The sequence below is a fragment of the Sorangiineae bacterium MSr11367 genome, from assembly GCA_037157805.1.
In the GTDB taxonomy this organism is placed as follows: domain Bacteria; phylum Myxococcota_A; class Polyangia; order Polyangiales; family Polyangiaceae; genus Pendulispora; species Pendulispora rubella.
Genome location: CP089983.1, coordinates 10,778,428 through 11,701,173, shown reverse-complemented (window position 1 = coordinate 11,701,173; position 922,746 = coordinate 10,778,428). Strand labels below are relative to the sequence as shown.

Annotated in this window: 759 protein-coding genes, 1 tRNA gene, 1 other RNA gene and 3 pseudogenes (1 of these 764 only partly in view); 406 read left to right on the top strand and 358 right to left on the bottom strand. The window is 65.6% G+C overall.

Going from position 1 to position 922,746, the window contains the following annotated elements; genetic code table 11:
* Positions 1–490 precede the first annotated feature (490 nt).
* The 10 genes from LVJ94_45470 to LVJ94_45425 form a co-directional block, all read right to left on the bottom strand.
* Positions 491–1,939: an Ig-like domain-containing protein gene (locus LVJ94_45470; GenBank protein WXB04145.1), complete on the bottom strand. Its 1,449-nt coding sequence runs from the start codon at positions 1,937–1,939 to the stop codon at positions 491–493.
* A gap of 136 nt (positions 1,940–2,075) precedes the next feature.
* Entirely contained in the window at positions 2,076–3,443 is a 1,368-nt protein-coding gene (locus tag LVJ94_45465) for an Ig-like domain-containing protein (GenBank protein ID WXB04144.1), read from the bottom strand.
* A gap of 310 nt (positions 3,444–3,753) precedes the next feature.
* Positions 3,754–5,496, bottom strand: coding sequence for a M4 family metallopeptidase (locus tag LVJ94_45460; protein ID WXB04143.1), 1,743 nt, complete (start codon positions 5,494–5,496; stop codon positions 3,754–3,756).
* A 677-nt stretch (positions 5,497–6,173) separates the two neighbouring features.
* Positions 6,174–8,450 carry a M4 family metallopeptidase gene (locus LVJ94_45455; protein WXB04142.1) on the bottom strand — a complete coding sequence of 759 codons (2,277 nt, stop codon included), beginning with the start codon at positions 8,448–8,450 and terminating at the stop codon, positions 6,174–6,176.
* 624 nt (positions 8,451–9,074) lie between these two features.
* Complete coding sequence (locus tag LVJ94_45450) at positions 9,075–9,884, bottom strand: ABC transporter ATP-binding protein (GenBank protein ID WXB04141.1); 810 nt, start codon at positions 9,882–9,884, stop codon at positions 9,075–9,077.
* Positions 9,881–10,657 carry an ABC transporter permease gene (locus LVJ94_45445; GenBank protein ID WXB04140.1) on the bottom strand — a complete coding sequence of 259 codons (777 nt, stop codon included), beginning with the start codon at positions 10,655–10,657 and terminating at the stop codon, positions 9,881–9,883. Before LVJ94_45445 ends, LVJ94_45450 begins: the two co-directional genes overlap by 4 nt.
* Before the next feature lie 5 nt (positions 10,658–10,662).
* A complete protein-coding gene (locus LVJ94_45440) occupies positions 10,663–13,002 on the bottom strand; it encodes a HEAT repeat domain-containing protein (protein WXB04139.1) in 2,340 nt (779 codons plus the stop codon).
* Positions 13,003–13,013: 11 nt separating this feature from the next.
* The gene (locus tag LVJ94_45435; GenBank protein ID WXB04138.1) at positions 13,014–13,298 is read right to left on the bottom strand and encodes a ferredoxin family protein; all 285 of its coding nucleotides are present in this window, start codon (positions 13,296–13,298) and stop codon (positions 13,014–13,016) included.
* Positions 13,295–15,043: a fumarate reductase/succinate dehydrogenase flavoprotein subunit gene (locus tag LVJ94_45430; protein WXB04137.1), complete on the bottom strand. Its 1,749-nt coding sequence runs from the start codon at positions 15,041–15,043 to the stop codon at positions 13,295–13,297. Before LVJ94_45430 ends, LVJ94_45435 begins: the two co-directional genes overlap by 4 nt.
* Positions 15,044–15,089: 46 nt before the next feature.
* Positions 15,090–15,986: a LysR substrate-binding domain-containing protein gene (locus LVJ94_45425; GenBank protein WXB04136.1), complete on the bottom strand. Its 897-nt coding sequence runs from the start codon at positions 15,984–15,986 to the stop codon at positions 15,090–15,092.
* Positions 15,987–16,067: 81 nt separating this feature from the next.
* Between LVJ94_45425 and budA the strand changes: the two genes are divergently transcribed.
* The 8 genes from budA to LVJ94_45385 all read left to right on the top strand — a co-directional run bounded on the left by budA (position 16,068) and on the right by LVJ94_45385 (position 28,128).
* Positions 16,068–16,826 carry an acetolactate decarboxylase gene (gene budA / locus LVJ94_45420; GenBank protein ID WXB04135.1) on the top strand — a complete coding sequence of 253 codons (759 nt, stop codon included), beginning with the start codon at positions 16,068–16,070 and terminating at the stop codon, positions 16,824–16,826.
* 160 nt (positions 16,827–16,986) lie between these two features.
* Entirely contained in the window at positions 16,987–19,464 is a 2,478-nt protein-coding gene (locus LVJ94_45415; GenBank protein ID WXB04134.1) for an ABC transporter permease, read from the top strand.
* 11 nt (positions 19,465–19,475) lie between these two features.
* Positions 19,476–21,983: an ABC transporter permease gene (locus LVJ94_45410; protein ID WXB04133.1), complete on the top strand. Its 2,508-nt coding sequence runs from the start codon at positions 19,476–19,478 to the stop codon at positions 21,981–21,983.
* Complete coding sequence (locus LVJ94_45405) at positions 21,976–23,451, top strand: TolC family protein (GenBank protein WXB04132.1); 1,476 nt, start codon at positions 21,976–21,978, stop codon at positions 23,449–23,451. Before LVJ94_45410 ends, LVJ94_45405 begins: the two co-directional genes overlap by 8 nt.
* The gene (locus LVJ94_45400) at positions 23,448–24,692 is read left to right on the top strand and encodes an HlyD family efflux transporter periplasmic adaptor subunit (protein ID WXB04131.1); all 1,245 of its coding nucleotides are present in this window, start codon (positions 23,448–23,450) and stop codon (positions 24,690–24,692) included. Before LVJ94_45405 ends, LVJ94_45400 begins: the two co-directional genes overlap by 4 nt.
* Positions 24,693–24,713: 21 nt before the next feature.
* The gene (locus LVJ94_45395; GenBank protein WXB04130.1) at positions 24,714–25,412 is read left to right on the top strand and encodes an ABC transporter ATP-binding protein; all 699 of its coding nucleotides are present in this window, start codon (positions 24,714–24,716) and stop codon (positions 25,410–25,412) included.
* A 12-nt stretch (positions 25,413–25,424) separates the two neighbouring features.
* Positions 25,425–26,816, top strand: coding sequence for a sigma-54 dependent transcriptional regulator (locus LVJ94_45390; protein ID WXB04129.1), 1,392 nt, complete (start codon positions 25,425–25,427; stop codon positions 26,814–26,816).
* Positions 26,797–28,128 (top strand): ATP-binding protein, encoded by a 1,332-nt coding sequence (locus LVJ94_45385; protein WXB04128.1) that lies wholly within the window; start codon positions 26,797–26,799, stop codon positions 28,126–28,128. The genes LVJ94_45390 and LVJ94_45385 overlap by 20 nt, the downstream gene beginning before the upstream one ends.
* An 8-nt stretch (positions 28,129–28,136) precedes the next feature.
* Here LVJ94_45385 and LVJ94_45380 read toward each other — a convergent pair whose 3' ends face one another.
* Both LVJ94_45380 and LVJ94_45375 read right to left on the bottom strand, forming a co-directional pair.
* The gene (locus tag LVJ94_45380; protein WXB04127.1) at positions 28,137–28,511 is read right to left on the bottom strand and encodes a hypothetical protein; all 375 of its coding nucleotides are present in this window, start codon (positions 28,509–28,511) and stop codon (positions 28,137–28,139) included.
* Positions 28,508–29,326: an AraC family transcriptional regulator gene (locus tag LVJ94_45375; GenBank protein WXB04126.1), complete on the bottom strand. Its 819-nt coding sequence runs from the start codon at positions 29,324–29,326 to the stop codon at positions 28,508–28,510. Before LVJ94_45375 ends, LVJ94_45380 begins: the two co-directional genes overlap by 4 nt.
* 123 nt (positions 29,327–29,449) lie before the next feature.
* Here LVJ94_45375 and LVJ94_45370 point away from each other — a divergent pair, with 123 nt between their 5' ends.
* Together LVJ94_45370 and LVJ94_45365 are read left to right on the top strand one after the other, a co-directional pair.
* Complete coding sequence (locus tag LVJ94_45370) at positions 29,450–32,278, top strand: protein kinase (protein ID WXB04125.1); 2,829 nt, start codon at positions 29,450–29,452, stop codon at positions 32,276–32,278.
* 16 nt (positions 32,279–32,294) lie between these two features.
* Positions 32,295–32,669 carry a VOC family protein gene (locus LVJ94_45365; GenBank protein ID WXB04124.1) on the top strand — a complete coding sequence of 125 codons (375 nt, stop codon included), beginning with the start codon at positions 32,295–32,297 and terminating at the stop codon, positions 32,667–32,669.
* Positions 32,670–32,671: 2 nt separating this feature from the next.
* On the opposite strand, the gene LVJ94_45360 is transcribed toward LVJ94_45365, so the two are convergent.
* The 3 genes from LVJ94_45360 to LVJ94_45350 all read right to left on the bottom strand — a co-directional run bounded on the left by LVJ94_45360 (position 32,672) and on the right by LVJ94_45350 (position 35,810).
* On the bottom strand, positions 32,672–34,024 hold the full coding sequence (locus LVJ94_45360) for an MHS family MFS transporter (protein WXB04123.1): 1,353 nt from the start codon (positions 34,022–34,024) through the stop codon (positions 32,672–32,674).
* A gap of 19 nt (positions 34,025–34,043) precedes the next feature.
* The gene (locus LVJ94_45355) at positions 34,044–35,294 is read right to left on the bottom strand and encodes a hypothetical protein (GenBank protein WXB04122.1); all 1,251 of its coding nucleotides are present in this window, start codon (positions 35,292–35,294) and stop codon (positions 34,044–34,046) included.
* Between the two features lie 84 nt (positions 35,295–35,378).
* Positions 35,379–35,810, bottom strand: coding sequence for a hypothetical protein (locus LVJ94_45350; GenBank protein WXB04121.1), 432 nt, complete (start codon positions 35,808–35,810; stop codon positions 35,379–35,381).
* 200 nt (positions 35,811–36,010) lie between these two features.
* Here LVJ94_45350 and LVJ94_45345 point away from each other — a divergent pair, with 200 nt between their 5' ends.
* The gene (locus LVJ94_45345; GenBank protein ID WXB04120.1) at positions 36,011–37,702 is read left to right on the top strand and encodes an ATP-binding protein; all 1,692 of its coding nucleotides are present in this window, start codon (positions 36,011–36,013) and stop codon (positions 37,700–37,702) included.
* A 4-nt stretch (positions 37,703–37,706) separates the two neighbouring features.
* On the opposite strand, the gene LVJ94_45340 is transcribed toward LVJ94_45345, so the two are convergent.
* Genes LVJ94_45340 through LVJ94_45315 form a run of 6 tightly spaced genes read right to left on the bottom strand, consistent with a single transcriptional unit; the run spans position 37,707 to position 45,064 of the window.
* Positions 37,707–38,669, bottom strand: coding sequence for a hypothetical protein (locus LVJ94_45340; protein WXB04119.1), 963 nt, complete (start codon positions 38,667–38,669; stop codon positions 37,707–37,709).
* Entirely contained in the window at positions 38,666–39,328 is a 663-nt protein-coding gene (locus LVJ94_45335) for an RNA polymerase sigma factor (protein ID WXB04118.1), read from the bottom strand. Before LVJ94_45335 ends, LVJ94_45340 begins: the two co-directional genes overlap by 4 nt.
* A gap of 49 nt (positions 39,329–39,377) precedes the next feature.
* Positions 39,378–40,724, bottom strand: a complete 1,347-nt coding sequence (locus LVJ94_45330) for a hypothetical protein (GenBank protein WXB04117.1) — start codon at positions 40,722–40,724, stop codon at positions 39,378–39,380.
* Between the two features lie 31 nt (positions 40,725–40,755).
* Entirely contained in the window at positions 40,756–42,807 is a 2,052-nt protein-coding gene (locus LVJ94_45325; GenBank protein ID WXB04116.1) for a biotin/lipoyl-binding protein, read from the bottom strand.
* Between the two features lie 11 nt (positions 42,808–42,818).
* Positions 42,819–44,438, bottom strand: coding sequence for an acyl-CoA carboxylase subunit beta (locus LVJ94_45320; protein ID WXB04115.1), 1,620 nt, complete (start codon positions 44,436–44,438; stop codon positions 42,819–42,821).
* Positions 44,435–45,064, bottom strand: a complete 630-nt coding sequence (locus tag LVJ94_45315; protein WXB04114.1) for a TetR/AcrR family transcriptional regulator — start codon at positions 45,062–45,064, stop codon at positions 44,435–44,437. The genes LVJ94_45320 and LVJ94_45315 overlap by 4 nt, the downstream gene beginning before the upstream one ends.
* Before the next feature lie 132 nt (positions 45,065–45,196).
* Here LVJ94_45315 and LVJ94_45310 point away from each other — a divergent pair.
* Positions 45,197–46,132, top strand: a pseudogene (locus LVJ94_45310) (DUF1446 domain-containing protein).
* Between the two features lie 977 nt (positions 46,133–47,109).
* Positions 47,110–48,240: an AraC family transcriptional regulator gene (locus tag LVJ94_45305; protein WXB10806.1), complete on the top strand. Its 1,131-nt coding sequence runs from the start codon at positions 47,110–47,112 to the stop codon at positions 48,238–48,240.
* A 250-nt stretch (positions 48,241–48,490) separates the two neighbouring features.
* Here the strand turns inward: LVJ94_45305 and LVJ94_45300 are convergent, their stop codons facing one another.
* The 3 genes from LVJ94_45300 to LVJ94_45290 form a co-directional block, all read right to left on the bottom strand.
* Positions 48,491–51,292 (bottom strand): DUF262 domain-containing protein, encoded by a 2,802-nt coding sequence (locus tag LVJ94_45300; protein WXB04113.1) that lies wholly within the window; start codon positions 51,290–51,292, stop codon positions 48,491–48,493.
* Positions 51,293–51,746: 454 nt separating this feature from the next.
* A complete protein-coding gene (locus LVJ94_45295) occupies positions 51,747–53,366 on the bottom strand; it encodes a hypothetical protein (protein ID WXB04112.1) in 1,620 nt (539 codons plus the stop codon).
* Between the two features lie 54 nt (positions 53,367–53,420).
* Positions 53,421–54,335: a class A beta-lactamase-related serine hydrolase gene (locus LVJ94_45290; GenBank protein WXB04111.1), complete on the bottom strand. Its 915-nt coding sequence runs from the start codon at positions 54,333–54,335 to the stop codon at positions 53,421–53,423.
* A 176-nt stretch (positions 54,336–54,511) separates the two neighbouring features.
* On the opposite strand from LVJ94_45290, the gene LVJ94_45285 reads away from it, so the two are divergent.
* The 5 genes from LVJ94_45285 to LVJ94_45265 all read left to right on the top strand — a co-directional run bounded on the left by LVJ94_45285 (position 54,512) and on the right by LVJ94_45265 (position 59,709).
* The gene (locus LVJ94_45285) at positions 54,512–54,715 is read left to right on the top strand and encodes a hypothetical protein (GenBank protein WXB04110.1); all 204 of its coding nucleotides are present in this window, start codon (positions 54,512–54,514) and stop codon (positions 54,713–54,715) included.
* A 137-nt stretch (positions 54,716–54,852) separates the two neighbouring features.
* Positions 54,853–55,923: a BMP family ABC transporter substrate-binding protein gene (locus tag LVJ94_45280; protein WXB04109.1), complete on the top strand. Its 1,071-nt coding sequence runs from the start codon at positions 54,853–54,855 to the stop codon at positions 55,921–55,923.
* Positions 55,920–57,071, top strand: a complete 1,152-nt coding sequence (locus LVJ94_45275; GenBank protein ID WXB04108.1) for an ABC transporter permease — start codon at positions 55,920–55,922, stop codon at positions 57,069–57,071. The genes LVJ94_45280 and LVJ94_45275 overlap by 4 nt, the downstream gene beginning before the upstream one ends.
* A gap of 14 nt (positions 57,072–57,085) precedes the next feature.
* Positions 57,086–58,168 (top strand): ABC transporter permease, encoded by a 1,083-nt coding sequence (locus LVJ94_45270; GenBank protein ID WXB04107.1) that lies wholly within the window; start codon positions 57,086–57,088, stop codon positions 58,166–58,168.
* Entirely contained in the window at positions 58,165–59,709 is a 1,545-nt protein-coding gene (locus LVJ94_45265) for an ABC transporter ATP-binding protein (protein WXB04106.1), read from the top strand. The genes LVJ94_45270 and LVJ94_45265 overlap by 4 nt, the downstream gene beginning before the upstream one ends.
* A gap of 151 nt (positions 59,710–59,860) precedes the next feature.
* Here LVJ94_45265 and LVJ94_45260 read toward each other — a convergent pair whose 3' ends face one another.
* Genes LVJ94_45260 through LVJ94_45250 form a run of 3 tightly spaced genes read right to left on the bottom strand, consistent with a single transcriptional unit; the run spans position 59,861 to position 63,374 of the window.
* Positions 59,861–60,202, bottom strand: a complete 342-nt coding sequence (locus LVJ94_45260) for a cupin domain-containing protein (protein ID WXB04105.1) — start codon at positions 60,200–60,202, stop codon at positions 59,861–59,863.
* A 38-nt stretch (positions 60,203–60,240) separates the two neighbouring features.
* Entirely contained in the window at positions 60,241–61,362 is a 1,122-nt protein-coding gene (tal, locus tag LVJ94_45255; protein ID WXB04104.1) for a transaldolase, read from the bottom strand.
* Complete coding sequence (locus LVJ94_45250) at positions 61,359–63,374, bottom strand: transketolase (protein ID WXB04103.1); 2,016 nt, start codon at positions 63,372–63,374, stop codon at positions 61,359–61,361. Before LVJ94_45250 ends, tal begins: the two co-directional genes overlap by 4 nt.
* Positions 63,375–63,491: 117 nt before the next feature.
* Here LVJ94_45250 and LVJ94_45245 point away from each other — a divergent pair, with 117 nt between their 5' ends.
* Positions 63,492–63,932: a DUF6184 family natural product biosynthesis lipoprotein gene (locus LVJ94_45245; protein WXB04102.1), complete on the top strand. Its 441-nt coding sequence runs from the start codon at positions 63,492–63,494 to the stop codon at positions 63,930–63,932.
* A 57-nt stretch (positions 63,933–63,989) separates the two neighbouring features.
* Entirely contained in the window at positions 63,990–64,481 is a 492-nt protein-coding gene (locus tag LVJ94_45240) for a DUF1440 domain-containing protein (protein WXB04101.1), read from the top strand.
* A gap of 6 nt (positions 64,482–64,487) precedes the next feature.
* Here the strand turns inward: LVJ94_45240 and LVJ94_45235 are convergent, their stop codons facing one another.
* The 3 genes from LVJ94_45235 to LVJ94_45225 are packed head-to-tail and all read right to left on the bottom strand — an operon-like array spanning position 64,488 to position 65,898.
* Positions 64,488–64,937 carry a universal stress protein gene (locus tag LVJ94_45235; GenBank protein ID WXB04100.1) on the bottom strand — a complete coding sequence of 150 codons (450 nt, stop codon included), beginning with the start codon at positions 64,935–64,937 and terminating at the stop codon, positions 64,488–64,490.
* Between the two features lie 47 nt (positions 64,938–64,984).
* Positions 64,985–65,392, bottom strand: a complete 408-nt coding sequence (locus LVJ94_45230; GenBank protein ID WXB04099.1) for an HIT family protein — start codon at positions 65,390–65,392, stop codon at positions 64,985–64,987.
* Positions 65,393–65,409: 17 nt separating this feature from the next.
* Positions 65,410–65,898, bottom strand: coding sequence for a hypothetical protein (locus LVJ94_45225; protein WXB04098.1), 489 nt, complete (start codon positions 65,896–65,898; stop codon positions 65,410–65,412).
* A 125-nt stretch (positions 65,899–66,023) separates the two neighbouring features.
* Between LVJ94_45225 and LVJ94_45220 the strand changes: the two genes are divergently transcribed.
* Positions 66,024–66,242 carry a hypothetical protein gene (locus LVJ94_45220; protein ID WXB04097.1) on the top strand — a complete coding sequence of 73 codons (219 nt, stop codon included), beginning with the start codon at positions 66,024–66,026 and terminating at the stop codon, positions 66,240–66,242.
* Positions 66,243–66,285: 43 nt separating this feature from the next.
* Here LVJ94_45220 and LVJ94_45215 read toward each other — a convergent pair whose 3' ends face one another.
* Positions 66,286–66,642, bottom strand: coding sequence for a four helix bundle protein (locus LVJ94_45215; protein WXB04096.1), 357 nt, complete (start codon positions 66,640–66,642; stop codon positions 66,286–66,288).
* Positions 66,643–67,120: 478 nt separating this feature from the next.
* Between LVJ94_45215 and LVJ94_45210 the strand changes: the two genes are divergently transcribed.
* Positions 67,121–67,477 (top strand): four helix bundle protein, encoded by a 357-nt coding sequence (locus LVJ94_45210; GenBank protein WXB04095.1) that lies wholly within the window; start codon positions 67,121–67,123, stop codon positions 67,475–67,477.
* Positions 67,478–67,640: 163 nt separating this feature from the next.
* On the opposite strand, the gene LVJ94_45205 is transcribed toward LVJ94_45210, so the two are convergent.
* Positions 67,641–69,215, bottom strand: coding sequence for an L-lactate permease (locus tag LVJ94_45205; GenBank protein WXB04094.1), 1,575 nt, complete (start codon positions 69,213–69,215; stop codon positions 67,641–67,643).
* Positions 69,216–69,276: 61 nt separating this feature from the next.
* Here LVJ94_45205 and kduI point away from each other — a divergent pair, with 61 nt between their 5' ends.
* Both kduI and kduD read left to right on the top strand, forming a co-directional pair.
* On the top strand, positions 69,277–70,113 hold the full coding sequence (kduI, locus tag LVJ94_45200) for a 5-dehydro-4-deoxy-D-glucuronate isomerase (protein ID WXB04093.1): 837 nt from the start codon (positions 69,277–69,279) through the stop codon (positions 70,111–70,113).
* A 16-nt stretch (positions 70,114–70,129) separates the two neighbouring features.
* Positions 70,130–70,882, top strand: coding sequence for a 2-dehydro-3-deoxy-D-gluconate 5-dehydrogenase KduD (gene kduD / locus LVJ94_45195; GenBank protein ID WXB04092.1), 753 nt, complete (start codon positions 70,130–70,132; stop codon positions 70,880–70,882).
* Here the strand turns inward: kduD and LVJ94_45190 are convergent.
* Positions 70,831–71,901 (bottom strand): Gfo/Idh/MocA family oxidoreductase, encoded by a 1,071-nt coding sequence (locus tag LVJ94_45190; protein ID WXB04091.1) that lies wholly within the window; start codon positions 71,899–71,901, stop codon positions 70,831–70,833. The two genes, kduD and LVJ94_45190, sit on opposite strands and share 52 nt — an antisense overlap.
* Positions 71,902–71,994: 93 nt before the next feature.
* Between LVJ94_45190 and lepB the strand changes: the two genes are divergently transcribed.
* Together lepB and LVJ94_45180 are read left to right on the top strand one after the other, a co-directional pair.
* Entirely contained in the window at positions 71,995–73,041 is a 1,047-nt protein-coding gene (lepB, locus tag LVJ94_45185; protein WXB04090.1) for a signal peptidase I, read from the top strand.
* Between the two features lie 112 nt (positions 73,042–73,153).
* Complete coding sequence (locus LVJ94_45180; protein WXB04089.1) at positions 73,154–74,167, top strand: hypothetical protein; 1,014 nt, start codon at positions 73,154–73,156, stop codon at positions 74,165–74,167.
* A 2-nt stretch (positions 74,168–74,169) separates the two neighbouring features.
* Here LVJ94_45180 and LVJ94_45175 read toward each other — a convergent pair whose 3' ends face one another.
* From LVJ94_45175 to LVJ94_45150, 6 genes are all read right to left on the bottom strand, one after another.
* A complete protein-coding gene (locus tag LVJ94_45175) occupies positions 74,170–75,117 on the bottom strand; it encodes an alpha/beta hydrolase (protein WXB04088.1) in 948 nt (315 codons plus the stop codon).
* 79 nt (positions 75,118–75,196) lie between these two features.
* On the bottom strand, positions 75,197–76,000 hold the full coding sequence (locus tag LVJ94_45170; GenBank protein WXB04087.1) for a transporter substrate-binding domain-containing protein: 804 nt from the start codon (positions 75,998–76,000) through the stop codon (positions 75,197–75,199).
* A 15-nt stretch (positions 76,001–76,015) separates the two neighbouring features.
* Positions 76,016–78,304, bottom strand: a complete 2,289-nt coding sequence (locus LVJ94_45165) for an NB-ARC domain-containing protein (protein ID WXB04086.1) — start codon at positions 78,302–78,304, stop codon at positions 76,016–76,018.
* A complete protein-coding gene (locus LVJ94_45160; protein WXB04085.1) occupies positions 78,301–79,947 on the bottom strand; it encodes a DUF255 domain-containing protein in 1,647 nt (548 codons plus the stop codon). Before LVJ94_45160 ends, LVJ94_45165 begins: the two co-directional genes overlap by 4 nt.
* 79 nt (positions 79,948–80,026) lie before the next feature.
* Positions 80,027–80,854 carry a hypothetical protein gene (locus LVJ94_45155; GenBank protein WXB04084.1) on the bottom strand — a complete coding sequence of 276 codons (828 nt, stop codon included), beginning with the start codon at positions 80,852–80,854 and terminating at the stop codon, positions 80,027–80,029.
* Positions 80,855–80,930: 76 nt separating this feature from the next.
* Positions 80,931–81,764 (bottom strand): NPP1 family protein, encoded by an 834-nt coding sequence (locus tag LVJ94_45150; protein WXB04083.1) that lies wholly within the window; start codon positions 81,762–81,764, stop codon positions 80,931–80,933.
* A gap of 689 nt (positions 81,765–82,453) precedes the next feature.
* Here LVJ94_45150 and LVJ94_45145 point away from each other — a divergent pair.
* A complete protein-coding gene (locus tag LVJ94_45145; protein WXB04082.1) occupies positions 82,454–83,140 on the top strand; it encodes a glutathione S-transferase family protein in 687 nt (228 codons plus the stop codon).
* Positions 83,141–83,143: 3 nt separating this feature from the next.
* Here LVJ94_45145 and LVJ94_45140 read toward each other — a convergent pair whose 3' ends face one another.
* Positions 83,144–84,109 carry a DUF72 domain-containing protein gene (locus LVJ94_45140; GenBank protein WXB04081.1) on the bottom strand — a complete coding sequence of 322 codons (966 nt, stop codon included), beginning with the start codon at positions 84,107–84,109 and terminating at the stop codon, positions 83,144–83,146.
* Between the two features lie 22 nt (positions 84,110–84,131).
* Here LVJ94_45140 and LVJ94_45135 point away from each other — a divergent pair, with 22 nt between their 5' ends.
* From LVJ94_45135 to LVJ94_45125, 3 genes are read left to right on the top strand one after another with little or no spacing between them, the layout of a single operon-like run.
* A complete protein-coding gene (locus tag LVJ94_45135; protein ID WXB04080.1) occupies positions 84,132–84,530 on the top strand; it encodes a hypothetical protein in 399 nt (132 codons plus the stop codon).
* A gap of 31 nt (positions 84,531–84,561) precedes the next feature.
* Positions 84,562–85,440: a flap endonuclease gene (locus tag LVJ94_45130; GenBank protein ID WXB04079.1), complete on the top strand. Its 879-nt coding sequence runs from the start codon at positions 84,562–84,564 to the stop codon at positions 85,438–85,440.
* 28 nt (positions 85,441–85,468) lie between these two features.
* Positions 85,469–86,314, top strand: a complete 846-nt coding sequence (locus tag LVJ94_45125; GenBank protein WXB04078.1) for an exodeoxyribonuclease III — start codon at positions 85,469–85,471, stop codon at positions 86,312–86,314.
* Between the two features lie 108 nt (positions 86,315–86,422).
* Here LVJ94_45125 and LVJ94_45120 read toward each other — a convergent pair whose 3' ends face one another.
* Both LVJ94_45120 and LVJ94_45115 read right to left on the bottom strand, forming a co-directional pair.
* Positions 86,423–87,181 carry an SDR family oxidoreductase gene (locus LVJ94_45120; protein ID WXB04077.1) on the bottom strand — a complete coding sequence of 253 codons (759 nt, stop codon included), beginning with the start codon at positions 87,179–87,181 and terminating at the stop codon, positions 86,423–86,425.
* Between the two features lie 253 nt (positions 87,182–87,434).
* Entirely contained in the window at positions 87,435–88,781 is a 1,347-nt protein-coding gene (locus LVJ94_45115; GenBank protein ID WXB04076.1) for a sigma 54-interacting transcriptional regulator, read from the bottom strand.
* Positions 88,782–88,960: 179 nt separating this feature from the next.
* On the opposite strand from LVJ94_45115, the gene LVJ94_45110 reads away from it, so the two are divergent.
* The gene (locus tag LVJ94_45110; protein ID WXB04075.1) at positions 88,961–90,190 is read left to right on the top strand and encodes a trypsin-like serine protease; all 1,230 of its coding nucleotides are present in this window, start codon (positions 88,961–88,963) and stop codon (positions 90,188–90,190) included.
* Positions 90,191–90,312: 122 nt separating this feature from the next.
* Positions 90,313–94,125, top strand: a complete 3,813-nt coding sequence (locus LVJ94_45105) for a protein kinase (GenBank protein ID WXB04074.1) — start codon at positions 90,313–90,315, stop codon at positions 94,123–94,125.
* A gap of 5 nt (positions 94,126–94,130) precedes the next feature.
* Here the strand turns inward: LVJ94_45105 and LVJ94_45100 are convergent, their stop codons facing one another.
* The gene (locus LVJ94_45100) at positions 94,131–95,957 is read right to left on the bottom strand and encodes a glycoside hydrolase family 5 protein (GenBank protein ID WXB04073.1); all 1,827 of its coding nucleotides are present in this window, start codon (positions 95,955–95,957) and stop codon (positions 94,131–94,133) included.
* 22 nt (positions 95,958–95,979) lie between these two features.
* A complete protein-coding gene (locus LVJ94_45095) occupies positions 95,980–96,465 on the bottom strand; it encodes an Lrp/AsnC family transcriptional regulator (protein ID WXB04072.1) in 486 nt (161 codons plus the stop codon).
* Positions 96,466–96,595: 130 nt separating this feature from the next.
* On the opposite strand from LVJ94_45095, the gene LVJ94_45090 reads away from it, so the two are divergent.
* The gene (locus tag LVJ94_45090; GenBank protein WXB04071.1) at positions 96,596–97,660 is read left to right on the top strand and encodes a pyridoxal-phosphate dependent enzyme; all 1,065 of its coding nucleotides are present in this window, start codon (positions 96,596–96,598) and stop codon (positions 97,658–97,660) included.
* Complete coding sequence (locus tag LVJ94_45085) at positions 97,657–99,501, top strand: MOSC domain-containing protein (protein WXB04070.1); 1,845 nt, start codon at positions 97,657–97,659, stop codon at positions 99,499–99,501. Before LVJ94_45090 ends, LVJ94_45085 begins: the two co-directional genes overlap by 4 nt.
* Before the next feature lie 9 nt (positions 99,502–99,510).
* Here LVJ94_45085 and LVJ94_45080 read toward each other — a convergent pair whose 3' ends face one another.
* Positions 99,511–100,737, bottom strand: a complete 1,227-nt coding sequence (locus tag LVJ94_45080) for a DUF418 domain-containing protein (protein WXB04069.1) — start codon at positions 100,735–100,737, stop codon at positions 99,511–99,513.
* A gap of 1,033 nt (positions 100,738–101,770) precedes the next feature.
* On the opposite strand from LVJ94_45080, the gene LVJ94_45075 reads away from it, so the two are divergent.
* The 7 genes from LVJ94_45075 (at position 101,771) to LVJ94_45045 (ending at position 122,915) form a co-directional block, all read left to right on the top strand.
* A complete protein-coding gene (locus LVJ94_45075; GenBank protein ID WXB04068.1) occupies positions 101,771–102,598 on the top strand; it encodes a 1-acyl-sn-glycerol-3-phosphate acyltransferase in 828 nt (275 codons plus the stop codon).
* Between the two features lie 83 nt (positions 102,599–102,681).
* Positions 102,682–104,310: a PfaD family polyunsaturated fatty acid/polyketide biosynthesis protein gene (locus LVJ94_45070; GenBank protein WXB04067.1), complete on the top strand. Its 1,629-nt coding sequence runs from the start codon at positions 102,682–102,684 to the stop codon at positions 104,308–104,310.
* A gap of 62 nt (positions 104,311–104,372) precedes the next feature.
* Entirely contained in the window at positions 104,373–110,429 is a 6,057-nt protein-coding gene (locus tag LVJ94_45065; protein ID WXB04066.1) for an SDR family oxidoreductase, read from the top strand.
* On the top strand, positions 110,419–117,729 hold the full coding sequence (locus tag LVJ94_45060) for a polyketide synthase dehydratase domain-containing protein (GenBank protein ID WXB04065.1): 7,311 nt from the start codon (positions 110,419–110,421) through the stop codon (positions 117,727–117,729). Before LVJ94_45065 ends, LVJ94_45060 begins: the two co-directional genes overlap by 11 nt.
* A gap of 33 nt (positions 117,730–117,762) precedes the next feature.
* On the top strand, positions 117,763–119,214 hold the full coding sequence (locus tag LVJ94_45055; GenBank protein WXB04064.1) for a lipase family protein: 1,452 nt from the start codon (positions 117,763–117,765) through the stop codon (positions 119,212–119,214).
* A gap of 5 nt (positions 119,215–119,219) precedes the next feature.
* Positions 119,220–122,027 (top strand): SRPBCC family protein, encoded by a 2,808-nt coding sequence (locus LVJ94_45050; protein WXB04063.1) that lies wholly within the window; start codon positions 119,220–119,222, stop codon positions 122,025–122,027.
* A 6-nt stretch (positions 122,028–122,033) separates the two neighbouring features.
* Positions 122,034–122,915, top strand: a complete 882-nt coding sequence (locus LVJ94_45045; protein ID WXB04062.1) for an SDR family NAD(P)-dependent oxidoreductase — start codon at positions 122,034–122,036, stop codon at positions 122,913–122,915.
* Here the strand turns inward: LVJ94_45045 and LVJ94_45040 are convergent.
* Positions 122,908–124,401 (bottom strand): glycosyltransferase family 39 protein, encoded by a 1,494-nt coding sequence (locus LVJ94_45040; protein ID WXB04061.1) that lies wholly within the window; start codon positions 124,399–124,401, stop codon positions 122,908–122,910. The genes LVJ94_45045 and LVJ94_45040 overlap by 8 nt on opposite strands.
* Before the next feature lie 93 nt (positions 124,402–124,494).
* On the opposite strand from LVJ94_45040, the gene LVJ94_45035 reads away from it, so the two are divergent.
* On the top strand, positions 124,495–125,403 hold the full coding sequence (locus LVJ94_45035; protein WXB04060.1) for a hypothetical protein: 909 nt from the start codon (positions 124,495–124,497) through the stop codon (positions 125,401–125,403).
* On the opposite strand, the gene LVJ94_45030 is transcribed toward LVJ94_45035, so the two are convergent.
* The 3 genes from LVJ94_45030 to LVJ94_45020 all read right to left on the bottom strand — a co-directional run bounded on the left by LVJ94_45030 (position 125,351) and on the right by LVJ94_45020 (position 130,699).
* The gene (locus tag LVJ94_45030; protein ID WXB04059.1) at positions 125,351–128,767 is read right to left on the bottom strand and encodes a serine/threonine-protein kinase; all 3,417 of its coding nucleotides are present in this window, start codon (positions 128,765–128,767) and stop codon (positions 125,351–125,353) included. The two genes, LVJ94_45035 and LVJ94_45030, sit on opposite strands and share 53 nt — an antisense overlap.
* A 63-nt stretch (positions 128,768–128,830) precedes the next feature.
* Complete coding sequence (locus LVJ94_45025) at positions 128,831–129,976, bottom strand: beta-eliminating lyase-related protein (GenBank protein ID WXB04058.1); 1,146 nt, start codon at positions 129,974–129,976, stop codon at positions 128,831–128,833.
* 33 nt (positions 129,977–130,009) lie between these two features.
* Positions 130,010–130,699 (bottom strand): CPBP family intramembrane metalloprotease, encoded by a 690-nt coding sequence (locus LVJ94_45020; protein ID WXB04057.1) that lies wholly within the window; start codon positions 130,697–130,699, stop codon positions 130,010–130,012.
* A 48-nt stretch (positions 130,700–130,747) separates the two neighbouring features.
* Here LVJ94_45020 and LVJ94_45015 point away from each other — a divergent pair, with 48 nt between their 5' ends.
* Entirely contained in the window at positions 130,748–131,419 is a 672-nt protein-coding gene (locus LVJ94_45015) for an HAD-IA family hydrolase (protein ID WXB04056.1), read from the top strand.
* A gap of 29 nt (positions 131,420–131,448) precedes the next feature.
* Here LVJ94_45015 and LVJ94_45010 read toward each other — a convergent pair whose 3' ends face one another.
* The 4 genes from LVJ94_45010 to LVJ94_44995 form a co-directional block, all read right to left on the bottom strand.
* Positions 131,449–133,035 carry an IPT/TIG domain-containing protein gene (locus LVJ94_45010; GenBank protein WXB04055.1) on the bottom strand — a complete coding sequence of 529 codons (1,587 nt, stop codon included), beginning with the start codon at positions 133,033–133,035 and terminating at the stop codon, positions 131,449–131,451.
* 262 nt (positions 133,036–133,297) lie between these two features.
* Positions 133,298–133,368: transfer RNA gene (locus LVJ94_45005), tRNA-Gln, on the bottom strand.
* A gap of 46 nt (positions 133,369–133,414) precedes the next feature.
* A complete protein-coding gene (locus tag LVJ94_45000; GenBank protein WXB04054.1) occupies positions 133,415–134,986 on the bottom strand; it encodes a serine/threonine protein kinase in 1,572 nt (523 codons plus the stop codon).
* A 46-nt stretch (positions 134,987–135,032) separates the two neighbouring features.
* On the bottom strand, positions 135,033–136,292 hold the full coding sequence (locus tag LVJ94_44995; protein WXB04053.1) for a sigma 54-interacting transcriptional regulator: 1,260 nt from the start codon (positions 136,290–136,292) through the stop codon (positions 135,033–135,035).
* Between the two features lie 266 nt (positions 136,293–136,558).
* Between LVJ94_44995 and LVJ94_44990 the strand changes: the two genes are divergently transcribed.
* Genes LVJ94_44990 through LVJ94_44980 form a run of 3 tightly spaced genes read left to right on the top strand, consistent with a single transcriptional unit; the run spans position 136,559 to position 138,432 of the window.
* Entirely contained in the window at positions 136,559–137,632 is a 1,074-nt protein-coding gene (locus LVJ94_44990; protein WXB04052.1) for a hypothetical protein, read from the top strand.
* Between the two features lie 22 nt (positions 137,633–137,654).
* Positions 137,655–138,020 (top strand): hypothetical protein, encoded by a 366-nt coding sequence (locus tag LVJ94_44985; protein ID WXB04051.1) that lies wholly within the window; start codon positions 137,655–137,657, stop codon positions 138,018–138,020.
* A gap of 13 nt (positions 138,021–138,033) precedes the next feature.
* Positions 138,034–138,432 carry a hypothetical protein gene (locus LVJ94_44980; protein WXB04050.1) on the top strand — a complete coding sequence of 133 codons (399 nt, stop codon included), beginning with the start codon at positions 138,034–138,036 and terminating at the stop codon, positions 138,430–138,432.
* 69 nt (positions 138,433–138,501) lie between these two features.
* Here LVJ94_44980 and LVJ94_44975 read toward each other — a convergent pair whose 3' ends face one another.
* Entirely contained in the window at positions 138,502–140,694 is a 2,193-nt protein-coding gene (locus LVJ94_44975) for a TIGR02266 family protein (protein WXB04049.1), read from the bottom strand.
* Positions 140,695–140,914: 220 nt separating this feature from the next.
* Between LVJ94_44975 and LVJ94_44970 the strand changes: the two genes are divergently transcribed.
* A complete protein-coding gene (locus LVJ94_44970) occupies positions 140,915–141,193 on the top strand; it encodes a PilZ domain-containing protein (protein WXB04048.1) in 279 nt (92 codons plus the stop codon).
* Positions 141,194–141,228: 35 nt separating this feature from the next.
* Here LVJ94_44970 and LVJ94_44965 read toward each other — a convergent pair whose 3' ends face one another.
* Together LVJ94_44965 and LVJ94_44960 are read right to left on the bottom strand one after the other, a co-directional pair.
* Positions 141,229–142,491 carry a deoxyhypusine synthase family protein gene (locus LVJ94_44965; GenBank protein ID WXB04047.1) on the bottom strand — a complete coding sequence of 421 codons (1,263 nt, stop codon included), beginning with the start codon at positions 142,489–142,491 and terminating at the stop codon, positions 141,229–141,231.
* 128 nt (positions 142,492–142,619) lie between these two features.
* The gene (locus tag LVJ94_44960) at positions 142,620–143,435 is read right to left on the bottom strand and encodes a tetratricopeptide repeat protein (protein ID WXB04046.1); all 816 of its coding nucleotides are present in this window, start codon (positions 143,433–143,435) and stop codon (positions 142,620–142,622) included.
* 387 nt (positions 143,436–143,822) lie between these two features.
* Between LVJ94_44960 and LVJ94_44955 the strand changes: the two genes are divergently transcribed.
* From LVJ94_44955 to LVJ94_44930, 6 genes are all read left to right on the top strand, one after another.
* Positions 143,823–144,026, top strand: coding sequence for a hypothetical protein (locus LVJ94_44955; GenBank protein ID WXB04045.1), 204 nt, complete (start codon positions 143,823–143,825; stop codon positions 144,024–144,026).
* A 1-nt stretch (position 144,027) separates the two neighbouring features.
* Entirely contained in the window at positions 144,028–144,234 is a 207-nt protein-coding gene (locus LVJ94_44950) for a hypothetical protein (GenBank protein WXB04044.1), read from the top strand.
* Between the two features lie 287 nt (positions 144,235–144,521).
* The gene (locus LVJ94_44945; GenBank protein ID WXB04043.1) at positions 144,522–144,821 is read left to right on the top strand and encodes a hypothetical protein; all 300 of its coding nucleotides are present in this window, start codon (positions 144,522–144,524) and stop codon (positions 144,819–144,821) included.
* Complete coding sequence (locus LVJ94_44940; GenBank protein ID WXB04042.1) at positions 144,818–145,417, top strand: hypothetical protein; 600 nt, start codon at positions 144,818–144,820, stop codon at positions 145,415–145,417. The genes LVJ94_44945 and LVJ94_44940 overlap by 4 nt, the downstream gene beginning before the upstream one ends.
* An 11-nt stretch (positions 145,418–145,428) precedes the next feature.
* Entirely contained in the window at positions 145,429–146,118 is a 690-nt protein-coding gene (locus LVJ94_44935) for a hypothetical protein (protein WXB04041.1), read from the top strand.
* A 28-nt stretch (positions 146,119–146,146) separates the two neighbouring features.
* Positions 146,147–148,201 (top strand): serine/threonine protein kinase, encoded by a 2,055-nt coding sequence (locus LVJ94_44930; GenBank protein WXB04040.1) that lies wholly within the window; start codon positions 146,147–146,149, stop codon positions 148,199–148,201.
* Positions 148,202–148,206: 5 nt separating this feature from the next.
* Here the strand turns inward: LVJ94_44930 and LVJ94_44925 are convergent, their stop codons facing one another.
* Positions 148,207–149,154, bottom strand: coding sequence for an HDIG domain-containing protein (locus LVJ94_44925; GenBank protein ID WXB04039.1), 948 nt, complete (start codon positions 149,152–149,154; stop codon positions 148,207–148,209).
* Positions 149,155–149,362: 208 nt separating this feature from the next.
* On the opposite strand from LVJ94_44925, the gene LVJ94_44920 reads away from it, so the two are divergent.
* The 3 genes from LVJ94_44920 to LVJ94_44910 all read left to right on the top strand — a co-directional run bounded on the left by LVJ94_44920 (position 149,363) and on the right by LVJ94_44910 (position 151,301).
* Positions 149,363–149,974 carry a hypothetical protein gene (locus LVJ94_44920; GenBank protein WXB04038.1) on the top strand — a complete coding sequence of 204 codons (612 nt, stop codon included), beginning with the start codon at positions 149,363–149,365 and terminating at the stop codon, positions 149,972–149,974.
* An 83-nt stretch (positions 149,975–150,057) separates the two neighbouring features.
* Positions 150,058–150,660 carry a hypothetical protein gene (locus LVJ94_44915; GenBank protein ID WXB04037.1) on the top strand — a complete coding sequence of 201 codons (603 nt, stop codon included), beginning with the start codon at positions 150,058–150,060 and terminating at the stop codon, positions 150,658–150,660.
* Between the two features lie 194 nt (positions 150,661–150,854).
* Positions 150,855–151,301 (top strand): hypothetical protein, encoded by a 447-nt coding sequence (locus LVJ94_44910; GenBank protein ID WXB04036.1) that lies wholly within the window; start codon positions 150,855–150,857, stop codon positions 151,299–151,301.
* A gap of 12 nt (positions 151,302–151,313) precedes the next feature.
* On the opposite strand, the gene LVJ94_44905 is transcribed toward LVJ94_44910, so the two are convergent.
* The 9 genes from LVJ94_44905 to LVJ94_44865 form a co-directional block, all read right to left on the bottom strand.
* Positions 151,314–152,930, bottom strand: a complete 1,617-nt coding sequence (locus LVJ94_44905; GenBank protein ID WXB04035.1) for a long-chain fatty acid--CoA ligase — start codon at positions 152,928–152,930, stop codon at positions 151,314–151,316.
* Between the two features lie 72 nt (positions 152,931–153,002).
* Positions 153,003–155,849: a tetratricopeptide repeat protein gene (locus tag LVJ94_44900; GenBank protein ID WXB04034.1), complete on the bottom strand. Its 2,847-nt coding sequence runs from the start codon at positions 155,847–155,849 to the stop codon at positions 153,003–153,005.
* A gap of 10 nt (positions 155,850–155,859) precedes the next feature.
* Complete coding sequence (gene rimI, locus LVJ94_44895) at positions 155,860–156,384, bottom strand: ribosomal protein S18-alanine N-acetyltransferase (GenBank protein WXB04033.1); 525 nt, start codon at positions 156,382–156,384, stop codon at positions 155,860–155,862.
* A gap of 9 nt (positions 156,385–156,393) precedes the next feature.
* A complete protein-coding gene (locus LVJ94_44890) occupies positions 156,394–158,442 on the bottom strand; it encodes an Hpt domain-containing protein (GenBank protein ID WXB04032.1) in 2,049 nt (682 codons plus the stop codon).
* Positions 158,439–159,248, bottom strand: coding sequence for a methyl-accepting chemotaxis protein (locus LVJ94_44885; protein ID WXB04031.1), 810 nt, complete (start codon positions 159,246–159,248; stop codon positions 158,439–158,441). Before LVJ94_44885 ends, LVJ94_44890 begins: the two co-directional genes overlap by 4 nt.
* Positions 159,249–159,260: 12 nt before the next feature.
* Positions 159,261–159,662 carry a chemotaxis protein CheW gene (locus tag LVJ94_44880; GenBank protein WXB04030.1) on the bottom strand — a complete coding sequence of 134 codons (402 nt, stop codon included), beginning with the start codon at positions 159,660–159,662 and terminating at the stop codon, positions 159,261–159,263.
* On the bottom strand, positions 159,659–160,963 hold the full coding sequence (locus LVJ94_44875; GenBank protein WXB04029.1) for a response regulator: 1,305 nt from the start codon (positions 160,961–160,963) through the stop codon (positions 159,659–159,661). The genes LVJ94_44880 and LVJ94_44875 overlap by 4 nt, the downstream gene beginning before the upstream one ends.
* Before the next feature lie 137 nt (positions 160,964–161,100).
* The gene (locus LVJ94_44870; protein WXB04028.1) at positions 161,101–162,063 is read right to left on the bottom strand and encodes a hypothetical protein; all 963 of its coding nucleotides are present in this window, start codon (positions 162,061–162,063) and stop codon (positions 161,101–161,103) included.
* 115 nt (positions 162,064–162,178) lie between these two features.
* On the bottom strand, positions 162,179–165,010 hold the full coding sequence (locus tag LVJ94_44865) for a response regulator (protein WXB04027.1): 2,832 nt from the start codon (positions 165,008–165,010) through the stop codon (positions 162,179–162,181).
* 163 nt (positions 165,011–165,173) lie between these two features.
* On the opposite strand from LVJ94_44865, the gene LVJ94_44860 reads away from it, so the two are divergent.
* Positions 165,174–166,106 carry a hypothetical protein gene (locus LVJ94_44860; GenBank protein ID WXB04026.1) on the top strand — a complete coding sequence of 311 codons (933 nt, stop codon included), beginning with the start codon at positions 165,174–165,176 and terminating at the stop codon, positions 166,104–166,106.
* A gap of 1 nt (position 166,107) precedes the next feature.
* On the opposite strand, the gene LVJ94_44855 is transcribed toward LVJ94_44860, so the two are convergent.
* Together LVJ94_44855 and LVJ94_44850 are read right to left on the bottom strand one after the other, a co-directional pair.
* Positions 166,108–166,860, bottom strand: coding sequence for a hypothetical protein (locus tag LVJ94_44855; GenBank protein WXB04025.1), 753 nt, complete (start codon positions 166,858–166,860; stop codon positions 166,108–166,110).
* Positions 166,861–167,025: 165 nt separating this feature from the next.
* Positions 167,026–170,973, bottom strand: a complete 3,948-nt coding sequence (locus LVJ94_44850) for a hypothetical protein (protein WXB04024.1) — start codon at positions 170,971–170,973, stop codon at positions 167,026–167,028.
* Positions 170,974–171,560: 587 nt separating this feature from the next.
* Here LVJ94_44850 and LVJ94_44845 point away from each other — a divergent pair.
* Genes LVJ94_44845 through sppA form a run of 3 tightly spaced genes read left to right on the top strand, consistent with a single transcriptional unit; the run spans position 171,561 to position 175,719 of the window.
* On the top strand, positions 171,561–172,601 hold the full coding sequence (locus tag LVJ94_44845) for a hypothetical protein (GenBank protein ID WXB04023.1): 1,041 nt from the start codon (positions 171,561–171,563) through the stop codon (positions 172,599–172,601).
* 49 nt (positions 172,602–172,650) lie between these two features.
* Entirely contained in the window at positions 172,651–173,160 is a 510-nt protein-coding gene (locus tag LVJ94_44840) for a DUF2505 domain-containing protein (protein ID WXB04022.1), read from the top strand.
* Between the two features lie 15 nt (positions 173,161–173,175).
* Positions 173,176–175,719 carry a signal peptide peptidase SppA gene (gene sppA, locus LVJ94_44835; GenBank protein WXB04021.1) on the top strand — a complete coding sequence of 848 codons (2,544 nt, stop codon included), beginning with the start codon at positions 173,176–173,178 and terminating at the stop codon, positions 175,717–175,719.
* Positions 175,720–175,922: 203 nt separating this feature from the next.
* Here the strand turns inward: sppA and LVJ94_44830 are convergent, their stop codons facing one another.
* Positions 175,923–176,825, bottom strand: a complete 903-nt coding sequence (locus LVJ94_44830) for a LysR family transcriptional regulator (GenBank protein ID WXB04020.1) — start codon at positions 176,823–176,825, stop codon at positions 175,923–175,925.
* Between the two features lie 81 nt (positions 176,826–176,906).
* Between LVJ94_44830 and LVJ94_44825 the strand changes: the two genes are divergently transcribed.
* Positions 176,907–177,812, top strand: a complete 906-nt coding sequence (locus tag LVJ94_44825; protein ID WXB04019.1) for an EamA family transporter — start codon at positions 176,907–176,909, stop codon at positions 177,810–177,812.
* On the opposite strand, the gene LVJ94_44820 is transcribed toward LVJ94_44825, so the two are convergent.
* From LVJ94_44820 to LVJ94_44810, 3 genes are all read right to left on the bottom strand, one after another.
* Positions 177,791–178,906 (bottom strand): metallophosphoesterase, encoded by a 1,116-nt coding sequence (locus tag LVJ94_44820; protein ID WXB04018.1) that lies wholly within the window; start codon positions 178,904–178,906, stop codon positions 177,791–177,793. The genes LVJ94_44825 and LVJ94_44820 overlap by 22 nt on opposite strands.
* A 162-nt stretch (positions 178,907–179,068) precedes the next feature.
* Positions 179,069–179,392: a thioredoxin family protein gene (locus LVJ94_44815; GenBank protein ID WXB04017.1), complete on the bottom strand. Its 324-nt coding sequence runs from the start codon at positions 179,390–179,392 to the stop codon at positions 179,069–179,071.
* A 35-nt stretch (positions 179,393–179,427) separates the two neighbouring features.
* Positions 179,428–180,522 (bottom strand): hypothetical protein, encoded by a 1,095-nt coding sequence (locus LVJ94_44810; protein WXB04016.1) that lies wholly within the window; start codon positions 180,520–180,522, stop codon positions 179,428–179,430.
* Positions 180,523–180,555: 33 nt separating this feature from the next.
* Between LVJ94_44810 and LVJ94_44805 the strand changes: the two genes are divergently transcribed.
* Positions 180,556–180,786 carry a hypothetical protein gene (locus LVJ94_44805; GenBank protein ID WXB04015.1) on the top strand — a complete coding sequence of 77 codons (231 nt, stop codon included), beginning with the start codon at positions 180,556–180,558 and terminating at the stop codon, positions 180,784–180,786.
* Between the two features lie 226 nt (positions 180,787–181,012).
* Here LVJ94_44805 and LVJ94_44800 read toward each other — a convergent pair whose 3' ends face one another.
* The 3 genes from LVJ94_44800 to dnaJ are packed head-to-tail and all read right to left on the bottom strand — an operon-like array spanning position 181,013 to position 184,910.
* Positions 181,013–183,049, bottom strand: a complete 2,037-nt coding sequence (locus LVJ94_44800; protein WXB04014.1) for a DUF2791 family P-loop domain-containing protein — start codon at positions 183,047–183,049, stop codon at positions 181,013–181,015.
* 57 nt (positions 183,050–183,106) lie between these two features.
* Positions 183,107–183,781, bottom strand: a complete 675-nt coding sequence (locus LVJ94_44795) for a hypothetical protein (GenBank protein WXB04013.1) — start codon at positions 183,779–183,781, stop codon at positions 183,107–183,109.
* Positions 183,782–183,785: 4 nt separating this feature from the next.
* Complete coding sequence (gene dnaJ, locus LVJ94_44790; protein WXB04012.1) at positions 183,786–184,910, bottom strand: molecular chaperone DnaJ; 1,125 nt, start codon at positions 184,908–184,910, stop codon at positions 183,786–183,788.
* A gap of 166 nt (positions 184,911–185,076) precedes the next feature.
* Between dnaJ and LVJ94_44785 the strand changes: the two genes are divergently transcribed.
* The 5 genes from LVJ94_44785 (at position 185,077) to LVJ94_44765 (ending at position 188,535) form a co-directional block, all read left to right on the top strand.
* Positions 185,077–185,856: an HAD family hydrolase gene (locus tag LVJ94_44785; protein ID WXB04011.1), complete on the top strand. Its 780-nt coding sequence runs from the start codon at positions 185,077–185,079 to the stop codon at positions 185,854–185,856.
* The gene (locus LVJ94_44780) at positions 185,853–187,088 is read left to right on the top strand and encodes a hypothetical protein (GenBank protein WXB04010.1); all 1,236 of its coding nucleotides are present in this window, start codon (positions 185,853–185,855) and stop codon (positions 187,086–187,088) included. The genes LVJ94_44785 and LVJ94_44780 overlap by 4 nt, the downstream gene beginning before the upstream one ends.
* Positions 187,089–187,280: 192 nt before the next feature.
* The gene (locus LVJ94_44775) at positions 187,281–187,667 is read left to right on the top strand and encodes a VOC family protein (GenBank protein ID WXB04009.1); all 387 of its coding nucleotides are present in this window, start codon (positions 187,281–187,283) and stop codon (positions 187,665–187,667) included.
* Positions 187,664–188,089, top strand: coding sequence for a hypothetical protein (locus tag LVJ94_44770; GenBank protein ID WXB04008.1), 426 nt, complete (start codon positions 187,664–187,666; stop codon positions 188,087–188,089). Before LVJ94_44775 ends, LVJ94_44770 begins: the two co-directional genes overlap by 4 nt.
* A gap of 53 nt (positions 188,090–188,142) precedes the next feature.
* Complete coding sequence (locus LVJ94_44765) at positions 188,143–188,535, top strand: RidA family protein (protein ID WXB04007.1); 393 nt, start codon at positions 188,143–188,145, stop codon at positions 188,533–188,535.
* A gap of 177 nt (positions 188,536–188,712) precedes the next feature.
* Here the strand turns inward: LVJ94_44765 and LVJ94_44760 are convergent, their stop codons facing one another.
* The gene (locus LVJ94_44760) at positions 188,713–189,423 is read right to left on the bottom strand and encodes a DUF6278 family protein (GenBank protein ID WXB04006.1); all 711 of its coding nucleotides are present in this window, start codon (positions 189,421–189,423) and stop codon (positions 188,713–188,715) included.
* 98 nt (positions 189,424–189,521) lie between these two features.
* Between LVJ94_44760 and LVJ94_44755 the strand changes: the two genes are divergently transcribed.
* On the top strand, positions 189,522–190,259 hold the full coding sequence (locus LVJ94_44755) for a metallophosphatase family protein (GenBank protein ID WXB04005.1): 738 nt from the start codon (positions 189,522–189,524) through the stop codon (positions 190,257–190,259).
* A gap of 16 nt (positions 190,260–190,275) precedes the next feature.
* On the opposite strand, the gene LVJ94_44750 is transcribed toward LVJ94_44755, so the two are convergent.
* Complete coding sequence (locus LVJ94_44750; GenBank protein ID WXB04004.1) at positions 190,276–191,388, bottom strand: hypothetical protein; 1,113 nt, start codon at positions 191,386–191,388, stop codon at positions 190,276–190,278.
* A gap of 381 nt (positions 191,389–191,769) precedes the next feature.
* On the opposite strand from LVJ94_44750, the gene LVJ94_44745 reads away from it, so the two are divergent.
* Positions 191,770–192,087: an FKBP-type peptidyl-prolyl cis-trans isomerase gene (locus LVJ94_44745; GenBank protein WXB10805.1), complete on the top strand. Its 318-nt coding sequence runs from the start codon at positions 191,770–191,772 to the stop codon at positions 192,085–192,087.
* A gap of 3 nt (positions 192,088–192,090) precedes the next feature.
* Here the strand turns inward: LVJ94_44745 and LVJ94_44740 are convergent, their stop codons facing one another.
* On the bottom strand, positions 192,091–192,447 hold the full coding sequence (locus tag LVJ94_44740; protein WXB04003.1) for a biopolymer transporter ExbD: 357 nt from the start codon (positions 192,445–192,447) through the stop codon (positions 192,091–192,093).
* Between the two features lie 171 nt (positions 192,448–192,618).
* Between LVJ94_44740 and LVJ94_44735 the strand changes: the two genes are divergently transcribed.
* A complete protein-coding gene (locus LVJ94_44735) occupies positions 192,619–193,017 on the top strand; it encodes a response regulator (protein ID WXB04002.1) in 399 nt (132 codons plus the stop codon).
* A 163-nt stretch (positions 193,018–193,180) separates the two neighbouring features.
* Here LVJ94_44735 and LVJ94_44730 read toward each other — a convergent pair whose 3' ends face one another.
* On the bottom strand, positions 193,181–193,726 hold the full coding sequence (locus LVJ94_44730; protein ID WXB04001.1) for a hypothetical protein: 546 nt from the start codon (positions 193,724–193,726) through the stop codon (positions 193,181–193,183).
* 121 nt (positions 193,727–193,847) lie between these two features.
* Here LVJ94_44730 and LVJ94_44725 point away from each other — a divergent pair, with 121 nt between their 5' ends.
* Complete coding sequence (locus tag LVJ94_44725) at positions 193,848–194,678, top strand: endonuclease/exonuclease/phosphatase family protein (protein ID WXB04000.1); 831 nt, start codon at positions 193,848–193,850, stop codon at positions 194,676–194,678.
* Positions 194,679–194,790: 112 nt separating this feature from the next.
* Positions 194,791–195,546: a lamin tail domain-containing protein gene (locus tag LVJ94_44720; protein ID WXB03999.1), complete on the top strand. Its 756-nt coding sequence runs from the start codon at positions 194,791–194,793 to the stop codon at positions 195,544–195,546.
* A 237-nt stretch (positions 195,547–195,783) separates the two neighbouring features.
* On the opposite strand, the gene LVJ94_44715 is transcribed toward LVJ94_44720, so the two are convergent.
* Complete coding sequence (locus LVJ94_44715; GenBank protein WXB03998.1) at positions 195,784–196,458, bottom strand: alpha/beta fold hydrolase; 675 nt, start codon at positions 196,456–196,458, stop codon at positions 195,784–195,786.
* A gap of 77 nt (positions 196,459–196,535) precedes the next feature.
* Between LVJ94_44715 and LVJ94_44710 the strand changes: the two genes are divergently transcribed.
* The 8 genes from LVJ94_44710 (at position 196,536) to LVJ94_44675 (ending at position 207,484) form a co-directional block, all read left to right on the top strand.
* On the top strand, positions 196,536–197,243 hold the full coding sequence (locus tag LVJ94_44710; protein ID WXB03997.1) for an HAD-IB family hydrolase: 708 nt from the start codon (positions 196,536–196,538) through the stop codon (positions 197,241–197,243).
* On the top strand, positions 197,228–198,817 hold the full coding sequence (locus LVJ94_44705; protein WXB03996.1) for a nickel-dependent lactate racemase: 1,590 nt from the start codon (positions 197,228–197,230) through the stop codon (positions 198,815–198,817). Before LVJ94_44710 ends, LVJ94_44705 begins: the two co-directional genes overlap by 16 nt.
* Before the next feature lie 482 nt (positions 198,818–199,299).
* A complete protein-coding gene (locus LVJ94_44700; protein WXB03995.1) occupies positions 199,300–203,970 on the top strand; it encodes an AMP-binding protein in 4,671 nt (1,556 codons plus the stop codon).
* Between the two features lie 8 nt (positions 203,971–203,978).
* A complete protein-coding gene (locus LVJ94_44695; GenBank protein ID WXB03994.1) occupies positions 203,979–205,001 on the top strand; it encodes an NAD-dependent epimerase/dehydratase family protein in 1,023 nt (340 codons plus the stop codon).
* Positions 204,998–205,948, top strand: coding sequence for a diacylglycerol kinase family lipid kinase (locus LVJ94_44690; protein WXB03993.1), 951 nt, complete (start codon positions 204,998–205,000; stop codon positions 205,946–205,948). The genes LVJ94_44695 and LVJ94_44690 overlap by 4 nt, the downstream gene beginning before the upstream one ends.
* A gap of 148 nt (positions 205,949–206,096) precedes the next feature.
* Positions 206,097–206,846 (top strand): DUF4142 domain-containing protein, encoded by a 750-nt coding sequence (locus tag LVJ94_44685; protein ID WXB03992.1) that lies wholly within the window; start codon positions 206,097–206,099, stop codon positions 206,844–206,846.
* 73 nt (positions 206,847–206,919) lie between these two features.
* Positions 206,920–207,156: a hypothetical protein gene (locus LVJ94_44680; GenBank protein WXB03991.1), complete on the top strand. Its 237-nt coding sequence runs from the start codon at positions 206,920–206,922 to the stop codon at positions 207,154–207,156.
* On the top strand, positions 207,140–207,484 hold the full coding sequence (locus LVJ94_44675; GenBank protein ID WXB03990.1) for a type II toxin-antitoxin system PemK/MazF family toxin: 345 nt from the start codon (positions 207,140–207,142) through the stop codon (positions 207,482–207,484). The genes LVJ94_44680 and LVJ94_44675 overlap by 17 nt, the downstream gene beginning before the upstream one ends.
* 3 nt (positions 207,485–207,487) lie before the next feature.
* On the opposite strand, the gene aat is transcribed toward LVJ94_44675, so the two are convergent.
* The gene (aat, locus tag LVJ94_44670; protein WXB03989.1) at positions 207,488–208,156 is read right to left on the bottom strand and encodes a leucyl/phenylalanyl-tRNA--protein transferase; all 669 of its coding nucleotides are present in this window, start codon (positions 208,154–208,156) and stop codon (positions 207,488–207,490) included.
* Between the two features lie 42 nt (positions 208,157–208,198).
* On the opposite strand from aat, the gene LVJ94_44665 reads away from it, so the two are divergent.
* Positions 208,199–209,380: a hypothetical protein gene (locus LVJ94_44665; GenBank protein WXB03988.1), complete on the top strand. Its 1,182-nt coding sequence runs from the start codon at positions 208,199–208,201 to the stop codon at positions 209,378–209,380.
* A gap of 45 nt (positions 209,381–209,425) precedes the next feature.
* Here LVJ94_44665 and LVJ94_44660 read toward each other — a convergent pair whose 3' ends face one another.
* The 4 genes from LVJ94_44660 to LVJ94_44645 form a co-directional block, all read right to left on the bottom strand.
* Positions 209,426–210,013, bottom strand: coding sequence for an AgmX/PglI C-terminal domain-containing protein (locus LVJ94_44660; protein ID WXB03987.1), 588 nt, complete (start codon positions 210,011–210,013; stop codon positions 209,426–209,428).
* Complete coding sequence (locus LVJ94_44655) at positions 210,010–210,618, bottom strand: phospholipase D family protein (protein WXB03986.1); 609 nt, start codon at positions 210,616–210,618, stop codon at positions 210,010–210,012. Before LVJ94_44655 ends, LVJ94_44660 begins: the two co-directional genes overlap by 4 nt.
* 89 nt (positions 210,619–210,707) lie before the next feature.
* Positions 210,708–211,760 carry an ABC transporter permease gene (locus tag LVJ94_44650; protein WXB03985.1) on the bottom strand — a complete coding sequence of 351 codons (1,053 nt, stop codon included), beginning with the start codon at positions 211,758–211,760 and terminating at the stop codon, positions 210,708–210,710.
* Positions 211,753–212,709 (bottom strand): ABC transporter ATP-binding protein, encoded by a 957-nt coding sequence (locus tag LVJ94_44645; GenBank protein ID WXB03984.1) that lies wholly within the window; start codon positions 212,707–212,709, stop codon positions 211,753–211,755. Before LVJ94_44645 ends, LVJ94_44650 begins: the two co-directional genes overlap by 8 nt.
* A gap of 57 nt (positions 212,710–212,766) precedes the next feature.
* On the opposite strand from LVJ94_44645, the pseudogene grxD reads away from it, so the two are divergent.
* The 3 genes and pseudogenes from grxD to LVJ94_44630 all read left to right on the top strand — a co-directional run bounded on the left by grxD (position 212,767) and on the right by LVJ94_44630 (position 213,996).
* A pseudogene (gene grxD / locus LVJ94_44640) lies at positions 212,767–213,096 on the top strand (Grx4 family monothiol glutaredoxin).
* Positions 213,097–213,447: 351 nt separating this feature from the next.
* Positions 213,448–213,729 carry a rhodanese-like domain-containing protein gene (locus tag LVJ94_44635; protein WXB10804.1) on the top strand — a complete coding sequence of 94 codons (282 nt, stop codon included), beginning with the start codon at positions 213,448–213,450 and terminating at the stop codon, positions 213,727–213,729.
* A 9-nt stretch (positions 213,730–213,738) separates the two neighbouring features.
* A complete protein-coding gene (locus LVJ94_44630) occupies positions 213,739–213,996 on the top strand; it encodes a BolA family transcriptional regulator (protein WXB03983.1) in 258 nt (85 codons plus the stop codon).
* A gap of 60 nt (positions 213,997–214,056) precedes the next feature.
* Here LVJ94_44630 and LVJ94_44625 read toward each other — a convergent pair whose 3' ends face one another.
* The gene (locus LVJ94_44625) at positions 214,057–214,791 is read right to left on the bottom strand and encodes a thioredoxin family protein (protein WXB03982.1); all 735 of its coding nucleotides are present in this window, start codon (positions 214,789–214,791) and stop codon (positions 214,057–214,059) included.
* Positions 214,792–214,862: 71 nt separating this feature from the next.
* Between LVJ94_44625 and LVJ94_44620 the strand changes: the two genes are divergently transcribed.
* The 15 genes from LVJ94_44620 to LVJ94_44550 all read left to right on the top strand — a co-directional run bounded on the left by LVJ94_44620 (position 214,863) and on the right by LVJ94_44550 (position 231,767).
* A complete protein-coding gene (locus tag LVJ94_44620) occupies positions 214,863–215,156 on the top strand; it encodes a hypothetical protein (protein ID WXB03981.1) in 294 nt (97 codons plus the stop codon).
* Positions 215,157–215,604: 448 nt separating this feature from the next.
* Positions 215,605–216,774 (top strand): recombinase RecA, encoded by a 1,170-nt coding sequence (gene recA, locus LVJ94_44615; protein WXB03980.1) that lies wholly within the window; start codon positions 215,605–215,607, stop codon positions 216,772–216,774.
* A 69-nt stretch (positions 216,775–216,843) separates the two neighbouring features.
* On the top strand, positions 216,844–217,329 hold the full coding sequence (sixA, locus tag LVJ94_44610; GenBank protein WXB03979.1) for a phosphohistidine phosphatase SixA: 486 nt from the start codon (positions 216,844–216,846) through the stop codon (positions 217,327–217,329).
* 55 nt (positions 217,330–217,384) lie between these two features.
* Positions 217,385–217,876 (top strand): (2Fe-2S)-binding protein, encoded by a 492-nt coding sequence (locus LVJ94_44605; protein ID WXB03978.1) that lies wholly within the window; start codon positions 217,385–217,387, stop codon positions 217,874–217,876.
* A 467-nt stretch (positions 217,877–218,343) separates the two neighbouring features.
* On the top strand, positions 218,344–219,228 hold the full coding sequence (locus tag LVJ94_44600; GenBank protein WXB03977.1) for a hypothetical protein: 885 nt from the start codon (positions 218,344–218,346) through the stop codon (positions 219,226–219,228).
* A 45-nt stretch (positions 219,229–219,273) separates the two neighbouring features.
* Positions 219,274–219,867: a hypothetical protein gene (locus LVJ94_44595; GenBank protein WXB03976.1), complete on the top strand. Its 594-nt coding sequence runs from the start codon at positions 219,274–219,276 to the stop codon at positions 219,865–219,867.
* Positions 219,864–222,569 carry a hypothetical protein gene (locus LVJ94_44590; GenBank protein WXB03975.1) on the top strand — a complete coding sequence of 902 codons (2,706 nt, stop codon included), beginning with the start codon at positions 219,864–219,866 and terminating at the stop codon, positions 222,567–222,569. Before LVJ94_44595 ends, LVJ94_44590 begins: the two co-directional genes overlap by 4 nt.
* A gap of 74 nt (positions 222,570–222,643) precedes the next feature.
* Positions 222,644–223,039 carry a hypothetical protein gene (locus LVJ94_44585; GenBank protein ID WXB03974.1) on the top strand — a complete coding sequence of 132 codons (396 nt, stop codon included), beginning with the start codon at positions 222,644–222,646 and terminating at the stop codon, positions 223,037–223,039.
* Entirely contained in the window at positions 223,039–224,037 is a 999-nt protein-coding gene (locus LVJ94_44580) for an esterase (GenBank protein ID WXB03973.1), read from the top strand. The genes LVJ94_44585 and LVJ94_44580 overlap by 1 nt, the downstream gene beginning before the upstream one ends.
* A gap of 36 nt (positions 224,038–224,073) precedes the next feature.
* Positions 224,074–226,773 carry a phosphoenolpyruvate synthase gene (locus LVJ94_44575; GenBank protein WXB03972.1) on the top strand — a complete coding sequence of 900 codons (2,700 nt, stop codon included), beginning with the start codon at positions 224,074–224,076 and terminating at the stop codon, positions 226,771–226,773.
* A complete protein-coding gene (locus LVJ94_44570; GenBank protein ID WXB03971.1) occupies positions 226,770–227,957 on the top strand; it encodes a VCBS repeat-containing protein in 1,188 nt (395 codons plus the stop codon). The genes LVJ94_44575 and LVJ94_44570 overlap by 4 nt, the downstream gene beginning before the upstream one ends.
* Positions 227,958–227,959: 2 nt before the next feature.
* Positions 227,960–228,880 carry an RluA family pseudouridine synthase gene (locus LVJ94_44565; protein ID WXB03970.1) on the top strand — a complete coding sequence of 307 codons (921 nt, stop codon included), beginning with the start codon at positions 227,960–227,962 and terminating at the stop codon, positions 228,878–228,880.
* Positions 228,853–229,446 carry a hypothetical protein gene (locus tag LVJ94_44560; protein ID WXB03969.1) on the top strand — a complete coding sequence of 198 codons (594 nt, stop codon included), beginning with the start codon at positions 228,853–228,855 and terminating at the stop codon, positions 229,444–229,446. The genes LVJ94_44565 and LVJ94_44560 overlap by 28 nt, the downstream gene beginning before the upstream one ends.
* An 18-nt stretch (positions 229,447–229,464) precedes the next feature.
* Complete coding sequence (locus LVJ94_44555; protein WXB03968.1) at positions 229,465–231,243, top strand: protein kinase; 1,779 nt, start codon at positions 229,465–229,467, stop codon at positions 231,241–231,243.
* A complete protein-coding gene (locus tag LVJ94_44550; protein ID WXB03967.1) occupies positions 231,240–231,767 on the top strand; it encodes a hypothetical protein in 528 nt (175 codons plus the stop codon). Before LVJ94_44555 ends, LVJ94_44550 begins: the two co-directional genes overlap by 4 nt.
* A gap of 4 nt (positions 231,768–231,771) precedes the next feature.
* Here the strand turns inward: LVJ94_44550 and LVJ94_44545 are convergent, their stop codons facing one another.
* The 7 genes from LVJ94_44545 to LVJ94_44515 form a co-directional block, all read right to left on the bottom strand.
* A complete protein-coding gene (locus tag LVJ94_44545) occupies positions 231,772–232,821 on the bottom strand; it encodes a hypothetical protein (GenBank protein ID WXB03966.1) in 1,050 nt (349 codons plus the stop codon).
* Positions 232,822–233,467: 646 nt separating this feature from the next.
* Entirely contained in the window at positions 233,468–237,163 is a 3,696-nt protein-coding gene (gene mfd / locus LVJ94_44540; GenBank protein WXB03965.1) for a transcription-repair coupling factor, read from the bottom strand.
* A gap of 11 nt (positions 237,164–237,174) precedes the next feature.
* Positions 237,175–239,592, bottom strand: coding sequence for an MMPL family transporter (locus LVJ94_44535; protein ID WXB03964.1), 2,418 nt, complete (start codon positions 239,590–239,592; stop codon positions 237,175–237,177).
* On the bottom strand, positions 239,589–240,899 hold the full coding sequence (locus LVJ94_44530) for a hemolysin family protein (protein WXB03963.1): 1,311 nt from the start codon (positions 240,897–240,899) through the stop codon (positions 239,589–239,591). The genes LVJ94_44535 and LVJ94_44530 overlap by 4 nt, the downstream gene beginning before the upstream one ends.
* 35 nt (positions 240,900–240,934) lie before the next feature.
* On the bottom strand, positions 240,935–243,172 hold the full coding sequence (locus LVJ94_44525) for a transglycosylase SLT domain-containing protein (protein ID WXB03962.1): 2,238 nt from the start codon (positions 243,170–243,172) through the stop codon (positions 240,935–240,937).
* The gene (locus LVJ94_44520; GenBank protein ID WXB03961.1) at positions 243,159–244,382 is read right to left on the bottom strand and encodes a site-specific DNA-methyltransferase; all 1,224 of its coding nucleotides are present in this window, start codon (positions 244,380–244,382) and stop codon (positions 243,159–243,161) included. Before LVJ94_44520 ends, LVJ94_44525 begins: the two co-directional genes overlap by 14 nt.
* A gap of 5 nt (positions 244,383–244,387) precedes the next feature.
* The gene (locus LVJ94_44515; GenBank protein WXB03960.1) at positions 244,388–245,821 is read right to left on the bottom strand and encodes an AarF/ABC1/UbiB kinase family protein; all 1,434 of its coding nucleotides are present in this window, start codon (positions 245,819–245,821) and stop codon (positions 244,388–244,390) included.
* Positions 245,822–245,921: 100 nt separating this feature from the next.
* Here LVJ94_44515 and LVJ94_44510 point away from each other — a divergent pair, with 100 nt between their 5' ends.
* The 7 genes from LVJ94_44510 to LVJ94_44480 all read left to right on the top strand — a co-directional run bounded on the left by LVJ94_44510 (position 245,922) and on the right by LVJ94_44480 (position 255,175).
* A complete protein-coding gene (locus tag LVJ94_44510) occupies positions 245,922–246,386 on the top strand; it encodes a hypothetical protein (GenBank protein ID WXB03959.1) in 465 nt (154 codons plus the stop codon).
* The gene (locus LVJ94_44505) at positions 246,376–247,791 is read left to right on the top strand and encodes a serine/threonine protein kinase (GenBank protein WXB03958.1); all 1,416 of its coding nucleotides are present in this window, start codon (positions 246,376–246,378) and stop codon (positions 247,789–247,791) included. Before LVJ94_44510 ends, LVJ94_44505 begins: the two co-directional genes overlap by 11 nt.
* Positions 247,791–250,049 carry a primosomal protein N' gene (gene priA, locus LVJ94_44500; GenBank protein WXB03957.1) on the top strand — a complete coding sequence of 753 codons (2,259 nt, stop codon included), beginning with the start codon at positions 247,791–247,793 and terminating at the stop codon, positions 250,047–250,049. The genes LVJ94_44505 and priA overlap by 1 nt, the downstream gene beginning before the upstream one ends.
* A 17-nt stretch (positions 250,050–250,066) precedes the next feature.
* Positions 250,067–250,663 (top strand): GNAT family N-acetyltransferase, encoded by a 597-nt coding sequence (locus tag LVJ94_44495; protein ID WXB03956.1) that lies wholly within the window; start codon positions 250,067–250,069, stop codon positions 250,661–250,663.
* Positions 250,664–250,700: 37 nt separating this feature from the next.
* Positions 250,701–251,375, top strand: coding sequence for a ComF family protein (locus LVJ94_44490; GenBank protein ID WXB03955.1), 675 nt, complete (start codon positions 250,701–250,703; stop codon positions 251,373–251,375).
* A gap of 63 nt (positions 251,376–251,438) precedes the next feature.
* Positions 251,439–254,081: a GYF domain-containing protein gene (locus LVJ94_44485; protein ID WXB03954.1), complete on the top strand. Its 2,643-nt coding sequence runs from the start codon at positions 251,439–251,441 to the stop codon at positions 254,079–254,081.
* An 8-nt stretch (positions 254,082–254,089) separates the two neighbouring features.
* Positions 254,090–255,175: a hypothetical protein gene (locus LVJ94_44480; protein WXB03953.1), complete on the top strand. Its 1,086-nt coding sequence runs from the start codon at positions 254,090–254,092 to the stop codon at positions 255,173–255,175.
* A 16-nt stretch (positions 255,176–255,191) separates the two neighbouring features.
* Here LVJ94_44480 and LVJ94_44475 read toward each other — a convergent pair whose 3' ends face one another.
* Positions 255,192–256,145, bottom strand: coding sequence for a putative sulfate exporter family transporter (locus LVJ94_44475; GenBank protein ID WXB03952.1), 954 nt, complete (start codon positions 256,143–256,145; stop codon positions 255,192–255,194).
* A 155-nt stretch (positions 256,146–256,300) separates the two neighbouring features.
* Here LVJ94_44475 and LVJ94_44470 point away from each other — a divergent pair, with 155 nt between their 5' ends.
* Entirely contained in the window at positions 256,301–257,197 is an 897-nt protein-coding gene (locus LVJ94_44470) for a LysR substrate-binding domain-containing protein (GenBank protein WXB03951.1), read from the top strand.
* Positions 257,198–257,257: 60 nt separating this feature from the next.
* Here the strand turns inward: LVJ94_44470 and LVJ94_44465 are convergent, their stop codons facing one another.
* Positions 257,258–258,706, bottom strand: coding sequence for a thioredoxin family protein (locus tag LVJ94_44465; GenBank protein ID WXB03950.1), 1,449 nt, complete (start codon positions 258,704–258,706; stop codon positions 257,258–257,260).
* Positions 258,707–258,930: 224 nt separating this feature from the next.
* On the bottom strand, positions 258,931–259,710 hold the full coding sequence (locus LVJ94_44460; GenBank protein WXB03949.1) for a tetratricopeptide repeat protein: 780 nt from the start codon (positions 259,708–259,710) through the stop codon (positions 258,931–258,933).
* Positions 259,711–259,785: 75 nt separating this feature from the next.
* Here LVJ94_44460 and LVJ94_44455 point away from each other — a divergent pair, with 75 nt between their 5' ends.
* The 4 genes from LVJ94_44455 (at position 259,786) to LVJ94_44440 (ending at position 261,992) form a co-directional block, all read left to right on the top strand.
* Positions 259,786–260,091 carry a hypothetical protein gene (locus LVJ94_44455; GenBank protein WXB03948.1) on the top strand — a complete coding sequence of 102 codons (306 nt, stop codon included), beginning with the start codon at positions 259,786–259,788 and terminating at the stop codon, positions 260,089–260,091.
* Positions 260,079–260,390, top strand: coding sequence for a hypothetical protein (locus LVJ94_44450; GenBank protein ID WXB03947.1), 312 nt, complete (start codon positions 260,079–260,081; stop codon positions 260,388–260,390). Before LVJ94_44455 ends, LVJ94_44450 begins: the two co-directional genes overlap by 13 nt.
* Positions 260,391–260,545: 155 nt before the next feature.
* Positions 260,546–261,154 carry a hypothetical protein gene (locus tag LVJ94_44445; GenBank protein WXB03946.1) on the top strand — a complete coding sequence of 203 codons (609 nt, stop codon included), beginning with the start codon at positions 260,546–260,548 and terminating at the stop codon, positions 261,152–261,154.
* A 1-nt stretch (position 261,155) separates the two neighbouring features.
* A complete protein-coding gene (locus tag LVJ94_44440) occupies positions 261,156–261,992 on the top strand; it encodes a hypothetical protein (GenBank protein WXB03945.1) in 837 nt (278 codons plus the stop codon).
* 12 nt (positions 261,993–262,004) lie between these two features.
* On the opposite strand, the gene LVJ94_44435 is transcribed toward LVJ94_44440, so the two are convergent.
* Both LVJ94_44435 and LVJ94_44430 read right to left on the bottom strand, forming a co-directional pair.
* Positions 262,005–262,319: a hypothetical protein gene (locus tag LVJ94_44435; GenBank protein ID WXB03944.1), complete on the bottom strand. Its 315-nt coding sequence runs from the start codon at positions 262,317–262,319 to the stop codon at positions 262,005–262,007.
* On the bottom strand, positions 262,316–263,263 hold the full coding sequence (locus tag LVJ94_44430; GenBank protein ID WXB03943.1) for a glycine--tRNA ligase subunit alpha: 948 nt from the start codon (positions 263,261–263,263) through the stop codon (positions 262,316–262,318). The genes LVJ94_44435 and LVJ94_44430 overlap by 4 nt, the downstream gene beginning before the upstream one ends.
* Before the next feature lie 331 nt (positions 263,264–263,594).
* Here LVJ94_44430 and gltB point away from each other — a divergent pair, with 331 nt between their 5' ends.
* The 6 genes from gltB to LVJ94_44400 all read left to right on the top strand — a co-directional run bounded on the left by gltB (position 263,595) and on the right by LVJ94_44400 (position 271,094).
* Positions 263,595–268,109 (top strand): glutamate synthase large subunit, encoded by a 4,515-nt coding sequence (gltB, locus tag LVJ94_44425; protein ID WXB03942.1) that lies wholly within the window; start codon positions 263,595–263,597, stop codon positions 268,107–268,109.
* A complete protein-coding gene (locus tag LVJ94_44420; GenBank protein WXB03941.1) occupies positions 268,102–269,532 on the top strand; it encodes a glutamate synthase subunit beta in 1,431 nt (476 codons plus the stop codon). The genes gltB and LVJ94_44420 overlap by 8 nt, the downstream gene beginning before the upstream one ends.
* A gap of 127 nt (positions 269,533–269,659) precedes the next feature.
* Positions 269,660–270,022, top strand: coding sequence for a hypothetical protein (locus LVJ94_44415; protein WXB03940.1), 363 nt, complete (start codon positions 269,660–269,662; stop codon positions 270,020–270,022).
* Positions 270,019–270,438, top strand: a complete 420-nt coding sequence (locus LVJ94_44410) for a hypothetical protein (GenBank protein WXB03939.1) — start codon at positions 270,019–270,021, stop codon at positions 270,436–270,438. Before LVJ94_44415 ends, LVJ94_44410 begins: the two co-directional genes overlap by 4 nt.
* A complete protein-coding gene (locus LVJ94_44405) occupies positions 270,428–270,631 on the top strand; it encodes a hypothetical protein (GenBank protein ID WXB03938.1) in 204 nt (67 codons plus the stop codon). Before LVJ94_44410 ends, LVJ94_44405 begins: the two co-directional genes overlap by 11 nt.
* 28 nt (positions 270,632–270,659) lie before the next feature.
* The gene (locus tag LVJ94_44400) at positions 270,660–271,094 is read left to right on the top strand and encodes a DUF5990 family protein (GenBank protein WXB03937.1); all 435 of its coding nucleotides are present in this window, start codon (positions 270,660–270,662) and stop codon (positions 271,092–271,094) included.
* Here LVJ94_44400 and fusA read toward each other — a convergent pair.
* The 3 genes from fusA to LVJ94_44385 all read right to left on the bottom strand — a co-directional run bounded on the left by fusA (position 271,027) and on the right by LVJ94_44385 (position 276,523).
* Positions 271,027–273,036 (bottom strand): elongation factor G, encoded by a 2,010-nt coding sequence (gene fusA / locus LVJ94_44395; protein ID WXB03936.1) that lies wholly within the window; start codon positions 273,034–273,036, stop codon positions 271,027–271,029. The two genes, LVJ94_44400 and fusA, sit on opposite strands and share 68 nt — an antisense overlap.
* Before the next feature lie 583 nt (positions 273,037–273,619).
* Entirely contained in the window at positions 273,620–274,657 is a 1,038-nt protein-coding gene (locus tag LVJ94_44390) for a sigma 54-interacting transcriptional regulator (protein ID WXB03935.1), read from the bottom strand.
* Between the two features lie 150 nt (positions 274,658–274,807).
* The gene (locus LVJ94_44385; protein ID WXB03934.1) at positions 274,808–276,523 is read right to left on the bottom strand and encodes a sigma 54-interacting transcriptional regulator; all 1,716 of its coding nucleotides are present in this window, start codon (positions 276,521–276,523) and stop codon (positions 274,808–274,810) included.
* 263 nt (positions 276,524–276,786) lie between these two features.
* On the opposite strand from LVJ94_44385, the gene LVJ94_44380 reads away from it, so the two are divergent.
* Complete coding sequence (locus LVJ94_44380; GenBank protein WXB03933.1) at positions 276,787–279,624, top strand: protein kinase; 2,838 nt, start codon at positions 276,787–276,789, stop codon at positions 279,622–279,624.
* Between the two features lie 326 nt (positions 279,625–279,950).
* Here the strand turns inward: LVJ94_44380 and LVJ94_44375 are convergent, their stop codons facing one another.
* From LVJ94_44375 to LVJ94_44345, 7 genes are all read right to left on the bottom strand, one after another.
* A complete protein-coding gene (locus LVJ94_44375; protein ID WXB03932.1) occupies positions 279,951–292,061 on the bottom strand; it encodes a tetratricopeptide repeat protein in 12,111 nt (4,036 codons plus the stop codon).
* A gap of 88 nt (positions 292,062–292,149) precedes the next feature.
* Positions 292,150–293,622, bottom strand: coding sequence for a hybrid sensor histidine kinase/response regulator (locus tag LVJ94_44370; GenBank protein WXB03931.1), 1,473 nt, complete (start codon positions 293,620–293,622; stop codon positions 292,150–292,152).
* Between the two features lie 36 nt (positions 293,623–293,658).
* On the bottom strand, positions 293,659–295,512 hold the full coding sequence (locus LVJ94_44365) for a chloride channel protein (protein ID WXB03930.1): 1,854 nt from the start codon (positions 295,510–295,512) through the stop codon (positions 293,659–293,661).
* A gap of 106 nt (positions 295,513–295,618) precedes the next feature.
* Entirely contained in the window at positions 295,619–297,052 is a 1,434-nt protein-coding gene (locus LVJ94_44360) for a hypothetical protein (protein ID WXB03929.1), read from the bottom strand.
* 35 nt (positions 297,053–297,087) lie between these two features.
* Complete coding sequence (locus LVJ94_44355) at positions 297,088–297,675, bottom strand: hypothetical protein (GenBank protein WXB03928.1); 588 nt, start codon at positions 297,673–297,675, stop codon at positions 297,088–297,090.
* Positions 297,672–298,256, bottom strand: coding sequence for an RNA polymerase sigma factor (locus tag LVJ94_44350; GenBank protein ID WXB03927.1), 585 nt, complete (start codon positions 298,254–298,256; stop codon positions 297,672–297,674). The genes LVJ94_44355 and LVJ94_44350 overlap by 4 nt, the downstream gene beginning before the upstream one ends.
* A gap of 117 nt (positions 298,257–298,373) precedes the next feature.
* Positions 298,374–299,351 (bottom strand): hypothetical protein, encoded by a 978-nt coding sequence (locus LVJ94_44345; protein ID WXB03926.1) that lies wholly within the window; start codon positions 299,349–299,351, stop codon positions 298,374–298,376.
* A 333-nt stretch (positions 299,352–299,684) separates the two neighbouring features.
* Here LVJ94_44345 and LVJ94_44340 point away from each other — a divergent pair, with 333 nt between their 5' ends.
* The 3 genes from LVJ94_44340 to LVJ94_44330 are packed head-to-tail and all read left to right on the top strand — an operon-like array spanning position 299,685 to position 302,552.
* Positions 299,685–300,641, top strand: coding sequence for a hypothetical protein (locus LVJ94_44340; GenBank protein WXB03925.1), 957 nt, complete (start codon positions 299,685–299,687; stop codon positions 300,639–300,641).
* Between the two features lie 17 nt (positions 300,642–300,658).
* Complete coding sequence (locus tag LVJ94_44335; GenBank protein WXB03924.1) at positions 300,659–301,360, top strand: hypothetical protein; 702 nt, start codon at positions 300,659–300,661, stop codon at positions 301,358–301,360.
* Positions 301,361–301,373: 13 nt separating this feature from the next.
* A complete protein-coding gene (locus LVJ94_44330) occupies positions 301,374–302,552 on the top strand; it encodes a hypothetical protein (protein WXB03923.1) in 1,179 nt (392 codons plus the stop codon).
* Positions 302,553–302,712: 160 nt separating this feature from the next.
* Here LVJ94_44330 and LVJ94_44325 read toward each other — a convergent pair whose 3' ends face one another.
* Positions 302,713–304,014 (bottom strand): pyridoxal phosphate-dependent aminotransferase, encoded by a 1,302-nt coding sequence (locus LVJ94_44325; GenBank protein WXB03922.1) that lies wholly within the window; start codon positions 304,012–304,014, stop codon positions 302,713–302,715.
* Positions 304,015–304,063: 49 nt separating this feature from the next.
* On the opposite strand from LVJ94_44325, the gene dinB reads away from it, so the two are divergent.
* The 3 genes from dinB to LVJ94_44310 all read left to right on the top strand — a co-directional run bounded on the left by dinB (position 304,064) and on the right by LVJ94_44310 (position 306,466).
* Positions 304,064–305,242 carry a DNA polymerase IV gene (dinB, locus tag LVJ94_44320; protein ID WXB03921.1) on the top strand — a complete coding sequence of 393 codons (1,179 nt, stop codon included), beginning with the start codon at positions 304,064–304,066 and terminating at the stop codon, positions 305,240–305,242.
* A gap of 90 nt (positions 305,243–305,332) precedes the next feature.
* Positions 305,333–305,782: a hypothetical protein gene (locus tag LVJ94_44315; GenBank protein WXB03920.1), complete on the top strand. Its 450-nt coding sequence runs from the start codon at positions 305,333–305,335 to the stop codon at positions 305,780–305,782.
* A 72-nt stretch (positions 305,783–305,854) separates the two neighbouring features.
* On the top strand, positions 305,855–306,466 hold the full coding sequence (locus LVJ94_44310) for a deoxynucleoside kinase (protein ID WXB03919.1): 612 nt from the start codon (positions 305,855–305,857) through the stop codon (positions 306,464–306,466).
* On the opposite strand, the gene LVJ94_44305 is transcribed toward LVJ94_44310, so the two are convergent.
* Positions 306,463–307,368 (bottom strand): LysR family transcriptional regulator, encoded by a 906-nt coding sequence (locus LVJ94_44305; protein ID WXB03918.1) that lies wholly within the window; start codon positions 307,366–307,368, stop codon positions 306,463–306,465. The two genes, LVJ94_44310 and LVJ94_44305, sit on opposite strands and share 4 nt — an antisense overlap.
* 121 nt (positions 307,369–307,489) lie before the next feature.
* Between LVJ94_44305 and LVJ94_44300 the strand changes: the two genes are divergently transcribed.
* Complete coding sequence (locus tag LVJ94_44300; protein WXB03917.1) at positions 307,490–308,398, top strand: NmrA/HSCARG family protein; 909 nt, start codon at positions 307,490–307,492, stop codon at positions 308,396–308,398.
* A 9-nt stretch (positions 308,399–308,407) separates the two neighbouring features.
* Here LVJ94_44300 and LVJ94_44295 read toward each other — a convergent pair whose 3' ends face one another.
* The 3 genes from LVJ94_44295 to LVJ94_44285 are packed head-to-tail and all read right to left on the bottom strand — an operon-like array spanning position 308,408 to position 311,661.
* On the bottom strand, positions 308,408–310,294 hold the full coding sequence (locus tag LVJ94_44295) for a response regulator (GenBank protein WXB03916.1): 1,887 nt from the start codon (positions 310,292–310,294) through the stop codon (positions 308,408–308,410).
* 55 nt (positions 310,295–310,349) lie between these two features.
* A complete protein-coding gene (locus tag LVJ94_44290) occupies positions 310,350–310,952 on the bottom strand; it encodes a PepSY-associated TM helix domain-containing protein (GenBank protein ID WXB03915.1) in 603 nt (200 codons plus the stop codon).
* Positions 310,945–311,661 carry a molybdopterin-dependent oxidoreductase gene (locus LVJ94_44285; GenBank protein WXB03914.1) on the bottom strand — a complete coding sequence of 239 codons (717 nt, stop codon included), beginning with the start codon at positions 311,659–311,661 and terminating at the stop codon, positions 310,945–310,947. Before LVJ94_44285 ends, LVJ94_44290 begins: the two co-directional genes overlap by 8 nt.
* A 56-nt stretch (positions 311,662–311,717) precedes the next feature.
* Here LVJ94_44285 and LVJ94_44280 point away from each other — a divergent pair, with 56 nt between their 5' ends.
* Genes LVJ94_44280 through LVJ94_44265 form a run of 4 tightly spaced genes read left to right on the top strand, consistent with a single transcriptional unit; the run spans position 311,718 to position 315,538 of the window.
* Positions 311,718–313,325, top strand: coding sequence for a methyltransferase (locus tag LVJ94_44280; protein WXB03913.1), 1,608 nt, complete (start codon positions 311,718–311,720; stop codon positions 313,323–313,325).
* Positions 313,326–313,368: 43 nt separating this feature from the next.
* Positions 313,369–313,692, top strand: a complete 324-nt coding sequence (locus LVJ94_44275; protein ID WXB03912.1) for a hypothetical protein — start codon at positions 313,369–313,371, stop codon at positions 313,690–313,692.
* A gap of 17 nt (positions 313,693–313,709) precedes the next feature.
* On the top strand, positions 313,710–314,672 hold the full coding sequence (locus LVJ94_44270; GenBank protein ID WXB03911.1) for a quinone oxidoreductase: 963 nt from the start codon (positions 313,710–313,712) through the stop codon (positions 314,670–314,672).
* The gene (locus tag LVJ94_44265; protein ID WXB03910.1) at positions 314,669–315,538 is read left to right on the top strand and encodes a DMT family transporter; all 870 of its coding nucleotides are present in this window, start codon (positions 314,669–314,671) and stop codon (positions 315,536–315,538) included. Before LVJ94_44270 ends, LVJ94_44265 begins: the two co-directional genes overlap by 4 nt.
* Positions 315,539–315,881: 343 nt before the next feature.
* Here LVJ94_44265 and LVJ94_44260 read toward each other — a convergent pair whose 3' ends face one another.
* Both LVJ94_44260 and LVJ94_44255 read right to left on the bottom strand, forming a co-directional pair.
* On the bottom strand, positions 315,882–317,273 hold the full coding sequence (locus tag LVJ94_44260; protein WXB03909.1) for a pyridoxal-phosphate dependent enzyme: 1,392 nt from the start codon (positions 317,271–317,273) through the stop codon (positions 315,882–315,884).
* A gap of 20 nt (positions 317,274–317,293) precedes the next feature.
* Complete coding sequence (locus LVJ94_44255; GenBank protein ID WXB03908.1) at positions 317,294–318,031, bottom strand: polyphenol oxidase family protein; 738 nt, start codon at positions 318,029–318,031, stop codon at positions 317,294–317,296.
* A gap of 113 nt (positions 318,032–318,144) precedes the next feature.
* Between LVJ94_44255 and LVJ94_44250 the strand changes: the two genes are divergently transcribed.
* The gene (locus LVJ94_44250; protein ID WXB03907.1) at positions 318,145–319,311 is read left to right on the top strand and encodes a serine/threonine protein kinase; all 1,167 of its coding nucleotides are present in this window, start codon (positions 318,145–318,147) and stop codon (positions 319,309–319,311) included.
* Positions 319,312–319,753: 442 nt separating this feature from the next.
* Here LVJ94_44250 and LVJ94_44245 read toward each other — a convergent pair whose 3' ends face one another.
* Entirely contained in the window at positions 319,754–320,836 is a 1,083-nt protein-coding gene (locus LVJ94_44245) for a transporter substrate-binding domain-containing protein (GenBank protein WXB03906.1), read from the bottom strand.
* Positions 320,837–320,841: 5 nt separating this feature from the next.
* A complete protein-coding gene (locus LVJ94_44240; GenBank protein ID WXB03905.1) occupies positions 320,842–322,836 on the bottom strand; it encodes a serine/threonine protein kinase in 1,995 nt (664 codons plus the stop codon).
* 356 nt (positions 322,837–323,192) lie between these two features.
* On the opposite strand from LVJ94_44240, the gene LVJ94_44235 reads away from it, so the two are divergent.
* From LVJ94_44235 to LVJ94_44220, 4 genes are read left to right on the top strand one after another with little or no spacing between them, the layout of a single operon-like run.
* On the top strand, positions 323,193–325,538 hold the full coding sequence (locus LVJ94_44235) for a PBP1A family penicillin-binding protein (protein ID WXB03904.1): 2,346 nt from the start codon (positions 323,193–323,195) through the stop codon (positions 325,536–325,538).
* A complete protein-coding gene (locus LVJ94_44230; GenBank protein ID WXB03903.1) occupies positions 325,535–326,869 on the top strand; it encodes a hypothetical protein in 1,335 nt (444 codons plus the stop codon). Before LVJ94_44235 ends, LVJ94_44230 begins: the two co-directional genes overlap by 4 nt.
* Positions 326,866–328,188 (top strand): ABC transporter substrate-binding protein, encoded by a 1,323-nt coding sequence (locus LVJ94_44225; GenBank protein WXB03902.1) that lies wholly within the window; start codon positions 326,866–326,868, stop codon positions 328,186–328,188. The genes LVJ94_44230 and LVJ94_44225 overlap by 4 nt, the downstream gene beginning before the upstream one ends.
* Positions 328,185–329,867, top strand: a complete 1,683-nt coding sequence (locus LVJ94_44220; GenBank protein ID WXB03901.1) for an ATP-binding protein — start codon at positions 328,185–328,187, stop codon at positions 329,865–329,867. Before LVJ94_44225 ends, LVJ94_44220 begins: the two co-directional genes overlap by 4 nt.
* Here LVJ94_44220 and LVJ94_44215 read toward each other — a convergent pair.
* Positions 329,839–330,723: a sigma-70 family RNA polymerase sigma factor gene (locus LVJ94_44215; GenBank protein ID WXB03900.1), complete on the bottom strand. Its 885-nt coding sequence runs from the start codon at positions 330,721–330,723 to the stop codon at positions 329,839–329,841. The two genes, LVJ94_44220 and LVJ94_44215, sit on opposite strands and share 29 nt — an antisense overlap.
* 83 nt (positions 330,724–330,806) lie before the next feature.
* Here LVJ94_44215 and LVJ94_44210 point away from each other — a divergent pair, with 83 nt between their 5' ends.
* Positions 330,807–331,262 carry a carboxymuconolactone decarboxylase family protein gene (locus LVJ94_44210; protein ID WXB03899.1) on the top strand — a complete coding sequence of 152 codons (456 nt, stop codon included), beginning with the start codon at positions 330,807–330,809 and terminating at the stop codon, positions 331,260–331,262.
* A 182-nt stretch (positions 331,263–331,444) separates the two neighbouring features.
* Entirely contained in the window at positions 331,445–333,334 is a 1,890-nt protein-coding gene (locus LVJ94_44205) for a hypothetical protein (GenBank protein ID WXB03898.1), read from the top strand.
* Here LVJ94_44205 and LVJ94_44200 read toward each other — a convergent pair.
* The 5 genes from LVJ94_44200 to LVJ94_44180 all read right to left on the bottom strand — a co-directional run bounded on the left by LVJ94_44200 (position 333,296) and on the right by LVJ94_44180 (position 339,795).
* Entirely contained in the window at positions 333,296–334,243 is a 948-nt protein-coding gene (locus tag LVJ94_44200; protein ID WXB03897.1) for a serine/threonine protein kinase, read from the bottom strand. The two genes, LVJ94_44205 and LVJ94_44200, sit on opposite strands and share 39 nt — an antisense overlap.
* 167 nt (positions 334,244–334,410) lie before the next feature.
* Entirely contained in the window at positions 334,411–335,793 is a 1,383-nt protein-coding gene (locus tag LVJ94_44195) for a sigma-54 dependent transcriptional regulator (GenBank protein ID WXB03896.1), read from the bottom strand.
* The gene (locus LVJ94_44190; GenBank protein ID WXB03895.1) at positions 335,790–338,720 is read right to left on the bottom strand and encodes an ATP-binding protein; all 2,931 of its coding nucleotides are present in this window, start codon (positions 338,718–338,720) and stop codon (positions 335,790–335,792) included. Before LVJ94_44190 ends, LVJ94_44195 begins: the two co-directional genes overlap by 4 nt.
* Complete coding sequence (locus tag LVJ94_44185) at positions 338,720–338,899, bottom strand: hypothetical protein (protein WXB03894.1); 180 nt, start codon at positions 338,897–338,899, stop codon at positions 338,720–338,722. The genes LVJ94_44190 and LVJ94_44185 overlap by 1 nt, the downstream gene beginning before the upstream one ends.
* Positions 338,900–338,994: 95 nt before the next feature.
* Entirely contained in the window at positions 338,995–339,795 is an 801-nt protein-coding gene (locus LVJ94_44180; GenBank protein ID WXB03893.1) for a helix-turn-helix domain-containing protein, read from the bottom strand.
* Between the two features lie 92 nt (positions 339,796–339,887).
* Here LVJ94_44180 and LVJ94_44175 point away from each other — a divergent pair, with 92 nt between their 5' ends.
* Both LVJ94_44175 and LVJ94_44170 read left to right on the top strand, forming a co-directional pair.
* Complete coding sequence (locus tag LVJ94_44175; GenBank protein WXB03892.1) at positions 339,888–341,276, top strand: hypothetical protein; 1,389 nt, start codon at positions 339,888–339,890, stop codon at positions 341,274–341,276.
* Positions 341,273–342,574 (top strand): hypothetical protein, encoded by a 1,302-nt coding sequence (locus LVJ94_44170; protein ID WXB03891.1) that lies wholly within the window; start codon positions 341,273–341,275, stop codon positions 342,572–342,574. Before LVJ94_44175 ends, LVJ94_44170 begins: the two co-directional genes overlap by 4 nt.
* On the opposite strand, the gene LVJ94_44165 is transcribed toward LVJ94_44170, so the two are convergent.
* The gene (locus LVJ94_44165) at positions 342,575–344,125 is read right to left on the bottom strand and encodes a serine/threonine protein kinase (protein WXB10803.1); all 1,551 of its coding nucleotides are present in this window, start codon (positions 344,123–344,125) and stop codon (positions 342,575–342,577) included.
* Between the two features lie 198 nt (positions 344,126–344,323).
* On the opposite strand from LVJ94_44165, the gene LVJ94_44160 reads away from it, so the two are divergent.
* From LVJ94_44160 to LVJ94_44150, 3 genes are read left to right on the top strand one after another with little or no spacing between them, the layout of a single operon-like run.
* Entirely contained in the window at positions 344,324–345,568 is a 1,245-nt protein-coding gene (locus tag LVJ94_44160) for a hypothetical protein (GenBank protein WXB03890.1), read from the top strand.
* Between the two features lie 56 nt (positions 345,569–345,624).
* Positions 345,625–346,122 carry a hypothetical protein gene (locus tag LVJ94_44155; GenBank protein WXB03889.1) on the top strand — a complete coding sequence of 166 codons (498 nt, stop codon included), beginning with the start codon at positions 345,625–345,627 and terminating at the stop codon, positions 346,120–346,122.
* A 24-nt stretch (positions 346,123–346,146) separates the two neighbouring features.
* On the top strand, positions 346,147–347,076 hold the full coding sequence (locus tag LVJ94_44150) for a peptidyl-prolyl cis-trans isomerase (protein WXB03888.1): 930 nt from the start codon (positions 346,147–346,149) through the stop codon (positions 347,074–347,076).
* On the opposite strand, the gene rnc is transcribed toward LVJ94_44150, so the two are convergent.
* Together rnc and LVJ94_44140 are read right to left on the bottom strand one after the other, a co-directional pair.
* Positions 347,073–347,861: a ribonuclease III gene (rnc, locus tag LVJ94_44145; protein WXB03887.1), complete on the bottom strand. Its 789-nt coding sequence runs from the start codon at positions 347,859–347,861 to the stop codon at positions 347,073–347,075. The genes LVJ94_44150 and rnc overlap by 4 nt on opposite strands.
* On the bottom strand, positions 347,858–348,163 hold the full coding sequence (locus LVJ94_44140; protein ID WXB03886.1) for a 4a-hydroxytetrahydrobiopterin dehydratase: 306 nt from the start codon (positions 348,161–348,163) through the stop codon (positions 347,858–347,860). Before LVJ94_44140 ends, rnc begins: the two co-directional genes overlap by 4 nt.
* 53 nt (positions 348,164–348,216) lie before the next feature.
* Between LVJ94_44140 and LVJ94_44135 the strand changes: the two genes are divergently transcribed.
* Together LVJ94_44135 and LVJ94_44130 are read left to right on the top strand one after the other, a co-directional pair.
* Positions 348,217–348,831 (top strand): hypothetical protein, encoded by a 615-nt coding sequence (locus LVJ94_44135; protein ID WXB03885.1) that lies wholly within the window; start codon positions 348,217–348,219, stop codon positions 348,829–348,831.
* Between the two features lie 77 nt (positions 348,832–348,908).
* Positions 348,909–349,724 carry a hypothetical protein gene (locus tag LVJ94_44130; protein ID WXB03884.1) on the top strand — a complete coding sequence of 272 codons (816 nt, stop codon included), beginning with the start codon at positions 348,909–348,911 and terminating at the stop codon, positions 349,722–349,724.
* A 2-nt stretch (positions 349,725–349,726) separates the two neighbouring features.
* On the opposite strand, the gene LVJ94_44125 is transcribed toward LVJ94_44130, so the two are convergent.
* The 8 genes from LVJ94_44125 to LVJ94_44090 form a co-directional block, all read right to left on the bottom strand.
* A complete protein-coding gene (locus LVJ94_44125; GenBank protein WXB03883.1) occupies positions 349,727–351,058 on the bottom strand; it encodes a sigma 54-interacting transcriptional regulator in 1,332 nt (443 codons plus the stop codon).
* An 18-nt stretch (positions 351,059–351,076) separates the two neighbouring features.
* Entirely contained in the window at positions 351,077–351,850 is a 774-nt protein-coding gene (locus tag LVJ94_44120; protein ID WXB03882.1) for a hypothetical protein, read from the bottom strand.
* Complete coding sequence (locus LVJ94_44115; GenBank protein ID WXB03881.1) at positions 351,847–352,341, bottom strand: RNA polymerase sigma factor; 495 nt, start codon at positions 352,339–352,341, stop codon at positions 351,847–351,849. The genes LVJ94_44120 and LVJ94_44115 overlap by 4 nt, the downstream gene beginning before the upstream one ends.
* 171 nt (positions 352,342–352,512) lie before the next feature.
* The gene (locus LVJ94_44110; GenBank protein WXB03880.1) at positions 352,513–354,060 is read right to left on the bottom strand and encodes a hypothetical protein; all 1,548 of its coding nucleotides are present in this window, start codon (positions 354,058–354,060) and stop codon (positions 352,513–352,515) included.
* Between the two features lie 98 nt (positions 354,061–354,158).
* Positions 354,159–354,401 carry a biopolymer transporter ExbD gene (locus LVJ94_44105; protein ID WXB03879.1) on the bottom strand — a complete coding sequence of 81 codons (243 nt, stop codon included), beginning with the start codon at positions 354,399–354,401 and terminating at the stop codon, positions 354,159–354,161.
* Positions 354,402–354,403: 2 nt separating this feature from the next.
* Positions 354,404–355,030 carry a MotA/TolQ/ExbB proton channel family protein gene (locus LVJ94_44100; GenBank protein ID WXB03878.1) on the bottom strand — a complete coding sequence of 209 codons (627 nt, stop codon included), beginning with the start codon at positions 355,028–355,030 and terminating at the stop codon, positions 354,404–354,406.
* Between the two features lie 18 nt (positions 355,031–355,048).
* A complete protein-coding gene (locus LVJ94_44095; protein ID WXB03877.1) occupies positions 355,049–355,882 on the bottom strand; it encodes a hypothetical protein in 834 nt (277 codons plus the stop codon).
* Positions 355,883–355,992: 110 nt separating this feature from the next.
* The gene (locus LVJ94_44090; protein WXB03876.1) at positions 355,993–356,565 is read right to left on the bottom strand and encodes a cytochrome P460 family protein; all 573 of its coding nucleotides are present in this window, start codon (positions 356,563–356,565) and stop codon (positions 355,993–355,995) included.
* Positions 356,566–356,625: 60 nt separating this feature from the next.
* Here LVJ94_44090 and pgi point away from each other — a divergent pair, with 60 nt between their 5' ends.
* Both pgi and LVJ94_44080 read left to right on the top strand, forming a co-directional pair.
* The gene (gene pgi / locus LVJ94_44085; GenBank protein ID WXB03875.1) at positions 356,626–358,305 is read left to right on the top strand and encodes a glucose-6-phosphate isomerase; all 1,680 of its coding nucleotides are present in this window, start codon (positions 356,626–356,628) and stop codon (positions 358,303–358,305) included.
* Between the two features lie 8 nt (positions 358,306–358,313).
* Positions 358,314–360,731 (top strand): penicillin acylase family protein, encoded by a 2,418-nt coding sequence (locus tag LVJ94_44080; protein WXB03874.1) that lies wholly within the window; start codon positions 358,314–358,316, stop codon positions 360,729–360,731.
* Here LVJ94_44080 and LVJ94_44075 read toward each other — a convergent pair whose 3' ends face one another.
* The 4 genes from LVJ94_44075 to LVJ94_44060 form a co-directional block, all read right to left on the bottom strand.
* Positions 360,732–362,462: a hypothetical protein gene (locus tag LVJ94_44075; GenBank protein ID WXB03873.1), complete on the bottom strand. Its 1,731-nt coding sequence runs from the start codon at positions 362,460–362,462 to the stop codon at positions 360,732–360,734.
* Positions 362,463–362,478: 16 nt separating this feature from the next.
* Entirely contained in the window at positions 362,479–363,915 is a 1,437-nt protein-coding gene (locus LVJ94_44070) for a hypothetical protein (GenBank protein ID WXB03872.1), read from the bottom strand.
* 155 nt (positions 363,916–364,070) lie between these two features.
* Positions 364,071–365,096 carry an aldo/keto reductase gene (locus LVJ94_44065; protein ID WXB03871.1) on the bottom strand — a complete coding sequence of 342 codons (1,026 nt, stop codon included), beginning with the start codon at positions 365,094–365,096 and terminating at the stop codon, positions 364,071–364,073.
* A 4-nt stretch (positions 365,097–365,100) separates the two neighbouring features.
* A complete protein-coding gene (locus LVJ94_44060; GenBank protein WXB03870.1) occupies positions 365,101–366,180 on the bottom strand; it encodes a YihY/virulence factor BrkB family protein in 1,080 nt (359 codons plus the stop codon).
* A gap of 312 nt (positions 366,181–366,492) precedes the next feature.
* On the opposite strand from LVJ94_44060, the gene LVJ94_44055 reads away from it, so the two are divergent.
* Complete coding sequence (locus LVJ94_44055) at positions 366,493–367,038, top strand: HPF/RaiA family ribosome-associated protein (protein WXB03869.1); 546 nt, start codon at positions 366,493–366,495, stop codon at positions 367,036–367,038.
* Between the two features lie 132 nt (positions 367,039–367,170).
* Here the strand turns inward: LVJ94_44055 and LVJ94_44050 are convergent, their stop codons facing one another.
* Both LVJ94_44050 and LVJ94_44045 read right to left on the bottom strand, forming a co-directional pair.
* Positions 367,171–368,151 carry an ATP-grasp domain-containing protein gene (locus LVJ94_44050; GenBank protein WXB03868.1) on the bottom strand — a complete coding sequence of 327 codons (981 nt, stop codon included), beginning with the start codon at positions 368,149–368,151 and terminating at the stop codon, positions 367,171–367,173.
* A gap of 21 nt (positions 368,152–368,172) precedes the next feature.
* Positions 368,173–369,033 carry an alpha/beta hydrolase gene (locus tag LVJ94_44045; protein WXB03867.1) on the bottom strand — a complete coding sequence of 287 codons (861 nt, stop codon included), beginning with the start codon at positions 369,031–369,033 and terminating at the stop codon, positions 368,173–368,175.
* 38 nt (positions 369,034–369,071) lie between these two features.
* Here LVJ94_44045 and LVJ94_44040 point away from each other — a divergent pair, with 38 nt between their 5' ends.
* Positions 369,072–369,428 carry a YkgJ family cysteine cluster protein gene (locus LVJ94_44040; GenBank protein ID WXB03866.1) on the top strand — a complete coding sequence of 119 codons (357 nt, stop codon included), beginning with the start codon at positions 369,072–369,074 and terminating at the stop codon, positions 369,426–369,428.
* Positions 369,429–369,483: 55 nt separating this feature from the next.
* Here the strand turns inward: LVJ94_44040 and LVJ94_44035 are convergent, their stop codons facing one another.
* Positions 369,484–370,125: a TetR/AcrR family transcriptional regulator gene (locus tag LVJ94_44035; GenBank protein ID WXB03865.1), complete on the bottom strand. Its 642-nt coding sequence runs from the start codon at positions 370,123–370,125 to the stop codon at positions 369,484–369,486.
* Between the two features lie 99 nt (positions 370,126–370,224).
* On the opposite strand from LVJ94_44035, the gene LVJ94_44030 reads away from it, so the two are divergent.
* Complete coding sequence (locus LVJ94_44030; protein WXB03864.1) at positions 370,225–370,890, top strand: NIPSNAP family protein; 666 nt, start codon at positions 370,225–370,227, stop codon at positions 370,888–370,890.
* A 77-nt stretch (positions 370,891–370,967) separates the two neighbouring features.
* On the opposite strand, the gene LVJ94_44025 is transcribed toward LVJ94_44030, so the two are convergent.
* Both LVJ94_44025 and LVJ94_44020 read right to left on the bottom strand, forming a co-directional pair.
* A complete protein-coding gene (locus LVJ94_44025; protein ID WXB03863.1) occupies positions 370,968–372,602 on the bottom strand; it encodes an alpha-L-fucosidase in 1,635 nt (544 codons plus the stop codon).
* Between the two features lie 170 nt (positions 372,603–372,772).
* Positions 372,773–373,789, bottom strand: a complete 1,017-nt coding sequence (locus LVJ94_44020; GenBank protein ID WXB03862.1) for a putative zinc-binding metallopeptidase — start codon at positions 373,787–373,789, stop codon at positions 372,773–372,775.
* 78 nt (positions 373,790–373,867) lie between these two features.
* Here LVJ94_44020 and LVJ94_44015 point away from each other — a divergent pair, with 78 nt between their 5' ends.
* Positions 373,868–375,460 carry a L,D-transpeptidase gene (locus LVJ94_44015; GenBank protein WXB03861.1) on the top strand — a complete coding sequence of 531 codons (1,593 nt, stop codon included), beginning with the start codon at positions 373,868–373,870 and terminating at the stop codon, positions 375,458–375,460.
* A 13-nt stretch (positions 375,461–375,473) separates the two neighbouring features.
* Here the strand turns inward: LVJ94_44015 and LVJ94_44010 are convergent, their stop codons facing one another.
* A complete protein-coding gene (locus LVJ94_44010) occupies positions 375,474–376,358 on the bottom strand; it encodes a GNAT family N-acetyltransferase (GenBank protein ID WXB03860.1) in 885 nt (294 codons plus the stop codon).
* Between the two features lie 173 nt (positions 376,359–376,531).
* On the opposite strand from LVJ94_44010, the gene LVJ94_44005 reads away from it, so the two are divergent.
* Positions 376,532–376,954: a hypothetical protein gene (locus tag LVJ94_44005; GenBank protein ID WXB03859.1), complete on the top strand. Its 423-nt coding sequence runs from the start codon at positions 376,532–376,534 to the stop codon at positions 376,952–376,954.
* Positions 376,951–378,246 carry a hypothetical protein gene (locus LVJ94_44000; protein WXB03858.1) on the top strand — a complete coding sequence of 432 codons (1,296 nt, stop codon included), beginning with the start codon at positions 376,951–376,953 and terminating at the stop codon, positions 378,244–378,246. Before LVJ94_44005 ends, LVJ94_44000 begins: the two co-directional genes overlap by 4 nt.
* Here the strand turns inward: LVJ94_44000 and LVJ94_43995 are convergent.
* Positions 378,212–379,144, bottom strand: a complete 933-nt coding sequence (locus LVJ94_43995; GenBank protein ID WXB03857.1) for an SDR family oxidoreductase — start codon at positions 379,142–379,144, stop codon at positions 378,212–378,214. The genes LVJ94_44000 and LVJ94_43995 overlap by 35 nt on opposite strands.
* Before the next feature lie 58 nt (positions 379,145–379,202).
* On the opposite strand from LVJ94_43995, the gene LVJ94_43990 reads away from it, so the two are divergent.
* A complete protein-coding gene (locus LVJ94_43990; GenBank protein WXB03856.1) occupies positions 379,203–382,436 on the top strand; it encodes an acetoacetate--CoA ligase in 3,234 nt (1,077 codons plus the stop codon).
* Positions 382,437–382,439: 3 nt separating this feature from the next.
* On the opposite strand, the gene LVJ94_43985 is transcribed toward LVJ94_43990, so the two are convergent.
* The 5 genes from LVJ94_43985 to LVJ94_43965 form a co-directional block, all read right to left on the bottom strand.
* Positions 382,440–383,318 carry a hypothetical protein gene (locus tag LVJ94_43985; protein ID WXB03855.1) on the bottom strand — a complete coding sequence of 293 codons (879 nt, stop codon included), beginning with the start codon at positions 383,316–383,318 and terminating at the stop codon, positions 382,440–382,442.
* Between the two features lie 417 nt (positions 383,319–383,735).
* Entirely contained in the window at positions 383,736–384,599 is an 864-nt protein-coding gene (locus LVJ94_43980; GenBank protein ID WXB03854.1) for a hypothetical protein, read from the bottom strand.
* Positions 384,600–384,823: 224 nt separating this feature from the next.
* Positions 384,824–385,423: a hypothetical protein gene (locus LVJ94_43975; GenBank protein WXB03853.1), complete on the bottom strand. Its 600-nt coding sequence runs from the start codon at positions 385,421–385,423 to the stop codon at positions 384,824–384,826.
* A gap of 6 nt (positions 385,424–385,429) precedes the next feature.
* Complete coding sequence (locus LVJ94_43970) at positions 385,430–386,293, bottom strand: SPFH domain-containing protein (GenBank protein WXB03852.1); 864 nt, start codon at positions 386,291–386,293, stop codon at positions 385,430–385,432.
* 58 nt (positions 386,294–386,351) lie between these two features.
* Complete coding sequence (locus LVJ94_43965) at positions 386,352–386,675, bottom strand: DUF962 domain-containing protein (protein ID WXB03851.1); 324 nt, start codon at positions 386,673–386,675, stop codon at positions 386,352–386,354.
* A 27-nt stretch (positions 386,676–386,702) separates the two neighbouring features.
* On the opposite strand from LVJ94_43965, the gene LVJ94_43960 reads away from it, so the two are divergent.
* From LVJ94_43960 to LVJ94_43940, 5 genes are all read left to right on the top strand, one after another.
* The gene (locus LVJ94_43960) at positions 386,703–387,491 is read left to right on the top strand and encodes a chlorite dismutase family protein (GenBank protein WXB03850.1); all 789 of its coding nucleotides are present in this window, start codon (positions 386,703–386,705) and stop codon (positions 387,489–387,491) included.
* Positions 387,492–387,695: 204 nt separating this feature from the next.
* A complete protein-coding gene (locus LVJ94_43955) occupies positions 387,696–388,058 on the top strand; it encodes a MarR family transcriptional regulator (GenBank protein WXB03849.1) in 363 nt (120 codons plus the stop codon).
* Entirely contained in the window at positions 388,058–389,182 is a 1,125-nt protein-coding gene (locus tag LVJ94_43950; protein WXB03848.1) for a hypothetical protein, read from the top strand. Before LVJ94_43955 ends, LVJ94_43950 begins: the two co-directional genes overlap by 1 nt.
* Before the next feature lie 197 nt (positions 389,183–389,379).
* The gene (locus tag LVJ94_43945) at positions 389,380–390,501 is read left to right on the top strand and encodes a hypothetical protein (protein WXB03847.1); all 1,122 of its coding nucleotides are present in this window, start codon (positions 389,380–389,382) and stop codon (positions 390,499–390,501) included.
* Positions 390,502–390,843: 342 nt separating this feature from the next.
* Positions 390,844–391,050, top strand: a complete 207-nt coding sequence (locus tag LVJ94_43940) for a hypothetical protein (protein ID WXB03846.1) — start codon at positions 390,844–390,846, stop codon at positions 391,048–391,050.
* A gap of 95 nt (positions 391,051–391,145) precedes the next feature.
* Here LVJ94_43940 and LVJ94_43935 read toward each other — a convergent pair whose 3' ends face one another.
* The gene (locus LVJ94_43935) at positions 391,146–391,988 is read right to left on the bottom strand and encodes a thrombospondin type 3 repeat-containing protein (GenBank protein ID WXB03845.1); all 843 of its coding nucleotides are present in this window, start codon (positions 391,986–391,988) and stop codon (positions 391,146–391,148) included.
* Between the two features lie 283 nt (positions 391,989–392,271).
* Between LVJ94_43935 and LVJ94_43930 the strand changes: the two genes are divergently transcribed.
* The 5 genes from LVJ94_43930 to LVJ94_43910 are packed head-to-tail and all read left to right on the top strand — an operon-like array spanning position 392,272 to position 395,355.
* On the top strand, positions 392,272–392,844 hold the full coding sequence (locus LVJ94_43930; GenBank protein WXB03844.1) for an ATP-binding protein: 573 nt from the start codon (positions 392,272–392,274) through the stop codon (positions 392,842–392,844).
* On the top strand, positions 392,841–393,419 hold the full coding sequence (locus LVJ94_43925) for a serine/threonine-protein phosphatase (protein WXB03843.1): 579 nt from the start codon (positions 392,841–392,843) through the stop codon (positions 393,417–393,419). The genes LVJ94_43930 and LVJ94_43925 overlap by 4 nt, the downstream gene beginning before the upstream one ends.
* Positions 393,420–393,444: 25 nt before the next feature.
* Positions 393,445–393,936: an STAS domain-containing protein gene (locus LVJ94_43920; GenBank protein WXB03842.1), complete on the top strand. Its 492-nt coding sequence runs from the start codon at positions 393,445–393,447 to the stop codon at positions 393,934–393,936.
* Positions 393,933–395,030: an STAS domain-containing protein gene (locus LVJ94_43915; GenBank protein ID WXB03841.1), complete on the top strand. Its 1,098-nt coding sequence runs from the start codon at positions 393,933–393,935 to the stop codon at positions 395,028–395,030. The genes LVJ94_43920 and LVJ94_43915 overlap by 4 nt, the downstream gene beginning before the upstream one ends.
* Before the next feature lie 25 nt (positions 395,031–395,055).
* Complete coding sequence (locus LVJ94_43910; GenBank protein ID WXB03840.1) at positions 395,056–395,355, top strand: antibiotic biosynthesis monooxygenase; 300 nt, start codon at positions 395,056–395,058, stop codon at positions 395,353–395,355.
* A gap of 150 nt (positions 395,356–395,505) precedes the next feature.
* On the opposite strand, the gene LVJ94_43905 is transcribed toward LVJ94_43910, so the two are convergent.
* Together LVJ94_43905 and LVJ94_43900 are read right to left on the bottom strand one after the other, a co-directional pair.
* On the bottom strand, positions 395,506–396,312 hold the full coding sequence (locus tag LVJ94_43905; GenBank protein WXB03839.1) for an AgmX/PglI C-terminal domain-containing protein: 807 nt from the start codon (positions 396,310–396,312) through the stop codon (positions 395,506–395,508).
* Positions 396,309–397,109, bottom strand: a complete 801-nt coding sequence (locus LVJ94_43900; GenBank protein WXB03838.1) for a phosphate/phosphite/phosphonate ABC transporter substrate-binding protein — start codon at positions 397,107–397,109, stop codon at positions 396,309–396,311. The genes LVJ94_43905 and LVJ94_43900 overlap by 4 nt, the downstream gene beginning before the upstream one ends.
* A gap of 282 nt (positions 397,110–397,391) precedes the next feature.
* On the opposite strand from LVJ94_43900, the gene LVJ94_43895 reads away from it, so the two are divergent.
* Positions 397,392–398,222 (top strand): hypothetical protein, encoded by an 831-nt coding sequence (locus tag LVJ94_43895; GenBank protein ID WXB03837.1) that lies wholly within the window; start codon positions 397,392–397,394, stop codon positions 398,220–398,222.
* Positions 398,223–398,514: 292 nt separating this feature from the next.
* Positions 398,515–398,967 (top strand): hypothetical protein, encoded by a 453-nt coding sequence (locus tag LVJ94_43890; GenBank protein WXB03836.1) that lies wholly within the window; start codon positions 398,515–398,517, stop codon positions 398,965–398,967.
* Between the two features lie 26 nt (positions 398,968–398,993).
* On the opposite strand, the gene LVJ94_43885 is transcribed toward LVJ94_43890, so the two are convergent.
* A complete protein-coding gene (locus LVJ94_43885) occupies positions 398,994–399,965 on the bottom strand; it encodes an alpha/beta fold hydrolase (protein ID WXB03835.1) in 972 nt (323 codons plus the stop codon).
* 25 nt (positions 399,966–399,990) lie between these two features.
* Between LVJ94_43885 and LVJ94_43880 the strand changes: the two genes are divergently transcribed.
* Together LVJ94_43880 and LVJ94_43875 are read left to right on the top strand one after the other, a co-directional pair.
* Positions 399,991–400,782, top strand: a complete 792-nt coding sequence (locus LVJ94_43880; protein WXB03834.1) for a GNAT family N-acetyltransferase — start codon at positions 399,991–399,993, stop codon at positions 400,780–400,782.
* On the top strand, positions 400,783–401,658 hold the full coding sequence (locus LVJ94_43875) for a PaaI family thioesterase (protein WXB03833.1): 876 nt from the start codon (positions 400,783–400,785) through the stop codon (positions 401,656–401,658).
* On the opposite strand, the gene LVJ94_43870 is transcribed toward LVJ94_43875, so the two are convergent.
* The 3 genes from LVJ94_43870 to LVJ94_43860 are packed head-to-tail and all read right to left on the bottom strand — an operon-like array spanning position 401,646 to position 404,251.
* Positions 401,646–402,068, bottom strand: coding sequence for an antibiotic biosynthesis monooxygenase (locus tag LVJ94_43870; GenBank protein ID WXB03832.1), 423 nt, complete (start codon positions 402,066–402,068; stop codon positions 401,646–401,648). The genes LVJ94_43875 and LVJ94_43870 overlap by 13 nt on opposite strands.
* 10 nt (positions 402,069–402,078) lie before the next feature.
* Complete coding sequence (locus LVJ94_43865) at positions 402,079–403,311, bottom strand: saccharopine dehydrogenase NADP-binding domain-containing protein (protein WXB03831.1); 1,233 nt, start codon at positions 403,309–403,311, stop codon at positions 402,079–402,081.
* A gap of 31 nt (positions 403,312–403,342) precedes the next feature.
* Positions 403,343–404,251, bottom strand: coding sequence for a LysR substrate-binding domain-containing protein (locus LVJ94_43860; protein ID WXB03830.1), 909 nt, complete (start codon positions 404,249–404,251; stop codon positions 403,343–403,345).
* Between the two features lie 100 nt (positions 404,252–404,351).
* Here LVJ94_43860 and LVJ94_43855 point away from each other — a divergent pair, with 100 nt between their 5' ends.
* The 8 genes from LVJ94_43855 to LVJ94_43820 all read left to right on the top strand — a co-directional run bounded on the left by LVJ94_43855 (position 404,352) and on the right by LVJ94_43820 (position 412,975).
* Positions 404,352–405,491, top strand: a complete 1,140-nt coding sequence (locus tag LVJ94_43855; GenBank protein ID WXB03829.1) for an NADH:flavin oxidoreductase — start codon at positions 404,352–404,354, stop codon at positions 405,489–405,491.
* 117 nt (positions 405,492–405,608) lie between these two features.
* Complete coding sequence (locus LVJ94_43850) at positions 405,609–407,564, top strand: glycoside hydrolase family 97 protein (GenBank protein WXB03828.1); 1,956 nt, start codon at positions 405,609–405,611, stop codon at positions 407,562–407,564.
* 69 nt (positions 407,565–407,633) lie between these two features.
* Positions 407,634–408,071 carry a GatB/YqeY domain-containing protein gene (locus tag LVJ94_43845; protein WXB03827.1) on the top strand — a complete coding sequence of 146 codons (438 nt, stop codon included), beginning with the start codon at positions 407,634–407,636 and terminating at the stop codon, positions 408,069–408,071.
* 33 nt (positions 408,072–408,104) lie between these two features.
* Positions 408,105–409,523, top strand: coding sequence for a Si-specific NAD(P)(+) transhydrogenase (gene sthA / locus LVJ94_43840; protein ID WXB03826.1), 1,419 nt, complete (start codon positions 408,105–408,107; stop codon positions 409,521–409,523).
* A complete protein-coding gene (locus LVJ94_43835) occupies positions 409,520–410,026 on the top strand; it encodes a gluconokinase (protein WXB03825.1) in 507 nt (168 codons plus the stop codon). The genes sthA and LVJ94_43835 overlap by 4 nt, the downstream gene beginning before the upstream one ends.
* 11 nt (positions 410,027–410,037) lie before the next feature.
* Positions 410,038–410,433 carry a nuclear transport factor 2 family protein gene (locus LVJ94_43830; protein WXB03824.1) on the top strand — a complete coding sequence of 132 codons (396 nt, stop codon included), beginning with the start codon at positions 410,038–410,040 and terminating at the stop codon, positions 410,431–410,433.
* 127 nt (positions 410,434–410,560) lie between these two features.
* Complete coding sequence (locus tag LVJ94_43825; GenBank protein ID WXB03823.1) at positions 410,561–411,181, top strand: LysE family translocator; 621 nt, start codon at positions 410,561–410,563, stop codon at positions 411,179–411,181.
* Between the two features lie 99 nt (positions 411,182–411,280).
* Positions 411,281–412,975 carry a hypothetical protein gene (locus LVJ94_43820; GenBank protein ID WXB03822.1) on the top strand — a complete coding sequence of 565 codons (1,695 nt, stop codon included), beginning with the start codon at positions 411,281–411,283 and terminating at the stop codon, positions 412,973–412,975.
* On the opposite strand, the gene LVJ94_43815 is transcribed toward LVJ94_43820, so the two are convergent.
* Both LVJ94_43815 and LVJ94_43810 read right to left on the bottom strand, forming a co-directional pair.
* Positions 412,972–413,436 carry a hypothetical protein gene (locus tag LVJ94_43815; GenBank protein ID WXB03821.1) on the bottom strand — a complete coding sequence of 155 codons (465 nt, stop codon included), beginning with the start codon at positions 413,434–413,436 and terminating at the stop codon, positions 412,972–412,974. The two genes, LVJ94_43820 and LVJ94_43815, sit on opposite strands and share 4 nt — an antisense overlap.
* Entirely contained in the window at positions 413,436–415,259 is a 1,824-nt protein-coding gene (locus LVJ94_43810; protein ID WXB03820.1) for a DUF885 domain-containing protein, read from the bottom strand. Before LVJ94_43810 ends, LVJ94_43815 begins: the two co-directional genes overlap by 1 nt.
* Positions 415,260–415,621: 362 nt before the next feature.
* On the opposite strand from LVJ94_43810, the gene LVJ94_43805 reads away from it, so the two are divergent.
* Both LVJ94_43805 and LVJ94_43800 read left to right on the top strand, forming a co-directional pair.
* Positions 415,622–417,145 carry an L-lactate permease gene (locus LVJ94_43805; protein ID WXB03819.1) on the top strand — a complete coding sequence of 508 codons (1,524 nt, stop codon included), beginning with the start codon at positions 415,622–415,624 and terminating at the stop codon, positions 417,143–417,145.
* A gap of 37 nt (positions 417,146–417,182) precedes the next feature.
* Positions 417,183–417,344 carry a hypothetical protein gene (locus tag LVJ94_43800; protein WXB03818.1) on the top strand — a complete coding sequence of 54 codons (162 nt, stop codon included), beginning with the start codon at positions 417,183–417,185 and terminating at the stop codon, positions 417,342–417,344.
* Between the two features lie 26 nt (positions 417,345–417,370).
* On the opposite strand, the gene LVJ94_43795 is transcribed toward LVJ94_43800, so the two are convergent.
* The 7 genes from LVJ94_43795 to LVJ94_43765 all read right to left on the bottom strand — a co-directional run bounded on the left by LVJ94_43795 (position 417,371) and on the right by LVJ94_43765 (position 423,420).
* Positions 417,371–418,207: a tryptophan 2,3-dioxygenase family protein gene (locus LVJ94_43795; GenBank protein ID WXB03817.1), complete on the bottom strand. Its 837-nt coding sequence runs from the start codon at positions 418,205–418,207 to the stop codon at positions 417,371–417,373.
* 65 nt (positions 418,208–418,272) lie between these two features.
* A complete protein-coding gene (locus LVJ94_43790) occupies positions 418,273–418,437 on the bottom strand; it encodes a hypothetical protein (GenBank protein WXB03816.1) in 165 nt (54 codons plus the stop codon).
* A gap of 30 nt (positions 418,438–418,467) precedes the next feature.
* A complete protein-coding gene (locus LVJ94_43785; protein ID WXB03815.1) occupies positions 418,468–418,665 on the bottom strand; it encodes a hypothetical protein in 198 nt (65 codons plus the stop codon).
* Between the two features lie 87 nt (positions 418,666–418,752).
* On the bottom strand, positions 418,753–419,811 hold the full coding sequence (locus LVJ94_43780) for a substrate-binding domain-containing protein (GenBank protein ID WXB03814.1): 1,059 nt from the start codon (positions 419,809–419,811) through the stop codon (positions 418,753–418,755).
* A gap of 27 nt (positions 419,812–419,838) precedes the next feature.
* Entirely contained in the window at positions 419,839–420,813 is a 975-nt protein-coding gene (locus LVJ94_43775) for an ABC transporter permease (GenBank protein ID WXB03813.1), read from the bottom strand.
* Positions 420,810–422,312: a sugar ABC transporter ATP-binding protein gene (locus tag LVJ94_43770; GenBank protein ID WXB03812.1), complete on the bottom strand. Its 1,503-nt coding sequence runs from the start codon at positions 422,310–422,312 to the stop codon at positions 420,810–420,812. The genes LVJ94_43775 and LVJ94_43770 overlap by 4 nt, the downstream gene beginning before the upstream one ends.
* A gap of 34 nt (positions 422,313–422,346) precedes the next feature.
* Positions 422,347–423,420, bottom strand: coding sequence for a Gfo/Idh/MocA family oxidoreductase (locus LVJ94_43765; GenBank protein ID WXB03811.1), 1,074 nt, complete (start codon positions 423,418–423,420; stop codon positions 422,347–422,349).
* A 137-nt stretch (positions 423,421–423,557) separates the two neighbouring features.
* Here LVJ94_43765 and LVJ94_43760 point away from each other — a divergent pair, with 137 nt between their 5' ends.
* Entirely contained in the window at positions 423,558–424,751 is a 1,194-nt protein-coding gene (locus LVJ94_43760; GenBank protein ID WXB03810.1) for an ROK family protein, read from the top strand.
* A 7-nt stretch (positions 424,752–424,758) separates the two neighbouring features.
* Here the strand turns inward: LVJ94_43760 and LVJ94_43755 are convergent, their stop codons facing one another.
* The 5 genes from LVJ94_43755 to argG all read right to left on the bottom strand — a co-directional run bounded on the left by LVJ94_43755 (position 424,759) and on the right by argG (position 431,042).
* Positions 424,759–425,208, bottom strand: a complete 450-nt coding sequence (locus tag LVJ94_43755; protein WXB03809.1) for a hypothetical protein — start codon at positions 425,206–425,208, stop codon at positions 424,759–424,761.
* Between the two features lie 126 nt (positions 425,209–425,334).
* Positions 425,335–426,777: a hypothetical protein gene (locus LVJ94_43750; protein ID WXB03808.1), complete on the bottom strand. Its 1,443-nt coding sequence runs from the start codon at positions 426,775–426,777 to the stop codon at positions 425,335–425,337.
* Positions 426,778–426,830: 53 nt separating this feature from the next.
* Entirely contained in the window at positions 426,831–427,391 is a 561-nt protein-coding gene (locus LVJ94_43745) for a hypothetical protein (GenBank protein ID WXB03807.1), read from the bottom strand.
* Between the two features lie 268 nt (positions 427,392–427,659).
* Positions 427,660–429,402 carry an alpha-L-fucosidase gene (locus LVJ94_43740; GenBank protein WXB03806.1) on the bottom strand — a complete coding sequence of 581 codons (1,743 nt, stop codon included), beginning with the start codon at positions 429,400–429,402 and terminating at the stop codon, positions 427,660–427,662.
* 278 nt (positions 429,403–429,680) lie between these two features.
* A complete protein-coding gene (gene argG, locus LVJ94_43735; protein ID WXB03805.1) occupies positions 429,681–431,042 on the bottom strand; it encodes an argininosuccinate synthase in 1,362 nt (453 codons plus the stop codon).
* 165 nt (positions 431,043–431,207) lie between these two features.
* On the opposite strand from argG, the gene LVJ94_43730 reads away from it, so the two are divergent.
* Together LVJ94_43730 and LVJ94_43725 are read left to right on the top strand one after the other, a co-directional pair.
* On the top strand, positions 431,208–431,918 hold the full coding sequence (locus tag LVJ94_43730) for a queuosine precursor transporter (GenBank protein ID WXB03804.1): 711 nt from the start codon (positions 431,208–431,210) through the stop codon (positions 431,916–431,918).
* 178 nt (positions 431,919–432,096) lie between these two features.
* Positions 432,097–433,149 (top strand): hypothetical protein, encoded by a 1,053-nt coding sequence (locus tag LVJ94_43725; protein WXB03803.1) that lies wholly within the window; start codon positions 432,097–432,099, stop codon positions 433,147–433,149.
* Positions 433,150–433,559: 410 nt separating this feature from the next.
* On the opposite strand, the gene LVJ94_43720 is transcribed toward LVJ94_43725, so the two are convergent.
* Complete coding sequence (locus LVJ94_43720) at positions 433,560–433,937, bottom strand: cupin domain-containing protein (protein WXB03802.1); 378 nt, start codon at positions 433,935–433,937, stop codon at positions 433,560–433,562.
* A gap of 123 nt (positions 433,938–434,060) precedes the next feature.
* Between LVJ94_43720 and LVJ94_43715 the strand changes: the two genes are divergently transcribed.
* Positions 434,061–434,597 carry a TetR/AcrR family transcriptional regulator gene (locus tag LVJ94_43715; protein WXB03801.1) on the top strand — a complete coding sequence of 179 codons (537 nt, stop codon included), beginning with the start codon at positions 434,061–434,063 and terminating at the stop codon, positions 434,595–434,597.
* Here LVJ94_43715 and LVJ94_43710 read toward each other — a convergent pair.
* Both LVJ94_43710 and LVJ94_43705 read right to left on the bottom strand, forming a co-directional pair.
* Entirely contained in the window at positions 434,594–438,001 is a 3,408-nt protein-coding gene (locus LVJ94_43710) for a protein kinase (GenBank protein WXB03800.1), read from the bottom strand. The genes LVJ94_43715 and LVJ94_43710 overlap by 4 nt on opposite strands.
* Complete coding sequence (locus tag LVJ94_43705) at positions 437,998–438,726, bottom strand: sigma-70 family RNA polymerase sigma factor (GenBank protein ID WXB03799.1); 729 nt, start codon at positions 438,724–438,726, stop codon at positions 437,998–438,000. Before LVJ94_43705 ends, LVJ94_43710 begins: the two co-directional genes overlap by 4 nt.
* Positions 438,727–438,990: 264 nt before the next feature.
* Between LVJ94_43705 and LVJ94_43700 the strand changes: the two genes are divergently transcribed.
* The gene (locus LVJ94_43700; GenBank protein WXB03798.1) at positions 438,991–440,493 is read left to right on the top strand and encodes a hypothetical protein; all 1,503 of its coding nucleotides are present in this window, start codon (positions 438,991–438,993) and stop codon (positions 440,491–440,493) included.
* Positions 440,494–440,507: 14 nt separating this feature from the next.
* On the opposite strand, the gene LVJ94_43695 is transcribed toward LVJ94_43700, so the two are convergent.
* Together LVJ94_43695 and LVJ94_43690 are read right to left on the bottom strand one after the other, a co-directional pair.
* Positions 440,508–441,839 carry an MFS transporter gene (locus tag LVJ94_43695; GenBank protein WXB03797.1) on the bottom strand — a complete coding sequence of 444 codons (1,332 nt, stop codon included), beginning with the start codon at positions 441,837–441,839 and terminating at the stop codon, positions 440,508–440,510.
* Between the two features lie 20 nt (positions 441,840–441,859).
* A complete protein-coding gene (locus LVJ94_43690; GenBank protein WXB03796.1) occupies positions 441,860–442,486 on the bottom strand; it encodes a DUF1826 domain-containing protein in 627 nt (208 codons plus the stop codon).
* A 188-nt stretch (positions 442,487–442,674) separates the two neighbouring features.
* Between LVJ94_43690 and LVJ94_43685 the strand changes: the two genes are divergently transcribed.
* The gene (locus LVJ94_43685) at positions 442,675–443,274 is read left to right on the top strand and encodes a hypothetical protein (protein ID WXB03795.1); all 600 of its coding nucleotides are present in this window, start codon (positions 442,675–442,677) and stop codon (positions 443,272–443,274) included.
* A 167-nt stretch (positions 443,275–443,441) separates the two neighbouring features.
* Here LVJ94_43685 and LVJ94_43680 read toward each other — a convergent pair whose 3' ends face one another.
* The 4 genes from LVJ94_43680 to LVJ94_43665 are packed head-to-tail and all read right to left on the bottom strand — an operon-like array spanning position 443,442 to position 446,874.
* Entirely contained in the window at positions 443,442–444,488 is a 1,047-nt protein-coding gene (locus tag LVJ94_43680) for an ABC transporter substrate-binding protein (GenBank protein WXB03794.1), read from the bottom strand.
* A 30-nt stretch (positions 444,489–444,518) separates the two neighbouring features.
* Positions 444,519–445,289, bottom strand: coding sequence for an ABC transporter permease (locus LVJ94_43675; GenBank protein ID WXB03793.1), 771 nt, complete (start codon positions 445,287–445,289; stop codon positions 444,519–444,521).
* Positions 445,286–446,086, bottom strand: coding sequence for an ABC transporter ATP-binding protein (locus LVJ94_43670; GenBank protein ID WXB03792.1), 801 nt, complete (start codon positions 446,084–446,086; stop codon positions 445,286–445,288). The genes LVJ94_43675 and LVJ94_43670 overlap by 4 nt, the downstream gene beginning before the upstream one ends.
* Positions 446,083–446,874: an ABC transporter permease gene (locus LVJ94_43665; protein WXB03791.1), complete on the bottom strand. Its 792-nt coding sequence runs from the start codon at positions 446,872–446,874 to the stop codon at positions 446,083–446,085. Before LVJ94_43665 ends, LVJ94_43670 begins: the two co-directional genes overlap by 4 nt.
* A 241-nt stretch (positions 446,875–447,115) precedes the next feature.
* On the opposite strand from LVJ94_43665, the gene LVJ94_43660 reads away from it, so the two are divergent.
* The 5 genes from LVJ94_43660 (at position 447,116) to LVJ94_43640 (ending at position 452,098) form a co-directional block, all read left to right on the top strand.
* Complete coding sequence (locus LVJ94_43660; protein WXB03790.1) at positions 447,116–448,549, top strand: BMP family ABC transporter substrate-binding protein; 1,434 nt, start codon at positions 447,116–447,118, stop codon at positions 448,547–448,549.
* Positions 448,550–448,614: 65 nt separating this feature from the next.
* Positions 448,615–450,045 carry an FAD-dependent oxidoreductase gene (locus LVJ94_43655; protein WXB03789.1) on the top strand — a complete coding sequence of 477 codons (1,431 nt, stop codon included), beginning with the start codon at positions 448,615–448,617 and terminating at the stop codon, positions 450,043–450,045.
* 6 nt (positions 450,046–450,051) lie between these two features.
* The gene (gene preA, locus LVJ94_43650; protein WXB03788.1) at positions 450,052–451,404 is read left to right on the top strand and encodes an NAD-dependent dihydropyrimidine dehydrogenase subunit PreA; all 1,353 of its coding nucleotides are present in this window, start codon (positions 450,052–450,054) and stop codon (positions 451,402–451,404) included.
* A gap of 69 nt (positions 451,405–451,473) precedes the next feature.
* A complete protein-coding gene (locus LVJ94_43645; protein ID WXB03787.1) occupies positions 451,474–451,680 on the top strand; it encodes a hypothetical protein in 207 nt (68 codons plus the stop codon).
* Positions 451,681–451,786: 106 nt separating this feature from the next.
* Positions 451,787–452,098 (top strand): hypothetical protein, encoded by a 312-nt coding sequence (locus LVJ94_43640; protein ID WXB03786.1) that lies wholly within the window; start codon positions 451,787–451,789, stop codon positions 452,096–452,098.
* A 203-nt stretch (positions 452,099–452,301) separates the two neighbouring features.
* Here LVJ94_43640 and LVJ94_43635 read toward each other — a convergent pair whose 3' ends face one another.
* The 5 genes from LVJ94_43635 to LVJ94_43615 form a co-directional block, all read right to left on the bottom strand.
* Complete coding sequence (locus LVJ94_43635; protein WXB03785.1) at positions 452,302–454,383, bottom strand: amidohydrolase family protein; 2,082 nt, start codon at positions 454,381–454,383, stop codon at positions 452,302–452,304.
* 57 nt (positions 454,384–454,440) lie between these two features.
* Positions 454,441–455,967: a carboxypeptidase-like regulatory domain-containing protein gene (locus LVJ94_43630; protein WXB03784.1), complete on the bottom strand. Its 1,527-nt coding sequence runs from the start codon at positions 455,965–455,967 to the stop codon at positions 454,441–454,443.
* Positions 455,968–456,057: 90 nt separating this feature from the next.
* Positions 456,058–457,512: a hypothetical protein gene (locus LVJ94_43625; GenBank protein WXB03783.1), complete on the bottom strand. Its 1,455-nt coding sequence runs from the start codon at positions 457,510–457,512 to the stop codon at positions 456,058–456,060.
* A gap of 2 nt (positions 457,513–457,514) precedes the next feature.
* Complete coding sequence (locus LVJ94_43620) at positions 457,515–458,759, bottom strand: prohibitin family protein (protein ID WXB03782.1); 1,245 nt, start codon at positions 458,757–458,759, stop codon at positions 457,515–457,517.
* Between the two features lie 152 nt (positions 458,760–458,911).
* The gene (locus LVJ94_43615) at positions 458,912–459,493 is read right to left on the bottom strand and encodes a hypothetical protein (protein WXB03781.1); all 582 of its coding nucleotides are present in this window, start codon (positions 459,491–459,493) and stop codon (positions 458,912–458,914) included.
* A 133-nt stretch (positions 459,494–459,626) separates the two neighbouring features.
* On the opposite strand from LVJ94_43615, the gene LVJ94_43610 reads away from it, so the two are divergent.
* Both LVJ94_43610 and ssrA read left to right on the top strand, forming a co-directional pair.
* Positions 459,627–460,031, top strand: a complete 405-nt coding sequence (locus LVJ94_43610) for a VOC family protein (GenBank protein ID WXB03780.1) — start codon at positions 459,627–459,629, stop codon at positions 460,029–460,031.
* 49 nt (positions 460,032–460,080) lie between these two features.
* Positions 460,081–460,437, top strand: a transfer-messenger RNA (tmRNA) gene (ssrA, locus tag LVJ94_43605).
* An 829-nt stretch (positions 460,438–461,266) separates the two neighbouring features.
* Here the strand turns inward: ssrA and LVJ94_43600 are convergent.
* A complete protein-coding gene (locus LVJ94_43600; protein WXB03779.1) occupies positions 461,267–463,075 on the bottom strand; it encodes an NPCBM/NEW2 domain-containing protein in 1,809 nt (602 codons plus the stop codon).
* A 302-nt stretch (positions 463,076–463,377) separates the two neighbouring features.
* Here LVJ94_43600 and LVJ94_43595 point away from each other — a divergent pair, with 302 nt between their 5' ends.
* On the top strand, positions 463,378–465,225 hold the full coding sequence (locus LVJ94_43595) for a DUF4157 domain-containing protein (protein ID WXB03778.1): 1,848 nt from the start codon (positions 463,378–463,380) through the stop codon (positions 465,223–465,225).
* Positions 465,222–465,944 (top strand): HEAT repeat domain-containing protein, encoded by a 723-nt coding sequence (locus LVJ94_43590; protein WXB03777.1) that lies wholly within the window; start codon positions 465,222–465,224, stop codon positions 465,942–465,944. The genes LVJ94_43595 and LVJ94_43590 overlap by 4 nt, the downstream gene beginning before the upstream one ends.
* A 16-nt stretch (positions 465,945–465,960) precedes the next feature.
* On the opposite strand, the gene LVJ94_43585 is transcribed toward LVJ94_43590, so the two are convergent.
* From LVJ94_43585 to LVJ94_43565, 5 genes are all read right to left on the bottom strand, one after another.
* Positions 465,961–466,734, bottom strand: coding sequence for an SDR family oxidoreductase (locus tag LVJ94_43585; GenBank protein ID WXB03776.1), 774 nt, complete (start codon positions 466,732–466,734; stop codon positions 465,961–465,963).
* Between the two features lie 17 nt (positions 466,735–466,751).
* Positions 466,752–468,059, bottom strand: coding sequence for a histidinol dehydrogenase (gene hisD, locus LVJ94_43580; GenBank protein WXB03775.1), 1,308 nt, complete (start codon positions 468,057–468,059; stop codon positions 466,752–466,754).
* A 33-nt stretch (positions 468,060–468,092) separates the two neighbouring features.
* Positions 468,093–468,818, bottom strand: a complete 726-nt coding sequence (locus LVJ94_43575) for an FCD domain-containing protein (GenBank protein ID WXB03774.1) — start codon at positions 468,816–468,818, stop codon at positions 468,093–468,095.
* Between the two features lie 73 nt (positions 468,819–468,891).
* Positions 468,892–469,827: a VOC family protein gene (locus tag LVJ94_43570; protein ID WXB03773.1), complete on the bottom strand. Its 936-nt coding sequence runs from the start codon at positions 469,825–469,827 to the stop codon at positions 468,892–468,894.
* Positions 469,824–470,714 (bottom strand): fumarylacetoacetate hydrolase family protein, encoded by an 891-nt coding sequence (locus tag LVJ94_43565; protein ID WXB03772.1) that lies wholly within the window; start codon positions 470,712–470,714, stop codon positions 469,824–469,826. Before LVJ94_43565 ends, LVJ94_43570 begins: the two co-directional genes overlap by 4 nt.
* A gap of 314 nt (positions 470,715–471,028) precedes the next feature.
* Between LVJ94_43565 and LVJ94_43560 the strand changes: the two genes are divergently transcribed.
* A complete protein-coding gene (locus tag LVJ94_43560) occupies positions 471,029–472,636 on the top strand; it encodes a bifunctional 3-(3-hydroxy-phenyl)propionate/3-hydroxycinnamic acid hydroxylase (protein WXB03771.1) in 1,608 nt (535 codons plus the stop codon).
* Positions 472,629–473,501, top strand: a complete 873-nt coding sequence (locus tag LVJ94_43555; protein WXB03770.1) for an SMP-30/gluconolactonase/LRE family protein — start codon at positions 472,629–472,631, stop codon at positions 473,499–473,501. The genes LVJ94_43560 and LVJ94_43555 overlap by 8 nt, the downstream gene beginning before the upstream one ends.
* A 122-nt stretch (positions 473,502–473,623) precedes the next feature.
* On the opposite strand, the gene LVJ94_43550 is transcribed toward LVJ94_43555, so the two are convergent.
* Positions 473,624–474,631: a hypothetical protein gene (locus LVJ94_43550; protein ID WXB03769.1), complete on the bottom strand. Its 1,008-nt coding sequence runs from the start codon at positions 474,629–474,631 to the stop codon at positions 473,624–473,626.
* 695 nt (positions 474,632–475,326) lie between these two features.
* On the opposite strand from LVJ94_43550, the gene LVJ94_43545 reads away from it, so the two are divergent.
* Positions 475,327–476,184 (top strand): class I SAM-dependent methyltransferase, encoded by an 858-nt coding sequence (locus tag LVJ94_43545; protein ID WXB03768.1) that lies wholly within the window; start codon positions 475,327–475,329, stop codon positions 476,182–476,184.
* Between the two features lie 111 nt (positions 476,185–476,295).
* On the opposite strand, the gene LVJ94_43540 is transcribed toward LVJ94_43545, so the two are convergent.
* Both LVJ94_43540 and LVJ94_43535 read right to left on the bottom strand, forming a co-directional pair.
* Positions 476,296–476,931 carry a hypothetical protein gene (locus LVJ94_43540; protein WXB03767.1) on the bottom strand — a complete coding sequence of 212 codons (636 nt, stop codon included), beginning with the start codon at positions 476,929–476,931 and terminating at the stop codon, positions 476,296–476,298.
* A 252-nt stretch (positions 476,932–477,183) separates the two neighbouring features.
* Positions 477,184–478,008: a sigma-70 family RNA polymerase sigma factor gene (locus tag LVJ94_43535; protein WXB03766.1), complete on the bottom strand. Its 825-nt coding sequence runs from the start codon at positions 478,006–478,008 to the stop codon at positions 477,184–477,186.
* Positions 478,009–478,070: 62 nt separating this feature from the next.
* Here LVJ94_43535 and LVJ94_43530 point away from each other — a divergent pair, with 62 nt between their 5' ends.
* From LVJ94_43530 to LVJ94_43515, 4 genes are all read left to right on the top strand, one after another.
* Positions 478,071–480,635, top strand: a complete 2,565-nt coding sequence (locus LVJ94_43530) for a protein kinase (GenBank protein WXB03765.1) — start codon at positions 478,071–478,073, stop codon at positions 480,633–480,635.
* Positions 480,636–481,238: 603 nt separating this feature from the next.
* Positions 481,239–481,778 (top strand): hypothetical protein, encoded by a 540-nt coding sequence (locus tag LVJ94_43525; GenBank protein WXB03764.1) that lies wholly within the window; start codon positions 481,239–481,241, stop codon positions 481,776–481,778.
* A gap of 270 nt (positions 481,779–482,048) precedes the next feature.
* Complete coding sequence (locus tag LVJ94_43520) at positions 482,049–482,939, top strand: hypothetical protein (protein ID WXB03763.1); 891 nt, start codon at positions 482,049–482,051, stop codon at positions 482,937–482,939.
* A 717-nt stretch (positions 482,940–483,656) separates the two neighbouring features.
* Positions 483,657–484,097, top strand: coding sequence for a hypothetical protein (locus tag LVJ94_43515; GenBank protein WXB03762.1), 441 nt, complete (start codon positions 483,657–483,659; stop codon positions 484,095–484,097).
* Positions 484,098–484,100: 3 nt separating this feature from the next.
* Here the strand turns inward: LVJ94_43515 and LVJ94_43510 are convergent, their stop codons facing one another.
* The gene (locus LVJ94_43510) at positions 484,101–484,709 is read right to left on the bottom strand and encodes a TRIC cation channel family protein (GenBank protein ID WXB03761.1); all 609 of its coding nucleotides are present in this window, start codon (positions 484,707–484,709) and stop codon (positions 484,101–484,103) included.
* Between the two features lie 138 nt (positions 484,710–484,847).
* Between LVJ94_43510 and LVJ94_43505 the strand changes: the two genes are divergently transcribed.
* Positions 484,848–486,230 (top strand): protein kinase, encoded by a 1,383-nt coding sequence (locus LVJ94_43505; protein WXB03760.1) that lies wholly within the window; start codon positions 484,848–484,850, stop codon positions 486,228–486,230.
* Between the two features lie 14 nt (positions 486,231–486,244).
* Here the strand turns inward: LVJ94_43505 and LVJ94_43500 are convergent, their stop codons facing one another.
* Positions 486,245–487,501 (bottom strand): MFS transporter, encoded by a 1,257-nt coding sequence (locus LVJ94_43500; GenBank protein ID WXB03759.1) that lies wholly within the window; start codon positions 487,499–487,501, stop codon positions 486,245–486,247.
* 450 nt (positions 487,502–487,951) lie between these two features.
* Between LVJ94_43500 and LVJ94_43495 the strand changes: the two genes are divergently transcribed.
* Positions 487,952–489,208, top strand: a complete 1,257-nt coding sequence (locus LVJ94_43495) for a glycosyl hydrolase (GenBank protein WXB03758.1) — start codon at positions 487,952–487,954, stop codon at positions 489,206–489,208.
* Between the two features lie 52 nt (positions 489,209–489,260).
* On the opposite strand, the gene LVJ94_43490 is transcribed toward LVJ94_43495, so the two are convergent.
* From LVJ94_43490 to LVJ94_43480, 3 genes are read right to left on the bottom strand one after another with little or no spacing between them, the layout of a single operon-like run.
* A complete protein-coding gene (locus tag LVJ94_43490) occupies positions 489,261–490,490 on the bottom strand; it encodes a DUF2252 domain-containing protein (protein WXB03757.1) in 1,230 nt (409 codons plus the stop codon).
* A gap of 48 nt (positions 490,491–490,538) precedes the next feature.
* On the bottom strand, positions 490,539–491,696 hold the full coding sequence (locus LVJ94_43485; protein WXB03756.1) for a glycosyltransferase: 1,158 nt from the start codon (positions 491,694–491,696) through the stop codon (positions 490,539–490,541).
* Between the two features lie 14 nt (positions 491,697–491,710).
* Entirely contained in the window at positions 491,711–491,872 is a 162-nt protein-coding gene (locus tag LVJ94_43480) for a hypothetical protein (protein ID WXB03755.1), read from the bottom strand.
* Positions 491,873–492,018: 146 nt separating this feature from the next.
* On the opposite strand from LVJ94_43480, the gene LVJ94_43475 reads away from it, so the two are divergent.
* From LVJ94_43475 to LVJ94_43455, 5 genes are all read left to right on the top strand, one after another.
* A complete protein-coding gene (locus LVJ94_43475; protein WXB03754.1) occupies positions 492,019–492,759 on the top strand; it encodes a metallophosphatase family protein in 741 nt (246 codons plus the stop codon).
* 64 nt (positions 492,760–492,823) lie between these two features.
* Entirely contained in the window at positions 492,824–493,162 is a 339-nt protein-coding gene (locus LVJ94_43470; protein WXB03753.1) for a hypothetical protein, read from the top strand.
* A gap of 688 nt (positions 493,163–493,850) precedes the next feature.
* Positions 493,851–495,515, top strand: a complete 1,665-nt coding sequence (locus LVJ94_43465) for a serine/threonine protein kinase (GenBank protein ID WXB03752.1) — start codon at positions 493,851–493,853, stop codon at positions 495,513–495,515.
* Between the two features lie 74 nt (positions 495,516–495,589).
* A complete protein-coding gene (locus LVJ94_43460) occupies positions 495,590–496,492 on the top strand; it encodes a tetratricopeptide repeat protein (GenBank protein WXB03751.1) in 903 nt (300 codons plus the stop codon).
* Between the two features lie 11 nt (positions 496,493–496,503).
* Positions 496,504–498,066: a hypothetical protein gene (locus tag LVJ94_43455; GenBank protein WXB03750.1), complete on the top strand. Its 1,563-nt coding sequence runs from the start codon at positions 496,504–496,506 to the stop codon at positions 498,064–498,066.
* A gap of 3 nt (positions 498,067–498,069) precedes the next feature.
* On the opposite strand, the gene LVJ94_43450 is transcribed toward LVJ94_43455, so the two are convergent.
* Positions 498,070–499,110 (bottom strand): AraC family transcriptional regulator, encoded by a 1,041-nt coding sequence (locus tag LVJ94_43450; protein WXB03749.1) that lies wholly within the window; start codon positions 499,108–499,110, stop codon positions 498,070–498,072.
* A gap of 196 nt (positions 499,111–499,306) precedes the next feature.
* Here LVJ94_43450 and LVJ94_43445 point away from each other — a divergent pair, with 196 nt between their 5' ends.
* Positions 499,307–501,907 carry a hypothetical protein gene (locus LVJ94_43445; GenBank protein WXB10840.1) on the top strand — a complete coding sequence of 867 codons (2,601 nt, stop codon included), beginning with the start codon at positions 499,307–499,309 and terminating at the stop codon, positions 501,905–501,907.
* Positions 501,908–501,925: 18 nt separating this feature from the next.
* Here LVJ94_43445 and LVJ94_43440 read toward each other — a convergent pair whose 3' ends face one another.
* Entirely contained in the window at positions 501,926–502,609 is a 684-nt protein-coding gene (locus LVJ94_43440; GenBank protein WXB03748.1) for a TetR family transcriptional regulator, read from the bottom strand.
* A gap of 94 nt (positions 502,610–502,703) precedes the next feature.
* Between LVJ94_43440 and LVJ94_43435 the strand changes: the two genes are divergently transcribed.
* The 5 genes from LVJ94_43435 (at position 502,704) to LVJ94_43415 (ending at position 519,221) form a co-directional block, all read left to right on the top strand.
* The gene (locus LVJ94_43435) at positions 502,704–503,885 is read left to right on the top strand and encodes an acyl-CoA/acyl-ACP dehydrogenase (GenBank protein ID WXB03747.1); all 1,182 of its coding nucleotides are present in this window, start codon (positions 502,704–502,706) and stop codon (positions 503,883–503,885) included.
* Between the two features lie 63 nt (positions 503,886–503,948).
* Entirely contained in the window at positions 503,949–509,534 is a 5,586-nt protein-coding gene (locus LVJ94_43430; GenBank protein ID WXB03746.1) for a type I polyketide synthase, read from the top strand.
* Positions 509,531–514,963, top strand: a complete 5,433-nt coding sequence (locus LVJ94_43425) for a type I polyketide synthase (protein WXB03745.1) — start codon at positions 509,531–509,533, stop codon at positions 514,961–514,963. The genes LVJ94_43430 and LVJ94_43425 overlap by 4 nt, the downstream gene beginning before the upstream one ends.
* A gap of 11 nt (positions 514,964–514,974) precedes the next feature.
* On the top strand, positions 514,975–517,710 hold the full coding sequence (locus LVJ94_43420; protein WXB03744.1) for a phosphopantetheine-binding protein: 2,736 nt from the start codon (positions 514,975–514,977) through the stop codon (positions 517,708–517,710).
* Positions 517,707–519,221, top strand: coding sequence for an aminotransferase class I/II-fold pyridoxal phosphate-dependent enzyme (locus tag LVJ94_43415; protein WXB03743.1), 1,515 nt, complete (start codon positions 517,707–517,709; stop codon positions 519,219–519,221). Before LVJ94_43420 ends, LVJ94_43415 begins: the two co-directional genes overlap by 4 nt.
* On the opposite strand, the gene LVJ94_43410 is transcribed toward LVJ94_43415, so the two are convergent.
* The 3 genes from LVJ94_43410 to LVJ94_43400 are packed head-to-tail and all read right to left on the bottom strand — an operon-like array spanning position 519,218 to position 523,325.
* Complete coding sequence (locus LVJ94_43410) at positions 519,218–520,072, bottom strand: SDR family NAD(P)-dependent oxidoreductase (protein WXB03742.1); 855 nt, start codon at positions 520,070–520,072, stop codon at positions 519,218–519,220. The genes LVJ94_43415 and LVJ94_43410 overlap by 4 nt on opposite strands.
* On the bottom strand, positions 520,069–522,303 hold the full coding sequence (locus tag LVJ94_43405; GenBank protein WXB03741.1) for a hypothetical protein: 2,235 nt from the start codon (positions 522,301–522,303) through the stop codon (positions 520,069–520,071). Before LVJ94_43405 ends, LVJ94_43410 begins: the two co-directional genes overlap by 4 nt.
* Positions 522,304–522,323: 20 nt before the next feature.
* The gene (locus LVJ94_43400; protein ID WXB03740.1) at positions 522,324–523,325 is read right to left on the bottom strand and encodes a sigma-54 dependent transcriptional regulator; all 1,002 of its coding nucleotides are present in this window, start codon (positions 523,323–523,325) and stop codon (positions 522,324–522,326) included.
* A gap of 1,268 nt (positions 523,326–524,593) precedes the next feature.
* On the opposite strand from LVJ94_43400, the gene LVJ94_43395 reads away from it, so the two are divergent.
* From LVJ94_43395 to LVJ94_43380, 4 genes are read left to right on the top strand one after another with little or no spacing between them, the layout of a single operon-like run.
* The gene (locus tag LVJ94_43395; GenBank protein ID WXB03739.1) at positions 524,594–525,424 is read left to right on the top strand and encodes an alpha/beta fold hydrolase; all 831 of its coding nucleotides are present in this window, start codon (positions 524,594–524,596) and stop codon (positions 525,422–525,424) included.
* A gap of 6 nt (positions 525,425–525,430) precedes the next feature.
* Complete coding sequence (locus tag LVJ94_43390) at positions 525,431–526,576, top strand: acyl-CoA dehydrogenase family protein (GenBank protein ID WXB03738.1); 1,146 nt, start codon at positions 525,431–525,433, stop codon at positions 526,574–526,576.
* A gap of 2 nt (positions 526,577–526,578) precedes the next feature.
* Positions 526,579–528,081, top strand: a complete 1,503-nt coding sequence (locus LVJ94_43385) for an amino acid adenylation domain-containing protein (GenBank protein WXB03737.1) — start codon at positions 526,579–526,581, stop codon at positions 528,079–528,081.
* Positions 528,078–528,332 (top strand): acyl carrier protein, encoded by a 255-nt coding sequence (locus LVJ94_43380; protein ID WXB03736.1) that lies wholly within the window; start codon positions 528,078–528,080, stop codon positions 528,330–528,332. The genes LVJ94_43385 and LVJ94_43380 overlap by 4 nt, the downstream gene beginning before the upstream one ends.
* On the opposite strand, the gene ccrA is transcribed toward LVJ94_43380, so the two are convergent.
* The gene (gene ccrA / locus LVJ94_43375; protein ID WXB03735.1) at positions 528,298–529,587 is read right to left on the bottom strand and encodes a crotonyl-CoA carboxylase/reductase; all 1,290 of its coding nucleotides are present in this window, start codon (positions 529,585–529,587) and stop codon (positions 528,298–528,300) included. The two genes, LVJ94_43380 and ccrA, sit on opposite strands and share 35 nt — an antisense overlap.
* A gap of 206 nt (positions 529,588–529,793) precedes the next feature.
* Between ccrA and LVJ94_43370 the strand changes: the two genes are divergently transcribed.
* From LVJ94_43370 to LVJ94_43355, 4 genes are read left to right on the top strand one after another with little or no spacing between them, the layout of a single operon-like run.
* Positions 529,794–531,977 carry a phosphopantetheine-binding protein gene (locus tag LVJ94_43370; GenBank protein ID WXB03734.1) on the top strand — a complete coding sequence of 728 codons (2,184 nt, stop codon included), beginning with the start codon at positions 529,794–529,796 and terminating at the stop codon, positions 531,975–531,977.
* A complete protein-coding gene (locus tag LVJ94_43365; GenBank protein WXB03733.1) occupies positions 531,974–535,630 on the top strand; it encodes an SDR family NAD(P)-dependent oxidoreductase in 3,657 nt (1,218 codons plus the stop codon). Before LVJ94_43370 ends, LVJ94_43365 begins: the two co-directional genes overlap by 4 nt.
* The gene (locus LVJ94_43360; GenBank protein WXB03732.1) at positions 535,627–544,395 is read left to right on the top strand and encodes an amino acid adenylation domain-containing protein; all 8,769 of its coding nucleotides are present in this window, start codon (positions 535,627–535,629) and stop codon (positions 544,393–544,395) included. The genes LVJ94_43365 and LVJ94_43360 overlap by 4 nt, the downstream gene beginning before the upstream one ends.
* Positions 544,392–545,147, top strand: coding sequence for an FAD-binding protein (locus LVJ94_43355; protein WXB03731.1), 756 nt, complete (start codon positions 544,392–544,394; stop codon positions 545,145–545,147). Before LVJ94_43360 ends, LVJ94_43355 begins: the two co-directional genes overlap by 4 nt.
* Here LVJ94_43355 and LVJ94_43350 read toward each other — a convergent pair.
* The gene (locus tag LVJ94_43350; protein ID WXB03730.1) at positions 545,113–545,445 is read right to left on the bottom strand and encodes an SMR family transporter; all 333 of its coding nucleotides are present in this window, start codon (positions 545,443–545,445) and stop codon (positions 545,113–545,115) included. The two genes, LVJ94_43355 and LVJ94_43350, sit on opposite strands and share 35 nt — an antisense overlap.
* A gap of 193 nt (positions 545,446–545,638) precedes the next feature.
* Between LVJ94_43350 and LVJ94_43345 the strand changes: the two genes are divergently transcribed.
* Complete coding sequence (locus LVJ94_43345; GenBank protein ID WXB03729.1) at positions 545,639–546,532, top strand: methyltransferase domain-containing protein; 894 nt, start codon at positions 545,639–545,641, stop codon at positions 546,530–546,532.
* Positions 546,533–546,543: 11 nt separating this feature from the next.
* On the opposite strand, the gene LVJ94_43340 is transcribed toward LVJ94_43345, so the two are convergent.
* The 3 genes from LVJ94_43340 to LVJ94_43330 form a co-directional block, all read right to left on the bottom strand.
* Entirely contained in the window at positions 546,544–547,029 is a 486-nt protein-coding gene (locus tag LVJ94_43340; protein ID WXB03728.1) for an SRPBCC family protein, read from the bottom strand.
* Positions 547,026–547,385: a metalloregulator ArsR/SmtB family transcription factor gene (locus LVJ94_43335; protein ID WXB03727.1), complete on the bottom strand. Its 360-nt coding sequence runs from the start codon at positions 547,383–547,385 to the stop codon at positions 547,026–547,028. Before LVJ94_43335 ends, LVJ94_43340 begins: the two co-directional genes overlap by 4 nt.
* A gap of 110 nt (positions 547,386–547,495) precedes the next feature.
* Positions 547,496–548,422, bottom strand: a complete 927-nt coding sequence (locus tag LVJ94_43330) for an AraC family transcriptional regulator (GenBank protein ID WXB03726.1) — start codon at positions 548,420–548,422, stop codon at positions 547,496–547,498.
* 460 nt (positions 548,423–548,882) lie between these two features.
* Here LVJ94_43330 and LVJ94_43325 point away from each other — a divergent pair, with 460 nt between their 5' ends.
* Together LVJ94_43325 and LVJ94_43320 are read left to right on the top strand one after the other, a co-directional pair.
* Entirely contained in the window at positions 548,883–551,093 is a 2,211-nt protein-coding gene (locus tag LVJ94_43325) for an RICIN domain-containing protein (protein ID WXB03725.1), read from the top strand.
* Positions 551,094–551,146: 53 nt separating this feature from the next.
* The gene (locus tag LVJ94_43320) at positions 551,147–552,163 is read left to right on the top strand and encodes a 2-dehydropantoate 2-reductase (protein WXB03724.1); all 1,017 of its coding nucleotides are present in this window, start codon (positions 551,147–551,149) and stop codon (positions 552,161–552,163) included.
* Here the strand turns inward: LVJ94_43320 and LVJ94_43315 are convergent.
* Positions 552,160–553,764: a hypothetical protein gene (locus tag LVJ94_43315; protein ID WXB03723.1), complete on the bottom strand. Its 1,605-nt coding sequence runs from the start codon at positions 553,762–553,764 to the stop codon at positions 552,160–552,162. The genes LVJ94_43320 and LVJ94_43315 overlap by 4 nt on opposite strands.
* Positions 553,765–553,974: 210 nt before the next feature.
* Between LVJ94_43315 and LVJ94_43310 the strand changes: the two genes are divergently transcribed.
* The gene (locus LVJ94_43310) at positions 553,975–555,063 is read left to right on the top strand and encodes a hypothetical protein (protein WXB03722.1); all 1,089 of its coding nucleotides are present in this window, start codon (positions 553,975–553,977) and stop codon (positions 555,061–555,063) included.
* Here the strand turns inward: LVJ94_43310 and LVJ94_43305 are convergent.
* Positions 555,060–555,821: an alpha/beta hydrolase gene (locus LVJ94_43305; GenBank protein WXB10802.1), complete on the bottom strand. Its 762-nt coding sequence runs from the start codon at positions 555,819–555,821 to the stop codon at positions 555,060–555,062. The two genes, LVJ94_43310 and LVJ94_43305, sit on opposite strands and share 4 nt — an antisense overlap.
* A gap of 163 nt (positions 555,822–555,984) precedes the next feature.
* Here LVJ94_43305 and LVJ94_43300 point away from each other — a divergent pair, with 163 nt between their 5' ends.
* Together LVJ94_43300 and LVJ94_43295 are read left to right on the top strand one after the other, a co-directional pair.
* Positions 555,985–556,764 (top strand): SDR family NAD(P)-dependent oxidoreductase, encoded by a 780-nt coding sequence (locus LVJ94_43300; protein ID WXB03721.1) that lies wholly within the window; start codon positions 555,985–555,987, stop codon positions 556,762–556,764.
* Positions 556,765–556,814: 50 nt separating this feature from the next.
* Positions 556,815–557,570 carry a ClpXP protease specificity-enhancing factor SspB gene (locus tag LVJ94_43295; GenBank protein ID WXB03720.1) on the top strand — a complete coding sequence of 252 codons (756 nt, stop codon included), beginning with the start codon at positions 556,815–556,817 and terminating at the stop codon, positions 557,568–557,570.
* 27 nt (positions 557,571–557,597) lie between these two features.
* Here the strand turns inward: LVJ94_43295 and LVJ94_43290 are convergent, their stop codons facing one another.
* The 7 genes from LVJ94_43290 to LVJ94_43260 all read right to left on the bottom strand — a co-directional run bounded on the left by LVJ94_43290 (position 557,598) and on the right by LVJ94_43260 (position 563,189).
* Positions 557,598–557,861 (bottom strand): PEGA domain-containing protein, encoded by a 264-nt coding sequence (locus LVJ94_43290; protein ID WXB03719.1) that lies wholly within the window; start codon positions 557,859–557,861, stop codon positions 557,598–557,600.
* A gap of 83 nt (positions 557,862–557,944) precedes the next feature.
* Positions 557,945–558,796: an SDR family oxidoreductase gene (locus tag LVJ94_43285; protein WXB03718.1), complete on the bottom strand. Its 852-nt coding sequence runs from the start codon at positions 558,794–558,796 to the stop codon at positions 557,945–557,947.
* Positions 558,796–559,221 carry a hypothetical protein gene (locus tag LVJ94_43280; GenBank protein WXB03717.1) on the bottom strand — a complete coding sequence of 142 codons (426 nt, stop codon included), beginning with the start codon at positions 559,219–559,221 and terminating at the stop codon, positions 558,796–558,798. The genes LVJ94_43285 and LVJ94_43280 overlap by 1 nt, the downstream gene beginning before the upstream one ends.
* A 24-nt stretch (positions 559,222–559,245) precedes the next feature.
* Complete coding sequence (locus LVJ94_43275; protein ID WXB03716.1) at positions 559,246–561,147, bottom strand: tetratricopeptide repeat protein; 1,902 nt, start codon at positions 561,145–561,147, stop codon at positions 559,246–559,248.
* Positions 561,148–561,163: 16 nt separating this feature from the next.
* Positions 561,164–561,625, bottom strand: a complete 462-nt coding sequence (locus LVJ94_43270) for a TerB family tellurite resistance protein (GenBank protein ID WXB03715.1) — start codon at positions 561,623–561,625, stop codon at positions 561,164–561,166.
* Positions 561,622–562,362, bottom strand: a complete 741-nt coding sequence (locus tag LVJ94_43265; protein ID WXB03714.1) for a HAMP domain-containing protein — start codon at positions 562,360–562,362, stop codon at positions 561,622–561,624. Before LVJ94_43265 ends, LVJ94_43270 begins: the two co-directional genes overlap by 4 nt.
* 119 nt (positions 562,363–562,481) lie before the next feature.
* Entirely contained in the window at positions 562,482–563,189 is a 708-nt protein-coding gene (locus LVJ94_43260) for a sterol desaturase family protein (protein ID WXB03713.1), read from the bottom strand.
* Between the two features lie 46 nt (positions 563,190–563,235).
* Between LVJ94_43260 and LVJ94_43255 the strand changes: the two genes are divergently transcribed.
* On the top strand, positions 563,236–563,775 hold the full coding sequence (locus LVJ94_43255; protein WXB03712.1) for a tRNA (cytidine(34)-2'-O)-methyltransferase: 540 nt from the start codon (positions 563,236–563,238) through the stop codon (positions 563,773–563,775).
* A 3-nt stretch (positions 563,776–563,778) separates the two neighbouring features.
* Here LVJ94_43255 and LVJ94_43250 read toward each other — a convergent pair whose 3' ends face one another.
* Positions 563,779–564,468 carry a Uma2 family endonuclease gene (locus tag LVJ94_43250; GenBank protein WXB03711.1) on the bottom strand — a complete coding sequence of 230 codons (690 nt, stop codon included), beginning with the start codon at positions 564,466–564,468 and terminating at the stop codon, positions 563,779–563,781.
* 93 nt (positions 564,469–564,561) lie between these two features.
* Entirely contained in the window at positions 564,562–565,725 is a 1,164-nt protein-coding gene (locus LVJ94_43245; protein WXB03710.1) for an acyl-CoA dehydrogenase family protein, read from the bottom strand.
* Between the two features lie 121 nt (positions 565,726–565,846).
* On the opposite strand from LVJ94_43245, the gene LVJ94_43240 reads away from it, so the two are divergent.
* Together LVJ94_43240 and LVJ94_43235 are read left to right on the top strand one after the other, a co-directional pair.
* Positions 565,847–566,896 carry a ferritin-like domain-containing protein gene (locus LVJ94_43240; GenBank protein WXB03709.1) on the top strand — a complete coding sequence of 350 codons (1,050 nt, stop codon included), beginning with the start codon at positions 565,847–565,849 and terminating at the stop codon, positions 566,894–566,896.
* Positions 566,889–567,626, top strand: coding sequence for a TetR/AcrR family transcriptional regulator (locus LVJ94_43235; GenBank protein WXB03708.1), 738 nt, complete (start codon positions 566,889–566,891; stop codon positions 567,624–567,626). Before LVJ94_43240 ends, LVJ94_43235 begins: the two co-directional genes overlap by 8 nt.
* Before the next feature lie 6 nt (positions 567,627–567,632).
* Here LVJ94_43235 and LVJ94_43230 read toward each other — a convergent pair whose 3' ends face one another.
* Positions 567,633–567,929: a DUF6506 family protein gene (locus LVJ94_43230; GenBank protein ID WXB03707.1), complete on the bottom strand. Its 297-nt coding sequence runs from the start codon at positions 567,927–567,929 to the stop codon at positions 567,633–567,635.
* A 90-nt stretch (positions 567,930–568,019) separates the two neighbouring features.
* Between LVJ94_43230 and LVJ94_43225 the strand changes: the two genes are divergently transcribed.
* Complete coding sequence (locus tag LVJ94_43225) at positions 568,020–568,913, top strand: LysR family transcriptional regulator (protein WXB03706.1); 894 nt, start codon at positions 568,020–568,022, stop codon at positions 568,911–568,913.
* On the opposite strand, the gene LVJ94_43220 is transcribed toward LVJ94_43225, so the two are convergent.
* Entirely contained in the window at positions 568,885–569,985 is a 1,101-nt protein-coding gene (locus LVJ94_43220; protein WXB03705.1) for a quinone-dependent dihydroorotate dehydrogenase, read from the bottom strand. The two genes, LVJ94_43225 and LVJ94_43220, sit on opposite strands and share 29 nt — an antisense overlap.
* Positions 569,986–570,160: 175 nt before the next feature.
* On the opposite strand from LVJ94_43220, the gene ald reads away from it, so the two are divergent.
* A complete protein-coding gene (gene ald, locus LVJ94_43215; GenBank protein WXB03704.1) occupies positions 570,161–571,279 on the top strand; it encodes an alanine dehydrogenase in 1,119 nt (372 codons plus the stop codon).
* Positions 571,276–572,019 (top strand): HAD-IA family hydrolase, encoded by a 744-nt coding sequence (locus LVJ94_43210; protein ID WXB03703.1) that lies wholly within the window; start codon positions 571,276–571,278, stop codon positions 572,017–572,019. Before ald ends, LVJ94_43210 begins: the two co-directional genes overlap by 4 nt.
* On the opposite strand, the gene LVJ94_43205 is transcribed toward LVJ94_43210, so the two are convergent.
* Both LVJ94_43205 and LVJ94_43200 read right to left on the bottom strand, forming a co-directional pair.
* Complete coding sequence (locus LVJ94_43205; GenBank protein WXB03702.1) at positions 572,016–573,527, bottom strand: amidohydrolase family protein; 1,512 nt, start codon at positions 573,525–573,527, stop codon at positions 572,016–572,018. The genes LVJ94_43210 and LVJ94_43205 overlap by 4 nt on opposite strands.
* 82 nt (positions 573,528–573,609) lie before the next feature.
* Positions 573,610–574,686, bottom strand: a complete 1,077-nt coding sequence (locus LVJ94_43200; GenBank protein ID WXB03701.1) for an AraC family transcriptional regulator — start codon at positions 574,684–574,686, stop codon at positions 573,610–573,612.
* A gap of 245 nt (positions 574,687–574,931) precedes the next feature.
* Between LVJ94_43200 and LVJ94_43195 the strand changes: the two genes are divergently transcribed.
* Together LVJ94_43195 and LVJ94_43190 are read left to right on the top strand one after the other, a co-directional pair.
* Entirely contained in the window at positions 574,932–575,792 is an 861-nt protein-coding gene (locus tag LVJ94_43195; GenBank protein WXB03700.1) for a hypothetical protein, read from the top strand.
* Between the two features lie 47 nt (positions 575,793–575,839).
* Positions 575,840–576,349, top strand: a complete 510-nt coding sequence (locus tag LVJ94_43190; GenBank protein ID WXB03699.1) for a hypothetical protein — start codon at positions 575,840–575,842, stop codon at positions 576,347–576,349.
* A 251-nt stretch (positions 576,350–576,600) separates the two neighbouring features.
* On the opposite strand, the gene LVJ94_43185 is transcribed toward LVJ94_43190, so the two are convergent.
* From LVJ94_43185 to ada, 8 genes are all read right to left on the bottom strand, one after another.
* A complete protein-coding gene (locus tag LVJ94_43185; protein WXB03698.1) occupies positions 576,601–577,665 on the bottom strand; it encodes a galactose mutarotase in 1,065 nt (354 codons plus the stop codon).
* Positions 577,665–578,534, bottom strand: coding sequence for an S-methyl-5'-thioadenosine phosphorylase (locus tag LVJ94_43180; protein ID WXB03697.1), 870 nt, complete (start codon positions 578,532–578,534; stop codon positions 577,665–577,667). Before LVJ94_43180 ends, LVJ94_43185 begins: the two co-directional genes overlap by 1 nt.
* Positions 578,531–579,328: an HAD-IA family hydrolase gene (locus LVJ94_43175; GenBank protein WXB03696.1), complete on the bottom strand. Its 798-nt coding sequence runs from the start codon at positions 579,326–579,328 to the stop codon at positions 578,531–578,533. Before LVJ94_43175 ends, LVJ94_43180 begins: the two co-directional genes overlap by 4 nt.
* Before the next feature lie 57 nt (positions 579,329–579,385).
* Positions 579,386–580,594: an acyl-CoA dehydrogenase family protein gene (locus LVJ94_43170; protein ID WXB03695.1), complete on the bottom strand. Its 1,209-nt coding sequence runs from the start codon at positions 580,592–580,594 to the stop codon at positions 579,386–579,388.
* Positions 580,595–580,606: 12 nt separating this feature from the next.
* Entirely contained in the window at positions 580,607–581,956 is a 1,350-nt protein-coding gene (locus LVJ94_43165) for an acyl-CoA dehydrogenase family protein (protein ID WXB03694.1), read from the bottom strand.
* A gap of 4 nt (positions 581,957–581,960) precedes the next feature.
* Complete coding sequence (locus LVJ94_43160; GenBank protein ID WXB03693.1) at positions 581,961–582,572, bottom strand: TetR/AcrR family transcriptional regulator; 612 nt, start codon at positions 582,570–582,572, stop codon at positions 581,961–581,963.
* A gap of 93 nt (positions 582,573–582,665) precedes the next feature.
* Complete coding sequence (locus LVJ94_43155; protein ID WXB03692.1) at positions 582,666–583,367, bottom strand: 2OG-Fe(II) oxygenase; 702 nt, start codon at positions 583,365–583,367, stop codon at positions 582,666–582,668.
* Positions 583,364–584,467, bottom strand: a complete 1,104-nt coding sequence (ada, locus tag LVJ94_43150) for a bifunctional DNA-binding transcriptional regulator/O6-methylguanine-DNA methyltransferase Ada (protein ID WXB03691.1) — start codon at positions 584,465–584,467, stop codon at positions 583,364–583,366. Before ada ends, LVJ94_43155 begins: the two co-directional genes overlap by 4 nt.
* 115 nt (positions 584,468–584,582) lie before the next feature.
* Here ada and LVJ94_43145 point away from each other — a divergent pair, with 115 nt between their 5' ends.
* The 3 genes from LVJ94_43145 to LVJ94_43135 are packed head-to-tail and all read left to right on the top strand — an operon-like array spanning position 584,583 to position 588,096.
* Positions 584,583–585,383, top strand: a complete 801-nt coding sequence (locus tag LVJ94_43145; GenBank protein ID WXB03690.1) for a hypothetical protein — start codon at positions 584,583–584,585, stop codon at positions 585,381–585,383.
* Positions 585,384–585,387: 4 nt separating this feature from the next.
* Positions 585,388–586,185: a phytanoyl-CoA dioxygenase family protein gene (locus tag LVJ94_43140; protein ID WXB03689.1), complete on the top strand. Its 798-nt coding sequence runs from the start codon at positions 585,388–585,390 to the stop codon at positions 586,183–586,185.
* 60 nt (positions 586,186–586,245) lie between these two features.
* Positions 586,246–588,096 carry a sigma 54-interacting transcriptional regulator gene (locus tag LVJ94_43135; GenBank protein ID WXB03688.1) on the top strand — a complete coding sequence of 617 codons (1,851 nt, stop codon included), beginning with the start codon at positions 586,246–586,248 and terminating at the stop codon, positions 588,094–588,096.
* Here the strand turns inward: LVJ94_43135 and ssuD are convergent.
* A complete protein-coding gene (gene ssuD / locus LVJ94_43130) occupies positions 588,023–589,204 on the bottom strand; it encodes an FMNH2-dependent alkanesulfonate monooxygenase (protein ID WXB03687.1) in 1,182 nt (393 codons plus the stop codon). The genes LVJ94_43135 and ssuD overlap by 74 nt on opposite strands.
* A gap of 179 nt (positions 589,205–589,383) precedes the next feature.
* On the opposite strand from ssuD, the gene LVJ94_43125 reads away from it, so the two are divergent.
* The 10 genes from LVJ94_43125 (at position 589,384) to LVJ94_43080 (ending at position 598,852) form a co-directional block, all read left to right on the top strand.
* Entirely contained in the window at positions 589,384–590,544 is a 1,161-nt protein-coding gene (locus LVJ94_43125) for an acyl-CoA dehydrogenase family protein (protein ID WXB03686.1), read from the top strand.
* Positions 590,545–590,616: 72 nt separating this feature from the next.
* The gene (locus tag LVJ94_43120) at positions 590,617–591,798 is read left to right on the top strand and encodes an acyl-CoA/acyl-ACP dehydrogenase (GenBank protein WXB03685.1); all 1,182 of its coding nucleotides are present in this window, start codon (positions 590,617–590,619) and stop codon (positions 591,796–591,798) included.
* A gap of 20 nt (positions 591,799–591,818) precedes the next feature.
* Positions 591,819–592,922 carry a dimethyl sulfone monooxygenase SfnG gene (gene sfnG, locus LVJ94_43115; protein ID WXB03684.1) on the top strand — a complete coding sequence of 368 codons (1,104 nt, stop codon included), beginning with the start codon at positions 591,819–591,821 and terminating at the stop codon, positions 592,920–592,922.
* Positions 592,919–593,686 (top strand): ABC transporter ATP-binding protein, encoded by a 768-nt coding sequence (locus tag LVJ94_43110; protein WXB03683.1) that lies wholly within the window; start codon positions 592,919–592,921, stop codon positions 593,684–593,686. Before sfnG ends, LVJ94_43110 begins: the two co-directional genes overlap by 4 nt.
* 7 nt (positions 593,687–593,693) lie before the next feature.
* Complete coding sequence (locus tag LVJ94_43105; protein ID WXB03682.1) at positions 593,694–594,575, top strand: branched-chain amino acid ABC transporter permease; 882 nt, start codon at positions 593,694–593,696, stop codon at positions 594,573–594,575.
* Positions 594,572–595,573, top strand: a complete 1,002-nt coding sequence (locus LVJ94_43100) for a branched-chain amino acid ABC transporter permease (GenBank protein ID WXB03681.1) — start codon at positions 594,572–594,574, stop codon at positions 595,571–595,573. The genes LVJ94_43105 and LVJ94_43100 overlap by 4 nt, the downstream gene beginning before the upstream one ends.
* Positions 595,570–596,970, top strand: a complete 1,401-nt coding sequence (locus LVJ94_43095) for an ABC transporter substrate-binding protein (GenBank protein ID WXB03680.1) — start codon at positions 595,570–595,572, stop codon at positions 596,968–596,970. The genes LVJ94_43100 and LVJ94_43095 overlap by 4 nt, the downstream gene beginning before the upstream one ends.
* The gene (locus LVJ94_43090) at positions 596,970–597,767 is read left to right on the top strand and encodes an ABC transporter ATP-binding protein (protein ID WXB03679.1); all 798 of its coding nucleotides are present in this window, start codon (positions 596,970–596,972) and stop codon (positions 597,765–597,767) included. Before LVJ94_43095 ends, LVJ94_43090 begins: the two co-directional genes overlap by 1 nt.
* A 41-nt stretch (positions 597,768–597,808) precedes the next feature.
* A complete protein-coding gene (locus tag LVJ94_43085) occupies positions 597,809–598,294 on the top strand; it encodes a flavin reductase family protein (protein ID WXB03678.1) in 486 nt (161 codons plus the stop codon).
* A gap of 27 nt (positions 598,295–598,321) precedes the next feature.
* Positions 598,322–598,852: an NAD(P)H-dependent oxidoreductase gene (locus LVJ94_43080; GenBank protein ID WXB03677.1), complete on the top strand. Its 531-nt coding sequence runs from the start codon at positions 598,322–598,324 to the stop codon at positions 598,850–598,852.
* Here LVJ94_43080 and LVJ94_43075 read toward each other — a convergent pair.
* Positions 598,849–599,283: a MerR family transcriptional regulator gene (locus tag LVJ94_43075; GenBank protein WXB03676.1), complete on the bottom strand. Its 435-nt coding sequence runs from the start codon at positions 599,281–599,283 to the stop codon at positions 598,849–598,851. The genes LVJ94_43080 and LVJ94_43075 overlap by 4 nt on opposite strands.
* A gap of 43 nt (positions 599,284–599,326) precedes the next feature.
* Complete coding sequence (locus LVJ94_43070) at positions 599,327–600,328, bottom strand: aldo/keto reductase (protein ID WXB03675.1); 1,002 nt, start codon at positions 600,326–600,328, stop codon at positions 599,327–599,329.
* A gap of 259 nt (positions 600,329–600,587) precedes the next feature.
* Between LVJ94_43070 and LVJ94_43065 the strand changes: the two genes are divergently transcribed.
* Positions 600,588–602,816 (top strand): Ig-like domain repeat protein, encoded by a 2,229-nt coding sequence (locus LVJ94_43065; GenBank protein ID WXB03674.1) that lies wholly within the window; start codon positions 600,588–600,590, stop codon positions 602,814–602,816.
* Between the two features lie 1,611 nt (positions 602,817–604,427).
* Positions 604,428–606,590, top strand: coding sequence for an Ig-like domain repeat protein (locus LVJ94_43060; GenBank protein WXB03673.1), 2,163 nt, complete (start codon positions 604,428–604,430; stop codon positions 606,588–606,590).
* 768 nt (positions 606,591–607,358) lie between these two features.
* Here LVJ94_43060 and LVJ94_43055 read toward each other — a convergent pair.
* Positions 607,359–607,703: a hypothetical protein gene (locus LVJ94_43055; protein ID WXB03672.1), complete on the bottom strand. Its 345-nt coding sequence runs from the start codon at positions 607,701–607,703 to the stop codon at positions 607,359–607,361.
* Positions 607,704–607,806: 103 nt separating this feature from the next.
* Between LVJ94_43055 and LVJ94_43050 the strand changes: the two genes are divergently transcribed.
* The 6 genes from LVJ94_43050 to LVJ94_43025 all read left to right on the top strand — a co-directional run bounded on the left by LVJ94_43050 (position 607,807) and on the right by LVJ94_43025 (position 616,260).
* Positions 607,807–609,963: a S8 family serine peptidase gene (locus LVJ94_43050; GenBank protein WXB03671.1), complete on the top strand. Its 2,157-nt coding sequence runs from the start codon at positions 607,807–607,809 to the stop codon at positions 609,961–609,963.
* Positions 609,964–609,980: 17 nt separating this feature from the next.
* On the top strand, positions 609,981–611,060 hold the full coding sequence (locus tag LVJ94_43045) for a 3-isopropylmalate dehydrogenase (GenBank protein WXB03670.1): 1,080 nt from the start codon (positions 609,981–609,983) through the stop codon (positions 611,058–611,060).
* 224 nt (positions 611,061–611,284) lie between these two features.
* The gene (locus LVJ94_43040; GenBank protein ID WXB03669.1) at positions 611,285–611,812 is read left to right on the top strand and encodes a hypothetical protein; all 528 of its coding nucleotides are present in this window, start codon (positions 611,285–611,287) and stop codon (positions 611,810–611,812) included.
* Positions 611,809–612,618, top strand: coding sequence for a S1 family peptidase (locus tag LVJ94_43035; GenBank protein ID WXB03668.1), 810 nt, complete (start codon positions 611,809–611,811; stop codon positions 612,616–612,618). Before LVJ94_43040 ends, LVJ94_43035 begins: the two co-directional genes overlap by 4 nt.
* A gap of 213 nt (positions 612,619–612,831) precedes the next feature.
* Positions 612,832–614,724, top strand: coding sequence for a glutamine--fructose-6-phosphate transaminase (isomerizing) (gene glmS / locus LVJ94_43030; GenBank protein ID WXB03667.1), 1,893 nt, complete (start codon positions 612,832–612,834; stop codon positions 614,722–614,724).
* A 147-nt stretch (positions 614,725–614,871) separates the two neighbouring features.
* On the top strand, positions 614,872–616,260 hold the full coding sequence (locus LVJ94_43025; protein WXB03666.1) for a M20/M25/M40 family metallo-hydrolase: 1,389 nt from the start codon (positions 614,872–614,874) through the stop codon (positions 616,258–616,260).
* Between the two features lie 3 nt (positions 616,261–616,263).
* Here LVJ94_43025 and LVJ94_43020 read toward each other — a convergent pair whose 3' ends face one another.
* Both LVJ94_43020 and LVJ94_43015 read right to left on the bottom strand, forming a co-directional pair.
* Positions 616,264–617,883, bottom strand: coding sequence for a methyl-accepting chemotaxis protein (locus LVJ94_43020; GenBank protein WXB03665.1), 1,620 nt, complete (start codon positions 617,881–617,883; stop codon positions 616,264–616,266).
* 15 nt (positions 617,884–617,898) lie between these two features.
* Positions 617,899–618,828 carry a site-specific DNA-methyltransferase gene (locus LVJ94_43015; GenBank protein ID WXB03664.1) on the bottom strand — a complete coding sequence of 310 codons (930 nt, stop codon included), beginning with the start codon at positions 618,826–618,828 and terminating at the stop codon, positions 617,899–617,901.
* Positions 618,829–619,020: 192 nt separating this feature from the next.
* On the opposite strand from LVJ94_43015, the gene LVJ94_43010 reads away from it, so the two are divergent.
* Both LVJ94_43010 and LVJ94_43005 read left to right on the top strand, forming a co-directional pair.
* Complete coding sequence (locus LVJ94_43010; protein ID WXB03663.1) at positions 619,021–619,254, top strand: hypothetical protein; 234 nt, start codon at positions 619,021–619,023, stop codon at positions 619,252–619,254.
* Entirely contained in the window at positions 619,251–619,667 is a 417-nt protein-coding gene (locus LVJ94_43005) for an HNH endonuclease (protein ID WXB03662.1), read from the top strand. The genes LVJ94_43010 and LVJ94_43005 overlap by 4 nt, the downstream gene beginning before the upstream one ends.
* A 17-nt stretch (positions 619,668–619,684) precedes the next feature.
* On the opposite strand, the gene LVJ94_43000 is transcribed toward LVJ94_43005, so the two are convergent.
* The 3 genes from LVJ94_43000 to LVJ94_42990 form a co-directional block, all read right to left on the bottom strand.
* Positions 619,685–620,110, bottom strand: coding sequence for a hypothetical protein (locus tag LVJ94_43000; protein ID WXB03661.1), 426 nt, complete (start codon positions 620,108–620,110; stop codon positions 619,685–619,687).
* Between the two features lie 69 nt (positions 620,111–620,179).
* Positions 620,180–620,587, bottom strand: a complete 408-nt coding sequence (locus tag LVJ94_42995; GenBank protein ID WXB03660.1) for a DoxX family protein — start codon at positions 620,585–620,587, stop codon at positions 620,180–620,182.
* On the bottom strand, positions 620,584–621,201 hold the full coding sequence (locus tag LVJ94_42990; protein ID WXB03659.1) for a LysE family translocator: 618 nt from the start codon (positions 621,199–621,201) through the stop codon (positions 620,584–620,586). The genes LVJ94_42995 and LVJ94_42990 overlap by 4 nt, the downstream gene beginning before the upstream one ends.
* A 56-nt stretch (positions 621,202–621,257) precedes the next feature.
* Here LVJ94_42990 and LVJ94_42985 point away from each other — a divergent pair, with 56 nt between their 5' ends.
* The 7 genes from LVJ94_42985 to LVJ94_42955 are packed head-to-tail and all read left to right on the top strand — an operon-like array spanning position 621,258 to position 628,142.
* Positions 621,258–622,181 (top strand): LysR substrate-binding domain-containing protein, encoded by a 924-nt coding sequence (locus LVJ94_42985; protein WXB03658.1) that lies wholly within the window; start codon positions 621,258–621,260, stop codon positions 622,179–622,181.
* A 7-nt stretch (positions 622,182–622,188) separates the two neighbouring features.
* On the top strand, positions 622,189–622,734 hold the full coding sequence (locus tag LVJ94_42980; protein ID WXB03657.1) for a MarR family transcriptional regulator: 546 nt from the start codon (positions 622,189–622,191) through the stop codon (positions 622,732–622,734).
* 35 nt (positions 622,735–622,769) lie between these two features.
* Positions 622,770–624,158 (top strand): serine/threonine protein kinase, encoded by a 1,389-nt coding sequence (locus LVJ94_42975; GenBank protein WXB03656.1) that lies wholly within the window; start codon positions 622,770–622,772, stop codon positions 624,156–624,158.
* A gap of 1 nt (position 624,159) precedes the next feature.
* The gene (locus LVJ94_42970) at positions 624,160–625,146 is read left to right on the top strand and encodes a hypothetical protein (GenBank protein ID WXB03655.1); all 987 of its coding nucleotides are present in this window, start codon (positions 624,160–624,162) and stop codon (positions 625,144–625,146) included.
* Positions 625,146–625,901, top strand: a complete 756-nt coding sequence (locus LVJ94_42965; protein ID WXB03654.1) for a hypothetical protein — start codon at positions 625,146–625,148, stop codon at positions 625,899–625,901. Before LVJ94_42970 ends, LVJ94_42965 begins: the two co-directional genes overlap by 1 nt.
* 32 nt (positions 625,902–625,933) lie before the next feature.
* The gene (locus LVJ94_42960; protein WXB03653.1) at positions 625,934–627,274 is read left to right on the top strand and encodes a protein kinase; all 1,341 of its coding nucleotides are present in this window, start codon (positions 625,934–625,936) and stop codon (positions 627,272–627,274) included.
* A 16-nt stretch (positions 627,275–627,290) separates the two neighbouring features.
* Positions 627,291–628,142: a hypothetical protein gene (locus LVJ94_42955; protein ID WXB03652.1), complete on the top strand. Its 852-nt coding sequence runs from the start codon at positions 627,291–627,293 to the stop codon at positions 628,140–628,142.
* Here the strand turns inward: LVJ94_42955 and LVJ94_42950 are convergent.
* Positions 628,139–629,479: a sigma 54-interacting transcriptional regulator gene (locus LVJ94_42950; GenBank protein ID WXB03651.1), complete on the bottom strand. Its 1,341-nt coding sequence runs from the start codon at positions 629,477–629,479 to the stop codon at positions 628,139–628,141. The genes LVJ94_42955 and LVJ94_42950 overlap by 4 nt on opposite strands.
* A gap of 67 nt (positions 629,480–629,546) precedes the next feature.
* On the opposite strand from LVJ94_42950, the gene LVJ94_42945 reads away from it, so the two are divergent.
* On the top strand, positions 629,547–630,524 hold the full coding sequence (locus LVJ94_42945) for a tetratricopeptide repeat protein (protein ID WXB03650.1): 978 nt from the start codon (positions 629,547–629,549) through the stop codon (positions 630,522–630,524).
* Here the strand turns inward: LVJ94_42945 and LVJ94_42940 are convergent.
* Genes LVJ94_42940 through rnr form a run of 4 tightly spaced genes read right to left on the bottom strand, consistent with a single transcriptional unit; the run spans position 630,521 to position 635,299 of the window.
* The gene (locus tag LVJ94_42940) at positions 630,521–631,495 is read right to left on the bottom strand and encodes a DnaJ domain-containing protein (protein WXB03649.1); all 975 of its coding nucleotides are present in this window, start codon (positions 631,493–631,495) and stop codon (positions 630,521–630,523) included. The two genes, LVJ94_42945 and LVJ94_42940, sit on opposite strands and share 4 nt — an antisense overlap.
* Before the next feature lie 23 nt (positions 631,496–631,518).
* Positions 631,519–631,995, bottom strand: coding sequence for a hypothetical protein (locus LVJ94_42935; protein WXB03648.1), 477 nt, complete (start codon positions 631,993–631,995; stop codon positions 631,519–631,521).
* A gap of 25 nt (positions 631,996–632,020) precedes the next feature.
* Entirely contained in the window at positions 632,021–632,884 is an 864-nt protein-coding gene (locus tag LVJ94_42930) for a hypothetical protein (GenBank protein ID WXB03647.1), read from the bottom strand.
* A gap of 36 nt (positions 632,885–632,920) precedes the next feature.
* On the bottom strand, positions 632,921–635,299 hold the full coding sequence (gene rnr, locus LVJ94_42925; protein ID WXB03646.1) for a ribonuclease R: 2,379 nt from the start codon (positions 635,297–635,299) through the stop codon (positions 632,921–632,923).
* A gap of 89 nt (positions 635,300–635,388) precedes the next feature.
* Between rnr and LVJ94_42920 the strand changes: the two genes are divergently transcribed.
* From LVJ94_42920 to LVJ94_42905, 4 genes are all read left to right on the top strand, one after another.
* On the top strand, positions 635,389–636,414 hold the full coding sequence (locus LVJ94_42920; protein ID WXB03645.1) for a thioredoxin domain-containing protein: 1,026 nt from the start codon (positions 635,389–635,391) through the stop codon (positions 636,412–636,414).
* Between the two features lie 346 nt (positions 636,415–636,760).
* The gene (locus LVJ94_42915; GenBank protein ID WXB03644.1) at positions 636,761–637,369 is read left to right on the top strand and encodes a penicillin-binding protein activator LpoB; all 609 of its coding nucleotides are present in this window, start codon (positions 636,761–636,763) and stop codon (positions 637,367–637,369) included.
* Positions 637,366–638,730, top strand: coding sequence for a hypothetical protein (locus LVJ94_42910; GenBank protein ID WXB03643.1), 1,365 nt, complete (start codon positions 637,366–637,368; stop codon positions 638,728–638,730). Before LVJ94_42915 ends, LVJ94_42910 begins: the two co-directional genes overlap by 4 nt.
* A gap of 50 nt (positions 638,731–638,780) precedes the next feature.
* Positions 638,781–639,122, top strand: a complete 342-nt coding sequence (locus tag LVJ94_42905; protein WXB03642.1) for a hypothetical protein — start codon at positions 638,781–638,783, stop codon at positions 639,120–639,122.
* Here the strand turns inward: LVJ94_42905 and LVJ94_42900 are convergent, their stop codons facing one another.
* From LVJ94_42900 to LVJ94_42870, 7 genes are read right to left on the bottom strand one after another with little or no spacing between them, the layout of a single operon-like run.
* On the bottom strand, positions 639,123–640,076 hold the full coding sequence (locus tag LVJ94_42900; GenBank protein ID WXB03641.1) for a cyclic nucleotide-binding domain-containing protein: 954 nt from the start codon (positions 640,074–640,076) through the stop codon (positions 639,123–639,125).
* Entirely contained in the window at positions 640,063–642,945 is a 2,883-nt protein-coding gene (locus tag LVJ94_42895) for an MFS transporter (protein WXB03640.1), read from the bottom strand. Before LVJ94_42895 ends, LVJ94_42900 begins: the two co-directional genes overlap by 14 nt.
* 1 nt (position 642,946) lies before the next feature.
* The gene (locus tag LVJ94_42890; GenBank protein ID WXB03639.1) at positions 642,947–643,846 is read right to left on the bottom strand and encodes a phosphatase PAP2 family protein; all 900 of its coding nucleotides are present in this window, start codon (positions 643,844–643,846) and stop codon (positions 642,947–642,949) included.
* A 42-nt stretch (positions 643,847–643,888) separates the two neighbouring features.
* The gene (locus LVJ94_42885) at positions 643,889–645,625 is read right to left on the bottom strand and encodes a hypothetical protein (GenBank protein WXB03638.1); all 1,737 of its coding nucleotides are present in this window, start codon (positions 645,623–645,625) and stop codon (positions 643,889–643,891) included.
* 1 nt (position 645,626) lies between these two features.
* On the bottom strand, positions 645,627–647,129 hold the full coding sequence (locus LVJ94_42880) for a BamA/TamA family outer membrane protein (protein WXB03637.1): 1,503 nt from the start codon (positions 647,127–647,129) through the stop codon (positions 645,627–645,629).
* Positions 647,126–648,466, bottom strand: coding sequence for a hypothetical protein (locus LVJ94_42875; GenBank protein ID WXB03636.1), 1,341 nt, complete (start codon positions 648,464–648,466; stop codon positions 647,126–647,128). Before LVJ94_42875 ends, LVJ94_42880 begins: the two co-directional genes overlap by 4 nt.
* Positions 648,467–648,469: 3 nt before the next feature.
* A complete protein-coding gene (locus tag LVJ94_42870) occupies positions 648,470–649,246 on the bottom strand; it encodes a phosphatase PAP2 family protein (protein ID WXB03635.1) in 777 nt (258 codons plus the stop codon).
* A 319-nt stretch (positions 649,247–649,565) separates the two neighbouring features.
* On the opposite strand from LVJ94_42870, the gene LVJ94_42865 reads away from it, so the two are divergent.
* Entirely contained in the window at positions 649,566–650,483 is a 918-nt protein-coding gene (locus tag LVJ94_42865; GenBank protein WXB03634.1) for a helical backbone metal receptor, read from the top strand.
* A gap of 188 nt (positions 650,484–650,671) precedes the next feature.
* Here the strand turns inward: LVJ94_42865 and LVJ94_42860 are convergent, their stop codons facing one another.
* Both LVJ94_42860 and LVJ94_42855 read right to left on the bottom strand, forming a co-directional pair.
* A complete protein-coding gene (locus LVJ94_42860) occupies positions 650,672–650,884 on the bottom strand; it encodes a hypothetical protein (GenBank protein ID WXB03633.1) in 213 nt (70 codons plus the stop codon).
* Between the two features lie 30 nt (positions 650,885–650,914).
* A complete protein-coding gene (locus LVJ94_42855) occupies positions 650,915–651,388 on the bottom strand; it encodes a hypothetical protein (GenBank protein WXB03632.1) in 474 nt (157 codons plus the stop codon).
* On the opposite strand from LVJ94_42855, the gene LVJ94_42850 reads away from it, so the two are divergent.
* The 3 genes from LVJ94_42850 to LVJ94_42840 are packed head-to-tail and all read left to right on the top strand — an operon-like array spanning position 651,387 to position 654,574.
* Positions 651,387–652,574, top strand: coding sequence for a helix-hairpin-helix domain-containing protein (locus tag LVJ94_42850; protein WXB03631.1), 1,188 nt, complete (start codon positions 651,387–651,389; stop codon positions 652,572–652,574). The two genes, LVJ94_42855 and LVJ94_42850, sit on opposite strands and share 2 nt — an antisense overlap.
* 48 nt (positions 652,575–652,622) lie before the next feature.
* On the top strand, positions 652,623–653,975 hold the full coding sequence (locus LVJ94_42845) for a pentapeptide repeat-containing protein (GenBank protein WXB03630.1): 1,353 nt from the start codon (positions 652,623–652,625) through the stop codon (positions 653,973–653,975).
* On the top strand, positions 653,975–654,574 hold the full coding sequence (locus LVJ94_42840) for a polymer-forming cytoskeletal protein (GenBank protein ID WXB03629.1): 600 nt from the start codon (positions 653,975–653,977) through the stop codon (positions 654,572–654,574). Before LVJ94_42845 ends, LVJ94_42840 begins: the two co-directional genes overlap by 1 nt.
* A 194-nt stretch (positions 654,575–654,768) precedes the next feature.
* Here LVJ94_42840 and LVJ94_42835 read toward each other — a convergent pair whose 3' ends face one another.
* From LVJ94_42835 to LVJ94_42815, 5 genes are all read right to left on the bottom strand, one after another.
* Positions 654,769–655,347, bottom strand: a complete 579-nt coding sequence (locus tag LVJ94_42835) for a GNAT family N-acetyltransferase (protein ID WXB03628.1) — start codon at positions 655,345–655,347, stop codon at positions 654,769–654,771.
* A gap of 142 nt (positions 655,348–655,489) precedes the next feature.
* Complete coding sequence (locus LVJ94_42830) at positions 655,490–655,816, bottom strand: hypothetical protein (protein ID WXB03627.1); 327 nt, start codon at positions 655,814–655,816, stop codon at positions 655,490–655,492.
* 86 nt (positions 655,817–655,902) lie between these two features.
* On the bottom strand, positions 655,903–656,568 hold the full coding sequence (locus LVJ94_42825; protein ID WXB03626.1) for an outer membrane lipoprotein carrier protein LolA: 666 nt from the start codon (positions 656,566–656,568) through the stop codon (positions 655,903–655,905).
* Positions 656,565–658,022 (bottom strand): C45 family peptidase, encoded by a 1,458-nt coding sequence (locus LVJ94_42820; protein WXB03625.1) that lies wholly within the window; start codon positions 658,020–658,022, stop codon positions 656,565–656,567. The genes LVJ94_42825 and LVJ94_42820 overlap by 4 nt, the downstream gene beginning before the upstream one ends.
* A gap of 6 nt (positions 658,023–658,028) precedes the next feature.
* On the bottom strand, positions 658,029–658,754 hold the full coding sequence (locus LVJ94_42815) for a glycosyltransferase family 2 protein (GenBank protein WXB03624.1): 726 nt from the start codon (positions 658,752–658,754) through the stop codon (positions 658,029–658,031).
* Between the two features lie 179 nt (positions 658,755–658,933).
* Between LVJ94_42815 and fsa the strand changes: the two genes are divergently transcribed.
* The 3 genes from fsa (at position 658,934) to LVJ94_42800 (ending at position 660,986) form a co-directional block, all read left to right on the top strand.
* Complete coding sequence (gene fsa, locus LVJ94_42810; GenBank protein ID WXB03623.1) at positions 658,934–659,587, top strand: fructose-6-phosphate aldolase; 654 nt, start codon at positions 658,934–658,936, stop codon at positions 659,585–659,587.
* A gap of 118 nt (positions 659,588–659,705) precedes the next feature.
* Positions 659,706–660,299 (top strand): rRNA maturation RNase YbeY, encoded by a 594-nt coding sequence (gene ybeY, locus LVJ94_42805; GenBank protein ID WXB03622.1) that lies wholly within the window; start codon positions 659,706–659,708, stop codon positions 660,297–660,299.
* Between the two features lie 375 nt (positions 660,300–660,674).
* Complete coding sequence (locus LVJ94_42800; GenBank protein ID WXB03621.1) at positions 660,675–660,986, top strand: HU family DNA-binding protein; 312 nt, start codon at positions 660,675–660,677, stop codon at positions 660,984–660,986.
* 32 nt (positions 660,987–661,018) lie between these two features.
* Here LVJ94_42800 and LVJ94_42795 read toward each other — a convergent pair whose 3' ends face one another.
* On the bottom strand, positions 661,019–661,990 hold the full coding sequence (locus tag LVJ94_42795) for a LysR family transcriptional regulator (GenBank protein ID WXB03620.1): 972 nt from the start codon (positions 661,988–661,990) through the stop codon (positions 661,019–661,021).
* Between the two features lie 95 nt (positions 661,991–662,085).
* On the opposite strand from LVJ94_42795, the gene LVJ94_42790 reads away from it, so the two are divergent.
* Positions 662,086–663,123: an NAD(P)-dependent alcohol dehydrogenase gene (locus tag LVJ94_42790; GenBank protein ID WXB03619.1), complete on the top strand. Its 1,038-nt coding sequence runs from the start codon at positions 662,086–662,088 to the stop codon at positions 663,121–663,123.
* On the opposite strand, the gene lnt is transcribed toward LVJ94_42790, so the two are convergent.
* Positions 663,107–664,681, bottom strand: a complete 1,575-nt coding sequence (gene lnt / locus LVJ94_42785; protein ID WXB03618.1) for an apolipoprotein N-acyltransferase — start codon at positions 664,679–664,681, stop codon at positions 663,107–663,109. The two genes, LVJ94_42790 and lnt, sit on opposite strands and share 17 nt — an antisense overlap.
* Positions 664,682–664,694: 13 nt before the next feature.
* Positions 664,695–665,657 (bottom strand): porin family protein, encoded by a 963-nt coding sequence (locus LVJ94_42780; protein ID WXB03617.1) that lies wholly within the window; start codon positions 665,655–665,657, stop codon positions 664,695–664,697.
* Between the two features lie 262 nt (positions 665,658–665,919).
* Between LVJ94_42780 and LVJ94_42775 the strand changes: the two genes are divergently transcribed.
* The 4 genes from LVJ94_42775 to LVJ94_42760 are packed head-to-tail and all read left to right on the top strand — an operon-like array spanning position 665,920 to position 671,648.
* The gene (locus LVJ94_42775; GenBank protein ID WXB03616.1) at positions 665,920–667,131 is read left to right on the top strand and encodes a class I SAM-dependent rRNA methyltransferase; all 1,212 of its coding nucleotides are present in this window, start codon (positions 665,920–665,922) and stop codon (positions 667,129–667,131) included.
* Positions 667,128–667,943, top strand: coding sequence for an HAD hydrolase family protein (locus LVJ94_42770; GenBank protein ID WXB03615.1), 816 nt, complete (start codon positions 667,128–667,130; stop codon positions 667,941–667,943). Before LVJ94_42775 ends, LVJ94_42770 begins: the two co-directional genes overlap by 4 nt.
* 10 nt (positions 667,944–667,953) lie before the next feature.
* A complete protein-coding gene (locus tag LVJ94_42765; GenBank protein ID WXB03614.1) occupies positions 667,954–669,171 on the top strand; it encodes an aspartate aminotransferase family protein in 1,218 nt (405 codons plus the stop codon).
* Positions 669,172–669,179: 8 nt separating this feature from the next.
* Positions 669,180–671,648 carry an HAD-IC family P-type ATPase gene (locus tag LVJ94_42760; protein WXB03613.1) on the top strand — a complete coding sequence of 823 codons (2,469 nt, stop codon included), beginning with the start codon at positions 669,180–669,182 and terminating at the stop codon, positions 671,646–671,648.
* A gap of 4 nt (positions 671,649–671,652) precedes the next feature.
* On the opposite strand, the gene LVJ94_42755 is transcribed toward LVJ94_42760, so the two are convergent.
* Positions 671,653–673,023 (bottom strand): serine/threonine protein kinase, encoded by a 1,371-nt coding sequence (locus LVJ94_42755; GenBank protein WXB03612.1) that lies wholly within the window; start codon positions 673,021–673,023, stop codon positions 671,653–671,655.
* A 101-nt stretch (positions 673,024–673,124) separates the two neighbouring features.
* Between LVJ94_42755 and LVJ94_42750 the strand changes: the two genes are divergently transcribed.
* Genes LVJ94_42750 through LVJ94_42740 form a run of 3 tightly spaced genes read left to right on the top strand, consistent with a single transcriptional unit; the run spans position 673,125 to position 677,777 of the window.
* On the top strand, positions 673,125–674,117 hold the full coding sequence (locus tag LVJ94_42750) for a hypothetical protein (protein ID WXB03611.1): 993 nt from the start codon (positions 673,125–673,127) through the stop codon (positions 674,115–674,117).
* 24 nt (positions 674,118–674,141) lie between these two features.
* Positions 674,142–675,110: an RluA family pseudouridine synthase gene (locus LVJ94_42745; GenBank protein WXB03610.1), complete on the top strand. Its 969-nt coding sequence runs from the start codon at positions 674,142–674,144 to the stop codon at positions 675,108–675,110.
* A gap of 51 nt (positions 675,111–675,161) precedes the next feature.
* Positions 675,162–677,777, top strand: a complete 2,616-nt coding sequence (locus tag LVJ94_42740; GenBank protein WXB03609.1) for a phosphodiester glycosidase family protein — start codon at positions 675,162–675,164, stop codon at positions 677,775–677,777.
* Between the two features lie 7 nt (positions 677,778–677,784).
* On the opposite strand, the gene LVJ94_42735 is transcribed toward LVJ94_42740, so the two are convergent.
* Complete coding sequence (locus LVJ94_42735; protein ID WXB03608.1) at positions 677,785–678,657, bottom strand: MBL fold metallo-hydrolase; 873 nt, start codon at positions 678,655–678,657, stop codon at positions 677,785–677,787.
* A 65-nt stretch (positions 678,658–678,722) separates the two neighbouring features.
* Here LVJ94_42735 and LVJ94_42730 point away from each other — a divergent pair, with 65 nt between their 5' ends.
* The gene (locus LVJ94_42730) at positions 678,723–679,670 is read left to right on the top strand and encodes a LysR family transcriptional regulator (GenBank protein WXB03607.1); all 948 of its coding nucleotides are present in this window, start codon (positions 678,723–678,725) and stop codon (positions 679,668–679,670) included.
* On the opposite strand, the gene LVJ94_42725 is transcribed toward LVJ94_42730, so the two are convergent.
* On the bottom strand, positions 679,667–680,464 hold the full coding sequence (locus tag LVJ94_42725) for a sigma-70 family RNA polymerase sigma factor (protein WXB03606.1): 798 nt from the start codon (positions 680,462–680,464) through the stop codon (positions 679,667–679,669). The two genes, LVJ94_42730 and LVJ94_42725, sit on opposite strands and share 4 nt — an antisense overlap.
* Before the next feature lie 230 nt (positions 680,465–680,694).
* Positions 680,695–681,615, bottom strand: coding sequence for a DUF882 domain-containing protein (locus LVJ94_42720; protein ID WXB03605.1), 921 nt, complete (start codon positions 681,613–681,615; stop codon positions 680,695–680,697).
* 68 nt (positions 681,616–681,683) lie between these two features.
* Between LVJ94_42720 and LVJ94_42715 the strand changes: the two genes are divergently transcribed.
* Both LVJ94_42715 and LVJ94_42710 read left to right on the top strand, forming a co-directional pair.
* Positions 681,684–684,398, top strand: a complete 2,715-nt coding sequence (locus LVJ94_42715) for a HEAT repeat domain-containing protein (protein ID WXB03604.1) — start codon at positions 681,684–681,686, stop codon at positions 684,396–684,398.
* Entirely contained in the window at positions 684,395–685,177 is a 783-nt protein-coding gene (locus LVJ94_42710; GenBank protein WXB03603.1) for an enoyl-CoA hydratase-related protein, read from the top strand. Before LVJ94_42715 ends, LVJ94_42710 begins: the two co-directional genes overlap by 4 nt.
* A 54-nt stretch (positions 685,178–685,231) precedes the next feature.
* On the opposite strand, the gene LVJ94_42705 is transcribed toward LVJ94_42710, so the two are convergent.
* From LVJ94_42705 to LVJ94_42695, 3 genes are all read right to left on the bottom strand, one after another.
* On the bottom strand, positions 685,232–686,023 hold the full coding sequence (locus tag LVJ94_42705; protein ID WXB03602.1) for a hypothetical protein: 792 nt from the start codon (positions 686,021–686,023) through the stop codon (positions 685,232–685,234).
* Complete coding sequence (locus tag LVJ94_42700) at positions 686,020–686,652, bottom strand: RNA polymerase sigma factor (protein WXB03601.1); 633 nt, start codon at positions 686,650–686,652, stop codon at positions 686,020–686,022. Before LVJ94_42700 ends, LVJ94_42705 begins: the two co-directional genes overlap by 4 nt.
* A 61-nt stretch (positions 686,653–686,713) precedes the next feature.
* On the bottom strand, positions 686,714–687,637 hold the full coding sequence (locus tag LVJ94_42695; GenBank protein ID WXB03600.1) for a hypothetical protein: 924 nt from the start codon (positions 687,635–687,637) through the stop codon (positions 686,714–686,716).
* A gap of 126 nt (positions 687,638–687,763) precedes the next feature.
* Here LVJ94_42695 and LVJ94_42690 point away from each other — a divergent pair, with 126 nt between their 5' ends.
* Both LVJ94_42690 and LVJ94_42685 read left to right on the top strand, forming a co-directional pair.
* Positions 687,764–689,296: an acyl-CoA carboxylase subunit beta gene (locus LVJ94_42690; protein WXB03599.1), complete on the top strand. Its 1,533-nt coding sequence runs from the start codon at positions 687,764–687,766 to the stop codon at positions 689,294–689,296.
* Positions 689,297–689,411: 115 nt separating this feature from the next.
* Positions 689,412–691,925 (top strand): S8 family serine peptidase, encoded by a 2,514-nt coding sequence (locus LVJ94_42685; GenBank protein ID WXB03598.1) that lies wholly within the window; start codon positions 689,412–689,414, stop codon positions 691,923–691,925.
* Here LVJ94_42685 and LVJ94_42680 read toward each other — a convergent pair.
* Positions 691,852–693,033 (bottom strand): hypothetical protein, encoded by a 1,182-nt coding sequence (locus LVJ94_42680; protein ID WXB03597.1) that lies wholly within the window; start codon positions 693,031–693,033, stop codon positions 691,852–691,854. The two genes, LVJ94_42685 and LVJ94_42680, sit on opposite strands and share 74 nt — an antisense overlap.
* A 98-nt stretch (positions 693,034–693,131) precedes the next feature.
* On the opposite strand from LVJ94_42680, the gene LVJ94_42675 reads away from it, so the two are divergent.
* On the top strand, positions 693,132–693,680 hold the full coding sequence (locus LVJ94_42675; GenBank protein ID WXB03596.1) for a hypothetical protein: 549 nt from the start codon (positions 693,132–693,134) through the stop codon (positions 693,678–693,680).
* On the top strand, positions 693,677–694,744 hold the full coding sequence (locus tag LVJ94_42670; GenBank protein WXB03595.1) for a hypothetical protein: 1,068 nt from the start codon (positions 693,677–693,679) through the stop codon (positions 694,742–694,744). The genes LVJ94_42675 and LVJ94_42670 overlap by 4 nt, the downstream gene beginning before the upstream one ends.
* Before the next feature lie 18 nt (positions 694,745–694,762).
* On the opposite strand, the gene LVJ94_42665 is transcribed toward LVJ94_42670, so the two are convergent.
* From LVJ94_42665 to LVJ94_42650, 4 genes are all read right to left on the bottom strand, one after another.
* Positions 694,763–695,245, bottom strand: coding sequence for a hypothetical protein (locus LVJ94_42665; protein ID WXB03594.1), 483 nt, complete (start codon positions 695,243–695,245; stop codon positions 694,763–694,765).
* A 68-nt stretch (positions 695,246–695,313) separates the two neighbouring features.
* On the bottom strand, positions 695,314–696,237 hold the full coding sequence (miaA, locus tag LVJ94_42660) for a tRNA (adenosine(37)-N6)-dimethylallyltransferase MiaA (GenBank protein ID WXB03593.1): 924 nt from the start codon (positions 696,235–696,237) through the stop codon (positions 695,314–695,316).
* Positions 696,227–698,098, bottom strand: a complete 1,872-nt coding sequence (gene mutL / locus LVJ94_42655; GenBank protein WXB03592.1) for a DNA mismatch repair endonuclease MutL — start codon at positions 698,096–698,098, stop codon at positions 696,227–696,229. Before mutL ends, miaA begins: the two co-directional genes overlap by 11 nt.
* Positions 698,095–698,697, bottom strand: coding sequence for a hypothetical protein (locus LVJ94_42650; GenBank protein WXB03591.1), 603 nt, complete (start codon positions 698,695–698,697; stop codon positions 698,095–698,097). Before LVJ94_42650 ends, mutL begins: the two co-directional genes overlap by 4 nt.
* Positions 698,698–698,892: 195 nt before the next feature.
* Between LVJ94_42650 and LVJ94_42645 the strand changes: the two genes are divergently transcribed.
* Positions 698,893–699,780 carry a HEAT repeat domain-containing protein gene (locus LVJ94_42645; GenBank protein WXB10801.1) on the top strand — a complete coding sequence of 296 codons (888 nt, stop codon included), beginning with the start codon at positions 698,893–698,895 and terminating at the stop codon, positions 699,778–699,780.
* Positions 699,777–701,594: a PQQ-binding-like beta-propeller repeat protein gene (locus tag LVJ94_42640; GenBank protein ID WXB03590.1), complete on the top strand. Its 1,818-nt coding sequence runs from the start codon at positions 699,777–699,779 to the stop codon at positions 701,592–701,594. Before LVJ94_42645 ends, LVJ94_42640 begins: the two co-directional genes overlap by 4 nt.
* Here LVJ94_42640 and LVJ94_42635 read toward each other — a convergent pair.
* Together LVJ94_42635 and LVJ94_42630 are read right to left on the bottom strand one after the other, a co-directional pair.
* Positions 701,591–702,223, bottom strand: coding sequence for a YkgJ family cysteine cluster protein (locus tag LVJ94_42635; protein WXB03589.1), 633 nt, complete (start codon positions 702,221–702,223; stop codon positions 701,591–701,593). The genes LVJ94_42640 and LVJ94_42635 overlap by 4 nt on opposite strands.
* A gap of 10 nt (positions 702,224–702,233) precedes the next feature.
* The gene (locus LVJ94_42630) at positions 702,234–703,904 is read right to left on the bottom strand and encodes a CTP synthase (protein WXB03588.1); all 1,671 of its coding nucleotides are present in this window, start codon (positions 703,902–703,904) and stop codon (positions 702,234–702,236) included.
* A 176-nt stretch (positions 703,905–704,080) separates the two neighbouring features.
* On the opposite strand from LVJ94_42630, the gene LVJ94_42625 reads away from it, so the two are divergent.
* Positions 704,081–705,301 (top strand): VOC family protein, encoded by a 1,221-nt coding sequence (locus LVJ94_42625; protein WXB03587.1) that lies wholly within the window; start codon positions 704,081–704,083, stop codon positions 705,299–705,301.
* On the top strand, positions 705,298–706,470 hold the full coding sequence (locus LVJ94_42620) for a homogentisate 1,2-dioxygenase (protein ID WXB03586.1): 1,173 nt from the start codon (positions 705,298–705,300) through the stop codon (positions 706,468–706,470). Before LVJ94_42625 ends, LVJ94_42620 begins: the two co-directional genes overlap by 4 nt.
* Here LVJ94_42620 and LVJ94_42615 read toward each other — a convergent pair.
* Complete coding sequence (locus LVJ94_42615; protein WXB03585.1) at positions 706,467–707,927, bottom strand: ABC transporter substrate-binding protein; 1,461 nt, start codon at positions 707,925–707,927, stop codon at positions 706,467–706,469. The two genes, LVJ94_42620 and LVJ94_42615, sit on opposite strands and share 4 nt — an antisense overlap.
* A 15-nt stretch (positions 707,928–707,942) precedes the next feature.
* On the opposite strand from LVJ94_42615, the gene dacB reads away from it, so the two are divergent.
* Entirely contained in the window at positions 707,943–709,430 is a 1,488-nt protein-coding gene (gene dacB / locus LVJ94_42610; GenBank protein ID WXB03584.1) for a D-alanyl-D-alanine carboxypeptidase/D-alanyl-D-alanine-endopeptidase, read from the top strand.
* Positions 709,431–709,439: 9 nt separating this feature from the next.
* Here the strand turns inward: dacB and LVJ94_42605 are convergent, their stop codons facing one another.
* A complete protein-coding gene (locus tag LVJ94_42605) occupies positions 709,440–711,005 on the bottom strand; it encodes a sigma-70 family RNA polymerase sigma factor (GenBank protein WXB03583.1) in 1,566 nt (521 codons plus the stop codon).
* 693 nt (positions 711,006–711,698) lie between these two features.
* On the opposite strand from LVJ94_42605, the gene LVJ94_42600 reads away from it, so the two are divergent.
* A complete protein-coding gene (locus LVJ94_42600; GenBank protein WXB03582.1) occupies positions 711,699–713,525 on the top strand; it encodes an ABC transporter ATP-binding protein/permease in 1,827 nt (608 codons plus the stop codon).
* Here LVJ94_42600 and LVJ94_42595 read toward each other — a convergent pair.
* Positions 713,435–714,388: a hypothetical protein gene (locus LVJ94_42595; protein WXB03581.1), complete on the bottom strand. Its 954-nt coding sequence runs from the start codon at positions 714,386–714,388 to the stop codon at positions 713,435–713,437. The two genes, LVJ94_42600 and LVJ94_42595, sit on opposite strands and share 91 nt — an antisense overlap.
* Before the next feature lie 35 nt (positions 714,389–714,423).
* Here LVJ94_42595 and LVJ94_42590 point away from each other — a divergent pair, with 35 nt between their 5' ends.
* The 5 genes from LVJ94_42590 (at position 714,424) to LVJ94_42570 (ending at position 721,051) form a co-directional block, all read left to right on the top strand.
* On the top strand, positions 714,424–715,767 hold the full coding sequence (locus LVJ94_42590) for a HEAT repeat domain-containing protein (GenBank protein WXB03580.1): 1,344 nt from the start codon (positions 714,424–714,426) through the stop codon (positions 715,765–715,767).
* A gap of 33 nt (positions 715,768–715,800) precedes the next feature.
* Positions 715,801–716,784 (top strand): TRAP transporter TatT component family protein, encoded by a 984-nt coding sequence (locus LVJ94_42585; protein ID WXB03579.1) that lies wholly within the window; start codon positions 715,801–715,803, stop codon positions 716,782–716,784.
* A gap of 85 nt (positions 716,785–716,869) precedes the next feature.
* Positions 716,870–717,889: a TRAP transporter substrate-binding protein DctP gene (gene dctP / locus LVJ94_42580; protein ID WXB03578.1), complete on the top strand. Its 1,020-nt coding sequence runs from the start codon at positions 716,870–716,872 to the stop codon at positions 717,887–717,889.
* Positions 717,890–717,989: 100 nt separating this feature from the next.
* Positions 717,990–719,327 carry a TRAP transporter small permease gene (locus LVJ94_42575; GenBank protein WXB03577.1) on the top strand — a complete coding sequence of 446 codons (1,338 nt, stop codon included), beginning with the start codon at positions 717,990–717,992 and terminating at the stop codon, positions 719,325–719,327.
* The gene (locus tag LVJ94_42570) at positions 719,324–721,051 is read left to right on the top strand and encodes a TRAP transporter large permease (protein ID WXB03576.1); all 1,728 of its coding nucleotides are present in this window, start codon (positions 719,324–719,326) and stop codon (positions 721,049–721,051) included. The genes LVJ94_42575 and LVJ94_42570 overlap by 4 nt, the downstream gene beginning before the upstream one ends.
* Positions 721,052–721,334: 283 nt before the next feature.
* Here the strand turns inward: LVJ94_42570 and LVJ94_42565 are convergent, their stop codons facing one another.
* Together LVJ94_42565 and LVJ94_42560 are read right to left on the bottom strand one after the other, a co-directional pair.
* Positions 721,335–721,595, bottom strand: coding sequence for a hypothetical protein (locus tag LVJ94_42565; GenBank protein WXB03575.1), 261 nt, complete (start codon positions 721,593–721,595; stop codon positions 721,335–721,337).
* Positions 721,596–721,674: 79 nt separating this feature from the next.
* Positions 721,675–723,114 (bottom strand): MATE family efflux transporter, encoded by a 1,440-nt coding sequence (locus LVJ94_42560; protein ID WXB03574.1) that lies wholly within the window; start codon positions 723,112–723,114, stop codon positions 721,675–721,677.
* A 75-nt stretch (positions 723,115–723,189) separates the two neighbouring features.
* Between LVJ94_42560 and LVJ94_42555 the strand changes: the two genes are divergently transcribed.
* The 7 genes from LVJ94_42555 (at position 723,190) to LVJ94_42525 (ending at position 733,990) form a co-directional block, all read left to right on the top strand.
* On the top strand, positions 723,190–723,960 hold the full coding sequence (locus tag LVJ94_42555; protein ID WXB03573.1) for an OmpA family protein: 771 nt from the start codon (positions 723,190–723,192) through the stop codon (positions 723,958–723,960).
* Between the two features lie 67 nt (positions 723,961–724,027).
* Positions 724,028–724,771: a tetratricopeptide repeat protein gene (locus LVJ94_42550; protein WXB03572.1), complete on the top strand. Its 744-nt coding sequence runs from the start codon at positions 724,028–724,030 to the stop codon at positions 724,769–724,771.
* Positions 724,772–724,837: 66 nt separating this feature from the next.
* A complete protein-coding gene (locus LVJ94_42545; GenBank protein ID WXB03571.1) occupies positions 724,838–727,444 on the top strand; it encodes a protein kinase in 2,607 nt (868 codons plus the stop codon).
* A gap of 21 nt (positions 727,445–727,465) precedes the next feature.
* A complete protein-coding gene (gene carB, locus LVJ94_42540) occupies positions 727,466–730,813 on the top strand; it encodes a carbamoyl-phosphate synthase large subunit (protein ID WXB03570.1) in 3,348 nt (1,115 codons plus the stop codon).
* A 128-nt stretch (positions 730,814–730,941) separates the two neighbouring features.
* Positions 730,942–732,156 carry an FAD-dependent oxidoreductase gene (locus LVJ94_42535; GenBank protein WXB10800.1) on the top strand — a complete coding sequence of 405 codons (1,215 nt, stop codon included), beginning with the start codon at positions 730,942–730,944 and terminating at the stop codon, positions 732,154–732,156.
* A 10-nt stretch (positions 732,157–732,166) separates the two neighbouring features.
* Positions 732,167–733,120, top strand: a complete 954-nt coding sequence (locus LVJ94_42530) for a sigma-70 family RNA polymerase sigma factor (protein WXB03569.1) — start codon at positions 732,167–732,169, stop codon at positions 733,118–733,120.
* A gap of 78 nt (positions 733,121–733,198) precedes the next feature.
* Positions 733,199–733,990, top strand: coding sequence for an FHA domain-containing protein (locus LVJ94_42525; GenBank protein WXB03568.1), 792 nt, complete (start codon positions 733,199–733,201; stop codon positions 733,988–733,990).
* A 12-nt stretch (positions 733,991–734,002) separates the two neighbouring features.
* Here the strand turns inward: LVJ94_42525 and LVJ94_42520 are convergent, their stop codons facing one another.
* The gene (locus LVJ94_42520) at positions 734,003–735,892 is read right to left on the bottom strand and encodes an aspartyl protease family protein (protein WXB03567.1); all 1,890 of its coding nucleotides are present in this window, start codon (positions 735,890–735,892) and stop codon (positions 734,003–734,005) included.
* 53 nt (positions 735,893–735,945) lie between these two features.
* On the opposite strand from LVJ94_42520, the gene LVJ94_42515 reads away from it, so the two are divergent.
* The 5 genes from LVJ94_42515 to LVJ94_42495 all read left to right on the top strand — a co-directional run bounded on the left by LVJ94_42515 (position 735,946) and on the right by LVJ94_42495 (position 746,318).
* A complete protein-coding gene (locus LVJ94_42515) occupies positions 735,946–736,419 on the top strand; it encodes a hypothetical protein (GenBank protein WXB03566.1) in 474 nt (157 codons plus the stop codon).
* A complete protein-coding gene (locus LVJ94_42510; protein ID WXB03565.1) occupies positions 736,416–738,782 on the top strand; it encodes a transglycosylase SLT domain-containing protein in 2,367 nt (788 codons plus the stop codon). The genes LVJ94_42515 and LVJ94_42510 overlap by 4 nt, the downstream gene beginning before the upstream one ends.
* A complete protein-coding gene (locus tag LVJ94_42505; protein WXB03564.1) occupies positions 738,779–741,844 on the top strand; it encodes a PD-(D/E)XK nuclease family protein in 3,066 nt (1,021 codons plus the stop codon). The genes LVJ94_42510 and LVJ94_42505 overlap by 4 nt, the downstream gene beginning before the upstream one ends.
* Positions 741,841–745,506: a UvrD-helicase domain-containing protein gene (locus LVJ94_42500; protein WXB03563.1), complete on the top strand. Its 3,666-nt coding sequence runs from the start codon at positions 741,841–741,843 to the stop codon at positions 745,504–745,506. Before LVJ94_42505 ends, LVJ94_42500 begins: the two co-directional genes overlap by 4 nt.
* Before the next feature lie 74 nt (positions 745,507–745,580).
* Entirely contained in the window at positions 745,581–746,318 is a 738-nt protein-coding gene (locus LVJ94_42495) for an SDR family oxidoreductase (protein ID WXB03562.1), read from the top strand.
* Between the two features lie 2 nt (positions 746,319–746,320).
* Here LVJ94_42495 and radC read toward each other — a convergent pair whose 3' ends face one another.
* The 3 genes from radC to LVJ94_42480 form a co-directional block, all read right to left on the bottom strand.
* Positions 746,321–746,995: a DNA repair protein RadC gene (gene radC / locus LVJ94_42490; GenBank protein ID WXB03561.1), complete on the bottom strand. Its 675-nt coding sequence runs from the start codon at positions 746,993–746,995 to the stop codon at positions 746,321–746,323.
* A gap of 123 nt (positions 746,996–747,118) precedes the next feature.
* Entirely contained in the window at positions 747,119–748,009 is an 891-nt protein-coding gene (locus LVJ94_42485) for a hypothetical protein (protein WXB03560.1), read from the bottom strand.
* Positions 748,010–748,173: 164 nt separating this feature from the next.
* The gene (locus LVJ94_42480; protein WXB03559.1) at positions 748,174–750,222 is read right to left on the bottom strand and encodes a hypothetical protein; all 2,049 of its coding nucleotides are present in this window, start codon (positions 750,220–750,222) and stop codon (positions 748,174–748,176) included.
* A gap of 179 nt (positions 750,223–750,401) precedes the next feature.
* Between LVJ94_42480 and LVJ94_42475 the strand changes: the two genes are divergently transcribed.
* Positions 750,402–750,845 (top strand): response regulator, encoded by a 444-nt coding sequence (locus LVJ94_42475; GenBank protein ID WXB03558.1) that lies wholly within the window; start codon positions 750,402–750,404, stop codon positions 750,843–750,845.
* Here LVJ94_42475 and LVJ94_42470 read toward each other — a convergent pair whose 3' ends face one another.
* The 3 genes from LVJ94_42470 to arfB all read right to left on the bottom strand — a co-directional run bounded on the left by LVJ94_42470 (position 750,846) and on the right by arfB (position 753,160).
* Positions 750,846–752,072 carry a glycerophosphodiester phosphodiesterase gene (locus tag LVJ94_42470; protein WXB03557.1) on the bottom strand — a complete coding sequence of 409 codons (1,227 nt, stop codon included), beginning with the start codon at positions 752,070–752,072 and terminating at the stop codon, positions 750,846–750,848.
* A 111-nt stretch (positions 752,073–752,183) separates the two neighbouring features.
* Positions 752,184–752,690, bottom strand: a complete 507-nt coding sequence (locus tag LVJ94_42465; GenBank protein ID WXB03556.1) for a DUF1993 domain-containing protein — start codon at positions 752,688–752,690, stop codon at positions 752,184–752,186.
* 41 nt (positions 752,691–752,731) lie between these two features.
* Positions 752,732–753,160 carry an aminoacyl-tRNA hydrolase gene (arfB, locus tag LVJ94_42460; GenBank protein ID WXB03555.1) on the bottom strand — a complete coding sequence of 143 codons (429 nt, stop codon included), beginning with the start codon at positions 753,158–753,160 and terminating at the stop codon, positions 752,732–752,734.
* Positions 753,161–753,216: 56 nt separating this feature from the next.
* Here arfB and LVJ94_42455 point away from each other — a divergent pair, with 56 nt between their 5' ends.
* The 5 genes from LVJ94_42455 (at position 753,217) to LVJ94_42435 (ending at position 758,405) form a co-directional block, all read left to right on the top strand.
* Positions 753,217–753,828: a class I SAM-dependent methyltransferase gene (locus tag LVJ94_42455; protein WXB03554.1), complete on the top strand. Its 612-nt coding sequence runs from the start codon at positions 753,217–753,219 to the stop codon at positions 753,826–753,828.
* An 80-nt stretch (positions 753,829–753,908) separates the two neighbouring features.
* Positions 753,909–755,426 (top strand): acyl--CoA ligase, encoded by a 1,518-nt coding sequence (locus LVJ94_42450; GenBank protein WXB03553.1) that lies wholly within the window; start codon positions 753,909–753,911, stop codon positions 755,424–755,426.
* A complete protein-coding gene (locus LVJ94_42445) occupies positions 755,426–756,400 on the top strand; it encodes a 2-dehydropantoate 2-reductase (protein WXB03552.1) in 975 nt (324 codons plus the stop codon). The genes LVJ94_42450 and LVJ94_42445 overlap by 1 nt, the downstream gene beginning before the upstream one ends.
* Positions 756,401–756,467: 67 nt before the next feature.
* Positions 756,468–757,838 (top strand): pyridoxal-dependent decarboxylase, encoded by a 1,371-nt coding sequence (locus tag LVJ94_42440; protein WXB03551.1) that lies wholly within the window; start codon positions 756,468–756,470, stop codon positions 757,836–757,838.
* A gap of 9 nt (positions 757,839–757,847) precedes the next feature.
* Positions 757,848–758,405 carry an NAD(P)H-dependent oxidoreductase gene (locus LVJ94_42435; protein WXB03550.1) on the top strand — a complete coding sequence of 186 codons (558 nt, stop codon included), beginning with the start codon at positions 757,848–757,850 and terminating at the stop codon, positions 758,403–758,405.
* Positions 758,406–758,418: 13 nt separating this feature from the next.
* Here the strand turns inward: LVJ94_42435 and LVJ94_42430 are convergent, their stop codons facing one another.
* Complete coding sequence (locus tag LVJ94_42430) at positions 758,419–759,420, bottom strand: NADP-dependent oxidoreductase (protein ID WXB03549.1); 1,002 nt, start codon at positions 759,418–759,420, stop codon at positions 758,419–758,421.
* Positions 759,421–759,612: 192 nt separating this feature from the next.
* Here LVJ94_42430 and LVJ94_42425 point away from each other — a divergent pair, with 192 nt between their 5' ends.
* Positions 759,613–760,191, top strand: coding sequence for a hypothetical protein (locus tag LVJ94_42425; GenBank protein WXB03548.1), 579 nt, complete (start codon positions 759,613–759,615; stop codon positions 760,189–760,191).
* On the opposite strand, the gene LVJ94_42420 is transcribed toward LVJ94_42425, so the two are convergent.
* The 5 genes from LVJ94_42420 to LVJ94_42400 all read right to left on the bottom strand — a co-directional run bounded on the left by LVJ94_42420 (position 760,115) and on the right by LVJ94_42400 (position 764,724).
* Positions 760,115–760,948 carry an amino acid ABC transporter permease gene (locus LVJ94_42420; protein ID WXB03547.1) on the bottom strand — a complete coding sequence of 278 codons (834 nt, stop codon included), beginning with the start codon at positions 760,946–760,948 and terminating at the stop codon, positions 760,115–760,117. The two genes, LVJ94_42425 and LVJ94_42420, sit on opposite strands and share 77 nt — an antisense overlap.
* On the bottom strand, positions 760,945–761,601 hold the full coding sequence (locus tag LVJ94_42415) for an amino acid ABC transporter permease (protein ID WXB03546.1): 657 nt from the start codon (positions 761,599–761,601) through the stop codon (positions 760,945–760,947). Before LVJ94_42415 ends, LVJ94_42420 begins: the two co-directional genes overlap by 4 nt.
* Positions 761,601–762,539, bottom strand: a complete 939-nt coding sequence (locus tag LVJ94_42410; protein WXB03545.1) for a glutamate ABC transporter substrate-binding protein — start codon at positions 762,537–762,539, stop codon at positions 761,601–761,603. The genes LVJ94_42415 and LVJ94_42410 overlap by 1 nt, the downstream gene beginning before the upstream one ends.
* Positions 762,540–762,551: 12 nt before the next feature.
* On the bottom strand, positions 762,552–763,280 hold the full coding sequence (locus LVJ94_42405) for an amino acid ABC transporter ATP-binding protein (protein WXB10799.1): 729 nt from the start codon (positions 763,278–763,280) through the stop codon (positions 762,552–762,554).
* Between the two features lie 61 nt (positions 763,281–763,341).
* Positions 763,342–764,724 (bottom strand): protein kinase, encoded by a 1,383-nt coding sequence (locus tag LVJ94_42400; protein WXB03544.1) that lies wholly within the window; start codon positions 764,722–764,724, stop codon positions 763,342–763,344.
* Between the two features lie 380 nt (positions 764,725–765,104).
* Here LVJ94_42400 and LVJ94_42395 point away from each other — a divergent pair, with 380 nt between their 5' ends.
* From LVJ94_42395 to LVJ94_42375, 5 genes are all read left to right on the top strand, one after another.
* A complete protein-coding gene (locus LVJ94_42395) occupies positions 765,105–765,653 on the top strand; it encodes a hypothetical protein (protein WXB03543.1) in 549 nt (182 codons plus the stop codon).
* A gap of 169 nt (positions 765,654–765,822) precedes the next feature.
* Positions 765,823–766,341, top strand: coding sequence for an O-acetyl-ADP-ribose deacetylase (locus LVJ94_42390; GenBank protein ID WXB03542.1), 519 nt, complete (start codon positions 765,823–765,825; stop codon positions 766,339–766,341).
* A 272-nt stretch (positions 766,342–766,613) separates the two neighbouring features.
* Entirely contained in the window at positions 766,614–767,783 is a 1,170-nt protein-coding gene (locus tag LVJ94_42385) for a HEAT repeat domain-containing protein (GenBank protein WXB03541.1), read from the top strand.
* On the top strand, positions 767,776–768,762 hold the full coding sequence (locus tag LVJ94_42380; protein ID WXB03540.1) for a HEAT repeat domain-containing protein: 987 nt from the start codon (positions 767,776–767,778) through the stop codon (positions 768,760–768,762). The genes LVJ94_42385 and LVJ94_42380 overlap by 8 nt, the downstream gene beginning before the upstream one ends.
* Positions 768,759–769,304: a peptidase M23 gene (locus tag LVJ94_42375; GenBank protein ID WXB03539.1), complete on the top strand. Its 546-nt coding sequence runs from the start codon at positions 768,759–768,761 to the stop codon at positions 769,302–769,304. Before LVJ94_42380 ends, LVJ94_42375 begins: the two co-directional genes overlap by 4 nt.
* Before the next feature lie 34 nt (positions 769,305–769,338).
* Here the strand turns inward: LVJ94_42375 and LVJ94_42370 are convergent, their stop codons facing one another.
* The gene (locus LVJ94_42370) at positions 769,339–769,959 is read right to left on the bottom strand and encodes a protein phosphatase 2C domain-containing protein (GenBank protein ID WXB03538.1); all 621 of its coding nucleotides are present in this window, start codon (positions 769,957–769,959) and stop codon (positions 769,339–769,341) included.
* Positions 769,960–770,036: 77 nt separating this feature from the next.
* On the opposite strand from LVJ94_42370, the gene LVJ94_42365 reads away from it, so the two are divergent.
* Positions 770,037–771,200, top strand: coding sequence for a hypothetical protein (locus LVJ94_42365; protein ID WXB03537.1), 1,164 nt, complete (start codon positions 770,037–770,039; stop codon positions 771,198–771,200).
* 7 nt (positions 771,201–771,207) lie between these two features.
* On the opposite strand, the gene LVJ94_42360 is transcribed toward LVJ94_42365, so the two are convergent.
* Complete coding sequence (locus LVJ94_42360; GenBank protein WXB03536.1) at positions 771,208–771,438, bottom strand: hypothetical protein; 231 nt, start codon at positions 771,436–771,438, stop codon at positions 771,208–771,210.
* A 137-nt stretch (positions 771,439–771,575) separates the two neighbouring features.
* On the opposite strand from LVJ94_42360, the gene LVJ94_42355 reads away from it, so the two are divergent.
* From LVJ94_42355 to LVJ94_42325, 7 genes are all read left to right on the top strand, one after another.
* Complete coding sequence (locus LVJ94_42355) at positions 771,576–773,303, top strand: sigma-54-dependent Fis family transcriptional regulator (protein WXB03535.1); 1,728 nt, start codon at positions 771,576–771,578, stop codon at positions 773,301–773,303.
* 247 nt (positions 773,304–773,550) lie between these two features.
* Positions 773,551–774,171: a hypothetical protein gene (locus LVJ94_42350; GenBank protein WXB03534.1), complete on the top strand. Its 621-nt coding sequence runs from the start codon at positions 773,551–773,553 to the stop codon at positions 774,169–774,171.
* 55 nt (positions 774,172–774,226) lie between these two features.
* Positions 774,227–775,024: a hypothetical protein gene (locus tag LVJ94_42345; GenBank protein WXB03533.1), complete on the top strand. Its 798-nt coding sequence runs from the start codon at positions 774,227–774,229 to the stop codon at positions 775,022–775,024.
* Between the two features lie 81 nt (positions 775,025–775,105).
* Positions 775,106–777,937, top strand: coding sequence for a protein kinase (locus tag LVJ94_42340; protein ID WXB03532.1), 2,832 nt, complete (start codon positions 775,106–775,108; stop codon positions 777,935–777,937).
* Between the two features lie 976 nt (positions 777,938–778,913).
* Entirely contained in the window at positions 778,914–779,213 is a 300-nt protein-coding gene (locus tag LVJ94_42335; protein ID WXB03531.1) for a transposase, read from the top strand.
* Complete coding sequence (locus LVJ94_42330) at positions 779,210–780,091, top strand: IS3 family transposase (GenBank protein WXB03530.1); 882 nt, start codon at positions 779,210–779,212, stop codon at positions 780,089–780,091. Before LVJ94_42335 ends, LVJ94_42330 begins: the two co-directional genes overlap by 4 nt.
* A protein-coding gene (locus tag LVJ94_42325; GenBank protein ID WXB03529.1) for an IS3 family transposase occupies positions 779,980–781,154 on the top strand; the annotation gives its coding sequence in 2 pieces (ribosomal slippage) (positions 779,980–780,235 and positions 780,235–781,154; 1,176 coding nt in all). Before LVJ94_42330 ends, LVJ94_42325 begins: the two co-directional genes overlap by 112 nt.
* Positions 781,155–781,866: 712 nt before the next feature.
* Here the strand turns inward: LVJ94_42325 and LVJ94_42320 are convergent.
* The 3 genes from LVJ94_42320 to LVJ94_42310 all read right to left on the bottom strand — a co-directional run bounded on the left by LVJ94_42320 (position 781,867) and on the right by LVJ94_42310 (position 787,583).
* Complete coding sequence (locus LVJ94_42320) at positions 781,867–783,942, bottom strand: ATP-binding protein (protein ID WXB03528.1); 2,076 nt, start codon at positions 783,940–783,942, stop codon at positions 781,867–781,869.
* Positions 783,943–784,011: 69 nt separating this feature from the next.
* A complete protein-coding gene (locus tag LVJ94_42315) occupies positions 784,012–784,398 on the bottom strand; it encodes a hypothetical protein (GenBank protein ID WXB03527.1) in 387 nt (128 codons plus the stop codon).
* A complete protein-coding gene (locus tag LVJ94_42310; protein ID WXB03526.1) occupies positions 784,395–787,583 on the bottom strand; it encodes a sigma 54-interacting transcriptional regulator in 3,189 nt (1,062 codons plus the stop codon). Before LVJ94_42310 ends, LVJ94_42315 begins: the two co-directional genes overlap by 4 nt.
* Positions 787,584–787,625: 42 nt before the next feature.
* Between LVJ94_42310 and LVJ94_42305 the strand changes: the two genes are divergently transcribed.
* Positions 787,626–787,958 carry a hypothetical protein gene (locus LVJ94_42305; GenBank protein ID WXB03525.1) on the top strand — a complete coding sequence of 111 codons (333 nt, stop codon included), beginning with the start codon at positions 787,626–787,628 and terminating at the stop codon, positions 787,956–787,958.
* A gap of 276 nt (positions 787,959–788,234) precedes the next feature.
* On the opposite strand, the gene LVJ94_42300 is transcribed toward LVJ94_42305, so the two are convergent.
* The 3 genes from LVJ94_42300 to LVJ94_42290 are packed head-to-tail and all read right to left on the bottom strand — an operon-like array spanning position 788,235 to position 790,388.
* Positions 788,235–789,131, bottom strand: a complete 897-nt coding sequence (locus LVJ94_42300) for a DUF2520 domain-containing protein (protein WXB03524.1) — start codon at positions 789,129–789,131, stop codon at positions 788,235–788,237.
* A complete protein-coding gene (nadD, locus tag LVJ94_42295; protein WXB03523.1) occupies positions 789,121–789,687 on the bottom strand; it encodes a nicotinate (nicotinamide) nucleotide adenylyltransferase in 567 nt (188 codons plus the stop codon). Before nadD ends, LVJ94_42300 begins: the two co-directional genes overlap by 11 nt.
* Positions 789,684–790,388 (bottom strand): hypothetical protein, encoded by a 705-nt coding sequence (locus LVJ94_42290; protein WXB03522.1) that lies wholly within the window; start codon positions 790,386–790,388, stop codon positions 789,684–789,686. Before LVJ94_42290 ends, nadD begins: the two co-directional genes overlap by 4 nt.
* Before the next feature lie 35 nt (positions 790,389–790,423).
* Here LVJ94_42290 and LVJ94_42285 point away from each other — a divergent pair, with 35 nt between their 5' ends.
* Positions 790,424–791,695 (top strand): 2Fe-2S iron-sulfur cluster-binding protein, encoded by a 1,272-nt coding sequence (locus LVJ94_42285; protein ID WXB03521.1) that lies wholly within the window; start codon positions 790,424–790,426, stop codon positions 791,693–791,695.
* Between the two features lie 4 nt (positions 791,696–791,699).
* Here the strand turns inward: LVJ94_42285 and LVJ94_42280 are convergent, their stop codons facing one another.
* A complete protein-coding gene (locus tag LVJ94_42280) occupies positions 791,700–792,419 on the bottom strand; it encodes a heme exporter protein CcmB (GenBank protein WXB03520.1) in 720 nt (239 codons plus the stop codon).
* Between the two features lie 36 nt (positions 792,420–792,455).
* Between LVJ94_42280 and LVJ94_42275 the strand changes: the two genes are divergently transcribed.
* Complete coding sequence (locus LVJ94_42275; protein WXB03519.1) at positions 792,456–793,517, top strand: D-alanine--D-alanine ligase; 1,062 nt, start codon at positions 792,456–792,458, stop codon at positions 793,515–793,517.
* Complete coding sequence (locus LVJ94_42270; GenBank protein WXB03518.1) at positions 793,514–793,972, top strand: GNAT family N-acetyltransferase; 459 nt, start codon at positions 793,514–793,516, stop codon at positions 793,970–793,972. The genes LVJ94_42275 and LVJ94_42270 overlap by 4 nt, the downstream gene beginning before the upstream one ends.
* Here the strand turns inward: LVJ94_42270 and LVJ94_42265 are convergent.
* Both LVJ94_42265 and LVJ94_42260 read right to left on the bottom strand, forming a co-directional pair.
* On the bottom strand, positions 793,969–794,538 hold the full coding sequence (locus LVJ94_42265) for a Uma2 family endonuclease (protein ID WXB03517.1): 570 nt from the start codon (positions 794,536–794,538) through the stop codon (positions 793,969–793,971). The genes LVJ94_42270 and LVJ94_42265 overlap by 4 nt on opposite strands.
* A 79-nt stretch (positions 794,539–794,617) precedes the next feature.
* A complete protein-coding gene (locus tag LVJ94_42260; GenBank protein WXB03516.1) occupies positions 794,618–795,193 on the bottom strand; it encodes a Uma2 family endonuclease in 576 nt (191 codons plus the stop codon).
* Positions 795,194–795,482: 289 nt separating this feature from the next.
* On the opposite strand from LVJ94_42260, the gene LVJ94_42255 reads away from it, so the two are divergent.
* A complete protein-coding gene (locus LVJ94_42255) occupies positions 795,483–795,683 on the top strand; it encodes a hypothetical protein (protein WXB03515.1) in 201 nt (66 codons plus the stop codon).
* 301 nt (positions 795,684–795,984) lie between these two features.
* Here LVJ94_42255 and LVJ94_42250 read toward each other — a convergent pair whose 3' ends face one another.
* The 3 genes from LVJ94_42250 to LVJ94_42240 all read right to left on the bottom strand — a co-directional run bounded on the left by LVJ94_42250 (position 795,985) and on the right by LVJ94_42240 (position 797,983).
* Positions 795,985–796,839, bottom strand: a complete 855-nt coding sequence (locus tag LVJ94_42250; GenBank protein WXB03514.1) for a hypothetical protein — start codon at positions 796,837–796,839, stop codon at positions 795,985–795,987.
* 87 nt (positions 796,840–796,926) lie between these two features.
* Positions 796,927–797,457 carry a DUF2505 domain-containing protein gene (locus tag LVJ94_42245; GenBank protein ID WXB03513.1) on the bottom strand — a complete coding sequence of 177 codons (531 nt, stop codon included), beginning with the start codon at positions 797,455–797,457 and terminating at the stop codon, positions 796,927–796,929.
* Between the two features lie 40 nt (positions 797,458–797,497).
* Positions 797,498–797,983 (bottom strand): hypothetical protein, encoded by a 486-nt coding sequence (locus LVJ94_42240; GenBank protein WXB03512.1) that lies wholly within the window; start codon positions 797,981–797,983, stop codon positions 797,498–797,500.
* A gap of 135 nt (positions 797,984–798,118) precedes the next feature.
* Here LVJ94_42240 and gltX point away from each other — a divergent pair, with 135 nt between their 5' ends.
* Positions 798,119–799,600 carry a glutamate--tRNA ligase gene (gltX, locus tag LVJ94_42235; GenBank protein WXB03511.1) on the top strand — a complete coding sequence of 494 codons (1,482 nt, stop codon included), beginning with the start codon at positions 798,119–798,121 and terminating at the stop codon, positions 799,598–799,600.
* Position 799,601: 1 nt separating this feature from the next.
* Complete coding sequence (locus LVJ94_42230; GenBank protein WXB03510.1) at positions 799,602–800,543, top strand: CPBP family intramembrane metalloprotease; 942 nt, start codon at positions 799,602–799,604, stop codon at positions 800,541–800,543.
* On the opposite strand, the gene LVJ94_42225 is transcribed toward LVJ94_42230, so the two are convergent.
* Positions 800,479–801,054: a hypothetical protein gene (locus LVJ94_42225; protein ID WXB03509.1), complete on the bottom strand. Its 576-nt coding sequence runs from the start codon at positions 801,052–801,054 to the stop codon at positions 800,479–800,481. The genes LVJ94_42230 and LVJ94_42225 overlap by 65 nt on opposite strands.
* Positions 801,055–801,137: 83 nt before the next feature.
* Here LVJ94_42225 and LVJ94_42220 point away from each other — a divergent pair, with 83 nt between their 5' ends.
* The 4 genes from LVJ94_42220 (at position 801,138) to LVJ94_42205 (ending at position 805,657) form a co-directional block, all read left to right on the top strand.
* Positions 801,138–801,791 carry a lytic transglycosylase domain-containing protein gene (locus tag LVJ94_42220; GenBank protein ID WXB03508.1) on the top strand — a complete coding sequence of 218 codons (654 nt, stop codon included), beginning with the start codon at positions 801,138–801,140 and terminating at the stop codon, positions 801,789–801,791.
* Between the two features lie 157 nt (positions 801,792–801,948).
* Positions 801,949–802,833 (top strand): formylglycine-generating enzyme family protein, encoded by an 885-nt coding sequence (locus LVJ94_42215; protein ID WXB03507.1) that lies wholly within the window; start codon positions 801,949–801,951, stop codon positions 802,831–802,833.
* 38 nt (positions 802,834–802,871) lie between these two features.
* Positions 802,872–803,888: a hypothetical protein gene (locus LVJ94_42210; protein WXB03506.1), complete on the top strand. Its 1,017-nt coding sequence runs from the start codon at positions 802,872–802,874 to the stop codon at positions 803,886–803,888.
* Positions 803,876–805,657 carry an ATP-dependent DNA ligase gene (locus LVJ94_42205; protein ID WXB03505.1) on the top strand — a complete coding sequence of 594 codons (1,782 nt, stop codon included), beginning with the start codon at positions 803,876–803,878 and terminating at the stop codon, positions 805,655–805,657. Before LVJ94_42210 ends, LVJ94_42205 begins: the two co-directional genes overlap by 13 nt.
* Before the next feature lie 213 nt (positions 805,658–805,870).
* Here the strand turns inward: LVJ94_42205 and LVJ94_42200 are convergent, their stop codons facing one another.
* The gene (locus LVJ94_42200; GenBank protein WXB03504.1) at positions 805,871–807,307 is read right to left on the bottom strand and encodes a carboxypeptidase regulatory-like domain-containing protein; all 1,437 of its coding nucleotides are present in this window, start codon (positions 807,305–807,307) and stop codon (positions 805,871–805,873) included.
* 78 nt (positions 807,308–807,385) lie between these two features.
* Between LVJ94_42200 and LVJ94_42195 the strand changes: the two genes are divergently transcribed.
* The 3 genes from LVJ94_42195 (at position 807,386) to ligD (ending at position 810,265) form a co-directional block, all read left to right on the top strand.
* Positions 807,386–808,525, top strand: coding sequence for a beta-ketoacyl-ACP synthase III (locus tag LVJ94_42195; protein WXB03503.1), 1,140 nt, complete (start codon positions 807,386–807,388; stop codon positions 808,523–808,525).
* 77 nt (positions 808,526–808,602) lie between these two features.
* Positions 808,603–808,767, top strand: a complete 165-nt coding sequence (locus LVJ94_42190) for a DUF1328 domain-containing protein (GenBank protein WXB03502.1) — start codon at positions 808,603–808,605, stop codon at positions 808,765–808,767.
* Positions 808,768–809,113: 346 nt separating this feature from the next.
* The gene (gene ligD, locus LVJ94_42185) at positions 809,114–810,265 is read left to right on the top strand and encodes a non-homologous end-joining DNA ligase (GenBank protein ID WXB03501.1); all 1,152 of its coding nucleotides are present in this window, start codon (positions 809,114–809,116) and stop codon (positions 810,263–810,265) included.
* Here the strand turns inward: ligD and LVJ94_42180 are convergent.
* A complete protein-coding gene (locus tag LVJ94_42180) occupies positions 810,222–810,617 on the bottom strand; it encodes a response regulator (GenBank protein WXB03500.1) in 396 nt (131 codons plus the stop codon). The two genes, ligD and LVJ94_42180, sit on opposite strands and share 44 nt — an antisense overlap.
* A gap of 128 nt (positions 810,618–810,745) precedes the next feature.
* On the opposite strand from LVJ94_42180, the gene LVJ94_42175 reads away from it, so the two are divergent.
* Genes LVJ94_42175 through LVJ94_42155 form a run of 5 tightly spaced genes read left to right on the top strand, consistent with a single transcriptional unit; the run spans position 810,746 to position 814,304 of the window.
* Entirely contained in the window at positions 810,746–812,071 is a 1,326-nt protein-coding gene (locus tag LVJ94_42175) for a cytochrome ubiquinol oxidase subunit I (protein WXB03499.1), read from the top strand.
* Complete coding sequence (locus tag LVJ94_42170) at positions 812,061–813,029, top strand: cytochrome d ubiquinol oxidase subunit II (protein WXB03498.1); 969 nt, start codon at positions 812,061–812,063, stop codon at positions 813,027–813,029. Before LVJ94_42175 ends, LVJ94_42170 begins: the two co-directional genes overlap by 11 nt.
* Before the next feature lie 20 nt (positions 813,030–813,049).
* Complete coding sequence (locus LVJ94_42165) at positions 813,050–813,241, top strand: hypothetical protein (protein ID WXB03497.1); 192 nt, start codon at positions 813,050–813,052, stop codon at positions 813,239–813,241.
* A complete protein-coding gene (locus tag LVJ94_42160) occupies positions 813,238–813,666 on the top strand; it encodes a PIN domain-containing protein (protein WXB03496.1) in 429 nt (142 codons plus the stop codon). Before LVJ94_42165 ends, LVJ94_42160 begins: the two co-directional genes overlap by 4 nt.
* Positions 813,666–814,304 carry a hypothetical protein gene (locus LVJ94_42155; protein WXB03495.1) on the top strand — a complete coding sequence of 213 codons (639 nt, stop codon included), beginning with the start codon at positions 813,666–813,668 and terminating at the stop codon, positions 814,302–814,304. The genes LVJ94_42160 and LVJ94_42155 overlap by 1 nt, the downstream gene beginning before the upstream one ends.
* Here LVJ94_42155 and LVJ94_42150 read toward each other — a convergent pair.
* Complete coding sequence (locus LVJ94_42150) at positions 814,257–815,360, bottom strand: HTTM domain-containing protein (GenBank protein WXB03494.1); 1,104 nt, start codon at positions 815,358–815,360, stop codon at positions 814,257–814,259. The two genes, LVJ94_42155 and LVJ94_42150, sit on opposite strands and share 48 nt — an antisense overlap.
* Positions 815,357–815,836, bottom strand: coding sequence for a hypothetical protein (locus LVJ94_42145; GenBank protein ID WXB03493.1), 480 nt, complete (start codon positions 815,834–815,836; stop codon positions 815,357–815,359). Before LVJ94_42145 ends, LVJ94_42150 begins: the two co-directional genes overlap by 4 nt.
* A 75-nt stretch (positions 815,837–815,911) precedes the next feature.
* Between LVJ94_42145 and LVJ94_42140 the strand changes: the two genes are divergently transcribed.
* The 3 genes from LVJ94_42140 (at position 815,912) to LVJ94_42130 (ending at position 818,456) form a co-directional block, all read left to right on the top strand.
* Positions 815,912–817,297, top strand: coding sequence for a GDSL-type esterase/lipase family protein (locus tag LVJ94_42140; GenBank protein WXB03492.1), 1,386 nt, complete (start codon positions 815,912–815,914; stop codon positions 817,295–817,297).
* Positions 817,298–817,347: 50 nt separating this feature from the next.
* Positions 817,348–817,686 carry a hypothetical protein gene (locus LVJ94_42135; protein ID WXB03491.1) on the top strand — a complete coding sequence of 113 codons (339 nt, stop codon included), beginning with the start codon at positions 817,348–817,350 and terminating at the stop codon, positions 817,684–817,686.
* A gap of 299 nt (positions 817,687–817,985) precedes the next feature.
* On the top strand, positions 817,986–818,456 hold the full coding sequence (locus LVJ94_42130; GenBank protein WXB03490.1) for a hypothetical protein: 471 nt from the start codon (positions 817,986–817,988) through the stop codon (positions 818,454–818,456).
* Here LVJ94_42130 and LVJ94_42125 read toward each other — a convergent pair.
* Together LVJ94_42125 and LVJ94_42120 are read right to left on the bottom strand one after the other, a co-directional pair.
* Positions 818,453–819,172: a transcriptional regulator gene (locus LVJ94_42125; GenBank protein WXB03489.1), complete on the bottom strand. Its 720-nt coding sequence runs from the start codon at positions 819,170–819,172 to the stop codon at positions 818,453–818,455. The two genes, LVJ94_42130 and LVJ94_42125, sit on opposite strands and share 4 nt — an antisense overlap.
* Before the next feature lie 49 nt (positions 819,173–819,221).
* The gene (locus LVJ94_42120; protein WXB03488.1) at positions 819,222–820,640 is read right to left on the bottom strand and encodes a GDSL-type esterase/lipase family protein; all 1,419 of its coding nucleotides are present in this window, start codon (positions 820,638–820,640) and stop codon (positions 819,222–819,224) included.
* Positions 820,641–820,767: 127 nt separating this feature from the next.
* On the opposite strand from LVJ94_42120, the gene LVJ94_42115 reads away from it, so the two are divergent.
* The 4 genes from LVJ94_42115 to LVJ94_42100 all read left to right on the top strand — a co-directional run bounded on the left by LVJ94_42115 (position 820,768) and on the right by LVJ94_42100 (position 824,991).
* Positions 820,768–822,231 carry an MBOAT family protein gene (locus LVJ94_42115; GenBank protein WXB03487.1) on the top strand — a complete coding sequence of 488 codons (1,464 nt, stop codon included), beginning with the start codon at positions 820,768–820,770 and terminating at the stop codon, positions 822,229–822,231.
* A gap of 13 nt (positions 822,232–822,244) precedes the next feature.
* Entirely contained in the window at positions 822,245–822,652 is a 408-nt protein-coding gene (locus LVJ94_42110; GenBank protein ID WXB03486.1) for a hypothetical protein, read from the top strand.
* Positions 822,649–824,325, top strand: coding sequence for a hypothetical protein (locus tag LVJ94_42105; protein WXB03485.1), 1,677 nt, complete (start codon positions 822,649–822,651; stop codon positions 824,323–824,325). Before LVJ94_42110 ends, LVJ94_42105 begins: the two co-directional genes overlap by 4 nt.
* A gap of 402 nt (positions 824,326–824,727) precedes the next feature.
* Entirely contained in the window at positions 824,728–824,991 is a 264-nt protein-coding gene (locus tag LVJ94_42100; protein WXB03484.1) for a hypothetical protein, read from the top strand.
* Positions 824,992–824,995: 4 nt separating this feature from the next.
* Here LVJ94_42100 and LVJ94_42095 read toward each other — a convergent pair whose 3' ends face one another.
* From LVJ94_42095 to LVJ94_42070, 6 genes are all read right to left on the bottom strand, one after another.
* A complete protein-coding gene (locus LVJ94_42095; protein ID WXB03483.1) occupies positions 824,996–826,453 on the bottom strand; it encodes a PLP-dependent aminotransferase family protein in 1,458 nt (485 codons plus the stop codon).
* Positions 826,450–827,328, bottom strand: a complete 879-nt coding sequence (locus LVJ94_42090) for a hypothetical protein (GenBank protein WXB03482.1) — start codon at positions 827,326–827,328, stop codon at positions 826,450–826,452. The genes LVJ94_42095 and LVJ94_42090 overlap by 4 nt, the downstream gene beginning before the upstream one ends.
* On the bottom strand, positions 827,325–827,774 hold the full coding sequence (locus LVJ94_42085) for a rhodanese-like domain-containing protein (GenBank protein WXB03481.1): 450 nt from the start codon (positions 827,772–827,774) through the stop codon (positions 827,325–827,327). Before LVJ94_42085 ends, LVJ94_42090 begins: the two co-directional genes overlap by 4 nt.
* A gap of 65 nt (positions 827,775–827,839) precedes the next feature.
* Positions 827,840–829,051, bottom strand: coding sequence for a serine/threonine protein kinase (locus LVJ94_42080; protein ID WXB03480.1), 1,212 nt, complete (start codon positions 829,049–829,051; stop codon positions 827,840–827,842).
* The gene (locus LVJ94_42075) at positions 829,048–830,856 is read right to left on the bottom strand and encodes an alkaline phosphatase family protein (GenBank protein WXB03479.1); all 1,809 of its coding nucleotides are present in this window, start codon (positions 830,854–830,856) and stop codon (positions 829,048–829,050) included. Before LVJ94_42075 ends, LVJ94_42080 begins: the two co-directional genes overlap by 4 nt.
* A 13-nt stretch (positions 830,857–830,869) precedes the next feature.
* A complete protein-coding gene (locus LVJ94_42070; protein ID WXB03478.1) occupies positions 830,870–832,309 on the bottom strand; it encodes an MYXO-CTERM sorting domain-containing protein in 1,440 nt (479 codons plus the stop codon).
* A gap of 429 nt (positions 832,310–832,738) precedes the next feature.
* On the opposite strand from LVJ94_42070, the pseudogene LVJ94_42065 reads away from it, so the two are divergent.
* Positions 832,739–833,614 (top strand): annotated as a pseudogene (locus LVJ94_42065) (hypothetical protein).
* Between the two features lie 217 nt (positions 833,615–833,831).
* Here LVJ94_42065 and LVJ94_42060 read toward each other — a convergent pair.
* On the bottom strand, positions 833,832–834,788 hold the full coding sequence (locus LVJ94_42060) for a hypothetical protein (GenBank protein WXB03477.1): 957 nt from the start codon (positions 834,786–834,788) through the stop codon (positions 833,832–833,834).
* 182 nt (positions 834,789–834,970) lie between these two features.
* Between LVJ94_42060 and LVJ94_42055 the strand changes: the two genes are divergently transcribed.
* Positions 834,971–836,356, top strand: coding sequence for a cation:dicarboxylase symporter family transporter (locus tag LVJ94_42055; GenBank protein WXB03476.1), 1,386 nt, complete (start codon positions 834,971–834,973; stop codon positions 836,354–836,356).
* A gap of 156 nt (positions 836,357–836,512) precedes the next feature.
* Here the strand turns inward: LVJ94_42055 and LVJ94_42050 are convergent, their stop codons facing one another.
* Both LVJ94_42050 and LVJ94_42045 read right to left on the bottom strand, forming a co-directional pair.
* Positions 836,513–838,978: a GH92 family glycosyl hydrolase gene (locus LVJ94_42050; GenBank protein ID WXB03475.1), complete on the bottom strand. Its 2,466-nt coding sequence runs from the start codon at positions 838,976–838,978 to the stop codon at positions 836,513–836,515.
* 38 nt (positions 838,979–839,016) lie between these two features.
* Entirely contained in the window at positions 839,017–839,826 is an 810-nt protein-coding gene (locus LVJ94_42045; protein WXB03474.1) for a helix-turn-helix transcriptional regulator, read from the bottom strand.
* 103 nt (positions 839,827–839,929) lie between these two features.
* Between LVJ94_42045 and LVJ94_42040 the strand changes: the two genes are divergently transcribed.
* On the top strand, positions 839,930–840,844 hold the full coding sequence (locus tag LVJ94_42040) for an alpha/beta hydrolase (protein ID WXB03473.1): 915 nt from the start codon (positions 839,930–839,932) through the stop codon (positions 840,842–840,844).
* Between the two features lie 67 nt (positions 840,845–840,911).
* Positions 840,912–841,349: a hypothetical protein gene (locus tag LVJ94_42035; protein ID WXB03472.1), complete on the top strand. Its 438-nt coding sequence runs from the start codon at positions 840,912–840,914 to the stop codon at positions 841,347–841,349.
* Positions 841,350–841,356: 7 nt separating this feature from the next.
* Here LVJ94_42035 and LVJ94_42030 read toward each other — a convergent pair whose 3' ends face one another.
* Genes LVJ94_42030 through LVJ94_42015 form a run of 4 tightly spaced genes read right to left on the bottom strand, consistent with a single transcriptional unit; the run spans position 841,357 to position 844,891 of the window.
* Positions 841,357–842,181 (bottom strand): PIG-L family deacetylase, encoded by an 825-nt coding sequence (locus LVJ94_42030; GenBank protein WXB03471.1) that lies wholly within the window; start codon positions 842,179–842,181, stop codon positions 841,357–841,359.
* Between the two features lie 40 nt (positions 842,182–842,221).
* Positions 842,222–842,572: a DUF962 domain-containing protein gene (locus tag LVJ94_42025; GenBank protein WXB03470.1), complete on the bottom strand. Its 351-nt coding sequence runs from the start codon at positions 842,570–842,572 to the stop codon at positions 842,222–842,224.
* Between the two features lie 35 nt (positions 842,573–842,607).
* Complete coding sequence (locus tag LVJ94_42020; protein WXB03469.1) at positions 842,608–843,438, bottom strand: phosphodiesterase; 831 nt, start codon at positions 843,436–843,438, stop codon at positions 842,608–842,610.
* A gap of 34 nt (positions 843,439–843,472) precedes the next feature.
* Positions 843,473–844,891 carry a carotenoid oxygenase family protein gene (locus tag LVJ94_42015; GenBank protein WXB03468.1) on the bottom strand — a complete coding sequence of 473 codons (1,419 nt, stop codon included), beginning with the start codon at positions 844,889–844,891 and terminating at the stop codon, positions 843,473–843,475.
* Between the two features lie 83 nt (positions 844,892–844,974).
* On the opposite strand from LVJ94_42015, the gene LVJ94_42010 reads away from it, so the two are divergent.
* The 3 genes from LVJ94_42010 to LVJ94_42000 all read left to right on the top strand — a co-directional run bounded on the left by LVJ94_42010 (position 844,975) and on the right by LVJ94_42000 (position 848,584).
* Entirely contained in the window at positions 844,975–845,616 is a 642-nt protein-coding gene (locus tag LVJ94_42010) for a WHG domain-containing protein (protein ID WXB03467.1), read from the top strand.
* 12 nt (positions 845,617–845,628) lie between these two features.
* Positions 845,629–847,473: a 5'-nucleotidase C-terminal domain-containing protein gene (locus tag LVJ94_42005; protein WXB03466.1), complete on the top strand. Its 1,845-nt coding sequence runs from the start codon at positions 845,629–845,631 to the stop codon at positions 847,471–847,473.
* A gap of 148 nt (positions 847,474–847,621) precedes the next feature.
* Entirely contained in the window at positions 847,622–848,584 is a 963-nt protein-coding gene (locus LVJ94_42000) for a hypothetical protein (GenBank protein ID WXB03465.1), read from the top strand.
* Between the two features lie 54 nt (positions 848,585–848,638).
* On the opposite strand, the gene LVJ94_41995 is transcribed toward LVJ94_42000, so the two are convergent.
* On the bottom strand, positions 848,639–851,344 hold the full coding sequence (locus LVJ94_41995) for a M1 family metallopeptidase (protein ID WXB03464.1): 2,706 nt from the start codon (positions 851,342–851,344) through the stop codon (positions 848,639–848,641).
* Between the two features lie 38 nt (positions 851,345–851,382).
* A complete protein-coding gene (locus LVJ94_41990) occupies positions 851,383–852,144 on the bottom strand; it encodes a class II aldolase/adducin family protein (GenBank protein WXB03463.1) in 762 nt (253 codons plus the stop codon).
* Positions 852,145–852,271: 127 nt separating this feature from the next.
* On the opposite strand from LVJ94_41990, the gene LVJ94_41985 reads away from it, so the two are divergent.
* Together LVJ94_41985 and LVJ94_41980 are read left to right on the top strand one after the other, a co-directional pair.
* Complete coding sequence (locus LVJ94_41985) at positions 852,272–853,459, top strand: DUF418 domain-containing protein (GenBank protein WXB03462.1); 1,188 nt, start codon at positions 852,272–852,274, stop codon at positions 853,457–853,459.
* Between the two features lie 83 nt (positions 853,460–853,542).
* Entirely contained in the window at positions 853,543–854,025 is a 483-nt protein-coding gene (locus LVJ94_41980) for a hypothetical protein (GenBank protein ID WXB03461.1), read from the top strand.
* On the opposite strand, the gene LVJ94_41975 is transcribed toward LVJ94_41980, so the two are convergent.
* Positions 854,019–854,642 (bottom strand): TetR/AcrR family transcriptional regulator, encoded by a 624-nt coding sequence (locus tag LVJ94_41975; GenBank protein ID WXB03460.1) that lies wholly within the window; start codon positions 854,640–854,642, stop codon positions 854,019–854,021. The two genes, LVJ94_41980 and LVJ94_41975, sit on opposite strands and share 7 nt — an antisense overlap.
* A 122-nt stretch (positions 854,643–854,764) precedes the next feature.
* Between LVJ94_41975 and LVJ94_41970 the strand changes: the two genes are divergently transcribed.
* The 5 genes from LVJ94_41970 to LVJ94_41950 all read left to right on the top strand — a co-directional run bounded on the left by LVJ94_41970 (position 854,765) and on the right by LVJ94_41950 (position 859,694).
* Positions 854,765–855,367 carry a YceI family protein gene (locus LVJ94_41970; protein ID WXB03459.1) on the top strand — a complete coding sequence of 201 codons (603 nt, stop codon included), beginning with the start codon at positions 854,765–854,767 and terminating at the stop codon, positions 855,365–855,367.
* A gap of 155 nt (positions 855,368–855,522) precedes the next feature.
* Positions 855,523–856,326, top strand: a complete 804-nt coding sequence (locus tag LVJ94_41965; protein WXB03458.1) for an NUDIX domain-containing protein — start codon at positions 855,523–855,525, stop codon at positions 856,324–856,326.
* A gap of 8 nt (positions 856,327–856,334) precedes the next feature.
* Positions 856,335–857,816 carry a nicotinate phosphoribosyltransferase gene (locus tag LVJ94_41960; protein WXB03457.1) on the top strand — a complete coding sequence of 494 codons (1,482 nt, stop codon included), beginning with the start codon at positions 856,335–856,337 and terminating at the stop codon, positions 857,814–857,816.
* The gene (locus LVJ94_41955; GenBank protein WXB03456.1) at positions 857,813–858,868 is read left to right on the top strand and encodes a nicotinamidase; all 1,056 of its coding nucleotides are present in this window, start codon (positions 857,813–857,815) and stop codon (positions 858,866–858,868) included. Before LVJ94_41960 ends, LVJ94_41955 begins: the two co-directional genes overlap by 4 nt.
* Positions 858,869–858,968: 100 nt before the next feature.
* Positions 858,969–859,694 (top strand): helix-turn-helix transcriptional regulator, encoded by a 726-nt coding sequence (locus tag LVJ94_41950; protein WXB03455.1) that lies wholly within the window; start codon positions 858,969–858,971, stop codon positions 859,692–859,694.
* A 10-nt stretch (positions 859,695–859,704) separates the two neighbouring features.
* Here LVJ94_41950 and LVJ94_41945 read toward each other — a convergent pair whose 3' ends face one another.
* The 7 genes from LVJ94_41945 to LVJ94_41915 all read right to left on the bottom strand — a co-directional run bounded on the left by LVJ94_41945 (position 859,705) and on the right by LVJ94_41915 (position 868,116).
* Positions 859,705–860,196, bottom strand: coding sequence for a YbaK/EbsC family protein (locus tag LVJ94_41945; protein ID WXB03454.1), 492 nt, complete (start codon positions 860,194–860,196; stop codon positions 859,705–859,707).
* The gene (locus LVJ94_41940; protein WXB03453.1) at positions 860,193–861,443 is read right to left on the bottom strand and encodes an MFS transporter; all 1,251 of its coding nucleotides are present in this window, start codon (positions 861,441–861,443) and stop codon (positions 860,193–860,195) included. Before LVJ94_41940 ends, LVJ94_41945 begins: the two co-directional genes overlap by 4 nt.
* A gap of 34 nt (positions 861,444–861,477) precedes the next feature.
* Entirely contained in the window at positions 861,478–863,307 is a 1,830-nt protein-coding gene (gene asnB / locus LVJ94_41935; protein ID WXB03452.1) for an asparagine synthase (glutamine-hydrolyzing), read from the bottom strand.
* 22 nt (positions 863,308–863,329) lie between these two features.
* Positions 863,330–865,141, bottom strand: coding sequence for an asparagine synthase (glutamine-hydrolyzing) (gene asnB / locus LVJ94_41930; protein WXB10798.1), 1,812 nt, complete (start codon positions 865,139–865,141; stop codon positions 863,330–863,332).
* 44 nt (positions 865,142–865,185) lie between these two features.
* Positions 865,186–865,833, bottom strand: a complete 648-nt coding sequence (locus tag LVJ94_41925; GenBank protein WXB03451.1) for a hypothetical protein — start codon at positions 865,831–865,833, stop codon at positions 865,186–865,188.
* 3 nt (positions 865,834–865,836) lie between these two features.
* Entirely contained in the window at positions 865,837–866,829 is a 993-nt protein-coding gene (gene aroF, locus LVJ94_41920) for a 3-deoxy-7-phosphoheptulonate synthase (GenBank protein WXB10797.1), read from the bottom strand.
* Between the two features lie 330 nt (positions 866,830–867,159).
* Positions 867,160–868,116, bottom strand: coding sequence for a pyridoxal-phosphate dependent enzyme (locus tag LVJ94_41915; protein WXB03450.1), 957 nt, complete (start codon positions 868,114–868,116; stop codon positions 867,160–867,162).
* A 96-nt stretch (positions 868,117–868,212) separates the two neighbouring features.
* On the opposite strand from LVJ94_41915, the gene proS reads away from it, so the two are divergent.
* The 4 genes from proS (at position 868,213) to LVJ94_41895 (ending at position 873,773) form a co-directional block, all read left to right on the top strand.
* A complete protein-coding gene (gene proS / locus LVJ94_41910) occupies positions 868,213–869,745 on the top strand; it encodes a proline--tRNA ligase (protein WXB03449.1) in 1,533 nt (510 codons plus the stop codon).
* A gap of 255 nt (positions 869,746–870,000) precedes the next feature.
* Positions 870,001–870,666 carry an HAD hydrolase-like protein gene (locus LVJ94_41905; GenBank protein WXB03448.1) on the top strand — a complete coding sequence of 222 codons (666 nt, stop codon included), beginning with the start codon at positions 870,001–870,003 and terminating at the stop codon, positions 870,664–870,666.
* Positions 870,667–870,680: 14 nt separating this feature from the next.
* A complete protein-coding gene (locus LVJ94_41900; GenBank protein WXB03447.1) occupies positions 870,681–872,120 on the top strand; it encodes a GuaB1 family IMP dehydrogenase-related protein in 1,440 nt (479 codons plus the stop codon).
* 819 nt (positions 872,121–872,939) lie between these two features.
* The gene (locus LVJ94_41895) at positions 872,940–873,773 is read left to right on the top strand and encodes a hypothetical protein (GenBank protein WXB03446.1); all 834 of its coding nucleotides are present in this window, start codon (positions 872,940–872,942) and stop codon (positions 873,771–873,773) included.
* Here LVJ94_41895 and LVJ94_41890 read toward each other — a convergent pair.
* Together LVJ94_41890 and LVJ94_41885 are read right to left on the bottom strand one after the other, a co-directional pair.
* Complete coding sequence (locus tag LVJ94_41890; protein WXB03445.1) at positions 873,767–874,231, bottom strand: hypothetical protein; 465 nt, start codon at positions 874,229–874,231, stop codon at positions 873,767–873,769. The genes LVJ94_41895 and LVJ94_41890 overlap by 7 nt on opposite strands.
* A gap of 896 nt (positions 874,232–875,127) precedes the next feature.
* Complete coding sequence (locus LVJ94_41885) at positions 875,128–875,295, bottom strand: hypothetical protein (protein ID WXB03444.1); 168 nt, start codon at positions 875,293–875,295, stop codon at positions 875,128–875,130.
* A gap of 503 nt (positions 875,296–875,798) precedes the next feature.
* Here LVJ94_41885 and fabD point away from each other — a divergent pair.
* The 19 genes from fabD (at position 875,799) to LVJ94_41790 (ending at position 894,270) form a co-directional block, all read left to right on the top strand.
* Positions 875,799–876,686: an ACP S-malonyltransferase gene (fabD, locus tag LVJ94_41880; GenBank protein WXB03443.1), complete on the top strand. Its 888-nt coding sequence runs from the start codon at positions 875,799–875,801 to the stop codon at positions 876,684–876,686.
* Between the two features lie 35 nt (positions 876,687–876,721).
* Positions 876,722–878,215: an FAD-dependent monooxygenase gene (locus LVJ94_41875; GenBank protein ID WXB03442.1), complete on the top strand. Its 1,494-nt coding sequence runs from the start codon at positions 876,722–876,724 to the stop codon at positions 878,213–878,215.
* Positions 878,216–878,299: 84 nt separating this feature from the next.
* Positions 878,300–878,629 carry a TcmI family type II polyketide cyclase gene (locus LVJ94_41870; protein ID WXB03441.1) on the top strand — a complete coding sequence of 110 codons (330 nt, stop codon included), beginning with the start codon at positions 878,300–878,302 and terminating at the stop codon, positions 878,627–878,629.
* A complete protein-coding gene (locus tag LVJ94_41865; protein ID WXB03440.1) occupies positions 878,629–879,909 on the top strand; it encodes a beta-ketoacyl-[acyl-carrier-protein] synthase family protein in 1,281 nt (426 codons plus the stop codon). The genes LVJ94_41870 and LVJ94_41865 overlap by 1 nt, the downstream gene beginning before the upstream one ends.
* Positions 879,906–881,135, top strand: coding sequence for a ketosynthase chain-length factor (locus tag LVJ94_41860; protein WXB03439.1), 1,230 nt, complete (start codon positions 879,906–879,908; stop codon positions 881,133–881,135). The genes LVJ94_41865 and LVJ94_41860 overlap by 4 nt, the downstream gene beginning before the upstream one ends.
* Before the next feature lie 23 nt (positions 881,136–881,158).
* Positions 881,159–881,440, top strand: a complete 282-nt coding sequence (locus LVJ94_41855) for an acyl carrier protein (GenBank protein ID WXB03438.1) — start codon at positions 881,159–881,161, stop codon at positions 881,438–881,440.
* Positions 881,437–882,222 carry a 3-oxoacyl-ACP reductase FabG gene (fabG, locus tag LVJ94_41850; protein ID WXB03437.1) on the top strand — a complete coding sequence of 262 codons (786 nt, stop codon included), beginning with the start codon at positions 881,437–881,439 and terminating at the stop codon, positions 882,220–882,222. Before LVJ94_41855 ends, fabG begins: the two co-directional genes overlap by 4 nt.
* Before the next feature lie 50 nt (positions 882,223–882,272).
* Positions 882,273–883,223: an aromatase/cyclase gene (locus tag LVJ94_41845; protein ID WXB03436.1), complete on the top strand. Its 951-nt coding sequence runs from the start codon at positions 882,273–882,275 to the stop codon at positions 883,221–883,223.
* Entirely contained in the window at positions 883,220–885,493 is a 2,274-nt protein-coding gene (locus tag LVJ94_41840; protein ID WXB03435.1) for an SDR family oxidoreductase, read from the top strand. The genes LVJ94_41845 and LVJ94_41840 overlap by 4 nt, the downstream gene beginning before the upstream one ends.
* 4 nt (positions 885,494–885,497) lie before the next feature.
* Positions 885,498–886,925, top strand: a complete 1,428-nt coding sequence (locus LVJ94_41835; protein ID WXB03434.1) for an MFS transporter — start codon at positions 885,498–885,500, stop codon at positions 886,923–886,925.
* A gap of 64 nt (positions 886,926–886,989) precedes the next feature.
* On the top strand, positions 886,990–888,099 hold the full coding sequence (locus LVJ94_41830; GenBank protein WXB03433.1) for a DUF6081 family protein: 1,110 nt from the start codon (positions 886,990–886,992) through the stop codon (positions 888,097–888,099).
* The gene (locus tag LVJ94_41825) at positions 888,096–888,959 is read left to right on the top strand and encodes an NAD(P)H-binding protein (GenBank protein WXB03432.1); all 864 of its coding nucleotides are present in this window, start codon (positions 888,096–888,098) and stop codon (positions 888,957–888,959) included. Before LVJ94_41830 ends, LVJ94_41825 begins: the two co-directional genes overlap by 4 nt.
* A complete protein-coding gene (locus LVJ94_41820) occupies positions 888,946–889,572 on the top strand; it encodes a hypothetical protein (protein ID WXB03431.1) in 627 nt (208 codons plus the stop codon). The genes LVJ94_41825 and LVJ94_41820 overlap by 14 nt, the downstream gene beginning before the upstream one ends.
* 10 nt (positions 889,573–889,582) lie before the next feature.
* Entirely contained in the window at positions 889,583–890,161 is a 579-nt protein-coding gene (locus tag LVJ94_41815) for an NAD(P)H-dependent oxidoreductase (protein WXB03430.1), read from the top strand.
* A 39-nt stretch (positions 890,162–890,200) separates the two neighbouring features.
* Positions 890,201–890,824: a DsbA family protein gene (locus LVJ94_41810; GenBank protein ID WXB03429.1), complete on the top strand. Its 624-nt coding sequence runs from the start codon at positions 890,201–890,203 to the stop codon at positions 890,822–890,824.
* Positions 890,821–891,597 carry a methyltransferase domain-containing protein gene (locus LVJ94_41805; GenBank protein WXB03428.1) on the top strand — a complete coding sequence of 259 codons (777 nt, stop codon included), beginning with the start codon at positions 890,821–890,823 and terminating at the stop codon, positions 891,595–891,597. The genes LVJ94_41810 and LVJ94_41805 overlap by 4 nt, the downstream gene beginning before the upstream one ends.
* A gap of 107 nt (positions 891,598–891,704) precedes the next feature.
* Positions 891,705–892,574, top strand: coding sequence for an NmrA/HSCARG family protein (locus LVJ94_41800; GenBank protein WXB03427.1), 870 nt, complete (start codon positions 891,705–891,707; stop codon positions 892,572–892,574).
* Between the two features lie 33 nt (positions 892,575–892,607).
* A complete protein-coding gene (locus LVJ94_41795) occupies positions 892,608–893,744 on the top strand; it encodes a hydrolase (protein ID WXB03426.1) in 1,137 nt (378 codons plus the stop codon).
* A gap of 112 nt (positions 893,745–893,856) precedes the next feature.
* Positions 893,857–894,270 (top strand): MarR family transcriptional regulator, encoded by a 414-nt coding sequence (locus LVJ94_41790; GenBank protein ID WXB03425.1) that lies wholly within the window; start codon positions 893,857–893,859, stop codon positions 894,268–894,270.
* 20 nt (positions 894,271–894,290) lie between these two features.
* On the opposite strand, the gene LVJ94_41785 is transcribed toward LVJ94_41790, so the two are convergent.
* The gene (locus LVJ94_41785) at positions 894,291–895,301 is read right to left on the bottom strand and encodes a hypothetical protein (GenBank protein WXB03424.1); all 1,011 of its coding nucleotides are present in this window, start codon (positions 895,299–895,301) and stop codon (positions 894,291–894,293) included.
* Between the two features lie 44 nt (positions 895,302–895,345).
* Between LVJ94_41785 and LVJ94_41780 the strand changes: the two genes are divergently transcribed.
* Both LVJ94_41780 and LVJ94_41775 read left to right on the top strand, forming a co-directional pair.
* Entirely contained in the window at positions 895,346–896,986 is a 1,641-nt protein-coding gene (locus tag LVJ94_41780; protein WXB03423.1) for an AMP-binding protein, read from the top strand.
* 5 nt (positions 896,987–896,991) lie between these two features.
* Positions 896,992–897,729, top strand: coding sequence for a type 1 glutamine amidotransferase domain-containing protein (locus tag LVJ94_41775; GenBank protein WXB10796.1), 738 nt, complete (start codon positions 896,992–896,994; stop codon positions 897,727–897,729).
* 40 nt (positions 897,730–897,769) lie between these two features.
* Here the strand turns inward: LVJ94_41775 and LVJ94_41770 are convergent, their stop codons facing one another.
* The 8 genes from LVJ94_41770 to LVJ94_41735 all read right to left on the bottom strand — a co-directional run bounded on the left by LVJ94_41770 (position 897,770) and on the right by LVJ94_41735 (position 907,217).
* Positions 897,770–899,791, bottom strand: coding sequence for a hypothetical protein (locus LVJ94_41770; protein WXB03422.1), 2,022 nt, complete (start codon positions 899,789–899,791; stop codon positions 897,770–897,772).
* A gap of 197 nt (positions 899,792–899,988) precedes the next feature.
* Positions 899,989–901,800, bottom strand: a complete 1,812-nt coding sequence (locus LVJ94_41765) for an acyltransferase (GenBank protein ID WXB03421.1) — start codon at positions 901,798–901,800, stop codon at positions 899,989–899,991.
* Between the two features lie 50 nt (positions 901,801–901,850).
* Entirely contained in the window at positions 901,851–902,489 is a 639-nt protein-coding gene (locus LVJ94_41760; GenBank protein ID WXB03420.1) for a 3-oxoacid CoA-transferase subunit B, read from the bottom strand.
* A gap of 169 nt (positions 902,490–902,658) precedes the next feature.
* Positions 902,659–903,330 carry a 3-oxoacid CoA-transferase subunit A gene (locus LVJ94_41755; GenBank protein WXB03419.1) on the bottom strand — a complete coding sequence of 224 codons (672 nt, stop codon included), beginning with the start codon at positions 903,328–903,330 and terminating at the stop codon, positions 902,659–902,661.
* A gap of 8 nt (positions 903,331–903,338) precedes the next feature.
* Positions 903,339–903,851 carry a protocatechuate 3,4-dioxygenase subunit alpha gene (gene pcaG, locus LVJ94_41750; GenBank protein ID WXB03418.1) on the bottom strand — a complete coding sequence of 171 codons (513 nt, stop codon included), beginning with the start codon at positions 903,849–903,851 and terminating at the stop codon, positions 903,339–903,341.
* Between the two features lie 2 nt (positions 903,852–903,853).
* The gene (gene pcaH, locus LVJ94_41745; protein ID WXB03417.1) at positions 903,854–904,549 is read right to left on the bottom strand and encodes a protocatechuate 3,4-dioxygenase subunit beta; all 696 of its coding nucleotides are present in this window, start codon (positions 904,547–904,549) and stop codon (positions 903,854–903,856) included.
* On the bottom strand, positions 904,546–905,727 hold the full coding sequence (locus LVJ94_41740; GenBank protein WXB03416.1) for a 4-hydroxybenzoate 3-monooxygenase: 1,182 nt from the start codon (positions 905,725–905,727) through the stop codon (positions 904,546–904,548). The genes pcaH and LVJ94_41740 overlap by 4 nt, the downstream gene beginning before the upstream one ends.
* A gap of 14 nt (positions 905,728–905,741) precedes the next feature.
* Complete coding sequence (locus tag LVJ94_41735; protein WXB03415.1) at positions 905,742–907,217, bottom strand: benzaldehyde dehydrogenase; 1,476 nt, start codon at positions 907,215–907,217, stop codon at positions 905,742–905,744.
* 128 nt (positions 907,218–907,345) lie between these two features.
* Here LVJ94_41735 and LVJ94_41730 point away from each other — a divergent pair, with 128 nt between their 5' ends.
* Positions 907,346–908,719 (top strand): MFS transporter, encoded by a 1,374-nt coding sequence (locus LVJ94_41730; protein WXB03414.1) that lies wholly within the window; start codon positions 907,346–907,348, stop codon positions 908,717–908,719.
* Here the strand turns inward: LVJ94_41730 and LVJ94_41725 are convergent.
* Both LVJ94_41725 and LVJ94_41720 read right to left on the bottom strand, forming a co-directional pair.
* A complete protein-coding gene (locus LVJ94_41725) occupies positions 908,669–909,433 on the bottom strand; it encodes a helix-turn-helix domain-containing protein (protein WXB03413.1) in 765 nt (254 codons plus the stop codon). The two genes, LVJ94_41730 and LVJ94_41725, sit on opposite strands and share 51 nt — an antisense overlap.
* 33 nt (positions 909,434–909,466) lie before the next feature.
* Positions 909,467–910,171, bottom strand: a complete 705-nt coding sequence (locus LVJ94_41720) for a hypothetical protein (protein ID WXB03412.1) — start codon at positions 910,169–910,171, stop codon at positions 909,467–909,469.
* A gap of 114 nt (positions 910,172–910,285) precedes the next feature.
* Here LVJ94_41720 and LVJ94_41715 point away from each other — a divergent pair, with 114 nt between their 5' ends.
* On the top strand, positions 910,286–911,284 hold the full coding sequence (locus LVJ94_41715; protein ID WXB03411.1) for a S41 family peptidase: 999 nt from the start codon (positions 910,286–910,288) through the stop codon (positions 911,282–911,284).
* Positions 911,285–911,296: 12 nt separating this feature from the next.
* Here the strand turns inward: LVJ94_41715 and LVJ94_41710 are convergent, their stop codons facing one another.
* The 4 genes from LVJ94_41710 to LVJ94_41695 all read right to left on the bottom strand — a co-directional run bounded on the left by LVJ94_41710 (position 911,297) and on the right by LVJ94_41695 (position 913,471).
* Positions 911,297–911,932, bottom strand: coding sequence for a glutathione S-transferase family protein (locus LVJ94_41710; GenBank protein ID WXB03410.1), 636 nt, complete (start codon positions 911,930–911,932; stop codon positions 911,297–911,299).
* A 61-nt stretch (positions 911,933–911,993) separates the two neighbouring features.
* Positions 911,994–912,605, bottom strand: a complete 612-nt coding sequence (locus LVJ94_41705; GenBank protein WXB03409.1) for a nuclear transport factor 2 family protein — start codon at positions 912,603–912,605, stop codon at positions 911,994–911,996.
* Entirely contained in the window at positions 912,592–912,945 is a 354-nt protein-coding gene (locus tag LVJ94_41700; protein ID WXB03408.1) for a YciI family protein, read from the bottom strand. The genes LVJ94_41705 and LVJ94_41700 overlap by 14 nt, the downstream gene beginning before the upstream one ends.
* Before the next feature lie 37 nt (positions 912,946–912,982).
* Positions 912,983–913,471: a cupin domain-containing protein gene (locus LVJ94_41695; GenBank protein ID WXB03407.1), complete on the bottom strand. Its 489-nt coding sequence runs from the start codon at positions 913,469–913,471 to the stop codon at positions 912,983–912,985.
* 344 nt (positions 913,472–913,815) lie between these two features.
* Here LVJ94_41695 and LVJ94_41690 point away from each other — a divergent pair, with 344 nt between their 5' ends.
* From LVJ94_41690 to LVJ94_41665, 6 genes are all read left to right on the top strand, one after another.
* Positions 913,816–915,459 carry a sugar ABC transporter ATP-binding protein gene (locus LVJ94_41690; protein ID WXB03406.1) on the top strand — a complete coding sequence of 548 codons (1,644 nt, stop codon included), beginning with the start codon at positions 913,816–913,818 and terminating at the stop codon, positions 915,457–915,459.
* Complete coding sequence (locus LVJ94_41685; GenBank protein ID WXB03405.1) at positions 915,456–916,424, top strand: ABC transporter permease; 969 nt, start codon at positions 915,456–915,458, stop codon at positions 916,422–916,424. The genes LVJ94_41690 and LVJ94_41685 overlap by 4 nt, the downstream gene beginning before the upstream one ends.
* 43 nt (positions 916,425–916,467) lie before the next feature.
* Positions 916,468–917,469 carry a substrate-binding domain-containing protein gene (locus LVJ94_41680; protein WXB03404.1) on the top strand — a complete coding sequence of 334 codons (1,002 nt, stop codon included), beginning with the start codon at positions 916,468–916,470 and terminating at the stop codon, positions 917,467–917,469.
* Positions 917,470–917,521: 52 nt separating this feature from the next.
* Entirely contained in the window at positions 917,522–919,015 is a 1,494-nt protein-coding gene (locus LVJ94_41675; protein ID WXB03403.1) for an aldehyde dehydrogenase family protein, read from the top strand.
* A 58-nt stretch (positions 919,016–919,073) separates the two neighbouring features.
* On the top strand, positions 919,074–919,862 hold the full coding sequence (locus tag LVJ94_41670; protein ID WXB03402.1) for an IclR family transcriptional regulator: 789 nt from the start codon (positions 919,074–919,076) through the stop codon (positions 919,860–919,862).
* A 531-nt stretch (positions 919,863–920,393) separates the two neighbouring features.
* Positions 920,394–921,374, top strand: coding sequence for a hypothetical protein (locus LVJ94_41665; GenBank protein WXB03401.1), 981 nt, complete (start codon positions 920,394–920,396; stop codon positions 921,372–921,374).
* Positions 921,375–921,545: 171 nt separating this feature from the next.
* On the opposite strand, the gene LVJ94_41660 is transcribed toward LVJ94_41665, so the two are convergent.
* Both LVJ94_41660 and LVJ94_41655 read right to left on the bottom strand, forming a co-directional pair.
* Positions 921,546–922,592 (bottom strand): hypothetical protein, encoded by a 1,047-nt coding sequence (locus LVJ94_41660; GenBank protein WXB03400.1) that lies wholly within the window; start codon positions 922,590–922,592, stop codon positions 921,546–921,548.
* Between the two features lie 2 nt (positions 922,593–922,594).
* Positions 922,595–922,746 carry the final stretch of a matrixin family metalloprotease gene (locus tag LVJ94_41655; GenBank protein ID WXB03399.1) on the bottom strand. The gene runs 688 nt beyond the window's last position, so 152 of the gene's 840 nt are visible here — the last part of the coding sequence; its start codon lies off the right edge, out of view; it ends in the stop codon at positions 922,595–922,597.

Here is a 922,746-nt window from a genome sequence, read left to right as displayed (position 1 = left end):
CAAGACGATCGGCGGGGCGCGTCGGTTGGCACGTGGGAAGGGTCGCGTTCTCGGTGACGTTGAAGCTGTCCCCGAGATCGGCTTTCGGTTGTCTGCCATGTTGATGCCGCCGGCGACGGAGGTGAGTGCATCCAAGCTCCCGATCTCGGTCAATGCATAGTTCGAGTGAATGGTGGGGCGTCCGAAGCGTTACGGTCCGCTCATGGAGGAAGAGTGTCTGCGGTATTGGGCGTTTCAAGTAGAGGACTACGACGCGCAGGAGCGAGGAGTATCACCCGGCGCCATTCGCGCCCAAGTGGATTACTGCGACGGTCATATTTGGACGATGGCCGAAGAATATGCAGTCGTCGAGTTCGAAAGGATTATGCGCGAAAAGCGGTAAACGATATTTCGCTGGGGAGCTGGCTCCTCTGTGGAACCAAAGTACCCTTCCGAAGCAGGCGCAAGAGTTTTAGCCGGCAATGTGATCGAGACATCGCCGGTGAGAGAGTCACCGATTCCAGCGCAGCACACTCAGGTTCCCCGGCTCGGTAATCCACGCGATGAGCGGAATGCCCGTGGGGTCGAGGGTGCCAGCAGCGCCGTTGAACGGCCCTACGGCATCGAGGGGGATTCGCGTCCATCCCTCGCGTGCTACGTCCAATGTGCGGAGGTCTCCATCGACGGAGACGTAGGCGAACAAATGGCCGTCTCGCATTCGTCCGAAGAACATGGAGTTGTTTCTCCCTTCGAGTTCGGGCCCGACGAGGGTCCACTTCGAGTTCTCGAGGCGCAAAATGCGCATCTGCGCTTTGGGCAAAAACCGATTCGACAATTGAGCTATCGCGAACGGTGAGGACGTGGCATCCACGGCGACCATCAACGACCTCACGTCTTCGTCGGGCGCGCTGACGGAGTCGCCGATGGGTTGCCATTGACCTTGCGTCCAAGCGCGAACGTGGCCTTCCAAGATGGTCCCTTCCTCACCTGCGACTGGCCGCTCGGTTCGATAGGAAACGTACGGAATGCCTTCGGAGTTCAATGTGAGCGACTGAAAATACGCGGCTTTCTCCGTGGAAGGATCGTTTACGCTGTTACGTAGTTGTGACCATTGCCAAGGCTCACCCAACGGTTCCAGGGCTTGCACGATGACGTTGGCGGCTCCGTCTCCGGCGGCAGCGTCATACGCTAGGATCAGTGTCCCTCGCTTGTCGAACGCGAGCGAAAAGCTTCCATTGATCGCCAGAGGAAAGGGCCCGCCGATGGTTTTCCAGATGCTCGTCGTGTACCGCGCGACAGAAACGGATTCACCGCTTTCGCTCGCGAAGGCAGCTACGATGCTGCCGTCGGCATCGACGGCGATGGTCGCGTTCGGCGTGGGATTCCTGCTGTCCGCCAGCGCGCGCCACGACGTGGTGGGCGTGCTGGTTTGATAGAGCCGAAACGTGCGCGCCGGTTCATCGAACAATGCGGCAACATGAACGTACTCGCCCGGCCCGGCCGCGAGCATGGGATACAGGCCACCCGACGGAAAGCTGTTTCCGATCTCGAGCCATCGCGGAACCGACCAGGTCCAAGGGGGCCTGACGAGTGGATTGCCTCGAAGATCCGTGACGTCGCCAAATTCGACGGACAACGTGGCCGGGACCGGCGGTTCCGCTGTCGGGGTGATTGTCATCACCGTGCCGTTGTCCGAGAGCGTGAACGTGCACGGGATCTCCACTCCATCGGCTCGGAGCGTGGCGGGGCGCGGGCCGAACTTCACCGTCTCCGAGAAGGTGGCTCGAATCGGTTTCCTGAGCGCCACTTTGGCCTCTCCGTCGGTCGGTGTTCGAAAGACAACCTGCGGAGGGACGGTGTCCGGATCCGGAATCACCTCGCCATCCGGCCCCGCGTCGACGGTTGCCGAAGTATTGTCGGAAGAACCGCAGGCGGTAGGCGCGGCGAATGCCAGGAACACTACTGCCGCCATCGAGGAGATTGCCGTGGTGGTTCTCATCTGCTGCGGAAGAATCTAAACGAAAAATTCCCGGCTGTACCGTATGGCGCTGCGGACGCGTCCCGAGGTGGCTTACCTCCTTGGCACCTGGGGCCGACTATCGATTGAGACGTCCTAACTGCAATCGCCCAGATTCGAAGTCAGTCCACGCGATGAAGGGAACGCCTTGGGGGTCTATCCCTCCCATGGCTCCCGAAACTCTCTTGCCCTCGGGGGCGAGGGTCGGCGGCGGGATTCGTGTCCATCCGTTTCGAGTCACATCGAGAAACTCGAAATTGGGATCTAGACCAAGGCTTGCAAAGACATGCCCGTTTTGCATGCGTGCGAAGAAGGCCGGATTGTCCAGATCCTCCTGCGCAATTTTGGGGCCGCATTCGATCCACTTTGCGCCTTCGAGGCGGAGGATCTGGACCCGATGCCTCGGCAGCACCCGTTCGGCAAAATTGACCAAAGCAAACACATTTGCGGCGTCGTCTGTCGCGATGCTCACATGCTTCACTTCCTCGCCTTCGCCGTTCAGAGGACTACCAAGCGGGACCCACGCTTCGCTCGTCGTCCAGACTCGGACGTGAGCAAGCTCCGACGGAGATGCATCGAGGTAGGCGACATACGGTGTGCCCCTCTTGTCCAGGGTGAGACTCAGGAGATGCGAACTCTTCTCTTCGGGTGGCGTCTTGACAAGCCGCATGGGAACCCAATTTTGTGCTCCGCGCGGAAGGGTCACGACATTGACATCCGTGCCGCCCTCATCCCCGCGCGGCATATCGTATGCGAGGAAGAGCATGCCGTCTGGATCCAAGCCGAGTGCGAAGCCCGCATTGCTGACGGACGCGAACCTGGAGCCCTCCGGCCATTCCTCACCGTTTCGTAGAACGCGCACCTTGTTATCGCTCGACAAGAATGCGGTTACGAGGACTCCGTCGTTATCGACGAGCGTGTCTACACGCATCGACTGCATGACCGCCAAGGTTCTAGTTGGGGACCACGTGCTTGTGGGGGCTCCGATTCGATGCAGGACGAGATCGTAGAGGCCATCGGCATCTCTGGCATTCGCGGACAGGACGTTAGCGCCTTCGCCGGGGCCAGCGGCTATGGACGGAAACTTGAAAGTGCCTGAATCGAGAGGAGCCCCAACGGGAAGCCACAGCGGCACCGTCCAGTTCCACGGGGGACGAATCAGCGCGTTGCCCCGAAGGTCTGTGACCCCAGCAAAATCTACGGACATCGCCGCCGGGAGCGGAACCTCCTCGGAGGGTACGATGGTCATGGCCGTAGCATCGCTCGAGAGCGAGGCATTGCTCGGGATGGGGGCACCATTGGCCGAGAGGACGGGGGGAGTCGCGCCAAACTTGACCGGTTCGGAAAAGACGGCCCGAATAGCGGTCCTCGTCGAAACATTCTTTTCGCCATCGGCGGGGACACGAAAGCTGAGTTCAGGCGCGACGATATCTGGATCGGGAATCACGCCGCGATCCGCGCCTGCGTCCGGCCCGGGTCCCGTTGGATTGTCCGCGGAACCGCAAGACAACGCGAGCGCGAAGAGCAACCAAAGAGCGCCTGCTACCAATTTCCTTGCTGATGCCGACATCCTGCGTGCCAGTGTAGCTCAGCTCTCGAGAGCTCGCTCTTCGGCGTGGCCTGGGTGATGGCACGACATCATTTGTGGTTCCCGCGTTGACTGGGGGACCGCGGGTCAAATGAAAACCCCCGACGGCACCCTTATGGTGCGGCCGGGGGTTCACAGCGGCTTCCTCGAGGGAGGCTGCTTCTCTAGATCAGTACGCGGCCTTGAGCGTGACGCCGGAGAAGTCGCTGTAGCCGTAGACGAGGATGTAGTACGTCCCCGCGGCCGGCGAGTTGATCGTCACCGTCTCTGTGTTCGTCGACGATTCCGACTTGTTGCCGGATTGGGTGGTGGTCGGCGCGGCGTCTTTGGCGACGTAGAGGTCTGCGTCGGGATCGTTGGTGCCGCTGGCGGGCACCGTCGTAACCTTGAGCGACGTTCTGCCGGCAGGCACCGTGATCTTGTAGTACTTCTTGGAAAGCCGCGCGCCGCTGATGCCCGTGACCGGCGTGTTGTTGGTGAGGGTCGTCGCATCGGGGAGGGGAGTCGTTGCTCCGACGCCAACCGCTTCCCACGCCTTGTTGACGGAGTCGATTTCCGCCGCCGTGTAGCCGAGTTGCTGCGCCGCTTGCGCGGTGCCCGTCTTCGCCTGGGCATAGGTGGTGCCCGAGGTCCAGATGGTGGTGTTGGCGCGGAAGAAGACCTGGGCGGCCTTCTCGATGCCGATGCCCGCGACGTTGATGTTGGACTTGCCGCGCGGGTGCGTGCCGCCCACCGAGAGGAGGTAGAACGCGAGGTTCGGAACGCCCGACGTGTAGTGCACGTCCTGGTTCGCGAAGTCCGGTGCCCAGTCGATGGAGCTGCCGTCCTTCTTCGGATCGTACATGTAGCGGAGGCCGTCGTCGGGGATGGAGGGGGTCCACACGTCATCGCCGACGGTCCACGTCGTCTTGTTTTGCGGGGTGCCGCGGCCGTCGCGGACCCATTCGATGTACGCGCCGAAGATGTCCGACGTGGCCTCGTTCAGACCACCGGACTGACCCGAGTAGGTGAGGTTCGAGGTCCGCTCGGTGACGGCGTGGGTCAGCTCGTGGCCCGTGACGTCGAGCGAGTGGGCGAGGTTCGAAGCGTCGGTGCCATTGCCGTCGCCGTAGACCATCTGGGTGCCGTCCCAGAACGCGTTGACGTAGTTGTTGCTGTAGTGGACGGAGCTAATCAGCTTGGCGCCGGCGCCGTCGAACGAGTCACGACCGAAATCGTTCTTGTAAACGTCGTAGACCGTTCCAAGGTGGTCGTAGTTGATATTGACCGTCTGGTCGGAGACCGTGGCTCCGCCTTCCGAACGCGCCAGCGGTCCGGGGAGGCTCGTGCCGTGATTCAGATTGTGGACTTCGCGGTTCCGGGCCGAGTGGATGCGCGGATGACGCGCGACCACCGAACCATCGACCGCGTTGACGAAGATGTCGTCGACAATCGGGGTGCCGTTGGCCTCCGTGCCTTTGACCGTGGTCTTGTAGACGAGGTCGAGGCGATCGTCCTGCCGGTAGTAGAAGAGTTCCGGCTGCGCGCTTGCAGACAGATTGTTGACGTAAGAAGCCGCGAGGCCGCCTGCCTTCGCGATCGCCGCCTGGGCGGAGATTTTCGCGTCAGACGGTGCCGCGAGATCGCCGCGCACATTGCCGTTGGCCGCGTACGCGACGCCATTGCGGGTGTGGACGATGAAATCGCTGCCAATGACTTCAAGACCATTCTTGAATTGCGTGAAGCGGTAGTGGACGTCCTTCAGGTCGTCGACTTGCGCCGTCTTGAAGCGCAACTCGCCAACCTTGGCGCGGAATGCCGGGGCAACTGCCGCGACCACGCCCTGCACGTCAGCTTCGGTCAGATTGCCCGTTGCTGCAGCGCCGAGATTTCCGGTGATGAAGCTCGGAATCCCCAACGCATCCTTGTCCACGACTTCGGCTTGAGGAAGAGCATTCAGTGCAGCGCGAATTTCTTCCTTTGCAGTGCTTTGATCCGGCCCACTGCCCTCCGACCCATCATCGCTGCGGTCCGACGCCGAGCAAGCTGCTGCCAAGGCAACGACACCAAAGAGACCAATGAGACGAAACGCACGATCAAGTTTGAGACTACGCATGGAGCACCCCTTCCGTTTCCGTTCCGGTTGTGCGTGCTGGTGGTTGCACGCTGTCCAATGTGTGTCTCGGGATGAAAGTCGAGCAGCAGGTCTGTTTTCGTCTGTGGGCTAGGGACGAAAATTTGACTGGGGGGTATCTACCCTCTCCCTGTCGGACATATACCGCTCTTCCCCTTCACCAGCGCCGATACGCAACGCGAATCACAAGAAGTTGCTTGAAGAAGCGTTAAGGAACAGCGGGCGTAACAGTGCATTTCATATCGGTCAAGTTCTGAAATGATGAAGCGTACAATTCATCTATTCGTCCGACGAATTGATCGCTTGCGGCTGCAACATTCCCTGAATCCGACATTGTCTTGCCCGCGAGAGTGGAATCCCTCAATTAAAGGAAAACTCCCTTTCAGCGCCGCAAAGCGTCATGAAAGGGAGTTTCTTTGTTTCCTAACGGTTTCGCGCCGACTCGGCTCGTGCGAGCCGGCGCGAGATGGTGCGAACTAGTTGTTCGCAGCGCCGGGCGTCACGTTCGGCGTCGCTTTCCAATCGGAGGCGGCGTTGTTCGTGTCGGTGCCGTTGGGGAGGCGGCTCAGGGAGCGAACCACCGTGTTGCTATCCTTGGCCGTGGTGCGCGCGCCTTCGACGAGACTCACGTTGCCCACGCCGGGGAGCGGTGCGGTGGTGATGAGGCCACCGTAGGAGAGCACGTCGACGAGCGTCGTGGACGTGGCAATGGCAACGCCATCGGGATTGCCGTTCTCGATCTGGTTGTACAGACCGTGGAACGTGATCTTCTTCGCGCCCGCGGGGACAGCGACGTCGGCGTCGCCGACGACGAGGTACTGGCCCGGGTTGAGCGTGCCGGCCGTCGAGAGGTCGACGATCGAGTAGAGCGTGTCGCCCGTGCTGCCCTCACCGTCGACGAGATAGAGCTTGTGATCCGCGAGGTTGACCGGGAGGCCACCCACGTTGAGGATCTCGATGAACTCCTGCTTGTCCGTCGAGCCGACTTCGTCGTACTCGACCTCGTTGATCACGAGGCGGCCTGGAGGCGGCGGGGCCTCGTACTTCGCGGTGAGCGTGACCTTCGTGAAGGCCGAGTAGCCGTGGAGCAGGATCCAGTACACGCCACCTTGCGTGCCTTCGACCTTGCATTCCTCGTTGTTGCCGGTCTTGTACGGGCGGCAATCGTAGCGGTTCGTCTTCGGCCAGATGCCGAACTTGGTGTAGAGGTCCGCGTCACCCGTCGTCTGGCCGCTCACGCCGCTGATCGAGATGGTCAGGTTCTGGCCTGCCGGCACTTCGAGGCGGTAGTAGGTCTTGGACTGCGCGGCGCCGCCGATGTTCTCCACCGGCACGCCGTTGGTGAGCAGCGTCGATGCCGGTTCCGGCTCCGGGATGCCCACGCCGACGGCCTTCCATGCGTTGTCGACGGCGGCCACTTCGTCCGTGGAGTAGCCGAGGTCCGTCGCAGCTTGGATGGTGAGGGCCTTGGCCTGCTCGAAGTTCGTCGACGGCTGGAAGAGCGTCGTGTTGGCGCGGTAGAAGACCTGCGCGGCCTTCGCGACGCCGATGCCCGTCACGACGTTCTGCGACTTGTTGCGCGGGTGCTTGCCGCCCTGCGAGAGCAGGTAGAACGCGAGGTTCGAGATGCCCGAGCTGTAGTGAACGTCGACGCCGCTCGAGTAATCCGGGTACCAGTCGAGCGAGTCGCCGTCCTTGGCCGGATCGTCCATGTAGCGGAGGGCGTCGCCCGGGATGTTCGGCGTCCAGATGTCTTCGCCGACGAGCCAGGTGTTCGCGCTGACGACCTTGCCGTCGCGGTACCACTCGACGACGTTGCCGAAGATGTCCGACATCGACTCGTTCAAGCCGCCCGACTCACCCGAGTAGGTCAAGTTCGAGGTCTTCTCGGTGACCGCGTGGGTGAGCTCGTGCGCCGTGACGTCGAGCGAGTTGGCGAGGTTGGAGGCGTTCACGCCGTCGCCGTCGCCGTAGACCATCTGGGTGCTGTTCCAGAAGGCATTGACGTACTGGACGCCGTAGTGGACGGTGCTGACGAGTTTCGCGCCGTTGTTGTCGAACGAGTCGCGGTTGAAGAGCTCTTTGTACGCGTCCCAGGTGGTGCCGAGGCGGTCGTAGTTGTTGTTCACCACGACGTCGGAGTGGGGATCGCCGCCCTCGACGCGAACCAGCGCGCCCGGGAGGGTCTGCGTGTTCTGCGCGTCGTGCAGCTCGCGGTTCTTCGCGGTGTAGACGTGCGGGACGCTGAGAAGAATGCGGCCGTCGGAGGCGTTGACGTAGACCGAGTCGTTGATCGGCGTCTGGTCCGCCTTCGTGCCGGTGACCGTGACGTTGTAGACGAGGTCGAGCCGGTCGATCCCGCGGAGGTAAACGAGGTCGCCCTCCTTCGCGGTTCCGGCGATGTCCGTAATCGTCGGGTACTGGGACTTGGCGATTTCGATGGCGCGATCGGCGGAGATTTTCGCCGCGGTCGGGGCATCGAGATCGTCGCGGACGGTGCCGTTCGCGCTGTAGGCCACGCCGTTGCGGACGTGAACCGTCAAGTCGCCGCCGAGGACGGGGCGACCATTCTTCTGCTGCGTGAAGCGGAAGTGTTCATCGCCCTGGCCGTCGACCTGGGCGTTCTTGAAAGCAAGTTGGTCGACGTTCGCGCGGAAGATCGGCGCAATGGCTGCGACGACATTGTGAATGTCGTCCGCCGTGAGGCCGGAGCCCTGCTTGGTCCCGAAGTTGCCAGTGATGATGCTGGGCACTCCGGTTGCATCGACATTCTGAACTTGTGTATTCGGAATGGAATCCAAGGCAGCTTGAATATCCTCGCCGGACCGCTCTCCTCCTGCGGGTCGCGGACTACCCCCCTCACCTTGCCCCTCAGATGTCTGGCAAGCAGTTGCGATAGCAACAATGGCAAAAAGACCTACGCCACGAAATACTCGACGAAAGTTGAGACTACTCAATGGAGCACCCCTTCCGCATCTGCGCGCGACGGCGCATGCGTCTCAGAAACTCTTTATTTGGCCGATTCAGGGCGCAGGGGTGCCGTCCGAATCGAGTCGGTAGGAGTCGGTCGTTTCCGGCTTCCTATGACCCGCTTCGGCTACATGACGCGGGCTCCTTCTCCCGTGTCATGACAACTCCGCCTTCCACCCTCATCAACGCTAAGAAACCGTCAAAAGGTTAACAATAAGGAAAGATTAGCGGGTAGCACTCGGTTCTACGGTGCGTCAAGATGTGATTTCATGGATCGGTGAACTGAGTTGTGGGTTCCACAACATTGGGTGCGGAAGCGTACTTCGAAGTCTTCGAAATCATATGCATTTAGGCGGGATATGGCGCTTGTGGTGTAATATTCCGTTTAGGAGGGTACCGTTATTCTTCTAACCTAAAGCGAATTTTCCTCCGCTAGAGCCTTCGCGGACGAGCTCCAAGCAACGCCGCTTGATCGCCACGAAGTCCGCCGAGGCGGCGATGTCGAGGGTCCGCGGCCTTTCGTAGGCGACGGGGAGATCGGCGCGGACCTCGCTGGGGCGGCGGCTCAGGACGAGGATGCGATCGGCGAGGAACATGGCCTCGTCGATGTCGTGCGTGACGAAGACGACGGTGAGCTTGCGCGTCTGCCAGATGGAGAGCACGAGCTCCTGCATCACCCGCCGCGTTTCGGCATCGAGGGCGCTGAACGGCTCGTCGAGGAGAAGGACCTTGGGCTCGTTGATCAGCGCGCGTGCGATCTCCACGCGCTGCTGCATGCCGCCGGAGAGCTGCGACGGGTAGCTCCGCTCGAAGCCGGAAAGGCCCATTTCTCCAAGGAGGCGCGCGGCGGCCTCTTGTCGCTCGGGGGCAGGGATGCCGCGCATCTTCGGGCCGAAGGCGACGTTGTCCAAGGCCGTGCGCCAGGGAAAGAGCGTGTGCTGCTGCGACACCATGCCGCGGTCGGGGCCGGGCTCCTTCGAGGGGCGGCCGTCGACGAGGACCTCCCCGCGCTCGGGGCGGTGGTAGCCGGCGATGGCCTTGAGCAACGTGGACTTGCCGCAACCCGAGGGGCCGACGATGCAAAAGAACTCGGCCGGGGCGATGTCCAAGGTGAGGTCGTGCACCGTCTCGATGCGGCGCGTGCCGTGGCCGAAGGCCAGGGTGGCATTTTGGAATTGGACGCGGGCCCCGGCCAGGTCGTGCTCACGTGCGCTCATGTCGTTCCCTCGCTGGGGCGGTACCAGGGCATGAGCCACATGCCGAGCCGGTTGATGAGCGCACTGCTCACCATGCCGAAGACGCCTATGAAGAGCATTCCCACCACGATATCGGGATAGCGCTGCAGGTTGTACGACTCCCACGTGTAGTAGCCAATGCCGTATTGGCCCGCGATCATCTCCGCGGTGACCAGGCAAAGCCACGAGGCGCCCATGCCGAGGCGCAGGCCCGTGACGATGCTGGGCAGCGCACCCGGAAGGACGATTTCGCGCAGGACGCTCCACGTTTTGGCGCCCAAGCTGCGCGAGGCGAGGACGAGACGCGGATCGAGGGCTTCGATGCCGTGGATCGTGTTCAAAACGATGGGGAAGAGCGCCCCGATGAAGGTAATGAAGAGGATGCTGCCCTCGGTGGTGGGAAACATGAGGATCGCCAGGGGGATCCAGGCGACCGCCGGAATGGGGCGCAGGGTCTCGATGGTGGGAAGGACGATGTCCGCGATCCGCTTGGACCGGCCCACGGCGACGCCCAGGGCAATGCCGATGACCGTGGCCAGGCCAAATCCGGTGAAGACGCGCAAAATGCTATTTTTGAAATGGTGAAATACCTTCGGCGATTGCAAAAAGGCCCAGGTGGCCTGCGCCACGTCGGTGGGGGCGGGCACATTGCCGAAGTTGATGAAGCGCGCATCGACGTGCCGGGAGGAGACGATTTGCCATAGGACGATGGCCGCGAGGACGGAGGCGACTCGGACGAGGGGGCGGCGGTTCATGATGTCTACTTGGCGACGGCCTGGAGCGGTTTGGTGCGGAGTTCGTCCAACCCGACGACGGGTGCGCCGCCATGGCTGCGGGACCAGGTTTCGGCATCGTTCTTGAGGAGGAAGGCGGAAACGTCGCTTCCGGCCCGCACGAAATAGGCGAAGTCCGCGAAAAGCTTCGAGCCGGTGTTGCGGTCGTGGACGTAGAAGGCGCGGGTCGCTTTGCCGGACGCGGCGAGCTCGGAGAGTGCGCCAAGCGCCGCACCGAGGGTGGCGTAGGCGCGGACCTTGGGTTCGTCCTTGACCCAGATCTGGGCGACGAGCTTGGGATCGGTGGCCTCGATGCCGGTGACGGGCAGGGGCGCGTAGTTGCCAATGCGCGCGTCGTAGTCGAGGCCCGATTCTTTGGCGGCCTGGCGGATGAAGCGGTCGACGACGAAGGCGTTCACGTCGACGTTCAAGTCTTTTTTCAGAAGCGCGAGCGTCGCAACGGCGGTTTCCAGGCCTTTGCGGTATTCCGGTTTGAGCGTGTAATCGCGGGTCTGAATGCCCAATGGGCCTTGGAACATGTAAACGACTTCGGCGTCCACCCCCGACACCTTTTGCACGAGCTCGCTGTACTTCTCGGGGTCTTCGGTGAAGAGGCGATCGGCCTCCAGGGTTGCGCGGAGGTAGCCGACGAGGACCTCCGGGTAGCGATCGGCGAATTCGTCGCGGACCACCACGCCGACGGACGTCGGGACATGGGCCGTGCCGCCGTCGTAGATCTTGCGCGCGTATTTTCGGAAGGGGAAAAGCTCGCTGTAGGGCACGAAATCCGCGTGCGCGTCGATCTTGTGGCCGCGCAGGGCGGAGCCGCCCACCTCGGGGGCTTGCGAGACCAGGGTCACGTCTTTGTCGGGATCCCACCCGAGATCGCGCAAGGCCCTCACCAGGGTGCCGTGGGCCGAGGAGCCGAAGGGGACGGAGATCTGTTTGCCTTTGAGCTCACTCAGGCTGGTCACCGGGGAATCGGCGGGGACCAATACGGCATTGCCGCTGCCCTCCACGCTGCCGGCGATGATGGCGGTGTAATAGCTGTGCTTTCCCAGCTTGCGAAAGGCATCGGCATTGGCCACGGATGGAAAGTCGCCCATCAGACCGATATCGATTTTGCCCGCGACCATGTCGGTGGTGATGGGCGGGCCCGACGTGAAGCTCTTCCACTCCACCTCGTATTTGGTATTCGCGTAGCGGCCCGTCTTGGGCAGGTATTTGTCCAGAAGACCGAGCTCGCGCACGAGAATGCCGCCGGTGGCGCAGCTGATGGTGCTGTCCTGGACCCCGATGGAAACGCGAATCACGTCCTGCGGCTTTTCGCCTTCGCTGCGTTTGCAGCCGCCGAGGACGAACACCACCAGCACCAGCAGCAACCCGAGCGCGTGCCGCGCGGCCTTGCGCACTTCGGCGTCCGCGTCGTTGGCGAGGCGGGTCAAGGTGGGGGCGGCGCCGCGGGCCCGGAGTTCGCCCAAGGATTGCGCGGCCGCCTTGCGAATGTCGGGCGTGTCGTCGTGGAGCAGCGCGATGAGCGCGCCCGAGGCCACCGTCGCACCGAGCTTGCCCAGGCTCAGGATGGCCTCTTTGCGCACCTGCCAATAGCGATCTTCCAGGGCCTCGAGCAAGGCGGGGATGGCAAGGATGGGGGGCGTGACCTTGGAGCGGCCCAGGACGATGGCCGCCTCACGCCGCACTTGCCAATCGTCGTCGCGCAGGGACTCGATGAAGTCCGGCACCAGCGCGGGCGCATTGAAAAAATCGAGCGCGCCGATGGCCACTTTGCGCACGGATGCCTCGGAATCGCGCAGCCTCGCGCGCAGGGCGGACACGGACTCGGGCCGGCGCAGGTACGCCAAGGTCACCACCGCCTCGCGGCGCACGCGCGGGGCCTCGTCGGCCGTCGCACGCAGCAGTGGCTCGACGGCGCGCGGATCCCGGTGCTCGCGCAGCGCGATGATCACGGCCTCGCGCACCTGCGCATTGGGGTGCTCGATGCCCGGAAGCAGCGCCGCGGCGCCCGCCTCGGTGCGAAACTCCCGCAGCGCGGTGAGGGCGGTCTCACGCACCTTTTCGTCCTCGTCCTCCAGCGCGCCGACCAGCGCCGGCACCGCGCGTGCATCGCCCAGATCTTCCAGGCGCGCCACGGCGAGCGAACGCACCGTGGGATCCGGATCGCGCACCTTGGCGACGATGGCTTCGAGGACCACGTCCCCTGCATCGTCCAACGAGATCCATTCGAGCTCGATGAGCGCGAGTTGGCGGATGCTCGCGTCGGGATCCGCCAATCGGGACAATAAAGACGGCGCGGATTCGAGAGCCATAGCGCGTGCTCCTAACGCAAGAGAAACGGAATTTTGACGGTGATGGCATCCTTCGGGCAGTCGATCTCGCAGGCGAGGCAGTACCAGCACTCGTCATTCTTCATGTGCGCCTTGCCCGTGCTCGGGTCGACCGCGAGGCAATCGACGGGGCACGAATCGATGCAAATGCGGCAACCTTTGATGCACTTGCCGAGGTCCACCACGACGGGGACGTCGAGTCGCACCGACGTTTGCGCGCGGCCGACGTGCCTGGCCTGTTCCGCCTTCACCTGCTCGCGGTTGTCGAGATTTCTCATGGCGACGCCTCACTCGGGGACACGGGGATGCGAAGGCCGTGGTAGCCCTTCAATTCGTCGTCGTTCATCGGCACCACGTACGGTGCGACGGGCCGCTCGAGCACTGCCATGCGCCCGTCCTCGCCCTTGCGGACGTTCACGTGGACGAACCAGCGCTCGTTGTCGAGCTTCGGGTAGTCGAGCCGGTGATGGTAAAGCCCCCAGCGGCTCTCTTGGCGGTGCAGCGACGCAACGGCGGCCATTTCCGCGCAATCGCGGATGAAGGCGCATTCCACGACGCGCATCAGTTCGTGCGGATTGGTCGCCCCCACCTCCTCGAGCTCGCCCTCGGCGCGGCGGAAATAGGTGAGGCCCAGCTCCATGCGCGTCCCCGTTTTCGGCGGCTGCAGGTAATCGTTCACCAGGCGGCGAACTTTGTATTCGTATTGATGGTGCGGGATGCCGTTGGGCCTTTCGAGCGGCTCGAAGATGCGTGCGCGCTCGGCGGCCACCGCGTCCTCGTCGATGCGCGGTTCGTCGGTGCCCGCGACGCGCCCCAGCGCGTGTTCGGCGCAGATGCGCCCGTAGGTCATCGCACCCAAGAGGTAATTGTGCGGCACGCAGGCCATGTCGCCGGCCGCGTAGAGGCCCTCGACCGTGGTTTCGCCCCGCTCGTCGACCCACACGCCGGAGGCGCTATGGCCGCTGCACAATCCAATCTCGGAAATGTGCATCTCGACCAAATCGTCCCCGTAAGTGTGCCCGCGGCCGGTGTGGAAGCGCCCTCGGCTCGGGCGCTCGGTGCGGTGGAGCACCTGCTCGATCTCGGTCAGCGTTTCTGGGGCGAGGTGATCCAATTTCAGGTAGACGGGGCCGTTTTCGGAGTGGAGCTCTTTGTAGAACTCCATCATCATTTGCCCGCTCCAATAGTCGCTCTGGATGAAACGATGCCCTTTGGCGTTGACCGTGTGGCCACCGAGCGGGCCCGTGACGTAGGCGCAGGCAGGGCCATTGTAGTCTTTGATGAGCGGGTTGATCTGGAAGCACTCGATGCCCGTCAGCTCCGCGCCTGCGTGGTAGGCCAGGGAATAGCCGTCGCCGGCGTTGGACGGGTTTTCGTACGTGCCGTAGAGATAGCCCGACGCGGGCAGGCCCAGACGGCCCGAGGCCCCGCAGCAGAGGATCACCGCCTTGGCCACGATGACCTCGAAGTGGCCGTCGCGCACGTCGAAGCCCATGACCCCGGCGATGCGTCCTCCGTCGGTCAAAAGGCGCGTGGCCATCACCCGATTGACGATTTTGACCCCGCTGCGCATGACCATGCGGGTGAGGATCTTTTTTAGATCGTAGCCCTCCGGCATGGGAAGCACGTAGGCGCCTTTGTGGTGCACCTTCTTGACGTCGAATGCACCCGATTCCGTCTTTTGGAATTTGACTCCCCATTTGTCCAGCTGCTCGATCATGGGGTAGCTGTTGACGGCGTATTCGAGGACGGCCCTCTGGTTCACGATGCCATCGTTGGCCATCGTGATCTCTTTGACGTACTGCTCGGGCGTCGCAAATCCAGGGATGATGGCGTTGTTCAGTCCATCCATGCCAATGGCGATGGCCCCGCTCCGCTTGATGTGCGCCTTCTCCAGGAGGACCACGCGTCCGCGCGGGAGCCGCTGCTGGGCGTGAATGGCTGCAGTGCAGCCGGCGCTGCCTCCACCGACCACCACGATGTCGGCGTGGGTGACGTTTGCCTCCATCGACTCCGTCTCCATTCGTTGTTCATTAAAATGAACAACATGTCTCTTATGACGGAGTTTTTCAGAAATCAAGCCATGTTCCCATTGGCCTTAACCGACCGCCCGAACTCGCGCAGGCGGCGCGCAGGGAAGCAGCGAGTTCTTCGGCGACCGCGGGGAGCGTTTCCGTGGCGGTGATGAGCTTGAGGCAAGTGCTGCCCAAGGTGGGAAGCCCCTCACGCTTGTCGAGGACGCGGAGCCCTTCGCTGTCGTCCTCGATGCGCACGCACACGCCGAGACCTGCGCGTGCGGCGGCGTGCAGGCCGGAGAGGCCGGGGCACGTGTAGACCACCCGCCACGGCATGTGCCGCTCGTCGAGCGCTTCGATCGCCCGGTCGCGGAAGGTGCACGCGCCCTCGAAGAGGATGAGCGGCCACGGTTCGCCGGCGGCGGGAGGGACGAAGTCGCGCGCGGCGAGCCACACCAGGTCGACCCGGCGGATGACCGCGCCGGGCCGGGTTTTTGGCTCGTCGAAGATGATGGCCAGGTCGAGGAGGCCCTCATCGAGCAGGCTCGAGAGGTCGCGGCTGCTGGCCACGCGTGCTTCGACCCGCACCGAAGGATGGCGCCGCGCAAAGGTGCGCAGGGCGTGCGGAAACCGAGTATCCGCGAAATCCTGGACGACGCCCACGCGCACGGCGCCGCCGAGCACGCCGTGTTGCATCGCGATGTGCGCGGATTCGTTGAGGGCGAGGATCTTGCGCGCGTAGCTCAGAAGCAGCTCGCCCGATTCGGTGAGCACGCGGCAGCGACCGGAGGCGGCGAAGAGCGGTTGATTCACCTGCTCCTCGAGCCGCTTCATCTGCTGGCTGATGGTCGACTGCGTGATGTTCAGGCGCGCGGCGGCCTTGGCGAAGCTGCCTGCGTCGGCGATGGCCACGAAGCTGCGCAGCAGCTCGCTGTCGTACGTCGGGAACATGGAGTACACATTATGGATCGTGAAGTGAATGTCGCAAATGTTTCAATTTTCGAATGTATGTACGGGACCTAGATCCTGATCATGACAAACGGGATGCTCCTTTCGGTCCTGCCACTGATGGCGCTGGGTGTATGCGCCATCGGCGCGACGGCATTGCCTGCGAAAAAGGCGGTGCTCTACCATGCCTCGGTTCGCACGGCGTACCAGGCCGGGGTCTACGAAGGCGTGATTCCTATGGCACGGCTTCGCGACAATGGCGACTTTGGCCTGGGCGCCACCCATGAAAACGATGGGGAGCTCGTCGCCATGGGAGGCACCTTTTGGCGCTCGCGGGCGGACGGAACGATGCAGGAGCTCGGCCCGAACGACACCACGCCCTACGCGGTGATGACGTTCTTCCGGCCCGAGCGGACGTTGCGCATCCAGGGCCCGCTCACGCACCAGGAGCTCGAGAAGCGGCTCGATGCGGAGCTCGACCCGCAGCGCCGCATCTATGCGGTGCGGATCCGCGGGCGCTTCGTCCACGTCGAGGCGGGCAATGGCGAGCCGCAGGAAAAGCCGTACCGCCCGCTCGACGAGGTGCTGCGCGAATACCGGTGGCACGATCACGTGGCCACGCAGGGAACCTTGGTGGGCTTTCGTTGCCCGGAGTACCTGCGGCGTTTCGATCGGGTCGGCTACCACTTCCACTACTTGAGCGACGACAAGAAGGCCGGTGGCCACGTGAACGCCTACGCCGTCGACGACGTCGAGGTGGCCATTCAGGAGCTGTCCGGCTTCACCGTCGACACCCCGGAGCACGGGGACTTCTACGGGGCGGATTTGGCGACCTTGCGGTAGGGCACCCCCTCCCCAGCCCTCCCCCGGAGGGGAGGGAGCCGAGACGGAGCTTTCCGATTTTGGGATGGCGTCCCAAAAGCGAACAAGGGTGAAATAACAATATTCTAGTTATTTCGCTGAGATAGCTCGCGGCTTGGCTCTTGCTATGGCTTGAGCCCGCATGCTTCAGGACATCCGGTTTGCGCTGCGGCTCCTTGGGAAGAACCTGGGCTTTACCGTCGTGGCCATCACGACGCTCGGGCTCGCGGTGGCGGCCAACGCCGTCGTCTTCAGCATCGTCCATGCGATCCTGATTCGGCCGCTGCCGTTTCCCGAGCCCGAGCGGCTCGTGCGGATCAACACGCAGTTCGTCGAACAGCCCTCCGATACGTACTGGCCATTCTCCGCCCATGAGTACACGGAGCTGGCCGCGGAGGTGCACGCGTTCCAATCGATGGGCGCCTACGACGACGAGGACGCGAATCTGACGGGGTCCGATCAGCCCGTGGCGGTGCACGTCGCGACGGTGACCGCGAGCTTCCTTCCGACCCTGGGCGTGCCGCCCATGTTGGGTCGCTTTTTCGACGAGAATGAGGACCGGCCCGGCGACGTGCGCGCGATCGTGCTGGGCTACGATCTCTTCAAGACCGTCTTCGGCGGCGATCCCAGCGTGGTGGGCCGCACGGTGCAGTACAACGCGACGCCGGTCACGGTGGTCGGCGTGATGCCCCGCGGCTTCGAGTTTCCCGAGCGCACCCAATTGTGGGCTCCTCTCCGCATCGATCTTTCGAAATCGACGCGCGGCTCGCATTGGCTGAACGTCATCGGGCGGCTCAAACCCGGTCTCGGTTTGGAGGCCGCGCGCGACGAGCTTCGCCCCTTGATGTCGATGTGGGCCACGCGGCATGACAAGGAAGACTCGATCGATCCGATCAAGCATGCGATTGCGTACCAGTTCCTCCAAGAGGAGCTCGTTCGTCCGGTGCGTGCGGCGCTGCTGACGTTGCAGGCGGCGGTCATCTTCGTGCTGCTCATCGCGTGCGCGAACATTTCCAACCTGCTTCTTGCGCGAGCCGAGGCGCGCAGTGGAGAAATTGCCGTGCGCGCCGCACTCGGCGCCACGCAAGGGCGCATGGCGCGGCAGTTTCTGACGGAGAGCCTCGTTCTGGGGACGTTGGGGGCCGGGTTGGGCATCGTCCTCGCCATGTGGGGGCTCGATGCGGTGATGATGCTCCTTCCCGAGGGCGTTCCGCGTGCCGGGGAGATCCAACTCGACACGGCGGTGCTCGCGTTCGCCGTGCTCGTAGCCTTGGGGGCGAGCTTCGTGTTCGGCCTCGCACCCATCGTGCACACCCATGGCGGTCTCGCAGGCACCTTGCGTGCGGCGGGCCAGCGGACGACATCGGCCGCGAACAAGCAGCTCTTTCGGCGCCTGCTCATTCTGGCCCAGGTCACCCTGGCCATCATGCTGGTCACCGGCGCGGGCCTCACGATTCGTAGCTTCGTTCGCTTGCAAAAGACGAAACTGGGATTCGACCCGCACGGCTTGGTCAGCGTGGAGGTGCAACTTCCACCGAAATCGTATCCGAACGATGCGGCCATGTTGGCCTTTTGGAAGCGCTTTCGCGACGGCGCGTCGATCCTGCCAGGCGTCAAGGCGGCCAGTTTGATGAGCGGCCTCCCACCCAAGCGCCGATTGAATTGGAACAGCGTCCACATCGTTGGATTGCCGGCCAGCGATCCGTACAGATGGCACGTCGACTATTGGCAGATTGCGAGCGAGGGGTACTTCGAAACGCTGGGCATCCCGCTCCTTCGTGGACGGCTTTTCGATTCCACGGACGACGAGAGCAAGCCGGGCGTGGTCGTGATCAACGAGACGATGGCGCGTTCGTTTTTCCCAACCGAAGATGCCATTGGAAAGCGCCTTCAACTCTACAATACCGCCCCCGTGGGCGAGTCGCCGGTGGAGCAAACCATCGTGGGCGTCGTAGCGGACTCGAAGCAGGGCGGGCTCGAAGCCCCGGTCGGGAGCGAGGTGTACATCCCGGTGCAGCAGATCACGCAAATCCACAATGCGGCGCCGAACGGAGAGTCATTCCTGCCTCGCGCGATGAACCTCATGGTGCGCGTGGATGGCGATCCGCGCTCCATGTTTGCCACCTTGCGCGCCCACGTGGCCTCACTCGATGAAAATCTGGCCGTCGTGCGTATGCAAACGATGGATAGCACCGTGTACGACGCCATTGCCAAACCGCGCTTCGTGACCACGCTCCTCGGTTGTTTCGCGGCCGTGGCGCTCTTGATGGCGGCCATTGGAATTTACGGAGTCATGTCGTACGCCGTCGAGCAGCGCACGAAGGAGCTATCCATACGGATGGCCCTCGGCGCGGACGCCGCGCGGCTCCAGAAAATGCTGGTGCTCGAGGGACTCCGCCTTGCGCTGGTCGGCATGGTGGTGGGCCTGGTGCTCGCCGGTGCGGGCATGTTCGTATTCAGCCGCTGGGCGGTGAAGGAGCTGTTCGACGTGCAGGGACTCGATCCCATGACGTATCTCCTCGTCATTCTCGTGACGGGCGGCGTATCGGCGCTGGCCTGCTACATCCCCGCGCGGCGGGCGACGCTCATTCATCCCATGACCGCGATGCGCGGCGAATAAGGACGCGTCCGATGCTTCAAGATATCCGATTTGCGTTGAGGCTCCTGGTCAAGAACATCGGCTTTACCGCGGTGGCCATTGCCACATTGGCCCTGGCCGTGGCGGCGAATACCGTGGTGTTCAGCATCGTGAATGCCATTCTGATTCGCCCGCTGCCCTTTCCGGAGCCGGAAAGACTGGTTCGGGTCAATGTGACGTACCCCGGGCAGTTCGAAGGGTATTGGAATTTCTCCGGCCCCGAGTACTTCGATGTCGCGCGCGATGTCCAGTCGCTGGAATCGATGGGGGCGTGGACCAAAGGGGATGCGAATTTGACGGGGGGCGACAAGCCGCTCGTGGTGACCACGGCCTACACCACGGCGAGCTTGCTGCCGACCTTGGGCGTGCAGCCGATGCTCGGTCGCTTCTACGACGCGAACGAGGACATTCCGGGCGATTCCAGCGTGGCGGAGTACGGGGTATTGGGAACGCGGGCGGTCGTTCTCGGATACGGTCTCTTCAAGCAAGCGTTCGGTGGCGACCGAAACATCATCGGGCGCACCGTGAAGGTCGACGCCGTCCCCGTCACGGTGGTGGGCGTCATGCCCCGCGGTTTCGAGTTTCCCGAGCACGTGCAGATGTGGATGCCGCTCGGCATGGACAAGGCGAAGCTGGCCCGGGGAAATCACTGGTTCAGCGTCATGGGCCGCTTGCGACGCGGCGTCGGGCTCGAGGCGGCGCAGGCCGAGCTTGCGACCTTGATGCCGGCGTGGGCCGCGGCGCTCCCCGAGGGCGTGCACCGACTGGGGTCGGCGGAGCACCCCGTCGTGTACCGCCCGCTCCAGGAGGACGTAGTCAGCTCGTCGCGTCTGCCGCTTCTCACATTGCAGGCGGCGGTCATCTTCGTGCTGCTCATCGCGTGCGCGAACATTTCGAACCTGCTCTTGGCGCGCGCCGAGGCACGCACCTCGGAGATTGCCGTGCGCGTGGCCTTGGGGGCGAGCCGCTCGCGCATGGCGCGTCAGTTTCTGACCGAGAGCATGGTGCTCGGTCTCGCCGGCGCCCTGCTGGGCATCCTTTGCGCCATGTGGGGGCTCGATGCGGCCGTGGCCCTGCTGCCCCAGGAGGTGCCGCGCGCCGAGGAAATTCGATTGGACACGACGGTGCTCGTCTATGCGGTCGCCGTTTCGCTGCTCACGAGCCTGGTCTTCGGGCTCACGCCCATCCTTCACGCGCGCAGCGATCTGGCCGGCACCTTGCGCGCGGCGGGCCAGCGAACCAGCACCAGCGGACATGGCAAACGCCTTTTCCGGCGTGCCCTCATCCTCGTCCAAGTGGCCCTGGCCATCGTGCTGGTGACCGGCGCGGGGCTCATGGTTCGGAGCTTCATCCGCCTGCAAAAGACGGATCTGGGCTTCGACCCGCGAAACATGGTGACCTTGCACGTGCAACTGCCGAAGAAGGCATACCCGACGGCCGACGAGGCGTACGCATTCTGGAAGCGCATGCACGAAGGTGCGCAGCGTCTGCCCGGTGTGAAGGCGGCCACGCTCATGATGGGGCTTCCGCCGCGGCGTACCCTCAACGCGAACAGCTTCGAAATCATCGGGCGGGTGGAGAGCCGGGAATGGGAATGGAACGTCGACTACTGGCAGATCGCCGAAAATGACTACTTCGCCACCATGGGCATCCCGCTCGTGCGCGGGCGGCTATTCGAGGCCACGGACGACGAGCATGCCCCCAAGGTGGTGGTCATCAACGAGGCCATGGCGAAGAAGTTTTGGCCCGGCGAGGATCCCATCGGAAAGCGTGTGAAGCTCACGCTGCAGGGACCTGGCGAACCGGAGTACCCCGAGCACACCATCGTGGGCATCGTGGCCGATTCGAAGCAGGCGGGCGTCGGCGTCAAGGCGGGGACCGAGGTGTACATCCCGCTGCAGCAAACGACCACGTGGAAGACGCGGCTCCCCGGCGTGATGCACACGCCGCGCATCATGAACCTGGTGCTGCGCGCCGAGGGCGATCCGCGGGCCCTGTTCAATAGCGTGCGCGCCTTCGTGGGATCGCTCGATAGCGGGCTGCCGATTGCGCGGCTCGAGACGATGGACTCGACGGTGTACGAGGCCATTGCCAAACCACGCTTCGTGGCGACTCTTCTCGCGTTCTTCGCGGGGGTGGCGCTCTTGATGGCTGCGATTGGCATCTACGGCGTGATGTCGTACGCCGTCGAACAGCGCACCAAGGAGCTCTCGATTCGGATGGCCATGGGGGCGGACGCGGGGCGGTTGCAGCGCATGCTCGTGCTCGAAGGCTTGCGGCTCGCGGCGGTGGGCATGGGGATTGGCCTGGTAGTGGCCAGCATCATGACCGTGGCGTTGGACCATTGGGTGGCCGACATGTTCTTCGACATTGGGGCGCTCGATCCCGCGACATACGTGCTCGTCGTCGTGCTCACGGGCTGCGTGGCGGCGCTCGCGAGCTACATTCCCGCGCGCCGCGCGACCTTGATCCATCCGATGGAGGCCATGCGCCATGAATAAGCTGGTCGCGTGGGTTTGCGGCGCGCTCTGCGCATTCATGGCTGCACCGGTGCAGGCGCAAGAAGTGACCTTGGCCGACGCGCTGCGCACGGCGGTGGCGCACAATCCGAGGCTCGCGGGGCGCTTTGCCGATGTGGCCATTGCGAATGCGCGCGTGCTCGAGGCCAAAGGGCTCGATGACTTTCTCGTCGATGGCACGGGCAACTGGACGCGCACTCGCACGGACAACGTGGATGCGCAGACGTTCCCGTTTGCGCCCTACGATCGCATCGGTTTGGCGGCATCGCTCACGCGGCCGTTCTCGACGGGTGGAAGCGTGGCGCTCCGGCTGGACGCACCGTACGTCCGGCGCGCCGTCTCGGGATTCTCCACGTCGGACGCGAACCTGGTGGCCTCCGAGGCGTACATGCCCAGCGTGCAACTGGCGCTGACGCAGCCACTGCTCCGTGGGCGTGGGTACGATGTGGCGCGCGCAAAGGCGCGCATCGCCAACGCGGACCAGGGCGTGGCCTCGCGCACCTTGGTCGCGGAGGCATCGGGCCTGGTGCGCGACGTGGCCCACGCCTATTGGGAGCTCGCCTATGCCACGGGCGCCGTGGCCCTGCGGCGCGAAGCCCTGGAGGCTACCCGCGAGCAGCTGCGCGCGGTGATGGCGCAGATCGACGTGGGTAAGCAATCTCCGTCCGGCTCTGCGGAAGTGGAGGTGAGCGTGGCCGTGCGCGAGGAGGAGCTCATCGACGCGGAGCGTGAGCTCGCGCAGCGTGGGGCGAACCTCGCGCGGCTGCTCGGGCAAGAGTCGCCTGCGTCGTTCGTCGCGGCGGAGAAACCGGCGGTGCTCACGGTGGCGCGGGGCGATGTGCTCGGGCGGGCCCTCGCACGCAACGCGGAGGTTCGCGCGCTGCACGCGCAAGCGGTGGCGGCGGGCATCGACATCGACGTGGCCGAGAGCGCGCTCTTGCCGCAGTTCGACGTGTACGCCTCCGGCGGCGCGTTGGGGGTGGCCACCGATCCGCAGCAGGCGCTGTCGAACCTGGGAAGCTTTGGCGGCTACACCGCGCAGGTGGGCTTCGTCTTTCAAGAGCCCGTCGAGCGGCGCGCCCAACGCGGCCAGCGCGATGCCGCGATCGAGCGGGCGCGGAAGGCGCGCCTCGCGGAGGAGGACGCCCGAACGCGCGTGGCCAACGATGTCGCGGGCGCACTCGCTGCATTGGACAGCACGCAGCGGCGCGTGGCGGTGCTGGTGCACGCTGTGGAGGTCGCGGAGCTCGATCTGGCGGCGGAGAGCGCGCGCTTTCAAGCGAATCGCTCGACGAACTTCGACGTGCTGCGCCGCCAGCAATCGGCGACCGACGTGCGGCTGCGGCTCCTCCGCGCCGAGGTGGAGAACGCCAAGTCGGCGGCCACGCTCGATGCGCTCACCACGGACATTCTTTCGCGCCACGGGATTGCGCTGAAGGGCACACCATGAGCAACGACGTTCCCAGGCAAAAGCCGAAAAAGAAGAAAGTGAAGCTCGCGGTGGGTATCGCCGTGGCCATCGTCGCGGTGGTGACGGTGGCCCTGGCGCGCACGCGCGGTGCCGCGCCCACCGTGGACCGGGCCACGGTGTGGATCGATACGGTGAAACATGGGGCGATGCTGCGCGAGGTGCAGGGCGTGGGAAGCCTGGTGCCCGAGCAAATTCGCTGGCTCACCGCGACGACGCCCGCGCGGGTCGCGGACGTGCGTGCGCGCTCCGGCGCCGCCGTCCAGCCGGACACGGTGGTGGTGGTCCTGGACAATCCGGACTTGGTGCTGCAGTCCTTGGAGGCGGACCGGCAAAAGACCGCCGCCGAGGCGGAGATCGTGAACTTGGAGGCGCGGCTGCGCAATCAGCACTTGGCGCAGGAGGCGCAGGTCGTCGGACTGAACGCCGATGCCGTGGAAAGTGCCCGCCGCGCCGAGGCCGACGGCGAGCTTTCCCGGCGCGGCTTTCTCTCGAAGCTGGAAATGGCGCAATCGCAGGGCCGCGCGGAGGCCCTCGATGGCCGCGTGCAGCTCGAGAAGAAGCGCCTCGGATCGCTGGAAAAAGAAGCGAGCGCGCAACTCGCGTCGCAGCGCGCGCAGGTGGAGCGGCTCGCGTCGATCGCCGAATTTCGTCGCCGCCAGCTCGACGAGCTGCACGTGCGCGCGGGGGTCGCGGGCGTGCTGGCCGATGTCCCCGTGCAGGTCGGCCAATGGGTGACGCAAGGGGTGGTGCTCGGGAAGGTCGCCCAGCCGGAAAAGCTGAAGGCCGAGTTGCGCGTGGCCGAGACGCAGGCGAAGGACGTGCAAATCGGCCAATCCGTCACCGTGGACACGCGCAATGGCCTGGTGCAAGGCCGCGTGATCCGCATGGATGGCGCCGTTCAAAATGGCACGGTGAAGATCGACGTCGGCTTCGACGTTCCCCTGCCGCAGGGCGCGCGCCCCGACTTGAGCGTGGACGGGCGCATCGAAATCGAGCGGCTCGACGGAGTCCTCTACGTGGGGCGCCCGCCGATGGCAACACCCGCCGGCAGCGTGACGGCCTTCAAGGTGGTCGGCGACGAGGCGGTGCGGGTGCCGGTGCAGCTCGGTCGCTCGTCGGTGAAGACCGTCGAGGTCGTGAGCGGCTTGCGCGAAGGCGATTCGGTAATTCTTTCGGACATGTCGGCATGGGCCTCGGTGGATCGGATTCGGCTCAAGTAGAATGGAGGTAACGTGGAAACGATGATTCGCATGGAAGGCATCACGAGGATCTTCACGACCGACGAGGTCGAGACACACGCGCTTTCCGAGGTGCACTTGGAAATCGAGCGCGGGGAGTTCGTCTCCATCGAGGGACCCTCGGGCTCCGGAAAAACGACGCTGCTCTCGGTGCTGGGGCTGCTCGACGCGCCCGATTCGGGCACGTACCTTTTGGGCGGCGAACGGGTCGACGGGCTTTCGCCGCTCGAGGCCGCGCGCGTGCGCAATCGCCAGATTGGGTTCGTCTTTCAGAGCTTCAATTTGATCGGCGATCTATCGGTCTACGAAAACGTGGAGCTGCCGCTCACCTACCGCGACATGCCGCCGGCCGAGCGAAAGAAGCGGGTCGAGGCCGCGCTCGAGCGTGTGGGCATGGGGCACCGCGCGAAGCACATGCCGGGGCAGCTTTCGGGCGGCCAGCAGCAGCGAGTGGCCGTGGCCCGCGCGGTGGCCGGCGAGCCGTTGATCCTGCTGGCCGACGAGCCGACGGGAAACTTGGACTCGCGCAACGGTGACCTGGTGATGGGGTTGCTGCGCGATTTGCACGCAGCGGGCACCACCATTTGCATGGTGACCCACAACCCCGAGTATGCGCAGCAGGCGACGCGAACGGTGCATCTGTTCGATGGACGCATCGTGCGCGAGAATCGGGCGCCGCTCGCCCAAGCCGCCAATCAATAACGAGGAAACCCCGTGGCATCATCCCCCCGCATTCTCATTGCCGATGATCAGTCGGACATCGTCGAAGCGCTGCGCCTCTTGTTGAAGCGCGAGTTCACCGTCCACACGGCGGCGTCGCCGGCGGCGGTGCTCGAGGTGGCCGGGCGCGAGGAGCTCGACCTCGTGTTGATGGACCTGAATTACGCGCGCGACACCACCTCGGGCAAGGAGGGCTTCGAGCTTCTGGACAAGCTGCGCGAGCTCGATGCCGCGCTGCCCGTGGTGGTGATGACCGCGTGGGGGAGCATCGAAGGGGCGGTGGAGGCCGTGCGGCGCGGGGCGCGGGACTACGTGCAGAAGCCGTGGGAGTCGGCGCGGCTTCTGGCGACGTTGCGCACGCAGGTCGAATTGGGGAGTGCGCTGCGCCGCTCGCGGAGGCTGGAGCAGGAGGCGTCGCGGCAGAGGGCGCAGCAGTTGCCCAAGATGATTGCCGATGCCCCGGCGATGAAACCGGTGCTGGCGCTCATCGAGCGCGTCGCGCCCTCGGATGCCAATGTGCTCATTTTGGGCGAGCACGGCACGGGCAAAGAGGTCATCGCCCGCCGCATGCACGAGGGCTCGCTGCGTGCCTCGAAGCCGTTCGTCGCCGTCGATGCCGGTGGTCTCTCGCCGAGCCTCTTCGAGAGCGAGCTTTTCGGTCACGTGCGCGGCGCCTTCACCGACGCCAAGGCGGACCGCGTCGGCTGCTTCGAGCTGGCCGACGGCGGCACGTTGTTCCTGGACGAGATTGGCAACTTGCCCATCGCGCAGCAGGTGAAGTTGCTGCGCGTCATTCAAACGGGCGAATTTCACCCCGTGGGTTCGTCCCGCACGCGCCGCGCCAACGTGCGCGTGCTCGCCGCCACCAACGTGGACATCGGGCGCGAGGTGGTCGAGGGACGCTTCCGCGAGGACTTGCTCTATCGCCTGAACACGGTGGAAGTGCACCTCCCGCCGCTGCGCGAACGCCGCGAGGACATCGGCGGGCTGGCCATGCATTTTCTCGAGCGAGTGGCCGCGCGCTACGGGAAACCGGTGCGTGCGCTCTCTCCGGGGGCGATGCGCGCGCTCACCGAGCATTCATGGCCGGGCAATGTGCGTGAGCTCGAGCACGTGATGGAGCGCTCGGTGCTCATGGCCACCGGTGATGCGATTGCCGCGGAAGATCTCGGCCTGCGCAAGCCGGCCCACGCGCCCGTTGCCGCGGCTCCCACTGCGGACGCTGCCGGCGACGAAGGCCTCACGCTCGAGCAAATCGAGTACCACGCGATTCAGCGCGCGCTCGCCCGGGCGGGGGGAAACGTAAACGACGCGGCGGTCGCGCTTGGACTTAGCCGCAGCGCTCTCTATCGTCGGCTCCAGGCCCATGGGATCAAAGCCGGCTAAAGTCGCCTACGAGACGCGCCTGCATCTGTACGCGCTGCTCGGCGGCGCGCCGGCCGTGGCCACCTCGTTGGCGCTGCTCGTCTTTGGCGACCATGCGCCGAAGACGGTGTGGACCTTCGGTGTGCTCTCCGTCGGTGCGTGGCTCGGCCTGGCCGCGTACGTGCGCGCCGACATCGTGCGCTCGCTCCGCAACGTGGCGAACCTCGTGGCCGCCGTGCGCGAGGGTGACTACTCACTGCGCGGGCGTGCGCAGCGCTCCGACGATGCGCTGGGAGAGGCTCTGGGCGAGGTGAACGCGCTGAGCGCGATCCTCCGCGAGCAACGGCTCGAATCGATGGAGGCCATGGCCTTGCTCGAAAAGGTCATCGAGTCGGTCGACGTCGCGCTCTTCGCCTTCGACCACGAGCACCACCTTCGTCTCCTGAACCGCGCCGGTGAACGACTCCTCGGCCCGCGCCCAGGCGGCTTCGTGGGCGCGAGCGCGCGCGATCTCGGCCTCGACGCGTTGCTCGAAGGGGCCGCGCCGCGCACCTTCGCGATGGTGTTCGCCGGTGGCAAGGGCCCGTGGGAACTGCGCCGCGCCACCTTTCGCCAGCACGGCCTGCAGCACGAGCTCGTGGTGCTCGCCGACCTGCACCGCGCCCTGCGCGAAGAGGAACGCGCAGCCTGGCAGCGCCTCGTGCGGGTCATCGGTCACGAGATCAACAATTCGCTCGCGCCGATCCAATCCATCGCCGGGCACATGCACGGTCTTCTCGACGAGCCGGATCGCCCCGACGACTGGGAAGAAGATTTGCGCAGCGGCCTCTCGGTGATCGCGCGCCGCGCGGAGGCCCTGGGGCGCTTTTTGCGCGCCTACGCCCAACTCGCGCGCCTCCCGCCGCCCAAGCTCACCGACGTCGACGTCGCCCCCTGGATCGCGCGCATCGCCGCACTCGAGACGCGCGTCCCGCTGCGGGTCACCCCCGGGCCGAAGGTCACCATGGCGGCGGATCCGGACCAACTCGATCAGCTGCTCATCAACCTCGTGCGCAACGCGGCCGAGGCCACCCTGGAAACGAAGGGCAGCGGCATCGAGCTCACCTGGCTCCACACCGCCGGCGCGGTGGAGGTCCTCGTGCTCGACGATGGCCCCGGGATCTCCAACACCGAGAACCTCTTCGTGCCCTTCTTCACCACGAAGCCGAGCGGCTCGGGCATCGGCCTCGTGCTCGCCCGCCAAATCGCCGAAGGCCACGGCGGCACCCTCGCACTCGAATCGCGCGAGGGGCACCGCGGCTGCGCGGCGCGCCTGCGCATCCCCGTGGCATAGCCGTCGTTTCAGCCGCCGGTGTGGTGTGCGAAGGAGACGACGTTGCCGGCGGGATCGCGGACGATGATCTCGTCGGCGCCGTAGAACGTGCGGCGTTCGGGGACGACCAGGGGGACACCCTTCAAGGCTTTGCGAATCGGTTTCAAGTCGTCGACCGTGATGTACAAGGCGGAGCGATAGACGTCGTTGGCGATGGGCGCGACGTCTTTGGAGACGCTTTGGAGGCTCTGGAGCATCAATTCGGCATTTCCCTTTTTGAGAATGACGAATCCAAGGCGCTTTCCATCAGGTACCTCGGTCACCTTTTCGAATCCCAATCGGGTGACCCAGAATTCCAAACAAGGCTCGATTTCTTTCACGAACAGGTTGGCGGTGATGTTCATGCCGGGGAGTGTGCGCCGGCCTCCGGGCCCTGTATTGGAAAAATGGAATCGCGCACGTCGGCGGCGTATTCGCGCGGGGTGAGGCCGGTGAGCGCTTTGAATTCGTGAATCATGTGCGCTTGGTCGTAGTAGCCGAGGTCGTAGGCGAGTTCCGCTGTGGTCGTTCGTTGGCCCGCGCGGGCGGGGGCGAGCAGGCGCTCGGTGAGCCGGGTCATGCGCACGACACGCTCGAACTCTTTGGGGCCGATGCCCACGTGGACCTTGAACTTCTGCGCGAGGTGCTGGCGGCTGACCCCCAGGGTGCGTGCCAGCTCGCCGATGCGCAGCGGTCCATCGTGCACCCGGCGCAATGCGCCAACGGCGGCGCCGATGAGCGGGTCCAGCGGGCGCGCGTTGACGAGGCGGAGAAGCAGCTCCCGCTCCAGTTCGGCGACACACGCGGCCGGCGAGGCTGCGGTGCGGAGTCGCTCGCCGAGCCCCTCGGTGTCTCGCCACACCTCGTCCAGCGCGATGTTCATGTCCGTGAGCTCGTGCGCCGGGGTGGCGAGAAACGCCACCGCCCCACCGGGCCGAAAACGAACCGCGGCGACGCGATCGCCGGCCGCCGATTCGTCCACGAGAAGCAAGGCGCGCGTCATGGTGCCGACGACCAGGCCCTCGGGACGCCGATCGGCATCGAGGTAAAAGAGGATGTCCATGCACCCGTCCGGCAGGACGCGTTGCCGCACGCGCGTGCGACTCACATCGACGCGCTTCGTCCAGAAGCACTCGACGTAAGGCGCGAGCGGTCGGGTCGGGGGGTATTCGCGGTACACGGCACCGTTACTGTACGAGAATGTGAGGCGCCGAAAGGCGGCAACCGGACGTTGCCTCCATCGAAACGGATGCCTCATGCACGCGGCAGCGGGGAAGGCTTGGGGTATCATGATGCGTCGCGGATGCCGAACGATGCGCCCAATTCCCGTCGCGAAACGCTTCCCTCCGGGGAGGTCGTCGGGACGTTACGACCGGGCGAGACGTTTGCGGAACGTTACCGGTTGGAAGACCGCGTGGGCTCCGGCGGCATGGGCGAGCTCTTTCGAGCTTTTGACACCCGGCTCCAACGTCGGGTCGCGTTGAAGGTGTTGCGGCGTGACCGCAACGACGCGAGCGGTTCCAGTCCAAGTGAACAGACGAAAGGAAAGACGCTTTCGGAAGCCTCGGCCCGCATCCTGCGCGAAGCGCGCGCGGCGGCGGCGCTCAATCACCCCAACGTGGTGGCCATCCACGACGTCGGCGATCGCGATGGCGTGCCGTTCATCGCGATGGAGTACGTCAAAGGTAAATCGCTGCGGGCCTTCGTTGGCTCGCCGGTGCCGTCGTTCGAGACGCGGCTCGAGTGGGTGATCGACGTGGCGCGCGCCCTCGGGGCTGCCCACGACCGCGGCCTCGTGCACCGCGACGTCAAGCCGGACAACGTGATGATCCGCGACGACGGTGTGGTGAAGGTGCTCGACTTCGGCATCGCGCGCTACCACAAGGCGATTCCCGACAGCGCCGCGGAGCTGCGCACGTACCCGAGCATCAACGAATCGGGCGAGCGCGGCACGATCGACGTGCCCGGGCCGCGTGTGCTGGGGACGCCCGGCTACATGGCCCCGGAGCAGATCCGCGGCGAGGCGTGCGACGGGCGCGCCGACCAATTCTCCTGGGGCGTGATGGCCTACGAGCTGTTCACGGGGAAGCTGCCCTGGTCGACGGATCGCGGGACATTCTACGTTCTGACCTCGGTGCTCACCGACGACGTGAAGCCGCTGGCCAACGTGCCGTTCCAAATCTCGCAGACGATTTTGCGTGCGCTGGAGAAGAAGCCGGAAGATCGCTTCGACTCGATGGCCCAGCTCATTGCGGCGTGCGGCGTTCGCACCCCGTCGCGGGTGGATGTGCCCGGCGCGACCGACGTGACGGCGCTGCTGCAGGCGAACACCGGCGAGGCGCAGATGGTGGACCCGCACCTGGTGCAGCGGGACGAGCCGTCGACGGCGCCGAAGGTCAAGACGATGCCCTCCGTGGTGCCGTTTTCGCGGGCGCTGGCGGCAGGGGCCGTGCTGGGCGTGGCGGCGGCGAGCGTCTTCATGGTGCGTGCGCTCTCGCACAGCGAGCCGGCTTCGGCGTCACCGGACGCCGCCAACGTGGCGGTGCGCCCGGCGAGTGCGCCCTTGGCGACGCTGGTGACGGAGCTCGAGGCATCGCCTTCGTGCACGCGCGCGGCCGTGGCGCGTTACCACGAGGGACTGACGGCCATGCGCGAGGCCACGTGGGAGCTGGGGATGCGCGCCTTCGAGAAGGCGGTCGAGGAGGATCCCAAGTGCCCAGAGGCGCAGTTGCAGCTGCTGCTCACGGGGTACTTCCGTTACAGCATCGCGCACGAGCGCGAGCAGTTTCGGCATGCGAATGCGCTTCGCGACGAGATGAACGAGCGCAACCGCGTGTTCCTCGACATGCTGGCCCCCCTTGTGTCGTGGGAGCCCGCGGACCGTGAAGAGGCCGCGCGCCGGGCCGATGCCGCGGTGGGTCACTTTCCCGACGATGCGCAGATGCTGACCGTGGCGGCGATGGTGAAGTCGTTCGCCGCGCACGAGGTGTCGACCATCGAGCAAGCGCGCGAGCTGGGGCGCCGGGCGACGGAGCTCGATCCAAAGGACGCCGACGCCTGGCAGACGCAAGCCGTCGCGCTGGTGCGGCTGGGGAAACTCGACGAGGGCATGGCCGCTCTGGACAGATGCCTGGAGGTGGCGCCAGGCTCGGGCGACTGCCTGGAGGATCGCATCCGCATCCTTCGCCTGCGCGGGCAGTGTACGGCCGCAAGTGCGGCGGCGCGGCGCTGGATCGCCAATGTGCCCAGCAGCTCGGGCGCGTACCGTCATCTCGCCAACGCGCTCGCCTCGGAAGGTGCCGCGGTGGAGTCCGTGGAGGCGGCGCTCGAGCAATACCGCAACAACGTGCCCGAGGACTCGCGTAAGAGCTCGTACCTCTATCACCGGCTTCGTTTGGCCGCGCTCGCGGGGGACTTCACGAATGCGGAAAAGCTAGAGGAGAGCCTCTCCGCGGAGTGGAAGGACTCGGCCAACGTGTACGATCACGTGCGCACCGCCACCCTCCGCATGGACGTGATGGCTGAGGAAGGAAAGCCGGCGCGTGCTGCGGCCATCGCCGAGCAATTCTTCCGCCGAAGGGACGCCTGGACGGAGGGCTTCTGGAGCAGCACCATGTACGAGCCGTACCTTCTGGCGACGTTGGTGCAACACGGAACCATCCCCGAAGAGCGCTGGCGCACGCTCACGGAAAAGTGGGAGAAGGACGCTGCCCCCACGGTGAGCAAGACGTGGGGGCTTCGCTGGGGGCCGGTGAGCATGACGCGCAAGCAGGCGGCCGAAGCCTGGAAGTCGCGCCCCACGTCCGGACTCGCCTCGGGCTCGTTGGAGCAGCCCATGTCCCTGCGCGTCATCTCGGACACGTTCGAGGGACGCGTGGCCATGATGGCGGGCGACCACGCGCAAGCCATCGCGCTGCTCGAACCTGCGACGAAGAGCTGCGACAGCCTCGAAGAGCCCTTCACCACCACGCGGGCCCACCTCTGGCTGGGGCAAGCCAAAGAAGAAGCGGGCGACATCCCCGGCGCCTGCACCGCCTACGCCGAAGTGGTTCGCCGCTGGGGCGATGCCAAACCGCGCTCCGTCACCGCGGAAGATGCCAAACGCCGCCGGCTTTCCCTCGGCTGCAAATGATCCAAAAAGGGGTACCATGTTCGACAACCAGGCTGTCCTCGTTGCATTCATCGCGGCAAAGGATCTCACGGTAGCCCGCTCGTTTTATGCGGGTACGCTCGGGCTCGAGGTGGAGTCCGAGGACTCGTTCGCCCTCGTGTGCAAGGCCAATGGCACGACCCTCCGTATTCAAAAGGTCGATGCGTTGACGCCGCAGGTCTTCACGGTGCTGGGTTGGACGGTGCCGAGCGTCGCGGCGGCCGTCGACGCGCTCGCCCAACGTGGGGTGGCGTTCGAGCGCTACGAGGGCATGCCCCAAGACGAGCGCGGGATCTGGACGGCGCCGGGTGGTACACGCGTCGCCTGGTTCAAGGATCCGCACGGCAATACGCTCTCGCTCTCGGGGGGCTGACCTTACACGGAACGCGATGCCGTGGGGGCGATGCCGACGGAAGGCTCGTCGTCCGGTGAGCCGCCTTTCGGGGGCCCCGGATCCACCGTGGCGGTTTCCGAGGCGAAGTAGACGGCGATGAGCGTGAGCAAGGCGAGGGCCATCATGTAGACGGCGACGCTCCACCAGGAGCCGCCGGCGCTGCGCAGGAGGCTCGCGGCGATCATCGGGGAGAGGCCGCCGGCGAGGACGGAGGCCAGTTGGTAGCCCAACGAGGCGCCGCTGTAGCGCACGCGGGCGCCGAAGAGCTCCGAGAAGAAGCTGGCCTGGGGGCCGTACATGGCCGCGTGGCCGACGGAGACGCCGACGATGATGGCGCACCAAAGAAGCTCGGCACGTGCGGTGTCGACGAGCCAGAAGAAGGGACAGACGAAGAGAAGCGAGAAGGCGGCGCCGAACATGTAGACGGGCCTTCGTCCAAAGCGATCCGACAGGTGCCCAAAGAAGGGAATGGCCGCGAGATCGATGGCGGCGGCGAGCAGCACACCGGTGAGCACCGTTTGGCGCGCGACCTTCAGGTGCTCGGTGGCATAGGCGAGCACGAACGTCGTGTAGATGTAGAAGAAGGCATTTTCCGCGAGGCGGGCGCCCATCGCCAGGGCCACGCTCTTCTTGTATTTGCGCAGCACCTCCAGGATGGGCAGCTTCGCTTCTTGCTTCTCTTCTTTCACCTGCGCGAAGGCGGGGCTCTCCACGACGTGAAATCGAATGAAGGCGCCAACCCCGACCAGGACCACGGTGGCAAGGAAGGGGATGCGCCATCCCCAGGCGAGGAAGTCGGCTTCCGGCATGCGCGAGACCAGGGCGAAGGTGCCCGTCGACAAGAGCAACCCGGCCGGAACACCGGTCTGCGGCCAGCTGCCGTAGAAGCCGCGCCGGTTCGGTGGCGCGTGTTCGACGGCCATGAGGACGGCGCCGCCCCATTCGCCCCCGAGGCCGAATCCCTGGAAGAGACGCAACGCCACCAAGCAGACGGGGGCGAGAACGCCGATGCTGTCGTAGGTGGGCAAAAGGCCGATGGCGAAGGTGGCCAGGCCCATGATGAGCAAGGTCAAACTGAGCATCGCTTTGCGGCCGATGCGATCGCCGTAGTGGCCAAAGACCACGCCGCCCACCGGGCGGGCCACGAATCCGACGGCGAACGTCGCAAACGAGAGCAACGTGCCCATGAGCGGATCGAACTTGGGGAAGAAGAGTTTGTTGAACACCAGCGCCGCCGCGGTGCCGTAGAGGAAGAAGTCGTACCACTCGATGGCCGTGCCCACGAAGCTGGCGACGGCGACTTTCACGATGGCGCGCGTATCGGAATTTCTCATGGCTCTCCCTGGAACGAGATTACGGGCACGTGCCGATGACGTAATGGTCGGTCCCGACCTGACGCAGCGAGGTGACGACTCCGACCGAGTATAGTCCCATATTTTGATTCGAGCCGTTCGCGAGTGCGTACCCCCACCACACGTGTGCGCGGCCTCGGGTCACGTGCTCGTAGTTGTTGGCGACGAAACACGTCGTTCCACTATCGCGCGCCGCGTCAGGTGCGCCGCCATCCTGGGCGCCGCCGGCGAGGGCGTCGATTATGCGACGAACCATGGTCATTTGCGGGGCCGCACGCGTTGCGTAGTTGGGACCATCGTAGCCCCACCAGTCCCAACAGCCATTGGGGTTCGTGCCGCTCGTGGGGATCGCTTGCGGATAGACGACCACGATGCGGTTCGTGTCGGCCCATTCGTTGTATCCCGCGTATCTGTAGAATCGGTCGCCGACCGAGCCAGATGCATACTGTTTGCACCCGTGGAAGACGACGTGCATGCGGCAGCGCGCGCCGGCCTCGCACGATGCGGGAATGTACGCGTACCCCGTGTCGGCGACGCTGTGCGACGCCGGGTTGGGCAAATACGCTTCCTGTGCGAGGCTGACGAACCGGCCTCCAAGGCTCGAACTGGGGGGCTCCATCGTTCCGTAGATCTGCGCCAGGGCGACGCCTGCTCCGTCGTAATTGCACCGGCCGATCCACGGCTCGGCGGCGACATTGCAATCACCGCCGTAGGCGACGGTGGGCATCAGGTGCGCGGTCCCCGGCCGGCGCTTTTCGAAGCGCAACGCCGCAGGGGTCCACGCGCGGTAGTAGCTCTCCAGCGCGTCCATCACCGGTGGAACCACCGTGGTGTCGTTGGCGCCGCCGAAGAGGAACACGCGCTGGCGGGCGAGGTTCGACGGATCGTCGATGGTTCCTGCCGCGGCGAAGCGCTTCGTCGCCTCGATGGCCCGTGCAGCATCCGGCGGCGCGGGCGAGCCGCTCATGCACGTGGTGAGCGCCGTGTTGAGCGAGCCCTCGGCGCAGTAGAAAGGCCCGCCCGCGAAAATGCCCGCGCCACGCAGAATGGACGAATACGCGACGTGGAACTGCACGGCCATGTACGCGCCCGCCGAGAGGCCCGACACGGACGTGTCCATCACGTCGAGGTTCAAGGCCGGAAGCGCAGCGGCCTGCGCTTCCGCTCGAAGCTCAGCCCCCTCTCGATCGTCGTTCGACGCGAAGCATGCCGCCAACGCGAAGCCCAGTGCTCCGAATGCCAGTCCGCGCATGGCTATTTCGATATGCGCGGACCGGTCCGGGGTCGAGGACCCTTCGCGTCAAACGGCAGGACTCAATGCGACAGCCGCCTCAGGTCATGCCTTGAGCACGGCGCGAACCAAGTTCGCGAGCGGCTTGTCGTCGCCGCCGTCCTGGCTCGGGATTTTCGTGACGATGTCGCGCTCGTCGATCACGATGTTTCCGCCGTCGGTCACGGCCTGCAATATCGTCGCGCGGACGTCGTCCGACTTGAGGAACGCTGCCGTCTCCGCCGGGGTGTCCGTGGAGATGTAGACGACATCGTCGAAGGTCGGGTCGCCAACCTGGACTTCCTTCTTGAACAGTTTGACGACGCGGCTGGTCAGGCCTTCGCGCGAGAAGCTCGCCTTGATGCGGGGCGGTGTGACCAGGGAGAAACTCGTGGTGACGAACTCCTTCGTGACCTCCTCACCGTCGCCGAACTCCACGGTCTCTTTTGCTTGCGACTGCTCGTACGGGGTCTCCAGGCTATCCAATTCGGCGCTCATAAGGTCCTCCAGGGGATGGTTGTGCCGGGCCGCATGATACGGGCGAATTCATCTCGTGGGTGAGCATTGACGAAAAGAGCAACGAAATCCCTCGTTTTCCCGAACGCGCCCGCGTCGTTGCGACGTCGATCTTCTCTGCTATTTCAGACCAATGGGTGTGGATGGTGGCCGTGAGTAAGAGGCGACCCCGGCAGCGTTTCATGCGCTCGAAACACGCCCAGGTGTTGCGGGAGCAATCCCGGCGCATTCGGCATTTGGAGTGGCAACTGCGAAATGCCGAAGCCCAGCACACCCTGGCCAAGTCCGAGGCGGAGGTGATGCAGCACGTCTCGCGGCGGTTTCAGGAAACGGGCATCATCGGTGTCGTTTACTGGCGAAGCGATGGCACGATTACGTATTGCAATGATGCGCTTCTCGGGATGCTCGGATATTCACGCGAGGAATTCGAGCGGGATGGTCTCGATTGGAAGACGCTGACACCGCCCGAATACGCGCCGACGGACGATCAGGCCTTCGTCGAAATGAACGAACTCGGCTATTGCCGCCCTTACGAGAAGGCGTATCGAGCCAAGGACGGGCACGTCGTGCCGATTCAGATCGGTTCGGCGTATTGGGAAGGGACGACCGACGGCGGCGTCTGTTGGATTCTCGATTGCAGCGAACGCAAGCAAGCCGAGGCCGAGCGCGATCGGTTGCTCTCCGCGGAACAAATCGCGCGGCGGGAGGCGGAAGAAGCCAACGCGGCGAAGGACGAATTCCTCGCCGTGGTGTCGCACGAATTGCGAACGCCGCTGACGGCCATTTTGGGTTGGGCGAAGTTGTTGAAGGCGGGGCCGGTCACGCCGGCCATTCAGGAGCGCGCACTCGAAACCATGGAGCGCAATGCGCAGCTTCAAGCGCGACTCATCGACGACATTCTCGATGTGTCGCGCATCATCGCGGGAAAGCTCGCGCTCGACCGGCGGGTGGTCATGTTGGGCGACGTCGTGGAGGCCGCGGCCGATTCGCTGCGTCCGTCGTTCCGCGACAAGAATGTGCACCTCGCGGTGGACATCGATGCGGGGTTGCCGCCCGTGCTGGCGGACGCCAATCGGTTGCAGCAGGTGGTGTGGAACGTGGTGCAGAATGCGCTGAAGTTCACGCCGACGGGCGGGCACGTCGGGGTGCACGCGTTTCGGCGCTCGGCGGGCGAGGTGGCCGTCGAGATCGTGGACACGGGGCAGGGCATCAAGGCGGAGTTTCTTCCGCGGATTTTCGAGCGATTCCGTCAGGCGGACAGCTCCGCGACGCGCGTGCATCGTGGGCTCGGGCTCGGTTTGGCCATCGTGCATCAGTTGGTGACGTTGCATGGCGGCAACGTGTGGGCGGCGAGCGATGGTCCGGGGCGGGGGGCCAAGTTGACGATCGAGCTGCCGGTGAGTGCGTTGCCGATGGCGCGGCCGGAGGTGAAGGCGAGGCGGATGCGCGCGCGCCGCTTGGACGGGGTGCACGTGCTGGTGGTGGACGACGAGCCCGACATCCGTGAGCTGGTGTCGGAGATTCTGACCGAGCACGGCGCACGCATCACGGTGGTGGGCTCCGTGGACGAAGCGATGGACGTGGCATGCCGCGACCGGCCCGATGTGGTGGTGAGCGACATCGCGATGCCGAAGGCGGATGGCTTCGATTTGATTCGGCGGCTGAAAACCCTGGAAGGGCAGCACGGCCACCCCATGACGGTGTGCGCGCTGTCGGCGCTGGCCACGCCGCAGGATCGCGGGCGCATTCGCGCGGCCGGGTTCGATGCCCATCTGTCCAAGCCGGTGTGGCCGGACAAGCTGGTCGAAACGGTGTTTCGCCTTTCCTGCGAGGGCGCCGACGCCGAGCCCATGCCGTTGTCGGAGCCGGCTTAGAGGTTCAGCGCGGGGTGCGGAGGACGTCGAGCAGGGCGCGGGCTTCGTTGCGGCGGTAGCCACCGTAGGTGCCGTCGGCGAAGGGGGCGAGGGCGGCGGCGGCTTCGTTGCGGCGGTTCAATTTGACGAGGACCAGTGCGCGGTTGAAACGGGCTTCCGGCGCGAACCGCCCATTGGGCGCGGCGTGGAGGTAGGCGTCCCACGAGGCCAACGTGGATGCGGGATCGGCTTTGCCGAAGTGCATTTGGTGGGCGCGGAGGTAGAGGTCGTCGGTGGGATCGAGGGGCGCGGCGGGCGGCGCGGCGACGACGGGGGCGGGGGATGCGTCGGGCTTCGTTGCCAAGGTTTCGCGCACGGAGGTTCCCGCGATCGGAACGGGGGCCGGGTCGAGTGCGGGGGCGGGGTTGACGGGGGCGGGGGGAGGCTTGTGGGCGGCGGGCGGGGGTTTGAGGGGCAGGGAGCTCCCCCACCCCGGCCCTCCCCCGGGGGGGGAGGGAGCCGAGACGGCATGGGCCGGGGTTTCCGGTGTGGCGGGACTCGATGCCAGCGGGAGTTCGGGAGACGGAGAAAGCACATCGTCCCGGCCCCCTCCCCCCCCGGGGGAGGGTTGGGGTGGGGGAGCTGCCGTCGGTGGGGGAGCCACCATCGGTGGGGGAGTAGCCCGCGGTGAAGGAGTGACCTTCGGTGGCGGCGTGACGGGCACCTCGCGGGTGGTCGAGGGAAAGATGGCCGTTTCCACCGCGCGAAAAACGGGGGTGAGCTTGCCCGTGGCGGCGGCGAATGCCGTGGACGTCGCGAGGGTGGCGGCGATGGGCAGCAAGAAGGTGCGCATGCGGCGCACGCGCCGGTTCTTCTGCGCGACGCTCGATTGAATGCGCCGCAGCGTCAGCGCCGGATCGACGGGCGGATCGACGGGCTCCTCGCGCAGAGCGCTCGTTGCGAGCTCCAGCAAATCGTCGTCGTTCATGTGTGCCCCCCTGCCGTCAGGAGCTCGCGCAGCTTTCGCTTGGCGTAGAAAACGCGCGTCCGGATCGTGGCCTCCGGCGCACCGAGAATGCTCGCCACCTCGGCAGCCGCCCGCCCTTCCACCTCGCACAAGACGAAGGTGGCGCGGTGCTCGTGGCTCAATTGATCGAGTGCCCGCTGCAGCGCACCCGCGAGCTGCCGCCGCGACGTATCCCGCTCGGGATCCCCCGAGTCCTTCGTCGGGATGACCGCCAGCTTGGCCATGGCCGCCCGCCGCCGGATCGCCGAGCGCACGTGGTGCCGCGAAATGTTGATCGCGATCGAAAAGAGAAACCCCTCCAGCGAACCCTCCCCGCGAAACCGCGCGACGGAGCCCGGCAGGGCGACGAACACATCGTGCACCAGATCTTCCGCCGCCGCGGAATCGCCCAGAAAGCGCTGGGCGAAGGCGCGCAGTTTGGTGTGGTAGCGACGGTACACATCGGCGAGGGCCGAAGCCTCGCCTCGCTTCAAGCGCGCGATGTCCAGCGCCTCGGGCTCCTGCTCCGCGGGCAACGACAATTCGACTTCCGTGGGGGTAAAGGAGCCAACACGCATCATGGCATCGTCGTCGTTCGAGGGCCTCGAGGATGCAGTGCCCGCAACCGCGACGATGTTCATGGGCCGGCGCCGAATTTCGGAAACGCCCGGAAACATGGCGGAAAGCGCTTCAGTAGGCAACTTGAATACCCCCGCTGAACACCGGGGCGAAGTACACCTCGTTCTTCTCCCCTTTCCGCTCCACCTGAACGCTGAGGCCGCCACCACCAAAGAGACTGAAGTGCCCGCCGAGGTCGGCCCCGATCAGAAGCCGCGCCTGATGGTCGTCGTAGCCTTCGGCCTTGCCCGATCCACTCTTGAACATCCACGCCGTGCCCAGATCGACGTCCACGTAGAACGGGTTGAACGCCGGCACGTGCACGCCGATGTTGAAACCCGGGCCCATGAAGTCGGTGCTGCGCTCGTTCGCGAAGACCCCGCGCACCACCGTGTACGTGTACTTGGTGATGTACTTGATGCCGACGTTGGCAAACCCGTGGTTGCTCGCCCAAGCCACGGCGCCAAACCGCGATGTTTTCGCATAGTTGAACACGCCCCACTGGATGCCATCGACGTCGTCGGCGATGTTCACCACGCCGATTTGCGTGCCCTTGACCTTGCCGCCGACGTTCACGACGCCGAGCTGCATGCCGTGCACGTCGCCGGCGATGGACACGGGCGCGATTTGCAGTCCGTCGACCCCTCCGTTGGCGATACCCACGATGCCGGCGATCTGCATGCCGTGCACGCCTTCCTTCGCCGATGCCGCGAGCCCCGCGATCTGCAATCCGTTCACGGCGCCCTTGCCGAGCGTGCCCAGACCGCCGATCTGCAGGCCGTCGACGTCGCCGCCGGCCATCGTCCCCAGGCCGCCGATCTGCAGGCCGTGCATGGGGCCTTCGACCATGCCGCCGAGGCCACTGACCTGCAGGCCATCGAGCTCGCCGATGTGCCCGTAGAGTGCGTCCAACGCAAAGTGCGTGAGCACGTTGGGCTTTCCCATGTTGGTCGCGACGGGATAGACGAGCGACACCACGGCGGGGTGCCATGGCCGCTTTTCCGGCGGCGGCGCAGGCGCGGGAGGTGGCTTTTTCCCCGCGGCTTCTTCTTGCGCCAGCAGCATCGCGGTTTGATCCGTCACCAGGTTCTCCGCGAGGATCGCGGCCGCATCGAGCACGGTGGCCTTGGTGGCCGCTTGCACGACCCGCGTCGTTTCGCGGCCTTGTTCATCGCGGTACGTGACGGTCACGACGGTGTCGTTCACGTGCACCAGGAGGCGCCGCGCGTTGGGCGGCGCATCGCTCGCTGGCTCGGTCACCTGCAAGGCGCCCAATCGCGCGCGCACGGCGTCGCGGACGCGATCCGCGGGTTCGCTGCCCTGCACCTGCAACACGATGGAGTCCTCGGCCGCGAGCAGCGGCCGCACGTAGCCGAGGAGCACCAAGACGAAAGCAAGCAGGACACGAACGACTTTCATGCCCCTGGAGTGCCCGGTCGCCGCCGTTCGTTCACGAAATGCGCACCAGCACCTGCCCGGTGGTCACCTGGTCGCCGGCGCGCGCGCTGATCTCCTGCACCGTTCCCGCGATGGGCGCGGGAAACTCGAGCTCGAGTTTCATCGCCTCGAGCACCACCAGCAGCTGCCCCTTCTCGACCTGGGCCCCCGCCTCCACGGCGACGCGCACGACCTTGCCGTCCATGTTGGCGCGCACCATCCCATCGGCCCCGGGAACCGCTTTTTCCGCCGGCTGGTACGTCCGGTCGACGTACGACTCGGTCATGCCCTCCGCATCGATCCAGAGCGTGTCGCCCCGCCGGACGTAACGCGCCACGTGGCGCACGCCGCCCAGTGTGTAACGAAGCGAGGTGCCATCGCAGGCGAGCTCGCGCAGCTCGCACATGCTCGATGCGCCGCCGTCCTGGATGCGGTAGCCGCCAGGCTCGAGGGGCGTCAACGTGAGCGCCGCCTCTTGCCCGCGGCGGCCTTCGGGACCGAGGGTCATGGCGGTGGGCATGACCAGGTTGCTATGCCAGCCGAGGAGCGAAGCTTCCAGCGCACCGCCTTCGGAGAGCCGCCGGGCGTCGTCGACCACGAAGGCCGCGGCGGCCAGCGCCATGTGGTGCGACGGCGGCGATGCGGTGACGAGCGCCTCGTTCTTCTGGAGAAAATCCGTGGCGACGTCGTCGCCGCCAAAGGCGTCGGATCCGACGATGCGGGACAGAAATTCGCGGTTGCTCTGCACGCCGAACAGCGTCGTGTCGGCGAGGGCCTGCACCAAGCGCGCGCGTGCACCCTCGCGATCCGGGCCGTACGCGATGACCTTGGCCTGCATCGAGTCGTAGAACGGCCCGATGACCGCGCCCGTTTCCAGGTACGTGTCGACACGAACCCCGGCGCCTCGAGGCGGCTGCCACAGAAGCACGGTGCCCGTTTGCGGCAGGTAGCCTTGGCCGGGATCCTCCGTGCAAAGTCGCACCTCGATGGCGTGGCCACGGCGTCGTTTCAGGATCGCGTCTTGGGAGAGAGGCAAGGCATCGCCCTGGGCCACGAGGAGCTGCCAGGCCACGAGGTCGACGTCGTAGACCAGCTCCGTGACCGGGTGCTCGACCTGAAGCCGCGTGTTCATTTCGAGGAAGTAGAAGTGGCCCTCGCGGTCGAGCAAGAACTCCACGGTGCCGGCGCCCACGTACTTCACGGCCTTCGCTGCGCGCACGGCGGCGTCGCCCATCGCGGTGCGAAGGGATTCGTTCACCGCGGGGCTCGGGGCCTCCTCGACGACCTTTTGATTGCGCCGCTGCACCGAGCAGTCGCGCTCGCCGAAGTGCACCACGTTGCCGTGCCGGTCGCCGAAGACCTGAATCTCCACGTGCCGCGCGCCCACGATGGCCTTCTCCAGGAGAAGCTCGCCGCTGCCGAAGGCGTTCTGCGCCTCCGAACGCGCCGATCGCAGGGCGTCGGCGAGCGCCCCGGCATCGTGCACCAAGCGCATGCCGCGGCCTCCGCCGCCGGCGGCCGCCTTCACCATGATGGGAAAGCCGATGGAGCGCGCCGCCTCGAGCAGGGCGCCGTCGTCGCCACCGAACCTCCCCCTCCCCAACCCTCCCCCGGGGGGGGAGGGCGCACTCGGTGCACTCGATGATGCTTCGGTATAGCCCGCGATACACGGGACACCCGCCTCGATCATGCGAATCTTCGCCGCGCTCTTGTTCCCCATCGCCTCGATGGAGCTCGCGTCGGGGCCGATGAACACGAGCCCCGCCTCGGCGACGGCCCGGGCGAACTCCGCGCGCTCCGAGAGAAAACCGTACCCGGGGTGCACGGCCTCGGCCCCCGAGTCCTTGGCGGCGGTGAGGAGCCGCTCGATCGACAAATACGACTCCGTGGCCGGCGCAGGCCCGATGCGAACGGCGCGATGCGCCTCGCGCACGTGCAGGGCCTTGGCATCGGCATCGCTGTACACGGCAACCGTCTCGTAGCCCTGCGCGCGTGCACCGCGCAGGACGCGCACGGCGATTTCACCGCGGTTGGCGACCAGAACCCGTCGAAAACGTTTCGTCATGGCAGAACCTCTCACAACCGCGCGACGCCGAAGCTCGTGGGGTGAACCTTGCGTGCCCTCGCCTCCTCGCAAATGGAGAGCGCGAAGGCGAGTACCTTGCGCGTGTCGCGCGGATCGATGATTCCATCGTCGAAGAGGCGCGCGCTGGTGGCGAATGCATGCGACTCGCGATCGAACTGATCGACGATGGTCTTCTCGATGGCGGAGAGCATGCCCTCGTCCGAATCGTCGAAGACCTTCCCGGCGGCCTTCCACTTTTCACGCGTGACGATGCTCATCACCTTGGCCGCCTGCTCGCCGCCCATCACCGCCGTGCGCGCGTTGGGCCAGGAAAAGATGAAGTCTGGCCCGAAGCCGCGCCCGCACATGCCGTAGTTGCCCGCGCCGAAGCTGCCGCCCACCACGATGGTGATCTGCGGCACGGTCGCATTGGCCACGGCCTGGATCATCTTCGAGCCGTGCTTGACCATGCCCCCGCGCTCCGCCGCCGTGCCGACCATGTACCCGGTGGTGTTCATCAAGTACACGAGCGGTATGTTGCTCTGGCAACATAGCTGGATGAACTGCCCTGCCTTGGTGGCGCCGTGCACCGTGATGGGGCCGTTGTTGCCCAAGATGCCCACGCGCACGCCGCAGATGGCGGCATGCCCGCAGATGGTCTGCGCGTCGTATTCCGATTTGAACTCGAGGAATTCGCTCCCATCGGCGATGCGCGCGATGATTTCGCGGCAGTCGATGGGCTTTTTGTAGTCGACCGGGACGACGCCGCACAATTCGTCGGGATCGTAGCGGGGCGGGACGTACTCCGCGATTTTCGGCGCGACCGATCCGTATCCGATGTTGGCCATCACCTCGCGGGCAATGCGGAGGGCGTCGGCGTCGTCCTCGGCGAGGAACTCGCTGGTGCCGGCCACGCGGCAGTGCATCTCGGCGCCGCCCAGGTCTTCGTCGGTGGCGACTTCGCCGGTGGCCGCGAGCAAGAGGGGCGGGCCCGCGAGAAAGACTTTGGCGCGGCCGCGCACCATGATGACGTAGTCCGAGAGCCCGGGCATGTACGCGCCGCCGGCCGTCGACGAGCCGTGCACCACGGTGATCTGCGGGATGCCCGCTGCCGACGCCCTGGCTTGGTTCGCGAAGGTGCGCCCGCCTGGGATGAAAATGTCGGCCTGGTAGAGCAGATTGGCCCCGCCCGACTCCACCAGCGAGATTGCCGGCAGCTTTTGCTCGAGCGCGATTTCCTGCGCCCGCAGGCCTTTCTGCACGCCCATCGGGGCGATGGTGCCGCCTTTGATGGCCGAGTTGCTTGCGGTGACCATGGTGCGCACGCCCGAGACGTAGCCGATGCCGACGATCATGTTGCCCCCGGCGAGGGCGCCATCCTTGTCGTCGTTCATCTTGTAGCCGCACAAGGTGGACAGCTCGAGCCAGGGGCTTCCGCGGTCGAGCACGCGCATGACGCGCTGGCGGGGCAGAAGTTGGCCGCGCTTTTCGTAGCGAGCGCGCTTGCTCTCTTCCTCGGTGCGGCCTTTGGTCTCGATGGCGCGAAGCTCCGCCACGAGGGCGAGCATGTCCTCGCGGTTCTTGGCGAAGGCCGCGCTGCGCGTGTCGATGGTCGATGAAATCGCCGTCATGGTTTGCTCTTCTTCTTTTCGGGTTTCAACGCGAGCGCTCGCGTCCACAGCGTGGTCAGCGCGGAGATGGCTTCCTCCGGGTCGAAGCGGAGGCTCTCGAAGCCGAAGGCGGTGTAACAAAACTCGTGCACCATGCCCGCGAGCATGTGCGCGGCGAGGCGCGCGGAGACGTCCTTCGGCGTAAGCCCCTCGCGCTGAAGCCGCCGAATGGAGCGCTCCACGCGCGCAATGAAGGCGGCCCGCGCCTCTTCGTAGAGACCGCGCAACGTGGCGTCGGACAGCGTTTGGTGCTGCACCAAGGTCAGGATGCGCGCGTTCTTCTGGTAGGCGCTCACGTAGGCGCGGTTGCCCGCCTCGATGCGGGCGCGCGGATCGAGGCCGACGTCGGGAGGCAGCGGCGGAATCAGCTCGCCGTAGAGCGAGGCGGCGACTTCGCGCAGCAGTTCGTCTTTCGATTCGAAGTACGTGTAAAACGAGCCCACGGCCACGCCCGCTTCTTTGGCGATGTCCACGATGCGCGTTTCGAGCACGCCATGCTTCTCGAAGACCTTTCGCGCCGCCGTGACGAGCTTGGCCCGAGTGCGCTCAGCACGTCGCGTGAGGGGTTTCGGGGCCGCTGTGGACATCGGTTCCGTGAAGGTAACTGAATTTGAATTCAAATTCAAATGCGGTACCTTCGGGGCATGAGCGGGCAATCACCGGTTCGGGTTGCGAATGCATCGGGCTTTCTGGGCGACCGCGCTCGGGCCTTTCGCGAGATGGTCGAGGGCGGACAGGTCGACGTCGTCACGGGCGACTACCTGGCCGAGGTGACCATGCTCATCCTGGGCAAGCAGCAGGCAAAGGATCCGGCGGCGGGGTACGCGGCGCCGTTTCTCGCGCACATGGAGCCAGCGCTGGCCACGGTGCTGAGCAAGGGCATCAAGGTGGTGGTGAACGCGGGCGGTTTGAACCCCGCGGGCCTGGCGAAGGCGGTGCGGGCGCTGGGGGAGCGGCTCGGGCTCGAACCGCGCGTGGCCACGGTGCAAGGCGATGACCTGCGCGCGCGGCTGCCGGCGTTGCTCGAGGCGGGGGAGTCGTTGGCGAACCTGGAGACCGGGCAGGCTTTGCCGCGCGAGGCGGGGTTCGTGCGCACGGCCAATGCGTACCTCGGGGCGTGGGGCATCGTGCGTGCGCTCGAGGCGGGGGCGGACATCGTCATTTGTCCGCGGGTGACCGATGCGTCGCTCGTGGTGGGGGCGGCTGCATTCTGGCATGGGTGGTCGCGCGATGCGTGGGACTGCCTCGCGGGGGCGGTGGCCGCGGGCCATGTCATCGAGTGCGGGACGCAGGCGACGGGGGGGAATTATTCGTCCTTTCAGGAGATTTCCGGGTTGGATCATCCGGGGTTTCCATTGGCCGAGATTCATGCGGATGGCCGCAGTGTGATCACGAAGCATCCGGGGACGGGCGGGCGTGTGACCGTGGGCACGGTGACGGCGCAGCTCGTGTACGAGGTGGACTCGACGCGGTACTTGAACCCCGATGTGGTGACGCACCTCGATACGATTGCGCTCTCCGAGGAGGGCCCCGATCGGGTGGCGCTGCGCGGCACGCGCGGATCGCCGCCGCCCGAGACCACCAAGGTGGCGATCACGACGCGCGGTCCTTTCCGCAACGAGATGACCTTGGTGGCCGTCGGCCTCGACGTCGATGCGAAGCTCGCGTTGTTCGAGCGCGCGGCCCGAGTGGCGTTGGCGAAGACGAAGGCGCAGGTCGCGTTCCAGCGGATCGGCAGCGCGAAGGCCGACGCCGTGTCGCAGGATGAAGCGTCGGCGTTTTTGCGCGTGGTGGCGACGTCGGAGAACGAGCTGGCGGTGGGGCGCGCGTTTTCGAGTGCGCTCGTGGAGCTCGGGCTCGGGAGCTACCCGGGGCTCTTCATGCTGGGTGCCCCCGGGCCTGCCGTGGAGGTGGGCGGCTATTGGCCGGCGAAGATTCCGCAGTCACTTTTGGAGCACAGCGTCACACTTCCCGATGGGAGCACGGAATCCATTTCCGTCCCCCCCACCCCAACCCTCCCCCTCCGGGGGAGGGAGCAAGAGCAGCAGCCGAAAAACGAGCCTCAGGGCCGGGAGAGGACGGGGCCCCAGGGGGAGAGGACGGAGCCCAAGGGCCAGGAGAGGACGGAGCCCCAGGGCCGGGAGAGGACGGAGCCCCAGGGCCGGGAGAGGACGGAGCCCCAGGGCCGGGAGAGGACGGAGCCTCAGGGCCAGGAGAGGACGGAGCCCCAGGGCCAGGAGAGGACGGAGCCCCAGGGCTCCCTCCCCCCCCGGGGGAGGGCCGGGGAGGGGGAGCCCGACACGCAGTCGTTACCCCTCGGCACCCTCGTCGACGCGCGATCGGGCGACAAAGGGAGCGATGCCAACGTTGGCCTCTGGGTCCGCACCGACGAAGCCTTTCGCTGGCTTCGCAGTTTCCTCACCGTGGAGCGCTTTCGCGATCTCCTGCCCGAGGCTCACGATCTCGCCATCGAGCGCTACGAATTTCCCAATTTGCGTGCCGTCAATTTCGTCGTCCGCGGACTTTTGCGCGGCGGGGCCGTTGCCACGATCCGCTTCGACCGTCAGGCGAAAGCCCTGGGCGAATACCTACGCTCCCGCATCGTCGATATCCCGCGTACACTTCTCCCTCGATGAGGGGCACCGCGACCGCCACCAACCTCGCCTCGATGGCGCGCGGCGTTCTGCAGTGGGCGCGTGAACGCGGCATCACCGAGAGCGATCTCCTCGGCCGCGCACCGCTCGATCGCGGTGCCTTCGCGCAGAGCCACTCGCGCATCCCGCGCGAGACCCACGTGCACCTCTGGCGCAGCCTGGAAGAGCAATTCGGCGATCCCGACTTTGGCCTGCGCCACGCGGAAACGCTGCTGCGCCCCTCCTCGCTCGGCGTCGTCGGCCTCCTCTCCATGACCAGCGCCACGGTTGCGGAGAGCATCCACCGTGCGACGGCCTACAGCCGCATTCTCAAGCCGGACATCCGCTCGCGCATGTACACGACGGATTGCCACATCGTCGTCGAGCTCGAAAGCCAGGCGGGCTCGCCCCGCTCCGTCGCCGACTGCTCCCTCCTCGCGTACCTGCTGTTCCTCCGCCGATGGACCGGTGAACACTTCGCCGCCCGCGAGGTCCACTTCCAGCACGCACGCCCCGCGCAAACGCGTGAATACGAGCGATGGTTTCGCTGCCCCGTTCACTTCGGGCACCGGTGCAATTCCATCGCGTTCGATCGCGAGGTCGCAAGCCTTCCCCTGACCACCGCCCAAACCGATGTCGCGCTCTACCTCGAGGAGCAAGCCTCGCAACTGCTTGCGCTCGCCCCACCCGAGCGGCGCGACTGGAGTGTCGACGGCATCCGCGCGGCCGTTCGCGCGGGCGTCCACGAAGGCCAATCGCACTTGAGCGTCGTCGCGCGCCGTCTCGGCCTTGGCCCGCGCCACCTGCAGCGCCTTCTGGCCCATGAGAACCTCGACTACCGCGCGCTCCTCGACGATGCTCGCCGCGACGCCGCGATTCCCTTGGTGGCGGACACCGACACCCCCTTCGAAGAAAATCGCGGCCCGCGTCGGCTTCACCGAAGCGCGCGCCTTTCGCCGTGCCTTCCGGCGTTGGGTCGGCATCAGCCCGTCCGAGATGCGTGCCGCCCGCTGACCGGTCTAGGTCAACGTGGAGTTGACGACTCGTACTCAGGTGCACGGATTTTGGCCCGCCGCTGCCACGCTAGCAGCGGCACGCATCGCCGCATGCGGCGGTTCGGACGTGGTTGAGGATGACGCGGAGACTCAAGAAGCGACCGAATCGGTTGGAACGCTGGAGCGCGCCTAACGTCGGGCACCGAACGACCCCCGGGTAAGCACGTCAGGTGGTCGTCGACTCCGTTCGCTCTTCAGGCGAGGTACGAGTTCATCCTCGACGGACAAAACTGCTCTAAGCTCCTGGCGCCGAACGTCTACTTGGAGTCTCTGTTCGACAGCGCTGCCAGTACTCTGTTCGGAAGAGCCAGAACACGAGCAGTGTTCATGTGCCGGCTCTCAGCATTGCCAAGACATCGCCGCACGCGACGTTCGCCTTCTGCAGGCGATCGGCGGGAATCTCGCGGACGTGTGCAATCTCGTTGCGTACCGGGACGATCTGATCGATAGCAAACTGTAGCCTTTGCTTGGCGTCTTGCGTCGCCCCCAGCCTTGCGCGAGCGTCTTGCCAAACCTCATTATTAAAAAGCAGTGGAGGAAGCTGGGCCAGGTAGAGGTAATCGACCACGCTGAGCGGATCGGCTCCCGAAGGCCTTGCGCGAAGCGCGCGATTGAGAGTCTCTCGTTGTGTATCCGGTGTGAATTGTTCGATCTTTGCCGCGGCATTTTGAGAATAACGCTTGGAATAAATCGTTCGGACAAGCGCCCGGAGACTGCGTTCTGTCTCTACAATACGTTGCCAAACGAGTTCGGCGCCTGGCAAGAACCATGGTGGCGGAATGGGCGGTGCGTGTCCTTCTCCACCAAGCTGGCGGAATGCTACTCGCGTGAGTTCAGCCATTCGTTGTCTTCTTTCGGCAAGGAAGGTGTCGTAGTCCATCGTTTCCCAGCCAAGTGGAAGTGCGTGCTCCGCGCACGCACGGCCCCAGCGATCGTCGTCTAGCCGGAGTTGATCACGAAGGCGTGGAACGTACTCGGCTGGATTCTTTGCTCCGATGGTTCCATTTTCGTACCATCCTACGTCCGCGAGGTTTGCAACCTGGTTAATCTGACGTCGCTCCTTGATTCCACGGGCAATGAGCCAGGCTTTCGGGAACAAATGATGGGCTTCGCTCGCCGCACGTTTGGCCTTCCCCGGTGGTGCAAAGAGATTCCGAAGTGTCTGGTCGGAGAAGAGCGCTCGGGCGCCCAGTATGATTTGGGCTGCTCTAAACGCCAGTGCGGAGGGGGCTTTACCGCGTTGCGTCTCCAGTGCGCCTACGAGCCCGTTCGCCCAATAGTCACCGGTGATCCTCTCGCCCAAGGCGTCGTCGAGTGCGGTGACGAAATCGTCCGCGCGATCCTCGTGCAATCCTTCAACGCGGGTCAGATCGCGTTCGAAGACACTTTCCGACGACCCCGTCGAATAACGCGCCGACAGCAGCGTGCCAAACACCCATCGAGAAATCAGCTCGTCGAGCCGGTGTTTGGGAACTCCAATACGCTTACCGAGAACGTAAAATGCGTAGGCGTTGACGATCGCATTGTTCGAAGCCACGAGGGCCGGGCTTACGGCTCCTGCATGCATAACCCGGAGCATATAGTCTCGCCATGTCGTGGAATCGATGCACTCCGCGGCTGCGCGTTCTAGCCTTTCGAGTCTCTCTTGGCGCGCAGTGACACTTGTGTCTCCCGTAGTCGGATCAATTCCACGAAGGAAACGGTAGATGGCTGACATTCGTGCGCGATGAAAACCAACTGCGCATGTTGCCCGGAGCAGTTGCTGCGCATCGATGGCGATCACAGCATCGAGCGACATCTCGGTAGAACGCTGTTCCACTTGGTCTCGTAGGGGGCCGTGGAAGACGGAGAGTAAAGTAAGCACGAAATCAGCGTGGCCAAGACGTTTGCCTTGATTATTGATTCGTACAAAGATCTCGGCGACGTCCTCCTCGTTGGCCTCCATCGCCCTGTTCGTTTTTTGTATGTTGACCACAGGGAAGTTGTATTCGCTGATGGCGTGAGCTCGGTCTAAATTTTCCTCGACAGCGTTCTCGTAAGCCTCATCGACCAACCTTCCTTTCTCGCGAAGGGACGCGAGAAGCTCCTTTCGAGTCTGACCCTTCGTCCTGTTCTGACTCCAAAGCTCGCTGACATTCGGAAGGAACTCCGGATCGTTTCGGATCGCGGCATCAGCAACCTCGAATCGCCCATCGCGCGGACGGAACGCAATTGTTATTCGTCGTTTGGTTCCGTCTTTTTCCGTAACCTCGGCTCCGCGCATTACAGCATAAAGAGACGTGAGGCGTTGCTGACCGTCGATGATGAGGGTCGTTGTTTTGAGTGCGTCGGGACCACCGATAGGCCGCGCTTCTTTAACATCGGACGTGTGCCAAAGCACGATCGTTCCGACTGGAAATCCAACGAAAATGGAGTCCAGTAGATCGCGAACTTTTGTATCCTCCCAGACGAAGGGACGCTGGAGGTCTGGGAGCGCTAGCTTCTTTCGGTCAATATCGGAGATGAGGGTTCCGATCGATAGTTGCGCGTGATCGAACATAGGTGCGCGTCCGCGGACCTTTGGCTCCCTGCTAGCAGCGGTTTCGTCCTCGGAATCGATGTCGTCTTCATCGGCCATGTCCTCCGACTCGGAGGGTTGAGGCAGGTCACGACCAACAACGCTCGACACGTAAGCAACAGCCTCCGGGACGTGATATTCTAAACTAACTTTGCGGCGTACGCGCGCCATTGCTTCATCGACGAATTTTTCGAAAGAATCCTGAAGCAGCTCGCGTGCTTGCAATGCCTTTTCGACGTGAAACGAGAGGGAGACACCACCCGGGATTGCTTTCCAAGCATCACTTTCTTCGTTTTCAATGCCAAGTATCGCCCGTGTTTCTTCCGTCACCGGACCCATCACGCTCATCTCGACCTTGCCACGCATGAGACGACATCCGAGTCTGCGGCCAACGAAGAGTGCGAGCCCCTGCGGTGTTTGGCGGAGTTCCCATGCGTCATTTCGTTCGTCGTCAGCGTTCTCTATGGCACAGGCAAGCAATGCGAGTGCGCCGCAACGCTCCTCCTCGTTTGGAATCGCCCGTTCGACCTTCTCTCTGATTCGTTGCTGCAGCTGGTCTGATGTGCTCATTGCTGGTTCTTCCCCATAGACGCGGAACCGTTAGAACAGCGATCTGGGTACTCTGCCGCGCGTCAGCACTCCACTCCTGGAGAAAAATTTTAGATCCTTTGCCTCTCGCGTTTCCAGTGGCACGAGCGTTGAACTTACGCAGTCAAGCTGGCCCTTGAGGTCCGAGCACGACTGCGTGCCGTGAGGCACCGGACATTGGTGTTCAGCCCTGGAATCGAGGATTGCGCAGTCTTGTGCTCCTTAGCGATCCCCGAAGTTGCAGTGACGTCACGACGACTCTTTCGCGGCGCGACGAGAATCTATTGCTGATGTGATCGCTACGGTTTTGGCCGATATGCGCAAAAGCTGAAGCGTTCTTGACGCATTTTTGTGTGGTGAAACGTATGCTGCGCGAAGTGCTTTGCGAGCAGCGCCGTCGAGTCCGTGACCCGGGCGCTGCTCCAAGCTGGGGAGGCTAAAACGAGCCTACCGCCACCCGCTTTGCGCCGATGAACTTCGACGTCTGGAACACCTGCAGGTTTTCCCAAACCACGGGCATCGCCTTTTGCAAAAGCCCTTGGAGCTCCGGCGTCAGATCGCCCGTGCGCATGGGCACGCGTTTCACCGTCTCGGTGTCGTACGTCCCGGCGACGCGGCCGTATTTGTAATTCGAATCCATGGTGCCGTCGGCGGTGAGCTTGACCTCCGGCATGGTCACGTTGGGCTTCGACAAGAAGAAGGCGTTCTGCTCCAGCGCCGGCGGCTTGCTCGTGTCGCGGAAGCGATTCTTCTCCTTGAGGAAACCATACAGCTGCTTTGCCGTGAGCTTCGCCGGGTCCACCAATTCGACGTTGGGGCTCACCAGCTTCGCGTAGGGCTGGGCGCCGCTCGCGTCCTTGTAGTTGCGCAGTCGCTCGAACGACGCGGCAATCTGCTCGCGCTGGAAGGGGAAGTGCGTGCAGCCCAGAACCACGGTGCTGATCGGCGCCGACGCGCCATTCTTGCGGTACGACTCCACCAAGGTGGCCACGTCGTACTTCACGTAGTTCTCCACGGAATTGAGCCGCAACGAATCGGGCGACTTCGGATCCCCGATGAGCCCTTGCGGGTCGAACGCGTATTGCTGCTGCAGCGACGGATCGAGGCTCGCATTCTGATTGCTCACGGCCGGACCTTGGTACGGCGTGGCCGACGAGGCATTCGACGTTGCCGCGCTGGAGCGCACGAACGCCGGATCGCCCTCGATGGCGCCGGCGAGGCCCACGCTGCCTTGCTGCACCACCTTGGGCGCCTCCAATCCTGCGGCGCGCGAATACTTCTCGATGGTCTTTGGATACGCCTCGCTCTTGCATGTACCCACGGTGGCCATGACCGCCACCGCCCCGGTCTTCCCCTGCTTCATCGCAGAAACGGCGCCTTCCGCGCCCGCCTCGACGACGCCCACTAGGATCATCGGGATCTTCCACGCGTCGAACGCGGCGCGGATGTCGTTGATTCCGTACGCCGTCGCCGTGTTGCAGGCGACTACCACCGCCTTGACCAGCGGCTTGTCGGCCATGGGCGCGGTGGCCTGCGGCGTGGCCCAATAGCGATTGCCTAGCAGGAACGCGGCATCTTCGATGACCAGCTCGCGCAGGAAATTCTCTTTCCCTACGGACGGGTATTTTCCATACGGCATATTGGCTTGGTCGCCGTAATAGATGAACCGCTCGTCCTGGAAATCCGGAATGCCGTCGGCCCCGGGCTGGTGCGTCTTGTTGTTGAACTCATCGAGCTTCAAAATCGCATTGAGCACCGTCATCCCGCCGATGCCCGAATCGAACACGCCGATGGGCAGGCGCGAATAATCGACAGCGTCGTACGCCTTGCGGTCGACCGGATAGAGCTTCGATTGTCCCGCGGCGATGTGCTGAATCAATGCCGTCGGCGCGTTCTTGTCGGCCTTCGCCGTTTCGGGCGCAGGGGCCGCCGGCGGGGTTTGCGCGGGCGTCACCGGCGGCGTGGCCGCCGTTTCGTTCGACGCGCAGTTCGTGAGCGCCGTGAGCGCCGTCAATGCGGCAAGTGAAACGAGGCAAAGCGACGTGTGGTTGCGCATGGCGGGATGCTACCTCCATTCAAATCGAAAGATTCGAATTCAAATTAAAAAGTACTACGGGTGACGGCAGGCGCCGAACGGATCGGGTTGGTCTTTTGCGACCGCGTGGTAAATGACGCATGACGCATATTCGAGCGTGGGAAGCTGCTTTTGATCGTAGCTCTCCTGCGACGGTGCTCCATTGAGCAGAAGCGCGACGGCGTAAACGCGTCCGCCGGGCACCTCCACGATTCCTATCTCGTTCGTATTGGAATTCTCCGGTGATTCCACCGGCGGCAGCCACCCCGCTTTATGATGCATCGTGGCACGGGCGGCCTCGGGAAGCTGCGTTCCCAACCAGCCGCCGTAACCTTGGCGCGGTGACAGCTTCATCCACTCGAGGAGCTGCTTCGTGTTCGCCTCGCCCAGCACGCGCTTTTCCCAGATGGCCGTGAGCGCTCCGACGCCCGCATCGGCGGTCATGAAATTATGGCCTTTTCGTGGCCCCGTCGGACAATTGCCGGCTTTGCGGTCGTGGTCGTAATTCCAATGGCAAAAGCCGATATCGTTCACCCCGAGGGTCTGCCATACGAAGGTGTTGATCCGATCGGGCGAGGCCAGCAGATCGATGACGCTCCCCGAGGCGGAATTGTCCGAGTCGACGAAAATCGGGCGCGCGTGAGGCTCCACCTTTTCCAGTCCCACGTCGACCAGTGCGGCCGCGACCCAGAGCACTTTGACGGCGCTCGCTGATGCGTAATACGCACCACCGCGGTAGCTGGCCGTCTCCCCGCCGGTCAAATCGCGAACGGCGAGGCCGCAATCCGTTCCCGGTGAATATTGCCCGCATTCGGGCCCCAAGCGATCCAGCACCGCCTGCAGCGATACGCCTTCGCGGTTCTTCGCGTTCTTCTGTTGCGAACAGGCGGGTGCACCCACGAGCCCGCCCAACAGGGCGAGCGTCAGGCCACGCTGCAGCGCCGTCCGCATGCGCGTCACGCTAGCTCATCGCCGCATTCCTCGCAGCAGGGAGATACTGGGATATTTCATTTCCCACGCGGCCTATCGCGCCATGGTCAGCCCCGCCAGCATTGCATCGTCAGCATGGCATCAAACGCGTTTCTCGATGAGCCCCGCGCGCTCCATCGCCTGCCAGCGTCCTCGTGATGGTCGATCGATCGCGGCCGAAGGGTGGCGCACGTCGTGTACTCGTCCGTCGGCGAAGCGGAGCGTGCGGGGGCATCCCGCTCTTCGAGACCAAGTGGCTTGCCTTGATGGGCCGCGCGGCGGACATCCCCCTGTTGCGCCGCGAACATCCGGGGCTGGTCTCGTTCGAGCGTTGGCTCCGGGGCGGCGGACGGGAGCCGTGAGCGCGTAGAATGCGCGCGACACTGTAAAATGGCTCGAAAACAGAGCGTGTTTCCTGGACCCCGTGGAGTTTGCTAGGCTCAGCCACATTTGCAAACTCTGGCGACCGTTGTCGCCGTAGGTCTTCGGAGGAAGTCTCATGTCCGACAATCGGGGTCTGTCAGGTTCGGCGTGGCGAAAAGCCAAATTCACCGCTCTGTGCTTGATGGCGTCGGCCGCCACACTCGGCATCAGTGCGTGCAGCAAGTCCAACAAGCCTGACTGTTCGAGTCCGGAAGTCTTCTGTGTGGGGGTGGTGACGGACGTCGGCAAGGTCGACGACAAGTCGTTCAACCAGTCCTCGTGGGAAGGCGTGCAGAAAGCCAAGAAGGAGCTGGGGGCCGTCACGCAGTACATCGAGACGACCGATCCGAAGGACTACTCGAAGAACATCGCCACGTTCGCCGAGGAGAAGTACGACGTGGTCGTCACCGTCGGCTTCGCGCTGGGCGAGACCACCCGCGCCGCCGCCGCGCAGTTCCCCGACACGAAGTTCATCGGCGTCGATCAGTTCCAGCCCCCGGGCGCGGAAAAGAAGAACCTCGCCGGCCTGGTTTTCCCCGAGGATCACGCGGGCTACCTGGTGGGGGCGCTCGCCGCACTCACCAGCAAGACCGGGAAGATCGGCGCGGTACTGGCGACGGATGCCGTGCCCCCGGTGTGGCGCTACGGCGAAGGCTTCAAGGTCGGCGCCAAGGCGGCCAAGCCCACCATCGATCTGACCGTCGTCTACCACAACGACGTGGGCATCGATAAGACGTTCTCCGATCCCGAGTGGGGCAAGACCACGGCCCTCTCGATGATCGACAAGGGCGTCGACGTCGTGTTCGGCGGCGGCGGCAAGACCGGCAACGGCGCGCTCATTGGCGCGGCCTCCAAGAACGTCTACGGCATCGGCGTCGACACCGATCAATATTTCACGGTTCCCGAGGCGCAGAAGTCGCTTCTCTCCAGCGCGATGAAGCTCCTCGACGAGGGCGTCTTCGATTTGCTCAAGCAAGCGAAAGAAGGCAAATTCCCCAGCGGAAACAGCGTGGGCAAGGCCGGCAACGCGCCGTACCACGACCTCGCCGCGCAAGTTCCCGATGATGTGAAGTCCAAGATCGAGGAGATGAAGAAAGGTCTCCAGTCCGGCTCCATCAAGACCAACGTGGCCCCCACGAAGCCGTGACGTCTCCCACCGCTGCACCGTCTTCAGGACCGGCGGCCCCGCAAACGGGGCCCCGGGAGAAAGTCCTCAAGTTCATCGCTCCATGGAAGGTGCCCGCCCTCGCGGTGCTCACCGCCATGGCGGTGGGCGCTATTTTGATTGCCGTCGCCGGCGGCGATCCTCTGTCCGCGTATTCCGGCATGTTCGAGGGGTCGCTGGGCTCACCGCGCGCCATCGCAGAGACGCTCGTGTGGAGCACGCCGTACATCCTCACCGGGTTGTCGGTAGCCCTCGCGTTTCAAGGTGGCCTCTTCAACATTGGCGCCGAGGGGCAGCTCGCGCTCGGCGCCGTGCTGGCGGCCCTCGTGGGCTATGGCCTGCCCGCTATCCTTGGCGGCAGCGTCCCGGGCATCATCCACGTTCCCTTGACCATCCTCGCCGGCGGCCTCGCCGGCGCGGCGTGGGCCGGCATCCCGGGCTGGCTCAAAGCGCGGACGGGGGCCCACGAGGTCATCAGCACCATCATGCTGAACTACGTGGCGCTCAACGCCGTGAGCTTCCTGCTCAACGGCCCGATGAAGGACACCGCGCCCGACAACGTCATCGCGCGCACGCCGCTCATCGCCGAAAGCGCCAGCCTTGCGCCCATCTTGTCGTCGTTCCGTCTGCACTGGGGCTTCCCGCTCGCGCTCGTCGCGGCGTGGGGCGTGGCGTGGATGCTCAAGAAGACTACCTTGGGCTTCGAGATCCGCACCGTGGGCGCCAACCCCGAGGCCGCGCGCTATGCCGGCATGCACGTGGGGCGCACCATCGTCGTCAGCATGGCCCTCTCCGGCGCGCTCGCGGGTGCCGCCGGCGCCATCGAGGTGAGCGCGCTCAACCATCGCCACCAGCTCGGCTTCTCGCAGGGCTACGGCTTCGACGCCATCGCCATCGCGCTTCTGGGCAAGACCAAGCCGGCCGGCGTCGTCCCCGCCGCGCTGCTCTTCGGCATGATGCGCAGCGGTGCGCCGCGCATGCAATTTCTCACGCAGATCCCCGTCGACGTGATTTCGGTCATCCAGGCGCTCATTCTGCTCTTCGTCGCGGCGGACGTGATGGTTCGGCGCCTGTATCGTCTCAAGGGCGATCGCGAGCGGGTCGTGATCACCCGTGGTTGGGGAAGTTAGTAAGAGGACCTTCGATGGACTACCGACGCTATGGCTTCATCGCAGCGATCGTGGTCGTGCTGATCGGCATCATCGTCAAGCTCGGCTCGGGGACGGTACCGGCCGGCTCGATCGTCTCCAGCATGATCGGCACCACCATCGCGGTGGCCACGCCGCTGACCTTGGGCGCACTCTGCGGCATTTGCTGCGAGCGCGCCGGGGTGGTCAACATCGGCATCGAGGGCATGATGCTCACCGCCGCGTTTTTCGGCTGGTTTGCATCGCTCTACGTGAGCTCGATCCTCGGCGTGGGCCCCATGGCCAGCCTGCTCTTGGGCGTGTTCATCGCCATCGTCTCGGGCGCGCTGATGGGGGCTCTGCATGCGCTGCTCACGGTGACGTTCGAGGTGGACCAGATCATCGCGGGCACCGTGGTGAACCTGCTGGCCATGGGCATGACCGGCTTTTGCAACCGGCAGCTCTTCTTCGGCGCCAGCAGCGCATTCGGCGGGACCATCCCGCGCGCGCCGGGTGTGCTGCCGCACATCCGCATCCCGCTCCTGGCCGACATTCCGCTCATCGGCGGCGTCTTCGATCAGCAGCCCATCGCCTTGGCGGCGCTGGTGCTGGTGTTCATCGCGCACTTCGTCCTCTTCTTCACGCAGTGGGGACTGCGCACGCGGTCGGTGGGCGAGCATCCCCGCGCGGCGAGCGCCGCGGGCATCGACGTGCTGAAGGTGCGCTGGGCGAACATCGTCATCGGCGGAGCCATCGCCGGGCTCGGCGGTGCGTACTTCACCTTGGAGTCGGTGCCGTCGTTCGAGCCGCTCATGACCAACGGGCGCGGCTTCATCGCCCTGGCGGCGATGATCTTCGGCAACTGGAAGCCGATTGGCGCGCTGTCGGCGGCGCTGGTCTTTGGCGCGGCGCAGGCGTTTCAGATCAACTTGCAGCTGTTTCGCGACGTCATCCCGCCAAAGTTCACCTTTCTGCAGCAGTCGTCCGTCGTGGGGCTCGTGCCCTACGTGCTCACGTTGATTATTTTGACCGGGGTGATCGGCAAGACGACGCCTCCTGCGGCCGACGGTGTGCCGTATGATCGGGAGAGGCGCTCATGACGGTCGTTCTCGAGGTCCGAGGGATCACCAAGAAATACCCGGGTGTCGTCGCCAACGACGGCATCGATCTGGATCTGCGCGAGGGCGAGATCCACTGTTTGCTCGGCGAGAACGGCGCGGGCAAGTCGACGTTGATGAACATCATCTACGGCTTGTCGTCGCCCGACTCGGGGGAGATCCGGCTCAAGGGCAAGGCGATCAACCTGCGCTCGCCGAAGGATGCCATCGGGCTGGGCATCGGCATGGTGCACCAGCACTTCATGCTGATCCCGGTGTTCACGGTCACCGAGAACATCATGCTGGGCGCCGAGGAAGTGCGCGGCGTGACGCTCGACCGGCGCAAGGTCGCGGCGCGCGTGCGGGAGCTGTCCAAGGAGTACGGCCTCGACGTGGACCCCGACGCCCGCGTGGAGGACCTTCCCGTGGGCGCGCAGCAGCGGGTGGAGATCATCAAGGCGCTCTACCGCAATTGCCAAGTGCTCATTCTGGACGAGCCCACCGCGGTTCTCACGCCGCAAGAGGTGGACGAGCTCCTGGTGGTGCTCAAAGGGCTCATCAAGAAGGGCGTGTCGGTTTTGTTCATCACGCACAAGCTGCGTGAGGTGCTCGAGGTGGCCGATCGCATCACCGTGATGCGCGGCGGGCGCGTGGTGGCGAGTGCCAAGCCGGAGGAGTCGGACGAGCATTCGCTGGCGGCCCTGATGGTGGGGCGCGACGTGACCTTGACGGTGGAGAAGACGGAGGCCAAGCCCAAGGACGACGTCCTGGTGGTGAAGGATCTCTCCGTCGAGGGCCGCCACGCCGGCATGGACGAGGTGCGGAGCGTTTCGTTTTCCGTGCGCGCGGGCGAGATCCTCGGGATTGCGGGCGTGCAGGGAAATGGCCAGACGGAGCTCATCGAGGCCATCACGGGCCTGCGCCGGCCGGGCCGCGGAAGCGTCTCACTGCTCGGCAAGGACATCACCGGCGCGACCTCGCGCGCGCTCATCGAGCAAGGGATTTCGCACGTGCCCGAGGATCGGCACCGGCACGGGCTCGTGCTGTCGTATTCGATCGCGGACAACATGGTGCTGTGCACCTACGACAAGGCGCCGTTTGCCACGCGGGGGGTCATGCAGGAGGATCCCATCGCCGAAAACGCGCGCAAGGCCGTGAAGGACTTCGACGTGCGCACGCCGGGCATCACGACGGCGGCGTCGGCGCTGTCGGGCGGCAACCAGCAAAAGGTCATCATTGCGCGCGAGCTTGGGCGGCCGCTGAAATTGCTCGTGGTGAACCAGCCCACGCGCGGTGTCGACGTCGGCTCGATCGAGCGGATCCACAAAGAACTCGTGGCGGTGCGCGACCGCGGCGCCGCGGTGCTCTTGGTTTCGGCGGAGCTGGACGAGATCCTCGCGCTGTCCGATCGCATCGCCGTGATGTACCGCGGCCAAATCGTCTCCACGATTGCCGCAGGCCAGGTCACACGCGCCCAGCTCGGCGCCTGGATGGCCGGCTCCCGCGCCCAATCCGAAGGCAGCACCGTCGAAGCCACGGCCTGAGAGAATTCACAGGAAGACGGGAAGACGGGAAGACGGGAAGGTTTTGAGGTTTCCAATTGGCCAAATGAGCCAATTGGAAACCCAAAAAAGCCTTCTGTGCTGTGCGTGCAGGTTCCCTTCCCGTCTTCCCGTCTTCCTGTTCAATCATCTTCTAGCGTGAATGGGGCTCATCGCGGCCGTGGACGTGCGATGGCGGTGACGTGGCTTCCACCGCGCTGAAGGCCTCCAGGATGCGGTAGTGGTGGCGTGCGCCGCGCGGGACGACGTAGGAATCGCCCGCGGCGAGCGTCACCATTTGGCCTTCGAGGTGGAGCTCCGCTCGGCCCTTCAAGACGTAGCCGACGACTTCGTAGTCGCGGACACTCTCGGCGGAGGTGTTGGGCTCCTCGTCCCAGAGTCGCATTCCGATGCGCACACCGGAGGCGAGGTACTTCTGCCCATCCTTGTTCTTTGGCGAACGCGACGAATCGATCTTGATGACGGTGGTGTTCATGGCGGGTGACCTCATGCAATCGGCAAACCTCGAATGCGTTAGGCGCTGCGGCGCCTTCTTCGTTTGCTCGCAATGCCGTGAACGGCTTGGTCATACGACTCGATGAACGAGGCCACGCCCTCGTCCTCCAGGGTTTGTACGATGGCATCGAAATCGATTCCCAGATTGACGAGCTCCGCGATCTGCTCGAAGGCAAGCTCCCGATCGCGGGTGATGCGTATTTCGGGCGCCCCATGATCGAGGTACGCGCGGAACGTTTCCATCGGCATGGTGTTCACCGTGCGGGGCCCGGCCAGCGCCTCGACGTAATACGTATCGGGGTAGGCCGGATCCTTCGACGACGTCGAGCCCCAGAGGAGACGCTGCGGCCGCGCACCTTTGGCGGCTAGCTCGTGCCATCGGTCGCTCGCCGCGATGCGCTCGAATTCGGCATAGGCGATCTTCGCATTCGCAATGGCGATCTTTCCGCGCAGGCTCCTCCCGCGCTCGGTGGCGGGCGACGGCGCGAGCATGTCGAGGATCTTGTCCACCTTGGTATCGACGCGCGAGACGAAGAAGCTGGCCACGGACGCGATGCGATCGATCGCGCGGTTCTGCGCGGCGCGGGTCTCCAGGGCGCGCAGGAACGCCTTGGCGACCTCGAGGTACCGCGGCACCCCGAAGAGCAAGGTCACGTTGATGTTGATCCCCTCCACCAGGCATTGCTCGATGGCCGGGATCCCCGCGCGGGTCGCTGGGATCTTTACCATGAGGTTCGGCCGCTCCACCGCCGTCCAGAGCCGCTGCGCCTGTTCGATGGAGCCCACCGTCTGGTGCGCCAACACGGGAGCGACCTCGATGGACGCGAAGCCATCGGTTCCGCCCGTGCGCTCGTAGATGGGGAAAAGCTCGTCGCAGGCGAGCTGGAGATCGCGCACCATGATTCGCTCGAAAATAGCGGGATCGGCCTCCGAGGCGTGGGCGCCGTCGATGAGCGCGTCGTAGTCGGCCCCGCCCGCGATGGCCTTTTGAAAAATGGTCGGGTTCGACGTCACCCCGCGCAGGCCATCGCGCTCGATGAGTTGGCGCAGCCCGCCCGACGTCAGCAGGTCGCGCGAAATGAAGTCGAGCCAGGCGCTCTGCCCGAGCTCGTACAAGCGTTGAATCGCATTCGCATTCATGGTGTGACGCCTCCGGTTCGTTGGTTCGAGGGAGAGGAGGCGAGCCGCCCGATGCGCAGGTGCCCGCTCGCGTGCGCCTCGCACGCGTTCTCGTGCGTGGCCGATTCGTCTTCGCCGCCCACGGCGATGCGCCATAGCGCGGGGTTGCCACAGATGTAGCAATTTCGGCTCTTCTTCCGTGGCAACAAGGCCCGCACGGCGGCGGCGATGGCGTCGGCGTCGATGCCGGCGGCATGCAGAAGCTCGGCGGGCTTGCCCGATCCAGGCATGGTCTTCACCGCGAGTCGCACCACGCGTGCGGTGAGCGGCCGCTCACCGTTCAAGCATTCGAGCACGGCATCGCCCAAGCCACCCTCCGACCAGTGGTCCTCGACGACCACCACGGTTCCACCGGTGGCTTCCACGGCCGTGCGGATGCCGGCACCGTCGATCGGCTTGATGCTGTACGCATCGACGACGCGCGTGCGGATGCCTTGGTCCAAGAGCCTACCGTGCGCCTTCAGCGCCTCGTGAACGGTGATGCCCGCGCCGATGATCACGGCGCGATCGGCGGTCGATAGCCGCAGCACCTTGCTTCCGCCGATGGGGAAGCTTTCCTTGTCGTCGTAGAGCACCGGCGTTTTCTCCCGCGTGGTGCGCAAGTAGACGACGCCGCGGCGGTTGGCCATCGACTCCACCAGGCGCGCCGTCTGGTTCGCACAGCAGGGGTAGAGCACCGTGCTTCCGCGGACGGCGCGCATCATCGCCAGATCTTCGAGGCCCATCTGCGACGGCCCATCCTCCCCGATGGACACGCCCGCGTGCGAGCCGCACAGCCGGATGTTCGCCCGCGAGGCCGCGGCCATGCGGATGAAGTCGTACGCGCGCGTGAGGAACGCCGCGAACGACGAGGCGAACGGTGCATGCTGCCGGGCACTCAACCCGACGGCTGCCGCGACCATCTGCTGCTCGGAAATGAACATCTCGAAATACCTGCCGGGGTACGCTTTGGCGAATTCCTCCGCGTAGGTCGAATTGCCCACCTCCCCGTCGAGCACCACGATGTCACTGCGCGCACCGCCGAGGGCTTGCAGCGCGTCGCCGTAGGCTTTGCGCGTGGCCACCTGCGTGCCGCGCTCGTACGCAGGCAAATCGGCAGGGTACACGGTGGGGTTGCTCGGCTGATCCGGATCGGGCGCGCGCACGCGCACGGCGAGATGGCGCTCGCCACCCAATTCGGCAATGGCCTCGGCGCATTGTTTCTCGTCGAGTGCCTTGCCATGCCAACCGTCTTGGTTCTCCACTAGCGACACGCCTTTTCCTTTTACGGTGCGCGCGACAATCAAGGTCGGCGTGTCGGGGTCGACGAGGGCCTCTCGGTAGGCGTAGGCGATGGCATTGCGATCGTGCCCATCGATCTCGAAGGCATTCCATCCGAAGGCCCGCGCCCGCTGGGCGTAGGCCGTGCCATTCCACCCGAGCGGTGTCTCGCCGCGCTGGCCGAGGCGGTTCATGTCGAGAATGCCAACGAGGTTGCCCAATTTGAAATGGCGCGCGTGATCCAGCGCTTCCCAAATGGATCCTTCGGACATCTCACTATCGCCGAGCAGAACCCAAACGCGATAGGGCCGCTTTTCCAAATATTTCCCCGACAGGGCCATACCCACACCAATGGGCAATCCCTGTCCGAGTGATCCGGTGGCGACCTCCACCCCGGGCAAGGTCGGCACCGGGTGGCCTTGCAGCGGGCTTCGAAAGCGCCGGTACGAGAGCAACTCCGCGTCGGTGATGACGCCCGCGGCCTTGAGCATCGCGTACAAGAGCGGCGAGGCGTGGCCTTTGGAGAAAATGAGATGATCGTTGTTGGGATTGTCCGGGTGCCGCAAATCCCAGCGTAAAGCCTGCTCGAGCAAGACGGCCATGAGATCGGCGGCCGACAGGCTCGACGTGGGGTGACCGGAGCCAGCCGCCGTCGAGCAGCGGAGGCTATCGATGCGAAGCTGCTGCGCAAGCTCGGATGTGTTTGCCATCATGGGGTTTCGCTCCATGCCCCCCGGATAGGCAAATTGCGTGCGGCGACGATTTGTCGCGAAAGTTGGCCATTTTGCCGGGCATCCCTGATGCAGCTTCGGGCGGGGATGGGAGGCACCATGAACGCACGAATCAGTTTGGTTGCGCTCGCACTCGCGTCATTCTTCATCGCGACGGGCTGCGAACGGCGCGACGTTCCCACGTCGGAAACGCATACGACGGGCGCTGCGATCGGGCCCGCACTCGACAATGCCGCGGCGGTCGCAAGCGTCGCATTGGCGCGCTGCGATCGCGAGGCATCGTGCAGCAAATTGGGCGAAGGCCGCGATCACCCCACGCGGGAAAGCTGCCTCACGGAGATGCGCGGCAAGGCCGAGGGCGACTTGAACGCCTCGAAGTGTCCCGGCGGTGTCAATCGCGCATCGCTCGATAGCTGCCTGGCCGAGATCCACGCCGAATCGTGCGGCAATCCGCTCGATACGCTGGAGCGCCTCGCCGCGTGCAACACATCGGCATTGTGCTCACGCGATCGGCGTCCGGGGGGGGCACCCCGGTACTAATGCAATTTCGCCACAGGGTCACATACCGCTACGCGGTGGGAGAAGAAGAGGTATCGAATGGTTCCGCGTGACAAGGAAGATTGGAATCGCATTCTCAGCGGGGGTGTTGCGGCCGGCGTGTTTGGCGGCATCGTCGTCGCTTTGTTCGGCCTCGCGGCCAACGTGCTCGAGGGCCGCGATTTTTGGCTCGCCTTCAAAGGCGCCGGCGTACCGTTTCTCGGCGAGCGCGCCATGCAACCCGGGTTCGATCTGGAGGCCGTGATCGTCGGGGCGCTTTCGCACATGGCGGTATCCATCGCGTGGGCTGTTCCGTTTGCGATGCTGGTCTACGGGCTCACCCGCGGAACGACGCTGGTATCGGGTGTGCTCTGGGGATTCATCGTCTGGGTCGGAATGTATTACGTGCTGTTGCCCATGCTGGGGTTGCAGCAAATCCCTGCGAGCGTGCCGGTGGGCATGGCCATCGTGGAGCACGTGGTTTTCGGCGTGGCGGTGGCCGTCGGGTTCCTACCGTACCAACGACTCAAAATGGTGCTGCCCGCGCATTAGCCGCGGCTATTGCGGTGTGGGCTGCTCGCGCACGGTGAGCACGGGGACGGGCGAGAGCCGCACCAGCTTTTCCGCCGTGCTCCCGAGAAGTGCGCGCGACACGCCGCGACGGCCATGCGTTCCCACGACGATGAGGTTCGCCGAGAAAGACTCGGCGACCTCGAGGATCGTCTGTGCGGGCTCTCCCGGATGAAGGAGCCGCTTGGCCTGCGACGGTGCCTCGATGCGCGTGAGCCACGCTTCCAGCGCGCGTGCGGCCGCCGTCTGCACCTCTTCGACGGGAAGGAGCGACGTGAAATCCGGATACGCGCTGTAGATCGTGGCAGGTGGGGCGAAGATATGGACAAAGGCGAGCTCCGCACGCAGGCTGCGCGCGAGGGAGGCTGCCGTGTGGGCCGCGGCCTCCGAGGGCTCGTCCAGGTCGGTGGCCATGAGGATGCGCTGGAAGGTGCTCATGCCTCCAAGGTGCTCATGTTTTCCGCGATTGGCAAATTGCCGGATGGCTAGAGCCGTTCGCGGATGCGTGCGGCGACGCCGTCCGTCTCTTGGTCGGACGCGTACTTGGTTCGCGGCCAGAAAAAGCCTTTGAGGCCGTCCCCTTTTTTGCGCGGCACGATGTGCATGTGGAGGTGGGGAACGCTTTGGCTGACGCGGTTGTTGATGGCGACGAAGGTCCCCTCGGCCTCCATGGCCGATTCGACGGCACGGGCGATGTCTTGCGCCACAGCGAAGATCTTGGCTGCGGGGTCGCGCGGCAGGTCCGTCATGGTGGCCACGTGCGTGCGTGGAACGAGGAGTACGTGGCCGTGGAAGAGCGGCTTCTTGTCCAGGAACGCGAGGAAATCCTCGTGGTCGTACACGAGGGACGCGGGGAGTTTGCCGCTGATGATGTCGCAGAAGATGCAGGCCATACGGCCTTCGAGGTTAACTAACCGCGCGCGGCGACGCGAGCACCGTTCGCCGCGGGAATGCGGATTCCGGCGGTGCGCTCGTCGAGCCACGCCCGCCGTTCGGCGGTGTCGGCGGCGATTTTCTCGAGGAGGGCCTGGACATCGCGCGGGAGCCCGCCTTCACCGAGAACGGCGTGAAGCTTCTGCTCGTGATCGGCTTCGGCGGCCGCCAGCATCTGGAACATGGCGTCGTCGGCGTCGACGAGGGCGCCGATGCGCAGGGCGGTCTTCGGCTTCGCCCCCCTCCACGGCCGTCCCCACGTTCCTTGCTTGGCGAGAACGCGCGCGTGCACGCGAACGAGCTCGCGTGCGGCGTGTTCGCATCCGCGCAGGCATTCGCCGCAACGCCGAATGTCCGGAATGGCACTTGCCCGAATCACGACGGCCTTGTAGGCCGCGATGGCATCATCTTGCGACGCGAGCAGAGTTTCGATGGCCGAAATCATGGGGGCTGGGGGTGGAGGCATTCGTTTCTCCTTCGAGGCTTCAAGGTGGGCGAATCCGAATAAAGATTCCATTGAAACAGCCCGCCCGGGCGCGCCCCGCGTTTTTGCGGCGCCTTTATGCGGGGGCCCGCAGATTGATGCTCGTCATGAGCCCATCGTCGCGTTTTTCGTGCCCCATGGTTCAAGTCGTTCGCATCTCGAGCCCGCCGCTGCATTTCCACGTGTGCCGCTTCGCCGACGCATGGAGGCTCTCCGAGGAAAGCGGTGCCTTCGGCGGCCTCTTCACGAGCATCGACGCCGCGCTCGCCTACGCCCACGACGAATCCCGCCACGCACCAGGCTCGTCCACGGTGATCGACGAGTAGAACCGGGAGCCGGACGTGCCGTCCAGCTCCCGTACCTTACGCGCTACCGCCGCGCACCAAGGCGGTGAAGCATCGCCGCAACGCGGTCGAGCAATTCGTCGCCGGCTTCGATTTCGCTGCCTTGGACGTAGCCCCAGGCAACCGCGATGCGCAAAGCGGCGCGTGATTCGCTATTCGAGCCCGCAGCCGTCGAGAACCGCGCGATGCGGTGGCCATCTTGGCTGCGGTTGCCTTCGGCAAGGTTTAGGGCCACGGAACTGAGCGCCCTCCGAAGTTGCTCGCCAAGATCGCGATCGTATCGCCGGATGCTTGCCACGGTGGGTCGAAGCAGCTCGATAGCCTGAATCGCGAGCTCAAGGACATGAAAGCCAGACGAGAGGTGGGGTGTTTTTGCTTGCATGCCCCCCCCCTCAGCGAAAGAAGCGTGACAGCGCCCCCGCCTTCAAACGCCGCCGAACGACGGGGCGCTGGCGCGCTTCTTTCGCGCCCGGGCAGGCAAGCAAAAACACCCCACCGATCCGTCAACCATGTCCTGCCCTGCTCCCATCGGCGTCGGCGTCGGCGTTCGGCATCGGCGTCGGCGTCGGCGTCGGCGTTCGGCATCGGCGTCGGCGTCGGCGTCGGCGTTCGGCATCGGCGTCGGCGTCGGCGTCGGCGTCGGCGTCGGCGTCGGCGTGCGTCGGCGTTCGGCATCGGCGTGCGTCGGCGTTCGGCATCGGCGTCGGCGTCGGCGTCGGCGTCGGCGTTCGGATTGAATACCGGTGCGGTGGTTCGGTTTTGCTTGCACGCCCGGGCGCGAAAGAAGCGTGCCAGCGCCCCGTCGTTCGTCGGCGTTCGAAAGCGAGGGCGCTGTCACGCTTCTTTCGCTGGGGGTGGGCATGCAAGCAAAACCGAACCACCGCCCCTATGATTTTCATCTCCTCGAATGTGCGCTGCGCGCCATCGAGTTTCTTCGGCCTACGATTGCCCATATTCGGCGATGCGACCGTGACCTGGGCGAGCAGCTTCGACGGGCGCTCAGCTCCGTCGCTTTGAATGTCGCCGAAGGCAATCGCAGCCAAGGTGGCAATCGCATCGCGCGGTTCTCCACCGCTGCGGGCTCGAACAGTGAATCACGCGCCGCTTTGCGCGTTGCGGTCGCCTGGGGCTACGTCCAAGCGAACGAAATCCAAGCCGGCGAGCAAATGCTCGACGAAGTTGCCGCCATGCTTCACCGGCTTGGCGCCGCACGGTAGCACACGCAGGACGACGGGAGCTGGACACGCTGTCCAGCTCTCGTCGTTCGATTCAGATTCAGATTCAGATTCAGATTCAGATTCAGATTCAGATTCAGATTCAGATTCAGATTCAGATTCAGATTCAGATTCAGATTCAGATTCAGATTCAGATTCAGATTCGCTAGGGGACCATCCAGCCCAGAATGGGGGTCGCTTGCAGGTAGACCAACACGCACATGAAGAAGAGCAGCAGGATGCTCCAGCCGAAGACGCGGCGGAATAGTTCACCCTCTTTGCCTACGAGGCCGACGGCGGCGGTGCCGACGGCGAGGTTTTGCGGCGAGATCATCTTCGCCATGACGCCGCCGGAGCCGTTGGCGGCGCCGAAGAGGATGGGGGAGGCGCCCAAGGCGTGGGCGGCGGCCATTTGGGAGCCGCCGAGTAGCGTGTTGGAGCCGACGTCGGTGCCGGTGATGGTGACGCCGAACCAGCCCACCACCGGTGAGAGGAATGCGAAGAAGGAACCGGCGCCGGCGAGCCATGAGCCCAGGGTGGCGATTTGGCCGGAGAGGTTCATCACGTAGGACAGGCCGAAGACGGCGACGATGGCCAGAATGGCCCAGCCGAATTGGCGGATGGTTTGCCCGTAAATGCGAACGGCGGTTGCGGGTTTGATGCGCAGGACGAAGAGGGACAGGATGCCCGCGAGCATGAGCAACGTGCCCGTGGCGGAGGCGATGCCGAAGACGTAGGTGGTGGGCACCGCCTTGCCGGCGGGGCTCACGATGGCCAGGCCTGGCCATGCGGCGGACCAAGAGCCCTTCTTGAGGAACGTCTTCACCGATTCGATTTGCGCAATCGAGAATACCAGGACGACGATGGCGTAGGGCGCGAAGGAGGCCAGGATGGCGCTGCGGTCGTCGTCGCGTTTGCGTGGGGTGGCGCCTGCGGGCTGCCACACTTGAAGAAGGGCGAGCATGGCGCCCGCGGATACGATGGCGGCGATGATGTCGCACAATTTGTACGAGAGGTAGTTCGACACCACGAATTGCGTGATGCCGAAGCTTGCGCCGGCGACCAATGCGGCGGGCCAGGCTTCGCGCAGGCCGCGCTTGCCGTCGGCGATGTAGATCAGGACGAAGGGGACGAGGGCGGCTAGGATCGAGACTTGGCGGCCGGCCATTTTTCCGAATTCGTCGACGGGGAGGCCGGTGATGACGCCCAGGGCGGTCACTGGATTGCCCAAGCCGCCGAAGGCCACCGGGGCGGTGTCGGCGACGAGCGACAACGCGGCGGCCTTCATCGGATCGACGCCGAGTGCGATGAGCATCACGGAACAGATGGCCACTGGTCCGCCGCCGCCCGCGAGCGCTTCGAGGAGCGCGCCAAAACAGAACGCAATGACGATGCCTTGCACGCGCGTGTCGTCGCTCACCGAGCTGAAGGCACGACGCAGCACGGCGAAGTGCCCGCTATGGACCGTCAGGTTGTAAATCCAGATCGCGTTGAACGTGATCCAGAGGACGAGGAGCACGCTTTGCGCAACGCCGAAGAGTCCCGCGTGGAGTGCGACGCCCACCGGCATGCGGTAACCGAACATGGCGACGAGCAGCGCCAAAGCGAGGGCCACCAGTCCTGCCCAGTGCGCTTTCCAGCGAAAGCCACCCAGCAGAATTAACACCGCAAGAAGCGGCACGAGCGCCAATGACGCGGACAATGTGAGCGATCCCGTAGGATCGAGGACCTGTTGGTACACCGGTTACCTCCCGCATTTTCTTAAGAAAAATTCCTTACGGTGTCGAGCAAAACATAGTTTCATGTCGACCATGGAGGTTCGACACAATACGCACCCCACCCAACTGACCAGCTTCGACACAGCGCAGCTACGCGCGCATTATCTCGTCGAAAATCTGTTTCAGGCAGGGGAAATCCATACCATCTACAGCCACGCCGACCGGGCGGTGCTCGGGGGCGCCGCGCCGCTGCCCGGAAAACCGCTGCGGCTGGCCGCGGAAGATCCCCTGCGTTCGAAGTACTTTTGCGAGCGTCGCGAGCTGGCTGTCGTCGTGGTGAGCGGCAAGGGACGCGTGCAGACCGATGGCTACGAGCACACGTTGGGGCATCGCGATTGCGTCTACATCGGCCGCGGGACGGAACGCATCGAGTTCCATGCGGACGCGGAGGGGACGCATTTTTACCTGTTCTCCACGTCGTCGCACGCGAATTTCCCCACCGTCGTGGCCCGCTACGCGGAAACGAACGCCGTGCGCATCGGCACCAAGGGGCGCTCGAGCGAGCGCACGATTCGAAAGTTCATCCATATGGATGGCATTCGTTCGAGCCAGCTCGTGCTCGGCATCACCACCTTGGCCGAGGGCAGCGTGTGGAACACGATGGCCCCGCACACGCACGATCGACGCACCGAGTGTTACCTCTATTTCGATTTGCCGCCCGAGGAGCGGGTCATGCACCTCCTCGGCCAGCCCAACGAGACGCGCAACCTGATCGTGGCCAACGAGCAGGCGGTCATCTCGCCGAGTTGGTCGATCCACTGCGGCGCTGGCACGCACCCGTACTCGTTCGTGTGGGCCATGGGTGGGGAAAATCAGGCCTTCGATGACATGGATCCCGTCGCGGTGACGGAGCTACGCTGATCTTCAGGAGACGACGATGAATCTATTTTCCCTGCGCGGACGTACGGCGCTGGTGACGGGTGCGCGAACGGGAATCGGTCGCGCCATTGCCGTGGGCCTCGCCCAAGCTGGGGCCGACGTGGTGCTGCTCGGCCGCGAATCGAACCTCGACGAGACGCAGGCCGCGGTGGAAGCCGCCGGCTCGAAGGCCGAGCAAGTCGTGGTGGATCTGACCAACCCCGACGCCATCGAGCCCGCGCTCCGTGCGCTTCTCGAGCGGCGCAAGGTCGATGTGCTGGTGAACAACGCCGGAATCATCCACCGCGCCGACGCTGCGTCGAGCGCCCTGGCCGATTGGCGGCGGGTGATGAGCGTCAACCTCGACTCCACCTTCGTGCTTTGCCAAGCCGTGGGCCGTCCGATGCTCGAACGGGGCGCCGGCAAGATCGTGAACATTGCCTCCCTTTTGAGCTTTCAGGGTGGCATTCGTGTTCCGGCGTATGCCGCGAGCAAACACGCGGTGGCCGGCCTGACCAAGGCCCTGGCCAACGAATGGGCGGCGCGGGGCATTCAGGTCAATGCGATTGCGCCGGGCTACATTCGCACGAACAACACGACGGCGCTGCAGGCCGATCCCGAGCGCGAGCCAGCTATTCGGGCGCGCATTCCGGCGGGGCGCTGGGGCAATCCGGAAGACTTGGTGGGGGCGGCCGTGTTCCTATCGTCGGCGGCGTCGGACTACGTCAATGGGCATGTGCTCACCGTCGACGGCGGGTGGATGGCGCGCTGAGTCCGACTTTCGCCCTCGTACACACGGAAGATGGCCGCGTGCGCGATAGCGACGTCGCGCACCGAGGGAAAGTGCGAGGACGCGCCCGGGATCATGCCCTCGCGGAACGACTCGAGGGCGCGGCCGATGAACGGGACGAGCAGCGGGCTATGGCCCACGCCCTCGACTTTGTCCGCGAGCGCTTGCAGCACGCGCTGCTTGGCCGGATCGGCGGCGACGAACTCGACGGCGTTGGCGGTGGGATCGGCCTCGCTTCCCGCGATGGCGGCGGTCACGCCGGCGCCGCAGAAGGTGAGGCGCGTCTGGTCCATGCCCGCGTCGAAGGTGATGCGCAGGCTGGCGAGTGCGCCACCGCGGAAGGCGATGTCCAGCGCGGCCCGTGTTTCCACCTCGATGCCCGCCGCGTACCCGAGTGTGCCATGCACTTCGGCAACGGGCCGATCCAGGGCGAAGCACACGGCGTCGAGCGCATGGATGCCCACGGAGAGCAGCGCACCGCAGCCCCATACGTCGTAACGGTCGCGCCCTTCGGCGAAGTAACGCGCGTCGCGGTGCCAGGCGAGATCGATGGCCACGCTGGGCGTGGGGCCCAGGAGGCCTTCGGCAATGGCGCGCCGCACGGTGCGGATGGCCCGGCCCGCCCGCCATTGGACGATGGGCACCGTGAAGGGCAGCTTCTCCAAGCGCATCATTTCATCGCGGGTCATGGCCACCGGCTTTTCGACGAAGAGAAGTCGATCGGAGGCGGCGCAGAGCTCCGCCTGCTCGACATGGATGCGCGGCGGGCTGCAAATGCTGACGCACCCGATGTCCGGATCCCGGGCGACGCCGTCCAAATCATCGAGCACGCGCGGTCCGCCCACGAGCTCCGCAAAACGGCGCGCCTTGTCGCGATCGGGGTCGTACACCGCCAACACGGGCACCCCATGCGCGCGAAACGATAGGCCATGGAGCAACCCCGCCGCCCCCGCACCCACGATCAGCGCCCCCCGATTCGAACCTTTGGACGAACTGTGCATACTCCGAGCCTGCCGCGGAGGCGGCGCCTGCGCTACGGACGTGGGCTGACATCAAATGACAGCGCCCCGAACGGGCCGTAGACTGCGCTTCCCATGGGGCGCAATCGAGAGCCGCGGAGCCGGGTACTGGCGTTCGTTCTGTCGTTCATCTTCTTGGGGGCGGGGCACGCCTACCTCGGGCAAACGCGTCGGGCACTTGGGCTTTTTGGCGTCGGGTTCGCGTGCTTGGTCATCGCGGGAGGGCTTTTGGCCCTTTCCGGCGCGGTGACCCTCGCGGGCGTGTTGCTCGCGATAATGACCCTCAGTCTGTATCGCCTCGTGCTCGCGGTCGACACCCTCCTGATCCCGGAGGAGCGATTCGTTTACCATTCGCGGGGGCGTGTATTCCTTTATGGCGTCGGTCTGGCCGCGACGGGGCTGACTCTGTCGCTGCTCACGCGCGCATTCGTCCTCGAAGCCTTCAAGATTCCCTCGGGGGCGATGACGCCGACGCTCCTCGTGGGCGATCATCTCTTCGTCAACAAATTGCAATATCACCTTCGGGAGCCGGTACGTGGGGAGCTCGCCGTATTTGCGTTTCCTGAGAAGCCCGAGCAGGATTTCGCCAAACGGGTCATCGGGCGTGGTGGTGACAAGATCGAGGCCAAGCTCGGGCACCCATGGATCAATGGCTGGGAGGTCCCGCATTGCCCGTTGGGCACGGCGAATGTTCTGGAATGGGCCGCAGGCGAGCCTCCGCGCACGTATGACTTCGAGGTCGAGTTTCTCGAAGGAACGTCGTATTTGACGGCCTACGACACGATGGGGGGAGGCCTTTTGGACCACCAAGGGCCGTTCGCGGTTTCCCCGGGTGAGTCTTTCGTGATGGGCGACAATCGACACAATAGCCACGACTCGCGCCTGTGGTTCGGCGGACAAGGGGGCGGTGTTCCGCGCGATCTCATGCGCGCGCCGGCCGTGTTGATTTGGTTTAGCACCAACGATTTGGGCATGGACTGGAGTCGGATCGGCCGCTTCCTCGATGGGCGGTCGCTTTCGCTGCCTCCGCAGCTGCACGCGCTCCAGCCGCAATTCGAGAAATGCATGAAGGAAGCGCCGCCCTTCGAGCGCACCGTGCCGCCGTCGCGCGTGGATCTCTGACGGCCCATGGGCCGATTCAACCTGCGCGTGACAACATCTGGCGCGCGCAGGCATGGAATGCGCATCCGTGACGCTTGTTCCCATTGGTACGCTCCTCGCTCATGGGTGACGCATGAAACTCACCATGATGGCGTTGATCGGGGCGTCGTTGCTGGCTTGTGCCGCGGATGAGCGTTTCGAGTCGGAATATGACCACGAAGAGGAAAATGCTCGGGTGACGCCGTCGGCGCTGGAGGCCGCGCCATTGCCCTTGGGGAAAACGAACTTCGCCATGGCCATTGGCGGATTGCGCACGAATTCGAAGACGAACTGGGTGCGCCTCGGGCTTTACACCTTTTCGGCGAACGGTACCGTGTCGGAGCGGCATTGGCATTGGTCGCAAAGTACGCGCGTGAACCGTTCGTACACCGGATTCGTCGCCAGCGGGTGCGTGGCGCGTGCTTGCAATGTGCAAACGGCGAATGGCTACGATTCCACCGGGGCGTCGGAGACCCTGAGTGGAACCTACAGCGTCAGTGGCACGAAGCTGCACATCGCCTGGAGCAGCGGCCAATGGGAAGATTGGACGCTCGGCTCCTTGGCGGGCGGCGCTCTGGCCAACGTGGAGCTCGCAGGCAACGATTTTGGCGCCACGCACGGCTACGGCAACGGCAGCAACGCTGCCTGGAACGCGCGGAAATCCGCAGCGACCATCGCCGCGGCGGACCATACGAGGCTGGTCCATCGGTTCGATTTGTGGAAGACGAACGACACGAACTCGACCCCGTTCATCGACCACGGCGACGGCGCGCCCTTCTGGGTCACCGGCTGGTCGAAATGCAGCGGCGGCTCCTGCCTCGGCGCCCGAACGGGAAGCGCGACCACCGGCACCGAGTATTACGTCGCACCGGCCAATTCCCCAACGGGCCATCGCCGCGACACCTTGTGGCATTGGCGAATCCCATTGGCCGACGCCCGCGGCGAGACTTGTTATACGGGCAATTCCCATGTGAAGCCTTTGGTTCAAATCGTGGACGACAACGGCATTTTCCATGGCTGGGTCGGTGTCGAGGCCTCCTTGAACCAGACTGCACCCAGCCAGGGCGTCCTCGCCGACGACATCGGCGTATTTCGTATACTGGGCTGATCTTACGTCTCGAGGCGATCGAGCCACTCGTTCATGAGGGCCTCGAAGAGCGTGGGTTGCTCGATGAGCAAGTTGTGGCCGGCGCGGTCGACGACGGTGTAGGTTCCGCGCGGGTAGTTTTCCATGATGCGGGCGGCGTCCCGGTAACCCACCACGTTGTCCTGACGGCCCACGACGACGAGCACGGGCTTCATGAAGCGTTGCGGGAGTGCGTCCACGGCGAACGAGAAGGCATAGCGCTTTTGCAGCCGCTCGAGGAATGGTCCGTCGGCCGCGCGGATGGCCGGTAAAATGGTGTCGCGGAATCGCTTCCACGTGCCCTCGCTTTGAATGACCGCGATGGCCTCGTATTCCTTCGCGTCGGCAGGCGCGAGGGATGCCACGAGGGAAGGGGATTTGACCAACACGTTTCTCGGAGGCAAATCCCTCGATTGAAAATCCGCCACGACCGCCGGGCACAGAAGGGCCATTCCGTCGAGTCGATCGGACCTTCGCGCGAGCACCCCACGGCCCAAATATCCGCCATAGGATTGCCCCACCAGGGCAAATCGCTGATCGGGAAGAAGCACGTCGACGAGGGCGAGCACGATGTCGAGCATGTCGTCCGCGGAGGCGACGAAGTCCGCGCGCGGCGTTTTGCCCATTCCCGGCAAATCGAAGTAGATGCGTTGCCATCCCCCGCGGCGCGCGAAAAGCGGCTCGACGCTGTCGATCATCATCCGATGGTCCACGCCAAAACCGTGCAGCATCAGCAGCGGCCGGCCTGTGCCGTGCACTTCACAATGAATGGGGATCCCGCGCACCGTGACCGTTCGCGCAACGGGCGCGGCCACGGGCGGTGCGGCGGCGGCGCGAACGGGCGGGCCGGTGGGATGGCCGTTCATACATCCGACCAGCGGTGCGGCGGTGGCGCCAAGAAGAAATTGCCTGCGGCCTTTGGACAGATGCATGCGAACCCGCCAACGGGCCGTGGAGGCCGGGTATTCCCGGTCCAAGGCGCCACCGTCGCAGCTACCTTTTTCCAGACGCTCAACCCAGCCAGGGCTTGGCGATGCGCGCGTAGGTGCCGTCGTGGCGGGTGAGGTTGAGCCATTGGTTCACGTAATGCTGAAAGGCGGTGTCCCCCAAGGGCAGGAGGTAGGCCTTTTGGCTGAAGGTGAATGGCTTTTGCGGCTGCACGGCGCAGAGTTCGGGGTTCTGTTTGGCCTGCCATTGGGCCTCGGCGCTGTCCGTGATCATCAAGTCGGCGCGACCCGCGGCGATTTCGTGGTGAATCGTGTTGTTGTCTGGGTGCAGGATGACGTTGGCATTCGTCAGGTGGGCACGGACGAATTGCTCGTTCGTGCCACCCGGATTGACGATGACCTTCACCTCGGGGCGGTTGATCTGCTCCACCGTCTGAAAACGCGATTCGTTCTCGCACCGCGTGATCGGCACTTTGCCGTCGTCCAGGTAGGCGTCGCTGAAGAATGCCAACTTGGAACGCTCCAGCGTGATCGAGATGCCGCCGACCGCGATATCGCACTTGGAGGTGAAGTCTTGCACGAGGTTCTTCCAGGTCGTCTGCACCATGGTCCGGCGCACGCCGAGGCGGTGCGCGAGATCGTCGGCCATGTCCACGTCGATGCCGCTCCACGTGGAGGTGCCCGCCTCGTAGAAGGTGAAGGGGCGGTAGTCTCCCGTGCTGCACACCCGAAGCTCGCCGCGGTTGGCGATCTCCTGCAGGCGGCTCGTGGGCGGAGCGGTTGCGGTGTCGTGGGTGCCTTCACATGCGGAGATCAAGGACGAGACACCCAGGAGTGCGGCGAAGAAAACGAAGCGAGCGGAAGCCATGAGGTTCGAGCGTCATCATAGCGCATCGCCTCGCACGACGTGGGCCGCGGGGTCGAGCAAATAGCCATCGTCGCGGGTCACGAGAATGGGTTCCAGCCCGAGTTTGCGCAGCCTTCGGATCCCCGTGTAGACGCGCAGCATGCCCGCCTCGTAGCGAACGCGCTCGCCGGGCCACCCCGCCTCGAGCAGATCCACCGCGGAAATGGCGTGCCCTTTGTCCGTCGCATGCAGCGTGGTCAATGCATCGAGGATGCGCCGGACTGGACCGTGTCGGGTCAAATCGGTGCGCGTCCCATCGGGCAGCACCACCCATCGCGCTTCCGGGCCCACCTGCCACTGCGGCGTGGGATCGGCTGCTTCACGCTTCGGCACGTCGGCCGCGTTCGTCGGGGAAGGCGCGGAGAAGCGCGCCGCATGCGCGACGGTGTCGCACAACGCCGCCGGCACGTGGGCCTCCTCGGCGTAGCGCCGCGCGGTCTCCAGCGCGGTGCGCGCATCGTCGTCGTGGCCCGCCGCCGACGCGAGCTCCGCCACGCGAAGCAGATCGAGCGCCGCCCGCCACGCGCGGCCCGCCGCGTGATGCGCCGCCGCGGAGGCCCGCAGGTCGTCCATCGAGGGCGGCGCGCTCTCCGTCTCCAGGTTGAGGCCCATCAAGCTGGCCATCTCCACGACCTTGAGGCGCCGGATCGTTTCGCCCGACGTCACGTGCAGCGCGTGCGCGGCCGCGAGGAACACGTGCGCGCGATCGATCTCGCCGCGCAGCGCACGCGCAATGCCCTGTGCCGCCAACGCGTCGGCCTCCCCGCGTGCATCGCCCGCGGCATGGTGCTGCTCGAACGCGCGCCCGAGCGCTTCCTCGGCCTCGTCGATGCGGCCCAGTGCAAGACGCGCCCAACCGAGACTGCGCAGCACCTCCGCCTCGAGGGGCGAACCCTGGGCGAGCCCGAGTGCCTCGCCCAGCGTCTTCTCGGCCTTGTCGGGCTGCCCGAGCTCCAGGGCGATGCGCGCACCGAGCACGCGCGCCCGCACACGCAATGCCGCATCGCCCGAGGCATCCGCCGCGCGGTGCGTGAGCGTGATGCACGGGTTGTGAAGGTCGATCGCGTTTCGGAAGAACGCGAGATCGGCCAGCGACACACCGATGCGCGCGGCTATCTCCGGCGTGCGCGTGACCTCGCGATCGAAGATGGCCAGCAGATGGGGCAAATCCGCCTCGAGCTCGTCGAGGGCCTGCGCACCGCCGGCGCCGTACGTGCGCGCGGCCATGTGCTCGGCGCGCCCGAGGTAAAACATCGCGTGACGCCGCTCGATTTCCTCGCGCGCGGGCAGTGATGCGAGCTTCGACCGCGCGAACGCGCGCAGCGTCTCCAACATGGATAGACGCGCCGGCCCGCGCACGCCGAGGCGCGTGGCCAGCGATTTGCGCAGCAGCGCCGAGGCCACGTCGATGGGATCGCCCTCGAGCTCCGGACCGACCACCGCCTCGAAGGCCTCCAAGGTGAGCGGCCCCGTGAAGGCACCGAGGCACGCGAACGCTTGCCGCTCGTCCGGTCCCGAGAGCTCCCACGACCATTCCAGCGTGCCGGCCAGGGTCAAATGCCGTTCGCGCAGATCGCGCCGGTCCGATTTCAAAATGCGGAAGCGCTCCTCCAGGCGGACGAGCAGCTCCTTCGGGCTCATCACGCGCACGCGGCTCGCCGCCAATTCGATGGCCAGCGGAATCCCATCGAGGCGCTCGACCAGCGGACGAATGTCCTCGCCCTCCGTCTGGGCCGCACGCGCTTCGAACATGGCCACGGCGGCCTCGAGCGGCAGCGGCTCCAGCGCGCGGACGTGCTCCTGCGCGATGCCCAGCGGCTCGCGCGTGGTGACCAAGAGCCGGATCTCCGGCAACGCCTCCCGGCACGCGCGCGCGAACGACGCCGCCTGCTCGAGCACCGCGTCGGCATCGTCGAGCACGATGAGGATCGGATCGTGGCTGCGCAGCGCATCGACCAGCCTGGTGAGCGAGTCGTCCTCCTCCGATTGAGCGGTGCGACCCAGCTTGATGCCGAGCGCGCGCGCGATGGAACGCGAGACGTCGCGGCTGGCCGAAAGGCCTACGGTGCGCGTCGGCCAGGTTTCGCGCAGGCGAAAGGCGGCTTCCTCCGCGAGGCGCGATTTTCCGATGCCTCCAGGTCCGACCAAGGTGACCAGGCGCAACCCGCGCTCGAAGCAAGCCACGACGTCGTCGCACACGGCGTCGCGTCCGAACATCGGCTCGCGGGGGACCTCTCTCGATGCATGCGGCGTCGTGCGTGTCATTTTCTCGGGGGCGAGCTTATCTCGTCCACGAGCGAGAGATAATCCCCGATGAATCGTCCGGCGTCCTTGATGCGCTCCGGATCGGTCCAGTAGCGCAGGCTCTTGTCGATGGCTTTGGCATACGCCGCCTCCGGCGCCGTCCCTTGCAGTTTGCCGCGCAATTCGACCAGGAATCGCAGCATGAGCATGTTCTCGCTGAACGGTTTGCGCCGGCGCTGAAAGACGCCCACCGCATCGGGGTCTTTCGTGTGCGTGTAAAACCCGCCTTGGTTCGGGTCGTACAACTCGGCCATGACGAAGTCGGCCACGCGCTTGGCCGCCGCCAAGGTCGTCGCATCCGGCTCCACGTCGTGCAGGCGCGCCAGCGCATGGCCAAAGGCGGCTTGGTCCGCGAGGTGGAGCAGGCGAGGGGGTTCCGCTTCGATGCCGTGCGTGATGCCTCCGCGCGGCCCCGCATGGGTGGTGGCCACGCGCGCGCTCGCCCGCTTGGCGATGGCCAGCGCGGACTTGTCCCCCGTGGCCTCGTACAAGGTGACGTAAGCCGCAATGGCCAAGCCGCCGTCCTCCGCGTACTCGTTGGGGTCCACGCGCGGGATGCCCAAAGCACGCCGTTCGCGGTCGCCCAATCGAAAATAGTCGTGGCCGTCCATGAAGCGTTTTCCGCGGTCGTGGGCGTTCAAGTCGGCATCTTGCGTTCCGTGGAATCCGCCCTCGGGGCTGATCATGAAGGCGCGCAAATACCGATCGATGTCGCGTGCAGACCGCAACCACCGTTCATCTTTGGTGAGCGTGTACGCGGTCGCATAGTCGGCGAGCGCGCCGGCGTTGAACTCCATCAATTTCTCGAAGTGGGGATGAACCCAATCGGGCGCGACGGAATATTGATAAATGCCACCCCAGACGGGGTCGATGATGTTCCGTTGTTTCTCCAGCACGGTGAGCGCATGCTCCCGCAATCGAGCATCGCCCCGGGCGGCGCGCTTCAATGCAAATTCGGTATTCTCGTGGATGGGGACCTTCGGCTCGACGCCCCAGCCGCCCTCCTTGGGGTCCCAATATTCTTCCAATTCGACCTCGGCCCAGCGTGCCGCCAAGGCCAACGTTTCCGCACCGAGCGGCGTATCCGAGGTAGGCCGCTCCGCGTCGGCCGACCCCGCGCGCGCGGCATTCGGGCCGGCGGCGACCACGGCTGCGAGCAAATCCGCGAATTCTCCTGGCGCCAGGTACCCGCGGTATTTGCCCAGCTCTTCGCCATCGGGCGAAAAGATGACCGTGGCGGGCCATCCCCACGCGCGGTATCGCTCCTCGATGTCGGGCCGCGCATCGACATCGACCTTGGCGGCGATGAAATGCCGCGCGAGCACGGAGGCCACGTTGGCATCGTGGTAGGTGGTCGACTCCATGACATGGCACCAGTGGCACCATTCCGCGGAGCCATCGAGCACGATGAATCTGCGCTCCCGTTTCGCCCGCTCGAAGGTGCGCGCGTCGAACGCTGCCCAATCCAGGGGCTCCTTGGGTGAAGCGTCCGGGCCGTGGCTCGGCTCTGCCCGATGGGCCACCCGCGGCGGCTGCGCACTGGGCGCGCAGCCTGCGAGCGCAGGGCAAAGGATAGGCGCACACCCCAGAAGCAAGACCCGCATGAGTTGAGATGCCATCTTCTTGGGCATGTACGAACGTGCGCCCCGATCGGTTCCGCCTCAATGCGAAGCCTGCGCCAGGTTAGTCGCGATTTTCGGGCCACTGCTCGCGCAGCGTGCAAAAAACATCGGACCCCGTGATCCGTCGCGCGCCATCTTTGCCCACGCGGCGTGCCAGGTCGGCTTCGAAGTCGTTCAGCTCACGGGTCTTGGCCAGAAAGTAGCCTTCGAGCGGCATTTGCTGCGCGGAGGCTTCCGCGCGCGTGCCGGCACGTATTTCGGCCACGTGGCGGAATACGTCACTGTGTTTGCGCGCTTCCGCGTCGAGCAGCGCCTGGCAGTACTCGGGACCAATGCGCTCGACCACGGCGGCATCTGCGCCGAGCACCTCGGCACAGGTCACACGCGTGGTCTCCCATGAGCGGGCGTTCGCCGCATGGTAGGCCTCGGCAACCGCCTGCCCGTCGCGCGCCTCGAGCCCGACCGCTTTCAGATCGCTCTCGGCGGGCGTCCAACCTTTGCTCATCAAGCACGGTCGATTCAGCTTCACCACGCCTTGCTGCGCGAGCTCGCGCCACTCGGTGCCCGTTGGTTCGAAACCGTGAATAGGCTCGGCCGGCGCGGGCACGTTGTCGACGTGCTCTACTTCCACGGCAGCGTTCGCGTCGTTGGGCTGCTCCCTCTCGCGTTGCGCCAATCGGTCTTCGCAGCGAATGAGCGAGTCCGCGAGCGATTGCCGCATGTCGTCTACGGCCGTTCGAGGGCGATCCTCATCGCCTTGGCTCGTGGTGTGTGCATGGGCGGCCGGGCGGTGTGCGCTCCGCGCGCGTCCAAAGACACTTTTCCCTTCGTAAACCGCAACGGTGGATAGCACCCCGAGCGCGCCCGCGATGGCAAAAATCTTGATCATGGATACCTCGAGCCAGAACCTCGACCACCCGCGAGGTGGTCGAGGTCCTTTGATGCGAAATCTCTAGTGCACGATCTCAGTTGGCATCTGGATTGAAAGGGATTCCGCCCGGTTTAGAGCTTCGGAGTGCGTTCTTGAAGCGATCGTCTTTGTCTGTAATTTTGATGGTCGCGGCCCCAAAATTCGAGTTCATGAGCGTGTCGCGGAGGCCCGTCGACGGCCAGCGGCTATAGTCAACGAGCCATGGGTAGAACCAGTGGCCCGTCACGTTCTCGATACGATCGTCGCTCTCGTTGGCGAAGCGAAAGGCGTGGCTCCTCGGGCCGTCCTTGTGGTAAACGATTTTCGGGTGGCTGCCGTCGAAACGGATGCGTGAACGGTCGCGCGTTTCATAACCACTGTGCTGCGAGACCGAGACGTATTGTACCTGGTTCGCGCCTTGATTAATCCATACCACGACGTGCTCCCAGTCATGGCGATGCGCCGCAGGACCGGCCGCTACCTGGTCCTTTTCGAAGTAGTTGGCGTAAACGATTCCGCACCAGCCGTTGTTGCACTTCCCACGCGAGTAGTGGTTCGCGTTGTCGAGCTGAGCGCGGTCGTGGCAATGACCGCTCTCGTTCACCCCTCCGGGCTTCAAGCCGGGGTTGAGCCGACCGTTTCTGTCGATTGCCGCGGTGACGTAGCAACTGTCTTTGTCGTAATCGTAGGTCGGGGCGAAGGTCTGCTCCAACTGGCCGGCGCTTTGATCCAGACGCTGGAGGACGTCGGCATGCGCGACGCCCTCGAAGGCAGGGACCACCGCCAGGGCGCCCAGGGCACCCGTCAGTGCCAATCGCCGGATGGTCGACTGTGCCTTCGAGGAAGTTACCGACGGATTGAGATTGATTGCCGACGCCATGTCTTTCATGCCAACTCCTCCGTGCATCGAACATCGATGTACGTTCGTTTGTGTGTTTACGGTTCGAGAAAAAACGTTGTTGTCTTCGCGCCTACGTCCGGTCGGATTACGGGATTCGTCACGACGTGCGCGCGGTTTCCAGGGGTAGCGAGCGACCGCAGAGTCGCGGCCGAAACCCCTATTTCTTTGCTGATGATACCGGTTTCCTACTTCTGGCCGCCGCGGCGAATGCAACGCCCTGCAGCGAGCAAAGACATGATAGGGCCAAATTCGAATTGTCTAGTGTCGGTATTTGAAAATTCATTTTCGAGGATGCGCGGGCGAATGGCTGCGGCGATATGGGGTTGCCCATATACCGGGGCGCACGAGATGTAGCCTCGCACGACGTGGCGCATGAAGCGCCGCGAGCAAACGTGGGACGATGGCTCCGTCAGTGAACTTCGACGCAGAACCGAATTCGTCAACGCATAGGCATCTCGGTCGCAACGTATTGGGGGATGCGCCGCGCGGCGGCCCGTTAATGCTTTGTAAATCGGCGAGCGAATCGCCCTTTGCGCAAACCTTGTGCGCCGCGTCACTCGCCCGTCGTCCGCCAAGTTCGCCGGCGTTGCAAGGCGGAAAACGTTTCAATTATCCCGGTCTCGAACGGTCGATCGGGTAATTTCCGCCCGGGGCGGCGCGTCGGTAGAATGAGCGCCATGTACGATCTTTACATCGCCAATAAGAACTATTCGTCGTGGTCGTTGCGCCCGTGGGTCCTTTTGACGGAGCTCGGGATCCCATTCCGGGAGCACGTGGAGGTCTTCGGCGAGGGCTCGAGTTGGGAGCGGTTTCGGCGGTTTTCTCCGTCGGGGAAGGTGCCCTGTTTGATCGACGAGGGCACGGCGGTGTGGGAATCGCTCAGCATCGCGGAGTACGTGGCCGAGCGGCACGAGGGGGTGTGGCCCAAGGACGCGCAGGCACGCGCATGGGCTCGCTCGGCCGCGGCGGAGATGCACGCGGGCTTCTCCGCCTTGCGTGGGGGCTGCCCCATGAACATCGGGATACGCGTGCGGCTGCGCGAAATCGGGGCGGAGCTTCAGCGCGATCTCGACCGGCTCCGGGAGCTTTGGAACGACGGGCTGTCGCGGTTTGGCGGGCCGTTCCTCGCTGGCAACACCTTCACCGCGGTGGACGCGTTCTTCACGCCGGTGGCCTTTCGCATCCAGACCTACGGCCTGGCGCTCGACGAGGTGTCGCTGGCGTATGCCGCACGGCTGCGCGAGCTGCCGTCGGTGCGCCGCTGGTACGAGAGTGGGCTCGCAGAGACGTGGCGCCCGTCGGCGCACGAGGATGGCGTGGGCGAAAACGGCATTTTGGTCGAAGATTTGCGCGCGAAAGTCTGACGGCTACAGCATGGATCGGATGGCGCGTGCGAGGCGCAGCAAGCTCTCGGGCGCGCATCCCTCGGCCTTGTTGTCCAAGAACACGAACGACGGCACGCCGTGCTGGTGCGCTTTGACCACCAGGCGGGCGATGGCATCGCGGTTGTCACGATCTTCCGCCACGAGGCGGTTGAACGGCGCATAACGCACCCGCGCGTCTTCGTATTTGTCGCCCTCGCGGAGAAGCCAGCGGATCACGAGCGGCCTGCGCGCGCCCGGTGGAGCGCGTTTGATCTGCGCGAGCACCGAGGGCATCGACGTCCATTGGTTGTGGCAATGCACGGCGCCCGTGTCCTCGAGGGCGGCGAAGTAGTCCTTCGTGAGCAATTCGCCATTTCGAAGTTCCACGGCATAGGGAACGTCTTTGGGCAGGCGCCGTAAGAAGTCGTGAAGGCGATGCGCAAACGCGTACGGATCGCCCACGTCTTGCGGCGGAAATTGAAACAGCAGCCCGCCCATCTTGGCGCCGAGCCCTTCGGCGAAGGGGGCCACCACCGCGTCGGAGGCATACGCCGCATCCAGGAAACGCAGATTGTGCGCGCCGCGCTTTTTGCCATACCGCGCGTGCTGCGGAAACTGCATCACCGTGCACTCCTCGTGGGCCTTGGCAAAAAGACGAAACCCGTCGGGGACTTGGTCGGCATACTCGCGGTACGCCGTTGCGGGGATCGGATCGTAGTAGCTTCGATCGAGCTCCACGATCCGAAACAACGGATTCTTCGTGTAGGCCGTCAGCCCGTGGGCACCGAGCACCTTCTCCGGCGTGCCCTTCGCGTACACCACGCCGATCCAGCCCGGGAAGGACCAGGTCATGCACCCAAGGGAAATGTTCGCGGGCAGCTCGGCGGCGAGGCGCACGTGCTCGTCGCTGGGGGGAACGGGATCCAGCGTGAGAGGCGGCAGCTCGAACAGCACGTTTTGCGAGTGCATTGGCGCCATGGTATGCGAAATCATGACCGCTTGGAGCGGATGGATCTCCGTCGTTCTCATCGTCCTTGCCGCCACGTTGCCGCTCGGACAGCGGCTGTTCGCGGGAAAGCGGGCGGCGCCGGATTCGCCGCTCACCCGGACGCATGTCGTGTTCGGGCTTCTCGTGGTGGGCATCGCCTTCGTGCACACGCTGGCCATCGTGCAAATGCTCGGCTCGCCCGCGGCGGTCGGTGGCGGCATGACCGCGCTGCTTCCCGGCGGCATCGCCTTCTTCCTGCTCATGGCGCACGCGGGGCTCGGCCTCCAATTGCGCAAGCCTCGCCTTCGCGACCGCGTCAAAAAGCGCCGGCAGCACCTCGCCACCGCCACGGCCATCGTCATTGCCATTGCCGTCCACGTCATCGCGCTCGCGCGCCACTGATTTGCATCGCAAATCGTGCCACCATGCGGGCATGCCGCGCCTGCACTTGGTTGATGCCACGTACGAGTTGTTCCGCGCCTGGTTCGCCGTTCCTTCCACGCGCGCGCCGAACGGGCGCGAGGTGGGGGCGACGCGGGGCGTGCTCGGCACCTTGCAGAAGCTCGTGCAGACCGAAGGCGCCACCCACGTGGCCTGCGCCACGGACCACGTCGTCCGCTCGTTTCGCAATGATCTGTACGATGGCTACAAAACGGACGCCGGCGTCCCCCAGGATCTGCTGAAACAATTCCACCTCGTGGAGGATGGCATCCGCGCGCTCGGCCTGGTGGTGTGGCCCATGGTCGAATTCGAAGCCGACGACGCCCTGGCCGCCGGCGCGCACCGCTTCGCCGGCGAGGTCGAGCAGGTGCTCATCGCCACGCCGGACAAAGACCTCGCACAGTGCGTGCGCGGCGATCACGTGATCATGCTCGACCGCCGGCGCAACACCACGATGAACGACGAGGGCGTCCGCGCGAAGTTCGGCGTGCCCCCGGCGTCCATCGCCGACTGGCTGGCCCTCGTGGGGGACTCGGCCGATGGCTACCCCGGGCTCCCCGGCTGGGGGGAAAAATCGGCGGCGCGCGTGCTCTGCGCCTTCGGATCCATCGAGGCCATCCCCGAGCGCACCAAGGACTGGCCGGCCGATCTCACACGCGCCGTTCGCGGCGCCGATCGATTGGCCGCCACCCTGGCCGAGCGCAAAACCGAGGCGCTGCTCTACAAGACGCTGGCGACCTTGCGCGTGGATGTCCCCCTCACCGAGACGCTCGACGACCTCGAGTACAAGGGAACGCCGCCGGCCTTCCGCGAATTTTGCGCGTCCATTGGGGCCAACGGCCTGGTCGATCGCGTGGCTCGCTGGGTGTGATCCGCGCCGGATTTACTATGATGGGGCGATGCTGACCATCACGACTTGGAACGTCAACGGCATTCGAGCCCGAGAGCCCGACGTTCTCACGTGGATCGACCGCCACCGGCCCGACGTGCTCTGCCTCCAAGAGGTGAAGGCGTCGCCCGACCAGGTGCCCGCGGCGCTTGCCAACCTCGAGTCCTATTGGTGCTACTGGCACGGTCACAAGGGCTATTCCGGCGTGGCGCTGCACCTCGCGCGCTCCACGTTTCCGACGCGCCCCGTCTTTGCGCACCCCGAGTTCGACCACGAGACGCGCATCGTGACGGCCACCGCCGGCAAGCTGGTGTTCGCCTCGGTGTACGTGCCCAACGGTGGCAAAGACTTCCCCGCGAAGACGCGCTTTCTGAATGCCATGGCCGACTTCGTGCGCCAGGTGCACGCCGAGGGCAAATCGCTGGTGCTCGTGGGCGATCTCAATGTCGCGCGCGAAGAGCGCGACGTGCACCCCACGTTGCGCCGGCCCGCGCAAATCGGGCAAACGCCGAACGAGCGATCGCAGCTCGAGCACATCATCGGCGAGGGTCTGGTGGATCTGTCGCGGCAGTTCCATCCGGACACCGACCAGCTTTTCACGTGGTGGGCGCCCTGGCGAAACATGCGGGCACGCAACATCGGGTGGCGCTTGGACTATGTCCTTTGCAGTGCGTCCCTCGCACAGCGCGCCTCGAGTTGCGAGGCGTTCCCCGATTTCGGTGCGAGCGACCACTGCCCCGTGCACGCGGCCTTCGACCTGCCGCCGCCCGACGTGTCGCCCGAGCCTCCGTCGGAGCAGCCGCCACCGTCGCCCGCCACGCAAGCCTCGAAAGAGGGCCAGTTGAAGCTTTTCTGAAGGATCGAACCGCCAAGACGCCAAGGACGCCAAGATGATAGGGAGTGAGTCCGTCCCACAAAACCCTTGGCGTTCTTGGCGTCTTGGCGGTTCAAAACCTCTTCGGTGCTAGGCGCTCATGCCGCCGTCCACGATGAGGGTTTGACCCGTCATGTAGGAGGAGGCGTCGGATGCAAGAAAGAGAGCGGGACCTGCCTGTTCTTCCGGGCTGGCCCAACGGCGCATCGGGATGGATGCCACGATGCGCTCGTCGACGCTGGGGTTTTCACGCAGAGGCCGGGTGAGATCGGTCGCCGTCCAACCGGGGCATAGTGCGTTGACGCGGACCCCGGCGGCGGCCCAATCCACGGCGGCGATGCGGGTCATCGAGATGACCGTGGCTTTCGCGGCCGCGTAGGAGGCGGACGACCGGGAGCCACGCAGACCGCCGACGCTGGACACGTTGATGATGCTTCCGCGTCGCTGCTCCACCATGTGCGCGCCCGCGGCCCGCATCAGGATGAACATGGCGGTCGCGTTCCACGCGAGGGTGTGGTTCCAATTCTCGAGCGACACCTCGAGCACGGGGACGGGGGTCGACGTGTACGAGCCTCCCGCGTTGTTCACCAGGATGTCCAGCCCGCCCAGTTGGCCAATGGCCTCGGCCACGAGCCGCTCGGCGGCCACGGGATCGGTGACATCCGCCGCGAGCACCGGGGCGTTGCGCTTCAGGCCGGCGATCTCCGCGGCGACGCCGTTCAACGCTTCCTCCGTTCGAGCGTTCACCGCGACGTCGGCGCCGTGCCTCGCCAAGGCAACGGCGATGGCTCGCCCGATTCCTCGTGATGCACCCGTGACGAGCGCGCGCTTTCCGATCAAGTCGAACATGGGCGCACTCTAAGGCAACGGTCGATTGAATGTGTCAGGTTCGAACCTGCCTGGTGCTGGGACCGCGGCAGCGAGAGGAAACCGGCGGAACCGGCGCGACGTGTCGGGGCTGAACGCCAGGATCGCCACTCGGCCTGGCGATCCTCTCCTTGGAGATGGACGAAGGCCCGGCCCCGCCGGGGTTGTCCTGCTGCCGCTGCTCGACGGCGAGGCAATCGTCGATCTGCCACGTTCAATCGACTTTTGCGTTAAGCTATTTCAAACTGCGGCTCTTCACGCGTTGAAAGTGCCTGCGCGCCACGCCGGACGCGGCCGCTGCGCGCAGGACGTTGCCGCCGTGCTCGGCCAGGGTCCGCTCCACGTAGCGCCGTTCGAAGGCCTCGAGCACCCGTTGCCGTGCGGCCCCGAAAGGCAGGTTCTGCGCGAGGATTTGCTCGAGCACCCCGCGGACGAGTTCCCCCTCGAGCGACTCGATCGGCTCGGGCGTGCTCGCCGGAGAGGGCGCGAGCTCGCCCAAGGCCAACCGGCGCACGACCGCGTTGCGCAGCTCGCGCACGTTGCCGGGCCAGGGATAGTCGCTCCATTGCCGAAGCAACATGTCCGAGAGCTCCTCGGGCGGGGCACCTGCGGAGGCCCAGATGGCGCGCGCGAGGCGCGGGATGTCGCCCCGCCGACGGCGGAGCGGGGGAAGCTCGATGCGCGCGACGGCGAGGCGATGGAACAGATCATCGCGAAAGCGGCCCGCCTGCACCTCGTGATCGAGATTGCGGCGGGTGGCCGACAGGACGCGGACATCGAACTTCATCGAGCGATCGCCGCCCACGCGCCGCACCTCGGAGCGCTCCAGGGCGCGCAAAAGCTTCGGCTGAAGTGTGATATCCAATTCGCCAATTTCGTCGATGAGCAAGGTGCCGCCGTCGGCCTGCTCGAAGACGCCCCGCCGTGCGGAGACCGCGCCGGTGAAGGCACCGCGCTCGTGGCCGAAAAGCTCCGATTCCACAAGGTTTGCCGGGACGGCGGTGCAGTCGAAGACGACGAACGGGGCGGCGGCACGCGGTCCCTCCTCGTGGAGCGATTCGGCAAGCAGCTCTTTGCCCGTCCCCGTTTCGCCCTCGATGAGCACGGGAATGCTCGATTGGGCGAGACGCCCGCAAAGCGGATAAAGCCGTCGCATCTCCAGGCTCGAGCCCAGCACCCGGCCGAACGCGTCGAGCTTGGGCGGTGCCGCCGCCGGTTCCGGCCGGCGCTCGATGCGAAGGCGCGTGGAGCCAATCCGCACCACCTCCCCGCCGGAGAGCTCCGCCTCGATGATCTTCACCTTGTCCAGGTAGGTGCCATTGGTCGACCCGAGGTCGCGCACGTGCAGCAGGGTGCCGCGCGGCTCGAGGGCAATGTGCCGGCGCGACACTTCGCGATCGGTGAGCTGGAGCGCGCACGCAGGGCTCTGGCCGACCAAGAGGCTCGAAGGCTGCGAGCCATCCAAGGTGATCGCGACGCCCGCATCGGGGCCGTCCACCACGGTGGCGACGAAGATGCACTCACCGGTATCGGCATCGTGGCGTTGCATCACCGTTCGCTCGAAATCGATGGCGTGCGACACGCACATCACGATAACCGATTCGCGCCGAGACCGCATATCCGATCTTCGGGATGACGCATTCGACGCATGGACCTGTTTGTCGCACCCGATTTGGCGACGATGAAACGTTCTTTTGGTAAAATCGTACTTCGGTATACGGCTTGCCATGGGGCGCGCGGCACGACCCAAGGAGGGCCACCATGCGAAACCATCATTGCATCGTCTTCGCCGGCATCGTTCTCGCCATCGGCTACGTGGGATGCAGCAGCAGCGACACGGGTACTCCGCCGCCCGCCAGGAGCTCGTCCCCGATCATCGGCGGCACGGCCGACGAGGGTGATCCGGCGGTGGTGATGCTCGTCTCATACCCTGCGGACGAATCCACGTATTACACCTGCACGGCGGAGGTGATTTCCCCCACCGTGCTCCTGACCGCAGCGCATTGCGTCGATACGCCGAACCACACCGGCCACACGTTTGGCGTATTCCTCGAGCCGGATGCGACGCCGTACAAGGCCAGCGTCAAGACGCTCAAGCCGCACCTCAAGGCCGTGCGCGAGGTGCATGCGCACCCGCAGTACGATCCCAATGGCTCCGGTTATCCCGGCGATGTGGGCGTGGCCATCCTCTCCGAGCCGGTGTCCATCACGCCGCTGGCCATCAACCGAACGGCGCTCGATTCGAGCATCGTGGGCAAGTCGTCACGCATCATTGGATATGGCCAGACCGTGTCGGGCACCTTCAACGTGAAGAAATATCAGGCCACCACGAGCGTCAACAAGCTCGAGAACGACGGTCACACCGTGGTCGTGGGGGACAGCACCCGGCGCACGTGCCTTGGCGATTCGGGCGGTCCTGCCCTGGTGACCTTGAACGGCGTGGAGACCATCATCGGGACCAATTCGTACACGAACACCAGCGGCTGCACCGAACCGTCGCACTTTCAGCGGGTCGACGTGTACAAGGCCTTCATCGATTCGTACCTGAACGCGGGCGATGCCGGCGCGCCGACCGACGCGGGAACGGACTCGGGGACCGATGCGGGAACGGATTCGGGAAGCCCGGCCGACGCCGGAGGGGGCGAGCCTTGCCCGACGCCCGAGCGCGAGCCCAACAACCGATCGACGCAGGCCAATCCGCTCGGCCAAGGCTGCCTGCGGGGCACGCTCGGTTCGCCCGGCGACGTCGACCTCGAGAGCTTTTCGCTCTCCGGGAGCATCGAGTACGACGTCAACTTGGAAGCGAGCGGCGATGCGGAGCTTGCGCTTTTCAAATATTGGAACGGCGGTTGGTACTACGTCGAGAACACCACGCCCACCCGCGTGCACCACGTCTCCGACGGCGGCGGAAGGTACCTCGTGCGCGTCACGTCCCCGAGCTACACGACCCAGAGCTACACCAGCACGTTGACCCTCGGCGGCTCGCCGTAAACATCCCATCCCTGCGACCTAAACCCTCGGCTGGTTTGGGAGGGGGGCCGGTTCAGGAGGGGTGCGTTGCAGGGTTGCGTGGACCTTTGGTACGATCGCTGTCCGCGATTCGGGGGTCCGCATTGACCATTTACGGTGGACACGAAGGCACCGAGCACGTCGGCCGTGTGCTCGGCGGGCGATGGCTCCTCGATCGGCTGCTTCGCGAGGGCGGCATGGGGGCCGTGTACCGTGCTCGCGATCTCGAAACCGGCGCCGACGTGGCGGTCAAAGTCGTACTCGGACTCGACCCCCACGTCGCCTCGCGGTTCGCGCGCGAAGTGCGTGCCCTCGCGCAGCTTCGGCATCCTCGCATCGTGCGCTACGTCGGCCACGGCGTGGCCGATTTGCCGTACCTCGTCATGGAGTGGCTCCAGGGCGAAGACCTCTCGGCACGGCTCGCGCGCGGTTCGCTCGACCCAAAGGACACCGTGGCCCTCGCACGGGCCGTCGCCGGAGCCCTCGCGGCCGCACACCGCGAGGGCCTCGTTCATCGGGACATCAAGCCCGCGAACATCTTCCTCGTCGACCGCGATCCTGCGCGGGCCAAAGTCCTCGACTTCGGCTTGGTGAGCGCGGGGCATGGCGTCTGCTCGAGCATCTCGCGCGGGTTACTCCTCGGTACGCCCGCGTACATGTCGCCCGAGCAAGCACGCGGCGCGCAATCGTCGGCGGTCGATGCGTCATCGGACGTCTTCTCGTTCGGCGTCGTCCTGTACAAGTGCCTGACCGGGCGTGCCCCGTTCACGGGCGACAACGTGCAGGCGCTCGCGCTCAAGATTGCGCTCGAGGATCCTCCACGCGTGGCATCCCTTCGTCCGGGTGTGCCGGCGGAGCTCGACGCGTTGATCGCGCACATGCTCGCGAAGGAGCCCGCCGGGCGTCCGCGCGATGGGGCCGAGTTGCTCGCGCGCCTCGATGGGATCCGGCTCGTCGAGAGCGATCCCCCCGCGTGGCTCTTCGCCGAACAGCACCTGGTGTCGTTGGTGCTGCTGGATCTCGGATCGCACGCGCAGGAGGCGCGGCGCTTGGCCGACGTCGTCCGTGCGCACGGTGCGGAGGCGCGTCCACTGGGGCCGGGTGCGCGCTTCGTCGCGCTGCTGGAGGTTCGAGGCAGCGCGACCGATCACGCTGCGCGTGCCGCCCGCATGGCCATGGGACTGCGCCGCGCGTTCCCGCATGCACCGCTGGCCGTCGTCACGGGGCGGGCCGTCCTCGGTGGCGCGCATCCCAGCGGCGAATCCGTTGATCGCGCGGTGCACCTGTTGCCGCGTGCACGCATCGCCGGCTCGATCGTCCTCGATGACGTGACCGCCGCATTGCTGGAAGGGGTCTTCGACGTCGCACGCGACGCCGGCGGGGCTCGCCTGGGCGAGGCGCGCACGCCCACCGCCCCCGGGCGCACCTTGCTCGGAAAAGTGAGCCCTTTCGTCGGCCGCGACCGCGAAATGCAGATCCTCGAGGGGGCGCTGGCCGAGTCCATCGCCGAATCGGTGGCGCGCGTCGTTCTGGTGACGGCGCCCTCGGGCATGGGAAAAAGCCGTCTCCGCCGCGAGCTCGCGGCGAAGCTCGACGCCTCCCGCGCGGCGAACCTATGGCTCGCCGTCGGGGCGCCCCTCGCCGCGCGTTCGCCCTTTGGGTTCCTGCGCGATCTGGTTCGCTGTGCCGCCGGCCTGCGCGATGGGGCACCCGATGCCGAGCGGCGGGTCGAGCTTCGCGCACGCACGGCCGCGGTCCTCGGCGGCGAGGCCGCACAGCTGCGGGTTCACGAGTTCCTCTGCGAGCTGCTGGGCATCGGCGATCCCGCTGCATCGAGCGCCGCGCTCGTGGCGGCACGGCGCGATCCCGCGCTGATGCACGACCAGATCCGCCGCGCCTGGATCGATTGGACGAGCGCCGCGTGCGCCGCACACCCGCTGTTGATCCTGCTCGAAGACCTCCACTGGGGCGACGCCCCGAGCCTCCACGCCATCGAGATGGCCTTGCGCATGTTGCAGGATGCGCCGCTCACCGTCGTGGCCTTCGCGCGTCCCGACGTCGAGGAAGCCTTTCCCTCTCTCTTTCGCGAGCGCGGCGTGGTCGAGATGCGCCTCGACGCATTGCCGCGCCGGGCGAGTGAGCGCTTCGTGCGCGCGCTTCTCGGGGACTCGGTGCCGCCAGCTCAGCTTGCGGCGATGGTCGAACGCGCCGGGGGCAATGCCTTCTACTTGGAGGAATTGATCCGCGCCGCCGCGGAGGGCTCTTCCGAACTACCGGCCACGGTATTGGCCATGGTGCAAGCGCGCCTCGAGGCCATGGAGCCAGGCGCACGCCGCGTGCTCCGGGCGGCCAGCACCTTCGGGCGCGTTTTCTGGCTGGGCGCCGTACGAGCCCTTCTCCAAGGGCAGGAGGACGCGGCCTTTTGGCTCGCGGAGCTCGCCCGCCGCGAGGTCATTGTGCCGTGCCCCGAATCGCGCTTTCGCGGCGACGCCGAATACGCCTTTCGTCACGAGACCGTCCGCGAGGCGGCGTACGCCATGCTCACCGACGACGATCGGCCGCATGCGCATCGCCTCGCCGGGGAATGGCTCGTCGCCGCCGGCGAAGACGACGACATGGTGCTCGCGGAGCATTTCGAACGCGGCCACGATGCCGCGGCCGCGCGAAGCTGGTATGCGCGCGCGGCGGAGCGTGCCCTGTTCGCCAACGACTTGCAGGGCGCGCTCGATCTCGTGCGCAAAGCGGAGGCTTGCGGCGCGTCCGGCGAATCGCTGGGGACCTTGCGCCTGGTCCAGGCCGAGGCCCACGAGTGGCTCGGCGATACCGTGACCGCCGAGGCCTGTTCCAGCGAGGCGATGCTTCTCGTGCCGCGCCATTCCGACGCCTGGTACCGCGCCGCTGCGGCGCTCGCGGTGTCGATGCGGGCCACCCAGAATTGGAACCGCACCCTGCAACTGCGTGCCGAGCTCCTTTCCGGCGCGGCGCCGCCGCCCCGCGCGCCGGCGCTCGTGGCGCTTCTTTCCGTGGCCAGGGTGCTGTTCTACGGCAACCGCTACGACGAGGCGGCGCATGTCGTTCGTGGTGTTCGCGAGGCGGCGGAAGCCATCGGCAGCAACGATCCGAACCTGCTCGCGCACCTGCGCCACGAGCAATCGGACATGGCGTACCTCCAGGGCGAGCTCGATGTCTCGCTTCGCCTCGTCGAGGACGCCGCGGAGCTTTACGCCAGCATCGGTGATCGCCGCCGCGTACTGCGTGCCCGAGCCGCGGCCATCGGGCTCTTTTATCGCCTGCTCGGTGCGTACGAGGAATCCGTGCGCATCCTGCGCGCGTGCGTCGAGGAGGCCGAGCGGCTCGCGCTCCCCGCGATGGCCGCCCACGCGCGCCTCAACTTGGGCCCCGCGCTGGCCATACTCGGCGAGGGCGCCGAGGCCGTCGCGTGCGAGCGCGAAGCCATCGGCGGCATGCGCAACAACCCGCGCCTGCATGCCACCGCGCACGCGTACTTGGCGCTGGCCCTGGAGTCGAGCGGCGATCTCGCCGGTGCGGAGCGCTCTGCGCGCGCCGCCCTGGAGTCCATCGGCGACAAGAACCCGCAGAGCCGGTCCGCGTTCGCCGGCATCCTCGGCGGCATCCTTTTGGCGCGCGGCCGCCCGCGCGACGCGCTTCTCTGCGCGCGCGAAGGGATGGACCTTCTGGCCTCCCTCGGCGGCGTGGAGGTCGGCGAGATCCGACTGCGCTTGGTTCACGCCGAAGCCCTGCGCGCGACCGGCGAGCGCCCCGCCGCCCGCGAGGCCATCCTACGCGCCCGCGCGCGCCTGCTCTCCCTCGCCGGCAAGCTGACCGAGGGCGCACTCCGCACATCCTTCCTCGAGCGCGTCCCCGAGAACGCCCGCCTCCTTGGGCTGGATCTTTAGGAGCTTCAGAACCGACAGAGGATCGCGTCGGGTGTCCGATTGGATCCGACGCGGCCGGTGTACGCGACCCCGGCGATGTACTCGTTGGTGGCGCACTGTCCTTTGTAGTGGCCACGTGCGAAGTCGCCACCGCCCGATGAGCGGTTGTCGCCGCGGTCGAACCATACCGTGCGTCCGTTGCGGCCCAAGGGCGTGGGCGACTTGGCGCACAAGCCGGCGTCGAACGCGGCACCCTTGACGCTGTAGCCGACGAGGTAGTGGTCCGGCGGGCACTGCACTTTCGTGTACCCCGAGGCCCAATCCGCCTCCACGTAGGATTCGTCGCGGACGACTGCGTACCCCGACGACGTCCACGCGCCGGTGCAGAGGCCACGGTTGCCGGTGTGGCTCAAGCCGATCACGCGTTGGCCGTCCGGGCAAGCGCCCTTTCGCGCACCAGCGTTCCAGTCCGGCATCGCGCGGACCGCCCGTGACGCCTGGAAGTCCGCATGATCGAGGTTCAGCATGGACCACCGTTCGCTCTGCGGGATCGGGCCGGACCGGCTGGCCGCGTTCATCAGCCGCGTCCAGGCGGGTTGGCGCCAGTCGTCGCCGTCGTAGAGACCCATTCGGTTGCCGGCGGCATCCCAGTGCAGCAGCGCCCAGCCGTTGCCGGTCCTGTTGGTGTGGAATCCGACCAACGGCCAGAACGCGAAGTCGGCGTCGGTCTGCACGAGGTAATCGACGAACCGGTTGAACCAGTCGCGCGACTTCGGATCGTTGTTCTCCCGACCCCCGACGCCGAACTCGCTGAACCACACCGGAGCGTTGAAGTGCGTCCCGGCCTCCGCCGCGACGTAGAACGCTTGCCGGTAGACGACATCTCGAAGTTCCTGCGGGCTCAGGTCCTGGTAGCGCGGATCGTGCGTCTCGCCCACGCCGGTCGCGCCACTGTGATTCGGGCCGGTGTAGCCGTAGAAATGCGCCGAGTAGACCAGCTTCCCCGAGTCGATCAGCGTGTGCGAAAGATCGCGAACCGGCTCGAGGGTCGGGCGGCCGTGCGGCAGGCCGTCGGCGGGAATGCCGAACCAATTGATGCCCTCGACGATGATCAGCAGGTCCGGGTTCGCCTCCAGTTGGATCCGGTCGGCCACCCGCTGGCTCGCCTGCTGCCAATCGTGATCGTCGCCCAATCCCCAGTTCGGATCGTCCAAAATGTCCCGGCGGACCTCGTTGTAGAGGTCCGCTCCGACCACGCGCTTGTTCGCCTTGTAGCGGCGGGCCATGAAGACCCAGTCGTCCTGCCACCGCTGGACGGTCTGGCTGGTGTTCCAGCGCTCGTTGCCGTCGACGCCGCAGCACCAGCGGGACGTGTTCGTATGGTTGTTGAGGATGACCGCAAAGCCGCGCGCCGTCAGACGCTCGATGACCGCGTCGTAGATCTGAAGTGGCGTTCTTCCGCTCAGCCCAGGGTTCTTGGGGACCTGCACCGGGGTGGTGTCGTGGATCATCTGGTTGGAGAAGGGCAGTCGGATGCTGTTGATCCCCAACTCGGCGAAGCCGTCGAGGATCTCCTCGAGCGAGGCCCGGTCGAGGCCGAGCGGGATCTGATCGGCTTTCTCGCCCGCATGGTGGTTTGCCGGGTCGGCGATATCCCCCGAGCCGTTCCACGTTCCGCTGGCGCCGTGCCAGTTCCCGGACTTCAGCTTGAACCGGTCGCCGTTGGCGTCGACGACGTAGCGTCCGCGCGTGCTCAGCGGGCCTACCCAGGTCGCGGTGGCCTCGGCCGGCCCGGCGATCATCGCGATGTTCGTCCCCAGCAACGCGCCCAGCACGACGTGCGGAAGCTTCATGCCGCGCAGGATAGAGGTCCGCTCATGACGCGTCGATGGGTACTGCCAGCCCAACCTTGACCCGGCTGGTGACGACGTTGGTGGTGAAGCGCCGCACATTGCCATTTTCATACAGGGCGCGGCGCGTGAAGGTCTCGAAGTCGGTCATGTCGCGCGCGAGGATGACCAGCACGAAGTCCGTCGTCCCCGTCACGCGGTAGCACTGTTGCACCTGCGGCTCCGTGCGCATGGTGCGCTCGAAGTCGTCCAGATCCGTGAGGCGCTCGCGGTCCAACTCGACGGAGACGACGAAGGTCATCGCCTGGCCGAGTTTGAACGGGTCGACCACGGCAATCTCCTTTTGAATGACGCCCTCTTCGCGCAGCCGTTTGATGCGCCGCTGAACGGCGGCGATGGAGAGTCCCACGTCGGGCGCCATCGCCTCGGCGGTCACGCGCGCGTCCTCTTGCAGGTGCGCGAGGATGGCACGGTCGATACGGTCGAGAACGTCATATCGATCTTTGCGCATTATCCGCACTGTATGGCATATATGCGCGGTTTTGCCGCGCCTTTGTGCCATACAACGCGGTATTTTTGCACGTCGGAGCGCTATATTGCCATGCATGCCGACGTCGAACCCGTGGCGCTTGGACCTTCACATGAATCGCCGCCCGGATGGGCCCCTCACCGGCGACGCGCTGGCCTTTGGCGCGCAGCATGTCGTCCCCGCACGGGCGCTGCTGTCCGAGTTCATGAACTATGCGCCCACGCCGCTGCGGCACCTTCCGTGGATGGAGCGCGAGCTCGGCGTCGGCGCGGTGCTGCTGAAGGATGAAGCGGGGCGCATGGGCATGGGCAGCTTCAAGGCCCTGGGCGGCGCGCATTCGGTGCTTTGCCACGTGCGCCGCCATGGCTCGGCGTCCACCACCGTCGCCTGCGCGAGCGCCGGCAACCATGGCCTCTCCGTCGCCGCCGGCGCACGGGCCGCGGGCGTGCGAAGCGTGGTGTGCTTGAGCGAGGCCGTTCCCCAGAGTTTCGAAGCGCGCTTGCGTGCCCTGGGCGCCGAAACGCTGCGCGGCGGGCGAGACTACGAGGCGAGCCTGCGTCTGCTGGAGGCACGCGCCAAGGAACGCGGCTGGACGATCATCTCCGACACCGTGCCGCTTCACGCGGCCGGGCAGGATGCCACACCCGTTCGCGAGGTCATGCAGGGCTACACCGTCTTGTGCGACGAGGCGGCGACGGATTGCGAGGGGCAGGGCGGGCCGCCCACGCACGTCTTCGTGCAGGCGGGCGTTGGCGGACTCGCGGCCGTTTGCGCATCGTATTTTCGCGAGCGCTGGGGCGACGTCGTCTTCGTCGTCGTCGAGCCCATGTCCGCCGCGTGCCTGCTGGAGAGCGCCCGGCGCGGGGCGCCCGGGCACATCGCGGATCACGCGGCGGGGGCGACCATCCTCGGACGCCTCGATTGCCGCGAGCCCTCGGTCCTCGCCTTCCGCGTGCTCTCGCCGCTGGCCGATGCGTTCGCCGCCATCACCGACGCGGCCGCCGAGGAAGCCGTCCGCGCGGTCGCGCGCGACGGCGTCGCACAGTCCCCGTGCGGTGCGGCGGGGGCCGCCGGCCTTCTCGCCGCGTGCCACGACGCGGGGACGCGTTCGGTCCTGGGCATCGGTCCCCGCGCCCGCATCCTTCTCATTGGCACCGAAGCCCCCGTACCGTCATGAACATTGGCCACCTCGCGGCGATATGCCGTTATCCCATCAAAGGATTTCACCCGCAGAAGCTCGCCCGCGTCGAGCTTTTGGCCGGCGGCGGAATCCCGCACGATCGACGATTCGCCATCGCGAACGGTCAGGTACGCCTCGCGCTGGAGGGCGGCAACGTGCCCGCGTGGGTGCCCTGCCAGGCCTTCGTGCGCCTCACCCAGAATACCGATTTGCCGTCCTTCGACGTCGACTTCGACGAGGACGGCCTCGCACTTCGCATTCGCTCCCCGCGCGGCGACACGATCCATGTCGATTGCACCGATCCAAAAAGCGTGGCCGCGTGCAACCTCGCCTTGGCCGGCTGGTTCCCGGAGGGGCCGCAAGGCTCGCCGGGGCTCGTCGAGGCGGAGGGCTTCGGCTTGTGGGACCATCGGGACGCGGAGATCTCGATCATCAACCTGGAGACCGTTCGCGAGCTCGCGCGGGCTGCAGGGGTCGAGCTCGATCCCCTGCGGTTTCGCGGCAACGTCTACCTCGAAGGGCTCGCGGCGTGGGGAGAGCTCTCGCTGATCGGGCGGCGCATTCGCATCGGGGATGCCGAGTTGGAGATCATTCGCCCCATCGATCGGTGCAAGGCGACGTCGGTCAATCCGAGCACCGCCGCCGTCGACGTGCACGTCCCGCTGGTGCTCGCGCGGACCTTCGGGCACGTCTTTTGTGGCGTCTACGCGCGCATCGTGCGCGCCGGCCGGGCTGCGGTGGGGGATGGTTGCCACGAGGTAGGCATCGCCTCGGACCGCACGCGGTTCGGGGGCGCCGTCGACACGGCGCCCGCGCCGCACGAATGGGCCCGCGCGGCCAAGGTCGAGCGCCGCAGAGACGAGAGCCCGCGCGTGACGAGCTTTTGGCTGCGCGATGCGCTCGCGCACCTGCGGGGCCCGTGGCGGCCGGGTCAACACGTGCGCATCCATGCCTCGCCCGCGCTGGATGCGGCGGCGGGGCCTGCGTGGCGTTGCTACACGGTGTCCGACGTCACCGACGATGGCCTGCTCCGCATCAGCGTCAAACGCGAGCCGGAGGGCCGCCTCTCGTCGCACCTGCACGACGCCGTGCGCGAAGGCGATGATCTCGTTCTCTCGGGCCCCTTCGGCGAGTTCACCGTGCCGCCGGATCCGCGCACGCCGCCTCCGCCCCTGGTTTTCGTCAGCGCGGGCATCGGCATCACGCCCATCGCGGCCATGCTGCGCGGCCTGCCGCGCGACTACCCTGCGCCGATCCACATCGTGCACGGCGCTCGAACCGAGGACGAACTCGCCCTCTGGTCGGAGGTCACGGCGCTCGCCTCCGCGTTCCCCTCGGCGACCACCGAGCTTTACCTGAGTCGCGCCAGCGAGGCGGCCTGCGCGCGGCTCGGCGCCCGGCCCGGTCGCATCGACTTCGGGCGGCTCCGTCGAACATGGCCCCTGGAGGGCGCCGGCATCTACTTGTGCGGGCCGGACGCCTTGCTGCACGCGGCCAAATCGGCCTGGCCACACCCCATTCACTACGAGGTGTTCATCTCCCCGCGCCGTGCCGCACCGGCCAACGCGAAACCGCCGGCCCCGGGCCCCTTTCGCGTGCGCTTTGCGCGCAGCCGGGTCGAAGCCACCTGGCGCGAGGGCGATACGCTGCTCGAACTGGCCGAGCGCGCGGGGTTGGCCCTCGCCTCCAGTTGCCGCAGCGGCGTATGCCAGAGTTGCCGCCACCGCGTCACCGAAGGCTCCGTCGCCCACGTCGCCGATCTTCTCGAGGATCCTGCGGCCGGAACGGCCTTGCTCTGCTGCGCCGTTCCCACGAGCGACGTGTGCATCGAGGGTTGATGCTCCGCGTCAGCGCCGCATGGGTTGCAGCTTGCCGTAGGTGAGGCAGCGCCACGCCCACTCGAACGGTCCGAATCGGAATCGCCGGAGCCAATACGTGCTGAGGATGCATTGCCCGATATACACGGCCACGCCGAGCACCATCGCCCAGGCCACACCGACCGTCGTCAGCAGGCCAAAGGCGTATCCATAGAAGAGAGTCGTGAAGAAAAAGGAATGAGATAGATAATTCGTAAATGCCATTTGCCCGAGGGGGGCGATGCGCAGCAAGGCCGCACGGGCACCGGGGCGTTGCAGCAACAGCAGGAAAAGCGCCCCGTAACCCAAGGTGAATAGGCGCAGAATGGCACTGCTCGAGGCGCGAAGGATTTCGTCCTTGGCATGCGGATTCAGTGCTTCACCGGCTGGGGTCAGGCGGAGAATGGCATAGCCCGCCCCCACCGCGATGCCGATCCGTGCCACCCAAACGAGCGGGTGCCGGTAGCGTTCGACGTCGCGAAGGATGCCCGCGTGCCAAATGCACGCGCCAATGAGAAAATTGCTTACCTCGGTGGGGACTTCCAAAAAGGAAAACCGAAACATGAAATACCAAACTTCGGACGCGCGGAACTTCACCACATCGAAATAGCTTCCCGATCCATAGATGGAGAGCGCATCTCGATAGTGCTCGGCGGTGGCGCCGCCCGAGGGCGGAATCAGGGTGGGCCAAAGCCAAAGAATGAACGCGCGCCCCCCGAGCAAGGCCACGGCCACGGCCAGCAGGGTGGCCGGGCGTCTTCGGATCAATGGGAGTGCGATGAGCCCGGAGACGGCATACGACGTGAGCACGTCCCCATTCCAAAGCAGGAGCATGTGCGCGAGGCCGAATGCGAGCAGCACGATCAGGCGGCGCGCGAGCAGCGGGATGGGCGACGCTCCACGCGCCTGCGCACGCTCGTAGAAGATGCACATGCCCACGCCGAACAGCAGCGAGAACATGGTCATGGCCTTGCCTTGGAGCACCACCGCGAGCACGTTCTGGGCGGCCCGATTGACCCACGATGGGTCGGGTGTAAGCGGAAAACGCAGCGGGTAGGGGACGCGGAAGCCGTCCACGAGGTTCATCATGAGCACACCCAGGAGCGCCGCGCCGCGGAGCACGTCGAGGTCTTGAATGCGCGAGGCGGTGCCGACCGGGGTTGCGCGTGAAGCATCGACGCCACCGTCTCGAGCTTCTGGCAATGCGACTTCCAGCATGGGACAACCTCCCATTGTCGCTTGCCGTTAGAAGGAATGCGATAGGTTTCCCCGCGAGAAATATGCAGCGGGTGGTCACGGTGGTTGCCGGCCCCGCGAAAAGGCCGCGGGGATCGCGTTTGCACCCTCCAACCCTCCAACCCTCCAACTAACCCCCCCGCGAGCGAAACGGGCTCTCCGTCGGCCGCCGAAGGGGATGCCGGTCTCCGCCGCGGAGTGCCGAACGAGTTCGCGCGATCGGTCTCCTTCGAATCGTGCATTGGCGCTTTCGAAAAATGGACGCTGCGCACGACCACCGATCGGACGCTCGCGCGCCGGCGACCGGGCGGACTCTTCGCCGGCCTGACAGCGTCGTCAGCGTCGGTCCTCGGAGGCTGCACGTTTTCGATGCGATGGTTCCCGTGGAGCCCGCGACCTTGCCCGGCGCCTCGAGGTTGCCGGCTTCGCGATGTCGCGGTCCAAACGGACCCCGGGGCGCGCGTTCAAGTTCTGCGCGCGCAAACCTCGAGCGCACGCGGAGGCCGAGTGAGCATCATCTATTGAGTCTCGCGTCTTGGGTGGACGCCCTGCGTACGAAACCGACGCGCCCCAAGCGAGTCTGCAGGCCGCACGCATGACGATTCGTTGCACCGCGAAACACGCGCGTTGCACGGCGAGACAAGGGCGAAACATCCGAGTGACCGCTGCGTTTCGCCGAGGGGGACTCGTACTCTCGTGCGAGTCGTCCTCGCTACATCGCTAGAAATTAATTGGATTACGCAACGGATGAAGTGAATTTTGGAAACAATTGATTCGATGTTAACAAGATAATTTCCTTGCACGTTCCAGGCGTTCGACGTAACACCTCGAGTTCTGGGCGAGGGGTCCGGGCTATGCATCGGCGATTGCGACGCACGCAATTGTGATGGCTATTACACGGGGACGGGGTATGGCAGCGGCCGTCGTAACATCCGGGGAAGAGGCGCGGCGCAGCACGACCAATGGGGTGCTGCATGCTCGTGGTTTGGGGCCAGTGCCGCGGCGTGATGTCGATATGATGACGAAGCGGGTGTTCCCTCCGCTGCGTGCACTCCTGCGAACGGGATACATCTCGCTCAGCGTCGAGGGGGCCGAGCACGTGCCGCGGAGCGGCCCGGCGATTTACGTTGGGAATCACGCCGGCTGGTTCACGATGGACACGTTCCTCGGAGCCATCGCCCTGGCAGACAACGTTGGAATCGATCGGCTCCCCTGGGGCGCGGTTCAGGATGAACTGCTGCGATTGCCCAAAATAGGTCGATTTTTCGAGGCCTTTGGCGGCTTCCCCGCATCCTGGCTCAGGACGCCGGAGTTGATTCCGCGCGAGATGGAAGTCTTCTCGATCTACCCGGAAGGTACCGAGGGGAACTGCAAGTCGTTCCTCCACGCGTACCGCATGCGCCAGTGGCACACGGGCTTTCTCCGCATTGCCTTGGCGCGGGGCGCCCCCATCGTTCCCGTCGCCATCGTCGGTGGCGAAGAGTGCTTGCCCGTTGCGTGGACGCTACGCTTCGTCAAACCGATCTTGGGCACGATTCTGCCGATGCCCTTCACCGTGCTGCCGCTGCCGTCTCGATGGAAGTTCATTTTCCACGAGCCCATAAAGCTGAACGCGAGCGACCTCGGTGACGAACGTGAGCCCGTCGAGATAAGGAAACAACGTGCTCACCGTATGGCCACGAAAATAAGAGACCGTGTCCAACGAACACTCGACGAACGTACTTCGGGTCATATGTTGGCACGGGTTTCGAAGTTGCTCCTGCCTGCAACGCTGTCATCCGTATCCGCGTCGGCGTCGCGTCTCGGTTTTGGCTTTGGGTCAGCTTCGAATGGCTCTGTTTAGTTATTAGTTTCGAAATCGCTTTTTAAGAAACGCTTTCGAAACGAAAAAGATACAACGTTGTTTTTGGTGTGCTCGGAGGGGTCATGCAACGGCACGGTGTGCACACGAATGGATTGTCGACGATGGGGACGTGGTCGCCGAAGACTGCGGCGCCCGCGTTCGAAGCGCAGGATCTTCTCCACGCGATCCCACAGGTCCGCGAGCCCGCGTACGTGATTCGCGAAGCGTCGAGCGGCCGCATCGGCGTCGGTACCGGCGGCGAGGCAAATGGCGCGCGCGATGGCGGCTACGCGCTCCTCGCGAGCTTGCCTCCGCTCTACCCGGAGTGGCTCGGCGATCGCTCGTTCTGCGAGGCGCACCGCACGCGATTTCCGTACGTCGCCGGCGAAATGGCCAATGGTATCGCCACCACGGCGCTGGTGATCGCCATGGCGAAGGGCGGCATGCTCGGCTTCTTCGGTGCGGCGGGTCTCGGCCTCCCGCATGTAGAGAAGTCGCTGGACGAGCTCGAACGAGCGTTGGGCAGTACCGCGCCATGGGGGATCAACCTCATTCACTCGCCGAGCGAGCCTTCGCTCGAGGAGCGCGTGGCGGACCTCTTGGTTCGCAGAGGTGTCGCACGGGTGTGCGCCTCGGCCTTCATGGGATTGACCCCGGCGGTCGTGCATTATGCCTCGAGCGGTCTCCATCTTGCGCCCGACGGACGTATCCGGAGACGGACTCACCTGTTTGCGAAGATCTCGCGGCCGGAAGTGGCCACCCGTTTCATGTCCCCCGCGCCCGCCGACATGCTGGCCGCGTTGGTGGAGCGCGGAAAGCTCACCCAGGAGGAGGCGGAGCTCGCGAAGCGCGTCCCCGTGGCGGAGGACATCACCGTCGAGTCGGACTCCGGTGGTCACACCGACAATCGTCCGCTCGGCGCGCTCTTTCCCTCGATTGCCGCCTTGCGCGCGGACCTCGTCGAACGACATGGCTACACGCGCCCGATCCGCGTGGGTGCGGCGGGCGGTCTCGGCACGCCCACGGCCATCGCCTCCGCCTTTGCCCTGGGCGCCGATTACGTGCTCACGGGGTCGATCAACCAGGCCGCGCTCGAATCGGGTTTGTCCGTGGCCGGAAAACAGATGCTCGCCCAAGCCGACTTGGCCGACGTCATCATGGCGCCCGCCGCCGACATGTTCGAGCTCGGCGTGAAGGTGCAAGTCTTGCGTCGCGGGACCATGTTTGCGACCCGGGCCGCCCGCCTGTACGAAGCGTACGTCACCTATCCATCGCTCGAGGCCATTCCGAACGATGCGCGCAAGCGCCTCGAGAAGGAAGTGCTCAATGCGTCGCTCGACACCATCTGGTCGGAGACACGCCAATTCTGGCTTCGTCGCGATGCCGGTGAGGTCGAGCGCGCCGAGCGGGACCCCAAGCATCGCATGGCGCTCGTCTTCCGCTGGTACCTCGGCAAGTCCAGCCGATGGGCCATCGATGGCGATCCTGCGCGGCGCGCGGATTATCAGATCTGGTGCGGCCCTGCGATGGGCGCATTCAACACGTGGGTTCGCGGGTCATTTCTGGCCAATCCCGAAAACCGATCGGCCGTGCAAATCGCACTGAACCTGCTCGAAGGCGCCGCGGTCATCAGCCGCGCGCAGCAGCTGCGCGCCTCCGGCGTTCCGGTGCCCGCCGCGGCATTCCACTTTCGTCCTCGCCCGCTTTCCTGAGCGAGCCCCTCTCCCCCTCAGCTCCAACTCGGCTTCGTGCCCACTGCATAAAAGGCGTGGAAATGTCCCAGACTCCCATTGCGGTCATCGGGATTAGTGCTCTCTTTCCCGGGTCCACCGACGCGAAAGGCTTTTGGTCCGATATTCTTGCCGGCCGCGATCTGGTCTCCGAGGTGCCTCCGACGCACTGGCTCATCGAGGACTATTACGATCCGAACCCCGCGGCCCCGGACAAAACGTACTGCAAGCGGGGCGCATTCCTCGGGCCCGTCGACTTCGATCCCATGGAGTTCGGTGTCCCGCCGAACATCATGCCTGCGACCGACACGGCGCAGCTTCTCGCGCTCATCGTGGCGCAGAAGGTGCTCGACGACGTCGGCGAGTCCTTCCGGTCCATCGACCGGGAGAAGGTGAGCGTCATCCTGGGCGTGACCTCGGGTCAGGAATTGCTCGGGTCGATGGTGAGCCGTTTGCAACGGCCCATTTGGCTCAAGGCGTTGCGCGACTCAGGCATTCCCGAGGCCGAGGCGCAGGGCATTTGCGAGCGCATCGCGAACCATTACGTGCCCTGGCAGGAATCGAGCTTTCCCGGCCTGTTGGGCAATGTGGTGGCCGGTCGCATTGCGAATCGCTTCGACCTGCACGGTACCAATTGCGTGACGGACGCCGCGTGCGCGAGCGCACTCTCGGCCCTTTCCATGGGCATGAACGAGCTGGCCGTCGGTCAGAGCGATCTCGTGATCACGGGCGGTGTCGACACCATGAACGACATCCTCATGTACATGTGCTTCAGCAAAACGCCGGCTCTGTCGCCGTCCGGCGATTGCCGCCCCTTCTCCAGCGCGGCCGACGGCACCTTGCTCGGTGAAGGAATGGCCATGTTGGCGTTGCGCCGTCTCGAGGACGCCGAGCGAGACGGTAATCGCATTTATGCCGTCATTCGCGGATTGGGCTCCTCGTCCGACGGGCGCAGCAAGAGCGTGTACGCACCGCTGCCCGAGGGGCAGGCGCGCGCGCTCCGGCGTGCCTACGAACAAGCAGGGTACGGGCCCGAGTCCGTCGAATTGATGGAGGGGCACGGCACGGCCACCAAGGCGGGGGACGTGGCGGAGTTCACCGCGCTCAAACAGGTCTTCGGCGAGAGCGCACGCAGCGGCGAGAACAAGCCGTGGTGCGCGCTGGGATCGGTCAAGTCACAGATCGGCCACACGAAGGCGTCGGCCGGTGTCGCGGGCCTGCTCAAGACGGTGCTCGCCCTGCACCACAAGGTGCTGCCGCCGACCATCAAGGTCGATGCGCCGAATCCGAACCTCGAAATCGAGCAGAGCGCATTTTATCTCAACACGTACGCGCGTCCGTGGATTCGCGAAAGCACGTTTGCACGGCGCGCATCGGTGTCGAGCTTTGGCTTCGGCGGCAGCAATTTCCACGTGGCGCTCGAGGAGTACGTGGGGACCGCGCCCAAGGCGTTTCGTCTGCGTTCGCAGCCCAGCGAGCTTTTCGTGCTCAGCGCGCCCTCCGCGAAGGAACTCGCCTCGGCGTGCCGAACGCATGTCGCGAAGGTGAAGGAGTCGGGGCTCGCGTCTTCCGCGCGCGCCTCGCAGGCGGCGTTCGAAAGCGGCGAAGGCTCGCGCCTCGCGGTGGTGGCCAGCAGCGGCGACGATCTCGTGGCCAAGCTGGAGCAGGCGGCGGGGTTGCTCGATTCCGGCGGGGGGAAAGCGTTCTCCACGCCGACGGGTATCCATTACGACGAAGGCGCCCCCGAAGGAAGCATCGCGTTTCTCTTCTCGGGGCAGGGCAGCCAGTACGTCGGCATGGGCGCCGATCTGGCCATGGCCTTCGATGCGGCGCGCGAGGTCTGGGACGATGCCGCCGCGCTCCAGTTCGACGGTGCGCCGGTGCACGAGGTCGTGTTCCCGCGCCCGGTCTTCACCGATGCCGATCGCGATGCGCAGGCCGCGCGCCTCACGGCCACGGAGTGGGCGCAGCCGGCCATCGGGGTAACCAGCCTGGCCGCGCTCTCCGTGCTGCGCGAGGCCGGGGTGCATCCGGACGCCGTCGGCGGGCATAGCTTCGGCGAGGTGACCGCGCTGTGCGCGGCCGGTGCACTGGATCCGATGTCGCTCGTGGCGGTGGCGCGGGCACGCGGCACCCTGATGCGTGACGCGGCGACGACGCCGGGCGCGATGACCGCGGTGCCGCTCCCGATCGACGAGGTTCGCCCGTTGCTCGAGGGCACCGAGGTCGTCATCGCGAACCACAATCACCCGACGCAGGTCGTTCTCTCCGGCAAGGTGGAGGCCATCGAGCGGATCGAGCGCACGCTCGCCGGGAAGAACGTCAACGCGAAGCGCCTGCCCGTGGCCACGGCGTTTCATAGTTCGCTGGTTGCGGGCGCGAGCGCGCAATTCGGCGAGTTCCTCGGGAAGACGCCCTTCCGGACCCCGGTGCTCGACGTGTATTCGAACACCGACGCGGACGTGTATTCCGACGACGTGCGCACCCGCCTCGCCGAGCAATTGGCGAAGCCCGTGCGGTTCGTCGACCAAATCGAGAAGATGTGGGAGCGCGGCGTGCGGACCTTCGTGGAAGTCGGTCCCGGTGCGGTGCTCACCGACTTCGTCACGCGCACCCTGGGCGAACGCCCGCACCGTGCGATAGCGACGGACCGCAAGGGACGTCACGGCGTCACGAGCTTGAACGAGGCGCTGGGCCGGCTCGCCGTGGCGGGCGTCGCGGTGGACTTCTCGATCTTGTGGTCCCACGACGCACCCGTGCGCGATACGCCGGCGCGCAAGCCGCAGATGGCCATTGCCATCACCGGCGCCAACGTCGGAAAGCCCTACCCGCCGCCGCATCCGCAACCGAAAGCGCAGCGGGTGGTCGAAGTACCGAAGCCGCGCGTGGTCGAAGAGCCGAAACCGCGCGTGGTGGTCGAAGAACGTCGTGCGCCGGTGCACATAGCGAACGGAGCGAACGGAATGAACGGAACGAATGGGCTGAATGGATCCAACGGGACGAATGGGTCGTCGTTGACACACAAGCCGGTGAGGGCGCATGCCGCGCCCATCACGCGGGAAGTGGAGAAACGCGAACCCGTTGCGTGGTCGCCCGATGCCCAAGTGGCATGGTTGCAGGCGTACCAGGAGGCGCAGCGCACGATGGCCGAGGCGCATGCGACGTACCAACGCATCACGGCCGAGAGCCACATGGCCTTCCTCAAGGCGGCGGAAACGTCGTATTCCGCGCTCGCGGCGATGGTCGAGCCGTCGTCGGCGGTGTCGGTGGCATCGGCACCGGCGCTGATCACGTCGTACGTGGCACCGCCGCCACCTCCGCCGCCGCCGGTGGAGGAGGTGTCGTACGTGGAGGCGCCACCCGCACCGCCGCCTGCACCCGTGGCCGCATACGTCGCGCCGGTCGCGTCGGCCGCGCAACAAGCTGCGCCACCTCCGCCGCCGAAGGAAGCGCCTGCGCCGGCCGCGGCGCCCGCGCCCGCACCGGGCGTCGATCTCGAAGCGTTGCTGCTCACCGTGGTGGCCGACAAGACCGGGTACCCGGTCGAAATGCTCGGCATGCACATGGAGCTCGAGGCCGATCTCGGCGTCGACTCCATCAAGCGGGTCGAGATCCTCTCGGGCATGCGGGAGCGTGCACCGGGGCTGCCGGAGGTCGTGGCCAGCGAAATGGCCGCCTTGCGGACACTGGGGCAGATCGTCGGTTACATGCGCGAGCGCGGCGCCGTTGGAGAAGGCGGTGCCCGCCCTTTCGTCCAGACGGGGAGGGGAACATCTCCTCTCCCCAGCGCGCCTGAGCGTGCGCGCACCCAACGCTATGTCGTGCAGGAGCGTCCGGCTCCGGCGGCAGGCTTGGCCCAAGCAGGTCTGCTCGGCGCCAAGCGCGTCGTGCTGACCGACGACGGAACCGGCGTGGCGCAGGCCCTCGCGCGCACTTTGGTGCGCGCGGGCCTGCCCGCGGAGGTCGTGACCGAGGTTCCCGAGGACGCCGATGCGGTGATCTTCCTCGGAGGACTTCGCCCCGTGACCAGCGTCGACGAGGCGCTGGCCGTGGACACCGAGGCCTTTCACGCGGCGCGCGCCGTGGCGAAGCGCTTCTCGAACGAGCGCGGCGTCTTCGTGACGGTGCAGGACACCGGCGGTGATTTCGGTCTGTCCGGCAAAGAGCCGCTGCGCGCATGGCTCGGCGGTGTGGCGGCCTTGGCCCGCACCGCGGCGCTCGAATGGAACCAGGCCTCGGTCAAAGCCATCGACGTGGAGCGCGCAGGGCGCTCGGCCGAGGTGCTGGCCGAGGCGCTGGCCGCCGAGTTGCTCGAAGGTGGCAGTGCGCGCGAAGTCGGCTTGCATGGCGACGGCACGCGAACGACCTTGGCCAGTGTCCCGACGCCCATCGAGAGAGGGGCCATTGCGGCAGGAGCAAACACGCTGAATGAACAATCCGTGCTCGTCGTCTCCGGCGGCGCGCGCGGTGTGACAGCCTCGTCGCTGGTGGCGCTGGTCCGCCAAACGCGCGCGCGGGTGGCACTGTTCGGACGCACCCCGCTGACCGACGAACCGGCAGTATGCCGCGGCCAGCGCGACGATGCATCCCTCAAGCGTGTACTTCTGGCCGACGCGAGTGCGCGCGGTGAAAAGCTCACGCCGGCGACGTTGGGCGCGCAGGTCGCGCGCATCGTGGCCAACCGTGAGATCCGCGCCACGCTCGATGCCATCGCCGATGCCGGCGGCCAGGTGCGCTACTTCGATGTGGACGTGCAGGATACCGCACGCCTCCACGAAGCGCTCGCCTCCATCCGGCAGACGTGGGGCCCCATCACCGGCATCGTGCACGGTGCCGGGGTTCTCGCGGACAAGTTCATCGCCGAGAAGACCCCCGAGCAGTTCGCCCGCGTCTTCGGGACCAAGGTCCTCGGGTTGCGCGCCTTGCTCGATGCGACGGCGAGCGATCCTCTCGCGGTCATCGCGCTCTTCTCGTCGGTGGCCGCGCGCACCGGCAACCCCGGCCAGAGCGATTACGCCATGGCCAACGAAGTCCTCAACGCCGTCGCCTCCGCCGAACGCAATCGTCGTCAGGGCGCGTGCGTGGTCAAGTCGATCGGCTGGGGACCGTGGGAAGGTGGCATGGTCACCCCCGCACTCAAAGCGCTCTTCGAGGAACGCAAAGTGCCGCTCCTCTCCATCGAAGACGGCGCGAACCGTTTCGTCCAAGAGCTGCAAGGCTCGCCCGACGAAGTGGTCACCGTCATCGGCGGTGAGCTCGGCGCCGCGCCGGAACGGATCACCTCCGTCGAAGCGCGCGTGAATCGGGACTCGCACCCGTTCTTGATCGACCACAGCGTGGGAGGCCGCGTCGTTCTCCCCATGGTGATGGCCCTCGATTGGCTCGTGCGCGCAGCCCGCGACGGATCGCCCGAGGCGCGATGCATCGAGCTGCGCGACCTCAAGGTCCTTCGCGGGATCAAACTCGATCGCTACGACAGCGGCGGCGACGTCTTCACCGTGACCTGCCGCCCGCGGGCCAGCACCCAGGGTGAGCAGCTCCTGCAGGCCGAGTTGCGCGGCGCCGGAAACGCGCTGCACTACAACGCGACCCTCGTCCTCGCGCAAGGTTCACCCACCGTGCAACGCGCCTCGGTGACCGAGCCTTCGCTCGGACCGTGGACCAAGGTCATCTACGACGGCCATATCCTCTTCCATGGGCCGAAGTTCCAGATGGTCCGTGCCATCGAAGGCGTCTCGCGCGATGGCCTGATCGGGACCCTCCACGGCGTGCGCGAGCTCGGCTGGAGCCATCCCTCCTTCCAGACCGATCCCGGGATCCTCGACGGCGCGCTGCAGCTCGCCGGCCTCTGGGCGTGCCACGTACTCGGCGGGGCCACCTTGCCGATGGCCATCGCGCGCTACCGCATCCACGAGGCCCTGCCCCAAGGCGACATCCGTTGCATCGTGCACGGGCGTCAAGTTCACCATGCGCGCGGCGTCGCCGACGTGGCGCTCGTCGATGCGCAGGGCCGACTCGTCGGCGAGCTGCTCGGCGTCGAAAATGTGCTCCGCCCCGGCGAAGGCCCCAACGTGTCGACAGGTACGGCCCATGCAGTTTGAACCCATCGCCATCGTTGGCAGTTCCTGCACCCTGCCCGGCGCGCTTTCGCCCGCGTCGCTCTGGAAGAACGTGCTCGCCGGGCAGAGCGCCATCACCCACGTGCGCAAGGAGCGCTGGGACTCCGAGCGCATCGGCACCGAAGCGTGGTCCGACGCCGGCGGGTACGTCGAAGGCTTCGATGCCGGCTTCGACCCGAACGGTTTCTCCCTCCCCGCCGACGACGTGCGCCGTCTCGACCCGGTCTTTCAATGGGTCCTGCACGGCGCACGCGAAGCGCTCCGCGGCATCGGGCACGAAGGCCGCTCCCCGCGCGCCGGCTTGATCCTGGGCAACCTCTCCTTCCCCACGCGTGCCCTGGCCGGCTATTCCGAGAGCGTCTGGCTCGACCGGCAGGGCAGCGGCTTTCTTCGGGGCAAGGCGCGCGAGATCGCCGGGATCGAGCGCCCGCTCGCGTACGACCGCTTCATGTCCGGCCTGCCCGCGAACCTCGCGGCGCGCGGCTTGGGCCTCGAGGCGTGCGCCTTCGCGCTGGATGCGGCGTGCGCCTCGTCGCTCTATGCGATCAAGCTCGCATGCGATCGCCTTCACGACCGCAAGGCCGACGTCCTCGTGGCCGGCGCGGTCAACGCGTCGGACACCTTGTTCATCCACGTCGGCTTCTGTGCGCTCTCGGCCATGAGCCGCACCGGCCAGAGTCGCCCGTTTCACCGCGACGCCGACGGCCTCGTCCCCGCGGAGGGCGCCGGCTTCGTCGTGCTCAAGCGCCTTCGCGATGCCGTGGCCGCCGGCGACCGCATCCTCGGGATCATCCGCGGGATCGGCCTCTCGAACGATGGCCGCGGTCGCGGCCTCCTGGTGCCCTCCGAGGAGGGACAGATCCGCGCGATGCGCCTCGCGTACGCGATGGCCGAGCTTTCGCCGCGCGATATGTCCGTCGTCGAATGCCACGCCACCGGCACGCCGGTGGGCGACGCCACCGAGGTGCGCAGCATGTCCCGCGTCTTCGAGGGCGTGCGCGATTTGCCCATTGGTTCCATCAAGTCGAACCTCGGGCACTTGATCACGGTGGCCGGCATGGCCGGCGTGATCAAGGTTCTATCGGCCATGGAGGCCGGCACATTGCCGCCGACCCGCCGCGTGGAGGCGCCCATCGACGCGCTCGCGGATTCGCCCTTTCGCTTGTTGACCTCCCCCGAACCGTGGGGGACGGGTTCGCCGCGCCGCGCGGCCGTGAGCGCCTTCGGCTTCGGAGGAAACAATGCGCACCTTCTTCTCGAGCAATGGACGGGTGTCGAGACGTGGTCCCGCACGCAGGTTGCAGTCCCGGAGACGGTTGCCAGCACTTCGCCGCCGGTGGCCGTCGTGGGGCTCTTCGCCGCCATGGGCGAGGACCGCGACCTCGCGGATTTCACATCGCAGCTTTTTTCGGCCGAGCCCAGTGCAGGTGCGCGGCAAAGCGTCACCGTTGCGCTCGAGGGCTTCCGCTTTCCGCCCAACGACATCGCGCATACGTTGCCGCAGCAACTCTTCATCCTCGAGGCGGCGCGCGAAGCTGCGCGGGGCATTGCGCTTCCCCGCGAGCGCACGGCGGTCCTCGTCGGCATGGGGACCGACCCCGAGGTGGCGCGCTACGGCGTGAGGTGGAAGATCGCCTCGTGGGCCGAGCGGTGGGCGTCATCCCTCGGAACGAAAGCCGACCCCGCCTGGGTGAGCGCGGCGCAGGATGCCGCGCAATCGCACCTCGTGTCGGCCGGCGTGCTGGGCACGATGCCGAACATCCCGGCCAACCGGATCAATAGCCAGCTCGATCTCGCAGGTCCGAGCATGACCGTGTCGGCCGAAGAGTCGTCCGGCGTGGCCGGCCTGGAAGTCGCCGTGCGGGCCCTGCAGAAGCGCGAGCTCGATGCGGCGCTGGTCGGCGCGGTGGATCTCTCCGACGAGACCGTGCACCGCACCGCGCTCGCCGAGCTGGGCGTGCACCGCATGCCCGCGGACGCCGCCGTCGTGCTGATCTTGAAGCGCCTCGACGATGCGCTGGCCGATGGAGACCGCGTGCTCGCCGTCCTCGACGAGAGCGCGGAGCCGTCGCTGCAGGTGAGCGAACCTCTCGCACCGCGCGGAAGCGCGCACGCGGCGGCAGGTTTGCTCGACGTCGCCGCCGCGGTCCTCATGGTGCACCACGGGCTGCGGTTCGAGGCCGATCGCACCACCACATCGTGGGCCGGCGCGCGGGTGGCGCGTGTCCGCACGGCGTCGCTCCTCGGCCCCTCGATCGACATCACCGTGCGCGCGCACGGTCCTGCGGAGCCGCTGCCCCCGGCCGATGCGCCGCACACGCAGCCCGGTCGCGAGATGACCGTCACCGTCGCCGCCCATCGCCGTGATCTCTTGCTTTGCCCAATGGAAGGGGATGTCCAACTCATGGATCCTGCGCCGCACCTCGCGCCCATTCTCGATGAATCCGACGCCGAGCCCCTGCCGCGTGCCGCCCGTCCGGCCACCGCCCCGGCCCCGCGCCGTACGGTCGCTCCAAGGTTGGCCACAGCCCTCGCCCATGCCGGCGAGCAACAGGCGCGCGTTGCCGCCGTGCACGAGGAATACCTCACCGGCCAAGCCGCGACGTACCAACGCTTCCTTGCATTGCAGCAAACCATCGTGCGCGATCTCTTGGCCCGCGCACCGCGCCCGTCCGCCCCGAGCTTCCGGCCCGTAGCGCCGCAGCCGTCTCTCCCGGTGCCCGTGCCAATCCCTGCCCCGGTGCCGCACAAGGTGACGACGTTCTCGCGCGCCGAGCTCGAGGTGCACGCATCGGGACGCATCTCGTCCATCTTCGGCCCCGCCTTCGAAGGCCAAGATCGATTCGCACGCCAGGTTCGCATGCCGGAACCGCCGCTCTTGCTCGTCGACCGCGTGACCGGCATCGAGGCGGAGCCCAATTCGATGCGCACGGGCACCATCCGCACCGAGACCACGGTGCGCGCCGACGGCTGGTACCTGCACGATGGCCGCATGCCCGCGGGCATCATGATCGAATCCGGCCAGGCCGACTTGATGCTCATTTCCTGGCTGGGCATCGATCGCTTCAACCGCGGCGAGCGCGTGTACCGCTTGCTGGGGTGCGAGCTCTCCTACCAAGGCGAACTTCCGCGCCCAGGCGACGTCCTCGATTACGACATCCACATCGATGGCCATGCCCAGGACGGCGACACGCGCCTCTTCTTCTTCCACTACGACTGCCGCGTGAACGGCAAACCGGCACTCCGCGTGCGCGGCGGGCAGGCCGGCTTCTTCAGCGACGAGGAGCTCGCGAACTCCGCCGGCGTCCTCTGGGATCCCGCGGCCGACAAGCCCACCACCGGCGCCAAACTCGACCCGCCGGTGGTGAATCCCACGAAGTCGAGCTTCGACGCCGAGGACCTGCGCGCCTTCTCCGAGGGCCGCATCGACGAGTGCTTCGGCCCGGGCTTCGAACTGGCCCGCACGCACGTCCGCAGTCCGCGCATTGCCGCCGGCCGCATGCTGCTCCTCGAAAAGGTCACCGACCTCGCCGTGCGCGGTGGTCCGTGGGGCCGCGGCTACCTCCGCGCGGAACTGCCCATCACCGAGGACCAGTGGTTCTTCGACGGGCACTTCAAGAACGACCCGTGCATGCCTGGCACCCTCATGTTCGAGGGGTGCCTCCAGGCCATGTCCTTCTACCTGGCCGCCCTCGGATTCACCCTCGACCGCGACGGCTGGCGCTTCGAACCCGCGCAAGGCACCACCTCGTGGATGCGTTGCCGGGGTCAGGTCACGCCGGCGTCGAAGATGCTCGTGTACGAAGTCTTCGTCCACGAAGTCTCGGGTGGCACCCATCCCGAATTGAAGGCCGATTTGCTCTGCACCGTCGACGGTGTCAAAGCCTTCCACGCCGCGCGATTCGCCATTCGGTTGGTGCCCGATTGGCCGCTCGAAGCCTGGAAACTCGGCGCGTACCACGAACCCACCACCGCCGGATTGCCCTTGGCGAAACTCGGCGGCCTTCAAGGCTACGTGGAGCCCAAGCCCGTGGCGACCCACGAAGGTTTCGCCTTCGACTACGGCTCGCTGCTCGCGTGCGCCTGGGGCCGGCCCACCACCGCCTTCGGCCCCTTCTACGAACGGTTCGACAGTGCACGCCGCGTCGCCCGCCTTCCGGGCCCGCCCTACCATTTCGTCTCGCGCGTGCTGCGCGTCGACGCCGAAATGGGCGTGATGAAGAATGGCGCCTCGGTGGAAGTCGAATACGACATTCCGCCCTCCGCCTGGTATTTCGACCTCGCGGGCACCATGCCGTTCTGCGTCTTGATGGAGGCCGCGCTGCAGCCGTGCGGCTGGCTGGCGAGCTTCATCGGCAGTACGCTCTCGACGGACATCGATCTGATGTTCCGTAACCTCGACGGCACCGCCACCCTCACGCGCGAGATCCGCCCCGACTCCGGCACCCTGCGGACCCGAGCGCGCATCGTCAACATCTCCAAATCGGCGGGGATGATCATCGAGTCGTTCCTCGTGGAATGCTTCCTCGGCGACGAGCGCATCTACGAGATGAACACGGTGTTCGGCTTCTTCCCCAAGGAGGCCTTCGAGAACCAGAGCGGCCTGCCGGTGACCGACGACGAGCGCACGCGCATCGCGCAGCCTGCTCCTCTCTCCATCGACCTGCGCACCCGCCCCGCGCGCTACTTCGATGGCGCGCCGCGCGTCCCCGGCGGCATGCTCTGCATGCTGGACCGTATCACCGCCTTCGAACCCCAGGGAGGGCGCAAAGGCCTGGGCTGGGTGCGCGGCGAAAAGGATGTCGACCCCGCGGAGTGGTTCTTCAAGGCCCACTTCTTCCAGGATCCCGTGCAACCCGGATCGCTGGGCATCGAGGCGTTTTGCCAGCTGCTGCAGGTCTTCATGATCGAACGCGGCATGGCGGCCGGCATTCCCGGACCGCGCTTCGAGCCCGTGGCCATCGACCGCAAGGTGTCGTGGAAGTACCGCGGCCAGGTCGTGCCGAAGAACCGTCTGATCACCACCGAGATCGAGATCACCGAGATCGGCACCGATGCGCGCGGTCGCTACGTGCTCGCCGACGCTGCGCTGTGGGTCGATGGAAAATGCATCTACAACGCCAAGGGCTTCGGCATGCGCATCATCGCATCGTCCGAGCCGCCCGACGACGAGGAGGTGCTCGACCCCAGCCGCGATACGTGGCTCGACGATCACCGGCCGACGTGGACACTGCCCGCGTTGCCGCTCATGTCCATGGTCGACCGCATGGCGGCGCGCGCTCAGGGAAGGGAAGCCTTCTCCGACGTGCGCGTCCACCGCTGGCTCGTCTTTCCAGGCGGACCCGTTCGTCTCCGCACGGACGTGCGCGAGGAGGGCGAGCGCCTGGCCATCACCTTGAGCGCATGGCGCGAGTCGAAGAACGCCGCACTTTCCCGCTTCGAGCCCGTGGCCACCGGCTACGCGGATCGCACGCCGCAGGGCGAGACGCTCCCCGAACCGTGGCCGCCCCTCGACGAGGGCGCGATCATTTCGTCGCCCTACGAAGCGGGGTCGCTCTTTCATGGCCCCGCGTTCCAGATGCTTCGCTCGCTCCGCCTGGGCGCGAAGGGAGCCTCGGCCGTGCTCGACGCCGGTGCGGACGCCGTTCCGCCGGGCACCCTTCGCCAGGGGCTGCTCGACGGGGTGACCCACGCCATCCCGCACGAAGCGTTCTCGCGATGGTCCTCGGACATTCCCGATGACCAAGTGGCCTATCCCCACGCCATTCCCCATTTGCGATTCTACGGTGCACTTCCCTCCAAAGGGGACGTGCGCATCGAAGTCCGATTCGCCGGCTTCGATGGCGACCCGCGTCGCCCCATGGTGGATGCGCAAATCATCGCCGACGGGCGCGTGCTCGCCGAGCTCCGTCTCGTGGAAATCCTGCTGCCGAAAGGCCCCATCGGCATGGCGCCGCCGGAGGCGCGCCGCGCCTTCTTGCGCGACCGAATCTACGTCCCCGGCGTGGGCCTCGCCCAGCACGAGGCCGAGGCCACCCGCCTCGAGCTCGGCTCGGTGCAACAGAGCGATTGGCTCCCCGGCAACGTCGCGCGCATCTACGACACCCGCGCGAATCTCCCGCTCCTCGAACAAGTCGCCATCAAGGAGCATGTCGCGCGCCGCGCCGAAGTGCACCCCGCGGACATCCGCGTGGCCGACGATCTCGCCTCCGCCGTGTCCGCGAGCCGCCCGCTCCGCAACTACCCGTTCCGTCTCGAGCGCGGTGCGGACCACGCCCTCGTGTCCGCCACCGGCGAATCCACCCTGGACATCTCGTCGGTGACGCAGTTCTGGCGCGAGCACTTCGCGTGCGGCGCCTGGCCCGTGGAAGACCTCTTCTACGGCCTCGTGGACCACTTCGTCGGCGATGTCGTCCTGACCGATCCGCGCGCCCTGGAGGCGATCCGCGGCCGCAGTGTCCTCTACTTGGCCAATCACCAAGTGGGCATCGAGTCCCTGATGTTCTCGGTGCTCATTCCCGCGCTCACCGGAAGCATCAGCATCACCCTGGCCAAGGCCGAACATCGCACTTCGTGGCTCGGTGGCCTCATTCGCCACTGCTTCACGTACCCCGGCGTGCACGACCCCCAGATGATGACCTTCTTCAACCGCGAGGATCAGTCGGAGCTCATCTCCGTCGTGCAAAATCTCGCCGCGGAGATGCGCACCAACGGCAAGAGTGCCATGATCCACGTGGAGGGGACGCGCTCGCTTTCCTGCCGGCAGCCCGTGGTTCGAATGAGCTCGACGGTCCTCGACATGGCCCTCGGCGTCGGCTGCCCCATCGTACCTTTGCGCTTCAGCGGCGGACTCCCCGTCGAGGACCTCGAGGAGCGCGAAGAGTTCCCCGTCGGCTACGGCCGGCAAACCATCTGGGTAGGCCGCCCCATCGAGGCGGAGCAGGTTGCCCGCCTGCCGCTCAAAGAGCGCAAACAGTGCATCATCGAAGCCATCAATGGCCTCGGACCCGCGTGCTCCGACGAGCAACCGAGCGCGCCGAATCCCGAATTGAAATCCGCCGTACAATCATGGATCCGCGCCACGGGTGTCGTGGCGAGCGACGCCGTACTCTTTTCCGTGTTGAACGCGGCGCGCACCACCCGGTCCGCGCTGACCGAGCGCCTGCTCGAGGGCGCACGAACGGGAAAGCTCGTGCTGGGCGGCAGCACGGAAGAGCAATGGCTCGGCGCGCTGGCACTTCGACTTTTCGGACCGAGGGGGCCCTCGGTCGAATCGTCGTAACTCTTGTTTCTCGACGAAGAAGGAGGTCCAAAGATGGTGAACGGCACCGCCGACGAGGTGCATTCCGTGGGGAGCCCAGGGGCGTATACCCGTGAACAGGTCATGCTCACGCTTTCGTTCATATCCTATTTGGGTATTTTCGAAATCCTGGACGATGCGAAAACCTCGGCACAAATCCTCAATCAAATCAACAAAGCCCTGGCGAAGACTCCGCCCGTAGCGGGCAATTGGCAGGTCATTTGGGGACCTGCCCGCTACGATGGGTTTTTGACGATCTTCGACGAAAATCTCATGTTCGTGGTCCAATCGATCCACGACCCGTCGCAGTATGCCATCGTCATCCGCGGGACGAATCCCGTCTCGCTCACCAATTGGGTGCTTCAGGACTTCGCCGTCATCCGGCAGATGGCCTGGCCGTACAACGCGCATCCGCCGGGGCTCAAACCCAAGATCTCGCAGGGCACCGCGCGCGGCCTCCAAGCCCTGCAAAACTCCAAGCCCGTCCGGGGCATCCCGGGCGCGGGCTCCACTTTGTACCAATTTCTGGCCAACGAAGTCCGGCGCAATCCGAGCCCGCGCCTCACCGTGGCGGTCACCGGCCACAGCCTCGGCGGAGCGCTTTCGCCGGCGCTCGCCCTCTGGCTCTCGGACACGCAGCACGCCTCCGACGAGGTGGCGACGCCGCCGTGGGATCCGAACCTCAAATCCCGCATCGAGGTGTATCCCTTCGCCGGTCCGTCACCCGGAAACCGTGATTGGGCGAAATATTACGATTTGAAGCTGGGCGCGAGCACGAAGCGCGTATGGAACCAGTTCGACGTGGTTCCCCACGGCTGGACCGAGGTGGCGCTGAAGAAGTTGCCCCAGCTCTACGATCCCGACATCACCCCCGATTGGCTCATCAACCTGCTCCTATGGAGCACGACCGTCCTCGCGTCGCGCGGAGACTACCTCCAGATTCTCCACGAGACGGAGCCCCTCGGCGGCGGCAAAACGTGCGGCTTCCTCAAAGATTATCTCGGGCAGATGATCTACCAGCACACGGCCGCTTACCCCGAGCTCCTCAAACTGCAGCACGAGCTCGATGCGAATGCCCATTTCCAATACGACGACCAGCTTCGCAACGCCGTGATGGAGGTGGCCAAGGCCTTTCACTCCAAGCAAGCGATGGGCAATGGCAACGGGGACGCGAAACGCGCGGCCATGCCCGCGGTGGTCCCGAAGATCGAGGACGACGACGCCCTCGACGGCTTGTCCGCCGCCGACGCCGAGGTGAAAGCGGCCGAGCCTCGCGTGCTCCGCATTCCCAAAGCTCTCAACCCCGTTTCCCTAGGACTCAAGCGAGCGTACCGCGTGTCCGCCAGCGTTGCGATGCAATTCGTTCCGCACTACCTGGCACTCCATAGTCTCTTCAAACGCCGCTCCCTTTATCGAGATCGCACCCGCCGTCGTACATCGGACTTTGACTTTGGAGCCTGGAGGTGAGCGCCATGTTGAAAATGTCGACTTCGAGCCAAATCGAGGTAGCAGAAGCCCCCGTTTACGACACCGTGCAACCCGAGCCCGCCGGTGCCGATGTCATCGTGGCCGGAAGCGTGCGCGCCCCCATCAACCTGGTATGGCAGCTTTTCCGGCCTTTCGGGCCGGAGATCATGCGCTGGTGGCCCATCTACGATTGGGTCAAGCTCGAGCCCCCGGGGCACGACGTCGTGGGTGCCGTGCGGCACTTCAAGTCGAACGGCCGCACGTACCGGGAACGTCTCATCTTGCGCGATGACTCGACGTACACCGAGCAATACGAATTCGTCGACAGCGACGTGCCCATTCCCATCGAGCGGGCCATCACCACCGTGCAAATGCACGCGGTCAGCGACCTGGAGACGGAGGTGCGCTGGTCGTCGGAGACGAAGGTGAATCCCCTGTTTCTCCCGGTGGTCAAGTTCACGCAGCGGCAGGCCTACTACGGCGCCATCGAATCGCTGGCCCGGTATTTCAATCCGGCCGTGGAGATTCTCGATGTGCGCGTCGTGGGCGCCACGCTCCACCCGATCTGGGGCGTGGTGCCGCCGAACGCGTACGTCGAGGCGCGCATCGGCTCGTCGCAGTCGCATCGCACGCGCGTTCGTCCGCTGAATACCCGTCCGCGCTGGAACGAGAATCTGCAGTTCAACCTCGGCGCGATGGATCGCAACATCGATATCTCGATCTGGAGCGCGAGCCTCGGACGCGATACGTTGCTCGGCACGGCCAAGGTGGAAATTCCGTCGGCGCTCGGGACCGATTGGAGCCAGCTGACCGTGATTCTTCACGGCGCGGCGGCAGGGGAGCTGGTCATCGCCGTGCGGCGACGGCCGGAGTTCCAAGTGCTGCGCGAGACCATGTCCCTGGCGAAAACCCTGGGCAGCCGCCTGGGGAAGTTCGTCCCGCCGCTGGGGCAACTCGGTTTCGAGATCAGCATGCTCGACATGGCGTTCGCGAACATCGAATCGGTGGCGCAGCGTTACCTGTCGCAGACGGTGGGGACGGCGCTGCACCTCGGCAATGGCCAATCCGCGACCGACCTCGCGGGCACGCTGCTTTTGGACATCGGGCGCGCAGCGGCCGGTGTGCAGAACACCATCGAGGGTCTGGCCGGCCAGGCGCTGGCACTCGCGCAGCAGGTCATCGAGAGCATCAAGCAGGGCGACCAGGCGGTGTACTCGTACGAGCGGTACAAGCGTCTGGCGCAGATCCCCGACGTGCCGCTGGAAAACCTCCCGCGCATGGTCAAGGGCCTCCCTCTGCAGGAGCTTTTGACCCCGCCGCAACTGGGCGCCATGCTCCAGCGCGGACTCGAGTACGCCTATTCGCAATTCAATTTGGTCGAGCGCTTCAAGACCGCGCTATTGCAGCGCAAGGACCCGTACGAGTCCTTCCTGCACGGCTGGGTGAAGAAGCAGCCCGCCGTCGTCGACCATTGGAAGGACGATGCGGAGTTCTGTCGGCAGCTGATTCAGGGTCTCCATCCGCTGGTCATCCGCACGGTGCGAAGTCTGGCGGAGATTCCGCCGGCGCTTCTGAGCCTGAGTGCGCAGGGCAAATCGCTCGAGGAACTCATCCGCGATCGGCGGCTGTTCATTCTCGACTATGCGCTCTTGGCGGAGCTCAAGCTCTATCGCAATATGGTCTTTTACGCACCCATCGTCCTCGTGTACCGCGAGCTTCTGGACGATGGCACCTCGCGGCTCAATTTGGTGGGCATCCAATTGACGCGCAACCAGGGGCTCAACGTGGTGTACACCGCGGCCTCGTCCCCGCCGAATCGCTACTTGTACGCGAAGATTCAAGTGGCGTGTGCGGACAACCAGTACCACCAATTCATCTCGCACCTGGGCATTGCGCACTTGGCGATGGAGCCCTTCATCATTGCGCACCACAATATCTTCTATGCGCACCCGGAGCATCCGATTGGCCGATTGCTCGACCCGCATATGCGGCAGACCATCGGCATCAATTACATGGCGAGGCAGACACTCGTCGCGCCCAAGGGTGCCTTCACCGACACCACGTTCGCCCCGGGCACGGCGCAGGCGCTGCAGCTTTTCCTCTCCGCCTGGGAGATGTACGACTTCACTGCGAACAGCTTCCCCGAGGACCTCGCCGCGCGCGGCTTCGACGAGGCGGGCACCGACGGTGTGCAGGGCTACTATTACCGCGACGACGGCTTCAAGATCTGGCGCGCACTCGAGACGTACATCGGTGAAGTGGTGAATGCCGTTTACGCCAACGACAACGCGGTGGCCGCCGACGCCTTGATCCAGCAATGGGCCCTCGAAACGAGCGCCCCCGATCGAGCCGACATACCCGGCTTCCCGAGGGCCATCACCTCGCGCACGCAGCTCGTGCGCACCCTCACGAACATCGTCTTTCAGGCGAGCGCGTTCCACTCTGCGGTGAACTTCCCGCAGATCGATTACCTGTCGTACATCCCGAACCGTCCGGACTCCACCTTGAAGAAGATGCCCGAGGGCGAGGACGACATCACGATGGACTTCATTTACTTCCAGGCGTTGCCCAACTTCTTCGTGTCGAATTTCCAAGTCAGCTTCGCCATGTTGCTGACCACACCGGCCATCGACACGCTGTGGAATTCGCCAGGTCTGGCCAAGGAGTTTCCCGAGATCCACCGGCGCTTCAAGGAGAACCTGCAGAAGATCTCCTCGGACATCAACGAGCGAAATCTCGCGCTCGAGGCGCTCGGGAAGCAGCCGTATCCCTACCTCGATCCTCTCCGCATCGCGACCAGCGTCGCGATCTGACGTGCCATGAGCGCTCCGTACGTGGCATTGATTACGGGGGCGAGCACCGGCTTTGGCCGGCTGCTCGTCCAGACGCTCGCCCGGCGAGGGCACATCGTCTTTGCGTCGATGCGCGGAATCGCCGACAAGAACGCGGGGGCGGCGGCCGAGCTGGCGTCGTTGGCATCCCGCGAGAACCTGGCCCTTCAGGCCATCGAAATGGACGTCACCGACGATCCTTCGGTTCGCAAAGCCATCGACCACGTCATGGCGGATGCGGGCCGGCTGGACGTCGTGGTGAACAACGCGGGCGCCACGGCGTTCGGGCTCTTGGAGTCCTTCAGCGTGGAGCAGGCACGCAAGGCCTTCGAGCTGAACTTCTTTGGCCCGCTGCGGGTCAATCGCGCGGCGCTTCCCATCCTGCGGGCACGTAAATCGGGGTTGTTGGTCCAGGTGACCAGCGCCGGTGCGAGGTACGTACTGCCCTTCTTCGGTCCTTACACGGCGGCGAAATTCGCGGCCGAAGCCCTTGCCGAAACGTACCGCTACGAGCTGGCCTCGGAGGGGATCGATTCGGTCATCGTCGAGCCAGGCGGGTATGGGACATCGTTGGCGAAAAACGCCATCATGGCCGACGACACGGCGCGCGTGCAGTCCTACACGCGCGGGAAAGAGCTGCTTGCGGCCGCCGTCCGCGGCATGACGGCGGCGGCCTCCACGGACAATCCGCAGGAGGTCGCCGACGCCATCGCGGCGCTCATCGAGACACCGCACGGCAAGCGCCCCTTGCGCACCGTCGTGGGGCGGCTCGCCAAATCCTTGCTGGAGGACCTCAACTCCGCCACGGATCGCATCCAAGCCGAGCGCCTCCGTGCCCTCGGCATGGCCGAAATGCTGCAACTTAAATGAAGCTTTTCGCGCGCGGCCAGAGCTCCTTCATCGGGATGCGAAGGCCGCGCGCGATCCATATGGGCTTGTCGTTCTCGTAGGGCATGCAATCCACGCACGTGTACATGGTCCCGAGTTCCACGCTGGTGAACAGCGGCTCCAGTTCGGTCCGTCGCTGGCCGATGACGATGAGCACCTCCCCGGTGCAATCGCGCGGGCCCCAGATCCAATACATGTTGTGACCGGATATGGCTTTCGGAAGCCCATAGCGCGGACCAAAGAGGTCGATGGCACCGGCCTGTCCATAGTTCTGCGCGAAAATGCAGGCCTTGGCCCGCTCGTCCGGCGGCAGTGCCGCATAGACGCGCGCGGTGGTCTCGGCCAATTCGGGCCAGCCGTGCATGTCTGCGAACAGCTGCGGAAGGCGCCCCAAGGCTTGCCGCTCCCCCGAGGAGGGCTTCATCCCGATGGCGGCCATGTAACGCACGAGTGCGTCCTCCGACAAGACCGGCTTTGCCAAGGGCAAGGAGAGCAATCCTCCGCCCCCGACCAGCGTGATGGCCGCGGCGCGCAGCAACTTGCGTTGCGCCGCAAGCCGCTCGACGAGGACGCTGCCGCCGGCAAACAAGCCGGTGTAGGCGGGGGCGAGGTAATACGGTTTCGCATTGCCGGCCACGAGGAAGAGCGCGAGCACCGCGAGGTAAGCCCACCCCAGCGCACGGTAGCGCGCGGCCTCGCGGGAAAAGAGGAAGTAGCCGAGCCCCCCGAGCCAGAGCGGCGCGGAGAGTGGCCCCATGAGCAGGAATTGCTCGAGCACGAAGCTCGCCGGCGAAAGCGCGACATTTTTGAGCTCGCGGGCGCGGGTCATGAATTCGCGCAGCGGCCAACCATGCACCTGCTGCCAGACGACGTAGGGTACGAAGAACAGCACCGCCAGGCCGGCCCCGAGCCAGAACCCGCGGCTGCGCAGGTGGTTCCAACGGCGTCCTAGCACCAGGCCGACGCCCACGCCGAAACCCAGGAACAAGATGCTGATCTTGTTCTCGAGCCCGATGCCTGCGACGGCGCCGAACACGAGCCAGAGGCGCGTGTCGTCCGTTTTGAGAATTCGAATCACCAGCCAGACGCAAATCGCCCAGAACAGAATGTCGAAGGCATTCATCGACAGAATGCTGGTCAGCGACACCACGACGGGGGCGAGCATCATCCCGATCCCGGCCAAGGTTTGCGCGAACCGCCCGCCGCCCAGCTCGCGGGCCGACTGCGCCGTGAGTCCGACGGTCGCGGCTCCAGCGAGCGCGGGCGTCAGCCGAATGCCGAACAGCGAGGTCCCCAAAACGGCGCGCACGAGGGCCGCGATGATGCCGATCAGCGGCGGATGCTCCACGTACCCGAAACCGAGGTGCTCGCCATTGGCGAGGTAGTACATCTCGTCGCGGAAGTAGCCGTACCCGCGGATGGTCAGCAGGTGAAAAACGAGCGTGATCGCTGCGAGTACGATGGGCACGAGAGCATCTTTGCATGGCGCCCGATACGAATCGATACACATCGTTACCATTTGCCGACGGATCGGGCTGCGCGCGGGAGCTAAGGACAACGCATGCAACGTCGCGCGTTTTTGCAGCTGCTTTCGTATGTGTCCGTCCATCTCGTCGCGTGCGCCGGGTCGAAGGGGGACGCTGGGTCGGAAACCGTGACGGAGTCCGAGGTAAACGCCATCATCGACCGGCGCATGGCCGAGAAGGTCGACGCGGACGCGTTCGTGTCGGTGCTCACATCGAACCCGAACATCCTCCGTCGCGCGCCCGCAGTGGCCGGTGGCTACCGGGCCGCCCTCGCGGATGCTGCGGCCCTCGAGGAGTTCAACCAGCGACGCATTCGGGCGCTGAAGCGCCTTCGGGCAGCGGATCTCGAGCCGAAGATCAAAATGTTCATGCTGGATCTCCAGCTCGAGAAGGTGGACCACTCCGTGGCCATGTGCATGGACCACTTCGTGGGCGTCTACGAGATTCTCCGCCAATGGGGGCACCCCGATGACGTCGCCTTCGTGGGACTCTTTCATGCCATCTATGGCACGGAATACAACGTCATCGATTTGCTCGATTACCATTCATCCGCCGACCGCGCTCGTGTCGCGCGCATGGTCGGCGAAAAGACCGATCGCTGGATCGCCTTGTATGGCCTCATGAACGCCTGCCACTTCGCACTCGGGACGCGCGACACCGGGGCTCCGATCACCCGCGTCGAGTTCTTCGAGCCGGCCGGCGGTATGGCGAATACGCTCTCCCGCGAAGACTTCTCCGCCCTGGCCGAGCTCCAAGTGGCCAATGCGTACGAGCCCTACGTGGCGACCGGACAAACGCGTGAACTCGGCATTGCGCGCAAACTCACGCCGCTTCGGGACTATTTGTCCTCGGGTGGAAAAGCCGCCATCGACGAAGTGCTCAAAGCTTTTCCTACTTCGAGCAATGAAGAGATTGGCTGCGCTGTTGTGCCCGTTGCGCCGTGACCGAGGAAGGTTTCGCCCCGCCCCACTGCTCCAGGACGAATCGGTACGCATCGCAGGCCCCGGGAACGTCGCCCGCCTTCTCTCTGGCCATACCCAGCCAGAGGTGAGCCCGCACGCGGAGTGCACCGTGGCGCAGGCCCATGCAGGTTCCCGCGGCGGTCTCCAGGAGCGGCATCGCCCGGGCCACGTCGCCCGCGAGAAGGTGAATGTGCCCTTCGTAAGCTTCGAGCACGCCAATGAGCCCGGGCTCGTTGTCCACCATGGGGATCGCGCCCCCGTCGGCGCGCGGATCGCTGCGCAGGGCCTCGGCGGCTTGAATGTGCTCCCCGACGGCGGTCCCCCAGCGCATGACCCATTGCTTGAACGGGTCGATTTTCGGCTGGGTGGCACGCTCCCATTCGTCCGTGGCCTGCTGCCATTCCGCGCGCGAAAGCTGCCCGTGTTCGAGCGCCGCGGCGAAGAGCAACGGCTTCGTGTAGTCGGAATGCGTGACCGCATCGCCGCGGATCCAAGCCTCGTGGCGCCGCAAGAACTTCGAGGCCACGACGGCGGCCTCCGCGCTGCGTCCGAGCTCGGTGAGGGCGTCGACCTGGTCGAGCGCCGCGAGCAAATGCGGTTCCACGGTTCGCGCGCCGGCGGCACGCTGTTCCAGTTCCTCCGCGGTGCGTAGCGCCGTTTCGAACTGGCCGCTCCAAATCGCGAGCCGCGCCCGATCGCCGAGCTCGGCGAGCTCGCGGCCGTCGGGCGGAAGGTCTTTCCATCGCATTTGGAGCGCTTCCTCGATGCCTTCGCCGGAGGCCCCGCTCCCCACCAACGCATCGGCGAGCTCTTGGTACGCCCACGGCTGCTCGCCGTCCCACGCGACCCATTGGCGGGCTTGCGAGGTCGCTTCGCTGCAACGGCCGACACGGCGCAGATCCGCGCTGCGGTCTTCCATGCAGTCGACCGCACCCGGCGCCGCCTCCAGGCAGCGATCGAGCGCGCGAATCTCCTCCTCGTGGCGCCCGAGCCGGCAAAGCACGGTGGCTTGGAGTTGCCAGCCATCCGCGTAGCCTGGATCGATTTCCGTCGCGTGCCGGATCGTGGCCAGGGCCTCTTCGAGCTGGGCGGGAAGCATGGGCACGGCCGAGCGCCGCAGGGTCGCCAGCACGCGAAGCTCCGCATCTTCGGGAAAGCGGTGAACGGCTTCGTCGAGAAGGCGCACCGCTTCGCTTTCCGCAGGCACCTCCGGCGAGATCAACACGGTGAACGCGTCCAGCACGAGCCGATCGCGCTCGCTCAGCGCGTCGCGCATGGGCAGCGTGTGACGCAGTTGTTCGATCTGGCGCGCACGCGGCCAGCGCTTTCGCGGAATGACGGTCAGCCGAAGCTGCGTCTCGGGGCACGCCGGATCGAGTTGCGCCGCCTTTTCGAAGAGCGTCGTCGCCTGCTTCCAATTCGCCGCGCGCAGCGCGTTCAGGCCCTCGCGGTGCACGGCCACCGCCGCCGGTGCGCACGATGGTGAAAGGGAAAGCGCGACGACCGACGTGGGCTGCGCCGACGGGGCAGGGGCCGGCGCGGAAGGTGGCTTGCGCGCCCCCAGCCCGAGTCCCAACCCGGCGGCGGCGAGCGCGGTCATGCAAAGGAGCACCTTGCCCTTTCGACCGAGCCGCTGACCCACCGCCGGCGGTCGCGCCGCAGCGTCGAGCTCTTCGACCAGCGCCTCCATCGAGGGGAAGCGCTCTTCCCGCCGCTTGTGGAGCGCGCGCCCGATCACGGGCGCGAGTGCCGGCGGCAGACCCGCCAGATCGGGCTCGCGTTCGAGCACGGCGGCCATGCTGGCCAAGGGATCGGCACCTGGCCACGGGAGTCGGTGGGTCATGAGCTCGTACGCCATGACGGCCCACGCGAATTGATCCGTGCGGCCATCGAGTGGCTCGCCGCGAATCTGCTCGGGGGCCAAGTAGGCCGGCGTACCGACGACGCATCCCGGCACCGCGGTGGCGAGGCCGAAGTCGACGAGTTTGATCGTCCCGTGATCGGCGATCATCACGTTGTCCGGCTTTACGTCGCCGTGCACCACGCCCGCGCGATGCGCCGCCCCGAGCGCCCGCGCGATCTCGTGCAGCCAGCGCATCTTGCGCTCGGGGTCCACCGACGGATCGCCCACGTACGTGCGCAGGTCTTTGCCGTCGATGCACTCGCTCGCCAAAAAGGGGATGCCTTCGTGCTCGCCGACGTCGTAGATGGTCACGATGTTGGGATGGGTCAACGCCGCCGCCGCTCGCCCTTCGCGCACCAAGCGCGCCGAGGTCGCGCGATCGGGCGAGCCTCGCAGCAGTTTGAGCGCCACCGGTCGCTCCAACTTCGTATCGGTCGCACGAAACAGCTCGCCCATTCCACCGGCGCCCAAGCGTCCCTCGAGGATGTAGCGCCCGAAGACGGCGCCCTGCGGGGCCGTCGATTCGCGCATGCGGGGTCTCGCCGCGCGCGGTGCGCTTTCCGCGGCGATGTCCTGGGCGATGTGCTCGAGCATCTCGCGCACCGACACCGCCGAGGTTGGGCGCTGGGCGCGCTTCTTTGCGAGCAATGCGGCTACGAGTTCATCGAGCGCCGGGGGAACGTCCGCGCGCATCTCGGACACGCGCGCGGGCTCGAAAAGCACCAGTCGGGCGAGTGTGGTGAGGGCGCGCGAGCCTTCGAAGGCTTCGATATCGGCCAGGCACCGGTACAGGAGGCATCCGAGCGAAAAGAGGTCGGCGCGCTCATCCAAGTCCGAGATGCCGTGCGCTTGCTCCGGGGCCATGTACCCCGGCGTTCCAACGATGCGTCCCGTGGCCGTGACCGTCGAGACGCCCTCGGCGAGAACCGGATCGCCCATGGTGCGCGCCAATCCAAAGTCGGCAACCTTGGCTTCCCCCAGGTCACCGTTGGGCAACAAGACGTTGCTCGGCTTGATATCGCGATGCAGGATCCCGAGAGCGTGCGCAGCCGCGAGGCCGTCGGTGACGCGCCGTGCGAGCTTCAGTGTATCGCGAATGTCGAGCTGCCCGCGGTGCAGGCGCGCGCTCAACGATTCACCGTCGATCCATTCGAGGATCAAATACATCTGATCGTCGTCGGTGATGCCGTGGTCGATGTAGCGAACGATCGCGGGGCTCTGCAGCTTCTCCAGGGCCATGGCCTCGGCATTGAACCTGCGCAGGGCGGCGTGTCCCGTTTCGCGCAGCACTTTGAGGGCTACGGTCTTGCCACTCGCCGTATCGATCGCTCGATAGACGACGCTCATGCCGCCGGCACCCGCCTCGCCTTCGATCTGGAATCGACCGGCAAAAAGCGTCGTGTGCTCGTCCAAGCGAGCCCCATTGGCTAGGCGATTGTTCACCCCGGCGTATGGAAGCGTATCACCTGGTATTGATCTTGTCGCCCCCCGAAAGATGGCGCCACCTTAACGGCGGAGATCGATTGGCTCACACCCTGAGGCGGCATCTTTGCCGTGTGATCGTGAAGCCCGATCGTTGGCATTGGCGCGGTCGAGCAGTTCGCGGAGGAGGGAGACGACTTCGTCGGGTGTGAAATCCATGGCATTCTCGCCAATCGTTATTTCGAATCGACAAGAGCGTTCGTCGGGCGAACGGAGCACGCGTCGGAACAACTGGATGCCGCGTTCGGCCAATATCGCATCGGCCGCGGCTTCGACGGCCCGCTTGGAGGCGGGAAGATGGACGTGAAAAAGAGGCGTTTGCGGGTCCTCGGGTAGGGTATGCGCACCGCTATCGCGATTGATGGCCGCGGCAAGTGTGATGGCATAATCGCGAAAGCCTTTCATGCGCGGCAAGACGTCGTCGAGGCCCAAGAGCGCGGCTGCGGCCAATGGCCACGCATCGGGGATGCTCCCGCCGAGGCGCATGCGCCACACGGAGGCTTCGGCCACCAGCTCCTTGCTGCCCGCGAGTACGGCGCCCCGAATACCGCGCAGCGATTTGTAGAGCGACACGTAAACGGAGTCGAAGAGCCCCGCAATGTCCGAAAAAGGTCGCTCGTAAAACGTTTGCGCTTCCCACAAACGGGCGCCATCCATGTGCACGGCCGCCCCGCGCTCGCGCGCCCAGGCCACCTGTTCGCCGAGCGACGCCCAGCTCGGAAGCTGGCCGCCGATATCGCGTTGGGGCAGTTCGAGGACGAGGGCCGCGAGGGGTATTTTTACCTCGGAGAGATCCTCGAGCGTCAACAAGGCGTGCGGATCGCCCGCGGGCTGGAATCGCAAACCGTGAATGACGCTATAGCCATTATCCTCCCAAACGGCGAGGTGACATTGAGGGTGTGCGGCAAACGTGCTCCGCCCCCGCTGCTCGGCGTGAATGCGCAGCGCGACTTGTTGCGCCATCGTCCCGGTCGGAAAGAACAGCGCAGCCTCCTTTCCGAGCAACCGCGCCACCCGCTCTTCCAGCTGCGCAACGGGCCCGAGCGGCCCCGACCCGGGCGTGTCCGGTGGCATTCGCTCGAGGAGCCGCATCAGCATCTCGCGAGGCGTGTGCCGCACCGGCGGCCCGTGCAAACAAAGCGAACGTTTTATCTCGGGCGGATGGTTCATGGTGGCCATTTTCGACGAACGTGTTTACGGCAATCAAGTGAGGAGGATCACGTCGAGCACCATGTCGGCCAGCTGGTGCGAAAGCCAAGGGGCCAGGAAATTCCCCGTTCGCGCATAAATCCACGACCAGATGAAGCCGCCGAACGCCACGACCGCGCGCAGCGGCAGAGGATACTGCTCGTGACCGAGTGCGAAGACCAGCCCGGAGAAGAGTGCCGCGGCCAGGCGTGATCCAAGTGCGTACCACGCGGCCGTGAAAATGAGGCCACGCTCGACGAGTTCCTCGTACCCATTGGAGACGACATTGGCTGCGAGCACCCAGCCGCGGATCCTGAACCCGAACGGAAGGCCCATGCCCTTTGCCACCGCCACCACTGCCACCACCCCGATGAGCGTTGCCCAAAGGGCATCGGTCACCGCACGTCGAAGGTCGCGGGTGAGCGACAGCGGTTCGAACCGCCGGGAACGAATCAAGAACGCTAGCGTGATGCCGCTAAAAATGGCCATGGGAAATGTCCACACCAAGACGTGTCCCGCGACCGTCCGCGCGTCCCTCGGGAGCGAATGGACCCACGGGTCGATGCACACGCGCCAGCGCGGGGTCACCACCTGCCGCGCGACGTACACGACACCCAACGCCGCCAAAAGCACGAGCGCGCGATCGATCGGCCCGCGTCGCTCTCGAATGAGGGTGCTCATCGTCCTGTCATCGGCCAAGGTCATGGGGCGGTTGCCAAGTTTCGGCCGGCGCCCCATGCTCACGATGCACCGATGAAGGCCGTTTTGTTCGACTTCGACTACACGTTGGCGGATTCGTCCCCTGGAATCATTGCGTGCGTCACGCACGCGCTCACCGTCATGGGCATTCCGCTCGCTTCGGACGATGCGATTTGCAGGACCATCGGCCTGTCGTTGCCCGACACCTTCTCGCGCCTGAGTGGCATCGACGACGAGCAGGCGCGCATCCGATTCAAAGAGCTCTACCTCGAACGAGCAAGGTACGTGATGGTGGGCCTCACGGAGCTCTTCCCCGGGGTCCGCGAAACGTTGCACGCCTTGGCCGCACGAGGCCTTCGTCTCGGCATCGTCTCGACCAAGATCAGCCCCACGCTTCGCAAGATCCTCGAAAAGGAGGATCTCTTGTCGTTGTTCGGCGTGATCATCGGCGGCGACGATGTCACCCGAACGAAGCCCGATCCGGAGGGCATCCACCGCGCCCTCGAAGTCCTCGAGGTTCAAGCCCACGAGTGCCTCTACGTCGGAGATGCCGTCATGGACGTCGAAGCCGCCCGCCGCGCCGGCACCTCCTTCGCCGCCGTCCTAACCGGCGCGACCCTCCGCCACGAGCTCGAGGCCCTCGGCGCCGTGTTCATTTTCGACCGCGTGAACGATCTGGATCTCGGCGCGATCTCGCCATCGACGCCCGTCGCGGGGCCAATCTAGGACGGCCCCACGACGTTGGCGCGGGTAGCCTAGGGTGTAAAGGTAAACTGGTCGGCAACAACCCGCGCGGAGGTCCCGAACATGTTGGTCACCGTCACGTCGACGACGCCGACGCCGGGAGGTGACGTGGCGGTGATGGTGCCGTTGGAGTTGACTTCGACACGCACTGCCGGCACGACGCCAAAGTCGACTTGGCTATCGGCGCTGAAGGAGCCACCGACCGGCGTGATGGTGATCGCGGTGCCACCGAGAGCTGGCCCGCTGCTGGGCGAGATCGATGCGATGCTTGGCGCGACGGTCGGAAGCGGAGGTGCTCCCAGCAAAGTCAGATAGGTGTTGTTCGCATGCTGATACGCAACTTCGGTCAGCCAATCGTCCAAGGTGCCGATATCGGCGGGATTGGGATTGAAATATGCGAAGTATGCATTGAGCGCCGGCTGCTGGGTCGGCTGCGTATAGGGGTTGATCGCCGGAGCTTTGCTCGCGATATTTTGGACGATCTTTTTGATTTCTGCGCTCAAAAGTCGGTCGTTCATTCCCGGATAGAAGAACTCCACACTTTCCGGCGTGGGCGGGTTTTGCGATTCTCCATTGACGAGGTTCTGCCAAGCGTTGGGAACCAGGTCGTATTGATTCCACTCACACATCGCCTGCGGAAATTGGGTGTTGAAGCTATTGGCGAAATTCGCATCGCCGGCCGTGGGGGCCGCGAAGGTGAATACCTGAAGGGTCGGCGTCGGCGTCCACGTCTGGGCGGCGAGGTACAGGCTTACCGTCGTTGCCAAGGCACCTCCGAGGCTGTGCCCCGTCACATAGATGGTTGGCCCCGTGCTTTGCGCGGTGACGAGCCCCGTCAGTGCGGCGACGAGCCCCGTGTTCATGATGATCTCCGTGAAGGCCTGCATCGCGCCCTGGGAGATGTTCCCCAATGAACCCCCCGAAGCAAAAGGACCGAAAGGGAGGAGCGTTCCCACGTCCATGTCTTCGGCACTGTCGATGGGGGATCCGCCCATCGTCCCTCGGAAGCAGACAGCGTAGGTCGCCGCCCCTGCCACCGTGGGCATGTTCTCGGCGATGTAGACGAGGTTCGCGCGGTCTTGCGTGAGTCCCACCCAGATCGCGCGCCAACCGTTGCCCGTGGCGAGGTTGGCATTCGCGAGCTGCGCATTGATGCCCGCGAGGATGCGCGCCTGTTGCTGCTCGACGCTCTCCCCCGATGGGCGCTCGGTCGCACCGGTGGGGGCCAAGGCCGCGAGGGTCATCATGACTTGCGTCATGTTCGTGGAGGTGAGGAACGTGAACTGGTCCGCCGGCGGGTTGACGGGCGACGTTCCTTTCGAGGTCGTGACGGTGACGTCGACGGTGCCTCCTGCCGTGTAGGCCGGCGAAGTGGCGGTAATTTCCGTATCCGAATCAACGGTGAAGTTCTGCGCTTGCACACTTCCGAACGCGACGGCCGTGGCGTTGGTGAACCCCTTGCCGAGAATCGTCACCGAGATGCCACCTGCCGACGGGCCACAGTTCGGGCCGACCCCCACGACCGTTGGCTTGCTCCAAGGCCAAGCCGCCGCGCCCCCACTTTCGTTGACGCCGATGCTCGTTTGCTTGTCCATCATCGCCCTCCCTTTCCCCGCGCCGACAACCCATCCCACCGCGCCACGCCAATGGGCGACGTCCGTCGGCAAACCAAATGAGCGATCCTAGTCCTCGACGTCCCCACGCCGATAGCGTGGAACCAACGTCTCGACCTGCTCGCGGAAGCTCGAGCGAGCCATCACAGCGGCAGGGATTCGCTCGTTTCTGTACGAAGGCTTTGCGCAGTACAGGAACGACGAAGACCAAGCGGTGGTTTCGGCGTTTTCACACCGAAACAAGAGGCTCGGGCACAAGGATTCGAACCTTGATAAGCGGATCCAAAATCCGCTGTCCTGCCATTAGACGATGCCCGAAAGAGACGCGAAAGCTACATCGACACAGCCTTGTCGGCTAGATCCTTCAGAACCCTGGCGTCCTCGCCACGTCCTTTTTTGCAGGGCGCGGGGACCGCAAGGGGCGCGTGGAGGGCGGATCACGACGGCCTGAACCGTTGCTCGTGGCCGGTGCCTCCGTGGATTCAGGCTCAGCCGTTTCCGCGGCGGCCGGCGTCGCGCCCACCGCGCCTGCGGCTGCAGCGGGCACAGCCGGAGTCACGGCGGTCGTGGGAGGCGGCGGCGGGGGCGCGGCCGCGGCGTTGCGGTTCGTCACCCGGTCGTGCGCCTCGTGGAAATAGAGACCACCGCAAAAGACGAGCGCCAAAATGGCCACCGCGGCGACACCGCAGGCAATGAGACGGCCCCGCGAAATCCGCAGATGGTGCTGCTCCTTGCCGTTCTCGTCGACCGTGCTCGCGATCTCCGCGATGCCCAAGCCCCGCGTGCGCACGGACGGCTGGCTCGAACGGTACCCCGAGATCGACTCACTCGACGAGCTCTCCGACTGCGAGATCACGTCCATCGCGTAGTCGCTGCCGTCCTCGTCCGAGTCGTAGTCGTCGTCCATCGAATCGCCGGGGATGCGCACACCGTTCTCCGGCGTCGCCAGGCCCTTGCGCAGCGGCTCGTCGGGTCGATGGATGCTCAACGTCGTGGAGATGCGCGGCGGCGGCTTGCTGCGGCGCAAGTTCGCCAGCAGCGCGTGATCGCTCACGCCGATCGCTTCCCGCAACGCCTGCGCGAGCTCCGCGCAGTGCGCGTATCGCTCGTACGGCCGCTTCGCCAGCGCGCGCTGCAGCACCAACCATAGACGCGGATCGATCCGCGGATCCGGATCGAGCAGCGTCTCCAACACCGACGCCAGCGACGCACTCGGCGTCTCCGCCACGAAGGGAGATTGCCCCGTGAGCATCTCCATCATCACCGCGCCGAGGCTGAAAACGTCGCTCCGCCCGTCGATGTTCGCCTCCGAGCGAATCTGCTCCGGCGACATGTAGCGCGGCGTTCCGAGCACGCGCCCATCGAGCGTCTGCACCCCGTTGCCGCCCTGCGGCACCTTCGCGATCCCGAAGTCGAGTAGCTTCGGCACCACGTGCCCGTCCGGATCGACCGCGAGGAAAATGTTCGCCGGCTTGATGTCGCGGTGCACGACACCCATCTCGTGGGCGTGCTCCAACGCCGACAGCACCGGCAGCAGGATCGCAATCGCCTCCTCGGCGGAGAGCGGCCCCTTCTTCTTCAAGTGGCGGCGCAGCGTCTCGCCCCTCAGGAGCTCCATGACGAGGACCAGCGAACCATCGGGCTCTTCGACCAAGTCGAAGATGCGCACGATGTTGCGGTGGCAGAGCATCGCCCCGAGGCGCGCCTCGTGTCGGAAACGCGGCTCGACTTGGATCCTCTTGTCGATGTCCGCGCGCAGAACCTTGAGCGCGACCTCCGCGTCGGTCATCTCGTTGCGCGCAATCCAGATCTGTCCCATCCCACCGAGCGCGATGCGCCGAATGAGGATGTACTTTCCGCCGAGCCGATCGTGCGAACGGAGTTTCTGAAACGGCTCTCTGACGGGCGGCGAGACCATGTGGAAGGCGTTACCCATGTGAAGGCCTTAAGATTATTCCACGCCCTTACTTTGGACGCGAGGCTCACACGTCAGTTTCGCGATCCCAAGGTATGCCGTAGAGCCCGCGTTTGCGAAGCAATTCTCGGAGGTGGTGTCGGGCCAGGTCGGCTTCGCGCGATGCCATCGAAAGATTGCCGGCACAACGCTTCATGAGTGCCGCGAGGTACGCCGACTCGAATCGTTCGATGGCGCGCTCTTTTGCGGCACCAAAAGTGCCCGTGAGGTCGAGTGGCGTCCGCTCTTCGCGCATGCCGCGGAAGCCGAAGCCCTCTCCTGCGACATCCACACGCCGAATGACATTGTCCGTCGCCAATGCCGCGGCGCGCGCCAGCACATTCCGCAGCTCACGGACATTTCCAGGCCACGGCTGCGACGACAGGAATTGCACGGCGGATGCATCGATGACTAGCGGGCTCGGACGCCCATCTCCGATGTAGGAGAGTAGGCGGTCGCACAACACCGGGATGTCATCGGGTCTATCGCGAAGGGCCGGCAGCAGGATGCGGACCGGCGCCAACCTATAGTAGAGGTCCTCTCGAAAGCGGCCCGCCTCGATCTCGTGACGCAGATCGCGGTGCGTGGCCGCGACGACCCGCACGTTCACCTTAATGGGGGTCTGCCCGCCGACGCGCGTGACCTCGTGGCGTTCGAGTACGCGCAGAAACTTGGACTGCAGCGGTGCAGACAGCTCGCCGATCTCGTCGAGGAAGATGGTGCCGCCGTCGGCTGCTTCGAAAAATCCGACCCGCCGCTCGGCAGCCCCGGTGAAGGCTCCCTTCTCGTGTCCAAAGAGCAACGAGTCGGCCAACGTCTCGGGCAGCGCCGTGGCATCGATGACGATGAACGGCTTGTTCGCGCGCAGGCTCTTGATGTGAATCGAACGCGCGACCTCCTCTTTGCCCGTCCCGGTCTCACCTTGGATGAGAAGACCAATCTCCTTCGGGGCGATTCGCTCCAGTGTGGCGAACAGCTCGCGCATCACCGTCGAGCGGCCGACCAACACACCGAACGAGTCGTTGACGCTGAGTGGCGAGGTGCTCGCTGCGTCGTCGAGATCGACTTGGAGGATCGTGGAGCCGACGGTGATCTCTGCACCGGCCCCGAGTTCGATCTCCATCACACGGTGCTGTCCGAGCCACGTGCCGTTGGTGCTGCCCGCGTCGCGCAGGCGAATGTGATCGTCGACGCGTTGCAGTTGGAGGTGCACGCCGCTCACGCGCGGATCGTCGAGCACCATGTCGTTGGTGGGATGGCGGCCAACGGTCGCGAGCGCATTGGCCATTGCAAATGCGCGTCCTTTGGCCGGTCCTGCAATGGCCGTTAGGCGCGGAATGGCCACCAACGTCCGCGGACGAAGTCCAACGTTAACCTCTGTTTCGCCTCGCGATGATGGATTGGTCATGGGTAGGAGAAGATATCGTACGTGTGAACGAGGGCGTGTCTCTAGCCTTTTTCCTCTCTGATGTCCGAGTGCGTTTCCTTCGAGTCGCCGGGCGCGTACCCTTGGCAAAAATGTTCCCGAGACGGACTCCAGCCTGCGGTCTCGTCATGCTTGCGCTGGCTCTCTTGCCACTCTCCATTCCGAACACGGCTTATGCGCAAAACAGAGAAGATGATGGCGCCGCTGCCGCCTCCGACCGTCTGGCCTCGGCACGCAAGCTCTTCGCCGAAGGCCTGAAGGACGAGGAAAAAGGGAACTTTGCCGAGGCTTTGGAGAAGTTCCGACGCGTCGCGAAGGTCCGGGACACCGTCCCGGTCCGCTACCGCATCGCAAGCTGCCTGGAGGGTCTCGGCAAACTGAAGGAGGCGATGGTCGCCTACCAAGCGGCCATCGATCTCGGCGCCGACGGCAAGGATCGCGACGTCGTGCGCGCGGCCAAGGAGCACACGGGCTCGCTCAACGAGCGCATCCCGCAGGTGACGCTGGTGCTCGCTCCCGAGGCGCGCCCCAAGTCCCAGGTCGCCATCGATGGTCAGCCGGTCCAACCGAGTGAGCTGGACAAGCCCATTGCGCTCGACCCCGGCACGCACGCCATCACCGCGAGTTCCCAGGGAAAAATGGCCTTCGAAACGCGGGTGACCTTGCCCGAGCGGGCGCGGACCACCGTCGTCGTGCCCTATGTCGAGCCGAGGGACACGAGCAACGGGAAGGTCGGGAGCGATACGAAGGATGTGAAAGCAGAGCCCCAGAATGCGCCCGCCGATGGCGCGCCCCATCCCATTCCGACCCCCGCGCCGGAGTCCGAGTCCAACCCGGGATCCGGGCGGCGGACGGCGGGCTGGATCACCGCGGGCGCGGGGGCCGCGTTCCTGGTCGGCGCGGCCGTGACGTTGGTCATGCGCCAGTCCGACATATCGTCGCTCGAAGACGCATGCCCCGACGGCCGATGCCCGATCGCCCGCAGGTCCGAGCTCGAGAGCCTCCACGATGGGGCGCAGACGAAGGGCACCGTCGCGGCGGTGCTTGCAGGCGTCGGAGTGATTGGCGTTGGCGTGGGAACGTATCTGCTCTTGTCGGCGCCCTCGTCGAGCCGCGCATCGCAAGCATCGGCTCGGGCGTTGAACATCTCGGGGCGTGTCGCACCTGCGGGCGGCCAATTCGTCCTGACCGCCACGTTCTGACGCCCCGTTGTACACTCGCGCGATGGTGCGTCGTTCGGACCGAGCCACGGTCGCAGTGTTCGCGTTCGCGATGATGGCTGGATGCAGCTCGGTGCCGGAGCTGCGCTTCGTCGAGGAGCCCACCACCGATGCGGGGGACGCGGGGGATGCAGGGGACGCGGGCAAGGATGGCGCACCGTCCCACGATGCAGGTATCACCATGTGTGGGGACAGAGTGGCGCCACCCGGCACGGTGCGATGTTGCGGCAGCGTTCCGTGCGGGGGCAGCGAGTGCAAGACCGGCGATTGCAATCTCTGCTCGGTATGCAGCACCCCGGGTACGATCTGTTGCCTGGGCAAGAACAGGCCCAACACCTTGTGCAAAGCATCTGGCGAAACGTGCCCTTGAAAACGAGGTCCCTATGAATGCCTTCCTTCGATTCAGCAGCGTGATGTGCGCCGCGTTCTCGTTCATCGCGTGCAGCGGCAGTGACAGCTCGAACGGCATCACGGGCGACGCCGGCACCGACACGGGTTCCAACGGCGGTACGTGCGGACGCCTCGGCGACAGTTGCAAGGCCGGCACGAATGATTGCCCGCAGGGACTCAAATGCGAAGGCAACGGCGAGCACGACTTCTGCGCGCCGCAACACGATTCATGCGGCGGCATCGTGCCGCGCGCATGCCCCGCCGCCGCCCCGCATTGCATGGTCGTCGGCGGCGCCGCCGACTACGGCCTCTGCATGTCCGACGCCGAGCGCCAATGCGCATGCACCAAGACGCCGCAGTCCTTCACCGCGGCATCTTGCGGTATCCGCTAAAGCGTTCCCCTGAGGATGGAGCGCCGGCTTCGGCGATCCATCCGTGGGAGCCCCTTCAGGGCAAACGGCCTAAAGCTGATTCTCGAGTTCGTCCGAGGCTGCCGGCTTGGGGGTCGGCGGCTTCGGCTTGGCGCTGCTCGTCGGTGCGGTGCTGCCTTCGCTCGACGTGCCCGTCGACGTTGCGGCGGGCGCGGGCGTCGGGGCGGCGGTGGCCGTGGCGGTTGCCGTCGATGCCGGCGGCGAGGAAGGCTCCTCGGCGGTGGCGGTCTCTTTCGGCTTCGGCGCGGGGCGGGGCTTCACCACCGGTGCGGCTGTTGCCGTGGCAACGGTTGGCGTCGCGCTGGCGGTCGCCGTCGCGGCGGCGGCGGCACCGCGCGCGGTGCTCGGTGCGGACGCGTCGACTTCGGCGGCGGTGGTTGCTCCGGCGTCGACTTCGGCGGCGGCCGTTGCGGTTTCGGCGGGCGCGGGCGTCGGCGGGGCCGAAGCGCTCGGCGGCGGCGCCGCGGACACGCTGGCCGAGGGCGCCGTCTCACCCGTCGACGAGCCTTGGCTCGTGAAGAAGAAGACCAACGCACCCGCCGCCACCACGGCGAGACCACCCCAAAGCAGCCAATTCGGCTTTTTCGCGCCCGAGACTTCCGCACCGTCGGCCGCGAGGCTCGCCATCGCCGAGATGCCCATCGGGCGCTCTTCCGGCGGATCGATCAACTTGAGCGGCGACGGTCGCTCGCTGACGGCGCGTGCAGCCGGCGGCGGCATCTCCACCTTCGCCGACGTGGACGGCTCGGTGGCAAACAGCGCGGGCGGCGGCCGCTCGCTTTGCAGGCGGGCTGCGACGGCGGGCGGCTTCTCCGACGGAGCACGCACGCCCTCCTTCGTGACCGCGTCCATCCCTGCGGGCGGCGTGGACTTGAGGATCGACTCGACGACCAGCGACGATGGAACCGCCGCGTCGTTCTTCTTCTCCAGCTCCTCGCCCGTCTCCTGCGTCTTCTCGAACGAGAACAGCGCGGCGGGCGGCGGAATCGATGGGCCCTTCGGCGGCGGCTCCGAGAGCACGGCCGTCGGCGTCCTCAACGCCTCCGCCGGAAGCGACGGCGCCTTCGGCACCGGCGGCAACGGATCGGCGAGCAAATCGTCCACCAGCGCGGTGACCGCCGCGGGCGGTGCCGACGGTGCAACGGGTGCGGGCCGGGGCGGCGCGGGCATCGACGGCGGACGCGTCGAGCCGGAAGCCGCGGCGGGTGCCGACGGCGCAGGGCGCGGCACGGACGGCGGCGCCGGGGGCGGTCCCCCACCGAGCTTCTCCTGCAAGCTCGCCGAGAGCGGCGACGGCGTCACGATACCTCCCGGACGCGGCGGCGGTGCCGACGGCGGCTTCACCGCGGGCGCCGATCCGGGCGCGGGCGGAGCGGCATCGGCCCTCGGCGTGGGCTGCGGGCCCGAGCGCGGCGGCGGATTGGACAGAGGCTTGGGCGCGGTCCCCGGGAGCGATTTGGCCGCCGCAAACAGCGGGTTGTTCCCCACCTCCTCCATGGATCCGCCGGCACCTTTGAGCGCTTCTTCCAGCAGCTCCTCGGCCTGCTTCATCATGGTCCGCTCTTCTGGCGGCGGCATCTCCAGCTCCGGCTGCGTCGGCGGGAAGAACCCTCCCGCCTTCGGCGCGGCCGGCGCTCCCGCCCCGGTTCGTGGCGCCGTCGCACTGATCGGTGCACGCGGCTCCGGCGGATTACCAGCTGCGGGCCTCGGGGCGCTGGTCGCCGGCGCATGCTCCGGGTGCAGCGAACCCATGCCCATGATCGTCGATTTGCCCGGCCGCTCGGCCTTGGCGCCGAGCACCTGATTCGCACCTGTGGTGGTGCGCTCGCGCAGGGCCGCCAGCGGCTCCTTCAACTCCGACGTGAACGCCGAGCCCGCGTCTTCCTTGGCCGCGACCAACTTGTCGATGACCACGCGCGAGTTCTCGTCGATCTTGATGAACTTGACCCCCATGCCACCCGGCCGCTCGGCGCTGGCTTGCGAAGGCTCCCGCTTCCACACCACGCGCCCAACGCCCGCGATGACCGCTTGGTCACCGGCCAGGCGAATCTCGAACTTGAGCAGTGTTCCTTGGGCGAAGGGCGTGGACGTCTTGATGAAGATTCCGCCCTTGCTTACGTCGTGCGAGTGATTCTCGATGAATTCGTCGACGGTCGCGCTCTTGTAGCGGACATTCAAGCTGACGATTTTCGCACGCGGATCTTTGCGGGTGTCCTGGGTCATGGATGGGTCTCTCTTCGCTCCGCCGTGCCATGGTAACCGGTTTGCGGTTCGTTACGCCAATGGTGTTCCAGATCCGCCCCCAGAAGGTCCCCAGAGAAGGGGAGGAGGGTGGTAGCCTCCCCACGAGCCGATGGGGCATGGGTCGAGGGACAGCGTAGAGCGCCCTTTTCGGGTACACGAGCGCAAGCCGGTGCGTTTTGTCGTGGGGATTGTCCACCCCATGGCCGGCTGGCAGGCCGAGGCCCGGGTCCACAACATGAGCCTGGGCGGCGCCGGCCTGGAAATGCCGGGCACCGTCCTGCGGGGGGACGACCGCGTGGTCCTCTCCTTCATCGCGCCCAGCCTCTGGGATCCCCTGGAAATTCCCGCCCGCGTTGCTTGGGTCCGGCCGGCCACCCGCCTGGAGCCCACCCGGTTCGGCGTCGCCTTCGAACCGACCGACGCCCCCAAGGTCCTGGCCCTTTTCGAACTCATCGCCGCCTTCGTGTTCGACGGCTAGGTCAAACGCCTCCGACGCATCCGGGGCGCGGCGCGTTAGCGCTTTTTCTTGGTTTTCGTCTTCTTCTTGGTCACTTTCCCGGGTTTTTCCTTGGGAAGCGGGAAGTCCAAGGTCGGCATCAGCTTCTTCCGGCGCTTCTCGACCTCCGCCTGAAGGCTCGCCACGGCCTTTTCGCGTACGTCGTAGAGCCGGCGGTGGCGACGATGGATGCGCGGGTCCGAGAGAAGCGCATACGTCAGCCACGGAAAGACCGCCGTCACGTCCGAGTGCACGTACACGGATCCGGTGGCCACGCTTTCGGCCGAGACCTTGCCCCACGTGTGGCCCTCACCCGCCGGACAGGAGCTCAGCGCGCCATTGTCGACGGGATCGACACAGAACTGCACGTCGATGTCGAAGCCATGGGTCGGCACCGACAGAATTTGGTCGAGCAACGGCTCGCCCTGCAGCGTGTAATTCTTCGGCACGCCGCCGCCCAGGATCCAGACGGCCATCGGCTTGCCGAGGGTCCCGAAGCAATGGCGCTGCATCGCGCCCATCTCGAACACGTCGTCGTTCACGTCGATCTCGAGCTTGAACGCCGGTCCCAGGAGCCTCTTCAACTTGACGATGTTGAGGAAGATCGACCCATCCTGCACCGCGCCCACGAAGATGGGCACCCCGTAGCGGTACGCCGTGGAGAGGAGCGAAGGGCTGGTCACCCCCAGGGCATCTTCGATGCGCGCGATGTTCTTGCCGAGCAGGTAGTGCAGCTCGGGGGTGGTCATCTTCTTCTGGAATTCGGGCTTCTGCAGAATCGCCGAGAACAACTTGTCCGTTTCGAGGAGGGTCTCTTCCCAGAAGCCCAAGTCGTAGATGCGGATGATGCGCGCGAGCCGGTACTGCAGATCTCCCGCGTTCGGTTCGATCTCGCGAATGCGGTGTCCGATGATGCGGTGGGCGTCGTGATAGAGATTGGCGCCCGTGGTGGTGATGCAGTCGATCAGCCCGCGATCGAGCAACGGGATCAAACAGGACTGGTGCAGCCCCGCCGGCGTCATCGCCCCCGACATCGTCAAGAAGGTGCAGCAGTCTTCCGTGATGCTCCGGCGCATCAACTCGAACGCCGTTCGCTCCTGACGGCCGACGTAGGCCGGGAACATGTTCGTGATGATGTCGTGCGGCCGCTCCTTGCCCGTGATCCCCACCGGGTGCACGGTGCGGGCCGCCTCGAAGGCCTTGCGGGGCGAGGAAACTTTCGGAGCGACGCCCTTCTTCGGGGCGCGAGGACGACGGGTGGTGGCTTTCGGCGTGGGCATCGGACGATCCCGAGCATATCGACCCGTCTCGACGTTCACGTCAAGCGTGGCGTCCGGGCCGCGCCCGCTGTTCCCCGCCGGGGGGCGCCCGAATTTGCCCAAGCGTCACATACGCGCCATCGTTCCTTCTAATTGAGCGGGGCGCTTGCCTTCTTCAACTCCGCCAGCCGCTCGCGGATCTGCGCCGCGTCTTCGGCTTGGGGCGCCAGTTCCAGAAAGCGCTCGAGATCGGCCAGCGCCTGTTCGCGCGCGCCGAGTCGCGCCGAGAGCAACCCGCGTTCGCGCAGGGGCTCGGCCGCATTGGGCGTCAGGCAAAGAATCCGATCGATGCTGAGCATGGCCCGCGCAATGTCCCCCCGCGCCAAGTGGACAGCGCGCAGGTTGACCAAAATGCGATGCAAGATGGCGCGCGGGGACGCAGGCGCCAACGACTCCGGCGCAATGGGCGCCTCGCCCATGACCTTTGCATGGAGTTCCGCCAGTTCCTTGGGACCGAGGAGCCGACAACCGAAGAACGGATCGACCAAGACGGGCGTCGCGGTCTCCTGGCCCTCGTGCGCCTCGCCATCGGCGTCGAGGCGCACCAAGAAGTGCCCCGGAAAGCTCACCCCGCGTGCGCGAATACCAAGGCGCTTGGCCACTTCGCAATAGACGACGGACAGCGTGATGGGGATCCCCAGCTTGCGCTCCAGCACATCGGAAATGAGACTATTGCGCGGGTCGTAGTAATCCGACTCATTGCCGTTGAAGCCACAGGCAACATGAAGGTGCTCCCGCAGATGTTCCGCTTGCAGCGTAACGCTGGCCCGAGCGAGCCGGTGTCCGTCCACGCGAACGTCTTGCAGGGGCTGCGCCAACTCGTCGAAACGCGCCAACGTGCGGTCGATATCCAGGTCCGGATAAGCGTCCTTCGCGAGAAGAACCGTGCCGAGACCAACGTCCATTTCGTCTTCGGGCAAAGAAGCTAGTTTCTCGAAGGTTGCCATTGAATATCTCGGATGTTCGTTCGTCGCTGTTGGTTGGGCGGGTGTTGTTTCGTGACAGCTTCTCGATCGTACGAGTTGCCGCGCCTCTTTTCATTTCTTTTCTTTTTCGGCGCAACTTCGGGGAAGAGGTGGCGTCCTAGCGACGTAAGAACGCGACAGCATTGAGATTCGGATAAGCATTCCCATTAAAGTCAAAACTAACTTGACTTGATTTATGGCAGTCGTCTATGCCCTTGAGCGCGCGAGCTTCTCTAAAAAACCTGAAGCTTGTGCACTTGAAACAACTTGAGGGGGCGATCTCGTCTCCCCCGTTGGTATCAAACGTTCTTTCGAGGTGAAATCGCAATGAAAAAAGGGATCGCTCTGTTCCTGGCCGTGGCAGCTCTCAGCAGCGCGGCGGGATGTTCGTACGGTGGCGTCGGCGCGGCGGGGGACAAGGTCGTTGTCGCGCGCAATGACGGCTTCCTCTTCGGCATCCTGCGCAAGGCCTATGTTTGCAAAGTTTCCGACGCAGGCCTCACCTCCTGCCAAACCAGCGAGAATCCGTGACATGGTGCGCGCACTTCTCGTGATCGCGCTCGGCCTCTCCGCCGTTAGCAGCGCGGTGGGTTGCGGCTATTCGGGTGTCACCGTTTCGGGCGACAAGGCCGTCGTCGCGCGGAATGACTATTTCCTCTTTGGAGCTCTCCGCAAGGTCCACGTCTGCAAGATCTCCGACGCTGGCCTCACGTCCTGTGCGGACTCCGAGTCGCCCTGATTTTCGCCAGCTTCTAACCCTGGTGCCTTCACCGTAGGTGGTGGCGCAGTGTTGATGGTAAAGAGGTCAGCCCAAAAGCTGGCCTCTTTGCTTTTGTCGTACGACTCGTTTCAGGAATTGAAAAGTGCATGATCGCGTTCAGGACTGCTCGAAGTATCGCCGCCCGCACCTTAATGATGTCGATATCGCTTCTCGCCGGTGCGTGCTCAAAACCGAATACTGACGTTCAGTATGGTGAACCCATCGCGGTTCGACTCGCGCCGGGTCCAGGGCGTCCGGAAATGGAAATGGCGTTCGCGGTAACGGGGGGCCACCAAGTGTCACCGGCGCCCGTGGCCGATGCGCTCGTGCGGATTGCCAAGGCCTGTCCCGAGCTCGATTCGCTGGCCAAGACGGATGGCTATCTGCGCCTTCGTCTCAAGGTGCAATCGAACGCACTGCACCCCGCGGAGACGCCCTCCGAACCCCTCGCGAGCTGCGCCGCCAAAGCCGTCGAGGGCGCGCCCATTCCCGGGGCGGGCGATACGGGGTTCGCCATGGCGGATATTCGCGCGGCGACGTCCAAAGACAAAGGAGCGAAGGAATGATTCGGCGAAGTCTCGTGGTGGTCGCAACCGTCCTCTCGCTGCCGTGCGTTGCGGCCGCGCAATCCGCGCCCGAACCCGCGCCGCAGCAGCAGCCCGCGCCCGAACCCGCGAATCAAGAGAAGCAAGACAAGCCGGAGAACGCGGCGAAGCCCGCGAAGCAGGAGGTCGTGACCCTCGATTCGTTGGGCGTGCACGTCATCACATGGGACGCGAACATCGAGGGCGGTTTCGGCCGCGCCTTCGGCGACAACCACGCGCGCACCGTTTCGTTCGGCCGCATCGGCGGCGGCGTCATGTGGGTGCACGGCCAATGGTTCACCACGGGGCGGGTGTTTTACGACCTATCGAACTTCACGCCCGGCACCTTCGGCGTCCAACTCGAACAGATGCACCTCTCGAGCGGCGTATGGATCCAAGTCGGCGGCGGCATCGACGTCGAGCCGCGTCCCATGGGCATGCTCTCGGTGGGGTGGAGCGTACTCGGCGTCGAGGCGCAGTACCGCAGCTTCGGTGATGGTGGCATCGGTCCGGCCATCTTCGCCAAACTGCGCATCCCCTTGGGCGTTATCGGTTTCGCCCTGGCGAATCGGAAGTAAGCTCGCCTTCGTTGGCGACGCTCGCATCCTTCTCCTCGCAGCCCCATCTCGCACGCGCCGCGTCCATCGCCGCCGGCATGTGGCTCCTTTTTTCGGCGCGCGAGGCGCATGCGCAGCTCCATTGGGACGCGGGCGTTCATGCCGGCGTGGCTCGGCGCATCTACACCGGCGGCCCCGGCGACGGTCGATTCGGACCGATTGCGGGCGTGCAAGGTCATGTGGCGCTCCTTCCATTGGTTCGCGTGGGCGCGTATCTTTCCCACGACCTTTCACCGACCGACGACGGCGGCGATGCACGCAACGTCACCTCGGCGGGCGCCCGCGTGAAAGTCACATCGCCCTGGCCGAACGGAAAGTGGCACGCGTGGGCCTTCCTCGGCGTGGGGTACGTGGGCGTCTATGCACGCAGCTACCATCGGTCGTTCGCGACCAACGGCGGTACCGAGGACGGCCTCGTGGCGGGCGCCGGCGGCGGACACGTCGAGATCCCATTCGGCCTGGGCATTGGCTACCGTGTCTGGCGACCGTGGGAGATCACCCTCGAGGTAGGTACCCGTTTTGGGTTCGCTTTCACGGGCAGCCTCTACCAAGATCCAGGACGCACCGCGTTTCTCACAGGCGCGGGGAACCGCCACATCGAGCCCATCGGCAGTGATACGGTCACCCCGTTTGCCGTCCTGGGTTTGAGCCTCGATCAATAAGCTGTGATAATCGTTCTCCGCGGGCTTTATGTCGACGAGTCAACCCACCGATTCCGCCAGTGAGGACGAGGCCCTCGTCCCGGGCGATGAGCCGCCGTCCGGGCCTGCGCTCGCCGAAGAAGACGTGCACCCTCCTCCTCCTTATGAAGAAGAGACCGGACACTCGGGCCCTGCGGAGTCGCTGCTCGGTACGGTGATTAGCGGTCGCTACCGCATCGAGAAGCTGCTGGGTGAAGGTGGGATGGGAGCCGTCTACCAGGCTGAACACACCCACATGCGCAAGCGGCTGGCCGTCAAAGTGCTGCACGCCGAAATGAGCCGCCTGCCCGAGGTGGTGGCCCGCTTCGAGCGCGAGGCCATGGCGGCGGCGCACATCGACCATCCCAACGTCGCCACCGCGACCGACTTCGGAAAGCTGGAGGATGGCTCCTTCTTTCTCGTCCTCGAGTACGTCGAGGGCCGGAGCCTCCGCGACGCCATTGCCGCGGGCCCGCTGGAAGTGGGGCGCGCCATGCGCATCCTCCGCCAGATCGCGGCCGCGTTGCAGCGCGCGCACGCCCTCGGCATCGTGCACCGCGATCTCAAGCCCGAGAACGTGATGCTCATCGAGCGCGACAGCGAGCCAGACTTCGTGAAGGTGCTCGACTTCGGCATCGCCAAGGTACCGGTGGCCGAGCTCTCGCGCGACGAGCACAATCGCGCAGGGCCCGCCGGCCAAGCGCTCACGCAGCTCGGCATGGTCTACGGCACGCCCGAGTACATGGCGCCGGAGCAGGCACTCGGGCAGAACGTCACGCCCAGCGCCGATGTCTACGCGCTCGGCATCATGACGTACGAGATGCTCGCCGGCGAGCGCCCGTTCGATCACGAGAGCAAGGTCACCTTGCTGGGCATGCACGTCACCGCCCCGGTGCCGCCGTTCTCGCAGAAGGCACCCGGCGTGGTCATCCCGCCCGAGGTGCAGAGCATCGTCTTCCACATGCTCGAGAAGGAGTCCGCGCATCGCTTCCGCGACGCGAAGGAACTCATCGACGCGCTCGATGGCATCTGGCTCGCCGCCTACGGCGTGGTGCCCAGCGCCAATCCCGGCAGCACGGCGAACCCGCGGCCGTCGCTCGTGTCGTCTCCGCGCGATGTTTTCGGTTCACAGCCGGACGCCAGCGGTCCCCAACAGCTGCCCAGTGTCGAGTTGCCGGCCCTTCCGAAGCAAGGCTTCTTCCCGAGCGAGCGTCTGGCGCAGCTCCGGCAAAATCCGAAGCTTCTCCTGTTCGCGGGGCTCGGAGCCATTGGGCTCATCGCGGTCGTCTTCTTGGTGGTGATGGTCGCCAGCATGGGCAAAAAGACGGACGACGCGAGCACCGCCGACGCAGCGGCGGCCGGTGGCGAGACGGCGCAAGGCGCGCCCAAAGGCGATCCGGGCATCGACACGCAGGTGGCGGCGGCGCTCGACTTGATCGAAAAGGGCGACGCCACGTCGGCCATCGAGAAGCTCACCCCGCTGGAGAAAGAGCATCCGGAGCGCGCAGACGTCCACCGCGCGCTGCAGAAGGCCTACTCGGCGACGAAGGACCCGAAGGAGTCGCTGCGTGAGGCCGCCCTGTGGCTCGAGTTGGAGCCTACGGCCATCGACGATCTCAAGCTCGACGAAGACGTGCGCAATGCCGCCTTGGCCCGTGAGCGGGACGTTTCCGACATGGCCTTCGCCCTCCTCGAGAAGAAGATGGGAAGCGCCGGGCCCGACATCCTTTACGACTTCGCCTACGGCCAGTGGGCCTCGCAATCGAAGGTCGTGTCCGAGCGTGCGCGCGCGGCGCTCTTGCGCGCGCAGACGCGGAAGCTTGCCAACCCCGCACTTCTCGTCACCCTCGATTTGCGTGCCGCCACCTCCTGCGAGGACAAGAAATCGCTCCTTCCGCGCGCGCGCACCGACGGCGATGCGCGCACCATCGAGCTTCTGCGCACGTACAACGGGCGCTACGCCTGCGGCTTCCTGAACCGCCGCACCTGCTACACGAACCCGTGCCTCGGGCGCGACGGTTCGGTCACCCGCACGATTTCCGAAATCGAATCGCGCGGGCGATAGCTCCCTTAGGCGAGACCGAAGCGCTCTTTGTTCGCGCGAACGAACTCGACGTAGACCTCGCAGGGTTCGTGCGAGGGAACTTCGCCCGAGGCGACGGCCTCCTCGAGGGCGCGCTTGATCTCGCCGATGAGGCGCGACGGCTTGAGCGAGAACGCCGTCATGATGGCGTCGCCCACGCCCGACGGCAGCGGCGGCACCTTGGCGTCTTCCTCGGCGAGTACGCGAATGCGCTCGGCCAGCTCGGCGATCTGCGAGAGCCCCTTGCGCTTCTTTTCCGGGCGCTTCGTGGTGATGTCCGCCTGCGCGAGGCAAATGAGATCGTCCAGGTGGGCGCCCAGCTCGCGTGCGAAGCGGCGCACGGCACTATCGGTCCACGACGGCTCGTACTGGTTCGCCCGCAGGTGGTGCAAAATGAGAAAGCGTACCGTCTCTTTGAGCGCGGCGTCGGGCGAGAACAGGCGCACGCGCCGATCGAGCCGGTCGAACATGCGCGTGCCCACCTCGGCGTGGCCGAAGAAGTGGACCTTTCCGTCCGGCGTAATGGAACGCGTCTTCACTTTGCCGATGTCATGGAACAGCGAAGCCCAGCGCACCTCCAGCCGAGGCACCGCCTGACGCACCACCTGCTTCGTGTGCTTCCACACGTCCTTGTGGCGCCACTCGCCATCGCCGAAACCGACCATGGCCTCCACCTCGGGAAAGAGTGCCCGCAGCGCATTGTGCTCGAGCAGCACGTCGAGCCCGAGCTCGGGATCTTGGCCCATCACGACCCGATCGAGGAGGCTGCGCACCTTGACCGGATCGAGCTTCAGCGCGGCGTCGAAGTCGATGGTCGTGGCGGGCACGATACACTTCGTCTGACCCGACTCGGCGGCAAAGGCGGCTAGGGCTAGTGCGTCCATCGCGCGGTCGGCGTTGGGCGGAACAACTTCGTGCGGGGTTGCCATCGGCATGGTTGAAACTTGGAAGCTCGCGAGGGGAAAAGAGGGGTAGAAGAGAAGGGCGCAGGGGGCTTGGTAGAAGGGGCCGACGCTTTTATCAGAGTCCCGGGCGCTGGGCCATGCGTTGCGAAATAGTCGTGCCATGGCAAACTGGCGACGTCGACCGAGCTTTTCCGGGCGCGTCGGTGGAGCCACGCCGGTGGGAGGGGTTGGAGGACCTATGAACTTTGGTTACATGTTGCGCTTTGCCGCTATTTCCGTCGGCGTAGGACTTGGCACCGCGGTGGGCTGTGGTGGAGCGAACTCGAGCGACCTGTTGGATCCCAACGGGCCGGGCCCGGGCAGCGATGGCGGCGGCAACCCGGGCTTCGATAGCGGAGGCGGGCGCGATACGGGTTCGGGCAGCGATACCGGAACCGATGCGAACGAGCCCGAGGAGGATTCGGGCCAGCCGCTCCGGGGCGTCCGCTGCGACAACGGCAGCGGTACGCAGAAACTGTGCAGCGGCGGTCAGCCCCTGTGCTGCATCGAGCGAGCCATTTTCGGCAAGAGCTATTCGTGTTTGGGGTCAGGCGGGGACTGCCAGCCGTCGTCGACCCGCTGGTCCATGCGATGCGACAGCAATGACGATTGCACGCAAGGCAGACGCTGCTGCGGACATCTAAGCGACAACGGTGGTGGGCAACAGCATTTCGATCGCATCTCGTGCGATGCGACGGAGCGGTGCGGGGCCGACTCGGTCCAGGTCTGCACCACCGACGAGGATTGCCGCGGCAGCGACCGGTGCTCGGGCATCGATCCTGAAAACTCGGTCTACCGCTTCTGCCAATGAGAAACGAGAAGCGTCGATCAAGCTAGAGACGGGGACGCCTGCTGCGCTGCAGGCGTCGCCGGAGACATGATGAGGGGGGCATCATGCGCATTCGTCCGATTCTTCTCGCTGCCGTCGTGGTGGCGAGCATCGCTGCGTGCAGCGGTGCGACCGGTTCGGAGCTTCTCGAGGAGCCCAGTCGGGGCGCGTCATCCAACACGCCGCCCCCGGGCGGCGGATCGGGAGGCAGCAACGATGCGGGCGTGAACGACGCGAGCCTCCCGCAGGATGCCGGCCCGCCCGATACGGGGTCGCGGCCGACGGGCGTCGTTTGCGGGGACATCGAGAACGCGCCCACGTACTGCAACCGCGAACGCGAATACTGCTGCGTGTCCACCTTCATGGATTCCACACTGCGTTCGTGCATGGTGCGCGGGCTGTCGTTGTGCGGCGGCGTCCGAATCGGTTGCGACAGTGCGAGCGACTGCGGCAAAGGCGAGGTCTGCTGCGGCATCTACAGTGAGCGGACTGCGAGCTACAGCACCGTCGAGTGCACGCCGCGGGTACGCTGCATGGGACGCCCCTCGACGGAGGAGATCTTCGTCCTGTTTTGCGATCCCAATGCCCGCGAGGACGAATGCGCCGATACCGGCGCGACATGCATGCGAAGCCAGAGCATCAAAGGCTATTTCGTTTGCGGAAAGTAAATCGATTGATGATCGGGTAAGGCACGAGTGCTGCAACCGCAGTGTTCGTGCGGCAGGTGGAGGAGCGCGAATACCGATGGCTCGTAATGTTTTTCTTGTTGGGAACGCTCTGTACGGCGTGCGCGCCACGTGGCGGAGCGCCACGCGGCGTCGCAGTGCCTTCCGACGCGAGACACTCCGCACCTTCGCCGAAGGTGCCCGCGGCCACCGCGTCCAACCGCGACGCGCCCCCCTCGGAGCGGACACACGACGCCGTTCGCGTTCGGCGAATCGCGTACAGTGAGCACGAGGCGAAGGAGCGCTACGCCGTAGGCCTGCTGCTTCGCGGCGCATCCGATGGCGTGGCGCGTAAGACGCACGCGCTCGAGCTCCTGGCCGACCGCACCCGCGGTGCGAGCCAGGCCACCGTCTACAAGGCGCTGCAGGCGCTGGAGAAGGAGCGCGCCATTTTCTCCGAACTGGAGGGCCGCCTCGACACGGTGGACGAAACCGATTGGGAGGACTTCAAACTGGAAGCCCTGCGCGCCCTCGATACCGTGCGCGATCCCGAAGAGGACGAGCCCGCTGCGCACCCGCCTGCGCGTCCACCCGCGCGGCGGCCGCGCCCGACCGACGCTGCCGCCGCCGCGAAGAAGCCCTGACGGGGCGGGGCGTCACTTCTCGAAAATGCCCGCGTAGTCCGCCCGCAGCTTCGTCTTGAGGAATTTCCCCGTCGACGTGCGCGGGATCTGCGCCAGCTCGACGTAGGCATCGGGGAGCCAATACTTGGGAAAGCTCGACGCGAGATGGGCGGCGAGCTCCTCGTGGCTCGCGCGCATGCCCTCGCGGAAAACGATGGCCGCCACCGGCCTCTCGCTCCACTTCGGATGGTTGGCCGCGAAGACGGCCGCCTCCAGCACCGAGGGATGAGCCATCAGCGCGTTCTCCAGGGCCACGCTGCTGATCCACTCGCCGCCCGACTTGATGACGTCTTTCGAGCGGTCGCAAATGCGCACGTAGCCTTCCCCGCAAATGCGCACCACGTCGCCGGTCTTGAACCAGCCGTCCTTCGTGAAGCGGTCCTTGCCCTCGTCGGCGTAGTACGACGACGCGACCCAGGGCCCGCGCACCTCGAGCTCGCCCATGCTGGTGTTGTCCCAGGGCAAGATGTCTCCCTCGTCGCTCACGTGGCGCTGCTCGACGAAGGGCACCGCGAAGCCCTGCGTGGCCCGGTAGCCGAGGCGCTGTTCGTCATCGCCTTCGCGCTGCAGTTGCTCCTTCACGCGCGCAACGGTTCCCAGGGGATTCATCTCGGTCATGCCCCAGGCATGGATGATCTCGATGCCGTGCCGCTTCGCGAAGCCGTCGATCATGGACGCCGGCACCGCGGCGCCGCCCACGATCATGCGGCGCAATGCGGAGAGATCCCAGCGCCCTTTCTCGCGGTCCAGGCGATCCAAAATGCCGAGCCAGATGGTGGGTACGCCGCCCGCGAACGTCACGCGCTCGCGCTCGATCAAATCGAGCAGCGATTCGGGATCCAGGTGCGGGCCGGGGAAGACGATCTTCGCTCCGCTGATCGCGGCCTCGTACGGCAGACCCCACGCGGCCGCGTGAAACATGGGCACCACGGGCAGCACCGTGTCGTCGCCGCGGATACCGAGGTTGTCGGGCATGCACGCGACCAGCGCGTGAAGCACCGTGGAACGATGACTGTAGAGTACACCTTTTGGCGATCCCGTCGTTCCCGAGGTGTAGCAGAGCATCGCCGCCGAGTTTTCGTCGAGCGCGGGCAAGGTCACGCCCGCGGGATCCGCCTCGGCGAGCAGCTTCTCGTACTCCAGCAGCCCGTCTTCCTTTCCATCGACGACGATGACGTGTTCGAGCGAGGGCACGTCGGCCTTGAACTTCGCATAGAGCGGCAGCAGCGATTTGTCGACGAGCAGAACGCGGTCTTGCGCGTGGTTGGCGATGTAGCCAATCTCGGAGGGCGCGAGGCGCAGGTTGAGGGTGTGCATCACCGCGCCCATCGCCGGGATGGTGAGGTACGCCTCGAGGTGCTCGGCGTGATTCCACGAAAGCGTGGCGATGCGATCGCCCGGCCGCACACCGAGTTTGCGCAGCGCCGCCACCAGCCGCAGGCCCCGCGCGTACACTTGTCCGTAAGTGCTCCGGTCGAGCGAGCGATCCGCGCGACGGCTCACCACCTCCACATTGGGAAAGAAGGTTCGCGCTCGCTCGAGGATGTGCGTCACCGTGAGCGGGAAGTCCATCATGCGGCCGGTCAACATGTCCTCACCCTCCTGATCGCATTAACGATAACGCGAGCCATGCTCGACCGTTAACGGGTTTCTCACGACGAGTTAAGGGATCTTCACTGCTTTGGCGTCGGCGTTGTCCGGATCGATGCGCTGCGCTTCGGCCAGATGCTTGCGTGCCTCGGCAACGTTCTTGAGCGCTGCGTACTCGGCGGCCAGCAGCGCGTGGGCCGTGGCCTTCTCTTTGGCCGGCGGTGCGCAGGCGAGTGCGCTTTCCAGCTCGAAAATGGCTTTGGCGCGGTCTCCCAAGTTCGAGAGTGCGCGGGCGTATGCAATGTGGGTTAGAGGATGCTCGACATCGACGAAGATGGCCGATTCGCCGGCGGCGCGAGCCTCTTCCCAGCGTTTGGCCGCCACGAGCTTCTCGACCAGCATGCGCCATATTTTTCGATCGTGCTGCTCGAGGGGCGCGAGTTTTTGCAGCAGATCGAGCTCGTCCGCATCCCGCTTCTCCTCGTGCGCCAGGTCGTAGAGGCCTTTCAACGGCTCCGATTGACTCGGGTCGTAGTGGTATGCACTCTCGAGGGCGTTGCGGTACATCGCCTTGTCCTTCTTCGCCTCGGCGATGTCGGCGAGAGCCATCTGCACGTAGAACCCGTCCCCGCCCGCGCGCTGAACGGCCTGCAGGTGCGCGAGTGCCACGTCGCTTTCCTTTTTCGCGAGCTTGGCCAGGAGAAAGTGCGCCTTCTTGTGGTCCTTGTCGATCTTGAGCGCGCTCTCCAGCTCCTGCTTTGCATCGTCGATTTTTCGAGCGTGCGCATACGCCAGCCCGAGCTCCACGTGCGCCGAGGCATCCTGCGGGGCCTTGGCCAGCGCCGCCTTGGCATCGTCCACGGACTTGGGGTGATCGTCGAAGAGGAATTGATTCTTGTAACGCGACATGCGTGCGACGGCCCATTCGCGGAACGTCTTGTCGTACGCTGCCGCGGAGACGCCGAACGCACGTTGGATGACGTCGGCCGTGCGCACGCCCTCGCCCCATAGTTTGAGCGCCTTCACGACGCTGGCCATGCCGTATTGCTCCACGGTGTACACGAGCATTTGGCTCGCGGCGTAGTAGGCCACCGTGACGTCGGCCGCGCCTTCGGCGTGGGTGAAGGCGCGGTTCATGTCCACGGCGCCGGGCAGGGTGCCGCGCTGGATGGCCAGGTACAACTCGGGATCGAGTTCGCGCTTCCACTCCGGCCGGCGGGCGATGGTCTCGTATTCGCTCAGCCCCTCGGTAAACCACCGAGGAACGTGGTTTTTCGAAAGCTGAATGGCAAACACGTGCCCCAGCTCGTGCCAGAGCACCGTTCCCCAGTTGAAGGGCTCACTGCGCGGGCTCATGGCGGCCACCACGCGGCCGAAACACACGCCCTGAATGCCGATGTTGGGCAAACCGCTGGTGCGCACGCTGAATTGCTCGCGCGTCGCATAGAGCTCCACCCCCACGGGATTCGTGGGCACGAAGCCATAGCGCGCTTTCATCGAGCCCCATGCCTCGCCCAAAAGCCTTGGCACGTAGCGTTCGAGGACCGGTTTCTCTTCTTTGGAATATCGAATTTTGAAAATGCCAACTTGGGTATTGTCGTAGCTGTTCGGGATTTGCTGCTCGTACAGATTGAGCGTATTGAAGACGCGCACGTTGAAGTGGTCTTTGCCCCACGCCTTCTTCAGCGCATCCATCCCGCCGGTTTCGTCGCCGCTGCGCAGGAGGGTGAGCCCTAGCTGGGCCCAAGCCTTTTCGTCGTCGGGGTCGATCTTGGTCGCCTCCCGCATCATGGTGACGATGTCGTCGTAACGGTGCTCCCACTCGGCGTAGTCGCCGACGATGGCGTAGAGCTTCGAGTATTCCTTGTTGCGCGCGAAGGTCTCGCGCTTGGCGGCCTCGTAGCCGGGGCGGTCGTCGCCGAGGAACTTGGTGGCGGCGCGCAGGCTCCAGAGCTCCAAGTCGTTCGGGTTGATCTGCATGCCCGCGGCGATGGCGCTCTCCGCGCCGGTGAGATCCATGTCGTGCAGCGCGATGCCCGCGCGCACCGCAAAGGCGCCCACGTGCTTGGGATTCACGGCGAGGGCATCTTTGATGAGCGTTTCGGCGGCGTCGAAGTCGAGGGTCTGCTCGAGCTTCACGCGGGCCATGGCCACCAGCGCGTCGGCGCGCTTCGGGCCGACGGTCAGGGCCTCTTTGACGACTTGCTCGGCGTGGCCGGGATCGTACTTGTCGAGAAAGAGATCGGCGCGCCAGAGGAGCGTCGTCACGTTCTTCTTGTCGATGCGCTCGCTCTCGTTGAAGGCGTTGTTCGCGTCCTTCGGGCTGCGCAGGAAAAACGCAGCGCGGGCGACGGTGGCGAGGCCCTCGGCGTCGCGGTCGCCGATGGAGTTGTCGTTGTAGTCCTGGATGATGGTCATCAACACCGGCTCGGCGTCGTTGCGCCGTCCGGTCGCGATGAGGTACTCGCCGAGGGCGAGGCGTGCGCGGCGGCCACCCGCGCTTTTGTCGCTTTTCAAGGGCTCCAGTATGCGGATCGCCTCAGCGATCTTGCCCGAGCGAAAGAGCACCTCGGCCCGAATCGCCGCCGCGTACCCGCGTTGCGCCGTGTTCTGGGCCGCCTGCAGCGCATACTTGTCCGCCTCGGGAAAGCGCCCTTGCTCCAGCATGATGCGCGCGAGCGCGGTCTGCGCCGCCGGTTGATCCGTCCCGCGCAGCGCCAAGAGCTCTTTCTCCGCCCGGGCGTACTCCGTGGTGTTCACCGCCTCGAGCGCGGCGGCCAACGTCCCCGGTGCCGCCGTCGACGCCGGAGGTGCCGCAGGGGCGGGGGCGCGCGAAGCCGGCTGCGCGTCGGCGATCGATGCAAAGCCCAGGGACAGCGCGGTGCAGGTCAAGAAAAGAGAAAGGCGGTTGGGTCGCATGCGTCCTCGTTCAAGCAATGGTGATCTCGTCCGGCTGGGGGACGATTTCCTTCGTCTTGGGATCGAAGGTGAGCATCATTTCGATTCCGTCTTCGCCGTCGGAGTAGTAGCCGCGCCGCACCCCCATCGCGGAAAATCCGAGGGTGCGGTACAGCGCCATGGCCGCGCCGTTCGAGCGGCGCACCTCGAGCAGCACCAGGCGCACCTCGTGCTTTTTCGCGAAGGCGATGGTGTGGTGCATCAACGCGCGCGCGTAGCCGTGCCGCCGAAACGACGGATCCGTCGCGACGTTGAGCACGTGCACCTCGTCGGCGACGTGCCACAGCACGATGAAGGCGGCGAGTTGGCCCTGCGGCGTTCGCGCCACCCAGAGGTGCGACCACGGCCGATCCATCTCCTCCTGCAGGTTGTCGGTCGTGGTGCGGTGGCTCTGGAACGACGCCGCGTCGATGGCGAGCACGTCGGCGATGTCCTCGGAGCGCATCGCAGCGATGTTCGGGACGTCCGACGGCGAGCGCTCGGGTAGCATCTCCATCGAGTATAGCTACAGCTCGTCGCGAAGCGGAAAGACGCTGGTGCGCGCTTCCGGTACGGCCCCGAGGGCCCGCGCGCGCGGGGCCAGCGCATACACGTCGATGGCCAGGCGCAGCGATCCGTCTTCGCGGACGATGGCTCCGGCGTAGGGCCCCATCGTGGCCAGCAGCGGGGTCAACGGCCGCACGAGCACCTTTTCCGTGCGCCCCACCGAATCGATGCCCACCGCATACGGCGGATCGTCGTACATGCCGATGTCGAGCGCGAGCGGGGCCAGGTCGTTCGTGCGCGCCTCGAGGCACGCCGAAAGGTGCGGCACCCGGGGATCGGCGGCCTCGGTCTTGCGCACGGCGCGCGCATTGGCCGCGGGAACGGCGTATTCGTCGCCACCCGCGCCGACCCAGAGCACGCTCACCAAGCCGGTCTCGATGGGCACCTCCACGCGGGCCGCAAAGCCTTCCCCGTGCCGGCTCGACAGCCGCAGCGCACCGCGCAGGCGCTGGATCGAGCCCAGCGCGATGTCGAGGCCGATGCCCCGTCCCGCGAGCAGGTCCGACGTCTCGCGCGTGGAAAACCCCGGCAAAAACAGCAGAGCGAGCAAGGTGTTATCGTCCGCCGCATCCGCCAGGGCCGGGGCCACCGCGCCCACGTCGACGGCGCGCTTTCGCACCGCGGCCACGTCGACGCCCTGCCCATCGTCGGAAATCGTCAAGGTGAGCCGGCTCCCACCCTTGCGCGCCGACAGCGTGATCGTTCCCGTGGCGGGTTTCCCCAACTGGAGGCGGGCCTGGGGCGGCTCGATGCCGTGTGCCACCGAGTTGCGGGCCATCTGCAGGCAAGGCTCGAGCAGCATTTCCGCGAGGCGGCGGTCGATGGTCTCGTCCGCGCCCTCGATGCGCACCACGACTTCGCGCCGCGAGCGCCGCGCCTCCGCCTCCACCGCGCTGGCGATGCGCGCGAACATCTGCCCAACGGGCGTCTGCCGCATGGCCGACAGCTCCGAGCGCGCGTCGCTCACGCTGTCCTTGAGTACGAGATCGCCTCCGCGCATGTCCCCGATGGATCGCTCGGTCTCGTCGCTCACGTCGGTGAGCGTCGAAATCGCCGAATCGATGCGCTTGAGCGCCGCCGCCGGTGCGCCCCAGGGCCGCGGCGGTCCGATGAGGCGCAGCGCCTCCGACAGATCGGCGCGCATGCGCCGCATTCGCTGCACCCGCCCGCGCGAGCGCTCGAGTTGCCCCGAGATGCGCTCGCGCGCGAGGCCGATGACCACGAAGCGATCGAGCAGCCGATCGATCGACTGCGCCTCCACGCGGATGGTCCCGTCGTCGACCGCGATGGTGGAGCGCGGTTCCTCCTCGGGCCGCTGCGAGGCGCGCGGCACGGGCACCGTGCTATGGCGCGACGGAATGGGCAGGCCCCGCAAGGTGCGCAAGGCCGCCTCGGGATCGTCGAGCAGCGCGCCCAGCACGGCGCGAAAGCCACCGAGCTCCTGCAGCGCCGCGACGGCGGTTTCGCGCACCGTTGCCCGTTTGAGGTGCTCCTCGAGGCCGTGGCAGAACCAACTCATGGGCTCGTCGCCCACCGCGCTCGCCGCGCCCTTCATGGTGTGCACGTGGCGAAACGCGGCCATGGCGGCATCGACGGGGTCGCCGGCGAAGGCCAGCGCCGCGTCGATCTCGCGCAGTCGATCCGAGATTTCGTCCGTGTACTGCGTGCGCACCAGCGGATCCAACGTCGAGGGGCGCAGGTCCGACGGAGGCTCGGGCCACGCCGATCCGCTGAAGCGCCGCCCGCTCGAGAGGCGATCCACCGCGCGCGACACCAAGTGCGACGCCTCGACGATGGCCGGAATTTCCCCTTCGCGCACGCGGCGCTCGAGCCGTTGCAGTGACGCGGCCAGTTCGCTTTCACCGGCGAGCCCCGCCGAGCCTTTGAGCGCGTGCAAGGTGCGCCGGCACACCTCGAGGTTCGGCGGCTTTTTTTCCAGCGCGGGCAAGTGCCGCCGCAGCTCCAGAATGAGCAGCCGCGTGAGTTCCGGATCGACGACCTCGCTCACGTGGCCTCGTTCTTTTCCGTTGCCGTGGAGTCTTCTTGCTCCGCTTCGTCGTCGACGAGCACGCGCGCGATCGGTTCCAGCATCGGACGGAGCGCCGACATGAGCTCGTCGTGCGAGAGCTTGCTGCCCAAGGTGCCCAAGGTCGTCATCAGCGATTGCACGTGCTCGTTGGCCTCGGAAAGGGCGCGCGCCGTTTCGGGATCGCTGCCCGTGGCCTGGCGGATGCGCGCTTCGATCTCCGCCAGCGCCCGCTCGGCATCCGACGCTGCACCGGCGGCGAGTGCCGCGTGCTGCGCCATCTCGCTGGCGGCTTCGCGCGGGCCCTCGAAGCTCGAGTGAAGCTGCGAAAGGTCGGTGCCCATCTCGGAAAGCGCGGACGAAAGCTCGCGCACCGCCTCGGCGCCGCGCAGGGCGTGGGTGCGCACCTCGTCGCTGACCAGCAGCACCGCGCGTCCGGCCGACTCACCCAGGCGCGCACCCTCGAGGCCGGCGTTGAGCGCGACCAGCCCGAGGCGATCGAACACGTCCGCGACGCGCGCGAACGTCGCCGAGAGCTCCTGCGCGCGGGCCGACACGGCGCGCGAGCGATCGGCCAGCGCATCGACGGTGGCGCGCTGCTTGGCGACGACCGAGGCGATCCGCTGCGCGGCCTCGGCGGCCTCGCGCGACCGATTGAGAGCACGCTCGTGGGCCATCCAGAACGCGCTTTCCTCGGCGGCGTTGCGGCTGGCCGCGGACGACGCGGCGCCTTTGGCCGATCGACGCAGGAGCCGGATGAAGTGACGCTTGGATCGTTCGATCGGCATGAGCGAAGACTATCAGCCTCCCCAGCGGCCCGCCCACGCGCCTCCTTGCAGGGCGTTGTAAACCTCGGATAAGTCAATGTCTTCCGCGGTTTCGCCGAGGAAAGACACCGAGTCGGCATCGGTGGTCGACTCGAAAATGCCCGCGCCGACGACGCTGGCGCCCACGATGCCGAGCAGTTCACCGCCATAGCGGCACACGACCATGACGCTGCGGTCGGCCCCGATGGCGATCACCGGGAGGACCTCGCCCTCGTGCGTGGCAATGCCCAGGATCTGCGCGGGGGCGCCGGGGACGCGCACGATGGGCGGCACCGGCTCGATGCTGACGGTGACGTGCGCGGGCAGGAAGAAGGGCTGTCCGTCGAGGCGCACGAGCAGGCCGCCGCGTTTGGCGGCCGACGGTCGTTCGCTCATGATGCCGGGCGCCGGCGAACGAGGCGGGCTTCGATCAGCTGAAACAGGATGCGACAGCCCTCGAAGCTGGACATGTGCGCGGCCGAGACGATCTCACCGATGGTGCGCCGCCCGTCGATGGCATCCAAAATGGCGCGCTCCGATTTGACGAGCCGGCCTTCGCCGAGGGCTGCGATGGCCACGGGATCGCGCACGAGGACCTCGTCGAAGCGGCCGACGCGCGCTTCGATCACGCGCCACTCGTCGACGCGGCGGAAGCCCTCCATGACGACCTGCGCGGCGGGGAGGCCGAGGCGCGAGGCCGCCGCGAGGGACGGTGGCGGGCGCCGGCGGAACTCGAAGTGCCCGCACTGCCATCGCAGCGCTTCGTAGACGAGCTCACTCGATTGGCGGATAAGCGCGGCGCGGAGATCGCCGAGCGAGATCTTTCGCGACTCCACGAGCAGGTCGCCCAGCAGCTTCGTGCCGTTCTCACCGCGTGTGGCCTGCACTTCCTCGAGCTCCTCGGGCGTGACCAAGCCGGCCTCGACGAAATAGCGCCCCAGGCGAAACTCGTCCCCGGCGCCGCGGCCCGCTTGTGGAGTACGGGCCCCAGGCCCCGTTCGGGACTGCACCAAGTCGATGAGCCCCTCGCGCAGGGTGATGACGATGGTCCGGCGCGTGGTCGTGCGTGTCGCATCGGTGGCGCGCACCTCGCCCTCGACGACGAGGACGCCGGTCTGGTTCTCCATCTGGAGCAGCTGCAACACGGCGCCAATGGGCAGACTGAGGTCGCCCGAGAGAATGACCTTCCCCTCGCCCGCGGCCGCGGTTTGAGGCGGCTCCGACGGCGGCTGCAGGATCGACGGCGGAGCGATTTCCGTCTCGGTGGTCGCGCCGGGCGCGGGGGCGTGCTCCACCTTGCGAAGCACGTTGTCGACGACCAAGAGCAGTGCCTGCGGATCGAACGGCTTGCTGATGGCATCCAGCGCGCCCGCCTGCTGCAAAAAGCTTTCGCGGATGCGATCGGCTTTGGCGCTCATCAGCACCACGCCAATCTTGCGATCGGGAAATCGCTTTCGCATCTCGCGGCAGAACGCCAGCCCGTTCATCCGTGGCATCACGAAGTCGACGAGCACCAGCTCGGGATCGCACGCCCCGTTTGCAAGGGCCGCCAAGGCCGCCTCCCCATCGGGCGCGGTGTAGGCCGTGTACCCGTTTCGCTCGAGGATCGACGCGACCACCTTGCGAAGGGTGGGGCTATCGTCGACGACGAGGATGCGCGGGCTGGAGGCCACCACGAACGGGGAGACTGAAACCACAGAGCGCCAAGTATAAGCGAAGACCCTAGGTCGGTTCGCAGAATCGTAAAGCCCTCTTCTTCGACGTCATCGTTGAGGTGTCGACGCGCTGCGTGTGACGCGCGGCCAGCCGCCCAGGGTACTAGCTAGCGTACCAGCTAGGGCACGAGCTCGGCTTGCCAGAGCTCGCGTATGCCGGCCGCGCCAACATACCGCACGTAGTAGAGCGTTTTGCCATCCGGAGATATCCACGTCGGATACGTATTTTCATTCGCCGGATTGAGTCCGCATACCGCCTTGTCGTCCGCGAACGATGTGCCGCTCTGACCCGTGGCCACGCGGATGCGGATTTGTCCGCCCGTTGCGCGTGCAAAGTACATCGTCTTGAGGTCTTCGCTGACGACGGGGGCATATTCGTCGTTGCCGGGAGCATTCACTCCGTCGACGAGGCCGGGGGCCGCATAGCCCGTGCCTTGTGGCGTCGAATGGAAGATGTCCAAGGACCCGTTCTGCTTCGTCAGGTACATGTGAGCGCCGGTCTTCGTGACGTAGACGTCCGCATACGTCGTTCCGGACAGGCCCTGCACCGCACCCTCGGTTGTGTAGGACGCCCCGGCGGAAGAGCGCTTCGCGCGCCAGATGGCTCCGAAGGTGCTCGTGCCCGTGAGCTGAATGTAGAACATCGACATGTCATCGGCTGTGGCGATGGCGTGACGCTGGAAATCCGTCGAGTTGATGTTCGTGCCGGGCGGTGGCTCGGGATTGCCGAACCCAGAGCCTCCGCGCGTGGCGCCAAACACGTGGCTGCCGAGATCGATGCCATCGGCGGGACGTTCGCTCGTCAAGTACACCACCGGCCCGTCGCCGACGCCGCGGACGCTGTGCTGATGGATATTCGCTTTCTCGAGTCCGGGGATTGGCCTCGCATTGGTGAAACGCGGCCCTCCTCCCGTGCACTCCGGAATAGGAGCATCCGTACCAGTATCGCGAGGGCCGCTGTCGTTCCCAGGGTTGCTTCCGTCGGTCTGCGGGTTGCCGCCGTCGTTGCTACCGCCGCCGTCGTTGCCCGGGCCTGGACCGCCGCCGTCGGCCTGGTGATCGTCCAGACTGAAAAGCGCCACGCAACTCGAAGTGGCTAGAAAAATCAGCGAAGCGAAGCCGGCGACGATTCGTATGTGAATACGCCCACTTCCCCTCGATAGCCTCCCCATACCCCAAGGCTATCAGATTGAGCGATCAGATCGATCGCGCTTCGACGTCGTCGATCTGCGCCAGCGCAACCGCAAGCGCATCCTTGGCACGCTCGAGGGATACGCGGTCGGCGCTCCACTTTTCGGTGGCTCGATCCGCGCGGGCGGTCTCCCCGGTGAGGCGCTCCTGGGTATTGGCCAGGTTGGATTGTAGGTTCGATCGCTCGGTTTCGAGCTCCGTTTTCTTCGCCTGCAGGCTGGCCACTTCGTTCTCGAGGCCCTCGCGGACGCTGCGCAGGCCGGCGAGGTCACGGTCCAGCTCCGCGATGCGCGCGGAGTTCGTCGCGTCGTTCTCGCGCTTGGCCGCCGTCATGGCGGACAGCTGCTCGCGTGTATTCTGCAAGTCCGTGGTGAGCGCTGCGATTTCGCGCGCCGCCTGCTCGCGGGCGTCGGCGCTCTGGGTCCGTTCGTCCTGGAGCTCCTGCGTGTAGCGTGTTTCGAGCGCCCCGAGCCGCGTGTCGCGATCCGTCTCCAGCTCGCTCACGCGGGCCGAGTGGGCTTGGTCCGCCTCGCGGATGCGCCCCTCGTAGTGCTCCGTGAGCTCCTCGAGCTTGCGATCGCGATCGTGCTCCAAGGCGGCGATGCGCTGATCGCGGTCGCCTTCGAGGGTCGCAATGCGCTCGTCGCGATCTTTCTCCAGCGTTCCGATGCGGTCGTCGCGATCGCGTTCCACCGCGGCGATGCGGTCGTCGCGATCCTTGATCAGGGCCCCGATGCGTTCGTCGCGATCGCGTTCCAGGTTGGCGATGCGGTCGTCGCGATCACGCTCCAGTGTCCCGATGCGTTCGTCGCGATCGCGTTCCAGTACCCCGATGCGGTCATCGCGATCGCGTTCCAGCTCGGAGATGCGCCCGTCGCGATCGCGTTCCAGATCGGAGATGCGCATGTCGCGATCGCGTTCCAAGGTGGCGATGCGCTGATCGCGATCGCTTTCCAGGCTCGCGATGCGCTGATCGCGATCGCCCTCGAGGTTCGAGATGTGCGTATCCTTCTCGAGCGTCAGCGCGGCCAGGGCGGCGAGCTTCGCCTCTTCCATCTCCTGCTGGTGCGCACGGAGGCGCTGCGCGAAGACGCGCTGCTGCGAATCGAGTTCGCTCTCACGGCGCGCTTCCGCCTCGGCCAGCTCCGTCGTGCGGCGTGCCTCGGCCGCAACCAATTGCGCGGCGTGCTCGCTGCGGACGCCCGCGATCTCGTCGGCGTGCGTCCCTTGCACCCCTTGAAGGTGCGTCGCGTACTGCTCGCGCAGTTCCGCCTCGTGCTCGGACACGGCACGGGCCCGCTCGCGGATCGCTTGCTCGGCTTGCTCGTCGAGCTCCGTCTGCATCTCGCGCCGCAGGTGCGCCAGATCGGCGATGCGCTGCGCTTCGGCACCGTCGAGATCGCGTTGCCGTTTGGCGTCGGCTTCCGCCAGCTCCGTCGCGTGCTGGTTGCGCAGCGCCCCGAGCGCCCCCTCGTGCTCGTCGTGCGCCGTCTGCAAGGCCGCATTCGCCGCGTCCTCGTGCTCCTGCGTGAGCGTGTTCACGTAGGTGGCATGCTCGGACCGCAGCGTGTGGATCTCTCCCTCGGCCCGCGCAATCTGCTCGGCCAGCTTGGTGCGCAGGTCCTGCGCCTCTTGCGCGCGCGCCTCGCTCTCGGTCTGTGCGCGCTGCATGCGTGCACGGTGGTCCTCGCTCGCCTTCTTGGCCTGGTCCTTGTCGGCCGAGAGCTGCTCGATGCGGTCGCGCGCATCGGCGAGCTCGCGTTCGAGCTGCAAGAGCGCGTCGTCGAGCTCCCCCTTGGCCCGCTCGAGGGCGAGCGACTTCTCGCGCACGTCGATGGCTTCGCGATCTTTGCGCGACAAGGATTCCTTGAGGCTGAGGATCTCCTTGTCCTTCTTGTTGAGGTTCTCGCGCAGATCCAAGAACTCGCGGCTGGAAACACCGCCGCCCTTGCTGGCGAGCCGCCCCTTGAGGTCGTCCACCTCGCGTTGCAGGCGCTGCGTTTCACCTTCCGACGATTGCACGCGCAACAGCTCGTCGCGAAGCTGCGTCCCCTCGTCCTTGGCGGTGGCCAGCTCGCGTTCCAGCTCGGCGATCCGCGCCGTCAGCCTTTCGTCGGCCAGCGCGGCAGTCCGTACACTTTGAGGGGGACGCGCGCTGGGGTAGCGCTCTTCCGCGCGCGGCTCTTCCACGGGCTGCGCGTACGTCGAGGCTCCGTTCGAGTCGCCCCCGGTGATGCGGTGGAAGGCCGCATCGGTCAGTGCCTCCACGTCCGCCGAGAAGGTCTCTCGGCTCTGCACGCGCGTTTCCAGGGGAAGGTCGTCACCGGCTTCCTCCTCGGCGAGCAGCTCCTCTTCCACGTCGTCGTCGATGACGATGGGCTGATTCGACGCAGCGGACCCGGGTGCGATCGATGCATACTGGCCCGACGCCGCCGGCCCCGAAGACGAGGACGAGGCGAACGAGAGAAGCGGGACGAACGGCTGGATGCGGGCCGCGAGCTCCCCAAAGCTGATCGGCTTGTGGACGTAGTCCTCGGCGCGGGTTCGAAGCTTGCGGTGTTGTTCGAACGTCTCGTCGCTGGACTCGCTCGACATGATGATGAGCGGGATGTCCTTGAGGTTCATGTCCTTCTTCAGCTTGTTGCAGACCGAAAACCCATTCATCCTAGGGAGTTCGATCGAAAGAAGGATCAGGTCGGGCTTGGTGGTCGCCGCTTGCTGCAAACCTGCATTCCCGTCATCCACAACGAGGGTCGAACAGCCGAGTTTTCCCAGCTCGGTCCGAAGCTCGTTCGCGAAGGTCGCGTCGCTTTCGAACACGAGGACTTTGGTGCTCATGATTTCCTACGAGAATATCGGAGCGCCTCACGCTTGTCACGGCGCGAGCGCATGCAGGAGCGGCCCGCGCGCAAGGCTAGGGGGCTCGCACATGCATAAGCGGGGTCGAAGTCGATGACGAGGGCTCGCCAAGCGCGCCGCCGCTGCAGTACGGTCGCGTAAGATGAATGCGCCATTGCTGTATCCAGCCCTTGCGTTCGCCAGTCCGCGCAAGTTACCCAAGGTAAAAGAGCTCAAGGGCCGCGTGGTCGTGCTGGACATCGCCTTCGCCTCGGAGGCCTCGGGCAAGGGCTTCGACGACATCACGCGCCCGTTCATCGACCAGCTGGGGCCGCGGCTCGCGGGCTGGATCGACCATCATGACCACGTGCTTCATGCGAAGTACAAGCTCGATCCGCGCTTCGTGCTGGCCACCAAGGCCGAGCACGGGGCGTGTCCCGAGATGGTCACGCCCGACGTCGTGGCGCGTATTGGCCCGGTCGAGACGGTGGTGTGCCACAACGACTTCGACGGCTTGTGCAGCGCCGCCAAATGGATCCGCCAGGGCGTGGAGCCCTACCCGGGCGCCGACGCCGACGCCCGGGCCATCGACACGCGCATCGGCACGCCGAGCCCCATCGGTGCCCGTTTCGATCGCGCGCTGCGCGCCCGTCCCCGGGATCTGGCGCTGTTCGGCATCGTGGTGCGTCACCTTGCCTCGGGCCTGGGCGACGCCTCGCTCTGGGAGCGCATCGATGAGGCCGCGAGCGAGCTCTCGGCCATCGAGCAGACCACGCGCGAGATCGCGACCCGCTATGCCATCGTCCCCCTCACGGGGCCGGCACCCAACGTGGCGTTTCTCGAGGCCACGGACCAGCACGGGCGCTACGACAAGACGTTGCTGCTCCTCATGGGCCAGGCCCGCGCGCGCATCGCCATGGTCCTCGACCGGGATACGCTGACCTTGGCCGCGCCCTTCGACAGCGGGCTCGATTTTCTCGCGCTCATGGGCCTCTCGGGAGGCATGCCGACGCTCGTTTCCATCCAGAAAGAGCGCCTTCGCGAGGCCCTGGAGAAACTCGGCGCCGCCCCGGCCGACGTCGCCCGGCTCATGTAACTCAAAAGGTGTACCCCACGCCGAGCGTCGCGCGTCGCTCGCCGAGGAACGCCAGCTCTCCGACGACGTCCCAGTGTTCCGAGAGCGCAAACGCGCTCCCGGCGGCGACGTGGTACCGGTAATGATCGCCGCCGTGGCCGCCGGCCACGTTCCAATCCGTGCCGGCGCCGAAGTAGCGCGCGGCCACGAATGGGGCGGCGAAGCCCCCGACGACCTTGCCCACGGCGAGCCCCGCGCGCCAATCTTTCGACGTGAAGGTCGCCTCGCTGCCATCGGGCGCCTCACTCCGCGTGCGCGCGATGGAGTACGTGAACGACGGCTGCACGAAGGGCAACCCGTTGCGGCCGAAGAAGCGGTACGCGACGCCGACCCCCGCGAGCCACCCTGGCTGCAGATCGTAGCGTGCCCCGCCATAATCGACGCGCCCGCCCAACGAGGCCCCGCCCGAAACGCTAAACGTGAGCCCATCGAGCGGCGTCACGTCGAACGTGGCCACCCCGGCGCCCTGCAACAGATCGCCCCTCCCACCCGGAAAATCGAGCGATGTCGACGTCCCACCCAGGGAGAGCCCACCATGAAACCGAATCTCCGAGGCCTCCCCATGGCAAATCGCCGGAAGCCCATTCGGGCCTATCGGCGGCGTCAGCCCACATGCCTCGGCCACCCGCGGTAGCCCCACCCCCATCACCCCGACCAGTGCCAAAATAAAAACCCGCACCTGTCCCACTACGCCGCGGGCGGCGGCGGGTTTCACCGCCGAAGAGAGAAACGCCAGGACGCCAGGGGTTCAAACGCCAGGGCCGCCAGAGGGCTCGGAACTGAAAACCCAAATTTAGGGTGGAGGGATCTCCACGCCTCCAACCCTGGCGACCCTGGCGTCCTGGCGGTTTCCCTCTTCTGCGGTTTCTCCTCTAGTCCGCTAGTCCGCGCGCCTATTGAAAATGCTCAAGTTGCGAATCGTCGCGAAGTCATCGCAACTCGAGAAGCCGCACGTGCCGCCGTTGACCAGGGTCTCTTGGGCGGGCCACAAGGTTTGGTCCTGCAGCACGTCGAATTGATGGTGCCGTTCGTCCTCGAGATCGCTACCCCCGCACGTGGGGCTCGTGTTCTCGTAGAACCAGTAGTCCTGCCAGATGCGCACGGTGCGGTTGTCCGGCTGGAGCTGACAGTGCGCGTGGAAGCGTAGCCCCACTTCGTCCGAGCATAGCTCGCTGGGCTCCATCCCGACGTCGTCGTCGCGGTGGAGCGGATTGACCAAGCATACGCGGTGCATCACCGGATGGTTCCACTCGTCGGCGCTCGCGCAGTCGCAGTCTTTCAGGTCCACGATGCCGTCGAAGACCACGGCGCGGAAGTCCGCGCGTGGCGGTTTGAGGTAGATCCGCGCCTCGTAGTACACCTCGTTGTCGAGGTACTCCGTGAAGTTGCTGCAGTTCACACGCCGCAACGTCGCGGAGCTCGGGTTGTTCGGCTCCGCCGGCACGTAGCAGGTGTCGCCTTCGCGGAGCTCGTCCTCCATGTACTTCTGCGCGTGGATCATGATGTTGCCGCGCGGCACGCCTTCGACGAGCACGACGCCGATGGCGTTGGCCGTCACGGGGTTCGCCGTGAAGCCTCGCACCTCGACCTGGGCGTACGGCACGGCGTATCCCTCGGGCGTGTACACGTGGATGTCGAGGGGCATCGTTCCTTGCGCCGGACGCCACTCGAAGACCTGGCGGTAGTCCTTGCCGCGGTAGATCATCCGCTCGCTGTACCCGTACGGGCCGCCCGTGGCCGGTGAATCGAAGTGGTCCACCAGGTTGTCCGGGCTCACCGCGAAGCCATTGCCCGGCTCTTTCCAGGCATCGCTGTCCTTTGCCGCCTCCGAGCAAAAGTCGGACGCGAAGCAGTTGGCAATTTGATTCGCAATGTCGTTCGGGGCATCCGTGAGCCATCCCGCGATGGGGCCGCTCGAGGCCAAAAAGCTCGAGAGCATCCCCGCACCATTCCAGAGCGGCCCATTGTACGAGTCCGAGCCGCCCCACCACGCGTCGTCCACCAGCGAAGCCCCCGCCCGCGAGAGCTGGTACTGCACCGTGTCGTACAAGCCCGAGTATAGAACGTTGCCCGCGTGCTTTCGCTCCTGCACATCGTAGAAGAAGATGCCGTCCGGCGGGCCGTTGGTCACGTCGCTCGGTTTGGGCTGCGCCTTGTCCTGGTCGACGATGAAGCCCGCCTTCTTCAGCGACAGCCGCACGAACGACGAACACACCGTCGGCGTCTTGCCATACGTCTCGATGCCCGAGGATCCCGAGACCGGTCCCGGCCCATTCGGATCGGACGTCTCGGTGTCCGGTGCATTGGAATACGAGTAGAAGCGGTAGTGCCCGTGGATCGTCTTCGCCGCGTCGGCCGCGGCCATCAGCTTGGGCCGCACCTCCTGCTCGTACTCCGGCGGCGGCTTCAGCACCCGCGGGTAGACGATCTGCGCATCGCCCGGGCAGCGCACTTGGAGCCGCTCGAAACCGCGCACCCGCCACGGCTTGCCCTCGGGCGTGCTCACCAGCCGCCCCTCTCCGGCGAACGCTTCCCGCACCGACGCCGTGATCGTCCCAGGCCACAGGTAGCGCAGCGCATACTCCTGGAACCCGTCCGTGGGTTGCCCGAAGACGCCACTCGGATGCTCCTTCACCAAGTAATCATCGTCGCCGGTGGAGTGCGTGATCTCGAAGCGGTGCTTCGTCATGATCCCGCTGTGCGTGAACTTCTGCGGCGGATCGACGGCACCCAGCAGCGGTGCAATCATGCCCGTGCAGCTGCGCACCACGATGGCATCGCCCTTGAGCGCATTCTCGATGTGCTCATCCATGGGCTGCTCGCCCGGCCCGGTGCCCTCCCACTGCCCGGTGGGCTGGCAACTGAACCCCGGCTGCGGCGGCGCACCCGGGTTGTCCGGATCGCACGTCTCGCGCACCGCCGTCTCCGACATGAGCCCTGCTTTCGGCGACAGATACTGCATCGCCGACTGCGGGATCTTCCGCTCGCGGTACAAAGCCGCAAACTGCTCCTCGCTGATGCGGTTCTGCGTGGTCGCAAGGCTCGCGCGCGGCCTCGCCGGGCCCGTGAGGGAGCCCACCAGGTCGTGATCGTTCACGTAGTTCAGCAGATTGGCCAGCTGCTGCGGTACGCGCAGCCCTTTCCCGGCCTTGCCCGGTCGCTCGAACTGGAGGGTCACGTGCGCCTTGAGCGCGCCTACCGTGCCCCAATAGTGAACCGCCACCGCGCAATTCGCCGAGTTCACACTGGCCTGCGGAACTCGGAACGTCTGCGTCACACTGCCTTTGGCGGGAATGGATAGAGAAATGGTTTCTCGGCCGCCGTAGGCAATCGCATTGTCGGCATTGCACGGTATTTGGTCGATTTGACGCTGCGTGTACTCGAGCGGAGTCCCCTCGAGGTTCTTCAATTCGATTTGCGCCACGAAGTCCGTACCATCGGCCTTGAGCTGGGAATCGAGCGCACTCGCCGGGGGCTCCAGCACCCCGCGCGCACGGCTCGCCGCGTAGGTACTCCAAAGAATGAACGTGCGTTTCGCCGAGACGTCGGCCAAGCCGGTCCGCTTCACGGTCACTGTGACATCGAACGATCGGTAATCGACATCGATGGGCAGGACGTCCGAATAGTCGTGCGAAACCGCCGCCAGCTGCCCCGAGGCCGTCTGCCCATCGCCGAAGTCCCACACGTACGTCGTGGAGGGATCTTCGAACTCCTTCGCATTCACGACACTGAAATCCGCCGTATCCGTATGAAATACGTTTTCCTGCGCGAAGAGCTTCGGCAGTTTCGGCGCGGTGGTCGGGCACGCCGCCACGTCAATCGGGGCCACCTGCGATTCCTTCGTCCCATCGGCCGCGGTGGCGTGAATGGTATAAAGGTGTTTGCCCGGCGCGCTCTCGACCTGATCGTACATCTCCGCAATGGGCATTCCATCGAGGGAGACCCGCGCGGGGGTGCCCGGGGCGGCAGGTTCCTCGGCCTCCACCTTTAAATGGACGCTCTCCCCATTGCAGGTGGCCGGCTTGTCGAAGGTCACCCGTTGGATGATCCAGGGGAAGTCATGAAGTGCGATTTCCGCGTCCGGACCGACCCGCACGGTTCTGCCGTAAAACGAACCCTCGTGCCGGCCGTGGGAAATGGGATCTCCATCCAGCGAAATCGTCCCTTTGGGTGCAATGACGCTGCCGGCAAACGGTTTGCGCAAAAACACCGTGCCCGTGCCCACGTAGGAGACCAGCCAGCGCGGATAACCTCCATTGACGCGCGCAATCGTCCCTGCGTCATCGAACTCCCGTTCGACGAAGACGAATATCGACCCTTTGGAGTCGTCGATGTTGAGTTTTGCGCCAGCCTCCAGAACGAAGCTTTCGAAATAGTAACTACCCGCGATCAACGTGGCTTCGGCCCGTTGGCCCAACCGCAGTGATGCGTAATATCCGGGCTTTACGGGGGTGGATAAGATTTGACCCTCTCCCACGCGAACTTGTTCGCGACTGCTCGCGAATTTCGCGCGACGGACCAGGTGCCGCGTGGCGACGGGCTGGCGCTCCACCACGCTTTCATCCACCGTGAAATGGCCCTCGGATTGGATATTGCCTTCGGTGCGCACGTGCCCGTGAATATGGCTTCCATCGAGCAGCGATACCGAGCCAACGCTGTACAAAGAGCCCATTTCGGCCTTGGTCGCCAGCTTGGTCAACGCGGGGCCGACATTCCCCACGCTCGCAAATCGCGAATGACGCGTGACGACGCGTGAGCGTTCGCCAATATCGACTTCTTGACCAATGAGCGCCAACTCCGAAATGGCGACTTGGGAGGGGACGAGCATATCGACCGTAACGTCTTTATCGGTCGGTCTGGCGGCGGTGGGCGCCGGATTCTGCGAAGTTTGATTGGCTTTTTGCGGTGACTCTTCCGGAGAATTCGATTTGGAATCCCCACTACATCCGCCCATCGCCACCGCCGTGATGGCGGCAGCGACGAGGAGAACGGCTATCCACAGCGTCCGGTGTTCCCGCGAATGCGGGATCGATCGCAATCGGCGTCCCATGGCGAAGCTCCTTCCAGCCACCCGGCACACGAGCCTGACGAGAACTTCTTCGGCCCCGACGCACGCAGCGTTGCGTCGGATGCGCAGATGAACCCCCCGGCCCCTCTACTACTTTGTCAATCCGGAATATCTTATGGATGGGATCGTTGTCTACGGTGGAAAGCTGCGTAGAAAAATACGCATTTCATACTTGAGGTACAGCGAATCCGTCGTAATAGCGGGCTTTTTCGCCCAACCCGTTGACCCTGAAGCGAACGCCGTGGTACCCACATTTCAAAGTTGAAACGTGCCTCCGGGCACCTTTCAGGTGGGGACGTCAGGTGAGAGCGGCCGGTCGAGAGGGCTGGCAAGGGCGGGAAGGGGACATGGCGGCAAAGGCTTGGGCAACGACGGACAAGACGGACAAGAAGTCTGACGGCGAGATCTTCTTTCAGAATGACACCGTGTCGCTCTGTCTCTTGGTTCAGAGGCGCACGAAAGCGATGCGGGTGATCGATTTTCGCGCGGGGCCCACACCGGCCAAGCGCACCCTCGTTCTCTCGCTCGCGCGCCGCGAAGGCGTCGAAAAAGTCTACACGGTGGTCGAGCGCGACGAAGTGTCCACCTGGGTGAAGCTCGGTTTCACCAAAGAGGGAAACATCCCCGGCTTTTACAAGCGGAGCGACGCGTTCCTTCTCGGGTGCTCCGTCGAGCCGTCGCAGGCGCGCATCCCCGCGCAGAGCGAACGGCGCATCATCGCGCCCCGCACGCCGTCGTCCGATCCGGGATCGCTCGCGCGGGCCGTTCCGCGTTCGAGCATCGCCTCGCGTTCCTGGCTCGATCCCGACAGGCTCCCCGAGGACGAGGAGGTCGACGCGCCGGTCGACACCTCCGCGCTCGACTTTGCCGAGAAGACGCTGCTCCGTGCCAAGAAGCACGTGAAGGAGCTCGCCGAGCGCGCCTTGCCGACGGTGAAGCTCACCCCGATCCAAGAGGCGGCGACGCGAAAGCCACTGGCCGTGGCGCTTCGATCGGGGCGGGCGCTCACCGCGTTCGAAGCCTTCGGACGTGGCGTCGAGCGAACGTACTTCGCCTTCACGGCACGTGGCGGATTCGAGCTCCTGGCGTCGGTGGAGTCGCAGCCGTGCTTCGGCAACGCCTTCGTGGAGATCCTCACCGCGCCCCGGAGCGAGGGCGAGAGGGTGTGCACGGCCATCGCGTTGAAGGGTCTGTGCGAGCGCCTTCTTGCGGACGGGACCGTTGGCTGCTTCGCCCTCGCCCCGAGCGACGATGCGGGGCTGGCGACGGCCTTTGTCTACAATGGCTTCCGCCGAACGGGCGTCCTGCAGAACCACCTGGTGGTTGGTCGAGAGCGCAAGGACGCCATCGTTTTCGCTCGGAAGCTGGCGAATCCCAGCGGCGAGTGACGTTTCACGTCGAACCTGGGGCCAACCCGGCTATGCTCCGGGCCACCCGATGCGGTTCGAAATCACACACGAATTCGAGGCCCCGCTCGATGCGCTCGAGCTAGCGATTCTGTCGCCGAACCTGATCGACAAGGTCGCGAAGGGGCTACCCAACGTCGAGCGCGTGAAGCAAACGTCCCACAGCTTCGAGAACCGGGTGCTGGAGCGCATCTGGAACTACAAGCCCAACGTCAAGGTGCCGGCCTTTGCTCAGCCGTACGTGACGTTGGACATGCTGGCGTGGGACGAGCGGTCGACCTACTCGATCGACACGCATTCGTCCAAATGGGTCATCACGCCGAGCACCAAGCCGGAGTGGCACAAATACTTTCGCGCATCGGGAACGTACTCCCTCGTCTCCGGCGGCAATGGCGTCACGAGCCGCGTGGTCAAGGGCGAGGTCGACCTGAACGTCCCCCGCGTGATGAAGACCCTCGGCGAGCGGGTGATCGTGGCGGAGGTCAAAAAGACCTTCGACGCCGAGGCCGAGATCTTACGCGGTCTGGCTACGCTCGTGTAAGAGCGAGAGAGCACCATGCACTACCGTCTGACCGCGCTGGCGGTCCTCGTTTCGGCCCTTGGACTGTCCACCACGTCGAACGCGGGCGAGCCCATGCCCACGCGCGCGGATCGCTTGGCATCGCCCGGCCGCAATGCCGTGAGCGAGGATACGGCGGAGGCCATTGCGCGCAACCCGGCGAACCTCGCGTATTTGCCGTCGTGGGAGCTTCGCTGGACGGGCATCGGTTGCTTCGATGCGCCCCAACGCGTCGGTTGCGGGCACGCGGTGGGGGCGGCCACGCCGCTGCTCCTCGGCCTGAGCACCGGCCTGCGCGTGGACCACCTGCAGACGCCATGGCAGCTGGGCTTCCCGTACAACGGCGAGGACATGACGTGGGTGACGTGGGCGCTTGGCTACAAGCTGTCCGATTCGCTCGCGTTCGGCCTGAGCATTCAGCACTCGTATTCGGGCAATGCCTTCTTGAACGATCTGACAGGCCTCAGTGCCGGCGTGACGTATCGTCCGCTGCGCCAGCTGGGGATCGCCATCGTGGCGAACAACTTCAATGGGCCGGCCACCGCGCCGCTGGGGCCGAACCAGCAGCCGATTCTCGATGCGAACTACGTCTTCGGGGCGGCCTTGCGTCCCACCGGGCGTCGTGAATTCGAGCTCGGTTTCGAGATGCGCTATTTGGCCGGGAGCCAACAGTCCGACTCGAGCCAATGGATTCCGCGGGCCACTCTCGGCCTGGACATTCCGTACATCGGTCGCCTGCGCGGTGACGTGGAGGCGGCGCATCTCCCGTACGACGCGCGACGCGGCTTCGTGGCCAGCGCGGGCCTGGAGCTCGCGTACGGCCGCCTGACGGCGGGCGGCGGCGTTCTCTTGGGCAACGGACTTGGCAACTCGGACAGTGTGACGGGCTACGGCACCTTCGCCATCTCGGGCTACGGCACGCCGGGCATCCCACGGCTGGGATCGCGGTCGGTGTCCATTCGCCTGGAGAGCACCCCGGGCCCGCGCACGCACATCGCGCTGCTCCGCAAGCTCTGGAAAATCGCGGACGATCCCACGGTCGACGGTGTGGCCTTGGTGCTGCGCGCGGAGCCGGCCACGTCCTACGCGCACGCCGAAGAATTGGCCGACGCGGTGCGCGTGCTTCGCGCCCGCAAGAAGAAGGTGCTCTGCAGCTGGGAGGACAACGGCGCCAAGGCGCTTTACGTCTGCGCCAACGCCGATCGCACCGTGGTCAACCCGGCGGGCGGGCTTCGCTTTGCCGGATTGCGCACGCAGTACCTCTACATCAAGGGCATGCTCGACAAGCTGGGCATCCGCGCGGACATGCTTCGCGTGAGCGACCACAAGACGGCGCCCGAGATGTTCACCAACGAGCATCCGAGCGAAACGGCCGCGCACGATCACGCCGATCTGCTGAACCAGTACGCCGCGGTCTTCGAGAAGGACGTCGCCCTCGGTCGCAAGATGAGCGTGCCTGCCGTGCGCGATGCCATCGCCAAGGGCCCGTTCGTCGCCACCGAGGCGCGGGACGTCCACTTCGCCGACGGCTTTGCCTTCGACGACGAGCTCGATCGGGTGATGAGCGAGATGGTCGGCCACGCGACGAGCCTCAAGGAATGGGAAGAGGGGCCCAAGGCCGCCGAGTCCTTCGGCCCGCGCGGCAAAATCGGCCTCTTGCTCGTCGATGGCGACATGGTCGACGGCCGCTCCGAGACGATTCCACTGCTCGATACGAAGTTGGTGGGCTCGTACACGATTGCGGAGAACATCCAAAGCTTGAAGAACGACCCCACGGTGAGGGCCGTGGTGTTGCGCATCGAGACCGGCGGCGGCTCGTCGATGTCGGCCGATGTGATGTGGCGCGAGCTCGCGCAGCTGGCCAAGAAGAAGCCGCTCATCGTCTCCATGGGCTCCTCGGCCGCGAGCGGCGGCTATTACATCGCCACCGCGGGCAAAACGATTTACGCCCTGCCGCTCACCGTCACGGGTTCCATCGGCATCTTCTATGGCAAGGCCGACGTGAGCGAATTGCTCAAGAAGATCGGCGTGAACGTCGAGACGTACAAGTCCGCTCCGCGCGCAGACGCCGAATCGTTCTATCGCCCCTTCACCGACGACGAGCGCCGGGCGCTCGAGGTGAAGGTGCACCAGTTCTACGACAAGTTCCTCGAGCGCGTGGCCGAAGGCCGCCACATGACCAAGGCCGAAGTCGACGCCGTCGGACAAGGCCGCGTGTGGACCGGCCAGCAAGCCATTGCGCGCAAGCTCGTCGACAAGATGGGCGGCCTGCGCGAAGCCCTCGCCGAGGCCCGCGCCCTCGGCGGCCTACCCTACGATGCCCCCATCCGCGCGCTGCCGGCCCCCGACCCGTCGCTCTTCGAGCGCGCGCTCAAGTTGGCCGGCTTCGGGCGAGCCCAGTTGATGACCCTCGAGGGACTCCCCGTCCAAGTGCGCGACGTGGCCCGCGCGCTCGCCCCCATGGTCGTCTTCAAGGGCGACATCCCCATGGCGCGCATGGAGTGGGTCCCCGTCGAGGGCGAGGGCCACGACGAAGACTAGCGGGTGAACATCATCAGTGTGACCACGGCCGCCATTGCGACCACCACGCTGATGCCCATTCGCGATTTGAAATACCTCAGATCCATGTATCGGCCGGTGATGCAATCAACCTGCGTGCCAGCCCGGCGATGTCCTAACTACGCGAAATCCCGCGCCGGTGTACCGCGCGCGGGCCGGTACATTCGGTACAGTCTCGGTACGGATCATGCGGCGGTGACGCGCTTTTCCCAAGCCTTTCGCAACGCGGCCACGGTTGCCAGGACGGCGGGGCGTTCCTGGGAGGCCGCGCGCCAGGCGACGATCACGTGGCGGGCGGGCATGGGATCGATGGGCAAGATGATGACGCCCGAGGGGACGGAGATGCGCGCGAGTCGCGGGATGGCCGCGATGCAGAGCCCCGTGGCCACCAAGGTCAATTGCGTTTCGAACTCCTCCACCAGGAACGAGGGACGCAGGCCCGGCATGACGCGCATGAGCCATTCGTAGCAATTCGTGCTCGCCGTCGATGCCACCCATCGCTCTTCGGTTACCTGCGCGAGCTTGACCGGCCGTTTCCGTTGCGCGAGTGGGTGACTCGCCGGTACCACCAAGTCCGCATGATCGAGCCCCAACTCGGTGTGCTCCACGCCGGGCGGGAACGGAAACGGTACCTCGGGCCATTCGTCGACCAATGCGAGATCGACCTCGCCGCGCGCGAGCAAGTCGAGACTCTCGTGCGGATTGGACTCGAGCAGCTCCGTCTCGAGTTGCGGATGCTCTTTGGCCAGCCGCTTCAAGGCCTGGGGAAGCAGGGCGCGGCACCCCGTGGCAAACGATGCAATGGTCACCCGCCCCGAAACCGTCGTGTGGTGCGCGGCCAGCGCGGCCTCCGCGCGCTCCACCGCGGCGAGCACCAGCCCCGCGTGCTCGGCGAGGAGGCGGCCCGCATCGGTGAGGCGAAGCTTGCGGCCGTCCTTCTCGAACAGGTTCGTCCCCGTTTCCTGCTCCAACTTGGTGATGTGCTGCGACACCGCCGACGGTGTGCAGTGCAGCACGTCCGCCGCGGCAAACACGGTTCCGTACGTCGCGACCGCGGACAGGGCCCGAAGGCGTCCCAGTTCGATCATGCCAATCATTTAGCATTGCTAAATTAATTGCGTAGAAAGATTCGATGGTTCTTTACAGTGCCCAACCCCAATGTGAAGCGCATGATGCGTTCTCGGGACATTGCACTCGCCGTTCTGGTGATGGCGGTGTGGGGCTTCAACTTCATCGCCATCCACGTCGGACTCGGCCATTTTCCGCCGCTGCTTTTCTGCGCCCTTCGGTTCGGGCTCTCGGCCATTCCGGCCCTCTTTTTCGTCGGCCGCCCGCAGGTTGCGTGGCGCTGGGTCTTTGCCGTCGCGCTCGCCCTCGGCGTGGTGAAGTTCTCGCTGCTCTTCGCCGGAATGGCGGCGGGCATGCCTGCCGGTCTCTCGGCGCTGGTGCTGCAGAGCCAAGCGTTCTTCACGATGATCTTCGCCGTCTTGCTCCTGCGCGAGCGGCTCTCCACGCGTCAGGTCGCGGGCATGGTCATCGCGGCCCTGGGCATCGCCCTGGTGGCCGTGCGCCTCGGTCCGGATCGCCCTGCCCATGCCTTCGTGCTCTGCATCGCGGCCGCCGCGGCGTGGGGCGTGGCCAACATCGCCCTGCGCAAAGCTGCGGCCCCGGACATGCTGCGCTTCATGGTCTGGGTGAGCGCGGCTGCGGCGCCCGTGCTCGTGGTCCTCTCGCTTCTCGTCGAAGGCCCCGCCGCCGATCTCGCCGCGCTCCAGTCGATCGACGTCGCCGGTGTCGGCGCGCTCGTCTACATCGCCTTCGTGTCGACGTTGTTCGGGTTCGGCGTTTGGGGCTCGCTCATCCGCCAATACGGCGCCTCCACCGTGGCCCCGTTCTCGATGCTCGTGCCCTTCTTCGCCATGGGCTCGGGCGCCCTCGTTCTGGGCGAGTCGCTCCATGCCACGGACATCCTTGGTGGCGCCACGGTTCTATTCGGTGTGCTTTTCGGCACCCTCCCCCGCAGGGGGAGGGCCGGGGAGGGGGGGCCCATCCATCAGGCCGCGCGCAGCGTGTGAATCACCACGGCCGGGGCCACACCGATGCGGATCGGCGGGCCCGTCGTCCCCAACCCCGGGTGCACGTAAAGGGTCGCCCGACCCTTGCGGTAAATGCCCAGGTGAAAGTGGTGTGTCAGGTGCGACAGCGAAAGCACGCGCGCGAGAAACGGCACCGCGATCTGCCCGCCGTGCGTGTGCCCGCTCAAGGTCAAATCCACATTGGCCTTGGCGGCGTGCAGAAACTTCTCCGGATCGTGCGCCAGCAGAATGCTCGGCACACCGGCGGGTCGCCCCTGCAGCGCTTTGAACATGTCATCGCGCCGTGTCCACGTGTCATCGATGGCCGCGAGGTAAATGCTCTTCCCATTGCGTGACAGCACGCGCCCTTCGTTGCGCAGTACCTGGGCACCCCCCGCGTTCAGCATCGAGATGAGCGGCTCGCCCTCGCCGAAGTAATCGTGGTTGCCCATCGACACGTACACACCGAGCGGCGCACGCAGTCCGCTCACCACGGCGGCGATGTCCTCGTGGAAGTCCACGCCGCTGGTGACCATGTCGCCCGTGATGACCGCCACGTCGGCACCTTGCTCGTTGGCCGCCCGCACCCAGCGATCGCCCCACGACTTCGGCGTGATGGCCCCGATGTGCAGGTCCGACAGGTGCGCAATGCGCAGCCCGTCCAGCGCCGGATCGAGTCCCTCGATCGGGATGGTCACGTGCTTCACCACGAACCAACGGCGCCGAACGAGGATGCCATACCCCGCCACGACCAGCCCCGTCAGGTACACGGCCATGTAAAACGTCCTCGGCACGCCGAGCCACGGAATGGTGAGCGTGGCCACGATCGACGGGATGATCGCGAAAATCGCCGCGCACCAATGGACGAAGAACGGAATGTCCACCAGGCGCAAGAACGTCGTCGAGCGGCGCCGATCCGTCAGCCCCGCGCCCGAGCGCCCGACGAACAGGGCGACGCCGCCCGCCGCGAGCAGTACGCCGAGCACCCACGGGGCGGGCGCGCCGAGGCGCCGAAACATCTCGGCGAACGCGGCGGCCACCGGCACGTGCGCAACCGCCGTGACCGTGATGAGCACGCGCAAAAAGGTCCCCATGCGTGGCCGTTTTCCTATCGCGCGTTGAGCGCGCTTTGCGGGCGGAAGCGACGGGGCCGAGGGGCGGCCGGAGGTGGGGGGAAGGGAAGGCCGGCTTGCTTCGGGTGCATGCGGCACCTGGGTCGTATCGGTCGTTTGCATGTAGTTTGAGCGGTTGTCGGATCAGGCCTCGAGAAGCTTGAGGAGCGTCTCTCGATTCGTCATCCCGACGTACTGTCGCTTTTTCGCCCCGCTCTCGAACACGATCACCGTGGGAACTCCGCGGATGCCGTAGCGCTTGGCGATTTCGGGGCAATCGTCGATGTCGACCTTCGCCACTTTGTACCGTCCGACGTTCTCATCTGCGATCTCGGCCACCATCGCCCCGATGGTGATGCACGGCTGGCACCACGTCGCGGTGAAGTCGACCAACACGGGAAGCTCGGCCTCGAGCACTTCGCGATCGAAGGTCGCGTCCGTCAGTTCGATCACGTTCTCCCCGGCCATGGCGAGCTTCAATCTACCGCGCGAAGGCCACCTTGTCAGCGCGCGCCCGCGTCCTTCTGTGCAGGCGCAGCCTTCGTACCAGTGGTGGCATTCGCGACATTGGAGCCGGCGCGTGAGAGATCCAGTGCACGCTCGATCAAGCGGCGTGCGTCGTCCGTCGCGATGCGCGTGCGTGCTGACACGCGAGTCCCGTTCGCTTCCACCGTGAGCCCTTGGAGAACGCCGCCGAGTCCGATGAGGCGCACGCGCACGTCGGCGGCCCATTCGTCACGCTTCTTGGTGATGAGATCGCGGACCTCGGTGCAGGCCTGTGGGGTATCGCAGCGCAGCTCGGCGGCGAAATCGAGCACGCTGGGAGAGCTCATCGTAACCGCCATGCCCGCGGCCTCCACCCCGAGCACCCCGAGCATCGCCGTGTTGGGGACCTCGCCGCTCATCTCACGCTTGAGCCGGTCGCGCAGTTTGAGGGGAAGAAGCGCCGTCAACAGCACAGCAGGTTTGCCGGCGCCACCGCCGGAAGCTTCCAGCGTCTTGCGCAGATCCATGTGCCGCGCGTTGGTTTCCACGCGCGGTTTCTTGCGCGCCCACGCATCCATCATGGCGGAGAGCCAGGGCTCGCGCGCGAGCAAAAAGGGCCCCGAATCGCGCACGGCGAGCTTGCCATAGACGCCGCCCAAAATGCCCGTGTCCTCGGCGAGGACGAACCCCGCAGCCTTGCGCGTGCCCAAGTTGGCGCCGCGCGCGTGCATCAGTGTGCGCGCGCACGTGAGCAGCTCCTCCTGCGTGAGCGGCCCCGCGCTCGCGATGCCGAAATCGCCCGAGCCTTCGGCTTCGGGCAGCGCGACGGCGAGGGTATCGAGCCGCTCGATGGGATCGAACCCACACTGACTCTGCAGATCTTTGCCCATACCTGTTGCGCCGAGCGCTTTGAGCGGCTCGACCAGCGGCGAATGCCGCAGCGGCGCCACGTCGATGGTCGCGAGCAGAAACGTATCCGCAGGGATCGCCGCGAGCACGCGTGCACCGGCAGGCTCCGATGCGTTGCGATCTTTCTCCATGAAGTACAGCGCCGCGACCGTCCCGAGAACGGCCAGCACCAGGACGATGGCGTTTTTCTGCCGAGTGGTCACAGTGAGAATGTCGTACTACGCAAATCGGAGGGGATGGGGATGCTCTTTTTGCTCGGCATCATCGCGCTTGCCGCCGTCGTGGGTGCCGTCATCGCCGTGGTCGTCCTCGCCGGCCGCCAGGCCAAGGAGGAGCAGACGCCCGAGAGCGAGCCCACCGACTTCGTCGCCCCCAGCTCCGACGGCCGTTTCACGTGGCGTCAGGTCGACGAGAGCACCGCCGAGTTCAAGGCCCGCGCCGCCCGCGAACGCGGGCAAAGCAAATAGCCGTCTACACTTCCTCGGGATCGCCTTGCCGGCGCCCACCGCTCGCCCGGCGCCCCTCGGGCCGCGGGGGCATCTCCCGCCGATCGCCACCCGTGCGCCGATCACCAGGCGTGCGTCGTTCTTTCGATTGCGGTGGGGTCTTGCGTGACGGGGTAGGGGCTCGCGGCTTCATGCGCACCATCGATCCCGTGGCCACGAGAAATGGCCAAGTTTTCGGCGAGGCGTATCACCCCTTGCGTGGTTTGCGGCTCCACCAGGAGGATTCGAGCCACTCGGCGGCGTAGCGCACGAGCTCGCGCGGGGTCAGTTCGTCGCGGGCGAGCAGGGTCTCGGCGTACTGCCCCCACGTGGCGTCGGGGCGGCGGGCGCGGACCCGGGTGTGCGTCGCATAGACGCGCCCGAGCAAGGTGGCGCGGTGCTCGCGCCCCAACGCCGGCACGGAGATGGGCTTGAGGCGCACGAGGCGGCGTCGCAGCATGGTCGCGTCCTCCGCATCGAGCACGGTGCTCTGGGCGGACACCTCGTCGAGCAGCTCCTGCGATTCGTTGCGCAGTTGATCGAGCACGTCGGGCGTAATGGCCATGACCACGCACGCGCGCGGGAGCGTGCCGCCGCAGTAGAACGACAGCGAGCGCAGGGCGGTGCGTCGCTCGGAGCGTGAAATGCCCATTTTGTAGAGGTTTTCCGCCTCGTCGATGAGCACCACTGGGCCTGCACAGCCCTCGAGCCGCTCGAGCAACTCGACCCACACGAGCAAGCGCCCGTAGGCATCCTGGCGGTAGTTGGCGCCGCCCGGTTTGTCCACCAAGTCGGCCGCGCCGAGGAAGGCTTCCAGCGCTGCACCCCGCGCCTTGGCGCCCTTCGCCCGCGCAAGCGCCCGCTGCGCGGTCGTGCCGGTGTCGCCCTGCAGTTCGGCAATCGCCTCGAGCGCCCCCGTGAGCCGTTCGAGCGTCTGCGGATCACGCGTCCACGCCGTCAACCGGTCGACGGCGGCCGCTCGCCGTTTGCCTGGCAAAATGGACGTCTCGAGCACCCGCCGCAAATGACGCTGCGGATTGCCCAGGTCCGTATCGAGCCGTTCGAGCGAGAGCCGGAACACCGGCCGTTTCTCGGCGAGCGCGCGCGCCGCCAAGTGCAGCAGAAGATGCGTCTTGCCCGAACCATACTCGCCCGTCAAAAGCGCGAACACCGAGCTATCCATCAACGAGTGCTCGAAGAGCTGATCGATCGTCCGATCGATGCTCTCCTGCCCGACGCTCATCGACAGGATCGATTCCACCGGTGGCAACCCGTGGCATGCGCGGATGATCCCGCGAAGCTCGGCGTCGTGCGAAGGATCGGGTGGTGCGGGCGTGGGCGGTGTGTCGATGTCGAACGACGCCGGCATCATCAAGTCGATGAGCGGGCGATGCGGCGGTGTGAGCAGCGGCGATCCCGGCAGCGCGGCCACGCGCGTGGCCAGTGGCTTGAGCGACGCGAGCGATCGCGTGCCTTGAAACAACGCCGTGGTGCCGATGAGAACGATGCGCGTCGCGTACAGGCCATGGCCGCCGTCGGCGTTGTCGACGAGCTCGCGGAGCACGGTGTAGGCCGTCTCGCGGCGCGCCGGCGGGAGCCGCAGCAGCGTTTCGCCGTTGCGGAAGACCAGCAAGGTGCCCCGATGCCCGAGCACCCGCATCAAGTGGGTGACCTGCGCGAGGGCCCGCTTGGCCGTGCGCTCGGTGAGGGCGGACATGGCCAGCGGCGAATCTTCGGCGCGCGCGAGCTCCGTGCCCTCGAGCCACGCGAGCAGCCGCTTCTTCTGCGTGCGGGATGGCTGCGACGCGGCGGCCACGTAGGCCCGTGCGAGCGCGACCAGATCGCCCACCGCGCCCGTGACCTCGACGCCCTCGTCGAACAGGGCCAGCGCCTTGCGCCCGTTGCGTGACGCAAACGCGTCGAGCAACTCCAGCACCCCGCGCCCGCGTCCCGTGCGTGGACCTGGCACCCGAAGTGCGAGCAACACCGCGCGCACCAGCGCGCCCATCGACTCGAAGCTTCGTTCCGTCGCCACCCCGATCTGAGCGGTGACGAATCCCTGCGCAAGCGCCCTCTCTTCGACCTCGTCCGCATACCCGCTCGCGACGGATTCCCCCTCCGCGCGCACAAACACGACCTCCGCCGTTTGCGCTACCGCCAAATCTTCGAGCGCTTGCTCGGACGAGCGGAGGAGCTGCTCACGCCAAACCGCCCCGACGGGCGCATTCCGCGTTGAGCTAGACATCGATACTCCCTCACCATCCACGCCCGCAGTCTATCCCACTCTCGGCGATCTCCGTGTCTATTTGGTCACCACGCCGTTCGTCGACAGGGCTAGTTTCTGCCACATGGTGCGATCCAGGCTGTCGATGAGGGCCAGAGCGTCCCTCACCGAGGGAAGGCCTACGACGCGGCGCAGCGGTTCGGGGTAGGGGGCGTAGGCTTCGGTCCGGAGGTCTTGAATCGCTGTGCGGGCGGCCTTGCCGTACCGTGCGCGGGCGTCGCCGACGACGCGGGGCTCGAGCCAGCTGGCCAACGTCCATGCGAGGGCGGCGTGCTCGGATTCGTCGCGGGCGATGGTCTTCATCGCGGCGCGGATGGTGTCATCCTTCGCCGTTTCGGCCTGCCGTGAGGAGATGAGCGCCAAGAACGTCTCGCGCACGCACCCTTCGACGGCATTTTCGATGGCCACGTCCTCGATGGGGCGAGGGGAGGGGCGCTCCAACTTCGGCACCGCGGTGCTCGCGCCATGCCGGCGGGCGAGCGATGCGGTCATCTGCGCGTGGCGCTCGTCGTCGCGGCCCGCGCGTTTGGCGGCGCGCACCAGTGCGGCGGGGGCGCGGTGGGATTCGAGATCGGTTGCCAGCAGGCGGAAGGCGAGGACCGAGGCTTCTTGCAGCTCGGAACGAAGGGCGAAGTATTCCCCGACTTCGCGTGCATTGACGAGATTTCCCGAATAGCCGGAGGGGCGTCGCATGAAGTCAGCCGAATAGATCCTTGAGCTTCTCCATGAAGGTTTTCCTCTGGGGTTGCACGTCTTCCCCTAGTTCCTTGGCGAGTTGTTCGAGAAGCTCGCGCTGCCGCTCGCTGAGGGAGGTCGGAACCTCGATTGTAACCTCTACGAGCTGATCGCCACGCCCGATTCCGCTCCGACGCGGCATTCCTTTTTGCTTGATGCGAAGGAGGCTCCCAGGTTGTGTGCCCTGGGGCACCCGCAGCTTCCCCTTGCCGTCCAGTGTGGGCACTTCCACTTCCCCGCCGAGGGCGGCCTGCGCAAAGGTGATGGGAACCTGGCATGCCACGTCGTCGCCCGCACGGCGGAAAAACGGGTGCGGTCGCACCACGATGATGATTTCCAGATCGCCGGGCGCGCGTTCGGGACGCGGGCGATTGCCGGCGCCGCTCACCAGACGGGTCTGCCCCGAATCGACACCGGGCGGAATGGTCACCACCAACGTGTGACTGTTCGACACCAAGCCGGTGCCTTTGCAGGTGCCGCAAGGGTGGGTGATCATTTTGCCGCTGCCGCGGCACCGCGAGCACGTGCGCTCGACGGCGATGGGTAAAATGCCCTGCTGAAAGCGCACGCGCCCGCGCCCGTTGCAGGCGGGGCACGTTTCGGGAACGTGTCCCGGTGCCGAAGCGGTGCCGCGGCAGTCGGTGCACGTGACCACGCGCTCGTACTGCAGGTTCTTCTCGCAGCCGAAGGCGGCTTCCTCGAAGGAGATTTCCAGCTCCCGCTTGATGTCGCCCTTGTCGCCACGGCCCACGCCAAAGACGCCGAGCAAATCGCCGAGCAGCCCGTCGACCGCGATGTCGCTGATGTCCACCACACCACCGGCGAACGGCCCGCTGGCCGAAAAGGGGGAGCCGGAGGCCTCGGCGTTGTGGCCGAATCGGTCGTAGAGGGTGCGCCGTTGCGGATCGGAAAGCACCTGGTAGCTGGCGGCGATTTCCTTGAAGCGGAGCGTGGCTTGCGGGTCGTCCGGGTTCTTGTCCGGGTGGTGTTGCGAGGCCAGCTTGCGAAATGCCGCCTTGATCTCGTCGGCGGACGCGCTTCGCTCGATGCCAAGTACCTCGTAGTGATCCCTCTGAACCTGCGCCATGAGCCCGACTTGACTAGCATAGACATGGGCGGCGCATAAGCGACCCCGCCAGCCGGACAGCCCGTCCGGCGGGGTGACAGGTGGGGCCGGGGGCCTTGCGGGCTCGGCTCTTGCGCGTCTTGCGGATTGCGCGGCCAAACGGCAAGCTGGTATCCGCAAGTTCCCGATGTCGTTCGTTTCCAACGGTTCCAAGCCCGTTCACCCGCGTCTTTCCCCCGTCGAGCAGAGCGCGCTCTTGGGGCGCGTTCTCGAACAGTGCGCGCACATCCCCGGTCAGGAGCCGGCGCCCGTGGTCGTCTTCGACCTGGACGGCACCCTGATGGACAATCGCCCGCGCACCTGCGCGATTTTGCGGGAGCTGGGCGAGCTTTGGAGCACCCGCGAGGCGGAATTGGCCGAGTTTGCATCGGCAGTTCGCAACGCCAACCCGAGCTCGCTGGCGTACATGATGACGGAGACCCTCGGCCTTCTCGGGGTGACCCGCGACGATTTGGTCTTGGAGGCCCAGGAATACTGGCGAGCTCGCTTTTTCGCCGACGAGCACCTGGTGCACGACATCGCGTTGGCGGGGGCCGTGACCTTTGCCAAAGACTGTTACGACGCCGGGGCCACCCTGGTGTACCTCACGGGCCGCGATCTGCCGCTCATGGGGCTCGGTACCTTCCGCAGCCTGCGCGATCTCGGGTTCCCCATCGGTGTGGCCGGGACGCAGGTGGTGCTCAAGCCCGAGTTTTCCATGCCGGACGAGGCCTTCAAGCGCGATGTGGCGCCCACGCTTTTGCGCGTAGGGCGGGTCATCGCGTCGTTCGACAACGAGCCGGGCAACTGCAACGTCTTCAAAGAGGCCTACCCGGATTGCGAGAGTGTCCTGGTCGACACCCAACACATGCCGCACGCACCGCCGCTCGGGCCGGGGGTGCGCGTGATCGCCGACTTCGTCCGATGAAGCGAGGGACGCTCGCTCTGCTCCTGCTCGCGATGTTCGCGATGGAGCTGGCGGCGTGCCGCAACAATCCGGCCCCCGAGCCGCGCGATCCGCCGGACACGCCGGCAAGCCCGCAGGCCAACGCGGTTCCTGCACCGCTGGCCGTCGCGCCCACCGCGAGCGCCAGTGCCGCGCCGCCGCTCGATGCGGGGCCGCCCGCGCAGCCTCTGCGACCCGATCAACCCATGACGGCGGATTCCCTGCCGACCAAGGATTCGAGCGGCTACACCATGGCGGCCACGTTGCACTCCGCCGAGCAGCCGCCGCCGCCGCGGGGGCCCGAGTATCCGGCGCAGGCCGTCGATACCGCGCGCAAAAAGACCGAGCCGCGCCTCACCTTGGACCTGGGCGCGTCGCGCCTTCGCATGTCCATCGCGAGCCACGGCTTCGTATTGCCCATGGGCACCGAGCTTCGGGCGCGCGTCGATCGCTACGGGCACGTCGTCCTCACCCCCGACGGGACGAGTTACCGCATCGCCTCCCCCGGCGCTTTGCATGCGCTGATCGGCGAGCGTCGCTTCGACGTGGCGCCGGTCTCGCCCGCCGATGTGAACAGCGTCGGCGAGGGCACGCGCAGGCTCGGCTATCGCACCCGCAAGGTCGACGTCGTCAACCGCGCGGCGCACGCCACCTTCGAGATCGCGCGCGTGGCCGACGCCGGCGACTCGGGCATCCTCATCTGCCGCGCCTTGCTCGACATGATGAACGCGCCGTCGTCCACGCCCCTCTGCGGCCTCGACGAGGTGCCCATGTTCGCGGAGCTGCGCTGGACCACGCGCGGCGCACTCGTCTTCACCGCGACGACCATCGTGCGGCGCCTCGATCTTTCCGCCACCGCCCTTTTGATGCCGCCGCCGACGGCCACCTTCGTGACCGGCCCCTTGCCCGGCCAAGGCTCGGAGATCCTGCTCACGGGCGCCGAACTTCACGCGCTCCGCGCTGGCGAGCACCTTCCCGAGGACCGTCCGGCGCTCACGCTCTTCAACTCCAGCGACGTCCTGCAGTTCGCATGGCTCGACGGCATTCCTGTCGCCTGGGTTGCACCGGGCAGCCGCCTCGAGATCCCGTCCCTCGCCAAAGGCCGCGGCGCTGTCGAGTGGCGCACCTTCCTCGGCGACGTCGTCGATCCCCCCCGCCCGGTCACGCTCCCCGGTTTGAGCGAGCCGGGGGGAACCGACGCTTCCGTGCCCTAAAACCAGGGAGAGCAGTTGCCAACGGCGCAGGCGCGATCCATAGTCCGCCTGTCGAAAAACGGCAGGCCGGTTCTAGGTGAGCCCCGGTCACTCCCATGGTGGGAGCACTTTACCCCCCGTCACGAAGTTTTGGACGGGTGAGGTACCTCGGCGCTGGGACACGTGTGTGTTCCGCCCGGAGTTTTTCCCGCCATGCAACTGAATCACGCCGATCTGCAGGTCTCCAACGTCCCCGAAACCGCGGCCTTTTTGGAGCGGCACTTCGACTTCGAGATCCAAACCAACCGCAACTCGGCCGCGGTCATCGTCCTCTCGGATCGCCGCGGCTTCGTCCTCGTTTTGCAGCGCAAGAAGGACGACGCCGAGACGTACCCCGCCGGCTTCCACATTGGCTTTCGCGTCGACGACGTCGCCATCGTGCTCGAAAAGCGCACGCACTTGCTCGAGAGCGGCGTCGAGCACGTGGGCGACATCCTCGAGAACAACCGCGGCGTCATGTTCTACTTCCACCTGCCCGGCGACATTCTCTGCGAGGTGAGTTGCCCGAAGCCGCTCCCTGTGGCTCCCTCCAGGGCATGACCCTCCCCTCGCATCCCTCGCAGTGCTCGGCGGCGCTGGACGTCTTGCGTCATGCCTCGCAGGTGACGATTCACACCGTGGGCTTCGTCGCGCAACGACTCCCGGAAATGAGCGCCTACGAGGAGGTGCGCGGCCTAGGCGCCGCCGCCCGCGAGGATTTGCATCAACTGCTCCGCGATGGCTCGCCCAGTGGGCGGGTCTTCGCGGCGCTTCTGCTCGAGGCCATCGATCCCGAAGAAGGACGCGCCGCATGGATGTCCCTTCGAAACGATGGAGAATTCACCGCCGTCCATTGCGGAGGCTGCATGCCTCATTATCCTACGACGGTCGGCGCATTTGCGTCGGCCGTCTTGGACGCGGGGGGCGCGGAATCGGCCATGGCCGTGGGTGGCGTTCCCCCGTGGAGCATTAGCCCTGATTAGCGGTGGGCGCGAAGTCGCGCGCATCGTGTGAATTCCGCGAAAGGTGAAGAGCCATGACCACGAAGATTCACCGCAACCCGGACACCATCTACAAGCCGGTGGGCAACTACAGCCACGCCGTCGAGGTGCAAGGGCCGAATCGCACGCTTTACATCAGTGGAACCGTTCCCGAACTGCCGAGCGGCGAAGTGCCGCGGGACTTCGAGGGTCAGTGCGAGGCCACCTGGAACAACATTCTGGAGATCCTCAAGTCCGCGGGCATGGGCCCCGAGCATCTCGTCAAGGTCAACACGTACCTCACGAGCCGCGATCAGGCGGATGCCAACAGCCGCATCCGCCGCCGCATCCTCGGTGACGCGCGCCCCGCCTTGAAGGTCATCGTCACGCAGACCATCGAATCCGATTGGCTGCTGGAAATCGAAGGCATCGCCGTCGCGCCGCTCTAGCGCCGCGCGCATTCTCAGCGCTGTAAAGACAGGAAGAAATTCACAGGAAGACGGGAAGACGGGAAGGAAGAGAGAGGCGTTTTTGAGGTTTCCAACGCGTCCCGCGGGTCGATCGGAATCCAAAAACTTCCCGTCTTCCCGTGAATTCTCTCTAAGCAGCCGCTGATTCGAGCGGTCCTATTTGTAATCGTCCCGTGAGAACCGGACGTCGCCGAGACCCGATTGGCGCATGTGCGTTGCCAGTGCGTCGACGGCAATCTCGACGACGTCGAACCGCGTGGTGGGGGCGAAAAACTCGTCTTCCTCCACCTCGGGAAGGATCGCGAGCCGTTCGTCGAGGGCATCGCGCTCGCCGGGGTCCGTCTCGAGGTGCGCGTTCCATCCCGGGGCCTGCTCGCCGAGCAGCGCCTCGCGGACCATGCCGATCGGATTGAATGTAAGATACACGCGTGTCATGAGCACGCGCCACGCATCGTGCTCTCCTTCGGCGTCCCAAATGCCGTGGTGGACGCGGCGGATCACCTCGCCCAGGTAGGCGCCCAGGGCGGCCTGGAGCAGGTCGAGGCTTTCGGGCTTCTGCGCCACCTCGGGCTGGGCGTCGCGGATGTACTGATCGAGCAGGCTCAGCGTGTCGGGCGAAAAATCGAGTGGCACGCCATATTTCGAGGTGACGAATCGAACGCAGGCAGCGCAAAGTTCCGCCACGTTCGCGGGCATGGGCTCCAACTCCGGCTCCGGGGGCGGAGGATCCGTGGGGGCCGTATCGCCGGATTCATCGTCCACCTGGGCGTGATCGACAAGGGTATCCCGCTCGGGAACCCCGTTCAGAAAGCTATCGTCCCCGCTGCCATTGCTACCCGGGGAGCGCCCCAACTTCTCGTCACCCACGCCAACCTCCTCGTTTACCCAGTCTTTTGCACCGTCGAGCTCTTATCCAGCTCTTTAGGTGCATTTTCCACGAAGCAGCTTTAGTCTTTCCATCGACGATGCGCATCGGGATCTTCAGCGACGTACACGCAAACCATGAAGCGCTGAGCGCTGTTCTCGAGGCCTACCGTCGGGAAAGCATCGACGCTTACTACTGCCTCGGCGACACGGTCGGCTACGGCGGCTCCCCCAACGAATGCGCCGACCTGGTGCGCGAGGTGGCCAAGGTTACCATCCTTGGCAACCACGACGCCGCCGTTTCGGGCCGTATGGATTACTCGTACTACTACGAGGCCGCCCGCCACGCACTCGATGCGCACGCCGCCATGCTCTCGGCCGAGAACATGTCGTGGCTCAAATCGCTGCCCTACGAGCACCGGCTCGAGGCCATCAACGTGCTGCTCTGCCACGGCTCGCCGGTTCGGCTCGAGGAGTTCGAGTACATCTTCGCGCCCGAGCAAGCGCGCGAGTGCCTCGGCATCTACGACAAGATTGGGCATTTGACCCTCATCGGTCACTCGCACCTCTGCAAGGTCTTCGCGCTCACGCGCAACTCGGTGGAAGAGCTCTCGCCCATCGACTTCGAGCTCGAGCCCGACCGCAAGTACATCGTGTCCGTCGGCTCCGTGGGCCAGCCGCGCGATGGAGACAACCGCGCGAGCTACACCGTGTTCGACACGAAGGACAAGCGCTTCGAGTTCAAGCGCATCGAGTACGACATCGAGCTCGCCGTCGACAAAGTCCTGCGTGCCCGCCTCGATCCGAACTTCGCCCGCCGTCTTCCGATGGGAGTATGAGGCGGGGGAGTCTGAGCTAAAAAACGTCCCTCACGAAGGTCGTTACCTCGACGTGCACCGCATACGCGCGCGGGGCGCTGCCGATCGTACCTTCCACGACGAAGTGCGCCCCGCCGCCACGGCGTCGTTCGAGCTGCGTGACGCGCGCCTTCAGCGACGCACGCACGGGCGGCACCACGATGGCGATGCCACCCGGGATCTCCAACTGGAGCCGCTCGACCTTTGCGTCGCCGGGTAGGTCGCGGGCCATCGAGAGCTCGAAGCCGATGTGCGGGCGTGCGCCGGGTGAGACCGAATGCGGAACGGCGCCGAGCTCCTGAAGCGAGCCCACGCGCCACCGAACCTGGCCCATCTCGCGGGTGAGGACGATCCCGCGGTCCACGTCGAGCGACAGATCGGTCACGGCCTGGGGCGGATCGGCCGTGCCCTCGGCGCCGTGAATCGTCAGGGTGCCCTTGGGCGCTGGCAGCGCAGGTGCCGGTGAAGCGGAAGCACCGGCGAGCATCGTCTTCCAGCGTGAGGCGGTGCGCGCGCACGTGCGGCGATCGGCCTCGCCGCATTTCTTCTCGTCGCCGCTCGCGAGCGCTTCGCACGCGCCGCGCTTGGCCGGCGTCTCACCGGCGCAGAGCTGAACATCGCGCGCGGCGATGGCCACGCACGTGGCATCCCGGCCGCGGGAGCGATCGCCTCCAACGTCGAGCGGGCAAGCGTCGGGCGTTCCGGCGGCCATGGCCACGAAGGCCTCGCACCGCATGCGCAGCGAACTTGCCTCGATGGGGGCACACCGGCGCGCATCCCGCGTCTTGGTGGCTTCGAGCAGCCGGCAGGCATCGCGCGCGAACATGTCGTAACCCATGCCGAGCAGCGCATCGCCCAACACCGGATCCACCGCCGCTGCCCGCTCGGCGACGCACGCATCGAGCTGGGTGAAGCGCTCGAGATCGCCCTTTAGGTCCCCCGCGTTGGGAGGAGGCTCCTCGGGCGCGACGAAGGCCGCGGCGTCCTTGCCGAGGATGCGGGCAATTCGCTCCGGGGAAACGGGGTCGGCGGCGCCAGAAGGTGTTTCTTGGTGCGGCGGGCGCTCCCTTTTGTCACAGCCCGAGGCGATCGCGACGGCCGGGATCACCATTGGCAGAACAAATCGACGCATCCACGCTAGAGTGGCCCGGCTCTCATGGTTTTGCGTAAGCTTTTCGTTCTCGGCGTCGTGTTGGCCGCCGTTCCTGCCCTGGCGTGCGCCACGCGCGAATGGGCGCATGCCACGCCGCTGAACCAGGACGGCACCTCGCCGCCGCCGCCCCCGCCGCCGCCGCCCTCGGGAGAGGTCACGCCGCCGCCCTTCATCGGCCCCACGGCGGACGCCATTTGTGGCGACAATTGGAAGTGGGACGGCATTCGTTGCCGCGAGATGGAAACCGCGTCGAACGACGAGGCTCTGGCCGCCGGCGGCAGCGGCCCCGGGACGAAAAAGGCGTCGTCGGCCGGTCGCTCCCTCGGTCCGAAGCTGCTCATGTCGGACATCAAGCCGGGCACGGGCAAGGAAGCGCAGCGCGGCGACACCGTGAAGGTGCACTACGTCGGCACCCTGCCCGACGGCACGGAGTTCGACAGCTCCCGCCGCCGCGACACGCCGCTCGAGTTTCAACTTGGCACCGGGGCCGTCATCAAGGGCTTCGACACCGCGGTCACCGGCATGAAGGTCGGCGGCCTGCGAAGGGTCACCGTTCCACCCGAACTGGGCTACGGCCGCCAGGGCTCCCCGCCGAAAATCCCCCCCAGCGCGACCCTCGTCTTCGAAATCGAGCTCGTCGACGTCGTTCGAGATTAGCCGCTAACGACGCACGCCCACGGCGACGTATTGGATATCGGCCTCCTTCAGGAGGTCGATCACCCGCACCGTGCGGCCGTGGACCGCGGCTTCGTGGGATTGCACCACCACGCGCCCGTGCGGATTTTTCGTGTGAAACTCCTCGGCGCGGGCGAGAATCTTGGCGTCGGTGAGGAGCGGTTCGCCTTGAACGAAGGTCACGCCATCGCGTCCGACGTAGACGTGCAGCGCGTCCGGATCGGCCGGCGTTTCGACCGAGGACGGTTTGCGTGGGCCATCGCACGCGATCAACGCGCACGCTGCGGCTGCGAGCACACGGCTCACGTGTGTTCGTTGGCCGGAGCGGTTGCGACGCTGCATCGGCCCACCTGTACCATGCGCGCGCACGGTTGGTTGGGCGGAGCGTAGCAGCTTGCCACAAGGCAGAGCCCGATAGCGCGGGAAAAAGAGCACTTTTGTGCTTGCACGCGCACTTGGGGGGTGCGCGGAACGTCGGTTGCTATTCAAGGAAGACGAGAGAAGGAGGTTCGCGTGAAGCGTGCCTATTTGATGGTCGTGGACCACGATGTCCCCGCGCGCGAGCGGCTTACGCGCTGGCTGCGTTCCTCTGGGTACGTCGTCTGTTCGGCCGCCAGCGCCGACGAGGCGCTCGAGTTGTTGTGCGCCGCCGGCCGTCTTCCCGACATGATTTTCGTGGCCGACGCCATCCCCGAAGCCACCGCGCTCTACCCCACCTTGATGCGAAGCGCCTCGCTCTCCAAAATCGCGTACCTGATCATCGCGGCCCGTGGACACGACTTCGCCGTTCTCCGTCCGGGCTCCAGCACCGAGCGCATCTTCGACCCGCGCAGCCTGACCCAATTGATCGACCGCATCGTCATCCCGACCCGCTTCGCCCCCATCTCCGAACGCCGCGCTCTCCGCGCGTAAGAGAGAGAGAATTCACAGGAAGACGGGAAGACGGGAAGGGTTTTTGGGGATTTCCAATCGGCCCACTGGGCGCATTGGAAACCTCAAAAAAAAGCGCTCCGCGCCCTCTGTGCCGTCAGTCCTTCCCGTCTTCCCGTCTTCCCGTCTTCCTGTGAATTTCTCTTCAGTGCGTGCTGTCGCGGCGTTGGCGTTGTTGGCGGGTGACGAGCATCGTCACGGTGGCGGCGACGAAGACGACGCAGAGGCCGAGGACGCGCCAGAGGGCCAGTTCGCGCAGGGGTCGATTGGGAACGAGGCCGAGGCTCAGGCGCGCCAAAAGGGACGCGCGCGGCTTGCCAGCAGGCTGCGCGGGTCTGCTCGCGCGGCCTTCCAGCGGCAATGGACTCGGTGCGGAGGGGCGGCTCACGGCGGTCTCGCGAAGGCGTTTTTCCAGCACGGAAACCTCGTCGAGGAGCTGGTTCACGTGCACCCGGTCGTGGACTTCTTGCAGCCGACGTAGCTTCAAGGTCAGCGTATGAAGCTCGTCCACCAACTCGTTGCTTGCTCGATGCGAACGCCCTAGCGCAAGATCGATCCCACCCAAGGTGGTGCGCAACGCGGCCAGCGTTTGCGACGCGCGTTCCGCCTGCTCGGCATGTTCATGGCGGCTTAGTTCGTCTGCGGCAGTGAGCGCTGCGCGAACGTGACGATGGACCTCGAGAGCGTTCATGACACTCGAAAAGAGAGCAGTGTCCGTGCCATGATCCCGCGTCGAAATCCGTCTTCCAGGGCAAGATGGGGCTGCCGTGCCTTGACGGAAGCGCGCCGCCCCCGTACTCGAAAGATCCGCCGTGTCATTGCGAATCGTCACCCTCAATATCTGGAATCGGATGGAGCCTTGGGACAAGCGGCTCATCACCATCCGCAACGAACTTGCCACGCTCGATGCAGACATCATCGGTCTGCAGGAGGTCGTGCAGATCAAACCGACGTCGGCCATGGGCGATGCAGAAGCCTCCACCGAGTTCGGTTTCGACCAAGCGCGCGCCATTGCGGAAGGGTTCGACTACGCCACCTGCTACGGCCGCAACGTCGAGAGCCCGTACCCCATGGGCAATGCCATCCTCTCGCGCTGGCCCATCCTTCGCACCATGGCCTTGCCCATCCCGCGCGTCGAGACCGACGAACATCGGTCTTTGCTCTTCGCCGAGATCAAATCGCCGTACGGTACGCTGCCTGTATTCTGCACGCATCTCAATTGGAAGCTGGACGAAGGCCACGTGCGTGAGGTGCAGGTCCGCTACATCACGGACCAGATTCGCGGTCTCGTCGCGCCCAACCAAAGCTTTCCGCCCATCTTGATGGGCGACTTCAACGCCGAGCCGGATTCGGACGAGATCCGCTTCCTGCGCGGCCGCACCTCCCTTGGAGGCACCAGCGTCTACTTCGCCGACGCCTTCGGAGTCGCGGGCGATGGGAGCGCGGGGGCGACGTTCGTGCGCTCCAATCCGTTCGCGGCGGTCGCCCGCGAGCCGGATCGGCGCATCGACTACATCTTCGTCCGCGGCCCCGACGAACAGGGACGCGGCGAGCCGCTCGAGGCGCGGGTCTGCTTCTGCGAGCCGCACGATGGCGTCTTCGCGAGCGATCACTTCGGGGTGACCACGACGCTGTCGACGTAAAGATCCCGCGAGACTTTACCTGCGTGCATCGCAGAGCTTGCGCGCTATGGTTGGCCTCGGTGTAAGTTTCTCACACCGGACCACCCCACCCGCGTCCCCGCGAGGTCTCCGCATGCGATGTTCACGCTCCCTTCCGACCTTCGCCGTCCTGGTCACGGTGGTTGCGTTCGCGGCATGCGCCGCCAGCGGCGTCACGCCTTCCTTGGACGATCAAGGCGACGGCGACGCGGCTGCCAAATCCGACCGCGGCACCGGCCCCGGCGATCCGAATCCCGCGGATACGGGGGCGGACTCGCGAAACGATGCCGGTGAGGGGGGCTTGTTTACGTGCACGCCCTCGAGTGGGCCCAGTCCAGACCTGGTCATCAACGAGATCGACTACGACTCCGTGGGGAGCGAGGAGCAGCAGGAGTTCCTCGAGATCCTCAACCGAGGCAATGCGGACCGCAGCCTCGAAGGGCTGGAGGTGGTCTTCTTCAATGGCGGCGACCGCACGGATCTCAAGCACGTCGACTTGACCCCCGCGGGCACGCTGCCGGCCGGTGGCTACCTGCTCATCGGCACGAACACGTTCGACGCGGGCGTCCCGGTGCGGTTCCTACCCATCGACGCCAAGGTGATCCAAAACGGGCCGCGCGATGCCGTGGCCATTCTCGATCGCACCACGCACCAGGTGATCGATTCCTTGTCCTACGAAGGCGTCTACAACGATGCGTGCAACCTGTCCGAGGGCACGGAGACGACCGCGCAGGACAACAACGACACGCCCGGTTCATTGATCCGCGCGCCCAACGGCACCGACACCAATGTGGCGAGCGCAGATTGGAAATTCACCAGCACCCCCACGCCCGGCACTGCGAACCCCTAGAGGTAGCTGTCGATTTGGGCGAGCAGGTTCGAAACTACCTGGTGCTTGAACCGCGGCAGCGGGACAATCCCGGCGAGACCGGCGCGATGTGCGGTCCAGGGGGAGAGGATCGCCATCTCGTCTGGCGATCCTTGTATTGGGTAGGGACCAACGCACCGGCCCCGCCGGGATTGTCCCGCTGCCGCTGCTCGACTGCAAGGGACTTGCGAGCCGGCCACATTCAATCGACGTTTGCGTTTAGAGCTGCGCGAACATCCACGTGGCCATCGCCTCGAAGGCGCGAGCGAACACCGCGTCCTGCGGGACGCCCAGCTTCTTCGGCACCGCGAACGAATGGTCCCCTTGCTCGATGGGGAAAATCGTTGCAGGCGCACCCAATTTTGGCAGATGCACCGTGATCTCCTCCACCGTCCCGAACGCGTCGCGCGTTCCCTGCACGAACAGCTGCGGCACCTTCACCTCGGGCCAGTGCGCCACCCGCAGCTGGGCCGGCTTCTTCGGCGGATGGAGCGGATACCCCAGGAAGATGAGCCCACGCACCTCCACCTCGAGCCCGCCCGCGGCCACTACCTGCGAGGCAATGCGGCCGCCCATCGACTTTCCGCCCAGGAAAATCGGCGAGCCCGAGGCCTCGGCCTGAAGCACCGCGCGAAAGCAGCGTTCCAGCGCATCCTTGGGATCGGGCACCCGGCGCCCGCGTTCCGTGTAGCCAAAATTGAAGGTCGTCACCCCCACCCCCATCCCGGCCAGGGCCAGCGCCGTTCGCACCATGAACGGATGCCGCTGATTCGCCCCCGCTCCATGCGCCAGAATGAGCCGTGCTCTTTCCCGGGCCGCGGCGGCATACCGAATCGCCGTCACCGCCTGGTCCCCGACGTCAATCTTGCGCTCCTCGCGTACGGGCTCCGTCATGCGCCGCACTGTAGCGCACGCTGCCCGGCACGAGCCCTATTGACGTCCCCGCGCGCGCGGGCGAGAAACTCGGCGCCGTGACTGCAAGCTATTTCGATGTAGACGGGACGCTGGTGCGGACCAACCTCGTTCACCCGACCGTCTTCTACCTGCTCAATCAGAAGACGCCGGTGCACAGCCTCGGGCGACTTGCGCGCGCCGCCATCCAGAGCCCGCGCATGATCCTCGCCGAAATGCGCGACCGCCGCGCGTTCAACGAGCTGCTCTTTTCCGTCTACGAGGACATGAGCCAAGACCGACTGCTCGTCTTGGCCGACGAGGCCTTCGAGAAGGTCCTCAAGCCCGCCCTCTACCCCGAGGCTCGCGATCTCGTGCGCAAGTGCCGCGACCAGGGGCATGACGTGGTGCTCGTCTCCGGCGCGCTCGACTTCTTGATGAAGCTTTTGGCCGACTACCTCGGCGCCACGCACGTCATCGCCAACCGGCTCGAGATCAAGGACGGCTACGCCACCGGGCGCTTGCTGCGTCCGGTCGTCGCGGGGCCGGAAAAAGCGCGGCTCGTGCGCGAACATGCGCGCGCTGCGGGTCACGATCTCGATCATTGCTTCGCTTATTCCGACAGCTATTCCGACGTACCGATGTTGTCGGTGGTGGGCCATCCCGCCGCCGTGAACCCCGATGGCCGTCTCGAGCGCCTCGCGCACACGTACGGCTGGCCGGTCATCTCTCTCGAGGCGAAGCATGCACGCCGCACTTCGCGTCTCGTTCCATGGAGGCATTCGTGAGTCATCCGCTCGTCGTCACCCTCGATCGCAAGAGCGCCCCGCGCACCATCTTCGCTGGCGATCGCCTCGTCGAGGTCGACATGCCCCCGGGCACGCGGGTCATCTATCCGCGCTCGCCGCTGGCGCCGCTCAAGGACGTGGATGCGGCCATCCGCTACGCGCTCAATCATCCGTACGGCACCGATCCACTGCATGCGCGCCTGCGCCCCGGCATGAAGGTGGTCATCGCCATCGACGACATCTCGCTTCCCCTGCCGCAGATGCGCCGCCCCGACGTGCGCGAGCGCGTCCTCACCGTGGTCTTGAGCATGCTCGCCGACCACGGCGTCGAGGACGTGGAGATGATCATCGCCACCGCCGTGCACCGCCGCATGACCGCGAACGAGATCCGCCACATCGTGGGCGACCGCATCTTCAACGCGTACTACCCGGACCGCCTCTACAACCACGACGCGGAGGACCCGCACGGAATGAAGGAGGTCGGCGTCACCGATCACGGTGAGGTCGTCGAACTCAACAAGAAGGCCGTCGAGGCGGACCTCCTCATCTACGTCAATTTGAACCTCGTCCCCATGGACGGCGGGCACAAATCGGTCAGCGTCGGCCTCTGCGGCTACAAGAGCCTGCGCGCGCACCACAATCCGCGCATTATGCGCGATTGCCATAGTTACATGGATCCGAAGTCGAGCGCGCTGAACACGAGCGTCGAGCGCATGGGGCGATTGACGAACAAGACCCTCAACGTGTTCACCATCGAGACGACCATCAACAACCGCATGTTCGACACGCCGCTCGAGTTCCTCGCCAAGAACGAGGACGATCTCTCGCCGGCCGAGCGCGCGGCGATGAAGGCGCTCGTCTTCACCTTGTCCAAAGTCCCTCAGCCCGCGCGCCAGGCGATTTTCAATCGCGTGCCCTCGCCCTACGGCGTCACCGGCGTGTTCGCCGGGGAGACGGAGGCGGTGCACGAGCACACCTTGGCCAAGTGCTTCGAACAGTACGCGGTGCCGGTGAAGGGGCAGGCGGATATCCTCGTTAGCGGTATTCCGTATATTAGCCCGTACAACGTCAATTCATTTTTGAATCCATTGCTCGTGCAGGTGATGGCCCAGGGCTACCTATTCAATTCCTACCGCGGGAAGCCGCTGGTGAAGAAGGGCGGGACCCTCATCATCACGCACCCGTGCACCGACCAATTCGATAAAGACCACCACGCGTCCTACATCGAATTCGTGCACAACCTCCTTCCCGAAACGCGCGATGCCATGGAGCTCCACAAACGCTACGAGGCGAAGTTCGCGGCCAACCCTGCGTACATTCAGATGTACCGCACCGGGCATGCGTATCACCCTGCGCACCCATTTTTCATGTGGTATTGGGGCGAGGCGGGTCGGCAGCATCTCGGACGCGTCATCGTCGTCGGCGCCGACAACGAGTACATCCCCAAGCTACTCGGCTACGAGACCGCGCGCACCATGACCGACGCCATCGACATGGCCAAGGAGACGGCACCGCCCTCTCCCGAAATCACGTTGATGCACTACGCACCCATTCTCATCGCCGACGTCACGTGAGCATCGCGCGCCGAGCCCGCAGCTTCTCGCGTCGGGATTTTACGTTCGATTCAAACTGGTCACTGTGCTGGCCATGGTCGCGATATTGGTCACTTCGAGTAAAAAGTGACGAAATCGCAAATCGTGAATGCCGACTACTTAATCGGGATTCGAGTTCGCCGTAAACGGGGGGGAGAGGATCTGTTTTCGGATCGAGGGCTCGACCGATCGGAACACCTCGGAGGAGTGCGAGGCACACACGGCATGACCGCGCCGGTGCATGCAACCCGCATCCTTTTCTCTTCCCCCGTGCCCATGCCCGCGCCCGGCTCCCGTGCCCGGGAAAACGTGGACGATCGTGCAGGGGCAGGGGCACGAGCACGCGGACGAGAGGCGTCGCGAGGCGGCGGATGCGGCGCACCTGCACCGATACCCATGACGCGCGCGTCCGGTGCGGCGTTGCCAGGCCGAAATGGGTGTTGTAGGACAACCCCCGCCGCCGTATGCACAGCGAAAATGAGCAGTCCTACAAGAACGGAATAACACCGACCCACGTCGAGTCGGTCGAGCGCGCTCCGCTCGACGTAGCCGCGCTCTTCGATGGCGCCCGCTTCTTCGTACTGGGTGGCACGGGCTTCCTGGGCAAAGTCTTTTGGGTGATGCTCCTGGACCGCTACCCGGAGATTGGAAAGATTTTCCTTCTCGTGCGGTCGTCCAAGGAGATGACCAGCGAGGAGCGGTTTTGGTCCAAAGTGGCCACATCCGACGCCCTCGCGCCTTTGCGTGAGCGATACGGCAGTCGCTTTGAATCGTTTTTGCGAGAAAAGGTAGTTCCCGTCGATGGAGACGTCGGACGTCCGCAGTGCGGCATCGACGGCGCCCTGGTGCGCGAACTGCGTGGCACCATCGATGCGGTGGTCAACGTGGCGGGCGTGGTCGATTTCAACCCGCCGCTCGACGAAGCGCTCGATGCGAACGCCTTCGGTGCGCAAAACCTGGTTGCCCTGGCCCGGGCGCTCGGCGACGCTCCTCTCTTCCATACGAGCACCTGCTACGTGGCGGGCAGGCGGCGGGGCCCCATCAAGGAAGTCGACCCGCGCACGTACCCATTCCCCCGGGCCGAGGAGCTCGGGGCCGAGCTCTGGGATCCGGAGCGCGAGATCACCGAGTGCCTCGATCTCATTGCGCAAGCGAAGCATCGCTGCGAGGACGCCTTCCGCCAGAGCGAGTTCGCCGAGCAGGCGCGCAAGAACCTGTTGAAGCGCGGCGAGCCGAGCGAAGGCCCGGCCTTCGAAGACGAGCTCGCGCGCGTGAAGCGCAAGTTCATCAGCGATCTCCTCGTCGAGGCGGGCAACGATCGCGCCTCCCATTGGGGCTGGCCGAACATTTACACCTACACGAAGAGCATCGGCGAGCAGGTCATCGCGCGTTCGGGGCTGCCCTTCACCATCGGCCGTCCAGCGTGCTGCGAAACCACGTTGAGCTTTCCGTTTCCTGGTTGGAACGAGGGCATCAGCACCTCGGTGCCGATCATCTACATGTCGATTCAGGGTCAGGTTCTGACGCCCGCGCGTGAGACACCGCTCGATTTCATCCCGACCGATATGGTCACCTCGGGAATGATCCTCTCGTTGGCGGAGCTCCTCGAGGGGAACAATCCCGCCGTGTACCAATACGGCGCATCGGATCGGAATCCGTGCACCGCGGCGCGCTTCGGCGAGCTCACCGGGCTTTACAAGCGCAAGTACTACCAGCGGCGCGGCAAGGGGAATCCCTTCTTCAACTTCCTGCAATCGCACCTGGAGCTCACCGCGGTGCCGATGAAGGAGTTCGAGGCGTTCAGCTCTCCGTTCTTTGCGTCGGCCGCGGGCGGCCTCTCCAAGGCGCTCGCGCAAGTGCCCGCGCTCAAGTCGGCGTCGGTATCTCTCGACAAGGTGCGGGCGCGCGAGCAAAAAATCGCGGACATCATGCGGCTGTACGCCCCGTTCACCACGGAGGATAACGGGCCGTTCGACTGCTCGAACACGCGGGCCGCCTACGCGCGCCTCACCGAGGCGGACCGCGCGAAGCTTCTCTGGCATCCCGAGTCGCTCGACTGGGCGGACTACATGATGAAGGTCCACATGCCCGGCCTCGAGAAGTGGATCTTCCCCGAGATGGAGAAGAAGCTCAAAAGGCCGGTCAAGCCGCTGCGCGCGCACGAGACGCTCGTCACGTTGCTCGACCAGATGGCCAAGCGGCACGATCTGCTTCCCGCGTTGCAGCGGCTCGAGGCCGACGGCTTCTCGCGCCTCACGTACCGCGAGCTCCATCACCGTGTGCGGGCTCTGGCATGGCGCCTCGTGCGCGCTGGCGTGAGCAAAGGCGATCGGGTCATCCTCACGGGCAAGAACGATCCCTCGTGGGCGTTCGGCTACTTCGGGATCCTGTGCGCGGGCGCGGTGGCCGTCCCGGTGGATGCGGCCCTGGAGACAGCCATGGTGGCGAACATCGTCACCGAAAGCCGCGCGCGCTTTGCACTGGCCGATCGCGAGCTGGACATCGACGGGCTCGATGTGTGGAATCTGCACGAATCGTTCGAGGCCTGCGCCGACGGCGAGGCCGAGGTGCTCACCGCCGAGGACGGGCCGGAGATCACGCCGGACGACATCGCGAGCCTGATCTACACCAGCGGCACCACGGGTACGCCCAAGGGCGTGATGCTCTCGCATGCGAACTTCACCTCGCTGATTGCGGCACTGGCGCCCATCTTCCCGCTCAAGGCCGGGGACCGGCTGCTCAGCGTTCTGCCGCTGCACCACACGTTCGAGTTCACCTGCGGTTTGCTCCTGCCGCTCTCGCGCGGCGCGAAGATCGCGTACTTGGACGAGCTCAACGCCGACCGGCTCTCGACGGGGCTCAAGTCGGGCCGCGTGACCGCGATGGTCGGCGTTCCGGCCCTCTGGCAGATGCTCGAGCGGCGCATTTTGAGCCAGGTGCGCGCGCAGGGGGCCTTTGCGGAGACCGCCTTCGAGTGGGCCACGGAGCTGAATCGGCTCCTGGGCAAAACGCTCGGCGTCGATGCGGGGCGCATCCTCTTTGGGCCGGTGCACCAGGCCCTGGGCGGCAACATCAAATGGCTGATCTCCGGGGGTGCCGCGCTTCCGAAGGAGACGCACGATCTCTTCTCGGGTCTCGGCCTGCGTCTCACCGAGGGCTACGGCCTCACCGAGGCGGCGCCGGTTCTCACCGTGTCGAAGTCGTCGCCGAATTCGCCGGCGGGGCAGGTGGGCACGGCCATCCCGGGCGTCGAGATCAAGATCGACAACCCCGACGATCACGGCGTGGGCGAGGTCATCGCGCGCGGTCCCAACGTCATGGCCGGCTACACGGACGCCGAAGCGACGGCCCGTGTGATCGACGAGGGTGGGTGGCTCCACACGGGTGACCTGGGCAAGCTCGATCGACGGGGCCGCCTGGAGATCGTGGGGCGTCTGAAGGACGTCATCGTCACGTCGACGGGCGAAAATGTGTACCCGGAGGACGTCGAGCGGCGCCTCGGGCCCGTGGCGTACATGACGGAGCTCTGCATCGTGGGCGTGGAGTCGAAGGGCAGCGAGCGCGTGGCTTGCCTCGCCGTGCCCGCACCGGATGACGATGCCCTGCGCGCCGTGCGCCTCGATCGCGCGATGCGTTCGCTGCGCGAGGCGATTGCCACCTTGCCGTACGGGCAGCAGCCCACCATCGTGCACCTTTACGATGCGCCGCTGCCGCGCACCTCGACGCGCAAGATCAAGCGGGGCGAGGTCGAAGCGATTTTGCGCCGCATGATCGCCGCCACCGCGCCGCCGGACGAGGCCACCGCGGCGGCGGGCTTCGTGCGCCAGGCGATCGTCGCCGTGAGCGGGCGAAGCATCGCCGAGGTGACGCCGCAGGCGGCGCTTCAAGGCGATCTCGGGTTCGATTCGCTGATGCTCACCGAGCTGCTCGAGGCCCTCGAGTCGAAGGGCAGCACCCTCGATCCGGTAGCCCTCCAGGCTTGCCGCACGGTGGGCGACCTCGAGAAGCTCGCCGGCGAAACGACGACCACCGGGCCGCTGCGCCGGGCCGGCGTGGGCGACACGAAGAAGATCGAGAAGAGCGAGCCCGCGCCCGTGCCCCTGGTGCTGCCGCCCGCGTTGCAAGAGTCGGCCAAGGCGGTCATCGGCCGGCTGCAAGACGCCTTTTACGGCCAGGTCATGCAGCCGCGGGTCACCGGCCGCGCCTTCATCCCGCACAACCGCAACACCATCGTGGCGGCGAACCACTCGAGCCACCTCGACATGGGCTTCGTGCGCCATGCCCTGGGCAAATACGGCGAGGACGTGGTCTCGCTCGCCGCGCAGGACTACTTCTTCGAGGGCGGCCTCCGGCGCGCCTTCTTCGAGAACTTCACCAACCTGAAGGCGCTCGATCGCAAGAACGGCCTTCGCCAGGGGCTCCGTCAAGCCGCCGACGTCATCGAGCGCGGCCGCACGGTGCTCATCTTCCCGGAGGGCTCGCGCAGCACCACCGGCGAGGTGGGCGAGTTCAAGCCCATCGTCGGCTACCTCGCGCTCACCCATGGGGTGGACATCCTCCCCGTGTATTTGGGCGGCACTTTCGAGTCGATGAAGAAGGGCGCCTTCCTGCCCACGCGCCGCAACATCGTCGCGCGCATCGGCCCGCCGCTCACCGTGGCGGACATGCGCCGGCTCACCGCCGGCATGACCGCCCAAGACGCCGCCCGCGAGGTCGCCAAGCTGGCCCGTCAAGCCGTGCTCGCGCTCTCCGATGGCAAGGTGCTCGACCTGGCGCGCTCCACCGCGAGCGATCTCCAGAAGGAGCGCGAACATCCCCTGGTCGGCGTCTTCTCCGAGCTGGAGGAGCGCTTCGTCCCGGGGCAGGTCGACAAATCCGTGTCCTTCTATTTCACCTTGGGCGGCGATGCCTTCGCCAAGTGGACGGTGCACATCGACGGTGCATCGTGCCGCATCAAACTGGGCAAGCCCGAAAGCGGCACCGCCGACTGCGTCCTCAAGACGTCGCCCGAGATTTTCACGCGCATCGTGCGTGAATCGTACCTGCCGGGGCCGGCCGAATTTCTCTCGGGCGCGGTCAAATCGAACGACGTCTCGCTGCTCTTCACCTTCCAGAAGGCCTTCCAGCTTTCCTGACGACGACCATGGCGCGCTATCTCGTAACGGGTGCAACCGGTTTTCTCGGCCGTCACTTGGTGACGTCGTTGCTTCGCCACGGGCACGAGGTGGTGGCGCTCTGCCGCCAGGACGAGCCTTCGCTCGCCCAACTCGGGGTCGCGGTTCGTCGTGGGGACGTGCTCGATGCCGCGAGCGTGCGCGATGCGGCCGCCGGTTGCGAGGGCCTCTTCCATTGCGCCGGCAAGGTGTCGCGCAAGCCCGAGGACGCCGAGGAGCTGCGCCGTCTCCATGTGGACGGCACCAAGATCACGCTGGACGCCTGCAAAGAGGCGGGGGTTCGCAAGGTCGTCTACGCCTCCACCAGCGGCACCGTGGCGATCAGCGACGACCCCGAGCATGTCGGCGGTGAGGAAGACGAGACGCCCATCGGGCTCATCTCGCGATGGCCGTACTACCGCTCCAAGCTGTTCGCCGAACAGGCGGCGCTCGAGCGTCACGCACCGGGCGCATTTTCCGTGGTATCGGTGAACCCCACGTTGCTGCTCGGCCCGGGCGACGTGCGCGGTTCGTCGGTGGAGGACGTGCGCCTCTTTCTCGAGCGGAAGATCCCCGCCGTGCCCGCGGGCGGCCTCTCCTTCGTCGATGCGCGCGATGCCGCCGAAGGCATGCGCTTGGCCATGGAAAAAGGCGAGGGCGGTCAGCGGTACCTGCTTTCGGCGATCAACCTGACCCTGCGCGCCTTCTTCGAGCGGCTCGAGCGCGCCTCCGGCGTGAAGGCGCCGTGGCTGCCCACACCGCGTGCGCCGCTGTTCGCTCGGCGCGGCGCCGAGATGCTCGGCCGCGTGTCCTCGCGCCTGGGCCTCGACGTGGCGGTCGACCCGGTGAGCTTGGACATGGCGCAGTACTACTGGTACGTCGACGCGACGCGGGCCGAGACCGTGCTCGGGTTCCAGGCGCGCGATCCGCAGAAGACCCTCGCGGACACCGTGGAAGATCTCCGCGAGCGCGGGGTGGTGTGGCCGGCTTCCTCGTGGGTGGCCTCGTCGTGAGCGATCCGCGTCCCGTTCTCGTGGTGAATCCGCGTGCCGGCGGCGGTCGCGCCGGGCAGACGTTTCCCGCGATGCGGCGCACCATCGAGAAGGCGCTCGGCCCCATCGATGCGCTCTTCACCGAGCGCGCCGGGCACGCCATCGAGCTCGCTCGCGGTGCGGCCAACGGCGGCGCGACCCTCATCGTCGCCGTCGGCGGCGACGGGACCTTCAACGAGGTGGTGAACGGCGTCCTCGCCGCCGAGCCCGCGCGCCGTGAGCACGTGGCCGTGGGCATCATCGGCCAAGGCACCGGTGGAGATCTCTTGCGCGTGCTGGGCATCGAGCATCGGCTCGACCGCTACATCGAGGCCATCGCCTCCGGCCGCACCCGCAAGGTCGACGTCGGCCGTGCGCGCTACACGAAGCACGACGGTACGCGCGGCGAGCGCTACTTCGTGAACATTCTCTCCGTGGGCATGGGCGGCCTCGTGGACCAGTACGTGGCCACGGCTTCCCGCGCGCTCGGCGGCAAAGCCGCGTACTTCGGCGCATCCTTGAAGGCGTTGGCGCGCTCGCGCGAAGGCCGGTTGCGCACCAGCCTCTCCTGGGCCGGCGAGACCTCGGAGCATCGCATCGCGAGTTACATGCTCGCCGTCTGCAACGGCCGCTATTTCGGCTCGGGCATGAAGGTCGCGCCCATGGCCGAAATCGACGATGGCCGCTTCGAGGTGGTCTCCATCGGCGGGCCGTCGAAGTTCGCCTTCGCGATGACCTCGCAGAAGATTTACCAAGGCGAGCACTTGGGCAAGCCGGGCGTCGTGCACTTGCCCTGCGACAAGATTTTCGTGGACCTCGAAAACGAAGACGCACGCAGCGTCTTCCTCATCGATCTCGATGGCGAGCCCGTGGGCCAGTTGCCGCTCGAAATCGAAGTGCGGCCGCAAGCGATCACCTTGCGCTGCTGAGCACTCTCGCCCCACCGTCGCATATTACCTCGGTGCCTTGCGCGGCCTCGTCCAATTGCGGCGGTGCAAGGCCGGTGCATACGGCACCGTGTATGCACCGCTGGGCCGCCTCACGACATTGCGAGAAACGCCATTCGAGGAGGCCACCATGACTCTGCTTCGATACGTATCTCTGGGAGTGATCGCACTTGCATTGGGGGCGTGCGGTCATGAGCAATCGCAGCCTAAGGTCCCGGAAACGACGTCCGCCGACACGACCGGGCCGCGCGCGGAAACACCGGGAAGTACCTACTCTCCGCAGTCGAACTGGAAACAGCCGCCGTCGGAGACACCCACGGCGAGCCCCAACCCGGGCCCCTACGATTCGAACCTCACGCAAGATCCCGCGGGTCGCGCGTTGCCCCCCACCGGCGGTGTGGCCGATCGCAACACGATGACCACGGCCATGGCGGACGACCAAATCCTCCAGGCCCTTCACGTCGCGAACACGGGCGAGGTCGATCAGGCCAAGCTTGCGCAAACCAAGGCCAAGAACCCGCGCGTGAAGCAGTTCGCCGCCATGATGGTCCACGATCACCTGGACGCCGACGCCAAGGGCTACGACATCGCCAAGGGCCTCAAGCTCACCCCCGCGGAGAGCTCGCTCGGGATGCAGTTCCAAAGCGAAGGCCAGCGCACCCTGGTCGAACTACGCGCCCAAAGCGGGGCCGATTTCGATCGCTCCTACATCGATGCGCAAATCAAGGCGCATAAAGATGTCCTCGCGGCGATCGATCAGCAGCTCCTGCCGAACGCCAAAAACAACGAAGTCCGCGCCCACCTCCAAACCGTGCGCACCAAGGTTGAAGGCCACCTCCGCGAGGCCCAGTCGATTCAGGCTTCGTTGAGCGCCCGGTGATAGGCTGAGGTCGGTGTAGGGGACATTTTTGACATCCTCGTGAATGTCCTCCATCCTATCCTCTATGGATACGATGGAACGCATCAACCTCAACATTCCATCCGAGGCGCGCAAGCGCCTCGCGAGGCTCGCGCAACAATCAAACCAGCGTGAGGGCGAATTTCTGCGGGAACTGGTTCTCAAGGCTCTCGGGGATGCCGAGCGTCGTGAGTTCATGGAGCGCGTTGCCGCCGCTCGTACACCGGAACGTCGCGCGCGAGATCTCGAGATCGCGGATGCCATGGAGCGACTGCGTGGCGAGCCGGGGTGACGTGCTCGTGAGTCGCCGGCGTCTCGGCTTTTCAGGGCCAGGGCGCGACGAACGCTTCGTTGTACTTCAAGCCGACGGTTTCGAGCCTCTGCTCGATACGGTCCTCGTCGCGCCGCTCGACGAAGTGCGATCCGTGTACGAACGAGATCCGATGGCCGTGCGCATTTCGGCGCAAGAGGCTGGAACGGCAACGGATAGAGTCGTCTTGCCGGCCAACCTATCCAGTGTTCGTCTCGTTCGATTCGAACAAGATGTCGTTGGTCGACTCAAGCAAGAATCAATGGGTGCGATCGAAACAGCCATCCGCGTCCTATTGGCGCTCGACTGATCGTCAAAACATCGCGTCTACGTCGAGCGCATGGCCGAGGCGGCGGAGGTACTCGTTGCGCGGGACGTCGATGCAGCCCAGCGAGGCGAGGTGCTCGCTCATCACTTGCACGTCGAAGAGCGTGAAGCCATTGCGGCGGAGCCTCTCCGCCAAGGTGGCGAACGCAATCTTCGACGCGTCGGTGCGCGTGTGGAACATCGACTCGCCGGCGAAGAGGGCGCCGATGGCCACGCCATAGATGCCGCCGACCAGCTCGCGAGCGTCGCCCTGCCGTTCCCAGACTTCCACACTGTGGGCCCAGCCGAGGCCGTGCAGCGTGGTGTATCCGCGCGCGAGGCTCGGCGTGATCCACGTGGCATCGCGGGTCGAGCCGCAGGCCTTCATCACCTCGGTGAAGGCTTCGTCGACGGTGACCTCGAAGGGGTGATGGCGCAGCGTACGCCGCAAGCTGCGCGACCAGTGCAGCTCGTGCTCCAGCGGAAGAATCGCGCGCGGATCCGGCGAGAACCAGAGCACGTGCGGTCCATGCGGCCAGGGGAAGATGCCGCGCCGGTACGCTTGGAGAAGCGTGCCTGCGCGAAAGTCGCTCCCTACGGCCACGATGCCGGGTTCGGGCGTTTCCCGTGGATCGGGAAAGACGATTTCCGTGCGCGGGGGCTCCGTGGCTCGCATCGTGGCCGACTATGCTAGAGGATCGAGCGCCTCTCCTTCACCATGACCGCTTCTCGCGCTTTTCGCACCTTCGTCCTGGGCGACGTACACCTCTTTCGGCAGACGCCGCGCTCGGTCGTGGACGATCTCGCGGGGCTCGTGGCCGCCCACCCCGGTGACCGCTTCGTCTTCGCGGGGGATCTGCTGGATCTGTCCGCCGAGGGCCCGGGCGAGGAAAACCGGCGTCGCACGGCGGAAGAAGCCATTTTGGCGCACTCGGCGCTACGTACCGCTCTGGCACGGCACCTCGATGGGGGAGGGGAGCTCTGGCTCGTGTCGGGCAACCACGACGCCGAGGTGGGCGAGCTCGACTTTGCCGAACGCCTCGGTGGCGCGCTGGGGCTGTCCACGTCGGTGGCCAAGAGGGGCCTGCGTTCCACCCCGTGGTTCTTCCGCGACGGAGGCATCCACATCGAGCATGGCCACCTCTACGATCCCGACAATGCGCCGGCCCATCCGCTGGTGCCGGGCGCGAGCCTCGGCGTGCACTTCGTGGAGGAGTTCATCGCGCCCACGGGGGCGCATCGCTACCTGAACGCCAACGACGGCACGCCGCTGAATCTCTTTCTCTCGGCGTTCCAGTGGTACGGCGTGCGTGCGCCCCACGTGATTTACCGCTTCTTCCACACCGCCTTCGGGGCCCTCGGAAAGAGCGGCGTGCGCTTCGACCTCGAGGGGCAGCGCGCCCAGGGGACGGTCCACACGGCCACGTTCGCCGAATCCGTGGGCCTCGCCGGCGACTTGCTCGACGAGCTGCTCTCGTTCTCGCCGCGCCCCACCTTGGCCAGCGTGCGCGCCACCTTCGCGCGTTGCTACCTCGATCGGGTGCTCGCCACGGTCACCGCCACGGGCGGCGCCATCGCGTTTGCCACGGGCCACCCCTTCGTGGGCAGCGCGGCACTCTCCATGGGCGCCATCGCCATGCTCGCGAGCTGGGCAGCGGGTTACGACCGCTACACTGGCTCCGTCGTCGAGCGGCTTGCCTCCGGGGCCGAGCGCGTCGCCGGCGTAACCGACGCCAAACTCGTCGTCTTCGGTCACACGCATCGCGAGGCGCTCACGGAGCGCTACGCCAACACGGGGAGCTTCTCCTTCCCCGGTCGCTCCCCCGGCAGGCCCTACATCGAAATCGAAGGCCCGGCTCACGCCCCCCGCGCCGTCCGCCGCTACCTGCGTTCCGCCTAAACCTCTTGGGGGGAGTGGGGGCGGCGAAGCCCCCCCACAACCTGCCTAATGCGCCTTTGGCGTGAATAGAATCGGCACCTTGGCGACCACGCACGAGGCTCCTGGGCTCGGGAAGCCGCCGCGGCGAAACTCGTTCGCCACGCAGTCGGCCAGGCCCGGCACTTCGGCCTCGTCGGACTGCACGACCGCGTCGCACGTCGACCCATCGCGGCTCACCCGCACGTCGAGGCTGAGCGATGCCCGTGCCGTTGGCCGGTTCGTGAGGACGCGCTCGTAGCACTTGCGCGCCTCGTTCTCGACGCGCTTGTTCAACGCGGCCTGGAGATCGCTCGAGATGGGGCCTTTGCACGCGTCGCACGGCCCCGCAGGTACCGGCTGCGCGGGGGGCGCTTGGGGGGCAACGGCCGGCGTCGTGACCGGCGTGGTGTGCGCGCTCGTCGTGGTGGCATCCGACGTGGGAGGTGAGGTTCCCTCCGACGTTTTCGCGCTCCAGTTTCCAGCGCGGTTCGAACCAGGAAGCGGTGTGGCGATCGACTCCGGCTCCTTGGGCGGCTCGTTGGAGGCACCACACGCCGCCAGGATCACACCAGCACCTACGAGACTGACCAGGGAGAGGCAGGCATTCAGCTTCATGTCATCCTCTTTCGTACGGTTTGGTTATGCTTCGCAACCACTGGTGTGTCGAGCGGCTTCGGGCACACGCTGCGAAGCTTGCATGTGCGACATTCGCGCCCCGACCAAATGGTATCGAACCGCGCTTGCACGGCATCGAGCATGACATCGTCGTCGGTCACGATGCCCACCTCGAAATTGCGCCGTCCTTCGCCCTTGGCGCCAAGCCCCGCCCCCGTGAAGTTTGCGCTCCCCAGGTAGAGAATGCGCCCGTCGATGGCGATCAATTTCAAGTGAACGCGCGGGCACCGCCGCATCATCATGCTCTTCGCAAGCCGCTTGCGCTTCCCCATCGCCTCGCGGAATGCCGTGGACGGAACGCCGGCGTGCAGCAGCCTCACGTCCACCCCGCGCTTGGTCAGCGCATCGAAGCTGTCGAGGATCGACAGGTACTTCCCGCGCGCCCGCGCCGTCGTGCCCACGGGGGCCTCGACCATCATCTCCTTCACGTTGGCCGTCGCGATCCACACGCTGAAGCGCGCCTTCTCGATGGCCTCCTTCACGAGGTACTCGTAGTGCTCGCGATCGACGATCAAACGGGCGCGGACACTGCGGGCCTCCAACACGCCGTAAGTGTGCCTGAGTTATCCTGCCTAAGGCAATTTTCAGGTCCCTTCTCGGGGGTGTGGGGCGGCGGAGCCCCCCACAAACCTGACTAATGCCACTTGAAGAGCTTGAGTGCGCCAGCGAAGCAGAGCAAACCCCAGACGACCAACACCAAAATCGGCGTCGTGAGCTGCAGGATTCCGGCGCCATCGATCATCACGGCGCGCAGGCCATCGATGAGTGCGGTGAGCGGCAAAAGCTTGATGAACGGCTGCGTCCAATCGGGGAAGCGCGCCGTCGAGAAAAACACGCCCGAGCACAGGTACATGGGAAACGTCGCCACGTTGATGAGGCCCGACACGATTTGCGGGTTTTCCGAACGCGACGCGAACAGCAACCCCATTCCGGCGAAGACCAATGCACCCAAAAGCGCAATCAAGGTCAGCGTGAGGATCGACCCATTGATCCCGACTTTGAATGCAAAATACGAAAATACCAGGAGCGGCGGTAATTCGATGGAGAGCAGCGCCGCGCGCACCAAAAGGAACGAAAGCATGAAATCGCTTTTGTGCATCGGCGTCGCGATGAGCCGCTTCAGCAACTTGCGCGTGCGCATTTCCGCCAGCGCAAAACCGATTCCCCAAAGGCCGCTGGACATGAGGCCCATGCCCACCAAACCCGGAATCAAGAAATCGATGTAACGCGACCCCGGTTCGGTCACGTGTTGCGTGGTGGTGGGCACCACGTCGGGCCGGCCCTCGCCGCGTTGCAGGGCATCGTCCACCAACGTGCGTGCGAGGCGGCTGTCCGGTCGCGTCGGATCGAAGCGGTAGGTAACCTTGCCGTCGCCGTTGTCCGAGGGAATGACCACCACGTGCACTTTGCCCGTGCGCAGCGCTTGGTGCGCCGCCTCGGGCGAGAGCACCTTGGCCTCGATGTCCTTGCTCTTCGCGAGCGTCTCGCGCACGTGCTCGGCGCGCGGGCCGGCCTGCACGGCGGCGGGGAGCGGCTCGGGCTCCTCGTTTCGGAAGGCCATGCCCAGGGCAATCGACAGCACCACGGGCAAGCCGAAGGTCCAAAACATGGTCCCCGGCTCGCGGTAGAAGGTGCGCCAGCGGGTGAGTACCAGCTCACGAATGGCGGTGAGACGCGCGTTATTCACGAAGCTGCCTTCCGGTCAAATTGACGAATACGTCTTCGAGCGTCGCATGGTGCGTCGACAGCCCCGTGAGCTTGCGCCCTGCCTCGTCGACATGGGCCAAAAGCGCCGGCAGCGCTTCGTGAAGCTGGCCGACGGTGAGGGAAATCCGCCCTGTATGCCAGCGCGCCGAGTGCACGCTCGGAAGGGTGGAGATCGCGTCGAGGTTCACCTCCTCGTCGGTCCCCTCCACGGTAAACTCGACAATCTGCTGCCCGCCAAGCGACTCGATGAGTTCTTTCGGCGTGCCCAGCGCAATCATCTGCCCGTGGTCGATGACCCCGACGCGGTCGCAAAGCCGCTCGGCCTCGTCCATGTAATGCGTCGTCAGCAGCACCGAGCCGCCCTGCTGCTTGAAGGCGAGCACCACCTCCCAGAGCATGCGGCGCGATTGCGGATCGAGCCCGGTCGTCGGCTCGTCCAAAAAGAGCAGCGCGGGATTGCCCACCAGGGCGCACGCCACGGCCAACCTTTGCTTCTGGCCGCCGGAGAGCGTCTCGTAGCGCGCGTTCTCCTTGTCCTTGAGCGCGACCAAATCGAGGGCCTCGCCGACATCGCGCCCCTGCGTAAAGAACGAGCGAAACAGCTCCACCGTCTCCCGCACGGTGAGCCGCTCGGGAAGGTGCGTGTGCTGCAGGGAGATACCCAGGCGCTCGCGCAGGAAGCGCTCGTCCTTTTCCCAGGTCTTGCCGAAGAGCTCCACCTCGCCGGCCGTAGGGGCGAGCAATCCCTCGAGGATCTCGACCGTCGTCGTCTTACCGGCCCCGTTCGGCCCCAAAAGGCCGAAGCATTCGCCGGCATGGACCTCCAGGTCCAGGTGGTTCACCGCCACCACCATTTCGTGATGTCGCGTGGTGTAGACCTTGATCAGGCCCTTGCATCGGACTGCCAGAGGCTTCGTATTCTCGGTCATTGTTGCTCGAGCCGGCTTGACGGAACTGCCGGCGTATAGCATGGCTCGTCACGTACGATGGCCAATGCAACCGATTCGAATTCCACGCACGCACAGATCGCTGAAATCGTAAGCGAAAACCGGGTCGTTCTCTTCATGAAGGGGAACCGCCATTTTCCGCAGTGCGGATTTTCTGCGCAGGTGGTCAACATCCTCGACGAGTTTTTGCCGAGCTACAAGACGGTAAATGTGTTGAGTGACCCCGCCCTGCGCGACGGAATCAAATCGTTCTCCAGCTGGCCGACGATTCCGCAACTTTACGTCGACGGGAAGTTCGTCGGCGGTTGCGATATCGTGCGGGAAATGCGGGCCTCCGGCGAGCTTGCGACGCTGCTCCAGAGCGCGGGCCTGGCCGGCGCTCCGTCCACTGGTACGGGCACGGAGGCCGCACCGAAGGTCACGTTGTCCCCCGCCGCCGTCGGTGCCTTCAAGCAGGCCTTGGGCGGCACGGACGATCATCCGCGCCTGCACATCCCGTCGAACTTCGAGCACGAGCTGTTCATCGACGAGAAGCAGCAGGACGACATTCTCGTGGAAGCCGACGGCCTCGTCCTCCTGTTGGATCCGGCCACCGCGCGCCGCGCGAACGGCGTGCACATCGACTTCGTGGCCGGCCCGGGCGGCGAGGGTGGCTTCAAAATCGAGAACCCCAACGCCCCGCCGCGCGTGCAGCCCCTCTCCGTGAAGGCCTTCAAGGAGATGATCGAGCGCGGCGACAAGTTCGAGCTGTTCGACGTGCGCACCCCCGAGGAGCGGGCGATTGCCTCGTTGAAGATGGCGCGCCATCTGGACGACGACGGCGTCGATTACCTGCAGGGCCTCCCGAAGGACGCGACCATCGTCTTTCACTGCCACCACGGCATGCGCAGCCGCGCCGCCGCCGAGCGCTTTCTCTCCACCGGCTTCACGCGCGTCTTCAACCTGGAAGGCGGCATCGACGCCTGGTCGCGCGACATCGATCCCAGCGTTCCGCGCTATTAACCGACGGCCATGAGCGACCACCCGACGAACTTCAAAGGCGACATCGTCGCCGCCATCACTTCCGCCATCGAGTCCAAGATCACCGACAGCAAGGTCGAGGTCACCGGTGGCGGCGGCCACTACACCATCGCCGTGACGTCCGCGGCCTTCGCAGGCCTCGGCCGCGTCGACGCACAGCGTCTCGTTTACTCGGCCATTGCGCACCTCATGGCCGGCGACGGCGCGCCCGTGCACGCGGTTGATAGCCTGCGCACGATCGTTCCGTAGTCGTTTTGTAGGCGTTGCGTCAGGACGAATGCGTCCGCATGCGCGGACGCAGGTGTCCGCCTACGGGTACTTGACGCTGCAGCCGTACGCCGGCGTGTTCTTCGTGGCGACGTCGCGCCCTGCCGTCAAATCACCGAGCGCAGCCTGCACGTAGTTCACGAGTTTCCCACCCGTGGGCGACTCGCCCTCGCCATCGGGCGAGTTGTCGATCGCACCTTGGTAGACGAGCACCCCTTGCGGGTCGATCACGAACATGTGTGGCGTGTTGGTTGCTCCGTAGCGCTTGCCCGTCTCACCGCTCTCGTCCAGCAAGATGGGGTACTGCATCGCGTACTTCTTCTTGCCTTCCACATTGGCCGGCACGCCGTTGCCCTGCTTGCCGGGTGCATTCGAATTGATGGCCAACCACACGATGCCTTTGGCGACTTGCTCGCCAGGGAACGTCTTCAGCGAGGCCTTCGTGTGCGCATTGCGCACGAACGGGCACCCGGGATTGAACCACTCGAGCACCACGGTTTTTCCGCGGTAGTCATGCAGACTCACCGACTTGCCGTCGAGATCCCGCAAGGTGAAATCCGGAGCGGACTTTCCCACTTGCGCCTGCTGGGCCGCCGCGACATTCGTCGACGTCGTCGTCTGCTGCTCGCCGACGGGAGCGGCAGGAGACGAGGCCGTCGTACCACCCGCAGGTTCGGGTGAAGGCGTGCTTTTCCCGCACGCCGCGAGCGTGCCGACGCCAGCGAGGACTGCAACACACGCAAACGACTTCGAAAACGTCACGAGGGAGGGGGCCATGGCCACACTTATTGCCGCATCACGCGCGCGAGGGCCAGCGCATGCTTCACCGCAAATAAGGTGAGCCCGGTATGATCGGCGATCTCTTGCGGGGTCGGCGCACGATTCAGTCGTGGCCGGAGCACACGTATCCCGTCGAGGACGTGCCGAAGTCGTTCGACACCGCTCCCTTGATCGTCGATTTCTACCTTACGGCCCGCATCCTCGAGCGCGACAATGAGCTCGTCGAGCTCGTCCGTCGTCACCGCCAAGGCGCCGAGCGCTTCACCGACCGCGTCCAGCGATACATGATCGCTGTGTCGCGCCAGGAGCTCATCGACCACACGCTGGAGGACCGGCCGCAGGTTCGCCCCTTTACGAATTAGGGGCCCTATATCTTCATCGAATCCATCCGTGCCCGATCAGTCCGTGCACGGAAGGTTGGCGTAAAGGTCATCGTCCGAAACGAATTCCTCCGCCGAATAACCCTCACGCTCCCTAGGTGGCGGTTCTTGGGGGATGCGCGATTCCTCAGCCTTTTGGGGCGAGGGGGTGTGAATGACTTTCTCCGCGAGGTTCATGGTGACGTTCCTAACGCAAACCATGTACCTCGTCCAATTTGGAAGTGCATGAGACGGCACTTCTTCGTTCGCGCATTTCTTCAGTGTTTCTCCGTGTCTTCTGGCGTGTGTTGACGCGCACAGACGCGCATGCTCCTACGCGCATCACCCACTACGGGGTGTGTAGTTACGTCGCCACGTCGCAAAGACTGGACACCTGAACATAGTGGCAGTAGAAACTCCTTTACCTTCTGCCAACCAAGCGAGCCGACCCATGGGTATCAACGACAAACAAGACGACAAAAACCGGGGCAAGGCCATCGAGCTCGCGGTTGCAAGTATCGAGAAAGAATACGGAAAAGGCTCCATCATGCGGCTCAAGGAGGGGGAAACCTTCCAGCCGGAGCTCCCCGTCATTCCGAGCGGCAGCATCGGGCTCGATCTCGCGTTGGGCATCGGCGGCTATCCCCGCGGCCGCATCATGGAAGTGTACGGGCCGGAGTCGAGCGGCAAAACGACGCTCACCCTTCACGCGATTGCCAATGTGCAAAAGCAAGGAGGCGTTGCGGCGTTCGTCGATGCGGAGCACGCGCTCGATCCCACGTACGCACGCCGCCTCGGCGTGAAGACCGATGAATTGTTGGTCTCGCAACCCGACTTCGGCGAGCAGGCCCTCGAGATTGCCGACATGCTCGTGCGCTCGGGCGCAGTGGATCTCGTGGTCGTCGACTCGGTGGCCGCCCTCGTTCCCAAGGCGGAAATCGAAGGCGATATGGGCGACAGCCACGTGGGCACGCAGGCGCGATTGATGTCGCAAGCGCTGCGCAAGCTCACGGCCACCGTCGCGAAGTCCAATTGCCTTCTCATCTTCATCAATCAAATCCGTATGAAGATCGGCGTCATGTTCGGTTCGCCCGAAACGACGACGGGCGGCAACGCACTCAAGTTCTATTCATCCATCCGTCTCGACATCCGCCGCATCGGCGCCATCAAAGAGGCCGCCGCCTCGAGCGACCGCAAAGACCCGATGGTCGTCGGCAATCGCACGCGCGTGAAGGTCGTGAAGAACAAGATGGCGCCTCCCTTTCGGGAGGTGGAGTTCGACATCCTTTACGGGCAAGGCATCTCGCGCGCGGGCGACATCATCGACCTCGCCACGGATCAGAGCCTCGTCGAAAAGAGCGGTGCTTGGTTCTCGTTCCAGGGAGAGCGCATCGGTCAAGGCCGCGAGAACGCCAAGACGTACCTCGAAGCGCACCCCGAGTTGATGGACAAGCTCGAACAAATGATTCTGCAGAAGCAAGGCGTGAAACGCATCGGCGGTCCCGCCGAGTCGGCTGCTCCGGCCGCGGGCGGCAAGGAAGCCAAAGAGGCCAAGGACCAGGGCAAAGACGCGAAAGATGCGAAGCGTCCTGCCAACGGAGCGGCCAGCAAGGTGCATTGATGGAGCTCGAACGGCTCGTCGCTCAACGTTCGACCTGAGGCGGCGCACTCGGTGATATAAGCGCCGAAGATGAAGCTCTACGTCATGAGGCACGGGCCGGCGGAGGACTTTGCGCCGAGCGGCCGCGACGATGATCGGGTGCTGAGCGTCAGTGGACGGGAGCGCGTGCGACAGGTGGCGCGGGCGCTGGCCACCCACGGCGAGGCCCCCAAGGTGATTCTCACGAGCCCGCTCGTGCGCGCCGTGCAGACGGCGGAGATCGTCCATGCCGAGTGCCAGATCGGGGCACCGCTCGAGACGCGGCGGGAGCTGGCCATGGGGGCGCGTGCCCTGGACTTGGTGCGCGAGGTGTCGGCGGCGCGGCGAAAGCGCGTCATGGTCGTGGGGCACCAGCCGGATCTTTCCGGTCTCATTGCCGAGCTCACGGGTCTGCACATCAACGTGGAGAAGGCGATGGTCGTTTCCATCACCGTCAAAAGCGAGGTGTCCCCGCGTTTGCGCTTCGTCCTCGATCCAAAGGCCCTTCAATTCATTCGGACCTTGCGCACCCAATAGGCCTCATCGGCCATCGACTTCTCGGTCCGCGACGAAGCCGGGTATACTGAGCGACGTGCACGCCAAAGTCCGCATCGCGGCGAGCGAGGTCGCCTTCGATGCACCCGAGGGGAGCAGCCTTCTCCAGGTGCTGCAGTCGAACGGCTATCCCATCGCCACGTCGTGTGGCGGGGTCGCATCGTGTGGACTCTGCCGCCTCACGGTGGTGCGCGGGGCCGATTCGCTCTCGCCCCTTCGTCCGCAAGAGCTCGTGCACCTCGGCAACGTCGCCAAGGTCGTGGGGCTGCGCTTAGCCTGTCAGTCCAAGGTGACCGGCCCGGGGCCCATCGTCGTCCAGGTGCCCGAGGTGGAGATCGTCGAAGAGCGAAAGCGCCGCAAGGCCGAGCGACTCCGTGCCGACGACCACGGGCACGGCCTGCCACCCTCCTCGCGACGTGCGGACTCCTCATCGTCGACCTCGTCGGGCGCTTCGGCCTCGTCGAGTGACCGACGGGGCGAGCGCGTCGAATGGCGACCGCGGGTCTTGGACAAGCGAAACAGGGGCTGACGTCGGCCGCGGGCCATTGCGCGATGGTCAGACGATCGGCCAGGCGGATGGCGTGCCGAGGCTCAACGCAAACGGTGCATGGATCGCGACAGGCTCGCAAAGCCTTAACCGTCGAACAGCGGCAGCGGGACAACCCCGGCGAGGCCGGCGCCTTAGCCCGTTTCCAACGCGAGGATCGCCGGACGGGATGGCGATCATGGGCTTTCAGAACCACACATCGCACCGGTCTCGCCGGTTTCTTCTCGCTGCCGCGGTTCCAGCACGAGGTCATGTCAAACGGAGACATCCAAACGGCTGTAGCCTCGGTCAAGGGAAAACGTCATGCACTCATCCGCTTACATATAACTACCACAAACCGAGCTCTCTGGGGGCAAAAGACCTCACGTCTATCTAGTGAGAATTGCTCATAGATTTCCGGTTCCTTGACAACCCCGGACCCATTTCCTAGTTCGCCCGGTAGGACATCCATGGGCGCCCGGACCGTACTGACGCTGCAGCCAACCGCGTGGGGCATGACCCACGATCACGCGGCCGCGGGTGCGCGTGGCAAGACGCTCGCCCGCCCGATGGGGGCTGTGGCCATCCGGGTGCCCGAGCGCGTGAGCGCCAACATCGCCGAGCTCTTTCCGACGGCCTCGCCGCACCTGTTCGTCCACGAGGGTGCGCGGCAGGCGCTCGAGCGGCGGTTGATGAAGGTGTACCCGGGGCCGGTCAGTCTTTCGATCACCGACAACCGGCACGCGATCGTCTCGCACCACTGGGAGCGCGGCATGCTGCGCGCTCGGGTGCACCATATGTTCCTCGACGCGCCGCCCAGCATCGTGAACGCGCTCGTTCGCTACGTGACCCATAGCGATCGCGACTCGAGCCTTCGCATCGGGCACTACATCGAAGAAAACGGCGGCCGCCTGGCACGCCCGCGGCACCAGAAGCTCGTCAGCGCGGGCGAGCATCACGATTTGCTCGCTCTTTTCAACGAGTTGAACGCGCAGTACTTCGACAACTCGGTCAATGCGCTCATCACGTGGGGCAAGGCCGGTCGCCGGCCCGCCAAGAGCCGCTCGCGTCACACCATCAAGCTGGGAAGCTACAGCTCGACCGAGCGCCTGATTCGCATCCACCCGTCGCTCGACAAGGCCTGGGTGCCCCGCTACTTCGTGGCGTACATCGTCTACCACGAGATGCTCCACCACGTGATTCCTGCGAAGACGACCGAGCGGCACCGCAAAGGTGGCGAGGGTCGGCGGCAGCTTCATCCGCCGGAGTTCCGCGAGCGCGAGACGCACTTCCGCCACTTCGAGCGCGCCCTTCGCTGGGAAAAGGCCCACATCGGCCGGCTGCTCCGTTCGTAGCCGCTCCCTGATTCGCCGATCGTCTCCTTCTGATAAGAGGAGGGAATGCGAAATCCCGGGATGCTCTGGCCGGCTTGGCTCGTTGGTGCCTCGCTCATGATCGCGTGCGGAGGCTCCAACAAGGAAAGCGAGACACCCGCCTCCAAGGCCCCTGCGGCCGACGCGACGGCGGCGAGCGCCCCGGTCTCCTCCTCTTCTTCTCCATCGTCTTCCTCCTCTAGTCCCTCGGCATCTCCGACGACCCAGGCGAGTGCGACCTCCTCGAAAGAGCAGGGCGCGGGCAACCCGTCGGTGCCCGCGAGCGGTGGTGCGAAGACGCAGCGGCCCTTCGCGAACACCTCGCAGGAAGCGACGGAGTTCATCGACGAGGCGGTGGAGACCCGCCACGCGGAGGCGGAAAAGTGCGTTAGCGCTGCCCGTGAACGGCGCAAGAGCCCGCACGCGGAGATCATCGTCGAGCTCGGGATCGATCAGGAGGGCACCCTGATCGGCGTCAAAGGACCAAAAGGCCAGGTGCAGGACAAGGTGCTCTTCGATTGCATCCGCGACGCGCTGCTCGGTGCGCCGTTTCCTCGTAGCAAAGCCGGCGTCATCACCTTGAAGAAGACGTTCTCGGACCAAGTCATCTACCGTCGATGACCGCGCCGCGTCGTTTCCGATGGACCCAGGCCGCGTGCCTTGCACTGGCCTCGCTCGTGTGTGCTTGCGGCAGCTCGAAGCCAAAGCTGTCCGCGCAAGGCGTCACCCATACCGCCAACCCCGCAGGCAAGGGCAGCTCCGACTCGCTGCGCGGCCGGCCCGAGCTCGAGTCGTACCTGGTGGCCACGGTGCCCGAACGGACCTTGGGCCCCTTCCTCGCCCGCCGCGATGGCACCGCCATGGTGGGTTATATCTCCACGGAGGGCGCAGCACGCAAGGTCGTGGCCGCACCCATCTCGGCGGCGAATGGAAAACCTTCGGCGAATGCGCGCGTGGTTGCGACCGCCGGCGGCGACGTCGACATGTTGGTCGTGCGCCCCACCGGGGGAGCCCGCCCCGGGTACGTGGCGCTCTGGACGTCCCTCACGGATCGCGGCAAGGCGATCCAGCTCGTCGGGATCGCCGACGATGGCAACGCCCGCGGCCAGGTGATCGAGGTTGCCCGCACGACCGACAACGTCGTTTGGGTCGAGGTCGTTCCAACCCCGCGTGGGGCCATCTGCGTGTGGGCCGAGGAAACGCGCGACTCCTCGGCGAACATCCTCGGCGTGCCGCTCGATTCCGACGGCCGCCCGCGTGGCGTGCCCACACCGCTCGCCCGAGGTGTCATCGGTTGGCAAGCGGTCGCCACCACCATGGGGGCAGGGCTTGCACTCGTCTCGCGTGAAGCGGGCCAGAAGCCGAGTCTCCTCTGGACGAAGCTCGACGGTGATGCGCGGGCCGTGGGGGCGCCCGAGGTCATCGCGGCGCGCTCCTTCGTGGGGACGGACGTCGATGTGGTGCGCGTAGGCGATGCCTGGGTCTTCGCCTGGACGGACCGCTCGGGCTTCGATCCGCAGATCATGACCGTGTCGCTCGACGAGCGCGCCACGTCGAAGGAGAAGGTGCGCGCGCCGGTTCCGGCCGTGACGGCCATCGGCGGGGCCAAGCTCGTGGGGCTCGTGTCCTTTGGCGATGCGGCAGCCCTCGCGTGGGACGAATCGGGTCGCACCGGCCGATCCGGGCGGCTTCATGTCACGAAGATGGACGCGGGCGGAAAGCTCGCGCCCGACGCGAGCGTCACCTTGGAGCTCGAGGGCAACACCGTGCCGATCCTCGCGCCGGCGGGGCGGGGCGTGGGGTTGCTCGTGAACGCGCGTGCATGTCCGCTCGCCTCGAACGCGGACGCCTGCGCCGCCGTGTCACCGGGGCCCACATTTCTCCGCCTCGACGAGAAGTTCGCCGCCGTTCAGGTCGAATCGATGCGCCTTCGCGAACAGCGTGAGGCCACACTCGCGTGGGGGCTCGATTGCGGCGGCAAAGAGGCGCACGAAGCGCGCGAATGCCTCGCGCTCGCGGCGCTCCCCTTGCCAGAAGGTGCGCCGGGGGTCAGCCAAGTGCATGCCGCGCACATGCCGGCGCGGCCATCGCTCTACAAGGCGCCGCTCGTGCCGCCGCTCCCGCCCGACGCACCGCGCCCACTGACGTTGACCACCGTGGCGGCGCGCGAAACCTTCACCGATCTCGCGGCGGCGCATGTGGGCGACGGCACCTTGCTCGCGCTCGTATCGTCGCCGCCGGCCACCGACAAGCGGGATGGTCCCCGCAAGCCCACGGCCTCGAAGCAGGCACCCCCGCCGCCTGCCCCCCTCGCCACGGGCGATGCGATCCGCGTGTACGACCTGGACGCGAAAGGGGCACTGCGCGACAAGCCCGCGCTTCTCACGAACCGCGCATTGAGCGTCGGCGGCGTAGCCATCGCCTCCGATGGTAACGATGGTGCCGCGGTGGCGTGGGTTGCTCGCGATGGCGGCGATCCGCAGGTGCACCTCGCGCGTGTCGATCGCCACGGGAAGAAGTTGCGTGAACAACAGGTGACGAGCGATCGCGGCGATGCCAGTGACGTGGCCGTGGGGTGGGTCAAAAATGGATGGATCGTCGCGTGGGTCGACGGCAAAGACGGCAACGGGGAAGTCTATGCGGCGCGCGTCTCGCCCGAGCTTCGCGTCTCGCCACCCGAACGAGTGACACGCGCACCCGGCGATGCCAGCGATCTCTCGCTGCTGGTGCAGGGTGATCGTGTGTGGTTGGCGTTCTCCGATCCGCGCGACAGCCCACATGATGGCTTCGCCGACGTGTACGTCGCCACCTTGCGTGCAAGCGATGCGAAGCGCACGAGCGAGGTGCGCGTCCTGGCCACCGCGGCCCACTCGCGCTCGCCGGTGCTCGCCGCGGCTGGCGATGGTGTGGCCGTCGGCTGGATCGAGGAAGCGCCCATGGGGACGGAGCCGAACAACTCCGCGGCCTACGGCGCCATGGTGGCGTGGCTCGACGCGAGCGGACAACCCGTGCGCGAGCCCGTACGCACCGCCGGTATGGGCTCCGGGTTCCCGACGGCCATCGCGTTTCAGAATGCGCCGGGGCAGGGCTCCCTTCGCGCCATCCTTGCGCGAAGCACGCGCGACGAGCTTTCGCTCGATGCCGTGGAGCTCCCACCGACCCCTGCCACGCCGGCCGCGTCCGTGCGTGTCTTTCCGCTCCTCGCCCTGAGCGGCCCCCCTTCGCAGGACATCTCGCTCTCTTTTCTTGAAGGAGCACTTTTTTACAGCGATGGCCTACCGGAAGAAGAGCGCGTCCGACGACTAACGATCGGATGGAAATAAAATGAGGAAACGACTTCGAGCCGGCGACCGATGTGCACGTAGGTGGAATGGAAGTATCGTCAAGAGAGGACGCCATGGGCATCGATCGCATCGGTAAAGGGGGCCCTACACTGCCGACGAACACGACGGCGGAGGTGGGAAAATCAGGGCAATCCTTCGAGGCCACGCTGCAGGAAAAGGCAGGCGCCGAGAAAGTCGGCAAGGCCGAAACGGCAGGCTCCGTAGGTGGTGCTGGCGCGGTCGAGGGGGCCGCAGCCTCACCGTTGGAAAAGCTCCGCGCAGGTCAGATCGACCTGAACGGATATCTGGATCTCAAGTTGGACCAGGCCACGGCGCATTTGCAGGGGCTTGCCCCCGCGCATCTCGACGCCATCAAGAAGGCACTGCGCGAGCAACTCACGACGGATCCCATGCTCGCGGATCTGGTGAAGCGAGCCTCGGGCCAAGCGCCCGCGTCACCTGAGGGCTAATGATCGCGCGGCGCAGCGCCTCGTTCCTGCTCTTGCTCGTAGCATCGTCGCTGGTAGGGGCTGGGGCGGCGTGCCGTCGGGATGCAGCATCGCGACAAGGCGCCAAGGGCGCGGAAGAAAAGCCGATCGCCGAGGTCGCGCCTCCTTCGCCGTCCATGACGGTGCCCGAGACGGACGCGTCGCCCGAAGCACCGCGCGGTGCGGTCACGCTTCTCGAGTGGACGTTGCCAAGCCCCATCGAACGGGCCGTGGTGATCGTTCCGAAATCGCGCACGCCGGAGCAACGGTTTCCGGTGGTCATCGCCCTTCATGGGCGCGGCGAGGCGTTGAAGGGCCCCGCGCTCGGCGCCATGGGTTGGCCGCGGGATTATGCGCTCGAGCGCGCGTTCGGGCGGCTGACGGCGCCCCCTTTGGTGGAGGATGACTTCGAAGGGCTCGTGGCCGCGGCCCATCTGGCCGAGTTGAACCGCGCCTTGGCCGAGCACCCTTTTGGGCGCCTCATCATTGCCTGTCCGTATGTGCCGGACCTCAACCTGTCCAGTGCCGAGGACGTCGACGCGTATGCGCGGGCGCTGACCACGGAGCTTCTGCCGCGCGTGCGCGCGGAGACACCGGCCCTCGCATCGCCGGAGGCCACGGGCATCGATGGCGTGTCGCTGGGAGGCATCGTGGCGTTGCGTGCCGGCTTGGGGCAGCCCGCCGTGTTCGGTGCGGTGGGCGCGTTGCAGCCGGCCATCCACAACACCGGCGCGGCCGCCGCGGAGCTCGCGGAGCTGGCCAAAAGCGCGCGGGCGCGGCGACCGGAGCTGAAATTGCGGCTGACCACGAGCGAGCGGGACAGTTTTCGCCGGGCCGTCACCCGCACGAGCGAAACCTGGCGCGGGGCCGGCATCGCCCACGACTTTGCCGTGCTGCCCGGGCCGCACGACTACGTCTTCAATCGCGGCCCCGGAGCCATCGAGTTGCTCTTCTGGCACGATCAGGTGCTCGCGAGATGACGTTGCGCGTCGAAACATGAGTAATATCGCCGGGCCATGTCGCCCTGGCTCACTTCGCTCGAAGCGCTCGCTCGCAAACGCGGCGGCGATGATGCGCGCGCCATCGGCGGCAAAGCTTCGCGCCTCGTCTGGCTCGCCAAGCATGGCTTCCCCGTGCCCGACGCGTGGATCCTCGGGCAGCAGGCGTTTCAATCCACCTTGCGCGAGCTTTCGCCGGGGTGCGATCCGCGCTCGCTTTTGCGTGCGGCCGGCGGGCGAAGCGGCTCGACGCGCGCGGCCGAGGCGCGTCAGGAGCTGCTGAACGCGCCGCTCCCCAAGGGGCTCGAAGAGGAACTCGCCGAGCTGTGGGAAAGCATCGGCCCGACCGCGCCGTGGGGGCTCGCCGTGCGATCGAGCGCCACCTGCGAAGACGGTGCCCTCGTCTCGATGGCGGGCCTCGCGGAGACGCGGCTCGCGGTGCATGGCAAAGAGGCGCTCGCCGATGCCGTGCGCGAAGTGTGGGCGTCGATCGCCTCGGGCCGCGCGCTCGCATACCTCGCCGCCCACGGCGTGCGCGACGTGTCCATGGGCGTCGTCCTGCAGCGCATGGTGGAGGCCGAGGCCGCGGGCGTGATGTTCACGCGCTCGCCCGAGCCGCCTACCAGCGGATGGCTCTCGCGCGATCAGCGCATCGTCAACGCGGCCGTCGGGCTGGGCTCGCCCGTGGTCGATGGCGTGAGCACGCCCGACATGCTTCGCATCGACGCGCATGGGCGGCTCATCGAGGCCGTCGTCGCGCGCAAGCCGCGCGCGCTCGTCGTGGTCGACGGCGCCATGAAAGAGGTGAGCGTCCCCGAGCCCGACAAACCGGCGCTCGGCCCCGCGCGCATCGAGGAACTCGCGGACATCGCCTCGCGGCTCGAGCGGCTCGACGCAGGGCCTTGGGACGTCGAGTTTGCGTGCGACCGCGAGCGCACCTGGATCGTGCAGGCGCGGCCCATCACCGGCCAAGGTTTCCCCGAGGGCGGCAATGCCTTCACGGTGTGGAGCAGCGTGAACGTCGGCGAGGCGCTGCCCGGCGTGGCCACGCCGCTCACCTGGTCCGTCGCGGGCGACTTCAGCGAGGCGGGCTTTCGCCGTGCCTTCGCCGCCCTCGGCTGCAGCGTGCCGCGCAGCGCGCGCCTCGTCGGCAACGTGTACGGCCGCTTCTATTTGAACCTGACGCAGTTCATGCGCATCGCGGCACAAGTGCCATGGCTCGATCCGCGCACCTTGGTGGAGCTCGCGGGCGGTTCCGCCGGGGACGAAGTGGCGCATCAGGTGGCCGACGTCTCGCGCCGTGGCTTCTACGCGCGCTTCCCCATGACGGCTTCACGCCTCTTGCGCGAGCAGCTCCGCCTCGACGCCGACGTGAACGCCTTCGAGGAGGCCGCCACGAAGGCCGAAAAGGCGCACAACGCCCTGGACTTGGCCATCTTGCCCGACGAAGGGCTCGCACGAACCATCCGCGACGTGCAGGGGCTGCTCGAGCGAACGGGCACCGTGATGCTCACCTGCGCCTCCAGCGCGCTGGGGACGCACCTCGCGTTGAAAGCGTCCTTGGCGCAGATTGGCCAGAGCCAAAAGACGAAGGGAAACTTCGGCCCGCTGGTTGCCGAGCGCCTCGCGCAAGCGTTGACGGCGGGCATTCGCGATCTGGAGAGCGCGCGCCCGGCCATCGGCATCATGCGCGTGGCCGAGCTGGCGCGGCGCGAACCGGCGGCGTTCGCCGCGATCGATTCCGACGCGACCGTGGGCCTCGACGCCATCCCGGACGGGCCGACCCGCCGCGCCCTCGCCAATTTTCTCGAGCTGTACGGCGACCGCGCGGTGCGCGAGGCGGAGCTTTCCACGCCGCGCTGGCGCGAGGACGTTCGCCAGGTGCTCACCATGGTGCGCGTGGCCATCCGCGGCCAGGTGCGCGAGGTGGAATCGTCGCTGGCGCGCGCGCGCGCCCACGCCGATGCGGAGATGGTCAAGTTGATGCCACGCCTCGGCGTGCTGGAGCAAACCTTGGTGCGGCACCTCGTGGCGCGTACGCAGAAGGCGGCGCGGCTGCGCGAGCGCATGCGCACGTGGGTCACGCGTGTGCTGGGCATGCTGCGCGAGGTCTTCCTCGACGCCGATCGCCGGCTTTTGCGGCTGGCGCCCGAGCTCGCGCAGGATCAGGCCTCGCTCGTCGCGTCGGGTTCGGCGTTCGCGGGCATCCACAGCGTGTTCTTCCTCACGGTCGACGAAATCGTGCGCGCCCTGGAGATGTCGCGGCGCGATCTGGCCGCACTGGTGCGGGCGCGCCGGGCGGAGTTCGCGCGCGACCAGGGCCGGCCCGATCCGCCATCGACCTTCATCGGTGCGCCGCCGCCGGTGGTGCTGCCCCCGTCGGGTGGCGATCTGCTTCGCGGTGTGCCCGCGAGCGCGGGTGTCGTCGAGGGGCGCGCGCGTGTGATCCACGGTGCGGATCGCATGGGTGAGCTCGAACCGGGCGAAGTGCTCATCGTGCACACGACCGACGTAGGCTGGACGCCGCTCTTTCTCATGGCCGCCGGTGTGGTGACGGAGCTTGGCGGGCCGCTTTCGCATGCAGCCGTGGTGGCGCGCGAATTCGGCGTGCCGAGCGTGGTGAGCGTCGCCTTCGCCACGCGGATCATTCGCACGGGCGATCGGGTGCGCGTCGACGGCGATCGGGGCGTCGTGGAGCGTTTGCGGGAGTCCGTATGAAGGCGACCGGCGCAGCCTGGCGTATTCTCGTGTCGTTCGGTGTCATCGTCGCCGTTCTGGCGGTGGCCATTTTCGTGGCGAAGCTGATCCAATCGAACACGGACAAGCCCGCGCAGGCGGATGCCGCGGTGGATGCCATGACGGTGCCGGATGCGAGCAGCGAGTCCGAGATCGACGCGGACGTCGAGGATGCGGGCACCGACGCCGCCCGCGCCGAGAGCCTGTGTGAAACGATTGCCAAGGAAATCGAGGCCACGGCGTCGCGCAAGCTCGGCGCGGAGATGGGCGACGCGTCCGGCTGGCTCTTGCCGGACCTTTTCCGCGATGCCCACTGCGTGGCCGCGCACACGCGCAGCGGCACGGGCATCTGGGCCATGGTTCCCACGGGCGTGCGCACGAAGGATGCTTCGGCCGAGGTGGAGGTTCTCTGGGACGTCGTGCACATCTCCGGCAAAGGCGATCGCGTGACGTTGGCGCAGCCGCCCTTCGTCTCGAGCGTGGACCGCTCGCTGGACCTGGAGCAGCCGACGGTGTTCGACTACGATGGCGACGGCCAGGACGAAGTGATCCTCACGGGCGCGAGCTGGGTGCGTGATGGTGTCTCGCAGCCGTACGCGCGGCTGTGGACCATCAAGGGCAAGAAGATCGATGCCTACTCGAGTGGGGGCACGGCGCCGGAGTTCGGCGCGGTGGAGGACATCGACGACGATGGCCGACCCGACCTGCTGACCAACGGTGTCTACACGGCCGAGGCCCCAGATGCGCCCGATGCCGCCGGTTGCGGGGCGCCCGAGCACCGGTTGGCTGGGCCGCTTCTGGCATTGCACTCGCGTGCGGACGGCACGTTCTCGGCCTCCGACGAGGTGGCCTTCGCCTACGCGAAAAAGGCCTGCCCGGCGCGGCCGAAGTCCCTCCTCGTGAAGGACGTGCCCGCGGATGCGTCCGCACAGCCGGCGTCGTCGCTGGACAACCTGGTGTGCGCGCGGCTTTGGGGCGTGAGCGAAGCCGACGTGACGGCCATGATCGCCAAGGAATGCCGCGTCCCCCGTCCTGCGGACGCCGGCGTCCTCGATGCCGGAAAGGACGCAGGAAAGGCCGCGCCGTGCTCGGGGGAGATCCTCTGCGACGACGCGGCGCGGTTCCGCCCGTGGTTGCGGGCCAAGCCTCCGCTGTCGTTGCGTTAGCCATGCGATGGATCGTGCGCGAGGGGGATCCCAAGACGGTGGACGCCATCGTGCGCGCCGCCGGCGGTGATCCGCGCGCCATCCCCGACGGCCGCGTCTTCATCGGTCGCCGCCGGGTCACGCGTGGCGAGGAGCCCGTGCGCGTGGGCGACGAGGTGCGGATCGCCGCGCCGCGCCCCGAGACGAAGGGCGACGAGGTCCGTGTGCTCCATCGCACACGCGATTGGCTCGCGTTGGAAAAGCCCGCGGGCATCCCCACGATTCCCGACCACGGCGGCGCGAAGGACTCGCTCCTCGCGCACGCCGCGCGGCTCGCCAAGATGGACGCCGCCGCGGTGCACCCGACGTCGCGGCTCGATCGCGAGGTGGGCGGCGTGGTCGTCTTCGCGCTGACCGCGCGGGCGCGCGAGATGGCCAAGCGCGCGCGGGACGAAGGACACTACGAGCGGCGCTACATCGCCATCGCCGCGCAGGCGCCCGATCCCGAAGAGGGAACGTGGGCGTTTCCCATCGGGCGCGCCTCGGACCCGCGGCACCGCGCCGTGAACGGCAAAGACGCCACCCACGCCGAAACCGTGTACCGAACCGTGGCGCGTGCGGGGGCCTTCGCCTTGCTCGCGATCGCGCCGCGCACCGGGCGCACCCATCAGATCCGCGTGCATGCGAGCCACGCCGGTGCCGCATTGGTTGGCGACCGCGTCTATGGGACGGGCTCGCGGTTAAGATTGCCGTCCGGCCAGGTTCACGAAGTCGGACAGGTCGCGCTATTTGCGGCGTGGGTCCGCCTCGACGGCGTGCTCGACGTGCGTGTGGGCACGAGCCCGGGCGAAAGAAAGCTCCGCGACCTGTGGACGACGCTTGGCGGCGAAGCCGGTGCATGGGATATCGCTGTGTCGTGCGTTCTTGGTCGACCGTCGTCTTGAGCTTGGCATTCGCCGGCATCCTCGTGATGTTCGCGGTGTTTTTCGGCGCCATCGCCGAGGCCGGCGGCATCGGGGTCGACGCTTCCCCCGGGCGCCTGTCCCTTTCGAAGCGGGTGGCGGATGCCTCCGCGCCCATCGATCCGAAGAAGGTACGCATCGCGCCAGATCCGCCGCCGCTTTCGGAGCGCCGGCAGTGGATCTTCGACCTGCGCTACGACCATGGCGACGTCTACCTGTTGGGCATGCACCAGGTGGAGCTTGCGGCAGCCCAGGCCACCCCCCGGGCCATGGGCCGCTTCGCCCTCGAACTGTACGAGGGTCCGACCGTCATCGAACGGGCTCGGTTCGACTTCCCGATGCTCGTGGCCGCCGGAATCGACGCCGGGGACGCCGGACGGGACCGAAACCGCGTCGATTTCGACGCCAAGCTGGTCAGCCGCATCGGTGTCATGTTCCCCTCCACCGCCCGCGGCACGCGGCTCGAGCTCTGGGATCGGGGCACGGATCAGCGCTGGTCCCTACCGTGGCCCCCCACGGACACCAGAAAGGATGCGAGCGCTCCGTAGGTATGCGATTCTGACGCCGTGAATTCGCCGGAACAAGGCTCTCAAGGGCTCGTCGGTCAGACCATCGCGGGGCGCTACAACGTCATTCGCGTTCTCGGCGAAGGGGGCATGGGGGTCGTCTACGTGGGCGAGCAGAAGCTCGGCGCGACGACCCGCAAGGTCGCCATCAAGACGCTGCACCCGCATCTGTCGCACGACCCGAAGATTCTGGCGCGGTTCGAGCGCGAGTGCGGCACCATCGCGGAGCTTCAGCACCCGAATACGATTCAGGTTTACGACTTCGGCAAGACCGACGACGGCACGCTCTACATCGTGATGGAGTACGTCGAGGGCAAGAGCGTGGCCGAGGTCCTCGAAAAAGAAGGGCCGATGGCGCCCACCCGCGTGGAGAAGATTCTCTCGCAGGTCGTCGGCTCCCTCGAGGAAGCACATGCGCACGACATCGTGCACCGCGACCTGAAGCCGGAAAACGTGGTCCTCTGCGATCGCGCCGGCCAGAAGGACTGGGTGGAGGTGCTCGATTTCGGCATCGCCAAGCGGCAGAAGGAAGAGGACAGCGAAGAGCGCAAGCTCACGCAGGCGGGCATGGTGCTCGGCACACCGCCGTATATGAGCCCGGAGCAGTTCACCGGGCGGCCCATCGATGCGCGGAGCGACATTTATTCGCTGGGCATCATGGCCTACGAGATGCTCACGGGGCGGCTGCCCTTCAACGGCAACACCGCCTACGAATGGGCCACGGCGCACATGGTGCAGCCGCCCGCGCCCATCGAGACGCAGCCGATGGGCCAGCGCGTTCCGCAGCCCATGCGCGACGCCGTTCAGCGCGCGCTCTCGAAGGATCCCGCGCAGCGCTTTGCGACGGTGAGCGAGTTCTTCAGCGCCTTCTCCGGAAAGGCGCCCTCGCAGCCGGCCATCGCGTACGCGCAGACCGCGGCCCTCGGCGCTCAGCAGGCGCCCGCGCCCGGCTTCGACGCGCGTCCGGCGGGCGGATACGGCGGTACGGCACCGGGCGTGTCGGCGGGTTATGTGACGGGGCCCACGCCCGGTTACAACACGGGCGACGTTCCGCAGCGCCGGGGCACCGAGATCGGCGCGCAGGTGGACATGCCGGGCTACGGGCCGCCGCCGGGCGGTGCGCCGCAGTACGGTCCCCCGCCGAATCAGGGCTACGCCCCGCCGCCGCAGCAACCGGTGGCGGCGTACCATCCTGCCCCGCCGTCGGGGACGGAGTCGGGGGGTGGGGCGCGCAAAGGGCTCATCATCGGCGGCCTGGTCGCTGCGCTCGCGGTCTGCGGTGTGGCCGTGGCCGCGGGCATGGGGGCCTTCAGCGGTGGCAGCAAGGGCGCCGAGAACAACGAACCGCTCTTTCCCTCGGCAAGCACCGCGGCGACGACGCCGCCTCCGCAGCCCACCGAGACGCAAACGGCCGCGCCGACGAACACCGCGCCGCCCGTGAGCGGATCGCTTCCCCCGCTCAACCAGGAGAGGCCCCAGCCTCCGAGGCAGCAGCCCACCACGAGCACGAGGAGGGACGCGGGGACCACCACGGGCACGCCTACGGGCACGCCCACTCCGCAGCAACCCTTGCCCGTGCCGCCGCCTTATCAGCCGCCTCCGCAACAGCCGCAGCCGCCCCCCGTGCAACCCCCGCCGCAGCAACCGGGAAAGCCCGGCGAGCCGGCGGAATGCGCGGCGGCACGCACGTGGTGCGCGCGCGCTGCGACCGATCCGCGGGCCGTTCCATTCTGCAACAGCAAGACGGCCGCGTGCCGAAGCATGGGAGGTTCTCTGTGACGAGGGGTCGCCTTCGAGACGTGGTTCTTTCGGATTCGGTTCTCCTCGCGGGCCTCGTCGGCCTGGCGGGTCTGGTGGGTTGCAAGAAGCAGGTCGACTTCAATTCGGTCGATGCGGGCGCCACGCCCGTGACCGCGGAGCCGACCACGAACGCCGCCGCCCAGCCTTCCGCCACCGCCGAGGCACCCAAGGACGACGCGGCGAGTGCAGGTGGAGACGTCGCACCTCTTGCGCCCCTCGCGGGCGGTAGCGAGCCGCCGAAAAGGCCCGCTACAGGAAGCGGCGGAAGTGGCGGAGGCTCGAAACCGAAGCCCACGGCATCGGCCTCCGGCGGCAAACCGCCGACGACGCCAACAGGAACGGGAACGGGAACGGGAGCCCAGCCCCCCGCGGGTGGTCAGCCGCCCGAGTGCGCGCAGGCCGTGCGGTTTTGCAACCACCCGGCCTACAACACCGACTCGGCGATCAAGAGCATGTGCGAGGCCAAGAAGGCCGAGTGCACCCGCAAGGGCGGGCACCTTTAGTCGCCTACGGGCAGACGTTTTCGCCCGCTGACGAAGGATCGCCTGCCGCACCGCCGCCCGGACTGCTGCCCGTACCTGGTGTGCCTGTGGAGGAGCCCACGCTGACCGGGGTGCTCGATTGCGCGCCGTTCTCGTAGGCGCCGATGGCGACCTTGCTGGCCTTTGCGCGTGCGGTGGCTTTGTCGGCCGGATCGACCGCGTGCAGCGGCGGGCTGAACACCGGCGCCGCGAGCGGCGACGGGAACGGGTGCGCCGTGGGGCTCGCGGTCGGCAAGAGCGCTTGCCCAACGAGGGCGCTGCTCGTTGCCAGGCGGAAGTCGCGCTGGCCCGAATTGGCGAAGCCGGGGTCCGCGCCCGTCTTCGTGTTCGTGAACGTGGGGACGCTGCTGCCCGCGGGCAGCCAATTGTTCGAGCCGGTGATGCTCTCGCCGTTGACCCATTGGGCCTCGGTCGTGCGGAACACCGGAACGGACCCGCCACCGATTCGATAGAACACGTTGTTGTGGAACTCCACGGACTCGATTCGGTCGAACACCTGAATCGCCGTCGGTGAATTCGCCGCCAGAACGAACGTATTGTTCACGAAGCGATACCGCCCCGACGTATCGCCCGTTCCATCGCCGCCGACGCGTGCGACGTTCGAGCCCGCCGCGCTCTTCACGAAGACGTTGCCCACGACGTCCGAATCCTCGCGTTTCAGCGCGGGATCGGCGCCCTCGGGGCCAATCAGCTCGATTTCACGGTAGGCCGCGCCCTCGATCCAATTGTAATAAATCTCGTTTCGCTCGGCGCGGCTCTTCACGTTGTTTCCGCCTTTGCCGTCGTGCACGTAGCAAAATTGCATACGAAACACCGAGCCCGGATAGGCGACTTCGTCGGTGGCGATGTAAATCGGGTGTTTCGTGGTGCCGTTTCCGCACCCGTAAACCTCCACGTGATCCAGCGTGAGCGAGCCGGAATCTTCATCGGCGCCGAGAATGCCGTGTCCGGCGCAATCACGGACGATGCTGTCCTTTATCGAAATATCGTCGCCGTGATGGAAGATGTTTCTCACATTTCCCGATTTGACGTCGAATCCTTCGAATACATAATGGCTTGCGTCGAACTGAACGGTACTGTCGCCGCCGGAAATCACCGGGCGTGCGCCGCTGGTTCGAATGCCCCGTATGGTGATGGGGCTCGCCTTCGTGCCTGACTTGGAAAATTTGATTCCCCCGGCATAAGGGGTCGATTGTCCGTAAACCTCGACCAAGTCGCCCGGTGCGAGGAGCGATGCGACATCGTTCAGCGATGCGTACGCTTTTCCGGGTCCAACTTGATAGGTTTTTCCGAGCGCCTGCGTTGTTTGAGGCGCTTGGCACGCAGAAGAATCTGCGCCTTCGTTACCACACGCTGCGGCGGAAATTGCCGCGATGACCCCCACTACGACTACTGCAAAACGTTGCTGCGCCATGCGCGGAGCGAACATGCTGGCCTCCGTTTGCTGCCATTTTGTGAGTTCCCGCTCGCGCCCTCCCCGCGGGATCGATTGAGAGGGTTCCCACCCTAGGACAGGTCGACGCGATAAAGAATGTAAGAATGATGCGACAGCTCCGACACCCTGATATCAAATCAGCGCACGTTGGGTCACCACTCTAAAATGTTGCCATGGTGGTGGAACGCGACCCAACCCCTAACCCCCAACCGCTATTCCCTAACCCCTATTCTTTTAGACACTTGCTCAAATCGTGCAGCAGGGCCTCTGCGTTGGTGAGGCCATTGCCATTGCCGTCGAAACGACGCGAGAGCCGCATGTCGGGTGTGAGCCGGTAGGGGCTGCGCTTCTCACGCACCAAATCGAGGATCTTTTTCGGGTCGAGCGGTGTGTCTTCGCGCAGGTGCAAGGTCACGGTTTGGGCGTTGGCCTCGCAGCCCAGCGCGCGCAGGCGCCGAAGCTCGGTCTTGATGGCCATCAATTGCACCAAACGCCGCGCATCGTCCGGCGGAGGCCCGAAACGATCCTCCATTTCCTCGGCGATCTCGGAGACATGCGATTCGTCGATGGCGCTGGCCAGGCGCTTGTAGAGCGAAAGGCGCACCCCGACGTCGTTGACGTAATCTTCCGGCAGGAGTGCAGGAACGTCGAAGGACAGCTCGGGATCGACATCGTGCACCACGGGCTCGCCGCGCAATTCGTGCACGGCCTCCTCGAGCATCTGGCAGAACAAATCGAACCCAACGCTGGCGACGCTGCCCGATTGCTCGCCGCCGAGCAGATCGCCCGCACCGCGCAGCTCCAGGTCGAGCGACGCGATTTGAAAACCGCTGCCGAGCTCCGTGTGCCGCTCGAGCGCCTCGATGCGCGCCCGCGCTTCGTCGGTCATTTTTTCCAGCTCGGGCACGACGAGGTAGCAGTAGGCGCGCTCCTTGGATCGGCCTACACGACCGCGCAGTTGGTAAAGCTGGGCCAAGCCGAACAGATCCGCGCGGTCGATGATGATCGTGTTCGCACGCGGGATGTCCAGGCCACTCTCCACGATGGCCGTCGCCGCGAGCACGTCGTAGCGGCCCTCGACGAAGTCGAACATGGTTTGCTCGAGGGCACCGGTCTCCTGCGCCGTTCCGCCCTTGGCCATCTGGCCGTGGGCCACCGCAATGCGCGCTTGGGGCACGAGCTCCTGCAGGCGCCCGGCGCGTTCGTAGAGGCCCTCGATGCGGTTGTAGACGTAGAAAACCTGCCCGCCGCGCGAAAGCTCGCGGGTGACGGCCTCGCGCAGCACCTGCTCGTCGTAGCGCGTGACCAGGGTGCGCACTGCGCGGCGGTCGATGGGCGGCGTGGTGATGAGCGAGAGATCGCGCAGGCCGCTGACGGCCATTTGCAGGGTGCGCGGGATGGGCGTCGCCGTGAGGGTGAGCACGTCCACCTGGGTGCGGATTTGCTTGATGCGCTCTTTGTGCGTGACCCCGAAGCGTTGCTCTTCGTCGACGACGAGCAAGCCCAGATCCTTGAAGTGGATGTCCTTCGAGAGCAGCCGGTGGGTGCCGATGACGATGTCGACCTTGCCGTCCTTGAGGCGTGCGACCGTTTCGTCTTGCTCCTTCTTCGTCTGGAAGCGGCTCATCGACGCGAGCGTGATGGGGTAGTCGCGCATCCGCGCCTCGAAGGTGCGGAAGTGTTGCTGCGCGAGCACCGTGGTGGGGCACAAGAGGGCGACCTGCTTGCCCGTCATGGCAATGCGGAACGCCGCGCGCAGGGCGATTTCCGTCTTGCCGAAGCCAACGTCGCCGCAGACCAGGCGATCCATGGGCCGTGGTTGGTCGAGATCGCCGTTGACCTCGGAGATGGCGCGGGCTTGGTCCGGGGTCTCGTCGAAGGGGAAGGTGGCCTCGAAGGCGCGGTAGTCGTCGTCGATGGGCGGCATCGCCACGCCGGGCTGGGCTTTGCGTTCGGCGTAGAGGCGGAGCAGTTCGTCGGCCATCTGGCGCACGGCCTTTTGCACGCGCGCCTTGGTGCGGCTGAAGGTGCTGCCGCCGAGGCGATCGACCTTGGGCTGTGAGTTTTCACCGCCCGAGTATTTCTGGATCTGATTGAGCCGATAGGCCGGCAGGTACAGCTTGTCGCCGCCACCGTATTCGACCACGAGAAGGTCGACGGTGAGGCCGCCCACCGCCTTGTGCACCAGGCCGAGGTAGCGTCCGATGCCGTGCTCCACGTGCACGACGTAGTCGCCCACGTTGAGGTTTCGCAGGTCCTCGAGGAAGGGGCGCGTGGGATCGGCGGCGCGCCGCTCTTTGCGGCGGTGGGCGCGGGCGCCGAAGATTTCCTCCTCGGTGACGATGACGATGCCCTCGGCGGGGAGCAGGCCTCCGCGCGAGAGTGGGCCGACCACGATTTGGGCCATCTCGGCGTCGGCGCTGTCCGGCTCGGCGAGCCACGCGGGATCGAAGGTGCCGAGCTTTGCGCGGCAGGTGATGCCCTGGTGGTGCAACAGCGACGTGAGGCGCTCGGCCTGGGTCTGCGCGCGCGCGGTGAGGAAGACGCGCAAGCCGTGCTCGCGCCAATAGCGAATGCGGCGCACCAGCGGTGCCAGCGTGGCTGATTTCCCCTTGGACGAACGCGCCGTTTTCACGGCCCGCGAGAGGTCGTCTTGGTCGCGCGCGGCGAGATCGAGCGCGTTCGGGGCGGTTTGGAAGGCCGCGAGGCCTTCGCCTTCGGTCGCACCGAGCACCGGTGTGGTGTGCAAGGTGATGACACCGCGCCGAGCAATTTCCTCGGCGGCGCGGGCTTCGTCGATGTAGAACGCCGCCGGTGGGAAGTGTGGCTTCGAGCCGTGGCTGGCGGCGTCGGCGTCGGCGCGCGCGAGCTCTTCGCGCACGGCGGTGGTGAGGGCGGCGGGGTCCTCCAGCACGACGAGCGTGTCCTCGTCGAGGTACGAAATGAGGGGGACCAGCTCGGGGTAGTACGCGGGCAGGAAGCCGTCGGCGCCGAAGAATCCGCGACCGCTGACCACGTCGTCGGCCAGCGCGCGCGTCTTCGTGGTGGGCCAATCGATGGCGTCGGCCAGCTGGACGACCTTTTCCCGTGCGTGCGCCGTCGTTTCGCGTGTGAGGATGGCTTCGCGCGCGGGCGGGAGCCACACGTGGGGGAAGGTGACGTCTTGGCCGTTCACCTTGACGGTGCGTTGCTCGTACGGGTCGAACGCTTTGATCGAGACGACCATGTCGCCGTAAAGCTCGATGCGCACGGGGGCGTCGCTGCTCGGCGGCCAGATGTCCACGAGCGCGCCGCGCACGGCGAACGAGCCGGGATCTTCCACGACGGGAACGCGCAGGTAGCCTGCCTCGGAGAGCTTGGCGACGAGCGCGTCGCGATCGAGTTCATCTTCCGCGACGACTTTCGCGGTGGCGCGGCCGATGGCGTCGGCGGGGACGACCTTGCGCACGAGGGCGCTCGCCGGGATGGCGAGCACGCGCCACGGCAGGTGTGCCAGGTGGAACAACGTGGCCATGCGGCTCATGGCCGCGCGCCGATCCGGGTTCACCTCGGCGTACGGCGAGGACTCGTAGCTCGCGAACAGGAGCACGTCGCCCAGTGCGGCCTCCTCGGCCCGCGCGTCGTCGGGCGCGCCGCGCAGGAGGAAGCCGCAGTCTTGCGCGGCCCGGCGTGCGCCGTCGAGATCGGCGGTCACGAAGACGATGCGCTTCTTCCCGGTGCCCGCCAGCGCTGCAACGAGTGCAGCGCCAGCGCAACCTTTGACCCCGGCGACATCGAGACGGGTTCCGCTGCTGGCGGATTTGCGATTCGCGATTCGCGATTCGCGAATGGCGAATGCCTGGGACACCACGTCCCGCAGACGCGAGGCGACCACGCCCTCCGGCGGCAGGATCGGTTCGAGCGGGACTTCCGGCAGCTCCACGGGCCTCTCAGCTATTCGGAGTGGGGGCCCCTTGCAAGAGCAAGTCGTAATCCCGCGGGGATGACGACGAGCGCGGCCACGAGACCGAGCGCCGAACCGAGCGCGCCCACGGCGCCCAAGTCGAACAGCCCTTCGAAGCGGCAGGCGAGCAGCGCAGCGAACCCGGCGGCGGTGGTCAGCGCGGTGGACGCGACCAGCGGGCCTTCTGTGCGAAGGGCGCGGGCAATGGCTTCGCCAATCGACGACCCTGCGGCCCGCGCCGCACGGGTCGCGTGGAGCAAGAACATCGATTCATCCATGGTGATGCCAATGAGAACAGGCATCACCAGCGCGTCGTACACGTGCAGTCGCACATGGAAAATTCGCATGAGCGCGGCCACCGCACCGACTTCCACGGCGATGGTCGCCAGGGTGAGCCCGACGTCGAACCCGCGCCGCAGGGCCGCCCGCAAGGTGACGATGACCAGCACCAGCGCGAGCACCGCCACGATGGGTAGATCGTGCGCCAGCGCATGCCGGAGCGCCGCCTCGAGCTGGTGGTAGCCGGTGATCACCGTCTCGGGATCGGCCTGCGCCATGACGGCGCGCGCGCGTGCATCCTTCGCGGGATCGCCGCTGGGGCGCACGTAGCTCACGACCAAGGTCTCATCGCCCTCGCGGGCCATGTGCCGCGAGATGATCCACGCGAGCGGACCCTTTGGATCCATGGTGGTGACCGCGTGCGAAGGATGCTCGAACGCCTCGAAGGCGCTTCCAAAGGCCGAAGCGTCGAAGCCGCGTTCGGTCAGCGCCGCCTCCAGGGCGGGCCGCTTCGCCGCCAGATCGAGCGCGTCCCGCTCGGCGAGGCGCGCGCGCTGCGTGGCGGCGGAGGGGGCGAAGTTCGTGAGCGTGTCGAACCCGTCCAGGGTGCCTTCCGTCGTCAGGCGATCCAGCGCCTCCGCCACGCGATCGGCCCGCTCGGTGGCCCGCGCAGGATCGCGATCCGCGGTGACGACGAGCCATTGGCCTTCCTTGCTGCCGAAGAGCCGGTAAATCTCACGCTGCGTGGCCAGCGGCGCCAGGGCCTGCGGGCGGATGGCGACCAAAGTATCGTGGGCCGCAGGCCAGCCGAAGATCGCAAGAAACGCGAACGGCGCCAGCGACGCGATCAGCGCCCCGAGGGCTCGCGACCGCGTGCGCGTGAGCGCGTCCACGAACGACGTCCATCGATGCACCGGCCGCGGCGGCGGCGGTCCGCGTTCGAGCCACGCGCCGATCTCCGGCGTGACCAGCAAGATGCCCACGGCGGTGAGCACCTCGCCTGCGCCGCAGAGGATCCCGAGTTGCCGCACCGCAGGAAGCTCGCTCAGAAACAGCGCCGCGAACGCGAAGCCCGCGGCCAGCGCCGCCAGCAGCGTCGGTCGCGCCGTGGTCTCGCGCGCGTGGCGTGCCGCGTCCGCCGGTGAGAGTCCGCGCCTTCGTCCCTCGAGCAAGGCCGCGTACACGTGCACGCCGGTGTCGACGCCCACGCCCACGACGACCGCGGCGAACGCCGTGGCAATGGCCGACAGCCCCGTCGGGAAAAACGCCGCGATGCCCATCGTCCAGAGCGTGCCCAGCCCGAGCGGAGGAAGCACCGCCACCAGCGCGCGCATCCGGCGAAAGGTCACCAGGAACACCACCGACGCGAGCACCGTCGACAGCACCGAGCTCACGATCATGTCGCGCCGCAACATGTCGGCGGTCGCTTCGGCAATGGCATGCCCGCCGGTGAGCTCCATCGTCACCTTGGGGCGCGCCGTCGCATGGATGGCGGTCCGCACGTCGGCGACGAACGTCTCCGCATCCTTGCCCTGAAACGCGCTCCCGCGCGGCTCCAGAATGACCAACCTCGCCCGCCCGCCGTCGCCCACGAAGGCACCGCCCGAGCCCGTGCCCACGTTGACCCCGGCCGCCACCTCGGTGCGCAGCTCCCAGGGAATCATGGTCAGCCGCAACGGATCCCGCGCGGCGCGCTCCTCGATTTCCGCAGCACCTGGGGCCAGCAAGAGCTCGCGCGTTCCGTCCAGGCGCTCGCGCATACCCTCCGGCGTGAGCGCCTGCTTCAAGCGCTCACGCGCCGTGGGGCTGGCGTACGACCAGGCCAACGTCGGATCGAAATCCTTGGGCGGCGGCGCCGAATCGAGCACCCGGGCCACGCTCGCCTTGGTTTTCAATTCCCCCACCAATGCCACGGCGGAGGCCTCCACGTCGGCCGGATCCTCCCCGCGCACCAGCACCACCCCGAGATCGCCGCCGCCGAAGCCGCGCAGGAAGCGCATGAGCATCGTCGTCTCGCTGCGGTTCGGGAAGAGATCCGTCAGGTCGGACGACAAATGCAGTTTGAACGTGGAGAGCCAGAGGCTCACCACGGTGGCGAGGACGAAGAGCCACTTCCAGGAACGATTCACGCGGCGGCCGGTTGCGGGGTGATGCGCACGCGCACGCGGATGATACGGCGCCGGCTGAGCGCGCTCACGATGCCCACCGCGTTGCCGGCGATGGCCACGCTGTCGCCTTTGCGCGGCATTCGGCCCAGTTTTTCGAGCAGCACCGCCCCGATGGGCTCCGCCGCATCGTCGTTTTCCACCAGCACACCGATGGCGCGCAAATCGTCCATCTTCAAGCGCGCGTCCACCTCCCACGCGTGCTCGTCGCCCGGTACCTTCACCAGCGCCGCCGGCTCCTCGTCGAGCTCGTCGCGGATCTCACCGACGATCTCCTCCAGCAGATCCTCCATGGTGACGATGCCGCTGGTGCCGCCGTATTCGTCGACGACGACCGCGATCGGGGTCTGCGATTCCTGCATCCGCCGCAAGACGTCGAGCAGGCCTTGCGTCTCGGGCACGAAGAGCGCGTCGCGCACGAGGCTCTTCAAATCGCCCTGCCCGAGGATCTCTTCGAGCAGGAAGTCTTTCACGTAGAGGTAGCCGACGACGTTGTCGAGCGACCGATCCTTGGTCAAAATCAGGCGCGAGTACTGCTGCGTGCGGATGAAGCGGAGCGCCTCCGCACGCGGTGTGTCGATGGGCAGCGAGGCGACGTCCACGCGCGGCACCATGGCATGGCGCGAGGTGCGCGAGGAGAAGCGAAGCACGCGCTCGAGCAGCTCGCTCTTCTCTTTGCCCATGGGGCTGCGCGCGGTGTTCGCCGCCAAAATGCCCAGGATCTGCTCCTCCGAGAGCGTGCCCTCGCTGGCTGCGTCGGCGGAGAGGCCCATGAAGCGCAGGATCAACGCCGAGGCGCGCTCCAGGATCCATAGGAGCGGGCGGAAGGCGAAGTACATCACGTGCAGCGGCGTGGCCGAGAAGAGCGCGGTCGCCTCGGAGCGCTGGATCGCGATCAACTTGGGAACGAGCTCGCCGAAGAGCACATGGCCGAAGGTGAGCAAACCGAAGGCGACGATGACGATGGCCACGTGCAGCGCCTTCTCCGCCTCCCCGTGGATGAAGGGCCCGGCCCACGAGAGCACGAGGCGCTCGATGGCCGGCTCGCCGATCCAACCGAGCCCGAGGCTTGCGAGCGTGACGCCGAACTGGGTGACCGAGAGGTACCGATCGAGCCGCTCGATGATCGACTGCGCGAAAATCGCCCGCTTCTCGCCGCGGCGCACGCGCGGATGCAGCTGCGTGGCGTGCATCTTGACGAATGCAAACTCGGCGGCGACGAAAAAGCCGTTCAGGACGATGAAGAGCGCAGCGAGAAGGAGCCCGATCACGGCACGTATCCGACCCCCACCGTACTACAGTCTCCCTAATCTTTGTCGTATGTGAGCGTTACGGTAGGAACCTGCGATTCGCCGCCTTGAAGAAAGGCGTAACGGGCGAAGTTTCCCATGACCCGAACCACGTAGGCGCGTGTCTCCGTGTAGGGGATCTGCTCGACGAAGACGTCGAGCGGCGCGTCCTTGAGCCGCCCCATCCAGCGCGCCACGGCGTCCGGTCCTCCGTTGTAGCCGGCGAGCGCGAGCGGGATCTGGCCGTGGAAGCGATCGATGAGCTCCTTCAGGTAGCGCGCGCCCAGCTTGATGTTCTGCGACGGGTTGGTGAGCAGCACGTCGGCATTCGGCTGACCGAGCGACTTCGCCACGGTGAGCGCGGTCTCGGGCAGTAGCTGCAAGAGGCCCACCGCACGCGCGGGGGAGGTGACATCGGGATCGAACGAGCTCTCCACGCGCATGACCGCGTGGAGCAGGCCGCTCGGAAGGTGGTGCCCCGTTTCTTCCGCGCGCACGAACCCATCGTACGGGCGCGGAAAGGCACATTCCCAGGCCCACTCCGTGGCCGGGCTCGGTGCCTGCGCCAGGGTGGATCCGGGGATCTGCTGCGCCACTTGGTAGCGCCGTTTGGCGCGCCCGAGGTAGCCGTAGGCTTCGCACAACGCCTCCACTCCGCGCCCCGTGGCGGCGGCGGTGAGCAGCGACTCGCGCTCGCGCAGGGCCGCCTCGGCATCGGCATCGAGGCCCACGCGGAAGAGCATGTCGACCGGCGGCGGGATGGAAATGCTGAGCGGCTGCCACGCGTTCTTAGGATCGGGCGGATCGATGGCCGGCGGCAAGGGCGCCTTCACCTCGGCCAGGCGCGCCCGCGCCACCAGCGCGGGCCACGAGAGCGGGCGGCTGCGTGCGACGTCCGTCCAGCGCAGCACCGCCTGCGTGCGATCGCCGTCGTTCAGGGCCGCGAGCGCGGCCAAGTTGGTGGCACGGGCGGCGGCGATGGCGTCGTTTTCGTCGCCGGCGAGCTCCTCGAAGTGCTTTCGCGCGAGCTTGTAGTCCTTGTTCATCAGGCGCGCGATGGCGCGCCCGCGCAGGGCCTCGCGCTTCTCGTCGCCCTTGGGAAAGTTCTTCGCGTACTCGTCGAACGCGGCCGCGGCCTGCCCCCAGCGCGCGTGCAGCAAATGAAGCCGCGCCCCGTAAAATGCTGCCTTTTCGGCCCAGGGCGTCTTCGGATAGCGGCGCGCCACCTGCGCGTAGCGCTCGATGGCGTCGTCATCGTGATCGGCACGCGACAGGGCACGCGCCGCGTGGAAGGCGTCGTCGGCCACCTTGGGCCCGCCCAACGCCACGCATTCGTCGAAGGCTTTCGACGCCTCGAGCGCGTGCGTGCGGGCGCGCATCAGGATGTCCGCTTTGGCGCGCAGCCGGTCGATGTTCGGCACCGCCTTGCCCGGCGCCGTCGCCATCTTCTTCAGCGATTCGAGCGCCTCGTCGACCATGTTGGCATCGCCGAGGACCTTCGCCCGCTTGAGCAACTCCTCGGCCGTCAGCGGATGCCCGGCGTCGCTCTTGGCCAACGTCGCCTCGGCGTCCTTGGCCCACGTGAGATCGGGCGCCTCCACCACGATCCACCGCGCATCGCTCACGTCCTCGGTGGGGGTGCGCACGCCAAGGCGGATCCGCCGCGCCCGCGCCTCGGCTTCTTGCGCGCGCGTATGCTTGTCCAGCGCGATCACCCGATCGCACGCGGCGCGCGATGGCACGGGCATCTGGGCTTTTTCATAGGCCTCCGAGGCCTTGAGCAGCGCCGCCGACGTGCCTCGCCCGCTGTAGTAGTCGGCCGCATCGCGGAAGGGGCCCACGCTCAGCTTGGCCTCGGCGCGGCGACGCTCGATGTCGTCTGCGAGAAGCGGCAGCGCGATCTTCAAGTCGTCGAGCAGGGCGACGGCTTTGTTCACCTCGGCCTCGCCACCGCGCGCCAGCGCCACGCGCGCGCGCACGTACCGGATCGAGGGATCTTGCTTCTCGGCATCGGGCAGCGCGTCGAGCTCCCGTGCCGCGTCGTCCCACGCCTGCATCCGCACCGACTCCGCCCAGTGCGGCACCTCGCGCGGTGGAGAGGTGCCTCCGTCGCTGGTGCGCGGCGCCACCGTCAGGGCGCTCGCATCGCCCGGCGTAGCCGCCGAGGGCCCTTCTTTTGCCGTATCCCGGCGCGCGCACGACGGAACGAGCGCGGCCAGCGTTGCCAGCATGACCACGGCGCTACGCGTAGACACCAAAGCCTCCGCCGCCGCGCCATCCCTGTGCGCGGGTCACGCCGGTCGTGTCCGACCCTTCGACCACGCGCGTGAGCCGCGGGATGCAAAGCTCGTCCAGTGTACCCGTCTCCTCGATGCCGACGTAGTGCCGCCCCATCTTGTGCGCGACCGCCGCCGTCGTCCCGCTCCCGAGGAACGGATCGAGCACCCAATCGCCCGGCTCGGTCCCCAACGTGAGGACGCGTTCGAGCAGCCGTTCGGGCTTCTTGTTGCGCGTGAACACCACGCCGCCCTCGCGCGCAATCCCTTGGAATGGAATGTCGTTCCACACGTTGGTGAGCGGCTCGGCCAGGTAGGGATCGCCGCCCTCCCCGCTCCGGACCTTGTCGGCGAGAAAGAGCAGCCGGTTGCCCCCGCGCAGGATCATCGGCTTGTGGCGGGCGCCCCGATCGAGCCAGAAAATGCGCTCCGGCTCGGCCCGCGATCGATCGATGAGCGCGCGCGCCGCCAGGCTCACCGCCTCGTAACGCGGCTGCGCGAATCGAACCACACGGCGCGCGTGGGCGAGCGAAAAGCGCTCGACCTCGCGTTCGAAGCCATCGGCCCCGAGCTCTCGCACCACATCGGTGCGACGCGCGTGGCCGAGGTGTTTCGTCACCTCGGCCTTGAGCGGCGTGAATTGCCACGCGCTGGGCGGATCGTCCGGGTTCACGAGCCAGAGGTTGTACGCTGGATCGCGTCCGATGCGTTTCCGAACGATGGCCGAAGGGCGAAAGTTTTTTCGCTCTTTGGCGTAGATGAGCAGGTAATCCGTGACGTTGACCGGCCCGCGGTTGATCGCTTTGTGCCCGGTCGTGGCGCTGCGCACGATCGTGACGATGGCGATGCGGTTGTCGGCTCCGAAGACGTCATCCATCAGCAACAGGAGACACCCTAGCTGCGTATCGTCGATTTCGGCAAAAATGGCCCCATCGTTCCGGAGCAGAGGCCGCATGGCGCGCAGCCGCGGCGCCATCATCGCCTTCCACGCCTCGGGGTTGCGCGCATCGTGGTACTCGCGAAAGACGCGTCCGGTGTTGAAGGGCGGATCGATGTAAATGCAGCGAAAAAGCCCCGCATGGGCGTTCGACGCCAAGTGCTCGAGCACGCCGAGGTTGTCGCCTCGGATGACCATGTTGGGGCTTTTGTCGTCGCCGTACGCGGCGAGCTTCTTCAGCGTCACCCGCACTCCCGCTACGTACTAGGGTGCTCGGTGACGGGACCACGGAGCCATGGCTCGGTGGTGCGCCGCCAGTTGGCCTTGGCGTTCAGGCCAGCGAGCACGCTGAAGAGGCCCCACTGGAGGCGATTCACGAACGTGTGGTCCACGGGCATGTGAATCGGCTTGGGGAGCGAAGGAAGCTTCTCGTCGGGGCGAAGGATGATCTTTTTGCCGTTGCGAACCAGGTACGCCACGGCCTCTCGCGCGAATTCGTGCGTGAACTCGAACTCCGTGTTCTCGATGAGCGGCTTGAGCACGAGCTTCGTGTAGCTCGTGTAGAGCGGCCAGCCCTCGGGATCGGTCGGGTCGTAACCGAGCACCTCGACACAGGCCCGGTCGAACTCCTCCGCGTCGCCATCTTGCGCGGCAATCACGTAGCGCTTCATGCGCGTCACGATGTCGGCGGGCATGAACTTCGCGCAGCCGAAGTCCAAGAAGGCCACCTTGCCGCCGCCGAGGAAGCGGTAGTTGCCCGGATGCGGATCGGCGTAGAGCACGCCATGCGCGTAGAGCGCGCGGAACATGAAGCGCCAGATGGTCTGCCCGGCGGCATCGCGCTCGTCCTTCGTCGCCGTCTCGCAGAACGTCGCGTAGTCCATCCCGTCGATCATCTCGCAGGTGAGGACGCGGCGGGTCGTGAGGCTATGGTGCACGCGCGGGATGACGATGTCCTTGTCGCCGTCATGAATGCGGCGAAAAAGCTCGGCCGTCTCGGCTTCGCGTGTGTAGTCGAGCTCGGCCAGGAAGACCGCCTTGATCTCCTCCAGGGTCTCCTTGCTCTGGTAGCGCCGTCCGACGGGCGCGATCATCGTCTCGAGCAGCGAGAGGCTTTTCAGGTCGTTCTCGATGGCCTTGTCGATGCCGGGGTACTGCACCTTCACGGCGACGGCATCGCCCGAGCGGCTGAAGGCGCGGTGCACTTGGCCGATGCTCGCGGCGGCGAAAGGATCCGCCTCCCAGTGCTCGTAGATCTTGGACGGGTGGTCGCCGAGCTCCTCGGTCACGACCTTGATGGCCGCCTCCCGCGACAAAGGGGGCGCCTTCGCCTGGAGTCGCTTCAACACCTGTTGAAATTTCTCTTCGTACCCCGGCGGCGCGAGACCATCGATGTACGAGGCCATCTGACCCAGCTTGAGCGGGAGCCCCTTCATCTCGCCGAGCGTCTTCAACATCGCCTCGGCGGTCTTTTTCGCGGACGAGAGGACTTTGGCCCGCGCCTGGGCCTCTTCGTCCTCGGTGCGCTTCATGCCGACGGCGCGCTTCATCGCTTCCGTGGCGAGAGGGATCGCTCGTGGTGCCAGGGCCCCCAACTTCGCGAGCCGCCCGAGACGGGAGGTCGGCGGGGCGTCCGGCCGTTTTTCGAGCGGGATCGGCGAAGCATCCGGCCGGTCTCGCGAAGCTGCCATGGAGCGCATTATGCTGGCATCGCGGGGCTGTGACTAGTCGAGACTGGCGCGCCCGGCTGGATGACGAGCGTCGTCGGTCAGGTGTAAAGTGGCCGTCACAATGGCACGCTCTCGTTCTCGGCTGCATCGCGCGGTCATTTTCAGTGGCATCGCCTTCGCTATCCCCCTCGCGGCCTGCAAATGGTTCTCGAAGGATGACGAGGCCGACGCTGGGGCTGTGCCGGCCGCGACCGTGACGGCGACGGCCACGCAGACTCCAACCGCGACACAAGCCCCCGCGGCGTCGTCCGTGGCACCGCTGGCCAGCGGCAGTGCAGCGGCCGGAGGCGGCCGGCGCGTCGTGGTGAAGCTTCCCGACGGGGGCCTGGCCACGATCGACGCGGCCGTGGGCGCCGATGGGGGCGTGGTGCTCCCGCCGGGCTTCCAGTGGCCCACGATTCCCGGCTTCGACGCGGCGGCGCTGAAGATTCCGCCGTTCGACGCGGCGAGCCTGCCGCCGTTCCCCACCGCGTTGCCAAGTTCGTTCCCGAAGATCCCGGGGTTCGGTGCCGACGGTGGCAAGTAGCGAACTGGCACCACCGGAAGAGCGGCACCCGCACGCGTCCGCGTTGCGCTTGCCGCACGCGCTCGGGCGCTACACGCTCTTCGACTTCATTGGGCGCGGCGGGATGGCCCAGATCTACCTTGCGCGCAGCAACAGCGATCTCGGTGCCTCGCGTCTCTGCGTGCTCAAGCTGATTCTGCCGGAGTACGCCGGCCATCCGCAGTTCGCCGAGATGCTCGCGCACGAGGCGAAGCTCGCCGCGCAGCTCGGGCACGCGAACATCGTGCACGTCTTCGAGCTGGGCCGGGCCGAGGGGCGCTTGTTCATCGCCATGGAATACGTCGAGGGCTTCGACCTGAATGCCCTGCTCCGTCGGTGCTCGAGGCAGAAGGTGCCGCTGCCCATGGAGTTCGCGCTCTACATCGTCACGTGCGTGCTGCGCGGGCTCGATTACGCGCACCGCCGCACCGACGAGGCGGGCCGCCCGCTGGGCATCGTGCATCGCGATGTCTCGCCGTCGAATTTGCTCATTTCGTTCGATGGCGAGGTGAAGGTCTGCGACTTCGGCATCGCCCACGCGAACGACGTGGTGGCCCCGCTGGCGAGCGATGCGCCGCTGGTGGACGAGGCCATCAAGGGCAAGGCCGGCTACATGAGCCCGGAGCACGCGCGCGGGGCGATTCTCGATGCGCGGGCCGACGTGTTTGCCACGGGCATCGTGCTCTGGGAGCTTCTCGCCGGGCGAAGGCTCTATCGCTTGCCGCCGGGCCAAACCGCAACGCGCGGTGCGCTGCTCGAGTTGGCGCGCAGCGCAGAGATCCCGCCGCTGCCCAAGCGTTCGCTCCCGCGCGAGGACGATCTGCACGGCATCGTGGTGCGGGCGCTCGCGCTGGACAAGAACAACCGGTACCCCTCGGCGGGGGCCATGCTGCGCGATCTGGAGGCGTACGCCATCGAGACGGGGCGGATGCCCAACCCGATCAAGTTGGGCGTGTGGCTCTCCACGCACTTCGGCAATGAGGTCATCGCGCACCGCCGCATGCGTGAGCGTGCGGCCGCGGTCGTGACCAAGACCATCGAGGCCCGCGAAGCGCGCGACTCGCTCACGCCCGTACCGCGATCGCCGTCGGGACCGCCGGTGTCGACGTTTCCCGTGAAGTATGCGTCCGCGCCTCCGCCGACCGCCGACGTGCCCGCCCTCGACCCATTGCCAAGCGATGACAAGGCGCTGACCGCCCTTCCGCTGGTGGAGATCGAGCCGACGCCGACCGAGCCCCCTCCGCTCCTGGAGTTGAAGGTGCCCGTGCCGGAAGCCCCGTCGAAGCCCAGCACACGGCGAGGGCGCGTGCTGTTGCTCGTCCTCGCGCTGATGTTCGTGGCCATCGCCGCGGCTGCGTGGCGCGGGGGTTTTCTCGAGTCGCTCTGATGTTGCTCGCCCACGTCGCGCTGCCCGTGCCGATGGCACACACGTTCAGCTACGAGATCCCGGCGCGGCTCGCCGGGCGCACGCGGCAGGGGACGCGCGTGCTCTGCTCGTTCGGCTCGCGGCGCTTGGTCGGTGTGGTGGTGACGGCCGGGGAAGGGGAGCCGCCGCCGAAGGTGAAACCACTCCTCGACGTACTCGACACGGACGAGCCCGCGCTCACCGACGAGCTGCTCGCCTTCCTGCGCGATCTCTCCGGGTACTACCTCGCGCCCATCGGCGAAGTGATGCGCCTCGCGCTGCCGCCGATCGAACGCGCCGTCGCCCGCGCGCTGGAGGACTCGCTCTTCGAGACCAAAAAGGGCATCTCCGCCCGCCGCGTGCAGACCGTGGCGCCCACCGAAAAGCTCGAGGAGTCGGCCCTGGGCGGCCAAGCCGGGGCGATCCTCGCGCACGTGCGCGCCGTGGGCGAGACGTCCCTGGTGGACCTCGAGAACCGCTGGAAGAGTGCGCGCGCGGCCGTGAAAAAGCTCGCGCAGCTCGGCCTGGTGACCACCGGCTCGCGCGAGGTGCAGGCCGACTCGTTCTTCGCCTCGCCCGCGCCGCGCGACACCCCGCCCGAGCTCACGCCGCCGCAGGCGAGCGCGGTGGAGGCCATCGCCACGGCACTCGCATCGACCAGCGGCGCCGCGACCTTCGCGCTCCACGGCGTCACGGGCTCGGGCAAGACGGAGGTGTACCTCCGCGCCATCGTGGCCGCGCGCCAGCAGAAAAAGGGCTCCATCGTGCTCGTCCCCGAGATTGCGCTGACTCCGCAGCTCGTGGCGCGTTTTCGCGCGCGCTTCGGCGACGACGTGGCGGTGCTGCACTCGGGCCTTCTGCCGCGCGAGCGCCTGGTCATGTGGAAGCGGCTGCGCACCGGAGAGCTCGACGTGGCCATCGGCGCGCGCAGCGCCCTCTTCGCGCCGGTGCGCGATTTGGGCCTCATCGTGGTGGACGAGGAGCACGATCCCTCGTTCAAGCAAGAGGAAGGCATCCGCTACCACGCGCGCGATATGGCCATCTTGCGCGCGCACCGCGCCGCCGGCGTGTGCATCCTCGGAAGCGCCACGCTCTCGCTCGAGACGGAGCATTTGAGCCGCACCAACAAGGCGACGAAGCTCGTACTGCCCGATCGCGCGCGCGCCCAGCCCATGCCCGCGGTCGAAATCGTCGACCTTCGGCGCATGGGCCCCGGCCCCACCGGCGACAAGCGCATCAGCCTCCCCTTGCACCGCGCCATCGAGCGGACCTTGGCCGCGCGCGAGCAGGTGATCCTCTTCTTGAACCGCCGCGGCTTTTCCCCGGCCGTGCGGTGCGAGGCGTGCGGCGAGCTTTGCTCCTGCCCCTCGTGCTCGGTGGCGCTCACCTTCCACAAGCGGCACGGCGAGCGTCTTCGCTGCCACTATTGCGATTTCGAGACGCTGCTTCCCGACAACTGCGCCAAGTGCAAGAGCCCCGCGCTCGCCCTCGAGGGCCTGGGCACCGAGAAGCTCGAAGAGACGCTGGCCACCGCGTTCCCCGAGGCGAAGGTCGCGCGCCTCGATCGCGACGTGGCGAGTGGCCGCACGGTGGATACCGTGCTCGGGCGGATGCGCGCGCGCGAAATCGACATCCTCGTGGGCACGCAGATGGTGACCAAGGGCCACGATTTGCCGCACGTGACCTTGGTCGGCGTCATCAATGCGGATGCCGCCTTGTCGCTCCCGGACTTTCGCGCGGCCGAGCGCGCGTTCCATTTGCTGGTGCAGGTGGCCGGTCGTGCGGGACGCGGTGACGTTCCCGGGCGCGTGCTCATTCAGACGTACACGCCGGAGCACCCGGCCATCGTGCACGCCCTCCGCCACGACGTGAACGCGTTCCTCGAGCTCGAGCTCGCCGACCGCCGCGAGCTGGGCTACCCGCCGTTTTCACGGGTCGGATTGATCCGCGTCGATCACCCCGACGAAGCGACGGCCCGCGAGGCCTGCGCCATGCTGGCCAACGTGGCCCGCGACGCCGCGGAAGCCGCAGCGCGCGAGGGCCCGGGTCGGGTGGCCATCCTGGGGCCCGCGCCTGCGCCGCTCGCGCGCTTGCGGCAGCGTTTTCGCTTTCGCGTGATGCTTCGTTCGAGCGATCGCGCGATGTTGCGGCAAACCTTGTTGGCCGTGGCGCGCGCGGCGAGGAGCGTCGAGCGCACAGTTCGCACGGCCATCGACATCGACCCGGTGCAGCTTCTATGACAACGAAGAACCCCACGATGCGCTCCATCGAACGCGCACCTTCACAGCCGCTCGCCACCGTCCTGCGCACCTCGCGCTTGGTCCTGCGCCCCGGGCGCGAGTCCGACGTCTCCGCGATCCTGCGTGCCTCCCGCCGCAACGCCGACCACCTGCGTCCGTGGAGCCCTGCGCCGCCGCCCGACCAACCACGCCCCACGCTCACCAGCGCCGCCAAAGAGGTGGCGCGCGACCGCATCCTCTGGAAGCGCGGCACGCACTGCGCATTTTACCTTTTCCCCGCGGAGGACGAGACACCGAAGATCGTCGGCCGCATCGTCTTGAGCAACATCGTGCGCCGCGTTTTCCAGAACGGGTACCTCGGCTATTGGATCGATCGCGACCTGCAAGGCCAGGGCTACATGAGCGAGGCCGTCGACGCGGTCGTCGACTTTGCGTTTGGCCCGATGGGACTGCACCGCGTGCAGGCCGCCGTGATGCCGCGCAATCCAGGGAGCATGCGCGTGCTCGAGAAATGCGGCTTCCGCCGGGAAGGCTACGCCGTGCGCTACTTGAAAATTGCCGACCATTGGGAAGATCACGTCATTTTCGCCATTACCCGCGAAGAACGCGATTAACGCGACCCACGGCGAATCGTCGCAATCTCCTTCGGCGGTGGACCGATGGAAGGACACGATGTTCCTCCTCGATGCCGCCGGCGCCTTGGTCGCCCCCGAACGATGCGCGGCTTGCGACGCGCGTGTGCCCTTCCGCACCGTGTTTTGCAGTGCTTGCGCGGCCACCCTCACGTCCACATCGACGGAACATCGCGATGGGCCGCAGGCCTTGCATCCCCTGGCCAGTTTGCATGCTCCTTTTCTCTATGGTGGAGCGATATCCGCGGCGGTCACGCGATTCAAATACGAAGGGCGCAGCGAATTGGCACGTCCACTCGCGCATTTGCTTTTGCGCGCCGGGCCGCAACTAACGTCTCTCGCCATCGATTGTGTAGTTCCCGTTCCTCTTCACCCCACGCGCCTCGTCGAACGCGGATTCAATCAGGCGGCGCTTTTGGGGCGGTTGCTCGCGCGTCGACTCGGCGCGGCATTCGAACCGAGGGCTTTGACGCGCATCAAAGCCACGGAGGCACAGGCGACACTCTCCAGAGAGGGCCGTCTGCGCAATGTGCGCGGCGCGTTCGAAGCGCGTCAGGCAGATTGGCTCGCGAATCGTCGCGTATTGCTGGTGGACGATGTGGCCACCACCGGCGCAACTCTTGCCGAGGCAGCAATTGCCGTCCATGCGGCCAAAGCACATATCGTACATGCGGTCGTACTGGCCCGTGCATAGACAATCTCACGTCGGGACACGGCTCGCGCTATGATTGATTGAAGTGCGTTCCGGAGAAGTCGTGTGAGTGGTGAGAACGAGTGGCGTTGGGCCGATCCGCGCGGGCAACAGCGCCCCGTGCGGGCTGACGAATTGCGGGCCGCCCTCGCTGCTGGATCCATCGCACCCAATGCCCCAGTGTGGAGGCGTGGGTGGAAACGGTGGATGCCCGCCCACGATGTCCCGGAATTGCAGACAGTGGCGCAGGTCGGCGGCGTAGCGGCGGCGCAACGGCTCCGCGAGAGCGGGTTGACCGAGGAACCGCCGCCGCCACCGCGCTACATTCCCCTAGCTGCCAAGCCACCCGTCGCCAAAGCGAACACCATGGGAACGAACACTCCTGCCCCTCATCCTGCGCGCACCAAGGCGACGCCGGCACCGGCCAAAAAAACGATCGTGGGCATCGCCCCCACGACGGCGCGCCCGTCGAGTCCGAGCGCGCCACCGTCCTCGGGCTCTGCGCATTTGAAGCGCGCCGTTCCGAGCACGCCCAGCGCCTCACAGGGGACAGCCAAGGCCGTTCCAACGCCCGCGCGTCCCGAACCCATGGTCATCGAGCCGGAGGCGAACACGTCGGTCAACCTCACCGCCGTGACGGAGGGGAAGGCGACGGAGACGCTTGCCCGCGCCGATGCCATTCCGCCGCCGCGTGATGGTGTACGCACGGTGGTGGGCGTTCCCGTGATTCAGGATCCGCGTGGCAAGGGAAAGCTCGGGGAGAAGCCTGGCGACAAAGCGAAGGCCGTGGGATCGGGGGCGCTCAAGCCCAAGAGACAGACGCTGATCCAGTTCGGCGGCGCGCCTTCGTCCGAGGGCGATGACGCCGCGAGCTCCCAGGGCCGCCCCGAGCGTGCGAGCGCGCCCATCGTGGTGCCCGCGCCCGGCGCGCAGGCCGGCAAGAACGCGGTCACCCGTCCGCCGCCGTGGGGAGAAGGCGCCGTCGAGATTGGGCCAGCCATCCCGAAGAGCCCACCGCTTCCGCGCCTGCATCGCGATGAAAGCGTCGAGGAGTTGAGCGGCTCGATGCTGGTCGAGCACACCGACGAAGGCCCGATGGTGCGCCGTCTCTCTCCGTCGAACCCGCCGCCCGGCGTGCGCGCGAGTGCTCCACCGCGGGCAAGTGCGGCCCCCAAAGCGGGGCCTGGGGTCGTGAGCAGCCTTCCGCCTCCGGAGGTGCGAGGCCAATCGGGGGCCACGGCGGCGATGCCGTCGTATCTGGAACCTCCCCGCGAGCCGGGGCTGGGCGATCCCGACCCGAGCGCCCCGCCCTCCGACGTGCCCATGGCCGGTGGATACGGCGGCAGCATTCGCCTCGACACGACCCCGAACGACGCTCCGTCGCCGCTGATGAAGCGCGTGTTCGCGCGTTGGCCGTACCTCGAGCGAGTGCAGCAGGGCAAACCCCGGTTCTTCTTTCCTGTGCTCTTCGGCCTCGGTCTCTTGGTTGTGGTCATCGGCGGAGTGGCCCTCGTGAAAGCCGTGTCGGCGCCGAGTTCGCGCACGGCGGCCAACGACCGGGCGAATCCGGCCACACGCGTGGCGATGACCACGACGGGATCCTCGGCATCCGCCGCCGCACCGGAGAAAAAGCACGAGGTCATCGAGGTACCGCCACCCGCCGTGGCCCCGTCGGTCCCCTGCAGCATCGTGGGCCAGCCCAAGTCGATTGCGCCGCAGGTCGTCGTGCAAAGCGGTGTCGAGGTGGCCTCGGCCGGCCAGGGCCTCGCCCTCGGCTTTGCCAGCGCGCCCAAAGAAGGCGTCACCCTGCTTCTCGATCCGGCGACGCTCGCGGCGTCGGCGGAGCACACCAGCAAGGCCGCCGACGTCGTTCGCCGCGTCACGCCCGTTCCACCTTCGCACGCGGGCGGCAAAGAGGGGGCGCCCTCGGCGGCGATTTCGCTCGACCGCAAAGGTGACGCCGTCGAAGGCCGGCGCACGTCGTCCGGTCCCGCGCCAGTCGATTTCGGCGTCGCCAATGGCCACATCGTTTGGGCTCCGCGCGGCGAGAACAAGAGCAGCGCCCTCTGGGCCGTCGCCGGCGAGGGACCCGTCGAAGCGCTGCGCGCGGTTCCTCTCGACGGGGCCGAGCGCGGCTACGCGATGACCTTCCGCCGTGGCACCTCGATCTGGACCGGCGTCGTCGCGGCCGGCGACAAGAGCCTCGTCACCAAGGGCGAGCTCACCGAAGTCAAAGGCCTCGGCCCGCAGGTGGGCTCGCCCTCCATCGCCGCGAGTGGAGACACCGTGCTCGTGCTCTGGGCCGATCGCGCGAACGCGGACGAGCCGTGGTCCCTTCGCTACCGACGATGGCAAGCGTCGGGGACGGTGACCTCCGACGGCGCCGCGGAGACCGCCAAGACGTTCACCGTGCCCGCCGGCGGATTGGGTGCACCGTTCATGTCCCCGAGCGTGGCCCCCCTCGGCCAAGGTCGCTTCCTCGTCGTGTGGACCGAGGGCCCCGTCTCGAGCCATCAAGTGCGCGCGCAAACCCTGGATGCCGAGGGTGCGCCGCAGGGTTCCGCGTTCACCGTGTCGAGCGACGGTGCGAACGCGGGGCAGGGTCAGGCTGCCGTGCTGCCGGATGGTCGCGGCGCGGTCGCATATCTGGTAGCGGGTGGGAAAGGGTTCGAGCTGATGGCGACGTCCGTCTCGTGTCCGCGCCCCTAAAGAGAACCATGCCTCGCAACATCCCCCGCTCTCGCATTCCTTTCTCGGTCCTCGTCTCGTTCGCGTCGCTCGCTTGCGCTTGCAACCTTCTCGGGGGGCCATCGAAGGTGAAGGCGGGCGAGCTCTTCGAAACCGGCGAAACGCGCTACGACGCGTACTTCAAAGAGGTGCACGAGCTGCAAGTCGCCGCCGTGGGTTGGCCCGATGAGCGCAAGACCGCGTGCCGCGCCTTGGTCGACACGCTCAAGCTGAGTCCCGACGCCGCCGACGTCTCCATCGTGCAGGCCACGCACGAACGCGTGAACCAAGTTGCGCGCGACGTCGGGCCCATCAAGCTGGAGGTCACCAGCGACGACGCCCACCTGACCGCGGGCAACGCCGAAAGCGTGGACGACGCCACCCGCGAGCTCTTTCGCTCGATCGAGATGTGCGCCCACGCCGTCGCGCAGCGCGCGAAGAACCTGCGCGTGGTGCCGCCCAAGGTGGACGAGTTGCACAAATCGGGGCGCGAGCTCGAGCCGCACGTGCGCGAAGACTTCAGCCGCCGCGGCGGCCGCATCGGGTCCGACGTGCAGGCTGAGCTCACCGCCTCCTACTCGGTGCTCGACGGCGTCTCGCGCGAGGCCCGCAACGGCGCCCGCGGCGCGGAGGACTTCGTCGCGGATCTGCAGCGCGCCATCGTGAGCGACGGCCCGAGCCAGGACCGCGACGACAACAAGGCCGTCGCCAAGCGCGGCAAGTCCGACGGCGGCAAGGACACCAAGGGCGACGCGAAGCCCGAGTCGAAGCCGACGGCGAAGGCCGAGCCCAAGCCGCCGCCCAAGCCCCGCCCCCCGCGGACAAGCCCAAGCCGAAGCCCCCGCCGCCCAGCGAAGTGTTCAACCCCTAGACGTAGCATTCGTTTGATTGTTCTGGTCTCGCAGGTGCGTTGCAGACAAGCAGCGGCAGCGGGACAAGCCCGGCGGGGCCGGCGCCTTAGTCCGTCCCTTCGTGTGAGGATCGCCAGGCGTTGTGGCGATCCTCTCCTTCTGAGCCACACACCGCGCCGGTCTCGCCGGTGTCGTCCCGCTGCCGCCGTCCACGCACGACGATGACGCGAGAACGGTACCTCTAGTTGACCGTTGCGTTCGTCACGAAGAGCAGCGAGCCGCCGGCGACGATGATCCAGAGCAGCACGCCCTGGGCGAGGGCGCGCACCCCGACGGCGCGCAAGGCCGAGCGGCTTATCGCGGTGCCGACGAGAAAGAGCATGGCGCTCATCGCATGCCGCGCCGCCAGGCTTACCGGTGCGCCGAGCCCGGAGAGCCCGGGAACGAAGGTCACCAGCGCCGAGGCCACGAGAAACGCCGCAATGAACCACGGCTTGGGTGCTGCCACCGTTTTGCCGGCTTCCCCGGCGGCGTTACAGCGTTGCCGCATGGCATGCGCGATCAGGAGCGTCACCGGCACGATCCACAGGGCGCGGGTCAGCTTGACCGTGGTTGCGACCTCGAGCGCGCGCGTGCCGTAGGCCATCGAGGCGCCGACGACCGAGCTCGTGTCATGGATGGCCAGCGCCGACCAGAGACCGAAGCTCTCTTGGGAGAGCCCCACGGCGTGCCCGATCGTGGGAAAGAGCACCAACGCGGCCGCGTTGAGCAGAAACACCGTGCCAAAGGCCACGGTGACCTCGTGCTCTTCCGCGCGCAGCGCCGGCGCCACCGCCGCAATCGCGCTTCCGCCGCAAATGGCCGTGCCCACCGAAATGAGAAGGCCGGGGCGCGTCTGCACCCGCAGCGCCCGCGCCAGCAGCGTGCCGAGCAAAAGCGCACCGGCGATGCTCGCCGCCGTGTACCCGATCCCGTGCGCCCCCACCTGCGCGACCACGCGAAGGTCCATCCCTGCGCCAAGTCCGACGATGGCTGCCACGAGCAGCGCATGCGCGAGCTTTCGCGTGATGCGTAGGTACGGATTGCCCCAGGCGAGCCCGATGGCTGCGCCGCCCAAAAGAGAAAGACCCGGTGAAGCCCAAGGCGAAAGGGCCAACACGAATCCCAATGGAAGAAGAAAATGCGAAGGCTTCATTCGGGCCTTGAGGCCCTCATAGGCCTCATCGGCCCTCGACTTCTCAGTTTGCGCTCGGTTCATATCACTCTTCAGATCTGAGCACCGAGCCATCCGTGGGACCAATCGTTTGACCCAATGTGCCATCCGTTTCGCTGATAGCCTCGAGCGTCAAAATGGGCTCGATCGATCCCACGCTGCTTCCCACCTTCCTCGCTGTCCGTGATGCAGGACGTATTTCTGCTGCAGCGAAGATCGTCCATCTTTCGCAGCCCGCGGTGACCGCGCAGATCCGCAAGCTCGAGGAGGCCCTCGGCGTGGCGCTCTTCGTGCGGTCGGCGCGTGGGGTCGCTCCGACCCGCGCGGGAGAACGCCTCGCGGCGTACGCGCGCTCGGTGCAGCGCACCCTCGACGAAGCAGCCAGCGCCGTGCGCGCGGGCGAGGAGCCGCTCGGCGCGCTGTCGCTCACCGCGAGCACCACCATTGCCGCGCACGTCTTGCCCCCGGTGCTGGCGAAATTCCGCGCGGCGCACCCGGCGATTCCCCTGCGCCTCGAGGTGGCCAACACCGAGGAAGTCCTCGCCGCCGTGAAGAGCGGCCGCGTCCCGCTCGGCTTGGTCGAGGGCCACACCCGTGCGGGGGGCGTTCACCTCGAGCCCTACGTCGACGACGCGCTCGTGCCCGTCATCGGCCGTACCGCCCCCTTCCGCATCCGCAAACTGCGCGATTTCGCCGGCGTTCCCATCCTCTGGCGCGAGCCCGGCTCCGGCACCCGCGCCATCCTCGAGCGCGCCCTGCGCACGGCGGGCATCCGCAAAAAGCCGCAGGGCATCGACCTCGAGCTCGCGAGCACCGAGGCCATCCTCGGTGCCGCCGTCGCCGGCTTGGGCATCGCCTTCGTTTCCCGCTGGTCCATCCAGCCCCACCTCGTGGCCGGGGGCGTACACCTCGTGCCGGGTCTCGACTTTTCCGTGCGCCGCACCTTCTCGTGGGCCATCCCGGCGGGCGGCCTGCAAGGCACGGAGGCCCGTTTCTACTCCTTCGCCAAGAACAACCCGCCCGTGATCTCTTAAAGAACGAAGGCCCTCCCCCCGAAGGGAAAGGGCCTTCTTTTCAAACGTGTGGCTCGTGACTCAGTCGACGCCTTTGAGGGCGGCGGCCATCTTGTCGGGGGTCACGAACTCGTTGAAGCGCGCCTTCTCTTCGCCGCGGCTGTTGAGGATCACCACGGTGGGGAGGCCGACGACGCCGTACTTCTTCTGCAGCTTCTTCACGGTGGGATCCTCGTCGTCGGTGGCGTCGACCTTGATGCCCGCGAACTTCGCCGCGGCTCCGCGCACCCGCGGATCGGGCCAGGTTTGCTCATCGAGCTCGTTGCAGGCCTTGCACCAGCTGGCGCCGAAGTCGACCAGCACCGGCTTGTTCGCCGCGAGGGCCTGGGCGCGCGCCGATTCTTCGGCGCCGTTGCCTTGCCATGCGATGGGCGGGGCCGAGGCGAGGTCCTTGTCCTGCGCGATGGCCTCGCGGGCTGCGGCCTCGCGCTCCACGTTGTTCAGGAACAGTTGGCCCCAGCTCATGAACATGAAGGCGCCGACCACCACGGGGACGATGGATGCGAGCTTCATCGGCTTCGACAAGTGCGCGATGGGCGACTTGCGACGCTCGGCCGCGATGTGGATGCTCCCCAGCACCAGGCCGATGAGAAGGAGAATGCCGCCGACGGTTCCGTAGATCGTGTCCGGGTGCACCAGGGAGCGCACGCTGGGGAACGAGTCACGCAGGTAGCTGAAGGCCATGTACGCCAGCACCACGCCGCTGCCCCACTTGATGCCGAGCATCCAGGCGCCACCCTTGGGAAGGTTCACGGCGAAGGTACCCGCCAGGAAGAAGAGCATCCCCAGGCCGAGTGCGAAGGAGAACATCGAGATGCCGCCGACGAAGATGCTCTTCGTGTTGGCGATGCTCACGAGCATGCCCGTCACGAACGGCCCCGTGCACGGTGCGGCGATGAGGCCCATCACCAACCCGAGGACGAACGCACCCTTGAAACCGACCCCGCCCACCGTCGAAAGCTTGTTCGTCAGGCTCGACGGAAGCGCGATCTCGAAGGCGCCGAACATGGAGGCAGCCAGCGCGAGAAACAGAATCGCGATGCCTGACACGACCCACGGATTGGCCAGCGCCGCACCCATGAGCGAGCCCGTGAACGCCGCGGCGATGCCCAGCGGCACGAACAACGTGGCGATACCCAGCACGAAGGTGCCCGAGAGCAACGCGCCGCGTGTGCGCGACGACGTATCCGTCGCGCCGAAGATCGACACCGTGATGGGGACCATCGGAAAGACGCACGGGGTGAGGCTGCTCACCAGACCGACGCCGAAAGACACCACCACCGCGAGGGCAGGATTCTCCTGCGCCAATTTTCCGTAAGCGTTCGAATCGTGTGAAAGCTCGGAGAGCAGGCTCCAGAGCGAACGACCAAATGCAGCAATGAGCAGGGCCGAGACGGCGACGGCGCCCAAGGATATCCAGAGGCGCTTGTTGTTCGCGCGCGGCGCGGTCGTGAGCGTGGCTTGGTTCATGGTGCGGTTCCCTTGAATCCCATACTTCTGCAACGCGCGCACCCAGATGGAGGTTTCGCTCCGCCGGGTGGCCCAGCGGAACCGAGGTTAGGATAACTCACGGAAATCATTCACTTACAGATGCGAAGGGCGATGCAAAAAGTCTGGGGACCCCGGGATCCGCTGAGTCGACGATGGCCGGATCATCGGTCCCCCCATTGGCCCTTCGCCCGTCTCCAGACACCTTAGTTCGCGCTCATCTTCCCAATGGTTGCGCGCGCCATGCGGATCTCGGGTTCGAGGGCGATGCTCCGGGCTACCCCGCCCGACTCGGTCCGCTTCACGAAGGCTTCCAGGTAGCGGCGGGCCGTGACCCACTCGCCCGCGGCATAGGCCAAATGACCCAGCACGAAGCGACCATATCCTTGCCCGCACGGGGCCCGGGCGAGCTCGAGCATGGTGTCCGACACGTCGGTGACGTGCTCGCCGTTGGCGATGCGCGCCAGGGCGAGGTGCGCCCGGTACAGAGGCTTCTCCCGCGTGCCCCAACGCGTGGCCCTCGTCAGGGACGCGATGGCCTCATCGTAACGTTGCGCCAGGAAAAGAATGCTCCCCAACGTCCATAGATGAAATGGCCGCCGCGACGCCGGACCGCGCCGGGTCGCCGCGCGCAGATGAAGGATGGCCTTCTCGAGATCCCCCAGGGCGAGCGCAGCCCGCGCCGCGTCTTGGTAGAGGACGTCGGTCAGGACGTTGACCTCGATGGCCTGCAGCGCAATCTCGTGGGCCTTACGGAAGCGCCGCGACTCGAAGTGCGAGAGATAGAGCTGCCGCAGCAGCATGGCCTGTGTGGTGCGGTCGAGCGGGGCGGTGGTGGCTAGGCCACGCCGGGCATAGCGGGCACGTCCAGCTGGCGTGCGCGCAGTCATGGCCTTACGAAGGAAATCTTCGGGGGTGACGGCGCCGTCGGCCGCAGAATTCGAACCCGCCGGCCCACCCGGCGGGGGCACGCTGTCTTGGGACACAATCTATTTGTAGCATTCAAGCTTTCTTTCGGCCAAAAGACGTCGGAACGTTCGTGCGGAAAGGAACAGCTTACGATGCGCATACCGTCCACTCTGCTCGCCATCGCGCTTGCTGCCGCGCCAGCTCCCCTGGTTCTTGGCTGCTCGCATGAAGCCACGGAGGCCGAGTGTCAGCTCATCGTCGACCGCAATGTCGAACTGCAGATGAAGGCCATGAACAACCCGGATCCGGCGGCTATCCAGAAGAAGCAGGAAGAAGTTCGCCAGGAAATGAAGGACGATTTGCGCACGAACTGCCTCGGCCGGAAAGTGACGGACGCCATGATGAAGTGCGTCCGCAACGCCAAGACGACGGACGAGATCAGCCAGTGCCTTCGCTGATAGGTCGTTTCGCCTTCGGGCTTTCCGTCCTGCTGGTCTCCACCACCCTTCTCGCGTGCAAGAAAAAGGTCGATGCCGACCAGTGCACGCAGCTCATCGATCGGTACGCCACCCTGGTCGTTCGCGAGCGGTTCCCCGATGCATCCGCCGACCAAATTCAGGCCGAACGGACGCGCGAGCGCGACGAAGCCCGCGGCGACGAGAACTTCCGCAGCTGCGTCTCGGAGGTGACCGAGATGGAGTTCAAATGTGCGATGAGCGCCCAGACCACCGGCGCCCTCGAGAAGTGCCTGGAGTAGTCGGACCAGCCCGAGGGAATTTCTTTGGCGCTGCTGCGTATCGTGGCTGGTCGTGTTCGCGCCCATGACGGAAAACCCGTCCTGCGCACAAGCAGAGGGGGAATCGGCTCCCGCCGACTTGCTCGAAGGAAGCGGACGGGGCTATGGAGGCATAGATGCGTGGAAAGCTTTCTTTCGTAGGACTGTTCGTGGCCGCGTTGAGCACCGTTTCCTGCGGCAGCGATAGCGATGGGGCCCAGACGGGGCTCGACGGCGTGTGGGATATCACCAGCTACAACACGGGAGGCCCGGCGGAGATGGTCATCTCCGGCGGTAGCCTCACCGGGTACGTCGCGAACGCTCGGGAAGGGAAGCCCAACTTCCATGGCCTCGACGACTGCACGGCGACGAAGGATCGCACCGAGTTCACCATCACGGCCGCGGGCAATTCCGTGACGGCCACACGCACCGCGATCATCCAGACGACCGGCTCCTCGTGCGAGGACTACTACAAGGATTACAAGCGGACCGTGACCTTCAGCGGCGTGCGCACGCGCACGGCGCCGGCGAGCAGCACGGACTTGAACGGCGATTGGTCCATCACCGGCGAGGGTGACGCGTGGGATGCCACGGTGAACGGCTACGCGGTGACGGCCAAGTCGAAGCCGGGGCCGAAGCGGCCCGATGCGAACGACGAAGACACGCTGAACATCGCGATCGCAGGTGGGGTCATCACCGTCTCCTCCACGGAGGAGAAGCTCGGTTTCGCGGCCAAGAAACGATGACGTGAAAGCTCTCCTCGCTACTTCCGTCGTGCTCGTGGCAGGGGCTTTGGCATTTTTTCTCCTTCGCACGCGCCCCGTGGAGAACGGCATCGTTCTCTGCGGCGCGCGCGTGCCTCAGGCGCCCGTGCCGCCGGCACTCGACGAGCCGCTCTTTGCGGCCGTGGCGCTGTCGCTCACCGACGAGGAGCGCCGCACCTTGGAGACCGTGCTTGCCGATGCGAACACGCGCTGGGAGGCGCGCGCGAATCCGCTGCTCGACGATTTGGGCGATGGAGAGCCCGACGACGCGTTCGACGCATGGCTCGAGCGCGCCCCCACGCCGGTGGCGGTGGCGTATGCCGCGTCGAGCCCGCGCTTTTGCGCGACGGACGGCTTTTGCGTGGAGGTGCTCATGCCGGCGTCGTCATGCTCGCCCGGCTTTGCACCGGTCACGGGACACGATCTGGAACGCGCGCGCTTCTTGGCCTGGCCTTTTGCGCACGCCGCCTGGCTCCACGCCGGCTCGGAAGCGGATGCCGCGCGCATCGCCGACACGCTGCGCGCGCAGGCGCGTGCTCGATCGCCGAAGGGGCAGATGGGCCTCGTGCTGCAGGCCGGCGACGAGCTGCGCGCACGCGAGCCGCCGTTCGCCGAGCTCCGGGAGCGCTTCCTTCGCCACGAAGCGCTGAAGCGGCTCGCGAAGGACGCGGGGGCTGCTCTGGAGGCCATGAAGAAGGATGCGCCCGGCGAGCGCACCTTTCCGATCCGACTCGCGCCCGCCGATGTGCTGGTCCTTCCCGGGCTCGAGGCGTTGACGCACCGGGATGCCTTCGAGGCGGAGCTGCGTCCCTACCGCTGAGCGGCGCTCGTCCTATTTGGAGTGTGCGGCTCGACCGCTCCACTGCTGACGCCCGTTCTTGCGCACGGGTTCCGTCGCCACGCCCCACACCATGTCGCCGCCTAGCTTGCAGGCCTGATCCTTCAGGGTGCGCAGGCAATCCGCTTCGGCCACGGTTTCGTCGCAGCTTGCGCTGACAGGTCCGATGTTCTCGCTCGGCTTCGTGGGGGCGTCATGGAACAGCTCCACGGTGCACCCCTCTTCCCGCGCGGGGTACTTCGAGCCCGCGTCCTGCCGCGCGCCGCCGCAGGCGACCAGCGCCAGCACGACCAGCGCGGCGGCTTTCATGTCACCGCCTCGGTGCGCAACGTCGCGTCGGCGTCCAGCTTCGTCGCGGGGGTCTCGCCGGTCTTGAGCAGCGGAAAGCCCATGGCCTGCCGCTGCGCGAGGAACGACTCGGCGACGGCCTTGGCAATGCCGCGCACGCGGCCAATGTAGCGAGCGCGCTCGGTCACACCAATGGCACCACGCGCGTCGAGCACATTGAATTGGTGCGCCGCTTTGCAAACGAAGTCATAGGCCGGCAAAACGAGGCGCTTGAGCGGATCGTCGGAGAGCCCGATCAATCGTTTCACCTCGGATTCGGCGTGATCGAAAAAGGCAAAGTGCGCTTTGGTATCCGCCTGCTCGAAATTGTAGGTGCTCCATTCCCATTCATTTCGTTTGGCCATCTCACCGTACGTAATGCCGGGCGCCCAGGCGACGTCGTAAATGTTGTCGCAATCTTGCAGGTACATGGAGATGCGTTCGAGTCCGTAGGTCAGCTCGCCGGAGACGGGCCGGCAATCGATGCCGCCAATCTGCTGAAAATACGTAAACTGGCTGATTTCCTGGCCGTCGAACCAAACCTGCCAACCGAGTCCCCAGGCGCCGAGGGTGGGCGACTCCCAATCGTCCTCGACGAATCGCAAATCATGTTCCTCGGGGTGGGTGCCCAGCGCACGGAGTGAGGCGAGGTATTGATCCTGAATGTCGATGGGCGACGGCTTCAGAATGACTTGGAATTGGTGAAACTGCTGGAGTCGATTGGGATTGTCACCATATCGACCGTCCGCGGGGCGGCGCGAAGGCTCGACGAAAGCGACATTCCAGGGTTCGGGGCCAAGCGCGCGAAGGAACGTCGCCGGATTGAAGGTACCGGCACCGACTTCGGAGTTGTACGGCTGCACGAGGACGCAGCCTCGTTTGGTCCAGAAATCTTGCAGGCCTAGGATGAGTTCCTGAAAATACACGCGTTTTCCTCCCGTCCCCCCCTTCGGGGGGGAACGCAGCATAGTGCCGCCGAAAGGGCGGGGGGGAGCCGTTCGGCGGGTAGGGGTTCGCTTTGTTGGTGCGAGGCCTGGGGGGGTGGCCTGGCGGGTGGCCCTGGTGGGCTCCCCCCACCGATCGCCAGGTTTCTAGAATTGACCCCCCGGAGGGGGGTAATGCAGTGCGTTGATCTCCTACCTTTGCGGTTTAGATCGACCGACTTTTCGGCTGAGTTAACATCGACGCGACGCAACGATCACAAAGCTGAAACAGGTAGCGCGATGCGTTACATCGGAGTACGCTAAAAAAAGAGCTATGTGCGGTCTAGGGTTCGTCGTGGAGCTTGAGCGCGGCCCGCAACACGGGGTCGTAGAGGATGGGATCGAAATCGTCCGACGTCTCGCCCACCGTGGCGCGACGGGCGCAGATCCCAAAACCGGCGATGGTGCAGGCATGCTCCTGCAATTGCCTCACGCATTCTTTCGTGCGAGATGCACGTTCGAATTACCGCGTGCGGGCAAGTACGCCGTCGCGATGCTTTTCCTTTCGCGCGACGACGCTCGTCGTGCGCGGCAGGAAGAGCGCCTCGTCAATGCGGTGAAGCATTATGGGCTGAAGGTACTCGGCTGGCGCGACGTCCCCACGGACGATGCGATGCTCGGGCCCCTCGGGCAATCGTGCAAGCCGATCATCCGACAACTGTTCGTCGGGCGCGACGCCAAGGCTGCGGAGATCATCAAGTCCTCGCACCAGCTTCCCACCGAGAACGACGATGCGCCGCTCGCGATGAGCGACTTCGAGCGCATGCTCTTCTTGGTGCGCAAGCGCGCCGGCCGTGCCAACAGCGCCGCGGGCGAGGGCGAGGACTTCTACGTCTGCAGCTTCTCGTCGACCACCATCGTTTACAAAGGCTTGATGCTGCCGGAGCACATCGGGACCTTTTACCCCGATTTGGCGGACCCGCTCACGCAGAGCCAATTCGCCATCGTGCACTCGCGTTTCAGCACGAACACTCTGCCCACGTGGGATCGCGCGCACCCCTTCCGCCGCATCGCCCACAACGGCGAAATCAACACGCTGCGCGGCAACCGCGCGTGGATGGGGGCCCGCGAGCAAGTGCTCCAGGCGCACCTCTTCGGCGATGCCATCAGCGACATCAAGGCCATCATCCGCCCCGAGGGAAGCGACTCGGCGTCGATGGACAACGTCGTCGACTTCTTGCTCGCCGGCGGGCGGTCCATTCCGCACGTCATGATGATGCTCGTGCCCGAGGCATGGTCCACGCAGGCGCACATGCCCGAGGAGCTGCGCGCGTTCTACGAGTACCACGCGTCGCTCGTCGAGCCGTGGGACGGGCCGGCGGCGCTGCTCTTCACCGACGGGCGCTACGTCGGCGCCACGCTCGACCGCAATGGGCTCCGCCCGTTGAAGTACATCGTGCAGACCGGTGGGCGCGTGCTCGCGGCGAGCGAGTTCGGCGTGCTGGACGTGCCGGACGAGCAGATCCTGCACAAGGGCCGGGTCATGCCGGGCAAGATGCTTTTGCTCGACTGTGGTAGCGAATACGAGCCCGGCCGCATCGTGGAAGATGCGGAGGTCAAACGCGCCGTGGCCACGCGCCAGCCGTACGCCTCGTGGATCGGCGACAACAAGATCGACTTGGCGCGCCTGCCGGACGTCCCGCAGATCTACACGCTCAAGCGTGAGGACCGCGAACGGCTGCTGCGCACCTTCGGCTATACGCGCGAAGACCTCCAGATCGTGCTCGCGCCCATGGCCACGCGCGGCGAAGAGGCGACGGGAAGCATGGGCAACGACGCGCCGCTCGCGGTGCTGGTCGACAAGCCCGTGTCGATGTTCCGGTACTTCAAGCAGCAGTTCGCGCAGGTGACCAATCCGCCGATCGACCCGATCCGCGAGGAGCTGGTCATGTCGCTCGTCACCTGTGTCGGTGGCGAGGGGCGTCTGCTCGACGAGACGCCGGAGCAGTGTCGGCTCTTGGAGTTGCCGCACCCGATTCTGACGAGTCGCGAGCTGGCGAAGCTGAAGACCAATCCGTACCCGTTCTTCCGCACGCAGGTGATCTCGATGACGTTCCCGGCCAGCCCGGGGACGAAGTTGAGCTCCGAGGAGCGCCTTCGCGTGGCGATCGAGTCCATCCAGGACGCGGCGGAGCGCGCGGTCGATGCCGGCTACAGCGTGCTCATTCTGAGCGATCGCGATGTCGATGCGGAGAGTGCGCCGATTCCGAGCTTGATTGCGACGTCGGCCGTGCACCATCGCCTCTTGCGCGTCGGAAAGCGCACGCGCGTGGGCATCGTGGTGGAGTCGGGCGAGTGCCGCGAGGTGGCCGATCTCGCGCTGCTCGTGGGCTTCGGCGCCGGTGCGGTGAATCCGTACTTGGCGATGGAAGTCGTGGCCGACTCGAGCGAGGACGCCGCGGCGGCCACGAAGGCTTACGTCACGGCGCTCAAGAAGGGGCTTCTCAAGGTGCTCTCCAAGATGGGGATCAGCACCTTGTCGAGCTACCACGGTGCGCAGATCTTCGAAGCCCTCGGGCTCTCGCAGAAGCTGGTCGACACGTACTTCCCGGGGACGGAGACGTCCATCGGCGGCATCGGGCTCGACATCGTGGCCGACGATGCGTTGACGCTGCATGCCCAGGGGTTCGCAGCGCCGGAGGATCAGGAGCTCGAAGTCGGCGGCACCTACGCGTGGCGCGCCGGCGGCGTTCCGCACCTGTGGAACCCGGAGACGGTCGCCAACCTGCAGAAGGCGGTGCGCCTGAACGACGACCGCTCCTACGCGGACTACGCGAAGCGCATCAACGATCAGGCGACCGGGCCCTGTACCTTGCGGGCGCTCTGGGACATCTCCCTGCCCCAGGGCAACACGCCCGTTTCCATCGACGAGGTGGAGTCTGCGCAGACGATCGTGCGCCGCTTCGCCACCGGCGCCATGTCCTTCGGCAGCATCAGCAAGGAGGCGCACGAAAACCTCGCCATTGCGATGAACCGCATCGGCGGCAAGAGCAACAGCGGCGAGGGCGGCGAAGACTCCATCCGCTACGTGCCCGACGAGCGCGGCGACCTGCGCAAGAGCGCCATCAAGCAAGTGGCCTCGGCGCGCTTCGGCGCGAGTGCGCATTACCTCGTCTCGGCCGAGGAGATGCAGATCAAGATCGCGCAGGGCGCCAAGCCCGGCGAAGGCGGACAGCTTCCCGGCCACAAGGTGGACGAGACGATCGCACGCGTGCGGCATGCCACGCCGGGCGTCACCCTCATCTCGCCGCCGCCGCACCACGACATCTATTCGATCGAGGACCTGGCCGAGCTCATCTTCGATTTGAAGAACGTGAACTCGCGGGCCCGCGTGAGCGTGAAGCTCGTGGCCGAGTCGGGCGTGGGGACCGTGGCGGCGGGCGTGGCCAAGGCCAAGGCGGATCTCATCCTGATCAGCGGGCACGATGGCGGTACGGGCGCATCGCCGCTGTCATCGATCCAGCATGCGGGCATTTCCTGGGAGATCGGCATCGCCGAGACGCAGCGGGTGCTCGTGGAGAACAACCTGCGCTCGCGCGTGCGGCTGCAGGTCGACGGGCAGCTCAAGACGGGGCGGGACGTGGCGATTGCCGCGCTTCTCGGCGCCGAGGAATTCGGCTTTGCCACCGCGCCGCTCGTCGCATCGGGCTGCATCATGATGCGCAAGTGCCACTTGAATACCTGCCCCGTGGGCATTGCCACGCAGGATCCGGTGCTGCGCGCGCGCTTCAAGGGTGAGCCGGAGCACGTCATCAACTACTTCTTCTTCGTGGCCGAGGAGCTGCGCGGCATCATGGCGAGCCTCGGGTTCCGCACCATCGACGAGATGGTGGGCCGCGTGGATTGCCTCTCGATGCGCCCCGAGGAGCGGCTGCCCCGCAAGGCGCGCGGGCTCGATTGCTCGCGGCTCTTGTCGCTGCCCACGGGCGAAGGTCCGCTGCGGTGTACGGAGCCGCAGATCCACGAGATCGACAACGTGCTCGATCGGAAGATCATCGAGCTGGGGGCGGCCAGCCTCGAGCGCGGTGAGAAGACGGAGTTCGAGCTTCCCGTGCGCAATTCGGATCGCGCGCTCGGGGCCATGGTTTCGGGCGAAATTGCTCGAAAATACGGCGAGAACGGTCTCCCCGAGGACACGCTCACGGTGCACGTCAAAGGCACCGCCGGCCAGAGCTTCGGCGCCTTCGCGGCCCGCGGCCTGTCGCTGGTGCTCGAGGGCGATGCCAACGACTACGTCGGCAAAGGTCTTTCGGGCGGCACCTTGGTCGTGCGGCCCAGCCCGAGTGCGCGCTTCGTCGCGGACCGCAGCGTCATCGTGGGCAACACGGTGCTCTACGGCGCCATCGACGGCCGCGTGTTCTTCGCAGGCCGCGCCGGCGAGCGCTTCGCCGTGCGAAACAGCGGCTGCACCGCAGTGGTGGAGGGCGTGGGCGATCACGGCTGCGAGTACATGACCGGCGGTCGCGTGGTGGTCCTGGGAACGACGGGGCGAAACTTCGCGGCCGGCATGAGCGGCGGCATCGCCTACGTGCTGGACGAGGATGGACACTTCGCCGAGCGCATCAACGGTGCGATGGTCGAGGTGGAGCATCCGCTGTCGGCCGAAGATCTCGAGGAAGTCCACGCGCTGGTGCAAGAGCACGCGGCGCGGACGAACAGCCGCAAGGCCGCGGCGGTTCTCGCGGGCTGGGCGGCGTCGAGCGCGCAGTTCGTCAAGGTGATTCCAACGGAATACAAGCGCGCGTTGGAACGGGAGAAGGCGCGACTTCGCGAGGTGAGCCATGGGTGACCCGACGGGATTTCTCAAGCTGGGCCGAGGCCGTTCGAAAGAGCGTCCCGTCGAAGAACGCGTGGGCGACTACCGCGAGTTCGTGTTGCCGCTGGCGGAGGGCGAGGTTCGCCAGGAGGCCGCGCGTTGCATGGATTGCGGCGTGCCCTTCTGCCATGGCAGCTGTCCGCTGGGGAATTTGATCCCCGAGTGGAACGACATGATGTTCCGCGGGCAGGTCGACCGTGCGATGTCGCGCTTGGCCGAGACGAACAACTTTCCCGAGGTGACCGGCCGCATCTGTCCAGCGCCGTGCGAAGGTTCGTGCGTGCTCGCCCTCGACAGCGATGCCGTGCGCATCAAGGCCATCGAGAAGACGATCGCCGACGAGACGTTCGAGCGCAGCCTCATCCCGCGCCCGGCGGCGCAGCGCACGGGCAAGCGCGTGGCGGTGATCGGCTCCGGGCCGGCGGGCATGGCGGCGGCGCAGCAGCTGGCCCGCTCGGGGCACGACGTGACCCTGTACGAGCGCGACGACCGCATCGGCGGGCTTTTGCGCTACGGCATCCCCGACTTCAAGCTGGAGAAAGACGGGCTCGATCGCCGCGTCGCGCAGATGGAGGCCGAAGGCGTCCGCATGGTGACCAGTGCGGACATCGGCGGGGCCATTTCGATCCACGACGTGCGCGGGGAGCACGATGCGGTGGTGCTCGCGTGCGGCGCCCAGGTGCCGCGCGACCTTCCGGTGGGCGGCAGGGAGCTGCGGGGCATCCACTTCGCGATGGACTTTCTCACCCTGCAGAATCGCCGTGTGGCCGGCGACGTGGTGGGCGATGGGCTGGTGGCCACGGGCAAGCACGTGGTGGTCATCGGCGGTGGCGATACGGGTTCGGACTGCGTGGGCACGTCGCACCGGCAGCACGCGGCGAGCGTTCTGCAGCTGGAGATCATGCCCCGACCGCCGGAGGCGCGCCCGCGCGAGAATCCGTGGCCGGCATGGCCGCTGGTGCTGCGCACGTCGTCCTCGCACCAGGAGGGCGGCAACCGCGATTGGTCCGTTCTCACGCGCCGCTTCATCGGCGATGCCGAGGGCAACGTCGTATCGCTGGAGGCGATTCGCGCGGAGATTATGCCCGATCGCTCGGTGCGCGAGATGCCGGGTACGGAGTTCACCGTCCCGTGCGAGTTGGCCCTTCTGGCCATGGGCTTCACCGGTCCCGTGCGAACGGTGCCGTCGGCCCTCGGGCTCATCCTCGATGGGCGCGGCAACGTGGCAACGGACGCGGACGGTCGCACCAACGTCGACGGCGTCTTCGCGTGCGGCGACATGAGCCGCGGGCAATCGCTGGTCGTGTGGGCGATTGCCGATGGCCGCCGCGTCGCGCGGGGGGTCGATCGGTACCTCGCGGCCGTTGCGGCGCAACCGCAGCGGGTCGCCGGCTGAGCGACCGCTGTTGCGGGTGCAACGTCGCACGTTGCACCCCGCGACGGCCGGACGTACGCATCTCTGCGTAATTTCCGGGATTTGGCTGCGGCTCGGAACTTGATGATTCCCGCTGGACGAGGGAATCATGAACAGCTTGGATGAAATTTTGACCCTTGCAGCGCAAGGGAAGTGGATCGTTGTTGGCGCGATTGTCATTGGCGCCATCGTGCGGCTTTTGAAATCGGACACGCCGCTTCCGACGGTCCCGTCGCAATGGCGTCCGTGGCTCGCGTTGGGTTTGGGGGCCGTGGCTGGCATCTTCCAAGCTGTCGCGGCGGGCACGCCGTGGAAGAAGGCGTTGCTCGATGGGTTGGTGTCGGCGTTGACCGCTATCGCGGGGCACGATCTCCTCATCGAGTCGCTGCGCCGTGGCCGCGAGATTGGCGGTGGCCAAACGGCGACGCCGGTGCCGGCGGTCGCACCTGCGCTCAAAGAGGGTGCCTCGTGAAGCTTGGCTTAATCGTTCCCGCGCTCTTGCTTGTCGGGGCGTGCGCGCCTGCCCGGGGGGCGAACTCGCCGGACCGGCAGAACGCGCGCGCCGCGATTCTTACCGTGGCCAAAGCCGTCTCCGTCGCCGACGAGGTGTGCGCATCCACCGCGCGCACCCGCAGCAATGCGCAGCTCGCGAAGAGTTGCAAGGACGCCTACGACGTGGCCCGTCCCGCGCTTTTCGCTGCCGAATCGGGCGTGGACGCGTGGGAAAATGGACAACGACACAACGTCGCCTGCTCTGCCATCGACGCGGCCAACGCCCTCCGCAACATCGGCGACGCGTTGATTCAGGCGGGCGTATCGCTGCCGGCGGTGCTCACGGACGCGCTCTTGCTTTCACGAGGACTCGGGGAGGTGTGCCATGGCGGGTGAGAAGAACGACAACCTGGAAATCGCGCTGGAGCTTCTCAAGACCGCGTTGAAGCTGTCGCCGGCGTTGATCGAGTGGCTCCAGCAGCTCCTGCACGGGACCGATCCGATGACCCTCCGCGTGATCGACATCCTGCCGGACGAGCGCTCGAAGTCGGAAGGGGTCTACGAGGAGCTCACGGGTCAGCGGGGGTAACGACGGCGCGCTATACTGCGCTCTGCGAATGCCCGTGCTCCTCACCATCGTGGGTCGGAATCTTCCAGGTCGCGACTGCGGTCCGCACACCGGCGTTCGTGTGGCGCTCCAAGTCGGCAAAGCACATGTTGGCGAGGTGGACGCCGATGCGCCCGAGGTGTCGTGGACCACGGAAATCACGATCACCTCGGGCACGTCAGGCGTGGAGCCCGACGTTCGCGGCCCCGCCGTGCATGGAAAGCGCGGTGAACGCTTCCTCTACCTCGCGTGGCTCGAACGAACCGCGGCGGGCACCCATGCGATGTTCCGCAGGGCGAAGCTCCAGCTCGACGGCATTCCGCACGACGTCCTGGACGCGTGCGTGAAGTCCGGCGCACTTCGCGCCGAGCTGGGGCTTACGGCGTGCGATGGCTTGCCCGTGTGCGCTTCGGTCCGCCCTCCGCGCATCGCGTGGACGGCATGACCTCGTAGCCATCGGGGCGCGTCGACGCCGTCCCGCGACCCTGGGTGAAGCCCCGGAGGCGCGTTACGTAGTCGAACGTCTCGGCGAGCGGAAGGCGCGCCGACACGACGACGGAGTGGCCGCCGCGCGGAACGAGGCGTTGAACGACCCCGCGCCGTGCCCCGAGGTCGCCGATGACGTCGCCCGCATGCATCTCGGGCACGGCGATCTCGAGTGCCGCATACGGTTCGAGCAGCACGGCACCGCCCTCCGCGCACGCCTTCTGGAAGGCGAGCGAGCCGGCGAATTCGAACGCCGCGGCGTTCGAATCTTTGACGTGGGTCTCCCCGTCGAGCAACGTCACGGCGACGTCGACCACAGGATACCCCGCGACGATGCCGCGCGCGGCCGCTGCGCGCACACCTTTCTCGACGGCGGGCACGTATTCGCGTGGAATGCAGCCACCCGCTGTCTCGTCGGAAAAGGTGATGCCGGATCCTCGCGCCCCCGGCGCCACGGCGAGCGTGACGCACGCGAATTGGCCCTGGCCGCCATGCTGCTTCACGTGGCGGTAGGCCACGCGCGCGGCGTGGGCGATGGTCTCTCGGTAGGCGACCTCGGGTCGGCCCATCGAGACGGCGACGCGATGGTCCTCGCGCAAGCGCGTGACCGTCACGTCCAGATGAAGGCTCCCCATGCCTGCGAGGCGCATCTCTCCCGATTCCGGATCGACCCACGCCAGCAAGGACGGATCTTGGAACAGCATGCGCCCGAGCGCCGTGGGAAGGCGTTCGCGATCGTCTGCCGTTTTCGGTTCGATGGTGACCTCCACCACGGGCGCCGGTGTGTCGATGCGCTCGAGGACGATGGGATCGTCCGCCGCGCACAGGGTTTCGCCGGTTCGCACGTCGCGAAGGCCGGTGACGGCGACGATGTCGCCGGCGTAGGCCATGCGCACTTCCTCGCGCTGGTCGGCGTGAGGACGGAAAATCCGGCCCACGCGCTCGCGCGCACCACTGCGCCCGAGCCGCAGGCCGTCGCCCGTCGAGAGTGTGCCCGAATAGATGCGCAAGTACGTCAAATACCCGGCCCGATCGAACACGGTTTTGAAGGCGAGGGCCGCGAACGGCTCGCGGTCGTCGGCGCGTCGGGTGAGCGAAGCGCCGCTCGACGGATGCGTGCCCGAGACATCGGGCACGTCGATGGGGTTGGGTAAATAATTGACGATGGCATCGAGCAGAGGAGGGATCCCCACGTTCTTCAGCGCCGAGCCACAAGCGACGGGAAGGATCCTGCGCGCGAGCGCACCTGCGCGAATGGCGCGCGCGAGTGTGCGCGCGTCCGCGCTCAACCCATGGCAATAGCTCGCGAGGACGTCCTCGTCGAAGCTGGCCAAGGTCTCCATCATCGACGCGCGCGCCGTGTCGAAAGCGGCACGATGCGCTGCGGTCATCTCCGAAACGAGCACCGCGCGGCCGTCGAATCGGAGCACGACGCCCTGCACGACGTCGAGCAGCTCCGAGCCGGAAATCGGAACGTGCAGGGCAACCGGTTCGATGCCGAGCCGCTCGCGAATGTCGCGAAGGCACATGTCGAAGTCCGCGCCGGGCTTGTCGATTTTGTTCACGAAGGCGAGCGAAGGCACGCCATGGCGCTCGGCCTGGTGAAACACCGTTTCCGATTGGCATTCCACGCCGCTGGCAGCATCCAGCACGAACACCGCCCCGTCGAGGACGCGCAGGCTACGTTCGACCTCGATGGTGAAGTCGACGTGGCCCGGCGTGTCCACGATCTGTACGCGGTGCGGCTGCCCCGCATAGAGCCCCCACGAAGGCGACCAACCCACGCTGGTGGCTGCAGCATTGATGGTAATTCCGCGTTTTTGCTCGATGGGATCGAAGTCCAACACGGCGGTGCCCTCGTGGACCTCACCGGTTTTGTGAATGCGGCCCGCGCAATACAAAATGCGCTCGGCGCAGGTGGTCTTCCCTGGACCTCTCAGCTTGCGGGTTGTGTCCAGATATAGATCTGGCGGCGGTCGAGGTGCGGCAGCGGAACAATCCCGGCGGGGCCGGCGCTCTTGCCCCCTGCCCAATGTGAAGGTCGCCAAACGTTATTGCGATCCTTGCCTCGTAGAATCGGGCATGTCGCCGGCCCCGCCGGGATTGTCTCGCTGCCGCGGTTCGACTTTAGCGAAAAGTTTGAGTCTTTTACGAGATTTAGAACAGTAACGTTGAGCCATGATTCCGATGTTGCGAAGTTGGGTAATTGGAATGTCGCGTGGCATGGAGATGCCCTCTGCGCGCGAGCGTGTGCCGCTCGGCGATGAAAAAACGTTCAAAGACAAAACAACGAGGCCGGCTCAACGCCGTGATGGCGGAGCCGGCCTTTCGAGCTGCCGGTCAAATGAACGTGTCAAATGAACCTTCGCCCTACGGACCAACTCCGCGTTTGCCAAATTCGAGCAGCACCATGGGGCGAATCATAACGATGGGAACTTGAAGGACGCGGGCCTATTTGTCAAGAAGCGATAATTGCCAATCGAATCAGAACTGCGACGACGGCGGTTCCACTTCGGTGGCGGCGAACCGCTTCATCTTTCGCCAGAGGGTCGAGCGGTGGATGCCCAATTCGTCGGCCAGCTTTTGCCGCTGGGTGCTGCCGCTCTCCAAGTGGGCGCGGATCTTTCGCCGCTCGCTCTTCGCGAGGGCCTGACGCAGGGTCGACGTTTCGAGGCTCTCGCCGTTCACCGGTGTCGTGCCCAGCTCCGGCGCGAGCTCGAGCAACGTTGCCTCGTCGATGTTGCCCGGCGGCGCGAGGGACAGGACGCGCTCCATCACGTTGCGCAGCTCGCGCACGTTGCCGGGCCATGCGTAGCGCAGCAGCAGCTGGTGCGCCTCCTCGGTCAGGATCAGGCGCGACGCCCGATCGTGCTGCGCGTGAAAGCGCGCGATCAACGCTTCCAGATCGCCCGGGCGCGTGCGCAACGCCGGGACCTCCACGACGAACGTCGCGAGGCGGAAATAGAGGTCGGCCCGAAAGCGCCCCGCCGCGACTTCCTTGCGCAAATCGCGGTTCGTCGCCGCGACGATGCGCACGTCCACCGCGGTGGGCCGCGGGGCACCAATGGGGCGCACGGAGCCTTCCTCGAGGGCGCGCAGCAGCTTTGCCTGCACGAAGAGGTGCAGCTCCCCGATTTCGTCGAGGAAGAGCGTGCCGCCGTGCGCCTCGACGAAGGCCCCCGGCGTATTGGACACGGCGCCCGTGAAGGCGCCGCGCACGTGGCCGAAGAGCGTACTCTCGGCCAGCCCCTCGTTGAAGGCTGCGCAGTTGACCGCGACGAATTTCCCCCGGCGCCCGGAACGGCGATGCACCTCGGTGGCGAGGAGCTCCTTGCCGCAGCCCGTCGGGCCGGTGACGAGAACGCCTTGCCGGCGTTCGGCGACTTGTTCGACGACACGAAGCGCGCGAATCAACGGAGGGTCAACGGCGACCAATCCGCTCGATTCGACACGGGTGAGAGAATGTCCAAAGCCAGTAGATTCCATGCGCTCGTCGAGCGCCGCGGCGGTGGAGGTCTTCATGGTTGGGTCGTGGCAACAAGAGCAAGTTGCTCGCCATGTCCTGTCCGTGGACTGGACGGCGTTGCGACCACCTTTCGTGCCGGATCCGTGCGCAGCACCGCCGAAATTTTGGACGCCGTTACGGCCTTGTCGTCGAAATCGTCGACAGCGTTACTTCGGCTCGTCGCGCATTCGGTTGTACAGCGTTTGTCGATTGATCCCGAGGATCGCCGCGGCCTTGGTGCGGTTGCCCTTGGTGTGCAGCAGCGCGGCCTGAATCGCACGCTGTTCGACGTCCTCGAGGCGCCCGGGGAGGTGCAGCACGTAGGGATCGTCGCTGGTTGGCTGGGCGGGGGTGCCCTCCTCGGCCAGTCCATTCACCGCGAGGGGCAGATCCGACGGGGCAATCCACGGCCCATCGCCCAGCACCACCGCGTGCTCGACGGCATTGCGCAGCTCGCGCACATTTCCCGGCCACGGGTAGCGTCGGATGGCCACCAGGGCCTCGGGCGAGAAGCCGTCGATGCGCCGGCCCGTGCTCGGCGTGAAGTCCGCGAGGATCTGTTGCGCGAGCAACACCAGGTCGTCGCCGCGGGCACGCAGCGGCGGCACGAGGGCGCTCACCACGGAAATGCGGAAATACAGGTCGCTGCGGAAGGTGCCCGCGGCGACCATCGCCTCGAGATCGCGGTTGGTGGCCGCGATGACCCGCGCCTGCAGGGTGAGCGAGCGGTTCGATCCGAGGCGCTCGAAACGGCGGTCTTCGAGGACGCGCAGCAGCTTGGCCTGGCTGGCCAGCGGCAGCTCACCGATTTCGTCGAGAAGCAGCGTCCCGCGTCCTGCTCCTTCGAGCGCACCAGCGCGCGAGGCGACGGCGCCGGTGAAGGCCCCGCGCTCGTGGCCGAACAGCTCGCTCTCGATCAGGCTGTCGGGGATGGCGGCGCAGTTGATCACGCGCAGCGGCTCGTCTTTGCGCGGGCCCGACTCGTGGATCAACCGCGCGACGAAGGTCTTGCCCACCCCGGTTTCGCCGGTGAGCAGCACCACGGCGTCGGAGACCGCAAGCTTCGGGATGATGCGAACGAGCCGCTCGGCCGCCGGCGAGGCGCCCAAGAAGCCGTGGGCGCTGCCGACGGCCTGACGCCGAAAGACTTCCAGCTCGGCCTTCACCGTATGCAGCGTGGAAAGCTGCGCCAGGCGTGAGCCGCAGAGTTGCACGGCCACGATGAGCAGGCGCCGGAGCAGATCCGTGACCCGTTCCGGGGCCAAGGTCGTCGTGAAGGTCACGCACCGGGCCGAGGGGCCTTGGGTCGGCACGATGATCTGGGTTTTTCCCCCGGCGGTGACGGTCTCCAGAATGGAGACGGTGCCCTCGTCTTGGACCTCGCCCTCGGGGGCGTCGGTGATGGTGACGGATTCACCGTCGGCGTACGCCTTGGCCCAGGTGGTGAGCGCGGCCTCGAGCGAGCTCGGATCTTCCACCTGGGCCAGCGTCTCGTTCAGCGCGAACAGGGCGGCAAAGCCACGCGCGTCGGCGGCGGGGCCGCTGAGAAGGCCGCGCACCACCGTCGAGCCGTAGGAGGCGGGCGGTGAGAGGTCGTCGGCGTTGGAGTCGCTTTCGACCAAAATGAGGACGGTGTTGCCTACGACGATGGAATCGCCGCCCCGCACCATGGCCTCGAGGGTTTCCCGTCCCGCGTGCACGAGCGGGGCGGCCGTGGGGCATACGTGCACGCGCGTTCCCTGCTCGGTGGCGACGACTTGGAAATGGTGGCGCGACACGGAGCGGTCGGCGAGCACCAAGTCGGCATCGCGCGCGCGGCCGACCATGCGAACATGATGGTCGACGAGCATCCGAGCACCGGTGTCGGGCCCTTGCGCGACCATGAGATACCTCGTCCGTTGGACCATCGCAGGATTCGCCGCTTACGCACGCAGAATAGGCCCTTGCGCTCTGCAGAACCAGTTGCGTCACAGCGACATCGGGGCGCACCGCTAGAGGTGTACGCACGGGCGTTGGATCAGCGCCGTTGTACTTTCGCGTGGGGGCCGGGTTGTCTTGACGGCCAAACCATCGAGCCGGCATCATCGACGGTTATCGGAAGAATTCAATGCCGCCGTTCTTCTCGTTTTCGGCTTCAGAGCGCGCGTTGGCGCGACTTGGCGCGATTGTTCAGCAGAAATATCGGATCGACCGGCTGATCGGCGTGGGGGGGATGGGCGCGGTGTACGCGGCCACGCACCGCAATGGTCATCGGGTGGCGATCAAGTTCCTGCACGAGGGACTATGGGACGATTCCGAGAGCCGCCGGCTCTTTAGCCGCGAGGCCTACGTCGCCAACGAGGTGGGGCACCCCGGCGCCGTTCCCGTGGTGGACGATGACGTGGACGACGATGGCTGCCCATTTCTGATCATGCCGCTGCTCGAGGGCACGACCCTGCGGACGCGTTGGGAACGCGCGCCGGGGCGGCGACTGCCGGTGGCCGAGGTGGCCGTGGTGATGGCAGATGCGCTCGATGTGCTGGCCGCGGCGCACACGAAGGGCATCGTGCACCGCGATATCAAGCCGGACAATCTGTTCATCATGTCCGATGGCGCGGTGCGCGTGTTGGACTTCGGGGTGGCACGCCGGATCGAGGCCCGCCCGGCGCCGATCCCGGGGGAGGGCGACGCTCCGTTGAGCTCCACGGGGCGCATGGTGGGGACGCCCGCGTTCATGCCGCCCGAGCAAATGCTGGGGCAGAGCGCGGCGATCGGGCCGCCGACGGATTGCTGGGCGATCGGGGCGACGATCTTCACGTTGCTCTCGGGCGAGCTGGTGCACGGGCCCGACGGCACGGCGGTGCAACTCGTTGCCGCGGCAACGGGGCCGGCGCGTTCGCTGGCGAAGATTGCGCCGGATCTGCCGGCGCCCATCGTGGAGGTGGTGCAAAAGGCGTTGGCGTTCGATCCGGCGGACCGATGGCCATCGGCGCGTCAGATGCGCGAGGCGCTTTTGGCGACGTTCCCCGACGTGTTCGGAAAGCCGCCGGCCACCGTGAGTGCGCTCATTCGCGAGAAGCTGGCCTCCGATCTGGCGCCCGACAGCGAGGATTCGCACGGGCGGGCCACGCAGCCGGCGGCCAGGCTTCCTTCGCCCATCGTCGTCGTCAGCGAGACGTTGGCGAGTCCCTCGCCCAAGCCAACCTCCGCGCCGCGGTCGCCGGACGACCAGGGCCCGCGCACGTTGCGCGAGGGCGAAACGCCGGCGCCGGAGTCACCCGTGGCGTCGCCCCGTACGGGCGGCAACATCGCCAGCGTGCGCCGCCGCCGGCGTCGCATCGTGCGCGCGATGCTGGCGGGCCTCGCCTTGCCGGGCATCGTGGCCCTCGTGTTGGTGGTCGCGATGGTGGCGGGCCTCTACGAGCCCAAAATGAGCCACCGCCTCGCGGCGCGCCTTCCCGTGGTGCCCTCCTCGAGTGTCGAGTTGAGTTCGAGCCAGCAAGAGGCGCTGGTGCACCTCAACGCGGGCTTGCAGGACTGGCGCGATGCCTCGGATCACTCGGCGGAGCGCAGCTTCAGACGCACGATCGAGCTCGATCCGAGCCTTGCGGCGGCACACTTGTATCTCGCGATGCTCCCACAGTGGACGGACACCGCGGCGCGCGAGCACCACCACCTTGCCTCTGCTCACCGCAGCAGCCTGAGTGAGAGGGATCTCGCGCTCCTCGACGCGTACGCACCCGCGATGGCCGTGCCACCGGATCTCGAAGGCTCGCTGCAGCGACTCGTTGCGGTGCGCGAGAAATTTCCCTCGGATTGGCTCGTGCTCCATGCCCTGGCCAACACGCAGATCAACCGGGGTGAGCTGCGACAGGCGCTCGAGGTCCTCGATGATCTTCTCCGCCGCAACCCTTCGCTGGCACTGGGCTGGACCGACAAAGGATACGCCTTCGGTCTGCTCGACGATGTGGGCAGTGCCCGCGACGCGCTGAATGAATGTTTGCGTATTTCGAATTACGGGGCGACCTGTCTCGACCAGCTCGCGAAACTCGATGCGCGCGAAGGGCGATGTCTGGATGCCGAGCGGCGCGCGCGTGCATTGATGGCGCTCCCGTCGCCGCGTTACAAAGCCGGCCTCCGGCTCGCGGGAGCGATTCAGGGGCGCGGTGGGGCCATGGACAGTGTGCACGACATGCTGGAACGGGCGTGGCCACTGGCTCCGGAGGATCAACGCGAACGGCATCGACGATGGAACGAGGCACGGTTCAACGTGCTCGCCGGGAACTTCGCGCTTGCAGAGCAAGCGGTGCAATCATGGGGCGCGCTGATCGCCACGGCGGACTATGAGGACGACCACGGCTACTTTGCGGATTTTCAGTTCGCCTTTCTCCTCGAGCTCGGACAGCGAGAGCTCGTCGGGGAGCTCGCATCGGCATTTCTGGCGAAGCGTGACGCGTGGCTTACTTCGTCCTATTACGATTGGGAAATTCTACCACTTCGAGCGAAATACCTCGCGGGTGCCATGCCGCGCGAAGCGTTTACGCGACAGCGTCAGGCGTGGCTCGAACGCGAGAAGCAACGTCCACAGCTCGTGGCGGCGAAGTTTACGAATTGGATACGGGCGTACGCGCAAGCCGTCGTGACACCGCAAGATGCGGCGGAGGCGCTTCGCGTTTTGCCGGATTACATGCCGATCGCGAATTCGCTCACGCGCGACGTCGAGATGGACGGCGCGCTCGGTCACTTGTACCTCTTGGCCGGCGACGTGGGCCACGCCGTTCCTTACCTTCAGCGTGCGGCCAACTCGTGTGAAGCCGTTCAATTCCCGCTCGCACAGACGCAGGCGAATCTTCATCTTGGAATGGCCCTCGAAAAGACTGGCGACGTCCAAGGGGCCTGCAAGTTCTACGACGTGGTTTGGGCGCGCTGGGGCACGGATCTTCGCAGCGTGTCCGCGAAGGTGGCGCATGCGCGGCGCGCGGCGTTGCACTGCCGCGCGCCTTGATGGGCATACGCAGAGGACGTCCACATTAGTCTTTCGTCGGCGGGCCTCCTTCGTCGCCGAACTGCGGTTCCACCTTGGGGCGATACTGTTTCTCGCTTTCGGGAGACGACACGGTCTTTACCGGTTTCTTCACCGGGCGATCGACATCTCGTTTTTCGACTTCACGGGGTTTCATATCGGTACCTCTGTCCCGCATTCAGCAAATTGGGCGCCATGCGCGGGCGCCGAGAAATGACGGCGAAGGCGAACGAGCGCCCCACCACACGTCCATTTATTCGGCGCGGAGGTTGTCCACGTTGTCGAAAAAGTGGACGCCTACACCTGATTTAACGAGAGAGCGCGTTCAGCAGGGCGCGGGCGTCGTCCAAGGTGGGGTCGTCGTCGACGGCGCGTTTCAAGAGGAGGAGCGCTTTTTTCGTGTCGCCTTGAACGTGCGCGATCTCGCCGAGGCGCTGGTACGCCACCGCGCGCGGAATCGGAGCGGGGCCGCGGAGCATCGTGATCGTGCGCAGCGCCTTCGTGGCCACGTCGTATTGACGAAGCTCGAGCGCAGAGCGCGCAAGCTCGGAGGCGACGAGACCGTTCTGGCCATCCATGTCCAATGCGCTGGAGAGCCACTGCATCTCCGCAGGGCGGTCGCCCACGGTGCGGGCAATGCGCGCCAGGCGCTGGTGCAACAGCGCCAGATCGCGGGAGCGGCGGCCCTTTTGCGACGCCAACGTCACGTGGACGATCTCGGTGGCTTCGTCGTGGCGCCCCAAGGCGAGCAGGGCATCGGCCAGCAGCGCCGCGCACTCGATGTCGTTCGGCCGAAGGGCGCGCGCTTCCTCGAGCGCGGCCAGCGCCGTGCGCTCGTCCAAGCTGTTCTCCAAGAGAACCGCCGCGCCCCGCACCAGGTGCGTGAAGCGCGCGTCGTCGTCGAAGGCCGTGCGCGCCTCCGAGAGGCTCATTTCCGCCAGCTCGCGGTTCGCACCCGTGCGCGCATACAGATCGCGCAGCCGCTCGCGCAGCTCCGTGTTCGTCGGATCGTTGCGCAACGCTCGCTCCAGGCCCGTGCGCGCAAACCCGAGCTCACCCGCCTGCTCGCTCGCGTGGGCGAGCTTCAGCGCCAGCTCCGAAAGATCCGTCGACTCGTCCACCATGGCCAGGCGACCGTACGCCGCCGCCGCCGTGTCCCAATGCTCGAGCGACTCCTCGATCCCGGCCAGCGCGCGCAGGGCCTCGCGATGGTTCGGATCGCGGGTCAAGATCTCGCCGAGGTGCACCCGTGCGGCCTCGACCTGCCCGGACTTGGCCAGGAGATTCACCAGGCGCAGCAGAACGGCGCCCTCCTTCGCCGTATCGCCGGCCTGCACCGCGTCTTCCCGCAGCCGTGTGAGCTGTTCGGTGAGCGGCTCCACGTAGTGCTGCGGATCCAGCGAGAAGGCCCGCTCCAAGTCGTAGAGCGCCCCGCCTTGATCGCCCAAGGCCGCACGAAGCCGCGCACGCGTCGCCAACAGGGGCGCTCGCCGCGGGTCCTGGTCGGGGAGCGACGCCGCCGTGCTCGTGATTTCCGCCGCCGCGGCCTGGAGCTTGCCGGCTTCGGTCAACGCCGCCACGAAGTCGTTGAAGAGCTCCAGATCGTCGGGTTGCGCCGCCCGCGCGTCCTTCAAGAGCTCCGCGGCCCGCACGGGATCGCTCAATTCGACGCGATAGAGATTCGCGGCCTGCCGCAGAAGCGCGGCGCGCTTCGCCGGATCGGTCTGGGCCATCGCATCGAGCACCTGCACGTCCGCGAGCTTGGGCAGATCGTTGCGTTCGCGGTAGATGCCGAGGAGCCGATCGCGCAAGGCGTTGCTCTCGGGGCATGCCTTGAAACCGAGTGCAATGGCGCGCTCACCGCCGTCCGGATCCCACAGCTCCTCGCGCAGGGCGAGCAACTCCAGCGCGAGCTTCTCCGCCTCGCGGCCCGAGGTGAGCGGCAGCAGCCGTTCGAGCAGCTCGGCCCGATCCGCCGGCTCGCCGCGCTCGGCCAGCAGGCGTGAGATGGCGCGCAGGACGGGTTCGCTCTTCGGATCCCAATCGAGCGCCGCGTAGTAGATGCTGATCGCCGCGTCGGGATCGTTCGTCTCGACGAGCACACCGAGCCGCGCGGACAGGGTGGCCACGCGCGGGGAGTCACCATGGTCCTTGGCGGCGTCGATCAGTTGATTCAAGAGCTCGGTGAGCTCTCCCTCGCGATTTCCGGCCTCCAGGATCGACAGGAGCAGCGCCCCCGCCTCCTCGTGCCCCGGCTGTTCGTCGAGGATGTTGCGCAGCTCGGCGACGACCTCGTCCTCTTCCTTGCGCTCCAGCAGAATCCGAGCGCGCTCGAGGCGCGTGGCGATACGAATCTCCGGCTCGTCGATGTAGTCGACGACCTGCCCGAGCAACCGCGCCAGCTTTTCGCCGTCACCCATCTTGCGGTAGAGCGCGAGCAGCGCCGACCACACGTCGCGATCCGACGGTCTCTCCTCGAAAAGCTGCTCGTACACCCTGGAGGCGAAATACGCGTCGCCTAGTTTCTCTCCGGCGACGCGGGCCACGAACGCGCGCATCTTGCGCGCTTCGTCGGGCTCTGCGAAGTCGGCCGCCTCGAGGCGAAGCTTGAGACCATCGCGCAGCTCGTTGCGCGCCTCGGAGCACTCGGCCAAAAGAAGCAGTGCCCAGGTTGCGTGCGCGCGCTCCGCCGGATCGTTGCGCACGATGGCCACGTAGCGCTCGAGCAGCTCCTCGAAGAGGACCTTCTCGCCCAAGGTTCGCGCCAGCGTAATGGCTTCGCGGAGCACGGACCCCAGGCCCGGCTTGCCCGGCCGCTCCTGATCCGCCGTCTCCGGGCGCGCACTGCGACGGGCCAGCGCGTCGAGCAAAAGGCGCTCTTGCCCGGGACGGCGTCCCGTTTGCTCGTACAGATCGAGCAACTTCGCGCGATCCCGATGCGAATCGATGGCTTTCTGCAGCACCGACAGCGCGTGCACGCTCTGGGGATCCAGTTCGAGCGCGCTCGCCAACAGCTCGGTGGCCGGCTCCACGCCCCCGGGCATCGACAGGCGCAACGCCGCGAGCCGCGAGAGCGCGTCCGCGTGCTTCACCGGATCGGGCGGCGAGGCCAGCTGCTCCAGCTCGACGAGCCGCGAGAGCACGCGTTCCTGCCCTTCGCGCCGGCCGACGCGCCCGTAGAGTCGCTCCAGTGCGCGCAGCACGTCGCCGGAGTCGCTCCCCAGCCGCTCGGCGTCCTCGAAGATCGCGAGTGCGCGTGCGTCGTCCTCGAGCTCGTGCTCGACCACGGCACCCAGCCGCAGGTACAGCGATCCCGCGAGCGGGCGATTCTTCTCCTCGGCCGTCTTGGCCAGGCGCCCCAAGGTGTCGGCGTAGCGGGGCACGGAGCGCGTTCGCTTGGCCAGGTCGAGCATCGCGTCGTGCACGCTCGGGGACGCGGGGGCGGCCTCGATGGCGCGGAGGCCCACGGCGAACGCGTCGTCCTCGCGCCCGAGTTTGTTGCCCAGGACGTCGGCCAACTCGAACAGCACCGCCGCGCCGCGTTCGGGATCGTCGGTCTCGCGCCCGAGCTTCATCTCCAGCGCCTTGGCCAGTGCCTTCCACGAGTTGCGTGAGCGCAGCGCCCGCTCGAGGCGCGCGGCCTCCACGGGGTGCGACGTCGCGGCCTCGAGTGCCGACTCGAGGATCTCCTCGGCGCGATCGTCCTGCCCTTGCCGCGCGGCGATTTCGCTCAGCTCGAGCAGAACCTCGGTGCGCACGATGGGCGTGCTCTCGTCCGGCGCGTCCTGCCTGCGCACGACCGCGAGCAGCGCGCGGTAGGAGCGCTCGGCGCGTTCGAGCTGCCCGTCATCGCGCGCGAGCTCGGCCAGCGCGCGCAGAATGTCCGCATTGGCCGGATCGATGCGCGTGGCCGCCTCGAGCTCGGCCATCGCCTGCGTGCGATCGCCGGCCAAAAGATCGAGCCGGGCCAGGTGATGATGGATCGGCGCCCGCTCTTTCGGGCGCCGTCCGCCGAAAGCCTCGATGGCCTGGCGCAGCAGCGCGCGCCCCTCTTGAATGCGCCCCGCCGCCCCCAAGGTGTCGGCCAAGAGAAGCCGGATCGCGCGGTTTTCCGGATCGAGCTCCGTGGCCTGTTCCAAGAGCGGCACGGCCTCGGCGGGCATGTTGCACTTGTGCCAATACAGGTCCGCAGCCTCGCGCAGGCGCAAGAGCTTCACGTCGTTCGACGTGGCATGGGTCGCACCGGTTGCAAGCAGCGCGGCCAGCGGCGCATACTCGCGCGTGCGATGGTAGATGGCGCCGAGGTGCGCGCGCAGCCGTTCCTCCTCGGGCTGCTCGGCGACGGCTTCCTCGAGGCGCTGGCGCGCCTGGTCTTCGCGTCCCGCCGCGACCAGGGCATCGGCGAGGCGCAAGGTCACGCCCGCGCGCTCGTTCGCCGGCGTGATGTCGCGCAAGAGGAGCAGGTACTGCGCGGCCTCGGCGAAGTCTTGGCGGCGCATCGAAAGGCGTGCCAGCGCATCGTACGACGCGGCGCTCGACTCGATGGCCACGACGCGGGCGTGGTACGTGATGGCCGCGTTCGCGTCATCCAGCTTTTCCTCGGCCACCGCGGCGGCGCGCGCCCAGAAGAGCGAGGCCGCCGCCGCGTCGCCGGCCACCTCGGCCAGGGCCGCTTGGTCGGCCAGGAGCGCGGTGAGATCCGCGTGGCGCTCCGCCTTGCCGTAGACCTCGACGAGCTCGCGCACGGTCTCGTCGTGCCGCGGTTCGTCTTTGAGGTTCGCCTCCAGCGTCTCCACGGCATTTCCCGAGAGACCGAGGTGCACCTGCAGCCGCGCCACCTCGAGGCGCAGGGTCGGATTCGGGGCCAGCGCCAGTTGTTTCTCGCGCAGTTCGAGAAGCTCCTCGTGCCGCCCGAGCTTTTCGAAGAGCTCGCCCAGCGCCGTCGTGGCGCGAACATCGGCCGGATCCTCGGTGAAGAGCGCGCGGTAAAGCTCGATGGCCCGCGCGCGATCGCCCAGCTTGTCCACGGCGATGCTCGCCGCTTGGTGCCGCATCGTGCGCCGGTTGTCGCTGTCGAAGGGCAGATCGGCCGCGAGCACCAGAAGGTCCACCGTCTTCGCCGCGTCGCCTTCCTCCTCGTAGATGCGCGAGAGCGACGAGATGGTCCAGCGCACGAATTGCTCCGGATCGAGCATCGCGCCCGAGGTGACGTCGAGCGGTGGCTCGCGCCCGAACCACCGCTCCGTGGCGAGCTTCATCAGCCGCTCGAGGATCGACTTCGCCAGCGCGCGATCCGCGATGGACTCGGAGGCAATCTCGGAGGCCTCGCGCAGAAGCTCCAAGTCGCCGCCGGTCGCCTCCGAGAGGCGCAACAGGCTTTCGACCAGCGGGCGGCCCTTGGCCCGGCGCTGCAGCTGGGCCAGGGCGGCCAGGAGCTCGGGGTTGAGCGGATCGTGGGTCAGCGCCCGCGAAAGTGCGAGCTCCGCCGCCTCGGGATCCCCGCGCCGATCGCGGTGCCATGCGGCCACGCGCGCCTCGAGATCGCGTGCCAGGTGGGCGACGAGGCCGGGGTGTTCGGCGATGTGGGCGGTCAGCGCCTCGGTGGCGGCGTCCCATGCGGCGGGCGTGGTGGCCACCGCCTCCAAGGTCGTCCACAACGAGGCATCGAGCGAGTGGGTCGCGATGGCGTGCAAAACTGCCGCCTTTGCGGCCTCGTCCCAGCGCATGTGCGGCCCGGCCACGCGCAGCACCGCGCGCACCGCGTCGGTGTCGTGCGGCGTCGTGGTGACGGCGTGCGCGTACGCGGCCAGCGCGCCCTCGGCATCGTCGAGCCGGCGCTCGAGGGCCTCGCCGAGGTGCTGATGCAGCCGGCTCACCAGGGTCGCATCGCCCTCGGACTCGATGGTTTCGAGCACGCGGTTGTGCGTCTCGACGAAGGCCTTCCAGCCGCTGGTCTCCTCCGCCAGGCGGAAAAGGTCCGTCTCCAGGTCCACGTCGTGCGGCGCGAGTAGGAAGGCACGCCCGACGTAACGGTACGCCGCGACGCGGTCGGCGAGGCGTTGCTCGGCGAGCCACGCGGCCTCCTTGAAGATGCGCCCGCGCTCTTCTTTCGTCTTCGCCGACGTGAGCCGGTGCTCGGTGAGATCGAGCGCCGACTGCCACTCGCCCGCGGTGGTGTGCGCCACGTACAGAACGCGCACGGCCTCGGGCTCGTCGATCAGCTCGTACAACCCGTCGAGCGCACCCGGCTCGCGCGGCGAGGCTTCCAGTGCGGCGCGGTAGTTCTCGATGGCGCCCGCCTTGTCGCCCTGCCTCTCGCGCAGCACATCGCCGAGCTGGCGCAGAAACGTTGCGCGCGCCTCGGGATCCTGCGCGCGTTTCGCCGATTCCTCGAGCAGCGTCGCGAGCTCCAGCCAGCGCCCCACGCCGTGGAGCAAGCCGGCCAGGGCGCGCGTACCCTCGTCGGACGGGCCGAAGTCCTCCTCGATCGCGTGCCAGGTGGTGATGGCGGCATCTGGCTCGTCGAGTTCCTTTCGATAGATGCGCGCCAGGGAGACGCGGTCCTTGCGCTTTTGCTCCTTCGACGGCGTGATCGCCGCGCGCTGCGTGAGGGCCTCGAGGAGGGGCCGCCAGCGCTTGCCGCGTTCGAGCAGCGTGATGAGGCCATCGAGGGCCTCGGCGTCGGCCTTGTCGTTCGCGAGCCGCGCCTCGTACGCGCGGATCGCGCGATCGTCTTCGCCGAGCTCCGCGGCCAACTCCGCCGCCGTGCCGAGTGCCACGCGCCGTGCGCGGGCATCGGTCTCGAGCTCGCTCATGCGCTCCAGGACGGTGAGCCGATCCTGCGGGCGCGAGGCAGTGAGCAGCAGCGGATCGAGCCGCCGCGTCGCCGCCAAAAGCGCCTCCTTGCCGGCCTTGGGGGCGGCGAGCACGCGCAGGTACAACTCGATCGCGCGGGCGCCGTCGCCGAGGCGATCCTCGTGCATCGTGGCCGCGCGCATCAGCAGATCGATGCGCAGCGCTTCGTCGAGCGAGGGTTGGTCGGCGGCGTTGGCGAGCACCTCCGCGGCGCGATCGAACTGGTCGACCTTCTCCGCCAGCGCCGTCAGGCGATCGCGGTGCGTGGCCACCTGCGGTTCGAGCATCACCAGCGCCACGTAGTGCTCGAGCGCCTTGGCATCCTGCCCGAGCCGGCCATACAACTCCGCGATCTCCTTGTGTCCCGTCACGCGCGCCTTGGCGTCGTCGACGGCTTCGAGCTCCACTTCGAGCACGCGCGCGAGATCCACGTCGCGCCCCGTCTCCAAGTAGTGCTCTTTGAGCAACGCGGCCGCGTGCTGGCGCGTGTGGTTGCCCTCGGGGGCCGGCGTGGCCGCCTGCAGGATGCGCTCGAGCAGTTCGACCAGCTTGATCCGCACCTGCGCGTGGGCATCGCCCATGCCGGGAAGCGACGCCGGGCCATCGGTCGACTCGGACGCGAGAAGGCCTTCGACCACGGCGAGTGCGCCCGGCACGTCGTTCAAATGGTCGAGCATCATCCCGGCGATGCGGATGCGCGTGGCGCGCGCATCCATGACGCCCATGCCATCCAACTGCGACGAGAGCAGCGCGATGAGCTCGCGGTGCTTGCCGTGGCGTTCGTAGAGCCGCTCCAGCGACGCGGTGATGCGCGCGTTCTTCGGCTTGAGCGCGAGCAGCTTCTCCAAATAGAGAATGGCGCGGTCGGAGTGGTTGGCGAAATCCTTGGCGATCTGCGCCGCGTCCTCGAGCAGCTCGACCCGCCGCTCCTTTTCCGTTACAGCGGCGATGGCCCGATCGTAGAGCGCGAACAGATCGTCCCACTGCTCGCGCGAGTCGAAGAGCAGCTTGAGGCGATCGAAGGCCCAGGCGGCCATCGGGTCGATGGTGAGCACGCGCTCGAGCAGGGCGATGACCCGCGACGGATCGTCGAACCACTCCTCGTGGAAGGCCACCGCCCGCTGCCCGATTTCCAGCGCGCCGTCGGGCGAGAGCACACCGCCCAGCACGCGGTAGTACAGATCTGCCAGGCTGCCCGGGTTCTGCAGTTCGCGCGCGAGATCTTCCGCGCGGTCCCAGAACGCGGGCTCGAGCGGAAATTCTTCGGCGGCGCGAAGGGTCGTCAAGAGCGCCGCATCCTTGCGATCCTGCACCTCGTGCGAGGCAATGAGCCGCTCGAACCACTCCCGACGCGTGGCCGTGCCGGCGACCTCCGGCGGGCCTTCCAGCAGCGTGTTCACGATGCTCGCACGCACGTCGCCGTCCTCCACGCGCTGGCTCGCCCTCTCGAGCAATGCGGCCGCTTGTTGCCCTACCTTCGGCAACCGCAGGAGCCGGCCGGCCAGCCCGAGGGCATCCGCATCGTCCGGCGCCTCGTCGAGCAGGGCGGCCACGCACCGCACGGCGTCCTCGAGCTGCTCGCCGCGCTCGATGAGAATCGTCGCAATCTCGATGTCGATGGCCCTTCGCGCAGCGCCGTCGCTGCGTTCGCGCTGCGCAAACAAGGCCGAAACGGCACCACCCACGTCACCGGTCGCCAAGGTCAACCTCGCTACCGCGGCCGAAGCCTCGGTGTTCTCGGGATCGAGCGCGAGCACTTCGCGGTGCACGTTGAGGGCTGTCTCGACGTCGGAGAACAGCGTCTCCTCGGCGCGTGCCCACGTGAGCAGGTGCCCGATCTTTTCTTCGCGTTGCGCATGGTTCGCTTTCCAGGCCATCAGCCAGCGGCGGTCGGCGTTGCGCCCCGCACTGGCATCGCTGGCCTCGAGCAGCTTCGTGAAACCGCTGACTGCGGCGCGGTGCGTGGCGCCGAAATCCCGGTCCTCCGTCTCGAGCAATGCCCGGTACGTCGACGCCGCTTCGTCCTGCCGAACGGGATCCTTCGACAGCACGCGCGCCTTGGACATCATGAATTCGCCGCGCAGCGACCGCGCCTCCACTTCCTCCAGCGCGAAGTCCACGGCGCGCACGAAGCCGGCAATCTCGCCGGAGTGCACGGCAAGTCGCTCGAACAGCGAGAGGCTCTCGACGTTGCGCGGGTCGAGCGCGAAGGCCCGCGCCACGGCGTCGGCCGCACCGGAGGGATCGCTCAGCTTCTCCGCGAGCACGCGCGCCAAGCGCAGAAGCACGGAGCAGCGCCCCTCCGTCGACTTCGCCGTCTCGACCATCACCCCATAGAGCTCGGGCAGCCCGCTCCACTGCTCCTGCGCCTCGAGAAGCGCGGTGAGGCGCTCGGTCGCCTCGGGATCGCGCGGGGCCACCTTGCGTATCAGCTCGTAGAAGCGCTGCGACTCCACGAGCTCGTTCGAGTCGCCGGCCAGGCGCGCCGCGCGCTTCCACGCGTCGATGGCGGCGTCGAGATCGCCTTGGCCGAGCCGTGCGGCACCCAATTTTCCGAGCGCCTCGAAGGCGTCGCGTGGATCACCGGCTTGCGCCGCGCGCCGCTCGAAGGTCGCCGACGACAGGTTCATGTCGCCGATGGTCTCCGCCACGCGCTCGACGGCATCGAGCTCGTCGTCGGTCAGGGAGGGATCCTCGAGGAGCGCCCGCGCGTGCTGGCTCGCGCGCTCCGCTTGCCCGTGGACGGCGGCTATCTCGGCGAGCTGGGCGCGCACGCGCATCGAGTCGGGGCCTCCCTCGAGCTGCGCCACGCGCGTCTCGAGCAGGTCGATCAAGTCGCCCCACGACTCCACGTCTTCGTAAAGCTCGCACAGCGCCGCGTATGCGTCGCGGTCCTCGGCCTCGATGTCCAGCGCGCTCCGGTACGCCTGGATGGCCCCTTGGGGATCTTTGAGCTCGTGCCGGGCCAGCGCCCCGATGCCGTGCAGAAGGCGCCGCTGCTGCGAAGCATCGCGTTCGCGCTCGAGTGCGGCGCGGTAGAGGACGAGGCGCTCGTGCGGGTTGCCCGAATCACGCAGCAGTCCGTCGACCCGCCGCACGATCTCCGTGGCCGACGGATCGTACTCCAGGGCACGCCGCAGCAGTGCGAGGGCACCCTGAACGTCGCCGGTTTCCGCCAAGGCATCGCCCGCATGACGCGCCAGGAGCATCATCGATTGCGAGTCGATGGGCCGATCACCCACCGCCTTGCCGAAGATCGTCGCGCGCCGTTTGGCCTCGCCGTCGCCCGCGAGGGAAAGCACGCGCTCCACCCACGACTCGATGGGGTGGCCGCTCTCCACGGCCTCCGCCAACCCACGCCCCGCATAGTCGATGGCCTGCAACCGGTGCGTGGTGGAGAGCTCGGCGGCGTTCGCCGCTTCGTCGAGCGCGCTGAGGCGCTCTTCGGCGTGTGCGCTAAACGCGGCTCGCACCTCGAGCACGCGCAAAAGCCCCGCCACGGATTCCTCCGCGCGGTACAGAGGCTCCAGCGCTGCCGCCGCGGCCACGCGGTAATCGCCCGCGGCGAGCAGCTTTTCCAGCGCGGCGCGCGCGGTCTTTTCTCCCGCGTCGGAGTTGAGCGCGCGCCGGAAGGCATCGATGGCACCCGGCACGTCGCGCAAGCGGGAAAGCCGCACCACGCCCGCCTTGGCCAAGGTGGCCCCGCGATCGCTCTCCGGGACGAGCGCCGCATCCGCCTCCAGCGCCTGCGCGAGCTCGGCCCAGTCGCCGATCTCCTCCAGCAGCGGGATGAACGTCGCGTACACGTCGCGCGAAGGCCCGAATCGCTCGATGAGCCGCCGCCAAGCGGCAATGGCCCGCGCGTTCGCCTCCGTGGTCTGCGGCCCTGTCCCCGTCGAAGACGCGGCCACCGCCGTCAGCGCCTCGGCGGCGCGCATCAGCAGCGAACGCGCCTCGCGCGGCGACGCATACACGGCGCGTTCGCCCATCACGAACGCGAGATCCGTCACCTCGCCCGCATCGAGGTACAGCCGTTCCAGCGCCTCCAGCGCCCGCTCGCGCGCGGGGCTGTTCGAGGTCTCGATCTCCAGGAGGCGCCGCCACGCCCCGATGGCCCGCGACGGATCCTCGAGCGGCCCCATGGCCAGCTCCGCCAGCTTCTCGATGGCCGTGCGCGCCTTCTCCGGATCCGTCTCCAGCGCGATGCGCTTCTCCAGTGCCGTCGCGAGCTCGCGCAGATCCCCATCGGCCTCGTAAATCTCCGCCAGGGCCCGCGCGCTGTGCAGCGCCGCATCCTCGGGAACGCCGGGCGTCGCGAGCACGCTGGCATACACCGCGCGCGCCCGCCGCCGATCGCCACCCAATGCGAACAGGTGCCCGATGTCCGTCGTGATGCGCGCGCGCACCGGCGCGTCCTTCGCCGTGACCGCGACCTTGCCCAGCGTCTTCGCCGCATCGAGCTGCCGCCCCAGTGCCGCGGCCAAGGTCACGTACCGCTCGCGCAGCGAGCCATCGGCCGGATCCAAGGTGAGCGCCTGCTCGATGGTGTCGAACGCTTCCACCGGCTTGTTCATGCGATCGTGCAGCAGCACCCCGAGACGCCGCAGCACGGTGAGGCGACGGCTTCCCCGCGTGTGCTCCAGCTCGAGGGTCAAATAGTGCGCCACCTCGCGCGGCGTGCCCGCCTGCTCGTGTGCATCGGCCAACGCCGCCGCCGCGCGCGCGGCCACACCGCGGATCTCGAGCAGCCGCTCGGCCACGCTCCGCGCCGTGTCGTTCGCGGGATCGATGACCAAGAGCGCCTCCACGTGGGGCGTCGACTTCTCCACCTCTTGAAGCTCGAAGGCGAACAACTCGATGAGCCGCGAGCGCATGCGGCGTGCACCGTCCGGCGTCGGTGCCGGCTCGATGTTCAGCCCCTGCTCGAGAAGGCGCACTTCTTCACGCGAGCGCCCCAGCGCCGCGTAATACTCGACCAACTTGATGCGCGACGTTTCATCCGCCGGATCCAGCCGCAGCACCTGCTGCAGCAGATCGACGATGCGCTCCGGCGCGCTCTTGGTGAGCTCCATCATCTGCACCGCGCGCCGTAGAAGCTGCGCCTGATCGACGCGCCCGCGGTGCTGCGCGGTCTCCGTGTAGAGCGTGGCCAGGCCTTGGTAATCGCGGCGGGCGATCAACTTCGACTCGAGCCGCTCGAAGGCGCCGAGGTGCGCAGGGTAGGCGCTCAGGGCCTTCTGCAGGTACGACATTGCACCCAATTCATCGCCGAAGGCGCTGAAGAAATTGGCTGCATTGTACATGAATTCCGCGTTGGCCGCGGCGGGAAGGCCTTTGACGCGCCGGTCCTGAACGAACGACTCGTACGCGAAGGCCAGCTCCGACATGCGGTTGTCGCGCTCCGCCGCCTCGTGCAACTTGGCCCACAGCTCCGGCTGCATCGCATTTTTTGCAAGGCCGAAGACGAGGGCTTCGAGCACCTCTCCCTCGCTCTCGAGCTTCGAGTCGAGGGCAGCAATCGCGGGGGGAGGGATGGATCCACGCTGACGAGGCGATTCAGGCATGAGAGGTGCGGGTAAAGCGCCGGCGTCTCGCCGGGTGGAACGAGGCGGGTTTGCGCTAACGGACGCTGAATCTAGAAGCGTATCTCCCTCAGCGCGGGAGCTCCACGGTAAACGTAGAGCCTCGCCCCACCTGGCTCTCGACGGTGACTTGCCCGCCGGAAGCCTCCACGATTTGTCTCACGATCCAGAGGCCGAGGCCAAATCCGCCGTAATGACGCACCGACACGGCGCGCTCGAACCTGTCGAAAATACGGGCCTGTTGTTCAGGCGCGATGCCGATGCCCTGATCGTGGACCGTCAGTCGGGCGTTTCCATTGTCGTGCGATACCTGCACCAAAATGGGTTTGCCCTGGCCATACTTGATGGCATTCGACAGAAGATTGCTCGTGATCTGCTCGATGCGCGTCGGGTCCCAGTGGCCGACGACGCTGTCCTCGCCGCGGATATCGATGACGCTCCCACTCTGGCGCGACTCCGACGAGAGGGCATCGGCCGTGTCGCGCACGACGGCGGTGAGGTCGACCTCTTCCGGCGTGAGCCGCAGCCGCCCGCCGGTGATGCGTGACACGTCGAGGAGCTGGCGCACCAGGTTGCTCAGTCGGTCGACCTGGCGCCCGACCACCGCGAGCTTTTCCTGCAGTTGCACCGGCGTCTGCTCGCGCCGCTGGAGCCGTTCGATCTGCAGCTTGAGGGGGGTGAGGGGGGTGTGCAGCTCGTGCGAGGCAATGGAGAGGAAGTCGTCGCGGATGCGGACGGCGTTCTGGAGCTCCGCCTCCACTTGTTTCAAACGTGTGACGTCGACCAAGGACACGATGCGCATCGCCTCGTGGCCGTAACCCTGCGGGATCTCCGCGCCGGTGGCCACGAAGGTGCGCAGGCCGTCGTGGGTCTGCCAGGTGAGCTCGTGCGGGGTGCCATCGTAGGCGATTTCCGGCGCCGCCGGGAGCTTGCCGCCCGCGAGCTCGTGCGAGGCCCGGTTGGCGAAGTGCACGCGCCCCGTCTCCGCGTGCACGAAGAGCAGCGGGGTGGGCATGAGGTCGAGGATGGTCTCGAGCCAGAGTCGCTGTTGCTCTTGGTCGACGCGGCGGCTCTCGCGGCTCTGGAGCTGGAGGGCCTCGATTTCCTTCTGCCGAAGGCGCGCTTCTTGTTGAAGGATGCGTTGGCCCCGCTCGTAGAGCTCGACGAAGACGGACACTTTGGAGCGCACGATGGCCGGTTCGTACGGTTTGACCACGTAGTCGACGGCACCGTACTCGTAGCTCTTGAGACGCAGGCTCGTCTCGGCCGTCAAAAAGATGATGGGCGTGTGCCTCGACTTTGCGCGCTGTTTGATGGCCGCCGCCGTTTCGAGGCCGTCCATCCCAGGCATGCGCAGGTCGAGCAGAATGACCGCGAAATCGTGTTCGAGCAGGAGCCGGAGCGCACCTTCGCCCGAACGAGCCTTCATGATTCGCTGCCCCAAGGGCTCGAGCACCGCCTCGAGTGCCAGCAAATTGGCCGGATCGTCGTCGACTAAAAGAATGCTCGACGGCGTAACCCCACCCTCGAACTCCGACGTCATCTCAGTTCACCTCGCAATGTCCTCTGGGGAAAGACTCTAGTGTGCCTTGGGTTTGGGTTTCTCCATAGCTACAGGCTTCGTTGCCGTTCGGCCGTGATAAGTCTTGGTGATCTCCGCCTCATCGAGAAAGCCGATGATGCGTCCGCCATCGTCTAAGACGATGAGTTCTCGCGCATCGTTCGACAAGAGAAGTTCGAGAGCGACATGCAAATCGTCGGCTTGGTGAACGGATACCGGAGCCGCCATCATGTCGTCGGCGAGCGCCAGACCGCTGAGGTCAGGATCGGCCGCCATCGTTCGCATGACCTCGGCGTTCACGATGCCCGCGAGCTTTCCATGCTCGTCGAGAACCGGGAAGGCGTCTTGCCATGCGGTGCTTGCGATCTGTCGGATGACTTCTCGGGCAGGCGTATCTCGCCGGAACGAAATGAACGGCCGGTCTTTTATGACGACATCGCCCACGCGGATTTCTTTGAGAACATCGAAAATGAGATCGTCGCGATGCGCTGGCGATTCACGCTTGGTGGGAACTTGCGCATGGTAGAGCGAACGATTGCGCAGGGCGACGAAGGCGATGCCCTCGGCGAGCATGAGCGGGACGAGCAAATCGTAGCTTCCCGCGAGCTCGCACGTCATGACCAGTGAGGCGATGGGTACGTGGGCGAGACCTCCGTAAAACGTGGCCATGCCGACGAGGGCGAAGGCGCCCGGATCGATGCGCGGGTCGTGCAAGACGAGGCTCGCCGCGCGGCCAAAGGCCCCACCGAAGATGCCGCCAATGACGAGCGACGGGCCGAAGTCGCCCGCGCTGCCACCCGACCCGACGGTGAGCGACGTGGCGAGGATCTTCACCAGGCCGAGGAGCAGGAGGAGCTCGACACCGCGCCATCCCTCGGGAAACCAGGATGCGCCGGTGATGGCCACCTGGGCGGCTCCGTAGCCACCGCCCAAGATGCCGAGGCCTTGCCCCTCGGCGCCGACGCTGGGCGCGACGAGCATGATCACGGGCGTGGCGGAGGCTCCGAGGAGCAAGCCGCCGAGCGCGGGCTTGCTCCATGCGGGGAGCGGGAGTGCCTTCGTGTAGTGCTGCACGCCGTGGAGCGCGCCGGCGAATCCGGCGGCGACCAGTGAGACGAGGATCGCCATGAGCGCGTAGAGCGGCAGGTGCACCGGCACGAAGGGGTAGCGCACGGCATGGGCGAACAAGGTGGACTCGCCGAAGAACGAGATGAAGACGGAGTAGGCGACGACGCTGGAGAGGACCGCCGGCACGACGGCGTCGGATTCGAAGTCGTCACGGTGCAGGACTTCGACGGCGAGCAATGCGGCGCCCAGCGGGGTGCGGAAGACGGCGGCCATGCCGGCGGCGGTTCCTGCCACGAGAAGGATGCGCCGTTCGCGATCGCTGACCCGCAGGTAGCGGCCGATGATCGAGCCGATGCTGCCGCCGATGAGCATGGTCGGCCCTTCGCGCCCGCCCGAGCCCCCCGAGCCCAAGGTGAAGACGGACACGAGGCCTTTGATGAAGGGGACGCGGCGCCGAACGTGGCCGCCTTGGTGGTGGAAGGCGTGGATGATGGCGTCGGAGCCACCGCCCAGGGTCTCCGGTGCGCATCGCGCGGAGATGATGCCGGCGGCGAGCGCGCCGATGGCGGGGATGGCCCAGAGGAGCCAGGGTCGGAAGGGGAGGGGCGATGCCACCTCGCCAATGAGCTGTTCACCGTGCGCCCGCAGCGGGTTGTAGCCGGCCAGGTGCTCGAGGGTCAGGGTGGTGACGAACTCGAGGGTCGCGAAGAAGAGCGTGCCGGCCAGACCGGCGGCGGCGCCGACCAGCGCCGAGTGCAGGAGCATCCGCCCGAGCAGCTGCAGGTCGAGCGGCGACGGAGGCACCCCCCGCGCCGCGCGAGGAAGGAATTTGCGCCAGCGAGGGGGCGGCGCGGCAGGAGGTGGATTCTCCGGGGGCAAGCCACGGGGAGCTTACCCGAGACCGGCGAGACTACGGAGTGCTGCGGTACGGGCCTTCGCCGGGAACCGGGGTCGACCTCATCGGGGACTTCTTCTCGGCGAATCCCGCGAGGCGCGTGGCCACCAGCGCGCCGAACCCGATGAGCCCGACGACCGCGACCGTGATCCAGCCGACCAGGGGAAGCGCGGAGAGGATCAGGAAGACGGCGCAACCGACCGCAAGGTGCACGTGCTGATTCTCGGTGCGGTGCGCGACGAGGCCTTTGCCGAGCGTGGCCAGGGCCGCGCAGATGCCCGCGTAGATGCCGAACGCACCGACGAGCACGCCGACGATGGCGATGGGGATGCCGATGACGGTCACGCAGAGGGCCACCAAGCCAACGACGGTGGCGAGGGTCGCGAGGATGCCGATGGCGAAGCTGCGCATCGGGCGGGCGGCGATTTCCATGCGCAGAAGATCCATGCGGCGCGTGGCGAGCGACAAGAGCACGGCGCCGAGCACGAAGAGCAACGCGGTGTGCTCGACGGCGTTCGACACGTGTTCGGCGAGGCTCTTGTACCAAGGACGGTGCTCGTCGGTGTGGCTCGTCCACGACATGCCCGGCATGCCCGTCCAGCCGCCTTTGCGCTCGGGCTTCTCCGTCGACGGCGTGCTGTCGCTGCCGACCCGGGCGCCCGGCTGCTGATCCACCAGGCCGCCGACCACGCCCACTTCTCCATCGACGCAGGCACCGCTTTCGAGCCGCACTTTCCCGCCGATGGCGCTGACGTCCCCGAGGATATGTCCGCCTTCGTACACGGTGGCGGAGCCGCCCATCACGACCAGATCGCCGCGCACCTCGCCGTAGACTTCCACGGAGCCGCCCATGACCACGAGGTCGTCGACAACGTCGCCCTTTTCGACACGGGCCGAGCCTCCGGTGATGATGCGGTCGTTCGACTTGCCGTGGTGCTTCTTCTTGCCGTGGTGCGACTTGGAATGCGACTCCTCTTGGTCCTCCTCCATGGTGCCGTTCGCGGGATCCGGGTTCGGATCGTCGTTGTCACCGAAGGGCGGTGGGATCGGAGGAATGGGAGGCATGGCGGGAACGGGAGGAACGGCGGGAACGCCGGGCGGCGCGCCCGTGGCTCCTTGGCCGGCCTCGCGCGAGATGACGACGACGTTCCCTTCTCGTTGGGCGATGTAATTGCCGTCGTTGAGGACGAGCTCGAGCACCTTGGTGGGGGGAAGATCTTTGACGTGGATGTCGACGAGATCGCCCGGCGGGGCATGCACGACGACGTTCCAGCCGGCGGCGGCGGCGATGCGGCGTACGGCGTCGGTCTTGAGGGCGTTGGAGACGTCGAGCGAGATTTTCTTTTCCTCGCCAGGCCAGGTTCCTTCCCGCTTCACCGAAGCGAACGCGGTGCCGGAGAGCACCGTCGTCGAAAGAACGAAGGCAAGGAACCCAAAACCGTACTTCATGACCGTCTCCTGTTTCGTCTGTCGCGTAGGCCGCATCATCGTGAGGCTCCCGAGTGCCCTTGCGGCGCCGCCATGCGTGCGCGTCCAGGGGCCCGCACGCCGACGGTGATGCCGGCGATGAGCAAGAGCACCGCGCTGGCGTAGCTCACCACGAGGGGCGCTCCGTTGCCGCCCTGCAGCGCTTTGACGATGCCGCGCACCAAATGCGGAATGGCGCGGAGGAGGATGCGCGACGTCTGCTCGTACCAGAGCGAGGCGCCGGCCAGCGACGGGAGGGCCGCCAAACCGGCGACGACGAGGGCTGCCGCGATCGCGAGCCAGGGCAATCGAACCTCGGGCTGAGCGGCCGCAATGGCGGGAACGGGGACGGCAACGTGCTCGTTCGACGTGACCGCACCGACTTCGTTCCAATGCGACCCGACGCGCGCCGAGAGCATGGCCGCTTCGCCGATGGCGACGGTGCAGGCCTCGCACTCGTGCAGGTGGGCGAGGGCAACCTCGGGGATGATGGACATCTGCCCATCGGCGATGGCGGTGCGGGCGATCTCGGAGAGATGGTTCTCCTCGCTGGAGCCAGGCTCGCCCCAAACGATCTCGAGCGGGAGTTGGTCGTTATCGATCATGATTGCCTCGCTTGCTCGTCGAGGAGCTCGGCCATCGCCTTGCGTCCGCGTGTAACCCAGGTTGCCACGGTACCGAGTGGAACCTGCATTTCAGCCGAGATTTCCTGGTAGCTTTTTCCTTCGAGGTGGAATTTGGCGAGGGCGGTGCGGGTGTTTTCGTTGAGGCCTGCGATGGCCTTGCGCACCATGTCTTGGCGCCGCGCACTTTCCATCCGCTCGAGCGGATCGGGCTTGGAGTCGGGAACGCGCTCGACCAAGGCGGGCAGATCCTCGGCCCCGTCGGAGAAATCACGTGCATCTTGCACGGTTCGCGCTCGCTTGCGGGCGCGGAGGACGTCGAGGGCGACGTGGCGGGCAATCCCGATGACCCAAGGGCGAAGCGGCTCGCCGTCGCGCAGGCGGGCCGTACCTTCGAGGGCACGACGAAGGGCTTCGTTTGCGCAATCTTCGACATCGGGATGGCCTTGTCCTTGACGCAGTACCGCGGCGACGACCGCGCGGACGACAGGGTGGAGCTCCGCCGCCCGGAGATGCAACTCGGCGACGCGCGACGGCACGGATGGGTCGACGCGCGGGGACATGAGGAGCGAGAGCATAAACTTGTAAGAGGTTCGTCGGCGATGGCTCGGAAATTTCACCGAGCTCGACCGAAAACGAATCCTTGGCCCCTACCGGCAGAAAAGGCCGGATTTGGCGGGCTAGTCGTGGCAGCAGACGGTTGCGCTGCCGGCCAGCTTGGCGGTCGGCTTCGGGGCGGCGCCGGCTTGCGCGCAGGCCTCGTTGCTCACGGTCGCTGCGTAACGCAGTGAGGCATAGGTTCGTGCGGCGCCGCCGCCGGGCCGCGTGATGGCGTTGCACGTGCTGTCGACGAGCACGGAGTCAGGCGAGGGTCCGCAGGCGTTGTCCGTGAACAGCGACGCCGTCCCGGTGCACGTGGCGGAGTAGGTACCGTTGCATCGCGCGCACGTGAGCTCGACGTTGGTCCCGATGGTGCGGGGATCGCCGAAGTCCTCGGGGCAATCGTTGACGACGCCTTCGTGCATGATGCACACATGCTTGTCCGCGCAGAGCACACCCTTGCAGCTGTCGGACGACGACGTGCAGACCTTGAGGGATTTGGCGGTGACGCCAGCGTCGTTCGGAACCCCCTGCAGCGTGCACGTAGCGTTCGTGGTGAGCGGCGTGGCCTGGAAGTGGTTCATGATCCGCGCGCTCTCGAAGGGGTAGCAACCACCATCCGGAAACGTCACGTTCGGGTTGGTGACGGTGTCGTTGCACGACTCCGAGGCGTTGTTGTTCCAGTGGAGGTCCCGCAGTTCGGTCGCGCGGCACTTCGTGCCCACCACTTCGCGTTGTGCCGTGTCGCAGGTGCACGACCCTCCGCCGATCGGTGTGGTGACCCGCGGGAGCGTCTCGAAGCCCTCGGGGCAGGACGAACCGTCGTCCCGGTAGCCGATGGGGACCCAACCCGCGGGCAGCTTCAACGCGGTGCACTTACCGAAGTCGCCTCCGGGGCAGGCATTCGGGTTGGCGTCTCCCGGGCCAGCGTCGTTCGAGCCGTCGGTCTTCGCGTCGGAGGCATTGGCGTCCGGGATGATGCTGCCATCAGGGCCGTCGATGGCCGAGCCGAAGCCGCCTTCGTCGAGGCTGCACGCTACGAAGGCGGTCGCGGTCATGGATGCCAGAAGAGCGATTCGGTACCAACGCATGTCCCCCAGCTTTCGCATGGATCTAAGTAACCCGCGAGCATCGCAAAGCTCGATATCTCCCGTCAATCGCACACCGCGGCGCCGGTGGCGATAGTCCCGCGACGCGGGTCGCGACACTTCGTGGTCCGTCGCGATCCAGTGAACCGCGCCGCGAATGTGATCCACCCTCGCGATCCATGCGGGTAAGTCCGTACGCGCGCGCCTCGCTGGCGTCTCTGGAGACGTCCCGAAAAGCGGCCAATGTAATCCCTCTGTAACAAAGGGGCACCTGCGGCACGACCGTTGCTCTAGGCGCCACGAATGATGCGAGGAAGGACGATGCTCGTCGCGGCGGTCATCGCCGTCGCGGCGGCCATGGCGGCGGGTGGCCGGACGGCAGGCGCCGCGGGCGATGGAGACGTGCAGGCATTCCGCGAACGGTGCGCCACGCGCCTCTCGATTTCTCTCCTGGGCAAGGGCGCCAACGAGGCGCTGCTGGCGTCGGCGGATCCACAGTCGGGTGTCGACGCCTTGCTGGAGAGCGGTGACTTCGTCGAGCGGTTCGCGCGCTTCGCGAACGCAGAGTTCAATCGCGATCCGGGGAAAAACTCGGCGGAGGATGCCTCGTACCACCTGGCCAAGCACGTGGTGAAGAATGGCAAGCCGTGGTCGGACCTGTTCCTCGGCCCGTACAAGGTCGATGCGACGGGGGAGAATGGCGCCGTTCAAGTGACCGAGGACGCCGCCGGCCTCGGGTACTTTCGCAGCCAGCCTTGGTTGCTTCGTTATGCAGGCAACGAATTGGCCGGCCTGAAGATCGCGACGGCGTACCGCATCTTGAACAACGTGGTCGGTCTGCAATTGATGGCCACCACCAACGCGCCCGACGCCGACGTGAGTGCAACGGGGCGGCAGGCAGGATCGTGTACCGGGTGCCATTTCCAGAATTGGTACGCGCTGGATCACGTGGCGAGCGTCCTCTCGAAGAAGGTGACCAACGACAAGGGCGAGGTGTCCTTCAAGCCCTACGAGGGCGGCGCGAAGGACCTTCTGGGGGGCAAATCGATCGCGGACGACAAGCAGGTCGTCCAGGCGTTGGTCGAGTCGGAGAATTTCTCGTTCCAGGCGTGTCGCTTGTCGTTCAAATACCTGTACGGGCGCCCCGAGAATCAGTGCGAGGGGCCGGTGCTCGATCGCTGCATCACCGCGTTCAAGGCCACCAAGACGATTCAGTCGGCGATGGCGGTCATCGCCAAGGATCCGGGATTTTGCCAATGAAACAAGCTTGCTTGCCTTTGCTTATCACTTTGCTTTCGTGTGCGCCGAGCGTCGTCGGGTGCAGCGCCGAGAATCCCGGCGAATGCCTCGACGAGAGCGGATGCGCGGGAAATGGCCCGCCGCACGACGATCCGAAAAAGGTCGTTCCATTGTGCGCCGATACGGGGATTGCGCACGTGGGGCTCGGCGGCGCGGAGCTCACCGCGGGGCGCTTCGAGGCCGTGGCCGGCGGAGACCGCGGCCGCTCGAAGCCGTACAGCGCGCTCGCGTCGGAGTATGCGCGCGTGCTCGGCAAGGACAACAATCCGAGCTTGCTCGCCGACGGTGCCACGGCGACGACGTTCGGGCTGCCGCAGGCGCGTTGGTCGCTCGAGCCGCAGGCGAGCGCGGTGAGCTTGTACACGGCGTACCGCGTAGCCTTCGATGGCTGCCTGCAGCTCACCGGTGCGGTGGCCAATGCGAGCGGCTCGGAACAGGGCGACGCGAAGTACGCGACGGTGCCGGACGCGGAGTCGGCGAAAACCGAGTGCCAAGCGTGGGCGCGCAAGTTCTGGAGTCGGGCGGCAGGGCCCGACGAAGTGCAGGCGTGCGTCGAGGTGGCCGTCACGAGCTCCCTGCAAGAGACTTACAACGCCAAGACGACGAACACACCGCCGCGGCGGCGCTGGGCATACGCGTGTGCGAGCGTTTTGTCGGCGACCGGATTTTTGGCCTACTGAAGGAACGATTTTCATGAGCGACCCTCGTTTTGGGCATTTGTCCCGCCGCGGTCTTTTGAAAGGGCTCGGAGCCCTCGCCGGTGCGAGTTGGCTGGGCACCGCGCATGCGGCCGAGGAGAAGGCTGCGGTCATCAGCATCTTCCTCAGCGGCGGCTACAACGCGCTTTTTCCGAGTGCAAACTCGTTCCGCAACAAGGCATTCGGCGTGAACGATGGGAACGTGAAGTCGCTGGGCAGCAACTTGTACGTCGATGCCGGCTCGCTCGGGAGCCTGGACGACTTTTCGCTGCGGCACATGGCCTCGATCGGCAACCGGCACGGGGCTACGGATCACGCCAACGCGCAGGCCCTCAACTACGGCGACGGGCGCTCGTTCGCGCTGCAGCTCGCGGCGGCCATGGGCGGCTCGGCGGCCATCAAGGCGGCGTCGATGGGGCGCATGCCTCCGGGGCCAAGCAGCGCCGAGGGCGGCGTGTCGTACCAGTTGATCAACGACATGGGGTCGACGATTCGCGCCCTCGGCGGGGGCGATCCCGATCCGAAGCTGCCCGCGCGCAACGTGGCCTCCGAGGCCATCATGCGGGCCACGGCGATGAGCGGCGGCGCGATGGGTAAGAACCCGGGGTCGCTGGTGACCTTCAAAGACGGCTACGCGACCGCCGTCGATACGCTGCGCAAGCCGGTGCAGCCGTTCGTCTTCAAGGACATGGCCGCCGCCTACGGACGCGACGAGAAAACCGCGGTGCGCGACTTCGCCTCCAAGGTCGTTGGGGCGGAGCTCATGGTGCGCGCGGGCGCCAATCTGGTCACCATCACCGACGACTTCAACTGGGACTCGCACGGCGACACCGACGGCAACAACGTGCGCAACATGATGAACGAGCGCATCATCCCGCCGCTGAAGACCTTCCTCGGGCGCCTGCGCACCGACGACCAGCTCAAGTCGATGAACGTCGTGGTGATCCTCCACGGTGACTTCTCACGAAGCCTTCCCGGCTCGGACCATCAGCCCAACATGACCGCCACGGTCATCGGCAAATACGTGAAGACCGGCAGCACCGGCAACACCAACGCCGACGTAGCCCTCGGCCCCAACGTCCCAGGCCCCAAAGCCATGTGGGCCTACTTGGCCAAAGCCGCCCGCTGCCCCGGTGAACCCTTCGGACCAAACCCGCACAGTCTCGTGCTGTAACGGCTAGAGAATTTTCACAGGAAGACGGGAAGACGGGAAGGTTTTAGGGTTTTCAATTCGGCCAATAGGCCAACTGAAAACCTAAAAAAAAGCGTTCAGCGCCGCGTGCGCTGGTTCGTCTTCCCGTCTTCCCGTCTTCCTGTGAATTCTCTCTTCTCTTCTAGAGTCCCTCGACGAGCGCGGTTAAACGGTCGAGGGCGGTGTCGAGGGTGGCGGCGGAGGGACCGAAGGAGAAGCGAACGTAGTGGCGGAAGCGTGAGGCGCGGCCGCCGCGGCGTTTGCCGGGGTTCACGTCGAAGAACTCGCCCGGCACCACGATGACCTTCTTGTCCAAGGCTGCGCGGAAGAGGCCCATGCCGTCGTTCAGGGGAGGCGGGAGCGCGCTGACGTCGCCCCAGAGGTAGAAGGTGCCCTCGGGTGCACGCTCGAAGCGGACGCCGATGCGCTCGAGGCGCGAGTGCAGGCGATCGCGCTTGTCGCGGAAGGCGGCCTGGATGGCCAAGGTCTCCTTCACCACGTGATCCTCGGCCAAGAGCGGGATGGCCGCGCGCTGCAGCGGCTTCGAACCGCCGCCGTCGAGGAACGAGCCGGCGCTGCTGAGCGCATCGATGACCTTCTTCGGACCGACGGTCCAGGTGACGCGCCAGCCGGGGTAGCGCCAGTTCTTCGTGAGGCCGTCGAAGAGCAGAATGGGATCGCGGTTCACGTCCTCCACGTAGCGCGCGGCGCTTTCCACCGGCAGTGCCCCGCGGCGGGTGCGGTAGACGTAGTGCGAATAGAACTCGTCCAGCAACAAGGTGCAATCGAGCTCGCGCGCGACGGAGACCCAGCGCGAGAGCTCTTCGCCCTCGACGTGCTTGCCCGTGGGGTTGCACGGATTGGAGAGCAGGATGGCGCCGAGACCGCGCCCCATGATTTCACGGCGCAGCTCCTCCGTCGAGAAGGCGTAGCCGCGCTCGCCCTCGAGCAGAATCGGGATGGCCGTGAAGGCCTTGAAGATGTCGAGCAGCTCTTCGTACGCCGTGTAATCCGGGAGGAAGTGCCCCAGGTTGATCGACGCGAGGCTCGCCGCGGCCCGCGTGAGTGCTGCGCGGCCACCGCCCGAAACGCAGACGTTCTCCGCCGTGTACTGCGAAGGCATACCGCGCCGGTACAATTGATTGTACAATGCAGCAATTGCCTCGCGCAGCTCGGTGATGCCGGCGACGGGCGCGTACTCTTGATCGTCCACGTCGATGGAGACGTTGTGCACGCGCGGCGGTGCGCCGGGGAGTTCCCCCGTCTCCGGCTGTCCCTGACCGAGGTTGCACCAGTCGGTGTTCGCCGAGGAAAATCCGAGCTTGCTCGCCTCGGTCGTGACGTAGATGACACCGGTTCGCGGCACGGTGCGGAAGGCTCCCGGCGCGCTCGGGCCCGAGCCATTCCGATTTTCGCTTTTGTCACGGTTCGCGTCGTCGGCCATGCTCTGCTTGTAACAGATGCCGAGACCGCGCTCGATCGTCCACGTTGATATGGACGCATTTTATGCTTCCGTCGAGATACGTGACGACCCGCGGCTGGCCGGCAAGCCGGTGCTGGTGGGAGGCTCCAAGCGGCGCGGCGTGGTGCTCGCGGCGTCCTACGAAGCCCGCAAATTCGGACCGCGGTCGGCCATGTCCATGGCAGAGGCCATGCGCCTCTGCCCGCAAGCCCTCGTCGTTCCGCCCCGGCACGAACGCTACGCCGAAGTGAGCCGCAGTGTGTTCGCGATTTTCGAGCGCTACACGCCGCTGGTGGAAGGGCTCAGCGTCGACGAAGCCTTTCTCGACGTGACGGAGAGCCGCTCCTTGTTCGGCGATGGCGAAACCATCGCGCGGGCCATCAAGCGCGACGTCAAAGCCGAGCTGGGGCTCACCGCCTCCGCGGGGGTGGCGCCGTCCAAGTTCGTGGCCAAGGTCGCCAGCGATCTGCGCAAGCCCGACGGCCTCGTCGTGGTGCCTGATGGCGGCGTGGCTGCGTTCCTCGCACCGCTGCCGATCGAGCGGATGTGGGGCGTCGGGCCGAAGACCGCACCGCGGCTGCGCGCGCTAGGCCTGAACACCTTGGGCGATCTCGCCTCCGCCGATCCTCGCGCGCTCGATTCCATGTTGGGAAGCTGGGGCCGGCACGTGCACGATCTCGCGCGCGGCATCGATGCGCGCGACGTCGAACCGGATCGCGCGGCGAAGTCCGTGGGCCACGAGGAGACGTACGAGGAAGATCTGGTCACGGCGGCGGCCATCGAGCGAACGCTGTTGCGACATGCCTCGCGTGTGGCGCAGCGTCTTCTCGAGGCGAGCCTCGCCGGGAACGTCGTGGTCGTGAAATTGAAGTACGCGGACTTCACCCTGCGCACACGTCGGATCTCCCTGCCGGAGCCGGTGTCCGATACGACCAGTATTTTTACAGCGGCGCGGGGCCTTCTGCGCGAGTTCGATCCCGGGCCGGTGCGGCTCACGGGCGTGTCGTTGTCCGGTCTGGTCGACACGGCGTCGGACGGCGGGGGAGCGCAACGCAAGCTGTTCGAGGACGAGCAAGACGTCCGACGTGAGCAATTTCAGCGCGTCGAAGAGGTGGTGCGGGCCATCGGCCAACGCTTTGGCGAGGGCGTCACACGTGCGGCGCTCTTGGACCAAGACGAGAAGTTGGCCCGGGGTCGAAAAACCCGCTAGCCCCTGCTTCGTCGCGAAGCCTCCGGCCCGTCCCGTGGTGCCGGGCTTGCGCACGCATTTCGCAATCACGCTTTCAAGGGAGAGGAAGCCATGCGCCTCATCGGGGACGTGTATCGATCTGTCGTCGTCGCCGCGATTGCCGCTGCTGCGGTGTTGGCACCGGGCGATGTCGATGCCAAAGACTCGCCGGTGGTTGTGGGCGAAGTGTCGACGAGCGTCGTTCGCGCGGGTGTCGATGTTCCTGGCGTTTTGCGCGCAACGGTGGTCGAGGAGCTTCCGACGATCGACCTGAGCCACGCGCGCCGCCGTCCGGTGATTCTCTCCGTGTCGCTGGTGCGGATGGACACCGAAGGCACGGCGACCACCTGCGTGATCTCCGCCACGCTACGTACGAAGAAGGGTGGCGACCTTTTCGCGATGCTCGAGGGACGCGCACAAGCGCAAGAGGGCGACGATTCCGGTGCGCGCGAGCGCAAGGCCCTTCGCCATGCGGTGCGGGGTGCGCTGGAGCGGATCCCCGAGGCCCTGGCCGCGCAATAGAGGACGGCACCAGTTTCCGTTTCACCCCCGAGCCCGGTGTAATAGACACATCGGTGGCGCTCGGGAGTCCCGATGAAACGATACATTGCGGTGGCAGGAACGATTGGCGCGGGAAAGACCTCGCTCGTGGCGTGGCTGGTGAAGCGCTACGGCCTCACGGCTTTTTACGAGCCGAACGAGGCCAACCCGTACCTCGCTGATTTTTACCGCGACATGAAGCGGTGGGCATTTCAGTCGCAGGCGTTTTTTCTCGCGCACAAACTCGAGCTGCATCAGGAGCTCGAGCGCTGCCCCTCGCCCGCGGTCATCGATCGGACCATTTACGAGGACGCGGAGATTTTCGCGCACAGCCTGCACGCGCAAGGAAACATCGATACCCGCGATTGGGAGGTCTACCAGCGCCTGTACCGCGGCATCCTGCGCGCCTTGCGGCCACCGGACGTGCTCATCGCGCTCACGTGTTCCCTCCCCGCGACGAAGAAGCGCATCGCCCGCCGCGGACGCGAAATGGAAAAAGAGATCCCCACCGCGTACCTGCGCGGGCTGCACAAGCTGTACGAGCGCTGGTTCGACACGTACAACTTGTCCCCCATCGTGCGCATCGACACGACGAAGCTCGACTACGTGGAAGATCTGGTCGACCTCATCGACCTGACGCAGACCTTGGACAGGGCCCTTCTCTAAAGTGCTTCCGCCGGTGGGGTGAAGCCCCAGGGTGCCGGCGTGAGCTGCTCCTGGAGGTGCTCGATGAAACTCGTCAGCGTGGGCGAGAGGTGGCGTGTGCTCGGGTAGACGATGTGCACCGGCGTCGATGGAGGCGCCCAATCCGGCAAGACGCGCGCGAGTCGCTTGGCCCGCAGATCGTCGACGCATAGGAACGCGGGCAAGAGCGCGATGCCCAGGCCGGAGATCGTCGCGTGATAGAGCACCTTCATTTCGGTGACCACGAGCCGTGCGGGGACGACGATCTCGCGCACGCCGTGACGGCCGCTCTGCAAGCGAAGACCGGGCAAACCTCCGAAGAGGAGGCACTCGTGATCCTTCAGGTCGTCGGGTGAGCGCGGCCGGCCATGCTTCTTTAGGTACGCGGGGGTGGCGACGACGGTCCACGTGACGCTGCCGAGGCTCCGCGCGATGAGCGATGAGTCTGGGAGCGGGCCGGTGCGGATGCCAAGGTCGTAGCGCTCCTCGATGAGATCCACCATGCGCGCCGTGGAGTTCAGCTCGAGCCGGACCTTCGGGTACCGTTTGAGGTAATCGCTGACGATCGGCGCCAAGAAGGTCGCGTTGGCAGGAGCCGTCACACGCAGCAGCCCGCGCGGAGTGGCTTGCTGCCGGCGCACGGCTTGCTCGGCGTCTTCGAGATCGCTCACGATGCGCACGCAGTGGTCGTAGTAGATGCGGCCGACGTCCGTGAGGCCAAGCTTGCGCGTCGTTCGTTGCAGCAAGCGCGCTTCGAGCCGCTCCTCCAGCTCGGCGACCTTGCGGCTGACCGTCGACTTCGGCATCCCGAGGATCGCCGCGGCCCCTCGGATGCTGCCGGCCTGCACCACCCGCACGAACACCATGATTCCCGTGAGGTCCATATGAGTTGTCCCGTGTATGGGACAGTTTTGCCCGAAGATGCCACCTAATCCACTGGATATGGGACGCCTAAATACCGGGCGGCCTTAGACCAGGAACAAGACGAGAAAGGACGAGACGTTCATGAGCGAAAACGTGATCAGCGTGCTCGGAGGTACCGGTGCGCAAGGTGGTGGCGTCGTCGATGCGCTGCTGGCAGCGGGCAGCTACAAAGTCAGGGTGGCAACCCGCAACCCGTCCAGCGATGCTGCGAATGCGCTGAGGGCTCGCGGTGTCGAGGTCGTGAAGGCCGACATGCTCGAGCCATCGAGTCTGAAAGGTCTCTATGAAGGCGCGCATGGTGCGTTCGTGGTGAGCAACTTCTGGGATCCCGTTCAGGGCGAGCGCGAGGAGGAGCTCGCAGTCCGTGCCGTGAACATCGCCCGATCCGCTGGGGTGAAACACCTCGTCTGGTCGACGCTGCCCGACGTGAAGACGATCTCGGGCGGGCGCTTCGAGGTGAAACACTTCACCCTGAAGGCGCGCGTGGATGCCGTGGTGCGGTCTGCCGGCTTCGACCGGCACACGTTCGTCGAGGCGCCGTTCTACTTCCAGAATCTTCTGAAACCACTCGCACCGCAGCCGCTGCCGGACGGTGGGCGCGGTTGGGCGGTTCCAATGGATCCTGCGGCGCGCGTCATCCACGCGGGGGACATCACCGACCTTGGTCGCACGGTCGCTGCCGCATTCGGCGCTGGAGACGCGCTGGCGAACGGTAGCTACCTCGCGGTGTGCGGCGGTACGTACTCATGGGACGATTTCGTCGCGACGTTCCGTGCGCTCGGACACGACGTTCGCGTCGTAAGGGTTGCGCCGGAGGTTTATGACGGTTTCTTCCCCAACGCGAAGGAGGCGCGCGAGATGTTTCAGTACTTCGAGGCGTATAGCTATTTCGGTCCCGAAGCGGCGGCGAACATCGCCGCCGCCAAGGCTCTCGTTCCCAGCGGCTTCGCGACCTTTTCCGACTGGGCGCGCAAGAACATCAACGACTGACTTTTGCCCTTAGCTGGCGATGCGCTCGCGCACCAGTTCGCGGATGCGAGCGATGTCGGCCGGCTTTTCCAATCGCGGATTGGGGACGCGCTCGAGGAATTCGCGGGCGCCGGCGGTGGAGGCGCCGCCGGTGAAGAAAATGAGCTTGGTGCACTGCACGGGGTTCGTGCGGCGCAGTTCCTCGTACAGGTCCATGCCGCTCATTTCGGGCATCATCAGGTCGCACAGGACGAGATCGAACGAGGTGCCGCCGGCCATGAGATCCAGTGCGGCGCGGGCCGACTGCACGGCGGTGACTTCGTAGTCGCGCTTCAAGCTTCGTTGCAGGGAGCTGCACACGAGGGGTTCGTCGTCGACGATGAGCAGGTGCGCGCGCTGGACGTGGGGGCGGGCGATGGGCAACGTGGCCGACACGTTGGCGGGCAGCTCGACGCGGAAGGTGCTGCCGCGCCCAAGCTCGCTCTCCACGGTGATGCGACCGCGCAGGGCATGCACGATCTGCTGGCACACGAAGAGCCCCAGGCCCGTGCGCACGGTGGGCGTCGTGGTAAAGAACGGGTCGAAGATGCGCTCGCGGACCTTGGCCGACATGCCCGCGCCCGTGTCGGACACCTCGACGATGACCCGATCGCGATCCGAGCGCGTGGCCACGCGTACGGTGTGCTCGCGCGCACGGCCCTCGGGGATGGCTTGCGTGGCATTGAGGAGCAAATTGATGAACACGTGCGCCAGGCGTCCGTCGTTGGCGATGATGTCCGGGACCTGGGCGTATTCCGTGACCAGCCGCGCGCGTTCGCGGATCTCCGACTTGGTCATGTTGAACGCGAGTTCGAGCACGCGGTGCACGTCGACCGCGCCTTTGCGGTCGTCGCGGGCCTGGGAGAAGATCTTGAGATCGCGCGCGATGATCTCGACACGCTCGGCCCCTTGGCGGGCGTCGGCCAGCGCCTCACGCACGTGGTTGATTCGCTCGCCTCCCTCGAGGCGCGCGAGCTCGTCGATGGCGAATACCAGGTTCGAGCGGACGTAGGCCAGCGGGTTGTTGATCTCGTGCGCCACCGACGCCGCGAGCGAGCTCCCGCGCGAAAAGCGATCCGCGAGGAGAAGGCGCGCCTGCGTGTCGAGGTGCTGGCTCACGTCGCGCGCGAGCAAGGCACTCGCGGGGCGGCCGCCCCAGACGATGGGTACCTCGATGACCTCCGCGGCGAGCATGCTTCCGTCTGCGAGCACGAAGCGGCAAATTATCGGGTTGCCTGCACTGGCTCGGCTGCGGCTGGCGGGAGCGTCGAGCAGGGCGCGATCCTCTTCGCGCACCAAGTCGAGCAGCGAGGAGCCGACGAGTTGGTCGGGGCGCTCGCAGCCGAGGTCGCGCAGGGTGCGGGCGTTCACGTGCAGGATGCGCCCGCGATCGTGCACGAGGATGGCTTCGGGGATCTGCTCCAGCACATCGCGGAAGCGCGCATCCGACCGTTGCAGTGCCGCGCGCGCAGCCCGGCGTTCGAGAACGCGCCGCAGCGTGCGCTCGAACCGCGGTGTGGCCAGCTGGCTTCGATCGAGAATGTCGAACGCCCGCATCGCCAGCGCAGGGCGGCCTGCGAACGGGTCGGCATCCTGGTCCGCTAGACGGGCCAGCACGACGATGGGCGTGTCGCCGCCATGTCGTTCCAACAGCTCGAAGTTGGTGCGCTTGGCCAGCTCGAAGTCGACGAGGCCGACGTCGTGCTCGTCGCGCGCAAGGGCGAACGATGCGGCGTCGGCCGCGCGCGTCCATGTGAACGACGTTTCCGAGAGCCCTTGAAGGCGCGCGAGCGCACTTCGAACGAGGCTGGCATCGGCTTCGTCGTCGGCGACGAGCAGCAGGCGGACCGCTGCGAGACTTCCCCCGTGGTCGTCCATCTACAAGACACGTTGCTGTGACTCCGACCAAGTGTCAATTGGGGCAGCTTGTAAATTAAGGACCGCCAGCCAAGGTCACATAGACGACAGGAATGGCGATTCCCACGAGCGCCAACACCGCGCCACGGCCGAAAAGGCCTTTCTTACCTTTGATCATGAAGAGGCCGGAGATGGACAAGAAGAGGAGCGCCACCGCATAGGTGTCCGCCACGTAAGTCCATGCTTTCTTGCCACGATTCAAATGCAGCCAATTCGCGAGACGTAAGAAAAATCGCGGCTTTTCGCCTTCTTCGATGACGTCGCCTTTTTCGGTGTCGATGTGCAAGGTACGTCGTTCCCATTGCACGTCGAGTTGATCGGGGGCCGCTCGGTAGACTTCGCGCGGTGGCTCCGTGATGCCAAGTTTGCTCGCCACGTCGCGGGCGACGGCTTCGTCATCATTGGAGTTGCCATTGGCGGCATTGGCGAGTGGGGCGAAATGGTGTGTCGTTTGGTAGCGTACGAAGTTCGCGTCACCGTCTTTCCAGTCGGCAATGTGGTTTACGGCCAGACCGGACAGCGCATAAATGAAGGTGAGCCCGACCGCCACGTAGCCGATGTCGCGATGAATGGCGCGCAGCCACGGGCGGAGGAGAAAACGAGACGAGCCATCAGCCATATCGTTCTTCTCTCCACGGATCGGCGTGGTTGTTGTACCCGCGCACTTCCCAATAGCCAGGTTGGTCGACGGCGCTGAAGCGAATGCCGGTGAGCCATTTGGCACTCTTCCAGAAATACAGATCGGGTACGAGGGCGCGCACCGGGGCGCCGTGCGGGCGCGCGAGTGGCGCGCCTTCGTAGCGGTGAGCGACGAGCACGTTGGGCGCGAGGGCTTCGCGCAGGAGCACGTTCGACGTGTAGCCGTGCGCGGCCTCGAAGATGACGTGGCGTGCGCTCTTCTTCACCTTGGCGCGTTCGGCGAGATCGGCCACGCGAACGCCCGTCCAGTGGCTATCGAGCACAGTCCATTTCGTCACGCAGTGCACGTCGCAGGTCTGCTCGACCTGCGGCATCTTGAGCAGCTCGGTGAAGTCGATCTCGAACGGGGATTCCACTTCGCCGTAGACGCGCAGCTTGAAGCTCTTCGCGCTCGGATCGCCCTCGCTTCCGCCCATCGGGCGCAATCGTTGAAGGAGGAACTGGCTCGGCGGCAGGCGGGGACGTCCGTCGGGGCGCTTCAGGGTGGCCGCTTGGCGGGTGGCACCGTCGTCGGCGAGCACGTAGGTCGCGCCGCCCAGGGCGCAGACCCCCGTACCGGCCGCCACCGCCCGGAGGAAGGTGCGCCGGTCCAACATGGTCGGCGCCATCACACGAGAGGGCTTCTCCATCGTGATCCAGGCTACGACGGGGACCCCACAAAGGTTACGCTGGCCGGTCCCGACGAATGAAAAGTGCACTGGAGCTAAAAAACGCCGTCCAATCCCCAGGATTTACGCCCAGTGTGCGCGACGCCGCCGCCCTGGTCGCTCTGCTGGTCGATTCCGACGAAACCGTTCGGTCCGCCGTGGAGCGCGCGCTGGCGCGGCTGGGTGAGGCGCTCGTCGCCGTGGCGCGCGATGGCTGGCCGGAGGCGCCGCCCACCGCCAAGGTGCACCTGGTTCGCGCCGTCGCGCGTGCGAGCTCGAGCGACGACGCCGTGGGGCTCTTTCTACGCGCGCTGAACGACGAGGCGTCGCAGGTGCGGCGAAGCGCGGCGCGTGCGCTGGGCAAGCTGCGCGGTGAGCGGGCGCGGCGCGTGGAGGAGGCCTTGGTCGGCGCCTGGAACCGCGCCGATGTGCCCGTCGAAGAGCAGCGCGCCCTCGCGTCGGCCTTGGGCAACTTGGGGGCGGAGAGTGCGGCGCCTCTGCTGGCCGGTGTGGACACGGAGGATCCGGAGCTGCTCCGCATCGCCGCCCGCGCCCGGCTGATGATCGAGCGCACCCGCGTGCGCGGGCAGGCCGGCGGCGGCAGCATCGATGGGACGGCGGTGCCGAGCGAGCCCCTGCCCATCGTCTTTCATGTGCGGCGCGGCCTTGAGCCGGTGCTCGCCGACGAACTGCAGGAACATGGCTCGCCCTTCGGGCCGATGCAGACGAGCACTGCGGGCTGGGTGCGCGGCACCTTGCGCGGGCCGCTCGAGCAAGCGTGGCTCGCGCGCACCGCGCTCTCGTTCGCGCTCCGCATCGAGGCGCCCGGCGGCGACGTCGTGGCGGCGCTGGCCTCGGAGGCGGCGCAGCGCATCTTCACCACGTGGACGCGCGGGCCGATTCGCTACCGCCTCGCCTTCGCCGAGGGCGGCCATCGTCGCGCCCAGGTCTGGCAGATCGCGAGCGAGGTCGCCGAGCGGTGCCCGGCGTTGATCAACGATCCCACGTCGACCCTGTGGGAGGTGCTCGTGCGGGAAGACTCCGTGGAGCTCTCGCCGCGGGCCCTGCCCGATCCGCGCTTTTCGTACCGCGTGCGCGATGTGCCCGCGGCGTCGCACCCCACCATCGCCGCTGCGTTGGCCCGCCTCGGCGGCGTGCGCGCGGACGACGTCGTGTGGGACCCGTTCGTGGGCTCGGGCATGGAGCTCGTGGAGCGCGCGCGCCTCGGCCCGTATGCCTCGCTGCTCGGGACGGATCTCGCGCCCAAGGCGCTGCAGGCCGCGCGCGCCAACTTGGACAGTGCCAATGTGGCGGCCACGTTGGCCGTGGGCGATGCCACGCGCTACGCGCCGCCGGCACCGGTGACGCTCATCGTGACCAATCCGCCGATGGGCCTTCGTGTGGCCCGCAGCAAAGAGCTGGGCGCGATGCTGGAACAATTCCTCGCGCACGCATGCGATGTGCTCGCGCCGGGCGGGCGCCTGGTCTGGCTTTCGCCCTTCCGCGAGCGTAACCGCAAGGCGGTCCGCGCTTTGCCGTTCGACGTGGAACTCTCCCGCGAGGTCGACATGGGCGGCTTTTGGGCCACGCTCGAGATTCTTACCAAGAAGAAAGGTCCCGCCGCCCCCGGCCGCCGGCCTCGGTGATGCGGATGGTGCAAAATGCCAACGCTGGCCGTACTCTCGCATCGTGGACACTTGCTGGAAGTGTGACCATCGGAACGTAGCTGGCGCGAAGTTCTGCGCCGCGTGTGGCACCTCGCAGGCGCGCCGGGCGAGCATCAAGTCGTCCATGCCCACCGAGTACGAGCAGCAGGCCATCGATCCATCGACCATCGGCCCTGCGCGTCCGTCGCTTTCGTTCGAGGTCGGAAGCCACGTGCTCGTGCAATGGTCCGATGGGAATCGTTACCCGGGGTCCATCGTTCAAGTGGCATCGGGACAATGCCTGGTTCTCTTTTCGAACGGTCAGCACTACTGGATCGACGTGCGGTTCGTCAGCCCCGCACCTTGAGAAGGTGAGGTCCGTTCATGAAAGCGATTCGCTACCACCAAATCGGTGATCCGACGGTCTTGCGCTGGGAGGACGCCGAGACGCCCGTGGCGGGTCCCGGCGAGGTGCTCATCGCCGTGCGCGCCGCCGGGGTGAATTTCGCCGACACCGAGCGGCGTCGCGGTCTCTACGATGCGGCGGCGCCCTTGCCGCGCATTCTCGGCTCCGAGGCCGCCGGCGTGGTCCATGCCGTGGGGCCTGGGGTCGACGCGGCGTGGGTTGGCCGGCGCGTGGTGGCGCTCACCCCGGCGAGTTACGCGGAGTTCACCAAAGCGAACCTGGACGTCGTGTCGGCCTTGCCGGACAACGTCTCGTTCGAGACGGCGGCAAGCATCCCCGTGCAGGGACTCACCGCGTACCATTTGGTGCACACCGCGGGACGCGTCACCAAAGGGCAGTGGGTGCTGGTGCACTCCGCGGCCGGTGGCGTGGGCCTGCTGGCAACGCAGCTGGTGAAAGCCCTTGGCGGCAAGGTCGTGGGCACCGTTTCCACCGAGGCCAAAGCAGGGCAGGCCCTGGAAGCCGGCGCCGATGCCGTCCTTCGCTACGACCAAGTCGGGAGCGAGGTGCCGCGCATCACCGAAGGCCGCGGGGTCGATCTCGTGCTCGACGCGGTGGGCGCCGACACGTGGCGCGCGAGTCTCGATAGCCTGGCGCCGTTCGGGCATTTGATCCTCTACGGCTCGGCGAGCGGCGACGTGCCGAAGTTGAACGTGGACGCGGAGTTGATGCCGCGCTCCTTGAAGGTCAGCGCGTATTGGCTGCGCTCCCCGCACCCGAAGGAGCTTCAGCAGCGCGCCATGGCCTCGCTTCTCGACGAGGTGGCCGCGGGCCGGCTGCGCATCACCATTGGGCTGCAATTGCCCGTCACCGAGGCGGTGGAGGCGCATCGCCGGCTCGAGTCGCGCGCCACGGTGGGGAAGGTCGTTCTGACGGTGTGAGCACGGACGGCGTACCCTTCTCCATCGTTGCCCTCGTCATCGGGTCGGCGTTCGTCCACGCGATGTGGAACGCGATCCTCAAGCGACGGAAGCACCCGGAGCTCGCGGGCGGGGCTATCTCCCTCATTGGTGCCGTGAGCTCGGTGCTCGTGGCGCTCTTCTTCACCCGGACGGCGCCGTCGTTCGGCGTGGTGCTCTGGAGCCTCGGCGCGGGGCTCTTCGAGGCCGCGTACTTCGTGGCGCTCTCCAAGGCGCTGGCGCGTGCGCCGCTCGGCGTGGCGTACACCATCGCGCGCGGCGGAGCGCTGCTCGTCACGTGGCCCATCTCCGTCGTATGGCACGGCGAGCGCCCCACGCCCGTTGCGCTCGTAGGCAGCCTTCTCGTGGCGGGCGGTCTCGCGCTGGTGGGGCTGCGCGGCGGCAAAAAGAGCGAGCCGCACGCCGGCGCGCGCGGTGGCCTCGCGTGGTCCATCGCCTGCGCGGTCTTCATCGCGGGGTACCACCTGTTCTACAAATGCGCGATGAACGACGGGGGCGAACCTGCCCCGGTCTCCGCCGTGTCGCTGTCCCTCGCCGCGGTGTTGAGCCTCGCCTGGTACGGCCGCGCCGGCACCGCGAAGATCCTTCTTGATGCGCGCGAGCGCCCGTGGCCGATTGTGATCGCTGGCCTCCTCGTCACCGTGTCGTTCGTGGCGTTTCTCGCCGGCCTCGAACGAGGTGGCGCCGGCGTCATCATGACGTTGCGCAACACCTCGGTGCTCTTCGCACAAGTCTTCGGCTGGCTCGGCGGCGAACGCTCGCGCCCGGCCCAGGTGGTCGGTGTGCTCGCGGTGTTCGCCGGCGCCGTGTGCACGGCCTGGCCTTAGAGAGCTCCCCCTCCCAGCCTCCCCCGGAGGGGGAGGGGGCAGTGGTCCCATTGCAGACGAAACGTCATTCCCATCGGGGGAGGGGGCAGTGGTCCCATTGCAGACGAAACGTCATTCCCATCGGGGGAGGGGGCAGTGGTCCCATTGCAGACGAAGCGTCATTCCCATCGGGGGAGGGGGCAGTGGTCCCATTGCAGACGAAACGTCATTCCCATCGGGGGAGGGGGCAGTGGTCCCATTGCAGACGAAACGTCATTCCCATCGGGGGAGGGGGGAAGTCGTCCCATTGCAGATGGACGTCTTGGCACCCTCCCCCTCCGGGGGAGGGCCGGGGTGGGGGAGGTTAGGCGCTCTTTGGGCCTTCGACCGTGGCCTTCGCCAGGAAGTCGATCAAGTCGATGCGGGTGACGATGCCCACCACCTCGGTGCCGTCCATCACCAGCGCGGCCTTGGCGTCGGAGAGAACGCCCTGGAGCAGCTCGATCTTCGTGTCGGGCGTCACGGTGGCGTAGTCGCCCTCGACCAATTCGCCCACCGTGGAGTCCAGCGTCTTCGCACCGGAGACCAAGTGGCGGAGCAGGTCCACCTCCGCGATGATGCCGCGCAGCTTGCCGCCGTCGACCACCGGGATCTGGCTGATGTCGAGCGATTTGAGCAGACCGATCACCTCGCGCACCGTCGAGGTGGCCGATGCCGTCACGATTTTGCGCTTCGCCGACGCGTCGAGGATGTCCCGCACCGTGCCGAGGCCGGGCTGGTCGTCGAGGAAGCCGTTCTCGCGCATCCAGTCGTCGTTGAAGATCTTCGAGACGTATTTGCCGCCGCCGTCGCACAAGAAGACCAGGATCTTCTCCGCGCGGTCGCGCGCCTTCGCGTACTTGATGGCGCCCGCCACCGCCGCACCGCCCGAGCCACCCACGAAGAGCCCCTCGAGGCGCGTGAGGTCGCGCGTCATGAGGAAGCACTCCTTGTCGTCGACCCGCACGACGTCGTCGATGATCTTCAGGTTCATCGTCGTGGGGAAGAAGTCCTCGCCGATGCCCTCGACCTTGTAGGAGAACGGCTTGGTGACCCGCCCCGTTTTCACGAAGTCGTAATAGAGCGAACCCACCGGATCCACGCCCACGAGCTGGATGTTCGGATTGCGCTCCTTGAAGTACTTGCCGCACCCGCTGATGGTGCCGCCCGTGCCCATGCCGGCGACGAACGCGTCGAAATCGCCGTTGGTTTGCTCCCAAATCTCCGGCGCGCTGGAGATGTAGTGGGCCTCGGGGTTGGCCGGGTTGTGATACTGATTCGCGTAAAAGCTATTCGGCGTTTCATCCGCAATGCGCCGCGATACTTTGTAATAGCTGCGCGGGTCGTCCGCCTCGACGGCTGTGGGGCACACCACCACGCGCGCGCCGAAGGCACGCAAGTGCTGGATCTTCTCCTGGCTCATCTTGTCCGGCATGACGAAGACGCACTTGTATCCGCGCACGGCGGCGAGCAGCGCCAGCGAGGCCCCCGTGTTGCCGCTGGTGGCCTCCACGATGGTCCCGCCGGGGCGCAGACCATTTTCCTCAGCGCGGCGAAGGAGATTCGCGGCCAGGCGATCCTTGTGGCTGCCACCCGGGTTGAGATATTCGCACTTGACGTAAATCTCGGCCTTGAGGCCCGCGGCGACGCGATTGAGGCGAACGATGGGCGTGTGACCGACCGCCTGCGTGATGGACTCCAGCGCTCCGTGCATCATGTTTCGTCTGTATCAGACACCTACGATGTAAGGGAGCCGCTTGTCGTGCCCGCGGCGATGGCCGCGAGGTGGCGCCCGCTGGCGTCCTGGTCGCGACGGTACGAAAAGAAGCGATCTTTCTCGCAGCGCGTGCAACCGGGCACGTCCTCGATGCCCCCAACGCCCACCCGCTCCAGCACGCGCCGTGCCCCGAGTCGGAGGTTGGCGTGCGGTTTACGGGGAGGTGACGTTTCGACGACCGAAGCATCGACGGCATGGGTGATGCGTTCGGCTACATCGTCACCGACTTCGAAGCACGTGGCGCAAATGCATGGGCCAATCGCGGCGACGGAACGTGCCAAATCGGCGCCGCCGGCGGAAAGTCGTGCAAGGGCCGCTTGGATCACGCCCGCCACGAGGCCGCGCCACCCGGCGTGGATGGCGGCGACCTGACCGGTGGTGGGATCGCCCACGAGGATCGGCACGCAATCGGCCACGCGAACTCCCGCCGCGTATCCCGGCTCCGCCACGATGGCATCGGCTTCCGTGGCCGGCGCGACGCCAGCGATCCAAAGCGTCGTTTGGGCATCGACCACGTGGATGCCATGCACCTGGCGCGCTTGTGCGAGACGGAGTGGGTCGATGCCCGCGGCTGTGCCAAAGCGCCTGAGACTACCGGCATAGTCGGGCGCATCGAATCGGAGGTCGACCTCTCGTGTGGAAAATCCGTGCGAAAATCCAGCCCTTGCGAGGGCAGGGCTAATGAGCGAAATGGTCATGGGCTCCCGTTTCGGAAGGCTACCATTGCGATGAAAACGCGCTCTATAGTGGAACTCCCTTATGTAAGGTACCCGAGACCCTTAGCCATCGACTGCGTAGGACGATGGCCGGAGTGAACCGCCCCATGCGTCCGCAGGATCCGTTCATCGGTAGAGACATCCTGAACGGGCAATTTCAAATCCTCCAAAAGATTGGCACCGGCGGCATGGGCGCCGTCTACAAGGCGTTGCAACCGGAGATGAACCGGATGGTGGGGGTGAAGATTCTTCACCCGAAGCTCACCAACCGGAAGGACCTCGCCTCGCGTTTTCGCCGCGAAGCGCGGGCGATGAGCCACCTGACGCATCCGAACACCGTCAAAGTTTTCCTCTACGGCGAGCTCGAGGACGGTTCGCTGTACATCGTGATGGAGTTCCTGGAGGGCAAGAACCTCAATCAGACGGTGCGCGGCGAAGGCCCCATGCAGATGCAACGCGCCTTGCCGATCCTGATTCAGGTGTGTGGCGCCCTGCAGGAGGCGCACGGAGCGGGCATCATCCATCGCGATCTCAAGCCCGAGAATATTTTTCTCTGCAGCCAAGGCGGCATGAAGGACTACCCGAAGGTGCTCGACTTCGGCCTCGCCAAGGTGACCGAGCGCGAGATGCGCCCGGGGTCGCTCATCCTGACGCAAGAGGGCATGGTCTTCGGCACGCCGGAGTTCATGAGCCCGGAGCAAGCCCAAGGGAAAACGCTTACTTCCGGCAGCGATATTTATTCGCTCGCGGTGATTCTGTACGAGGTGCTGACGGGCAAGTTGCCCTTCGAGGCCAAGGGCGCCATGGACTACCTGCAGCTCCACGTGAGCGGCCGGCCCATCCCGCTGAGCCGCCGGGTCGAAGGCCGCGTGTTCCCGCCGCTGCTCGATCAAGTGATGGAGCGCGCCCTGGCCAAGCGCCCCGAAGATCGCTTCCCCAGCGCCGCCGATTTCGCGCTCGCGCTGCAAGCAGTGCTCGACGGGCGCCACCACCAAGTGGGTGGGATGCCGCCGCCGCCACCACCCTCGGCCAACGGGGCCAATCTGCGCGTCGTGCCCCCTCCGCCGCCGCACGCGCATCACCACCACCACGCGCCGCCCCCGCCGAGCACGACGTCGTCGCTCGGCAGCGATGGCGCCGTCGTCCGCGCCTTCAAGCCGCGCCCGAATCCGTTGTTCCTGCTGGGAACGGTGGCTCTGGGGTGCCTCGTCGTGGGGGCCGCGGTCGCCGTGTTGGTGATGCGCTTTTTGATGGCGCACTAGCGGCGCTCCGCAAGGGAGCGCCGGCAAGGATGGAGCGCCCGGCATCCTGCCGGCGGTCCGCCGGCCTCTGGCCGGTTGCACGCGCGTGGCGGGCCGCATGGAAGGCGGCGGACCGCGGGCAAGATGCCGGCGCTCCATGCGACGCGGCTGCGCAGGGGCGTTCGCGATTCGCGATTCGCGATTCGCGATTCGCGAATTGCGAATGCATGCGACAGGGCCTCTCGCCTGGTGGCGCGGTTGGAGGTTTCTAGGTGGCGCAGGGGGGCCCGCCCCTGCGGGCGCGGAATGCCATGCGGCGCGGGGAGCGGGAGGTGGCGCGGGGAAGCATGGCATGAGCACCCGCTTTGGGGCGGGCAGCAGCGCGAAATGGGACGAGTGGGAGCACCGGAGAGCGCTGCCGGGTGGGGCAGGATTTCTCTCTCTCTCTTTCTCCCTCTTTCTCTCAGTCGGTGGGGCCGAACCAGCGGGTGCTCAGTTCGTCCATGTAGCCGGACTCGCGGAGCTTCAGCAGGGCCTCGTTGATGGGTTTACGGTATTTGCTATTTTGCTGCAGAGCGATTCCGTAATTTTGCTTTTCGAAGATGCGCCCGACGACTTTGAGCTGATCGTTCTTCGTCTGCTTCACGTGGTAGAAGAGCACGGGGGCGTCGTAGACGACGGCCTTGATCTGCTTCTTCTCCAGGGCGAAGTAGGCCTCTTCGACGGTGTTGAAGGTGCGCACGCTGGCGCGGCGCGAGGCGAGGTACTTCTCGCCGGTGGTGCCTCGGACGGTGCCCACGATCTGGCCGGGGAGATCGCCCGGGCCGTTGATGTCGCTGGTCAGTTGATTCACCGTCATCACGGTGGTGATGGACGCGGTGAAGTAGGCGACCAGCACGATGCTGGCGAGCATCCAGAATGCGCCGACGATGCGTCCGCCCAAGACGATGGGGCCTTTGGCGTCGCAGCCGCCGCTCAGGATGGTGGAAAGGGCCCACCAGGCGGATTCCCAGACGCCCGCGAGGTACGTCATGGGAAATTGATCCGGGTTGCGCTTTCGCTCGAAGAACCAAAGCAAGTGCGCGGTGATGATGAGAAGGACGGTCAGGCCGCCGAGCAGCTTGAGAAAGTCCAGGGTGAAGACGCTCTTCAGCAGCGCGGTGGCCGAGCTTTGGCGCTGCGTTCCCACGAGGATGCCCAACCCCGATTCGTAGAAGGGCTGGCTGAAATCGATGGCCGCTTCGCGCTCGGCGGTGATGCTGATGGCCGCCACGGCCACGTCGCCCTGCTTGTTCTTGAGGGCGTCGATTTGGTCGGCGACGCTTTTGACCCAGACGTACTCGTAGGTGACGCCGGTCTCTTTGGCGACGCGTTCCCAGAGGTCGATGCTGAAGCCGACGGCGCGCCCGTTCTCCTCGAAGGTGAACGGCAGGATGGGCTTGATGTACACCTTGATCGGCGGCTCGGCCGCGGTGACGCGTGGCCCCACCCCGAAAAAGATGGCCAGCGCAAAGAGAAGGGCGACGAAGTGGCGGATGCGGGTCACCCCCATCAGATCCACCCCAATTGATGGGCGACATACAACGCTGCCCCGACGGCGACCACGAGGCCCAACACGAGAAGCACGGCGACGACGGCGACGCTGACGGCTTCCTTCTTCGGAGGGGCCGCAGGCGGCTGCGCGCCTTGCATGCCTTGCATCCCTTGCATGCCGGGAGGCGGCATGTGCATGGGCGGCCCGCCCGGCATGTATGGCTGCCCGGGGGCCATGACTTGCCCGACGGCGGCGCCTTGTCCGGTCATCGGTGCGGTGGGGGGAAAGGGAAACGGGGCAGGCGTGCCCATTCCGGCGGGGGCAGGGACGGCGCCTTGCGGCTGCGTCATGGGCCAGGTGGCGCCCATGTTGGGGACGACGGGCGCCGGCCTCGGTGCGGCGGGCGCACGCACGGGGGATACCGTGGTGGTGTCGGGATTTTTCGTCGTGATGTCGGGCCCGGCCACGTCGAACGTCTTCGCGTCCAACGTTTCGGCACCGACGAAAAGCTCGCCCTCGTGCGCCACCGGCTCGGCGGAGTCCATCGGCTGGCGAAAATCCGGCAAGACGCGCGGGGCCGGCGGCGGCATGGGCGGCGGCGGCGCGTTCGCGATGGTCATCAGTTCGTCGGCGTGCATCACCACCGTGCGCTCCTCCATCGACGAGGGCGGAATGTCGTCGCTGAGGCGCTGCGGCGGTGGCTCTGCGAGAGCCTCGCGCATGCCGCTCGTGACCTGTGCATCCACGATGGCGCGCGGCAAGGCGGCGCGCTCCAGCGTTTTCGCCCCGAGGTCGTCGTAGGAAAGCTCCTCCTCGCGCACGACCATGGTCGGCGGCTCGCGCGGCGTCTCCGGGGCGGCGTCGGCCCGGGCGAGGCGGATCGCGTGCTCTTCGAGGCGCCGCACGGTGATGGAATCGCGCCCCGAAAGCGTGTCGCGCTGATCCTCGGACAAGGTGATGCGCTCGCGCTCGTTCAGCAGGAGCAGGGCGGCGGTAGGCATCTCCGGGCCGGTTTCCGTGAGCAGAGGATCGGTCAGGCGCGGCACTTCGGTGACCGGCAACTTCGAGACACGTTGCAGCGAATCCTGATCGCGCATCAGGGCATTTTTCAGCATGCCCCAAAGCTCGCCGGCCTCCTGCTGCCGATCCCCCGGGCGCACGGCCACGGCCTGGGCGAGCACGGCCTCGACCCGGTCGCTCACCTCGAGGCCCAGCGCGCGCGGCGTCGGGCGGTGCTTGGGATCCAGCACGCGCACGCCCAGCGGGATGGTGCCTTCCTCCATCACCGGGCGGTTCAACATCATCTCGAGCAGCACCAGGGTGATGGCATACACGTCGGTCCAAGGTCCGACGCTGCCGATGTTGGAGCTGTATTGCTCGGGCGCGGCGTAACCCGGCGCGCCGATGGGCACGAGGCCCATGGATTGCGACGGCGGCGCCAGATCGAGTGCGCGCTCGGTGAGGATCTTGGCCACGCCAAAATCGAGCAGTTTGACATGAAGGCCGCCGCCCACCTGCGCGCAAAACAGCGTCTCGGGCGTCACCTCGCGGTGGACGATGCCTTGGGTGTGCGCAAATGCGAGCGCCTCCACCGGTGGATCGAGCAGGCGGATCGCCTCGGACAAGGTGCGGCCGGGGAGGCCCTGCGCGCGGCGGTTGGCGATGTCCTGCGCGAGCGACTCGCCGTCGAGCCACTCGAGCACCATGAAGGGCGTGAGCTGTTGCTCGCCGGTGGGCGCCATCGCGGTCCCGCTCGCCAGAACGCGAACCACGTGCGGACTCGCCTGGGAAAGCTTGTAGTGCAGGCGGCTTTCGTGGCGAAAGCGCCGTATGAACTGGTCGTGCGAGCCACCGGACGGGGCCTTCATGCACTTGATGGCGATGGGAACTTCGAGCATCAGGTGGACGCCGCGGTAGAGAAAATGCCGCTTTCCGTCCTCGACGAGGTCATCGACACGGAATTGGCCGTGCAGAACCTGCCCGATCATCCCCAACGGATCGCTGGCGCTCACCAAGAAGACCTCCTCATGGCGCGGATGATAACCTCCTCCCCGTGGCTAACTCCAAGCCGCCTCACGGCCCCTCCGACAATTCTGGTAATTCTGGTCGCCCCCCGGCGCGGGACGATCGCGCGCCCGGAATGGCGCAAACGGCCTCCGGCGTTTCCCGTTCTAGCGTGAGACCAACGGCCAGGCAGATGCTCGAAGGCAAAACGACGCCCTCGCCTAGCGGGCCCGAGAACTTCGGGGAGGGGACGGGACCGGCGGACGGGCATGAGCAGGGGAACGGGCACGGAGGACGGACGCGTTTTTTCAAGTCACCGGCGTGGGAGGGGATTTTCCGGTGGGGCAAGCGGATTGGCCTTGCCGTGGCGGCGCTCGCGATCGTGGGGATCGTAGGGCTGATCTTTGCGGTGAGGCACTTCGAGGCACAGCTTCCCTCGATTGCGGACCTCAAGGGAAATTATCGACCGCCGCAGGTCACGCGGGTGCTGGCCCGGGATGGCACCTTGCTCGCCGAGCTTTTCACCGAGCGTCGCACGGTCGTGTCCATCAAGACGCTGCCCGCCCACGTGAAGCTGGCGGTGCTCGCGGCCGAGGACGCGGGGTTCTACGAGCACGAAGGTCTCAATTATTTCGGCATCTTGCGCGCGTTCGTGGTGAACGTGAAATCCGGCAAGAAGCGCCAAGGGGGCTCGACCATCACGCAGCAGGTGGTGAAAAACCTGCTGCTCGACTCGGAGCGCTCGTACAAGCGGAAGATCCGCGAGGCGCTTTTGGCCCGAAAACTCGAACAGGAGCTCGAAAAGGACGAGATCCTCGAGCTTTACCTGAATCACATTTACTTCGGCCACGGCCGCTACGGCATCCAGGAAGCGGCGCGCGACAACTTCGGTAAGAACGCGAAAGATCTCACGATTGCGGAGGGTGCGCTGCTCGCGGGGCTGGTGGCCGGGCCGGAGTCGTTTTCGCCGCGCAAGGACATGAAGCGGGCCCTCAGTCGGCGGGCCTTCGTGCTCACGCAGATGCACGAGAAGCAGTTTTTGAACGATCCGCAGTACGAGCAGGCCAACAACGAGGCGGTGCGGCTTGCGCCCAGCGTCGAGATCAACAGCGATCTGGCGCCGGAGGTGGTGGAACGCGCGCGGCGCATGTTGCTGGAGCTGGATCCGGAGGGGGCACGCCGGGGCGGGTACACCATTCAGACGACGATCGACCCGAAGTTGCAGGTGGCCGCGCGCAAGGCGCTGCGCGATGGGCTGCTGGCGTACGACAAGCGCCACGGGCTGACGGGGGCGCTGAAGGTGCCGGTGGCGCCGACGGCGTCGAAGGGCAAGGCGGCCAAGCCGGCGTCGAAGGACGCGCCGTTCGAGGGGACGCCGAGCTTCGAGAAGCACAAGGTGCTCATCGGTGTGGCCACGGGCGCGGACGATGCGCAGGGCACCATCGACGTGAAGGTGGGAACCGTCACCGGCGCGGTGAAGCTCGCGGACTACGAGCGGTACAACCCGCAAGGGCTCGCGGCGAGCGTGTTTGCGCCGACGGGGAGCCTCGTGCGCGTGAGCCTTTTGGCGCCGGTGCCGGAGGAAGCGCACACGAGCATCACGACCACGACGACGTCGACGCCCCTGGCCAAGGTGCCGTTGCGGCTCGAGTCGGGGCCGGAGGGCGCGCTGGTGGCCATCGACGCGCGCACGCGCAACGTGCTGGCGGTGGTGGGCAACTACGAAGCGCAGAACGGCGGTTTGGATCGTGCGACGCAGGCGCGGCGGCAGCCGGGGTCGACGTTCAAGCCGATCGTGTACTCGTACGCGCTGCACTCGCGCATCTTCACGCCGGCGACGCTCATCGACGTGACGCCGGCGGCGTTCGGGAACTACAAGCCGTCGAACTACGAAGGGTGGACGGCGAGCGATCCTTTGCGGCTGCGCGAGGTGCTGGCCAATTCCGTGAACGTGGGCGCGGTGCGCGTGCTGGAGCAGGTGGGGCCGGCCAACGTGGTCGAGTGGGGGCATGCGCTGGGCATTCAGTCGGTGCTCAAGCCGGACCTGTCGCTGGCGCTGGGCAGCTACGAGGTGGAGCCCATCGAGCTGTGCGGCGCGTACGCGACCTTCGCGGCGGGCGGCGTGTACGAGGAGCCCCGCTTGGTGACGAAGATCACCGGGCCCGATGGGCGCGAGGTCGCACTGAAGCCGCAGGCGCCGCCGCGGCGCGTGCTCGACGACGCCGAGGCGTACGTGACGACGAACATGATGACCAGCGTGATCGATCACGGGACCGGCGCGCGCGCGAAGGAGCTGCGAAGGCCGCTCGCGGGCAAGACGGGAACGAGCAACCAGTCGAAGGACACGTGGTTTGCCGGGTACTCGACGGAAATTGCCGCGGTGGTGTGGGTCGGCTACGACGATGGCAAGCCGCTGGGCGGCGGGGAGAGCGGCGCACAGACCGCGCTTCCGGCGTGGATCTCGTTCATGAAGGTGGCGCACGAGAACAAGCCGCCGAGCGAGTTTCCGCGGCCGGCGGGCGTGGTGTCGGTGCGCATCGACAAGCAGACGGGCAAGCTTCCGGCGGACGGCAGCGACGCGAACACGATGGACGAAGTGTTCCTCGCCGGCACGGAACCGACCGAATCGGGCCCGGCGAGCGTGGTGAGCGGAGGCGATGCGGGGACGTCGGCGGCGCCCGTGCCCGAAAGTGCGGCGGAGACTCCATGAGGTTTCTCGGGGTCGTTGCGCTGCTGCTGCTCTTGCTGGCCGCGCGCGATGTGCACGCGGCCAGTGCGCTGCAAAACGTGGCCGCGGAGGTGGCGAAGGGGCTGACGGCGATTCCGCCGGCCACGGTGGTGATCGCGGCGCCCGCGGTGAGCGACGTTGCCGGGGCGACGCCGGGGCGCATGGACGAGCTCAGCGTGCGCATCGCGGGGGTGGTCGCGGGCAAGCTGGGGGGCACCACGCGGGCGCACGAGCGGGCGCTGCACCTTTCGGGGGCGCGGGCGGTGGCCGGGCGCGGCGGGGCGCTGCTCTTTCTGTCGGTGGAAATTGCGCGCGGTGAGCTGCGCGTGACGGCGGATCTGTATCCGGTGATGTCCAACGGGTGGGATCGCATCCGCATCCCCGCGCCGCCGCCGCGTGCGCACACGTACACGAGCGTGCCCATCGACGCGGAGGTGCGCGCGTTCTTTCCGGCCATTTCGCTGGAGCAGGCGAGCGTGCGCAAGTCGCGGCACGAGGAGGGCGACGTGCTCGCCGTCGCGTGCGGCGATGCCAACGGTGACGGCGGCATGGAGCTCGTTCTCGTGTCGAAGACGCGCGTGGCCGTGGGGACGTTGCGCGGCGGTCGTTTCGTCGTGGGCAAGGCCGCGCCGTGGCCGCAGCTTGCGCGGCGTTTGCCGATTCCTCTCCGCGAGCCGCTGGCCGGGGCGGCCTTCGTGCGCGCGGGTCTCGTTGGCGGGACGCCGCGGTTGCTGGTGGGCACGACGGAGCGCGAAGCCGTGGCACTCGACGCGGGGCTTGGCGTGCGTGCGACCTTGCCGGGCATTCCGATGGCGGTCGGCGACATGGACGGATGCGCATCGGTGAATGCAGAGGCCAGCGCGTTCGAGGGCGATGTCACCGGTTGCGCGCTCGGTGGAAAGGAGCGCCCGGTGCGGCTCGCGGCCCCGGTGGTGCGGTTCGACGCGGTGGCGGCCGGCGAGATCACGTCGCGCGATGGCTCGAGCCACATGGTGGTGGCGGCGCGCGAGCCGGGCGGAAAGCTGCGCCTGCGCCTGGACGGAGGGGAGGTGCGCACGGGCGACGTCGTCGGCGCGCAGCTCGCCGTGGGCGATTTGGATCTCGACGGCGCCTCGGAGATCGTGACCTCCGGCGTCGAAGCCGACGATGTGCTGCAGGTCCTGAGCTGGACGGGCGACGGGACTGATCCGGTCGTGCGCAAGAAGATTCCCGCGCCGGGCGGCGTTCGGGCCCTGACCATCTGCCCGCCGGAGGCACGGGGGATCCCCGCGCTGGTCGCCGTCGTCGGTCCCGAGGTGTGGGTCGTTCGATGAGGCTCTCGCGCCGTGCGGTTCTCGCCGCGTCGCTCGCGTTTTCTTCCCGGGTGCGCGCAAGGGGAAGGCTGCCCGTGGGCGGGCGGCTGGTGCTGCGCGTTCCCTGGCCGATTGCCTCGCTCGATCCGCACCGGCTCGATGACGTGGCCGCGGCTCTTTTCGGCGATGCACTCTTCGATACGCTGTATGCCCGTGACGAATCGGGGGCCATCGTTCCGGCGCTGGCCGAAGGCGATCCCGAGCCCGACCGCGACGGCCTGCGCGTGCGCGTGCGCACGGGGATCGTGACGGCGTACGGCAAGCCCATCGACGCGCGCGAGGTGGTCAATTCGCTGCGGCGCGCGCGTGCGAACAGCGGGGCTGGGTGGCTCGCCGATGCGCCGATCCCCACACGGCTCGACAACGTGACGGTGCGCTTCGCGACCAAGGACGCGGTGAAGCTCGCGCAGGTGCTGGCCTCGCCCATCGTACCCATCGTGCCGCTGTCGTTCACGCCGGAGCGCCCCGACGGCACGGGGCCCTTTCGCGCCGATCGACGCGGCGATGCCCTCGTCTTGGTGCGCAATCCGCGTTCGGCGCGCGGGCCAGCGTTGCTCGATGAAATCGTGGTGCGGGCGGCGCCCGATCTGTCGGCGTCCCTGCGCGCCTTCGAATCGGGGGCCGACGACGTGGGCTGGCTCGGGTCGGGGCTTCACGAGCCGCGGCCTGGCGCGCGTCCGTTCGATCTCGGACCGGTGGCGTGGGCCATTCTGCGCTCGGGCCGTGAGGGCGGGATGTGGGACTCGCCGGGGCTCGCGCAGCGCATCGCCGACGGCATTCCGCATGCGCGCCTCTCGTACCTGGGGCTCGGGGCCGCGTGGCCTTCGGAGCGCGAGGAAGGGTGGAGCGGGGCACCGAGCGATCTCTTGGTGCGTGACGATTCTCCCTGGTTGGTCGAGCTCGCGCGGGCCGTATCGGCGACCTTGTCGCGACCCGGGCACGAGCTCACCGTGCGCCCGGTGTCGTCTGCGGAGCTGGCGAACCGGCGTGTGCAGCGCTCCTTCGCGCTGGCCATCGACGTGGCACGTCCGGTAGCGCCGGGCGCGCTCGGGGCGTTGGTGGGCCTCGCCACGGCGGACCGCCCGGCCTCCGCGGTGGACATCGTGCGCCACCCACCGCGCCTGGGCAATGTGTCCCCGCGCACCCTCACGCGCACGATGCGCGTAGGCATTTTGGGCGAGATCCGCATCTTTGGCTCGCGCGTGGCCGATCTCGCGCTGGCACCCTCGGCCTCCCGCGGCTGGGACCTCGGCCTTTCGACCCGGAGCCGCAGTCGATGAGAATCGCACCCCGTCTCGGCATCGCCCTCGGCTTCGTGGGCGCCCTTTCCACCGTGGGCCTCGGCTGGGCCCTGCGCGAAGGCCGGCGCAGCGAGGAAACGCGGCACTTCGACACCGAGCTGTCCTCCGCCTGCGAGCGCATTCGCGACGAGGTGAAGCGTCAAGCCGACAGCGACCGCAAATTGATCGGTGGCGTCTGCGGCGATGGCGAGCTGGCCGATCGCATGCTCGTCGCCATGGAGCGCGAAGGGCTCGAGGATCGCCGCCTGGCCTTCTCCCAGCTGGTCCCAAACCAGCGCACGGCCTTCGACATGGACGCGCTGTTGCTCGTCACCGACAAGGGCGACGTGCTGGGCGTGGCCCCGAGCGCGCTTGCGGGCATCCCGACGGCGGAGGTCATCGCGCTCACCAAGGAGAAGCCCGAGCACTATTTGCAAGGCTCCCCGGCGGTGGACGGCCTCGTCTCGCGCTGCCGAAGAAAAGGACGCAAGGTGACGGTCGCGGTCGTCGGCCTGCGGAAAATCGATCCGCTGCTCGATCGTCTCGGCAAGACGATCAACGTGTCGGCGGCGGCGGGCGCGGTCGCAGAAAAGCTGGTCGCCGGAGATCCGGCCGACCTGGCGCGCGCCTCGTGTGTGCTGGACGATGGTGGCGGGAAGCTCATGTCCATCACCGTGGCCAAGTCGCGGCGGGAGCTCCTCGAGAATCTGCGCCAGATCGACCACACCGTTGCCATCGCGGTGGTGCTCGCGTCGACGGGCGCGTTGCTCTTGGCGGTGCTGCTCGCCCGCGGATTGAGCCGCCCCATCGAGGAGCTGGCGGCGCAGGCGCGCAAGGTGGCCTCCGGCGAGGCGCAGCCTTTGTCGGTGCGGGGCAGCGGTGAAATGGCGGACCTCTCGGCGGCGTTCGATCGCATGATCGAAGATCTGGAAACGACGCGCCGCCGCCTGGCCGCCACCAGCCGCGTGGCCGCCTGGCGTGAGGTGGCACGCCGCGTGGCCCACGAGGTGAAAAATCCGCTCGCGCCGATTCGCGCGGCCGTAGAAACGTTGCGACGGCTGCGGGCCCGCGACGATCCGGCCTTCGACGAGTATTTCGACGAGGCCACGCGCACGGTGCTCGACGAGGTGCACCGCATCGCCAACATCGTCACCGAGTTCACGCGCTTTGCGCGCCTGCCGCCTCCGCGCCCCGCGGAGGTCGATCTGGTCGACTTGGTGAAGCAGGTAATCTCGCTGCAAAAGGCGAATGCGCCGACGACGGCCATCGACATCAGCGTGCGTGGCACACCGCCGCTGGTGATGGCCGATCGCGACCAAATCGTGCAGGTTGCAACGAATCTGCTTCAAAACGCGATCGACGCCGTGAAGGAGACGCCCTCGCCGCGTGTCACGGTCACCGTCGAAACGAACCGCACCGGCCGCGCCCGCGTGGTCATCACCGTGGCGGACAACGGCCCGGGCATTTCCCCCGACATCGCCGCCCGCCTTTTCGAGCCGTACGCCACGACGAAGCCGCACGGCACGGGCTTGGGCCTCGCCATCGCCCAGCGCATCGCCATCGAGCACGACGGCGAGCTCTCGTACATCGGCACCCCGGGCCGCGGCGCCGTCTTCCGTTTGGCGCTCCCGGTTGCAGGCCCGCCGGCGATCAGCGAGTTACCTCCTCCGACCACGTGACGTGGCGCAGTCGCTCGGGATCCGCGAGCACGTGGATCTGCGCGATGCGGTCGTTCACGATGGTGAAGCCCATCACGGAGAAGATCTGGCCGTCGCGGGAGGAGACGGTGCCGGCGGCGCCGTTGACCAGGGCGGGCCGCGCGGAGAGGCCCAGTCGTGCGAAGGTGAGCGCTTGGCCGGCGACGTTGCGCGCGCCGCGCACTTCCTTGGAGCCGCCGGTACGGGGGCCTAGGTCGGCGCGGAGGACCACGTCGGGATCCAACACGGCGAGGAGCGCGTCGAAGTTTCCCTCGCGCGAGGCGCTGAGGAAGGCCTGAACGACTTCGCGTTGGCGGCTCAAGTCCGCGTCGGGCACGGTGGGGCTGCCTTGGACGCGGCGTCGGGCGCGGCTTGCGAGCTGCCGGGCGGCGGTGGGGGTGGCGCCGACGATGGGCGCGATTTCGTCGAAGGGCATCGCGAACATGTCGTGCAGAACGAACGCGAGGCGCTCGGCGGGTGCCAACGTTTCCAGGACCACCAATAGCGCGAGGCCGACGGAGTTGGCCAAGAGCAACTGATGCTCGGGATCGACCCCCTCGGCGCGGCTCACGATGGGCTCCGGCAGGTGCACCTCGAGCGAGTCTTCGCGCCGCGCCTTGCGCGCGCGCAGCATGTCCAGCGCGATGCGGGCCACCACCGTGGTGAGCCATCCGCCCACGTTCTCCACGCCGTCGGAGCCGGCGCGGCTCACGCGCAGCCAGGCCTCCTGGATGGCTTCATCCGCCTCGCTCAGCGAGCCGAGCATGCGATAGGCCACGGCCCGAAGGTGGGCCCGGTGGGACTCGAAGCGCTCCGCCAGAAATTCTTGTTCGCTCATCGTCACATTTCCTCGTTGGGGTTCGTCTTCCGCAGTGACGAACGAAACCCACGCGATGTGACCATCCCTGGAGAAACCCGACCATGCAAGCCCGTATGAAGCACCCCGCCATGCTCGTCCCCAACGCCATGCAAGCCCTGCTCGCCTTGGGCAAAACCGCGGAAAACTGCGGCGTTCCCGCCGCCACGCTCACCTTGGTTCACTTGCGGGCCAGCCAGATCAACGGCTGCGGCTTTTGCGTCGACATGCACGCCCGCGAGCTCAAAAAGCTCGGTGAATCCGACCAGCGCATCTTCGCCGTCGGAGCTTGGCGCGACGCCCCCTATTTCACCGACGCCGAACGCGCGGCCCTCGCCCTTTCCGAAGCCGTCACCCGCCTTGCCGACCGCCCCGAAGCCGTTCCCGATCCACTATGGGACGAGGCACGCCGCCACTATGACGACACCGCGCTCGCCGCGCTCCTCTTGTCCATCGCCACCGTGAACCTCTGGAACCGCCTCAACGCCACCACGCGCCAAGTCGCGGGCCATTGGTCCTAGTCGCGTGGCACGCTTGGCGTATTTATTTATGATTCAATAAATAATATTCTGCACGTGCGCGCGCTGACGATGCGGACGGCTGCAGAGGCCGCGGCAAATGGTTCAGCCTTGCGCCAAGATCGAGGCCCGTCGACGTTTTCGCTGCCCTTGGACCCCACGACCGGTCTACGAGATGTGGGGACGTGAGCTCGTTGCAAGGGATCCTGGGAGCGTGGGGGCTCTTGCCGTTCGCCGCCCCGGCGATGGTGTACATCGCCGTTCGCCTCGGAAGCCTGGTCTTTCCCGACGATGCCGCCCATCGCGCTGTCGGTGGGGCCGTCCTGGCGATGGCCTTGGTCGTGGCCATCGTCGGGCTCCTCGGTGCGGTGCATGTTCTCACCACGCCCGCGTTGGTGCTCGCGCTCCTCGGTGCGGTGGTGGCGTTGGCCATGCTTCACCGCGGGCGACGGTTTGCCTTTCCATACCGCGAGGCCATGGGCAAAGAAGTGCTCCCGCTGCTCATCGTGGCATGCGGCGCGCTCTTCGCCGTGACGCTCGCGGCGCGCTGGCTGCCGGTGTGGCCGTGGGACTCGATGGGGTACCACCTGCCGTACGTCAATTTCGTGGTGATGGGCCGCGGCTTCGGAGACGTTCCGTCCGACGCGAACTTCATTTCCACCTATCCCCACGTCGTCGAGCTGTTCATGGTGGCGTTGCGCCTTTTGCTCCCGGACGATCGCCTGATCGATCTCGGGCAGGTGCCCTTTGGCATCCTGGGCGCCATCGCCACCAGCGGGATCGCGCGCCTCTGCAACGCCGAGCGCCAGCATGCGCTCGCGGCCGGCTGCGCGTGGCTCTTGGTCCCCGTGGTCTTTCTTCAGCTGCCGACCAACTATGTCGACATCGGCAGCGCGGCCCTTCTCTTGTGCGCGATTTACTTCGTGCTCGCCCCGCCCTCGCCGCGCAGCCTGTGCGTGGCGGGCATCGCATTGGGGCTTTACCTCGGCTCCAAACCTGGCGCCCCGCTGGGCACCTTGCTGCTCACCGCGGTGCTCGTCGCGCGCGGGCTGCATGCGAAGCGTCCTGGGGCCACCATGCTCGCCGTCGCCCTTCTCGCGTCGTTCGGGGTGCACTCGTATTTAGGCAACCTGCTTCGACATGGAAACCCGCTCTGGCCGGTCGATCTGCGGGCCGGTCCACTGCACCTCGCAGGCATCGTTCGCGTCGATGAGCTGCTCGCCGGCGGCGTGACCTCCGATGGAAGCCACGCGCCGCGGACGCACGGGCCGCTTCCTCTGCGGCTGCTGCAGTCGTGGACCGCGCTCGGTTCGGAGCCTGCCCTCGATCTGCGCATCGGCGGCTACGGCCCTCTCTTCCTGCTGGCGCTCCCCTTTGCGACGGCGACGTTGCTCGCGTGGAAGGTCTCGCCCGAGACCAAGGCTGCGCCGTGGTCGCGTCTTGCGGCATGCGTTGGTGTGACGGCAACGCTGTTGGCCCCCGATCCGGCGGTGGCCAGGTTCGTTCTGGCCTTTCCGGCCATGGTCCTCGCCCTTGCGGCACCGTACCTCGCGCGCATTCCCGCGCGCCCGCGCATCGTTGCGCTCGGCGCGGGGGCCGTGCTGGGTGGCTACCAGCTCGTCTACGCGTGGCCGGGATTGCTCGGTGGTGGACCGCCTCTTCGCGCGTACGCCAGCATGTCCGACGCGGAGCGCGCAGGCGCGGTGGATGCCGTGGGCGTCGATGGCACGTCGAAAAAGTTCCGCGAGATGCGCAAGCTCGTCGCCGACGACGAGACGTTCGCCTTCGATCGCGGCGCCGACTTTCCCTATTTGTGCTGGGAGCCCGACCTCCGCTACCCGGTGGTGCGCATCCCGAACGCGCTGCCGCGCGAAGGGGTCGAGGCGTTCTTCGAACGCGCGAAGGTGCGCGTCTTCGTGGCGGGCGACGATACCGCCGCGGGCGAGTGGGCCCGAGCGCACCCGGAGCAAGCCGTTCGCCTCTTTTCGTCGAAGTGGGGAACGAGCGCCGTCTACGAGCGACGCTCTCCGGCGCATTCAGGACCCCAAGGCCGTCTTCTTCCAAACCAGCGGTAAGCTCGCCCTCGCACAATGGAACGCGGCCGGCGCCGATGGGCGAACCAACGTCGGCGCATCGTCCGTGGAGAGCGCGGTCGCCAGCGCGGCCGCCAGTGCGCCCGCGCGCGCCGGACGCTCAGAGGGCGTCTTGGACAGCGCTTGGCCCAGCACGTCGTCGAAGCTCGCGGGCAGCTCTTCGCGCACACCGCTCGCGCGTGCGGGCTGGCTGTACGCGGCTTGGAACGCCGCTTCCGCGAAGGAGCGGCACGTGAACGCGGGATGGCCGGTGAACAGCCGGTAGGCCAGCACGGCCAGCCCGAACACGTCGGTCTGCGGCCCGATCTCATAGTCCATGTCGAGTACCTGCTCGGGGGCGAGGTAGCCGGGCGAGCCCACGAACTCGCCTTCGTGGGTGAGCGGCTCGCCCGCGGGCGACGTGGTCAGGTGCGCGATGCCGAAGTCGAGCATGCGCAAGGTGAACGAGCTGTGCGCGTTTTCGCAGAGGAACACGTTCGACGGCTTCAGATCCCGGTGCACGATGCCCATGTCGTGGGCCATGTCGAGCACGTGCGCGACCCCGGTCACGATGGCCATGGCATCCCAAACCGGCATCACGTGCGGCCGACTCAGTCGCCGCGCGAGGTCCTCGCCGTAGAGGCGCTCCATCACCAGACAAATCTCGCCGTTCTCGCTGCACCCGTAGGCGAACAGCGAGGGCGCGCAGCCCTCGGGCAGGCGCATCAGCACTTCGGCCTCGCGTTCGACCCGCCCCACCAGATCCAAAAGGTGAGGGTGCAGGATCTTGATCGCCACGGGTTGGCCGTCGCGTTCGCGGTGGCCTGCCCAGACATCGCCCATTCCCCCGCGTCCGAGAAGCTCCTCGAGCTGATAATGTTCGTCCAGCACGAGGCGTTGGCCTGATCGCACCCGGTCCAAGTCCGTTCGGAGCGATCTCTTGTTGAGGAATGTCATTCCCGTGGGCATGCCGCGCCCACATGCAAACGGCGCGCCCGTGCTAACTACTTGAGAACACTGGAGACTTATCTCGAAAAGGTCACCGACGGAAACACTGCGCGCGGGAGTGTCACCTCCCGTCACGCCGGACGCGAGCGGGGGATGCCCAGCCGGGCGCGGCGTTCCCAGAGCGCCTTGCGGCTGATGCCCAGGCGGCGTGCCAGCTCCGTCTCGGACATGCCGTCCTGGTGTTCGAGCACGAAGCGGCGGAAGTAATCCTCGAGGGTCTCCCCGCCGGGGCGGACCGCGCTCTCGTCGGGCTCGCGGCTCGCGTCGTCGCTGGGGCTGGTGCCCTCGACCGGGAAGGTGCCCGGTTCGTCGAGCGCGAGCAGCTCGGGGGTGATGCGGCCGGTGTCGCAGAGGATGACCGCGCGTTCGATGGCGTTGTCGAGCTCGCGCACGTTGCCCGGCCAATGGTAGTCGTGGATGGCGGTGAGCGACGGGGCCGTGAACGAGAGCCCGGACTTGCCCAGCCGGCGCATCGCCTGCTCGAGCAGGTGCTGCGCGAGGTCGTCGATGTCCTCGCCGCGGTCGCGCAGTGGCGGCAGGAGGATGTCGACCACGCGCAGGCGGAAGTAGAGATCTTGGCGGAACTGGCCGGCCTGCACCATCTGGGGCAGGTCGCGGTGGGTGGCCGCGATGACGCGCACGTCGATGCGCCGCGTGCGGGTCGCGCCCACCCGGCGGACCTCGCCCTCTTGGAGCGCGCGCAGGAGACGCGCCTGTGCGGCCGCAGGCAGCTCGCCGATTTCGTCCAGGAACAGCGTGCCACCCGCGGCGGCTTCGACCAACCCGGTGTGCGTGCCGGCGGCGCCGGTGAAGGCGCCTTTCTCGTGCCCGAACAGCTCCGATTCGATGAGTCCCTCGGGGATCGCGGCGCAATTGACCGCCACGATGGGCGCGTCGCAGCGTGGACTGCACTCGTGGATCGCGCGGGCGACCAGCTCTTTGCCGGTGCCCGACTCGCCGCGAATGAGCACCGTTGCGTCGGTGGGGGCGACCTTGGTGATGCGCGCGAACACGTCCTGCATGCCCGGGCTGCGGCCGATCATCCCCGAGACGGGAAAGCTGCGCTCCACGTCGCTGCGCAGGGCGGCGACTTGGCGGCGCAGGCGCCCTTGCGCGAGCAAGCGGTCGACCAGCATGAGCAGCTCGTCGTGGTTGAAGGGCTTGGCCACGTAGTCGGCCGCGCCCATCTTCATGGCCTCGACCGCGGACTTCACGGTGGCGTAACTCGTCATGACCAGGACCGGGGTCGCGCCCGCGCGCTCGATGAGGTCCGTTCCCAAGGCACCGGGCAGACGCAGATCGGTGATGACCAGATCGAAGGCGTCGAGATCGCCCTCGCGGGCGACCTCGGCGACCGAGCCGGCCTCGCTCACGTCATGGCCATGGCGTGCGAGCAGTCGGTGGATCTCGCCACGGATGATGGGTTCGTCTTCGACCACGAGGATCCTGCTCATGCGCCCTCCCCCAACGGACCTTCGGGCAACTCGACCGTGACCGTGGTGCCCTCGCCCAGGGCGCTGGCCACGTCCACGGTGCCACCATGTTCCATCACGATGCTGTAGACCAGGGTCAAGCCTAGACCGGTGCCATGCCCAGGCTCCTTGGTCGTGTAGAACGGTTCGAAGATGCGTCCACGTACCTCGGGCGACATGCCGGTGCCGTGATCGCGGACGCGGAGGCGCACGCGACGATCGCTGCGCTCGGCGTCGACCCTGACCCGGCCGTGCGGCGGCGAGGCGTCGCAGGCGTTGGTCAGCAGGTTCACCATGACTTGCTCGAGGCGCTGGCGATCGCGCGGCACCATCAGATCCCGCGGCACGTCGACGTCGAAATGAATGTCACGGCCCGAACGCCCCAGCCGGGTTAGCGTGAGCGCATCGGCGACCACGTCCGCGATGGGCACCGCCATGGGCGCCGCCGCCTGGCGCCGGCCTGCCGCTCCCCCTGCACGCGCGAAGCCCACCAACGATTGCACGATGCGATCGATGCGCTGGGTCTGTTCGACGATGAGCTTGAGTCGCTCGGCCTGGTCGGGTTGGTTCGCGTCGCTGGCCTCGCTCTCCAGGTTTTGCGCCAGCGACGCGATGCCCGTCAGCGGGTTGCCGATCTCGTGGGCCACGCCCGCGGCGAGCCTGCCGATCGACGCGAGGCGGTCCTGGTGGGCCACGCGCGCTTGCAGTTCTTTCTGCTCGGTGCGGTCCTGGACCACGAGCACCAACCCGCCGTCCTTCGCGGCCGCGGCATCGGAGGCGATGGCGGCGCGGCGCAGTGCGAGCTGGCGCACGTGCCCGTCGGACTCGCTCTCTTGCTCGGCGCTGGCGGGACCGCCCTCGGCGAAGCTGCCCAGCATGGGGCCCCAAGGCGGCGGCAGGTCGTGCAGGCGCTGGCCGAGCGCGCGCTCGGGCGCGACCCCGCTCATGGCCGCCATCGCTTGGTTCCAGACCGCGACGTCGCCGGCCGGACCGAGCACGCACACGCCCACCGGGAGCTCCTGCAGCACGTCGCGCAAGAAGCGGCGGGCCTCCTCCAGCGCGTGTGCGGGGCCTTCGAGGCGCGCGGCGGCCAGGCGCTCCTCCACGTAGCGCAACTGCGCCGAGAGCAGGGTCTGAAAGGTCACCTCGAGGGCCAACCGCTCGTCGACGATCATGCGCGCGGTCACAGGGCCGACGAGGCCGGACAGATTCTGCTCCACGCGATCGCGCAGGAGGCGCAATCGGTCGGCGCGACTCTCGTCTTCGGGCATGCCCAGACCGCGTCGGGCGTGATCGACCTCGAAACGGGCCACGGATGCACCGAGCACGGGCGCGAGCCTGGCCGCAAACTGCGCGGCCGACGTGGCGTCGACGGGCGCGGCGAGTGTGACGCTCGAGCGGCGCCGGCAGACCTCGGCGGCCTCACTTTCGGCGGCGGTTGGCGGGCGCATGCTGGAACCGACCACGAACCCGATCGCGTTGGCCCCGAGCGTGAACGCAGTGGTGAAGGCCCACGGGTCGCCGCCGAGCGCGAGGCGCGCCAGCCAGTTCCAGCTCGCGGGCAGCACGCCCGAGGATGCGAGCAGCGGCACGATGGGCGTGGCCACCCAGGCGACGATGCCCACGCTCAGGCCCAGAACCAGTCCGCGCGCGGTGGCCCGCGGCCAGATCAGCACGCCGACCAGGCCGGGAATGAGCTGCGCCACCGCCACGAACGAGACGAGTCCGATCTCGACCAGGCGGGTGTTGTTGCGGACTAGGAGGTATACGCCGTAGCCCGCGAGCACGATGGCCGCGACCAGGCAGCGCCGCACCCAACGCAGGCGCCGGTAGACCATCTCGGTCACGCCGGTGAGCGGGACGATGAGATGGTTCTGCACCATGCCCGCGAGCGCCACGGTGGTCACCATGATCATCGCGCCCGTGGCGGAAAGCGCACCCAAGAAGACCACCGCGGCCAGCACGGTGGATCCCGAAGCGCGCGTCACCTCGAGGACGAAGTAGTCGGCATGCCCGCCCAGATGCAGCGCCCGGCCGGCCCAGAGCACGAGGGGCACCGCCAGGTTGAGCAGGAGCAGGTAGAGCGGCAGTGCCCACGAGGCTGCACGCAGCCCCGCCGGGCTCCCCTCGGTGAAGCCCATTTGCCACTGCCGCGGCAGCATGAAGATCGCGTTCGCGCTCAGCAGGAGAAGCGCGAGCCAGGAGTGATCGCGCGCGGGGCGAGCTAGCTGCTCGAGCGCCTCGGGGTGATCGGTCAGCCAGGTGCGGAGGCCATGGGGCCCGCCTAGCACGATGAACAGCGCGTAGCCGCCCACGGCGGCGAGCCCGATCAGTTTCACGAGCGACTCGAGGGCCACGGCGGCCACGAAGCCGTCGTGGCGATCGCGCACCGACAGGTGGCGCGCGCCATAGACCACGCCGAAAACGGTGAGGAAGCCACTCGTGACGAGCGCGATCGGCCCGCGGGTTTGCTCCCCGCCCAGCACGGAGACCGCCTCGACCGCGGCCTTCAATTGGAGCGCCTGGTACGGCAAGCTGCCCGCGAGCAGGAACACGGTCACCAACGCGCCGACCGCGTGGCTGTGGTAGCGGTACGCGAACAGGTCGGCCAGACTGGCCAGCTGCCGCTCCTTCACCAGACGGCAGAGTGGCGCCCAGACGATCGGCACGAGCAGGCACGACGCCGTCGCGCCCACGTAGATGGCGAGGAAGCGCCAGCCCTCCACGGCCGCGAACCCCACCGAGCCGAAGAAGGTCCACGAGGTGGCGTAGACGCCGAGCGCCAGCGCGGTGGTCATGGGATGGCGCGACCAGGTGAGGCCGTGGCCACGATCGACGAGCGCGGCAACCAGGAACAGGAGGCCGAGGTAGCCGACCGCCAGCCCGACGAGTGTGGTCGTGCCGAGCATCAGAGTCCCCGCCGGCGCAGGGCGAAGGCGGCCCCGATCGCCGCCAGCCAGAGCGCGTAGACGAGCCACCAGGAGCCGGGCGCATCGACCCAGAGCAGGCGCAGCGGGGTGCCGAAAAGCAGGAAGATGCCTGCTGCCAGCGCCGGGGCGGCTACACCAGGTCGGGACTTCGGACTCATCGGCGCCATGGCAACTGCGGCGGCGACCCCCCCTTTGGGCCTTCAGTGTCCCGGGGCGTCGACGGAGGCGCAAGCGACAATTCGCGAAATTCGCCTCAATGCGTGCGCAAGATGTCGCTCGGCGTGTAACCAATCAGACGGCGGCACGTGCGCGAGAAGTGGGCATGATCCGAGAACCCCGCGAGGGCCGCCGCCATCGAAAGCGATGCGCCGGACACGGCGATGCGCAGGCAGTGGACCAAGCGATTCCAAAGGAGCCATGCGCGCGGCGAAATGCCGACATCGCGTAGAAAGAGCGCGCGAAAATGTTGGGCCGTGATGTTCAGTGGGAGTCCGCTGGCCGAGTCATCGCTTTCGCCGAGGTTCGCGCGGAAGTAGTCGAGTGCGCGTTCGACGCGCCGGTCGAAGCGTGCAGGCTGCAACGAACGCGGAAACGCAATTTCGTGGAGCTCGTCCCCCAGTCCCACGAGATGCCCTTTGCTCTCGAGGTGATGGCGCGCCGACCACACGGCTTCGCGCAGCCGCCGGGCCACCGCGGCATCCACCGCCGACGTGCGTCCCAGGGCTCGCGCAATCCGACTGGCATCGCGGTTCTCTTCGGGGTCCAACACCAGGGTGACCACCGGACCGCGGCTGGTCACGAGCGACGGCATATCGCTCGGGCTCAAGAGCACCGGCGCCCGCACGGTCCACCCGCCGGGCTCACGTATCGTTAGCTCCGACTCGAGGGCCACCCGCAACTTGACCGCATGCGACCGGTGGTTCGTCGTTCCGAGCGACGGCGCGAAGCGCGTAGCCCTCGCCTGCCCAATGACGAGCAACGCATTCGCAGCGGCATCGCGCGCGTTGTCCGCGCGGAATCCGCGTCCGTGAGAAGCGTCGATAGAGTCGCCCATCAAACCACGCAGGTTACCTCGCGCGGTTCTCCCTTCGCAATGGGGTCCCTTGCGGCCTACACCTGCGCCGTGGTGTAGCCTAGACTTGCACGATGATGGAGTGTCGCCGCGTGCGCATGCTTTTGGTCGCGCTCGCGGGATGCACCGCGGCGGCGTGCGGTGTGTTCATCGGCCTGGAGGAGCTCCCGCCCATAGGACGCGGGCCGGACGGCGGTGGCGATGCCGCCGACGACGCTCGCCCGAACGGGGCGAGCGACGCCGGCGCCGATGCCGACGCTCAGGCAAGCAGCGCCGGAAAGCTGGATCCGGCGTTTGGCGATCGCGGAGTCGTGGTCGTGTCGGTGCCTTTCGAGAAGGCAGGTGGGTCATCCTTGGTGCTGGACGGTGACGAGATCGTGCTCATCGTCTCGGGCGACGACGCGGGCAAGGTCGTGGCCATCCGTTGCTCCAACGCCGGGAGCTGCGACTCCGCCCATCCCGTGACGCTCCCCGCGCCGCCCTCGTCGATGATCCGCGCGATCGCCGTTCCCGCTCCTTGGGCCGATCCGCATGCGGCCGGGATCCTCGTCTACGGGGTGCAAGACAAGCCTGGTTCCGACTACGAAAACGTCGTGCATCTCTGGAGGGTCACACGCGGCGAGCCGATGGCTGTCTCCGTGCTGGCGAGCGAGACGTTGCACGCGCCGTACGTGAGGCTCGGAACGGCCTTCGCCGTGGGGGCCTCGCGAAGCGTGGCCGTCGACGACTCGGCGCCCGACGAGGACGCAGGCCGGTTGAATCTCCGTGCCTACCTGCCCGATGGGGCTGCGGATCCGAGCTTCGGTCGCCACGGTCTGGTGACCTTTGGGCCAACCGCCATTCACTTATCCCCGTCGGATGCTCTCGTGCAGGAAGATGGCCGAATCGTCGTCGCAGCCACCGCCTTCGACGACGCTACGGGCTTTTTTTCGTTGCGCTTCGAGAACGATGGCGGCGCCGATCGCTCGTTCGGGCAGGAAGGTGGCGTCGCTCGTTCGAGCCGCCTCGTGGATGTGCAATCGCTCGTACGGCTCGGTGGCGGCTACCTGCTCGGCGGCCGAGAGCCGGGCGGGCGCGGTGCGCTCCTTCGGCTCCAGGGAGATGGCCGCGAAGATCCATCGTATTGGGACGCCCGAGATGGCGGCGCCATATACGCATTCGAGCAAGACGATGACGCGGGCGTGCCCGCACCGACGAACATCAATGCGCTCGGAATCGAACCCAGCGGAACGATCGTCGTGTTCGGATCGACGTTCGGACTGCTGACGCCCCCCGTGTTGATGCTCGCGCGCGTTTCCCGCAGCGGGCTCGATCCCGCATTTGGTAAAATGGGACAAATCGTGGTGGATGAAGGATTCATCGCGCAACATGCAAGCATGGCCCTTCAAGCGGACAGGAAGGTCGTCATCACGTGGGTCTCCGGCGATGGCTTCGTGAAAGTGGCCCGCTACCTACTCGAATGAAGGCTGCCCGTTCGCATGCCCTTCGAGCGCCGGTCGTGGCGCTGCTCTCGTGCTCCTTCGTCGCGGCGTGCACCGCGCTTCTCGGCGTGGACGATCTTCCAGGCCGCGCGAGTGCCAAGGATGGCGGCCCCGAGCCGCCCGCGGAGGGTGGCGCCGACGCCGGTATCGCTCCCGGGTCGCTCGACCCGACGTTCGGCCATCACGGAGTGGCCATCGTCCCGGGGGCCTTCCCATCGCAAGCCGCTTGGGTGATCGCGGATGGCGACGATCTGGTCTTGCTCGTCTTGTCCGACCAGCCGACCCTCCGTGCCATCCGTTGTTCCGGTGACGGAGTGTGCGATACGGCGCACCCTGCGACGTTGTTCGTCGGGCAAAGTGCCAACGACGTCTTGGCGACGGCAGCCACCGTGGATCCGAGCGGAAATGGCGTGCTGGTCTATTTCAAGACGAGGACGGCTACCGGGGACGTCATTTCGGCGAACCTGTCGCGGGTCACGCGGGATGGGCGAGTCTCCGTCCTGGCTCGCGATGCGAATCTTTCCGGCAGCCCGGCCGTCCTCACGGCAAATCGCACACGAATCGTGATCGCAGACGTCTCGACAGACAGTGCAGCATTGACCCTTCTCGCCCGCCTCGAAGACGGCGGTCCCGATCGTCACTTCGGCGGCGATGGGGCCGTAACCGTGCAGCCCTTCGTGAATCCGTCGGTTAGAGGAGTCCTTGCCCACGAGAACGGTCAAGTCGTGGTGGCAGGTTCGGAGTCGATCACCGGCCCGACGTTCTGGGCGCGGCTCTCCGACGACGGTGGCCTCGATACGGCATTCGGGGCGGACGGCGGCATCGGAGGGTCGAGTTTCGCGACGGATATCGGTGCGCTCGTGGCCGACGACACCGGCTATCTGCTGGGCGCCACCCGCAGCAATGCGCGCGGGGTCCTCGTTCGATTGACACGAGAGGGTCGCGTCGACCCATCGCAGTGGGATGGGGGGACCTTCCTCTTTCCCTCGTTTGCCAACCAGGAGCTCGCCGTGTCGAATGTCGACGCCGTCACGTACCAGCGGGACGGAGCCATCCTCGCCTTGGCTACGGCGCATCGACCCATCCCCGGCGATCTCGCGGTGCTCGTACGCGTCCGAGGAAATGAGCTCGATCCCCACTTTGGTCAGAACGGCATGACCGTCGTCTCGGACGGCACGACGGGAACGCACAGCCTTGCCATTCAACGAAACGGGAAAGCCGTCGTGGCATGGAGCGATCGCGATGGCTCCGTGCGTGTCGCTCGCTACGTCGTGGAATAGCTACTTGTGCCGCACGGGCGGCTTCTTCTTCTTCACACCAGGCTTCGCCGTGCCTGGGCGGTGCGTGGCGGCGGTGCCCGGGCGTGCCGGGGAGGCGGAGGCATCGCGGCCGGCGACGGCGGGCTCCTCTTCCTCTTCTTCGTCGCCGGCGTCGCCCGCATCGGCCGCCGCCGCATCGACACCGGCGTCGGTGGCGAGGTTTCCGGCGGGGACGCTTTCGACGCGGCCGCCGCTCGTCGTGGTGCCCGAGTCGGCGGAGACCGATTCACCCGTCGTGGGAATCGCGTTGGCGATGGCCTTCTCCACCTCTTTGACCACTTGCTCGGAGGACGACGCGGCGCTCTTCACCGTTTCCGGATCGGGCAGAAGGTCGTTCTCCCTGGCCACGGACATCAATCGATCGCGCATCACCCAGGCGCCCGCGCCCAAGATGCCCACGAAGGCCAGGCTCAACACCGTGCGGGTGAAGCCGCTCCGTTTGGGAGGAATGCCCGCTTCGGCGGCCGCCTTCTTCTGCCAGGAGGGATCCGTCTTCGCCATCGGGCGCGGCGTCTGCTTGCGGATCTCCGGCTTGATGCGCGCCGCGTTCAACGTGGGCATGCGCGATTCGTCGGCCAAGGTTCGGCGCGCGCGTGCCGCCGAAGTCCGCGCGGACTCCGACCCGAAAGGCGCCAAGGCCTCGGCCAAGGCGGCCACGTCGTCGTAGCGGTGCTCCGGCTCCTTCTCGAGGCACCTCAGAATGACGTCTTCCAGCGCCTCGGGCATTTCCGGATGCAGAAGGCGCAGCGGAATCGGTGGGTCGGCTGCCACTTGTGCGCAAATCGAAATCGCCGTTTCACCGTCGAACGGCAGCTGCCCGGTGAGCAGTTCGAACAGAATGATCCCGAGGGACCAAATGTCCGAGCGCCGGTCCACCGTCTTCGCGTTCCGGATTTGTTCCGGGGACATGTACAGCGGCGACCCCATCATCACGTGGGTGCGCGTCAGCTGCCACTGCTTCTGCCCCATGATCTCTTCGCCGATCTTCGAGATGCCGAAGTCGAGCACCTTGATGAGCGGCGTATTGTCGGAGCGGCGCGTGAGGAACACGTTGCCGGGCTTCAGATCGCGGTGGACGATCCCGATGCGGTGCGCGTCGGCCATGGCCTCGCACGCTTGCAGCAGGTAATCGACCGCCTCCTCGATCGGAATATTCTTTCGTCGCTCGATAAGTTCGCCGAGATCGGATCCGACGAGGTACTCCATCACGATGTACGGCGCGCCCGTGTCCGTATGGCCCACGTCCATGATGCGAACGACGTGTTCGTTGCGGATGTTGGCGGCGGCCTGGGCCTCGCGATGGAAACGTTCGACGGCGGAAGGCACGGCGAGCGCGTCGGGAAGCAGCATTTTTACGGCCACGCGCTGGCCCATGATCATGTGCTGCGCGGCGAAGACCACGCCCATGCCGCCGACCGCAAGCACCCGCTCGACGCGGAACTTGCCCGCGATCACGTCCCCCTCTTTGGGCAGGGGCACCACTGGGCCGCTTGCGGTCACCTCTTCCGCCATACGTCGCACAAGATACACGACGCTAGCTCGCTCGCGCGAGTCTCCCCGGTCGTTCGGGTTTTCGCCGCCTCGCTTCCGCCCCCCGCCTCTACTTCTGCGCCCCGGGGACGAGTTACACTGACAAGTGGGCCGCGTTCTGACAGCATCCTTACCGTGAGCCCGCGGTCGATCCGGGTTGAGCTCCCGAGCCACCGCTTGGTGACGCTTCGTGCAAAAGACGACGGAAAGATCGTCCCGCGAAGTTCTGCCCTGCCGTTCAATGGCGCCCGAAAACTCTTCACCTCGGGGGATGTCACCATCCTCGAGAAAGAGGCCCCGGTGGACGTGGAGACGCTCGCCCTCGGAGACTTTCACGCCATCCGGGCCATCGCGGCCCGCCTCGGCTGGCTGGACGAGGAGCCCATCGAGATCTCCTGCGTCAACTGCGAGCAGCCCATGCGGGTCACGCCCTGCGAGACCTTGGCCCTCGGTCCTTTCGAGGAGCGCGCCCTCTCCGATGCCGAGCTCGACACCACGCTGGCCTTTGGAACGGTGCACCCGCTCCCGTCCCTGTCGACGGAGAAATACGAACCGTCCACCGTCGTGTTCCGCCCCATCACCTTGGGCGAGGCGGTGCCGTTGCACACGGCGTTGGGGCGATCGCGTCTTCGCATCACCGCCGCCTTCGTGACCGGGATGGGCATCGAGGCCCTCGGCAAAGAGCGCGCACCCGAGCGGATCGCCGCCGTGCTGCGCACGTGCTCGGACCACGCGTTTCATGCGCTGACGAGCTTCTTTTTAATGTCGCATTATCCCCCGCGTCTTTTTGCGATGGCCCGCTGTTCGAACTGCGGCGCTCGCAACGATGTGGATGCGCCGTACGAACGCGAATTTGCCCTGGACGAAGCTCCGCCCGATCTTGCGACTTCGCCGCGATCAAACGAGGAAGCCGTCTTCGTATCGTTCGACGATTTTGCTGCAAAGGCCGAGCAAATCTACGCGGACATCATTCCCGACGAGGCCAAGAGCGAGCTCACTTTCCTCGTGGAGGGCGGAACACCTGCGTGCGACGACGGCGGCGATCCGCTGCTCGGAAGCTACGTGCCCCCGCACCCGGGCGACGACATGAACCCGTCGCGGCAAGGCGAAATCACCGTATTTTACCGAACATTTCGTGCGGCCTGGGAAGACGAAGGGGATTTCGACTGGGAGGGCGAGCTCGAGGAGACCATCGAGCACGAGTTCGAGCATCACATCGGCTTTCTGCGCGGGAGCGATCCGACGGACGAAGAGGAACGTGCGGAGATCGACATCGAAGCCGTCCGGATCCACGGAAGACGCACGTTGGTTCGGCGTGGTGTCAGCGCATTCGGGCACGACGTGTTGGACTTCTGGCGAAGGACCTGGTTCTTTTGGATCCTCGCTCTCATCGCGATGGCTGCGCTCACATGGAGTAGGAATTGAGCGGTGCAGGTATGCCGTTTGACAAGTTTCATTGATGAGGGCTAACTTTTTAGTCGATGCCAAAAGAGAAGACAGCGGCGAAACCGGGGCGGGGTCGGGCCTCAGCACCACCTCGCGCACCGAATCGCCGCGGTAGTCCCGAGGCCATCGAGAAGCGCCGCGCGGCGCGCATGTTCAACGACGTTCTTGGCGGGCGCGGTCTCTCGGCGCAAAAGCTCGACGGGCGCACGGAGAAGAGGCGTCAGCGCCTGCTCCGCGAGCTGGAAAACGGCACCGCCCGCGGCGCTCGCGAACTGAAGCCACTCGACGTGCTCCAGCGCGTCGAAGAGCTGCTCGAGCTCGGCGAGCCCCTGGCGTCCATCCGCAAGGTCTCCAAAATGCGCAAACCGCCCGCGTTTCCCGAGGGGGTGGTGGACGTGGTCGAGCGGTTGCACAAGGCGTACGGCTTTCGCCCGGAGACGTACCGCTTCGTGGGCATCGGCGAGGACGTGCTGCGCGAGGCGGGCGTCTTGAGCGACGAGGCGCCGCGCCGAAGAACCCGCAAGGCTCGGTAAAGTGCGCTAAGAAGGGGGCCCTCGATGCGCCCTCGTTTCGTCTCCGTGACCTTGCTTCTCCTGTTCGTTGCGGCGCCTTCGCACGCGACGAAGCCGGATGCACCGAAGTCCGAGGCCGTGGTGGCGAAAGTAGGCGCACGCACCGTGACCGCCGCCGAGCTCGAAGCGCGGCTGGCGACGATTCCCGCGTTTCAGCTGCGCACCTTCGGCGAGACGCCCGAGGCGATCAAAAAGGGTGTGCTCGAGCGGGTGATCGTGCCGGAGCTTTTGCTCGAGCAAGGCGCCGAGGCGAAGCACCTGGAGACGGACCGCGGCGTGGCGGAGCGCCTTTCGCGCGCGCAGGCGCAGGCGACGGTGCGCGCGCTGCGTGCGCAGGTGGGCACGGCGGTCTCGGCGGAGGAGATCAAGCGCTACTTCGAGGAGAACCGCGGGCGGTTCGAGGCGCCGGAGAGCTACAACCTGTGGCGCATCCTCTGCAAAACGCGGGAGGAAGCGCTGAGCGTGCTCGAGGACGCGAAAAAGGACGGGCAGCTCGCCAAGTTCCAATCGCTGGCCGAGTCGCACAGCATCGACCAGGCGACGTACCTGCGCGGTGGCAACCTCGGTTTCGTCAACGCGGAGGGCGTCTCCAACGAGGCGGGCCTCCGGGTCGAGCCGGCCTTGGTCAAGGCCGCCCTTTCCGTCAAAGACGGCGAATTCGTGCCCGCCCCGGTGGAAGAGGCGGGTGCCTGGGCGGTCATTTGGCGCCGCGGCACCGTCGGCGCGAGCCGTCGCACCCTCGAGGAGCTCATGCCGCGCATCCGCGACATGATTCTCCGCCAACGCCTCGACACCGCCGTCTCCAAACTCGTCACCGACCTGCGCACCCGCGACGTCCGCGATCTCAACGAGTCCTTGCTCCCCGGCCTCCCCGTCGCCGACAAAGAGACGGTCGTCCCCCGCAAGCGGCCTTAGCCCTTCTCGCCGCTGCCGTCGCGGAGTCCGACTTGGTAGCCGGGGACGGGAACGGTGAGCGGCACCGATTCGGAGCCGCCGAGGTTCTCCAATGCGGCAGCAGCTGCGGCGCGTTCGGCGAGGCGCTTCGAGGGGCCTTCGCCGGCGGCGAGGACTTGTTCGCCGACGGCGACCTCCACGCGGAAGACGCGCTCGTGCGCGGGGCCGTGCGTGGCCACCACGCGGTACGCCGGCGGGAGATTTCCTTGTGCCTGCACCCATTCTTGGAGCGCGCTCTTCGGATCGCGCCCGCCCAGGGCGCCGGCGGCGGTGGCCAGAGGCTCGCGCACCACCTCTTGCACCAAGCCGCGCGCGGCATCGAGGCCGCCGGCGGTATAGACCGCGGCCACCAATGCTTCCACGGCGTCGGCCAGCACGTTGGTGCGGAATTGCTCGCCGGCGGCGGCGGCACCGCGGCCGAGCGCCAGCGATGGCCCGATGCTCTCCGCACGCGCCCAGCGCGCGAGCGCATCCGCGTTCACCAGCGCGCTGCGCATGCGTGAGAGCGTGCCCTCGTCCGCGCCCGGATGGCTTGCGACGAGCAGCTCGCTCACGCAGAGACCCAGCACGGCGTCGCCGAGGAACTCGAGGCGCTCGTAATCGGGGGCGCCCCCCGCTTCATTGGCGTAGCTCGGATGGGTCAGCGCTTCGTCGAATCGCGGAATCTCGATGTCGCCGACCAGCGACTTGATGCGGACGAGAAGGGCGGCACGGCAGCGTATGCGCTCTTCGACGTCGCGCTTCAAGGAAGCAGCCCGTCCGTCGCTTCGGCGAGCTCCAGATCGAGCCGCGTGATGCCTCCCGCATCATGCGTCGACCAGAGAACGCGCGCGCGCCCCCAGCCCAGCTCGACATCCGGATGGTGATCGCGCCGTTCCGCGACGCAGCCGACGCGCACCACGAAGCCCAGGGCGGTGGAGAAGTCTTTGAAGCCAAACTCCTTCACGATGGCGGCTTTTGCGTCCTTCGCGGTCAGCGCGCGCTGCCATCCAGGGTGTTTTCCGAGCCAGGCGTCAACTGCCGCATCGTCGAGTTTGTCGGGCCTCATGCCGCCCGACATTGCCACGGTACGAACGGGTTGTCTCGACTATCCTTGCCGATGTGTCGCTCGTCGCTTGTCCGTTCTGCCGCGAGATGTTCGAACGAGGGGAAGCCACGCTCTGCCCTGTCTGTGGCATGGAGCTCAGGCCGCTCGAGAAGCTTCCACCGCCACTGCGCGACCACGACGGCATTCCGACCATGCCCGAGCACGAAGCGTTGCCATGGACCTATCTGGGGCGCCAAAAGGGCGTCCTCGGGCTCTTCGGGCTCTGCGGCATGGGGCTCTTTTTTCTGCCATGGATCCACGTCACCCTGCCCGATGCGTACATCCTGTCGGGCTTCGACCTGGCGCGCATCCGGGGCTGGCAATTCGGCGCCTTCGTTGCGTGGATGGTTCTGGTTCCCACCATCTTGAGCCGGCGCAGCATCGCCAAGATGCGCGGCGCGCGGGTGGTCGCGGCGTTTCTTTCCGCCATCCCGGGACTCACCGTCGGCATTTTTCTAGCCTTTCCGCAGAAAGGCGGACTCGTCCCCGTGCGCTTCGAATACGAGTGGGCCTTCTGGGCGACCTTGGCGCTTTCGCTTGCGTCGCTCGTGGCTGCGTTTCGCTTGGGTGGTCGCCTCGACGACATGCCGGTCACGCGAGGCACATCGGTTGGGCAGCACGTCCACTAGTTCAGCAAGGCGTGGTCGCCGCCGCTGACTTCGAGAAAGTGGAAGCTCGGGGGAGGGCGTGCCATGCTCACAGCGCGATGGGCTTGCCCGTACCGAACAGCCAGAATGCACGGCCTTCGGACGATCTGCTCGATCAGGTCGACGTTCCGGCGACCGTGGTGTGCGCGCGCTGCGGTTCCGTCGACTGCTCCGGTTGCGAGCTCGACGAGACCTTGTCCGGCGTCATTGCCTTCGTGGCGTGGGAGCGCCGTGAGGCTCCGTTCTTCCGCCGCCTCTGGACCACCGCCCGCGCTACGACGCGCGATCCCGATTCGTTCTTCGAAGCGCTTCCCGACGGGCCCATCACGCCCGCACTGAGCTTCGCCCTCACCAGCGAGATCCTCGCGGCCTCCGCCATGATTTTCGCCCTGCTCCCGGTGGTGGCGCTCGTGTCGCCCCTCTGGGCCAAGGAGCTCGTGCAAGACAGCGCCTCGCGCGCGCTCGCCGTTCGCGCGCTCGTCGTGGGCATCCCCATCCTCGCGTCGATGCTCGTCATGGCCCACGCCGCGCACGGCCTCGCGCTCGACGCCGGCGCTCGCCGCAGCGGTGCCCGTGGCGATCGCACGCGCGCCCTGCGTTTCGGTCTCTACGCCACGGGGTGGGACCTCGTCCTCGGCCCCCTCGGCGCCTTGATCGTCGCGTTGACCGAGGGCCTCTCCTCCGCCATCGCGCTCGGCCGCCAGGGCATGAAGCTCCCCGGCGTCAGCGCCCGCGCGTTCCTTCGCGGCGCCTACCATCTCTATGGCAACGCCGCCGACGCCTCCATGCGCGTGGCCTACCTCACCGCGGCCATCTTCTCGGTGCTCGTGGCCCTCGCGGTCCTGGTCTTCCTGATCGCGCTCGCCTTCGCGTAACGTTACTTCGCGGCGTATTTCGCCTTGAGCGATTGGAAGTAGCGGTGGGCGATGCCCGAGGCGGCGGCGGCGCGGGTGACGTTGCCGCCGTGTTTGGCGAGAACGCGCGCGACGTAGCTGCGTTCGAACTCGGCGAGGAGCTGCTGGCGGGCCTTGGCCATGGGCAGATCCTGCTCGAGGATCTCGAGAAGCACGTTGGGCTCGGGGCTTGCCGTGGTGGCCGGCGCGGTCTCGACGGCGCGCTTTCGCGGATCGATCTCGCCGGTGGCGAGGTGGCGCGCCACGGCGTTTTGGAGCTCGCGCACGTTGCCCGGCCAGGCGTGTGCCTCGAAGCGCGAAAGAAGCTCGGGCGGAAACGCACCGTCGGCCCCACCGAGGGCCGCCCAAAAATGCTCCGCGAGAAACCCCACGTCGTCGCGGCGCTTGCGCAGCGGCGGAAGCTCGATGCGCGCGACCACGAGCCGGTAGAACAGGTCCTCGCGCAGCCGGCCCTCGTCCACCGCCTTGTCGAGATCCGCACGCGACGTGGTCACGATGCGCACGTCGACCGCGAGCGCCGCATCGCCGCCGATGCGTTGCACCGCACCGCGCTCCACGGCGCGTACCAGCTTGCGCTGCACCTCGGGCGCGAGCTCCGCCGGCTCGTCGATGAGCAGCGTGCCGCCGTGCGCCTGTTCGAACAGCCCCGCGCGCGCCTCGGGCACGCCGGGAACCACGTTCGCGGCGCAGCCGAAGAGCGTCACGTCGGCCAGGCGATCGCCGACGATGGACCCGTCGAAGACCACGAACGGCCCCGCGGCGCGTGCGCTCTGCTCGTGCAGGCACTCGGCGAGCAGCTCCTTGCCCGTGCCCGTCTCTCCCTCGATGGCCACGGGGACGTTCGCCTGGGCGAGGCGCTCGGCCAAGCCGAAGACCTTGCGCATCTCGAAGCTGACACCGAGCGCCCGCCCGAACGCCGTTTGCTCGGTGAGCGCGTTCGGCGTCTCCTGTTCACCCGCCTCGACGCGAAGCACGGTGTTGCCGACGCGAATGACCTCGCCGCCGGTGAGAACGCCCTCGGTGATGCGCACGCCGTTGACGCGCGTGCCGTTGCTCGAGCGCAGGTCCTGGAGGATCAACTCGTTCACCGCCGCATCGAGCGCCAGGTGCCGGCGTGAGACGTGCCGATCGGCGAGCCGGATCACGCAGGTCGGGCTGGTGCCGACCAAGGTGCGCGACGGCTGGTTCGGATCGATGCGAAAGACCTTTCCCGCATCGGGGCCCTCCGCCACCACGAGACGAAACGACAGCGTCGGCGGGGGGGCATGCAGGTGCTTCAGCGTAAGGGCGTCCATGGCCCGTACGAAGATACGCTACTTCTGCATGGCCTCGATGAGACCGCGTGCCTCTTCCTGGCGGTAGCCGCCGTATTTCCCCTCGGCGAACGGCGTCAGCTCACGCACCGCCTCGTCGCGCCGATCGAGGCGCAGCAGCGCAATGGCGCGGTTGTAGCGCGCTTCCGGGACGAAGCGCCCATGCGGCGATGCGGCGAGGTAGCGGTCCCAAGCTGCCAGTGCGGCCGACCAATTGCGATCCGTGAAGTGGGCGCGGTGGGCGGCCTCGTAGAGTTTCTCCCCCCGCTCGTCGAAAGGGCGGGCGCTCGGCGACGGGGACACGGACGCGTGCGGCTTGGGCGGTGTCGCCGGCATCTCTGCAGGCGCCGTGACGGCGGCTTCGGTGGACGGCGGAGCAGGTGCTTCCTCCGCCACCGACGTCGCCGCGTGCGCCTTGACATCGGTCGCGGGCAAAGGCTGGGGCGCGGGCATCGACGTGGCGGGGGCTTGCACGAACCCGAGCTTCTCACCGAGGGTCTTCATCACCGTGGGCAGCCGGCCGTTGGCCGCGGCCCACGCCGTCGAGGCCACGAGCACCGCGGCGGCGGGGAGCAAGATGTACACGGCCGCCGTTCGTCGCCGCTCTTGCTGGCGCAGCGACATCATCACGCGGCTGCGTGTGGTGGCAGGGTTGATGCGCGCGCCGGCGTTTGGATCGCGCCGGTCGCATTGGTCTCTCAGGGCGCGTGTCGCCATCGACAGGATGTCGTCCGCGCCTCCCTCTGGCTTTTGCCCGGTCTCGTGGAGGCTCATCGGAACCCCTCCCGTTCTAAAATGTCGCGCAGCTTGCGCTTTGCGTGAAACAAGCGCGTACGGACTGTCCCCTCCGGCGCTCCCACGATCATCGCGACCTCCGCGGAGGTCCGCTCGTCCATCTCGCAGAGTACGAAGACGGCACGCTGATCATCGGGCAATTTATCCATCGCACGCGATAATGCGCGTGCAAGCTGCTCGGCGTACGCCCGATCTTCGGCATCGGGCGCCCCGTCCGGTGGGGGGGCGAGCGAAAGACGCTCCATGGCGGCGCGACGGCGGGACGCAGCGCGCACGTGATGACGTGCATGACGCACTGCGATGCCGACGAGAAAGGTGGGGAGAGCCGACTCCCCTCGAAACGACCGAATGGCAGAAGGCAAGGTTACGAACACTTCGTGCACGAGGTCCTCCGCGGCGCTTTCGTCGTGGAGAAGCCGGCGCGCGAAGATTCGTACGCGTTCGTGAAACAACTCGTAGGCGCGCGCCACGGCATCTCGCTCGCCACGTTGAAGGGCTAAAACAAGCTCGTCTTTGTCGACCACGGGACCGGTGATCGGTAAGGGGGAGAATGAATTGAGTAGGAGTTCCTTCACCGGTCCCAAGGTCCTTGCCCCTTGGTGCCCGGCACCGCCGAAAATGTTTCAACTAATTCATGGCGCCTAGAATATCGCCCCTGCGATGACATCGGGGCCTACGAAGTCGTCTTTTTTTCGCTGAGAGTAGACGATGCCCATGCCAGCGAAAAAGGCGAGGCGTTTGGCGATCCTCCAGCCAGCGATCGCGTGGACGAGGCCGCGGTTCTTGTCCTCCTCGTCGTTCTGGCCGGTGCGGAACTGGTTGCCGATCTCGAAATCCATGAGGAAACCAGGTTCGTCCGGTTTGAGGACGTGGACTCCGAAGAGGTTGCTTTGGGCCACGTCGTCGAACCCGGAACCTTCGACGTAGCCGATCGAGACTTGGCCGTACGTCCAGCGGGTATCGAAGCGGACGCCGACGTTGACGTTCAGGTACGTGGAGCTGCCCGCCCACACGATGGGCCGGACGTAGCCGTTCTTGGCGATCTGAATGAGCGAGAAGGAAGGACCATCGAGCTCTTCCGCGATGGTCACGAGGCCGATGTTGACGCCCTTCAACTTCCGGCCGACGTTCACGAGGCCGAGTTGAACGCCGCCGTCGACGTTGCTGGCGATGTTGACGAAGCCGGCCTGCACGCCCTCCACGCTGCGTGCGTAGGTGACCAGGCCCAGTTGCACACCCCGCACGTCGCCGGCCGCGCCGACGAGCGCGACCTGCGCGCCCTCGATGCGCATGGCGCGCGTGGCGCCGATGGCGCCTTGTAGTCCCATCACGGTTTCGCGGGTGGAGGCCCAAGCGCCGGCGATTTGGACGCCCTTCACGTTGCCGCCGGTGTCGGCGACCGCCAGTTGGACCTGCGCACCCTGGACGTCGCAATCGACGTGGGAGGCGAGGCCGATGTCGGCGCCTTGAATGTGGCCCACGTCGCTGTAGAGGAGGTTCAACGCGAGCGGGGTTCGCGTTTTGGGTGCGCGGAAGTTCGTCGCGATGGGCGGGAACACCGAGAAGACGATGGGATGAAAGGGCGCGCTGGCCCGCAGCTTGAGGCAGGGACGCTCGTCACGCGCCTTCGGCGGTTCGGGTTGCGAAGCAGCCTTCTCCTCGGTCTTCGGCACCTCGGTCTTCGGCACCTCGGTCTTCGGCACCTCGGCGGTGCTCGCCGTCTCGGCTCCCTCCGCGGGGCTGGGGAGGGGGAGCGTATTGGGATCACTGCTGCTCGCCGCATCCGTCCCCGGAGCGCCCCGCCTTCGCGCCGCGGCGAGGATCTCCTCGGCCTCGTTGCGCACCAGGTTTCCCGTGAGCAACGCGGAGGCGCGCACCACGCGCGGGCGATCCTCGGGGACACGCACCCGGCGCGAAATCTCGCTCCCTTGGACGGGCCGGTAGCGCACCACCAGCTCTTCGTTCGCCGTCGACAGCGACAAGGTCACCGTGCCGCGCGCGTCGCGAGCCTTCGGATCGTCGGGGGCCACCGCCTCGGTGTGCAGCTCGCGCGCGATGGCGGCTCGCAACTCGCTCGACCACGCCCCCGCGTCCCCCTCCACGATGACGATGACCGGCCGCGCATCCGGCTCGGCCCCGAATGCGCGCACGCCGCACGCGAGCGCAAACGCCGTGGCGAGTACCGCCACAGTTCGTCGAGCCCGCTTCAGTTCATCTTGCCGCTCATTCACGTACGTCAAAGCGGCACGTGTAGGTGATCTCGGTGCCGACAGGAAGCCCCGTGCGATCAATCGGCGAAGTGCACGATCTTTTCCTCGCGCAGAATGTCCATCACCTTCACGACCCGAGCATGCGTGTTGCGCCCATCGGCCGCGACGACCGCCTTGGGAAGGTCGAGCGGGATGCTCTGGGATGCCAGGAAATTCGCGGTCACCATGAGCACGATGAGGAGCACCAGTACGACGTCGACCAGCGGTGTGACGTTGATGCCCGCGAGCGGCCCTTCTTCTCCATGAATCGCGCCGGCCATGATCAGCGCTCCGTCTTCATGTAGGCCAGCACTTCACGGCCCAGCGCATCGGCACGTGCCAGCCGGGAGCCGATGATGCGCTGAAACAAGTTGTAGAACGCAATCGTTGGCAGCGCGACGAGAAGCCCCAGGGCCGTCGCCACGAGCGCCTCGCCCACCTCCGCCATGAGCCGCGGCGAGACCTGGCCGTGCGCCGCATCGAGCGCCTGGAACGCGCGGATGATGCCGATAACCGTGCCCAGCAGCCCCACGAACGGCGCATTGGAGCCGACTGTCGCCAAGAACGACAGATTCCTCTCCATGGAGAGCTTGGCCAACTGCGACGTGCTCGCCATGCGCTCCTCCGCGGCCGCCGCGCCCTTTTCCGCGCACCCCAGCCCTGCAATGAGCACACGGGCCTCGATGGACGACGACGTCTCGAACCGCTCGATGGCCCCCGCAGGATCGCCATTCGAGAGGTACGCGAGAAGGTCCTCCTTCATGGCGCGCACGTCGTCGCGCGACGCCATCAGGCTGATCGCGCGATCCAAAATAATGGCGACCGCCACGATCGACAGCCCGATGAGGACCCACATGACCCATCCCGCACCCGCATGCACGATGATCGAAAGACGATGATCGATTCCCATGACCGTTCCTCTGTGCCATTACCCTTGCGGACGCATGCATAATGCACGCGTCGCGAAATCCATTCCTCCGCGCGAATCGCGAAGGCTGAAATAGAAGTGCACGACCATGCCGCCCGCCGGCGGCGCCACATCGCGCTTGGCCTCCCAAGGCACGGAGAGCGCCTTGTCGATCGCCGGATCGGATCCGTCGAGCACCGAATAGAGCCTTTCGAGCTTGCCCGCGGTGGTGAAGTGCGAAAGCTGCATGGTCTCGCGCCCGCCGTCGAGGGTCTCCCGATTCGACTCGCGCACCACCAGCGCGACCTCGTGCTTCGCATCGTCGGCCACGACGCTGGGGAGCGCGCCCTCGCACACGCCGTCCTCCGCGGTCCACGGTTGGCCGTCCAAGAGAACGTCGGCCGCATCGATACGCGGGTTGCGGTTGCTCCCATTTTTTGCAGTCTGCAGCATCACCGCGTAGTCGACGTTGGTCTTCTCGATGTCGCCCCACACCAGAAGATGCGTGGCGTCCCCCAGGGTCTCCGCGGGCGGCGCGGTGAGCGACACCGTGGGCATCTTCCCCGCGCCGGAGACCTCCGCCAACGATGGGCCGTCACACTGGCTCGTGCGCACGCCGTCGGCGCGGCGGCAGGCGGTGAGGCGCCAAGTCGTCGGGACCGAACCGCCCGGGCTCACCACGAACCAATCGACGTGAAACGCCTCCCCCGGCGCGGGCGATGCGCGCGACGTGTCGCCGTCCACCATGGCTTTGGCCCCCAGGACGCGAGTCTTGTCGATGCGCCACCCTTGGCTGAAATCGTCGTTGCACGCGGCGGTGCTCGCGAGGAGCAGCGCCAAGGCGATGCGCTTCATAGCTCACCTCGTAAGGGAGGGCGCGGCTGCTGCTCCTTACCGCACCGACTCGCCCCTTACGTGCCCGCACTCCGAGCGGGCGTTCAGACTTTTTTACGACGTGTCGCGCTTTATTCCTGAACGCGGAACACGTGGTCGTGCGGCGCGTCGTCGTGGCAACCGACGCAGGCCTCGACACGGCCATTCTGAACCGGCTGCCCGGCCGAGTTCACGACGAGGTACGCCCAATCGCCGTGCTCGGGGTCGAAGCCGCGCTCCATCTTTTCCATCATCATGACGGGGCCGGGTTGGACGCCTTCGCCGGTGCGTTCGAAGTGCTCCTTCACCAGGCGCGCCCCGACGGCCACGTCGCCGCTGTTGGACGTGGCCGCCGCCTTGCCGGCAGGATTGGCGTAAACGTCCACCTCGTAGCGACCTCCAGCGTGTCCGTTGGAGACGAAGCGTGCGCGGTTGATCTTCGTGAGGTTCGTCCGGAAGTCCGACGGGATGCTGCTGGGGCCGCGTGGAGTGCCCGCGTCACGCGCGACCGGTTGCGCGGCGCCCGGCGATGCCGTGGAAACTCCGACGGGCGCGCGCGAGCCGCCGCCACAGGCTTGCAAGGCCAACGTTGCCAAAGGCAAGAGCACCGCCAACGCGGGCGCGGCGATCGAAGAACGGATCGGGCATCGAGCAGAGCGGTTCACGGCTGTTTGGGAGGCTACGGTTGTCGCGCAAGTTACGTCAAGCGACTAGCATCGCCCTCCATGAACGAGCGCCTGACCGAATCCCCCGCTTGGCGCGCACTCGCCGAGCATTCTGCCGAAATTCGCGATGTGACCATCCTCTCGCTCTTCTCCGACGAAAAGCGCTTCGAGCGGCTGTCGCGACGTCACGAGGACCTCCTCCTCGACTTCTCGAAGAACCGGGTCCAGGACAAAACGCTGAAGCTTCTGTTCGCGCTTGCGCGCCAGGCCGACGTCGAAGGTTGGCGCGACCGCATGTTCGCGGGCGAAAAGATCAACGGCACGGAAGGCCGCGCCGTGCTGCACGTGGCCCTGCGCAACCGTTCCAATCGTCCCATCGTGGTGGACGGCAAAGACGTGATGCCCGAGGTCAACGCCGTCCTCGCCAAGATGCGCGGCTTCACCGAGCGCGTTCGAAGTGGGGCGTGGACCGGCTTCACCGGCAAGCGCATCACGGACATCGTCAACATCGGCATCGGCGGCTCGGACCTGGGCCCCGTCATGGTCACCGAGGCGCTGCGCCCGTATTGGCAGCAAGGGCTGAGCACGCACTTCGTCTCCAACGTGGACGGAACGCACCTGGTCGAGACGGTCAAGCCGCTCGATCCCGAGACGACCCTCTTCATCGTGGCGTCGAAGACGTTCACCACGCAAGAGACCCTGATGAACGCCCGCTCGGCGCGCGCGTGGCTGCTCGAACGACTCGGCGGCGACGAGCGCGCGGTGGCCAAGCACTTCGTGGCCGTCTCCACCGCCTCGGCCGAGGTGGCGAAGTTCGGCATCGACACCGAGAACATGTTCCCCTTCTGGGACTGGGTCGGCGGGCGCTATTCGCTCTGGTCGGCCATCGGTCTGTCCATCGCCACGGTCATCGGCATGGATCGCTTCGAGGAGCTCCTCGGCGGCGCGCACGCCATCGACGAGCATTTTCGCACGGCGCCGCTCGAGGAGAACATACCCGCCATTTTGGCCCTGCTCGGTGTTTGGTATTCGAACTTCCACGGCGCACAGACGCACGCCATTTTGCCGTACGACCAATATTTGCACCGCTTTTCGGCCTATTTTCAACAGGGCGACATGGAGAGCAATGGCAAGCGGGTCGACCGGCAGGGGAGGCCGATTACCGATTACACGACGGGGCCCATCGTGTGGGGCGAGCCCGGTACCAATGGGCAGCACGCGTTTTACCAGCTCCTGCATCAGGGAACGCGCCTCGTGCCCATCGACTTTCTCGCGCCGCTGGAGTCGCAGAATCCCATCACGTGGGGCGGCGAGCATCACAAGGTGCTCTTGGCGAACTGCTTTGCCCAGGCCGAGGCGCTGATGCGCGGAAAGACGGAGGAGCAGGCGCGGGCCGAGCTCGAGGCGCGCGGAACGCCGGAGGACAAGATTGCCGCGTTGGCGCCGCACAAGACGTTCCCGGGCAATCGGCCGTCGAACACGATTCTGTTCGAGAAGCTGACCCCGCGCACCCTGGGCAAGCTCGTGGCCATCTACGAGCACAAGATTTTCACGCAGGGCATCGTGTGGAACATCTACAGCTTCGATCAGTGGGGCGTGGAGCTCGGCAAGGAGCTGGCCAAGAAGATCGAGCCCGAACTCGTGCCGGGCAAGGACGATGGGCCAGCGAAGCACGACCCTTCGACGAGTGGGCTCATTAATCATTACCGCGCCTTCCTCGGAGCGCGCACGCGCACGTAACTTCGAGGATGCGATCCCATTGGGCGCCGATCGCCGTGGGGGTGGTGGCGTACGCATCGAGCTGCGATCCGCGGCTCGATGCGGATCCGCTTTCCAGTGATTTCGACCAGCCCGTGGCCGGTGATGCGCTCTCCGCGTACGTCGTGCCCGGGCTGGCCCGGCCCGTCGAGCTGGTGCAAGATCGCTGGGGCGTGCCGCATCTCTTTGCGGAGAGCGCGCCCGACGTGTTTCTCGCGCAGGGCTTCAACGCCGCGCGCGAGCGGCTGTTTCAGATCGATTTGTGGCGGCGGCGCGGGCTGGGCTTGCTGTCGGAGGTGTTCGGGCCGGCGTTCGTGGAGCAAGACACCGCCACGCGGCTGTTCCTGTACCGCGGCGACATGGAGCGCGAGTGGGCGAGCTACGGTCCCGAAGCGCGGATGGCGGCGACGCAGTTCACCTCGGGCATCAATGCGTACGTCGATTGGCTTGCCCAGCATCCGGAGCGGTTGCCGGAGGAGTTTCTCCGCATTGGCTACCGGCCTTCGCATTGGCAGCCGGAGGACGTGGTGCGCATTCGCAGCCACGGGCTCACGCGCAACGTGGGTAGCGAGATTGCGCGCGCCTGGGTCTCGTGCGTGGCCAATCCGCGCACCGACGAGGTGCGCGTTCCCCTCGAGCCGCCGTGGCACACGACGGTGCCCGAGGGGCTCGAGCCGTGCACCATCCCGGACGACGTGCTGCATATGTTCGAGCTGGCGCAGCGCCATGTGACGTTCACGCGGGGCGCGCTCCGCGGAACGGCGCCCGCGCGCGCTCACGAAGAGGGCGACGAGACCACCGAGGGCAGCAACAATTGGGTCATCGCGCCCGCGCGCACGAGCACCGGGCGGCCCATTTTGGCCAACGATCCGCACCGCGGCTACGGGGCGCCGTCGCTTCGCTACCTCGTGCACCTCTCCGCGCCGGGGCTCGATGTGGTGGGCGCCGGCGAGCCCGCGCAACCGGGCATCTCCATCGGTCACAATGGCACGGTGGCCTTCGGGCTCACGATTTTCCCCATCGACCAAGAGGACCTGTACGTCTACGACCTGGACCCGAAGGATCCGGGACGGTATCGCTACGGTGACGGCTGGGAGCCGTTTCGCCGGCTCACCGAGCCCGTGCCCATCGCGGGCACGTCACCCAAGTCGGTGGAGCTCGTGTTCACGCGGCACGGCCCGGTGCTCAAGATGGATCCCGCGCACCACAAGGCCTACGCGCTGCGCACGGCGTGGCTCGAGCCGGGGATGGCGCCGTATTACGGGAGCCTGCGCTTGATGCGCGCGCACGACTTCGCCGAGTTCAAGGCGGCGATGCGCAATTGGGGCGCGCCCACGGAGAATCAGGTGTACGCGGACACGCAGGGCCACATCGGGTGGGTTCCCGGCGGGCTCGCGCCCAAGCGCCGAGGGTACGACGGCTTGATGCCGGTGCCCGGCGATGGTCGCTACGAGTGGACGGGCTTCTACGACGGCGACGATCTGCCGAGCGCGTACGATCCGCCCGAGGGCTTTCTCGCCACGGCGAACCAGATGAACCTTCCGCCCGATTTTCCCTACAAAGAGAAGAAGCTCGGCTTCGAGTGGTCCCATCCCTCGCGCTACGAGCGCATCGTCTCGGTGCTGTCGGCCACGCCGCACGCGTCGATCGACGATTCGGTGCGCCTGCAGTTCGACCAACTGTCGCCGGAGGCCGTGCGCCTCGTGGCGCTGTTGAAACGGCTGCCGCACGTGCTCGCGGGGCATCCCGCGGCGGACATGCTGCGGGCGTGGGACGGCGTCGAGCACGTCGACTCGGGTGCGGCGGCGCTGTTCGAGGTGTGGCGTACGCGTCACCTCGGGCCCGCGTTCGTGCCGGTGGCGACGCCCGCGATGGCGAGCCGCGTGGGGCAGCCGGACACGCGCGTGCTCGTCGAGACCCTGGAGCATCCGGAGCCGTCGTTCGGCGTCCGCGTGCGCGATGGGCTGCTGGAGAACACGCTGCGCGAGGCGTACGCCGACACGATGAAGCTTCTCGGTTCGAACCCCGCCGGGTGGACGTGGGGGCATCTGCAGCATGCACGGTTTCGCCACCCGCTGGAGCCGGCGGTGTCGGAGGCGACGCGACGCCGGTTGACCGTGGGCGATCTGCCGCGCGGTGGCTCCGAGCTCTCCGTGAACGCGTCGCTCTTCTCGACCGGAACCTTCGAATCGCTGAGCGGGGCCTCCGTGCGCATCGTGCTCGACGTGGGCAACTGGGACGCGTCGCGCGCGATCAACACGCCGGGCCAATCCGGCCAGCCGTCGAGCGTGCACTACCGCGACTTGGCCGATGCCTGGAGCAAGGGCGAGACGTTTCCGCTGCTCTACAGCCGCCCCGCGATCGAGCAGAACGCGGAGCGGCGGATCATGCTGCTGCCGAAGTCGTAGCTACGAGCGCATGCTGAAGATCAAGACCGCGACCACGATCAGAATGACGCCCATGACCAGCCAGAGCAGGAGCTTGCGTGCATCCTGCACCGCGCGGGCCTGCGCCTCCTCCATCTCGCGGCGGCGCCGCTGCGAGGGCTGGGTCATGGGCTCGGGCTCGACCTCGTAGCGGCCACTCCGCGGCGATGCGGCCGCGAAGATCGGGCTCTCGGGCGCCTCGCGCACCACCGGTTGCGGAGGTGCCGCGAACAAAGGCTGCGGTGCCGGCGGCGGTGTCTCCAGCACGGGCGGCACGGCGGGGGTCAGATTGTCCTCCGACGTCGGGTCCGCGTGCGTCACGGGGAGGCTGTCGGCCGCGGCCGGGATGGAAATGCGCTCTTCCAGATCGTCGGGCGGGATCGACTCCGGCACCGTGAGCAGTTCCGGCGCCTCGAAGGGCGGCGGTGGCTCGAACACGGGCGGTGGTGGCGGCGGTTGCTCGACCGGCAGTGGCGGGGGTGCCGCTTCCACCACCGGGGGCTTCTTTTCCAAGGTCGGTCGCGGCAAGATCGGACGCCCGAGCGGGACGGGTGCTGGCCGCGGGCGAACCACCGGCGACACCGTGCCGGCTGCTGGCGACGCCGCGGGCGACGCCGTAACCGCGGGCGACGCCGTGACGACGGGCGATGCGGCGGCTACGGCAGGCGCTGGGCTCGCCGTCGGCACGTTCGCACTCGCCGCAGCAGGACGCGGCGTCGGGGCACGGGTCGGAATCACGCGGCCTCCGCCATTTCCGCTCGGTGGGCCGGCACTCTCCGTCGGTGCCTGCGCCGCGCCTGCCCCAGGAATGCGCACCGTGTTGGCGCGCTGGGGTGCAAGCGTGATCTCGCGGTTGGGCGCGCCCGCCACCAGCCAGCGCTCGCGCGCCGAAAGCTGCGTGTGCGTCGATCCGAAGTTCACCGTGATGACGGATTCCTTCTCGCGCCGCGCTTCGCCGAACAGCGGCACCGTCACCACATCGCTATGTTTGGTCGACGACAGCCGGCTCGCGAGCACGCGCGCCAAGGTCTCGAACTGGGCCGAGGTTCCCACGAGCGTCGATGCTTCGCGTTCGAACGATTCCAGATCACAATCTTCGGTTCCGCGGCCATCTGTGCAGAGACGCGGGAGGGCGGCCGCGAGCTCGACCGCGCCCTCGCTGATATCGCCCTTGGAGACATCCAGCAGAATGCGATCGATCACCCCTTCGAGCAGCGAATCGAGATCGGCGCCGTCGCCGGCCGCCTCGAGCGCCGGGGACACCATCTCGATGAGGTCCCCCTCGATGCGGACGGCCGGGCTCTGCCCGCCTTCGGCCAGGTAGTAGAAGCCGCCCGAAATCTTGTCGAAGCCGACGGTATGAACGCGTACACCTTTTTCCACCAGCTTCTCGACCAGGTTGCGCGACACCGCGATGAACGGGCTCTCGCGCGAGGCGCGGCTGGCCAGTGGCATGCGCGCGGGGGCGACCTGCTCCTGCGGCAAGGTGGCCCCGAGGTCTTTGCGCAGGCCTTCGCCGAACGCACTGCGCCGGATGACCGAGACCTCACGCGTCCACTGCCGGATGCCGCGTGGCCTCATCCACCCTGCCGAGGCACCGAGGTGAACCACGTGCAACGGCGGCGTTGCTTCGGGAGCATCCTCTTTTTGGCGGCGGGCCGTGGATGATCCGATGTAGATCACGCCAGGAACCGCAAGCTCGAAGTCGGCCATATCGGCTAAGAAGCTATCACGGCTTACGCGCGGTCGGGCCGCGTTTCTCTGCGTTCAAAGTTGGGCGTGGCAAGCCGCGCACCTCCGGCCTTACCCCGCCGAAGACGGCCGACCGTGCGGCACCCCACGTGTAACCGTAGTCCTGGCCGGGATTCCACATCAGCCAACCGAGCGCACCCGCACTTTGCCCCGAGCGCATTTCCTCGGTCAAATACGCGGGCGAAAACGAGGGTGACTTGTAGTTCACCGCCTGCACCCAGGGCCGGATCGCGGCGCCGCCTTTCACGCCGTGCGCAGCAATCAGCTCGCGGATCGACTTGGTCCCCATGCCCACGATCTCGGGATGATCCCCCGGTTCGTCCCATCCGTTGAACCCTTTCGCGTAGTGCGACGGGTAGACCATGGGCGAGAGCGCTTCGCACTCGGTGGCGAGCATCGCCGGATCTTGCCCCAGTGCATCGATGTCCTGGCGATGTCCGAAGGCGACCACACCGAAGATGTCGAGCGACAACGGGACGCCGCGCGCTTGCGTGACCTTGTGCACGCGCCGCACGAAGTCGCGGATGACCACGGTCTGGGTCAGATCGCGCTGTTTGAGTTTGAAGTCGGCATTTTTGATCCCGAGCACCGGGTAGCGCACGTAGTCGAGCTGAATCTCGTCGGCACCCGCCTCCAGGGCCTCGCCCACGAGATCGACGATGTAGGCCTGGGCCTCCTCGTTCGACGGATCGAGCCACCCAATCGGGTACGCGCGCCCCGCCTTCGACTGCACGGACATGGCCGGCCGTGCCTTGGCCATGAGCTCGTCGTCGAAGCAGCTCACACGCATGATGACCCGCACCCCGCGGTCATGCGCAAACCGAATCGTGCGCGCCAGGTCGGCGATGGGCGGGTGCTTCACCGCGCCTGCCTCGTTGGCCAACGCCACGCGCGACGGGTAGGTGAGCACGCCGTCGTAGTCCTTCGTATCGAGCACGATGGCGTTGACCCCGTTGGGGAGCATCCGGTCCAGAATGCGCGTGTACGACGCGCGCCCCGCCGTGTCGCCGCGCATGTACAGGCCGCGTACCGGCTCGGTGGAGCGCGGCAGCGGCGCACCCGCCGCGCGCGGGGGGACATTCACGATGCGCGGGATGGTGAGCTTCGTGCCCGCGGCGAGAGGCTTTCGCCCCGTCTCGTTTTCACGCCGGATGGCCGTGGCGAGATCGTCGCGAAGGTACACGTTGGTCAGATCCATGTACGCGTCGGCGACGCTCTCGAGGGTGTCGCCCGGCCGCACCGTATGGACGACCTCGACGGGCGCATCGATCCGGTCGACCAGGCTCCCGCCCGCGGGAATCCGGGGTTTGAGCCACGCCGCAAGCTCCTCGCGCGGGGTGGTTTCCGCGCGGGAGGGGGCGGCGGACCCGAGGGTCAGAAGAAGCGCCAGCCCCCCGGCGGCAATTTTTCGCATGGGGCGTATTGCATCAACCCCGCGCGCTCAGGTGCAACTTCTCTGCAGTCCCTGCCCGTGCCCGTGCCCGTGCCCATGCCCGATCGGCCACGTGCACGTATCCGGGCAGAGGAGCAGGGGCACGGGCACGGGCACGTTCGGTGGGGGGCGGCGCGTTACCAGCGGCCCTGGATGTTCTTGATGAAGTCGTACGGGTAGCCCATCTCGAAGGTGCTGGCCTCGTCGAGGCGCTTCACCGCTTCGGCGGGCAGCGCCAGGGCGGCGGCCTTGAGGTTGTCGTCGACCTGCTGCAGCGTGCGCGCGCCGAAGATGACCGAGGCGACCGTCGGCTTCTTCAAGAGCCACGCGAGCGACACCTGCGATGGCGTCGCCCCGAGCTCGGCCGCGATGGTCTTCACGGCGGCCAAAATGCGCCAGTTGCGCTCCTTATCGAAGGTTTGCCAGCGCTCCTTCCACTTCGTGAAGCGCGTGCCCTGCGGCATCGGTTGCGACTTGTCGTACTTGCCGCTCAAGAAGCCGGCGGCCAGAGGTGACCAGGGCAAAATGCCCAGGCCGAATTTTTGACAGAGCGGCACGTGCTCCCGCTCCAGATCGCGCACCAGCAGCGAGTATTGCGCCTGCAAGGAAATGAAGCGCTCCAAACGCGACAGCTCGCTGACGAAGAGGCTCTCCGTGAGGCGGTACGCGGCGTAGTTGCTCGCGCCGATGTAGAGCACCTTGCCCTGGCGCACCAAGTCGTCGAGGGCGCGGAGCGTCTCCTCCTCGGGCGTGTCCACGTCCTGCATGTGGATCTGGTAGAGATCGATGCGATCGGTGCCCAGCCTGCGCAGGCTCGCTTCGACGGTGCGCAAAATGCGGTAGCGCGAGGCGCCGGTTCCGTTGGGGCCATCCCAGGTGCGGAATCGGAACTTGGTGGCGAGCACCACCTGATTGCGCTTCTTTTCCCGAGCGATCCACTTGCCGACGACCCGCTCGGACAAGCCGTCTTGCCCGTAGACGTCGGCCACGTCGAAGAAGTTGATCCCGTTCTCCAGCGAGCGGTTCATGATCGCGTTCGACGTCTCTTCGTTGGCACCGACCTCGTACATGAACGATTTGTCGTCGGCCTCGCCGAACGTCATGCAGCCGAGGCAAAGGGTCGATACCTTGAGTCCGCTCTTCCCCAGAGTCCGATAGTCCATGAATTTAGCGCTCCTTGCGTGGTACCCCGCGTGGCCCAGGACCCGCGTGCGGGGCCGTCTTCGAGCGGATCCCTTCGAGCTGAGCGTTGACCTCGGCTCCGATCACCAGGGCCAGGCTGGTGAGATAGAGCCATAGCAAGGTGGTGGCCATGGTGGCCACACCGCCATAGTAAAGGGCGTAGTTCGCCAGCGTTTTCACGTACGCCGAGAAGGCCCACGACGCGAGGCTCCACAAGATGAAGGCCACCACGGTGCCGGACCACACGTGCCGTTTGACGGCCGGCGGGTGCACGATGGCGATGCGGTAAAACGCCGCCAACCCGAAGAACGAGAACACGACGAAGAGGAGCACGACCCCCTGGGCCTGCCAGCCCTGTTCGAGCCACTCGCGTGCGAAGCGCACCACCTTGGGCAAGCGCTCCGCCGTGGGACCGGCGCCCAGCGCGGCGAGGATGCCGCTGCCCTTGAGCAGGATCCACGTGGCGACGGTGACGCCGACGAAGATCATGAGCACCCACGCGATGGCGATGAAGCGCTTTTGCCACCAGGAGCGGCGCTGCGCGACCGCGAGGGTCTCGAAGATGTCCATCAGGTTGTGAAACCCGTTGGACGTGAGCCACAAAAACGCGAGCAAGGTGAAGGGGGCGACCGACGACATGGTCGATGCCGAGGCGGCGATGTCGACCAGTTCGCCGCGCAGAAGGTCCGCCGCAATCGACGGCATGATGCGGTACAGCGGGGCGAGGAAGGCCTCGGAGCCCTCCGTCCGCACGAGTTGTCCGACGATCATCCCGCAGGAGACGAGCAGCGGGATGATACCGAGGAAAAAGTAGAAGGCCATCGCCGCGGCGTGGTCGAGCGCGCGGTGCTTGTACAAGCCGCGCAGGATGTTGCGTACGAGCTTCTTCGTGCGCGAAAACCACGAGCCGTGAAGCCAGATCTGCTGGCTGACCGGTGACGGTGTGGATACCGGTGCCTCGAGGACATCGGCTTTCAGTGCCGGCCGGATGGCGCTCACCAAGGGAACGCGCTCTTGATCGAGCGGTTCCAGAGGCTTGCTGGGCGCGTCGGAACGTTGCGGCACGGGTCGATAATCATATCCGAAGGCCTTCGCGCCCCATTGCTCAAAACGGCATAAAAATGCCGATTCGGGCCAAAATCCGTCTGTTTGTGATTCAAAACGACCATGCCAAAGGTATTGGCCCGCCTTCCCGACGCGCGCCCCTTATGTGGGACAGGGCGTGACCATCTCGCCACACGCGTGGCGTCACGGCTAAAGCGGGGTGGTTTCGACGCGCCCGTGATGGGCTATTTCTCCCATACGGCACAAGACGTGCGAAGCTTGGAGTTGCGAGGAATATTGCTCGCGTTTCGAACATCCTACGGAGGAGCCTTCATGATCCTACCGTGTCAGATCACGTTTCGCGATTTCTCACCGTCACCGGCCTTGGCCGAATTGATTCAAAAGAAAGCCGATAAACTCGATCATCTGTTCGATCACATCGTCGGTTGTCGTGTGGTCGTCGAAGCTCCGCACCGGCATCATCACAACGGGCGGCATTACCACATACGAATCGACATCACCGTTCCCAACGGCGAACTCGTCATCGGTCGCGACCCACCTGAGAAGGCGGCGCACCAGGACGCGCACGCGGCGATCGAAGATGCCTTCGACGACGCCGAGCGCGTACTGCACGAGCACGCTCGCAAGGTGCGTCGCGAGGTGAAACGCCACGACGGCGTCAGCCGTGCTCGCGTGAAGAAGCTGTTCACCGAACAAGGCTATGGCTTCCTCGAAACGCGGGACGGTCGCGAGATCTATTTTCATCGAAATAGCGTCTTGCATAACCGGTTCGGCAAATTGCATATCGGTGACGAGGTCAAATATGCCGAAGAGGACGGCGACAAGGGCCCTCAAGCGAGCACGGTCGATCCTCGATAACGGCTAGAAGCAGATTCACAGGAAGACGGGAAGACGGGAAGTTTTTTGGGTTGGGTTCCCAATGAGCCCACTGGGGCGACGGGAATCTAGAAATCTTCCCGTCTTCCTGTTCAAATCCCCATTCTTCTAGCCTCAATACGGCCGCCGAAATCGCGCCAGCGCCAGCTTGGCAATGGCGTTCACCAGGTTCGCGTAGCGGATGCCGGCGGCTTGGGCGGCGGTGGCGAATTCGGACGATTTTTCGAGGTAGCAGCTCGCGTTGACCTCGATGACGTAGACTTCGCCGCCCGGTGTGAGGCGCAGGTCGATGCGGCCGTAGTCGCGCACCCGCAGGGCGCGGTACGCGTCGATCGCGACGCGTTGGAGTTGCAACTTGGTCTCGTTGGGGATCTCGGCGATCTTCGAGCGGGTGCCTTTGTATTCGGGGCTGGACTTGACCCATTTGGCGCGCCGGCCGAGGACGCGCGGCATGCCTGCGGGCAGGCCGGAGAAGTCCATTTCGATGGGCGGCAGCGCAATGGGTTTTCGGTTTCCCAAGACGCCGACGTAAAATTCGCGGCCTTCGATGTACTCTTCGACGAGGGCGGCGTCCTTCACCTTTTCGTGGATCGCCACGATGCGCTTCATCATTTGCGTGGCGCTGCGCACGAGCGAATTGGACTCGATGCCGATGGAGGCATCCATGCGCAGCGGCTTCACGATGAGCGGCATGCGCAGGCGGCCGCTCGTATCGGGGTAGTTGTCCTTGCGGAAAACGGCATAGTTTGGAAACGGTACCCCGTGAAAGGCGAGCAGCTCTTTGGTGAGCGCCTTGTCCTGCTGCAGGTAAAACTCGCCGGGGCCGCCCCCGGTGTGGCGGAGGCTCAGGAGCTGCAGCGCGCCCGCCACCCCGATTTCGCCGAAGAGATTTCCGCCGAAGGCCTCCATCAGGTTGAACACGAGGGTCGGGCGCTGTTCGCGCAGGCCTTCCACGAGGGTGACGATGTCGCCGTGCACGGCGAAGACTTTGACCGTGTGCTTCTCCGCCCTCAGCGCATTGGCCACTTGATCGGCGACGGGGTCGTACGAGGTGTCGCCTTGCTTTTCCAAATACGTGAGGACGGTGATGCGCATCGCGGCCCCCTCTCGACGTCGCTAGTGCGAGGATGCCGCGAGGAGCTCGAAGAGCTCGTCCGGTGCATCGACGTGCACCCAATGGCTGGCTCCGGCGATGATGTGCACGTCGACCCGGCCCGGGCTCTGGCGTGCCGCACGCTCGGCGCGCTGGCGGTCGGCCTCGTCGAGCACCTTGGAGCGCCCGCCGATGATCAGCTCGATCGAGATGGTGCCCGGCGGATTCTCCACCACCGGCCAGAGGTCTTGCTCGAAGTAGTCGCCCAGCAGCGCGCCGATGGCGTCGAGGTCGAGGCGAAAGCGGTACCCTCCTCCGGGGATCGAGTCCACGTTCATCGCGAGCCACTGGACCATGCCCGCATCGAGGCCGCCCGCGGCCAGCGCGTCGTTGAAGGCTTGGCGCGATTCGAACCGGGGTGGGAGCGTCCGAAGGAGCTGGTAGACGCGAACCGTGGACTCGGAGCCGGCGGCGTTGGGCCGTGCGCCGGGCGTGGAGTCGATGATCCATGCGCGGTCGAGCTCACCGCGTTTGTCGGCCACGTATTGCAGCGCCACCTTGCCGCCGAAGCTATGCCCAACCACGCCGCACACGGTCCCGCCGCGTGCGGTGACCTCCGCTTCGAGCGCGACCAGATCCTTCGCGGCCGATTCGATGGTGTGCGGCGGCTCGAAACCTTGCGAGCGCCCATGCATGCGAAGATCGACGAGCACGAGCCCGAGGTGCGGTCGCGCTTGCACCCACCGTCGCGCCAGGGTTCGAAAGTTGTTTCCGCTGCCAAGGATGCCGTGAAGAAAGAAGATCCAGCGGGTCGGCGTATGCCCGGGCTCCGTGACGAAAGCATGGGCCAGGCTGGGCGAAGAAGTGGAGAGGTCGAGTCCCATTTTGCCGAGCAGAGTACACTAGCATTACATTGAAAAGCGTGAGCTCCCGCCTGCCCGTGATCCCGAGCAGCTTGCCATGCTTCCCGTGCCCGCACGATTCCATCTGCTGCTCGTGGGGCACGTCGCTCAACGCGAAGGAGGCCGAAACGCTCAAGTCGCTCTACGGCGACGACGCCATCGTGTGGGACGACGAAGAGAACGAATGGCGCACCCGCGTCGATGGCGACCGCTGCATGTTCCTCAAGAGCAATGCGTGCAGTCTGCACGATCGCCCCGAGTACCCTTCCGTGTGCCGCTGCTTTCCGTGGAGCGATCCCGAGACGGGCGGGCCGTACCAATACGACTTGTCGATCTGCCCAGAACTGCCGCAGGACGAGGAGCCCGCGGAGAGTTAGAAGAAAGAGGTTTGGACAGGGAGATCGGGAGATCGGGAGTTTTTGAGAAAAAAATTCACTGCTCCCGATCTCTCGATCTCCCTGTCAATTTTCCGGCTGCTGCCGCGCTTTTGCCACGTGGGGCGAGGCTGGGGGTTAGTTGCTCGATGCAGGTTTGCAGGGGGGCTGGGCTCTGTTCGGCTTTGGCGAGGGCCATGGCGCCGGAGTAGGCGGAGATGACGAAGGTCGCGAGGCCATCGGGGTCGCCGGCGACTTTGTCGGCTCGGAATTTCTCGGCGAGGGCGGTGCGCCAGGTGTCGTAGACCGCTTGCACGGCGGCGCGGAGTTGCGGGTCGGCGAGGGAGAGCTCGAGGCCGAGGTTGGCCAGGGGGCATCCGCGCACCGCACCGCGTTCGGTGAGCTCGGTGATGATGCTCGCGAACACCGCGGCGATGCCGTCGGTGGCGCGACGCGCCCGTTGGACCGGGGCGATCCACGTCGCTTCGACGGCGGCGGCGACCCGTTCGCGGATGACGGCCAGCGCCAGGTCCTTCTTCGTGGGGAAGTGATGGTAGAGCGCACCGCCGCTCATCTCGGCGGCCTTCATGACGTCGTGCATGCTCGTGGCGTGGTAGCCGCGCGCCTGAAAGGCCTCCGCGGCCGCATCCAGAACGCGGTTTCGCATCCCCTCGGGGTCGTTCATACGCAGGCGGCCCATCGCCCGATGCAGCTTAACCGCTGCCGAGGCCATTGACAAACCGGACGACCCGTCCGTATTTAAAACCGGACACCCGGTCTGTTTTGAGGAGGCCCGACCATGGCAACGTTTTCCCCCTTCGTCGAACTGCGGCAGTACACCCTTCGTCCCGGCACGCGCGACACGATGATCGAGCTCTTCGATCGCGAATTCGTCGAGACGCAGGAGGCCGTGGGCATGAAAATCATCGGCCAATTCCGCGATCTGGGCGACCCCAATCGCTTCGTCTGGCTCCGCGGTTTTCGCGATCTCGACGCGCGCGCCCATTCGCTCAGAGCCTTTTACGAGGAAGGCCTCGCCTGGAAGACGCACCGCGAGTCTGCACGCGCCACCATGGTCGACACGAACGACGCCCTTCTCTTGCACCCCGCCCGGACCAACTCCGGCTTCGCCCTGGAAGGCGCGTCGCGCTCCTCGACCGCCCCCAAGAGCTTGGTGACCGCCACCCTCCATTCCTTCGCAGGCCCGCCCGGTGAAGACCAAACGGCGTACTTCGAGCGAAACCTCAAACCCGTCCTCACCGCCGCCGGCGCCACGATCCTGGCCTATTTCGTCACCGATCCAAGCCCCAACACCTACCCCCGCCTCCCCCTTCGCGAAGGCGAACACGCCTTCGTATGGTTCGCGCACTACGCGGATCACGCTGCAGCCCTCCCGCCATTGCCCACCTGGGGCCGTACCCAAGTCCTGCGCCTCGCCCCAACGGCACGCTCGCTGTTGCGGTGAGGCGTATCGCGTCAAAGGCCTGCGGCTCTTTACCCCATCGCCGCAGGCTGGCGAAGCAGCAGTGGACGCGGCTATGCCTACCGGTCGCGGTAGACGCCAAAGGTGGAGATGGCTGCCGGGCCTCGGGCGGACGTGATGCGCAAGCGCAGCTTCGATGTCGTGACCGGTGTCGACAAGCGAACCAGCCGCTTGTAGCCGATGACCGTGCCCCACGTCAGCGTGGTCCAGGCGCCGCCTTGCCAAGCGTCGACGACGAACGACGTTACCCGCTGGCCCATGCGGATGTTCTCCTGCAAGCCGAAGGCGTTCACCTCTTGGGCCGCACCCAAGTCGACCATCAAAACACCGGTACTCGACGCGGGCTGCCACTGCGTGTCGTCATTTCCATCCACTGCGTGGGCCGGTACGTTGCCTGCGGTGTTCGTCGTGTCGTCGCCGTTCGCGGCTCGCGCACCCCGCGCCAGGTCGATGCCGAAAACACGCAATCGCCATTGGGCAAATTCGTTCAGCCGGGCGATGTCGGCGTCCGTGAGGCGTCCCCGATTGTCCGGCGGTACGTCGAGCAGCAGCACGCAATTGCGTCCGACGGATGCGTAATACATGGACTGTAGGTCGACCAGCGACTTGGGCTCGTGACGGTTCGTGCTCCAGAACCAACCCGGTTCGAGCCTCGCGTCGCATTCTGCCGGGAGCCATTTCAAGAAGTTCCACGCGCTGGTGCCGTCGGCGTTGCGCTTCCCGAGCAAGGTGTCGCTCCCCAGGTCCCTTGCCGTGACATCCGCCGGTAGGGTGATTCGATCGACGGCGCCGGCCGCGCTCCCGGTGAACGGCAACACGCTGTATTCGCTTTCTCGCGCGACGCCGTTCTCGTTGCCGACCCAGCGCACGTCGGGGCCGCCGTCTTGGAAGATCACCGCATCCGGCTGCAGCCCGCGGACCAGGCGTGTCCAATCGGGAAAATCCGAAGGGTTGATTTTGCCGCTGACCGCATTGGCGCCGTCCCACCACACCTCGTCGATCGGGCCGTATTCCGTGAGCAGCTCGTAGAGCGTATTCATGTAATAGCGATTGTAGTCGTCCGCAGTCACGGTGAATGCTGGCCCGGGCGGCCGCGTCCCATCGAGGCCAGGTTCGGGAATCGTCGTCGTGACAGCCGTGCTGCCGTTGCCGTATCGCCCGCCTTCCAACGCTTCGTGCATGTCGGCGGGCGAGAGATAAAACCCGACCCGCATGCCGAACTTGTGTGCGGAATCGACGAACGAACGCAGGACGTTCCCCTTGCCCCCTTGCCACGAACTCGACTTCACCGACTGCGTGCTGTAGCGCGTCGGGTAGAGCAGGTATCCGTCGTGATGCTTCGCCGTCAAAATGGCCTGTTTGAACCCTGCCTGTTGCAGGGATGTCACCCATTGATCCGTGTCCAGCGCCGAGGGGTTGAAAAGGTTCGGATCTTCCGTGCCCGTCCCCCACTCGCGATCGTCGAACGTATTGGGCCCGAAGTGTAAGAACGCGGTGAGCTCCATGCGCTGCCACGCCAGCTGGCGCGCCGACGGTGTCACGCTGGCTGCCTTGGCAAGGATTCGGGTCGTCGTATCGTTCGATGAAATGGTAACCACCTGATTCGCCCTCATGGCGTCGGTCTGCGCGGTGAGTGAGAGAGACAGCGTCATCGCTGCAAACAGCACGGCGCTTCCAAGATTCCGAGTGCCCATCGTTCGCCTCCGGTCGTTCGATACATCGGATGTGTATGGCCGCATCGCGGAGAACTACACGACCGATGGAGGCATGCGAGGTCAAAATTCAGCAACATGGCGCCCATGTGCAGTAGCCAATCGGCAGGGCGCAGATGTGCACACCAAAAAAGATTGGATCTATGGTTGGGCTACGTCTCGTAACGCCCGCTCTGCAGCCAGTGCATCGCCAATGCGGTGACCAAGCTGGTGACGGCGATGGTGAGCTCGTGATCGCGTTCGACGCGGAAGGTGAGCGCGAGGGCGTCGGCTCGTTCGGCCATTTGGGCGAGCAAACCCAGGGTGCGCTCGGGCATGTGGCCCGTCCAATGGTAGACGGAGCCTGGAAGATCGCGTTCGAGGCGCCGGATCAAATCCGAAACGGCGAGGCGGATGCCGGCTTCTTGGCTGTCCGAGAAGAGGCTCACCAGCATGCGATCGAGCCCTGCCACGCGCTCGCTCGGGCGGCCTTCGTAGTCTTGGTAGAATTGCTCCAGTGACATCGACAACGTGGCGACGTCGCCGTCGAGTTCGGCCGAGGTGATGACCGGATCGCTCCCGCGAATCTCGATCATCATGCGATCGCAATATTCGAGTTTGCGCAGGGCGCCGGGCCATTTGGCATATTCTTTTCGCCAATCGAGATCCGGTGTCATCCACACCGCGAAGGTCTCGGCCCAATCTTCGTCGGGGTGCTTTTGCGCGTACCAACCAGGCAAATGGTGCACGAATTCGCGGCTGAATGGGCGCGGGCGGTACTCCTCCTCGTAGGGGCGGGCCATGGGGCCGAAGCGCTCCGTCCAATCTTTGCGCTCGTGGAGGCGGTACGCGTAATTGACCACGTGCCCCATTTCGTGGCGCAGATACCGCAAAATTTCCTTCGGGCCCGAACCCTCCACGTGGCACGCGTGCTCGGCGTGGATCAACGTCAGCTCGGGACGCACCAAGTAGAAGGGGATGGCGATGGCCACCGTCGCCTCGGGCACCCCCCACTCCGTCGAGAGGTAGTAGCGCGGACGCACCTTGAGAATGCCGGCCCGGAGCCGCTCCTTCTCGAACTGCGCAATGATGGGTTCGAGGACCGTCCCCGTGATGGTCAGCCCCAGCTCGCGGATGGGCGTGCTGCTCTTGGTTCGCGCCGTTGTGGTCGCTTCCTCGAACGGGATCATGATGCTGGCGCCAGCGTACCTCCGGACGATGCATGCGGCGAAGTGGAACGACGGAGACAGCTATGGTACCGGGGCAACATGTCGGTCGTGACGTTCGGCTCAGCCCGGTTTTCCAAGGCAGCCGTGCTTGCAGGTGCTTGGCTTTTGTGGGGGACGGGATGCCGCAATCACGCCAACGACGCGCCATCCTCGAACGATGCGGACGCCTCCGCGGAGGGCACGGTGGTTCCCATGCCCGTGGCCGCCGATGCTGGCCCACCCGGTAGCCCGCCGCCAACGCCCAAGGTCGGCGCCATCGTGTCGCCCGCCCCCGTCTTCAGTGCGACGGAATTTCCACCGCGCGATCCGAACAAGGCCAGCGAGGAGCGGCAGGGCGTCTTCCGCCTGGGCTACCTGCGCAAGGGCGCGCTCGTCGAGGTGAAGCCGCAGATCGTCAAGAAGGGCAACTGCGCGGAGGGCTGGTACGAGCTCGTCACCGGCGGCTTCGTTTGCGGCAAGTACGTCACGTCCGATATGAACAACAAGGAACTGGCCAATGCGGCGCACGTCCCGTACGCCGATGGCCCGCTTCCTTACGAGTACGGTCTGAACCTCACCAACGGCACGCCGCTCTTCCGCCGCGCCCCCTCGCGCAAGGAGCGCACGGACGCCGAGCGCGGGCTGGCCATCGGCAAAACGAAGCGCGGGCCCGATGGCAAGGCGCTTCCCACGCCGGAGGCCGCGGCCATGGCTGCCTCGGGCCAGGACACGCCGTGGTACCTGAAAAGCCACGGCGGGCGCCCGCAGGTCACCTTCGACGAGTTGAAGGGCGAGACGGGCCTCATCGTCTGGCGCATGGTGCGCGGGTTCTATCTGTCGCTGGACAAAGAAGTGAAGCTGCCCGCGGGCAAAATGTGGCGCACCACGGATGGCTATTTCGCGCCGAGCGATCACCTGATCGTGCACAAGCCCACGACGGAGTTCGAGGGCGTGTGGGTCGGCCACGACGACGAAAAGCGCAAGCTTCCGCTGGGCTTCATCACCCACCCGCGCGCGTGGCGCTACCAATACGACGAAGCCGAAAAGAAGGTGCGCCGCAACGAAAACGTGCCGCGCTTCACCATCGTGCAGCTCACCGGCAAGAAGGTCATCGTCGAGGAGCGGGCCTACTACGAGACGAGCGACGGCTACTGGATGAAGGACCTCGACGGCCAGCCCGTGATGGCCAGCGCCCCGCCCTCGGATCTCGCCAAAGGCGAGAAGTGGATCGATATCAATCTAAAGACGCAATCACTCGTGGCCTACGAAGGCGACAAACCGGTTTATGCGACCATCGTTTCGACCGGCCGCCACAACGACGAAGACAAGTCGCAAGATCATCGCACGCCCATGGGCTCGTACCGCATTCGCGAAAAGCACACGTCGGCCACGATGGATGACGATGCCACGAGCGAAGGCCCGTACTCGATCCAAGACGTTCCCTGGATCATGTATTTTCACGGCAGCTACGCGCTCCACGGCGCCTTCTGGCACTCGAGCTTCGGCCACGAGCGCAGCCACGGCTGCGTGAACATGACCCCGCACGACGCGAAGAACGTCTTCGAATGGGCCGGCCCCACCCTGCCCAAGGGCTGGCACGGCGTCCGCGCCACCGACAAGAATGCGGGCGCCCGGGTCATCGTGCACGAGTGAGCCTTGGACCCGACTAGGGCCGGCGCTTCGTCAGATCCAACTCGAAGACCATTTGCTGCCGCTCGGCGGAGGCCAGCGGGTCGGCTTCGTCGGACCACCAGCGCATCGGGTGGAAGCCGCAGGCGCGGTACGCGGCGATCGAGGGCAGGTTGCGAACGTTGATGTTCACGTAGATGCTCTCGAACTTGCGCTCGTACGAAATGGCCACGGCGTGCTCGATCATTTTGCGGCCGCCGCCGCAGCCGCGGTAACGCCGGTCCACGAGCGTGAACGCCGAGTAGGCCTGCGATCCAAAGCCCAGGTGGATGTTCACCCCCACGAGCCTCGCCCCATCGAACAGGCCGACCACGTGTTGGTTGGCGTGGGCCTGCACCGGCAGCCCGCGCCCGCACGCCTCTTGCCAAAACGAGCGCACGCCGGGCCACTCGTCCGCAGACAAGAGCCGCGTGGTCAGCGGCAGGCGCTGTTGCTTCTGCAGCCGGCGCTTCACCGAGCGAAGGTGCGCGGAGGCCACCGCGGCGTACCAGCTGGCGCGTGTAAACTGCACGGGATTGACGGCGACCGCGCGATCGATGCTGCGCGGCTGAACGACGCCGAGGATGCCGTCCGTCCAGCGATCTTCGAAGGGGGCAACGTCGGCGCGAAGGCGCATGCCCGACGTGGAGGAGCCATTCAACTCGAGCACGCGACGGAAGGCGATGCGGTTGCCCGAGAGCAGGCACACCGCCTGGCCCACACGCGGCTCGCCGCGCTCGATCACGAGCTCCTCGGCGCCCAAGGTGAGGATGCCCGCTTCGGACACGAGCATCTTCCAACGCGATGGCAGCGCGCCCGAGGTCGCACGGTGCACCACCTCTTCCTCGGGAAGCCGTTCGATGCGCGGGTCGTGTGTCCCCATTCCGACGGGGTGAGAATAGGACAAAACCGCGCGAACTGTAACTGAAGCTTAGGCAAGGCAGCGTTCTGTCCCGCGGTGACCCAGTTTGGCACATGAGAGCGCCAGAACGCCCCGACTCTGCCCGCGACTTTGCGGATTCGGCCTTTGGCATTGCCTCTGCACGAGACCGGTAGATGCGGGCAAAACAGGTTTGGTCGATCGCGATCGCGGGGCTCGGTCTGCTCGTGACGAACATGGCCACCGGGGCGTTGCCCCCGCCGCCGCCCACCCCGTGCAACGTCGACACCGACTGCCCGGGATGCGTCCGTTGCGTCGCCGGAGGGTGCAGCGGCGCGGAGGATTCGGGGCGTACGTGCATGTGCAACGAAGAGTGCGCGCGCGCCGGCCAAGGCTCGTGCGACGTCTCCACGACCAAGCCGCGTTGCGGAGGGAGCTGCGTCGCGGGCCTGCCGCCGCGGGCCCTCACGTGCGGTGCGGGCGACGACTATCCGAAGCTCGAGGCCCTGCAGCCGAGGTCCCAAGAAGTTGCACCGGCGGTTCGCGTTCTCGAGGGTACGCCCGTCGTCATCGAGCGGGTCATCGGAGGAGCACGATGAAGCGCGCCATCGCGTTGGCCGTCGTGGCGTTGGCCGCTCTCCCAGCGTTTGCCGCGTGCACCTCCAAGAAGGAATACGAGGCGCACTTCGTCTACAAGGACGCCGGGCCAAGGGAGAATCCTGCGGTGCCGGAGCCGCGCGTCGACCCATCGCCGATGACCGATGCGTGCCAAACCACCTGCACGGGGCTCACCGTGGTGGGGTCGGTCGTCGAGCTCCAACCGCCCTTCGAGGACTCGGGCGGGGACTCCTCGGTGACGTTCGGGAAAGGGAATTGGTACGTGGCATGGGGAGGCCGACCGGCGCTGGTCACGCAGATCCAGCGTTTCACCGCGGACGGGAAGCCCGCGGGGGCGACCCGTCGCGTCGAACGCACCACGCCGGGGCAGCTCGTATGGAATCCTCGCGGGGACGGGGAGCTCGATCTGCTCGCGGAGTGGTGGCCCGCCAACGATGCCATGACCGACGCGGCGTGGCTGCGGTTCGACCCGAATCTGGCGCCCACCGCGGGTGCCTTCCGCATCCAAGAGGTGAAAACCATCCGGTACGGTTACGACCGCCTGGAGATTCAGGGCACCCGGCTCGAGAGGACGAGCACCTTGGATCGCACGCAACCGATGGTGCGTCTGCAGCGTCTCGATCCCGCGGGTGGGGCGGGGCAGAGGATCGAGCAATCCGATTGGTATGCCCCGTCGAAGTCGTCGTGGTTGGCGGTCAACCGCGTCGGCGACAAGCGGCTCGTGGCCTACGCGGCCGATGGTGCCCTTCAAGTCGCGGGGCTCGGGGCGAATGGAAGCCTGGGCACCCCGAGCCGCGCCATCGAGGGACTCGCGGCGACCCCGTCCGTCCTCGTGCGAAGTGCGATGGTCGGGAAAGACTTGTGGGTCGCGGCCTTCGTGTCGGAGCAGCCGCCGTCGATTCCGCGAACGGTGCTTCTGCGGAGGATCGATCCCGCCACGCTCGCGGTTCTGGATGCGGAGCCCATTCGCATCGCGTGGCCCACGGGCCATCCGAGCGATCTCATTGCCGCGAACGGCACCTTGGCGCTGGTGGGGGACCTCGAGGGCGACAGGTCGCCCTTACGTTGGAGCTTCGTCCCCGTCGACACGCAGGCCCGTGCGGTATGCCGTCCGAGCACCGTGGTGGTCGTCCCCGACCGAAGCGCGCATCAGACGATTCGAGCGGTGCACTTCGAGGGTGACACGGCCGGTGTCACCCTCGATACGTGGACCGGCTCCGGCCCGCGGCACATGTATTTCACCCGCCTCGCGTGTACGCGACCAGCTCCCTGAGGCCCTCTTCCACGCTGACCTTCGGATCGAAGCCCAGCTCGGTGCGCGCCCGGGAAATGTCCGCCAGCGAATCGCGGATGTCGCCCGCGCGCGGCGGCTGGTGCTCCGGCGTGATGCCGCGCCCGACGGTGCGTCCGAGCATGGCCACCAATTCGAGCAAGGTGGTGCGCTGTCCGCGGCCGACGTTGTACACGCGCCCTCCGACGCCCGGCACCGTCGCCGCGAGCAGATTGGCCTGCGCCACGTCGCGCACGAAGACGAAGTCGCGCGACTGGTTCCCATCGCCGAACAGCGTCGGCGTCTCACCGCGCAGGGCCCGATCGACCAAAACGCTGATCACACCGCTGTAGGGCGACTTGGGATCTTGCCGCGGGCCGAACACATTGAAGTAGCGAAGGGTGACCGACTCCACGCCGTGCAGCCGCGCGTACGTGCGAAGGTACAATTCGCTGGCGAGCTTTTCGACCCCGTAAGGCGATATCGGATCTTCGCGCATCGATTCGCGCTTGGGCAATTCCGGATCTTCGCCGTACACGGCGGCCGATCCCGCGAAGACGATGCGTTTGACGCCTTGGCGTTTGGCCGCGAAAAGCACGTTCATCGTGCCTTGCAGGTTGACGTCGTGGGTCTCCTGAGGATGGTCGACCGAATAAGGAACCGAAACGATGGCCGCTTGGTGAAAGACCACGTCGCACCCGGCCATGGTGTATTCGAGCCGCGGCGAATCGCGCACGTCGGCCTCGATGATCTCCAGTTTGTCCTCGGGGATGTGGCGTAAATTTTCACGCTTCCCCGCGGAGAAGTTGTCGTACACCCGCGCGCGATGTCCGCTGCGCACGAGGTGCTCGACGATGTGTGATCCGATGAAACCTGCGCCTCCGGTGACCAGCGCAATCATGCAAAAACCTCCCGGGTCTACGACTAACACACCGAGCCGTGCTGCATCCAAGATCGATATGAAACCCGACGACGGCGGCGCTTTCGCCAGCGCGACGTTCCCCATCGGCCTGCTTGCGCCGGGCACCACGTATGGCTTCGACCGCGAAGATCGCGCAGAACCGCTGCCGATTTTCGTCCCCCATACGGTCACGGTCGCGCAGTCGCAGATGACCGACTTCATCTGTTTCTGCGAGGAGACCACCGGGTGGCGCTTCGACGACCCCGCCGCGTTTCATCGATTTTCGGTCCAAGAGTACCGCCTCTTCTGGCGCCTCTTCCTGGAGTGGTCGGAGCTCGACGTGGAGGGCTCCTACGAGCCGGTGTGTGTGGGACAAGTCTGCGAAACCGCGGAGTTCTTCCCCAAGCTGCGCCTTAGCTTCGTGCAGAACCTCCTGGCCGCGCGCACCTCGGAGCAGCTGGCCCAACCGGCGCTGACCGCGTGCAACGAGCGCGGCGATCGGACGGTGTGGACGCGGGCCGAGCTGACCACGCGCGTGCTCCGGCTGGCGTCGGCGCTCCACCGGCGCGGGCTGCGCAGCGGCGATCGCGTGGTGGCGGTGGTGTCGAACACCGCGGAAACTGTGGTCGCCTGCTTGGCGACGGCGGCGCTGGGGGCCATTTGGTCCTCGATTGCGCCCGATATCGGACTTCCTGCCATGGTCGAGCGGTTCAATCAGCTCACCCCTTCTTGGCTGTTCGCCCATGGCAGCTATTTTCATCACGGTTACGAGCGGGTCGTGACCGAGAAGCTCACCGAGCTCGTGGAGGCGCTTCCGTCACTCGAACACGTGGTGTGCTTGCGCGGCCCGGAGCCGGCGATTCCAGCCGGTCGCGACGTGCCCGTGGAGTCGATTCGCGACGTGCTGGCCTCGGAAACCGCGCCGGTGTTCACCTGCCTCGAGGAGTTGCCGCGATTCGAATTCAACCACCCGCTTTATATTCTGTTTTCGTCGGGCACCACCGGAAAGCCCAAGTGCATCATGCACGGAGCGGGCGGCACCCTCTTGGAGCACGTGAAAGAGCACCGGCTGCACACGGATCTGCGGCAGGGCGACACCATGTACTTCCACACCACGTGTGGATGGATGATGTACAACTGGCAATTGTCCGCACTGGCCAGCGGTACGCATATCGTCATTTACGACGGCTCCGTGTCCTACCCCGAGGCCGATGCACTCTGGCAGCTCGTCGAGCGCGAGCAGATTACCGTTTTCGGCACCAGCCCTGGATATTTGCAGTATACACGTGACGCGGGAATCACCCCGCGCACGCGCTACGATTTGACGGCGCTGCGGGCCATCATGTCGACCGGCTCGGTGTTGCCGGACGCATTCTTCCACTGGACTCGCGATGAGGTGAAGGCGGTACCGCTTCAGTCGATCTCCGGTGGAACCGATATCATCGGGTGCTTCTTGCTGGGGCATCCGCATCTGCCGGTGTACGAGGGTGAGCTCCAATCGAAGAGCCTCGGGCTCGACGTGCGAGCGGTCGGACTCCGCGCGACGGCTGGGACGGCGAACGACTGCATCGCGTTCGGAGAGCTAATTTGTGAAAATCCGTTCCCATCGCGTCCATTGGGCCTTTATGGCGACCCAGACGGGGTGCGCTTTCATGATGCGTATTTCCGTCAAAATCCTGGTGTTTGGACGCACGGAGATCTGCTCGAATTGACGTCACGGGGGACGGGGCGCATTCACGGTCGCTCCGATGGTGTGATGAACATTCGAGGCATTCGCATCGGGCCTGCCGAAATCTATAGCGTGCTAACCGGCATCGACGACGTGCGCGACGCCGTGGCCGTGGAACAAACCGCACCGCACGAACCCGGCGGAAGCCGGCTCGTTTTGGTGGTGGTGCTTCGTGAAGGTGCCTACCTCGATTCGTCGTTGGTGCGGCGGATTCGCAAAGCGCTTTCCGAGCAATGCTCGGCGGCACACGCGCCCGCGGTGATCGCGGAGGTCGACGAACTTCCCACGACCCATAGCGGAAAGCGCTCCGATCGCGCGGTGCGCGATGCCATCAATGGCAAGCCGGTGCTCAACGTCACCGCGCTTCGCAATCCCGAGTGCCTTCACGCGCTGCGCGAGCATCCGGCGCTGCGGCTCGATGGGCCGGGCGATGCCGCGGAGGTTTCGTCGCTGCTCACGCCGAGCGAGGTGGTGGTCTCGCGGTACGTGTTCGGCGAAAAGACCGATTCGCTGGAAGGGCGATTGGCAGAAATCTGGGAAACGGTGCTGGGGCTGCCCGTCGCCTTGGACGACAATTTCTTCCAATTGGGGGGCCACTCGCTGCTCGCGGTGTCGCTCCTCGGCCGGGTGGAAAAGGAATTTGGGCGGCGCCTGGCCATGTCCAGTTTGCTCCATGCGGGAACGGTGCGGACGATGGCCGCGCTTCTGCAGCGCGGTGCGATGGATCGCTCGACGTTGATTGCGATTCAGCCGAAAGGGCGCAAGCGCCCGGTGTATTGGCTGCCGGGCGGCGGCGGGTTGAGCGTGCTCGCGTTTCGCGAGGTGTCGCTGCTCTTGGGCGAGGATCGGCCCGTGTACGGGCTCGAGGCGGAGCTGCGGCTCGATGGGTCGAAGAACGATCTGCCGAGCATGGCGGCCGATTACATCGATGCGATCCGGGAAAAGCAGCCGCACGGGCCGTACGTGCTCCTGGGGTTTTCCCTGGGCTCGTGGATGGCCTACGAGATGGCGGTGCAGCTGCGCGCGCGCGGCGAATCGGTGGCGCTGCTGGGGCTTTTCGATACGGCGGTGCCAGGGACGTTGAGCGGTGTGCAACAGGTGACCGCGGCGGCGCAGCGCGTGCGCCACCATTGGCGAAACCTGCGGGGCCTGCCCGCCGGGAACATGTTCTCCTATTTGAGCGACGCCGCCGAGGTGCTCGCGCACAAGGTGCAGCGGCAGCTCGGGCGCAGCCCGTCGGAGCCGCCGCCGCCCGACAGCGAGGCCGCCGCGACCTCGATTTTCGACGAGGTGGACCGAAAGAACCGCGGCATCGTCGATGTGTACAGCCGCGGCCCGCTCACGCAGTACCCGGGCAAGGTCACCTTGTTCTTGGCCGAGCGCACGTCGCAATCCGGCTTGTCGCCGGAGCTCGACGCCCGCCTCGGATGGCGCAACCTCGCCGAGGGCGGAATCGACGTGCACAAGGTGCCGGGGAGCCATCTGTCCATGCTGGAGCACCCGCATGTCGAGGGCCTCGCCAAGGTGCTGCGCGAATGCCTCGCGCGGGTGGACGAAGCGTAAGTCTTATTTGCACTTCGTCGTCATGAGTTCATCGAAGCGGGTGCGCATGGCCGCATCGCGCACGACGACCAAGTCGGTTTGGACGTCGCGTAGCATTTGGCAGCCTTTTTCGGCTTCGTTGTTCTGAAAGCCCCAATTGGCGCCGAGGAGCGCGCGGCTGATTCGCTCTTGCGCATCGATGACCGGTTCGCACTGGCTCGCGTGGGCGTCGGGCTTCGTCGGGATGGCCGCCATGATCGCGCACGCAACGACGGCGAGAAAGCATGCTCCCTGGATCACGCGCATGAAGCGGTCCGCGGTCTGGCCGTGGTGCCTGCGCCCGTCGACGATCGCCACGACGGTGGCGATGGCCACGGGGGCGAGCATGAGCAGGAGGGCCCGTTTCGACGAGGTGACCGCAAGGAGGTACTGCCCCTCGAAGGCCCAACCCCATCGCGCCGAGGGTAACGAGCATTTTTCGGCGAAGCTCGCCTCCGCCGCCCTTCGAATCGACCAGGTGAGGTAGGCGCCCAGCCACAGCCCAATCTGACTCGCGAACAACGTCGACGTGGTGAGCGCGGGCACCGGCCGCACCCCTCCTCGCACGAGCCGCGCGGCAAACCCGACGAAGAGGACCGTGCCCAAGGCGAACGGCGTGGCGAGCTGGAGGACCGCGGGCCCTTTGGGCTGCGACCCGAACGCGATGAACGTCCCCACAGTGACGAAGCCCGAAAGCAAGGTCGAGAGCACGAGCGCGATGAGCGCGATGTACCGCGCGAACTTGGTGCGCCGCTCGAAGAGCAGCGCAAGGACGCCGAAAAGCGCCGACCAACCCGCCAGCATGCATGCGAAAATCGGCCACGGGCCGTTGTTGTAAGCGCTCCAGAGCGGGTCGAAATCCATACCGGCAATGATAGTCGCAACCTGCGATCGCTTGTCTGGTCCTGCGAGCGCGTCGCAGTCGAACCGCGGCAGCGGGACAAGTCCGGCGAGGCCGGCGCCCTTGCCCGTTGATCGTGCGAAGATCGTCTGGCGTTTCGGCGATCCTCTTTTTTTGAGCCGCACGTCGCGCCGGTCCCGCCGGTTTTGTTCCGCTGCCGCGGTTCTCGCACCGGAACGACGCGAGATCGGTACGTCCTATCGAACGTCACCTTCGCACAAAAGAAAACGTGCCGCGCTCCCCAATTCGGGAGGCGGCACGCAAGATCGGACTTTACCTTCGAGTCATCCCGCGCGAGGCGGAGACCTTCCCCATGCTTCACACCCCGCGCGCGGAGTGCTCGAGAAGCAAAGCCCGATATGGATTACGTTGGTGAGCGACTAAGTGCTGCTACCCGCGCAGGTGATGCCCGCAGAGGCTCCTGCTACGACCACATCGGCCAAGTCGAGAACGTTGACGTGAAGTGCGTTGGTCTGAATGCTACCGCTGTTTCCTTTGCTATCGACGAGCTGCTCGTTGATGACGATGGTGATGCCGTGGCCAAGACCGTCGCCGAGGAGCTCGATCTTCTGATTGGCCTTGCCGGGCACGATTTCGAGGATGTTGTTGGTGCCGATGCGCAGCTTGGCCACGATGGTGTCGCCGGCGAGCACGGGCTTGCCGTTCTTGCACGAGGCGCTGGCCGTCGCCTTGAGGACGTCGGCTTGAATGTCAGCCTGCAGGCCCAAGTTCTTCAGAAGGTCGTTCAAGACGTCCAGCGAGACGACGCTGCCCAGCTTCAACTTGCTCAAGCCCACTTCCACGTTGGCGATTTCCGCCACCGAGTCGGTCTTGCAGTCGGCGCCATCTACCGTCGCGTCGAGGACGCGTGCACGGAGAAGATTCGGGATCTGCAGATCGAGGAGATCCGCCTTGGCATGGCCGCCGGTCGGCCCAATCGACGCATCGCTGAAGGGAACGTGAATGCCGCCGTTCTCGAGAACGTTCTGGTCGAGAAGAGGGATCTTCAGACCGGGCAGCAAGTGAATGTCCACCGCACGCGAGATACCTGCGTACTGGCAGTTCTTGGCCGGCGGCGGCGGCGGCGGCGGGCAGTGGTCGCAATGATTCTGAGAGGAGTCACCCGTGAGGTTCCCTTCGTCGCTTGACGACGAATCGTTTCCTGCCGCGCAACCTGCAACCAACCCAATCATGCAACCCGCAAGAACCGCACGCTTCGCCGAAGAAATGAGAGTACTATTCATCGTTAAAACCCCCTTGGTGTTCTTCGCTCGGTCACTGTCGAGACTCTCGAACGCGACACCCGGGTTCTACGATGCGAACCCCCCACGGTGGGTTTCCAGATTACGTTATGCGGGAGCACGACCGAATTAGTGACCATGTGCCGAAATTGATACTGAAGCTAGGCGTGCAGGACGCATAGTCACGATTCCGAGCTCGGCTCCGTTGCATATACGAAATAGCCTCTTTAGAAATGCGGCCGGCTCCGGATCACGCGCACATGCGCCCCCTCCGGCCCCACGAGCAAAAGGCACAAAGCTTCGGAAATTGCGCGGAGATCGCGCTCCAGGCTCTCCCCAGCCGTCCGCGTTACGGAACTAACATCCATCGTTGCGGTGATGTCACGCCCGCGTGACGCAATATCCAATTTTACATGACGCGCGCGCCGTGCGGCTTCCACTTCGCCGCGCTCCGTCAAATACGTCTCCAGCGCTTCCGGCATGCCGCTGCGCAACGAATCGCCGCGATAATGGCCTTTTTCTCGGACCGCGCCGTTCCAATGGATGCGCAGCTCGTGCAGGCTTTCCAGCGGCTGCAGGGCGATGGATTCTGCAATGGCCACGGTCAGTGCATCGACCACGGGTGGCTCTGGAGCGATATGCGCGAACAGTGCGGCGTCCAGGCCAATACCTACTAAGTGACCTGATGTCGTACCTTCACTCGATTCCCATGTTGCTACCGCATGGCGAATCCAGATATCGCCCGTTCGCAGCGCCTCCGCGACGGCGCGATCCTCCATTTGAGCCGACGAGAATGCGGCACGCCGCAATTCTTCAGGCGAGATCATGCCCCATCATCTCATCGCGCGGCGTGCAGGCTGCTGAACCACCGCCGGCTCCTCCACCGCGGGTTCCTCTTCTTCTTGTCGCTCCTCGCGCGTCTCGCCGTCGCTCTGCGCGAGGGCCATCGCGGTGGCAGCGACGCGCGTGCGCATGTCGCCGTAGGGCTTCGCGAGGTCGAAGATCACGCGGCTCGTCCGTCCCGACATGTTCTGCAGCGCTTCCAATCGCCGCAGCTCCATCGCGCCCGGCGACGAGGCCAGGATCTCCGCCGCTTGAGCGAAGTTTTTTGCACTCTCGACGTCCGCGCGGCTCTTGATCACCACGTACTGCCGATCGCGCTCGGCGATCGCCACACGTGCGATCACCTCCTGCATCTGCTGCGGAAGTTGAATGTCTTGCATCGCAATCGCCTCGACGTGAAGCCCCCACTGCGACACGAACTGCTCCACCGCCTTGCGGATCTTGAGCGCAATCTCCTCGCGGCGGGACAGCAGCTCGTCGAGCCGAGTTTCGCCGACGATGTCGCGCAGCACCACTTTGGCGCGGTCCCGCACGGCGTGGTCGTAGTTCTCCACGTTGAGCACCGCTTTTTCCGGATCGATCACCTTGTAGTAAATGACGGCGTCGATGGACGCGGTGACGTTGTCCGCCGTGATCACCTGTTGCTGAAACAAGTCACGGTTGCGAATGCGCGTGTCGACACGCACGATGCGCTGCAACCCTGGAATGATCCAGGTGAGCCCCGGCGTCAGCCGCCCGGTGTAGCGCCCCACCGTGAACTTCAGTGGGGCCTCCCATTGGGAAATCTGGCGTAGGCCGGACAAAAGATAGAGGGCGACGAGCGGCAGAAGCATAAGCAGGGCGACGAGCTCCATGCCCCAAGTATGCGCCTTCTTTTGCCCTGCTGCGTCTTCTTTCCCCCCTCCCGCGGCTCTAGCTGGCCGAGCCGTTTTCTGGCGTCGTTTGCAGCTTCATCAGCCCGATCTTCTCACCCCACCAGAGGAGACCCACGACCAGGCTGCGTTTGTCCTCGACGAACGACGGCTTCTTGCCCTCGAACGCGTGCCCTGCGAACTGGAAGCCCCAACCCACGGTGAAGAGGCCCGCGGCCAGCGGCAGGCCGATGATCGTGGCGCCGATGGGGAGCGAGGCGGCGATCATGGGGATGCCGATGGAATGGAACGCCTGGTTCTTCGGGTTCTGGTGATCGTCTTTGTAGCTTTCCAAGAGACGGGACCATTCGCGATTGAGCTGCATAGGGCGCTATGTAACATTCTTTCTGGCATGAGCACCACCACCCAAAGGCCCGAAGGCGGCACCAGCGAGAGCACCGAAGCGAAACAACCGGGGCTCCCCAAAATCGACGTGAACGAGTACGGCGGCAAGAAAGAAGGCGTGCGACAGAGCATGAACCGCCGCCTTTTCATGCAGCTGCTCGCGTTCGACGTGCCGGTCGACGTCAACGCGAACGACGTGGCGTCGGAGCTGGGGAAGCTCCTTCGCAGCCGCAACATTCCCGGCGTGATCTACGCCGACACCATGAGCCCGCGCGGCCTCGGCCTTCTGTCGTGGGGCGAGGATCCAAGCCATTTCGTGCGCGCCGTGCGGCCGCTGTTCACCGAGCCATTCCTGCGCTCGGTCACCTTGCGCCAGGACATGGCCATGCTCGGCCGCAGCTACAGCACGGGGCACGAGCCGGATCTCGAGTTCGTCCTTTTGAAGCGACCCATCCAGAACGTGCTCAACGAAAGCTACCCGTGGCACGTCTGGTACCCTCTCCGGCGGACAGGGGAGTTCGCGCGGCTAGAGCCCATCGACCAAAGCCACATTTTGCGTGAGCATGCATCGATCGGCATGGCCTACGGGGCGCAGGAGCTCGCTCACGACATCCGCCTTGCGTGTCACGGGCTCGACGCGCAAGACAACGAATTCGTCATCGGGCTCGTCGGAGGCGAGCTTCACCCGCTTTCGCACCTCGTTCAGTCGATGCGAAAAACCCGTCAAACGTCGGAGTTCATCGCCAAGATGGGGCCGTTTTTCGTCGGCTACGTGCTCGAGCGAAGCAGCGGCTGACGGCGCCGCGTTGTGGCCATAACACGCGAGAATACAAGCTTGTTCGCCCGCTGACACGCATAGCGCGGGCGAGTAAGCTTCCGCGCCATGCCAGCTACCAATAGCGCCGGTCTGACCCCTGAACAGTGCAAGGAGATGGAGACCTTGTGCGCGTGCTTCAATCTCCGAAGAGCCGCACGGGCAGTGACCTCGCATTACGACTCCATGCTTCAACCCTTTGGGATCAAGGCCACGCAATTGGCGATCTTGGTCGCGCTGAAGAACTTGGGCCCCGCGTCCATGAGCGCACTTGCAGATACATTGGTTCTCGATGCGTCCTCGTTGTCCCGCAACGTCGCGTGGCTCACCAAGGAGGGCTTCGTGCGACAAAGCCGCGGGAAAGACGGGCGCGTGCGTCCGGTGGTGCTCACGCCCAAAGGAGAGCGTATTATCTCCCGGGCATACCCGGCATGGTCCAGCGCACAAAAGCTCATCGAAGGGTCGTTCAGCGATCGCGAATTCAACGCGGCGCTGACATTTCTGAGGCGCGCGACGGATGCCGCGCTACGGGTGGAGGATCTCGACTGATGTTTTCGAGGGGGTGGTTGGGTGCAGCCGTGCTGCTGGCGTTGTCCGCGGCCGCAAGTGCAGGCTGCGACGAAGTGCAGCGCAAGAAGGACCTCACGGCAGCGACGGAGCGCAAAGAGGCGAGTACTGCGGCGAGTGCCAGCACGAATGCGGCATCGACCACCCCCGCCAAAGCTCCCGAAACGGAAAAAGCGCATACGCGCACGGTGCTGGCGCGCTTCAAGAAGCCCAAGGGGCTGGCCGTTTCCGGCGGCTCGGCGTTCGTGATGGATGCGCTCTCGGGCGACAAAGATCAGAACGAGGTTCTCGATCTTCTGCGCGTGCCCGTGCCCGCGGGAGGTGAGCCGGTGCGTGCAGCGACGAAGCTGCGGTCGGCGGGCACCCCCATCGTCGTCAAGGACAGCGTGTTCTTCGCCACGGGCGGCGACAAGCCGAACGGCGCAGCGGATCGCCTGCTCAAAGTGGCGGCGGATGCGAGCGGCGCGGCCGCGGTGCAGGTTGCACCGAAGACCCTCGCGCTGGCCGATCCCGCGGTGGCCAGCGACGGCACGAATCTGTATTACCTCGCCGCGACCGACGACAAAGCGAAGCTCGATGTGATGCGCCTTCCGCTCGCTGGCGGAGCGCCCACGAAGGTGGCCTCCGGCGATCGCTCGGCGCGCGTCTTGTTCATCGCCGCCGATGCGAAATACGTCTATTGGCCCGAAGCGGGCCGTTTGGTGAAGGTGCCCGTCGCCGGCGGCGAGCCCAAAGAAGTTGCCAAAGTGGTTTACGCCTGGGCGGCGGCGAGCGACGGCAATTACCTCTATTGGTCCGATAGCCCCGGCGAAAATATGGGGACCATCCGCCGCATCAAGTTGGAAAGCCCGTCGGGGCCCGGCACCGCGGCGGAAACGTTGGCCAGTGGATTCTCGTTTCCCGTCGGCCTCGCGCTCGATGACAAATCGGTATTCTTCGTGAACTACGACGCCGAGGATGGAGGTGTGTACCGCGTGGCCAAAACCGGTGGGACCACGGCGACGCTCATCCGCGGGCAGAAGCACCCCAAGCGCATTGCCGTCGACGAGCGGCACGTCTACTGGATTAACGTGGGCGAAGGCACCCTCTCGCAAACGGACAAGTAAGGAGAGCCTCGCCGAGGCTCATCCTCGCCCGGAGGCATCGAGCGCTCGTTCGGCGCGAGCGCAAATCTTCGGGATTTATCGCGGTTCCGTCGACTGGCATCCCCGGACATGGTTTTTGCACCCGGGTAGTACCTGGGACCACCATGATCATCCGATGCCCAAATTGCCGGCAAAAGTATTCCATCCGGGATGAGAAGATGCGCGGTCGAACGGCGCGCATTCGATGCCGCGTGTGCGGCGAGTCTCTGCTCGTATCGGGCGAATCCGCCGAGGCGGAGAGCACGTCGAGCGAGTCGCGTCCGCCCGCATCCAGCCCCAGTCCAGCGGAGGTGCGCACCACCGGCGAGCGCATTTCCGAGGACACCTCACGCATGGGGCGTATGTCCTTCGAGAACACCGCGCCCATGGAGGACGTGAGCGAGCTTCGTGCGCTCGCGCAGCGCATGACGCCGAGCTACGGGGAAGCCTCCGGGGAAGCGCTCGGGCCCGTGGAGTCGCCGCCGCCGACCCTGCAGTTCAGCAGCAAGACGACGATGCCCATGTTTGGCAATGCCGGCGCGAAAAGGGCCGACGCCGCGAGCACGCCGCCCGCGAGCACGCCGGGAGAGGTGCCCCCGGCGCCGGACTCGAATCCGTCCACGGGCGCGCGCAACTCGACCTCGATTCTCTTCTCTCTGGCTGCGCTGGCCGAGAAAGAGCGCTCGCAGGTGGTGGCCATCGGGCCGCGCTCCGAGAAAGAGCTCGCCGCCGTCCCTGCGATCGACGGCGAGGGGGATCACTCGGGCCTCATCGATCTGCATCGGCTCATGCCGAGCGGCTCGAAGCTCTCGGTGCAGCTGGTGAAGCCCGCCAGCTCGAGCGAACCGCCGCTGGCCGTGACCCGCGACGTTCCCAAGCCCGCACCACGAACGGGCCGCATGGTGCTGTTTGCTACGCTGGGCGTCCTTCTTCTTCTGGGCGTGGCGTTCGGCATGCGCTCGGCCCTCAAATGGGCCGCGGCCAAGGACATGAGCCGGCTCGCCGCCGCGCAAGCGGCTGCCCTGGAGTCGCCTCCTCCCGCGATGGCCTCACCGCCACCCAAGGAGGAAGCGCCCAGGCTCGATAGCCTGGTTCCACCCCCTCCGCCCGCAGCGGAGGTGACCGCGTCGTCCGACGCCACGGTCACCAAGGCGGTGAAGTCGAAGAGCCGCAAGCATCGCCACGGCTCACGCCGATCGAAGGCCGCGCAGGCCCCCACCGAAGCGCCGGCGCCGACCAACGATCCCTGCCATTGCAACGGCGACCTCGCCTGCAACATGCGCTGCGCGAGCCGCAACTAGCCTCGAGTAGGGCTGAACTAGCCGGGGCCGACCGCGCGCACGCGATGCCTCACTGCGGCACATCGTCACGGGCTCTACGTCATTTTTATTGGCGTTCCCATGTAGCCGTGTAGCCGATGCGCGTGGATCGATATCTGCTTCATCTCGGCGCGAAGGGCGGCCGGAAGGCCGGGGAGAACGGAGGTGAGCATGTTGAGTCAGCCGGACAGATACGAACAATTTAGCGGCCGCGAAAGGCGTCGCCATCGCGTTTTCGTCACGCACAACAGCGAGTATCACTGCCGAGACGGCATTTGCGTGGCCGTGCGAGATCTGCGCACGCGACGATTCCTTCCTGATCACATGGCCGTAGGAAAACGCGTTAGCTCCGGCATTCGATTCACCGAAGTCGGCGGCATCGCGTCCATATCCGAGCCGGGTGATCCGCACGTGGGCGAACAGATATGCTTCATTTCCGGTGAACCGGAGCCGGAGGAGGAAGTCCTCACGAGCCCGGTGAAGGCCATCGAGCGACCCCCCAAGGACGTGGTCGCGCTTTATCCGAATTGATCCTTTCGCACTAAACGGCGTGCGTACTGCGGCAGGGAGACATCAGTTGAGATGCCTGGGGGCCGCAGTGACGTTTCGCGACCGATCGTCGCGCTCTACAACGCTTCGTAGCGACAGACGCGCAGCTCGGTGAACCGGGCCTTCGTCTCGCGGGTGAGAAGGCCGACCGAGCCCTGCACACTGCTCAGACCTGTCGCCGATACGTTGACCGTTTTGCCGTTGCCGAACGTCAGGCTGCATGCGATTGCGCCGGCGCGCACGTTCATTTCCAATCGAAATACTTCGTTGACGTCGACCGGGTTGCGCGGCACGCGGGCCAGGGGCGTGATGGTGATGGCGTCTGCCGACCCTCCGAATCGAAGGACGGAAAGTTGGGCCTCCTCCGGCGCTTGGGCGCTGTCCACTTCGATTCCGCATCCCTCGGCCTCGAACGCGTGCGAGGCATCCACCGAGGCGCCGAAGACGAGAAAGATTTGGCGCAAATTCTTCCCGCCGAAATTGGCGATGCCCGTCGAGGCGGAGCTCACGCTCGCCCAAACGTCGCCCATCGTTCCTCCGCTCAAGAACGCCACGTCGCTCGCGCCGGCCTCGAGTCGGGATTGCAGAAGTGCGCCACCGGATAGCGCCCAATGCTCGCGCGCAAATCCCTCGGGGGGCGAAAAATTCTCGGGCCCTGCCGCCACGCGGTAGCTGGCCAGCTTCGCATCGCCCGGGTCGCAGTCGCAGGCGTCGCCAATCCGATCGAGATCGCGATCCGTCTGGTCGGCGTTGCGTACGGCCGGACAGTTGTCGCGCGCGTTGACGACGCCGTCCCCGTCGAGGTCCTCCGATGTTCCGGGGTCGTCTTGGTCGGGACTCTCCTCACCCTTCGAGCACGCCAAGGTGCAGACGATCAGAGAGACCCAAACGAGGATGTGCGGCAACCGAGGTTCGAGCATGTGAGCTTACAGAGCCGACATGCAAGCAGAAATGCGCACACTACACCAGGACCGGCGTCCGAAATCCGAAGGAGGGCCTGACGAAAAAGGAAGAGTTGATTCGTCGAAGTAGTGATACATAAACTGAAGGCTTGGACGGGTTGCCCTTATCGGTCGGCGGGAGGGACGGGTGCTCATGATTTGAGCACCGTTTCCATTCCGGGACATGGTTGTGCGCGAGCCCCCTTCACCGACTATCCACGATCGAGTTGTGGCGATTCTCACGCGCTACATCTCGCCCATTATGGCGCAAGGCGTTTTGTCGCGCGCGTTGCGGGAGTGCAAACTCACGCCCGAAACGCTCAACGGCTCGAGCCTCATGGGCCTGTACCCGAAGCTCGAGGTGGGCATCAAGCTGTTCGTCGAGCCATCGCTTCAGGAGAAGGTGTGGGCGGAGCTCGATGCGCTGGCTGCCGAGCACCATCCCAACACGCCAACCCTGGTGACCATCACGCAGGAGCGTGACATCGCCGAGGCGCGTGGCCATGCGCGCTTGCTCTGTGAGCGGATGCGTGCCCGGCCGGTTGCGACGGAACGCGTTGTCACGATCGTGAGCGAACTGGCGCGCAACATCGTCAATTACACGCCAGGCGGCCAAATCGAGATGGTGAGTGAACGGGTGCCCCGCGCCAAGATTAAGATTTTGGCAACGGACCGTGGCACGGGAATCCCCCATCTGGAGGAAATCCTCTCGGGCCGGTATCGAAGCCGGACGGGCCTGGGCAAGGGCATCACCGGGGTGAAGCGGCTGTCGGACGGCTTCGACATTCAGACGTCCACCGCGGGCACCAAGATCTCGGTGGAGGTGACCTTGTGAAGTGGAGCATCGGGACGCTCACCCGCCCTCGCATCGGGGAAACGGAAAATGGTGACTGCCCCGTCGTCCGCCACGCGGATCGGGTCACCTTGGTGGGCATCGTCGATGCGCTTGGACACGGCAGCGCTGCGGCACGGGTGGCGGACATCGCCACGCGCCACCTCGAGCAGGTGCCGCTCGACGGCGGTATCGAGTCCGTGATGCTCGATCTGCATCAAGGCCTCGCGGGGACCCGGGGGGCGGCGGCGATTCTCTGCCTGCTCAACGAGGACGACGACCTCGAAGGCTGCGGTGTGGGCCACGTCTTCTTCCGCTGCGGGCCCACGCGCGTGCCCGCGGTGCTGGGGGAGGGCGTGCTCGGTGCCCGGTTGCGGCGGGTGCGCTCGTTCACCTCGAAGCTCCAGCGTGCGGATCGCATCGTCCTGACGTCGGACGGCGTGGCTCCGTACTTCGGCCTGGCGGACTTCGAAGGCCTATCGCCGGAGCGAACTTGCAGTGAGATCATGATGCGTCACGGTCTCGGGCACGACGATGCCACCGTGGTCGTGGTCGACGCGGAGCCAAAATCGGCCTAAAAAACGAGAACAACGGAAAAGAGCCATGCCTGCCACGCCGAGCGGAATTCCGATTTTGAAAGTGTGGAATCGACTCCTCGTCACCCTGCAAGGGGATATCGGAGACGAGACCGCCGAGCGGGCCACCGCGGAGATTCTCGACATCATCCATCGCCAGCGCTCCGAAGGCCTCGTCTTGGACATCACCGGTGTCTTCACGTTGGATAGCCACCTTTGCTTCGTGCTCTCGAAGCTGGCGTCGGCCGCCAAGTTGATGGGGACGCCCACGGTCATCTCGGGCATGAGCGCGCAGACGGCGCAGACGCTGGAAACCATGGGCGTGCGATTGCGCACCATGCGCACGGCGCCCAGCGCGGAGGTCGCGCTGGAGATGCTCGGTGTGAAGGTCACGCTGCATCGTCCCGACGACGACTTGGACGTGCGCGCCCTCGCCCGACGCCGCGAGGTCGAAGAGCCGGTCTCGCTGGCCGATCTAGCGGCCGGCGGGCGCGGACCAGGAAGGCCATCGCGTCCATGAACGACAAGGCCAATCCCGCGATCTCCGTCGGCGGTCTGCGCTTCGAGTGGGACCTGGACGGGGGGCGCGTGCTCGCATCGGGCAATCCCGTCATGAGCCTTTGGACCGAGACGACGATGGCTCGGTTCATGTCCGCCATCCACAGGATGGTCGGCACGGAGCGATTGAACCTCGCGCTGTACGGATCGGGAGAGGCCACGGCGGAGGCCGAGTGGATGCAGTTCGTGCAGCCCGCGGCGAGCTTCGAGGATGGATTGCGCCGCATCGGTGGGGTGGCCCCTCTTTTGGGGCTCGGTCATTGGGAGCTCGTATCGCTCGATCGCGCGAAGAAGGAGCTCCGCTTCCGCACGCGGAACAGTTGGGAGAGCGTTTACCAGCGCGCGCTCGGCGTCTCGTGGGGATCGAGCTCGCTGGCCGGCCGGTTCGCGGCCTACGCGAAGCGTCTCTTCGGTGAGAATTGTTGGGCCGATCAGACGGCGTTCCTCACGCAGGGCGATCCCTGGGACGAGTTCGTGGCCCGCCCCTCGGATCGCACGGTGGAGGGGCAGCTCGAAGCGCTGATCTCCGCCGACAAGGCGACGCGTGCCGATCTGGACGCGGCGCTCGATCGACTGAAGCAGGAGATCCACGAGCGCAAACAGGCCGAGGAGCGCCTCAAGCAAGAGATCCACGATCGGAAGCAAGCCGAGCAAACCTTGTTGGACAAACTCGAGATCATCCGCCGCCAGGAGGACTCGATTCGGGCCATGTCCACGCCGATTTTGCAGCTCTGGGAGGGGGTGTTGGCCCTTCCGGTCATTGGATTGGTCGACAATGCCCGCGCCAATCAAATGATGGAGAGCTTGCTAGATGCCATCGTGAAGACGCAGGCGCGCTTTACGATTTTGGATCTCACCGGTGTCGACGGCATCGATACGAGCGCGGCCGATCACTTGCTCAAGGTCGTGCGGGCGGCGCGTCTTTTGGGCACCCGCTGCGTGATTTCGGGCATTTCTCCGGACATGGCCCAGACCATCGTCGGCCTCGAGCTCGACCTGGCCGAGCTCTCCTCGTTTAGTACCTTGGAGTCCGCGCTTCGGTATACCCTGCGCTGACACGAGTCGAACTCGGAGGAACACTATGTCCAGTACGCTGACGGTCGTTGCTTATTTGCATGCCAAGCCGGGGCAGGAGAAGAAGCTGCTCGACGAGCTCGTTGCTATGCGGGAACCTTCGCTCGCCGAGCCGGGCTGCATTTCGTATCAGGCCTACGTGGAGGGAAGAGACCCGCACCGCATCGCGATGATCGAAGAATGGAAGGACCGCGCTGCATTGAATGCGCACTTCGAGTCGCCGCATTTCCAGCGGTTCGCGCCGAAGCTCGAAGGCCTGCTCGCCGAACCCCTCGTCATCAAGCATTTCACGGCCGTCGACGGCTGAAGAAGGAGATTCACGGGAAGACGGGAAGACGGGAAGGTTAAGAGGTTTCCACTCGTCACAGTTCCCGGAATCAAAAAAACTTCCCGTCTTCCCGTCTTCCCGTCTTCCCGTCTTCCTGTGAACTCTCTCTCTGTAGAGCGGCGCGACGGGCTAGGGCTTTTTGCCGACTTTGATGGGAATGGTCACACTCCCCGAACCGTGTTTCGGTTTGGGGAAATGCCATTTGGAGATCTTGTCGGTGGCGCAGGTCAGTACGTCCTCGGGAATGTCATTTCCGCGATTGGCCACGGCGCAGGCCACGTTGCCGCGCGGATCGATCTTCGCGTGGACGTAGAAGAAGCCCACGAGGCCCGGCTTCTTGGCCATGCCGTCGAGGACGCACTCGTTGATCTGCTCCATGAGCTTCATCACGACGATGCCTGCGCGGTCCACGCCGTGGGTCTCGAGGCTCTCGATGCCCGCGGCACCGGAGCGCGGTTGCTCTTTGGATAGCTCGACGGCGCCGTCATCGAGTTCGAGGGGAATGGACAGGCGCGTTTCTCCTGCGGGGATCGGCTCGCGGGCGAGGCGCGTCGCGAGGCAGGCTTCGACCTCGCTCGAGAGGCCTGCGCCCTCACTCGGGATCACGCACGATGCACGCCCGTCGCGCGCGGCGACGTTGAGCACAACGTGGCCCTCGGTCATCGTGGGGTTCGACTTCTTGCCGGCCGCGTAACACGCGATGGCATCTTTGCGGATCGCGTCGACCAGCGGCACGTGCGGATCCGGAGGTGCGGCCGGCGCGGAGGCGGCCGGTGCGGGCGCGGGTGCCGGCTCGGACTTCGCCGGTGCGGTCGGCGCGGAGGCGGCGGAGGTTTGCGACGGTGACGAGGAAGCCGGCGAAGAAGAAGCCGCGCCCCCGCAGGCGCCGACGCCGACGAGAGCCAGTGCCAGCGACGCGCGTGCAATTGTTTTCATGGGGAATCGTCCTCGATAGCCCCCCGTAACACTTCGTAACCCGTGAGTGGACCGTCCTGGAACCCTTCGGCACCGAAGATGCGGCGCATGATCTTACCCATGTGCGCGTCCTTGGGCATGGCAAGAAGCGCCTGCGTGAGCGTCGCGCGCTCCGTGTCCTCCAAGGACGCGTGGGCCGCGACGACGTCGCCGGGGATCGCCCCGACGGTCATGAGCACGCGAATGCCGGCTTCACCACCGCGCACCGGTGTCCAGGCGCCGCGCAGCAAGCGTCCTTGCTCGGTGAGCTGCGCATACGTGCCGCCGATGTTGGCGCGCCCGGAAAGCACGGCACCGACCACGGCTTCGTGCGAACCGTAGAAGCGTTCCTCGCGGAAGAGGTCGCGCGGGGTGAAGCCCTTGGCGGCCAAGGTCGCGCGCGGGATGACATAGCCGGAGGCACTCCATCGGTCGACCCAGGCTGCACGCGAACCGCGCAGCATTTCCAGCGAGCGAATCGGCGAGTCGGCGCGCACGATCATGGCGGCATGAAAGCTGGCCCGGCCGGCGCGTTCGCTTTTGAGCAGATGGGCGACTTGCTTTTCCCGTTCGAGGCGCAGGTACACGAGCGGTGGCAGCCACGCGACGTGGGCCTGACCGGTGCGAACCATTCGTTCCAACTCGACGTACGAGAGCGACATGCGCGGCGTGATGGCAAAGCCCGTTTGCGCGCTCAGCCACGTGGTGAGCTCGCCGAATCGTTCGCCTACGGGTTCCGCGCTACCCTGCCACGCAAGGGCAAACACCAATCGCTTCATCTGCCCTTTTTGCCCGGCGCCGGACACCATATTGCGTATCGTGCGCGACTTTTCCGCGCGAATCTAGACGGCCGAGGGCCCATGTAACACCGGTATGAGATGATGGGTAAGAGCCGTGCGTGTCTCATGGATCGATATCCCCTCGGGGGGACTGCCAATCCCCGGGGGTCATGTGCCACCGTGTGTTACCTCTAATGCCGGTGCCACGGTTGTTACAAGGCGTTTGGGCGCGCGCGGGACGATTCGACCGACGTGGCATGTCCCGTGAACTGAGCGCCGTTCATGGCTCGTCCTACCCAACCTACACTCACGCGCCGCGCCTTTTTTGGGGGCAGCGTTGGCCTTGGCCTTGGCTCACTGGCATTTGCCCGGTTTCTCGCCGCTTGCTCGGGCAAACCTCCATCCGATCTGGTTGGGAAAGAGTACAACGACGGCGACGAGTACATTCCCGGTGGCAGTGGCGCCCCCGCCGTCGACGGCGAGGAGTTCTCGGCAGAGCGCAGGGCAAGGTGGGAGGCGCTCGTGCAGACGCTCGAAGCGCTCGGGCCGGTTTATACGGTGGCCGCGCCCGGCAAGTGGGCGGGCAAGGAACGCAGCCACGTGCCGCAGGTCGAGGTCCAGGGAAATGTCGTGACCGTTTTGGTCGAACACATGATGTCCATTCCGCCGCTCGATGCGGGCGGTGGCGGCAACATCGATGCGGGCGGAGGCTTCGACGCCGATATCGATGAGGACGCGGGCGAGTTCGATGCGGGCGAGTTCGACGCGGACAGTCCGTTCCCATTTCCGCGTCGCGATGCAGGAGGCCGCGACGGGGGAGGTCGCGACGCGGGCATCGACAAAGACGCGGGCGCGTTCGATGCCGGCGGTGGGGGAGGCATCGATGCGGGCGCGGGCACCGATGCCGGCGAGCAAGGCCTGCACTACGTGACGACGATTTACCTCAAGAACGAGGCGGGCGAGGTGGTCGGCCTGCGCGAGTTCCGACCGTTGGATCCGGCGCCGCCGAGGGTCAACTTCCGCTTGCCGCCCGGTGTGAAGTCCGTGACCGCGCACGAGCACTGCACACTGCACGGTGTGTGGGCCGCCGATCCCGTGAACGTGGGTTCGTAGCGTTCTCGGAAATTTCGCGTCTGACCGCCGCGGGAACCGAGAGCGGGGCATTGTTCGGTAGATTGAAGTGCGATGTCATCCCGAACGACGCCGCGATGTTCGATGTTGGGAATACGCGGTGGGATGGCAGGTCGGCATGATGCCATTGGAAATTGCCGTATGTGCGGCGACATTTCGAACTGCGCACTGCGCGGACGACTTGCCGCCGCCATCCATCATCATGCATCTTGGTAGCAGGTACCTGCTCTCGTGGCAGAGCGCCCGCCAACCATTCGACCTGGAGAATGTCGAAATGCTCGCAACCAACAACCTAAAAAAAGCCTACTCCGTCGTCGCCGATGCGGATGGAGATGAGCTGCCCAACCTCGACCCCGCCCGGCTCTACGTCTTCTTCCGATGCGGTGCCCGCACGGTGGATGCCATTGCCTGCAGCCCGCAAGACTTCGAGGAGCAGCAACGCGACTACGGGATGAACTGCTTCGATTGCATCGAATGCACGACGACCGACAACCTCGAAAACATGGAAGGCTGGAAGCCCGACTGGGCGCGCGCCGCGCAGCGCGCGTACGCCTTGCGGGGCGCCGCCACCCGCAGTGAGAGCTCGGCTCGCCCCGTGGGCGGCGTTGCGCTCATCGAGGCCTTTGCGAATGCCATCGAGCATTGTGCGGACCCCTCGCGGGCCCGCTATTGCTACGTGCTGATCGCATCGCGTCCCGATGCGTTCGAGGGCGATTTCACCGTCTGAGTCTCGCGCCCCCGGTCGCGTCGCGGTCACGGGCCTTGGCGTAAGAGCCACGCCAGTACTTGGTGCTCGAGCCCCAACGGCCCGCGTTCCCCGAGGTCCAGTGAACGCGGAAAGCCAACATGGCCTCCGCGGCTGGCCCACCGGACATCGAGCCGTGCCGGCGCATGTTCGAGCGCTGGCCGCACGGTGGTGGACTCCACCATGGGATCCGCGGGAGAGGCCACCAGCAGCGCGGGCCGCTCCAGGCGGGCCAAGCGCGGTGCCACGCTCGCCTTGGCGTAGTAGTCCTCCGCGCTGTCGAATCCGTGGTGCGGTGCCACGATGCGACGGTCCCACGTGCGCAAGGTCGAGATGCTCAGCATCTCCGTGATCGAGATGGGGATCTTCTTCCGGCGCACCACCGGGGCCACCATGCGCTTGAGTCCGCGCAGCACGTGGTGGCGGTAGATCCAGCGTGCCGGCCGATCGATGGTCGCGGCCGAACGATCCAGATCGAGCGGCGAGCAAACGGCGGCGACGGCACGCACGCGAGGATCGAGCTGCTCGGTGGCGTAGCGAAGCGCGACGTGGCCGCCCATGGAATAGCCGAAGATGTAGATATCCGTGTATTCTGCAAGCGAGGCGCTGGCCAGGGCGGCATCCACGTCCTGCCAGAGACCCGCGTGGTAGAAGTCTTCGGCGGCGCCACCGCCGACACCGCGAAGGTTCAAGCACAGGCTCGCGATGTCCACGTCGTGCGCGGCCCGCGTGGCAGGGCGCATGTAATGGCTCGCGCTGCTGCCGCCCAAACCGTGGATCACCACCAAGAGTGCGCGCGGGCGTGGCGAACGGTGCGAGGCGCGGCGAAGTTCGCCGAGGAGACGGATGTCGCCGAACGCGTCTTTAGCGACGACCGCGCTCCACGGTTCGACGGCGGCGGCCCCTGCGGGCGCGGGTGTGCGACGGGCAACGTGCGACACGAACGGGGCGATGGTCCAGTAGTGGCCGGAGAGAGACATTTCCCCTGCATGATACGCTGCGCGCATGCTGGGCGGATCCGAGGATGTGGTGGTGCGCGAGATTGTCGAAGGCCCGCGCCGGGCGCTCGTGCACCTGCCGGACATGCGCCGGATCGAGCGACCGGGCTGGTTTCAGCTGATTACGCCGTCGTTCCGCCAGGGAGGCTTCAACGAGGTGGCTTGTTCGGAGCTCGCCGAGAACGAGGCCGACGCCATCATCGAGGCGACGGTGGGCGAGTACCGTCGCCTGGGCATCAAGTTTCGATGGCTCGTGGGCGCACGGACCCAGCCGGCCGACCTGGGCTCACGCTTGGAGCGCGCCGGCCTGATCCGCTACACGTCCTGCGCGATGTTCGTGGAGACCCCGCACCCCGAGGTGCCGTTTGCCGCGGAGAAGGTCTCGACGGCGGACGAGGTGTCCATCGAGGAGGTGGATGATGCGGGCCTCGATCTATACACGCGCGTGATGGCCACGGGGTGGAACGTGGAGGCCGGGCCGCTCGAGAACGTGCACCGGCGGATGATGCAGGAGAAGGAGCGATCGCAGCGCTTCTTCTTGGGGCGTTACCAAGGTCGGCCCGCCGCCGCGGCCGGCTACTTGGATTTGGGACGCTCGGCGTATTTGCTTGGGGCGGTGGTGCTGCCGGATTTTCGGCGTCACAGTTTGTACCGCGCGATCGTGGCGGCACGGCTTCGCGATGCGCGCGCACGCGGGTTGCGGCTGGCCACGAGCCTCGCACGCGCGGAGACGTCGGCGCCGATCCTCGAGCGCATGGGATTTCGCACCGCGGAGCGTTTATCGACTTATAGTGGCTGAATGATCGAGCGGGTCGCGGCGTGGATGGGAGAAAGCCCTTTCGGGCGCGAGTTCGGCGTGCAGGTGCAGGCGGCGGATGCCGAGTCGTTGCGCCTCTTCTATCCGCACGATGAACGGCATGGGGCAATGCCGACGTCGCCGTCGGGCAAGGTTGGCCTTCACGGCGGCGCGATTGCGTCGCTGGTGACCATCGGGTCGCAGGCGCTGGTGCGTTCCGCATCGGGCGAATTCGACGCGCCCTCGAGCACGGTGTCGCTGAACATCGCGTACGTGCGTTCCGCGCGAAGCTCGCTCACCGTGACGACGCGCGCGGTGCGGCGTGTGCGCGAGCTGGTCTTTCTCGAGACGGAAATCGCGGGGGAAGACGGAGCGGCCGTGGCCGAGGCCTCCTCCGTGGTGCGGCTAGGGCATGCCGCGGGCGAGGCGAGCGGCCAAGGCATCGCGCCGCCGCTCGGGGAGGGGAGCGCGCCCGTGCTCGACGTGTTCCGGTCGGCGCTTCGCGCGATTCCGTTCATGGCATCGCGCGAAGTGGACATCTCCGGCGCCGCGCGCGGCCGCGTCGACATGTCCTTGGGCGCACCGGAGACGAACCGCGATCGCGCGGGCGCGATCCACGAGGGTGCGGCGCTCACCTTGCTCGATGCGGCCGGGGCCTCGTCGCCATGGACGGTGGCCACACCGTCGACGCGCGTGGCCGGGGCCACGGTGTCCTTGAGTGCCCATTTCGTGGCGCCGCTGCCGAGCGACGGCTTGATCGCACGCGCCACCGTGCGCGCATCGGATGCGCGCACGTGCTGGACCGACGTGGTGCTCTTGGGACGCACCGGCGAGACGCTGCACGCCTTCGGCACCGTGGCGTACCGCTACGGCGATTGACCGACGACCACGTCGAAGTGCCGCACGTGCGGTTCGAGCTCGAGGAGGTACTCGGGATCGCGCGGCAGGTTGTGCGTCTTTTCGATGTCCGCGCCCGCGAATTTCTTGATGGCTTCGCGGCTCTCCCAATACGAAATGACGAAGAACTCCGCCACGTCCCCGTCGATGCGGCGGAACATCTGGCATCCGCGGTTGCCCTCGATGGCGAGAATCTTCTTTACGCCGTTCTCGTCCAGGTAGCGCGCGTATTCGTCCGCTTTGCTCGCCGCCGTGCGGCCGTGCCATACGCGTGCGATGAGCGCCTTCGAGGGCGCTTGCGACGATGCGTGCGCACCCGGGGCGCTCGCGGGCGTGGAGGCGCACGCCGCGGTGAAGACGGCGGTGGCGAGCAAGAGGGCGCGAAGCAGCATGATCGATCCTTTAGCGCGGGACGACGCGAAAGATCATTCCCGCGGCGCGCAGCCGATCCAAGAGGTGCGTTCCCATGGCCACCGACGGGGTGAGAACACCGCCCGGCGATTCGAGCGGATCGAGCGCCAGGCAAAGGGCGGCTTCGGCGAGCATCAACGCGGTTTCGCCGTAGCCGGGGTCGCGATGCCCGCGGATCTCCGCATCGGCGACGACGGGGGTCTCCCCCGAGCGGGCCTCGGCCTCGCCGATGATGCGGATCTTGAAGAAGCCGGCTTCGCGGGCGTCGGCCGAGGGGCCTTCCCCGGGGGCGGGTTGAAACGGTTTGATCACACGCCGCCCGACGCTGGTCGCCGCCAAAGTCGCAAATGTGGCCATTCCGCCGGAAATGGCGGTGGCTCGCGCAAAGCCCGCGGGGCCGCTGCCGGTGCTCATCTCCTCGGAATACCGAAAATCGCGGCCATAGGCATATCCGAGCAACGCATTCGAGCGGTGCACGTTGCGCGTATTGATGGCGCCCATCAAAAAGGGGCAAACCCATTTGCCAATGCGGGATTCGAAACGAATCTTGTAGCGGTCCGCCTCGGGGCCTCGCTCTCCGTCGGCGAGCGCATAGGGATTCCTGAGAAGGCGTCTCACGTTCCGGTCGCGCGAGGCACCTTCGAGAAGCGTGGTCATGGTCGCCACGGTGCCGCCGCTCATGGCTCCTTTGACGGCCTCGCAAAAGAACCACGCGCGCGCGAGCTTCCGATCCTGTGCGGCGAAATGCTGGTGCAGCATGAACACGCCCAAATCGGACGGAATCGAGTCGAACCCCGCACTATGGACGATGCGCGCCCCCGTTTCGCGCGCGCGTGTGTGATTGCGATCGATGCTCTCGCGGATGAAGGGCACCTCCCCCGTCAAATCCGCGTAGTGTGTCCCATTTTCGGCACATGCGGACGCGAGTTCGCGTCCATAGGCCACGTACGGCCCGACGGTGGTGGCCACCATCTTCGTCTGCCGCGCCAGCTCGTCGAGCGCCGCACGATCGGAAGAATCGGCCACCAGCACGCCGAGGTCGTCCCGGCCGTCGCGTACCAATTCCGCCTTCAACGCCTCGAGCTTCTTTTTGTCCCGCCCTGCAACCGCCCATCGAAGCCGTTTCGGCCCTTGGACCTTCGCCAAATATTCGGCCACGAGCTTCCCGGTAAAGCCGGTGGCCCCGAACACGACGACATCGAAGCGTCTTTCCGATTCGGTCATGGATTCTGTATCGCACGAACTCGGACATTCCTCATGCCCATTCTCCCACGCCCATGTAGGCGCTTTTGAGGAACTCCATGAAGGCGCGGATCTTGGCGGTGGCGTGGCCCGGGGAAGGGTAGAGCGCGAAGACTGTGCTTTGTTCGGTTTTGGCTTTGGGAAACAAGGGGATCAGGGTGCCGTTCGCGAGATCGGCAGCGCACACGAAGGAGAGGAGAAAGGCGATGCCTGCGCCGGAGCGGGCGAGGTCGCAGAGCAGGACGCTGTTGTCGACGCGAACGGCAGGATCGATGAGGACGGCTTCGTCGTCGAAGTGCCATGCGAGGCGCCCGGTGACGCCGGGGGCGGCGTAGCTGATGCATGTGTAGCGCGACGGATGCCGTGCCAAATCGCGAGGGGTGCGCGGTTTGCCTGCACGCGCGAGGTACTCGGGGGAGGCGCACGCGATCATCCGCGTGCGGGCCAGTGGGACGGCGACCACGTCCTCGTCGTCGAAGGAACGGGTCACGCGAATGGCCACGTCGAAGCCCTCTTCGGCCAGGCGGATGTAGCGGTCGGTGAGGACCAACTCGATGCGCACGGCGGGGTACTTCGCGATGAACGCGGCGATGTGGGCGCGCAAATGCAACGACCCGAAGGCCACCGGTGCGGTGATCCGCAACGTGCCGCTCGGCTCGGCCTTTTCCGCGTTGGCCGCGGCCTCGAGCTCGCGCATTTGCTCCAGCACCGTGCGCGCGTGCGTGTACACCACGCGCCCCGTGGCCGTGGGCCGCACGGCGCGGGTCGTGCGGTGAAGCAAGGTGACCCCCAGCTCCTGCTCCAGCGACGACAGCACCTTGCTGACCGCGGCCTTCGAGACCCGCAATGTGCGCGCGGCCTGCGAGATGCTCTCCACGTCCACCACCTTGCAGAACCATGCGAGTGCCCGAACGCGATCCATGGGCCCACTGTTTCCATTTTGCGAACACGACGTCAACGAAGGGCGCGATTGTAAACCTCGCATTGGAGCGCCATCTTCCCCGCATCGGAGGAACCGAACCATGTCGCTCTCGTCGAACACGCACCTTGCCCTCGCCCCCTTTTCGTCCGAGCTCGCCGGCCTTTCACTGCGCAACCGCGCCGCCGTGGCGCCGATGAGCCGCGTCAGCACGGCCGGCGACGGCGTTCCCACGGATGCGATGAGGCGCTATTACGCCGACTTCGCCAAAGGCGGATTCGGGCTGATCCTCACCGAGGGAACCTACGTGGACCTCGCCCACAGCCAAGCGTACGAGCGCCAACCCGGCCTCGCGACCGACGCGCAGGTGAGCGCGTGGCGGCCCATCGTGGCCGACGTTCACGCCGCGGGCGCGAAGATCTTCGCCCAGTTGATGCATGCCGGCGCCCTCGTGCAGGGCAATCGCCACCGCCCGCAGAGCGTGGCCCCTTCGGCCATTGCGCCAAAGGGCGCGAAAATGCCCGAATACGGCGGCCAAGGGCCCTATGCCACACCGCGCGCCATGGTGGACGACGACTTCCGCGACATCACCGAGGACTTCGTGCGCGCCGCACTTCGCGCGCGGGATGCCGGGTTCGACGGTGTCGAAGTCCACGCCGCCAATGGGTACCTCTTCGACCAATTTTTGACGACGTACACGAACACGCGCACCGACGCCTATGGCGGCAGCGTCGAAAACCGTATTCGCTTCACCGTCGACGTCGTGCGCGCCATCACGAAGGCCGTCGGCCCCTCGTTCGTCGTCGGCGTGCGCCTCTCCGAGGCGAAGGTGAACGACAAATCGTACACGTGGCCCGGCGGCGCAGAGGAAGCGCGCACCATCTTCGCGGCGATCCGCGATGCCGGCGCCTCGTACCTGCACATCGCCGCCGAAGGACGCGACTTCGCCTTCTCCGCGCGTCTTCGCGATGGCCTCACGCTCACGCAGCTCGCCCGCCAAGCCACGGGGCTCCCCGTCATTGCCAACGGCAGCTTGCACGACGGTGCCCGCGCCGCACGCGCCCTCGAGGACGGACACGCCGACATTCTTGCGCTCGGACGCGCCGCCATCGCCAACCCCGATTGGCCTTCGCGCCTCGCACAAGGCCGACCGTTCGAGACCTTCGACCCCGCGATCCTCCACCCCGCCGCCTCGTTGGAGAACGCCGCGTCATGGCGGGCGGCACCACGCGAAACCCGCTAATCATCGGATGATATGGGCGCGATGTGGAAAAGACTTAGCGTAATTTGACGTGGTGCGTGATGGGTTGGGATGGAATTGAGGCTTAAAGATAGGATGTTTTGATCGTACGGTGCATCCATGCATTCCTTCATACGGGTAGTTGGGTGCGCCCTCTTCGTCGCCGGTGCAGCTGCTTCGTGCTCGTCCCGTCAGGATCAATGGACGGTGGCGTCGCCGAACGGCGAGCTGAAATTCGAACTGCGAAATGACAATGGCGCGCTGACGTACTCCGTCAGCCGCCACCACGATGGAGCACGTCACGACGTGGTCCTTTCGTCGCCGCTTGGCGTTCGTCGCGACGATCAGAGTTTCCTCGACGGCTTGGAGTTCCTCTATGCCGGCCCGGCCGTGATCACGAAGGACGATTACGTGGCCGCGCACGGAAAGCGGCGCGCGATTCACCATCACGCGCGCGAACAGGTCTTCGCCTTCGCCAATGCGCAGGGCGCGCGCGTCGAGCTGGTGGTGCACGTCACCAACGACGGCCTCGCGTTCCGCTACCGGTTTCCCGAGCAGGATGCGCAGCCGCACAAGCTCCTCGAGGAGACCACCGGTTTCCACGTTCCTGCCGGCTCGAACGCGTGGATCACGCCCATGCAGACGCCCACGCGCTACTCGCCTGCGTACGAGGAGCTCTACCTCGGCACCACCTCCGGGGCGACATCGCCGAGCGAATCGGGTTGGGCATTTCCCGCGCTCTTTCAAGTCGGTTCCGAGTGGCTGCTGCTGAGCGAGGCGGACATCTCCGAGGCCAACGCGGGGACGCGCCTTCAATCGGCGGCGCCCGATGGGCAATACCGCATTCGATATTCCGACGCGGGCGAAGGAAAGGGCGTCGGTGCGGTGGAGCCCGAATCGACGCTTCCGTGGACCTTGCCGTGGCGCGTGCTGGTCACCGGCTCGTCGCCGAAGACCATCGCCGAGTCCACCTTGATCGATGACGTTTCGGCGCCCTCGAAGGTGGCCGATGCGAGTTGGATCAAACCCGGGCGCGTGTCCTGGAGCTGGTGGTCCGACGACGATAGCCCGCGCAACGAGACGGCGCTCAAGTCGTTCATCGATCTTTCGGCGGAGATGGGCTGGGAGTATTCGCTCATCGACGCGAATTGGAACTTGATGGACCCGGCGGCGCTGCAGCGTATTTTGGCGCATGCCAAGGAGAAGAACATTGGCATTTTGCTCTGGTACAATTCCGGTGGCCCGCACAACGACGTCACCGAGCAGCCGCGCGAGCTGATGCACATTCGCGACGTGCGCCGCGCCGAATTCGCCAAGCTGCAGCAATGGGGCGTGAAGGGCGTCAAGGTCGACTTCTGGCAAAGCGACAAACAGGACCGCATGCAGCAATACATCGAATTGCTGCGCGATGCCGCCGATTACCAATTGATGGTCGACGTCCACGGCTGCACCTTGCCCCGCGGTTGGTCGCGCACGTACCCCAACTTGATGACCATGGAGGGCGTGCCCGGTGCGGAGCAATACAAGTTCCGCTCCGATTATCCGCAGAAGGCGGCGTGGGAAAACACCGTCCTCGCCTACACCCGCAACGTGGTGGGCGGCATGGATTACACACCGGTGACCTTTACCGATCATCGCTATCCGCGCATCACCACCGACGGGCACGAGCTCGCGCTGTCCGTCGTGTTCGAATCCTCGCTGCAGCACTACGCGGACTCGGTGAACTCGTACCATGCGCTTCCGGATTTCGCGCGCGACTTCCTCAAGGCGGCGCCGTCCGCGTGGGAGGACACGAAGTGGCTCGCGGGTGAGCCGGGCAAGCTCGTCGTGCTCGCGCGACGCGGGAAGGACGGCTGGTACCTGGGCGGCATCAGCGGGCTGGAGACGCCGCAGACCTTCCAGCTCGACCTGTCGTTCCTCGGGCAGGACGGGAAGGGGACGCACACCATCTCGTTCGTCCAAGATGGAGCCGAGCCGCGCCACCTCACGAGCTCGACGCGTCAGGTGACCGCGGCCGAGAAGATCGACGTCCCGCTGCTGGCGCGGGGCGGGTTCGTGGCGCGGATCAGGGATTAGCGGGGACGGGCAGGGGCACGGGCACGGGCACGGGTTCTTGGGGGGGGACCCGTGTGCTATGACCGGGGGATGCTGGTCGACACCATCAAGGCGCGTGCGCTCGAGGCGATGAAGGCGAAGGATCACGATGCATCCAACATTTTGCGCCTTGCGCTCGGCGAGATTCAAATGGCTGGCGTGCGAAGCGAGCGCGAGGTCACCGACGAGGACGCGGTGACCGTGCTGCGAAAGCTCATCAAGTCGAACGAGGAGACGCTCTCGATGTCCGAGGCGCCGGAGCAGCGCGCCACCCTGCAAAAGGAAATCGCACTTCTCCAGTCGTTCCTGCCGGCGAGCATGAGCGTGGACGCGATCGCCGAGGCGCTGGCCCCGGTGCTCGACGCGATTCGCGGGGCAAAAAGCGAAGGGCAGGCCACCGGCGTGGCGATGAAGCACTTGAAATCGACCGGCGCGAATGCGACCGGGACGGACGTTGCCAAGGCGATCAAACAGCTTCGCGGTGGTTGATCCTCCGACGCAACGCATCGACAATGGTCGGCGATGCTCGACCTCGATTTGCTCGTCATCGGTAGCGGCCCCAGTGGACAGCGCGCCGCCGTGCAGGCTGCAAAGCTCGGCAAAAAGGTAGCCCTTTGCGAACATAGTCCGCGGCTCGGCGGGGTGTGCATGAACACCGGCACCATCCCGTCGAAGACCTTCCGCGAGGCGGTGCTTCACCTCACCGGCCTGCGGCAGCGCCACCTCTATGGGCAGTCGTACCACGTGAAGGAGGACGTCACGATTGCGGACCTCATCTTTCACTGCGAGCACGTGCTCAAAACGCAGGCCGAGGTGGTGCGCGATCAACTGCGGCGCAACGGCATTTCCGTGCTGCGCGGGCGCGGTCACTTCATCGGCCCGCACGACGTCGAGGTGGAGAGCGACAGCGGCACCACGCACCTGCGGGCGAAGTTCATCGTGCTCGCCACGGGAACGGAGGCGGCGCGCCCGCCCGACGTGGAGGTCGATGGCCAAACCGTCATCACCAGCGACAATGTGCTGGGCCTCAACGCGCTGCCGCGCACGATGACCGTGGTGGGGGCTGGGGTCATCGGCATCGAGTACGCGTCCATGTTCGCGGCGCTCGGGGTGAAGGTCACCTTGGTCGACAAGCGCCCCCGCCTGCTCGACTTCGTCGATTCCGAGATCGCCGAATCGCTCTCGTACCAAATGCGCGGCATGGGCGCGACGCTCCGCCTCGGTGAAGAGGTGGACAAGGTGCAGGTCGAGGGCCCCCAGCGCGCGGTGGCCACGCTCAAATCGGGCAAGAAGATCGTGAGCGAGGTGCTCCTCTATTCCGTGGGGCGGGTGGGCATGAGCGCGAGCTTGCAACTCGACCAAGCGGGGCTCGAGGCCGATGCGCGCGGTCGCGTGAAGGTGGACGCGCACTTCCGCACGACGGTGCCGCACATCTATGCCGTGGGCGATCTCATTGGGTTCCCCGCGCTCGCCTCCACGTCGTCCGAGCAGGGCCGCCTGGCCGCGTGCCATGCCTTCGGGCTGACGGCGGCGTCCATGCCGGAGCTTCTGCCGTTCGGCATCTATGCGGTCCCCGAGATCAGCATGGTGGGCCGTCACGAAGAGGAGCTCACCGCCGAGGGCATTCCCTACGAAACCGGCATTGCGCGCTACCGCGAAATCGTTCGCGGCGTCATGTTGGGCGACGATTCGGGGTTGCTCAAATTGCTCTTTCATCGCGAAACGCGGCGCCTTCTCGGCGTGCACATCATCGGCACCAGCGCCACGGAGCTCGTGCACATCGGTCAAGCGGTGCTCGCGTTCGGGGGGACCATCGATTACTTCGTGGGCAACGTCTTCAATTATCCAACCTTTGCCGAGTGCTACAAAGTGGCCGCCCTCGACGGGTACAACAAAGTGGGGCGCAGCGAGGATGCGGTGGTGACGGAGCCCTCCGAATGATCGTCATCGTCGCGGGCGTATCGGGCAGCGGAAAAACGACGGTGGGGAAAGCCCTGGCCCAGCAATGGGGCTGCGCATACGGCGAGGCCGACGAGTTTCATCCACCGGAGAACATCGCCAAAATGGCCGCCGGCACGCCGCTGAACGACGACGATCGCGCGCCGTGGTTGCAACGCATTGCCGATTACGCGGACGAGCGCATCGCCAAGGGCGAATCGGCCGTGGTCACCTGTTCGGCGTTGAAGCGCCGCTACCGCGACTTCTTGCGCCGCGGCCGCCCGGAGTTGCGCATCGTCCTCTTGGACGGCGATCGCGCGACGATTGCTCGGCGATTGTCCGAGCGAAAAGGGCACTTCTTCAAGGAACATTTGCTCGATAGCCAATTCCGCGATCTGGAGCCGCCCCAGGCCGACGAGGAGATCGTGGCCGTTCCCATCACGGGCACACCCGACGAGATCGTCGCGAGCATCGTGCGGGCGCTCGACCCCACGTCGTGTAAGTAGACAGGCAAGCCATGAATGACGACCAATCGCAGCTTCTCGAAATGACCCAGCTTGGGTTCATTGCCTTTCGCAACTCCGAGCCCGCTCTGCTCGAAGCGATCCTCGCCCCCGAGTTCGTCACGCTGGGGCCAGGCATGCCCGAAATGAGCCGTGCGGCGTTTCTCGAATGGGTCCGCTCCTCCACGGGGACCATCGTCTCCGTCGAGGGCGAGTCGCTCGGCGCACACGTGTTCGGCGAAACCGGCGTCGTGTCGGGGGTCCAGCGATCCCACTTTCGCACCGAAGCGGGGGAGGTCTTGAACGTGGCGGCCTTCACGCAAGTCTTCGTGCGGCGCGACGGTCGATGGCAGGCCGTCTATTCCTATTGGGTACCCTGGGACCAGTTGGCCGCAACGGTCTCACCGTGAGCTTCGCGCAGCGGCGATACATAAGGCTACCTTATGTGTAGGCCCAAGTTTCTTCGTTGTCGCTGAAGGCGCCGAGCCTCATTGTCTGCCTCGAGCCCAAGGAAAGCTTGGGCGACAAGAGGCTCTCATGCTCGGATCTTCGCTCGTCTTGTTTGCGGCCACCCTGGGCGTCGCGGCGGTTTCGCCCGGCCCCACCACGATGACCGTCGTTGCACGCGTCCTCGGCCGCGGTTACCGCGGAGCGCCCATGCTCCACCTGGGCATCCTCTGTGGCGAGGTCGTCTGGCTCTCGTGCGCGGCGATGGGCGCGGCCACCTTGGCCGATAGGGCCCAGCCGGTGTTCATGGCCATCAAATACGCGGGCATCGCGTACCTGCTTTACCTCGCCGTGAAGCTCTGGAGCACCCGCCGCGAGGCCTCGGATCCCGAGGCCGAAGGCAAAGTCGTTCCCGGCGAAGGCGGCCGGCTCGTCCTCGCCGGACTCACGCTCTCGCTGAGCAACCCGAAGACGATGCTGTTCTATCTGGCGCTGTTGCCCAGCATCGTGGACCTCTCCCACGTGACATGGCTCGACCTCGGCACGCTGCTCGCCGTGGCGATGGCCATCGTGACCATGGTCAACGTGTTTTGGGCGGCCCTGGCCGGCCGCGCGCGCAAGTTCTTCCGAACCCCGGCCGCGATGCGCATCGTGGATCGCGTGAGCGGCGTGGTCATGGCCACGGCGGCGGCGATCATCGCCATTCGTTGATGATCTCGCGTTAAGAATACGCGCTCGCAAATTGGAGGAAACAAGCGAGAAATAGGCGGCCCCCTACGCTCCGGTATTGGATCTCACGGGAGCACGTCCATGCAAAAAGTCGATCGCGCGTTCGTCGGCGGGGAGTCCACCACCACGGCCGAGCCTGCAAAAAAGGGCCGCCAATACAATGGCTGGACCGAAAATACGGTGTTGGAAGACTACTCTCTGCGCTACGCGCCGAAGTCCTTTCGCACCTGGACCCCGTACGTCGTGGCCACCACGGCCCTCGGCGGCATCGCCTACCTCGCCGACTTTGCCATCGGGGGATCCATTGCCATCACCCATGGATTCTCCAATGCCCTGGCCGCGATCCTGGTGGCCGCCGTCGTCATCTTCGTGACCGGCGTCCCCATTGCGTACTACTCCGCGAAATACTCCATCGACATGGACCTGCTGACCCGCGGTACCGGGTTCGGCTATTTCGGGTCGACCCTCACGTCGATCATCTACGCGAGCTTCACCTTCATCTTCTTCGCGCTCGAAGGCTCCATCATGGGGCAGGGCCTGGAGGCGGCGCTCCACATTCCGCTGCCCATTGGGTACCTCATTGCGGCCACGGTGGTGATTCCGCTGGTCGTCTATGGAATGACGGCGCTCTCGCGCCTGCAGGTGTGGACGCAGCCCATTTGGCTGGTGCTCATGTTTGCCCCGTTCGTGGCCATCGCCATCAAGGAGCCGAGCAAATACGCGGAGTGGACGCACTTCGCGGGCAACTCGCCGAGCGGCAGCGGCTTCAGCACGCTCGGATTCGGCCTCGGAGCCGGCGTGGCCCTCTCGCTCATCGCGCAGATCGGCGAGCAGGTCGACTACCTGCGCTTCATGCCCGACAAGACCAAGGAGAACTCCGTGCGGTGGTGGGCGGCCGTGCTCGCGGCCGGTCCCGGCTGGGTGTTCCTCGGTGCGTTCAAGCAGCTCGGCGGCGCGTTTTTGGCGTTCTACGTGGCCGATCGCGTGGGGCTGGTGAAGGCGGGGGAGCCCATCGAACAATACATTGCCGGGTTTCGCACCTTTGCCACACCCATCGCCGTGGGGTTGGCCGGGTTCTTCGTGGTCCTTTCGCAGCTCAAGATCAACGTGACCAACGCGTATTCCGGCTCGCTCTCGTGGTCCAACTTCTTCTCGCGCGTCCTGCATTGGCACCCGGGCCGGGTCATCTGGATCTTCTTCAACGTGGGCATCGCGCTCGCCCTCATGGAGATGGGCGTCTTTGGCTTCTTGAACGCCGTGCTCGGCTTCTATTCCAACGTGGCCATCGCCTGGATCGGTGCGGTCACCGCCGACCTGATGATCAACAAGCCCTTGAAGCTCAGTCCCTCGTTCATCGAGTTCAAGCGCGCGCACCTCTACAACTTCAACCCCGTGGGCTTCGGCTCCATGGTGGTCGCGTCCATCGTGTCGATCCTTGCGTTCTTCAATGTCTTCGGCCAGATGGCGCAGGCCTTTTCCCCGTTCATCGCGCTGGTGCTCGCCTTCGTCCTCTCGCCCATCGCGGCCGTCGTCACCAAGGGCCGCTACTACATCGCGCGCAAGGACGATCTCCCCGAGCCGCTCATGGTCGACGGGCTGCTCTCCGGCGTAACCATGACCTGCACCGTCTGCGGCGGCGCGTACGAGCGGCCCGACATGGCCGGTTGCACCTTCCACGCCGGGACCATCTGCTCTTTGTGCTGCAGCCTGGAAAAGAACTGCGCGGACCGTTGCAAGCAGCTCGTGCCGGCGAGCGCCCTCACGTCGCGGATCTAGTTGCGCGGCGGGCGGCAGGCCATTTCGGTCTGCGCGAGATCGAGCTTGCTGATCTGGACGGCATCGTTCGAGGCGACGCCGCCCTCCCTGCCCGTGGTCGTGTTGCAGCCGTCGGCTGCGGGGCCGTGGACGTCGACGCGGTAGCGTTCGCCCACGGTCACCGTTTTGCTGACGATGGTCACGCCCTTGGCGAGCTCCTCGCGCGTCACCGTGCGCTCCTCGGGGGCGGCCTTGGCGACGCCCGGCGGGCAATTCGTTTCCCCCGTGCTGGAGACGGAGCAGTCCGCCGTCTTCTCGGCGCGTGCGAGCTGCTCCGCGTCCCAGATGGCAATGCGAATGGGCCCTTTTTCACCGAAGGATTGTGCCTCCGCGCTGACCGAAAAGGTCACCGGCTTCGCCTCCCGCACGCAGCCCCATGCCAGTGCGCCGAGAAGCGCCGTCATCGCCCACGTGCGCACCATCAGTTGCCTCCCCCGGTGAATTCCTTGAGCGCCGCCTCGCGCAGCAGATTCGGCGGCAGGAGCCCCTGCTGCAGAATGAAGTCGTGGAACTTCTGCGCATCGAACTTCGTCGCCCCCACCCGAGCCTCCACATCGCGCCGCAGTTCCAGCATGCGCGTGTATCCATAGAAATACGACGTCGCCTGGCCCGGCATTTTGTACGTGTAGCGCTCCACTTCGGAGTTGGCGAATCCGGGCGAGAGAACGACTTCTTTCTGCAGAAAGGCGCGGGCGGCTTCCGGCGTCCACTTGCCCTGCTGCAGCTCGGGATCCAGAAAGACACGAGCCGCGCGGTGCAGGCGGAACTGCAGTGACACGAGCTGTCCCTCGGGCGGCATGAACGGGTACGTGATGTACTCCGAATAGAGGCCCCAGCCCTCGATGTTCGCGCTGTTCGCGGCGAAGATGGCCCGCGCCAGGGAGATGCCTCGTTCGACCAGCGACGCGAATTGCAGCTCGTGGCCCGGGCGCGCTTCGTGCGCGGTCAGGGTCCACGTCGCCGCCGCGTAGCTGAAGTCGTCCATCTGCGCGTCGCTGGCCTTGCCGCCCGGCGGAGGCGGGACGCTCGTCGGCAGAATGAACTCGCCCTTCTCGCCGGTATTTCCAATCAGCCGCGGCGCGCTCATGTGGGGCGCCGGCAGCGCGGCGTTTTCGGCCTCGCTCCCCAAGCGGATGACCGCGGGACGGGTCGGCAAGGTGACCAGGTGCTCGCGCGCGATGATCGCTTCGACCTCCGTCAGCCGCTTCTTGTAGAGCGGCAGCACGTCGTTCGGTGCAATTTGCTCCTTCTTCAGCGCGAGGATCACATCGCGGTAATCGGAGCTGGGCAGGTGGCGCGCCCGCGCAATCTGCGCGGCGACCTTCTGCATCTCGGCTTGGAGCGCATCGAAGCCCTGGTGCCCCAGGGCGATGAGCTGCTCCGGCTTCCTATCCACACCGAAGCCTTCCAGTTCGACGGCGTAAACTTCTGGCGCCATTCGAAAATCGGTGCGCGTGCGCGGCAAGACTTCTTTGCGAAGATAATCTTGATATGCAGCAATCTGTTGTTTCAATGTCGCGAAGGACGGCTGGTAACCATCCAAGTGGTATTTCTGAAAGAGCTTGTCGATGCCGTCGACGAGGACGGGGCTGTTCTGCAATTCTTTCTCGACGTCGATGCGCGACGGCGGGAGCCTCGTTCCCGGATTGGCCAACGCATTGGATGTCTCGGTCCGCGCAAGCTCGGTGAACGGCGTGCTCCCGGGCTCGAGCCCCGCGTAGCGGCGCAACCGCGTCAGTGCGAGTTTCTGCCGCGCCGGCGGGATCCGGTCCTCCAACAGGACGCGCAGGCCGTCGAAGACGCGCTCCGTCACGCGATAGAACGGCACCTCGTAGCGCTGGTGCGCCTCCGAAGCGCGAATGCGTTGGTCGGCGGCGCGCACGAGGATCTCCAAGTCCTGCTTGACCAGGGGATCGGTTTCCGTGGCGAGCTTGGACTGCAGCGAGTCCTTCACCCGGGTCATGTCCGCGCGCTGGCGCTCCTCGTGCTTGTCGCGCAAGTCGGCGACCTGGTCGTCGTAGCCTTCCAAGCCATACGACGTCGCTCTCTCCGGGCGGTATTTTGCAACCACTTCGAGCAGCGGGCGCGCAGCCTCGTTGCTGCGCGCAATCCAAGCGGGTGCACCGGGGCCTGCGGCCGCGGAGGTCGACGCGGACGGGGCTGCAGGTGGCGGGCTCTTGCCGCATGCGGCAAAGACAGGAAGAAGAAGAGGCAGGATGCAAAGAGAGTGGCGCAGGGACCTCATCGGACTTTCCCCATACCACACGTCCCACGCGGGTCGCTGCCCGATGATGGGCGCACACGCACGACTGGCCGAGAGGTGCCTTTCGTTCCATCGAGACGTGGATTGAGCGAGCAAACATGGGTGGAATCGCTGAGGCGCACATGATTGCTGATTTGGATTTCGTGCGGGTGTGCGCGGCACAATCCGCTGAGCTGCGACGTCATGCGTCGTACACGCAAATAAGGAATCAATACTTGTTTGCGACTTGTTTGCGTACGCAATGCGAGAGTACAGTCTTGTAAATCAAAATGGAAAGCCCTCCGCTGACTGCATTGGGCGTTGCATTAGCATCGCTGCCGATTCTCGTCTTGCTGGTGCTAATCATGGCCCGGCGATGGAGCGCACCGCGTGCCGGGGCTGCAGCATGCCTCGTCGCGGCGACTCTCGCCCTCGGCCAATTCGGCACCAGTTATCGCTCACTGGCGATATCCAGCGCAAAAGGTCTCAGTTTGAGCCTTTTCGTGCTCACTGTCATCTGGGCCGCAGTGCTCCTTTACAACGTCGTCGACGGACTAGGGAGCATCAAGGTCATTGGCCGCACCATGAGTCGTGTGGTTTCCAATCCATTGGGGCAGGCGCTCGTCGTTGGATGGGCCTTTTCCGGGTTCATGCAGGGCGTCGCAGGCTTCGGCGTGCCGGTGGCGGTGGTGACGCCGCTGCTCGTCTCGATGGGATTTCCGGCGGTGCACGCGGTCGCCATGGTGCTGGTCGGGCACGCATGGTCGGTAACGTTCGGCTCGCTCGGTTCGTCGTATTATACGATTCAATTGGTAACCGGTATCCACGGCGAGGTCATCGGACCGCACATGGCCGTTCTATTCGCGGTGCCCATCGTGGCGACGGGCTTCGCCGTCGCGCATTTGCAGGGCGGATTTCCGGCCGTTCGCCGCGGTGCCATTGGTATCACGGTCATGGGGGCATGCATTGCGCTTGCCATGTGGTTGGCCACGGTCGGTGGTGTTCCGCAATTGGCGTCCATCCTTCCCGGGTTGATTGGATGTGGCGTAGGTTGGTTTCTGTCCCGCCTTTCGCTACTGGGCAAAAACGGAATTGACGTTCATTCTTCCGAAAGCGAGAAAGACGTAAAAGACGAGAAAGATGCTGTAGGCGAAAAGGGAAAAGAGGAGGGCAACTTTCATTTTGCCTTTTTGCCGTACTACGTCGTAATCGCCTTGAGCTTGCTTTCGCAGATCCCCGCGCTCAAGCGCGTCAAATTCGGATTGGGTCTCGACTATCCGACAGTGGAAACGGCGCTTGGCTACGTGACGAAAGCGCAGAAGAATTACGCAACCATCGAATTGATGCGTCATCCCGCGCCGCTGATCCTTCTCGCTATTGGCATTTCGTATGCCATTTGCCGCGTAAGTGGTCGCTGGCGTCCGAACCTGTTCGGCCGGGCGGCGAAACTCACATACGCACAATGTATCGGCACCAGCGTCGGGATCTGCACCATGGTGATGATGGCGCTGATCATGACCGACGCGGGCATGACGGCCCTGCTCGGTCGCGCGATTGCATCAGGTACGGGCTCGGCCTTTGCGGTCTTCTCGCCCTTCATCGGCGTGCTGGGAACGTTCATGACCGGCAGCAATACGAACTCCAACGTGATGTTCGGCTCCCTCCAAATGGAAAGCGCACGTGCATTGGCCATTGAAACGGTGACCATCGCGAGCATTCAATCCATTGGTGGCTCACTGGGCAGCTCCATCGCCCCGGCGAAAGTTCTCGTGGGAACGGCAATGGTGGGACTCTCCGGCAAGGAAGGAGAGGTGATGAAGCGCACCATTCCGTATTGCCTCCTCATCGTCTTCCTCGCCGGCCTGGAAGTGCGGCTCTTCCTGCAGTGATGGCTTTTTCTGGAATGAACCAAGGTCGGAGGTGGCCATGATTCGAGGTAAAGTGCTGCAGCAAATCGTACTGGGCGCGATCTTGGCCGACTTTGCCGTGCTCTATCTCGGCGCGGTCAAGTTCAATCAGCCAGCGGTGACCATCGCGGGGCTCCTCATCATGGCCCTCGCGGCGGGTGCAGCCCTGGTTTCGTTTTGAGAACGGAATCTCGACTCTAGTTCGAATTAGAGTTCGCTGCGTACCGCCCAAAGGTCGGGAAACATGGGGGTGAACAGGGTTTTGCGCAAATACTCGGCACCGGCGGACCCGCCGGTGCCTACTTTTGCACCAATCGTGCGCTCGACCATTTTCACGTGGCGGTAGCGCCATTCCTGGATGCCCTCGTCGAGGTCGACCAAAAGCTCGGCGATGTTGGCCGGGCCGGCATCGTCCTGGTACACGCGCAAGAGGATCTGCTGGAGCTCGGGCGAAGGCTCCAGCGGCTGGGTGACATCGCGCTTGGTCGACAGGGGGTAGCCTTCGATCATCAGGTACCAAACGAATGAATCGAACACCGAGGCGCGCGACATGGCGTTCGCGATGCGTTCCCGTGCCGCGCTACCCTCGGGGTAATGCTTGAAGACGCGCTCGTCGCGCCGGCCCAGGACCGCCTCGAGCTCGCGAAACTGCGCCGATTGAAAGCCGCTCGATGCCTCGAGCCGGGCGCGGAAGCTGGTGAATTGGCTGGGGGTCATCGTCTCCAGGACGTCGATCTGATGGACCACCGTCTTGAGGATGGTGAGAACCCGGCGCAGCGTGCGCACGGCGTGCGGCGTATCGCCGGCCTCGAGCCGCTCCTGCAGGTACGCGAGCTCGTGCAGGATCTGCTTGAACCACAGCTCGTAGACCTGATGAATCACGATGAAGAGGATTTCATCGTGCTCGTCGGAGCGCGGCCGCTGGGCACTCAGGACTTCGTCCAGCGCCAGATACGAGGTGTACGTCAGCGCCGCCTGCGTGGAGGAGGGATCTTGCGCCGTGGTCGGATCTTGCGCCGTGGTCGGGGGCTTTTCAGCGGTCATGGTTCAGCAAGGAACCATTGCACCTTGGAGGTGGGCAAGCCCTTTCGAACGCGGCGGGCGCAGCGTCAGGGCGTCTTGGGGGCCGGAGGAGCGGCCTCGGCTTCGTCGAGCTTGGACTCCACCTCTTTGAGATGCGCCGCGTCGAGCTTCACCCGCATTTCACCGAGCGCGCGCCGCGCCTCTTTGAGGGTCATGCTGTGCTTGTCGAACTCGATGCAGATCAGACACATCCTCGAACTCTAGCACCGCTTCCGGCCCCGTCATTGACTTGGTGCTTTCCCGTCGCATTGCTCGTCCGACGCTTGCATGACCTGGGTGGCGACCCCATGCCGTTGGGAGGCCTGCTGCTGCGGCTGCGGAGCCTTCGCCTCCTGCGTGGTGGTGGCACTCACGCGGCAGCCGGCGAGAGCAGGAACGAGGGCGAATGCGACGAAGAGTACGTACTTGTGACGTTCCATGCGGAGCACTGGTGCCCACGTCCCGGTGCTCCGTTCAAATTTTCGTACACGGCGTTTTATTCGTCTCGGCACCCTCGAGCGGGCGATTTATTCGTAACCGAACGATAGGAATGAGTTCACGTTCTCTTTCGTCACCGCCGTGGCCGGCACTTGGATGCGGCTCGGCACCTCGGGCTCGGTGAGATCGCGCAGGCCTTTGCCTTGTCCGATGAGGCGGGCAAGCCGAATCGCCGAGGCGGCCATCGACGGGTTGTAGAGAAACGTTGCTCGGTAAAGACCGCCGTTTTTCACGAGATCCATCGCGCGCTTCGAGCCGCCGGCGCCGGTGACGAACATCTCCTTGTCACGCTTGGCGTTCTGGATCGCAGCCACCACGCCCATGGCCATGTCGTCGTCGTGCGTGTAGACCGCATCAATCTTCTTCTGTGCCTGGAGGATGGCCTCCATCACCTCGAGCCCCTTGTCGGGGAGGAAATTCGCCGCCTGGCGCGCGACGACTTGAATGCCGTTGTTGCAGCGCTTGATGGCCTCGTTGAACCCTTTGGTGCGCAGCTCGGTCACGGAAATGCCGGCGATGCCTTGGATCTCGACCACGTTGCCTTTGCAATCGAGTTGCTCGGCGATGTAGTTGCCCGCCGAGAAGCCGATGCCGTAGTTGTCGCCGCCGATCCACGTGCGGTAGGCCGAGGGGCTCGAGAGCTCGCGGTCCACCGCCACCACGGGGATGCGCGCGCGCATCGCGGCCTGTGCCGCCGGAGTCAGGGCCTGGCCGTCGGTGGGCAGAACCACCAACACGTCGGGTTTTCCCGCCACCAGGGCATCGATCTGCGAGGCTTGTGACGCCGGATCGGTGGCCCCTTCGGACACCTCCAGGGTGACGTCGCCGAGCCGCTTGGCCTCTTCGCGCGCATTCTTGACGATGGCCGCGAGCCAGCCGTGGTCGGCGCCCGGCGCGCTGAAGGCGACCTTCACCGGCTTCCCTGGTGCCCCCTTTTCCTCGGTCGCCGCGTTTGCTCCGTTGGTCGCGCTGGCGGCCGTGGCTGCGACGCGCTCACCCTGGGGGGAGCCTTTGGCGGGCGCCTTGTCGCAGCCCATGATGGCAAACGATGCAAAAGCCGTGAGCAAGATTCGACGGTGGGCAAGCATGATTGTCTCCTCGCATGGGGCCTTTGGCTACGCGCCCTTGCGCTGCACCAGCACGGCCGCAAAAATGATGATGCCTTTGACGATTTGCTGAATCTCGATGCGCATATCGAGCAGCGTGAGCAAGTTGAAGATGACCGCGAACGTGAGCACGCCGAGCACGGTGCCCACCACGGTGGCTTTCCCGCCGGCGAGGCTCGTCCCCCCGATGACCACTGCGGCAATCGCGTCGAGTTCGTAGAAGTTGCCCGCGATGGGCGAGGCCGAGGCCAGCCGCCCGGTGAGGAGCGTCGCGGAAATCCCCGCGCAGAGCCCCGTCATGGCGTACACGCCGAGCAGCACGCGTTGCACGCGGACGCCACCAATGCGCGCGGCCTCGCGGTTGCTCCCTATGGCCACGACGTAGCGGCCGTAGCGCGTTTGGTTCAGCAGCACCCAGCCGATGGCGGCGACCAGGAGAAGCGTCCACGCAGGCACGGGAACCCCGAGAACCTGGCCCGCGCCGAACCAGCGGAGCGTCTCGAGTTCGCCCACCGGGATGGGCGTTTTGTCGCTCATCCAGAGTGCCGTTCCGCGTGCGATGGTGAGCATGGCCAAGGTCACGATGAACGGGACGACCTTGCCGTAGGCCACGGCGATGCCATTGACGGCGCCCGCCACCGTGCCCGCGAGAAGGGCCGCGCCGATGAAGGCGAGATCGCCGCTGCCCGCGAGCTTTCCACCGGCGATGGCCGCGAATGCGAGCACCGAGCCGACGGACAGATCGATGCCGCCGGTGGCGATGATGAAGGTCATACCGATGGCGAGGATGCCGACGGCGCTCGCCTGCGTGACCGTGGCCTTGAGATTCTCGTAGGTGAGAAAGCGCTCGCCGCGCAGCACGCCGCCCGCCACCACGAGAAGGACGAGGACCAACGTGAGGGCGAAATCTTGGATTCGGCGGAGCCGAACTTGCTCGGAGCTCGATGCGGCTTTTCTCGGTGCAATCGCGTTGGCGGCGTTCATGCCGTGGCCTCCACACAATGACGAAGCAAGAGCGGCTCGGTCGCGTCGGCGCCGTCCACTTCGGCGACGACGGTTCCCTCCCGCATCACCAGGATTCGCGTGCATACTGCAACGAGTTCGGACAAGTCGGACGAGACGACGATGACCGCCAGGCCCTTCGCCGCGAGCTCGCCGACGACGCGGTAGATCTCGGCGCGGGCGCCGACGTCGACCCCGCGCGTGGGCTCGTCGAGCAGGAGAATGCGACACGCGCGAAAGAGCCACCGCGAGAAGAGCACCTTTTGCTGGTTGCCGCCCGAAAGCTCCCGTACCGGTTGCTCGATGTCGGCGTACTTGGTCGCAATGCCGTCCAAATGCCCGCGGGCGCGCGTTTGCTCGGTACCCACATCGATCCAGCCGAAGCGCGATACCTGGGACAGCGCGGCCAGCGAAGCATTGGCCGCGAGTCCCCAATCGAGGAGCAGGCCTTGGGCCTTGCGATCCTCGGGGATGAGGCCCATGCCCGCGTCGATCGCGCAATCGGGGCGGCCGCGCGGCAGCGATGTGCCCGACACGAGCACCTCGCCGCCCTCGGTGGCATCGAGCCCGTAGATCAGGCGAAGCAGCTCGGTGCGGCCCGCACCGACGAGGCCCGCGATGCCGAGGATTTCCCCTTCGCGGAGATCGAAACGAATGGGCCCCACGCCGGCGCGTCGGACATCCCGGACGGAGAGAACGACAGGCCCGATGGTCACGCTGTCACGGTCGGCCATCGCCGGTTTGGCCGCGCTGCCGACCATGAGCGAGATGAACTCGCTGGCCGGCGTCGACGCGGGCAGGCCCGAGGCCACCGTGCGCCCATCGCGCAAGACGCTCACGCGGTGGCCGATGGCGGCGATTTCCCCGAGCAAATGCGAAATGAAGATGACGCTCGTCCCGTCCTCGACGAGGCCGCGTACGACCGCGAAAAGCGCCTCGATTTCCGACGCGTCCAAGATGGCCGACGGCTCGTCCAAAATGAGCAGGCGCGCCTGGCCCGAGAGGGCCCGCGCAATGGAGACGATCTGCTGGTACGCCGGCCGGAGCTCCCCCACCGTGGCATCGACCGCGATGTCGTCGTGGCGAAGGCGTGCGAGCACCGCCTTGGCGCCCGCGCGCATCGCGCGTCGGTCCAAAAAGGGACCGCGGCAGGGCTCGCGCCCGAAGTAGATGCTCTCGGCCACCGTCAGATCCGGTGCGAGGTCGAGCTCCTGGTAAATGGTGGCCACGCCACGCGCGAGGGATGCCGAGGGGCTGCCGGCGGGCAAGGGAACGCCGTCGAGCAAGATTTCCCCGCTCGTGGGCTCGACGGCGCCCGAGATGCATTTGATGAGCGTCGATTTGCCCGCGCCGTTGGCACCGAGGAGGCAATGCACCTCGCCCGCGTGGACGTCGAAATCGACGCCGTCGAGGGCGGTCCCGCCCGGGTACCGCTTGGTGAGGCCGCGAACCTCGAGGAAGGGACCACCCGCGGACGCCATGTTCAGCGCACCACCCGCGTGAGAACGCCGCGCTTCACGCCGGCACCTCCTGCCAAGAGCGCGTCTCGGCGGAGCGGAGGACGGCTTGCACGATGCGTGCGGCACGCAGTCCGTCGGCGAAGCGCGGAAGGCCGTTCGGTACGTCGCCGGTGCGCATGGCTTGGTAGGCGTCGCGGACGAAGCCATCGAACGCGTCGGCGTAGCCTTGCGGGTGGCCGCCCGGCGCCACCACGTAGCGTGCGGCCTCGGGGGAAAGCTGCTCGGGATCGCGCCGCACGACGTGGTCGCCGTCGCGCCGGCCGATCCATGCGCTTTCGGGCGCCTCTTGATCGAAGACCAGCGTTTCGTGCTGCCCGGAGAGCTCGATGGCCAGTCGGTTCTTTCGGCCCGCGGAAACCTGGCTCACCACCACCGAGCCGCGGGCGCCCCGATCCGTGGCGAACAACATGGTGACGAAGTCCTCCGTGGGGCGTTCCCGGTGTGCGCGCGCCATGTCCGCGCACAGCTGCACGATGCGGTGGCCGGTGACGAATTCGACGAGATCGCACCAGTGCGAGCCGATGTCGGCGAAAGCGCGCGAGCGCCCGCCGAGGTCCGCATCGACGCGCCAGTTGTGATCGCCCGGCAAGAGCAGCCAATCCTGCAAGTACGTGCCGTGGATCAGATGCAGCGCGCCCGGCGTGCCGGCGGTGACGCGTCGGCGCAGCTCACGCACCAGCGGATAGAATCGGTACACGAAGGGGACGGCGGCCACGGTGCGGCTCGCGCTCTCCGCGAGCACCAGTCGTTCGGCACCCGATACATCGAGGGCCAGCGGCTTTTCGCAGATGACGTGCTTGCCCGCGGCGAGGGCCGCCTCGGTGAGCGGCACGTGCAGATGGTTCGGCGTGCAGATGTGCACCACGTCCACGTCCGGCGCGGTCACGAGCTCTTCGGACGATGCGAACGCGCGCTCCGCGCCCAACTCGGTAGCAGCCGCCCGCGCGCTCTCCGCACTGGAGGCCGAGATGCCCACCAAGCGTGCCCCGGCGAGCCGCGCCGAACGTGCATGGATGCGGCCCACGAACCCTGCTCCGGCAATGGCCACGCGAAAGGTCGAGTTCATCATGGTACTGGTACGTGGACTTTTGCTTGTTGTAAAGCATAAGTTGTGATGCAATAAGTCAAAAGAAGACGGTCTTCCTTCCGCGTGACAGCTTCGACTGTGGTTCGGGGGTCGAGGTTTGCCTTATGGTTTCGAAACCGATGTTGCGGGAGCGTTTAGTCAGTCAGCCGGTCACCGGCTCCGGGGCACTCCTGCAGGTCATTCGGCAAGGCCGGGCAACGACCCGTGCCGAGTTGATCGAAGTGACTGGCCTCGCCCGCTCGACGGTGGCGCAGCGCCTCGATCTTTTGCGCGCGCGCGATCTGATCGTCGACGCCGGTGAAAATCCGTCGACGGGGGGTCGCCCCCCGGCGGTCTTCGCCTTCAACCAGAACGCGGGCCTCGTGCTCGTGGCCGATCTGGGCGTGACCCATTGCCGGCTGGCCGTGGCGGATCTCGCAGGGCGCCCGCTCATCGAGCTGGCCACGGACTTGGAGATCGCCAAGGGGCCGGAGCACGTCCTCACCTGGGTTCGCGATCGCTTCGTCGACTTGGTCGATCGCTCCGGCCGCAACATGAACGAGGTGCGCGGCATTGGCATCGGCGTGCCCGGCCCCGTCGAGTTCGCGACGGGGCAGGCGGTGCACCCGCCCATCATGCCGGGGTGGGATGGCTTCTCCATTCCCAACTGGTTCTCGCGTTACCACGACGAGGTGCCCGTGCTCGTGGACAACGACGTCAACATCATGGCCATCGGCGAGCATTGGATGCACTGGCGCGACGCCGCGCACCTTCTATTCGTCAAAGTCGGTTCGGGCATCGGTTGCGGCATCGTCGCCGGAGGAACGATCCACCGCGGTGCGCAAGGCGCCGCCGGCGACATCGGTCACATCCAAGTGACGGACCGCGAGGATGCCACCTGCCACTGCGGCAACGTCGGCTGCCTGGAGGCCGTCGCGGGCGGTCTCGCCATGGCGCGCGCGCTCACCGGCATGGGCATCCCCGCGGCCACCAGCCGCGACGTGGTGAAACTCGCCCGCGGCGGCAACCGCGACGCCGCCATGCTGGTGCGGGAAGCCGGCCGCGCCCTCGGACAAGTGCTCGCGGCCGCCGTCAACCTGGTGAATCCCGGGGTCATCGTCATCGGCGGCGACGTGGCCCACGCGCACGAGCAACTCCTCGCCGGCGTGCGCGAAGAGCTCTATCGCCGCTCCTTGCCGCTGGCCACGCGCCACCTCCGCATCGCGCGCAGCGAACTGGAAGACCGCGCCGGCGTGATCGGTGCGGCCGTCATGGTCATCGAGCACATTCTCTCGCCCGACGCCGTCGACCGCGCCCTCGCCACCGGCGCGTGATTTCAATTCAGGGTTCCGTGCGAAGTTCCCCCGAGGCGCTGCCCATCAACGACGAAAAGGGTCCGCCGTCGACGGCCACGGCGCTCGGTTCCAGGCTTCCTCCGTGCAGATCCGTCGACTGGGTCAGCAACTGCTCGTGGCACGAATAGGGCAAGCCTCCCATGAGCTGGGAGCACGAAATCGATCGCAAGTCGGGTAAGCAAGACCGACGAAGTTGACCCTCGTCACGAATCTGGACGACGCGGGAGCAGTTCGTACCCGCCTCCGCGTAATACGCGTCGTACGTTTCTTGGCGCTCCGCCCCGCAGCGCGTGTACGCGTCGATGACGGCGTCGCCGAGATCGAAACACGAGCGTTGGACGTCGGCATCGTTGTCGCTGCTGCTGCACCCGGTGATCGACGAAAGCAAAGCTGCAAAAAGAAAAGAAAGACTCGATAAGCGAACGAACGTGGACATTGAGAGAAGCCTCCTAAAAAGGTGTCTCTCGTTACTGCAATTGGAGCGCCACACTGTAATTTGCCGAAACGCGCGAAAAACCGGCCAAGCGTAATCGCGCGTTCATATCGAAGTTTCGATACGCGGTTACGGTACCGGAATGACGATTTCGTCCGTTTTGCACCCGAGGACCAGGCGCACCTTGGCTGCCGAGTCACCTTCGATGCTCTGGCACGAATTGCCGTAAAAACGGACCAGGGTGGGGGACGCATCGTTGTCGAAGGTCCAGCCATTTGCAGGGCCGTGCGGGATCTGCGTCGCCGGCCCCGAAGCACTCTCTCGCACGATGTTCGACCGTGTCGGATCGATGGCAGGGTGCGATGACGGCAAGGCGAAGTCGCAGCCGACGACCCTGCGCTGAATGGCAAATAGTGCGTTGACGAAATCCGAAGTCAGAGCGCTCGTGCTCTTGTTCCCGGGCGTGACCTGAAAGTGGCATGGATGGCCCGACGGCTCACCGGCCCAATCGGGGTTGCACGCTGCCGAGGCCGTCCCACCGCCCGCCTTGGCCAAGTGACCGAGGAAGACTTCGTCGTAGTCGGCCGGGTTCGCCGTCGGATCGCCCAAACCGATCACGAACGTCGTCACCGGCGGATTCGCCGCACGCAGACGCGCGAGCGCTTGCACGGAGGCGCTGGCGTCGGGGTTCGAGACGTTGTCGTCCGAGGGGGTCCCGTTGACGATGAGAAGCAAATAGCGCCGTCCGCCCGGCGAAAGGTCCGCCGACGCCGGGTCGAAGGTCTGCAGAAGCCGACCCTGTCCATTGATCGCGGCCAGCAGTGGCAGGTCCCCGCTCGGGTAAACGTTGCCAATGGGATACTGCGCGGTTCCATTGTGCGGGATCACCGGTGCCGTGCGTGCCGTGAGCACATTCATCTGAGGGTCGCCCACCGCGGCGGTGGGGATATCCTGTTGATCGTCTCCGATGTCCGTCGTGCCGTTGATGACGTGAAATCCGATCCCAAGATCGCGATTGGGCGGATTGCGGCGGAGCACGCTCCACGCCGAATTGAGCGCGGAGCGCGCCGCAAGCCACTTTTTCCCGGTGGCGGCAACCGGGCCCTGTCCGGCTTTGGCGATGTCCCCACTTCCATCGGGGATGGTGGGCCGCTCCCTATTTTGGCTATCGGAGTCGCGTGCCCCCGCCACATACACCAGGCCGGCCGACGTCGTCGCCATGCCGTCCATGCGGCGCGACCCATCGAGCACGATGCGCGCGTACGCGGGTGTCCGCGGCAGATCGACGGTACCGGTGACGCACGAGTGCCACCCTCCATCGCCGCCGTCGTATCCTGCGTCCCCCCCTTGCCCGGCACCGTCCGCGGCCGCGTCCGCCGCGGCATCGTCGCGCGTCGTTGCATCGTTCCCCGGGGCGGCATCGTTTTCACCGCCGCCCCTCGCATCGACGGACGCGTCGCCGCGTGCTTCGTCCGACGGGGACGCGTCGCTCGACCCGCATGCTGCCGCGAAGCATCCTGCTGCGCCAAAGAGAAGTGTTACCGCGAGAAGCCGAGAAGAACGAGTGCGCATCGCGACACGTTTACGCCAATTCGCGCCCGATCTTCCCGACGTTCCGATTTTTCCTATCGTTCGTCGACGAGCCCGCGCAACGCGGGCACCAGGCTTCGATCGGCCGTGGCGTGCGGCGCGATGCTTTCCGGCGCCATGCTTTGGACCACTTGCAGTTGCTCCTTGCAGCTCGGGTGGGTCGTCTGGAGATCGGCGCACGCTACGGAGCCGAACCAAGGAATGCACTGCCCCCGAAGCTCGCCTTCGTCGCGGATGCTGACGACCTTCGGGCACGTGGGCCCACCAGCCTCCGCGATGTAGAGGTCGTAGACCTCTTGATACGTGAGGGTCGTGCAACGAGAGTAAGCTTTGGCAAATGCCTCGCCGAGGTCGGTGCACGCTTTCACGATCTTCTCGCGAGGGTCGCCACCGGTGCTGCCATCTCCCGTGTCACTGCCACCGTCGCTGGCGTCCGGCTTTTCATCGCCGGCGTCCGCCCTGAGAACGATGCCGCTGTCCGTCCCAGCATCGGGCCGTGGCGGCTGTTGTACATGACCGTCGCCATCCGAGCTGCTGCAAGCGGCGATGGAAGAAGCTAGGGCAACGAATAGATAAGAAAAGGTAGATAAGCGCATGAACGTGGACATTGAGAGAAGCCTCCTAAGAAGGTGATCTCCCGTCATTGCAATTCGAGCGCCACCATCCATTGGCGCAAAACCTTCGACGGAACCCTCGAACGTAATCGCGCGTTCATGTCGCGCACCCATTGGAAGTTACGCTCCCCGTTGCACGAGCAACATGTTGCGAAACTTCGCAACCGCGGTGCATGCGCGGTCGAGACAAGGGGAGAAAAGCGAAAAAGGGAGCCCCCCCTCCGGCTCCCTCTTGATTAAGTGACTTCCCTCACGGCGAAGGATAGAGCTGGGTCGCCGGCACGATCTCCTGCAGCGTATTCGGGCTCATCCAAAGCAGCTTCATCGATGCCTCGCCACCACGTTCCGTTTGCTCGAGTCGAATCGTATGGCGGTGCCCCGCCTGCAGGGTCACCGTGCCCCGATCGATCTGCGGGCCGTGCGGCGACGTGTTGTCGATGACCAGCTGCCCGTCGATCCATAGGCGCACCGTATCGTCGGACATCGCGACGAACGTATACGGTTCCGAATACCGCGGCTCGATGCTTCCCGTCCATCGCGACGAGAACGCTTCCGCCGGGATCTGGGCGGCCGGCGAACCGGTGAATTTCCAATTGTAATTGACCCGCGCATCCGTGCGGCGCACCGTTGGCTCACCGGAGAAATTCGCATTGGGCCAAAACTGCGCGGACAATCCCGTGCCGCTCCCCACCGGAGTGGCGGCGGCCGTGGCTATGCCCAATTCGATGACCGTCGGATCTCCGACGCGGCTGCCGCTCGGCCGAATCGTCACGGTATCGCCCGAGCGCGTCGCGCTCACCGTTTGCGAGCTGCCCAGCACCCGCGCCCCCGTCACATTGAACGAGGCTCGCGCGTGCAACGTCAGCGATCCGCCCGATGCCGGCCAATTGAAGACCGATGCATACAGCTTGCTTCCGCGGCGGCTCACCACGCCCCACGAAGGCTCGTCGACCACGCCAGGGCTTTCCGCCTGGTACACCGCACCCGACTGCCCATTGGCGCCAAGCCAACTGCCCATACCGCGCAGCCGCGTCGCCGCCTCCGTCGGCACCCGCCCGAGCGCATCCGGTCCGACGTTCAAAAGGTAATTGCCGCTCCGGCTCGCGATGGTGGTCAACTTGCGCGTCAGATCGGTCACCGATTTCCAGTTCTGATCGTGCCGCGCATACCCCCAGCTCCCATTGATGGTCATGCACGATTCCCACAATTGACCAAGCACCGGCTCGTTTGGAATCTCCTGCTCCGGCGTGCCCGTGTCACCATCCGCCACACGCCGCTTTCCGACCCGGTTGTTGATGACCAAATTCGGATCCAACCCGCGCAAGTACGCTTCCAATTGCTCGCCGTCCTCGGCCCGCCACGGATTGTACGGGTTGGTCGTATCCCATTCGCCGTCGAACCAGAAGACCGCCGGATGGTAATTGTCGACCAGCTCCTTCAGCTGCGCGTACATGCGCTCTTTGTATTTGGGAAACGTGGACGCGTTCGGAAAGTCCGGATCGTGCCAATCCCAGATGGAATAATAGAACCCGAGCTTCACCCCGCGCGCATCCGAGGCGCGTTTCAGCTCGGCCAAGATGTCGCGCGTCTTGTCGAACGCCGAGTGGTCCCTCAGGTTCCACGTGTTGACCTTCGTCGGCCACATCGCGTACCCCTCGTGGTGCTTCGACGTGATGACGATGTAGCGCTGCCCGGCATCCTTCGCCAGCGTCGCAATCGCATCGGCGTCGAACCCGCTCGGGTTGAACGTCTTGGCGAACTGCTCGTACTCGCCTATCGGGATGTTGCAATTCCGTTTGATCCACTCGGCATCGCGGCAAACGCTCCCACTCGGCGAGGTGTACTCACCCTCGTAATGGGAATACGCGCCGAAGTGGATGAACATCCCGAAGCGATCCTGCCGCCACCAGGCGGTGCGCGCGGCGGTGAAGGGATCGTCGATCGCATAGTTGGTTCCGGGGCCGCTCGCTGCGAGCTCCTGCGCGCCATTCATCGGATGAATAGCGCCTTCATCCTCGGTTAAGGCATCGCTTTGACAGCCGTAGAAGAGGAACAGGACGGGCAAGGAGACAACTGCGCGAAAATACCTCGAGAAACTACGCTTCATGGGGAACCTCGCGAGGGGGGTGGATTGGCATCTCCATACCTGACCTATGGCAACCCCGGCGATAATCATCCCATCATTCGCAAGCTGAACCGCAAAAGAAAAGCTCCCGACCGGTCCATGCCCGGCGGGAGCTTTCCATACGTTTGGTTCGCGACAGCGAGGTTCTACTTCTTCTCGTCGTCGTTCGCGCCACCGCCCAGCAGCGCGATGACCTTGTTGCCTTCACCGGCGGACAACCCGTGGGTGGCGTTCATCCATTGCAGAAGGAGCGCGCGGTTGTCGCCCACGTTGAGGTTCTGCATCTCGAGGGCGCCGATGCGGTCCTCCGGCGTGAAGGCCGGGTCCGCGACCTTCTCCATCGAGAGCTTGTCCGGATCGTAGGACATGTGCGGCGCTTGCGTGGCGAGCAAGGTGTAGTCGTCGCCGCGGCGCAGTTCGAGGGTCACCTTCCCGGTGACGGTGGGCGAGATCCAGCGCGTGAGCGAGTCCTTGAGCATCATCGACTCCGGATCGAACCACTTGCCCTCGTAGAGCAGACGCCCGAGGCGCCGGCCCAAGGTCATGTACAGATCCGTGGTCGACTCGTTGTGAATCGCCGAGAGAAGCCGCTCGTAGGCAATGTGCAGCAGCGCCATGCCCGGCGCCTCGTAGATGCCGCGGCTCTTGGCGTCGATCACGCGGTTCTCGATCTGGTCGCTCATGCCCAGGCCATGCCGCCCGCCAATTTGATTGCACAATGCAAAGAGCTCGAACGACGATTCGAAGCGGTCGCCGTTGATGGCCGTGGGCCAGCCCGCCTCGAACTCGACGGTGACCTGCTCCGCCTCGATGGTCACGTCTTTCTTCCAGTGGGCCACGCCCATGATGGGCTCCACGATGTGCATGTTCGCGTCGAGCCGCTCGAGGTCCTTGGCCTCGTGCGTGGCGCCGAGCACGTTCGAGTCGGTCGAATACGCCTTCTCCGTCCCCATCTTGTAGGGGAGCTTCAGCGAAATGAGGTATTCGCTCATTTCCTTGCGGCCGCCGAAGGCCGAGACGAACGCCGGATCGAGCCACGGCTTGTAGATGCGAAGCTCGGGGTTTACCAGGATGCCGTAGCGGTAGAAGCGCTGGATGTCGTTGCCCTTGTGCGTGCTGCCATCGCCGAAGACGTTGACCCCGTCCTCGCGCATGGCCCGCACGATGGCCGTGGTGGTCACGGCCCGGCCGAGCGGTGTGGTGTTGAAGTACTTCTTGCCGCCCACCGACAGGTGGAAGGCGCCGCATTGGATGGCGATGAGCCCTTCGCGGACCATCGCCTCGCGGCAGTCGATCAACTTGGCCGCGCGTGCGCCGTGCTCGGTGGCGATGGGCGGGATATCTGCACAGTTCTTCTCGTCCGGTTGGGCGAGGTCCGCGGTGTACGCGAACACGTCGAGCCCTTGGCGCGACATCCACGCAACGGCGGCGCGGGTATCCAATCCGCCCGAAAAAGCGAGGCCAATTCGAGTTCCAGCGGGGGGCAGCGATCGATAGATGCGGCTCATGGTGGCCCCTGTTTACATCATTTTGGGAGGCTTGACGCGGCTCATCCTGGTTGCGTTCGGCAAGGGGAAAACAGCCTCCTGACACCTACATAATGAGGGCGTTCCCCTTCAGCTTCCTCTTGACCCCCGGGCGCGGGTGGGCTGGAAAAGCGTCCGACATTGGCCATGCGCAGCCCCGCACCCCGAAGTTACCGCTACTACGAGTTCGTGATGGTCGCCTTCGTGATCATCCTCGTGTGCTCGAACCTCATTGGCCCGGCCAAGATCGCGCAGGTCGACGCGCCCGTTCTGGGGCCGCTCTCCTTCAGCGCCGGCGCGTTGTTCTTTCCGGTCTCCTACGTGTTCGGTGACGTTCTCACGGAGGTGTACGGTTTTGCGCGATCGCGGCGGGTCATTTGGTCGGGGTTCGCCGCGCTCGCGTTTGCATCGTTCATGGCCTTCGTCATCGTCAAGTTGCCGCCGGCGCCATTCTGGAAGAACCAAGATGCTTACGAGATTGCGTTCGGCTCGACCTGGCGAACCGCGTCGTCGTCACTGGTGGCCTATTGTTGCGGGGAATTCGTCAATTCCTACGTCCTCGCGAAATTGAAGATTCGCACGGAGGGAAAACACCTCTGGATGCGCACCATTGGCTCGACTTTGTGCGGCGAGGCGGTCGACTCCCTCCTCTTTTATCCATTGGCCTTCTATGGAAGCGGCGTCATCCCCGATGACAAATTGCCGATGATCATGGCCGCGCAATTCCTGCTGAAGGTCGGCGTCGAAGTGGTCTTCACCCCACTGACCTACAAGATCGTGGCCTGGCTCAAACGCGCCGAACACGAGGACTATTACGATCGGGGGACGGACTTCACTCCGTTCTCACTGAAAGCCTGAACGCGCGACGAGCTTGAGCAGGTTGGGGCTTTGGAGGTGTGCAGTCACTGGCGCATCTTGCGCGCGTTCGGCGCGGACCTTACCCATTAAAATTGTGACCTTTTGGCGTCGTCGGGATAGGCTTCACCTGTCACTTTCCGCGCAATTCAAAAGAAGTATCACCGGAGGGGTAGCTGCGATGCCCGAACGCCAGCGCGTGACACACCAAAAGCGACGCTTCTTTTCGGCATCGTGCCTCGTTTCCATGGCCGGTCTCCTCACGCTGGCCACGCTGGTTACCGCGGGCTGCGTGAAACACTCCGCCGCGGCCGGGCCCCCCGCGACGGCGGCCGGCGCCGATCCTTCCGAGGCAGACCTGGAGACCGCGCGCGGGCTCTTCGCCGGGGCGATCAAGGACGAAGAAGCGCAAGACTGGGCGGCCGCGCGGGAGAAACTGCAGCGCGCCGGCGCCATCAAGATGACCCCGGGCATCCGCTTTCACATCGCGCTTTGCGAAGAGAACCTCAAATACCCGTGCGAGGCGCTGAACGACTACATCGCCGCGGTGAACCAAGCGCGCGACAACGAGGATAGCGAGGTGCTGCTCGCCTCCATCGATGGGTTGGGGCGTCTGGCCAGCCGGCTGCAGGTGCTGAAAACGTTTTCCCCCACCGCGGCAGGGCACATCGGCGTGCAATGCCAGCCCCGCGGCGGGGACGACACGATGGACAAGCTTCGCGCGGAGGCCGAGGCGCGCCAGGAAGAAGGCGTGAAGCGCCACACCGTGGGCGACGTGGCCGGTGCATGGCTCGCCTTCAAACAGGCCTATACGATTTATCCCAGCCCGAAGATTCTATGGAACCTGGCCCTATCCGAACTGGATACGGGAAGGAACCTCGATGCCGCCCGCCATCTGCACACCTATGCCGCGTTGAAAGACCCGTCGGTGACGCAGGAGAAGAAGAAAATCGCGAGCAAGCGCCTGGCCGAAGCGCGCAAGAAGCTAGGCGGCATTCTCGTCGAGGCAGCCCAGGGCGCGAAGATCTCGGTCGACGAGGAGCCGCTGCCGCAAGGCTACGAAGACGGTGACCTCATCGAGCTCGATCCGGGCCATCACGTGGTCGTGGCGGAGTTGGGGCCGCTCCGCCAAGAGCGATCCATCAAGGTGAAGCTGGGCAAGGTCACCAAGGTGGCCATGGACGAATCGGCGAAGACGAAACCGCCGGACCAGGTCAAGGCCGCGCTCAAGTAGACGACGAAGAGCCGCACGTTGGCTTAACTATCCCCGGAAGAAGAGAAGCTGCCCCACCCGGCAGCGCTCTCCGGTGCTCTCCATGTCCTCATTTCGCGCTGCTGCCCGCCCCAAAGCGGGTGCTCATGCCATGCTTTCTCGCGTCATCGCACGTGCCCCGCGCCGCATGGCATTCCGCGCCCGCAGGGGCGGGCCGTATGGCATCGCACTGAAAACGCCGACGCGGACGAGGCCGGAGGGGGAGAGGCACGGATTCGCAAATCGCGAATCGCAAATCGCGAATGCCCGTAACCTCCATCATCATCGACCAGTTGTTCACGGCCCCACGAAATCTTGACGCTCTTGGCGGTTGGGCAAGATTCTTCGTCTCGTAGGAAACGCCGATCGTTCCATTCCTCCGAGACGAAGGTCTAATCGTTCCACTCCGTGTTGCCCTCGCGCGGCGTGATGAACAAGATTCGCGCCTCGGGCGTGTGCAGTTTGCCCGAGTGTGCAACTCCCTTGGGGATCAGAAGCGCGTCGCCGGGGCCCAGTTCGTGCGCCTTCTCGGGCCCTTGGGCTGGGCGCAAGGTCATCGTGCAGCGGCCTTGGAGGATGACGAGCAGCTCGTCGCCGCCGTCGTGGCGTTCCCAGAAGCCGTGCGTGCGATCTTGCGCGATGCGGATGACCCCGAGCATGGCCGTGCCGTCCACGGCATAGTCGCCGAGGATGCTCGGCCGGGCGGGATCGGTAATGGCCTCGAGGGCGCTGGCAATATGGAATGAAGTGCCGGTCTGTATTGCGGACATGTGCTCAATATGGGAATGTGAAACCGGCTTCGCCAATCGCATTCCGGCGGCCGCACTTCGATGGAGACGAACCCGAGAAAAAGGCCTCGCCAAGCGCGTTCCCAGGCCACCGTCGATGCGCTCATGGACGCGCTGGCTCAGGTTTTGACCGAGCATGGCTACGAGGGGACCACCACCGCGCGCGTGGCCGAGCGGGCCGGTGTGAGCATTGGCTCGCTGTACCAGTACTTCCCCAACAAGGAAGCGCTGGTGGCGGCGCTCATCGAGCAGCAAGCCGCGAAGCTCGCGGCCGACTTCGACCAGGCGCTCGCCGGTTGTGCGTCACTGGAGGACGGGTTGCGCGCTCTCGTGCGCACGGCCATGGGCGCGCGGCCGATGGATCCCGCACTCCACCGCATCCTCAACGAGCAGGTGCCCCGCGTCGGCCGCGTCGCGGAAGCGATGGCTGCGAGCCGCTGCATCGAGCAGGCGATCGCCCGCCTCTTGCAAGCGCACCGCCATCGCTTGCCGGCCGAGCGCGATCCGGTGCGCGCGGCTTTGGTGCTGGAGACGGCGCTCGAGGCGCTCGTCCACAAATCGGTGAACGGTCGTCCCGAGCTCCTCGCCGGCTTGGAGGAGGAGTTGTACGCACTCGCGGCCGGGTATCTGATGGCGCCTTAGAGAGGGCACCGGAGCGCGCGGCTGCGCCGAGCTGCCTCGTCGGCGGTCACGGAACGCGGGCGCGCCGCACCCCATCGCTGCAGGACGAAACGATACGCGTCGCACGCACCGGGGATGTCCGAGGCCTTCTCTTTGGCTGCGCCGAGCCACAGGTGCGCTTGCACGTGGAGTGTGCCGCGCTGAATTCCCTGACACGTCCGTGCTGCGGTTTCGAGAAGAGGTATCGCCCCCGCGACGTCGCCCGCAAGAAAACGCATATGCCCCTCGTAGGCCTCGAGCACACCCATATTCACGGGCTCATTGTCCACCATTGGGACGGACCCCGCCTCGTGGCGAGGGTCGCGAAGCATGGCTTCGGTCGCCTGAATGCGAGATCCGACCGCGGGGCCCCATCGGAGCACCCAACGCTTGAAGCTGTCGATCTTCACCCGAGTGTTCTGCTCCCAAAGGTCGGTCGCGCCCTTCCATGCCTCCGGGGTCAGCCGGCCATGCTCGAGCGCCGTGGCGAAAAGAGACGGTTTCGCGTACTCGGATATCAAGGCCAGCGCGTCGCCGCGGATCCACACTTCGTTGCGCCGGAAAAAACGTTCCGCAATGAGGGCTGCATCGCGGCCTCGTCCCATCTCGCGCAGCGCTTCGACGGATAGGAGTGCCGCGGACAGGTGTTCTTCGATGAGTGCCGAGCCACGCACTCGACGCTCCAACTGTTCGGTGATGCGAAGCGCTGCCTCGAAGTCACCCGTCCAGATCTCGAGCTCGGCCGAATCTCGGAGGCGCGCGAGCTCGCTCGCTTCGGGGGAGAGATTCTTCCACCGCAAGGAGAGCGCTTCTTCGATTGCCTCGCGCGATGCGCCGCTGCCGGCCAGTGCGTCCGCGAGCTCGCGGTGGGCCCACGTCTGGTCCCCTTCCGATGCGACCCAGTGCCGCGCCTGCGTCACCGCCTCGCTACAGCGACCGGTGCGACGCAGATCGACGCTGCGATCCTCCATGCAGTCGACCGCTTCCGGCGAGAGGTCCAGACATCGATCGAGCGCAAGGATCTCCTGGTCGTGGCGGCCGAGACGGCAAAGAATGTGCGACTCCAACTGCCAGGCGTCCGCATAAAGGGGATCGATTTCCGTGGCTCGACGCACCATCGCGAGCAAATCTTCGAGCTCGTGAGGGAGCATCGCGACGGCCGAATGCCGCAGCGCCGCGAGGACGCGAAGCTCCGCATCCTCGGGGAATCGGCGCACGCCTTCATCGAGGAGCCGAGTGGTTCCGTTGTCGTCGGGAAACTCGGGCGAGATCAGCAGGGCGAACGCGTCGAGCACGAGACGATCGCGGCCGCTGAGCTTTTCGCGCAGAGACAGCGTTCGGCCGAGCTGCTCGATCTGCCGCGCCCTAGGCCAGCGCTTTCTCGGAATCACCGTCAAGCGAAGTTGCGTTTCGGGGCACGCGGGATCGATGGCGGCCGCTTTCTCGAAGTACGCCGTTGCTCGCTTCCAATTCGCTGCACGAAGGGCCTTCAGCCCTTCCTCATGAAGCTCGGCAGCCGCGGGGGCGCACGTTGCAGACACCGGGAGCGCAACGACCGACGTAGGGCTCGGCACCGAGATGGCGGTCGGCGTGGAGGCCCGCTGCGGCAGGGGCGCATGAAGCACGAGCCCCAGCGCCACCAGGGCCGCTGCGATCCATCCGAGGTGGCGAAATCGCTTGCGCACGGGGACAACCTGTTCACTCGGCTCGAGTGCTGCGAGGAGCGCCGCCATCGTTGGGTAGCGATCCTCACGCCGTTTGCTCATGGCTCGTCGAATCACATCGGCGACTTCGTGAGGCAAGGGCGCATCGTGCGGCCGCCCTTCGAGCACCGAGGCCATCGCCACCAGAGGGTCGTCGTCGGGCCATGGTAGGCCTCCGGTCACGAGCTCGTAGGCCGTCACGCCCCACGCAAATTGATCGGTGCGCCCGTCCAGCGGTTCGCCGCGAATCTGCTCCGGCGCCATGTACGCGGGCGTTCCCACGACGCCCGCGGGCACCGCCGTCGCGAGACCGAAGTCGACGAGCTTGACCGCATCATCGTCTCCGACCATCACATTGTCCGGTTTCACATCACCGTGCACCACGCCCGCTTGGTGCGCGGCGCCGAGGCCGCCCGCGACCTGCATCATCCATCGAAGCTTCCGCCGCAGGTCCACCGAAGGATCGCCCACGTAGGTGCGGAGGTCTTTGCCGGTGATGCACTCGCTCGCCAAGAAAGGAATCTGTTCGTGCACGCCGACGTCGTAGACGGTCACGATGTTCGGATGGCTCAACGCCGCGGTCGCACGCGCCTCGCGAACCAGTCGTGCCGATGTTTCGCGATTCGGTGAGCCGCGAAGAACTTTGAGCGCGACGGGCCGGTTCAAGGTCGTGTCGACGGCGCGAAACAGTTCGCCCATGCCCCCGGCACCCAGGGGCCCATCGAGGACGTAGCGACCGAAGACGGTGCCAGGCAAAAGCTCCAAGTTTCCGCGCGAGGCCGGCACAGCGCTCGTCTGCACCTCGCCCTCGATGCGCTCGAGTGCCTCGCGTACGGCTTCCGCCGATGGCGGGCGAAGGTCCCGCTCCTTCGCGAGCAACGCAGCCACCAGCTCGTCGAGAGCTGCCGGAATGTCCGGACGTAGATCGGCCACGCGCGGAGGTTCGAGAAGTACCAGCTTGGCAAGCGACGTGAGCGCGCGCGAGCCCTCGAAGGCCTCCGCGTCGGTGAGGCAGCGGAAGAGGAGGCACCCGAGGGAAAAGAGATCGGCCCGCCCATCGAGATCCGCGACGCCGTGCGCTTGCTCCGGCGCCATGTACCCGGGGGTTCCGACGATGGTTCCCGTCGCGGTCTTGTTGGAGTCCCCGTCGGCGATTCGTTCGACGCCGATCGATCGGGCAAGCCCGAAGTCGGCGAGCTTGGCCTGATCGATCGCTCGATCTGGGAGGAGCACATTGCTCGGTTTGATGTCGCGGTGAAGGATTCCGAGCGCGTGCCCCGATGTCAGCGCCTCGGCGATGCGCCGGCCGACCTTCACGACCTCGTGCACGTCGAGCGCGCTTCGTTGGAGTCTCCCGGCAAGCGTTTCGCCCTCGATCCACTCCATCGCTAGGTATGGTTCGCTGTCGCTGCTGACCCCATGCGCAACGTAGCGAACGACTGCCGGGTGTTTCAGCGTTTGCAGTGCGCGTGCTTCCGCGTCGAACCTTCGTAAAGCGGAAGGACTGCTCGTGCGTAGAACCTTCAGGGCGACGCGTGCCCCCGTTACATGGTCGTGCGCTCGGTACACGATGCTGGTGCCGCCCAATCCCACTTCACCCTCGATGTCGAAGCGCCCGGCGAAGACCAGGGGATGTGTTTCCCATTGCACCGAGTCGATGATTTCGCTCGGCGAACGCTTCACAAGGAAAGCCCCAACACGATCCGCGCTTCGTCCTGCATCTCCTGCTCACTTCCAGTGCAGTCCCGAAGTGCCTCGAGCAACGCAGCGCGGAACTCTCGGCGTGCGTACGAAAGGCGGTTGTTGACGTCCCCAATCGAGATGCCGAGCGTGGAGGCAATGGTCTCGTAGGTCGAGCGCTCCGCGTCGTCGCGCAGGTGAAAGAGCTCGAAGGCGCGAAAGTGGACCTTCCTTCCTTCACGCTCACAAACCGTGCGAAGCGATTCGACCGCGGTCTCGACCAGGGACTTTACCCACTCCGCGTCGAACACGGCCTCGGGATCGGCGACTGGAGCTTCACGCTCGATCTCCTCTTCCGCAAGACCGAAATCGAGCCGAAGAAGGGTCACTTCGCCACCGCGCTTTTTGGCGAGGTGTTGACGATCCATGTCGACGACGAGACGATCGACGCACATGCGAACGAAGGTGCGAAATCGCGCTTGGCCCGGATCGTACGATTGGAACGTCGTACGCTCGAGTGCACGCGCGAAGAACTCCTGCGTGATCTCCTCGGCCTCGGCGGGGGGCTTGCGCCAGCGAAGGCGGACGTACTTGTAGATCGGCTTCCAATACGATCTCGAAATGATCTTGAGCGACTGCGTTCGCTGCACCGGGTCCGGGCTCCGGACGCCGATAACCGCTGAGGGCGGAGTCTTGGGGAAGCCCGCACCAAACGGTTTATTCATCATGGTGAAACTTTGCCCGCGCAGTGGGATATCGGAAAGCGAGAAAGACAGGGAAACGGAGCGCAGATGTCTGTCTGACACCTTTTCGATGGTGACCATTGAGGTCGAGTGAAGGGAAAAGTGCGCTCGACTTCGACGAAAAAGAGCTTTTTGTTCCCGTCCGCCTAGCGGACCGACCCGGCATCGCCGAAAGGGACTTTCGTAGCCCTCAGCGTCGTCAGCCCGTCGAGCGACGGCGACGCCCATCCAAACCTGGAGAGAACAACGATGGTTCGTGCAACGACAGCGCGCGCGCTTGCGACGGTGTGCCTTTCCCTCGCGGGCGTGTCCGCATGCAGCTCGGACGGCGGGACGGAGCCGGGGGTGGCGGCGCAGGAGGTCTGCGCGACGAAGCACAAATCTTTCGATGTTGCGAATACGAAATACTTCCATGTTTTCGAATCGGATGCTGCTGCGGTGCAGGCGCTCCGAACGGGGTTCAACAACTACAAGTGGCTCGATCCTGGAAGCGCGCTGCAAAGACGTGGCGAGGCGGCCGCCGCGAAAGCGTACGCCGCATTCCAGAAGATCTATCCCGAGGCCACCCAGGACATGCCGGGGCCTCCGCGCATCATGATGATCGACGACCCTAATATCAACGCCTTCGCCATCAGCACACCCATCATCACCGAGGCAGACGGACGCCGCACGGCCCCGTGGATCTTCACCTATTTCAGCGGCATCTTTTCTGATGGCATGAGCGACGCACGGATCGAGCTCGTGGCGGCCCACGAGCTTGCGCACTTGCTCCTTCGTAATGGCAATCCCGACGTGTTCAAGCCCATTTACTATCGAGAGTCCACAGGCGAACAGGGGAAGATCTTCGGGGCATACGAGCCGAGCGAGCCCTTGATCGAAGGGCACGTCAATCTCATTCAGGACATAGGCTCACGCATCGGGCAAGTCGTGGTGCCCCAGCTCAATGGTTTTCCGACCCCGTATCTTGGGACGTCATTCATGGAGGATAAGAAGGCGCTCCCCGCGTATTTGCGGTACCTCGGATACTTGCACGCCGCCCAGTCGTCGGCGAGCACGAACAAAGCAGCTTGTACCCAAGCTGCAGCAGCATACAGCGAGGTCCTCCAGACCGTCCGGGCGCACAAGACGGATGACCTCGACGTTGACCTCGGGGCCGACGCGGGCAAACTCGACACCGCCACCAAGCGGTACGCCAGTGCCGAAGCGAGCTGTCTCGCGCACGTCAAAGCCACCTTTCGAGAGGTCGTCATCTACGCGAAGCGCGAGATGCGCGAAGACCCCGATGCCGCCAAGACGCTTGCCAAAATAGGCAACAACGAGGCACAGCTCCGGAGGTACCTCGGCCTCTCGCAGGTGGAGGTCGAGGCCGACGAGGCAGACCCCCAGGGATCTCCGAGCAATATCGTCACGAAGATCCTCAAGCTCGGAGCCATCGCGCAAACGCGACTTCGAGCCCATTTTGCAGACCCGACCTTCAAGTATCAGGAGCTGCGCATCTACACGAGAGAGGACGAGGCCGACGAGGCCGCGGTGCGCGTTGCAAAAGTCCTCGGCCTGAATGCCGACGACCTGGGGGAAGCCTTGATGCTCGATAATCCGGACTATGCAACGCACTGCCGAGACCTGATTGCAAGGGATCAGGTTCCTCCTTACGGGGGCGCGATCGATGATCATCACACCGCCTGCTGGCGTTCCTATCGGAATGCGAAGCTTGCATCGTCTCTCGAGACATGCGGGGCCAATTGGCCCTGAGCGTGCGCCGTGCGCTAGATGTGCTCGAGCGCGCGGCCCGTGGTGCGGGGACCGAGGATGGTGATGTTCAATGCGTTGAGGGCGATGACCGAGGCGACCACCACGAAGAGGGCGGCGGCGCCGTGGGCGTCCAAGATGGGGACGAGCACGAAGGGCATGGCCGCACTGGAGAGCCGTGAGAGGGCGTAGGTGGTGCCGCAGGCTGCTCCGCGAAGCTTGGTGGGGAAAATTTCTGCCTGGTAGATGTGGTAGCCGTTGGAAAAGACGTTGCTGGTGGTGGTGTAGAGAAATCCCAGAACGAGCACCCATACTGTGGACACCGCCGTGCCAAAGGCAATACCGAAGATGGCCATCAAGGCGAGTGCGCCGGCCACCACGTATTTGCGCTCGAAGCGCTCGATGATGGGAAGCGAAATCATGGAGCCGATGGGATAGCCAAGAAAGGTAAAGGCGCTGAACTGCAGCGACTTCATCGGATATCCCTTCGCCGTGAGAACCAGCGGTACGAGCGTGCCGAATCCGTAATACGCGAAGGGCTGCAGCAATTGAAACACGGTCATCATGCCCAGGCGGCGGCGCCACGGTGGCACGAGGAGATCGCGCAGCCGCGCGGTCTCCTCGCGCTCCTTCGCATCGCGGACCGCCACCACGGGTTCCGGGAGTGGTCCCGCCGCCTCGGCCTCGAGGCGCGCCACGAGCGCGCGCGCTTCGTCATGCCGTCCCACGGATTCGAGCCAGCGTGGTGACTCGGGCAGTCGCTGCCGCAGCGGGTACAGAATGATCGAGCCCAGCGCACCGAGCACGAACATCCACCGCCAACCGGCGATGCCCAACGGTGCGAGCGGTGTGAGGCCGTGCCCGAGAAAACCCACCGCGGGCACGCCAAAGAACGCCAGGGTGTAGGCCCACGCGGTGTAGCGGCCACGCTCCTTGGCGGGCAGCAGATCGCCCATGTACGCATCGGCGAGCGGTGGCTCGGCGCCGATGCCAATGCCGGCGAGAAAGCGCGTTGCCAGGAGCATGACCGGGCCCGTGCTGAAGGCACCGATGAACGAGAAAAGCGAATAGACCCAAAGGCCGAGCAAGAACGCCCGCCGGCGTCCTACGCGGTCGGCCAAGCGGCCCAGCGCGCTGGAGCCAATGGCCATGCCGAGAAACCCCGAGCCGAGAAGCGCGGGGAGCCAGTCCTTGGGCATGTGGAAATCGCGCACCAGCACCTGGCCGATCACACCGGCCAGAAAGATTTCGTACACGTCGAAGAAGAGGCCCAGGCCGACTGCGAAGGTCGCCATGCGGTGCGTTCGCGTGATGGGCAATCGGTCCATACGCGCGGCCACGTCGTTCATCGCCCCAGGCGTACTACGCTTCAGGCCTCGTTGAACACGAGAACGATGCGCCGTGCGCCCTGATGCTCGATCGGTGCCGAGCGGTGCACGGCGCCGAGCGCGGCGTTGCCCGGGAACTTCGCGCCCTTCAAGAGCAGCACGTGCCCCGGCCGCGTTCGGCGCACACGGCGCGCGTCGGGAACGATGGCGCGGTTGATGACGGTAACGTCCTCCCACGGCTGATCCATCGCCGCGCGGTTCACGGCGTGCTCGGGCACCCATTCGGTGCCCGGGCCCGCGTACGTGCACAAGAGGCGCAGGCCGACGTAATCCATGTGGAACTTGCCGCAGCTGTTCGTGGTGACCACCGAGAACGAGGCGCGGACGGCATCTGCATTGGTAAGCCCCACGAAGCGCTCGAAGAGCAGCCGTAGATCCCGGTGCAGCTCCGCACGCTGCGCGCTCTCAGGAAGCGGCGCGAGCAGCGGCTCCCAACGCGGTGCGCGTGCGTCGAGCACGGTCTGTGTCGCGAAGCTCTGCGCGCCGGCGACACGCTGGAGCCACGATGCGAGCGGCCCCGAGAGGCTGCGCTGCCAGACGGCAACATTGATGGAAGTATGGAGGATTTCGTCGAGCCCGTCGGGGCTTCGAACCATCGCGTAGCTCACGCGTGGGACCTTAGACGCACCGAAGATGTTAATGCAACTTGATTGCGAATGTCTGGGTTCTGCTGCGGTTTCTAACGCGTCAGGCCAACGCTGTCGGCTCAGGTGCCAGACATCCGATGCGCACGCTGATGTCGCGCTCGTCGCTTACACGCGATACGTTGTTACTCAAGGCGGAGGATCGAATGCTCATGGATCGTCCGATCACGGATAAGGATCTCCATCAACGCGAATCATGGCGTGAGGCGCTCCAGGCGCGACGGCGTTCGTATGCCGGCTCGTACCGACTTGCTGGAGCTGCCGTGTTTCTTCTGGCCCTGGGCGGCGCAGCGGGTTGGTCGCTGCACGATGCGACCGCACCGGGGACGGTGGGCACGGCGCTGCTCGCCCGAGAGGCGGCAGAAAGCTACGCGGTGTACGAACCAGATCTGGTGCGCCCAGTCGAGATTCGCGCCGAGGGGCGCGAGGAGTTGCTCGGCTGGGTGTCGAAGCGTTTGCAGCATCCCGTCGCCGTCCCCAACCTCGCGGGGTATCGCTTCATCGGCGGGCGTCTCGTGGCCACGTCACATGGGCCTGCGGGCCTCTTCATGTACGACGACGACCACGGCACACGCCTCGTCATGTTCGTTCGCCCCATGTCCCTCGAGCGCGACAGCCCCATGTCGCAGCACACGCTCGGCGAGTTCATTGGCTTCGCATGGGCCGACAAGGGCATGGGCTACAGCCTCGTCGGCCGCACCACCGCGGACGTCCTGCACCCCCTGGCCGATCAGCTCCGTCGCCAGATCTGAGGCCTAAGAGAGAAATTCACAGGAAGACGGGAAGACGGGAAGGTTTTTGGGGTTTCCAATCCGCCAAGTGGGCGAATTGGAAACCCTAAAAAAAGCCTTCTGTGCCGCGCGTGCAGGTTCCCTTCCCGTCTTCCCGTCTTCCCGTTCAATCAAATCTTCTGAGCTTCCTACTTCTTCTTCGCGAGTTCGTAGATCTCGGGGGTGAAGGCGCTGTCCTCGGCCGGCTTCTTGATGACCTTGAACTTCAGGGCGATGTCGGCGGTGCGCCGGAATGCGGCCTTGTCCATCATGCCCGGCTCGGGGCCCGCGGGCGGACCCCACACCAGCTTGTTGACCTCGGCCATCATCCACGCCTGGTGATCTTTGCCGAGCGTGGGGCTTTGCTTCAGCACGACGTCGACGCACTCGTTCGCGTTGTCGCGGCAGGCTGCCCAGCCTTTGAGCGATGCACGCAGGAAGCGGGCGGCGATGTCCTTGTTCTTCGGATCTTTGGCCAGCCAATCCTCGCGGGCGAAGATCCCGTCCTCGAGCATGGCCGTACCCTCTTCGTTGAAGTCGATGAGCGACAGATCCTCGGGCTTCACGCCCGTGTCCAAGACCTGCTTGTACTCATTGTAGGTCATCGCGGCGGCGGCTACGACCTGCTTCGTGACCAGCAGGTTCATATCGAACGGCTGCTGCACCAACGTTACGTCTTTGTTGCGATCGATCCCGTATTTGTCGAGCGTGGCGAGCAGCTCGAATTCGTTGCCGCCGAACCACACGGCGACCTTTTTGCCCTTCAAGTCCGCGGGCGTCTTGATGCCCGACGATTTGAAGGACACCTCGCGCATGCCACTGTGTTGAAACACTTGCGCGACGTTCACGAGCGGCGTGCCCTGCTCGCGGGCGGAGAGAAGGCTGGGGAGCCAATCGATTCCAAACTCCGCGCCGCCGCCGGCGACGACTTGCTCGGGCACGATGTCCGGCCCGCCCGGAAGGATGGATACGTCGAGCTTCTCCTCCGTGTAGAAGCCCTTCGCTTTGGCCGCGTAATATCCAGCGAATTGGGCCTGGGTCATCCACTTGAGCTGCAGGCGAACCTTGTCCGCCTTTTCGACCGCGTTGCCGCTTTCACCTACTGCCGCCTTGTCCTGTTTGGAACATCCGGCGGCCGACAAGGCCATCGCGCCCAACGCGACCGATGCAGCCAACAAAATGGATCCTCGACTCATAGCGCACTCCCTCCAGTATTTTCGCTCTCGTCAGTTCCGCCGGAACGTGACGTGCCACGGTACGACTAGTCGCTCCAGCAATGCCATCGATAAGTAGAAGCCAATGCCCAATGCGCACGCCACGAAGATGGCGGCCCACGCCTCGCGGGTGTGAAACAGGCTCGCTTGGCTCTTGATGTACACACCGAGCGACGCGGCGCGTCCGCCGAAGTATTCACTTACCACCGCGCCGATCATCGACAGCGTGGTGCACACTTTGAAGGCCGTGAAAATGTACGGCAAGCTCGCGGGAAGGCGCAGTTTCAGGAAGATTTCCACGTCCGATGCCGCATAACTACGCATCAGCTCGACGGACGCTGCCGAGGGACTCAACAGCCCGCGCAACGCCGAAATGAACGTCGGAAAGAAGGTCATCATGGTGACGATGGCGACCTTCGACCCTTGATCCACACCAAACCAGACGATGGCCAGCGGTGCGAGCGCAATCACCGGCACCGCGCTGGTGGCAATCGCATAGGGCAACACGATTTCTGAGGCGGCGGGCCATCGACTCGCCAAGCCCGCGGCCAGCACACCGAGGCCGCACCCGACCGCAAACCCCATGAGCGCTTCTTGAAAGGTGAAAAAACCGGCCTCGACGAGCAAAGGGTAATGCTCCCCCAAGGTCTCCACGATGACGTGCGGCGCCGGCAAAAGGTAAAACTGGATGTGCAGCGCCCACACCAGCACCTCCCATGCGGCGATGGCCAACACGAACATGAACGCCGCCGGGAGGTACTCCCGTATCCAGGTGCTCTTCATGCTCCCGCCCCATCGACCACGGCCAGCGGCTCGTCCTCGCGCAAGGAGTGGCGCACTTCTTTCACCAGCTCGAAAAAGCGCGGCTGATCGCGCATTTCCGCGGTGCGCGGGCGCGGCAGATCGATGTCCACGATGGTCTCGATCTTCCCGGGGCGCGGCGACATGACCACCACGCGGCTGCTCAGGAACACGGCCTCCTGGATGCTGTGCGTGACGAAGACCACCGTGGACTTCTCCTGGCGTTGCCAGAGATTCAAGAGCTCGTGGTTCAAGCGCTCGCGCGTGAGTTCGTCCAAGGCGCCGAAGGGCTCGTCCATCATGAGGATCGGCGGGTGGAACACCAGCGCCCGCGCGATGGCCACGCGCTGCTGCATGCCGCCAGACAGCTGCCACGGGTGATGGTTCTCGAAGGCGCCGAGCCCCACGAGCCGCAACATCGCCCGCGCCTTTTCCTTGGCCTCGGCGGACGGCACGCCCATGATCTCGAGCGGCAAGAGCACGTTGCGCAAAACCGTGCGCCACTCGTAGAGCACCGGCGATTGGAACACCATGCCGAACTCGCGATCGAGCCGGGCCTGGCGGGGGGATTTGCCATTGATGCGAATCGTCCCGTGCGTGGGCTGGTCGAGATCGGCAATGTTGCGCAGCAAGGTGGATTTGCCGCAACCCGACGGCCCAATCAGCGAGATGAATTCGCCAGGGGCAATCTTCAACGTGGCATCGACCAAGGCTCGAACCTGGCTTTTTCCGCTGCCATACAGCTTGCTGACGGCGTCGACTTCGATGACGAAGCTCATACCGCGGCCTCACCTTCGGAAGCGGAGGAGCGGGGCTTCCATGTGACGATGAGGCGTTCCATCAAGGCGACGAATGCGTAAAAGGCAATACCAATCAAGGCCGAAATCAAGATTGCGCTCCACAGGTTGGCCGGGCGCCAGTTGTAATATTGAGCTGCGTTGATGATGACCACGCCCATGCCGTACTGACTTCCCACGGGCAACTCGCCCACGACGGCGCCGATGACGCTGGCCGTCGCCGAGATGCGCAGGGCGGTGAACAAGTAGGGCAAGCACGCGGGCAGGCGCAGCTTGAAGAAAATCTGTGTGGGGCTGGCGGCGTACGACTCCATGAGGGCCACCGCCTCGCGCTCGACCGACTTGAGGCCGCGCAGCACGTGGATGGTCACCGGAAAGAAGGTCAAATACGCCGCGATGACCGCCTTGCTGACCCACGAGGTGCCCAGCCACACGACCACCATCGGCGCGATGGCCAAGATGGGCACCGTCTGCGAGGCGATGACGTAAGGCAGCAATCCACGCTCGACCAGCGACGAGCGCGCGAAGGCGAGGGCCAACGCGAATCCCGCCACGCCGCCGAGAACGAAGCCAATGGCCGCCTCCCCCGCGGTCACCCCGGCGTTCTCCAGCATGATGCTGAGCATCCACTGCCCATCGCCGCTCTCGCGAAAGAACTCGGCGAAGATCTGATGAATGTGGGGCAGCTTGTGGACGGGGATATCGAACAGAGCCTTTGCAGCCTCCCAAAAAGCGGCAAGGGCTATCACCACACCGACGGAGATGAGCATACGCGTGCTCCTTTCTCGCCGGTTAGGTAGCGTTCCCACTGGAACGTGCGTCATTTGACTCAAGTCCTTCATGCGGACGTGAGCTTATGTCCAAGCCCAGGCGGTTGGGTTGGTAATTTCACATCGATCGCGAGGGCCGAACCGAAGGGTGGGGCGCCACAGCAATGATGACACCTGAAGGGCTCCGTGGAACAATTGCCCCATCTTTGGTTGGCTTATCCAAAGGAAGGGGTACCGGACAATGAGGGTAGGTTGGCACGTTGCGAGGGCGGGCCTCGTGATCCTTCTCGGCAGCACCATGCTGAATGCGGGAGGTTGCTCGCTCGTCGTCGAGAAAGAGATCGAAGGAAAGGGGATTGGGAGTCTTTGCACCGCGAACGGCGACTGCCACGCCGGCGTGTGCGAGCAAGGTCTCTGCAGCGCGAAGTGCACGGGCGATGGTGATTGCCCCTCGCCCACGAAGTGCGTCCAGAAAACGGGCTATTGCTCGACCCCGCTCCGCGCCGGTTTCATGTACGTCGGCGTTCTCGAGGATCAAGGTTGGAGCTACATCCAAGATCAGGGACGAAAGGCTGCGGAGCAAGCGCTCCCCTACCTGTCGACGGATTTCACGCTGAGCGTGGTCACGGACGATCAGGTCAACAGCGCGGCGCGTACCATGATCGCCAAGGGGGCCAACGTCATCGTGCAGACGTCCCAGGGGGGCACCGCGCCCATGGCGAAATTGGCGCAGGATTTCCCTGCGGTGACGTTTTTGCAGCTTTACAACAAAACGGTGACCCCGCCCAATCTGGGCTCGTATTGGGTCAAGCTGCAGCAGTCGTGGTACATCGCGGGCTACGTCGCGGCGAAGAAGTCCAAGACGGGGCGCGTTGCGTGGATTGGTGGTTACGTCTCTCCCCAGGGCGTGGTGCGGGCCAATGGCTTCATTCGCGGCGCGAAAAGGGCAAACCCCAACATCAAAGTCGACATTCGATGGGTCGGTTTTTGGTTCGATCCGGGGAGCCCGGTCAATGGCAAATATCGCGAGACGGTGTTGACCGAGCAGGCCCTCGACGCGGGTGCTGACATCGTGATTGGCAACATCGACAACGAGCGGCCCTACGACGTCGTGAAGCAGCGGCATGCGAAGAATCCGGATGTCTGGTCCATCGAGACGAACAACCGCGCTTCATGTGAAAGGTACAAGGAGTCGTGCCTTGGCGTGGCATGGATCGATTGGGCACCGATCTACATCGATCAACTGGATCAGATTCATCGCAAGACGTGGCAACCCGGTTACGTGCATCGTGGGATGGCGGAGGACTTGAACCAGAGCCCCGTGGGATTCACGCCTTCGAGTGACAACTTGGGCGACGTCGACATTAAGCTCGAGATCGGGAAGATGAGCACGGATTTCGCCAAAGATCCGGAGGCACCGCTCCGAGGTCCTTACAACATCTCCGGGGCCCAACGCGAGCCGGTGGGGGAGGGCGAGATCATCGGCGAGGACGAGTTGCTGAAAATGTGTTGGTTCCCGGAGGGGGCCGTCGAAAAGTCGGTTCCTGACGACCCGACCTCCGCCGACAGGGCCGCGACCGTTCCCATTGGGGACAAAACCTTCTTGAAGAAAGAGTTGCTAAGTCCCGAAAACCAGGGCCTCGCCGATCCGCCGGACTGCCGAAAGAACCTTTGACGACAGCGGCTTGACCGATTCGTTGCGACGGTGCGAAGGTTTCTCTTTTGACGGAGTAGAAATACGTGAATTCCGTTTCCGAAGATGTGAATCATTCCACCGTCCACGGTCTGGAAAATTCGAATGGGGCGCGGGCAGGTGAGGGCCCGGGCGAAGCGAGGACGCGGCTTCCCAAGAACCGCGTCGAGCTCGAATTGCTCGACAAAAAGCCCACGATGACGCCCGCCGAGGCCAAAGCTGAAGCGGACCGCTGTCTCTATTGCCAAGATGCGCCATGCATCAAAGCGTGTCCGACCGAGATCGACATCCCGACCTTCATCAAGAAGATCGCGAGCGACAACGTCCGCGGCAGCGCGAAGACGATATTCGAGCAAAACCTGCTTGGGTATTCGTGCTCTCGCGTATGCCCGGTGGAAGTCTTGTGCGTCGGCTCATGCGTATACAACGCATGGCATCGCGAGCCGATCGCCATTGGCCGTTTGCAGCGGTATGCGACGGAGCAGGCGACGGCACCCGGTAAACCGGTGCTGTTCACGCCAAAGGCGCCTTCGCGCCGCAAGGTGGCGCTCATTGGCGCGGGGCCGGCGTCGCTTTCTTGCGCAGGGTACCTCGCGCTGGAAGGGCACCAGGCGGTGATCTTCGAGAAGCGCGCCTTCGCGGGCGGGCTCAATACGACGGGCATCGCTCCGTACAAGCTTCACGTGGAAGATTCGCTGCACGAGGTCGAATGGCTCGAGCAGCTCGGCGTCGAGGTTCGCACTGGCGTGGAGGTCGGCAAAGACGTCCGCGGTGAAGACCTGTTGAAGGATTACGATGCGGTGTACATCGGCGTCGGCCTCGGGGAGGACACCAAGCTGCGCATCCCGGGCGAAGACGGCCCTGGCGTGTTTGGCGCCACCGCGTGGATCGAGACGATGAAACTCGCTGCCGTCGGCGCGACGAAATTGGGGCGCGTGCTGGTCATCGGCGGCGGCAACACCGCCCTCGACGTCGCACGCGAGTGTGCCCTGCTCGGCGCCGCGGAGGTCAGCATGGTGTACCGGCGCGACGTCGCGTCGATGAGCGGCTACGCGCACGAGCTCGAGGGGGCGCGCAAGGAAGGCGTGCGTCTCGTCACCCACGCGACCCCGGTGGCGTTCGAGCGCGATGCGCAAGGTAAGCTTACGGGACTCCGGGTACGGCGGATGGCTCCCCCTCCCCAACCCTCCCCCGGAGGGGGAGGGGGCACCAATGGTGCCCAGTTGGAGGAGATTATTCCCTGTGACACGGTGGCCTTGGCCATCGGGCAGTCGAAGATGCATGCCATTGCCGCGGAGTTTCCTGGGGTCGCGCTCGATGCCAAGGGCTGCATCGTGGCCGACCCGAACAACGGTGCCACCGGCCACGCGAAGGTGTTCAGCGGCGGCGACTGCATCAACGGCGGCAAAGAAGTGGTGAATGCGGTGGCCGACGGCCGAAACACGGCGCGCCACCTCGACCAATTGTGGAGCTCGTAGCAAGCCATGGCCGATTTGAGCATCGATTTCGCGGGCATCAAGAGCCCGAATCCGTTCTGGCTTGCCTCCGCACCGCCGGCGAACAGCGGCGAACAGATCATGCGCGCCTTCGACGCAGGGTGGGGCGGCGCGGTCTGGAAGACCTTGGGCGATCCCATCGTGAACGTCTCCAGCCGCTTCGGCGCGCTCGATTACGGCGGGCAAAAGGTGATGGGCTTCACCAACATCGAGCTCATCTCGGATCGCCCGCTCGAGGACAACCTGCGCGAGGTGCGCGAGGTCAAAAAGCGCTACCCGAAGCACGCGGTCGTCGTCTCGGTGATGACCGAGACGCGTGACGACTGGCGCGTGCTCATTCGCCGCTGCGAGGATGCGGGCGCGGACGGGCTCGAGTTGAACTTCGGCTGTCCGCACGGCATGTGCGAACGCGGCATGGGGTCGTCCGTCGGGCAGGAGCCGCGGTTGCTCGAGGAGATCACCTCGTGGGCGAAGGAGTTCGCCAAGACGCCGGTGCTGGTGAAGCTCACGCCGAACGTGGGCGACATTCTGGAGCCGGGGCGCGCGGGCGTGCGTGGTGGCGCCGACGGCCTGTCGCTGGTCAACACGTTCAAGAGCATCATCTCGGTCGATCTGGATCGCATGGTGCCCGAGCCGCGCGTCGGCATGGACTCGACCAACGGCGGCTACTGCGGCCCCGCGGTGAAGCCGATTGCGCTGCACATGGTGGCCTCCTTGGCACGCGATCCGCGCATCGGCATTCCGCTGAGCGGTATTGGAGGCATCTCCAATTGGCGCGATGCTGCGGAGTTCATCGCCCTCGGTTGCACCAGCGTGCAAGTCTGCACCGCGGTGATGCACTACGGCTTCCGCATCGTCGAGGACATGATCGATGGCCTGAGCAACTACCTCGACGAGCACGGCATGAAGAGCGTGAACGATCTTCGCGGTCGCGCCGTGCGGCAATTCCGCGAGTGGGGAGAGCTCGACCTCGGGTACCAAATCGTCGCGCGCATCGATTCCAACAAGTGCATCGGTTGTCAGCTCTGCGTCTCGGCCTGCCACGACGGTGCACACCAGTGCATTTTCACGGGCACCGAAGATCGAGCGCGCCCGCCGCACGCCCACGCCCCGCATGCCATCGCGAAGGCGCCGCGGCCGCAGGTCATCGGCGCCGTTGCGGGCGATCGCGTTCCCTGGGTCGACGAGCCCGAGTGCGTCGGCTGCAACCTGTGCGCCTTGGTCTGCCCCGTGCCGGGGTGCATCACCATGGAGCAAACCTCCGCACCCACGGGCGACACGTGGAACCGCCGTGTGGAAGAAGGTCGCAACAAAGTTCCCGGCGGCATTCACGAGTTCTAGGATTTCGTGATGTAACTCGGGGCGACGGACTCGCCGCAACTTCGGGGTGGCGAGGTCGAAATGAAGAGCATGACGGATCGAAAAGAAACCGTCGCGCGGCGGCTGGCGGAAGCCGCCCGCGAAGTGCTCTCGACCGACGGGGCCGATCTGCGCGCCCTCCGATTTGCGCTTTCCCGCTGGGAGGAGTGCGAGCTCGTTTCGCCGCCCGCCCGTGACGACGTTCCGCCTTCAGGAACAGCCCCGCAAGCGGGACCTGGGGCGCACGCCCACGGTTGACGTTCGCCGTACCAACGTCGCCCAGCGCCGGCCCTCAGCTTTTTGTACGCAACGCGCCATCCTCCGCGGTCGAAGGGTGACTCAGACCAAAGGAAGGTTCCCCACCATGGATGCGATCGCGCGCGACACCTCGCCCATCGAAGCCCGATTCATGCACATGCTCTCGCAGATCTTCGAGGACGGCATCATCACGGACGACGAGCGTGTCACCTTATGGACGGAGGTCGCCACCGGCGGCCTCGCGGCCTCACGGGTCGACGGCCTGCTCCTTCATTTCCTGCAGGAGCAATTCGCCGGCTTTGCCGCGGACGGCATCATCACCGACGAAGAACGCACCCGCCTGCGTCTCATGGTCGACGTCCTCGGCATCGCGGACGTTCACCTCCCCGACGAGATCCGCCGCGTGCTGCAGGCCTGACTGGCGCGCACAAAAGAAAGACACCGCGCAAGGCCCGGGGGGGGAGAGCCATCAACGCGGTGTCACGGGAAGAGATTGCGAGGGTTGTGCCAGCGTCCAACCTTCGGTTTTCTCGGCGATTTCCGATCGAGCCCGGCTCGAATCCTTGAAGAAGTGAAATCGCAGCTTTCACTTCTGCGACGCGCACTTCTTGCGCGAGGGAATCAGCGCTTCACACCCATGGCCTCGTGAAGGTCGCCAGCGGGGTACACCACACCCGCGCGCACGGTGGTCGTGATCTTGCGAAGGTCTTCGATGCGCTCCAGCGGATCGCCGTCGACGACGAAGAAGTCCGCATCCTTGCCCACGGCGATGGAGCCCGACGTCTTGTCGCGCCCCATCACCCGCGCCGAGCCCAGGGTGGCCAATTGAAGGACATCGCCCGTCGGAATGCCCGCCCGCGTGTAAAGGGCGAGCTCGTGGTGCAGATGGAGCCCGCCGCCCGCGTCCGTGCCCGCGACGATGGGGACGCCGGCATCGTGCAGCGCCTTGGCCATCTGAAGCATCTTGCCGAACGCTTGCTTGTAATGCTCGTCCTTGCCCTCGGGGACCTTCAGGCCTCTGGTGAGGTATCCGCGCTGAACCTGCAACGGCAGCCGTTCAACGAGCGATGTATAGCTGGGCACAATTTGCCCCGGACGACCGAGGAACTGCTCCTCGAACACGTTCAACGTGGGATCGACCACCGTCTTCCGCTCGCGCAGCAACTTGATGAAGTCTTGGGCCGGTTTCGAAGCGATATCGAACGAGGGCGCTTTGTCGGCGACCAGCGTAAATCGCAATAGGCTTCGCGTGTCCGTGTCCTTCTCGACGAAGAAGTTCAGAAACAGCATGTTCATATGCTGAATCTCGTCATACCCCGCGCGGACGGCGTCTTCGGCGCGCATGAACGCGGGGATGTGGCCGCTCACGCGCATCTTCTTTTCGTGCGCCCGTCGCGTCAGGAGCGGCACGAGCTCGGGCTTGATCGAATTGTAGATCTTGATGCCTTCCCAACCGCGCTTGGCATAGAAGTCGACGGCGGCCTTGGCTTCTTCCTCGGTCGTGGCCGTGATTTTCGAACCGGCCGCACCCGCACCGCGGCCTTCGATGAAGCCGGAACGCAGCACGTGCGGTCCCACGGCGGTGCCCTCGTCGAAGTGCTTCTTCAGTTCATCGACGAAGTCCGGATCGTTGCCGAGATCTCTCGCCGTGGTGACGCCGGCGGCGATGTCCAGCATGCCCTCTTCTCGGCCCAGATGGGCGTGCATCTCCCAGAGGCCTGGCGCGAGAGCCTTCCCCGTGAGGTCGACCACCTCGGCCCCTTTGGGGACCTTCGCGCCCTTCGACGGGCCGAATGCCACGATTTTACCGCCAACCACCGTCACGGCATGATCGGGCAGCCAACGCTTCTTCGCGACGTCCAGCACCCGAGCGTGCTGGAACACGATTCCCTCGGCCGGTGGCCGGTGCGCGAATCGCGCGACTTGGTCGGTCTCCCTCTTGGCGTCGAACGTTTTTTCGGCCGCCACCAGCGTGTCGTTCGCGCCTTCCCAACCCTCGGGGAAGTACCACCACCACGTACCGGCGAAACCGAACAACGTGCCGTCTTCCTCTGCCCAGAGATACTGCGGAAGGAAGTCGAGCCCAGAGATACCCCAGGCCACGAGGCGCTTTTCTTGATCGCCGGCGCGCACCGTGGCGGTCCCGAAGCGTTCGAGCCGTGCCTCGCCTTCGGGCAGAAGCGCCAGCTTGCCGCCGTGTTTCTGCAGCGCCGCGAAGAGGAGCTCCGTGACTTCGGGCACCGGCGCAATGGGGATGTAGAACGCGGGGCCCGTGAATTCCTTTTCGCCCTGTTCCTCGACGCTCTTCCACCGGGCGCGTGTCTTTCCCCCGCGGGTCTCGATGGAAAAGGATTCGTCGATGGGATTCTTTTGGGTGTGCGTGCCCTTGGCCTCGAACGAGGCCAGGGTGCCATCCGCCGCGACTTTCCAGTGCCCGTCGACTTTGGGGCCGCGCCCGTTGTTGATGTACTGGTACGCAAACTCCGCACTTCCGTCGGAGTGCGTCGTGATGACGTTGCCTCCCGCCTTGCGCGAGAGCACGGTGACGCTCCGACGGATGACCTTGGTGTCGGCCTTGGGGGCGGGGGCGGTGATGGGCGGCGCCGCGCTTGCGACGCTCGGAGCCGGTGCAGCGGGCGGGGACGAACCACACGCTGCAAGCGCTGGAAGCAGCACGAGACCAAGAAGGGGCGCGGATTTCATACCCATTCGTTCGGCCACGTCGCTGCCTCCGTTGCGGGCGATGTTCAGCGCTTCAGCTCAGTGCACGATGATCGGCGGCGGAGGCTCGTGGTCGTTGGAGATGCACGACGATAGGTCGAAGAGCATGAACTCCAGGGCCTTTTCCTGCGGGGACAGATCGACGCTGGTGAAGCTACCCGGTTTGCCGAAGCCCTGGCAACCCGCGGGGAACTGCGTGCCCTGTTTGCCGGCGATGTCTTGCGTGGCGCCGGAGGAGACGTGCATGTCGGTGAAGACCGCGCGGCCGCAGACTTGGTCGTCCGTGGCGCCGATGGGCGCGTTGTAGGACATGAGCTGGACGGCTGCAGGGTCGCTCGTCTTGGCTGCGTCGGGGTAGTGCGGCACCTCGCTCCATTCCGTGGCCACCGGTTTGACGGAGGCGAGCACCGCACGCGCGTCTTTGATGGCGAGCTGCCCTTTCGTCGTGGTCGCCTTCACGTTTTGCAGCCAGTCGGCGAAGGCCGCACCCTTGGGGAAGTCGGTGCGGATCGTGGACATGTGCGTCTTGCCTTCCACCTCCGGCGCCTCGAAGTTCCACCCGCCCGTCTTCTTCACCGCGTCGGGACCCTCGCTGAAGAAGTACTCGTGCCAGTGCGAGGCGAAGACGCGGCCGCCCATCGACTCGTAGTCGTAGAGCGCTTGGCGTGCGGCCGGTGGCTTGCTCTTCGTATTTCGGCCGCCCTCGCACGAGAGAATCACCATGTCGTACTTCTTGAGCGCATCCACCGTGTTCCATAGGTCCGTCGACTTCGGGAAGGCCTTGCCGTCTCCGAATCCCGCGCGGAAACCCGAGGTGGAATAGGCGCGCTCGTCCGGATCCTCTTCCTCGAGGAGGTCTTCGCCTTTGTAAAGGTGGACGCGGCCTTCGCCTCCCTTGCTGGTGAACTCGCTGATGTCGATGCCCATGCGCAGCGGCAGGCACTCCATGGAGTCCGCCCCACCCGTGGTGATGGCCATGAGCGGGATGTTCCCCTCCGCCCGGGTGCGCGGCAGACGCGTTTGATTCTTGTCCGCGAGGGCGGTGTTCGTGCAGGCCGAGACCAGCGGAATCTTGATCTCGCGCCGCCACTTGCCCAGCTGGATCACCAGCGGGATGTCCTTGCCGACGGGCATGTTGGGAATCTTGAATTCACCCTTGGCATTGGTCTGGACGCCGGTGAGCGGGTTGCCCGAATAGAGCTTTCCATCGCATCGATCGCACGAGGCGCCCGTTTGGATCGGCTCCACCGGCGCGTTGGGCACGTACACGACGACGTTGTAGAGAGGAACCTTGCCGGCAGGATCGTAGACGATGCCGGTCACCGTGGTGTCGCCCCCGTTCGGGCATTGCACCTGCTGCTGGCACAAACCGGTGCACGGCCGTGCGTCCGTGCCGGGCTGTCCGCCCTCGCCGAAGTTGCCGCCGTGGTTCTCGTCGCCCAATCCGCCGTCTTGGGTTCGATCGTTGAAACTCGATTCGTTGTCGCTACCGCAGCCTGGAGCGAGCACAAGCGTGGCTGCACAAGCCGCAAGAAAGCCGATAAGCCACGTTGATCCCCTCTTCATGAAAGCACCCCGCAAAAGTCGTTTTCGTCGTTAGGGTCACGAAAATATCGCGAAGTGTAAGTTTACGTCGTCATCGTGCGATGCGCCACATCATCGCAGCGCCAATGTTCCCTGCTGCCAATCGGCGGTCTTCCATTTCTGGAACGTGGGGAAATTGGCGAGGCTCGCGGCTTGCTTTTCGACGCGGAGACTGTCGGTTGCCACGACCTGGAAGCTTCGCTGGATGCGCGGTGGCGTGGTTCGCGGCGCGCCGACAGGCCCGCTCACGCGCGACTCGCGCACGAGGAGAAGACGCGCGCCGTCGGCCGAGAAGCCCGCAAGCTCGACGTACCCCAGCTCGGGATCGACGGTGGCCGGCGTCACGGTGTCGGCGATCCAGTTGGCCGGCGCGCCTGGAGAGGCGTGGAGCACGAGCAATTCGCTCCATCCTGGAAGCGGCTGCACGGTCATGGCCACCGCGGTCTCGTGCGGGGCCACGCGGATCGACGAAGGCCACACCACGCCGTAGGTGCAATGCTGGAAGGGCTCCTTTTGCGTCGCCTTTTTCACGCGCACGCAGGTTTGCCCGGGCTCCCCCGCCGCGAGCTCCACGCTCAGGCCTTTGGCGGCCGGTGCCGACTCCTCGGCCCAGCGCACGGTGGCCACACGCAGCGCGGCCTCGTCGTACGCGAGGAGATCTTCGTCCGCCAGGGCGGTGCGATCGGCGGTGAGAAACTCGCGCTTCGCGGCATCGCTGGCTTGCTTCGCGAGCGCGCGTTCGCCTGCGCGCGCCGCCGAATACGCGAGCTCCGCCTGCACCGCCGCGCGCCGCAGTCGTAGCCGTGCGCGCTCGTGCGCGGGGACGCCCGCATCGAGCTTCGTCGGGTCCACCGTGTCGAGCACGCCCGCGCGCCACTTCGCCAGGGTGAGCGCGGCGCTGGCCCCGAGGGAAGGGTCGGCGCAGTCCGGATCGGTCAATCCAAGCGCCGCACGGACGCGTGCCCGCCCGCTTCCACCCAGGGCGAGCACGCGTCGGTAGGCTTCGCCGTCGTAGCAAACGCGGGTCTGCCCCTCGCGCTCGAACCGGACGAAGTGCACGCCGTAGCTCTCCGCCGCCTCGAGTTGCGCGGCCAGTACTGCGTCACCCGTTTTGACGACACGCTCGGAGGCGCGCACGCCGAGCCGCTCGGCCATCGTTCCCAGCGCATCGAAGGCGTCGGCACCGACCTGCGTCGCCGGCGCCGCCCGCAAGTACAAGGCGACGTAGCCGATGCCGAGCGACTCTTGTCCGGGCGCATCCCGCAGGTAGTCGACGAGGGCGGCGAGCTTCGGGGCGGTGCTTTCCTCGACGGTGTAGCTGCGCACCATCGACGGATGCACGTAGCCCGCGCGCTCGTGGCGATGATCGTACACCTGGAGGTAGCCTTGCCGTTCCCCGCGCACCTCGAGCCAATCGCCCGAGGCGAGCGTGGTTTGGCGCGGTGCGTTTGCGTGGGAGGCCGCACGCAAGGGCACCTGATTCTGAACGACGAGGGCAACGGTGAGCGCGAGGGCCGGCAGTATCATGGCTATTCCTGTCCTTGGCTAGGGGCCTTGGCCGAGGCCTGCGACGGCGGCGGCTGCTGCCCGAGGAGGCCGTTGGCGAAGAATCCGCTCTGCGGCGGGGCGATGATGACCTGCACCTTGTCCGACAGCTTGTCGGCCACCGTTTTCTGGATCAAAAGCGGATTCTTCGCGATGAGCGCCGAGTCGCGTTCCAGCTGCGCCGATTGCGCTTTGCCGGTGGCATCGATGCGAAAGGCCTCGGCCTCGGCGAGCTTGCGGCGTGAATCCGCCTCGCCCGCCGCCTCGATGCGCCGCGCATCGGCCTCGCCCTCGGCCTGCTTCACCCGCGCCACCTTCGTAGCCTCTGCCTCGAGCCGCTTTTGCTCGATTTCCTTCTCCTTGAAGGGCAGCACATGTTTCATCGCTTCCGCGCGCGATTTGGCGGCGATGATTTCCTCCAGGCCGGCGGCCTCCGCGGCCTTCTCGCGTTTGACCTTGTCGGCGTCCGCCTCGAGCGCCGCCTCGCGGACCTGCTTGTCTTTGAGCTCCAAAGTGTACCGCATTTTCTCGGAGGAGAGCTCTTCGGCGAGCATCGATTCCAGGCCGGCCCGGTATTCCTTGGGAAGATCCACCGCGCCGATGAACACCGAGCGCAGAAGGATGCCGTCGGGGATCAGTTGCGGTTTGAGCTGGTCCTCGAGCTCCTTTTGAATGTCGCTGCGCTTTTCGGAAAAGATCTCGCGCACGGTGTGCTTGGCGAAGGTGCGGTGCAGGACGCCGTCGACGGTGGGCTCGACCAGCTCGCGTCCGACGTCGGCGGGGCGCTCGGCGACGGCGACGACCTTTGCGGGATCCAGCGCATATCGGACCGAGACTTCGACGCCAATCGAGAGGCCTTCGACGGTTTGGAAGGGCGCCTCGGCATCGGCGTGGGCGCTTCGTTCGGAGCGGTAAATCTGGTCGCGAAGCGGGAAAAGTCGCAACTCGTGCAAGAGCGGGACGTCGAAGGCCCATCCCTCGCGCAACGTGGAGACGCCGCCGGTGAGGCGGTTGGCGCGAACGCCGATTTCACCCGGCGGAATCGAGCGTATGGGGCGCAGAAGCATGAGGCCCCCGGCGCCAAGGACGAACGCCGCGACGGCGAGCACGCGCCTCCCTCGTTCGGTTCCGACGGTTTCGAGAATACCAAGTACCGTTGCCCATGCCGCGGCGCGCGACAGGACACCTATTTTGCGAAAGAACGCACCCAACGATCGCAGAAAGCGCATGACGACCTCCGGCCTGTCGCGCACTGCAGCCGCCGCGCCATGATCGATAATCGGTATTTCGCCGGTGGCGGGTTCTGCGGTCGTGTCCCGCGGGGAATGTTCCGCGCGGTCGCCGGGACACAGCGCTCCACGCCCGCGGACGTTGGGAGAGGTTAGCTCTTTCCCGACCAGCGCTCGTCGACGATGACCGACGTGATCGTATAAACGCAGACCGCCGCGCCCTGTCGAAAACAGGTTGGCTGCGAGACGAGGGCGGGCGCACCCACGGCCGCCAAGGCGGCTTTGATGATGCCCTGCTCCATGACGCAATGATGCGGTGTGTTCTTTTCGAGCTCCGCATAGCCGGGCTCGAAGCGCAGGACCTTCCACCCGCCGATGCCCGTTCCACGGTTCGCGTGGTGGTACATGGCGTCGAAGCTGTGGAGGATGTCGCGTGCGGAGGATGCCGAGGCGAGCACGCGCTCCTCGTGCGAGAGGCTGAAGACCATGCGCCCCATACGAAGGAGGCCGTAGTAGCCGACCCGTTCGTCGAGCTTTTCCATGAGCTCGAGGAGCCATCCGATGGGGTACCAACCATCGGGTTTCACCTCGGAGAGACGCCGCACTTCGTCGTCGCCGAGCACCTGTTCAGGTAGAGACAGGGTTCGCAGCACCGAGAGGATATCGGAGCCAATCGTCTCATGATTGGTGCCCGAATAGCCTCGGGGTCGTCGGGCTGCTGCGGCGGTAGCCAAGGACGAAAGGGTAGAGCACAGCCCGCCTTCCGGGGAAGGGCTCGAGTGCGCTTGGGCCATGTGCGCCAAGGGCGCATGCGCTGCGCACGAAAGCTGACAGAAGGCTGTCGGTGGTGGACCGCACATTTGACGCATGAAAAACGCGGTGAACTGGTTCGAGATTGCCGTGAACGATTTGGAGCGGGCGGTGAAGTTCTACGAGGCGGTGCTTCGTATCGAGCTCAGGCGGGAGACGACCGAGGACCTCGAGCTGGCGATTTTTCCGTCGGACGCGGAGGGAGCCGGTGGGGCGCTTTCGTTGAGCCGGCATCGGGCGCCGAGCCCGAATGGGTCGCTGGTGTATTTGAACGCCACGGGGGTGCTCGACGAGGTGCTCGCGCGCATCGAGCCGGCCCGTGGGCACGTGCTCCTGCCGAAGACGGACATCGGCGATCCCGGTTTCATCGCGCTTTTCAGCGACAGCGAGGGCAACGTCGTCGGCCTGCACGCGCCGCATGACGGGCCGCCCGGCGGGGCGTCCGGCGAACGAGGCTCTTGACGCGGCGGCGCGCATCTCTATCTTGCCGGGTCTCGACGTACCTCATTTCGGGGGCGATCGGCTTCGACGGAGATGTCAACGGCATTGCGGCGTACCGTGGCCCGCTGATCCACGTAAAAATCCGCGGAACGTCTAGTTGCGAACGATAACGCACTCGCTCTCGCTGCCTAAAAAACAGTAGAAGCCGTCCGACCGAAGGGCCCGCCAGCGCCCTCGGAAGGGCGTCAACAAGCTGGCTAGCCAAGTGTCGGGTTACCGGGCCCAAGGCGAAACCAAACAGGTGACTAGCTCCAAGAGAAGCCTGCCGATGGGCGTCCCCTGGAGCAAATTAAAACCTCGGCTACGTACGTAGAAGCGTGTCGCGTGCCATTTTCGGACCCGGGTTCGATTCCCGGCGCCTCCACCCTGATCAGCGAAAAAGGCCCCTGCGGGGCCTTTTTCGTTTCCCATCGCTAGGTCATCGCCGTTCCTGTACTCGCAAAGCCTCGTACAGGAACGGTCGATTCCCGGCGCCTCCACCCTGATCAGCGAAAAAGGCCCCTGCGGGGCCTTTTTCGTTTCCCATCGCTAGGTCATCGCCGTTCCTGTACTCGCAAAGCCTCGTACAGGAACGGTCGATTCCCGGCGCCTCCACCCTGATCAGCGAAAAAGGCCTCTGCGGGGCCTTTTTCGTTTCCCATCGCTAGGTCATCGCCGTTCCTGTACTCGCAAAGCCTCGTACAGGAACGGTCGATTCCCGGCGCCTCCACCCTGATCAGCGAAAAAGGCCTCTGCGGGGCCTTTTTCGTTTCCCATCGCTAGGTCATCGCCGTTCCTGTACTCGCAAAGCCTCGTACAGGGACGGTCGATTCCCGGCGCCTCCACCCTGATCAGCGAAAAAGGCCCCTGCGGGGCCTTTTTCGTTTCCCATCGCTAGGTCATCGCCGTTCCTGTACTCGCAAAGCCTCGTACAGGAACGGTCGATTCCCGGCGCCTCCACCCTCCCATCGCGAGGGCATCGGCGGGCGGCATCATCTCTCTCTCGGGCGAGCGGACTCCGCAGGACATCTGGCTGATGACATGCAATCACGCCGATGGTGACAAGAACGCAGAAACAATATGCAGGTCCACTCTGGCAGGGTTCAGATTTCGGGATCGGTGAGGTGAAGAACCTGCCGTTGATTCACGAGCACGGAATGTTGGTCGTGCGAGAAGGCTGGATGGATACTCCGAACTGGTTGGTGCTCGGAGGTACGTCACCGTGAGTGGCATTTCAATTGGGGTTCGGCCCAGTCCGAGCCGTCGAAGACGCTGCTTCCACCGGAACGGCCGATGAGATCATTGATCTCACCTCCGGTTCGTCCGACGACGATGAGTCGCAGCATGGAGACATCGCGGATGTCGACGGTGATGTGCTTCGCCGGGTTGCCGTGTTGCATGATACCGCTGTCATAGAGCTGGCGGCCGTCACCCCATACTTCGAAGCTCACAGCCCCCCATGCTTTGCTGCCATCGTCGACGCCCACGTAGCTCGTAAAGGTGGAGCACCGTCGATTGGTGCGCCACGCGAGTTGGGTTGGCGCACCGAGGATGCCGAAACCCTTTGCATACTTCACCCCGGCGATGGACATCGAGGCCGGAGGCGGAGGCGGGGTCACCGGCGAGGGCGGTGCCCGGTCGATGGCAACGTTCGAAATGCCCGTGGCGGTATCGATTCGATTGGATGTAGCGTGCGCCCAATGCACGGAACCAAGGGGCACGATGCCCTCGAAGACGGGCTCCTTGCCGACGATTCGAAGCAATGTGGTCCCGTGCGGGGGAACGGTCGTCGTGTACGATGAATGAAAACTACCGACGTCCTGACGGGCCCAAACGTCGCGAACGAGGACGCTTTCCGCCTCGTCGAGACCCAAATCGGCAAAGCGCACGGCCATGGCGGCAGGGGCGGTGCCTTCATTGAGAAGAGCCACGGCACGCGCGCCCGGCTCCTTCAAGGGTTTCGCCAGAATGTGCGTCTCCGCGGGCGCGTTCGCCGTTGCAATCTCGGAGGCACCGAAGTTCGACGCATCCTGATCGATGGCAATGACCTCCGGATTGGTGAGCAATGCCAGAGTCTCCGCCGATTGGGTGCGAATGTCATTTCCCGCAATGAGCGGTGCGGACATGATGGCCCAGATCGAGACGTGCGAGCGGTCTTCCTCTGCGGTCAATACGCCACGCCCCACCTCCAGGGCATCCATGTCGTTGTGAAACCACGGCAAGTTGTACGCGGGGGCGGCGATGCGGGCGGTGTCGATGATGCGCGCGACGCTGGTCCAATCGTTCTTGATGTCGGATGCAATGCGCGCCGCGTTCCCCAGCGCCGTCGCACGCCAACCATCGGGGGTGTGCAAAAAGGCGTCGGGCCGTGTGACGTAGTGCAAATCCAGATAGATTCGCTTTCCCGTTTTCGCGGCGATGCGCTCGATGGCATCGTGCATGGCGACGAAGCTGTCGTGAGGACCGTCGCAGTTGTCGTATTTCAAATAATCGATCCCCCAAGACGCGTATGTAGCCGCGTCCTGTTCCTCGTGGCCGAGGCTCCCCACCAACCAGGGCCGTGGATTCTTCGTACTACGGCCGGCACAGGTCAATGTGTAATTCGTCGAATACAAACCGAGTTTGAGCCCTTTGCCGTGCACGTATTCGGCGAGGGCCTTCATGCCACTGGGGAACGTAGTGGGATTCGCGAGGATGGTGCCGTCTTCATCACGGTTTTGCATCCAGCAATCGTCGAGGCTCACGTATTCGTATCCGGCATCGCGCATGCCGCTGGAAACCAGCACATCGGCGACTTGCTTGATCAAGCTCTCGTTGATGCTGCAGCCGAACGTGTTCCACGAATTCCACCCCATCACGGGGGGGCCGAAGTGCCGCGGCGGCCGACGTGCCGATGCCGAAACCTCGAGCGACTCGGGCTGGCGAATCTCGGGCCCCGACGCCGCGCTCCCGCCATCGCCGCATTCCGCCAACAGCCCGCCACCGGCCACTACGCCCAACACGACTCCGAGGTTGCTCCAGATCATCTCCACCTCCTCAGGCACGTCCCGTATACATCCGATGTATACACTACAAATGGAGGTGTGTTAGCAAAAATGCGCGAATGATCCATCGATCGAGTGGCGTATACGTCCTATGTTTTGGGCTGTCTGGTTGCCGCTGCCGCCGACCACGAGGACGCCATCCCGTTGCAACGGCAACGTCCCACGTTGCAGTGTGCAACAGGACCGCCAACAACTTTCGGATATTTCGATGTCGAGTATGAAGTACGGAACTTGCTTATCGTGGAGCATTGCCGAACCCGAGCGGCAAGAGGAAGGTCATCCCCATGTCATCTGGCCGAATGCTCATGCAAAGGTCGACACCCGCAGTCGCGAGCCGTGTCGCTCGGGAGCCCAACGCCGCGCACCTTCGCCGTGCCACCTTGGATTCCGAGTCGGCCGTGCCGGGGGGCGAGCCATATGCTGGGCGAGGCTTCGCGCACGACTTCTCCGCGGTGCCGGCCCATGGCACTCCGTTCACCTTCCGCAAGCAAGAGTCGAATGTCCCATCCGACGTTCAGCCAGTCCAGCGCGCCTGTGCGGCGTGCAGCGGAGGGGCCAGCCCGTGTCCGACCTGCGACGAAGAATCGACGCAGCAGCTTTCCGTTCAGCGCACCGCCCTTCGTGCTAGCGCGCTCCCGACGGACGACAGGGGCCCGAAGGCCGGGCCCACGCGAATCCATGCCGCGGCCGCGCGAGGTACGAGCGGACCGAGTGGGTCGTTGCCCTTCTTGGAGCAGATCCAGCGATCGTTTGGGCGGCACGACGTATCGCAGGTCCGAGCACATCGAGATTCGGCCGCCGCGGCGGGGGCCGCTGCCATGGGCGCGGAGGCCTTTGCCACCGGAAATCACGTGGCGTTTGCCGGGAACCCGAGTTTGCGCACGGCGGCTCACGAGGCCGCGCACGTGATTCAGCAACGCGGTGGCGTGCAGCTGCACGGCGGCGTCGGGCAAGAGGACGATGCATACGAGCGACACGCGGATGCCGTCGCGGAGCTCGTCGTGCAAGGCAAATCGAGCGAGGCGCTGCTCGATGCCTATGCGGGTGATTCCCCAGCCGGGCCTTCTCGGCCCGTGGTGATGCGCAAAGAGCTTTTCTCGAGCACGGTGAACATCTGCCGCCGTTTACTGAAATCGCGTGATTTCAAGGTGTCGCAAGGAGGATTGGCAGTAAGTATCGAAGCCTTTTGGCACGGCCCCGAAGACGGGGCTTCGAGTTGTGCGTCGCATCGCAGCCATCCTTACAACGTCACTTTGAGCCAATCGGGACTCCTCCGCGACCCCGACTACGGCACGTGTGAGTTCGACCCGCAACGTTCGAGCACACGCATCTGGAAGAACCTGCCGCCGTCCGCCGATTATTATTTGACGATTTGGACGAACAATACGAATCCGAATTGTTGTCTCGATGGCGACATCCGAGTCTCCGAAGACGCGAATCTCACCGGGGAGTCTTGCACGGTAATCCCGGACAGCGCGCTGGAGATTCTCCACGGTGCGCTGGACATCGCCGGATTGATTCCCGCTCTTGGAGCCATTCCCGATGGCATCAATGCCGGCATTTACCTCATCGAGGGCGATTGGACGAATGCTGGACTCTCCGCTGCAGCGATGGTGCCCATCTTCGGTGAAGGTGTCACCCTGACGAAGCGGGGGATACGAGTTACCCGAGCCGCCATCAGCAAGGCGGGCAAGGAGACCATCGAACAAGGCCTGAAGAATGCTGTGAAAGAGGGCGAGAAACTCGCCGAAAAGGGGGCAAAAGAGGCTGAGAAGGCGGCGTTGGAGGCCGAGAAGGTCGCAAAAAAAGAGGGGGCCGAGAAGGCGGCGAAGGAAGGGACCGGGAAAGGCGCGAAAGAGGCGGAGAAGGAGGCGGACGAGGCCGCAAAGAAGGATAAAAAAGAAAAGAACAAAGGAGGAAAGTGGACCTGCTATGGTCATAGTGCCGTGCTGCAAATACCAAGTGCGTTACCGGAGTTTCCATGCCCGTTCGATGGCCAATACGTCGATGGCCCTCCCATGAGTGCTCCGAGTGAAGACGCCGCTTGTCTCGCGGCGAAGCATGCGTTCAACGCCATGATGCCGCGCGGATGCCGCCCCAAACACCTTGCATGTCGATGTACGAAGCGATGAAACCCGATAGCGAGTTCAAAGAAAAATTGGACGCCTTGGTACTCAGCATCGCCGCGGAAGGTCGGGCGCAAGTGCAGAAGACGATCACGACCGTCGTCAACGCCGGCGGCGTCTCCGAGAGTGCCCTTCGGGGTATCGTGTGCGACCGCAACCGCGGCACGTCGTTGCGATTGGACGCGTGTTGGCTGCTTGCGCGATTGGGCATCGAGTCCGCGGACGATGAGCTCGAAGCGTTGATGTCCGACCCTTCCGAGCAACTACGCGAGGAGGCTGCCGTGGGACTCGGTCTCGTATCGCAAGGCAAGGCCGTCGATGTGCTCTTGAAAGCGCTCGAGCAAGATAGCTCCAAGCCAGTTCGATTGGCGGCCCTCCATGCCTTGGGCATTCTGAGCTCGCCCCGGCCCGAGTCCGCGGCCGCCGTGATGAGGGTGCTTCAAGACTCGACGGAAGACGATGATACGAGAGCCGATGCGGCCGAAGCCCTGGCGCACGTCAAGGGCGAGCACATCGTCGATGCCCTGATAGCTGCCCTTCACGACCGTTCTCCGTTGGTGCGATATTCGGCTGCCTATGCGCTCGGAGAGCAGGGCGACAGGAGAGCTCTTCCCGCGTTGAACGAAATCGCGTCGCGCGATCACACGGCGACGCCGTGGGGGACGGTTGCGTCCCGCGCGCTCGATTCGATTGAAGGCATCACGAACCCGAATCGATGCGACTGACCCATTCTTGCGTGCTCTATTCTGCCGTCCATCCGCCGTCGACGAGAAGCGCGGAGCCGGTCATCAACGCTGATGCGTCGGAGGCGAGAAAGACGGCGGCGCCCATCAGATCTTCGACCGTGCCGAGTCGTCCCAGTTTGATCTTGGATAGGGTATTTTCCCTGAATGCGTCATCTACCAAAAAGGGGCGCGTCATCGAGGTTTCGATGAACGTCGGGCACAACGTATTGACGCGAATGCCATATGGTCCGAGCTCGATGGCCATGGCGCGCGAAAAGCCTTCGACGGCCCATTTCGAAGCACAATAGAGCGAGCGATTGGCTGCGCCGACGTGGCCCATTTGCGACGACATATTGATGATCGAGCCCGGCCGTTTCATCTCGATGAGCTTGCGCGAAACGGCTTGTGCCGCGAAAAACGCCGCACGCACATTGAGGGACATGGTGGCGTCGAAGTCGTCGAGCGGCACCTCGACGAAAGGCTTTGGCCGATTGAGGCCCGCGTTGTTGAAGAAAATGTCGTAGGGCGCGGCGGACGCGATGGTGTTTTGGAACGCCGGTACGTCGGTCACGTCGGCCGTGAGCGCCGATGCCGCCCATCCGCGGCTTCGTAGAGCGCGGGTTGCGCGCTCGATCTCCTCGGCACTTCGTGCACAGAGCGTGACATCGGCCCCTGCTTCGGCGAATGCCGATGCGACCGCGAGACCGATGCCGCGTCCAGCGCCAGTGACGAGTGCCCGGCGTCCGTCGAGTCGGAAGGATGGAGTTGTCGGGAGATCGAGCGCGCGCATGGGAGGATACTCCGATCTCACTCGGCCGCAGTGCCGTAGGGAATGGGCTTTTTTCCGTAACGCCGCACCCGGATATTGGCCTGCTCGGCGTGGCCGACGAAGCCCTCGAGCATGCACAGTCGCGAGCAATATTCCCCGACGCGCGCGGACGCTTCGTCGGTGAGCACGCGCTGATAGGTGCACGTCTTGAGGAATTTGCCGACCCACAAGCCGCCGGTGTAGCGGGCCGATTTCATCGTGGGCAGCGTGTGGTTGGTGCCAATGACTTTGTCGCCGTAAGCAACATTGGTGCGCGGGCCCAGAAAGAGCGCACCGTAATTGGTCATGTGCTGAAGGAAGTAGTCCGGGTCGCGCGTCATGACTTGCACGTGCTCGGAGGCGATGCGGTCAGCCTCTCGAACCATCTCTTCCAGGGTGTCGCAGACGATGACCTCGCCGTAGTCGGCCCAGGATTTGGCCGCGATATCGGCCGTCGGAAGAACGGTGAGCAACCGTTCGATCTCCGCCATCGTGGAGCGCGCGAGCTTCTCCGACGTCGTCAAGAGAATCGCGGGGCTGTTCGGCCCGTGTTCGGCTTGGCCGAGCAGGTCGGTCGCACAGATTTCCCCGTCGACGCTATCGTCGGCGATGACGAGCGTCTCCGTTGGCCCCGCGAAGAGATCGATGCCGACTCGCCCGAAAAGCTGCCGCTTGGCTTCGGCGACGAAAGCATTACCCGGCCCGACGAGCATATCGACCGGCGCGATGCTCTTCGTGCCGATGGCCATCGCGCCAATCGCCTGCACGCCGCCAAAGCAGTAAATCTCATCGGCGCCCGCGAGGTGTTGCGCCGCGACGATCGCCGGCGCAGGTTTGCCGTGATAGGGCGGCGCGCAGGTAACGACCCGCGGCACACCGGCCACCTTGGCCGTGATCACCGACATATGCGCGGACGCAAGAAGGGGATACTTGCCGCCGGGGACGTAGCAGCCGACAGAACTCACGGGAATGTTCTTGTGCCCGAGCACGACGCCGGGTTGCGTCTCCACCTCGAGATCGCGCATGGCTGCACGCTGGTGCTGCGCGAAATTGCGCACTTGCTCTTGGGCATAACCGATATCGTCGAGATCGCGCGCCGACAATTGCGACATGCATTCGCGGATTTCGGCCGCCGTCAATCGGTAGTCGTCACGGTCCCAATGGTCGAATTTTACGGATAATTCGCGCACCGCTTCGTCTCCGCGCGCTTCGATGTCCGAGAGGATCCCTTCGACGGTGTTGCGGACTTTGGTGGCATCTTCCGCGCGCAATGCGGCGTCGCGGCCTCGTTTCAAATACTTGGCCATGATAGCTCCTTCGATTTTGGTGATAAAATTTGCTTATTCGATTTCGTGTCGAGTCGCGTTGTCGTCAGTGAGATCGAGCCCTTGGAGAATGAGCCGCGTCGTGGTCTCGAAATGAATCTCGATGAGGCGGCGCGCCTGCGCGACGTCGCGGGCGAGGGCAGCCTTCACCATTTCATGGTGCTCGGCATTCACGTCGCGAGGTTCCGTGCGCAGAGGTACCGACAACCGGCGGTACCGCTCCGATTGTGCGTAAAGTATGGCGCGCATACGCAATAGCCAGCGATTGGTGCACCCGGATACCAACGCCGCATGAAATTCCTGGTGGGCAGTTGACCATTGGTCGTCGAGTCGTGACGTGTCCTCCGGATCGCGTTCCGGCAGATGCCGCAGGCGGTGCAACGTCGCGAGCAAGGCGCTTTCCCAGCGCAGATCTCCATTCCGGATGGAATCGGCCATGCACAGGGCCTCGAGCTCCACGCGGGCCCGAGTCAGATCGACCAGCTCGTCACGGGATACCGGCGCAACGGAGTAGCCCTTCTGGGGTTCTGCAACGACCAGGCCGTCGCCCGTGAGCCGAGACAAGGCTTCGCGCACGGAGCCGAGGCTGAAATCGTAGCGCTCGCACAACTCGGCGATCTTGAGCTTGGCTCCCGGCTTGACACGGCAACTCAGAATATCGTTTCGAATCAGGGTGAAAGCGTGATCCGCCTGGGTCGCTCGCCGGTGCTCATGATCCGTCCTGTTCGTCGCACGCTGCATACGGTACGCAAGAGCGGGCGGCGAAGCGATAGTTCCGAAGTTGCTCGCGAGGTTTCCTGGCATGACGTTTACGTCATCGGAGTTCGTAGTTGACGTCGAAATCCTTCGGTGGTTTCGGCCCCCAAAGGTAAAAGCCATCGTCCGGATGATGATCGCCGGCGGGCCAATCGACGCCCGCGGGAACGTAATCGATATCGAACGAGTATTCGGCATAACTGTTCCAGGGATCGCGAACATAGTGGAAATAGTTGGACCCGAGCACGTGCCGTCCGAGGCCCCATCCGTCGTTGCCGTAACCAGCATCTGCCATTTGCATGGCACCGAGCCCCACCTCTTGGACCGAGCCGACGTCCCACGAGGAGTGGTGGAGCCCCGGCCCCTTTCTCTGCACGAATGCGATCATATGGTGATCGCTCCCGTGCGGCCCATGAAGGAACGCAACGTCGCCTGATTTATCGGAAAGACGCAAGCCGAGCGTCTTGCAATAGAAGTCGATGGTGTGCGCGATGTCGTTGACGAAAAGCAGAATATGCGCGAGCCGCCTCGGCTGCACGAGCGGGGCTTTGCTGCGCAGCGGAGCGGCGGCCGTTCCTGGCGGTGTCGGCGTGTGGCTTGCGGCGGGGGCCGACTTCGCGTCGGGCGATGACTTGTCCGCCACGATCACTTCAAGTTGCAACCCATCGGGATCTTTGAATCGAATGGCATTTTGGTCCCGTGCAAGGTCGGGAACGGCAAGTGCTGCCACTCGATCGTAGAGCCCTTCCATATCCTCGCGGTAGGCGCCGAAGGCTACGAATTGGAGAGATTTCGTCGGCGCAGGGCGCACGGTGACCCACGTATGATCGCGGCCGAAGGTCCGTAGATCGATGCCGCCGCCGTTCGACCGAACGTCGAACCCGAAGGCTTCGAAAAAGCGGCGCGCCTCTCCGATGTCCGGAACGACCATACCGAAGTGATCCAGCGAGTGGACGCCCAGCACGGAGCGGCTCGCCACAGGCTTTTGGCTCACGACCGCGTTCCTGGTTGGCCACCGAGGGCGCGCTGATCGGCAATCGGATTGACAAGTAGCCCAACGCCTTCGATATCCACTTCGCAGACGTCTCCCGGTTTCATCCAGAGTGGCGGTTTACGAGCCGCTCCGATTCCGGCCGGTGTTCCGGTGACGATGACGTCGCCCGGCTGGAGTGTGCATACCTCACTGAGCAGCGACACCAAGGTCGCAACGTCGAAGATCAGATCATCGATCGAAGCTTGCTGCACCACGTTTCCATTGAGCCGGGTGGTCAAACGCAAACCGCGGCACCCCGGGGGCAATTCATCGGCCGAAACGAACAGAGGGCCGAATGCACCGGTTTCGTCGAAATTCTTTCCGGCTGTCCACTGCGGGGTTCGATGCTGGTAGTCTCGGATGCTCCCATCGTTGAATGGCGAATACCCAGCCACGTGAGACAGCGCATCCTCGCGGGAAATGTTCCGCCCGCCGCGCCCGATGATCGCCGCGAGCTCCCCTTCGAAGTCGAGCTGTTCCGATACCACGGGCCGAACGATCGGCGCGCCATGACCGATCAAGCTCGAGGTGAATCGCCCGAAGAACGTGGGATAATCCGGAACGGCATATCCGCTTTCCGCACTGTGATCGGCATAATTGAGCCCGATGCAGATAATCTTTCCGGGATTGGCAATGGGCGGAAGGTAGTCGCAGCGTGCCAGGTCGATTTCGGGGCTACTGCGCAACCGTTCGGCAGCCGTCTTTAGCGCGCCGTCTCCGCGGGCCAGAATCGTTGCAAGGTCACCGGGAAAGCCCCCGTCGTGCACGCGCAATCCGCGGGCACGGCCGTCCTGGCTCAAAATAACGAGTCCCTCACCACGTTCGTCTTTGAATCGAGCTAGTCGCATCGTTCACGCTCCTGTTGACTGTGTGATGGGGTCCTCGTGGGCGTGCGACCAGTTAAAATATATTTCTTTTGATCCGATGTGTCTATCCAACACATGCTTGGAGCCCGAATATGCGTCGCAGTAATAATCAATATTCGTATGAAGTTCATTGACGCCGAACCCCTTGACGGGCCGTGAATCGACATAAAATATATTTTCCGAAGGCCGCACGGCGAGCCGGGAAGACTGGCCCTATCGGGTGCCTGTTGGGCGTGTGCGTGCAGGTTGTGAAACCGACAGGTCGAAAAAGCGAACACAAGGAAAGAGAGCGATCAATGTCAGCTGTCGTCTTGGATTGTGATGTGGTCGTCGTCGGGCTTGGACCTTCTGGTCTGATGGTCGCTGCGCATTTGGCGAGGCGAGGTGTTCGCGTCATCGCCATCGAGAGACACGAGGCGCTCTACGGACTGCCGCGCGCGGGGCACGTCGATCACGAGATTGTGCGCTTCTTACAGGAAGTGGGAGTCGAAGATAAGTTTCTAGCCGACGCGTATCCGATACAGAGTTACCACTGGTACAATGGACAAGGGCAGCGGCTGCTCGAAATGAATTGGGGCGGCGTATCCGACTCGGGCTGCAATACGGATTACATGATGTATCAACCCGTGCTCGAGGATGCGCTGGTTACGGCGCTCGATCGCGCGAAGCTCCCGCCGCGTCAACTTCGCGGCCACCAAGTGAACGAGGTCACCCAAGACGCGGACGGCGTGACGGTGAAGGCGCAGCGCACTCGACCCGACGGCAAGGGAGGTTTCACTCTCGGAGACGAGATCGTGACGGTGCGCGGTAAGTGGCTGCTCGCCGCCGATGGCGCTCGGAGCAGCATCCGCGAGCGGCTCGGAATCGAGCGTCACGATCTCGGATTCAACGAGCCGGCTCTCGTCGTGGACGCGCGCGTCAAGCGCCCGCTCCCGCTGAACGACCCTTTCCACGTGTGCGATCCAAAGCGGCCCGCGTTCATCGGCCCGCTCGGAAAGCGGCACCATCGCTTCGAATTGCACATTCTTCCCGGTGAAGATCCGGCGGAATTCAGCCGGCCTGAAAAGGCATGGGAGCTTCTCGCCAAGCAGAACATCGGGCCGGACGATGTGGAGATCGTTCGTCAGCTCGTTTATGTCTTCGAGGCACGGGTCGCCAAGCAATGGCGGGATAATCGGATATTGCTCCTTGGCGATGCAGCCCACACCATGCCGCCCTTCATGGGGCAAGGTGCGTGCTCTGGAATGCGCGATAGCGTGAACGTCGCGTGGAAGCTCGAGATGGTGCTTCGGGGGATCGCACCCGACACGCTTCTCGACAGCTACCAAACGGAGCGCGAGCCGCACACCCGGACATGGATCGATATTTCGATACAGACGGGCGAAGTCTTGTGCACGCGCGATTTGGAGCAGGCTGCAAAGCGTGACGCTTTGCTCTTGAGCGGGCAGGCTCCGCCGGTACCGGAGTTCCCTGGTCTGACGTCGGGAATTCTCGATTTCGGCCCCAAGGGCGAGCGCGTCGCGCCCGTCGGTTCATTGTTTCCGCAGCGCGCGATCGTGCGCGATGGGCAAAGTGGCTTCTTCGACGACATCGCGGGCCGAGGCTTCCTCGTGGTCACCGTCGACCCCGAAGTTGCCGCGAAGGTCGGCCAGCCGGCGCGAGAATTTCTCCAGCGCATCGACCGAGGTGTCGTGACCATTTCGCGCACGCCTGCCCCGGGCGCGCTCGTCGATCTCGACGGCTTCTACGCGGATTGGTTCGCCAAGCACGGTGTGGTGGCGGTCATCGTCAGGCCCGACTATTACGTTTACGGTGTCGCGCGAAACGCTGACGCGGTCGATGCGCTGGTCGCACGATTGCAAGCGGCGTTGACCGGCGTCGCGCCGGAGGCTTCCCGTGGGTGAAACATCCTTGGGGCGGAGCCTTCTGTCGGGTCTTTCGTATCCCGAATCTCCCCGCTGGCGCGACGGGCTCCTTTGGATATCCGATGTTCACAACTTCAGGCTAAAAGCCTTCGATTCCGCTGGCGCTCTGCGCTTCGACCTTCCCGTTCCCGAGCGGCCCGCGGGGCTCGGGTTCCTGCCGGATGGCCAATTGCTCATCGCCACGGCGCTCGGCCGCCGCGTGTATCTGGTGACTGGCATCGGCGGCGAAGGCCCTACGGGAGCACTGCAATTGGTGGAGGATCTGTCGGCTCATACGCGCGGCCTGCTCAACGACATGGTCGTCGATCGGGCGGGGCGCGCGTATGTCGGCGATACGGGGTTCAACCTCGGTGCGGGGGAGGCCCATCGTCCGGGGCAAATCTTCTTGGTCGAGCAAGGGCGCACCGCGCGCTGCGTCGTGGACGACATCGACTTTCCCAATGGTATGGCGCTCACCCCCGACGGGGGCACGCTTTACGTGGCCGAAACGTTCGCCCACCAGATCTCTGCGTTCACCGTGCGCGCCGACGGCAGCCTCTCTCAGCGAAAGATGCATGCGCGGGTCGTGGGAACGCCCGACGGTATTTGCCTCGACGCCGAAGGTGCCCTCTGGGTTGCCACCCTCAAGAGAGGCGAATTTCAGCGGATCGCCGCGAACGGCCGCCTGCTCGAGCACATCGACGTAACGCCGGCACACAGCGTGGCGTGTGCCCTCGGCGGCCCCGATCGCACCGCGCTGTATCTATGTTTCGCCACGGTCGAGGACGACGGCCAAGGCGGCTTCCGGCGCCAAGGCTTCGTCCGTTGCTTGCCCGCATCCGTCGCGGGGGCCGGGCTCCCATGAGACTGTGACGGGCAGTCGTCGCACTGGTGGAGTGACCAATTCTTGCGTGTCCGTTCGCGACACGCTCGGCTGTATCCGCGATGTTCATGAAGGCGGAGGCATCGCGCCGAGGCTTCCGCGAATCAAGGCGAGGATTTCGTGCGATCTGCCATGTAGATGTTCAGCGCGCGGGTGCCCTGGGCATCTCTCGAAGAGAGGAAATACAATCGGCACCCATCCGGGGATAGCCATCCTGGCCGGTCCAACTCGGATTTGTCATTCAACTCGACGACCTCCTCTCGCGTCACGAAAGGCTCGGCGGTGGTCGTTCGATGAGCCCTCCAGATGTTCGCATTGGGCCAATCGGAGGGCCCTTCCTCGCGCGAGAAATAGAGCTCGAGGCCGTCGGCACTCAACACGGGGGTGACCTCCGTATCGTCGGTGAGATTGACCTCCTCCGGTGGTCCGAACGAGCTCGGGGCGCTCAAATGGTCATTCAGAATCCGTGAACGACGCAGGGTGGCCACTTTCGTCGTACCATGGACGTACCAGAGCTCTTTTCCAGCGTCCGGCAGGGTGTAAAGAAAAGGGTCGATGTTGTACCCGGGGTCTTCGTTGATGAGAGCAGGGAGCCGCTGCGGAGGCCCGAAGGGCTGCGAACTCGCATCGCGCCTCGCGTAAAAGAGTTGCTCCTGGATGTCCGTGCCCCCGTCCCTGGCAGCGAAAACAATCATGGTCTCTTCGCGGTCGAGCGTGGGATGGCGCTGGAGGTACGTTCCGTTGATGGGTGGGGCGAGTGGTTGGGCCTCCCCGAAATTCTCCTGAGGGGTATCGCGCGTGGCCATCATGAGCTTCCAATTGTATGGACTTCCCCCGCCATCGGGCAGCGGGGGATCCGGATCCCAGCCGAAATAGATACGCCTCTCGTCCGCGGAAAGGGAAATACCCTGCCGGTCCGCCTTGATGTTGCCCTTGTCGGCGAAGAGCGGCGGCGAGATGACCGTGAACGGTGCAGTGACGTCGCACCGCACCGCCCTTCCATCGAATGGCGCGTCCGCACCACCATCCACGGTGCCATGGTCCAACGATAGATCGTCGAAACCCCAAATGGTTGCGCAGGCCGCGGCGCCCAACGAAACAACGAGGGACATTCCAGCAACGACTCGATGATGGGGGCGAGAAAGCATTGCCTCCCTTCTATCATGGGTGAGGGAGACGAACGGTCATGTGGCTTGCCCCGCAACAATCGGAAAATGAAAAAAAAAGCACTGATCGAAGGTCTCGGTAGCCGTCTTCAAATAGTGATATGTCGGTTCGGTGAACTGGCTATTCGTTGGCAAATAGTCGTTCATCGCATGGCGGTTCTTGCGATGATGGATACGAAGAAAGGGGAGTTGACGACGGCAAAGCTCGAGTTGACACGCCTCACCGGCCGCGGTCCGGTCGACGTCTATTGGTCGTGACCAGCCCGCCTTGCTCGAATCATCCACGTGCCACCACGTCGGGGGAAAGAGCCCCCACCCGCTGGCCAATCGACGGCGCCGCTTCCCCGTACGCAGAGCTCGCCTTGCTCCCATGATCGCCTCAGGTCCATTTCCCACGGGATCGGCCAGACGGGCCCGCTAATCGCGGAGAAAGCGCGTCGCGGAAATCTTTTGCTGCGCCACGCAATCCCCGTTGAGGTGGCACGTTGCCGCTCGTATCCTGCGCCCACTTGACGAAAATGTGCGTGAGGGACCCAAAATAGAACGCGGGGCAGTGAACGGAAACGTTGGTCCCGCACCCATTGTTCTAATGAACGGTGCCCGAAACCCCTCCGATGTAACCCAGAAAGGAAAAGGGGGCAATGCGTCTCAATGAGGCCGTGAAGCGGGGCGTGTATGCGCAGAAGCTTCTCCTTACGAACCTCGGCGTCCTGCGATTTAGCCATTCGAGCCGGTTCGAGCTGGCCAAGAAGCTGGCAGCGACCCTCGGTGGTAAGCGCTTGCTTGACTATGGCTGCGGGGACGGCACCTTCCTCGGCAGCAACGTGGGGTCGTTCGAGCGCGGCGTGGGCGTGGAAATCGACCACCTCCTCGTGAACGAAAACGCTCAGCGCTTCTCCGCCGAGCCGACGATCGGATTCCAACATACCAGCGACATCGTCAAGGAGCCCAACGAGAGCTTCGATACGATCTTCTGCATGGAGGTGCTGGAGCACATTGCGCCGGAGAATCTCGACGGCATCCTCTCACTGTTGCATCGTCTGCTTGCCAAAGATGGAACCCTGGTGGTGAGTGTGCCCATCGAAGTAGGCCCCAGCATCTTGGCCAAGCAGGCGTACCGCGCGTATGCGGGACGCAACATCGTCGACTACCAGCATCGCGAACGGTACACCGTGCGAGAAATGGTGAAGTCGGTACTCGCGCGTGCCACGACGACGCTCGATCGGCCCGTTTATCGCGTGGAGTTCTCCGACGGCTCGCCCAATGTCCATTGCGGTCACAAGGGATTCAACTGGCGCGCATTGCGTGAGCGACTCGCTCAGCGTCTCGAGGTGCGCGAAACGCAATTTAGCCCTCTGCCGTACGTTGGTTCACTGATCAACAGCCAGGCGTGGTTCCTGTGTTCCCGCCGGCCGGGTGACGAAGCCCAGGTGCAACCGCGCCGCACGGGCTCGGACACTCCGTCGTACGAAGAGCGTCAAAAGACCTCGCTGCAATAGATCGCGCTTTCCCGGTGCGTGTTCACGGGGGGGAATCGCGAGGTTCCCTCCTTGATGCGCTCATGTCAAAACGAAGAATGCCGTGAAGCTCTAACTTGAAATCTTGGACGATTAGCGCAGGTTGGGGCTGATTCCGGGCATGCCTTCCGACGCCGAGACTCGAAGGGACGCGGTGCGCGGCTTCTGCGTGGCGACGCGGGTCTCGGGGGCTGCGGCCGAAGTGGCATTGGGCGACGGATTGTACAAAGTCGAGAGCGTCTGGTGCTCACGGTTCGAAGCCACCTTGCTCGCGTTCGCTGTGGCCACGACCGGCGCCACGAACACGGGCTTGTAGTTGGGCGAGGGCTCGTAGGCCGTCGAGGCGGACGTTTCGTTGAGCGCCAACGCAGCCTGCTTGTTCTCGACGTGGGCGGGCGCCGTCGCCCCGGGAACCGCAACGACCACGGGCCGCTCGTTGGGTGACGGGTTGTAGAACGTGGCGGACGTGATGCTCGTCGTCGACACCACGGGAGCGGCCTTGGCCGACTGCGCCGCGTGCACGGACGCAACGGTGCGCACCGGGCTACCGACGACGCCGGTCACCGAGACCGGAGGCTGAACGGCCAGCGGACGCGAGTTCGGGGTCGGCTGGTAAATGCTGGACGGATCGACACCGGCGGCGGGCGACTCCGCGCGGGCCTCCGAAGCGTACCCAACGAGGCCAACAGCAAATGCACCAACCAGCGAGGCAAGACGAATCGAGTTCATGATCGTATCTCCGTGTTTTCTAAACTGTTCGTTCAGTTTCTGATGAATGAAAATCTAAACTGCACGTTTAGTTTTTCAAGGCCCACCCACTTCACATCTCGTTCAAGTAGGCAGCGCGCCCGATGAACGTGACCGATGTGAATCGACGAGCCTCATGCCCCTGAGTACCGACGGCACCCGGGGCGGGTTTCGGGGTGTCTCGAAAACAGCGCGCATCGTGTGGGTGCTGCTCCGCTTACACGCTTGGCAAGGTCATCGTGCGCGCAACAACTCCACGACGCTCGCCCCCATGCGGCTTCTCACGAAGGCGGCGACGCTATCGTATTCCGATGGGGACAATGCCAGCCGGCGGCACAGTTCCTTGCGCACGTCGGCCGTGAGCGTCTTTCGCGCTTCGGCAAGCCAGCGCGCAATCGTGGCCCGGCCGACCTCGTAAAGATTCGCGAGCCGCTCCAGAGAAACTCCGTCGACCAGATGCAGCGACAGCAGCGCGCGATCGCGCTCGGTGAGGCCATCGAGTGCGATCTGCAGTGCGACCCCCAATTCTCGTTTGCACTGCGCTTTGGCGTATTCGCAGTCCGGCTGCTCGGGGGACGATGGCCCGTGTTGGCTTGCATCGAGCGCCTCGTGGGGTGCCTTGGCTGCGCGGCGGCAATTGAGGGCAACGCGGGCCGCCGCGGTACGGATCCACGTGGCGAGCGAGGAGCGCCCTTGGTATTGAGCGAGCTTCGGCGCGCGCCTTTCTACGCCGATCAAAAGCTTTTCACGCAGGACCTGGATGACCTCGTCCACGAAGTCCGGGTCGCGGCCAACGCGGGCGATCACCGGACGCGCGACACTTCGTAAAAGCGCGTCGAATGCTGCCACGGCAGCTGTGAGCCCTCGCAGGCAGGCGCACGCAAGGTACAAATCGGCGGCGTGCTCGTCTTTCGCGAATACCTCGCGCTCGACGAGGTATCTTTCGTAGTCGGCAGCGGCGACGGAAAAGTTTGGCCAAGACACCCCTGCCACGTCCAGGTGATGTTGCACGCGCGTAAACGTCGCCTTGGGCCCCTCCGCGTTCGTCGTGGTTTGCATCTCTGCGCCCACCGAGTGAAGTTCCTTTTCGCAAAAGTCGCAACGTCGCGAGCAATCAAACGATGGCTTCTACCTGTCCGGATGAGGAAACGGTCGCCGAATTCATCGAGGGCGCGCTTCCGAGCGCGCCACGTGCGCATGTCGAAGGACACCTGGCTGCGTGCGCCATGTGTCGCCGCACCCTCATCGCCGCCGGGGCGCTCGCGAGCGATACCGGCGCGACGAGCACGCACAGCCTGACCGCGACCGACTTCGGACTATCGAGCGCCCTGGATCTCGTGCCGGGAACGTGCATGGGGCGCTACGTGGTCCGGGAAAGACTCGGCGCCGGTGCGACCGGCACGGTCTACGCGGTGCTCGATCAACAGCTCGACCGGCTCGTGGCCTTGAAGGTCTTGCGCTCGCACCATGACACCACCTTGCACCCGTGGCTGGTCCATGAAGCGAAGGCCATGGCGCGTTTGCGGCATCCGAACGTCGTCACGGTGTTCGATGTTGGCACCTTCGAGGGGCAGTCGTTCATGACGATGGATCTGCTGCAGGGAGGAACGCTGCGGCATTGGTTCCAGGCCGCAGCGCGCACGCCGAAAGAGATCGTGACGGCATTCTTGCAAGCCGGAGAGGGGCTGGCGGCCGCTCACGAAGCGGGTTTGGTGCATCGGGATTTCAAACCGGACAATGTGTTGATGAGCGATGACGGCGAAGTGCGAATTACGGACTTCGGGCTTGCCCGCGGAGTCCTCGAAACGGCATCGGCTTCCTGGTGCACCGAATCCACGGGCCGCGAATTGCCGCTCGTCAGCATCGTGAGCCACACGGGCATGCTGATCGGGACACCGGCCTACATGGCGCCGGAACAACTCACGGGGAGGGGAGCCGACGCGCGCTCGGATCAGTGGAGCTTCGCCGTCGCACTGTACGAAGCGCTGTACGGGCGAAGGCCATTCGATGGCGTCTCCGTCGTCGAATTGCGCGCCGCCATCGCGAATGGATCCATTCCGTTCGTGCCGTCGAGGGGTGATATCCCCGTCGCCGTGCACTCCGCCCTACGCCGGGCTCTGAGCATCGTGGCCGAAGAGCGATTCGCGTCGATGCCATCGATGCTTGCCGCGCTCCGCAGCGCGTGGGAACCTTTGCGTGAACCACGCGTCGTCCGACGGAGCCGTCGTTCCATCGCGGGTCTCGGTCTCGCCCTCGCGACGCTTGGCGGCGACACCGTAGCTCGCCCCCCTCCGCAAATCGCGACGGTAAACGACGTCAGCGACATCTACGTCGACCCTCATGCGGCGAACGGAGGGGTGGGGACGAAAACGTCACCCCTGCGCACGATCACCGCCGCCATCTCTGCGGCTTCGGGCCTGCGGGCACCCGCGCGCACCATCCATGTGGCCGAAGGACGGTATTCCGCGGCGACCGGCGAAACGTTCCCGTTGGTTCTGCGGGGGGGCGTTTCGTTGAGCGGAGCGGGGGCGGGGGCCACCGTTATCGTCGGAACGGGCCTCGTCGATACCGCCGGGCCGGGCGGAACCCTTTACCGCGGGGCCGTTCGTGCCTACGCCACCATCGTTCTTGGCGACGAAACCGCGACGACGGAACTTCGCGGCATCTCCCTGCAGCCTGGCGAGGGGATGCTCGCGGAGCATTTCGGAGTCGTTTGCGATCGGGGCAGCGTTCCCGGAAGCGGCTCGCCCAACACCTTCATCGAGGGTGTCGATTTCGGACCGGATTTCTCCGTGGGACTCGTGGCAAGCACCATTACCCGGCCCGCGCCCTCCGGGTGCAACGCCCGCATTTCCGGGTCCACCTTTCACGATTTGTATACGGGTATTTGGGCCGTAGGTTGTGGCGTTGGCGAGCACGAAGGCTCATCGTCCGTTTCCCTGGAAATCGGACATGACGCTTCTCCAGGAAATCTCTTTGCTCGCATTCATGGCACCAAACGCGACGGTGGCGCCATCGCAACGTGGAGCTGCACCTCCGTTCGGATCGAAGGGAATGTCGTTCGCGAAAGCGAGATCGGAATATGGATGACGCGGCACGCGGTCCAACCGGCGGGATATGCGGCCATCCGTCACAACGAGTTCCGCGATCTTTCGGTCATGGGACTTTACATGGAAGGGGCGTCGAGCCTCGACGAGCTTACGGACAATGTGTTTACGGGTATCACGAGCGGCTCGCATCCGACGCCGGCCGCTGCCGTCGTGCTCCACGCCATGGTGGCGAAGGGATTTCCTAGGTTACGGCGGGCGCGCAACAATCGAATCATCGAAAATGACACGGGTGTCGCCGTTCGGTCCAAGAGCTCTTGGCCGTCGACCAACGACGGCCCGATGATCGATTTCGGCACATCGAGCGATTTGGGCCTCAATGACTTCCATTGCAACGCGCGGGTTTCGGAGGGGACTGGGTACGACGTCATCATCGATGCGCCAGCGCTGGCCGCGCCACAGGCATCCTTCGTTGGAAATAGCTGGGACCATGATCCGCCCACCGTCGAGCATAGGCCTCGGCGCCCCTCCAACGGCGCGGACTTCATCTACCTGCACCCGACGAGCGGGCCCCTCATCGACCTTCGCGAGCCCGTCGGGCACGTATTGTGCTCATACGGCCGTACGGCAGGTCCATGATGCCCCTCTCGAAAATATTTTGAGACGGTCGCCTCGTGCGACGTGTCCAAGCCCTTGCAACGAGACCACGCTGGCCAGCGAGCTGCTTGCCGGTGTGGCCGCCGCGAAAGGGACGAGGACATGCACCGAACGACACGAAGCACCCGGTTCATACGGGCGAGTTACACGGCCGCGCTGATGGCGGCGACAGCCTGCCTTGGGTGCAGCTCCGGAGATTCGACCGGTGAAAACACGGGGCCCGGCGAAAACACAGGGACGGTGCAATCGAAGCTTGGTGCCAAATACATGCAACAAGCATTGGCTTGGCACAATGTTTCGACCGGCACGGTGTCATTGTGGCTTCTGAATTTGGAGAATCCTTCCCAAGTCGATGGAACCATGGACCTTGATTGGACCTGTGGTCCCGCCTGCCAGAGCGAATGGAAGGTCGTCGATACGAGTCTGGGCAGCGACGCCGCCAATATTCTTTGGCACAATGAGGTATCCGGAGAAGTTTCACAATGGGACATCGCCAGGGATGGCCGCGTCTCGTCGGGAGGCTCTCTGGATTGGCGGTGCGCTGCATCCGATGGCTGCTCGCAGGTCTGGCATCCCGTCGGGCGAATGCAGACGATTAGGCCGTGTTCGCCCGATCCGTGCGTCTCGTACCGATATCCGAATTTGACATGGCACAACCCCGGCACGGGCGAACTATCGTCATGGCTGATCAGCGGAAACACGGTTTTCGAGAGCCAGCCGTTCGACTCGCGATGCGGAGCCGGCAACGGCTGCTCGCAGGCCTGGCGTGCCGTAGGAGCGCTCGGCCTTGGCGGTGTCCTCTGGCACAACGTATCGACGGGGGTTCTTTCGGTCTGGAAGACCGGCCAGAACAACCACGTGACAGAAAGCTACAAGTTGGCCTTTGGTTGCGACGCGACATGCGCCGAGAAGTGGAAAACCATTGGCCAAGTCGATTTCGATCAAAACGGGACCATCGATCTGGCCTGGCACAACGTCGATACGGGCGAGGTCTCCATTTGGCTCCTGGACAACCAGGGAGGCGTCACGAACACGCCAACCCTCTCGTATCGATGTGACAGTACATGCTCGCAAACTTGGAAACCCCTCGGGTTCATCCAGTTTCCAACCCCCCCCGTGCCCTAGCAGGGGGTTGATAAAAGGGGGGGGGCAAAGAGAGATGGCCCAAGACTCGATTCTTACGGATCGAGCGCCTTGGCCCCGACGATTTCACGGCTACGACCGGTGTGCTCATTACAAATAAAAGGGGATCAGGATATGCATCGAATGATGGGAAGTGCCCGTTTCATCCGGGCGAGTTATACGGCCGCGTTGATGATGGCGATGGCCTGCCTTGGGTGCAGCTCTGGAGATTCGTCCGGCGAAAACACGGAGCCTGGCGAAAACACGGGGACGGTGCAATCGAACCTTGAAGCCAAATACGGCCAACAAGCGTTGGCTTGGCACAATGTCTCGACCGGCGCGGTGTCCTTGTGGCTCCTCAACGACCAGAATCCCAGCCAAGTCGAAGGGACCATGGATCTCAATTGGACGTGCGGGCCCGCTTGCCAGAACGAGTGGAAGGTCATCGACACGGCGCCTCCGGCCGACGGCGTGACCAACATCCTTTGGCACAATAAGGTGTCCGGAGATGTCTCGCAATGGAACATCGCCAGGGATGGCAGCGTCACGGCGTCAGGTCCCCTGGATTGGCAGTGCAGTGCCGCCACGGGCTGCTCGCAGGGCTGGCGCCCCCTCGGGCGAATGGAGACGAGCAGGCCCTGTTCCCCTACCCCGTGCGTCACGCACCGTTATGAGAATTTGGTATGGCACAACGCACAGTCGGGCGAAGTGTCGGCCTGGCTGCTCGGCGGAGGAAACACCGTCCTCGAAGCGCAGCCCTTCAGTTTTGGATGCGCGGCCGCCACGGGCTGCTCGCAGGCGTGGCGTGCCGTTGGGCCGCTCGGCCGTTACGGCCTCCTTTGGCACAACGCATCGACCGGGGATCTCTCGGTCTGGAAGACTGGGCACAACAACGAAGTTACAGGAACGCAAAACCTATCATGGACTTGCGGTCCGGATTGTGCCCAACAATGGAAAACCATTGGCCAAGTCGAATTCGATGGAAAGGGCGGCATCGATCTGGGTTGGCACAACATCGTTACGGGCGAAGTTGCCATCTGGCAGTTGGACACCGCGGGAACCGTCACGGGCACGTCGACCCTCTCGTTCAAATGCGACAGCACGTGTTCTCAAACGTGGAAACCCATCGGCTTTCTACGGTTCCCCGGCGCCCCGCCGCACTAGCATACTGTTGACAATGGATCGTTCCAGAGAGAACGCGTGATCGATGGCCCAAGGTACGATTTGTTTACCAATCTAGCGCCTTGGGCCTCGCCGAATTTTACTGCCGTTACGGGCGTGGTCATCACAAAAGGGGATGAGGATATGCGTCGAACGATACGAAGTGCCCGTTTCATTCGGGCGAGTTACACTGCCGCGTTGATGGCGGCGACCGCCTGCTTCGGGTGCAGTTCAGGAGATTCGTCCGTCGAAAACACGGGGCCCGTCGAAAACACGAGGACGGTGCAAGCGAATCTCGCTGCCGAATACGGGCAAAGAGCGTTGGCTTGGCACAATGTTTCGACTGGAGCGGTGGAATTGTGGCTCCTGGATGGGAGCAAGGTCAAGGGAACCCTGGCCCTCAATTGGACTTGCGGCCCCTCTTGCCAGAGCGAATGGAAGGTCGTCGATACGAGCCGAGGGGGATCCTCCAGGCCCAGTATTCTTTGGTTCAATTCGGTGTCCGGCGAAGTTTCGCAATGGGATATCGCCATGGACGGCAGTGTCTCGTCACCAGGGCCTCTGTCTTTTTCGTGCAGTGCATCCTCGGGCTGTTCGCAGAGCTGGCGCCCCGTTGGGCGGATGACTACGACCGTTCCTTGTTCGTCCGGTCAGTGCTTCCCTGATCAGTATCCTAGTTTGTTATGGCACAACGCAGGCACGGGTGAACTATCGACATGGATGCTCCGCGACACGACCGTGGTCGACACCCTGCCGCTCGATTGGGAATGCGCGACGGGCACCGGCTGCGCGCAGGACTGGTATGCCGTTGGGACGTTTGGCTATAACGGTGTCCTTTGGCACAACGTATCGACGGGGGTCCTCGGGGTCTGGCAAACCGGGGACCGGAACCATGTTAAGGGTAGCTACAACCTAAGCTCGGGCTGCGATTCGACGTGCGCCCAGAAATGGAAAATCATAGGCCAAGTCGACTTCGATGGAAAGGCGGGCCCCGATCTGGCCTGGCACAACATCGATACGGGCGAGGTCTCCATCTGGCTCACGGACCCCGCCGGAACCGTCACGAGCACCGCGACGCTCGATTGGAAATGCGACAGCACGTGCACTCAAACGTGGAAACCTCTCGGGTTCGTCCAGTTTCCAGACCCCCCGCCGCACTAGCCGTTAGCCATCCCCGCCGGCGATGGGCGCATTCCAGTGTCGCCAGAGGGCGAGCACGCGGACGGTGCAAATGAGTGCGGCGCCCACCAAGGATACGGGGCCGGCGGGGAGTGCGAACCGCGCTCCGAGGGTGACCACCATGGCTCCCGGCAGTGCGGCGAGCGCGTAGATTTCCTTGCGGAGGACGAACGGGATCTCGCGCAGAAGTACGTCCCGCAAGACGCCGCCGCCGATCCCGCCGATCATCCCGATCAAGCAAGCGGTATGCATGGGGGCGCCGTGGTCGAGGGCGGTGACGGTGCTGGCGGTGGTGAACAGGCCGAGGCCGACCGCGTCGGCCAACAAGACGGCCTTGCGCAATCGGGCAACGTGGGGATGCAGCCAGAACACGGCCAATCCGGCCCCGCCGGAAACCACGAGGTTGCGCCAATCGACCAGCGACGTTGGGGGGCGGATCGCGAGAAGAACGTCTCGCGCGATGCCGCCGCCCAGCGCCGTGACCATGGCCAGAACGACGACACCGAAAAGGTCGAGACGAGCTCGCACGGCGGCGAGCGCACCCGAAGCACCAATGACCCCCACACCGACCAAGGCCAACACAGTGAGCAGCACGGCAGGGCACCGTAGTACCCTTGGGCTCTCCGCGGAGGCGCATTTTGAGGTGCAACGGCATCGACTCAAGCGAGCCCGAACGGTCGCGCGCCCGGTTCGTCGCTTAACCGCCGCGCCGTGCTCCGCTATCCTTCTCCCATGCTCACGCCCCCCATTCCCGACGACGAGGCGAAGCGGCTCGCGCTACTCAAGGCTTGCAAGATCATCTACACGCCGGCCGAGGAAGCGTTCGACGACATCGCTCGCCTCGCGGCGGAGATCTGCGGTACCGAAATCGCACTGATCACCCTCGTCGACGCCGACTACCAGTGGTTCAAGGCGCGCGTCGGCGTCGAGGAGGTCGGGACGCCGCGCGATCTCTCCTTTTGCGGGCACTGCATCAATCATCATCACCCACTCGTGGTCCCGGACACCCACGCCGATCCGCGCTTTGCGGACAATCCGCTGGTGACCGGAGCGCCGTATCTTCGATCGTACGCGGGCGTGCCGCTGCTCGTGGAGGCCGGCTCCTCGGTCGGTGCTCTTTCGGTCGCCGATCGCAAGCCGATGGTGCTGAGCGAGAAGCAAATTTCCTCGCTCGAGCTCCTCGCCCGTCAGATTTCGCGCGAGCTCCGGCTTCGACGCGATCTGGAGCGCGCCGGGGCGAACGTGTCCGGCGAAGACTTTCCCGTTGCGCCGGGCGCGATCGTCGGCGGGCGCTGGCAGGTGACGCGGATGCTGGGCAAAGGCGGCACCGGTGCGGTTTTCGAGGCGCGCGCCACGGACGGAGAGCGCGTCGCCGTCAAGGTGCTGCTCCCCGAGTGGAAGGCGAGCGAGCAAGTCGTCGAACGCTTCGCGCGCGAGGCGCGGGTGCTCATGCGCCTTCGCACCCGGCACGTGGGCAAGCTATTCGAGGTCGGCAACCTCGGGGCGCGCGAGGGAGGGCTCCCGTTTCTCGTTCTCGAGCTGCTGGAAGGCTCGGACCTCGAGAACCTCCTCCGCGTGAGCGGCCGTATTCCCGTGCACGACGCTTTCTCGTGGTGCGCGGACGCCTGCGAAGGGGTCGCCGAGGCGCACGAGCTCGGTGTCGTCCATCGGGATTTGAAGCCTTCGAATGTCTTCCTCGCGTCCGGTGGGGACGAGAGCGTCATCAAGGTCATCGACTTCGGCATCGCCGCGGGGGATCCCGGCATCGGCAGTCGCTCGAACCTCACGGCCAACGAATCGCTCATGGGCTCCCCGGCCTACATGGCGCCGGAGCAGATGATGGCGTCCGCCGACGTCGACGCGCGGACCGACGTCTGGTCGATGGGCGTGACGTTGTACGAGCTCATCACCGGCAGCTTGCCGTTCCACGGCAACACGGAGCTGGAGCTGTTCGCCAACGCGATGACGAAAGAGCCTATTCCGCTTGGTGCCCACCTCCAGGCCCCTCCGCAGACGGTCGAGGCCGTGCTGCAGAGATGCTTGCGACGCACGCGCGATGACCGATTCGAGTCGATGTCGGCACTCGCATCGGCGCTCCGTGCGGCGATTCCCTGAACGCCGAAGTCCGCTCAGGTCGTCGTGGCACGCAATCGTGCGAACAGGATGGCACTCACCGATACGAATGCACCCGCGGCCACGGCCAGCGACGTGTGGACGCTGACGATGCTTCCCACGAGCCCCACCGTGATGCCGCTGAAGGCCCGCAATCCGGCGGCGGCCATGTTGTAAAGGCCGAGTACGCGACCGCGCGTGGCCTCGGGCGCGTGCATCTGCACCAGCGTTTGCGCCATGCTGCTGAACGAGAGCTCGAAGAAGCCGGCCAGGAAGAGAAGCGCGATGGCCAAGGCATACGTGTGCACCAACGCGAAACCGAAGAGCGCGGCGGACCAGCCCATGGCGAGCATCGCCGCGGCGCCCGGGCTCATTTTGAAGATGCCGCCGCGGCTCTCGAGCACGATGCCCGCGAGCAGGGCTCCCGCGGCATCGGCGGCGAGCAGCATCGTGTAGGCCGTTCCGGGATCGCCGTGCCCGAGGTCGTTGGCAAAGCCGGGCATTTGCGCCTGGTAGCTATTGCCGATGAAAAACGATGCCCCGCCCACGAGGAGAATCATGGTCGCGAGGAGGGGAATGGTGCGCACCTCGCGGATGGTCTGCACGATGTCCGCGAACCCGCGCACCGCGCGCTTTGGCGCGGAGCTGCCTCCGCGAAAGTGGCGACCGTAGGGCGCCGCGATCAACCAGAGGAGAAGGGGGAGGTAAAACACGGTGTTGAAGAAGATGCCCCGCGTTGGACCGAGTGTGAGCATCACCACGCTGCCGACGCCGGGCCCCACGAGGACACCCAGGTAGCGCGCCGTGGCCGCGAGCCGCACGGCACTCGGCAGCGCGGCGGGGCCGACGATGTCGTAGAGCAGCATCTGGCTCGAGGTCACCCACAAGACGCCCGCGCATCCGTGAATGACCAACAGCACCATCGCATGCCACATTTGCAACGTATCGGTGACGAAGAAATAGCCCCACCCCGCCGAGGCGACGATGAAGAGAACGGCCCCCGCCTGAATGAGACGCCGCGAGTCGAGTCGATCGTTGAGCGCCCCGATGGCCACCGAAAACGCGAGGAATGGCAGCCAATGCGAGACCACCGCGAATCCGCCGAGCGCGGGCGAGTGAAACTTCTGGAAAACGACCCAGTAACTTATCACGTGCTCGATGTTGTCGGCCATCATGGTCAACATGAACGTGAGCAGGTACGCGCGGTATCCACGCAGCGCGAGTGCGCCAAAGGCTTTTGGCGCTACGGAATCGGTCGAAATCGAAGCAGTCATCGAGACGGGCCTTTTTTGCGGGATTCAAGGCCGGTATTAGGGCCAAACCCTCACCGCGACCACCCACCTGCGCCCCGCGACCGTGAGATGATCACGATCATCGTTGCATGGGTAAACCGTCGACCTTATCTCGCGGCCTGGGCGTCTTTCTTTACATCCAATTCAGAAATGCTGCTATCTCGCGCCGATGATCGCGGGCCGCTCGTGGCGACTCCCTGATCGCGTCGATCACGTTGCGTGATCCGTGCGATCAGGTCTTGGACCAGCTGCAGCGCGTTGGGGCGCGGGATTTAGCTGAATATCGGCGAAATTTGGAATTGGTACTTTCGTTGCTCCGAGCGTTGCGAGCCTGCTCGAGGACCGTCCCGGTTTCCTTCGATGCGCAGGAGAAAGGGGCACGCAAAAATGCGTCTATATTCGGTTCTACTCGGCACGACCTTGGTCGCGTCCATGGCTTTTGGATGTGAACAGGCGGATCGCTCGGAGGCTGGCGAAGGCCAGGACGCGCTGACGGTCGATTGCTCGAATGCCACCGATTGGGCTGCGGGTATTGCCTATTCCGTGGGAAAGGTCGTTCTGTACGGCGGCAACGCCTATCAATGCCTTCAGGCGCACACCAGCCAAGCCGATTGGACACCACCGGCCACACCGGCCCTGTGGACGGCTGCCACCTGCAGCGGTGGTGGCGGCGGGAGCGATGCAGGCACGGACAGCGGTGGTGGCGGCGTCGATTCCGGACCTCCGCCACCTCCGCCACCGCCTCCTCCTGGCGGAATCCTCTTCAGCCCATACAAAGATATTTCGATCAATATGGACTGGAACACCAGCGCGATGCGGACCGCGGTGACCGGATCCGTCATCCCGCTCGTGGGCAGCAATGGCTTGATCCCTGGCAAGTCCAACCTTCGCGGCGTCACCTTGGCCTTCGCCACCGGCGAGTGTGGCAGTGAAAATTGGGCGGGGGTAACCCGGAGTGCCTTTGCCAGCGCCAACATCGCGGGGCTCGATTCCAACGGAGTGAGCTACGTGGTTTCCACCGGCGGCGCGGCCGGTTCCTTCCGTTGCTCCAGCCAGTCCGGTATGACCAACTTCATCAACCAGTACATGTCATCGCACCTCGTGGGCATCGATTACGATATCGAAGGAGGCTTGTCTCAATCCGATATCGACAACTTGGTGGCACAGACGAAGTCGGCCGAGTCTCAATTCCCGAATCTGCGATTCTCCTTCACCCTCGCCACGTTGGCCGCATCCGACGGCAGCCATGGCGGGTTGAATTCGCTGGGAGACATGGTCGTGAAGTCCATCAAGGCGGCCGGTTTACCGCGCTACACCATCAATTTGATGGTCATGGACTACGGCAACACGTCCCCGTCGGTGTGCGTGGTCCAAAACGGCACGTGCAACATGGGTCAATCGGCCATTCAGGCGGTGCAGAATCTGCAGTTTGCATATGGAATTGCCGCCAGCCAGATCGAGCTGACGCCCATGATTGGACAGAACGACACGGTGAGCGAGGTGGTCTCGCTCACCGACGTCGACACGATCAGCAACTACGTGAAATCGCAAGGCCTCGCGGGTGTCCACTTCTGGTCTCTGGATCGGGACGCACCGTGCCCGGGTGGCTCCACGTCGTCGACCTGCAGCTCGACGTCCAACCCGTCGCTTGCGTACACGAACCGCTTCCTGAGCGATTTGGGGAACTGAAGGGCCGGTGCCATCCGTTGACCGGGCGCCCACCGAAGGGTGGGCGCTCGTCTCAATGGGAGGCTGCGTTCCAGGCTTCTTTCCAGCGCGTGGCCAGGGTTTGGGACGTGCCTTGGAGCCAGGTGCGCATGGGGGCCTTTTTCACGGTGGCCCATGCGCTCGTGTGGAGAAGGGCGAGCTGGCTCGCTTCCACGTCCAGGACCTTGGCGAGCTCGCTGGCGTCCAACTCGTCGAGGTTGGGGGCGTCGCGCAGGAGTCGGTCGCGGAGCATGAAGTGCGTTCCGAGAAGGGAGACGCCGAAGACGTCGGCGGGATCGGCGTCGTTCCAGAATGCGCGCTTCAAGGTGTCGAAGCGCGTGCTGGGATCAAGGGTGCGCGTGTGCCGGCCCCAGGTCACCCCGGGCGAGGCGAGTTCCTTCAATTCGAGAATGGTGCGCGCGGAGGGGGAATCGACCAGCACCCAGATGCGCCGGAGGCCGCTGCTGCCGCCCGTCGTTCGGGCATAGTCGGCGACGTCTTTCACCGTGACGTTGCCGAGGCGTGGGTCGCCGGCGATGGCGGATACCGTGGCCGCGCGGTCGGCGGGGGTGGGGGACGAGAGGTCGGTGGCATCGCCGAGCACGAACGCGCCATCCTTCGTGTACTTGGTGAGGCCCTTCTCGCGCTTCTTTTTCCAGCTCGGCGCCAGATCGGAATCGATGCCGGTCGCCCTGGAGGCGTCTTTCACCGTATCGACGTAGCGCTCGAGTGCGCGTTTGGTGAGCGCATCGTTTCCGTATGCGAGCGTGACCGCGGCAAAGAAGCGTGCGGCGTCGAAGGCCGCCGGGCAATAGCCGGCATCGTCGAGATCGTTGATGGCGAAGCGCGTTCCACTCGGCAGCTTCATGAAGCCGAAATTCTCGGGGTGCGCGTCTCCGACGCACAAAGTCTCGCCACCCGGCACGCGGGATGGCGGCACGCTGGCGAGGTCCGCATGGTATGCCGCATCGAACGCGCGAAAGAACGAGAAAGCGTCCTTCTTGGCGGCCTGCCACTTGATCTCGAACGCGGCCTCGTCGAGCTCCGGGTTGGTCGCCCGCAGGCGGGCGCGATCGGGCACGGCCCCCAGTTCGGCCGCGGAGAGCGGCCCGGGCGCGGCCCCCAGTTCGGTTACCTCGAGCGAATTGTCGTTCGCCGACGCGCCGTCTCCGTGAGCCCCCGCGCACCCTCCGATACCAAAGGAAAAAGCAAACAGCGAAATCCGCAAAAGCTTGCCGAGCATGGTGGCCGTCAAAATATCCATTTTCCGAGACCGCGCTTCACGAATCGCCGGCTCGGGCGAGATACGCCCCTACGGTATTATTCGATGTTCGCGTTCTTCTTCGCGGGTGAGCCAACCTTGGCGGCGAAGGGTCAATAGGCCAAAAGCATCGAGGCCGTGAGATAGGATATCGACGGCAAGGAGGCCGAAGGTCACCCTCCGAGGTCGGCCTGCACGATGCAGAGAACGCGCAGCGCCGAGGATTCGGCGACCGCACCATGCCGTCAGCACCAAGCCTGGTGCCAAAAACTCACCGCATGCCGCCAGCACGATGAAGTACACCGCCGCAAGAAGAAATCCGAGACGGAGCACCACCGAGACGGTGACGCAACGGGCGAGGTATGCGTGTTGCCAGAGCCATCCCCCGGTCAAGGCGGTCAGGTGCTCCCGCCAACTGTTGCGTTGATGGCGTAGTCGCTGCCGGAGCATGCCCCCCAGCGTGTTGGGAAAACGCGACCAAACGTGAGCATTCGCCTGCAGGACGGTGTGGTAGCCCGCACGAAGGGTCAGTGCTGCAAGTCGGGTGTCATCGCCGGGGCCGCAGCGCACGCCGAGGAAATACTGATTCACGAAGTCGGGGCCGATTCGATGCAGCAGCTCGCGCCGATAGACCGCGGTCCGACCCGGCAGGCACCCAAGTGCCCGGCCACGGACGGTCTGCGCGGCCATCACGGCGATTGGTCCCTTGCCGCATCGAAGTTGCTCCCAGAATGTGACCGGTTCGAGAACGAACGACTGTGTCGCCACGCCTCCGATCGCCGGATCCGCGAAGGGCGCGCTGACCACGTCCACGAGGTTGCGCGCCCACACCGTGTCGGAGTCGACCAAGGCGACGAGGTTGGCGGTGACCGCCTCCCACCCGATCTTGAGCGCTTGCCGCTTGTCGCGGTGAGGGACGGTGATCACCCGGACGCCGCAGGCGCGCGCGACCTCGATGCAGGCGATGTCGTCTTCGTGGATGACGCAGACTACTTCGGCCAGGTCGTTGTTCCGCCAAGAGCGCAGGGCACGATCGAAGAGGCGCGGATCTTCGCGGTACACCGGGCACACGGCCGCCATGGGCTCCCGATGACCGCGTCGGGCGGGCCGGTATTCGCGGGCGGCGTGCATGCGGTTCACCCGCTCGATGTGACCCACCGCGGCCAACACGATGGCCGGCAGCAGGTGCATCAGCACATGCGGCGTCACGCTTGGTCCTGCGGTCAGGGCAAATCGTCGGGGAGGGGATCTGCGAAGTCGGACAGGTGCAGGAAGCCGAAGGTGTCACTGTCGGCGATGGTCAGATCGTCGGTGCTCACGTCGAACAGTGGGTAGTCGTCGTCCAATTCGTAGCCCGGGTGCTGCGCACGGTCCTCGTGGTTCATCGTCCCCTCCCTCGCGCGGGCACGGACCCCCGCCGAACGCGGCAGCCTACACCAAGTCCTTGCCCGGTGCTCTCCCTCTGCGCGGGCATTCCGCTTGCGCCGGCTCACTTCTGGACGTGGAGCTCGTCCGAGACTACTGTCCCCGAATGATTCGGTACGCAGTCGTTTCCGACGTGCACGGCAATCGGTGGGCTCTGGATGCCGTCTTGCAGGATGCACGGCGCCGCGGTGCCGATGTGCTGCTCAACCTTGGCGATGCCGTTTATGGCCCGCTCGATCCAAGTGGCACGGCGGCCTTGTTGCGCGACGCTGGACTTTCGAGTCGCCACATTCGGGGCAACGAAGACCGCGTCATCTACGAGAGCGACGCGGATGCGAGCCTGCACGGTTCCCTGAAGTTCACGCGCGGCGCACTTTCGGAGGGGGACGTCGCATGGCTGCGCAGCTTGGCTCCTCATGCCACGGTTGCGGATGTGCGACTTTGTCACGGAACCCCCGAAAGCGATGAAGTGTACCTGCTCGAACAGGTGACCGAACACGGTGTCGCCTTGCGTGATCGCGAGAGCCTCGCGACACTCGTTCGTGGTGTCACCGAGCGCGTCTTGTTGTGCGGGCACACACATATCCCGCGATTGATCCAGCTCGATGCCCTCGTCATCGTCAACCCGGGCAGCGTGGGTCTGCCCGCATATTCCGATGTTCGGCCGCATCCCCATCGAATGGAAACGGGAAGCCCCCACGCGCGGTACGCCATCGTCAGCGTAGGGACGACCGTCTCGGTGGACCTTATCGGCGTGGCCTACGACTGGGATACCGCGGCCAGGGTCGCATCGAAGAATGGGCGCCCCGATTGGGCGGAGGCCCTGCGCACGGGCCGCGCCGTGTAATTCGAGCCCCGCACGGCTCTGTTCTGTTCTTTTGACGCCAGTCAAAGTAAGTACGGGCCGCAAGGTGACGGCGTTGGAGCAAATGTTGGAAACGGCGAACGGCCGCTCTCGGAGCGACAAGGACGCGGAGCGACCGCGGCTGGAATCGGCCGTCCGTGAGTACGCACATGGCCTCACCGCCGGCGGTGTCGTGCCCAGCCACGTGCCCCTCGAGCAGACCGTTCAAAACGTGAAAGACATGGTCCGGTACGGCTTCTTGGTTCCCTGTGTCCTCTCGGGTCCCGAGCCATGCATCTTGTTCGTCCCGCGCTCCACCAGCCCGGAGCTGGGCGGCCCCTTCGATCCCATCGCCCTTCTCGGCGGGAGGGGGCTCGTGTTCGACAACGTCGCGTCAACCTCGTAGGTGCGCGGCGATGTTGCACGGAGTGCGCCGTCTTTGACGAATTCGATATTCAATTAGAATGGACCTGACCGACGCGTCGGAGGGGCTCTCACCGTGGCGTACTTCGTTGAATTGGCGACGCTACGGACCTTGATCTCGCCAAAGTTCCGAAAGTTTCGGTGCGGTCGAACCGCGGCAGCGAGGTAATCCCGGCGGGGCCGGCGCCAGGTTCGGTTCTGAGGACGAGGATCGCAATAGCTTTCGGCGTCCCTCGTGTCATGCAGCTGGCAAGGGCGCCGGCCTCGCCGGGATTTTCCCGTTGCCGCTGCTCGCCTTTCGCGAGAGTTTCGATTCGGAACGTAATCTCAAGCCGTTAGTTAATTGCCAGGATACGCCATAAATACGATTCAATTCTGGCCGCCCGTACACACTGATTTTTTTTAATTCAAAAGGTGGTAACGCCAGCGACCAGCAAGCCGTGGACGACGATGTCTCCGCGCCGGAAAGATATGCCGTACCTGGCGTCATGACGTCGAAGTTCGAAGATCCTTGAAATCGCGCAGCGCATGAATACGTTCGACGTAGTAGGTTCCCGTCGGGCTACGGGTGCGATCGCGACATGCGATGGGGGACGATGTTCACCGTTCGATATACTTCCAGTGTGCAAAATCCCTGCTACCGTCCGGGATTCCGCAATATGGGGATTTGAATGCGGATTGGCCGGTATGAATTGGTGGCGGAGCTTGCGCGTGGCGGCATGGGGATCGTGTACCTTGCCCGCGTGCAGGGGCCTGGCGGCTTCAGCAAGCTTCTCATCATCAAAGAGTTGAAGCCCGAATTCGTCGACGATCCTGCGATCCTCTCGATGTTCGTCGAGGAAGCGCGCCTCGCGGCCCGCCTCCAGCACCCCAACGTCGCGCAAACGATCGAGGTCGCCCAGGAAGGGAACCGTCCTTACATCGCGATGGAGTACCTGCAGGGGCAATCTCTCGCCACGATTCACCGGCGGGCGAAGGGCAAATTGTCCTCGGAGGCCTTGCTCCGGGTCATCATCGAGATGCTGCGCGGGCTGCACTACGCGCACACCCTCACGGATTACGATGGCGCCAACCTCGGGCTGGTGCACCGTGATGTCAGTCCGCACAATGTATTCATTACCTACGCCGGCGAGGTGAAAGTCCTCGATTTCGGCATCGCGAAGGCCGCCGACACCCAGCTGGAGACGAGAACCGGGGTGCTCAAAGGCAAGGTAGCCTACCTCGCGCCCGAGCTCGTTCACGGCCGGGAGTACGATGCGCGTGTCGACGTGTTCTCCGCGGGCGCCATGCTCTGGGAGGCCGTCGCGGGCCGTCCGCTCTGGCGGGGGTCCAAGGAAGTCGACGTACTCCACAGCCTGATCAACTGGGAGGTTCCCCGCATCCGCTCGGCCTGTTCGGACATCTCGGACGAACTTGCGAACATCTGCGACAAGGCCACCGCCCCGAACCCTGCCGAACGGTACGAGTCGGCCGAAGCCCTTCATTTGGCCCTCGAGACGTACCTGGCGGGCCAGCCCGGCAAAGTCAATTCCCTGCGCGAGATCGGCGTCACCATCGCCGAGGCCTTCAAGGAAGAGCGCGAGCGGCTGCGCCGCATCCTCGAGCGCGCGCTGCAGGATTTGAAGAATGGCGAGGGCGATCGCCTCGCGGTCATCACCCCGCAGCAAGGAAATTCCCAGCTCACGTCGTCGAGCAAGTCGATCAGCTGGCCCGTCACCCGATCCCCCGCGGTCGAGGCCCTCGCGCCCGAGCGAGGTGGCCACAAGACGGGGCGCATGCTCGCAGGCGCTTTGTCGGTGCTCGCTTTGTCGGGTACCGGCTATTTCGTCTTTCATTCGAAAACGGGTGCTCCCGCGGCACCCGAGGCTCCCGTGCAGGTACAATCAACCGTCGCACCCAGCGGCTCGTCGCCGCCCGTCGCGCCGAGCCCCACGCCGCCGAACACATTTGCCCTCGTCGTGCGCACGACGCCTCCCAATGCGAAACTCACCATCGACGGGTTTAGGGCGCAGGCTCCCTACTCCTCGCGATGCCCTGCCGGCCAAGCGCTGACCATTGGAGCCAATGCGGACGGCTTCGTTCCAAAGCTCGAAGAGGTCGTGTGCAATGACGATATCGCACTCGACATCGCCCTCGAGCGGCAGCCCGCCGCCGTGGTAGGACATGCCCGCCCGCCGGTGCGCGCGCGCGCAGCCGTCAACAATGCAGCGGCGAGCCCCGTCGCACCCCCCACGACTCCTTCTGCCCATACCCCCGCCTCCACCGACGTCGATCCCGCCGGTGGAAAGCGGCCCATGCGGCCCATCGATCCCAACAACCCCTACGGCAACCAATGAATCCAACCTGCCTCGGTCTAGAGAGTCGGCGGCCGCGAACAGCGCGCGGCCGGCGCATCGGTCCTGCTTTGCTGATGCCAGCGCTCCTCTTTCTCGCGGTGCACGCGCACGCCGACGACAAGAAGTCCGCGGGGTCCCATTTTCAGCGCGCCGTGACACTCTATGGGGAGGCCGACTATGGGGCGGCCCTCGTGGAGTTCAAACAGGCTTACCAGCTCTCCCCCAATGTGAATGTTCTCTACAACATCGCCCAAGCGCAATTTCAGCTTCAGCGCTATGCGCAGGCTCTCTCCACCTTCGAGCAGTACCTCAGCGAAGGAGGGGAGTCGCACCGTCCCGAGGTGCTCGAAGTGGTTGCCACACTCCAATCGCGCGTGGGCCGGCTCGACATTCACTTCAATGTGCCCGGCACAGAGCTGCAGATCGATGACGAAGAGGTCGCGGCCAAGCGCCTTGGCAAACCGCTGACGGTCAGTGTGGGCCGCCGTAAGCTCGTCGCTTCGGCGCGCGGTTACCATCCCAAGACCCAATGGATCGACGTCGCGGCGGGCGAGAACGTCAGCGTCGACGTTCGGCTCGACGCCTTGGAGCCGACCCCCGCGGCCGTTCCGAAAGAGCCCGTGCTTGCTCCGGCCAAGAACGCCGACGCGAAGCCGCGCGAATCGCAGGGCGGCCCCGTCGTGATTGGCTGGACGGTCACGGCGGCCCTCGCCGCCGCGACGGCGGTAACCGGGATTTTCGCGCTAAAGAGCGCTTCGGATCTGAAGTCGGCGCGTGACGCGTACCCTGCCGACAAATCCGACATTGATTCGAAAGCATCGAAAGCGACCACGTTTGCCGTGACAACCGACGTTTTGGGTGGATTGACCCTCGTCGCGGCCGGCGTATCGCTCTATTGGACCCTGACGCTCCCTTCGAAGAACGAAGCCAAGGTCAGCGTCGCCCCGACGGGCATCCGGTTCTCCGGCTCTTTTTGAGGCGAGGTTTCATGCATCTCCATCGTAGCGGTATCGTCGTTTTTGCCTTCGCGACGGCCTCGTTGCTGGCCGCGAGCGCATGCACCGCGCTCTTGGATCGCGACTCCAAGCAATGTTCGTCGGACGGCGAGTGCAAACATTTCTCCCAATCCGCAACGTGCGTGGAAAACGTATGCAAGGTCGCCTCCCAATCGGATGCCGGCCTCGGTCCGCCCGGGTGTTTCAGCGGGACCCCCAAGACCGACCTCGAGTTTTACAATCAGTGCACGACGGCCGATTTCAAACAGTACGACAACTGCCATAGCCTCGGCCTGTGCGATGGCGCCGCGTACGATCCCGCCGCGCTGGTCGACCCGCCCGACGCGGGAAGTGAACCGCCCTCCGACGGCGGGGTCAATTTGCCGACCGCAAAGTGCTACGACGCGAACGAGCGCCCCAAAGTCATCTACATGCAGGGCTCGACGAACTTCACGCCCTTCATCCAGGCGATGGCGCCGCTCGTGCACGCGCGTGGTTACACCATCGTGTGGCAGCCCACGAGCTCCTGCGCCGGAGCGGCGGCGGCAGGTTTCGATACGCCGGCCAAGACGCTCATGCGAAATCCGACGAACGCCTCGCAAAGCCCCGCGTCGTATTACGATGCGAACGGCAACGGCACGCCGTGCCTTTTGGGATCTGGGCCGAATAGTCCCGACCCCAACGGTGAGACGACCGACGTCGGAGAATCGGACGTCTTCGCGGCGAGCTGCGGAAATGCTGCGTGGGTTCCCGGTGCCGGGGCATTTGCGAGCATTGGTCACTCGACCGGCCCGATCCAAGCCATGGTCTTCGCCACACCACCGGGGTCCGACCAGCGTGCGATCAGTGCGGAAGCCGCGCACATGGTGTTTGGAATGGGCGGCAACGGGGGCGTCGCAAAACCTTGGATCGATCCCAACTTCATTTGGAACCGAAGCGCGACGACGGGGACGAACAACATTCTCTCGCGCGGCATCGACGTGCCGCCCACGCGCTGGTGGGGGGTCGACAAGAAGACGGGGCCCGCCATGCGCGATGCGATCCTCACGGCGAGCGTGGACGTTGCGAAGAAGACCATCGGCACGATGTCGCTCGACCTCGCCGACAAGGTCAAAGCGGGGTTGCACATCCTCTACTTCCAGGCCAGGGGCCAGATTGCCGGCTTCTTGCCCGATTCGTCGCCCGCCGCCAACGACAAGAAGAACGTGCGCGATGGCCATTACCCGCTGTGGGGCCCCATCCACCTCTACACCAAGCTACAAAATAGCCAGCCGTCGCCGGCCGCCGCCGCGTTTCTCTTGCCGTTCGCCGTTCCGAACCAAGCGCTTCTCGATGCCACCATCGCGGGAGGCTTCGTCCCGCTCTGCGCGATGTCGGTGAGCCGCGACACGGAAATGGGGCAGCTCAAATCGGCGGAGCCCGATTTTCAATGCCATTGCTACTACGAGAGCAAGGTTGGCGGCGCCGCGCCCAAGGATTGCAAACCCTGCGGCGGGCCATCCGAATGCTCGTCCGACGCACCGGCATGCAATATCGGCTTCTGCCAAAAGAAATAGCGATCAGCGGGCCCGGCTCAGGAACTGGGTTCGGTATTCGCTGGGGGTGATCCCCATCCATTTGCGGAAGGCGCGGGTAAAATTGGCCGGGTCGGCATAGGCAAGCCGCTCGGCCACGTGTTCGATGGCCAGTGCGGGGTCTTGGAGGAGGCGCATGCTCTCGTGCTGGCGGAGCTCGTCGAGCACGCGTTGGAAGCTCGTGGCGTGTTCCGCGAGGCGCCGTTTCAAGGTGCGCGAGGAGACGAACAGGCGGGCCGACACCTCCGAGGCGCTATGGTATCCGCCGCCCGGCTTGGGCAGCGCGGCCCGCACGCGGCTCGGAAAATCGCCCTCGAGCCCCAGCAAGGCCAGCTCGCGCTCGCACTGCTGGCGCATCATTTCCGCGGTGATCGGATTGCACGCGCGCAACGGACGATCGAGCAACTCCGTGGGAAAGAAAAGGCGGTTGGCCGCCATGTCGAAGTGTGCGGGCGGAAGGCGGGAACGATACGATGCGTAGTACTCGGGTTCGGGATAGTCGAACCATAGTTCGAGATCGGCGTCCGAGCCCGGGCGCCGCCGTTCCAGGATCTCCGTGGCGAGATGCATCGCCCCCACCAAGGCGATCTCGAGGGTCTGTCGGCGAAGGGATCCGAGGGACGTTGCCTCTGCCACCTCGAGTGCGCTCCTCGGCCTTCCTTCGATGAGCGACAATTTTACATTGGGAAGACGCACCGGTAGAAACTTGATTCCGAATGCCACCATTTCGCGGATGGATCCGAGGCTCATCGCCCCGAGCCCGAAGAGCCCGTGCATGGTGACGCCACAGCGAAAACCGATCTCGTAACCGAGTGCGCCGTCGCCCGTCAGGCGCACGGCGCGGTAGAGCAAGCGATCGAGCTGCACGAGGGAGAGTCGCGCGTCGGGTGTGTTCCACACGGTCTCCGGAATCTCAAGTTCCGAAAGCATCGCGGCGCGCGTGGCACCTCGCTCGAGCGCGAGATCGAGGATGAGCACCCCGTAGACGATCGGCACGATGGGGCGTGTGAGGTCTTGCCGTTTCATCTCTTCTTAACCGTCATGGCCAATCTTTCCTGTTGGCGCGAAATGACAAGTACTTTGGCACACCCCTCCCTCACGACGCGCCGCCCACCGGTTCGAGAATGCGTGAACCAACGAGAAGAACCCGGGTTTCGAGGGAGGTGGGATGATGGCAGACATAAGGCAGCGTGGGATTTCACACTTGTGCTTTGCCGGTGTCGTGACGACGGGCATCATTGCCGCCTGCCACGACGGCGGCGACGACGGAGGAACGTCCACCTCGGTGGCGGCCGTCGGCAGTCCCGAAGAGTTCTTCGCCGCGCGGGTGCAACCCAACCTTGGGTACTGCCGCACCTGCCACGTGCCGGGCGGCGTGGCCGACAAGCCGGAGGGCCGCAGGATGATGCTGTCCCCGGTGACCGTGGACGACTACCGCAATTTGCAAACGTCGTGGACGAATCTCGGGAAGGGGGTCGATTCCAATCTCATTTTGCAAAATGCGTCCGGCCAGCACGCGCACTCCGGTGGGGCGCCGTGGGCGACCACCAGCGCGGCCTACCAAGACATGAAGATGCTCCTCGCCTGTTGGGACGATCCGGCCCATTGCGACTTCGGCGGGGAGCCGCCGCCACCGCCGCCCACGTATCCGTTGCTGGGCAATCTCGCGAGCAACGGAGGACGCAATTACGCCGCCCAGTTCTGCGAGAACAAGCCGGACTCCGAGCCGTTGCCCCTCGACCCGCGTGAGCTCATCTCGGGCAGTCGCATCGGTAATCCAAATTACGCCGTGTTCTACAATGCGCCATACAAGGTTTGCGCCAACGATACGTTGCTCGAGAACCAGGCCAAGCAGAATGCCCTGCTCGTCGCACAGGGTAAGGCGCCGATTTACTCGGCCAAGCCGCGGCCGGCGACGTGCGGAGAATGGCGTGCGGCCGTGGAGCGCGGGCGAACGTACATCTTTTCCAATCCGATCACTGGCGATTTGATCACGGTGGACGGCGTATGGAACATGATCACCTCGTTGGGGTACACGATCCCGACGGATCCGCAGGCAGCAACCGCGTTGCTGTCGAAGGTGATGCATGCGCGCTATGGCTACCCGCCCAGTCCCTATCCGAATCCGTTTCCCATGCCCGGGGAAGACCCGAATCGGACGAACGGCGGTAGTGTGCAAGGTCCGCTCGGTTTCGTGCAAACCAAGGATGCCAACGGCCGCTGGACCGGTGTGGTGGGCGCCACCTGCTACGGATGCCATCTCGGGCAGATGGGCAACGGCGAGGTCTCGGGCGATGCGAGCAACTACTTCCGAAACCATGGCCACCCCGAAATCACCGGCAGCCTGCCCATGGGTTTTTATGCGGGCGCGCCGGGCACGAACATCGATCTCGGCCTGCTCTACTACGATGCCAACCGGGCCAATGGTGTGTACGGTCGAAACTCGATTCAGGTCGTGCTCGACAATCCCGGGTACATGGCCAATCGCTCGCGGGGGGTGAACGCCGCCGACCAGGAGATCGTCAATGTGCTTCTCTTTCGGGAGCTCGGCACCTTGGACTGGCGAGCCAAGATCGCCGAACCTGCCTATCTCGGCAAACTCATGCCAACCGTTCCCCTGACCGGCGGCGATCAGCAGACCCCGGCCTGGTGGTGGACCCACAACAAGACACGCTACTTGTGGACGGGCTTCGGCAGCGCGGGGAGCTCGCGCGGGAACTACTTCCCGTCGTCGACGAACAAATACGATGGATACTGGAGCAAGCGCCGCGAGGGAGACTTCCAAGATTTGGATATCTGGCTCAATACCGTCGAGGCGCCGAAATATCCTCATGGTCATTGCTCGAATGCCGACGGCAGCCCCGGCCCTGCCGACAGCCCGTACTGCATCGACAGGCCGCTGGCCGAGCAAGGCGCCATTCTCTTTCACAGCAAGAATTTGTGGGCCGACGGGGCCAACGCCGACATCGAGCGCCCCGCCGGCGGCAATGGCTCGTGCGCGGGCTGCCACGGTGTTTATTCACCGTACTTCGCGCACCAACCTGGATATCTGCCCGATCCGCGGCTGGTCGGCTATGCGGGCTACGTCGCGCCGCAGGCGGTCGTCGGTACCGACTCGGCGGATTCCGATCTCTTCAATGGTCTCGGGGCGCGTCCGTTGATTCCGCAGGATCAAGTGGCGAGTGTGGCCAGCATGTTGTGGATGTTCTACCCCGACGCCCTGCCCGGCTTCATTCCACCGGAGAAGCTCTCGCCGCTGCAGAATCAGTTGATGGGGGTCGTCAACAGTGGTGAGCCGGTTCGTCCGGCCAACGATGGTTGCTCGCCGCTGCCCATCATCGGTTACACGGCGCAACCGCTTCACGGGGTGTGGGCAGCGGCGCCTTATCTCCACAACGGTAGCGTGCCTTCGCTCTGGGACGTGCTCAAGCCGTCGGATCGTCCCGATGTCTGGCGCCGGCAGTTGGCGCCCGCCTCGCAAGCCAATCCGAAGGGCGAAGTTGGTTTCGACACGTCGCTGTCCGCGTACGACTTCGACAAGATGGGGTGGAAATATAGCCCCTTGCAGTGCAGCGACGTCACCGGCCCGGGCTATTTGAGCTGCCGCCTGGGCCCGTACACCAAGGTGCCGACGGTGTTCGATCTGGCCACGGACGCGTTCAAGTCCTTCGCCGACTATTTTCCGCCGGCCCCGGACGCCGTCGCGCAGCGCGCGGTGTTCAATACGCACGGGTATGGCAAGGGTAACCAGGGCCACGCATATACGAAGGTGCTCACCGACCCCGAACGCAAGGCCCTGCTCGAATACCTGAAGACACTCTGAGCCAACGAACCGTTGGCGCTACTTCAATGAAATCCCACGAACGAGGAGCTCCGCCGTGTGTTCGATGAAACGCTCGACGAGGTCCTCGTTCAACGCCTCTCCGCTCGTGGCCAAGAGCGAACGCGCCGTGAAGAGGAATTGGCACGAGCCGACGATCGAGAAGAAAAACAGTGTCGGATCGACCTTGCGGAATTTGCGGGCCTTGGCGCCCCTCGCCAACAGGCCGCGGTAGAATTCGAGCGCGGGCCCGACGAAGATCGTGGTGATGCGCTCCACCTGGGGATCGCCGGCGTGCGCACGCTCGATGAGCTGCATGAGGTAGGGAAAGCGGACCCAGTTTCTCACCATGGCCGCCACGTGGCGGCGGAGCATCTCTTCGGGCTCTAGCCCTTTCTGGGCGGCGAAGCGTTGGAGCTCCGCCACGACCCCCATGGTGGCCCGCTCGACCAGGGCCTCCAAGAGCTGCGTTTTGCCACCGAAGCAGTAGCTCACCATGGCCACCTGCACCCCGGCGCGCCGGCAGATTTGGCTGACGGAGGGCTCGGCGCCGCCGCGCTCGAACAAGAGCTCGTGGGCGGCTTGAAGGAGCTTTTCCCGCGTGAGGGCCGCGCCCGTGGGGGAGGCAGGAAGCACCGGCAGAAGCGAAGCGCGCGGTGGATGCGCGGAGCGGGGTGAGGTGCGTGCGCCTGCATGGGAGGGCATGGCGATCACGCTCGCACACGAAGGTTCTTGTGTCGATTGAATGTTCATGCAATAGAATTGAATAGTCATTCAGTTTCGACGAAAGGAGCCCCGGATGAGCGCCCAGTCCGCCGTATCCATGTCCCTCGTTCCGGCCGAAGACGAAATCGCCATTCGGGAGGCGGTGCGAGGCATCTGCAACTCGTTCGGCGAGCGTTACGCGCGGGACTGTTACGAGCGCGGCGAGCCGCCTGCGGCCATGTGGAATGCGCTGGCCAAGGCCGGCTTCGTCGGCGCGAACATCCCGACGGAATGGGGCGGCGGCGGCCTTGGCATGGCCGGGCTCTGCATCGTCGGAGAAGAGGCCGCCGCGTCGGGCGGCTCGACGTTGATGCTCGTCGTATCCTCTGCGATGGCGGGATCCATCCTCGCGCGGCACGCCACGGACGCGCAGAAGACGCGCTGGCTTCGCGGCATTGCGGCGGGGACTACGCAATTGGCATTTGCCATCACCGAGCCGGACGCCGGCTCCAATTCGCACCAACTGCGCACCGAATTGCGGCGGGAGGGAAGTCGCTACGTCCTAAAGGGGCAGAAGACGTTCATCTCCGGCGTGGAGAGCGCCGACGCCGTTCTGGTCGTGGCGCGCATGCGCGACGACACGAGCGGCGAGCTCGGATTGCCCTGCCTGTGCATCGTCGACGTGGACGCGCCCGGCTTCACGCGAACGCCCATCCCGATGCCCTACCTCGGGCCGGAGAAGCAGTGGACGCTGTTCTTCGAGGACGTCGCCATCGAGCCCGATCGGCTCATCGGCGGCGAGGTGGGAGGCCTGACCGCCGTCTTCGACGCGCTCAACCCCGAGCGCATCATCCTCGCAGCGCTCATCAACGGTGTGGCCCTGCGCGCGCTCGACAAAGCGGCGGCCTACGCGCGCGAGCGTGCCGTGTGGGGCGTGCCCATCGCCACGCACCAGGCCATCGCCCATCCCCTCGCCAAGGCGAAAATCGAGGTGGAGCTCGCGCGCTTGATGACCCAAAAAGCGGCCGCCCTTTTCGATGCGCAGGCCAAAGGCGCCGGCGAGGCCTCGAACATGGCCAAATACGCCGCCGCGGAGGCCGCGAACCACGCGGTGGACGCGGCCATTCAGACCCACGGCGGCAATGGCATTGCGCTCGAATATGGCATTTCGGACTTGTGGTGGATGGCGCGTCTACTCCGCATCGCTCCGGTGAGCGCCGAGATGATTCTGAATTACATCGCCCAACACTCCTTGCGGCTTCCGAAGTCGTATTGAGCGGCCCGGCTCACGGGCGTTGAACGACAGATTGTGCGTACAATCTGCTCGACGCCGGGGCGCATGCAGCGATACGGCGCCCGTGCAGGCCGGCCTCCGCGCGTGGTGCGCTTGTTGCTCTGGCTAGCCGACATGGCTGGCCTCGAAAACGATGCCAAAGGGCATCGCGACGTGATGGAGCGGGCGCTCCGCAAACTTCAGGACGCGGATCGAAAGCTCAAGGCGTACGAGCAGGAAAAGCGCGAGAGGCACGAGCCCATCGCCATTCTGGGCATCGGCTGCCGGTTGCCGGGCGGCGTCGACTCGCCCGAGGGCTTCTGGGACGCCCTCATGGCCGGCTTTCATCCGGTCGAGAACGTTCCCAAGGAGCGCTTCGACATCGATGCGTATTTCGACGCCGATCCAGATCGGCCTGGGACGATGTACGCGCGGTGCGGCGCGTTCGTTCGCGACATCGATCGATTCGACCCCGCGCTCTTCGGAATCTCGCCGCGCGAGGCCGAGGCGATGGATCCGCAGCATCGCCTGTTGCTCGAGGTCACGTGGGAAGCACTGGAGCGTGCTGGACTCGTACCGCGTGCCCTCCGGGGCTCCACGGCCGGTGTCTACGTGGGGCTGTCCGCCAATGACTACGCGCAGCTTGCCACGCGTGCGCCCCATGCGATCGATGCCCACACCGGCGCCGGCAACAGCATGGCCGCCGCCGCGGGCCGGCTTGCGTACACCTTCGGCTTCGAGGGGCCGGCCATGACCGTGGACACGGCCTGTTCGGCATCGCTCGTGGCCGTTCACCTGGCCTGTCAGGGGCTCTTGTCCGGGGATGCCGAACTGGCCATTGCGGCTGGTGTCAACCTGGTGCTCTCCCCCGTGGGGACGCTCATCGAGTGCCGCGCGCGCATGCTCAGCCCCGATGGGGTATGCCGGACCTTCGATGCCGCGGCCAACGGTATCGTTCGTGGCGAAGGTTGCGGCGTCGTCGTTCTCAAGCGTCTGTCCCTTGCTCTGCGCGATCGCGATCCCATCGTGGCCGTCATCCAGGGAACGGCCGTCAATCAAGATGGGCGCAGTGGTGGCTTGACCGTGCCCAATGGTCCGGCGCAGCAGCGTGTCATCGCCAAAGCGTTGCAGCGCGCCGGTGTGCGACCGCACGAGGTGGGGTACGTCGAGGCGCACGGAACCGGTACGCCGCTCGGCGATCCCATCGAGATCGAAGCGCTCGGCGAGAGCTATTGCGCAGGGCGTGCCGCCGAGTCGCCGTTGTGGGTTGGTTCGGTCAAGACGAACATCGGACACCTCGAAGGTGCTGCGGGGATCGTCGGATTGATCAAAGCCGCACTGTGCGTGCAGCGTGCGGCCATCCCGCGGCATCTCCACATGGAGACGCCCAATCCGCACATCGATTGGAGCACGTGGGCGCTGCGCGTCGCGACCGAGCGTGCTGCCTGGCCGGATGGCTACGCGAAGCGCTACGCGGCGGTGAGCTCGTTCGGCTTTTCGGGGACCAACGCCCACGCCATCCTCGCCCAAGCGCCCGCCTCGGAGTTGCCCGCCGCTTCGGCCGGGCCGCTCTTTTTGCCGTTGTCGGCAGGATCGGCTGCCGGTCTCGCGGAGCTCGCGCGCCGCTATCGCAAACTGGTCACCCGCGCGGGTGAGCAAGCCGTGCGCGTCGAGGACGTGTGCTTCACGGCCACGTTCGCCCGTACGCACCACGCGCACCGGCTGGCCATCACGGGACGCGACGCCGCGGAGCTCGTGCACCGGTTGGACGAATTCCTGGCTACGCAGGGAGCTTCGCCCCGTTCGCGTGCGCCCGTGGAGCGTGGCACGCGGCCGGTGGCCTTCCTTTTCACCGGACAGGGCGCGCAGTACGCGGGCATGGGGCGCGACCTTTGGCTTGGCGATCCGGCGTTTCGCGACGCGTGGGAACGCTGCAACGCCATCGTTCTCGAGCGCGCCGGCTTCGGATTGACCGAGCTGGTGTTCGGCGAAGGAGCCCGCGATGCCGCGCTCCTTCCGACGGGCCGCGCGCAGCCGGCGTTGTTTGCACTGGAATATGCTCTGAGCCGCTGGTGGCGGGCGCGCGGCGTCGTTCCTTCCGCGCTTCTCGGCTACAGTCTGGGCGAGTACGTGGCCGCGCACCTGGCCGGCGTGTTCAGCCTCGAGGACGCGTTGCAACTCGTTTGCGAGCGCGGTCGGCTGATGCAGTCGCTGGGCGCCGACGGCGCCATGGCGGCCATCGAGCTCGATGAGTCCTCCGTCCGGCAAGAGCTCGAAGGCTACGAACCGCGCCTCGCCATCGCGTCCATCAATGGCCCGACGCAGATCGTTCTCTCCGGTTACGAAGACGCGCTCTCCGCCGTACTGGCGAAACTTCGCACGCGCGGGGTTCGCGCGCAGCGGCTCCGGGTGTCGCACGCGTTTCATTCGCCGCAAATGGACGCCATTCTGGAGCCGTTTCGGAAGGTGGTCGAAGGCATCGTGCGCCATCCCGCCCGCGTGCCGCTGGTCAGCAACCTTACGGGCGCCATCGTTCGCGACGAGGTCGTCGATTCCGAGTACTGGGTCCGGCACCTGCGCAGCACGGTGCGCTTTGCCGATGGACTCGACGCGCTCGAGGCCCATGGCCAGCGCGTGTTCGTGGAAATCGGCCCCAAGCCGACCCTGCTGGGCCTCGTTCGCCGCCGCGAGAACGCCGAAGCCTTGGTGTGCATCCCCAGCCTGCAGCCCCCGCAGGACGATCTTGCCCGCGTGTGGTCGGCGCTCGGTGCCGTCTACGAAGCGGGCGGAATCGATTCCTTCGCCGGATCGGAGACCGATCGGAGAAACAAGCGTGACTGCCCGACGTACCCATTCGATCGCAAGTCGTATTGGCTCATGAAGGAAAATCGCTGGTTCGGCGAGTCCGACCGCGGTCATCGGCGTCGTTTGGCGCTGTCCGGCAAGCGCGTTCGCTCGGCGGCCTTCTCGGCCGATACCCTCGTGCTCGAGCTGGAGGTGTCTGCGACCGCTCCGGCATTCCTCGCGCAGCATCGCATTGGCGAACGGCCACTGATGCCCGCGACGGGTTACATCGAGATGGCACTCGCGATGGCCGAGGAACTTCCCGGTGTGCCGCGCACGCTCGAGTCGCTCGAGCTCCTTCGGCCGCTCGTGCTGGATGACGCCCCGAGGGTGCTGCAAGTCGTCGTGAAGAACGATGGATCTGCGTACGCGTTCGAGATCCTCTCCCATGCGGACGAGCAATGGGCCCTTCACGCGCGCGGCCGACTCGCCCCCACGCAGCCACGGCCCGACGCGCTCACCGATTCGGGCACACCGGAGGACGCGGAGGACATCGACCTCGGCCAACATTTCCAGGATTGCCGTGCGCGCGGCATCGAGTATGGCCCCGCCTTTCGCGGATTGATGCGTGCGGCACGGCGGGACGGTGAAGCTTGGGCCGACGTGCGCATGCCCGAGGAGATCCGGGTCGAGGCTTCGTCGTACGTGTTTCACCCGGCGATCCTCGATGCCTGCCTGCAGCTCTTTGCCATCGTAGGCAGCCAGCACGACGACGAGCGGACATTCGTGCCTGTCAACCTCGAGCGCTTTCGGTGCTGGGCCTCCGGCTCCGAGGTGCGACGCGTCCAACTGAAGCTCCGTCCGGACACATCGCTGGCCGACGCGTGGATGTGGGACGAACGAGGCCAGCTCGTGGCCACCGTCGAAGGTCTGTTCGCGCGCCCGCTGATGCCGAAGCTGAAGGCCCCATGGGCTGATTGGCTCTTCGAGACGCGCTGGCAATCGATGGCGCTCGGCGACATGACGGCGGATCCGCTGCCCGCCGTCGAGCGCTGGGTGGTCTTCGCCGACGAGCAGGGGGTCGGCCAAGGAATCGCGGACGAGTTGCTCGCGCGCGGTGTGCCCGTCACCACGGTGTCGCGCGGCCTGGAGTTCGCGACGGGCGAACGCGGGGGCTTCGTCATGTCGCCGCGGCGGCCGGACCATTTTCAGCGACTGCTCGAGACCTTGCGCGTGCGTCGGGGGGAGCGACTTGGCATTGCCTACCTCTGGTCGCTCGAAGGCACCGACGACGCCGACCCGCGCGTGGCCTCGAAGCATGCTCTGCAAGGGGCCCTGTTGCTCGCGCAAGCCCTGGCCGAGCGTGCGGTCACGTCCTCGCGCCTGGTGTTCGTCACGCAGCGTTGCCAGGCCGTGCGGCACGGCGACGTGCCGCCGTTGCCGGCGCAGGCGTTGCTCTGGGGGTTCGCCCAAGCGCTGCGGCACGAGCTCTCCGACGCGGAAATTGGCCTCGTCGACCTCGGGCAGACGCCCACATCCGCCGCGCCCCTCGTCGACTGGATGCAACGCTTCTCGAACGACGACCGCGTGGCGATGCGCGAGGACCGATTTTACGTACCGCGGTTGACGCGGCTGGACCTCGAACCCGACGTTCCCAACGTCCCCGTGCGCGAGGATGCGAGCTACCTGGTCACCGGTGGTTGCGGCGCACTCGGTCTGGAAACGACGCGCTGGCTCATCGCCCGGGGCGCCTCCAGGATTTACCTCCTCGCCCGGCGCAAGCCGAGCGACACCGTCCTCGCGGACATCGCGGCCATGGGCAACGGCACCGTGCAGGTCGAGGTCGTGATGGCCGATGTCACCGACGCCGCGCGGGTGCGCGAGCTCGTCGCGGCCGTGCCCGATCTGCGCGGCATCGTGCATGCCGCGGGCGCGCTGTCCGATGCGCTATTGCCCCGCCAAAGTTGGTCGGAGATGGACCGCGTGCTCGCTCCGAAGGTGTCCGGCGTGTGGAATCTCCACGGTGCGAGTGAAAAGCTCCCGCTCGACTTCTTCATCGTCTTCGGATCCATAGCGGGCACGTTGGGCAACGTAGGCCAGACCGGCTACTGCGCGGCCAACGCCTTCCTCGATGCCTTTGCCCACCATCGACGGGAAGGCGGCCTGCCGGTCACCACGGTGGCCTGGGGATCATGGGGCAAGTTTGGCATGGCTGCGCGTGCATCGACCTCCGCGCCCGGCCGCGGCTACGAGCCGATCGACGCCCCGTCGGGATTCGCCGCGCTCGACGCCGTCGTTGGCAGCGGTCGGGCCCAAGCGTGCATCGCACCGATGCAATGGCCTACCTGGTTGCGCGAACACCGTGAGTGCAGCCGCCAAGCCGTATTTTCGGCCTTCTCCGCCGCGGGGGTACCGGATTGGAATGCCGCGAGCGACTTGCGCCAGCGGCTCGACGAGGCCCCGGCGAGTGCCGTGCAGAGCATCGTGCGCGAGCACGTGTCGCGCGAGGTCGGCACCGTGCTCAAGCTCGACGCGGACGACCTGGCCGGGATTTTTCGCGTCAACCTGATGGAGCGCGGCATGGACTCCTTGATGGCGGTGGAGTTGCGCAACCGCCTCTCCCGCGCCTTCGACCGGCCCTTGCCGGCGACGTTGCTCTTCTTCAATCCGACGGTACAAGCCCTTGCCGACTACCTGACGGAGCTCGAAGTGTCGCAGAAGCCCGCGGTGCAGGAGCTCGGGGCGTCGAAGACTCACGAATCGTCGTCTGCGATCTCGGACGAGGTTCGAGCCATGACCGAACGCGAGCTGCAACGCTTGATCCACGACGCGTGGACCTCGCTGCAAAACGGGAGCCCTAGCCGATGAGCGAGATGGACAATGTGGAGGCGCTGCGACGTGCAGCCCAAGTCATTCACGAATTGCGAGGCAAGCTGGAGACGCTGCAAAAAGCCACGCCGGAGCCCGTGGCCATCGTGTCGACGGCGTGCCGCTTTCCGGGAGGATGCGATACACCGCGCGCGTTCTGGGAGCTCCTCGAGGCGGGGAGGGACACGATCTGCGAGGTGCCGCCCGCACGCTGGGACGTGGAGGCACTCTACGATCCGGAGCGCCGCCGGCGTTGGTCGATGTACACGAAGGTCGGCAGCTTCCTCGAGGAGGACGTCTCGGCGTTCGACGCGGACCTCTTCGGCGTGTCGCCCCGCGAGGCCGGGTGCATCGACCCGCAGCAGCGCATGCTCCTCGAGGTCGCCTGGGAGGCGATCGAGAATGCGGGGATCTCGGTCGAGGGGCTCTCGGGCAGCTCGACGGGGGTGTACATCGGGGTGCTCTCGGTGGATTACGGTCGCATTCCACTCGAGAGCCTGCACCCCGAGGACTTGCCCTACAGCGGTACGGGCATGGAGTTCAGCTTTCCGGCGGGCCGCATCTCGTACCATCTCGGGCTGCGCGGACCGAGCCTGGTCGTGGCGAGCGCGTGCTCCTCGAGTCTGGTGTGCCTGCATCAAGCTGCGGCCGCCCTGCGCAATCGTGAGTGCGATCTGGCACTGGCCGGCGGTGTCGCGTTGATGCTGTCGCCGGAGCCCTTCATCGTGCTCTCCAAGTTGGGGGCGATTGCGCCCGACGGGCGCTGCAAGTCGTTCGACGACGCTGCTGATGGATATGGTCGCGGCGAAGGCATCGGTGTGGTCGTGCTCAAGCGCCTTGCCGACGCTCGTCGCGACGGCAATCCCGTGCTCGCGATCGTGGCCGGATCGGCGGTGAATCACGATGGCTCCGCCGGAGGCATATCGGTGCCCAACGGTGCGGCGCAGCAGGAGGTGATCAAGCGCGCGCTCGATGCGGCGGGCGTTGCGCCGTCCCAGATCGATTACGTGGAAGCGCATGGAACGGGAACGTCGCTGGGAGATCCGATCGAGCTCGATGCGTTGCACGCCGTCTTCGGACCGGATCGCGATCCGAAGACGCCCTTGTTGGTCGGTTCGGTGAAATCGAACATTGGTCATCTCGAAGGCGCAGCGGGCGTGGCCAGCATCATCAAGGTGGTCGAGGCGCTTCGGCATCGCCGCATTCCGCGCCACATCGGCATGCGGACACCGAGCACGCACGTGGACTGGCGGCGCGGCTCGTTGCGCGTCGTCACCGAAGAGACGCCGTGGAGCGACAAGCTGGGGGGACGCTTCGCGGGCATCTCCGCCTTTGGCCTGAGCGGCATCAATGCCCACGTCGTGCTCACCGCGCCCTCGGACGACCACGAGGCGCGCGTGCTGGAGGCCCCGGCCGAGATGCAGGTGGTGCCGTTGAGTGCCAAGACGCTGCCTGCACTCGCGGCGCTCGTCGAGCGTTACCGCACGGCGCTGCGGCCGGGCGGACCCCAGCACGACGTCGAATTGCGCGATCTCGCGTACACGACGCAGATAGGCCGCTCGCACCTACAGCATCGCGTGGCGATGACGGTGGCCTCCATGGACGATCTGCGCGCACAGCTCGACGTCCTCGCGAGCGCGGAGGAGCTCGCGAACAAGCAGCGCAGCGTGGCCTCCGAGCGCCCCAAGATCGCCTTCCTCTGCTCCGGCCAGGGCTCTCAATACGTGAACATGGGGCGCGAGCTCTACGAACGCGAGCCGGTTTTCCGGGAGACGCTGGATCGTTGTGTCCGCATCCTCGAGCCGCAGCTCGAGAGGCCACTGACCGAGGTGCTGTTCGGCGAGTCGTCCGGGGACGCGGAAGACGAGGCCGCGCCCCTTCACGATACGCGCTACACGCAGCCGGCGCTGGTGGTCCTGGAGATTGCCCTGGCGGCCCTTTGGCGAGAACGCGGTGTCGAGCCGGACATGCTCATGGGCCATAGCGTGGGAGAGCTCGCGGCCGCGCACCTGGCGGGGGTGATGGATCTCGAGAGCGTGCTCACCTTGATTGCGGCACGAGCGCGGCTGATGGCCGGCTTGCCGCGCACGGGGCAGATGTGGACCGTGCATGCCGAGCGCGCCCAGGTCGAACGCGCGATCGCAACGGAGGGAGGCCGTGTGGCGATTGCGGCGACCAATGGGCCCGCCAACGTGGTCATCTCCGGGCCGGAGGAGGCCCTAGGCCGGGTCGTGGAGCGGTTCCGGTCGACGAAGGTGCGCGTGCACCGGCTCCGCGTGAGCCATGCATTCCACTCGGTCCTGATGGAGCCCATGCTCGACGAATTTGCGCGGATTGCGGGCACCATCCGCTACGCGACGCCGCGTCTGCTCCTCGTCTCGAACCTCACGGGCGAGGTCGCCGGACCCGACGTGGTCACGGCCAAGTACTGGGTCGACCACGTGCGCAACGAGGTCCGGTTCGAAGCGGGGATGCGCACGCTCGAGCAACTCGGCGCCTCCGTATACCTGGAGCTCGGTCCACGGCCCGCGCTTCTCGGGCTCGGCCAGAGCACGCTGCCTCGGAGCCGCGCGCGCTGGGTGCCGAGCTTGCGCAAGGGGCGTGGCGAGATCCTTCAAATGCTCGACGCCCTCGGCGAGGTGCATGGCCTCGGCATCGAGGTGGCGTGGACGTCGCTGCACCATGGCCCGCGTCCGCGGCGGCGCGTGCTTCCCAATTATCCCTTTCAGCGCGACAAATACTGGATACGCACGCTCGAGCATTGGGGCGAGAGCAAGGCGGAGCATGCCCTGTTGGGCACGCGCGTGGCCTCGCCGGCCAAGCAGGTGCAGTTTCAAAATGGGCTCGACATGAGCCGGCCGGCGTTCGTCGCCCACCATCTCGTCTACGGCGCCGTCGTCCTTCCGGGCGCGTGCTACCTCGAGATGGCGCTGGCCGGTGGGCAGCGAGCGGTCGGGACGCAGGACGTGGAGATCTCGGACGTCACGTTCCATCAGCCGCTCGAGCTCACGATGTCGCCCACGCAGGTGGCCACCGTCTTTACCCCGGGCGAAGGTCGCTCGTACACCTTCGAGATCACCAGCCTCGACCCCGAGACCTCCCTGGAGCAGCCCTCGTGGATCTGCCACGCGAGCGGGCGCGTGCAAGCTTTGGAGTCCGCGGCTCCGGCGAAGATCGATCGGGCCGTGTTCGAGGCTCGGTGCACGCGCGCCGGCGACGTCGCGTCCTTTTACGAGGATCTCCAGCGCACGGGCATCACCTACGGTGTGGCATTTCGTGGCATCCAGGAGGTGCGCGCGGGGAATGGCGAAACGCTCGCGTGGATCGTCTGCGATCCCAGCCTCGAGAAGGAAGCCGAGTCGCTGCGCCTGCACCCCGCGCTGCTCGATGCCTGCTTTCAATCGATCGGTGCCGGCTTCGAGGGCAAGGCTCCGAGCGAAGACGCCTACCTGCCCGTGGGCGTTGGGCGCCTGCGATTCTTCCGCGCCCCCGGGCTCGAGTTCTGGGTTCGCACGCGCACGTCGGGCGAGGCGGGCGGCGAACTGTCGGCGGAGCTTACGTTGTTCACGCCGGAGGGGGAGGCCATCGCCGAGCTGACGGCGTTCCGCTTCAAGCCGGTGAGCCGGGAGCGGATCCTTCGCTCCAAGCAGCGCGCCCTGCGCAAGTGGCTGTACGACATCGAATGGCGCCCGTCACGGCCTGCGGCGCTGGAGCACGATCGCTTTCGAAACCGCGTCGTCGGGGTCTTCGCCGGCGCCGGCGGTCTTGGCTCCGAGCTGTGCGCGGAGCTGGTCGCCCAGGGCGCGAAGGCTCACCTGGTCGAGCCGGGGCGCGATTTCCGCGCGGCACTGCATGCGCTGGAGCGCGACGGGGGCGCGATCGATGGCGTGGTGTACCTCGGTGACGGCCAGGCCACGGAGTTGCTGCATCTCACGCAGGCACTGGTGGGGCGCGATGCCCATCAAGCGCCCCGGCTCTGGGTGGTGACGCAGGATGCACTGGCATCGGCCGGGGCGCGGGACATCGATCGGCTGATCGGCGCGACCTCGTGGGGGCTCAGCAAGGTCATTCTGCTCGAGCATCCAGAGCTAAAGGTCAAGTACATTGACATGACGACGCCGGGGACGGAGCATCTCGCGGCGCGGCTGCTGGCGGAATTGCTCGCCGACGACGGCGAAGATTGCGTCGCCCTTCGCAAGTCCGACCGCTGCGTGCCGCGGCTTCAGCGGGCGCCGGCGCTGGGCGCCCCGGGCGACCCCGTGCGGTTCCGTGACGACGGCACCTACCTGATCACCGGCGGCACCGGGGCACTCGGCGTCCTGACGGCGCGCTTCCTGGGTGAGCGTGGGGCGGGGTGCCTCGCACTGGTGAGCCGCCGTGGTCCGTCGTCGCTGTCGCCGGACGTGCGCACCGAGCTCGAGGCCACGGGCGCCAGGGTCGTCGTCCTCGAAGGCGACATCGGCAACGAGTCGCACGTGGTTCGCATGCTCGGCCAAATCGCCGCCGATCTGCCGCCTCTGCGCGGCGTCATCCACGCCGCGGGGGTGCTCGACGATGGCGTCATCGTGCAGCAGACCCCCGAGCGCTTCGCCAAGGTCATGGGGCCGAAAGTCGACGGGGCCATGCACCTTCACCGGCACACGTGCGACCTGCCGCTGGAGCACTTCATCCTCTACTCCTCGGCGGCTGCGGTGATGGGACGGCCCGGGCAATCGAATTACGTCGCAGCCAACGTTTTCCTCGACGAGCTCGCGCACTTGCGGCGCGCTCAGGGGCTTCCGGCCCTCAGTATCGACTGGGGAGCCTGGCGCTGGGTGGGGCTCGCGGCCGAACGCACGACCGGCGAGGACATGGCGGCCCGCGGCATCGACGAGATCGAACCCGAGCAAGGACTACAGATCCTCGAGATGCTGCTGCGCAGCGCTCCCGTGCAGGCCGCCGTCATGCCACTCGACTGGGCAAAGCTCGGACCGCAACTCGCGGCGAGGGCCATGTTCTCGGAGCTCGCGGCTGGCGCGGAGGAGCAGGAGGCGGGCGGCCCGCCTTTCGTCCAGCAGCTGCTCGAGACCCCCGCGCGTGAGCGGCGTGCGCTGCTCGATCGGCATATCGAGGTGCTGGTCATGAGGGTCCTCGGCATCAAAGCGGACCATTTGCCGTCGTCGACACGCGGCTTCTCGGAGCTCGGCATGGACTCCCTCATGGCGGTGGATCTCCGCAATCGCCTGCAGCAAGCCTTCCAGCGTGTCTTCCCGGGAACGGTGGCGTTCGATCATCCCAACTTGGAGGCCCTCACCAGCTTCGTGGCCGGTGAGGTGCTGCAAGCCGAGGAAGCTCCCACGGAGAGCGACCCCGCACCGGTCATCGACGCCGACGTGTCGGCGCTGCTCGACGGTCTGCTCCAGCGCGACGACGCGGAACTGCACTTTTAGAGGAAGACTCCATGGACGAAATGACACGACGGTTGTCCGAGCTGCCCGCCGTCAAGCTCGCCTTCGCCGCCACGCAGTTGCGCGAGAAGCAGCGCGTGATTCAGGCGGAGCCCATCGCCATCATCGGCACGAGCTGCCGATTTCCGGGCGGGGCCGACAGCCCGGAGGCCTTCTGGGAATTGCTACGCCAGGGGAAGGAGACGCTCGAGCGCGTACCCGCCGATCGCTGGGACGCGGACGCTCTGTACGATCCCCAGCCCGGAACACCGGGCAAGATGCACGTGCGCGATGGGCACTTCGTGCGCAACGTGGCGGACTTCGACCCGCTCTTCTTCGGCATCTCGCCGAAAGAAGCACGCTCGATGGATCCGCAACAACGGATGCTCCTCGAGGTGTGCCACGACGCGCTCGAGCGCGCGTGCCAGGCGCCCGCTCGGCTGCGCGGCAGCAAGACCGGCGTGTTCATGGGCCTCATGCACCTCGACTTCGCGGCGCGCGAGGCCGGCTCGGCGAGCGGAACCGACGCGAGCATGGCCGTCAATCGACTGTGCATCGCAGCCGGGCGCATTGCGTACGCTCTCGGGCTCCAAGGACCGACGGTCGCGATCGACACGGCATGCTCCTCGTCGCTGGTGACGGTGCACCAAGCTTGCCAGAGCCTGCGCGAGCGAGGCTGCGATCTGGCGCTTGCCGGCGGCGTGAACCTGAATCTCGCGCCCGAGACGATGATCGTGCAATCGCACAAGGGCATGCTGTCGGCCGACGGCCGCTGCAAATCGTTCGCAGCGGCGGCCGATGGATTCGGGCGTGGCGAGGGGGCCGGCGTGGTCGTGCTCAAGCGCTTGTCCGACGCGATTGCGGATGGCGACGCGGTGCTGGCCCTCGTCCGTGGTTCGGCGGTGAATCACAATGGCAGCGGCAGCGGCCTCACGGTGCCCAATGGTCGTGCGCTGGAGCGGCTCGTGGAGGACGCCCTCGCGGTGGCCGGCGTTCGAGCCGATCAGGTCAGCTACGTCGAAGCGCAAGGCACGGGCACGGCGCTGGGCGATTCCATCGAGATGCAGGCCCTGGGGCGCGCCTTTGCGGGGCCGCGTGCGGCCCCGCTCTGGGTGGGCTCCGTCAAGACGAACATTGGACACCTCGAATCGGCGGCGGGCATCGCGGCCCTGCTCAAGGTCGTCCTATCGCTGCAGAACGAGTGGATTCCGCAGCATCTCCATTTCGACGAGCCGAATCCCAACATTGCCTGGGACACCTTGCCCGTGCGCATAGCCACGCAAGCCGTACCCTGGCCCGCCACGGGGCGTCGCATGGCGGGCGTGAGCGCCTTTGGCTACAGCGGGACGAATGCGCACGTGGTGGTGGAGGGCGCGCCCGATCTCGCCTCGGTCCGGCGGGCACCGCTCGCCGACGATCGCCCCGCGCGCGTTCTCACCTTGAGCGCCGCGACGGAGGCGGCGTTGCGTGATTACGCGGGGCGCTTTGCCGAGCACCTCGCGCGAACGCCGGCCTCGCCGGCGGACATCGCGTACAGCGCCAATGTCGGTCGCAGTGCCATGAGCCACCGCGTGGCGCTGGTGGGGCGCGATTCGTCCGAGTGGCGAGGTCGACTCGCGTCCATCGCCCGAGGGGACGCGGCCGTGGGCGTCGTGACCGGCGCACGGGCGCCGCTGCTCGCCTTCCTCTTTCCGCCGGCATGTCCCAGCGGTGCGATGGTCGCGTCGGTGCGCCATCAGCCGGTGGTGCGCGAGGTGCTCGACACGTGCCGCGCGCTGCTGCCCGAGGCCTCGCGAGGGTCGGAACTCTGGCTCGACGAGGCGCAGGGAACCCCCCTGGAATTCGCCGCGCTGTTCGCGGCGCAGATGGCATTGGTTCGTCTTTGGCGATCGTGGGGCATCGAGCCCGAGGCCGTGTTCGGCGAAGGTGCGGGAGAGCTCGCCGCTGCCTGCACGGCGGGGAGCCTTTTGCTCGAGGACGGCATGCGTCTGGCCATCGCGTGGACGCGCGATGGACGCCCGGATGTACCTCGGTCGACGCCGGCCCTGCGCGTGATCCCCACCGCGGGGGGGCTGGCGAGCGGTATCGGCACCTTGCGGGATGCGGGGTATCAGGCGTTTCTGTCGCTTGGGGGCAGCGACGGTGCATGGTGGATACGCGTGCGCGAGCTCACCGAGGGCGTGCACGTGTGGTCGAGTTCTCCCGTCGGCGACGATGAACCGTACGGCGTCTTGCACGCCTTGGCGGCCGTGTTCGTGGCGGGTTTGCCCGTCCAATGGCACAACGTCGACGGCCCCTGGGCGCGCCAGCGCCTCGTGCTTCCGACGTACCCCTTTCAGCGCCGCACGTACTGGCCGGCCGCGTCTGCGGTCGAAGATGGCCCTACCGAGGAAACCTTACCGGGCGCCTCGGCGCTCGCCGGGCGCATCCGAGAGCTCGCGCCCGAAAAGGCGCGCAGCTTGGTCCATCGGGCGTTCGCCGCGCAGCTCGAGATGGTACTCGGCCTCGAGGCCGATCAGACCTTCGACGAATCCTTCTCGCTTTCGGGCCTGGGCTTGGACTCGCTCATGGCCGCCGATCTGCAGCGACGCATCACCAAAGAGCTGGGCGTGACGTTGCCGCCGGAGCGCCTGATGACGCAGACCTCCGTCACGGAGTTGAGCACGGAAACCTATCGACGATTGCGCCTGTCGACGTTGCTGCAGCCCGAGGGCACGAATGCCCACGACCTGGAGGAGATCGCTTTATGACCATCGACGAATTGCTCGAGGAACTTTCACGGCGAGGCATTACGTTGGCCCTCGACGGCTCGCAGTGGCGCATGCGCGCCCCGCATGGAGCCCTCACGGAGGCGCTGAAGGCGGCCATTGCCGAGCACAAGGCGCAGCTCGTCGCCATGCTGCCCAGCGCCGCACCCGAGGCCACGGCCAAGGATACCCCTGCGTCCGCGCATTGGAGTGAATTGACCTTCGAGCAATTCATGACCCGCGGTGTGCGCGAATTCGCCGAGGCGGAGGAGCTCCAACGCTGGCGGGAGGCCATGCAAAAGGAAGGTCTCGAGGCCATGTTCGATCGCCCGCATCTCTCCGCTCCCGGACCCAGTGTCGACGTTCCTCAATCCGATGGCAGCGTGACGCGGTGTGTGAGCTTCACGAGCTACAACTATCTCGGTTTCGCGACGCACCCGGTGGTGATCCAGGGCGCCAAGGACGCGCTCGATCGCTATGGGCTCGGCGCGTTGTCATCGCCGGTGCTGGGGGGCACCCTGGGCGTTCATGGTGAGCTCGAGCGCGGCATCGTCGAATTCCTGGGGCAACCCGGTTACGGCGTGAGCCTGTTTCCCTCGGGGTACGGCGCCAACACGGGGGCGATTTCGGCGTTGCTCAACGAGAATCAGTACCTAGTGTGCGACCGCAAGGTGCACATGTCGGTTCTCGAGGGCGGCAAACTCTCCGGTGCGAAGGTCCGGTTTTTCGCGCACAACGATGCGCGTGATCTCGAGCGCGTGCTCGCGGGGATCGATGCCCACCGCCATCGCGTGATCGTGGCGATGGATGGCGTGCACTCGGTGAGCGGCGCCTTCGGTCGCGTGGACGAGATCTCCGAGGTGACCAAGCGATGCGGTGCGTACTTGCTCGTCGACGAGGCCCACTCCATGTTGCTCACCGGTCCCGGCGGTCGCGGCGTGGCTGCCGCCCAAGGGGTGCTCGATCGCGTGGACCTGCTGGTGATGACCATGAGCAAATCGTTCGGCGGCATCGGCGGGGCCGTCTATGCGAGGACCGACCTTGCCAACTACATTAATTGGTTTGCCCGCTGCCGCATGTTCTCGTGCGCGCTCAATCCGGGGGTGGTCGGCGGTCTGGCGAAGGTTCCCGCGTTGGCCGGGGGGCCCGAGGGAGAGGCGCGCCGGAAGCGCTTGATGCGCAACGCCAAAACGCTGCGTGCGCTCTTATGCGATCATCTGGTCATCGGCGACGCCGAATCGTGGGTCATTCCCGTGTATATCGGATCGCACGAGAAGATATCGCACTTGGGGGACTGGCTGCGCCGTCACGGGCTCGAGGTCGGCGCCGTGTCCTATCCGGCGGTCCCCAAAGACGCATCGTGTTTGCGTCTCTTCGTCACGAGCGAGCACACGGACGAGCAATTCGAGTTCGCCGCCAACGTTCTGATTTCCGCGGCCAAGCGCTTCGATTTTCTCCGCGGGCGGCGGCCTTCCACGAGAAGGAACGAGCCCGCGGAAGCGTACGCCGGCTAACGCGTGCCGCCCACCCATTCCTCGCTCTTCTCCCAGAGGATACGGGCGAGGGTGGCGTCTTGCGCTAGCACACTCGGGGCGCGGTCGCGCCCGCTCAATGCGTAGTAGCGGCCATTGTGCTCGGCCACGTCCTTCGAGGTGGCGCAGTGAAGCGAGGAGAAGGCGCCGTCGCGGGGGCTGATCATCTTGCGCGTCATCAGGTACCGCACCGGCCAAGGGATCTTGCGCCAGATGTCCGAGGCCACGGTACCTGGGTCCACGCTGTAGCTGTGCACGCCGAGCTCCCTCCAGCGGCGCGCCGATTCGGCGCCGAAGAGGATGTTGCATAGCTTGCTGACCTCGTACTCCTTCATGGCCATGAAGGTCCGAGTGGGCCGGCGCAGAGCGTCCCAGTCGAGCGCCTTGCACTCGAAATGCGAGTCGCTCGCAACGTGGACGATGCGCGCCGGCGCGCTCGCGCGAAGCCGAGGCAAAAGCAATTGCGTAAGTAGAAAGTGGCCCAGGTAGTTCGTGCCGAAGGCGAGCTCGAATCCCTGTTTGGTCGTGCCGCGCTGCCCTGCGAGCCCGGCGTTGTTCACCAGCACGTGCAGCGGTGCGTCCAACGCGAGAAACTCGGAGGCGCATCGCCGGACCGAATCGAGATCGCCGAGATCGAGCGGCAAAAAGCGGAGTTGCGCTTCGGGGGTGTTGCGGCGAATGGTGTCGATGACGGACTGCGTCTTGTCCTTCGAGCGACAGGCGAGGTAGAGGCGCGCGCCCCGACGGGCGAGCTCCTCGGTGGTGGCCCGTCCGATGCCCGTGTTCGCGCCCGTGATCAGGACGTGCCGTCCGACCAGCGATGATTCGTTCATGGTGCGTGGTGCTCCTGCAGCATTTGCGCCCCGGGCAGATGGATGCCCGCGCGCGTTCCCACTTCGGCTTGCCAACTCGCGACCCAGTCGAGGAGCCTCTGGCCTCCATCTTTGGGTTGCACCTTCACCGCATGCCAGACGAGGAACGCTTGGCCGTCGGCCCCCAGCATGACGATGCCGTCCATGGCTTTGGAGCGCCGGAGCGCCTCGAGGGCTTGAACGGGCGTCTGCACGATCGGGCTTGCGACGTTGAGCGAGGTGTTCACCGACACCTCCACCCCCGCGCGCCGGCCCATGGACTCGAGGTAGGCGAACGTGAACGGATCTTGCTCTTCGTCGACGATCTGCACGCGCGCGGTGCCATCTTTGTGGATGACCGCGGGAATGACCGGGTACGCCTCCGGGCGCGCGCGTGCGGTGAGGATCATGTAGCGATACGCGTTGTACGAAGCATCGGACGCGCCGTCCGAGAGCTCGAACCACCGTTGGGCACCCTTCAGCGTGGCCATCGGCGCGAGGGGGCGGATCTTCTCGCGGTACTTCACCATCGCGTTCAACACCTCCAGCGTCTTCGGGTTGCACGGCGTCGCGAGAATGGACCGATGCCCGAGCGCCCGCGGGCCCGTTTCGGCCGGGCCCTGGAAGAGACCCATGACGCCGCCGCGCGCGACGATGTACGCGAGAAGATCGGCCAGCAGGTTGCACGTGGTGCGATCCGAGGTATCGCCCAACGGCAAGAGCCCGATGTCCGGTACGCTCGCCGCGGCCGCGCGAACGTCGTCGCTGCTCGGTGCGGCGCCGCAGTAGAAGGCATGTGCGAGCGGCTTGCCGATGGGCGCTCCCTGCGCCAGCGCAAAGTTGAACGCCGCGCCCATGGTCACACCCGAATCGCCTGGGGTGGGCGGGACCCACAGATGAAGGCGCGTCTTCTCTTGGTCCAGGTAGCGCGCGAAAAATGCCTCGTCGAAGTGATCCAAGAGGCGCATGTTCGCCACGCAGTTCAGCGCACAACCCCCGGCCAGGACGAGGCGCGAGCTTCCCGTTTCGCGGATGAAATGGCCAATCATGTGAAACAGGCCGTCCTCGAAGACGAGCTGCAGAGCCGCGGCCTTGTCCACGCGGTCCTGGGTGATTTCGGAGTGTTCGATGTCGTCCACGTTCAGGACGGCGTCGGGATTCCACCACTTGTCGGGTGGGATGGGCGGTCCGAGAAGGTCGATCAGCTCTTGCGAATACGGTTCGAGAAACCCCTTGCGGTGCCAGTTGGCCAGGCTCCGATTGAGCAGGATCTCTCCACGCGGTCCAAAGTAGAGGAGCTGCCGCAGCTGCGCGTAATACGGATTGGTCAGTCGGTTGCCATTGCCCCAGGCTGCGGCGCCCATGTAGCGCCCTTCGGACTGGAGGATCTTCCAGCCGCCTTGGGTGCTGCTGATGAGCGAGTAAAGCGTGCCGAGCGAATCGGCCGGGTCGCTGTTCTTTCCGTGCAGCTCCATGCGGCCCTGGCGTGCGACGTAGAGGGAAAGCGCGCCGTCGTCGCCGGAGCCATCGATGACCGCCACCATGACCGGCTCGTCGTGTTGGGCGAACGGTGACGTCGCGTAGGCGAAGGCGGCGTGGTTGTCGTGGTGCCGCATGCCGATGATGGGAAGGTCCCCCGCGAGCCCCAGGCTCTTGCCCAGGCGCCTCGGCGCCTCGAACATCACGGCGTGGACCATGTCTGGCGTCATCGTCGGATCCTGGGCGGCCGGGTCGTAGGCCGTGCGAAAACTGCCTGGCAGCTCGTCGGCGAACGCTTTGACGCCGGTGGCTGCCAAGGTCACGTAGTCCCACGACGCAAGGCCCGCGTCGACGTCGGTGGGGCCGATGCCGAGCCGCTCCATTTGCACGCGCAATTGCGCGATGCTCTGCTCGGGAAATTCGGTGCAGCTTTTCTGCCCGGAGAAGCGCTCCTCTTCGTTGTTCAGCAGAAGCTCGATGCCTTGCTCTTTGGAGGCCCGCACCAGCGCGATGCCCGAATCGTGCCCGCCAGCGCCAATGCCGAGCAGGTACACCGTTTCACCCCGCTCCAGTTTTCTCCGAACCGATTCGGCGCGCTCCCGCCCATGAGCGCTGTCCTCCTGATGAAAGCCTTTCTTGGCGGCTAGAAAGCGGTACACGCCGAGGGCCACGCGGCGCGCGAGGTTCCCCAGCCGCGGATTCGCGGGTCCGTGGGTTCCGTATGCATGGGACATGGTCGCCCTCCGTGCTTCATTCAGTCACGCCGCCGCCGCGCGCGGGGCCTGGGAAGGTTGTATTCGATGAGCCGCGAGACGAGCGTCGTCCGCGAGATCCCCAGCATCTTCGCCGCCGAGGATTGGTTCCCTGCGCACTGTTGCAGCGCGTCGGCAATGCGCTGGCGTTCGCTGCGCCCGCGCGTGGGGCTCATGGGCGCGTGCGGCGAAATAGCCGGCGCCTGTGCGTGATCGCGCAGCGCGGTGGCTGCCCTGGCCATCTCCTCCACGGGGAGATGGTCCATCGTGATCGTATCGGAGTCGGCGCACACCGCGAGGGCGCGCTCCGCGATATTCCGCAGTTCGCGGACATTGCCCGGCCACGTGTGCCGGCGCAGCAGAACGCGCACCTCCGGCGACAGACGCGGGGGCCGGCGTCCCGCTTCCTTGGCGGCGCGTTCCAAGAACATCGTGGCCAGAGGCTCGATCTCCGAGGGCCGCTCGCGGAGCGGCGGAATGTGGAGGGCGACACCATTGAAGCGGTAATAGAGATCTGCCCGGAATGTGCCGAGCGCGACTTCGGCGGAGAGGTTCCGATTGGTCGCGGTCACGAAGCGTACGTTGATGTCGCGCGGTCTCAGTCCGCCCACGCGTGTCACCTTGCGGTCCTCGATCACGCGCAGCAGTTTGGCCTGCAAGGAAAGCGGCATCTCCCCGACCTCGTCGAGGAACACCGTGCCCCCATTCACGATCTCGAGGAGCCCGGACTTGGTCTGCGTCGCGCCGGAGAAGGCCCCCTTCTCGTGGCCGAACAGTTCGCTCTCGAGGAGGCTCTCGGAAAGTGCCGCGCAATTGAGGCGGAGCATGGGCCTGTCTTTGCGCCGCGAGTGGCGATGTACCGTCTCGGCCAAGATTTCCTTGCCACAGCCGGTCTCTCCAAGGAGAAGCACGCTAATGTCACTGGCGGCCACGCGCCGTGCGAGTTGGTGGATGTTGACCATCGACGGTTCGAGGACGACCACCCGATCTCCGGCAAAGGCCATTTCAGATCCGATGTTTTCGAGTGGGGCGGGGAAGGTATCTAGGGACCGCTCTCCGAACAGTTCTACGCGAGATATCGTGGCCGGCTCGCTTCTCGATTCGGTAATTCGTGCGTTGACGTTCGCGCGTGAAGTGAGCATTCAGTGACTCCTGCTGAGATGAAAAGATAGGATGGATTCGGCAGAACGAATTGCGGCTCGCCCATACGTGATGAACGAGTCCCTTCCCGCGGAGAACGTTCGTACGAGGAGAATGAGGCACCCCTGGCGACCGCTAGCGTCGACGTCCGCTATAACGGATAGTGTCCCGGAGTGCTCCGGCATGGCACCCCCACGACGGCGTGCCTGATTGTGAAGTAACAGGTCTGCACAATTGGCGACTGCGCAACCCTCCCAGGTATAGCAACAAGTTGAAAGGCGGCAATGATGCGGTGGATCATTCCTTGGTGAAACTGCTCGATCCGCGGAAAGAAACGCCGTTCATGCGGCGATGTTCATCGCGTCGACGGAGACCGCCACATCGTACTGTTGAACGGAACGATCGCGATTTGCAATGGATTAAATCGCCGGGTGAATGCCCGATTGTACTCGCGTCCGCAATGAGTGACGGAATGCGGCCGGAATATCCAATTTACGATTTGGTGAAGTGTGAGTCGGCGAGTCGCCGTTGCGCGTACGTCGACCAACGGGTCGGCACAAACGCGGCGCCGCGTACGATGCACCATGCACCGAGGCTCGCGCGCGACGCTTCCACCTTGGTGATGTGATTCGAACATGAGGTGTCCTCTATTGCGGAGACGCCGCGCCTCACCCGATGGCGCATAAAATCATTTTCGCGGCTCGCATTTTTCGAAATCGGCAAATGCGAATACCGATCGGTTGCATAGCCCCACCATTGTCTGGGTGAACATAAGTTCGGTCATGGTCGGCAGGTGGGTCAGCCATGGCTCGTGTCGACCTTTCGGCCGAACGCAAACGTTTGCGACGCGCGGCCGAGGGAACATGGGGGCGTCCTTGGCCGCGGGCAACCGAAACCCGAACGTGTCACGACGATGCACTCCTCGCGTCGACAGATTCGGTATCGCGGGTTCGCTCAATCTCAATTTTCCGTCGCGGCGGAGATCGCCTTTGGCGAGATGCGAAAATGCGATTTAGATGGTTATGGACACAATAAGTGACATTTATACATCCGCCGCATGGCGACGCACCCGTGCGTGGGAGCGCCGTGCCTTACAGATTGCGTAGCCGGCGAACAGATTGTGCGCACAATCGTGAAGGGGGCGATCACCGCGGGGCGATCGCGCGGCTGGTACGGTTACTGCTCGAATGCGGGGTGTATGGACGACCGCCCGAACCCGTGGATCATCCGGCGAAAGCCCATCGCGTCGCCGCGGTTGCGGCTCTTTTGCTTTCCCTATGCCGGTGCCGGAAGCCTCGTCTTTCATCTGTGGCCCGATGAGATGGATGCCGACATCGAGGTGTGTGCCGTCCAGCTTCCGGGGCGGGAGAATCGCCTGCGCGAGCCGCCGGTCGGCGACCTTTCGCGTTTGACGAGGCAGCTGGTCGACGCCCTTGCGCCCTACAGCCGGGAAGAGTTCGCGCTCTTCGGTCACAGCTTCGGCGCGCTCGTGGCCTTCGAGCTCACGCGGGAGCTCCACCGATGCGGGTTGCGTCTGCCGCGCGCCCTCTTCGTCTCGGGGCGCGAGTCGCCGTCCTCGACCAATCCGTACCCGCCCATGGGTGGACTCGAGGGAAGGGCGTTCGTCGACGAGGTCGTGCGCCGCTACGGTGCCATTCCTCGAGCGATCCTCGACGAGCCGGCGCTTCTCGAGCTCCTGATCCCGACGCTCCGTGCGGATCTGAGCATCATCGAAGGCTATACCTACCGTCGTGCGGACCCTCTGCCGGTGCCGCTCTGCGTCTTCGGTGGGACCGAAGACCGCGCGGTGAGGCGTGTCGAGCTCGAGGCCTGGCGGAGGGAAACGCGCTCGAGTTTCGCGCTGAAGATGTTTCCGGGCGGGCACTTTTTCATCAACGAGGTGCGGAGCCAGGTGCTGCGCGCCATGGAGCTGGAGCTCGGCCCCGAGCCCCGGCCGAAGTGAGGGCACGTGGACTTCGAATGGTCGGCGCAGCAACGGGCGCTCCGCGATAGGGTTCTCCAGGTCGCACGAGAAAGGGTCGAGCCCGTGTGCGTCGAGCGCGGTTACGACGCGCATTTCACGCGGGACGAGATGCGCCTTTGCGGTGAGCACGGCCTGCTAGGTCTTTGCATTCCGAGCGCCGACGGCGGCGGCGGGCATGGGCTGCTCGACACGGCTTGCGCGCTGGAGGCGCTCACCTTGGGGTGCGGCGACGTCGGGCTGGGCTTCGCGATTGCGGCGCACCTGTTCGCGTGCAGCACGCCGATCGCCGAGTTTGGCAGTGAGAAGCTGCGGCAGCGTGTCCTGCCTCGTCTCGGTTCGGGGGAATGGATCGGCGCCAACGCCATCACCGAGGAAGGCGCCGGCTCGGATGTGTTCGCGATGACGTCGTCGGCGCGGCGCGACGGCGACTTCTACGTGCTCGACGGGGCCAAGTCTTTCGTCACCAACGCGCCCATTGCCGACGTCTTCGTGGTTTTCGCGAAGACCGACCCGTCGCGAGGCTTTCTCGGCATCTCCGCCTTTGCCGTCGAGCGGGACACTCCAGGATTGTTCATCGGCCCGGGGCTCGCGAAAATGGGGCTCTCGTCGATCCCTGCATCGGGCATCGACCTGCGCAATTGCCGTGTGCCGGCGGGCCATCGCATCGGTGACGAGGGACAGGGGGGCGTCATCTTCGGGCGCTCGATGCTGTGGGAGCGCGCGGGGCTTTTCGCGATCTGGACGGGCGACATGCAGCGGCGGCTCGCACAGGCGATCGAGCACGTGAGGACGCGGCGCCAATTCGGGCAGCGGCTCTCCAAGAAGCAATCGGTCGCACACCGCATCGCCGACATGAAGCTGCGTCTCGAGTCATCGCGCCTTTCGTGGCAACGGGCGTGCTGGATGGTCGACCGGCGCACGGCGACCGCGCTCGACGCCGCCATGGCCAAGGTCGCGGTGAGCGAGGCCGCCGTTGCGTCGAGCATGGACGTGATCCAACTCTTCGGCAGCAAGGGATACCTGCAGCCGGGCGGCATCGAGAGGGCACTGCGCGATGCCATGGCGGCCACGATTGCTTCGGGCACGTCCGAGATGCAGCGCGACATCATCGCTTCCGAGCTGGGGTTGTAGCCATGTTCGACACTCGCTTCCTCCAAGAGGGCGTCCTCTCCAGTGCCCGTCGTTTTCCCGATCGCCCGGCGGTGATCGAAATGGGGCGCACGATTACCTACGCCGAGCTCGATCGTGCGGCGAACCGCATCGCGTGGGCGCTTCTCGAGCGCGGTGTCGACGTCGGCGATCGGGTCGGCGTGTGGATGCCAAAGAGCGCCTACGCCCTCGCCGCAATGCAGGCGGTGCTGCGCATCGGCGCGGCATACGTCCCGCTCGACCCGCAGAGCCCCACCGCACGTGTCCGCACCATCGTCGACGATTGCGCCATGAAGACGGTGATTACGCATGGTCCGTACGCTCTGGACAGGGGCGGTCCGCCGGAGCTTCACATCGACGCGCTCGGTGGCGACACGCTCTTCCTCGATGCCGTGGCAACCATTCCGCCGCCGCCCATCGACGCCGAGAGCCTTGCGTACATCCTTTACACGTCGGGCACGACGGGCGTCCCGAAGGGCGTGTGCGTCAGCCATCGGGCGGCCCTCGCGTTCGTCGATTGGGGCATTGGGGAGCTCGGGGTGCGTCCCGAGGATCGACTCGCCAACCACGCGCCGCTTCATTTCGACCTGTCGGTATTCGACGTGTATGCGGCGTTTCATTCCGGGGCCTCGGTGGCCATCGTACCCGAGGGCTCGAGTCTCGTCGGCTCCGCGCTGGTCGAGTTCATCGCGCGCAACGAGATCAGCATTTGGTATTCGGTGCCCTCGGCGCTGGTGATGATGATCGAGCAGGGCGGTTTGCTCGAGACGCCGCTTCGTTCGCTGCGCGCCATCTTGTTCGCGGGGGAGGTATTCCCGATCAAACAACTCCGGCAGCTTCGTCAGGGGCTCCCGCAGTGCAGGATGCTCAACCTCTACGGGCCCACCGAGACCAACGTTTGCACCGCCTTCGAAGCGTCGTGGATCGAGCCCGATCGCGTGACGCCGCTTCCCATCGGCCGGGCGTGTTGTGGAGACCGTGCCTACGCGCGAGCCGAGAACGGCGAGATCGTGGGCGTGGGCGGGGAGGGGGAACTTTGGGTCGATGGCCCCACCGTGATGTCCGGCTACTGGGGGCAGCCCGCCCAGCAGGGCGCCTACTGCACGGGCGACGTGGTGCGGGTTCTCGACGGCGGGGTCTTCGAGTTCGTCGGCCGGCGCGATCACATGGTCAAGATCCGCGGGCATCGCGTGGAGCTCGGGGAAATCGAGGCGGCACTTCTCGCGCATGCCTCGGTGCGGGAGGCTTGCGTGCTCGCGGTGGGAGCAGGTCTCGAGATGAGGCTCGTGGCGTTCCTCGCGTGCGTTCCCGGCCATAGACCCCTGTCGCTCTTGCAGACGAAGGAGCACTGCCAAACCAAGGTGCCGCGTTACATGATCGTGGACGCGGTGCGGTGGGTGGAGCAACTTCCACGCACGCGGAACGGCAAGGTCGATCGGCACGCCCTCGCGAGCTCCCACCCTCGAACCGAACGGACAAGCGGATGACCAAGGAACAGATCTTCGAAACTCTGCGGCGTTACATCACGGAAGAGATCCTCGAGGGCGATGCGGCCGATCTCGACGCCAGCACGCGGCTTCTCGAGCTTGGCGTGCTCAACTCGCTCGAGGTGGCCCGCATGACGAGCTTCATCCAGCGAAATTTCGGCCTCATCGTCCCCCTCGACGCCATCCGCGTCGAGAACCTCGCCACGCTGTCGTCCATCACGGAGATGGTGTTCGCCTTGCGTCGTCCCTGATCTCCCGCTGGGGAGGGGTGGCGATCGTGCGAACGTCTTCCAAGGTACGCAGCCCGGCGCGTGCCGCGCCGACGAGGCATGCCAGTGTGCCCGCGTGGCGGTTTTCCATCATGCGCTGATGCGCCTCGGGGATGGCGTCGTACTCGAACAACTCGGTCAGAAGCGGCCGCAGTTTGCCGCGATGAACGAGCATGTTGGCCTGCTCGCACTCGCCGGCGTTGGCGAAGTGCGAACCGACGATCATCTTTTGGCGCATCCAGAGATGGCGGACGTCGAACGAAAGCTGATAGCCCGTCGTCGCCCCACAAATGACGATGCGCCCCATGCGGCCCGCGAGAAACACGCTGGTGGGGAACGTCTCCTGGCCCACATGCTCGAAGATCACGTCCGGTGACTTCTTGCGACCGAGCACGTCCCAAATCGCTCGCCCGAATCGCTTGGTCATCTCGGCGCGGGTTTTGGCCTGCTCGGACGTCTCGTTCGGGTGGTACGCCAAGCCCGGAAAGTCGGTGCGATCGATGACGCCGACGGCGCCCATTTTCATGGCCAGCTCGCCCTTTTTCTTGCTGGAGACGACGGCAATGGCATTCGCCCCGAGGAGTTTGACGATCTGCAGCGCGAAAATACCAAGTCCGCCCGATGCGCCCCATACGAGCACGTCCTCGCCGGGCCGCACCTTCGCCCGGTGCACGAGCATGCGGTACGCCGTAAAGCAAACGAGCCCGTAGCTTGCCGCCACCTCCCAGGTGAGTTCTTTTGGCTTTGGCAGGACCTGCTGACTCTGAACGAGGGTGAACTGCGCAAAGCTCCCGTAGGGCGTCTCGTAGCCCCAAATCTTCTGATGCTCGCAGGCCATGGGGTCGAGCCCGTTGCAGGCTCCGCATTCGCCGCACGTCACGTTGCAATGGAGGACGACCTCGTCGCCGACTTTCCACCGCGCTACGCCGGGGCCCGTTTTCCAAACGATGCCGGAAGCGTCGCTGCCGGCGATGTGAAAGTCCTCCTTGTGCACATCGAGCACACTGATCGGTTTGCCGGACGCTGCCCAAATGCCATTGTAATTCACCCCCGCGGCCATCACCTTCACCAGCACCTCGCCGGGGCCGGGCTCAGGGACGTTCACGAGCTCCCGACGGAACGCCGTGGCCGGGAGACCATGCCGATCACGCCGGATGACCCACGCGTGCATTCGCTTCGGCACCACCCCGAGCTCGGGCATCTTCCCGACGGGAACGTGATCGATGGATTGATTCATCGGTATCCTCCTAAGCGGCAATCGAGCATTCGCCGTGCCACCGCAACACACCGTGGCAGCATGTCGTGGCCCTCAGATTGTGCGAACAGATTGTGCGGACAGCGCGAACAATGTCGCGATGGAATTGGTCTTTCACCGCGTCAGGTCGTGCCGGGTGTCTGGCATATCCGGTGCTCTTTCGGTCCTTGCTCACATGAGGATCGAATATGCCATTTAGCAATCGCCCGCCGGTGGCCATCGTCGGTATCGGACTTCGCCTTTCCGGCGCCGACTCGCCGAAGGCGCTCTGGGATCAATTGTGCCGCGGCATCGATTCGTCGGCCGAAATCCCCAACTCGCGCTGGGACATGGGCCAGCTTTACGATCCCACGCCGGATTCACCGGGCAAGATCCGCAGCCGTCGCGCCGCACTTCTCGACGATGTGCATATGGCGGACCCCAAGGCGTTTCGCCTCCCGAAGCGGGAGATGCGCCAAATGGATCCGCAGCATCGCTTGCTCCTCGAGGTGGCCTGGTTCGCGTTCGAAGACGCCGGCATTCCACTCGACGATTTGTGCGGCAGCCGGACGGGGGTTTTCGTCGGCGTCAACTTCAGTGATTTTCAGCGGCTGCTCACCCGCGACTGGTCGAACCTCGACGGGTACGCAGTTCTCGGCACGACGCCCTCGTTCGCAGCCAATCGCATCTCGTACGCGTTCGACCTTCGCGGCCCGAGCACGTGCGTGAGCGTGGGTTGCGCTTCGTCGACCTCCGCGTTGCACGAGGCCTGCCGCAGTTTGGCGCTCGGTGAAATCGATATGGCCATTGCGGGGGGCGTGGAGCTGATGCTCTCGCCGGACAGCAGCATCATGCTTTCCCAAGCGGGCGTGCTCTCGGCCAAAGGGCGGTGCCGGACGCTCGATGCGGAGGCCGATGGATACGTGCGCGGGGAGGGGGCGGGGATGGTGGTGCTCAAACGGCTTTCCGACGTCCACCCCAGCGACCGCGTCTACGCGGTGATTCGCGGCAGTGCGGTCAATCACAATGGTCACAACGACTGGATCATGGCGCCGAGTGCCGCGGCGCAAGAGGACGTGATCGCCCAGGCATGTGCGCATGGCGGCGTAGAGGCTGCGAGTCTCGACTACGTCGACTTGCACGGCTCGGCTTTTCTCAAGGGAGATGCGTTGGAGGCGGAAGCCATTGCACGCGCGCTAGGCGATCCGCGGCGGCGGCCACTTTGCCGGCTCGGCGCGGTAAGCAACAACGTCGGCTACCTGGGAGCGGCGGCCGGTGTCGCGCAACTCATCAAGGTTTCGCTAGCGCTCCACCATCGAACGTTGCCGCCGACGATTCACGTCGAGGTGCCCAACCCGCAGATCGCCTACGACGAGCTGGGGCTTTCGCTCCAGAGTCATTTGGAGTCATGGCCCTCGCGCGATCGGGACACGCCGCGTCGCGCGGGCGTGGTGTCCACGTCGCTCGGGGGGTCGAATGGTTTTCTCGTGCTCGAGGAGGCGCCGGATACCGCCGCACCGGCGTCGGATGAAGACCCGGGGTTCCTGCTGGCGCTGTCTGCGCACACGGGCGAGGCGCTCGAGCGGCACGTTGTCGCGTTTCGCGATTTTCTTCGCGATGGCCCTCGGGAGGCTAGGCGCGGCTCCCTCTCGGATGTTTGCCATACTGCCGCATTCAAGCGAAAGCACCACACGCACCGTGCGGCCTTCGTCGCGCGCGACGCGCAGGGACTCGTGGTGCAGCTCGAACGATTCGCCCGTGCGCCGGTACAGGGCACGTTTGCCGAGGATGGCTCGCCCGGGGAACTCGTGGCGGCTGCCGGCATCTACCTCACCGAGGCACGCGTCCCGCGCACCGCGATGTCGGGCGTTGGACGGCGCTGCGTTGGATTGCCGGTCTTTCCCTTCGTCCGTCAGCCTCTCTGGCCGTCGTGGTTGACGCCCGCCGAGGTAAGTCGCTCGCCGAGGGCATCACGCAAGGACAACGATGTCCCTGCCCTCGACATTCACGCCGTCCCCGCCCACCTGCGAGAGGACCGCATCGTTGGGTTCCTCCGCGAACAGATTGCCGACCTGTTGGAAATCGACGCCGTGCACGTCGACACGCGACGGAGCACGCTCTTTCAATTGGGGCTGACCTCCCTTGGCGCGCTCGAGCTCACGCACCGCGTTGCCCGCGCCTTCGGGATCGAGGTGGCCCCAACCCTCGCTTTCGAGTTCCCCAGGCTCGAGCTCTTGTCGGCATGGTTGCTGTCCCGGCTCGATCCGCCATCGAGCCCGGCGCCCGAGGACGAAGTGGCCCTTGCCCGGGAGATCGCCCAGCTCTCCGAGCAAGAAGTGCAACGTCGAATCGCGCAAAAGCTGAAAGAGATCAGCCTCGAGGTGGAGCCATGAGTGAGTTGACCGCACTTCAACAAGCCTTGCTTACGATCACGAAGCTGCAGAGCAAGCTCGCCGCCGCGACACGCGCTGCCGACGATGCGATCGCCATCCTCGGCGTCGGCTGCCGGCTGCCGGGAGGGGTGGACGGTCCTCATGGATTTCGCGAACTCCTCTGGGAAGGGCGCGAGGCACTGAGCGAGGTCCCCGCGGGACGAAGCGCATTGCACGGGCATCTGCCGCGCGGTGGCTTCATCGACGGTGTCGACCTGTTCGATGCCGACTTTTTCCACATCACGCGGCGCGAGGCGGAAGGGATCGATCCGCAGCAGCGCCTGTTCCTGGAGGTGAGCTGGGAGGCGTTGGAGCACGCCGGCATTTCCCCGCACCGCCTCGGCGGTACGCAAACGGGGGTCTTCGCAGGAGTCCACGCAAAGGACTACGCGCACCTCGGCACGTCCGATGCGGACAAGGTAGGCGCCCACTATTCCACGGGCGTCGACATGAGCTACGTGGCCGGGCGCCTCGCGTACTTCCTCGGGCTCGAAGGGCCGGCGATGGCCGTCGATACCGCGTGCTCGTCGTCACTCGTGGCGGTGCACCTCGCGTGTCAGAGCTTGCTCGCGGGCGAATCGAAGCTGGCGATAGCCGGTGGGGTCAAGCTCGTGCTGTCGCCCCATCTGAGCGTGTTCCTCGCCAAGGCGGGGGCATTGTCGCCGAATGGCCAGTGCAGGGCCTTCGACAGCGCCGCCGACGGCATGGTGCAGGGCGAAGGTTGCGGCGTGGTGATCCTCAAGCGCCTTCGCGACGCGGAGCGTGATGGGGATCGCGTCCTCGCGATCATCCGCGGATCGGCGGTGAACCACAATGGGGCGAGTGGTGGCCTCACGGTGCCGAGCCCGCGCGCGCAGGAGGCGCTCTATCGGCTCGCGCTCGCGCGTGCCGGCGTGGAGGCACGCGACATCGACTACCTGGAGGCCCATGGCACGGGCACCCGGCTCGGCGATCCGATCGAGCTCCAAGGCTTGTCCCGCGTGTACGGTGCTGCCCGCACACCGGCCGAACCCTTGTGGATCGGGTCGTCGAAGTCCAATGTCGGGCATGCCGAGTCAGCGGCGGGGGTCACCGGCCTGATCAAGGCCGTGCTGGTCCTGCAAACGGGCGAGATCCCGGCCGCCATCCACGTGAACGAGCCGACGCCGGTTTTCTCATGGCAGGGCTCGGGCATTGCCGTCGCGCGCGAGTGCATCGTTCTCCCGCGTACCGGGCGACCACAGCGCGCTGCCGTGAGCTCGTTCGGCATGAGCGGTGCCAACGCGCACGTCGTCCTCGAGGCGCACCACGCGGACGCGGACCTGCAGCCGACCGCGGTCGAGCCGCCGTTCCTCCTGGTTCTCTCGGCGCGCAATGAGGAGGCGTTGCGCCAACTCGCCGCGCGCTACGCGCGCACGTTCGGCGGGGAACCAGATGACGCGCGCCTCTACGATCTTTGCTTCACCGCGGCGCTCGGCCGCGCCCACCACGACGAGCGGCTGGCCATCGTCGCCAGCACGGCGCAGGCGTTTTCTTCGCTGCTTGGTGCCGCCGCCCAGGGGCTCGAGATGCCGGGCACCTTCCGCGGTCGCGTCGACGCCGAGCCCGTGCCAGTCGAGGAGTCTCAGGACGCCCCGAAGGGCGAGGGGCGACTCGGGCTTTTGATGCGCCTGGGCGGGCGTTATGCCGTGGGCTCTCCCGTCCGCTTCGAAGATATCTACCCCGGTGGACGAACCGCGACGCTGCCCACCTACCCTTGGCAGCGTGAGCGCTACTGGTGGGATGGCGCGGAGACGCAGCCTGAGGCCGCGAGGGACGACGCGGCGCTGCGCGGGCTCTTCTTCGACCTCGAGTGGAAAGAAATCGGGTCACTCGAGGCTGGCGGCTCGCCATGCGAAAATTGGCTCGTCGTGGCCGATCGGCCCGAGGAGGTCGATGGGCTCGTGAACGCCTTGTTGGCCGCCGGTGGTACGGCGCTCGTGGCGCCGCTCGCGGGCGCGAACCCGGAGGTGATCGTCCGTTGGCTTCGCGAGCTTTCCCCGACGGCGTCGTCGCAGGTGGGAATCATCGTCTGGTCGTGTGGCGATGCTCCCGACACGTTGGACGAACTTCGCACCAAAGTGCACGGCGAATCCGCGGCGGTGGCGTCGCTCGTGCAATCCATTGCGTCCGTTGCATCGGTTGCGAAAGCGGCGGCTCCGTCGCTCTACGTGGTCACACGCGGAGCGCAAACGGTGACCGGTCGCGAGCCCGCCGTTGCGATCGCCGCAGCGCCCCTCTGGGGTCTCGGGCGCGTCCTCGCGTACGAGCACCCCGAGCTCCGGTGCACGCGCATCGATCTGGATCCCGCTTCGGCCGCAACCCCCGAAGGTGACGTACTCTCGGTGATCCGTGCACGTGCGATGCGCGAAGACGAAGTGGCCTTTCGCGACGGGCGCTGCTTTGCGCCGTCCCTCGTGCGTGGCAACCGGGAAAGCGCCCCGGGCCGGCAGGTTCGTCTCCGCGCCGACCGTACGTACCTGGTAACCGGAGGCTTCGGCGGTATCGGCCTTCGTCTCGCCGCGTGGCTCGTCGCGCAGGGTGCGCGTCATCTCGCCCTTCTCGCGCGCAAGGAACCGACGGCCGTGGCGCAGGACGAGCTGGCTCGCCTGAGGGCCGGGGGCGCCCGGATCGAGACCTTCCAGGTCGACGTCCGTAGCTCGGAATCGCTTGCCGGTGCGCTGCGCGTCATCCGAGAAACCCTCCCGCCCCTCGGCGGCGTCTTTCACGCCGCGGGCGTGCTCGACGATGGTTCGCTGCTCCGGCTCGAACCGAGCCACTTCGCCCGTGTGATGGCGCCCAAGGTGGAGGGCACGTGGAACCTCCACACGCTCATCACGGAGCCTTCGATCGACTTCTTCGTTCTGTTCTCGTCGACCGCCGCGATGATCGGCGCCCCCGGACAAGGCAATTACGCTGCTGCCAACGCCTTTCTCGATGCCATGGCACGGTTCCGGCGCCACCGGGGCCAAACGGCGCTCAGCATCCAATGGGGAAGTTGGGGCGAGGTAGGAATGGCTGCATCGGACGCTCGGCGCGGAGAACGCCTCGCCGATCGCGGCATGCTTCCCATGTCCGTCGACGATGCGCTCGCCGCCATGGAGTTAGCGCTTCTCGATGGCACCGATCACCTGGCGGCCCGCGGCGTGGCTGCGCTGGATCCGGAGGCCTGGTGCCGCAGCCATCCTACCGTGGCCACATCGTCCCTGTTTCGTCGGCTGCTCGGCGAACGAGCCCACATGCCGAACCAAGTGCCCGCTCGCATGCGCGATCAATTGCTCGCCGTCGCGAGCCCCGAGCGCCAGCGCCTCCTCGAGACGCACTTGAAGAGCATGGTCAGCGACGTGTGCGGCGTGGCCCCCGCGCGCCTTTCCGTGACCGCGCCCTTCGTCACGCTGGGCATCGATTCGGTCATGTCGCTCGAACTGCGTGATCTGGTGACGCAGCAGCTCGAGGTGAACCTGCCGCTCATGAGCTTCGTCGATGAGAGCACCATCGCGGGGCTGGCGAACGAACTTCTCCAGCACCTGGCTGCCGCCAGCGTGCTTGCAACGGCCCCGAAGGCCCGCAACGAGTCGAAGAGGATCCGGATATGAACGTTGGTGAATTGCTCCAAGTCTTGGCCGAGCAGGGCATCACCTTATGGCCCGATGGCGATGATCTGGCCGTCGAGGCGCCGTCGGGCGAGATCCCCCCCGACCTCCACGAGCAACTCGTCGCGCACAAACCCGCGCTCCTCGGGTTGCTGCGCGAGCAGGCCACCCCGCGCGCCGCCCCGCTGCCGCAGATCGTGCATCGACCGGAGGAGCGCTACGAGCCCTTCCCGATGACCGAGATTCAGCAGGCTTACTACGTCGGCCGCAACGCCGAGTTCGAGCTTAGCGCGGCCATGCACGCGTACAACGAGATCGACTGCCGCGAGCTCGACGTCCCGCGCTTCGAAGAAGCGTGGAACCTGCTGGTCCAACGACACGAGATGCTGCGTGCCGTGGCCCTCCCGGGCTTCGAGCAGCGGATCCTTCCATCGGTACCCCGTTACCGAATCCCCATCGAGGACCTTCGCGGCAGCGATGGCGAGGCGGTGGAGGCAAGGCTCCGCACGGTACGCGACCGACTTTCCCATCAGGTTTTCAGTCTCGAAGCATGGCCCACGTTCGAGCTCCGCGTGTGCCTTCTCGACGCAGGGCGCGCGCGCCTCTTCATGAGCATCGATGGGACGTTCATCGATGGATACAGTTTTCAGATCCTTTACCGCGAGCTCGTGCACTTCTACAAGCAGCCGAACACGAGCCTGGAACCGGCGCAGTTCGGAATGTCGTTCCGCGACTATGCGCTCGCCGTGAACGGCCTTCGCGGCGGCGTGAATTACCAGAGGTCCCTCGCTTATTGGCGCGAGCGATTGACAACGTTGCCGCCCGCACCGGATCTCCCGCTCGAGCGCGATCCGAGCACGCTGCCGCGCCCACGCTTCCAGCGTTGGTTCGATCGCATCGAGGTCGACGTGTGGCAGCGGCTGAAGACGCGCGCCCGCGCCCACGGCCTGACCGAGCCCGAGCTTTTGCTCGCCGCCTACGCCGAGATCCTCGCTCGCTGGAGCAAGAGCCCGCGTTTCACCATCAACGTACCCCATTTCAATCGCCTTCCGCTGCACCCGCAGATCACCGACGTCGTCGGCACCTTCGCGAGCTTCACCTTGGTCGAGGTGGACCATCGAACGGATCGCAGCTTCGTGGCGCGGGCCCGGGCCATCCGGGAGCAGCTCCTGCTTGCACTCGAGCACCGCGAGATCAGCGGGGTGGAGCTCCTTCGCGAGCTGTTCAAGGCGCAAGGGAGGATCGCCGGCGCGATCATGCCCGTCGTGCTCACGAGCTTTGCGTCCCATGCAGGGGCCGGCGATTCGCACTGGGTCGATTTCCTGGCGCGCGAGTTCGGCGAGTTGACCTTCGCGCTGACGCAGACTCCTCAGGTCTGGATCGATCACCAGATCGTCTACCAGCGCGATTGCGTCTTTCTCAACTGGGACGTCGTCGCCGAGCTCTTTCCACCCGGCATGGTCGACGACATGTTCGGAAGTTACGTCGCGCTCTTGCGCCGCCTCGCCGACGACGACGGCGTATGGGACGAGACGTCCGTCGACACGATGCCTCCGAGGCAGCGCGCACTCCTCGCGGAGATCAACGGCGTCGAAGTCCCGCCGAGCGGTGATCTGCTTCACTCCGCGTTCTTCCGGCATGCCGCCACGTGCCCCGAGGCGCGCGCGCTGGCCTCGCGCCACGTTTCGCTGACCTACGGCGAGCTGGCGCGCCGTGCGAACCGTCTGGCGCACGCACTGCGCGCGCATGGTGCGGCGTCGGGCGGCGTGGTCGCCATCGTGATGGAGAAAGGCTGGGAACAGGTCGTCGCCGCCGTGGGCGTTCTTGCCTCGGGCGCGGCGTACTTGCCGATCGATGCGGCGCTTCCGGACGAGCGCCGTCTCTACATGATGGAGAATGGCCACGCGAAGCTGGTGGTGACCCAGCCGAAGTTCGCGGACCGATTGCAGCCGCCGGGTGCCCAGGTGCTTGTGGTGACGCCGGATGCCTTCGGTGGCCAGAGCGATCTCCCCGTGCCGCCCGCGGCGCGGCCCATGGATCTCGCGCACATCCTCTACACGTCGGGATCGACGGGGGTGCCGAATGGCGCGATGTTGAGCCATCAGGGCATGGTCAACGCCATCGAGTGGACCAATCGCCGTTTTGGCATCGGCGCCGACGATCGCGTCATCGCCCTGAGCGCGCTGCACCACGACTTCTCCGTGTACGACATCTTCGGCACCTTGAGCGCCGGCGGAACGATCGTGATGCCCGACGCGAACGCGCGGCGGGATCCTTCGCATTGGGCGGAGCTCATGAACCGCGAGGGGGTCACGGTGTGGAGCACGGTGCCCGCGATGATGGAGATGCTCCTGACGCACCTCGAGGGAGGTGGCGGACGGATCGCATGCCCGCTTCGCCTCGCGATGTTCGGCGGTGACTGGGTGCCCGTCACCATGCCGGCGCGCGTTCGCGCCCAGTTCCGCGATGTCACGGTCGTCAGCGTCGGCGGTCCCACGGAGACGTCGTTGTGGAACGTCGCGCACCCCATCACGTTGGACGATGAAAAGCGCCGCAGCATTCCCTATGGAAAGCCCATCGCGAACACGAAGTACTACGTCCTGGACGAGCAACTCGAGGAGCGTCCCGTCTGGGTGCCGGGCGAACTATGTTGCGCGGGCATCGGTGTGGCCCATGGCTACGTGGGGGCAGGGGCGGGCTCGGCGAAGTTCACGACCCATCCGCGAACCGGAGAACGGATCTACCGCACCGGCGATCTCGGGCGTTACCTGCCCGACGGTACCATCGAGTTCCTCGGGCGGGTCGATTTCCAACTCTCGATCCGCGGGCAGCGCATCGAGCCGGGTGAGATCGAGGCCGCGCTGCTGCAGGAGTCGAGCGTGCGTGCGGCCGTGGTGAGCGCCGTCGGAGAGCACCACGACAAGAGGCTCGTCGCCTACGTCGTGCCTGCCGAGGCGCGCGCCGGGATCGATACCGCGCGGCTGCGCGAGTTGCTCGGGCGCAAGCTGCCCGAGCACATGGTCCCGGCGATCTTCCGCGTTCTCGAGGCGCTGCCGCTGACGGCGAACGCCAAGGTCGACCGGCGCGCGCTCCCGAGCCTCGAGCTCGAGGCACCGGTACGGACGGCGGCTCCTGCGGACAGCCGGTCCATCGAGGCGCAGGTGACCGAGGTCGTCGAGTCGGTGCTTGGCCTGTCGCACGTCCACCCCGAGCGAAACTTCTTCGAGCTCGGGGCGAACTCCATCCACCTGGTGCAACTGCACGTCAAACTCGGCGACGCACTGGGCATCAAGGTTCCCATCGTCGAGCTGTTCGGCAATCCCACGGTGCGCTTTCTCGCGCGGCACGTTGCCGAGAGAAAGGGACCGCGCCCCGAAGGGAAGCCACGCCAAGACGTCCACGCGGCTCTCCCTGCGGACGACCGCGACGTGGCCGTCATCGGAATGAGCTGCCGGATGCCCGGCGCGCCCAACATCGCGCAGTTCTGGCAGAACCTCGTCCAGGGGGTCGAATCGATTTCGACCTTCACCGACGAGGAATTGCTCGCGGCGGGGGTGAACCCGTCGTCGTTCTCGGATCCCAACTACGTGCGCGCCTCCGCCGTATTGGATGGCTACGACGAGTTCGACGCCGGCTTCTTCTCCCTGACCGACAGGGAAGCGCGGCGGCTGGATCCCCAGCAGCGGCTCTTTCTGGAGTGCGCATGGGAAGCGCTGGAGAGTGCGGGATACCGCTCCGAAGACTGCGGCGCCAGCACGGGCGTCTATGCCGGTAAGAGCGTGAGCCACTACCGGTACCCGTACCCCGATCTGACGAAGCCCATCGAGTTCTTTCAGGACCTCGTGTCGCAGGACAAAGACTTTTTAGCGACCCAGGTTTCCTACAAGCTCGATCTGCGGGGCCCGAGCGTCAACGTGCACACGGCGTGCTCCACGTCGCTCGTCGCCATCGTGCAAGCCTGCGAGGCGTTGCTCCAGGGAAGCTGCGAGATGGCGTTGGCCGGAGGTGTCGCCCTCAAGGTTCCGCATCGGGTCGGCTACCGTTACGAAGAGGGCAGCGTGTTCTCGAAGGACGGACATTGCCGCCCATTCGACGAGAGCGCGAGCGGTACGGTGCCTGGAAGCGGCGTCGGCGTGGTCGTCCTGAAGCGACTGGCGCGCGCACAGGCCGACGGTGACCGCGTCCTCGCGGTGATCAAGGGCGGCGCGATCAACAACGACGGCCACCGCAAGGTCGGATTCATGGCGCCCGGGATCGATGGTCAGGCGGACGTGATCGCGGCCGCGCACCGCCGATCGGGCGTGGAAGCAGGCTCGATCTCGTACATCGAGGCGCACGGTACGGGCACGGCGATCGGCGATCCCATCGAAGCGGCCGCCCTCGCCCGCGTCTTCTCGGGCTCCGCCGCGCCGCGCGCGTGCGCGATTGGCTCGGTCAAGAGCAACATCGGCCACCTCGACAGCGCCGCGGGCATCGCGTCGGTGATCAAAGTGGTGCTCGCGCTGCAGCATCGCACCCTGCCGCCATCGCTGCACTTCGAGGCGTTGAATCCCGAAATCGACTTCGCGGAAAGCCCTTTCTACGTGGTGAGCGCGGCGCAACCATGGACGACGAGCACGGACGTGCCACGCCGTGCGGGTGTCAGCTCCTTCGGCATCGGCGGCACGAACGCGCACCTCGTCCTCGAGGAAGCACCCGAGCGCGTGGTTCACGACGCCATGCACGTGGATCGATCCCGGCACGTGCTGGCGCTGTCGGCACGAAGCGATGCAGCCCTGCGGCAGCTCGCCGAGCGCTATCGGGCACTGCTCGAGGTCGAGGGCACGTCGTTTCCCGATGTCTGCTTTTCAGCCAATACGGGTCGCACGCTGTTCGAGCACCGCCTCGCCCTCGTTGCCGCCGACCCGCGCGAAGCCGCGGACATTCTCGCGGCGGCGGAGCGCGGCGAGGGACACGTGGCCTTGGCGCGCTCCGAGATGGGGCCGAAGCGTCCCCCGAAGGTGGCCTTTCTCTTCTCCGGCCAGGGCTCCAGGCTCGTTGGTGCCGCGCGCGAGCTCTACGAGACGCAGCACACGTTCCGCGGGCGCATCGACCGCTTCGACGAACTTCTTCGCCCCCATTGGGACCGGTCCCTCGTCTCCGTGCTTTACCCCGATGGCGATGACGGCGGGTTTCTCGATCGACTCGACTACGCCCAGCCGGCACTCTTTGCGCTGGAGTACGCGCTGGCCGAGCTCTGGATGTCCTGGGGCATCGTACCCGATGCCTTGGTCGGGCACAGCACCGGCGAGCTGGCGGCCGCCTGCATCGCGGGCGTGTTCAGCGTCGAGGACGGCTTGAAGCTCGCTGCTCATCGGGGTCGCCTCATCCACCAGCTCGCGCCGCCCGGCAGCAACATCGCCGTGTTTGCCCCCGAGGCGGAGCTGCGGCGGATCGCCGACGAGGGCGGATGGGAAATCTTCGTCGCGTCGATCAATGGCCCGGACAACCACGTTTTGTCGGGTCGCCCTGCCGACATCGACGCCTACGTGCGAGCCCTCGCCGAGCGAGGGCTCAAGCCGCGGCGGCTGAACATCCCGCGTGCGGCCCATTCCGCGTTGATGGATCCGGTACTGCCGGAGCTCTTGGCCGTGGCCTCGAGCATGACCTTTGCGCGCCCATCGCTCCCGATCCTCTCGAGCATGACCGGCCAAGTCATCACCGACGAAATTGCCACGCCGGAATACTGGTGCCGGCAGGTGCGCAGGACGGTGCGCTTCGGCGATTGTGTCTCCGGCTTGTACGAGAACGGCTTCCAGGTCTTCGTCGAAGTCGGCCCCGACGCCACCCTGCTTGGCATGGCCGCGCGCTGCATGCCGGAGAATCACGGCATCTTCGTACCGAGCGCCCGGCCCGAGGCCGGCGGCTGGTCGCAAATGGCGGAAAGTCTGGCGCAGTTGTTCGTGCGCGGTGTGCCGGTGGATTGGGTGGCGTTCGACGCGGACTATTCGCGCACGAAGGTCCCACTTCCGACGTATCCGTTCCAGCGGCAACGCTATTGGGAGGAGAACGCCGGACTGCAGCGAGCTGGCGATATCGCCGCGCGCCGGCGCGAGCACCCGTTGCTCGGGCGGCAGGTGGAGCTTTCGATCCTCGCGCCCGGGGAAATCGTTTTCGAGGCGACGCTCGGCTCGAACGAGCCGCCCTTCGTCGCGCAGCACCGCCTTTTCGACGTGCCCACGCTTCCGGCCACGGCGTTCGTCGAGATGGCCTTGGCCGCTGGGGCACGCGTTCTCGGTACGAAGGCGCTCGTCCTTCGCGATCTGACCCTGCTCGAGGCCATGGCCTTCCCGGGCGACGCAACGCGCACCGTGCAATGCGCCGTCTCGCGTCCGGCGGCGGGTGACGTGAAGGTTCGCGTGTTCAGCCGCGCCACCGGCGAAGGTGAGTGGACCTTGCATGCGACCGCCTCCGTCGGGGAAGCCCCGGAGGCCATCGTGGCAGGGCCCGATGTCGCGACCATCGCCTCACGCATGACCAAGGCGATCGCGTCCGCCGATTACTACGCGCGGGCGGAGGAGTGCGGTGTCGGATTCGGTCCTTCGTTCCGAGGGATCGCCGAATTGCTCCACGACGGGGACGAGGTTCTCGGTCGCATCGAACGGCCCGCCTCCCTCGAGGTGAACGAGCACTACGTCGCGCACCCCGCCTTGCTCGACACCTTTCTCCAGGTCGTTGGTGCCGCCTACCCCAATGCCGGGCTGGCCGATCTCTACGTGCCGGTTCGCATCGAGAGCTTCGCCTCGTGGGGCGCCCTCGATGGCGGCGGATGGAGCCACGCCACGGTCCGTCCCGTGGACCCTTCGAGAAAGCTCTTACGCGCCGACGTGGACATCTTCGGGGCGGACGGCGTCCTGCGCGCAAGCGTGAACGGACTCGAGCTCCAGCGCACCGACCCCGGCGCCTTGAACGCGGGGCCTTCGTTCGACGACTGGCTCTACGAGCGCGCGTGGGAGCCGCTCGCGCTCACCGCTCCGTTGGCACACACCGAGGGCGCGTGCGTCGTCGTCGCCGACCGGCGCGGGATGGGCGAGCGGCTTGCGCGTGCGTTGGAAACAGCGGGCCGCCCGTGCCACCTGGTGACCTGGGAGGGGCTCCGTGCGCTCGACCTACCCAGCAGCATCTCGGACGTGGTGTACCTGCGCGGGCTCGACGATGGCGGACCCCTCGACGCGGAAGGCTTGTACCAAGCGACCGCGGTTGGTACGGGGGATGCGCTGCGACTCATTCAGTACTTGCTCGGGCGCGGCTACTCCGGCGGCTTGTGGCTCGTGACGCGCGGCGCGCAGTCCGTGGGGCCCGACGCTGCGCCGCTCGATGGCATCGCCCAGGCACCGCTGTGGGGCATGGCGAGGGCACTCACCCTCGAGCTGTCCGAGATCGACTGCCGATGCATCGACCTCGATCCGAAGGACACCGAGAAGGGACAGATCACCTCCCTGGTGAACGAAGTCCTCGGCCGCGTCGCCTCGGCCGACGATCAAGTCGCGTTCCGTGGCGATCGCTTCGTCGCCCGATTGCGCAGGGCGCGAGTGCACCGCCTTCCCTCCGTGGAGATCGTTCGGTCCGATCGGAGCTACCTCATTGCCGGAGGACTGGGCCGGCTTGGGCTCCTCACCGCGGGCCTGCTCGCGCTTCGTGGTGCGCGCCAGCTCGTCTTGGTCGGCCGAAGTTCACCTGGCCCGCGCGCGTCCGAGCGCCTCGACGTCCTGCGCGCACTCGGCGTTCGGATCGACCATCACGCCATCGACATCGCCGACCGTGAGCCGCTCGAAGCGCTCCTTCGGTCCATGGTCCGCGACCACGCGCCGCTCGGGGGCGTGTTCCACACGGCCGGCGTCATCGACGACGGCGTGTTGCGCCAGCAAAGCTGGGAGCGATTCGACACGGTCTTGCGCGCCAAGGTGCGGGGCGCGTGGAACCTGCACCTTGCGACGCGCGGGCTGGCGCTCGATCACTTCGTCATGTTCTCGTCGGTGGCCTCTCTTCTCGGCTCTGCGGGGCAGGCGAACCACTGCGCGGGGGCAGCCTTCCTCGACGCGTTGGCCCACCACCGCCACGCCATGGGCCTTCCCGCCACGAGCATCAACTGGGGCGTGTGGGCCGGCACCGCAGGCGCGCGCGTCGAGGTGACGGAGCAGGCGCGCACCCGCGGATTCGGCGCCATCCCGCAGCAGCAAGGGCTGCGAGCGCTCGAGTTTCTTCTGGCGACCCGCGCGGTGCAGATTGGCGTGGCACCCATCGATTGGCGCGCCTTCGGCGGGGACCGGCCCGCGCCCTACATCGCGGATCTCACGCCCACGAAATCGGTCGACGAAGCACCGGTGCGGGGCACGTTCCTCTCCAAGCTCGAGGTGTCGGCCCCGCCGCAGCGCAAACCGATGCTCCTCGACTACGTTCGCGAGCACGTCGCTTGGATGCGCGGCCTGGCTTCTCCGGACGCCGTGGATCCTCGACAGGAGTTCACCGAGATGGGGATCGACTCGCTCGCCTCGCTGCAGCTCAAGAACCGGCTGCAATCAGGGCTTGGGATCGCCCTGCCCGCGACGCTCGTCTTCAACTACCCAACCCTGGAAAAGCTCTCCGATCGACTCATGACGCATTTCATCCCGCTGGACTTCGAATGGGCGACCGACGCTCCACCCTCGGAGGTCCCGGTCGAGTCCGGGGACGCGGACGAGATGGCGGCACGTTTGATCGAGCAACTCGCCTTCATGGAGGAGACATGATCGCCTACGCGACCGGCGTCGTACGACTCGTTGCACGGCATGCCCGGACGGCGTGGTCGGGATGGCGACACCGCGGCGAAATCGGAAATCGTGGTTACGGCGCCGAGTCGATTTCGGAAGCGGCATTCGAGCCTCACGACGTCGACGACGTTCCCATGGGCGATTCCCCGCTGGTCCCGCGACGGAGCATTTCAGGTGACTATGCCGTCGAACCGACGGACCTTCGAGCCCTTCGTTTGGCGGTCGCATGGGCAAATCTGCATCGTATTCCCATTCGAATCCACGAATGTGGTCTCTCCACGAACGGCACCTCGAGTCCGCCGACCGGCGAGCTGCACATCTCGATGGCCTCGTGCCGCCACTATCGCTTCGAGGAAAAAGGCACCATCACCGTAGGGGCCGGCGTCGACATCGAGGAACTGCGCGCCACCGTCGCATCGCACGGCTTCGACGTGCGGGAGACCGTCAAGGACGTGGTGATGGTCTCGGGCGACGGGCGCGTCCAACGGCTTGCCGGCAGCGAGGAATTCCGTAGGCCCTCCGGCTCGATGGGACGCTTGGGAATTGCCTACGAGCTCAAACTGCGGATCCGGCGGAATTCACGCGTCGCCCCGCGCACCTATCCGCTGGGCGTATCGGGTGTCGTCGCCGCGCGAAGCCACGCGAGCGAACCGCGCGAGGCGGATTGGATCGGGGCCGCCAAGCGTCTCGTCGCCATCAGTGCCCGGCATTTCGCGAAAAGAGCTGAATGACGAGCACTCCTGCAACGATGAGAAGCATGCCCATGATGGCGGGCAAGTCGGGCTTTTGCCGGTACAGCATGGCGGCGATGAGGGTCACGAGCGTGATTCCCACCCCGCTCCAAATGGCATAGGCGACTCCGACGGGGATGGATTGCAGCGTTTTGGACAAGAAGTAAAACGCGCCCCCATAGCCAAACAGAACGAGGAGCGAAGGTCCAACTTGCTTGAACTCGCCCGAAGCCTTCAAGGCCGACGTTGCGACCACCTCGCACGCAATCGCAAGCCCCAGATACACGTATCCTGTCATGATGTGGCGCGGTCTAGCACGTGGCGAGCCGTCGAAATCGAACCCTTGGCGCCCTTGGAAATGGGCGGAGCCCGCCCTCGATGATTCAAATTGTATGAACGAACCGTATGCACGAATTGAAGCCCACGCGCCGACCGCGCCGGATTCGGAGTGCACGTTTCGGTTGGCATGTCCACTGCTTCAAAGAGCATGTATGAGCAAGGAACGCACATTCGAAGGCCGAACGCATGCTGTCGATGCCGTTGCCAAACATTACGATCTCACCACCGATGCCACCCATCTCGTGATGGGTGACCACATGCACTTTGGCTTGTTTGCCAACCAGGATGATTCGCTGGCCAAGGCTACCGTCGGCATGGTCGATTTCGCCGTTGCCGGCTGTGGGTTGGGCAAACACTCGCATGTCCTCGATGTGGGGTGCGGGTCGGGCAGCGCCGCCATCTACCTGCACGAGAAGTTCGGTTGTCGGGTCACCGGGATTTCCACCAGCGCGCGGGGAATCGAGCTTGCCCGAAAAAACGCGGTCGGACGGGGCGACGCCTTCGAATTCGTGGTGGCCGACGCCCTCCGCACGGGCCTTCCCGCGGAGTCGTGTGACATGGTCTTCATCATGGAAACGGCGTGCCACGTTCGCGACCTGCTGGCGCTCATGCGGGAGTCACTACGGGTGCTCAAGCCCGGCGGCAGGTTGGTGATCACCGATCCCGTGGCGCGAAAGGACCTCGCCGGCCACATCGCATTCATGCTCATGAACGGCCCGCGCCTGGTCCCGATGAAGTTTGCCTGGGGGCCGGGCATTCACATGCGCAATCCCGGGACGTACGCTATGCATTGCCATCAAGCCGGCTTTCGGACGGTGGAGCTCATCGATTTGTCCGAGCACGTCAAACCATCGATGGACCGCTGGGAGCAACGTGCGCTCGAAGTCCGAGATGCGCTCATGAAGACGAGCGAGGGCAGGTCCACGTTCCGCAAATTCACCACCGGAAGCGAGCATTTGCGCTTCGTGTTCGAGCAAGGATTCTTCGGTCACATGCTCCTGCGCGCGCGCAAGCACCAAAGCCCTCGAGCCATCCCTGCCCTTTGATCGCCCGGATACTAGACGCGTAACGTCCTCGCGTGGGCCATGAGTTGGTCGGTGGCGGTGCCCCAGCCATCGAAGAAGCCCATGGTCTCGTGTTTGTCGCGGTACTCCTTGTCGCTATGCATCACGTGGGCGACGTACTTGGTGCCCGCCCCATGCGGCTCGAGGAGGATCGCGGCGGTGAAGCGAAAGCCGAGATGGGCCGTGTGCCGGGAGGGGCGGAATCCCGCTTCGAGGGCGTCGGTCCACACCAACCTTCGATTCGGGACAATATCCAAATAGCAGCCGAAGTTCGGATGTTTCTCACCCTCGGGGGAACTCATCACGGTGCGGAAAAGGCCGCCGGGACGCAGATCGATTTCACACTCGATGGTGGTCCAGGGGGCGGGGGTGAACCACTTTTTGACGTGCTCGGGCTGCGTCCAGGCCATCCACACCAACTCGGGCGGTACATCGACCATTCGCTCCAGAACCAGGTCCAACGTGGTGTCGATCGTCATCGCTTTTCCTTCTTTCGTTTGGCATCCATGAGGGGCTTCAATTCTTCGAGGTACCGATCGAGCTGATTGAGGCGGCGCTCCCACAGCTTGCGCTGGTCCACCATCCACCCTTCGGCGGCCTGAAGTGGCTCGGGCGAGAGCTCGTAGGTCCGGATTCTGCCGCTTTTCTGCGAGCGCACCAAGCCGCAGCCTTCGAGCACCTTGAGGTGCTGAAGAAAGGATGGCAGCGCCATTTCGAAGGGCGCGGCCAGCTCACTCACGGCGGCGCCCCCGCCGCTCAGCCGTTGAAGAACCGCCCGCCGTGTCGGATCGGCCAGGGCGTGAAACACGCGATCGAGCTCGATGGTTTGGCTCATGGCTAGGTCTCGTTCACGCGGCGCCAGAGCCAAGCGCTGTTCCGCAATGGTTAGGCATGAACCTAACTATGCGGTGGGATGATACTTAGGTCAATGCCTAGGTGTTAAGTTCAAGCCACGGGCAGGTAAAGATCGGTGATGAGCTCGTGCGGCGCCGCGTTCGTCGGGTTGTTGCGGTACACCTCGTACGTCGGCCCGTCGCCCACGCGGTGGCCGCTTTGCGGGAGCCAGCCGCCCATCAAGCGGTTCCACGCATCGCCCAATTCCGTGTAGGGCCCGACGTGCGTCGCATGGGCATAGCGCCCCGCAGGGATGGTCATCTCGACGGTGCCATCGGGCACGCGCACGCCCGCGGTGACGGTGAGACCGGCGTCGGATTGAAGGTTCTCGGGTGCCGTCGTTTCCGGGTCGTCGTGGTAGATGGCGAGCATCTTCGGGGGCGGCCCCTGAAAGAGACCGGCCGGCCCCGCGAGCGCGCCGAGGCGCGCGAACGCTTCGGAAATGCGGTGGTACGGGCCGACATGGCGGACGGTGGCAAGGCGGAATTCGGGCATTTCTTCGATGGTGACGTTCATGATGGCTTCTCCTATGAGGAATCGAACGAGGGATGGCGTCGGGGCTTCGTGACGGAAGTGGACTCCGGACCGTGCGGCGAGCTCGATCTGCTGCGGGCGCTCGCATCCCGCACGGACGCCGGCTGCGTTCAACCGAAACGCCGAGGGCGGATTGCCATAGGCCTGCCGAAACGCGCGCGTGAACGCCTCGTGCGTTTCGTAGCCGGCCTCGAACGCGATCGTCGTGATGGCCGTGTCGCGTTCGAGCAGCTGCCATGCGGCACGCTCGAGTCGCAGGCGGCGGTGCATCTCGAGCGGTGTCTCGCCCACCATGCCGCGAAAGATGCGGTGAAAATGAAACGGTGACAGCGCCGCCCCCCGTGCGAGCGCCGCCAAATCGAGCGCTTCGTCCAGGGTTTCGGCGATGCGGAGCACGGTTCGCTCCACCGCGGCTTGGTAGAAAGATCGGGTCTCTGTCTTCACGTTCTTCACGGAGAAGAGCCTACGACGGCCCCCGGCCCACCGCTTGACCGTCCTTGCGATTCTCGAGGGACGGCGGAGCGGTGCACGAAGACCATTCGTGATTGCTATTTCGATATTGGATAATTGCTTTTTCTTTGCTGGCGATCGGCGTCCTCGCGTCGACGAATGCCACGGTGAGCGGCAACCCCGAGCCGGGCGAGCCGCCGTGATCCATGCCGCACACATTGAATGCGGAACGCATCGGCTGTCGCAACCACGCCAGCCCGCGGATTTCCCGTTCCGGCATGTGGGCGCTCTCTCAAATTGCGCTTTGCGTCAATGGCGGGTGGGACAAGATGACTCATCCTGTTCACCCCGCCGTTGACCTTTGCGGCGATTTGAATAAGGTTACGCGTCATCATTAATTCGTTAGGAAATATTCCTAATGAACGCGCACCTTTGCGCCCCTGAGGAGGCCCCCATGAATGCTGGACTCGTGAAATCCAGGCGTCGCCCCCGAATTCGCACCGTAGGCGTGACCTCACTCACCATGGCCGCCACCGCGGTGACGTTGGGAACTTCCCATCCGGCCAGTGCGGACGACGTCTCCTCCGGGTCGTCGTACACCGTCACGAATGTCAACAATGGCAAGTGTGTCGACGCGCGAAGCGCCGGCACGGCCAATGGCACGGCGGTGCAACAGTATTCCTGCAACAGTACACTTTCGCAGTCGTGGCTATTTCAGGCCACGAGCGGCGGCTATTTCCAGGTAGGCAGCGGAAACAGCACCGCGCAAGCATGGGACGTGACCGATGTCTCCACGGCCGATGGTGCGCCCATTCAATTGTGGACGTACAGCAACGGAAACAACCAGCAATGGCAGCCGGTCAAAGAGTCCAGCGGCGCCTACCACTTCGTCAACCGCAATAGCGGCAAGTGCCTCGACGTGCCGGGAGCGTCCACCGCCGACAGCGTGCAATTGCAGCAAGCGACCTGCAATGGCTCCGGCGCGCAGGCCTTCAACCTGACCAAGGTCGGGGGCCCGGCACCGGGGCAGCCGGATTTCGGTCCCAACGTGGTGATCTTCGACCCGTCGATGTCCGCGTCGACGATTCAGAGCCGCCTCAATTCGATTTTCAGTCAGCAGGAGCAGGCCCAATTTGGCTCGGGGCGCTACGCCGTCGTCTTCAAGCCGGGCACGTACAATGTCGATGTCAACGTCGGCTTTTACACGCAGGTTCTCGGGTTGGGCCTTTCGCCCGACAATGTGACCATCAATGGGGCGGTGCACGTCGAGGCGGACTGGTTCCCCCCGCAGAACGCGACGCACAATTTCTGGCGCGCCGCGGAAAACCTGTCCGTGACGCCCAACGGGGGCGCCGACCGGTGGGCTGTCTCCCAAGCCGCACCGTACCGCCGCATGCACGTGCGGGGCGATCTGGTGCTCGACGACGGCGGGTGGGCGAGCGGAGGCTTCATCGCCGATTCGAAGATCGACGGCCAGGTGCGCTCCGGCTCGCAGCAGCAGTGGCTTTCGCGCAATGCGACCTGGGGAAGCTGGAACGGCTCCAATTGGAACATGGTGTTCGTTGGCGTCGTCAATGCGCCTTCCGGGCAATACCCCAATCCGCCGTTCACCGTGGTGGGGCAAACGCCCGTGGTTCGCGAGAAGCCGTTTCTCTACGTGGATTCGGCGGGCGCGTACAACGTATTCGTCCCGAGCCTGCGCAACAATTCGCAGGGCATCACCTGGGGAAGCGGCACGCCGGCGGGCGCCTCCATTCCGTTGAGCCAATTCTACATTGCGAAGCCGGGTGTTTCCGCGGCCACGATCAACAGCGCGATGGCTGAGGGCAAACACGTGCTGTTTACCCCGGGCATTTACCACTTGAGTGACACGATTCGCGTCAACCGCGCCGACACCGTCGTTCTCGGCCTCGGCCTCGCCACCCTGGTTCCGGACAACGGAATCATGGCCATCAGCGTGGCCGACGTGGACGGCGTGAAGATCGCGGGACTCCTCCTCGACGCCGCCCCGACCAATTCGCCCTTGCTCATGCAAGTCGGCCCCTCGACGAACAGCGTGAGCCACGCCTCGAACCCGACCTCGCTGCACGATGTGTTCGTCCGCATCGGTGGCGGTGGCGTGGGTCGGGCCACCACGAGCCTGGTGATCAACAGCAACAACGTGATTGCCGATCACCTCTGGCTCTGGCGCGCCGATCACACGGACGGAGTCGGCTGGGACACGAACACCGCGGACACGGGGCTCATCGTCAATGGTAACAATGTGACGACGTATGGCCTCTTCGTCGAGCACTACAAGAAGTACCAGACCATCTGGAACGGCAACGGCGGCCGGACGTACTTCTACCAAAACGAGATGCCCTACGATCCGCCGAACCAATCCGCCTGGATGAACGGCTCGACCCGGGGCTATGCCGCCTACAAAGTGGCCAATTCCGTGACGTCGCACGAAGCGTGGGGCCTGGGCAGCTATTGCTTCTTCAACACCAACCCGAGCGTCGTCGCAGATCGGGCCTTCGAGGTGCCGGATACCTCCGGTGTGCGCTTCCACAACATGGTGACCGTGTCGCTCGGCGGAAAAGGGACGATCAACCGCATCATCAACAACACCGGCAACGCGGCCAACGCCAGCAACAACAAACAAAACTGGGTGAATTACCCGTGATCTGAGAGATCTCTGGACTCGAAGCCTTTCTCGGGGAAGGCTTCGGGTTCGACATGTCGAAGGAAATCTGCGTCTTCGGAGCAGGAAGCATCGGTTGCTACGTGGGGGGGCGCTTGCGCGCGGCGGGGGGCTCGGTGAGCTTCATCGGCCGCGAGCGGCTCGGTAGGGAACTTCGAGAGCACGGGCTGCACCTCACGGACTACCTGGGCGCCGACATGAAGGTGCCCGCGGCGGGGGTGCGCTTCGACACGGACGTGTCCCGCCCCTTGCAGGCGGATCTCGTGCTGGTGACCGTGAAGTCCAGCGGCACGGAGGATGCGGCGCGCGCGCTGGACGCGGCGCTGGACAAGCCGACCGTGATCGTCAGCTTCCAGAACGGCGTGGGCAATGCCGACGTGCTTCGCCGCCATCTGCCCTCGCACACGGTGCTCGCGGGCATGGTGCTCTTCAACACGGTGAACTCCGGCAAGGGGCACTTTCATCAGGGCTCGCAGGGCTCACTCGACGTGGAGAAGCATGCTGCGCTCGCGCCCTTCGAAGGGCTGTTCGAGCGCGCCGGGCTGCCGTTGCATCAACAGGCAGCCATGCGCTCGGTGCAATGGGCGAAGCTGCTTCTCAATCTGAACAACGCCATCAATGCACTGTCCGATTTGCCACTGAAAGAGCAACTCTCGCAGCGAGCGTATCGCCGCTGCGTCGCGCTGGCGCAGCTCGAAGGGCTACGTGTCCTGCGCGCCGCGGGCATTCAGCCAGCGCAAGTGACGTCGTTGCCGCCGCAATGGATTCCGCGCGTATTGCGCACCCCGGATTGGCTTTTTCGCCGCCTCGCGCAAAAGATGATTGCCATCGATCCGCACGCGCGCTCGTCGATGTGGGAGGACCTGAACGTGGGCCGCGCGACCGAGGTCGATTGGATCAATGGAGAACTGGTGCGCCTCGCCACGTCCGTCGGCGAGCGCGCCCCCGTGAACGAGCGGTTGACCGCGCTCGTCCACGAAGCCGAAAACGGCAACCGGCGTCGGTGGTCGGGCGAGTCCCTCCTGGCGGAACTCGCCCCGACCCGTTCCTAAGGAATCACGTGATCCGAAGCGGCGAGGCTCGCGGAAACCATGTGAACGGTGAGCGACCGCTTCGTTTTGTCACCGGTGATCCACGCCGCGCCGCCGCCGTAGGCAAAGGCATCGTCGCCGCGTGGGAGGTGATGCTGCGACACCTTGGTGGCCGCCGCGCGGATGGTTCCATCGCCGTCGATGCGCAGGGCGTAGGTGCCGTTGTACGTGGACTTGTCCCCGCTCAGCGCCCACTCTTCGTAGAGCACGATGAATTCGCCGTTTCCAATGGGGACGAGTTTCGGGCGCTCGGCGTGGGTCTTTCCGGGGGCACTCGTGTGGTAATCCGTCAGATAGCGAAGGCGATTGGTCGCATTCTCGCCACCGGAGTTCACCGCCGACTCTTCGCCGAAGGTCGCGTCGACGGCGCTGGCCTCACCGCCTTTTGCGAGATCCGGCGTCAAGCGCACGAGGGCCAGATCGCGCGAGCCGGACACGAGGCTGCCCGTGTCCGCCGTGCGCTCGGTGGCGAGCAGACCGAGAAAGCTTCCCTTGCCCGCGCCGGCGTCGATGCGGACCAGATTGCCGAGCCGCGTGAACGTGTTGTTCTGTCCCTGAGCTCCCTTCGGACGAAAAGCCATTTGCAGACTCCCCGATTTCGAATCGCGAATACGCCCGATGGCGGTGGCTCGCGGGTAGGCATCCCCTAGGTGGAATTCGTAAATGTCATTCCCGTCGACCAGGTGGCGCTGATCGAACGAGTGGCTCACCCAGATGCTCGACGTTCCGCGGACCGCGCCCGTACTCGCATCGAAGAAGGTCGACGCTGCCTTTTGGTGGCGTGTGCCGGCTCCGTCGGGCTCCGTGGAAATACCGTGTACGAGTGCGAGCGTGTTGCCCGCGACGGACAGCCGCGAACTCGACGCCCGGCCCGGTGTCACGATGGGCTCCGACGCCTTGTTCGCGGATTCTCGTGCAATGTCGATATCGACGTCGAATAGAGTTTTCCCCTCTGAATCGAAATGAAGCGCACGCAGAACATTCGAACGATGCTGCTTCGGGGCAGGGAAGGACGTGGTAACGTCCGGATCCTTGGATCCAGTTGCGTAATAGTAACTTCCGTCCGCACCGCGCGCGAACCCCAGCAAATTGCCGAGTGACCGCACTTTGTAGGCACGCGTGACGCGCCACGTGCCCGCAGCATCGGGCTCCACACGAACAACGGCGATTTCACGCGCCGGCGTCTCATTGGTGTTGCGCACGGCCACGTCCACGTACGAGGCGCCGGCGGCGGGGACGAGCTCCGGCAATTTGCCATATTGCGCATCCCATCCACTCGGCCCGACGAGGTCGTCGCGATCGGCATCGAACGGCGTCACGCCCAACTCCGCAAACGTGCTCACCGCGGGTTTCGGCTGCACCGGCGGCACGGTGGTCCCACCGTCCGTCGTCTCGCCGGGCCACCCGCTTCCTGCATCGGGTTTGCCATTGCCATTTCCGTCGGGGTTGCCCTGGGGGTCCTTCGTCGACCCGTTGTCGGGAGAATCCGATGATGAACTGCATCCGACGGCGGCAACGGCCAGCACCGCGGCCAAGTGTAAAAATCTCGTTTCGTAACCCACGCGACCTCCAGGCATCCTTGGGAGATTATTTCGTTGGTGTTTCGGGTGGGTCGCTAAAGCACAGTCGGTGCCATCGTGGCGTCGCAGGCATTCGCGAGATATGCCTCGAACATCGTGGGGAGCGGCCCACCGATCGGGGCGCAAAGCCCTCACGGCGCCTTGCAGCGCGGGCGGTTTTGGCCGTGGCCTGCTATGACGTGGACCGGTTTCATGATTCGGCACGCGTCTTCGTGGGGCGCCCTTCTCGCGGTCTCGTCGGGCTTGTTCGCCTTGCAGTGCAGTCTCGAAGGCTTGGGCGATGGGGTTCGTCCGTCGAGCCAGGTCGATGCGGGGGATGCGGCGAACGACGCGAAGGCTCCGGAGGCCGTGTTCATTTCCGGGCTACCCGCGCCGGACGAATTGGCCATTGCGCCCGATTTTCTCTACTTCACCACGGCCCGCAACGGCGGGATGGTGGAGCGTTGCCCCATCCGAGGCTGCAACGGTGCACCGGAGCCCGTGTCCACGGCGGGCCAAGAGAATCCGCGCGGCCTCTCCGTCGGGCCGAGCGTCGTGGTCGGCTGGGCCAACTTCGACAGCGGTGACGTGATGATCGCCTCGCTCGGCACCGGGGCGTCGCATTGGCAAGAGCGCCCGATCGCGAGGGGGCAACTGTCTCCTGCCGGCATGGCCGTGCGAGAGAATGACGTCGCCGTTTGGACGAACTCCGCCGCGCCAACCGGCACGCCCGTCGTTGCAAACCGTATCGGTATGGGCGCTCCGATCATCGCGCTCTCGAGGAAGGCCGTCAAACCCGGCCCCATCATTGTTCCGCGCGAAACCAAAGACGTCGTCTGGGGCGACGCGAACGGCCTTTCCGAGACGACGCTCGGCGGCGATGGCACGGACGGAAGCGGTGCTTGTACCTTCGTGGCCAGTGACGCGGGCGTGCAGTCTTTGGTCTCCAGCGATTCGGATCCTCTCGCACTCTATTGGGCGACCTCCGACGGACGGATTTTGCAGACGCATCGGCCCGATGCGCTCGATGCGCTCCAGAACTGCCGCCAATCAACGGTCGAAACCATGGCCTCGGGGCAAGGGGTCATCGCGTCCGTCGCCCTCGACGGGGCGTTCGTCTACTTCACCGTCAGCAACGGCGAAAAGGGCTCGCTCCGCAGGATCCAGAGATCCGGAACGGACGTCGAGACGCTGCTCGACGACCTGAACGATCCGCGCGGCATCGTCGTCGACGACGCGTACGTGTACGTTGTCGTTCGCGGCGACGGCACGATCCGTCGCCTCGTACGCTATGGAACCTAGAGCATGTTCGACTGCGCGAACTCCACGATGCGACGGCACGTGCCGCGCGGATCGTCGAAGTGCGGGCAGTGGCCAATCCCCTCGGGCCGCTCGATGATGGCATGCTTGGGAAGATGCTTGCTGAAGTAGGTGAAATCGTTCGCGGGGAGAAGCCGCTCGGAGCGCCCCCACCAAAACAGAATGGGCATCTTCAACGTCGCGAGCTGCTCGGGCGTGGCCCCGCTGTTGGGCGTTGCCGACTCGAGAAGGCTCCCCACCGCCGGCCGCTTCGACGAGTGCACCAGGTCGGCCGCGATGAGCGGAGCGAACCACGGTTTGCGGTGGTAAATCGTGTTCAGGAAATTGCGCGCATCGCGCGGGGACTCCATGCGGAAGGCGCGCAGGAGCCGTTTCAAATCTTCCTCGCTCCAGAGAGCGCCGGCAGGGGAGAGCAGCACCAGGTTTCGCACCCGCTCGGGCCGCGTGGCGGCATAGTGCAAGGCGATGGCACCGCCCAGCGAGTTGCCCACGACGATGGCCGGCTCGTCGAGGAGCTGGTCGAGAGCGCTCGTCATGTTCTCGAGCAAGTTTTCCGGCTGCAGCGGGACGCGCGGAACCTCGCTAAATCCGTGTCCCGGCGCGTCGGGGGCGATGATGCGGCGTGTGTGCTTCTGCAGGAGCGCCAGCAAGGGCCCGAATGCAACGGACGACGAGGTGATGCCGTGCAGGACCACGATGGGCGGCAGCGAGCCATGCCCTTTGCCGTCGAGCACGTGCATCTTGGCGATGTCGGTCTCGACGAAACGGCTCTGAATGCCGCGTTTTCGAAGGCGATACCGCGAGATCCGTTCGAATGCAGGAAGAAGCCGGGGTCGCAGCATCGGAGGGCGCATGAACGGAAACTTCGCGCGTGCCGTGCCGTGGTCTAATGTGGTTTCTCTCATGCAGCCTTCCACTGTTTTTATCACGGGAGCCTCCAGCGGGATAGGACGCGCCCTCGCGCTCGAATACGCGCGCCGTGGCGCACATGTGGCGATTGCAGCCCGGCACGAAGAGGATCTCGCGCGCGTTGCAACCGAGATCGCAGCGTGCGGCGGAAAGGCCAGCGTGCACCCGCTCGACGTGGCGGACGCCAATGCGGTCTTCGATACGGTGCGCCGTGTGGATCGCGAGCTCGGGAGTCTCGATATGGTGATCGCCAATGCCGGCGTCGGGTGCTACGGGCACATAAGTACGATGCCGTGGGCCGATGTGGCGCGCGTGCTCGATGTCAATCTGCGCGGTGCGGTGGCCACGTTGGCGGCGGCCGTTCCCATCATGCTCGCGCAGCAACGGGGCCACTTGGTTGGCGTGAGCAGCCTGGCCGGCCGGCGCGGTATGCCGCATTCAGCCGTGTATAGTGCAGGCAAAGCGGCGCTCTCCACCTTCGTCGAGTCGATGCGCATCGAGCTCGCGCCCGCGGGCGTTTTTGCAACCGATGTGCAGCCCGGTTTCGTGGACACACCGCTGGTGACACGCGGGCGTCATCCGACGCCATGGATGTGGTCGCCACAAAAAGCAGCCCACGTCATGGTTCGGCGGCTCGAACGGGCGCCGGCCGTCATCGCATTTCCGTGGCCGCTCGATGCATTGAGCGCCATCAACCGAATGCTCCCACCGTTTTTATACGATCGACTGGCGCGCCTCGTTGCCGCGCGCGCATCGTATGCCCAAGAGCTGTGAAGCACCCCCCTTCCGACCCCGCTGTCGCCGGGACCCCAGGTCGTAGTAGCATGAACCCTCGGAAGCTGATGTCCCGTCCGTTGCCCCCCAAAAAAGAGGTCGCGCTCGCGCTGTTGGAACGCTCGAGCGTCCACGTTCATCTCGATCCACGCGTGACCAGCGTGATCGTTCCACCCTGGTTTAAAAGCCAGCCGCAGCTCGTGTTGCAGATCGGGCTCAACATGCCCGTGCCCATTCCGGACCTGCACCTCGACGAGGACGGCATGAGCTGCACGCTCAGCTTCAACCGGTCGCCGTTCCACTGCGTGGTGCCATGGGCGAGCGTCTTCGCCATGGTGGGCGAGGACGGTCGCGGCATGGTGTGGCCGGACGATGTTCCGGTGGAAGTTTCGCGCCAGACGCGTCCCGTGCAGGTCGCGCCAGGTCCCAAGGAGGCGAGCCCCGACAACGGCAAGGCCGCTGCGGCAGGTATCGCCCCGAAGAAGGGACCGCGCCGCATCGCCGAGGCCGGGCCGCCGTCGGACGACACCGGCGCGGGCAAGAAAAAGAAGAACGTGGTCAAGCGACCGCGCGTCACGCCGGCGCCCGAAGAATGGGCTCCGCAAGCGGGGGCGGGTGGGGCGAGACCGTCCGCGCCGCCAGGTGGACCGCGCCTTTCGGCCGTGCCGCCCGTGGCCAGCGACTCGCGAAACCCGCTGCGAAGCGACGACGCCAGCGACTCGGAGGCCGAGGTGCTTGGCCCGAGGCCCCCGCCGACGTCGCGTCCGAAGCGAGAGCTCCCGCCCTACCTTCGCGTCGTCAAGTAAGCCTTCGCGTCGGCGAGTAAGCGCACACTAGAGATTGATCTTGAGCCGCGTGGTTTGCCCCGCGGTGATGGTGAAGCCGAGGGTGCGCTTGACGTTGCCGTTGACCAAGGTGAGCTTGTGATCGCCGACGGCGAGGCGCATGCCTTCGACGGGCGTGGTTTTGCCCGAATCGTGGTCGTCGATGATGACCTTGGCCGGGGGCGTGGACGATACGGTGAGAAAGCCTTCGGCCGTTTGAGCCGCGGCCATCGGCATGGCCGATAGGGCGAGCAGCGCACCCAATGCGGCCAAGGAAAACCTCCGCGAAACGAGATTCATTTGCCCCCGATGGACGCACAGAGAGCCCCGCCGATGCAAATGCTTCCTCCTTGGGCCTACGTTTTCGCTTCCCCCGCCTGCGCCGTTCGCTCCTCGGCGGTCTTTTGGATTTGCCGCAACTTGCGGGCCGCGGGAGCGTAGAGCAGCCGTTTCAGCCAGCGCGGAGAGATCGCGTTGAGGAGCATGAGCACGCGGATGACGAACCCCGGGATGACCAGGGCACGTCCGCGTTCGAACCCGCGGAGGGCCGCCCGGGCGCATTCGGCGGCGCTGATCTCGACGAAGCCCGGGGCGTCGGCGCCGGTGAAGTTTCCGAGGGTCTCTTTGAACTCGGTTTTGACCGGGCCGGGGCAAACTTGGGTGACCGTCACGCCGGTGCCCGCCAGATCGAGACGGAGCGATTCGGTGAATCCCGTGACGTAGTGCTTCGTCCCAATGTAGACGGAGAACCCCGGCATGAAGGCGAGGCCGAAGCCGGAGCTCACATTGAGGATGCCGCCGCGCGCGCGCTCGACCATGCCCGGCACGAGGCGGTGCGTGAGGTACGTGAGGGCCGTGACGTTCAGCGTGATCATGCGCTCGGTCTTGTCCCAGTCGGCGCGATCGAAGACGCCGAGGTCACCAAAGCCGGCGTTGTTCACCAGCACGTCCACGCCGCCGGTCGCGCGCTCCACCGACGAGAGCATCTCGCGTACGGCGTCGCGATCGGCGAGATCGCAGCCGCACACGTGCACCTGGAGACGCGGGTGCACGCGCACGAGTTCCTCTTTGAGCTGCTCGAGCCGGTCGATGCGGCGTGCCACCAGGACGAGCGCCTTGACGCGCGCCGCCGTCTGCCGCGCGATCTCGACGCCGATGCCCGACGACGCGCCGGTGATCAGAACGACGGCCCCCGTAAAGAGCGACACTAAAGCTCCACGCCGAAGACGTCGCGGAAGCGCGGGTACGGTTCGTCCATGATGCCGATGTCCAGACCGATGCGCAGGGAGATGGTCACGCCGTCGCCCCAGGGCCACCAGAGGCCGTACGCAAGGACTCCGGCGACGGGGCCTGCCGAGTAGAGAAGCTGGCCCGAGCGAAGGCCTCCGGAGCGCTCCGCCAGATCGCGCACGCGCGGCGGGGCACCGGAGAGGCTCGACGAGGTCCACTCGGAGGGAAGTCCTTCGAGTGCGACGAGGCGCGCTTCGTTCTCCAGATCCGCGTTGATGGAGGACGTCACGCAGTTGAGGCGATTGTCCCAGCTCCAACCACGGCGCGGCCACTTGCTGCGCAGTCGAACGAATCCTTCGAGCATCGGTTGCCACAGATCTCGGGCGGCCGTCGGCATGGTCATGAGATTATCATGACCTCGGCGTGTTCAAGGCGTCACGCTAGCTTTGGCTCGCTGACGTGCTCTTTCGGGTGCGTTGGTATGGTGTTCTACGATAGCGGCGTAGTGCTTCTGCGCGGCCGCACGATCGCCGAGATCCCACTCCGTGTCGGCGAGGCCGAGCAGCGCGGGTAGAAAGGACGAGCTCGCGTCGAGCGCGCGCGCATAGTAGCTGCGCGCGCTGGCCTTGTCCCCGAGTGCGCGCGACGTGTCGCCGAGGCCCGCGAGAACCTCGGGGTTCTTCGGCTCCTTCTGGAGCAGCTGCTGGTAGATCTGCCGCGCGGTGCCGTAGTCGCCGTTGCGCTGCACCTGTGCGGCGCGACGCAACATCGGGCCGAGGGGATCGTTGGCCGCGATGACACTGCCGGGAGGACCCGAGGGCGTCGATGCGCTGGGACGCGGGGTTGCCGGCTTCTCGGGCGTCGCCGGCTGCGCGGCCGGCGGGACGGCGGACGGAGCGACGCTGGCCGGCGGGGTGCTCGCCACCGGGGCTGCACTCGCGGTCGCAGGCTCCGAAGGCACCGAAGGCTCGATCGCGTGCGGCGGTTCCTCGGGCGCGGCCGACGGAGCCGGCGTGGCCATGGTCGACGAGCTCACGGCGACGGGCGTGGCCTCTGCGGTGGGCGTCGCCTGGGTTTCCGCGGGCTTCGGGTCCTTGGTCGCACTTTCAGGTGCGGGGACGTGGTTCGATTTCGTACCGAGCCAGAACGCGATGCCGACGCCGACCAGCGCGATGGGCACGATCCAGCTCGGTTTGCGGATGGACGCCTTCTTCGCGGCCACGGCGGCGGTCGCCGGTGCCGGGACCGGCGCGGCGGCCGCCGGCGGCCCATCCGGGATGATGTCCGGCGGCGGCAACGACGGTCGCGTGATGCTCCCGCGCACCGGTGGGATCGTCTCCGGCTTGAGCGAGATGCGCGGCGGCGGTGAAAGGCGCTGGAGCGGTGGCGCCGCGGACGCCCGCGTCGACGCGGGCAGCGGAGGAAGGGCCGGTTTGCTCGAGCGCCTATCCCCGGCGGCCACGTTCACGGGGAGCGGTGGTGGCGTCGGCGTTGGCTCGCGCACGATGACCGTGGCCGAAGGACGCTTGAGCGTCTGGGGGCCGTCATCGCCTTCGAGCTCGGAGGCTTCCACCTCCATCTCGGCGGTCTTTTCGTCGTCGTCTTCTTCGTCGTCCTCGTCGTCCTTCCCCTCGGTGACCGCCTTCACCGAGCCCGGGCCAACGAGCGGCAGGGTCAGCGAGACGCTGTCGTCCGGACTGATGACGATTTTTTCGACGTGCGCGCTCTGCGCATCGTTTGTGTCGTCATCGCTTCTCTCCGCTTGCTCGAAGGTTTCCACCGACGGAGGCGCTTCGACGCCACCGACCTCCGACAACGAGAGAGGCGAGGACTCGTCCTCGGGCGGCGATTTGCGCGAAGGCATCGGCGGCACGGACAGCGGCTTCGAATACTGGAGCGTCGGCTCGTCCATCATCTCGCCGGCTGACGACGGCGGCTCGGCGTCCTCCGCGATCTCGCTTTCGCTGGGCAGCATGGCCGCGCGCCCGTTGCTCACCGAGGCGCGCGCTTCGGCATCGAGCACCTCGGCCTCGCCCATGAAAGGCGTGGGGCGATTGCTCTGCGTGACCGCGGGTCGCTCGTCGGGCCGTGCAGCTTCGGCCGGCGCGGCTTCGGGTGGCGCGGCTTCGGGCGGCGCGGCATCCGCCGGCGCGGTTTCGGCCGGCGCGGCATCCGCCGGCGCGGCTTCGGCCGGCGGATCGGGTGGAATCGATTCGGCATGCGGCTCGATCTCGTCGTCGAGCACCGCTCGTTTCAGATCGTCGCGCGATTCGAACGTGACCTCTTCGCCCGCTGGGTTGACGATCGACCAGCGCCCCTTGTCAGCCATGACAATAATCTTCGCCTTACGGAGCCTCTACCGCAAGGCGAACAGTTTCGATGAGTTCCTCCAGGCGCGAGGATGGCAGATTGCAAGCTTGCGCCAAGGAGCCGATCAGGGTGCGTTCGGACGCCGAGAAACCTTCGCTCGAATAGGCGATTCCTAGTGCGACAATCACGCCTTCCTCGACGGCGTCGCAGTCTTTGAGGATCTCGGCAATCAAGCGGAGGCGCGAGCCTACCCCTGCGGCATCGATGACCTCTCGGCTTGCCACGATAAGAGGACTGACCAGGTCCACGTCGAGCTGGGTGCGCAGCAGGCGCCCAAAGATGAGGCGCAGGGCCTCGACCTCGTCATCGTCGATGGTGCCGTCGGCGTTGGCGACGAGCACACCCAAGTCGATAATGGCGGTAGGGTTGTAATCTCCGCGCTCGAACAGCTCGCAGACCGTCTCGACCGTCTCGCGGATGAGTGCCTCGCCCTTCATACGATGGACGTCCGCGTGAGTCGTTTGGTGAGACCGAGGACCATTTGCGCGCGCAGCACGCGCAGCCCATCGAGCACCTCGGGCGAGGCGCCGGTCGCTTCCGCCTTGCGCATGGTCGCGTCCAAGGTGGCGATGCGGCCTGTTTGCAGAGCTTTGAGCGACCAGGTCATCTGCATGAAGGTGTCGAACAGGTCTTCGAGCTCGTCCCCGCGGCGGAGCCGTTCGGTCACCACGAGACGGCCGGTGCCCACACGGCGGAGCAGACGCTTGATCTTGTGCACGGGCCCAACCACGCGGCGGGTGATGAACACGCCCATGATGGTGAGCACCACCGTGAGCGCCACCCCGGCGAAAATGAGCACGGCAAAGACCATTTTGCGCTGCATTTCAATGGCCGCGCGGTTGCTCTGGACGGCTTGCAGGTTGGCTTCCGCCTGACGGTCGGTCTCGGAAAGCCCTTCCTCGACGACCTTGAGGAGCTCGGGATTGCCGCTCATAAGGACGCTCTCGCGCGTGAGCTGCGAATTGACCTGCGACTCCTTCATCGCCTTCTCCGCCTGCATCGTTGCGAGCTGGGCGTACTCGGCGGCCGTGTTGGCCGTCTTGCCGATGACGAAGCCCAGGGCCAGCATGACGAAGGCGACGACCCCAACCAGCATCCCTGTGTATTTGAGCTGGAAACGAGGGTTGATGAGCCAGTTGCGATTGCGCAGTTCGGGGGCCACGGGAGTGCTCATGTCGGCCCGCGAGCCTACCACCCGCTCCCGCCCTCCCGCTGGCCGATCTTTCGGCCTGCGCGCACATGAGGCGCACATGACGCTCACAAGATCAGTGGGCCGCGGCGGGACGTTTGCGCTTACTCGCGCCGATTTTCAACGTAGTACGTGCCGAACACCCGATCGCTGATTGGGAATGTGATGTTGAAATTCCACCTCCCCATGAGCGCCTTGTCGTGATGTCTCTGGTGGTGTCGTCTGAGGACTTTCACCATCGGCAAGCGACCCACGAACGAGCCTTCGTCCAGGTGATAGATGAAGTGAAGCCATTCGTAGGTCAAAAAGTAGCCCATGGCGACCACGATGAAGAGCCAGGCCACGTTTGCGGTGGACACCAGGAAGAGAAGTCCCGCGACCGGCGTGGCGATGACCCCGAGGAAGAAGAAGAGCATCACCGGGGGAAAGAGCACCATCTTGAAGTCGCGCGAGGACTCGTAGGCCATCGCATCGTGGGTGAAGAAGTGGTGGTGCTCGCGCGTGTGCCGCTGAAAGAGCAGGCCCATGCCTGGCTTGGGCCGGTGCATCGGACCCTTGTGGCCGAAGTACTCGCACACGTTGGCGAAGAGAAACGCGATGGGCAGCGTGAGCCACTCGAGCGGTGCGACGTCGTGCACGCGGGAGATGGCGAAGCCCAACACCGCGAGGGAGCCCACGCTGGTGAATCCGAAGTGCAACCACCCGCTGTAGCGAGGGCCGACGTTCTCCTTGCGGTATTCGACACGAAAGCGCTCGACCTCCGCCGGGACACGAGGCACCGTTTCCAGGGGCGTCGCGAGCGCGTTCTGCATCCACCTAGCGTAGCACGGCGTGGCACGTGCTATTTGCACGCGGACCGTGCCCCCTTCGACCGACAAAACGCCGCGCCTTCGGGCGCATCCCGTGCAAAACCCCTTTCATATCGTGCTGGTGGAGCCGGAGATCCCTCCCAACACGGGAAATATCGCCCGCCTTGGCGCGGCCACCGGTTCACCTCTGCACCTGGTCGGAAACTTGGGCTTCCGCATCGACGAGCACAGCGTGCGCCGCGCCGGTGTCGACTATTGGCACCTGGTCGACGTTCGCCGCCACCTGGATTTCTCGCACTTCCAGCACGCCTTCGCGAAGGAGGGCCCCACCCCGGGCAAGCTCCACCTCTTCAGCGCCGTCGCCACGCGCAGCTACCTCGAGGCCGACTTCGCCCCCGGTGACGCCCTCGTCTTCGGTCGCGAAAGCGTCGGGCTGCCCGAAGAGCTCTTGGAAGCCCACGCCGACCGGGTCGTGGCCATCCCCACCCTGGGCGCCGTCCGCTCCCTCAATCTGGCCAATGCCGTGGGCATCGCCCTGTTCGAAGCACTCCGCAAAGTCGGCGCCCTCGACACGACGTTCATGGGGTGAGGTTTACGGATCTTCGTCCGGGAGGCGGGCAGGAAGGTCCGGCGAGGGTTCATCAATCACATCGTAGAATTGCTGATCTTCTTCGGTTGGCCAAATCTCGCCCAAGCTCAATTCGAACCCAGGCAACGTTTCCGGTCGAAAAACGTCGGCACCGGACAGGGAAGCGGCCAGGATGTAGTGGCCCTTCTTCAAAAGATATCGATCGAGCGTCTGGGCTTCTGGATCGATGAGCCAATATTCCAGCGTGCCGACGCTGGCGTAATAGCCGAGTTTAACCACGCGATCGATACGCCGGCTCGAGGGCGAGAGCACTTCCACGGCAAGGTCGGGGGAACGCCGCACGCGACGCTCGACAGGCCGCTGCGCAGCCGGATGGTCCTTCGCGTAGTACTGAGCGTCTGGCATGACGCCACGCCGTTCGCTGATGTACACCTTGACTCCCGACGGGAAAACGCGTCCGCCGTTCTGTTTCGCCCAAACCCTGAGTTCCGTCACCACATGGGCGACGATATGTTCATGCGGTAAGCCCGGCACCTCGACCTCCACGAGCTCGCCATCGATCAGCTCGCGAAGATCGTCCTCATCCAGCTTGATGAAGTCGTCCCACGTATAAGGACCGTGAACCGGTTCGATCTGGTCCGTGCGCTCCATGGCGGAATTATGACCCATGCCCTCGCCAAGTGCAGCCGCCATACCACCAAAATACTCCGGCATTCCCGCGGAAACGCCGCATCAGCCCCCTGTCCCGGACAGTTTCGCCCTGTCCGGGACGACCTCAAACTGCGATCATTCGAACGCGGCGATGCCCGTGACGTCTTGGCCGAGAATCAGCGTGTGCACGTCGTGCGTGCCCTCGTAGGTGAAGACCGTCTCGAGGTTGCACAGGTGCCGCATGATCGGATATTCCAGGGTAATCCCATTACCGCCGAGGATATCGCGGCAGGTGCGGGCGATTTGCAATGCGGCGTGCACGTTGTGGCGCTTGATCATGCTCACGTGCTGCGGGCGCATCTTCTTCTCGGCCTTCAGGCGCGCGGCTTCCAACGCCTGCAATTGCGAATTCGAGATCAGCGTCAGCATCTCGGCGAACTTTTGCTGCACCAATTGATGCGAGGCGATGGGCTTGCCCGCGAATTGGACGCGGTGCTTCGAATAGTCCAACGCGCAATCGAAACAGGCTTGCATCGCACCGATGACGCCCCACGCGATGCCGAAGCGCGCGGACGTCAGACACGAAAGCGGCCCCTTCATGCCGCGCACGCCCGGCAGGATGGCGTCCTTCTTCACGCGCACGTCCTCGAGAATCAATTCGCTGGTCACGCTGGCGCGGAGGCTCATTTTCTTGTGGATCGTGCGCGCTTCGAAGCCGCGCGTGTCGGTGGGGACCAAGAAGCCGTGAACCTCACCGTTCACGCCGCCGACCTTCGCCCAAACCAGCGCCACCTGGGCCACGTTGCCGTTTGTGATCCAGCGCTTCGTGCCATTGAGCACGTAGCTGTCGCCGTCTTCGATGGCCACGGTGCGCATGCCTGCGGGGTTCGACCCGAAATCCGGCTCGGTCAATCCGAAGCAGCCGATGATTTCGCCTTTGGCCATCTTTGGCAAATAGTGCTCTTTTTGCTCTTCCGAGCCGAAGGCATGAATGGGGTACATCACCAAACTGCCTTGCACGCTGGCGAAGCTGCGCACGCCGGAGTCGCCGCGCTCGAGCTCTTGCATCACGAGCCCGTAGCCGATGTCGCTCAAACCAGCGCAGCCATATCCTTGTAGATTGCACCCTAGCAATCCCAAGTCGGCAATCTCTTTGGTGAGCTCCGTCGGGAAGGTGCCGCGCTCGAAGTGCTCGCCGATGATCGGCAATACGCGCGCATCGACGAAGGCGTGGACCGTGTCTCGGATCGCTCGCTCTTCGGGGGTCAGGTGCCGGGAGAGATCGAAAAAGTCAGGCATGGCCGCCATCTGTAGCATGGAGGCCCGCGGCGTCCCTCCGGTCGCGCGCGTATCCCACCTTTTTCCGCTGTAGCTTGACTCCGGCGGGCAATTGATCAAAAAATCAATTGAGGAGGCATCCATGAGCAACGTGCCGAACCCGACCGATTCGCATGGCCCCACCGCCTACGCCCGCATCGCGCAAGACAGCGCCAAGCCCGCGAAGGAAGGCCCTCATGGGATCGAGCAAATCGAAGTTGCCTTTCCCATGTCCTACACATGGGATTACGCGACCTCGCGGCTGGATTTACGAGTTCTTTATGAGAAATCAAAAGACTTGATGTGGAATGGCAGTAAGGATCTGCCTTGGGACACGAACGTCGATCCCGAAGGGCCGTACTTCCCGGATACCATGAGCCCGCTCTATGGCACGCACATCTGGGAAAAGCTGGAGCGGGACAAGGGCATCCCGAACCTGCGGCGCCACATGGCAAGTTACATGATTTCGAACTTCCTCCATGGCGAACAGGGCGCGCTCTTGGCAACGTCGCAGATCGTCAACTGTGCCCCCACCTCGGAGGCGAAGTTCTACGCCGCCGCCCAGGTGTTCGACGAAGCTCGCCACGTGGAGGTCTACGACCGCTACCTTCGCGAGAAGTACGAGCTCGTTTATCCGATCAGCCCGTATCTGAAGCAACTGCTCGATACGCTTCTCACCGACTCGCGGTGGGACTTCAAATACTTGGGCATGCAGATCCTCGTGGAGGGCGTGGCGCTCGGGGCGTTTGGGTTCATCCATCAGATGAGCAACGAGCCGCTCATCAAGCAGATCACCCACATGATCATGCAGGACGAATCGCGGCACGTGGCCTTCGGTGTGCTCGCGCTCAAGGACACGTACAAGGACATGCCCCCGAACGAGCTGCGCGATCGCGAAGACTTCGTGATCCAAGGCTCGCGGCTTTTGCGCGACCGGTTCCTGGGCCAGGAGGTGTACGAGCGGTTGGGATTGCCTCAGAAGGAATGTGAGGAGTTGTCCGAACGCAGCGAAGCCATGCAGTTTTTCCGCAAGCTGCTCTTCACCAAGATCGTCCCCAACGTCAAACGGCTCGGCCTCCTCACGCCGTACGTTCGACGCGGCTTCGAGGAGCTGGGGGTCATCGAATACGAGAGTTGGGATCCGAGTGCGTAACAGTAGAAGCTCAGGAGCGCTCCGCGTTGCCGACGCCGGAACGGGATCCGGCGCGGCCCCGTCGCGCCGCGAACGCAACGCGGCGGAGACGCGGCAGCGGATCTTGAATGCCGCCGAAGTCGAGTTTGCGAAAAAAGGATACGACGGGGCCAGGCTTGGGCAAATTGCGCGCTCGGCCGACGTGCAGCAGGCCTTGATTCATCATTACTTCGACGACAAGCGGGGCCTCTACCGCGAGGTCATCGAGCGCGCGCTCGACGCGATGAGCCTGGAGAGCTGGGACGTCGTTCACCGATTCACCGAGCCGCTGGACGCGACGCGCATCCCCGAGTTGGTGCGCGCGTTCGTCGACTTGCTCATGTGGCAATCGGTGAAGCACCGCATGGTGTACGCCATCATGCGGCACGCCTCCGCGGCGGCGAGCGATGGGGACATCCCCGATGATGTGCCCGATGCGTTGATCCGCAAGGTGATGCACGAGAAGACGAAGCCGGTGTTCGACGCCGTCGTCGGGTTGATCGAGGCGTTGATCCAGAAGGGTTACCTCAAGAGCGACGTGCACCCGCGGCACCTCTGCATCTCGACGCTCGCCCTGGTGTGGATCACGGTGCAGGACGAGCGCCTGGTGCGCACCCTCTGGTCCGTCGACGTGCGCTCGCCCGAGTTCGTGCACGACCGCAAAGAGGAAATCGTCAAAACGATCCTGGCGCGCGTTCTTCCGAGTCCCTGACCGCAGTCACGCGATGGCGGCGGCCAGCATCGGGATGGACTCGGCGCCGTAGGCCACGCATCCGACGGGAACGCGGCCGCCCGTGGCCTCGAGGACTCGGGCCGCCCCCACGGGGCCGAAGGCACCGCAAAGCTCGATGAGCTGTGCTCCGGCGTCGACCAGCTCGACGGCGGCCTTTACGGCGCCCTCGGCATCTGGCACGGGGACGATGGTGGTGCGCAGGCCTCCGCGCTCGACGTCGATGCGATCGGCGACCGGATCGGAGCCCGGACCGAGGTAAATGAATCCCCAACGGGTGATCATGGTGTCCTTCCTTTCTCGAGACGATGTAAGGCGCCGCGCATGGCGTCGGCATTGGCGGCTCATTGCCTGCACTGACCAACGGAATGGACAATGCTGGACCTGAATCAGGCGCTGGCCTTCGTCATGGTCGTGCGCCATGGCAGCTTCGCGGGAGCGGCGCGCGCGCTGGAGATCCCTCGCTCCACGGTGAGCGCGCGCATCGGCGCGTTGGAGACGCATCTCGGTGTGCGGCTTTTGCGGCGCACCACGCGGAAGGTGGCGCTCACGGACGCGGGGCGCGCGTACCATGCGACGGTCGCGGAGGCGGTGGAGACGCTGCTCGCGGCGGACGCCGGCGGCGGGGAGCGTCGTTTCTCGGGGTCGATCCGGCTGACGGCGCCGGCCGAGTACCCGCACGAGATCTTGAGCCGCGCCATCTTGGCCTTCCATGCGCGCCATCCGCGCGTGCGCTTCGACGTGCTGCTCACGAACCGGGTCGTGGACTTCGTGGCCGACAACGTCGACCTGGCGATCCGCGGTGGCGATCCAGGTAGCGCCGGACGCGTGGCGAGCAAGCTGGGCGACGTGCCCTTCGGGCTGTTCGCCAGCCCGCGCTACCTCCAGGCGCGCGGCAGGCCCGAGCGGCACGCGGATCTCGGGTCGCACGATGTGCTGCCCTTTATCGGCAAGGATGGGCGGCGCGTGCTGGGGCTGCCTTTGGTGAAGGCGCTGAAGGAGCGGTCGGCGCTGGTCAGCTCGGACAGCATGACCTTGCTCAAACGGCTAGCCCTCGACGGTGCGGGCATCGCCATTTTGCCGGTGCACCTTTGCGCTGCCGAGATGCAGGGCGGTGCGTTGGTGCATCTACTGCCCGAATGGTGGGGCGCGGAAATCGCGCCGGCGTACCTCGTTTATCCGTCGCGGCGCGACATCAGCCCGCGGGTGCGCGCCTTTGCGCAATGCCTCAAGGAGGTCGTCACGTCGATGGCCACGACGCCCGCGTGAACTCCGCCAGCGATGTGGCGCCGGCCTGCGTGACCGCGTCGGCGAGGCCGCGCGCGATGGAGCGCACGACCCCCGGACCTCGGTAGATGAAGCCGGTATAGAGCTGCACGAGGTTTGCGCCCGCGCGCATCATCGCCAGTGCGTGCTCGGTCGAGTCGATGCCCCCGACGCCGATGACCGTGCGCGCGGGGCCCAGTCGCGCGCGAACACGTCGGACGATCTCCAGGGCGCGTGCCCGAACAGGCGGCCCACTGAGGCCCCCGGCGCCGATCGCCTCGACGGTGGCGGCGTCCGTGGCGAGGCCCGTGCGGGCAATGGTCGTGTTGGTCGCGACCACGCCGTCGAGCTCGCATTCGCCGGCGACGGCCAGCAGCGCTTCCAGCTCGTCGTCGCTCAGATCGGGCGCGATTTTGACGAGCAGCGGCACGCGCGCACCCGCCTTGTTTTCCGCGGCCAATGCGCCCAACAAGGTGCGCGCGAGTTCCTGGCCCTGCATGGCGCGAAGACCGGCGGTGTTCGGCGACGACACGTTCACCACGACGAAGTTCGCCTTTCCGCGGGCGGCGCGGAAGCTCGCCAGGTAATCCGCCACGACCCCCTCCACGGGATCCAGCGGCACCACGCGCGACTTGCCGATGGAGATGCCGATGGGCACGGGGATCGCGGGGCGCACACGCTCGATGTGCGCGGTGACGGGATCCGCACCGTCGTTGGGGAAGCCGAGCCGGTTGATGAGCGCCTGGTCGCGCGGCAACCGAAACAGGTTTGGCGTGGGATTCGGCGCCTGCGCGTGCGCGGTGACCGTGCCAAGCTCCAGGTGCCCGAAGCCCAGCGCCGCGAGCGCACGAGCCCGCCGCGCATTCTTGTCGAAGCCCCCCGCGAGCCCCACGGGGTTCGCGAAATCGAGCCCCATCGTGCGCGTCGCGAGCTCGGGCCGATGGACGCCGAACATCGCCCGCGTGAGCCCTCGAAACAGGGCGACGTGCTCGACGGGGGCAAGCGCGGCCATGGCGAAGGCGTGAGCCTGGGAGGGCGGGAGTGTGAACAGAAGCGGACGAACGAGGGAGTACACGAGTAGGGTTTTCCCGAGCCAAAGATCGGAGGGGTACGCGGCGCGTTGCCGTGACTAGCACGGGTAACGCGTTGCTTCATGCATTGGCGTCTCGCCGACGCATCGAATTTCGAATACTGTCCGCGCCGCCGCTCTTAAGACCGAAAGACTTGGCCGCGGCAAAAGGAGTTTTCCCGTGATTGTTGGCGTCCCGAAAGAGATTAAGACCCGCGAGTATCGAGTTGGCATGACCCCCGCTGGTGTCCGCATGCTCACCACGCACGGTCACAAAGTCCTCATCGAAAAAGGGGCGGGGGAGGGGAGCGGCATCAAGGATTCCGAGTATGTCGCGCAAGGCGCAACCATCGTTCCGACGGCGGCGGACGCGTGGAGTGCGGAGATGGTCGTCAAGGTCAAGGAGCCGCTCCCCGCGGAGTACGGCTTCTTCCGTGAAGGGCTGGTTCTCTACACGTACCTCCACCTGGCCCCCGAGCCGGAGCTGACGCGCCAGCTGGTGAAGTCGAAGGTGACGGGCGTCGCCTACGAGACCATCGAGCTCGCCGACGGTTCGCTGCCGCTGCTCCGCCCGATGAGCGAAGTGGCCGGTCGCATGGCCGTGCAGGTCGGTGCGATGTGCCTCCAGAAGGAGCACGGCGGCAAGGGCGTTCTCCTCGGCGGCGTGCCGGGTACGCGCCGCGGCCGCGTGGTCATCCTCGGCGGCGGCGTCGTCGGTCAGAATGCCGCGACGATCGCCATCGGCATGGGCGCGCAGGTCACCGTGCTCGACGTTCGCGCCCACACGATGGCGTACCTCGAGGACGTGTTTGGCGGCGCGATCGAGACCCTGTACTCGAACCCGACGAACATCGAAGAAGCGGTCACCCGCGCGGACCTCGTGGTGGGCGCCGTGCTGGTCACGGGCGCGGCCGCGCCGAAGCTGGTGAGCGAGCAGCTCATTGGCCGCATGACGCCGGGCTCGGTCGTCGTTGACGTCGCCGTCGATCAAGGCGGCTGCATCGAGACGTGCCGTCCGACGACGCACGACAACCCGACCTACGAAGTGCACGGTGTCGTCCACTACTGCGTGGCGAACATGCCGGGCGCGGTGGCGCAGACGAGCACGTGGGCGCTGACCAACACGACGTCGTCGTACGCCGTGAAGATCGCCGACAAGGGCCTCGTCGCCGCCGTTCGCGAAGATCCGGCGCTGGCCAAGGGCATCAACACGTACCAGGGTCACGTGACCTGCGAGCCGGTCGCGCAAGCGCACAAGCTCGAGTACACGCCGCTGTCGAAGCTTCTCTCGATCACGTGATCGATCGCGCCCTCGTCGAGCGCGTCGATCTTCTGTGCCTCGACGCTGGCAACACGGTCGTTTTTCTCGACCATGCCCGCATCGCGCGATTCTTGGAATCGCGCGGTGTGGAGGTCGAGCTTTCCGAGCTGGTGAAGGCGGAGGGCTCGGCCAAGCGAGGGCTCGCCGGCGATGGATCGGGCGAGGTCGTCGCGTTCGAGTGGGCCCACCAGGGTGAACCCGGCGGCGCCGAGTGGGGCAAGGTGATGGGTACCATCCTGGCCCTCGGTGGCCGCATCCCCCGCGTGCGCGTGCCCGAGCTTCTCGCTGCGCTCTGGGCGGAGCATCTGCGCTTCAATTTGTACTCGCGCGTGCCGGAGGGCCTTCCCGCCGCCGTTTCGCGACTTCGTGCGGCCGGCGTGAAGGTGGCCATCATCAGCAATTCGGAAGGGCGGCTTGCCGCGCTGTTCGAGGAGCTGGGCATCCTCGCCTGTTTCGACCGGGTCGTCGACAGCGGCGTCGTGGGCGTGGCCAAGCCCGATCCGCGCATCTTCACCTTCGCGACGGAGGCCTTCGGCATCTCACCGGATCGCGCCCTGCATCTCGGCGACACCTTCGCCACCGACGTGGCCGGCGCCCGCGCGGCCGGCATCCGCACCGCGCTCCTCGATCCGTTCCTGCACTACCCCGGCCTATACCCCGACGTCCCGCGTGTCGACAGCGTCGAGCAGGTCGCCGACGCCATCGTCGACCTCCGTTAAGGCCCTTCGTGCTCCTGAGGACTCGTTCCTGCGTCTGCCGGCGCATGAACCCGAGCCTCCACGTCGGCCAAGATCTTCTGACGCTCCTCGTGGGAAATGAGCCGCCCGCGCACGACCACCGCGTCGATGCTTCGGGTATTGCGGATGTCGTCGAGCGGATTCGCATCGAGCACGACGAAGTCGGCCACCTTGCCTGCGGTGACGGTTCCCATTGAATCCGACAGGCCGAACGCCCGCGCCGGATTGACCGTCGCCGTTTGCAGCGCGGCCATAGGCGTCAGCCCCGCTTGGACCAGCAGCTCCAGCTCGTCGTGCAATCCGAAGCCGGCGATGCAGTATGGATTCACCACGTCGGTGCCGGCGAGGAGCCCGACCCCCGCGCGATGCATGGCGCCGGTGAGGCGAAGCTGAAGCTCGTAGAGCTCCTTGGCCTCCGCCACGCCCTGTTCGCCGTGCGACGCCCGAAAATTGGCGATGAAGCCTTCCCAAAATGCCAGCAAGCGCGGAGGGACGTAGCGCAGGCCATTCGCATCCCCCACCTTCCCATCCAAGAGCCCCGTCGCGCGAAGCACGGTCAACGTGGGCGTTTGCCAGGTGCCGTTGTCTTTCAGCTGCTGGAACAACGCCGAGGCTTTGCTCTCGTCATAAGAGCGCGCGGCCAGCAGGGTTGCCGCCTCGCGGCGGCGAAGAAACGCGGCCCTTTCCGCCGGCGTGGGGCTCGCAAGCTTGCTCCAATCCTCGAGGGCGGCGGCCAGCAGTCCACGTGCGTCCGCTTCCCGGCTCGACGTTGCCTCGGGTATGCCATAGAGGTGTTCGGCGGTGCGCAGTCCCGCAGCCGAAGCCGTTCCCGCCGGTACCAGATCAGGAATATGTCCGGCGACGGGAAGTCCCAACTTGGAGGCTTCGTCGCTGATGGCCGAGTAGTTTGCTGGTGTCAGAAAGGAGTAAACCTTGATGAAATCGGCGCCCTCGCTCTTCGCCTGCCGAACGGCGGTGCGAGCCTCCGCCTCGTTCGATATGCCCACGGAGCCTGTGTGGAAGACGGGCACTCCATCGAAGATCGGGCTGGCGATGAGCGAGCGGGGGCCCAATCGTTTGCCCGCATCGATCTCCGAGCGCCAGACATGCATCTCGGGGAAGCCCCACATGTAGCGCACGCCCGTGACGCCCATGGCAATGTAAAGTTGGACGTCGGCATCGTTGTTCAGGGCGTGAACGTGAGAGTCCCACAGCCCCGCCATGACGAACCGTCCGTGGCCATCCACGACGGTGCCATCCGACGTCGGTGGTCGACCATCGCTGGGCACGATGTCGACGATGCGCTGCGCCGAAATGACGATGGTCATTCCTGCACGGGGCGCCGCTCCGGTGCCGTCGAGCACCGTCACGTTGGTGAGGTACCACCTGGTTTCGGAACTGGAACCATTCCCTGCGCTCGGCTGGCTGGACACGCAGCCCATTCCCAGGATCACGGCGGCGGCTCGGAAGAATACGGATCGGATACTCACGCCCCATTCGATAGCACTGCCCGCGCCCCAGGAATCATGGCATCGGCCCAAAGAACATTGCGCGACGACGGCCAATGCACGTTCAGCCTCGGTGCCGAGGCTTCAACGCGCGGGGCAGAAATCCGTAGTGCCGTTTGAACGCAAGGCTGAAGTTGGCCGGATAAGAATAGCCGACGGCATAGGCGATTTCGCTGATCGAATGCTCCCCCGCGCGCAACATGGTGGAGGCTCGGCGCATCCGCACGTCCAGCACGAAGGCATAGATCGTGGTGCCGGTGAGATGCCTGAAGGCTTGCTTCAATTGCGTTCCGCTCATCCCCACACGGCGCGCGAGTGCGCGAATCGATGGCGGTTTGCCGTAATGAAGCGCGAGGTGTTCACAAGCATCGGCCACGGCTTGGCGATCCCGCGCGCTGAATTCGAGTACAGCTCCTTCTCGAAATTCGGCATCTCTCGCCTCGCTGGTCACGCGTGTGAGAATTTCGAGGCATTTGGCCCGTAAAAAGTTGCGCTGGTATCCCCCCGAGAACAGGTGGCGGGACTCGAACACCTCGCGCGCCGTCTCGAGCATAGCCGGGCTCAAAGGGCCCACGTCACGCGCAATCTCCGACTCCATTCCCATCAGCGGTTTCGCCAGGAAGCTCGGGAGTTCGTCCATGGACAAGCCCAAGGTTTCGGAAATGGCCTCGGGAAAGAAATGGAGGACGATGAATTTCGTCGGAGCGCCGGCATCGATGAAGTAGCCCGAATCGACACCGCATGGATGGTACGAATTGAACATCCCCGGACCGGTGACGATGGGATTTCCGTCGGCGTCGAGCAACTTACCCGAGCATACGAGGCGGACCTTGAACACATTCTCGCCCTGTACGGGAGTCCAATGGGGAGCCCTGTACGTACAATCCGTGATGGACAACATGACGTACGGTGCGGGGTGGAAAAAGTCCCAGTAGCCATCTCCTTCCTGAGTTCCCAAGGGCTGGCGCAGACCCATGGGAATGGGCGAGCCATGCACGTCCTTGGTCGCGCCGTGCCCGAAGAGATGGTGGATGGCGACGACGGTATTCGCGACGAGGTTCTCGGGTGTGAGCAGCAGATCTCGGCCCGCGCTCCCCGGTGCATTTTTCCTCCGTCGAGTGCGGTTCGTTTCGTCCAACACGGTGAGACTATTGCGGTGTTGGGGCGATGGCGCAAGGCGACGTCTTTCGGCGAGATCACAAATGGTCATTTGCGGAATGAAAGCCATTGGCTTGCGGGTTCCGTCGTCTACGGGCGATGCGAATCCTGCAGGACCGAATTGGACGTGTTTCGTTGGCGTTGGCGTGTGGTGTCCACACCGCGGTGCTATTTGCCATTTGGAAAGGCTTCGCATCGTGCCCTGCTGCATTGGAATTGGCCGAACCAATGGAGGTCGGCGAAGCGTTCTTTTTGGACTTGGAACCCGGCGCGATTCCACTCCCCGGCGCCACGTCCGGAACCGAGGTAACGCACGCCGCGTCGCCTGCGCGTCGAATTGCACCCGAGCGCGGTGCACCGCACGAGAACGAGGCGCGTAGCCTCGTGGCGCCTGCGGGGGAGGCGTGGACCTTCTCACCCTTCGACGAGCCATCCCGTGTCGTGACGGGTTTCGCGTTGGATCGCGGCGCGAGAATCGACGTTCCCGCCGACGAGCGTCCGTCGACGACGGGAGGTCTGGTCGAGGCCCTCGATCAGCAAGACGTGAAACTCGGAATGGGCCGCGGCGGCCCCGTCAAACTGGCCATCGAGGCCGCGGCACGCACCACGGACGCCCCCATCGTGGGAACGGCGACGTTCGACGTCGTGGTGGAGTCGTCCGGCGGGCTCCACGTTCAATTGCTCTCTGCGAGCACGGATTTTCAGGGTTGGACCCGGTTGGTGGACGCCATTCGCGCGCACCTCGCCCGCAAGCAGGTGCGCATTCCTTCCGGCGCCAAGGGGTTGCGCGTCGCGGTCGAAGTCGAGGCGCGCGAGCAATACCCGGACGGCGTGTCGCCCACCGCCCTCGGCAACGAGGTGGGGGTCTCGCTGAAGGGGGTTACCGCGAGCCACCGCAACAAAGTGTGCGAAATGCACCCGGCCGTGAAGGGCGACCGCGTCGATATGGATTCCCATTCTGGCAGCGCGGCGTTGGCGTCCGCGAACATTGTGAAGCTCATGGTCGAGGGCACGTGCAGCGTGGAGAACATCGGTGCTCGTGCCACCCGCGTCGTATCCTCGCGGATCCTTCGCGAGACGCGCCTCTAGAGTCTCCAACGGAATAGAAGCGGGGATCCCGATGCTACATTCGCCACATGGAGTCTGCTTATCGAGACGACGCGCCCTCCTTGCGCGCACGATGCGCGCGCCTCGAAGGCGACAATGCGAGGCTCGAACGCCGAATCGCCAAGCTCCTGGCCGAACGGCGTCGGTGGTTCTGGTACGCGTTTCGTCGGACCGTTGCCATCGCATGGCCGGTGGCGCTCGTGGTCGTTGTTTGTGGCATCGCGGTGCTCGAGTGCGAGCGACAATTTGGCCATGCGCAACGCGTGTCGACGCGCTCGATTGCGGCCAAGGCGCGGCAGGCGGCGCAGCTCTGGCGCACGACGGCGAGCGACGCGTGCCCTAGCGTGGAACAGCTGAAAGCCGATCGTCAACTCGATTCGAGCACCCGGTATATCGATGAGTGGGGAACGACGTTGCGCATCCAATGCGACGACGACGAAACCATCGTGATCAGCGCGGGGGCGGACGGGAAATTCGGAACCCCGGACGATGTCCAAGTCCCAATGGACGAGTATCGTGCACCCGGATCCTCGCGATAACGCGCCGATGTTGCGCGCACGGTGTGAACGTCTCGAGCGCGAGCACGTGGCGCTCGAACGCCGCGTCTCCGAGCTCATGGCGGGACGGCACCGTTGGCGCTGGCGCGCGTTTCGTCAAACCCCCGCGATCGCGGGGGCGTTGGCGCTAGTGGGTCTTCTTACCGTGCTTGTGTTGCTAGGGATCGGGCAGCTCTATTCCTACGCAAGACGGCCAAACATTCGGATCCCTGACAATCCGTGAGTTGCAGCCACTAGTCGGACACGCCGAATTGGTAAATCGTGCGGCTCGTGAACGGCGTGCCTGGGCGCAGCACGCTCGAGGGAAACGCGGGCTGGTTCGGGGAGTCGGGGAAGTGCTGCGTCTCCAGGCAGAGGCCATCGGTCTGGCGGTAGACCGAGCCGCTCGGGCCCACGAGGGTCGCATCGAAGACGTTGCCGGTGAAGAACTCGACACCGGGCTCCGTGGTGTACGTGTCGAGCACGATGCCCGTCTTCGGGCTTCGCACCCGCGCCGCGTGGATCGGTTGATCGGCGGGCGTACCGGCGGGCTTCTTGAGGAAGTAACAGTGGTCGTAGCCCATGCCGCGCACGAGTTGCTCGTGCCCTTGGCGGATGCGCGCGCCGATGGGCGTGGCCTGGCGGAAATCGAGCGGCGTACCCGTCACGTCTTGGAGCTCGCCTAGGGGGATCTGGTTGCGATGCACCGGCGCGAAGCTGTCGGCGAAGATGACCAGCTCGTGATCGAGGATGTCGCCCGTGCCCTCGCCGGACAAATTGAAGTACGCGTGGTTCGTGAGGTTGACCACCGTGGGCTTGTCCGTGGTGGCGAAGTAATCGATGCACAGCTCGTTTTTCGCGGTGAGCGTGTACGTCACGCGCACGTCGAGGGTGCCGGGGAAGCCCTCGTCGCCGTCCGGGCTCGTATGCCCGAGAACCAGGCGCGCCCTCGAAGCGTCGAACTCGACCTCGCGCCAGGTGTAGCGATCGAACCCGCGCTTGCCGCCGTGGAGCGTATTCCCATTGTTGTTGATCGGCAGCTTGTACACCGTGCCGTCCAAGGTGAACCTGCCGCCCGCGATGCGGTTGGCAAAGCGCCCCATCACCGCGCCCAGCGCCGGGTGCGGTCCGAGATACGGCGCGAGAGACGAAAAGCCGAGCACCACGTTGCGCTTCGTGCCCGTGCGATCGGGCACGTGCGCCGCCGTGATGGTGGCGCCGTAGCCGATGACGTCGACCGAGACGCCCGCATCGTTGGACAGCACGTAACGATGGACGTCCTCTCCATCGGGCCCCTTACCGAAAAGCTCTCGTCCCATCAGTTTTTCCCCTTCCCAAGAAAGCGCCCGCACACGGCATCCAGCTTGCTCACCAGCGCCGGATCGTACATCTCCGGTGCGGTCATCACCGCCCCTTCCAGCGCCGTGTGGCAACCGCGATCGCACGTGCCCACGCCCGCGAGGGCCGGCACGACATTGCGCAGCAGGTTCTGCGCGTGGGTCACGTTGCCGGCCATCACCTCGGCCACCGCGTGCGCGGTCACCGCGCCGTGGGCCGTGTGCCAGCAGTCGTAATCGGTGACCATGGCCACGGTGCAGAAGCACATCTCCGCCTCGCGCGCGAGCTTCGCCTCCGGCATGGCCGTCATGCCGATGACCGAGCAACCCCACGAGCGGTACAACTCCGACTCGGCCCGCGTCGAAAACTGCGGACCCTCCATGACGATGTACGTGCCGCCGCGGCTCACCGGAATCCGCTGCGACTTCGCGGCCTCCGTGGTGGCGTCGCCCATGCGCCCGCAGACCGGCTCCGCCAGCGAGACGTGCCCGGTGAAGCCCGGGCCAAAGAAGGACTTTACGCGCGCAAAGGTGCGGTCGATGAATTGATCCACCACGACGAGCGTGCCCGGCGGAAGCTCCTCACGAAGGCTGCCCACCGCCGTGAGCGAGAGGATCTGCGTGCACCCTGCGCGCTTGAGAACGTCGATGTTGGCGCGCACGTTGATGTCCGTCGGCGGGATGCGGTGCCCGCGACCATGGCGCGGCAGGAACACGACGTCGTGCCCGGCCAAGCGCCCGAACAGCAGCGCATCGGAAGGGGCCCCGAACGGGGAAGTTACGTTCTCCCATCGCGCATCCGCGATGTCGTCCATCCGATACAGCCCACTGCCGCCGATGACACCGATCATCCGCCATTTTGTACTGACGTTTCGCGGACCTGTCGATAGCCGCTGGCGGCCGCGCGCAACTCGGCCCAGAGCACGGGATCCTCGAAGTCCGTCACCGCGTAGGCGGCCCCCGCATCGCGCAACGCTTGGTCCGACAGCGACGAGCGGATACCCACCGTCCGGATGCCCGCGGCCGTGGCGGCACGCACGCCCGAGCGCGAGTCCTCAAAGGCCAGCGCCGTGTCGGCGGAGACGCCCAGCTCCTTCAAGCCCGTGAGGTACGGCAACGGGTGCGGCTTGGTGTGCGCGAGCTCCTCGGCGATGACCATCGTCTCGAAGTACTGCGCGATGCCCAGCACCTCGAGCATCAGGCCGGCATTTTCACGCGGCGCATTGGTGACGAGGCCGCAACGGATCGCTTGCGACTTGGCCCAATCGAGCAGTGTGAGGAGGCCTCGGGTGGGCTGGAGGATGGATCCCGTTACGGCTGCCGTTACGGCTCCCCCGGCGGCTCCCCCCCGCCCGTGCTTCGGGTTCTGGCCGATTCCCCCCCCGGAGGGGGGGGTTGCCACCATTTCGCGAAAGATCGCTTCCTTGCGCCCGGCAAAGCCCACGTGCTCCGCGTACGTGTGCTGGGGCATCAACCGGGCAAAGATGTCGCGGACACCACCGCCCATGACGTGCTTCTGGTAATACGCGAGATCGATTTCTGGCCCGCCGCACTCGCCCAACATCGCGCAAAAGGCCTGAAAATGCAGAGGATCCGTATCGACCAGGGTCCCATCGAGATCGAACAGCAACGTGGGCTTCGACATGTCGCGTCAAGACGTAGGCGGCGCCGTGAACTTTTTCAAGCAGGCGCCACCTCGGACTCAACGAAGTTCTGCGCTCGATTTGCCGAGCAGCCGGCGCGCGATGATGAGCATCTGGATCTGCTGGGTGCCCTCGAAGATGTCGAGAATCTTCGAATCGCGCGCCCACTTTTCCAAAAGCTCCCCTTCGCCGTAACCCACGCTGCCGCACCATTCGACGCAGCGGAGCGTGATCTCGTTGGCCACGCGGGCGGCTTTGGCCTTCGCCATGCTGGCCTCCAGCGAATTGGGGATGCCGTTGTCGGCCATCCAGGCGGCCTTCATCGTGAGCAGGCGCGCGGCTTCGAGCTCGGCCTCCAGGCGATGCAGCTCGGATTCGACGGCGTTGGCGTTGGGGCCGGGGCGCTCGTCGCGCCCGACGACGTTGCTGCGCGCGAGGATCTCCTTGGTGCGATCCAGTGCGGCGCGGGCCACGCCGACGGCCATGGCGGCGACGATGGGGCGCGTGTTGTCGAACGTCTTCATGACGCCCGCGAACGACTTCTTCGTATCGATCTCGGGGCTGCCCAGGATGTTCTCTTTGGGGATGCGGCAGTCGTCGAACACGATGGTGGCGGTGTCCGAGGCGCGGATGCCCAGCTTTTTGTCGAGCCGCACGACCTTCATGCCCGGCGCGCCCTTGGGCACCAAGAACGACTTGATCGCCGCGCGTCCGATCGATGCATCGAGCGTGGCCCACACCACGACAGCGTCGGCGCGCTCGCCGCAGGTGACGAAGATCTTCTCGCCCTGAAGGACCCACTCGTCGCCGTCGAGGCGCGCGGTGGTGCGGATGGCGGCGGAGTCGGAGCCGGCGCTCGGCTCGGTGATGGCCATGGCCACCCAGGCTTTGCCGAAGCGCTCCTTTTGCTCCGGCGTGCCAACGGCGGCCACCGCCGCGTTGCCCAAGCCTTGCCGCGGGATGGTGAGCGCCAGCCCGACGTCGCCCCAACAGAGCTCCATCATGCCGAGGACGCCGATCATGTTGCCGCCGTTCTTCGTGGTGGCGGAGGGATCGCGTGCGCCGTCGTCGCGGTTCAAGTTGCTCGCGGAGGCGCGACCGCCGCCCTCGTTCATGCCGTCGAGGAGCGCGGCGAGCATGTCGAGCTCCTTGGGGTACGCATGCTCGGCGGTGTCGTACTTGCGCGAGATGGGGCGGAAGACGTTTTCGGCGACGAGGCGCGCCTGCTCGACGATGGGGCGGAGTTTTTTCGGGATTTCCAGGTTCATGTTCGCGTTCCCTCAGACCGAAAGTGCGCCTTCGACGATGGCGATGGCCCGCAGATCGCGGTACCAGCGCTCGACGGGGTGTTCCTTGACGAAGCCGTGCCCGCCGAGCAGCTGCACGCCGTCCGTGCCGATTTTCATGCCTTTGGTCGCACACTGCGTGCGCGCCAAGGCGGCCTCGCGGGCGACGCCGGTGCCGCGCTCGGCCAAGCTGGCCGCGCGATGCACGAGCAGGCGCATGCCCTCGAGTTCGATGGCCATGTCGGCAATGAGAAATGCGACCGATTGACGGTGCGACACGGGCTCGCCGAACGCTTGTCGGTCGTTGCAGTACGGGATGACGTAATCGAGGATGGCCTGCCCCGTGCCGACGGCCATCGCGCCCCAGGCGATGCGCGCGCGATCGACCAAGGTGCCGATGTCGAAGCTTCCGCCATCACCGCCGAGCAAGGCGCTCGAGGGAACGCGTGCGCCGTCGAGGCGAAGGCGCCCGAGCCCCGCAGCGCGAAGCCCCATGCCGGGCTCGCGTGTGACGGTGAGGCCTTGTGTGGCGCGATCCACGAGGAACACCTGCGGTCCGCGGCCGCGCACGTCGGCGACCACGGCGAACAGGGTGGCGCTTTCGGCAAGCGGCACCAGCGATTTTTCCCCGTGGAGGACCCACCCGCCATCGTTCGAGCGAACGGCGCCGGTGCGCGGCTGCATCGGGTCGAAGAGGGGGCGCGGCTCGAGCAGCGCCAGGGAGGCGTGCACGAAGGCTTCGCCCTTGAGGAAGGGTGCGAGGTGGATCTCCTGCTGCTCGGCGGTGCCCCAATCGACGAGGGCATTGACCACGGCGAGCGGGGCGAGGATGGCCAGGGCGAGGCCCATGTCGCCGCGCGCCAGCTGCTCGGCGATGAGCGCACCCGCCACGTGCGAACGCGATTCGGCCATGCCGCCCAGCGCTTCCGGGATGGCCAGCTGCGCCAGGCCCAGGGCGTGCGCCTGTTCGAAGATGGCATCGGGCGTGTTCGTCGCTTCGTCGGCGGCGTGGGCGGCCGGGCGCAGCACCTCGTCGGCGAAGCGCCGCATCGTGTCGCGCATCAAGGTTTGCTCTTCGGTCGGCGTCGGATCGAAGAGCGCGGAGCCGGCCGACGGCTTCAAGCGCGCCGCAGGCTTTTTCCCGATCTGCGAGATGGCGTTCGCCGCCGTGGTGGCCGCGCGCATGCCCGTCTTGGCACCGTGGTAGAGGATTTTCGTCGCGGGCCCGCGCAGGCGAAGCTTCTCTGCGATTTCCGCCCCGCCGAAGTGCGTGAGCAGCCGCAGAGGGCCGCGCGCCACGCGCTCGAAGGTCGACGATTTTCTACGTGTCGTTGCAGCCGCCATCGTCTCAGCCTTTCTCATGCAGCGCACGCAGCGCCGTGAAGGTCACTCCACCCAGGACATCGAGCGCGGCATCGGCATCGTGCACGCGACCGTCGAGCACCGCTTCGAGCAGGCCCATGGTCGATGCCACGATGATTTCCGCGTAGCATTGCGCCACCGCCGGCTCGGGCGCGAGCCCGTAAAGGTGAAAGCTCTCTTTGAGCTCCACCCGCGCGCGATCGAGCAGGCGCCGAAAGCTTCGGCCCAGCGGGGACGTGTCGTCCGAGCGGTGGCGAAGGAAGATGCGCGTGAGCTCGGGCTCCGAGAGAAACGCCGTGCCCATGGCCCGGAACGCGCGCCGCACCGAGCCCGCGACGTCGGCCGGGTCGAGTTTCGCGTGTTGCCGTTTCAATTTCTCGAGGACGCGGCCCCCGATTTCGGCCGCGGCCACCTCGAGCACCTCGTCCCGATCGGCGAAGTGCGCGTAGAAGCTCGATTGCTTGATGCCCGCCGCCTTGGCGATCCGCCCCGTGGTGGCCGCCGCCACGCCCTTTTCGCGCAGCAGATCGATCGTCCCGTTGACGAGGCGCTTTCGCGTCAGCTCGTTGCTCTCTTTGCGGGTGATCGCGAGCACCATCCAACACAACGATAGCCTATCGTTGAAATGGTGCAATGAGATAAAATTGAGCTAAAATTTAGCCCATAAATCGAGATAGCTTATCGAGACGTACTACGTTGCGTCGTGAAAAATGACCCCGACGGTGTAGCGCTCGCCGGTGCGCAAACGGCTGACCCCGTGGCGCATGTTCACACGGTAGATGCCGCGCGTGCCCTGCACTGGGCGGTGGTGCACGGGAAAGATTACGCCCTCGCCGCGCGCGAGCGGAACGACTTCGGCGCGCGACTGCATGCGCGGGCGCTGCTCCGTGAGGACGAATTCTCCGCCCTGGAAGTCGACCCCGGGCCGTGACAACAGAAACGCGACCTGCAACGGAAAGACGTGCTCGCCGTACAGATCCTGGTGCAGGCAATTGTAGTCGCCAGGGCCGTAGCGAAGGATCAGCGGCGTCGGTCGCGTCTGTTCGCTGGCGTGGCACCGCGCGAGGAACTCCGCGTGCTCGCGCGGGTAGCGCACGTCGAGGCCCATCGCCTCGTTCCAACGGTTCGCGATATCCGAGAGCCGGGGATAGAAGGCCCCTCGCAGCTCGGCCAGGGTGGCCACCAGCGGATAGGAAAAATATTTGTACTCACCCCGGCCGAAGCCGTGCCGCGCCATCACGACCCGGCTGCGAAAGAGCTCGTCCCGTGCGTAGGTGCCCGCGAGCGCCTCGCACTCCTTCTCGGTCAGGAACACGCCGGTGGTGGCGTAGCCTTGCGTGTCCAACTCCTTCGCGATGTTCGACCAATCCAGCGCGGCGACGCGCTCCTTCACGAGGGCGCCCCCTCGCGCTCCACGCCCTCCCGTTCGACCCCCTCCCGCGAGAGAAGGGCGCGTTTGCGTTCGACCCCCCACCGGTAGCCCGACAGCGATCCGTCCATGCGCACCACGCGGTGGCACGGGATGGCCACTGCCAGGCTGTTCGACGCGCACGCGCGTGCCACCGCCCGCACCGCCTTGGGCTGCCCGATGCGCGCTGCAACGTCCGCGTAGCTGAGCGTCGAGCCCGCGGGGATGCCACGCAAGGCTTGCCACACGCGCTTTTGGAAGGCGCTCCCGCGCACGTCGAGCGGCAGATCCAGGCTTTGCTCCGGCGCCTCGACCAGGCCCACGACCCGCGCCACGAGTTCTTCGAACGCGGCATCGCCGCCCACGAGCTGCGCTTTGGGGAACCGGTCTTGGACCTCGCGCACCAACTCGTCCGGATTGTTGCCGAGCAAGATGGCGCATACGCCCTTGTCGGTGGCCGCCACGAGGATCGAACCGAGCCAACATTCGCCCACCGCGAATCGAATGGAGGTGCCGTGCCCGCCTTTGCGAAAGGCCGTGGGCGTCATGCCGAGCATCTGGGACGAGGCGGCGTAGAATCGTCCGTTCGATTGGAAGCCTGATTCGTAGATGGCTTGCGTCACCGTGGCGGCACGACCGAGCTCGTCTTGGACCCGGCCGGCGCGGTGGGCCTCGGCATAGGCCTTGGGTGTGACGCCCGTCACCTGCTTGAACACGCGGTGGAAGTGAAAACGGCTCATCTCGGCGGCCTCGGCGAGGGCATCGAGGCTGGGCATTTCGTCGGATTCCTCGATCAACCGGCAAGCCTTCGCCACGGCGGCGGCCCGGCGTGCGTCGAGTGCGGCCTCGTCCGGCCGGCACCGCTTGCAAGCACGGAATCCCTCCCGCTCGGCCTCGGCGCGGGTCGCGTGGAACGCCACATTTTCGCGACGTGCCAAGCGTGAGGCGCACGAGGGCCTGCAATAGATGCCCGTGGTCCGGACGGAATAGAAGAATGCACCGTCCGCCGTGCGGTCGCGCCGCACCACGGCTTGCCAGCGTGCATCGTCGTTCGGGGTGGTCGACACCATGGAAATCGTAATCATGCTCGAACCGTAAGGTTCGCGCCCAGCGGCAACACTCCGGCCCTTGCTCTGGAATTCGATTGCTGCGAATCGCGCCGCATTGGCGTGGCGTCCCAAGAAGAGTACGCTCTCGACGATGGCGAATTTCAACAACCAGGGCGGTGGCGGCTCTCCTCCTTACGGGCAGCCCCCGTATCCTCCTCCGCAGCAGGGACAGCCTCAGGGCACGCCGGAGGCGGGGCCCGGCGCCGGTTACGGCCAGCCGCCGGCGCAACAGGGGTACGCTCCGCAACCAGCGCCTGGAGCCGGTTACGGTCAGCCGCCGCCCCAACAGCAGCAGGGTTACGGTCAGCCCCAGCAGCAGGGGTACGGCCAGCCGCCGCCCCAACAGCAGGGGTACGGTCAACCGGCGCCGCAGCAAGGATATCCGCAACAAGGGTATCCGCAGCAGCAGCAAGGGTATCCGCAACAGGGATATCCGCAGCAGCAGCAAGGATATCCGCAACAAGGGTATCCGCAGCAGCAGCAAGGGTATCCGCAACAGGGATATCCGCAGCAAGGCTACCCGCAGCAGGGGTATCCCAATCAGACCCAGGATCCTTTGGCCGGGATGGTGAGCGGCCAATTGACCAATCCGTGGATCCCGGGTGCCCTCGTTTCCTTCTTCTTTCCCGGCCTGGGGCATCTGTTTCTACCCCGCCAGGATTTGAAGACCATTGGCATCAAGATCTTCGTGGCGTACCTCGTCATCATGGTGGCCGTGCCCATCCTATTTGGCATTCTGGGCGGCCTCACCGGCGTGTACGCGCTGGGGTACGTCGGTTCGGCGTTCAACCTCTTTCGCCTCATCGTGCACCCGCTGTCGATGCTTCATACCCACGACACGGCCTGCAAATTGAATCCGCAATTGGGCCAGCCGATTCTCTTCAAGAACTGAGGCCATGACCGACATCGCGGAACACCTCGCCCGTATGGACCGCGATGGGTACACGATCGTCGAGAACGCGATCGACCCCTCCTTGGTCGACGCGCTTCTCGCCGATCTCGAGCGCCTCGAACGGGAGCTCCACGCCCAACCGGCGCAGAACCTTTTCGAGGGCACCCGCACGGTGCGCATCTACAACTTGCTCGCGCGCGGGAAGCTCTACGAGGTCGTCCCGGTGCACGAGAAGGTGTTGCCCATCGTCGAGGGGGTGCTCGATCGCGGGTGCCTCGTCTCGTCGCTGTCCTCCATCGCCATTGGGCCGGACGAAACCGCGCAGCCGATCCACTGCGACGACCAGCTGATTCCCCTGGGCAAGCCGCATATCCCCATCATTTGCAACACCATGTGGGCGCTCACGGATTTCACCGAGGACAACGGTGCCACCCGCGTCATTCCCGGCTCGCACACGAGGGACCACTCGCCGGAGTTGGGCACGCCGTATGACGATTCGATCCCCGCGGAAATGAAGCGAGGCAGCGTTCTCGTGTTCAATGGGAGCCTCTGGCACGGCGGCGGGGCGAACCGCACGTCGAGCCGGCGGATCGGCATCGCCATGAATTACTGCGCGGGCTACATCCGGCAGCAAGAAAACCAGCAACTGGGCATCCCGCTGGAGGTGGCGCGCGGCTTTTCGCCGCGGCTGCGCAAGCTCGTGGGGTATGGCATCTACCGCGGGCTCATCGGGCACATCGACAAATGCAGCCCGGTGGACCTTCTCGACGGCACCGGCCCGCGTCGCGCGATGCCGGAGTGAGCGCGTCGTTGGTGTCTGTTATGTTGGACATTTGTTCGTTATAGTGCTACGACCCATGGCGTGACCGCGACGAGCTCGAAGGCCGTGTTCCAGCTTTCGTGCGTCGATTCCCCATCGACGAGGGCGCGGGCCCTCGTGTTCGAGGATCCGCGATCGGTCGAGCTTCTGAAGCGGCTCGAGCGGATGGCCCCGAGCGACATTCCCGTATTGGTGACCGGGGAGACGGGCACCGGCAAGGAGATCGTCGCGCGTTACGTGCACGACGAAAGCGCCCGGGCGCGCGGGCCGTTCGTGGCGGTCAACTGCGGGGCGCTCTCGCCCTCGCTGATGGAAAGTGAGCTCTTTGGGCATGAAAAGGGCTCGTTCACCGGGGCCTTTTCGAGCAAACCGGGCTGGTTCGAGGTGGCCGATGGCGGGACGCTCTTCCTCGACGAAGTGGGCGATCTGCCGCTCTCCGCGCAGGTGAAGCTTCTGCGCGTGCTGCAGGAGCGCGAGGTGGTGCGCATCGGCGCCCGCCGCCCGATTCCCATCGACGTGCGCGTGATTTCCGCGACCAACGCGGACCTGGAAACGGCGGTGGCCCAAGGGCGTTTTCGCGAGGATCTGTACTACCGGCTCAACGTCGCGCACGTGGAGCTTCTGCCGCTCCGCGAGCGAATCGGCGATGTTTGGCCGCTCGCGCGCCATTTCCTCGGGCTGTATGCGAAGCGATACGGCATCGGCCACGCGGAGTTCACCAAGGAGGCGATCGCGCATTTGCGGGCGCACCCCTGGCCGGGCAACATCCGCGAACTCGAAAATGCCGTGCAACGCGCGCTCGCCGTGGCGGTGGATGGGCGGGTGACCGAAGACGATCTGCGGCTGCGTCCGCGCGCGGCGCTGGCGACGCGCGACCCGCGTGACGAGTGCGAGCCGGTGCAGGCCGGGTTGGAGGCGGCGCTGGTGGCGCTCTTCGAGCACCCGGAGCCGGATCTGTATCGGAAGATCGAAGATATGGTGTTTCGCACGGCCTACGCGGTGAGCGAGGGCAATCAACTGGGCACGGCGCGGCTGCTCGGCATCAGCCGGAACGTGGTGCGTGCGCGGTTGATGCAGCAGGGGCTCCTCGCCGGCGCCCCGCGGCGGCTGCGCGTGCGCATCGGATTCCAGGACTTCGGCGTGCTCGCCTCGCTGAAGAGCACGCGCGCGCTGGACGCGGTGCTGGCGGCGCACGGCGCGGAGGTGGATTGGATCGAGTGCGCGACCGGGATGCACGTGGTCGATGCCCTGGCCGATGGATCCATGGATCTGGGCGTCGTGGGTGAGGCGCCCCCGGTGTTCGCGCAAGCGGCGCATGCGCCGGTCGTGTACTTGGCGTCCGAACCGCCGGCGCCCGAGGGCGAGGCCATCGTGGTGCACGCGCGTTCGTCGATGGGGAATCTCGCCGATCTTCGCGGCAAAGCGCTGGCCATGAGCCGCGGGGCCAACGTGGTGTACTTCGTGGTGCGCGCGTTGGAGGAAGCCGGGCTCTCGTGGAGCGATGTGGAGATCCGCACCCTGCCGCCGGGCGATGCCCACGGCGCCTTCGTGCGGCGCGAGGTGGATGCGTGGGCGATTTGGAATCCGTGGCTCACGTCCCTGCAGCGTGAAATGCCCACGCGCGTTCTGCGCGATGCGCGCGGCCTGGCGCCCAATCGGGCGTTTTACATGGGCCGCCGCGCGTTTGCGGATGCTCACCCCGACGTGGTGGATTCGTTCTTGGGCCAGCTAGGCACCGTGGGCGGAAGCGCGGCGCGCATCGACGAGGAGACGATGGAATCGCAACAGTCCATCGCCGATACGTTCCACCGCTTGAAATTCATCGCGCGTCCGGTGCACGTGGGGGACGCTGTGTGGCGTCGAGCGGCTTCGGCGCATAGCGCTGGCCGATGATCTCGCCGAACGGCCCCGTGACGTTGTGATCCACGGCGCCGCTGCGCTTTGCCGCCGCGGACACGGGCAGCAGCGGAAAGAGCAGCTCCGCGACCCGGTACGCTTCTTCGAGGTGCGGGTAGCCGGACAGGATGAAGGTGTCGATGCCCAAGGCCGCGTAGGCGCGCAGCCGGCTTGCGACGGTTTCGGGATCGCCGACCAAGGCCGTTCCCGCGCCGCCACGCACCAGCCCGACGCCGGCCCATAGATTGGGGCTCACCTCCAGCTTGTCGCGCCGTCCGCCGTGAAGCGCCGACATGCGGCGTTGCCCCTCCGATTCGAAGCTGGCAAACGCATTCTGCGCCGCCGCGATGGATGCATCGTCCAGGTGACGAATGAGATCGTCGGCCGCATCCCACGCGGCGCGCTCGGTCTCGCGCACGATGATGTGCACACGCAGCCCGAACCGCACGGTGCGACCGAGCTCCTGGGCCCGGCGCCGCACATCCGCGACCTTGGCCGCGACGGCATCGGGCGGCTCACCCCAGGTGAGGTAGACGTCGACATCGCGCGCGGCAATGGCATGCGCCGGCGGCGACGAGCCCCCGATGTAGAGGGGAGGGTGCGGGCGCTGCAACGGCGGGAACAAGAGCTTCGCCCCGCGCACGCGCAGGTGCTTGCCCTCGTAGTCCACCGTCTCGGTGGCGAGAACCCGCTTGTAGATGGCCAGAAACTCTGCCGTCGCCGCGTAGCGCTCGTCGTGGGAGAGAAAGATGCCGTCGCCCTCGGCCTCGCCAGGATCACCGCCGGTGACGACGTTGAGAAGGAGCCGGCCCTGCGAGAGTCGGTCGAACGTCGATGTCATGCGCGCGGCCGTCGTCGGCGACGTGACCCCGGGCCGCAACGCCACGAGAAAGCGCAGTCGCTCCGTGACGGGAATCATCGTGGCTGCTGCGATCCACGCATCTTGGCAGGAGCGCCCGGTGGGGAGGAGCACCCCGTAATAGCCGAGGGCATCGGCCGCCTGCGCAATCTGCCGCAGGTACGACAAGTCAACGGCGCGCGCACCTTCGGTCGTACCGAGGTATCGCCCATCGCCATGGGTGGGAAGAAACCAGAGGATGTCCATCGCGCGCCCTCATCGCAATCGCCGTGCCCATGCCCATGCCCATGCCCCGTCCCCGTGCCCGTCCCCGAACTGCTTCCCCAGCAGCACCCACTGCGCATTCGCTGCTGCTCCAGCAGCAGCCATTCCGCGTCCACGCGCCTATTTCCCAATGGCCCACCCCATGCAGATGACCCCGGCCGATGCCCGACCCGCTCGCGATAGCCTCGAACCTCGCCGCCGACTTCGAGACCACCGCCGTCGCGCGGGATCGCGAAGGGGGGACACCCAAGCGGGAACGCGACGCCCTCCGCGCCTCCGGCCTTCTCGCCCTGAGCATTCCCGCCTCGCTCGGCGGGGCCGGTGCCGAGTGGTCCACCATCTTTCGCACCGTCCGCATCATCGCCCGCGCCGACGGTTCCCTCGGCCACGTCTACGGCTTTCAGCACTTGTTGCTGGCCACCGTTCGCCTTTTCGGGACCACCGCGCAATACGAATCCCTCGCCCGCGGCACCGCCGAACGGCACGCGTTCTGGGGCAATGCTCTCAATCCCCTCGACGATCGCGCGATCCTCTCCCGCGATGGGGACGACTTCGTACTTCACGGCGAAAAGAGCTTTTGCTCCGGTGCGCGCGACGCCGACGTCCTCGTCGTCTCCGCTCTCGACGCGAACACGCGCAAGCTCGTCGTCGGCGCCATCCCCGCGAACCGCGCGGGCATCCGCGCGCGGGATGATTGGGACAACATGGGGCAGCGCCAAACCGACAGCGGCTCGGTGCTCTTCGAGGACGTGCGCGTGCATCCGCACGAGCTCCTCACCCAACCCGGTCCGCTCGGCAGCACCTTCGCGACCCTGAGGCCGCTCATCGCGCAGCTGACCCTCGCCAACGTGTACCTGGGCATCGCCGAAGGCGCCCTCGAAGCGGCCCGACGCGTCACCCGCGAGCGTGGCAAAGCGTGGTTCGCCAGCGGCGTGGAGCGCGCCATCGACGATCCGTACATCCTCGGCATCTTCGGGGAGCTCTACGTCGAGCTCGAGGCCGCGCGGCATGTCACCGACGCCGCCGGCTCCGCCTTCGAGCGTGCCTGGGCGCGCGGCGACGATCTCACCGCCGACGAACGCGGCGCGGTGGCCGTCTCCATTGCCGCGGCCAAGGTCACCACCACCCGCGTCGGCCTCGAGGTGACCACGCGCATGTTCGACACCGCCGGCGCACGCGCCACCACCGCGCGCCTCGGCCTCGATCGCTTCTGGCGAAATCTTCGCACGCACACGTTGCACGATCCCGTCGACTACAAGCGGCGCGATCTCGGGCGCTGGTTTCTCACCGACGTCCTTCCTGCGCCGTCGTTTTACTCCTGAGGGGAAAGCCATGATGACCACCACGGCCTGTACGAAGCAGCACTGTCCACTCGCCGCGACGAAGGGAACATCATGGCCAACCACGACTACGAAGCGATCCGCGCCGAGGTCCGTCACCTCGTCGACGAGATCGTCCGCCCCAACGCCGAAAAGGTCGACCGCGAAGGCATCTTCCCTCGCGACAACCTGAGCGCGCTCGCACGCGCGGGCTGGAACGGCGTTCTTCTCCCCAAGAGCCTCGGCGGGCGCGGCCTCGATCACGTGGCCTTCGCCATCGTCGCCGAGGAAATCGGCCGCGCGTGCGCATCGACCGCGCTCGTCTACGTGATGCACGTCGGCGCCGCGCAAACCATCCTTCTTTACGGCAACGACGACCAGAAGCAGCGCTGGCTCGTGCCCGCGCGCGACGGGTTGCTCGGCACGTACTCGACCAGCGAAAAGGCCAGCGGCGGCCACTGGTGGTTCAACTTCAGCGAGGCGGCTCGCGCTGGGGACGATTACCTCGTCACCGCCGAAAAGTCGTTCACCACCAGCTCGGGCCAGGCCGACTACTACGTGCTGCAAACCCGCACGCCCGGTGCGAAGGGGCCGACGGACATCTCCTTCTTCATCGTCGATGGCAAATCGCCGGGCATCCACGCGGGCAAGTGGGAAGCGCTCGGCGTGCATGGTAACCATAGCGGGCCGATTCGCTACGAATCCGTGCCCGTTGCCCGGCGCGATCGCCTCGGCGAGGAAGGGCAGGGCAAAGACATCATCTACCATGGCGTCTCGCCGGTGTACCTCATAGGCCTCGGCGCGGCATGGCACGGCGTCGCGCGCGGTGCGCTGGAAGAGATTACCAAATATGCGACCGCCACCGTGCACCGCGACTTCGAGCGGCGCCTGGCGGACTATCAGGTTCTAAGGCAGCAAATTGGCGAGGCTAAAGTCCTCGTGGAGAGCGTGCGCCCGTGGCAGCACGCCCTGGCAGCGTCGCTCGATGCGCTTTGGGTCGCGGGAAAACCGCAGGGAGAAATCCTGATTCCGCTGACCGAATTCAAGGTTCACGCCGCCGAGGTGGCGAATGCGACCACGCGGCGTGCGCTCGACGTGAGCGGTGGCTACGGCTACAAGCGCGGCCCTCTCGAGCGCGCGTTTCGCGATGCGCGTGCGGCGATCGCCATGGGCCCGTCGAACAACATTGCCCGCGAGTGGATCGGAAAGACCCTCGTCGGACTCCCGCTCGAACTTTTCGAAGCGGGCGGCGAATAACCGAAGAGAGGAATAGTGCCATGAGCCACGAGACCATTTCCAACGATCCCATCAAGTTTGCCTATTGGGTGCCCAACGTCAGCGGCGGGCTGGTCGTGAGTAAAATCGAACAGAGAACCGATTGGGGCTACGATTACAATCGAAGGCTCGCCGTTTTAGCCGAAAACAATGGCTTCGATTACGCGCTCAGCCAAGTGCGCTACATGGCGAGCTACGGCGCGGAGTTCCAGCACGAGTCGACGAGTTTCAGCCTGGCGCTTCTTCTCGCCACGCAGCGGCTCAAGGTCATTGCCGCCATTCACCCGGGCCTCTGGCACCCGGCCGTCTTTGCGAAATACGGCGCCACCGCCGACCATCTTTCCCAGGGCCGCTTCGCCGTCAACGTGGTGAGCGGCTGGTTCAAAGGCGAATTCACCGCGCTCGGTGAGCCCTGGCTCGAGCACGACGAGCGTTACCGCCGCTCGGAGGAATTCATCCGTGCCCTGCGGGGCATTTGGACCGAGGACCACTTCTCGCTGGGCGGTGACTTTTACCGCATTCGCGACTTCAGCTTGAAGCCCAAGCCCCTTCAAGCGCCGCACCCGGAAATCTTCCAAGGCGGAAACTCGACTGCCGCGCGAAAAATGGCGGGGCGCGTCTCCGATTGGTACTTCATGAATGGCAATTCGCTCGCCGGATTGAAAGAGCAAATCGACGAGGTGAGCGCCAACGCCGCCGCGGTAGGTCGCAAGGTGCGATTCGGCGTCAACGGCTTCATCCTGGCCCGCGACACCGAGGCCGAGGCGCACGAGGTCTTGCACGAGATCATTCGCAAGGCCGACAAAGAGGCCGTCGAAGGCTTCGGCGCCGCCGTGAAGCAAGCGGGCAAGGCCGCACCCGACGGAAAGGGCATGTGGCAGAATTCCAACTTCGAGGACCTCGTTCAATACAACGACGGATTCCGCACCGGCTTGGTCGGCACCCCCGAGCAGGTGGCCGAGCGCATCGTGGCCCTGAAGGGCATCGGCGTGAACCTCGTGCTGGGAGGTTTCTTGCACTACCTGGAGGACGTCGAATACTTCGGCAAGCGCGTCTTGCCGTTGGTGCGCCAGCTCGAAGGACAGCGCCAGACGGTCGCCGCATGAGCGGACCTTTGCTCACCATCGCCGGCGTGTCGCTCGATTTCGAGGGCATCCAGGCCCTCGACGACGTCAGCTTCGAGGTCGCGCGCGGTCGCGTGTGCGCGCTCATCGGACCGAACGGCGCCGGCAAGAGCTCCATGCTCAACGTGGTGAGCGGTCTGTACACGCCGCGCTCGGGCTCCGTGCACTTCGAAGGCGCGCCGCTTCGCAGCCCGCGTGAGCTCGCGCGCCGCGGCATCGCGCGCACCTTCCAGAACATCGCGCTCTTTCGTGGCATGAGCGTCCTGGACAACGTGGTGCTCGCCCGCGACGCCGACGCGCGCTCCACGTTCTTCGAGCATGCGCTGCGCCTCGGCCGCGCCCCGCACGAGGAGCGTCGCGCGCGCGACGAGGCCAGGGACGTGCTCCGGTTTCTCGGCATCGACCGGTACGAAAACACCGTCGTTGCGGAGCTGTCCTATGGGCTGCAAAAGCGGGTCGAGCTCGCGCGCGTCCTCGTCGTGCGGCCCAAGTTGCTCCTGCTGGACGAGCCCATGGCCGGCATGACCGCCGCTGAAAAGGACGATATGTGCGGCTTCCTGGTGAACGCGCACGAGGCCTACGGGACCACCCTCGTCCTCATCGAGCACGATCTCGCCGTGGTGATGGATCTCTCCGACCAGGTCGTGGTCCTCGACCACGGAAAGAAAATCGCCGAGGGCACGCCGGACGAAGTGCGTGCCGATCCCCTCGTGATCGAAGCCTACGTCGGCCGCTTCGCGGCCTGAAGGTACCATGTCGTTCTTTCTCGAAGTGCTGCTGGGAGGCCTTCTCGCCGGTGTCATGTACACCATGGTGGCGTTGGGCTTCGTGCTCATTTACCGCGCATCGGGCGTCTTCAATTTCGCGCAGGGCGCCATGGTCCTCTCGGCGGCGCTCACCTTCGTGTCGCTTCGCGAGCGCGGCTTCTCTTTCGTGCTGGCCTTCGTTGCCACGCTCGCCGTCATGCTGCTTCTCGCCGTTGCCATCGAGCGTGCCGTGTTGCGTCCTCTGGTCAATGCACCGCCCATGTCGCTCTTCCTCGCGACACTCGGTCTATCGTTCGTGCTCGAGGGGCTCGCGCAAACCGTGTGGGGCACCCAAGTTCATGGCCTCGAGCTGGGCATCTCCGATGCGCCACTCGCCGCTGCCGGTCTCGTGGTGAGCCGGTTCGATCTGTTCGCTGCGGCCACCGCCGCCGTGTTGGTCGGCGTTCTCGCCGTCCTCTTTCGTAGCACGCGTGCCGGCGTGGCCTTGCGCGCCGTGGCCGACGACCCGCTTGCCGCCATCGCCGTGGGCATCGATCTGCGACGGCTCTGGACCATCGTCTGGGGTGTAGCCGGCTTGGTTGCGCTCGTGGCTGGCTTGCTCTGGGGGGCCCGTGTCGGCGTGCAATTCTCGCTCTCGTTGGTGGTGCTCAAGGCGCTGCCCGTGCTCATCATCGGCGGCTTTTCGTCCATTCCGGGGGCCATCGTCTCCGGCCTGATCGTCGGTGCATCCGAAAAGCTCGCCGACGTCTACGTCGGCCCGCACCTCGGCGGTGGTATCGAGTCGTGGTTCCCTTACGCCCTCGCGCTCGCGTTTCTTCTGGTCCGCCCCACCGGCCTTTTCGGCGAGCGCGCCGTGGAGCGAGCATGATCCTGCGCGCATCCCTCGCGGCCGCTGCGGCGGTGCTCCTCGCGGTCCTTCCGCTGCTCGTGAACGACTACGTGCTCAGCGCCATCCTCGTACCCTGGCTCGCCCTCGCGCTCGCAGCCTCGGGGCAGAACATCGTCACCGGCTACGCCGGGCAGCTCTCCGTCGGATCGGCCGCCTTCATGTCCGTGGGCGCCTTCGCCGCCTACGACGTGCACCTCTACGTTCCCGGCGCACCGCTCCTCGTCGCGTTCGCCGTCGGCGGCATCGCCGCCGCGGCCGCGGGGGCCCTCTTCGGCCTTCCGAGCCTACGCATCCGCGGATTTTACCTGGTCGTCTCCACCTTGGCCGCCCAGTTCTTCGTCGAGTGGCTCTTCACCAAGGTCGGATGGTTCTCCGGCAACAGCGCTTCCGGCGTCATCACCGCGCCGCCCCTGCGCATCGCTGGCATCGACCTCTCCTCGCCCAGCGGTCACTACTGGCTCGCGCTCGGCGTCGTGGCCGTGCTCACCGTGGCCTTGCGCAACATCGTCCAAAGCCGCATCGGCCGAAGCTGGATGGCCGTGCGCGACATGGAGACGGCGGCCATCGTCTCCGGCGTCGAAACGCGCCGGGCCAAGCTCCTCGCCTTCGCCGTCGGGGCGTTCTACTGCGGCATCGCCGGCGCCCTCTGGGCCTTCGCGTACCTCGGCACCGTCGAGCCGCACGGGTTCGATCTCGATCGATCCTTCCAGGTACTTTTCATGGCCATCTTGGGCGGCTTGGGACGGCTCACCGGGCCCTTCCTCGGTGCCGCCTTCATCGTGCTCTTTCCCATCGCGCTCGATCTCGCGGGGGCCCGCCTCGGCGGCGGCTCCGTCGATCCCGGTCTTTTGCAGACCCTGGAGAAGATCGTCTTCGGCGCGCTGGTCATCTTCTTTCTGGTCAAACAGCCCGCGGGCTTGGCCCGCCTCGTCTCGGCTTCCTGGATCCAACTGCGCCGCCCGGAGACATCGCCATGAGCAAGACTCGCATCGTTTCGTTCGCGTGCGCCACCGCGCTGGTCATCGCCTCGCTTTCCGCGTGCCGATCGCGCTCGGAGGGCACGCCGTCGACCACGACGACGACCGCATCGAAGGGCGCTTCGCCCAGCGAGGGCGCCTCGGCGCAGTACTTCCCACTCCAAAGCTACCGCGTGGGCCCATACGCCGCGGGCGGCACCGGCTTCTTCGGCGGCTTCATCGACTACCTGCAACTCGTGAACGAACGCGACGGCGGCGTCAATGGCGTCAAGCTCGTATGGTCCGAGTGCGAAACGGAGTACGTGGTGGAGCGCGGCGTCGAATGCTACGAGCGCCTCAAAGGCGGCCTCCAAGGCGCGCCCCCTGCCGCCATGAACCCGCTCAGCGTCGGCATCGCGTACGCGCTCATCGATCGCGCGACGGCGGACAAGATTCCGCTCATCACCATCAACCATGGCCGCACGGACTCGACCGATGGTCGTGTCTTTCCCTATGTTTTCCCGCTGTCGCTCAACCCGTACAGCGAAGCCTCGGCGATCGTGAATTACATCGGCCAGCGCGAAGGCGGTGCCGACCGCCTCCGTGGCAAGAAGATCGCCGTTCTCTACCACGGCTCGCCGTACGGCAAGGAAACGATCCCCATCATCGACCTTCTCGCGAAAAAGCTCGGCTTCACCGCCACGCAAATCGAGGTCCCGCACCCCGGCAGCGAACAACAATCGCAATGGCTCCAAATTCGTCAGAATGCCCCCGATTGGGTCATTCTGCGCGGGTGGGGAATCATGAATCCTGTGGCGCTGAAGACCGCCACCAAAGTGGGATTCCCAGTGGACCACGTGATTGGCAACGTGTGGAGCAATTCCGAGGAGGACGTGCTGCCTGCCGGCCCGGCGGGTGTGGGCTACACCTCGGTGACCACGCACCCCTCGGGGCGTGACTTCGACGTTCTCAAGGAGGTCGACAAATACGTTCTGTCCCGCGGAAAAGGCAATATGCAAGACCCGGGTCGGGTTGGGAGTGTCTATTACAACTTGGGAATCGTGAATGGCATTTTGAACGTCGAGGCCGTGCGCGTTGCCCAGAAAAAATTCGGCAACAAGCCACTCACCGGCGAGCAAGTTCGCTGGGGCTTCGAGCACATTGCGGTCGACGACGCCCGGCTGCGCGAGCTCGGGGCCTTCGGGCTCATGCAGCCGATCCGCCTCTCGTGCTCCGACCACGAAGGCGGCGGCGCGGTGCGCTTCCAGAAATGGGACGGCAAAGCGTGGAGCGTGGTCAGTGAATGGGTGCAGTCCGATCGCGCATTGTTGCGGCCGATCATCGAGAGCTCGTCGCTCAAGTATGCGCAGGAAAAGGGAGTTCCCGTGCGCGACTGCGAGGCCGAGGCCCGACTCTGATGCCGGCCGCGCTGTCCGTGCTGCCGCAGCTGGCGCCTCCGTTGCTCGAGCTCGAGCGGGTCGAGGTCGTCTACGACGGCATCGTCGTCGCGCTCCGTGGCGTTTCGTTGCGCGTCCCGCCAAAGAGCGTGGTGGCCTTGCTCGGTCCGAACGGCGCAGGCAAGAGCACCACGTTGAAGGCGGCTTCCGGCGTGCTCGCGGCGGAGCGCGGCGAAGTGCGCCGCGGCACGGTCACCTTCCGCGGCAAGCCGCTGAGGGCGCGCAGTCCATCGAACCTGGTGCGCGAAGGCCTGGTGCAGGTGCTCGAGGGCCGGCATTGCTTCCTGCACCTCACGGTGGAGGAAAATCTCGCCACGGGGGGCTTCGCGCGCCGCGCCTCCCGCGGCGAGCTCGCAGCCGCCATCGAGCACGTCTACGCGCGTTTTCCGCGCTTGCGCGAACACCGACGGCGCGCGGCGGGGCACCTCTCCGGTGGCGAGCAGCAGATGCTCGCCATCGGCCGCGCACTCATTGCGAACCCCGTGTTGCTGCTGCTCGACGAGCCGTCGATGGGGCTCGCGCCGAAGCTCGTGGAGGAGATTTTCACCATCGTGCGCGAGCTTCACGCGAAGGACGGTGTCAGCGTGCTCCTCGCCGAGCAGAACGCCGCGGCGGCCCTCGCCGTGGCCGACACCGCACACGTTCTGGAGAACGGGCGCGTCATTGCGGGTGGCCCTGCGGCCGACATGCGTGCCCGCGCCGATGTGCAGACGCTCTATCTCGGCACTCGCCGAGCGAGAAAGGGGGTAAGTGCGTGATTTGGCCGTCGAATGCCTCTATAAAAAGGGGAGAGGAACCCATGGGCGAAGCGATCTCGACCGCGGCATTTCGTGAAAGCCTCGCGCACTTTGCCAGCGGCGTGACCATCGTCACCATGCGTGGACCCGACGGTCCCGTCGGCTTCACGGCGTCGGCCTTCACCTCCGTGTCCCTCGAGCCGCCGCTCATCCTCGTGTGCGTGGGCCGGCAGGCAAGCTTGCACGATCGCTTCCTCGTGCACGAGCACTTCGGGGTGAGCATCCTCGCGCACGAGCAAGCATGGGTTGCCGCGCAGTTCTCCCAGCGCAAGGTCGATCGCTTCCGCGACGTGCCGCTCAGCGAGGGCCCCATCGCCGGTGTGCCGCTCATCGACGGCGCCATCGTTCACCTCGAGTGTCGCTGCCACGAGCGCCATCCCGCAGGCGATCACACCATCGTTCTCGGCAAGGTGCTTCACGCCAAGGTCACGAACGGCAAGCCGCTCGTCCACTACAAGCGTGCGTTCGGCGGCTTCACGGCCTCGTAGTCTTCTCAAAAAGCCAAGGAAAATACCATGAGTCGAGACATCGTCTTCGTAGGCGGCAGTCCGTCGTCCACCTCGCGCTCGCGTTTCGTTGCCGGTGCCGTTGCCCACGCCCTCCAGGGCGCGGGATGGACCGCGCGCCATTTTTCCCTCGGCGACTTCGACGCCGAGGACGTCTTCCACGGCCGCACCAGCGCCCCGAAAATCGCGGCCTTCGTCGATGCCGTGAAGTCGGCCGCGGCCATCGTTCTATCGACGCCAGTCTACAAGGCCACGTACTCCGGCGCGCTCAAAGCGCTGGTCGACCTGATCCCGCCCGATGCTCTCGCGGGCAAACCCGCGCTGGGCATCGCGACGATCCGCTTGGAAGCGCACGGGCCCGAGGTGGACCACGCCTACCGCGCGCTCTTCGCGTTCTTTCAGGCCAAGGCCGTGGGGTCGCTCATCGTGCGTGACGACGAACTTCCCCCTGCCGAGGGCGGCTTCGCCTTGAACGACGCCGCCCGCGATCGCACGACCGGCGCTGCCAAGGCACTTCTTGCCGCCCTCGAGACGGGCTAGCTGCCGTTTGCCGCCTTGGCGCGCAACTCGAAGGGTGACGGGCCGCTGGAGGTCTCTTGCTCCATCTTCTCGTACATCGCGATCTTGCACTTGAGAATGTCGAGGTTCGCCTGCAGCTCGCCGAGCCGCTGCTCGACCTCTTCGCGGTGCGCTTCCAAAAGGAGCCTTCGCTCGCGCACCGTGGATTCGCCACGGCGCAGAAGACGTGCGTATTCGAGCATGCGCCGGATGGGCATACCCGTCTGATGGATCTTGCGCAAGAAGACGACCCAGCGCACCTCCGCCTCACCGTAGCGACGGTGACCGCTCGCAGAGCGAGGCACGCCGGAGAGGAGCCCGATGCGCTCGTAGTAGCGGAGCGTGTGCACCGTCACCGCGGTTTTCTCGGCGACCTCGCGGATGGTCCATTCTTGCTCGCCGGGCATCGTCATCGTGTCCTTCTTTCTTCGTTCGGATTGGGGCGAGCTCACCATTTCAACCTCGCAAGGTGGCCATCATGTGCGGAGCATAGCGCTCGCCTGAGACGGCGCTGGGCGGAAACACGGCGTCGAGGGTCTCCAGGTCCTCCGCCGTGACGGTGACCTCGAGCGCGGCCACGTTTTGCTCGAGGTACTTGCGCCGCTTCGTCCCCGGAATGGGCACGATGAATTCGCCGCGCGAGAGCACCCAGGCGAGCGCGAGCTGCGAGGCCGTGCACCCCTTCTTGTGGGCGAGGCCTTCAATCTGCGTGACCAGGTCGAGGTTCTTCTGGAAGTTGTCGCCCTGGAAGCGCGGGTTGAAGCGGCGGTAGTCGTCGGCCTCGAAGTCCTCGAAGCGCTTGAACTGCCCGGTCAAGAAACCGCGCCCGAGCGGGCTGTAGGCGAGAAAGCCGATGCCGAGCTCCTTGCAGACTGCAAGTATCTCGTCCTCCTCGGGGTCGCGCGTCCAGAGCGAGTACTCGCTTTGAATCGAGGTGATGGGATGCACCTCGTGCGCGCGCCGAAGCGTCTGCGCGGTCGCCTCCGAGAGCCCGATGCCGCGCACCTTGCCGGCCTTCACGAGATCGGCCATCGCCCCGACGCTCTCCTCGATGGGCACCTCCGGGTCGACCCGATGCAACTGGTACAGATCGACGAGGTCGACGCCGAGGCGCTTCAGGCTCGCGTCGCACGATTGCCGGATGTACTCCGGCCGCCCATTGATCCCGCGCACGTTCGGATTCTTCGGATCGCGGACGATGCCGCACTTGGTGGCGAGAAACACCTTGTCCCGCCGGTCCTTGATGGCACGTCCGACGAGCACCTCGTTGGTGTGCGGGCCATATGCATCCGCCGTGTCGAGCAACGTCACGCCGAGCTCGAGCGCGCGATGGATCGTGGCAATCGACTCCACCTCATCGCTGGCGCCGTAAAATTCGCTCATGCCCATGCAACCCAATCCGAGGGCCGACACATCGAACTTGCCCAGCTTCCGCGTCTTCGTGGTTTGATTCGCCATGCCTCACATCTCCTGTCTGGGCACGATCGATAGGAGTTAGAGTGCGCTCGAAGTCAAGCCCTCCCCATCCGGTAGATCCGACGCTTCCCGCCGACGGCTCTGCCTTACTCGAAGTGCGGTGAAACAGCTGTTCTGAGACGCCTCAGGTGGCGTTTTATGCGTAAAAAAACGCCTACCAGAGGCATGCATAAAACTACGGAATCGTACAACCGCATGGTATTCAGAGGACTCCTTCTTTTCCAATAGCGAGGTGTGACCCATGCTTAGGTGGTTAATTGGTATAATAGTGGGTTTCGGTCTCTGGCTCATTGCCGGGACCGCTGGGGCGCAAGAACCGCCTCCTCTAACTTGCCCGCAGCCGCTCTCTGGACAGATCGATTCGCCGGGTGACCCGAAGCAGACGAACCGCATCAATCAGGGCGTCGCTGCAACTACGTGCGAAGGCCAAGTGCCAGCTCCCGGAATCATTCAGGGGCAGTTCGGTTACGACAAGTACACCTTCAAGAATCGGGCGCCGGGCGCCGACGCCTGCATGGTGATCACGCTCAAGGCGACGGGCGATGTCAATTCGGGCCGTGGATTGTCCGCTGTGGCATACGTCGATTCGTTCGACCCAGCGAACATCGCTACGAACTTCATTGGTCACACCGGCAATATTGCGAGCCCGGGCACCAACCCGAATACCAACACCCGTATTTTTCGCGTAAAGGTGCCCGCACTGAAAGACTTCGTGGTCGTAGTGAACGAAGTGTTTGATGGCGGCGGTGGCACGTACGACCTGTTGGTCGAAGGCTGCGGCAGGATCCTCATCAGTGAGATCTCCCCGAACTTCGGCCCGTCGGCAGGCGGCACCGAGGTGACCATCAAGGGCGCCGGCTTCAGGCCGGAGTCCACGGTAACCTTTGGCGGTGTTCTGGGCACGAACCTCCAGTTCGTCAGCGAGTTCGAGATCCGTGTCACGACGCCCGCCTATACCGGTGGTGGCACATCGCCGCACGCGGTCGACGTTGCCGTAACGGCGGGCCCGGGAGATCCCGTGGTGAAGCCGAACGGGTTCACGTACTACGACAAGGCGAACACGGTGCTCACCCTGACGCCGTCACCCGCGATCATTGTCTACGGCCAAGGGCCCAGCCTCATCGGTGCGATCACCCCGGCGAAAAATCCGAATGCACCGACAGGTTCCATTACGTTCCTGGAAGGGACGAGGGTTCTGGGCGGTGGGCAGATCAATCCCGCCAACTCGACGGGCCGAATCGTGATCGGAGCTGCTTCCGTCGGTACGCATGAGTACAAGGCGACTTACGTGGGGGATGCTTTTTACAACCCGGCCGAGTCCGCAATTGCCACGCTCATCGTAAACAGGTCGCCTACGACGACGACACTGACCTCCTCACAAAATCCGTCCGGCCCGGGGGATGAAGTCACGTTCACCGCCATCGTCCGAGGACCCTACGCAACGAATACCACCGGCACGGTGACGTTCAATGAAGATGGCACCGACCTTCCGCCGGTGACGATGGTGAACGGGCGAGCGTCTGTCCCAAGAACTTACGCGGCCGTGGGGCAGCACACCATTACGGCTCGGTATAGCGGGGACGAGAACTTCTTGCCGACGCCAGATCCGACCCCAGGCCGCCCGCTGCCCACGGTGATCCAGAACGTCACGGCGACGGCGCCCGACATCACGATCACGCCCACTCCGGCAGACGTGACGTACGGACAGGATGTCACTTTGAATATCAAAGTGGCCACTCGCGCCGGTGCTTCGGCGCCGACTGGGACCATCCAGCTCAATATCGATGACCAGAACGTTGGTGCGGCTGTTCCCCTCAATGCTGGTGAAGTCACGTTCCCCGCGCGAAAGCTGCTCGGTGGCACGCACATCATCAAGGCGGTCTATAGCGGTGATCCAAACTACACGGCTGGCACCGCCACGCTACCGTTCGAAGTCAAGCCGGCGCCTACGACGACCACTGTGGTGTCCTCAAAGCCCGGATCCGCAGTGGGTGAAGCGGTGACCTTTACGGCTACGATCTCGTCGAACGTGCAAAATGGTGTGGCGCTGACGGGCACCGTTCAATTCATGGACGGCGAAGAGAAGATCGGCCTCCCGGTTACCCTCGCGGCGGGCGCTGCCAAGGTCGAGGGCGTGAAGCTCCCGCAAGGTACGCGCAAGGTTACGGCGGTCTACTCGGGCGACACAAACTACGCGACCTCCACGTCGCCTTCGATCGACCAGGTCGTCGGCGGTGGCGGCGTTGACGGGGGGACCGACTCCGGCAAGCCCGACGCGGGCACCGACAGCGGTACCGTCAAGCCCGACGCCAGCGGCGTCGACTCCGGCTCCGGCGGTAACGGTGGCAACGCCAGCACCGAAGGCGGCGGTTGCGACTGCAACACCACGGGCACCCCGGCCTCTGGCCTGATGGCGCTCCTCGGTGGTCTCGGCTTCGCACTGATGCTCGTGCGTCGCCGTCGCGCGTAGTCGACGTCTCGTCCTACGACACGAAAACGGGAAAAGGTCTGCGGACCTTTTCCCGTTTTTTCTTTCATGGCGAGGATGGTGAAACTAGAAGCCGATTTTCCGAGGTCGTAGCTCTCGCTTCGAGGGGCGGGGCTCGTTGGCGGCTCTAGGGTCGTCGCCCCAGCACCAGACATTGTGATCCTCGAGGGTTGCGCATGTGAATGAGGACCCGGCCGCAATGGCCTTTGCCGGCAGCGGGAGTCTCTGAACCTTCACGGGGACGTTGGAGTACTCAGGCGTGAACCTCGACCCATCGGGGTCGAATTCGCCGAAGCCCAACTCACCTTCGTAGTTCGACGCCCAACACCAAACATCACCAATACTGAGTAGCGCGCACATGTGGTATCGGCCGGCGACGATCTGGGTGATGAAGTGGTCTTCGGGCAAAGACATCCGGTGGGGCAGAGGATGTGCTTCCACACCGGGTTCTCCGTACCCGTTTCCAGCACCGAAGCATAGGACCCCGCCAAATTGTGTTAGGGCGCATGTCGCGAAAGATCCTGTCGCGATCTGGAGCACATCCCTCAGTGACGGCACCAAGGTTGGAAATGGAGTGACACCGTCCGGGTCTGCGTCGGCCTTGACGCGGCCGAGTTGTCCAAACGTATTCCACCCCCAGCAAGCCACTGTCTTGTCTTCGAGAACTGCGCATATGTGTTGCTGGCCGATAGAGAGTTGAGTCGCCGTGTGACCACTTGGAAGCGGGATCTGTTGGGGAGTTCGCGCTTTTCCTCTCAAGTGGAGTACGCCCCAGCACCAAACTTCGCCAACGTTGCTGATCGCGCAGGACGATTCGCCATTCGTGACGACCTGCTCTGCAGGTGGTAGTTGCTGGACAAGTGCCGCCTCAGGGTGGGGCCGTGTTGCAGTAGCCTCGCTCTCGGGCCCTCGACCAAGCGCGCCGCTGGTATCCGCTCCCCAGCAAAAGACCCGTCCCTCATTAATGACACACGTAGCCGCTGGGTCCTGCGGCCATTGGCCTAGGCCTCCAAGGGCGATTGCCGATGCTTTTGTCATTGCTGGGCGTAGGGGCTGCCACGAGAAGACCGTCGCTCCGTCGAATGCGTACCCACCGTCCGCTTCCGTAATGACGGGTGGGTTGCCTAGTTCCCCAAACGCATTTCGACCCCAGCATCGTAGACTGTCGTCTTCGAGCAGCGCGCACACGTGATTGTGTCCCCCAACAACCCATGGGCGCACGGGCTCGGCGTCCGGGAGAGACGGCGGTTGTAGGACGTCGAACTTACCGGCATCTGGCGTGGTTGGCGCGGCATTGTCTGAATCACTGCAGGCCGCAACGTAGAGGCAACCGGCAATACCCGCGAGCACACCGGCTCGCACATTTCGTCGCGTCAGAACGTTGCGCATGGACATACCTGGAGAGAGTGCAAAAGGAGCGCATCCGGATAGTGCCGATCGCACCGTATCAGCGCTAGCGGCCGGCAAGGGTTCGCGTCAAGGTAGCCCCTCGCAGGACTAGGGCATGCCTCGTTTCATGGTACTCTTCAAACAGGCGCAACTTTGCTGCGCTTCTTTGGGGATGGGGGCGGACTGATTTAGCGAGGTGGATCCATGCTTAGGTGGCTCGTTGCGGCGTTCGTGGCGTTTGGTCTGTGGCTCACTGTGCATGCGGCGGGGGCGGCCGAGCCGCCGAAGATCTGTGGGCCCGTTGTTACGGGCGAGATCGAGCCGGCACCCAATGACCCAAGGCAGACGGGGCGCATTACGCAGGGTTTCGAGGCGGGGCAATGTGGGAAACCGGTCGCGACGCCCCGGACCACGCAGGGGTCGTACGGATACGAGGCGCACACGTTCAAGAATCGCACGGAGCAGACGTGCATTCGTGTGACCCTCACGCTCACCTCGGACGGAGGGGCGCTCTCGGCGGCAGGCTATGTGCCGTCGTTCGATCCGGCGAACGTCACGGCGGGGTTTGCGGGTGGAACCAGCAATGCCGTGGTACAGACGACGCCCAAGCAGAGTTTCTCCTTCGATGCGCCCGTGCTCTCGGACTTCACTGTCGTCGTCACGGAAACGGCGGACGGCGCGGGCGGTAAGTATCGGCTCGACGTCGCGGGTTGCGGCGATGTGCTCGTTCGCCAGGTGGAGCCCAATTATGGGCCCGTGCGCGGTGGCACCGCGGTCACCCTTCGCGGTGCAGGGTTTCGCGCGGATGCGAAGGTCGCCATGGGCGGCGTGGCTGCGACCGACGTGGTCGTCGACGACGAGTTCACGCTGCACGCGACGACGCCGGCGTACACCGGTGGTGGCGCTTCGCCGCACGCGGTGGACGTCTCGGTCACGAACAGCGATGCGACGACCACCACGAAGGCCGGCGCGTTTACCTATTACGAGCCGCAGCCGGCGACCATTGCGCTGTCCGCCGATGCGAGTCCGTCGCGCTTCGGCCAACTCGTCACGTTCACTGCCCACGTTGGGCCCGACACACCGCAGCTCGCCACGGGGACCGTCGAGTTCCTGCGCGATGGCACCGTGTTCGGCACCGCGATCCTCGATTCCAAGGGGAATGCGGCGGCGTCGCTTTCCGAGCTCGATGTCGGGCGACATGCCATCGTCGCGCGCTACGGCGGGGACGATTACCACGCGGCGCAGGATGCCTCCGCAAACCATGACGTCGTTCGTGCCGATACGGCGACGGCGCTCGCCTCGTCGAAGGATCCCGCGTCGCCCGTGGAGCCGTTCACCTTGATGGCCACCGTCACCCCGGTGGCACCGGGCGCGGGAAAGCCTGCGGGCAGCGTCACCTTCAAGCAGGGGACGACGGATCTCGGCACCGTCGAAGTCGACGCCGATGGTCGTGCCAGCTTCACCGTCAACCCGCTTGCAGTGGGGGATTACTCCTTCACGGCGACGTACGCCGGCAATGCATCGTTCAACGCGAGCACCTCCCTCGTGCACGTGCAGCACGTGAAGTTCACGCAGACCAGCGTGTCCGTCGTCGTGTCGCCGGCCGGGCCGGTGGCGTTCGGAACGGCGGTCTCGTTCGACGCGGTCGTCATCGTCACCGGTGACGCCATTCCAAAGGGAAATCTCACCTTCGAGGATGCCACCACGACGCCGCCCACGTTGCTCGGAAAGAGCGTGCTCGATGCGCAGGGGCGTGCGTCGCTGAAGACGTCGACGCTCGCGGCGGGCGCGCGTTCGATCCGCGTCTCGTTCGAAGATCCCGACAAGGTCTTCGAGAGTGCATCCAGCACCTTCGTCTACAAGATCAACAAGGCTCCTACGGGCGTGGTGCTCACGTCGTCGAAGATCCCCGGGCCAAAGAACGGGTGGGTCACCCTTACCGCGAAGGTTTCGGCGGTGGCTGGCGGCGCCGCGGTGAAGGGCAACGTCGAGTTTCGGCAAGATGGCATCTTGCTCGGCACCGTTCCCGTGGGTCCGAATGGCACGGCGGTCATCGATTCGCGGCGGCTTCTCAATAGCCAGTACACCATCGCGGCCGAGTTCAAAGAGAGCGAGTCGTTCGAGGGCAGCAAAGCGCAGCTCGTCCTGCTCGTGGGCAATGGTGGCACGGATGCGGGGGTCGACAGCGGTTACGACGCCGGCAAGCGTGACGCGGGGCAGGGCAAGCCTCCCATCTACTACTTGGACTCTTCCGACGACGGATGCGGATGCCACTCGACCGGTACGGGAGCGCCCGCATCGGGGCTCTCGCTGGTCGGCGCCTCCGCGATCGCATTGGCGCTCGTGCGTCGTCGACGCCGTCGCTGATTCGTCGCCGTTCCAAGCGACCGATCTCCAATCGAATGCAAATGGCGCCAGCCGAAGTCCTGGCTTGACACCCCTGCGTCTTTTAAACGTAGAGTGCGCTTTGAGAAGTTAAACTAAGTTTAACCGAGCAAGGGGTGCAACATGACGGAACGGTTAGGTAGGTACGGCCTGGCACGTTTTGCGGGGAGGCGCACGCGCATCTTCGCGGCGCTTGGCTCTGCGGCCTTGGCACTCGCAGCTTGCGCCAGTGGCGCGGGCGATGGCACGTCGAACGGGGAGGTCGGTCCGCCGCAAACGCCAGACACCACGATGAGCCGCGCGCGGTTGCCCGGCGTGGTGAAAATCGTTGTACAAAGTCAAAACGTCGAGGCGGCCCGCGCCCTCGGCGGCGTGGTGGGGGACGTCGATTACGGCGCCTTCCATTTGCTCCTCGTCGACGAGAAGGCCTCGGGCGGTCGCGCCGCACTGGCAGCACGAGGGCTCGAGGTTCGCGACGACATGAACGCGATCACGTTGGAGGGCTGGCAGCTCGACACCCGCCGCCCCGACGACGTGGAGTCGCGTCTTCCGTGGGCCCAACGTCGCGACGAATTGCGCAGCGCCCGCGCCGAGTCGCGCGCGCCCCAATCGGGACTTTACCTCGTGCAATTCGTCGGCCCCGTGCGCGACGCATGGCGGAGCGAGCTCGCAAACCACGGCCTGGAGATCGTCTCCTATGTCCCGGAGAACGCGTACGTCGTGCGTGCGCGCGGCGCAGCGGCGGCGGAGCTACTGAACCTCGAGGCCAAGTACCCGCACGTGCAATACGTCGGCGATTACCACCCCGCGTACCGCGTTTCCAGCGAACTGCGGGCCGCCCAGACCGCCCGAGCCGCGAAGCCGCTGCACGTCGTCGTGCAAGTCCCCGATGGCCCTGACGCCGCGGCCGAATTGGCGGATCTCGCCTCGCTCGCCCAGGGCCGCGTGCAAATGCACCGCGTGCTCGACTTCCACAACGTGGAGCTCCTGGTGAGCCCCTCGCAGATCGACACGATTGCGGCCAAGCCGTACGTGTTCCACGTCGAAGAGGTACTCCCCCGCGAGCGCCTCGACGAAGTGCAGGGCCAAATCCAAGCGGGCAACCTCTCGGGCACCGGGCCCCACCGGCCCGGGCTACCTCTCGTGGCTCGAGGGCAAAGGCTTCGCCGCCAGCGGGCAATTCGCCTTCTCCGTCAACGTGGCCGACGACGCCTACGACTTGAACGGCCACGCGGATCTTCCCGACGGGCGCATCGCCTTCGAGAACAACCCCACGAGCCAGACCGGCGTGCAGGGAGGCCACGGCTTTCTCAATTCGCACATCGTCGGTGGCTTCAACAACGGCACCGGCAGTGCGTTCACCGATGCGAACGGCTTCCATTATGGCCTCGGCATCGCGCCCTACGCCAGGGTCGGCATCACCGCGATCTTCGGCAACGGCACCTCCACGTCCACCGCATGGGAAAACACCGCCTATGGCCAAGGTGCGCGCCTTTCGACCAATTCGTGGGGCTACACCGGCACGGCCGCGCGCAAGTACGACGTCAATGCGCAGGAGTACGACGTCATCGTGCGCGACGCGCAGTCGAGCGTGGCCGGCTTGCAGCAGTACACCGTGGTCTTCGCCGCCGGCAACAGCGGCTCGGGGGCCAACACCGTCTCCAGCCCATCGACGGCGAAGAACGTCATCACCGTCGGTGCGAGTGAGAACGTCCGCCCCTCCGCCACCGATGGTTGCGCCATCGCGGCCTCGGGCGCGGACAGCGCCGACGACATCATCAGCTTCTCCTCGCGCGGGCCGGTGAACAGCGCCGGAGGCGACGGCCGCATCAAGCCGGACATCGTCGCGCCGGGCACCCACGTCATCGCGGGCGTTCCGCAGTCGAACTACGACGGCAGCTCCGTTTGCGACAAGTACTTCCCCGCCGGGCAGACCCTCTACGGATGGTCGAGCGGCACCTCGCACTCCACGCCGGGCATTGCCGGCGCGGCCACGCTCGTCTACCAGGACTTCTTGAACAAGGGCCGACCCGCACCGTCGCCCGCCATCGTGAAAGCGTATCTCCTCAACAGCGCCACGCGCATGGCCGGCGTCGGCGCGAACGACACCTTGCCCTCGAACAACCAGGGCTGGGGCCGGGTCAACTTGAGCCGCGCCTTCGACAGCGTCGCGCGCATCCTCGTCGATCAGACGCAGGTGCTCGGTGCCACCGGCGAGACGTACACCGTCACCGGTTCCATCCCCACCTCGACGGAACCCTTCCGCGTCACCCTCGCATGGACCGACGCCGCAGGGCCCACCACCGGTGCGCCCTGGGTCAACAACTTGGACCTCGAGGTCAGCGTCGGCGGCACCACCTACAAGGGCAACGTCTTCAGCGGCGGCAACTCCACCTCGGGTGGCACCGCCGATGGGAAAAACAACGTCGAGGGCGTGTACCTGCCCGCCGGCACGTCGGGCAACTTCACCGTCACCGTGCGCGCCACGAACATCGCCGGCGACGGCGTCCCCGGCAACGCCGACACCACGGACCAAGATTTCGCGTTGGTCCTCTACAATGCCACGGCGGGCACACCCACCGAGCCGACCATCGGCGTCAGCCCCTCGAGCCTCTCGTTCTCCGGCACCGTGGGCGGGGCGAACCCGGCCAATCAGAACGTGTCCATCACCAACACGGGCGGCGGCACCCTGAATTGGAGCGCGTCGGACAACGCCACGTGGCTCACCGTCTCGCCCACCTCCGGCACGGCGCCTTCCACATCGGGCGCCTCCGTCGACATCGCGGGCCTCGCCGCGGGAACCTACAACGGGACCATCACCGTCGCCGCCACCGGTGCCAGCAACACGCCGGTGAACGTGCCCGTGACCCTCACGCTCACCGGCGGTGGAGGAGGCAGTGAGCTCGTCACCAACGGCGGCTTCGAAGGAAGCGCGAGCCCGTGGACGCTTTCCGGCGATGCGTACCACTCCACCGGCGCCTACCCGCACGGAGGCACGGGGTACAGCATCCTCGGCGCCTACAACTCGGCGGCCGGCAGCGAATACCAGCCGATGGCCATCCCGAGCGGCGGTGCGCCGAACCTCACGTTCTGGCTCAATGTGAGCTCGTCCGAGACGACGACCACGACCCAGTACGACAAGTTGTACGTCGAGGTCCTCAACTCCTCGGGCACCGTGCTCGGGACCTTGGCCACCTTCAGCAACCTCAATAAGGCCGCCGCAGGCACCTACACGCAGCGCGGACCGTACAGCCTTTCGGCGTACGCGGGCCAAACGGTACGGCTGCAGTTCCGCGCCACCACCGATTCGTCGTTGGTGACCTCGTTCCGCGTAGATGACGTCTCCGTGAAGTAACGCTAGCGTCTCCCGGCATGTCAGAGCTCATTGCGCTGCTGCCGGGAGATGGAATCGGACCCGAGGTCATTCACCAAGCGCGTCGCGTGCTGGAACTTTACCGCGACAAAGCCGGCGTCGACATCGAGCTCTGGGAGCTCGATCTCGGCGCCGAGCGTTATTTGCGCGACAAGACGACCTTCCCCAAGGACGTCGCCGACCGCATCGCGAAGGAGGCGCGCGCGGTGCTGCTCGGGGCGTTGGGCGATCCGCGCGTGGGCAATCTCGATTATGCGCGCGACATCCTCTTCGGTCTTCGGTTCGGACTCGATTTGTACGCGAACATCCGCCCCGTCAAAGCGCTCGACGACCGGCTCGTGCCGCTCAAGAACCGCGGCGCGAAGGACGTCGACTTCGTCGTCTTTCGTGAGAACACCGAGGGCATCTACGTCAATGTCGGTGGCCAATTCAAACGCGGCACCGCCGACGAAATTGCCATCAACGAGGACCTGAACACGCGAAAAGGTGTCGAGCGGCTCATCGTCGCGGGCTTCGAGTACGCGCGAGCGCACGGCGCGAAGACCGTGCACCTCGCTGACAAGTCGAACGCGATGCAGCATGCGCACGAGCTCTGGTACCGCTGCTTCTTCGAGGTGGCCAAGCGCTACCCGGAGATCAAGCCGCAGCACGTCTTCATCGACGCGCTGTGCCTCTACCTCGTCCAGGATCCGTCGCCCTTCGAGGTCATCGTCACGAACAACCTGTTCGGCGACATCGTCACCGATCTGGGCGCCGGTCTGCAGGGCGGCCTGGGTATGGCCGGAAGCGCCAGCCTGCACGCCTCCGATCCGAAGCGGGTAGGGCTGTTCGAGCCCGTCCATGGCTCGGCGCCGCCGCTCGCCGGGAAGGACCTGGCCAATCCGTTTGCCTCGTTTCTCACGGTGGGCATGCTCCTCGAGCACCTGGGACACAAGGCCGAACTGGCGCGCATCGAGGCGCTCGTGGCGCGGGGCATCCAGGAACGCCGCTGCACCCGGGACGTCGGGGGCGAGCTTGGAACCCGGGCCGTGGGCGACTGGTTCCTCGGCGAGCTCCGGCGCGAACTGGAGCAAGCTTGAAGAGCCCACCGTAGATGTAGGTATCTCGGGAACGTGACGGTCGACAGGACGGTGCTGGGCGTTCCAGCTTCCTGGACCTACATTCGCGCCGGCCTCGCCGGTTTCGCCTCGCTGCCGCGGTGCCAGCACAGCGAAGATTCGAGGATCCTGTACGTCCAATCGAAAGAAGCCTCCCTCGCGGGAACTTCGAGCATCCATGGCTGTCAGCGTTTCGAGGGTGTGTCATGCTCAGGAGCGACGTGATGGACGTGCGGGGTTGGAACCTGATTCTTCTCACCGCGATCGGCGTGCTTTGGCTCGCGTGCGGCGTTCAGCGCGAAAAGCCCGTCATCTCCGATGACCAGCTCGTGCTGCGCGCGCTCGAGTCGGAGGTGGCGCTCCACCCGGAGGATGCGGTGGCCCGCCGCGTCTTGGCTCAGTCGTACCTCGATGTTCGGGCCCCAGGCCTTGCGCTTCGCACCATCGAGTTTGCACCCCGCGCGGTTCGCTCCAATCCGGAGCTCGAGCACGTGTACGCGCGTGCGCTGCTCGATCAGGGCCGCTCGGCCGATGCGTTGGCGGCCGAGTACCGCGTGCTCGACGCGTGCAGCGCGGGGGAGTGCACCATGTCGCTGCTCGCCTCGGCCTCACGCCGGGCGGCGATCCTTCACGAGCTGGTGGCCCTCGGCGTCGAAGACGCCCCCGCGCACCCGGAGGCGAGCGCGGTCGCGTACCACAATGCCACCCGAGAGGCGCGGCTCACCCTGCAATGAGTCGAACCGCGCTTGCGGCGATGTTCGCCGCGTGTACCGCAGCCTGCGCTGCGCCCTCCATGTCGTACGTGGCCGCGGCCCGCGTCAAAGAGGACAAGGCTCCGCGCTTCTTTCCGCCGCCCCTCGCCATCGCCACGGCGGAGGACGCCGTCGTGCGCGTCGTGGGCCGGCACGTCACCTGTTCCGGCACCTTGGTGGAAGACGACCTGGTCCTCACCGCCCACCATTGCGTGGTCGAGCGCGGTCCGTCGGGCGGCTTCACCGGAAAGACACTCGCGGGAAAGGATGTCCGCATCGAGCTGGGGGGCGACTACCTCGCGTGGGGCTACGTGGGCGTGACCCACGTGGTCGCGCCGCCCTGCGGCGAATCGGGCGGCGCCGGCGACCTCGCCATCCTCGTCCTCCAACGCAAGCTCGTGGGCCTGGGCACCATGACCGCGCGCCTCGACGGCCCGCCGAAAATCGGTGAGCCGGTGGATCCGGTCGGCTTTGGCCGCTGCGCGCTTTCGGCCGACGGCATCCACCGCTCCGTGCGTCGTGGTGGCACCGTCGCCGCGATCGGCCCGGGCACCCTCTCGCTCGATGCATCGATTTGCCCTGGCGATTCCGGCGGCCCACTGCTCGCGCGCGGCGGTCACGAGGTCGTGGGCGTGGTGAGTCAAAGCGCGATGGACGGCGACGAGCGCACGAGCAGCGATTCCATCGCCACGCGCCTCGATCGCTTCCGCATGGTGTTCGCGAATGCCCGCCTCATCGCCGACGGCATGTCCCCGAGCGAGGTGCCTCCGCTCACGTGCGAAAAGTAGCGCAGCGCCACGCGATTCCCAGTTTCCTCATCCTACGAAACGATCGCGGAAAGCAGTTCAGGCGTTTACGACACGACACAAGCGGGCTCTCCTCTCCCGACTGTGGCAAAACCGGCCCTAGCCCGGATGACGGGTCACCACGGCGCGTCATCCGGGCTAGAGTCCTTCTTGCCCGCCTTTCCATCCAAGCTAGGCAACAGGAGAACGACGAACATGTGCGGAATCGTGGCTTACGTTGGCGAACGAGAGTGTGCAGGCATTCTGGTCGATGGTCTGCGGATGCTCGAATACCGCGGGTATGACTCGGCCGGGCTCGCCCTTCACACGGGACGCGGCGTTGAAATCGTTCGCGCCGTCGGCAAGCTGACCAACCTCGATCAAGCCCTCGCGAAGAATCCGCTCGCCGGCCGAATCGGCATCGGCCACACGCGGTGGGCCACCCATGGCCGTCCCAACGAGGCGAACGCCCATCCGCACGTCGCGGGCAAGGTCGCGGTCGTTCACAACGGCATCATCGAGAACCACGCGGCCTTGCGCCAGCAGCTCGAGGCGAAGGGCACGCGTTTCAGCAGCGACACGGACACGGAAATCGTGGCCCACCTCATTCAAGAGGCGATGACCGAGGGCGCGCCTTCGTTCGGCGAGGCGGTGCGCCGCGCGCTCGGCCGCGTGAAGGGGGCCTACGGCATTGCCGCGGTCAGCGGCGATGCCCCCGACGAGATCGTGGTGGCCAAAGACTCCTCGCCGCTGGTCATCGGCGTGGGCAAAGACGAGATGCTCGCGGCGAGCGACATCCCCGCGCTGCTGGCGCACACGCGCGACGTCATCTTCCTCGAGGACGGCGAGATGGCCGTGCTCCGCAAATCGGGCGCGACCATCACGAAGCTCGATGGAACCTTGGTCACCCGCGCCGCGCGGCACATCGAGTGGTCCGCCTCGCAGGCCGAAAAGGGCGGGTACAAGCACTTCATGCTCAAGGAGATCATGGAGCAGCCCCGCGCCATCGAGGACACCATCCGCGGGCGCATCAACGTGAGCGAGGCCGACGTGGTGCCGGAGGAAATCGGCATCTCCGTCGCCTTGGCGAAGAGCATCACGCGCGTCTACTTCGTGGCGTGCGGCACCAGCGCGCACGCGGCGATGGCCGGTCGCTACTGGGTCGAGCAGCTCGCGAAGCTGCCCTCCACCGTGGAAATCGGCAGCGAGGTGCGCTACCGCGAGCCGGTCTTCACGCCGACGGATCTCGTCGTGGCGGTGAGCCAGAGCGGTGAGACGGCGGACACCTTGGCCGCGGTGAAGGCCGCCAAGGCGCAGGGCGCGCACGTGCTCGCGGTGGCGAACGTGCTCGACAGCGCGATCCCGCGCGCGTCGGAAGGTGCGCTGTACACGCATGCCGGGCCGGAGATCGGCGTGGCCTCGACGAAGTGCTTCACCACGCAGCTGGCCGCGTTGCTCATGCTGGCCGTCTACCTCGGGCGCCGCCGCGGCACCCTGGTGCAAGACGAAGCCCGCCGCGTGCTCGGCGGATTGCTGCGGGGCGCGCACGACATGCGCACCGTGTTGGAGCAAAAGGACAAGATTCAGTTCATCGCGAAGAAGTTCCACCGCTCGCGCGACATGCTCTTTTTGGGACGCGGCACGGGATTCCCGATTGCCCTCGAGGGCGCGCTCAAGCTGAAGGAAATTTCGTACATCCACGCGGAGGGCTATGCCGCGGGCGAGATGAAGCACGGCCCCATCGCGCTCATCGACGAAGAGATGCCCGTGGTGGTCTTGTGCCCCAAAGACGCCCACTACGAGAAGACCGTGTCGAACCTCGAAGAGGTGCGTGCACGCGAGGGCATCGTGATCGCCGTCTGCACCCAAGGCGATGCCGAGGTGGCGCGCCTCGTCACACCGAGCATTTCGCAGATCCCTTCGCGTTCACCGCGCCAGTCCTTCGCCCTCTCGGAGCCCGACGTCGTCGAGATACCCGAGGTCGAGCCGGAGATTTTGCCACTGCTGACCGTGGTGCCGCTGCAATTGCTGGCCTACTACATTGCCGATTACAAAGGCACCGACGTCGACCAGCCGCGCAATCTGGCCAAGACCGTCACGGTCGAGTAACGCTCTCGACGAACCTGTGCACCACCGATATACGATGGTGCAATGCGCACGTGTCTGATCGTTGCTGCGGCTTGCCTCGCGAGTGCGTGTGCAGGGCCGCAGCATCCCGCGGCCCCGTCCACGTCTTCGAGCGAGGCAAAGGCTCCCATGCCCCTCGTGTTCCCCGCCGGGGCGGAGTCCGAGCTTCAACGGCTCGCGGGAAGCATCTTGGTGGGCGGCCACGCCTACGATTACGTGCGCGATCTGTCCGATGCGCATGGGCCGCGCCTCACGGGGTCGGCGGTTCTCGCCGGGGCTGCGCGCTGGGCGGTGGAAAGCTTCCGGCGCGCGGGGCTCGAGGGGGCGCGCATCGAGGAATTCACGATTTCGCACGGCTGGGAGCGGCGTGAGGCGCGGGCGCGGATGCTCGCGCCCCTGGAGCGGCCGCTCCACGTTTCGGCGGTGGGATGGTCCGCGCCCATGCCCCAAGGCGGCGTGCGCGGGCGCGTGCTGGTGCTCGATCTCGAAGACTCGATGCGCTTGCGCGAAAGCGAATTGCGCGGCGCCATCGTCATGCTTTCCAGCCGCGCGATGGTGCGGGAGAAGCGGCTTGCGCGCCTCCGCGCGGTCAAGACGCTCGCACAGGCGGGGGTAGCGGCCATTGTTTTTCATCTGCCGAAGCCCAATCACGTGATGCTCGCGCACGCCGGGCTGTTCCCGCGTGAGCAACCCCTACCGGTGCCGCTCCTGGACATCAGCCTCGAAGACGGCGCCGTGGTGCAGCGCGCCGTGGAGAAGGGGCAAGTGACCCTCGAGCTTTCCAACCCGAGCCCCCTGCTCGGACCGGCGAAGGTGCCGAACGTCGTGGCCGACATCCGCGGTTCCGAGCACCCCGACGAGATCGTGCTCGTGGGCGCGCACCTCGATGCATGGGATTTCGGCACAGGCGCGCAAGACAATGGCACGGGGGTCGCCTCGGTGCTCGAGGCCGCGCGGGCCATCCGCGCCCTCGGCCGTGCACCGAAGCGCACGTTGCGGTTTGCCTTGTGGGGCGGCGAAGAGCAGGGCCTTTTGGGCTCGCGCGCTTATGTGAAGGCGCACGCGGGCGAACTCGATCGCACCGTGATGGTGCTCAACACCGATCTGGGCTCCGGCCCGCCCAAAGGATGGATCGCCGACGGCCGCCCCGACGTGACCCAGCGCCTCGGGCCGCTGGCCAAATCATGGCTGTCGGGCCTCGGCGCCGACACGCTCCAAACGGAGATGAGCTGCCAATCGGACCATTGTCCATTTTGGCTCGAGGGCGTGCCCACCCTCAACCTCGACGTGGATGCGACGCACTACTTCGAAGTGCACCATCAATCCGGCGACACCCTCGACAAGGTCTCCCCGGGGTTGCTGGCCAGCGGTGCAGCCGCCGTAGCCGTCACCGCCCTTGGTATCGCCGATCTGCCCGAACGCATCGCTCCCCGCATCGACCGCGCCACCGTCGTCGCCCACGCAAAGGAGGGCAAGCTGTTCGAGTCCCTCGTCGAGGACGAGCTCCTGACGGAATAGCCGTCACCGTGGCGTGATCTTCCGCATCCGCTCCAGCGCGGCATTGAGCTGACGCAGCGACGTCTCTTGCTGGCGTGCGCTCTCCTCGATGCGTCCCGCGGCGTTGAGCACCTGCTCGCTCCCGCGCGACTGCGTCCGATGCGTCACGTTGAGCTGATTCACCATCGCCGAGATGTTCTCGATGGCGCTGGTGATCTGCCGCCCGCCGCGCGACTGCTCTTGCGAGCTGCGCTCCACGTGCTGCGTGATGAGGCGCATCTTCTCGGCGCTCTTCATGATGAGCTCCGACCCGCGTGCCTGCTGCGCCGTCGCCGCGGCGATCTGCTGCACCGTCTCGGCGATGCGGCCGATGGCGTCCGTCACTTGCTTGGAGCCCTTCGCCTGCTCCACCGTGGCCCGCGCGATCGCGCGCACCATGTTGGTCGACTTCTGGCTGCTCTCGAGAATCTTCTTCAGCGCCCGCTCGGCTTCGTTGGAAACCTCGACGCCGCGATCGACGTTGTGCGCGCCGCGCTCCACGGCGGCGATCGCATTCTTGCTTTCGCTCTGCACCGTCTTGATCAAATCGGTGATCTCGCGCGTGCTCGTTCCCGCGCGCTCGGCCAAGTCCTTGATCTCGTCGGCCACGACCGCGAAGCCCTTGCCCTGCTCACCGGCCTGCGCGGCGATGATGGCCGCGTTGAGCGCCAGCAGGTTCGTCTGCTCGGCCACGTCGTCGATGACGTTCACGATCTGGCCGATGGCTTCGATCCGCGAACCCAGGTTGCTGATGACGCTGACCGCTTCCTGCGAGCTCTCCTTGATGCGGTAGATCTCGCTGATCGTCTTCAAAATGGCTTCTGCGCCCTTTTCGGCGTCGAGGGCCACTTCTTCCGACAGGCGCGCCGTCTCGTTGGCGTTCGACTGCACCTGGTCGATGGAGACGTCCATCTCGTTCATCGAGGAGCTCGTCTCCTCGGCGGTGAGCGAGAGGGCGTCGACGTTCTTCGCGACCTCTTTGATCGAGTAGGCCATCTCCTCGATGGAGCTCACCGTCTCGCGCACGCTTCCGGCGAGCTCGCCCACGTTCTCCGCGACCTCGTCGTTCGTCGCAGTCATCTCCAGAATCGAGGAACTCGACTCTTCCGCGCTCGACGTCAGTTGTTCCACGTGAGCCGCCATCTCGCGGATGGCCGAGGTCATCTCGCGGATCAACTTCGACGTCTCCTCCGCGGCCGACGCCTGCAAGCTCACCCCCTCGACGAGCCGTCGACCCACTTCGTCCAGCGCGCGCTCCGCCTCGGCGAGATCCGTATCGCGGGCCGTGTGCTCGCCCAGCTCGCGGGTGCGGGCGTCCATCACCTTCGCCAGTTCGTCGAAGGCGTGGGCGAGCTGCGGGTTGGCGCCCGCGGGAAGCACGGGGCGTTGCCCGTTGGCGACTTGCCGGAGCGCATCCGCGATGGGGCCGAGCTGCTCGGCGCCCCCGCCGCCGGGATTTTCGAGGGCGGCGATCAAGGTCATGAACACGCCCACGCCTCCCACCGCGAGCAGCCACGTGCCGAGCTGCTGGTTCTGAGAGAAGGCGAAGATTGTGACGCCGGCCGTCACGAAAAGATAGGCCAGTTGTCGAGACGTAAGCTTCATCGGGGCATAGCGCGATTACCGCGAGGGAGAGGGAACCGCGCTACCGTACGCGGGGACGCTCGGCGTCTCAAGCGCCGAAAGCCTCCGGGTCGCGGTTGCAATCGCTACCTCGCTCGCATCGATGCCCACGAAGCGCCGCCCCAGTCGAGCCGCCACCGACAGGGTCGTACCGCTCCCAGCGTAGGGGTCCAGCACCAAGTCACCGGGATCGCTCAAGGATTGAAGCAAGCGCTCCAGCAGGGCTTCGGGTTTTTGCGAGGGATAGCCCGTCCGTTCCCGCGCGACGGGTGCAATGACGCCGATCTCCCAGACGTCCCCCATCGGCACACCGGCTGTGGCCTCGCGCGTCGTCGAGGATCGCGCCCGCCTTCCACTTTCCGCATACACCGCCCGCTGCTTGTTGGCGCCCCACGTCGCCAACGTCGACGCCGCAAGCGGCTCGTACAGCGTATTCCACCGCGGGGCATGCCGCGCATCCTTGCGATAACGCAGCAACACATCGTGCACGCGCTGAAAGTTGGGCGTCTTCGATGGCCAGCGCCGGTACCTCCACACGATCTCGCTGGCGAAGCAGTCGTCGCCAAAGATCTCGTCACAGAGCACCTTTACATAGTGGCTGGTCTTCGGATCGACGTGGATGACCACCGAGCCGTGCGGCAACAGCAACTCCCGCACGGCCACGAGCCGCTCCCCGATGGCCTCCAAGTAGGCCGCCCTATCGGTCCAGCGGTCATCGAACGCCGGCAACTCCGTCCGATCGTCGAGCGTTTTGCCCTTCTTTTTCGCATGATGGACGCGGTTGGTCAGAAACGGCGGATCGAGGTACGCCAGCGTCACCGACTCCCCGTACTTGGCCGCCAGCGCCTTCAAGACCGCCAGGTTGTCTCCATAAAGGAGCTCCCCCGATCCATCATACGTGCAGTATGCAACCTTTGGGTCGGGCATGGCCTTGGACAGCCCAGGCTTCTCCGCACCAAAGATCCGTTCCTTCCCCCGCCAACCTAGTGTGACCTCACGGGCCTCTCTCACGATGCGGTAAGTGTGGGTCGTAAACCTACATTGGGCCAAGAAATGCGCGGACCCTGCGCGCCTGGCCAACCCAAGGCGCTTTGTTATCTTTTGAAGCGAGGCACGGTCATGGCAGCGAACGCAACGGTGAGGATCGACATGGAGCTTCCAACCGACTTGGCGCGTCTTCGTTTGCCTGAGGGGGTCGATCGTCGCCTCCAGGCTTTGCTCGACAAGCAGGATCGCGGCGAGCCGCTGAATGTCGATGAAGCCGCAGAGGCCGAGGGGTTGGTGGAACTCTCCGAGCTTCTGACCCTTCTTAGGCTCCGCGCGCAGGGCAGCGGCTCCTCTGCAGCCGAATGAATCGGGACTACGTCCCGCTTTCGTTGCAGCGTCGGGTCCGTGATCGCGCTCGAAATCGCTGCGAGTATTGTGGGATCTCGCAAGCCTTTCAGGAGGCGACCTTTCACGTGGATCACGTGCACCCTCGAAGCGAAGAGGGGCCCACGGAGTACGAAAATCTCGCTCTGGCGTGCGTTTCTTGTTCGCTCCGAAAAGGTGCTCGCACGCATGCCCTCGATCCGGCCACCGGTGCGCGAGTCGCCACCTACAATCCGCGGCACGATCGATGGAATGAACACTTCGCGGTCGGTGAGGACATGCGTATCGTCGGGAGAACTCCCTCGGGACGAGCCACGGTCGAGCTGTTGAGCATGAACAGAACGCTCGCGGTTGCGATCCGTGTGGAGGAAGCTCGGTGCGGACGGTTCCCGTAAGACAATCGCTCTAGGGGTTAGCGCGAGAGGCAGCCCACCGTGGGGCAGTTGGTGGAGAAGCCGCGGCCGTCGTCGTTGCAGGGGGCGAAGGTTTCGCCGCGGAAGGGCATGCCCTTGCACTTGGAGTCGGCCTTGCAGCTCTTGGCGTCTTTGTGTTTGCCGCACGGATCGCCGGCGGGGCTCGGACACCAGTCATCCATTTTGATGCCGCAATCCGCCGATGGCTTGGACGGCGCTGCAGTGGGCGCCGGCGGGGGAGGGGCTGACGAAGTTGGGGCCGAGGAGGACGCGGCGGGCGGCGGCGGGGGAGGTATCGCGATGGAGTCCGAGGCCGCCGGGGACGATGGATTGGAGGAATCCCCTGGGCGCGAGCAGTGCGCCAAGGCGAGGGAGCCTAGGGTGGTGACAGCGAGGGCAAGAAAGGCGGAGCGCGATCGGTGCATGGCGCCACGTTATACGGACCGCGGCTCGGTGCGAAATTGGGTGGCGAGCCGTAACCTGTAAATGGCACATTACCGGTTGACGGACGCTCGTCGCACGATGCGGTATCGGCCCGGGCCCAAGACGAACAACGACAGCAATGCAATGGCGTCTTCCACCGGTTGCGACCATGCGATGAAGTCGTCGTGGCGCAATACCAACTTCGATGTGGCCACGAGCATGGTGAACACCAGCAGCAGGCACGCCGGGCGGGAGAACCAGCCGAGGATCAAGAGCAACCCGCCGCCGAATTCAGCGAGGCCGGCCATGAGCCCCCAAAAGGCCGGCGCAAAGGTGATCCCGAGCGCCGCCATCGCCGTGCCGAATCGAGTCCACGTCTCCGGGCCGCCCAGCAATTTCGGTCCGCCGTGGAAGAGGAACATGGTGCCGAGTCCGAGGCGCAAGACGAGCGCCGCGACGTCGGGGGTAAGCCGCTTCATCGCGCCTTCACCGGTGCGATGGCCAAGAGCGCCGCGGCGCCCATCATGATGGCCCCACCGGCGCGCTCGGAGCGTTGCTGGAAGCTCGTGCGGCGGATCAGTGGCGCCATGAGGTGGGCGGCGAACGTCACGGTGCCGGTCATGGTCAGCTCCAGGCCGATGAACGTCCCCGCCATGATGGCGAATTGCGGAAGCACGGGTCGCGAGCCATCGACGAACTGCGGAAGCACGGCGCCGTAGAACAAGAGCGCCTTCGGATTCGAGAGCGCGATGAACACGCCGCGCGCGAAGGGTGCACGTTCTTTCGCCGCGGCTGGCGCGCCGCCGTCTTTTTTCGACCGAAGCGCGCGCAGTCCCAGCCAGAAGAGGTAGGCGGCGCCGCCCCACTTCATGATTTGCAAGCCGTGCGGGAGCGCGGCCAGCAGGCCCGAAAGGCCCGCGATGGACGCGGCCATCAAGAGCAGCGCCCCGAACGCATTGCCAAGGACGACGGGCAACGTGGGACGGCCGCCGCGTGCGAGGGCATGGCCGAGAATCGTCAGCATCGCCGGGCCCGGCGTGGCGACCGCCGCCAGGGACACCGTGAAGAACAGGAGCCAAGTCGTATGAGCCATGCACCGCAAGGTGGCCCCTTCGCGCCGGCGCCACCAGCGCGTTATCCTCCGGGGCTGTGAGCAAAATTCACAGGTCTTCCGCCGGCCCCGCGAGGCAGCTGCCCCCGTTGAATGCCGTGCGCGCGTTCGAAGCGGCCGCGCGGCTCGGATCGACGGTGGCGGCGGCCTCGGAGCTGGGCGTCACCCACGGTGCAGTGAGCAAGCAAATCGCGCAGCTCGAAGCGTGGCTCGAGGTGCCGCTCTTCGATCGAACCGGCGTGCGTCTGTCGCCCACGGCGGCGGGGGCGCAGTACGCGGCGGCGCTCGGGGAAGTCTTCGAGATCGTCGCGGCCGCGACCCGCGAGGTCACGCGTGCAGCCCGCCGCGCGGCCACCGTGCGGGTGAGCACCACCACGGCGTTTGCGGCATCGTGGCTCCTGCCGCGCCTGCCCGCGTTCCAGGCGCTCCACCCCGAGGCGGAGGTTTGGGTCTCCGAGAAAAAGGGCCTCGTCACGCTCGGTGCCGAGGGCGCGGCCGACGTGGCGCTTCGCATGGGGCGGGGCGCATGGCCCGGCGTGCACGCCGAGCCGCTCATGTCCGATCATCTGACGCCGGTCTGCGCGCCGGCGCTGGCCGCGCGTCTGCGTCGCCCGGCGGACCTCGCGCGCGTCACGCTCTTGCACGATCTGGATCCGCGCGCCGCGTGGCACCTCTGGTTCGAGGCTGCGGGGCTCGGGCGTCCGGCGTGGGGCGAGCGCGGACTGCACCTGGCGGACGGAGCGTTGCTCTTGCAGGCCGCCGTGTCGGGCCAGGGCGTGGCGCTCGCTTACGCGAAGCTCGCCGAGCCGTTCGTGGGCGATGGTCGCCTGGTGACGCCCTTCGAACCGGCCGTGCCGCTGGGGCCTACGTACTGGCTGGTCTCGCCGCTTCGCGGGACACCGACGACGCGCGCTGCACGGGCTTTCGCAGCATGGGTCCGGGCGCAGGCCCATCGTCTATAGTTCGGGCGTGCAAAGTCGACCTTCGCGTCCGCCCATCGCTTTTTTGCTCACGCAGGTCGGTTCGCACGCCGCGGGCCAATTCGCCGAACGCCTCGCGCCGCTCGATCTTTCGCCGCCGCACGCGGGGATCCTGCGGGCCATTGCGGTCAACGCTGGCATGAGCCAGCAGGCCCTGAGCGGCTACCTGCACATCCTTCCCAGCCGCCTCGTGACCTTGGTCGACGAGCTCCAGGAGCGCGGGCTCATCGAACGCCGCGATAGCCCCGAGGATCGCCGCGTCTACGCGCTGCACCTCACGGCGAAGGGCCAGAGTGCCCTCGAGGCGATTGGGCGCATCGGGCGCGAGCACGAATCCGCCGTGTGCGCGCCGCTCGACGACGGCGAACGCGAGCAGCTGGGCGCCTTGCTCCTGAAGATCGCCAACGCGGAAGGCCTCATGCCCGGCGTGCACCCAGGCTTCGGTCGCATGGGCCCACCCCGGAACAATCCGGGCACCAGCGAACTGAGCCGTGGCAACGGAAAATTGCGTCGAACTCCACGGCGTGGCAAATAGCCACTCGGCGTTTCGCGTTCTCTTTTGTATCGGCTATGAGCTCGCCCGACGAACACATCATCGGACCGGGGCATGTCTTGCTCGGAAAATACCGAGTCGAACGCGTGCTAGGGCACGGAGGGATGGGGCTCGTCGTCTCGGCGAGGCACCTGTCGCTCGAGGATCGCGTGGCGATCAAGCTGCTTCTCCCGAAGCACGCGGAGAATGGCGACCTCGTCCAGCGTTTCCTCCGTGAAGCCCGCGCGGCCGTGCGCATTCGCAGCCAGCACGTGGCCCGGGTAACCGACGTCGGCACACTCGACTACGGCGGCCCCTACATGGTCATGGAGTACCTCGACGGGAGCGATCTCGCCGTGGTGCTCGAGCAAAACGGGCCCATGCCCATTCACGTGGCGGTCGACTTCGTGCTGCAGGCCCTCGAGGCGCTCGCGGAGGCGCACTCGCTGGGCATCGTTCATCGCGACGTGAAGCCGGGGAACCTGTTTCTCACGCGCCACGCCGATGGAGCGCCGTGCATCAAGGTGCTCGACTTCGGCATCTCCAAGGTGCTCCAGGCGGACGATCAGAGCCTCACACGCGCGGGCGGCATGCTGGGCTCCCCGCTGTACATGGCGCCCGAGCAGCTCGAGTCCGCGCGCGACGTGGACGCCCGCGCCGACGTGTACTCGATGGGCGTGGTGCTCTTCGAGCTGCTCACGCAGCAGCGGCCGTTCAACGCGGGGGATCTGCCGCGCCTTCTCTACAAGGTGCTCAACGAAGAGCGTCCGCCGGCGCGGAGCGTGCGGGCCGACATTCCGCCGGCGCTCGACCAAGTTATCCTCACCTCCATGGCGCGCGATCGCGGGCACCGCTACCCGTCGGTCGCGGAGTTCGCGCTGGCGTTGTTGCCCTTTGGTTCGAACCAAGCGCGCGCGTCGGTCGAGCGCATCTGCGGTGTGCTCGGTGTATCGGCCGCGCAGCCGGCGTACATCACCGCGGTGCAGCCTCAGCACCTTGCGCCTCCGCGCACGCACCACGTATCGACGATCAGTGCGGCCATTACGCCGGTGGCCGCGGCCCGCACGAACACGCAGACCGTCGCGGGGCCGGCACCGAGTCGCTCACGGGGCCCGTTGGCGGCGGCCATCGGTGCGGGGGCGGGCCTGGTGCTCGGCTGCCTGCTGCTCATTGGGCTGGTGAGCCGTACGCACCGTCCCGAGCCAGCCGCCGCCCCGCCGAAGATCGAAGAACCCGCGCCGCCGCCACAGCCCGCGCCGTCGAGTAAGGCGGAGAGCGAGCCACCGGCCGCCGCGGTGCCGAGTGCGAGTGCGTCTGCACCGGACGACGCGCCCAAGGATACGAAAAAGAAATCGAGTACCTCGTCGGGCAAATCCGCCAAGCCGGGGAGCTCCAAACCCGATCCCTTCAAACGCGACATCTTCTAAAATGAACTTATCGAAGAACGGCCACGCAAGCGGGGCCTGGGCCAAGCTTGCAGCCGCGACGATCGTCGCGGTGTGTGCACTGCCCGGCGTCGCGCACGCTGAAGACAAGGCCGGCGCCGCCGCGCTGTTTGCGGAAGCCGGAAAGCTGGTGGACGCGGGGCAGCCCGCCCGTGCGTGCCCCAAGTACGAGGAGAGCCTGCGCCTCTTCGAGAGCGTCAACACGCGCTACTTCCTCGCCGACTGCTACGAGCGCATCGGACGAAACGCTTCGGCGTGGGCGCTCTACCTGGAGGTTGCGGCCAAAGCGAGCGACGATCCCGCGAAGGTGGATCGGGCACGCGAGCGCGCGGGCGCGGTGGCCCCCAAGGTGTCGCACCTCACCGTGGCCGCGGACGCGAAGCAGACCTCGGGGCTCGCGATCAAGCGCGATGGTGCCGAGCTTGGGCCGGGGCAGTGGGGCGTGGCCATGCCGGTCGATCCGGGACCCCACGTCGTCGAAGCCACCGCGCCGGGCAAGAAGCCATGGAGGGCGGAGGTCCAAGTGGCGCCCAACGGCGCGAAGGCACGCATCGCCGTTCCGGCCATGGAAGATGTTGCGTCGGAATCCGCCCACACCTCGACACCGGTGGCATCGCCCGAGACCGCACCGCCGCAGGATGCGTCGCTCGGCAATGGCCAGCGCACGCTCGGCCTCATCGTCGGCGGCACGGGCATCGCGGCCATGGGCGCGGGTGTCGTGCTCGCGTTCATGGCCAAGTCGAAGTACGACGATGCCGCTTCGTACTGCAACGGCGACCGCTGCGTGCAAGAGGGCGTCGACCTCCGAGACAGCGCCGTCTCCCGCGCCACCGTCGCCACCGTCGTTTTCGGTGTCGGCCTCGCCGCGACGGTGGGCGGTGGCCTCTTGTGGTTCACCGCACCGCGCGCGAAAAAGCAAACCTCCGTCGGGCTGACGCCGAACGGCTTCGTGCTGCGAGGTACGTTCTGATGCGCCGCGCTCTCGCAGGTCTTCTCTTCGTGCCCTTCGCCATGGGTTGCGGCCTCGTGTTCGGCATCTCGTCGGGCGAGCTCGATCCCGATGCGTTGGGGGACGGTGGCCGCGCCGACGTGGCGACGGATTCCAATCCGCCAACCGACGCGCCCGTGAAGTGCGACGATCCACTTCTCATCGACGATCTGGAGGACGGCAACGCTGCCATTCCGCGATGCGCGGGACGTCAAGGCGCCTGGTCCGTCTTCAACGACGAAACCGCCGGAGGAACGCAGAGTCCCTCCCCCGGTGCACCGTTTACCTTGGGCACGCCGGGGGCGCCGGAAAGCAGCAAGTTCGCGGCGCATACCTCGGGCCGCGGTTACAAGAAGGCCGGCATGCGCTTTGCGCTGAACCAAGTCCCCGGCAGCGAGCGCGAGACCTACGACGCGAGTGGGTACTCGGGGATTCGATTCCGCGCCAAGATGGCCGAGCCTCTGCAAAAGGTTTACCTGAACGTTCGCGACAAGAGCCGAGACCCGGCGGGCGGGGTTTGTACGCCGGGCGTCTGCGGTGACCTGTTTGGCGAGGGATTCCCCGTCACGACCGAATGGCAGGAATTCAAGGTGACCTGGGACAAGCTCGAACCGGACAAGGACGCAGGTGCGGCGAAGGTGGATTCCGCGCACGTCTATGCGATCGACTTCCATGTTTACTCCCAGGAGATGATCGCCTTCGACTTCTGGGTCGACGACGTCGCCTTTCTTCCCTGACCCATCTGGGTATCCTGATGCATACGTAGGAAATGCAGGCGCCTCTCACCCTCGGCCGGTACACGCTTTTTGGCGAGCTTGCCGCCGGGGGCATGGCCACGGTCTACCTGGGGCGCGTTCGCGGCGCCGTGGGGTTCGGTCGCACCGTGGCCATCAAGAGGCTGCACCCGCATCTGGCGCGCGATCCCGAGTTGGTCTCGCGCTTCGTCGATGAAGCGCGGCTCGTCGCGCGGGTGCACCATCCCAACGTCGTGCCCACGCTCGACGTCGTGGCGCAGGATGGCGAGATCTTCCTCGTCCTCGAGTACGTGAAGGGCGAATCGCTCGCGGGGCTGCTCCGTGCATCGGTGCTCGCGGGGACGACCATCCCGGTGGCGGTCGCGCTCTCGATCCTGGTCGGCGCGTTGAACGGTTTGCACGCGGCGCACGAAGCACGCGACGAAAAGGGCGAGCCGCTTCACATCGTGCACCGCGACGTTTCCCCGCAGAACGTGCTCGTGGGCGCGGATGGCATCGCGCGCGTGCTCGACTTCGGCGTGGCCAAGGCGCAAGGCCGGCTTTTTGGAACCACGCGGGATGGGCACCTGAAAGGCAAGGTGCCGTACATGGCCCCCGAGCAAATCTCGGGCGCGGCGACGCAGCAGACGGACGTCTATGCCGCGGGCGTCGTGCTCTGGGAGGCGCTGGCCTGTCGCGGGCTCTTTCGCCACGAGAACGAGCTGCAGCTGCTGCAGGCCATCATGACCGAGCAGGTCGCGCCGCCGAGTCGATTCAATCCGAGCGTGCCGCCCGAGGTGGACCGCATCACGATGAAGGCGCTCGCTCGCGATCCCGCACAGCGTTACACGAATGCGCACGCCATGGCCGAGGACCTCGATGCCACGGGCCTCGTGGCATCGTCGATGCGCGTGGCCGAGTGGATTCGCTCCGTCGCGGGCCCCGCGCTGGCCGCGCGCTCGGAGCTGGTCGCGCAGGTCGAAGGCGCCGTGACGGAGCATTCCGTCACGTTGAAGTCGCCCCGACCGTCGGCGCCTTTTTCGTGGCGCCGCCTGGGAACCGGTGCGCTCGTCGCGGCCGTGGGCATGGGCGCCGGTGCGCTGCTCGTGTTTCGCCCCACCGCGGAGCGCGCCCCCGCCATCGCTGCGAGTCCAACGCCGACCCAAGCGGCGCCGCCTCCTGCGGTGATCCCCGTCGTGACGACGCCCCCCGAGCCCGCGAGCGTCGACGCGTCCGCACCACGGCGTGCGGCGATGCCGCCGCGAAGGCCGAAGCCTCTCGAGCCGGCGGCGACGTCGAAGCCCGACGCCGTGCCGGATGCACCGCCGATGCAGCCACGCATCCCCGCGGGCTTGGCGACCAGCCGGCACGAGTAGTGCTTAGCAGCCCGCCATGACCAGACTTTGGATCTTCATGGCGATGGGCCTCGCAGGCGTAGGGTGCGCAGCTTCGACGGACGACGAGGGCGCGGCGTCGGTCGTTCAAGCGCTCGAACCGGGCGTCAACGGCGACGCGTGTCTCCTTAGCCCGTACAACTGCAAGCTGCGCGTGGAAGGCGGCAACCGCGTGCTCACCAACGAGGGCAGCGATTCTTGGGGCGTCACGCCAGGGCAGGCCATTCGCGATGGCCACGGCAACGTGCTCGGGACGTCGACCAACACGACGATGAAGTTCAACTACGGCCAGGTGCGCACCTTCGTGGGGGAGCCTCACGCGTTTGCCATGTCCACGTCGAACGGCAGCGCGGGCTGGGTGCCCATGGCGAGCATCCTCGGTCGCACCAGCTTCGAGCAAAAGGTGGGGCATGTCTCGGCCAAGAGCGAAGGCCTCGCGCGCATGGGTTGCTACGAGGTGAAAAACGCCAGCGACCCCAATCTGGAGCCGAAAAAGGTCGTCTACGACTCCACGTCGAGCAACGAGGCCGCCGGCGACTACCTGCCGAAGCTGCGCGCCAACGGCCGGCGCTCGGTGAACCTCGCCTTCAACTGCCCCGGCTCGGGCCTTGGCGCGCCCGCCGTGGACCATTACCCCGCAGGCACGAAGTTCCAGCGCGTGGACGTCCCCACCGACTCGGGCGCCCCCTCCATCGATGTCCCGCTCTGGGTGCAAGATGCGTCGGGCCGTTATCGCCAACAAGACGGCACCATGAAATTCATCTACGGCTACGTGATCAGCGCCACGGGCACGAAACGCGTCGGCTGGATGGCCTACGACGGCCTTCAAGTGTCCAGCGGCTGTCTCTAACCAAAATAACGCGCGCGCAAAATCTGGAAATACCTACGCGCGATGCCCGACGCGGCGGCTGCGCGCACCACATTGCCGTCGTGGCGGGCGAGCACGCGCTCGACGTATCGACGCTCGAATTCGCTCACCACGCGCTCGCGGGCGCGGGTGAGCGGCAGCTCGCACGCGAGCACCTCCTCGATGATGTTGCCCTGGCGTGGTGCTGGCGGCGGCTCGGTGATGCCCGATCCCGTCACGGTGGTCTCGCCCAACGCGAGGGCGCGCGCCACGGCGTTGTGCAGCTCGCGCACGTTGCCCGGCCAGCGGTAGTCCTCGAGGCGTTGGATCAAGTCGCGCGGCATGGGCACGCGGCCACCGCCGAGCGTTTGCCAAAAGTGGCAGGCGAGCAGCCCCACGTCGCCGGTGCGATCGCGGAGCGGTGGCAGCTCGAGCCGGCCCACGGCCAGCCGGAAAAATAAGTCATCGCGGAACCGCCCGGCCTGGACCTCACGGTCGAGATCGCGCCTCGTCGCCGCGATGATGCGCACGTCCACGCGGATCCACTGGTTCGACCCGACGCGTTGCACTTCGCTGCGCTCGAGCGCGCGCAGCAGCTTGGGCTGCAGCGACAGATCCAGCTCCCCGAGCTCGTCGATGAACAGCGTGCCGCCGTGCGCCTCCTCGAAGACGCCCTTGCGCGGTGCCACCGCCCCGGTGAACGAGCCGCGCTCGTGGCCGAACAGCGTCGACTCGACGAGGGTAGGGGGCACCGCGGTGCAGTCGAACACGACGAAGGGCGCCCGTGCACGCGGGCTCGACTCGTGAAGCGCTTCGGCCAGCACCTCCTTGCCGGTGCCGGTTTCCCCTTCGATGAGCACGGGCAGCTCGCTCTGGGCGAAGCGCGTGCAGAGCGGGTAAAGCCGCCGCATGGCCGGGCTCGCGCCCAGCATTCGCCCGAAGCGCACGTCGCCCGCAACGGGCACCGACTTGGGTTCCCCGCGCTCCAGCGACAACGTGGTCTCGGCCAGACGAATGCGGTCGCCGTCGTTGGCGTAGGCCTCGCGAATGGCCACGCCGTTGATGCTCGTGCCGTTGGTCGAATCGAGATCGGTGACGCGCAGGCCTTTGGCATCCGTCTCGAAGGCGGCATGCCGCCGCGACACCATGGGACCTTCCAGCCGGAAGTCGCATGCAGGCCCTTTTCCCGCGAGCCATCGCCGACCCGGCGTGCCGCCAAACGCGAAGCGCGTTCCGGCTTGCGGACCGTCGATCACGCGCAATGCATAGCTTTCCTCGACCGCCGTCGGCTCACTCTGGGACGAGCGCGTCGTGGCGATATCCCACCAATCGGACCCCATCGGTAGCCATGACTGTAGCTCGCCAAGGCGGCGTGGGCACGATCTCCGAGATCGCACCAGGCGATCCATGAGATCGCACGGCCGCGCAAAGATGGTAGCGTTCGGGCCGACGATGCAGGTTCAGCGCCTCCTTGCCGTTTCGGTGGCTGCGTGCGCGTTTCTTGGTTCCTCTCGGGCGTTCGCGCAGGGCGTCGAGCAAGAGGCCGATCGGCTCTTCAACGAGGGCAACCGGCTCATGGCCAGCGGTGCGTACCGCGAAGCATGCCCCAAGCTCGAACGCAGCCAAGAACTCGATCCGGGCGTGGGCACGCAGTTCAACCTCGCCAACTGCTACGAGATGATCGAGCGACCCGCCCGGGCGCTCTCGCTCTTTCGCGAGGTGGAGCGCATCGCGCGCGCCGCAGGCAAAACCGAGCGCGCCGAGGCCGCCCATCAACGCGCCGCCTCCCTCGCATCGCGAACGCCGCAGCTGCGGTTCATCACGAGCGAACCGCTCGAGTGGAGCCTCGACGGCGAACGGCTTCGCAACATCAGCAACATCCCGCAGGCAGTGTTCGTCGATCCGGGCGCGCACCATGTCGTGGCATCGGCCCCGGGCAAGCGCCCGTGGTCGTCCACCGTGAACATCACCCACGAGATGCGCCTCGTCGAGGTCACGGCGCCGTCGCTCGCATCGGATGCCGCGCCGCCCGCCCACGAGCCGCGGCGGCCGACGTCGTCCTGGCCGGTGCAGCGCACGGTCGCCCTCGTGTTCGCGGGCGCGGGCGTCGTCGGACTCGGCGTGGGCGCGTACTTCGGCCTTTCCTCGCGTGCCGATCACGACGCGGCCGAGGGCCTATGCCCCAACCGCGACGCCTGCAGTTCGCGCGAGGGCGTCTCGAAATGGGACGACGCCACGTCGAAGGGGACGGCCTCGACCCTCGCCTTCGCCGCCGGCGGTGCGGCCCTCGTCGCCGGCGGCATCCTCTGGTTCACGGCCCCGGTGCGCGTCGTCCCCAACGTCACCCCGACCCACGCGGGGGTCGTGGTGGCGGGGTCGCTTTAGAAGCGCAGTTCTTCGCGCGGATCGCTCGTGTCCTTTTCGCCGAGTTGGTCGATCAGGGCGGCGGTTTCGGGGGAGCGGTCCTGGGGGATGCGCACGAGAAAATGCACATAGAGATCGCCCGGTGTGCGGCCTTTCCGCGCGACGCCCTTGCCGCGGGCGCGGACGACGTTGCCGCTCTGGGTGCCCTCCGGCACGCGGAGCGACACGAAGCCGTCGGGGGTGGGGACGCGAACCTTGGCGCCTTGGTAGGCTTCCTTCAGCGTGATGGGCACGTTCACGTGAAGGTCGTCCCCTTCGCGCTTGAAGAAGGGGTGCTCGAGGACGTGCACCACCAGCACGAGATCTCCCGGTGGGCCGCCGTTGGGCGAAGGCCCGCCCTGCCCGGGAATGCGCACACGGCTGCCCTCGTCGGCACCCGGTGGAATGCGCACGGTGACGGCTCGTCCACCGTCGGTGCGCAAATCCATGGTGGCGCCATTGATGGCCGACACGAAGTCGATGGTCACCTGGCTCTCGAGGTCCTGCCCTTTCATCGGGCCGCGGGGCTGGCGGCGTGATCGGCCAAACAAATCGCCGAAGACGTCGCCCACGCCGGCGGCGCTGTTGCCGCCGATCCCACCGAAGAGGTCTTCGATGCGCACGCCCTCGGAGTTGGTCCACGCACCGCCGTGCCCGCCGCCACCGCCGCGGGCACCCTGCTGGGAGGCCCATTGCTTGTAGGCGCGTACCCGGTTCGGATCGAACCCTTCGCGAAGGCCTTCTTCGCCGAACTCGTCGTAGAGCTTACGCTTCGAGTCGTCGGACAGGACGTTGTACGCGTTGTTCACCGCTTTGAAGCGCGCTTCGATCTGCTTGTTCCCAGGGTTTTTGTCCGGGTGCAGCTTCTGCGCGAGCTTGCGGTAGGCTTTTTTTATCGTGTCCGTGTCGGCGCCTTTGGGGACGCCCAGGACGGTATAGAGGTCGTCAGCCATGATGGCGCCGGCAAAATAAGACGTCACCCGCCATCACGCCACCTGGGAAGATCGGTCACTTCCGGAAGCTCAGGCTCGATGCGCCATACGCCGTCTTCCCGCGCACATCGCACCGTGGCGCGCTCCACCGCCGGGTCGGCCCCCACGATGTCGACCTTGGCCTCGTCCCCGCTCGCACCCACGACGCTCATCGTCTTGGGCCGAAACTTCAGCCCGAAGCGGCCCTCGGCCAGCATTTCGTGCGGCTCGAAGCGGCGCCCCTGGATTCGGCTGGCGCGCTCGGCCCGAACCTCGAGGTTGCGCCGCGTGGCCGGCCCCAAAAGCGCGTAGGCCTCCCGAGCCGCCCTCGGGTCCGCCGTCGAGGTCTCCATCTTTTCGAGCCAGAGTCGGACGACGCCATCGGGCGTCGAATCGGGCGGCGAGCGCGAACACCCCGCCAACGCGGCCAACGAGAGCAGCGCCGCCATCACGAAAACTCGCGCCCGCTGGGACGATGGCATCGCCGCCCATCCTAGCGCATGCACCTCATTTTCGCTGCAGTTCCACCTGGATCCGCGCGTAATAGATCGCCGAAAAGCTCTCGAAGCCCGAGTGCGATCCGACCGTGAGCCAGAACTCCCCCGCCGCGTTGGAGCGGACGCGGATCGGACGGGAAGGCTTGCCTCGATTCAGGTGGAACGGGATGCGTCCTTGCGGGCATTTCGGCTCACCGGCCTGCGGGTTCTCCGTGTAGCAGACGCCGTTGACCCCGACGTCGGTTCCGCTCTGCGGTGACATGTCGATGTCTTTGAAGCGGACGTGCTGCCCGACGTACGCGTAGGCCGTCGGATCCTGGGTGACCGCGCGCGCCTTGATTTGCAGGTTGGGCGAGCCTCCGACCCCGACCGCATCGGTGGGCGCGGCGCCGGCGAGATCCACGGTCACGATCACGTCGTAATCCGTGTTGGCTTGCACGCCATCGGCTGCCGTGAGCTTGCGCACGAGGTGCAGATCCATGTCGTCGGAGTGGTTGTTCCCTTGGAGCAAGAAGCCTTTGCCCTCGAGCCCGTCCGGCATGGGATGCACGCCCGAGTTCGTGAGCCAGTGCGATTGCTCCTCGGGGTACTCGTTGAAGTTGCGCGTCAGCGGCGCCACGGGGCCGAGCGAACCGCTGGCCTTTCGCGATTGATACGCCTCGAAAATGGAAACGGGCACGTCGCGCACGACGGGCACGAAGCCGTGATCGCTGCCGTCGCCAAAGTCGAAATCGAGCGTGCCGTTGCCCGCATCAGGGCTCGGCGGCGGCTTGGATCCATTGTTCCCCTCGTCCGATGAGCCACAGGCACACGCCACCACGATCATGGTGCAGGAGCCCATGACGCGTGACCCGCGAAGAAATCGTTGGAGCATGCCCCCTGATTCCGCAAGGTGCATGCCACGCTAAGGCTAGCGGCGTGCTTTTTTGCCCTTCGTCTTCACGATTTTCTTTGCCTTGACCTTCCCGCGCTTGGGGGACGAAGACGGCTTCTTCGACGGCGCGGGCTTGCCCTTGCGCGGGGAGCGCCGCTCGGGCTTGCCGTGCTTCTCCTGCTTGCGTTCGACCTTCTTCTTGCTGCTCTTCTCGGCGCGACGCTGGGCCTTCTTCGGCTCGACCAGGTCGGACTCGCGGAACAGGCGCCGGCCATAGACGGCGCGACGCACCAACGAAACGTCGATGATCTCGACGGCCATGCGCGCGCCGAGCTGAATGGAATCGCCCGACTCCGAGACGGCGCGCAGGCCGTCTTCGTCGAGCTCGTACGTCCCGCCTCCGAGGTCCTCGAAGCGAACGAGCACGTCGACGAAGGGCTCGTCCAGGTTCACGTACACGCCCGAACCCACGAGCGCCGTCACGTTCCCCTCGAATTGCTGCCCCACGCGCTCGCGCATGAACACTGCGCGGTAGAGATCGGCCACCTCGCGCTCGATGTCCATCGCGCGCCGCTCCGCCGTCGACGAGCGGATGGCTGCTTCGGCGAGCTCCTTTTCGCCCAGCGAATGCCCTTTGCCCATGAGCACCGCGTGCACCGCGCGGTGCACGATCAAGTCGGGGTAGCGGCGGATGGGCGAGGTGAAATGCAGGTACGCCTTCGACGCGAGGCCGAAGTGCCCGATGTTGACGATGTCGTACGTCGCCTGCTTCATCGAGCGAAGCAGCAGCATGTTCAACACGCGCGCTTCTTCCAGCTCGGCGAAGGACTTCAGCAAGGTGCTGATCTGCTTCGGATCCTCGGCGATCTCCAGATCGAACTCGATGCCAAGCTGCTCGCAAAGGCGCGCGAACCGGTCGAGCTTCTCGGGATCCGGCGCCGCGTGCACGCGGAAAACGGCGGGCAGCTCCTGCTGCACGAACCAGCGCGCCACCGTCTCGTTGGCCAGGAGCATCAGCTCCTCGATGAGCTGGTAGGCGCGTTTGACGCCGGCATCCTCCGCGCGGCGCATCACGTCGAGCGGCTCGCCCTCGTCGCCGAGGACGATCTTCGCCTCCGGCAGATCGAAGTCGACGGCGCCGCGCTTCAAGCGCTGCGTGCGCAATTTGCGCGACAGCTCGTAGGCCACTTTCAGGCCATCGACCATCTCCTCGGCCTTGGGATCGCGCGGCGGGTTTTCGGTCAGACCGAGCGCCCGCGCCACGCCGCCGTAGGTCAGCTTGGCCGCGCTGCGCATGAAGCCGCGGATCAAGCGCGACTTCTTCACGCGGCCCGCACCATCGAGTTCGATCTCCGCGCAGAGGCAAAGACGAATCACATCGGGCAGCAGCGAACAGAGGTTTGACGACAGCGGCCGCGGAAGCATGGGGATGGCGCGGTCGGGCAGGTAAATGCTGCAGCCGCGCCCGAGCGCCTCCGCGTCGGTCCGCGTGCCAGGGCGCACGTACGAGCTCACGTCGGCGATGGCGATCCACGCGCGGTAGCCGTCGCCGTGCTCCAGGCGCTCGACCCACACCGCGTCGTCGTGGTCGCGTGCATCCTCCGGATCGATCGTGGGCAGCGGGATGTGCGTCAGGTCCTCGCGCCCTTCGAGCATCTCCTTGGGCACCTCGACGCCGTAAGCTTCCGCCTCGGCGAAGGCTTCGGGCGAGTGCACCTCCTCGACTTGCTCGCGCACGAGAACCTTGGCCACCTCGACGCCGATTTCGCCTGGCTTGCCCAGCACCGCCTCGAGGCGTCCCTCGGGGTTCTCGTCGGGCAGCGTGGGGTAGCGCACGATGGTGACCACCGCGGCATCGCCATCCTTGCCGCTGTTTCCCTCTTCCGCGACCTGGTCGATGTTGCGCGGCAACACGATGGGGCCGCGGATGCGCGTATCGTCCGGCTCGAGCCATGCGCTCTTGCCGCGCCGGCGCAAGGTGCCCGCGACCCGCTTGATGTGCCGATCGAGGACCTCGAGCACGGAGCCCTCGGCGCCCTTGTTGCTGCGCGAAACGACGGCAATCTTCACCTTGTCGCCGTGCATGGCGCCGCCGAGCGACGGGTGCGGGATGAAGACGTCGTCGTTCAGGGCCCCCGCGCTGGAGACGAAGCCGAACCCGCGCGGTGCGATGGTGATGATGCCCTCGCGTTCCTCGCCCCGGGTGGAGGAGGTGGCGTTCGAAAGCTTGAACTTGTGCCCATCGCGCGCCGTCAAGATGCCCTGGTAGACGAGGTCGTCCAAAAGGCGCAAAAAGCCGGGGTAGCTGGTGTCGTCGACGCCCAACCGGGTGGCGATCTCGCGCGCATGAACCGGGCGAGATTCGGCCGAAAGGGTGTCGAGGACTTGATGGCGGCTGGGAAGATTACGCAGCATGAAGGGTTACAGCCTTACGGGTTCACTCGGCGCCGCGCAACGGCTGATGGTACCCTTTTGCCCGCGTGTTTCGCGCGGAGTCCGCCATCATGCGAAAAACCTCGTCCCTCGCCTACGTTCTGCTCCTTGTGCTTCCGGTGCTCGTCGGTTTGACCGTCAGCGCCCTTCTCCTGGTCGATTATTTGCGACCAGCGCCCCTGTTTTGCGAGTCCGGGGGCGGGTGCGACCGCATCCGGCAGACCGACTACTCGTCGTTCCTCGGCGTGCCGCTGCCCGCGTTCGGTCTCCTCGGCTACCTGGCCTTGGGCGCGCTCACCTTCTTCGTGCGCGGGCCCGTTGCTCGCCGCGTCGAGGTGGCCCTGGCCGGCATTTCCGGCTTGATCGGTGCGGGCCTGCTCTTGCTGCAAGTTAAGCTGGCGACGTTTTGCCCATATTGCACCATCGTCGACACGTGTTCGTTGCTCGTCTTTGCCGGGTCGGTCCTCCGCCTACGCCACGAGACGGACCCGCCCGCGGCGTTGGTGCCGCGTCTTTTGGGCGGTGTCGCGATGGCGGGCGCGGTGGCGGTGCCCTTTTTCATCGGCCGCTCCGTCTCCACGTTGCCGCCGGTCATCGCCGCGGAAATCGAAAAGACCCCGCAGGGGAAGGTCACCGTGGTGGACTTCGTGGATTTCGAGTGCCCCTTTTGCCGGGTGACGCACGAGGCCTTCTCGCCGGTCCTGGCGTCGCATGCCTCGCAGATCCGCGTGGTGCGCAAGCAGGTTCCGCTCACGCGCATCCACCCCAACGCGCTCGATGCGGCGCGTGCGGCCTGCTGCGGCGAACAGCTCGGCAAGGGCGAAGAAATGGCCAGCGCGCTCTTCCAAACCGAGGATCTCACGGCGGCCGGTTGCGAGAAGCTCGCCCTATCCCTGGGGCTCGACCTGGGGGCCTACCGCTCCTGCATCGGCGACCCCAAAGTCGACGAGCGCATTCAAAAGGAGACGGCGGAGTTTCGCGCCTCCAAGTCACGCGGACTGCCCACGATCTACATCGGCGAGCACAAGCTCGAAGGCATGCAGGGCGCGGCCGAACTCGAGTCCACGATGGCCCGCGCCCTCGCCGACCAATCCTGACTTTTTGCGCCAAACGCGACGACGGCGCGTCAATAGTGTGGATGCGCGATTACGCCCGTTGCGAGACCGCCCGTTCTCCCACTCGCAAAAAGAGAGAATTCACAGGAAGACGGGAAGACGGGAAGGAATGACGGCACGCTCGGCGCGGGACGCTGTTTTTGGGTTTTCAGTTGGCTCACTGGGGCAACGGAACCCCCAAACCTTCCCGTCTTCCCGTCTTCCTGTAAATTCTCTGGGAGCCGCTCCATGGTGGGACCGGTTTTCGCATTGCACGCGCTCACCTACGCTTGAACTTTCGCCCCGGCGTCTATTTTCTACCCGTGGAATTGTGTTACCGAGGACAAACATGATGAGCATTCGTTCCGTGATGGCTGGCCTGGCTTCCGTCGTTGCCCTGGGAGCGTTCACCCCGGCTTGCGGTGGCAAAGAGTACGTTCGCGATTCGCACGATCCGAGCATCGACAACGCGGCCATGAGCACCGGGCTCGACAAGGACGACATCCAGCGGATGCTTTCGGAGAACCTGAACAACCTGCGCAACGCGCCCATCATGGATCTCTGGCGCACCCATCGCGGCGCCGACACGGTGGCGGTCTTCCCGTTTCAAAATGAGACGAGCGAGCACATCGAATCGCAGCTCACCACGATCCTGAGCGAAGCCGAGACCTGGCTCGTCGACTCGGGCGTCGTCACGATGATTTCGCGCGAGCGTCAAAATCAGATGATCGCGGAAGTGGAAGGCCATCGCAATGCGGTCTTCAACCCGGCGCACGTGGCGCAATACGGGCGTCAGCTCGGGGCCAAGTACTTCGTGACCGGCAAGGTCTCCACGTCGGACGAGCGCACGGACGATGCGCGCCGCGTGCAGTACTTCTTCTTCATGCAGGTCATCGAGGTGGAGACGAGCGCCATCCGCTGGCAGCACAAGGCTTACATCACCAAGATGGTGAAGTGAGTTCTTTTCGTTCTTCGCGTCTTACTCGTCTGGCCGGTCTAGTTGCTCTAGCAACGTTCGCGGGGCTCGTCGGCTGCGGCGGGCACACGGCGCGCACGCTGCAGATGCGCACCTCGCTCGACGAGGGGCAGCCCAAGGCCGCCATTTCGTCGATCAATGACGAGATCGACGTCAAGTCGGACAAGGACCTGCCGAGCGACATCCAAGGTGACAACGCGCTCTTGGTGCTGGATCGTGCGAGCATTCAGCAGTCGCTCGCGCAATTCCCCAATAGCCAGCGCGACTTCGAGGCGGCCGACAAAGCCATCGACCTGCTGGATCTGTCGCGCAACGCCAGCGACAGCATCGCGCAGTACATCTTTTCCGACTCGGCGGGCCGCTACAAGGCACCGCCGTACGAGAAGCTGCTCATCAACACGCTCAACATGATCAATTACCTCGAGCGGGGTGATTTGAGCGGTGCCCGCGTCGAGGCGCGCCGTCTGAGCGTGATGCAGCGCTACGTGGTGGACAACCTCGGGCAGAAGGACAATCCGGTCATCGGCCTGGGCGGCTTTTTGGCGGGGCTCAGCTACGAAAAGAGCGGCCAGCCGGACGAGGCGCTCCGCTTTTACGACGAGGCGCTGGCCTTCCAGGGTTTCAGCTCACTGCGCGCGCCGACGCGCACGTTGATGCAGAGCACCTCGTACAAGAGCCCGCGCCTGAACGCGCTCGCCGCGGAAGCTCCGGGCAGGCCGGTCGAGCAAACGGGCGAGGCGGAGATCATTCTGGTCGTCGGCTACGGCCGGGTGCCGCACAAAATCGCCAACCGCATCCCCATCGGGTTGGCGCTCACCTACTTCTCCAGCGCGATCAACCCGCACGATCTCGAGGCGGCGAACAAGCTCGCGGTGGAGGGCGCGGCCATCTGGATCAACTACCCGACCTTGGCGCCGGGGCAGGGCGGCTACGCGATCCCGGCGGCGACCGTGGATGGTCACTCCGTGGGGCTGGAAGAAGCCGTCGACGTCGAGAAGCAAGTCCGCGCCGAGTGGCACAGCATCGAGGGCCGTGTCGCGGCGAGCGCCATCACGCGCGCCATTGCCCGCGTCGGTGTGGGCGAGGGCGTGAAGACCGTCGCCGGGCGCGACAGCACGGTGGGCTTCATCGCGGCCATCGGCAGCATGATCGCGCTCACCGCCGCCGACACGCCCGACACACGCAGCTGGGAGACGCTTCCCGCCCGCGTGGCCGTGACGCGCGTTCGCGTTCCGGCGGGCAAACACACGATCCGCCTCGACGCCCGTGGCGTGTCCCGCACCGCCCAGGTCAATGTCGAAAAGGGCGGCTGGTCGGTGGTGTCGCTCATGGCTCTCCGCTAGCCGGTTCGGCTCCCTGGGGTGAGGGAGCCAATCGTGCTAAAGCTCCGCAGGTGCTCTTTCGCCGCCTCGTCCCCTGCGCACTCCTCTCGCTCATCCTCGCCACCGCCATGGCGTGCCGTGTAAGCTCGCCACAAGGTCGCGCCGAGGACTCGTGCGTCGAGGAGTGCAAGGTCAAGGCGAAGTCCCGCTGCAACGAGGACGCCTGCATCCGCGGCTGCCGCTTCGTTCTAGATCGCCTCATCGAGCGAGAAGGTTCGACCGTCATCGCGTGCGTGGCCACGGGCCCCAAAGACCGTTGCAACGACGAAGCGTGGGCAACCTGCGCCGTCCACATCGGTCCCCACGCCGATGGTGGCCCGCCTGCACCGGCTCCGCCCAAAGAAGACGACTAATCACTTCATCAAGATGTCGCCATGCTCGTCGGCCATGCGCTCCATGATGCGCAATCGGTCGGAGGCCAGCGATGCCAGTGAGGCGAGCACGATGTCGAAGTGCTCTTCGGCCAGGTCGAACCAATCTTCGACCTTGATGGTGAGCGCGCGCACGCGGGTGACCGCGCGCGCTTCCCACGCCGGCTCGACGACGCAGGCTGCGCCCAGCACGGGCACGCCCGGGCCGAAGTGGCGCTCGATGTCCGGGTTTTTCCGCGTTGCCAGGACGTCGCCTTCGAGCGAGTAGAAGATGCGATCGCGCTGGGCGCCGCTCTCCAGGATGATTTGCCCCGGGGCAAAGATTACCTCGTCGGCGATGGCCGCGAGATCGGCCAAGGTTTGCACACCTGCCCCCCGCAGACGGGGCGCGTCGACCAGCACGGCGAGGCGCTCGACCAAGCTGAGTCGTCCCGGTGGAAGCGGAAAGGCCAGCGCCTCCTGCGGCTGCTCGAGCCACGAGAGCGGCACCGTCTCCTCGAGCTGCGCCACGTTGCGCGACATGTTGATGAAGGCCATGCGCGCGATGGGAAAGCTGTCCTCGAGCAAATCGATCCACGCCTCCGAGCGGATGCGCATCACGTGGAAGTCCGAGAGCGCGATGGCCGTGCGCGTGCGCGGCTTGTCGAGCAGCACGTCGAAGCTGCCGAGCACCCAGCGCCCCTCGTAGATCCACGCGCCGCTTCCCGGGCGCGACATGCGGATGCGCCCGTTGCGAATGAAGTACAGGTAGTCCGGCGGATCGCCCTCGTAGAAGAGCGCCTGCCCCGCGTGCAGATCTTCCTCCTCCAACTGCGCGGTCAGCCGATCGGTGACCCAATTCTGGTTCCAGCCGCCACCGCTCTCGGCGCGTCCGCCGCCGAAGGCTGCCATGAACAACTCGCGGGAAAGCCGCGACTGCGCGCTATCCGCTGCCATGAACGCGCTCCTTTTGCGTCAGTGAATCGTCGAACACGCGCGCCGCCGTCACCTCGAGGCCCGGCCTCTCACGCCGCGCATCGCGCACCGCCAAGTAGAGCGGCGTGTCCCCCACCTCCAGCGCGAAGAGCGCCGCCAGCGTCGCCACCGTGAGATCGCTGTCGTTGACCAGCGCCGTCAGGGCCTCGTTGCGCGTGCGCGGTGTCACGAAGTGCACCAGTGGCGCCGCCCGCATGACGCGTTCCTCCATCGAGAGATCGTCGGCCACCAGGCGGAGCAACCGGCGAAGCGGCTGCTGGTCCACGCGGCGGAGCAACACATCGAGGAACTCGGCCGCGTTGGCGCGCGCATGCTTGTCGTCCGAGATGCATGCAATGTGCACGCGGTGGATGTCCTCGTTGATGTGCGCCACCTTCAGCAAACGAAACGCGCGCTCGAGCGACTGCCGCAGCTTGTCGTCGAGTAGCCCCACGAGCAGCCGCTGCGTCGCACTCTGCCGCGCCACCGACATCGGCGGCGGCGCCGTCGTGTTGAAATCGGCCGGCTTCCGGTCGAGGCGCACGCGCAGTCGCAAAATGCGGAAGTACTCCACCAGGTTCGCGTTGGCCAGCCGCTCCACCCGAACTCGGTCGACGCGGACCGGTTGCTCCGTCACGATGCGCCCCAGCGCCCGGATCGACTTGTAGCGCACCAGTCCGTCGTGCTCGGTCTCGATGTTCTCGAGCAGGTACTCCGCCGCCTTGCGCGTGCCGAAGCGCGAAATCGTGTTCGGCAGGTGCATCCGCAAATTGCGCGGCCGCTTGCGATCGACGAGCACCGCCCACACTTGATCGAGAACCGGCTCGCCCAGTTCGACCAAGGCATCGCGAATGGCCTCGCGGCCATCGCGCCGGGGCAAGTTGGCAATCAACTGCGGAATCATGCTCGTCGCTTGCTGTCGCGCCGAGGCGCGCGCGAGAAGCTCCGTCCACTCCGCCGAAGGGCCAGGGCGCTCGGCGAGCAAATGCAAAAGCGCCAAGAGCCGCTGCGATGGCGTGGCGTCCGCGATGGCCGCGAGCAGGCCGAGGCGCGCGGCATCGCCGGCCTCGCCGGGTTGCTCGACCAACCGCGAGATGCGCGGATTCTTCACCAGGTCGGCGCCGGCGTCCTTGATGTTCACCCCGGCCTTCGGCCTGGCCCGTGCCGCCGGCGAAAGATCGCGCAGCGCAAGGTGCAGCGCCGCGTAGCCCTGCAGGCGCGAGCCGGCGTCGCTCACCAGCTGCTCGACGTCGAGCTGATTGTGCAGCGCCAGCGCCCGCGCCGCTGAGATGCGCAGGGGCTCGCTCGGGTGCGAAAGGAGCCGCTTCGCGCGGATGTACCAATCGGTGCGCGTGGAGGCGCCGAACATCTCCAGCGCGCGCATCAGCACCAACTCGTCCTCGTGGAGCAGAATCAGCGTGGAGACGAGCCGCTCGCGCCCCCGTCGCGCCAGCACGCGCATGGCGCCCACCACCTGCGCCGAGTCGTCGCTCGAGAGGTGCGCCACCAGTGCCTCGGCGCTCTCCAAATCGATGGGATCGGGCGTGCCCGGAGCGCCCATCGAGCCGGTGGAAACGGCGCGGCGCAAAAGTCCGAGGTACGGCTGCCGCATGGAGATGGCCGTGGCCAGCCATGCAAAGGCCAGCACCACCACCACCGCGGCGAACAAGCGCGGCGTGAGGAAGCTGGCCCCACCGAGCGCGAGCAAGAACGCGCTGGTCACGCCCTGCGCGATGCGCGCGAGCGCCCCGTCGATGAACGGCTTCGCGCGCTCGCGCGCCGCCGACGGCACGGGCAGGTAAATCAGCTCCGTGGTGATGCGGTGCACGGAGTTGCGCAAGCTGCCGTCCACGCCTTTGAGCAGCTCCACCGCGAGCGCGGTGCCGCCCACCACCAAGGTGCCCGTCGCACCGAGCAACAGCAGAAACGGCGTGAGCGCGATGGCCGCCGCGACGCCGAAACGGCGCACCAGCGCATTGCCGATCAAGAGCTGCACGACCAGCGAAAGTCCGTTCAGCGCGGCGTAATACCGCGCAACGAAAGGCCCCACTTCGGCGCTCGGAATGGTGCGCGCCACCGTCCACTTGAAGAAATAGTCGAGCGCCAGCAATGTCGCCGTGGAAAGAACCACCACCAGGGCCACGCGCCAGAGGAACGGCTCTTTGCGAAACACCGCGGTGGAGCTGCTCGAGCCGTTCGAGCCATTCGACACTTCCCGCGGCTTGATCCGCGGCTTGCCGGGCGCGCTCGCCCTCTTCTCTGCCTTGGGCAAAAAGACGAGAAGGCCCGCGGTGGCGAGAAAGACACCCGCCGAGACGAGCAGGAGCGCCTTGATGCGGATGGCCATGATCGCCGCGGCCGCCGCACCCGACCCGAGCACGCCGCCGACGATGCCGGCCGAGGCCACGAGCCCCACCAGCCGCCGCGCCTGGGCCACCGTAAAGAGCGACCCGACGAGGGTCCAAAATTGCGGGACGAGCACCGACCCGATGAGCCCACTCGCGACGTAGATCACGACCACGGTGGCGCGGTTCGTGTGGATCGCGAAGAGCGAGACCACCGTGGCCGCGGCCACGATGAGCATGCCGATGAGCGTACGCCGCGGGCCGAAGCGCTCCGCCGCGCGCGTGCCGATGGTGGCCGCCGGCAAGGAGCAAATGGCCACCGCGATGTACACGATGCCGAGCTCGCGCGGCGGAAGCCGCATCAGAAGCAGCGCGTCGCGCGCCGTTTCCAAAATGGTGTGCGCGGTGATGAGGAGCAGCAGCGTGGCAAACGCGAGGGCCGCAAGACGTCCTTCACCCGAACGGATGTCGAACGCCCGCATGATCCACGCCCGCACACTCCTCATCTCAGAAGCTCCCCACCGCCATGACCCCGTACCGATCGCCGCCCATGGGCATGAGCGAGAACTTTGCGCTCCCCACCTTGGTCTCCATCACCGAGCCTCCGGCCGCGTAGTGAAGCAAGGTCGGCACCCCGTAGCCGAAACCAAATCCGATCCCTGCACTCGTCAACACGTCTGTGACGTAGTGTCGATCGCCCGCGACGCGAAGGCTCGCCGTGGTCACGGCGAGGGACAAGCTGCCGATGCAGGCCATCGCATCGGGCAGGCCGCCTCCCCAGAGCGGAAGCCGCCCATGGTGCGCACAAGAGAGCCCCGCGGCGGTGAACGCGCCGTTGGCATGCCCGCTGGGAAATGATGCGGTCGCTCCCGAACTGCACAGCCGATCGCTCGTGGGATCGCGCTGGCATTCCTCGTACGAGGGTCGGGCCCGCCCAACGCCGGTAAAGAGCGAGTTGGTGATGAGCGTGCTGAACGCGAAGGCCTCGAGGTTCATCATCGTGAGCTGCACCGCGACCTTGTCGCTCTTCCTCATGAGAGGAATCAGAAGCGAATCGACGCCCAGGGTCAGGACCACTGCACCTGCCGCGGTAAAGTCGCTAATGCGACGCGCCGTGTCACGACCGCTCTGGGAACCAATGCGAAAGGCGTCGCGCGCGGCATCGTCGAACAGGATACCGCCGGTCCAATGCGGCTGACTCGGCGGTTTCATGAGAAGAAATATGCTCGCAGCGGCCGCGCCCGCCAAACCTGTGGCGATGTATTCCACCGGCCGGAATGTCGGCCAGGACGGATTCCAGGTGAGCGAAGGGGCCGTCGTGGGGTGTGCGTCGTCGGCACGCGCGTGGGTGGCGAGCATCAGCCACATGAAGACGAAGAGACTTACCCTGAACCAACCGTGCCGCATCCGCCTCCTTCTCTCTCTTGCTCTACGTAAAGTCGAATCCTCTTAAGGCGCCCCGGGATCGGGACGCTCGATGCCCGCGAGAAGGTACGCGCGCCCTTGTTGCGGCCCGTAAAGGTGCGCGAGAAGGGGCCCTCGCGCCACACCGTCCGAGAGCGACACGTGCACGTACGGTGCCGGCACCGGGGGGAGATTGACGCAGAAGTCACCATGCCCGAGGTTTTCCACCGTGAGCTGCGGCCCCGCGACGGGGTCCCCGTCGGCCGACGCAAATCGCGCCGAGTACCGGAAGGCGGCGGCGCCACGCAATCCGCGCCGCGCCGCGAGATCGGTCCCGCAAAGTCGATTCCCCTCGACGCGCAGATCGGCCATGGGCGAGGTGCGGGTCAAATACCGGTCGAGGATCTTGACCAATCGGCCTTCGAGCACCTGGCCGAGGTAATCCGTATTATCGGGTTTGCTGAATTCACCCATCTTGGCCAGCGTCTGCACCATTTCGGGGGTGAATCGCGCCAGGATGCGGGCCATCCATGCGCCGTCGTGCTCCGACATGCGGCTGAACGACGGATTGGGGTATTCGTTCTTCCACGCATCGGGGACGAACTCGTCGACGCCGTAGTAGCCGAAAATCTCGTGCCCCGGCGACCGATGCAGCCGTTCCCACGGCCGGATGCGCGTGCCCAGCGTGATGAAATCGCCACCGATATCCCCCCAATCGAGCAGGTACGAATGCCCGAGCCTGCGCGAGATCTCGTCCCAGTCCCACTCGGAGCCGAGGCAGTCGCTCGTGTCCAAGTAGTAATGGCGCACGTAGCCCGGCGACGAGTCGGGGTTCTTCTTGTCGTCGGCAATCCACGAGTCCATCGAGTTCTGCTCGCGCGCATCGAAGTGATGCAGCCACGCGGCCAAGATGCGACCGCCGCGCAGCTCGCGCCGGTCCTCGTGGTTGATGACGTCGTTCGGATCGTCGCTCCGCTTTCCATTGTACTGAAACGGCCCGAGAAGCCGCCCGGGTAGCCACGCCGAGGCTTGCATGCGCACGCGGTCGCCTTTCTTGGCGGCGACGTCGAGCACCTTCTGGAGCGCCTTTTCATCGAAGTTGCGCTCGATGCCCGAGTTGTCCTCGAAGCGCAGCCCCGGTGTGAGCTTGAGCATCGATGGCTTGAAGTAAACGATCTGCTCGCACGACGTGTAAAAGCCAACGTTGTGGTACACGGCGGCGCCGATCACGCTGGCGGCGCTGGGCCTTTCCGGCTGCTCTTTCGAGTCGGCCTTGAACATGTACTTCCCTTTGCCGGGAAGGTTCACGCGGAAGCCGGGCGATGCGCCATTGGGCTTGCCTTGGTCGATGACCCAGGTGGCATCGCCGGCGTTTTCGTCGTCGAGCATGAGCTCGGGCGAGCACGCACCGCGCTGGAGGTCCTCGACGGTGACGGGGTGCGTGCCGATGCGGTTGGTGAACCACGCCGAATCGGGCACCTCGTCGAAGGCGTTGACGTTGACGGCTTCCCCCGCAGGATCCACCGCAAAGACGCGCGCGAGCGGCCGGAAGACCGAGTTGTTCACGCCGTCCCAGACGAGCGGGGACACGTACGCCTCGGGGGCGCACGCGATGTGGTTCGGGTCTTTCTTCGTCGGCTCGATGCGACACGGCACGTACACCGACCGGAGATCGGTATCGACCATCATGGGCAGCCGTGCCGGATAGGGACGCGTCCCCGCACATGCGCCGAAGGTGAGCAGCGTGGTCGAGCAAAGGAGGATATTCAGGCCGGATCGCATTCTAGAACCCACGATTGGACCCCACGGAAAGACGGAACGAATTGAGCTGACCACCATGCTCGAATGTCTCGCTTCCCAGTCCTACCAAAAGCTCGAAGGAGCTGTCGGGCGAGCCCACGCTTTCGACGCCGATGGCGCCGGAGAAGCGGAGCAGGGAAGGCTTGAAGTCCTTCAGGTGCTCGTCGAAAACGTTGCCCACGGCCGCTTGGATTGAACCATCGAGCCAGATCCAGATGGGCCAGCGGTAGCGGGCGGTGACGACCGCCGCGCTTCGGCCGAGGAGGCGGCCCGGGAAGAATCCGCGCATCGGGTTGGGGCCGCCGAGCGATACGAGTTCGAGGAAGGGAATGTCCCTGCCCCCGAGCGGGTCGGCGAATTGCGTGTTGAGCGAGAGGCTCACCACGCGCCCGCGGTCGTTCAAGTCGTAAAAGCCTCCGACGGTGCCGCCGTATTTGACCCAGCCCGAGCCGGGCGAGCGACGGACGTCGTTGCCTTGCAGCGCGGTGAGCTCGATGCGGATGCCCGACCCCGGCGCGGGGCGCGGCTGGCGCGTGTCCAGTGCCGCGGTGAGCGTGTTGTACTCGGCGGTGTAGCCGCGATCGAAACCGTAGGGGATGGCGAAGCGTCCTTGGGCGGCGCCCTGATCGATGTTCGGATCGCCGCCGAAGTGGCCGTTGTAGATCTCCACCGTCTTGAGGCCCATGCCCGCCTCGAGCCGGCTTGCGCGCCAAAGGTGCAGATCGACCATCGCGTTGACGTCGACCTGGTCGCGGCCGTAGCGGCTTCGGTCACCTTGGAGGGAGCGCGCTCCAATACCGAAGAAGGCGTGGTCGGGACGGCGGATGCCCCCGGCGCTCAACGTGAGCGTGTCGCGGTTGTGGAAGGTGATGCGATCGACGAATTGGGCGGCGACCCAATCGGTGCCCCACGTGGTGCCGTGAATCTGGAACTCGTTGCCTTTGAAGAAGGCGTCTCTCCAGAAGAGGAAAATGCCGACGCTGGGATTGAATCCGAAATCGACGAATCCAATGGGCAAGAAGCCCGCATTGTGGTCCGGCCCGAAGGTGAAAAAGTCGTAGAGCGCCTCGGGCAGGCCTGCGCGTTCCGCCCCCGTGATCAAGGCGCCGAGCGGCCGCCGAATCAGGTACTCGCTGGTGAAGTAGAGCGGCGAAAACAGCAGCCGCGGCACCCAGAGCGCGACGTCCCCCGCCGTCGCCGGATCGTCGCCGCGCCCGTCGTAGTCAGGCAGCGGCCGTTTCGGCGACTGGTACGAAACGGGGATCTTCTTGTCGCCTTTGGGCTTTGCGTCGTCCTTGGGTTTGCCCTCGTCTTTGGTGTCCGCTTTTTTCTCGCCCGAGGCAGGTTTTCCCTCGGGTGCGGGAGACGTGGGTTTCGATGGCGGTGTTGGGAGCGGCTGCGGGGGCGAGTCTTGTGCCGAGGCCTCCCCATGTCCCGCCGCCAGTGCCGCGAGGCCGATCGCTACGGCCGAGAGAAGACGCTTCATGTTCGGATCGGCTCCAAGGCAAGCTGCTCCTCGCTCTCTTCGCTGCGCCGGCGGTGCTCTTTTCCGATGGCGACGACGACGAGGATCCAAAGGACGATGAGCGTCATGTTGATGCCCGCCAGGGCCGGCGTCGACAGCGACATCATGCTCGCCACCCACACGAGGCCTGCCGAGAAAACGTCGCCCATGCGCACGAGGAATGTCTCCACGGTCATCTTGCCGACGTACTTCTCGATGCGAGAAGCCACCAGAAAGAGCGCCTGGAACGATGTCTTCTCGATCGAATAGTCGAGGCTATTTTCCGCAATCTTCGCGATCCGAATCAGCGAAAGAATCGGCGCCGTGAGCATGATCGTGTAGCCGACGAAGGCCACGCCCGGCAGGAAGTAGAGCGCCACGCGGGGCCCCAGCTTCGTCAACACGCGCGATACCACGAAGAGCTGCAAGACGAACCCGACGAGGTTCACCCACGAAAAGTAGTCGCCCTTGAACGCGCCCACGAACGTCATCTTCTGTTCCATCGGCGCATCGCCCAAGGAGGCGAGCAACGTCCGGTCGAGGATGTACTCGCCATTGCTGTTCACCCAATTGGCGAGGAGGCTCAATGCGCCGGCGAGCAGCAAATATTTGTCCCGCATGAAGAGCGCAAACGTCCCTTCGGCCGCATGCTGCTCGGGAATTCCACCGTCGGCATGCGTGTCCGCCTTCTTCTCCTCCGGCGCGACGTTGCGGTTGACCCATGCGAAAAGCAGCACGACGAGCACCAGCGTGGCCGACGCCGCCAACATGAGCTTTTGCGGCCCGAGCGATGCGGCCATCTTTGCGATGCGCGAGCCGGCGTAAGCTCCCGACGAGCCGCCGACCCCGATGATGGCAAAGAGCCGCTTGCCCTGCTCCGGCTTGTAAATGTCCGTGGCGAAGCCCCACGCCTGCGAGACGGCCATCATGTTGAAGATGCCGACCCAGACGAAGAACGCGACGGCAATCGTCGACGCCGGCAGTACGGTGAAGATGACCAAGTTCGAAACGAAGAACAGGTACACCGTGGCCAGAAGCCTCATCCTCGAGACGTGCTTCACGAGCACGTTGTACAGCGGCAGCAGCAAGAGAAGCAGCGTCGCTTGCGCGGCCGACGCGTACGATTTGACCTCGGCGCCCCCGTAGAGGAGTACGAGCGGCTCGCGCGCGGTCTTCAGGAAGTAGTACGCCATCATGATGAGGAAGATCGTCAGCGTCAGCATGGCGACGCTGAAGGTCTCCTCCGGTTCCACTTTGGCGAAGGGTCGAAAGACGCGGGCGAACACGCGCGCCGCGGTCGAGGATTGTGCGTTGGCCATCTCTCAGAACACTCCCGCGAAGCCCATGCCCGCACCGCCCGTGTAAACCTGGGGCACTGGAACCATGTGCATGCCTGCCGTGCGGATCTCGCCCAGCGCCCGACCGCCGCCGAATCCGTAGTGAAGAAGAGAAGGAAGCACGTAACCGGAGAGGGCTCCCACGCCCCATCCCATGAGCACGTCGGTCGACCAATGCCGATCGGCCACGACGCGCGAAACACCCGTTCCGGCAGCCGCCCCCATCATGAGCAGGCACGGCACCAAGTCTGCGACTCCCCCGCCGTACAGCGGCAGGTGCTGATGGTGCACGCACGTGAGGCCCGCCATCGTGGCCACCGCGGCGGCGTGTCCGCTGTAGAAGCTTTGGAAGTCGCCATCGTTTCCGCAGCCATTGGCCAACGTGCGGCCCGACCCGTCGCGGGTGGTCCCATCCGGTTGGCACTGATCCGTGTAAGGTCGCGCACGCCCCGAGCCACGTTCGACCGACAGGGTGACCACGCCGGTGGTGCCCAGCGACTGCAAGTTGATGAGCGTCATCTCGATGGCCACGTCCGCGCTCTGGTGAATGCCGAGCGCGACGACGTACACATCAATGATGTAGGGCAACAGGACGGCGCTTTTGTACAGGATGTCGCCGGCATCGATGAACCAGTTCTGCGCCCCGGCGGTGCGGCCGCGCATCGCATCACGGACGGCGTTATCGAAGAGCCAACCGCCGCGCGAGTTCGCCGACGTGGCCGGTTTCCAATATTCGTTGACCACGGCGGAACCGACGGTCATTGCGATGATATTCAAGCCTTCGACCACGCGGATGCGTGGCCAATCACGGCTCCATTCGACCTTGTCCGGGTCCGATGCGGACGCGGTTTCTGCCAGCGTGGAAGAACACGCCATGGTCAGGGTCATCGCAGCGAGACGGAGTCTTCGACGTGCGCGGGTGGCATTGGCAATCTTCATCGGCCGAGTCGTCCGGGGAGGAGGGGAAACCGCAAGAGAGCGAAAGGCGCGATTTTAAGCGACGCCTCAGTTATCACGAAAGGCTGGATTTTGACCACGAAAGGTTGGATTTCGCGGCGGAATCTGCCAAGCATCGCGTTTGATGCTCAAAATTCGAGACGACCGCCAGCGTGAGCTATTGTTCGGAAGCGCTCCGAAACGCGTCGTATCGCTCGTGCCGAGCGATACCTTGACCGTAGCCGAGCTCGGATGTGAAGGCTCCCTCGTGGGCCGCACCGACTATTGCGAACTGCCCGAAAACGTGGTTGCGAAGGTGCCCAGCATCGGCGGCACGAAGAACCCGCGCCTGGACGATATTGCGGATTTGTCTCCCGATCTCGTAATTGCCAATCAGGAAGAAAATACGAAAAGCGATTTGGAGAAGCTCGCCCAACGCGGTATTCGCGTTTACATCGCTTTCCCCATGCGCGTCGCCGACGGCATCGCGCACATGGCCAGGCTCGCGCGCATCTTCAAGGTGGACCGCGACCCGAAGGTGCGTGCACTTTGCAAAGAAGCTTACGAGAACGTGCGCGAGGCGGAGGCTCTCCGAACGGAGGGTCATCGAAGGGAGAGGGCCGCGCTGCGGACGTTCTGTCCGATCTGGATGAAGCCACTGATGACCATTCACGGGAGCACGTTCATCAGCGACATGCTCCTGCTGGCGGGTGCAGACAACGTGTTCGCCGATCGCGAGCGAAAGTATCCGCTCGCTGCGGATCTCGGGCGCGGAGAGCCACTCGATGCGAGCGCCACGTTCGGGCGCGACGTGCGCTACCCGCGGGTGACCATGGACGAAGTGGAGGCGCGCGCACCGGAGCTGATCCTGCTTCCGGACGAGCCGCATCCTTTTTCGGAGGAAGACGCCGATGTCTTCCGTGCAACGAAAACGCCCGCTGCCGAGCGCGGCGCTGTGGTGCGCACGGGCGGTAAGGACCTGTGTTGGTATGGTGCGCGAAGCGTGACGGCTCTGCCCCGTCTTCGCACCCTCGTCGACATGCATCGACCTTTGTCCGTGTAGGCCGTCATTCTCCCGAGCTGGCGGATGATGCGCGCAACGTTTTGGCTGGGGTAGGGGCTTTCCGAGCGCGCATCATCGGGTATCATCGTACGAACGCGGGGAACACGGCGGCAGGTGTCGCCCGCGCGGGACAACTGCATGAGCATTTTTTCGAGGCTCTTCAACAAAGGCCAAACGCCGGAGGACGGTCAGCCCGCCGCACAAGAAGGCGCACCGAACGAGAGCGAAGGGTCTGCGCCGGTCGCTAAGTCGGGCGGCGCCAAAGGCGAGCGAAGCGAAAAAGCCCCGCCCCGGCGGCCCGAGGCCGAGATCCCTCCACCCCCGCCCGCGGCATCGCCCGCGTTGTCGGGCGCACCCCGCGTGAAGTTCGAGCCTGCGGCCACCGCACGCCCGTCGGTCACCAGTCCCGTTCCGCCGCCTGCACAGCGGGGTTACCAGCGGCCTGCCGCGCCGCCGATGGCACTCGGCGGAACGCCGTCGCAGGTACCGTCGCCGCCCACCCGCAATTCTTCCCCCTCGGGGTCGACGTCTACGCGCACCGACGGCGACGCGACGGAGCCGAATCGTGGGGCGAAGCCCGCACCCGCGCCCACGAATTCATCGGTCGCGAAAAACAATGATCCGCAGCGCACGACGGGGCCACTTCCAAGGAGGAACGAGACCAGCATGAAGACACGGGTGATGGGCGGAGCTGCTGCACCTAACGCCGCGGTACGGCCGTCCACCTCGACACAGGCGTCCTCCCCTGGAGGGGCGCAGGCGCCATCCTCGTCCGCTGTAGAAACACGACCGTCGGTGTCGTCGGGTCCCACCTTCGTATCGGGCACGGCGACGGTGTCGGGCCCCGGATCGTCACGCAACGCAAATGCGACCAAGCGTCGGCCATCTTCTCGTCCAAAGCCCATGGACGCTCCAGCAGCTCCACCGCCGTCGCCCGTAGCTCCTTCCACGGTCAACATCCCCGCAGCCTCGCTGGCCGCAGCGGCCCCGCCGCGCAATGCGGTGCGACCTGCGCCCGTCCCTGCAACCCCCATCATCGCCATCCCCGGCGCCCGAGTGCCCGACGGCGTCGTGGGGCCGGCACCCGTTACGTCGCGCATGGGAGGGTCGCCGTCGACACCGCCGGCACTCGATCCCAATGCGCCCCTGGCGCAGCCGGATTCGGCCAGCGTCTCGCCCTTCACGACGCTGGACTTGGGAGGTTCATTTTCGATGCAGAGTGAGTTCCCACCTTCGCTGGTCTCGACCAGCCAGGTCGATCCGGGCGATGTTCGCGGTCTCTTCGGAGAGCTGGCAGCGCAACACATGCAGCCGGTTCGCGATTTCATGTTGGAGCTCACCTCCCAACCCGCCGACACCTCGTGGCTCGAGATCTGTGAGCCGGCGATCCGTTCGCTCCGTCGTTCGGCGGAAGGCATGGAGTTGCCCGATCTGGCGAACGCGCTCGATGGCTACGTGGCATCGCTTGCGGCGGCGATCAACGCCGGTGGGAAGGTGATCGAGGGCCAGGTGCGCGAAGCGGTGCTCGCCGCCTATTCCGGTTTGGTCACGGTCCTTCCGGAAGCCTTCACGTTGCCCGAGAAGTCCTCGGGTGCGCAGCGCGAGGCGCTCATCGTGCACGCGGTGTTGCGCCAGGTGCCCGGCGTCACGCGGCAGGCCATCGACAAATTGTACGGCGCAGGTCTGACTTCGTTGGATACGCTGTATGCGGCCAAGGCCGAAGATTTGAGCGCAGCCGCCGGCATTTCGCGTGAGGTGGCCGAGCGCATCGTGGCCAAGGCGACCGCGTTTCGCACGGAGCGCGACCGCGGCCGCGATGTCGAACGCGAAGAGCTTGCATTTACGACGGCGCTCCTGCGAAAACTGCATGAGGAATACGAACGCGCCACGGAAGAATGGGCGGATTCGGCATCGGGCTCGCGCAAGCGTCACGTGCGGCAGGCACGGGCCGAGGCGCTTCTCAAAGTCGAAATCATTCTTGCACGTTGGGGCGCGGTCAAACTCGTTCAGGAACTCGACAAGCAATCGTTTGAACGCAAGCTCGAAATAATCGAACGCTACGTGAAAGAAGAAGCCGCGAAGATTCGCTGACGCGGACCAAGGGCGCACATAGACGCGGCGGCGCGGAAACGAAAACCGATGAGCCAACACATGCCGGAATTCACACCTGACGTCATCCTCAGCAAGATCAAGCGCGGCGAGAGGCTCGAGCGGGCCGACTTGCGCGGCGTGAACCTCGCGCGCGCACCGCTCGAAGGAGCGAATCTCCGACGTTGCGATCTCGAAGGATCGAACCTCGAAGGTGCGAAGCTATCCCGCGCCAACTTGAAGAACGCCAGCTTGCGCGAGGCGTATCTGGTGAGCGCCGATCTTCGCGAAGCAAACCTCGACAACGCCGACCTGGAGGGCGCGAACCTCGAAGGCGCCATCCTCGCCGGCGCGAATTTGAGCCGCGCGAACCTCGAAGGCGCCAACTTGGTCGGCGCCGACCTCACGGGCGCGAAATTCAGCTACGCGCAGCTCGACTCGGCGAACCTCGGGTGCGCCGATTTGAGCGGTGCGGTGCTCTCCCACGCCGACTTGGTGGAAGCCTACCTCGGCGCGGCGAAGCTCCTCGTGGCCGATCTGTCGAACGCGAACCTTCGCTCGGCGAACCTCGAGGAGGCCGACTTCACCGACGCGCGTTTGAACGACGCGGAGCTGGTGAGCGTCAACGCGCGCGCGGCGAAGTTCGTCGGCGCTTCGCTTCTCAAAGTGAATCTGTCCAACGCGAACCTGACCGATTCCGATCTGGACAAGGCGGACGCCCGGCACGCGAACCTCACGGGTGCGACGCTCGACGGCGCGAACGTGAACGGCCTCAAGGTAGGTGGCCTGTCCGGCACGGGCAAGCCGCTGAAGAACCTGCGCGGCGAGTGGATCGACGTGACCATCCCGGGCGATGGTTCGACGCGGGCGAGCGCCTCGCAGATGGGCGGCATCCTCGCCGGCGAAGTGCCGACCTTGGTGGCACCGTCGCAGCTGCCTGCGCAGCAGGCCGCGCCGGGAGGGCGGTTGCCGGCGAAGCGCTACTTCGGCCGCGGCGACACGTTCCGCAATGCGAGCCTCGAGTTCGACGAGGGCGCGACGGTGGAGATCGAGAGCCTGTTCGAACAGTGCTCGATCACCCTGGGCAACGGCGTCGAACTGGTGATCGGCAAATCGGGCATCTTGGCCGGTTGCCAGATCAATGGGTTTGGCAAGATCGTCATCAACGGCCACTACTACGAGCGCTCGGCTCCGGGCATCGTGGGGCCGCGTGAGGTGATTGTAAGCGCCGGCGGCACCCTGGTGGGCGCCGTCGAGCAAGCGCCCGACGACGGGACACGCTTCGCGTTCGAGCCTGGCTCCAAGCTTCGCATGAAGATCAGCAAGGCGGGGTCGAACGGGAAGGGCGCATCTGGCGCAGGACAAGGTAAGGCGGGGCAAACGTCGAAGAGTGGGAGGACCTGATGATCGATAAGAGCAGCAGTGCAGCAAGCGCACCGGGAACCGCAGCGGTGAAGCAGACCCTCGTCGAAGAGGGAACGACGTTCAAAGGCTCTCTGACTTCGAACTGCCCCATCGTGGTCAAAGGCCGAATCGAAGGAGACGTGGCCGCGCCGTCGCTCAACGTGAGCACGTCGGGCTCGGTGAGCGGCAGCGTGAAGGTGACCGACCTTCGTTCGGCGGGCGAACTTTCGGGCGATTTCGAGTCCGAGACGGTGCAACTCTCGGGCGTCATCAAAGACAACACGCGCCTTCGCGCGAAGTCCCTCGAGGTGCGCCTCGCGGTGCCCAACGGCAAGATGCAGGTCGTCTTCGGCGAGTGCACCCTCGATGTGGGCGAGCCCCTGACCAAAGAAGAAGTCATCAAGGCCGCCGCCGCGCCGCCCGTCGAAGCAAAGCCCGTCGAGCCCGCCCCCGAGGCCAAGGCCGACGACAAGAAGGGCGGCAAGGACAAAGACAAGGACGGCGGCAAGGGAGGCGGCGGCGACACCAAGCCTTCCGTCCACCCCAAAGACGGCAAAGAAGAAGGCGCCAACGGCGCCGCCGCCGACGCGACCAAGTAGTCCCGCGCTCGGCAGGAGAGTTTGAACAGGAAGACGGGAAGACGGGAAGGGCTTACGGCACGACCCGTCACGGAACGCTGGTTTGTTGGTTTTCAGTTGGCTCGTTGGACCAACTGGAAAACAACAAAACCTTCCCGTCTTCCCGTCTTCCCGTCTTCCCGTCTTCCTGTGAATTTCTGGATGGGTGCCGCGGGTCAGGGGCGCTTGTCGGACGACAGGAGCGCGAAGACGGCGTGATCGAGCCAGCGGCCGTGGCATCGCTCGGCTTCGCGGGCGATGCCCTCGAAGCGAAAGCCAAGGCGGCGGATCACGGCCAGTGAGGCGTGGTTGTCCGTGGCTGCGGCCACGCGCACCCGGTGGGCTTTCAGCTCGCGGAACGCCCACGTGAGCAGCATGCCCGCGGCCTCTGTCATGCAGCCGCGGCCGGTGACGTCGCTGCGCAGCCAATAACCGAGCTCAACGCTCTGGTGCAGGTGCGCGAAGGACTCGAGCCCCACCACGCCGAGAAACTTCCGGGACGCCCGATCGCGGATGCCGAAGCGGCACGCGCGGGCGTTGTCCCAGTCGAGCGCGCTCGCGTCGGCGTAGCGGAAGCTCGCGTCCGGATCGACGTTGAAGGGCACCCACGGAAGCCACGGCTCGAGCTCACGACGCGACGAGTCGACCGCGTACCAGAGATCGTGGGCGTCCGACGAGTCGATCGGCACCAGATAGAGCCGACGAGTTTCCAGTGGGCGAAGACGGAGCTCGACACGCGGAGGAACGGCCAACATTTCGGGGAGACCGTTACTCTAATTCAGCGAACGCGTTTCTGCACCTGGACGCTGCACCTGTCACGTCGGCCACGTCGGCCACGTCGGCCACACCCGTCACGTCGGCCATCCCGCACGCGCCGGCTCGGTGCTGAACCGGCGCCTACGAGGCCACCGGGTAAGCTTTTACGGTCGCTTTGTCGGGGCGGTCGATGCTCTCCAGGGGGCTCGTGATCAGGTCACGGCCATCGTAGGTGAAGTACATCGCCTCGCCCAGAATCGGCTCGCCCGGGTTGGGCACGATGGCGCCGTTGCGGAAGAAGCGCAACCCGCCGCTGATGCGTCGCTTCAGCGCGAGGTGTCCCGGCATGAAGCTGCCCGTGCGGCGATCGCGCACCGCGACGCAGAAGCCGTCGCGGAAGTGATACTCGGTGTTCTTCGTCACGTACATGCGGTGACGTCGACGATCCGGTCCGATGAAACGACTCATGAAGCTCCTCCGAGTGAACGAGTGTCGGACCGGAGCATCGAATCACCCGCCCCCGTGGGCCAAGTTTAAGCCGGCTCGAGTTGGGCCTAGAACGGAGCCCGAACCTTGGCGGCATCCACGGCCACGTCGCGCTCGAGCGTTCCGAAGGTGATTTCCGTGCGATCACGCGGTCCTTCGACGAGCGTGGCGCGCGTTGGCCGCACGCGCTCGCGGTCGAGTGAGAAGAGAATTTTATCGAGCTTGCCGCTCTGCGCGGTGCCCGCAGGTGCCGCCGTGGTGCGCGGCGTCGCTTCGAACGAGATGCCCTCGTCGTTGCGCGAGACGACACGCAGCTCATAGCGCTGTTTCAGCTGCGCCAGATCGCCTCCGAGCAAGGTACGAATGTCCTCCAACGCAACGGCGAGCTTGCCCTGCGTGACCGGCATGCGCCCGCGTCCGTGCGCGCTCTGGTACGCGACGCCCTCCGGCCCGACCCAATAGACCACCGAGTCGGGCGCGGCGAGCTCCCAGCGCAATCGCTCGGGACGCACCAAGGTGAGCGTCCCCGTCGACTTGACCTTGGCCGACATGAGGCCGATGGTGCGCTCCTGCGTGAACGGCCCCACGAGCGTCTTGAGCGACGCCCGCGCGCGTGCCACCTCGGCCAGCGCTGCGTCCACGTCGTCCGCCGCGAGGGCCACGTTCGCGTGGTGCACGGCCAGCGAGGCCGCGCCGATGCCGACCAGAAACCGCCTTCGCGACCACACTGTCATCGACCGTCTCCTTTCACGTGCCACCCCCCAGCGTGCGCCCGTCCCGCTTCGTAGCGTCCGTCCTGCAAAATGGGGTCGGCCGGCAGCGTCTCCGGCTCCGGATCGCGCGCGGGATCGTGCCCTTCGCCAAAGATGGCCCGCAGATCGAAGCGCACGAAGCGTCCCGAGAGGTGCGGCCCTTCGCTGACCCAGAGCACGCGATCCGTTGCGTCGGCCACGATGCCATGCGTCGCAATGAGCGCGTCGATCGAGCGCCGATCGCCGAGCTCGCAGGCGCCTGCCACATTGGCCGCGCAGCGGTGATCGCGCAGCATGCTCACCATGCGCGGGACGCTGCCCGAGGCGGGCCCCACCTCGGTGAGCATCTCGTCCAAGCGCGAGCGGCGCGCGAGGGTCGAGGTGCCCTCGCGCACCTGTCGATCGCGTCGATCGTCCTTCAGCGGGCCCTCGAAATGGTTCGTCAGCGCCAGCCGATCGGGCTCGGTTCCTTCGCGCAACGTCGCAGGCTCGCCCGGCGCGCGCTCCACCACGACAGCGTGACCGCGCGCGTCGGTGACCATCACGATGTGCGACACCATGACCGACTGCTCGCGCAGGATCGCCACCGCCTCGTCGGTGTCGTGCGCGCGCTCGAGCACCTCGCGCAGCGAAAACACCACGGGAATGCCCGAGGTGCGCGGTTCGCGTGCGCGGCCGCCGTGCACCACGATGGAGACGCCTTCCAGGTTCATCCCGCTCATCACGCCGATGAGCCCCGGCCAAGCCACGCTGGCGAATGGAATCGCACCGGGGCTGCGCACGAAGTACACGGCCTTGTCGCGATCGAAGACGTCGCCCGCCTCGAAGTCGAAGGCGCGCGCCATCAGAGCGTGCCCATTTTCCGTGCGGCTCGGACCGAGCGCCACGCTCGAACAACCGATGAGCGGCGAATGCTCGAAGCTCAAAGCGATGTCGTAGAGCGCGTGCAAGAAGAGCAGGCGATGGTACGTCGGCATCGTGCCTGATAGAGGCTCCGGCTCGAACGCCGCCGCCTCCGCCGCCAGCTCACGGAGCCGCGCCTCCGGTACGCCGCGATCGACATGCCGGTAGCGAATCCGCCCGAGGTCCATCAGCAGCGCGCGCGCGGGTGCGAACGGCACCGCCCGCTCGAAGTCGTCCCAGAGCGTGAGCTCGTTGCTCATCATGCGATCGCGAAGCAGCCGCGCATGATCGCGCCCGATGGTCTCCGCGTCGCCTTCGAGGTACACCTCGCGCACGCCGGCGCGCACCCGTGCATACGCCTTGCCGACGCGCCGGATCCCATTCTCCTCGCGCACCGTCTCGGCGGCGGTCGTCGTCGTCACGCCGGCCGGCGGCGCGATCCCGGTCGTCCAGCGCACGAGCCCGTGCCCGATGGGCGCCGCCAAAAGCAGCACCCCCAGGGCCATCAGCTTCTTCTTATGGCGCCGCCACATCGAGGCTCACGTAGTGTAAGCCGTGAAGCGCCGCAACGACCGCAGCCGGGTCGCAAACACCGTGCGCAGCACCACGCCGATGATCCGCGCCGGGTCGCGCACGCTGTCGAAGTGGGTGACGCGCTCATCTTCGGGCGGGTACACCACGTCGATGGGGATCTCGATGACGTCGGCACGCACCGCGCAGAAGAGCAAAATGATCTCCGCCTCGAACGCGTATCCCGTGGAACGCGGACCAAGCGCGAGCGTTTCCTCGACCGGGTAACGGCGCAGCCCGCACTGCGTGTCCGACAACGTCCTCCCTGCGAACCGCGACAGGAAAAAATTGGAAATCCCGTTGGAAAACCGATTGGCGCGAGGCGCACCCGAGCGCACCAGATCGCGCACGCCGAGCACGAGCGCATGCGGCCCCGCCCCGCCTTCGAGCACCGCGCGTGCCGAGGACGCCGGATGCTGCCCATCGGCATCTACGGTGAGCGCGACGGCGCACCCCAAATCACGTGCCTCGCGCAATCCGGTCGATAGAGCAGCGCCTTTCCCGAGATTTTTCGCATGGGAAACGACCCGAACCCCAGCCTCGCGGGCCACGGTCACCGTCCCGTCACGCGAACCGTCGTCGACCACAATGAGCCGATCCGGGGGAATTTCAGGCAATTCCCTCTTGAGCTCTTCGAGGACCGACGCCAAACTCGCGGCCGCGTCGTACGCGGGAATGATGACGCAAGCCTTCATGTTCCCCAACGCCGATCGCACGCTAAACACCCCATTTTAAGGCTCATTCCTAGCTAGTGAGCACCGGCGCCCCCAAGAACAGTGGACACCGACGCTATGAAAACCGCACAGATAGCACCGCAGACGGGGTGGATGGTGGATAAGTTCGCACCCATAATTGACCGAGGAGATCGGAAGCCATGAAGCTCTTTATCGACAGCGCCGACCTGAGCGAGATCAAAGAAATTGCCTCGATGGGCATTTTGGACGGCTGCACGACCAATCCCAGCCTGCTCGCCAAAGTGGGGCGCAAGATCGAGACCGCCATCCCTGAAATCTGCGAGATCGTCGACGGTCCGGTTTCGGCGGAAGTCGTATCCGTCAACTACGAGGAGATCCTCACCGAGGGTCGCGTCCTCGCCAAGTTGCACAAGAACGTCGTCGTGAAGGTGCCGCTCATCTCCGAAGGCCTCAAGGCGGTGAAGACGTTCACCAAAGAAGGCATCAAGACCAACGTCACCCTGTGTTTCAGCGCCACGCAGGCCCTTCTCGCGGCCAAAGCCGGCGCCACGTACATCTCGCCGTTCCTCGGCCGCATCGACGACACGTCGCACGAGGGGATGGAACTCATCGAGCAGATCGTCACCATTTATCAAAATTACGATCTGCCCACCCAGGTGCTCGCGGCGAGCATTCGCAGCCCGTACCACGTGACGCAGGCCGCCATCGTGGGCTCTCATTGCGCCACGATTCCCGGTAACATTTTGAAGCAACTCATCAAGCATCCGCTCACGGATATTGGACTCGAGAAGTTCCTCGCCGATGCAAAGAAATCGGCCGCCACGGCCAAATAGCCACGGCTCTTCGTTTCGATAGCCCGCTCCCCTCTATCCCCTGTCTGCGCTCCCGAGGGTACTGAGAAAGTCGGGAGCGGGATCGGGATCGGGGGGCGCGGGACTGAGTTTCGGATAGATGACCGTTAGAGTCGTGGTGGAGTGCGGGCCTTGGAAAGGTGTCGCGCGGCGGGAAGTGGAGCGCCGTGCGACGGCCATGCTCGGCCTTCTTCAATTGCAGGAGTCCGAGCTTTCTATCGTCTTAACAGACGACGATCACATTCACGAATTGAACAAAGTCTATCGCGCAAAAGACAAGCCGACGGACGTGTTGGCATTCGCGATGCGTGAGGGCGAGTTTTCCAACCTTGCCGGCGAGCTTCTCGGGGATGTCATCGTCAGCATCGAGACCGCGAGAAGACAGGCCGCCGCGCGCCAAGTCGATGCCCTCACCGAGGTGACGATGTTGGTGGCACATGGGCTCTTGCACCTTCTGGGGTGGGACCACGACACCCCAGCCCGCGACAAGGCCATGCGAAAAGAAACGGATCGGCTTTGCGTGGCGGCGGCCGCTGTCAAGTACGGCCCCGCAAGCGGGGCCTTGGGCAAGAAGGGCCCTGCGAGCGGGGCCTTGGGCAAGAACCGCGCTGCAAGCGGGGCCGGACGCCGATCGACTCCGTCCGCCAAAGTCTCCAAGGCCCGCCGCCCTCAAAGGAGAGAGCCAAAGGGTTGATAATGGAGGGTTTTCCGGCGCTTCTTTGCCCAGACGAAGCGCCCGGGATGGACACACAGAGGTCCATAGAAACCCCACCTTTGAGGAATTACCGCTCACGTGGAGCGGAAAAAATAGGGGTGGGGACGAAGAAATAAGCTTTTTCCCCTTGCGGGGTGCTGATTTGCGATGTTACCTGTCGCGTATAGCCGTGCATCACCGGGATTTTGCCTGTTCCCCCGAACCGGTCCCCGCAAGCGTGGGGCGAAGCGAGGGAGGGAAGACATTCGTTTGGACGGACGTGTTCGGGGCAGTATTGGCGGGAAACGATTGACGCAGGTAGAGCGTTAGAGTGGGCCGGCGATCGTCGATTTCATTCGACAGGAGGAAGCTCAAATGGCGAATAAGCGGATGACCAAGGCGCAAGTGATTTCCGAGATTGCTGAGTTCTCGGAGCTCGACAAGAAGAGCGTCTCTCGGGTGTTTGATGGCCTGACGGAACTCATCAAGAAGCAACTCAGCTCGCGCGGTCCCGGCGAGTTCGTGATCCCGGGCCTGCTCAAGCTCAAGGCCGTCAAGAAGCCGGCCACGAAGGACCGTCCCGGCATCAACCCCTTCACCAAGCAGCCGATCACGATCAAGGGCAAGCCGGCTTCCAAGAAGATCCGCGCTTCGGCCCTCAAGGCCCTCAAGGACCTCATTCAGTAATATCCCGTCTCTCCCTCACCGCGCCGTGCCGTTCAGGAACGGGGGGCGCGGCGGAGATCGGCGGTGTGGGCGTCAGTTCGGGCAATCGGCCCTGAAGCTGACGCCTTTGCCGTTTTGTGGTCCCGGAATAGCTCGACCAGGAAATCGAGGAAGACCCGCACCTTGGGCAAGAGGTGGCGGTTCTTTGGATAGAGCGCGTGAATCGGACGCGTCGGCATGGGGTAGTTCTCGAGGACGCGAACGAGCTCGCCTCGCGCGAAAGCGTCCTTCACGACGAAGTCGAACAGGGCGACGAGCCCTCGGCCCGCCAAGGCCGCCTGGTAGCCCGCAGCCGCGTCGTTGGCGTGATACGGGCCCTTGATGTCGACGGCCATGGTGGTGCCGTCGGCGGCCACGAAGCGCCAAGGATCGGGGCGCCCGTCCCGGAGGTACCCCAGGCAATCGTGCTCGGCGAGATCGCTCGGTGCCTTGGGCGTGCCGCGCCGTGCCAGGTACGCGGGCGCAGCGCACGGGACGATTTGGCTCGCGCCGAGGCGGCGCGCGATGAGCGCGGATTCGCCCGGTGGACCGATGCGCACGAGGATGTCGATGCCCTCGGCCACCGGGTCGACGAATGAATCGCGCAGCGTGAGCTCGAGCCGGACCGCCGGGTACTTGGCGAGAAACAAAGGCATCTTCGGCGTGATGACGGCATGCCCGAGCGCGACCGGGATCTCGACGCGTAGGAGCCCGGACGGCTTCTGGCTGGCACGCGCCATGGCATCGTGCGCCTCGCGCAGCTCCCCGAGGATGCGCACGCACCGCTCGTGAAAGGCGCGCCCGTCGTGGGTCAGGCTGAGTGAGCGCGTGGTGCGCGAAAGGAGCGGAACGCCGAGCTCGCGCTCGAGCTGCGCGACCCGCCGGCTGACCGCGGAGGCGGTGACGCCGAGCCGGCGCGCGGCGGAGGCGAAGCTTCCCGCTTCGACGGTGGCCGTGAAGAACTCGATTCCGGCGAGGGTGCCCACGATTCGTTCCTTTTTAGCACGAGTGACCTTCCGAATCCGGACCTACTGCCGATGAACGCACGAATCTACGGTTCGCGGGCACATTGGAGGAATGAATGAAAGCCTGGGTCATCGACGACAAATTCGGTATCGACGCGCTGAAACTCGTGGAGCTCGAAACGCCCAAACCGGGATTCGGCGAGGTGTTGCTGCGGGTGCGCGCCGTTTCGCTCAACTATCGCGATCTGGTGTTCGTCGAAGGGGTGGCGAGCCCGCAGCACCCGCGGCCGCTGATTCCGACGTCCGACGCCGCCGGCGAGGTCGCCGCGGTCGGAGAAGGCGTCACGCGGGTGAAGGTCGGCGACCGCGTGGTGACGCACTTTTCGAATTGGATCGGTGGAAGGGCGACGCACGCGCGCATGTTTGGGAGCACCCCTGGCGGCTCGTACGATCTCTCCCTTGGTAAACCGCACCAAGGCGCGCTCTCCGAGTACGCGCTCTTTTCCGCCGAGCGGGTGTTGCCGTTTCCGGAACATTTGTCCTTGGAGGAGGCTTCGACGTTGCCGATTGCCGCGCTTACCGCATGGCACTCTCTTTTCTTGAACGAGTCGCCGCTCAAGGCTGGCGAGACAGTGCTGGTGCAAGGCACGGGCGGCGTCGCCATCTTCGCCATCCAGCTCGCGCGGGCCGCCGGGGCTCGCGTCATCGTGACCTCCAGCAGCGATGAAAAGCTGGCACGCGCCCGCGAGATCGGCGCGCACGAGGGCATCAATTACAAGAAGAACCCGGACTGGGACGTCCGCGCGCTGGAGCTCACCGGGGGCGTTGGCGTCGACTTCGTCGTCGACGTGACGGGCAGTGAACTCGGGCGATCCATCCACGCCGTGCGGGCCGGTGGGCAGGTGAGCGTCGTCGGCGTGCTCGCGGGGATCACCGCGCAGCTGGACATCTATCCGCTGTTGCAGAAGAAGGCGCGCCTTCAGGGCATCTTCACGGGGAGCCGCGACCACTTCGAGGATCTGAACCGCGCCATCGCGCAGCACCGGTTGCGCCCTGTCGTCGACCGCGTCGTGCCGTTCGACAAGGCGCGCGAGGCGTTCGGGCGTCTCAAGAACGGTCAATTCGTCGGCAAGATCGTCATCGCCGGCGCCTAGCCGCGGCCCAGGCGACGGCCGCCGTCCCGGCGGCGAGCAGCACGGCGAAGGGCCCATCGCCGAACCGCGTGTAGAGGGTGGGCGGCGTCTCCAGCAACGCGGGCTGGGCGAGGAGGATGCCCGGCGTGGTGCTCGCGTACCGACCGCGCACGCGCCCAGCGGCATCGACCCAGCTCGTAGGGCCATAGTTGACCGCGCGCACCATGTCGCGGCGGCCCTCGATGGAGCGCATCGCGGCCATGCGAAGGTGCAGCTCGCTCTCGGTGCTCTCGGCCTCGCCCGCCGTGAACCATGCGTCGTTGGTGACGTTGACCAGGAGATTCGGCGCGAGGGCCATGGCTTCGCGCCCCGCGGCCGGCAGGGTGTCCTCGAAGCAAATGAGCACGGTGGCGCGCACCTTCCCGACGGCGAGGACCACCTGCGACGTGCCCGGCGTGAGCCCCAAGCCTCGGGCGAAGGTGCGCCGGATCCATGGAATCGTGTCGGCGAGCGGCACGGTCTCGCCAAACCAGAGCAAGTGCAGCTTGTCGTACGGCTGCGAGAGCGATCCGTCGCCACGGGCCACGACGGCGGAGTTGAATCGCTCCGTCTCCCCGCTGCGTTGAAGGTCGGCCGCCGCAAGCGGCGGACCTCCGCGGAGTACGGCACCTGTCAGCACGGGCCCGTGCACGCCCGGCTGCAGGATCGTCCACGATGCCGTGGGCGCGCGCCGCGAGGCGTGGGCAATCTCGTACGGATAGGCCGACTCGTGCCAAATCGTGAGCTCGGCCCCATCCCGTTCCGCACGCTGCGTGAGCTCGGTCAGCGAGGTGAGAATGTGCCGCGCGCGCGCGCGGTCCCAGCGCTCCGTGGCCTCCACGGATGGCTGCACGAGGGCCACCTTGGCCGTCTCCGCGCCGGCCCGCATCGCGTCGATTTCGCCCATGCGGATGCGCCCGTGGAGGTACATCGCCGCCGGCAGCGCGAGCGCCGCCCACGCGGGGCGCAGTTGCCGCTGCCGCACCGCCATGGCGAGGAAGCCCGCGGAGAGCGCCATCCACGCGCTCACGCCGCGCTCACCGATGATGTCGGCCAGCTGCACCAACTCGGGACGCAACGTGGCGCCGCCTGCCGGGTTCCAGGGGAAGATGACCGGCACCCACGTGCCGATGTACACCGCCGCCGCAAAGGCCACTGGGCGAGGCACCCGCCACGGCATCCGTTGCGTCAGTGCATTCCACACCCACGCCGCCGCCATCCAGCGCAAGGCCTGCGCCGCCGCGAGCAACACCAGCGCGACCAGCCCGACGGAGTACGGGAGCGGGGTAAAGCGCGTGACCACACCGGGCACGAACCGCAGTGCCACCACGTTGGCGCCGATGCCGAACCCGAGTCCGAGCAGGCCGCCGCGAAACCACGAAAAGGGAACGGCGGCCTCCGCGCACTCTTCCAGCAAGTACGCGAAGGCCGCCATCCCGAACCAAAGGGCGCTGACCAGATCGAACGGCGGCGACGCGCACGCGAAGAACGCGCCGCTAAGACAAGCAAGCGAAAATAGAAACAGCCGGCGTCGCGCCAAGCGAAGCGGGTTCCTAGAAGTAGATCGTCATGCCGCCTTGAAAGAGACCGCCGCCGGACGTGTTGCTCGTTCGGCCCGTGCCGGACTCCACGAACTCCGGATTGCGATCCTTGTCCGCATCGGTGCGGCCGCGGATGAACCCAATCATCGCGATGTTCAAGGCAAAGTGACGTGCGACGCGGAACTCGAGCCCGACGCCCGCGTGCCCGCCGAAGTAGTAGTACCGGCTGTCGGACCAGCCGGGCGAGCGCGAGCCATCGCGGTTGATGCTGGCGGTGGCCCAGTCGACGCCGAGCGGGAAGTACACCTGCACGCGCGAGCGCGGGTTCACGAAAATGAGGCCGCTGACGCTGAAGTTCACCTCACCGCGGCGGTCGCCGTAATAATCTTTGCCACCGAGGAAATCGACACCGGCTTCGAGGCCGAAGTACGGCGAGGGCTTGAAACGCAGCGCGAGACCGCCACCGCCCATGCCGGAGTTGTCCGCCTTGTCTCGGCCGAGGATGGCGCCCTCGAGGCGAAGGTTCAGACCCCACTCTTGGCGGTTGTAAGGCAGGCGGTGATTCGGCCGCGGCGTGTACTGGTAAGGCGGCGGCGCATCGACCCGCCCTTGCACCACCACCACGGGGGGCGGCGCGGGTTGGTACACCACCACGGGGGGCGCGACGGGCGTGCCGGGAGGTGCCGGCGGGGCGGGCGGTGCAGGTGGCGCGGGAGCAGCAGGCGGCGCGGGGGCGCCGACTTCGACACCTGCGGCCGCGGGCGCCGTACCCGGCAGTGGCTGCAGTTGACCATTCGCGGGGGCCGCCGCGGCCCCATTGGCCTTCGCCGCGTCGTTGCAGAACCAGCTGCCGGGCGGACAGTTCGACGAGGCCCCGGGTTGTTGCGGGGCGGCTTGGGCCAGCGCCGTTCCTGAGACGGAGAGCGCAAGGGCCGAAAGAAAAATCGTCCTGACCGCCTTCTGGTTGCTCGTCATGTGAGGATGCCTCGAGGGTATTCTAGCGCCGGTGGTAGGCGAGATAGGATGCTTTCTTAGCAACCCAAGTGCCATGGAGAACTGCTCGCCGCACTGGGGAATCCCGCAGTCCCGTCGACCAGTGTTGACCGGCGTTCACGTCGCACGGGGAACGCACGTCGTGCCCGGCGTCACCCCCGCCACCTCTGTCGCTCCTGTCACCTTCTGCACGCCGAAGGGTGAGCCGCACCGGCGCGATGTCGTGTAGTAGAGTCGACCACGCATGCCGACTGTGCACCTAAAGCCTGGGCACGTTCAGCCCGTCTGGGCCGGACACCCTTGGATTTACGCACAAGCCATCCATCGGATGGACGGAGGCGTCGCTGCGGGCGACGAAGTCTCCGTGATGGATCCCCGGGGCAACCTGCTGGGTCGCGGTTTTTACTCACCTGGATCATCCATTCCCGTCCGCCTCCTGGTTCGCGATGCGGAAACACCGCTCGATGCCGCGTTCTTCCGCGAGAAGCTCGAGCGTGCGCTTACGTGGCGCGCGAGGCTCGGATTGCCCAGCCACGAGGGGGAAAAGACCACCGGGTACCGCCTGGTGCACGCGGAGGGCGATGGCCTGCCGGGCCTCATCGTCGATCGCTTCGACGACGTGCTTGCGGTGCAATTTCTCACATCGGGCATGAAGCGCCGCGAGGACATGGTGCTTGCCGCCCTCGAGCAGCTGCTCGCGCCGCGGGTCATCGTCGATCGGACACCGGGGATCACGGCGAAGCACGAGGGATTCACCACCCACCCCGGCATCGTCCGCGGCGATCCCGGCGCGCAGAATCGCGAGGCGGGTTTCGCCTTTTTCGAGCGCGGTCTGTCGTTTCGCATCCCGTTCGAGCTCGGGCAAAAGACCGGGTACTACTTCGACCAGCGCGGGCTTCGGGCCCGCGTGGAGCAGCTCGCGCTGGGGCGGAGCGTGCTCGATGCGTACAGCTTCGTGGGGCCTTTTGCCCTGGCTGCGGCGCGCGGAGGCGCCAACAGCGTGACCTCCGTCGACGAGAGCGGCCTGGCCATTCAAGTCGCGGAAAGTTGTGCGCGCGACAATGGGCTCGACGGACGCATCTCCTTCGTGAAGGCCGATGCGCGCAAGGCGCTGCGCGATGCGGGCAACGAGGGCGGACACGATCTGGTCATCGTCGACCCACCGCGTCTCGCTCCAACGCGCGGTTCGCGGGAGGGGGCGCTGATGGCCTACGCGAAACTCGCCGAATTGGGGTGCCGCGCGACCAAGCCGGGCGGGGACCTCATCTTGTGCTCGTGCTCCTCGGCCGTCGACATGCAAGCACTTACGCGCTCGCTGGCCATCGGGGCGCTCCACGCCAACATGCAGGCGTTCATCTGGGAGCGCGCCTTCCAAGGGGCCGATCACCCCGTGAGCGCGGCGTTTCCCGAGGGGCTTTATCTGAAGGCGCTTCTCGCACGCATCGAAAACCGATGATCCCGCTCTCTTCGCTCGACACCGCGACGGCGTGTTCGCTCCGCGGTCTTCTGTTCGATCTGGACGACACCTTTCTCTCGCACGGCCTGCTCACGCGCGCAGCGTACGAGGCGCTCTGGAAGCTGCACGATGCCGGCCTTCGCTTGGTGGCCGTCACCGGCCGGCCCAGTGGCTGGGGCGAAATCATCGTTCGGCAGTGGCCCATCGACGGTGCGGTCACCGAAAATGGCGCCGTTCATCTCGTGCGCGAAGGCCGAGGCATCGCGCGGCTCGAAGCGTGCGACGAGAACGAACGCCGCCGGCGGCGCATCCGCCTCGCACAGCTCGTCGAGCGGGTTCGCATGGAGGTGCCCGAAGCGCGACTCGCCGACGACGTCGACGCGCGGCGGTCCGACGTGACGTGGGACATCGGCGAGCGTGTGCATCTGCCACGCGAACGCGTCGATGCCATTGCGGCCATCATCGCGGACGAAGGTGCGCGCACCACGCGTTCCAGTGTTCACGTGCATGCCACATTCGACACCGACGACAAGGCTTCCGGCACAGTTCGTTTCTTGCGCGACCGGTTCGCGGAGGACGCCGGGCGGGCCCTCGTCGCGTACGCTTTCGCCGGCGACAGCGGCAACGATGCCGCGTGTTTTGCGGCATTTCGTACCACCTTCGGCGTGGCCAACGTCCGGCCCTACCTGGAACGCCTCACGGTTCCGCCCCGGTACGTTGCGCAGAACCCGATGGGCGAAGGATTCGCCGAAATCGCGGAGATCTTGCTCGAGCGCCGCAGCAAAGGAGACGCGCCGCGACGACTGCTATAAAGGGGAAACCATGCCATCCCCCCAAGACGAACTCCTCGAGATTGCCAAGCGCCGCCTTTATGGAAACTATCGCCCCGCGCAGGTCGTGTTCACCCGCGGCAAGGGTTGCGATCTCTATGACGTCGACGGCAATCGTTACCTGGATCTCTGTGCGGGTGTGGCCGTGGACGCCGTCGGTCATGCGCATCCGACCTTGGTGAGCGCCATCGCCGAACAGGCGGGGCGCTTGATGCACGTTTCGAACTACTTCTACAACGAGCCGAACATCCGCCTCGCGGACGAGCTCTGTCGCCGCAGCGGCTTCGCGCGTGCGTTCTTCTGCAACACCGGCACGGAGGCCAACGAGGCGCTCCTCAAGATGTCGCGCCGCTACTTCTATGGCCAAGGCCAGACGAACCGGGCGCGCATCATTGCCTTCGACAACGCCTTCCATGGACGCACCCTCGGTGCGGTGTCGATGACCGGCACGCCGAAGTACCGCGAGGGCTTCGGCGTTCCAGGAAACGTGACCCACGTGCCGTACGGAGACCTCGAGGCCGTGCGCAAGGCCATCGGACCCGACGTGGCCGCCGTGATCGCCGAGCCCGTGCAGGGTGAGGGCGGCGTCTTCCCCGCGCCGCCCGGCTTCTTCTCGGGCCTGCGCGCGTTGTGCGACGAGCACGGGGCGCTCTTTTTGGTCGACGAAGTGCAGACCGGCATCGGGCGCACCGGCCGCTTCCTCGCGTTCGAGAAGGACCACGTGATGCCCGACGCCATCGCGTTGGCCAAAGGGCTCGGTGGCGGCTTTCCCATCGGGGCCATGCTCACCACGGAGAAGCTGGCCGATGCGCTTCCGCCGGGCACGCACGGGTCCACGTTCGGTGGCAACCCGCTGGCCTGCACCGCGGCGCTCACCGTGCTGCGGATCCTCGACGAGGAGAAGCTCGTCGAAGGCGCCCGCGCCAAGGGTGCGGCGTTGATCGGGATGCTCGAGGACCTGGTCCGCGACTTCCCGAATGCGTGCGAAGGTGCCCGCGGCGACGGCCTTCTCGTGGGGCTCATCTTGCGCGAAGGCTTCGTCGCGCGCGACGTGCTGCCGCTCATTCAGGCGCAGGGCGTGCTGCTCATCGCCGCCGGCGAGCGCGTGATTCGCTTTGCGCCGCCGCTCGTGGTCACCGAGGCCGAGCTTGCGCGCGGCGTGACGGCGCTTCGTACCGTCGTCGCCGAGCTGGACAAAGCGCGGCGCTGAGGCTTCTCATGGACGGGCGCACACCTTCCCCCGCTTCGACGACGCATGCGTGCCCTGCGTGCGGCAAGAAGATCGACCCGCTCCGGGCGGGGGAGGTGGCGATCCTCGAGGGGCAGTTTTTCTACTTCTGCGATCGCACCTGCAAGCGTGACTACGTGTCGAGCGCCGGCTCGATGTCGGTGCTCCAACGGTTCACGGCGGATCCTCCGCCGGTGGCGCCCGCGGTCCTGCCGATCATCAAGCCGGCGCACACGAATGGATCGCGCGAAGCCGTTCCTCCGCCCGCCGAGTCGTGGCCGGATCTGGACGAGCCGCGGATCTCGTCGCGTTCTCTGCCCGAGACGGAGCCGTTGTCCACGGGGCACGATCCTTACGTCGATTCGGCGGACGAATTGCCGAACGAAGAGTCTCCCGCGCCGAGCCACCGCGCGGCGGCCATCGAAGAGTCGCTCTACGAAGAACCTCCGCCGGACGAGGCGTCGCCCCCGGAGGAGGAGTTGCCAGTTCACGAGCCCGCCCCCATTCCTCCTCCTGTTTCCGAGGAGCAGGAAGAGGAAATCGCGAGCGGGAGGAGAGAGCCCGCCGCCGAGGAACGCGGGTGGCGTGCGTTTCTCCGCGCCAAGCAAGACACGATTGCGTATGCCGGTGCAGCACTGGGCGTGCTCGCCGCGGTGGTGGCGCTCGCGGGCGCGCAGGTGGCGCGCGAGCCGCTGGCCGTGGTGGCATGCGCGATTTGGCTCGTGCGCGTGTCCACGTCGCGCCACGATCGGGCGCTGGCGCATCCCTACATCGCGGCATTGCCGCCGGTTCTCGCGCTCATCGCGGCGCTTTGGGCGGCGTGGGGGCACGAGGCCAATGCCGGCTCGCTGGCAGCGTTCGCAGGGCTGTGCGCCGCGGCGGCGTTGGTCATTGCGGTCCGCGTCGATCGCGCGCTCGAGCCGATTGCGCACCATCGCGCGCGCATTGCCGAGGCGCTCGACGTGCGCGTTCGCGTGGTGCGCGGCGAGGAGACACTGGAGTTGTACCCCGCGCAGGTGAAGCCCGGCGAACACGTCATGGTCGAAGCCGGCGAGGTGGTGGGTGTCGACGCCATCGTGGCCGCGGGCGAGGCCACGGTGATTCCGTGGATCGACGGGCCCGCCGAGGCGCGCAAGAAAGAGGGCGACGCCATCGTGGCCGGCGCCAAGGTCGTCTCGGGCACGCTGCGTTTGATGACCACGTGGGCCGCGCACGAGCGCGCGTGGGTGCGCCTTCTGCTGGATCCCGATCTGCGCATCGATGTCGCTGCGCCGCTGGCGCGCGGAACGCGGCTGCTCCTGGAGCGCGGGGCGCCCATCGCGGCGTTGCTCGTGGGGGTGGCGGTCGTCGCCAACGACGGACACGGCCCCGCGGTGCTGGCCGCCGTTGCGGCGGCGGCGATGGCGCTGGGCGTGTGGGGCGTGGGGGCGGCGTTGGCCCTGTATTACGCGCAGGGGCAGGCCGAGGCCCTGAGCTATGGCATCGTCTTCAAGGACGCGCGCGCGTTTCAGAATGCGGGCGTCGCCGACATCGCGGTCGTGTGCTCCCGCGGCACCGTGCTCATGGGCGAGCCCGAGATCGTGGCCCTGGAGCCCCTCGGTTCCCTCGAGGAAAACCGCGTCTTGGCGCTGGCCGCCGGTGCGGAGACGGCGTCGAGCCATCCCTTCGCGTCGGCCATTCTGCGCGCGGCTCAATCGCGCGGGATCCGCATCGAGAACGTGCGCAACGCCACGGCGCACGCAGGCCTCGGTGTCACTGCGCTTTCCGCCCGCGGCGAGCGGCTCGTCGTGGGAAGCCGTGCTCTCTTGCTCGAGGAGCGCGTGAGCGTGGCGCTCGCCGATGCACGCGTGTCCGAGCTCGAGGCCCAGGGACGCAGCGTGCTGCTCGTGGCGCTGGCCGGCAAGCTCGTGGGCTTGGTGGCGCTGCAAGATGGTCTACGCGCAGGTGCTCGCGCCGCCGTGCAACGCTTGCATGATGCACGCATCGAACCGGTGCTCCTGAGCGGCGAGGCTCGCGACACGTGCGAGACCCTGGGGCGCGCACTGGACATCGATCACATCCGTCCCGAGGTTCTTCCCACCGATCGCGGTGCCGAGGTGCGGGCCTTGCGCGAGGGCGGCCACGCGGTGGCGGTGCTCGGTCACCCGCAGTCCGACGACGCCGCGCTCGGGGCGGCCGACGTGTCCGTCGCGCTCTCCGCCGCCGGCGCCACCCCCGGTGAATGGTCCGTGGCGCTTGCCTCCGACGACGTTCGCCACGCGGCGCTGGCCCTCGCGTTGGCGCGCACCACGCGCGAGCGCACGCGCATGGCCTTCATCCTGGGCATCGCGCCCGGGGTCGCCGTCACCTTGGCCATTGCCGCAGGGCTCTTGCCGCTCGTCATCGCCCCCATCGCCGCCGTCGTGGCCACCTTGGGCGCCTTGGCCCACGCCCGCGCGCGCGAATCGCGCATGGCTTGAACGCTCACGCCGCCGTCATGCCCAGCGTGGGGTACTTCTTGACGAGGAAATCGCGCAAGGTCCCCAGGCGTGCCTGGCGCTCGGCCTCCGCCGGTGCGGCCTGTGCGGGCACCGCGTCGCGGGCGATTTCGGCTTGGGCGCGCCACTCGGCCGAGTCGGGAAGTCCCATGGCTTCGCGAAAGGCGTTGCCCATTTCGATGGCGCTGTCGAAGCGCATCGCTTTGTCCTTGGCCAGCGCGCGGAAGAAGAGCGCATCGAGCACCGGCGGTGCCTGCGCGACCAAGGTGCGAATCGGTGGCGGCGAGCGCTGCACTTGCTCTTGGCGGATCCAGAACTCGCTCTTGTTCTCGGTGCTGAAGGGCGTGCGCCCGCTGAGCATTTCGTACAGCACGATGGCGGCCGAATAGAGATCGCTCCGTCCGTCCACCGGCTGCGAGAGCACTTGCTCCGGGGACATGTAGGCCCCGGTGCCCGGGGCGATCTGGCTCTCGTCGGGGCCGTTGGGCTGATTCATCCGCGCGATGCCGTAGTCGGTGAGCTTCACGATGCCGTCTTTGCGGATCAAAATGTTCGACGGCTTCACATCGCGGTGCACGATGCCGAGCGCGTGGGTCGCCGCCAGCGCGCCGAGCAATTGCTGGAAGTAGTACCAGGCACGGCGAAACGGCATCCCCGGCAGCGCCCCGGGCCCGCGTAGCTGCGCCCGCGCCACGTGCCGCGCGATGACTTGCTCCAATGTGTCGCCGTCGACGTACTCCATCGCGAGGGCCAGCGACGGTGGCTCCGGGCGACTTGGCGGTGGCAACGGCGGCTGCGGCGGCCATTCGAACAAATCGAAAAAGCGCACGATGTTCGGGTGCGAAAGCGCACGCAGCGCCTCGGCCTCGTTGCGGAAGAACGCGCGCACGTCCTCCCGTGCGCCGATCTGCGCGCGCAGCACTTTGAGGGCGATGGCCACGGGTGGCTCGCCCCCGCGCGCCCCGCCGGGCGGGTAAAAGAGCCAGCCGCGCCAGACGATGCCCATGCCGCCCTCACCGACCCGCGTCTCGATGACCATGCGCCCATAGCCGCGCTCGAGCGTGGCACCCGCCGCAATGGGCACGAAGCGCAGGTCCGACGACGGCACGGGCGCGGCGGCGACGGACGCGGGCACCGGCTGCTGGCTCGCCACGACGCGGCTCTGCAGAACCTGCTCCGGCATTTGGCTCGTTCCGCCGCGCTTTCCCATCGAGGGCGCCGACGGCTCGGGGACACTAACCACCTGAGCCACGGGGGGATGCGGCCACGACGGCGTGGCGGCCACGGTGGCCGCGTTCGACGAGGGCACGGCCGGTGTGGAGATCGGCACCCGCCGCTCCCCCGGAGGGATGCTCACCCTGGAGCCGCACTGTGGGCAGAACCGTATCGGCTGGTCCGAGGCTTCCCCCCACGAGCTCAGGTCCGTGCCGCATGTCGTGCAGAACAAAGGGTGCCTCCGTGCTCCAGGGTAGCAAGAGCGTTAAGATCAAGGATCATATGGAGATGCTGGCCCCCGCACCGGATTTTCGCTACGTCGGGTTCTTTCCCGGCCCGCGGCACGGTTTGGGCGTCCTTGGGGGCGTCGTGGCCGCAGGAGCAGGGGTGGGGGCGGGGATCTGGCATACCTTTGGTCCTCGGGGGGCGATCGCCTCGGGCCTCGTGGCCATCGCCACCACGGCGTATTCCATGCACCGTTTGCGTTGGGGACGCACGCCGCACGTCGCGCCACGCAGCGTGCCGATGGCCCTCGTGCCCTGGGGATTGCTCGTCGATCACGAGGAGCAGCCGCGCGTTCTTCGCTGGGCGGGCATCACCCGCGTGCACATCGAGACGACATTCGGGCGCGACCAAGCGACGGATTCGACGCTCTGGAGCTACGTGGTGATCGAGACCCCGCGCGAGCGCTTTACGGGCCATACGCCCGGCGCCGTGCCGCTGGAGCGCCTCACCGTGCACCTCGATGCGTACGCGAACGAGGCCGCGCACTCCATCGCGCTCGACCTCGATGGTTCGCAAGCGGGCCGTGGTCCCTACGAGCCGGACTGCGAGCCGCTCGTTCGCGCGGCGCGCGCGTACGTGCAGACGTCGTCCGCCTCGGCGCGTCTCGGGCTCGAGGCTGCGGGCTACCGCCGCATCACCTCGCGCTGCCCGAGCGCGCGCACGCTCGATACGTTGCGAAACATTCTGCGTGACCGCACCGATCGACGGGTCGACCCTCGGCCGTTCGCGGCCATCGTCGCCGCGGAGTTGGGCGCGAAGGCGCTGGTGACCGAGCTCGTTGCACTCGTGCAATCCCCGCATCCCATCGTAGCGGCGGTTGCCAAGGCAGCATGCCAGCGGCTCGGCGTCTCGCAGTCCCGCGTGGGCACTCTCGACGAGGTCGCCCCATTTCTCATGGAACCGGACCTGGCGACCCTCCAGGCGTGGGTGGATCCCGCAAGGGCGAGGTGACGTGGTACGGTCCCGGGCCCCGCTATGGATTCAAAAGAAAAAAGCGAATACACCGTGCCGGACCAGCTCGACGGCGAACGACTCGATCGCGCCGCCGCGCAGCTCGCCTCGGGCCTCTCGCGTGCGCGCCTGAAACGCGCCATCGAGGCCGGCGCCGTGCGGGTGAACGGCCGCCGCAAGCCCAAGGGCGCCGTCGTCGCGAAGGGCGACGTCATCTCCATCGATACGAGCCAAGTTTCCGACGCCGACAGCCCCGCCGAGCCCTCGCCCGATGCTCCGCTCGTCGTCTGCTTCGAGGGCGAGGGCGTTCTCGTCGTGGACAAGCCCGCCGGTCAGCCCACCGCGCCGCTCCGCCCCGGGGAAGTCGGCTCGCTGGCGAATGCCCTCGTCGGCCGCTACCCGGAGCTCGCGGGCGTGGGCTACTCGGCGCGCGAGCCCGGCCTCGTGCACCGCCTCGACACGGACACCTCGGGCCTCGTCCTCGCGGCGCGCAGCCAAGAAGCCTTCGACGTGCTGCGCACGGCGCTCAAAGAAGACCGCATCGACAAGCGTTACCTGCTTCTCTGCGCGAGCGCCGATCTGCCCGACGAAGGTTCCATCGAGTTTCCGATCGCGAACCACCCGAAGGATCAGCGCCGCGTTTACCCGTGCATCCACCCGCGCGACGTCATGCGCTACGCCCCGCGCCCCGCCTCCACCTCGTACCGCGTGATCCAGCGGGGCACCCCGTGGGCCCTCGTCGAGGTCACCGTTTCGCGTGCCTTGCGCCATCAGATCCGCGTGCATTTCGCCGCCATCGAGCACCCCCTCGCGGGTGACGTGCTCTACGGCGGTGCCGAGATTCGCTCCCTCGGCCGGCACGCCCTCCACGCCTCGCTCATTTCGTTTGCGGGCGGGCCGGGGGTGGCCGAGTTCAACGTCACCTCCAAGCTCCCCCCCGCTATGGCCGCGCTGGTTACATCGGAGAGTGAAGGCGGCGCCTCCGAAACTTGACCCCGGGGGAAGACCCCATTACGCGTCTAGCGTTTCAGGATCATCACGAACGTGCGGGCGCTCACCTCGAAAATTCCGTATCGGCTCGCCTCCGGCGCAGGGTTCGTCGCGCTTTGGGTGGCGCTAGCGGGGGATGGGCCCGCCGAGCACGATCCCAAGGCGCTCGCGACCGTTCTCGGCGAGGCCATCCGCGGTGAGCGCGCGGAGCCGGGCCATGTCGACCCGCGTGATGTGCGCTGGGAGCCGTCGGGCGGCATGGTCTCCGATTACCTGGTCGGGCGCTGGGCGCTCTTTCTCGGAAGCGAAGCGCCAGGGGCGCCGCGCGACGTGTACCGCGCCCGCGTTCGCCTCACCCCGGAGGGGCGCCCCGTTGCGGTGCGCTCGCCGTACGCCCTGACGTCGACCCCGCTGGGCGACGATCACGCGCTCGTGATCCACGGTCATCGCGCGGCCTTCGCCACCTTGGCGTACGGCCAGGAGCAAAGCGTGAGCGTGCTCGATCTCGCGAAGGATGGCGCACGCGCCCCTGCGAGCCTGCCCGATCGCGCGATGATGTTCCTCACCAACCTGCAGCAGAGTGGCGCAGGCGACGGCGTTGGGCGCATCGACATCACCCTCGATCCTCCGGCCCGCGCGGTGGGCTTGGCCATCGACGCGGAGTCCCTTCGCATCGAGCGTTTGCAGGGCGAGGGCACCGAGAAGACCCGCTTCGATCTGGCGCGCGGCGAGATCGACACGCCGAACCCGGCACTTCACGCCGAGGCGGTGCCGCACCTTCCGAAGCGCTTCGTCTTTTGGGCCGTCGACACGGTGCGGGCCATCTCTTGGGTGGGTCCTGCCCCCATCGCTTGGCTCGAGGACAAGGTCTTCGGCGCGCGCGATGCCGTGAAGCAGTTCGCCTTCAAGCTGCATGGTTCGGGCGACAGCCGCGACGTGCTCGCGGACGCACCCGCCGCCAAGGCCAACGTACTCAAAAGCTCCAAGGCCGCCGACGGTGACGCCGAATGGCCGCCCGCCGACATGCCCTCGATCTGGAAGACGCCGGAACCCGGAGAGGGCACGTGGCAGGTACCCAAGATGCCGTGGATGAAGAAGCTGCCGGGCACCGAAGTGCCTGCGCCCTTCGTCCGCACCTTCGTCCGCCCCGACGAACAGCGCCCGTATGCCTCCGTGATGCTCGTGGCCATGGATATGCGCCAGCTCGAGCTGCAGATGGAGGCCGGCACCGAGGACCCGAAGCCGCTCACCGGCGGCCACGGCCCCGGGCGCATCCCGCGCGATCCCGCGATTGCTCCGCGCGTCGTCGCGGCCTTCAACGGCGCCTTCAAGACCGAGCACGGAAGCTACGGCATGATGGTGCACAAGCGCGTGCTCCTGCCGCCGCAGCCCGGTGCGGCCACCGTCCTCGTCACCACCGACGGGCGCGCCGGCATGGGCACCTGGGGCAACACGACCGAGGTCACCGGCATCCACGGCGTGGCCGATACCGACATCGACTCGTTCCGTCAGAACCTGGATCCGCTGCTCGATCGCGGAGAGATCAACCCGACGAAGCGTGCCCTCTGGGGTTACACCTTGCCGGGCAACGGCACGCAGACGGAGCGCTCGGGCATCTGCGTCACCGAGGCGGGCCACCTCGTGTATGCGTGGGGCGCGGAGGTGAGCGCGACGGTGTTGGCCAAGGCCATGAAGATGGCCGGCTGCGCGTACGGCATGCACCTCGACATGAACCCGCACCACACGGGCTTCTTGTTCACGCGCATCGACGACGTCAAAGCGCACAAGTTCCGTTCGGAGATCCTCGCCAGTGAAATGGAGATCTCCAACGATCGCTACATCGACTACGCGGCCAAAGACTTCTTTTACGTGCTCCTGCGCGATCCCACGCCGCCTTCGGTCGAAGGGGTCGAGTGGCGGCCGAACGCGGGCACGCAGCCGGCGCCTTCGTGGCTCACGGCGATGTGGGAGGCGCGCGATGGCCAGGTCGAGCTGTTCGACGTGGAGCCGCGGCGCGCCCGCTTTCGCATCCGTGCGGGCACCAAGGAGCCCGACGCCAAAACGGGCACGTCCCCCACGACGGAGTTGGGCGAGGAAGACGCCGAGCGCGTGCTCTTTGCCTTGTCGCTGGGCAACTCGCTGGAAAAGCATCCGCGCGGGCTGGTCACCGCGGGCAAAATGGCACTGCCCATGCGCGGCGGCGAGGATTCCGCGTCGCTCGTGGCGTCCGCCGAGGGCGAGCTCTCCATCGCAAGAACCGCGGAAATGGGCTCCGCGCTCGCGGGCATCGACATGGCCGAGCTTCCCCTGTTGATCGACGGCGGCGCCATCCTTCCCGGTGTCGCTGCGGGCCACACGGTGCACGGCCCTCGCGCGGCCTTGGGCCTTACGGCCGAGGGCCGCATCGTCGTCGCCAAGGGCACCTTCGCCAGCGATGCGCCGCTCGCCAACGCCCTGCGCCGCGCCGGATGCATCCGCGCCGTCGCGCTCGACCGGGGCACCCACGAGCCTCCCTCGCTCGATCGCGCGGGCACCTCCTCGCCGCCGCGCGCCCACTACGAGGCCACGGTTCTCTACGGCATGGGGCGCCCCTTCAAGCCGCGTGGCTTCCGCTTCGACGCGGCGTCGGCCGTTGCGGACAGCACGACGCTTACCACGCGCACACCCTAACGCGGCACTACGTGCGAGCTTGCCACGTGAGCCAATTGCCTGGGCGCACGATTTCCACGGGCATGTTCCGGCGCCGAGCAATCTGGAGAAGCGTACCCTCGGGATCCGGTAGCTCGCTGTAGCCCTCGGCGCCGACGACACCATAGTGAATCGGTACGAGCAGCTTCGCACCGAGGACGATCGCGGCGGCCACGGCTTGCTCGGGGGTCATCACGGCCGATACCTCGCTCACCGGTTTACGCCACGCGAAACGGGCGCCGTTGATCGGCAAGAACGCGGCATCGAACGGGCCAAATTGACGGCCGATATGCCACCACGAGCCATGCCACAAAGTGTCGCCGCAATGGATGATGCGTCGCCCTCCACCGCGGACCACCCATGACACTTGCGGATCGCCGTAGCCATCGATGGCCGGAACCGCCGTCGCCGTGAAGTCGTCGTCGAGCAGCACTGGTTCGTAGAGGGGCGCCATCCTCGTCTTGAAGCCCCACGCGGCCGCGGCTGCCGCCACCTCGGGCGCGCACACCAGGCGGCCGCTCTCGCCGAGTGCGCGGCGGATGGCGGCAGGATCGAAATGATCCGGATGACGATGGGTCACGAGGACGTACCGCGAACCCGACGCGACGTCGACGGGGATCAGCGGGTCCTTCAACGCCGGGCCCCACGCATCGGGGCTGATCAACGGATCGAGAAACAACGTACTCGTTGCGAGCTGCAGTCGCACTCCGGCCCACGCGAGGCGTTGCGCACGAAGGGTCACCGCGGGCTCGGTGGCGGCCGCCGCGCGTGCGGCGGGAAGGGCGCACCCGGCGAGAACGGAGGCGGCCGCATTCAAGAGAGCGCGCCGCCCGAACGGCGACGATGGAAAGAGCAATGCCATTCGCTCATTCGTAGAACCCGAGGGCAACTTGACAACCGAAGGCGCCCATCTATGGTTCACGACACATGATCGATTTCGAACCCCAAGTCGCCGCGCAACGCGGGCGGGGTCGGCGCCCCAAGACCAGCGAGCTCGAGGTCTTGGTGGCCATCGCGCGCGCCGGAACGTTTGGCGGCGCGGCCGTGGAACTAGGATGCACGCAATCGCGAATCAGTCACGCGCTGGCCGAGATCGAGTCCGCGTTGGGCCTTCGTCTTTTCGAGCGATCGCGAACGGGAACGCGTCCCACGGAGGTTGGCCATCGTGTCGTGGCCAAGGCGCGCGAGGCGTTGGAGCTGCTCGATTCCATTTCCGCTTCGCGCGATCGCGGTGTGCTGCGTGGAACCGTGCGGGTTGCCGCGTACCGGAGTGTGGCCACGCATCTTCTGACCCCGCTGGTGGATGTCCTCGTCCATGCGAATCCAGCGCTCCACCTGGAGCTCGAAGATGCGTGCACGGGGCGCGAAGAGGTGGAGCGCATGGTCCGCGATGGCCGTGCCGACATCGGCGTGGTGAACCTGCCCGCCGCCGCAGGCTTCACCGTCACGCCCTTTGCCGAGGACGATTACGTGGTCGTCGTCTCGAGCCGCCACCGGCCGCGGGCCGCATCGCTCTGGGCGGATCTGGGAAAGCTCTCGCTCCTCGAACTGCGCTGCTCGGGCGCGCGCGGCGCCGTGGAGGCCTGCCGCCAGAGTGGGATGACCAACCGCACGACCGCCAGCTTTTCCTCGGACTCCACCATCTTGGCCCAGATTGCGACCAAGGCAGGCTTCTCCATCCTGCCGCGCTTGGCCATCGAGCCTTTGCCGAAGGGGCTCGACGTGGTGGCCCTTCCCAACCCCACGCCGCGAACGCTCGCGATCATCCGGCGCAGCGATCGGCGCTCGTCCCTCTTGCGCGCGGTGACCGTCAGCCTCCGCAAAGGCATCCAGCGACCGACCTTTCCCGCGAGCCGGTGGATCCGCGTGGTTTAGGCCACGAGCGACGAGAGCAGGTCACGCAGTTTCGAGACGGCGCGCCAGTGGAGTTGCGAGACGCGCGGCAGGCTGACCCCGAGGGTCTCCGCGATCGTCTTGAATTGCTCGCCCTGGAAGTAGTGCAAAAAGAGGATGTGCCGCTCGCGCTCGGACAGCTCTTTCAACGCGCCTTTGAGGGCGCTGCGCTGCTGGTCCGCCTCCATCATCTCGAACGGCGTGGGCGGGCTCACGTCGGCGTTGAACACCGATTGAAGGCCGCCGGCGAGATCGTCGAAGCCGACGAAGGAGCAACGCTCCGACGGAAGCGAATCCCCGGCCGCGGAGTGCACCTCGCGCCGTGCGCGGCGGGAGAGCCAATCCTGGTTGCGCAGTTCGTCCATGATGGCGCCGCGGATGCGCACCCGCGCGTACCACTCGAAGGTGGGGCTGCGCACCGCACCGTCGCGCCGGATCGACGCGAGAAGCCCGAACGTGCCCGCGGCAATGAGATCCTCCCGCAGCACGTTGGACGGCACCTTCACCAGGAGGCGCGTCACCATCTGGTGCACGATGGGCAGGTACTGGCGGATCTCCTTGGCCGCGCGGTCCGCCCGCTCCCGGCTCTTGCTGCGCAGACGGCGCTTTCGGCGCGTGCGCTTTCGACGAACGCGGTCCGTGCTTGCCGGCGGCGGAGGAATGCTGTCGTCCAGATCCTCCGCAGCTTCCGCACGTACACCCTCCACGTGGGTCACACCGGTCGCACCGTTGTCGGCCGGGCAATACTCCGTGCTGGCGATCGCGAGCGGTTCCATGTTGGGGACCGCGCTTTGTTGCGCGCTCCATGCCAGCACCGCTGACCCGCAATTTTCCGATGTTTTTCTACCCCGCCAGCCCACGATGAGGTCAAAGGATACCCATGTGCGCTTGACCCACGGTGGATTTCTTGGGGATAGAGAGGGTCAAATTTGACCCTATTCCCGGTCGGTAGAGGTGTCGCCGGTCGGTCGGTCGTATGACCAGTCTGGAGCTGTCCTCTTACAGCTTACAGCGCCCCGCTCCCGGCGCTGTCACCGTTGGGGCTGGGGCTCGCCGGATCGTTTCCGATGGCGCCGCGGATTTCCTCGCCCACGTCGCTCGTTCCCTCGTCGGCATCGACGCCGGGGGTGTTGTAACGCGGCGGTTCGCCCGGTTTGGAGTAATCGATCCAGTAGGCGGGCGACGTGCGCACGTCCAAATGGACGAAGGTGCTGTTCGGGTAGTAGCCGACGCCCACGTTCTTGAGCGTCTTGCAGAAGTCACGCAGGACCTCGTTGGGTACGCCCAGGACGCGGAAGTCGATGGCCTTGCCCGCGTTGTGGTTCGAGTGGGGGGTATGCTGGGTCGGCGAATACGGCCGGAAGCCGCTGATGACTTCGATTTTCCGGCTTCCAAAATGATTCGACACCACGCCGACGAGCGCGACGAGGCGCGGGTCAATGGCATGGGTCTGACCCCCCGCACTCCGCAGCAACCGCTCGAACGATTTGAGGGCGGTGGGTGAGGCTCGACCGCGCCGGTCGGCCACCCGGATGGTGAAGTCTTCGCTCATGGCGAGCCGTGCCGCGTGGATCACGCCCGGCGTGCGCGCCGTCATGGCGTAGGTCGGCGGCTTCTGCGGTTTTCCGCCAGCTTTTCCCTTGGCGTCCTTCCCGTCTTTTCCGTCTTTGGTTGAGCTTTGCGGCGCGCTCACGCCGGGGATCACCAGCGTCTCGCCCACGCGCAAATGCCGGCCATCTTGCAGGTGATTTGCCTCCAAAATCGCTTTTTGCGACACGTGGTAGCGGCGCGCAATTGCCTCCAACGTGTGCCCCCGTGCAACCACGTGCTTCACGTCGGCGTGGGCCGATGTCGAAAAAACCGGTACGAAACCCGAGAGCAGGGCCGCCACCGCGACGGAAAGAGCAGATCGAACAACAACCCGCATGGGACGGGGGCTCATAGCACAAACGGGCTTCCCCGAGGGGCCGGGTCTATGGAACGCTCCCCGAACCGATGTCCCTCGAGCACCGCGTTCATGCTGGTTGCGGGTGTGGTTTCCGCAATCTTAATTTCCTGTCTGAATCCAAGGAGTTCGGCGAGAAGGGGGCGCTTCGTCCCTTTGCCCTGAGCGGGACCGCGCGTCACTTCGAACGCGATCGGCCCTTCGCCGTCGACCATTTGAAGCTCGAGCTCGAGCTCGATTTCCCGCGCAAGAGCGTATCCGGCACGGCCACATTGAGCCTTCGCCGGATCGATCCTGTATCGACGGAAATCGCACTCGATGCCATTGGCTTCGATCTGAAAAGGGTCACCGTCGATGGGCGCCCGGCGCCGTTCGTCTACGACGGCAAGGTCCTTCGCGCGGCGATTCCCGCGTCGCTCGAAGCGGGCGAGTTGGCGATCACGTACAGCGCGACGCCGCGGCGTGGGCTGTACTTCCTCGAGCCCGACGAGCACGTGCCGAATCGTCCGCGGCAGGTGTGGAGCCAGTGCCAGGAGGAGGACGCGCGCCACTTCCTGCCGTGCCACGACAAGCCGCACGTGAAGATGACCACCGAGATGATCGTGACGGTGCCGAACGGCAACGACGTGCTCTCGAACGGCGAGCTGCTTTCGAAGGAGACGCCCGCGGAAGGGGCCTGGCGTTTTCATTGGAAGATGAACGCCCCGCACCCGAGCTATCTTCTCACCTTGGTCGCGGGCGAGTTCGCGGAGCTGAAAGACAGCGCCGGCACCGTGCCGCTGACGTACCTGGTTCCGAAGGGCCGTGAAGGTGATGGCGAGGCGACGTTCGCGCGCACGCCCGACATGGTGAACTACTTCGGCGAGCTCACCGGCGTGCCGTACCCGTGGAACAAGTACGCGCAGGTCGTGGTGAGCGACTTCATTTTCGGTGGGATGGAGAACACCACCGCCACGACCATGTACGAGCACATCCTGTTGGATGAGCGAGCCCGGCTGGACATCACGTCCGACGATTTGATTGCGCACGAGTTGGCGCATCAATGGTTCGGCGACTACGTCACGTGCCGCGACTGGTCCGAGGGATGGCTCAACGAAGGGTTCGCGACCTTCATGGAGCATATCTGGCGCGAGAAGCACCTCGGCCGCGACGAGTACGAGGTGGCCATCAAGGGCGATCTCGATGCGTACCTCGGCGAGGCGACGGGCCGTTACCGCCGCCCCATCGTGTGCCAGACCTACGATGCGCCGCTCGATCTGTTCGACCGGCACCTCTACGAGAAGGGTGGTCTGGTCCTGCACCTGCTCCGCCGCGAGATCGGCGACACGCTCTTCTGGCGTGGCGTGGGCAACTACCTGCGCCGGCACGGACGCGGTGTGGTGGAGACGCGCGACTTGATGCGCGCCCTGGAAGAGGTCAGCGGTCGCAGCCTCGGGCAGCTCTTCGACCAGTGGGTGTACCGGCCGGGGCACCCCGAGCTCGAGGTGCAAATTGCCTGGGACAAGAAGGTGCTCTCGGTCACCGTGAAGCAGACGCAAGCCGCGACCGACGACGTGCCGAATGTCTTCGAGTTCCCGCTGGAGCTCGTTCTCGTGGATGGTGAAGGCAAGACGCGGCGCGAAAGCCTGCGCGTCTCGCAGCGCGCCGAGACGTTTACCTTGCCGGTGGAGGAGCGACCGAGTTTCGTGGTGGTCGATCCGGAGATGCGTGTGCTCGGCGCCGTGACGTTGAAGGTGCCGCAGGACATGCTTCGCGAGCAGCTCACGAAGGCCGAATCGGCGCGTGGGCGATGGCTGGCGGCGCATGCGCTGTCGAAGAACGACGACCCGGTGACCATCGCGGCGCTGGCGGCGCGGCTGGCGGACGAGTCGGAGTTCTGGGCGGTGCGCGCGGCGTCGGCGGAGTCGCTGGGCGACATTCGCGCGGCGGAGGGCTTCGACGTGCTGTCCGAGCACGTGAACACGGCGCACCACAAGGTGCGGCGTGCGGTGGTGCGGGCGCTGGGGCGTTTCAAGACGCCGAAGGCGGCATCGGTGCTGCGGCCCAAGGCGCTCCACGATGCGAGCTACCTGGTGGAGGCCGAGGCGGCGCGCGCGCTGGGGCATACGAAGCAGCCGTCGGTGTACGAGACACTGCTCGACGTGTTGGATCGTCCTTCGTGGGCGGACGTGATTCGCGTCGGCGCGATCGACGGGCTGGCGACGTTGCGCGACGATCGCGCGCTGCCGCACTTGATGTCGCGCACGCGCTACGGCCATGCCACGCGGGCGCGTCGTGCGGCGATTCTGGCGTTGCCCAAGGTCTCGGGCGATCGCAAGGCGCGCGAGGCCCTGGAGGAGCTGCTCGACGACGGCGATCCGCACCTTCGCGTCGACGTGGCGCGGGCGCTGGCCGACTTGGGCGACACGAAGGCGCGCGGTGCGCTGCGTGCGCGCCTCGAGATGGATCTCGATCCACGGGTGCGCCGGCGCATCCGTGAGGTGCTGCGCGATCTCGGGGGTGACTCGAAGCGCGCGCTGGACCAGGTGCGCGAGGAGCTCGAAAAGATGCAGAACGAGCACTCCGAGCTGAAGTCGCGCCTGGCGCTGCTCGAGGCCAAGCTGGGCGAGGCGTCGAGCACGCGCGGGCCCTTGCCGAAGGGCACCAACGGTGCGAATGGGAGCGCCACGAAGGCGCTGAAGGCGGACAAGAATGGCGTCAGCGCGAAGAAGGCGCCCGCCAAGGCGAGCAGCAAAAAGGCGAAGCCGGCGCGGAGGTCCCGATGAGCGAGCCCATTCGGGTCGAGCGGCGCGGCAAGGTGGCCATCTTCACGATCGACCGCCAGGACCGGATGAACAGCCTCTCGCGCGATACGCTCTCCGCCTTCGGGCGGCTCGCGCGCGAGGCGGCGGTCGACGATTCGGTGCGCGCGATCGTCGTCACCGGCGCGGGGGACAAGGCCTTTTGCGCGGGGGCGGACCTCAAAGAGCGCCACAAGATGGACGAGAACGACGTGCGCAAGCAGATCGAGCTCTATCGCTCCGAGCTGGGGCCGCTCGATCGATCGCCGAAGCCCGTGGTGGCCGCCATCAATGGCCTGGCGCTCGGCGGTGGGTTGGAGCTGGCCCTGCTCTGCGATCTCCGCGTGGCGGCCTCGCACGCGACGCTGGCGTTGCCAGAGACCTCGCTGGGCATCATCCCTGGCGCGGGCGGCACGCAGCGTTTACCGCGCCTCATTGGCGAGGCGCGGGCCAAGGAGATGATCCTTCTATGCCGGCGCTTGTCGGCCCAAGAGGCCCTGGAGTGGGGCCTGGTGAACCGCGTCGTCCCCAAGGACGCGAACCTGATCGACGACGTGCTCGCGTGGATCGAGCCCATCTCCGACGGAGCGCCGCTCGCACAAGCCGCCGCACTTCAAGCGATCGATCGCGCCCACGACACGACGTTGGAACTCGGCCTCGAGCTCGAAAAGGTGAGCTACGACTCCGTCCTCGTCAGCGAAGATCGCCGCGAGGCCTTGGAAGCCTTCGCCAACAAGCGAAAGCCCCAATTCCGCGGGAAATAGTGATCGCCGGCATCTTGCCGGCGGTCCATAACGCGCTTTAGCGCGCGGATCGCTCTAATTGGATCTTGCGAGGGCGTGGTTCGGGTAGCGGCTGCGCAACGTGGTGTCGAGTTGTGCGGCCTCGGGATCGCGGCCGAGGGCGCGCAAAGCGCGGGCCTCGATGGAGAGCTCTTCGGGCTCGAGGTTGCGCCCTTCACGGCGCGCTGCTTGGACCGAGACGAGCGCGGTCTGCGGATCGCCGCGCAACAAGGCGCTGCGGGCTTCGCTGACCAACGAGGCTTCGCGCAGCAGCGTGTCGTCCGACGAGGCTTGGCTCGTGAGCGACGCGCGGGCCACCGGGCGGTATGCGGCGGAGGCTTCGTCTTTGGCGGTGAGTTCCACCGTGGAAGGCGAAGGGGCCGCGGTGCCGTTGAACCGGGCGGGGAACGACGGCGCATTGAACGAGACGGAACCCTCGTCGTACGTGATGACCGGGCGCGGATCGGTCTCCTCGAGCAACGCGGGAGGCGTCATGCGATGGCGCAGAGCACCCGCCGCGACGGAGAGAACGACCGCGGTTCCGAGGAGTGCCCCGCCGATGGCGAGCTTCGCGGACGCGAGCGCGGCGCCGAGGCCCGGTTTGGCCGCCGCGGCGGCGGCTTGCGGGACCCACGCGCTGGGGTTCGTCGCGATGACCGCGGCCGGCTTCGCGACGGTGGCGGCAGCGGTTCCGAGGCCCACGGCGGCTGCGGGGAGAATCGCCTTTTCGAGATTTTCCCACATGTTGTCGCGCGCTTTGGGCGACGGAGCATCGCCGCGTGCGAGCACGAGCATCTCGCGGGTTTCATGCGAAAGATCGCGACTCATGCTCCACCTCGCAGCGGGGATAGGTCGCGTTTCAGCGCGAGTTCGAGCTCGGCGCGTGCCACGCGAAGGCGGGAATAAACGGTGTTCACGGAGATGCCCAGCGCGCGCGCAATTTCGGGAGCCGTTTGCTCCTCGATCTCGTAGAGAACCAAGACCGCGCGCTTGTCGAGTTGGATGCTCGCCAGTGCGCGATCGAGGCGAGCGAGACGCTCCCTTCGCGAGATCGATCCCGTTTGATCCGCTTCGATCGATTGGCGCGCCATGGCCGCTCCGCCATCGGCATCTTCCGGATGCCGGCGGCGATGCCGGCGCGTGTCTGCGGCCACGCGCAATGCAATTTGAAAGAGCCAAGCGCGCGCGCCGAACCCGCGATCGACGAACTCGGCGAAGCGGCGATGCGCAACGACGAAGACCTCCTGGGTCTTGTCCTCGAGATCGGCCTCGGGCACGCCGAGGCGACGCAGGTTGCGCCAGATGAAGTCGACCTCTTTCTCGTACAGAGCGCGGAAGCTCAGGTCGATGCCGGACTGCCGAGGTCTTTCCACCTTCGACTCCGGGGGAAGATCATCGGCCTCTGCCACGTCTGCCTGTGCGAGCGGGCTGGAGAGAGCAACGAGACGTCCACTCACATCGGCCTCCTTCTGTGACTCGAAAGAACCTGACATCGCCCAGACCTTTTAGCATCTTTCGTCATCGCGCCCTCCAGACGATCGCCATCTCCGCGCGGCCGCCGACGGGAAGCCCCTCAGCAATGCGCATCAATCCTTCGGCGCGTACCTCTGCGACGAAATCGTTGGCAAATTCACCCCGCAAACCGATGCCGGGGCCGAATGCGCCGTACGCCAAGGTGTGCGCCTCACGCGTTTGGGTCCCACTGACATTTAGAAATCCGCCCTCGCCGCCGCCGCAGATGTCCACCGCGAGACCTTTGCGGTCCAAGTAGAACCCGGGCATGCGCAAGCACACATCGACGCGCGCGGTTCCGAGGTCGCGGCTTTCCTCACCCACGCTTTGCAGAGGGCGAAAGTTACGGCCGTACGAGAGTCTCGGGCGGAAAAACACGCCCGCGGGCAACTCCGCGACCAGGAAGATCGAGCCGCCGGCGAGCGCTCCGCTGTCGCCGGCGTTCATGAGGAACGTGGACGCGCCCAGTTCCAGGCTGCGCGAATCCGGCGGGTGTCTCAAAAACAGCGCTTGCTCGGGGTAGGGACCTTCGGCGTGCTGCGGCGTAGGCCAAACCGGAGCGGTGACCGGATCCGGTGGCGGAGGCGAACTCGTCACGCGCTTCTCCGCCGCGGCGGGCTTGGACGGCTCCTCCTTCGCCGGAGCCGGTCGCGCCTGGGCGTCTTGCTGATCGAGTACGAGCGAAGCCCACACGCCGATGGCCCGTGCGAGCGGCGCGCACGATTCTCCGCGCACCGAAAAGTCGCGGCTTGCGACGACGGCGCCGCTCGGGTCGGACAGCTCACCACGGGCACGCAGCGCCGTTTTCTCGCGACGGACGCCAACGCGCATCGTCCAGCCCGCATCGGGGGCGCTGGATTGCTTCAGTGCGTCGACAAAAAGAGCTTCGGCCGCATCCCGTTCGACACACGGGGCGGGGCGTTCAATCACGACACGAGGGGGCAACGGAGCCTGCACCGGACAAACGTACAATGACCGCAGAGGCTTTGCTCCGTCACCCGTCGATAACTTTTTCCCCACTTCAACTTAGCTTGGCGGCCCACTACTCTCCGCCGCATGCCGCGCGAGAAGAAGCTCAAGGAAACGCTGTCCCGGGTCGAAAAGGGAGGCGCCGAGAAGTACCACCGCAAGAACGCCGAGACGGGCAAGCTGTTCGCGCGCGATCGCATCGCGCGCCTCATCGATGCTGGCTCGTTCGTGGAAGACGCTGCGCTGGCCAACAACCTGGAGTCGGACTTGCCCGCCGATGGCGTGGTGACCGGAACCGCGAAGATCGGTGGCCGCACCGTGGCCATCATGGCCAACGACTCCACCGTCAAAGCCGGCTCCTGGGGCCGCCGCACCGTGGAAAAGATCCTGCGTATCCAGGAAACGGCGATGAAGCTCGAGCTTCCGCTTTTTTACCTGGTCGACTCCGCCGGGGCGCGCATCACCGATCAGATCGAGATGTTCCCCGGCCGCCGGGGCGCAGGGCGCATCTTCTACAACGAAGTACAGATGAGTGGGCACGTTCCGCAGATCTGCTTGCTCTTCGGGCCCAGCGCCGCCGGTGGCGCCTACATCCCTGCCTTCTGCGACGTGGTGGTGATGGTCGACGGCAACGCGAGCATGTACCTCGGCTCCCCGCGCATGGCCGAAATGGTCATCGGTGAGAAGGTCACCCTGGAAGAGATGGGTGGCGCCAAGATGCACTGTTCGGTCTCCGGCTGCGGCGACGTGCTGGTGAAGACCGAAGAAGAGGCCATCGACTGGGCGAAGAACTACTTCGGCTACCTACCCTCGACGAGCGCGGAGAAGCCTCCGGTGCGCGAGTCGCGGGCGCCCAAGTCGAGTGGCAAGAAGCTGAGCGAGATCGTGCCGCCGGACGAGAACAAGCCGTTCGACATGATGCACGTCATCCACGAGATCATCGACGAGGGCTCGTTCTGCGAGATCAAGAAGCTCTTTGCGAAGGAGCTCATCACGGGCTTTGCCCGCATCGGCGGCAAGACGGTGGGCATCGTGGCCAACCAGCCCAAGTGGCTCGGCGGCGTGCTTTTCGTCGACTCGGCCGACAAGTCCGCGCGCTTCATCTGGCTTTGCGATGCGTTCAACATTCCGATTCTCTTCTTGGCCGACGTGCCCGGCTTCATGATCGGCACCAAGGTGGAGAAGCAGGGCATCATCCGCGCGGGCGCAAAGATGATCGCCGCGGTCAGCGAGGCGACGGTGCCCAAGCTGAGTGTCGTGGTGCGCAAGGCTTACGGCGCGGGGCTTTACGCGATGTGCGGGCCGGCCTTCGAGCCCGACGCCTGCATCGCGCTCGCCAGCTCGTCGATTGCCGTCATGGGGCCGCAGGCTGCGGTCAACGCGGTTTATTACAACAAGATTCAGGAAGTGCCGGAGGGCGACGAACGCAAGGCGTACGTGGCCAAGCTGCAAGAAGAGTATCGCGCGGACGTCGACTTGATGAAGCTCGCCTCCGAGCTCGTGGTGGACGCCGTGGTGCCGGGCGAGCTTTTGCGCGACGAGATTCTGGCTCGCTTCGAGCGCGCGGAGAGCAAGCGCGAGGTTCGTTTGACGAAGAAACACTTGGTTCCGCCGGTCTAAAAATATGAACACCCCCCCTCCCCGACCCTCCCTTTGCGTTGAAAGTCGGCCGCCGCGAGCGGCGGACCTCCGAGGGGGAGGGGGCCGTACTGGCCTTCTCGCCTTCGCTCTTACCTTGTTGGTCCCTGTCGCGGCGGTCGCGGATCCGGTGCATCCGGAGGCGGCAGGGATTTTGCGCGTGCTCGGGCCGCGTGCGGTGCGCACGTTGGCACCTGCCCGCGCGCAGGTGCCCGGAGGGGCGCAGCTTGGAGCCCTGGTGGCGATACCGCGCAGCGAAACGGCGGCATCGCTGGGGGTCGAGCCTTTTGCACCCGGCATCGGGCGCGTGTCGGGCACGCCGGAGCGCCTCATCGCGTTCTCGCAGGCGCACCCCGGCGTGCACATGGAGGTGACCACGCCGCTGCACACGTTGATGTCGGTCGCGCGGGGCACCGTTCAGGCCGATCGCGCGTACGACACCTTGGGCGCGGACGGCGCGGGCACGTTGGTGGGCGTGGCCGACACGGGCATCGACGTGAGCCATCCGGAGTTCCTCGACGAGACGGGGCACTCGCGCATCGCGTGGCTGCTCGACATGTCCGTGGCGCCGGCCGGGCTGCATCCGGATCTCGAGGAGAGGTTCGGCATCAAGAATGCGGACGGCAAGGTCGTCGCTGGCGCGGTGTACAGCGCGAAGGAGATCGATCAGCTCATTGCCGACAAGAAGCCGCTGCCGAACGACGCCGTCGGTCACGGCACCCACGTTTCGTCGATCGCCGCGGGCGATGGTGACGATCTCGGTAAGAGAGGCTTGTACCGCGGGATGGCGCCCAAGGCGCGCCTCATCGTGGCGGGCCTCGGCGGAACGGCGACGGGCATCAGCAACGACGACCTGGTTCGCGGTGTCTCCTTCGTCTTCGATCGCGCGGACGCGGAGAAGCAGCCGGTGGCGGTGAACCTCTCGCTGGGCGGCGACTTCGGCCCCCACGATGGTACGACCCTCTGGGAGCAAGCGCTGGCCAGCTTCGTGGGGCCGACCCATCCGGGTCGCGCACTGGTTGCGGCAGCAGGTAACAGCGGATCGATCGGCGGCGATGCGATCCACCAGAGCGTGCACGTGGCCAGTGGTGCGACGGTGCGCGTGCCCATCACGACCGAAGGCGCCAGCGACGGTGGCGTGCAGGTGTGGGTCACCTTGCGGGGCGGCGCCAATTTGAAGATTGGCCTCGACTCCCCCAGCGGCACGTGGATCTCGCCGATCGGCGATGGCCAAACGAGGGGCAAAAAAGGCGACAACGACGACTACGAGGCGGGGGTCATCTACGGCAGCACGGCGACGGACAGCCCGGTGCCGGCAGGCTCGCGCGGCGCCGTCGTACTGTGGTCTGGAAAATGGCCCAAGGGTACGTACTACGTGACCTTCACCGGTGAGGGCACTGCCGATCTGTACCTCGGTCGCACCGGCGACGTGCAGACGATCAACCCGGCCACCTTCGCCGCGGGCTTGCGTGAAGGCACCATCAATTTGCCCGGGACGCATCCGTCGATTCTCTCCGTCGGCTGCACGGTCAATCGGCCGAATTGGGTCAGCATTGCCGGTGGCAAGGTTGGCGTGCGCGTCCCCGTGCTCGATGCGGCGGGCGGGATGGTGGACGCGTCGAAAGAGCTCATTCCGCCCACCGAAGGCGATGCGTGCTGGTTCTCCAGCGCGGGGCCCAACGTGAACGGCGTGGCCAAGCCCGAGATCTCCGCGCCCGGCGCCGGCATCATTGCGGCCATGAGCAGCGGCGCACCGCCCGGGAGCGATCGCAGCATGTTCACCACCTCGTGCCCTCCGGTGCATGCGGGGCAGAACGACCGCGATCCGCGATGCTTCCAGATCGACGAGACGCACGCGGTGGCGATGGGAACGTCGATGTCGGCGCCCATGGTCACCGGCGCGATTGCGCTGTTGCTCCAGCGCGATCCGACGCTGACGCAGGACAAGATCACCGCGTTGATCCAGGCCGGTGCGCATCGCTTCCGCCCCACGCCGAACACGCGCTTCGAGGACCAAGGCGGACCGGGCGAGCTCGATGTGGTGGGCGCGCTCGATGCCCTCGAGCAGACGAAGAACCCGTCGCTGGTGCTTCCGAGCGTGGAGACCAGCTGGATCGCGCTGGGTGCGGATTACGCGGCCGCCGACGGCTCGACGCCGCTCACGGCGATCCTGGAGCTGCGCGGCGCCGATGGGCAGCATCGCGCGGACCAGTTCGAGGAAGCGCGGCTGCAACCGCGCGTGGAGATCAACGGCACGCCGATCGAGACGGCGCCCACCGTGGCCCGTCGCGGGCCGGGCCTCTGGTCGTACACGGTGAACGTGCCCGCGGGGCGTGGTGGCGCGCGGATGCTCCTGGGGGCCACCTTCGACGGGGCCGACATCGTCACGCCGAAGGTCGTTCCCGTTTCGGCCGATCTCTGGGTGGCGCACTATCCTTCGTCGGCAAAGGGCGGATGCACCGTGGCCATGGCCGGCATGCCCTCGCCCTCGTACAGTTGGCTCGTGTGGGCCGGCGGTGCATTCGCAGCGCTGGGAATCACTCTGCGGCGAGCGTCAGGCGCCAACCGTGGGGCTCCCAAACGGCATCGTCCGGATCGAACGGCGGGGTGAAATCGCCGGCGTTGGTCCCCACCACGACCAGCGTGTCCGTCGCATCGAGATCGACGATGGAGCCCTGCGTCTCGGTGGCCCGCTCGGCGGAAGCCACCGGGATGCGGGCGATCTCGCGGCCGCCCGCATCGAGCTTCACGACGCTCCAGCGCATCTTCGCATGCTCTTCCCAGATGGCCTCGACGCGCAGCCGCGCCCCCGGCGGAGCCCCGGCGCGGCGTACGACCACGTAGGCGCTGCCGGTGGGGGCGGTGGGATCGCGCGGGGCGAGGCGTCGCGGCTTCGCGGGCCAATCGATCTGCCAATCGGTGCGCGGTGCGATGCCCGCGCTGGGAAGAACGCGCCCGACGGCGAAGCCGAGCAGCAGATCGTCCAAGGTGGAGCCCGAGCTGAGGGCGTTCTTGAAGCTACTGCGAAGGATCTCGAACGTGTCGGTCTTGCCGGGGCTCAACGCCCAGATCGCGCGGACGATGCTGCCCGGTTGCTGGCCGAAGCCATCGTCCATCCAGTCGTAAAAGAGGGACGCTCCTTGCGCATACGTCATCCCCACGGTGGGGGCGAACTCGGGCCACGCATCCGGAAGGGCGCGTTCCGGGTGCGCTTGAAACGTCGCGCGCGCGGTCGTTTCGGGGGTGATGCACGGACTGAGCGCATGGGCCAGCGACTCGGTTTGGGCTTCGGCGCTTCCGGCGTCCATGTTGGGGCTCACGCGAAAGGTGATGGCGCGCAAAAGACCACGCGCGATGGCGTGGGTGCGCGCGCACCCCGTGAGGTGCGCATCCAACGAGGTGAATGCGCTGGCGCGATCGAAGCTCGCGATGGGGTCACGCTCGTCCAACACGGTCGAGGCGTCTTGGGACGCGCCGTCGACGAGGTACACGTCGTACGCGCCCGTGGTCGGCGATGGGTCGGGTGGTGGCAGTGCGAGTGGCCCCGTGGCGCCATCCCACGCGCGCTCCGTTTCGTCCAGCACGGTCAACACCGTGTTTGCCGGTGTGGTGGGTTTTGCGTGCACACAGAGCGGGTGCCGGAAGGAGCAAGCCTTCAGCCATCCGGCGTCTGCGGCAGGCCGTGCGGGAATTTGCCAGGCGAGCAGCGTGGTCGCCATGGCCACGATATTTCGCATCCGTAACGAATATCCCGGCGAAAAGCTTTTGAACAAGGCGTTCCAAGCGCATGAAACGCGCGCTATAGATCGAGGTGGCCATGTCGTCTGACCTTTCCCACGTGGTGGACTTCGATTTGGCGCGAGGCAGCGTGAGCGCGATGGGGGCAGAACGGGCGGTACTCGTGCCGGTCGAAGCCCTGTACGACCTCGTGTCCGCGGCGGAGCCGGAAGCCGTGGCATCGGTAGCCAAAGGAATCGGTCAATCCATGGGGGAGAGGATCGCAGCACGATTCGGAGGTACCTCTGGTGTGCGCGGAGCATCGCTGGACGCGATGATCAACACCGTCGCACTCGAATTCAGCGTGGCCGGTCTCGGTGCATTCGGCATCGAGCGCTGGGGCAAGGCCATGGTGCTCGTCGTCGAGCATGCTCCTCGCATCGGCGGCGGCTTCATCGCGTCGCTCCTCGAGGGCGCCCTTTCCACGGCATCGCAGACGGAGGTCTCGTGCATGGTCCTCGCGGCCGGTCCGGTGCAGCGCATCCTGGTGGCCAGTCGCGACGCGATTGATCGTGTGCGGACCTTCATGGCCGAGGGCACCTCGTGGGCGGACGCGCTTTCGCGTCTCCAGGGGCGGGGCGGCGCATGACCACCAAGGGGGATCGTATCGGACGCCTCGAGGCGCTCCTCGAGAAGATCCGGCAGAGAAGCGCTCAGCCGCGTGGCCTGAACGGCGTCTCTTCCGGCAGCGTCGCGCAGTGGGCTCCGGAGGATACGGAAATCCGCATCAGCACGACCTTCGACGATCCGGAGACGTTCGCGGCCGAGGTGGCCTTTACCGCCGGTGCCGTGGCGGAGGTCGACGGTGCTGCGGAGGTCGAGCCGCCGCTGCCCGTAGAGCCGGAAGACGAAGAGGGACCGCCGCGGTTCTCCGACGAGATCGTGGAGGACGGCCGCATTTCGGATCTGGTCACCAGCGGGCGCCTCTCGGAGTACGACGATATCCAGGACGACGTCCAAGACGAGCCGGAGTCGTTCCCAGCGAACATGCTGGACGAGTACGAGGTGAGCGAGGACGTGGTGGAGATCCACGTCGACGCCGACGACGACTCGGTGCGTACCTCGGTCGAGGTGTCCGCGCTGGACGTGCCCGTGATGGACGCGCCTGCGGTGGACGGCGCGCCGTTCGAGCTTCCTCCCATCGAAGCGGAGCTTCCCCCCGTCGTAGCCACGGTGGACCTGCACGAAGTGCCCTCCGGGGCGCGCGTGGCAGGTGCGAGCGGTGTCGTTTTGACCGATCCGGACGAGATGATCGTCAACGAGTCGGAGCTGGAGCGCATCTCGGTGGGGGTCACTGTCGAGGTCGACGAGACACCGTCGTCCTCACGGCGTGCGATCCTCGAGGAGGGCGAAGCCGCCCCCGTCTCGGAAGAGCCCCCGATGACGCCGCCCCCGGCGTCGGGCAAGCAGGTTGCGGCCGACTACAGCTTCGACGCGGCGGCGGAGACGCTGCACCCCGTGGGGCCAATCGAGTCCCCGCAGCGTGATCCACTTCCGCCCACCTACCCGGAGCAGGACGAGGCCAGGGCGCTGGAGCACGCGGCGGAGGCGGAGCTGGATGTTCCGCGACAGATCTGGAAGGCCACGAGCCCTCCGCCGCAGGTGGAGCCCGAGACATTCGGCGCGTGGCTGGATGCGACCATGTCGCTGTGAGCCGAGCAGCTCGAGCGGCTAGACCATCTCGAAGAAGCGGGAGTGAATGGCGACGGCGGCGAGAAGCCCTACCTCTTGCCCAATGTCGTCTTTGGTCACGACGCTGAATTTGTCGCGGACGCTGCGGACCTTGGAAATCTCGATGGCGATGTTGCCGCCGGCGTCTTTGCACTGAAAGACACCGCTAAACACGCCACCGTCGGCGGTGTACTCCCGGTCGCCGATCTTGAGGGCGAGCTTCTTCTTCAGCGCGATGGCGGGGAAGTCCACCGTTGCGAGCTCTTTGCCGTCTGCGCCGAGAACGTGAAACTGCGTCTTGGCGAAATTTCCACGGAGCGTGGCCAGCTCTTTGCCGTTCGTACCCTCGACCAACGAGAACAAGGGAGTGGGGCTCATCAGCGTTCCCTTGATGGTCAGAAGCACGTCTTCGGATCCCGGTGCGGTCACGTCGTAGTTGGTTGCGAGCGACATGAAGCGCTGGGTGACTACAAATTGAGACATAGAGGGTGCCTCCCCATGACAAATTTACAACACGAGGCCTTAACTTATCGCACAGCTCGCTCCCTTAGTCACGTCCCCAGACGGATGACGGGTGCGTGGTTCAACCACGTGCGCTGACGCCTCGCAAAAACCCGGGTTGCGCGAACGATCGCGATTTTCAGCTCTTCTTGCGGAAGCTGACCCGTCAGGTGCATGGCGACCTGTCGGTAGCCCACGGAGCCCATCGCGCGTGTGTCGCCATAGCCCCGCGCGCGAAGGGCCGCGACTTCGTCGATCCAACCGCCCGCGAGCCATGCCTCGACCCGCGCGGTGATGCGATCGGTCAGCACGTCGGGCGGATAGAGGATGGCGAAGAGGTGCGCGCGGTAGCGCTGCGGCAGGAACCCATGGGACTCTTGGTGGCCGCTCAGGCACTGGCCCGTGAGTTCGAAGACTTCGAGCGCGCGGCTGACCCGTACGACGTCGTTGGGGTGGAGGCGCGCGGCACTGGGTGGGTCGACCTCCTTGAGGCGGTCGTGAAGCGCGGTGCGGCCTTGTTCGAGCACGAGGGTGCGATGGCGTTCGCGGATCGCTTCGTTGGCGGCGGGGCTCGGTGCGAGGCCGTGCAGCAAGGCGCGCACCCAGAGGAAGGTACCGCCGCAGACGATGGGGCGCTTGCCGCGTGCACGGATGTCGCCGATGGCGCGATCAGCCATCTCCACGAAGCGCGCGGCGTCGATGGCCTCGAGGGGATCTTGGACGTCGATGAGGTGGTGGCGGGCTTGCGCGCGCTCCTCGGCGGTGGGCTTGCCCGAGCCGATGTCGAACTCGCGGTAGATCTGGACGCTGTCGGCGCTGACGATTTCGCCGTCGAGGGCTTCGGCGAGGCGGATGGCCAGGGAGGTTTTGCCGCTGGCGGTCGGGCCGACGATGACGGGAAGCGACTCGGGATCCGCTTGAAGCGTGGCGAGGGCGAGGTCCAGCCAGCGCGTGAGGTTCGGCTCAGCGTCCAACCCGCCGCTCCAATTCGGCGAAGGTCAAGTGCATGACGATGGGACGGCCGTGCGGGCAGTGCCCGGAGAAGTCGATCCCTTCGAGCGAGGCGAGGAGTGCAGTGGCCTCCTCGGGAGAAAGCGTATCGCCTGCGCGGACGGAGGCGTGGCAGGCCATGGTGGCCAGGACGAGGTCGGCCGCGCCACCGAAGGGGCGATTGGCCTGGCGGGTCAGTTCGGCGACGAGGTCACGGACGAGGCGCTCGGGGTTGGCGCGCACGAGCAATTTCGGTACAGCGTGTACCGCAACGGCGTTGGTGCCGACGGCGCGGACTTCGAGGCCGACGGCTGCGACATCCTCGGGCCGCTCTTCGAGGGCCGCGACCTCCACCGGGGAGAGCTCGACGACCTCGGGCACCAAAAGCCGCTGCATGGCCACATCCCGTGCGGCAAAGGCTTTGCGCAGCCGATCGAAGGTCACCCGTTCCGCGGCTGCGTGCTGATCGACGATGTAGAGCCCATCGACGCCTTCGCAGAGCAAAAAGGTTTTTCGAACTTGGGCCAAAAACCGCAGCGGTGGCCGATTGGCGAAGAGTGAATCGGCTTCGACGGGGGTGGCCGTCCAGGCTGCGTTCCCCGCTGCACCCCCCCACCCCAACCCTCCCGGCGCCTCGGACCCGCCCACCCCGGGAGCCGATACGGCAGGCGTCAGCTCCGAGATCGACGTTTCGGCTCCCTCCCCCTCCGGGGGAGGGTTGGGGTGGGGGAGACGTTCGGGCGCGCCCGCATAACCATGCTCCCGCGGCGTAAATTCCCGAATGGGATACGCCGCGGCTCGTGACGCGGCGGGCGGCGGGAGCCAAGGCCGCGTGGGCGGCCCCAAGGCCGGAATCGCGAAGGCCTGCGACGTCACCCCGTAGAGCTCTCGCGTCAACGCATCGCACAGCGCCCGCGCGTCCGTGAAACGCACCTCCGCTTTTTGCGGGTGCACGTTCACGTCCACCATCTCGGGCGGAAGCTCCAAGTAGACGACGCCCACCGGAAAGCGCCCCGCCTCCAGCACCGATCCAAACGACTGCGCCACGGCCCGCGACAACATCCGATCGCGCACCGGCCGTCCGTTCACGAAGAGGTGAAGCCCCGTGGCACCCGCGCGCGCCTTCTCCGGCGCCAACAGGTACGCCTCGATCTGCAGAGGCCCGCGCTCGCCTTGGCCGTGGGCCACCCGGTCGTCGCCGAAGCCCATGACCTGCGCCACGCGCTCCGCACGCGTTGTGACCCGGAGCATCTCGCGCGCCACGCGACCATCGCGGGTCAACGTGAACGACACATCGGGACGCGCGAGCGACGCCGTCGTGACCACGTCGCCCACGTGCGCGCTCTCCGTCGCGGTCGACTTCAGGAACTTCTTTCGCGCCGGCACGTTGAAAAACAAATCGCGCACGTCGATGCTCGTTCCCACCGCGCACCCGGCCGGCTTTACCCGCGGCGTTCCTCCGCCGTCGATCTGCACCTCGGTGCCCTCGGATTGGCTGCGATCGCGAGTGATCAACACCAGCTTCGACACCGAGGCCATGCTGGGGAGGGCCTCACCACGAAAGCCGAAGGTGCGAAGGCTCGACAGATCTTCCACCCGATCGATCTTGCTCGTCGCATGCCGCAAGAGGCAGAGCGAGGCATCTTCGGGGTCCATGCCGCTGCCGTCGTCGCTCACGCGAATGCGCTGCAGGCCGCCTTGTTCGATCTCGACGCGCACCTTGGTCGCGCCGGCGTCGAGCGCATTTTCGACGAGCTCTTTCACCACGCTCGCGGGGCGTTCCACCACTTCGCCCGCGGCGATCTGGTTCGCGAGATCCGACGAGAGTTGACGGATCTTGCTCATCGCTCCGAAAAGCGACCGTTGGCGGCCTCGAAAAACTCACGCGCACGTGTGCGGGTCAGGGCAATGACGATGAAGCCGCTCAACAGCGAGCGCACGACCAGCCATCCCGTGTCGCGCATGTGGAGTATCCTCGGAACCATCGCCACGAACTGCTCGACGGATTCTAGCGCCTGAGGATCCTGTGTCGAGTCACGCATGCGTGCAGCGGTGATGGCGTTCTCGAAATTCAAACTCGCATGCCGCACGTCGGCCGCGAGGAAATGGGCCAACAGGACCAACGCGGCTTGTGCGGCCACGACTTGAATCAACGGATTGCGCGCCGCCTCGCGGCCCGACATGGCCCGCGCGGCGAAGAGTACCATCACGCCGCCGAGCAACATGCCCGCCACCGACAAGGGGAAGTAGCGGTGCCGAGCGTGGTTCATCGTGCTGTAGTAATTCTCGGCCGCTTGGGAGGCCTGCGCACGCTGCTCGTCGCTCTGGATCATCTCCGTGGTTTCGTGCGGAGCCGGACCCTCGCCGCGCAACACCATGACGGTCGTACAGCCGTTCACGAAGCCCATCGCCCCGAAGATCCACGCGATGACGAGCGCGGTCATCAAATACCAGGGCCTTCGAGGGCCTTGCGCCCTCGGCGGGACGTCGCTCGAGCGGGCACCCGGGGGTTGACTCGGTGATGAAGGGCCCATGTTTCAAGCCCGCAATAGCACACGCCACGGCGAATGCGACATGTGCCGAACGTGTCCACAGGTTGTAGAGCTCGAATAGCACATGATATTCCCGATCATGTGAGCATGCGAAGACCCTGGACTCTCGCCTGCGCCGTGGTTGGCATCGTCGCCACAGCGCAAGGCATCGCCGGTGGGGCCCGCGCCGCGGAGCCGCCCCCCGCCCCACCGAAAATCGCGCCTTCGAACGCCAGCCCGCCTGGCCCGCTTGCCCCGCGCAAGCCGCTGCCTGCGGGGACGGCGGAAAAGCTGAAGTCGGGCGAGCCCGAGCGAATCGCCGCCGCGTTGGAGGATGCTCGCCTCGCCGGAAAGGGGGCAACCTCGCTGGCCGGCGAAATCGCTGGCCTTCTCGATCGCGGGCTCAATGGTGCGCTTGCGGAATCCGCGCTCAACGCCCTCGCTGAAATCGAATCGCCGGCCTCGACGCCCAGCGTGGCCGCCTACCTTCAGCATCGCGACGCGAAGGTGCGGACCGCCGCCGCGAAGGCGCTGGCGCGCACGAAGGGCCCCGCGGCCGTCGCGGCGTTGCGCCACGCGCTGGCCGATTCGGAGGCGCCCGTTCGGAGCGCCGCCGCGACGAGCCTCGGTGTGCTGCGGGCGCGCGAGGCGGTGGGCGATCTCGCGCTGGCGCTCGATCACCGTGTCGTGGAGGCCGCTGCGCCCATCGGCCAACTTTGCAACGCCGACGAATGCGCCGATTTCCTCGCGCGCCTCGGCCGCCTCCCGCTCGATTTGGTAGAGAGCGGTCTAGAACCGATGCTCTTTCGCCCGGTGGCGGAGGTGAACGAGGACACGAAGGCCAACGTCATCGGCCGCGTGCGCGAGCTGAAGACGAACGAAGCGCACAAGTTTCTCTTGGGCATCCAAAAGCGATGGCCTGCGACGGGGTCGCCGCGCCTCAAGACGCTGATCGAACAAGCCGTCAAGGCCACCACGCGGGCGAGTGGATCGTGAAGATTGCCAAGAGCCTTCTCCTTGCCGCGGTCACCCTTTCCACCGCGTGCGGCGGTGCCTTGAACCGGGCCGATCTCTTTTCCAGCGATTGGTCCGCCGATCGCGCCCAGGGCGTCGACGCCGTGCGCAGCCGCCTCGCGGGCACGCGGCCGTCGCCCGGCACGGACATCGCCATCGGCGTCGCCGGCAACGGCGACAAGATCGTCGCGGTGTTGCTCGATAGCGGCGAGAAGTGGACCTACGCGCACCCGCTCGATGCGCGCCCCGCGATTGCGGGGCAAGTCGTCGTCGGCTCCGGCGGAGGCGAAGTCTTCGCGCTCGATGCGCGCAGTGGGAAAAAGCTCTGGGCGCGCCCCACGGGCGGCCTTCCGCTGATCGGCGCGGGCGACGATGGGCAGTACACCGTGATCACCTTCGGGCGATCGGGCGGTGCGCGCGGCTCGACGTTGCTCGCCATCGAACGCGACGGCAACGTGCGCCGGCAGATCGAGACCGACAAAGAAGTGGGCGTGCCCGCCGTGGTGGGTGGCCTCGCCTTCATTCCGTGGGGTCGGCAGTACGTCAGCGTCTTCGACGTCGTTGCGGCGGACGAGCCGGCGCGCATCCTGTTCCGCGAGCAGGTGAGCCGCGCGTGGACGCAGGGCGGGAGCGTCTACTTCGGCGAAAACAGCGTGTACCGCTTCGACGAGCGCATCAAAGATGCATCGCTGCAGAAGGCGTCGCACGTGATGCTTCCACCGCGCGAGCTCCCAGGTTCGCCGGTGCTGATGCCGCCCATCGAGGAGCGGCCGAAGCTGGTCGCCAGCGCGCGCGATCGCGTGCGCACGTACGTGCGTCCGACGACCAACGTGCAGACCACGGCGGCGACCTCCGACAAGGGCAGCGCACCGGAGCAGGGGTGGCTCGTCGTGGCCAACTCGCGCTACTACGCGACGTACTTTCGCATCATCATGGGCTTCGACGCCTCGCGCGGTGGCCTCTCCTGGGTGTACACGCACCCGACGGAGGTCATTGGTGGCGCTGCGGGCGAGGATGGTTTCCTCATCTGCGACGAGCAAGGCAAAGTCGTGTTTCTCAGCGCCAACCAGGGCGATCCGCTCGGTGAGCGCGATCTGGGCGAGCCCGTGAAAAGCTGCGTCGTGCAGGTCGACGCGCTGGCTGTGCGCGGGGGCAAGCCGGCGCGCCCGGTAGCGCTCGCCGAGGAATTGGCGGAGGCGCTGCGCGTGCCCGATCCGGAGCTGGCCACGGGCAAGCGCCTGCTCGTGCGCGAGATCGCCTCGCTGGAGGACGAAGTGGCGACCAAGGCGCTCATCGACGTGATGAACGACCCCGCGATCAGCCCCTTCGTGGCCTCCGACGTGCGCACCGCATTGGCCGCGCGCCGCAAGGGCGGGCGCTACATGCTGGCGGCGCTCGAGCGCCGCTACGACTACCTGCACAACGTGCTCAAGCCGCCGCCCGTCGGCCCCATCGCGCAATCCTTCGCCGCGATGAACGATCCCAGTGCGGCACCTCTCTTGAGCTCGCACTTGCTCGATCCGGTCACGCCGGACCAAGATCTCCAAGAGACGGCCGCCGCCCTCACCACCTTGGCCGGCCCCGCCGAGGTTCCCACCGTGAAGCAGTTCTTCGTCCTGAATTACGCTTCCGCGGCCACCGCCCCCGTCAAGGCCGCCGTCGTCAGCGCGGGCCAAATCCTCTTGAAGCACGGCGGCAAAGACGGCCGCGCCCTCGTAGATCGTGCCATCGCGAGCAAGCTCACCGCCCCCGACGTCCGCGCCAAGCTCAAAGAGCTCTACGAAGTCGTCCGCTAGCGAGCGGGCGGGTCGCCGTCGTACATCTCGAATTCCACCTCGCGCGCGTTCAAGCAGCACTCGCTTCCGACGGGGAATACCGAGCAGGCCGACGGCCGCAGTTCGTAGATGGCGCAGCGGTTGTCGTCTTCGAGATGGCGGCACCGCTTCGACTTCAAGAGCCGCAGCACCAGCTTGCCGTCCTTCTTGCGCGTGTACGGGCGCCGCAGCAGATCGGCACGCCCTGCCTTGCGGAAGCGCGCGATGTCATCCTTGTCCAGCTCGACGTAGTTGTCTCGGCAACAAGCGCCGCAGGCGAGGCAATCGAACGTGATCGCGCGTTGCGCCTCGGGCCAGACGGCGTCCCGCTCGGCGCGCCGTCGCACGATGTCGTGGCAGTCGCGCGGAATCATCGCGATGGCCAGCCCTCGGTATGGCCCGCTGGGCATCTTCTTCCAGCGGCTCTTTCCCAGATCCAGCAAGGACCAGTAGTGCAGGTCCATCGGATCGTCCGCCTTGGGAACCGGAATCACCAGGCGCACCTTCCCGCCCTTTTCCCAGACCACGGCATGGCCGCCCGCGCGCACGTGTCGAGCGGCCTCGCGCGCGTAGGCTTCCTTGTACTGCCGCACCACCGGCCGAACGACCACGGTATTGCCCTTAGTTGATCTCGCGCTGCGGAGACGGTGCCTTGCGCATCTCGCTGCTCGGGCGCGTGCGCTGCGTCTGTCGCTCGAGCGCCGCGCGCACGAAGCGTGCGAACAGCGGGTGCGGCGAGGCCGGGCGGCTCTTGAACTCCGGATGGAACTGGCAGCCCACGAAATACGGATGCTCCGGCAGCTCGATCATCTCCACCAAGCGCTTGTCCGGCGACACACCCGACAAAATGAGGCCGGCCTCAGATAGCTGATCGCGGTAATCGTTGGCGAACTCGTAGCGGTGGCGGTGCCGCTCGGAAATCTCCGTCGTGCCGTACGCCTCGGCCGCAATCGTGCCCGGCTTGAGCGAGCACGGATACGCGCCAAGGCGCATCGTCCCGCCCTTGTTGCGCACGTTGCGCTGATCGCCCATCAGATCGATGACCGAGTGCGGCGCGTCCTTGTCGAACTCCGCCGAGCTCGCGCCGGCGAGCTTCGCGATGCTGCGCGCGAACTCCACCACGGCCAGCTGCATCCCCAGACAGATCCCGAAGAACGGGATCTTGTTCTCGCGCGCATACCCGATGCTCGCGATCTTGCCCTCGGTCCCGCGATCGCCGAAGCCGCCCGGCACCAGGATCGCATCGAGCTGCGAGAGCCGCGCCTCCACGGCGTCACGCTCGAGCTCCTCCGAGTCGATGTAATCGAGCTCCACGCGGCAGTCGTTCTGCATGCCGGCGTGTACCAATGCCTCGTGCAGCGACTTGTACGCGTCACGCAAGTGCACGTACTTGCCCACCACGCCAATCTTCACCGTGCCCTTCGTCGGCTTGGTGAAGCGCTCGGTGATGCGCTGCCACGTCGAAAGATCCGGCTGGCGGCTCCAAATGTTCAGGCGCTCGCAAATGAGCTCGTCCAGCCCCTCTTTGTGGAACCACACGGGGAGCTCGTAAATGCAGCTCACGTCCACGGCGGACACGACGGCCTCCACGGACACGTTCGAGAAGAGCGCGATCTTCTCCTTGGTCCCGCGGGAGAGCGGCTGGGCCGTACGGCAGATGAGCACGTCGGGCTGAATGCCGATCTCGCGCATCTCCTTAACGGAGTGCTGCGTGGGCTTCGTCTTCAGCTCGCCGGCCGTCGCGATGTACGGGACCAAGGTCACGTGCATGCTGAGCGCGTTTTGCGGGCCGGCCTCGATCTTCAATTGGCGGATCGCCTCGAGGAAGGGGAGCGACTCGATGTCACCCACCGTGCCGCCGATCTCGATGATGGCCACGTCGACCCCGTCGGTGGCGTCGCGCACGCGCGCTTTGATCTCGTCGGTGATGTGGGGGATGACCTGGACCGTCGCCCCCAGGTATTCGCCGCGTCGTTCCTTCGAAATGACGGCCTCATATATGCGACCGGTCGTGAAGTTGTTTTGACGCGTCATCCGAGCTGTGGTGAAGCGCTCGTAGTGACCCAGGTCGAGATCCGTCTCGGCTCCATCGTCCGTGACGAACACCTCACCGTGTTGGTACGGGCTCATCGTGCCCGGGTCCACGTTGATGTAGGGGTCCAACTTCACGTGGGTCACGCGCAGTCCACGCGCTTCCAACAACGCTCCGACGGATGCGCTCGTCAGTCCCTTCCCGATGGAGGAGACGACACCGCCGGTAACAAATACGTACTTCGTCGGCTTTCGGCTCATCGTCCTGCCTCCTTGTTCACGTTGATGCGCGGCGCGGCAAGCCGAGCACCTCCGATGTCTTCCCGTTTACGCAGCGTGGCGATACCACAACCGAGTTTCTGTTTCTACTTTGCCCGTCATAAAGCTGCTTCTGTCCCCGCACCACGTCGATAACTCAGATGCTAAGGTCCACGCCCATGAAAGAAGAATCCAACGTTTCGCACGGTACGGGCTCGGCGGATTCGTCTGCTAAACAGTCCGCACCTTCCAGCTTGGGGCTCATCGGCTTCGACAGTTTTCACTTCGTCGTCGAAAACCTCGAGCGCTCACGCCACTTTTATACCGACGTCCTCGACTTCAAGGAAGTCGCACGCGCCGGGAACGATTTGGTGACCCGCAGTGGTCAGCAGTCCATCGTCTTCGGAGCCGGCGAGGCGCGCGTGTGCGTTTCCACGCCGCTGGCCCAGAAATCCAAGGCGGCACGCTACCTTCGGCGCCACCCGGCCGGTGTGATGAGCCTCGGCTTCCGGGTCAAGAACCTGGATCAGGCCATTCAGTTCCTCGAGGTCCGCGGAGGCACCTTCCTCAGCGATCCCATTGAGGAAAAGGACGATCGCGGCGGTTCGTACCGCTCCATCGAAATTGCGACCCCGCTCGGGGACGTGGCCTTCCGATTCGTCGAGCGCAACGACTTCACCGCCTTCGCGCCGGGCTTCGAGGACAGTGGCCACGGAAACGGCGTCCGCCCGGAGAACATGTTCGGCATCGCGGGCGTCGACCACGTGACGTCGAACGGCCTCACCATGCAGCCCATCATCGCGTGGTACCGCGACGTACTGGGGATGGTGCCGTTCTGGGAGATCAGCTTCCACACGAACGACGTCGCCCAGGGTCGCGACACCGGTTCGGGCCTTCGCTCCATCGTCATGTGGGATCCGGGCAGCGGCGTGAAGTTCGCCACCAACGAACCCCTCCGTCCCTTCTTCCGCGATTCGCAGATCACCAAGTTCGTCGACGACAACGCCGGCAACGGCGTGCAGCACGTGGCCTTCGCCGTCGATCGCATCATCCCGACGGTGGAAGAGCTGAAAGGCCGTGGCGTGCGGTTCATGGCCACCCATCCCGCGTACTACCGTGACCTTCCGGGGCGCCTGGAGAAGCTGGGCATCCACAACGTTAAGGAGGAGCTTGCGGAGCTCGAGCGGCTCGGCATCCTCGTCGATGGATCGCACGACCGCTACATGCTGCAGATCTTCATGCAGGAGGCGGCCACGCTGTACGACGAGTCGCGTGCAGGTCCGTTCTTCTACGAGATCATCCAGCGGGCCGGCGACAAAGGCTTCGGCTTCGGCAACTTCCGCGCGCTCTTCGAGAGCATCGAGCGGGCGCAAAAGGCAGAGGGCGGAGAGTCGCGGTGATCGATCGAGGGCACGCGGGCATCTTTCCGGACAAGCCTCATACGGCCTTGCGCGATTCGAACGGGGGGCTCTTCTACGAAGAGATGTTCACCCGGGACGGGTTCAGCGGTGCCTTCACCTATTTTTATCACCGGTATCCCATCACGGCGCACCGCGAGGTCTCCTCGACCCACCGAGGCTATGCGCCCCCCGTCGCCGACGAGCGGGCCATTCACCCGCTCAAGCGGCGGCTCTATCTGAGCGACAAGATCCCGCAGGGCGGTCAGCTCTTCGAGCGGCGTTTTCCCATCCTGTTCAGCAAGGATCTCACCATCCTTCTCGCGCGCCCCACCGAGACCGACGAAGCGTACTTCGCCAACGGTGACGGCGACGAACTATGGTTCGTGCAGGAAGGCAACGCGCGCCTGGAGTCGCCCTGCGGCTGGCTCGACGTTCGCTCCGGCGACTACGTGTGGGTTCCCAAGTCGATGGTGCATCGCTGGCACATCTCGTCCAAGTCGATGCGCATGATGTGCTTCGAGGCACACGGCGGGGTGCACATTCCGACGCAGTTCCGCAATCCGGTGGGGCAGTTCGTGATGGATGCGCCCTACACGCATCGCGATTTCGTGCGGCCCACCGGGCCGATTTCGACGCCCGATCGGATCCAGCAGGGCCCGCGCGAGCTGTACGTGAAGAAGCACGGGCGCTACTCGCACTACGTCCTCGAGAACCCGCCGATGGACATCGTGGGGTGGGACGGCTTCGTCTATCCCTGGGCCTTCCACATCGAGAAGTACCAGCCGAAGACGGGGCTGATTCACCTGCCGCCGACGATTCACACGACCTTCGCGGGGCACGGCTTCGTGGTGTGCTCCTTCGTCCCGCGCGTGACGGATACGCACCCGGAAGCGATTCCATGTCCGTACCCGCACTCGAGCGTCGACTGCGACGAGGTCATTCTGTACTTGCGGGGCAACTTCACCAGCCGCCGCGGCGTTGGTCCGGGCGCGCTCTCGTTGCATCCGGCAGGCATCGCTCACGGTCCGCATCCGGGCGCCTACGAAGCGAGCATCGGCAGCACGCGCACCGACGAACTCGCGGTGATGGTCGACACCCACCTGCCGCTTCAACCGACGGCGCAGGCGGCCAACATCGAGGACCCCGGCTACCACGCGAGCTGGGGCTAGGGAAGAGAAGCGAGGGAAAGCCAGCGGCCCTCGGCGCTCGGGACGAAGTCTCGCGCGCGGGGGCCGACCACGGCGACTTGGTCCTCGTTCCAGAGGGGGACGATATAGAGCTGCTCGCGCAGACGCGCCTCGAGCTCGGCGTAGACCGCGCGGCGCGCATCGCGATCGGTGAGCCGTTGGCCTTCGTCGAGCAGTGCGTCGACGCGCGGATCGCGGACGCGGGCGCGGTTGGCGCCGGCCGGTGGGATCGAGGCGCTGTGCAGGAAGACGCGCAGCACGTTGGGTTCGGTGACCTCGGGGATCTGGAGGATGGCCAGATCGAAATCGCCGGCGTTCAGGCGCGCGATCATGGTGCCGAGCTCCAAGGGCTGCACATCCGCGGTGACCCCGGCGTCGGCCCATTGTTGGGCGATGTAGCGGCCCAAGGTGAAGCGGCTGCGATCCGTGGAGGTGAGCAAGGTGACGTGCAAGGTTGCCGGCGCGAGAACGGGGCGGGCGGCGGCGGGGTCGTAGGCCAGCGGCGCGAGGCTCGTATGGGCCCAATGCATGGGCGGGATGAGCGCGTTTGCCGGCTTGGCGTAGCCGCCGAGCAACGTGCGCGCAATGGTCTCGCGGTCGATGGATTGCGCGAGGGCGCGGCGGATGGCCACGTCGGCGAGGGGCCCGCGGTCGACGCGGGCGACGAGGTACGTGAGGTTGGCGCCGGGGCGGGAGGTGACCTTGAGATCGGGCTCGCGCGCGAGGGCAGGGAGGATCGAGTGGGCGAGCACGTTGAGGGCGACGTCGGACCGGCCCGCGGTGAGGCGAAGGGCGCGGGCGTTTTCGTCGTGGACGGTGCGCAGGATGACGGGATGGCTTGCGCTCCCCAGCCCTCGCGCGGAGGGGGCCAACGTCAGTGTGCCGCGCGCGAGGGTCGCGACGGTGTAGGGACCTAGGCCATCGAGGTCCCCGGCGGGATGGGGAGGCGAGGCGGCTTCGTCGGCGCGAAGAATGGGCAGCTCGAGATCGGTGAGGAGCGTGCCGTGGGGCCGTTTCAGCGTGATGATCACGGCGTGCTCGCCGTCTTCGCGGGCCTCGGCGATGGCCTCGACGGCGCGTGCATGCCGGGAGCCGACCTTGGGCGAACCGAAGGCGCGGATGGTCGAGACCACGTCGGCGGGCGTGAGCGGTGCGCCCGAGTGAAAGCGCGCGTCGCGCCGCAATTCGACCCGCAGGGTGCGCTCGTCCTGCCAGCGAAAGCTCTCGGCGGCGTAGGGGACGGGCGCCAAGGTATCGGGATCCAGCCGGACCAGGCCGGCGTGAATCAGCCGCGTCGCGCGCAGGCCCACGGTGTCCACCGCGTAGCGGGGATCCAGCGTTTCCGCGTCGTTTTGCACGATGAGCTCGACGGCGTCGGCCGATTTTTCCGCGCCGGCCCGCTGGCAGCAAAGGCTGCTCGCCGCGACGGCCGCCGTCACGATAAAAGCGAGTCCATGTTCGAGCTTCGTCCGTACCGCTGTCTCGTCGCCGCGTTCGTCGTGATGCTCGTCGCGCGCGATGCCACGCCGCAGGCGGCACCCGTTGCCGTTGCGCCGGTGGTCTCCGCCGGCCCGATTCACGACCACGTCCCCGATCTGGAGGCCGCGGTGCGCGCGATGGCGGCGGATGCCAAGTTCAAAGACGCCCAGGTGGCCGTGGCCATTCTCGATTGCGACACCGGCCACTATCTTGCCACCGCCAACGAGCACACGGCGCTCAATCCTGCCTCGAACGCCAAGGTCTTCACGGCGGGGGCCGCCCTCTCGTTGCTCGGGCCCGACCATCGCTATGAAACGGCGCTCTTCGGCACGTCGAAGGACGGCGAGGTGCAAGGCCCGCTGGTTCTTCGCGGCCATGGCGATCCCTCGCTCTCGACCGCGGATCTCTACGCCCTCGCCGAGGAGCTGCACGCGCAGGGTGTGCGGCGCGTTTCTGGCGATCTCCTGGTCGATCAGCACCTCTGGGACGAGCAAACGACCCCGCCGGCCTTCGAGCAGCAGCCCAACGAGTGGGCCGCCTTCCGCGCGCCCATTGCCGCGCTCTCGGTCAACGAGAACACTGTGACGTTGTCCGTGCGGCCCACCCAGGCGGGCTCGCCCGCCGTGGTGAGCTTCGACCCGCCCGGTTTCGTCGACGTCGACGGCACCGTGGCCACCGCCGAGGGGCGCGACTCGGTGGTCCTCGCGCTCTCGGGCAATGGCAAACGGCTCGCCGCGAAAGTTTCCGGCTCGGTGGGAAGCGATGCGCGCGTCGTGCGCTACACGCGCCGCGTGGACGATCCCTCGCTGCTTCCCGGCTACGTGCTTCGCGCGATGCTCGACAAGGTGGGCATCAAGGTCGCGGGCGAGGTCAAAGTCGGCACCGCCACCAAAGGGAACTTGCTCGCGCGCCACGAGTCGGAGCCTGTTTCGCAGCTGCTCTACGCACTCGGCAAACAGAGCGACAACTTCTACGCGGAGATGATCTTCAAAACGATGGGCAGCGAGGTCAAAGGCCGCCCCGGCAAGAGCGCCGACGCCGCGGAGGTCGTGAGCCGCTGGGTCACCAAGATCGGCGCCGGCGACACGGGCCTCGCCATCAAGAATGGCTCGGGTCTCTTCGACGCGAACCGCACCACGCCCACCAGCCTCGTCCTCTTCCTGCGCGCCATGTGGCGCGATGCCGCCGTCCAGCCCGAGTTCATCGCCCAATTCGCCACCGGCGGCGTCGATGGAACGCTGCACAAGCGTTTCCGCGCCACCCGCCACCACGGTGCCATCCGCGCGAAGACCGGTACCCTGCAAGACGCGATTGCCCTCTCCGGCTACGTCCTCGGCCCGCCCGGCAAAGGTCCGCTCGCGTTCTCGATTCTCTTCAACCAGGTGAACGGCAAGGCAGACGTTGCCCGGTCCGCCGCCGACAAACTGGTCGAGCTTTTGTTACGCCGTCAGTGGGGCGAGTAGCCTCGCCCTTCAGTCCCGCATGTGCTTGCGAATCTTCCCCAGCGCTTGCTCCTGCAGCTGGCGGATGCGTTCGCGCGACAGGTTGTACTTGTCGCCGATCTCCTTGAGCGTGAGCTCGTCCTCGTCGTCGAGGCCGAAGCGCCATCGGATGATGCGCGACTCGATGGGCGTGAGCGTGCCGAGCAAACGGCGCACTTCCTCGCCCCACTTTTGCGAAACGAGGCTCTCGTACGGCGAGAGCAGGTTCTCGTCCTGCAAAAAGTCGATGAACTTGCGTCCGTCTTCGTCGCCCACGGGGCGATCGAGGGAGAACGGCGTCTCGGCCCAGGAGCCTTTCACCTTGTCGAGCTTCTCTTGCGGGATGCCCGTCTCCTTCTCGAGCTCGGCCAATGTCGGATCACGGCCCGTGCGGGCGATGACCGCCTGTGTGGCGCGTGCGACACGGTTGTGCGTGTCGAGCATGTGCACGGGGATGCGCACGGCGCGACCCTTGTCGGCCAGCGCCCGGCTGATCGCGTGACGGATCCACCACGACGCGTACGTCGAGAAGCGGTAGCCACGCGTGTGATCGAAGCGCTCGACCGCCTTCATCAGACCGATGTTCCCCTCTTGAATGAGGTCGATCAGCGGCAGCCGGCCGCGGTTGTAGCGGCGCGCAATCGACACCACGAGGCGCAGGTTCGCTTTGACGAACTTGTTCTTCACCGCCTTGCTGTGAAATGCCGCCTGCGTCATCCGATCGCAGTACCGTTTGTACTGCGCCGTGATCGGCAGGATCGGAGCGCGAAGCTGCACGCTCGACTCGGGCTCCATCTCGGGCGTGGAGGCGCCGGGTCCGCCGAGAACGGCGTCATCGTCCGGATCGGGCTCGTTGCCGAGCTTGCGGCCCATTTCCTCCGCGTGCGCGATCCACAAGCGATCGCTGTCGGGCAGGCGGATGGCGCGGCCCAATGCGGTGGTGAAGGCGTTCCACTTCTTTTCTTGTTCGCGCGTGAGCTTGTTGCGCTGCTTCTTGAACGTCTTGATGAGCTTCCGAAGCTCGGCGATCTGCGGAAGATCGAGCTTTTCGTCCTCGGCCGTGGGCAGATCCTTCTCGAGCGAGTCGAGCGTGTACTCGGCCGCGGGCACGTACGAGAAGATGGCGACCCAGTGATCGATCTCGGCGTCCTCCACCTCGATGGCGGTGGCGAGTTCCTCCTCGGGCCCCATCACGTGGTGCGTGGCCATCTCGCGGAAGTAGCGCGCGAGCATGGAATCCCCACCGCCGTCCTCGAACTCCTTGGGCGTACGCGGCTTGACGACGGGATCCATCGAGTCGATTTCCGCGACGACGGCTTCAGCGTCGGCCTCGAACTCGTCCTCGCCGACGACGTCGTCCATGTTGTTGCCGGCAGCGGCCGGCCCTTCAGAAGCGGGCTCGGCTTCTTCCGCTTCGTAATCGCCCCCGTATCCGGGGGGCGGAACACTATGAACCCGCTCCTTCGTTGCAGCTCTTCCATAAGAGGAGGAGGCGGCGGAACTCGGGGGCGATTCTTCGGTGGTGGCAACGGCGGCGGCGCGGCTGCTTTTGCTCATGCTCGCTTCCTTGAGGCTGGCCTTGGGCGAGGCCCGGACGTGGCTCGGCTCGGCGGGCAGTTCCGAGACCGATGCGGATGAGGGGGTGGGCGAACGAGAATCTTTGACAAGTGACCTGCTGGGAGTCAGAACCTGCGAAGTACGCGAAGCATGCCGGGGTGATGGCGACGGGCTCGTTTTTTTCTTGGCTGACGCGGCTATCTGTGATTGGCGAGGTTGGCGACCTGCACCCTCGGAAGAGTGACCTGAAGGCGGTTCGGGAGACCGAGAAGTTGCTCTGGCAGTTGAAGCGAGCGGTGCATGCGCTCGGTGGGCTTGGGGCGGTGAGTCTGAGTCTGAGTCTGAGTCTTGAGGCCGGCCGGACTTGTTTGACTTGGCGAGATGGTTGAGGTCTTTGGCGGGGACTTTCGCAATTTTCGTTGCAACTTTCGTTCCCCTAGGGCTTGTGCTACGCGTGGGCGCAACAAGGGTCTTGGGTGCAGCGACTGCGTGATTTTTTTCACGCTCCGAAAGAGTCTCGGACCTGGCGGTACGCTTCGTTTGCATCTCGGGTCAAAGGGCGATGATGGCAACGTAAGACCGGCTTGCGCCGCTGTCGTGGGGGGCGGGGGTGCACAATGCACGATGATCGCTACTTCCACCCGACGCTGGATTTAGGGGCGTGTGCTGCGATAAGCGAGAGTCACTTCGGTTGTGACAGTCCCTCGTCTTCCATATGGCCGTTTGGGGCTCGTCATTTTGAAGCGTCCCGGGCGCGTCCTTCTTTTTCTGGTCGCCGCCTTCATGCATGCCATCGGCCACGCCAGCGTCGCGCTCAGCGCGGGCGTGTTGGCACGGGCGCTCCTTGGGGGCGAGATCCCGGAGGGCGGGGGATCCAGTGGACACGTTTTTGCCGCTCTGCGTGGATGTACTGCTTGGGTCTCCACGGATCCCGCTGTCGTGGCGGCTGTGGTCGGTCTCGGTGCGATGCTCCTCAAAGTCGCCGGGCAAAGTGGAGCGGCTTATTTGCAGGCGCAACTTGCGGGCGAGGTGGGGATCTGGGTGCGCCAGCGCGTGCTCGACGCGTGGTTGAGTGATCATCGTTGGCGTGCGGTACGACAGCCCGATCATGGCGGGAAAGACGGGACGGACGCGTCCGACGTGGGAACGCGTGGTCCTTGGGCTCAGCATGTCGCTGCGTTGACCGAACGCGTGCACGATCTGGAACGAGGCCTGGAGATCGGCCTGCTCGGAGGAGTACGCGCGATCGCGCAGTTGGTTCCGCTCGCGTTGGTGCTCGTGGCGATTTCGCCCCGCTTGGCCGCGGCATCGGCGTTCGTGTTCGCACCCTTCGGTGCGCTGCTGGGCTACGTGCGCAAAAAGTACAAGCGCGGTTTGCAGACGCGGGCGGCCCAAGGCGAGTCGCTGCTCGAGGCGGCCGACGAGGCCGTGCGCCATGCGGATCTCTGGGCAACGTACGGAGCGGTGCCCAAGGTGCAGGCGCATATGGCACGTCTGGGGCGCGAGATGACTCGTCATGCTGCACGCATGGAAGTGTCCGCGGCTGCGCTGTCTGGATCGAACGAAGTGCTGGGCGCGTTGGCGTTGGTGTTGGCGTTGTTTGCCGCGCGGGCGGGGTGGCTTGGAGAAGGCGCGGGCGGAGCGACGTTGCTGCCGTTCGCGATCGCATTTTTCCTGGCGTATCGGCCTCTGCGTGAGCTGACCGACGCGCGGTTGGCGTTGGTGCGGGCGCGCGTGGCGATTTCCACCCTGCCCGTGACCTTGGCCCTGCCGGTGCCCGAGACCCGATCGGGCACGGGCACGGGCACGGGGGATCTAGAGATTGAGGGGCTTCTCTTGGGGAGGGGGAGGGCGGGGGCGATTTCGTTTCGGGCGGAGGCAGGGCAGATCGTCGTCGTTCTAGGGAGGACGGGCGTAGGAAAGTCGACATTGCTGCGCACCTTGCTCGGGCTCGAACGCGCCATGGGGGGTCGCGTGATGTACGGAGGGGCGGATGTGACGGAGGCGGCGATCGGTCCGGGGGCGCGGCCGTTTGCGTGGGTGCCGCAGGACTCGCCGTTGCTTCTCGACACGCTCGAGGCAAATGTCTGCGTCGCGTCCGATGCCGACGCGGCGGAATCCTGCCTCGACGCGCTGGGGGCGCATCATCTCGTCACGCAGCTTGGAACGCGCCGGCTCGGCTCCGACGAGCGCCCGGTGTCGGGTGGAGAGCGTCAGTGGATCGGGTTGGCTCGCGCCATGGCGACGAAGGCCCCGGTGCTGTTGCTCGACGAGCCGACCAACGGGCTCGATCGCGACGCGCAGGCGCGGGTGCTCGATGCGATTGCGCGCCTGCGGGGGAAACGAACGGTCATTCTCGTCACCCACCGGACGGAACCGACCGCGATCGCGGACGCAATCGTCCGCGTTGGCGATGCGCCTTCCGAGGCTCAGGGGGACGGAGCTGTCAGCACCCGCAACGTCGGACCCGCCGCGACCTCGACCCACGGTGCACGCAGCACGTCACCGTCCAACACGTAGGCATCGACCGGTCCGGTGAAGGTCACCCGGAAGGAGCCCGCCAACCTGTCGATGTGATCGCGGCCGCGCAGCGGCTTGCCGGCAAGCACGAGGGGCATCTGCGGACCGAGGCGCTTGGCGCCCAGCGGACTTGCCACGAGGTGCACGCGGTTCGGATCCTCTCCGGCGCGGTAGAGGACGCGCATGGACAGCCCGAGGTTGCGCACGACGCTGGCGACCACGAGGCTGTAGGCGTTGGGCAGCTGCGTCTCTCCATCGACGGACAAGGTGCAAGGCAGCGGTGTGAGCACCTTTTGCGCGAGCTTTCCCCCGGTGAGCGATCCCGCGAAGATGCGCGCCACGATGCGTGCGGCGCCCGCATAGCCTTGGTGCGGCGAGGCGTAATACACGTCGAAGAACTGCGAGACGAGCCCGGTGCCGAAGATGAAGCCGACGCGGTTGCCGCCCTGCGCGTCGCGCACGCGCAACGTGGGGCGCAACGTCGTTTGCGCGGCGCCATGGTCCACGGCGGCGAGCAGGCGCGCGGCGTACGGCTCGGTGGGACCGGACAGGCCCCAGTTGCGCGCAACCGTGGCGACCGTCCCGCCGGGGGCGAGGGCGATGCTGGGAAGGGGCCGCTCGCCAAAGGCGCGTTCCAGTGCGGTGATGCCGGCCATGTACGAGCCGTCGCCACCGGCAAGGACGACCCGGTCCGCCCCGTTGGCCTTTGCGGCGATGTCCCGGGCAGCGCGGTCGAGTTCGTCGAAAGACCGCGTTTCGTAGACCTTTCGCGGCGATCCGCCGTGGGTCGGCTGGGTGAGCGTGCGGTAAAGCGCGCCCTCGGACCGAAGGTGCCGCGCGCGGCGATTGACGATGACGTGCACCAAAGCGTCCTCGCCGTTAGCATGGCGCGGAAAAGATGAGCGAAAAAGTTCGAGCCGGGTGGCACTTCGCGGGAATGACGGCAGTGCTCGCGATCGTAGCAGGCTGCGGTGGTTCCCCGGCGATGCGTGCCGCCGAGCGTGGCGACTGGGCCGCCCTGCGCGCCCGGATCGCGGATGCACATCGCACCGGCAAGCTGACCAACGCCGAGGCGACCGATCTCGCGCGCAAAGTGGCTCGGCGCGAAATCGCGACTGCGCCGGCGAATCGCGCGGTGGCGCGCGTGCGTGACGTGAGTGGGTGCGCACGCGAGTTGGACGGTGTGCTGTCCTCCCGCATGGACGTGCACGACGATGCCGGTGCCGAGGCGGCGTGGATGCGCATCGACTCGGGGGAGCTTGGCCTCGGCAGCGCGCGCTCGTACACCGGCGATGCGACCGATGCGTGGCGCGCGGTGGGGGCGCGCGGGCTCTCTCGGAAAAAAGATGCGCAGGCGCGCCTTGCGGCGATGGGCGATGGCAGTCCGCGGGTGCGGCGGGCCGCCATGCGCGCATCGGCCGATGCGGATCCCGACGATGCGACGGACGCGGAGGTGGAGCTTCTCGCAACGGTGGCCCGGGTCGATCCCGAAGGCATCGTGCGCTCGGACGCGGTGCATGCGCTGGCCTCCATCGGTGGCGAGAAGGTCGTCGCCAAGCTGCGCGATCTCTGGACCAACGGCGACGACGGCGTGCGTGAAGCGATTGCCGTCGCGTGGAGCTCTCCGCGCGTGTACGCGCACGGCGGTGCGGAACCGCTGCGTCTCTTGGTGGCCGCGGAGCATGGTCCGGGGGCCATCGAGGCCGCGTCCGCGGCGTCCCGCCAGGAGAAGGTGGAGCCGGCGATCCGCAGTTCGTCCGTGGCCCTTCTCGCGCGCACCATCGTGAGTGGCTCGCGGCGCGACCGCCTTCATGCGATGTCCATCGCGCCGCTGGCGGAGCCGGACATCGTGGAGGCCTTTCGAAAGGCCGCGAAGGATGGAAGCGGCGGCAGCGATCGCGAGATGGAAATTGCGGCCCAGGCGCGGCTGTTGGGCAGTGCGCCCGACCGAGCGGCTGCAATCCAGGTGCTCGAGGTGCGGGCGGGCGAAGACACGGGTCGCCTGGCCGTGAATGCGCGGACGGCTTTGGCCAATGCTGGCCATCTACGTATTCAGGCGTGGATCGAGCGTGACCTTGCCGCGCACGATCCGTGGATACGGCTTCAGGCGGCGGCTTCGCTGGGGGCGCTGGGTCGGGCTGCGCGCGGGGCTCCGCTCTTGGCCGATGCCGATCCGGAGGTGCGAACGCGCGCCGCGTGCACCCTCATCATGGCCTCACGAATCAAATCGACGAATCGTTGACGAAGCCCGAGGTCCCTCGTATCCCTGGCTCTCATGAGCTCGTCGTCGATGCGATCGTTCCTCCGGCGCTGTCTCCCCCTCGCAACCCTCGCCACCGTAAGCCTCTTCGGCACCGGGTGCATCAAGTCGATGCTCACCAATGGCCAGATCAGTGCCACGCGGCAGGCCTCCTCGAGCTTCAACACGATTGGCGATTACGAATTGGCCAGGAGCGCGGCGTCGGCCGGGCTGACGCAATTCGAAGGCATGCATGTCCTCGCCCCGGACAACGAAGATGCGCTGTTTCTGCTCACCAAAGGGTGGGTGGGTTACGCCTACGGGTTCCCGGAGGACGACTTCGAGGCGGCGTCGGATGCGGGCGACGACGATTTGGCGGAGTACCACAAGAAGCGCGCGCGCATGGCCTACGAGCGGGCCATCTTCTATGGCATCGAGCTCCTCAAAGCCCATGCAAGCGGCTTCGACGACGCGAAGAAGAACGACGCGACCCTGCGCCAATGGCTCGACAAGAACTTCACCTCGAAGGACGACGCCGAAACCCTGTTTTGGCTTGGCTACGGCTGGCTCGGGCGCGTGAACATCGCCAAAGACGATCCGGTGCTCGTGGCCGATCTCTTCGTCGGGGTGGCCCTGCTCGATCGCAGTGCCAAGCTCGATCCGACGGTGATGCATTACGGCGCCCAAACGGCGATTGCCGCCTACCATGCGCGTTCCGCGGTGGCGGAATTGGACCTCTCGAAAACGCAATTCGAGGACGTGCTCACCAAGACCCAGCACAAATCGCTTGTTGTTCAGCTTAATTACGCAACGCGTTATGCTTGTTTGAAGGGCGACCGCGGGCTTTACGAAAAGCTGATCAACGAAGTGCTCTCGGCCGAAGATCCGGACCCGGAACAGCGCCTGACCAACACCGTGGCAAAACGCCGCGCCAAGCGGGCCCTCGGAAAAACGCGCATGTCGGATTGCGGATTCGATATGTCGGCGCCGGCGCCGAAGCCAAATCCCTCGAAGACCTGAAGCAGAGCGCGGTATTCGTGGTTGAATCAGGGGATCTTCGTCCTCGTCGAAGAAACAAACGTGCCGGCCGAAGGAGGTGCAGTGGATGCTTCGTAGATTGGTCGTGATGCTCGCGGTGTTTGCCGTCGTTTTGGGGGCGGCAACCACGGCGCGGGCCGAAGGGACAACCCTCAAGATAGGGACTCTGGCCCCCAAAGAGTCCCCGTGGGGCAAGGTCTTCACCGTTTGGCAGAAGGGATTCAAGGAGCGCACGGGTGGCGCGGCCGAGATTCAATTCTTCTTCAACGGAACCCAGGGGGACGAGGCAGCCATGGTCGGGAAAATCCGCACCGGGCAGCTCGACGGGGCGGCGGTCACCGCCATCGGTCTCGGTCAGATTTACAAGCAAGTGCTCATCCTGCAGGTCCCCGGCCTCTTTTCGTCCTGGGAAAAGCTCGACGCGGCCCGTGCGAAATTCAAGCCGACCATCGATGCGGAGTTCGAGAAGGCGGGCTTCAAGAACATTGGTGAGGGCGACGTCGGCGTGGCCCACATCATGTCGAAGGGCTTTCCCGTCAAGGTGCCCGCCGACTTGAAGAAGCGGGGCACGTGTTTCATCCAAGGCGATCCCATCGTGCCGATGCTCTATTCGCTGATTGGCGAGGTGACGCCGCGAGCCGTGCAGATCCCCGAAATTACGGGCAATCTCACCTCGGGGGCGGTCAACGTCATCGTGAGCCCGTCGCTGGCGGCCGAGCAACTTCAGTGGTCGCCGCAACTCACGCACATCAATACGATGACGTCGGGTTATGCGATTGGTGCCTTGGTGTTCTCCTCGGCCAAGGTGAAGTCGCTGCCCGCCGACGTGCAGACCGCGCTGCAGGAGACGGGGGCCATCACCGGCAAGGCGCTGACGAACAGCATCCGTGCGGCCGACAAGGCGGCGTACGAGCGGCTGGCCGTCGGCAATCCGAAGGCCAACACGCCCCCTCGCATGACGCCCTACTCGCCGACCGCGGCGGAGAAGGCGGAGTGGGACAAGCTGGCCAACGACACGAAGAACAAGTTGAAGGGCAATCCCTTCGACGCGAACCTGATGGCCCAGGTGGAGGCAGCGGGGAAGTAGGTTTCAACCTTCCCGCTCCCAAAGGAGCCTCGTGCTTTCGTGGCGTGGGGCTCTTTCGTTTTGTGTTCGCGCGCGTGAGAAATCGTTACGCTTCGTGGCGATGGACGAGAAGAAGGATGTCCCGCAGGCCGAGGTCGAGCGAGTGGAGCGCGTCGAGAACGGAGTGGGGCCCGATTTGGCGCCCGCGCCGGCCTCGCACCCCGTGGAGCCGCCGGCTCTTCCAAAGCAGCCTTGGGGCGCGCCGTTGGTGCGGGTCGACAAGGTGTGGACCCGCTTCGAGGCGCGCCTCTGTGCGTGGGTGCTCGTGGCGGAGATCCTTGCACTCTGCATCTGGATCTTCCTAAAGGGAATGGCGGCGGGGTATTCCGGTGGCGGGGATAAGTCGGGCCTCGCGCTGCGGATGATCGTCGGCGCCGTGGTCTTGGGGTTGGTGGCGCACAAGGTACTCAAGCCGAAGGAGCCGCGTGGCGGCGGCTCTGGGCCGAAGGAGGAGCCGTACCGTGCGGCCGCTGGAGGGGTCGGCGACGTTACGCTGCAAGCCGATGCAGGAGCCCTTCGCCGGTATTCGGTGGGGACGACGGCGGCGGTCCTCGCGGGGTTGCCCCTGGCCTGGGCATGGGCCAATTTCGGCGCGGAGTATTGCTCCAATTTGCTCAATTGGATGCAGTCGGCGTCGACATTGACGCTCATCGGCGGGCTTCGCGGTGTGGCCACGCGGCTGACGTTGTGGCTCGCGCTGCTCGGGGCATCGCTCGCCACGGCGCAGGGAAAGCACATCAACGTGGACGTGGTGATGCGCTTTCTCACGCCGAAGATGCGCGTGCCGGTGGCCGTGCTGGGATGGCTGGCGGCGGCGCTCATGTGCTTTGCCGGCGTGTGGGGGTTCTTCGACAACATTGCCATCGTCGATTTCCACGCGCCGGTGACGGAGGCCTGTCCCCAGGACCCCGCGCGGACGTGCGAGGTATCTGCGGGAAGGCGCATCGCGCACGTCGAGCACGAGCTGGGGACCGATGTGTTCCTTTTGGGGAGGCAGATCGCGCTCGACTTCAAGAGCCTGCCCAAGGTGCTCGCGGGCAAGAATTACAACGACTACCTCGGCGCGAGCGAGTGGAACGAATGGCTCGCCGGTTCGTCCTGGAAGGAGCACTACCCACCCGAGGCCGTGGACACGATGCGCATGACGGAGGGGACGCGCGCGCCGCTCATCAGCATTCCGGGGGCGGCGGAGAGCGCGCAGGACCTTCTGGTGAAGGACATCAACTTCATCTTTCCCTTCGGGCTGTTGATGATTGGTTTGCGCTTCATCCTGCGTGTGCTCCTGGCGATGAGTGGCCACGTGCGGGTCGATCCCGATGCGGCGCACGGCGAAGAAGAGGTGGAGGAAACGCAGCTCGAAAAACATGGGCTGCCGGTCGAGAAAGGGGCGTCGTCGTGAGTGCGGTGGCGCAAGCAAAGCCCTCGTCGGGCGCCAAAGTCGGTCTGTCGTTGGTGGGGCTCTTCGTGCTCCTGGTGGCCTGGGGCGGAGGCTTGGTGGCGGCGTTGGTGGTCGCGCTGGCGCTGCTCGGCACGCCGCTGTTCGCCATCATGGGCGGCGCCAGCGAGATTGCGTGGCTCATGCACCGCGATGCGGCGTACCACCATTTGCGCTACATCGCTCCTACGGTGCTGGACGAGCGTTTCGCGGGCTCGCCCATCCTGGTGACGATTCCGCTTTTTACCTTCGTCGGCTACGTGATGGCCGAATCGAAGACGCCGGACCGCATCGTGCGGGCGTCGAGCGCGTTTTTCGGGTGGATGCCCGGCGGGCTCGCCATCGTGTGCATCGTGGCGAGCGCGTTCTTCACGACGCTGACGGGCGGCAGCGGTGTGACCATCGTGGCCATCGGCGGGCTGCTCTACCCGGCGCTGCGAAAGCAGGGATACTCGGATGCGTTTGCTTTGGGGTTGGTGACCACGGGCGGGTCACTCGGCCTTTTGCTCCCGCCGTCGCTGCCGATTCTCGTGTATTCGCTGGTCGCGGGCATCGACTTCAACAAGACGTTCAAGGCGGGGCTTCTGCCGGGCGTGCTCGTGATGGTCATGCTCGGGGTGTATGCCGCCTACGTCGGCATGCGCGAAAAGGTGAAGCTGTCGCCGATCAGCGGGCGGGAGATGCTTGCGGCGTTGTGGCTCCTCAAGTGGGAGCTGCTCATTCCGGTGATCATCCTGGGTGGCTTGGGCACGGGTCTGACCTCGCTCGACGAGAGCGCGGGGCTCGCGGCGCTGTACACGCTGGGGATCGAGGTGTTCATCTACAAGGATCTCTCGCTGAAGAAAGACCTTCCGCGCCTGGCGAAGTCGTCGATGGCCTTGGCCGGCGCCGTGATTCTGATTTTGGCGATGGCCAATGCGCTCATCAATTACGTGATTCAGGAGCACATTCCGAATCAGGTGTTGGATTTCATGGTCAAGTTGGGATTGACCAAGACGTGGCAATTCTTGATTGTGCTCAACGTCTTTTTGCTTGTGTTGGGCATGCTCATGGATGGCTTTAGTGCCATTTTGGTGGCCGTCCCCCTCATTTTACCCTTCGCCGCGCGCTTCAATTTGGGGCCGTTCCACATGGCCATGATCTTTCTCCTCAATCTGGAGATTGCCTATTGCTGCCCGCCGCTGGGCCTCAATCTGTTCATATCGAGTTTCCGCTTCAACCGGCCCGTGGTCGATCTGTACAAGATCGTCGTGCCCTTTGCGGGCATTCTGGCCTTGGCCCTGGTGATGGTGAGCTACATTCCAGCCTTGAGCGACGTCACCATCCGCCGCGACATCCGCGAAGCCCGCGAGACGGCGGCGCGGGTCAACTCACCGCCGCGCGAAGCCTGGCTCCTCGAGTGCGTGCAAGAGGACCGTACGAACCCGCTTCCCTGCACGGAGGAGGACCGCAAAAAGTGGCCCGGTGGTCAGCTCCCCGAGCCGGCAGTGGCCACGCCGCAGGCACCGGCCGCGGGCGCGGAGCCCTCGTCGGAGCCGGGGACCGACAGCGAGGACGAGGAGCTCCTCAAATTGATGCGCGGCGGCGACGCCGGAACCACCGCGCCGGCTCCGTCGTCGGAGGGGAGTGGTGAGATCAACGAGGAGGAGCTGCTGAAGCAGATGCAGGGCGGCGGCGATGGTGGCTAGGTACGTGTGATGGGTCTTCGTGCGCTGTGTCGTATGCGAATCACGTAGAGGACTTCCCCACGCACGTCGTAGAAGATGCCCATATCACCGATATTCCAACGCCGAACGTGCGACTTGCGTTGCTTTAGGGCGACGCGATGGCCGGTGGGGGGATGCGCGAGAAGATGGGCGAAAGCCCCGTCCAGCTCCGCCACGAACCTCGCTGCGGATGAGCTGCTACGCTCGATCAGATAGGCCGTGTGCTTCTCCACGTCGCGCTGCGCGCTTGCGGAGAACTCGACCCTCACCGGGGACGGCTCGTCCTAGAGGACTGGATCCTCGCTTCGAGATCGGCACGAATGCGATTCCACGACGTGGTGTTGCCGTGTTCAATGTCGTCTAGCCCCTCTTCGACCGCTGCTTCGTCTTCTGCAGAGATGGCTGAAAACTCGAGTTCGTGCTCGGGAACCAAGACGTAACGGCCCGGCGGGAGCTCGGCCAAATCTCGCGTTAGCTCCGCGTCGGCCTGACCGTGCCAGTCCAGGATCTTTCGCGCCGTGCTCATGAATCTCGCTCCGTTGTGGGGCTACAAAAGATAGCACCAATATATATCGGATATATTCTGGAGCGGATGGCTGGGCTCGCTAAAGGCGGATCTTCTTCCAGGCGCCGGCGCGGAACTTCAGCGTCATGACGACGGCGGCGAGGCCGGCGTAGATGCAGGCGGCGGCCCAGATGCCGGTGAGGCCTAGGTTCAGGACGATGCCCAGGACGTAGGCGAAGGGCAGGAGGCAGAAGAAGACGAGGAGGAATTGCGCGACGGCGACGAACTTCGGGTTGCCGGCGCCGAACAACGCTTCGCTCAGGATCATCGCGACGGCGATGATGGGGGTCATGACGCCCATCATGCGCATGGGGGTCAAGGCGGCTTCGCGCACCGCGGGGGAGTGGCTGAGGAAGTGCAGGATCTGCGGGGTGAAGATGAGGCCCTCGCAAAGGCCAATGAAGCCGAAGAGCACCAGTCCGAGTTTGACGCTTGCCCAGCCGAAGGCCGATGCATCGTCGGGGCGGCGTGCGCCGAGGGATTGGCCCACGAGTGTCGCCGTGGCGGTGCCGAAGGCGATGCAGGCCGTGAAGGTCAGCTTGAGGATGGCCACGATGTCGGTCGTGGCCGCGCCGTTGACCGCTTCGGCGATGCCGCCTGCGGCGTTGATGGCGCTTTCGTCGAGCTGGCCGACGACCTTCGAGAAGAGGGCGAAGCCGCCCATCATGATGATGTTCGCCAGCGCCGCGGGAATGGACAGCTTGAGGATGTCCCAATTCAGCTTGGCGGAGAGGTGTGCGCGCCGGAAGAGCGAGAAGTCCTGGCGGACCTGGCGCGCGAACCAGAGCATGATGAGCAGGCCGATCCACGTGGCCAAGAAGGCGCCGAGGCCAGCGCCGGGCGCGCCCATGGCGGGGGCGCCCAGGCGGCCGAAGATGAACATCCAGCAAAAGAGAACGTTGAACACGTTCATGATGAGCGCCGCCACGAGGTGGACGTACGTCTTGCCGATGCCATCGAAGAACGACTTCACGGCCATGGTCGTGGCCATGCCGATGACGCCGAGCAGGCGCCAGCGGGCATAAGCCGTGGCCGTGGCCAGCACGCCCGGGTTTTTCAGCATGAACCCGAGGATGCTCGGGACGGCGAGGTAGCCGACGACGGAAAGGACGGCCCCCATCACCACGCAAAAGAAGGTGGCATTGGTGAGCACGGCGCCGGCGCCGGCATGGTCACCTTCGGCGTAGCGGCGGGCGGCGAGGGCCTGCGTGCCGACGCTCAGCGCGCTCAAGGAGCCGCCGAAAAGCCACACGATGATCAGCGAGGGGAAAAGTGCAGCTTGTCCGTTCGAGCTGTCGGGGTGCGGCAGGTGCGCGAAGAAGAAGACGTCGATCTCGTTGACGAAACTCTGCGAGAGCATCGCGAAGACCGTGGGCATCGCGAGCCATAAGATCGTCTTGTACCGATTCGCATCGAAGTCGATGGACGTGGTGGTGACTTGCGAAATCGGGGCGGTCGCCATTGCTGCGGTGCAGCTCATAGCACGCTCCCCGTGACGACGCGGTGGCGATGTAAGGTTGACAAAGAGGCCGCCCGGCGACTAACCCCCGGAGGTATGACTCTTTCCAGCACGCAATCCGCCCACGGAAAGGTGCGCAGTCCGCAAGCCGCGGCGCTTCGCATGTTCGCGTGGGTTACGCTGGTGGTCGTCTGCGTCTTTGTCGGATGCGGCGGTCCCAAATGGCCCAATTGCGACAACGACGAGCACTGCAACGCCGAAGGTCACAAAGGCGTTTGCCTCAATGGAAAGTGCGTCGACTGTCGCGATGACAAGGGCTGCGCCACCGGACAGAAGTGCGAATCCGGCCAGTGCTTGGCCGTCGTCGGTTACTGCGACGACAAGAAAGCGTGCCCCGGCGGTGCGCCGTGCGTGAACAATCGCTGCCAGGACAAGGTGGCCGAGGTTCGCGAGTGCAGCGATGAAAAGCCGTGCCCGCAAGGCTCGCGCTGCGAAAATGGCCACTGCGTCAAGCCGCCCCAAGGCGGGCCCGGCTGCAGCGACTTCCCGGCACCGAAGTTCGACTTCGAGCAGTCGACCCTGCGCGACATGAGCAAGCAGACGCTCACGCGCTTGGTGGGCTGCCTGACGACCGGGCCCCTGAAGGGCTCCCGCGTCCTGCTGACGGGGCACTGCGACAACCGCGGCGAGTACGAGTTCAACATGAGCCTTGGCGCCGAGCGCGCGGAGGTCATCAAGAACTTCCTCGCGGCGGCGGGCGTCGGCTCCGACCGCGTTGCCACGTCGTCGCGCGGCAAGCTGGATGCGGTGGGTACGGACGAGGCAGGCTGGGAGAATGATCGCCGCGTCGACATCGAGATTCGCTAGGTTTTCACTGGCGGCAGCAGCCCTCACCCTGGTCGCGTCGGCGACGTCGGGGTGTGGGCTGTTTGCGATGGAGAAGGATCACAAGGCGGACGTGGCGCGGGTCGATGCGCTCACGAAGACGATCGAGCAGCAAAAGCAGGAGATGGCGACGTTGCGCGCTGATCTCGATGCGACGCGCGAGCGGCTCGACAATGCGACGCGGGCGTACGCCGACAAGGACGAGGACATCGTCGCCCAGAAGAACCGGGTGAACTCGCTCACCGGCAAGATGGACGAGAGCACCCGTGCGGTGGAAGACCTGCGCAAGGAAGTCGGTTCGGTGCGCGAGGAAGTGAATGGGCGTCTCGACGAGTTGAAGCGCGCCCAGGAAGTGCAACCGACCAAGCCTCCGCCCGTGAACATCCCGGCGGACAAGGCGCAGCACTACTCGGCGACCGAGGCGGCGTACGCGCAGAAGGACTGGGGGCTCACCCGCACCTTGGGGCGTGAGTACGTGCAGCGGTATCCGACGGACGATCGCACGGACGACGTGCTGTTCCTGATGGGCGACGCGGACTTGCTCGAGGGGCGTCCGGCCACGGCGTTGGGCGAGTTCAACCGCGTGCTGAAGCTCAACCCTAAGTCCAATGTGCTCGACAAAACGCTGTACGCGATGGGGCAGGCGTACCTGATGCTGCATGACTGCAACGACGCCAAGTTGGCGTTTCAGTCGTGCGTGAATCGGTACCCGAAGCAGAAGATCGGGATCGACGCAAAGCAGCAAATCGCCACCATCGACAAGAAGCCGCCGGGTCTCTGCGCACCGCAGTGAGGTAGAGCCTCCTTCACGAGGGTCGAAAATTTGGCCCTTCTGGGGGCGGTCTTTACCGTCCGGCGCATGACCGAGCTAGCGACGGCGGACCGGCCCTCCAAGGCCCCGATCTCGAGCGGATTTTCGGCGGGGTCGCCTTCGGATGGGGCGATGGCCGTGCCCCGCGTGTTCGGGCGGTTGCTTCTCATGAAGCTTCTCGCACGCGGCGGCATGGGCGACGTCTACCTGGCGGCGACGACGGGCATCGAGGGGGCGGAGCGGCCGTGCGTCGTGAAGACGGTGCGGCGCGATCACATCCACGATGGATCGTTCCTCGCGCGGTTCCTCGACGAGGCGCGCGTGCAGTCGCAGCTCAATCACCCGGGCGTGGCGCAGGTCCTCGAGGCCTCCACCGACGAAGCGGGCGAGCCGTACACGTTGGTCGAATACGTCGAAGGACGCTCGCTCGCGGACGTGCGGCAGCGCGCGATCCAACTCGGGGCGCGCATCGGTTGGGCGGAGGCGCTGGCCATCGCCATCGAGATGGCGCACGCCCTCGCCCACGTGCACGAGCGCGCGGGCGTCGACGGCACGCCGCTCGGGATCGTGCACCGCGACTTGAGCCCGCAGAACGTGATGATCGGCTACGCCGGCGAGGTAAAGCTCATCGACTTCGGCACCGCGCGCGGTCACAACCGGCGTTGCCACACGGTGGCGGGCGTGGTGTTCGCAAAGCCCGGGTACGTGGCCCCCGAGGTTGCGCGGCAGCAGGTCGGCGACGGCCGCATCGACATTTATGCGCTGGGGATCATGCTCTGGGAGCTTTGCGCCGGGCGGCGCTTCCTCACGCAGGATCCGCAGAAGCACCTCGAGGATGCGGCGGCGGGCAAAGTCGTCGTGCCGAAGATCGCCGAGGAGATCGGTGCGCCGGCCGACTTGGACACCGTGATTGCGCGGCTCACCGAGAACGAGCCCGACGATCGCTATGCCGCGGCGGGGCAGGCGGCGCACGATCTGGCGAAGATTCTCTCGACGGCGCCTGCCGCAAAAGCCGGCGAGCGCGGGGTGCGCGGGCGCGTCTCGGCCCTGATGAAGGTGCTCTGGCCGGCCGAGCCCGCGCGATCGCGTGCGGAGTTCGCGAAGCTCCTCAAGGGTGCGCGCTCGCTCCAGAAGGAGACCTCGACGCCGGCGGCGGGGGCCGTCGCCGAGCAGGTGCGCGCGCACATGAACGACGATGCGGCGACCTTGCCGGGCACACCGTATCGGCTGGTGCGCAAGATCGGCGAAGGCGCCAGCGGCGCGGTGTACGAGGCGGAGCACGTGGAGCTCGGACGGCGCATCGCGCTGAAGGTGCTCTCCCCCGAGCATGCGTCGGCGAAGGACGCGATCGAGCGCTTCCGGCGCGAGGCACGCGCGATTGCGGCGCTGTCGCATCCGAATCTGTGCCTGCTGTACGACTTCGGCCGGGCGCTCGATGGGCGCGTTTTTCTCGCCATGGAGCTGCTCGACGGCGAGACCTTGGACCAGCGCCTCACGCGCACCCGCGGCATGGACTTCCGCGAGGCCGTGGATCTCGCGATCGAGACGACGCGTGCGCTGGAGGCCGCGCACGATGCGAGCCTCGTTCACCGCGACCTGAAGCCGGCGAACATCTTTCTCACGCGCGCGGGCACGATGAAGCTGCTCGACTTCGGCGTGGCCATGGCCCTGAGCGACGTGAGCGTGCACGACGAGAAGCGAAATCAGGGGTTCGCGATCTTCGGCACGCCGGAATACATGTCGCCGGAGCAAGTCGCGGGCGACTCGGTCGACGGGCGGTGCGATCTGTATGCGCTTGGGTGCGTGCTTTACGAATTGGTGACGGGAACGCCACCGTTCGAAGGCTCCTCGAGCGTGCTCGTGATGGGCAAGCAACTGCGCGAGGTGCCCGAGCCCCCGCGTGTGCGCGCTCCGCATCGCGGGATCCCGGAGACGCTCGAGAACGTCATCATGACGGCGCTCGCCAAGTCGGCGGACAACCGGTTCGCGAGTGCGCGGGCCATGCGCGAGGCGCTGGAGGCGAGCCTGGCGCCGCCGGCGCGGTCCTGGAACGTGCGGCGGGTCGCCTCACGGGCCGTGGCTGCGGTTGCGCTCGTTGCGGTGGCGGCGGTGGGGGTACGCGCCATCGGGCTCGGGCATAGCGCTGTTCCCACGCCCGAGACGAGCTCGCTGGCAACGTCTCCCGTGAACGTGCCCGTGTCCATGCCCGCTCCCGTGGCCGAGGCCCGTGCAGCGGCGGACACGGAAACGAGCACGGGCACGGATATGGGCACGGAAATCGCGGCGCGAACGCTCGACCGCACGCCCGACCGGCGCCTCTTGGAGGCGCGTTCCTTCGCGAAAACGCACATGAGCGACCCCGCGGCGCTGAAGGCGTGGGCGAACGCGGCCGCGAAGGCCGGCGATTTGCGCGATGCGCGCCGCGCTGGCGAGGCGTGGGCCCTGCGGGATGGCAGCGCGGAGCCACGAATTTTCCTGGCGACCGTCCTCGATGGCACCGGACACCGCGCCGACGCGCTCGCCGTACTCGAGGAGGTCCTCGAAAATCATCCCGATTCCGTCGAGGCAAGACGCCTGCACGCCCGGTTCGGTGTTCCGCTCGGTCCGGACCCGAAACACGCGAATGAGACACGCAGCTCCATCGCCCGGCGTTGATCTGGTATAGGGCGGGACGCAATGCCCCGCCGGACGGATATCAAGAAGATTCTGCTCCTGGGTGCGGGACCGATCGTGATCGGCCAGGCCTGCGAGTTCGACTATTCGGGCACGCAGGGAGCCAAAGCGCTCTTGGAGGAGGGATACGAGGTCGTTCTCGTCAACTCCAATCCTGCGACGATCATGACCGATCCCGAGCTCGCCTCGCGCACGTACATCGAGCCTCTCGAGTTTCGTACGGTCGCCGCGATCCTCGCCCGTGAGAAGCCTGACGCCATCCTGCCCACCCTCGGTGGACAGACTGCGCTGAACCTCGCCTTGGAGCTGCACGAACACGGCGTGCTCCGCGAGCTCGGCGTGGAGATGCTCGGCGCCAAGCCGGACTCGATCGCCAAGGCCGAGGATCGTTCGCTCTTCAAGGCGGCGATGGAGAAGATCGGGCTTAGCTGCCCGCGCGCCGAGACGGCCAAGTCGGTGGAGCAAGCGCGCGACATCGTCACGCGCACGGGCTTCCCGGCGATTCTTCGTCCCTCGTTCACCCTGGGCGGATCGGGCGGCGGCATCGCCTACGATGCGAGCGAGCTCGATGCGAAGGTGGCCTGGGCGCTCGCGCAGTCGCCCACCGCCGAGGTGCTCATCGAGGAGAGCGTGCTCGGTTGGAAAGAGTACGAGCTCGAGGTCATCCGCGACGTGGCGGACAACTTCATCGTGGTCTGCTCGATCGAGAACATCGACCCGATGGGCGTGCACACCGGCGACTCCATCACGGTGGCGCCGGCGATGACCCTGACCGACCGCGAGTTCCAGCGCCTGCGCGATGCCTCGCGCGCCGTCATGACGGAAATCGGCGTGGAGACGGGCGGCTCGAACGTGCAGTTCGCGGTGAGCCCGTACGACGGCCGCGTCTACGTCATCGAGATGAACCCGCGCGTGTCGCGCTCCAGCGCGCTCGCGTCGAAGGCGACGGGCTACCCCATCGCCAAGGTCGCCGCCAAGCTGGCCGTCGGCTATCGCCTGGACGAGCTGACCAACGACATCACCAAGACCAGCGCGGCCTTCGAGCCGGTCATCGACTACGTCGTGGTGAAGTGGCCGCGCTTCGCCTTCGAGAAGTTCCCCGGCGCCGAGACCACCTTGGGCACGCAGATGAAGAGCGTGGGCGAGGCGATGAGCATCGGCCGCACCTTCCCCGAGGCGCTGCAGAAGGCCGGTCGCTCGCTGGAGACCGGAAAAGACGGCCTATCGTCGCTCATCGGCAAGGTGGACTATCGCCTGCTGGCCGAGCCGAAGAAGGCGCGCGACCTCGGCATGGAAGCCCCCGAGGTGGAACTGCCGCACGAGTTGCAGCCGGTGGATGCCGCCGAGCAGCTCGAGGCGCTGCGCGCGCTCGTGGGCGTGCCCACCCCGGATCGGCTCTTTTACGTGGCGGATGCGATGCGTCTCGGGATGACCGAGAAAGAGCTGCACGACCGTACGAAGATCGACCCGTGGTTCTTGGCGCACATTCGCCGCATCATCGACGGCGAGCGCGAGATGGTGAAGCTCGGCGCCGCGACCTTGGAGAAAGAGACGCTGCATCGGTTCAAGCGCCTCGGGTTCTCCGATCGGCAGATCGCGCAGGCCACGAACAGCACCGAGGACGCCGTGCGCGCCGAGAGGCTGCGCGTGAACGTCAAACCGGTGTTCTCGCGGGTCGATACGTGTGCCGCGGAGTTCGTGGCGCACACGCCGTACCTCTACTCGACGTACGACACGGAGAGCGAGTCGGGGGCGAACGAGGCGACGAAGCGCAAGGTCGTCATCCTCGGCGGCGGGCCGAATCGCATCGGGCAGGGCATCGAGTTCGACTATTGCTGCGTGCACGCGGTGCAGGCGGTGCGGTCGCTCGGGTACGAAGCGGTGATGGTGAACTGCAACCCCGAGACGGTGTCGACGGACTACGACACGTCGGACCGGTTGTATTTCGAGCCGCTCACGTTGGAAGACGTGCTGGCCATCGTCGAGGAAGAGAAGCCGGTGGGCGTCATCGTCCAATTCGGCGGGCAGACGCCGCTGAAGCTCGCGGTGCCGCTCGAGCGCGCCGGGGTGAAGCTGCTCGGCACGACGGCGGATGCCATCGATCGCGCGGAGGATCGCGGGCGCTTCGACGAGCTGCTCAGCAAGCTCGCGCTCAAGCGGCCGCGCAGCGGCATCGCGCAGGGCGCCGACGATGCGATGCGCATCGCCGACGAAATCGGCTACCCGGTGTTGGTGCGTCCGAGCTACGTGCTCGGCGGGCGCGCGATGCTCATCGCGTACACGCGCGAGGAGCTTGCGACGTACGTGCACCGTGCGGTGGAAGCCGCGCGGGACGCGGGGACGAGCACCATCCTCATCGACGAGTTCCTCAAGGACGCCATCGAGGTGGATGTCGACTGCGTGGCGGATGGAAAGCGCGCGGTCATCGGCGGCGTGATGCAGCACATCGAGGAAGCAGGCGTGCACTCGGGCGACTCGTCGTCGGTGCTGCCTCCGCACTCGCTCAGCCCGGAGATCGTGCTCTCCATCGAAGAGCAAACGCGCATGCTGGCGCTGGAGCTCGGGGTGGTGGGCCTGATGAACGTGCAGTTCGCCGTCAAAGGCGGCGAGGTGTACGTCCTCGAGGTGAACCCGCGCGCCAGCCGCACGGTGCCCTTCGTCTCCAAGGCCACCGGGCGCCCGCTGGCCCGCATCGCGGCGAGCGTGATGGCAGGCAAGACGCTCGATGAACTGGGCGTCGAGGATGCGATCGTGCCGCGCCACGTGTCGGTGAAAGAGAGCGTGTTCCCCTTCACGAAGTTCCCCGGGGTGGACACGATTCTCGGGCCGGAGATGCGCTCCACCGGTGAGGTGATGGGCATCGCCGATACGTTCGCGCGCGCCTTCTGCAAGAGCATGCTCGCCGTTGGGCAGTCTGGGCTTTTGACGGAGGGGTCGAAGAAGTCGACGGTGCGCGCCTTCATCAGCGTGAAGGACGAGGACAAGCCGGTGGCCTGCATCATCGCGCGACGTCTTCGCGCCATGGGCTTCCAGATCTCGGCCACGCGCGGCACGGCGGCAGCGCTTCAGCGCGCGCGCATTCCGGTGCAGGTCATCAACAAGGTGGCCGAGGGCGCGCCCCACGTCGTCGACGAGATCCGCAGCGGCAAGGTGGGCATGGTGGTCAACACGACCATGGGCGCCCAAGAAGTGCGGGACAGCTTCTCCTTGCGCCGCCAGACGCTCCTGATGAACGTGCCGTACTTCACGACCATCGCGGCCGCGCTCGCTGCATGCGATGCCATCGAGGCCAGCCATGGCGTGCGGACGAGCGTGAAGTCCATCCAGGAGTGGAACAACCCCGAGAGCTGACGCTTGCTGCAACAGCTGTAACCTTTCGGCAATCCTCGTCGTGATCCCTTTGGAAAGAGGTGATCATGACGAGGAGCAGCGTGGTTGTGGTCGGCGGCGGGCTGGCGGGCCTGTGCGCGGCGTTGCGCATGGCGCGGGCAGGTGCGGCGGCGGTGACGTTGTTGGAGCGAGCCGAGCGGCTCGGCGGGCGGGCGGCGTCGGATGACGAGAAAGGGTGGGTGCTCAATCAAGGGCCCCACGCGCTGTACCTCGGCGGGCATGCGGAGCGTGTGCTGCGCGCGATGGACGTGCCGTGGGACGGCATGATGTTCAAATCGCCGAATCGCTTCGTCGAGCTTGGCGGGCGCGTTCACCCCATGCCGAGTGGCACGCTGTCGATGCTGGCGAGTGGGCTCATTGGGGTGGGCGGCAAGCTCGAATTGGCCTCAGTGATGAACGAGCTGGCCCATGACGCCGGCCTCGAGGCGACGCCGCTCGCGGCATGGGTGGGGCGCGTGAAGAACCCCGAGGCCCGCGCGTTTCTCTCCGGGCTCTTTCGCGTGGCGACGTACTGCGCGGATCACGAGCGCCTCTCGGCCGCGTGGGCACTGCGTCAGCTGAGGATGACGCTGGCGCATGGCGTGACGTACCTGCACGGCGGCTGGCAGAGCCTCGTCGATCGGTTCGCGGAGCTCGCCCGGCAAGCCGGTGTGCACATTCAGACAGGCGTCGCACCGGCGCGGATCGTGCGCGAAGGACGACACCTCGGTGTGCACCTCCCCGATGGAGGCGCGCTCGTGGCCGACGCGGTGGTGCTCGCGGTGGGACCGCGCACGGCGGCGGCGTTGATGCCCGACAGCGCTTCGCTCGCCCGTGCCGCCACCGACGCCGTGCCGGCGCGTGCGGCGTGCCTCGATGTGGCGCTGCGCACGCTCCCGAAGCCGCAGCACCATTTCACCTTGGGCCTGGATCGCGCCGACTATCTGTCCGTGCACAGCGCCTTTGCGCGCCTTGCACCCGAGGGTGGCGCCGTCGTCCACGTGGCGCGCTACTTGGCGGGCGAAATCGTGAAGCCCGCGGCCATCCGGGCCGAGCTCGAAGGCGTGCTCGATCGCGCGCAGCCGGGCTGGCGATCGCACGTGGCGCACACGCGATTCCTGCCCGCCATGACCGTGGTCAACGCCTTGCCGCTCGCGTCGGCGCGCGGCGTGCGCACGCCGGTGGCGGTGGCGGACGTGCCCCGTCTTTTCCTGGCCGGTGACTGGGTCGGCGACGAGGGCTTGCTCGTGGACGCGTCCCTTGCCAGCGCCTACCGCGCAGCGGATCTTGCCATGGAGGCCACCACCCTGCGCGACGTGGCATGATGAACGAGCGTTGAAGGCCGACCCGTCCTACGATGCAGCGTACCGAGAGCACGCGAAGCACGTGTGGGCGATCGTGTACCGTATGACGGGCAGCGCGCAGGATGCCGACGACATCGTGCAGGACACCTTCGTGCGCGCGATGGCCCGCGAGCGCCTGCCCGAGGGCGAGATGCGCCCGTGGCTCGGACGCATCGCCAGCAACGCGGGCATCGACCTTCTGCGGCAGCGGCGCCGCCGCGGTTACGTGGGTCCGTGGCTGCCCGAGCCCATCGACACGGAGGACGACGCGAGCGCCGACGCGTCCGAGGCGGGGGCGGACGCGGGCTACGATTTGCTGGAGAGCGCGTCGTTCGCGTTCCTCTTGGCGCTCGAGGCTCTGCAGCCGCGCCCCCGTGCCGTGCTCCTTTTGCGCGACGTCTTCGACTATTCCGTACGCGAAGTGGCCGGTGTGCTCGACATGAGCGAGACGCACGTCAAGGTCACGCACCACCGTGCCCGCCGCATGATGGAGACGTACGACCAGGAGCGCTGCATCCCGACGCGGGAACTGCAGGAACGGACGCGCGCCGTGCTGGCGTCGCTGATGGCCTCGTTCGTCACGCGGGACACCGAGGCCATCGAGCGCCTCTTGACCGAGAGTGTACGCTCGGTGAGCGACTCGGATGGTGACTTCTTTGCGGCGCGCGTTCCCGTCGTGGGCCGCCCCAAGGTGTCGACCTTTTGGACCAGGACCACGCAGTATGCGCAAAAGGGTGGCGTCGACATCGCATTTCGCATGCTCAACGGCCTGCCGGCCATCGTGGCCTCGCGATCGGTCCGTCGCGAAGGCACTGCGCCGCGCACGGTCATCATGGTGCAGCTCGATGCCCGGGGGAGCGTGGTGGAGGTGCGAAGCATCGTTGCCCTTCGCAAGCTTGCCCGCCTGATGGCGCCAGTGGACAAAGCCCGTGCAGGCGGACGCTAGGCTGGCGGCTCGCCTGGCCTGGCGGTAAGCACAACGGCGCTCGCGAATTTCGATCGATTGACTATGCTGTGTGGTGGGATGGCCCAACCGACACGGCGCCTCATCGTCGCACGCGGATTGAACGTGGGGGCCCAGCTCATCATCAACCATGACGTCAAGATGGTGGGCCGGGCCCGCGACGCCAACTTGCGCCTCGACGACCGCTCCGTGTCGCGCCACCACTTCCACGTCGTGGCCACGGAGCAGGGCGCGCGCATCCACGTCTGCGACGGGGCTGCGCCGCTTCTGTACCGCGGCAAAGAGATCGCGGAGGCCATCGTCAAGGTTGGCGACACCGTCGTCGTGGGCGATACGTACCTGCTCGTGACCGAGGCGGCCGACGCCGACGACTTCGAGGAGGTGCCCCGCTACCGCGCCTCCGTCACCAAAGACGTCCACACGCTGTTCACGGGTGTTGCCGCCGACGTGCGCGGGCTCGCCGCGGTATTTGCCCTGGACGAAGCGCTGGGCGGCGCCACCGATCCGCCGTCGATCGCGCGCGCCCTGGAGGGCTGGGCCAAGTCGTACGCCGAGTGCGAGGTCGTCGAGTTCGTCCCGCCTAGCGGCAACCAGCCGGCCTCGCGCGACGGCCTCACGGTGCTGGAGATGGCCACCGGCGACGGTCGCACGAAAATTGCCGTGCCCCTTCCGGGAACCTCGGCCGGGTGGCTCGAGTTCACCACGCGCACGCGCGAAAAGGTGACCGATTCGCTCCGCCGCCTGTTGGTCGTAGCCGGCCGCATTTGTGCCCTGCGCTTCGCCCTGGCGCAGGCCGTGCAGGATGCACGCGAGACCACGCCGCCCACGACCGAGGAACCGGGGCGGCATTAGTCGTTTCGAAGGCTACGGCACCAGCTCGCGCAACGTGAGGGTCACATCCTGGCGTTTCCCGTCGCGTTGCACGGCGAGGCGGACCTTGGTGCCGGGCGCTTGCCGGACCTTTTGATACAGGTCCGCCGAGGAGAGGCGCTCCGCGGGGACGCCATCGATGGCCACGAACGAGTCGCCGACCTTGAGACCCGCCGCCGCCGCGGGGCCGTCCTTCACGACGGTGTGGATGCGGAACGCGTCCGCCTTGGCCTTGCCCGCGCCGAATCCCGCGCGGGGCGCCGGCCAGATCTTCGGCGCCTTGCGCGGCTCGAGCTGCATCGTCTTCGCGCGGTAGTCGAAGGTGATGTTGAAGCGCGGAAAGACCGTCTGGCCGATGTTTCCCGCTTCGCCCGTGGCGGCGAACGCCCCGCCCTTGTCCAGGGCCAGGCGGGCGAGAAGCTCTTGGATGACCAGGCCTTGGATCTCCATGCCCTGGGCGCGCGCAAGGTAATTCACCGATTCGCCGCCCGCCCCGAAGGACGTGAGCGGCATGCCGGCGCGGTACCGATCCGCCAGGCCGTTCTTGGTGGCCCACTCGCCGAAGATGACGACGTCGCCCGAGTTGCCGGTGTCGATGCCGAACATGCCCTCCTGGCCGTCGAGCTTGGCCTTGATCATGGGCATGTCGAGGGTGAACTCGAGCGGCACGCGCGTGCCTGTGGTCGATGGGGGCTCGCCCGCGGGGGAGAGCTCGATCGTGTTGGCGTCGTAGTCGATGCGAACGGTGAACCGGTCGAACACCTCGAGGCCCAAGATGCCTACGATGGGCGCCTTTTTTCCCCGATCCAGCATCGAGTAGGGGAACGGCATGATCAAAAAGGGCTGGTCGACCATCTCCGCCCCGCCGAGCCGGAACGAGGCCACCTTCGTGTACTTCGTCGGCGTCGAGCCTTCGCCCGAGCCGTAGCTGATGCCACCGCCCACGGCCGCCAGTCCGTGTTGCGCCGCGAACTCCGGGGTCACGATGGCATGGCCCCCCGTGTCGAGGATGAAGAGAAACGGCCCTTTGCCGTTCACCTTGGCCTCGATGAGGAAGCGTCCCCCGGGATCGAGGTGCATCGCGGCCAGCGTCTTCGGCGCGGGCATGCGCACGTCGGTGACTTTGTTGGGGGGTACGGCGTAGTCGCCGTCGGACGGGCTTCCCGTCTCGAGGCGGTAGGAGGCGATGGTCAGCGCTTCCTCGTCTTGGGTCTGAATGGAGAAGGGAAGCTGCAGCTTGCCGTCCACGGCGCGGTAATCTGCGTACTTCGTCACGCGCGGGTGAAACGAGAGGTGCATGCTGGTGCGGTCGACGAGGTAGCTCTTGGGGTCGATGCGCATCGTGATGGTGCGTCCGCCCTCGGGGGTCACCTCCAGCTTTTCCCAGCTGCGTCCGTCCTCTTCGAACTGCGAGCGGCGAAACTGCGCGTTGAACCGGTCTGGAAAGAGGTAGCGGCGGCTGGCCAGGTACACCTCGGACACGGCAATGGCCTTGGCCTCCGCGGTATCGAGTGCGTGCGGCTGCCCGCCGGCATCCTGGCGCCAACGCTGCTTGCCGTCGAAGCCTTCCCCCACGACGAAGACCTCGTGCGCGGCGCGCAGGGCGAAGCGCCCCTGGAGATCTTCGTCCAACGTGAAGGTGCCTTTGACGCCGTCGAAGACCGCGTCGCCTTTCGCATGCAGCGCGCGCACGTCGTCCCATCGCTCGGCACCCGTGGCCGTCTTCATGCGATGAACCAAGGCCATGGCGTCGTCCGCGGCCACCGGCGCGGGGGTCGAAATGGATGCCGCAGGCGGCGCGGCGGAAGGGCCGGCGGGCTCGGGTGACGACGACCCGCACGCGAGCAAGAACAAGGTGAATGGGAGGGAAAGCGTCCTTTTCATACAGATCCTCGAGCGTGCCATCCTAGTACGTGCGCTACACTCCGAGGGGTCCCATGCCGCGCAAGTCGTATCCCCTGGAAGTGCTTCTCGATCTGCGGAATCGCCGCGTCGAGGACGCTACGGTGGAGCTCGCTTCGGCGATTCGTGCGCGCGAATCGGCCGAGGAGCAGCGGCAGGCCTTGGAGATCACGCGGGCGCGTGCGGCCGCGGAGGCCTCGGTCGCCCGCGCGGCCGAACGCGATGCCCTTGCCCAAGGCGTGCTGCGCGCCGCGGACCTGCAGCGCGGCGGGGCATGGGAGCGGGTGGCGCGTGCGGAGCGCGAGGCGATGGATGCGAAGGTCGAGCATGCGGCGCTGGCGGAGCAAAGCGCGGCCGACGACGAGGCGCGCGCCCGCGGTGAATTGGTTCAGCGCAAGGCCGACGCCGACGTCGTCGACAAGGATCGGTCGCGTTACCTCGAGCGCGCGCGCAAGCGCATCGTAGCGATGGAAGAGGAGTGCGCGAGCGACGCATGGCGAAAGCGATGAGGCGTCTGTTGGTCAGGGCGGTGAACGCTACGCTGCTGGTGAGCTTGGCGGCGTGCGGGTCGAACAGTCGCGAGCCGGAGCCGCGTCCTTCGAGCGGCGAGGTCAAGCCCGCCGAGGCCAAGATTCCGCCGCCCGCGGTGCGTTCGCCGCGGGAAGTCCCCAAGGTGGAATCGGCCTACGACGATCCACGCCTTGCTGGCGTGCGCGATCTCGAGCGCGTCAAAGAGCACGCGCGTGCGGCGCGCATGGTCGACGATGCCCGCACGGCGAACCCGGCGGATGCCGCGTCCATCTGCGCGTGGTCGTACCTCTCCGGGCGCCTTCACACGCTCGCGGGCGAGCCGGCGGAGGCGGTGAACGCGTACGACGCGATGAAGGAGGAGTGTCCGCTCGCGCCCTATGCCAAGCTGCGCGCCGCGCAGGTGCTCGGCAAGGCGGCACGTTGGGACGAAAGCTTTCAACACGCGCACGCGGTCCCCACGTCGCTCCCCGCCTACGACGAGGCGAAAATCGCCCTCGCCGACGCGCTGGCCGGCCGCGGAGAGCGCAGTGCCGCCGCCAAATTGTGGCGCGAGATCCTCGCGGAGAATCCGAAGCTCCCGCGCTGGGTGGAGCTGTCGGTGCGCTTGGCCAACGCGATCATCGAGGGCCAAACCGAGGGGACGCCGCGCGAGGCGTACGACTTGGCGACGCGCGTGGTGATCGAGATTCCCAAAATTGCCGAAAGCTCGGGCGCGCAGTCGGCGCGTCAACGCGCGACCGCCTTGCTGCGCAAGAGCGAGCCGCAGTTCAAAGATGCCCTGAGCGAAGCGGAGTTGGTCCGGCAGATCCAGGGCTACCTCGACAACGGCGAACCTTCGCGCGGGCTCACTGCGGCGAACGCGCTCATCGCGGCTTGGGGAGTAGGCGGTCCGGGCAAGTCGGGAAGCGTGGCGTGCAAGGTCGGGTCGATGCGCGCGCAAGCCGTCGCGCGAACGAAGCAGCCCGCGGCCGACGCGTGGGGCGATGCGATCCGCATGTGCACGGGCGACGAGCAGCTCGTGAGCGCGCTCTTTCAAGGCGGCAAGGCGAGTCGCTCGGCCAATCGGACGCAGGAGGCGGTGGACCGATTCGGCAAGGTCGAGCACCAGTTTCCCAAGCACCGCCTCGCCGACGATGCGCGGCTCTTGGCGGCGCTCATCTTGGGCGAGTCGGGCGACGAATCGCGGTTCACGACCATGCTTCTCAGCCTGCCCGATGACTACCCGGATGGGGACATGGGCACGGAAGCCCTCTTCCGCGTGGCACTCCATCGCATGACGCGCGGCGATTGGGCCGGGGCGAAAGATCCTTTGGATCGCGCCATCACGCTCGATCCGCTGGACCGCGCGTGGGCGACGTCGGGCCGTGCGCCGTATTTTCGTGCGCGTGTGTCGGAAGCCAAGGGCGACGTGGAAGATGCGCGCGCGCGCTATGCGAAGATCATCGAGGACTTCCCGCTGACGTTCTACATGACGCAGGCCTACACGAGGCTCGCGTCGCTGGACGAAGGGATGGCCGCGAAAGCCTTGGAGGCGGCGCAGGCGCGTGAACCCTCCGGGTCGTTTCTCACGCACGATCATCCGGAGTTTGCCACACCCGCGTTCGATCGCGGCGTGCGCTTGCTCGAGGTGGGCGACATCGAAGGGGCCAAGAAGGAGTTCACCAAGGCGAACTTGCTGGCCGACGACGCCGAGCACGAACTGCTCTGGGTGATGGGCGACGTGTACAACCGCGGCGGTGCGCCGGAGTTGGGGCACGCCTTCACGCGGGCGAAGTTGCAGGAGCATCTCGCACACTACCCGGTGGGGACGTGGCGTTTTGCCTGGGAAGTAGCCTATCCGCGCGCGTTCGAGGCGCTGGTGAAGAAGGAGAGCGAGGCCAATGGCCTGCCGCTGTCGCTCACCTGGGGCATCATGCGCGAGGAGTCGACCTTTCTTCCCGAGGTGAAGAGCTTTGCCAATGCCTACGGGTTGATGCAGCTCGTGGTGCCGACGGCGAAGGCGCTCGCGAAGGGGACCGGTATGCCCTGGGACGAGGCGTCGCTGAAACGGCCCGACGTGAACATCGCCTTCGGGACGAAGTTGCTCGCGCAGTTGCGGACGTCGTACGCGCAGAACAAATCGCTGGCCGTGTCGGCGTACAACTCGGGGCCGGGGGCGGTGAACCGCTGGCTGGCCAAGCGAACGGCCACCGACTTCGACTTGTTCGTGGAGAATATTCCGTACGAGGAGACCCGCGGCTACATCAAGCGGGTGCTCTCGTCGCAGGCCGCGTACGCCTTTTTGTACGAGCGTTCCGCGCTGAAGGAGGTATTCGCGGTCCCCTTGCGGGTCGTTCCGTGACGACGGAGCTGCTGCTCGTCGTCCCCACGGAGCGTCACGTCGAGCGGTTGTCGCGTGAGGGGTTCGCGTGCGAAACGCGCACGGCGCTCAAGCACCGCCTCCTCCTGGCGCTCGCGCCGGACGTGACCTTGGCCTCGCCGGAGATCACGCGTCTGGCCCTGGCCGACGCACTGGCCGCGGTGGCGCCGGACGATCCGCTGCTCGGCCCCATGGCCCGCGGTGCATCGCACGTGTGGCTCAAAACGGTGGACTCGATCGACGCGGCCATCGCCACGTTGCGTGCGTCGGATACGAGCCTCGGGGCGCTGGAGCACATGGAGGCGCAGGGCGGTACCTCGAGCCGGCGCGCGCGCATGCTTCGCTCGGCGATGGTGGCGCTCGACCGTGCGCTCTCGGCGCTGGGACTCGTCGATGGTCGCTCGGCGGGGGCGGCGCTCGCGCGCGTTCTCGGGTCGATGGAGCCTGCGGCCGTGAAGGACGCGGTGGGGCACGCGCAGCTTCTGGCGCGGTGGATCGTGGCGTGGGAGCCGGCCGATCTGGCGTGGTGGCGTGCGCTCGACGGCGTGCTGCGACGGTGCGGTGGGGCCGCGGTGCTGGAGCTACCGACGTTCGAGTCCCGGCTGGATGCAACGCGCGAGCGCAATCCTCTGGAGATCGTGTTCGACGACGTGGCGCGTGCGCTCGATGGGGCGCCCGAAACGGTGGCCATCGAGCCCGTGCTCGGCGATCTGCGCCTCGACGGGACGGTGCCGGAGCCGTCGCGGCTGGAGATTCGCCAAGCCGAGAGCGCGGAAGTGCAGGCGCGTGCGGTGGCCGATGCCGTGTACGCGGAGCTTTTGCGGGGCGTGCCCATCGAGGCGATGGCCGTGGCGGTGCCGCAGCTCGATGAGCACGTGCTCGAGCCCATTCGGCGTGCGTTCGACGATTTGGGCATTCCCGTGCACGATCCGCGCGGGCCGGCGCCTACCGCGGCGGCCATCGTGGCGCGCGCGCTGGACGCGCATGCGCTGGCCTCGCGCGGGCTTCCGCGGCACGACGTGGCGCGGTTGCTTCGATCGCGGTACGTGGACGCGTCGGCGTTGACGGGGCTCGCGGATGGGCGCGCGGCGCGCACCGAGCTGCATCGGCTGGCCAATGCCCTGGAGCAGACGCCCACGGTGCGCGGGGCCGATCCCGTGGCGGAGCTCGCGGCGACGGCGGCGGGGAATCTTTCGGGGCTCGCGCGGCGGGTGGGCGACGTGCTCTGGGGCGTGGAGCGTGCGCGTACGCGCCTGGAGCACATTCGCGCGGCGCGCGAGCTGTGGCGGGCGCTCGGTTTTCCCGCGCGCGTGGGCTTCGATGCGCGCGCAACCCTGGCACGCGACGACGTGCCGGTGGGGCTTGCGCGCGCGGAGCTTCACGCGCTCGCGCGGGATGCGCACGCGTGGCGCGTGCTCACGGAGACGCTGGATCGGTACGAGGCGGCGGTGATCCGGCTGAAGGACGACGGCGTGGTGGTCACGATGGACGCCTTTCGCCACGAGTTCGTGCGGGCGCTGGAGGCCGGCGAGCCGCCGCCGGGCGCGCGCCGCATCGGGGCCCTGCGCATCGCGCGGGTGGCGGATTTAGCCGACGAGCCGCTGTCGAAGCTGGTGGTGGCGTCGGCCAACGAGGGCAGTTTGCCTCCGTCGAATGCGCACCCCGCGCTGGTGGTCGAGTCGTTCTCCGCCGCGCTTCGCGAGATCGACCCGGCGCGGGCCCCGGCGTCGCCCGCGCTCACGGCGTCGCGCGGGCTGGGGGCGCTGGCACTGGCCGTGGCGCGTGCGAAGAGTGTCGTCTTCGTCTATTGCGCGCACGACGCCGAGGGGGCGCTGCTGCAGCCCGCGCCGCTGCTCACCTGGCTCGGGCGCGGCGGGGTCAGCGAGAAAAAATGGCCTTTGGCCCCCCTGCGCGCGCACCCGCTGACGGCGCGGGAAGCGCGCCTGGTCATGCTCGCGCGCGATCCGCAGGGCGCGCGGCACGCGGTGCCCGACGCCGCTCGGCGCGCGCACATCGAGCTTTCGCGCGAGACGTTTCACGGTGCCAAATCCGCGCTGTACCGCGGGCCGCTCACGGGTGTCCTCTCGGTGGACGAGCCGCTTGCGCGCGCCATCCTCGAGGATACGGGCGGCGCGGCGCGTCCTCTGCCGGTGACCCGGCTGGAAGACTTCGCGCGCTGCGCGTTCCAAGGCTTTGCCGCGCACGTGCTCGGCGCGCGCGAAAAAGAGCCCGCGTCCGATGTGCCCGATGCGCGCCAGAGCGGCACCTTGGTGCACGAGGCCCTGGCCGCGGCCTTCGTGGCGACGTTGCCGCTCTGGCGGGAGCGACCGCGCGATGCCGACGGCATCCGTGCGCTGGCCCTCGAGGCCGCCGATCGCGTGCTGGCGCGCGAGAGGGCTGCCTCGCCGCTGCGGCGCATGGCGCTCGAGCAAACGCGCGACGATGTGCGCAAGGTCATCGACTACAGCCTCGCCGACGAGGCGTACGATTTCGTCCTGGCGGAGCAGCCGTTCGGCGATGGCCGGGACCACAGTTGGCCGGCGCTTCGATTCGGGGCCGGCGGCGATCGCACCAGCGTGGTGTCGATCCGCGGCAGCATCGATCGGGTCGACCGCTCGCCGGATTCACGGGGCATCCGCATCATCGACTACAAGCGCAGCCCGCGCACGGCGAAGGACACGCAGCGCGATGTCACCGGCTCCTCGTTCCAGGTGCCCCTCTACGCGCACATCGCGCAGGAGGTGCTCGGCGCCGCGTACGCCGACGGGATGTACCTGCCGTACCACCAGCTCGATCGCACGTACTCGGTGGCGGGCTACGCGAATGCCTGGAAGGAGGCCATGGGCGATGGTGAATCGGGCGTGATGGCGCGCACCCTCACGGTCATCGGCCACGTGCGCGAAGGCGACGTGGCGCCGCTTCCGGGCGATCCGCGTGTGTGCGATCGCTGCGCCTACGATGGCGCCTGCCGGAGGCCGCGCTTCGTGGTGAGCGAGGAGGACGAGGCCGCCGAAGGGGCCAGCAAGGCAGGGGTTGCGCGGTGATTTTCGCCTTCCGCAGGAACCTCGTGCTGGCGGCGAGCGCCGGTACGGGCAAGACGCACAGCCTCGTGGGCGTGCTGGTGCACCTGATGATGGGCGCCAGCGAACTCGGTCACAAGGAGCGCCTGCATCCGCCGGTGGACCCTTCGCGGGTGGTCGCCACGACGTTTTCGCGCAAGGCGGCCGCGGAGATCCGCACGCGCCTCGCGGGTGAGCTCGAGCGGCTTTCTCTGCGCGATCCCGGCTCGAAGTACGCGGCGGATCTTTTGCTCGCGTGCGATGCTGCGCACGTGTCGCGCTGGTCGCCCTCCGAGATGGAGGCGCGGGCCCGCCGCGCCATCGAGCGGCTGCCGCAAGCCCAAGTGGGCACCTTGCACAGCTACGCGACGACGTTGGTGCGGGCCTATGCGCTCGAGATCGGTCTGCTTCCAGACTTCGACCTGGAGGGCGAAGACGAAGCGCGTGCCCGCGCCGACGAGGCCATCGGACGCGCGCTGGCGCAGCGGGCGGAGAGCGATCCCGAGGGCGTGCGCGATCTGGTGCGCGCCAGCGGGGGCGTCGACGAGCTTTCACGCGAGGTGGCCACGGTGCTCGCACGGCTCGAGGAAGACGGGCGCGGGCCCGAGAGCCTGGCCATCGACGAGCGCGACGCCGAGAACATCGAGGCCCTGCTGCGCGAGCTTCTCGAGCACGCGGAGTACTTGGCCATTCACGAGAAGCGCGCCGACGAGGCGCGCGCGTTCATCGCGGCCTGGAACGAGCGGCGCGCGATGGGCGAGGCGCCGACGGTGGCCTGCATGGATCGGTTCATCGCCGCCACGCGCGACTTTTGCGCTATCCGCCGCACGAAGAGCGAGAAGAGCCAGGGCTTCTTCGACTTCCGCCAGGAGAAGTTGCCCGCCGGCGAGACCAATGCCGAGCGCGGCTACCGCTTGATCAAGGCGTGGGAGATGCGCCGGAACTACGCCCCGCGTGCGCGGTCGGCGCGGGAGCTCCTGGTGGCGGCGGATCGCGAAATCCAGCGTGCGCGGCGTCGTGCCGGTGCGCTCGGGTTCGGGGACATCCTTCGCGCCGCGCGCGATCTGCTGCGGGACCACCCGGCCATCGCGAAGGAGGTGGGCGAGGGGATCGACGCGCTGCTCGTGGACGAGTTCCAGGATACGTCGCGCCTGCAGCGCGAGCTCGTGCACCTCTTGTGGGAGAGCGATCCCGCTGCGCGTACGCCCGGGACCATTCCCCCCATCGATCGACTGAGGCCCGCGGGGCTCTTCGTCGTGGGCGATCGCAAGCAGTCGATTTATGGCTTCCGCGGGGCGGATGTCGCGGTGTTCGCCGAGCTCTGCGTCGGCCTTGCCGGCTGGCGTGCGCGGACGGCGCTGGGCATCGAGGCGGAGGTGAGCGAGCCGGCGGCGCCGCTCGCCGACCTGGTTCCGCTTCGCCACAACCGGCGCGGCCAGGACGAGCTCCTCACCTTTGCCAACGCCTTCAGCCGTCGGCGTTTGGTGTCGTCGGGCAAGGTTCTCTTCGAGATCAACTACGTGCCGGACACCGAGGATCTGCTCCCGCCGCCGGAGCGCGCCCCCGCGGAAGTGCCCCGGGTGCGCACGCATTGGCTTCGTCCGCCCGTGTCGCCGCGCGGGCGCACGAAGCGCCTCGACGAGGCGTTCGCCATTGCCGATCGCGTTCGCGCGTTGACCTCGGCGTCGGAGCACCGGCTCGGCGACATCGCGGTGCTCTGCCACACGAACGAAATGGTGGAAGTCATGGCCTACGCCCTGGCCTACGACGGGATCCCCTACGTCGTGGCGGGTCGCGGCTTTTTCTCGGCGCGCGAAGTGCGCGACGTGATGGCGATGCTCGCGCTCATCGTGCGTCCGCGCGAGCGTCTGGCCCTGCTCGAAGTGTTGCGCGGGCCATGGGTTTCCGCACGCGACGAGACGCTGCTCGCGCTCACCACGCCGGGGAGGGGCATGCTCTCGATGGAGGACGCGGCCTCGTGGGACTCCGGCCCGCGCCGCGCGCTCATGGCCGAGGAAGATCGCCCGCGCGTTCGCCATCTCTTCGAGGTGGTGGCGCGCTTGCGGCGCAACGTCGATCGCATCCTGCCGGGCCGGCTTTTGCGCGAGGCGGTGCGGGCGTTCGACCTGGAGGAGGTGCTCATTCAGCTTCCGCGCGGCGAGCAGCGCGTGGCCAACGTGCGCAAATTGCTCTCGATGGCCGACCGCGAGACGGATGCCGCCGTGCTCCTCGGGCGCCTCACGCGCGCCGCGGAAGGTGCGGCGGACGAGACGGAGGCGGCGACCTTCGCCGACGATGACGATGCCGTCCGCCTGCTCACCGTGCACGCGAGCAAGGGCCTCGACTTCCCCGTCGTGTTCGTCCCCGAGGTGGGCGCCGATGGTCGGCGCACGGAGGCGGGCGCGATGATCCTCGAGCCGCCGTCGGGTCATGGCCCGCCGTCGCTGACCGTGCGCCTCGCCGACGAAAGCGGCACCCGCTTCGACCCGCCATCGTTCACCCGCGCCAAGGACACGATTCGCCGGCGCGATCGCGCGGAGAAGGCTCGCCTCGCGTACGTTGCCGTCACGCGCGCGTCGCACGCGATGTACTTCGTCGGGGATCGTCGCCCGCCGAAGGACCCTTCGGAGGCCTTCCACGCCTCCATTGCGGCCGTGCTCCAGCAATTGGCCGCCGACGAATCGCTCCAGTCGATCTTCACCGCGGAGGAGCTTCCGCCGCGTTCCCCGCGCGATGCGGCGCCCGCGAGCATGCCCGTCTCGCGCCACCCCGAGCCGGATGCCGCCGTCTCGGTGCGTGAAAAAGCGTGGAACCCGCCGTGGCAGACCGTGACCATGGCCACGACGTCGCTGCAGGATTTCCACCATTGCCCGCGACGCTTTCAGCTCGTCCACGTGCTCGATCTGCCCGAGCACGATGCGCCCCCGCTTTCCGTGAGCGGCGCGGAACGCGAGACCGAGGGTGCGCCGCCCGTCGCACACATCGACGCGCGCAGCGAGGGCACGCTGATGCACCGGATCCTCGAGCGCACCTCCGAAGCGCACTTTGGCTCGGAGGCGGCAGCCCAGGACATCGACGGCTTGCTCGCGCGCGAGGGCATTCCGCCCGAGCATCCGCGCCACGCACGCCTTGCCCGCACCCTGACCCGCTTCGTGTGCGGCCCCTACGCTGCGCGCGCGGCCTCGGAAGGGGCGACGCTTCGCCGCGAGGAGCCGTTCACCCTTTCCCTCGAGGATGCGCGCGGCCGCACCGTCGCATTGCGCGGCACGATCGATTTGCTCGTGGCATGGCCGGACGGCCGCCTCGACGTCATCGACTACAAGCGTGCGCGCGCGGCCCAGGCCGAGCCCTACGCCTTTCAGCTCGATGTTTACGCCCTCGCCGCGCGTGCCATCTTCCCGTCGGCCACGCAGGTGCGCACCGGCATCGTCTTTCTCGGTGGCGACCCCTCCGAGCCCAAGTTCCGTGAGCCCGCCGCACCCGAGGCCACGCGCCGCCACCTGGTCACCTTGGCCGATCGCCTCGTCGACGCGCGGCACCGGGAGGCGTTTCCCCGCGCCCCGCTCTCGAGGTGCAAACAGATTCGCTGCGGCTACGTTTCCTTGTGCCACCCGCAAACGAAGCCGCACCAACTCGCGCTCTTCTAGAGCCGGACGAACGGCAACGTTTTCGCGATGAAATGCCATGGATCGTACGGCCCATCGGCATCACGATGGGACGCATGAACGATCCCGCAAGGAGTACCCTCGTCGATCAAACCGTCGTCATCGTGGGTGGCAGCTCGGGCGTTGGCCTGGCCATCGCACGCCTCGCGTCCCAGTCCGGTGCCAAAAAGGTGGTTCTCATTGGGCGCTCCCGCGACAAGCTCGCATCGGCTGCCACCGACGTCGGTGGCGGCAACGTGGACATCGCCCCGGCCGACATGGTGGACTCCGCCGCGTTGACCGCGGCGATTCGAAGCGCGGGCACCATCGATCATCTCGTGCTCACCGCCGTGGCGGACGAAAAGAAGCGCATCGGCGGCATCGCCGCGCTCTCCGATGCGCAGATGGAAGGGGCCATCGACAAGCTGCGCGGCTTCTTCTTCGCCGCGCGGGCGGCCGCGCCGATCCTGCGCGAGCGCGGTTCGATGATCTTCACCTCGGGGGCGTCTGCATTGAAGCCGTCGGCGCGGATGAGCATCCTCGCCGCCGTCAATGCGTCGGTCGTCACCTTGGCGCATGCGCTGGCCATCGAGCTTGCACCGGTGCGTGTGAATGCGCTCACCCCTGGGGTCGTGGACACCCCGATTCACCAAGGGGAAGAGCGTGAGGGCATTCGCCGATGGGCCGAATCGGAATTGCCCGCGCGAAGGTTCGGCCAGCCGAGCGACTTGGCCCACGCTGCGTTGTTTCTCATGACCAATCCGTACGTGACCGGCCAAAACTTGGTCGTCGACGGCGGCCTCGTCGCGCGCTGAATCTACATCGGCAAAATCCCCCGTTCGAGCAGTGATACGTGGCCGTTTCGCGCGATGACGACGTGATCGATGAGCGGGGTGCCGATGGTGTCGGCACCCGCGAGCACGGCGCGGGTGAAGTCCAAATCGTCGCCGCTTGGCGTGGGATCTCCGCTGGGATGGTTGTGCACGAGTACGAACGCACTGGCCGCTTCCCGAAGGGCGGCGCGCAGCACGTCGCGCGGGGCCACGTGCATGCCGTGCAGCCCTCCGACGGCGACCCTGCGTGCGGCCCTCAAGTTGTTTCGCCCATCGACCGCGAGAATCCATAGTTCTTCGTGCTCCAGCGCGGCGAGGCGCGGCCTTGCCCACGCTGCGACGCTGGCGCTGTCGCTCAGGCGCTCGCCCTGTGTGCTGACGGCGGCATGGGCGCATCGCTTTCCTAGTTCGATGGCCGCTGCGATGCGCGAGGCCTTGGCCATGCCGAGGCCGCGCTGATCGGCCAGTTCCCCCATGCCGGCGCGCGCCAGACCCAGAATGCCGCCCGATGTCGCGACCAACTCGCCCGCGACAGCCTGCACCGGTGCGCGCACCGTGCCCGTGCCTAGAAGGAGCGCCACCAGATCGGCATCGCCCAACGCTTCAATCCCAAGTTGCCGTGCGCGCTCGCGCGGGCCGTAGCTCGTCGTTTCGTTCATGCCCCGCCCATCGCATGGCATGTGCCGCCTCCCCGCCCGCATTTTCTGTGGGCGGCGTGCGCGCGACCCCTGTCCGGGACAGTTCGGCCCTGTCCTGGGACAGGGCGCGGGCTCACCCGGTGCTCAACGGTCGCTGCAGGTACCGATGTTCGAGTCTTGGAAGAGGGGCGCCGAGCCCACGCACTTCTCCGTGGGCGCGCAGGCGTGTGGATCGCTCTTCTTGCACAATTGGTAGCACTTGCGCTGTCCCGATTGCCCGAGGCACGCCAAACCGCGTCCGCAATGCGTTCGGCTGCAGTCTTCCCCCGCGAGGGCCGGGCCCACCGCCACGCAGCTCGTCGTGCCCTCGTTCTCGTCGACGATGGAGCAATCTTCGTCGGGGAGGCACTTGGGACTCCCCAACAATTCGCATTGGCGAACGGGCATGCAGACGGGGACGGGAACGCTGGGTTCCTTCCCGTCCTTGGTCAGCTGGATGTCGCAAAACTCCGCCTTCATATCGCAGGAGGTTCGCCCGTCGCAGCAGTAATGCCGGCAACGCCCCTGCGTGCCCGACACCACGCATTCGAAGCCCTGTGCACAGTCGGTGGCTTTGGTGCACGTTGCATTGGCTTTTCCGGCTCCCGCGGTCAAGCACGTCGTGCCCGTCGCGAGCACGTGGCACGATTTGGTTGCGGGTGGGGGCGGCGGAGGCACGCCGGCGTCCTCGGTCGAATCCGTTGGACGAGGATCCTCGTTGCAGGTGTCCGCCCGCGTACCGTCGGGGTAGCACTCGGTCGTGTCCGCGTTGCAAAGCAGGTTGCCGCGCTGACCCGATGCAGCGCCATCGCCGCCATCCGCCGCGTCGGGGAGTGCGTACGGCGGTGGCCCGAAGCTGCCCGGGTCCAAGTTGCGATCCCCAGCGTCCCCGGAGACGCTGCTTGCGGCGCAGCCCGCCGCGATGGCCGCTACGACGATGCCGACAGCGACCGCACGCCAGGCGAAGGGTCTTTCTCGCAGGGAGGGCGAAAACATGGGACGAGGGTGAAGTGAGGATTCACGGCCCGTGCCGCGAAACGGTAGTTTCTCATTCCACTCGGAAAAGGCCAGGAAATCCCGAGAGTTGTGTCACTCCGTGCCCTTCCGCTGCGCCCTTCCGACTGGCACACGCACGGTAGGGCTATGACATCTCTGTCAGATCAGCGCGATTCGAGATCGCGAACGACGAAATTGCCCGCTGCGTCATACGCGCGGACCGTCACGATGTGGGCTCCGGGCGAAACGAGGGCCGACACGTCGGTATCGACGGTTTCGTCCGCTGTATCGAACACACCATCGGCGGCACCGAGGGTGCGAAAGTCGGGTTTGCCATCCACCGCCAGTTCGACCCGGGAGATGGGGCCGAGGCCGTCGACCACCCGCACGCGCAACCGGCGTCCGGTCAGCGACAGATCCCGCACGATGGGGGGCGTGTTGTCGACCAGCACCGGGCCCGACTCCATCGCGTGCTTCTGAACCAGGTCCGGCGGATTGGCCGGCTCGTCGCTCGCCTCGATGCGTAGACGGTATTTGCCCTCGGGCAAGGCCGTCGTTTCCCATTCGTATTCGCTTTTGGTCAGCACCTCGCCGTCGCGCAGGGCATCGCGCCACAGCCCCTGGCCTTCACGCCGGAAGTTGACCCGGTAGCGGAGCGAATCGTTGTCGGGGTTGTCGACCTTCCAGGTCACCTTGAGCACGCTGTCGTGCTTCGGTGGTTCGCTGCCGCTCGAGGGGATCGCTTCTTTGCTCTCTTTGCCGGCGTTCTTCGGGCGGGCGTCCACCTCCAGCACGACGGGGCGCACGTTGTCGGTCACGAAGGGCAGCATCACCTCGGAGAGCACCGCCTTCGGATCGCGTGACCAGCGCGCGCGCACTTGAATGAATCGCGCGGATGGACTGGTGACCGTGACCGGCGCCGACGATCCCGCGCTCCACGCACTCCAGGTTGCATCGGGGGCTCCCGTGTTGCCGGTGCGCGTGGAGAACTCGAGCGCGCCCGTGGCATGCCACGACAGATGACCAAACTTCGCGCGCAGTCCGGCGTCGAGCACGCGGCTGGTCCACACCGCTTCGCTCCCGCCTTGCGCCACCACCCGATGCACCGTGGCCGCGTCCGACCCGGCGAGGTAAATCGATCGACCGAAGGTCAGCGCGCCGATCTGGCGATCGTCCGTGTCGGCCACCAAGGTGACCGTGTGCGCGTCATCCACCGTGTACACGCGGCCTTCCGCGCCCGTCCCGACGTAAGGGCGACCCTCGGTGTCCGCCGCGAGCGACATGTAGTGGAACTCGCCGTGCGACATCATCTTTTCCGGGCGCCCCGCGGCATCGAAACGCCAGAGAGCGCCCTTGCCCGGTCGAATTGGCTTGGCCGTGGACGGCTGCGCAGGAAAGCGTGCGCCGGCCGGGGCTCGTTTCGGCGGCTCCGGCGGCTCGCCGTAGTCGTTGGCGATCGCGTACACGACGCCGCGTTTCACGGCGACGATGCCCTTCACCTCTTCGCCGGGAAAGTCGTAGAGCACCGTCGCCCGGCCGGGGCCGGCGATTTTGTAGAGCAGCCCCTTGCCGCTCGAGCCCGCGTAGAGTTCACCGCCTTCGCCGATGGCGAGGGACACGAGGTGGGGCTCGTCGCTGCGGAAGTACACGGAGTGCGAACCGGAGGGCTCGATGCGGTAGACCCGACCTTCGGGGCCGGTCGCGGCGAAGATGGCGCCCTTGCCGTCGGATGCGAGGGCCCACACGTGGCTCGTGTTGGGCAAAGTCACCCAGGGCTCGGCCTTGCCTTGCGACAGTTTGAAGATCTTTCCATCGGGCATGCTCGCGGCATAGATGACGCCACGCACCTCGATCATGCTGGTGACGGCCAGCGCACCCGTATCCGCGAAGAGCGCGGCGCGATCGCCCACGACCTTGAAGACTTTGCCGGAAGGGCCGGTGCCCACGAGCACGCTGCCATCCGCGAGTGCGAGCGCTGAGAAGGACGATGAGGCGTCGGTGAGCGGGACGTTGCCCACGCTGAAGCCGGCGCGCACGCCGCCGTCGGAGCTCACCGCGACACCTTTCAGATCTCCACCGGAGAATTCCTCCAGCGAATCGAGGTCGAAGGTGCGCGTGCCGACCGCGAGGGCGTCACTGGCGGCAAAGACACAAGATAACGCGAGGAGGCATCCGCCGCCGGCCCTCGCCATGCATGCTGCCCGTGTGAGCATGCTCTGGAATCTACACCGACCTACGCGCAAAGGACGATATCTCAAGCGCACCTGCACGCGAACGGCCCTGGATGTCTGCGCACCATGTGGTAGGCTTCTCCTCTTACCCTTGACCTGGCGACGTGCCCCATCCATCGTTGGGAGCTGACCCGGGGAGGGATGCCGGGCGGAGCTGCATCATGTCACCCACCGCACCGCTGCTGTTGATCGTCGACGACTCCCAAGACAACCGGGAGATGTACGTCGAGTACCTCTCGAGCTACGGCTACCGCATCGCCGAGGCCGAGAACGGTCAGGCAGCCCTCGACGTGGCCTTCGAGGTCTCCCCGTCGCTGGTGGTGATGGACCTGACGCTCCCCATCATCGATGGCTGGGAGGCCACGCGTCGCCTGCGCGCCGATCCGCGCACGGCCTCCGTTCCCATCATCGCCCTCACCGGCCACACGCACGACCGCCACGCGCGCAGCGCCCGCGAGGCCGGCTGCAACTCGTTTTTGCTGAAGCCGTGCCTACCCGAGGATCTTCTGCGCGAGGTCCAGCGCCTTTTGCCCGACTACATCGGCGAGCCGGAGGACCTCAGCGTCATCCGTGAGTCGATGGCCAATCTCCGAAGCGGTGGTTGATCAGCGGCCGTAGACCTGGCGGCGTGTGGCGACGGCGGTGTCGGAGAAGTCGCTGAACAGGCCGTCGATGCCGAGGGCGAAGAACGCGCGGTACTCGGCCGGCGCGTCGCCGCGGGCTTGGATGTAGATGGAGGCATCGGGGCCAGCATCGGGCGAACCCATGCGAAAATCCGCCGGAAGGAACGGGTTCTCGTTGCGGAAGGTGAAGGGGTGCACGATGAGGCCCGCTTTGTGCGCGTCGGCCACCACCGTGGTGGGGGCCAAGAGTTTGTCGTTCGCGTCGCGCGGAATGAGGAAGCTCTTGTTCGGCCCGATGCCTTGCGCATACGTGGCAATGAAGGCGAGGCCCTCGGGCTTCACCAAGTCGGCGTAGGTACGCGGGTCATTGCTCACCACGAAGTCGTACGGCTTGCCTCCCGCGTCGAGCAGCTGCACGCGCTTCAAGTTGGTTAGGTCCTTGAGGCGCTGCAAGCTTTGCGGCTCGAATGATTGCAGGTACACGGGATCGCTTGCCTCGTGCCAACCGGCGTCGCGAAGCAACTGTGCGACCTTTTCCTCGAGGGGAAGACCGATGCCGCGGAAATACGTCGGGTGCTTCGTCTCCGGATAGATGCCGACGCCACGCCTTTTGGCGAGGTCGACGACCTCCTGCAAGGTGGGGATTTCGTAGAGGCCATCGAACGCCGTATTGGCGGGGCGGTTGCCCGGCAGACGTTCGCGGGCGCGCAATGTCTTCAGCTCGGCGAGGGTGAAATCTTCCGTCCACCACCCTTCGGTTTCTTTGCCGCCGTCGATGCTCTTCGCCTTTTTGCGGTCGGCGAATTCCGGATGCGAGGCGACGTCGGTCGTTCCGCTAATTTCGTTTTCGTGCCGTACGACTAGAACGCCGTCTTTGGTCGAGACGACGTCGGGCTCGATGAAGTCCGCGCCCATGGCGATGGCGAGTTCGTAGGACGCAATCGTGTGCTCGGGCCGATAGCCCGATGCGCCGCGGTGGCCCACGATCACGGGGTAAATGCCGCCGTCTGCGGTGGTGGCCGAATCTTGCCCGGAATCCGCGGTGGCCGAATCCGGCGTGGCCGAATCGCCGGTGGCCGAATCCGGCCCAGCATCGTCTTGCGGGGTAAGCACCGGCTCCGAACAATGCACCATCACCAGCGATGTAGCAGACAACCCGACGAACAAGAGGCACGAGGCGAATAGCGAGTGACGACGGCTAATGCGCATGGTGCCTCTTTTAGGTCATCCCCCGCCACGACGGCGAGAGAAATTATGTGACATAGCCGTGACGTAAAACTACACGACCGGTCGCGTCCAGGTTCGCGGTCGCGCGGCGGGTCAGACGAGGGTGATCGACCCGAGAAAGTCCTTCTTCCCGAGGTTCACTCCATTGTGCCGCAAGATGGCGTAGGCCGTGGTGACGTGGAAATAGAAATTAGGATACGTCAATTCGATGATGTAATTGTTGCCCGATATCCGTTTACCTTCGAAGAACGGTAGTGTGATGAACTCATCGTCTTTACCGGCGAAGTCGGCGGGTGAAAACGTATCGAGGTATTCGCTCACCGTGCGGATCCGCGCGCGCAGCTCGTCGATGGTCTGTTCCGTGTCGGCGTGCTTCGGCGGCTCCTTGCCGGTGACGCGCGCGGCTCCGAACTTCGCCTGATCACATGCGGCTTGCACTTGGCGGGCGAGCGGGAACTGATCGGGCGCGAGGCGCGCCGTCACCAGCGTGTTCGGGTCGAACTTTTTCGTCTCCGCGTGCGCGACCGCCGCCTGCAGCCATCGATCGAGGTTGGACAGCATTTTTTTGAACTGCGGAACCGTGGCTTCGTAAAGGGACATGGTGTGCTCCGTTTAGGATCGCACCGCCCCGTCCGGCAAGGTCATGACGCGTCGCTTCCGTGACGGTCGCGCTTTTTCGCGCCCTGCTTCCTCTTGTCATCCACGCGCCGGGCCTTCGCGCCCTTCGACGGCTTCGTCGGGCGACGCTTCTTGGGCACCACGAGCGCCTGCGCTACGAGTTCGCGCAGCTTGTCGCGCGCGTCCTCCAAATTTTGCTGCCGATCGCGGGTGCGCTCGCTCCGGATCAGGATGCGACCTTCGGCGTCCAGGTACCCCTTTGCGAGAAGACGCAATCGATTTTTCACGGCGAGCCCGAGTGCGGCGGTGCCCTCGAGATCGAACCGCAGTTCCACCCGCGAGGAGACCTTGTTCACGTTCTGACCGCCAGGCCCCGACGAGCGCGTGGCGGTCCACGTGAGATCCGTGCCCGGAATCACGAGTTCGCCGACGGGAAGAGCTTCGGAGGCCATGCGGACCTACATACCATCGCGCGCCCGCGGTCTGCGCGATATGTTGAGCGCAAACGATGCCAATCGACATCAGCCTTCGAACCTTGGCCTATTACGATGCGAACGCCGACGGCTTTTGGGCCGGCACCCGCGATCACGATGTATCGCAGAACATCGAGGCGCTCGTTTCGGCCATCCATGCGACACCGCCGCTGTCCATTCTCGACTTCGGTTGCGGACCCGGTCGCGACCTCAAAGCATTGAAGGACGCGGGGCACGTGCCCATTGGCCTCGAGGGGTCGGCGCGCTTCGCGGAGATGGCGCGGGAATACAGCGGGTGCGAAGTCTGGCAGCAGGACTTCCTCGAGCTATCTCTTCCGCACGCGTTCTTCGATGGCATCTTTGCCAATGCATCTCTCTTTCACGTTCCCAGTATGCACTTACCGCGTGTCATCGGTGAGCTCGGCGCTGCGTTGAAACCGGGCGGAGTCTTCTTTTGCTCCAACCCGCGCGGTGATGGCGAAGAAGGCTTTTCCGGCGAGCGTTATGGATGCTTTTTCGATCATGAACGCTGGCTCTCATTTTTTACTGCGCAGGGCTTTGACGAAGTAACGCATTACTACCGGCCGACCGGAAAACCTCGTGCGGAACAACGCTGGTTGGCTCTGGTGCTCCGCAAGCATCATTAGATTACAGCTCAGTCAGATCGTATCGTGTGCCGAGAATATCCAGTGCGCAGAACGACGTCGTAGTCGATACTGGTCTTCCCATGACGACGCTCTACGAATTGCTCGCTGGAGAAGACAATCACCCTGCGCTGCTCGCCCCCGGCAAACCGCCGGTGACCTACGGCCAATTGCGCGAAAACGTGCTGAAGCTCGCCGCCCAATTGAATCAATTCGGATTTGGCCGCGGCGATCGTATCGCCATTGCCATGATCAATGGGCCCGAACTCATAACCGCATTTCTCGCTGCAGCCACGGCCGGCACGTCCGCCCCGCTGAATCCGAAATACAAACAAGAAGAATTCGCGTTTTATTACGAAGACACGGCGGCAAAAGCACTCATCACTTCGCCGGAAGGGATCCCTGCTGCCATTGCCGCCGCACTTCCCACGATGACGCTGCTCACCGTGGAGGCCGATGCGCAAGGGCGCTGCTCTCTGGAGCGTGCCGCCGGGCAGGCGCGGTCGGCGACGTACGCGCCCAAGCCGGTCGAGTTGTCTCTCGAAGACGACGTGGCGATGATCCTCCACACCAGCGGCACCACCAGCCGTCCCAAGCGCGTGCCCCTGCGCCATCGCAACTTGTTTGCGTCGGCGGGGAACATCCGCGGTACGTACAGCCTCTCGTCGGCGGACATCACGTTGTGCGTGATGCCGCTATTTCATATTCACGGCATCGTCGGATCCATGTTGTCCACGCTCTCGTCGGGTGGCACGGTGGTCTGTCCGGCGGGGTTCAATGCCATGGAGTTCCTCTCGCTGTTCGAAACGTACTCCCCCACGTGGTACTCGGCGGTGCCGACGATGCACCAGATGGTGCTGGCGCGCCTTTCGAAGCATGCCGACGTCGTTCGAAAGAAGCCGCTGCGCTTCATTCGATCGAGCAGCGCGCCGATGCCCGGCGTGGTGCGCGAACGGCTCGAGGAGCTTTTCCAGGCTCCGCAACTCGATTCGTACGGCATGACCGAGGCGAGCCATCAGATGGCCTCCAATCCACTGCCGCCCCGGGAGCGCAAGGGCGGGAGCGTGGGCATCGGCTTCGGCGTCGAGGTGCGCATCATGGACGACGTCGGCAATTTGCTGAAGCCCGGCGAAATTGGCGAGGTGGTGGTGCGCGGACCCAACGTGGTCGACGGCTACGAGAACAACCCGGAGGCCAATGCCGCCGCCTACACCAATGGGTGGTTTCGCACCGGCGACCAAGGTGTGCAGGACGCGGAGGGGTACCTCTCCCTCACCGGGCGCATCAAGGAATTGATCAACCGCGGTGGTGAGAAGGTCTCGCCGCTCGAGATCGACGACGTGCTCCTGCGCCACCCCGCGGTGGCCGAGGCGCTCGCGTTTGCCGTGCCGCACAAGATGCTCGGCGAGGAGATCCACGCGGCCGTGGTCCTCAAGGGCGAATGCGAGAGTGCGGAGCTGCGCGCGCATTGTGCCGCGGCACTTGCAGAGTACAAGGTTCCCAAGAAGTTCCACGTGCTCACGGAGATCCCGCGCGGCGCTACGGGCAAGCTGCAACGGATCAACATGGCGAAGTTCCTTCAAGTAGGCAGCGAGGACTAATGCGCATTTGCATCGTAGGTGCTGGAGCGATCGGCGGTTTTCTCGGCGCGCGTTTGGCGCTCGCGGGGCAGGACGTCACGCTCATCGCGCGCGGGGCGCATCTTGCGGCGATCCGCGAGCACGGGCTCAAGCTCATCGAAATCGACGGGCGCGAGTCGGTGGTCAAAACGCGCGCGACCTCGGAGTTCGAGGAGGCGGGACCGCAAGACGTGGTCATCGTGGCGCTGAAGGCGGGTAGCTTGCCGGCCATCGCGCCGCGCCTTCGGGCGCTCTACCATGCGGAGACGAGTGTCATCACGGCGCAAAACGGATTTCCGTGGTGGTACTTTCACAAGTTGCCAGGGCCCTTCGAAAACCGCCGCGTCGAATTGGTGGATCCCGGCGGCGTCATCGAGGAACACATCGAGCCGCGTCGGGTCATCGGCTGCATCGTCTACCCCGCGGCGGATATCGACACCCCCGGTGTCATCCGCCACGTGGAAGGCGAGCGCTTCTCGCTCGGCGAACTCGATGGGGAAAAGACGGAGCGCGTCCGCATCCTGCGCGAGGCGCTCGAGGCTGGAGGGATGAAGGCGAAGATCACGCCGCGCATCCGTTGGGAAACGTGGGTCAAGCTGTGGGGCAACCTCGCGTTCAACCCCATTTCGGCGCTCACGCGCTCCACGCTGGAAGATATATGCCGATATCCGCTCACGCGGCAATTGGCGCGCACCATGATGGAGGAAGCCAAGGCGGTGGCCGAGCGATTGGGCATCGACTTTGGCATCAAGATCGAACAACGCATCGACGGTGCGGAAAAGGTGGGGCAGCACAAAACGTCCATGCTTCAAGACATCGAACGCGGCCGGCCCACCGAGGTCGATGCCATGGTCGGTGCCGTGGCCGAGCTGGGGCGTTGGATGGACATTCCCACCCCGTCCATCGACGCGGTGTATGCCGCGGTCAAGCTGCTCGAGCAGCGCACGACGCTGTGAACTGTACCGATCGAACCGACTCAAAGTGTATCTACCCGTCGCTTGGCGGTGACTCCACGTTGGAAGAATGATCGGTGAGCGACTCGACGAAATCCTGAATAAAGCGCGCGATGGGGCGCAGGCCTTTTTGAAGTCGGTGGCCGATCGCCCCGTGGCAGCGCCTCGCGAAGCCTTGCCGGCGGTGCAGTTTCCTGCGTTGCCCGACCGAGGGTGGGGCGCCCAGCGCGCGCTCGAGCACTTTCGCGCGAACCTCGAGCCGTTGCTCTCCGGCTCGGCGGGGCCGCGTTACCTCGGGTTCGTCACGGGGGGCTCGACCCCGGCGGCGCTCGCGGGCGATTGGCTCGCGGCGGCCTACGACCAGAATGTCTCCAGCGACGGCGACTCCATTGCGACCGGCGTCGAACGGCACACCCTTGCGATGCTCCGCGCGCTGTTTGGCGTGCCCGATTCGTTCGAGGGCGCCTTCGTCAGTGGCGCCACGCAAGCCAATGTGGTGGCGCTCGCCACGGCCAGGCAGTGGGCGTATGCGCGCCTCGGCATCGACGTCTCCGAGGTGGGGCTCACGGGTGCGCCGCCCATTTCGGTTCTTGCCGGCGCGCCGCACGCGAGCATCGACAAAGCGCTCTCCATCCTCGGCATGGGGCGGAGGTGCATCGAGCGCATGGCCCTCGTCGAGGGGCGTGCGGCCATGGATCCGGCGGCCCTCGATGCGCATTTGCGTGGGCGGCCCGCGGCCGCACCGTGCATCGTCTCGGCGAGCGCGGGGGAGGTGAACACCGGCGATTTCGACGACCTGCGCGCCGTCGCCGAGGTGGCCAAACGGCATGGTGCGTGGCTCCACGTCGACGGTGCCTTCGGCCTTTTCGCGGCGGCCGATCCCGCCTACGCGCACCTCGTGGACGGGCTCGAGCTGGCCGACTCCATCGCCTCCGACGCGCACAAATGGCTCAATGTGCCGTACGATTCGGGCTTCGTGTTCACGCGCCACCTGAGCGACCAGGAGCGCGTCTTTCGCGCTGCGGGCGCGTACCTGGGCGCCGGGCCCGATCTCTTGCACCGCACCCCGGAGAACTCGCGCCGCTTTCGCGCGCTTCCCGCGTGGATGACCTTGATGGCCTACGGCCGCGAAGGTTACCGCGACCTGGTGCATCGCTGCTGCGAGCACGCCCGCCGGCTCGGCGACCACCTCCGCGCGTCGCGCTCCTACGAGCTTCTCGCCGACGTGCACCTGAACATCGTGTGTTTCGCGCCACGATCGCGGGACGTGCGCGAGCGCGATCGCGTGCTCGAGGCCATTCACGCGGGCGGCCGCGCGTTTTTCACGCCGACCGTGTACGGGGGCCGTCCGGCCATCCGAGCCGCATTCTCCAATTGGTCCACCACGACCGAGGATGTCGCCATCGTGGCCCGTGCCCTCGACGAAGTGGGTGCGCTATGATGCCACGCCATGAGCTCTACGTTTCGCGTATTGGGAATTGCCGGTAGCCTTCGCAAACAATCCTTCAATCGCGCCCTCCTTCGCACAGCCATCGAACTCGCGCCGTCGTCGCTCACCTTCGAGACCGCGGAGTGGGGAGACATTCCGCTTTACGACGCCGACGTCGAGGCTGCGGGGCGGCCGGAGTCCGTTCTGAGGCTGCGCGCGCAGATTGCCGCGGCCGATGCGCTCCTCATTGCCACCCCGGAGTACAATTACTCGATTCCCGGCGGCCTCAAGAACGCCATCGATTGGGCGTCACGCCCGCCGGAGCAGCCGTTCCACGGCAAGCCGCTGGGCCTCATCGGCGCAAGCGGTGGTGACGGCGGCACGATGCGCTCGCAGTACCACTGGCGCCAGGTTGCCGTGTTCTTGAACCTGCAGACGCTGAACAAGCCCGAAATCTTCGTCCGCCGCGGGGCAGACAAGTTCGACGCCGCTGGCAACCTGACCGACGAGGCGACCCGCAAGGCGCTGACGCAGTATCTGCAATCGTTCGCCGAGTGGATCGCCTTCCACAAGAAATGACGATGGGACGAGGTTAGACCTCGAGAACCAGCTTCCCCGTGTTCTCGCCCCGGAACAATTTGAGCAAGGACTCCGGGAACGTATCCAATCCTTTGACGATTTGCTCGCGCGACTTCAGCTTGCCGGCGGCCACCCAGCCGGCGAGCTCGCGCCCGGCCTCGCCATAGCGGGCGGCATAGTCGAAGACCACGAAGCCTTCCATCCTCGCCCGATTGACCAACAGCGAGAGATAGTTCGCCGGACCCTTCATGCCTTCCGAAGAGTTGTATTGAGAAATGGCGCCGCAGACGACCACGCGGGCGTTGCGCGCAAGTCTTGAAAGCGCGGCGTCCAGAATATCGCCGCCCACGTTGTCGAAATAGACGTTGATGCCGTCGGGCGCGTGGACCTTCAATCCCGCTTTGACGTCTTGATTCTTGTAGTCGATGGCCGCATCGAACCCGAGCTCTTTGACGAGGTAATCGCATTTCTCGGCGCCGCCCGCGATTCCGACCGCGCGGCATCCTTTGATCTTGGCGATCTGCCCCACGACCATGCCCGTGGCCCCGGCGGCGCCGGAGACCACCACGGTGTCGCCCGCCTTGGCCTGCCCCACGTCGAGGAGGCCGAAATACGCGGTCAACCCGGTCATGCCGAGGACACTCAGGTACACGGGAAGGTGGGCCGCCTTCGGGTCGACCTTCTGCAGGCCTTTCACGGGAAGCGTCGCATACTCTTGCACGCCAAAGAGGCCGGTGACGAAATCGCCAACTTGGAACTTCGCGTCTTTGGACGCGATCACCTCGCCAATGCCGAGTGCGCGCATGGTCTCGCCGAGGCCGACGGGGGGAACGTACGACTTCCCTTCGTTCATCCAGCCGCGCATCGCCGGATCGAGCGAGAGGTAACGCACTTTGACGGTGACCTCACCCTCGGCCGGATCGGCGACGGGCGCCTCGCTGTACGTGAAATCACTGCGCTTGACCAGGCCGACCGGGCGGGAAGTAAGTTGGAATCGATGATTGACGAGTGCCATGGCGCCGCAACGTAGAAACGAAGCCGCACGACGTCCATGGTGAACCGAGCGCCAACTGAGAAATCGATAGCAGATGAGGCCTACGAGGGCCGTAAGACCCGAGTGAATACGCCAAAACACGACTCAACCGCCCAATGCATGTGTCCCATTTCGCATGTGTCCCGTTTCTGAATATGCGTTAGCGTTCCCATCATGTGGCTCGAAGCGATTCTCTCACGCGAAGACTTGGTGGCAGTGATCGAGCAGCTCGTACCGCTGAAGATACGGCTCGACGTGAACGACGATGAAAAGGACGATGCCGAAGGTCGGTTTCTCGTGCTTCACGATCCCAGCGAGGTGACGCTCGTTCCCGACGTGGGTTTGCGGCTCGTCTGCAAAGCGAGTGTGCGCTGGCCCGTATTTCGGATTCGCGTTCCGGTGACCATCAAATCGCTCACCGTGATTTTGAAGCCCGCCGTGGAGCGCATCGACGGCCGCGATGCGCTCACCTTCGGGCTGCATGTCGAGCATGCCGATCTCGCGGGGCTGCCTCCGATGATCGATGCGCACATCACCGTGAAGATCAACGAGGCGCTGGCCAAGGAGAGCCTCGTGTGGGACTTCACGAAGACGCTGTCCCACGCGTTCAAGCTCCCGCCGGTGCTCGAAGGCCTCGACGCCTTCGAGCTCGCGGTGGCGGGCGGCAAAGTGAAGATTACCGACGAGGCGTTGGGGCTGGCGATCGCTTTCCGTCCCCGCGTTTTGCGAGCCAATTCGCAAACGCCGACATGATCGCGCACATGCCGATGTAAATCGCGGCGACGACCAGGTACGTCGGCACGTAGGGAAGGTCGAAGGCCAGGCGGCTGCCCATCTGTTTGCCGACGTAGAGAAGCTCGGGGTAGGTGATGATGAACCCCAGCGCCGTGTCCTTCAAGAGCACCACGAGCTGCCCGATGATTGACGGCAGCATGGCGCGAATCGCCTGCGGCAGCAGAATGAGCCGGACCACCTGGCCCTTCTGCATGCCCAGCGCATACGCCGCCTCGGCCTGCCCGCGCGGGATGGCCGCGATGCCCGCGCGGATGATCTCCGCGAGCACCGAGCCGTTGTACACGGTGAGGCCCGCTACCAGCGCCCAGAAATTGCTAATGTGCCAGCCGTACTGCAGCGGCACGTAGTACCCGAAGAAGATCAGAATGAGCAGCGGAATGGCGCGGAAAAGCTCGACCAAGAACGTGGCCGGCGCGCGAAAGATCCACGCATCGCTGATGCGCGCGCTGGCGAAGACGCCGCCGAAGATGAGCGCCAACACCGCCGCGGTTCCCGCAGCCTCCAGGGTGGCGAGCAACCCGTGGAGCAATTGGAGCTGAATCGCCTCGTATTCGAATTGCTTCCACTTGAGCGGCTCGAACTGCCCGGTCTCCGTGAAGCGGTAAATCGTAAATGCCACGAAGGCCCCGATGAGCCCGAGGGTGGCAACTCCGACCAGGCGATGCCGCACCCGCGCGCGCGGGCCGGGCTCGTCGTAGAGAACGGAAGCGCTCATCGAACCACCGCCCATCGACGTTCGAGGTAACGCTGCAATAGAATGAGCGGCACCACGAAGCACAAGAAGCCGAAGGTAATCCAGAAAAGGGTCACCACTTGGTTTTCACCGCGCTCGGAGAGGTACGCTTGAATGGCGCCGGCCTCCACCACGGAGAAACCGGCGGCCACCGTCGTATTCTTCAACATGGCGTTCAACATGCTGATGAGCGGCGGCACCACCGTGCGAAACGCCTGCGGGAGGACGATCAGGTACAAGACCTGGCCGAACGTCATCCCCAGTGCGCGTGCGGCCTCGCCCTGGCCTACGGGCACGGTGTTGATGCCCGAGCGCAGCGTTTCGCAGATGAAGGCCGCAGTATAAATGGTGAGCGCCGTGTACGCCGCCGGCTCGAAGGCGATCTCGATTCCCAATTTTGGTGCGGCGAACACCAAGAAGGCAAAGACGAGGGTCAGCGGCGTATTGCGAATGATGTTCACGTACGCCGCCCCCAGCCCGCGCAGCACCGGCACCGGCGACACGCGCATCGTCGCCAGGATGGTGCCTACGGTGAGCGACCCCACCGCGCCGATGACGAAAAGCTTCAGCGTGGTGAGGAAGCCGCGGGAAAAGATGTCCCAGTTGTTGGTCAGCGTGCGGAAAAACTCGAGCATCAGTAGCGTTCGGCGGGAGGTTGCGTCGCCGACGATCCGGACAGACCCAAGGTGCCGTCGTAGATCTTCTTCCAGGTGCCGTCTTTGTTGGCCGCTTCGAGCACGTCGTTCACCGCATTGCGGAAGGCCGTATCATCCTTGGCCACGCCGATGCCGTACTTCTCCTGGCTGAAAGGCTGGCCGATGACTTTGAGCTTGCTCGGGCTTTGCGCGGCAAATCCCTTCAAGATGGCATCGTCGGTGGTGACCGCGTCGACCTTCTTGTCGAGCAGCTGCGAGACACACTCGGAGTAAGTTTTGAACTCGCTGATGTTCCCGTCGTCGGTCAGCTTTTGCTCGCGCACGCGCTGCAAGGGCGTCGAGCCCGTGGCCGAGCACACCTTCTTGCCCTGCAACGTATCCTTGCCGGTGATGGCCGATTCGTCTTTGCGGACCAAGAGATCTTGGCCGGCGATGAAGTACGGACCTGCGAATCCGACGTCGTTCTTGCGCTTGTCGGTGATGGAGTACGTGCCCACGTAGTAATCGATTTCGCCGCCCTTGATGGCCGTCTCGCGGTTGGTCGAAGGGATCTCTTTGTATTCGATCTTCGACGGGTCGATGCCGATGCGCGCGGCGACCAGCTGGGCAACTTCGATATCGAACCCGCACCGCTTTCCGTCGGCGTCTTTGTATCCCAGGTTCGGTTGGTCGGCCTTCACACCGACCACGATTTTGCCGGCGCCCTTGATCTTGTCGTACGTCTTGCTTCCCTCGATTTTCACGTCCGTGGCGGGCGTGAGCTTGACGCCCGAGCTGGCGCATTTGTCGCCCGTGCCCACGGCGGCGCTCGTGCTGCCGGCAGCACGCGGCTCGTCCTTCTTTCCACACGCGCCCAACGCCATCACGATCGCGAGGACACCCATACCCATCAAAGACGCAGTTCTGCAGGAGTTCATTGGAGCCTCTCTTTAGTGCGTTAGGATCTTCGACAAGAAATCTTTGGCCCGATCGGTTTTCGGGTCGTCGAAAAATTGTTCCGGCGGGGCCTGCTCGACGACCTGCCCGTCGGCCATGAATACGACGCGATGCGCTGCGCGGCGGGCAAACCCCATCTCGTGCGTGACGACGATCATGGTCATCCCACCTTTGGCCAGGCTGGTCATGACGTCGAGAACCTCGTTCACCATTTCGGGATCGAGCGCGCTGGTGGGCTCGTCGAAGAGCATGGCTTTGGGGCGCATGGCCAGCGCCCGCGCAATGGCGGCGCGTTGCTGCTGCCCGCCGGAAAGCTGCGCCGGGTATTTGTCGGCCTGGTTCTTGATGCCCACGCGCTCGAGCAAGGCGAGGCCGCGCGTTCGCGCCTCTTCCTCGGGCTCTTTGAGCACCTTGATGGGGGCGAGCATCACATTCTCGAGGATAGACTTGTGCGCGAAGAGATTGAACGACTGAAACACCATGCCGACCTCGCTCCGCAGTTTGGCCAGCGCAGCACCCTCTTCGGGAAGCGGGCGGCCCGCGAAGCGAATTTCCCCGCCCTGGATCGTTTCGAGGCGGTTAATGGCGCGGCACAGCGTGGATTTGCCCGAGCCGGACGGCCCGATGACCACCACGACCTCACCCGCTGCGATCTCCAGGTTCACGTCCCGCAGCACGTGCAGTTGCCCGTACCACTTGTTGACCCCCTTGAGCACCACCAACGGATCTGTCTCGGCCATTAAGGCACCAACGTTAGGAAGAACGCTCTATTCGCGCAAGAACTCAATCGATGGTGGTCTCGAGGTCGCCAGGGCTGACGGCCGTTCCCTTTTGGGTTTGAGGTGCGCGGGGCCGCGGTGCGGGTGCCATTTCGGGAGAAGAATGTTGCGCGGACGGCTTGGGCGCGGGGCGTTGGCTTGCGGAGGCCGCGGGGATTGGCTCCGCAGGGACTTTTTCTTGCAAAGACTCGTGCGAAGGCTCTTGCGAAGGTGGCGGATCGGCGGCGGGTATTTGCGCAGGCGCAGGCGGCGGGACGGCGGGCTTGCGAAGAAGGAGAACGCCGGTGGACGAAGCGCCCGCCACGCCGAATGCGATGGCCAGGGTCACCCCGGTGCGCTTCCCGAGCCGGCGCAAACTCTCGCGGCGTTGCAATCGACGCTGCGTGCGGTCCCATTTGTCCTGGTCCTGCTGCCAGCGGCTGATGGCCAGCGGCGTTTCCGATGGCGTGATCGGTGCGGTGAGCGCGGGTTTGGGGCTCTCGTCGGGGCGGGCTGCCGACTCGGGAAGCTCGTTCGCGAGGTCGTGAAAGCGCGCGGCGAGGTAGCGCGCGTCGGGGCGCTCATCCGCATTGTGGGAAAGGCAGCGCGCGATCAGCGCGGTGAGGTCGCGCGGGTAGTCTCCGAATTGGCTAAGGAGCGGTGCCGCGGGCGGCCGGGCCGAGAGCACGGCGGCCAGACCCGCGGCGCCCAGGTGCGCGTAGGGCGCGCGGCCGGTGAGCAAGATGAAAAGGACGACGCCCACCGCGTGAATGTCCATCTTGGGCGAGGGCTGTCGACCGAGGACTTGCTCGCGCGGGGAGAAGGGCGGCGTGCCGATGAACAGGTCGTCGGTGCGCACGGTGGAAGCTACGCGATGCGCAATTCCGAAATCGACGACGAGCACCCACCAGGTTTGGCCCAGCACGTGCACGAAGAGGTTCTCGGGTTTGATATCGCAGTGGACCACGCCTCGCTCGTGCGCAAACGCGAGTGCTTTGCTGATCTGATGGGCAATCGCCAATGCGATTTTGGGCGGGAAACGCCGTTGCTTGATGGCGTAATAGTAATGAATCAACTCGCTCAGCGGACGGCCGCGCAGGAGCGTCATCGCATAAAAGGGAGTGCCATCCGCATCATCGAGGCCGCCAAAATCGAAGACCGTGCAAATGTGTGCGCTCCCCTCGAGGAGAGAATGCGTCTGCGCTTCGGCGCGAAATCGCGCCACCATCGCAGCGTCCCGCGCGAGCGACGCTTTCATGACTTTGACGGCGCACGTTCGCTCGAGATCCGTTTGCGTAACCTCGTAAACCGTGCCCATGGCGCCGCCGCCCAGACGCCTAACGATTCGATATTTGCCGGCGAGGACGACACCGGCTGCGTATTCCACTTCCCCGACGTTCTTGGGCATCGGACGACTCCCAGGATCGGCGTGAGCGTAGCGCGTGCGCTCGGCGGTGGAAGAGTGAAGATGTACCGTTGCCGACATCGCGCGAACGGCGCCGTCAGGTGGGAGGAGTAATGAGCTCATCCTCTATGGGAGAGGACGAAATCGTCCAAGGATGACCTAGCGGTAGCGCTTTGCTTGAAGTTGGGACACGATTGGTCGTTTCGTTTCGCCCCCAGGCAATGCCGCGTCGCCTCATGAAAGAGTCCAAGAAACAACCGGGCCCGTTCGGTACTGATCCCGATCCAGCATTTGCCGCGACCGATCCAGGTCCTCCGACGTTTGGCGAAGGCGGGACGCAGGAGCGCGGGGTGCGCGAATCTGCGGCGCTAGAGGAAGATGTATTGAGGGCTGCGCGCGAGTTCTCGCATCTGGATCGCGACACGGCCGCGCGTGCGGCGCGGATCGTGAATCAATACGAACGCGACTATGCGCGCCTCGCCGAGGAGGCGGTGGCGTCAACGGATGCGGAATCGATTGGCGTCTTCGTGGAAGCATTTCAGCGTGCCAAGCCGGTGGCGCAGGAATCGCCCGAGGAGGCCGCGGCGCCCCGTTCCGAATTGCTTCCCGGCGTCCGCATTCTCGAATGGGACGAAGAGAAACAACGCACCCCGCGCAATGGCTCGGAGCACCGCGAACGTCCCAATTCGACGCCGCCCGATTCGCCCGACGCGCTCCGCGCATCGCGCCGCGCCAAGGCCCTGCAAGCCGATCTGGCCGCCGCCCAAGCCGCCATGGCGGAATCCGCCGCGGAGGAGGATGCGGTTTCCGACGGCGATCGCATCACGCACCCGAGCCTCCACCGCCGTCGCGAGCGCCGGCAGCTCGCGATCCTCGTCGCCGTCGCCGTCGTTCTCGGCATCGTTGCCTGGGCACTATTAAAAGCGCCATAGCGCATCGATCCCATCTTTCAGGCCACCGTCGAAAGTGTGGAGGAGGCCATCCTCAATTCGCTCACCATGGCCACGACCACGCGCGGTCGCGACGACCATGTGGCGCATGCGATTCCGCTCGATCGATTGCGCGCGGTGATGCACCGTTACGGGCGCTAACATCGCCTGCATGGTGCACATCGAAATCGTCCAGGGCGACATTACCGAGCAAGACGTCGATGCCATCGTGAACGCCGCCAACTCGTCCCTGTTGGGCGGGTCAGGCGTCGATGGTGCCATCCACGACCGGGGCGGCTACACCATTTTGGAGGAGTGCCGTCGCATCCGCGCCGAGCGCTACCCGAATGGCCTCCCCACCGGCAAGGCCGTGGCCACGGGCGCTGGGGCCCTGCCCGCGCGCTGGGTCATCCACACCGTTGGCCCCATCTATGCGCGCTCGCCGGCCCCGGCCCGCGAACTCGCGAGTTGCCATGTCGAGTCGCTGCGGATTGCCGACGATTTGGGCGCGCGCACCGTTGCCTTTCCCGCGATTTCCACGGGCATATATGGATATCCATTGCACGAAGCCGCCCCGATCGCACTTCGCGCGGTGCGCGAGTCGACGACGTCGGTCGAACTCGTGCGCTTCGTTCTTTTCGACGAAGCTGCGCTGCGTGCATTTACCTCGGCCGAGGCCTCCTCCTCCTAAGGCGAGCGCCGGTGTCGATGCCACATGGCTGGTGCAGGCATGGGGTATTGAAACACCATCGCGATGGTTCGCGAAAAAGACGCGATTGATCGCGAATGTGAAGTGCCCAATTGCGAATTGGGGCGAAGATTCTTTGTCGATTGTTCACACAGGGAACTAGTGTTGCTCACCCGCCGTTCGGTGATATATGCATTGGCTCCCAGCCGTTGGAGCTCGAGCTTCCGGTCGCCCCGCGCGATTCGGTCAAAAGGGCTTTGGAAAAGGAGATTTCGATGGCGCGAAGAAGGCTCCTCGTATTTGGGCTCGTCGGATCGCTGATCGTCATTGGTGTCATGTTGCGTTGGGTCGTGCGTGACGCCTCGCATGCATCGTTGGACCCTCGTGAATGGCAGTCTTCGGGAGAAATGCCAGGCGCGGTCGATATGGCATCGGGCGGCGGCCCATTGGGGTCGGCTCCGCCCGTCGAACAGCTTCCCGTAACCGTATGTTGGAAAAATCTCTCCTCCTTCGACAAGAATCTGTCGCTGACGAACTTTCGCGCGGCATTGGCCGCGGCGCTGTCGGCGAACGATCAGCATCTCACGAATTACCTTCAAGAGCGCCTGGCCGAGTTGGTCGGCGACGATCCGCAAAAGGCCCTGGAGGTCGTGGATTGGGCCGAGACGTCCTCGCCGCCGGCATTGGGCGTCTACATGGAGGCGTTGAAGAAGACGCCCGCCGTCCAAAACGAGGAGGTTTCCGAGCGTCTCGTGGGCCTTGGGGAGAGCAAAACGGTGAGCCTGGAGCATCGCTCGGCGGCCATCGATGCACTGGAAACCCAGCGGCGGCTTTCCGATCGTGCGCTCTCGCGTCTCACCGCCGTGGCCATGGACGAGACGGTGGATTCGACGGCGTGGGTGGCCACGCGCACGTTGGGGCGCGTCATGAAAGAGGATTACGCGCGCACGGGCAACTTCGATCGGTATTGGAAACAACTCCTACAGATTGGGGAGCGCTCCAATGAATCGGCGGTCCGCGTTTTGGCCTTGGAGATGCCGTCCTACTCGAATCCACTGGTCGACCGCGCGTCGATGGACCGATTGGGCAACATTCTGCACAGCGACCCTGAGCGCGACGTGCGCGAAATGGCGGCATTCCGCCTGGCCGTGACCACGGATCCGCAAAGGGCGTTGGACATTTTCCGAGGTGCCTTCGCGCAGGAGAAGGAGCTCTGCGTTCGCTGGGCCATCGTGCGCTTCGCCGTGCGAGCCGCCGGTGAGCAGGCCTTGCCGCTGCTCGCACAATTTGCCGCACAAGATCCGCGCTTTCAGCAGGACTACCTCGACTTCAAAGCCCTTTACGCGCAGGGGACGGTCGACTTCGCGCGCGTTTGGTTCGAGAAGCAAGAACGCCATCAATGCCCCGAAGAAGGCGAAGGCGAGGAGGGCCGCACCAATGGATAAGCGCATTTTCGCATTCGTGGCCGCTGCGGCGGGGCTGGTGCTCTTCGCAGGGCCGGTGACCGCTACGGCTCCGGAGCAGATGCAAAAGGAGAAAGCCTGTTCGGTGGACTCGATGGTCGACAACCTGCGGGAGGCGCTCCAATCGGGGTCACCGTCGTTGAAGCGGTATGCCTCCACGGTGCTGCGCGAAGCGGCGCTCACCTTGTCGGCGGAGGATCTGCGGGCGGCCTTCGTGCGCGAGCGCCAGCCGGTCATGGTCGAAGCGTTGGCCGCGGCACTCGCCACCAAGGCGAGCCATTCGGAGGACCCGTCGCTGATTCGGCCGCTTCTATCACGCGCCACGCACGATGCGGATCCTGCCGTTCGCGCGGCGGCGTTGCGCGGGCTTCGCGCCACCGGTTCGGTGGACATGATGGCGAAGAGCGGTGAACGCGTGCGCTACGAGCAATTGATCCAGGATGCCTCGCCGGAGGTGCGCAAGGCGGTCGTGGAGAACCTCAAGGCGGAGAGCTCCGAGGTGTACGCCGGTCACGATCGCACCGTGTCGGAGACGGCGATTTCGGCCGCCAAGGCGTCCTCCGACCCGGCGGCGACAGCGGAACTCTTGCGCGGTACCTCGATGGAGCAAGTGAGCTCGCGCGGCGTTCGGGACGTGACCGGGCAGCTCGAATCGTCGAATGCGCAGGTTCGTGCGGCGGCGGCGAGTGCGCTGGGCGGTGTGCCCGCCGCGCATTCCTCGGAAGCGCGCGTCGCACTGACGCAGCTCTATCGAAATGATGCAACGCCGGAAGTGCGGCGGGCCGTCCTAGAGTCGATTGCCCATCTAGGGCAGGCGCACGCGATACCGGCCTTGGAATCGCTGGCATCGATCGACCCGTCGATGAAGGGCGAGATTGATGCGTGGGTTTCGGCGTTGAAGGTCGGCCTTCAGGAATGGAACCTCATTTCGAGAGAGAAGGAACGGAGGGAGACGCGATGATAGGTAAATCGTTGTTGTATCTCGTGGGCTTGGTGGGCGTCGTCGGCTGGACCGGCGCGGTGAATGCGGCAACGGCCGTAGGCCCCATTTGCGATCAAGGCGCACGCGTGGGATCTACCACGTATTATTCATGCAACGGCGGTTCCCACAACGCCCTCGACATGAGCAATGGCACCTGTAGCGAGTGGAACCACCGCGGCATGATCAACGTGAGCAAGTACTACAAGTACTACGGTGGTTGCGCGAACACGTGCGGCGGCTCCAGTTGCAACGGCGGTGCCGGTAACTATTACGTGGTCAGCGGCGGCAGTGGGTGGGAGTTCCGCCAATTGCACGTCAACTCGAATGGCAGCTCCGGCTCCAAGACCTGCGATCGCTGCCCGCTCGGTCTTGTCGGCTCCACCGGCCAGTCCACGGGCGCCCACGTGCACGCGGACAATCGCCAGTACGGAACCCGCAAAACCGCCTGGTATACCAGCGTCGGCACCACCTGTGGTTCCAGCGCCTATTGTGGCAATAGGGTAGGGACCCCCACGCTGTAGTCGATTCGAACCGTCGTGGCGTGGGTGGGCGCACTCATTCGCCCAGCCACGCCACCACGACGGCCACGTCATCGGGCAGCACCCGATGGCGATGGCGCACGAGTCGTACGAGGGCCTCTGCACCATTGTCCGACGGCACGCGCACGACCTCGAACATGTCGTTCGGATCGGCGTAGTCGAACAAGCCATCCGTGCCCAGCACGAGGACGCCGCGCGCCTCGACGCTGAATGCGCACGGCCGCGCGCGTCCCGTGCCCAGTCGTGGCTTGCGCGCTTGCTCGCTGGTGAGTTCCCGCGGGCCGTGCCGAGATAGAAGGTAGGCGCGGCTGTCCCCGCAGCTGGCTCCCGCGATGCGATCGCCGACGATGCCCAGGGCGATGCCGGTTGTCTCACCGGCCATGGGATCGCGGGCAATTTCGGAGTCGATGTCGCCCAGGTGCATGGCCCACGCGATCGGATCCGATGCATCGGAATCGCGCTGCAGGGCTACGCGGCGCACGCACTCGACGAAGCGGTCTGCGGCCTTTCCTCCGCCGGGGGTACCGCTCACGCCGTCGGCGACGCACATGATCCATCCTGCGGGCGTGCGGAGGACGACGAAACGGTCCTCCGACGTCGCTCGATACGATGCGGCCGCGGTCGCAAATCGGATCACGAATGCGCAACGATCGAGTCGGTCGCGACCTTCCGTTGGAGCGCCATCGCCCTTATACTTTGCCTTGCAGACTCGACATGGCAGATTTCCAGAAGCCCAACGGGGTACGTGCGCTTCCACCTTGGTGGGAGCTTTTGGCGGAAGACTTTCACGCGCAGAATCCCGGCACCGAGCTGGACGCGAAGCATTGGCTCGCGATACGGGCGGCGGCTGCGGCCGATCGGGTGATGCGAAGCGGACTCTCCGCCGCGCTGACGGTCGCAGCCACGCCTTCCGTCTGGCCGCGTCGCCGATTTGCACAGGATCTCCGGCGTCTCGAGCTGCACGAGGCGCTCGCTCGGAAAGCGGATCCGGTCGCGGCATTTCCTCGCCCCGATTCCCATGTCCGCGTGGAAGCGTTCCCCCTTCGGATGGAGATCCCAGGCCAGCGGCTGCTCTTTCGCAGTACCTTTCAGCCGCGGCATCCGGAGCTCGCGGATAGCTATGGCCGGCTACAGCGCAACGTCCATGCCTGTGCTCAACATTGGTTTCACCCGGGTGGGCCGCGACCCACGTTGATCATGATTCACGGGTATTGGCTCGATTCGCATTGGGTCAATGCTCGATGGTTCGCGTTGCGCTGGTTTTACAAGCACGGTTACGACATCTTGCTTTACACGATGCCCTTCCACGGTCCTCGCTGCGAGCGATGGGACCCTTGGAGCGGATTTCGCCTGTTCTCCCACGGGTGGACCCATACCAACGAGGCCATCTCGCAGGCGGTTCACGATCTCCGAATCTTCATCGACTACCTCGAAGGGCGGGGCGTTCCTCGCGTCGGCCTGAGCGGCCTTTCCCTCGGGGGCTACGTCGCCGCTTTGATGGCGGGAATCGACGACCGCCTGGCCTTCTGCATTCCGAATGCACCCCCTGTCAGTCCCGTGGACTTGGGCCTCGAGTGGATCCCATCCTCCGCCGGCGTCCGCGCGTTCCTCAAGCGGCATGGTCTTAGCGTACCGCAGATGCGCGGCTTGCTCGCGGTGCACAATCCGCTGACCTACGCTCCGCGCATTGGCACCGATCGAATCCTATTGATCGGGGGGGCGGCCGACCGCTTCGTGCCGCCGAAGCATATCCAGCTTTTGCACCGGCATTGGCCCGGGTCGAATCTCCATTGGTTCCCGGGCAATCACGTCATCCATTGGCATCAAGGAGAATATCTCCGCAAAATGAAGCGCTTCATGGATCGCTGCCTGGCGTAAAGTCGGATTACGGTTCCACCGAAATGCATTTTCCAAAGATGGAAGATGGTCCAATCCATTCATTGATGCGACCGCGGTTGTTTCCAATTTGGAATCGCCCGGCCTGAATCGCCTTCACCAGGTGCAGGTACTCCGTTCCGTGTACTTTGCAGAGAACGATGTCTCCGGTGCGGAGCTCGTCATGGTTCGGAACCGGCACCACGGTGCAGAGATTCCCGCTTTCGATCTTCCCCTTCATCGAATGCCCGAGCGGCCGGAATTGCACCGTCTGCCCCGCCCGTAGCTTCTCGATGTACGCACTCGCCCATCCCCTCGGATCGACGTTACACCGTCGTGGTTTCGCGACGTCGCGACAAGTTGTAGGATCCGCCGTTGGTGGAAGCGGTTTCGACGAAACGTCTCATCGTCTCGGGTGGTATGGACGCGGGGGCTCAGTTGCTCGTGAACGAGCAGGTGAAGCTCGTGGGCCGGGCGCGCGATGCGCACCTCATGCTGAGCGATCGCCGCGTGTCGCGGCATCATTTTCACGTGTTTGCCACGAAGGGCGGCGTGCACGTGCGCACGTGCAACAACGCTGCACCGCTCGTGCACGGCGGGCAGGAAGTCCATGCTGCGGAGGTGCGCATCGGCGAAACCCTTCTCGTGGGCGACACCACCTTGCTCGTCGTCGAGTCCGGTGCCCTCGAGGAGGAGTCTGCGCACGAGGGCGCCACCACCGTCGCGTCCCTTCTTACCGGTGCGGGCGCGGAGATTCGCGGACTGGCCGCCATGTATGCGCTCAACGAAGCGCTCACGCCGGCTGCCGACGCGCACGCCATCGAGGGCATCCTCGGCTCGTGGGTCAAGCAGCATGCATCGTGCACCTCGGTCGAACTGCTGCCCATCGGTGACCGCACACCCGAGCGCAGCGAACCCCTCGTCGAGACCGCCTTGGCGGATGGCGACACGCGCATCGTCGTGCCCACGTATGGGGCATCCCTCGGCGGAATCGCGTTCACCCTCGCCATCCCGGCGTCCCGGATTGGCGACCCATTGCGCCGCGTCCTAGTTCTCGCGGCATCGCTCTGCGGTGCGCACCTCGCGCGCTTGTCGGTGCTCGCCACCGTGAAGGAAGATCGCGAAACGCTGCGCCGCCAGGCCGTCGGCAGCGCCCACGCGTTCCTCGGCGATTCGCCTACCGCCCTCGAGCTCACGCGGACCATCCCACGCCTTGCCGCCTCTGACGTCACCGTGCTTCTCCTCGGCGAAACCGGCGTGGGAAAAAGCTTCGTCGCGCGCCTCCTTCACGAGACGGGGCCTCGCCGCGACGCCCCCATGCGCATCATCAACTGCGCCGCGATTCCCGAGGCCCTCATCGAGAGCGAACTATTCGGCCACGAGCGCGGCGCCTTCACCGGTGCCATCGCGACCAAAGTCGGCGCCTTCGAAGCGGCCGGCCAGGGCACGATCCTTCTCGACGAAATCGGCGAGCTCCCGTGGCCCAGCCAGGCAAAGCTCCTTCGCGTGCTCGAGGAAAAGTGCTTCGAGCGCGTGGGCTCGAACCGCGCGATCCCCTTGCACGCGCGCGTCGTGACCGCCACCAACCGCGATCTCGCGGCCATGGTCGCCGAGGGCACCTTCCGGCGTGACCTCTATTTCCGAGTCTCGGCGGCGAAGTACACCGTGCCTCCTTTGCGCGATCGCGGCGACGACCTCGTCCTGCTTGCCCAGCGCATTCTCGCGGACATCGGTCCCAGCGCTGGCCGTCGCGTCGACGGCTTCTCTCCCGATGCACTCGAGGCGTTGCGCGGCTATTCCTGGCCGGGCAACGTCCGCGAGCTTCGCCACGCCATCGAGCTGGCCGTGGTTCTCGGCAGCGGGCCGCTCCTCACCGCGGCGGATCTTTCGCTCGCGCCGCCGGCATCGGTCAAGGCCGCAGCGGCGCCGGAAGAGGGCGAGCTCGCGCCGCCCGACACGGTGCAGTTGCCCGCGAAACTCGACGACATCGAACGCCGCGCCATCGATGCCGCCTTGCGCGTTACCGGCGGCAACGTGACGAAGGCCGCCGCGCTCCTGGGAATCAGCCGAAACACGCTGCACAACAAGATGCGCCCAAAAACGTGACACTGCCCAAGATTGAGGCAGTGCGAGTGCTCAAATTTTTGGCACTCGGCACGGTGACGGATCGATGAACCCTTTGAAAACGCGGCAAATGCGATGGGGTACGATTGGCCCGCCGTTTGCTGAAGTGTAGCTCCGAGCGCCCCTCGGGGGGAGGTCCAATACCGGCCCTCTCTTCCACCACCACCACCACCAGGGGGGCGCTCGCCTTATCTTTCTTGGCTCGAAGCACCTCGCGGATGTCGATGCTATGCCGTTGGCCAGACTGTGCGAGCTCGTCTCGCGGCCGCTTGTCCAAGGACCCCCTTTTCCGCTGCACGGCCACTTCGGCCATAGCATCGGCGACGCGCTCCATTCGCTCTTACGCCTGAAAAACGGCTTCTTCGGCTTCGACAACGCACTGCACGTCTTCCCGGACATCAACGTGGGCACGTTGCCGGGCATCATCCGCTGGAACGACCTCGCCACCTGGCGCTATGCCTACGGCGGCCTCGCCGATCGCGGCGTCTTCTTCGCCGACACGGTCTTTGGCGATTCGTTCGTATGGCGCGGCCAATCCATCTGCCGCTTCGACGCGCAAACCGCGACATACCTCCCCATTGCACACTCGATGGAGGAATGGGCATCGCTGCTTTTGCACGGCCCCACGTTATGGACCGGCCAAAAGCTGGCCGCCGCCTGGCAATCGCAAAATGGTCCATTGCCCCGAGGGCAACGGTTGGTGCCGAAAGAGCCATTCGCGCCCGGTTGCGCGTACAAAGTCGAGAACCTGCGCGCCATGGACGCCGTCGCGAGCATGCGCCTTCGCGGCGAGTTCGCATTGCAGTGGCGGCGCGACGTGACCTCGGGCGTGCGCAAATGGGCGGGTTGACGCTTCGTACGCGCATGGGGCGCGACGAGCAAGCTCTTGCGGCATCTATAGATGCATGGCCGGCGAATTTGATTCGACGTTGTACGCAACACTGCCGACGCGGTCGGTGGCGAGCACTTTGAGCCTTGCACGCGCATTGCTCGAAGCCGCGCCGAAGAGTCAGGGCGCAGCCCAGCAGAAGGCACTTTGCAAAGTGCACGACGCAGCCGTGACCCTTCAGTCGACGTGGTCCGAACCGCAAACGGCACCCAGCCAAGCCGCCGCGCGCGCCTTCGACATGGCCCTCGATGTGGCATGGCGCGCACTCTACGTTCGCCTCAATGCATATGGTGCATTGCCCGTCGACCGCCATCCGCAAGCCCGCCGCGCATTGGACCTAGTTGGCATTCTCTTCCCCACGGGACTCGGCTTTTTGACACTGCCCTACAGCGAAGAATGGGCCGAAAGCGAGAAACGACTCGCCGCCATTGCGCAGCACCAGTTTGCCGGAGACCTGGACGTCCTCTGCGGCCCCGAGTTCCTCCCCAACGTGAAAATCGCCCACGCCGCCTACGGCGAATCCCTCGGCATTACCCAAGGCAGCGAACCGAGAGCCCCCGCCGTCGCTGCACCGTTGCGCACGTTGCAGAATGCGATTGCGGCGTACGCCCGCCGCATCCTCGGCGAGGTGGACGAGGACGAGGTCCATACGGTGCTAGCCGCGCAAGCTGCGCTCCGGCCGTACGAGGACTTTCGCAAGCGCGTGCGAGGCGTGGGAAGACGGGCGAACCCGCTGAGCCGGAGGAGCCGATCCACGCACCGATTCCGCCAGCACCGGCGGCGTAGCCCGCGACGCCCGCGAAAATCTGCGTGACCGACCGACGTGAGGGGACGGTGGCACCTTGACGCTGGGAAGAGCCAGACGGCATCATGTCCGGTCGGAAGAAAGCGCGGAATGTCAGGCCAAGCCGTTTCAAAACGCGTGCTGGCGCGCGTCGGCACCGATGTGCTGAAATATCGGATCGAGCGGCTGATCGGCATCGGCGGCATGGCCGCGGTGTACGCCGCGACCCATCGCAACGGAAATCGGGTCGCGCTCAAGTTTCTGCTCGAGCGTTACGCGGACGATCCGGAAATCTGCCGCCTCTTTCGTCGCGAAGCGTACGTCGCCAATCAAGTGGATCACCTAGGCGCCGTCAACGTGCTGGACGACGACATCGACGAAGGCGGATGCCCCTTCATGGTCATGCCGCTCCTCGAAGGCGAATCGCTGCGCCGCCGTTGGGAGGAAAAAGGTAAGCGATTACCGGTCGCCGAGGTCGCCGTCTTCATCGCCGACGCTCTGGAGGTCTTGGCGGCGGCGCACGCCAAGGGCATCGTTCATCGCGACATCAAGCCGGACAACTTGTTCGTGACGAACACCGGCTATGTGCGCGTGCTCGACTTCGGCATCGCGCGCCGCCTCCAGGGCGACGGCACCGGGACGGCGACGGGACAGATGCTCGGGACCCCTGCGTTCATGCCGCCAGAGCAGGCCCTCGGCGAGCGAACGAGCGTCGGGCCGCACAGCGATTGTTGGGCAGTGGGGGCCACGATGTTTCTACTCTTATCGGGGGAATTCGTTCACCAGGCCGACAACGCGAACGCGCAGCTGGCCGCAGCAGCAACACGGCGCGCGCGGTCCCTCGCCGGGGTGGCACCCACCTTGCCGGCATCCATTGTCCAGCTGGTGGACAAGGCGCTGGCCTTCGATGTCGCCGAGCGATGGGCATCGGCACACGAGATGCGCGAGGCTTTGCTGCAGCTGTTGAGCGAGGTCGTCGGAAAGCCGCTCTCCGACATTGCTGGCGAAGTTCGTCGCGAGCTCACCGCAGAGCTGTCTCCCAAGACGGTCGACCTTCACGCAAACGCGACATTTGCACCCGAGCACGGACATCGAGCCGAAGCTTCGGACGATGGGGGAGATGCTCGGAAGCCCGTTGGTGCCGAGCAAAGGCTGGGGGTCGTGGATGTTCGCGGTGAGCGGTTGCCGCGAGCTGTCGATAGAGCATCTACGGTGCTCGCCGCGGGAGTGGTTGAGCGAGTGGCTTCAAGAAAGCGGCGCTTCTGGGGCCCCACGCTAGGCGCCATCGCCTTACTGGCTATCGGGGGAGCCTTACTCGGTCAGGCGAATCGAAGGAAGAGTGAGGTTATCACCGCGTCGACGGCCACCAGCATGACCGTCATCGATCTTCCGATCTCGCCCACGTGCAAGAGTGAAGCGGTCATTCACTATCGCGAGGGGCTCATTGCGCTGCGCAAGGGGACGACGGACGTGGCGCATGCAGCATTCGAGCAAGCCTCCGCACTCGACCCTGCGTGCCCTGAACCTCATTTGCAATTGGCGCTGTCGGGCTACTTCTTGACGTACCCAATTGCGAAGGAGCGCGAATGGTTTCGCCAGGCTCTTGCCCTTCGCGATGCCCTGGGTGAACGAGAACGTCTCATTCTAGATGCGTATGCGCCCATCATCATGTCCGAGCCTGCCGATCGGCAAGAGGCAACTCGTCGGCTGGATGAAGCTGTTCAGCGATTCCCAGGGGATTCTCAGCTTCTCACTTTTGCAGCAATGGCCCATCTGCTGAATTCCGAGGTCGAACAAGCCGACGTTGAATATGCGCTCGAGCTCGCGCGCAGGCAGTCGGCCGTCGATCCGCTGGACGCAAATGGTTGGCAGGTGCAGGGCGGGGCTTATTCATTGCTGGGCCGAAACGAAGAGGAGCGAGAGTCGTTGCGCAAATGCCTCGAAATCGCTCCCGGCTCGACATCGTGCCTCGACCAGAGGAGTCGCAATTTTCGGCGATGCGGAGATTGTGAGGCCGCATTGACGGACGCTCGCTCATGGATCGTCAATGCGCCGAGAAACCATCGAGCATATCTCACATTGTCTCAGGCACTGGCGGCCACGGATGCCCCTTTCGAGAGTGTCGAGTCGGCGCTACAGCAGATGCGGGACTTTGGTCCGAAAGAGTGGAGTGATGTTATCTATGTATATTATTCAGCGCTTTTGGCAGCCCTGAATGGCGATTTCGTGCAGGCCGAGAAATTCGCCGAGAAGATGGGGGCTCAGGCCCAAGTATCGTCGGTTCTTTTGCACCATGTACGAATGTCGGCGCTGCTCGTGGATATTTACATGGAGACGGGCCGAGGCTCGCGCGCGGTCCCTGTAGCCGAGCGTTTCCTGCGCCGAAAAGATGCAGCTTCGGCGGGGTTCTGGCGCGCAGCAGCGTTCGAGCCTCTGGTTCTGGTCGCACTCTTCCGACCTGAACGCGCGCGCTGGCTCGATTGGGTCGAGCACTGGGAGACCAATGCCGTGCCAGAACTCAGCAAGCGGCAAGCTTGGGCGCTTCGCTGGGGGCCTGTCAGTAACACGAGCGACGACGTAGGTTTGCGGGCTTGGAAGGAGCGGCGAAGCGAGGATCAAGTCTCCGTGAGGGCCGATCAGCAATACATCGTACCGGTTATGGTCGACGCCTTCGAGGGAAGGATTGCCCTTGCTGCTGGCCAATACGACACGGCGGCGAGCCTGCTCGAATCGTCCGTCAAACCTTGCTTCAAATTGGAGCAGCCGTTCACGAACACACGCGCCTATTTTTGGCTCGGGGAAACAAAGGAGCGCATGGGAGACGTGGCGGGCGCTTGCAACGCGTACCGCATCGTTCTGCAACGGTGGGGCAATGCCAAGCCGCGATCCATCACCGGGGACGAGACGAAGAGGCGTGTTCGTGCCCTCGGGTGCACGCCGTGAAGCCCATAGCTAGCGTCCGCGCGCCTCTCGAAGGCCGAGTCCATCGTCCTGGACGTTGCCTCTGATGCACGCGAGCTCGCTCCGTAGCGCCGGCTAAATGCACCGCGGCAGTTTCGCAACGTCGCGCAATCCTGTAAGCTCTCGCATTGGTGGAAGCAGCAGTTTCAGCGAAACGCCTCATCGTTTCCGGTGGCGTGAACGCTGGCGCTCAATTGCTAGTGAACGAGCGCGTGAAACTCGTGGGGCGGGCGCGGGATGCGCACCTTGTTCTGAGCGATCGACGTGCGTCGCGGCACCATTTTCACGTGTTTGCGACGAAGGACGGCGTGCACGTTTGCGCGAGCAACAACGCTGCGTCGCTCCTTCACGGCGGGCAAGAGATTCTCGAAGGACAGGTCCCGGTGGGTTTGGCGAAGATGTCGTGCTCCCGCATCAATCGTTCTACACGTCTCTTGCTGACACGGATCCCTCGGGCTCGAAGGTCACGGTGCGCTCGCGGGCTGCCGTACGTGTCTCAGACTTCGCTTGTGCGTCGTGGCCATCTCGACCGCAAGCTGCGCATCGCTCCGTTCACGCGAAGGTGCTGGCCTCCTCGCTCACGCGTAATACCACTTCGGGACACGCCCAACACCTTGCATAGCACAGCGATCGGGTACGACGCCTTCTCCTCGTGGACGAACGCAAACCTCGCGTCGACCTTCGCGAAGAGGGCCGTCGCTTTTTAGGATGTCGCGTCCCATCTCGAGCCGTTTTACTTTCTGCCGGAGCTTCGTGAGCTCGTCGCGCTCTGCCATCGACAGGCTCTCCTTCGGAACGTCAGCAGCGTCGGCTTCCGCGCGCTCGATCCAGGAACGCAAGGCCGTCTCCGCTAGATCAAGGTCTTTGGCCACCTGCCCGATCGTGCGGTCTCCTACCTTGGAGGTCCCCCGTTTCAGTGGACAGTCCCGTTAACTCGAAGTAACGCGAGGAGTGTCCCATGGCGAAACGGAAACGACGGGTGTTTACGCCCGAGTTCAAGGCAGATGCAGTTCGGCTTTGCAAGAGCGGAGATCGAACCATCGCGCAGGTCGCGAACGACCTCGATCTAACGGAAACGGCGCTGCGAGCTTGGGTCAAGCGCGCCGACGCGCAAGCGCCGAAGAGTGCCACATCGAACGAGCTGACGACGCCGGAGCGTGAGGAACTCGCGGAGCTTCGCCGAAAGGTGAAACGCCTCGAGATGGAGCGCGAGATCTTAAAAAAAGCAGCAACATTCTTCGCGAAGGAGAACACGTGAAGTTCGCGTTCATCGACGTGGAGAAGACGTTCTGGCCCATTCAGGTTCTCTGCTTCGTACTCGGCGTCTCGCGAAGCGGCTACTACGCCTGGAAAGCACGGCCGAAGTCGAAAGCCAGGACGAGTGACGAGAAGCTCGCGACGCAGATTGAAGCGTCGCACAAGCGCAGTCGTGGCACCTACGGAAGCCCGCGTGTGCATCGGGAACTGCGGGCTCGGGGCATCCGCGTGGCTCGGAAACGCGTCGAACGCTTGATGCGCCAGCACGGGATTGCCGCGAAACGAAAACGACGCTTTCGTCGCACCACGGACTCGAAGCATGCGCACCCCGTTGCCGCGAATCTGCTCGAGCGACGGTTCGACGTCGATCTTCCGAATACGGCATGGGTGACCGACGTGACGTACGTCTGGACCCTTGAAGGCTGGCTTTACCTCGCCGCGATCCTTGATCTCTATTCGCGACGAGTCGTCGGCTGGGCGACCAGCGAAACCAACGACCGGGAGCTCGCGTTGCAGGCCCTTCGCAGCGCCGTGAACAGCCGAAAACCGCCAACGGGGCTGCTTCATCACTCGGACCGCGGCAGCCCGTACGCGAGCGCCGACTACCGTGCCGGACTCGAACGACATGGCTTCGTGGCGAGTATGAGCCGCAAGGGCGACTGCTGGGACAACGCCGTCGCCGAGAGCTTCTTCGCCACAATCAAGGGTGGAGGTCCCCCGTTTCAGTGGACAGTCCCGTTAACTCGAAGTAACGCGAGGAGTGTCCCATGGCGAAACGGAAACGACGGGTGTTTACGCCCGAGTTCAAGGCAGATGCAGTTCGGCTTTGCAAGAGCGGAGATCGAACCATCGCGCAGGTCGCGAACGACCTCGATCTAACGGAAACGGCGCTGCGAGCTTGGGTCAAGCGCGCCGACGCGCAAGCGCCGAAGAGTGCCACATCGAACGAGCTGACGACGCCGGAGCGTGAGGAACTCGCGGAGCTTCGCCGAAAGGTGAAACGCCTCGAGATGGAGCGCGAGATCTTAAAAAAAGCAGCAACATTCTTCGCGAAGGAGAACACGTGAAGTTCGCGTTCATCGACGTGGAGAAGACGTTCTGGCCCATTCAGGTTCTCTGCTTCGTACTCGGCGTCTCGCGAAGCGGCTACTACGCCTGGAAAGCACGGCCGAAGTCGAAAGCCAGGACGAGTGACGAGAAGCTCGCGACGCAGATTGAAGCGTCGCACAAGCGCAGTCGTGGCACCTACGGAAGCCCGCGTGTGCATCGGGAACTGCGGGCTCGGGGCATCTGCGTGGCTCGGAAACGCGTCGAACGCTTGATGCGCCAGCACGGGATTGCCGCGAAACGAAAACGACGCTTTCGTCGCACCACGGACTCGAAGCATGCGCACCCCGTTGCCGCGAATCTGCTCGAGCGACGGTTCGACGTCGATCTTCCGAATACGGCATGGGTGACCGACGTGACGTACGTCTGGACCCTTGAAGGCTGGCTTTACCTCGCCGCGATCCTTGATCTCTATTCGCGACGAGTCGTCGGCTGGGCGACCAGCGAAACCAACGACCGGGAGCTCGCGTTGCAGGCCCTTCGCAGCGCCGTGAACAGCCGAAAACCGCCAACGGGGCTGCTTCATCACTCGGACCGCGGCAGCCCGTACGCGAGCGCCGACTACCGTGCCGGACTCGAACGACATGGCTTCGTGGCGAGTATGAGCCGCAAGGGCGACTGCTGGGACAACGCCGTCGCCGAGAGCTTCTTCGCCACAATCAAGGGCGAGTTGATCGATCATGAAAACTACGTGACGAGGGCTTGCGCGATCGCGTCGATCGCCGACTACATCGACAATTTCTACAACCCCGTTAGACGGCATTCGTCGATTGGTTACGTTAGCCCAATTGAGTTTGAATTAATTTTGTTGCAATCAAACAAGCTGTCCGCATAGTGACGGTGTCCACTGCAGCGGGGGAGGATCAGTCTGCGGCAGAGGCGCCCGCGATGTCCTCTTTACCTGTTTGATGTAAATAAGTCACGGCGTGGACTGTAAGGCCGGATCAATCGATTGGCCACAGCGCCATCTTGCGCTGTGTGCTCACCGCGGCGACTAACCCCAGAGATGACCTGAGTTGACTACATACTCAGCATGGCGAACCAATTTCGGCAACAGCTCGCGGTTATCCGATACCTGGCGCGCCGTGTCCAGCGAAGAGCTTCGTGCGATCGCAGTGCATATTTTCTGACGAGATCCTTGCTCGGCGTTGCCGTGGTATTCGCTCGGAGCCTGCCGCAGAGCTTTCGTCGTCTACATGTGATGTTCATTCTCACACGAGGGGCGGCGCCGCGATCGTTGTCAAGGCAATATGGTCGCTCCCGGGACACCATTCGCCGTCGATGGTCGAGATAACTAATCAAGGATCGATGAGCGGGAACCGGTGAGAGGGCAGGAACCGCAGGTGCCGACAAGACGCATCCGACGTCCTTGGTCGGACGAGCGGCACGATGTTAGCATTGTTGACGGGTCTCGCGGCCGAGGGGCACAGAACGCGTTGAATCAGGCCTCTGATGTGCATGCACGAAGAAGCGTTCTTCAGATTTGAGGTGCGAGCCGTGATGCCAAACCAGAGTTGGTGCTTCACGTCTAAGGCGTGATGTAAACTCTAAGCCGTTGTTAGAGGATTCGTCGGCGTTGGTGTCGCCAACGGTGTACGTAGCGTGTCCGTGGCTGCTGGGAGGAGGATCGTGAACGTCGTACCCGCACCGGTTTGGGTTTGCACGTCGATGATGCCTCCCGCATTCTGAACAATGCTTTGGCTGATGGCGAGACCGAGGCCCGTCCCCTGCTCCTTCGTCGTGAAGAAGGGGACGAAGATGTGCTTGAGCACCTTCTGCGAAATGCCGGGGCCGGTGTCGCGCACCGAGACCTCGACCATCTCGACTTCGTTCGTCAGATTGCGCTCGCTCATGGCGGGACGCTCGCTGTCCTGTCGCGCGGGCCACGGACGCCGGCGCGTACGGCAAGCGGTGCTTACTGTGATGCGGCCGCGGCCGTCCATGGCCTGTGCACCGTTTTGGATGAAGTTGATGAGCACCTGCCGGAACTGCTCGGCGTCGATTTTTGCGTGGGGCAGGGGGTCGGTGAGCTCCAGGCGAAAGTCGAGGGACTCGGCTTTTTGACTCGTGAGAATCTGCATCGTGCGGCGTACGGCCGCGTTGATGTCGAGAGGGATCGGATTGCCCGCATGGGGCCGTGCGTAGTCGAGGAAGCTCGCGACGACGCGATTCAGACGATCCACCTCTTCCAGGATGATCCCCACGAATTCGCGGCTGTCGGATGCGGCAGTGGACGAAGCGCCGTCTTCGCTTTCCTCGAGAAGTTGGGCGGCGCCCTTGATGGCTCCGAGTGGATTCTTGACCTCGTGGGCCAAGCCGGCCGCCATGGCACCGAGTGCAGCGAGGCGGTCGCGCTCTTTCATGCGCGAGTAGATGCGGCTGTTCGCGATGGCGACACCAATCTGGGACGCCACGGTTTCGAGCAATGCGATCTCCTCCGGCGTGAAGGCGTCGCGCATGCGCTCATCCGCGATGCAGATGACACCGACGATTTCGCCCTCGTCGCCTTTCACGGCCAGGAGCACGGAGTTCTTGTGAGGGCCGAGAGTCGCCGACGCTACGGTGAGCAAAGGCGAATCCTTCTGCTCGCGAGCGATCTCCTCCAACGAGAGTGAGCCTGTCGCTTGAAGGCGGTCGAGTAATGGTCGTACGGAGAGCGTCTCGAGCCGCATTACCGGTTCGTCGCCGACGCTGCCTGTCATGTCGAATCCGTTGCCGTCCTGATCGCGCAGATAGATCGCGCACGACGTGACTCGGTGTGAGCTCTCTAGGCCCGCGAGCACCGTTTCTGCCATTTCGTCGATCTCGAGGACGTGCGAAAGGCGGCGTTTTAGCTCGTCGATGCTCGTCTCGAGGTCGTAGCGCTCGCGGAAGAAGAACTGGTGCATCCGCGTCTCGACCTCGTTCTGCAGCGGCTCGAAGAGGACTAAGAAGACGATGGCTGCGAGAACGGCGTTCAAATACATCGTGTTGAAGCGGCCGATGTACGTGACGAAGACATAGAAGATGCCGGCCAGCGCGAAGGCGAGCGCCGTCGCGACCAACAACCGTCCCGCCATTTCGTAGAGATCTGCCAGGCGTGGGCGCGCGAGCGACTCTGCGAGAACGAAGAGAAAGACGATGGACAGCACCGCGCCAATCGGCGGCAGATATACGCCCAAGAATGACAAAAAGTCGGCAAGCGTAAACGTCGTTGCTGCGGCACCAACCGCGACGAGAAAGTTCACGCGGTCGCGCACCGCCCGTGATGGGCTCTTTCGCCCGCGCAGCGCCAAAGACACCAATGCCGCCGCAATGAGACCGAACACGTAAAAGTACGTGAGCCCCAATGCAAAAGGCGTCTCGTGGTATGGCGATAACTCGAGGACGAGAATCGGTATACCGACTGCCGTCGCGAACTTCGTCAGCGTCGACGGTCGCTCGGCATCGCTGTCGAGTGGGACGATCGACTGAAACAGGTGCACCGCGAACTGCGGCAAGAGCACCGTGAGCACAGCCGTCGCTCGTGCCCAGATCGTCGCCTGAAACAGCCCGAACAGCGACTGGCTGCCCCACCAGAGGGCGACTTCTAGAGAGAACGCCGCAAAGAGCCAATGGACGCCGCGGCGCCCGCGAAGCAGCATTGAAAGCGCAATCGCGAGCGCCAGGACTGCGCAGAAAAGCGTGGTCCGGGGGCGGAGGTCCTCCACGCCTTACGGCTTGGTGAATGCAGGAATCGGGACGCCCGTGCCATTCTCGGTATCGCCCGAGGCCGCCGTTTGAGGCGTTATGGCCTGCGCTGCAGGAATCGGATATGGACCACCGCCACCAGCAGGGACCGCCTTTGGTGCCGGCGGGATGGGGTAAGGGCGCGTCTGCGTGTCAACGAGTTGCGCGGGCGCGGCGGGGATCGGATAAGGCGACGTGTTGACATTCGACGCGTTATCGACAGCGGGGGCATGCTCCTCACCCTTGCCATCGTCAGAATCTGCGTCGGCGGCACACCCGATGACGAGCAGGGAAGAGGCGAGCGCCAACCCAGCTACGAGCACGCTTCCCCAAAATGAACGCTGATTGTCGATGTTGGACCGTTTCATCACGACCCCTCCGATACCGCAAGAAGACCGTATTGTTTGACCAGCTGAGAGAGGCGCGGTCGTTTCATCCCCAGGACCGCTGCCGCCCGCGTGATGTTGCCCCTGGTTTCCGTCAAGGCGCGAGCTATGCAATCTCGTTCTATCTGGCGCTTAAGATCCGGCAAAGAAAGGGAACCTTGCTTGATGCAAGCGTACGCCACCTTAGTAGCGCCCGTTTCCTCGGTCGGCAGATTATCAGCCGATTCTAGGTCTGCCAATGTTTCCTCACCGCCGCAGTCGGATTCTTCTTCTTCCGCGTCGTGTTGCACCGGTTCGGAGTCACCGTCGGCGAGCAATACACCCGAATCGTCCTTGAGCGTCGGGTTCGATGCTCGCAGAGCAGGAGTCGATTCTGCCGTCGAGGCTGCGATTCGCAAATCTTCAACATTCTCGAGCAGATCGTCGAGCTCGATCCTTTCTCCTTCGGCAAACAGCGATGCAGCTCGCAGTGCATTTTCGAGCTCGCGCACATTTCCAGGCCAACGATGTCTCAGCAACAGCTGGGTTGCTGCCGCCGACAAAACCTTCGGTTCCTCGCCGCGTTCCGTCCCGATTCGTTCGAGCAGTGCTTCGCTGATCGAAGGGACGTCACCGAGTCGAGCCCGCAAGGGCGGAACCTCCAGGGTAATGCCACGAAGACGGTAGTAAAGGTCTTCTCGGAACTCACCACGCTCGACCATTGCGCGCAGGTCGCGATGCGTAGCGCAGATGATCCGGACATTCGCTCGAATCGGGGTCGTTCCACCAACGCGCTCGAATGTTCGCTCTTGAAGGACGCGAAGGAGTGCGACCTGCGTCCGGGGTGATATGTCACCAATCTCGTCGAGGAACAGCGTGCCGCCCTCCGCGAGTTCGAACCGTCCCCGGCGTCGTGCGACGGCGCCAGTGAATGCACCTTTCTCATGGCCGAACAATTCTGAAAGAAGGAGTGTCTCGACGAGGGCCGCGCAGTTGACGGTAACGAGCGGCCCACTCTCGCGGAGGCTCGCACGGTGAAGGGCTTCGGCCACGAGTTCCTTACCCGTACCGCTCTCTCCGCGAATGAGTACCGTGCTCTCCGAGCGAGCGACTTTCTTGATAGCTCCGAGCAGCGCGAGCATCGCGGGATCCTCGCCAATGAGGTGCCTTTGCGGGCGCACCAAGTTTGACAGACGCCCGCGCACCGAATCCTGCGGCGTTAGCGGAGTGCGCTCACTCTCTCCCGGGACTCCCATTGCACGCGACCGGCCGAATCGTACTGTCGGAGGAAGCTCGTCGTAGCTACCGTGCATTGTTGAAGAGCCGCGCATGCTCTGTTCCAGCCTGCAGATCTCTTCCTGCATCGAAGCAAGTTGGGCGACGTCTCGTCGTTGCAAAAAGGCGGATCGCACTTCCCCTTCGAGCCCGTGCGCTACCTGATCTCGGACGGAGATGGCTTGCTCCAAGTGCGTGCGAGCCAGGCCGAAGACTTTTTCGGATCGATAGTGCTCGGCCAACAGCACATGAATCTCTCGCAACGTTTCCTCTTCACCAACGCTGCGTGCGATCGCAAGAATGTCGAGCGCGAATTGCAAATCGAAGTGCCCCTCGGCTCGCGCCAGACGAATGCGAAGAACGCCAGCTTCTGCCCGCACGTCGTCACGAACCGCGAGGGACTCTGCTTTTTCCAGCGAATCTCTGGCCGAAGAGAGATCCCCGTCCTCCAGCGCGATACGCACCGCGATTCGGTGTGCCCATGCCAAGGTGAGATCGCGGCTTCCTGCGCGCTCACCTTCCGCTAGCGCCCTTTGAATCTCGCGCCTCGCTTCAGCGGTATTTCCACGCTCCATGGCCAACAGTGCGGCCATGATGCTGAATCGAGCGGTCACCTCTGGTGAGGCTCCATTTGCAATGGTTCGTCGACCAAAGACGATCGCGTGCTCGGCGTGTTCGAAAAGACCTAGCTTGTATCGAAGGTCGGCGAGGTTCAGGAGCACTTGGACCGTGCGGAGGCGGTCGCCAACCCGTTGACCGTACTTTAGACCGGTCTCCGAGAACTTGAGAGCGGCGCCGTAGTCGTGCTTCCACATCGCGACGACGGCGAGGTTGAAGTACGCGAATGCCGTCATGCGGACCTCGCCGAGTCGATCCGCTTCGTCGCGGACCCCCTCCATCACGACTTGCGCCTCGTCGTACATCCCTTTGGACATGAGGGCGATGCCGCGATTGATTCGCGCGCGAAGTTCGGATGCCGCATCGTTGATGCTGGTGGCACTGCAGGCGTCTTCCGCAAAGTGCCGGTCCGCTTCCTCCCATTTGGCCTGGGCCAAGAGGACTTTTCCAAGGGTATTCCGGGCCTGAAGCCTTAGGGCAAGCGATGGTGCTTGCGTTGCCACGACACTGGCATCGCGAGCTGCGGCTTCAAGATCTCCGCCAAAGTAGGCAACATCGGCCGACTCGACCATAATCGCGAACAGCTCGGCGCCGGCCCGGGTAGCGAGCGTGGTTGCACGAGTAAATGCCACTTTCGCTGTTACCAAATCACCGGTCGCGGCCGCCGCGCGGCCAAATAGCAGCGCGACGCTCCAATTTTCAGGGGCACTTACGGCCGCGTTCTTTGCCCAACGGAGAGCTTCTTCGACCTCGCCTACCAGCAACGCACGCTCGGCAGCGCCTACTCGCAAGGCGAGTTGTCGCTCACCTTTGGTGAGCGAATCGACAGCCTTCATCCATCGCGCGATCACATCGCGTCGTGCCAGTGCATCCGGCAACCGCGCCAATGCTTCTGAATGCGCCTTGTCAGCTCCGTCGACATCATTCGCAACCAGCAGCAACTCCGCCGCCCGCGCCTGTGCCCACGGATCCGTCGGCCACTGCTGCGTCAGTGCGCCCGCGACCTTCTTGCACGTCGTTTCATCCGCGCCGGCCTCGGCCTCTTTGGCCAACTCCTCGCCCGACGGCGCAATGGACACCCACCCATGCTCGGCATCGACGATGCCCATGGACACGAGCGTCTTCAACACCGCCCGCTCGCCACCCAGCGCCCCAATGTCTCCCTTCGGCCACGCGCGCTTGATCAACGCCAGCGCCGAGAACAACTCCCGCACTTCCTCCGGAAGCGCAGTGTGCGTGCCCTTGCGCTCGCGCGGGGCGGAGCGCATCGCTTGCCAGGCGTCTTCCAAGGAGGCCATGTCGTTCGAATCGAACAACCGCTCCGCGTCGTCGAGGAGCGCGTGGAACCAGCGCTCCTTCTCGTCCTCGCGCAGCGATGGCGAAATATCGAACGGCTCGGCGCACAGATCCGTCGCGAGGTCGCCCTCGTTGGTCCCGAAGATCAACAGCGGCGGGGTGATGCCCGTGTGCTCGGCGCCCGAGCCCATTCGCTGCGTCGCCAATTCCGTCGCGACCAATCGATCCCACGTGCCCGCACGCGGCAGCGGCGCAATGACGGCGAACGGATGCCCAAGGCCGGCGGACAGGATCTTCTGCGCGCAGCGGTGCGCATTTCCATCCAGGTCCGAGATGCCCAGTTGGGCGCTGACTTGGTGCCAGAGTGGCGTGCTTAGTCGGCTGCGGGCGCGGATCGTCCGGATGCCCAGCGACGTTAAGCGGCGGGCGGCGTGGGCGGTGACGGCGCGGGCTACCTCCTCGGAGCCCGCGCGTATCAACAAAACACCGGACTTGCGCTCGGCAAGCTGGGTGTCGAACTCCGCGAAGCCGGCGGCTCGGTCAGTGGCGCTAGGCAGAACGAGGTGTGGTGCCCGCAGCAAGATAGAAAGAGATTACCGTCGGCGCTTTGTTCCGCAAGCCTCAGAAATGACAAATTGATAACGGGGACACTTTTATTCCCCGGGTGTTTCCGCTGCCGGAGAGGTGAACACCGATGCAGTGGACGGGGTGGGTGCCACATTCGCTGCGTCACGAAGGACCTTTTCGATGGCGTCAAACGAGGCGTCTGCCGCCTCCCCAAGGGCGCGGGCCAATGGCAATTGGGCTAGGCCCGCGGCCACGAAGAGCGGCACGGCGTCGGGCAGGCGCGCGCGAAGGACCTCCAAATGCCGGGAAACACTTTGAGATTCTCCGCGGCGGACGGGGCCAGTGAGGGCGTCGGGAAAACCCAATTGCATGATGTTGTCTGCGACGCTGTGCAGCAAAGGGCCCAGCATTTGGGGCGCGACTTCGGGGGGAACTCCGGCGGTGGCCAGCACGCGGACACCCACGGCTGCCAGTGCAGCGGCACCGTTGGCGACCAGGCCCGCGGCGGCGTGGTAACCAACGGGGTCGAGGTCGGGGAATGTGCGTGCGACCATGCCGAGCACCTTAATAAGGCGGCGGGCGGGGGCGATGGCGCCGGGATCTCCTCGTAGATGCACGTGCCCTCCGACCAACGCCGGGAAGCGATGCAACGAGGCGAAGGAGATCATGGGATGCATCTGCGCGATGCCGGCGGAGACGGCGCGCAGGGGCTCGAGCACCTCGGCGCGTTGGGCGCCTGCAACATGCACGCATCCGGTGGTGCGCGAGACGATGCCGGCTTCCGCGAAGCGCGATGCGGTGGGCGTCAAATCGCGATCGCGGACCGTGAGCACGAGAAGGTCGGCGTCGATGCGGCGCGTGGGGAGGCCCGCACGCGCGGCGCGAAGGGTGACACGCACGCCGGCGCGGCGGAGGGCATTCGCGAGGGCGACGCCGACTTTGCCTGCACCGAAGATGTAAACGGAGAGTCTTTTAGCAGCCATGTTCGTAGAGCCCGTGCTCGCGGATGTACTCGAGCACCGTGCGCGGGACGATGGGATCGAGCTCGGTCCACCGGCCTTGCGCGACCTTCGCGCGGATGTCCGTGCTCGAGATGGCCGGCAAAATAGGGGTGGGCGCGGCCGCCGATTCGAAGCCGGCGCGGCCGAGCACGATGGGCGGGGCGAGCTTGGCGATGCGATCGAAGGCGTACCACTTGGGCGTCTCCGCGAGCACGTCGGCGCCCATGACCAGGCGAAGGTTCCACGAGGGGTGTTCGCTCTGCAAATGCTCCAAGGTGCGCAGGGTGCGGCTTTCGCCGCCGAGGGTCTCTTCGACGCGCGAGATCTCGACGCGTGCGATGCCGGCCATGGCCAACTCGATCATGCGGACGCGGTCTTCGTAGGGCGCGAGCTGCTTGGCGAAGGGATGCGCGAACGTCGGGATGACCAACACGCGATCGACGGGGTGGGTGCTCAGCACGACCAGCGCGGTCATGACGTGGGCGAGGTGCGGCGGGTTGAAGCTCCCGCCGAAGACGGCGACGAGCTCGGAGCTCACTCGGGCCTCCCGGAGACGCCGCCGGGTGGGGCTCCGCCATGGGTCCCAGGCCCCGCTTGCGGGGCTGTTCCTGCTCGCGGGCGTGAGGCGCGTGGAAGAGCAAGTCGTTCGTGGAGCACGGCTTCGCCATCCATGTTGTACACGGCGACGGAGATTTCGTCCCCCGTGTCGTCGAGGACGCAGATGCCTCCGCGGGGACCGAGCACACCCGGGGTGATGAAGAAACGACCACCGATTTTGCGCACGAGGGGGACGTCGCTCTTGCCGTAGATGAGGAGGCTTGCGGCGAAGATGTCCTCTTCGTCGAGCAGCTCCTTGTCGTGGATCAAGATGGCGATGCGGTCGCCCACCATCTCCATGGTGCGCAAAATGCGGTGTGGGAGGCTCTCGAGCGAGCGCAGTCGCAGGCGCATGCGCTCGCCTTTGACGAAGGCGTCGATGTCTTCCGGGCTGCCGCTTGCGGCGAGCTGGGCGGCGCGGCGCCATGCGGCGTCGTCCGTGGGATCGTCACCCACGAGTCGGCGCGCCCAGGCTTCCACCATGTGCTCGAGGGCGTCGTCCGCCCCGAGGTAGATGACGCGGCCGACGCGGTGCTTGCCGAGCAAGAAACCCGACGCTGTCTCCAGGGCCGTGGTGGTCTCGTTCCCGGAGGCGCCCGCGGAGGAAGAAGAAAGAATGGGACCAAGGAATCCAAGGCGCATCGAAGGGATGTCGAGTGTACACTCAACTTCGTCCTATGGCCGGTCGCCTTGCACCACTTTCATCGCCCATTCATCTCACATTCGACGGAACGGAAATTCCGGCTTCCCCAGGGGAGCCGTTGGCCGTTTCTTTGGTCGGAGCAGGGCATTTGGCGCTCGCGCGCAGCCCGAAGTTCCACAGACCGCGCGGTCCGTCATGCCTGCGTGCCGCCTGCGATGGCTGCCTTGCACGGGTAGACGGCGTGCCCAACGTGATGACCTGCATGATTGCGGCGCGCGACAAGATGGAGATCAAGTCGCAAAACACGCTGGGCTCGCGCAACGTCGATCTGCTGCAAATGACCGACTGGTTCTTTCCGCAAGGGATGAACCACCACGAGCTGTTCGCCGGCGTGTTCGGGCTCGACAAAGTGATGATGGCGTTCGCCCGCCGCGTGGCCGGTCTGGGCAAGCTGCCCACGGACGTGGCTCCCCCGCGCCCAGCGCAGCGTCGCGAGGCGGATGTGGTGGTGGTGGGCTCGGGGCCATCGGGCATGCTGGTGGCGCTGGAACTCGCAGCGCGCGGGCGCAAGGTGGAGGTCGTCGACGACGCGGTGACGTTCGGTGGGTCGGCGCTGGCGTTGGGCCTGGCGGGCGAAGGATGGCGTGCGCTCCGCGAGCGCTTCGAGGCGGCCGTGCGCGATCACAAGGTGCGTTTGCGTCTGTCGACCACAGCGGGCGGCATCTTCAAAGACGATGTGCTGGTGGTCGGTCCCGAGGGCGGTGAGGTCATCGACGCACGCGCGGTGGTGCTTGCGACGGGCGCGCACGATGGAGTGCTCGCCTTCGAGGGGAACGATCTGCCCGGCGTGATGAGCGCGCGGGCGGCGTTGGGCTTCCTCGCGCATGGTGTGACGGTGGGCTACCGCATCGCCGTGGTGGTGACGGAGGGCGGCGGGCCCTTCGGCGAGGTGTACGCCGAAGCGCTCCGCAAGATGGCCCCGGACGAGGTGAGCGTCACCGTGGTGAAGGGCGAGCCCATCTCCGCGAGCGGTGGCTCCATCGTGAAAGAGGTCGCCGTTCGCAAAGGCAAATCGACGAAGTCCCTGCGCGCCGACGCGTTGGTCCTGGACGCACCACGCGCCCCGGCGTACGAGCTTTTGTCGCAAGCGGGGGCCGATCTGGAACACCGCAACTACGGCTTCGTGCCCAAGGCGGGCGGCGGCCAAATCCGCGATCGCTTCTGGGTCGTGGGCGAAGCTGCGGGCACCGCCTTGGACGAGAGTACCTTGCGCGAAGAAGCCGCGCGGGTGGCGGCGGCGATCTAAATCGTCACTCGTCGATCAAGGCGCCGAACAAGGTGAGCCCGCCGAGGAGGGCGAGCACGTCGAATGCGCCGAGGAGGATGAGGTAGTCGGTGATCTCGCTGAGCGGGAGGCCCGTGAGGATGTCGCGGGTCGCGGCGACGCCGGAGACCAGGGTGGGCGAAAGAAGGGGGAAGAGGACGGTGGCGAGGACCAGGTCGCGGGCACGGGTGCGCACCGTCATGGCGCCGAAAAGTGTGCCCGTGGCGGCGACGCCGAGGGTGCCAAGGGCCAGCACGACCGAGAGCGGCCCGATCACATCGGGCAGGTCGATGTGAAAAAGAAGCGCGACCACGGGGACGACGATGACCTCCACCGCGAGCACGAAGGCAAAGACGCCGATGGCCTTGCCGAGAAAGAGGGACGCGCGCGCGATGGGGGTGACCAGAAGGCCGATGAGGGCCCCGTCTTCGCGCTCGCGCTGCCAGGTGCGGCCCAGCGCGAGCACGCTGGAGAACGCGACCGAAAGCCACACCGCGCCCGGGGCGATGCGCCGGGTCGTTTCCGCGCCCGACTGAAACGCCACGCTGGTCATGATGGCGACCAGTGTGGCGAAGAATCCAGCCGTGGTGACGATCTCGCGCGTACGCAGTTCGATGCGCAGATCCTTGGCGGCGACGAGCCACGCGGCCTGCACGGGCGACGGCAAAAGCGAAGGAGTGTCTCGGATCTGGTCTTGACCCTTCATGAAAAGATAGGGTGAGATTGCCCTACCAACGTGACCGTGGGAAGTCCGTCTCGCAAGGTCGTGCGCGTCGCCGTGGTGCACAACACGGACTACGAGGAGGCGTCCCCCGACGGGGACCCAGGTTATGCCGCCCGCGCCGATGTGCAGGTGGTGGCACGCATCGTGGCCGACCAGCTCGCCGACGCGCGCCACGAGTCGCATCTCGTGGCGGTCGACGGCGATTTGGTGACGCTGCGCGAGCGGCTCCTGCAGATTGAGCCCGATTGCGTGTTCAATCTGTGCGAATCGCTGGCCGGCGATGCGCGGCTGGAGAGCGCGGTGCCCCTGGTGGTGGAGACCTTGGGGATCCCGTGCACGGGCTCGCCGCCCGAGGCGTTGAGCCGTGCACTCTACAAGGATCGCGTGAAGGCGAGCCTGCAGCGCGCCGGGGTGCCGACGCCGCCGGGCTGCGTGCTGACGCGTGCGGACGAGCCTTGCGATCTGCCGTTTCCGGCGATCGTGAAGCCGGTTCACGAGGACGGCTCGGTGGGCATCACGCAGCGGAGCGTGGTGCGCGACGAGACGGGACTGCGCGCCACCGTGGGGGAGACGCTGGAGCGGCATCGGCAGCCGGTGCTGGTGGAGCAGTACATCGCGGGGCGTGAGTTGAACGTGGCGATGCTCGGCTTCCCCGCGGCGCGGGTGCTTCCGCTGTGCGAGATCGACTTTTCGGCGCTGCCGGAGGGGGCGGAGCGCATCGTTTCGTACGACGCGAAGTGGAAGACGGGGTCGCCCGAGGACCGAGGGACGCAGCCGGTGCACAATCCGGAACTGCCCGCGGGCGTGGCGGCACGGGTGCGGCGTGTGGCCGTGGATGCGTTCCGCGCATTGGGGCTGCGCGACTATGGGCGCGTGGACATTCGGCTCGCGCCGAGCGGTGTGCCGTACGTGGTCGACGTGAATCCCAATTGCGATTTGTCGCCCAACGCGGGAATGGCGCGCGCGGCGGCGGCCGTGGGGATCGACTACCCGGCGTTGCTGAAGCTGGTGGTGCGCTACGCCGTGCGGCGCCGCAGTGCCACCAAGGCGGCGCCTCTTTCGCTGTCGCGCAAGGGATGATGAAGCCTCTCGCGCCCGAGCATCGTGCGCCCTTGATCGAGCTGATTCGCGCGACGCCGGAGTTCTCGCGCGAGGAGGCCGACGTGGCCATCGAGCTGCTCGACGCTTGCCTCGCCGGTGATCGCGATTACGTCGTCTGGGTTGACATCGAAGACGGGGTACGCGGGTACATTTGCTACGGGCCGACACCGATGACCGAGGGGACGTACGATCTGTACTGGATCGCCGTCGCCCCCTCGTTCCAAGGCCGCGGCGTCGGCCGCACCTTGGTCACGCACATGGAGTCGGAGCTCTCGCGCTCGGGCGCGCGCTTGGTGCGCGTGGAAACGGAGGGCGGGGAGGCCTATGCGGCGACCCGTGCCTTCTACGAGGCCACCGGCTACACGTGCGCCGCCACGCTCCGCGATTTCTACGCCGCGGGCCGCGACCTGGTGATCTACACGCGGTACCTTTAGGCCGTGGGGTCCAGGTAGACTTCCGCGAGCGGCAGCCTGCATTGCACCGACGCGAGCTCGGCTTCTCCTTCGACGCATTCGAAGTGTTTCCAGGTGCTGCCCAAGCGTCGCACCACCTCGATGCGACGCGTGTCGTGCGCGACGAAGACGATCTCCTGGAGTGACTCGATTCGTTTGTAATTTTCGAGCTTCCTGCCACGGTCATGTTTCTCCGTCCGTGGACTCAGTACCTCGACGACCACCGTCGGATTCGTAGCCGTGCGTCTCGAAGCATCGCGCGCGTCTACTTCGACTCGTCCGCAGATGATCGTTACGTCGGGGTACGTTGCCACATCGGTGACGGGCACACTGACGCGCAAGTCGGATGTGTATACGGTGCAAGCTCGGCCACGAAGTTGAGCTGACAAGATGAACACGATGTTCGCGCTGACCCTCGCGTGCTCGATGGTGCCTCCCGCCATCGCCCAAATGGTTCCGTCGAAGAACTCGTGCTTAACGTCGGGGCTCCTTTCCTCGACGTCGAGATAGTCCGCGAACGAGTAGTCATTCGGAGCTACAGCAGCCATAGGCAACGTATATCACATACAGCTGATCAGCTCGCCTTCTGCGGCTCGAGCCGCGACCTCGTGATCGGCACGCGCTACCTCAGGCCGTAGCCAGAGGATCTCGGTAGACTCTCGCAAGCGGCAGCTTGCATTGGATGGACGAGAGCTCCGCTTCGCCTTCGGTGTATTCGAAGTGCTTCCAGGAGTCGTCCATGCGCCGCACGACCTCGATGCAACGCGTGTCGTGCGCGACGAAGACGACTTCTTGCAGCGACTCGATTTGCTCGTATTGGGCGAGCTTGTCGGTCCGATCGTACTCTTCGGTCGTAGGGCTGAGGATCTCGACCAGGAGTGTCGGATTGGTTGCCGTGTGCTTCTTTGGGTCTTCGGGGTCGAGCTCGATCTTGCCGCAGATGACGCTGACGTCTGGATAGGTACCCAGCCCCGTTGCCGGGACACGAATACGCAAATCCGAGCTGTAGACCCCGCACGGCTTATCCCCCAGCTGCGCGATGAGGAGCGCTCCGACGCTCATGGCCATCGCCGCATGATCCGGCGACCCACCCGCCATCGCGTAGATCGTTCCGTCGAAGAACTCGTGTTTGACGTTCGGGCTCATCTCCTCCACGAGGAGATAGTCCTCGAACTTGTACCTTCGCGGAGCGGTGGCACCCATGCTCCAGAAGATATCACCGTATATCCTGCTTGACCTGTTCAGTTCGCCTTCTGCGCCTTTCCGCGGATCTTCGCGTGGTGCGGCGGCTCGCCCTTGGCGGCGAGAGCCGTCAGTCTCCCTCCCCCTCCGGGGGAGGGCAGGGGAGGGGGAGGGTAGTGCGCCAAAGCACTTCCAGAACGCCTTCCAAGCGATGCATCACATCACGATTCGTGAAGCGGAGAATCCGCAGCCCTTGGTCTCGCAGCCACGCATCCCGTTCGAGATCGTGCTGCCGCCGCTCGTGTGAACCATGGCTATCACCGTCCAACTCGACGACGAGTCGAGCCGCGTGGCAGTAGAAGTCGACCACGTAAGGTCCAATGGGGTGCTGCCGGCGCCACTTCGCACCGAGACGTTTGGCGCGCAGGTAACGGAAGAGGATGCGTTCCGGCATTGTCCCATGACGGCGGAGCTCGCGGGCGAGGGTCATAGAGAGGACTTCGGCCGCTGAGCGCGGGGCGTTGTCTCCCCCCCACCCCAACCCTCCTCCTCCGGGGGAGGGAGCCGGGACGTCGGTTTGCTCGATCGTCAATCCGTCTTCTGCGCCTTCTGGCGGATCTTCGCTTGGGAGCGGCGGCTCGCCCTTGGCGGCGAGAGCCGTCAGTCTCCCTCCCCCTCCGGGGGAGGGCAGGGGAGGGGGAGCTCGCGGGCGAGGGTCATAGAGAGGACTTCGGCCGCTGAGCGCGGGGCGTTGTCTCACCCCAACCCTCCCCCTCCGGGGGAGGGGGCCGGGACGTCGGGGCGCTCGAAAGTCAGTCCGCCTTCTGCGCTTTTTCGCGGATCTTCGCGGCGAGGGTGGTGCGCTGCTCGGGGGTGAGCAATGGCACCGCGATCTCGGCGAGGTGAATTGCACGGGCCATGGGGTCGTGGAACTCCGTCGTCGGAGGGGCCACGGCGTCCATCTTGAAGCTGTCGCCCTTGAAGGCTTCGAACAGTGCGCTCACCTTCGTGTGGTCGTGGTGCGGCGGGTCGCCCTTCGCACTGCGTTCGGCGCGGAGGGCGTCGCCGATTTTCGCTTTCTGATCGTCGCTGAGTTTCAGCTCGTCGGCGAGCTTGTCGAATCGCTCTTTGCCGTCGCCCCCGTGATGCTTGCCCCAGTGGCCGCGACCGTGACCGCCGTCGCCTTTGTTCGCTTGGATCGCATCCACCAGCGCCACGCGTTGGGCGGGGTCGAGAAGGTCGTGCAGCTTCTCGATGGCCGCGCGGTCGGCGTCGCGTGCGGTCTTCCACGTCGCTGCAAGCGCTTGCTCCTTGGGCGCGAGCGCCGTGCGATCGATCTTGCCCTTCTCCACTTGCGCGGCGACGGCATTCATCAGATCCGCGCGACCGGCCTTGCCTTGCTCTTTCGCGGTCGTGTGGCGCGCATCGGCTTCCGCAAACAGCTTTTGAATCTCGGTGCGCTGCGCATCGCGCAAGGACACCTTTCCGAGCGCGTCGGCCAGCATCCTCACGGGGCCGTGCTCACTCGTCGTGGTGATGGCTTGCGTCGATGCGGCCGTTTCGGCCGGCTTGTCGACGACGGAGCCGCTGCAACCCACGGCCCCGAACGAGGCCAGCACGGTGGATGCCGAAAGCGTGAGCCCAAAAACGAAAAAGCGGCGAATCATGTTCGAATCTCCTTCGCCAAGTCTGACGTGCGAAGGGACGCGAATGCTCGCCGCTTTACAGTGCTTTACCCGCCGGTAAGATCCCGGCTACTTCGACCAGAGGCCCTTTTCCTTCAGGTACGTCTCGGTGAAGGTCGAGGCCGTGGCGTACGACGCCTGCATATCGGCAAGGAAGCGCTCCTCGGCGATTTTGCCGACCATCATCACCTTCACCTCGATGTGCACCTTGGCGACGCGCACGATGTGCTTTTCCCCGAGCTTTTCCGTGAAAAGCGCGCCGCGGCACGCGATTTTGTCGGCCAACGTGTTCGGCTGGTTGCTGAAGGTGTACTTGCGCGTCGCCCCGTCGTAACTGCCCGTTTCCTCGTAGGCAAAGCGGTCGCCCATGAGCTTCTTGATGGGCCCGGGCAGGCCCGCAAGGTTTGGCTGCGCGTGGAACGTGTGGGCCACCTTGCGGGAAGCGCCTGTGCCTTCGTCCTTGAAGGAAAGGCGCTTCCACTCCGAGAACTTCAGCTCGTTGAAAAAGAGCCTACGGTTGAACTCTTCGGCAAAGAACGCGTCCCAGAAGGTGTCTTCGTCGCAGAAGAACTCGTTTCGAACGTTGAATTCCTGGGCCATGTCGTTCTCGACCTCGTTCGTTCAAGGATTAAGCGAAGGCTTACTTCTTCTTCTTGGCGGCCGCCTTCTTGGCGGCGGGGCTCTTGGCCGCGGCTTTCTTCGGGGCGGCTTTCTTCGGAGCGGCGGCGGGCTTCTTGGCCGCGGCGGCCTTCTTCTCGGCCGTGGTCGCCTTCGTCTTCGGCTGCGTGCGCTTCTTGGTCGAGCGGAAGAGATCGTAAAGGCGCGGAACCGGGTAGGCCGACAGGCGGGTCTTGTAGCCCTCGTCCTTGGTGCGCTTCTCCAGCTCGAGGATCGCGTCGATCAGCTTGGCGCGCGAGCCGAACTGCTCCTTCACCGCCGAAAACGTCGCGTGGAGGCGCAGAAGCTTGGCGTTCGACACGTGGTCGAGGCCCTTGTCCTTGTTGGTGCGCGAGACCCAGAGGTCGTCGGTGGTGAATTCCTTCACCGCGGCCACGAGCTTCTCTTTGTCACCGAACTTCGCCTTGACGGTAGCGAGGGGGCCAGTCTTGCGTGCGGGTGCGTTCATGAGTGATTCTCCTTCGGAAGGGTGCGTAAGATGACTTACGCGGTCATTGAGGATTCCGGGCTGCCCCGGAGCGCGCATCCTTAGCGGTTTTCCCGGGGGCTCGCAAGTGGCGGTCGTGCTATCAGTCCGTCCGCGATGTCGACCCGCGTCCGTTTTGCTCCTTCGCCGACCGGTTATCTTCACATCGGTGGCGTCCGCACGGCCCTTTTCAACTGGCTCTGGGCCCGAAAAACCGGGGGCACCTTCGTCCTGCGCATCGAGGACACCGACCAAGAGCGCTCCACGCCCGAGAGCAAGCAGGTCATTCTCGACTCGCTGAAATGGCTCGGCATGGATTGGGACGAAGGGCCGGAAGTCGGCGGTCACTTCGGCCCGTACGAGCAGATGGCGCGCTTGGGCATCTACAAGGAGCACGCCGAGGCACTGATCAAGGCGGGCAAAGCTTTTCGCTGTTATTGCACCAAAGAAGAACTCGACGCGGCGCGCGCCGAGTTGAAGGCGAAGGACCCCAAGGCGCAGTTCCGATACCCGGGCACCTGCCGCACGCGCACGGACGAACCCGATCGGCCGTTCGTGATCCGCTTCAAGGCCCCCACGGAGGGCAGCATCACCTACGTCGACAAAGTTTTCGGCGAGGTGACCACGCCCAACGCCGCGCAGCAGGACTTCGTGCTCGTTCGTTCCGATGGCGTGCCGCTCTACAACTTCGGTGCGGTCGTCGACGACATGCTCATGCAGATGACCCTCGTCGCCCGCGGTCGCGATCACATGGTGAACACGCCGCCGCAGATCCTGCTCTACCAGGCCTTCGAGGCCAAGGTGCCCGACTTCGCGCACCTGCCCATGATGCTCGCGCCCAATGGCGAGAAGCTCTCCAAGCGACACGGCGCCGTGAACGTGCTCCAGTACCGCGACGACGGCTACTCGCCGCAGGCGGTGCTCAACTACCTGGTGCGTTTCGGCTGGTCGATGGGCGACCAGGAGATCTTCAGCGTGCGCCCGATTGCGGGTTCCTCCGTGCCGAGCCTCGTCGAGTCGTTCTCGTGGGAATCGAGCGGGCGCGCCGATGGCAAGTTCGATCCGAAGAAGTTCACGGCGGTGCAGTTCGAGCACATGAAGTCGCCCGAGCTGATGCCCGACGACGAATACGCCGCCCGCGCGCTGCCGTTCCTGGAGAAGCGCGGCCTCACGGGCCTCGACGTGGCGCGCGTGAAGCAAGCCGCCTTCACGGTGCGGCCGCGGGCGACGACGTTCGTCGATGCGGCGGACCGGCTCGATTACTTCTTCCGCGCCGAACCGGTGATGGACGAGAAGGCGACGCGCAAGTTCCTCGTGCCGGCGCACGCGGCCAACCTGCGCGGCCTCGCCGAGCTTCTCGCCCCCGTCGACGAGTGGACGGAGGCAAACCTCGGCCAGACCATCGTGCGCTGGGTCGAGGGGCGGGGGCTCGGCATGAAGGACATCGGGCAGCCGGTGCGCGTGGCCCTCACGGGACGCGGTGAATCGCCGGACCTGTTCCAAGTGCTCTCCGTCCTCGGCAAGGACGTGTCGCTCGCGCGCCTTCGCCGGGCTAGTGAGCACGCCGAGCGCGCGGAAGCCGCCGCACCCAAGGCCTGACTTGTTCCTCCGTCCGCACACCGCCGATGCCCTCGCGACCGGCGGCACGAGCACCCTGGCGCGCATTGGGCACGTGTTCTTCCCCGTGCCCGCGCTGCTGGTCGTTCTGCCGCTGATTTACCTCTTCTTCCGCAAGACATGGCGCGAGCTCGACGAGGAGGCGCACGAGCACCGCGGGCACATGCTCTCGCTGGGGGTGACCGACCTGCGCCCCTTCGTCGCGCTGCCTCTCTGCGCCCTCGTCTTGACGATGCAGGACTACTACGGCGGTCGCTTCTTCTTCGACGAGGTCATCAAGCCGTACCTGTCCGATTTCGAGCTCACGCACCCGGGCGCGTTCAAGCTCGCCAAGTACGACGAGCTCTATGGCTTCGCCTGGTGGGTCACGGCGCGCGTCGTGGGCTACGTGTTCGTGCCCTTCGCGGTATGGAAGATCGCCTTTCGCGAGGACTCGCTGCTCGACTTCGGCCTGCGCACGCGCGGCTTCTTCAAGCATGCGTGGATCTATGGGCTGTTCCTGGCCGTCGTCCTGCCGGCGATGTGGATCGTCAGCCGCAACCCGGACTTCGGGACGTACTATCCCTTTTACAAACAGAGCTCGCGCAGCTGGTGCGACTTCCTCTTGTGGGAAGGGATGTACATGGCGCAGTTCTTCGCCCTGGAGATCTTCTTCCGCGGGTGGTGGCTGGGGGCGCTGCGAAAAAGCTTTGGCTCGGGCGCCATCTTCGCGATGGCCGTGCCCTACTGCATGATCCACTACGGCAAGCCGTACCTCGAGGCCAATGGGGCCATCGTGGCCGGCATTGCGCTGGGCTCACTCAGCATGCGGACCAAGAGCATCTACCAAGGCTTCTTGGTGCACGTCACCGTGGCGGTGCTCATGGATTGGCTGGCGCTGAGCCATCGTCACGCGTTGCCAACCCAGCTCTGGGCGCCGGGTTAGCCTCTTCGCTCTCCGTCGAGGGCGCGACGGCTGCGAGCGCGTTGCGAAAGACGCGTGCGCGCACTGACTGCCGCAGCGCCCCGTGCGCATAGAGCTTTGCGAGGTGCCGAAGCGCGGCGTGCGCAGGGGCGGCAGTGGGGCCCGTCCAGCTTTCTGCGCCGAGGCGGCGCCAGAGCAACGTCTCCAGCGCGTGCGGGTGCTCCTCCAGGTGCGTCGCCGCGCGCTCGATCAGCGCGGCCGAGCGCGGATCGAGCCGCATGGCGCGGATGTAGTAGCCGACGGCCCCGTTGGTGCGGCCGGCGCTCGCGCTGGCATCGCCCGCGTCGCCGAGGCAGAGCGCGCGCTCTTCGTCGGTCTTGGCGGCGTCGAGCCGCGTCTTCGCGTCCTTCAGCGCTGCGCGCGCAGCACTGCGTGCTCCTCCACGCGATAGGCCCGACAAAGCCGGGCGGAACCGGAAGATCAGGTAAACCGCGAAAACGATGGTGGCCCCAAGAAGGACGTACGAGTCCATGTGCGGAAGATCATCCTAGCGCAAAGGGTTGTTCAATCCGCTAACCTTCTCCGTCAGGTCGTTTTCCAGGTGCCGAGCTCTCAATGAATCCTGCTGGTCGCGTGCTTCCCGTGCTGATGGCTCTCGCGTTCGCCTTTTCCCTGGGCGGTGACGCATCGGCCGAGATTTTCCAGTACAAGGACGCCAACGGGGTCATCCATTTCGCGAATCGAAAAGCGGCGACCTCGCCTGCGCCTGCGGGCGCTAGCGCGGCCATCCGCGTCAACAAGCCGACCACCGCCGCGTTTGCTCCGCAGGACAAGAACCTGCAGCGCTTCACCCGCTACGACGAATGGATCCGCCAGGCGGCGACGCTTTACCAGATCCCCGAGCCGCTGGTGCGTGCGGTCATCAAGGTGGAGAGCGACTACGACGCGCGCGCGATAAGCGTGGCGGGGGCGCGGGGCTTGATGCAGCTCATGCCCGATACGGCGGATCGGTTGCAGGTGCGTGACATTCACGATCCGCGCGAGAACATTTTTGGCGGCGTGCGGCTATTGCGCATTCTGGCCAATGCCTTCAATGGTGATTTGGAGCTCACGGTGGCGGCGTACAATGCCGGCGAAGAAGCGGTGCAGCGCTTTCGGGGAATCCCACCGTATGCGCAGACGCGCCAATACGTGTCCAAAGTGACGGGGTACTACCGGCGCTACCGTACGACCCGCGACATCGTCGAGGCCAGTGTAGGGGAGCCGTAGCCAACGCGTGACGGATCGCCACGAGCTGGCGAAATGCCACGGGCTTCGCGGGGAAACACGTCGAGCCCGAGCCCGAAGACGTGCACGAGCATCATAACGAGCACGACGCGCAGCATGGTTCGCAAGTTGCTGTGCATGCCATTCGAAACGAGGGCCCATGGGTCGCGGCTTATATTTCCTCTTCGCGGTATCGCTCGGATTTGCGGTCGCTTACAGCGCCGCGTGCGGCAGTCCTTCGGTGAAGGCCTCGGACGATCTGGATGGTGGAAGCGGTACGAACATCGTGAATCAGGACAGTGGAAGCGGTAAGGACGAGCCGCCCGGCTACCCGCCCACGTGTTCGGACGCCGATCCGGCCAAAATGGTGCCGAATCCACTGGTCGACATCCCCGAGGGCACCTTCACCATGGGGTGCAATCCCGCCGTCGATCAGGAATGCAAACCGGACGAAGATCCGCCGCACAGTGTTCACGTGAGCGCTTTCACCATCGACAAGTACGAGGTGACGCTCGCGCAGTACCTCGGCTGCGTCAAAGATGCAAAGTGCACGTTTCCCAAGTGTGCTTGGGACCCGTGTGTGAACCCCGACCATCCCATGGCCTGCATCGTCTTCGGGCAGGCCAAATCCTATTGCGATTGGGTGGGCAAACGCCTCGCCACCGAGGCCGAGTGGGAATACGCGGCCCGCGGCACCGACGGGCGAAAGTACCCGTGGGGCAACGATCCGATCGACTGCGCGCACGCCAATTTTTTGGAGTGTGGCGGTGGTCCCACGCCGGTGGGAAGCAAGCCAGCCGGGGCAAGCCCGTTCGGGTTGTTCGACATGTCGGGCAACGCCGTGGAGTTCACTTCGGATTTGTACAGCGCAACCTATTATCAAGGTTCGCCCAACGACAATCCGAGGGGCCCGACGGAGGGTGAGGCCTACGTGGGGCGTGGCGGTGGGTTCTTGAGCGAGGGCGTGTGGCAACGCAGCTCGGCGCGCGACTTCTACGAGCCGTGGTACTCGCGCGTGAGCATGGGATTCCGGTGCGCGAAGTGAGATACTGAGCCGCATAGGCCGCGGCTCTGACGATGACGATGCATGTAAGATTTTCTGCAGTTCTCTCGGTGCTTCTGTTGGGGGCGGTTGGTTTGGGCGCGTGCGATCCGCCGGCGGAGGGGCCGCCACCTGCGGCGCCGCTTCCGGATCCGGTCAGCACGACGGAATCGAGCGTACCCGTCGGGGAAGCGGCGCCCGCGTCGATGGTGCCGGGGGCGATCTCGCCGCCGTTCGTGGCCGCAGCCGGTGGGGGCGGCGCCGCGCCGAAGGTCGCATGCCCCACGCGCGTGCCGCGGCGTGAGCCGGTGGCGCATGTGCCGCCGCCGATGGGCTGGGTCGCGTTGCCGGCGGCGCCCGATCCGCTCGCGCTCAAGTGCGGGAACCTGTCGCGTCGGGAGTGGGTGGTGAAGCGCGGCGCACGCGACGTGGAAATCGCGCTGGCGAACCGGCGCCCGGTGGACGATCCGCTGCCGTTTCCGCTGCCCGGCAAGGGCACGCGGCGGGTGAAGTCCGTCGACAATGGCTTTCTCGTCGGGTTCGACGGGGCTGAGCACGGCGGCGCGCTCTGGTGGTTCGGCGCGGCCGGTGAGCGGCGGTTGCGGCTCTCGGAGGAGAACGTCATCGGCTTCGCGGAGCTCGGGGGCGTGCCCGTGGCCATCACCGGCCTCGCGCAGAGCGGCATCTCGAAAGGGCGGGTCATCCGCCTTTCGCCGGACAGCAGCTCGAACACCTGGCGCGTGGGCGCGTGGGTGGATCTCGGGGGCGCCTCGCAGACCTTCGTGAGCGAATCGCCCGAGACGATGCTCGTGCTCACCACGGGCGGTTTGGTGCGCATCACCGCGTGCGGTGACATGAGCCTCGTCGCACCCGCGCGCTACGACGTCTTGTACCCTAGCTCGATGGCGGTCGACGATGCGGGCGTGGTGACCATCGGCATGCGGCACTTCACGACGCGCTGGATCCCCTCGGCGAACGGCTACCGCGAGGAGTGGCTGGTGCGCGCCGACTGCGCGCAGCCGTCGATCAAGAAATTCGAGTGCGTGTGCGGTCGCTAGCGGCGGCCCTCGACGCGGCGAAAACGACGCGCTCTCGGATTGCGAAAGAGCAAGCGCTGGCGGGGGCCTTTCGGGAGCTCGACGGCCCGCAGCTGGCCACGGCCGCCCGCATCGCCACGGGCCGGACGCTGCCCGTGGGCGATGGGCGTTCGCTCGGTGTAGGTGGCTCGCTGATGACCGAGTTGATCGTGCAGCGAACCGGCGCATCCCCCGCGCAGGTGTGGGAGACTGCACGCCAAACGGGGGATCTCGGCGAGGCGTTCGGGCTTCTCGTGCAAGAGCAGCACGAGAAGAACGGAGGCGATCCCGCAGGCGCCGAGGTCTCGCTCGATGACGTGGCCGCCATGTTCGATGCGCTGGCCAGCACGGGGAGCCGGTCGCAGAAGCTCGCCTTGCTCGAGGGCGTGTTCTCGCGGGCGACGGCGCTGGAAACGACGTACCTCGCCAAGGTGATCCTGGGCTCACTGCGCGTGGGCGCACTCGGTGGCGTGACGGAGGCGGCGATGGCGCGCGCGTTCGACGTCCCCATCGACGATGTGCGGCGCGCGATGGCGTTGGTGACGGATCCCGGCACCGTGGCGGTGCTGGCGAAGGAGCGCCGTCTCGGCGAGGCGCGGTTCGAGTTGGGCCGGCCGGTGGCGTACATGCTGGCGACGCCGCTCGAGGGGGTGGTGCAGCCGCTGGATGCGTCGGCCTTCGTCCTGGAGGACAAGCTCGATGGCGTGCGCACGCAGGTGCACAAATCGGGCGACGATGTGGCCATGTTCGCGCGCGGGTTGGAGCGTGTGACGACGGCGTTTCCCGAGGTGGTGAACGCCTTTCGCGCGATCGAGGGTGACGTGGCGCTCGACGGCGAGCTGGTGGTGATGACCCCCGACGGGCGCCCGCGCCCCTTTCAAGCGCTACAGGCCCGGTTGCGGCGTCTGGCGCCCACCGAGGACATGCTCGAAAAGACGCCGGTGACGTTCGTGGCGTTCGACATGTTGCACGATGGCCAGGGCGATCTCCTCTCGCTCCCATGGCTCGAACGGCGCAACGCGATGGACCGCTTCTCCGGTCAGCGCGGGCCGCGGGCGGCGTTTCTGATCAACCCCGCGGTTCGCCTGGGAACGGAGGCGCCATTGCCCGAGCAGCTCGATCGCGCCTTCGAGCAGGCCCGCGCGCGCGGGCACGAGGGCGTGGTGCTCAAACGCATCGATGCTCCCTACGACGCGGGCCGGCGCGGGCAGGCGTGGATCAAAGTGAAGCGCGCCTTCGCGACCTTGGACGTGGTCATCACCGCGGCCGAGGAAGGGCACGGCAAGCGCGCCGGCGTTCTCTCGGACTACACGTTCGGCGTGTGGAAGGACGACGCGCTGGTCAACGTGGGCAAAGCTTACAGCGGCCTGACCGATGTCGAAATCGACCAGATGACGCAGCGACTCGAAGCGATCACCTTGGAGCGCCACGGTGGACTGCGCATCGTCAAACCCGAGATCGTCCTCGAGGTAGCCTTCGACGGCATCCAGCGTTCGACGCGCCACAAGAGCGGTTTCGCGCTGCGTTTCCCGCGCATCGTCCGCATCCGCGACGACAAAGCCCCCGAAGACGCCGATCGCCTCGACGCCGTCCAATCGTTGTTCGCCGCCCAAGTCGAAACGGGCCACCGCGAGGAGACGGAGGCCCTGGAGCCTCCCCCGCGGGAGCCGAAGCCCCCGCGGAAGAAGAAGCCCAAAGAGGCCCCCGCAAACCAATTGTCCCTCTTCGGCGACCCGGAAAAACGGCGTTAGCCCCCCCTCCCGCGATCCGTCGATTTCTCTCCCTCCCCCTGAGGGGGAGGAGGCCAATATGGCAAAACCGACGTTTCGGCTCCCCCCTGAGGGGGAGGAGACCGATATGGCGGAATCGACGTTTCGGCTCCCCCCTGAGGGGGAGGAGACCGATATGGCGGAATCGACGTTTCGGCTCCCCCCCTCTCCGGGGGAGGGTTGGGGTGGGGGAGGCTATGGCGTCCGCGTCAGCGCCACGTCCAGTGTGGCTTCGCCGTCGGCGGTGACGGTGACGGTACGTGATGCGGTCTCGTAGCCCGAGGCGGAGACCTCCACGGTGTACGTGCCCGCGGGCAGGTACGCCTGGTAGCGACCGAAGGGGCCGCCGCTGGAGTTCTTTTCACCCTGGGTATAGGGCACCTCTTTGACGAGCACGGTGGCGGCCACGGCCGCTCCCGACTCGGCGTCGGTCACGTGACCGCTCAAGGGGGTGGGGCGCTCCAAATGCCAGAGAATTCCCGGCCAGATCTGCTCCGCCTCCGCCTGCGCGGACGCGTACGGCGGTTGGAACTGCGTATTGATCTCCACCAAGAATGCCAAATTGGACAGGTTGCCAAGTTGCCAATCGGGGTGTTCGCCCTGCGAAGAAGGCCGGCGCGTGCTGCCGTCGTAGCCCATTTGGTGCGACAGCTCGGTTCCGATGGTCTGGAAGTAGTCCGTCAACGCGAAGCTCGCGCAGGAATAATTGACCAGCACTTCCCGCCCGCTGGAATGAAAATCGAGCACCTTGGAGAAGTGCCGATCCGTCGACCACGCGACCATCGTCTTCGTTTCCGGTTCGGACGCCTCGCCCGGACCTTTGTAGACGTCGGAGCTGGGGCTGCTGCTGCCGGTGCAGGAACTCGTCCACAAGAAGGGATAATTGCGATTCAAATCGACGCCGAAGCTGCCACCCGTATTGGGCCGCCGATTCTTGCGCCAAAAATTATCCACGGTGTGAACGTGTTCGAGGCCATCCGGGTTCCACGTCGGTGCAATCCAGATTTCCGTCGAGTCGACCGCTCGCTTGATTCGCTCGTCCGTCGCGTATTGTTTCGTGAGCTTTTCCGCCGCCAACATGGCCACCACCGGCGGCCCGAGCTCGCGTGCGTGGTGATTGCTCACCAAAAGATACGTGGGCTCGTCTTCGTCCTGGGCGACGTTGTCGGAGATCTTCAATGCAAAGAGATGGCGCCCGTTGGCCGTGAGCGGCGCCCCGTATTTCTCGGTGAGGTCGACCACCTTGGCGATGTCCGGATATTGCGTCTCGATGTCGTGCAACGTCGTGAGCATTTCGGACAACGTAGGATAGGGCACTGCGTCAGTGCCCGTGCTCTTGAGCGGCGCGCCAACACCCGTGATCTCGGCCTGATAGCCGAGCTCGTGCAGACGGTCCATTTCGCCGTGCGTCGCAATGATGTCCAGCGACGGGCCATGCTCCGAGCCTTCGACGACGTCGAAGCCCATGTCCCGCAGGCGTTGCGCTTCATTCTGTGCGTTTTGCACACCCACGGGAACGTGGAGTGCGACGAGTCGCTCGTCGTCTGTCTGGTGCGAAGTGCACGACCCAGTCGACGCGGCGAGCAGCGGAAATAGAAGAAAAAATGGCGTACGGCGCAACGGATGCGTCATGCTCGCCACCATAGAACGAACACGGCCGATATGCCCGTTGATTATGGCACCTACACCTGCTTTAGAGACGATATCAGAATGTCATCCATCGCGATTACCGGCACTGGCCTTTTCACCCCGCCCCAATCGATTTCCAACGAGGAGCTCGTGGCGTCGTTCAACGCGTACGTGGACGCCGAGAACGAGAAAAACCGCGACCGAATCGCGCGCGGTGAGATCAAAGCGCTCGATCGCTCCAGCGCGGAATTCATCGTCAATGCGTCGGGAATCCGCAGCCGCTACGTCATGGACCGCGAAGGCATTCTCGACCCGCGCGTCATGGCGCCGCGCATTGCCGAGCGTCCGGTCGACGCCCATTCGCTGCAATGCGAAATGGCGCTCGCGGCGACCGGCGAGGCGCTGGAACAGGCGGGGCTCGAATCCGGCGACCTCGATGCCGTCATCGTCGCGTGTTCCAATATGCAAAGAGCATATCCCGCCGTCGCCGTCGAAGTGCAGGCAGCGCTATCCGCCAAAAGTGGCGGGTTTGCCTTCGACATGAACGTCGCCTGCTCGTCGGCGACATTCGGTATCAACGTCGCACACGATCTCGTGGCCGGTGGCAGCGCGCGCCGCGTGCTCGTCGTCAGTCCGGAGATCTGCACGGGCCATCTCAACTTCCGCGATCGCGAGAGTCACTTCATCTTCGGCGATGCCTGCACGGCGGTCATCGTCGAGTCACTCGATTCCAAAGAAGACCGGCGCCCGCGCGAGGCGTACGAGATCCTCGGCACGCGCCTGTCGACGCGGTATTCGAATGCTATTCGCAACAACTTCGGTTTCCTCAACCGCGCCGCCCCCGAGCGCCGTGACGACGCCGACAAGCTTTTCGTCCAGCAGGGCCGCAAAGTCTTCAAAGAGGTCTCGCCGCTCGTCGCCGACCTGATCGCCGGACACCTGGACAGCTTGAGCATCCAGCCCGAGCGCGTGCGCCGCATGTGGCTCCACCAGGCGAATGCCACCATGAACCAATGGATCGCCCGCAAGCTCCTCGGCCGCGACGCCACCGCCGAGGAAGCGCCCTCGGTGCTCGAGGACTACGCGAACACCAGCTCATGCGGCTCCATCATCACCTTCCACAAGCACCGCCAAGGCTTGGTCGAAGGGGACATTGGGCTGATCTGTTCCTTCGGTGCGGGCTACTCGATCGGCAGTGTCGTGGTGCGCAAGGTGCGCTGAGGCACGCAAGCTGCACCGCCTCCCAGTGAATCGGGAGGGGCGACCGTTACTCAAGCCAAAACGAAAGGCATGGAGCCATGCTGTACTGGGCTGCCGTCTTTTTCGTCGTCGCGCTCGTGGCCGCCATTTTAGGATTCAGCGGGATCGCTGCCGGGGCAGCGGGGATTGCGAAGATTCTCTTTTTCGCGTTCCTCGCATTGGCCGTCGTGTCCGTGCTCATGGGCCGCAAAAGTGTGGCGTGATTGCGGACGGATCCGTGGCTCTTCGCTGTGCAAATGATAACGCCCTGGCCAGGACGAGCGGGACGTTTTTGCACATATGTGGCAGCCATGCGGGCACCTTTCCACGAGGCTGACCCGTTTCGCGAGCTGCCGGCGGACGCCATACCTCACTTCGTCAGAAAGATGAAAGCCTCCCGGCTGGCAAGAGGGATGCATTCAAAAGTAAGAGGAAGGTCTACAGGGCAGTACTGTACGACTTCCGGGGAAACGTACCTTGAAGCAACAGACTCGGCTCACAGCGGAAGAGCGGTGGGGGACCGCGCATTCGGGCGAAGAGTCGCCGAATCCCTTTGGACGATATGCCACCATGGAAAATACAGGGCAAGCTAGCGGCATCGTGTACGCCGCGGAAAATTCGCTGCACGAGGATCCGCCCGCGTCGAGCACGCAGCCGGCGCCCATGATTTCGGACGAGCCGATTCCGCGCATCCCCATCGATCGCAGCGAAGCGATGCTGGAGTTGTCCGGGCATCGCGTACGGCTGACGAATCTGCAGAAGGTCTTCTTCCCGCTGGGCCGCATCACCAAAGGGGCATTGCTCCAATATTACCTCGACGTTGCGCCGGTTTTGCTGCCGCACACCGACCAGCGCGCCATGGTGATGAAGCGCTATCCCAATGGGATGAGTGGGAAATTCTTCTTCATGAAGAGAGCGCCGGCGCCGCGCCCCAAATGGATCCGCACCTGTCCCATCGAGCACACGGGGGCGGGGGTCATCGAATTTCCCATCGTGGGCGATGTGGCCACCCTGGCGTGGATGATCAACCTCGGATGCATCGATTTGAATCCCTGGTACGCGCGCGCCGACGATATCGAGCGTCCCGATTATCTGCATTTCGATTTGGACCCGGGCGAGGCGACCTTCGAGCGCACGTGCGAGGTGGCGCTGGTCGTGCACGAAGCGCTTTCTGCGCTGGGAATGCCCAATTACGTGAAGACGAGCGGCTCGCGCGGGCTTCACGTGTTCGTGCCCATCGTGCGCGGGCCCACGCAGCAGGACGTGTGGTCCTTCGCGCGCGATCTGGCGCGCGATCTGGCGGAGCGGCACCCGAAGATCATCACGGCGGAATCCCGCATTGCCAAGCGGCCGCCGGGGCGCGTGCTGATCGACTACAATCAGAACGTGTGGGGGCGCACCATCGCGTCGGTGTATTCGGTGCGGCCGATGCCGCGCGCGACGGTGTCGACGCCGGTCACCTGGGCGGAGGTTGCCGAGGGCATCTCCATCGAGGCCTTCCGCCTCGAGAACGTGCCCGCACGCGTGCGCAAACTCGGCGACCTCTGGGCGCCGCTCGCGCCGTCGGCTCCAGATCGGTACGATTTGTCGCAGGCCGGCGTGGGCGAATACGTCCCGAAGTACTCGATGCCGGTGCCCAAGGGCACGGTGGGCGAGGGGCCCGACAGCACCGAGGAGCCTATGCCCCTTCCCGACCTTTCGTACCGGCGAGTAGCGTTTTGACCTGCTCGGTCAGCGCGTCCGGTGAGCACGGTTTGACCAGGAGCGAATCGAAGCCCGGGTTGTCGTCGCCTTCGACGTCGGCATGACCGGTCAGCGCGACGATGGGAACGTGGCGCGTGCGTTCGTCTTTGCGAAGGCGGCGGATGGCTTCCCAGCCGTCGAGGATCGGTAGAGACAAGTCCATCACCACCACATCGGGCGTTTCGTGGAAGGCCTTGTCCAGCCCTTGCTGGCCATCTTCGGCTTCCTCGACGCGGTAGCCGGCGGCCGTCAGCGCGTGCACGTAGATGTAACGGCTGTCCTCGTAATCGTCGACGATCAAGACCAGAGGCGCAGAGCTTTCCGCGTTCACGTTGCTCAGTGTTACAGCAGCGAACGCCTCGTAGCTAGGGTTTCCCAAGGAGACCTCCTGGTCCTTCGATTGACCAACCCATGTTTAGGGGCTGGTCGGCGAGGGAAACAGGCCGCAAACTCCGGCCCATGGATGCGCTCACCGCCGCGCGGGCGCAGATGGAGGTATCACTCGGCTTCCATATGATTTTCGCAGCGCTGGGCATTGCGCTTCCGGGCTTCATGTGCGTGGCCGAGGCTCTCTATCTTCGCACCGGCCGGCCTCACTACCTCGCGCTTGCAAAACGGTGGTCCAAGGCGACCTCGCTCCTCTTTGCCATCGGTGCCGTGTCGGGCACCGCGCTCTCGTTCGAGCTGGGCTTGCTCTGGCCGCGCTTCATGGAGTTCGCGGGCGGCATCATCGGCTCGGCCTTCGCGCTCGAAGGCTACGCGTTCTTCGTGGAGGCGATCTTCATCGGCCTCTACCTCTACGGGTGGGACCGCATCTCGCCGCGCGCGCATTGGTTCTGCGGGCTCGCGGTGACGTTGAGCGGCACCGCATCGGGCGTGCTCGTGCTGGCCGCCAACGCGTGGATGCAGGCGCCGCGCGGGTTCGACTTGGTCGATGGTCGCGCCGTGAACATCGATCCGTGGGGACCCTTTCAGAGCCCTTCGTGGCTGCCGATGTCCCTGCACATGACCTTGGCAGCGTACGTGGCCGTCGCCTTCGCGATCGCGGGCGTCTACGCGAAGGGCATCCTTCGCGGCAAGGACGATGACGAGCACCGCTCGGCGCTTCGGTTGGCGATGATCGTGGGGGCCGTAACGGCGGTGCTTCAGCTCCTCAGCGGAGACATCTCCGCCCGCGTGGCGGCCGAGCACCAGCCGGCCAAGCTCGCTGCGATGGAGGCGCACTACGAGACGCGCCGAGGGGCGCCCTTCATGCTCGGCGGCATCGCGGACGATGCGACCGAGACGGTGCGCTACGGGATCGAGGTCCCCTACGCGCTGAGCCTGTTGATTGGCCACGATCCCAACACGGAGGTCACGGGGCTCGATCGCATTCCGCGCAACGAGCGGCCGCCCACGGCGCTGGTGCACATCGCGTTCGACGTGATGGTGGCGAGCGGTATGGGCCTCATCGCGGTGGGCCTCGGGTATTGGCTGATGCGATGGCGGGCGCACCGCCAGGGATCCCGCGACGACTGGACGGCGCCGAAATGGCTTCTGTCCGCGCTGGTGTTGGCGAGTCCGCTCGGATTTCTCGCCATCGAGGCGGGGTGGGTGGTCAGCGAGGTGGGGCGGCAGCCGTGGGTCATCTTCAAGGTGATGCGCACGCGGGATGCCGTGACGCCGGCCGCCGGGGTGGAGCTGACGTTCGCGCTGTTCGTGCTTCTGTACGCGGCGCTCGGCGTGACCTTGGTGTTCTTCCTCCGGCGCATGGCCCGCCGCACGGAGGTGGCCCATGGGGCATGAGATCCTGTTGGGCGGCCTGGCGCTGGCGGGGGTCATCGCCTACGGGGTGTTCGCCGGGGCGGACTTCGGCGGCGGCGTTTGGGACATTCTCGCGCGCGGCCCTCGCAAAGCCGAGCAGCGCGATGCGATCGCGCACACGATGGGGCCCGTTTGGGAAGCGAACCACGTGTGGCTCATCTTCGTCATCGTGATTCTTTTTACGGCCTTCCCGCGCGCCTATGCCGAATTGAGCATCGGGCTTTTCGGCCCGTTTCATCTGGTGCTCGTGGGCATCACGTTGCGCGGCGGCGCCTTCGTCTTTCGGGCGCACGGCGGTTATCTCGGGGAGCGCGTGCATGCGCGGGCGTGGGGCGTCGTCTTCGGTGGCGCCAGCGTCATCACGCCGGTGCTTCTGGGCATGTCCCTCGGGGCCGTGTCCTCGGGCTTGCGCGTGCTCGCGCCGCTGCCGCTGGCGATGGGCGCGCTCGCCTTGGCCATTTGCGCGTACCTCGCAGCGGTGTACCTCACCTTGGAAACGGAGGGCGAGCTGCGCGAGCTCTTTCGCCGCAAGGCACTGTACGCGGGTACCTTCGTGGTTGCCTTGTCGGGCGTGGTGTTGCCATTGACGCACGTCGCGGCGCCGCACCTCTGGGGCGGCCTGACCTCGTCGCCCGGTGCGCTGGTCGTCGGCGCCGGCGTGCTGGCTGCACTCACCTCGGGCGGCGCCCTCTTGTTCCGTCATTTCCGCCTCGCGCGCCTCGCCGCCGCCGCCCAAGTGACCTTTCTGCTCGCGGGCTGGGGCCTCTCGCAATATCCGTATCTGATCTTCCCGAGCCTCACCCTTCACCAAGCCGCCGCGCCCCCCGCCACCTTGGACTTCGTGCTCTACACGATGCCGTTCGGCCTGCTGTTGGTCATCCCATCGATGATCTGGCTCTTTCGCGTCTTCTCCCGAGCGCGGCCTTTTTCGGCCTCGTAGAATTTGCTATCGTTGAGCCGATGGCCGCCGCGCGACCTTCCAAGACCGCCAAGGTGCCCTCCGACGAGGAGACGCGCGTGGTTTCGGTCGTCGATCGTACGAAGCGCATCGCTTCGATGCTCGATCGATGGGAGGCCGAGGACGTGAGCGACGAGCCCGATTGGGACGTGGACGAGGTCGGACGAATTCAGCTGCGGCCCACCAAAGCGTGAGACTCCTCCTCGATACCGGTGTGCTGGGCCAGATTTGCCATCCGCGGCGGCACGCGGACGTGCGCGCGTGGTTTCGGCATGCCGTCGTCGCTCACACGCTTCTCGTGTCGGAGCTGGCCGACTACGAGCTCCGGCGCGAGCTTTTGCGAATCGGTTCCGTGCGCAGCATTGCCCGTCTGGACGAGCTTGCCCGAGAGCTCCACTACGTCACCGTCTCCACCACGGCGTGGCGGAGCGCGTCCGCCCTTTGGGCACGAGCGCGCAACTCCGGAAACATGGGCGCCCCACCCGAGGCGCTCGATGGCGACGTTCTTCTCGCGGCGCAGGCGCTCGAGGAGGATGCTGGCGTCGTCACCACCAATGTGAAGCACTTCGATGCGCTCGGCGTGGAGGCGTACGCGTGGGGCGCCGTCCCGGTAGGCTAATGCGGCGTATCGTTGTCATTGGGCAGAAGGCGAGGGCGTCGGCGGAGTTCTCGTTGATCGACATTGCCGGCTCGAGTGGGCGCCTCGATGTGCTCTTGCGGTGCCTGCGGGCCGCGCTTCTCGTGTCGCATGGCTTGCGCAGCGACACGGTGCTCTACCTGGTGTTGCTCGGGTTGCCCGAGGCTCCGCGCACGTTGCGGATCGAGGGCGCCATCGTGCGGTTCTTGCGGCCGGATGAGCGCACCCTCGCGGTGCTCGCGCAAAAGATGCTCTCGGTGCCGTCGGGTGGCGAGGGCTTCGTGCAGTTGCGCAGAGGGGCGTGCATCGCCGACGGAGGGCTCGACGTCGTGCTCGCGGATCTCGGGCCCTCGACGTATTACGTGCTTGAAGAAGGCGCCACCGATGTTCGTGTCGCGGCGCTCGATCTGGAGCGCCCGGTCTTCTTCTTGGGCGACCACCTCGGGTTCGACGAGCCGACCCGCGCGCGATTGGCCGAAATGGGCGCCACACCCATCGGCATCGGCCCCACCAGCGTGCAGGCCGACGACGCGATTGCGATCCTCTCCAACGAGATCGATCGGCGCGAGGCTCTAAAGACGGGCGCTGGTCTCGCCGCCGCGGGTGAAGCTCGCAAGTAGCGCCAGCGGCGCCCACAAAGGAAAGAGAAGCGGCGTGCAGCGCGCCACCATCGTCAGTGCGCGCAACCCCGTCGCACGCGAGCCGTCGCGGCGCATGATCACGATGGTGTGCCCTTTTCGTAGGTGATCCGGCGTCCACGGACGAATGTCGAACCGGGCGAACCAATCCAGGCCGGCCACGATGCGGGCGATCCACTGGCCGCGCGGTCGCGATGGGTCGAAAAAGAATTTGCGCGCACGCGCATCGGGCGTGACGAAAAAGGCGTACGTCGTCAGCGTGAGCCAAGTGAAGAGCTCCACCTTGCTGGTGATCTCGATGGTGAGGTGAAACATGAGCCCCCACCACAGCGCAACGACGCGAAGGCGCCGGCTGAAGAGCGCCATGGCGAGAAACAGCTCCGTCGAGATGGCCAGCTTCGCCAGCCCGCTGGTGACGATGGGCTGCGAAAATGCCTCCACGACGCGGGGCGGAATTCCTCGCGCGACCGCTTCGCTGCCGTAGCGCGCGAAGCGATCCAGGATGACGCGGCCGTTGCGCCAATCGTCATCGAGCAGCTTCGAGCCTGCCGACGCCACGTAGATGAGCGCCACCTGGAGCTGCGCAAGGCGCACCGCCCATCGGGGACCGCTGCGAGCCTCCGCACTGCGCGGAATGCACAAGGTGCGATCGCACGGCGTGAAGGCGAGCAGGAACGCGAAGCAGAAAAGCGCGTAGCGGTTGTGATGGTAGCCGAGGCGATCGCACAGCAGCGTGTACATCCCGAGCAGCGCGCTCGCGAGTGCGGCCTGTGGTGCCCAGTGGCCGATGATCACGAGCACCGCAAGCAGCACGCGCGCAGCAAGCATGCCCACGTAGATCGAGCGCGAAGGCACCCACGCCTCGGGGATGAACGGCATGTGAAAGACGTCGCCGAAGTAGCCCTGCTCGAGCAGCGCACTCGCGGAGGCGAGCGTCTGCACCAGCAGCAGGCCGCCGAGGGCGATGCGGATGACGCCGAGCACATGCGCGTCGCCCACCCCGTTCATGGCGTGCTCCCAGCGCCGGAGAAAGCTCATGGCCCCTCCGCCGTGCGCGAACGGCTGGTCAGCGAGACGTGCTTGGGTTCGCGCCCGTTCTTGCGTACGTCGATCTCCAGGCCGAGTTGCCGCGTTTCGGCGTCGTACGGAATGTGCGCGGCGACGTCGTCGAGCGCCGCCTGGAATCGAGCGAGCTGGGCATTGGCTCCGTACGAAGCGTGGATCGTCGCGCCGAAATAGGCGAGCGCCGGCTCGTGCACGCGGTCCCGCCAGTCGAAGCGATGCAGCACGCCGGCCGCATCGCGGGCCATCCACGTGGTTCCCTCGACCGGGACGGGGACCGTCCCGTGCCCCGAGGGCGCTTCGATGTAGCGTACGAGCCGCACATTCAGGGTCGACGACTCGTGGAACATCCGAAAGCCGAACGCGTTGTCCGATCGGTCTCCCGCCGTGAGGATCAGCGCGAGCTGTCCTGCGAGATAGAGCGCCGCAAACGCCATCCTGCGACCGATCACCGGCATCCCGAAGCCGGAGCCTACCGAAAAACTCGCCCTTTGGCCCAGAGCATGCCAGGCTCTCTGGGTATCGTCGTGCGTCGTTGGTCCTCGTTTCCGGTCGCCGTGGCTTTGCTGATCTTCGCATGCGGCAATCAAAGTCCGTATGCGGCGGATCGGACGTCTGCCGTCGTGGCGTCGCGGGGACGCGCGCCGGCGCCACGCTTGGCTTCGTCGCCGGCCGACGTGGCCAGCCCCGGTCAGGAGCCAAACGACGCGAACACACGCGGTTCCATGCTGTCGGCGCAGGTGGAGGTCCCGGTGCCGGCGCCCATTCGTCCGGCCGTCGTCGAGCACCCGGAAGCGCTGCGGCACTTCTTCGAGTCGCTGTCGCACCTGGAAGATGGCAGCGCACGCGAGGACGTGCGGGTGATGCAGCTGGGCGACTCCCACACCGCGGCGGACATCGGGACGTCGGCCGCGCGGCGCGCGCTGCAAGGTCGCTTTGGCGACGGCGGCCGCGGCTTCGTGGCGTTCGGCCGGCCCTGGCCGACGTACGTCCAAGATGGCGTTCGCGGGGGCATGACGCGCGACTTCAAAGGCGAGCGCGGGAAATTTTCCTTCGGGCAATTCGTGGGCGATGGGCGCTACGGCATGGCCGGGTTCGCCATCGAGACGACCCGCAAACGCGGCCGCGCCTGGAGCGATCTCAGCGCCTCGGCGTCGCGCATCGAGGTGTCGTACCTCGAGCAGCCCGGCGGCGGGTCGTTCGAGGTCTTCATCGATGACGCGAAGAAGGGCGTGGTCTCGACGCGCGGGAAGACGGCCAAGTCGGGCTTTCACGCGTACGACGTCGGCGAGGGCCCGCACCATGTGGAGGCCCGCCCGCGCGGAGACGGTCCCGTTCGTCTTTTCGGGCTCGATTTGGGCCGCTCCAAGGTGGGGCTGGTCTTCGAGGCGCTCGGCATCAACGGCGCGCGCGCCACCACCGTGCTGCAGTGGCAGGAGCCTCACATGGCCGAGCAGCTGCGCCACCAGCCGCCCGATCTGGTGGTGCTCGCCTACGGCACGAACGAAGCGGGCGATGACATCCCGATGCCGGTGTACGAGCGGCAGCTTCTCGATGTGCTCGGGCGCATTTCCCGCGCCGTGCCCACCGCCTCGTGCCTTCTCCTGGGCCCCCCGGACCGCGGTTTGGAGACGCCGCAAGGCTGGGTAACGGTGCCGCGCCTCCTCGAGATCATCGAGTCCCAGCGCAACGTGGCGAAAGCCGCGGGCTGCGCGTTCTACAGCCAACTCGAAGCGATGGGTGGTCCCGGTGCCATTGCGGCATGGGTCGACGAGCCACAGCCCCGCGCCCGCCGTGACTACGTGCATCTTACACGCGAGGGCTACACGCAATTGGGCCAAGCGATGGCCAGCGATCTCCTGCGCGCGTACGACACGTACCGCGGCGACTCGACGCTCGTCTCGAAGCGTTAGGACCGGAGCTGGCCTTGCGGCACGGGCTCTTCGCCGAGGCGCGAAGTGCCATGATCCCCGCTCTGGCCATTTGGGAAGCTTCGATTGGGCCCGACCACTTCGAGACGGTCGATGCCACGGTCCTTCTGGCGCGCGCGGAGCTTGCTATTGGCGACAAGGCGGCGGCGCCGCGATTGAAAAAAGCGATTTCGTACTACGACGCCCACCCCGCGCCCGCCGCGAAGTCCGCCGAGGCGTCATTTGCTTACGCGCAGCTGCCAGGCCTTCCGGCGGACGAAGCCCGGTCGTGGGCCACGCGTGCCCGGGAAGGTTTTTCGGCCGGTGGTTCTGGGGCGATGGCCCGCCAACAGGCCGTGGACGCCTTTCTTTCGAAAAAGCGCACGCCCTAGAAGGAATATCTGCGACGGAGTCGAGGAGGCCGTGTCATTACTCCCGCGCCTCATCCCAGGCGCAGGAGTAATTCATGCGAGCTATTGGTATCGTGCTGCTTTCCTTCATTGCACTAGCAGCGTGCAGTTCCACGAATGACGCTGACGGTGGTGGACGTAATCCACCTCAGGGGAACGTCAGCGCCAAGTGTTACAACGTTGCCGTCAACGACCAAGACGGCTCGTCGGCCTGTTTGGCGACCACATGCCAGCCGGGGGACTGGTGCCTGGACGGTTCATGCCTCGACGGGTGCGTCGACATGGCCAATTGCGCAAAAGGAAGCTACTGCGATCTCTCGAATCCGAGCCATCTCGCGGGACGAACCGTTGGGACCTGCCGAACCCCCACCCCCGCCCAGGAAGTCCCGTGCCCGCAGAACAACCCCGGACCGAGCGCGAAGTGCAAGGACGTGCACGGGGTGTACTCGGTGGTCCTCGATGCGGCCGGATCGAGCTCGGCGTGCCGAGAATTCCCGTCCTCCGTCGAGTGCACCGTCACGCAAACCGATTGCTCCTTGGCGTTCACGTGCAACCCCAATCCAGGATTCGATGGCGCGACCCTCGATTCCAGCGATCGCGCGACGTTTTCGGCGGCGGGACCCAGTGGGGTGAGCGGCACGTGCCAAGCCCAATTCTCGCCTGACGCAAGTCCCAAATCGTTCCAATGGGAGTGCACGTTCTCGGGCCAAGGCGGTTCCGCCGTGTGCAAGGGGAACGGATTCGCGCGTTAAGCCGATTCCTCTTCGGCGTCGGAATTCCCCAGATAGCGCTGCAGGGTGATTTCGAGATTGCTCTGCATGATCCGAAGCAAGCTGTCGACCTCCGCGCGCGGAACGTTCAGCCGCGCGGAGAGATCTTTTCGGAGCTCGTCGATCAAGCGCTCGCGGGCGCTCGCCAGCCAGCGTGCCGCCGTGGCACGATGGACGCCGAAAAGAGCGCCGAGTTCGTCGGACGTCAATCCATCGAGGATGCCGTGTCGGAGGAGGTTGCGCTCGCGCGGTGTCAGCGCGTTCGCGGCCCTCTCGAACGACGCCTTGAACTCCGCGCCGTATCGGGCCCTGAGGTAGGCTACTTCGGGGCTCGGTTCGTTCGAGGTGAGTCCCGCCAAGAACACGGCATCCTCCGTGGGGACGTCGCGCGGGCGCCGGGTCACGTATTGGAGCACCACGCGCACGATGCCCGCGCGCGCCCAGTTTCGAAGCGGACCGCGGCCGGTGTATTCGGCGATGCGTGGCGGGCCGCCGGGAGGGGCGACGAAGAACCGCTCGCGGACCCTCTGAGCGATCTCGTTCCGATCGGCCGTCGAGCGGGCGATGCGTACGAGTGCGACGTCGATCTCGCGGAAATACTGCGCTTCGAATGCGGTGATGGCCTCGACTTCACCGCGGGCGCATGCCGACGCTAGCTGGAGATCGGCGAGGTGTTCCTTCGGTTCGTTGCCACCCATTCCTGCAGTGTAGCGAAGCTTGGAACGCGGACGGCCTAAGGTTCCCGCGCTAGTTTCGATTCTTCTCGCGGGCGCCGTAGGCGGTGTAACTGGCCATCAAGGCTTTGAACATGAGGTTGCCCGCCATTTCGCCGCCGGCGGGCGTGGGATGCGTCAGATCCCAGCTGCCGAGTTGCGGGTTGGCGTGGACCCAGCGGGCCATCGACCCGGAGCCTCCCATGGCCTCGTACATGTTGAAAAACGCCACTTGGTGCTCCAGCGCCGTTTTCCGCTGAAGCTCCACGAGCTGCACGATGATCTTTTTCGTGCGGAAGCCGCCGCCCTCGGTCTTCTCGGCGCGGTCCAACGGGGAGGCGACCATGATGGAGGCGCCGGGGGCGCCCGCTTTCACCTTTTCGATGAGCGCGCCGAGCTTTTGCACGTACGCTTCGACTTGAATGCCGCCGTCTTCGCTCTCGTTGGTGCCATATTGCAGGACGACCAGGGCCGGCTTGCGCAAAGCCATTTGATCGGCCCAATGGCCGCCGTCCATTTGATCCCAAAGGCGGGCGCGCGCGCCGTTCGCGCCCAAGGCGTCGTAGACCACCCCGGCCTCGTCGCGCTCGAGGGCGACGCCGAAGACGCGGGTGTCGCCATTTCCGCGGCTGCGCAAGGTGAGCGTGGCGGCGCCGTCGGGCACCTGCTTCGTGTGCACGCGCGACGCTTTTTCCGGACCGCGCGTGGATACGATTTCGGGCTCCTGGCCCGCGACCGATAATTCGATATCACCGCCGTACGGCTGCTCCAGGTAATACACGTCGAAACGCGATACCTTGCGTCCGTAATCACCTTTGGCGGGCGTCCCGAACGTTGCGCTCGCACCGCCGTTCGCGCGGAACGATACGCCGCCGAGGCCATAAATGTGGTCACCCGAGAAGGGCCCGGTGATGCGGCTGATGCTCCAGCCCTCGGACGCCGAATGCACCACGTCGTTGTGGAAGTACCACTCCCAGGGGTTGGCCGTGAGCACGAAGCCGTGGCCCGAGTCGCCGAATCGATCCTGAAAGCGCCGGCGCAAGGTGCCCGAGATGAGATCGCTGGTGATGACCGAGTCGCCGTAATGCAAGATGCGCGTGATGGCGCCGTCCGCCTTGCCCTTTTCCTGCTCCGTGCGGGCGAGCTGCCCGTAGAACGCGTCCAGCGCGTGGCCCGTGGGGTCTTCCACCGCGATGGAGCCGGCAAGCTTCGCGAGCGCGGCAGGATCCGGCGGCGGCTCCTTGGCCTTCTCGGCGGGAAGCGCGTTGGTGACCGTTCCCTGGTTCTCGGTGGCCCGCAGCGCGGTCTCGCCCACCGTGGTGCTGGCCACGGGGGCGCTCGTCTCCGCAGCGACCACGGTGTCCGATTCCGCGGGCGGATCCCACGGCACCGCGGCAACCCGCAGGGTGCGCAGCTTGGGCGACAGGTAGGGGATGGCGAGCAGAAGCGCCATCACTCCGAGTGAGAGCGCGGTTTTTCCCGGAAAAGGCGAAGAGGGCGCTTTTTCGTGCGACACCCCCGCGAGATAGCGAAAAGCGAGCCATCTTGCTACCGTCCGGCGCGTTTTTCGGGTTTTTTCGATGCTCTTCAACAGTGCGCTGTACGGATTCTTTCTCGTTGGGACCTTTCTCGTCTTTTGGGCGCTGCGTGCGCGAAGACTGTGGCGGTCTCTTTTTCTCGTCCTCGCCAGCTACGCGTTCTACTTCTTTGGCACCTACGACACGGCGTTGGAGCAGGAGACGCCGCTCGGGCCCATCGCCTGGAGCGTCCTCTGTCTGGGCATCATCTTCGTCGGCAGCACGCTCGACTATGCCATCGGCCGCGCGCTCGGCAGGACGGAGAACCCGCGCGCGCGCAAGGCGCTGCTGCTCGTCTCCATCTTTTATTACATCGGCGTTCTCGCCCTCTTCAAATATTTCAACTTCGCCGTCGACTCGTTCGTCGCGCTATTCGGGGCCATGGGAGTCCATCTCCAGCCGGTGCATTTGCGCCTGGTTCTCCCCTTCGGCATCTCGTTCTTCACGTTCGAGACGATGAGCTACACCATCGACGTGTACCGCCGGGAAATCGAGCCCGCGAAGAAGTACCTCGATTACCTGCTCTTCGTTTGCTTCTTTCCGCACTTGGTCGCTGGGCCCATCGTGCGGCCGCATCAAATGCTCCCGCAGCTCGAACGCGTCCCGGTGGTGGACGCCGCCCAGCAGGCGCGCGGCCTGTACCGCATTGCCATGGGCCTCACCAAGAAGGTGGCCATTGGCGACGTGCTCGCGGTCAACCTCGTGGGGCGCGTGTTCGACAACCCCGAGCGCTACTCGTCCATCGAGGTGCTCGTCGCCATTTATGCCTATGCGGTGCAAATCTATGCCGATTTCTCCGGCTACAGCGATGTGGCCATCGGCAGCGCGGCCCTCTTCGGCTACGAGCTCCCGGAGAATTTCAATGCACCGTACGCGGCCAAAAGCCTGCAGGACTTCTGGCATCGCTGGCACATCTCCCTGAGCACCTGGCTCCGCGACTACCTTTACATTCCGCTCGGCGGCTCCAAAGATGGGCCCATTCGGACGTACCGCAATTTGATGATCACGATGCTTCTCGGCGGCCTATGGCACGGCGCATCGTGGAACTTCGTCATCTGGGGCGGATTGCACGGCATCGCGCTCGCCGCGACGCGCATGTGGCAACGGGCACGGGAGGGACGGCCTTCGGTGTTTTTCCCGCGGCCGCTCGCGGTGTTTCTCACCTTCCAATATGTGTGCTTTGCATGGATCTTCTTCCGCGCGCCCAGCTTCGCCCACGCCAAGTTGATGCTCGCGCGCATCGCCCAAGGCGCCTTTGGCACGGACAACCTGGCGCCGAAGGTCATCGTGGTGCTGGTGGTGGCCATGGTGCTGCATTACGTGCCGCGGCGCATTTCGGACACCTTGCGCGACCGATTCGTCCTGACACCGGCCTGGGTCCAAGGGATCATGCTGGCCGTGGCCGCCTACGGATTGCACATCGCTGCGGGAAGCAAAGCCGAGCCCTTCGTCTATGGACAATTTTGAAAGGACGCCCATCGTGAGCACGCGCATCCCTCGACTCTTCGCGGCGCTCGATCTCACAAGTGCGGGCCTTCTCGGCCTAGGCGTCTTCGTCGGGTTGCCCGATCGATGGCTCTACGTCGATCTTCCGGCGGGCCTGCTCATCGCGCTGTTCGCGTTGACGGCCGTCGGGCTTTTCGCCAGCACGGCCTGGGCCGAAAAGGTCGCGCGCGCCACGGCCATCGTGGCGCTGGCGTTCGGCCTTCTCCTGATCGCGCTGCTGGCGCTCGGTGCGAGCTACCTGTACGGCATTTACGGCCCGGTGGGGCAGGGCGGCGCCTTGATTTACGTGCTCATCATCGCGCTCGCCATTCCCTACCTGGTTGCGCTGCCAGTGGCGCAGTTCCTCTGGTTCTCGCGGGCTGGCACGGCCGCACGCCCATGACGGCCGCCAAGGCGCGCCTGGTGCGCGGGCTCGCGGTGTACGCGGGCGTGCTGCTCGTGCTCTGCATCGCGGTGGCGCGCTCGTACGCGCTGGGCTCGCCGGAGCGGCCCGTGGTGCTCGCCACCGTGTGGAGCGCGGGCAAGCTCGTGGCGCGTGCGGAGGTGGCCTCCGTGGGCGCGCGCACGGCCGAGGTGGATAAGGCCATGGCGGAGGCGCCCTCGCCCCAGCTCGTGTACGAAACGGTCACCGGTGAATCGCGCATGGCGACGAAGCCGGATTGGCTCTTTGCGATATCCCTCGTTCCGGGGCGCGATGGGGTGATGGCCCGGATGAATGGGAAGACGGCGTACGTGACGCCGGACGACCTTCTCGCGCGCCAGGTCTACGATCATGGCATCAACCACGAGGCCATCGGCCTGGCGGCGGGCGCGGACGTGCCGCTCATCCATGCGATGCTCTCGGAGCGCCTCCACGCGAGTGCGCGGGACATCTGGGGTTCGGCGGTGATCCGGCGCATCCGCGTGGAGCGCACGGTTCCTTCCGCACCGCCCCCGGTGCGCATCACCGCGGACAACATGACCCACGCCATGGTGCGCGAGGCCACACTCGACATAGCGCACTACCTGGCGCGCAGCGTCGACGATGATGGCCGCTTTCGGTACATGGTCGACGCCACGGCCAATCGCTCCTTGGCGGGCTACGATTGGCCGCGGCACGCGGGGGCGACGTATTTTCTCGCGCAGGCCGCCGCGCTCTCGGGAAATGCCGATTTGCGGTATGCCACATTGCGCGCGGCGGCACGACTGCGCGACAAAGGATTGGTCGCCTGTGGCGACTACAAGTGCATCGGCCAGGAGGACATCGTCGAAGTCGGCTCGAGCTCCCTCGCGGTCATCGCCTTCGTCGAAATCGTGCGCACTGGCATCGACGAATCGTACCGCCCTCTCATTGCCGATCTGGCGCGCTTCCTCCGAAGCCAGCAGCGCGCGGACGGGGAGTTCATGCACCAGTACGATCGCCATGCGCGCCATCCCATCGACGTGCAGTTCGTCTACTTCACGGGGGAGGCCTCGCTCGCGTTGGCGCGTGCGTACGTGCTGAGCAAGGCCACCGAAGATCGCGATGCGGCACGGCGGGCGCTCGCGTACATCGTGGGGCCGGCGTGGCACTTCTTTGGCAATCGCTATTACTTCGGCGAGGAACACTGGACGTGTCAAACGATGGCGGAAGTCGTCGACAGTCCCAGCGACCCCGCGCTCGACTTCTGCGTACGCTGGCAGCGGTTCGGGCGGAGCGTCCAGCACCAGGAGGGCGATTCGCCACAGGATACGGATGGATCCTTGGGCATTGATCCGATGATCACGCCGCGCTTGACCCCCGTTGCATCGCGTTGTGAGGCGGCCGTTGCGACGCTCGACGCGGCGACGCGCTTGGGGTTACCGGAAGCCGAACGGCGCGCGATCGATCGCCAGACGCGACGAGCGTTGGCGTTCTTGCTCCGTCATCAATTTCGCCCCGGTCCAACGCACCTCTTTGCCGATCCGGCCGCGGTTCATGGGGCTATTCCGGGGAGCCCCGTCGATTTCCAACTCCGCATCGATTACGCGCAACATGCAGGAAGTGCCATGATTCGCTGGTTGGAAGTGGTCCCGGAGCTCTCGTCACAGCCTTGAAACAAAACAGAGGCGATTCACATTCTCCTACAAAAGCACAAAGAAGGGTTGGTCATCGCCAAAGCGAGGGTTAAGGTAAATCTCGTAGGGTCCAGAGTTTGGGCCCTGCACGAGGGCGATGACGAAAGGCGAGCGATCGTCGATTGAGAATCACGAGGCAAGCCGGGAGCGAAAGGCTTCCGAGAGCGCCTTCCGCCGGGAGCAAGATACGCGGTTGCCCGATGGCGCCGCGCGGCAGGAAGCGCATCGTGATGGCGCCGCGTCATCGTCCGTAAGATTGGGTCGTTCGACGGCATCCTGTTTGCGAAACCAGGAGGCTCAGGCGGCTCTTTTGTACCAACCGATCCCAAGAGGATCCTCAACCCGCGCGAACTTCGTTCGCACGGTTACGCAGGTGAATGGATGAAAATCCCCACCCTCAGCACCATCGATACGTTGACCCTCGACGAAGCGCACGCGTACTTGGACGCCGCGCACGGGGACGAGCTCGAAGCGGCCGTTGCCATCGCAACCGACCGCAACAAGCTCGATGGCACGAGCTCTTCGCCCGACGACGCCGAAGTGCATCATGCCTACTTCCTTCTGCGCCGAGCGCGCGGAATGGATGCTCCCAGCTTCGACACGATGAGGGTCGAGTTGAAGAAGAGGATGGTGCAAGCGGCATAATCTTCTAGATCAACGTAGCTAGAAGACGGATGCCGGCGCGGATTTCGGCGGGGCTGGCTGCGGCGTAGCTCACCAACAGGGCGGGGCGCGTCGCACGCGAAGACTCGAGGAAGTACCGCGACAGGGGTGGCATATCGAGCCCGTGCTCGTGCACGCGGTGGCTCACGGTGGCGTCGTTTTCGCCGCGTGGGAGCCAGCCGACGCAGTGCATGCCGTTCTCGGTTCGGTCGACGGTCAAGGTGCCTCGGAGCTCGCGGGAGACGCTGTCGAGCAAGGTGTCGCGTCGTTCCTCGCAGAGTGTCCGCGTGGTGCGGATGTGCGCTGCGAAGTGGCCCTCGGACATGAAGTCGGCCAACGTCGCCTGGAGCAGTGCCGCCGGCGGTCCATCGCTCGCGAGGCGCGCCAGGACGAGGGCGTCGATGACGTCCACCGGCGCGATGAGGTACGCGAGGCGCAAGGACGGGAACATGACCTTGTTGAAGGTGCCGGCATAGAGCACGTGCTCGTGCGCATCGGTGCCCTGGATGGCGGCCAGCGGTCGCCCGGCGAAGCGGAATTCGCTGTCGTAGTCGTCCTCGAAGATCCACGCACCGGCGCGGCGTGCCCACGTGAGAAGTGCCGTGCGGCGTGCGGGGGCCAAGGTCACGCCGAGCGGGTATTGGAACGAGGGGGTCACGTAGGCGAGTCGTGCATGCGGGGCGTGTGCGATGCCTGCATCGACGGACAGGCCGTCGGCGTCGACCGGGATGGGCACGAGGTTCGCGCCGGCAGCACGAAATGCGCTGCGTGCGCCGAGGTAGCCGGGTTCCTCCATCCAGACCGAGTCGCCGGGATCGAGGAGGACGCGTGCGCAGAGGTCGAGCACCTGCTGCGTGCTGGAGGCGATGAGCACGTGGCGGTACGTGCAACGCACGCCGCGGTGCGAGCCGGCATAGGCGGCGACGGCTTCGCGGAGCGCGTGCAGGCCGGCGGGCTCGATGGAGCCGGCCAAGGCGGGGCTCGAGGACTTGGCGCGGCGGGCGAGGAGCCGGTTCCAGATGCCGAAGGGAAAGGCATCGAGGTTCGGGATGCAGGGGGTGAAGGCGCGCGTGAGGGTCATGGCGTTTTCGCGGCCGTGCTCGACGAGGGTGCGGCCACGGGAGGAGAGAGAAGGTGGCGCCTCCCCTCCCCTGCGGGGGCTGACGGTACGGGGCGCGACGTCGCGGGATGCGGTGGGGGAGACGAAGGTGCCGATGCCGACGCGGCGCACGAGCAGGCCCTCGGAATCGAGCTGCGCGAAGGCGGCTTCCACGGTGGTGCGGGAGACCCCGAGATCGGCCGCGAGGGTCCGTGTGGCGGGAAGGCGGGCGCCCGGCGCGAGGCTCCCGCGCGCGATGGCATCCCGCAGCGCTTGGGCGATCGAGCCGGCCCCCGCCCGGGCGACGTGAATCGAGACGAGGGGGGCGGTCGAGCGCCGGGTCAAGGGGAGTGCCCGGGAATCGAGCGAAGCAGGGCTCCGGCGAACCGCTGCGCGGCGGCCTGGTCGCCGTCCAGGAACAAGCTGGGCTCGATGAGCTCGAGCTCCATCAATCGGAACTGGCCGTCCACCACCACGCCGTCCACGCGCGCATAGGCATGCCGCACGTGAACGGCTTCGAGCACGCGGTGGGCTTGCCGCACCAGGCTCTCCGCCGGTTGCGTCCGCGTATGCGTGCCGCCAAAGTTGGACTGCGTGCGAAAGTCGTCCCGCGCCGGGCGCTTGACCAGCGCGTGGGAGAATTCCCCGTCGAAGAAGAGCAAGGACCACTCGCCATCGTCGACGATCTCCCGAACGAAGGGCTGCACCAGCACGCCCGATTGTTCGAGCAGGCGGCCGAATTCCAGCTGACGCTTCGGAGCCTCGCCAAGCGACGTGCGGAACGTCCCGAACGAATTGACGGATACGGCGGGCTTCACCACCGCGTTCTCCCATCCTTGCTGGCGCAGCACGTCCTCGAGGGATGCGTTCTGCCCCTGCTCGATCCAGCGCGTAGGCAGGATGGGAACGCCCCTCGCCGAAAGCTCCACGAGGTAGCGCTTATCCATGTTCCACAACACGGACTCCACGGGATTGCACACGTGAATGCGGTCGGCGGCGAGCCGTTTCAGCCAATCGGCGAACTGTGCGGAGCGATGGTGGTAGTCCCACGTCGAGCGCAGCGCCACGACGTCGAAATCGCGCCACCGCACGTGCGGATCGCTCCAGACCGCGGCCGCAACCGACGCTCCATGCGTCCGCAGGGCGTCGGCGGCGACGACGTCGTCCGGGTCGAGCACGGGCATCTCTTCGAAGGTGGCGAATGCAATGCGGGGTTTCATGCGTGGTGCCGGCGCGAATACTCGTCGAAGGATACATCCTTGGGCAATCGACCTTCGACGGGGTAGCCCTCACGGACCCAGGCATCGAGGCCGCCGATCATCTCTTTGACGGAGAGGCCGAGCGCACTCAACTTCGCGGCCGCCCGCGTGGAGCCATTGCAGGAGATGCTCCAGCAATAGACGACGACGAGCTTGCCGCGCAGCGGCGCGACGGACGCCTCGTGAATGGCGCGCGCGGCCATGTGGAGGGCGCCGGGAATGTGCATGTCGGCGTAGGCTTCGGCGCTGCGCACGTCGACCAATGCGAAGTCCGCCGTTTTGCGTTCGAGGTCCAGATGGACGTCGGCCGGATCCGTCTCGAAGGCGAGTTTGCCCGCGAAATGCCGATGCGCCTCCTCGGGCGGTGCGGCGGGAATTTCCAGGAGAAAGGAGAAGCGATGGGACATGGTCCCTGTGTGCGGTATGGCCGGCGCCCTCACCAGGGCCAATTTGACGCGTTCAGGTGGACCATTCAGCGCCGTCCGGCGTCCGCCGCCCGGGGGCCCGGTTGCGGGACCGCCGCGGCGGGGGGATTGCGAAGCAGCTGCTCCTGCGTCTCACTTGCAACCTTGTCGCGGTACGCGATGAAGCCGGCCACGCCGATCATCACGGCCACGCCGAGCACCAGCCCGGCCAAAAGCGCGGTGCGCGGCGACATGGATCGCGGCTCGTCGAGCTCCGCCAATGCGGCGAGGGCCTCCGGGCTCGCGGGCTTCAAGGCGTACTGCACCTGATCGTCGCGTACGACGACGGGCGCCGGCGCGCTCATGCCGCACACCTGATCGAGCGCCCGCGACATCTCCGCGGCACTTTGAAAACGCCGGTGCGGCTCGCGTGCGCACGCCTTGGCAAACCACGCATCGAAGCCGGGCGGCACCTCGGGATTGACCTCCGATGGCACGGGCATCGGCTCCGCGCAAACCTTGAGCACGATGTCGCCGAGCACTTCGCCCTCGAAGGGAATGCGCGCGGTCAGGGCGGCGAAGGTGCTCGCACCGAGGGACCACAGATCGGTGAGCACACCGGGCACGCCACCCGAGGTGAGTTGCTCCGGGCTCATGAAATTCGGTGTGCCGATGACCGCGCCCTCCTGCGTCGGTCCGCCCATGGGCACCGGTGCGCGGTCCGTGCGAATCGGCTCTTCGAAGATCTTGGCAATTCCGAAGTCGACCAATTTGACGATGTAGGGATATTCGTTGCCGACGGCCTCCGCCGTGGTCGTGAGGAAAATGTTGTCTGGCTTCAAATCGCGGTGAACGATGCCCGCGGCGTGCGCGCGATCCAGCGCGACCGCCGCCTGCCGAATGATGTTCGCCGCCTCGCGCGCCGAGACGGGGCCTTCGCGGATGATCAGCTCCGAGAGCGATTCGCCTTGAAGGTACTCCATCACGATGTAAGGGAACCCCTCGGCGGTGACGCCGTAGTCGTAGACGTGCACCGCGTGCTGGCTCTGGAGGCGCGCGGCCGCGCGGGCTTCGATTTCGAAGCGCCGGCGCGAATCCGGATTGGTGACGTGCTCCTCGCGAATGAACTTGATGGCCACACGGGTGCCCAACGTGCGATGCGTGCCCGCCCAGACCGTGCCCATGCCGCCGGCGCCGATGAAATGCAATACGACGTATTTGCCGCCGACAATCATCCCCTCGAAGTGGGGAATGTCCCGAGGAGTCTCGTGCGGCGTCATGGTCCTTTGACGAGGGAAGGTGCCTTGGTGGCAGCGGACGGAGGCGGTGCGCCGAGCAGATCGGCGAGGGTACGAGCATAGGCCCCGAAGAGAACGGGCTCCTCCTTCACGACGCCGGCCGGGACGCGTTTGGGGGCGCGCACCAACATGGGCACCATGCGATCGTAGAGGTATGGCGTACCGTGGCTGGAACCGTACCCCACGACCTGCGAGGGATCGAAGAAGCTCCCCGCGCGCGGGACGACGTAAAACTCGCCAGATTCGGGCGGGATGGAGTTCACCACGAGCTCGTCGATGGCATCGCTCCCGCCGTTGCGGCGCAACTCGGAGCTCTCGCGCACGGAGAGCACGCCCGGGTGACGGAGCAGTGTCTTGCGAATGGTATCGCGCAGCTTATCGGCGCGCGCGCGCACCTTGGCGACGGAATCTGCGGCGGATGCCGGGGCCCCTGGGGACGTCGATGGCGTGGGCGCGGCGAGCAGCTGGCGACCTTTCGCCGTGAGGAACACGTAGGGATCGGCCACGCCTTGGATCCAGCCGCCCTCACCGAGTGCCTGCTGCGTGGCTGTCAGGAGCTCGCGCGTGATGTCGTCCGGCAAGAGCCTTTCGCCAGCTTTGCAAGGGCGCTCGAAGCGATCGGGCGGGGCGCCCGGCTTGCACCACGAGCGCGCCTCCGTCGGCAACTCGGGAAGCGAGATGCCTCCGTGATCGGCGGCGAGCATCACGGCGTAGCCGTCGGCGCCGAATCGTTGGTCGAGCTCCGAGAAGAACCCGGCGAGCGCACGATCGATCCTTTGCAGCTCGTCCCACGCTTCCCACGAATCGGGGCCGAACACGTGGCCGATGTAATCCGGCGTCGAAAGCGAAATAGCCAATAGCGTATCGCGCGATTTGGCATTCTCCGCGTCGAGCGCGGCGAGCCCCAAATCGAGCAGGGCCTGATCGGTATTGGGCGAAAGGCGAATACCGGCCGCGGGCGCTTTGGCTTGCGATGGCTCGTGCGGAAAAGTGGTGCCAAAGCCGGGCGCATCGCCCTCGCCGGGCTGCGCGTCGGGGCCTGCGGCATGGGTCCGCGTGAATTCGGCGTCGAGCAGGTCCCAGCGCGGGGCGCGGATGGCCTTCATGGCCTCGGTCGAGCTTCCTTTGGCGGCCCAGGCGGGAAAGCTCTGGGCGAACGCCGTCGACGTCACCATGCGATCCGTGCCGGAGTCGTACCAGAGCGTGGCCGTGGGGCGGCGTCCGCCGGCGAAGATGGCACCGCGGTCTTTGAGCGAGATGCTCACGATGAGGGCGTTGGGGTTGGCCGCGCGGAAGGCGTCGGCTACCGTCTCGACACGCAAACGCGCAATCGACGACGAAGGCGATTTGCCCGGCCCCTCGCTCCCAATCGCGTTCACATTGGGGTCGAGCAGGATGGTCACCCGCTTGCCGTCGGCGTCGGGCACCTCATTGCCGAAGATGCCCGAATCGCGCGGCATGGCGCCGGTGTAGAGCGCGGCGTGGCCGGGCGCCGTGTCCGTCACCGCGTGCGCATAGCGCAGTCGCTGCACCCACGTCCCTTCACGCCGGAGTCGCGCGAAGCCTCCGTTTTCAGGCAACAGCGGGAGGCGCTCGGCGGCAATCCAGGCGGCGAACTGATCGACGACGAAGCTGACGACCACCCGGTGCGAGGGCCCGTTCGACTGCGTGGTGCGCGTTTCCGAGCCCGTGGGTGGCGGGCTCTTGGCGCCGGGACCACATGCGCATGCAAGAACGGCCGGCGTCAGAAACCGAGCAAGGGCGAGCGTCCACTGTCGAGGTGCCATTTTCGCGAGCGAATCATCGCACGCTCCGGCGTCGCCGACGAAGGATCATTCCGAGTACGACGCCCAAAGTCGTTGCCATGGTGGCGGGCCCCGCCGGGCTTCCCGGTGTGGGCGACATTGCGCACCCGCCGCCGGATACGGGGCCGAAGGTGCTGAGCGGGTTCATTTCGCCGCTTTCGGTGGCCGCCCACGCCGCATTTTCCATGTCGCAACTGGGCGCACACGAGCGCTCGCGACAGTGCGCCAAGGCCACGCGCTGTCCATTGGTCGCGCAGGCCGCCGGGCGGTCGTCTTTCTGGAGGCAGTCGTAGCAGGTGCCGTCGGCCGCGCACGCCGCGAGCTCGTTGCAGCAGGTGGAATCGGTGCAGGTTGCACATGCCCCGCCCACCGAGGAGACGCCCACGTATCCGCACGACGGGGTGGCGGCGCACGAGGGCGAGCCGGCGCAGACATCCGCGCAATCTTCGGTGTTGCAGGCGCACTGCTTGCTGGTGTTGTACGGCCCGATGCCGAGCGGGTACTTGTTCTCGCACGCCGTGCGGCAGCTGTCGTTCGAGCACGCCGACAGGCAACGCGCGTAGTTCCCGCATTGCGCATCGGCGAGGCACGCCTGCTCCATCTTGCGGCAGGCTCCCGTGCCCGAGGCCACGCGCTTGATGCAAAGGTCGCACGATGCGGCAGGGGCGGGCTCCGTCACGATGGACTGCACCCAATCGAAGGCGGCCGAAATGCGCCCGCTCACACCGACGCCGTCGCAATTGCCGGTCACGTACGAATGCACGCCCGCCACGTATTCGGTGGTACCGACGGCGACGAGCGCCGGTCCGCCGCTGTCGCCGTTGCAGATGCCGCCGTTGGAAATCGAATACGACAATTTGGTCGGGCTCACCGCGCTCAGGCTGCGGTCGATGCTCTGTCGGGCGGTGTTGTCACTCGATTCGGACGGCGCACTCGTGCGGCCGAAACCCACGCAGGTGACCACGGCCTTCTCGGCGAGCTTGTCTTGCGCCGGCGGCAAAATGGGCATCGTCGGCGTGCTGGCTTCGGCGCCTGCGAACCGAACGATCGCGAAGTCGTACGACGACGTTACCGTGCCGTCGTAGAGCGGATGCTTGCGCGCATCGATGACCTCGTAGCGCAAGGTTGCGCGTGCATGGAAATCATCCCCGACGTAAACGTACTTCGGCGGAAGCACCGTGCAGTGGCCGGCGGTGAGGACGGAACCGATGTGGCTTTCCGCATCGACGTGGATCACCGTTCCGCTGCAGAGCATCGCGCTCTTGCCCTGCTCGTCGTAAACGGTCACGACCGCACCGTGCGTGGTATCGTTCACCCCGTTGATGATCGGAGCACTGGCGGTGCCGGTTACCGCATCCGACTCGACGTCGGATGAGCAAGCCGAAAGGCCGGCCAGGCAGCCCGCCAATGACAACCAAAGTCGTGTTGCACCCATTGCGTATGCGTGCGTCCCCCGCACGAATGAAAACCTAAGAGGGTCGGTTCCAACGGCAATGGACGAGTCCGTACGAAAATGCGAACGATGTGGCATTTTCGCGCGATCGTCCGGCGAATACGATGTGCGAAAATCGCTCGAGGTTGCGCACCGACGCGTTTGGCGTGTCGAAGTGCCAATTGAGGTCGGTTGCTAATTCGAAATAGGCAATCGTCGGGGGATTGATGTCTATTGAACGGCGCAGCTTTCGGCAGCTTTCCATAGAATGAGCGCACAAAAGGCGGCAGGTGCGAAAGTTGTCGTTGAAGCATCCGGTAGAATGCGCCACGGTTCGGTCCCATGCTAACGGACCGAACAGGGGCGGAACGAGCGAAATCATTGGAAAAAATTATGCGGGCTGGACTTGCGCTGCTTCTCGCAAGCACCGCGCTGGCATGTGCGGGTGACCTCCAGGACGGCGGCGCATGCAGCGACGGTGTATGTGATAGTGGGCAAGAGTCCGCGGTCGCCTCGAACCTCGCCGGCACGCGCATCCGAATCATGGGCGCGAACATCACCAGCGGAAACGCTCAGTCGTACACGCCGGGCGAGGGGACGCGCATTTTCCAAGGGTTGGATCCCGACATCGCGATGCTTCAGGAGTTCAACTACGGCTCCAATTCGACGGCGGACATCCGCAGCTTCGTGAATACCGCGTTCGGCACCTCGTTCTCGTATTTCCGCGAGGGCGGCAGCAAGCAGATTCCCAATGGCATCGTGAGCCGATACCCGATCAAAGCCTCGGGCGCGTGGGACGATCCGCAGGTGAGCAATCGCGAGTTCGCGTGGGCGCGCATCGACATCCCCGGTACCGCCGATCTCTGGGCCATCAGCGTGCACCTGCTGACGTCGAGCGCCGCGACCCGCGAGACGGAAGCGACGGCCTTGGTGTCGTTCATCAAGAACAACGTGCCCTCGACGGATTACGTGGCCATTGGCGGAGACTTCAACACCGGCAGCCGCATGGAGGCGGCCATCGGGAAGTTCTCCTCGGTCTTCGTGACCTCGGGCCCTTACCCTGTCGACGCCTCTGGCAACGGCAACACCAACGCGAGCCGCGGCAAGCCGTACGACTGGGTGCTGGCGAACGGCAAATTGAACAACCTCGCCACCCCCGTGACCATCGGCAGTGCCTCGTTCAGCAACGGGCTCGTGTTCGACTCGCGCGTGTTCACGCCGCTCTCCAGCGTCTCCCCGGTCCGCTCGAGCGATAGCGCGGCGACGAACATGCAGCACATGGCGGTCGTGCGCGACTTCGTCATCCCGTAAATTCCCTCAACTCAGCGAACCACGTTGACGTAATCGTTGACGTTGACGTGTTCGTTGACGGCGACGGCGACGTAGACGACAAGACGTAGTCGTGTTCGTTGACGAGTCCCTGTGTCGCCAGGTACGTCAACGACGACGTCAAGGTTTGGTCGTCAACGTCGCCGTCGCCGTCAACGTCAACGTCAACGTCAACGAGCTCCGTGAGATCGGTGTCCTAGGGTCCCGCGTCCTTGCAGCCGGCGCCGGTGCCGGTGGGGCGCAAGGTGGTGAAGCCGCCGTTGGTGGTGTTCAAGTGGCAGGACATGCAGATGTACGGCGCGGCGGCGGTGATGGTGCCGCCGCCGTTGGTGGCGAAGGTGCTGCGATCCGTCAGTTGGCCCTCGGCGGTGTAGGCGGCGAAGTCGAGTTGGCCGTCGTTGCGGAGGCGGGTGAAGATGACTTCGGTCTCGCGCACGCCGCCGTCGACGAGGGTCTCGGCGACGAAGATGCCCTTTTCGCCGTTGGCGAAGATGCGGCGCGGGCCGTTTTTCGGCTTCGAGCAGGCGATGGTCTCGTCGGACCACGTGCGGTAGTCACCGTAGCGCGCGCGTAGCTCGTCGAGCGTTGCCGGCAGCGGGCGGCTGCACGGGTAGTGGTAATGCAAACCGCGGCGCAAGAATGGAACGTCGAGCCCTCCGTCGCGGCCGCGCGCTGCGGAGGCGAGAAAGGCATGGCCCATGTTCTCGTGTTCCGTTGCCTGCACGCGGGTGGCCGTCGCGGGGCGATCGGCCGACTCTTCGAGCATGTAGTGAACGATGGCGCGCATCATTCTGGACTGCCCGCTGTAGTCGAAGGGGTCGGGCACCCCGGAGGTGTCCGTTTGCGCGAGCTCCTCGCCGTATCCGGGTTGGGCCTCGGTCAGGTTGGGGGCCAGCGGCGGTCCCGGCAATGCAGCACCGCACGCCACCGGCGGGCTCCATCCCGCATCGTCGGCGGCGTCCGCCGCGTCATATCCCGCGTCGGTGATGCGAGCGTCCTGGACACCCGTATCGGAAATGGCCGCGCCATCACGCGGAAACGAAGCATCGTGTCCAGGGGGTCCAGGGAAGACGGCGTTCCCATCCCCCTCCCCGCATGCGAAGAACGTGAGCATGGGGATCGCAAAAGACGCGAGAAAAAAGGTGCGATGCATAAGAACATCCTCGAAGATGTGGTGAAAACGACTTTCACTTGCATCACAAACCCGTGTGCGTCAATCGCAAACAGTATCTATGAATCTTTCAGGAGAAAACGTATCTGACGTGGACTCAATTGAAAGCCGCGGCACGTGCTCGCGACTCGAGATAAGGTGCAGCCTTTCACGGAGGAGACTCGATGCTGGATCACGCCCACTCTGCCGGAGCGGCAGTCGATACGCCCACACCGCGACGCTGGTACCGATCGGGCACGTTCTACATCTTCGTCGGGCTGTTCCTGGGTATCGTTTTGGGCGGGTTTTTCCCGCAGGATCAGTACCCGACCGTCTATCACATCTTCCACTTCTGTTCGAAGGCGTTCATCTCGCTCATCAAGGGACTCATCGTTCCCTTGCTGGTGTCGACGATCATCGTCGGTATCGCGCAGACCGGCGACTTGAAGTCGGTCGGCCGCATGGGTGGCAAGGCACTTCTCTATTTCGAAGTCGTCACCACCATCGCGCTCGTCCTTGGATTGGTGATTACCAATCTGATCAAGCCGGGTGAGAACCTTCCGCTCGATATGTCGGCCCACGGTGTGGCGCCGGCGAACGCGTCGCTGAGCGGGTGGGACATTGCGCTGCACGCGTTCCCGTCGAACCTGATCAAGCACGCGTCCGACGGCGACATCCTGCCGGTCGTCATCTTCGCGACCCTGTTCGGCGTGGCGCTCACGCGCATCGGGCCGCAGGGCAAGCCGGTGCTGAAGTTCTTCGACGCCGTGGCCAAGGTGATGTTCAAGTACACGGACATCATCATGCGGCTGACGCCGATCGGCGTGTTCGGCGCGATGGCTTACAACGTGAGCCACATGGCCGCGGGCCACAAGGTTGGCGGGGTGGAGCTCAAAGGCTGGTCGGCGGTGTTCTACCTGGTTCGCCAGTACGCGACCTTGGTGGGAACGCTGTACCTCGCGCTGATCGCGCTCTTCTGTTTCGTGTTCATCCCGATCATGCTGATCGCGGGGATTCGCCTGACCAAGTTCCTTCGTGCCATCAAGGAGCCGGCGCTGACGGCCTTTTCGACGGCCTCGAGTGAGGCGGCGCTTCCGAGCCTGCTGGAGCGCATGGTCGAATTCGGTGCGCCGCGCCGCGTTGCAAGCTTCGTCATTCCCACGGGCTACTCGTTCAACCTCGACGGGTCGACGCTCTACCTCGTGGTGGCCAGCCTGACGATTGCCCAGGCCGCGCACGTGGAGATGCCGCTGGGCAAGCAGCTGATGATGATGCTGACCTTCATGCTGACGTCGAAGGGCGTGGCCGGTGTGCCCCGCGCGACCTTGGTCATCATCGCCGGCACCTGTGCCAGCTTCGGCCTCCCGGGCGAAGCGGGCATCGCGATGCTCCTCGCCGTCGACGAGTTGATGGACATGGCCCGCACCATGATCAACGTCATCGGCAACGGCCTCGCATCAGTGGTCATCTCGCGCTGGGAAGGCGTCTTCGGCAGCGAGCTCGGAAAGGTCGACCCGGTCTCCGAACCGGTCATCGAAGCCCTCCCCGCTACCCCGACAGCAGCAGAATAAGAGGGAGAGAATTCACAGGAAGGCGGGAAGACGGGAAGGTTTTTTGGGGTTCCGGTCGGCGCAATGGGCCGATGGAAACTCAATCCAAAAACCTTCCCGCCTTCCCGCCTTCATGTTCAATCCCATTCGTTGAGTGAGCGGTGCGCCGTTTGGTCGCTACTTGCTCAGTGAGTAGGGGGCGGCGGCGGGGGTGGTGGCCCATTCGCGGTTGGGGCGGGGGCCCATGGTGAACTTCAGGGTGCCGCCTTTCATGATGTCCTCGTGGCGCAGGAACGACTTGTCGTACGGCTGATCGTTGAGCGTCACCGATTGGATGTAGATGTTCGCGTCGGAGAGGTTCTCCGCGGTCACGGTGAACACCTTGCCGCCGCCCACGTCCATGGCTGCGCGCGGGAAGGTCGGCGTGCCGATCACGTATTCGAGGCTTCCCGGGCTCACCGGATAGAAACCGAGCGCGCTGAAGATGTACCAAGCGGACATCTGCCCGCAGTCCTCGTTGCCGCTCATGCCCTCCGGCGTATCGTCGAACAACGTGCTCATGATCTGGTGGATACGCTCCTGCGTGCGCCACGGCTGCCCCGCGTAGCTATAGAGGTACGCGATGTGCTGACTCGGCTCGTTGCCGTGCGCGTACTGGCCAATCAGCCCGCCGATGTCCTCCACCTGCTTGAACTTGTCGTCGCTGGCCTTCAGCGTGAAAAGCTTGTCCAGCTTTTCCACGAACTTGTCCTTGCCGCCCATCAACTCGATGAGCCCGTGCACGTCGTGCGGCACGAAGAAGGAGTACTGCCACGCGTTCCCCTCCGTGTAATCGCTCCCGTACTGCGCGAACAGCGGATCGAATGGCTCGCGGAAGTGCCCGTCGCTCTTCTTCGCGCGCATGAAGCCCGTCGCGTTGTCGTACACGTGCCGGAAGTAGGCCGCGCGCTTGCTGAACTCCTGCTGATCGTCCGTCTTGCCCATGGCCTTGGCCACCTGGGCGATGGTCCAATCGTCGTACGCGTACTCCAGCGTCTTCGACGCGCCCTCTTTTTCCTTGTCGATGGGCACGTACCCGTACTTCATGTAGTCGCCCAACCCGCCGTAGGGCGCATACGTCGCGCTGGCCTTCATCGCCTCGTACGCCGCCTTGCCGTCGAAGTTCTTGATCCCTTTCAAGTACGCATCGGCAATGACCGGCACCGCATGGTACCCAATCATGCACCACGTCTCGTTCGACCCGAACGACCATATCGGCAGAATGTGGTGCACACTCTGTTGGCTGTGCGCCAGCATCGAGTGAATCATCTCCCCATCGCGCTCCGGCTGCAGAATCGTAAACAGCGGATGCAGCGCCCGGAACGTGTCCCATAGCGAGAAGATATGGTAATTCGTATAGCCATCCGCCGTGTGAATGGCTTGATCGAGCCCGCGGTAGCGATGGTCGACGTCCATGTACGTCACTGGCGCGAGCATCGTGTGGTAGAGCGACGTGAACAGGATCGTCTTCTTCTTCTCGTCGCCGTCCACATCCATCCGCGATAGCTCGTTCCGCCACGCTTCCTTCGCGGCATTGTGAATGCCGTCGAAATTCCAATCCGGCGCCTCCGCGCGCAGATTCTTCAACGCACCATCGATGCCCACGGACGAAATCGACACCTTGGCCTGGATGACATCGCCCGCGGCCACATCGAAGTTGAAATACGCCTTCAGCTTCTTGCCCGACACGTCGGGGTAGTTCTCCAGCAGCTTTCCTTGCCGCCCCATGCCTCGGTACTCTTCCTCGGCGTCGTTGGCGATGCCGTACGAGCCGAACGGCTTGGAGAACTCGATGGCAAAATACACGGTGCGGTTCTTCGCCCAGCCGCGCGTTTGCCGCATCCCGGTCACCAGGCGATCGTTTTCCACCCGGAGCTGCGAGAGCAAGACCTTGCCCTCGTAGTTGTAAATGCTGCTCACCAAATCCAGAATGACGTGCGCATGGTCGTTCTGCGAGAACGTATACCGGTGCATACCCACGCGGTTCGTGGCGGTGAGCTCCACTTTGGTGTTCGAATCCTTGAGGATCACCGAGTAATAGCCGGGGCTCGCCTTTTCATCCTCGTGCGAAAACCGCGAGCGGTATCCCGCATCGGGATTGTCCGGCGTTCCCGGCTCGAGCTGCAGCGCGCCCACCGTGGGCATCAGCAGCACGTCGCCCATGTCGGAGTGCCCGGTGCCGCTGAAGTGCGTATGCGCGAAGCCCAGAATCGTCTTATCGCTGTAGCGGTATCCCGTGGCCCACGGCCAGCTCTCCTTGAAGTGCCGCACGTCCGTCTCGGGGCTCACTTGCACCATGCCGAAAGGCACCGTGGCGCCGGGGTAGGTATGCCCATCGCCGCCGGTGCCGATGAACGGATTCACGTATTCGTCGAGCTGCTTTCCCGAGCGCGGTTTGAACGCCGAGATCCTCGCCGGCGGCTCTCCGCCGGACGTGGCGGTGATGCCTTTGGACGAAGGATCCGCGCTCCCGGAGGCGGCCGCGGGGAACGAGGAGTCGGCCTCGGATCCACCGTTTTTGGAGCCCTTGAAGCGCACGTAGACGAAGGCGGCGCCCACGATGAGTGCGCCAAATATGATCCAGAATCGCGGGTTTTTCGGCATTGTCGTTCCCGCGGCGCACGATAGCAGTGCCGCGGTTTTTATGCGCGCGCAAGATCCGCACAGAAGGCGGCCGTCCGGTCGTCGAAAGGGAAGTAGCTCTCGATGACGATTTCATCGAGCAATACGTTCTGCGGCGCCTGAAACACCGTGATGGTCGTGAGAAACGCTAGCTCGGTGTCCCCGTGGCGCAATCGAAACACCACGATGGGCTCACTCGGTGTGGAGAGATCTGGTTGGCGCCACTCTTTGGGAACGTGCGGATGGGCAAGCAGCGATTGCAGCAGCGCGGCGAGCCCTGGATCGTTCGGGCGTGCGAGCAACTCGCGATGGATGCGCGAGATGGCCTCGCGCGCGGTGCGCTCCCAATCGACGATCACATGCTGCGCAATGTATGGATCGAACAACAGCCGGACCAGGTTCACCGAGCCCGGTGAAACCGGTTCGGCGCGCGCAAGGAAAAGCCCGAACAACCGACCGGCACTTTGATTGACGCGCAGCACATCGTATTGCCGATTCAAGACCATCAACGGATAGGGCTCCTGCTGCGCCGACATGCGATCGACGGCCTGGGCAAGAGGTGGCGGAAGGCCACCGTCGAACGTAGGCTCGGCAAAGGCGTGCTCGAACCCGGCGGCGCGCAGCATCGCGTTTCGATCGCGCAACGACAGGTCGAACGTCTCGCCGAGGCGCAACACCATGTCCCGGCTCGGCTGCGCACGGCCCGTTTCGAGAAAGCTCACGTGCCGGGCCGATACGTTCGCGGCCAGCGCCAGATCGAGCTGGCTCCACCCGCGGCGGGCGCGCCAATGGCGAAGAACGGCCGGAAAAAGTCCGATGTCGGAGCGCATGCGCCCAGGGTAGCGTCATCGCGTCACGGCGTCGCTTACCTCGGCGGGTAATTGCCGCATCCGGACGAAGGCCGCATCGTCCCATGCACCGGAGGACGAACCCATGACCCACGAGCTGGGCGCAATCTGCGCCACCCTGAGAAAAGGCCCTCACGACGTCATCGACGTGGGGCATAGCCGCATTGCACACTGGCGTTTCGGGCAGGGGCCGGATCTGCTGTTCGTGCACGGATGGCCACTGCATGCGGCGACGTTCCGTCACTTGGTGCCGCGCCTTTCCGCGCGCTTCTCGTGCCACCTGATCGACCTACCGGGGACCGGACACACGACGTCCGAGTCGGATCCGCCCGTCGGTTTGCGCGAGCATGCCGCGACCGTGCGCCGGGTGGTGGACGAGCTCGGACTCAAGCGCTTCGCCTACGTTGGGCACGACAGCGGCGGAAGCGCCGTGCGCATCGCGGCAAAGGACGACCCGCGGGTGGCGGGGATGTTGCTCGGGAACACCGAGATACCTGGACATCATCCATGGCTCATCGAGACGGCCATGAAAGGGTTGCGGGTCCTCCCTGGGGCAGTCCGCCTCTATGGGGCGTGCTTGCGCATGGAATGGTTCCGCCAATCGATGTTCGCTTTTGGTGCGTTCTTCACCCATTCGCGCTCCGTCGAGGGGGAGTTCCGCGAGTGGTTCGTTCAGCCGATGCTCGATGCCTTCCCCGTGCTCCGGGGGCAAATGCGGTTGATCCAGCAATTCGATCCGAGGGTCGTCGACGACCTGGCCGAGGTGCATCGCCATCTCAAAGCGCCAACCCTCCTTATATGGGGTAGCGCCGATACCTTGTTTCCATTGGAGAAGGCGAAGGCCATGGTCGACCAATTCCGCGGCGGCGCCGAGATACGGGTGATCTCGGACGCCGGCCTCATGGGGCACGAGGATCGCGCGGAGGAGTTTCTCGCGCACGCCGAACCGTTCCTCTCACGCTGCTTCGAGCGGGCGCGGACCGAACAGCTGGCAAGCTGATCATCCGCTGGAGCGCAACGGGGTACTCGTGTGAGCACATCGGATGCACTGAGGAGAGCAACCCTCCATGAACACCCCAAATCGATTCTTCTCAGCAGCGCTGGCGGTTGCTGCGTTTGCGGCTGTCCGTTCCGCGCAAGCCGATCCGACCCCTCCTGCGGGTACCTCGGCCGCTGCCTCGAAGGCGGCGCATGCGACCGAGCCGAAGGAGATTCCAGTCAGCGTCCGCATGGCGGTTCTGCGCGAGGGCGTTCGCGACCTCGATGCGCGGATGAAAACCGTACGCGCACGCGTCGAAAAGACGAATCCGCGCCAGCGCGGCGATTCGCCGCGCATTCTGGCGATGGTGGAGCAGCAACACGCGGCGCTCGCCCAGCGCCTCGCGATCCTGCAAGCCTCCGAGAGCGGCGCCGACGAAACCGTGTGCCGTGAAATGGAAACGGCCTACGAAGGCGCCGACAAGTTGCTCGCACGCGTCGAACGTTGGTACCAGCCGCGCCGTTAAGTCGTATTTAGAGCGCCAGAGCAGCCAGCGCTTCGCGCGCGAACTCGCGCCAGCGGGGGCCGGTCCAATCGAAGGGGAGACTCTCGTAGTGGAGTTTTCCTTCGTGCGGAGGCTGGGTGAAATCGTAATGGGGTGCACAGCGCAAGGGCTCGGCATCGGTGCCGAAGGGCTCGAGGATCTTCGTCTGCGTGCGGTACGCGTCGAGCATGCGCCGCTTGCGCGTGCGATGTCGCGCGTCGAGCGCGCCATCGAGCCGCGCGGTGCAGGCGGGGCGGCTGTCATGGCGGAACGCCGCGGTGATCAATGTCCCTTGCTGCGTGTGGTACGAGGTCATTTCGGCCAGTGCGATGGCGGATGAGCGCGCAACGGCGGCGTGCACTGCGAGGGCGGCCGCATCGTGATCGGGGTGACCGCCTTCGTACGGATGCGTGATGACCACGGTGGTGCCGAGTTCGGCGAAGCGCTCCTCGAGGACCCGCGCGATCTCGGGCATATGGAGCGTGGCCTCCTGATCGGCGATGCCGATGCTAGGGAGGAGCACCTCGTCGGGATCGACGTTGCCGGCGCGCAGGGCGTCCCGGATTTCGACCCGGCGGATGGCGGCCGCGTCCTCGCGGCTGCGTTCGCGAAGCGCGAACCGAAGCTCGGGATTGTGCGGTGCTCCATCGGTGACATGGAGCACGTGGGCGCGCCAGCCCGCGTCGATCAAGCCGGCGAGGGTCGCACCGATGCCGATGGTCTCATCGTCGGGGTGGGCTGCCACGATCAACAGCGACCCCGGCGGGGAAGCGTTCAGGGATTCGAGCGCGCAGCGATGGTGTTGCCGTAGCATACCCCATGGTGTACCAAAAATAACGCAACGCTGCGGCCCATCAGGCCGTCGCGTGCGCAGGCTGCAGGCGCTCGATCTCCTCGGCAATCTTGCCGCGTACGGCGAGGCCGAGCATTTTGAAATCGGCCCTGAGCGACCACAAAGGATATTTGAAGGTCGCCGGTCGATTGCCCTCGATGAAAAAATGCCCGACCCACGCGGGGCCGTATCCGACGACCGGTGTCGCCAGCAGCCACAATGGATTCATGGTCAGTGCGGCGGTGGCCACCGTGCCAATGACCAGGGTCGTCCCCACGTAGTGCAGTGCGCGCGAGCGCGGATCGCGGTGCTCGCCCAGATAGTACGGCCAAAATTCTTCGAACGATTGAATCCGCTCCGAGTCGGTCGCCATGCGGTCACCTCCGGGCTCATTATCTACGCAAACGGCTACATCTGCACAGCCTGTCCCGGCGCACTTTCCTCCGCGATGATCACGTACGGCGTGCCGAAATCGCCAATGTAGCTCGTGTGGCTCACCAGCCCTAGGCCTTCGCTCCAGGCGTGGAGCAGGCATGCGGGCGGCTCGGTGATGACGGCGAGCCGCCCGCGTTCGCGAAGATCCAGCTCGACCTGATGCGCGGTGCTGGGGCACGTCATGGCCAGTGTCCCGCCCACGCGCCGCGTGATGGGGCGATGCAAATGCCCGCACACGATGCGCTCGACCTGCGGATGCTTTCGAACGACGTTGGCCATCGCCTCCATGCCGTCCAGGATCATGGTGTCCATTTGCTGCATGCCCGTGAGAAATGGCGGGTGGTGCTGCATCACCAGCGTTGGCCGCGAAGGCTCCTCGGCGAGCCGCGCATCGAGCCACGCGAGGCGCTCCTCGCAGAGCAATCCGCCCGGCGCGCCGGGGACGTTGGTATCGAGTGCCACCACGCGCACCGGCCCGAGGTCGACCACGTATTGCAGGTACCCCTCGGCGGGAAAATAGCCATGGTGCGCGAAGGCCGCGCGGAGGTTGTCGCGGTGGTCGTGGTTTCCGGCCACGAGGTAATACGGTGCCTTCAACGGCGCGAGCAACTCGGCGAGCCGCGCATATTCCTCCGCGCTCCCGGCGTCGACCAAATCGCCCGTGCAGAGAACGGCGTCGGGGCTCGGATCCAGGCGATTCAGGTGCTCGACGGCGCGGACGAGGTGTTCCGCCGTGTGCGCGTGCACGTCCATCGACGAGCCAACCGCGCCGATGTGAAGATCGCTGATCTGAGCCAACAGCATTCCCTCAGATTAGCAGAGCTTCCTGCCGGCGCGTTTACGATGGAAGGAAGGACCCATGGAATCCAAACGGAAGCGGCGTGCGGAATTCCGCCCGGGCGAGCACGTCGAGCGTGCTCGCGTCGAGGGCGAACAGGGCCGAGGCGTGCTCGTGGGATCCCACCGCGAGGAGCACGCCCTCGCCCTCGCGGGCGCGGCCCGGCTTCCCGACGAAGACGGGCTCGCCGAAAATCCACGGCGCCTCACGAAACCGGCGCGCGCTCCCCGAGCGCGGATCGATGGCGACGATGTCGCCGGTCGACACGCCTCGGTCGAGCCCCACGGAGGCCCCGAACACGGTGGTGGCCGCGCGACCCGCGGCGCGTTCGGCGTCGACCTGAGGAAGCTCGAATGGCGTGTCGGAGAGTAACTCGTTGCGCACCTGGCCCGTGCGTCGGTCGATGGTCAGCCGCCGCAGTTTGGCCGGAAGCTCCGGTGCCCGCGCGAGAAGGGTGCGCGTCATCGCCGACGCGATGATGCTGGGATCGTCGAAGGCGAGAACGTCGACGATCGCAGCGTCGGCCGTCTCGAAGGCGTGCGCCACGTGGAAGACGAACAAGGAATCCGTCTCGTATTCACGCGCCGTTTGCGCGGGGCCCGCGGTGCGGTCGAAGACCACGAGTCGGGTGCCCCGTTCAGGGTGCCAGCGGAAGTGCTCGATGAATCCCGCGTTCGACCAGAGCATCGACGCCGGCTTGGCCGTGAACGGGTGCGCGACGACGATGGCCGAGCGCTCCGTCAGGCCGAAGGAGTGCAGGTACGGCAGGTTCGGCGTCGACCACGTTGCTACCAGCTTGCGTGCGCGGGAGGCGGCATCGTGCGTGTACAGCATGATCTCGGCCCGGCTGCCGAGCCGGTAGGCGATGTTCGTGACGCCGTCCGGGCCGATGATGGGATGCGCCAGCATGATGGCCGAGCGCCCGAGCGAGTCGTGGTATTCCACGCGGCCGCATGCACGCAGGGTGACCGGATCGAGTCTCCATTGATGCGGCGATTCGGTGAGCGCGACCACGTCGTTGCCCATGCGAACGACGTTGACGTTGGGGTTGTCGGTCGCCTTCGGAATGGGGCCGAAGAGCCGTTGGAAGAAGCCGCGACCATTGCGCGTTTGGAACTGGGCGGAAGGTACGCGGCCGGTGCGTGCAGCGCGAGCGGTCTCGCTGTCGATGCGCGCCCAGTGCAACGTCGCCTCCGGGCCGCCCACGTCGATGCCGTAGGCGAGTGCCACGGCATCGAACAGATGCGTCGGCTCCCACGGGAGGCTCGCCCCGAACATGGGGGCGGTGCGCACCAAGGTGCCGCGCAGCCACTCGGGGAGGGTCCCCGTGACGCGTGCGCGTGCGGATCCATCGTCTTCGCTCGGCCCCACGAAAGGGGCACGTTTCGCAAGCTCGGCCGCGGCAGTCGTCGTGTTCATGCGTGACCTCCTCGAATCTAACCAAGTGTTAGATCGTATCTTACACTTGTCAAGATTGCCCTGCTTGAGCCAAAATTCGCACGATGCCGCGCATCAAGAAGAAGGCCGCCGGGGCCTACCATCACGGCAACCTCCGCGAGGCCATCGTGGCGGCGGCGACGAAGGTCGTGAACGACGAAGGTCCGCTCGAGTTGACCGTCCGGCGTGTGTCCACGCAGCTCGGGGTCACGCACGCCGCCGTGTACCATCACTTCGAGGACCGCACGGCAATCCTGGCGGCGGTGGCGGAGGCTGCATTCGTGCAGCTCAGCGAGGCCATTGCCTCGCGGCAGGCCGTCCTGGGCGAGACGGCGCTCGAGCGCTTTGCGGCGAGCGGGCTCGCGTACGTCTCGTTCGCGGTGAAGCACCCGCGGCTCTATGGCGTCATGTTCGGGCCCGAGGCGGCCGAGCGCCACGCCTATCCGGCACTCGCCGAGGCGGCCGCGCGCGTGTTCGAATTGCTGCGCGGCAGCATTGCCGCGTCGCAGAACGAGGGCATGGTCGCCGAGGGCTCGCCGGACGAACACGCGCTGTTCGCTTGGTCAGCGGTGCATGGCCTTGCATCGCTGATCGTGGGGCGGCAGTTGGGGCAAATGGAGTTGCCCTCGGACGACCCCGAACGGCTCGCGCAACTGATCGTCCTTCGTGCGTTTACCGGGCTGGCCGCCAAGCCGGAATACAAGTAAGAGTCGCCATCGATGACGAAACAACACTGGCTCGGCTTCAGCCTCGCATTCGCCCTAGGTTTTACGCAGCTTCCCGCGTGTTCGAGCGACGATACGCTGGTGCACACGTCTCCAGATGGCGGCGCGCCCGATGGCTCCGCGCTCGACGCGGGCGGTGATGCTTCCCCTGCGTCCGTTACGCTTACCATTTTGCAGACGACGGACCTGCACACCAATGTGATGCCTTGGGATTATTTCAGTGCCAAAGATGCGAAGACGCAGGGCCTGGCCAAGGTTGCCACGTTGGTCAAGCGTGAGCGCACGGAGTGCAGTCTGCTCATCGACAGCGGCGACACGATTCAAGGCACGCCGCTCGGTACGTATTACGCATTGAAGGACAATGCGCCGAAGCACCCGATGGCGGCCGCCATGGAGAGCTTGAAATACGATGCGATGGCCCTGGGCAATCACGAGTTCAATTACGGCTTGGGCGTGTTGAACAAGTTCATCGGCGAGGTGAACTTCCCCGTGCTCAGCGCCAACGTGCGCAAGACCGATGGCACCGAGGCGTTCAAGCCGTACGTCATCAAAGAGGTGTGCGGCATCAAAGTCGGCATCTTGGGCATGGTCACCCCGGGGGTGACGACGTGGGAGCGTCCAGAGAACATTCCCGGATTGCGCTTCGACAATCCGCTCGATACGGCGAAGGAGTTCGTGCCCAAGCTGCGCGCGGCGGGTGCGGACGTGGTGGTCGTGTCGTTCCACAGTGGGCCGGACAAGCAGCCGCCCGGCAATGCCAACGATCCGGCGTCGTGGCTCACGGATTATTCGACGTGGACGGACCGGGGCAATCTCCCCAACGAGAACCTGGCCGTGCAGATTGCGCAGCAGGTGCCGGGCATCGACGTCATTCTGTCGGGGCACACGCACCAGCCGATTCCGAAGATGCTCATCGGCGACGTGATTCTTTCGCAGCCGAATCGCTGGGGCAGCCACCTGGGCAAGGTGTCGATTGGCGCGAGCAAGGCCTCGGGCGCGTGGAAGGTCGTTTCGCGTGATTCGAAGCTGGTGCCGGTCACCGAGGACGTGCCGGTCGACGAGACGGTGGCCGCGGCGGCGAAGAGCTACCACGAGACGACGCTGGCCTACGTCGATGCCAAGATTGGCTCGTCCGCGGCCGTCTTCCCCAACGGTTTTCCCGCGCGCTACACGGACAGTGCGCTGGCGGACCTGATCAACATCGTGCAGGAGGAGGCGGCCGAGGCCAATGGGCACAAGGTCGATCTTTCGCTCGCGGCGGTGTTCTCGAACAACGGCGGGATCCCCCAGGGCGACGTCAAACTGCGCGATGCGTACAGCATTTACGTCTACGACAATACGCTCTACGTGATGGAAATCACGGGCGACATCTTGCGCAAGGCGCTGGAGAAGGACGCGCTCTACTTCAAGACGCTCGACGCGGCCAATCTGCCCGCCGAGCCCGCGCAGTGCAAGGCGATGCCCAATGGCCCCGACTTCAACTGGGATATCTATTCGCAAATCGCGTACACCATCGACGCGACGAAACCCGAGGGCTCACGCGTCACGAGCCTGAAGTTCAAAGGCGCCGACGTGACACCGACGCAAAAGCTCACCATCGCCATCAACAATTACCGCGGCGGTGGCGGCGGCGGTTACGACATGTTCAAAGAGGGAACCATCGTCTGGAAATCCGCCGACGGCGTGCGCGACTTCGTCGCCGACTACGTCACCCGCCTCGAGACGAACCACGAGAAACTCGACCCCGCCAAGTTGAACACCTGCAATTTCAAACTGCTCCCCGACCTGTACTCGAAATACTTCAAGACCACCCCCGGTCCCACCAAGTGCTCGCCCTGAAAGGGTTGGCGTGATCGTTACGATCGTACATGTCTCCAATTTGTCCACAAAGCGACCCGCGACGGAATTTTCTTCGCGGTGACGACGCGACATCGCGGGTCGGCTAGCGTCTCTACGGACAAATCCATTACCCCGTTTGGAGGCATACATGTGGGTTCGACTCGTTTTGGGAACCGCATTTGCGGCGATTGGTCTTCTGGCTTGCTCGAGCAGCGACAGCAACACGGACAAAGGCGGTGATGGCGGAGGAGGGGACTCCGTCATTACCGCAGAAAGTGCCTGCGCGAATTACGCCCAGAGCCGATGTGCCGAGGTGAACGGCTGCACACCGCGCGCGTTCAACGCGAATTACGCCGACATGAACGCCTGCCTGACGCGCATTCAGGCCGTGTGCAAAACTTCGCTTGCGGCTCCTGGGACAGGGAAAACGGCGGCCAAGGTCGACGAGTGCGCAAAGTCACTCAAGCCGGATCAATGTGACCGCGTGAGGTACAACCAGCCGCCCGAGGCGTGCAAAGTCTCGGTAGGCACACTCGACGACGGTGCGCCGTGCGGCGATCCGTCCCAATGCAAAGGGCGGTATTGCAAGAAGGCCGAGGGCTCGACCTGCGGCGTCTGCGCGACCGTGGGTCAAAGCGGCGCCGTTTGCGACGGGGACGAGGCGTGTGACGAGGGCTTCCTATGCAGCGCGGGCAAGTGCGCGAAGATTTGTGCCGAGAACGAGACCTGCGAGGGCGACAACCGCGTCTGCGGGAATCTGCACATGCTGGATCGCGACACGAAAAAGTGCATCCCCAGGTTGGGGGAGGGACAGGCGTGCTCCTCGGCGAAGAGATGCAGCATCGCGGACAGCCTCTATTGCAACGAGAACACGCGGGTGTGCACCCGTTTCGAATATGTCGGCGTGGGACAAGCCTGCGGCACCAACGAGCAAACGAAGGTGTTCACGGGTTGCAGAGCCAGTAGCTGCAGCGAGCAGACTCCGAAGACGTGCCTTGCCGATCTGCCCGAAGGCGCGAAATGCGATGCCAAGGGGGGCGCAGCCTGCGCGCTCCCTGGGGTCTGCGAGAACGGCGTGTGCAAGAAGCCGGATCCCGCCAACTGCAAATAGCGGATGAGCACTGGGGAGCGCACCCCATCCCGGGGGTGCGCTGCCTTCATCGATCTAGCGCACCGATTTCAAGAACGTGGCGATTCCGCGGTCGTTCTTCTCGCGTTGCGCGATGCAGATGGCGTCTTTTTCGAGGACGTTGTCGAGCATTTGAGGGCCGCCCTCGATTTGCTTGGCGTGCTCGGTGAAGAAGCGCACATTCTCGTCGTGGTGCGGCTTGTCGCAGTGGATGGCGGCGGCACTGAGAAGGACCATGCCGCTGCGGCCCGGGGTGTGCGGGGCCAGCTTGTCGAAGTTGTCTTGGATGAAGGCGTAGGCCTCCTCGCGGCCGCCGCGTTCTTTCATGGCCTCTTGCAGAAGGTCGCGGGCGTCGCGCACTTCGATTTCGCCCGATGTGAGCAGACCCAGCGACGCCTTGATCAAGGCCGGATCGCGGAAGCTTCCGAGCGCCGCGATGAGCCGCGTTCGGTCGCTCCGATCGTGCGTCTCGCGCAGGGCTTGGCGCAAGCGGTTCCATAGATCCTTGTCGCCCGCGTTGGCCGCCACGTACAGGGCGGCCTCGACGACCTCGGGCTCGATGGCCTTGCGATCCGTGAACCACCTCGACACGAGCTCGCGCGCCTTCTTGCGGAGGACCGGATCCTCGCCGGCCACGCCCGCCTTCTCCAGAAGGCTGTTTCGCAGAAACCGCGTATCGGTATCGTCGTCCGGACGTGGCGTCCAGCCGAGCGACTTGGCCCTCGCCCCATAGATCCCGCGTACGTATTTGGCATATTGCGCGGCCAACTCCGGCTTCAAATCACTGCGCCGCACGAGGTCCGCGATTTCGAACGACGCTTCCAGCGTGTACCGGTCCGCATCTTTGACCATGGACGGCAGCAGGGCGAGCGCTTCGTCGACCCCGAGCATCCCATTCTGCGTCAGCGCGGCGGTGTCGGAGATGAGCGCAATTTTCTCCCCGCCATCCAGCTGCGACCATGCCTTCTTCACCAGCTTGGAAAGCGCCTCCGCCGTGTAGCCCGTGCGGTAGTACCCCGCGGCATGCTCGTTGGGCATCACCCAATCCGGGCACTCACCCTCCAAGGTGAGCGCCGTGCGCGGCGTCTTCATCAACGTGCACACCCGCTCGGTGCCCTTGCTCGTGCCGTATTTCACGCAAACCGGCACATCCCACCGCTGATCGGGATTCGCCGTCGACCCGACGGGCATGTACCGCGATTGGGTGAGCAAGAGCTGCGGCGCACTGTCCTTGCCGCAAATGGGCTCGGCCGTGACCAGGGGTAGCCCCTGCTGCTCGACGAACGACTTGAAGGCCGTGGCCACGTCCGGCCCCGCCTCGGCCCCGAACACCGCGAGAAAATCCTCGGTGGAGGCGTTCTTCCAGGCGAGCTCGCGCACGTAGCGGCGAATCATCTTCTGGAATTTCTCGCGCCCGACGAAGCTCTCGAACATGCGAATGACGGACGAGCCCTTGAAATAGGTAATGTCGCTCGTGAACGCATTGAGCATGTCGTCATTCGACGCGACGGGCTGGCGCACCCGTTTGGTGCTGGCCAGGGAGTCGGTGCCCATCGCCCGCGAGCGGCCGCGCAATCGCACCAGCTCGAAATTCGTCGAAGGATCCACGGCCTGGGCGACCTTCATGTCGAGCCAGGTGGTGAACGCTTCATTGAGGTACGTATCGTCCCACCAGGCCATGGTGACATAATCGCCAAACCAATAGTGCCCGAGCTCGTGCCCCGCGATGTTCCAGTAATGCTGCTTGCGCGCGGGCGTCTCCTCGTCCGGCTTGATGAGGGTCAGCGGCTGGCCCAGGGCCACCAGGCCCGGATGCTCCATCGTCCCGTCGTAGCGCGGCACCACCGCGACATCGAGTTTGCCGTAGGGATACGGCATATCGAAATAGTCTTCCAGGATGCCCACCAGCTTCGGCGTAATCTCTTTGGCGTACCGCGTTTCGGCACCGCGACCTTTGGGCACCACGAAACGCAGCGGCGTGCCATGGTTGCCCGCCGTGCCCGCGTCGAGCATGTCGAACGGGCCCACCACCAGCGCCACGAGGTAGCTCGGCAGCGGCTTGCTCTCCTCGAAGACCACCGTCTTCATGCCATCGGCGGCGGGCGTTTCCGATTGCACCTTCGCGTTGGCCAGGGCCACGTGGTCTTTCTTGACGTGGAACGTGAGCTTCCACGGCACCTTGTACGAGGGCTCGTCGAAACAAGGAAACGCGCGGCGGGCATCGATGGGCTCGAATTCGCTGTACAGGTACCAATCGCCGCCGTTTTCCTTCACGCGGTAAAAGCCGGACTGCCCTTTGTCGTCCAGGTGCCCTTCGTACGCCACGGTGAATCGTGCAGCGCCAGGTCCAATGGGCCGATCGAAGGCGAACCCCACGTAGTCGTCACCTCCGGGGATGACGCGTGCGGTCTCCGTTTGGCCTGCAAAGACCACCTTGGCTTCACGTATGCGCAGATTCCGAGCATTGAGCCAAACGACCTGCGTCGCTTCCCTGATGCTGAGGTCGATTCCGACGATGCCCGAGAATCCCTCCTTCGAGGGATCCAGGGTCAGGTCCAGATCGTACCGCATCGGCCGCGCAAAATCGGGCAGGCGCAGGGAGGGCGGTGCGCCGGGCAAGATGGCCTTGGACGAAGTGGAATAAACGGCAACATTGGCGGGCGCGGCCGTTTTGTGACAGCCGCCAGCCACCGATGCCGCGACCAAGGCGCACGCCGCCAACGGGATGCTTCGATTCTTCATGCGAGTTACGACAAAGGAACTACCGCAACTCGTTTCCGTCAATCGGAATAACCAGGATTTCGACGATCCAATTTGCGCAGTAGACCGGGCCACGCGATGCCGCCCCCCAGCCCGCGGGTCACCTGCTGGACGGCTTGCTGGATGCCGTCGACGATGGGCTGCGCAATGGGAACCAATTCCCGGCCTCCGGCGAGGGCGCGCACTTGGATCATGCACGCAGCCTCGAACATGTACATGGCGAGGAAGGCATCCGCGACGGTGGGGGCGGCCGTCAGCAGGCCGTGGTTGCGGAGCATGAGAAAATTTTTCGCGCCCAGGTCCTTCACGAGGCGTGGCTTCTCCTCGTCGCGCAACGCGATGCCTTCGTAATCGTGATACGCAAGCGAGGCGAGCACGAAGAGCGACTGCTGGGAAATGGGCAGCACTCCGGTCTTTTGTGCGGACACCGCCGCACCGTTGATGGAATGCGTGTGCATGACGCAGAGCGCATCTTCGCGCGCCGCGTGGATACAGCTATGGATGGTAAACCCCGCGGGGTTGATGTCGTAGGGGGAGTCCATCACCTTATGGCCGTCGAGCGAGATCTTGACCAAGGACGATGCCGTAATCTCGTCGAAGGTCATCCCGTACGGGTTGATGAGGAAATGGTGCTCGGGCCCCGGCACCCGGGCGGTGAGGTGGGTGAACACCAGGTCGTCCCACCCATAAAGCGCCACCAGCCGATACGCGGCGGCAAGATCGACGCGCTGCTTCCACTCTTCGGGACTCACCTGGCTCTGGACGGACTCGCGTGTGCTCATGCGTTCCAATGGACCACCATCATCCGCCGAGTGCCATGCTTCTTCGAGTTATCGATTATTTCTATATAAGTGGTGCCGATCTTTCAATTGGTTCGATGATTGGTGGGAACCCATACTGCCCACCGATATGAATCCGCAGAGAGTTCGCATCGACGAAATCGACATCCTTCGTGGCTTGGCACTGCTCGGCGTTTTGACCATGAACCTGGCCGAGGCTTTTCGTGTGCCCTATTGGGGCATTCATCCCGAGGCCCACGCGGGCGCGGTGGATCGCGCCATGGCCTTCGTGGGCACGGTGTTCGTATCGGGAAAATCCTTCACGCTGTTCTCGATGCTTTTCGGAGTGGGCCTTTCCATCTTCTTCGAGCGGGCGAGTGCGCGGCATCCCAACGCCATGCGCCTTTTGGCGCGGCGCCTCGTGGTGCTGCTCATGTTCGGGAGCGCCCACATGTTCTTGCTATGGCACGGCGATATCCTCATGTCGTACGCGCTCATTGGGCTGTTCGCGTTGCCCTTTCTGCGTGCACGCACCCGTGTCGTGTTGGGCGTCGCGGTGGCGTGTTTCGTCGCGGGGCCGTTCCTTCGCTCGTGGCCGCCGTTGCGCGAAGCCTTGAACAGCCGCATTCCCGGCCACTACGAGGACGCGCTTCGCGTCTATGGCACGGGCACCTATGGCGAGATTCTGCGGTTCCGGATCGACGAGTTCTTCCGCGTCATCGTGCGCGTGTACGGCCACGTCTGGCCGCGCGAACTCGGAAATATGCTGGTGGGCATGCTCATTTGGCGCTCGGGCGCCTTTTCGAGGGTCGTCGCCTATGGCTACCGGCGCGTGCTCTCGAGGATCGCGGGCGGCGGAATCGCGTTGGGCGCCGGCTACTCGATTTACGGTGCGTTGCATGCGCCCATTTCCGGCGTGGGCCTGCGCTCGCTCGTGCACGGACTCACCATGTTGGTGTTCGCGCTGGGCTACGGCGCCGCGCTGCTCCTGCTTTTGGCAAGCGCGCGGTGGCGAGAATGGCTTTCGCTCGCGGCACCCATCGGTCGCATGGCGTTCACGAATTACCTGACGCAGACCTTGGTCTTCACCACCCTCTTCTATGGGTATGGTTTCGGCTGGCTCGGTCAGGTCGGGTACGCCATGTCCGTCGCGATCGGCCTCGTCTTCTACGGGCTTCAAGGCATCCTGAGCACCGTTTGGTTGCGGCATTTTGCCTTTGGGCCCTTCGAGTGGGCGTGGCGCAGTCTGACCTACGGAGAGTGGCAGCCTTTGCGGCGCGCACCCTCCGCGTGCACGCCGGGCGCCGCCACGACGTGAACGCCCATTCACGCTATCCCATGGAAATCGCGCGGAATTTGGGGTGGGCGTGCAGGAGCGCTATTTGCACTTAGAATGGCATCATGCTTCGAGCATCTGCCATTGGTCTTGCCTCGCTCGCGCTCCTGGTGATGGCGACGGGCTGTGCCGAAACGTATCAGCAGCCCGTGCAGCCTTCCGTTCAGGGCCGAGCGAGCCTGATGGCCATCCCGCCGAGTGAGCCGGTGCCGTTCACCGAGCCGCCGTCCCCGGTCGTGTACACTGCGCCGGCCCCGCAAGCCGCACCGCCCGCGCAAGCACCGGCGACGAATCCCTCGACGACCGCGCAGATTGGACCGCTCCCCGCGCTGCCCTCGCAGGCGCCTCGGTACGAGCCGCCGCCGCCCCCTCCGCCGAAGGTCGTGTACCGGAGCTATCCCGTCTATTACGGAGGCGACTATTACTATCGCCCGCGGAGCACCTTCTCGGTGGGCTTCACGTCGGGCCCCGGCTACTACGGTCACCGGCATTGGTACCGCCCCCGTCCGTACGTGGGCTGGGGCGTGGGTTGGGGTTGGGGCTACTGACAGTTCAAGAGCCGCTTCCACACGCCGAACACCAGTTCGTGCAGCGCATCGCGTCCGCCGGCCACCTCCATTTGCCGGAGCAGCAGCTGCGCGCCCAATCCGGCTAAAATAAGCTCCGCGGTGATGCCGATGTTGGCCGGTTGAATGGACCCGGCGTCGGCAGCCCGCCGGATGCGGCGCACGAGTTCGCGCACGCGCCACGCGTAGACGGGGGCCTTGAATCGGTCGGTGCGCGAATACGATTCGGCCTCGCCGAGCAGGTGGGCGTTGTCCGCGTGGAAGGCGAAGAGCGCGTCGAGGAACACGGTGAGGCGCTCGTAGGCGGTCGCCTCCTTGGGCAGGCCGAAGTCGGCGAGCACGTTCTCTTGCAGCTCGCGCTCGTTCTCGTCGAGCAGGGCCAGGCATAGGGTGCTGCGATCGACGAAGCGCCGGAAGACCGTGCCTTTTCCCACGCCCGCGGCGCGCGCGACATCGTCCATGCCGATCGCTTCGATGGGGCGCTTGGCCAGGAGCTTGCGCGTTGCGTTGAGGATTCGAACGCGGTTTCGCGCCGCATCAGCCCGCTCGGCGATGGGCTCCGGCCGGCCCTGGATCGGCAGCGAGACGCGCTTCGTCATCGAACGGAAGGATGGGGCAAGCGGCAATTCATGTCGAGGTCTTGACGAAGCGGACCCCGGTCCGCATAACCTCGAGCGCTAACCGGACTCGGGTCCGGATCCTACTTAGGAGGGATGACGCCGTGAAGATTGGAAAGCTGCTCTCGAAGACCGTGGCCGTGCTCCTCATTGCCGCCGCCCCCGCCACCGTGTTTGCTGCCGATTGGGACGTCGACGCAGGGCATAGCCGCGTCGGTTTCGGCGTCAAACACATGCTGGTGTCGACCACCCGCGGCACCTTCTCCCGCTTCGCGGGCGTGATTGGCATCGACGACGCGGACGTCACCAAGTCGCGCGTGCACATCGACATCGAGGCTGCCTCGATCAACACCGACAACACGAAGCGCGACGACCACCTCAAGTCGCCGGACTTCCTCGACGTGGGCAAATACCCGAAGATCGTGTTCGATTCGACCAAGGTCGAGCGAGCAGGCGCCGATCGCCTCAACGTGACGGGCAACCTCACCATCAAGGGCGTCACCCGCCCCGTGGTCCTCAGCGTGAGCGGTCTCACCCCCGAGGTGAAAGATCCCTGGGGCGGCATCCGCCGCGCCGCGCAGGCCTCGACGAAGATCAACCGCAAGGACTTCGGCATGACCTGGAACAAGGCCATCGAGGGTGGCGGCGTGGTCGTGAGTGACGAAGTTCAGATCGATCTCGAGGTCGAGCTGACCAAGAAGAAGTGATTTTAGAAGTCACCCCCTCCCAGCCTCCCCCGGAGGGGGAGGGGCCGTAACGTCGAGCTCTCGCGCAAAGACGTTTCGGCTCCCTCCCCCGGAGGGGGAGGGTAGGGGTGGGGGAGTTGACTTATATTCGGACCGCATATATGTTGTTTGCATATATGGCGGCTGGAGCGGACAGAAGTACCAAAAGCGCGGGCGCGGAGCCTGCTGCCGCCGAAACGCCTGAGGAGGCCGCTTTTCTGGAGCGGTACGACCCGGCGGAGTTCGAGCGGCCGTCCGTGACGGTGGACGTGGTCCTGCTCACGGCGCGCGATGGCGAGCTGTACACGCTGGTGGTCCAGCGGGCCGACCCGCCGGCCAAAGGGCGCTGGGCGCTGCCGGGTGGGTTCGTGCGCATTCGCGAGCCGCTCGAGGACGCCGCCCATCGGGTCCTGCGGACCAAGTGCTCGCTCGAAAGCGTCTACGTCGAGCAGCTCTGCACCTTTGGCCAGCCGGATCGCGATCCGCGCATGCGCGTCATCTCCGTGGGGTACTTTGCGCTCGTCGATGCGCGCCGATTCGATCGTGCGTGCCAGGCGCAAAGCGGCAAACGCCACGTCACGATGGCGCGCATCGTCGTTCCATGGAACGGCGAGACCGGCGGCGACGTGCACCTCGTCGATGCCCAAGGCGAATCCCTCCCGCTGGCGTTCGACCATGCCGACATTCTCTCCGTCGCGGTGAAACGCATTCGCGGTAAGCTCGATTATTCGCCCATTGGATTTCAGCTCCTGCCGGAGCGCTTCACCCTCCTCGCGCTCCAGAGCGTGCACGAGACCGTGCTCGGACGAAAGTTGAACAAAGATTCCTTTCGCCGCCGCATGCTGTCATCGGGCGAGCTCGTCGCCACCGGGGAAATGCAAAGTGGCGTCGATCATAGGCCGGCCGAACTTTATCGATTTCTCAAACGATCTGCGATTTGAGGCGTCCCATGTCTCTTCTTCATACCGATGGCTACAAGTTCAGCATGGCGGAAGCCGGGTGGCCTCTTCGTCAGGAGACCTTCTACTACGCGCACCGAAAGGGCGCGGCCGCCGTACTGCCCTTCGATGCGGAGGCCGAGGTGCGGAAGCTCATGCCCGAGCCGACGGAAGAGGACTATCGCTACCTCGCCAGCCACGAATACGAAATGGGGGCCGGCTTCAAAGCCGCCGTCCTCCGTCGCGATCGTGTGATCATCCGGGCGCTGCCCAAGGGCGCCTGGTTCCTCCCCCGCGAGCCGGCCTTTTCCCTGTCGGGTCCCTCGGCGCTGATCTCCTGGCTCGAGCCGCAGGTTCTGCACCTTCACTATCGCATCCAGATTGCCACCCTCGCGTTGACCGATCCGGCGGCCCTCGCCGCGGAGGTGGCCACCGTCACGTGCGACGATCAAAAGAACATCGTGCTCGCCACATTGGACTCCGTCGGGGTGCGGGCGCCGGTCGCCATCACCGTCGACTCCGATGCTTATTTCCAGCGCGTGAAAGCGTGCGCCGCGCAATTGGCCAGCATCGTGGGCGACCCGGCGCGCATTTTCGAAGTCGGGCTTCGCGCTGCGACATGCCTTTCGCAACATGCGATTGCGCTCGAAGCGTGCAAAGCCGCGGGCGTTCGCAGGACCAGCCACGTCGCGGCGGCGCGCGCCCTGGACATGATTCCCGTGGGCACGATGGGGCACGAGCACGTGCAGCGTTATGGCTCGGACGAAGCTGCCTTTCGCGCGATGCGCGATCGCCGTCCGGGGCGCTCGAGCTACTTGCTCGACACGTTCGATACGATTCGCTCGGGCATTCCCGCCGCCTACCGCCTCATGGAGGAGGGGTACCAGAGCGGCGATTCCATTCGCTACGACTCGGGCGACAAAGAGGCACAATACCGATTCGCCGCCAAGGAAGCGCGCAAGCGCGGCATCCGTTCGGTGCAGATCCTCGAAGACGGATTCGATGCCGCGCTCACCGAGAAGTTCGAAGTGCTGCGCCGCGAAGTCGGATGGGGCCCTGACGAGCAGTTTTACGGATATGGCGGTTACCTGATCGCCCGAACCAGCGGCACGTCGTTGGTGCGCGACCGGGTTGCGGCGGTTTACAAATTGAGCCAAACGGCGACGTCCCCCACGATGAAGTTCGGTGACGACGACCATGCGGGCAAAGAGAGCGTCCCCGGCAACCCCGTGGTGTTTCGCCGCCGCAGCGGCGATGTGCGCGGAGGACCTCGCGGCGTCATCGGCCAGGTCGGCGAGCCCCCGCCCGCGGGGTACGTGCAGCTCACGGGCGAGGTCGCGGAAGTCGATGGTCAAGGTCGCGGCCTTGGGAGCACTCGCCCCGAGGGAGCGCGTGGCGCGCACGACGTCGCGCTTTCGCCCGAAACGGTGGCCATGGCGACGAAGCTCCGCCAGCAGCGCGAGGCCTTGGTCGAAAGGCAGGCCTTCGCATGAATCCGCTCCCGCTACCGTCGTTCTTCGACCCGAAGAACGCCGAGCGCCACGCCTACGATCCCGATCAAGCGCGCCTTCTGCCCGCGGCGGCGGCGTGGCGGCGCGAGCACGGAATCACGCCTTCGTCGGAGGACGCGCGCACGTCGCGAAAGACGCACCTGCTGCTGATCGACGTGCAGAAGGACTTTTGCTTCCCGGAAGGCTCTCTGTACGTGGCCGGCCGCAGCGGTCGCGGTGCGTTGGACGACAATCGCCGCACGGCGGAGTTCATCTATCGGAACTTGGGCGCCATTACCGATATTACGGCGACGTTCGATACGCATTACGCATTTCAAATTTTCTTTCCGTCGTTTTGGGTCGACGCCCACGGAGCCCCGCTCGCGCCGTTCCGCGAAATCTCGGTGAGCGACATCGACGCGGGGGCGGTGAAGCCCAATTCCGAGATTGCGGCGTGGCTTTGCGGCGGCGATGAAGCCTGGCTGCTCGAGCAAGTGCGCCACTACTGCGCGGAGCTGGAAAAGGCGGGCAAGTACCGACTCTATTTGTGGCCCCCGCACTGCATCTTGGGCAGCGCGGGCCATGCCCTCGCCGGCGTTCTCCATGAGGCACGACTGTTTCACGCGTTTGCCCGCAGCACGCAATCGTGGAGCGAAATCAAAGGCGGCCACGCGCTGACCGAGAATTACTCGGTGCTGCGCCCCGAGGTGCTCTCGCGCCACGACGGTGGGAGGCTTGCCGAGGCCAATTCGTCCTTCCTGAAGACGCTGCTCGCAGCCGATCGCGTGATCATCGCCGGCCAGGCGGCGAGCCACTGCGTGAAGAGCTCGATCGACGATCTGCTCGACGCGATCCAACAGCACGATCCGAAGTTGGCCCGCAAGGTCTACCTCCTCGGCGACTGCATGTCCTCCGTCACGGTGCCCGATGGCCAGGGCGGATTTGCCGCGGACTTCACCCCGCAGGCGGAGGCCGCGTTCGAGCGCTACCGCGAGGCGGGCATGCGCATCGTGCGCTCCACCGAGCCCATGGAGGCTTGGCCGGCGTTTCGTTGACATCCGTGAAGTTCGCGACGCCGCGAGCAACTCGAGATTCGTTGCTTTTGTGGTGATCGAGGATTTGCTCTAGAAGCGGATCGGGGCGGGCGAGGCGAGCATGCAGCGTACGTTCGATCAAAATCTGAGGCTCATCTTCGATCAGATGCCCGGTTTCTGGGGCTGCAAGGATGACGAATCCGTCTTCATGTACGCCAACGAACTGTACGGGCAGTTGATGGGGCTTCCACATCATCTCGATGTGATAGGCCGCACCGACTTCGACATGCCGTGCGACACCGTCGTCTGCGCGGAGTCGTTTCGGGCGCAGGATCGGCAGGTTTTGCAGGCGCGACAGCCGATGAACATTCTGGACGTTCATCGTTTTGCCGGCGGGGAGTGGAAAGCCTTCATCGTGACGAAAGTGCCGTTGTACGACGAGAACGGCGACGTTGCGGGGAGCATCTTCCACGGACGCGATATTACGTCTCCGTCGACCATCGAATTGGGAACGCTCCTCGGCCGCATCCACGCAGATGCGAGCTTCGCGGGCGCGCTGGATCAGGGCAGCTATCTGCTGGACGATTCGCGCGAAGTCGATTCGTTGACCAAGCGTGAGTCGGAGGTGCTGTTCTTCTTGATTCGCGGTAAGTCTGCAAAGGAAATTGCGAACCTGCTTTCACTGTCCTACAGGACCGTCGAGCAATACGTCGATGCCATCAAGAGCAAATTCGACGCTCATTCGAAATCCGACCTGATCGAAGCCGCGATTTCGCGCGGATACATGCACAGAATTCCCCATTCTTTGTTCTCCCGTCAGCTGTCCGTTGCGCTGCGCCCTGGATGATTTCGCGGGCTCATTCTTCGACCACGGGACGAGCACGATCCGTGAGATTGACGATTCGAGCTCTCGCGGCCTGCACAAGGTGCGTCGGCTGGATGAGAATCTCATGCCCCCACATTCCCGCACCGACGCCGAGCACCGGCTCGTCGAGAAGGGATGCTTCGACGTACGTGGCGAACCCCGGGGGTTGCCAATGAAAGGGCGGAATCGACCCGATCTCGTAACCCGTGGTGGCGAGTACGATCTCCGGTGCGGCCATGCGAACGTCGCGTGAGCCGACGGCTTTCTTCAGGTGCCCCGAGATGGCATTCTGATCGCCTCCCAACAACACGGCCACACACGACCCGGATCCGGTTTGAAAGAGGATGGTTTTCACCATGCGCCGCTCCGGCTGTCCGAGCGCGCGTGCGACGCTCGCCGCACCTTTCTCGATCGAAGTCGGAAACGTCACGGGCTCGTACGGAATGCCCTGATGGTCGAGAAATTCATGAGAAGGGAGTTTCATGTGCCAGCCGATTTCATCCTATGAGCGACCCACAGAGACGCTGGAAACGCAATGGCCAATAAGGCCGTCGCTGCGACGGTCACGGCCGTCGCACGATCGGACCCGAGGCTCATGATCCACACTCCGAACGCGGCGGCCGCGTAGAGGATGGACATATTCCAGGACAGCGCGACGGCGGTAAAGCCGGCGGACATTCCGGCGATGAGGGTTTGCTGGTTGGTGTCGAAGGCGCCCGCGACCGTAAACCAGAGCCCGATCGCCACGAGCGACAACCATAGCCGAGGCGCGCAGATCGCCAGGGCAAGTGTGACGAGGAGCACGCCGATCCAAGCGGAAAGCAGCAGGGATTCGGTGCGGCCGCGCGCGCGAACGCGATCTCCCAGGCGCCCGCCCAGGGCCGAGCCGACGAACATGCCCATCCCGCTGAACAATCCGATGAACCCAAGCGATGTCACGGACAAGTGGTGTTTTTGCGCGAGCAGGTCGGACAAGAAGGTGTATCCCCCCAGGTTCGCCGCGTGGAACAGGAACGTTACCAAAATCGTATACCGGAGGCCGCTCACTCTCCATACCGAGAACAAGGTACGCAGCTCCGCTCGGAGATCGAGCCGAGCCTTCATTTGCTGGGAGGGATCGGCTCCACGGAGCTTCCACCAGAGAAATGGGAGCATGCATGCGGAGGCGAGGGCGAGGGCTCCGAACGATGCGTGCCAGCCCATGTTGGCGGCGATGAACGCCCCAATGGGTACTCCGAATACCTGGCCAATCGCGAAGCTTCCCATGCCTGCGCCAATGGCCGTCCCCCGAAATTCTTCCGCGGCAGTCTGCGCGATCCACGTCCATATGGCGGGCCCCGCCAGGGCTACCCCGAGGCCGGCGAGCGCCCGGACCACGACGAGCACGAGGTAGTCGCTGCTGAACGTGGCAATGGCATTGGCACTTGCGAAAACGACCGCTCCCCCCGTAACCAGCATTCGCGCTCCCCACTTCGCGTAGCCAAGGCCGAGCACGGGGCCGATGAGCGCCTGAATCAGAACGTACGCCGTGACCAAGCCGGCGGCGCTCGTGATGGGAATGGCCAAATCCGCCGCGATGGTGGGCAGGAGGGGGGAGACCAGGTACATCTCGGCGCCAAAGAGGAACAGCAGCGCATACAGCACGGCGTACTTGGCCAAGGATGCCCACAAGGAAAAGGAGTTTTCCGTGCCAGAGGCTTCGGCTTCACCTACTGCCGTTTCGTTGCTCATTCGGTGGTCGTCCTTCGGAGTAGTAACGGGCTTTTCAGAGTGGCAGCGTTGGCTGGTAAATTTCGAGCCAATGGGCGAAATTGAGAATGACCTCGCTGGCGACGTTTCCAATCAAACTACCTGGCTCGGAAGCCGTTGCCGCGATTCTCAGCTCGTCTTCGTCGAACAAGTCGAACAGTGGACCGTTCGAGTCGAGCAGGCGGTCGCACAACTGCTTACGTATTGCTTCCGAGTAGGCAGGATCGGGGGTGGTTGGATAAGGACTCTTCGGGCGCATCAAGATGGATTCTGGCACGATGTCGCCCATCGCGGCCCGTAAGACGCTTTTTTCGCGAGAGTCGGCATACTTCATGGCCCAGGGAAGCCCATATACGTAATCGACGAGACGATGGTCGCAGAACGGAACACGGACTTCCAAACCCACCGCCATGCTGAGGCGATCTTTCCTGTCCAATAGCGTCGGCAAGAATCGAGTCAAGGCGAGATGGCAAACTTCGCGCATTCGTCGCTCGACGGCATCCTCCGCTCCCTGCCGAGGTACCTCAGCGATCGCGGCTTCGTACTCCGCCGCCACGTAATCGCCGACCCCGAGCCTGGCAACGAGGTCCTTGCGGAACAACTTGACGATCCGCTGGTGGAGACGTCCATGCGCGGGTGAGTCCGACATCCAAGGGAAGGTATCCGCCGCGACCGCATCGGGGTGATGGAACCAGCGGTATCCGGCAAACACTTCGTCGGCCGATTCTCCCGACAAAGCCACGGTCGAATGCTGTTTGATGGCCTTGCATAGCAAGTAGAGGCTAATGTCCAGATCTCCAATTCCCAGCGGCAAATCGCGCGCCTCCACGCATGCCGTGCGCGCTTCCGGTGATGCGAGCTGGGAACCATGAAGCACGATGTTGGCGTGCTCCGTTTTCAGATGGCGTACGGCTTCGATCACGTAGGGCGCGTCCTCCGTGCTGCGGGCCAACGACGGATCGGCGACGAAGTCGACCGAAAACGAGCGTACCGGCTTGTCGTGCAGCGCATTTCTCGCCAGCGCGGTGATCGCCGTCGAGTCGAGGCCGCCGGAAAGCAGGGTGCACAACGGCACGTCCGCGATCATCTGCCGGCGAACCGTGTCGGCCAACAGCTCACGGACGGTGCCTACGACACGTCCCCAGGTATCGCGATTCGTACGCGTCGTGGCCGGGCTCCAATAGGCGTACTCGCGAGTCCTCTCACTCGTTCGAGAGATGATGTGTCCAGGGAGGACTTCCCGTATTCCGGCGTAAGGGGTCCGCCCTGGAAGCTTGAGCAGCGGCAGCATCAATTGGACGAGGCCCTCCGAATCGACGCGCGGTGATGCCGCGTCGTGGGCGAGAATGGCTTTTGGTTCGGACCCAAAGATGATCCCATTGGGTGTCATTTTGTAATAGAGTGGCTTGATCCCGAGTCGATCTCGCACCAGCCACAGCTGACGCTGGGATGCATTCCAAATTGCAAACGCGTACATCCCGTTGAATCGCTGGACGCACTCGGCTCCCCATGCCGCCCACGCCGCCAGAACGACCTCCGTGTCGCTCTCCGTATCGAATCGATGCCCGAGATCTCGCAGCTCCGTCCGAAGCTCGCGGTAGTTGTAAAGCTCGCCGCTGTACGTCAATACGAGAGCCGGGGCGTCTCCCCGTTGGAGCGACATGGGTTGCCGGCCGCCTTCGATATCGACGATGGCCAACCGACGGTGCCCCAATCGCACGAAGTCGTCGGCCCAATGCCCGCCGGCGTCTGGTCCTCTTCGGAACATCGTCTCGATCATCCGATCGAGCGTGCCCATGTCGTTTGGGAGACCCGTGTAATCGAGGTACCCTGCTATTCCGCACATGAATCTCTCCCGCGGGTGCCGATCAATGGATTCGCACTCGGTAGGTTCTTAGCCACGAATTGACGTTGAGCAGAAAGTTCAGCCCCGCGGTTTGGCTGCTCGAAGCGCGGGGGCTCGGCAGCGGCTCCCCGGCGTTTAAGCGACGGCGCACCTCCACGCGGTCGACCAAATCGAAGACCGGAGCGTTCACGTCGAGCAGCAACTCGTCGACCCGCTCTCGCAGCGAGCGCACGTAGCCGGGATGCGGGTTGGCCGGGAATGCACTCTTGCGTCGATGTACAATCTGCGCGGGGAGGAGATCTCGCACCGCGCGGCGCAAGAGTCCCTTCTCCATGTCTCCTGCCGTCTTCATGCTCCACGGCACGTTCCAGAGGTACTCGACGAGCCGATGGTCGCAGAATGGAACTCGCACTTCCAGCCCACTCGCCATGCTCATTCGGTCCTTTCGATCCAGAAGTGCGGGCAGCCACCGGGTGAGTGCCAAGTACGCTACCTCCCGTATCCTGGCATCTTCGCGCGTATCCTGCCCTAGCTTCGGTACCTCTCCGAGCGAGCGTCGGTAACTATCGTGAGCGTACTCCAACGGGCGTACCCTTCGGCGTACGTCTTCGGTGAGAAGCGCGCTAGGGCCTTGTTTCCCAGCCATCCATGGAAATCCATCGTGCGAGAGCGCCGCAGGATCTCGGAAGAACGGGTATCCGCCGAATACCTCGTCGGCCGACTCGCCGGACAGAGCGACGGTCGCGTGCTCGCGTACTTTGGCGAAGAGCAAATAGAGGGAGACGTCCATCTCACCCCACCCAGGTAAGTCCCTTGCCATCAAGACGCGGTTCTCGAACGCGAGCACGTCCTCGGGCTGCACCACGATGGTCGTGTGCTGGCTCCCGACATGCGCCGCGACTTGCGCCACATACGGCTCATCGAGACTGTCGTGCCATTCCGTTCGTCGGAAGGAACTCTCGCTGTTCGGAAAATCGACCGAGTACGTCGAGATTTTCCCCGCCCCGTGTGCCGCGAGTTTTTCGGCTGCGAGCGCGGTGATGGCGCTGGAGTCGACTCCACCCGAGAGGAGAGAGCCCAATGGGACATCGGCCACCATCTGGCGAGAGACGGTGTCGCTGAGCAGCGCCCGTACGCGCTGGGTCGTCGTCTCCAGATCATCGGTGTGGAGGTTGGGCCGCAATTTCCAGTATGCCATCTCCTCGACGCCGCGCCGATTGGCACGCACTACATGGCCAGGTCGTACCTGGCGCAATCCGCGGTAGACGCCATGCCCAGGGGTAGGAGCATTGGGAAGCACGAACAGCTCGGCGATGCCCTCGTCATCGAGCTCTGGAGAAAATAGAGGATTCGCGAGGACCGCTTTTGGCTCCGAGCCAAATAGCATACCGCCGCCATAAGGATAGTAATACAACGGCTTGATGCCGAGGCGATCTCGAACGAGCAAAAGCTCGGAGCGGGGTTCGTCCCAAATCGCAAACGCACACATCCCATTGAATCTCGCGACGCAGTCGACGCCCCATTGTAGATAGGCGCGAAGTACGACCTCCGTATCGGATCTCGATCGAAAACGGTGGCCGTGTGCGGCGAGTTCCGTACGAAGCTCGCTGAAATTGTAGACTTCGCCGCTGTAACTGATCACCGTCGCGGCAGCATCGTCCGACTCCATGGGCTGTTGGCCGCCAACCAGATCGATGACGGCGAGCCGGCGATGGCCCAAGAATGCCCGTTGAGAGACCCAGAGCCCTCCCGTATCCGGGCCACGAAGGGACATGGTTCGGGTCATCGCCTCCAGCGTTGGACGTTCCGCCCGCAAATCACGCTCCCAATCCACCCAACCAGTGATTCCACACACGTCAGTCGTTCCTTTCTAGAATCTCAGGGATGCGCCGGCAGATCCGATGCGAGCGCCGACCATTGGCAGCCGTGAACCTCTCCATCCGAGAACAGCTCGTGTCGAGGTGCGTACCCTTTTGCCATGATGTTCGCGGCGACCGCTTTGGTGCAATAATCACAAGGAGAGTCTAGTGTGATGGGGATGCCGCGTTTTCGCGCACGTTCACGATAATTCCATATTCCACAACGGGAAATGCGGATTGTTGCGCACGCCGGCTCGGATTCGAGTACCGCGATCGCTGAATCGTAATTCTCCAACTGCCGGCGCAGACGGTCGATGACATCGGCGGCGCCACACCCACGGTCGGGCTCGATCATCGCGTAAATGCGAGCGTTTGCCAAAGCCCACGTTTGCATCGCTGCGTGTCCGAAATGACCGACCAGGAATCTTTCCATGAGCGCCTGGCCGCGGAAGAATATGCGCTGCCAAGCGAGATGATCGCCATCCCCCTCACCTGGCAAGTCGCGAAAAATATCGGCCTGTACGCCGAGCCATGCTGGCAAGGTGTCTCGAGCGTGCCGTTCCGCAAGGTAGTTGGTCATTCCTGCGACGGCTTCGAACAGTCTTTGCTGCCATAGCTGGGCACGCTCCTCCGTCGTCATGGAGGCATCGACGATCGCTTGGCTCATGGTTCAATTCTTCGGTTTCGAAGTTGAGGATAGGCGTGCAAGCGGTCGATTCACCGCAGTGAGGATCCGATCGAGGGACCCCATGAGGCTCGCAAACTGCTCCGGAGCGAGGGCTTGATTGGCGTCGCATAGAGCCTCTCTCGAGTCGACGTGTACGTCGATGATGAGCCCGTCGGCACCGACGGCCGCTGCTGCCAGCGCGAGTGGCTTGACCAAGTCGACGCGCCCGCTCGAATGGCTTGGATCGACAATCACGGGAAGGTGGCTCAAACTCTTGACCACCGGCACGGCACTTAGATCCAACGTAAAGCGCGTGGAATTCTCGTAGGTGCGAATCCCTCGCTCACAAAGGACGACTTGAAAGTTGCCTTCAGATAAGATGTATTCCGCGGCCGATAACCATTCTTCGACCGTCGCACTGATGCCTCTCTTGAGTAGTACGGGGCGCCCCGAGCGTCCGACCGCTTTGAGAAGCGGAAAGTTCTGCATGTTTCGCGCTCCGATTTGCAGCATGTCCGAGCTGCGCGCCACGCGATCGACCTGCGACGGTTCGAGCACTTCGGTGACCGTGGGCATTCCTGTCCTATGGCGCGTCCGATCCAGCATATCGAGACCAGACTCCCCGAGTCCCTGAAAGCTGTAGGGCGACGTCCGCGGTTTGAATGCGCCGCCGCGTAGTAACACGGCCCCTCGCTGGACGACGGCATCCGCGGTTGCACCGAGAAGCTCCTCGCTCTCGACCGCGCAAGGGCCAGCCGCGACGACGAACTCGTTTCCGCCGATGGCAATCCTCCCTCGCTCGAGGGTCACCGTGCTGGACTCCGAACGATAGCAGCGAGAGGTGAGGCGGCAGCTATCGGATGTCGTCACGACGTGGCTGACACCTGGGAGAGTTCCTACCCACTTTCTCCTTTCCTCCGACACGGCTCTTTCAACCACCAGGACGCATGGTTTGCTCTGCGCGCCGAGCGTAGATGGCAAACCCGCGGCGGTCATGTTTGAGACGATTTGTTCGATTTGATAAGTGGATATCTGATCGTCCAGGACGACAATCATGTTCGTTGTCCTTTTGCGGTGACGCGTCGGTTACGAAGATGTTTCGGAGAGTTCTCCGAGCTCTATCGATGTCGAGTGAATCGCAACGCGAGAGCGGCAGTAAGATGGCCCAGACGATAGGTACGGTCGTTTCGGCTCGCATCCGTAGTGACTACGGATGTTCTGGACTCGTACGGCGCTCATCGAAAAAGAGAGCCATGCGTGGCTTTGGCGAACAACGAATCCGTGCGAAGGCCGACTGTGGAGCGATCGCTAGCGCCGTAGCTCGAATTAAGCTTGGCGCCACCGCTGAACGTCGTCGAACGTGGCGTTGCCACCGCACACGACGAGCCCCAAAACGCCGTCGCCGCCCACGCGTTCGATCACCTGGCGGGCGGCAGGAACGAGGCAGCCGGCGGCCGGCTCCGCCCAGACTTTTGCCCACTCGGCGAGTGCGAGCGTGCCCGTGATGGCCTGGGCGTCGGAGACGACGAACACGTGCTCGACCAAAGCTTTCACGTGCTCCAGCGTTCGCTCGGTCACCGTGGGCGCGCTCAGGGTGGTCGCAATCGACGTTGGCTTGATGGTCACCGGACGGCCTTCGGCGAGCGCCCGCGACATGCTGTTGGCGCCGTCGGTTTCGACGCCCCAAATGCGCAGACTCGGCTTCATCGCCTTCATGGCCGTCGCGACACCGGAGATGAGGCCCCCGCCCCCGATGCTGACCACGACGTCGGTCAGATCGGGTACGTCGCGAATGAACTCGAGCCCGAGGGTGCCATGCCCCTCGATGATCTCAGGATCGTCGTAGCCATGGATGTACGTCAGGCCTGCACGGCGATTTTCTTCGGCGAGCGCGAAGGCGATGGAAACGTCGGCCGCCAGAAGCAACCGCGCGCCATCGGCCGCGACGCGCTCCTTGGACCGTGCGGGGGCGGCGTCGGGCATCACCACGGTCGCGGCGATGCCCATGGTGCGCGCGATGTTCGCGATGGCGATGCCATGGTTGCCGCCGCTGACGGTGATCAGTCCTTTCGAGCGCTCCGCATCGGACAGGGAGGCGAGTCGGTTCACGATGCCCCGCGCTTTGAAACAACCGCAGCGCTGGAGGTTTTCCAGTTTGAGCGCCGTTCGGCATCCGAGGTGCGCGGAGAGGCCGTCGCTCACCACCGCCGGCGTGCGCGTGACGTGCGCGGCGATGGTCTTTTCGGCGGCTGCGATTCGTTCGACCGAGATGAGAAGGCTCATGAGTGACCCCTCGTTAGGATAGATCGGCGCAGGCGGGGGAGGTAGTTCAGCCAGGGTCGCGGGTCGTGGTATACGGGTCGGACTGGAGGAAGCACCGTGGCCAAGAACGAGAAGAGCGCCATTTCGCCGACGCGAGCCCAAGACTATGCCGAATGGTACCAGGAGGTCGTGCGCGCGGCCGATCTGGCCGAGACGTCGCCGGTGCGCGGCTGCATGGTCATCAAGCCGTGGGGCTACGCTCTGTGGGAAAATATCCAGCGCGAGATGGATCGCATGTTCAAGGCCACGGGGCACAAGAACGCGTACTTCCCGCTCTTCATCCCCAAGTCGTTCCTGGAGAAAGAAGCCGAGCACGTGGCTGGCTTCGCCAAGGAATGCGCCGTGGTCACGCACCATCGCTTGGTGGAAGGACCCGAGGGCGGCCTGGTGGTCGATCCCGAGGCCAAGCTCGAGGAACCGCTCATCGTGCGGCCCACCTCGGAGACCATCATCGGCGCTGTCTTCGCCAAATGGGTGCAGAGCTACCGCGACCTGCCGCTGCTCATCAATCAATGGGCAAACGTGGTGCGCTGGGAGCTGCGTACGCGCCTCTTTTTGCGCACGGCGGAGTTTCTCTGGCAGGAGGGCCACACGGCCCACGCCACCGAGGCGGAGGCGCGGCACGAGACGAAGCAGATGCTCGACGTGTACGCCACCTTCGCGCAGGACTACATGGCCATGCCGGTGCTCAAGGGCCCGAAGACGGCCAGCGAGCGCTTCCCCGGCGCCGTCGACACGTTCGCCATCGAGGCCATGATGCAGGACAAAAAAGCCCTGCAGGCCGGCACGTCGCACTTCCTCGGGCAGAACTTTTCGCGCGCGTCCGAGATCAAGTTCCAGACGAAGGAAGAGACCTACGAGTATGCCTGGACCACCTCGTGGGGTTCGTCCACGCGCCTCATCGGCGGTCTGGTGATGACCCACTCGGACGACGACGGCCTGGTCGTTCCGCCGCGCCTCGCGCCCTCCCACGTGGCCATTTGGCCGGTTTTCCGCGGCGACGAAGGCCGCGAGAAGATCGTGGAGTACATTCAGGCCTTCGCCAACGAGCTGCGTGACGTGGCCCTCTGGGGTCGCGCGCTCGAGGTCGAGGTGGACATGCGCGACATCCGCGGCGGCGACAAGCAGTGGGAGTGGGTCAAGAAGGGCGTGCCCGTGCGCATCGAAATCGGCCCGCGCGACGTCGACGGCGGCGTGGTGACGGTGGCGCGCCGCGACCGCTCGCCGCGCGAAAAGGAGACGTTCACGCGCGCGGAGGCGCCGGCGAAGATCCGCGCCATCCTGGAGGAGCAGCAGCGCGGCCTCTTCGAGCGCGCGTCCAAGTTCCGCGACGAGAACACGCGCGTGATCGACGACTACCGTGCGCTAGGCAGCTTCTTCGACAAGGAAGGAGGCGGCTTCGCGCTCGTGCACTGGGATGGCACGCCCGAGACCGAGGTGAAGTTCAAAGAGGACTACAAAGCGACCATCCGCTGCCTCGCCGAGCCACCGCCCGGTGTGGCCTGGGCCGATCGCTTGCTCGAGTCGGGCAAGTGCGTCGTGAGCGGCCAGCCCAGCGCGCGCCGCGTGGTGCTCGCCCGCTCGTACTGATGGCCCTAGAAGGTGTACTTTCGACTGGAGGTTCGGGGTCTCGAATCTGCGCTTTGCGGAGAGCGCGGCAGCGGGACGAAACCGGCGAGCCCGGTGCGATGCGTGGTTCAGAAGAAAGGATCGCCATAACGTCAGGCGATCCTTGTGGGCGAGAGGGGACGAGGGCGCCGGCCCCGCCGGGGATTGTTCCGCTGCCGCTGCTCGACAGCAAAGCAGTGTCGGATTGGGACGTCGAATCGAATGTTAGGTTAAGGTATGCACGCCAAGCACATCGTTTGGGACTGGAACGGGACCCTGCTCGACGACAACCACGCCGTCGTGGAGAGCGTGAACGTGGTTTGCGACTTCTACGGAAGGGAACGCGTCACGCTCTCGGAGTGGAGACAGACCTACTTCCGTCCCATTCCGGATTGCTACGAGCGCTTGCTGGGAAGGGCCATCGACCGCCTCGAAGAATGGCCCCGCCTGGTGCAGCTCTATTATGAGGCGTACAAGCTGCGCCTTCCGACGTGCCGGCTGTCGCTGGACGCGCCGGAGGCGTTGGTGCAATGGGCCCAGCACGGCGGCACCCAGTCGGTGCTGTCGATGTGGCCCCACGACGAGCTCGGCCCGTGCCTTCGCGAGCGGGACATCGAGGTGCACTTCACCCGCATCGACGGGCTGCGCGGCGAAGATACCGGTCAATCGAAGGCCGAAAGCTTTGCCGAGCATTTGAAGGCCCAGGGCCTCGCGCCGGACGATGTCGTGCTGATCGGTGACATCCGCGACGATGCGGAGGCGGCGGCCGCCGTGGGGGCGCGAAGCATCTTGCTGACCACGGGGATCGCTACGCGCGCGGGCTTGGAAATGGCCGGCGTACCTGTCGTGGATTCGATGAGCGAGGCCGTCGCGCTGCTCGTCGCCGCGGCAGCCAAGAGCTGATAGCCTTCCGGGATGTGAAATTTCTCAACGATCAACAGCCCGCGCAGGATCTGACCTACAACGACGTTTTCATCGTGCCGAATCCCTCGACGGTCGCCTCGCGGCTCGACGTGGATTTGGCGACCAACGATGGCACGGGCACGACGATCCCGCTGGTCGTGGCCAACATGACGGCGGTCGCCGGGCGGCGCATGGCCGAGACGGTGGCACGGCGCGGCGGCATCGTGGTGATTCCGCAGGACATCCCCGAGAACGTGGTGTCCGACGTGGTCGCGTGGGTGAAGGCGCGGGCGTTGTTGTATGATACACCGATTTCGCTGGCGCCCACGGATACGGTGGACAAGGCGATTGGCCTTTTGCCGAAGCGCGCGCACCAGGCGGCCGTGGTGGTGGAAGGCGGACGCCCGGTGGGCATCGTGACCGAGGCCGATTTTCAGGGCATCGATCGGTATACGCAATTGGGGCAAATCATGTCGCGGGATCTTCTGACTTTGTCGGAAGGGGTGACGCCGCGGCAAGCGTTCGACAAGCTCGAGGGGGCGCGGCACCGCTTGGCGCCCGTGGTCGATGCCAATGGGCAATTGAAAGGGATTCTCACGCGCAAAGGGGCTTTGCGCGCGACGTTGTACACGCCGGCGACGGATGCTAAGGGCCGTTTGCGTGTGGCCGCGGCCGTGGGCATCAATGGCGATGTGGGGCGCAAGGCCGAGGCATTGCTCGCGGCGGGCATCGATGCGCTGGTGGTCGATACGGCGCATGGTCATCAAGAGAAGATGGCGGCGACGGTCAAGGCGATCCGCGGGATGGGCGGTGCCAAGGTGCCCTTGGTCGCCGGCAACGTGGTGACGGCGCGCGGTGTCGCGGACTTGGTCGAGGCAGGGGCCGATATCATCAAAGTGGGTGTCGGCCCGGGGGCGATGTGCACGACGCGCATGATGACGGGGGTGGGGCGGCCGCAGTTCTCCGCGGTGCTCGAATGTGCGGGCGAGGCGCGGCGCCTGGGCAAACACGTGTGGGCGGACGGCGGCGTGCGCCATCCGCGCGATGTGGCCCTGGCCCTCGCGGCGGGGGCATCCAATGTGATGATCGGTTCGTGGTTCGCAGGGACGTACGAGTCGCCCGGCGACACGATGCGCGACGCGAATGGGCGACTCTACAAAGAGAGCTTCGGCATGGCCTCGGGGCGTGCGGTGCAATTGCGCACGTCGAAGGATTCACCGTTCGACAGGGCCCGCAAGGCTTTGTTCGAAGAGGGTATTTCCACATCGCGCATGTACCTCGACCCGAAGAGCCCCAGCGTGGAAGACTTGATCGACACGATTGTGGCGGGGCTACGAAGTGCGTGCACGTACGTGGGGGCGCGGACCTTGGACGAGTTTTATCGCAACGTGGTGGTCGGGCTGCAAAGCATGGCCGGCTACGCGGAGGGGATGCCGCTGCATACGAGTTGGTAACCGGGACGACACGGAGCCATAGCGGATGACTATGGCAAGAATATGCTCAATTTAGTGGCCCGACGTCGGGCCCGCCGTTACAGAAACTGAGCCGGTGCGTTGCCGGCTCGGATCGGTCGTGCGGGTCTGACTCGCGACTTCACTGGAGAAAAGCATGCTCTCTGTCCGAGCATTGGCATGGATAATGGGAATTTGTGCCGTCGTTGCCTGCGGTTCGTCTTCGGGGAACGATGACGAGGGTTCCAACTGTTCGTGTGACATCTCGTATAACGGTGCAAGGCGCACCATTTCGTGCGAGAGCGATACGTGTTTGAACGGCGTCTCGTTTGCGTGCAGGAAGGGGGCCATCGTCTCGCAAGGTGGTGCGTGTTCCACTGGCGGCGAGATCGGCGACGGCGGTACCGCCGGCCAAGGTGAGGGGGATGGTGGCCCCGTCGATCCCGGTTCCAGCGATGGCGACGCTGGCGATGGAGCCGTTACCGATCCTCCCGGAAGCATCTGTTCGGATCCCACGGCGAAATTTGCATGCGGAAGCGAGACGTGCCGAGTAACGGAGATATGCGTACACCCTCAGCCGGGTTCACCGGTGACCGATCTCTGTCAGAAGGTCCCCGAGGAGTCGCAGTGTACGCCTTGCTCGACGCAGCTATACGATGTGCCCGAGAGCTATTGTGACCGATCCCTCGGATACACGTTTAGGCTTTCGGGATCGAGCGACACCGGATGCACTGCAACGTGTAGGTGACGGCGCGCCGCTGCATACGAGTCGTGATGAGGACGACGAAACTTCGTTCGCACGAGGGACGATGGACAGGGCAAATGAAAACGACATTTGCCCTTTGCACGGTCCTGTCACTCGCTTGTGCCGGTTTGGTCGCTTGTGGGAGCGATTCGGATGACGGAGCTGCGGCGCCGTCGGGCGACCAGGTGGACGGCGGCACCGACACCAAGCCCGATGCCGCGCCTCCTGCCCCAACGTTCGTCTCCAATACGCCCAATGCCGCGGTTCGCGCCGCGTCGCAACCGCGGGCCGACCTCGTTCTGGTGAGCTCGAACTTCAAGCAAGAGGCGAGCGAAAGCCGTTATTACCGCGAGTGGCTCGGCATCGTGTACAACGCCGGACGAGACACGGTGTGCCAGACGCAGGCTGAGGTCTCGCTGCGCGACACCCAAAGTGCGGAGTTGGTGAAGTTCTCGAGCTTCGTTCGAGCCCCGGCGTTCAAGAGCCCCAGTGGGGCGATCTTCTCCTTGCCGTGCGTGGCCCCGGGCGAAAGAGGGGTGATTTACAGCAATGGGTTCGGCCCCTCGGAAATCGCACCCACATCCGTCGCGGTCATCGACATTCAGTTCGAGCCCAGCGTCTACCCGGGAGTCATTCCCCATCCCGACGCACCCGCGGTCTCGGGCGCACTGCGTCCGTGGGGGCTGGGTGGAAGGTACACGCAATTCGCGGGATCGGTGACCGGTGGGGCCCACGCCATCTCGAGCCTCTCGGTCACGACCTACCCCCTCGATGACAAAGGATTAGCCGTCGCGCAACTCGACGAGTCGTTCTCGGGTGGGCTAGCTGCGGGCGAGACGCGAGACTTCGACACCGTTGCGGTTCAAGGCAACTTTACGAAATACATCCAATTCGTCGATCTCTATCAGTGAGGAGGGCGGTTGGCGGGGGTGAGGAATTGCCAGACGGCCAGGGAGAAGAGATAGAGAAAGAGAACCGCGGGCATGACGAGGTACCAGCGGGCTCTCTGGCCGCCCGCGTCGACGTGCTTTTGTACGATGGGCCGATGCTCGCGGTAGAGGACCCACGCCATGGCCACGCGGGCTCCGAGAATGAGCAACCATCGGAGCCCTTCGTTCGTTGGCCCATGCGGGCTCGTTGGCAGCCACACCAGGACAACGCCCGGAACGACGAAGAGCAGGACCGTTCGCCAGAATGCCCAGTCGTCCCGCAGCCGGTGGTAGTTCAGTGCCGCGAGAAGGGCTCCCGCCGCCGGTGCCATGACGATGGCGTGTGCCACGATGAGGTGTGGGTCGACGAGCCGGATGCGCTGCGCGTTCTCGGGGCGGACCGTGCGCGCGCGCGGCGGCGTATAGGGGTTATCAGACATGGTGCATCCAGCCTGAGTTGCCGTTTCGGGAAACGAACCACTTCGACATCGCTCTCCTCCGACGTTGCCGTGCCTACGCTATTCGTTCGGCCGCGGGCGGAGGAAGGTTGCGAGAATCGGCGAGAGAAAACTGCGACGATTTGCCTTGACGCGCTTCGTTGAAGGGGGTCGTAGTTGCCCCGCAACGACGATGGCCTCGATGCCACTCGTGCAGATTCGTCGATAGCGAATCCCTATGGCTTGAATAGCCACGATTTAGTGGCTCGATGTCGCTTGAGACAGTAGAGGATCTGAACCGAAGCGTCTCCGTCCGAAGTCTGCACTTCGTGGAACCCGGTTCACCCGTGAAAGATCTCCGTCAGGAGGTCCCCGTGGATGCATTCAGTCTTTTGGGTTCTCGCGACACTGGACGACGGCAACGTGTAAATGACGGCGACGATTCGTCTCGTCCAAGTCCTGGAGGTAATCATGAATAGACTATGCGTCTCCCGTTCGTACCCTGCCACATGCGCCATCAAGGTATCGCAAATCGTCGATTGTTATAGAGCGGCCAAGGTAAATGCATGTCCCGCTTTTTCCGATAACGGTGCCTGCAGCGTTTTGATTCAAACCGAAGGTTGTCGATGAATCGCGCGCCGCAAGGCTTTCCGGGCGATTCGTGCGCGTGCGGTGGAGCCATGCGGCCCGACGGCAGCGACCGTCATCTCGGAGGATGCAGAAAGATAGCAAGCGAACTCGTGCGCCCAGGAACGGCGCGACGCCCATGGCTATGGCGAGCGGGCGCCTGCCCGCTCTCCGACCATGCAGATGCGTGGCCTGCCAACGAATCGCGGCGCTGCTTTCGTATAAGGAGATATCCAGCCGGAGTAAGCCGCGAGATACTCGTCACGTTTCGTCTAAATTTTAGAGGTGGCCGCGCCAGAAAGTCGCGTCTTCGACAAAATAAGCAACAGTTCGGTTCGATGTTCTGTTGGCACGCCAACTATATCTTCAATGCCCATAAAGTAGCCCGATGACGGTTTGACATCGGTGTCGCCAGCGACATTGCCGTCGATTCGTTTCATCGAAATACGAAACCTTCTCGTCCGATGTGCCGAAACTCTCTTCATGATACCAAGCCTCGGGACGCCAGGCGTCATGCGACGCACACTTGATCAGCACGCGCGGGCGCCGCGAGAAAACATCGTCCTCCCATTTCACGATAAGTTCGCGACCGAGATTGACACGGAGCGTCTTTTGGCCAATGCTACACCGTCGCGATATCACCGCGCTTAGCTGCCGCTCTTCGCGCACCTTACCCAATACAAGTAGCGCCTCTTTCTTGAAATAATCGATGCCGATACCGCAAATCGGGGCCGCCTCCGGGCGGAACGGATCGTTGAGCGCAGCATCGCTCGCGAACGAACCTCGAAACGTCGTTCTCCGGGAATAAATCCTATCGAGCGAGGCGATGCTGCCCGCGTCATTACGGATTAACCACCGATAGCCATCCGCATGTCGGCGTGAGACGTCCGATCATCGTGCGAAGGCTCACACTCGGCCATCAAAAACAAAGCAGGATCACGAGATGACTTCGATCTACGTCTTTCCCGGTCAGGGATCTCAGCACGTCGGCATGGGTGTCGATCTTTTCGCGAAATACAGAGATGTAGTGAGCACGGCCGATCGCGTGCTCGGGTATTCCATTGTCGATCTCTGCCTCCAGAATGACGGCAATCGCCTCGATCGAACCGAATATACGCAACCTGCGCTATTTGTCGTCAGCGCCCTCAGCTACATGGCAAAATGCGATGCTGGAGTCGAGCCCGACGTCGCGGCCGGTCACAGCCTGGGTGAATACAGTGCGCTCTTTGCCGCGGGCGCATTCGACTTCGCGACCGGACTTTCGCTCGTCAAGAAACGTGGAGAGCTCATGTCCGGGTCGGCTCCGGGCGGCATGGCAGCGGTCATCGGTCTCACGGAAGATGAGATCATGGGTATTCTTCGCGTCGAAGGTGCAAATGAGATCGACGTGGCCAATCTGAATGGTCCTCGGCAGATCGTACTGGCAGGACCGGTCGATGATCTCGCACGCTGCAAAGGGCCATTCCTTGCTGCAAAGGCCAAAAACTTCCTACCGCTCCGCGTGAGCGCCGCGTTCCATTCCCGCTACATGACCGGCGTTGCCGACGAGTTTCGCACCTTCTTGAGCAAGGCTCGAATGCATACACCCAAATTTCCCGTAATCTCCAATGTCGACGCGCAACCTCACGAGCCGGAAGCCATCGTCGAAAAATTAGTCGCGCAAATTGTGAGTCCAGTGCGGTGGACGGATACGATTCGAAGGCTTATGTCCTTGGACAATCCTCGATTCGAGGAGGTGGGACCGGGCAAGGTTCTCTCCGGTTTGATCCGGCAGATCCGAAAAACGGAGCAACCGCTCATGGGTTCGTTCGACGATCGCGGTGCCGCGTGAACGACAGTTTGGTTCAACGAAAAATCATCGGAGGAATGTCGACGATGCATGGCATTGCGCACATCGATGCGGAAGTGATTATCGTAGGAGCCGGGCCCGCAGGGTTAATGCTCGCGGGCGAGCTGCGGCTCGCGGGAATAGCCGTCACCGTTCTAGAACGGCTTCCAAAGCGTACGGGGGAGTCCCGTGGCCTGGGGTTCACGGCGCGCACGATGGAGGTATTCGATCAGCGCGGCTTGTTGCCGCGATTTGGCGAGATCGAGCTCAGCACCTTGGGACACTTCGGCGGCCTCCCAGTGAATTTCGGGCTGCTCGATGGGGCTTACCAAGCTGCGAAGAGCGTGCCCCAAGACCGCACCGAGGCGGTACTGGAGGCGTGGGTACGCGAATTGGGGGCCGACCTGCGGCGCGGGCACGAAGTCCTGTCGGTGAGCGATCACGGAGAGCACGTCGAGGTCACGGTTCGCGGGCCAAAAGGCGTTCAGACACTGCGCACAAGCTATCTGGCCGGCTGCGATGGAGGGCGCAGCCTGGTTCGTAAGGCCGTGGGCTTCGAATTCCCCGGCACCGCATCGACGATGGAAATGTTTCTCGCCGACGTGAAGGGGCTCGATCTCGAGCCGCGCATGATCGGCGAGACCCTGCCCGGCGGTATGATCATGGTAGGCCGGCTTCCTGGCGGCATCACCCGGCTTATCGTCTGCGAGCGGGGCGCACCGCCTCGGCAGCGTACCGAACCACCGGCCTTCCGTGAAATCACCGATGCATGGAAGCGTCTCACCGGTGCGGACATCTCACACGCGGAACCCGTATGGGCCAGCGCATTCGGCGACGCAGCTCGATTGGTCAGCCAATATCGCATCGGCCGCGTGTTTCTGGTCGGCGATGCCGCCCACATTCATTTGCCAGCCGGTGGTCAAGGTATGAACACTAGCATACAAGACGCCGTCAATCTCGGCTGGAAGCTCGGCGCCGTCCTGCGAAAGCGGGCGCCGGAGACCCTCCTCGACACGTATCACGACGAACGCCGCCCGGTGGGCAAACGCCTCTTGATGAACACACGCGCCCAGGGGCTCTTGTTCTTGAGCGGTCCCGAAATACAACCCATGCGCGATGTCATCACGGAGTTGATCGGATACGACGACGTCGGCCGCCACTTCGCCGGCATGGTAAGCGGTTTGGAGATCCGTTACGACGTGGGCTCGGGCAGTCATGGTCTCCTGGGAAGACGCATGCCGCACGTGGAACTGCTCGGTGGCCGCCCCAGGTTCAGCACCGAGGCTCTACATTCTGGGCGCGGCGTGTTGTTCGATTTCGCGGACAATGCCGAGCTGCGCCGCCGAGCTGCCGGCTGGGTGGATCGGATCGATGTCGTGACCGCCGCCCCGCGTGGGGCGATCAACGGTCATCCACTCGGCGCGACGGCGGCCATCCTGGTCCGTCCCGATGGCTACGTAGCCTGGGCTGCGCCGGGTAGCCATGGCGACTTACCCATGTCCCTGGAGCGCTGGTTCGGCCCTGCTTCGTAGCAACGTTTCGTTCCTTCATCGATTCACGAAAGTCCCTCTTTGTACGATCGCGCGCAGAGGCATCTGCCCGTGGAAGGAGATGACATGCATAGCACGTTGATTGTGGCCCGCATGGAGCCGCACTGGAGCACGAACGTCGTCCAGCTTTTCCGAGATTTCGACCTGACCGACATGCCCCATCGTATGGGGACGCGCCGACGCCAGCTCTTTTCGTACAAAGGCCTCTATTTCCATCTTCAGGATTTCGACACCGACAACGGGGGCGAGCTCATCGAGCGCGCCAAGTCCGATGCGCGATTCGTCAACATTAGTACGGATCTCAAGCCGTTCATTCAAGCCTATGACCCGGCCACGTGGCGTTCCCCTAAGGACGCCATGGCTACGCGCTTTTACAATTGGGAAGCTTCGAAGTGATGCGCCGGCGTGTCGTCATTACCGGCTTGGGCGTGGTGGCCCCAGGCGGCATCGGGACCGCGAATTTCTGGAAGTTGCTCTGCGACGGCCGGACCGCAACGCGGAAGATTTCCACCTTCGATCCCTCGCCGTTTCGCTCGCGCGTCGCGGCGGAGATCGACTTCGACCCCGAAGCGAGCGGCCTGGAGCCCCAGGAAATCCGCCGAATGGACCGCGCCGCGCAATTGGCCCTCGTGGCTGCGCGCGAAGCGATCGCCGACAGTGGTATCGAAATGAATCGTTTCGATCCTTACCGCATCGGCGTCACCATCGGCAGCGCGGTCGGTGCCACCATGGGTCTCGACAGTGAGTACCGCGTGGTGAGCAACGGCGGCCGGCTCGAGAGGGTCGATCACACGTATGCGGTCCCGCATCTTTACGATTACTTCGTGCCGAGCTCCTTCGCGGCGGAGATCGCGTGGGCGTTCGGCGCCGAAGGGCCGAGCACCGTGGTGTCCACCGGTTGCACTTCGGGCATCGATTCGGTGGGCCACGCCGTCGAACTGCTCCGCGAGGGCTCGGCCGACGTCATGATCACCGGCGCGACCGACGCGCCCATTTCGCCGATCACCTTGGCCTGCTTCGACGCGATCAAGGCAACCACGCCGCGCAACGACGATCCCGAGCACGCCTCGCGGCCGTTCGACGCGACCAGGGACGGATTCGTCCTGGGCGAAGGCTCCGCCATCTTCGTGCTCGAGGAGTTCGAGAGCGCCAAGCAGCGGGGAGCACGCATTCTCGCCGAGATCACCGGATATGCCGCGCGTTGCAACGCTTTCCACATGACCGGGCTGCGCCCGGATGGTGTGGAAATGGCCGAGGCCATCCGCGTGGCGCTGGAAGAGTCACGCATGAATCCCGAAGCGATCAACTACATCAACGCGCACGGCTCCGGCACGAAGCAGAACGATCGCCACGAGACCGCTGCATTCAAGCGGAGCCTGGGTCAGCATGCCTACCGCACACCGGTGAGCTCCATCAAATCGATGGTTGGGCACTCGTTGGGCGCCATTGGCTCGATTGAAATTGCCGCGTCGGTGCTCGCCATACAGCACAACGTGGTTCCTCCCACGGCCAATTTGCACAATGCCGATCCCGAGTGCGATTTGGATTACGTTCCGCGCGTTGCGCGCGATCACAAAACGGACGTCGTACTGACCGTCGGCAGCGGATTCGGCGGATTTCAGAGCGCCATGGTGCTCGCCGACCCGAGCACGACCATTGCAAGGAGCGCGGCATGAGCACCTCGGTCGTGGTGACCGGTCTGGGCATCGCATCGCCCAATGGCCTCGGTACGAAGGAATATTGGTCGTCAACTCTCGAAGGCAAAAACGGTATCGGTCGCATCACCCGATTCGACCCGACGGGATATCCATCGCAATTGGCCGGTGAGATCGACGGCTTCGAGGCGGGGAAGCATCTGCCTCAAAGGTTGCTCCCGCAAACGGATCGCATGACCCGGCTCGCGTTGGTCGCCACCGATTGGGCGCTGGAAGACGCGGGCGTGAAGCCTGGCTCGTTCGCCGACTTCGACATGGGCGTCGTCACCGCCAGCTCTTCGGGCGGGTTCGAATTCGGCCAGCGCGAGCTCCAAAGGCTCTGGAGCCTGGGCAGCCAACACGTCAGCGCATACCAGTCCTTCGCCTGGTTTTACGCGGTCAACAGCGGGCAGATCTCCATTCGCAATGGAATGAAGGGCCCGAGCGGCGTGGTGGTGAGCGATCAGGCCGGCGGCCTCGATGCCCTCGCGCAGGCGCGTCGCCAGATCCGCAAGGGTACGCCCCTCATCGTCTCCGGCAGCATCGATGCGTCGATATGCACGTGGGGCTGGGTGGCGCAAGGAGCGAGCGGACGACTCAGCACTCGAACCGATCCGTCGCGCGCGTATCTTCCGTTCGACGCCGATGCATCGGGCTTCGTCCCCGGCGAGGGTGGTGCGATCCTCATCCTCGAAAACGGGAGCGCCGCACGGCAACGCGGCGCGAAGATCTACGGTGAAATCGCCGGATACGGCGCGACCATCGATCCGAAGCCGGGAAGCGCACGCGGCCCCGGTCTGCGCAAAGCCATCGAGCTGGCCCTGGCCGACGCCGGTGTCGGAGCTCGCGACATCGACGTAGTCTTCGCCGACGGAGCCGCGATCCCCGAGCTCGATCGTATCGAGTCCGAGGCGCTCGCGGAGATTTTCGGCCCGCGCGGCGTGCCCGTCACCGCCCCCAAGACGATGACCGGACGGCTGTACTCGGGCGCCGCACCGCTCGACGTGGCCACGGCGTTGCTCGCCATTCAAGAGGGCGTCATCCCTCCCACCGTGCATACCGCGGCAATCTCCGACTACCAGCTCGATCTGGTCACCGGCGCACCGCGACGAGCCAAAGTCCGCACCGCACTCGTTCTCGCCCGCGGCTATCGCGGTTTCAACTCCGCCCTCGTCGTGAGGGACTTTCGCGAATCCTCGAACAACTAGTTGCACAATACAGGGAGCCAACCATGACCAAAGAATTCACCCTCGAAGATCTCAAGCGGGTCCTTCTAGCTAGCGCCGGAGCGGCGGAGGGCGTCGACCTGGACAGCAATATCCTCGACATCGACTTTGCAGACTTGGGCTACGAATCGGTGGCCCTGCTCGAAACGGGCCGGCAGATCGAGCTCGAATGCCGCGTCTCCCTCGACGATGGCGCGCTCGCGCAGGTCCGCACGCCCCGCGCCCTGCTGTCTTTGGTGAACGGCCACCGCAACGCCGCCAACGCCCAGCTCCGCGAGGCATCATGAGCGAGTCGAATCAGCGCGTCGCCCTCGTCACGGGCGCGACCAGTGGCATCGGTCTCGCAGTCGCCCGATTGCTGGCCAAGCAGGGACATCGCGTGTTCATCGGCGCCCGCAACGCCGACAATGTGAAGGAGACGGTACAGAAGCTGCGTGACGAGGCTCTCGAGGTCGATGGTACCACGCTGGATGTGCGTTCCATGGAGTCGGTGCGCGCATTCGTCCAGGGCGCTGTCGCGCGCTTCGGCACGATTGACGTCTTGGTCAACAACGCCGGCCGCAGCGGCGGCGGCATCACCGCCGACATCAGCGACGACCTCTGGAACGACGTCATCGAGACGAACCTCAATAGCGTCTTTCGTATTACGCGCGAAGTGCTCGGCCCGGGCGGAATGCGGCAGAAGAAATGGGGTCGCATCATCAACATCGCCTCGACAGCCGGCAAACAGGGTGTCATTTTGGGAGCCCCGTATTCGGCGTCGAAGCACGGCGTGGTGGGGTTCACCAAAGCACTGGGCAATGAGCTTGCACCGACCGGCATCACGGTGAACGCGGTATGCCCGGGCTACGTGGAGACGCCGATGGCAGCGCGCGTTCGCCAAGGTTACGCCGCGGCGTACAAGAGCACTGAAGAGGAGATTCTCACCAAGTTCCAGGCAAAGATTCCCCTCGGCCGATATTCGACGCCGGAGGAAGTGGCCGGCCTGGTGGGCTACTTGGCCACCGATACCGCGGGCTCGATTACGGCGCAAGCCCTCAACGTGTGCGGCGGTCTGGGCAACTTCTGAGCTGCGCCCCGCCCATCAGTTCATAGAAATTCATCCAGGAGACATATCCCATGCCGACGATGGGCCTCAAAGAGGTCGAGCACGAGATCACGGTGCTCGCCCCGGCCGAAGCCGTGTACCAATTGATTGCGGACGTGCAGAATTGGCCGCAAATCTTCCCTCCGACGGTGTACGTCGATCGTTTCGAGCAAACCGAGCGCGAGGAGCGGATTCGGATTTGGGCGACCGCCAATGGGCAGGCAAAAACGTGGGCGTCGCGCCGCGTCCTCGATCGCAAGAAGCTGCGCATCGAATTTCGGCAGGAGGTGTCCGCACCCCCGGTCGCCTCGATGGGTGGAACGTGGATCATCGAGCCGATTTCCAACTCCGAATCACGGGTTCGGCTGCTCCACGATTACCGAGCAATCAACGACGATCCGGCGGGCCTGAAGTGGATTGACGAGGCGGTCGACCGCAATTCACGCTCCGAGCTGACCGCACTCAAGGCGAACGTCGAACGGGTGACCGCCTCCGAGAAGCTGATCATGTCCTTCGAGGACGAGATCGAGATTCGTGGGTCGGCAAAAGACGTTTACGATTTCATCAACGAAGCGAATCTGTGGACCGAGCGCTTGCCTCACGTGGCGAGGGTGAGTTTCGAGCAGGACGAGCAGGGCCTGCAAACCCTGGAGATGGACACGCGGGCCAAGGATGGGTCCACCCACACCACCAAGTCCATTCGCGTCTGCTTCCCCCATTACCGGATTGCCTACAAGCAAATCACGCTTCCCGCGTTGATGGATCTGCACACCGGCTATTGGACCTTCCGCGAGACGGTGAATGGCGTCCGCGCAGCGTCGCAGCACACGGTCATCATCAAGGAGGAGAACATCGCGAGGATTCTCGGCCCCCAGGCCGACGTCGAAAAGGCGAAGGACTACGTTCGCACCGCGCTGAGCACGAACAGCCGTGCGACCCTCGGTTACGCCAAAGAGTACGCAGAGGCGAAGCGCAGCAAATGACGAATCGGACGCAGGTCATCGTCGTCGGTGCAGGGCCGGTCGGTTCGATGCTTGCCGGGGAATTGCGGCTAGGCGGCGCCGAGGTCATCGTCCTCGAGAGGCTCGCGGTACCGATGACCGAGTCGCGCGCCTCCACCTTGCACGCGCGCACCATGGAAATTTTCGATAGCCGAGGGCTATTGGAGAAGGTCGGAACGCCGCCGAACGACGTCATGGGGCATTTTGGCGGGCTTCCGCTCGATCTGACGCTTGCGAGCCCGTACTCCGGTCAATGGAAGGTCGCCCAAACGCGATTGGAGCAAATCCTCCACGAGTGGGCCGTTACTTCGGGCGCGGACCTTCGTCGTGGACACCAGGTGGTCGGCGTTACGGTCGGGCCGAACGACGTCGCAGTCCAGGCCGAGGGGCCCAACGGGATCATCGAGTTCGCGGCGCAATACGTGGTGGCCTGCGACGGTGAGGACAGCACGGTACGAAGGATCGTTGGGGCGGCTTTTCCGAGCAATGCGTCCGAAGCGCACTTCGAGCGGCTGCTCTTTCGCGCGGACATCGTCGGCATCGAGATTCCCAATCGGCGCTTCCAGCGTTTTCCAAAGGGGCTTGCCATCGCCGCGCGTCGCAACGACGGCGTGACACGAGTGATGGTGCACGAGTTCGGTCGAAAGACGGATTCTCTCCGGGGTCCCGCCGAGTTCAACGACGTTGCCGAGGCGTGGATGAGCGTCACCGGCGAGAACATTCGCGCCGGGACGCCGCTCTGGGTCGACGCTTTCAGCGACGCCTCCCGCCAATTGAGCCACTATCGCCACGGGCGCATTCTGTTTGCTGGCGACGCCGCACATCAAAAAATGCCGACCGGGGGGCAGGCGCTCAATCTGGGTTTGCAAGACGCATTCAACCTCGGGTGGAAGCTCGCGGCGTGCGTTCGACGAAGTGCTTCCTCCGAGCTGCTCGACTCCTATCACCACGAGCGGCACCCGGTCGGTGAGCGCGTGCTGTCCAACATTCGCGCCCAAGCCACGTTGTTGCTCGGTGGCCCCGAGGTGGAACCGCTTCGAGACGTATTTGGCAAATTGACAAAGCACGACACCGTGCGCGCCGAATTGGCGTCGATGATCGCGGGCACCGATATCAAATACGACACCGCAGGTCGAAGCCCGCTGCTCGGCGCACGCATGCCGCGCGCGGAGCTGGTGACGGCATCGGGGACGACGAGTAGCACCGACCTGCTCCGCACGGGGCGCGGCGTGCTCGTTGTTCTCAGCGACGACGCGCAGCGCGAGCTCGCACCCGTCGCAGCACCATGGGTATCTCGAAGGATCGACATGGTGCCAGCCAAGCTCGCACCGGAACATCCGCCGCTGGGAACGGATGCGATCCTGATTCGCCCTGACGGTCATGTCGCCTGGATTCGCGGCGACACGAGCGATCTCACCACTGCGCTCTGCCGTTGGTTCGGCGAGCCGGCTCATTCAATGACGAAGAACAGGAGAAACGGCTTCATGGGAAAACTCGCTGCCAAGAGCGCACTGGTGACCGGCTCGAGCCGCGGAATCGGTCGAGCGACCGCCATTCGACTCGCGCGGGAGGGCGCGCTCGTCGCCGTCCACTACACGACCAACGCAAATGCGGCCTACGAGGTGGTCACCTCGATCGAGAGAGACGGCGGACGTGCCTTCGCCGTACAGGCGGAGCTCGGGGTTCCTGGTGACGTGCACCAGCTCTTCTTGGGCCTCGAGCAAGGACTGAAGGAGCGCACCGGCTCGACGACGCTTCACATTCTCGTCAACAACGCCGGCGTGATGAGCGGCAACACGGCCCCGGAGAAGACGACGCCCGAGGCGTTCGATCGTCTGATGGCTGTCAATGCAAAGGCGCCGTTTTTCATCATACAGCGTGCGCTAGCCAACATGCCCGAGGGTGGCCGCATCATCAACATTTCCACCGGGCTCACGCGGTTCGCGAACCCTCATGAGATTGCCTACGCGATGAGCAAAGGCGCCGTCGAAATGATGGCGTTGCACTTTGCCAAACACCTCGGACCGCGCAACATCACCATCAACAGCGTGGCCCCAGGCATCACTCGAAATGACAATCCCGTCTTCGACATTCCCGACGTGGTCAATCAAATGGCACGCCTGTCCACCTTCAACCGGGTCGGCGAGCCGGCAGACGTAGCGGACGTCGTGGCGTTCCTCGCTTCCGACGACGCTCGATGGATCACGGGGTCGTTCGTCGACGCGAGCGGCGGATCGTTGCTCGGCGGCTGAGCCGATGGAACTCGGTCGATGGAGTTCGCGCCAGTACGGCCTTTTGTGCGTGCTCGCGGGCAACATGCTCATCGACGCCCTCGAGGTATCCGCGGCGATCGTGCTACTGCCGCGCCTGCGGGCCGATCTTGATCGGCCGCTCGCCACCGCGCAGTGGGTGATGAGCGGCTTCGCACTCGGTTTCGGTGGGCTGATGCCGTTTGGCAGGCAGGTCGTGGCCCTCTTGGGGCGGCGCCGCGTTTACCTCGCGTCGCTCCTCTTTTTCGCAGCAGCATCCGTCCTCGGTGCGCTCACCCGCGATCCATTGCTTCTCGTGGCGACGCGTTTCGTCAAAGGCTTTTGCGCCGCGCTCGCCGCGCCCACCGGGCTTGCCATCATCGGCACCGCGTTCGAGGAAGGCCCCGCCCGAAATCGTGCACTGTCCGTCTATATGCTTTTTGGCGCTTGCGGATTTACCGCCGGCCTCCTGCTCTCGGGGTTGCTCACCGGCGTCGGCTGGAGGTGGACCTTTCTGTTTCCCTCCCCCATCGTGCTGGTGCTGTTCACGATTGCATTGTACATCCTCCCGGCTGAGCATCCCCCGGGAGAAGCCCGCCTCCGACTCGACATCGCCGGTGCGTGCACCTTCATCGCCGCACTGGTGGCGCTCGTGCATGCCATCGTATCCCTGCCCGGCCACGATTGGACGGAGCCACGAACGCTCCGTGCGTTTGCGTTGGCGGCGGTGCTGTTCGGCGCGTTCGTGCTCGTCGAACGGCGCGCTGCGGAGCCACTGATCCGTGTTTCACTCCTCGCCCATCGGACGTTGATCCGATCCGCCCTCGGCGCCGCGGCGCTCAATGGCTCCTACCTCGGCTTTTTGCTAATCCTCACCTTCCATTTTCAATCGCTGGCCGGCTGGTCACCTCTACGAACGGCACTGGCGCTCCTTCCGGCGAGCGCACCGCTCGCGGCGACGTCGTGGTGGGCGGGACGTGTGGTGAGTCGGCTTGGCGCCGCACGCCTGATTGCCATGGGCGCGTCTCTCCCGCCCATGGGGTATGCCTTTTACGATCTACGTCTGCGTTTCCCTCTCACCTACACGGCCGACGTTTTTCCGGCATTGCTGCTCGTGGGGGCGGGCTTCGTGCTCGCCTTCGCCGCCCTCAACGTGCAGGCTACGTCGGGTGTGCCGGCGGCCGCGCGCGGTGCGGCGGTCGGCCTCTACCAAACCGCGGTACAACTCGGCGCGACGGTCGTGATTGCGCTGGTCACGGCGCTGCTCGGGCGGTCTTCGGCGGCGTTCGATGCGTCGGACGGCGCGCACGCATCGATTTACCGCCCCGCGCTGCACCTCGTCACCGCCATCGGCGCGCTGGGATTCATCGTGGCTTTGGGGGGAGTCCTCTCGACTCGAGCCGAGGGCGCGCCCGTTGCGCGACGCCCTTCCTGACCCGACGCGCCTTTCTCGAAGCGATTGCGCCAACCTTCGGTTTTTTACTTTACGGAGACTCGTCATGTACATTCGTTATCCAACTCTCGGCCTTGCCAGCGCCCTCGTTGCCGGTCTCGTCGGATGCAGCGCAAACGGCACGGGCGATACGTCCCACGATGACCCATTCACTGACTCGGTCGCGAGTGCACTCGAAGATACCGCGACCGACGACGACACGGGCTCCGGCGAAGAGGTTCTCGTGTACGATGATTTCCGCGGCGGATTCACCACGGAAGGACCCGGCGCGAAATGGGACCCTCCCATCTTTGCCGACGGCATCACGAGCACGTCCTCGCGCGGACTTCGCGTCATTCCATCGGGAACGAATCCGGTCACCGGGCAGCCCGCGTTCGCCTCCACCACGGGCCAGCAATCTTCCGGCGGGTACGGCACGATGGATCACATCAAATGGGCGGGCTTGCTCCGACACACGTCGACCGCTGGATTCAGCGGATGGGACACGCCCGCAAGCGGCGTTCTCTCCTGCACGACCACGATTTCCTCCGTCGGCACCGGCCTCGACGCGCACCCATTCGGCTCCAACGTGTCGGACGCCCAATCCGATCTTCGACTTGGCGCCTCGGTCATGTTGTTCACCGATCAGGAGACCAACTCGGTATTTGATTTCTTCGTGACCAACAAGCAAATTTATGCCATTTACGAAAGACTGCCCCGCCAGGGCTCGACGTATGCGGCATTCAACTATTCGGTGCCCGTTGCGACACGCACGTCGACCGCGCAGCAGGATAACCTCACGATCTCGGTCAACCAACAATCGAGCTCCGCGACCTGGTGGGTGAACGGCCGATCGGTGCTCCAGGTGAACGGCATCGGCACGCGTGCCGTGGATCGCAAATACATGACCCTCGACCACGGCGGCACCCCGCAAGTCGTGCGACCGCGGCAACTCGATTGCGGTCTCGGCACCTTCACCCTGCTCGATGGCGCGCTCGCCCCGCAAAGCGCGGGCCTGGTCCGACTCGATTCCACCGTCGATTATTTCGCGCCCCGTAGCGGCGCGCCCGCACGCCAAACCTTCTTCGACGAACACAGCGACGCCCAAAATCGGCTCTGGGGCCAAGGCGTGCAGCTCAATGTAGCGAAAATCAAGGTCACGAGGAGCGCAAAATGACGAAAAGGAACGTAGTCCTGGTTACCGCGGCCACTGGCAACTTGGGGCCGCACGCCGTCCGGCAGCTGTTGGATGCGGGAGCTTCCGTTCGGGCACTGGTCCTGAAAGACGATCCGAACGTCGGTCGATTGCCAAAGGGCGTCGAAATCCACATTGGGAATTTGGGCGATCCCGACAGCCTCGATCCAGCATTGGACGGAGCAGACGGCGTCTTTCTCATGTGGCCCTTTTTTACGCTCAACGTAAACACTGCGCCGGCCGTGGTGCAAAAGATCGCGGCGCGGCCACGACGGGTGGCGCTCGTCTCGTCGGTGGGGGTGCATATCGGCCTCGAGCCGATCGACAACAATTGCCACGCGTACATAGAGCACCTTTTGGAACGAACCTCGGTCTCGTGGACATTCCTCCGCACCACCGGATTTCATGCCAATGCGTTGGGCTTTGCTGGCCAAATTCGTGACGGCGGCGTGGTGCGGTTCCCCTACGGTGCCGCGACCCGCACCTCGGTGGACGAGTCGGACGTCGCGGCAGTCGGCGTGAAGGCGCTGCTCGAGGACGGCCATGGCGGACGGAAATACTTGGTCTCTGGCCCGGAGGAGGTCGCCCAACGCGAGCAGGTGCGCATCCTCGGAGAGGTTTTGGCCCGACCCTTGTTCTGGGAGGACGTGGAACATCAAGCCGCTCGGGATGCGATGGTGGCCGCGGGCTGGCCGCCCTCGTATGCCGACGGGGCGCTCGACTACTTCGCGATGCTCACGAAGAAACCCGAGGTAGGCTCCAAGGTCGTTGAAGAGGTGACGGGCCGCCCGGCACGCACCTTTCGGCAGTGGGCCATGGAGCACGCGAATGCCTTCCGCTGAGCCGCCGCACGCTCACGCGACCTTCGTCTCGATCGAGCGCGTCGCCGTGCACGATGCCGCTGCGGCCGCTCGTGTGATCGACGATGCCACCACGCGCGGATCCGTCTTTCGCGCGACCGAAGGTTTCCTCGGTGACCAGATCCACCAGAGCGCCGACCACCACACGGTGATCCACCGCGTCGAATGGGCGAGCGAGGCGGCGGCCGCCGCCTCCGGAATACGTGCGGTATCCGCGTTTCTTGGCTGGACGGCGCCGGCCCTCCACGGGCCGAACGATACGGACGTTCCGGGCGTCGCGTCGCTCGCGACCCGGCACCTACGCGGTCGGGAATCCTACGATGCGTTGCTCGCGCTCATGGCCCAGAGCGGGGCGTGGAAACGGAATTTCCCCGGATTTATATTTGCCATTCCGCACCTCGGTCTAGATGGCCGCACCTTCGTCATGTATACCGCGTGGGTCGACCACTCCGCCTACCGCGCGTGGATCTCGGACCCGCGGCTCTCGGTCGGGCAGGAAGAAATTGCCCGGCTCGAGGTCGCCCCGCCCGAATACCTTTTATGCGAAATCGTTACCAATAGCCATCGAGCCATCCGTGGGCCAAGCCGAACCTGAAAGGCATCCCGTGACCGTTATTCCGCTTCGAATCGTCGTGATCATTGCCAGCACACGCGAGGGCCGCTTCGCGACCGTCGTCGCCAATTGGCTCATCGAATACGTCAACGCGCGTGCGGGCATCGAGGTGGACGTCATCGATCTCGTCGACCATCCGCTGCCGCTCGGCCTATCGCGCAACCCAGAGCCTGCAGTGGCCAAGGCCCTGGCAGAACTGGGAGACCGCTTGATTCGCGCGGACGGATTCATCGTCCTGACCCCGGAGTACAATCACAGCTTTCCCGCGCCGCTGAAGAACTTCATCGATTGGCACTACACGCAATGGCGTGCCAAGCCGGTTGCATTCGTCAGCTACGGCGGACTGTCGGGCGGGCTGCGCGCGGTCGAGCAGCTTCGATTGGTATTTGCCGAATTGCACGCCGTGACGGTGCGCGACACGCTGAGCTTCCACAATTCATGGAAGCAATTCGGCATCGAGCAACCGCTCCCGGCCGAGGTTCCAGCCGCGGCGAAGGTGCTCTTGGATCAGCTTCATTGGTGGGCCGACGCCTTGCGTACCGCACGCGAGAAGAGCCCGTACCTGGCATGACTGCAACACCATAATCAAGCGTTCGCGCGAGGTATTTTCATGAAGTTACAACAGCAAAATTCTCGTCGGGTCGAGCTCTTTCTCGATCTCACCTGCATTCACTCGTACATCGGATTTACCCGCTTCGAACGTGCTGCCGATCGGTACCGCAAGGGCGGAGGAGAGCTCGTCGTCGTCTTCCGTCCCTTCGAGGTTGCGCCGTATGCTTCGGTCGTCGGCGAGCCCTTGCGGGACGTTCATCGGCGCCATTTCGGCGACAACGCGGCGCGGCTCGTGAACAAGATGGCCATCGTCGGGGCGCAGGAGGGACTTCCATTCAACTTCGCCCAAGCCGTGCACGTGCGGACGTTCGACGCGCACCGGGTGCTCGCCGCCGCGGCCCATCAAGGGCGCGGTGAGCTCATGGCCGAGCGTCTGTTTCGCGCCTACCTCATCGAGGGCCAGAACATCGGCCATCGCGCCACGCTCGCTCGACTAGCCACCGAGGTGGGCGTTACGATCAGCGACGGAGGCGTGATGGAGCTCGAAGCGGAGCTTGCGCGCGTGCTCCAGATGGGCATCCGCTCCGTACCGGTTGTCCGCTTCAGCGATGGGTTGACCCTCTTGGGATCGCAGTCCGAGAGCGCGTACTTGGAGGCGCTCCACGCGCCTGCCGTCGCATGAGCATGCGGATCTACAGTACGGGTTCGCTGACGAGGGGCGTCTTGTCGCCGCTCGATCAGGTGCGGCTCTTCGAACGAAAATACGATCCAGGGAGCATCGCCATTCTGCAAACGCTTCCACTTCGCCGAGAGTGGCGGTGCCTCGACATCGGTGCAGGTGCAGGCTCCATGTCGCGATGGCTGGCTGAGCGCGTGGTCCAGGGCAACGTGGTTGCCGTCGATCTCGACACGCAACACCTGGCCGCCGCACCCAACGTGACCGTGCAAAGGGCCGACATCACCCAGGCAGCCTTCGAGCACGCTTCGTTTGACCTCGTGTTTGCCCGCGCCGCGTTCGGACATCTACGAGAACCGGAGACCACGCTGCGTCGCGCGTGGAATTGGCTCCGGCCCGGCGGATGGATGGTCGTGGAGGATAGTTACCACTTGCCGCCCGAGCACGCGCCCACCGAAGCGGGCCGCATTCTCCTCGCGGCCTACCTGCGCGTCTTGGCCGAGCAAGGTGCCGACCTGGCGTGGGGCCGTAAGCTTCCTCGCGCGCTCGCCCGGATTGGATGCATCGACGTCGATGCTCGTATCACACCGGCGGGCCCCGGACAGAGCCCCGCGGATGACGATTTGATCGGCCTGCGCCTACGTCAGGAGGGGCACCGAATCGTGGAGAGCGGCCTCGTGACTTCCGAGCAATTGGCGGAATTTCTGGCTCATCTGGGCAGTCCGCTCGGCCGTGACCTCAGCGTCTTGATGGTCTCCGCGTGGGGCCGGCACTCGTGAGGTCACAAAATGAAAATCATTTGGCCGGCCACCTAGATATTTGGTCCACCAATCAATATGATTGGTCTGCCACATAAATTCTTGAATCAACTGTTCCGGAGAGGTGAATGATGTCGACGAACGACGAGATCTTGGTTTTCGGTGCCACGGGGCGGCAAGGTGGAGCGGTGGCGCGCGAACTGCTCCGCCAGGGGCGGCGCGTGCGTGTGCTCGTACGTGATCCTTCGTCGGATGCGGCTGTCGCGTTGGCAAAAGCCGGGGCGACCTTGGTGCGCGGCGATCTGGAGGACGCGGCATCGCTCGACGCCGCGCTGAAGGGAGTCTACGGCGTCTACAGCGTGCAGACGTTTCAGGGCCCCGACGGCGTGAAGGGCGAGGAGCGCCAAGGTCGCGCCGTGGCCGATGCCGCCGTGCGCGCACGCGTCCGGCACTTCGTATATGGCTCGGTCGGCGGCGCCGATCGGGAGAGCGGCATACCGCATTTCGACAGCAAAGGGCGCATCGAGCGTTACATCGAAAGCGTCGATCTCCCGGCGACCATCTTGCAGCCGACCATGTTCATGGGAAATTTCGCGTTCATCGGCCCCGCCCGCACCAAAGACGGTCTGGTGCTGTCCCTCGCGCTGGAGGAAAAAACGGCGCTGCAGATGATCGCCGTCGAGGACATCGGCGTGTTCGCGGCCAAGGCCTTCGAAAATCCGAAGCAGTATATCGGGCGCAAATTGGAAATTGCCACCGAGTCGCTGACGGGACGACAAATTGCCGACGCGTTTGCCTCGGTCGCCGGCGAGCTCGTGGCCTTCCGGCAGCAGCCGGTCGAGGAATTGCGTCGGTTCAGCAGTGAGGCGGCGCTCATGTTCGATTGGTTCAACCGCGAGGGCTACCGCGCCGACATCCCGGCCTTGCGTGTGGTTCACCCGAATCCCGTCAGCTTGGAAAGCTGGGCGCGCACCCACTGGACGTTGCCTGCAAGGTAAGCCGCCACCACTCTCACCTTAGGCGCCGTCATCATGAATGATCCGTCCCAGACATCATCATTTCGCGAGGAGATCCTTTCGATGTCCCTGCTGCAGCTCACACCGCTCAAGGACATCGCGGCCGTCGCGCAGGTGGCCGCGCGGCATGCATCGGAAGGGGAACTTCACCGGCGCTTGCACCCGGAGGTCGCTCGGGCGCTCACCGAGTTCGGGTTCGCCCGTCGGTTCGTGCCCGAGCGCTTCGGCGGAGAGCCCGTGAGCTACGCGCAGCTCACGGCGGACGTCGCCGTCGCGGGCGCCGGGTGCGCTTCGGCCGCGTGGGTGGCTTCGCTGCTCGCCTACTCGGGGCGGTTTGCGACCTTTTTACCGGAGCGCGGTCAGGAAGAAGTCTGGGCGGGCGGTCCCGATGTGAGATTCGTGGCCGCCATGATCCCGCAAGGCAGGGCCGTGCGCGTGGACGGCGGCTTTCGTCTGTCCGGCACCTGGCATTACGTGAGCGGCGTCGACTACGCGGATTGGGCGCTCGTCCTCGGGCCCGCCGCGGAGAACGCGCCTTCTCGCTTCATGGCCGTTCGACGCGAAGACTTCACGGTCGAGGATACGTGGCACACCCTGGGGATGCGCGGCACGGGCAGCCACTCGATCACGCTCACCGACGTGTTCGTTCCCGAGCATCGCACCCTGCCGCAGGCGGACTTGTTCGCGGGCAACCGTGGTGGAGTGCATGGGGCTCCGCCCCTGTTTGCGGTCAATGGCCTCACTTTCGCGGCACCGCTCCTCGGCGCGGCTCGAGGTGCCGCGCGCCTGGCTGCTGCGACGCTTGGCGACGCGCCCGGACGGCCGCCCGCGAAAGAGTCGTACCGCATCGCGTACACGCGGGCGACGGCGGAGGTCGATGCCGCCGGGTTGCTTTTGGCCCGAGTGGCCGAGAGCGTCGACGAGGGGCCGGTGACGCCAGAGTTGGTCGCGCGCAGCCGGCGCGATGCCGCGTACGCAACGCAGCTCCTCGTTGATGCCGTCGATCGGCTTTTCGAGGGCAACGGTGTCCGGAGCCAGGCGCAGTCGAATCCCCTGCAGCGTTTTTGGCGGGATGTACGCGGTGGGGCGACACATGGGGTACTTCAGTTCGAGGCCGCTGCGCTCGAGTTCACCAAGGGCCCCGGCGGCTGACGGATATCGGTACATAACGAACCACTTGGCATCGAGCAGCGCACCGACGACGATGGCTTCATGACTGGTACAGCCATCGTTCGGAGCCGTAAGCATGGATGAGCAAGACGACGTGAATCATCTCATCATACGACTTGCCCATGCCCACCGCGCGACCGCGGCCACCCTGCTCGCCGAGGTGAATCTTTATCCCGGTCAAGAGCTGCTCCTCATGCGGCTTTGGAAGACCGATGGCCAGTCGCAGACGGAGCTGGCCAATGCCTTGAACCTCGATCGTTCGACGGTAACGCGCACGGTGCAGCGGCTCGAGCAGCAACGACTCATCTACCGCAAGGCGTCCGCCACCGACGGCCGTGCCACAATCGTGTGGCTTACCGCGGAGGGCAAGAGGCTCCGCGATAAAGTCGACGGGCTCTGGGACCAACTGCGGGAACTCACGCTCACCGGGCTAACCGAACGCCACCAGACGGACCTGCAGCGGCTCCTACGCAGACTGGAGGGCAACCTACGGGGTTCCAGCGAATAAAATGGTGGTCAGGCCTGTCGCTAAAGTCGTCCCGACACCACCAGGCCCGCTTGGCCGATGCCTACCGAAGGCGCCACGCGAAGGACGTAATCCGAATGTCTCTTTCGCGCCGTGAAGAAGAGCACCGCACCGGTGACGGCCATCGCTGCACCCGCGCCCACCACGATGGTCGACACGAGCGCCCTGTCACGGGCCGCGTCGGTGGCGCGCTGACCCTCCTCGTTGCACGTGTTGTCGCTGTGCGAGCAATCCTTCTCGAACGCGTCGTCGTAGCTCGCCTTCGCGGTCAGTCCGAGGAGCCCCCCGGCGGCCATCGTGAAGAGTCCTGCACCGCCCACCAAGAGGCCGATGGCGCGTTGTGGCCCGTAGTGGGACGGGCTCATCGGCTGGACCTCCGTGCGCAGTGGCGCCTTCGGCTGGACGACGGCGCGCGATGTCTCCGTCGATGACGGCAACGCTGGGATCTCGACCCGCAAGGATGCGCCCTGCTCGATTTTTACCCTGTGGCTCCACGGCTTGCGCTCTGGTGCGGTCGCCTCGATGGTGACCTCGCCCGGATCGACCGCGATGGCGGAGCCGAGTTCGCCTTGCACGAGCGGCTCGCCGTTGCGCTTGACGATCAACCCTGGCGTCGTCGCAGCCGTCACGGTGATGCGCGCCAACTTTGGCTCGAGGGCCTTGGCGCGATCGACCGCCACCTGTTGGCGTGTCGCGTCCCCTGCGCGCGCGGCGAGAACGGCGACCTCGCGGTACAGAGCCCAGGCGCTGGCGGTGCGACCGATCTTCTCGTAGCACTCGGCCAACTTGCCGCGTGTTCCGTTGCCGGGGAGGCGCGCCAGGCTCGCCTCGAATTTGGGACACGCCTCCGCGTATTTTCCGCGCTCGAGAAGCTGCATCCCCTCGTCGAAGAGCGCGCGGCCGGCGGCGAGGGATTCGCCCGATTGTGCCCACGCCGGAGATATGGGCTGGTACGCGAAGCACGCGCACATACTCACCACCGAAACGAACGCACGGAATGCCGACGACCTCATCGTTCGACACCCTACCATACGAGGTTTGGCGTTACCCTGGCGGGATGACGCGACCGTCGTATGCACATGGCACGAGCGACATCCCCTTGCTGGGGGAGACCATCGGCGAGAACCTGCGGCGCACCGTCGAGCGCGTGCCCGATCGCGATGCGCTCATCGTTCGCTCCCAAGGGTACCGCGCGACCTATCGCCAGCTGTGGGACACCACCACCGCCTTCGCGCGGTCGCTGATCGCGCTGGGCATCAAACCGGGGGACCGCGTGGGTATCTGGTCTCCGAATCGATTCGAGTGGGTGATTGCCCAATATGCGACGGCGCGCGTCGGTGCCATTTTGGTCAACGTCAATCCGGCGTACAAAACGTCGGAGCTCGAATATGCGCTCACGCAATCTTCGGTCAGTGTGCTGTTTTTGGCGCGCCGGTTTCGGCAAAGCGATTACGTGGACATGCTCGCGCAGGTGCGCGACCGCATCCCCACCTTGCGCATCGCCGTGGTGCTCGACGACGATTGGGACCGCGTCCTCGACATGGGCAAGGACGTATCCGATGCCGATTTGGCCGCGCGCGAGCGTTTGCTTCAATTCGACGACCCGATCAACATTCAGTACACGTCGGGGACCACCGGCTTTCCCAAAGGGGCCACGCTGTCGCACCACAATGTGCTCAACAATGGCTTCTTCATCGGCGAGGGATTGCGGTTGACGGAAAACGACCGCGTTTGCATTCCCGTTCCTTTTTACCATTGTTTCGGAATGGTCCTGGGCAACCTCGCCTGCACCACACACGGCGCGGCGATGATCATCCCGGGCGAAGCGTTCGAACCTCGCCTCGTCTTGGAAACGGTGTCCGCCGAGCGCTGCACGGCGCTCTACGGTGTTCCCACCATGTTCATCGGCGAGCTCGATCTTCCGGAGTTCGACTCGTTCGATCTCTCGACCTTGCGCACGGGCATCATGGCCGGGTCGTCGTGCCCGGTGGAAATCATGCGAAAGGTCGTTTCGCGCATGAACATGCGCGAGGTCACCATCTGTTACGGAATGACGGAAACGTCGCCGGTGTCCACGCAGACGGGCGCCGACGATCCGCTGGAAAAGCGCGTGGGAACGGTGGGGCGCGTGCACCCGCACGTCGAGGTGAAGGTCATCGACCCCGAAACCGGGGTCATCGTCCCGCGTGGTGCCCGCGGCGAGCTTTGCACGCGCGGCTACAGCGTCATGATTGGATATTGGAACGACGAAGGTGCCACGAAAAATGCCATCGACCGCACCGGCTGGATGCACACGGGCGATCTGGCCACGATGGATGAAGATGGTTACGTGAACATCGTCGGCCGCATCAAAGACATGATCATCCGCGGCGGCGAAAATGTCTATCCGCGCGAAGTCGAGGAGTTCCTCCACACGCACCCCGCCGTGAGCGAGGCGCAGGTCATTGGCGTTCCGTCGGCCAAGTACGGTGAGGAGGTGATGGCCTGGGTTCGCCGAAAGCCCGGCACGTCCGTGAGCCATACGGACCTCGGCGCGTTCTGCGCGGGCAAGATTGCGACGTTCAAGATTCCTCGCTATTGGAAATTCGTCGAAGAGTTTCCCATGACGGTGACGGGCAAGATTCAAAAATTCCGCATGCGGGAAATGGCCATCGTCGACCTCGGCCTGCAAAACGTTGCCGCGACGAAGATGGCGTGATTGCCATGCGAGTCCTCATTCCACTTCCCGATCGCGATTTCGACGTCACCGAGGTGGCGGTGCCGTGGCACGAGCTCGTTTCCCACGGGCATTCGGTCACCTTTGCCACGGAGGACGGCGCGCGTCCTGCGGCGGATCCGCTCTTGTTGCGCGGGGTGATCTTCGGCCAACTCGGGGCCGCGCCCGAGCCCAAATCGCTTTACGAGAAACTCGAGCGCGACGATGCGTCGTTCGCCGCGCCCATGCGTTACCGCGACATCGATGTTGCTGCCTTCGATGGTTTGCTTCTCCCAGGAGGCCATGCCCAGGGCATGCGGCAATACCTCGGTAGCGAGCTGCTTCAATCGAAAATTGCCGCGTTCTGGCAACTCGAGCGGCCCGTGGGGGCCATCTGCCATGGCGTTTTGCTGCTCGCGCGGGCCATGCACCAAGGCAAGAGCGTGCTCGCGGGGGTGAAGACCACGTGCCTGCCGAAGTACATGGAGCGAAGTGCCTATTTGCTGACCTTCTGGAAACTCGGCCGCTATTACCGTACCTATCCCGAATACGTGGAGGATGAGGTCAAACGCGCCCTCGGGCGTCCCGCCGAGCAATTCGTCCTTGGACCGCGCACGCTCAGCCAACGCGGCACGGCCACCGACGATCGGGCCGCCTTCGTCGTCCGCGATGGACGTTACGTTTCGGCGCGGTGGCCTGGCGATGCGTATCTTTTCGCCAAGACGTTTCGCGGCCTTCTCGAATGACGCGCTCCGGGCTCGACGACGACGTCGCGCTTGGTCTCCCTCAATCGTCGTCGTCGTCACTCTCGTCGTCGTCGTCACTCTCGTCGTCGTCGGCTCCGCCGCTCTTCAAGATGCTTGCGAGATGCTCGGCGGAGACGTGCTCGGGATCGAGACCGTACGACCGGACGATTTCCTTTGCCTCTTCCTTCAGACGCTCTCCCTCGGCACCTCCCAGCTTTTCCCCTATCCTTGCCAGCGCGCAGGCCACGAACGGGGGTCGTTGGCCGCTGCCCTGGTTGCGGTGAAATTCGTTCACCGCCATTTGATAGTAGTTGCGAACATCGGACTCTTTCCCGTCGAGAAGAGCCTCTCCCTCGTCGATCGTCATTGCCAAGTCGTAATACGCCATCGCTCGAGAGTCCGCGTCGAACCCGGCCTCGCTGCAGACGAAATTCAATCGCGTTCGGCACCATTGAATCGCTTCTTCGTGTTTGCCCGCCTTTTTCAACAGGCGCGGATACATGACGAGCGATAGCTCCATGCGATCCTTCGAGTCGTCATGATTTCGATGCGCGCCGCACCACGCAATCACCCTATCGAGGCAGCGAGAAACCAGTGCCGCGACGTCATCCGCGACGGATGGGGCGGGATCGTCGCAAATGGTGCAACACCCATCGAGCAAACAAGACGAGATGCTACTCTGCGCTTCGGCGTCGTGCGCGTGCAGCGAATCGAGTCGTTCCAGGAAGAGCTCGAACCATTTCGTCTTCTCGAGCGCCACCGCTCGCTCCAAGAGGTGCTTGCAAAAGCTCGCGGTGTCATCGTTGACGCTCCGATGCGTGGAAAAATAGGCCTCGACGGCGCGACTCATCTGATCGTCCACGAGCTCCTCTTGCCCCTCGTCCTCTTGAAACTGTGCCCGCCAAAGATATGTGACCCCGAGGCAAAGGCCGGGGCGGTTGGTTTGTACAGCCGTGGCCAGTGCGTCGTTCAAAGCTTGTTCGCGATTCGGATCCTCGTACTCCCAATTGTCGGTCAGCTCGTCGATGAGATCGACCCACTCATCGAATGCGCCTTCGTGCGACACGGCGTAGTCGCTCTCATCGGCGTTCAAAAAGCCTGCGTAGCCACCGCTCGGAACATAGTCCGGATCCCGACCTTGCGACTGAACGATGGCGCGTGCTTCTTGGACGAGCGCATGACTGCCGTACTCAGGGCCGTTCCTCGTCGAGAACGACAGCAGAACGTCGACCAGCAATGGGCTCTTGTCATCGTGCTTCCGAATTTCGTTGATGGCGCTTTCGTAGTGATCGCGAACTTTGGAATCAATGTCGTCTTCATCCAAAAGATTCTCGCCGTCCGCCAGCGCCTTGCCCAGCTCAGCGTGCGCTTTCCCTCGATCCATTGCGTCGAACCGATCGTCCGAGCGAACGAGATTCAGCTGTGTTTTCAGCCAGTAAACGGCATCCGGATACTTGTTTTGTCGCTTCAAGAACTCTGAATACCCGTGGATGGCTCGCGACATCAGTTTCCATTCTTCGTCGATCCATTGACCACGGTGCGCCTCGCAGCAGGCGATGACCTTCTCGAAGTAGCGCGTAATCCATCCCTCGACGGTATCGGGCATACTGGCGTACAGATAATCGCGGAAGCCTTCGGCGCCGCGGCAGACGTAGAGCATGAGTTTCCGTTGTTGATCTGGTTCGCTCGCGTGGCGGGAGCCGAGCTGCTCGAGGAAGATGTCGAACCACTTTGGCTCGCGCATGGCCACGGATCGTGACAAGATCTCCATGCAGAAGGTCGTCGAGTTTGCGCCGATCGTCGTGTGGCTTGGGAGATACTCTTCGAGTGCGCGACTCATGTGATGGTGAATCGCGTCCTTTTTTTCTTCCACATAGGCCAAGTGGGCGAGGCGGAGATGCGTGCGTGCGCTGCAAAGGCCGGGCGCGTTCGTCTTCCGAGCCGCCACGAGAGCTCGATGCAGCAGTTCCTGGGTTTGGGCATGCGCGACTTTGCAGAAACCGGCGGTCGCCTCCTTCTCGAGCTCACTCCAATGCGCAAATGCCAATTCTTGATCGTTCATACAATGACCTCGTATCAATACGACACGCCAACATCGCCGAGTCGTGTTCTCTGGATGTTGATGATTGATGTAATGAAAATAACGGCCGCAAGACGTCATTGGGATGACGTCGGCGGTTCGATCAAAAAATCGACGCGGCTCGTCCGGCTATAGCTTGGTAAGCTCGGTGCGAGCCCTGCGGCCTTCTGGAATGAGCCTCACGGCCGGATGCGGTCGAACACCCACCGCGCGAGATCGGCGGCGCCCTCGATGGAGTAGTGGGCGCCGTCGGGGCGGATGGGGACGCCGTCGTGTTCGCGCTGGCAGGTGCCCTTCGGGCAGAGGTATTCGGCGAGATCGAGCACGTCGACGTCCTTGGAGAGGGCGGCGGTCTTGCGGATGGTCGCGTTGATGCAGTCGACCTCCGCGCGGAAGTCGGCGCGGTCCCAAGGACCGAGCGGGTAGGGGACGGTCACCGCCCACACGCGCGTGTCCTCGCGTTTCAAGTCGTCGAGGCGCTTGGTGAGCGTCTCCTGGAACTTGTGGTTCCATTCGCGGTGACACGCCTTGTGCCAGCGGTTCTTCACGGTGAGGCCGTGCAAGAAGGCGCCGCCCAGAAACACCAGGCTCGCGTTGGGCTGCATCGAGGCGGTGTGCTGCGCCCACAGGTGCCCGTCGCAGGTGTCCCACAGCATCGTGCAACCGTCGCGCCCCATGAGATCGACGGCGACGCCCGGTGCGTGAAGTCCGCGCAGGCCCCAGCCCAGCGAGTTGGCCGTGGAGTCGCCGACGAGCATCACGCGAAATTGCACCGGTTCGTCGGCGGGGGGCGGCTCCGCGGGGCCCGAAGAAAGCGTGGGCGGCGCGAAGGCTTGCGGCTCGCTCGACGAGGCGCGTGCGGAGGTTGCGCGCACCACGAAGAGCACGACGAGCGCGAGCGCCGAAGGCACCACGTACACGGGCTGCCCGAGGCGAAGCCTGCCCTGACGAATCGGTTGCTCAAGGTACCAATACGAGACGATGGCGATGCCGAAGGTGAGCGCCATCTGCACCAGTGGGAGCCATCGCCCGGCGGCGATGCGCTCTGGCGTGAGCCATACGTCGATGGGCCAATGCCAAAGGTAGACGCCGTAGCTGACGGTCCCGACCCACGTGAGCGGCCGAAAGGACAGGGCCCGCGCCACGAGGCTGCGTTCCCCCGCCGTCGCGCATGCAATGAGCACGAGCGCGCCCGCCTCGGTGAGCCACAGGCCACCGCGGTACAAGAACGGATCCTGCCCATCGAGCGAACACCACGCGATGCCCAGCCCCACGATGGACGCGAGTCCGAGCGCATCGAGCGCGCGCACCGTCCGCGGAGAAAATGAGCCACCCAGCGGGAGCACCGCGGCGAGGGCGGCGCCCGCGAGAATGCCAGCGGCGCGCGTATCCGTGCCGAGGTACACGCGGGAGGCGTGCTCGGCGTCGAACAACGCGAGCATCGCCAGCATGGAGAGCGCGGTGAGCACCAGCGATGCCAGCAGCACCGCGCGGCTTTTCCAGCGACGGAGCAGCAGCGCCACGAGCAGCGGCCAGAGCACGTAGAACTGCTCCTCGATGGCGAGGCTCCACGTGTGCTCGAGCGGCGATGGCGTGACGAAGAGGTCCCAGTAGCTCTTTTGCGCGAAGATGGTGCGCCAGTTCGCCACGTACGCGAGGGTCGCCAGGCCATCGGCGCGCAGTCCCGAAAGCTCGTCCGGCTTGGCGAAGAACCGGCTGTAGATCGCCACGGCGAGCATGACGCAGAGCAAGGCCGGCATCAGCCGCTTGGCACGGCGCACCCAGAATGGCGCGAGCGCGATGCGCCCGGTGGTGCGATGCTCGGCGAGGAGCAGCGACGTGATGAGAAAGCCCGACAGCACGAAGAACAGGTCGACCCCGAGGTAGCCGCCGGGAAGCGCACCATTCGCGTGGAAGAAGAGCACCCCGAGCAGCGCCAGCCCGCGCAACCCGTCCAGGGCGGGAAGATGAGGAACGGCGTGGTTTCGCAACGTCGGGCGACTATAGGCCGCCTTGCTGCCCCGCGTCACACTCGCCGGTTCTACCGGAGCGGCGCACCTGTACGAACGTCTAGGTCCTCTTTCGTGAGGCCCTTCACCATCTCGACGATCTGGAAGCCCTGCGGCGTGACGTCGATGACCGCCAAGTTCGTGTAAATGCGCTGCACCACGCCCAGCGCGGTGAGCGGGTACGAGCATCGGTGCACGAGGCGGGCGATGCCCTCCTTCGTGGTGTGCTCCATCATGACCCAGATCCGCTTGGCGCCGACGGCGAGGTCCATGGCACCGCCGACGGCAGGGGCCATGTCGGCCTCCGACGTTGCCCAGTTGGCGATGTCGCCATTCTCGGCCACCTCGTACGCGCCAAGAACACAGAGATCCAAATGGCCGCCGCGGATGATGGCGAAGCTATCCGCGTGATGCATGTACGCCCCGCCCGTCTGCAAGGTGACGTGCTGCTTGCCGGCATTCACGAGCCAATCGTTGCAATGCTCGGGTGCGGGGGCGGGCCCCATACCCAAAATGCCATTTTCGGAGTGGACGACGATCTCACGATCGCGGGGCAACACGTCGGCAATGATCGTGGGAATCCCGATCCCAAGGTTCACATACCACCCCTCGGGAATGTCACGAACGACGCGTTCGGCCATCTGGCGACGTGTGAGCGGCTCGAATCTCATGCGGCAACTCTTAGGAGAGAGAATTGACATGAAGGCGGGAAGGCGGGAAGGCGTTTCGGCACGAGGCGTCGCGGAACGCTGATTTTGGGTTTTCCAGTTGGCTCACTGCGCCAATTGAAATCCCAAAAACCTTCCCGCCTTCCCGCCTTCATGTGAATTCTCTGAATGGTCATTGAGGCACCGGGAAGTGGACCACGCGGTGGACGTAGACGCCGGGGGTGACGATGGCTTCGGGATCGAGGGTGCCGAGTTCGACGATGTGGTGCGTTTGGACAATGGTGAGCTTGGCGGCGGTGGCCATGACGGCGTTGAAGTTTCGCCCCGTTTCGCGGAACGTGAGATTGCCCCAGCGATCGGCCTGCCATGCTTCCACGAGGGCGACGTCGGCCGGAAGTGCGTATTCGAGCACGTGGGGGCGGCCATCGATGATGCGCGTTTCTTTGCCCTGCGCGAGGCGGGTGCCGTACGCGGTGGGCGTATAGAAGGCGCCGACGCCTGCGCCGGCCGCACGAATGCGCTCGGCCAGGGTGCCCTGGGGGACGATTTCGAGCTCGATTTTTCCCTGCCGGTACAGTTCCTCGAACACGACGGAGCCTGCACTTCGGGGGAAGCTGCAGAGGATGCGTCGCACCCGCCCGAGCTCCATGAGGCGGGCCAAGCCGACGTGGCCGGTGCCCGCGTTGTTGGAGACGATGGTGAGATCTCCGGCGCCCTGTTCGATCAATCCATCGATGAGGGCATTGGGTTGCCCCACGGAGCCGAAGCCGCCCACGAGCACCGTGGCGCCGTCTCGAATGTCCGCGACGGCTTCGCGAATCGATGGTACGCGCTTGTCGATCATATTCGTCGTTAGACCTCGAAAAACACGGTTTCGTTTTCCCCCTGCAGCCGAATGTCGAATTGCCATCGCGCCTCGCCCACCGGATGCGCCAACAAGGTGGGGCGGCGGGCCGGATCGATGGATTGCAGCACCGGATCGCGCTCGTTCATGGGATGGTTGGCGAAGTAGGCGCGGGTGAGGAGCGGCTTGAGCAGACCGCGCGCGTGCACCAGCACGGTGATGTGCGGGGCTTGCGCCGGATGATCGTCCGGGATGAGCGTGCGGATGCGAAAGGTGCCTTCGGCGTTGGTGGCGCAACGGCCCCATCCCGGGAAGGTGTCGCTCGCGGGCGGGCTCGTTTGCCACGTTTCGATGCAGGCATCGGTGACCAGTGCACCGTTTCCGTCGACGATGCGGCCGGTGAGGATGAGCGGGCGACGCTCCCCCGTGTCGCCCCCGAACCGGGTCAGGTCGCACCAGTCTTCGTCGGCAAGGCCGTGCCAAAACGGCCCGATGGTTTGCTGGCTCGTTGCGGAGGTCATGCTCATGTTCCTTCGAACGGGGTGCTTCGGGTCCCGCGCAGCACCAGATCGAACCTGTAGCCCAGTGCGTATTCCGGCAAGGTTAATTCGATGTCAAACGTGGATATCAGGCGCCGCCGCGCTTCGGCGTCCGGAATGGAATTGTAAATCGGATCGAGCGCCAGCAAAGGGTCCCCGGGAAAATACATCTGCGTAATGAGCCGCGAGGCACACCCGGGTCCGAATAGCGAAAAGTGAATATGATTCGGCCGCCACGCATTGTGATGGTTGCGCCACGGATACGCGCCGGGCTTGATGCTCATGAATCGATAGAGCCCATCGTCATCCGTGAAGACGCGCCCCACACCGGGAAAATTCGGATCCACGGGCGCATCGTGCGTGTCGCCGGGGTGGTCGTAGCGCCCCGCCGCATTGGCCTGCCAGAGCTCGATCATGGTGTTCGAGACCGGGCGCCCGTCCTCGTCGGTCACCCGCCCGGCCACGACGATGCGCTGCCCGGCAGCCTCGCGGCCATCCGCCGTTTTGGACATGTCCGCGATGGGTGGAACGTGCCGTGGCGAAAAGGTCGGCCCGCTCGACTCCGTGCATCCCGGGGGGAGGCGGACCAACGGCTGCAGCGGTGAACGCTTGCGCGTGCTCTGGTAAGCCTCGTGCAGGTACTCGGGCTGGCTGCCCGCGGTGTGCGGTCGGTAATTCATTGGAAGGGCAATCCCGCGTAGTTTTCCGCCAGCGAACGCTGGGCCGCCACGGACGATGTGAGGTAATCGAGCTCGGCGAGCTGAATGCGAACGTCGAAATCCGTCGAAATGGGCCCGCGGTGGAAGGTGGAGGTCATCCAGGACGAAAAGCGCTCCGCCTTCCACACGCGGCGCAAGCACCGCTCATGATATTGCTCGAGCAACGATTCATCGCCGCGTCGGTAAAAGGCCTCCACCGCCTCGGCGAGCCATCGCACGTCGGCCACGGCGAGGTTCATGCCCTTGGCGCCCGTCGGAGGAACGATGTGTGCGGCGTCGCCGGCCAGAAAGAGGCGCCCGTGGCGCATCGTCTCGCAGACGAAGGCGCGCATGGGGGTGATGCCTTTTTGCAGAATGGGCCCGTCGTTCAGCACGAACCCGTCGCGGGTGGCCAAGCGCGCGGCGAGCTCGGACCAGATGCGGTCGTCCGACCACGCGTCGAGTGATTCGTTCGGTGCGCACTGCAAATAGAGCCGGCTCACCGTGGGCGAGCGCATGCTGAGCAGCGCGAAGCCTCGCTCGTGGTGCGCGTAAATGAGCTCGCGCGAACTGGGCGGCGTCTCGGCGAGAATGCCAAGCCACGCGAAGGGAAACTCCCGGTCGAAGCAGCGGAGCGCGCGTTCCGGGATGGCGGCGCGGCAGACGCCGTGGAAACCGTCGCACCCGGCGATGACGTCGCACGCGAGCTCCGTCTCCTGCGAAGCTCCATGCTCGCGGTAGCGGATGCGCGGCCGGTCCGTATCGAGGTCCTCCACGCGGACGTCCTCCACCTCGAACCGAAGCGGCCCATCGTAGGCGAGGCGCGCCGCCACCAAGTCGCGCACGACCTCGTGCTGGCCGTACACCGTGATGCCCTTGCCGGTGAGCTCGCGAAAATCGATCCGGTGCGTGCGCCCGTCGAAGCGGAGGAACACGCCTTCGTGCACCAGCCCTTGCCGATGCATGCGTTCGCCGAGCCCCGTTTCGGTGAGCACGTCGACCGTGCCTTGCTCGAGCACGCCCGCGCGAAGCCGGCTCTCGATGTACGTTCGCGAGCGCGCCTCGAGCACCACGGACTCGATGCCGCGAAGATGAAGGAGATGGGCGAGCAGGAGCCCTGCCGGTCCTGCCCCCACGATGCCTACCTGCGTGCGTTCCATGTTCATAGGATGATCTAAAACGGACGCGCTGGGGGCTGCTCGCGAACGGTCATCCACTGCCATTGCGTGAATTCTTCCCAATTGGCTGGGCCGCTTACGCTCGTTCCATTGCCCGAAATGCCCACGCCGCCGAATGGATTGACGATCTCGTCGTCCACGGTCTGATTGTTGATATGAAGCAGACCGATGCGCAATTTGCGCCCCAGCGCCATGGCGCGCCCCACCGATCCGGAGAGAATGCCCGCCGAGAGCCCGTAGTCGGTTTGGTTGGCCAGGGCGATGGCTTCTTCATCGTCGTCGAACGCGGTCACCGGTGCCACGGGGCCGAAGATTTCCTCGTCGAAGGCGCGCATGCCGGGACGAACGCCGCTCAGCACCGTGGCTCGATAAAAGAGCTTCTCGAAGGTGCCGCCGGCCTCCAACGTTGCACCTGCCGCCACCGTGTCGCGCACGATGCTGGCGACGTGATCGAGCTGCGCCTGGTTGATGAGCGGACCGAGAACCACGTTGCCTGCCGCCGGATCGCCCACCGGAAGGTGTTTGGCTTTTTGGGCGAGGCGCGCGACGAACTCCTTTTCGAGCTTGCGTTGCACCAGCACGCGGCCCGTGGCCATGCAGATCTGCCCTTGATGCAGGTACGCGCCGAACGCCGCATTGGACACGGCGAGATCGAGATCGGCATCGTCGAGCACCACCAGCGAGTTCTTTCCGCCCAGCTCGAGCGACACCTTCTTCAAGTGCCGGCCCGCAAGCTCGCCGACCTTGCGCCCGGCCGACGTCGAGCCGGTGAATTGAATCATGCCGACATCCGGATGGCTGCATAGCGCCGCACCGGCATCGGCACCGCCGGGGAGCACGTGAAGCACGTCGGGCGGCAGGCCCGCCGCCTCGAAGAGCCGCGCAATGACGAAGCCCCCGCAGATGGCCGTGCGCGGATCGGGCTTGAGCACGACCGCATTGCCCACGGCGAGCGCCGGTGCCACCGCCCGCAGCGCGAGGATGAAGGGAAAATTGAAGGGCGAGATGACGCCCACCACCCCAATGGGACGGCGCCGCGCGAGGCTCGTCACGTCCGCGGGGCTTGCGAGCACCACGCCCTGAGGCTGCGATGGCATGGCCGCGGCCTCGAGGATACTCTTGAGCGCAATGCCCAGCTCGAACTCCGCCTTCGGCTGCGTGGAGCCGCTTTCGCGCACGATCCACGGCACAATCTCGGCGGCGTGTTCTTCGACCAGCCGCGCGGCCTTGCGAAAGATGGCCGCGCGCTCCTCGTAGGATCGAGCGGCCCACGCGCGTTGCGCCTGCCGGGCCGCCGTTGCGGCGCGCGCGATGTCGTTCGGGCCCGCGATCCCGATCCGGCTGAGCACACGCGAGGTCGCTGGCTCGACGGCATCGGCTGCGCTTTCCAGCTCGCGCCACCCCGACGAAAACACCTTCCCGCGCCACACGGATTCGTCGAGTAGGTCGGCAAGCAATTCAGCGCTTCTCATTTTCGCCTCCGAAAAGTTTGTTCGATAAACGAACATTTGTTCGAGATCGCGTGCTACATCTCTAAAGCCGAGGCCTGGACTCGGTCAAGGGGCCGAGATAATTACGCAGTGCGCAGAGGAGGTACGCCATGACCGACACCGTACGAGACGCCGTGCGCCATGGTCCGATGAGCCGTTTTCAGCTGGTGGCGGTGGCGATTTGCATCGGCCTCAACATGCTCGATGGATTCGACGTGTTGGTCATGGCCTTCACCTCCTCGTCGGTCGCCGCGGAATGGGCGCTGTCCGGCAGGCAGGTGGGGATGCTGCTCAGCGCAGGGCTTTTCGGCATGACCGCAGGTTCCCTCTTTCTCGCACCGTGGGCCGATCGATTCGGGCGGCGCGCCATCGTTCTCGTCTGTCTTACGCTTTGCATCGTCGGCATGCTGCTCTCGGCGTTTGCCGGCGGACCGGTCGAGCTTGCGGCATTGCGCGTGGTCACCGGCATTGGCATTGGCGGCATGCTCGCGAGCATCAATGTCATCACGGCCGAGTACTCGTCGGATCGATGGCGCAACACGGCGGTGAGCCTACAGGCGACAGGCTACCCCATCGGGGCGACCATTGGCGGAAGCATCGCCGCGGTGCTGATCACGCACTACGGGTGGCGCTCCGTGTTCGTCTTTGGCGCGCTGGCGTCGGCGGCCATGGTGCCCATCGTCCTCGGGCGATTGCCCGAGTCGCTCGATTTCCTGCTCGACAAGCGCCCGCCTCGCGCGCTCGAAAAGGTCAACGCGCTCTTGCGGCGCATGATCCGCCCCGAGGTGCGCGAGCTTCCCGCGCCCGCGCCTTCCCCCGTACGAGCCGCCCTGCCCATGCGGCGCCTCTTTGGCGAGGGGATGACGCGCCCGAGCGTGCTCATTGCGCTCTCGTTCTTCTTGCAGATGCTCTCCTTCTATTTCGTCCTCAGTTGGACACCGAAGTTGCTTGTGCACGCGGGCCTGTCGAAGCAGCAAGGCATCACCGGCGGCGTGCTGCTCAACCTCGGCGGCATCGTCGGCGGGACCATCTTCGGCTACCTCGCCGCGCGCTTCGGCGTGCAGCGGTTGACGGCCATCGCCATGGTGACCGCGTCGGTGTGCGCCGTGGTCTTCGGCATGGTCGCGCGCGATCTCTCGATGGCGTTTCCCGTGGCGCTCTTGATTGGCGCCTTCATTTTCGCGGCCATGGTGGGCCTCTATTCGCTCACTCCGTCGCTCTACCCGCCGTCGATCCGCACCACGGGCGTGGGCTGGGCCATCGGCATCGGGCGTCTCGGCGCCATCCTCGCGCCGTCCACCGCGGGGTTTCTCGTGGAAGGCGGCTGGCAGAACTCGGCGCTGTATGCGCTTTATGCCCTGCCCCTGCTCGCGGCGGCCGCGATGGTGATGGCCATTCGCACCTCCACGGGCTTCAAGGGGGAGAGCGCGGCCTCACGGGAGCAGGGTGCGGGCGTCGTCGGCGGCTCGTTTCAGCACCGGTAGGAACTTGCGCTTCATCACGTCGAGGCTGACCCGGTTTGCCTGCGCGCTCACATTGATCGCCGCGTGCACGCGTTGGTGGCGGTCGACGAGCGGCACCGCAATGGATCGAAGCCCCTCTTCCAGCTCTTGATCGACCACGCAGTAACCGCGCTCGCGCACCTCGTCCAAGATCGTGCGAAGCTTCGATTTGCTGGTGACCGTGTGGCGGGTGAGCGCCACCAGCTCGGCGCGCGCGAGCAACGCATCGCGCTCGGGCACCGGCAGGAAGGCGAGCAAGACGCGGCCCATGGACGTGGAGACGGCCGGCAGGCGCGCGCCCACGCCCAGGTCGACGCTCATGATGCGCCGGGTGGAAACGCGCGCCACGTACACGATGTCCAAGCCATCGAGCACGGAGGCGCTCGACGACTCCTCGAGCGCGTCGCTCACCGTGCGCAAGAACGGCGTGACGATCTCGGGGAGGCGCAGCGACCGTAGATAGGCGAAGCCCAGCTCGAGGACGCGTGCCGTCAGTGTGAAGCGCTTGCCGTCGAAGCTCGCGTACTCGAGGTCGACCAGGGTGTGCAAAAAACGTCGCGCCGCCGCGCGCGTGAGGCCAGCGCGCTCGGCGACCTCGGTCAACGTCATGGAGGCGTGGGACGCATCGAAGGCTCGAATGACCCGGAATCCCTTGTCGAGAGACTCGACGAAATCAGCGCTTTTTTTCTCGGTCACGGAGCCGCATGCTCCGATACCGGACGCGATAGCTCAAGAAAAACTGGTGGAGGCGGTGACGGCGTCGACCGACACGGACAGCGCGCGCAGCACCAGGCCTGCCCCGAATCGCATCGAAAGGCCGACGAGCTCGTCGTAGAGTCCCTTGGTGCGAAAGAGGAGGCGATCTTGCCAGTGGCGCAAGGTGTCCGCCGGCGCGCGGAGCTCGCGCAGCCGCTCGATGCGCATGTTCGCATCCACGACGGCGCGGTAATGGCCGTTGAGCGGAGGTTGCACCCAGGTGGGGCCCACTCGTTCGATGTCCGAAGGGTGCAGCAGGCCGCGCTGCTCGAGGAGCTTCTCCTGCGTCCGAATGGAGTACTCGTTCATGGCGAGGATTTTCGCGCGGCGGTTCCACGCGGACTGCCGTGACTCCTCCGCGGAGCGCAGGATGAAGCGCCGGTAGCACGGCGGCACGACCAGGATGTGCGTGAGTACGTGGCCCGCCCGAAGCGGGTGCAGCATCGGCTCGTGGAGTGCAATGTGCCCCCAACGCTCGTGCCGCGCATCCTCGCCGAGGGCGTGCGCGAGGGCCGCATGGTCGGCCAGGCCGAACACCTCTTCCGAATAGAGCCCGCCCGAACGTGGAATGCGCGATGGAAAATCGTACGTGTCCGGTGTGGTTACTGCACCGCTGGACAGTGCCAGCGTTTCGGCCGTGGTAAGAGCCCGCCCCCGGTAAAGCAAGTCGTTCTGCATGATGCCTCTATGGTCTACGCCCCGCGGCGGGCCGGGCTTCCCGCGGTGGGTTGACAAAAATGTGTGAGTGCTAATGTATTAGCGCTAACATATTCAACCTCTACGACAGGTGCGATGAAAGCCAAGGTTCTTCTTTTTGGTCTGTTGTCCTCGTGCGTGGCCACCCCCGCGCCCTCCGCCACACCGGCCGCGCGCGCCAAGGCTCCGGTGGAGGACGCCGAGCGCATCGTGCAGGCCGCGGCGTCGGAGCTGGAGCACAGTTACGTCTTTGCCGACAAAGGGCACGAGTTTGCGGAATATCTACGAGGGAGGCAGCGCGAGGGAAAGTACGCGGGCGAGGAGACGTTGGTGCTCGCGCGCCATTTGACGGAGGATTTGCGCGCCAAAAGCCACGATGGGCACCTCTGGATCAAGTACAGCGAAAAAACGCTGCCCGACGAGGACGCGCACTCCAAGGCGGAAATGGAAAAACGGGACATCGAGAAATATTTCGGCCCGCGCGTGAACTATGGATTCAACAAGGTGGAGCATCTGCCGGACAACATCGGCCTTTTGGAGATGAGCGTCTTTGCTCCGCTCGACGTGGGGGCTCACGCGGCCAGTGCCGCGATGACGCTTCTTGCCACGAGTGACGCCCTGGTCATCGATCTGCGCAACAACGGCGGCGGCGACGGAGAGATGGTCGCCTTTCTGGCGGCGTATCTATTCGACAAAGGCCCGCAGACGATGAGCAGCACGTATTGGCGTGCGGAAAACAAGACCATGCCGGGCCTCACGCCAGCCTACGTTCCCGGCCGCCGTTTCGGCTCGACCAAGCCCGTCTACGTGCTCACGTCGAAGCGCACCTTTTCGGCGGCGGAGAACTTCACCTACGACTTGCAAGCGCTCAAGCGCGTGGTGGTGGTGGGTGAACGCAGCGGAGGTGGCGCCCACCCCAACGAGATGAAAAAGCTGACACCGCACTTTGCGATGTCGGTGGCCATCGGCCGATCGCTCAATCCGATCACCAATGCCGATTGGGAGGGCACCGGCGTCACCCCCGACGTGCCGGTGCCCGCGGAACAGGCGTTGGAGAAAGCCCTGGAATTGGCCCGCGCCGCGAAACCGCGGTGATTGGAAGCGCGATCAGTTCGCCGGAGGTGGCAAGCTGGCGAAGGCCTCCACGATGCGGGGCGGAGCCGCGGGACGGGCATACATGCGACTCATGTATTCGCGCAGGCGAGGGAAGGTCTCGAGGAGCTTGGCCTCGTTGGCCCAGTCGAGGGTGTAGGCCAAGACGAAGTCCGCCACGGTGACCTTGGATCCCGCGACGAATTGCCGGTTCGCCATGTGCTTTTCGAGGACGGCCGCCATGTCCTTGAAATCGTCGCTGGCGTTCCCGATCTCCGCGGGGATACGTTTTTCGGGGGAGTACAGGGTGTTGTGCTTCACGATGCGCCACAGCGGTTGCTCGAGCTCCGTGGCCGTGAAAAGCATCCAACGGAGCACCTCCGAGCGCTCCCGCAAGTCGGCGGGCAGCAAACCTTTCTCGGGGTACTTCTCCGCAAGGTAGAGCACGATGGCCACGGACTCGGTCAGGACGAAGTCGCCGTCGGCCAGTACCGGTACCTTGGCCGCGGGGTTGACCTCCAAGAAATTGGGCCGCCGAGCCTCGCCACAGCGGAGGTCCACGTTGACGTACTCGAACTCCAGTCCAAGTTCGCGAAGCATCCAAAGAACGCGGATCGAACGGGTGGGGGCAAAGCCATAAAGTTTGAGCATGCTTCATTCGTAGTACAGACGCGGACGAGAAGCATCCAAAGGCAGGCTCCCACCTCAGCCCTCAAGAGGGTGGCGCATCCGCGTCCATGAGCCAATCGCGCCCCTTTTGCTCCAGTTGCTGCACGCGCGCATCGGTACGGCACGGCAGATCGGCCCGGACGTCGCCACCGAGTTTGGTTTGAACATAGGCAAGGTGGCGATACGACTCGGGGAACCGATCGAGCAGTGCTCGGTCGAGCTCGGGCTTCGCCGCGGGATCGAGTGGGTCGAGCCGGTCCTGATCGTAAATCGACTCCCGCCGCACGATCGCCCATCGCCCGGCTCGGCGCTCGAAGAAGTCGAGATGTCGCGCTTTGCACGTCACGTCCACCTCGACGCCGTCGATTTCGGCGCGCTGATGAATGGTGACCTTGGTCTTTGCGATTGCCCTCGGGCCGTGCACGTCGACGGTGGTACCCCCGAGGGTGTGCAGGATTCGTATTCCGTTGGCGACTCCGCGCCGGCTCGCCTCGATGAATTCGGTCGCGGGTCCCTGGAACCAACTCGCCGTCATCCAAGCGTCGTCGTGCCAGGCCGAGCGAAATTGCTGCCAATCGCAGCAGTCTCGCCAGAACACCCAGTTCGTGATGACTTCGTGAATGAGCTGTTTTGCCTGGACGTTATCGGTCTCCATCGTTAGCGCCTTTCGATTGTCCGCCCTCGTCGCCCGAGACGGGGGCATTGAGCCAGTCGTCCAGCTGGGGCTGCCGGCGCGGTGGTGGGTTTGGGTTGAATTCGAAAATGGAATAACGTGCGCAGTCGTTCATGACGAACGGATCTTCGCGGAATATTTCCTCGATCTCGCGCCTCGACTCGCCTTTGGCGAGAATGATGCCGCCGCTGGGCGGATTTCGCCGGCCGGATCCGAGGACTCTGCCGGAACCATAATGCTTCGCCAGAAATGCGGCGTGCTGTGCATAGAACCGATCGACCTCGTCGACCGGCTTCAGATACTCGCTAATCAGAATGAACATGAAAGTCTTTCCTTTCCGTGACGCTGCCGCTGGGCCATCAGTAATCGTCGCGCGCCCAGGTGGGGGCGGAGACATTGACGATGGGACTCCGGTCCACCGGGGTTGCGGTAAGGCCGAACGTCACGCACGGTACGTGCGAATGCGGATTCGTTCCTCGGTGCACGACGCCGATGGGTTCGGAGTACACGTCGCCCGTTTTGTGCGCTTCATTTCCGTGCTCGTATTGCAACGTAATGAGGCCCTGCAATACGACGAAAAAGACCGCGCCGTTGTGGATATGCCATTCTACCGCCGCTCTCGGCTGAATTTGGGCAATAAAGCAGTTGATTCTGACCTGTGGGTCTTTCGGCAGGCGCTCGTAGATCTCGTCGAAGAGCATGTCGCGTACATACGTCGCTCCCTTCGGGACGAGCAGTGAAAGCTTCATTCGCAGGTCAGCGGGGATCTCCAGCTCCCGCGCCGCCAGCTCTTCTCCAGGTATCGTGATTCCGCTGCCATCGTCGAGATAGCACGTGCTCGTGGCCATGGTTCCTCCTGATCGCTCGACACCGCTCACCAAACGCGGGGTCTCGAGGGTTGCTCGGAAGGTAGGTTGTATCGCGGAGTGAGTCAAGTGACTCGCCCATCGATACATGAATAGCTTGGTCGTACTGACAATCAGGAGAGTGCTCGGTGTGCCAATCGAAGGCGTGGTGCTCTGCGAATTGCCGATTTGTCGGAATGTTCGCATTGGAACTAAATTAAATATATGTCTCTCATAGAGTTTGGTTATCGACCGTGCGAGGCGCGCGTGTGCACGTACCGAAAATGCGAATAGGTCATTGCGGATGGCAAATCGGTGTGTAAGGAGTAGCGAGTCAGGAGGCCCCGTTGCAGCGACAGGTCCACAGTCGGATGCCCATCCGCGAGACCGTTGCGTCTCTTCTCGAGGCGAAGCAGATCTCGAAGTCATTCGGTCCCAATCCAGCTCTCCGCGATATATCGTTCGACGTGCGGCCCGGGGAGGTTCACGTTCTGGCGGGTGAGAACGGCGCGGGCAAGAGCACGCTGCTCGATATTCTTTCGGGCATTCATACCGAGTTCCACGGGGAGATCCGCGTAGGCGGCGTGGTCCGTCGATTTCGCCATCCCAAGGATGCACTCCGCGCGGGGGTCGCGATGGTGCACCAGGAGCTCTCCTTGATCGGCTCACTGAGCGTGAGCGACAACCTCTTCCTCGGACGTGAGCGCACCGGCAGGTTCGGCCTCGTCGATGCTCGCCGTCAGACGCACGAGGCTCGCGCGCTTTTGCGCGAGCTCGACCTCGATGACGTGAGCGAAGACGAGTTGCTGGAGCGCCTTCCCATGTCGACGCAGCAGCTCGTGGAGATCGCAAGGGCGCTCGCCGCGAAGGCCAATGTGCTCCTCTTGGACGAGCCGACGAGCGCGCTCCGCGAACCCGAAGTGTTGCACCTCTTCGATCGCATCGACGCCTTGCGGCGGCAAGGAAAGGGCATCGTTTACGTCTCGCACAAGATGGACGAGATCTACCGCCTCGCCGATCGGATCACGGTCCTTCGTGACGGCATGCTCGTGGGGACGAAAGCCGCCTCGGAACTCCCCGCGAACGAACTGGTCCGGTGGATGGTCGGTCGCGAGCTGTCCTCGGGCAAGCGCGCCAACGCGGTCCGTCGCAACGTCGCGCTGAAGGTCGAACACCTCCATATCGGTGGCGGCGGATTGCCCAAGGCCGATGGGCGGCTTGCCGTCGACGATGTCTCCTTCGAGTTGCGCTCCGGGGAGATCCTTGGACTGTCGGGCCTTCGCGGCTCCGGCGCGAGCGACATATTGCACGCGATCTTCGGGGACCGCTCCGGCCGTGCCGCCGGGATCGTGTGCCTCCCTGGACGGCACGACGACAAGGGAGAAGCGCGCATCGACTTGGCGCGTGACGAGACTTCGCCTGCCGTCGCGATCCGCCGCGGGATCATGCTCCTCACCAACGATCGCAAAGGCAAGGGCCTCGTCCTCGACATGGACTCGAACGAGAACGCGTCACTGGCGAGCCTTCCGCGCTACTCGTCGGGAGGTATCCTGCGCGCCGGGCTGGAGACCTCGGCGGTCACGCGCGCCTTCCTGCAGCTCGGGCTCAAAGGCCAAATAGCGGCACCGGTGCGCCTGCTCTCGGGAGGGAACCAGCAGAAGGTGGTCCTCGCGAAATGCCTTCTCACGGAGCCCCAGATCCTGCTCCTCGACGAGCCAACCCGTGGCGTCGACGTTGGCGCGAAGACGGAGATCCATGCCTTGCTCGCCGAATGCGCGGGCCGGGGAATGGCCATCGTCCTCGTCACGTCGGAGCTTCCCGAGCTCCTCCGTCTTGCGGACCGTATTCTCGTTCTTCACCGCGGTCGGTGCACGGCGGAATTTACCCGTTCCGAAGCCACGCACGAAAAGATCGTCCACGCCGCCTTCGGACGTGGCCCCCTCCAAGGCGGTCCCCGGTGCTCAACGCCGGGCCGTCGGGTCGTGCGATGACGTTCCACCGTCTTCTGTCCTCTCCCATGGTCCGCGCGATGCTTGCTCTCGTGGGCATGCTCCTTCTCGGGACGCTGCTCCATGCCGATGGTGCCTTCTTCCATTGGGCGACCCACCGGGACATGCTTCGGCAAATCTCGGTTTGCGGGATCATCGCTTGCGGGATGACGCTCGTCGTCATTACCGGCGGCATCGATCTTTCGGTCTCGAGCGTCCTTGCCAGCAGCGCCGTCGGCTTTTCGCTCCTGACGATCCATTTGCAGGCCAATCCCTGGCTTGCCATCGTTTTGGTGCTCCTCGCCGGCGCACTCGTAGGATCGATCACTGGTGTATTGGTCGGGCGCTTCGCGATCCAACCATTCGTCGTCACCCTGGCCGCGATGGTGCTTCTTCGAGGACTCGCCAAGCGCCTCTCGGGCGGGCAGAAGATCTCGACGTACGTTGCCGCGTCCGATCGCAACGTGGAGCTACCCCGCATCTTCGAGCTGATCGATGCACGCGTGCTCGGAGACGAGATCGCCATCGTAACGGTGATACTCTTCGTCTGCGTCGCTGTCTCCGCCTTCTTGCTCCGACGCACACGACTGGGCCGCTACTTCTACGCGACGGGTGGCAACATCGAGGCGGCACGGCTGTCGGGGGTTCCCGTCATGCGGACCCTGGTCCTCGCATATGCGCTCTCGGGCCTCTTCGCGGCGGTGGCGGGCATCTGTCAGGCGGCCCAGGAGCAACAGGGCGATCCGGAGACGAGCGTGGGGTACGAGCTTCAGGCGATTGCCATCGTTGTCATTGGCGGTACCAACCTGTCAGGTGGGCGCGGTGGCATGGGACTCACGCTCGCGGGAGCCCTCACCATCGGGTACTTGCAAAAGATTCTCAGCATCAACGCTGTGGGCGAGGCAAGTCGCTTGATGCTCACGGGCATCATCATCGTATGCGCCGTTCTTTTGCAGCGACGCAAGTAAAGGACACATGATGAAAGATCATCGAAGGCTCGAAATATGGGCAATGGCGACGTTGGCATTCGCAGGCGGTGCCATGGCGGGCTGCGAAAACAAATCACCCGCGCCGAGCGGAGGCTCGACGACACTCGCGGCCTACAGGCCGACGACGACGATGAATGCGAAGAAGCACAAAGGGACGCCGGAGGACCCATTCGTGATCGGCATGAGCCAGTGCAACCTCGGCGAGCCCTGGCGCGCGCAGATGAACGACGACGTTCGCAAGGCCGCCGAGAAGCAACCGCAGCTCAAAGTCGTCTTCAAAGATGCGCAGAACGACTCGATGGTGCAGCGCTCCCAATTCGAGGAGTTCGTCGATCAGGGGGTCGACGTCATCCTCATCAGTCCCAAGGAGTCCGCGCCTTTGACCGAGCCGGTCGCCAAGGCCCATCGCGCCGGCATTCCGGTCATCGTGTTGTCGCTGGCACTTCTCAAGGACGAGTACACGACCTTCATCGGCGCAGACAACGTGAAGATCGGACAGGAAGCTGGCAAGTGGGTCGCCGAGACCCTCGCTGGAAAGGGCACCGTCGTGGAGCTCAAAGGCCTCATGACATCGGTCCCCGCCCAAGAGCGCCATCGCGGCTTTCTCGAGGGGCTCGACTTGAGGAACCACCCCGACATCAAGGTCGTGTTCGACGCCGACATGCAATGGCTCGAGCCGAACGCACGCAGGGAAATGGAATCCGCACTGGCGACGAATCCTCGGATCGACGTCGTCTACGCGCACAATGATCCGGGCGCGCACGGCGCCTATCTTGCGGCAAAGCAGGTGGGGCGCGAGAAGCAGATGAAGTTCGTTGGCATCGATGCCCTTCCCCAAGAGGGCATTTCGTACGTGAAGGATGGTATCCTCAGCGTAACGTTCCAGTATCCCACGGGCGGTACCGAGGCGATCGCGACAGCGCTCAGAGTCCTCGCCGGTGAGAGCGTGCCAAAGAAGATCACGCTGCCTACACGACTCTTCGCTGCCAACACGATCGCCGGCGGCGGCACCGCCGTCCAATGATGGATTTTACTCATACGTATCGAATGACTTCGAGCCACTAGGAGAGACTGACATGAATACAGGCAGTACGAACAATGCCGGCGGGTCGACGACGCTTGCGGAAGAACTTCGCGCCAAGCCCTGGATCGATGGCGAATTCCTCGAAAAGGCGCCGCTACGCGAATCGCACGATCCGGCGGACGACACGTTGCTCGGTCTGTACCACGACGCGGGTACCGAAGAGGCGCGCGTGGCCATCGCTGTCGCGCGCCGCACCTTCGACGAAACGTCATGGTCGCGCGATCGCATGCTCCGCGCCCAGGTGCTGGACGAGATGGCCGCGTGGTTCGTGGCCCACCGCGAGCCTCTCATCGCGATCCTCTCGCGTGAGAATGGCAAATTGCTCCGAGAGGCTGCCATGGAGGTCGACCACTCGGTGACCAAAATTCGTTATGCGGCCGCCCTTGCGCGAATCGATTTTGGACGGGCAGCCGACGTTGAACCGGGCTTCTACTCGACCATGATTCGCGAGCCCATCGGAGTCGCGGGTATCATCGTTCCGTGGAACTCGCCCGTGATCCTGCTCGTGCGCTCGCTGGCACCTGCGCTTGCCGCGGGCTGCACGGTGGTCATCAAGGCGGCCGCGCAGACGGCGCTCACGACCGGGCTGCTCTTTCGCGGTTTGTCGACGCTACCGAGTTTGCCGCGCGGCGTGGTGAACGGATTCATCGAAAGCGAGAGCGGCGGCGCACAATGGCTCGTTCGCGCGCCCGAAGTCGACGTGATCAGCTACACGGGGAGCACGCGCGTCGGGCGGCAGATCATGGCATCCGGCGCCGAGACCCTCAAGCGGTTGAATCTCGAGCTCGGGGGCAAGTCGCCGGCGCTGCTTCTCGAGGATGCCGACCTCGAATCCGCCATTCCGACGATCGTCACGGCCGGCACGCTGTTCGCCGGGCAATTCTGCATGGCTTCGAGCCGCGTGCTGGTCCACCGGTCCCGTTACGACGAGGTGCGCGAGCGATTGGCCGCTGCGCTCGCCGGGAGGGTGGTGGGGCCGAGCCGCGATCCTTCGAGCCAAATGGGCCCGCTCATCGACCGCCCGAACGTCGCGCGCGTCGACGCCATCGTGCGCAAGGCGGAGACCTATGCCGAGGTCATCGTTCGCGGCGGGCCCGCCCTCGGCCACCTCGCCAAAGGCGCCTTCTACCGCCCAAGCCTTGTGGCCATAAGCGACGTGCACGCGCCCATCGTGCAGGAAGAAGTCTTCGGTCCGGTGTTGACGCTCGAATCGTTCGAAAGTGAAGACGAGGCCGTGCATCGCGCCAACGCCACCACCTACGGCCTCTCCGCGAGCGTCTTCACGCGCGACATCGATCGCGCCGCCCGCATTTCGAGAAGGCTGCGCGCCGGTACCGTGTGGTTCAACACCCATGGCGTCATCCTCGACCAATTCGAAGAGGGCGGCGTCAAACAGAGCGGATTGGGACGTCTCAATGGCTTTGGGGGCATCGAAGCATTTCAAGAATGCAAGCACGTCCTGCATCGGGCGAACTTCCCAATATGACGTTCATCCGTGCAGCAGCAGCGTGCCATGTCGAGCCGAGAACGTGTAGGATGTCCATGTGAGCGACAGTAACCGAGGTGCCGGGCGCCCGCGCAACGCCAGTTCCGATCGCACGCTCGACACGCTCTTGTTGTTCGACCGCGAGCACCCGGTACTGTCCGCCAGCTACGTCGCCAGCCAACTCGGTGTGGCGAGGAGTACGGCGTATCGGTATTTGGAGAGCCTGACGGCATCCGGGCTGGTTACCGCGGAAGATGGGGATGGCGGCTTCCGGCTCGGGCCGCATATTTTGGCGCTGGCGCAGATCGCCCGCCACGGGTGGGACCTCACCAAGGTGGCCGTACCGTTCATGAAGCGGATCGCCGATCAAGTGGACGAGACGGTCATCGTGACGCGCCTCAGTGGCGATCGCGTGGTCTGTTTGGAACGCGAAGACAGACCGCACCGAATCCGATTGTCGTACGAGCGGGGGGACGTCATGCCGCTCAATGCCGGTGCCGCTGGGCTGATTCTGCTCGCATGGCAACCCGAAGACGAGCTCCGCGAGCTGATTGATCGACACCCCTTGCCGAGGTTCACCAAGGCGACCATCACCGATCCTGCGAAACTACGGACCGAGCTCGCGAAGATTCGCCGCAATGGCTATTACGTTGCTCACGGGCAGCTCGACCCGCACGCGGTTGGCATCTCGGTGCCGATTCGTGGGGCGGAGCGCTCCGTCGTTGCCGGATTGGCCGTTGCGGCGCCTGACTTCCGCATGAACTCGGATCGCATCGGCGAGATCATCGAAATTTTGCGAGGCGCGGCCGACGAAATCAGCGCCCAGCTTACGCTCTTGGGTGCTTGATACACCAACGGCCCGGCACGACAGTCGTTCCACTGCGACGGCGCGGCGAATGCCGATTTTGTCGCTCTGAATGGTGGGAAGTTACAATTCTCACCATGAGTATGTGTGAATGGCTCATGGGGCCAGCTTATGAGGCTCGATGATCGTGCTTGCGATAGCGCTATTAGTAAGAGCGCGCGTGGGAAGTTGTCTTCGATGGTTTGTGCAAATGCTCGTAGGGCGAGGAAGGAATGGAACGTATCGCCGTACGAATGCATGACATGTCTCGAGTGCACGGTTGTGTGCAATGAATGAATTGCTTTGGTGCGAAATTGGGCATGTCCGCAAGTTGTATTCAATCGTTTGTCGATAACGAGGTTTTACATGCCATCGATCCCCAGATGCACCTCCTTTGCTTTTCTCGTCGTCGTGTCAGGCGCTCTCGTTGCGTGTGGTATTTCTTCCAGAGATCCGGCTTCGAATGACGATCGTCAGGACCAGGAAACGACCATAGAGCCCGATGGTTCGGATTCACCGGGCAGGCTCAAAGTGGTGGCGCCGGACGGATTCACGGGAGGCAAAGTGAAGGTGCTCGACTCGTTGTCCGGGGAGCTCGGACAGGAAATCGGACCGCTCGCTGTAGGAAGAGCGTCCGTCATTCTCGAATCAGGCGTCGTGATCTCGTCGACCACGACGCAAATCGAGAAGAACCAACTGACGACGGTCCATACCGGTCTCATTGCCTTCGACGTCATGAACGGGCCTCCCGCGACCCTCGGACTCGGTCCGACCTCGCAAGAGTTCGCAGCGCACTTGTTTACGCAGGGTAGGCCCGCTTTGCGCTACGACCTTTCCGACGGAACACGTCCCTATGCCGTCATGCCCGGTCATTATTCCGTGAGTTACGGTCTCGGTCAGGCGGATGGCAATGACTTCGTCGTGGCGGCCGACGAAAATAAGGTCGCCAAGCTGGGCGACTACGCGGACCGGCAAGTGGTAAGAATCGCCGCCCCAGCGGTACGCGCGATGCCTTCGGCCTCCTGCTCTTCGACCGGTGGCGGCGCTCCCAGCTACACGCTGCGCACCACCGTGGATGGGAAGGGCTACTACTTGGACTTCGGGCTGCAGGAAAATGCGTTCAGGGACGTGGGCCGATATAAATATACGACCGCCTCATACACCCTTTCACTCGTCGGCGGCACCGTCGTTCTTCCGCTGGGCGCCCTCGGGGAGGGGCCGGTGACGTATCAAATCGGACGTCTCGACGTCGAAGACGTGGCCGTACGGCAGAACGACGGTTCCACGAAAATGGTTCGCGGCGCGTACGAAGTCTTTCCCAAGACCGGAACGGACGCCAGTGGCAAGGAGACCTTCGCGGACCGGAGTATCGTCAGCTCATGCAACAGCAGCTTGCAAGGGGCGCCAACCCACACCGGATATGACATGGTCCGAGGGCGCTACAAGGTCGTCGTATCGTATCCGACCGCCGAAGCGGGAACGAAAAGGGATACCCATATCGTCGACGTCGAGTAATTCCTCCAGCGCGCCGGTTATCCTTTTGTCCATCGGCTTGTCCATCGGCAGGTCAACGGGACACTGGCGTCGATTGACCGGACACCTCTCTCCCCTTCGAGAGATTGCTGCTCTTGTCCACGTGACGACAGGCGAAGTAGGCCTACTTCGCCTGGTTCCAGCCGGTAGACCCTATTCGACGTGGCCGAGGCACCCCGACGAGTCCGTCTCTTGCCACTCGGTGTTGTAGAAATTGTGATTCGCCCCCCAGACCGTAAATGTCGATTTGGGCCTAGCCGGTGTCTCCGTCGGAATCTGGAGCATGCGGTCGTAGGGCCTGATACCCGACAAATTGTCGACGTCGCCGTCGCACATGGGCAAAAGCACGGACCATGTCGTGCCATCCGCATTCAGGGTACGCGACGTTTGGCCATCGACAGGGCCAATTTCGAAAATAGCGCGGAACGAGACGGGGCTCCGAATCTTCGTTGGCCACGTGCTCCCGGGATCCCGGTAAAGGTTGTAGGCGGCGCGGCTTCCTTCACCGCCGCGCGAATGCCCCACGAGGCCTAGCTGTGAGAAATCCAGCTTACCTCGGAGCTCCACTCCGAGTGATGCTGGCGTACCGCCGTTGGCGTTCCACTCGCTGAGGCGCTGCAAGTGCTTCAGAATGAGGCGGCCGCGTGCCAGGTTCAGTCCGCGGTCACCGCCGTCGGGATCCACGTCGCCGCAGGTGATTCCGCGATTGGCATTGATGGATACGACGACGTATCCGTGCGAGGCAAGGCGCTCGGCCGCGTACGCGTACCCAAGGTAACTCGGCGCCATTTCGTACCCTTCGGGGCACGTACCGGTAGCCGTGTACTGGCAATCGTCGTCGACGCGCGGATTCGTGCCCTTGCCGCAGGTAGCATGATTCCCATGCAGAAACACGATGATGGGGTGTGGACCCCCTGCCATCGACTTCGGCCGGTAGACTGCCGCCCAAAGTTCCGTATCGGCGTGGGCGTAGATGTCGGGGTCTCGGCTTGCCGGAAAGCGATATTCCGCACTGACCACCGGCCGCGGACCGAAATCCGTCGGATCGGGGGCTACGGCGCCGGGGCCCGTCGTCTGCACCGTTTGCGCGACGGAGACCGTTTCATCCGGTGCCTCGGAGCTGCACGCCATGGTGCCGAATAGGGGAACTGCGAGAAGGCCAGCGGCGGTGCACAAGTGGCGCCAAGGTTTACGAATCATGGTCATCGCGGCTTGCCGTAAAGTTTCGCGGCGCCCTCGGCATCGAGTGCGGTGATGTCCATATCGCCGGTGTTCGAACCGTTGCCGCACCAAGCATAGTGCATGACCGACGCGGAATCGTACTTCGTCAACGCGCGCCAATCGTTGTCTTCGA

Coding starts and splice junctions, on each gene's coding strand:
- LVJ94_45450 (WXB04141.1), bottom strand. CDS start 9,884: ATGAGCGCACGTGAGCACGACCTGGCCGGGGCCCGCGTCCAATTCCAA.
- LVJ94_45445 (WXB04140.1), bottom strand. CDS start 10,657: ATGAACCGCCGCCCCCTCGTCCGAGTCGCCTCCGTCCTCGCGGCCATC.
- LVJ94_45440 (WXB04139.1), bottom strand. CDS start 13,002: ATGGCTCTCGAATCCGCGCCGTCTTTATTGTCCCGATTGGCGGATCCC.
- LVJ94_45435 (WXB04138.1), bottom strand. CDS start 13,298: ATGAGAAATCTCGACAACCGCGAGCAGGTGAAGGCGGAACAGGCCAGG.
- LVJ94_45430 (WXB04137.1), bottom strand. CDS start 15,043: ATGGAGACGGAGTCGATGGAGGCAAACGTCACCCACGCCGACATCGTG.
- LVJ94_45425 (WXB04136.1), bottom strand. CDS start 15,986: ATGTTCCCGACGTACGACAGCGAGCTGCTGCGCAGCTTCGTGGCCATC.
- budA (WXB04135.1), top strand. CDS start 16,068: ATGACAAACGGGATGCTCCTTTCGGTCCTGCCACTGATGGCGCTGGGT.
- LVJ94_45415 (WXB04134.1), top strand. CDS start 16,987: ATGCTTCAGGACATCCGGTTTGCGCTGCGGCTCCTTGGGAAGAACCTG.
- LVJ94_45410 (WXB04133.1), top strand. CDS start 19,476: ATGCTTCAAGATATCCGATTTGCGTTGAGGCTCCTGGTCAAGAACATC.
- LVJ94_45405 (WXB04132.1), top strand. CDS start 21,976: ATGAATAAGCTGGTCGCGTGGGTTTGCGGCGCGCTCTGCGCATTCATG.
- LVJ94_45400 (WXB04131.1), top strand. CDS start 23,448: ATGAGCAACGACGTTCCCAGGCAAAAGCCGAAAAAGAAGAAAGTGAAG.
- LVJ94_45395 (WXB04130.1), top strand. CDS start 24,714: ATGATTCGCATGGAAGGCATCACGAGGATCTTCACGACCGACGAGGTC.
- LVJ94_45385 (WXB04128.1), top strand. CDS start 26,797: ATGGGATCAAAGCCGGCTAAAGTCGCCTACGAGACGCGCCTGCATCTG.
- LVJ94_45380 (WXB04127.1), bottom strand. CDS start 28,511: ATGAACATCACCGCCAACCTGTTCGTGAAAGAAATCGAGCCTTGTTTG.
- LVJ94_45370 (WXB04125.1), top strand. CDS start 29,450: ATGCCGAACGATGCGCCCAATTCCCGTCGCGAAACGCTTCCCTCCGGG.
- LVJ94_45365 (WXB04124.1), top strand. CDS start 32,295: ATGTTCGACAACCAGGCTGTCCTCGTTGCATTCATCGCGGCAAAGGAT.
- LVJ94_45360 (WXB04123.1), bottom strand. CDS start 34,024: ATGAGAAATTCCGATACGCGCGCCATCGTGAAAGTCGCCGTCGCCAGC.
- LVJ94_45355 (WXB04122.1), bottom strand. CDS start 35,294: ATGCGCGGACTGGCATTCGGAGCACTGGGCTTCGCGTTGGCGGCATGC.
- LVJ94_45350 (WXB04121.1), bottom strand. CDS start 35,810: ATGAGCGCCGAATTGGATAGCCTGGAGACCCCGTACGAGCAGTCGCAA.
- LVJ94_45345 (WXB04120.1), top strand. CDS start 36,011: ATGCGCTCGAAACACGCCCAGGTGTTGCGGGAGCAATCCCGGCGCATT.
- LVJ94_45340 (WXB04119.1), bottom strand. CDS start 38,669: ATGAACGACGACGATTTGCTGGAGCTCGCAACGAGCGCTCTGCGCGAG.
- LVJ94_45335 (WXB04118.1), bottom strand. CDS start 39,328: ATGAACATCGTCGCGGTTGCGGGCACTGCATCCTCGAGGCCCTCGAAC.
- LVJ94_45330 (WXB04117.1), bottom strand. CDS start 40,724: ATGAAAGTCGTTCGTGTCCTGCTTGCTTTCGTCTTGGTGCTCCTCGGC.
- LVJ94_45325 (WXB04116.1), bottom strand. CDS start 42,807: ATGACGAAACGTTTTCGACGGGTTCTGGTCGCCAACCGCGGTGAAATC.
- LVJ94_45320 (WXB04115.1), bottom strand. CDS start 44,438: ATGACGGCGATTTCATCGACCATCGACACGCGCAGCGCGGCCTTCGCC.
- LVJ94_45315 (WXB04114.1), bottom strand. CDS start 45,064: ATGTCCACAGCGGCCCCGAAACCCCTCACGCGACGTGCTGAGCGCACT.
- LVJ94_45305 (WXB10806.1), top strand. CDS start 47,110: ATGAGGGGCACCGCGACCGCCACCAACCTCGCCTCGATGGCGCGCGGC.
- LVJ94_45300 (WXB04113.1), bottom strand. CDS start 51,292: ATGAGCACATCAGACCAGCTGCAGCAACGAATCAGAGAGAAGGTCGAA.
- LVJ94_45295 (WXB04112.1), bottom strand. CDS start 53,366: ATGCGCAACCACACGTCGCTTTGCCTCGTTTCACTTGCCGCATTGACG.
- LVJ94_45290 (WXB04111.1), bottom strand. CDS start 54,335: ATGCGGACGGCGCTGCAGCGTGGCCTGACGCTCGCCCTGTTGGGCGGG.
- LVJ94_45285 (WXB04110.1), top strand. CDS start 54,512: ATGGTCGATCGATCGCGGCCGAAGGGTGGCGCACGTCGTGTACTCGTC.
- LVJ94_45280 (WXB04109.1), top strand. CDS start 54,853: ATGTCCGACAATCGGGGTCTGTCAGGTTCGGCGTGGCGAAAAGCCAAA.
- LVJ94_45270 (WXB04107.1), top strand. CDS start 57,086: ATGGACTACCGACGCTATGGCTTCATCGCAGCGATCGTGGTCGTGCTG.
- LVJ94_45265 (WXB04106.1), top strand. CDS start 58,165: ATGACGGTCGTTCTCGAGGTCCGAGGGATCACCAAGAAATACCCGGGT.
- LVJ94_45260 (WXB04105.1), bottom strand. CDS start 60,202: ATGAACACCACCGTCATCAAGATCGATTCGTCGCGTTCGCCAAAGAAC.
- tal (WXB04104.1), bottom strand. CDS start 61,362: ATGAATGCGAATGCGATTCAACGCTTGTACGAGCTCGGGCAGAGCGCC.
- LVJ94_45250 (WXB04103.1), bottom strand. CDS start 63,374: ATGATGGCAAACACATCCGAGCTTGCGCAGCAGCTTCGCATCGATAGC.
- LVJ94_45245 (WXB04102.1), top strand. CDS start 63,492: ATGAACGCACGAATCAGTTTGGTTGCGCTCGCACTCGCGTCATTCTTC.
- LVJ94_45240 (WXB04101.1), top strand. CDS start 63,990: ATGGTTCCGCGTGACAAGGAAGATTGGAATCGCATTCTCAGCGGGGGT.
- LVJ94_45235 (WXB04100.1), bottom strand. CDS start 64,937: ATGAGCACCTTCCAGCGCATCCTCATGGCCACCGACCTGGACGAGCCC.
- LVJ94_45230 (WXB04099.1), bottom strand. CDS start 65,392: ATGGCCTGCATCTTCTGCGACATCATCAGCGGCAAACTCCCCGCGTCC.
- LVJ94_45225 (WXB04098.1), bottom strand. CDS start 65,898: ATGCCTCCACCCCCAGCCCCCATGATTTCGGCCATCGAAACTCTGCTC.
- LVJ94_45220 (WXB04097.1), top strand. CDS start 66,024: ATGAGCCCATCGTCGCGTTTTTCGTGCCCCATGGTTCAAGTCGTTCGC.
- LVJ94_45215 (WXB04096.1), bottom strand. CDS start 66,642: ATGCAAGCAAAAACACCCCACCTCTCGTCTGGCTTTCATGTCCTTGAG.
- LVJ94_45210 (WXB04095.1), top strand. CDS start 67,121: ATGCAAGCAAAACCGAACCACCGCCCCTATGATTTTCATCTCCTCGAA.
- kduI (WXB04093.1), top strand. CDS start 69,277: ATGTCGACCATGGAGGTTCGACACAATACGCACCCCACCCAACTGACC.
- kduD (WXB04092.1), top strand. CDS start 70,130: ATGAATCTATTTTCCCTGCGCGGACGTACGGCGCTGGTGACGGGTGCG.
- LVJ94_45190 (WXB04091.1), bottom strand. CDS start 71,901: ATGCACAGTTCGTCCAAAGGTTCGAATCGGGGGGCGCTGATCGTGGGT.
- lepB (WXB04090.1), top strand. CDS start 71,995: ATGGGGCGCAATCGAGAGCCGCGGAGCCGGGTACTGGCGTTCGTTCTG.
- LVJ94_45180 (WXB04089.1), top strand. CDS start 73,154: ATGAAACTCACCATGATGGCGTTGATCGGGGCGTCGTTGCTGGCTTGT.
- LVJ94_45175 (WXB04088.1), bottom strand. CDS start 75,117: ATGCATCTGTCCAAAGGCCGCAGGCAATTTCTTCTTGGCGCCACCGCC.
- LVJ94_45170 (WXB04087.1), bottom strand. CDS start 76,000: ATGGCTTCCGCTCGCTTCGTTTTCTTCGCCGCACTCCTGGGTGTCTCG.
- LVJ94_45165 (WXB04086.1), bottom strand. CDS start 78,304: ATGACACGCACGACGCCGCATGCATCGAGAGAGGTCCCCCGCGAGCCG.
- LVJ94_45160 (WXB04085.1), bottom strand. CDS start 79,947: ATGCGGGTCTTGCTTCTGGGGTGTGCGCCTATCCTTTGCCCTGCGCTC.
- LVJ94_45155 (WXB04084.1), bottom strand. CDS start 80,854: ATGATCAAGATTTTTGCCATCGCGGGCGCGCTCGGGGTGCTATCCACC.
- LVJ94_45150 (WXB04083.1), bottom strand. CDS start 81,764: ATGAAAGACATGGCGTCGGCAATCAATCTCAATCCGTCGGTAACTTCC.
- LVJ94_45145 (WXB04082.1), top strand. CDS start 82,454: ATGTACGATCTTTACATCGCCAATAAGAACTATTCGTCGTGGTCGTTG.
- LVJ94_45140 (WXB04081.1), bottom strand. CDS start 84,109: ATGCACTCGCAAAACGTGCTGTTCGAGCTGCCGCCTCTCACGCTGGAT.
- LVJ94_45135 (WXB04080.1), top strand. CDS start 84,132: ATGACCGCTTGGAGCGGATGGATCTCCGTCGTTCTCATCGTCCTTGCC.
- LVJ94_45130 (WXB04079.1), top strand. CDS start 84,562: ATGCCGCGCCTGCACTTGGTTGATGCCACGTACGAGTTGTTCCGCGCC.
- LVJ94_45125 (WXB04078.1), top strand. CDS start 85,469: ATGCTGACCATCACGACTTGGAACGTCAACGGCATTCGAGCCCGAGAG.
- LVJ94_45120 (WXB04077.1), bottom strand. CDS start 87,181: ATGTTCGACTTGATCGGAAAGCGCGCGCTCGTCACGGGTGCATCACGA.
- LVJ94_45110 (WXB04075.1), top strand. CDS start 88,961: ATGCGAAACCATCATTGCATCGTCTTCGCCGGCATCGTTCTCGCCATC.
- LVJ94_45100 (WXB04073.1), bottom strand. CDS start 95,957: ATGAAGCTTCCGCACGTCGTGCTGGGCGCGTTGCTGGGGACGAACATC.
- LVJ94_45095 (WXB04072.1), bottom strand. CDS start 96,465: ATGCGCAAAGATCGATATGACGTTCTCGACCGTATCGACCGTGCCATC.
- LVJ94_45090 (WXB04071.1), top strand. CDS start 96,596: ATGAATCGCCGCCCGGATGGGCCCCTCACCGGCGACGCGCTGGCCTTT.
- LVJ94_45085 (WXB04070.1), top strand. CDS start 97,657: ATGAACATTGGCCACCTCGCGGCGATATGCCGTTATCCCATCAAAGGA.
- LVJ94_45080 (WXB04069.1), bottom strand. CDS start 100,737: ATGCTGGAAGTCGCATTGCCAGAAGCTCGAGACGGTGGCGTCGATGCT.
- LVJ94_45075 (WXB04068.1), top strand. CDS start 101,771: ATGATGACGAAGCGGGTGTTCCCTCCGCTGCGTGCACTCCTGCGAACG.
- LVJ94_45070 (WXB04067.1), top strand. CDS start 102,682: ATGCAACGGCACGGTGTGCACACGAATGGATTGTCGACGATGGGGACG.
- LVJ94_45065 (WXB04066.1), top strand. CDS start 104,373: ATGTCCCAGACTCCCATTGCGGTCATCGGGATTAGTGCTCTCTTTCCC.
- LVJ94_45060 (WXB04065.1), top strand. CDS start 110,419: ATGCAGTTTGAACCCATCGCCATCGTTGGCAGTTCCTGCACCCTGCCC.
- LVJ94_45055 (WXB04064.1), top strand. CDS start 117,763: ATGGTGAACGGCACCGCCGACGAGGTGCATTCCGTGGGGAGCCCAGGG.
- LVJ94_45050 (WXB04063.1), top strand. CDS start 119,220: ATGTTGAAAATGTCGACTTCGAGCCAAATCGAGGTAGCAGAAGCCCCC.
- LVJ94_45045 (WXB04062.1), top strand. CDS start 122,034: ATGAGCGCTCCGTACGTGGCATTGATTACGGGGGCGAGCACCGGCTTT.
- LVJ94_45035 (WXB04060.1), top strand. CDS start 124,495: ATGCAACGTCGCGCGTTTTTGCAGCTGCTTTCGTATGTGTCCGTCCAT.
- LVJ94_45025 (WXB04058.1), bottom strand. CDS start 129,976: ATGAACCATCCGCCCGAGATAAAACGTTCGCTTTGTTTGCACGGGCCG.
- LVJ94_45020 (WXB04057.1), bottom strand. CDS start 130,699: ATGACCTTGGCCGATGACAGGACGATGAGCACCCTCATTCGAGAGCGA.
- LVJ94_45015 (WXB04056.1), top strand. CDS start 130,748: ATGAAGGCCGTTTTGTTCGACTTCGACTACACGTTGGCGGATTCGTCC.
- LVJ94_45010 (WXB04055.1), bottom strand. CDS start 133,035: ATGATGGACAAGCAAACGAGCATCGGCGTCAACGAAAGTGGGGGCGCG.
- LVJ94_45000 (WXB04054.1), bottom strand. CDS start 134,986: ATGGGTAACGCCTTCCACATGGTCTCGCCGCCCGTCAGAGAGCCGTTT.
- LVJ94_44995 (WXB04053.1), bottom strand. CDS start 136,292: ATGGCCAATGCGCTCGCGACCGTTGGCCGCCATCCCACCAACGACATG.
- LVJ94_44990 (WXB04052.1), top strand. CDS start 136,559: ATGCTTGCGCTGGCTCTCTTGCCACTCTCCATTCCGAACACGGCTTAT.
- LVJ94_44985 (WXB04051.1), top strand. CDS start 137,655: ATGGTGCGTCGTTCGGACCGAGCCACGGTCGCAGTGTTCGCGTTCGCG.
- LVJ94_44980 (WXB04050.1), top strand. CDS start 138,034: ATGAATGCCTTCCTTCGATTCAGCAGCGTGATGTGCGCCGCGTTCTCG.
- LVJ94_44975 (WXB04049.1), bottom strand. CDS start 140,694: ATGACCCAGGACACCCGCAAAGATCCGCGTGCGAAAATCGTCAGCTTG.
- LVJ94_44970 (WXB04048.1), top strand. CDS start 140,915: ATGGCCGGCTGGCAGGCCGAGGCCCGGGTCCACAACATGAGCCTGGGC.
- LVJ94_44965 (WXB04047.1), bottom strand. CDS start 142,491: ATGCCCACGCCGAAAGCCACCACCCGTCGTCCTCGCGCCCCGAAGAAG.
- LVJ94_44960 (WXB04046.1), bottom strand. CDS start 143,435: ATGGACGTTGGTCTCGGCACGGTTCTTCTCGCGAAGGACGCTTATCCG.
- LVJ94_44955 (WXB04045.1), top strand. CDS start 143,823: ATGAAAAAAGGGATCGCTCTGTTCCTGGCCGTGGCAGCTCTCAGCAGC.
- LVJ94_44950 (WXB04044.1), top strand. CDS start 144,028: ATGGTGCGCGCACTTCTCGTGATCGCGCTCGGCCTCTCCGCCGTTAGC.
- LVJ94_44945 (WXB04043.1), top strand. CDS start 144,522: ATGGCGTTCGCGGTAACGGGGGGCCACCAAGTGTCACCGGCGCCCGTG.
- LVJ94_44940 (WXB04042.1), top strand. CDS start 144,818: ATGATTCGGCGAAGTCTCGTGGTGGTCGCAACCGTCCTCTCGCTGCCG.
- LVJ94_44930 (WXB04040.1), top strand. CDS start 146,147: ATGTCGACGAGTCAACCCACCGATTCCGCCAGTGAGGACGAGGCCCTC.
- LVJ94_44925 (WXB04039.1), bottom strand. CDS start 149,154: ATGCCGATGGCAACCCCGCACGAAGTTGTTCCGCCCAACGCCGACCGC.
- LVJ94_44920 (WXB04038.1), top strand. CDS start 149,363: ATGAACTTTGGTTACATGTTGCGCTTTGCCGCTATTTCCGTCGGCGTA.
- LVJ94_44915 (WXB04037.1), top strand. CDS start 150,058: ATGCGCATTCGTCCGATTCTTCTCGCTGCCGTCGTGGTGGCGAGCATC.
- LVJ94_44905 (WXB04035.1), bottom strand. CDS start 152,930: ATGTTGACCGGCCGCATGATGGACTTCCCGCTCACGGTGACGCACATC.
- LVJ94_44900 (WXB04034.1), bottom strand. CDS start 155,849: ATGCGACCCAACCGCCTTTCTCTTTTCTTGACCTGCACCGCGCTGTCC.
- rimI (WXB04033.1), bottom strand. CDS start 156,384: ATGGAGATGCTACCCGAGCGCTCGCCGTCGGACGTCCCGAACATCGCT.
- LVJ94_44885 (WXB04031.1), bottom strand. CDS start 159,248: ATGCCGATCGAACGATCCAAGCGTCACTTCATCCGGCTCCTGCGTCGA.
- LVJ94_44880 (WXB04030.1), bottom strand. CDS start 159,662: ATGAGCGAACGACCGTCGGCCGCCAAACGCGGCGGCCTGCTCGTGCGC.
- LVJ94_44865 (WXB04027.1), bottom strand. CDS start 165,010: ATGAGCACCAAAGTCCTCGTGTTCGAAAGCGACGCGACCTTCGCGAAC.
- LVJ94_44860 (WXB04026.1), top strand. CDS start 165,174: ATGAATGCGCCATTGCTGTATCCAGCCCTTGCGTTCGCCAGTCCGCGC.
- LVJ94_44850 (WXB04024.1), bottom strand. CDS start 170,973: ATGCTCGTCCCCTCCCAAGTCGCCATTTCGGAGTTGGCGCTCATTGGT.
- LVJ94_44845 (WXB04023.1), top strand. CDS start 171,561: ATGGCGGCAAAGGCTTGGGCAACGACGGACAAGACGGACAAGAAGTCT.
- LVJ94_44840 (WXB04022.1), top strand. CDS start 172,651: ATGCGGTTCGAAATCACACACGAATTCGAGGCCCCGCTCGATGCGCTC.
- sppA (WXB04021.1), top strand. CDS start 173,176: ATGCACTACCGTCTGACCGCGCTGGCGGTCCTCGTTTCGGCCCTTGGA.
- LVJ94_44830 (WXB04020.1), bottom strand. CDS start 176,825: ATGATCGAACTGGGACGCCTTCGGGCCCTGTCCGCGGTCGCGACGTAC.
- LVJ94_44825 (WXB04019.1), top strand. CDS start 176,907: ATGATGCGTTCTCGGGACATTGCACTCGCCGTTCTGGTGATGGCGGTG.
- LVJ94_44820 (WXB04018.1), bottom strand. CDS start 178,906: ATGGGGACCTTTTTGCGCGTGCTCATCACGGTCACGGCGGTTGCGCAC.
- LVJ94_44815 (WXB04017.1), bottom strand. CDS start 179,392: ATGGCCGGGGAGAACGTGATCGAACTGACGGACGCGACCTTCGATCGC.
- LVJ94_44805 (WXB04015.1), top strand. CDS start 180,556: ATGGGGATGCTCTTTTTGCTCGGCATCATCGCGCTTGCCGCCGTCGTG.
- LVJ94_44800 (WXB04014.1), bottom strand. CDS start 183,049: ATGTCTAGCTCAACGCGGAATGCGCCCGTCGGGGCGGTTTGGCGTGAG.
- LVJ94_44795 (WXB04013.1), bottom strand. CDS start 183,781: ATGCGACGCCCCTCCGGCTATTCGGGAAATCTCGTCAATGCACGCGAA.
- dnaJ (WXB04012.1), bottom strand. CDS start 184,910: ATGGCGCAGGTTCAGAGGGATCACTACGAGGTACTTGGCATCGAGCGA.
- LVJ94_44785 (WXB04011.1), top strand. CDS start 185,077: ATGTCGTTCGTTTCCAACGGTTCCAAGCCCGTTCACCCGCGTCTTTCC.
- LVJ94_44780 (WXB04010.1), top strand. CDS start 185,853: ATGAAGCGAGGGACGCTCGCTCTGCTCCTGCTCGCGATGTTCGCGATG.
- LVJ94_44775 (WXB04009.1), top strand. CDS start 187,281: ATGCAACTGAATCACGCCGATCTGCAGGTCTCCAACGTCCCCGAAACC.
- LVJ94_44770 (WXB04008.1), top strand. CDS start 187,664: ATGACCCTCCCCTCGCATCCCTCGCAGTGCTCGGCGGCGCTGGACGTC.
- LVJ94_44765 (WXB04007.1), top strand. CDS start 188,143: ATGACCACGAAGATTCACCGCAACCCGGACACCATCTACAAGCCGGTG.
- LVJ94_44755 (WXB04005.1), top strand. CDS start 189,522: ATGCGCATCGGGATCTTCAGCGACGTACACGCAAACCATGAAGCGCTG.
- LVJ94_44750 (WXB04004.1), bottom strand. CDS start 191,388: ATGGTGATCCCGGCCGTCGCGATCGCCTCGGGCTGTGACAAAAGGGAG.
- LVJ94_44745 (WXB10805.1), top strand. CDS start 191,770: ATGTCGGACATCAAGCCGGGCACGGGCAAGGAAGCGCAGCGCGGCGAC.
- LVJ94_44740 (WXB04003.1), bottom strand. CDS start 192,447: ATGCAGCGTCGCAACCGCTCCGGCCAACGAACACACGTGAGCCGTGTG.
- LVJ94_44730 (WXB04001.1), bottom strand. CDS start 193,726: ATGAACGCTCTCGAGGTCCATCGTCACGTTCGCGCAGCGCTCACTGCC.
- LVJ94_44720 (WXB03999.1), top strand. CDS start 194,791: ATGCGATGTTCACGCTCCCTTCCGACCTTCGCCGTCCTGGTCACGGTG.
- LVJ94_44715 (WXB03998.1), bottom strand. CDS start 196,458: ATGACGGAGCCCGTACGCGAGGAGCGCAAGATTGACGTCGGGGACCAG.
- LVJ94_44705 (WXB03996.1), top strand. CDS start 197,228: ATGGAGGCATTCGTGAGTCATCCGCTCGTCGTCACCCTCGATCGCAAG.
- LVJ94_44700 (WXB03995.1), top strand. CDS start 199,300: ATGCACAGCGAAAATGAGCAGTCCTACAAGAACGGAATAACACCGACC.
- LVJ94_44695 (WXB03994.1), top strand. CDS start 203,979: ATGGCGCGCTATCTCGTAACGGGTGCAACCGGTTTTCTCGGCCGTCAC.
- LVJ94_44685 (WXB03992.1), top strand. CDS start 206,097: ATGACTCTGCTTCGATACGTATCTCTGGGAGTGATCGCACTTGCATTG.
- LVJ94_44680 (WXB03991.1), top strand. CDS start 206,920: ATGGAACGCATCAACCTCAACATTCCATCCGAGGCGCGCAAGCGCCTC.
- aat (WXB03989.1), bottom strand. CDS start 208,156: ATGCGAGCCACGGAGCCCCCGCGCACGGAAATCGTCTTTCCCGATCCA.
- LVJ94_44665 (WXB03988.1), top strand. CDS start 208,199: ATGACCGCTTCTCGCGCTTTTCGCACCTTCGTCCTGGGCGACGTACAC.
- LVJ94_44660 (WXB03987.1), bottom strand. CDS start 210,013: ATGAAGCTGAATGCCTGCCTCTCCCTGGTCAGTCTCGTAGGTGCTGGT.
- LVJ94_44645 (WXB03984.1), bottom strand. CDS start 212,709: ATGACCGAGAATACGAAGCCTCTGGCAGTCCGATGCAAGGGCCTGATC.
- LVJ94_44635 (WXB10804.1), top strand. CDS start 213,448: ATGATCGAGCGCGGCGACAAGTTCGAGCTGTTCGACGTGCGCACCCCC.
- LVJ94_44630 (WXB03983.1), top strand. CDS start 213,739: ATGAGCGACCACCCGACGAACTTCAAAGGCGACATCGTCGCCGCCATC.
- LVJ94_44625 (WXB03982.1), bottom strand. CDS start 214,791: ATGGCCCCCTCCCTCGTGACGTTTTCGAAGTCGTTTGCGTGTGTTGCA.
- LVJ94_44620 (WXB03981.1), top strand. CDS start 214,863: ATGATCGGCGATCTCTTGCGGGGTCGGCGCACGATTCAGTCGTGGCCG.
- recA (WXB03980.1), top strand. CDS start 215,605: ATGGGTATCAACGACAAACAAGACGACAAAAACCGGGGCAAGGCCATC.
- sixA (WXB03979.1), top strand. CDS start 216,844: ATGAAGCTCTACGTCATGAGGCACGGGCCGGCGGAGGACTTTGCGCCG.
- LVJ94_44600 (WXB03977.1), top strand. CDS start 218,344: ATGGGCGCCCGGACCGTACTGACGCTGCAGCCAACCGCGTGGGGCATG.
- LVJ94_44595 (WXB03976.1), top strand. CDS start 219,274: ATGCGAAATCCCGGGATGCTCTGGCCGGCTTGGCTCGTTGGTGCCTCG.
- LVJ94_44590 (WXB03975.1), top strand. CDS start 219,864: ATGACCGCGCCGCGTCGTTTCCGATGGACCCAGGCCGCGTGCCTTGCA.
- LVJ94_44585 (WXB03974.1), top strand. CDS start 222,644: ATGGGCATCGATCGCATCGGTAAAGGGGGCCCTACACTGCCGACGAAC.
- LVJ94_44580 (WXB03973.1), top strand. CDS start 223,039: ATGATCGCGCGGCGCAGCGCCTCGTTCCTGCTCTTGCTCGTAGCATCG.
- LVJ94_44575 (WXB03972.1), top strand. CDS start 224,074: ATGTCGCCCTGGCTCACTTCGCTCGAAGCGCTCGCTCGCAAACGCGGC.
- LVJ94_44570 (WXB03971.1), top strand. CDS start 226,770: ATGAAGGCGACCGGCGCAGCCTGGCGTATTCTCGTGTCGTTCGGTGTC.
- LVJ94_44565 (WXB03970.1), top strand. CDS start 227,960: ATGCGATGGATCGTGCGCGAGGGGGATCCCAAGACGGTGGACGCCATC.
- LVJ94_44515 (WXB03960.1), bottom strand. CDS start 245,821: ATGGCAGCTTCGCGAGACCGGCCGGATGCTTCGCCGATCCCGCTCGAA.
- LVJ94_44510 (WXB03959.1), top strand. CDS start 245,922: ATGGCACGCTCTCGTTCTCGGCTGCATCGCGCGGTCATTTTCAGTGGC.
- priA (WXB03957.1), top strand. CDS start 247,791: ATGTTGCTCGCCCACGTCGCGCTGCCCGTGCCGATGGCACACACGTTC.
- LVJ94_44495 (WXB03956.1), top strand. CDS start 250,067: ATGCGCTCCATCGAACGCGCACCTTCACAGCCGCTCGCCACCGTCCTG.
- LVJ94_44480 (WXB03953.1), top strand. CDS start 254,090: ATGCCTCGCAACATCCCCCGCTCTCGCATTCCTTTCTCGGTCCTCGTC.
- LVJ94_44475 (WXB03952.1), bottom strand. CDS start 256,145: ATGAAGCCTTCGCATTTTCTTCTTCCATTGGGATTCGTGTTGGCCCTT.
- LVJ94_44470 (WXB03951.1), top strand. CDS start 256,301: ATGGGCTCGATCGATCCCACGCTGCTTCCCACCTTCCTCGCTGTCCGT.
- LVJ94_44465 (WXB03950.1), bottom strand. CDS start 258,706: ATGAACCAAGCCACGCTCACGACCGCGCCGCGCGCGAACAACAAGCGC.
- LVJ94_44455 (WXB03948.1), top strand. CDS start 259,786: ATGCGCATACCGTCCACTCTGCTCGCCATCGCGCTTGCTGCCGCGCCA.
- LVJ94_44445 (WXB03946.1), top strand. CDS start 260,546: ATGCGTGGAAAGCTTTCTTTCGTAGGACTGTTCGTGGCCGCGTTGAGC.
- LVJ94_44435 (WXB03944.1), bottom strand. CDS start 262,319: ATGAAAGCCGCCGCGCTGGTCGTGCTGGCGCTGGTCGCCTGCGGCGGC.
- gltB (WXB03942.1), top strand. CDS start 263,595: ATGTGCGGTCTAGGGTTCGTCGTGGAGCTTGAGCGCGGCCCGCAACAC.
- LVJ94_44420 (WXB03941.1), top strand. CDS start 268,102: ATGGGTGACCCGACGGGATTTCTCAAGCTGGGCCGAGGCCGTTCGAAA.
- LVJ94_44415 (WXB03940.1), top strand. CDS start 269,660: ATGAACAGCTTGGATGAAATTTTGACCCTTGCAGCGCAAGGGAAGTGG.
- LVJ94_44405 (WXB03938.1), top strand. CDS start 270,428: ATGGCGGGTGAGAAGAACGACAACCTGGAAATCGCGCTGGAGCTTCTC.
- LVJ94_44400 (WXB03937.1), top strand. CDS start 270,660: ATGCCCGTGCTCCTCACCATCGTGGGTCGGAATCTTCCAGGTCGCGAC.
- LVJ94_44390 (WXB03935.1), bottom strand. CDS start 274,657: ATGAAGACCTCCACCGCCGCGGCGCTCGACGAGCGCATGGAATCTACT.
- LVJ94_44385 (WXB03934.1), bottom strand. CDS start 276,523: ATGGTCGCGCAAGGGCCCGACACCGGTGCTCGGATGCTCGTCGACCAT.
- LVJ94_44375 (WXB03932.1), bottom strand. CDS start 292,061: ATGCCTGAATCGCCTCGTCAGCGTGGATCCATCCCTCCCCCCGCGATT.
- LVJ94_44370 (WXB03931.1), bottom strand. CDS start 293,622: ATGACGTCGGAGTTCGAGGGTGGGGTTACGCCGTCGAGCATTCTTTTA.
- LVJ94_44360 (WXB03929.1), bottom strand. CDS start 297,052: ATGAAGTACGGTTTTGGGTTCCTTGCCTTCGTTCTTTCGACGACGGTG.
- LVJ94_44355 (WXB03928.1), bottom strand. CDS start 297,675: ATGATCGATAACGACCAACTCCCGCTCGAGATCGTTTGGGGCGAGCCT.
- LVJ94_44350 (WXB03927.1), bottom strand. CDS start 298,256: ATGTCCCCGCGCGTCGACCCATCCGTGCCGTCGCGCGTCGCCGAGTTG.
- LVJ94_44345 (WXB03926.1), bottom strand. CDS start 299,351: ATGACCGCGACCGCCTTCGTAGCGTGCAGCCTCGACGAAGGCGGCTTC.
- LVJ94_44340 (WXB03925.1), top strand. CDS start 299,685: ATGATGCGAGGAAGGACGATGCTCGTCGCGGCGGTCATCGCCGTCGCG.
- LVJ94_44330 (WXB03923.1), top strand. CDS start 301,374: ATGAGCGACCCTCGTTTTGGGCATTTGTCCCGCCGCGGTCTTTTGAAA.
- LVJ94_44325 (WXB03922.1), bottom strand. CDS start 304,014: ATGGCCGACGACGCGAACCGTGACAAAAGCGAAAATCGGAATGGCTCG.
- dinB (WXB03921.1), top strand. CDS start 304,064: ATGGACGCATTTTATGCTTCCGTCGAGATACGTGACGACCCGCGGCTG.
- LVJ94_44315 (WXB03920.1), top strand. CDS start 305,333: ATGCGCCTCATCGGGGACGTGTATCGATCTGTCGTCGTCGCCGCGATT.
- LVJ94_44310 (WXB03919.1), top strand. CDS start 305,855: ATGAAACGATACATTGCGGTGGCAGGAACGATTGGCGCGGGAAAGACC.
- LVJ94_44305 (WXB03918.1), bottom strand. CDS start 307,368: ATGGACCTCACGGGAATCATGGTGTTCGTGCGGGTGGTGCAGGCCGGC.
- LVJ94_44300 (WXB03917.1), top strand. CDS start 307,490: ATGAGCGAAAACGTGATCAGCGTGCTCGGAGGTACCGGTGCGCAAGGT.
- LVJ94_44295 (WXB03916.1), bottom strand. CDS start 310,294: ATGGACGACCACGGGGGAAGTCTCGCAGCGGTCCGCCTGCTGCTCGTC.
- LVJ94_44290 (WXB03915.1), bottom strand. CDS start 310,952: ATGGCTGATGGCTCGTCTCGTTTTCTCCTCCGCCCGTGGCTGCGCGCC.
- LVJ94_44285 (WXB03914.1), bottom strand. CDS start 311,661: ATGGAGAAGCCCTCTCGTGTGATGGCGCCGACCATGTTGGACCGGCGC.
- LVJ94_44280 (WXB03913.1), top strand. CDS start 311,718: ATGAAAAGTGCACTGGAGCTAAAAAACGCCGTCCAATCCCCAGGATTT.
- LVJ94_44270 (WXB03911.1), top strand. CDS start 313,710: ATGAAAGCGATTCGCTACCACCAAATCGGTGATCCGACGGTCTTGCGC.
- LVJ94_44260 (WXB03909.1), bottom strand. CDS start 317,273: ATGATGCACGGAGCGCTGGAGTCCATCACGCAGGCGGTCGGTCACACG.
- LVJ94_44255 (WXB03908.1), bottom strand. CDS start 318,031: ATGACCATTTCGCTCATTAGCCCTGCCCTCGCAAGGGCTGGATTTTCG.
- LVJ94_44230 (WXB03903.1), top strand. CDS start 325,535: ATGAGGTTTCTCGGGGTCGTTGCGCTGCTGCTGCTCTTGCTGGCCGCG.
- LVJ94_44225 (WXB03902.1), top strand. CDS start 326,866: ATGAGGCTCTCGCGCCGTGCGGTTCTCGCCGCGTCGCTCGCGTTTTCT.
- LVJ94_44220 (WXB03901.1), top strand. CDS start 328,185: ATGAGAATCGCACCCCGTCTCGGCATCGCCCTCGGCTTCGTGGGCGCC.
- LVJ94_44215 (WXB03900.1), bottom strand. CDS start 330,723: ATGAGCGAACAAGAATTTCTGGCGGAGCGCTTCGAGTCCCACCGGGCC.
- LVJ94_44210 (WXB03899.1), top strand. CDS start 330,807: ATGCAAGCCCGTATGAAGCACCCCGCCATGCTCGTCCCCAACGCCATG.
- LVJ94_44195 (WXB03896.1), bottom strand. CDS start 335,793: ATGAGCAGGATCCTCGTGGTCGAAGACGAACCCATCATCCGTGGCGAG.
- LVJ94_44190 (WXB03895.1), bottom strand. CDS start 338,720: ATGCTCGGCACGACCACACTCGTCGGGCTGGCGGTCGGCTACCTCGGC.
- LVJ94_44185 (WXB03894.1), bottom strand. CDS start 338,899: ATGAGTCCGAAGTCCCGACCTGGTGTAGCCGCCCCGGCGCTGGCAGCA.
- LVJ94_44180 (WXB03893.1), bottom strand. CDS start 339,795: ATGGGCGACTCTATCGACGCTTCTCACGGACGCGGATTCCGCGCGGAC.
- LVJ94_44175 (WXB03892.1), top strand. CDS start 339,888: ATGATGGAGTGTCGCCGCGTGCGCATGCTTTTGGTCGCGCTCGCGGGA.
- LVJ94_44170 (WXB03891.1), top strand. CDS start 341,273: ATGAAGGCTGCCCGTTCGCATGCCCTTCGAGCGCCGGTCGTGGCGCTG.
- LVJ94_44165 (WXB10803.1), bottom strand. CDS start 344,125: ATGGCGGAAGAGGTGACCGCAAGCGGCCCAGTGGTGCCCCTGCCCAAA.
- LVJ94_44155 (WXB03889.1), top strand. CDS start 345,625: ATGCCAAAAGAGAAGACAGCGGCGAAACCGGGGCGGGGTCGGGCCTCA.
- LVJ94_44150 (WXB03888.1), top strand. CDS start 346,147: ATGCGCCCTCGTTTCGTCTCCGTGACCTTGCTTCTCCTGTTCGTTGCG.
- LVJ94_44140 (WXB03886.1), bottom strand. CDS start 348,163: ATGAGGCCCGACAAACTCGACGATGCGGCAGTTGACGCCTGGCTCGGA.
- LVJ94_44130 (WXB03884.1), top strand. CDS start 348,909: ATGGGCTTGCCCGTACCGAACAGCCAGAATGCACGGCCTTCGGACGAT.
- LVJ94_44125 (WXB03883.1), bottom strand. CDS start 351,058: ATGGACGCCCTTACGCTGAAGCACCTGCATGCCCCCCCGCCGACGCTG.
- LVJ94_44120 (WXB03882.1), bottom strand. CDS start 351,850: ATGAGCCTCCACGAGACCGGGCAAAAGCCAGAGGGAGGCGCGGACGAC.
- LVJ94_44105 (WXB03879.1), bottom strand. CDS start 354,401: ATGGCCGGCGCGATTCATGGAGAAGAAGGGCCGCTCGCGGGCATCAAC.
- LVJ94_44100 (WXB03878.1), bottom strand. CDS start 355,030: ATGGGAATCGATCATCGTCTTTCGATCATCGTGCATGCGGGTGCGGGA.
- LVJ94_44095 (WXB03877.1), bottom strand. CDS start 355,882: ATGAAGCGCATCGCCTTGGCGCTGCTCCTCGCGAGCACCGCCGCGTGC.
- pgi (WXB03875.1), top strand. CDS start 356,626: ATGAACGAGCGCCTGACCGAATCCCCCGCTTGGCGCGCACTCGCCGAG.
- LVJ94_44080 (WXB03874.1), top strand. CDS start 358,314: ATGCGATCCCATTGGGCGCCGATCGCCGTGGGGGTGGTGGCGTACGCA.
- LVJ94_44075 (WXB03873.1), bottom strand. CDS start 362,462: ATGGCCGACTTCGAGCTTGCGGTTCCTGGCGTGATCTACATCGGATCA.
- LVJ94_44070 (WXB03872.1), bottom strand. CDS start 363,915: ATGCGAAAAATTGCCGCCGGGGGGCTGGCGCTTCTTCTGACCCTCGGG.
- LVJ94_44065 (WXB03871.1), bottom strand. CDS start 365,096: ATGGACTATCGGACTCTGGGGAAGAGCGGACTCAAGGTATCGACCCTT.
- LVJ94_44055 (WXB03869.1), top strand. CDS start 366,493: ATGATCCTACCGTGTCAGATCACGTTTCGCGATTTCTCACCGTCACCG.
- LVJ94_44050 (WXB03868.1), bottom strand. CDS start 368,151: ATGCGCATCACCGTCCTCACGTATTTGGAAAAGCAAGGCGACACCTCG.
- LVJ94_44045 (WXB03867.1), bottom strand. CDS start 369,033: ATGGGACTCGACCTCTCCACTTCTTCGCCCAGCCTGGCCCATGCTTTC.
- LVJ94_44035 (WXB03865.1), bottom strand. CDS start 370,125: ATGGGCCGCCTGCGTATGAACGACCCCGAGGGGATGCGAAACCGCGTT.
- LVJ94_44030 (WXB03864.1), top strand. CDS start 370,225: ATGGCAACGTTTTCCCCCTTCGTCGAACTGCGGCAGTACACCCTTCGT.
- LVJ94_44025 (WXB03863.1), bottom strand. CDS start 372,602: ATGGGCACTCGGAATCTTGGAAGCGCCGTGCTGTTTGCAGCGATGACG.
- LVJ94_44020 (WXB03862.1), bottom strand. CDS start 373,789: ATGATCCCGTTCGAGGAAGCGACCACAACGGCGCGAACCAAGAGCAGC.
- LVJ94_44015 (WXB03861.1), top strand. CDS start 373,868: ATGTCGGTCGTGACGTTCGGCTCAGCCCGGTTTTCCAAGGCAGCCGTG.
- LVJ94_44010 (WXB03860.1), bottom strand. CDS start 376,358: ATGGGGACACACGACCCGCGCATCGAACGGCTTCCCGAGGAAGAGGTG.
- LVJ94_44005 (WXB03859.1), top strand. CDS start 376,532: ATGCGGGCAAAACAGGTTTGGTCGATCGCGATCGCGGGGCTCGGTCTG.
- LVJ94_44000 (WXB03858.1), top strand. CDS start 376,951: ATGAAGCGCGCCATCGCGTTGGCCGTCGTGGCGTTGGCCGCTCTCCCA.
- LVJ94_43995 (WXB03857.1), bottom strand. CDS start 379,144: ATGATTGCGCTGGTCACCGGAGGCGCAGGTTTCATCGGATCACACATC.
- LVJ94_43990 (WXB03856.1), top strand. CDS start 379,203: ATGAAACCCGACGACGGCGGCGCTTTCGCCAGCGCGACGTTCCCCATC.
- LVJ94_43985 (WXB03855.1), bottom strand. CDS start 383,318: ATGGATTTCGACCCGCTCTGGAGCGCTTACAACAACGGCCCGTGGCCG.
- LVJ94_43980 (WXB03854.1), bottom strand. CDS start 384,599: ATGAATAGTACTCTCATTTCTTCGGCGAAGCGTGCGGTTCTTGCGGGT.
- LVJ94_43975 (WXB03853.1), bottom strand. CDS start 385,423: ATGATCTCGCCTGAAGAATTGCGGCGTGCCGCATTCTCGTCGGCTCAA.
- LVJ94_43970 (WXB03852.1), bottom strand. CDS start 386,293: ATGGAGCTCGTCGCCCTGCTTATGCTTCTGCCGCTCGTCGCCCTCTAT.
- LVJ94_43965 (WXB03851.1), bottom strand. CDS start 386,675: ATGCAGCTCAATCGCGAATGGTCCCGTCTCTTGGAAAGCTACAAAGAC.
- LVJ94_43960 (WXB03850.1), top strand. CDS start 386,703: ATGAGCACCACCACCCAAAGGCCCGAAGGCGGCACCAGCGAGAGCACC.
- LVJ94_43955 (WXB03849.1), top strand. CDS start 387,696: ATGCTTCAACCCTTTGGGATCAAGGCCACGCAATTGGCGATCTTGGTC.
- LVJ94_43950 (WXB03848.1), top strand. CDS start 388,058: ATGTTTTCGAGGGGGTGGTTGGGTGCAGCCGTGCTGCTGGCGTTGTCC.
- LVJ94_43945 (WXB03847.1), top strand. CDS start 389,380: ATGCGCGGTCGAACGGCGCGCATTCGATGCCGCGTGTGCGGCGAGTCT.
- LVJ94_43940 (WXB03846.1), top strand. CDS start 390,844: ATGGCCGTAGGAAAACGCGTTAGCTCCGGCATTCGATTCACCGAAGTC.
- LVJ94_43935 (WXB03845.1), bottom strand. CDS start 391,988: ATGCTCGAACCTCGGTTGCCGCACATCCTCGTTTGGGTCTCTCTGATC.
- LVJ94_43930 (WXB03844.1), top strand. CDS start 392,272: ATGGCGCAAGGCGTTTTGTCGCGCGCGTTGCGGGAGTGCAAACTCACG.
- LVJ94_43920 (WXB03842.1), top strand. CDS start 393,445: ATGCCTGCCACGCCGAGCGGAATTCCGATTTTGAAAGTGTGGAATCGA.
- LVJ94_43915 (WXB03841.1), top strand. CDS start 393,933: ATGAACGACAAGGCCAATCCCGCGATCTCCGTCGGCGGTCTGCGCTTC.
- LVJ94_43910 (WXB03840.1), top strand. CDS start 395,056: ATGTCCAGTACGCTGACGGTCGTTGCTTATTTGCATGCCAAGCCGGGG.
- LVJ94_43905 (WXB03839.1), bottom strand. CDS start 396,312: ATGAAAACAATTGCACGCGCGTCGCTGGCACTGGCTCTCGTCGGCGTC.
- LVJ94_43900 (WXB03838.1), bottom strand. CDS start 397,109: ATGAAGCGATTGGTGTTTGCCCTTGCGTGGCAGGGTAGCGCGGAACCC.
- LVJ94_43895 (WXB03837.1), top strand. CDS start 397,392: ATGGCTCGTCCTACCCAACCTACACTCACGCGCCGCGCCTTTTTTGGG.
- LVJ94_43890 (WXB03836.1), top strand. CDS start 398,515: ATGCTCGCAACCAACAACCTAAAAAAAGCCTACTCCGTCGTCGCCGAT.
- LVJ94_43885 (WXB03835.1), bottom strand. CDS start 399,965: ATGTCTCTCTCCGGCCACTACTGGACCATCGCCCCGTTCGTGTCGCAC.
- LVJ94_43880 (WXB03834.1), top strand. CDS start 399,991: ATGCTGGGCGGATCCGAGGATGTGGTGGTGCGCGAGATTGTCGAAGGC.
- LVJ94_43875 (WXB03833.1), top strand. CDS start 400,783: ATGATCGAGCGGGTCGCGGCGTGGATGGGAGAAAGCCCTTTCGGGCGC.
- LVJ94_43870 (WXB03832.1), bottom strand. CDS start 402,068: ATGCTGCTTCGCGCCCTCTTGCTCGCCACCGCCGTCTTCACCGCGGCG.
- LVJ94_43865 (WXB03831.1), bottom strand. CDS start 403,311: ATGACCGAATCGGAAAGACGCTTCGATGTCGTCGTGTTCGGGGCCACC.
- LVJ94_43860 (WXB03830.1), bottom strand. CDS start 404,251: ATGGATCGCGTTCGGGCACTCGCATGGTTCTGCAAGGTGGTGGACGTG.
- LVJ94_43855 (WXB03829.1), top strand. CDS start 404,352: ATGTCGCTCTCGTCGAACACGCACCTTGCCCTCGCCCCCTTTTCGTCC.
- LVJ94_43850 (WXB03828.1), top strand. CDS start 405,609: ATGCATTCCTTCATACGGGTAGTTGGGTGCGCCCTCTTCGTCGCCGGT.
- LVJ94_43845 (WXB03827.1), top strand. CDS start 407,634: ATGCTGGTCGACACCATCAAGGCGCGTGCGCTCGAGGCGATGAAGGCG.
- sthA (WXB03826.1), top strand. CDS start 408,105: ATGCTCGACCTCGATTTGCTCGTCATCGGTAGCGGCCCCAGTGGACAG.
- LVJ94_43835 (WXB03825.1), top strand. CDS start 409,520: ATGATCGTCATCGTCGCGGGCGTATCGGGCAGCGGAAAAACGACGGTG.
- LVJ94_43830 (WXB03824.1), top strand. CDS start 410,038: ATGAATGACGACCAATCGCAGCTTCTCGAAATGACCCAGCTTGGGTTC.
- LVJ94_43825 (WXB03823.1), top strand. CDS start 410,561: ATGCTCGGATCTTCGCTCGTCTTGTTTGCGGCCACCCTGGGCGTCGCG.
- LVJ94_43820 (WXB03822.1), top strand. CDS start 411,281: ATGCAAAAAGTCGATCGCGCGTTCGTCGGCGGGGAGTCCACCACCACG.
- LVJ94_43815 (WXB03821.1), bottom strand. CDS start 413,436: ATGGTGCGCACGTGGGCGATGACGGCGCTTCTCGGCGCACTGGCATGG.
- LVJ94_43810 (WXB03820.1), bottom strand. CDS start 415,259: ATGAGGTCCCTGCGCCACTCTCTTTGCATCCTGCCTCTTCTTCTTCCT.
- LVJ94_43805 (WXB03819.1), top strand. CDS start 415,622: ATGGCCCGGCGATGGAGCGCACCGCGTGCCGGGGCTGCAGCATGCCTC.
- LVJ94_43800 (WXB03818.1), top strand. CDS start 417,183: ATGATTCGAGGTAAAGTGCTGCAGCAAATCGTACTGGGCGCGATCTTG.
- LVJ94_43795 (WXB03817.1), bottom strand. CDS start 418,207: ATGACCGCTGAAAAGCCCCCGACCACGGCGCAAGATCCGACCACGGCG.
- LVJ94_43790 (WXB03816.1), bottom strand. CDS start 418,437: ATGTGTCTGATCTGCATCGAGTTCGACAAGCACAGCATGACCCTCAAA.
- LVJ94_43785 (WXB03815.1), bottom strand. CDS start 418,665: ATGGAACGTCACAAGTACGTACTCTTCGTCGCATTCGCCCTCGTTCCT.
- LVJ94_43780 (WXB03814.1), bottom strand. CDS start 419,811: ATGCTTGCCCACCGTCGAATCTTGCTCACGGCTTTTGCATCGTTTGCC.
- LVJ94_43775 (WXB03813.1), bottom strand. CDS start 420,813: ATGAACGCCGCCAACGCGATTGCACCGAGAAAAGCCGCATCGAGCTCC.
- LVJ94_43770 (WXB03812.1), bottom strand. CDS start 422,312: ATGGCGTCCGCGGGTGGTCCCTTCCTCGAGGTTCGCGGCCTCACCAAG.
- LVJ94_43765 (WXB03811.1), bottom strand. CDS start 423,420: ATGATGAACTCGACCTTTCGCGTGGCCATTGCCGGAGCAGGGTTCGTG.
- LVJ94_43760 (WXB03810.1), top strand. CDS start 423,558: ATGTTGCGGGAGCGTTTAGTCAGTCAGCCGGTCACCGGCTCCGGGGCA.
- LVJ94_43755 (WXB03809.1), bottom strand. CDS start 425,208: ATGTCCACGTTCGTTCGCTTATCGAGTCTTTCTTTTCTTTTTGCAGCT.
- LVJ94_43750 (WXB03808.1), bottom strand. CDS start 426,777: ATGCGCACTCGTTCTTCTCGGCTTCTCGCGGTAACACTTCTCTTTGGC.
- LVJ94_43745 (WXB03807.1), bottom strand. CDS start 427,391: ATGCGCTTATCTACCTTTTCTTATCTATTCGTTGCCCTAGCTTCTTCC.
- LVJ94_43740 (WXB03806.1), bottom strand. CDS start 429,402: ATGAATGGCGCGCAGGAGCTCGCAGCGAGCGGCCCCGGAACCAACTAT.
- argG (WXB03805.1), bottom strand. CDS start 431,042: ATGAGCCGCATCTATCGATCGCTGCCCCCCGCTGGAACTCGAATTGGC.
- LVJ94_43730 (WXB03804.1), top strand. CDS start 431,208: ATGCGCAGCCCCGCACCCCGAAGTTACCGCTACTACGAGTTCGTGATG.
- LVJ94_43725 (WXB03803.1), top strand. CDS start 432,097: ATGCCCGAACGCCAGCGCGTGACACACCAAAAGCGACGCTTCTTTTCG.
- LVJ94_43720 (WXB03802.1), bottom strand. CDS start 433,937: ATGTCCGCAATACAGACCGGCACTTCATTCCATATTGCCAGCGCCCTC.
- LVJ94_43715 (WXB03801.1), top strand. CDS start 434,061: ATGGACGCGCTGGCTCAGGTTTTGACCGAGCATGGCTACGAGGGGACC.
- LVJ94_43705 (WXB03799.1), bottom strand. CDS start 438,726: ATGATGAATAAACCGTTTGGTGCGGGCTTCCCCAAGACTCCGCCCTCA.
- LVJ94_43700 (WXB03798.1), top strand. CDS start 438,991: ATGGTTCGTGCAACGACAGCGCGCGCGCTTGCGACGGTGTGCCTTTCC.
- LVJ94_43695 (WXB03797.1), bottom strand. CDS start 441,839: ATGAACGACGTGGCCGCGCGTATGGACCGATTGCCCATCACGCGAACG.
- LVJ94_43685 (WXB03795.1), top strand. CDS start 442,675: ATGGATCGTCCGATCACGGATAAGGATCTCCATCAACGCGAATCATGG.
- LVJ94_43680 (WXB03794.1), bottom strand. CDS start 444,488: ATGAGTCGAGGATCCATTTTGTTGGCTGCATCGGTCGCGTTGGGCGCG.
- LVJ94_43675 (WXB03793.1), bottom strand. CDS start 445,289: ATGAAGAGCACCTGGATACGGGAGTACCTCCCGGCGGCGTTCATGTTC.
- LVJ94_43670 (WXB03792.1), bottom strand. CDS start 446,086: ATGAGCTTCGTCATCGAAGTCGACGCCGTCAGCAAGCTGTATGGCAGC.
- LVJ94_43665 (WXB03791.1), bottom strand. CDS start 446,874: ATGCTCATCTCCGTCGGTGTGGTGATAGCCCTTGCCGCTTTTTGGGAG.
- LVJ94_43660 (WXB03790.1), top strand. CDS start 447,116: ATGAGGGTAGGTTGGCACGTTGCGAGGGCGGGCCTCGTGATCCTTCTC.
- preA (WXB03788.1), top strand. CDS start 450,052: ATGGCCGATTTGAGCATCGATTTCGCGGGCATCAAGAGCCCGAATCCG.
- LVJ94_43645 (WXB03787.1), top strand. CDS start 451,474: ATGACGGATCGAAAAGAAACCGTCGCGCGGCGGCTGGCGGAAGCCGCC.
- LVJ94_43640 (WXB03786.1), top strand. CDS start 451,787: ATGGATGCGATCGCGCGCGACACCTCGCCCATCGAAGCCCGATTCATG.
- LVJ94_43635 (WXB03785.1), bottom strand. CDS start 454,383: ATGAAATCCGCGCCCCTTCTTGGTCTCGTGCTGCTTCCAGCGCTTGCA.
- LVJ94_43630 (WXB03784.1), bottom strand. CDS start 455,967: ATGAAGAGGGGATCAACGTGGCTTATCGGCTTTCTTGCGGCTTGTGCA.
- LVJ94_43625 (WXB03783.1), bottom strand. CDS start 457,512: ATGATACTGCCGGCCCTCGCGCTCACCGTTGCCCTCGTCGTTCAGAAT.
- LVJ94_43620 (WXB03782.1), bottom strand. CDS start 458,759: ATGCGCTTTCTGCGATCGTTGGGTGCGTTCTTTCGCAAAATAGGTGTC.
- LVJ94_43610 (WXB03780.1), top strand. CDS start 459,627: ATGAAAAACGCGGTGAACTGGTTCGAGATTGCCGTGAACGATTTGGAG.
- LVJ94_43600 (WXB03779.1), bottom strand. CDS start 463,075: ATGATCTGGAGCAACCTCGGAGTCGTGTTGGGCGTAGTGGCCGGTGGC.
- LVJ94_43595 (WXB03778.1), top strand. CDS start 463,378: ATGTCATCTGGCCGAATGCTCATGCAAAGGTCGACACCCGCAGTCGCG.
- LVJ94_43590 (WXB03777.1), top strand. CDS start 465,222: ATGAAACCCGATAGCGAGTTCAAAGAAAAATTGGACGCCTTGGTACTC.
- LVJ94_43585 (WXB03776.1), bottom strand. CDS start 466,734: ATGCGCGCGCTCGATCTCCCGACAACTCCATCCTTCCGACTCGACGGA.
- hisD (WXB03775.1), bottom strand. CDS start 468,059: ATGGCCAAGTATTTGAAACGAGGCCGCGACGCCGCATTGCGCGCGGAA.
- LVJ94_43575 (WXB03774.1), bottom strand. CDS start 468,818: ATGCAGCGTGCGACGAACAGGACGGATCATGAGCACCGGCGAGCGACC.
- LVJ94_43565 (WXB03772.1), bottom strand. CDS start 470,714: ATGCGACTAGCTCGATTCAAAGACGAACGTGGTGAGGGACTCGTTATT.
- LVJ94_43560 (WXB03771.1), top strand. CDS start 471,029: ATGTCAGCTGTCGTCTTGGATTGTGATGTGGTCGTCGTCGGGCTTGGA.
- LVJ94_43550 (WXB03769.1), bottom strand. CDS start 474,631: ATGTCCCTCGTTGTTTCGTTGGGCGCCGCGGCCTGCGCAACCATTTGG.
- LVJ94_43545 (WXB03768.1), top strand. CDS start 475,327: ATGCGTCTCAATGAGGCCGTGAAGCGGGGCGTGTATGCGCAGAAGCTT.
- LVJ94_43540 (WXB03767.1), bottom strand. CDS start 476,931: ATGAACTCGATTCGTCTTGCCTCGCTGGTTGGTGCATTTGCTGTTGGC.
- LVJ94_43535 (WXB03766.1), bottom strand. CDS start 478,008: ATGCAAACCACGACGAACGCGGAGGGGCCCAAGGCGACGTTTACGCGC.
- LVJ94_43530 (WXB03765.1), top strand. CDS start 478,071: ATGGCTTCTACCTGTCCGGATGAGGAAACGGTCGCCGAATTCATCGAG.
- LVJ94_43525 (WXB03764.1), top strand. CDS start 481,239: ATGCAGACGATTAGGCCGTGTTCGCCCGATCCGTGCGTCTCGTACCGA.
- LVJ94_43515 (WXB03762.1), top strand. CDS start 483,657: ATGCTCCGCGACACGACCGTGGTCGACACCCTGCCGCTCGATTGGGAA.
- LVJ94_43505 (WXB03760.1), top strand. CDS start 484,848: ATGCTCACGCCCCCCATTCCCGACGACGAGGCGAAGCGGCTCGCGCTA.
- LVJ94_43500 (WXB03759.1), bottom strand. CDS start 487,501: ATGACTGCTTCGATTTCGACCGATTCCGTAGCGCCAAAAGCCTTTGGC.
- LVJ94_43495 (WXB03758.1), top strand. CDS start 487,952: ATGGCTTTTGGATGTGAACAGGCGGATCGCTCGGAGGCTGGCGAAGGC.
- LVJ94_43490 (WXB03757.1), bottom strand. CDS start 490,490: ATGGATATTTTGACGGCCACCATGCTCGGCAAGCTTTTGCGGATTTCG.
- LVJ94_43480 (WXB03755.1), bottom strand. CDS start 491,872: ATGAACCACGAGGACCGTGCGCAGCACCCGGGCTACGAATTGGACGAC.
- LVJ94_43475 (WXB03754.1), top strand. CDS start 492,019: ATGATTCGGTACGCAGTCGTTTCCGACGTGCACGGCAATCGGTGGGCT.
- LVJ94_43465 (WXB03752.1), top strand. CDS start 493,851: ATGCGGATTGGCCGGTATGAATTGGTGGCGGAGCTTGCGCGTGGCGGC.
- LVJ94_43460 (WXB03751.1), top strand. CDS start 495,590: ATGCCAGCGCTCCTCTTTCTCGCGGTGCACGCGCACGCCGACGACAAG.
- LVJ94_43455 (WXB03750.1), top strand. CDS start 496,504: ATGCATCTCCATCGTAGCGGTATCGTCGTTTTTGCCTTCGCGACGGCC.
- LVJ94_43450 (WXB03749.1), bottom strand. CDS start 499,110: ATGAAACGGCAAGACCTCACACGCCCCATCGTGCCGATCGTCTACGGG.
- LVJ94_43440 (WXB03748.1), bottom strand. CDS start 502,609: ATGCCCTCCCATGCAGGCGCACGCACCTCACCCCGCTCCGCGCATCCA.
- LVJ94_43435 (WXB03747.1), top strand. CDS start 502,704: ATGAGCGCCCAGTCCGCCGTATCCATGTCCCTCGTTCCGGCCGAAGAC.
- LVJ94_43430 (WXB03746.1), top strand. CDS start 503,949: ATGCAGCGATACGGCGCCCGTGCAGGCCGGCCTCCGCGCGTGGTGCGC.
- LVJ94_43425 (WXB03745.1), top strand. CDS start 509,531: ATGAGCGAGATGGACAATGTGGAGGCGCTGCGACGTGCAGCCCAAGTC.
- LVJ94_43420 (WXB03744.1), top strand. CDS start 514,975: ATGGACGAAATGACACGACGGTTGTCCGAGCTGCCCGCCGTCAAGCTC.
- LVJ94_43415 (WXB03743.1), top strand. CDS start 517,707: ATGACCATCGACGAATTGCTCGAGGAACTTTCACGGCGAGGCATTACG.
- LVJ94_43410 (WXB03742.1), bottom strand. CDS start 520,072: ATGAACGAATCATCGCTGGTCGGACGGCACGTCCTGATCACGGGCGCG.
- LVJ94_43405 (WXB03741.1), bottom strand. CDS start 522,303: ATGTCCCATGCATACGGAACCCACGGACCCGCGAATCCGCGGCTGGGG.
- LVJ94_43400 (WXB03740.1), bottom strand. CDS start 523,325: ATGGCCTTTGCCGGAGATCGGGTGGTCGTCCTCGAACCGTCGATGGTC.
- LVJ94_43385 (WXB03737.1), top strand. CDS start 526,579: ATGTTCGACACTCGCTTCCTCCAAGAGGGCGTCCTCTCCAGTGCCCGT.
- LVJ94_43380 (WXB03736.1), top strand. CDS start 528,078: ATGACCAAGGAACAGATCTTCGAAACTCTGCGGCGTTACATCACGGAA.
- ccrA (WXB03735.1), bottom strand. CDS start 529,587: ATGAATCAATCCATCGATCACGTTCCCGTCGGGAAGATGCCCGAGCTC.
- LVJ94_43370 (WXB03734.1), top strand. CDS start 529,794: ATGCCATTTAGCAATCGCCCGCCGGTGGCCATCGTCGGTATCGGACTT.
- LVJ94_43365 (WXB03733.1), top strand. CDS start 531,974: ATGAGTGAGTTGACCGCACTTCAACAAGCCTTGCTTACGATCACGAAG.
- LVJ94_43360 (WXB03732.1), top strand. CDS start 535,627: ATGAACGTTGGTGAATTGCTCCAAGTCTTGGCCGAGCAGGGCATCACC.
- LVJ94_43355 (WXB03731.1), top strand. CDS start 544,392: ATGATCGCCTACGCGACCGGCGTCGTACGACTCGTTGCACGGCATGCC.
- LVJ94_43350 (WXB03730.1), bottom strand. CDS start 545,445: ATGACAGGATACGTGTATCTGGGGCTTGCGATTGCGTGCGAGGTGGTC.
- LVJ94_43345 (WXB03729.1), top strand. CDS start 545,639: ATGAGCAAGGAACGCACATTCGAAGGCCGAACGCATGCTGTCGATGCC.
- LVJ94_43340 (WXB03728.1), bottom strand. CDS start 547,029: ATGACGATCGACACCACGTTGGACCTGGTTCTGGAGCGAATGGTCGAT.
- LVJ94_43335 (WXB03727.1), bottom strand. CDS start 547,385: ATGAGCCAAACCATCGAGCTCGATCGCGTGTTTCACGCCCTGGCCGAT.
- LVJ94_43325 (WXB03725.1), top strand. CDS start 548,883: ATGAATGCTGGACTCGTGAAATCCAGGCGTCGCCCCCGAATTCGCACC.
- LVJ94_43320 (WXB03724.1), top strand. CDS start 551,147: ATGTCGAAGGAAATCTGCGTCTTCGGAGCAGGAAGCATCGGTTGCTAC.
- LVJ94_43310 (WXB03722.1), top strand. CDS start 553,975: ATGATTCGGCACGCGTCTTCGTGGGGCGCCCTTCTCGCGGTCTCGTCG.
- LVJ94_43305 (WXB10802.1), bottom strand. CDS start 555,821: ATGCACGTGCTCGACGGCAAAGGGCATGGCTCGCTGCCGCCCATCGTG.
- LVJ94_43300 (WXB03721.1), top strand. CDS start 555,985: ATGCAGCCTTCCACTGTTTTTATCACGGGAGCCTCCAGCGGGATAGGA.
- LVJ94_43295 (WXB03720.1), top strand. CDS start 556,815: ATGAACCCTCGGAAGCTGATGTCCCGTCCGTTGCCCCCCAAAAAAGAG.
- LVJ94_43280 (WXB03717.1), bottom strand. CDS start 559,221: ATGACCATGCCGACGGCCGCCCGAGATCTGTGGCAACCGATGCTCGAA.
- LVJ94_43275 (WXB03716.1), bottom strand. CDS start 561,147: ATGGCTGACAAGGGGCGCTGGTCGATCGTCAACCCAGCGGGCGAAGAG.
- LVJ94_43270 (WXB03715.1), bottom strand. CDS start 561,625: ATGAAGGGCGAGGCACTCATCCGCGAGACGGTCGAGACGGTCTGCGAG.
- LVJ94_43265 (WXB03714.1), bottom strand. CDS start 562,362: ATGAGCACTCCCGTGGCCCCCGAACTGCGCAATCGCAACTGGCTCATC.
- LVJ94_43260 (WXB03713.1), bottom strand. CDS start 563,189: ATGCAGAACGCGCTCGCGACGCCCCTGGAAACGGTGCCTCGTGTCCCG.
- LVJ94_43250 (WXB03711.1), bottom strand. CDS start 564,468: ATGGCGGCTGCACTTGGCGAGGGCATGGGTCATAATTCCGCCATGGAG.
- LVJ94_43245 (WXB03710.1), bottom strand. CDS start 565,725: ATGCCTGACTTTTTCGATCTCTCCCGGCACCTGACCCCCGAAGAGCGA.
- LVJ94_43240 (WXB03709.1), top strand. CDS start 565,847: ATGAGCAACGTGCCGAACCCGACCGATTCGCATGGCCCCACCGCCTAC.
- LVJ94_43230 (WXB03707.1), bottom strand. CDS start 567,929: ATGATCACCCGTTGGGGATTCATTTACCTCGGTCCGGGCTCCGATCCG.
- LVJ94_43225 (WXB03706.1), top strand. CDS start 568,020: ATGCTGGACCTGAATCAGGCGCTGGCCTTCGTCATGGTCGTGCGCCAT.
- LVJ94_43195 (WXB03700.1), top strand. CDS start 574,932: ATGGAGGTCGGCGAAGCGTTCTTTTTGGACTTGGAACCCGGCGCGATT.
- LVJ94_43190 (WXB03699.1), top strand. CDS start 575,840: ATGGAGTCTGCTTATCGAGACGACGCGCCCTCCTTGCGCGCACGATGC.
- LVJ94_43185 (WXB03698.1), bottom strand. CDS start 577,665: ATGGGACGAGAGCTTTTCGGTAAGGGGCCCGATGGAGAGGACGTCCAT.
- LVJ94_43180 (WXB03697.1), bottom strand. CDS start 578,534: ATGATCGGTGTCATCGGCGGCAGTGGGCTGTATCGGATGGACGACATC.
- LVJ94_43175 (WXB03696.1), bottom strand. CDS start 579,328: ATGTCGAAGCCCACGTTGCTGTTCGATCTCGATGGGACCCTGGTCGAT.
- LVJ94_43170 (WXB03695.1), bottom strand. CDS start 580,594: ATGAACCTGGAAATCCCGAAAAAACTCCGCCCCATCGTCGAGCAGGCG.
- LVJ94_43165 (WXB03694.1), bottom strand. CDS start 581,956: ATGGCGGCTGCAACGACACGTAGAAAATCGTCGACCTTCGAGCGCGTG.
- LVJ94_43160 (WXB03693.1), bottom strand. CDS start 582,572: ATGGTGCTCGCGATCACCCGCAAAGAGAGCAACGAGCTGACGCGAAAG.
- ada (WXB03691.1), bottom strand. CDS start 584,467: ATGATTACGATTTCCATGGTGTCGACCACCCCGAACGACGATGCACGC.
- LVJ94_43145 (WXB03690.1), top strand. CDS start 584,583: ATGGCGAATTTCAACAACCAGGGCGGTGGCGGCTCTCCTCCTTACGGG.
- LVJ94_43140 (WXB03689.1), top strand. CDS start 585,388: ATGACCGACATCGCGGAACACCTCGCCCGTATGGACCGCGATGGGTAC.
- ssuD (WXB03687.1), bottom strand. CDS start 589,204: ATGGACATCCTCTGGTTTCTTCCCACCCATGGCGATGGGCGATACCTC.
- LVJ94_43125 (WXB03686.1), top strand. CDS start 589,384: ATGCCCGACCCGCTCGCGATAGCCTCGAACCTCGCCGCCGACTTCGAG.
- LVJ94_43120 (WXB03685.1), top strand. CDS start 590,617: ATGGCCAACCACGACTACGAAGCGATCCGCGCCGAGGTCCGTCACCTC.
- sfnG (WXB03684.1), top strand. CDS start 591,819: ATGAGCCACGAGACCATTTCCAACGATCCCATCAAGTTTGCCTATTGG.
- LVJ94_43110 (WXB03683.1), top strand. CDS start 592,919: ATGAGCGGACCTTTGCTCACCATCGCCGGCGTGTCGCTCGATTTCGAG.
- LVJ94_43105 (WXB03682.1), top strand. CDS start 593,694: ATGTCGTTCTTTCTCGAAGTGCTGCTGGGAGGCCTTCTCGCCGGTGTC.
- LVJ94_43100 (WXB03681.1), top strand. CDS start 594,572: ATGATCCTGCGCGCATCCCTCGCGGCCGCTGCGGCGGTGCTCCTCGCG.
- LVJ94_43095 (WXB03680.1), top strand. CDS start 595,570: ATGAGCAAGACTCGCATCGTTTCGTTCGCGTGCGCCACCGCGCTGGTC.
- LVJ94_43090 (WXB03679.1), top strand. CDS start 596,970: ATGCCGGCCGCGCTGTCCGTGCTGCCGCAGCTGGCGCCTCCGTTGCTC.
- LVJ94_43085 (WXB03678.1), top strand. CDS start 597,809: ATGGGCGAAGCGATCTCGACCGCGGCATTTCGTGAAAGCCTCGCGCAC.
- LVJ94_43080 (WXB03677.1), top strand. CDS start 598,322: ATGAGTCGAGACATCGTCTTCGTAGGCGGCAGTCCGTCGTCCACCTCG.
- LVJ94_43075 (WXB03676.1), bottom strand. CDS start 599,283: ATGACGATGCCCGGCGAGCAAGAATGGACCATCCGCGAGGTCGCCGAG.
- LVJ94_43070 (WXB03675.1), bottom strand. CDS start 600,328: ATGGCGAATCAAACCACGAAGACGCGGAAGCTGGGCAAGTTCGATGTG.
- LVJ94_43065 (WXB03674.1), top strand. CDS start 600,588: ATGCTTAGGTGGTTAATTGGTATAATAGTGGGTTTCGGTCTCTGGCTC.
- LVJ94_43060 (WXB03673.1), top strand. CDS start 604,428: ATGCTTAGGTGGCTCGTTGCGGCGTTCGTGGCGTTTGGTCTGTGGCTC.
- LVJ94_43045 (WXB03670.1), top strand. CDS start 609,981: ATGTCAGAGCTCATTGCGCTGCTGCCGGGAGATGGAATCGGACCCGAG.
- LVJ94_43040 (WXB03669.1), top strand. CDS start 611,285: ATGCTCAGGAGCGACGTGATGGACGTGCGGGGTTGGAACCTGATTCTT.
- LVJ94_43035 (WXB03668.1), top strand. CDS start 611,809: ATGAGTCGAACCGCGCTTGCGGCGATGTTCGCCGCGTGTACCGCAGCC.
- glmS (WXB03667.1), top strand. CDS start 612,832: ATGTGCGGAATCGTGGCTTACGTTGGCGAACGAGAGTGTGCAGGCATT.
- LVJ94_43025 (WXB03666.1), top strand. CDS start 614,872: ATGCCCCTCGTGTTCCCCGCCGGGGCGGAGTCCGAGCTTCAACGGCTC.
- LVJ94_43020 (WXB03665.1), bottom strand. CDS start 617,883: ATGAAGCTTACGTCTCGACAACTGGCCTATCTTTTCGTGACGGCCGGC.
- LVJ94_43015 (WXB03664.1), bottom strand. CDS start 618,828: ATGCCCGACCCAAAGGTTGCATACTGCACGTATGATGGATCGGGGGAG.
- LVJ94_43010 (WXB03663.1), top strand. CDS start 619,021: ATGGCAGCGAACGCAACGGTGAGGATCGACATGGAGCTTCCAACCGAC.
- LVJ94_43005 (WXB03662.1), top strand. CDS start 619,251: ATGAATCGGGACTACGTCCCGCTTTCGTTGCAGCGTCGGGTCCGTGAT.
- LVJ94_43000 (WXB03661.1), bottom strand. CDS start 620,110: ATGCACCGATCGCGCTCCGCCTTTCTTGCCCTCGCTGTCACCACCCTA.
- LVJ94_42995 (WXB03660.1), bottom strand. CDS start 620,587: ATGAAGCGGCTTACCCCCGACGTCGCGGCGCTCGTCTTGCGCCTCGGA.
- LVJ94_42990 (WXB03659.1), bottom strand. CDS start 621,201: ATGGCTCATACGACTTGGCTCCTGTTCTTCACGGTGTCCCTGGCGGCG.
- LVJ94_42975 (WXB03656.1), top strand. CDS start 622,770: ATGAGCTCGCCCGACGAACACATCATCGGACCGGGGCATGTCTTGCTC.
- LVJ94_42970 (WXB03655.1), top strand. CDS start 624,160: ATGAACTTATCGAAGAACGGCCACGCAAGCGGGGCCTGGGCCAAGCTT.
- LVJ94_42965 (WXB03654.1), top strand. CDS start 625,146: ATGCGCCGCGCTCTCGCAGGTCTTCTCTTCGTGCCCTTCGCCATGGGT.
- LVJ94_42960 (WXB03653.1), top strand. CDS start 625,934: ATGCAGGCGCCTCTCACCCTCGGCCGGTACACGCTTTTTGGCGAGCTT.
- LVJ94_42955 (WXB03652.1), top strand. CDS start 627,291: ATGACCAGACTTTGGATCTTCATGGCGATGGGCCTCGCAGGCGTAGGG.
- LVJ94_42950 (WXB03651.1), bottom strand. CDS start 629,479: ATGGGGTCCGATTGGTGGGATATCGCCACGACGCGCTCGTCCCAGAGT.
- LVJ94_42945 (WXB03650.1), top strand. CDS start 629,547: ATGAGATCGCACGGCCGCGCAAAGATGGTAGCGTTCGGGCCGACGATG.
- LVJ94_42940 (WXB03649.1), bottom strand. CDS start 631,495: ATGGCTGACGACCTCTATACCGTCCTGGGCGTCCCCAAAGGCGCCGAC.
- LVJ94_42935 (WXB03648.1), bottom strand. CDS start 631,995: ATGCCATCGTCCCAGCGGGCGCGAGTTTTCGTGATGGCGGCGCTGCTC.
- LVJ94_42930 (WXB03647.1), bottom strand. CDS start 632,884: ATGCTCCAACGATTTCTTCGCGGGTCACGCGTCATGGGCTCCTGCACC.
- rnr (WXB03646.1), bottom strand. CDS start 635,299: ATGCTGCGTAATCTTCCCAGCCGCCATCAAGTCCTCGACACCCTTTCG.
- LVJ94_42920 (WXB03645.1), top strand. CDS start 635,389: ATGCGAAAAACCTCGTCCCTCGCCTACGTTCTGCTCCTTGTGCTTCCG.
- LVJ94_42915 (WXB03644.1), top strand. CDS start 636,761: ATGATGAGCATTCGTTCCGTGATGGCTGGCCTGGCTTCCGTCGTTGCC.
- LVJ94_42900 (WXB03641.1), bottom strand. CDS start 640,076: ATGGCAGCGGATAGCGCGCAGTCGCGGCTTTCCCGCGAGTTGTTCATG.
- LVJ94_42895 (WXB03640.1), bottom strand. CDS start 642,945: ATGAGGAGTGTGCGGGCGTGGATCATGCGGGCGTTCGACATCCGTTCG.
- LVJ94_42890 (WXB03639.1), bottom strand. CDS start 643,846: ATGCGGCACGGTTGGTTCAGGGTAAGTCTCTTCGTCTTCATGTGGCTG.
- LVJ94_42885 (WXB03638.1), bottom strand. CDS start 645,625: ATGCGATCCGGCCTGAATATCCTCCTTTGCTCGACCACGCTGCTCACC.
- LVJ94_42880 (WXB03637.1), bottom strand. CDS start 647,129: ATGAAGCGTCTTCTCTCGGCCGTAGCGATCGGCCTCGCGGCACTGGCG.
- LVJ94_42875 (WXB03636.1), bottom strand. CDS start 648,466: ATGGCCAACGCACAATCCTCGACCGCGGCGCGCGTGTTCGCCCGCGTC.
- LVJ94_42870 (WXB03635.1), bottom strand. CDS start 649,246: ATGACCGTCGGTTCCGCCGTGGTCAACGAATATTGGAAACCGGCCACG.
- LVJ94_42865 (WXB03634.1), top strand. CDS start 649,566: ATGCTCAAAATTCGAGACGACCGCCAGCGTGAGCTATTGTTCGGAAGC.
- LVJ94_42850 (WXB03631.1), top strand. CDS start 651,387: ATGGACGCTCCAGCAGCTCCACCGCCGTCGCCCGTAGCTCCTTCCACG.
- LVJ94_42855 (WXB03632.1), bottom strand. CDS start 651,388: ATGGGCTTTGGACGAGAAGATGGCCGACGCTTGGTCGCATTTGCGTTG.
- LVJ94_42845 (WXB03630.1), top strand. CDS start 652,623: ATGAGCCAACACATGCCGGAATTCACACCTGACGTCATCCTCAGCAAG.
- LVJ94_42840 (WXB03629.1), top strand. CDS start 653,975: ATGATCGATAAGAGCAGCAGTGCAGCAAGCGCACCGGGAACCGCAGCG.
- LVJ94_42835 (WXB03628.1), bottom strand. CDS start 655,347: ATGTTGGCCGTTCCTCCGCGTGTCGAGCTCCGTCTTCGCCCACTGGAA.
- LVJ94_42830 (WXB03627.1), bottom strand. CDS start 655,816: ATGAGTCGTTTCATCGGACCGGATCGTCGACGTCACCGCATGTACGTG.
- LVJ94_42825 (WXB03626.1), bottom strand. CDS start 656,568: ATGACAGTGTGGTCGCGAAGGCGGTTTCTGGTCGGCATCGGCGCGGCC.
- LVJ94_42820 (WXB03625.1), bottom strand. CDS start 658,022: ATGTGGCGGCGCCATAAGAAGAAGCTGATGGCCCTGGGGGTGCTGCTT.
- LVJ94_42815 (WXB03624.1), bottom strand. CDS start 658,754: ATGAAGGCTTGCGTCATCATTCCCGCGTACGACGCGGCCGCGAGTTTG.
- fsa (WXB03623.1), top strand. CDS start 658,934: ATGAAGCTCTTTATCGACAGCGCCGACCTGAGCGAGATCAAAGAAATT.
- ybeY (WXB03622.1), top strand. CDS start 659,706: ATGACCGTTAGAGTCGTGGTGGAGTGCGGGCCTTGGAAAGGTGTCGCG.
- LVJ94_42800 (WXB03621.1), top strand. CDS start 660,675: ATGGCGAATAAGCGGATGACCAAGGCGCAAGTGATTTCCGAGATTGCT.
- LVJ94_42790 (WXB03619.1), top strand. CDS start 662,086: ATGAAAGCCTGGGTCATCGACGACAAATTCGGTATCGACGCGCTGAAA.
- LVJ94_42780 (WXB03617.1), bottom strand. CDS start 665,657: ATGACGAGCAACCAGAAGGCGGTCAGGACGATTTTTCTTTCGGCCCTT.
- LVJ94_42775 (WXB03616.1), top strand. CDS start 665,920: ATGCCGACTGTGCACCTAAAGCCTGGGCACGTTCAGCCCGTCTGGGCC.
- LVJ94_42770 (WXB03615.1), top strand. CDS start 667,128: ATGATCCCGCTCTCTTCGCTCGACACCGCGACGGCGTGTTCGCTCCGC.
- LVJ94_42765 (WXB03614.1), top strand. CDS start 667,954: ATGCCATCCCCCCAAGACGAACTCCTCGAGATTGCCAAGCGCCGCCTT.
- LVJ94_42760 (WXB03613.1), top strand. CDS start 669,180: ATGGACGGGCGCACACCTTCCCCCGCTTCGACGACGCATGCGTGCCCT.
- LVJ94_42745 (WXB03610.1), top strand. CDS start 674,142: ATGGATTCAAAAGAAAAAAGCGAATACACCGTGCCGGACCAGCTCGAC.
- LVJ94_42735 (WXB03608.1), bottom strand. CDS start 678,657: ATGGCATTGCTCTTTCCATCGTCGCCGTTCGGGCGGCGCGCTCTCTTG.
- LVJ94_42730 (WXB03607.1), top strand. CDS start 678,723: ATGATCGATTTCGAACCCCAAGTCGCCGCGCAACGCGGGCGGGGTCGG.
- LVJ94_42725 (WXB03606.1), bottom strand. CDS start 680,464: ATGGAACCGCTCGCGATCGCCAGCACGGAGTATTGCCCGGCCGACAAC.
- LVJ94_42720 (WXB03605.1), bottom strand. CDS start 681,615: ATGCGGGTTGTTGTTCGATCTGCTCTTTCCGTCGCGGTGGCGGCCCTG.
- LVJ94_42715 (WXB03604.1), top strand. CDS start 681,684: ATGTCCCTCGAGCACCGCGTTCATGCTGGTTGCGGGTGTGGTTTCCGC.
- LVJ94_42710 (WXB03603.1), top strand. CDS start 684,395: ATGAGCGAGCCCATTCGGGTCGAGCGGCGCGGCAAGGTGGCCATCTTC.
- LVJ94_42705 (WXB03602.1), bottom strand. CDS start 686,023: ATGAGTCGCGATCTTTCGCATGAAACCCGCGAGATGCTCGTGCTCGCA.
- LVJ94_42690 (WXB03599.1), top strand. CDS start 687,764: ATGCCGCGCGAGAAGAAGCTCAAGGAAACGCTGTCCCGGGTCGAAAAG.
- LVJ94_42680 (WXB03597.1), bottom strand. CDS start 693,033: ATGGCGACCACGCTGCTCGCCTGGCAAATTCCCGCACGGCCTGCCGCA.
- LVJ94_42675 (WXB03596.1), top strand. CDS start 693,132: ATGTCGTCTGACCTTTCCCACGTGGTGGACTTCGATTTGGCGCGAGGC.
- LVJ94_42670 (WXB03595.1), top strand. CDS start 693,677: ATGACCACCAAGGGGGATCGTATCGGACGCCTCGAGGCGCTCCTCGAG.
- LVJ94_42665 (WXB03594.1), bottom strand. CDS start 695,245: ATGTCTCAATTTGTAGTCACCCAGCGCTTCATGTCGCTCGCAACCAAC.
- mutL (WXB03592.1), bottom strand. CDS start 698,098: ATGAGCAAGATCCGTCAACTCTCGTCGGATCTCGCGAACCAGATCGCC.
- LVJ94_42650 (WXB03591.1), bottom strand. CDS start 698,697: ATGACCGCGCTCGTCATCGCGTGGATCTTCGGGGCGATGGGCTTCGTG.
- LVJ94_42645 (WXB10801.1), top strand. CDS start 698,893: ATGCGAAGACCCTGGACTCTCGCCTGCGCCGTGGTTGGCATCGTCGCC.
- LVJ94_42630 (WXB03588.1), bottom strand. CDS start 703,904: ATGAGCCGAAAGCCGACGAAGTACGTATTTGTTACCGGCGGTGTCGTC.
- LVJ94_42625 (WXB03587.1), top strand. CDS start 704,081: ATGAAAGAAGAATCCAACGTTTCGCACGGTACGGGCTCGGCGGATTCG.
- dacB (WXB03584.1), top strand. CDS start 707,943: ATGTTCGAGCTTCGTCCGTACCGCTGTCTCGTCGCCGCGTTCGTCGTG.
- LVJ94_42605 (WXB03583.1), bottom strand. CDS start 711,005: ATGAGCAAAAGCAGCCGCGCCGCCGCCGTTGCCACCACCGAAGAATCG.
- LVJ94_42590 (WXB03580.1), top strand. CDS start 714,424: ATGAGCGAAAAAGTTCGAGCCGGGTGGCACTTCGCGGGAATGACGGCA.
- LVJ94_42585 (WXB03579.1), top strand. CDS start 715,801: ATGAGCTCGTCGTCGATGCGATCGTTCCTCCGGCGCTGTCTCCCCCTC.
- dctP (WXB03578.1), top strand. CDS start 716,870: ATGCTTCGTAGATTGGTCGTGATGCTCGCGGTGTTTGCCGTCGTTTTG.
- LVJ94_42575 (WXB03577.1), top strand. CDS start 717,990: ATGGACGAGAAGAAGGATGTCCCGCAGGCCGAGGTCGAGCGAGTGGAG.
- LVJ94_42565 (WXB03575.1), bottom strand. CDS start 721,595: ATGAGCACGGCGCGAAAGATCCTGGACTGGCACGGTCAGGCCGACGCG.
- LVJ94_42560 (WXB03574.1), bottom strand. CDS start 723,114: ATGAGCTGCACCGCAGCAATGGCGACCGCCCCGATTTCGCAAGTCACC.
- LVJ94_42555 (WXB03573.1), top strand. CDS start 723,190: ATGACTCTTTCCAGCACGCAATCCGCCCACGGAAAGGTGCGCAGTCCG.
- LVJ94_42550 (WXB03572.1), top strand. CDS start 724,028: ATGGAGAAGGATCACAAGGCGGACGTGGCGCGGGTCGATGCGCTCACG.
- LVJ94_42545 (WXB03571.1), top strand. CDS start 724,838: ATGACCGAGCTAGCGACGGCGGACCGGCCCTCCAAGGCCCCGATCTCG.
- carB (WXB03570.1), top strand. CDS start 727,466: ATGCCCCGCCGGACGGATATCAAGAAGATTCTGCTCCTGGGTGCGGGA.
- LVJ94_42535 (WXB10800.1), top strand. CDS start 730,942: ATGGCGCGGGCAGGTGCGGCGGCGGTGACGTTGTTGGAGCGAGCCGAG.
- LVJ94_42525 (WXB03568.1), top strand. CDS start 733,199: ATGGCCCAACCGACACGGCGCCTCATCGTCGCACGCGGATTGAACGTG.
- LVJ94_42520 (WXB03567.1), bottom strand. CDS start 735,892: ATGAAAAGGACGCTTTCCCTCCCATTCACCTTGTTCTTGCTCGCGTGC.
- LVJ94_42515 (WXB03566.1), top strand. CDS start 735,946: ATGCCGCGCAAGTCGTATCCCCTGGAAGTGCTTCTCGATCTGCGGAAT.
- LVJ94_42510 (WXB03565.1), top strand. CDS start 736,416: ATGAGGCGTCTGTTGGTCAGGGCGGTGAACGCTACGCTGCTGGTGAGC.
- LVJ94_42495 (WXB03562.1), top strand. CDS start 745,581: ATGAACGATCCCGCAAGGAGTACCCTCGTCGATCAAACCGTCGTCATC.
- radC (WXB03561.1), bottom strand. CDS start 746,995: ATGAACGAAACGACGAGCTACGGCCCGCGCGAGCGCGCACGGCAACTT.
- LVJ94_42485 (WXB03560.1), bottom strand. CDS start 748,009: ATGTTTTCGCCCTCCCTGCGAGAAAGACCCTTCGCCTGGCGTGCGGTC.
- LVJ94_42480 (WXB03559.1), bottom strand. CDS start 750,222: ATGCTCACACGGGCAGCATGCATGGCGAGGGCCGGCGGCGGATGCCTC.
- LVJ94_42475 (WXB03558.1), top strand. CDS start 750,402: ATGTCACCCACCGCACCGCTGCTGTTGATCGTCGACGACTCCCAAGAC.
- LVJ94_42470 (WXB03557.1), bottom strand. CDS start 752,072: ATGCGCATTAGCCGTCGTCACTCGCTATTCGCCTCGTGCCTCTTGTTC.
- LVJ94_42465 (WXB03556.1), bottom strand. CDS start 752,690: ATGTCCCTTTACGAAGCCACGGTTCCGCAGTTCAAAAAAATGCTGTCC.
- arfB (WXB03555.1), bottom strand. CDS start 753,160: ATGGCCTCCGAAGCTCTTCCCGTCGGCGAACTCGTGATTCCGGGCACG.
- LVJ94_42455 (WXB03554.1), top strand. CDS start 753,217: ATGCCAATCGACATCAGCCTTCGAACCTTGGCCTATTACGATGCGAAC.
- LVJ94_42450 (WXB03553.1), top strand. CDS start 753,909: ATGACGACGCTCTACGAATTGCTCGCTGGAGAAGACAATCACCCTGCG.
- LVJ94_42445 (WXB03552.1), top strand. CDS start 755,426: ATGCGCATTTGCATCGTAGGTGCTGGAGCGATCGGCGGTTTTCTCGGC.
- LVJ94_42440 (WXB03551.1), top strand. CDS start 756,468: ATGATCGGTGAGCGACTCGACGAAATCCTGAATAAAGCGCGCGATGGG.
- LVJ94_42435 (WXB03550.1), top strand. CDS start 757,848: ATGAGCTCTACGTTTCGCGTATTGGGAATTGCCGGTAGCCTTCGCAAA.
- LVJ94_42430 (WXB03549.1), bottom strand. CDS start 759,420: ATGGCACTCGTCAATCATCGATTCCAACTTACTTCCCGCCCGGTCGGC.
- LVJ94_42425 (WXB03548.1), top strand. CDS start 759,613: ATGTGGCTCGAAGCGATTCTCTCACGCGAAGACTTGGTGGCAGTGATC.
- LVJ94_42420 (WXB03547.1), bottom strand. CDS start 760,948: ATGAGCGCTTCCGTTCTCTACGACGAGCCCGGCCCGCGCGCGCGGGTG.
- LVJ94_42415 (WXB03546.1), bottom strand. CDS start 761,601: ATGCTCGAGTTTTTCCGCACGCTGACCAACAACTGGGACATCTTTTCC.
- LVJ94_42410 (WXB03545.1), bottom strand. CDS start 762,539: ATGAACTCCTGCAGAACTGCGTCTTTGATGGGTATGGGTGTCCTCGCG.
- LVJ94_42400 (WXB03544.1), bottom strand. CDS start 764,724: ATGCCCAAGAACGTCGGGGAAGTGGAATACGCAGCCGGTGTCGTCCTC.
- LVJ94_42390 (WXB03542.1), top strand. CDS start 765,823: ATGGTGCACATCGAAATCGTCCAGGGCGACATTACCGAGCAAGACGTC.
- LVJ94_42385 (WXB03541.1), top strand. CDS start 766,614: ATGGCGCGAAGAAGGCTCCTCGTATTTGGGCTCGTCGGATCGCTGATC.
- LVJ94_42380 (WXB03540.1), top strand. CDS start 767,776: ATGGATAAGCGCATTTTCGCATTCGTGGCCGCTGCGGCGGGGCTGGTG.
- LVJ94_42375 (WXB03539.1), top strand. CDS start 768,759: ATGATAGGTAAATCGTTGTTGTATCTCGTGGGCTTGGTGGGCGTCGTC.
- LVJ94_42365 (WXB03537.1), top strand. CDS start 770,037: ATGGCAGATTTCCAGAAGCCCAACGGGGTACGTGCGCTTCCACCTTGG.
- LVJ94_42360 (WXB03536.1), bottom strand. CDS start 771,438: ATGAAGGGGAAGATCGAAAGCGGGAATCTCTGCACCGTGGTGCCGGTT.
- LVJ94_42350 (WXB03534.1), top strand. CDS start 773,551: ATGCCGTTGGCCAGACTGTGCGAGCTCGTCTCGCGGCCGCTTGTCCAA.
- LVJ94_42345 (WXB03533.1), top strand. CDS start 774,227: ATGGCCGGCGAATTTGATTCGACGTTGTACGCAACACTGCCGACGCGG.
- LVJ94_42340 (WXB03532.1), top strand. CDS start 775,106: ATGTCAGGCCAAGCCGTTTCAAAACGCGTGCTGGCGCGCGTCGGCACC.
- LVJ94_42335 (WXB03531.1), top strand. CDS start 778,914: ATGGCGAAACGGAAACGACGGGTGTTTACGCCCGAGTTCAAGGCAGAT.
- LVJ94_42320 (WXB03528.1), bottom strand. CDS start 783,942: ATGCTGCTTCGCGGGCGCCGCGGCGTCCATTGGCTCTTTGCGGCGTTC.
- LVJ94_42310 (WXB03526.1), bottom strand. CDS start 787,583: ATGGCCTCCTTGGAAGACGCCTGGCAAGCGATGCGCTCCGCCCCGCGC.
- LVJ94_42300 (WXB03524.1), bottom strand. CDS start 789,131: ATGGCTGCTAAAAGACTCTCCGTTTACATCTTCGGTGCAGGCAAAGTC.
- LVJ94_42290 (WXB03522.1), bottom strand. CDS start 790,388: ATGCGCCTTGGATTCCTTGGTCCCATTCTTTCTTCTTCCTCCGCGGGC.
- LVJ94_42285 (WXB03521.1), top strand. CDS start 790,424: ATGGCCGGTCGCCTTGCACCACTTTCATCGCCCATTCATCTCACATTC.
- LVJ94_42280 (WXB03520.1), bottom strand. CDS start 792,419: ATGAAGGGTCAAGACCAGATCCGAGACACTCCTTCGCTTTTGCCGTCG.
- LVJ94_42270 (WXB03518.1), top strand. CDS start 793,514: ATGATGAAGCCTCTCGCGCCCGAGCATCGTGCGCCCTTGATCGAGCTG.
- LVJ94_42265 (WXB03517.1), bottom strand. CDS start 794,538: ATGGCTGCTGTAGCTCCGAATGACTACTCGTTCGCGGACTATCTCGAC.
- LVJ94_42260 (WXB03516.1), bottom strand. CDS start 795,193: ATGGGTGCCACCGCTCCGCGAAGGTACAAGTTCGAGGACTATCTCCTC.
- LVJ94_42255 (WXB03515.1), top strand. CDS start 795,483: ATGGCTATCACCGTCCAACTCGACGACGAGTCGAGCCGCGTGGCAGTA.
- LVJ94_42250 (WXB03514.1), bottom strand. CDS start 796,839: ATGATTCGCCGCTTTTTCGTTTTTGGGCTCACGCTTTCGGCATCCACC.
- LVJ94_42245 (WXB03513.1), bottom strand. CDS start 797,457: ATGGCCCAGGAATTCAACGTTCGAAACGAGTTCTTCTGCGACGAAGAC.
- LVJ94_42240 (WXB03512.1), bottom strand. CDS start 797,983: ATGAACGCACCCGCACGCAAGACTGGCCCCCTCGCTACCGTCAAGGCG.
- gltX (WXB03511.1), top strand. CDS start 798,119: ATGTCGACCCGCGTCCGTTTTGCTCCTTCGCCGACCGGTTATCTTCAC.
- LVJ94_42225 (WXB03509.1), bottom strand. CDS start 801,054: ATGGACTCGTACGTCCTTCTTGGGGCCACCATCGTTTTCGCGGTTTAC.
- LVJ94_42220 (WXB03508.1), top strand. CDS start 801,138: ATGAATCCTGCTGGTCGCGTGCTTCCCGTGCTGATGGCTCTCGCGTTC.
- LVJ94_42215 (WXB03507.1), top strand. CDS start 801,949: ATGGGTCGCGGCTTATATTTCCTCTTCGCGGTATCGCTCGGATTTGCG.
- LVJ94_42210 (WXB03506.1), top strand. CDS start 802,872: ATGCATGTAAGATTTTCTGCAGTTCTCTCGGTGCTTCTGTTGGGGGCG.
- LVJ94_42200 (WXB03504.1), bottom strand. CDS start 807,307: ATGACGCATCCGTTGCGCCGTACGCCATTTTTTCTTCTATTTCCGCTG.
- LVJ94_42195 (WXB03503.1), top strand. CDS start 807,386: ATGTCATCCATCGCGATTACCGGCACTGGCCTTTTCACCCCGCCCCAA.
- LVJ94_42190 (WXB03502.1), top strand. CDS start 808,603: ATGCTGTACTGGGCTGCCGTCTTTTTCGTCGTCGCGCTCGTGGCCGCC.
- ligD (WXB03501.1), top strand. CDS start 809,114: ATGGAAAATACAGGGCAAGCTAGCGGCATCGTGTACGCCGCGGAAAAT.
- LVJ94_42175 (WXB03499.1), top strand. CDS start 810,746: ATGGATGCGCTCACCGCCGCGCGGGCGCAGATGGAGGTATCACTCGGC.
- LVJ94_42170 (WXB03498.1), top strand. CDS start 812,061: ATGGGGCATGAGATCCTGTTGGGCGGCCTGGCGCTGGCGGGGGTCATC.
- LVJ94_42165 (WXB03497.1), top strand. CDS start 813,050: ATGGCCGCCGCGCGACCTTCCAAGACCGCCAAGGTGCCCTCCGACGAG.
- LVJ94_42155 (WXB03495.1), top strand. CDS start 813,666: ATGCGGCGTATCGTTGTCATTGGGCAGAAGGCGAGGGCGTCGGCGGAG.
- LVJ94_42150 (WXB03494.1), bottom strand. CDS start 815,360: ATGAGCTTTCTCCGGCGCTGGGAGCACGCCATGAACGGGGTGGGCGAC.
- LVJ94_42135 (WXB03491.1), top strand. CDS start 817,348: ATGATCCCCGCTCTGGCCATTTGGGAAGCTTCGATTGGGCCCGACCAC.
- LVJ94_42130 (WXB03490.1), top strand. CDS start 817,986: ATGGCCAATTGCGCAAAAGGAAGCTACTGCGATCTCTCGAATCCGAGC.
- LVJ94_42125 (WXB03489.1), bottom strand. CDS start 819,172: ATGGGTGGCAACGAACCGAAGGAACACCTCGCCGATCTCCAGCTAGCG.
- LVJ94_42120 (WXB03488.1), bottom strand. CDS start 820,640: ATGGCGCTTCTGCTCGCCATCCCCTACCTGTCGCCCAAGCTGCGCACC.
- LVJ94_42115 (WXB03487.1), top strand. CDS start 820,768: ATGCTCTTCAACAGTGCGCTGTACGGATTCTTTCTCGTTGGGACCTTT.
- LVJ94_42105 (WXB03485.1), top strand. CDS start 822,649: ATGACGGCCGCCAAGGCGCGCCTGGTGCGCGGGCTCGCGGTGTACGCG.
- LVJ94_42100 (WXB03484.1), top strand. CDS start 824,728: ATGAAAATCCCCACCCTCAGCACCATCGATACGTTGACCCTCGACGAA.
- LVJ94_42090 (WXB03482.1), bottom strand. CDS start 827,328: ATGAAACCCCGCATTGCATTCGCCACCTTCGAAGAGATGCCCGTGCTC.
- LVJ94_42085 (WXB03481.1), bottom strand. CDS start 827,774: ATGTCCCATCGCTTCTCCTTTCTCCTGGAAATTCCCGCCGCACCGCCC.
- LVJ94_42080 (WXB03480.1), bottom strand. CDS start 829,051: ATGACGCCGCACGAGACTCCTCGGGACATTCCCCACTTCGAGGGGATG.
- LVJ94_42075 (WXB03479.1), bottom strand. CDS start 830,856: ATGGCACCTCGACAGTGGACGCTCGCCCTTGCTCGGTTTCTGACGCCG.
- LVJ94_42070 (WXB03478.1), bottom strand. CDS start 832,309: ATGGGTGCAACACGACTTTGGTTGTCATTGGCGGGCTGCCTGGCCGGC.
- LVJ94_42060 (WXB03477.1), bottom strand. CDS start 834,788: ATGCATCGCACCTTTTTTCTCGCGTCTTTTGCGATCCCCATGCTCACG.
- LVJ94_42055 (WXB03476.1), top strand. CDS start 834,971: ATGCTGGATCACGCCCACTCTGCCGGAGCGGCAGTCGATACGCCCACA.
- LVJ94_42050 (WXB03475.1), bottom strand. CDS start 838,978: ATGCCGAAAAACCCGCGATTCTGGATCATATTTGGCGCACTCATCGTG.
- LVJ94_42045 (WXB03474.1), bottom strand. CDS start 839,826: ATGCGCTCCGACATCGGACTTTTTCCGGCCGTTCTTCGCCATTGGCGC.
- LVJ94_42040 (WXB03473.1), top strand. CDS start 839,930: ATGACCCACGAGCTGGGCGCAATCTGCGCCACCCTGAGAAAAGGCCCT.
- LVJ94_42035 (WXB03472.1), top strand. CDS start 840,912: ATGAACACCCCAAATCGATTCTTCTCAGCAGCGCTGGCGGTTGCTGCG.
- LVJ94_42030 (WXB03471.1), bottom strand. CDS start 842,181: ATGCTACGGCAACACCATCGCTGCGCGCTCGAATCCCTGAACGCTTCC.
- LVJ94_42025 (WXB03470.1), bottom strand. CDS start 842,572: ATGGCGACCGACTCGGAGCGGATTCAATCGTTCGAAGAATTTTGGCCG.
- LVJ94_42020 (WXB03469.1), bottom strand. CDS start 843,438: ATGCTGTTGGCTCAGATCAGCGATCTTCACATCGGCGCGGTTGGCTCG.
- LVJ94_42015 (WXB03468.1), bottom strand. CDS start 844,891: ATGAACACGACGACTGCCGCGGCCGAGCTTGCGAAACGTGCCCCTTTC.
- LVJ94_42010 (WXB03467.1), top strand. CDS start 844,975: ATGCCGCGCATCAAGAAGAAGGCCGCCGGGGCCTACCATCACGGCAAC.
- LVJ94_42005 (WXB03466.1), top strand. CDS start 845,629: ATGACGAAACAACACTGGCTCGGCTTCAGCCTCGCATTCGCCCTAGGT.
- LVJ94_42000 (WXB03465.1), top strand. CDS start 847,622: ATGTGGGTTCGACTCGTTTTGGGAACCGCATTTGCGGCGATTGGTCTT.
- LVJ94_41995 (WXB03464.1), bottom strand. CDS start 851,344: ATGAAGAATCGAAGCATCCCGTTGGCGGCGTGCGCCTTGGTCGCGGCA.
- LVJ94_41990 (WXB03463.1), bottom strand. CDS start 852,144: ATGAGCACACGCGAGTCCGTCCAGAGCCAGGTGAGTCCCGAAGAGTGG.
- LVJ94_41985 (WXB03462.1), top strand. CDS start 852,272: ATGAATCCGCAGAGAGTTCGCATCGACGAAATCGACATCCTTCGTGGC.
- LVJ94_41980 (WXB03461.1), top strand. CDS start 853,543: ATGCTTCGAGCATCTGCCATTGGTCTTGCCTCGCTCGCGCTCCTGGTG.
- LVJ94_41975 (WXB03460.1), bottom strand. CDS start 854,642: ATGACGAAGCGCGTCTCGCTGCCGATCCAGGGCCGGCCGGAGCCCATC.
- LVJ94_41965 (WXB03458.1), top strand. CDS start 855,523: ATGGCGGCTGGAGCGGACAGAAGTACCAAAAGCGCGGGCGCGGAGCCT.
- LVJ94_41960 (WXB03457.1), top strand. CDS start 856,335: ATGTCTCTTCTTCATACCGATGGCTACAAGTTCAGCATGGCGGAAGCC.
- LVJ94_41955 (WXB03456.1), top strand. CDS start 857,813: ATGAATCCGCTCCCGCTACCGTCGTTCTTCGACCCGAAGAACGCCGAG.
- LVJ94_41950 (WXB03455.1), top strand. CDS start 858,969: ATGCAGCGTACGTTCGATCAAAATCTGAGGCTCATCTTCGATCAGATG.
- LVJ94_41945 (WXB03454.1), bottom strand. CDS start 860,196: ATGAAACTCCCTTCTCATGAATTTCTCGACCATCAGGGCATTCCGTAC.
- LVJ94_41940 (WXB03453.1), bottom strand. CDS start 861,443: ATGAGCAACGAAACGGCAGTAGGTGAAGCCGAAGCCTCTGGCACGGAA.
- asnB (WXB03452.1), bottom strand. CDS start 863,307: ATGTGCGGAATAGCAGGGTACCTCGATTACACGGGTCTCCCAAACGAC.
- LVJ94_41925 (WXB03451.1), bottom strand. CDS start 865,833: ATGAGCCAAGCGATCGTCGATGCCTCCATGACGACGGAGGAGCGTGCC.
- aroF (WXB10797.1), bottom strand. CDS start 866,829: ATGACCGCCGCGGGTTTGCCATCTACGCTCGGCGCGCAGAGCAAACCA.
- LVJ94_41915 (WXB03450.1), bottom strand. CDS start 868,116: ATGAGCCTTCTCATCTCGGTCGAACGAATCGCAGCCGCCGAAAAGACC.
- LVJ94_41905 (WXB03448.1), top strand. CDS start 870,001: ATGCACGCCAAGCACATCGTTTGGGACTGGAACGGGACCCTGCTCGAC.
- LVJ94_41895 (WXB03446.1), top strand. CDS start 872,940: ATGAAAACGACATTTGCCCTTTGCACGGTCCTGTCACTCGCTTGTGCC.
- LVJ94_41890 (WXB03445.1), bottom strand. CDS start 874,231: ATGTCTGATAACCCCTATACGCCGCCGCGCGCGCGCACGGTCCGCCCC.
- LVJ94_41885 (WXB03444.1), bottom strand. CDS start 875,295: ATGAAACGAATCGACGGCAATGTCGCTGGCGACACCGATGTCAAACCG.
- fabD (WXB03443.1), top strand. CDS start 875,799: ATGACTTCGATCTACGTCTTTCCCGGTCAGGGATCTCAGCACGTCGGC.
- LVJ94_41875 (WXB03442.1), top strand. CDS start 876,722: ATGTCGACGATGCATGGCATTGCGCACATCGATGCGGAAGTGATTATC.
- LVJ94_41870 (WXB03441.1), top strand. CDS start 878,300: ATGCATAGCACGTTGATTGTGGCCCGCATGGAGCCGCACTGGAGCACG.
- LVJ94_41865 (WXB03440.1), top strand. CDS start 878,629: ATGCGCCGGCGTGTCGTCATTACCGGCTTGGGCGTGGTGGCCCCAGGC.
- LVJ94_41860 (WXB03439.1), top strand. CDS start 879,906: ATGAGCACCTCGGTCGTGGTGACCGGTCTGGGCATCGCATCGCCCAAT.
- LVJ94_41855 (WXB03438.1), top strand. CDS start 881,159: ATGACCAAAGAATTCACCCTCGAAGATCTCAAGCGGGTCCTTCTAGCT.
- fabG (WXB03437.1), top strand. CDS start 881,437: ATGAGCGAGTCGAATCAGCGCGTCGCCCTCGTCACGGGCGCGACCAGT.
- LVJ94_41845 (WXB03436.1), top strand. CDS start 882,273: ATGCCGACGATGGGCCTCAAAGAGGTCGAGCACGAGATCACGGTGCTC.
- LVJ94_41840 (WXB03435.1), top strand. CDS start 883,220: ATGACGAATCGGACGCAGGTCATCGTCGTCGGTGCAGGGCCGGTCGGT.
- LVJ94_41835 (WXB03434.1), top strand. CDS start 885,498: ATGGAACTCGGTCGATGGAGTTCGCGCCAGTACGGCCTTTTGTGCGTG.
- LVJ94_41830 (WXB03433.1), top strand. CDS start 886,990: ATGTACATTCGTTATCCAACTCTCGGCCTTGCCAGCGCCCTCGTTGCC.
- LVJ94_41825 (WXB03432.1), top strand. CDS start 888,096: ATGACGAAAAGGAACGTAGTCCTGGTTACCGCGGCCACTGGCAACTTG.
- LVJ94_41820 (WXB03431.1), top strand. CDS start 888,946: ATGCCTTCCGCTGAGCCGCCGCACGCTCACGCGACCTTCGTCTCGATC.
- LVJ94_41810 (WXB03429.1), top strand. CDS start 890,201: ATGAAGTTACAACAGCAAAATTCTCGTCGGGTCGAGCTCTTTCTCGAT.
- LVJ94_41805 (WXB03428.1), top strand. CDS start 890,821: ATGAGCATGCGGATCTACAGTACGGGTTCGCTGACGAGGGGCGTCTTG.
- LVJ94_41800 (WXB03427.1), top strand. CDS start 891,705: ATGATGTCGACGAACGACGAGATCTTGGTTTTCGGTGCCACGGGGCGG.
- LVJ94_41795 (WXB03426.1), top strand. CDS start 892,608: ATGAATGATCCGTCCCAGACATCATCATTTCGCGAGGAGATCCTTTCG.
- LVJ94_41785 (WXB03424.1), bottom strand. CDS start 895,301: ATGAGGTCGTCGGCATTCCGTGCGTTCGTTTCGGTGGTGAGTATGTGC.
- LVJ94_41780 (WXB03423.1), top strand. CDS start 895,346: ATGACGCGACCGTCGTATGCACATGGCACGAGCGACATCCCCTTGCTG.
- LVJ94_41775 (WXB10796.1), top strand. CDS start 896,992: ATGCGAGTCCTCATTCCACTTCCCGATCGCGATTTCGACGTCACCGAG.
- LVJ94_41770 (WXB03422.1), bottom strand. CDS start 899,791: ATGAACGATCAAGAATTGGCATTTGCGCATTGGAGTGAGCTCGAGAAG.
- LVJ94_41760 (WXB03420.1), bottom strand. CDS start 902,489: ATGAGATTCGAGCCGCTCACACGTCGCCAGATGGCCGAACGCGTCGTT.
- LVJ94_41755 (WXB03419.1), bottom strand. CDS start 903,330: ATGATCGACAAGCGCGTACCATCGATTCGCGAAGCCGTCGCGGACATT.
- pcaG (WXB03418.1), bottom strand. CDS start 903,851: ATGACCTCCGCAACGAGCCAGCAAACCATCGGGCCGTTTTGGCACGGC.
- pcaH (WXB03417.1), bottom strand. CDS start 904,549: ATGAATTACCGACCGCACACCGCGGGCAGCCAGCCCGAGTACCTGCAC.
- LVJ94_41740 (WXB03416.1), bottom strand. CDS start 905,727: ATGGAACGCACGCAGGTAGGCATCGTGGGGGCAGGACCGGCAGGGCTC.
- LVJ94_41735 (WXB03415.1), bottom strand. CDS start 907,217: ATGAGAAGCGCTGAATTGCTTGCCGACCTACTCGACGAATCCGTGTGG.
- LVJ94_41730 (WXB03414.1), top strand. CDS start 907,346: ATGACCGACACCGTACGAGACGCCGTGCGCCATGGTCCGATGAGCCGT.
- LVJ94_41720 (WXB03412.1), bottom strand. CDS start 910,171: ATGCAGAACGACTTGCTTTACCGGGGGCGGGCTCTTACCACGGCCGAA.
- LVJ94_41715 (WXB03411.1), top strand. CDS start 910,286: ATGAAAGCCAAGGTTCTTCTTTTTGGTCTGTTGTCCTCGTGCGTGGCC.
- LVJ94_41710 (WXB03410.1), bottom strand. CDS start 911,932: ATGCTCAAACTTTATGGCTTTGCCCCCACCCGTTCGATCCGCGTTCTT.
- LVJ94_41705 (WXB03409.1), bottom strand. CDS start 912,605: ATGGAGACCGATAACGTCCAGGCAAAACAGCTCATTCACGAAGTCATC.
- LVJ94_41700 (WXB03408.1), bottom strand. CDS start 912,945: ATGTTCATTCTGATTAGCGAGTATCTGAAGCCGGTCGACGAGGTCGAT.
- LVJ94_41695 (WXB03407.1), bottom strand. CDS start 913,471: ATGGCCACGAGCACGTGCTATCTCGACGATGGCAGCGGAATCACGATA.
- LVJ94_41685 (WXB03405.1), top strand. CDS start 915,456: ATGACGTTCCACCGTCTTCTGTCCTCTCCCATGGTCCGCGCGATGCTT.
- LVJ94_41680 (WXB03404.1), top strand. CDS start 916,468: ATGGCGACGTTGGCATTCGCAGGCGGTGCCATGGCGGGCTGCGAAAAC.
- LVJ94_41675 (WXB03403.1), top strand. CDS start 917,522: ATGAATACAGGCAGTACGAACAATGCCGGCGGGTCGACGACGCTTGCG.
- LVJ94_41660 (WXB03400.1), bottom strand. CDS start 922,592: ATGATTCGTAAACCTTGGCGCCACTTGTGCACCGCCGCTGGCCTTCTC.